Raw genomic sequence first — 898,263 nt, forward strand, 5'->3', positions numbered from 1 at the left:
TCGAACTGATCGGCGCCACCAAAAGGTTCCCGAGCGGATCAGGTTCTGTCCACACCGCTGTCCGCGAGCTGACCATGACCGTCGAACCGGGGGAGTTCGTCGCCGTGGTCGGGCCGACCGGCTGCGGCAAATCCACCACGTTGTCCCTGGTTTCCGGGTTGCAGCCGCCGTCGGCGGGCCGGGTGGTCGTGCACGGCGCCGACGTGAAGTCCATTCCGGACGGTGTCGGCTACATGTTCCAGACCGATGCGGTGATGCCGTGGCGTTCGGTGCTCGACAACGTCGCGTCCGGGCCGCGGTTCCGTGGCGAGTCCAAAGAGGACGCCCGGAAGAAGGCGGCGGACTGGATCGGCCGGGTCGGTCTGGCCGGGTTCGAGAAGTATTACCCGCACCAGCTTTCCGGCGGCATGCGCAAGCGGGTCGCGCTGGCGCAGACGCTGGTCACCGAGCCGAAAATCCTGCTGATGGACGAGCCGTTCTCCGCGCTCGACGTCCAGACGCGCGCGCTGATGCAGGACGAACTGCTGCGGCTGTGGTCGGGCAGCGGTGCCGCGGTGATCTTCGTGACGCACGACCTCGACGAGGCGATCGCGTTGGCGGACAAGGTGGTTGTGCTGACCACGAGCCCGGCGACGGTCAAGGACGTCTTCGAGATTCCGCTGGAGCGGCCGCGCAAGGTGGAAGAGCTGAGGCTTACCGAGGAATTCCGCAAGCTCTACTCCGACATCTGGGAATCGCTGCGCGGCGAGGTCGACAAGGCCCGCCAGAAGGGAGCGACCGGTGTCGCTTGAGACTCAGACCGCGCCGCCGCCGGTCTTCGAAACCGAACAAGACATTCTTTCCCGGGCGAAGCGCTCCGCTGGACGGCACAAGCGCAACGTCTGGCTGCTGCGGCTGGCGATTCTCGTGGCCTGGCTTGGTCTTTGGGAGATCGCGGGACGGTTCTGGATCGACCCGTTCTTTTACTCGATGCCGTCGAAGATCTGGCAGCGGCTCACCGAATGGTTCACCACCGGGACCGACTTCGGGACCATTTGGTACCAGATCCTGGTGACTGTCGAGGAGGCCGTGATCGGCTTCGTGCTCGGCGCGGTCGCTGGTGTGATCTGTGGGGTCATCCTCGGCCGCAGCGCGTATCTCGCCGAGGTGCTGGCTCCGTTTATCAAGGCGGCCAACGCAATGCCGCGGATCGTGCTCGCCGCGCTGTTCGTGATCTGGTTCGGTCTCGGGCTGTCCTCGAAGGTCGCGACGGTGTTCGTGCTGGTGTTTTTCGCGGTGTTCTTCAACGCGTTCACCGGTGCTCGCGAAGTGGATCGCAACCTGATCGACAACGCCCGCATTCTCGGTGCGACGCGGTGGCAGGTCTTGCAGTCGATCGTGTTGCCGAGCGCGACGTCGTGGATTCTTTCGTCGCTGCACGTGGCTTTCGGGTTCGCGTTGATTGGCGCGGTCGTCGGCGAGTACACCGGGGCCAAGGCGGGTATGGGGTTCTTGATCGCTAACGCGCAGGGCACCTTTGACACTGCTGGGGTTTACGCCGGGATGCTCGTCATCATGGTCGTGGCGTTGTTCGCGGAATGGCTGATCGGTTCGGCGGAGCGCAAACTGCTGCGCTGGCGTCCGCAGATGTCGGCCGACGACGGACGACGGGACATCTGACATGCGGCTAAAGAGGACACTCGCGGTCGCGGCGGCCGCGCTGGTGACCGTGGCCGGGGTGAGTGCCTGCCGGGATTCCCGGGAGATCGACCTCGGCAACGGCGGGCGGCCGCACATCAAGATCATGGTCGGCGGACTGTCCAAAGTGATCTATCTGCCGGGTCAGCTCGCGAAGCAGCTTGGCGAGTACCAGAAGCAGGGGCTGGACGTCGAACTGTTCGACCAGCCGTCCGGGGCCAACGCGGAAACCTCGTTGCTGGCCGGGGAAGTGCAGGGTGTGGTCGGGTTCTACGACCACACGATCGACCTGCAGGCCAAGGACCAATGCATCACCAGTGTGGTGCAGTTCGCGAATGTGCCGGGCGAGGCAGAAATGGTCGCCACGCCGAAATCCGGGCACATTAAGTCCGGTGCGGATTTCCGGGGCAAGAACCTCGGGGTCACGTCGCTGGGGTCGTCGACCGACTTCCTCACCAAGGCGCTCGCGAGCCGCGGCGGGGTCGGCAGCAAGGACTACACGCCGGTGAAGGTCGGGGCCGGGCAGACGTTTATCTCTGCCATGCAACAGGGTTCGATCGACGCGGGTATGACGACCGACCCGACCATCGCGCAGCTGACCAACACCGGGCAGGCCAAGGTGCTGTACGACATGCGCACCCCGGAAGGCACTCGCGCCGCGCTGGGCGGGTTGTATCCGGCGAGTTCGCTGTACATGAGCTGCGAAATCGTGAAACGCTATCCGGACGTCGTGCAGAAGCTCGCCAATGCGTACGTGAATTCGCTGCAGTGGCTTTCCACGCACACCGCGGAACAGGTGGCTGACCTGATGCCACCGTCGTTCGCGGGCGGGGACAAGGCGTTGTACGTCAAGTCGCTCAAGGACAGTCTGCCGATGTTCACCAAGGACGGCCGGATGGACCCGTCCGGCGCGCAGAACGTGCTGAAGGTGCTGGGTGCCTCGTCCAGCAACGTAAAGCCCAAAAAGGACAAAATCGATCTGTCCAAGACCTACACCACCCAGTTCGTGGACGCCGCGCACGCCCGTACGGCGCGGTAGTCCACTTCGGAAGGAGTCCGTGCCGGCCCGCTGCCTCCCCTAGCGGGCGGGCACGGACTTCCGTGTACACAAAGGAGAATCGGGACATTTGGTGAAGAGTTCCCGAGATGTGAATACCCTTCGAAAGTAGCTACCTATTCTGGGCGGGCGAATTCAACACTGGTACGCGCAGGCACTCCCGTGACCAGATTGGATGCCCATGAGTTCACGATCCTTCCCGCGTCCCCTCGGATTGCTGGCGGTCGGCGCGTTCGCGGCCGCGACCCTCGTCGCGGGCGCGGGCGCCGGGCCCGTCTCGTTCGGCTCGCACTTCCACGGGAACCACTACTCCGGCGGAAACTGGGGCGGCTACGTCAGTTTCGGCAGTTTCACCACCGCGACCGCGGGCTGGACCGAACCCGCGGCGACCTGCAAGTCCAGCAACGACCTCTTCGCGCCGTGGGTGGGCATCGACGGCGACGGATCGTCCTCTGTGGAGCAAACCGGCGTCGCGACCGATTGCTCCAGCGGAAGCCCGCAATATCAGGCTTGGTACGAAATGTACCCGGCCGCCCCGGTTTACTACTCCTCGAGCGAGGCACCGGTGAAGGCGGGCGACCACATCACCGCGACCGTCACGCGTAGCAACAACAGCTACAAGCTCGACCTGAAGAACGACACCCAGGGCTGGACCAAAACGACCACGCAGTCGCTGAACGCGAAGCACTCGTCGGCCGAGGCGATCATCGAATCGCCGACCGATTCGTATCCGTCGATCAGCGGCGGCGTGAAGTTCGACGGGGTCAAGTTCGACGGCAAGAACCTCGCCGACACGAGCCCGCAGGGCCTCAACGCGGACGACGGCGGCAGCGCGACGTGGGTCCCGGGTGCGATCGGCTCGGACGGGCAGAGCTTCGCCATGAACCGGCAGTAGATCGTGAGGGGAACCTGCGGTCAGGGTTCCCCTCACGGACGCTCGAAGCGGTAGGCGCGTTCGACCCGGGAGACGTGGACGTCGAACTCCGTGTACCACTCGGCGCGGCCCTGGTTGCGGGTTTCGGTGTGCTCCAGGTTGGCGCGCCAGGCGGCGATGGACTCCTCGTCCTGCCAGTAGGACACGGTGATGCCGAGCCCGGACTCGTCGCGGACGGAGTTCATGGCGAGGTAGCCGGGCTGCTGGGCGGCGAGTTCGGCCATGTAGGCGGCGCGCTCGGCGTAGCCGCGGTCGCCTTCGGTGCGCCGGGACGTGAAGATCACCGCGTAGTAGGGCGGGTCGGGAAGCTCCATGGCCGGAGATATACCTGCCGGACGCGGACGAGGCCAGCGGGTTTTCAGCCTTGCAGGCCGTTGACCGCCCAGGCGAACACCATCAGCGCGAGCAGCAGCGAGATTCCGGCCTGGATCATCATGGTCATCTTCGCCCAGATCCGCAGCGGCATGACGTCGGTCGGGCTGAACGCGGTGGCGTTGGTGAACGAGGTGTACAGGTAGTCCAGGTACCGCGGTTCCCACTCCTCCTTGGCCATCGACGGGTCGCTCATCTGCGGGAACTGCAGGTCGGGGAAGTCCGCCCGGCCCGCGGCGCGCCGCGCCGGGCCGCCGCGGTCGAACTCCCAGTACCAAAGCGAGAAGACGACGATGTTGGTCCAGTAGATGACCACGCCGCTGATCAGCACCTGGACGGCGTGCCCGCGTTGCGCGCCCTGTGCGATTCCGATCACCAGTTGCACCGCGGACGCGCCGTTGAGCACGCTGACGACGGCGAGCGCGGTCAGCGCGACCATCCGCTCGACGATGTTGAACTCGCTGAGCCGGCCGGGGTTCAGCAGGAGCAGCGCGACGATCAGCACGGCGGTCAGCGAGGGCAGCAGCCACCACGGGTGCAGCACCATCTCGTCGGGCAGCGCGAGCTGCAGGGCGAGGGTCCCGATGACGACGGCCGCCGCGGGCCACCGCGTCTCGCCTTTGGTCGCCCGCCGCCAGGCAGGCACTCGTTCGTCAGCCACCTGGATACGGTAGGACGAGGTGCTGGTTATTGCGCGGTTTCCGGGGACGGCAGCTTCCTCGCGACGTCAGTGCGGCTTCGCGCGCCTAGCTTGCGAAGCACCTTCGCGACATGTTGCTCCACTGTGCGGGGTGACAGGAACAGTCCGTCGGCGATCTGACGGTTCGTACGGCCTTCCGCGAGCATCTCGGCGACTTCGCGTTCTCGCGGCGACAGTTCGCGACCGTAGCCGCGACGGCCGCGTTGAGACGGTGCCCAAGCACCGTGTTCGCGTAGCAGGTGATGGCAGCGGCCAGCGTCGCGCGCGGCACCCAGCTGTACGTACGTGGCTGCGACCTCGCTGAGGGCGGCTGTCGCGCCGCTTTGACCTGCTTCGAGGCGACAGCGCGCTGCGCGTTCACGCATGCCTGCGGCGACGTACGGCATCGGCAGCTCTGCGTACGCGTCGGCAGCGGTGTCGAAGAGGGTCGCGGCCACTAGGTGTTTCGCACGGGCGTTGGTTAGGACTGCTCGGCCAGCGTGCAGGGCTGCGCCGGCGAGAGGTGCGTCGCGGTCTTCGATGCCGCGCGCGAACTCTTCGACAAACGCGTCCGCGTCGTGCCAACGGTCTGCGCGCGTGTACGCCTCTGCGGCGGCCGGGACGAGCGACGCTGCCCAGACCCACACGCCTTTGCGGCGAGCGGCGTCGACAGCGATATCGGCGGCTTCGCAGGCTGCGGCGACGTCGTCGGTCGACAGATGGACGCCGATCAACACCGAGGCCGCGCACAATACGACGGGGATAGGGCCTTCGCCCGGGCGTAGCGCCGAGGCGTCGGCCAAGTGTCTTCGGGCCGCGGCGAACTCGCCGCGGATCGCCGCCAGCCCGCCCAGCACCAGCGACGTCTCCATCACGATCGCGCCCAGCGCGGGGTGCCGCGTGCGGACGTCCTCGGTCGCCTCGGCCAGGCCTTCCCACCTGCCGCGGAACCACGCGAGCCGCACTTCGGTGCCTTCGATCAGGCCCTTCGGGTACAGCGCGCCGGCGTCCGAAGCCCGGCGCAGGCCCTCGGCGACCAGCTGTTCGGTCCGGTCGAGGTGGCCGGACCACGACTGCGCGTCGGCGAGGTTGCACCACAGCCGCGCCAGCTGCACGCGTTCGGCGACGCTCGCCGCGGTGTCCGGCAGCGCCTGAAACTCCGCCCACGCCGAACCGTCGCCGATGTGCGCGGCGGTCGCGATCCGGTCTCCGGTGAGCGCAAGCCGCAGCTCAGGGTCGGTCAGCCCGGCGTGGACCTCCCGCGCCCGGCGCATCCACTGCTCGTGCCAGGACAGCGGGGTCAGCCCGTCGAACGGCAGCGCGAGCAGGTTGATCCCGCGCGCGGCCAGCTCCGGGCGGTCCGACAGCTCGGCGACAGCCAGCTCCACCGCCGCGCGGCCCTGCTCCAACCGGCCGGCGACGCGGACCAGCAGCATGCCGAGCGCGAGCCGGATCGTCCCGTGCACGGCCGGCGGCAGCGGCCGGTCCTCGAGCACCTTTTCCAGCGTCAGATGGACATCCGGGCGGAAGACGCGCAACGCGACGTCGCTGAGCTTCTTCGCCAACCGCCCGACCGCGGCCTCGTCCGCCTTCGCGACAATCGCCTGCAGCAGATCGATCGCCTGCGCGGTGTCGCCGCGCGCGACCGCCTCGTCCGCCGCTTTTTCCGCGTACTGCCGCCATTGCTCGACGCAGCCGACAGCGTGTGCGTGCGCGGCCAGCAACGACAACGGTTGATTTGGCAGATGCATTGCCTTGGTGTGCAAGAGTTTTCGTTCAAGCGCGCTAAGAGTATCGTACACCGCCTTGCGGGCGAACGGATGCCGGAAGCCGAAGCGATTGTCGTCGATTTCGTCGAGCAGGCCGCCGGACAGTGTGGACTCGTCCACGGCCACTCCGGCCAGCTCGTTCAAGAGCGACAGCTCGGCGGGCACGTTGAGCACGGCCGCGGCTTTGGCAATCTGCGCCACGGCTTTCGGCAATGCGGCGAGCTGTCTGGACACCGATTCCTGAAGCGCGGCAGGCACTTCCAGCCGGTCAAGTGCCGACTCTTTCAGCTCGGTACCGCGCAATGCGCGCAGAGTTTCCTCAACCACAAAAGGAATTCCGGCGGTGTACTCATGCAGCTTCGCGGCGAACCCGGCATTGATCCGCGGCACTGCCAGAAGGTCGCAAGCCATCGCGGTGACCGCCGCGAGGTCCAACGGCCCGAGCGTGACCTGCGCGCTCTGCACCCCGGGAACGGCGCGCACGACCGAGCTTCCGGTCCGGCAGGTGGCGACCACGCCGAGGTCCGATGGCCAGTCGACGGCGAGAAATCGCAGCAGGTCACCGGTTCCCGGGTCGGCGCGATGCAGATCGTCGATGAGCAAGACAGTCGGTCCGCAGGCGATCAGCAGCTCCCGGAAAGCGCGGAACACTCGATGCCGTTGCGCGCCAGGATCCGGCAGCGGCGCTGGCGCGGGCGGCAGCACGTCGGCCAGTTCCGGCAGAAGTGGTTGCAGCGCACCGGCAACCGGGCTCATCGGCCCGAGCCGATCCCCGGCGGCGCGCAAAGCTTCCAGCACCGGACCGTACGGAAAGGGCTCCCGCAGTTGCGGGCACGCGCCACGCAATACACGGACCTGGGAAAACTCCGGCCGGACAGCGAGTTCGGCGAGCAGCCGGGTTTTGCCCATCCCCGGCGCGCCCTCGACCAGCACCGCCGCCGGCCGGTGTCCGAGAACCTCAGCGACGGCAGCGAGTTCGAGGTCGCGTCCGGCAAAAGCCGCCGGACGCGGACGCACGGAAACCACCGTCGGAACGGCCGGCCACATCACGACCTCCCCAGTGCGCGTCTTGTCCGTTTCGCCCGGAGCTTAAGCAGTGCGGGTGGCGCGGTAAACCGACTCTCGGCGGGGCAGTGCGTACCCTGCTCACACGTCTGCCTGCGTACGGTCACCAATTGGCAGCAGAAAGCCCGGTGCACGGTCACCGAAGAGTGCGAAACCACGCGGTGTTCCCCGGTTCAGCGGAACAATCCACGGGCCGCGGCTTCGGCGGAGAACGCTCGGTAGTCGCGCAAGTCCCTACTTAAGGATTGCTCCGCTACCTATTCTCGGGCCCCCTTATTGCAGTGGATTGGACCATCGCCGCACGCTTCGTGGCCGGGGGGAACCGAACGCGAGGGAGAAGTATGAAAGCCATCAGATTCCTCGGTGCCGCAACCGCTGCCGCCGCGGTGACCGCGCTGTTCGCCGGAGTCCCGGCCGCGAGCGCCGCCCCGCTCAACCCCGACATGGTCCCGGCGATGCAGCGCGACCTCGGTCTCACCCACGGCCAGGCACTAGCTCGGCTCGCGAACGAGGAGGCCGCGAGCAAGGTCGGCGCGGCTCTGGAGAAGGCTCTCGGCGAACGCTTCAGCGGCACGAGCTTCAACGCGGCGACCGGCAAGGCCGTGGTCGCGGTGACCGACGCGGCGCTCGTCGACCAGGTGCGCGCGGCAGGCGCCGAAGCACAGGTTGTCCGGTTCAGCGCCCGCCAGCTGGACTCGACCGTGCAGACGCTCAATGCCCACGAGAAGGCCGCACCGCAGTCGGTGACCGGATGGGGCATCGACACCGCGAGCAACCGGATCTCCCTGACTGTCCTCAAGGGACAGCGCGGCGCGGCGGAGAAGTTCGTCCGGCAGTCCGGTGTGGACACTGCGGCGGTGATCGTGACGGAGACGTCGGCGGTGCCCAAGGCGCACTACAACGTGCGCGGCGGGGACGCGTACTACATCGGCAGCTCGTCCCGCTGCTCTGTCGGGTTCTCGGTGAACGGCGGCTTCCTGACGGCAGGCCACTGCGCGGCGCTCACCGGCGGCGGCGCGCTGTCCGGCTACAACCGGGTCGCGATGGGCCAGTTCTCCACCTACCGCTTCCCGGGCGCGGACTACGCGGCCGCGCGGGTCAACAGCAACTGGACCCCGGTCGGCCAGATCAACAACGGCACCCGCGTCGCCGGTTCCACCGAGGCCGCGGTCGGCGCTTCGGTGTGCAAGGCGGGCTCCACCACCGGCTGGACCTGCGGCACGATCCGCGCCAAGAACCAGACCGTGCGCTACCAGGAAGGCACCGTGACCGGCATGGTGCTCACCAACGCCCGGTCCGACCACGGCGACTCCGGCGGCGCGTTCATCAGCGGAAACCAGGCGCAGGGCATGGTTTCCGGCGGCGACACCGTCAACAGCTACTACTACCCGGTGAACGTCGCGCTTTCGGCGACCGGCACCACGCTCGTCCGCGGCTGATCCGGTCCCCAGCGGTCGCATACGACAAGGGCGGCTCGAGTGCCTCCAGCGCACTCGAACCGCCCTTGTCCGCATCGCCGCGGGATCGGCAGGTCTTCTCACACGTTGCTGATCTCCTCGATCAGCCCCTCGATGTCGAAGTGCTCGCTCTCGGCTCCGAGCGGCACCAGCTCGTAGGACGATTCCAGGAACGCCTCGAGGTCGGCGCGCTCCAGCTCGAACGACGCGTAGCCGTCGGGCGATTCGATTTCCAGCGTCAGCAAGGCCTCGTCCTCGGACAGGTCCGGCCGGATCCGCACGTCGCCGATCCCGGTCGGCTCGTCCAGCCCGGCCACGAGCAGGTCGCGGGCGAACGTCCACTCGATCCACCGGCCGCGTTCGGTCCGGAACGCCACGGTGACCGCGTACGGCTCCGACACGTGGAAGGAGAGGCGGGACAGCACCGGCGTAGTGCTCTCGTTCAGCAGTACGAACTGGGTCTGGTGTACGGCGTCGGTGGTGTGCACGGCTGCTCCTGGAGTCCTCCGGTCGTTCGCGCCTCGCGAACTGGTCGGCAGGGAGATGATCGACTCGGGAGCACATGACGGCGTTCCGCCGACGTTCACGCGATCGGTTGCATCAGGACGCGAACGCGTAACGCCGGACACAGAACCCTTGTGTTTTCCGCCAGGTTCAGGAAAGCGGCAGCGTGAGGCCCACTTTGACCCGGTCCATCGCGACGCTCGTGGTGAAGTGCCGGACGTTCGGGTTGTCGAAGAACGTGCGCCGGGCGAAAGTCTCGAACGCGGCCATGTCCGGGCAGGTGACCACGAGCACGAAGTCCGCGGTGCCGGTGACGTAGTAGCACTGCTGCACGCAGTCGTCGGCCAGCACCTGGGCGCGGAAGCCGTCGAGCACCGCCATGCTCTCGCGCTCCATCTCGACCATCACGACGAACGTCATGTCCAGCCCGAGCGCGGCCGGGGACAGCACCGCGACCTCCTTCTCGATCACTCCGGCTTCGCGCAGCCGCTTGATCCGCCGTTGCACGGCCGCGGCGGACAGGCCGACTTTGGACCCGATGACCTCGGCGATCGTGCGGGCGTCGGTCTGCAGGCAGGAGAGGATGGCGAGGTCAAGCTGGTCGAGGTCGGGAGTGCGCACACTTCAGGCTAACTGGGCGGACCGACAAAAAGCCTCGCAATTACCACGTCGACGAACCGCTGATCGCAATACCTCCTATCGAGCGAATGTGGAAGAGGTCTCTTAGTGACGTAGAACACAACTGACCGGTCTACCCAGGGGTAGGCCATACAAGGGAGGCAACCGGCGATGTCCGCCAACAAGCCGGTCTGGGAGGTTCCGCCATGAGTGCTGTCCGGTCGCCGCACCGAGCCGCTGTTGTCGCCGGTCTCGGTGGCGCGCTGCCCGAACACGTGGTCACGAACCACGAGATCGCGGCCCGTCTGGACACCACCGACGAGTGGATCCGCACCCGGACCGGGATCCGCGAGCGGCGCAAGGTCGCGCCCGGCCAGTCCACAGTGGACCTCGCCGAGGAGGCGGGCCGGGCGGCGCTCGGCCCGGACGGGCACGCGGACGCCGTCGTGCTCGCCACCTCCACCGCCGACCAGCTGTGTCCGGCCACCGCGCCGCAGGTCGCTGCCCGGCTCGGCCTCGGAACCGCGCTGGCGCTCGACGTCAACGCGGTGTGCAGCGGTTTCATCTACGCGCTCGCGACCGCCGCCGGGTTCATCGCCGGCGGGATGGCCGAGCGGGTGCTGGTGATCGGCGCGGACGTCTTCACCTCGCTGGTCGACCCGGACGACCGCACCACGGTGCCGATCTTCGGCGACGGCGGCGGCGCGGTGCTGCTGCGCGCGGGCGAGCCGGCCGAACCCGGCGCGCTGGGCCCGTTCGACCTGCACAGCGAGGGCGAGCTGGCCAAGCTGCTGTGGGTCGAAGCGGGCGGCGCGGCGCAGCGGGTGCCGGAAGACCCGAAGGACCGGTTCATGGTCATGCAGGGCACGGCGGTGTTCCGGCAGGCGTGCGCGCGGATGGCGGAATCCTCGCGCGCGGTGCTGGACCAAGCCGGCTGGATGGTCGGCGACGTCGACCGGTTCGTCGGGCACCAGGCGAACATCCGGATCCTGCAGGCGACCGCGAAGCAGCTCGGCATGCCGGCGGACGCGGTGGTGTCGAACATCGACCGGGTCGGCAACACCAGTGCGGCGTCGATCCCGCTGGCGCTGGCCGACGCGGTGGCCGACGGGTCGCTGACACCGGGGCACCGGGTGTTGCTGACAGCCTTCGGGGCTGGGCTGACCTGGGGTTCGACGCTGCTGACCTGGCCCGAGCTGCCCTGAGCTACGCGTACTCGGGCAGCGTGATCGCCTCCGAACGCGGCTTCCCGAGCCGTCCCGCCGCCTTGCCCAGCCGTCGCGCCAACGGCGTGCTCGCCATGCGCAGCGCGGCGTGGACGAGAACCAGGCGGCGCTCGAGCGCGTGAACGAGACGACCTTCGCGGTGCGGGATGTCATCGAGGCCAGCCGCGACCTAATGGCGCGGATGGCGAAGAGCGTCGACATGAACGCGAACGACCTCACCGCGATCGCGCTCCTCAACCACCACGGTCCGATGGGGCCGGTGGAACTGGGCCGCCGCCTCGGGATCAGCGGCCCGTCGGCGACGACGCTGGTGGACCGGATGGAACAGGCCGGCTACCTCGCGCGCGTACGCAGCGACACCGACCGGCGTCGGGTGGCGGTCACGGTCACGGAGCAGGCCCGCACGGTCGCGGCAGCGGTGTGGCGGCCGGCGATCGAGAAGCTGGATGCGGTGTCGCGCACGCTTAGCGAGGCGGAAAACGCTGTGGTGCGAGACTTTCTGGCTCGGATCACGGCGGTGATGAATGAGGGGCGGGAACTCTAGGTCGTCCAGGTCCGGGTCTCGCGGTGGCGGCCGCGGAGGTGGAGTTCGCCGTGCAGCCGCCAGTGTTCCCGTTCGCCGCCGAGCGCGGCTTTCACGGTCGTTTCGCTGGCGAGCACCCGCGACGGAACGGCTTTCGCGTGTTCGGTGAGTCGCGCGGCTTCGTTTACCGCGTCGCCGATCACGGTGTACTCCAGGCGGCTCGACGCGCCAAGCTGCCCGGCGAACACCTGCCCGGTCGCGACGCCGATGCCCAGGTCCAGCTCGCCTTCGGACAGCACCGCGTCGCGGATCGCGCGGGCCGCGGCGAGCGCCATCGTCGGGCCGTCGGACAGCCGGGTCGGCGCGCCGAAGACGCACAGCGCGGCGTCGCCCTGGAACTTGTTGACCAGCCCGCCCCGAGCGTCCACTGCGGACACCACACTCGCGAAGAACCGGTTCAGCTTCTCGACCAATTCCTGCGGCGGAGTGCGTGAGGCGAGCGCTGTCGAGTCCACGACGTCCACGAACAGCGCGGTGACCTCGCGGACGTCGCCGGAAAGCGAAGCGCCGTACTCGAGCGCGTGCCTTGCGACGTCGGTGCCGACGTGGCGGCCGAAGAGGTCGCGCATCCGGTCTTGTTCGCGCAGGCCGGCGGCGAGGTCGTTGACCGACGTCTGGAGCATCCCGATCTCGCTGGAATCGTCCACGTCGACGTGCACGTCCTTGCGCCCGCGCGCGATCCCGTCCAGTGCGATCCGCAGCCGGTGCAGCGGCGCGGCGACCGCGCGGGACAGCAGCGCGGTGCCGATCGCGCCGGTCGTCAGGCCGGTCACGGACAGCACGATCAGGCTCGCCGTCGGGTTCCCGTGGCGGCCGAGATCGGGCGGCGTGGTCACCAGCAGCACGCCGATCAGCGGCACGCCGCTCGCCAGCACCCACGTGACGACCAGCCGCGTCAGCACGGTGACCGGCAGCGATCCGCGCGGCGGCAGGACGTCGAGCGCCATCGTCATCACCGGCCGCGCGACCCATTCCGCGGCCAGATAGGTGAGCCCGACCGTGGTCAGCCCGCCGAGACCGATGGTGAGCGCGATGCCCGCCGCGTCGCCGATCGAGCCGAGGACGCCGGCCAGGATGCCGAGCGCGAGCGCGCCGATCAGCCAGAGCGTGCCGCTCACCACCGCCATGTCAAAGGGCAGGCGCAGGGCGCGTTTCGCCTCGTCCGCGGTCGGCGGGCGGCCGATCGTGAACCACACCACGGTGCGGCGCTGGAGGTAGGCGGTCCAGAGCGTGCCGACGATCAGCGCGAGCGCGACCACCCCGGCCGCGGTGACGCCGAGCACCCAGCCTCGGTCGTCGACGTCCTCCGGCAACCCCTGCAGGAGCAGCAGCAACGCGACGACCCCGGCGCCGGCGACACTCGATCCGACCCCGAGCGCGGCGAAGCCCAGACTGGTGCGCAGAACCAGCCGGAACCTCCCCGCGATCATCGTGCGCACCCGCAGATCGTATGGGGTCGCGGGTCCGGGAGCGAAAAACCCATCGCCGTCGCGGTGCGGCGATGGTTAGCGTGGCCGTATGCAACCGCTCGACCCCGCCGAGATCCGCGCCTCGTTCGTCAACTGTTCCCGCGGGGAAGCCAAGTCCGTCACGCTCCCCTCGGACATCTCGTGGGAAAAGCGCGACTTCCTCGGCTGGCGCGACGTGAAGGCTCCCGGGCGGGCGTATCTCGTGGTGCCGCACGGCGACGAGGTGATCGGCCTGTCGCTGCGCGCCGCGCCGCCGCTGAAATCGCGGTCGCGCAGCAACATGTGCGCGTTCTGCTCCACGACGCATCCGGTCGCCGACATCACGCTCTTCACCGCGCGGCTGGCCGGGAAACCCGGCCGCGACGGCAACACGGTGGGCACGTATCTGTGCTCTGATCTGGAGTGCAGCGCGTACCTGCGCGGTGATCTGCGGCCGGCGGTGCCGCAGCCGAAGGAGTCGCTCTCGGAGGAGGAGCGCGTCGAGCGGATGGGCGAGAAGATCGGGCGGTTCGTGGCGCGGGTGCTGGAAACCCGGTAGTCGTCGTGCGGGTGCTGGTGACGGGGATGTCCGGAGTCGGCAAAAGCAGCCTGCTCGCCGAACTCGCCCGCCGCGGCTACCGCACGGTCGACACCGATTACGGCGGCTACACCCGCGACGGGCTCTGGCGCGAGGACCGGATGGCCGCGCTGCTGTCGGAGCCGGGGCCGCTGTTCGTGTCCGGCACGGTCTCGAACCAGGTCCGGTTCTACCCGCGGTTCACGCAGATCGTGCTGCTGAGCGCGCCGCGCGAGGTGCTGATCGAACGGCTGACGACGCGAACGGGCAATCCCTACGGGAAACATCCGGACGAACTGGCCGAGACGTTGCGGTATCTGGACGAGGTGGAGCCGCTGCTGCGTTCGTCGGCGACGTTCGAGGTGGTGACCACCGTGCCGGTGGCCGAGGTCGCCGACGCGGTGGTGCGCCGGATTCGTTAGCGGGTCAGAAATCCCATTCGGCGATCCGCCCCATCTTCCGGATCATCGGCAGCAGCGCCGACGCGCGCAACGCCAGCCGGGACGCTGTCGGGATCTTCGCCACGGCGTCGTCAGTCGCCCAGTCGGTCGCGTCCAAACAGGACACCAGGCGGAGTCCGTAGCGCTCCAGTTCGTGCGGATCGTCGATGCCCCAATGCAAAGTCGCGCCCGAGCGGCGGACCACCGGGTTGATCATCTGCGCCTTGACGCCGAGCGAGCTGAAGAAATCGGCCACGATCCGGCCAGATGGGAACTTGCCGACAAGCCTGCGGATCAGTTCGGTGCCGGACTCCGCGGTGAGGTACATGGTGAGCCCCTCGGCCACGATCAGCGCCTCGCGATCGCCGGGAACCTGGTCGAGCCAGCCGAAATCGGTGACCGACGAGCCGATCATCGTGTACCCCGGCCGCTCCGGGTAAATCCGGCCGCGGACGTCGACGACCTCGGGATAGTCCACATCGAACCATTCGACCGACGACGGCGGGTCAAGCCGGTAGACGCGGGTGTCCATGCCGCAGCCGAGGTGCACGACGACCGCATCGGGGTGTTCGGCGAGCCATTTGCCCGCCATCTCGTCGATGGCGCGCGCCCGGATCGCGACGGAGACCGCGGAGTTCTCGTTCACGCCGAGCTTGCGGAAGTCGTAGTCGATCTTCTTGACCGCTTCGTCCGCGGCGGTGTCGCCGAGAATCGGATCGGCCCGGCGAGCGTCGAGCGCACGGGCGTACAGCGTGCCGAGGTTGGTCGCCTTCTCCTCGGTGAAGTGCACTTTCTCCACGGTCGGACCCCCTTGATGTCAAAGTTTTCACAAACTTGTGAAGACTGTAGCGCTGATCGCTGGGGGCGGCATCATCCTTACGCATGACGAGGCGCTTGGGCCGAGTTCTCGCGCAAGATCCGGAAGGCACCGAGTTCTGCGTGTGCTGATTCAGGAAGACGCGTAGTCGTGCGCGTAGGTTTTCGCGTCCAGCAGGTGTTTGAGGGTGATCTCGCGAGCCGCCGCCGCGTCCGAACGGCTGATGGCGTCGAGGATCGCGCGGTGCTCGGCCACGGCCTTGCGGATCTGCCCGGGCAACCGCAGCGCGGCCCGGCGTTCCTCGCCGACCAGGGCGAGCACCGAACGAAGCAGGTCGGCGACGTCGTCATTGCCCGCGTTGCCCGCGATCACCCGATGAAACTCGGCGTCGGTCGCGATGACCCGCAACATGTCCCCGTCCGCCGCGGCCGCCTCCATCTCCGCGACGTTGTCCGCGAGCCGCTGTACGACGCGCGGCGTGTGCTGCCGGGCAAGCCGCTCGGCGAGGGTCGGCTCGACGGTCGCGCGCAGGTCGAACAGCTTCTCCACCAGCTGTTCGTGCTCGGAAAACCAGCTGCTCAGCGGGCTTTCGGCAGTGCCTTGCTCGCGCACGTAGGTGCCTGACCCGGCGCGAATCTGGACGTAACCGATCGAATCCAGCACCCGCAACGCCTGCCGCAACGACCCGCGGCTGATGCCGAGCTGCTCGCACAGCGCGCGCTCCGCGGGCAGCCGCGAGCCCGGCGGAAGCTCGCCCGAGTCGATCATCGCGCGCAGATGGTCGACCGTGGCGCTCCAGACCTGGTCGGTTTCGTGGGCCACGCCGACCATCCTGGCAGGTGGCCGCTCCGAGCGCGGGAAATTGTCGGTGGCGGGTGTCACCATCGGAGGCAGGGAAAGGGAGGGGATCATGCCCGCGAAGTTCAAAGACCTGGCACTCGACGCACTCGACCATCAGGCACTGGCCGATTGGTGGTGCTCGGCGATCGGCTACGTCCGCCGCAGCCCGCCTGGCTCGCCCAGCCTGCCGGTCGCGATCGTCGACCCCGCCGGCGAGGGGCCGCTGATCTGGCTGAACCAGGTGCCGGAGCCGAAGGCCGTGAAGAACCGGATGCACCTGGACGTGTGGGGAGATCCGGCCGAGCTGACGGCAGCCGGGGCACGGATGGTGGCGGAGCGGGGAGGGGATCGGGAGTGGCATGTGATGGCGGATCCGGAGGGGAATGAGTTTTGCGTTTTTGAGCGGTGAGGCGGGGTGTGGTCGGGATGGGTGAGGCGAGTGCGTGGAGACGGGAGGTGGATGCGGCTGGAGCGGAGTAAGGACGCGGACGCGGACTGACGGCTGGACTGGAGCCGGGGCGCGGGTTACGACCCGGCGGCGAAGCGACCGGGCGGCGGGCGGCAGCGGAGCGCGCGTGTGGTGAAGCTGGTCGGGCGGCGTGCGGCGGCGGAATGCGGGTGCGGTGCAGTTGGCTGGGCGGCGTGCGCGGCGGAATGACCAGGCCGAGCCTGCTGGCGAGGTGCGGACTCACGGCCGGGCGGTGTGCGGTCGCGAAGTGATCAGGCGGGCGGACTAGCGGGCTGCCGGTGAAGCGGCCTCACGACCAGGCGGCGTGCGGCTACGAAGCGGTCAGACGAGCACCGTCGCGAAATGGGGCGGCCTGGCCACTCAGGGAAGTGCGGCCTGGTCAGCCAGGGAAGCACGGGCTGGCGGTCGAGCGGCTGATCGCACGTATGCCCAAAGGGGCGGGCCGGTGAGTAGAACCGCGACCGTCGCTAGGTCTCGGCTGCTCTCTGGCGCTTCCTTCAAGTGTCTGACCGGACACATCGCGTCGCCGGGGATCGCGCTCGGTGCTTAGGGTCAGCGGGTGAGTGCTTTATGACCTGGTGGCATGCCGTCATCATTTTCGTTGCCGGGATGTGGGCCGGGACCATCAACACCGTCGTTGGCTCCGGGACGCTCGTGACCTTTCCGGTGCTCGTCGCCCTGGGCTACCCGCCGGTGACCGCTACGACGTCGAATGCGGTCGGGCTCGCGCCGGGCACGGTCAGTGGCGCGTACGGCTACCGGCATGAGCTGGTCGGGTACTGGCCGCAGGTGGTGCGGTTCGCGGTCGCCTCGTTCTTCGGGGCTATCGGGGGCACCGTTCTTCTCCTGACCTTGCCCAAGGACGCCTTCGAGAAGATCGTGCCGGTGCTCGTCGGGCTGGCGGTCGTGCTCGTGATCGTTCAGCCCAAGGTGTCGAAGTGGGTGCAGAAACGCCGCGAGGCCAACGGGCGCGAGCACCACGCCGGGCCGTTGCTGTTCGGGCTGCTGTTCGTCATCGGCATCTACGGCGGCTACTTCACCGCCGCGCAGGGTGTGATGATGATGGCCGTCATGGGCATGCTGCTGTCCGAACCGCTGCAGCGGCTCAACGGCGTCAAAAACGTGCTGTCGGCGGTCGTGAACATCGTCGCCGGCGCGATTTACGCGTTCGTCGCTCCGGTGAGCTGGCCGGTGATCGGGCTGCTCGCGGTCGGGTCCACGATCGGCGGGCAGCTCGGGGCCAGGATCGGCCGCAAGCTGCCGCCCACCGTGCTGCGCGGCGTGATCGTCGTGATCGGGCTCGCCGCGGTGGTTCAGCTGATCCTTAAATAGCCTGGAATTCCTTGGCCGCGGCCAGGAACAGGTCGTTCTCCTCCGGCGTCCCGATCGTCACCCGGGCGCCCTCGCCGGGGAACGGGCGCACGATCAGCTTCCGGTCCAGCATGTGCTCGGCGAAGGCCGCCGTGGCGTCGCCGAGCGGGAACCACACGAAGTTCGCCTGAGTGGGCGGGATTTCGTAGCCCATCTCCAGCAACGCGTCCCGCACGCGGGTGCGCTCGGAGATGATGTCCTGGCACCGGGCGAGCAGTTCGTCCTCCGCGTCCAGCGACGCGATCGCGGCCACCTGCGCGATGCTGTTCACCGAGAACGCCACGTACACCTGCTGCAGCGCCTGCGCGATCGGCTCCGGGGCCACCGCGTAGCCGACGCGCAGCCCGGCGAGCCCGTACGCCTTCGAGAACGTGCGCAGCACCGCCACATTGCTGTGCGTGCGGGTGAAGTCGACGCCGTCCGGCACCTCGGGGTCGGTGACGAATTCCTTGTACGCCTCGTCCAGCACCACGAGCACGTGCGGCGGCACCGCTTCCAGGAACCGCTCGATCTCGTCCCGGTGCAGCACGGTGCCGGTGGGGTTGTTGGGGTTGCAGACGAACACCAGCTTGGTGCGGTCGGTGATCCGCGCCAGCATCGCGTCGAGGTCGAGCCCGTGCTCCGGCGTCAGCGGAACCTTCACGCCCGTCGCGAGCGCCACCTGGACCACGATCGGGTAGGCCTCGAACGACCGCCAGCCGAACAGCACCTCGTCGCCGGGGCCGCACAGCGCCTGGATCATCTGCTGGCACAGCGAAACTGAACCGCAGCCGATCGCGAGCCGCTGCGCGGGCACGTCCAGCCGCCGCGAAAGCCGCTCGCGCAAGGCCTGGGAACCGTTGTCCGGGTAGCGGTTCACGCCGGTCACCGCAGCCGTGATCGCCGCCTGGACGCTCGGCAGCGGACCGCCGGGCACCTCATTGCTCGCGAGCTTGATGGCCCCTTCGATCGTCCGGCCAGGGACGTACTTCGGCAACGAATCGAGGTCAGGGCGGGGGGCGAGGGACGGCATCGTCGGAACTCCTCGGTTTTCACGGGACGACGGGGTCACCGTATCTCGCCCCGCGCGATCCGGAAAGGTTCCCAATGTTCACCCGAAGGTGATTGCATGAGGCGATGACGTCGACGACCACCGTGGATCACCAGCGTACCGACGGCAGCGCACTCCGCCTCACCTTCGCCGAACCCGACGGCGCGCTTCGTGGCGGCCTGGTGGTCCTGCACGAGGGCGAGGGAGTCACCGACGGCGTCCTGCTGCTGGTCAAAAGCCTCGCAGGCGAAGGATGGCTCACCGTGACGCCGCACATCGAGTCCGGCGAACAGCTCACCCAGCGCGATCTGCTCGACGCCACCGACCGCACCCTGGAATGGCTCACCGAACGCGGCGTCGAGGCCGACCTGCGCGGCGTCGTCGGCTTCGACCTCGGCGGCACGGCGGCGCTGCTCGTCGCCTCGCATCGCAAGTTCGGGGCGGCGGTGAGTGTCGGCGGCCAGGCGGTCACGGAACTGCCGAAGCTGCTGGAAATCGCCGGCCGCGTGACCAGCCCGTGGCTCGGCATGTACGGCGACGCTGGCGACGAGGCGGGCGAGGCCGAGGTGGAGCAGCTGCGGGAGGCCGCAGCGTCGGCGAAAGTCGCGACGAACGTCGTGCGCTATCCGGGCGCGAACCACCGCTTCGACGCCGATCCCGGCGCGGCGGAAGAGGCTTGGCAGCGCACTCTCGACTGGTTCGACGCGCACCTCCGCTGATCTCGGGCGGCACCCTTGACGGCGTGCCGCATGCCCGAATAACGTTCCGATCCGGAACGGAACGTTATAGCGAGAGGAACCACCCGTGAAAGCGGTGCTTGTCGAACCACAGCAGCGGCTCGTCCTTGGCGAAGCGCCGGACCCGGCTCCTGGGCCAGGACAGGCCGTGGTCGAGGTCGAGGCGGTCGGCGTGGGCTACTTCGACATCATGAATCTGCGAAACGGCGTCGATTCGGTGCCTGGCGTCGAGGTCGTCGGCCGGGTGCGGGACGGGCGCAGAGTGTTGGCGCTGGTCCTCTCCGGCGGCTATGCCGAGCAGGTGGTGACCGAGACGGATCAGCTGTTCCCCGTGCCCGAGCACCTCGATCCGGCGGACGCGGTCGCGCTCGGCGTGAACGCGATGGTCGCCGACGGCGCGGTGCATCGGGCCGCGGTGGCACCCGGCGAACGAGTGCTTGTCCGCGGCGCGAGCGGCGGGATTGGCGTGCTCGCGACCCAGATCGCCCACGCTCGCGGCGCGGAAGTCACGGCGGTGACCTCCTCGCCGGAGTACGGCGAACGGTTGCGAACCCTTGGCGCGGCGAAAATCGTCGACCGCACCCGGGAGCGTCCCGAGGAGACCTACGACGTCATCATCGACACCGCGGCTGGCCCGCAGGTCCGCGAGCACCTGGAACTGTTGCGCCCCAACGGTCGCTATGTCCTTTGTGGAGGTACAGCCGGAGTTCCGGAACCAGCGGCCTTCGAGCCGCTGATGCGCGATTTCCACCAATCGCCGACGCTGTTCGCCTTCAGTCTCACCTCGGTGTCGCCCGAAGAGCGCCGGAAGTCGTGGGATCGCGTCCTCAAGCTAGTCGCGGACGGACAGCTTTCCGCGGTGCGCGACCAAACCTTCCCGCTCAGCGAGGCCGCGGCCGCGCTCCAGCGCGTGGAGCAAGGGAAATCGTTCGGTAAGGTCGTGCTGCTCAACGAATAGCGGGAGAATCCATGGCGCGCCGACGGGACGAGCGGATCGACCACGCCGTGCTGGTCGCGGTGTGCGAACTGGTCCGGGAATCCGGCTATCCGGCGCTGACCATGGAGGCCATCGCCCAGCGCGCGGGCACCACGAAGCCCGCCATCCGCCGCCGGTGGAAGAGCCAGAAGCACCTGGTGGTCGCGGCGCTGGCGGAGGCGCGCATCGGGGTCGTGGAGATCGACACCGGGTGCACCTGCTGCGACCTCGTCGGCCACCTCGAAGCGCTCCGGACCGGGCTGGCCGACCCGTTGTTCGGGCGCGTCCTCCCGGCGCTGACCGCCGATCTGGCGGACGACCCGGAACTGCGGGAGGACTTCCTGACCACGTTCTGGGCCCCGCGCCGGGAGGCCTGCGTCGGGTCCCTGCGCAAAGCCGAGGAACGCGGCGACCTCCGCCCCGGCCACGACGTCGACCTGGTGCTGGACCTGTTCGCCGCGCCCGTCTTGTTCCGCGCGCTGTTCGGCCACCAGGAGCTGACGTCCGCCTTCATCGAGGACGTCGTCCGCGCGGTGCTGGCCGGTTTGGGCACGGCCGAAAACGGACTTTGCGCGCATCGTGGGGTTAGCATCGGCGAGTGACCGAGAACGCCGCTGTTCCCGAGGTGCTTTGGCGACCCGACCCGAACCGGGTCGCCGACACGAAGATCGAAGCCTTCCGCCAGTGGCTGCGCGAGCGGCGCGGCGTCGACCTGGCCGACTACGACGACCTGTGGCATTACTCGGTCGAGCAGGTGCCGGAGTTCTGGGCCGCGGTGGCGGAGTTTTTCGGTGTGCGCTGGCACGAGCAGCCGCGGGAAATTCTGTCCGGCACGATGCCGGACGCGAAATGGTTTGACGGCGGCACGCTCAACTACGCCGAACATTCGCTCAGTCCGGGCGTCGGCGGCGCGACGAAGGCCGACGACGAACTCGCGGTGATCTTCCACCGCGAGGACGGGCTCGCCGAGCAACTCACCTACGGCGATCTCCGCGCACACGTAGCCGCCGCGCGGGCCGCGTTGCGCGCTTTCGGCGTCGGCAAGGGAGATCGCGTCGTCGCGCTCGCGCCGAACTGCCCGCAGACGCTCATTGCCTTCCTCGCCACCGCCAGCCTCGGCGCGATCTGGGCGTCGTGTTCCCCGGACTTCGGAATCCGCGCCATCGCCGACCGGTTCACCCAGATCGAGCCGAAGGTGCTCGTCGCGGTGAACGGATACGCTTACAACGGCCGGAAATTCGACATCCGCGACACCGTTCAGCAGCTGCGGGAACAGATTCCGTCGCTGGAAGCCACCGTTTTGGTGCGCTACCTCGGCGACGCGACCCTTGACGGCACGATCGACTGGAACGCGATGCTCGCCGAACACGCGGGCGGCGAGCTGGCGTACGAGCCGGTGGACTTTGCGCATCCGTTGTGGGTGCTGTATTCCTCGGGCACGACCGGGCTGCCGAAGGGCATCGTGCAGGGCCACGGCGGCATCGTCGTCGAACATCTCAAGGCGCTGGGGCTGCAAACCGGGCTCGGACCGGGCGACCGGTTCTTCTGGTTCACCACCACCGGCTGGATGATGTGGAACTTCATCGCCTCCGGACTCGTCGTCGGAGCCACGATCGTGCTGTACGACGGCAGTCCCGGCCATCCGGACCTGGATGTGCTGTGGCAGCTGGCCGAACAGCACCGCGTCACCTACTTCGGCACGTCCCCGCCGTTCATCCAGAGCTGCCGCAAGGCGGGTCTCGCCCCTGCCAAGCGCTACGACCTCAGCGCGCTGCGGGTGGTCGGCGTGACCGGTTCGCCGTTGCCCGCCGAGGGCTTCCGCTGGATCGCCGACGCGATCGGCCGGGACGTGCAGATCTGCGCCGTTTCCGGGGGCACCGACCTGTGCGCGGGGATCGTCACCGCGGCCCCGGACGTGCCGGTGTGGCTCGGCGAAGTGTCCTGCCGCGCGCTGGGCGTGGCCGCGGCGGCGTTCGACGACCACGGCGAACCGGTGGTCGAGGAGGTCGGCGAGCTGGTGATCACCGAGCCGATGCCGTCGATGCCGGTGTCGTTCTGGAACGACCCGGACGGATCGCGGCTGCGCGAGGCGTACTTCGAGACGTATCCAGGGGTCTGGCGGCACGGCGACTGGGTCAAGATCACCCGCCGCGGCTCCGCGGTGGTCTACGGCCGCAGCGACGCGACGCTCAACCGCGGCGGCGTCCGGATGGGCACCGCCGAGTTCTACCGGGTCGCCGAAGGATTCGCCGAGGTCGCCGACTCGCTGGTCATCGACACGTCGGCGGCGGGCAACGACGACGGGCAGCTGCTGTGTTTTGTAGTACTCACGTCCGGTGCCACACTCGAGGAAATAGAGCCTGACCTGCGGAAAGAGCTTCGCAACGCACTGTCGCCACGACACGTACCCGATCGGTTCATCGTCGTTTCCGAGATTCCCCGTACGTTGAACGGTAAGAAGTGCGAAGTACCAGTGAAGCGAATTCTCTCCGGGGTCGCGCCGGAGAGGGCGGTGAGCCGGGACGCGCTGGCCAATCCGGCCGCGCTGGCCCCTTTTGTGGCGCTCGCCGCGGACTGAACGCGCCAGCGGGGGAAGTATGGCAGGGCCGTGCGTGTTGCACGCGTGGTGACGGGGACACGCGCGCAGCACACTTGGCAGGCGGCCGGCGTCACGTCGGTCGTCGCGATCACGTGGGTGACCAGGCTGGCCGGCCTGCTGACAGTCGTGTCCACGGTCGTGCCGGTGGGCCGCGACGTGCGCGGGCACGTGGCTCAATGGCTGGAACTGCCGAGCGAAGCGACCACCGCGGCCGCCGCCGTGGCGCTGGTCACCGGTGTGCTGCTGATCATGCTGGCGGCCGGTCTCCGGCGCCGCAAACGCCGCGCCTGGCAGCTGGCGGTCGGCTTCGCCGGGCTGTTGGCGTTGTCACATCTCGGACTTCGGCACGTGTTCGGCGCCGGCGTGGTGTCCGTGGTGCTGCTCGCCGGTCTGCTCAGCACGCGGCGGTACTTCATCGCCCGCCCGGACCCGACGGTCGGCCGCTGGCGCGCTCTGCGGGTGCTGCTGCAACTGGTGCTGGCCGGGTTCGTGCTCAACGTCGCGCTGCTGTCGGTCGCGCCCGCTCGGATGCTCGATCCGCTGAGCTTCGCGGACCGGCTGTCCCAGTCCGCGCTCGCGCTCACCGGCGTCAGCGGGCCCGCGGTGTTCCACGAGATGTGGTTCGAGGATCTGTCCGCGTCGATCGGGCTGCTCTTCAGCATCACCGGCGTGCTGGTGTCGGCGTATTTCCTGCTGCGCTCGGCCGAACCCGCGCCGGAGCTGACCGACGACGAACTGGCGCGCCTGCACGAGTTGCTGAAGCAGCACGGCGAGCGGGATTCGCTCGGCTACTTCGCGCTGCGCCGGGACAAGTTCGCCGTCTTCTCCAAGACCGGCAAGGCGGCCGTCACGTTCCGCGTGATCGCCGGGGTCGCGCTGACGTCGGCCGACCCGCTCGGCGACCACGAGGCCTGGCCCGGCGCGATCGAGGAGTACCTGGACATCTGCCAGCGCAACGCCTGGGTCCCGGCCGCGATGGGCGCGTCCGAGCTGGGCGCGACGGTGTGGGCGAGGTTCGGCCTGGAGGTGCTGGAAATCGGCGACGAGGCGGTCGTCGACACCAAGACGTTCACGCTGGAAGGCCGCGTGATGCGCGGCGTGCGGCAGGCGGCGTCGCGGACGAAGCGGGCTGGTTACAAGGTCCTGGTGCGCCGGGCCGAGGACTTGCGTCCTGGCGAGCTGTCCGAGCTGGTGCACCTGGCCGCCACGTGGCGCGGCACCGAGACCGAACGCGGATTCTCGATGGCGCTGGGCCGCATGGGCGACCACGGTTCGGTGATCGTCACCGCGGAACAGGGCGGCCGCGTACGAGGCGTGCTGCAGTTCGTGCCGTGGGGCGAACGAGGCCTGTCGCTGGATGTGATGCGCCGGGACCGGACCGTCGACAACGGCGTGAACGAGCTGATGATCTCGGAGCTGCTGCTGCACGCCCGCGAGAACGGCATCGACCACGTGTCGCTGAACTTCGCCGCCTTCCGCGCCCTGATGGAACAGGGCCAGCGCATCGGAGCCGGCCCGGTCGCGCGGCTTTCGGCGAAGGTCCTGCACTTCTTCTCGCGCTGGATCCAGATCGAGAGCCTCTACCGGTTCAACGCCAAGTTCCAGCCCCGGTGGGTCCCGCGCTACCTCGTGTACCCGGGCGTCGGGTCGCTGCCGAGGGTCGGCATCGCCACCTTCGAGGCCGAGGGCCTCGGCGGCCGTTCGCCCTGGTTACGCAGGGTGCTGCAGCGTTGAGGGGGTGCCTTCCGGAGGTGGTGGAGGGGTGTGTAACCTATCTGAGCAGTGGTCGTTAGGACCCAGGAGGCTTCGCCTAGTCTGGTCTATGGCGCCGCACTGCTAATGCGGTTGGGGGTAACCCCCCTCCCGGGTTCAAATCCCGGAGCCTCCGCTGGTGCCTGTTTCGGCAGGTGCTAGGTTAACAACTGAACACGCGCCCGTAGCTCAGCTGGATAGAGCATCTGACTACGGATCAGAAGGTCAGGGGTTCGAATCCCTTCGGGCGCACTGTCTGGTCGAGACAGTAAAGCAAGAAACCCCCTGGTGACAGGGGGTTTCTTGCTGTCCGGGGCCATGCCCGGATCTCCGGCGTGGTCAGCCGTTTGCCACTTTATTGCCAGTCTTGCCGAGAGGCAGCGAGCCGAGCGCATTCGCGGCGGCGCGCGATTTCTGCCCCCTGCCCATGTAGACGTCCTGCGTCATCGACGGGTGCGCGTGCCCGAGGATGTCGGCGATCTGGCGAGCGGTGAGACCCGCCTCGTCGAGCAGCGTGGCGACGGTCTTGCGGAGCGTCTTGAACGTGACCCGCTCGTACCCGGCGCGCCGGCGGAACGGCAGCTAGTGCCGGTTGGTCAGGTTCTGGAAGTTGAAGTACTCGCCGCGACTGTTGCAGTGGATCGGCTCAGTCGGCAAGCGGGATGCCGCGTTCGGCGTTGTCGGTCTTCTCGTCGTTCTTGATGGTGCCCTTGCCAGCGGCCATTGTGGACACTGTGAACGAACTGGGAGAGTTGGGCCTCGTAGAGGACGCGCGAGCAGAGATCCGTTCGTGTCCAACGGTTCCGCTGTTCAAGCTGTCTCTGATCAATGGTGCCGCGGTGTTCTTCAGGTACTACCCAGTGCACACGGTCACGTTGGACGCGTCTCCAACGGCTATCTGGGATCTCATGGGAAACACCATCCTCTTTCACCGCAGCGCTGATGCCAACGACGACACCATTGCCTCGTAGTACATCAAGCAGTCTCGGATGTGGTTTGACAGCATTCGGAACACCGTCCCAGGCGAGGTGAGCCAGTGAAGCCTGCCGAGATTATCGCGCGTTCGAGCCACGTCCTGTTGGGCTTCGACGGTCCAGTCTATGCCGTCTTCGGTGCAGTCACGGATCGCACCATTGCTGACCAGCTACGTCGTCAGGGAGCGGCATGTGGGCTCACCTTCTCGCCTGAGGTGCTGGAGACGAGTGATCCGTTCGAAGTCCTGAAGTTTGCGTTCAGCGTGGGCGGGGAGGCCGCCGTGAAGTTGGAGAGCTGTTTCAGGAGTGCGAGGTTGCTGCTGTCCAGACTGCTCCGGCTACGCCTGGGACTCCCGATCTCCTGCGGCGAACCGTGGCTAGCGGCGGAGCGGTCACCATCGTGAGCAACAACAGCACCACAGCAGCTTGCCGCTATCTTCTGCGCGTCGGGCTCGAAAGCCTTGTTCGCGGAATCTCAGCGCGCGATGATGCTCAGATTCACCATCTCAAGCCGTCGCCATACCTACTTCAGCGGGCTATCGCCGCCGACGGCGACCCTCCGGGCTCGTACGTCATGGTCGGCGACTCGATGCCAGACATCGAAGCAGCCCGTGCAGCGGGGACAGTCGTCATCGCCTTCGCGAACAAGCCCGGGAAGTACGGCCGTTTTGCGTCCCTTGCGCCGGATGTCATTATGACGTCCATGGCTGACCTCTGATCGATCATCGGCTCATGGTTCGAGCAGCACGAGTCCTTCGTACTCCACGAAGTCCGCGAAGTCCTTCACGTTCAGGGTTGCGAGCGGGATCTCGAACGCCAGGCAGCACGCTGCGATCCAGGTGTCGTTATACGGTCGGGGACGGCCGCGCCGCTGGGCATGAGCCGATATCTCACCCCACACGCGCGAGACCTTCGGGGTAGCCGGAAGGACCGGAAGCGATCGCATCCATTGTTCCAGCCGTTCCCGGCGAGGACGTGCCCACGAGCGCAGATGCATCCACTTGTTCAACTCAGCCAGCGTCACGAACGTGATCGCCGGGCGGGAGCCAGCGAGCCTGCCTGCAAGCCGCGGCGAAAGGTTTCGCTTGAACATGCCTGACGCGACATCCGTGTCGAGCACGATTTCCAAAGCCACTAAGCCAGGTTAGCCTTCCGCTCTGCGGCCACCCACTCTTGGAACTCGTGCAGCTCGTCGTCGGACTCGAAGATGCCCTCGCAAGCCCAGTCATCGACTGACCGGATCGGCTGCACATCCTTCTCAGCGAACAGCGCGTCCCGTAGAGCCGGACCATCCAGTCCCTCGTGCGCCGGCTGCTCCGCACTGCTGGCTGTCACGATTCATCTCCCTAGGGTTGGTCACGCCTTAGCGGTGCTCGTGCACCGAGCTGCACTGTTCACTAGGCAACACTGTTCACTAGTGACATCGTACCCCGACCAGGGTAAACCTGGCGGCGTTACCAAGGTGTGACCAACGGGAGCTCTCGTGTTCAGAGTTTCTTGCTTGTTCAAGGTGGCCCTCCGGGGCTGCGGGTAAAGAAGATGTCCTCGCCGGACGTGCAGGTTTCCGAGATGGCAGGCAGGGAGCATCGGTTGTGTCCGCGGGTGATCTGCCGCCGTCCCGACGATCCCCTAAGAGCTATCCACGCTGTGTCAAAGGGCGACTCGCAGAAGCACGCTCGGCCGGGGGTCCCTTGACGCAACGTAATCGGGCTACGCCGGGTCGACGAGATGGCCGAGAGGCCACTCAATTTCAGGTTGAGAAAGTAGCACTACGTGTTCAAGGAGGGGTGTTCTGTGACTTTCGGTAGCTGAAAGCACATGGATACGTCGAATCGCAAGCGGACCCTTAGGCGTGTCATGTGATTTAGGTCACATGCTCTGCCGTGTGATGTAACCAGAAAAATACAGATTTTGCCCAGGATTCTGCCTATAGTTTCTTCATGAGCCAAGGAAGGCGGTGACTCATGAAGATCGACACGAACGACCTCATCAGTGTAAGTGACGCAAACAAGCAGGGTGTCTCGAAGCTGGTGGCAGAGGCCAGCGAGGGCCGGGATCTCGTGCTGATCAAGAACAACAAGCCTGCCGCGGTGATCGTGGGCATTCACAAGATCGAGCGCCTGCAGCGCGTCGATGAGATCGAGGATGACATCAAGCTGATGACTCTCGCTCTCGTCAGAGCTGCGACCGACAGCGGTCGGCGCGTAACTCTTGAAGACGCTGCAGCCAAGTTTGGCATTGATCTTGATGAGCTTGACGACGACGAGGACGACGAGGACGACAGCAACGAGGGTCAAAGGGATTAACCGACATGGCTCGAGTGCTGCTACTGCCAGAGGCTGAAGACGACATCGCTGAGCTGGACAGGCCAACTCAAGTCCTCGTCTTCAAGGCGCTGAAGAAGCTGCAAACGAGTCCCGAGCAGCGCGGAGCCCCTCTGGGCTCATCGCTGACGACGTTCCGGAAGCTGTATGTAAACAACCGGCAGTACCGCGTTGTCTACAGAGTCGATGAGGATGGCACCGTGGCGGTTGTTTGGGTCGTGGCGTCACGGGTGGATGCTGCTTGTTACGACTTGGCCACAGCGAGGCTCGCGCTCTATGGAGGTGGGCAATCATCCGCCGCGCTACACAGCCTCGTTGAGCAGGTCTTCGGACCAGGTCAGCCCTAGTGCTCTTTGCCAGTAATCACTAAGGACAGGGGTTCGAATCCCTTCGGGCGCACTGTCTGGTCGAGACAGTAATCAACAGTCCGGAAGCTTTAGCTTCCGGACTGTTGTGCATTTACGCCTTCTTCAGCCGATCCAGCACCGCCCGGATCTGGGTTTGCCCGATCGCCGACAGTTCGTCCGTCTTCAGCGGCTCCTCGCCTCGCGCCCGGTGGACCGCCACCTGGATCTCCACCGAGACATTGCTGTCCTGCACCCCGACGATGTAGCTCGCGCCGGGCCCCGGCTCGGTGACCGCGGCCGCGCGCCAGTAGTTGCGGGTGCCGAGTCCGTTGATCGTGCCGGTGGTCCAGCCCGGTCGCGGGCCGGTGTTCCAGCGGTCGAACTCTGGTGGCTTGTCCGCGGAGGCGAATTCGGCCTCGACGCTGATTCCGGCCTCGTTCGTGGTGACGCTGTCCGTCGGGGAGATGCTGGTGTAGCGGAGGGTGCACGTCAGGCCGCCGCCGTAGCCGCCGTCTGGCTGGTTTTCCCGGTGGACTGGCGGGGTTGGGGTGGAGGACCACTTCGCCAGCGGTTTGGGGTCGAGCAGGTCGCAGGCGTTGGAGATCGCGCTCATCGAGTACTTGCCTGATGGCGCGACGGGCGAGGCGGTGGTGGACGGGGCTTGGCTCGGGGTCGGTTGGGGTTTGGCTTCGGACGAGGAGCCGCCGCTGACGGACAGGCCGATCGCGATTCCGGCGCCGAGGACCACGACCAGGCCGACCACTCCGGCCACGATCAGTCCGGTCTTGGGGCCGGGCGGTTTCGGGGAGGGTAGCCGTAGCCTGGGAACGGTTGTCCGGCAACGGGATTGTGGGGATCAGTCATTAGTTCCCTTTCAGCCCGTTCAGCGCCTTCCGCGCCTGTGCTTCGGCGATCGGCTGGACTTCCTCGCGGTGCACCTGGGCGACGTCCCGGCTGCGGCTGAAGTTGAGCCGGACGCGGACCGAGACGTCGCCGTCCAGTACACAGAGGACGTAGCGCGTGTTCGCGACCAGTTCGCCAAACACCTCGGAATGCCAGTAGCCCTGGGTGCCGATGCCGGTGATCTGGCCGGACGCCTTGCCTTCACCGGTTTTGGCGAGGTCGCCGCGTTTCCAGCTCTCGTAGGAGGACGGTGCGGTTCCCTCGGTGAAGCGGGCGTCCAGGATGACTTCGGCGGAGTCCAGGGTATTTCCGCTGGTGTAGCGGATCTCGCAGCTCAGGCTGCCGGGGCTGGTCTTGCTCGGGCGGATTTCCTCGTGCTTGGGCTCGCCCTTCGGCGTGGGTGACCACTTCCGCAGCGGGGTGGGATCGACGAGATCGCAGGCATTGCCGACGTTGTTCATCGAGTACCGGGGCGCGGCGGCTGGCTCCGGCGGACGCTCGGCGGGTTGCCCGGCCACGACACCGACGGCGATCCCGGTGCCCAGCACGACCACCAGCGCGGCGATTCCGCCCACGATCCAGCCGGTACGGCGGGGTTTGGCGGGCGGTGGGTATCCGTAACCTGGTGGCGCGTTGAAGGGGCCCGGAACACGCCCGTTGCCGGATTCGGTCATCCCCAGCCAGCCCTCCACCCAGGTGAACCGGGCACCGTGACCTGGTTCCGCCCGACTATATCTATCCGCTTCCGTCGAGGCGAGACACTGAAACAGCCCGAATGCAACGCTGTCGGAGCGTCCGGGGACATGGGGTTGTGGCGACAGTTGCGGATCAAGGGCGGGGGTGGGGGATGGCGGACGCCTCGGATCCTCCCGGTGGCGACCAGGAGCTGTGGGCGCGTGCCGCGAAGGGAGACGTCGCGGCGTTCGGGCAGTTGTTCGACCGCCACGCCGGCGCGGTGTGGAACTACGCCTACCGGCTGACGGGTTCCTGGGCCACCGCGGAGGATCTGGCCTCGCTGACCTTCCTCACCGCGTGGCGGCGGCTCGGCGAGGTGACTCTGGTGAACGACAGCGCCCGGCCGTGGCTGTACACCGTGACCGCCAACCTGGCTCGTCGGGAACAGCGTCGCCTCGGTCGTTTCGCAGCTGTGCTGACGCGGCTGCCGCGCAACAACGTCGTACGCGATCATGCCGAGGACGTTGCTGGTCAGATTGACGCCGACCGGCGGTTGAAGGCGGTGCTGGACGCGGTCGCCAAGCTCCCGCGTGCGGAGCGGCGGGCGGTTGAGCTGTGCTTGCTGGGCGAGTTGTCCACTGCGGAGGCTTCGGCGGTTCTCGGGATCGCCGAACCGAGCGTGCGGGCGCGGATCTCGCGGGCACGCAGCCGGTTGCGGGGACTGTTGCGGGACAGCGACGTGCTGACCTCGGAGGAGCAGTGATGGACGACTTCAGCCTGCCGCCCGAGCGGCCGATGCCGGACATTCTCAAGGAATCGATGTGGCACCGGCTGGTGCCGCAGCTGCACGGACGGCGCCGTCGGAGGCGAGGCCGTCCGTTCGTGGTCGCCGGGGCGGTCGGTGCGTTCGCGTTGAGCGCGGTGCTGGTGTTCGCGACGACGACGTACGACGCGAGTCCGGAGATGACGGTGATTCCGGCCGGAGCCGCGCCGAGCCCGTTGGACGGGCAACGGCTCAAGGACTGTCTCGCCAGCGTCCGTGACATGGGACTCGAACCGCCCGATCCGCGAGCGTGGCGGCCCGCGATCAGGGTGGACGAAACGCCTTCGCACTCGGGGTACCTCGTCATCCGCACCAGCGAGGCGGCGGGGCTCTGCCTTCTGCCCTCGAGTACGAGCATTTTCGTCCCTGGCAAAAGCGCGCAGCTCGCGGAATACAACCAAGCCACCTTGGCCGGAAAGCAGGACGGCTACCCCAGTCTCAGCCCGGCGCACCCCGTGCAGGACATCGGCGGCGGTGGCAACGTCCGGCTGGGGATCGCCCGTGCCGACGTGGCCGCGGTGTTCTTGATCGGGCCGGACGGCGCGCTGTTCCCCGCCGCGCTGCGGGACGGCACGTACGCCGTTGAAATCCCCGACAACGTCCGGGTGGACAACTCGCTCCGGGTGAAAGTGGTCTTGGAAGACGGAAGCAGCATGGAAGTGCCGTCTAAATAGTATTTCTTGGGGGACTTGAATTATGACGACTGGTTTGACGATGCCGAAAACAGGTCGTGCGCGGCCGGTTTCCCGGCGTTATCGGCTGGATTGGCTGCTGGTCGGCGTGGTGGCCGCTTCGATCGTGCTGTTTCTCGTGGTGCGAAGACATCTGATCGACGACACGTACATCACGTTGAGCTATGCGCGGAATCTGGCCTTCCACGGAAATTGGGGACTGCTGGCGGACGGCACGGCGAACACCGCGACCTCGCCGTTGAACGTGCTTTCCCTTGCGGCGTTGACCTTCGTGGTGCGAGACGCGGTGCTCGCGGCTGGCGTGCTGTATGTGGTCTGCCAGGTATTGCTGGTGCTCGCGCTGCGCAGGCTCGGTGCCGCTGCCGGATTGCCCCGGTGGTTTCCGGCGCTCACGATCGCCGCGGTGACGGTGAATCCGCTGCTGATTTCTTCGATCGGACTAGAGGTCGAACTCGGTGCGGCGGCGGTGGCCTGGCTGCTGGTCTTTTCGGTCGAACGGAATCCTTTCGCATTCGGCCTTGCCGCGGGTGCGGTCATTGTGGTCCGGGTTGATCTGCTGATCTTCGTGGTGATGATTTTCCTCGCCCGCCAACGGTTCTGGGTCCAAGGCTGGCGAAGCGTGCAGGGCGCGGCGCTGGTGGCGGTGCCGTGGTTCGCGTTCAGCTGGGTAGTCCTCGGCGCGGCGGTTCCGGACACCTTGGTCATCAAGACTTTGCAGGGAGCGCAACGGGCTTGGGGACAGTGGGAGTTCGGCAACGGGATCGAGTTGTACTGGCAGCACATGCCGGAACAGGTCGTGCTGGCGTTCTTGCCAGTGGCGCTGGCGCTTCCGGCCGGGCTGGTCCTCGTGCTGCGCGGTCCCGCGGCCCGGCGAAAACTGCTCCCATTCGCAGTGCTCGCCATGGCCGGTGCGGGGTACAGCCTGGCATATGTTTCGCTGAAAGTGCCGCCGTACCACTGGTATTACGGTCCCGGCATCGTCGCGGCGACGGTTTTCGTCTGCGCGGTAGCGGCCGGTTCCGTCCGCCGGATCGAGCGGGTGACGGGGATGGCGATCGTCGTGGTTTTGGTCGGGGCCAGCGTTGTCGGTTATGCCGCGGCTGGGCTGCCGCGTGATTTCGCGCCGTTCACGTCGAACTACACGTCGAGCGCGCAGTACGCCGAGATCGGCCGCGAAGTAGGACGGCTGGCGGGCGGCAGAACGGTGGCCAGCGACGGGGAAATCGGCGTGCTGGCCTACACCTGCGACTGCGCGGTCATCGACGTGTTCTCCGACCGGGGCCGGATGCCCGAGGCGATCGCCGAACTGGAAAGCCGGAAGGGCCGCCTGTCGCGCGGGTTGCTCCGGGTAAACTTCGCGTTCTTCGACTACGACCTGCGCCCGCGCGAGCTTGACCTCGCGTTGCGCCGGGTGTGGGGTCCGCCGCCGCCGGATTACCTTGCGCACTGGAGTATTTCCGCGCCGCTGTACGGGCGTGCGGAGCTGTACCTGGTGAACGCGAGGCTAAACTCCGGCCATGGCTGACGCGAATCCCGTACGTGGTGAACGGCTCGACGGGGCCGCCCAGGAAGCCGCTGCGGTGCGGGGCGAGGTTTTCGACCTCGACTGGCCGGAGCCGCACCGGAAATGGGTCGCGACAGTCGACGACACTCCGGCCGGCGGGGTCTACTGGCTGGGACATCGGACGGACGAGGGCGACCGGGCAGCGTACGGAGTGGACTTCACCGCGCCGCTGACGGTCGCGCAGTTGCATCGGCTGCCGATCTGGCAGCTGCCGCAGCCAGCGGCGATACCCCCGGACCTCCAACAGTTCCTCGCCTGAGACACCTGTCGTTCACCTGCGCTGCTTAAGGTCGGCCGCATGTTGCGGGACGTGCGGGAGTACATCGATCGGCTGGAGATCGACGGGCATTCGGTCGGCGAGGATCACGATGACGATCCCGTGCTGATCGACGCGTTCGGCAAGGCGGTCGACACCTGGCGGGAGAACTATCCGTACGCCGAGCGCATGCCGCGCGAGGAGTACGACGAGACCAAGTACCTGCTGCAGGTCGAGTTGCTGAAGCTGCAGAACTCGATCAGCGAGACCGGCAGCCGGCACGTCATTCTCTTTGAGGGCCGCGACGCCGCGGGCAAGGGCGGCACCATCAAGCGGTTCATGGAACACCTCAACCCGCGGCACGCGAGGACCGTCGCGCTGGCCAAGCCCAGTGACCGGGAAATGCATCAGTGGTATTTCCAGCGCTACGTCCAGCATTTGCCGACCGCGGGCGAGATGGTGTTGTTCGACCGGTCCTGGTACAACCGGGCCGGGGTTGAGCAGGTGATGGGGTTTTGCTCGCCGGACCAGTATGAGCAGTTTATGCGTCAAGTGCCGCTGTTCGAGGAAATGCTGGTGGAGAGCGGGATTACGGTCACGAAGTTCTGGTTTTCGGTGACTCAGGCCGAACAGCGCACCCGCTTCATCATCCGGCAGGTCGACCCGGTGCGGCAATGGAAACTGTCCCCGATGGACCTGCAGTCGCTCGACAAATGGGACGACTACACCGCGGCCAAGGAGGCGATGTTCCTCCGCACGGACAACGATCTCGCGCCGTGGATCACGATCAAGAGCAACGACAAGAAACGTGCCCGGATCAACGCGATGCGTTACTTCCTGTCCCGCTTCGACTATGAGGGCAAAGACGCGACAGTGGTCGGGGAGCCGGATCCGTTGATCGTGAAACGCGGGCGGGACGCGGTCGGCGACTGAGTCAGTCCAGTACGTCGGGTTCCTCCTCGACGATCAGGTCCTCCAGGAGCCGGAAGTTGTTGCGGGCCATGTTCGCGCTGCCGAATTGCCGGGCGGCGAGGGTGGCTTCTTCGGCGGTCATCACGCGCGGGGTGCCGGCGGCTTCGGCGAGGAGTTGCATTTGGCAGGCGCGTTCCATCGTGATGAACCACCACGCCGCCTCGGCGACGCTGCGTCCGACGGTCAGTAATCCGTGGTGGCGAAGGATTGCCGCACGTTTCGACCCGAGCCGGGCGGCGATGCGGACGCCCTCGTCGCGTTCCAGGACCAGGCCTTTGTACTCGTCGAAAAGCACGTGATTTTCGTAGAACGCACAGGATTCCTGGATGATCGGGTCCAGCAGCCGGTTCAACGCTGACCAGGCGCGGCCGTGGATCGTGTGTGCGTGCGCGACGGCGACGACGTCCTCGCGTGCCTCGTGAATGGTCGAGTGGATGGCGAAGGCGGCCTTGTTCGTGCGCCGTGTTCCTTCGACCACTTTTCCGTTCTCGTCAAGGAGAAGCAGGTCGCTGACCTTGATCCGGGAGAAGTGCACCGCGTACGGGTTGACCCAGAACCGGTTCGGGAACTCCGGGTCGCGCGCGGTGAGGTGCCCGGCGATGCCCTCGTCGAAGCCGTACCTGGCGAACAGGCGGAAGGCGACGGCGAGCTGGCGTTTGCGCTGCGCGCGTTCGGCGGCGACGGAATCCAGCTGCTCAGGAAGGGTGTCGAGGTCGAGTTCGGCTACCGGGGCGTCGGTCATCAGCATCTCCCAATGTTGCCTGTCTGGCAAACAGGGTGCCTCTGAGGCACGTCGGGAGTCAAGCGATCACGACGAGGACTTCCGCGTCCGGCGCGCCGCGCAGGGTGTGTTCGGTGGTGCCGGGGAACTGCGCGGAGTCGCCAGGCGCAAGCAAGTGGGTTTCCCCGGCCAAGGTCAGTTCGAGCTGGCCGCTGACGACGTGCAGCCACTCTTCGCCGCGGTGCCGGGTCGGACGCGGCGGGACGGATTTGTCGCGCAGCGTCACCAAGGTCGCCTCAACCGAAGACGACGGCGGCGACAGATGGGTCAAGGACGCGCCGCGAGTGCCGTACGTGACGGCGTCCTCGCGCTTCACGATCGGCGAGCTGCGTTCTCCGGAACCGGCGAGGTCGGCGACGCTGACGTCCAGCACTCGGGCAAGAACGACGAGTGTGCCGAGGCTGGGCACCCGCTGGCCGCTCTCGACCCGCGACAGGTAGCCAGGCGTGATGTCCGCGGCGGCGGCGACCTTGTCCAAGGTCAGCCCGCGTTCCAGGCGAAGCTCGCGCAGACGTCGCGCGATCCGCTGCTCGGCTTCTTCTGCCTCCCGGCTCATCCCCACACTGTAAGCGGGCTCAGCCGGCGAGGAACTCCAACCGGTTGCCGACCGGGTCGAAGGTGTGGAACCGCCGCCGTCCCGGGATTTCCGCGGGATCGGCCCAGGTCACTGACCCGCCGGCGGCCTCGATCGCGGCGGCGACGGTGTCCACGTCGACCACGAACGCCGGATGCGCCTTGAGCGCTGGCCGGAAATCCGCCTCGACGCCGACATGCAGTTCACCGTCCGGGCCGCCAAGGCCGGGGACGCGGAACCAGCATCCGCCGCGTGCCGCCAGCAGCGGCGGTTTCGGCAGTTCCGGCCAGCCGAGCACGCCGGTGTAGAACGCGCGTTCGTCGTCCTCCGCGCCCGCTGGGCAGGCGACCTGCACGTGATGGATCATGCCCCGAACCTACGCCAGCTCAGCGGGTTTCGGCTCCGGGAAAGCGTAGAACCGCACCGCCAGCTGACGTCCGTCGTCCGGGCCGGAGTCCCGCGCGGCGTAGCGGTGCACCAGTTCCAGATACTCCGCTTCGAACTCCTTCAAGTCCTTGTAGCTCAACCGCATGCCCGCGCGGCTCCCGGCGGTCCAGCCGTCGAAGGTGTCGCGTCGCTCGGCGGCCCAGGCCATCAACCGGACCTCTCGGTCGTACTTCGCGTCCAGGTAGGCGGCCAGCACGGGCCGGTCGGCCTCGGGGAAGTCCTCTGGCTTCGCTTCGTTCGTGCTCTGCGGGACGGAGTGCCAGCGGCCGTCGCGGTGGCGTCGCGTGTAGCCAGCGTGGGTGAGGGTCAGCAGCGCGGCAGGGACGTCGACCGTCGGGACCTGCGCGCGCAGTTCGGCCGAAGTGGCGGGCATGAGCCGGAGTAACCGCTGGTAGTTCGGGTTTGTGTGTACCGCGATGTCGCGCATGGTCAACGGCCGCGGCCGCGCTTTGCCCGCGAGCAGGGCACGGGCGCGCAGCAGCAGGAACACGGCGATCGGCACCTCCGCGAGCAGCGCGGTGCCGAGGCTGGCCCACTGGTCGGGGCCGCCCCAGTCGAGGACGACGTCGAACCACGCGTCGCAGCACAGCAGCGCGGCCGTCGCGGCCAGCATCGGCACCGAGGCGCGGCTGCGGCGGATCCCGAGCAGCACGGACGCGGCGAAACACAGCAGCAGGACGATGTCGAAACCGACCCAGGCGACCCGCCATTGGCTCGTGTCGAAGTGCTCGGGCAGGGTCAGCCCGAGGTAGACGGTCCACGGCACCAGGAAAACCGCGATACCGGCGAGGATGGCGAGAAGCACGCGTCGGAACACTCGATCGACGCTAGCCGCGCCGGTACCGGGGAACATCCGGGAAGATCCCGGAGATCGACCCCGAGAATCTGTCTACTGTGGACGGTCGGCGGCGAGGGCCTGCCAGTGGTCGGCCTCGGCGGTCGCGCCGCGGGCGCGCAGCATCCGGGTCAGGCTCAGCATCCCCTGCACGTCGCCGGTCTCGGCGGCGACCCGGAAGCAGCGTTCGGCCTGTGCCAGGTCGGCGCGAGCTTCGGCGAGATGCCCCAGGTTGGTGAGCGCGGGGATGCTGCCGTGCTCGGCGGCCTTGCGATACCAAGCCGCGGCCTCGCCGTCGTCGCGGCGGTTGCGGGCGAGGACGCCGAGGTTGGTCATCGCCGCCGCGTCGCCCGCCTCAGCGGCTTCGAGGTACCAGTTCTCCGCCTCTTCGAGGTCACCCCGGCGATGCAGCAACAGCCCCAGCCGCACCTTCGCCTCGACATTCCCGCCCTTCGCGCCGCGACGGAACCACCGCTCGGCGTCGCCCTCCCGGTCGGCCCGTTCCGCTTGGCGGCCCAGCAGGCAGGTCGCGGAGAGTTCGCCCGCGTCCACCGCGGCTCGCCACCAGTGCGCCATCTCGTCTTGCGCGCCGAGTTCTCGCAGGACAACGCCGAGGTCCAGCATCGCCGCCGGGTTGCCGTCCTCGGCGGCGTGGCGGCACCAGCCCTCCGCGTCGGCGTACCGGCCGTCTTCGACGAGCAGGTGGCCGAGCAGCCCGGCCGCTTCCGTCGCGCCGGCCTCGAACGCGGCGGCATACCAGTGTTCGGCCTCATTGAGATGACCCTGGTTTTCGCAGGTGCGGGCGTATCCGAGCATCCCGTGCGGCTCGCCGGCCTGCGCGGCTTCGTGGTACCAGCGGGCGGCCTCGTCGTCGGCACCGCGCTCGGCGAGCAGGTGGGCGAGCGCGGTCATCGCGACCCGGTCACCGCCGGCCGCGGCCCGGCGATACCACTCCTCGGCCTCCGCCGAATCGCCGCGTTCGCGCAGGTCAGCAGCGACGCGCGTCATCGCGACGATGTTGCCGCCCTCCGCCGCCTTCCGGCGCAGGTAGTCGTCGACGCGCGTGTTCCACTTCCGCAGCCGCCCGGGCATTCTGGACCCGCTCCCTTCCGGCTCCCCACTCAAGTAGTCGTTCGCGGCGGCGTGGACGTGACACCTTCTTCAGGGTTATCCACCCCCGCTGATCTGCGCTTTTTCGTTGCCGGGCAACAACTGGTCCGACGTGGTCCTTGCCACGCCTCCGGCGCTGCCGAGAGTGTCTGCGCGATTACCGGCCCGGCGACAGGCATACTCCGGCTCCCCGAACTCCCCGCCCGAGAGGATCCAGCGCACCATGGCCCGGCCGTTCCCCACCAAGCGCACCGTGCTGCTCGCGGTCGTGCTGCTCATCGCTGTCGTCGGGTTTTGGTACGGCCAGCGCGAAGTCGGCGACACCCAGTCCGAAGCGGCACCGGCGTCCGCCGCCGACGCGACGAAGCAGCTGTCCGAGCTGAAGATCGGCGCGCGCGGCACGATGACCGGCTATTCGCGCGACAAGTTCAAGCACTGGGACAGCCAGGGCGAAAGCTGCGACACCCGCGAGACCGTCCTCAAGCGCGCGGGCAAGGACGTCAAAGCTGGCAGCGACTGCAAGCCGACGTCGGGTACGTGGGTCAGCGTCTACGACGGCGAGACCTGGACCAAGCCGGGCCAGCTCGACATCGACCACATGGTCCCGCTCGGCCAGGCCTGGGTGAGCGGTGCGCGCGACTGGACGCAGGAGAAGCGCGAGCAGTTCGCGAACGACCTCACGCGGCCGCAGCTGTTCGCCGTGACGGCGAGCGTGAACCGGCAGAAGAGCGACAAGGCTCCGGACGAGTGGAAGCCGCCGCTGGTGTCGTTCTGGTGCACGTACGCGACCGACTGGGTCACCGTGAAGCACTACTACGGGCTGACGATCACGGACATGGAGAAGAACGCGCTGCAGGACATGCTGAAGCGCTGCCCAGCGTGACAAGCTGGGCACTATGGCGACATTCGCACTGATCCACGGGGGCGGCGGCAGCGGCTGGGACTGGCATCTGGTCGCCGCCCGGCTGAAGGCGGCCGGGCACGACGTCGTGGCCCCAGACCTGCCGATCGAGAACCCGCAGGCCACGCTGGCCGACTTCACCGACACCGTCGTCTCGGCGCTTGGCGACGCGTCGGATGTCGTCGTGGCCGGCCATTCCTACGGCGGGTTCACCGCGCCGCTCGTGGCGGAACGGGTCAACGCGCGGCTGCTCGTGTTCGTCGCCGGGATGGTGCCCGCGCCGGGCGAGGCTCCGGGGGAGTGGTGGGGCAACGTCGGCTTCGAATCGGCCGAGGGGCTGAGCACCGCCGAACAGTTCATGGCGGACGTTCCGGCCGACCTGGCGGAGGAGAACGAGCGCCGCGGCCGCGAACCGAACAGCGGCGAGTACAGCCTTCCGTGGCCGGGCGAGCGGCTGCCGGACGTGCCGACAAAGGTGCTGATCTTCCGCGACGACCGGTTCTTCGCCGCCGATCTGCTGCGCCGCGTCGCGCGCGAGCGGCTGGGAGTGGACGCGGACGAGATGCCCGGATCGCATCTCGCGCTGCTGAGCCGTCCGGACGAACTGGCTGACCGCCTGATGGCCTATTACGCGACAGTGGCTGGCTAACCAGGCGCTGTCCCAGTTGCGACATGTCACAACCGCGACACCGCGAGGTAGTGACGTGAACCCCGGCTCGCCCCGAATCTGGTGCGATGACGTGGAGATCACGAGCCATCACTCTCGGCTGCACGGGCGCACTGGTCGCGACACTCGGCCAGGCGGTGCCCGCGGCGGCCGAGCCCGCGAGCGGTTCACCGGCATCCGGTCCCGGTGAGCGGCACACGGTCACCCTGCTCACCGGTGACGTCGTGCAAGTCGAAAGCGTCCAAGGCGGACGGCAGATCGCGACCGTCCGGCCCGGCAAGGGACGGGAGAACATCCGCTTCACGCAGTCCGAAGTGGACGGCAAGCTGACGGTCACCCCGGCCGACGCCTTGTCGCTGGTGGCGGACAAACGCCTCGACAAAGCGCTGTTCAACATCACCGACCTGATCGCGCAGGGGTACACCGACGAGGCGACTCCCACGGTGCCGCTGATCGCGCACTACGCCAAGGGTGTCTCGGTCGCGTCTGTGCCGACGCTCGCTGCCACCACGCAGGGCGCGGCACTGCCGAGTGTGAACGGCCGTGCGGTGCGCGAAGACAAGAAGCGCGCCGGCGAGTTCTGGCAGTCCTTCACCGGTCCGCACGCGGCTTCCGGTGCGGTGGAACGGATTACGCTGGACCGCAAGGTGCACGCGTCGCTCGACCGCAGTGTCCCGCAGATCGGGGCGCCGGACGCGTGGGCGGCCGGGTTCGACGGGGCCGGCGTCGCCGTGGCCGTGCTCGACACCGGCTACGACCCCAACCATCCGGACCTCGCGGGCAAGGTCGCGAAGTCGGCGAACTTCTCGACCAGCCCGGACGTCGTCGACCGGTTCGGCCACGGCACACACGTCGCGGCGACCATCGCGGGCAGCGGCGCGGCGGCGGGCGGCACGCGCAAGGGCGCGGCCCCCGGTGCGAAGCTGTACGTCGGCAAGGTGCTCGGCGACGACGGCACCGCCTCGTCTTCCGAAGTCCTGCAAGGGATGGAGTGGGCCGCGAACTCCGGTGCCAAGGTCATCAACATGAGCCTTGGCGGCGGCGCGACGGACGGCACGGACGATCTCAGTGTCGGCCTCAACGAACTCACCGCCCGCACTGGCGCGCTGTTCGTGGTCGCCGCGGGCAACGACGGCCAGGACGGCGCGTCGACCATCGGCACGCCGGGCACTGCGGATTCCGCGCTGACCGTCGGCGCGGTGGACCGCAAGGACGAGCTGGCCCCGTTCTCCAGCATGGGCCCGCGGCTCGGCGACCAGGCCGTGAAGCCGGACATCACCGCGCCTGGCGTGGGAATTGTCGCCGCGCGTGCGGCCGGTACGTCGCTCGGTGAAGTGGTGGACCAGTACTACACCGCGGCATCCGGCACGTCGATGGCGACGCCGCATGTCGCTGGCGCGGCAGCGATTCTGGCGCAGCGATATCCACAATGGACCGCGCAGCAGCTCAAGGACGGCTTGGCCAGTACGTCGAAGCCTTCCGCAGGGCTCAACGCCTTCCAGCAGGGCGGCGGACGGGTGGACGTCGCGGCCGCGGCAGTGCGTCCCGGAGTTTTCGCGACCGGCACGATGAACCTCGGCCCGATCACCAACGACAGCGGTCCGGTGCGCAAGGAAATCACCTACACCAACACGACTTTCGCGCCGGTCACCATCACGCCGAAGCTCGACCTGCGGCGCGGCGACGGTGCTACGCCGGGCGATGCGGTGAAGCTGGATAAGTCCACTGTGGAGGTTCCGGCTAACGGGACCGCGACGGTGGCGATCACCGTCGATTCGGCCGCGCTGGTGCCGGGCAATTACACCGGCAGCGTTCTCGTCGGCGCGGTGCACACGACGGTCGGGCTGGTGAAGGAACCGCCGAAGCACAAGGTGACCGTCACCGGCATCGGCCGCGACGGCAAGGCGTACCCGATGGACATCCAGATCTTCGGCGACGACATGCGGTACGACATCGTCCGGGACATGGTCAGCGACCACCCGTTCGTCACCGAACTTCCGGAGGGCACCTACTACGCCCGCGCGATGTTCCACACCGGACTGGCTCCGGACGAGGAACTCGCGATCGTGCTCAAGCCCGAGTTCTCCCTGACCGGGGACCTAAACCTGGTGATGGACGCGCGGAACGCGGTGCCGGTGGAGATCAAGACGCCGCGGCCGTCGACGCTGGAAAACATCATCAGCAGCTACGCGCACCGCGAATTCGGCTCGCGCAAGATCTCGAACTACGTCATGGAATTCCCCGGCGTCCGGCACATCTACGTGACGCCGACGGAGAAGGTGAAGAACGGGACCTTCGAATTCGGCACCCGGTGGCAGCTCACCGCGCCGATGCTGACCGCGCGCACAGTGCCGTGGCTCGATCTCAAGACTGAACTGTTCTACTACGCGTCGTCCCCGACGATTTCCGGGTTCAAGTGGCTGGACGTCGTTCCGGTCGACGGCAACAAACCGGAGCAATATGCCAGGGCGCGCGGGAGAATCGCGTTGGTGACGCCGGCCAAGGACGGCACCGACCTCGATGCCGCGACTAAGCTGGCCGCCGCCGCGGGAGCCGCGATGGTGATGGTCGTCAGCCTGCCCGACGAGCACACGTACGCACACTGGCAGCCGCGCGGCAACCGGCTGCCGATTCCCGCCGTGCGGATCACGAACGACCAGGGCATGAAGCTGGCCAAGCGGGCCGCGCTCGGTTTCACCAGCATGGTTTTGGAGGGCACGCCGGTGAGCCCGTACCTGTACGACATCATGCAGGTGACGCACGACCAGATTCCGCAGAAAATCGTCTACCAGGTCAACGAGCGCAACAGCGCGACAGTCACCGCGAATTACCGCGCGACCGGCAAGGACGAATGGCTTTCCGAACAGCGCTTCGGCTGGCGTCCGTGGGAAAAGACCGCGATCAACCAGTATCAGCGGTATGCGCACACCGGAACGGTACGCGAGGAAATCGTCTCGACGGACGAAACGATCTGGCAGCACCGAGTGAACAACAAGCTCAGCTGGGACACGTTCCAGCCGCTGGCAGTCGGCATGCTCGAAAAGCCGCACACGCTCAACTCCGGACAGCGGTCGACGGAAACCTGGTACGCGCCAGTGGTCCGGCCGGCGATCCCGCGCGGGGCCGGACTGGAAACCTCGCGCACCGGCGACACTTTCGCCTTCCGTATCCCGGAGTTCGTCGACCCGGAAGCCTCGCACTACGCGTTTTCCGAGGCGGGCTTGGGCGAGGAACCGGACGAGGTGAGCGCGAAGCTTTACCAGGACGGAAAACTCGTCAAGGAAGGCCCGGCGGCGTGGGGCAAGTTCCCGGCTTCGGCGGACCCGGCGAAGTACCGGCTCGACCTGTCGCTGACCAAGTCCACTCCGGACTGGGCCTACGGCACGCACACCGAAACGTCGTGGACCTTCGGGTCGAAGCGGCCCGCCAGAAGGCAAAACGGACCTGCTTCCGTTGCTGCAGGTGGATTACGGCGTGCAAACCGACCTGACGCAGAAGACGCGGGCGGGACGTTCGCTGCCGGTCGAGTTCACCGTCCGCAACCAGGACGGTATGGCCGCGCCGAAGAATGCGCAGCTGACCGTCGAAGTGTCCTATGACGACGGTCGCACGTGGACGAACGTCAAGCGGATGGACAGCATCGGCGACGGCCGCTTCCGCGCCGTGGTCGACCATCCGCGGCTGGACCGGACCAACGGATTCGTCGCACTGCGCGTGCACGGCTCCGACGGTGACGGGAATGCGGTGCAGCAGACGGTGATCCGCGCCTACGGGCTCTCCTGAGAAAGAGGCAGCCGGATAACCCGCACGGTTATCCGGCTGCCGCGGGCTCGTCGAGCCAGCCCTGCCTGCTGACCTCCCACGCCAGCTGCATCCGGGTCTGCACCTTCATCCGGGACATCAGGTCGTGGATCCGCCGCTGCACGGTCCGCTGGCTCACCGCGAGCCGGGTCGCGATCGCCTTGTCGGTGACCCCCGCGACCAGCAACGACAGCAGATGCCGCTCGTCCCGATCCGGTCCGGTGCCGCCGGGGTCCTGCGGAGTCCCGTCCGCGCGCAGCGGCCACGCGCGTTCCCAATAGCTTTCGAACAACGCGATCAACGCGGCCAGCAGACTGCTCTCGCGGATCAGCGCGGCGGTCGGTTCGCCGGAGCCGTCGAGGTTCTGCACCAGCGGGCACAACGCGATGGTGCCGTCCGCGATCGCCAGCCGCACCGGCACGACGGTGGACGACCGCGCCTCCTCGCCGTGCCGGATCCCGTGCGCGACGTTCTCGATCATGCCGGGCTCCTCCAGCATCGCCCGCTCGTAGACGACCCGGTACCGCACCCCGCGAGCGAGCGCGTCGTACTCGTCGGCGTTCTCGCCGGACGCCATCGCGATGTGCCCGGCCCGGCAGAACCACAGCAGCTCGTGCCGGGCGCCGACCTGGATGTTCGTCAGCTGCTGCCGGATCGCCGCACTGCCGGTGATCACCTCGACCAGCTGCGTCGCGTCCCGTCTTCGCGCCCCGCCGCGGTACTCCTCGGCCATCCGGCTCACCGCGGTGCGCGCCCACTCCAGCGATTCCTGCCCGCGCATCAGCAACGGCCCGAACGCGACGTCCGGCGGCGACGGCGCGTACCGCGGCTCGTCCCCGGCGAGCAGGCTGACCAGTCCCTTGGCGTGCAGCGAACGCAGGATCGCCGACACCTGCGCCTGGCTCAGCCCCAGCTGCTCGGCCACCTGCCGCGGTCCGGCGTCGAACATCCCGACGAGGAGCCGGTAGACCCGCTCCTCGTCCCCAGTCACCCCGATTGCGTCCAGCATTCGGCGAGCGTAAGGCACTGGCAACGGGAGCGAACGAGACAAAACCGGACAGCGCCCGCCGGGGACCAGTCCCGGCGAACCGGACTACAACCGGGCCTCGCACCCCCGAACGAGAGGTTCGACGATGACCGGTGATCCCCCTCCCGCGATGTCCCCCGGCCCGGATGACCAGGCCTTCACCGGCGAACAGCACGCACGGACCAACCCGGACCGGCGGCCCGCGCTGTGGGTCGCCCTCGCGTCCACGGCGGTCTTCATCACCGGGATCGTCTTCTTCCTGCTCCCGGTAACTGCCCTTTATTACCTCGACGACGCCGGAAACCCGACCGGTGTCCGGACGATCTACGGAACGCGAAACGATCAGATGCTGGGACTGCCCGCGAATATCCTCGGTCAGGGCGATCCGCCGACGAGCACCTGGAGCATCCGGATCGGCTGCGGCACCGCACTCGATACCCCGCAGAGTCGACTGGGTGCCCAGGAACACGGCGCGGAAGGCTGTGCGGCGGCCGAACGGCCGCGGATGATCGTGGGCTGGCTAGGCGTCGGACTGGGGCTGCTCGGCGCGGTCGGTGCCGTGGTGCTCGGCCGCCGTCAGCTGAGGGCGAATGCAGCCCAGACGCATTTCCCGCCCTCGGCCGGGTCGTAACCCCAGCGCCGGGACAGCGCGCGCACGAGCTGGAGCCCGCGGCTGCGCGCCGCGGACGGAGTGATCGGTTCCTTCACCTGCGGAATGGCGGCCGAAGTGTCGAAGACCCGCACCATCAGCTCACCGTTGTCGAGGCGGAGTTCGAGCCGGTCCGGCCGGTCTCCGTGCTCGAAGGCGTTGGTGACCAGTTCGGACGTCGCCAGCAGCACGTCGTCGCGCACCTGGGCGGGGACGTCGAGCTGGGCGAGCGCGGCGCGGACCTGTGCTCGCGCGACGGCGGGCGCGGTGACGTCGTCTGGAAGCTCCAGGCGCACGGTGGCGGCGGCCGCCCCGGTGCTCCTGGTTGGCATCCTCGACGTCGTCATGGCCTTCGCACCTCCCGACCGCTTTGCTCGCAAGTGGTATCTACCCAACCGGGCCGAAGCCGAATCAGGTGCCCTCGGTGATGTCCGTCTCGGCCAGTCCGGTACGGAGCTTTTTCAGCGTCGCCGCGAGCAATCGCGACACCTGCATCTGGGAAACCCCGACGCGGCGCGCGATGTCCGACTGGCTCATCCCGGACCCGAAACGCAACGCCACGATCTTGCGTTCGCGTTCGGGCAGGCTGTCCAGCATCGGCCGCAGCGCCTCGCGCAATTCGGCCTGGCCGAGGTTCGCGTCCGGCGCGCCGAAGCGGGTGTGCGCGGAGTTTTCCAGCAGATTGTCCAGCGAGGCCCCGTAACGGCCTTGACCGGCCCGAAGACCCTCGTAGACGTCCTCGATCGGCACCCCGAGATGGCGGGCGATCTCACTGGGCTTCGGCGCGCGGGACAGCCGCACGGTCAGCTCCTCGCGCGCGGCGGAGATCGTCGCGTTGAGTTCCTTGAGCCGCCGTGGCACCCGGACCGACCAGCTGTTGTCGCGGAAGTGGTGCCGCAGTTCGCCGGAAATCGTCGGCACCGCGAAGGCCAGGAAGTCGGTGCCCTGCGCGGGGTCGTAGCGGTCCACCGCGTGGATCAGGCCGACGGTCGCGATCTGCACGAGGTCGTCCATCGCCTCGTCGCGGTTGCGGAATTTCCGGGCGAGATTGCGCGCGAGTTCGAGATGCTCGCGCACCAGCTGGTCCCGGATCTCCTCGCGGCGCGGCGACCGGTCGGGCAGCTCGGTCAGCTCGTGGAACAGTGCTGCCACGTCGGTGGGCTTGTCGCCGCCGGCGGGGTTCGTCACGAGCTGGCCGCCTCGCTCTCCCGGACCAGTTGCACCCGGGAGAGGTACCGGCCGTTCGCCGGGGTCACGGTGCGCCGCGCCGAGGTCGCGAGCGCGGTCAGCAGCTGCCAGGACAGGCCGGTCTCGTCGCCGTGGTCGGCGCGGTCGGAGACAACCGACACAGTGACCTCGATCCGGCCCTCCAGCCAGGAGAACACGCAGGTCAGCTTGCCGTCGGCGGCCGAGGGCAGCAGCATCGAACAGGCCTCGTCCACGGCCATCCGCAGGTCCTCGACCGCGTCGAGGTCGAAGTCCTGGCGCATGGCGATGTCGGCCACGATGGTGCGCAGAGTGGGCACCACGTGCGGGATAGCCGCCGTCCGCACCTCGATGAGCTGTGCGTCCTCGCGCTCGAGCGGGGCGTTCTCCTCCACGTGCTGTCCTCTCTCCGGCGTTGCCTCGCCAGTCTTTCGTGCCCGATCTGCCACATGCCCGGGGGGTGAGCAAACCAAACCCGGGTTTGACCGCCGCGACCGGCGGGCATGTAGCGGTCGAGTGCTGATCCCGGGAAAGGTGGGGACGACATGGCTGACGTGAGCCGACTGCCGAACGTGGTGGCCGAGGAGTGGGAGTGGCAGCTTCGGGGCTCGTGCCGCGGCGCGGACAGCAGCCTGTTCTTCCATACCGACAACGAGCGCGGTTCCGCGCGGGAGCGCAGGGAGTCCCGCGCCAAGGCGATTTGTCACACCTGCCCGGTGCTGGCCCAGTGCCGCAAGCACGCGATGACCGTCGAAGAGCCGTACGGAATCTGGGGCGGGCTCGGCGAGATCGAGCGCCGCGAGCTGTTCATGCGCGAACGGCGAGCGAAGCGCAAGACGGTGTCCGCCTGAGCCGTCCGGCCCCACGACCCGCGCGCCCACCTGCGGTGCGCGGGGTGTTGTGCGTCCGGCGGCGGCCCGCCCGCCGAGGTGTAGCCATGTGCCGACGCGGACTCAGTCACCCACTGGGTTAGGGTTGAGTCTCCAGATGCTTGGGACCGTGACACGGTTGCCGCTTGAGACTACAGGCGCGTACCGGCGCAGGAGCAGCGCCTGACGAGGAGAAACTGCATGCCCGCAGCCGACCAGAACGCCACTCCGCCCGGATTCGGCATCACGCTGGACACCGCGGCCGCCGAGCCGAGGGTGGTGGTCACGGGTGAGCTTGATCTGCTCACCAGCCCGCAGCTGCAGGAAGCTCTTGCCGGGTTGATCGCGGACAAGAATTCCCGTCGCGTCGTGGCCGACCTCACCGGGGTGACCTTCTTCGATTCTTCGGCGCTGAACGTCGTCCTGCACGCCCAGCGCCAAGCTGGCGAACAGAACGTCGAACTCGAGGTCGTGCCGAGCCCGGCGGTCAGCCGGGTGATCGAACTCACCGGCGTGGCCGAACACCTGAGCGTGTCGGAGGAACCCCCGGCCTGATCTCCCGATACGGTCGCGCGGTTCAGACTGTGCCGATCGTTGCTAATCCGGCCACAGTCACGGCCTCATGGCTTCGGCGCGACGGTTACGTGCCGTGCGGGGGTCGGCCTACTTTTGGCCGGATTAGCAAATGGCTCGCGACCTGGGGGACGACCATCATGATGGGGCGCACGCACGCCCTGACCGGCTGGTGCGCGGGGCTCGCCCTGGCACCCGCGGTCGGCGTCGGCACAGTGCACCAAGCGGTGGTCTTCGCGGCCACCACGGCCGGGTTCGCGCTGCTGCCGGACCTGGACCATCCCAGCGCCAGCGCGACCCGCCTGTTCGGGTGGCTCACCGGCGCGCTGTCCTGGCTGCTGCGCCGGGTGTCTGCAGCCGTATACGCGCTGACGAAAGGCCCGCGCGACGAGAAGGTGACCGGGACGCACCGGCACCTTTCCCACACCCTGCTCTTCGCAGTCGCCCTCGGCGCGGCTACCTCCGCCGGCTGTTCCGCTGGCGGAGCCTGGGCCGTCCTAGGCGTGTTGCTGTTCGGCCTGCTGCTCGCCGTCGCCGCGCTGGGCGACTGGCTGTTGCTGCCCTACGGCGGAGCGGTGGCCTGGTGGTACTTCACCGCACCGGATGACCGGGTAGCCCAGTTGGCGGACATCTCGGGCTGGCTCGGCGTAGCCGTCGCGGCCGGCTGTTTCGTGCACTGCCTCGGCGATTCGCTGACCCAGTCGGGATGCCCGTTCCTCTTCCCGCTGCCGATCGCGGGGGAGACCTGGTACGAGATCCGCCCGCCCAAACCCCTGCGGCTGCACACCGGGAAAAAGGTGGAGACCCGGCTGGTGTTCCCGGTGTTCGCGCTGGTGGGGGTGCTGCTGGTGCCCGGGGTGTGGGAGTGGACAGTGTCCACTGTGGAGCATTTGTTCACTCCGTCGGCGGCGCAGACCGCGACTCAGTAGCCCGCCGATACCGCTCCCCAAGAACCCGCAGCGCCGCAACCAGCTCAGGCGGCTCCGTAACCGTGAAATCAACCCCGAGCGACCCGAGATGAACAGCAAGCGTCTCGACGCTGTCCGCCCCCGTATCCAGCACGCACCGGTCCCCATCAACCGGCGTCACAGCGCCAATCGCGGGATTGATCCGCTCCGCAAGCCGCTCCGCGGAAACCTCCACCACGACCCGCGCCCGATACCGCCACGACGCTGACGACGCACCCCGCCGTACCCGGTCGACGGCCTCCTCCGGAAGCGAGCGAGGAACGAACCGCGGTCCACCCGGGGTGCGCAGGCTGATCCGGTCCACCCGGAAGTTCCGCCAGTCGTCGCGTTCGACGTCGAAGCCGACGAGATACCACCGCCGTCCCCAGTTGACCAGCTGATACGGCTCCACGTCCCGGCGGCTCTCGGCTCCGTCGTGGCCCCGGTAGTCGAACCGCACGCGGTCGTGATCGCGGCAGGCGGCGGTGAGCGTGCTGAGGGTGTCCGCGTCCACTCGCGGGCCGGGGTCGTCGCGGGGCACTGCGACGGCGTAGCGCTGGATGGCGTCGACCCGGCGTCGAAGCCGGGAGGGGAGCACCTTTTCCAGCTTGGCCAACGCGCGCAGCGAGGTCTCCTCGACTCCGGTGATCGTGCCTCCGGCGGCGGTGCGCAGCCCGATCGCCACCGCGACCGCTTCCTCGTCGTCGAGCAGCAGCGGCGGCAGCGCGGCACCGGCCCCGAGCCGATAACCGCCCACCGCTCCCCGGGTGCCGTGGACCGGATAGCCGAGGGTGCGCAGGCGTTCCACGTCGTTGCGGATGGTGCGGGCGCTGACCGACAGCCGTTCGGCCAGTTCGGTTCCGGTCCATTCGCGAGGCGTTTGGAGCAGCGAGAGCAGGCGCAGCAGCCGTGCCGAGGTTTCCAGCATTTTTTCAGTATCCCGTGCGAATAGGAACGTAGCTTGCCTAATCCCTTCCTACGGTGAGGCCAGTCCCAGAACAGCACGGAGGAAACACTCATGTATCTCGTCATCGGAGCCACGGCCCACTTCGGACGTCAGGCAGTGGAGGAACTGGCCGCGGCGGGCGTGCCGGTGCGCGCGCTGACCCGTGCGCCGGAGCGGGCCGGGCTCCCAGAAGGCGTCGACGTCGTCAAGGGCGATCTGACCAAGCCGGAAACCCTGCCGCCGGCACTGGCCGGAGTCGAGGCCGCTTTCCTTGTCCTGCAATACGGGATGGACGTCGCCCCGCTGCTGGCCGCCGCGGTCGAGGCCGGGGTGCGCCGGCTGGTACTGCTGTCCTCGGGAGCGGTCGTCCCCGGTGCCGACCAGCAGCCCGACGTGATCGCCCAGTACCACCGCGACGTCGAGCGGGCCGTCGAGGCGACCGGGATCGAGTGGACGTTCCTGCGGCTGCTCTTCCCCGCCATCAACTCGTTGACGTTCGCGATGCAACTCCAGGGCGGCGACCTCGTCCGCGTGCCCTACGCCGAAGCGGCTTTCAGCGCCGTGCACGAGCGGGACGTCGCCGAGACGGCCGCGCGGATCCTGATCGACGGCGGCCACGCCGGACAGGCTTACGACCTGACCGGCCCCGCCTCGCTGACCCAGGCGGAGCAGGTCCGGATCCTCGGCGAGACGCTGGGCCGCCCGCTCGCCGTCGAAGACCTCGATCCGGAACCCGTCCGGGAACAGATGAGCCAGTTCATGGACCCCGCGTTCCTCGCCGCGCTGTTCGACCTCATGGCCGCCACGGTCGGCAAACCCGCGCCAGTCAACGACCTCGTTGAGCAGATCACCGGGCACCCGGCGCGCACCTACGCGCAATGGGCCGCGGATCACCGAGCCGATTTCAGCGGCTGACCGCTTCTTGCGGCACGGGCGGTCCCGAGTAGTCCCGGGAGTGCACGATCCGCCCGTCCCGCACCGTCATCACCATCGCGTAAGTCGACGAATACCGGTTCCCGTCCATCTCCCAGTGCAGGTCGTACTCCACCACCAGCACCTCCGGGTCGGCGGTCTCGTGCACCACGACCCGGTCCGCCTTGGTGATCCGGCGGCGCTCTCCGGCCTGGTGAAAGCGTTTGCGCAGGTCTTCCCGGTCCCTCGTCACCTTCGGCACGCCAGCCGGAGCGAACGGGATCTCGAGCACGACGTCCTCGGAGTACAGGTCGGCGAGATCGTCCCAGCGGTTGTCCACGGCCGCGGCCAGGAAGCGGTCGAACACCGCCTTCGTCCCCATCAACGTGCTGGCCGCGCCGTTGTTCGGGAAGTCGCGGTACCGGGTGATCTCGCCGTCCCGCACGGTTAGCAATCCGGCCGACGACGGGAGCCGGTAGCTGTGGCCGGTGTGCGGATTGCGGCCCTCGGCGACGAGTTCGACGGCGAATCCGTCGGCGGTTTCGGTAGTGGTGACCTCGACTTTTTCCAGGCCGATCCGGGCTGCGACGGCGCTGCCCGCGCCGAGCGTGGCCAGCACGGCGTCCCGGCCGACGGAGCGGTGGCCGGTGAACGGGATTTCGTAGACGGCGTCCTCGGCAAGGACGTCAGCGAGCGGTGCGGCGTCGAAGGCGCTCAGTGCGTTCGCGACGATTTCGGCCACTTCGGACACGGTGCGGGGCATCGGAAACCTCTTCACGGGAGACAGGGGGATAATCGGAACGGGCAACCCGCTTACGACGATACGGAGTTGTCACTCCGGTTGTCAACGAGGGTCTGGAGATCTGAGACACGGTCAGAAGCGGCGGAGATCGTTCCAAGGAAGAATCGGACGACCGCACCACTTGAGCTGGAGACCGAGGAGGCCGCTGGTGGAGAAGCCTGCGCTCCGCGCGGATGCGCGCCGGAACCGCGCCCGCGTGCTGGCTGCCGCGGAAGCGGCCTTCGCCGTCGACGGGCTCGCTGTGCCGCTTGACGACATCGCGCGGCTGGCTGGCGTCGGCGCGGGCACCGTCTATCGGCATTTTCCCAGTAAGGAAGCGCTGTTCCAGGCGGTTGTCGTGGAGCGGCTGGAGCAGTACGGCGTCGAGGCACAGGAGCTGATCGACTCTGACGCGCCAGGCGAAGTGTTCTACGACTACTTCACGCGCGTCATAGAGCAGGCGTCGCGTAACCGCGCGATCTGCGAAGCGCTCGGTGAGACAAGCGGTTCTGCGTACAAGGCCGAAGCGGCGGAGCGGTTTCGCGTGAACCTCACCGCGCTTCTGGAGCGCGCGCAAGCCGCAGGCGCGGTACGCAAGGACATCGACGGCGAAGACCTGCGCGCGCTCATCGTTGGCGCGTTGGCGGTGGAGCGCTTTACGCCGGACAGCCGGCATCTCGTGCGCGTACTGCTCGACGGCCTGCGCAAGGTCTAGTCCGGCAGGTCACGCATCGTGCGAAGCGGCGAAGCGAGCAGAATCGTCGACGCCGCAAGGATTCCGATGCCGCAGACGTACAGCGTGACCCGGGTTGTGGTGAGTTCGGCGATGAAGCCGCCGATCAGGCTGCCAAGCGGAGTAATGCCGAAGACGACCGTCTGCGACACCGAGGACACGCGCCCCAGCAACTCCCGCGGCGTGATGGCCTGCTGAAAGCTCGTCTCGAAAATGCCGAGCACGATGATCCCGAAGCTGGACCCGAAACCCCCGGCGACCCACCAGGCGAGACCCCAGCCTTGCGTCGCGAAAGCGTTGAGCAGGAACGAGACGCTGTACACGGCGGTGCCGACATACAACGCCCGCGCGGCACCGAAACGAGCGCCGAGCCGTCGCGCGACGCCGCTCGCGAGCAGTGCGCCGAAGAGCCCGACCGTGCCGAGCAAACCGATCATGAACGGTTCGACGTGCAGGTCGCGGACCATGAACACCATCGACACCGCCATGAACATCGACTGGAACAGGCTCGACGCGGCGCTGTGCAGGGCGATCGCCCGCAGGATCGGATTGCGCAGCACCGTCCGCAAGCCCTCGCCGATCTCGCGGCGGAGGTTCCGCTCGGCGCGCTCGGGCCGCACGTCCGGCGTCCGAATGCGGCGCAGCCACGCGGCGGACCACAGGTAGGTCAGCGCGTCGACCGCCATCGCGCCCGCGTTCCCGATGAACTGCACGATGAACCCGCCGAGGCCAGGCCCGGCGATCGCGGCGACGGAGAGGTTCGTCTGCAGCCGGGCGTTCGCCTCGGGCAGCTGGCCGCGTTCGACGAGATTCGGCAGGTACGTCGAGTGCGCGACGTTGAAGAACACGGTGAACGCGCCGGCCAGCAGCACGACGACGTACAGATGGCCCAGTGTCAGCGACCCGAACGCCGCGGCGAGCGGCACCGAGCCGATGAGCAGCGCGCGGCCGAGGTCGGCGGTGATCAGCACCGGCCGGTTGCGCATCCGGTCGCACCACGCGCCCGCCTGCAGCCCGATCAGCAGGTACGGCAGCGTGCTCAGCGTCCGCAGCAGCGAAACCTCGACCACGGACGCGGCGAGCGTCGTGGTCGCCAGCAGCGGGATCACCAGGAAGTCGATGCGGTTGCCGACCTGGCTGAGGCCGTCGGCGAGCCAGAGCCGCCGGAAATCCGGCGAGCGAAGAATCCCCCTCATAGGGTTAGTGTTATATAAGTTGAGTCGGTATATATCAAGTTGCACAGTGCGTAACGACGCCTATGATCAACGCGACGAGACCCTCGTAGCCGAGTGACCGTGCGGCGAGGAGGTGCCGGATGACGGACACCGCTCCCACCTGGGGTTATGTCGTCGTGACCGGTCTGGCCGGGCTGGCTGGCGGACTGCTGGTCGCCGCACTGCTGGTCGCCGGCCGCACCCCGCGTCCGGCCGGGGAATCCGCACCGCCCAGCCCGCCGCCCGCACAGCAGGTGACGGTCACGGTGACCGGCCTCCCTCTGCCGCCGATCACCGTGACCCATCGCCCGCCGGCCCCACCGGCTCCGCCGCCGCGGACGACCACGGCCACGGTGTCGGTCACCCCGGCTCCGCCGGACCCGCCGGCACCCCCGCCGACCACTCTCAGTCCGACCACCGGGTTCTTCCGCGGCGACGCGCGCTGACGTCAGCCGACGTCGCGCCGCCGCCAGCCGGCCAGACCCGCCCCCAGTACGACCGCCGAGATCACCAGCAGCACGATCAGCGGCAGCTCGGTGAACACCTCGCCGGGCACCTTCGGCGGATGCTGGAACGGCGAGACGTCCAGCAGCACCTGCGGCACGTTGACGACCGGCCCGAACAGGCTGATCAGCAACGCCAGCGCCGCCACACCCCAAGCGGCGGTCGCCAGTTTCGGCAGCACCCCGAAGATCAGCGCGGCCACCGCGACGATCACCCACGTCGCGGGCACCTGCACCGCCACGGCAGCGACCGTGTTCCCGACCGAACCCCCGACGTCACCGCTGCGCAGCCCGTTCGACAGCCCGAGCAGCACCCCGCCGACGAGCACGAGCAACGCGCTGCCGAGGAACGCGAACACCAGGTGGCTCGCGGCCCAGCGCAACCGTCCGACCCGGGTGGCGAGCAGCGGTTCGAGCCGGACCGACGTTTCCTCGGTGCGCATCCGCAGCGTGGCCTGCACGCCGTAGAGCGAAGCGAGCATCGCGAACAGGCTCACCATCGTCGCGAGGAAAGCGTCTACCAGTCCGTGCGAACCGCCGAGTCGCTCGAAGATCTGCCTGCTCTGTTCGGTACCGCCGACCAGGCCGGAAATACCCTGCGCGATCGTCCCGAACAACGCGCCGCCGACCGCGAGCCCGACCAGCCAGCCGAGCAACGGACCCCGCTGAAGCCGCCAGGCCAGCGAAAACGGCGAGCGCAGCGACGGTGCGGCCTCGCTGGGCCCGAGCCGCGGCGGAAGCAGGCCGACGCCGACGTCACGACGCGGCAGCAGCGCGTAGGCCACGACATGCAGCACGAGCGCGGTCACGATGGGCAGAATCAGTACCCACCAACGTTCTTCGGCGAACGGCCGGATCTGCTGCGCCCAGCCGAGCGGCGACAGCCACGACAGCCAATGCGCGTCGGTGGTCGAATCACCCGCGCCACGCAACAAGAACGCGACGCCGAGCACCGCCGTGCCGATGCCATTCGCAGTGCGCGAGTACTCGCCGAGCTGTGCGGCCACCGCGGCGATGCCGGTGAAGACCAAGCCAGCCAACGCGGTGCTCGCGCCGAGCGCGACGGAACCCGCAGCGGGAACCTTTGAAGCCAGCGTGATCGCTTGCAGCAGACCGATCAGGACGCTCGCGCCGCCGGTCACCACGACCGCGGCGGTCAGCGGCGCGTACCGACCGACCACAGTGGACGCCAGCAGTTCGGCGCGGCCGGTGTCCTCCTCCGCGCGGGTGTGCCGGACGAGCGTGAAGACCGCCATCAGGCCAGTCAGCAGCGCCAGGAAACCGCCCATCCGCCAGGCGATGAACCCGCCGGCTGTGCCGAGGTTGAACGCCGGGCCATAGAGCAGCGCGAACGACGGGTTCGCGGCCGCCGACGCGACGAGTCCGGCCCGGCTCGCGGCGGTCGGATAGAACTGGTCGTAGCTGCTGATCGTGGCCACCGGGATGATGCTGAGCAGCACGATCCAGATCGGCAGGACAATCCGGTCGCGGCGCAGCGCGAGCCGGATCAGCGGTCCGGTGCCGACCAGCGTGCGGGTCATTTCCCGGCCTCGAGTTCGTCGGCGTAGTGGCGCAGGAAGAGTTCCTCCAGCGTCGGCGGACGGCTCTCCAGGCTGCGCACGCCGATCTGGGTCATCTGGCGCAACGCGTCCTCGAGCGAGCGCGTCTCCACGTCGAAGCGGACGCGGTTGCCTTCCACCTTGAGGTCGTGCACGTCGGAGAGCCGGGCCAGCCCGTTCGGCGGTCCGCACAGCTCCGCGGAGATCGAGGTGCGGGTGAGGTGGCGCAGTTCGGCGAGCGTGCCGGATTCGACGGTGCGGCCGTTACGGATGATGCTTACCTTGTCGCACAAGGCTTCCACCTCGGCGAGGATGTGGCTGGACAGCAGCACCGTGCGGCCCTGCGCGCGCTCTTCCTGGATGACCTCCTGGAAGGTGGCCTCCATCAACGGGTCGAGGCCGGAGGTCGGTTCGTCGAGCAGCAGAAGGTCCACAGTGGACGCGAGCGCGGCGACGATGGCGACCTTCTGCCGGTTGCCCTTCGAGTACGTGCGGCCCTTTTTGCGCGGGTCGAGGTCGAAGCGCTCGACGAGTTCCTCGCGGCGCTTCTGATCGAGCCCGCCGCGCAGCCTGCCGAGCAGGTCGATGACCTCGCCGCCGGACAGATTGGGCCAAAGATTGACGTCGCCGGGCACGTAGGCGAGCCGGTGGTGCAGGCTCGCCGCGTCGCGCCACGGGTCGCCGCCGAGCAGCCGGACGTCGCCGGAATCGGCGCGCAGCAGCCCGAGCAGCACCCGGATGGTGGTGGACTTCCCGGCGCCGTTCGGGCCGAGGAATCCGTGTACTTCCCCCGCGGGAACCTGAAGATCAAGGCCGTCGAGGGCCTTCACCCGGCCAAATGCCTTGTGCAGGCCGGAGATCGCAATGGCGTTTCCCATGATGCGGAAGCTACACTCTTTTCACGAAGTTGTGAAGTTAAGAAAACGTCTGGACCGAGTGATCTTCGGTGTGGTCGTGGGAGAGGATGGACGGATGACGACGCCTGAGACAGAACGTGACGAGGACGCCGTCCGCCGGTATGTCGAAAGCCTGGGTCTCGTGATGTCGCAGATCGGCATGCAGCGCATGTCGGCGCGGGTGTTCGCGGCGCTGATGACGACGGATTCGGGGCAGCTGACGGCCGCCGAACTGGCCGAGCAGCTGTCGGTCAGCCCGGCCGCGATCTCCGGCGCGGTGCGGTATCTGGACCAGATCGGCCTGGTGACGAAGGTCCGCGAACCCGGCGAGCGCCGCGACCACTACCGGCTCTACGACGACCTCTGGTACGCGACCTTCCTCAAGCGCGACCGCTTCCTGATCATGTGGCGCGACGCGGCCACCGACGGCATCGACGCACTCGGCGCGGACACGCCCGCTGGCAAGCGGCTGGCCGAAATGCGGGACTTCCTGGCGTTCATGCTGGTCGAGGTCAACAACCTGTACGACCGCTGGCACGAGCTGCGGAAGAACCGCGACTAGCCGATCCTGGCGAACGTCGCGACCAGTCGGTCCACGAGGTCCGGCCGCGGCGGGCGTTCCTCGAAGGACGCCAGGAACGCTTCCTGGAAACACGCGCCGAGCAGCAGCCGGGCGGCCGCGTCGACGTCGAGGCCGTCCGGAAGCCTGCCCAGCTTGACCTCCGCGGCGAGGTAGCCGGCGACGTGCTGAATCGGCAGGTCCGGGCCGTTTTCGAGGGTGTCGCGGTGGGTGCGGAGCAGCTCGCGCGAGGAGAAGATGGAGACGGAGATCGGGAAGCTCGCGCAGTAGAAGGCCAAGGCCGTGGTGGTCAGCTCGGCGAGGTTGTCGCTGAGCTGGGCTTTCTCCGGTGCTTCGGTGAGCCTCGCGGTCGTGGCGACGAGGTCCGGCAACTCCTCTTTCAATACGGCGAGGAAGAGCGCGGTCTTGTCGCGGAAATGCTTGTACAGCAACGCTTCCGAGTACCCAGCGGCCTGCGCGATCGCCTTGGTCGTGGCGTGCGCGTACCCCTGCTCCCGCATCACCGTCGCCGCCGCGGCGACGATCTCCTCCCGGCTACCCATTGCGCATGCTCCCTGAGGGTCTTCTCAGCGTGGTGAGTGTTCACTCACCCTAGCTGGTAAGTGTTCACTCACCCCTTTCCGGGAGGCCCTTGATGAAGATCACCGTCCTAGGCGCGAGCGGCCGAATCGGCGGCCTGGTGGTGCAAGAAGCACTAGCACGCGGATGGCACGTAACCGCCGTAGTCCGCGACCCAGCGCGGTTGACGATCCCCGCGCACCCCCGATTGGACGTCGCGATTCACACCCTGACCGATCCGACCCTGGCCGACGCCGTAACCGGCCGTGACGCCGTCGTCCTAGCCCTCGGCCCCTCGGACCTCAAACCAACGACCGTCAATTCCGACGGCACCCGCTCCGTGGTGACCGCCCTGCGCGGTTCCCGGACGCGGTTCGTGGTGGTGAGCGCGTCCGGCCTACCCGCGGAGGGAGACAGCCTGTTTTCCCGCCTGCTGCTGAAGCCGTTGCTGGGAGCTGTACTGCGCAACGGCTACGCCGACCTGCGGTTGATGGAGTCGATCCTGCATCAGGCCCCGGACGTGCGGTGGACGATCGTGCGCCCGACGAGGCTGACCGACAAGCCCGCGCGAGACCGGGTCCGCAGCCAGGTGGGGCGCGACGTGCGGGGAAGCTTCCAGATCTCGCGGGCGAACGTGGCCCGGTATTTGCTCGAGGCGGCTGAGGATGAGTCTCTGGTGGGGAAGACGGTGTCGATCGCTCAGGGGTGAGGGTGTCTGCGAGTGCAGACATCCGCGCGCGTCGGCGGCAGTGGTGCGGGCCGGTGAACGCAGCTTTCTGGCGGGCTGGAGCGGGTCACCATGTCGGCAATTGCTGACACTGCCCGCTGACTGTTCCCGCCGCGCTTGTTCGCATCCCCCAGATCGGCACCGGTCCGCATCGCCGTCAAGCTCGCCCCGGACGCTCCGCGTCTCTCGCCGGACGGCCGTCAATCTGCCGCCGGGAAACCGCTCGCCGGTCTTGCCGGAACTCTGCTCGCTGGTCTCGCCGGGAACCGCTCGCCGACCTCGCCGAAACCCTGCTCGCTGGTCTCGCCGGGAACCGCTCGCCGACCTCGCCGGAATCCTGCTCGCCGGTCTGGCCGGGAACCGCTCGCCGACCTCGCCGGAATCCTGCTCGCCGGTCTGGCCGGAACCCGCTTGCCGATCTCGCCGGGAATCCGCTCGCCAAATCCCTGCCGGTCATCGCTGATCCCCTGCTCAACCCCGCCTTCCGGAACCGCGCGCAGCCCCTGCCACCCCTCCGTCCCGCCACTGCTTTCCCCCAACCATCCCCAGGGTTATCCACAACTCACATCCCCTGTGGACAACTCCCTTCACGAGCCCGGATCTGTCGTGCCCCCTCGTTACTGTCGGCGGCATGGCAGTTCTCCGGTTGTTCCTCCTCTTCCTCCTGGCCCCCGTGCTCGTCGCGCAGGCTGTCCGGGTGCGCCGGGCGACTCCGCGGCTTCCCGGGGCCAGCGGGCCGATCGAGGGCACACGCGGCACCGGGCAACCGCTGCGGCTCACCGTCATCGGCGAATCGACGGTGGACGGGGTCGGCGCGCTCACGCATGCCGAAGCGCTCACCGGGCAGCTCGCGGCAGGGCTGGCCCGCGTGTACCCGGACCGGGAGGTGCGGTGGCAGGCGCTGGGCATCACTGGCGCGTCGGCGCGGGTGGTGCTCGACGAGCTGGTGCCGCGGGTCCGCCCGGCTGACTACGTGGTCGTCGTCCTCGGCGTGAACGACACCCTGGAACTGCACTCGGCGGCGCGGTACCGGCGGGATCTGCTGGCGATCGTCGTGGCGGTGCGGCGGCGGATCGGCGACGTCCCGATCCTCCTCGCGGGCGTACCGCCGCTCGCGAGCTTCCCGTCCTTGCCCCGGCCGCTCCGGGACGTACTGGGCGCGCGGTCCGTCGCGCTCGACGGGGCGGCGCGCACGCTGACCCGGCTTCCCGGGGTCGGGCATGTCCCGTTGGTGCCGGGATTGCTCCGTCCGGGCATGTTCGCTGCCGACCGTTTCCATCCTGGCCCGGAGGGCTACCGCGCCTGGGCGGCAGCGCTCTCGGAGGGGTTACCGATCGTCACTGACGGTTGGCATCCGGGGGAGGTGGGGCGGCCGTCCTGACCGGCTGATTCACAAAAATCCCAAAAACTTTGGCGCTCCGTGTATCTAGGCGCACCCTGGATGCGTCCTATAGGGCGAACCAAGGAAAGGGAGGGCCACATGCCTGCGGATCAGAAAGACGAGCGGCAGCCGGGAACCACCGTTCCGCCTGTCAAAACGAGCCCCGCGCCCGGGGCGAACCGGGGAGTGCAGCCGGACGGCAACCACGAGCCGCTCGACGACCACGGCACTGCCAAGTAGCCAGACGGACGGCAGCCGGGAGCCGAGGGGGCTGCCGGACGCCGTCGGCCGGGCGGGGTTCGGGGAGGAACTCCGTCTGGCGGGGCCCGGAGAAAAACGGGTTCCCCTGGGGCGGGGAGCACCGGTCGGCGCGGACGAGCAGTTCTCGCCGGCCGGTGCGCACCCGCACGACCGCGGGGCCGTCGACCTGGTCGGAGCACGGGGGCGACCAGGCCGCTGGCCAGCGCGAAGCGAGAGATGGACAACGTGACGAGGGACTGGCAGCGCAGCCGGTCCGGTTCGGCCCGGCCCGGGTCTGGGGGACCCGGTTCGGCCGGACGGGTTCGGAGGGAACCCGCCCGGCTCCCGAGCCGACCGGAACGGCACGACTGACCAGTACCAGCGAACCGGCTCGCGAGCTGGCTCGGCTGGGCAGGTCCGGGGAGGGACTGTCCAGCTGGAGGGCTTCGCGGGCCGGTTCAGCAGGACTGGCGGAGCTGGTTCGCGGGCCGCTCGGCTGACGGATCCGGGGAGGGGTCCGTCTGGTCGGTGGGCGGCGCGGGCCGGTTCGGCGGAGTTGGCTCGCGGGCCGCTCGGCTGACGGACCCGGGGAGGGGTCCGGTTGGTCGGCGGGCGGCGCGTGCCAGTTCGGCGGGGTTGGCTTGCGGGCCGGTCTGGCTGGGCGGATTCGGGGGAGGGATCCGTTTGGCCGGTGGGCGGCGCGTGCCAGTTCGGCGGGGTTGGCTCGCGGGCTGGTCTGGCTGGGCGGATTCGGGGGAGGGATCCGTCTGGTCGATGGGCGGCTCGTGCAGGTTCGGCGGAGTTGGCTTGTGGGCCAGGCTGCCTGGCGGGATCCGGGGAGGGGTCCGGTTGGTCGGCAGGCGTCGCGAGTCGTTCCGGCGGGATTGGCGGGTCAGGTGGTGGCCGGTTCGGTCTGGCGGGTTTCGAGAGGGAGCCGTCAGGTCGTCTGGCTTGCGAGCGGGCTGGCAGGCGGGATCCGGGGAAGGGATCCGGCCGGTCGGCGGGTTCGCGGAGCCGATCCGGCAGGTCTGAGTCGGCAAGCAGGCTCGGCTGGGGCGGGAGACCGCCAGGCCAGCGGCTGGCTCGAGGGGGGCTTGCGGGCAGTCCGGCGAGACGGATTCGGGGAGGAATCCGCCTGGCCAGACAGGCTCGCGGAGCCGGTCCGGCAGGGCTGGTCCGGGTGGACGGATTCGGGGGAGGGATCCGTCCAGCCGGACCGGTCGGCGGGACTGGCGATGGGGCAGCAGCTTCCGGATCGGGGACGTCGGGCGGGTTCAGGGGAGGAATCCGTTCGGCTGAACCGGGCCGGGCGGGGCGCGATGGGTCGTTGGGGGACTCATCGGGTCCGACGGAGCTGTCGGGGCACGGCCGTGCCGGAGGGGGAGCCCGGCCGGTCGTGTCCCGGCACCTGTCACAACGTGGTTGACCTGCGTAAATGCCGCCGCGAGCCGTTTCACATCGGCTCTAGTGAAAAAATTCATCCAGCGAAGTCAGAGATTCATGTATCCCAGCGCCAGTTGTTTGCTCCTCAACCAAGAGCCCACCCACCGGGCACACACCGTGCCCCTGGACACCATCCGCATCACCGGACCCACTGAAAGAGCGCGCACAATTCACGATCGATCCGGTACCCGACCGGAGAGCCGACCCGCGACGACCGGAGCCGCGCCGACACGACCGGAGGCTCTGCCGCCCATGTCGGCCCACCTCCGGAGTGAGGCAGCTACGGTGACCGACGTGCACACCACCGAGGTAGACCCGCCCTGGGAAGGCCTGACCGGCGCCGACCTGCATGCCGCCTGTATGGAAGCGGCTCGGGGCGGTGATCGGCGCGCCATGGCGAAACTGGTCGAGGAGCTGACGCCGCTGGTGTGGCATGTCGCGCGCGCCAACGGGCTGGACCGGCAGTTGGCCGAGGATGTGGTCCAGACGGTGTGGCTCGCCTTGTTCAGCCAGCTGGCGAAGCTGCGCGATCCGCGCGCGCTCGCTGCCTGGCTGATCACCACGACGCGTCGCGAGGCGACTCGTCCCTACGGCAGGCGTGCGCAGCCGGTGCCGTTGTCGGACGAGGTCGCCGCGACTTTGGAGAGCGATCACCCCGCGCCTGAGGAGGAAGCCGTCCGCGCCGACCGGGATCGCCGGGTCTGGCGCGCCTTCCTCCGCCTGCCCGCACGCTGCCAGGAGCTGCTGCGGTTGACCGTCCTCGCCGGCCGTGCCGAATACCGCGCGGTCGCCGAGGCTATGCAGATGCCGCGCGGCAGCGTGGGGCCCACCAGGGGCCGCTGCCTCGACTCGATGCGCGATCTGCTCGCAGGAGAAGGGGGTGCCCGGTGAGCGACAACATCGGCAGGCCGGGACACGGCCACGCGATTCCGGACGACGAGGCCATTCTGGCCGATATCGGCCGGTTCCTCGAGGAAATCGACCCGCCGCCGGAGGATCTGGTGCAGCGGGTCCAGTTCGCGCTCGAACTCGAGAACCTCGACGTCGAGGTCGCGCGCTGGGAACGGCTCGACGAACTGGCCGGCGTGCGCAGCACGGCGACCGGGACGATCACGTTCACCGTCAGCGACCTGACCGTGATGATCAACCTGACCAAAATCGGGAAGGTGCACCGGATCGACGGCTGGCTCGCGCCCGCGGGCGAGTACGACGTGGAGGTCCGGGTCGCCGATCACGGCACGTTCGCGACGGCGACCGACGAAGGCGGCCGGTTCGTGCTCGAACGCGTCCCCTGCGGAACCACGCAGATCCTCGTGCACCTCGGCGCCGGCGCGCACCGCCGCACCGTGGTGACACCGACCGTCGTGCTCTGAGAAACCCGGACGGGCGTTATGGAGAGTGGCGGAGGTGTGCTCCCATAGAGTCCGTGTCCGCGCCCGTCCATGATCGAACGATCGCGGCGGCGTCTGATCTGTACGCGCGCGGCCGGGCCGCCGCGTCCGACCAACGGCCCGGCGTCGCGGTGCGGTTGTTCCGCAGCGCGCTCACGCGGCTGGCGCGCGTCGCCGAGCCGCTTCCCGAACACCGTGAACTGCAGGTGCGGGTGCTGGTGAGCCTCGGCGCGGCCGAGGCTGAGGTCGCGTCCACCGATGCGGGTCTCGCGCACCTGGAAACCGCGCGGCAGCTTCGCGAGCAGCTTCCGGAGAGCAAAGCCGCCCGCGAACTCGGGTTGCTGGTCACCGGCCAGCGCGCGGTCGTGCTGATGCGCGGCGGGCGGTTCAGCGAATCGCTTTCGGTTTACGACGCGGTGCTGCCCGGGATCGAGGCCGAATTCGACGACGGCCGCCGCACCCTGGTGATCATGCTCAGCAACCGGGCCCTCGTACACATGGCGCTGAACCAGCCGAACGCCGCGCAAGCCGACCTCGAACGCGCGCTCAGCTTCGCCCGCGAAAACGGGCACACCCGGCTCGAAGGCAAGATCCGGCAAAACCTCGGCGACCACGCGCAGCTCATCGGCGACGTCCCGCAAGCGTTGTCCAGCTACGAACAAGCCGCGCGAATCCTCGTCACCGAATCGCCCGGTTCGATCCCGTTGATCCGGCTCGACCAGGCCCGCGCGCTGCTCACCGCGGGGCTCGCCGACGAGGCGGGCCGGCACCTCGACGAAGCGCTGCCGGAGTTGCGCACCAACGGATCCGGCCAGCACATCGCCGAAGCCGAGGTCGCGCGGGCGGCGGCCGCGTTGCTGGAAGGCGATTTCGCGTTGGCGCGAAAATCCGCGTCGGACGCGCGCCGCCGATTTCTCCGCCGCGGCAATCGAACCTGGGCGGAGATCGCCGGTTTGGCCCGGTTTCGGGCGGAGGCGCAGCAGGTGCTGTCCGACCGCGAAGGACGCTCTACCTCGCGGTTGCCCGCCGAACTCGTCTCCATCGCCGAACGGCTGGCCGCGCTCGGGCTGCGCGACGAGGCAGCGGTCGCCCGGCTCTTCGCGGTGCGATTGCTGATCCGCCGCAAGGAAATCGCCGAAGCCTCGCTCGTCCTCACGCACGTGCCCGCCCCGCGCGCGACGTCGCCGATCGACCACCGGATGCTGTTTCGGTTGTGCCGCGCGGAACTGGCCGTCGCCGAGGACCGGCCGCGGGCCGCGCTCGCACAGGCCCGCGCCGGACTGCGCGAACTCGGCACGATACGCGACCGGATGGGCGGGCTCGATCTGGTGTGCGGCACGGCCGTGCACGGCGAGGAGCTGGGCAGGCTGGCGATGCGGCTCGTGCTGCGGCGCGCGCGGCGGAACGCGGCGGGCGCACGGCGGATGTTCGCGTGGCTCGAACGGACCCGGGCACAGGTTTACCGGTACGAACCGCTGCCGGTGATCGAGGATCCGGTGCTGGCCAAGCACATCAACGAAATGCGGCACGTCCAGCGAACCATTCAGCGCGCCCGGCTGGAGGGCGAACCGGTGAAGGCGCTGGAGCAGCGGTACACCGTGCTGCAGCGCGAGGCGAGCAGGCTCGGCTGGTACACGAGTCAGTGGGGCCGCCCGCGTCCGGTCGCGACGCCGGACGAGGTGGTCGCCGCGCTCGGCGATCGCGTGCTGGTGAGTTTGGTGCCGTACAAGAATCAGCTGTACTCGGTGGTCGTCGACCGGGGCACGTTCCGGCTGCTCAAACTGGGTCCGCTGGACGACATCGTGGAGACCGCGACCCAGCTGCACGCCGACCTCGACGCCCTCGCGCCGGACCACCTGCCGCCGATGCTGGCCGAGACCGTGTCCGCGTCCGCACGCCGGCGCGCGGAGAAGCTCGACGCGTTGATTTCCGCGTCACTGGTCAAAACTCTCGACGATCGGGAGCTGGTGATCGTCCCGATCGGACAGTTGTACGCGATGCCGTGGGGCGCGTTGCCGTCGCTGCGCGGGCATCCGGTGTCGATCGCGCCGTCGGCGACCGCGTGGATCACCGCGAAACGGCCGGCCGAGGACGGGCCGGTGCTGCTGGCGGGCGGTCCCGGCGTGCCGGGCGCGGTCGGCGAGGTGAGCAAGCTGCGCTCGGTGTATCCGGACGCGCAGCTGGTCGAAGGCGACGCCGCGACGAGCGCGACGGTCCTGACCGCGCTGGACGGCACCCGCCTGGCACACGTGGTCGCGCACGGCGCGCACGAGCCGGCGAACGCGCTGTTCTCCCGCATCGAACTGGTCGACGGCCCGCTGTTCGCCCACGAGACGACCCGGCTCGCGAACCCGCCGGAACGGGTGGTGCTGGCCGCGTGCGAGCTGGCGATGAGCCACATCCGTCCGGGCGAGGAAGCACTGGGCTTCGCGGGAACGCTGCTGGCGAGCGGTTCGCGGACGGTCATCGGCGCGGTGGCCCGGGTCGGCGACCGGGCGGCGGCGGACACGATGGCGGACCTGCACCGGCGGCTGGCCGAGGGGACTTCGCCCGCGTTGGCGCTGGCCGAAGCGGTAGCGGTGGACCCGATGCGGCGGCCGTTCGTGTGCCTCGGGGCTGGATGAGCGCTGGGGCAGCGGCGGGCGGAGGCTCGTGAGTGGCGATCGCGGTTAGAACCGGGATTTCCACTCACGACGGCCGACAAGGAGAACCGGCGCGCGGCGGGCTGCTGTGTGCCAGGTGGCGGCGTGCGGCGGGGTCTCGTGAGTGGCGATGCCGGTGAGAACCGGCACCAGCACGCACGAGCCGGGTGGGCCCGGGTCAGCCCAGGAAGTCGGCTAGCGGGACCGGGGTCAGGCCGTCCTGCTTCGCTCGGGCGAGGAAGGCTTCGTAGTCTTCCTTGAACGTCTTGCGGAAGTGCATCAGCACGATGTCGCCGGGGCGGAGCTTGTCGCCGACCTGGAACTGGACCACCCCGTCGTTCACCGACGCCGTCCAGAGGACCGTCGCGCGCATGCCGCACATCGCCGCGGCCTTCAGGGTGTTCTGGTCGTAGTTGCCGAACGGCGGGCGGAACAGGGTGGGGCGCACGCCGAGCGACTTCTGGAAGTCGTCGGCGTCGTCGCAGATTTCCTTTTTCTGGAAGTCCAGCGGTTTGCCCTTGAGGTTCGGGTGGTTGACCGTGTGGTCGCCGAGCACCGCGCCGGTCGAGTCGAGGATGGACTTGAAGTACGCCTCGTGGCCCTTCACGTACCGGTTGTTCAGGAACAGCACCGGATGTCCGCCGGACTGCTGGATCAGGCTCGGTGCCGACGGATCCTTCACCGCGCCGTCGTCCATGGTGATGAAAACGTACGGTTTGTCGGTCTGGATGCGGCGGACCACGCCGACCTTGCCGTCCTGGATCGCCGGGGCCTTCTGCTGCACGGTGCCGAACGGATAGGGCCCGGGCGGCGGGCCTGGTTTCGCGGCGCCCGGTGCGGGGTTCGCCTGTTCCGGGGATTGATCCGAATCCGGGCCGGAGCATGCCGACAGCAAGAGCAAACCGGCCACAGCCGCCGCCAGCCATCGCTTCGCCATGCCGCTTCCTTTCCCTCGGGGTCACCCGAGGGGATGACGTCTGTGCTCCGGCCTGAGTTGATCGTTGTGGTGCAGCGCACCCCGGTCAGCCTGCACGGTTGCCCGCTTTGACCAGGTGCGTGGCGAGAAATCCGATCACGCTGCGCAACGCTGCGCGGGCGACGGGACCCGTTCCGGGGATGCGTTCGGCGAACGATCCCGACCATCGGAGATCCGTGCCGCCGTGGGCGTTCGGGGTGAACACCACCTCCGCACGATAGTCGTGGACCGGGCTGAAACCGTCGAATGTGTAGACGTGCCGCCGATTCGGTACGTATTCGAGAGTTCGTTCGTGCGCCAGGACGGGCCACAAACCGACCTCCCGGACAGCGCCGACCCGGCCGTCGTCGCCGAGCGCGGACCAGCGGGACTGCCACACGAGCGGCCGCGCCCAGGTCGACCACAGCGGCCCGTCGCTTTCCAGCCGGAACAGCACGGACGGCGGCGCGGTGCTCACCCGATTCACCTCGTACGAGTACCTGCGACCCGGCATGAAAGCTCCCCGAACACGTTGTTGACCGAGCGACAAATCAATCCCGGACGGCCCCGGTAGGTCAAGATGGTGCGGTGAGCCGCCCCGACTTCGCCGCGCCGCACTGGCTGACGCAACTTTTGCGGTCAAAACCGGTTCCCATTCCGTGGAACATGGTCGCTCGCGCCGTGGTAGCGCTGGCCACGCCGCTAGCGGTCGCGTACGCCGCGGGCGACATCGCGGTGGGGGCGCTGATCTCCACCGGCGCCTTGCCGACCGTGCTGTCCGAGGCGGCGGGGGCGTACCGCTACCGCGCGCGCCGGCTCGGCGGGGCGACGTTCGCCGCTGCGGTCGGGTACCTCCTCGGGCTGCTGACCGGCGGCATGCCGGCCTGGTCGATCCCGGCGATCGTGGTGGTGGCCGCGGTGTCCGCGTTGATCAGCGCGGCGGGCAGCAACGCTTCAGTGGCTGGGCTGCAGATGTTCGTCTTCTGCGTGCTCGGCACCGCCCAACACGCGACAGGTGTGCGCACCGAGCTGCTCTTCGGTTACTTCTGTGCGGGCGCTGGCTGGGGGTTGCTGGTCGCGCTCGGCACCTGGACGCTTCGTGCGACGAGCCCGGAACGCACCGCCGTCGCGCAGGTCTACATCGAACTCGCGGCGATGCTGTCGGCTGAGGACGAGCCGACGTCGCGGGTCGCGCGCCATCAGCTGACCACCGCGATGAGCACGGCGTACGACCGGTTGCTGGTCGCGCGTTCGTGGCTGTCCGGTCGCGACGCGGCGTATCGCAGGCTGCTGAACCGGCTGTCCGCGACGACGCCCGCGGTCGAGGCGTCGGTGGCGATGGTCAATGCCGGGCAGCGCCCGCCGGACGAGGTGATCGACTACCTGACGCGCGTCGCGGCCTCGGTGCTGGCGAGTCAGCCGCTGCCGCCCGCGCCGGAGTTACCGGACGAGAACGCCGACGCGGTGGTCAGCGCGCTTTACGCCGGGCTGGCGCGGATCGGGAAGCTCGACGATCGCAAGCGGCGCAAAAAGTCTCGCCGCTGCGTCGCGTGCGCGAGTGGGCGAGCGGGCTCTCCGGACCGTTGACCTGGCTGGCGACGCTGCGGCTCACGTTGTGCGTCGCGGTGGCCGAAGTGGTGGCGCTGCTGGTGCCGTTCGAGCGGTCGTACTGGATCACGCTCACCGTCGGCGTGGTGCTGAAACCGGACTTCGGCTCGGTGTTCGGCCGCGCGGTGCTGCGCGGGCTGGGCACGGTCGCGGGCGTCGGGATCGGCGCGGTGGTGCTCGCGTTCGGTGCGCGCGGCTGGGTGCTGGTCGTGCTGATCGCGGTGTTCGCCGGCGGTGCCGCGGTGGGGAAGGTGCGCAATTACGGGATGCTTGGCACGTTCGTGACGCCGCTGATCATCCTGCAGATGGACCTCGCCAACACCGGCAGCTGGACGGTCGTGCTGGCGCGGCTAGTCGACACGGTGATCGGCTGCGTGATCGTGCTCGTCTTCGGCTATCTGCTGTGGCCGGGTTCGCGGCGGCCGACGGTCGGCGGGCGGCTGGCGGACAGTTTCGACACTGTCGCCAAGTACGTCCGCACCGCGATGGTGCTGAACTCGACCGGCGAGGCCCGGCTTGCCCGGTCGCGGGCCCGGCGCGCGGCGTATCGCGCGCTCGCGGACCTGCGGACGGCGTTTCAGCAGGTGATCGTGGAACCGTCACCGGCGGGACGGCAGGCGGTGGCGTGGTGGCCGGTGATCGCGGGGCTGGAACGCGTGACTGACGCGGTGACCGAGGTCGGCGTGACGATCGGCGAGGGCGCGCCCGCCCCGTCGCCCGCGGACATCGAGCTGATCACGGACGCGTTGGCGGAGCTGGCTTCCGCGGTGCGCGAGCAGCGGGACCCGGATTCGGTGCCGATGCCGGACAACCCTCGGCTCGCCGGGGTGGTGGACCAGCTCGGCTCGACGTTCGACGCGGTGCGCGGGCCGGACCTGGTGGAACGGTCGCCGCTGCGGCTGGTGCGCCGGTTCCTGCCTTATCACCGGCGCACCTGAGCCACGCTCGCCTCAGCTGGGCGAGCAAACCAACCTGGAGGCGGAGGGTTACTGCTGTCCGCCGGGCTGGCCGCCCTCGGGCTTCTGGTCGCCCTCGTCGGGCTTCCCGCCCTCGTCGTGCTTGCCGGTGACCTTGCCGAGCAGGTCCTTGGCCTTGTCCACGCCGCCGTCGATCTGCGAGTCGTGGCCGCTGACCTTGGACTTCGCGAACTCCGCCGCCTTCTCGAGACCCTGCTCGAGCTTGCCGCTGTTCTCGCGCAGCGCCTCGGTCGCCTTGTTCTTGATCTCGTCGAAGTTGATGCCCATCGAATGCCTCCCCGGGGTTGGGATTGAGAGGCTTCAATCGTCACACACCCGGCGTTCCAGGCAAGTCAAGAGACTTCGCCGAGGGCGACCGCTCCGTCCAGTCCGGTGATGCGGCCGCCGCGTTCGCCGAGTGCCACGAGTCCTTCGCGGGCGTCGGCGGCGGTGAGGTCGATGCGGACGCCGGACAGCGCCACGTCGCGGGCCGCCTCCAACGCCAAAGCACCCTCGTGACCTGCGTTGATGGTCGCGGCGAGGCCGCCGGTGGACGCGAGCGAGCCGCGGGCGGCACCGAGGCGGCCGAGTGCGTCGTCGACGATCGGGAGCAGGGCGTCGCGGTTGCCTTCGGTCATGGCGCGCACCAGGTCCGGCGACGAACCGGCCACGCGGGTGCCGTCGCGGAACGAGCCGGCGGCCAGCGACATCGCGAGCGGGCCGCCCTGTGCGCCGACCGAGGCGAGGATCGCGGCGAACAGGTGCGGCAGGTGCGAGATCCGGGCGACCGTCTCGTCGTGCGAGTCCGCTGGCAGCGGCACGGCGTGCGCGCCGACGTCCAGGACCAGCCGGGTGACCTCGGCCCAGGCGGTGAGGTCGGTGTCCTCTTCGACGCCGACGACCCACGCGGCGTCGCGGAAGAGCATGGTGTCGCCGGCCAGCCAGCCGGAGTGCGAGGTGCCCGCCATCGGGTGCCCGCCGACGTAGCGCGTGTACGGCGCGCGCCGGCGGACTGCGTCGAGCATCGGGCCCTTCACGCTGACCACGTCGGTGAGGATGCAGTGCGATGCGTGTTGTGCGACCTGCCGTAGCAGGTTCTCCACCGCGGGCAGCGGCACCGCGATGACCACGATCGCGTCCGCGGCCGCCGCGCGTTGCAGGGCGGCTTCGGCGTTGGTGGTGACGTCGTAGCCGCCGCGGCTCGCCGCGTCAGCGTCCACTTCGGACACTGTGGTTCCCCAGACCGTCCTGCCGCTCGCCGCGGCGGCCCGCAGCAGGGAACCGCCGATGAGCCCGAGCCCGATTACGCATACGTCTCGCACGGGGCCATCCTGCCAGTGCGCGCAAGCCGCTACAGCACGGCGGCCAGCCGGGTGCCCTGGTCGATCGCGCGTTTGGCGTCGAGTTCGCGGGCCTCGTCGGCCCCTCCGACGAGATGCACCGGCACGTCGCCGAGCGCGCCGGCGAGATCCCGGACGGATTCCTGGCCAGCGCAGACCACCACGGTGTCGACTTCCAGCAGCCGCGGTTTCCCGTCGACCGTGACGTGCAGCCCGGCGTCGTCGATCCGTTCGTAGGTGACTCCGCTGATCTTTTCCACGCCCTTGGCGCGCAGGGCCGCGCGATGCACCCAGCCGGACGTCTTGCCGAGCCCGGCTCCGATCGGCGACTTCTTGCGCTGCAGCAGGTAGACCTGTCGCGGCGACGGTTCCGGCTTCGGCTTCGCCAGTCCGCCGGGCGCGAGCGCGGGGTCGGTGACGCCCCATTCGGCCATCCAGGCGTCGCGGTCTAACGCGGGCGACGTGCTGTGCGTGAGGAATTCGCTGACGTCCACGCCGATGCCGCCCGCGCCGATCACCGCGACCCGCTCGCCGACCGGTTTGCCATGCCGCACGACATCGACGTACGAAAGCACCTTCGGATGATCGATCCCGGGCAGCGAAGGGACCCGCGGCGTGACGCCGGTGGCCAGCACGACCTCGTCGAAGCCGGTCAGGTCCGCGGCGGTCACCCGGGTGCCGAGGTGCACCTTCACGCCGGTGACCTCCAGCCGGCGGGTGTAGTACCGGATGGTCTCGGCGAACTCCTCCTTGCCCGGAATCCGCTGCGCGATCCCGAACTGGCCGCCGATTTCGTCGTCGGCCTCGAACAACTCGACGTCGTGGCCGCGTTCGCCGAGCGCGGTCGCGGTGGCGAGCCCGGCCGGTCCGGCTCCGACGACGGCGACGCGTTTGACCCGCCGGGTCGGCAGCAGATTCAGCGTCGTCTCGTGTCCGGCGCGCGGATTCACCATGCAGGACACCGGTTTCCGGCTGAATGCGTGGTCGAGGCAGGCCTGGTTGCACGCGATGCAGGTGTTGATCTCGTCCGCGCGGCCGGTTTCGGCCTTGCGGATCCAGTCCGGGTCGGCGAGCAGCGGACGGGCCATCGAGACCAGGTCCGCGTCGCCGTCGGCGAGCGCTTGTTCCGCGACGTGCGGCAGGTTGATCCGGTTGGAGGTCACCACCGGGACCGACACGTGCGGCTTCAGCTTCCCGGTGACCCAGGTGAACGCGCCGCGCGGCACGGACGTGACGATCGTCGGCACGCGCGCCTCGTGCCAGCCGATGCCGGTGTTGATGATCGTGGCCCCGGCCGCCTCGACCTCGCGGGCGAGCGCGACGACGTCGTCCCAGCTCTGCCCGCCCTCGACGAGATCGAGCATGGACAGCCGGTAGATGATGATGAAGTCCGGCCCGACCTTTTCCCTGGTACGCCGGACGATCTCGACTGCGAACCGGCGGCGCTTCTCCGCCGTACCGCCCCAGGCGTCGGTCCGCCGGTTGGTGCGTTCGGCGAGGAACTGGTTGATCAGGTAGCCCTCGGAACCCATGATTTCGACGCCGTCGTACCCGGCGTCTCGGGCCAGCGCGGCGCAATCGGCGAACGCGCGAATGGTGCGATGCACGCCGTACGTGGTGAGCGCGCGCGGGCGGAACGGGTTGATCGGGGCTTTGCGGCTCGACGCGGACACGCTCAGCGGGTGGTAGGCGTAGCGGCCGGCGTGCAGGATTTGCAGCGCGATCTTGCCGCCTTCGGCGTGCACCGCGCTGGTGAGCAGTTGGTGGTTCTTCGCTTCGGCGGGCGTGGACAGCTTCGAGGCCAGCGGCAGCAGCCAGCCGGTGCGGTTCGGAGCGAATCCGCCGGTGACGATCAGGCCGACGCCGCCGCGGGCGCGTTCGGCGTAGTACTCGGCGAGCTGCGGGAAGCGGGACGCGCGGTCCTCCAGCCCGGTGTGCATCGAGCCCATCAGGACGCGGTTGCGCAGCGTCGTGAAACCGAGATCGAGCGGGGACAGCAGGTTCGGGTACTCGGTCATCAGTCGTCCTTTTCGTCGGCCCGCAACGCGGTCAGGATTTCTTCCAGCCACTCGACCTGGCCTTCTTCGACGCGGATTCCGCCGCGCAGCACGAGGTACTGGTGCAGCGGACGGCCGCGGAGCCGGTCCGGGGCGGGGAAGTCGCGCTTCTCGATCTGCCGGTACAGATCGAGCCGTTCGGCGTGCGCGTCGCGGTGCCGGGTGATCTCGGCGGCGACCGCTTCGGCGTCGCCGAACGACGCTCCGCGCAGCTTCACCGCCAGCTCCTGCGGTCCGGCTGACGGCGCGGGTTCGGCGAGCCAGCGGCGCAGTTCGGCGCGGCCCGGTTCGCTGACGGTGTAGACCTTCTTGTCCGGCCGCCCGTCCTGGGCCACCACGTCGACGGCGACCTGACCGGCCTCCTCCATCCGCTTCAGCACGCGGTAAATCTGCTGGTGGGAGGCGCTCCAGAACAGCCCGATGGACTTCTCGAACCGGCGCGCCAGCTCGTAGCCCGAGCCGGAGCGTTCCGACAGCGAGACGAGGATCGCGTGCTCCAGTGCCATGCCGGACAGTGTCATATGCAACTAGGTGCAGTGCAACTGAGTGCAAGCCAGGTCACCCGCAGAGGGGGCAAAACGGGTCGATCGGCACCGCGGAAAGGATCAAGATGGAGGGGTGGATCCGGTTTTGGAGCTGCTCGCCGCGCGGATCGCCGAGGGAAGCGTGCCGGGGCAGCGGACGGACGGCCGACGGCTCGCGCTCGCCGTCGAGGGCGGCAGCAGCCGCGGCACGTATTCGAGCGGAATGGTGCTCGCGCTCGACGAACTCGGGGCCACGCTGGCGTTCGACGACGTCTACGGCGCCTCCGCCGGTGCGCTCAACGCGGCGTGGCTGTTGTGCGGGCGATCGCGGACCGGCGTGCGGACATGGTGGAACCCGGCGGTGATGCGGCGGATCATCAACCCGCTGCACACCCTGCGCGGCCGGGCGGTGATCGATCTCGAATACCTCGTGCACCAGGTGTACTCGGTGCTCGAACCGATGGATTTCCCGGCGATCCTGGCGAATCCGGTCGGCTTTCATCCGCTCGCCACCGACGCCGACACCGGCGAATCGACCGATCTGCACCCGTTCATCGAGGACGTGGACGGGATCAAAACGGCGCTCGCGGCGTCGTCGTGCATGCCGGTGCTGGCCGGTCCGCCGATCGCGATGGGCGGACGGCGGTTCGTGGACGCGGGGATCGCCGAGCCGCTGCCGTTTCGCAGCGCGTTGGCCCAGGGCGCGACGGACGTGCTGGTGCTGCGGACCCGGCGCGAGGACGAACTCCCGGCGCGGCCGCCGCGAGTGCAGGACGTGGTCGTGCCGCGGTTTCTGCGCCGCCACGCGCCGGGCACCATCGACGCGTGGCGGACGCAGTACCACCGGGATCTGGAGGATGAGCGTCAGCTGCGGGAAGATCCGCGGCTGACGAGTGTCCGGCCGCCGGCTGGCGCCCCGGACGTCGTGGTGCTGGAACGGGATCCGATGGTGTTGCGGCGTGCGGTGGAGTTGGGGCGGGGTGCGGTTTACGCGGCGTTGGAAGGGCTGCGCCGGGCGTCGTGAGCGCGGGAGTGAACCGTCAGCCGTTGGGCGACAAGGGAAACCGCGAGATACAGCAGAATGGACGCGCCGCCGAGTCCGTGCACGGGATTGACCGCGTCGACGGCGAAGTCAAGTCCTAAGTGGATGCCGAAGGAAATGAGCCACAGCGCGGCGGTTCGCCAGTTTCCTTGCCGCCACAGGGTTCCGTCGGTGCGCCAGAGCCGCATGGTGTACGCGCGGAGCACGCCGAATCCGGCAGCGAGCACGAAACTGAAGGCCAGCAACAGGATTGCCGCGGTAGTCGGCGTGGTCTTCGCGAGGGCGAAGCCTAGGGAAGCGACTCCGAGCACGCTGATGACGAGCAAGACCACCGGCGGACGGTCGGCGCGGCGGACTTGAAGCTGCCGCCACATCAGCCAGGCCAGGACGACCAGGCCGATCAGGATGTTGTCGAAAGTGTTCGGCACACCGGCAACACTGCCCGGGCCGGGCCGTCCCGCGCCTCCACCCGGGGGTGGAGGCCGGGTGGGAAAACCCCGTCAGGCCTGCGGTTTGCGGGCGACTCCGCCGATCACCCGCGACTCCGAGGGCACCTTCGCGAACACCGTGTCGGCGTCCGGATGCCACGCCGGCGCGTACACCAGGCCCGGTTCGAGCAGAGGCCAGCCGCCGAAGAACCGTTCGAACTCCGCCTTCGTGCGCAGGAAGCCCGGGTTGGTCGTCGACTCGTAGTACTTGATGATGTCGATCAGTGCCTGGCGTTCGTTGTCGTCCACCGGGTTTTCGTTGGTCATCTGGGAAAGAATGAGCAACGAGCCCGGCGCGAGCTGCTTGCGGTAGAACTCGAGAATGCCGTCTGGGTCCTGCTCGTCCTTGATGAAGTGCAGCACCGCGTTGACGATCAGCGCCACCGGCTTCCGGACGTCGATCACGTGCGAATCGGCGACCCGGTCCCACAATTCGGCGGGCTGCATGAGGTCGGCGGCGATCGCCTGGTGCCGGTCCTCGTCCGCGGTGTCGGCGAGCAGCACCTGCGAGTGCGCGAGCGCGACGGGCTCGTTGTCCAGGTACAGCACGGAAGTGTCGTGCTCCGGACGCTCCTCGTCGGCCACCTCGTGCACGTTGCCCGCGGTGGGCAGGCCGGAACCGATGTCGACGAACTGCCGGATGCCCTCGCGTACGCTCTGGCGCACCGCGCGGCCGAGGAACTGCCTGCTGGTGCGGCAGTACTCGCCGATCAGCGGCAGCCGTTCCCGCACCTTCTCGGCGAACATGCGGTCGATCGCGTAGTTGGTGGTGCCGCCGATGAAGTAGTCGTAGACGCGGGCCGCCGACGGCCGGTCCAGACTGGCTTCCACCGCGCGCAGTGCTTCGTCCTGTGTGCTCATCGCCGTCCTCACGCTTGCCCCTGGCGCTCATGCTAACCATGGCGTCCGGGTCAGCTCGGGCGGTAGGACTCCCGGTAGGCGTTGACCGAAGCCGTCAGCTGGTCCATCGCGGTGCGCATCCGGGCGAGTTCGGCCTTGTCCAGATTCATCGCTGCGCCGACGTGCGGCGGGATCCGTTCCGCCTTGGCGCGCAACGCGGTTCCCGCGTCGGTGAGCCGGATGCGGACCGAACGCTCGTCGTCGGATTGGCGTTCGCGCTTGATCAGCCCGGCCTTCTCCAGGCGCTTCAGCAGCGGCGACAGCGTGCCGGAGTCGAGGCTCAGCGCGGAGCCGAGTTCCTTGACCTGCTGTTCGTCCTGCTGCCACAGCGCGAGCATCACCAGGTACTGCGGGTAGGTGAGGTCGAGCGGTTCGAGCAGGGTCCGGTAGAGCGCGGTGACCGCCCGGGAAGCCGAGTACAGGCCGAAGCACAGCTGGTCGTCGAGCAGCAGTGAGCCGGTTTCCCCGGTGTCTGTGCTGGTCATGGGTAGCCTCCCGCACGTTTTCCGTTCGCCAGCTCTCCATCCTCTCTCGCTCGGCCGGGAAGGGCAACTCAAGTGCTCTATATCTCATTGAGTGCCATTGAGTTGTGCACAACTAAGTTGTGGAGCTATGTTGTGGGCAGTCCGAACGACGCAGCTATCGGAGGAAGCCATGACCGCGAACCCGCAGAATCTCGTCCTCGAGCCGGCCGCCCAGGCGTTCGCCGAGGCCACCGACCAGCCGCCGTACCTGTACCAGCTCCCGCCTGCCGAAGGCCGGAAGGCGGTCGACGGCGTGCAGGACGGCGACGTCGAACTGGCGCCCGCCGACATCGAGACGCTGACTGTCCCAGGTGGACCCGAGATCCGGATCGTGAAGCCGCAGGGCGTTGCCGGGCCGCTGCCGGTGCTCGTCTACATCCACGGGGCGGGCTGGGTCTTCGGCGATTTCCACACCCACGAGCGGCTCGTCCGCGAACTCGCCGCCGGAACCGGCGCGGCAGTGGTGTTCCCGGAATACAGCCGTTCGCCGGAAGCCCGTTACCCCGTCGCGATCGAAGAGAACTACGCCGCCGCGAAGTGGGTTGTCGAAAACGGTGCGGAGAAGGGCCTCGACACGACGAGGATCGCGATCGCGGGCGACTCCGTCGGCGGGAACATGACTGCGGCGCTGACGCTGATGGCGAAGGAGCGCGGCGACGTCAAGTTCCTGCAGCAGGTGCTGTTCTACCCGGTGACCGACGCGTCCTTCGACACCGAGTCGTACACCAAGTTCGCCGAGGGCTACTTCCTCAGCCGCGAAGGCATGAAGTGGTTCTGGGACCAGTACACGACCGATGAGGCGCAGCGGGCCGAGATCACCGCTTCGCCGCTTCGCGCCACTGTGGAACAGCTTGCTGGACTGCCGCCGGCGCTCGTGATCACCGGCGAAGCGGACGTTCTTCGCGACGAAGGCGAGGCGTACGCCGCGAAGCTGCGTCAGGCGGGCGTGCCGGTGACGGCGGTTCGGTACCAGGGCGTGATCCACGACTTCGTGATGGTGAACGCGCTTCGGGAAACGCACGCCGCGGAAGCCGCGATCACGCAGGCGATCACGGTTCTGCGTGCCGCATTCGGCAACTAATCAGGGACGAACGGGCAATCCTGAGATTCCGCTGAGTTTGCTGGGGCCATTTCCGGAGTGATCGGCGTCACGTGATCACAACGAGAGTGGCCCCTCAAACGTATCTAGAGCAGCGGGTCCCGCCTTCCGGGCGCGCGATCGGTCCTGGAGGTTCCCGTGCACCTGAGCCAAATCAGGTTGGATTCGCCCGTCATGCTCGCGGTGATCGGCGTACTCGCGCTCGTCGCGGTGGTCTCGGTCCCGTGGTTCTGGGACAAATGGCGTAAGCGCAAGCAACTCGGCCGCAGCGCCACGGTTCTGGTCGCGCTGTTTCTCGTGATCGTCACGCTTGGCTTGACTGGCAACATGATCGGCGGATTCTTCCCGACGCTCGGCTCGCTGCTCGGGACCGGCGCGTTCGCCGCGGAGGGAATCGACGTCGAGGGCGGCGACAATGGGGTGGACCTCAGCCGGGCGCGCGACCTCGGCGTGGCGCACGCGCGGGTCGGCAAGGGGACCATCGCGCACGTGACGGTGACCGGAAAGCGCACCGGCCTCACCCGCGACGTGACGGTTTACCTTCCGCCGCAATACTTCCAGCATCCGTACAAGGCGATGCGGTTCCCGGCGATCACCTGGATCCCGAACTATCCGTCCGGTCCGGAGGTCACCACCGCCCCGATCGGGTATCACCTGCCCGAACAACTTGACTCGGCGATCTCGAAACACCTGCTGCCGCCGGTGATCGTGCTGATCCCGGACCCGACCGGAACGCCGAAAATCGGCCACGACACCGAATGCGTCGACGAGGTCAACGGAAGCCCCAACGACACCTACCTGTCCGCGGACGTCCGCGATTGGGCGATTCAGCGCCTCGGCGTCAATCCGGACCGGCGGGCGTGGACGATCGCGGGCTGGTCGTCCGGCGGCTACTGCGCGCTGAATCTCGTGACGCGGCATCCGCAGTGGTACGCGCAGGCGGCGAGCGTCAGCGGATACGAGAAGGCACAAGTGGACGGCGAAACCGAGAACCTTTTCCGCGGCCGCAAGGACATCGAGGACGCGAACAACGTCCGGATCAACCTCCGGCTGCACCCGGCCCCGCTCGAACTCCTCGCGATTTCCGGGGAGAAGGAGCAGAACGAAAGCCGCGCGGTCGACCAGATGCGCGCGGCCGCGCAGCCGCCGGTGCAGTTCACGACGTGGCGGATTCCGGACGCCGGGCACAACATGAACACGTTCAAGGCGCAGCTGCCGGACGTGCTGTCGTGGATCGGGCAGCGGATCCCGGGGCCGTCCGCGCCCGCGCACCAGGCCGACGTGACCGGCGGGGTGAAGCCGTGGCCGCTGCCGAAGACGGGTGCGCGAGGCGCGCTGGCGGAGGTGGAGCAGTGACGGTTCAGCGGATACCGGGAAGGTGCTTGACCACCTCGGTGACCTGGGCCGCGGCGGTTTCGTAGCTGACCGAGCGGGGATTCTCGGTGAGGACGGTGACGAGGTACCGGTCGTCCTTCACGAGGCCGGTGGTGTGAAGGATGCGCCCGGGATTGCAGCAGGACCAGCCTTGTTTGACGGCCCAGCGAACGTGGCCGAGCGCGTCTGGGATGCCGAAGTACTGGCGGAAGCCGTCGGCGCCGTTTTCGGTGGCACCGCGGAGCGCCTGGAGGATCGTTTCGCGCTGCTCGGCTGGTGCTTTGTCCATCAGGTAGCGGTAGACGCGCGTGATGTCGGCGGCGGTGATTTCCGTGTCGCCCCAACGCCCCGGGTTCCGCGGCGGTTTGGTTTCGGCGAGGCCCATCTCCGGTACGGCCGCGCGGACGATGCTGGTCTCGCCGCCCGCGACCCACAGTCTGCTGGCGGTGTCGTCGTCGCTGCGGGACAGCATTTCCCGCACGGTGGCCGGACTGGTGCCGCGGTCGAGCGCGTCGAAGGCGATCAGGATCTTCACCAGCGACGCGGAGGTGTAGTGCCGGTGCGCGTCGAGGGAGACCGGGGTCGTTTCGGTGGTGCGGTCGTAGACGACCACGCTGACGTGCCCTTGGGGGACGAGCGCGGGGAGGTCGGCGGCTTGCTGGGGTGCGGCGCTGCCCGTGCTGGGTTTCGGGCTGGGGCTGGTGCCCGGGGTGCTCGGGTCGGTGGACGGGGAGATGCCGCTGGCCGCCGGCCCGGCCGCGGTGATCACCTGCCGGTAAGGCTCGGCCGAGGTGATCAGGAACGCGATGACGGCACCGAGAATCATGCCGGTCAAGAGGAACGTGCTCGTCCTGCGCATGACCCGACTTCCCCGATCACCTGATCAGGGTTCGCCGAATCGGGCGGGTTGTGGGATGGGTCTCGGTACTGGCCGGTACGCGTGACGGCCGGGAGTGCTGCGGGCAAGCAGCTGTCGGTCAGACCACGGCGAGCCGGTCCACCAGCAGTTCGACCCGTTGGTCGGCGAACTCCCTCGGCTGCCGTCCCGCACGGGTCAGGGTCGCGATTCCGTGCAGGGACGCCCAGAACAGCTCAGTGAACAGGGCTGGGTGGACGCCGTCTCCGGCGACCTCGCCGAGGGTTTCCTGCAGGGCGGCGAAGGCGTCTTTCAGCGGTTCCGGAGTGTCCTCCTGCGCGAAGGCCAGGCCGCCGTCGAGCTGGAAGATGGCGTCGTAGACCGCTTGGTGGCGCTCGGCGAAGTCGAGGTAGGCGCGCGCGAGGGCGGTGACCCGGGCGCGCGGACCGTCCGCGGCTTCGGTGGCGGCTCGCAGCGCGGCGGCCAGCTCGGTGGACCCCTCGAGCGCGACGGCGCCGATGATCTCGCGCTTGCCGCGGAAGTGGCTGTAGAGGACGGGCTGGCTGTACTCGATGCGCTCGGCGAGCCTGCGGGTGGTGACCGCGTCCCAACCCTGCTGCTCGGCGAGTTCGCGGGCCGTCGCGACGATGAGGCGCTCGCGTTCCGCCTGTTCGCGCTGCTTGCGTTCCTGTACCGACATGAGCTGACTCTAGCATTGCTAGACAAGAGAGCGGCAGTAGATCTAGCATTGGTTCATTCACTAGCAACGCTAGATACGGGGAAGGTCATCATGCTCAGCGCACTTGAGGTCTGCACGATCGTGGTTGTCGGCGTGATGGTGGGGGTGGAGTTCTCGGTCGCCTTCGTGATGAACCCGATCTTCACCGCGCTCCCCGACGACAGCGCCCAGCGCGCCCGCTCCCACGGCGGCCGGATGCTCGGCGCCGTCATGCCGTTCTGGTACATCGGATCGCTTGTGCTGAGCGCGATCTGGGCGGTCGCCGCGTGGGGCGGCCCTGGGACGGGGCTGGTCGTGATCGCCGCCGGGCTGCTGGTCGTGAGTGTGGTCATGTCGATTCTGCTGCTCGTCCCGATCAACAACCGGGGCAAGACGTGGACCCCGGAAAACCGGCCCGCGGACTGGAAGGAGCAGATGCGGCGGTGGGACCGCTACCACTACGTCCGTGTCGCGGTCCTCATCGCCGCCTTCGCGCTGCTGGCCGCCGCGCTCGGTTGATTTGCTGCTCAGCAGCCCCATGCGCCCCGGCCGCACCGGCGAACGCCCTGGTGGGGTGACCGGATTCGGGTTTCGGGCCGGTTTGACCGGGGGTATTCCTTCAGGGTTGACCCACCGTCATCTCGGTACGGGAAGGACTGGAGTCATGGTTCGTGCGCACGGAGCCCGCGTTCGGGTGGAAGGGCTGCAGCCCGCGCAGGTGCTGGCCGTTCTGCTCGGGGTCCTGTTTCTCGCCTACGGCATCGTCGGGCTCGTGAAGTCCGGGTTCGGGGACTTCACCGGACACGGTGTCACTTTGTGGCGGTTTTCCGCCAATCCGCTGAACAACGTCGTCCACGTGGCGACCGGCGTGATCGGCCTGCTGCTGGCGCTGGGTTCCGGCCGGGCGCGGACGTTCGGCTGGCTGCTCTTCATCGGCTACGGCGCGCTGTTCGTCTGGGGCCTGATGCTCGCCGGGACGATCACGGTCAATCCGGTGTCCAGCCTCGGCAACCCGCTCAACCTCGCCGACGCCGACAACTGGCTGCATCTCGGCATCGCGGTCCTCGGTCTGCTGACCGCGGTTCTCCCAGCGCGCCACGGGGTTCTGCTGCCGGAGGACGAGGCGCCCGCCGAGGCCGACGCCGATACGACCGCGCCGCGACATCGGCCCGAGCATGGCGGGCACGGCTTGGCACACTGAGGTTCGGCCCACCGGGATCGCTCACTGGACTCGCTCCGGTGGCGGTCCCGGTTATGCGTCGGGGGTCTCTAACGCCCGGTCCACTAACTGGCCCGCTGCGCCGAGGTAGCGCGTCGGGTCCGCGAGATCAGCCAGCGTCTCGGCGTCGACGACCGCCGTGATCTCCGGTGTGTCCGTCAGAACCTCAGCCAGGGAACGGTTTTCTTCGATCGCCCGCCGGGAAGCGGTGCCTAGCAAGTCCTTTGCGCGAGCCTTGCCGACCTTCGGGGCCAGCGCGGCGGACAGTCGTTCCGAGACGATCAACCCGTTGGTCAGCGCGAGGTTATCCCGCATGCGATCCGCGTGAATCTTCAGTCCCCGCACCAAATCCACGGCGGTGTGAGTGGCTCCGCCGGTCAGCCGCAGGCATTCGCGCAGTAGCTGCCACTCGGCCTGCCAGACGCCCGCTGAACGTTCGTCTTCGGCCAACCCGGATTGCGTGACTCCGGCGGCCAGCACCGGTACCTGCAACGCGGCCGACCGGATTAACGCCGACTGGACCGGGTTTTGCTTGTGCGGCATCGCCGAAGAACCGCCACCGGTCGCTTCGGCCGCCTCGCCGATTTCGGTACGGGCCAGGACCTGGACGTCGACCGCGATTTTCCCCACTGCCGTTGTCACACCGGCCAAAGCGGCGACCAATTCGGCTACCGGGGTGCGATCCGCGTGCCACGGCAGCGTCGGCGCGGTTAGCCCGGTCTCCTCAGCGAAGGCCGCGACGAGCCGTTCGGCGTAGTCGGCGGTGCCGTCGCCGTATTGAACGTACGCGGCCAACGTCCCGGCCGCACCGCCGAGAGACACCGGCAATTTCAACGAAGCCACCCGCCGGGCGGATTCCTGGACACCCTGCCGCCAGATCGCGGCCTTCAACCCGAAGGTCGTCGGGACGGCGTGGGCGGTGAGAGTCCGTCCGGGCATGACGGTGTCGCGGTGGACGCGCGCCAGCTCGGCGAGGGCGTGGGCGATCGCCGTCAGGTCCGCGCTGATCAGCCGCAGGGCGTCGCGCGCGACGAGCATCATGGCCGTGTCGGCGATGTCCTGGCTGGTTGAGCCGCGGTGGACGAAGTCCGCGACGTCCGGGACCTTGGCCGACAGCGTGCGCACGAGGCTGACCACCGGGTTCCCGGTCGCACGCGCGTCGCGGGCCAGCTGGACGACGTCGAGGCTTTCGCCCAGTTCCCGCGCGGCGACGGTGATGCGCTCGGCTGCCTCGGAGGGCACCGTGCCGAGCCGCGCCTGCGCCCGCGCGAGTGCGGCCTCCGCCTCCAGCAAGGCGGCGGCGAAGGCCCGGTCGCCGGTCACTGCTTCAGCCGGGGTTCCGGCTCGCACTGGCGAGAGAAGGCCGGAGTCGGGATCGGCGGTCATGCCGTCCAGCATCGCACGCTTGGCGGAGTGGGGCGGGAGGGTCGCTGGTCGCTTGGGGTGTGGGAGTCCATTTCGGAGGGATCGCCGCTGGTGAGGCTGCGTCGGCTGGCTGTGGGTGGTTGTTGGTGCGGTCCGGGTTGCGGGTCGTCTCGGCGCGCTGGCTCGCGGCGGCGTGTGCTGTCAGTCGCCTTGGCGTGTTGCCTGGCTGCGGGGCGTTTAGCTGATGCGGTCCGGGTTGCTGGTTGCCTCGGTGCGCGTGCCCGCTGCCAGTTGCGTCGGCGTGGTGGTGCTGCCTGGCTGCAGGGCGATTGCCTGGCGCGGGCCGGATTGCCGGTCGCCTCGGTGTGCGTACCGCTGCAGGGCGAACTCGCAGTCACCTCGGCGTGGTGGTGCTGCCTGGCTGTGACCTGCTTTGTCCGCTGCGCCCAGGGCCACCGGTTGCGCGGCGTGGTCGCACCGGCCAACTGTTGCACGCTCGTCCGCTGCCTCCACTCCGGACTCAAGAGCCCCCGTCACTTCACCGCGTCACCTCCACCCGAACTCCCTGCCGCCGAAGCCCTTCCGCCTCAGCGCCCAGTGGCACCGTCCGTCACCTCGCGCAGTAAGTCGGCGTGGCCGTTGTGGCGGGCGTACTCCGCGGTCATCGACATGAGCATCCACCGCAGCGAGAACGGTTCTCCTGTCGTCTTCACCACGCCCTGGGCGTCCAGCGACGGCGCGGCCGCCAGGATTTCCCGGCTGCGGTCGCACTCCGCGCGCCACAGTGCCAAGGCTTCGCCGAAATCGCCGTCCAGGCGGTCGAAGTCCTGGTCAGGATCGTCGTCCGAGTAGTGCAGCAGTGGGACTTCCTCGCCGGCGAACTGGATGCGGAACCACCAGCGTTCGCAGCTGGCCAGGTGCCGGATCAAACCGTGCAGGGACATCGTGGACGGTGGGATCGCGCGTGTCGACACGGCTTCCTGGCTCAGGCCAGCGCACTTCAGCGCGAGGGTTTCGCGGTGCCACTCCAGGTAGGCGACCAGCGTCTCGCGTTCGCCGGCGAGGCGGGGGATCGGCGGGCGGTCGCTTTCGGCGACTTTGGACAGATGCTTCGGTGTCTGCGTCATGAGACGAGCGTCTCACCCGCCACCGACAATTTTCCGGCACCGGAGGCACGGGCAACGGTCCGCGTGCAGCAGTGGGCTAGCCCACATGGCGGGCCCGGGTAGCTGGCCCAGCCGGTTCTGTCGATGCGGAATTCAGGTGAATTCCGGTGTCGATCAGCACACTCAGACACGAATTCCGCACGGTGTTGTCGCTCCGTCAGAGGTATGGTGATCGGCATTCCGGGGATTAATCTTTTGGACGGCCCACGTCGGCTCATGGGCCGGACGGCGGTAGTGCGGCGGGGCCGAACGCACTAATGAAACGGTGAATAGGGCGCCATGGTCGGAGCGAGTGTGCCGATGGTCGATTCGTCGATGTACAGTCACGCCGGTGGTCAACTCGACCGGCTGTGCCGCGCGGTGGGATTCGACCCGGAAGAACGTCGTCACCTGGATCTTCTCCGGTTGTTGCTCGGGGAGTCCGGGGAATTGACCGTCGACGCTCCGGCGCAGTTCCCGTGCAATGTGGCGGACGACACCACGCCCGTTGAATTCTCGGTCGCATTCGACGCCAATGGCGAATGTGTGGTAAGGGTTCTCGGCGAGACTGTCGGGGCTCCGGATCCGCGCGAGTTCCTCGCTCAGGTGGCCGGCGAGTACGGCCTGGTCACCGACCGGCTCGACGCGGTGGCCGACCTCTTCCTCCCGCACGACGAGCGGCGCGGGCCGTTCACGCTGTGGTACTCGTTGATCTTCCGCAACGGTGCCGCGCCGAAGATCAAGGTGTATCTGAACCCGCAGATCAGCGGTCCGACGATGGCGGATTCCCTGGTCAGCGAGGGGTTCCGGCGGCTGAACCTCGGCGAGGCGTTCGACCCGGTGGTCGAGCACGCGCTGCGCCGCGGCGAGCGCGACAACTTCACCTTCTTCGCGCTCGACCTCGACGACGACCCGCTGTCGAGGGTCAAGGTGTACGTCTCGCACGACGCCGCCGAGGCCGAGGACGCCGTGCGCGCGGGGCAGCTGGTGCCCGGCGTCGACCCGATGCTGATCCGGGAATTCCTCGCCGTTCTCGGCGGCGGAAAAGGGCCGTTCGAGGGCCGTCCATTGGTGTCCAGTTATTCGTTCGTGGAAGGGATGGGCGGGACGCCGGGAAACTACAGTCTCTATCTCCCTATTCGGAGTTACGTACCGGACGACGAAGTGGCCAGGGCCCGGGTGCACGCCATTCTCGCGCAGTATGACTTTGACCCGGAACAACTGGACAAAGCGCTGGCAGCGGTTTCGGATAGGCCACTGCGCGACGGGGTCGGATTGATCGCTCATGTGTCGCTGAGAATGGGCGAGTTCGGCTCCGGAATCACCGTCTATCTGTCCTCCGAGGCTTATGCGGTCGCGCCGCCGAGAAAACGGCCGGTGCTCGGCCGGATGACCTGACGCGGTAGTTTTCGGCAGTCACCCACAACTGGAGGAATTACCCTGATGCGGACCTTCCCGCCGTACCGCGCCCAAGTCGTCGCCGAAATCCCGGTCACCACCCGGGCGGAGCGGGAGCAGGCGCTCGCCGCGGCGGGCTACAACGCCTTCAACCTGCCCGCGAACAAGGTCAGCATCGACCTGCTCACCGACTCCGGCACCGGCGCGGTCTCGACCCGGCAGGAGGCCGCCGCGGTCGCCGCGGACCGCTCGTACGCGGGCTCGGACTCGTTCTACCGCTTCCGCGAAGCGCTGCGCGACCTCACCGGATACCCGCACCTCCTGCCGGTGCACCAGGGCCGCGCGGCCGAGCGCGTGCTGTTCTCCAGCGTGCTGGAGAGCGGCCGGATCTCGGTCAGCAATACGCATTTCGACACCACCCGGGCGAACGTCGAGCTGCTCGGCGCGGAGGCGATCGACCTGCCGTGCGCGGAGTTCGGCGACCTCGACAGCCTCGAACCGTTCAAGGGCAACATCGACCTCGACGCCCTCGAACGCCTCCTGACCGGCCCGGACGGGCACCGCGTCGGCCAGGTGCTGCTCACCATCACCAACAACGGCGGCGGCGGACAGCCGGTCTCGATGGCCAACCTGGCCGCGGCGGCGAAGCTCGCGCGGACACACGGGGTGCCGGTTTTCCTTGATGCCGCACGGTTCGCGGAGAACGCGTGGCTGGTCATCCAGCGCGAACCCGGCTACGCGGACAAGACGCCGCACGAGGTCGCGCGGGAGGCGTTCGGCCTGGTCGACGGCTGTGTCGCGAGCCTGAAGAAGGACGGCATCTCGCCGATGGGCGCGTTCATCGGCCTGACCGACCCGGAACTCGCGCAACGCTGTGAAACCAACCTGATCGCCACCGAGGGCTTCCGCACCTACGGCGGGCTCGGCGCGCACGACCTCGATCGCGTCGCCAAGGGCCTGCAGGAAGTCGTCGATCCGCACTATCTGGCCGCGCGCGCCGCCGAAGCGGCACGGCTCGCGAAGCAGGCCAACGACGCCGGTGTGGACATTGTGCAACCGCCGGGCATCCACGCGCTCTATCTCAACGCCGGACGCCTGCTGCCGCATCTGTCCGCGTCCCGGTTCCCCGGCCACTCGCTGGCCTGCGAGCTGTACCTGGCGGGTGGAATCCGTTGTGTGGAACTGGGTTCGCTCTACCTCGGCACCCTCGACGAGCAGAACGAGCTGATCACCCCGGCCCCGTTCGAGCTGGTCCGGATGGCGCTGCCGCGGCGCGTGTACAGCCAGGGCCACTACGACTACGTGGCCGAAATCCTCGGCGACATCGCGGCGAATCCGGAGAAGGTGCCGGGCTACCGGATCGTCGAGGCGCCGAAGATCCTGCGCCACTTCAATCTCCGGATGGCCCCGGTCCACTAAGGACAGAACGCGAACGAGGGGGCTCCCCGCGCCGGGAACCCCCTCGCTGGTCGGGAAAGCCCGCCTCAGGCGGGCTGCGGGACCACCGTCATCGCGTGCTTCACCAGCCGGATCAGCGCGATCTTGCTCGAATCGCGCTGCCGCGCGTCGCACATCACGATCGGCACGCCGTCGGGCACCACGAGCGCCTCGCGGATCTCGTCCGGGGTGTAGCGGGGCGCGTTGTCGAAGCAGTTCACCGCCACGACGAACGGGATCTTCCGCCGCTCGAAGAAATCGACCGCCGCGAAGCTGGTCTCCAGCCTGCGCGTGTCGACGAGCACGATGGTGCCGATCGCGCCGCGCGCCAGGTCGTCCCACATGAACCAGAACCGTTCCTGGCCAGGGGTGCCGAAGAGGTACAGCACGTGCCGCGGGGAGATGGTGATCCGGCCGAAGTCGAGCGCGACCGTGGTGGTCTTCTTCTGCTCGACGCCGGACAGGTCGTCGACGCCGGTGCTCGCCTCGGTGAGCACCTCCTCGGTGGACAGCGGCGGGATTTCGCTGACCGAGGCGACCATGGTCGTCTTCCCGGCGCCGAACCCGCCGGCGACGATGATCTTGACCGGCGTCGGGACCGACGCCGCGGCGTCGTCAGAGCTTGATGAGGCCATCGAGAACCGCCTGGAGAGTTTCGTGGTCCGGCACCTGGGCCGGCTGACGGGACGGGGCGCGGGTGATGACGAGGCCGCGGTCGATCAGGTCCCCGCACAGCACGCGCACGACGCCGAGCGGCAGCTTCACGTACACCGCGATCTCGGCCACCGACAAGGGTCTGCGGCACAGCTGGGTGATCGCGAGGTGCTCCGGGCCGAGCCCGACCGGGTCCGATCCCTGCTGCAGGGTCATCACCTGGGTGGAGAGGTCGAGCTGGTGTTCGGACGGGGTCCGTCCGCTGGTGATCGTGTACGGCCGGACCAAAGGTCCGGCGGCCTCGTCGTACCAGCCATCCTCAGTCACGTCGCCTCCCGCAGCAGGTTCGCGGCCTCGCGCGGCGCCGACGCCAGGTAGTCGCCGACGCGCTTGACCAGTCGGTTCATCTCGTACGCGATCATTTCGACGTCGATGTCCGCACCGGCGAGCACGGCGAGGCACGCGCCCTGCCCCGCGGCCGAGACGAAGAGGTACCCGCGTTCCATCTCGATCATGTTCTGCAGCACCGGCCCGCGGTTGAACTGCCTGCTCACCCCTTTGGCGAGGCTCTGCAGGCTCGACGCGATGGCCGAGAGCTGGTCCGAGTCGTCCTTGCTCATCCCGGACGACTTGCCGAGCAGCAGGCCGTCGGCGGACAGCACGATGGCGTTCTGCGCGCCGACGACGCGGTTGACGACGTCGTCGAGCAGCCAGTTGAGATCGGGGGTGGAGTTCCCGTACTCGTTCATGCGGACAGACCCTGACTTTCGGTGTGGTGAGGTGTGCGGTCGTTATGACTCATTTTGCCCGCCTCGCGCCCGGCGGGTGCCCTTGTGGAACGCCATCAGCGTCCGCGCGGTGGTCTCGCCCGCGTTGGTGACGTCAGCGTCGGCGGCCTCGGCGTTCGGGTCGTCGTGCAGCTGGGCGACGAGATTCTGCTGCGGCTGCCGGCGCGGGAGCCGGGGCCGGTCGTCGCCCTGCAGCCCGCTGAGGTCCGGTTCCTCGGCGCGCGGCGCGGCCGGGACGTCCGGGATCTGGCCCGCGGACGGGGGATACGGCTCCGGCGAAGTCCGCGGGGTCGGCGTCGGCAGCGGGCGGGCCGGGTACGGCCGCGGGGCCGGCTGCGGTGCCTCCGGGGCTGGCCGCTGGGCGGCGCTTTCCTGCGCCGGCGCGCCGACCTGGGCGAGCGCCGGAGCTTCGTCGGGCTCGGGGGCATTCGCGTCGGCGAGGTGGCTCGACGGGATCAGCACGGTCGCCCGGGTGCCGCCGTAGCGCGACGGGTCGAAGGTGACCGTGATGCCGAGCCGCGAGGCCAGCCGCGCGACCACGAACAGGCCGAGGCTGGAGTCCGCGCGCAGCGCCATCGCGTCGAATTCGGGCGCGTCGGCCATCATCGCGTTGGCCCACTCGCGCACGCCCTCCTTCATGCCGAGCCCCTGGTCGGACACGTCGACCACGACGCCGCGGGCGACCATCCGGCTGGTCACCTCGACCTGGGAACCGGGCGGGGAGAACGACGTCGCGTTGTCCACCAGTTCGGCGACGAGGTGAATGGTGTCCGCGACCGCGGTGCCGACGATCGCGACGTCCGGCACCTGTTCGACCTGCACCCGCGAGTACTGCTCGGTTTCCGACACGGCCGCGCGCAGCACCTCCATCAGCGAAACCGGCTTGCGCCAGCGCCGTCCGGGCTGCTTGCCGCCGAGGATGATCAGGTTCTCCGTGGTCCGCCGGGCGCGCGCGGCGAGGTGGTCCAGCTGGAACAGCGACGCCAGCTGGGTCGAGTTCTCTTCGCGGCTTTCCATTTCGTCCAAGATCTGCAGCTGCCGGTGCACCAATACCTGGTTGCGGTGGGCGATGCCGAGGAACACGTTGTGCACACCGCTGCGCGCCTTCGCCTCGCTCGCCGCCGCGTTGACCGCGGTGAGCTGCGCGGTGTTGAACGCTTCGGCCACCTGGCCGATCTCGTCCCGGCCGTGGTCCAGTTTCGGCAGCTCGGCCTCGATGTCCACCGGATCGCCGCTCTTGAGCCTGCCGACGATGTTCGGCAGCCGGTTGCGCGCGAGGTCGAGCGAGTCGTTGCGCAGCCGTTCGAGCCGGGTCATCAGGGTCCGGTCGACGAGCGAACGCGACACCCGCACCGCGACGATGATCGCGGCCAGCGAGGCGAGCAGGGCCACGATGCTGCCGATGATCGCGTTGCGCAGCTGCGCGTTCCCGGAGTCGATCGCGGCGGCGGAGACCTGGTCGGCCTGTTCGATGGTGAGCTGGTTCAGACCTTGGGCGACCTGCGCGGTCAGCGCGTGCCAGTCGCCCGCCGAGACCGGCACGCTGCTCTGGTCGCTGCTGGTCCACGGACCGCGTTTGATCAGCGAGTCTTCGGCCGCGTTGAGCCGTTTCCACGCGTCGCTCGCGGAGAGCTGCTCGTAATGCTGGCGCACCGCCGGTTCGAGGAACGGCGAGATCTGCGCCAGCTGCGTGCGGTAGTAGCCGACGAGCTGGGAGAACTCGACGAAGTCGTCGGGGGCGAAGTTGTTGCCGGAGAACGCCGCGGACACCAGCGACGTCTCGCGCGACATCAGGTCGCCCGCCCGGAAGAGCGAGGTCGCCGAGATGGCGCCCTGCACCGCGGTCGCGTCGGGGACGATGCGCGCCTGGGTGTCGAACAGCGTCGCCGCGGAGTCGAGTACGCCGTTGTAGTAGGCGTTGACCTGCGAGCGGTTGATGCTGCGGAAGTTGACCTGCGAGCGCAGCACCGGCAACTGGTCGAGCTGCGCCTTCAGCGCGGTGACCTTGCTGGCGATCTCGTCCGGCGCGCTGGAAATGGTGGCCGCGAAGGCTTCCTGCAGGCCCTTCAGCTTCCCGTCGCTGTCCTGTTCCTGCTGCTGCAGTTGCTGCGGGCCGGAACTGGGGCTGTCGAGGTACTGCAGGGCCAGCTGGCGTTCCTGCTGCAGCGACGACAACGCGGTGAGCGCGGGGATCGACACGTCACGCACCGAGCCGGCCACGAGCCGCACGTACAAGCCGTTGATGAAGAAGGCCGTCGCCAGCACCGCCCACAGCACGAGCAGGGTGATGCTCGGGATCAGGACCGTCCGGGTCAGCCTTTTCCGGATCGACTTGTCGTACGCCTTGCCGGGATCGTCCTTGTTCTCCACGATGATTCACGAACTCCTGGGTCACCCTCGGCGAGAGTGCGGACACGGCCGGGGAAGCGGACACGCCAGTGGGTGCGAGTGGTCCTCGTCACGGAAATCTCGGATACACCCTTCGTAGGCCCACCGAACGGAACAGCCCCGGTTTCTATCACGAACGAGGGCCGCGTGGTTCCGCTGAACGAGCCGCCGAACGCCGTCTTGACGACGGTTACCGACCGTAGCGCCGAGTTCCCCCGGCATTTGCCGAGGCCCCGGCCCCGGCTGCGGTTTTCGGACCAGTGGGCTGCTCTGAATGAGTGATTCAAAAAGTGGCCGGATCCTCATTCAGTGTTCCGTGGGGTGGAACTGTCGCTGAAGTGACATGTCGACAACTGCTGTCCACAATGGACTAATGGCTGATCCTCGGGGTCGGCCCGAGGAACGGGAGCAGTTCGGTGCCGTCCTGGAGCGCGGAGAGGGTGCGCAGGACTCCGGCGCCGCCGGTGGCGACGTCGGCGGACAGTCGTAGCAGGCGAGTGCCCGGGAAGGCAAGGCCGCCGCGGAACGGGACGGCGTACCACGAAAGCCGGGTCAGGTGCCGGTCGATCGCGTCCTGCGTGCGCCGGTCCGGGGTGCTGCTGAACGCCAGCCCGGCGGCGAGCCCGCAGCGGCCGTTGAGCAGGCCGGGGTGGAGCGCGAACTCCCCGCGGCACGCGACGCGCAGCGCGGGCAGGCTGCGCGCGGCCTTCGCGTCGAGGCGATACCGCGCCAGCTGTTCGGTGACGATCAGAATCCCGGCGCTGCCGATGCCCGCGCCGCGGCGCGCACCCCGGTTGCCGTCGCGGACCGGCAGCGAGCCGTCCAGTGCCGGCACGCATTCCTCCAGATCGCGTTCGAGCGCCTGGTCGGCGAACGACAGCCAGGCCGGTTCGCCAGTGCGTTCGTAGAGCCGCAGGAACAGCAGCGCCGGGCCGGACCAGCCGTGCAGCAGCCCGGCCTGCGCTTGCGCGCCTGGCGGTTCGGCGGTGTCCAGCGCCTCGGCGAGCCGGATGCCGATGTTCAGCGCCTGCCTGCCGTACTCGTTGTCCCCGCGGGTGGCGGCGAAATGCAGGCGGGTCAGGCCGATGCCCGCCAGGCCGCTCGCCAGGTCGTGGCAGACGGTTTGTTCCACCAGTGCGCGGGAGGCGGCCAGCAGGCTGCTGGCGGCCGTCCGATAGCCGAATTCCTCCAGTACGTAAGCGATTCCGTGGCTGCCGTCGAAGAAACCCGCGCGGCTCGGCTGTTCTCCGTGTACCGCGTCGAGGAGCCATTGCTCGTGGTCGGGGAAGCGGCCGGCACCCGCGACGTGCAGTGAATGCAGGACGCCCGCCGCGCCGGTGCCGAAGGTCGCGCCGCCGACGCGGAACTGGTCGATGTCGCCGGGGAACAGCCGATCCCGGCGCTCCGGGGTCGCGGAGGCGAGCAGTGCTTCGGCGATCTGCTTGCGCACCAGCGGCCAGTCTGGACGGGGTTCGTCGAGTTCGATGTGCGCGGGCTCGGCGTGCGGCGCGATGCTGTCGGCGTAGCCCTCCGGCAGCGAGAACCGGCGTTCGGTGAGTTCGGCGGCCCAGCGGAGGCGTTCGGGCACCAGGTGATAGACCGGGGCCAGTGGCAGGAAGAGGCGCAGCCGCAGGGCGGTCTCGTCGCGGTCGAAGCCGGTCAGCGAGACGGTTCCGGCGCTGTCGACCAGGATGTTGTGCGGATTTTCGAGGACGACGCCGCGTTCGCGGGCTTCGGCGACGATGCGGTCGACCTGTGCCAGCACCGACAGCGCCTGCCTGCGGTAGGCGGCGAGGTCGGCTTCGGGGCAGTCGCGGCGGGTGAGCGGGTAGTGCCGGGTGAGCCAGGCGTCCAGCGGCAGGCCGGGCCGGTACTCCCGCACCAGGTAGTGGCGTTGCCCGGCGACGTATGCGTAGACCTTCGGAATGCCGTGGATCCCGGCGAGCCGCTTGAGGAGGTCGTGCTTGCGCTCCAGCCTCGCCACGGCGTCGACGCCGTCGCTGTCCAGCCCGGTGTAGGGCCAGGCCTCCTCGACGAGCACCTGCTCGCCGCCGCGTTTGGCCAGGTAGACGGCGGTGCCGTGGGCTTGCCGGACGACCTCGGCGACCGGATGCGGCGGTTCGGGCGCGTCGGTGTACTCCGCTACGCAGTCCGGGATCCGGACCCAGTCCGGCACCGAGAAGTCCGGGCCCTGGTGCTCCGGTTCGAGGGCGCTGCTCGGCCTGCGGATCGCGGGCACGCGGGCGCCGGCGTGTTCGGTCCACAGTTCGGCGAATCCGCCGTAATGCACGTGAACCGGGCATTCTCCGCAGCGGAGCGCGCCCTCGATATCGGGTCCGGGCTCACCGGTGAGGAGTTCGGAAAGATCATCGAGGATCCGGTCGAGAGTGTTGTTGTCGGGCGGATAAATAGTGGCGAGCGCGCCGCTTCCGGGAGTGGTCGGATATTCGGCATTGTGATCGAGGAAAATCGACCGGGAACGCAGGTGCCGGTGGTGCAGCCGGTGCTCCAGGCAGTACTCGCGCACGCGGTCCAGTACCCGCTCGGCGTTGCCGGGGGCGGCGGAAACCTCGACCGTCCAGCCTTGTTCCGGCAATGTCTCACCAGCTGGATGCAGGAAGCGCCAATGTCCGCGCTCCTCGATTGTCCACAATGGACTTTTCGGGGCGGCGGCCAGGTCGTCGGCGGAGATTTCCCGCCGGCGGTCGAAGAACCACGGATCGGCGAGGCAGAATGCCTCGTGCCGGACGTTCATAAAAGTGGATCCTTCCGCGTGCGCGCCATCCGGTTCTCCGGCGACGGAAACTATTCCCGCACAGCTTCGACCTCGCGCCAATCCGCCATTTCAGCGTTCGGCGGACCCGAGCGGGGCGAGGATAAAACCGGCTCTCGCCGACTGAGGGTGATTCCCCGTCGCCCGGTCGAGCGGGTTTTCCCTGGCATTCGGGAATTGACGTAATGCCAGCGACCCGTTCCGGTGAACGTGGTCCCGGCCACGCCGTCGGCCCCTCGCCCGTCCGGGGCGGCGGACCGGGCGGGTACGTTGAGCCCGGCGGGCAAAAGGAGGAACGGGTGATCTTCGGGTTCGCGATAGCGGTGGCCGGGTGCGCGCTGCTGGTCGCGCTGTGGAGTTTCGTCCAGGCGGCGCGCAAGCGGCTGCCGGACACCCCGCTGCTCGTCGCGCTCGCCGTGATCGAGGTCCTGCTGGTCGCCCAGCTCGTGATCGGGGTCGTGCTGCTCGTCGGCGGGCACCATCCGGGCAGCCTCGCGACCTATCTCGCCTACCTGATCGGCTGCCTCGTCGTGCTGCCGGTCGGCGCGGCGTGGGCGCTGGCCGAGCAGAGCCGGTCGAGCACGGTCGTGCTCGGCATCGCCTGCCTGGCCATTCCGGTGATGGTGCTGCGACTGAACGAGGTGTGGAGTGGAGCAAGCGCGTAAGACGGCCACCGGTCCCGGCCGGATCCTGGTCGCGGTGTACGCCATCTTCGCGCTCGCCGCGACGTCGCGGGCGGGCGTCCAGATCGGCACGAAGTTCCACGAGGCGCCGCTCGCGTACCTGCTGTCGGCCTTCGCCGCGCTGGTCTACATCCTGGCCACGATCGCGCTCGCCCGCGGCGGCCGCACGTGGTGGCGGATCGCGCTCGCCGCTTGCACGGTCGAGCTGCTGGGCGTGCTGACCGTGGGCACCCTGAGCATTTTCGACCGGAAGGCGTTCCCGGACGCCACGGTGTGGTCGGTGTACGGCCAGGGGTACCTGTTCATCCCGCTGGTGCTTCCGGTGATCGGCCTGTACTGGCTGCGCCGGAGCCGGGTCGCTGCCTGAGCCTTTCGCCGGAACAGTACGCGGAACTGTCCGTAGCGGCGTCGGCAGAAGAAGAACAGGTGGTCCCCGGCTACTTTCGCCGGTTCTGGTTCCCGCGCGCGGTGCCGATGATCGAAGGCCCCGTCCCCACCGGAACCGCGGCGACGACGCCGCAGAAACGAGCGACCATGCGTTTGCGCACCTGTTTCCTCGTGCTCGCTACCGCGCTTGGCCTAGCCGGATTCGCCGGTCAGGCCGGTGCCGCCACCGGACCGACCTCGACGCCGGCGATCATCGGCGGCGGCTACGCCTCCAACGCCCCGTGGGCGGCGCGGCTGTTCGTGAACGGCAGGCAGAACTGCACGTCCACGATCATCGCGCCGCAGTACATCCTCACCGCGAAACACTGCGTCGCCTCCAGTGGTACGTATACCTTCCGCATCGGCAGCCTCGACCAGAGCAGCGGCGGCACGATGGCCACCGGCGCCGCGATCACCCGCTACCCCGGTGCCGCTGACCTGGCCATCGTGCGCCTGTCCACCTCGGTGAACGCGACGTACTCCCCGCTCGGCACGTCGGGCGACGTCCGCACCGGGCAGACCGTGCAGGTCTACGGCTGGGGCGCGACGAGCCGCTGCGGTTCGGAGATCAACTGCCAGTCGCGGTACCTGAAGGTGGCCAATGTGCGCGTGACCTCGCCGCAGTGCAGCGACTACGAAGGTGGCGTCGCGGTCTGCGCCAACCGGATCGACGGCATCACCGCAGGCGGCGACTCGGGCGGTCCGATGTTCGCGTCCGGGCACCAGGTGGGCGTCGCGTCGACCAGCGACCGGCAGTACAGCACCGCCTACACCAACATCACGCAGTACCGGAGCTGGATCTCGCAGGTCGCCGGAGTCTGATTTTGTCGGTGGTCCGGCCTAGTGTTGGGAGTGCGCACCGCTTCCGTTGCGCGGAGGAGGAGAACGATGCCCGACAAGCTGATCCCGGGGCCGGACCACCCGATCACCGTTGAGCCGAACCCCGCGCGGGTGGTGGTCAAGGCGGGCGACCGCACCGTCGCCGACACCACCCGCGCGCAGGTGCTGCGGGAGGCGAGTTACCCGCCGGTGCAGTACATCCCGCTGGAGGATGTGGACCTGGCGATGCTGTCGCCGACTGAGCACCGGACGCATTGTCCGTACAAGGGGGATGCGTCGTACTACAGCCTCACTGTGGTGCCGGACGGCGAGAACGCGGTGTGGGTTTACGAGGAGCCGTATGACGCGGTGGCTCCGATCAAGGGGCATGTCGCGTTTTATCCGGACCGGGTGGAGATTGAGGAGGTGGCTGGCTGAGGCGTGCGGGTTTAGGCCGGTGAGGGCCGGTATCGGCGCTTACGAGACCCTGGACGCCCGCGATTCGCGGCCAGTCAACGGCACCCGTGGCTGGCCAGTCGTGCGTGTTTACGCCGGTTAGGACCGGCATCGGCACTCGCGAGACCCTGGACGCCCGCGATTCGCGGCCAGTCAACGGCATCCGTGGCTGGCCTTGGTGCGCGGACGCGTGCTGGCCCCGTCCTGGCCTCGGTCCTGGTCCTGGTCCGCAACTGGGTGTGGTCCTCGGCTGGTCTTTGGCCGGTGCCGATCCGGGTGCGCGGCGGGTACTGGCTCCGTGCCAGTTCTGGCCTGCTGCGGGTGCTGGCTCGTTCTGCCCTGACCCGCGGCTGACTCCGGGCCGGTGCTGATCCTGCCCGAGCGCGGATCAGCGGGCTCAGCGAGCGGCGGCTCCGTCGTCCTCGAGCCATGAGGCCTCCCCGGCCTGGTGCAGCGCGTTCCACAGCAGGTTGAGCGGGTGGCTGTCCGGGTACGAGGACCGTTCGCCGCGGCGGGCGAACACGCCTACTAGCAGTTCGAGTTTTGGCTCGATGTCGTCGACGAGGGTGATTGTGCGCAATCCGGATGCGGCGTGCAGGCGGTTTTCGCCTGCCGCCTCGCCGAGGCCTTGGGTGACGAGCATGCAGCCGCGGATCAGACCCGAACGGAGCAGTTCGAATCCGTATTGCGCGGAGTCGATCTCGGCTACGATGTCGAGCCGGTTGCGGTAGTCGGAGCCGAACCAGCCGCGCATAAAGTCATTGATCACGCCGCCGCTGGGCACGACGAGCGGCAGCGTCGGCAATTGGCTCGTGGACACGGGCTCGCCCGCGCGCGGAGTGTCCATATTGGTCACGATGCCGAGTCCGCTGCGCCGCCATTCCAGCACGTCGACGGTGTCGAGCGCGTTGGTCGTGACGACGCTGCCGCAGACCAGGTCCACGTCCTTGGCCAGCAGGCGGTCGATCAGGTCCTTGGTGCGCACGTGCACCACGTTCAGCTCGATGTCGCGGGCGCGGAACTGCTCGGCGACGAGATCGCCGGCGTGCGCGAGGCTGCCGAGGGTGTAGCGGGTCGCGCCGACGGTCAATGTTCCGCCGAGTTCGCGGCGGCATTCGTGAATGGTGTCCAGCCATTCGGTGAGCGTGCGGCGGGCTTGCTGCGCTACCGCGCGTCCGGTGTCGGTAAAAAGAACGTCTCGGCCGCGTCCCTGGCGGTGCAATAATGGTTCTCCGCACAATTCCGAAAAATTGCGGTTGAGGGTGTCGAGTTGTTTCTGCACACTGGACTGGTCGCGGCCGAGAGTGCGGGCCGCGGCGAGGGCGGTTCCGGTTTCCGCGACCGTGATCAGCGTGCGCAACTGGTCGAACGTCGTGTCCAGCAGGGCCGGTGACGAGCGCAGGAGCCGGCTGAGGACGTTGAACGACGGCGATCGGAACGGGCTGGGTGCGGACATCTGGCAAAGCTCGCCTTCTGCGTTCACTTCTCGGACGCCGGAGAGCCTAACCCGGCTCTCCTGATCTCGCGGCCAGTTAAAAAAATCTGCAGATAATATCGGCGAACCGGTGGACGGCGCAAGCAGTCGGCGGGAAACTCCGTCACGCTTGATTCGATTGCTCATCCAAGGAGTTCGACAGAAGTGAGTTCGTACAGTTCCACCGGCGCGCGTCGTTCCCGCACCCTGACCATCGGCGGGGGGCTGGGGCTGATCGGCGCGCTCAGCGGGCTGCTGTGGGGTGCGATGGTGCTGGTGCAGGGCGAGGGCCTGATCCGCCCCGCGGTGCAGGACTACCTGCAGGCCGAAGGCCACGACCTGGCCTCGAGCGGTCTGCTGACGGCGGACGACCTGACCGGGATCGCCATGTCGTCGTTCAACAGCCGCGCGGCGATTTGGCTGGTCATCGGCCTGGTGACCTTGGTGTCGGCCGCGATGGTGCTCGCCGCGCACAACTGGGCCCGGGTGGTGCTGACGGTGTTCGCGGTCTTCGGCATCGGCCTTGGCCTGCGCGACCTGATCGACCTGAACCCGCCGCTGCTCAACGCCTTCGACGCGATCGCGGTGCTGAGCCTGCTGGCGGTACTCGTCGTGCAGTGGCTGCCCGGGGCCAACCGGGCGGTCCGCGCCAGGAAGAACGCGGTGATCGCCCGCAAGGCGGCGGCGTTCGCGGTCTGAGGACCTGGCCGAAGCTGGGGCGGCGCTCGCGGGGAAGCGGCGCTTGCGGGCGGGACGTCTGAGGGGTCGTGCCGCTCGCGAGGGATTGTGGCTGTTGAGGGACGGGTGCCCAAGCAGTTGAGCGGTGGCTGTTGAGGGGCAGCACCCGGAATGACTGCCGGGGCGGCTGGTGAGGGGCAGTTGCTCGGAAGGGCTGTTTGGCAGCGTCCGGAGGGGACAGCGGGGGCGGGCTGCTGGAGGGGGACGTTCGACGGGCAGCGCTTGAGGGGAGCGACGCCCGAGGGGAGTTCCGCGAGAGGGGAGTTCCGCCTCGCCGTCTGACCTGCGGCGAGGCGGGACCGGGTCGCGGAACCAGCCGGTCGGCGGGAGCGGAATTCGGCTAGTCGTACCAGTGAAGCACCGCTTCGCGCCGGTCTTGGGGGTTCGGCGCGAGCGTGCTATGCACCAAGAGTCGGCGGCGTCGGACGCATCCCGGTTTCCGGGTCCACGGCGGTGCCGTCCTCGGCGAAGAGGTCGACGTCGAGGACGTACTTGCGTTGGTGCTCTTCGTCCTCCTCGCCCTTGCCGCGTTGACCGCCGGGGGCCACCGCGCCGGGCGTGCCTTTTCCGCCGGTGGCACCACGTTCTGCGCTGACTCGGGAAGCCGCGCCTTCGCCGGTCCGCGGGCCCGCTTCGCCGCCGAACCGTCCGGAACCGCCGCCTGGGCGTCCGGAGGTGCCTCCGCTGCCGGGCCGTCCCGAGTCGCCGAGTTTGCCGGGGACGCTGCCGGTCCGTCCGGGGCTGCCTAGCCGTTCCGAGATACCGCCGCTTCTGCCGGATACGTCAGGCCCGGCGATCGGGGTGATGCCGAAATCGTTCCCTGGGCCCGGTATTGGGGGAGTTTTCGTTCCGCCGCGCCATGGGTTGTCCACAGTGGACCCCGAGGCCGGTGGTGGGGTGTATCCGGACGTGCTCGTGTGGTCGTTCCCTGGCGCGGAGTACTCCGGCCCGTTCGTGACGGGGGAGGTGTGCGGAGGCGAGCCGTGGTACGCAGCGCCCGGCCCGGACGTCGGGCCGGGTGCGGCCGGGGAGCGATGAGAAGGATCGGGGCTGGGTTTTGTTGCTGTGTCGGGATGTTGCTGCTGGATGGTCAGGTCGCCGCCGTCGTAGGCGCCGATTTTGCCGTAGTCGACCTTCAGTTGCTGGGTGTTGCCCTGGCTGTCCGAGGTGAATTTCTCGTACGTCTCAAGGTTTTTCTGCTGCGCGCTGCCGTGCTCGGCGAATTGGGAGAGGACGTCCGCGTTCATCAGGCCCACCGTGGGCGCCAGGTCGCCGGTGGGCGCGGGCGGGATCGACGTGAGCTGGTTGCGCAGATTCTCGTGCAGGGCGATGCCGGTGGAGTGGGTGTTTTCGTTGGCGGAGAAGGCTTGGTGCGCGTCGACCATCGAGGCACGGACTTTGCGCAGCCGCTCGGCCACGAGGTCTGCTCCCTCGCCGGTCCAGGACGATTCCAGCTTCGTCAACGTCCCGGACAGGTCCTGGCTGAGCATTTCCTGCTCGGCGGCCAGTTCCCGCGCCGCGGCGGTTCCTTCGTGCCATCCGCTGGGGTCCGAGGCCTGTACCGCCTTGACGATGTCCTCGATCGGCATCGTCAGCTCTTGGTGCTGGTCGAGGTACTGCTTGATCGGCTCCCAGAATTTCATGTCACCGCCCGGCCTTCCGCTTCAGTGTGGTGACGACGTCATTGGCGACGTCGGCCGCGAGCGGGCACGGATCGGCCTTGTTCACCTTGCTGTCGCGCGGTGCGACGTGCGCGAGGAAAGAGAGCCGGTCGGTGACGCCGACGTTGACGTCGCAGCTGCTCGAGAACGGGCCGGGGCTCGAACTGTAGGCGACTGCGGGGAAGCCCTGGATCGGCGGGAGAGCGTCGAAGCGTTTCATGCGCGGCCGGACGTTGGCGTAGGCGTTGCTGAGCCCGTCATTGTCGTTGCCGTAGAACGACACTCCGATGAATCCTCCGGACGCGGAGTTGGTCCAGGTGCAACCGGGGACGGCGTCGTTGTCCGGTTTTCCGGGGATTTCCGAACCGAGTTGCGCTTTGATCTGTTCGGGGGTGAGCGCTTGGCACGGGGAGAGGGAGAACACGTCGTCGGGGAGCGGATTTTCGACCTTCGGTGCGCCGCCGTAGGGCAGGGTCCGGCCGGACGGCGAGGTGGTCGGCGTCGCGGTGCCGTCCGTGGGGGTGGAGCAGCCGGCTGCGAGGGCGGCAAGGCCGAGCACCGCGACGATCGTGCGCAGATTCATCAGATTTTTCCTTGAGACCCGACTTCGGGATTCGTGCTCCGCATGGCCTTGGCCTGGTCCTGATCGCCCTGGCCGATCGCGCTCAGCGCCTTCTCGATCCGGTCGATCAATTCGGTGACGTAGGAAAGTTGCAGATCGATATGCCCGCCCCCGTAGGAGGACGCGCCGAGCTTTCCGTTCCCGTCGCCGACCATGGCCACGTGCATCGCCATCGTCGACGGGTCTGTCGACGGCGGCTTCATGCCGCACAGCTTGGCGACCTTGTACTGCATTGCGTGCAACCTGTCCCGGTACCCCTTCAGGTCATGAAGAACCTGCTTCGCGAGGTCGACGTCCAGGGAGAACCCGTCGCGCCGGGGCGCGGATTCCCACGGGTGAAAGATCGAGAACTCGACGTCCTCCCACACGCGAAGCCCTCCCCATGTTCGGTGTCATCAAATGCAGACAGCTAACAAAGTAGCCGATCACTCACTGCCTGTGTGACGTTCTCCGAAATGCGGAAGACGGCTAGACATTAATGCTCTAGACGCAATTTCTATGGCAATCCAAGAGCGGTTATGAACACCCAGCTCAAGCGGCCGACAAATGCCGGACCGCGGCGCGGTGGACGGCGGGCAGCAGGGGGTTTTCGTCGTCGCCTCGGGTGGCTACCACGATTTGGCACGGGGCGATTCCCTCGATCGGCACCGTGGTCAGGTCTGGGCGGGTGCGGATGCGGCAGTCGCCCAGCGGCAGGACCGCGACGGCTTGGCCTTCCGCGACCAGTTCCAGTTTGTCCTCGTAGCTGTCCGCGAGGGGTGGCGTGAGCGGCGCTGGGACGCCGTCCGGGCGGGGTTCCAGGCGCCAGAACTCGCGCCAGGTCGTGGTGGGGCCGGTGCAGGGGACTACGGGTTCCTCGGCTAGGTCGGCTACGCCTACGGAATCCTTGGCTGACAAGGGATGTTCCGTCGAAACCACCAGGACCCGCGGTTCGTCGCGGAGGACGGTGACGTGTAGGTCGTCCGCGGGGAACGGGAAGGGGAGACGGGACACCAGGGCGTCTACGCGGTGTTCGGGCAGTGCGGTGGTGTCGTTCCAGCGCAGGTGGCGGGTGCGGATGTCGGCGTCCGGGTGTTGGCGGCGCAGGTCGCGGACTACGGGGGTCACGATGAAGTCGTCGGTGTAACCGAGGGTGACGGTCGGCGGGGCTGCGGCGGCTTTCGCGGAGCGGCGGGCTACGTGGGCGGTTGCGAGCAACTCCTGGGCGTGCGGGAGGAAGGCCTCGCCGGCCTCGGTGAGCTGGGTGCCGTGCCGGGTGCGTTTCAGCAGGTGTACGCCCAGTTGGTCCTCTAGACGCTGGAGTTGCCTGCCCAGTGACGGCTGTGCGACGTGCAGTGCGGCGGCGGCTCGGCCGAGGTTGCGGTGTTCGGCGACGGCCAGGAAGTACCGCACCAGGCGCAGGTCGAAATCCGCGCTGGGGTCGAGCGGGCTGGTCACGAGTCCAGGTTACGCGTCCTGCGGTTCGGGCATCACGACCTGCGAAACGGGTCTTGGACGTCGGCGGGGGAACGGTTCTTGACTGGAGTCATGAAGCACGAAGGCAAGCGGGTTGTGGTTATTGGCGGGACCAGTGGGTTTGGGTTCACGGCCGCGAAGCAGTTGGTGAATGAAGGTGCGCGGGTGATGGTCACCGGGCGTAAGCAGGAGCAGTTGGACAAGGCTGCGGTTGAGCTGGGCGAACGCGCCGTAGCGGTGCGTGGTGATATTGCTTCGTTGGCGGATATCGATGCGTTAAGGGAGCGCGTCAAGAATGAGTTCGGGACAGTGGATGCGGTGTTTGTGAATGCGGGGATCGCGAAGATGGCACCAGCTTCCGACGTGGGGGAAGAGGATTACGACGAGTTGTTCGCGGTCAATGCGAAGGGCCCGTACTTCGCGGTGCAGAAGCTCGCACCACTGCTGAACGAGGGCGGGGCGGTGGTGTTCACGACGTCGGTGGCGAACGTCCGCGGGTTGCCGATGATGAGCGGGTATGCCGCGACGAAGGCGGCGCTGCGTTCGATGACTCGCAGCTTCGCGACCGAGCTGCTGCCGCGGAAGATTCGGGTCAATGCCGTCAGTCCGGGGCCGATTGACACCGGGATCCTTGACCGTTCGCTGCCGCCGGAGGTCGCGGCGTCGACGAAAGCCCAGATGACGGCGGACAATCCGATGTCCCGTTTCGGGCTTCCGGAGGAGGTCGCGACGGCGATGTTGTTCCTTGCCTTCGACGCCACCTACACGACGGGAGCGGAGTTGGCGGTCGACGGCGGCGCGTCTCAGCTCTGAAGCATCCGTCGCCATCCGTCCGCGGTGCAGTGGCACAGCTGGGCCGGGTTCACCGCGGCTGGGTCGAGCAGGTTCTGCAACGCGATGCCGCGCAGCTGCCCGACGATGGCGACGGCGGTTTGCTCCGGATCGATGTCGGGGCGGATGGTGCCGTCGGCGATGCCTGCGGCGATCTCTTCCCGCAGGTCAGCGCGGAAGGCGTGGTCGCGTTCGCGGAAGATCGGGGCGAGTTCCGGCGCGGTCATCGATTCCGCCCACAGCACCAGGAAAGCCCGGCTGAGCACGTCTGGTTCGTTGAGCCGCGCGAGGTAGCCGTCGATCAGCCGCAGCAAGCGGTCCAGGCCGGGTGCCACGGTGTCCAGGCCGGGGACGAAACCGGTTTGCGTGGTGCGGGCTAGCTGTTCCAGCAGGGCTTGTTTGCCGCCGAAGTGGTGGGTGACCAGGCCTCGGCTGTACCCGGCGCGCTCGCCGACGCGCGCCAGCGTCACGGCGCGGACGCCCTCCTCGACGACCAGTTCGGCCGCGGCTTCGAGCAGCGCGGCCGCGGCTTGGTCGCGACGTTCCTGTTGAGTGCGGCGCGGCATGGAACAGGACCCTACAACATACTTGCCAGCTGACAAGCAAGTGTGCGTAGAGTGGTGGTGACCTGAGGGAGGAAGACCGATGACCGCAGTTTTCGTCCACGGCAATCCGGAGACCCCGGCGGTGTGGGAGCGTCTGCTCGCCGAGCTGGGCGACCGGCGCACCGTGTGCCTGTCGCCGCCGGGATTCGGCGCGCCGCTGCCCGCCGGGTTCGGCGCGACCGCCGTCGAGTACCGCGACTGGCTGATCGGCGAGTTGGAGAAGTTCCCCGAACCGGTCGACCTGGTCGGCCACGACTGGGGCGGCGCGCACGTGCTCAACGCCGTCATGGCCCGTCCGGAGCTGGTGCGCAGCTGGGCCAGCGACACGGCGGGCGCGTTCGATCCGGACTACGTGTGGCACGACCTCGCGCAGGGGTGGCAGAAACCGGGCGTCGGCGAGGAAGCCGTCGCGGCGATGTTCGGCGTGCCGGCGGAAAAGCGGGCCGAGCGACTGGTCGCCGGCGGGATGCATGAGTCGGTGGCGGCCAAGGTCGCCGCCGGGATGGACGACGACATGGCCCGCGCGGTGCTGCCGCTCTACCGGTCCGCGGCGCAGCCGGCGATCGCGGAGTTCGGCCGGAATCTCGAACGCGCGGCGGAGCGTCCGGGGCTCGTCATCTTGGCGACCGAGGACCACTACGTCGGGACCGACGAGCAGCGCCGTCGCGCGGCCGCGCGGGCCGGGGCGAAGGTCGCGGTGCTCGAGGGGCTCGGGCACTGGTGGATGACGCAGGATCCGGTCCAGGGCGCGCGGATCCTCACGGAGTTCTGGGGATCCTGACCGCGGAACGGGTCAGGCCCGCGCGACGAGATGGAACACCCGGCTGAGCCGCCGGTACGGATCGCGTCGCGCGGCCTCCAGTTCGACCTCCGCGATCTCGGCGATCCGGCCCTCGTCGGGGTCGAGGTCCAGCCAGTCGGCGAACAGCCAAACCCCGTACCAGGCAAGGGGTTCCGCCCCCTGGCCGACGAGCAGCTGGGACAGGCCCGCCACCGTGTCCGCGCGGGTGTCCACGCCGAGGACGCCCCGCTCCCGGTGCGCGTCGAAGGCCGCCAGCGCGTCGCTCCACCGTCCTTCCAACGCGGGGAGGACGGCCAGCGTCTCGGCGTTGAGCGCCATCACCGAGACGATCCCGCCGGGTGCCGCGCAAGCGCACAACGCGTCGATCATCGGGACGGGATCGTCCACGTACATCAGGACGCCGTGGCACAGCACCGCGTCGAACTTCTGCCCGCCGACCGCCACGACGGCGTCCTCGCCGCGGCCGCGCACCAGCCGGACCCGCTCGCGAACCTCGGCCGATTCCGTGGCGAGCCGCTCCTCGGCCTTCGCCAGCATCGCCTCGGATGAATCCAGCAAGACGACGTCGTAACCCATGCGCGCCAACGGGAACGACTGATGCCCGGCACCGCCGCCGGCGTCGAGCACCGTGGCCGGCGGCGGGGGCAGGTGCGTCATGAGCTGCTGGTGCAGGACGTACGTGCGTACGCGGCCTTTGACGGACGCGTACGCGCCTTCCACGAACGGGCTCGCCAGCGCGGCCCAGGCGTCGGTCTCCATACCGTTCATCCTCCGCCCGGACAGGCAGTGACGCGCGTCACATAAGGTCTATGTCCAGAACTCGCCCGCGCCTCCGACCACTCCCCGAAAGACCCCGAAACCACGAGGAGCAAGACGATGAAGTTCCTGGTCAGCCTGCACATCAACCAGTCCGTCCTCGACGCGCTGACCGACGAGGAGAAGGAAGCTCTCGGCAACGGCGTCACCGCGTTCATGGAGTCGGCGAAGAAGTCCGGCGAACTGATCGCCGCCCAGGCGCTGGCCGATCCGTCGCAGGCCGCGGTGGTGTCGGTCCGCAACGGGCAGCCGGTGGTCACCGACGGGCCGTTTCTCGAGTCCAAGGAGTTCCTCGGCGGCTTCTACCTGATTGACGTCGAGAGCAAGGAGCGCGCGATCGAGCTGGCCGCGCAGATCCCGGACGCCGCGATCGAGGGGCTCGGCGTCGAGGTGCGCCAGATCATGTTCTCGGAAGGACAATTGGACGCGTGACCGCTCCCGCCGTCGAGGACCTGCTGCGCGAACTCGTGCCGCAGGTTCTTGGCGTGTTGGTGCGCCGGTACGGCCAGTTCGAGGGGTGCGAGGACGCGGTGCAGGAGGCGGTCCTCGCCGCTTCCCAGCAGTGGCCGGTCGAAGGCGTGCCGAACAATCCCCGCGGCTGGCTGGCGACGGTCGCGTCCCGGCGCTACGTCGATCAGCTGCGCAGCGATCAGGCGCGCCGCGAGCGGGAGCTGGCGAACGCCGTCGAGGCCGCGCCCGAGGTGCCGGACACCGACGACACGCTGCTCCTGCTGTTCCTGTGCTGTCATCCAGCGCTGACGCCGGCGTCGCAGACCGCGTTGACCTTGCGCGCGGTCGGCGGTCTGACCACGGCCGAGATCGCCGCCGCGTTCCTGGTGCCGGAGGGCACGATGGCGGCCCGGATCAGCCGGGCGAAACAGCGGATCAAGGCGGCGGGCAGTTCGTTCCCCGGTGCGGAAGGGCCGGAGCGGCTGGCGGTCGTGCTGCAGGTGCTGTACCTGATTTTCAACGAGGGCTACACCGCGTCTTCCGGCCGCGACCTGCACCGCGCCGACCTGGCGTACGAGGCGATCCGGCTGACCAGGATGGTGCACGCGCAGCTGCCGGACGACAGCGAGGTGACCGGCCTGCTCGCGTTGATGCTGCTGACGCACGCCCGCCGCGCGGCTCGCACGACGCCGTCCGGCGACCTGGTGCCGCTGGCCGACCAGGACCGCACGACGTGGGATCGCGCCATGCTCGACGAGGGCACCGAACTGGCGAAAGTGTCGCTGGGCGGTTCGACGCTGGGGCCGTATCAGCTGCAGGCGGCGATCGCCGCGACGCACGCCGACGCGGAGACGGCGGAGGAGACGAACTGGCGGCAGGTGCACGCGCTTTACCTGATCCTGGAACGGATCGCGCCGAATCCGGTCGTGACGCTCAACCGCGCGATCGCGCTCGCCGAGACCGAGGGACCGCGGGCCGGGCTCGCCCTGTTGTCTACATTGGACAGTGAGGAGCGGATGGCGCGGCACCACCGGTTGCTGTCGGTGCGCGCGCATTTGCTGGAGAAGGCCGGGGATCTGCCTGGCGCGTACGAGAACTACCGGCTGGCGGCGAAGGCGACGGCGAGTATCGCGGAAAAACGCTATCTGGAATCCCGGGCCGCTCAAGTGCGGAAGTGAATTCTCCGCGACCGGGCTCGCGGGCCGGTCCCGGGGCCGGGTAGGTTTCGCGGGGTGTCCCGGACGTCCGCGAGCGTGCCTGACGAGGTCCTGCACGACTCGATCGTGGACCGGTTGTTCGCCCGCGCTGCCGACGAACGCCCGCTGTTCACCCACCAAGACCACACCCGCGGCGTCGAGCACACGCTGACGTGGGCCGAGTTCGCCGGAGGAGTCCGGGTCGTGGCCGGGGAATTGCGCCGGGTCGCCGAACCGGGGGAGCGCGTCGCGATCCTCGCCGGACAGGAACTCGCTTATCCGCTGGCGTTTTTCGGCGCTTTGGCCGCCGGGATGGTCGCCGTTCCGTTGATGCTGCCCGGCAATCGAGCGCAGGCCGACCGGCTCGCCGGGGTCCTCGCCGACTCCGGCGCGCGAGTGTGGGCGACGTCGTCGGCGGTCGCGGCGAAGGTGCGCGAGTTCAGCGATCCCGGCGAACTCGTGGTGGTGGACGAGCTGTCCGGACCGGGCGCCGACCCGGTTCGCGTGGACCCGGAAAGCCCGGCCTACCTGCAGTACACGTCGGGCTCGACGCGCGAGCCGGCGGGCGCGGTGATCCCGCACCGGGCGATCGTCGCGGCCTGCTGGCAGGCCAGCCGCGCGTACGCCTCGGACGAGCAGACGACCTGTGCCGGCTGGATCCCGTTCTTCCACGACATGGGCCTGATCCAGCTGCTGTGCCTGCCCGTTTACGTCGGCGGCCGCTCGGTGTTCATGTCACCGGCCGAGTTCGTGCACCGGCCACAGCGCTGGCTGCGGCAGCTGTCGGACTATCCGGCCGTCTTCACCGCCGCCCCGAATTTCGCCTATGACCTGGCCGCCGACGTCGGTGCCGAGGACGATCTCGACCTCTCGGACGTCCGGGTCGCGCTCAACGGCGCCGAGCCCGTCCGGCCGCGCACGGTCGAACGCTTCCACGAGGTCTTCGGCCCGCGTGGGTTTCGGGCGGAGGCGCATCGCCCGTCGTACGGGCTGGCCGAGGCCACGGTGTACGTCGCGAGCGCTGGCGAAGAAGGCCCGCGCGGCGCGGTGCTCGACCGGGAAGCGCTGGCGCAGGGCCGCGCCGTCGAAACCCCGGACGGGCAGCCAGTCATGTCGGTGGGGCGGCCGGTCGGGCAGCTCGTCCGGATCGTCCACGACGGACACGAGCAGCCCGAGGACCAGGTCGGCGAGATCTGGGTGCACGGGCCGAACGTCGCGTCCGGCTACTGGGGGCGCGGCGACGCGGACTCGTTCGGCGGGGTCCTCGGCGGGCTCGACGGCTGGCTGCGCACCGGCGACCTCGGCGTGTTCCATCGCGGCGACCTCTACGTGACCGGCAGGCTCAAGGACCTCATCGTCATCGACGGCCGCAACTTCCACCCGCAGGATCTCGAAGCCGCGGCGGGCGAGGCGCATCCGGCGATCCGGCGCGACCGGGTCGCCGCGTTCGGCGTCGCCGACGAGCAGGGCGAGGGCGCGATGGTGGTCGCGGAATGGGCGCGCGGCGCGGAAGCCGAGGTCAAGGACGTGACACGGGCCGTGCTGCGGGCGGTGTCGAGGGAGCACGATCTTACTCTCCGCGCGGTACACCTGGTCCCTTCTGGCGGACTTCCGCGCACTTCCAGCGGAAAGGTCGCCCGGTCCGCCGCCAAGGCGCGTTACGGTGGCGTCCGTGGGTGATCACTGCGCCGAGGTCACGAAGGTCGTCAGCGACACCTTCCGGCTCGACCCGGCCCTCGTCGTGCCCGACGCTCCGCTGGAGGAGCTGGGCATCGACTCGAAGGGCCGGATCAAGCTTCTCGCGGCGCTGGAGATCTACTACGACGTGTCGATCGATCTGGACCAGCTCGATCGGTTCACCGACGTGGAATCCGTGGCGGACGTGCTCGCGGAGGCCCTGGCAACTAGCCGAGCTGAGGAGAAGCACTGAAATGAGCGGTGGGGGCGGGTACACCGCGACAACCGAAGCGTTGTCGAAGGCGTCGACCAAAATCGGTGACCTGGCGGAGAAACTGCTGGACGACAATCCGGACCTCGAGCACTCCGAGCTGACCAAGGAGAAGTTCGGCCGGGTGCACCAGGCACATTCCGACAAGTACTTCGAGGGGTACAAGCAGCTGTGGGGAGCGGTCTCCGGCTACAGCAAGGCTCTCGAATCGTTCGGCACGAACATCAAGACCGCCGGATCGGCCTACGGCACGAACGAAAACAACCAGGTCGGCACGATCAACAACACCGGTAACAGCGGCGGGGTGCTCTGATGTCGGACAAGAAGTGGGCAGACGTCAAGAAGCTGCTCGACGACCCGGCCGTGCCCGCGGACCAGAAAGCCGACCTGATCAGGGCCTGGAGGTTCGACCACCAGGACGCGTCCGGCGACGAGGCCAAGGAGTCCCAGAAGTATCTGGACACCTACGGCGGCGCGCTCCAGGTCGGAGAGTTTCCCGGCAGCGGCCCCTCGCTCGACGACGCGTTCGACAAAGCGAAATCGAAAGGCCAGCAGGCCAGCTACAACGAGGACCAGAAAAAGAAGGACGTCGACAAGGGCAAGGCCGACCTCGACAAGAAGCAGCCGCCTGCCCCCGGCGAGGGCAAGGACGCCGGGGCCACCGGCACGAAGACGTCCGACGAAATCTTCGACACCGCGGCTCCCGCGTTGAAGGTGTTCGAGACCTTCGGGTCGCTGCTGGAGAAGCTCCCCGACGACTGCAAGGGGAACACCCGCAAGCTCGACCTGGACAAGGACATCCGGGGCCCGTTCGACGAGCAGCGCGGCATCAGCTTCGAGGGTTTCATCAACGACGCCGCGCACTTCAAGCACGGTTCGGAAACCGTGAAGTCGACGCTGACCGAGACCGGGAAGGAACTGGGCACCCTGTTCCAGACCTGGACCGGGGCCGGAGCCGACGCGGCGTCGGACAAGTACAACGACAGCATCCAGAAGAAGGCCGCGAAGCTGGGGGACGACCTCAACCACGCCAGCGAAGCGACGCTGCACACCACGAAGACGCTGTTCGACCTGTGCAAGGGGAAGGCCGACCAGGTCATCGCCCTGTACCGCGACCAGGTCGGCAAGGCCGACTACACGATGGCGCAGAAGGTCATCGCGGTCGCCAACGGCGAGCACGGCAGCGTCGACGACCTGGCCCAGATCGCCGGCTGGATGGACTACAACTTCGGCACCAACCTGGTCGACACCCTCAACGACCAGGGCTGCTGCAACGACGACGAGATCCAGAGCCACGGCAAGGACCTCGCCAAGCAGTGGATCATGAACCAGTTCAACCCCGACATGTGGGACACCATCTACAAGGGGTTCGAGAAGGCCTGCAAGGACGCCAAGGACCTGGTCGACAAGGCCTACGACGCCCTTGACAAGGAGATGGGCAAGCTCAAGAACAAGTTCGAGGGTGCCGCGGACGGCGGGGCCGGTGGCGCTGGCGGGGCTGGTGGCGGTCCTGGCGGCGGTGGTCCTGGTGGGACTGGTGGCGGTCCTGGCGGAGGTGGCCAGGGCGGTGGTCAAGGTGGCGGCCAGGGCGGTGGTCAGGGTGGTCCTGGCGGCGGCTACGGCGGTGGCAGCGGTGGCGGTACTGGCGGCGGTCACGGTGGTGGCACTGGCGGCGGGACCGGTGGCGGTGCTGGCGGCGGGTCCGGTTCGGACAAGCCGCAGGGCGACCATTCCGGTGGCTCCGGCGGCGGTATCGGTGGGGGCACCGGTGGCGGGTCTGGTTCGGGCGGCGGGTCCGGCAGCGGCTCCGGCGGGGGCGGCGGGAAGGTTCCCGACCTCGACGTTCCGTCCGATTCGCCGGGCGGCGGCAGCCTCGGCGGGGGCTCGGGCGGCGGTCCCGGTGGCGGTACGGGTGGCGGCGGTCCGGTCGATGGCCCGCCGATCAAGACCGATTCCGGTGGCGGGTCCGGTCCGGGTGGTTCGGGGTCCGGCGGTGGACAGGACAACGGCCAGTCCGAGGAAGAGGCCAAGCAGAAGGCCGAGCAGGAAGCCAAGCAGAAGGCTCAGGAAGAGGCCAAGCAAAAGGCTCAGGCCGCGATGGACTCCCTGAAGAAGGACGCGCAGGGCAGTCACGGCGGGGGCAGCCTCGGCGGTCCCGGCGAGCCCGGCGGCGGGGACAAAGGCCCAGGGGACAAGGGTCCCGACGGCAAAGGCCCCGACGACAAGGCTCCCGGCGACAAGGGCGGCGGGGGTTCCGGCGGCGGCGGTCCGGTGGACGGTCCGCCGATCAAGACCGACACCGGCGGCGGTCCCGGTGGTGGCGGTCCCGGCGGCGAGGACGGCAAGCCGGGCGACGACGATGGCAAGGGTCACGACGGTAAGCCCGGTGACGACGACGGCAAGGGCCATGACGGCAAGCCCGGCGACGGTAAGCCGGGTGACGACGACGGTAAGGGGCACGACGGTAAGCCGGGCGAGGACGACGGCCGGGATGTCCTGAAGGTCAAGCAGGGCGACAAGACCTTCGAAATGTCCGAGCCGGACCACGACGGCAAGATGGACATCAAGATCGGCGAGGGTTCCGGGCACGTCAAGGACTTCAAGATCGACTGGTCCGACGACAAGTCCGCGGCGCACGGCGGCGAGGACGGCCACGGCAACGAGGTCCACCATCCCGGCGCGGACGGCAAGATCCACCTCCGCGACGGCGACACGAAGATCACCGCCGAGCGTCCGGACGGGCCGAACGGGCCGACTGTCGTCACGGTCGACGACGGCAAGGGCAACCCGACGACCTACACGCTCGGCGAGGAGGACAAACCGCAGGGCGGAACCGGCAAGCACCACGCGGGCGACGGTCCAGGCCAGCACGACGACGGTCCGGGCAAACACGCCGGTGACCACAAGGGACCCGACGGTCCCGGGCACGGCGGGGCCTCGCCCAGCGGCAGCCACCCCTCGCCGACGCATCCGATCGAGGGCGGCCCTGGTCCGGAGATCTCGCACACCGGCGATCCGTTCGGCGGGCACCCCTCGCCGACGCATCCGATCGAAGGCGGCCCCGGTCCAGAAATCTCGCACAGCGGCGGTCCGGCAGGCGGTGGCCCAGGGGCCTCGCATCCGGGAGAACCGCTGCACCACGGTGTCCCGAGCGGTGCACCCGGTCATCCGATGCAAGGCCCGGGTCCGGAGATTTCGCACAGTGGCGGTCCGGGCGTGCCCGCGGGTGCCCCGAGTGCTCCGCTGCACGCCGCGCCGGTGGCCGGGGTCGACAGCACGCCGGTTTCCGGCACTAACACCGGCGGGTTCTCGCAGCCGGCGGGCGATCACCCCGGCGGCGGTCAGCAGGGGTCCAGCGGGATGCCCGGCATGGGCGCGATGGGCGGCGGCCACGGCGGTGGCGGCGGCGGTGGGGAGACCGAGCGGCGCGCGGCGTACCGCGTGGAGGGTGCGGTCTTCGACAACCTCGGCGAGCCGGCCAGCCGGATCACTGGTTCACTCGACGATGACGACGACGCGCCGATCATCCGGACCAGGTAGGAGCGACGCATGAGCGAAACCGCCGCGATGAAGGCCGAACTGGACGCGCTGGTCCGGGAGCAGGCCGACCGGAGGGCACTGCGCGAGCAGAAGGCCGAGGAGGTCAAGGCGCAGTCCCAGGAGTACATGACCAAGCAGGTGCAGGCGGCCGAACGGTACGTCCAGCACCGGCGGGAGCTGGGGAAGCGCAAGACCAAGTCCGGGTGGAGCACGGACCGGCCGAGCACCGAACCGCCCTCGGCGTTCGATTCCGACGAGTTCGGGAACGAGCCGGGTTCGGCGTCGCCGTTCGCGGTGACGCCGGATCAGCGTCCGCCGCGGGCCGAGGCACCGCGGCGGCCGAGCCGTCGTCCGCGTCCGGTGGAGGACGACGAGGACGACGACGCCTTCCTCAACAACCGTTGGCGCGATTGAGGTTCTGACCCGGGAGGGGGCTCGCGTGCCCCCTCCCGGCGGTCAGATCCGGACCAGCATCTTCCCGACGTTCTCCCCGTGCAGCATTCCGATGAACGCGTCCACCACCTGCGAGAACCCGTCGGCCACGGTCTCGTTCACGAGCACCTGACCGCTCCGGACGTGCGGGATCAGGAATTCCTCGAACTCCTCGCGCGCGTCGAGGTGATTGCGCACGAGAAACCCTTCGATCCGCAGGCTTTTCCCGACCACGTCGAACAGATTGTGCGGCGCGCTCGGCGGCGTGCGCAGGCTGTTGTACTGCGCGACCGAACCGCACCAGGCGACCCGGCCGTGGTCGCGCAGGACGTCGATCGCGGCAGCCAGATGGTCGCCGCCGACGTTGTCGAAGTACACGTCGATTCCGTCCGGCGCGGCTTTCGCGAGCAGGTCGGTGACTGGGCCGTCGTGGTAGTCGAAGGCGGCGTCGAAACCGAGGTCGCGGGTCAGGTGCTCGACCTTCGCCGCGGATCCGGCGCTGCCGACGATCCGTCCCGCGCCCAGCAACCGGGCGATCTGCCCGGCCGCGCTGCCCACGGCACCGGCCGCCGCGGAGATGAACACGTCGTCGCCGGGCCGGACCTGCGCGATCCGGGTCAGGCCGACGTACGCGGTGAGCCCGGTTCCACCGAGAATGCCGAGGTAGGCGCTCAGCGGAACGCCGTCCGCCGGGGTGATCACACGGGCGTCGGCGGCGGTGAGGACGGCGTGGGTGGCCCAGCCGTGCCGGTGGAACACCGTCGTGCCGGCCGGCAAGGCCGGTTCTTTCGACTCGACGACCTCGCCGATCGTGCGGCCTTCCAGGCCCGCGCCCAGCTCCCAGCCGCCCCATTCCATCAGCTCGCGCATGTACGGATCGACGGACAGGTAACGGTTTTCGACCAGCACCTGGCCATCGGCGAGGTCCGGCAGCGGCCGGGTGACGAACTCGAAATCGGCGGCGCTCGGCGCGCCCTCGGGGCGGCGGACCTGGCGGACGGCGGTCAGGGACACGGGATCTCCTTAATGAATGACGCTGACCAGCAACGTAGGCGCGCGGAAGCCGTTCGGGCAGCCGCCGGGATCGATGGACCGGGCCGATCCATGAATCTCGCTCATGGGTCCGGCTAGGCTGGCCGCATGGATGCTGTCGACCTCACGCCGGGCGAGCTGCGCCTGCTGCTCGCGGTGGAGCGCACCGGCAGCTTCACCGCCGCGGCCGCCGAGCTGAGTCTTACCCAGTCCGCGGTCTCGCACGCCGTCCGGACCTGCGAACGCAAGGTCGGCGCCGTCCTGTTCGACCGCGGCCGGACCGGTGCCCGTCCCACCGCGGCCGGTGCCCGCGCGCTCGTGCACGCGCGGCTGATTCTGCGCCAGCTCGACGTTCTCCGCGCCGAAGCCCGGGGCGCGGCAGCCGGAACCCTCACCGGGCCGCTGCGGATCGCCGCTTTCCGCAGCGCCGCCGCCCAGCTCCTGCCGCCGGCGCTGGAACGCTTGACCGCCAAGCACTCCGGCCTGCGTCCGCAGGTCCTGATCGTCCAGGAACTGGGCCGCGGCACCGCGGGCGAGGTCGCCGACGGCCGCGCGGACGTCGCCATCGCCACCCTCGGCGAGGACGAAACCCCGCCGGCCGGCTTGGTCGCCGGGGAACTGCTGCGCGAGCCGTACTTCCTCGTCAACCCGGCCAACCGCGCCGATCCGCGCGTCCTGCCGCTGCTCGACTGGCCGGAAAACTGCTCGTCCTACACCCGGTCCTGGTGGGCTCGGCAGGACTGGCTGCCGTCGGCGAAGATCGATGTCGCCGACGACGGGGTGGTCCTTTCCATGGTGGCACAAGGGGTTGGCATGGCGATCCTGCCGAAGCTCACCCTCGCCGCGGCTCCGCCGGGGGTCGAGGTGACCCCGATCGCCGACCCGCCCACCCGACGGATCGGGTACGTCGCCACGTATGCCGGGGCGCAGTCCCTCGCGGTGCGCGAACTGGTGCGGGAGCTGCGGGAAGTGGCGGCCCGGGAGAACGTGGCGTCTTGATCCCGGACAAAGACCATCGTGCCCGGGAATTTGACTCGTCCCGCGCGTCCGAACGGAGGTTGTGCCGCCGCGCGCGGCGGTCAGACTGGAGGCTCGCGGGAGCTGTCCCGCGGCGATGGCCCTGAGCTGGCCGTCGGTCGAGCCCATGCCGGTAAACCGCCTGTTCGGTACGTGGATGCTGCTCGTCGTTTCGTCCTTCCCTGGCAGGCGGGAGCGAAGGAGGACGGATGAGATTCGCCGGAAAGGCACCCGCTGTGCTGGCGGCCGTCGTGGCGGTGGTGATGTCGTTGCCCGCGTCGGCGTCGCTGGCTACCGATCTGCCCGCACCAGCCTGTTCGCCGGACACCACGGTAGTCACCGACGACGGCCCGGTGTGCGGTATCGCGGGCGCGGAGGTCAAGTCATGGCAAGGAATTCGCTATGCCGCACCGCCGGTGGGCAATCTGCGCTGGGAAGCGCCGCGGCGGCCGGAGCCCTGGACCGAACCGTTCGCGGCGACCGCGGAGGGCAACCAGTGTCCGCAGCCGGCCGGTACCGGTCCTGGTTCGGACAACGAGGATTGCCTCAACCTGACGGTGCGCGTGCCGGCGAAAGCGGGTCTAGGTCCGCTTCCGGTGATGGTGCAGATCCACGGCGGCGGATTCCTGTTCTGGAAACCGCAGGACGCGAGCCGTCTCGTGACGGGCGGGAACGTCATCAGCGTGGAAGTCAATTACCGGCTGGGGATTTTCGGTTTCCTGGCTCATGAATCGTTCGGGGAGCACGCTGGCGACTACGGTCTTCAAGACCAGCAAGCCGCTCTCCGCTGGGTGCAACGGAACATCGCGAAGTTCGGCGGAGATCCGCACAATGTCACCATTTACGGCGATTCCGCGGGTGGTTCGAGCGTCTGCGCGCACACCGCTTCGCCAGGCTCGGCCGGGTTGTTCCAGCGCGGGATCAGCCAAAGCGGGGAGTACAACTCGCTGCTCGGCATCGACACCGTGTGGCAAACGCAGGACTGCAAAGCGAAACTGCCCACTGAGAAAGAAGCTCAGCTTGCCGGTGCGCGATTCGCCACCGCCCTTCGGTGCAGCACCGCTGCCTGCCTGCGCCGGTTGCCGGCGCGGGACGTGCTCAACCAGGCGGGACGCGGGCGGGGGCCGGACAGCGGCACCATCGCGCCGATCGTCAACGGGACGACCCTGCCGATGTCGCCCGCCGAGGCGTTCGCTACTGGGCACGTCAATCGCGTGACGCTGATGCACGGCGTCGACCGCGACGAAACCCAGCTTCCTTCCGCCACGACCGCGGCCGACTACGACAATCTGGTCAACCAGCAGTACGGCAAGCACGCGCGCGAGGTCCGCGCGACGTACCCGCTGAACCGTTTCCCCGCGCCAGCCCCATTCCTCGCTTTCCGGACTATCGTCGCCGACTCCAACTCCGTCTGTCCCGCACTGCTCAACGACGAGCGGCTGTCGCGGCACATCCCGGTCTTCGCCTACCAGGTCGACGACACCGACGTACCGGCGCAGTTCTTCGTCGATCCCGCTAAGCCGAACGGCGCTTATCACATCGCCGAATGGCTGCTGCTGTTCCCGAACGGCGTCCAGCTCACGCCCAATCAGCAAGTGCTCTCCGATCAGCTCGTGACGCAGTGGACCGGTTTCGCCCGCACCGGAAATCCCACTGTGGACGGTGCGCCGAGCTGGGAGCCGTACACAAAGGACAATCCAGCGGTCATGGTGCTCAATGCCGCCGGGGACAGCCAGATCTCCACGGAAATCCCGCGGCAGCACCACTGCGGCGACCTCTGGGACCCGTTGACCCCGTTCACCCAGCACTGATCGCGAACGGGTGCGCTGGATTATCCAGCGCACCCCGTTTTTCGGTGCGGAATTCGAGAACTTCCTGCCCTGGCCCGGAATTTTCCGAACTCTGCTGACAGTGCGCACGCTGACGGCTACTGTTGATGGTCCGTCAGGGGACACGCTGTCAGGCAGGGTGGGCGGGCACGGGGGCATCGAATCGAGCATGGCTGACACCGATATCGCAGACAGAGCCACGCGTTCTTTCCGTACCGCGATATCGCTCGCGCAGTGGAATCTGTGGACCCAGCGTCCCAGTCTGATCGCCTACTGCCTCCTGATCGAGACCGTTGCCGTGGTCACGACCGCGATCACGGCGTTCACCGAACACGTCTCCGGCTGGGATCTGCTCGTCTTCGGCTTGCTGAGCGGATTTGGTCTGCTGCAAGCCGAACTGGGTCGCGAGGTCGAACGGCTCCGGCTCATGTCAGGCAGCCCGCACATCAACCTGACGTCGGTGTGGAGCTTCGCCGGCGTGCTCGTGCTGCCCTCGGCGCTGGTCACCGGACTCGTCGCGATCCTCTACTTGTATTTGGCCGTGCGCCGCCCTTATCGCCTCCGCCGCGGTGCGCCGTTCCGCGTGGTGTTCAACGCGGCACTGGTGGTTGTCACCTGCCAGGCGACGGCGGCTGTCCTCTCCCGGACTCCCGCCCCGGATCTCGCCGCCGCCCTGCATGCCGGGTGGGTTGGCTCCGGCTGCCTCGCCCTCGCGACTGTCGCCTACTTCGTCATCGCTGCCCTGATCACGATCCCCGGGCTCAGCGCGCCGGACCGGTCGCCTCGCACCTTGTTCGGCGGCTGGGGCGACAACCTGCTCGAAGTCGCGACGCTCTGCCTCGGCATCCTGACCGCGCTCGCCGTGACAACCATGATCGAGCTGGCCCTCTGCATCCTCCCGCCGTTGCTGGTCATCCACCGCGCGGTGCTGGTGAAGCAGCTGGAAATCGCCGCCACCACCGACGAGAAGACCGGCTTGTTCAACACCACCGGCTGGCACGCCCTCGCCGCGCACGAACTCGACCGGGCGCAGCGAACCGACGACGCCGGCTTCGGCGTGCTGATGGTGGACCTCGACCGCTTCAAACGGATCAACGACGAGTACGGGCACCTCAGCGGCGACGCCGTCTTGCGCGCCGTCGCCGCCGCGATCACCGGCGCGGTACGCGATTACGGCTCGGTCGGCCGTTTCGGTGGTGAAGAGTTCGTGGTCCTGGTGCCCGACGCGCACCAGGCCGAGGTCCGCGTGGTCGCCGAACGCGTCCGGGCAGCCGTCGCCCGGCTCACCGTGGAAGTGCCCGCCGCCAGCGGCCGGAAGACGATCGACGGACTCTCCGCCTCGATCGGCCTCGCGACCTATCCCGAGTCCGGTTCCGCCATCGACAGCCTGGTCCACGCGGCCGACCAGGCGCTCTACCGCGCGAAGGACACCGGCCGCAACAAGGTCGTCAGCATCGCCGACCTCGGCTGACCGGCCTTGCCCCGGCGCTCGAAATGACATACCGTTCCGTCACTGACACGCGATTCCGCAGAGGTGGTCGATGACCCAACGCGCACTGGTGCTCGGTTGTGGCGGCACGCTCGGCTTCGCCTGGACGACGGCGGCCCTCGCTGCGGTCGAGGCCGAGCTGGGGTGGGACGCCCGTGAGGCCGACGTCCTGGTCGGCACGTCGGCGGGCGCGGAGATGGCGGCGTTTCTTGGCTCGGGCATCGGGGTCGGCGAGGTCATGGCCGCGCTGCTCGGTGAGTCGGCCGACGAACGCATCACGCACCATCTCGCTCAGCATCCGGACATGCTGCCGCCGTTGCCCGCGCCCGTTTTACCTGGTCTAGGCCTGACCGCCGCTGCGTTGCGCGGGCGGGCCGACTTGCTGGCCGGACTGGCTGGGGTGCTGCCGAGAGGACGCGGCGACGCAAGGTGGCTGCGCGATCTCGGTACCGCGCTGGCCAACGCCGACGGCTGGGTGGACCATCCGAAGACCTGGCTCATCGGTGCCGATATCCGTACCGGGGAGCGGGTTTCGTTCGGGAATTCGCGCCGTACTCAGCTCGGTGCCGCGATCGCCGCGTCCTGGGCCATTCCCGGATGGTTCCCGCCGGTCGCCATCGGCGGACGCCAGTACGTCGACGGCGGCACCGTCTCGCCGACCTCGGCCGATCTCGTGCTTCTGGCCGGCGTCGAGGAGGTCGTGCTCATACCGCCGATGTCCACCTCCGGCGGCGCGCGCGGCCGTGGTCTCGCCCGGGTCGAACGGCTGGCCCGGCGCGCGATGACGAAGCGGGTCGACGCCGAGGTCAAGCAGCTTCGCGCCGCTGGCCTCCGGGTCATCCGGATCGAACCCGGGCAGGCTGAGCTGGACGTCATGGGGCCCAACTTCATGGATCTGCGCCGCCGTCCAGACGTGCTTCGAGCCGGTCGCGCCCTGACCCCGGCGCGGGTGCGCGTCGCCATCGAGCAAGGAGCGACCCCATGAGCTATCCCAGGATCGACCTCGCTGGCGCGTCCGTCGCGATCACCGGCGGGGGTGCGGGGATCGGCCGCGCCGCCGCCGAACTGTTCGCGCGCCGGGGAGCGCGCGTCGCCATCGGCGACCTCAACCTGCCGGCCGCCGAGGAGACTGCCGCGACGATCGGCGGCACCGCTCACCACCTCGACGTCGCCGACCGCGATTCGTTCGCCGCCTTCGTCGCGGCGGCCGAGAAGGCGCACGGACCGTTGCACGTGCTGGTCAACAACGCCGGTCTCATGCCGAACGGCGGCTTCCTCGAACTCTCCGACGCCACCGACCGGCTGCAGATCGACGTCAACCTCGGCGGCGTCCTCAACGGCCTGAAGGAGGTGCTGCCCGGCATGGTCGAACGCGGGTCCGGCCACGTCGTCAACGTCGCCTCGCTCGCGGGCAAGTTCCCGGTCAAAGGGCTTGCCGTCTACAACGCCACCAAGTTCGCCGTCGTCGGCCTGACCGCCGCGACGCGTCTGGAGTTCGCGGACGCGGGCGTCAGCATCAGCGCGGTGCTCCCGTCGGCGGTCGACACCGCGCTCGCCTCGGGACTGGACATGCGGCCGATTCCGAAGGTGCAGCCGGAAGATGTCGCCAAGGCAGTCGTCGATTCGGTGCACAACCGCCGTGCCGAGATCGCCGTCCCCGGCTACGTCGGCCTGCTCGCCGCAGCTGCGGGCATCACCCCGGAACCGGTCCTCAAGCGCATTCGCCGCCTGGTCCGCGACGACCGCGCCCTGCACGCGGACCAGCCGGAACGTTCGGCGTACCGGGCGAATCTCGAAGCACAGGAAACCCGGCGGGCCTAACCTCAGGGGATTCCCGGACCGCGATTTGGGTGGTCTGCCCGGATGTTCCGCGGCGCGAACGGGACCAGGCTGGTCCCATGTCTCAAGCACCGGCGACCGCGTGGACTCGGCCGCTGCAAATCGCCACCGTGGTCTGCTCGCTGGTCTTCACGGTCGGCACGATTCTGCAGAACTTTCTCATCATCGACCTGGAGATGCTTGACCGCGCGCTGCGGCTGGCGGGTGCCGACCCGGCCGGGGCACCGGGGTTCCTGACCGGACTTCGCGTGGTCGGATGCGTCTACATCGTCGGCAACGCGGTCGGCCTGCTCGCGTTGCGGGGAAAGGCGTGGACGTTCTGGGTTGTCTTGGCGGTGAACGTCACCCAGGCCGCCGGCGTCGTGGTGATCCCGTCGGCGGTGTTCGATGCCTCGGCTTCCCTTTACGGTCCGGCCGGGCTCCTGCCGTCGCTGATCACCGATGGCGGCGCGGCCCTGCTCAGCCTGGTCTTGCTCGGCACTCTCGTGGTCTTCCGGAGGCCATGGGCGATGGCGAAACTGGACTAGCTCGACCCCGGCGTGGCGAGCCCGGATTCGTAAGCGAACACCGCGGCTTGGGTGCGGTCGCGCAGCCCGAGTTTGCGGAGGATGCGGCCGACGTGGGTTTTGACGGTCTCCTCGGCCACGACGAGCACGGCGGCGATCTCGGTGTTCGACAGTCCCTGGGCGATGTGGGCGAGGACTTCGGTTTCCCGGCTGGTCAGCGCGTCGATCCGGACCTCGGACGGCGGCTGGCGCGCGGGGCTGAGCCGGGCGAATTCGGTGATGAGCCGTTTGGTGATTTCCGGCGACAGCAGCGCTTCGCCGTGCGCGACGACGCGGACGGCTTCGGCGAGCTGCGTGGCGGAGGCGTCCTTGAGCAGGAATCCGCTGGCTCCCGCGCGAAGTGCCTCGTAGACGTATTCGTCGAGGTCGAAGGTGGTCAGCACGAGGATCTTGCTGGCCGAGCCGCTTTGCGTGATGCGCCGGGTGGCTTCGATGCCGTTGAGGACCGGCATCCGGATGTCCATCACGATCACGTCCGGCGCGAGGTCTTGGGCGGTGGCGACCGCGGCTGCGCCGTCTTCGACCGTGCCGATGACCTCGATGCCGGGCTGCGCGCCGAGCAGCACCGAGAAGGCTTCCCGGATCATGGCCTGGTCGTCGGCGATGAGTACGCGGATCGTCATGCCGTGATGTCCTTTGTGGAGGGTGGAAGCGGCAGGAGCGCGGAGACTTCGTAGCCGCCTTCGGGAGTCGGCCCGGCGGCGAGGTCACCGCCCAGCATGGCGGTGCGTTCGCGCATGCCGATCAGACCGTGCCCGGTGCCCGGGGAGCTGGACGTCGGTGCGGCGGCGGGCCCGTTGCTGATCCGCAGCCGCAGAAGGGTTTCTTGATAGCTGATGTCCACAGTGGTCTCGGCGCCCGGGGCGTGGCGGAGTGCGTTGCTCAGCGCTTCCTGAACGATGCGGTACGCCGACAACTCCACTCCGGCGGGCACCGGCAGGGGTGTGCCGTCGATGCGCGTGACCACCGGAAGCCCTGCGGCGCGGACGTTTTCGGCCAGCGTTTCGAGCTGGTCCAGCGACGGTTGCGGTGCGGTCGCCGGTTCCGCGCCGGAGCGCAGCACGCCGACCAGCCGCCGGAGTTCGGCCAGTCCGTCGATGGCGCTGGCGCGGATCGCGGCGAACTCGGCGACGAGTTCCGGCGGCGGATCCTGGACGCGGTACGGCGCGGCCTCGGCCTTGACCGAGATGACCGACATGTGGTGCGCGACCACGTCGTGCAGCTCGCGAGCGATCCGGGTCCGTTCCTCCAAGACTGTCCGCTCGGCTCGTTCGTGTGCCGTGGCCGCCATTTCCGCGGCGAGCTGGTCCCGGCTTTCGCGGCGCATCCGAGCCAGCGAGCCGAGCAGCAGTGCGACCCCGAAGAACGCGACTGTGCCCAAAACGAGCCGCCAGGATCCGGCGAGGCAGCCAGTCGCCACCAGCATGCTGACGCCGGTGGCCACGACCGCTGGCACCGGCCGGATACGCAAGGTGAGCAGGAAAAGCGCTCCCGCGTGTACCAGCCAGGCCCACAGTTCGTTGTCGGCGGTGGGCGGATGGCCGAGGGTGATGCCGAGGAGGAATCCCAGCGACAGCCACCACGCCTGAACCGGCCAGCGCAGCGCCACGACCAGCATGGCCGCGTGTGCGATGGCGAGGATCTTGGCGGCGAGATCGGCACCGGTGAGCGAGAGAGCCACCGCGCTGAGCAGGACCATGACGTGCGGAAGCCACCGCAGGCCGCGCGGCCAGGACATCGGCGGCAATGGGCGCGGCCGCATGGTGAGCAGGTCTTTCGTTACAGCGCGTAGCACCACACGAAGCTAACAGGCGGAGCCCGGGCCGGCGTCCCGCTGAGGTCTTGGCTTGTCCGTAGCTCCGCAGGGGGATCTGCCGCTGGAGAGCCACTCGGAAATCTGGTTCCGCACGGTGACGACAGGAGGGGTCGGTGGCGCGAAGGGTGGGAGCTGTCCGACGAGACTCCCGATTCATCAGCAGGAGAACCCGCCCATGTCCACATTGCTCAAGAAGACGGGGCTGACCGGTGTCGCCGTGGTCGCTTCCGTACTGGCCTTCCTCACCGGCGCGATCATGCTGGGCGCCTACTTCCCGGCCATCCCGAAGGCCGGGGTGATCGGCCCGGTGCTCGGCGGTCAGTTTCCCTTTCACTTGGCGCTTCTGGGGTTTCTTGGCTTAGCACTGTCCATAGTGGCCTGGCACGGCGGCCTGCGGCGCTGGGGTGCGACGACGACCGCGATCACCGCGCTGGCCACCGTCGCGGCGTTGGTCATCGCTGGCGTCCAATTCACCGCGGCGCGCAAGGCGAACGCCGATGTCTCATTTGGACAGATCTTCAGCGAACTCGGTTATCCCGCAGTCACTCCGGACCGGACCGAGACCTACGCGACCCGAGACGGCGAGCAGCTGAAGGCGGACGTGTACCTCCCGAAGGAAAAGATCAACGCGCCTTCCGTGCTCCTCGCGCACGCCGGCGGCTTCCACGTCTTCGACAAGAGCGACCTCCGCGGCACCGGCCGTTGGCTCGCCGAGCACGGGGTGGCGGTCTTCGCCGTCGACTACCGCCTCGCCCGGCCGGACCGTCCGACCTGGGAACAGGCCCCGCAAGACCTGGTCTCCGCCCTGCGCTGGGTCGAGACGCACGCCGGTCGCTACGGCCTCGACCCGTCGCGAATCTCGTTGGGCGGCATGTCGGCGGGCGGCACGCTGGCGATGGACACGGCCTACCGGCTGCGAAACGGCACCCTCCACGCCACCGACGGCCCGACCCCGCGACCACCGGCGTCCGTGGTCGGCTTCTACCCCGGCACCGACGTGACCGACATGTGGCAACGCGACGTCGGCGGCAGCCGCGAGGCAGCGGAGCTGTTCACCGGCGGCACCCCGCAGCAGTTCCCGGAGCGTTACCGCGAGGTGTCGCCCACCGCGCAGGTCCGGGCGGGCCTGCAACGGACCCTGCTCGTCGTGGGCGACCGTGACCGCAGCGCCACGCCGCAGAGCGTCAGCGCACTTGCCGACAGTCTGCGCGCCCACGGAGTCGATACGACGCTGGAGGAACTTCCTTTCGCGGAACACGCCTTCGACGACGCCTACGGCAGCCTCACTTCCCAGACCAGCCGCCAAATCCTGCTCGAGTTTCTCGCTGGCAGCCGGTGAATCACGTCTCGCTGTTGAGGAAGCCGATGACCATGGCACCCCACCAGCCGACCTGCGAGATGAGCGCGGTGGCCGCGCCCCAAGCCAGTATCCGGGGCGGCAACTCGGCGGGAAGGTGCCGGCGCATCCGGTCGGCGAGCAGGCTTGCTTGCGCGCCGTTGACGGTGAGCAGCGCGACCAGGCCGAGCTTGAGCTGGGTGAGCGGGGACGTCAGATCGGGGTGCAGCAGGGTTCCGCTGACGATCAGCCCGGCCAGTCCGATCCAGATTGGCAGGTGCAGGCGCGCGGTGCTGGTGACGACCTCGGCGAGCGTGCAGCGGCGGACTGCCCACAGCAGGCCGTGGTAGTCGGCGACCAGCACCGCGCCGAAGCCGAGGACCAGGAAAGCCAGGTGCGCGAACAGCGCCGCGGTGTGCAGCGCGGGAGGTGCCTGCACCTGTGCGGAACTCCAGACGCAGGCGGCGAGGAACGCGCTCGCGGTGAGACTGGCCGCCGCGACTGTCCACCACGAATCGCGCGCGGTGAGCCAAAGGGCTACCAGGAACAGTGCGATGGCGGACAGTGCGATCCCGACGAGCACGGGGTGGGACGCGGAGCTTAACGCTCGGTCCGGAGCTGCGATGACTGCCAGCGCCGCGACCGTGAGGAAAGCACCGGAGGCAAGCGCGCCGCCGGTGAGGATCTGAGTAGGCGACGCTGGTGGCCGGGCCTGGTCAGCCATGGTGGTGTCCCTTGCCGCGGCCTCGTTTGCCTCGCGGGTGGACGTGCTTCTTATGCGCGGCCGGACTGGAGGGGACGCCGCCGAGCTTGTGCTGGGCGGCGTCCCCCTGGCGATGTGGGTCGAAGCGCGGCCGGGTTGCGCCAGGCTGGTCGGCTTCGCCGGGGCGCGGGTCTTGGTTTCCGCGACCGTCGGCTGGCGCGCCGCAGCGGGTCCGTCGTCGAGGAGCCCGAGGACAGCGCCCGCGGCCAGTGCCCCGGACAGTGCGGTGGCCGAGGTGGCACCGGCCCAGGCTAAAGCTCGCTTGCGATCCACTGCGGCTCCTTCGCGCGCCGGTTCAGCCTTCCGGCTTCAGTTCGACATGCTCGAAGTTCGCCTGTGCGCCCTCGGCCAGCTTGGGCGGTTCATTTTCCTCGCCGTGGCGCAGGAAAGTCGGCGGGTCCAGTTTGGCGCGCAGGGTGTAGGTGCCAGCCTGCGGGATGGAGAAGTTGTTGGCGTAGTGGAAGAACTCCGAGTAGTAGAAGTTCAGTTTCTTGCTGTCCGCCACTTTCCCCGTGCTGTCGACAACCTCGACAGAGATCGGCACGTCCGGAACGATCCGGCCGGTGGCGGCCTCGATCGGGATGATTTCGATGTGGTGCGTTTCGCCGGTCGCGGGCTTGCGGAAGTGCTGATGCCCGCCTTCGGCGGCGTACCAGGGTTCGGCGGCTTCGACGATGTAGGCAATGCGCCACGGGCCGACCTTGGTCTGGCCGCCCGCGTCCTTGATTTCCTTTTCCAGCACGGTGTATTGCGAGGCGACGCCCTGCGGGACGGCGAGTGCCGCGGCGGCTCCGGCGGCGGTGACGGTGAAATCGCCCCGGATGCCGTCGCCCTTCATCCCGGGTTTGCAGGCGGTGGTGTACTTGCCGGGCTCGGTGACCTGCGCGGTCATCGAGCGGCTGGTGCCGGGGGCGATGTTCTCGACCTCGCTGATCACCCGGCCGTCGGCGCCGTAGAGGTAGAATTCGGTGACCTGGTCGCCTTTGTTGGCGATGTCGAAGGCGATCGGCCCCGCCGCCGAGGTGGTGCTCGCCAGCGTGCAGGCGTTGTCGGTAGCCTCGACGTGCACGGTGCCAGCTTGCGACTGGGTGGACGCGCCGCCGCAGGCCGCGAGCAACAGGCTCGCGCTCCCGATTCCGAGCAGGCTGAAGACAGGCTTGCTGCGCATGGGTTCTCCGATCGACGATGGTCGGGTTAGGACAGTCCTTAATGGATTGATTAGCCGGCGGCGGGGACCGGCGCGTTCTCGGTACGGCGGACCAGGGAACCGAGCGCGATGGCGCCCGGGCCGGTGAAGGTGAGCAGCAGGAACGCCCAGCAGAACAGCGCGGAGGATTCACCGTGGTTCTGCAGCGGGAGGAGTCCGTCGGGCTGGTGGACGACGAAGTAGGCGTAGGCCATGGAACCGGAGGCGAGGAACGCCGCGACGCGGGTGAACACCCCGGCCGTGACCAGCAGTCCGCAGACGAGCTGGATCACCGCCGCGTACCAGGACGGCCAGGCTCCGGTCGCGACCGTGCCGCCGTGGGTGCCGACCGCGCCGCCGAAGATTCCGAAGAGGGAGGCCGCGCCGTGGGAGGCGAAGAGCAGGCCGATGACGAGGCGGAACACGCCGATCGCGACCGGGGCGGCCTTGTCGAAGGTCGAACTGCGCAGGGGCATGGCTGCTCCTCAGGGAGGGGAGTTAGGTAAGGCTCGCCTACCGTAAGGAGGGGATGCAGTGCCGTCTAGGGGCTGTGATGTGGGTCAATGCGGACAAGCTGGGCACTGGATCTTGGTCCGGGCGAAGTCGATGGCGTCTTCGGAGGTGCTGGCCTGCGGGAAGTTCCGGCCGCGGAAGTCCTGAGTGGAGGGTGAAAGTTTTCTGGCGCGGCCCACCGAAAAGCGCGGCCGGGGCAAGCGGACGGTTAACCCTTAACCACGCGAAGGATGTTCGTACCGGTGCCGGTTCGGGTTTCGCTGATCTCCGCGACCCGCAGCCCGCCCGCGGCGGCGAGGTCGCCGAACTCCCGCTCGGTCCGGACCGCGCCGCCGCAGGCGAGCGTGCACAGGTCGCTCATCAGCGCTACCGGGGCGGGCGCGGCGTTGTCCTCCGGCAGGACCAGGTCGATGACGAACAAGACGCTGTCCGCACGCATCGCCTCGCCGCACGCCCGGAGGATGCGGACGACATCGTTGTCGCCCCAGTCGCAGAGCACGTTCTTGAGCACGTAGGCGTCACATCCGGGCGGCAGCGGATCGGCGAGGAAGTCTCCGGCGGTCAGCGTGCATCGGTCGGCGACTCCGGCGGCTTCCAGCACCGCCGGGGTGAGGGCTGCCTGCTGATCGAAGACCACGCCGCGGAGCCCGGGGTTCGCGGCGAGCAGTCCGGCCATGAGCATGCCGGTGCCGCCGCCAAGGTCGACGAGGTCGCGGACGCCCGACAGGTCGAGGGCCTCGACCAGTTCCGGCACGTCCTGCCGCGCCACCCCCGCACAGGATTCGTAGAACTCGACCTGCGCGGCGGGGTCTTCGGCAAGCCAGTCGTAGCCCGACACTGCGGGTTGCCCGGTGCGGACGGTGTGCGCGAGGCTTCCGCAGGCGCTCCATGTGGGTTCCCCGGTCAGGTACACCGCCAGCTGCTTCACCGATCCCGGCACGTCCGCGCGAAGCAGGTGCCCGTCCGGGGTGAGTTCGTAGGTGCCGTCGTCGTTCAGGGCGAGCAGGCCCACGAAAGCGGCGCCACGGAGCAGGCGGCGCAGCGACGGCTCGTCGCAGTCGGTCAGCTTCGCCAGTTCCTCCGGCGAGGCGGGACCCTCGGCGAGCCGGTCGGCCAGGTCGAGGGTCGCCATCGTGCGCACGATCTGTGTCGGGATGAAACCGAACACCAGGTCCATCACTCGGGCCGGGTTCTGTTCCGCCATCGTCACCACTCCACCGGCAACTCGCGCAGACCGCCGACGATCGGATTGTCGTTGAGCCGCAACTGATCCACCGGCACCGCGAGACGCAGCGCCGGGAACCGCGCGAAGAGCAAGCCGAACACCGCCCGTAATTCGGCGCGTGCGAGGTTCCGGCCGACGCACAGGTGCCTGCCGTGTCCGAAAGCCAGGTGTTGGTTGGGATTCCGGGCGATGTCGAACCGATCCGGCTCCGCGAACACGCGCGGATCGTGGTTGGCCCCAACGAAGTTGATCACCACGGCGTCACCCGTTTTGATCGTCACGCCGCCGATCTCGATGTCCGCGTCCGCGTAGTGCGCCAACGTGTCCCCGCCGGTCATCCGGCGGCGGAGGATTTCCTCGACGGCGGGCGCGAGCAACGCGGAATCCTGCCGCAGCGCTTCAGCTTGCTCCGGATTGGTCAGCAGGTGCACGACACCCCACTGAATGACGTCGCCGGTGGTCGAGTTCCCGGCGAACAGCAGGCCGCTCGCTGTCGCGCTCGCTTCAGCCATCGTCAGCGCGCCAGACTCGCACGCGCCGGCGAGGTCCGACAGCACATCATCCGCCGGTTCGGCCCGCTTTCGCTCCAGTAGCTCGCCCATCCCGGCGAAGAGGTTTTCCATTGCGGCGCTGGAAGTCTGCGCATCTGTCGCGTCGGCGCTTTGCCGAGACCACTTCAGGAATCGCTCGTGGTCGGATCGCGGGACGCCGAGCAGTTCGAAGATGACCAGCGCCGGCAGCGGCCCGGCTAGCGACTCGATCAGGTCCGCCGGCGGGCCGTGCTCGGCCATCGCGGTGAGCAGGCGGTCCACCAGCCCTTCGAGCCACGGCTGCAGCGCGGCCATGCGCTTGGCCGAGAAAGACTTGGACAGCAGCACGTGCATCGCGGCTTCATTGTCCAATTCGGACTTGCTGTCCTCGTACTCCCAGCCGGAACCGTCGACCAGTGCGGAGTAAGTGAGCTTCGGGGCGTTCTCCGGATCGGGATGGGACCGGGTGAGCCGGGCGTCGGTGAAAAGCCGCTTCGCCTCGTCGAATCCGGTGACCATCCACGCCTCGTCGCCGACCATGGTCCGGAACCGGGACACCGGGCACCGGGCCTGCATCTCGCGTACGACCGGGGAGAGGGCGAGCAGGTCCGGCCGGGGGAACGGGCCGGTCGGAAGGGGCTGGTTCATCGGACGAGTCACCGGTCCCGATCGACGGCCGCCCGCGCGTAGCCGCACAACCGGCCGCGGCTGGCGGTGACCGGCAGCCCGCTCGCCATCGCGATGGCGTTCTCTGAGTACTTCCTGGCCAGCCGTCCCGCGGTGGTCAACGCCCCGGTGCGGTCCATAATGGACACGAGCAGGTCCCTGCGGACAGCCGGATCCCCGTCGCTGACCAGGATGTCCGTGATCGCCGCGCGGTCGACGGGGGTAGCGGCCTGGTAGGCGAGGATCACCGGGAGCGTCAGCCTGCTGTTGCGGATGTCGCTGGTGTCGGGCTTGCCCATCACGTCGGTCTCCCGCGTGTAGGACATCAGGTCGTCGTGGATCTGGAAGGCGCAGCCCAGGTTTTCCGCGTAACTGCCCAGTGTCCGCACCATTCGCTCGTCGCCGCCGGCCAGCAGCGCACCGCATTCGCACGCGCTTTTGAACAACGTGGCGGTCTTCAGTCGCACGACGGTCAGGTAAGCGTCGAGGTCGAAGTCCATCCGCTCGCCCAGCTCCGCCTCAAGGCTCTGGCCGCGGCACAGGTCGATGCCGCATCGGGCCACCACCTCGAGCGCCGCCACGATCCGCTCGGGCCGCGCTCCGGTGCGACGGCATTCGGCCAGCGCGGAGAACAGGTCGAAGATCAGCGCGTCCCCGGCGAGGATCGCGTTGTCCGCCCCGAATTTGTGCTGCACCGAAGGCTTTCCCCGGCGCAGGTCGTCCTTGTCGATGATGTCGTCGTGCACCAGGCTCGCCACGTGCCCGCACTCCGCGCCGATCGCCGCGGGCAGCACGACCTCGGGATCGCCGCCGACCGCCAGCGCCGATTCCAGCAGCAGGATCGGCCGGAACAGTTTGCCGGACGGCACGAGCGCCTCGGTGCACATCGTGCCGAGCAGGCTCGTCTCCTTCCGCCAGCGCGCGGCCAGCCGGTCGCGGACCTTCTCGGCCAGCCCGGCGGAATCGGACAACCGGTCGGGTGCATCGGTTTCCGCCGTCTCCATCGCTACCTGACCCGTCATCGTCGTCCTTCCCACTGGGCGAGTTCGCGCCGCGGCCGCGCCAGCTGCGTCTCGAGCCTGCCCATGTAGTAGATGATTTCCTCGTGGTTGGTCGACGGCAGGAAGCGGTCGGCGCCCACCTTGTAATAGACGGAGCTGACCGTGTCGGCGAGCAGGTGCTCCCACGGCTCCTCGCGCAGCAGCGCCAGCGTGAACGCCGGTACGTCGAAGCCTTTCCAGATGTCGTGGCGCACGTAGTAGTGCTCGCCGTCGATCTCGACCTTGGGCAGCGTTTCGCCGGCGCGCCGGGGCGCGGGGATCCGGCCGGGAAGGGTGTAGGCGGGCAGGGTGACCAAATCGTAGGCGAACACAGTGTCCACAATGGAGCGAACGTTCTCCGGCACGAGCGGCAGCACGGACTCGCGCCACCAGCGGCGGAGCATGTCCTTGGCCTCCTCGCTGCCGTAAAGCAGGGCGACCACCGGGGCCAGTACGTCCGAATCGGTGAACGAGTTGATCATGCCGGTGCGGAACGGTTCGGTGCTCGGGTCCGGATCGTTCTCGAAGAAGTCCATCAGCGACCGGATCAGCTGGGACTGGGTCATCCCGCCGAGGGCGCGCATCGGGCCCCAGACGTAGCGGAAGACCGGGTTCTCGGCGACCAGCCGGGACACGAAGATGAACCGGTGCATGTATTGGTTGTCGCGCGGCGACATGGTGTCGTGCGACAGCAGGTACTCGAAGTCGTCGGTATTGCCGCGCACGGTGACCAGGCCGAAGCGTTCCCGTTCGGCGTGGTAGGTCGTGTTCGGCAGGATCAACATCGGGTACACCGCGACCCGGGACACGTGGCCGGCCAGCCGGTCGTAGCCCTTCATGAAGGTCTCGACCGTCTCGCCGGGCGCGCCCCAGATCAACTCGGCGTAGCAGTCGAGGCCCTCCTTGCCCAGCCACGCGGCCAGGCTTTCCCAGTCGTTGACCTTCATGTTGCGCCGGTTCATCAGATCCAGCGTGTCCTCGTCGAGCGTTTGCAGCGCGAGGGTGAACGAGCTGTGCAGGCCAGCGTCCTTCATCGCCTTGACGATTTTGTAGAACACCGCGGACTTGTTCTTCGCCCAGGAGGTCTCGATGCTTTTGGGATAGCCGTATCTGGCGCGGGCTTCGATGACGTCCTCGACGAATTCCAGGTCGATCGGCAGCATCCCGAAGTTCGCGTCGCACAGCACCAGCGTGTGCACCTTGTGCCGGGCGAAGATCTCGATCTCCCGGCGCAGCCGCTCGCGGGAGAACGCGCGGACCCGCTGGCCGACCGCACCGCCCCAGTAACAGAACGAGCACTTGTACGGGCAGCCGCGGTTGGTTTCCAGCAGCGCTACGTCGTAGCGGAACCGGCCGTCCTCGTCGGTCAGCGGAATCGCGCCGGTGAGGAACGGGGAGGCGATCTCGTCGAGGTTCTCGATCCGCGGCCGGTCCTTCGTGGTCGTCACCGTGCCGTTTTCGTCTCGGAACGAGATGCCGTCGACGTGGTGCAGCGCGTGTGGTGCTGCACCGTCGAGGCGGGCCAGCAGCAGGTCGCGGAAGGTGAACTCGCCCTCGCCATTGACCACTAGGTCGACATACGGGTGCATGCCGAAGACGCGCTCGGCCTGTCCGGAGACGTGGTTGCCGCCGAAGATCGCCCAGCCGTCCGGGTTGAGGTGCTTGAACGTCTCGGCCAGCGCGGCGAATTCCCGGTAGTTCCAGCCGAGCACGGAAAACGCCAGCACGTCCGGCGCGCCGTCGGCGAACAGTTCGTTGGCCATGCCGAACAGCGTGGCTCCGCCGTCGAAATTGCGGATCTCGATGTCCATGGCGGCCGCGACGCGCTCGTCCGCCAGCGCGGTCGCCTTCAGATAGCCCGACGCCAGCGGCATCGATTCGAGCGACATCGCCCAGATGCCCTGCTGTACCAGCCAGACCCGAAGCGGCCGTTCCGACATTGCTGATTCCCCTCGTGGTCGACGGTTCTCGATGCTCAGGCTTGCCGGGGGTGCAGTTCCAGCAGGTGCAGATGCCAGGCCGCGTCCCCGCCGTCCCCGCCGCCGAGCAGGTCCGCCGGGAACGCGTCGGCCAGCGCTTCGGGTATCTCCGCCATTTCGGTCTTGGCGAGCACGCCGAGGTCGTAGCCGGTTTCCTCGGCCAGGTCGGCGACCAGCGCCGGATTGCCCAGCGCCTCGCCGAACCACAGATACGCCTTGCCCCGCGCGGTGAGCAGCTCACGGCCTTCGGCGAGGAACCGGCGCAGCTTGGCGTACTCCGGGTCGAACATCGTCTCGTCCCAGATCGAAGTGTCCACGCTGCCCTCGGGCGCGTTCAGGAACGGCGGATTCCAGTAGATTCCGTCGAAGCGCTCATCCGGCCCGACCGCGGAGTAGAGATCGCTTTCCCGCGCGGTGACCCGGTCGGCGACCGCGTGCCGCTTCGCGTTCAGCTCGGTGTTGCGCACCGCCGCCGGGTTGATATCGAGCCCGAGCACCCGCTTGACCCCGGCCCGCGCCGCGAGCACCGACATGATGCCGGTTCCGCAGCCCATCTCCAGAAACGAGGACATCCGGTAGAACGGAATCCGGTCGGCGAACAGTTCCCCGCCCGGCGAGTAGGTCGGCGGCCACACCTCGTCGAGCAGATCCCATTCCAGCCCGGCCAATGCGAACACGGCCGGGCGACCCCGGTCCGCGCGGTATTTCTCGATGATGTTCCGGCCGATGAGCAGTTCGAAATCTCGCGTTTCCATGCTGTCCCGTCTTCGCTTCGGAATGTCGGATCGGCGCGGCGAATAGACGGAAGTCAAACAGCTCCGTTTGCGCCGCGCAATATCGCGCGGCGAACGCCGGTCAGCCGAATGGCGGCGCCCATCGGACCATGGCGTCCATCGAACGCCGGGAAACCGCTTCGGGAAGGAATCCGCCGAGCCACACTCCGCTGTTGCGGACGGCGATCGCCGGGGGCGAGGAGAGTTCGGCGAACCGGCCCATCCACCGCGACATCCGGCTCAGCCGCGAGGTGCGCGGCCGCCTGCTCGCGTCGTAGCGGGCGAGGCCGTTCTGCAGTTCGTCCCACGACCGGGCCGAGCCGACGGCGTGCGCGAGTTCCACCGCGTCCTCCAACGCGAGGTTCGCGGAGCCGACGTTGGGCGTCATCGGATGGGCCGCATCGCCGGTCAACACCAGGCGACCGGCGAAAAACCGGTCCACCGGACGCGCGAGTTCCTCGATCCGATCGAAGAACAGCACCTCCCGCGCCGACCGCTCCAGCAGCCGGGGGATCGGCTCGTGCCAGCGGCCGAAGAGCGGCACCGGACCGTCCTCGACGTTCGCCCGGCGCGTCCTGGCGAGCGCGGAGAAATGCACGCGTCCGCCGGGCAGCGGCAGGATCGACAACCGCAGTCCCGCGCCCCAGGTCTCGGCCGCGGTCAGGGCGAGCCCGTCGGCGGGCACCACGCAACGCCAGCTCACTGAACCGGTGCCGCGCAGCCCGGGGTGCCCGGGGTAGAGGGCGCGCCGGGCCGCCGAACGGATGCCGTCGGCGGCGACCACCAGGTCCGCTTCGAGTTCCGCGCTGTCCACCCGGATCGTGGCGGGCGTATTCGCATCGCCCAGCCCGGCCGGTTCAACGCATGCGCCGAACTGAACGGTGCCCGGCGGCAGAGCGTCCGCCAACGCGGTAATCAGGTCCGTCCGGGGCAGCGCGCGGATCGGCTCGCCGTACCGGTCTTCCACGAAACGCAGGCTGCTGCGCGCGATCCACCGGCCGCTGGGTGCCCGCACCCCGCCCTCCCGCTGGACGATGGACCGGGCTCGCACCGCGTCGCCGACGCCGATCGCGTCGAGGGCGAGCATGCCGTTGGGGGTGATGCCGATGCCGCCGCCGGTGGTGCGCAGATCCGGACCGCGCTCGAAAACGCGCACCTCCCACCCGCGCTGGCCGAGCGCCGCCGCGGCGGCCAGCCCCGCTATTCCGGCTCCGATGACATTCGCGGAAAGCGTCATTCGCCCGTCTCCATTCGCCGAAACAGCAGCTATTCTTGCTACCTTCCGGATCATGCATTCCCTCAAGGTCCGGCTGCTCGCCCACGTCGAGGCCTGCCGGCCGGACACTGTGTTCTACGCTGGTGCCATCGGATTGAGCGGCGCGATTCTCACCCGGCCGGACGCGAGCTTCGCGGGGCTGTTTCCGGCCTGGTTCGTTCCGACGCTCGCCTGGATCGCCTCGCTGTACGGCGGCGACTATTTCGACCGTGATCTCGACGGTCTCACGAAACCGCATCGGCCGATACCGTCCGGCCGAATCCAGCCGCTCACCGCGCGCAACACGATGGTGTTCCTCATCGGCGCGGCCGCGTTATTCGCGGTGCTGGTCAACCCGCTGACGGTGCTGCTGTCGATCCCGGCGGCGGTCTTCGGCATCGCGTATGCCCGGTGCCTGAAAGGAAAAGGCCTGTGGGGCAACGCAAGTCGCGGCCTGCCCAGCGCGCTGACGGTGCTCTACGGCTCGATGACCGTGCAGCCGCTGCCCGTGCCGCAGCTGGTCGTCCTGTCGCTGATGTTCTGGGTACACGACTCCGGGTCGAATCTCCTCGGCGCGCTGTGCGACCGCGACGGCGACCGCCGCGGCGGCTACCTGACCTACCCGGTCCAGCGCGGCGACGAGGCGACCGTCCGCGGCCTGACCGGGTTTTACGTCAGCTGGGTCGCGTTGGCGCTGGCCGCCCCGGCGGTACTCGGCGGCCGGGTCGATCCGGTGGCTTACTACCTGCCCCTTTCCGTCGCGATCGTGCTGGGCTGGCTCTCGCTGCGCAGCGTGCTCCGCGCGCCGCGGCCGATTGCCCGCGCGGTGAGCGTGCGGGCACACGAGATCGTGGTGGTCGAGCGGATCATCCTCGGCACCTTCCTGATCGCGGCAGCCGGCCGGGCCGGACTGGCACTGGCGGTCGGCGTGCCGTCACTCCTGCTGACCGTCCTGGCCCGGCGGCTGATGCGGCCGCGGTACGAACCCTCAGGCCTTTAGGGCGTTCCGCGGATCTCCGCCCTTGTAAAGCCCGAGCACCAGCTCATGCGAGTAGCCCAGCAGTTCCTGCAGCTCCGGCGGCAGCTCCGCGATGGTCTCCGGCGGGACGCTCAGCAAGCTGTTCTCCACCGGCCGCAGCCACCCGACCTGGAAGCCGAACGAGAGGATGTGCCGCTCGTCCGCCTCGGTCGTGTTCGCGCCGCCCGCGTGAAACAGATCTTGGCGGAACAGCAACGCGTCTCCCTTCGCCATCTCCACCTGAGCCGCTTCGCTCCAGTCCGGGGGCGGGTCGATCGGCGAACCGCTGTGCGCGCCCGGCACGACCCAGGTCGCCCCGTTCTCGGCGGTGAAGTCGCTCATCGCGCACATCACCGAGAGCGCGATCGGATTCTCCCCGTACGGCGCGTGCCGCCAGGAGAACGTGTCGCGGTGCAGTTCCTGGCGAGGCGCGCCGGGCTTGCGGCCCATGTACTCGGCGATGATCAGCAGGATCGTGTCCGACAGCGGCTTCAGCAACCGGCGGGCGGCGTTGACGATGTCGCGGTGCAGCACCATGTCCGTCGCGCTGGGGATGGCTCCGATCAGCTGGTGCAGCGTGACCGACGTGTCGCCCTGGAACTGGGCGAGCAGCGAGTTGGCCGCGTACTCCGCCTCTTCCGGATTCTCAGCGAGATACTTCTGGACCTGCGTGACGTAGGTGTCGCACTCCTCGCCCGAATACGCCCCCGAAAGGACGACCGCGCCCTCCTCGCGGAACGCGGCGTCCATCGCCGCCACGTCGTAGGGCTGAGTCAATCGCGGGACAACGCTGCCCATGGGTGAACCACCTTCCGATTCGATCTTGCCGGGGTAAACGCGAGCGGTTCACCAGGTGACGGGAAGCCGCTCGATGCTGACGTCCATGCCCTCGGCCCGCCAGCGCACCTCGTGCGGCGGACCGGCCAGCCGAAGGCCCGGGATCCGGGCGAACAGGGTGCCCAGCGCGACGGTCAGCTCCATCCGGGCGAGTGCGGCGCCGAGACAGTGGTGGATACCGTGGCCGAACGCGAGATGCGGGCTGCGGCGGGCACCCGGGACGATCGCGTCGGCCTCAGTGAACTCCGCCGGGTCACGGTTGGCCCCGACCCGGGACGCGATGACCGTTTCCCCCGAGGCGATCCGCACGCCGCAGATGTCCACATCGGACTGGGCGATCCGCTGGATGCCGACTTCCTCGTCCTGCAACCGCAACAGTTCCTCGACCACCTCGCCGATCGGCACCGCTCCAGTCCGGACCGCGTGCAGCACCGGCGGGTTCTCGAAGAGCCGGAGGAGCCCGTGCGCGATTGCCGACGCGGTCGTGACGTAACCGGCCATCAGCAGGCCCATCGCCATCGACGAGATCTCCAGCCGGCTCAGCCCGTCCGGTTCGCCGGACTGCTGGGCCAGGTCGCTGAGGAGATCCCCGCCGTCCGGCTTCGCCGCGACCAGGTCGACCACAAACCGTTGCAGGTCACCGAAAGCCGTTCCGAAATCCCCGGTCGAGCGGAGCACAACGTCGGCCCAGCCGCGAAACCGCGACCGGTCCGCCGCCGGGATGCCCAGCAGTTCGCTGACGATGGCGATCGGCAGCGGGTAGGCGAACGCCTCCTGCACGTCGACCACCCCGCCCTCGGCCAGCATCGCGGTCACCAGGTCATCGGTGACTTCCGTCGCGCGCTCGCGCAGTTCGGCGATCCGGCGGGCGGTGAACGCCCGGCTCACGCTGCGCCGCAACCGCGTGTGCTCGGGCGGGTCCTTGAGGAACATGAACCCGGCCGCGAGGTTGTTCTCGTCCGCGGCCGGGAGCACACCCGGGTACTGCGTGCCGAACGCCGGATGGTTCAGCACCTCGCGCACGTCCCGGTAGCGCGTGACGAGCCACGCTTCTGCTCCGCCGGCCATCCGGACTTTCCGGATCGGCGCGGCCTCGCGCAGCCGGGCCAGTGCCGGGGCTGGGTCGATGATCGAGTCGCGCGCGAACGGATAGTCCGTCAGCGGTTCGGCCAGTTGTTCCTGCCGCACATCCGTCACCTCCTTCGCTTCTGTCATGCCGGGAACGCCGCCTCGACGGCGTCGGCGAACTCGTCGGCACCGCGTCCGCCGCGAAGCCGGTGCTGGAACCGGGCCAGCCGTTCGGCCATGGCGGTGTCGTCGGCCACCCGTTTGAGCACGTCCGCCAGCTGGTCCGGGGTGAACGGCTCGTGCAGCCGGACGCCGAGGCCGAGTGCTTCGACGCGGTCCGCGACGCCGCGCTGCTCGCCGATCTGCGGCGCGATCAGCACTGGAACCCCTTGTGCCAGCGCCTCCAGCGTGCTCGTCAGCCCGCCGTGGGTGATCGCGGCCGACGCGTGCCGCAGCGTGTCGATCATCGGCAGCTTCGCCCGCAGCAGCACCCGGTCGGAGACCGGTCCGACGTCGGCGGGGGAGACCTTGGCCCCCAGCGCGGCCGCGGTGTGCCAGTCGAGCCGGTCGGCTCCTTCGACGCAGGCTCGGAAGAAATCGAGATTGTCGGTGAAGACCGTGCCGAGCGAAACCACCGCGAGCGGCTTGGCTTCGCGCAGCCACGCCAGTTCCGGCGACTGCTCGGCGGGCCGGACACACGGCGTGATGAAGGTGAACCGCGAGCCGAACGTCTCCCCGCGCGGCTGAACCTCGCGCGGGAACAACACGATGTTGCGTTCGGCCTCGTTGTCGAAGAACTCCTCCGGCGACACCGCGGACTCCAGGCCGATCTCCCGCAGGAACCCTGCCACCGCACCGAAAAACGTCGACATCGACTCGTCCGTGTCCGTGCGGGACTGGTAGTCCTGGTGCAGCGAGAACTCGGAGTTCGACGCGAAAACCGGCCACGTGCGGACCACCGGGATGCCGCGCGCCCGGCCGAGCAGCCACCCGGACGTCGCCAGCACGTCCGACACGAGCACGTCTGGCCGACACTCGCCGACAGCGCGTTCGAGCGCCGCGTAGGACGCCTGCGTCTCTTCCAGCAGCAACGGCAGCACCTTGTCCATGTCGGCCAGTTCCGCCCGCGCGGAGTCCATCGGCGACTCGTACGGCACCACCTCGACGACCTTGCCGACCTCGGCCGCGAAGCTGCCGGACGCGAGGCAGCGCACGTGATGACCTCGCCAGACCAGTTCGGCGAGGCCCGCCAGCACCGGGTAGACGTGCCCCCACGCCGGGACGGACGCGAACAGCACCTGCCGCCCCATCAGACGCCCCTGCCGCGTGCCTCGACCAGCATCCGTTCCGGGAAGCGGTCGCCGAGCATGTTGACCCGCCACGGCACCGCTTTCCACGCCTCCAGCATCCGGAAGTCCAGCCCGCACTCGGCCAGCGCGTCGACGGCGACCTGCAGTTCGAGCCGGGCGAGGTTGGCGCCGAGGCAGCGGTGGATGCCGAAGCCGAACGCGAGGTGCTTGAGCAGCCCCGGTCGCTGCGGGTCGAAGACGTCCGGGTCGGCGAACAGGTCCTCGTCCCGGTTGGCCGCCACGAGCGGAGCCACCACCATGTCTCCCTTTCCGACGGTGACGTCGCCGATCCGGACCTCCTTGGCGGCGAACCGCGGCATCGACTCGCCGTTGTCGCCGGACTGGACGCGCAGCACCTCCTCGACGAACTTCGCGCGCAGGTCCGGCGCGGTCCGCACCTGGGGCAGCCACCCGAACTCCAGCAGATAGCGCACCGCCACGGAGATCGCGTTGGCCGTGCTGACGTATCCGGCGACCGGCAGGCCGAGCACCATCGTGGCGAGTTCGACGTCGTCGACCGCGTCCTGCTCCCGCTGGGCCCGGATGAGATGGGCGAGCAGGTCGGTGCCCTCCGATCCGCGCGTGCGGCGCCGGTGCGCGATCAACTCGCGCACGTAGTCGTTGAGCTGCTTCCAGCCCTTGAGCGCGACCACGCCCTGAGCCTCCGACAGCGGCACGAGCAGCTGGTCGGACAGCCGCTGGAACATCGCCCGGTCCGGCTCCGGCACGCCGACCACCTCGGCGATGACGTTCATCGTGAGCGGTTTGGCGAAGTCCGCCATCACGTCGGTCACCCCGCCCATCGCGGCGAGCAGCTGGTCGGCCTTGGCACGAATGGCTTCCCGATAACGCCCGACGCAGCCGATCGCGAACGGGCCCGCCACCAGGCCGCGCAGCCGGGTGTGTTCCGGCGGGTCCTGGAAAATCGACTCGTTGGTCTCGGCCGTGCCCACCCCGCGCTCCGGGTCGATCGGGGACACGCTGAACGCCGGGCCGCCCAGCACCTTCCGGATGTCCGGATAGCGGCTGACCAGCCAGACCCGCGTGCCGTCCGGCCCTTCCGCCGGCGACACCGGGCAGGTGGTGCGCAGCTTTCCCCAGTCGATGCCGTCGAGGTCGGCGGGCCGGAACCGTTCGACCGGCGGCGGCCGCCGGGACGTGGTGCGGTCGGGCATCGTGCTCAAGTCCTCTCGGTCAGCGCGAGCCGCGAGGGGCCGCGCACGAGCATCCCGGTCTTCCAGTCGATCCCCGCCTCCCCGCGCGCCAGCCGCAGTCCCGGCGCGATGGAGGTCAGCACCTCCAGCGCCACCCGCAGTTCCAGCCGGGCCAGCGGCGCGCCGAGGCAGAAGTGCGCGCCGACGCCGAAGCCGAGGTGCGGATTGGGCGCGCGGGCGAAGTCGAGCCGGTCGGGATCGGCGAAAACGTCCGGGTCCCGGTTGGCGGCCGCGGACGCGGGCACGACCGGCGAACCCGCCTCGATCCGGATTCCGCTCAGCACCACGTCCTCGACGGCGTAACGCGGGGTCGTGCCGTTGGCCTCCAGCGGCACGTAACGCATCAGCTCCTCGACCGCGGACGGGATCAACGACGGGTCGTCCGTCAGCGCCTGGAACCTGGTGCGGTCCGTCAGCAGCAGGTACAGGAAGTTCGGCAGCTGAGTGGACGTGGTCTCGTAGCCGGCCACTAGGACCGTCATCACCACGATCACCAGCTCGTCGTCGGTGACGTCGCAGGTCTGTGCCGCGAGCATTGCCGAGATCAGGTCGTTCCTCGGCCGTTCTCGCCGCTGCGCTACCAGCTCGACGACGAAGTCCCACATCTTCCCGGTGGCGGCCAGCCGTTCCTCCTCGGTGATCGAGGTGGTCGCCAGCCCGGCCTCGGCCCACTCCCGGAAGCTCGCGCGCTGGTCGTAGGGCACGCCGAGCAGCTCGCAGATCATCTTCAAGGTGAACGGCAGCGCGAACTCTTCGACACCGTCGAACTCCTCACCGGTTTCGGAGATCAGCTCGGTGGCGATCGCCGTGGCACGCTCGCGCAGCCGAGCCACGGTTCGCGGGGTGAAGGCGTGGCGACAAATCGACCGGAGCCGGGTGTGTTCCGGCGGGTCCATCGCGACGATGCCGCCGGAGAAGTTCTCCTTGGTGACCCGGGGGACGTCGCGCTCCAGCGAAGCGGCGCGGGAGAACCGGGGATCGGTCAGCACCGTGCGGACGTCGGCGTACCGGGTGACGAGCCAGGCCGGTTCGCCGTACGGGAACTCGACCCGGCTGACCGGGGCGAATCGTTGCCGGACCAGGTATTCCGGCTCCAGGTCCAAACCGGACGCACGCGGGAACGGGAACGCGGCCCTCATGCCCGGCCCGCCAGCAGCCGGTTCTCCGTCACGACCGCCTCCGCGCCCCGGCGCGGGACGAGCATCGGCCCCTTCGGCGCGACTGCCTCCGGCGCGGTGCGGACGAGGTCCAGCCGGACGTGCCGCAGGATCGAGCTGATGATCGTGCGCATCTCGACCATCGCCAGCGACGCGCCGAGACAGCGGTGCGTGCCGCCGCCGAACGGCAGGAAGTGCGTGCTCGGCGGCTCGGCGGGGAAGAACCGGCTGATCGAGTAGGTCTCCGGCCCGGGGTACAGGTCCGCGGACAGGTGCAGCAGGCCGAGCGACACCGCGAACATCGTCCCGGCGGGAAAGGTCCATCCGTCATACGTCCAGGGCTCGGTCGCGATCCGGCCGACGTCCAAAGTGGCCGGACGCGTGCGGATCGCCTCGTGAATGGCCGCGTCGAGCACCTTCGGGTCCGCACCGCTGACCTGGTCGAGCGCGCCGGGAGCCCGCAGCACGCGTTCGAAGAACCACGCCAGCTGGGTCGCCGTCGTCTCCTGGCCTACCGCGAGCAGGGTGACGAGGTGGTCGCGCAACTCCTCGTCGTTCTGTTGGCGAGCAAGCAGAATCGAGAGCACGTCGCGGCCGTTGTCGACTGGCCTAGCCCGTCGGTCGGCGATCTCCGCGTAGATGATCCCGTCGACCTCGCGCAGCAGACGCTGAAACGTCGCCCACGGCCCGAATCCGCCGAAGCCCCTGCGCACGGCGGGCAGCAGGATGATCAGCGGATTGATGTCGAGCAGACGCGGCACCAGCGCGCGCAGCCGGTCCAGCCGGGACGAGTCGGTGATGCCGAAGACCGCGCGGATCATCACTTCCAGGGTCACTCGCTGGAAACAGTCAAGGAGCCGAACGGTGCGTCCGGCGGGCCATTGCCGGATCTCTTGCTCCACAATGGACACCATCACCTCGACGTACGCGGCGACGTTGTTCCCGTGCAGCGGCGGCATCAGCTCCTTGCGACGGCTGGTGTGCTCGGCCCCGTCGGACATCAGTAGCGAATGGCGGCCGACTACGAACTTGATCGGCTCGTTCGCCGCCGCGGCACCGAACGAACCAGCGTCGTCGCGCAGGATCCGGCGGATGCCGTCCGGTGCGCAGACGTAGACGACGTCGCCGAACCCGAGGATGCGCGCGGTGAACAGCGGTCCGTAACGGCGGAGGCACGACTTGCCGAACCGCACCGGAGCCGCCGCCCACATCAGGGTCTGTACGAGCGCGGGAAGCCTTGGCCCTGGCGGCAGGGAACGCAGCTCGGTCACCGGTCGGCCATCGTCTTGAGCCACCGTCCGAGACCGCGCAGCGCGAACGTGTGCGCGATCAGGTCGTCGGTGTAGCAGAGGTCGTCGAAGTACAACCCGACGTTGCTCGGCCGCCACGCGCCCTGGTCGTCCTGATGGTTCACCAACCATTCCACGGCCCGCAGCACGGCGGTGCCGCTCGGGTCTTCACCGCCAGCCAGCAGCGCGAACAGCGCCCACGCCGTCTCCTCCGCGGTGCTGCCCTTGGGCGGAAGCTCGTGCCGCAGTGGCCAGCCGCCGTCGGCCGCCTGGTTTGCCAGCAACCACTTCCTGGCCGCGTCGGCGGTGGGGGAGCTGTCCGCGAACGCCTCCAGCAGCCTGCTGGTGCCGTGGGTGTTGTCGCGGAACCACACCGACGCGATCGAACCGTCGCGGCACTGATGGCCGCGCAGGTACTCGCGGGCCCGCGCGAGAGCCGAGCCGGGGGACTCCGACAGCCCGAACCGGCGCAGGGCCAGCACCACGTGCGCGGTCACGCCAGGACACGGCCGGTCGTTCATGATGTGCGTGTCGCGCACCCACTCCGACCACGAGCCGTCGCGGTTCTGCATCTTCAACAGCCACTGGATGCCGAGCTGCACCGCCGGATGCGTGCGGGGCACGCCGAGGTCGGCCAGCGCGCCGAGCACGACGGCGGTGTCCTCGGACTCCGGCCAGCCCGACGGATTGGCCCAGCCCCAGCCGCCCGGCGGGATGTCGAACTGGCGGAACGGCTTGTTCCACTGATTGCGCAGCAGCCACTCCCGGGTCCGGCGCAGCAGCGGATGGTCCGCCGGATCGCGGAACTCACTGAGCGCCATGACCGCGTAGGCGGTGACCGAGATTTCCAAGTCGCGGTCGATGGCCCACGAGCCGTCCTCGCGCTGGGTCTGCAGCAGGTAATGCAGGGACGCCAGCTGCAGATCGATGCCGACGCCCGCCTGCCGCAGGCCGAGGTAGACGAAGCCGGCGATCATCGGGCACTCTTCGATGCCGCCGTTGGTGCCGGAGATCTCTCGCAGCCAGTCCAGCGCCTTCGGCTCGGCGATCCGGCCGAACAGCTTGCGGGGAAGGCCGCGCTTCATGGTCCGGCTCTGCATGATGCCGAGGCCGAGCACGGCGGGCAGCGCGATGGACACTTTGTTGCGCCACCGGCGCGGAACCAGCACCGTCTCGACCGGCAGATCCGGCTGGTGCTCGAAGTCACGCAGGCCGGTCAACGCCCAGATGGTCGGCAACGCGGCCGGCCATGTCTTCGGCGCTTCCCCGGACAGGCCAGGGACGACGTTCACCGCGTCGTTGTCATCGAGGAACACGCGCGCCCGTTCGATGGCGTCGTGTGCGCCCTCCCGATCGATCTCGTGCAACGCCGCCAGGCCGAACGCGGTCATGCCTGGGCTGCTTGGCCATTCAGCATCGGCCATCGCCCAGCCGCCGTCGCCGCGCTGATAGGCACGCAGCCACCGGACCGCCGCGTCGACGCGGTCGCGGTAGCCGATCGGATCGGCGCGGTGGAGCGAAAGCGCGCCGAGCGCGGTGGAGATCGTGGAGGACGACAGCCGGTCTACCCAGGAACCGTCCTCCCGCTGCCGGTCGTACAGGTTCGTGATCGCGCGTTCCGCGGCCTTCTCCGCTCGTGCCTGAAGCTGTTCGACGTCCAACCCCGCTCCGCCTTCCCGTGTGATGAAGCTGTCAGCGCGCCACAGCGACGATCCGATAGGTGTTGCCGCCCTGTCCGCGGGAGATCACCGCCTGCAACAGCAGGTCCAGTAATAAAGCGAATCCCAGTACAGGCGTGGCGAAAGTCAGCGCCACCTTCCGGAAAAGCCTGCCGGGCAAACGCACCGGTCGGCTCAGCCACGGCCAGGACTTGGCTGGCGGCAGGTGATAATTGAGCGCGGTGAGCAACGCGGCCATGGTGTCGAACGGCTTGTTCGCCGCGCCGAGTTCCACCCTGGACACGGCGAATCCGCGTTCCTCCAGCAGCAGACACAGGTTTCGCCATGGCACCAGGTGCAGATTCTGCGGTGCCATCCAGCAGTACCAGTATTTCCCGTACAACCGGGCGAACCGGCTCTGCGGATTGACCAGTTCGATCAGCGCCACGCCGCCGGTGCGGAGCACCTCGCGCACCGAATCCAGTTCGCGGCGCGGATAAGTGGTGCGCTCCAAGTAATGAATGACGCTGACCACGTCGAACTCCGCCCGGTGCTCCTCGGCGAACTCGACCAGCGGAGCGCGGGAAGCGGAGTCGACCCAGCCGCGCTCGGCCGCCGCCAGGATTTCCGGGCTCGGGTCCAGCGCCCAGAACTCGGTGCCGGGCAGCATCACGCGGGCTTCACGGCAGAAATGTCCTTGCCGGGCACCGACATCCAGCCAGCGCTTCGGCGGAACCTCACGGGTAATCGTGCGTATTCGCTTCCGGTGCGTGGACCGGGACCGCCGGGCCATCGCGGCGTAGTGCTCGCGACCGAGCCCGTCGTAGACATCGCGGCAGTAGTGCGCCAGCCCGGTCTCAGTCAGTTGCGGATTCTGGAAGAGATGGCCGCACGCGGTGCATTCATTCATGTCGAAGGTGCCGGGTTTGCATTGCCGGGTGTCGACGACCGTGATCCGGTGCCGGATTTCCCGCGAACCGCACCACGGGCACGAATCGCTTCGCGGCCGGAAGAACGCGCCGGAAACCGATCGTCGGCCGAGTACCGCCATTGCTGCGATCCTCCGATACGAGGGCTCGTGGTCCGTGTTCCTGAACGTAGACACGGCCGCACGGCGCAGCAAGCGATCAGCGTGTTCGACGTTCGGCCAGCCTGCGGTGCAGGAACGAGTCGATGGTGCGGCGCAGTCCTTCGGTCATCGAGACCCGAGTGGAAAAGCCCAGCGCGCCGAGCTTCCGCGCGTCGCAGTGCTGCCTTTCCAACGCGCTGGGCAGCCCGGTTCCCGGCACCACTTCATAGCCGTTCTTGCGAATGGCGGCCGCCCAATCCCGGTCGTGCGGTTCACACGCTTTCCCGGACTGGTCGATCATTTCCGCCACCAGATCGAGCGTGGTGCGATGCGCGGCCGGAACCATGTTGAACCCCTCACCGCGGGCCCGGGGATCGAAAGCGACCGTCGTGAGCGCCCGGACCACGTCCGTCACGTACACGTAGTCGCGGCCGTGCGCCATCGATCCCTCGTAGATCACTGGCGGCAATGGCCCAGCGGCGTCGAAGATCCGGCTCAGCGTCCGCGGCACGATCCGCGACGCGGTGTTCGCATCACCGGGGCCGAAGACGTTGCACAGCCGGAGAATCGCGATCGGCAGGCCGAACTCGTCGCCGTAGAGCCGGACCAGGTTGTCGGCGGCCATCTTGCCCACGTCGTAAACGCCGCGCGCGTCGAGCCGCGAGGTCTCCACGTATGCGTCGCCGACCAGTTCCCCGTAGACCTTGTCCGTCGAGGCCAGCACGAAGCGGGCCAGCCCGCGGACCGACCGGGCCGCCTCGAGCATGTTCATCGTCCCGCCGACGTTGGTGGCCAGCGAGGCGTGCGGATCGCTGAACGCCGCGTCGACCGTCGAGAACGCGGCCAGGTGGAACACCACGTGCGGCTGCACCTCGCGGACGAGATCGAGACACTCGGCGAACGACGTGACGTCGAGCCGGGCGGCCTCGGCGGTCCGATCGGCCGCGACCACGTGAAATCCCTGCCGCACCAGGCCCGCGGCCAGATGCGTGCCGATGAAGCCGCGGCCGCCGGTGATCAGTGCGACGCGAGCGGAGCCGGTGCGCTGCATGCGGTGGTCAGGCCCGCTCGACCTGGCGGCCGCTGTGGCGCAGCTCGTCGACCTGATCGCCGAACTCGGTCCAGAACCGGGCGTTGTGCCGGGCCAGGTCCGCGACCGTGCCGAGGCAATGCCGCGGGATGCCGTCCGCCGGCGGCGCGGTGGCCTGGCTGGCGATGACGTGGGCGTCCAGCCAGCGCAACAGCGTCCGGCCCGCTTCGCTGAACCGCAGCGACGGATCCCGGCGCAGGGTCTGCATGATCCCCGCTGGGTCCAGCTCTGGCGCGGCCTCCACGGGAGCCGGCCGCCGCGCGGACCGCGACCCGCTCGTCCGCTGGACGGGCACCAGAGCCTGGCCAAGGTCGAGCCGGTTGCGCACGTCGAGCACCGTGGACGGAGCGATGCCGGCGGCACGGGCGATGTCGCGCAGCGACCGGTTCGGGTCCGCCCGCATGAGTTCCCCGGCCAGCTGCCTTCCCGCCGAACTGTCGAGCGGGCGCAGCCTGCCGTCCCGGCCGACCCGGGTGTTCGACCGTGCGTCCGCCACACTCGAACACTTGCGGATCGCGCCGACCGTGGTCGCGGCCAGCCCGGTGACCTGCGCGATCCACCGGTCCGACCGCGTCGGGTGGGTCAGGATGATGCGCCCGGCCGCGGCCTTGCGGTCGGTCAGCGAGAGCGGCAGGCCGTTGGCCTTGTTCGCCTCCACCGCGAGCACGAAAGCGTCGTGCTCGTCGCCGTCGAAGAACCGCGCCTCGATGAGCGGGCGGTCGCCGAGTTCGGCGGCGCGCACCCGGTGGGCCCCGTCGATCACCCGCATGGTCTCCCGGTGCACGATGATCGGCGGCAGGCGGATGTCCAGCTTCGCCAGCACGCCCGCGTGCTCGTCGTCCATCCCCGACACGCGCAGCGAATCGCCGAGCCGCAGCATGCTCACCGCCACCAGCTCGGAGGACGCCCCGTCCGCGTTGTACCTGCGCCAGATCGACGGCGGGTCGGTGTCGGTGTGCGCGGTTTCCTCGCGAGGTTCGCGGTCCATCCGATACCACCCCTTCTCCTGCGCAGTCGCTTGCCGCCCGACCCCAACAATTGATCATGCGACCGACAAACAACAACCCCTCGGGGGAAGTTTCCCGAGATCGGGTGTTCTCCCTGACGCATCTGGCCGAACCGGGAAAGTCGCCGTGCGTACGGCTCAATTCCACGAAAGAGCTATTCCGGATGGATGTCGTGCCTGCGCTCTGATCAGGAGGAAGTCGCACGCGCTCCGCCTGGCCTCGATCCGTGCGGGTTGCCTTCCCGTCGTAGCCGTTTCTGTGTTGTCGCAGTGGGGTTTTCGTGGCGCAAGGCCTCGGACAGGTGACACCAGGTCGCTCCCTGTCAGGGAAATTGCCAGTCAGTCAATTTCAGGCTGGAATATTCTTCACCGAGGTCTGCGACGCCTTTTCCGGAATCTTTCCTCCGTGCGGGTAATGCGGTTATCGTCGTACTGCGATATCGAGCCGATTTTCGGGAGTCAATCGTGAGCAATGACGCGTCCCCGTACCCGTTCTGCCTGCCCGACGCGCTGAGCCCGCCGGAGGAATGGGCGGCTCTGCGCGACAGCGAGCCGGTAGCAGAGGTGCGATTGCCCAGCGGGGACCAGGCCCTGCTGCTTACCCGGTACGAGGACGTCCGGCGAGTGCTGTCCGACCCGCGGTTCACCCGGCATCCCGACGCTGAGGACGCCGCGCGGGTCACCGTGAACGAGGGCGGCGGCGTGTTCGGCGAGAAGCTGACCGAGGACGAGCTGCACCAGCGCTGGCGTCAGGTCGTCAGCAGGGCGTTCACGCCGAAACGCGTGCGGGCGCTGCAGCCCGGCATCGAGAAGATGGCCGAGTCCCTCGTCACCGCGATGATCGAGCGAGGAGCCCCCGCCGACCTGCTGCGAGAGCTGGGTTTTCCGCTGCCGCGATGGGTGATCTGCGACCAGCTGGGCGTGCCGGACGCCGACCGCGACCGGTTCGCGCACTGGTCGGACACGATGCTCGCGATGACCCGGTTCACCCAGGCCGAGATCGACGCCGCGCAGACGGAGTTCGCCGCCTATTTCGCCGCGCACATCGCCGCCAAACGGGCCGCCCCCGGCGACGACCTGATCAGCGAGTTCATCCGGTTCACCGACGAGTTCGGCGGCCGGCTGCCCGAGGAAATCCTGGTCGGCACCAGCCAGGGTCTGCTGGTCGCCGGGTACGAGACGACGGCGGGCATGATCGGCAAAATGATCGCGCTGCTGCTCGCCGAGCCGCAGCGCTGGGCGCAGCTGCGCGCCGACCCCGGCCTCGTCCGCACCACCGTGGAGGAGGCGCTGCGCTTCGACGCCAACCCGGGCTTCGGGGTGCCGCGCTACCTCTCGGCCGACATCGAGGTCGCGGGCCGCACCTTGCCCGCGGGTTCGATGGTCGTGTGCAGCCTAGGCGCGGCCAACCGGGACGAACGCGCCTTCGCCGACGCCGGCCGCATGGATCTGCGCCGCGCCCCGAACTCGCATCTCACCTTCGGCATCGGACCGCACGTCTGCATCGGCCAAGCGCTGGCCCGTGTCGAACTGCACGCCGTGCTGCGGGTTCTGCTGCGTAAGCTGCCCACCCTGGAACTGGCCGAACCGCCGTCGAAGCTGTCCATCCGGGAGGGCTTGGTGGTCGGCGGACTGGAGCGGGTTCTCGTGCGGTGGTGAAACGCACTGTCGGCACGTACGCCATTTCCCGACGGAAGGCGTACGTGCCGACACGGCAATACCAGTGGAACTCATGACTGTGGGACAACGCGAGGGTTAGGCGTGCAGAATTTCCTGAATACCGCTGACGAACTCTTCCCGGGAGATCACGCCGTCCTTGTTGGTGTCGAGTGCGTCAAAATCGTACCGGGGGTCGGACTGGTCGATTTGCCAGACGCCCTGCAGGTAACGGCCGAGTTCGTCCCTGCTGATGCTGCCGTCGCCGTCGGCGTCGACCAGGTCGAAGATCACGTGCCCGCCGACCTTGGCGGCGTCCAGCCGGTTCGCGTCGCCCGTGGTCCGCCGGGTGGCCTCGACGAACTCGTTCCGCGACAAGCGGTCCCCGGAGGCCCCGGAGTGCCGCAGCAGTTCCAGCCAATGCAATTGGTAAAAAGCGCGAAGCTCCTGGATCCGCCGGTCGTCGTCGTTCACTCCCGCCGTCTTCCGATAGCGGTCGATCAGGATCTCGTAGTCCGCCCAGTCCAGACGGCCGTCGTGGTTGAGGTCGAGTTTGTCGAACTCCGCTTCGATCAACGCGTCGACGGAATCCGCGGGTGCGCTAGTCATCGGATAGTTCCCCTAGGGTAGTTGGCGGTCGATGGGTTGCCGAATAACAGAATGCGAGTGTTCGAGCACGAACACAATGGGATTCAGTCGCCAGGACCCGGTCGCTACCTGATGGGGTGGGCACGATGGAACATGGGGTGAGTTTCGCTCGCCCGCGACTCCGCTGCATGGGTTGCCTGATCGCCCACTCGCTGGGAAGTCCTTGCGGTAGTTCATGTTTCGGTGTGGGCGGGAATAGTCCACAAAGGAATATTCTTACCGGATGCGGGAGTTTCGCCGCCCTGGCCAGCCCCACGCGATGTCGTCGACCGCGAGGAAAGGTTCATCGACCACGGTGGCCGGGGTCAACCCGGTGAACGCCGCGACGTCCCGGTGCAGGTGCGACTGGTCGGTGTAGCCGCCGTCAGCCGCGACCCCGGCCGCGTCCTGCCCCGCGACCAGACGGTGCACCGCATGATCGAAGCGCACCAACCTCGCGGCCCGCTTGGGCGGCAAGCCGAGCTGTGCCTGAAACCGGGACCACAACCGTTTGCGGCTCCAGCCGAGTTCGGCCGCCAGCCGCTCGACCCGGACCGTCCCGCGCGTAGCGGCGATCTGCCGCCAGGCCCACGAGACCTCCGGATCGACCGGCGACGCCACGGCACAACGCCGGGCGATCCACGCGTCGATCCACGCGAAGCGGTCTTCCGACGAGGAAAGGTCGTTTAGCCGGTCGCTGACCCGCGCTGCCTCCCGGCCGCACAGCTCGTCAAGCGTCACCACCGCGTCGCCCAAGTCGGTGGTGCCCAGCACCGCGCGCGCGACCGCCGGCGACAGGCGCACCTGCAGAGCCTCGTAAGCGTCCGCCCGCAGCGTACGGACGACGTCACCGAACCCAAGCCCAGTGGCGAAACTGCCCTGCCGCCGCCGTCCGGCAGCATCTTCCATGGCGAGCGTCCCGCCGAACACCAGAACCAGGGTCACCGTCGGATGCGGGATCAACCGGAGGCCAGACGGGGCGATGCCGCGGTCACGGAATCCGGCCATGGAGACCCCAGACACCCGGCTGGGCCGAGTCGGGCACGTGATGTCCCACAACACCGCGTTGTCCCGTTCAGCCAAGCCCCCCATCACGCCATGCTACGCACTCCGGCCGCACGGAACATTTTTCCAAGCCACCGCCCCGCACCGGCGGTAACAGTTGCACGTATGACTGCGTCCCACGACGGGCTTGTCCGCCGATCTGTCCTCATCTCCGGCTCCAGCGTCGCCGGCCCGGTGCTGGCGTACTGGCTCACCAGACACGGATTCTCCGTCACCGTCGTCGAGCGCTCGCCAGCTCCGCGCAAGACCGGCGGCCACGCAGTCGACCTGTACCGGCCCGCGGTGGACATCTCGGAGAAGATGGGCGTACTCCCGCGCATCGAGCAACGAGCCACCGGCACGACCCGGATGACCGTCTACCGGGAGGGCGCCCGGCGTCCCGTCCGGGTGGACCTAGCCAAGATCTTCAGCGCCACCTCAGACCGGCACGTCGAGATCATGCGCGACGACCTGAGCGAGATCTACTACGACGCCGTACGCGACGACGCCGAGTACATCTTCGGCGACTCAATCACCGCGATCTCCCCCGACGGCGAGGTGCAGTTCGAAAAAGCCGCCCCACGCCGTTTCGACCTAGTCATCGGCGCCGACGGCCTGCACTCCAACGTGCGCCGCCTAGTCTTCGGCGACGAGTCCCGCTTCAGCACCTTCATCGGTGCCTACCTCGGAGTACTGACCCTCCCCAACACCACCGCGCTCGACGCCGAACTCCGCATCCACGTCGGCATCGGCCGCACAGCCGGCATCTACGGCGCACGACACCTCAACGAGGCGCGGGCCCTGTTCCTGTTCCGAAGCGACCGCGAACTCGACTACCACCACCGCGACGTACCCCGGCAAAAGGAACTGCTGAGCACCGCGTTCGCCGGCCTTCACCCCGACGTGGACCGCTGGCTGGACGAACTCGACCGCACCCCAGCGTTCTACTTCGACTCGATCACCCAGCTCCGCATGAACACCTGGTCGCACGGAAGGGTCACCCTCGTCGGCGACGCAGGCTACTGCCCCGGCCCAGCCGTCGGCGGCAGCACCACCCTGGCCATCGTCGGCGCGTACGTCCTAGCCGGAGAGTTGGCCCGCGCGGACGGTGACCACTCGCGCGCATTCCCCGCCTACGAACGCGCGATGGCCGACCACGTCCGCGGCAGCCGCGAGTCCGCACTGAGCGCGGCGAAGACCTTGATCCCCACGTCGCGCCTCGGCGTGCAGGGCCTGGCCTACGGTGCCCGCCTTGTCTCCGCCCTGCCCGCGGGACCTAGCCGGGCTCTGCTCCGCCTGACGACCAAGACCGCGCGGGTCCACAACTCCATGACTGTCGACGACATCGGCGGTTTACCCTAGAAGCAGCAAGCCGTGCTGGCACTGTCCCCGCAGCCGACGGCGGCCAGCACGCTGACCCGTCGGCACCACACCATTGCGAACTGCCGCGGAAACCCTTGCCACTGACAGATTTGCGCACCGACTGCCCGGAGCATCGCCCCGCTCTCGTTCTCACACTAGATAGGTAGGACTCCTAGCAATAGTGTGGCATGCTGTCGACGCAGGCACAAGGAATGCCTTGGCCCCCAGGAAGGCAGCGCACGAGATGAACGCTCCCGCCACACCCGGCTATACCCACGACGATCCCGCGCTCCCGGCGTCCCCGATCACCGCGCAAGACCTCGAAAAACTGAAGGCGACCGTCCTTTTCGGACCAGACGACGAGGCCGCGCTGCGCACCGCCGGCGAAGTCCTCAATGGCCAGATCGACCAGGTCCTCGACGTCTGGTACGGCTTCGTCGGCTCACATCCCCATCTGCTCGCCTACTTCTCCACGCCGTCCGGCGAACCGATCGCCGAGTACCTCGACCGGGTTCGCGCACGGTTCGGACAGTGGATCATCGACACCTGCACCCGCCCCTACGACGAGCGATGGCTGGCGTACCAACAGGAAATCGCCCTGCGGCACACCGCGGAAAAGAAGAACAAGACCGACCAGGCTGATTCGGTGCCGCACATCCCGCTGCGCTACCTGATCGCGTTCATCTACCCGATCAGCGCGACGATCCGCCCGTTTCTCGCCGCGGGCGGGCACGGCGAGGAGCAGGTCGAGGCGATGTTCCAGGCCTGGTTCAAATCCGTGACGCTGCAGGTCGCGCTGTGGTCGCAGCCCTACGCCAGGCCTGCCTGGTGATCGCGGCGCCTTGATCGATCCCCAGGACGCCACCGGCGACGCGAAATCCCTCCAGGCCGAAATCAGCTGATCCGAAGCGGGCGGCAGGTCGACCGCCTGCCGCCCGCATTTCTTGAGAGGAAGTTCCGAAACGATGAGCGCCGGCCGCGTCGAGATCGTCTCCACCGGTGTCGCGAGACCCATGCCCTGGCGTGGCCGCACAGTGCTGTCCGCCATCCGCAAAACCCCGGTACGCGGCCCGATCGACGTCGGACCGCTCGGCCTGGCGCACGATGAACAAGGCGACCGGAAACACCACGGCGGCCCGGACAAAGCAGTTCTCCTTTATCCGGGCGAGCATTACCAGTCGTGGGCTGAGGTCCTTGGCGACGCCGCCCTGCCCGCCTTCGGCGAAAACCTGACCACTGCCGGGATCCTGGAAGACAACGTCGTGGTGGGCTCGATCTACCTCGCCGGCACCGTCGAACTGCAAGTGACCCAGCCGCGCCGCCCTTGCTACCGGATCGCCGCCCACCACGGCATTCCGGACCTGGCCGTCCAAACCCAGCGCACCGGCCGGACCGGCATCTACTGCCGGGTCGTACGCCCCGGCCAGCTGACCGCGGGCGACCGCCTCGACCTGGTTTTTCGCCCAGCGCACGGAATCACCGTCGCCGAGGTGCACCGCGTGGTCAACGTCGACCGCACCGACCGAGCCGCCGCCGAACACCTCCTCAACCACCCCGACGTGCTACCCGCTTCATGGGCGGCGTTGCTGCGCAAACGCCTCGACGGACAGCTCGACGACCAATCAACCCGCCTGCACGGCTAGCCGGCCGGGGCAATCGTCGGACGACCGCGGAGGGCGCTCGGTCCGGCTGTCGCGGATGGTGCCGCCGGCTTCGGGATAAACCACAACTCAAGGCGTTGATTTTCTCGTTTTCACCCATGACGTGCGGGTGGCCGCTGCCTAGCCTGACTGGGGTAGGCACTCGGGTGCCTGAGCGAGATCGAAGGGGATTTCGAGATGACCAACGCCGCGGATGTCGTTCGTCTGGACCCGTCGGATCCGGCTTTCAGCGCCGATCGCCACACGACCTACCGCCGCCTGCGGGAGACGGCGCCGGTGGCCAGGACGGTGGTCAACGGGCAGGACTCGTGGCTGCTCACGGGCTACGCCGAGGTCGAGAAAGCCCTCAAGTCCGCCGCTAACGTGGTGCAGCCGCGTCCCGGTGAATTTCCCGCGCACATCGGTGCCGGTCCGGCGGCGGAGTTCTACCGGTTCTCCCTCCCGAACGTGGACGCGCCCGCGCACACCCGGCTGCGCAAGCTCGCGGCACCGGCGTTCCAGCCACGGTCGGTCAAGCGGATGCGGGCTTGGGTGGAGGAGATCATCCTCGGCGGGCTGGACGAGCTGGCCGAACGCGACGACGTGGTCGACTTCGTGCGGGAGTACGCGATGAAGATCCCGGCGCTGATCGCGTGCCGCCTGCTGCACGCGCCGCCGCAGGACGCGACGACGGTCCTGGAACGGATGCCCGGGCTCAACGCCGTCCTCAGCCAGGGCGACATCACTCCGGAACAGCTCGCGGAGGCCGACGCGACAGCACAGTTCTATTTCGACTACATCGGCGACATCGTGGACACGATGCGCGGGAAGCTCGACGACGACGATCCGGTCGGGGCGCTCCTGCTCGCGGAGGCGGACGGCGAGCGTCTGTCGAGGACGGAGCTGGTGGTCACGCTGGTCGGCTTTTTCGTGGCCAGCTACCACACGACGATGGTCGCGATGACGAACGCGGTCTACGCGCTGGCCCGGCACCAGGATCAGTTCCGCCGGCTGGCCGAGGATCCGTCGCTGGCCGGGGCCGCGTGGGAGGAGAACCTACGGTTCGAGGCTCCGGTGCACTTCGTGTGGCGCTACGCGGGCGCTGGCACGGAGCTGTCCGGCACGCCGATCCGCGAGGGCGAGCACCTCCTGCTCGGATTGGCCGCGGCGAACCGGGATCCGGCCCGGTTCGCCCGGCCCGACACGTTCGACGTGGGACGCACCGACAACCGGCATCTCGCGTTCACCGCAGGCGGGCACTTCTGCCTCGGCGCGCCGCTGTCCCGGTTGGAGGGGAGATCCTGCTGCGCGAGCTGCCGCGGCGGCTGCCCGCGCTCGAGCTGTGTACCGACGAGCCGCCGCGCACGACCGACCTGACCTTCGCCATGATCTCCCGGCTCGACATCGCGCCCCGGGGCCGGTGATGGCAGGCGGATGGGGCCCCGGCGGGGCGGACTGCGCGATCGCGGTCACCTTCGATCATCTCGGCGAGGCCGCCGAGATCCAGCTCGGCTCGATCCCGGCGGACGCGCCGGTGGGCCGCCACCACAGCGTGACGCGGGAACTTCCGGCTCTGCTGGCGGTGCTGGACGAACACTCGTACTCCGCGACGTTCTTCGTGGAGGCGTGGAACTTCCGGCACTATCCCGACGCGGTGCGCGCGATCGCCGAGGCGGGGCACGAGGTCGGCTGGCACGGCTGGCTGCACGAGCCGTGGCACCGGTCGTCGGCGGCGGAGATCGCCGAGTCCCTCCGGCTGAGCCTGGACGCATTCGGCGAACTGGGCATCCGGCCGCGCGGGGCGAGGCCACCGGCTGGGCTGCTCGGGCCGCATTCGGTCGACGTCCTGGCCGAGCACGGTTTCGACTACGTCTCGCTCGCCGGAACGGCCTTCGGGACCACGCTCGGCAGGACCGCGCGCCTCCCGCTGCTGCCGTATCCCTGGCACGCGGTCGACGGCGCCTACTACGTCCCTGGCTTCACCCGGCTCCGGCAGCCACCCGGCGAGGAGCCGGTCGGGCCGGACGGGCTGCTCGCGGGCTACGCGGCGATCGTGGACGACACGGCGGCCGCCGGCGGGTGTGCGGGGCTGATCTTCCACGTGCCGTGGCAGGACAGCCCCGACCGGATCGCGGCGATCGGCACCCTGATTGACCGGCTGGCCGCGGACGAGCGAGTGTGGCTCGCCAGGGCGGACGAGATCGCCGACTGGGTCCGGGACCATCCCGCGGACTTCCCCGAAACCGTCCACACCGATCGGGCACCGGCGTGGTGAGCGAGGCAGGCCGCCCTCGGCTGTCGGCGGTGCCCGGGCCCGCGGACCGGGATCGGTTCTGGGCCGCGATCGAGGACGGGCTGGACGAGCTGGCGCGAGGGCTGGTCGTCCGCATTCGCGCCGAGCTGCCCTCATACGCGCAGCTCCCGGAGGGGGAGCATTTCAGGAACGTCCGGTCGCTCTACGAGACGATGACCCGCAGCCTCGCCGCAGGAGCGCCGCCGAATCCTGAAGTGCTGCAATCGATCCGCGCGTCGGCGCGGCGCCGCGCCTACTACGACATGCCTGTGTACGACGTGCTGGCGGCCTTCCACCACGCCCAGCAGGAGCTGTGGGAGGCGCTGCGACGTTCGGACCTCGCCACGGAGTCGCTGCTGGTCGAACTCGTCGGGCCGATGGCGCAGTGGTCGCAGGCGATGAGCCAGGCGGTCGTGGACGCCTATGTGGCCCAGCAGGGCGGCCGAGAGCAACACGAACGGGAGACGAGAGCACGCTTTTTCGACGTTCTGCACGCGGACGGACCGCACCAGGACGCCACCGACCTGATGCGCGAACTCGCACTGGATCCGGACGGGGAGTTCACCGTGCTCGTCGCCCGGAGTCGCTGGTGGCCGCGCGAGTCGGTCGACGCGCTGCAACGCGCGGGCCGGCGAATCACCGGAGTCGTGCACGCCGACGCCCGCGCGGGACTGCTGACGATCGTGTCCCAGGGCGCCGTGCTCGACGACGTCGTGGCTCTCGCCGCGGAGACAGGCGGCGAGGACCGGCCCCTCGGTGTCGGACTGACCAGGCCGGGGCTGGCCGGGATCCGGCTCGGCCTCGGCGACGCCACCCGCGCTCTGCGGCTGGCCGAGGCCGACGGCCGCGCGGCGGTCCGGTTCGAGACCGACTGGTTCCCGGCCGTCATCCCCGACCTGGTGCCGCTGCTCGGCCCGCTCCTCGAGCCGATCCGCCGGGTCGCGGGCGAGCAGCCGGACCTCGCCGACGCCGTCGTCGCCTACGCCGAGTCCGGCTTCACCCTCCGCGGGACCGGGGCCGCGCTCACCCTGCACCCGAACTCCGTCTCGTACCGCCTCACGCGATGGCACCAGCTCACCGGCCTGGACGTGCGGTCGTTCGCCGAACTGGCGCTCTCGCTCGTGGCCATCACCGAAGCCAGGAGGAACACGTGAAGCTCGTCAGTTTCGGGCCGCCCGGCGCCGAGGAACCGGGGGTACTGGTCCGGCCGGACGCGATCCTTCCGCTGCGCCACAGCCACGGCCTGCCCGCCGGAGGGTGGGGCGAGATCCTGTCGCGCTGGCCGTCGGCCGAGCCGCTGGTGCGCTCCGCTGTCGACGGCTACGCCGACCACGAGCTGGTGCCGCTGGCCGAAACGAGGCTCGGACCACCGGTGCCCCGCCCCGGCACGGTCATCGCGATCGGTTTCAACTACGCCGCCCACGGCGACGAGGTGCTCGGCGCGGCCAGGCCTGCGGGAGAGCCGATCGTCTTCCTCAAGCCCGCCAGCAGCGTGTGCGGTCCCGGCGACGCCATCGTCTGCCCGCCCGAAACGCGCCAGCTCGACTACGAGGTCGAGCTGGCCGTGGTCATCGGCCGCGGCGGGCAGCGGATTCCGCGCGCCGAGGCGCTGGAGCACGTTGCCGGATACCTGATCGCCAACGACGTCACCGCCCGGGACATCGCCTTCGGCGCGGGAGCGGAGCATCCGCTGCTGTTCCAGATCGCGCGGGCGAAGGGCTCTCCGTCGTTTTGCCCGACCGGGCCGTGGCTGGTGACCCCGGACGAGTTCGACCCGGCCGACGCCGGGCTGCGGCTGTGGGTCAACGGCGAACTGCGCCAGCACGGCTCCACCGCGGGCATGGCGGTCGGGGTCGCCGAGCTGATCGCCTCGGTCAGCAGGTCGATGGCGTTGCGCCCGGGCGACCTCCTGCTGACCGGCACCCCGCCGGGCTGCGGATTTCAGCTGGACCCGCCCCGGTTCCTGGCCGACGGCGACCTGGTCGAGGCCGAGATCGACGGACTCGGCCGCATGCGCTCACCCGTGATCAGCGAGCCGGTCGCCGTCGCGCACCCGCCGCTGGAAAGGATCTGACATGCCGAAGGTGACCTTCCGGGCGCTCGACGGCGACCGCACCCTCGACGTGGTGCCAGGCACGCCGCTGATGCAGGCCGCCGTCGACGAGGACGTCGAAGGGATCGTCGGCGAGTGCGGCGGCAACGCCATGTGCGCGACCTGCCACGTCTACGTCCCCGCCGACGCTGCGGCCGACTTCCCGCCGATGAGCGAGGCGGAGGACGAGATGCTCGCCTGCACCGTGTCCGAGCGCCGCCCGACCAGCAGGCTCAGCTGTCAGTTGCCCGCTCCCCAGCACGACGTGCTCGTCGAACTGCCGGAGGAGCAGTGACCGGCGTTCCGATCGTCGTCGTGGGGGCCGGGCACGCCGGTTTCCATACCGCACTGTTCCTGCGTGACGAAGGCGTCGAGGCCCCGATCGTTCTCGTCGACGGGCTGGACGGCCCGCCCGTGCAGCGACCGCCCTTGTCGAAAGCGATGCTGCTTGGCGAGGCCGAACCGCGACTGGAATTCCGCAAACCGGAGTTCTACGCGGCACGGGACATCACATTGCTGCACGACACCGTCGCGCGGATCGACCGCGACCGGCACCTCGTGCGGCTCGGGTCGGGCAGGACGCTCGGCTACCGCGATCTCGTGCTCGCCACCGGCTGCCGGGCGCGCGAACTGACCGTGCCGGGATCCAGCCGCGCCGGGATCCGCGTGCTGCGCACCCCGCACGATGCCCGCGCCATCCGGGACGCACTGGGCCAGGCCGACGATGTCGTCGTAGCCGGCGGCGGGTTCATCGGCCTCGAAGTGGCCGCCGCCGCCCGCAAGCGAGGTTGCACGGTGACCGTCGTGGAAAGCCTGCCCCGGCTCATGCGGCGGGTCGTGTCGGCTGACATCTCCCAGCATTTCCGCGCACTGCACGAAGCACAGGGAGTACGCGTCCTCACCGACACGACGGTGCGGACGTTCGACGGCGACGCCCGAGTTCGCCAGGTAGTGCTCGCGGACGGCACCCGCCTGCGGGCCGACCTCGTGGTGCTCGGGATCGGGGTGGATCCAGAAGTCGGGCTCGCGCGCGACTGCGGCCTAGAGGTCGGCGACGGGATCGAGGTCGACACCGCACTGCGCACCTCGGACCCCTCGATCTCCGCGGTCGGCGACTGCGCCTCCTTCCCAACCCGGGACGGAACCCGCAGGCGGCTCGAATCGGTGCAGAACGCCACCGACCAGGCCCGCGTGGCCGCCGCCCGCCTAGCCGGCCGGGCCGCGGAGTTCGACGCGGTCCCGTGGTTCTGGACAGACCAGTTCGCGACCAAACTGCAGATCGCCGGACTGGTACCGGACACGGACGCCGAGACAGCCCGCATCGGCGACGCCGCGGACGCGTTCTCCATCCTGCACTTCCACAATGGACAGCTCACCGCGGTCGAATCCGTGAACCGGCCAAGCGACCACGCCGCCGCCCGCCGCCTGCTAGCCCAGGACACGCCCCTCCGCCCAGCCGACGCACGTATCCCGCAGTTCCGCCTGCCCGCCGCAGCCGCCCTGCGAACCGGATAACCAGCGCCACGACCTCCCGCCGACTTACGGACGCCTTCACCTCGACTGCGGCCCATCGCCGAATCGCACCGGACCGACCTCCGGCAACTTTTGCGGATGCCCCGCGCGGCCATCCGCAGCGCCGCCGCCAGACCTGCTTGGGCGCGACCCGGCAACAGGCGGTCGTGCGGATTCGGCTGATGCCATGCTCCGCGTCGGCACGCGAGCCCATCCTGGACACATCGGCCGCGCAAGGGTTTCCGGTCTCCGCGTGCGCTTCAGCCCGCTGCGGTGCGCGCGATCAGCAGATCCATGAGGGGCCGCGTTCGCCGAGTACCGCGAGGAAGAGGGCTGTCGCGTCGCGAAAGTGCTTGTACAGCGCCGCTTCCGAGAAGCCGATGGCCTTGGCGATCTCCTTGGCCGTCCCGCGGACCACCTCGGCCACTCACGGGTGTCGACTCGGCGGTGGTGAGCGAGCTTATCGTCGCCCTGAACACCGTCGGCGACCTCACCGTATCCGGCATCAGCACCGCAACGCTGGAGACCCGGTTGCACCGCCTCGCCGCCGCCGTGCGTGCGGCGGTTGACGAGGTCGAGCAGGTCAATGACGTCACCAGGCTGCATCACGAGGTGGCCAGCTACTGCTACCTCTCCGCGACGGTCGTCGAATTGTTCTCCGCAGACCTGGATGAACAGACCTTGAGACATCTCGGTGAGCCCGAACACCAACCGCGCCTGGAAAGCCTCGCGACCGCGCGCCGTGCGCTAGCACTGGAACCGCTGTTGTCCTGGTCTCTGATCACGACGTTCCGCAAACAGGAGAACATGCACACACCGATGCAATAGTCGGCCCACGTGTTTCCCTGCTGATCTCCATGATCGTTCCGCGCGTCGTCGCTAGTTGGATGACGCAAGAGAGCGCTGGTCCTCGCGCACACCTGATTGTGCTCATCGCCGCCGACAGGAGCCAGTACACCTTTCCCAGGTTGCGCACTTCGGCGGGCACCGCGTCCGGTTCCTGCCGGTGGCACCTCGGACGCGGTCAGCTGCTCAATCCCCGCGCAGTTGAGCGAAGCGGTCTGGCGATCATCGGGGAGATCCTCGCTGTCAACATCCTCGATAACGGCTGAGCACGAGCTGTGCGATCTCCGTCGAGCACGGGCGACCTTCCGGATGCTTCACCTGGGCCGAGGCAGAGACGCGCACCGAACCGGACGGCACTGCTACGCAGGTCAGCCCCGAGGAGTTGCCAGCGTCGACCATTGCCGCGCTCTACGGGCTGAATGCTGGGGTTGTGTTTTCCCGCCTGAGGCATGGCCTCTGTCATGAATTGAGCCCAGCAAGGGAAGGGGAGAGGGGATCGGCGGGCTCGACGACTACCCGTCGAGCCCGCCGAACAAATATCAGGCAGGCGGATTGCAGGACGTCGGCTGGTCGGATGATCCTGCGCAGACCACGATCTTGCCGGTGCTCGCGATCCAATCGATCCGGCCGCCCTGGAAGGTGCTCCGTCTGCCCTCCGGGATGGCGTACTCGTCGCTGGTCGGATAGCCCAGGAAGGAGCGTTCCCAGCCCATTTCTGCCCATTTGGCGCGAATCGCGCCCCAGACGCCGTACGCATCGGTGCTCGGGGTCCAGTAGATCGAGCCACCGTTGGCGAAGTGGTTGTAGCGGCCGATTCCGTCCGGTGTGACGTTCTGGTCGGTCACCGGCGGCCCGAAGTTCGCGAACCGGTGACCACCGAAACGCTTCAGGTACGCATCCAGGATGTGGTCCCGCACTTCGTGCACGCCGGTGTCCTGCCGCCAGTACAGCCGGGCGTGCTGGTAGTCGCGCCACCGCACCGGCCCGTCGGCCTGTTCGGCATCCACCGGTTCGCCTGCCCGCGCCCGAAGGCCGTCGTCGTTCAGCCATCGCTGGGTGATCTCCGAGGACGTGTCGGGCGGGTTCGGCACATCAACGCGCCAAGCGGTCTCTGCCGCGAAATTGTCCGGATTCCAGATGGGCAGGCAGATCTCCGGCGGGATCTGACCCGGTTTCGGCGGTTCGGTGGGTTCGCATTTCGGTCCGCTCCGGCCGAGGCCGACCGATGAATCCTGCTGCTGGCGCAGGTAGTAATTGGGGTAAGCGAATGACTTGAAGGCCAGTGTCTCCGGCGAGCGTTTCTCGACGCACCATGTCGCTTTCCTGCGGAATGCGTCGCTGTCGTCGCTTGGCGACACGGATACGGACGAGAGCAACGGGTTGCCGTTCGGGCTCAGCGAGCCGACGTCCGGGACCAGGAAGTAGTTGAGGTTCCCGGACATTTCGAAGGAGTGACAGTCGGGATTGGCTATGCCGGGCCGGATCGTCCACGTCACATTCCCGGCTGATCCCGGCTTGTTCGGACCGAGCCAGACGCCGGAGCTGCCGCCGTTCAGGTAGCGCCCGCGTTTTCCTTGCCTGCCTGACTCCAGCGACTGCGCCAAGGTCTGATACTGCCCGTACAGCAGGAAGTTTCCGACCTCGGCGGGACCGCCCGCAAGGGCGGTATCCGCCGCTGCGACCAGCGCCGGATGCACGAGGCTCTGTGCGGCTTTCGTCCTGATCTCCAGTGTTCGGCGGCGATCCGCTTCGGCGCGTTGTTGCGCGTCTCGTCGAGTGTCGGCGTCCCGTGCTCGGTAGATGCCGGCGTTGATGAACTCTTTCCACGCCGCCGGGTCCTCGCTGAGCACCGCTGCCAGCGCCGCGGCGTACACGTTGGTGTCCCGCTCGGCTCTTCTCACGACTTCCGAAATGAACTGCTGGTCCGGCAGGTTGGCCAGTTCGTCAGTCGGCATGACCCGGACGACCGTCAGCGCGTTTCGTTTCGCGGCCCGCGACTTTTCCTGCTCCTTCTGCTGCTGGTCCTTCTGTTCGTCCTGGTCGATCTTGTCCTGCACATCGTGGTTGTGCGCTTCGACGACGCCGGTGTCAAGGAAGGCCAGCTGCGCGGCATCGGTGCTCCGGTAGGCGGCCAGCGCGGCCGCCTTGACCTTCGGCTGACTCGAGGACACTGCCCAGTTGTATATCTCGAACACGAAGTTCTTCACGCCCAGCCCGAGCATCTGCGGTGTGGCATTCAGCCCCACCACCTCCGCGGCGTGCTGTTTCAGCGCGAGCGTCCCCCAGTCGTTCTCCTGGTCCGACCGCAGGGCGTGGAAGAACAACTCTTGGATCCACCGTGTACAGGCGCTGTCCCCGTCGGCCCACGCCAGCCGGGCGGTCTCGGAGACCGCTTTCTTGCCGACGGCCAGCGCCCGCTGCCCTACCTCTGCCACGAAACTGCGGTCGCTCAGGGGAAGCAGCTTGCTCGCGTCGCCCAGCATCCCCATTTCGCCGAGCACCTTCAGCTTCTCCGCCGAATCCGCTCCGCTGAGCGCGCGTGCATTCGCTGCGGTCGGAGCACCCGCAGCGACCGCCGTCGACGGCCCGGCCAGCCCTGCCGCCAGCACTGCGGCCGCGGCCGGGACCGCGGCTGCAGCCGCCCATCTTCGCGCCCGTCGCCCGCCGGTCGAGTTCCTGTTCGCTGTCATCCGCACACCTCAGTCTTTCCGCTCTCAGCTCGGAGGTTCTGGCCACAGCTCTTTCCACTTGCGGTATTCATCCAGTTCGGGTGATTCAGGGAAAAGATGGTCGACGAACTTTATTTGCGTCATAAGCCACCTCGTTTCCCATAATTCCCGATCCTCGGACTTGTTCAGAAGGTGTCGCCTCGACTTCATTTCCTTGGCTTCTTCTGGGGATATTGAAACCTCTGACAAGTAGTCCTTCAAGAGCTGGGCCGGGTTGAGCAAGGGGATGTCCGACCGTGGCGGCACCCGCCTCAGCAACGCTGAAGATAGGTGGAAACGGTCAAATACCAACTGCCTTTGGTTCAGGTCGCTGAACTCTCTTGCAGCCCAGAGGAGGTCGTCCGCGAGTTTGGCGTAGCGGGACCATTCGGCTTCGGTCAGGTCGCGGCAGGTTTCGACGAACCTTTCCTTGAACCACCTGATGGCGAGGTGCCAGTCGTAGTGGTAGGCGTCGGGGTCGGCGGGCTCGGTTTGGGGAGGCTCGGTGACCCGAGCGGCTTCCAGTCTCGCCGCCAGATCCCGAAATCCGAGACCGTGCAGCTCCTGCTGAGTAGGGATCACCGGAAAAACACCGGGAAAAACACTCCGAACTCAGCGAACGCGTCTGTTCCGATGCGTTTGCGTGCCCGGCCCAGGGATCCTCGTCTATCTGGCTGGTAGTGCCCGCTTTCTAGGTCGATTTCCACGCCGACGTAACCGGTGCGGGATGAACCTCGCACTATTGCTTCTCCGGCCGACGCGCAGTCGTGTCCGCGGGTGATCACCGTGTGCTTGATTTCCACGCCATTCTTGGTCTTCGGTACTACTGAGAGAGTTCCGTCCTGCATTACTACCCACTTAATTTTGGTCTCCGTCTGGGTCAGTGCGTCAAACTCGGCAGTACCTACGGTGACCGGCCTGACGCCCAGTCGCGCGGCCTCTGCGAGTTCCTCGGCCACGGTTTCCGGAGGGTACCGGTTGTGGAGCGGCTCACATAGCCAGCTCGCGGCCGCGTGCGGTCCTGCGGCGAGGGTGCTTCCCCCAGCGCCGACCGTCGCCGGAACGACGGGAGGAGGGCGGACTGGGCACACTTTGCGGACCCGCTGGATAATGGACTCGACCTTCGCCGCGATTTTCTGGATGCGCTCGGATTTGGCGAGGTACTTGCCGATGTTGGTAACCGCGGAGACGATCGCTTTTCCGATGGGGACCAGCTTGGCGAAGATCGTCGCCAACGACAGCACGTTGACGACCGTCCACAGGCACGATTCGATGTTCCCGTCGCCGAAGCACCGGATGGCGTCGTTGACACCGATGACTTCGAGCAACACGTCGGCACCCACCTCGGCGAGGTATGCCAGCACATCGCCGCCTCCGGAGCATTCCTGCCGGATCTTCCGGTGCTCGGCGAGCGCTACGCTGCCTTCCTCGAAGCTGACCAGGTCGTCCGCCTGTTCGGGGCTGAGTTCGGCGAGGCAGTCGCCGACCTGCTGAGCCTGCCGCCGACGGAGTTCTTCCTCGTCACGTCGCCGTTGGTCCTCGGCTCGGTCTGCCGCTTGCTGGGCCTCGGTGGCGTGGCTGACGGCGTTGCGGGCCATTTCGGCGGCGCGTTCGGCGTCCTTGCGCGCGTTTTCGGCGGCTTGCCTGGCGGCCGAGGCGTCAGCTTCGGCCCGGTCGGCGGCCCGCCCCGCCGCGATGGCGTCGGCTTCGGCCCGACTGGCCGCCTGGTCCGCCGCCGCAGCCTCTCGTGCGGCGTCGTCGGCCGCCCGGCCGGCGATGGTCGCGTCTGCCCAAGCGGCGTTGGCCGCGTCCCTGGCCAGCCTCGCGTCATCCTGTGCCTGCCGGTCCGCGTCATTGGCGCTCGCGGCGGCGGCCCGCGCCAGTGCCCCTTCAGCCGCGGCGTCGGCGGCGGCTCGTTGCGCTTCGGCGGCGGAACGGGCTGCCGCGGAGGCGGAACGGGCAGAGGCTGCCGCCGCGTCGTAGGCGGGTTTGACCTCGGCCGCGGCCCGGTCGGCAGCCTCCTGCGCCAGCCGTGCGGCCGCTTGCGCCTCGGTGGCGCGGGTCGCAGCCTGCTTCGCCTGCTCTTCGCCGACCAGCCCGGCCTGCCGGGCCACCTCGGCCGCGAAGTCGGCGCCAAGATCCTCACCGGTGAACGGAGCCACGATGGTGATCGCGGTGTTCGCCGGCTGGGCGATCCCGTTCGACGACGCCCTTGCCGCCGCAGCAGCGCGAATCGCAACATCGGCTTGTGTCGCCGCGGACACTGCCTCCTGCGCGGCCGCATCCGCCTCGGCCTTCGTTCGTCCGGCGGCGAACAACGCCTGCTGGGCCTCCACTGCCGCCTGCTGGGACAGCTGCACCGCCGCGTTGGCGTGCTCTGCGGCGTGCAGTTCGTTCGAGGTGGCCTCGGCCGCTTTCTGATCGGTGCGCATCGCTAGGGCATGGGCGTTCGCAGCGTGCGCCTCGGCCGCGCTGGCAGCGGCATCTGCTCGGGCATAGGCCGACCAGGCATCATTGGCGGCAGCCCGCGCCCTGGCAGCAGCCCGACCTGCCTCGGTAGCGTGGGTGCGTGCCTGCACGGCCGCATAGGTGGCAGTGTTGGCTTCGTTGCGGGCCTGGGTAGCCGCGTTCGTCGCGGTGACCGCTTCCTGGCGGGCTTGCTCTGCGGCGGCGTTGGCCTGTGGCTCGTACGGCTTGCCCCGTGCTGCTGCCGCGCCCGCGTCCAACGCCTGCCGCTTGGCCTCGGCGGCTTGCCGCGCCTGTTCTGCGGCAAAAGAACGATCACGGGCCGTAGCAGCTTTGCGTTCCTCTGCCTCCGCGGAGTCCGCCGCATTCTTGGCGTCAGTTTCCTGCCCTTCCGCGCGCAAGCGGGCGTCGTGGGCGACGGCGGCCTGCCGCTCGGCGTTGCCACGCGCGGTCTTCGCCACCGCGGCCTGCTTCTCGGCCTCGGCTCTTTGCTGGGCGGCGGTGCCTCGTTCCTGCTCGGCGCGTTTCCGCGCGTCTGCGGCCTTGCCTGCTTCCTGCTGCGCGATGTTCCGCTGTTCCCGTGCCTTTGCGGCCTCCTCCCATGCTTGCCTGGCTGTCTGTTCTGCCGCGATCCTGGCATCACGGGCGCGCGTCGCGGCGTCCTTCGCCGCGTTCGCCTCCGCCTGCGCGGCCTCGGCGACTCGCGCGCCGGCTGCTGCGTGCTGCTCGGCCTGCTGCCGCCACTTCACGGCCTGCTCCGCGCTCCGCTCCGCCTTCTCCTGCGCGTTCCGTGCCGCGTCCGTCGCGGCAGTAGCGTCGATCGTGTGCTGGGCCGTTTCCGCCGCGCCGGTGGCGGCCTGCGCAGCCAGGTGCATCCCCTGCGCCATCCGTGCCCACTGCGCGCCGTAGGGCAAGTCGATCCCAACGAGGACGTCCGCCTGCGCCTGCGCGGCGACCGCGGCCTGTTCCGCGTCCGTCGCGGCCTGCCGGGTGTTCTCGACCTGGCGTGCGACCTCCCGCTTTACTGCGTTGAACGCCTCGGGCGGATGCACCCCGCCTGCCTCGTTGGCGGCCAGGATCTGTGCGGCCGTGCGTGACTCGTTCGCGGCCAGGGTCATCGCATTCGCCGCCCGCCGCAGCGCGTTGACGCCGTTGCCATGTGCGGTCAGCAGGTTCCGCCGGGCATCCCAGGCTTGTTTCGCTCGCTTCGCCAGCGCGGAAAGCTTCTCGGCCGCCTCGCGTTGCTGCCGCTGCTGTTCCAGCAGTGCTTCCCGAGCCTGCACGTCCCGGTTGACGGCGGCTTCGTAACCGCCCCTGGCGAAGAACTCCGCGATGGCCGCGTCCCCGGCGTCCAACGCGGCTTGTGCGGCCTTACGCAGTTCCAGACCGCCAGTCGCCACCAGCAGTCGCACCCGGTCGCGCAACTGCTTCACCCGGGCCTCGGTGCTCAGCTGAGCCTGCTCATCTCGCTTTCGCGCGATTTCCGCACCGAACGCGAGGAAGTCAGCCCGGTCCCCGTCGGTGCCCGCGAGGACGCGCACAACCTCGGCGTTGAAGATCGCACCGCCGGTTCCAGCCATGGCCTCGATCTGCTCGCGGTGCTGCCGGGCAACACCCGCCTTGCGAGCGTTCGCTTGAGCCTTGGCCTCGTCGATGCCCGTCGCCATGAACGCCTCGAGCGCCGCGGTGGTGAACGCGTCCAGTGCGGTCCGCGCAGCCTCGCGTACCTCGTGGTCTTCGTCCAGTTCGGCGTAATCGGCGACCACATCTCTCAGGAACGGGTCGACCGGGACGCCTATCGACTGCCAGCCCTGCCAGGCCGAGGCAGGCGCCGCCCGCGCCGCGCCGGTCACCGGGGCTCTTTCCGCTGCGGATGGAACCGACCGGACCAGTCCGGTCAGCAACAGCACCGCGAGAAAAGCGACGACCGATCTTCGTAACCGAGACATGACGAGTGCTCCCGTCGAAGAATTCAAGGAAAGCCAGATAGTTCACAGAAGGAGAAACATCTGCGCGGTCGAGGCGATCGGCTATTTCGTCATTCGCTGTTCACCGGCCCGCGCCAATTCCCACAGAGAAGTCCAGTTCGCGACCTGGTCGCCGGCGGCGCTGCGCTCCGTTGCCCACCGTTGCTCATTGTCGTGTGCCGGAGCGAGGATCGCCGCCCAGTTCGGCCCTGCCGCGCCCTCCGCGGCCGCGGCGACCTTACGCCAGGTCTCTGCTTGAGTGCGGGCAGCGTCTTCAGCGCCCTGCCACTCAGTGCGTGCGGGGGTCGCCTGATCGACTGCTGCCCGCCACGCCCGCGCCGCGTCGCGCTTGGCCTGCTCACGGAATTCCTCAGCGGCGTTGTTCGCCGCCTGCTCAGCTTCCTGCGCGTCGACGAACAGCCGACGAATGCCGGCTCGCCACTTCGCCTCGTTGTCGGACGCACGGAGCAGGAAGCCCTCCAGATCGATCCGGGCCGCACTGGCCCATCCGTAGGCGAAAAACTCCACCAGCGCTCCGTTGCCCGCTCCCTCGCGGGTCGCCCACTCTGCCCGCAGCCGAACCTGCTTGCCTGGATCGTTCTTGGCGAGCGCTTCGATGAACTTGCGGTCCGCCTCCCGGAGCGCTTCTTCCTGCTTGCCGGATTCTTCCCTCGCCGCCTTGTCCCGCGCCAGTGCAGCGGCATACCCGGAATCGACGAACTGCTGACGGTCCGACTGTGAGCCCGCTACCGCGCGCACCGCCGCCACGTTGACCTCGGGGGAGAACTCGGGCGACGTGGTGTCCCGGATCCGCTTCGCGAAGTCCATGTTCTGCGCGTCGCGCTGCTTCGCGAGTTCCATCGCCTCGTAATAGCCGTGCGCACGGAACTCGGCGATCGACTGATCCTGCGGTTTGCCGAGCAGCGCAACCCAAGCGTAGGTGCGCACCATCTCATACGGGTGGGTCTGCGCGATCTTCAGGACCAACGCCGCTGGATCCAGCAATGTCAGGGCATCTGCCAGGTCAGTCGAACGGACAGTCGTCGTCGGCCGTTCGGCCCCCGCCGCCGTCCCGGTGGACAGGACACTGGCCAGTAGCATCATCGCGCACACTACGGTGCGCAGGCGTCTTCGACGCATAGAAAACTTCCCCCTCCGGCGTTCAGGCCGAAATTCCCCAATACGGGTAGATTATGGTATTCGCAGGTCTCGTGCCAGGTGAAAGTAGAGCAATCCGGTTACGGCAATCGTCCCATTGCTTCGACGGCGGGCTCGAGCTGAGTGCGTGCTGGAGCATGCGGGCTTCTGCTTTGAACGAAATACGGGGCTTGGAAGAAATGACTCGCCCGCCGGTGCAGGTGAAGTAAATATCGAGCGGGAGGCGGGTGCTAAATTGTTTTATTCGTATCCGGGCAGTCCATAATCCACGTTTCCCGTTAGGTGAGCGCCGCTTGCGCATCTCCCCGCCGATAGACCTCGAGGTTCCGCTCGGCATCCTCTGACGTTGCGCGACGGTACTGCCTCGGCTACGACACCCACGAAAAGAGGTCTGCAGACGACGCGAGCTGGCCGATGTCCCATGACGGTGACCTGAACGGAGCTGCTGGGCAGCTGGGCGACCTCGGTACCTCGGCATGGCTGCTCTCCGGATCGAGCGAACCTCAGGTTGCTGTTTGACCGTCCGGTAGCTCCTTGTGCTCGTCGGGGGCGCACGCTCAGGAGGTTCGTCGATGGCGTGGGCGGTGTGCCATGAAGGTCGCTGGCGTGTACAAGCGGTGCGGGTGCCGGGACAGTGCGGGGAAACTGCTGGGGAGTCGGTGCCGGGGGTTGTCGGCGAGGGGGGCATGGGAGTTGGTATTTCCGGGTGGAGATGTCGCCGCGGCCGGACGGGCGGAGGCGGCAGGTTCGCCGGGGCGGGTTCTCGTCGCAGCGGGCGGCTCGGCAGGCGCGGGCCTGTCTGTGCGATCCGGGCGGGCGAGAGTTGTCGGCCGCGGTGCTCACGGTCGGGCAGTGGCTGCGGTTGTGGCTGGACTCGCGGGGTCGGGCCGGGTGCGTCGACGTTGCGCAGCTACCGCCAGCACGTCCGCGGGTACCTGATCCCGTACCTGGGCGACCGACTGCTCGGCGAGTTGAGCAACGCGCAGGTGCAGGCGATGTTCACCGCGATCATCCGGACCCACGGTGCGGCGGGCCGCCCGGTCTCCGCGGGCACGCTGCAGCGGATTCAGGCGGCGCTGAACGCGGCGGTGCGGCGCGGGCTGATCGACCGCGACCCCGCCCGCTTCGTCGAGCTGCCCCGGCGGCGGCCGCACGCGGTGGTGTGGACACCGCCGCGGGTCGCGTTGTGGCGGGCGACGGGGGATCGGCCGCGGGTGGCGGTGTGGACGGCCGCGCAGACCGCGGCGTTCTTGCGGGAGGTCCGCGGTCACCGGCTCTATCCGTTGTTCCACCTGCTGGTGCTGCTGGGCCTGCGGTGGAGCGACGTCGACCTCGAGGGCAGGTATCTGACGGTGTCGCATCAGATCCGGCAGGTGGGTGCGACGGTCGAGGTCGGGAAGCCGAAGAGCGACACCAGCAACCGTGTGATCGCTCTCGACCACGGCACCGTCGCCCTGCTGCGCCGCCACCGCGCCGGACAGGACTGTGATCCCGCGGGGTATCTGTTCCTCAACGGGCACGGCTGTCCGATCCGGCCCGACGCCTTGACCAGTCTGTTCCGGCTGCTCAACACGCGTTCCGGGCTGCCGCCGGTTCGGCTGCACGACCTGCGGCACGGCGGGGCCAGCCTGTCCCTGGCTGCGGGCGCGGATCTCAAGACGGCGCAGCATCTGCTCGGGCACAGCAGCATCGTGCTGACCGCCGACACCTACGTCAGCGTGCTGCCGACCCTGGCCCGCGACTCCGCTGAAGCCACCGCGCGTCTCGTCCTCGACGCAGCCTGTACGACGGGCATGCGCCTGCGGGTGCCGCGTCGGCGACGCCGCGAGGCGACCCGCCGCCCGGTGACTGCCGGCAGACGAACCCGCCGCACGCACATCGCCGCCTGAGACTCAGAGACCCGTAAAAGCCGACCGGAAAGAACGCAAACCCGCGGCGGTGAAACACGCCCAAGAACACGCCGTTTAGCCAGTGCTGCAAGGGTTTTCCTGCTCGGTGCACAGGAAGAGCCCACCGCGAGCCCACACAAGATCACCGGAAAGGCCCGCAAGATCCACAGACAAGAACATCCCCGCTGGCCAGCGGAGATGTCGATCGTGGTGGGCCGCCTGGGGCTCGAACCCAGAACCTACGGATTAAAAGTCCGCAGCTCTACCAATTGAGCTAACGGCCCGCGCCCCCAGTCTAGCGGGCCCCATCCGGCCCCTCGCCCACCGGCCCGGCACCTGCTGCGGACCTGCGTGCGGAACCACCGCGGAAGCCCGGGCAGCGTGCACGTTCGGAGTGGCTGCGGAGTAGACCGTGGCATCGGTGTCCGTGCGGCTGAGCACCCTGTGATTATCTAACCAAATCTACTTATACCCAGACAAGCACTCACCATCTGCCGAAGGGTGCGCCCAAGACGTCAAACAGTCAGCTCCGCCAACGCTTCCCGCAGCTTCCCGGACACCTCCACCGGCCGCCGGGACCCGCGGTCCACGAACACGTGCACGAAATGCCCCTCCGCCACCAAGGTCTCCGCAGCGCTATACATCCCGATCTCGTACCGCACACTCGACCGCCCAAGATGCGCCACCCGCAGCCCAATCCGCAGCGTGTCCGGGAAAGAAACCGAAGCGTGGTAAGCACAACGCGATTCCACGCACAGCCCGATCACCGGCCCGGACTCGATGTCAAGTCCGCCCCGCTCGATCAGCCACGTGTTGATGACGGTGTCCATCAGCGAGTAGTGCACGACATTGTTCACGTGCCCGTAGACGTCGTTGTCCTTCCAGCGCAACGGAACCGTCTGCCAGTGCGGATAGCTCACCACAGCTGCACCGAATCACGCAGAATGCCCGACAGGTCCTCTTCGGACGGTGTGCGCGGCGCGGTCGCCAGCAAACGTTGCTGCTTCAGCGTTCCCTCGACCAGCGAGTCCACATCGGACTCCGTGTAGCCGACCGCGCCGATTCCGGCTGGCAGGTCGATCTCGCGCATCAGCATGGTCAGCACGGCGGGGAGGTGGTCGGCGAAGTCGCCGGACCATTCGAAGTCCGGGGCCAGCAGCCGGGCGACTCGCTGGTGGCGTTCCGGGTTCGCGGCGAAGGTGAACCGGAACGCGGCGGGCGCGGTGAGTGAGACGGCCATGCCGTGCGGCACCATCGCTTCGTCGCCGGGGTAGCCGTTGGGGTGGAAGTCCCGGACCTGCCCGGCGATCGGGTACGCGTTGGCGTGCGGGATGTGTACGCCGGCGTTGCCGAAGCCGAGCCCGGCGAATGTCGCGGCCAGTGCCATCGCCTCGCGGGCGGCCATGTCTTCACCGTCGCGGACCGCGGCGGGCAGCGCCCACGACAGCAGTTCCAGCGACTTCTCCGCGAACATGTCCGCCAGCGGGTTCGCCCCGCAGTACGGCACCCGCTCCTCCGGGCGCTTCCGGCCGAACTCGGTGTACGGCTTGGCGGTGTAGCTCTCCGCGGCGTGGCACAGGATGTCCATCCCGGCCGCCGCGGTGACGCCGGCGGGCTGGCTGACCGTGAGCCGCGGGTCCACGACGGCGAGCGCCGGGCGCAGCCGCAGGTGGCTGATGCCGCTCTTCACCCGCAGCGACAGCACGTCCAGTACGCACACCGTGGTGCTCTCCGACCCGGTTCCGGTCGTCGTCGGCACCGCGACCAGCGGCTTCAGCGGGTTCGCCGGCGCGCGGCCGCCGCCGACCGGCGCGTTGACGTAGTCCATCAACTCGCCGTCGTTGCTGGTCAGCAGGTTGGCGGCCTTCGCGGTGTCGATGCTGGAGCCGCCGCCGACCGCCACGAACGCGTCGTACGGGCCGGTGCCGCGGGCGAAGTCGACCGCCTTCTGCAGGCTGACGTCGGTGGGTTCGACGTGTACGCCGTCGAAGGTCTCGGCCGCGATTCCGTAGCCGCGGATGCCCTCGGCGATCCGCTCGGGCCAGCCGGTGGCCGCGACGACCGGGTCGGTGACCACGAGCACACGGCGCGCGCCGAACTGGGTCAGATCGTATCCGATCTCGTCGCTCGCCCCGGTTCCGTATTTGAGCGCGGGGGCCCCATAAGTGAAAACAGTCTCATGTTCGGCGGATGTCACGACGGCGTCCTCCCAACTGGTGGGCAGCCCGATCCGGCAATCGGCACAATCCGGCGGCGAGTTCTTCAAGATCACTTGACGCCGGTTCACGGTGCCGCCCTAAGCTCTCCTCATTAGATACCAAGTGGGAACCACCGTCGCGCAAACGGCCGTACGCGTCTTGAACGAGGCCCGGGTCCGCCGGGTGTACGCGGTCGTCGGCGAGTCGTTCCTGGAATTGCTCGACGCGCTTCGCCGCGAGCGCGACGTCACGCTGGTTTCGGCCCGCCACGATTCGGGCGCCGCCTTCATGGCCGAGGCCGAGGGCAAGCTCACCGAACGCCCCGCCGTGCTGCTCGCCAGCCGCGGTCCGAGCGCGGCGGCGCTGGTCATGGGCGTGCAGACGGCGTACCAGGACGAGACGCCGATGGTGGTGCTGCTCGAGACCCCCGCGCTCGACCCGGTGCTCACCGGCGAGGTCCCGGCGTCCGATTCGACCGGGATGTTCGAAACGATCGCCAAGTGGTGCGTGCGCGCGGACGATCCCGACGACGTGCCGCATCTTCTCGCCGAAGCGCTCGCCCGGTGCCGCGAAGGACGGCCGGGCCCGGTGGTCATCGGGGTGCCCAGCGACGCGTGGGGCGTGCCGTACGACTCGGCCAAACCGGTGGCGAAGGTTCGCCCGCCGGTCACGGGCACGCTGGGCCGTTCGGCGGAAGCGGTCGCCGGGCTGGTGGACGAAGCGCGCTACCCGGTGGTCATCGTCGGCGGACGCGCGCGGTCGGCGCGCGACGAGCTGATCGCGGTGGCGGACGAGCTGGCGCTTCCGGTGTACAACGCTTTCCGCCGCCAGGACGCCTTCCCGGAGAACCACGCGCGCTACGCCGGACATCTCGGGCTCGGCATCCCGGCGCGTCAGCTGGACGCGCTCGAACGAGCCGACCTAGTGCTCGCGCTCGGCACCCAGCTCGACGAAGTCACGACGCAGGGCTACCGCTACCCGACGCCGCAGCAGACGCTTGTCCTTGTCGGCACTGGCATCGACGAACAGCGCCGTCGCGGCCTGACGTTCCGTGTGGACACTGAAGTGGAGCCGTTCCTGAAGGAGCTGCGCGCGATAGCTTCGCCGCGTACGCGCAGAGCGTCGGCCGCGAACGCCGCTGTGCACACCTTCATGACGCCACCGAACACAAGCAACAACACGCGCGTACATCCGGTGGACGTGGTGCGCGCGCTGCGAAAGCTCGCGCCCGAGGACACCATCGTCACGAGTGACGCTGGCAACTTCGCGCAGTTCATGCACCGCTACTGGTGCTTCACCGCTCCGCGCAGCCAGCTTGGTCCTAGCAACGCTGCGATGGGGTACGCGGTGCCGGCGGCGGTAGCGGCCAAGCTCGCCGAGCCGCGGCGCGCTGTGGTCGCGATGGTCGGCGACGCGGGCACGCTCATGACAGGGCAAGAGATCGAGACCGCTGTGCGTTACCGCGCGCCCGTGATGGTGGTCGTATTCCAGAACGGCTTGCACGGTCCACTTGCGATGCATCAGGCGCGTACGCACGGACGGCTGTCTGGAGTGACCATCCCGCTGACGGACTTCGCGTCGTGGGCGCGCGGGCTCGGCGCGGCGGGGTACACGGTGGACGATCGCGAGCGGCTCGAACCGATCATCGCGAGCGCGCTCGTGCGGCAACGGCCGTGTGTGATCGATGTCCGGACGGACCCGGACGTGGTGACCCCGGACGTCCGGCTGAGCACGCTTCTCGGAGCCCAGCGTCCTTCCGCGACCTGAAATCTTCCTGAGAACACAAGGAAACGCCGGGAAAGTTCAGTGGCTGGCCGGGGACGGCTCAGGTAACCTGAGGGTGTTCCCGGGGTTCGGCATCCGGACCCGGTTCGCCCAGCGAGGTTCGGCTGGCGTCCAATGGGGAAATTCCCGGGCGAACACGTTCCCGGCTCGGTTCGCGGCCATGCGGCCCGTTTCAGGGGTGGGAACAACCGGCTTCGGCCGGATTTTGTCGGTGCCGGATGGCACCATCGCGGTCATCGCCCCGCTTGCCGCGGGGAAGGAACGAGGGGAGTTCGTCATGGCCGACGAAAAGGACGGGAAATCCCGTACCGCGGCGGCGGCTCGCGGCCGTGCCCGGTCCGCGCGGGCCGGTGCGCTGGTGTCCGTAGTGCGCGAGGAACCGCAGCACACCGAGGCGCCCGAGGTGCCCGCGCAGACCCGGTCCGGAGTGGTTCCGGTGCAGTTCAGCGCCAGTGCGGAGGCACACGACGTCGCCGTGGTCGCGTCCGACCAGGGCGCGGACTGGCGGTCGCCGTTCGGCGCGCCGCTGCGCCACGCCAGCGGGGAGTGACCCGGTCGCGCGAACTGGGGTGAGTCGGCTTGTCCGGGCCCGCGCCGCTGTGCTTTACTTTCGATGGTCTCGATTTTTGTGTTCGTGGTAAAGCACGCTCGCAGAACTCAGCGGGCGTGGGCCTCCTCCTCGAGGAACGCATCTCGCCCGTGTCTGGGCCCAGGACGTCGGTCGGCTTCCTGTTTTGGTGTTATGTATGGAGATTGTTTAGATGACTGAGGGCACCGTGAAGTGGTTCAACTCCGAGAAGGGGTTCGGCTTCATCACTCCCGACAACGGCGGCGGCGACGTCTTCGTGCACTACAGCGAGATCCAGGGCAACGGTTTCCGTACCCTCGAGGAGAACGCTCGCGTGCAGTTCGAGATCGGCCAGGGCCAGAAGGGCCCGCAGGCCACGTCGGTCAGCCTGATCTGACCTGCGTCTATCGCTAAGTCGCCACCACTCCCGGTTGCGGGGGTGGTGGCTTCTTTCGTTTCCGCACCCGGTGTGTTCGCCGCCGCGTCTCACGATGCGGATCCTGTTGCCCGCCAAGGCTTTCTGTGCCTGACCGGCCATTGTGGATCACCCGATCGTGGACCGCTCGGGCCTCGTAGGCTCGCGGGCATGAGCGAAAACACTTACCTCGTCACCGGGATGTCCTGCGGCCACTGCGCGCAGTCGGTCACCGAGGAACTGACCGGGGTGCCCGGAGTCGAGAACGTCGCCGTCGAGGTCGAAACCGGACGCGTGACGGTCCGCAGTGCCGAAGCCCTCGACGAGACGGCCGTGCGCGCCGCGGTCGAGGAAGCCGGGTACACCTACGAAGGGCTTGCTTCTCTCGTTTGAACGATGGGTAGCCACGCCGGAACCCAGGGTAGGCTCTGGCCGGCGTGGAGGCACGGCCGATGCAACGTCCGTGCAACCCTTTCCTCCGCGCGGCCGGACGCGTGTGCTGGTCCCCTGGCGGATGTGGACTGAGGGGGATGCTCGATGGGGGAAGTCGTTGCGGGAATAGTGGCGAACCCGGCGTCCGGACAGGACATCCGCAGACTCGTCACCCAGGCGTCGGCCGTTCCGGTCGAGGAGAAGGCCAACCTGGTGCGTCGGCTGCTGTCGGCGTTCGCGGTGACCGGCGTCGAACGCGCCCTGCTGTCCACCGATCTCGGCGGCATCTCCGCCGCGGTGCTGCGTGACCTCGGCCGCGAGCCGCTGCCCGCGGTGGAATTCTGCGACGAGGACACGCTCACCGGCACCGCGCAGGACACCGTCAACGCGGTGCGCCGGATGGTCGACGCCGGGGCAGGCGTGATCGTGTGCCTCGGCGGCGACGGCACCGCGCGGGTCGCCGCGAAGGCGTGCGGCGACGTGCCGCTGCTCGCGTTGCCGACCGGGACCAACAACGCGTTCCCGCAGGCCGGCGAGGCCACCGTGGCCGGGCTCGCGGCCGGGATGGTCGCGAGCGGCCAGGTCGACGCCGACCTCGTAACGCAGCGAGTCAGCATGCTCGAGGTGGTGACGAAGAACCGCCGCGAGATCGCGTTGGTGGACGTCGCGGTCTCGATGAACAAACACGTCGGCGCGAAGGCGCTGTGGGACCCCACCGCGCTCACCGAGCTGTACTGCACCTTCGCCGAGCCGGACGGCATTGGCCTGTCGAGCATTGCCGGACAACTGTGTCCGAGTTCTCGTTCCAGCGCGGAAGGCGTGGCGCTTCAGCTTGGCCCGGCCGACAGTTCCGCGTACGTGGTGCAGGCCGCCATCGCGCCCGGCGTGGTGCGTCCAGTCGGCGTACGCGGCTGGGGAGTGCTGCGTCCCGGCGTACGTGTGGACCTTGCCGCTGGCGGCGGCGTTATCGCAGTCGACGGAGAACGCGAACTGGAGCTGAAGAACGGCGAAGGCGCGTACGTCGAGCTGCGTTCCGATGGGCCATGGTGCGTCGATGTACGCGCCGCGATGGCCGAAGCAGCAACCCAGGGGTTGCTGCGCAGTACCGCCATAAGTGGAACCGGCGAGAAAGGCCGAAGCCACGGTCGGTGCGCTGGCTGAGATCACGTGCAGGTGACACCTTCTGGGTGTCGTTCGCTGCGCCTTGCCCGACCGGCTACCTTCTGCGAGTGGCACACGGGGAGGATCGGGGATGAGCAGCACTGCGACGCGGCCGGAAACGACTGCCGAGCCCCCACCGGTGGAACCGGAGGGCCGCAGCGGAATCGCCGGGCTGTTCGACCTGCCCGGCCAGGCGGTGCGGGCGGTCGTGAGATCGACGACCACCACGCCCGGCAAGCTGTCGCTGCTCGCGGTCGCGCTGGTGCTGCTGTCGCTGGTGGCCGGGCTCGTCGGCGTGTTGTCGGTGAAGGACAAGGACAACACGATCAACGGCCTGATCGACCACCGCGAACCGCTCGCGGCGGCCGCGCAGCAGGTGTTCCGCTCGCTGTCGGACGCGGACGCGACCGCGGCCAGTGCCTTCCTTTCCGTCGGCACCGAACCGCCCGCGCTGCGGAAGCGGTACGAGCAGGACATCGCCGAGGCGGGATCCGCGCTCGCCCGCGCGGCGTCGGACACCACCGACGTCGGTGACGCCGCCCACCAGGTGGACGTCCTGAACCAGAAGGTCCCGGTCTACACCGGGATCGTCGAGACCGCCCGCGCGAACAACCGGCAGGGTTTCCCGTCCGGCGCCTCGTACCTGCGCGAGGCTTCGCAGCTGATGCGCTCGACGATCCTGCCCGCCGCGGACTCGCTCTACAAGGCGCACACCAAGAAGCTTTCCGACGAGCAGGACAGCAGCAGCGACGTGCCGTGGGCGGCGATCGCGCTGGTCCTCGCCGCGCTCGCGGCGCTGGTGGCCGCGCAGATCTACCTGACCCGGCGGACAAACCGCGTGCTGAACATCGGGCTGCTGGTGGCCACCGGCTGCATGGTGCTGTCGCTGCTGTGGGGCGCGGTCGCGCTCGTCGTGCAGGGCAGTCTCGTCGCGACCGGGCGCACCGACGGCACGTCGCAGGTCGACATCCTGGTGCGGGCCCGGATCTACGCGCTGCAGGCGCGCGCGGACGAAACCCTCACGCTGGTCGCGCGCGGCGACGGCGGCGCGTACGAGCAGCAGTTCATCAAGCTGGCCGAGAACCTCGTCGGTGCCGACGGCAAGGGCGGTTTGCTCGGCGAGGCGCGCCACCTCGCGTCCGGCACCACGGGTGAGCAGAAGATCGAAGCGGCGGAACAGGCCGCGCGCGAATGGTCGCTGGCCCACCTTCAGGTGCGCCGCCTCGACGACGGCGGGCAGTACCAGGAGGCGGTGGACTTCGCCACGAGCGTGAGCCCGAACAGCGCCGCCGCCGCGTTCGCCCGGCTCGACACGAACCTCCAGGCCGCGATCGACGTCTGCCGCCAGGAATTCCTCGACAGCACCAGATCCGGCGACAACGCGCTCACCGCGCTCGCGGCGGGCGTCGGCGTGCTGTCGGTGCTCGCCGCGGGCGGCGTGACAGTCGGCGTGCGAGAGAGACTGAGGGAGTACCGGTGATCCGGTCGCGGCACTTCGTCCGGACTGCCGTCCTCGCGGTGGTCGCGCTTCTCGCCGCCGCCTGCGGGACGGCGGACCGGCCGATGGAAGCCGCGCCGGTCACCGACGCGGCCTGGCCGACCCCGGCGGGCGTCGGCGGCCCGGACGCCGCGGCCGGCGGCGATTCCGACACCAGCTGCAACCCGCTGGCCAGCCTCGCGCCGAGTGGTCTCGACCCCTCCGGGCCGAGCCTGCAGAAGATCAAGCAGCGCGGGAAGCTCATCGCGGGCGTGGACCAGACCACCTACCTGTTCGGCTTCCGGAATCCGAAGACCGGCAAGCTCGAGGGCTTCGACATCGACCTGGTCAACGCGATCGCCAAGGCGATTTTCGGCAGTTCCGAAGGGCACGTGCAGTACCGGGCGATCACGTCGTCGCAGCGGGAGACGGTGCTCAAGGAACACCAGGTCGACGTGGTGGTCCGGACCTACAGCATCACGTGCGCCCGCCGTCAGCAGGTGCAGTTCTCGTCGGTGTATTACGTGGCGGGGCAGAAGATCCTGGTGCCGAAGACGTCGAAGGCGCAGTCGCTGGCCGACCTCGCCGGGAAACGCGTGTGCGCGGCGGCGAAGTCGACCTCGCTCGCGAAGATCGCCACCGACCCGGCCAAACCGGTCGCGGTGTCGGTGCCGAACTGGTCGGACTGCCTGGTGATGCTGCAGCAGGCCCAGGTCGACGCGGTGTCCACGGACGACACGATCCTGGCGGGCATGGCCGCGCAGGACCCGACGGTGAAGGTCGCGGGAGACCCGATGACGCAGGAGAATTACGGCGTCGGGATCCCGAAGGACGAGGAGGACCTGGTCCGCTTCGTCAACGCGGTGCTGGACAAGATCCGCGGCGACGGGACCTGGGCCAGCAGTTACCAGAACTGGGTGGGCGCCCGGCTGGGACCGGCGAGTCCGCCGTCGCCGCAATACGGATGACCAGGCCGGTCTTGCAGCGCGGGCGCGGCGCAAGTTGTACTTTTCTTCAGCGGCAGGCTTGCCGCGGGGAGTTCGGGAGGTAGTTGTGTCGGAGGAGGCGCGCCGTCCTCGGCACGCAGCACCGGACGGGGACGGCGACCAGGCGAAAGCCGGGGACCAGCCGTCCGGGCGGGGCGAGGCCGACGCTTCGTGGACCCCGCCGCCGCCAGTGCGCTGGGACACCCCGGAACCGTCGGTCTCCGGGCGGCTGGAATCGCAGCCGGATCCCGACGCCGAGACGTTGATCAACGCTCCGGTGCAGCGTCCGCAGACGCAGCGGGGGCCGGGTGCTCAGCCGAGCCAGCCCGCTCAGCAAGGGCAACCGGGACAGTCGAGTCAGCCCGCTCAGCAGGGACAGCCTGCTCAGCAGGGGCAGCCAGTTCAGCAAGGGCAACCGGGCCAGGGTGCTCAACCGGGTCAGGCCGCGCAGAGCCCATCGAGCCAGCCCGCGCAGCCGGGTCAACCCGCACAGCCGGGTCAAGCAGCGCAGCAGCCGCGAACGCAGGGCCGCCCGGCTCCGCGCGGCGGCCAGCCGATGCCCCCGCAAGGCCGTCCGCAGGGCCAGCCGTATCCGCCGCAGTCGCGCACCGGCCAGCGCCCGGTCCCGCCGAACCGTCCGCAGCAGGGACAGCAGCCGCAGCAGGCACCGGGAAACCGGCCGCCGCGCGCCACCGGTCCGAACTCCGGCCCGATCCCGATGGGGACGCAGGGCCAGCGTCCGGCTGAAGGCTCCGAGGCCCCGACGCGTCCGCCCGGCGATCTCGCGCCGGTGATCCTGCCGCAGTCGAACCAGCCGGTCGCTCCGGTCGATCCGGCCGCGCCGATGCCGACCAGCGTGCTGGCCAGCCCGACGCCGCACACCCAGAGCATCATGCCGCCGACCCCGCGCGTGGCCCCCGCCGACGGCGGCCCGCTGCCCGATCACGGCACGGACAGCGTCCTGCCGTCCGGCGGCAGCGAGGGGCACGGCACCGGCACCCACGGTTCGCAGGGCTCGCAAGGCACCGGAACCGGTACCGGAACGGGCTCCTTCCCCGGCACCTCCCGGCGCACCGGCTCGCGCGGCACCCGTCGTTCCCGCCGCGGACGGCTCGGCGCGGGCCTCATCGACGTGCCGCCGGTGCCGTACCGCGATCCGTCGACCGCGGTGCTGGCGAATCCGGTGGTGGCCGAGGACAAACGGTTCTGCGGCAACTGCAGCGCGAAGGTCGGCCGCGGCAAGGACGGTCAGCCGGGCGAGCCCGAGGGCACCTGCGAGAAGTGCGGCACGCCGTTCTCGTTCGTCGCGAAGCTGAAGCCGCACGAAGTCGTCGGCGGCCAGTACGAGGTGCTCGGCGCGCTCGCCTACGGCGGTCTCGGCTGGATCTACCTGGCCAAGGACCACAACGTGTCCGACCGCTGGGTCGTGCTGAAGGGCCTCATCGACACCGGCGACTCCACCGCGATGGCCGCCGCGGCGAACGAGCAGCGGTTCCTCGCCGAGGTCGAGCACCCGAACATCGTCAAGATCCACAACTTCGTGCAGCATCCGGACGCGCAGACCGGCAACACCGTCGGCTACATCGTCATGGAGTACGTCGGCGGCCAGTCGCTGCGCCAGCTCGCGCTGCAGCACCACCGGGAAAGCAACCGGCCGGAGCCGCTGCCGATCGGCCAGGTCATCGCGTACGGGCTGGAGATCCTGCCCGCGCTCGGCTACCTGCACGGCCAGGGCCTGCTGTACTGCGACCTCAAGCCGGACAACGTCATCCAGACCCGCGAGCAGCTCAAGCTGATCGACCTCGGCGCGGTGCGGCGGATCGACGACTACGAGAGCCCGCTGTTCTTCACCACCGGCTACAGCGCGCCCGAACTGGCGTCGCAGGGCGCGTCGGTGTCCTCGGACCTCTACACGGTCGGCCGGACGCTGGCCGTGCTGAGCTTCGAGTTCGCCGGCTACACCCGCGAGTACAAGAACACGCTGCCCGGCCCGGACGCCGTGCCGCTGTTCGCGCTTTTCGGCTCGTACTACCGCTTCCTCAAGCGCGCCACGCACGCCGACCCGGACCGCCGGTTCATCGCCGCCGACGACATGGCCGACCAGCTGACCGGCGTCCTGCGCGAGATCATGGCGCTCGGCACCGGCCAGCCGCGCCCGGCCGCGTCGACCGTGTTCGGACCGGAGAGCCGCACTTTCGGCGTCCACCTGGTGGTGCCGGAGCAGGGCGAGCGCGTGCCGCTGCCGGACGCCGCGGAGGTCGTCGCGGGCCTGCCGATCCCGCAGGTCGACACGGACGACCCGGCCGCTGGTGTGCTCGCCACGACCACCGCGCTTGATCCGCACGAGGCGATCGAGGCTCTGGCCACCGCGCCGCGGGAGTCGATTGAGGTCCGGCTGCGGATTGTGCGGGCGCGGATCGAGCTGGGCGAGTTCGTCGAGGCGCAGCGGCAGTTGCAGGCGGCGCAGTATCTGGCGATCCGGCACGGGTTCCCGCACGACTGGCGGATCGACTGGTACCGGGGTCTCATCGAACTGGCCGGTGGGCGGCCGCGGGTGGCGCATGTGGCGTTCGACGCGGTGTACGACGACCTGCCGGGGGAGATCGCGCCGAAGCTGGCGTTGGCGGTTAGTGCCGAGGGCGTTGGTGATTACTTCGGTGCTGCTCGGTTCTATGAGCTGGTGTGGCGGACTGACCGGACTTATGTGAGTGCTGCGTTTGGGCTTGCTCGGGTGTATCTGGCGCAGGGGGCGCGGCAGAGTGCGGTCGAGGTGCTGGAGGGGGTTCCGGCTACTTCTACGCATTATGTGGATGCGCAGGTCGCGGCGATCAAGATCAAGACTCGGGCGCAGGGGGTGGGGACTGGGGAGCATCCGACTGTTACCGAGGGCGATCTGGTCGACGCGTCTGGGCGGTTGCAGCGGTTGAATCTTGATGCTGAGCGGCATACGCGGCTTAGTGCTGAGGTGCTGGAGGCGGCTTACGACTGGCTGAAGGTGCCTGGGCAGGCTAAGCCGGGTGCTGCGGTGAAGGTGTTGGGGTGTGAGCTGGAGGAGCGGGACGTTCGGTTTGGGTTGGAGCGGTGTTATCGGTCGTTGGCTCGGTTGACTGATGATGCTGGGGACCGGATTGCGTTGGTGGACCGGGCTAATGCGATTCGGCCTCGGACGTTGACGTGATGGGGTGATGGCTCGTCGCCCTGGCGGGCGACATTGCACCTCGGGGGTTGGGGGCACCCCGAAGCCTGATTGTGATGACGGTCTGAGGGTGCTTGTCAAGGCGGGAAAGATGCCTTGACAAGCACCCTCAGACCGCATTTTGGCTTCGTATCGGGGTGCGGGGGTGGTGTGGGTGCACGGCTGGGGTGCGTGCGGCGGTTAGGGGTTGATGTCCCATTCGCGTTTGTTGCGGCGGTGTTGTTCGGCGAGCTTCTCCAGTGCTTGCGGGTCGCCGTGGGTGCTGAAGTGGTCGAAGCCGACTGCGATGAACACTGCTCGTGCGTTGACTGCGACCGGGCCGTCTACGGCGTCTAGGTGGCCGTCTGCGCTCACGTAGATCTTTCGGCCGGCGACTCCGTCTAGGCGGGCCTCGATGTACAGCGTGGAGCCGACTGGTACTGGGCGGCGGAAGTCCGTCTCTAGCTTGCCGGTCACTGCGGGGCGGTGCAGCAGGTTGCCGACCGTTGAGCCGAGTGCCTCGTCGAAGGCGCATGCCAGCAAGCCGCCGTGTGCTAGTCCGGGGGCGCCCTGGTGTGCGGCGGTGACGGTGAACTTCGAGTGCACCGTGTAGCCCTCGCCGATGGCTGACCGCAGGTGCAGGCCGTCGTCGACCTCGTCGCCGCAGCCGAAGCACTCGGCGAAGTGCGTGCCTAGTTCGGTGCCGGGCGCGGGGGCTTTCGGGTGGATCTCCGGCGGCTCCACCGGCGTGGGCGGCCACGGGCCGGAAACAGGACTCATGGGACGACGTTAACCCGGCGGAAGGACCCGCCGGCACCCGCCCTGACCGGCGCGGGTGCATTTCCTGCGCACAGGGTAGTCGGAAAATTCCGCACGGTAGAAATTTGGCGACTCATCCTGCCAGCTCGGTTCAACGGGTCAAGACTGGGGAAATGTGCTCCAACGGATGGACCGGGACGTGTGCAGGAGGAGGTCACCGCCGGGATGAGTGAGCCAAAGACGGGGAAACCCGAGGTCGATCAGAGAACAGTCAAACGCGCGGTGATCGCGTCCGCGATGGGTAATGCGACCGAGTGGTACGACTACGGCGTTTTCACCTCGGGTGCGATCGCGACGAGTATCGGAACACTGTTCTTCCCCGGCGAGGGCAACGCGGTGCTGAAATCGCTCGCCCTGCTGGCCGTCGGTTTCATCGTACGGCCATTCGGCGGAGCGTTCTTCGGCCCATTGGGGGACAAGCTCGGCAGGCAGAAGGTCCTCGCGATCACCATTCTGCTGATGTCCGGCTGTACGTTCCTGGTCGGTGTGCTGCCGACGTACGCGGGCAGTTACAGCATGGGCATCGCGGCTCCGATCGCGGTGCTGTTGCTGCGGCTGATCCAGGGCTTCTCCACCGGCGGCGAGTACGGCGGCGCGGCGACGTTCATCGCCGAATACGCGCCGACCAAACGCCGCGGTTTCTTCGGCTCGTTCCTGGAGATGGGCACGCTGGCCGGTTACGTGCTCGGCAACGCGACCGTGTTGATCACGTCGCTTTCGATGTCCACCGAGCAGTTCGACTCGTGGGGCTGGCGGATCCCGTTCTTCATCGCGCTTCCGATCGGTGCGATCGGGCTCTACCTGCGGTCGAAGCTTGAGGACACGCCGGAGTTCCGCCGGCTCGAGGCGGCGGGCGAGAAGGCGGAGAAGGCTCCGCTCAAGGAGACCATCCAGCGCAACTGGCGGATGATCCTGAACCTGATCGGGATCGTGCTGCTGGTCAACATCGCCGACTACATGCTGCTGACCACGATGCCGTCGTACTTCACCGACACGCTGAAGATCGGCTCCACCGAATCGAGCCTGATCATCATCGGCGTGGAAATCGTGCAGTTCGCGCTGCTGATCCCGCTGGGCTCGCTGTCCGACCGGATCGGCCGGAAACCCTTGATGCTCACCGCGGCGATCGGGTTCATCGTGCTGAGCTGGCCCACGTTCAAGCTCATGCAGACCGGCAGCCTGGTGTGGCTGATCGTCGGCTTCCTGGTCGTGGCGATCCTGCTGGCACTGCTGCTCGCGGTGATCGGCTCGACGTTCCCGGCGATGTTCCCGACGCGCGTGCGCTACGGCTCGTTCGCGATCGGCTACAACATCTCGACGTCGCTGTTCGGCGGTACCTGTGGCGTGATCGTCACGGCGCTGATCGACAGCACCGGCAACCCGGACTGGCCCGCGTACTACCTGATCGTCGCGGCGCTCATCGCGCTGATCCCGATCATCAAGATCCCGGAGACGTCGCAGGTGCCGATCGAGCAGATCGACACCGCGGACACCGGCGGCAAGCTGGCCGGCGTCGGCAAATGAGTACTCGCTGAACCGATAAGAAGACCGCCCTCCGTCCATTAAGGACAGAGGGCGGTCTTTCGTTCTAAGCTCAGTTGTTCTGCGTCGCCTCGACCGCCTGCGGAGCGAAGCGCTTACGTGCCCAAGCTGCCAGGCCACCGGCGACCACGACGGCGACAACGGTTTCGATCATCAGTGCGACGAGCACCATGGTGCTTCCTCCTCGGGTTCTCGGGCCGGCCAATGGTGTGCCGGCTGAGCGACGGGTTCGACGGCCGCTCCGGCCGCCACTGAGAACATCGCCCCGAAAGCCCGGGATATTTCGTCGAAAACCCACTTGATCTGGTGACGTGCACCACTCTTGCCGCGAAAGCGTTTCAGCGAGAGGTCTGGCTGGGTAACGCCGTGCTTCCCGCAGGTGAACCCACTGACGCGGGGGCTCGTTCGCCGGTGGTCTGGTCCGCCCGCGGCGGTGGTGCCGGCCGGGACGTACCCGGCCGCGGGACCGTCTGCCGCTCTGTCGGAGGAACCTTGTCCGGAGCGCCCGGCTGAACCCCCGGCGCCGGATCCGGCGAAGGCACCCGCGTCTGCATGGGCGGGCTCTCCGGCGGCCCCGGCGGACTGGACGGGGCGGGCGAGACGGTGGCCAATCCCGGCCCGGCGGGCATGACCGGCGGCGGTTCGGTCCCGCGGCTGCCCACCGCGAGACCGGCCGCCACGATCACCGCGACCGTCGCCGCGGAACTGCCCGCGACCGCCCAGCGCTTGCGCCTGCGCCGGACCGCGGCACCGCGCACGATCACGTCCGCCGCGTCGAGCTGCATAGGCGGACCGTCTGGCGTCCGTGCGAACAAGGCGCGCACGGCTTCGGTGTCTTCGGGGTCGTCAGGAACCATCTCGTTCACCTCCCTCCATGGACGGGCAGCGCTTCGAAATGCGGACCCAGCCGGGCCCGCAGGGTGGCCAGACCGCGCGCGGCCTGGCTTTTCACTGTGCCGGTCCGGCAGCCGAGCGCCGCGGCGGTCTCCTCGACGGACAGGTCCTCGAAGTACCGCAGCACCAGCACCGCGCGCTGGCGCGGGGCCAGCGCGGCGAGTGCCTGCTGGATCAGCTGGTCGTGCTCAGTCTCGGCGGCAGGGGCCGGGACGTCGGGTGGTGCGTCGGTGAGCCGCTCCCGTTTCCAGCGGCTGCGGCGGTTTTCCGCGAGGAAAGTGCGCAGCACGATTTTGCGCGCGTAAGCGTCGAGCGCGTCGTGCCGGGCCAGCCGCGGCCAGGCGAGGTACAGCTTGAGCAGCGCGGCCTGTGCGAGATCCTCGGCCCGGTGCCAGTCCCCGCAAAGCAGGTAGGCGGTGGACCGCAGGCTGTGCGCGCGCTCGCCGAAGTACCGGGCGAACTCGCCGTCCCACGGCGAGTTCTGCCCGGACACCGGACGGGAGCGGGATGGCACCGGGTGATCAGCCCCAGACCGAGGGCAGGTGCAGGTCGCCGGTCGGGCCCGCGGGCACGGCGGTCGGAACGCGCTTGCCGGCGGCCTTCGGCGGCTGGCCCGGCGCGGCGACCTTCGGCGCACCCGGGGCGGGCGCGGCGGTGGTCTGGCGGTCCGTGGACGGAGCCGGTGCCGGGGCGCCGGTGGGCCGTTCGGCCGGGGCGGTCTGCGTCGGGGCCGGCTGCGCCGCCGGCGGGGCGTCCGCGGCGAAAGCGACCGCGCCGCCGGTCACCGCTCCTCCGACGAGCAGCAGGGAGCCGATGGCGAGAGCGAAGCGAACACGCACGAGTTTCCTCCTGGTTCCACGAGCGCCGAGTGGCGCTTCTCTGCTCTAGTCATGCCGTCGGCCGTCGCCGGGGTTGCATCGGATTTTGTGTTTTCTGGACAGACGAACGGCCGGGAGCCTTGGAGGTCTCCCGGCCGTCCGGTGGTGCTCAGTCCTCAGGCGGACAACGCCGACAGCTTGGTCCACGCCGCCCAGTCGTAGGTCCAGTCGCTGTAGTCGCCGTCCTTCGGGCCCAGCTGCTGGGTGCTGCCGGAGATCTCCACCGGGTCGCCGGGAAGGACGCTGTCGTAGTAGGTCTTCGCGTTCTTCGGAGCCAGGTTGAGACAGCCGTGCGAGATGTTCTTCTTGCCCTGCGCCCAGATCGACGCGGCGAGACCGTGGATGAACTCGCCGTTGTTGGAGATCCGCACCGCCCACGGCACGTTCACGTCGGTGTAGCCGTAGCGCGGGTTGCTCATCGAGTAGGTCTCGTGCTTCGACATCACCACGTGCGTGCCGCTGTGCGTGACGCGGCCAGGGTCGGAGTCGAGGCCGTAGCTCACCGGGAAGTCCATCACCTGCTGGCCGTCCCGGATGACCTGCATCGTGTGCTGCTGGGTGTTGCCCTTGACGATCTGCGAGCGGCCAATGGTGAAGCTCGCCGAGACGTCCTGCTTGCCGTAGACGCCGTCGCCCATCGAAATGCCGTAGATGTTGGCCGAGACGACGACCTTCGTGTTCGGCTTGAAGTACTCCTTCGGCCGCCAGTGCACCGAAGCGCCGTCGTTGAGCCAGGCCCACGCGCCCTCGGTCTTCGGCGTGGTCTCCACCGACAGCGCGCGCTCGACGGCGGCCTTGTCCTTGACCGCGCTCGGGAACGTGAGCGCGATCGGCATCGCGATGCCGTAGGTCTGCCCGTCGCCGACGTTCAGGCTGCCCTGCATCTGGCGGCGCGGTTTGACCGTGGTGAACGAGCCATTGATCTGGACCTGCTTGCCGTCCTCGCCGGTGGCCTGGCCGGACCAGGTGTAGGTCTTGCCGTAGCCGAGGTCTTCGGTGGTGCTCCAGCTCTTCTTGTCCGGCGACGGCTGGCCCTGCACCTGTTTGCCTTCGGCGTTGGTCAGCGTGACCGCTCCGAGGGTGCCGTTGGTGACGGTCACCTTCGCCGGTTCGCCCGGTGCCGCGTCGCTCGCCCCGGAAGCAGGCGTAACCGCCACGGCCGCCGGTTTCGTCGGCGAGGCGGGCGCCTCGGTCGGCCCCCCGCCCGCGGTCCCGCCCGCGTTCACGCTCGACCCGCCGCTGCACGCCCCGAGCGTGAGCGCGGCGACCAAGCCCAGCACCGCGACGCCGGCCCGGCGGCGTGCGAAGTGTCGGATAGTCACACCGATCCCCAATCTCCCCTTTGGTACCCCAACCACCCAGACGTCCGGGCCTGTCGTCGCGTTCACCGGAAACGGGGTGACCAGCATCACACTGCACCGAGTGACCATTACGGAAGCGGCTCGACCGACCGCGCACTGTGCATCGCCGAAGTGCGCTGGGTGTACTGGATCAGAGTAGCTTCGGGGTCCGACAGCGGTGCGTAGGCGGCGATACGACGTTCCGGTGATGCGTGCACGTCGGAACCGATCCTTGCGATCAACGGGGTTCAGATTTGGTGAGATCCCGGTAGGCTGCTGACCAGGCCGTCGTTTTGCGTGTTCGTGGCTTCACACTCGCGGAACTTCTGACGCGAGCCGTGGGGCCGAAAAGCTCTTCGCTCGTCTCGTTGGAACCGCCCGGGACGGCCTGGGTGCCGCTTCGGTGGCATTCGAAGCGGATCTGTTACGAGGAGTACAGCGGTGGCGCAAGGCACTGTGAAGTGGTTCAACGCGGAGAAGGGCTTCGGCTTCATCGCGCAGGACGGCGGCGAAGGCGACGTTTTCGTGCACTACTCGGAGATCGAGGGCCGCGGTTTCCGCACCCTCGAGGAGAACCAGCGAGTGGAGTTCGAGGTCGGCCAGGGGCAGAAGGGCCCGCAGGCCCAGAAGGTCCGTGCGATCTGAGTCAGGCCCACGCGTTTTCTCAGGCCTGAATGAAGGGCCCCGACGGGATTTCCCGTCGGGGCCTTTTTCATTGCGGGTTCCGTTGTGGGGAATGTTCGAAGCGACGGTTCCCACGGTTGATCGGGTTCGGTGCGGGGTTCGCGGTCCCGCTGTGCGCGCTCGGGTGGGATGCGCCACACCTTGATCGTCTCCGGCCGATCTCGCCGGGCCTGCCGCGTCCGGGGTTGCGGCCGCCTGGTCTGATGCGGGCGGATTTCCACCGGGCCCGGGCACCTCCGGGCGACGCCGGATCGGTTGATTGCTCGACTGTGAGTGGGTGTGCCCGAATCGACCCGATCGAGTGGCGCTAGGCCGCCTGCCGCGGCTGCGTCGACCCGGTCTGGTCGCCGAACCTCGTGAGCGGCGATCCCGGCTCTAACCGGCATCGGCACTCACGACCCCCGGCCGCCCTCGCCGCGCGACCCGCCTTGTGCCACGCACGACGTCCCTTGCGCCAGCTTCCTCGCGCCTCTTGCGTCGCACCTCGTGAGTGGCAATCCCGGTTAGAACCGGCGCCAGCACTCACGACCTCCCCGGCCGTTCGCCGCGCGAGCTTCCCCGCCTTGTGCGTCGCACCTCGTGCGTGGCCGCGCCGGTTCTAACCGGCACCAGCGCTCACGACCCCCGACCGTTCGCCGCGCCAGCTTCCCCTCGCCTCGCGAGCTGAACCTCGTGCGTGGCCGTGCCGCATCCGCCGCTGCCTGCCCACCCTGCCGCGACGCCCGGCCAGTCGTCCCGGGCATCCGCACCAAGCCCCAGCCGCTCGCTCCACACCCAGCCCTAGCGGCCCGCGAACGAAACATTCACCTGTCCCGCCCACTGGGACCCGGCCGCGTCCCGACCCCGGACAAGGGAAAACCCCCGGCCGTCGGGGGAAGCCGGGGGTTTTCGTTCAGGGGGCGGGTCAGTGTCCGACGAGCGGCTGCTCGAAGGTCTCCGCCGGGAAGTGGAATTCGTCGGTCATCGCGTCGGAGTGGCGGCGCTCCTGGGCGGAGGCGGCCTGGCCCTCCCACGAGAGGCGCTCCAGGATCCATTCCTGCGCCAGCGCCTGCGGGGTCAGGTTCCTGGCGACGGCGATGTCCTTGAGCTGCTGGCTGGCGATGAGGTTCATGCGCAGCTGGTAGACCTGCGCGTCGCCGAAACGGCTGCCGGTCCCGGTGCTCTCCGGGTCGGAGTCCGGGGCGAGCGCGGCGAGGTAGCTGGTGAGTTCCTTGTCCTCGACGACTTCGTCGCCGGCGACCTTGGCGGCATTGCGATGCCGCCCGCTCGAGACGGCTTTGAGGTTCGTGCGGCTGCTCAGGCGGCCGAGGGAGGGAAGAGGCACCCGGCCACGATAACGGTCAGGTCTCGGCAAACAAACCACTGTGAGCCACGACACACGCATTTCTGTGCTCGGCAAGCCTAATTCGATCACCTGAACAGCCCAGTCGGTAAACGCATTTCGCGACTGTCTGTTGATCGGTGGCACGGAGGGTAGATCCGCAGGTCAGCGCCGGTGTGCAGAAATGGAGAGACCCCCGCGCCAGGGGGAGGAACGCGGGGGTCGGAGGGGATCTCCACAGGCGCTGACCGGGGGTGTGTCAGCAACACCGATTGTTGCACGAGTTCCGGGGATCGGCGAGGGGAAGCCGGGAGAAATCGTTCTGCGCGATCTTGGAATGCGTTACCAGGGCAGCTGCGGAGAGTGTTCCCAGGTTCACTCTCCGGGGGCTGCCGGTGGTGCTCGCCGCTGGTTAGCCTCGCGGCCAGTTGTTGCGAACCGCATGGAGGGGCCATGAGCGGATCGGTCGAAGTTCGTCAGTTCCTCCTTCGGTACGAAGGTGCCGACGGGGAAGCACGTCGCTGTCCGGCGGCGTGCCGGCACAGCGCGGGTCGGCGGAGGGGCAGCGGGTCTCGGACGACCAAGTCCGACGCGCCCGCCTGGCTGTCGCGGCCGGCGCGCTCGACGTGGAGGACTGTGCGCAGTTGCTGGAGATGCTCGGGCTAAGTCCGGGCGACGACGGCCAGGCGCCCGTGCAGCGCTGATCCGGGCCGCAGGGTCGTGTGTCGATGGCCGGGACCGCTGGCCGGGAGGCCTGGATCCCGGCGTGCGGAACCGTCTTCGGCGTAGAGTGGCCTGGAGCACACCGATCGTCCGGTGCGGGTCCGGACGGGGCGATCGGCGTGAAGGCGCGCGGTCAGAGCGTCGGCGCGAGTGTTGTCGCAGGTCGGAGGCTTGGCGAGCGGTTAAGGAACCCCCGGTGCAAAGCCCTTGGAACGTGCCCTATGCTTGTAATCGCTCCCAGGGGAACACCTGAGAGCGCGGTCGGTCGGTCCACCGAAACCGATCGGGCTCCCATCGTTCAGTGGCCTAGGACTCCGCCCTTTCAAGGCGGCAACGCGGGTTCGAATCCCGTTGGGAGTACGCAGTACCAGTAAGGCCCTGTGGCGCAGTTGGTTAGCGCGTCGCCCTGTCACGGCGAAGGTCGCGGGTTCGAGTCCCGTCAGGGTCGCAAGATCGTTCGGCTCCTTGCCGGCGTTCCCGGCCAGGTAGCTCAGTTGGTACGAGCGTCCGCCTGAAAAGCGGAAGGTCGCCGGTTCGACCCCGGCCCTGGCCACAGAGAATTCTCGGTGAAAGCCCCATCCAGCCGGATGGGGCTTTTTCTTGTGCCCAGGTGGTTCGGCGCGGCTACGGCAGTCAGGTGTACCGCGGCGCGGCCATCCGCTGGGATTTGCCATTCGGAAGCAGTCTTGCCAAAGCGTCCGATGGCTACTTAGCCTAAATAACATCTCAGAGGTCTGGACCACTGGAGGTCGAGAATGCCGGGAGATGTGGGGCGTCGCAGTTTTCTTGCCGGATCGGCGATCGTGGGGGTTGGGGCGATGACGCCGTTCGGAGCTGAGGCCGCGGCGGCCGGAGGGCCGGCTGGGGTGACTGGGGTGGCGATTTACGCCAACAACGTCGGTTACGCGCCCGGTGCGCCCAAGCGGGCGGTGCTCGCGGCCGAGTCGCCGCGGGCGGTTCCCCGGTTCACCGTCGCGGACGTTGCCACCGGAAAGACCGTCTTCACCGGGACCCCGCGACCGGCGGCCCAGGTTCCGGGCTGGGACGACCGGCATTACTGGACCGCGGACTTCTCCGCGCTGAAAACCGAGGGCGAGTACGTCCTGCTCGCCGCGGACGGCCGGTCCCAGCCGTTCCGCATCGGTCAGTTGGTGCTTGAGCGCTACACGCTGGCCCACGTCGTGCACTACTTCAAGGGCACCCGCAGCTCCGACCGGTTCGATCGCCAGGACCGGAAAGCGCCGATCGGTGCCAAGGGCACGCAGGTCATGGACGCACACGGCGGCTGGTACGACGCGACCGGCGACTTCGGCAAGCACTTCACGCAGCTGTCTGACCGCAGCTACTTCAACACTCTCCAGATTCCGCTCACCGCCTGGGTGCTTGCCAAGGCCTACCAGCGGCTGACCTCGCGGAACGACGCCAACTTCACCCAGTTGCGCACCTGGCTGGCCGATGAAGCGTTGTTCGGCGCCGACTACCTGCGCCGGGTGAAGCTGGAGGGCGGCGCGTTCGCCACGTCGGTCATCCAGCCTGGGCCGCCGAAGGACCCGAAGCTGCGGTACGTCCTGGCCAACGGCGACGGCGAGCCCGTCCAGGTGAATTACCGCGAGGGCGGCGGGGTCGCGATCGCCGCGCTGGCGGCCGCGACGACGCTGGACACGTCGGGCGACTACTCCCACGAGGAGTACCTGGCCACGGCGGAGACGGCGTTCGCTTTCCTGGAGCAGCACAACGTCGAGATGACCAATGACGGCAAGGAAAATATCCAGGACGACTACGGTGCGTTGCTGGCGGCGGTCGAGCTGTACCAAGTAACTAAGAAACCAGTGTACCGCGAGGCAGCGGACCGCCGGGCCCGAAATTTGTTGCGGCGCTTGGTTTCCTGGAAGTCCTACCGCGACTACTGGCGCGCGGACGACGGTGACCGGCCGTACTTCCACCCGTCGGACGCCGGGCTGCCGGTGATCAGCCTGCTCGCCTACGCCGAGATCGCTGATACGGCAACGGTTTCGGAGGTGCTGAAGGTGGTGCGGCGGTCGCTGGAGTTCGAGCTTGCGGTGACCGCTGAGGTGCCTAACCCGTTTGGGTATGCGCGGAATCTGGTGCAGGATGGGGAGGGTAAGAGGTATAGCTCATTCTTTTTCCCGCACAACGTCACGCCACGCGCGAAAGATCAGTGGTGGCAGGGCGAGAACGCGCGGATCGCCTCGCTGGCGACCGCGGCTCGCCTTGCCGCGCAACGCTTTTCCGGCGAGTTCGCCACCCGGCTGCGGTCGTACGCGGCTGACCAGCTGAACTGGATCTGCGGCAGCAACCCGTACGGCGTCTGCATGCTGGACGGCAGCGGCCACGGCAACCCGCAGTACAGCTGGCTCGGCTCATGGCAGTTCCTGCCGACGGCGGGCGGCATCGTCAACGGCATCACCGGCCTGAACGAGGACGGCAGCGGCATCGCCTGGGACCGCGGCTACGTCGTCACCGGCAAGGACGACGACTGGCGCTGGGACGAACAGTGGCTGCCCCACTCCACGTGGTACCTGTACGCGGTCGTGGTGGGGGACTGACCCTGCTCGGCGACGATCGGGGCTGGGGTTGGTCCTGCGCCGTGGCGATGGGTTTGTGGTGGTGGGGGCTGGTCCAGTTCGGCGACGATCGAGGCTTGGCGCGGTCGGGCTGGGGTTGGTCCTGCGCTGCCACGACGGGCTCGTGATGGCAGAGACTGACCCCGATCGGCAACGATCAGGACTTGGTGGGTTGGTCCTGTGCCGTCGTGAAGGGTTGTGGTGGTGGGGGGCTGGTCCAGTTCGGCGACGGTCGAGGCTCGGCGAGGTCGGGGCTGCGGTTGGTCCTGCGCCGCCACGATGGCTTCGTGATGGCGGGGACTGGCCCCGCTCGGCGACGATGTGCGGTCGGGCTGGGGTTGGTCTTGTGCCGTCGCGATGGGTTCGTGGTGGTAGGGACTGATCCCGCTCGGCGACGATGTGCGGTCGGGCTGGGGTTGGTCTTGTGCCGTCGCGATGGGTTCGTGGTGACTGACTGGAGTTGGATCGCACCAGCCACAACGAGATGTTCGTGGTCGCTGGACCAGGTTCAGTGGGCTGGTCGGGCTCGGCGCGAGTTGTGTCGCGCCGAGCCCACCATGCGATGCGCGCAGTCGCTAGATCAGCGGCCCACGGAACTTAGTCGTGCCCGGAACAAGCTGCACCGAGCCCAGTCCGCCATGGGCGCTCGCGTACGCCAGTTCGTGCGACAGGTCGCCGACGCCGTTCGTGCCGGGTTGCGGCAGCAGGTTCAGCGTGCTCAGCACGCCGAGGGCGTTGCCGTCGCGGTCGAGGAAGCCGCTGCCGGAGTCGCCGGGGATGCCGGGGGTCACGGTGAGCACCGTGTGGCTCCAGCCGCCGCCGGTGTCGCCCAGGCTGGTGCCCTGTTTGGGGGACAGCTGGGTGATTCCGCCGCGCAGTTCGGAGTTGCCGTAGCTGAGCACGGTGCCGAGTTGTTTCGTGCCGGTGGTGTTCACGCCGGTCGGTCCGCCCCAGAACGGCAGGCTCGGGTTGACCTTCGACACGTCCGCCGGGTCGATCTTCACCAGGGCGAGATCGTTGTACTGGCAGGTGTTCGCGTCGGCCTCGTGGCGGGACTGCATGGTCAGCCACGAGTTGTAGACGAGCGTTCCCGGCTTGCTCGCTCCGGTGATCGAGACCGGGGTGCCGATCGGGAGCGAACCGGCGGAGCAGCCGTTCGTTTCGGTCGAACCGCCGGTGCCGGAGCAGTGCGCGGCCTGGCCGAGGAACACGTCGGTTCCGTTGCTGAACACGAAGTTCGAGGTGCATTGCGCCCCGTTGGTGTGCGTCTGCACCCCGGGGTGCACGGCGGCGGTGTCCGCCGGGGCCCACGTCGGGGCCTCCGCCCACGCGGTCGCGGGCAACAACGCGGCGGCGGTGGCGAGTGCCGTCACCGCACTGGCCCGGGCCAGTGGTCGAGGGGTCTTCATCGGGCTCCCTTCGAGGGCGTACACGTCACTCGGACGTGTGCTACTGACTGGTAGGCGTCGGGGGTACATCACACCAGAGAGTGGTGCCAGTCACAACCGTTGTGACTTTGGGTGACTGTCGCGGGAGGTTGACCTGCAGCTAGGTAGAGGTTGCAGACTGAGCGCATGACTGGGGCATGGAACATCGAGGCCGTGGACGTCGACGCCTACCTCGCGCGCGTCGGGCAGAGGCGGGAGAAGCCGTCCGTGGTGGCGCTTGGGCGGTTGGCGCAGGCGCATGTCGAGGCGATTCCGTTTGAGAACGTCGACGTCGTGATTGGCCGGCATCGCGGGATCGAACTGGACGTCGTCAGCGAGAAGCTCGTCGGGCGGCGGCGGGGCGGGTACTGCTACGAGCAGGCTGGGTTGTTCGCGGCCGTCGCCGAGCAGTTGGGTTATGCGGTGCAGCGCACGGTCGCGCGGGTGCAGCCGCACAAGAGCGGGCCGTATACGCACATGACGCTCGTGATTACCGTTGAGGGGCAACAGTTTCTCGTGGACGTCGGGTTCGGGGCCGGGATTCTGGTGCCGATGCCGTTGATCGACGGGGCCGAGGTGGATCAAGCCGGCTGGCCGCATCGGATGATCCTGCGCGACGGCTGGTGGGTGCTGCAGAAGCGGGACGGCGACGGGTGGGAAGACCTGCACGAGGTGCTTCCGCAGGTGCGCAGCCGTCCGCTCGATTACCAGGTGTTCCACCACTACACGTCCACGCATCCGAAGTCGCCGTTCACCGGGCGGATCGTCGTGATGCGGCTGGAGCCGGGACGCTTCCGGCGGCTGCTCGGGCGCGAGTACCAGGAGAGTCACCCGGACGGCACGGTCGAGACGCGCACGATCGAGCCGGTCGATCTCGGCAAGACGCTGGAGGACCTCGACGTCGTTCTCACCGAGGACGAGCTGGCGGCGTTGCTCGAGACCTACTGAAACAGCTCCGCGGCGGCGAGCGGTCGGCCGAGGTGGTAGCCCTGAGCCTGGTCGCAGCCAAGCTCTCGCAGTAGCGCCAGTTCTTCCGCCGTCTCAACGCCTTCCGCGACCACGGTCAGATCCACCGCGTGCGCCATCGCGATGATGCTCGTGACGATCGCTGCCGCGTCGCGGGATTCGGCGATTCCGGTGATGAACGAGCGGTCGATCTTGAGCGTGTCCAGCGTCAGCCGACGGAGCTGGGCCAGGGAAGAATAGCCGGTGCCGAAGTCGTCGATGGCCAGCAGGACGCCGAGGGAACGCAAGGCGGCCAACACTTCCGCGGCTGCCGACGTGTCGCGCATGAGGGCGCTTTCGGTGACTTCCAGGGTCAGCGAGCCGGGCGGCAAACCGGTGGTGGCCAGTGCGTCGCGGACCGCGGGCACCAGGTGCGGGTCGTCCAGCTGCCGGACGGAGAGGTTGACTTTCAGGCTCAGGTCGAGGCCTCGGCCGGTGCGCAGGGCGGCTAGCTCGCGCGTCGTGTCGCGCAGGACGTACTTGCCCAGTACGTTGATCAGCTCGCTTTCCTCGGCCAGCGGGATGAACTCCGCGGGCGAGATCGCGCCGTGCTTCGGATGGGTCCAGCGCAGCAGTGCCTCGACGCCGACCATTTCGCCGCTGCGCAGGTCCACCACTGGCTGGTAGGCGGGCCATAGCTGTCCACTGTGGACGGCGTCGCGGAGGTCCTGTTCCATGCGCAGTCGGCGTTGCATGCGCTCGCGCAGCGCGACGTCGAAGAACTCGAAGCGGCCGCGGCCGCGGGATTTTGCTTGGTACATCGCGACATCGGCGTCGCGCAGCAAGTCCTCGGCGCTGCGGCGGTCGTCCGGTTCGACGAGAACGATGCCCATGCTCGCGTCCAGGTGCAGTTGCCTGCCGTGCACGGACACCGGTTCGGACAGAACGGAACGCAGGTGCGCGGCGAACACGCCGACCTGCGCTTGGCCGGTCGTGGCAGAGGTGACGACGACGAACTCGTCACCGCCTAGACGGCCGACGACGTCGTCCGGGCCGGTGGCTCGGCGCAGGCGTTCGCCGGCGATGCGCAGGACCTGGTCGCCGACGGGGTGGCCGAGGGAATCGTTGATCAGCTTGAACTTGTCCAGGTCGAGGAACAGCACGGCGGCCGCCTCGGTGCCGTCGCGGCGGTCCAGCCGGTCCAGGACCAGAGTGCGGTTGGCCAGGCGGGTCAGCGGGTCGTGGGTGGCCTCGTGGGCGAGCCGGGCGCTGATCGCGCGCCGTTCGGTGATGTCGGTGAAGGACGTGACCACCGTGACGCCGTTCGGGTCGTCCGAATCGAGCAGACGCGAGGTCAGCGACACCCACACGTCGTGGCCGTCGGGGCGGCGCAGGCGCACGACCAGGCCGTTGTGCGTGATGCCGGTGCGGCGGGTGTGGATGGTCGGCAGCTCGTCGTCGGGGATGCGGTTGCCGTCCTCGTCGAAGAGCACGAGCGTGGTGCACGGGACGCCGAGCAGCTTCGCTTCCGGGACGCCGAGAATGCGGCAGGCGGACGGGTTCGCCGACTGGATCAGCCCGGTCGGGCCGACCACCAGCACGCCCTCGTCGAGCGCGGCGACGACCGTCGCGTAGTGCTGTTCGACGCGGCGACGGGCGGTTTCGTCCGTGCAGACCAGGAGGAAGCCGTCGACGGTCTCGGTCGCGGACACCCGGACCAGCCGAGGCGAGCCGTCCCGGCCGCGGTGGGTTTGCGCGGCGGTCCCGCCGCCGATCGCGGCCGGGTCCGGGTCGATGCCGAGCACCTCGTGCACCCGCCTGCCGATCGCCTCGGCGGCGGGCCAGCCGTAGACGGTTTCGGCGGCCGGGTTCCAGCCGGTGACGATGCCCTCGCCGGTGATCGTGACGATGGCGTCGCTGACGTGCGTGACCAGCGCTTCCTGCGCACGGACGGCGGCCGCGGCGGCGTGTTTCACCGTGCTGTCGCGGATCACCACCTGGTACGACGGCGGGTTCGAGTCGCTGGTGCGCACCGACACGGTTTCCGCCACGAATTTGCTCCCGTCCAGCCGTTTCAGTACCGCTTCGCTGGGTTCCGCGGTGGGATTCTCTACCAACTGCGCGGATTCGGCAGCTACAAAGCTCGCGAACTCCTGGCTGACCACCTCGTGCGCCGCACGCGCCGCGAACAGGTCGAGCGCGGCCTGGTTGGCGTAGGTGACGATGCCGCCCGAATGCACGCAGATCGCGTCCGGGCTCTGCTCCATCAGCAGCTGGTAGCGGTCGGACAGCTCCGCGAGGGCGGACTTCTCCGTCCCGGTTTCCGCGACCGCCGAGGCGACGCCGAGCAGGCCGGTCGTGTGGTCCCGTTCGCCGACGGTCCGCGCGCGCAGCCGGATGCGGCGCGGGGTGCCGTCGGCGGCGTCCTGGGGCTGTTCGAGTTCGAAATCGCGCCCGGGCGGGGTGCGGCGGAGGTTCGCGGTGAGCGGGCGGAGCAGCTCGGTGAGCCGGTCGCACAGTTCCTTGCCGCTCGCGCCGGGGAGGCCGAGGACCGCGTCGAGGCCGGGCAGCCAGGTGAGGGTCGCCGGTTCGGAGGCATGCAGGGAGAACAGGACCCCCGCGCCGTCAATCGGCCGCAGGCCCGCGAGCTGGGCGCGCCGGGTGATTCCACCCGGTTCACCGGCCAGGGCGTCAGCCTCCATGGTGCTTCCGATCCCCCTTGTCGGCGTATGGCCCGTCGATTACACCACCGAGTGAAGCCTGTGTATATCCGCACAGCGCGCTGCTTGCATCACTCGTCCGGACGCCGACAGCGGTGCTATCGGGCGATGCGGGGCACGCTGCGCAGTCGCGGACCCCATCCGAGCAGGCCGAAGTGGGCCGCACAGGCATGTCCGAGGACGGTCACGACGGAGGCGAGACTGGCCGGATCGTCGGTCACGTAGACGCCGATAACGAATAGCTCAAGGGCCGCGATCCCGGCGATCCTGGCCCGCCCGCTGAGCAGCGCGACGAGCACGCCGGCCGTGGTGAGGAAGCCGTAGCTCACGCCGATGTCGAGCCAGCGGCCCGCGGAATGCGGCAGGACGTCGGTACGGATCAGGGCCATGACCGGCAGTTCGGTGGCGATCGTGGCGAGCACGTGGCCGGTGAAGAAGACCAGCGCCGTCCGGAGCCCGCCGAAGCGCCGTTCGAGCGGGGCGACAGCGATCGCGAAGATCACCGCGTACGGCAGCCAGCCGCCGTCCGCGATCCAGAACGCGCTGGTCAGGAGGGCCGTGAGGGGGTGGCGCGCCATGTTGTGCGCGTCGGTGCTGGAGACGGCGAGGAGCTTGTCGGTGAACGTGGGGCTGCCGAAGCGGATGAGCAGCGAGGTGCCGAGGAGGAGAACGAGGTAGCCGAAGGTGAACGGGGTGGACCGCGGGCTGGGAAGAAGGCCGAGCCAGGCCCGTTTTGGTCGCCAAGCGGAGAGGAAAGCGCCGATTGGGGTGGGCGCGGGCCTGGTCAGTACGGTCGTCGACTGCGGAGCGCCGATGATTTCCGCCGAGGGGGTCCCGCCTGGTACCGGTTCGCGCAGCCACGGGAAGGAGCGCCACTTCCGGGGGTTTCCGGGAGGGCAGCGCTGCGCGCCGGACGGGGATCCGGATCCGGTTCGCGCGGCGACATGCGTCCAGAGTGGCTGGGCATGCTGGGATTTTGGCCAAGAGCAGCTGTGAATGCGCTGTGATTCACACCCGCTAGAGTGAGCACTCTGGGTAGAAGGTTTCGCTCTTTGTCACCCGTTCGGTGGGCTCATCCGGTAGGAATAGGCCACTCCTGGTGAAAGGTCTCCCTGGTGAACGACGAGGTTTCGGTCGCCGAGCTGTTGGTGCGCGAAGGACACGAACGACGGATCCCGCCGCCGTCCCGGTCCCGGTGGCGGATGGTGTCGGTGATGCTCGCGGTGATCGTCGGCTGCGGAGCGGCGGCCATGCTCGTCTCGTACGGGACCACGGCGAACGACGGGGCTGCGCGGATCACCGAGATGCGCGTGATCGAGATGCCGGATCGCACCGAGGGCGCTGGCGGGGTCAACGAGACCAACCCGCCGACGCCCACCGGCGAGGAGACCGAAGAGGGCACCGCGAGCACCGGCGACGCGCCTTCGACCCAGGCGAACGTCAATCCGTTCGGCGAGCAGAGCACCCCGGACCATCCGGCCGACTCCGCTCCGGCGCACCCGTCGTCGAGCAACCGGCCGGAGACCACCGGGCCGACTGGGCCAACGCATCCGTCGTCGACGCCGTCGCGGCCGTCGAGTTCGAGCCAGCCGCCGTCGAGCAGCCACGAGCCGCCGTGTGTCCTGAACATTATTTGCCTTTGAATCCTGAGTGCCCGCTGAGCTGAGTCCGCGCGCATCGGGACGAAAACCGGCATGATCTGCCGCGTGCCGAATACCAAGCTGCGTACCTGGCTCCTCGAGGGCGAGCACAAGCGCGCCCAGCAGTTGACCGGCGGCAATCGGGAGTCCAAAAAGGCCGAACAGCCGTGGTGGAAGGTCATGTGCCTCACCGGCGTCGACTACTTCTCCACGCTCGGCTACCAGCCGGGCATCGCCGCGCTCGCGGCCGGGGTGCTGTCGCCGCTGGCCACCGTGGTGCTGGTGGTGCTCACGCTCGCCGGTGCGCTGCCGATCTACCGCCGGGTCGCCAAGGAAAGCCCGCACGGCCAGGGTTCCATCGCGATGCTGGAGAAACTGCTGTCCCGCTGGGGCGGCAAGCTGCTGGTGCTCGCGCTGCTCGGCTTCGCCGCGACGGACTTCGTCATTACCATCACGCTGTCCGCAGCCGACGCGACCGCACACGTTATCGAGAACCCGTTCGTCCCGGAAGCGCTGCACGGCGGGCAGGTCTGGATCACGCTGGTGCTCATCGCGTTGCTCGGCGCGGTGTTCCTCAAGGGATTCGCCGAGGCGATCGGCGTCGCGGTGGTCCTGGTCGGCGTCTATCTCGCGCTGAACGTCGTGGTCGTGGTGACCGCGCTGGCGCACGTCTTCGGCGCGCCGCAGCTCATCGTCGACTGGCAGAACCTCCTGGTCAGCGAGCATCCCAACCCGTGGCTGATGGTCGGCGTCGCGCTGATCGTGTTCCCGAAGCTCGCGCTCGGGCTGTCCGGGTTCGAGACCGGGGTTTCGGTGATGCCGCTCGTCCGCGGCGCGAGCGGCGACACCGCAGCGGACCCGGTCGGTCGGATCCGCAACACGCGGCGGCTGCTGGTCACCGCGGCGCTGATCATGAGCGCTTTCCTGATCACGTCGAGCTTCGCTACCTCAGTGCTGATCCCGCAGCAGGAGTTTCAGGCCGGTGGCAAGGCGAACGGCCGCGCTCTCGCGTATCTCGCGCACAACTATCTCGGCGACGGCTTCGGCACGGTTTACGACGTCAGCACGATCGCGATCCTGTGGTTCGCCGGGGCGTCGGCAATGGCTGGGCTGCTGAACATCGTGCCGCGGTATTTGCCGCGCTACGGCATGGCACCGGACTGGGCGCGCGCGACTCGGCCGCTGGTGATCGTGGTTTCGGTGATCGCCTTTGTGATCACGTTGATCTTCGACGCGAATGTGGAGGCGCAGGGCGGCGCGTACGCGACCGGGGTGCTGGTGCTGATCTCGTCGGCGGCGGTCGCGGTGACGTTGTCCGCGCGGCGGCTCAAGCAGCGGGCGTTCGTCGCGTATCTCGTGATCACGCTGGTGTTCCTGTACACGACGATCGCGAACATCGTGGAGCGGCCGGAAGGGGTCAAGATCGCGGCGTTCTTCATCGGCGCGATCGTGGTGACGTCGCTGATTTCCCGCGCTACGCGGTCGTTGGAGCTGCGGGTGGAGAAGGTCGAACTGGACGCGGCCGCACAGCGGATCGTCGACAAGGCGGTGCGCTCAGGCGCGGTCCGGATCATCGCGAACGAACCGGATGCCCGTGACGAGGCCGAGTATCGCGAGAAGGAGCAGGAAGCCAGGGAGGACAACCACATTCCGCGGGACAGCGCGTTGTTCTTCCTTGAGGTAACCATTTCGGACGCTTCGGATTTCGAGACCACGTTGCGAGTGCACGGGGAGAAGCGGGCTGGGTACCGGATCCTGCGGATGAAGAGCCCGTCGATCGCCAACGCGATCGCGGCGGTGCTGCTGCATCTGCGGGATGAGACGGGGATTCAGCCGCACATCTACTTTGCCTGGACCGAGGGTAATCCGTTCAAGTTCCTGGTGCGGTACCTGTTCTTCGGGGACGGGGATGTGCCGCCGGTGACGCGGGAGGTGCTGCGGCGAGCGGAGCCGGATCCGCATCGGCGGCCGTTGGTGCACGTGGGTTAGAGCTTCGCCAGGGCGACCAGGCGTTCGGCGAGCAGGTCGATGTCCGCTTCGGTGGTGCGGTGGTTGGTTACGCAGGCGCGGACGCAGGGCTGTTCGCGCACGCGTGCGGGGCCGAGCAGCGCGGTGCCTTCCTCGTGCAGTCTGGCGAGGAGTTCGGCGTGTGCTTCGGCGTTACGGCCGGGCATGCGGACGCACACCGCGGTGAGCGTGACCGGGTTCATCAGTTCCAGGCCATCCGACTCGGCGATGTGTTCGCCGAGCCGGGTGGCCAGGCTGAGGCAGCGTTCGGTGACTGTCCGGAAAGCGCCCACGCCGAAGGTGCGCAGGGCGGCCCAGACCTTCAACGCCTTGAAGCTGCGGGAAAGTTGCGGCCCGTGGTCCATGTAGTCGAGCAGGTGGGCGTCGTCGATCGCGGTGAGGTACGACGACGTGGATGAGAAGGCGAACGCCGCGCGTAGTTTCGCCATGTCCTTGACCAGCAGGGCTCCCGCTTCGAGTGGGGCGAACAGCAGTTTGTGCGGGTCTAGCGTGATGGAGTCCGCTCGGGACAACGGGAGCAGTGCGTCCCGGGTTGAATCGGCGAGGACGAATAGTGCGCCGTATGCGCCGTCTACGTGCAGCCAGAGGTCTTCTTTCGCGCACAGGTCGGCGATTGCGCTGATTGGATCTATCGAACCGGTGGTAACTGTGCCTGCGGTGGCGACGACGCAGAATGGTTCTTTCCCGGCTGCCCGGTCTTCGGCGATCGCGCGCGTTAGCAGATCTACGCGTAGCTGGAAACGGTCGTCGGTCGGAATTGTGCGGACGTTTTGCAGGCCGATCCCGAGCAGGGCGGCGGCTTTGACGACGCTGCGGTGTGCCTCGTCGGAGGTGTAAAGCACTAGTGGGGCACGGTTTTCCTGGAGGCCGTGCTCGCGGAAATCCGGCCTGCGGTCGGCGATCGCGGCGGTGATCGCGTCCTTGGTGGCTCCGGAGCCGCCGCTGGTCAGGATTCCGCCGGAGCGCGGGCCGAGGTCGAAGAGGCCGGTCAGCCAGTCCATGACGGACCGCTCGATCACGTTGGCGGCGGGGGAAATCTGCCACAGATTGCAGTTCTGGTTCAGCACTGCGGCGATCGCCTCGGCGTACGGGCCGATCCCGTTGGGCGGGCCTTGGACGTAGGCGAGAAACCGCGGATGGGCGATCGTGGTGGTGTAGGGCACGATCCGGTCGACGACGTCGGCGAAGAACGCGTCTACGCCAAGACCTTCTTCGGGAAACGGTTCGGCGAGCAGTTTGGCGAGGGTTTCGCGATCCTCGTCAGGAGCGATCGGGCGGCGGGTGAGTGAATTTTCGTAACTGTCGGTGAATCGGGCCAAAAGCCGCGCCGCTCTGGTCCGTTCGGCGGAGGTGAGAACGAGGGGAGTGCCGTTCATGCGCCCTCTTCTGTCCGAAGGTCTTTTCCCGGCACAAGCTGCCATGGCCGAGATCGGCGGCGCAATGGCAAAAAGTCGGCATTCCGCGTTTCGGGATGGGTCAGCGAAAGAATTGCCCTAACGGCCGGGGAGCCGGGTGTGACCGGGCATGATCAGAATGCTGCGGCCGAATGGCGGTACCGGGAAACGTTGCGACACAAGGGGGTTGGCCGGCTCCGCGAGCGAAGCGGAGCCGACCGGGGGCGGGTCAGGACAGTTCGTCGGTCAGGTCGCTGTAGTCCGCGGTGTTCCACCGTTCCGGCCGCATCGAGATCACGATGTTGTTGTCCTGCTCCGGGGTGGCCTTGATGTAGGCGAGCGCCGCCTCCTCCGGGAGGTAGCGCCGTGCCATCGCGAGCCGGTCTTCCGCGGTGACCGCGCGGACGCCGGTGACCGGGCCTTCCGCGGTCGCGTACCGGATCGTTTTCGTGTCCTGCACGCACAGCGCGAACCGGCCGGCGGCTTCGATCAGTTTCGTCTTGCGGGCACTCGGCGAGGTGAGGACGGTGATCTCCCCGCCGGGCGTGTACTGGTGCCAGATCGGGGTGGTGAGCGGCGCGCGACCGGGCTCCGCGGCCACGCTCAACACGCTGATCAGCGGTTCGGCGAGCAGGGCCTCGCGCTCGGCGGGCGGGATCTTGCTGACCATCTCGGACTCCTTAAGGCAAATGGATTTGCCTTTAACCTACTCACACTGCGGTCGTTAAGGCCACCCCTTTTGCGTTAAGATGCCGGGATGACTCGGCCGGGCGGACGCAGCGCGCGGGTGCGCGAAGCAGTGCACCGCGCGGTGATCGAGCTGCTCGCCGAGGGCGAGACGACCGCGGGCGTCCCGCAGATCGCCGAGCGGGCCGGGGTGAATCCGACCAGCATTTACCGTCGCTGGGGCAGTTGCGCGAGCATTCTTCTCGACGCCGCGGTCGCCCAGCTGAGCCTCGCGTCGCCGATTCCGGACACCGGTTCGCTGCGCGGCGACGTCGAGCAGTGGGCGACGGCGGTCGAGCGCTCGCTCGCTGATCCGGACGGCGCGGTGCTGGTCCGGGCGTTGATCACCTTCATCGGGACCAACGCCGACCCGATCGAGCACCTGCTGTCGCGCGGGGAGGACCTGGAGCAGATGCTGACCGCCGCGGCGGCTCGCGGCGAGCCCGCGCTGGAGCTGCAGGACCTGCTGGATTACGTGCTCGCCCCGCTGTACCTGCGGGTGCTGCTGAGCAGGCCGATCGAACCCGGCATCGGCGTCCGGCTGGCGGAGCGGCTGCTCACGGCAGCAGGTCTTCCTCCCGCCGCCGGCCGAGGTGGTTGAACAGCAGGTTCAGCACGAAGACCACCACCGCGGCGACGGTGATCGGGCTGCCGCAGATCGTCCGCAGCCAGGCCGGGAAGTGCTGGAAGAACACCGAGTTGCCGAACCGGTCGAGCCCGAACGCGGGCAGCAGGCCGACGCCGATCGCCACTGAGGCCACGAAAGCGTTGTGGTTGCCGGAAAACTCGACCTTCTTGAGCGTCTGCACGCCGACCACCGCGACCATCGCGAACATCACCACCGCGACGCCGCCGACCACCGGTTCCGGGATCGCGGCGATGAACGCGCCGATCTTCGGCACCAGCCCCATCACGACGAGCATGCCACCGGTCGTCGCGACCACCCAGCGGCTGCGCACGCCGGTCATCTGCACCAGCCCGACATTCTGCGCGAACGCGGTGTCCGGGAACGAGTTCATGAACCCGCCGAAGATCGCCGACAGCCCGTCGGTCGCCAGGCCGCGAGACAGGTCGCCGGGGGTGACCGGACGGCCGGTGATCTCGCCGACCGCGATCAGGTCGGCGGTGGTTTCGGTGAACGACACCAGCATCACCACGCACATCGACACGACCGCGGCGACCGGGAACGTCGGCGCTCCGAAGTGGAATGGCGAGGCCAGCCCGAACCAGCTCGCCTCGCCGACGCCGGAGAAGTGCGTGCGGCCGAGCGGGATCGCGATCAGCACGCCGGCGATCAGCGCGACCAGCGGCCCGATCTGGCCGAGGAACCCGCGCAGCACCCGGGTGAACAGCACCACCAGCGCGATCACGCCGAACGCCAGCCCGAGGTTCGCCGGATCGCCGTAGGACGGGTCGCCGGTGTCGTGTCCGCCGATCATCGCGGTGCCGGGGCCGAGCAGCGAGATGCCGATGACCAGCAGCAGCGTCCCGGACACCAGCGGCGGGAAGAACCGGATCAGCGCGGCGAACGGCCGGGCGATCAGCAGCCCGAAGACGCCGGACGCGATCATCGCGCCGTACACCGCGGTGAGGCCGTACTGCGCGGCGATCAGGATCATCGGGTTGACCACGGTGAACGTCGCGCCCGCGACCACCGGCAGCCGGACGCCGAACAGCCGCCCGATGCCGACCGACTGGACCAAAGTGGCCAGTCCGGCGACGAACAGATCGGCGTTCACCAGCAGCGCGACCGACGCGTTGTCCAGGTGCAGCGCGCTGCCGATGACCAGCGGCACGGCGATGCAGCCGGTGTACATGATCGCCATGTGCTGCAGTCCGAGCAGAAGCAGCCGCCCGGCGGGAAGGCCCCGGTCGACCGGGTGCGCGGCGTTGGTCATGAGCGGCTCCTTCTGGTTGGTCCCGCTGGATTATGCGCTGCACATACCGCCGGTTTGTGTGTGACCATGCCAGACATGACTGCACGACCTCCGTTCCGTGCCGATCATGTCGGGAGCCTGCTGCGGCCGGCGGTGCTGCGCGAGGCGCGGCGCGATCACGAGGCGGGGGAGATCTCCGCCGAACAGTTGCGAGCCGTCGAGGACGACGCGATCCGCGACGTCGTGAAGATGCAGAAGGCCGCCGGGCTGAAGTCGGCGACCGACGGCGAGTTCCGCCGGTCCTCCTGGCACATGGACTTCATCTATCAGCTCGGCGGCGTCTCGCGCAGCGACGAGCGCATGCACGTGAAATTCCACAACCTCGCGGGCGATCTGGAGTTCAGCCCGCCTGGCCTGCAGGTCGACGGCAAGGTGCGCCTCGACGAGCCGATCTTCGCCGACCACTTCGAGTTCCTGAAGGCGCACACCGATCCGGGCATCACGCCGAAGCTGACCATCCCGTCGCCGAGCATGGTCTATTACCGCGGCGGCCGGGCGGCGGTGAGCGAGACCGTGTACCCGGAGCTGGACGAGTTCTTCACCGACCTCAGCGCGGCGTACGCGGAGCAGGTGCGCGCGATGAGTTCGCTTGGCTGCACGTATCTGCAGCTGGACGACACGAGCCTGGCCTACCTCAACGACCCGCAGCAGCGTGAGCTGGTCGCGCGCATGGGCAGCGATCCGGACACCATGCACCTGCGCAACATTTCGACCATCAACGCCGCGCTCGCCGGAAAACCGGCGGACCTGACGGTGACGACGCACTTGTGCCGGGGCAATTTCCGCTCGTCGTGGGTGGCTTCGGGGAGCTACGAGTTCGTCGCCGAGGCACTCTTCGGCGAGCTGGCGGTGGACGGGTTCTTCCTGGAATACGACGACGAACGCTCCGGCGGTTTCGAGCCATTGCGGTTCGTGCCGAAGGGAAAGCGGGTCGTGCTCGGGCTCGTCACCAGCAAGCGGCCGGAGCTGGAGGACCCGGACGCGCTCGTGCGGCGGATCGAGGAAGCGTCGCGGTTTGTGGACGTGGACCAGCTGTGCTTGTCGCCGCAGTGCGGGTTTTCGTCCACTGAGGAGGGCAACGACCTGACCGCCAGCGAGCAGCTGCGGAAGCTGGAGCTGATCGTTTCGACGGCGGAGCGGGTTTGGGGGCGCGCGTGATCACCTGCGTCGTCGACTACGTGATCGACCCGGAGAAGATCGCCGACTTCGAACGGTTCGCTGCCGAGTGGATGCGGCTGGTGCGGCGCGAGGGCGGGGTGCACCACGGGTATTTCCTGCCCGCGGAAGGGGCGAGCGACGAGGCGCGGGCGTTGTTCAGCTTCGAAAGCCTCGCCGCGTATGAGCGGTACCGGACGCTGTTCGGAGTGGACCCGGAGTTCGTGGCAGCGGACCGGATCCGGGACGAGAGCGGGTGCGTGATCCGGTACCGGCGCACGTTCATGCGGCCGCTGTTGCCGGAGTGATCATTCGAGGTAGCGCGACAGCTGGGCGGCCCCGTCCAGCATCGCGTGCGCCCGGGCGGTGAGCCGCGAACGCCAGGTGCGCAAGGCGTCCTCCAGCGGCGCGACCCCGCCCGCCTGCCGGACCTGCTCCAGTACCGCCGCGATCCGGGCCAGTGGGTAGCCGCCGCGACGCAGTTGGTGGGCGAGGCGGGCGTCGCGCACCGCGGCCGGTGGGTAGCGACGGTTTCCAGCCCGGTCGCGTTCCGGCTGCAGAATCCCGGCGGCTTCCCATTTGCGCAGCGTGGCGGGATGCACGGACAGCTGGTGCGCGAGCGCGCCGATCGACGGCACTGCCTGGCGTACGTCCGGTTCCTGCGTCAGGTTTCGCAGTGCGTGTTCGACCTCGGTGAGCGTGACGCGGTCGCGCAGCAGCTCGGCGTGGCCCTCGTCGATGAGCTGGAACGCGGTGTCTTCCGAACGCTCGTTGACCGCGCGCAGAATCGCTGCCGCGCGGGCGTGGCCGAAGCCGGGACGCAGCGTGAGGAAGGCGCGCAACGCTTGCGCGTGGCGTTCGGTGTACGTCCGGTAGCCCTGCGGCCCGCGCTCGGCCGGCGGGAGGATGCCGTCCTCCTCGTAGTTGCGCACCGCCTGGGTCGACAGGCCGTGCTCGCGGGCCAGGTCCTTCGGTCGCATCTCACCTCCGGTTGAGGGTTTTCCGCCATTCAACCAGGTGATCCGTGGAAAAGTGCAAACGGAAAGTTCAACGATACGGTCAAAGCAATGCAGACCTTTGACGACTTCCTCGCACACCGCTCCCCGACCTTGCTGGGACTGGGCGAGCCCACGCATTGGACCGAGGCTTTCCCGTTGTTCCGCAACGAAATCTTCCAGCACCTCGTCCTCGAACACGGCTACCGGTCGATCGCGCTGGAGTCCGACTGCCTGGCCGGGCGACTGGTCGGCCGCTACGTGACCACCGGCGAAGGCGACCTCGACCAGGTGCTGGCCACCGGGTTCAGCCACGGTTTCGGAGCGTTCCCGTCGAACCGAGCGCTGGTCGAGTGGCTGCGCGACCACAACGCTGGCCGCGAGCCCGAAGACCAGGTCCACTTCCACGGCTTCGACGCTCCGCTGGAGATGGCCAGCGCGCCTAGCCCGCGCGGCGTGCTCACCGAACTGCACGGCTTCCTGTCCGCGCACCTCGACGACGTTCCGCACGACGTCGCGACCATCGAACGGCTGGCCGGCGACGACGCTGTCTGGGCGAGCGAGGCGGCGATGTGGGACGGATCGAAGTCCAAAGGGGACGCTCCGGAGGCCCGTGAGCTGCGGTTAGTCGCCGACGATCTGGCCAGCCGATTCGAGCGGGCGCGGCCGGCGCTGCCCGAGGGTGGCGACCTGCTCGTCCGGAGCGCGGTCGGGCTCTGCCGCTACCACTCGCTGATGGCCGACACCTCGCCGGAACGGATGAGCCGGCTCGGGGCGCAGCGCGACGCGATGATGGCGGACAACCTGCTCGCCCTGCCGCGCACCTTCGTCTCCGCGCACAACCAGCACCTGCAGCGGCAGGGGATCTCGATGATGGGTGGGCAATGGTGGAGCGCGGGCGCGCAGGTCGCGCACCGGCTTGGTGACCGGTATGTGTTCATTGCCACCGATTTTGGCTCGTCCGATGCGGTAGGGGAGCCGGCTCCGGGGACGCTGCAGGCGTATCTCGCCGCGACGGTTCAGGACCGTGAACTGGTCGAAACCGCCGGAATCGACCCCGAACTGCCCGCGCGGACCGGCGACGGACGGGCATATCTCCCGTTCGACGCGGTCGGCGCGGCGGACGCGATCGCGTTCCTGCAGCGGGTGTGAGGGCCGCTCCTCGACGATCTTGGCCGAGTTGTGCTCAGATGGAGCCGGAGTTGTCGGGAGGAGCGAGATGAGCACCGAGACCGTTCTCGTCGTCGGCGGTGGGCAAAGCGGATTCCAGGCCGCCGCGTCCTTGCGGGACAAGGGGTTCGCCGGACGCGTGGTTCTCGTCGGCGACGAGCCGGGGGTGCCGTATCAGCGGCCTCCGCTGTCGAAGGCGTATCTGGAGGGCAGCGCGGGCGTCGAGCAGCTGGTCCTGCGTCCGGAGGACTACTTCGCGGAGAAGGACATCGAGCTGGTCCGCGGCCGGGTCGCCGCGATCGACCGGGACGCGGCGAAGGTCCGGCTCGAGGACGGTACGGAGCTGGGTTACGACCATCTGGTGCTGGCCACCGGCGCGCGCAACCGTGCGCTGCCGGTGCCCGGTGCCGACCTCGAAGGCGTCCTGACGCTGCGCACTCGCGCGGACGCCGACCGGCTGCGGGCTTCGCTGGACGCGGCGGGCGACGTGGTGGTGATCGGCGGCGGGTTCATCGGGCTGGAGTTCGCCGCGCACGCGGGCCGTCCGGTCACCGTGGTGGAGGCGCAGGACCGGCTGCTGGCGCGGGTCGCGTCGCCGGAGATCTCGGAGTTTTTCGCCGAACATCACCGGGCGGCCGGGCACACGCTGTTGCTGGGCGTCGGCGTCACCGCGCTGCACGGGTCGGGTCACGTGGAGTCCGTCGAACTCTCCGACGGGCGGCGGCTGCCCGCGGACCTCGTGGTCGTCGCGGTCGGCGTCCTGCCGGAGACGGCGCTCGCCAAGGCGGCTGGGCTGGAGGTGCGCAACGGTGTCGTCGTGGACGAACACCTGCGCACCGAGGACCCGAAGATCTTCGCGATCGGTGACTGCGCGTGCTTCCCGTGCGTGCAGGCCGGTGCCGCGACCCGGCTGGAATCCGTGCAGAACGCCGTGGACCAGGCCCGCTCGGTGGCCGCCGCGATCGCCGGGGAACCGGCGCGGTACGACAGCCTGCCATGGTTCTGGACCGACCAGACCGGTGCGAAACTGCAGATCGCGGGCATCCTCGGCGCTGCGGACCGCACCGTGGTGACTGGTGACCGATCCGCCGGGAAGTTCTCCGTGCTGTCCTTCCGCGACGACGTGCTGATCGCCGTCGAATCGGTCAACCGCGCGCCGGACCACATCGCCGCACGCCGCCTTTTCGCCGCCGACCCGCACCCGGCGTACGCGGATCTGGAAGCCAGCTCGTTCGACCTGAAAGCACACCTGAAGTCGCGTACTGCGGCTTGATTCGGAGGTTCCGTTGCGCACGCAGGTCGCCGTGATCGGCGCTGGCCCGGCCGGATTACTGCTGTCGTATTTGCTGCACCAGGCGGGTGTCGAGGCAGTGGTGCTCGAAGCCCGCGATCGCGAGTACGTGCGGCAACGCGTGCGTGCCGGAGTGTGCGAACAGCCGACGGTCGACCTGCTGACGGAGATCGGTCTCGGCGGTCGGTTGGCCGCGGAAGGCTTGCCGCACGAGGGTTTCTCGCTCCGTTTCGACGGTGCCGACCACCGCATCGCGCTCACCGAGCTGACCGGCAAGGCGATCACGGTGTACGGGCAGCAGGAGATCGTGAAGGACCTCGTGGACGCCCACGAGGCCGCGGAACTGCCGCTGTACTTCGAGGTTTCGGAAGTTTCTCTGTCCTCAGTGGACACCTCGCGTCCGGTTGTGCGCTATCGGGATTCCTCCGGTGCTTTGCAGACCTTGGAATGCGACGCTATCGCTGGCTGCGATGGTTTTCACGGCGTCGCGCGTCCGTCCATTCCGGACGGTGTGCTGACTACCTTTGAGCGTGAGTACCCGTTCGCCTGGCTCGGGGTGCTGGCGCAGACGCCGCCGTCGCACGAGGAGCTGATCTACACGCATCACCCGCGTGGATTTGCCTTGCACAGCATGCGATCTCCCGACGTCACGCGGCTGTACCTGCAGGTCGATCCGGCGGAGGACCTGGCCGCCTGGTCGGACGACCGGATCTGGACGGAACTGTCGACCCGCCTGGCCGTCGAAGGGGAGTTCACCCTGCAGGAGGGGCCGATCCTGGACAAGGGCATCACGCCGATGCGCAGCTTCGTGACCGAGCCGATGCGCCACGGCCGCCTGTTCCTGGCCGGCGACGCGGCGCACATCGTGCCGCCGACCGGGGCCAAGGGAATGAACCTGGCAGTCGCGGATGTCGTGGTGCTCTCGCGGGCGTTGGTCGCTTTGCTGCAAGGGGATTCGTCGCTGGCGGAGTCCTATTCGGACACTTGCCTGCGCCGGGTGTGGCGGGCGGAGCACTTCTCGTGGTTCATGACGACGATGCTGCACGTGGACCCGGGCGCGGACGCCTTCGCGCGGCGGTTGCAGCTGTCGCAGCTGCGGTACACCGCCTCGTCGAGGGCAGCGGCGACGAGTTTGGCGGAGAACTACGTGGGGTTGCCGTTCGCCTGAGTGCAGACGTACGCGAGGGGCTGGCAGAGATCGTCGGCAACCTTCGTCGACTCGGTGGCGGTGATGCCGACGTCGAAGCCAAACGCGCTGATGACCGCCTGCCCAAATCGGTCCGGGACGCGGTGTCCGCGCTCGCCAATACGCGTGGCAGCGTGCTGATTCTCGGGCGGGGCGAGACCTCGGGGTTCAGCGCGACCGGAAGCCGGAGGTGGGCGCGTTATGAACTTGTCGCGTCGGTTCGCGCCGATCTTCGGCCGAGTGGCCGGAGGGACCGTCGGCGCGAGGTGCTGGATGCGCTGGGACTCGCCGAACTGACCCGGGCCGAACTGGCGACGTCGCTGGACATGCCGGACAAGACGGTGTCCCGGTGGTTGCGCGTTCTGCGGGACGAGGGGCTGGTCGAGTTGATCGGCGAGTCTCCGCGCAGTCCGAACGCTCGTGATCGGCGCACCAGCAAGGTCATGCTCGGAGAATGACCGCACCAACCTGGTCAACCCAAGGTTGACGCCACCACGTCGTCAACCTACAGTTGACGGCATGACCGACTCAGTGAAGCTCGACGACCTCATCAACGCCATCAAGGCCAACAACGAAAAAGACGCCCTCGCCCAGCTCACCGACGCCGTCTACGTCGGCCAGCACCTCGGCGACGTAGCCGACCACCTGATCGGCCACTTCGTCGACCAGGCCCGCCGCAGCGGGGCTTCCTGGACCGACATCGGGGCCAGCATGGGCGTGTCCAAACAAGCCGCGCAGAAGAGATTCGTGCCGAAGGGCGACGATCCATCCGGCGGGATACAGCGGATGTTCGGCCGCTACACCGACCGGGCGCGGCGCGTTGTCGTCGCGGCTCAGCAGGCCGCCATCGACGGCAAGAGTCCCGAGATCGACACCGTTCACCTGCTGCTCGGGCTGCTCACCGAACCGGATGCGCTGGCCGCGGGCGCGATTCTCGCCCAGGGGGTGACGTTGGAGGCGGTGAAGGAAGCCGCGGAGGCGAAGCTGCCGGAACCGCTCGACGAGGCTCTGGAGAAGGTGCCGTTCGCTCCGGCGGGCAAGAAGACCCTGGAACTGACCCTGCGTGAAGGGTTGCGGCTCGGGCACAACTACATCGGCACCGAGCACATCCTGCTCGCCCTGCTCGAACAGGGCGAGGGCGCGGGGTACGAAGTCCTTGCCGCACTGGGGGTCGACAAGGAACGGGCCGAAGCGAAGATCAAGGAGTTCCTTGCGGAAATCCTGGGCACGCTAGAGAAATGACCGCGAGAAGGGCTCTCCCCGAGACCACGGGGAGAGCCCTTTCCGCAAAACAAATCAGGCTTCGACCTCAGAACCGTCCCCGGCCCACAACGTGTGGAACGAGCCCGGACGGTCCACCCGCCGGTAGGTGTGCGCGCCGAAGAAGTCGCGCTGTCCCTGCACCAACGCCGCCGGCAGCCGGTCCGCGCGCAGGCCGTCGTAGTACGCCAGCGCGGTCGAGAAACCGGGCGTCGGGATGCCCAGGCGGACCGCCGTCGAGATGACCGAACGCCACGAGTCCTGGGCGTTTTCGACAGCTGCCCGGAAGCCGCCGGACGTGAGCAGCGTCGGGAGACCCGGCTCCGCGGCGTAGGCCGACGTGATGTCGTTCAGGAACTTCGCCCGGATGATGCAGCCGCCGCGCCAGATCGCGGCGACGCGGCCGAGGTCGATGTCCCAGCCGTACTCCGCGGCACCGGCCTGGATCTGGTTGAAGCCCTGCGCGTACGCGACGACCTTCGACGCGTACAGTGCCTGCTCGACGTCGTCCGCGAAGGTCTCCAGCGCCGAGCCGGTCAGCGGCGCGCGCGTCGGCCCGCCCAGCCCGCGCGCAGCCGAACGCAGCCCCGTCGACCCGGACAGCGACCGCGCGAACACCGCTTCCGCGATGCCGCTGATCGGCACCCCGAGGTCGAGCCCGATCTGCACGGTCCAGCGGCCGGTGCCCTTCTGTTCCGCCGCGTCCTCGACCACGTCCACGAACGGCTTGCCGGACGCCGCGTCCACGTGCTTGAGCACCTGCGCGGTGATCTCGATCAAGTACGAGTCGAGCCGCCCGGTGTTCCAGGTGCCGAACACGTCGGCGATCTCGGCCGGGGAGTAGCCCGCCGCGCCGCGCAGCAGGTCGAACGACTCGGCGATCAGCTGCATGTCGGCGTACTCGATGCCGTTGTGCACCATTTTCACGAAATGCCCGGCACCGTCCGCGCCGACGTGCGTGCAGCACGGCTCGCCGTCGACCTTCGCCGAGATGTCCTCGAACAGCGGGCCGAGCGACTCGTAGGACTCCTTCGACCCGCCGGGCATGATGCTCGGCCCGTGCAGCGCGCCTTCCTCGCCGCCGGACACGCCGGTGCCGACGAAGTGCAGGCCGCGTTCGCGCAGCGCCTTCTCCCGGCGGCGGGTGTCCGCGAAGTGCGCGTTGCCCGCGTCCACGATCACGTCGCCCGGCTCCAGCAGCGGCGCGAACTCCTCGATGACGGCGTCGGTCGGACCGCCCGCCTTCACCATGATCACGATCTGCCGCGGCCGCTCCAGCGCGTCGACGAACTCCTGCGCGGAGTACGCGGGGATGAAGTCGCCTTCGTCGCCGAACTGCTCGACGAGCGAGCGGGTCCGCTCCTCGGAGCGGTTGTGCAGGGCGACCGTGTGCCCGTGCCGGGCCAGGTTCCGCGCCAGGTTGCGGCCCATGACCGCGAGGCCGGTGACCCCGATGCTCGCCTTCTTGCTCATCCGAAACCCTTCCGAAAACCTCTGCCGGATTCCGAGCCTAGTCACAAAACCGGTGCTCACGAGAAGCAGCGGATCGGGCCCCCGTTCCAGGCCAGCATGTCCTTCAGCGGAGCCACCAGATCGAGTGGCGCACCCCACTCCGCCCCGTCGAGTTCGGCGTACGCCCGGTGCAGGTTCCCGGCCAGCCGCTCCTGCTCGGTCAGCTCGGCGAACCGGCCGAGGTCGGTCGCCTTCGCCTGTTCCAGCGGGGAGAGCCCGGCCGCCTTGCCGGTTTTCGCCGCGTGCTGGACCAACTCCAGGTATCCGTCCACAGTGTCCACCGCCTCGGGCCCGCACACCGGGCCGTGCCCGGGCAGGATGACCGCCGGGTCCAGCTCGCGGATCACGTTCAGCGCGGCGCGCCAGCCGGCGACCGAGCCCATCAGCGCGAACGGGCTGCCGCCGTTGAACACCAGGTCGCCCGCGTAGAGCAGGCGCTGCTCGGGCAGCCAGACCAGCACGTCGTTGGTGGTGTGCGCGGCGTGGCCGGGGTGGATGAGGTCGATCCGGGTCTGCCCGGCGTAGATGGTGACCGTGTCGTCGAAGACGACGTCGGGCACGCGCAGTTCGAGCTTGCCCCAGTCGCTGTCGGCGAAGACGCCCTCGTACCGCTGGATCCCGTCGGCCAGCAGCGTTTCGCGGGTCTTGCGATGGCCGACGACGGTGGCTCCGGCGACGAGGTAGTTGCCGTTGGTGTGGTCGCCGTGGTGATGGGTGTTGACGAGCGTCGTGACGGGGCCGACGGTGTCGCCGACGGCCGACAGGAGCGCGCGCGTGCGCCGTTCGGTCGCGCATGTGTCGATAAGCACAGCGTGCCCGTCGGCGTCGAGGAAGCCGCAGTTGTTGATGAACCAGGAACCGTCCGGCTGGACGTAGCCGAATGCGCCGTCTGCCAGCTGTTCGACGCTCGCGGCGCCGGGGGATCGATCGATCACGCCGACACTATGCCGCCCGGATCGCCAGCGTGGGGCCCTCCCGGCGCAGCTGTGCCCGTAAGTCTCCGCTTAGTCCGAATGGAGTAGCTGAGATGTCCATGACGCTGGGAATACACTGCTCCGGCAGGGTGACATGCCGGGTGACTGGCGTTCTCGTGCATTTCCTGAAACGCTGCCGGGTGTCATCATCGAACTCCGTTGGGTCGCAGTGGCCTGGGTGGTTCGTAGTTCGCGGTCCGGCGGAAGGCCCGTCGGCAGGAGTGGTCCAGGAGAGCAAGGGGAGATGGCGAGCACCGTCACCTCGCGCCGCAAGCAGCTCGGCAACGAGCTTCGGCATGCTCGAAACGCCGCGAAGATGACGCAGCAGCAAGTCGCCGAGGTACTCGGCTGCACCCAGGGCAAGGTCAACAAGATCGAGTCCGGTGCGGTGGGGGTCAAGCTCGGAGATGTGCGAACCATGCTGAACGCGTTCGGGATCAACGGCGAAGAAGCCGACACTCTGATGAACCTGGCCCGTGCCGCGGCCGGGCAGCGCGGCCATTGGTCGGGCTACCGCTCGGTGGTGCCGCACTGGTTCCGCACCTTCACCGACCTCGAGCCCGCCGCCGCGGAGATTCTCACGTGGCACGGCGAGCGCGTGCCGGGGCCGCTGCAGTCCGAGCACTACATGCTCAAGCAGTTCACCGAGGCGGGAGCCACCGACGTCACGTCGCTGGTGCGCAACCGGCTCGACCGCAAGGCGGTGTTCGACCAGCAGCAGCCGCCGTACTACCGGTTCATCATCAGCGAGGGCGCGCTGCGCCGCGCGCCCGGCGGGTTCGCACCCGCGGTGATGCTGGACCAGGTGGAGCACCTGCTGGCGCTGGACCGGCATCCGCGGGTGTACGTGCACGTGCTGCCGTTCAGCGCGAAGCTCGCCGCGGTGCCCAACGACTTCACGATCATGCGCTTCCCGGACCGCACGCGAGACTTCGTCTACATCGAACACTCCGCGGGCGGGCTGTACCTCGACGACGTGAAGGACTTCAACATCTTCGTGGACTCGTGGGACCGGCTGCGCGGTGCGGCGCTGGAGCGGGGCGAGACGCGGCAGTTCCTCAAGGAGCTGGCGGAAAGCTACCGCTCGCAGATGATGTGACCAGTGCTTCCAGCACGGGCACGGTTTCCTCGGCGGCGGGCAGGGCATTGATCTCCGCCTGTACGCGCCGTGCGGCCTCGCGGTAGCCGGGCTCGGCGAGCACCTTCGCGGCGGCTTGCCGGATTTCGTCCGGAGTGGACGTTTCCGGGTCGAGCGCGAGGCCGACGTTCAGCGTGGTGCAGCGCCGGGCGTTGCCGGGCTGGTCGGCTCCCATCGGGAAGAGCAGCGACGGCAGACCGTGCGAGAGCGCGCCGATCACGCTGCCGGACCCGGCGTGCGACACCATCAAATCGGTGCGCGGCAACAGCTCGGTCTGCGGCACGAACCGTTCCACGCGGACGTGCGGCGGTTGCGGTCCGAACTCGGCGGGGTCGATCTGAGTGCCGACCGTGGCGGTCACTTCGGCGTCCAGCTGGGCAAGCCCGGCGAGGGTGCGCTCGATGAGGTCGCCGGACTCCAGGTTGAAGTTGGTGCCGAGGGTGAAATAGATGCGCGGTTTCTCCGCGGTCTGGCGCGGCGCGACCGGATCCCCTTGGCGGAACGAGAAAGTGCCCGGCGGCAGCGGCGAGCTGGGGTCGCGAAAGGACGGCGGGAGCGGCGAAAGCACCTGGCCGCGGGTCAGCATTTCGAGCTGAGGGTCGTCCGGCAGGCCGTGCGCGGCGCGGGTCTCGGCGAGTGGTTCGGCGATGAGTTCCTTGCGCAGCAACGTTCCCGCCGCGAGCACCAGCACGGTGGCGCACGGCAGCCCCAGCGCTTCGGCGGCGATCGCGGCGGAGAAGTCCACCTCGTCCCGCACGATCAGGTCCGGCCGCCATTCCCGGGCAAGCTCCAGCAGCACCGGCACGTGCTCCCGCGTTGCACGGCGGGCGAACAGTTCCCGGATTTCCCAGTCGTCGCGCGCCGGATCGACCGGCGGCATCGGCTGTCGCGTCGCCTCGATCTCGCGGGGTTCGTTGACCGCGAAGGTGGTGTACCCGGCTTTGGCGAGCGCGGGCACGTGCGAACCGCCGCCGGCGACCGCTACGGTGTGGCCGCGCGCGATGAGCGCTCGCGCGACGGGTGCCATCGGATCGAAGTGGCCGCGTCCGCCGACGAACGAGAAAAGAATGCGCATCCCCCGCAACCTAGTCGCCCGGATGTACCGGAGTCGTGGCATTTTCGGGCGCTACCAGGGGGCGGCGGCGCGCGACCATGGCGAGTGGGCACACTGGTACCCGCACGGAAGGGGAAGCTGATGACTCAGGCACCGGATCCGGAAGCCCCGGAGGGCGTCGACCTCGATCGGCCGAACGCGGCGCGGATCTACGACTGGTTTCTCGGCGGGACCGCGAACTGGGCGATCGACCGCGAGTTCGGCGAGCGGGCGGTCCAGACCTTTCCGATGATCAAGACCCTGGCCAGGGCCGGCCGCGAGTTCCTCGGCCGCGGCGTGCGGTACATGGCCGAACAGGGCATCGACCAGTTCCTCGACATCGGCTCCGGCGTGCCGACGGTCGGCAACGTGCACGAGATCGCCACTTCGGTGAACCCGAATGCGCGCTGTGTGTACGTCGACAACGAACCGGTGGCCGTCGCGCATTCGCAGATCCTGCTGGAACGCGAGGGCGTCGCCGACCGCCACGCGGTGCTCCAGGGCGACCTGCGCAACCCGGCCGACGTCTGGCCGCGCGCCCTCGACACCGGCGTCCTCGACCCGAAGCGCCCGATCGGCCTGATCATGGTCGGGGTCCTGTACTTCATCGGCCGCGACGAGCCCGCGCTGGAGATCGTGCGGAAGTACCTGTCGCTGCTGCCGTCCGGCTCGTACTTCCTGTCCTCGCACCTGACCGACGACGGCGTGCCGACCAACGACGGCGAACGCCGCGACGCGATCCACAAGCAGTACCAGCAGTCGAGCACCCCGTTCCACTACCGCTCGCGGGCGGAGTTCGCGGAGTTCTTCAGCGGGCTGGAGCTGGTGGAGCCGGGCATCTCGTGGGTGTCGAACTGGCACCCGGAAGCGGGCGAATCGAGCGCGGGCGACCGGATGGCGGACGACCCCTCCTTCAGCGGCGGGATTTGCGCTCTGGGCCGCAAGCCCTGACCCACCGCCGCTAGCGCGGTATCGGCCGGGGCGCCTCGATGCGCGTGAAGGACTCCTTGAGGGAATCAGATTCCTTCACGGAGTCCTTCACGGACATCTGCGGGGCCGGAGCTGCGCGGCGTCTTGCCCCGGCCGGTGCTGCGCATCGCGCGCTGGCGAACATCGCGACCGCGAACCCCGCCGAGAGCGCCCCAATGTGGCATTGGGTGCATCTGACGCACCCAATGTGGCGTTGGTTGCGCGGGACGCACCCAATGTGGCGTTGGGGCGCTCCGACCTTGCTCCCCGCCGTACTGCAGGCGCGGCCGTGCCTGCAGTCGGTGCGGGCGTTGCCCGGTGCACCCACTGCGGCCGTGCGCCCGGTACGGCAGGAGCGCCAAGTCGCGGACATGGTCTAGACCCCCGGTGGTCTGGACCTCCGCGAACCCTTCCCCGGACACGAAAACGCTCCCCGGGCGATGCGGTTCCGGGGAGCGTGGACGATGCGGGCGGCGGCGGTTCAGCCGAGCCCGTGAAGCAGTGGTACTCGTGTCTCGCGACGGTGGTGGGTGGCGTGGACGTGGTCCGCTTGCCGCGGCGCCGGTACTTCGATCTCGGTGTCCACGACCATCGGGCTGCGCAGCGGGGCCTGGATCAGGCTGAACCCGAACCGGTTGCGCAATTCGTGATTGATCCCACGTCGGCCGCGAGTGTGTTCGTCCTCACGGCGGAAAAGCGTGGTTAGCCGGACGGCCATGGGATCACACCCCCAGTTCTGATGACGGGAACCGGCGCGGGTCGGCGCCGGCCGGATCGGGGTAGTACGCGCCCGGCAGGTCAACGCCGGGCAACAGGGAAACCGCTCCGTTGCGGTGTCTCCGCAGGGTCGTCGCAGCACCTGGACCAGCGCCGATTCCGGGGAGACCGGCGGATCGGCTCCGTGCCGGGCCGAACGGGTCGGCTCGCATCCGCACTCCTCCCGATATCTCGCGGCTGTTCCGCCGCCCGGGCCGGGTGCCCGGGCCGGTGCCTTCGGTGTTGGGCTGAATGTCGCAAGCCATTCACCCACCACTGACGCCCCGATCGCTGCGATTAATCCTACTCCTGGAATAATCTTCATGTCGAGATCGGGTCGAGTTGATCACCCGCTTGGCCCTGCGGTTTGCTCCGTAGTGACGCAAAGAAGCCGGGGACGCGTGAGAAGTTCGCGCGCCCTGCACAAGGCTCGGAGGTGGACGACCCATGGCGGATTATCCGTCGCCCCAGGATTACGACCCGGACACGGCGGAGTCGCTGTTCGAGGCCGCGGCCTGGGCGAAGTCGTTCGCCAGCGAGCCAAACGGCGGCAACTGTGTCGAGGTCAACCTCTCCCGTCCCGGCCTGATCGGGGTTCGTGACACGAAGCTCGCGACGAGCCCGGTGCTCGTCTTCGACCGTGGCGAGTGGGACGCCTTCCTCGACGCGGTCAAGGCTGGTCAGTTCGACCTGCCACCGAGCGAGTAGTCCACCACGGCAATGTCTCGACGGGGTGCGATTCGCAAACAGTCACTCGATCGGGTGGAGTGCGGATCGGCTCTGGTCACCGTGGGTGCCGGGAGTTGTGGGCTGAATGTCGGTTTGGCGAGGGTCGCCGGCTGAGTAGGTTGAGCGGCCCGACCTCGCGGAGCGCGCCATGACCCCACTCCACTACCTCCCCGCCGTCGAAGCACTACGCCTCTTCCGGACCCGGCAGCTGTCGCCGGTGGAGTTGATGCGCGCGGTCGTGGAGCGGGCGGAGCAGGTCGAGCCGGATGTCAACGCGTTCGCCGAGCAGATGTTCGACCAGGCACTGCGGGCCGCGGCCGTCGCGGAGAAGCAGTACGCGCCGGGCGGCCGTCCGAGACCGCTCGAAGGACTGCCCGTCGCGGCGAAGGAAGAACAGCCGCTGGCTGGCTACCCGGTCACTGATGGCACCCTCCTGCGCCCGCCTCGGCTGGCGCAGGAGACCGCGATCGGACTCGGTCGGATCCAGGTGGCTGGCGGGATTCTGCACGCTCGCACGACGACGTCCGAGTTCTGCTGCATGCCGCTGTCCCATACGCGACGCTGGGGGATCACGCGCAATCCGTGGAACCTCCAGGCCGCGGCGGGCGGCTCGTCCGGCGGTTCAGGCGCGGCGCTGGCGGCCGGCACCGCGCCGCTCGCCACCGGATCGGACATCGGCGGTTCGCTGCGCGCGCCCGCGTCCTTCACCGGCGTCGTGGGGTTCAAACCGCCGCACGGCCGCAACCCGGTCCTCCCGCCCGCCGGGCTCGACACCTACTACCACCACGGCCCGATGGCCCGGACTGTCGCCGACTGCGCGCTCCTGCAGAACGTCCTCGCCGGGGAGGACCCGCGCGACCCGCACTCACGGCTCCCACCGGCGACCCTGACGGCAGGAGACGTGCGCGGCCTCCGCGTCGCGTGCTGTCCGGTGCCCGGCGATTTCCCGGTCGACCCGGAGGTCGCCGCCAACACCCGCGCCGTCGCGAAAGCACTGACGTCCGCCGGTGCGGTGGTGACCGAGATCGAGATCGACTGGACGCTCGACATGGTCAAACAGGCCTTGTGGGCGCATTTCGGGACCGGTTTGGCCGCCGAGGTCTTGGAGCTGGACCGGCGCAACCCTGGCGTGATCACCCCGTACTGCCAGGCCTTCGCGCGCAAGGGCGTCGAGAACATTGTGGACGCTGAGACTGGCGCCGCAGTCGAGGCTGCGATCCGCGAACGCCTCGACGCGGTGTTCGACCAGTTCGACGCGCTCATCGTGCCGACAGTCGGTGCCACTGCTTTCGCTGCTGGAGAGGACTACCTCACTGAGCAAGTCGTGGTCAACGGCGTTGCGCTGGAACACTTTTCGGACGCCTCGCTCACTCCGGCATTCAACGTCGGCAGCGAACATCCGGTCCTCGCCGTGCCGTCCGGCTGGGCTGGAAACGGCGTGCCGACCGGTGTCCAGGTCGTGGCGGGCAGGTACGACGACGGCACGGCTTTCCGGGTCGGCGCGGCGATCGAGCAGACCGTCGGTGCTGGGTTCGCGCGGATCCCGTTAACTGGCCAGGAATTCCCGCAGATGCGCCACGACTTGTGAGGGCTGTTCCTCGGGCAGGAAGTGTCCGCAGTCTTCGAGGCCGATGCCGGTCACGTGGTCCGCGTAGTCGCGCCAGATGTCCAATGTGGGCAGACTGCCGAGCAAACCGGCCTTGCCCCACATCGCGAGGACCGGCTGGGTGAGGCGTTTTCCGGCGGCGTAATCGGCGTCGTCCAGGTCCGCGTCGTCGGGGAATGAGGCGCGGTAGTCGTCGAAACCGGCTCGAAGTGCGCCGGGCGCTTCGAAGGCGCGGACGTACTCGGCGACGTCCTCTGGCGGCAGGCCGTGCCGTTGGAAAGTCCAGCGTTCGAAGAAGTAGCCGAGATACGCGGCGATGTTCTGTCCCGCCAGCAGCTCCGGCAGGTCTGGTTGCAGGTGGAAAAGCCAGTGCCAGTACGCCTTTCCAAGGTCGCGGTCAAGCCGTCGCCACATCTCGCGGGTCGGCGCGATGTCCAGCACCGCCAGCCGTTCCACCTGGTCCGGACGGTCAAGTGCCCACCGATGCGCGACCCGCCCGCCGCGATCGTGCCCGGCGACCGCCACCCGGTCGAACCCGAGCTGCTCGGCCAGCTTCGCGACGTCGCTGGCCATCGTGCGCTTGTCATAGCCGGTGCGGGGCTTGTCGGTGCGCCCGTATCCACGCAGGTCAGGAGCGATCACGGTGTGCGTCTCGGCCAGCGGCCCGGCGACGCGATGCCAGCAGTGCGACGTCTGCGGCCACCCGTGCAAGAGGAACAACGGCGGCCCGTCCCCGCCGCGGAGGTAATGCATGCGCAGATCGCCGACTTGAGCCATGGCTGCTTCTAACCGGTTCATAGGGTTAGACGGTAGCCCGGGTTCTCACCGGTTTCAATGGTTAGAATGAGCGGCATGGATTGGGTGTTCGACGCCGGGCGTCCGTGTCTGCACCTGGTGAACACGCTGCGCTCCCGACATCTCCCCGAGGGCATCGAGTTGCTCACCAGCCCGGACGCGCTCGCGGAATGGCTTGAGCGGGCAGGGTTCGGCCGCCTGCGGGTGAGCGCTGCCCAGCTGGCGTCGGCGCAGGAACTACGCGAGGCGGTGAACCGGCTGCTGACCGCGACACCGCTGGTCGCGGATGTCCGCCTGGTCAACGACACGCTCGCGGCCGCGCCGAAACCCGCCCGGCTGCTGTTGAAGGACGGCGTGCTCCAGCGAGAAGTGCCCGCCCCGGAGGACCCAGTGGCGACCGCATTCGCCGTACTGGCCGCCGACGCGGTCGACCTCGCCACCGGCACGGAAGACATCCGAATCTGCGCGGCAGACGACTGCGGTTTGCGGTTTGTCGACACATCGCCACGCCGGACGCGGCAATGGTGCTCAATGTCCCGCTGCGGCAACCGAGCGAAGGCGCGGGCGCACTACGAGCGTACGAAGAACCGGTAAGCCCACGGGTGCGCGCGCAGCCATACGTTCAGGTTGCCGATCGCTCGCATGTGGACAGTGCGCAGTGACGGGGGAATCAGGGTGCCGAGAATTCTTGTCGCCCGGCAGAAGCGGGCGAACTTGCGCGCGTCCTCGTCTGTCCATTGCAGACCGAGTCGGTCACGCAGCTCGGGCGGGAGTGTTGCGCGGATGAGGAACATCTGTGTGCTTGAGTGTCCCTTTTGGAGTCTTGACCACCGGCGGTCCGACATTCGGGAGAACGGCTTCCGTACCGTGTGGATGGTCTCGAACAAGGTGCTGATCGTTTCGTTCGGACCGAACCCGGCGATCATCTCCTGGTAGTACCGCTCGAATTCCGGCCAGGTCGGCGGCAAATCCCGCTCGCGGACGCCGAGGATCCGGCCGATGCCGCACATCTGCGCGTAGTACTCGTTTAGCTCCGAAGTGGACATCGGGTGGCCGAAGAACCGTTGCGCGTCAACGGGTGCCATCACCAGTGTCGCGTGTACCCACGCGTACGCGCCGGGGTCGAGCGCGCTGTATCGGCGGCCGTCGGTTGTGCCGGTGAAGGTGCGGTGCAGTTTCCGCAGCCGTTCGGCCTCGGCCTGTGCGCCTTTCGTCCCGCCGTACACATAAATCGACAGCGAAGCGCCGGTGCGCATCAACCGTGTCCACGGATCCTCGCGGTAGTCCGAATGGTCGCGCACTCCGGCCGCGACGACCGGATGTGCGACCTGCAGCACGAGCACCTGCCCGGCCAGCAGCAGGTCGCGGAAGTCGCCGAAGTACCGCCATGCCGCGGTGCCGCGCACGATCGGCGGGGCCAATTCAGCCTCGCGCGCCATGCAGCAGCATCATCAACGGCTCGGCAGCCGGAACGTCCGTGCCGGTCGCGAGGCGGCGTAACTGCAGTCCGGCGATCAGCGCGACCACCGGTCCGGCCACCCGCTCCGGGTCTGGCAGGCCGAGTGCGGTGAGGATCGTGATCGCCAATTCGTCATACGCCGCAAAGCATTTCGCCGAAGCCTCGTGCAGGCCGGGATCCCGCGCGGCTTGCAGGTACAGCTCGTGCGGCGCGAGTTCGTCCGTCCCGAATGGCAGCTGCTTGATCACGTGCTCGACTACGGTCGCCGCTTCTTCGAGGCTGAGCCCTTGCGCTTGGTACGCCTCGACGATCCCCGCCAGCTTCGCCGTTTCCTCCTCGGCGAACAGCAGCATCGCCTCGCGCAACAGTTCGGTCTGGCTCGGGAAGTGATACGTCAGCGTGCCGAGCGAGACCCCGGCCGCGGCGACGATGCGTCGGTTGGTGAGCCCGCCGACGCCCTGCTCGCCGACCACCTTCAGGGTGGCGCGAAGGATCGCGTCGCGCGTGCTCACCACCCCGGCTCGGGACGTCGATCCGGCCACCGCAGTACCTCTTCCAGTTGCGCGGCAACGGAAATCAGCCGCTCCTCGGAATGCGACGGGCCGAGCAGCTGGGCGCCGAGCGGCAACCCGTCCGCGGTCAGGCCGGCGGGCACGTTCACCCCGGGCCAGCCCAGCACGTTCCACGGCCAAGCGTACGGGCACGCGGCGATCATCGTCTGATCGGTCTGCCAGCCGGAAAGCCCGTCGAAGGACCCGATCGCGGGCGGTGGGGTGGCGGTGGTCGGGGTGAGCAGGACGTCGATGTCGCCGAACATCGCGCCGATCCGGCGGCGCAGCACGGGTTCGAGCGCGCGGGCGAGTTTCAGCGCGGGACCGGCGAGCAGGCCGCCTTGCTGGGCGTTGCTGCGCGTGCGCGGGTCGAGCGCGGACGGCTCCGGCACCCGGCGGGCCCAATCGCGCACGCCGGTGAGCGACCGCGGCAGGAAGGTGAGGCCGATCAGGCCGTACCCGGGTTCGACCGGCACGATCTCGTGCCCGAGCCCGGCGAGCGTCTCGGCGGTGTCGCGCACTGCGGCTTCGACGACCGGGTCGAGCTTCGTTTTGGTGGCAGTAAAGGGAATCCGGGTGGAGAGACCGATCCTCAGCCGTCCCGGCTCCCGCCGTGCGGCGGTCTGGAACGACGTGCCAGTGCCCGCGGTGACGTCCAGCAGCGTGGCCGCGTCGGCGACCGTCCGGGCCAGCGGGCCGAGCACGGTGAGGCCGTGGAACAGTTCGCCGTCGGTCGGAATCCGGCCGCGCTGGGTTTTGATCCCGACAAGCCCGGTCCACGCCGCCGGGATGCGCACCGAACCCGCCCCGTCCGACCCGAGCGCGGCGGCCACGATCCCGGCCGCCACCGCCGCGGCCGAACCGCCGGACGACCCGCCCGGCGTGTGCGCGGGCTGCCACGGATTGCGCGTCGCGCCGAACGCCGTGCCCTCGGTGAACGGCCATTGGCCCAGCTCAGGAGTGTTGGTCTTGCCGATGATCACCGCGCCGGCTTGCTTGAGATTCGCCACCGCCGGCGCGTCCGCCGTCGCCGCCGGGAACTCGCCAGGACACCCGAATGCGGTGGGCAGGCCAGCGAGGTCGACGTCGTCCTTGATCGCGACCGGCACCCCGAGCAACGGTGCGCGGTCCCCGTTGGCACGGCGCTGATCAGCCGCGGCCGCCTCGGCGAGCGCGGCTTCGTCACGCAGCACGCGAAACGCATTGAGCACCGGCTGGCTCGCGTGCGCCCGCTTGAGCGCGAGTTCGGTCAGCTGCACGGCCGTGACCTCGCCAGCCTCGAGCGCGGCGGCCTGGTCGGCGAGGGACGTGAACTCGGTCATCGCGGAAGGCATCAGCGGCTCCCCTCTCGTTCGCTCGAACGAACGTATCACGGGTGATGCCGGGAAAGCACCCCTGACCTCGGTCGCCGAAGTTCGGCATGCTGGTTGTTGTGATCGACGACTTCGCGAAGGAGTACCTCCACAACGACCTGCGCGAGGTCCGCGAGACGATGCTCCGGAAGCTCGACGGGTTGCCGGAATACGCCATTCGCCGCCCGCTGACCTCGACCGGAACCAACCTTCTCGGCCTGGTGAAACACCTGACGGTGGCGGAGGCTCGCTACTTCGGCGAGGTCTTCGGCCGCCCGTGCCCCGAACCCGTTCCAAGGTGGGACGACCTCGAACAGCGCGGTACCGACTTCTGGGCGACAGAGCACGAAACCCGCGAGGAAATCACCAGCCGCTACCGGCGCGTGTGCGAGCACTCCGACGCGACAATCGCCGCGCTCGCCGTCGACGCGCCTGGCCACGTGCCGTGGTGGCCACGTCCGGATGTGCTGCTGTTCAACGTTCTTGTCCACATGTTGACCGAGACCAGCCGCCACGCCGGGCACGCCGACATCCTGCGCGAACAGCTGGACGGCGCTGTCGAAATGGACTTGGCCGCCATGGCCCGGCGAGGGCTGGACGCCGCCTTCTGGCAGCGCCGGTGCGCTGAAATCGAGCGGGCAGCCAGGGCCGCGGACTCGGCCACAGCTTGAGAAAGCCACCTAAACTGCACGTCATCAGCCCGGCCAGCGCACGGAGGATCGATGACGTTCGACTTCGCCCGGTTCCCCGCCTTCGACGGCTTTCCACGCGCCGGTCTCCACCACGGACCCACCCCGCTCGTCCCGGCGCCGCGGCTTGGCGAAGCGCTCGGCATCCCCCGGCTGCTTCTGAAGCGCGACGACGTCCATCCGCTCGGCGTCGGCGGCAACAAGCTGCGCAAACTCGACTTCCACCTCGGCGCGGCGCTCGCCGAGGGGGCCGACACCGTGATCACCTTCGGTGCGGTGCAGACCAACCACGGCCGTCAGACCGCGGCAGCGTGCGCGCGGCTTGGGTTGCGGTGCGAGCTGGTGTTGGTCGCCGAAGTGCCGCGGTCGGGCGAGGCGTATGAGCGGTCCGGCAACGTCCTGCTTGACGTGCTCTTCGACGCGCGCGTCCACATCTGCGCGTCCGATACAGAAGCGACGGAGACGTACGAGCGACTGCTCGCTGAAGCAGAGGCCGAGGGGCGGAAAGTTAGGTCGGTCCCAGTTGGTGGGTCCGACCCACTCGGCGTTCTCGGCTATGTGGATGCCGCCCGAGAGCTGGCGGAGCAGCTGGAACAGGTGGGCCTGGAGCGCGCCCGCGTCGTCGCTCCGCACGCCAGCGGGGCCACGGCGGCTGGATTGGCGCTCGGCACGGAGTTGCTCGGCTCGCTGGACCTGGACATCGCCTGCGTCAGCCATCCGCTCAACGAGGCTGTGGACAACCTGTCCTCCCTGACCGCCGGGGCCGCGCAACTGCTTGGGTTCGACCCACCGAAGCTGGAGCACGTGTGGCTGAACGACACGACGATCGGCGAGGGCTATGGCATTCCGGCGTCGGGGACCTGGGAGGCGATCCGGCTGTTCGGGCGCACCGAGGGCGTGGTGCTCGACCCGGTCTACACCGGAAAAGCCGCCGCCGCCCTGGTGGAATGGGCGGCGGCGGGGCGGTATTCGCCGGAGGAGACCGTCGTGTTCGTGCACACCGGCGGGCTTCCCGGATTGTTCGGCTACGCGCCCGAGTTCATGGCCGGGGCGCGGACGTAACCAGCACCGCGGCGCGAGCGGTCTCGGTCCGCACGGCGATGCGGAGCAGGACCAGCAGCAGGGCGACGTTCGCGATCAGCGTGAGCCGTTGCGTCGCGCCGACCGGCAGCACCTCGGTGAGGACGTGGAACGGCTGCACGCCTGCCTCGTCGAGACGGACGAACAGGAAGCTCAGCGCGAACAGCCCGACCGCGGCGAGGCCGAACTTCAGCCAGCGCACCACGAACGCGCGCTCCGCCGTGCCGCGCAACGGTTCCAGCAGCGTAATCGCCGCGCCGGGCAGGCTCGCGAACGCGACCAGGCACGAGTAGAGGTGGATGTCGCCGCTGAGCTGATTCGGGTTTTGCGGGTAACTGGCCGGAAAAATCGCCGCGACGGCCAGTCCGAGTGCCCACAGCATGAGCAAAGCCTTGGTGCTGAACGTCATCGGCACGCCACCGGCGATCAGCGCGCCGAGCACCGCGAGAGAACCGACGGCTACCGACAGCACGCTCGCCCCGAGCATGCCTTCCCCACGGTCGGTGATCGTGTAGCTCGAAAGCGTGTCGTAGATCGGGTCGTGCGAGCTGATGATGTGCAGCACGGTGATCGTGAACAGCCCCCAGGCGATCGCAGCGAGTGCGGTCAGGCGCCAGCCCCGGACGCCTCGTGAGTTCCCCATACCGCAAGCCTGTCGGCTCCGCGGCGTTTCGTGATCAGGGAAAACCCCTGATTCAGCCCCTACTTCGCGAACTCGGCGAGGACGAGCACCTGGTCGTCATGCCGTTTGGCGCGCGGCCAGCGGACCGCGTGCGGATCGTCGTTCTCCGCCGCGCGCACCGCGTCCAGCACTGCTTCGGGGCCCTTGTTTTTGGCTAGCTGCAGTACTTCCGGCCAGTCGAAGAGCCCGTACTCGTCCACTCCGATCGCGACGCCGTCGGTGGCGATGAGGATGGCGTCGACGTCCGCGCGGGGCCAGCTGCGGCGTACTGCTTTATGGGCGGCAGCCGGGTCGGCTTCGGCGACCCAGAAGCCGTCCGCGGCATTGCGTCTCCGTCGGACGTCCGCGCCGGTTTGGAGGAGACCGCCGTCACGTAAGGACATCAGCCGATCATCGGAGACGACGTCGGTGCCGAACCGTCCAAACGCGACAACTGGGCTGTCGGCTAGGACGAGGGCTTCTACTTCCGATTCGTCCCAGCGGACTACGGACACCGTGCTGGAGGGGGAGTTGCCTGGTTCCAGGCCGTGTTCTTGGGCTACGGCGGTGATCGCGTTGGCCAGGGCGATGCCGGGGTCTGCCTGTGGGTGGGTGCGCAGTTCGCTGGCGAGCTGGTCGCGGAGCAGGCCCGCGTACCAGCCGCCGGGCGGGAGGTCGGGGCTCGGGGAGGTGGCGCCGTCCAGGACCAGGATGGCGTGGTCCAGGAGGGCGACGTGATCTTCGGTTGGGCGGGGATGGCCGTCGGAACCGACTCCGGCTCGCTCGGCGGTCGAAATCTCTGGCACTTCCCGACTGTAGCTCGCATGTCGTCGGTTGCCGCTGAAGTCCGTGAGGGGAACCCCGAGGGAATCAGAGTCCGTGAAGGTGGCCCTCACGGACCCTCATGTCAACCAGAGTTGACAGCTGTGCCGGTGTCAACCTAGATTGACATCATGACGGAAGCGACGGATCTAGCCGCCCGCGCCGGTGATCAGGATCCCCGGGTGGGGCTTCGGGCGGTGGCGGCGTTGCGGCGGTTGCTGGAGCAGTTGGAGGCGGTGCAGGTGCGCAGCGCTCGCTTGCACGGCTGGTCTTGGCAGGACATCGCGGCTGAGCTGGGGGTTAGCCGGCAGGCCGTACACAAGAAGTACGGGAGGCATTGATGTTCGAGAAGTTCACCAGAGACGCCCGGATGGCGGTGGTCGAGGCGCAGGCGGCGGCGCGGGACGCGGGGGCGCACGAGATCTCCGCGCAAGCCGTTTTCGCTGGGCTGGCGCGGATCGAGGACGGGGAGGCGGTGCGGTTGCTGCAAACCCTCGGCGTGTCCCGCGACGAGGTCTTCGCCGAGTTGGCCCGGGTTCGCCGCCGGGGTGGGATCAGTGACGCCGATGCCGAGGCGCTCACCGAGTTCGGCATCGACGTCGACCAGATCGTCGAGCGGATCGAGCAGGCGCACGGGCCGGGCGCGCTTGCTGAGGCGGGCAGGCGCACTCGGCGCAACCACTTGCCGTTCACCGAGGACGCCAAGAACGCGCTGCAGATGAGCCTGCGAGAGGCGCAGGACCTCGGCGACAAACACCTCGGCCAGGAGCATTTGCTGCTCGCGCTGGTCAAACAGCGCGGTCCGGTGGCCGATTTCCTCGCGGCGCGCGGGATCGACTATCCGGCGGTCCGCCAGGCCGTTGGCAAGCGCTAATGCTGTTCCTGCTCGTGCGCCCCGGTCCGCCAAGTGACCAGGGGCAGCAGTGCCTGGGTCAGCGGGCCGATGCTGAGTGCGTACAACACCGTTCCGACGCCGACCGAGCCGCCGAGCAGCCAGCCCGCGGCGAGCACGAGCACCTCGATGCCGGTCCGGACCAGGCGCACGGACCAGCCGGTGCGGGCGTGCAGGCCGGTCATCAGACCGTCGCGCGGGCCGGGGCCGAGGCGGGTGCCGACGTAGACCGCGGTCGCGACGGCGTTCAGCACCACGCCGCCGACCAGCATCAGGATCTGCCAGACGAGCACGTGCTGCTCCGGCAGCACGGCGCGCACCGCGTCGACGGCCACCGCGATCACCGCGATGTTCGCGACGGTGCCGATGCCCGGCCGCTGCCGTAGCGGAATCCACAGCAGCAGCACGAACACCGCCACGACGGCGCTGATCGTGCCGAACGTCAGCCCGGTGAGCTTGGTCAGGCCGTCGTTCAGCACGTCCCACGGGTCGAGGCCGAGGCGGGCGCGGGTGAGCATGGCCATGCTCGCGCCGTAGAGGGCGAGGCCGGCGATCAGCTGGGCGCCCCGGCGCGCGGGGGACTGGCGGATGCTGAGCGGACTGAGGTCGATAGTTGCCACTTCTCCACTATTGGCGACCACTGGCCTGATAAGCCATGGCCAATGCGTGATAATTGGCCTTATGGAACCTCTGGGCGGCCGCATCTCGGGACGGAGATTGGCCACATTGCTGGGGGAATGGCGGCAACGTGGGTCCCGACAGGGTGCGGCCGACCTCGCCGCGGCGGTCGAGCTGCACGTGCTCGACGGGCAGTTGCCGATCGGCACCCGGCTGCCCGCCGAGCGCGAACTCGCCGACGCGCTCGGGGTCAGCCGCACCCTCATCGGTGCGGCACTCGACCGGCTCCGCGCGGACGGCCTCGTCGCCAGCCGTCGCGGAGCCGGTTCGTGGGTAGCCGGCGTCGGGAACCGTGACGACGCCGAGGCCGCCCGCGACGATCTCCTCGACCTCGCGCGAGCCGCCCCACCAGCGGTGCCGGGGCTGATGGCCGCGTTCGACACGGCGCGGCGCGACCTGGTCGAGTACGCCAGCGGCAACGGCTACCTCACCGGCGGTCTGCCGAGGCTGCGCGAGCGGATCGCCGAGCGCTACACCGCGCGCGGCCTGCCGACCTCGCCGGACCAGGTGCTGGTGACGTCCGGCGCGTACTCCGCTTTCGTGCTGTGCCTGCGGATGCTGACCGGGCCGGGCGACCGCGTCCTGCTCGAACAGCCGACGTATCCGAACGCGATCGACGCCGTCCGCGCGACGCACGCGCTGCCGGTGCCGGTCGCGCTCGATCCGGTGCACGGCTGGGATCTGCCCGGGATCGAGGCCGCGCTGCGCCAGGCCGCGCCCCGGTTCGGCTACCTCGTCGTGGACTTCCAGAACCCGACCGGCCTGCGCCTCGACGCGGCGGGCCGGGAGCGGCTCGGCGGGCTGCTCGCCCGGTCGCGGACGCCGGTCGTGGTCGACGAATCGTTGGTGGAACTGGATTACGAGGGCGATCCGGTGGACGGTCCGCCGCCGCTGGCCGCGTTCGGCGGGGATCTGGTGCTGAGCGTCGGGTCGGCGGCGAAATCGCAGTGGGGCGGGCTGCGGCTGGGCTGGATCCGGGCGTCGACGGATTTGCTGGACCGCCTGCAGTCGCCGCGGTTCGCGGTCGATCTCGGCGCGCCGGTGTTCGATCAGCTGGTGCTGGCGGCGTTGCTGGAACCGGAGGGATACGAGGTGCTCGCCCGGCGGCGGACGGAATTCCGGGAACAGCGGGACATCACGATCGCGGCGCTGCGAAAGTACTGTCCAGAGTGGACATTCGAGGTGCCGGCGGGCGGATTGTCGTTGTGGTGCCGGTTGCCGGAGCCGATGAGCACGCGGCTGGCGGTGTCGGCGGCGACTCGCGGGGTGCAGCTGGCACCGGGTTCGAGGTTCGGCGTGCACGGCGGATTGGAACGCTGGCTGCGGCTTCCGTTCGGATTGCCGCGCGAGCAGTTGCCGGAGGCGGTGCGCCGGGTCAGCGTGGCGGCGGCTTCGGTGCGCGGCTGCGCGGATGTGCCCGCGGAGCGAATTCCGGTGACGTAGCGCGGCCCTGAAACGTGAACAGCCGGTGCACCGGACGGGTTCCAGCCACTCCAGGGAGGGTGGCGGTCGTCCGTCCGGCGCACCGGCCGATCGTCCGAGGCGCTTCCCGGCACAGCCCCTCGAAGTGCCGGGAAGCGCCCTCGGTTCAGGCGAGCTTCGGTTGGCGCAGGCTCTCGCTCGGCGCGGTGAGCGAAAACCTCCGGAGCACGCCCGTGATGGGTCCCGGCGCCGCGGGGGCAGCGCGGCGCCGGGACCAGGACCCGATCCGGCCGGGCGCGGTCGGCCGGTCGGGAAGCGCGGTCATGGTTCAGCCCCTTGATCGAAGTAACGCTGGTGCGAAGGGGTGAGCCCGGCGCGGCGAACGGGCGCGCGCGATCAAGAAGTTGATCTTGAGATGGACGTGGCTCTCCCCGGGTAACCGGTCGGGCGGTCAGTCCGGGGAGGTGGTCGGCAGGGCGGCATCCCTGCCCGCGCCGGCGACCTCGTGGTCGCGGCTGACGCCGATGAGCTTGAGCTGAGTGGCGGTGACGCCGTCGCTGGCCAGCGCGAACAGCTGGCGCAGGCCGCCGGAACCGTCGTGTCCCGGTGAGACAGTCGACGCGGGCGCGGCAGGCGCGGCCGGTGCCGAGGGAAGTCCTTCGCCACCGCCGCTGCCGCCGCCTCCGGCCTGGCTGCGTTGCTTGACCGGCGGCGCGGGCTGGGTTTCGTGTGCGGGCGCGGGCTGTCCAGTGAGGACACGCGCGGGCACCGGGTGCACGACGGGCGCTTGCTTGCTGACCTTCACGGCCACCGGTGCCGCGGGTTCCTTCACCAGCTTGGCTGGCGGAGCGGAAACGCTGACCGACCCGCTGGCGACCGGGGCTGGCTCGACCGTGGCGGACGGCGGCACGACGACCCGGACCGGTGCCGTGTCGATCACGGTGTCGACCGACGTGACGGTGGTGTGCAGGGTCGTGTCGACGGTGTCGTCGACGGTTCCGAGGATGCCGTCGAGGAGTCCGGGCTGGTCGGTTTCGGGGCCGCCGAGGAGGCCGCCGAGAAGACCCTGGCCGGAATCGCGGTCGGAGCCGCCGAGAAGGCCGTCGAGGAGCCCGTGCTGGGGTTCGGAGCTGCTGGTGGCCTCGGGGTCTCTCACCGGAGCGTGGTGCTTTGCCTTGCTCTTCGGCTTGGCGTGCTTGACGGGCTCGGGTGCCTTGGCGGTTTTGGCCGTCGGCGGGGAAACGGCGGGCTTCGGGCGGCTGTCGGTGGAGTCGCTTCCGGACAGCGTGCCCGGCCGGAAGCTCACCTCTGGCCGGAAGTCGCTGGCGGAGAACTGGAACCGGTGCGCGTGTTTCGCGCGGGTGGCCGACCCGGGCATGGCCCAGGTGAGCGTGCCGGACGTGGCTGTTCCGGCGTACCGGTGCTCTGGTTCGGGATCGTGCGCCGAAGCGGTGGGGCGGTCGACCTGGTCGTCCGTCGCGGCGTTCGCCTGCGACAACGCCGCGCCGAGCAGCCATCCGGCCAGCGTGAGCCCGCCGGCGACGGCGATTCGCGCGGCCGGCCGGGCGATCGGCGCCGCCCAGGCCCGGGGCCGCCGTCGCGCGCCCGCGCGCGTGCGGGACTTTGGCTTAGCGCGGTCGACCATCCCGAGGAGCGCTGACGTCGCGGGTGGACTGGTGCTCGCGCCGACGGACGCGGAAGGTGCGAGGCCGCGCGGGGTCGCCATGCCGGTCATGCCACCACCACCGTCCGCGCCTGAAGCTCGTGCGGCCCACCGCACGAGACTGATCTTGCTGGGGCTCTCTTCCGGCCAGGTCGCAGGTCCCCCGGGGCTGCCCTCTTTCTAGCACCGGACGCGAGTCTTTCATCTCTCCCGCGCTCGATCCACCCCGTAAGGCGGAACGTCCGCACCGGCTCTGGTGTCCGATCGGCCTTAGTCGATCACCCTGAGTGGCGCGAATCGGGTCCGGATGCGGCCATCCGGGCGGCCTGTCGCCAGGGCGAATTTGGGCGTTGCCCCGACGTTTCGGCTGCTGAGCCACTCTCGGTGGCCCTGTTCCCGCAGCACCGAACCGTGCCGAACCCGAGGCCGGGCCGCAGTCGTCAGACGAGTTTCCGCAGGCGGTCGACGGCCTCGTCGATCACCTCGTTGCGCTTGCAGAACGCGAACCTCAGCAAATGTTTCCACTCGTCCGGGTGATCCGTGAACACCTTGACGGGTACCGCCGCGACTCCGGCGCGTTCCGGCAGCGTCCAGGCGAGTTCGGCGGCGTCGGCGAAGCCGAGCGGACGCACGTCAGCCGTCACGAAGTAGGTCCCCGCACTCGGCCGGACCGCGAATCCCGCATCAGCAAGGCCAGCCGACAGCCGATCGCGCTTCTCCTGCAGGCTCGCGCGGAGGTTTTCGACCCAGTCCAATTCGTTATCGAGCGCGTACGCGACGGCCGGCTGCAACGGTCCGCCGGAGACGAAGGTGATGAACTGCTTCGCCGCCTTCACCGCGGAGACCAGCTCCGGCGTCGAGCAGATCCAGCCGATCTTCCAGCCGGTGCAGTTGAAGGTCTTGCCCGCGCTCGAAATCGCGACGGTCCGCTCGCGCATGCCGGGGAACGACGCGAGCGGAAGGTGCTCGGCGCCGTCGAAGACGAGGTGTTCGTAGACCTCGTCGGTGACCGCGATGAGGTCGTGTTCGACGCACAGCCGCGCGACTTCTTCCAGCTGCGCGCGCGAAAACACCGTGCCGGTGGGGTTGTGCGGCGAATTCAGCAGCACCGCGCGAGTGTTCGGGGTGATCGCGTCGCGGAAGGCGTCGAGGTCGAGTTCGAGCTGGCCGCCCTCGGTTTCGACGAGCCCGATCACACGCCGCTGCGCACCGGACATGGCGACCGCCGCGGCGTACGAGTCGTAGTACGGCTCGACCACGATCACCTCGTCGCCGGACTCGGTCAGCGCGATCAGCGTCGCCGCGATGGCTTCGGTCGCACCCGCGGTGACCAGGATCTCGGTGTCCGGGTCGTAGGTGGAGCCGTAGCGCTGGCGGTGCCGGCTGATCGCGGCGCGCAGCTCCGGGCGGCCCGGCCCCGGCGGGTACTGGTTGTCGCCGCCGAACAGCGAGTTCTTCGCCGTTTCGAGCATGCCGGCGGGCCCGTCGGTGTCCGGGAAACCCTGGCCGAGGTTGACCGCGTCGTGCCGGACGGCGAGCGCGGTCATCTCCGCGAAAACCGTCGAGGTGAACGGGCGGAGGCGGGGGACGAGAGCTGGTTCACGCACGAGAACGCATCCTCACGGACAATGGCGGTGTGGAGCAACTCACCCCTGCCAAGGTCACGCCCGCGGATCCGCCCGGCGGGACCGCCGGCGAAGAGGCGAAACGGCGCGGCCTGCGCAAGATGAAACTGGTCGCGCTGTCCTTCCTGCTCGGCGCGACGGTCGTGTTCCTGCTGACGAGCTGGGCGGAGTCGGCGGGCTGGGGCGGCTGGGTCGGCTACGTGCGCGCCGCGGCCGAGGCGGGCATGGTCGGCGCGCTCGCGGACTGGTTCGCGGTGACCGCGCTGTTCCGGCATCCGCTCGGCCTGCGGATCCCGCACACCGCGATCATCCCGAACAAGAAGGACCAGCTCGGCAACAGCCTCGGCGAGTTCGTCGGCTCGAACTTCCTGTCCCCGGACGTCATCCGCGACAAACTCCGCCGCGTCGAGGTCTCCCGCCGGCTCGGCGGCTGGCTTTCCCAGCGTGACAACGCCGAACGCGTGACGTCGGAACTGGCGACAGTCGTCCGCGGCGCGGTGACGGTGCTCCGCGACGAGGACGTGCAGGCGATCATGGAGCAGGCCGTGGTCAAGCGCGTAATCGACAAGCCGTGGGGCCCGCCGCTGGGCAAGATCCTGGCCGGCGTTTTCGAGGACGGCGCGCACCACAAGCTGGTGGACCTGATGTGCGACCGCGCCTACGAATGGGTCCGGGACAACCACCAGACGATGCTGCGCGTGGTGTCGGACCGCGCCCCGAGCTGGTCGCCGAAGTTCGTGGACGAAATGCTGGCGGACAAGGTGTACGGCGAGGTCCTGACGTTCGCGTGGGCGGTGAAAACAGACGTCAACCACCCGATGCGCCTCGCGCTGGACAAGTTCCTCGGCGAGTTCGCCCAGGACCTGCAGACCGACCCGAAGACCATGGAGCGGGCCGAGCAGGTCAAGGGCCAGATCGTGCACCACGCGGAAGTGCAGAAACTGATCGGCAACGCGTGGGCGACGGCCAAGGAGATGCTGCTGAAGGCCGCGGAGGACCCGTCGAGCGAACTGCGCCAGCGGGTGCGGGGCGGCCTGGAATCGCTGGGCAAACGCCTGGTGGACGACCCGTCGATGACGTCGAAGGTGGACGGCTGGGTCGAGGGCGCGGCGGTCTACCTGGTGACCCACTACTCCCGCGAGATCACGACGATCATCACGGACACGGTCGAGCGGTGGGACGCGGAGGAGACCTCGCGGAAGATCGAACTGCAGGTCGGGCGGGATCTGCAGTTCATCCGGATCAACGGGACCGTGGTGGGGGCGCTGGCCGGGCTGGTGATTTACGCGGTGGCGCAGTTGTTGTTCTGAGGGCGGTGTTTTCGCGGGTTGGTTCCCTGGTGCCGGTGGTCGGTGATGGCTGGCTGGTGGGGATGGGCCGGTGGCTGGGATGAGGGCTGCGGCCGGAGGGTTTGTGGGTTGGCAGGTGGCGGTTGTCGGCCGGTGGCTGCGGTTAGGGCTGTGCTGCGGGAGGGTTCGTAGGGCTCGCGGGCGGCGGTTGTCACTCGGTGGCTGGCTGTGTTGCCCAGCTGCCTAGGCTCCCCCGAACCGATCCGGCATCCAGCTGATTTTCGTTGTGGTTGAGCGGAATTCGCCCGCGAGACAGCTTCAGCACGAGCGCCTGAAGGGTAGGCGGCACCATCTGCGGCGTCCGTGCGCGGAAGCTGTCTGACCCGCGTCCTCTCGCAGCCTCCGCGCGAGCTTGCGGATCGCGGCCAACGCCATCTTCAGCGGCCCCGGCGGCGCGCGCTCTGCCCGGCCGCGGCTCGGCGCGGAGGGTGGCCGGTCGTATGCGCGCCGTCCTATACCACAGCCGTGGGCCGCTCAAACCAGTTGTCCACAGGAAGCTGAGTTATCCCCGGGGTTATCCACAGGAATTCACGGTGATGGCCTAATCGCTGTCCACAACTTGTGGGGATCCGGGGCATCTGCACGTGCATATGTGGTGTGTGTGGACAAGTTGTCCACAGGGGGTCAGTTGTGCACAGCCGCCGTGCGGGCGCGCCACGAGCGGGCTTTTTCGCGGTTGCCGCAGACGCGCATCGAGCACCAGGTGCGGGAGCGATTGCGGGATTCGTCGAAGAAGGCCCACAGGCAGTCGTCGGCGGGGCAGATTTTGAGCCGGACCCAGTCGCCCCGGATGGCCAGGCGGGTGGCCGCGGCGAGGGTCGCGGTGACGGCGTCCGGGGTGAGCAGGGTCGGGCCGGCGTCGGTGAGCGTGAAGCGGAGCGGGACGTCCAGCGTGGTCGTGGGCAGTCGCGGATCGCCGATCGCGGCGCGCAGGCTGTCTCGCACAGCGCGGGCTTCGGCGGGATCGTTCGGCGTCACGTCGTGGTCCGCGGCCCACTGGTGCCACAGTCCCGGATCGTCCAGCAGGTCGTCGCCCCGTTCGATATCGACGGTGTTGAGAAAGGCGACCACCAGGGAAGCGTCGGTGTGCACCAGCCCAGTGTACGGCCGATAGTGGTTGCGACCTGGCTGCCTAACCGACATACTCACTTTACTGGTTACGCGACGAGGAAAGGATGAGCGAAAAATGGGTGTGATTCCGACGTTCGGCGGCATTGCGTTGGACTGTCCGGACCCCGGGGCGCTCGCCGGTTTCTATCGCTCCCTGCTTGAGTGGGACGAACCCAAGATCGCCCCGGACAACCACTGGGCCACGCTCGTCGACCCGCGCGGCGGCGTCCGGCTGGAGTTCCAGCGGGTGGCCGATTACCGCGCGCCCGAATGGCCGTCCCAGGAGAAGCCGCAGCAGGCGCACGTCGACCTCGACGTCACCGATCTCGAGGCCGCTCACCAGCGCGTTCTCGGGCTGGGCGCGAAGCTGCTCGACGATTCCCCGGAGACCTTCCGCGTGTACGCCGATCCGGTTGGCCACCCGTTCTGCCTGTGCGCCTGCTGACACGGCGCGGCAAATCCGCGTAGGGTCGGCTGCGTGATTTGTCCGAAGTGTCAGAACATGATGCGCACGGTCGACAAGAGCGGCGTCCACATCGAGCAGTGCGACGGCTGCCGCGGGATCTTCCTCGACCGCGGCGAGCTGGAGCAGATCGCCGGTGCGGAGAGCGCTTTCTACCGGCAGCAGCCGCCGCCGTACGGAGCGCCGCACGGCCGGCCCGATTCGCCGCGTCCTTACCAAGGCGGGTACTCGGATTCGCCCCGTCCGTATCGGGGCGGGCACGGGGACTCGCCACGCCCGTACCGAGGTGGGCACGCGGATTCGCCGCGGCCGTATCGCGGTGGCTACGGGGATTCGCCGCGGCCGTACGGCGGCCGTCGCAAGCGCAGCTTCCTCGAGAACCTCTTCGACTGAGTTGTCCACCGTCCCAGTAGCGCTTGACCTGCGGATCTGTCCGGCCTGTGGCGACCGTGCGAGTTGTCCACAGGTCGACGGGGACACCTTGTGGTGCGCGGTGTGCGGACATCGGTGGCCGTTTCGGCGGCTGCCGTTGTTCGCGTTGACGGGACCGAGCGCGGGCGGGAAATCGACCGTCGGGCCGAAGCTGGCGCAGCGCTTGGCGGGCGACGCCGTCGTGCTGGAGCAGGACGTGCTGTGGACCGGAGCGTTGCAAGACGACGTACCCGGTAATCCGGCGTTCCGCGGTGCCTGGCTCAGGATGGCCGCGATGCTGCACCAGAACGGACGGCCGGTCGTGCTGTGCGGGACGGTCGCGCCGCAGGAGCTGGAACCGTTGCCAGAGCGGGTTTTCTTCGCGGATGTGCACTATCTGGCGCTGGTCGCGGACAACGACACTTTGCGTCGGCGGCTGCGTGCCCGGCCGGCGTGGCGGGAGTGGAACGAGCCGCGCATCGAGGAGATGCTCGAGTTCAACCTGTGGATACGCGGGCAGGTCGAGTCCATCGACACGACGGACGCCCGGCTCGACGACGTCGTAGCCGCGGTAGAGAACTGGGTCCGGGCCAGAATTGGGTCCAACCTAGCGACCCCTCACGATCTTTCCGCGCGGACCCGTTCGTCGTAGCTCCGCTGGGATTCGTGGATTTCACCGGTGTGCGCGACAGTCCAGTCGTACAGTCGGCCGAACGGCTCGCGGAGGGATTCGCCAAGCGGGGTAAGGGAATACTCGACTCCGATCGGAGACGTCGGCAGTACCCGACGCACGATCATGCCGTTGCGTTCCAGCCGGCGCAGGGTTTGGGTCAGCACCCGCTGCGTCACGCCTTCCAGACGGCGTTTGATGTCGTTGAACCGGCGCGGCTCCTCCAGCACGGCCATCGCCATCATCGACCATTTGTCCGCGATCTGGTCGAGAATCGGGCGGCTCGGGCAGTCCGCCCGGTAGACGATTCCCGGGTCAGGAGCGGCCATCTCGGTATCCTCCATGATCCTTGCGATGCCCAAAGTGCGTTATTGACGCTGGTCGGCGCTGGTCCGAGTCTAGGTATTCATCAGGAACTTAGCTGCCTGCCGAATACGTATCGGAGACCCGCATGCCCCACGACGCCTACGCGACCCTGCGAGTGAGCCGCGAGGCCGGCCTCGTCCGCGTCACTATCCACAACCCGCCCGTCAACGTCCTCGACGTCGCGCTCATGGCGGACCTCCGGCGGCTGCTGACCACCCTGCGGGACGACGAATCGGCGCGGGTGATCGTCTTCGACAGCGCCGACCCGGACTTCTTCATAGCCCACGTCGATATGTCCCTGGTCGACGCACCGGACGCGTTCGATCAGTTCGCCCCCGAAGTGCCTGCGGGACTGAACGTTTTCCAGGCATTGGGCGAGCTGTTGCGGCATCAGCCGCAGGTGACGATCGTCAAGCTGGCCGGTCTGGCGCGCGGCGGCGGGGCGGAGTTCGTCGTCGCCGCGGACATGGCCTTCGCCGCGATCGGTTCCGCCGGGATCGGCCAGATCGAGGCGTTGATGGGGATCGTCCCGGGCGGCGGAGGAACGCAGTACCTGGCGAACCGGGTCGGCCGGAATCGTGCGTTGGAAGTCGTGCTCGGCGCCGAGTTGTACGACGCGCAGACGGCTGAACGCTACGGCTGGGTCAACCGGGCGGTGCCTGCGGACGAGCTGGATGAAGTCGTCGATCGGTTGGCGCGCAACATCGCCGTATTGCCGGAAGGCGTGGTCGCCGCGGCGAAACAGGCTGTCGTTCCGGAGGATTTGGCGGCGGGATTTCAGCGGGAACACGACGCTTGGGCCGGGCAGTTCGTTCGGCCCGCAGCGGAATCGCTGATTCGTGGCGGGCTGGCGCGCGGGGCGCAGACGCGTGCTGGCGAGCGTGATTTGGAGGGGCTGCTTCGTGGGGTGAACGGAGGCTGATCAGCCGAATTGCCAGCGGTTGTCGGATTGTGGATCGTCCAGCCAGAAGGTTTGTTCGTCGCTGTTCACCGTGAGCCCGAAACGGGACCGGCTGGGGCGGCCTAGTGATTCCCAGCGGCGGTAGGCGTCCTCGGCGAGATCCCACAATGCGCGCGGACCTCCTTGCGCTACCTCGAAACCGGAGTCGGTGCGGCGGGTTCTGGCCCAGGAACCGTCCGGATGGGACAGTGCGAAGGCACCGTTCGGATCGATGTGTACTGGGCGGGCATCGGGTAGCTCCAATGAGGCGAAGAATTCGAAATGTCGTTGTGGTTTAAGGACATCTGACATTGAGAGTTCAGTTGGACGCCATGGGGTGTCGTTAGCGGGCGGAAGTTCCGCGGGCGGCGGCAGCCGATGGGCGCGCAGGGGCATGAAGCGGCCGTCGCGGGATAGGACCTGGCCTTCGGCGGCCGCGCCTTCGCCCGCGGTCAGGCGGACGAGCCCGCCGCCGAGGGGGCGGTTGAGGGTGGTGACGATGTGGCCGCCGGGGAGTGTTTGAGCAAGCCAGGCAAGGGGAATCCGCGATACCGACGCGGTGCACAGGACCCGGTCGAAGAGGGCTCCGGCGGGGAAGCCGAGTGCGCCGTCGCCGGTCGCGCAGGTGGGTGCGTAGCCACAGGAGGTCAGGCGTTCTTGTGCGGCGGCGGCGATTCCGGCGTCGATATCCACTGTGGACACTTGGCCGGAACCGCAGCGGTGGCACAGCAAACCGGCGTTGTAACCGGTTCCGGTGCCGATCTCCAGTATCCGATCGCCGTCGCGGACCAGGAGTTCTTCCAGCATGATCGCCATGATCGCGGGCATGCTGGACGAACTGGTCGGCACGCCGGGCACCGGTCCGTTCGCGCGGGCGCGGTCCCAGAGCGAGGGATCGTCGTCGAGCTGGGTGACCAGGACGTCGCGCGAATAGACGCGGTTCAGCCAGTCCGGATCGCCGCGGTCGACCGCCGCCCAGCGGGGTCCGGCGGGCACGAAAAAGCGCGGCAGGAACGCGTGCCGCGGGACGGTGGCGAAGGCTTCCGCCCAGGCTTCGTCGTGCAGCACATCCTCTTCGATGAGCTGCCGGACCAGGCGTCGACGCAACCGTTGTGCCCGCATAAGCCCAGGGTAACGGGGTGAGCGGAACCACACCCGATGGTTGCAAGCAGGGTGCTTGCAATAGCTAGCACGCGAGCGTACTGTCGAGTAGGTCGCGAGGAGGTGACCGGATGACAGAACCCGGCGGAGCACAGCGCCCCATGGACAAGGTCGCGGACATCGCCTCCGACATCGGCGAGTACATCCGCCAGCAGCGCAGTTCCGCGAAGATTTCGCTGCGCCAGCTGTCGAAACTCGCCGGAGTGTCCAATCCGTACCTGAGCCAGATCGAGCGCGGGGTCCGCAAACCCAGCGCGGAGATCCTGCAGCAGATCGCCAAGGGGCTGCGGATCTCGGCCGAAGCGTTGTACGTGCAGGCCGGGATTCTCGACCTGCCGACCGGCGGCCCGGTCGGCGACGCGATCCGCGCCGACGCCGAGTTGACCGAACGGCAAAAGCAGGTCCTGCTCGACGTCTACGAGTCCTTCCGGCGCGAAAACGCCGCCGCGAGCACCACCGCACCGAAGACCACCCAAGACACCACTGAGGAGTCGGCATGACCACGCCCAAGACCGAGGACGTCCGCAAGGCCGTCAACACCGCGCTCGACCAGGTCCGCACCCCGCTGCTCGCCGCGCTCGGCGCCGGCAACCTGGCCAGCCAGGCCGTGACCGACGCGGTCGCCAAGGCCCGCGCCAACGTCACCAAGAACACCGAGGCCGCCCGCAAGGGCTTCGAGGAGCTGCCGACCGACGTCGAGAGCCTCCGCGAGAAGCTCGACCCGGCCGAACTGCGCAAGGCCATCGACGAGTACACCGAGGCCGCGCTGAAGCTGTACAACAAGCTGGCCGAGTCCGGCGAGCAGGCCTGGGACAAGATCGCCGCGCAGCCGCAGGTCAAGAAGGCCCTTGAGCAGCTAGACGACGCGCTGACCGCCGCGCAGGAGCGCGTCGACGGCCTGACCGAGGAGACCCGCGAGCGCGTCGACGGCGTGCTGGCGAAGGTCACCAAGCGCACCCGTTCGGCTGGCGAGAAGGCTGCCCGCAAGGTGACCGAGGTGGCCGGCGAGACCGCCGACGCCGTCGAGGAAATCGGCGAGAACGTCGCGCACGAAACCCGGTCGGTGGCCCGCAAGGCCGCGAACCGCACCGCGCCGAAGACCGCCGCCCCGGCCCGTCGCACCACCACCGCGGCGAACGCCAAGAAGCCGGCCGCGCCGAAGACGGAGAAGTGACGGCTCAGCACTGACCGCGGTTTGGGCGCTCGCTCGAACCGTTGCGGCGACCCCGGTTCGGGCCGCCGAGGCGAGAATTGAAGATCGAGGGGTCGCACGGCGGCCGGGCCTGGGTTGGTCCGGCCGCCGTGTGCTGTGTCGGGGAGTTTTTGGCTGGGCGGGCCCGGCTGCGCTGGCCCGGCTGCGTTGGGCACAGCTGCGTTGGGCGTGGCGGGTGCTGGACCCGGCTGCGTTAGGCGCGGTGGGTGCTGGGGTGCCGCAGGGCGCGCGAGGTGCGCCCCAATGTGGCATTGGGGCGGCCGGGGCAGCGGGTGACGTTGGGTCGGACCTAGGTTGGGGAATCCTCGCTGGGTCGGACCTAAAGTGACCGTTGTCACCTCCGCCCCGATCATGGCCAATCCCAGCCTGACCAGCGCCCGTCGCGCGTCGGCGGGTTTCGGGGGTTCGGGAGGCGTGGGCGGTTTGCCGTAAGCTGGGTTCGTGCTGGTTGCCGATTGGATCCTCAGGGTCATCCACTGGGGCAGCGCCTTGGTCGGGCTCTTCGCCTTCGTTCACGCGCTGCTGCAGCGGGCCGACGCGTACTCGGCGGCCGATCGCAAGACCAAGCCGATCTGGATGTTGATCACCGGCGGGTCCACGCTCGCGCTGGTGCTGTTCCAGATCCAGGGGCCCGGGTTCATCTTCTGGGTGCCCGCGATGGCGGCGGCGCTCGTCTACATCGTCGACGTGCGGCCGAAGCTGATCGAGGTCCAGCGAGGCCACCGCAACTGGTGACGGGCGGGCCGGGCGGATTACATTCGGGCCGGTGACCACCTGGACTATCGCCGGGAGCCTGACCGTCGTTCCCGCTCCGACCCGTACTGACCTGCTGGCCGAACCCGTCGCCAAGGCGCTTGCCGCGATGCCCGAGCCGGACGCGCTCGGCGTCACCGAGATCGATCCGGAACTCGCGGATACCGCCGCGTTCTGCGAGGCGTACGGGTCGCCGCTGACCGCGTCCGCCAACTGCGTCGTCGTCGCAGGTAAGCGCGCTGGGGAAGTGCGGTTCGCCGCCGCGCTCGTGCTCGCGACCACGCGCGCCGACGTCAACGGGGTGATCAAGCGGCGGCTCGATGTGCGCAAGGCGTCTTTCGCGCCGATGGACGAGGCTGTTTCCCTCACTGACATGGAGTACGGCGGCATCACCCCGGTCGGGCTGCCCGCGGACTGGCCGATCCTCATCGACCAGGCCGTTGCCGACGCGCCGGAGCTGGTGATTGGCAGCGGCATCCGCGGCAGCAAGCTCCTGATCTCCGGTTCGGCGCTCGCGGGGCTGCCGAATGCCGAGGTCATCGACGGGCTCGCGCGCTGATCTGTCCATAGTGGACAAAGAGGTGCTCGAAGCACTCAAGCGACAGCGTGCGGCGATGCTGGCCGCGCTGGACGGCGACCGCCCGGTCTACGGGGTCAACACCGGGATGGGGCGGCTCGCCGGGACCCGGCTCACCGCTGAGCAACAGGCCGATCACCAGCGCAATCTCCTGGTCGGCCGGGCGGTCGGCGGGCCGCCGTGGTTGTCGCCGGAGTTGACTCGTGCGTTGCTGCGCATGCGATTGCGCGGGTTTCTTCGCGGGGACGCGGCGGTCAGTCCTGAGCTGGTCGTCTTCCTCGCCGACCGGATCGACGACGGGTTCCTCCCCGCCGTTCCGCGCGACAGTCTCGGCAGCGCGGGGAGATCATCCCGCTGGCGCACGCGTTCCAGACCTTCGTCGGGATCGGCACCGTCCTCGACGACGGTGTCGAGATCCCGGCGGCGGAAGCGTTGCGGCGGCGCGGGGTCGAGCCGTTCGTGCTCGGGCCGAAAGAGGGGGCGAGCCTGATCCAAGGCTCGCCGTTGGCCGAGGCGTACGCGTGGGTGTGCGCGGAGCGAGTGCGTCGGCTGGTCGAATGGCAGACGGTCTGCGCGGCCATTGCGGTGGACGTTCTCGGTGCGCCGCAAGCGATTTACCGCGGCACGAGGATCGAGAAGCTCATCGCGGGCGCGGCGACCAGACCGGGGACGGTGCAGGCGCCGATCTCGGTGCGAGTCGGGCCGAAGGTGCTCGAATACGCCAGCCAGACCACCGAGGAACTGCGAGAAACCCTGCAGGAGTCCTGGGAAACCCCGGCGGACTCACCGGCGTTCCTCGACGGTGAGTTCGTCCCGACGACCGGCTATCACGCGGTCGCGCTCGGGCTTCGGATGGACGCCGTCAAGGCCGCGCTCATCCACGCGGCGGAGGTTTCGGTGCAGCGGCTTCACCGGATGCTCGACCCGCAGTTCAGCGGTCTTCCGCCGCAGCTCGCGGTGGACCCTGGGCCGCAAGCCGGGCTTACGCCGTTGCACAAACGCGCGGCTGGCGAGCTGCACGCGATGCGTCGGCTGGCTGCTCCGGCGACGCTGGGCTCGCTGGACACCTCCGCTGGTCAGGAGGATGTGCAAGCGTTTGCCAGCACGGCCGGAGCCGAACTCGAAACCGTCATCGACCGGTTCTTCGCGATCACCGCCTGCGAGCTGATCGCCGGACGGCAGGCGCGGTACCTCGGCGGAGGAAGCGCGCCGAACCTGGCCGACACCTACGCCTGGCTCGCGGAGAAGGTCGAGCCGGTGGTGGTCGACCGGTCGCTGGGGCCGGAGATCGACCGGCTGGCCAAGGTCACGAGTCGCGGCGGGCCTGCTGAAGGGCGAGACCCCGAGGCGTAGCGAGCTTGGTCAGCAGCGCGAACACGCCCTCGCACACCAGCGCCAGGACCACCACGGCCACACCGCCGCCGAAGATCTCGCCGTGGCCCTGCTCGCCGAGTGCGAAACCGTCCACGATGTAGCGGCCGAGGCCGCCGCCGTCGTTGACGATCGCGCCGATCGCGACCGTCGCCACCAGTTGCAGGAACGCCACTCGCGCGGCGGCCACGATCACCGGCGACGCCAGCGGCAGTTCCACGCGCAGCATGATCTGCCATTCGCGATACCCGGTGCCGCGCGCCGCGTCCACGACGTCCTGCTCCACCTGCACGACACCGGCGTAGGTGTTGGTGAACAGCGGCGGCAGCGCCAGCGCGACGAGCGCGAGCAGCAGCGGCCAGAAGTCCGTGTTCGCGCCCCACCTGCTGGCCAGGAACCAGAACAGGATGATCAAGCCGAAGCTGGGGATCGCGCGGCCGATGTTCACCGCGCTGCTCGCCAGGAACTGGCCGCGCCGGTAGTGCCCGAGCCAGATCGCGAACGGGACCGTCAGGACGATCGAGATCACCAGCGCCAGCGCGGAAAACCACAGATGCTGCACGGTCCGGAACGGAATCCCGGCCGGATCGGTCCAGCTCCACCGGTTCGGATCGGCCAGCCAGTGGCTCAGCTGCTCGAAAAAGCTCATCGAACGGCCCTCCGCGCCCACGGGGCCAGCGCGCGTTCGCTCAGCCACAGCAGCAAATCGACGAGCACGGCCAGCGCGATCGACAGCACGATGCCGACGATGATCGGGCTCGGGTTGGGAATCGGCGTCTGGATGCCGGCGCGGATGAAGTAGCCGAGCCCGCCCTTTCCGAGCAGCGACGTGACGGTGACCAGTCCGATCGTCGTCACCGCGGCCACTCGCAGCCCGGCGATCACCACCGGCAGCGCGAGCGGCAGCTCCACCTGCCACAACAGCCGCCGCGGCGTGAAGCCCATCCCGACCGCCGCCTCGCGCACCTCGGTCGGCACCTGCTGCACGCCGGTCACGATGTTGCGGATCAGGATCAGCAGCGTGTACGTGGCCAGCGGGATCACCGAGGTGGCGAACGAGAACCCGAGCAACGGAACCAGCAGCGCGAACGCGCCAAGACTGGGGATCACGTAGAGCGCGCCCGCCGTGCCGACGACGAACGGATAGAACCAGCGGTAGCGCAGGCACACCGTGGCCAGCGCGAGCGAGACCACGAGGCCGACGCCGAGCGCGGTCGCGGTGAGCGCGACGTGCTCGCCGAGCCGCTGGAGGATCGCGTCCGCGTTGCGTTCGACCCACCGCCATTCGAAGAGGGGACGGCTGCTGTCGGCCAGCAGCGGGGTCACGGACGCGTGCACCGGGCGACCTTACCCCGATCGAGCGACATATTCCGGTACTCGGGATTCCGTGGCGAGGATTCCTAACCAGTGGTTTCTGTCGGTGGGCGCGGTTAGGGTCCATTCCCACTAACGAGTGAACTGAGGAGTGTGGGGACACGTGCGCTGGACCCGGAACATCCGAGCGGCCGCGCTGCTGGCGACGGCCGCGCTCGGCTTGACCGCGTGCGGTGGGGGAAGCGACCAGCCGGCCGCGCCGAGCAAGGGCGGCGCTCCGATCGTCGTCGCCTCGTTCAACTTCACCGACAGCCAGATCCTGGCCGAGATCTACGCGAGCGCGCTGGAGGCGAAGGGCTATCCGGTCACCCGGAAGCTCAACCTCGGCTCGCGGGAGCTGGTCTACCCGTCGCTCAAGTCCGGCGAACTGCAGTTCCTGCCGGAGTACCAGGGCGCGGCGATCACGACCGGCTTCGGCAAGGAGGCCACCAAGGACGCCAAGTCCGAGCACACCCAGCTGGAGAAGCTGTTCGCGCCGGAGGGCGTCGGGCTGCTGAACTACGCGGCCGCCGAGGACAAGAACACCTACATCGTGAAGGCCGACCTCGCGAAGTCGAAGGGCATCGCGTCGATCAGCGACCTGAAGAAGCTCGACAAGGTCGTCATGGCCGGTCCGCCGGAGTGCGAGAAGCGGCTGCCGTGCTTCCAGGGCTTCAAGGACGTCTACAAGCTGACGAACGCCACCTTCCAGACCGTGCAGGAGGCCGGGCCGCGCGTGCAGCAGCTCAACTCCGGTGCGGTCACGGTGATCCCGGTCGACTCGGTCAGCCCGCTGGTCGGCGACTCGCAGTACGTGGCGCTCAAGGACGACCTCACCATCGTGCCCACCGAGAACGTGGTGCCCGCGGTGAACAAGAAGGTGCTCTACGAGCGGGGCGCGGACTTCGCGAACGTCGTCAACGCGGTCAGCGCGAAGCTCACCACGGACGGCATGCGCGAGCTGAACAAGCGGGTCGACGCGGATGGGGAGCCGGCCGCCGACGTGGCGAAGGACTGGCTGAAGCAGCAGGGGCTCGGCTGAGGTGTCGTGAGTGGCGATCACGGTTCTAACCGGGATCGCCACTCACGACCCCCATGTGCGAAGGTGACCTCGGCGGAACCCCGAGGAGGAACGACATGGGCAAGGTCACGGCCACTGCGGAGCGCACGATCGACGCGCCGGTGGAACGCGTGCGTGAGCTGATCGCGGACTACGCCGAGACCCGGCCGAAGCTGCTCACCGAGCACTACCGCGACTACGAGGTCAGCGAGGGCGGCGTCGGTGCCGGCACGAAGGCCAGCTGGAAGCTGCAGGCCACGTCCAAGCGCGTGCGCGACGTCGCGGCCACGGTGACCGAACCGTCCCCGGGCACCTTCGTCGAGACCGACGCGAACTCCAGCATGGTCACCACCTGGTCGGTCACGCCGTCCGGCGAGCGTTCGCTGGTGCGCATCGAGACCAGCTGGGACGGCGCGGGCGGCGTCGGCGGCTTCTTCGAGAAGACCTTCGCGCCGGGCGGGTTGAAGAAGATCTACGACGGCGTGCTCGGCAAGCTCGCGGAGATCGTGTAGCGCTGGCCACAGCTCCGGGGACAATCGGAATGCGCGCCCCGGTTGCTCCGTTGGCCGGATAGACGGGGCGTGCGCCCCGCTTCCATCCAGCTTGAACGAAACGGAGTTCGACGGTGAACGCACCCGCTACGCCCGGCAAGGCCACCGAGATCCGGCTCGCGGCCCGTCCGCACGGCGTCCCGACCATGGACAATTTCGACATCGTCGAGACCGAGGTGCCGACGCCGGAGCCGGGCCAGATCCTGGTGCGCAACCTCGTGATGAGCGTCGACCCGGCCATGCGCGGCCGGATGAACGACGTGAAGTCCTACTCGCCGCCGTTCGTGGTCGGCGAGGCCATGCAGGGCGGCGCGGTCGGCGAGGTCATCGAGTCCACTGTGGACGACTTCGCGCCCGGCGATCACGTGCTGCACCAGGCAGGCTGGCGCACGCACGCGGTGCTCGACGCCAAGCGAGCAGTCAAAGTGGACGATTCGGTCGCCCCGCTCTCGACCTACCTCGGCGTGCTCGGCATGCCGGGTCTGACCGCGTACGCCGGGCTGCTGGTGAGCGCGGAGTTCAAGCCCGGCGACACGGTATTCGTCTCCGGCGCGGCCGGTGCGGTCGGCTCGCTCGTCGGGCAGCTGGCGCGGCTCAAGGGTGCCAAGCGCGTGATCGGCAGCGCGGGTTCGGCGGAGAAGGTCCGCCACCTCACCGAGGACCTCGGCTTCGACGCCGCCTTCAACTACAAGGACGGACCGGTCGCCGAGCAGCTCGCCGCGGCCGCGCCCGAGGGCATCGACGTCTACTTCGACAACGTCGGCGGCGAGCACCTGGAAGCCGCGATCGCGTCGATGAACCTGCACGGCCGGATCGCCATCTGCGGCATGATCTCGCAGTACAACGCCACCGAGCCGACGCCGGCGCCGCGCAATCTGGTGCAGCTCATCGCGAAGCGGATCACCATGCGCGGCTTGCTCGTGCTGGACCACTGGCACCTGATGCAGGAGTTCGTCGCCGAGGTCGCGCCGCTCGTCGCGTCCGGGGAGATCAAGTACTCGGAGACCTTTGTGGACGGTATCCGCAACGCGCCGGACGCCTTCCTCGGCCTGCTCAGCGGGGCAAACACCGGCAAAATGCTGGTGCGCCTCAGCTCCTGACGATCGCGTCGGCCAGCTCGGGCATCGTCGCCGCGGTGTACGTCGCGGCGGGCAGACCAGGCAGCGGACGGACTCCGGGACGCGTGAGCAGCGCGGTCCGGAGCCCCGCGGCGTGGGCTCCGGCGATGTCCCAGCCGTGCGCGGCGACCATCACCGCCTGGCCGGGTTCGACGGCGAAGGCACGCAGCACTTGCCAGTACGGCTCCGGCGCTGGCTTGAGCCGGCTGACCTGCTGTGCGGAGAAGATCCGGTCGAATTTCGTTGCCAGGCCAGCGTTTTGCAGCTGGGCCTCGGCGGTCGCGAGCGGCGAGTTCGTGAGCGCGACGACCTGATGCCCGGCCTGGTGCAAGCGGTCCAGGCCGGGCGCGACGTCAGCGTGTGCGGGCAGCGAACGCAGGCCGTCGCCCACTTTCGCCAGCTCGGCGTCGGTCAGTTCGTGGCCGTGCCGCGCGCAAACGGCGACCGCGGCTTCCCCGGCGATCTGCGCGAAATCGCGGTACTGGCCGGTGGCGGTCACCGTGAGCACGGTGTGGATCGCGAGCGTGAACCATTCCTGGCGCGCTTCCGGGTCTCCGGTGAGCTTGGTGAACAACGGGTCGAGCGCGGTCAGGTCGAGCAGCGTCTCGTTGACGTCGAACACGCAGAGCATCGCGCCTCCTGCCGGTGAATCGCTTGTGTACCAGGGTCCTCCGTCCGTCGCGGGCTAGGCAAGGCCGTCGATCAATTCGGTGAGCACTGCCTGCCAATGGCGGCGCTGCTGCTCCCGTTCGGCGGCGTTGGCCAGCCGTTCCTGGTGGATGCGCAGCATCGCCTTGCCCGGGCCGCTGGCGCGTACGGCCAGCTGTAGCGTCGTTTCGTGCGGCCAGTCGCTCGGTTGCCAGGTGAGCCGGATCCGGTCCAGTTCGCGGAAACTGCGGGTCTCGCCGCTGGTTCCGTCGGCGGTTTCGTAGCCGACGCCTGGTTCAGGGTGGACGGTCACGCCTTCGCCAAGCCAGATCGCCACGCCAGCGGGTGAAGTGATGAAGTCCCAGACTTCCTCGGCAGAGCGGTTGATCGTTTTCGAGACGCCGATCTGCCAGCCCGCGTCCTTGGTGCGTCCGACGGTCACTGGGCCACCGCCGCGATCGCGCTGACCTCGACGAGCGCGCCCGGCACCGCGAGCCCGGCCACGCGCTGGACAGTCACCGGCGGCGTCGCGCCCGCCAGAGCCGCGGCGGCGGCCGGATAAGCCTTGGCGAGATCGACGTCCGCGACCAGCAGGATGTTCAGCAGCACCACATCCTGGACGGTCGCGCCCGCGGCGGCGAGTGCCGTTTTCAGGTTCGCCATCACCCGCTCGACCTGCGCGGCGACGTCGGTGCCGCCGACGAGCCGGCCGTCGGCGTCGACCGCGTTCTGGCCGCCGACGTAGATCGTGGCCGCGCCCGGCGGGACAACGGCGACGTGGGTGAAAGCGGCGGACTGCACGAGTCCTTCGGGGCGCAGTAGCTGAGTCATGAAACGAGTATGACCGGATACCCGGTCGGATACTGTCCTAGTTTTGCGCGAGAATCGTCTCCATGACCACCACGAGCCGTCGCCTGGAGACGCTGGCGTTGCTGCAGGCGCGTCCGGGCATCTCCGCCACCGACCTCGCGGCCCGGCTCGGCGTCACCGAACGCACCACCCGGCGCGACATCGCCCAGCTGCGCGAACTCGGCTACCGCATCGACGGCGAACCGGGCCGGGTCGGCGGCTACCGGCTCGCGCACGGCAGCGCGATGCCGCCGTTGCTGCTCGACGCCGACGAGGTCGCCGCGGTTTCGCTCGGCCTGCAGACGGCGGTGGCGGTCGACGGGCTGGAGACCGCCACGGTGACCGCGCTGGCCAAGCTGACCCAGGTCGTACCGACGCGATGGCAGGCCCGGCTCACCGCGCTCGCGGACGTGGAATCGTTGCCGGGCAAGCCTTTCCGGAAAGCGGCACGGGACATGCTGGTGCCGCTGGCATTGGCTTGCCGGGCTGGTGAAGCGGTCCGGATCCGGCATCGGGCGCTGGACGCTCCGGCGGCGAAACCCGTTGATGTGCAACCAAATCGGCTCCTCACAGTCCGGCGGCAGTGGTATCTCGTCGCCTGCCCGCGCGGCGCGACGGAATGGAAAGTCTTTGCCGTGGACCGGATCGAGGCGGTCCAGCCGCTCGGCATCAAGCTGCCCGCGCCGGAGCCACCGTCCACTGTGGCCGATCTCGTCACGGACGCGGGCTGGCGGTATCGCGTCCGGGTACAGGTGCACACGTCCGCTGACCTGGTGCGGGAACTCGTCGACCCGAGTGTGGCCACCGTCGTCGAGGACGGCGACGAGTGCGAACTCCGCTTCGGCACCGACGATCTCGACTGGGCCGCGCGCTGGCTGGCTTACCTGGACGTGGATTTCGACGTGCTGGAACCGTCCGCGCTCACCGATCGCTTGCGCGCCTTCGGAGAATGGCTGGCCGCCCGTTACGTCACCACTCCGCCGGACTGATCTCAGGGATCCCGGCGCGGTAAGCCTCGATCACGATCCGCGCCGCCCGCCGGGACTTGGCGACGACCTGCTCCGTCGGGTAGCCAAGCCACTGGTAGACGCCGTTGAGGTAGAAATCGCCGTAGCCGTAGGCCTGGGTGTGCAGCTGCTCCATCAGCTCCAGCGCGATCGCCGGGTCCGGCGCGATCGCGAGGCAGCGCAGCAGCGACGCGTCGTTCAGTTCGCGCCGGGCCTCGTGCAGTTCGACGTACTGCGCATCGGCTAGCTCGGCGGCGAAGAACACGTGCAGGCCGATCCGGGTGTCGATCAGGAACTTCGTGTGCGCGGCGGCGACGGCGGCCAGCGCGGCACCCTCGTCCGTTTCGGCGGCGGCCGCTTCCTCGGCGAGTTCGCGAAGCTGGCGTGCGGCGACCGTGCCGACCGCGGCCAGCAACGCCGCGCGATCCGGGAAATGCCGGTACGGCGCGGCCGCGGAGACCTTCGCCCGCCGCGCGGCTTCGGCGACCGAGAAGCCGCTGATGCCGTTTTCCGCGATCAAGTCGAGCGAGACGCGCACGAGTTCGGCGCGCAGATTGCGGTGGTGGTACTGCGCCGCCATGCCGTGTGTCACACCCGCTCGTGGTCGTGGTGAGGAATAAGCCGACGCCCACACTAGTCAATGTAAGAGGGTTCTTACATCGATTTCGTTCCCGGCAATCGGGACACCAGGAGGGCTTCATGACCACGACCACCTCCGCCATCGCCGCCGCGGCGCCGGGCGGACCGCTCGCGCCGACGACGATCGAGCGCCGTGACCTGCGTCCGGACGACGTGCTCATCGACATCGCGTACGCCGGGATCTGCCACAGCGACCTGCACCAGGTCCACCAGGACTGGGGGACCGCGATCTTCCCGATGGTGCCGGGCCACGAGATCGCCGGCGTCGTCGCCGCGGTCGGCTCGGACGTCACGAAATACCAGGTCGGCGACCGGGTCGGGGTCGGCTGCATGGTCGATTCCTGCGGCGAGTGCGAGTACTGCCGCGCCGGGTCCGAGCAGTTCTGCGTCAAGGGCAACATTCAGACGTACAACGGGGTCGGCTTCGACGGCGAGAACACCTACGGCGGCTACAGCCGCCAGATCGTGGTGAAGGACGCGTTCGTCTGCCGGATTCCGGAAGGCATCTCGCTGGACGTCGCCGCGCCGCTGCTGTGCGCGGGCATCACCACCTACTCGCCGCTGCGCCGCTGGGGCGCTGGGCCGGGCAAGAAGGTCGCCGTCGTCGGGCTCGGCGGGCTCGGGCACATGGCGGTCAAGCTGGCCGTCGCGATGGGCGCGGAGGTCACCGTGCTCAGCCAGAGCCTGAAGAAGCAGGAAGACGGCCTTCGGCTCGGTGCGAAGGACTACTACGCGACCAGCGACGAGTCGACCTTCGAGACGCTGGCCGGCCGGTTCGACGTCATCCTCAACACCGTCTCGGCGAAGCTGCCGGTCGACGCTTACCTCAGCCTGCTGCGCGTCGGCGGCGCGATGGTGAACGTCGGTGCGCCTGGGGAACCGTTGGAGTACAACGTGTTCTCCCTGCTCGGCGGCAACCGCGTGCTGGCCGGGTCGATGATCGGCGGCATCGCGGAAACGCAGGAGATGCTGGACTTCTGCGCTGAGCACGGGGTCGGCGCGGAGATCGAGACGATCAGCGCGGACCAGGTGAACGAGGCGTACGCGCGGGTCGAGAACAGCGACGTGCGGTACCGCTTCGTGATCGACGCCTCGACGATCGGCGCGTGAGGCGCGGGCCGTGGTTCCGGGGCGGTCCCGGAACCACGGCTTCAGGCCGGCTTGCGCCGGTCACGCAGTTCGAACACGCCATAGGCGGCGTAGCCGAGCACGCCCAGCCCGCCGATGGCGACACCGATCCAGTCCCGGCCGCTGTTTTCGGATTCCTGGTCCTCGCGGCCGCGATTGACCCCACGGGACACGCAGGTGTCCCCGGAGTGCATGGTCTCGCCGCCGCACGTGACGTCGGTTTGGTTCAGCGAGACCAGGCTCAAGATCAGCAGCGCGGCGAAGACAAGCAGCAATCCCCAGAACTTCACTCGTGACCAGAGCACTAAAGAACCATAGTCCGGTTGCCATGCACCAGAACACGGCCTTCCAGGTGCCAGCGCAACCCGCGCGCGAGCGTCACCTTCTCGATGTCGCGGCCCTTGCGCACCATGTCCTGCACCGAATCGCCGTGGTCGACGCGGATCACGTCCTGTTCGATGATCGGCCCGGCGTCCAGGTCGGCGGTGACGTAGTGGCAGGTCGCGCCCACGAGCTTCACGCCGCGGGTGTGCGCCTGGTGGTACGGCTTCGCGCCGATGAACGACGGCAGGAAGCTGTGGTGGATGTTCAGCGCGCGCCCGGCCCACGCCGCGCACAGGTCCGCGGGCAGCACCTGCATGAACCGCGCCAGCACGATCGCGTGCGGATCGTGGGCGTCGACCAGTTCGCGGACCTTGGCGAACGCGGCCGCTTTGCCGTCCGGATCGCCCGCCGGGAACGGCACGTGGTGGAACGGGATCCCGTGCGCGCGGGTGATGTCCGCGAGCGAGTCGTGGTTGCCGATCACCGCGGCGATGTCGACGTCCAGCTCTCCGGAGGCGACCCGGCCGAGCAGGTCGTACAGGCAGTGCCCGGCCTTCGACACCAGCACCACCGCGCGCGGGCGTTCGCCGGTGTCGCGCACCTGCCAGCTTGACTCGGCGGACAGCTCGTTCGCCACCGCTCCGAACCGCTCGCGCAGTCCCTCGGCGTCGAACGGCAGCGAATCGGCGCGCACGACCTGGCGGGTGAAGAACCAGCCCGAGTCGGGGTCGGTGTGGTACGCCGCCTCGACGATCATTCCGCCGTGGTCGGCGAGGAAGCCCGAGATGCGGGCGATGATGCCGGTGCGGTCGGGGCAGCCGAAGGTGAGCACGTAACGCTGGGGATCTGACACCCGCCCATTCTCACCGGCCGCTGGTCAGGGCGCTGCGAGGGGCTCCAGAAGGGTGGCGTCGCCGACTTTCTCCGCGCGGTTCGGACGGCCCCACAGCGCGCGGTAGACGTCGTCGGCCGGGCCGGTGAGCGTGAGGTCCGGGGTGCCTTCGCCCAGCGTCGGCGGCTGGTCGGGGTGCAGCAGGACGGTCCACTTCCGCGTGCCGGTGCTGGCTTGGACCACCCCGGCGCGACTCGGTTTGCCGCGGCGCGGGGTCAGGAAGGCGAGGAACTCGTCGATGCCGTCCTCGGCGAATTCCGGGCGGTATCGGGTGTCCGACGGGGCGGGCAGGGCGCTTTCCGCGTCGAGCCGGTGGATGGCGAACTCGTGCGCGAGCCGGCGCGTCCAGTCCCCGACGGTGATCGGGCCGCCGTGCGGGAACGGCGACCGCACCGGGGTGTCCGCCGGACGGCGCAGGGCTTCGCGCACGGCCATGCGTTCGCCGTCCCAGCGGCCGAGCGCGTCCTCCCACGTGCCGGCCGGAGGGGCTTCAGCTTTCCGGTCGGTGATCGCCGCGACCGTGTACGAGAGCACCGCCGTCAGGTGTGTCACCAGGTCCTGCACTGTCCACTCCGGACAGTTCGGGACCGGTGCGGCCGGACCCGCGGCGAGGGTCGCGGTCTTGATCCGGTCCCCGTGGATGTCGATCGCCTCCAGCAGGCGTGGCGCGTCCATGTGCCGACCGTAGCCTGCGCACGCGCACCCGGCGGCCGAATTCGATGAGTGCCACCAGCAGCAGGCCGAGCAGGAACGACAGCAGCAGGCCGTACACCGGACGGTCGGCGAACGCGGTGCCGCCGACGAGCCCGATCAGCGCGCTGTAGACCGACCAGAGCGCCGCGCCCACGGCGTCGAGCGGCACGAACCGGCGCAGCGGATAGCCGAGGCTGCCGTTGGCCAGCGCGCTCGCGACGCGGCCGCCGGGCAGGTAGCGCGCGGCGACGATCAGCAGCGGAGCTTGCCGGCGGACCTGGTCGCGGGCCCATTCGTAGCGTTGCCGCCCAGACGGTCCGCGTTGCAGCCAGGCGACTGCTCGCGGTCCGGCGGCATGGCCAACGGCGTAGCCGAGGCAGTCTCCGGCCCACGCGCCGACGGCGGACACGACGATCAGCAGCGCGAGCCGGTCGAAGTCCGGTCCGATCAGGACGGCGACGGTCACCACGGTCGTTTCGCTCGGCATGAACGGGAGCAGCGCGTCCAGTCCGGCGATCGCGAACACGAGCACCCACAGCCAGGGCGAGCCGAGCGTGCCCCGGATCAGCTCGGTGGCGTGTTCCAGCAGTTCCACTCGCTCATCGTCAGCACTGAAGGTCACCACCGGGTGACCCAGCGGGGTGATCGTGGTGAACAGGTGGGTTCAGCGCGGCGCGACGCTCTCCCAGGCGACCGTCAGCTCACCGAGCCGCCGCCGCTCCGGATTGCCGATCACCGGCCAGCCGCGGTCGGCGAGCATCGCGACCGCGGTGGTCCAGCGGGCGCGCACGCCGAACGAGCGGTGCGGGGCCGCCGCCGCCCAGCATTCGTCCAAAGTGGACATCAGAGCGTGCACGCGTTCGCCGGGAACGTTGCGGTGGATGAGGATCTTCGGCAGCCGTTCGGCCACTGTGGACGGACGGTCGAGGTCGGCGAGGCGGAGCGAGAGCGTGAGCGTGCGCGGCCCGTCCGCCCCGACCGCGACCCAGGTGACCAGCCTGCCGATCTCGTCGCAGGTGCCCTCGACCAGCAACCCGTCCGGCGGCATCGCGTCGAGCATCAGCCGCCACGCGCCGGGGACCTCCTCCTCGGCGTACTGCCGGAGCACGTTGAACGCCCGCACCAGGACCGGCCGCGTCCCGGCCAGCTCGAAGCCGCCACGCCGGAAGTCGAGCCGGGGCGGATCGGCGGCGGGCAGCGCGGCGGCGACGCGTTCCGGATCGAGTTCGAGCCCGAGCACCCGGACGTCCGGCCGCACCCGCGCCAGCCAGCGGGCCAGTTCCACCGTGGTGACTGGCGACGCTCCGTAACCGAGATCGACGACAAGGGGACTTTCGCCGCGCCGCAGCAGCCGGGTGACGGCCGGATCGCTCGCGAGCCACCGGTCGACCCGGCGCAACCGGTTGGGGTTGGTGGTGCCCCTGGTCGGGGCTCCCACCGGAGTCAGGCGTGCTCGGCCAGCCACTGCGCGGTGAACTCGTCCTCGCTCCGGAGCAGGTTGACCACCTGCTCGGAGACGAACTCTTCGATCCGGCCGCCGAAGAGCGGGATCCGCACGACGACCTCGCCGGAGGTGCGGAGGAGGACTTTGCCGTCCTTCCCGGTGAGGTAGGTCGAGGCGCCGATCTCGCCCGGTACGCCGCCGACGCCGACGTCGGACCGGCCGGTGTACTCGTCGCCGGACCGCTTCCAGGTCTGGGTGCGGTTGACGATGATGTCGCCCTTGTGCAGGGCACGGACGGCCTGGGGGAGTTTGGCCGCCTTGATGCCGTGCTGGAGTTCGTAGCGGACTGAGTCGCCTTCGGCGGTGTAGGAGAGGAGTTTGGCGTCGTCGCCGCCTAGGGCGTCGAGGCGGGCTTGGAGTGCTTCCTTGCCTGCCACTGCGGTGAAGACGTTTTCGAGCGAGCCGGTGAATTCGCCGCGGTGCTCGATGCGGGATCCCATGAATACGGACAGTACCTGGCGGATGCGGCGGTGCTGCGGAAAGAGGGTTGCGTGGGGCACCCCGAAGCCCAAGTGTGCTGACGGTCTGGTGGTGCTTGTCAAGGCGGGAAAGATGCCTTGACAAGCACCACCAGACCGCAGGGCGGCTTCGTATCGGGGTGCGGGGGAGGGGCTGGGTGCACCGATGGTTGGGTGCGTCGGCTGCGGTTTTTTGGGTGGGTACCGTCAAGCTTCGTGGACATCGCTGAAGCGCCTGGTCTGGCTCGTCTTGCTGACTTCACCACCCTTCGTCTTGGGGGGCCGGTGCGTCGGTTGGTTACTGCGACGAGCGCTGCTGAGCTTGTCTCCGCTGTGCGTGACGCCGACGACGCTGGCGAGCCGGTTCTGCTGCTCGGCGGCGGATCGAACCTCGTCGTGGGGGATGAAGGCTTCGACGGCACTCTCGTGCGGATCGCGAACACCGGCTGGACCCGTGATGGTGACCTCGTCGAGGTGGCCGCCGGGCAGGAGTGGGATGCGTTCGTCGCGGCGCTGGTGGGTGAAAACCTTGGCGGGCTCGAGTGCCTCTCCGGGATCCCGGGGTCGGTCGGGGCGACGCCGATCCAGAACGTGGGGGCGTACGGCGGCGAGGTGGCCGAGTCGATTGTCTCCGTCGAGTTGTACGACCGGGTCGCCAAGGAGGTGCGGACGGTCAAGGCCGACGAACTCGGCTTCGCCTACCGCACCAGCATCCTCAAGGGCACCGATCGCGGCGTCGTGCTCAGCGTGCGGTTCCGGATCGACCCGAGCGGGCAGTCCGCGCCGATCCGGTACGCGGAGCTGGCGCGCACGCTGGGTGTCGAAATCGACGCGAAAGTCCCCGCCGCGCAGGCCCGGGAGGCGGTGCTCGGGTTGCGGCGCGGCAAGGGCATGGTGCTTGATCCAGCCGATCACGACACCTGGAGTGCGGGGTCGTTCTTCACCAACCCGATCGTCCCCGAGGGAGAAGCGCAGGCGGTGCTGAGCCGGATCGCCGAGTCGACTGAGGGGAAGATCCCGCAGTATCCGGCTGACGGCGGGGTGAAGCTGTCCGCGGCGTGGCTGATCGAGCGGGCCGGCTTCGCCAAGGGGCATCCCGGGCCTGGCGGGCGGGTTTCCTTGTCCACTAAGCACACTCTCGCGCTCACCAACCGGGGTGACGCCAGCACGGGTGACCTGCTTGCGTTGGCTCGCGAGGTTCGCGACGGTGTCGAGAGCAGGTTCGGCGTGCGGCTGCGGCCCGAGCCGCTGTTGATCAACTGTTCGCTCTGAGGGCTCCGGGGGTAACCCGAGTGAGCCAATTGACAGGAAAGCGGCAGCAACCGGGCGCCGGGTGAAACGTCTTGCGGGATGGAGTGGATTTTCCGGTTCGCAGGTAACGTCGAGTCGCTCACCGGCGCTGATGTGCGTGGGAGATGCCGGTGCGGGGGACAAGTGGAGGTAGGACCGTGATCGAGCGCCGTACGGTGTTCAAGGTCGTCGCGGCGGCGAGTGCGGCCGCGCTGGCCGCAGCGTGCTCGGGCGGCAGCAATGGCGGCACCGCGGTGCCGCAGGGCGGGAGCGGCGACAACGGCGGTCAGCCGGTCGCCCCGGTGGCGAAGCTCACCGCGACCCCGGCGGTGGGGGCCAAGGACGCGAGCGTGCGCGAGCCGGTGGTGGTGAAGGTCACCGAAGGCAAGCTCACCGAGGTCAAGCTGACCAACGAGGGCGGCGACGAGATCAAGGGCGAAATCGCCCCGGACGGCCTGTCCTGGACCAGTTCCGAACCGCTCGGCTACGGCAAGACCTACAGCTACGCGGCCAAGGCGACCGGCACCGACCAGCGGCCCGCTGAGCTGAAGGGGTCGTTCGCCACGGTCAGCCCGGCCAAGACGGTGCGCGCCACGCTGAACCCTGGCGACGACGCCGAGGTGGGCGTCGCGATGCCGATCAGCGTGAAGTTCAACGGGGCCGCGCCGAAGGACCGGGCCGCGGTCGAGAAGGCGCTGAAGGTCAAGACCAGCTCGGACGTCCAGGGCTCGTGGGCGTGGCTGTCGGCGAACCAGGTCGACTGGCGGCCCAAGGAGTACTGGCCGGCCAACACGACCGTCGAGGTCGAGGCCAACCTGTACGGCGTGGACCTCGGCGGGGGCGTCTACGTGAAGTCCGACGTGAGCACCAAGTTCAAGATCGGCCGCAACCAGGTGGTCAAGATCCACACTCCGGACCACGTGATGAAGGTCTACCGCGGCGGTGCGGAGAGCGCGAGCTACCCGTGCTCCAACGGGCTGGACTCGGACGTCCAGCGCAACACCCCGAACGGCACCTTCATCATCATGTCGAAGGAGCCGCACGCGGTGTTCGACAACGCCCGCTACGGCTACACCAACGTCAACAAGAAGTGGGCCTGCCGGTTCTCCAACCACGGCGAGTTCATCCACGAGAACCAGGACAACGCGGCCGCGATCGGCAAGACGAACAACTCGCACGGCTGCGTCAACCTGCTCGAGGCGGACGCCAAGCGCTACTTCGACTCGGCGATGATCGGCGACCCGGTCGAGGTCACCGGCTCGAAGCTGGGCAGCCCGACCAACTCCGACGTCAAGGACTGGTTCTACGACTGGGCGACCTGGAAGTCGATGTCGGCCGCGAAGTGATCCACTGGCCGTCTGCTAACAAGTAGAAGTGAACACTGAGGTAACCGGGGCCGGCGGCGTGCGGATCGCACTGCGCGTCGAGGGACCGGAGAACGCGCGTCCGATCGTCTTCGTGCACGGCTGGGCCCAGTCCGCCGCGGCCTGGTCCGCCCAGCTGGCCGACCCGGCGCTGCGCGAGCGGTTCCGGCTCGTCGCGATGGACCTGCGCGGGCACGGCGGCTCCGACGTCCCGGCGGACGGCTACGACGATCCGGCGCGGTGGGCGGGCGACCTCGCCGCGGTGCTCGACTTCGCCGGTCCGGACGCGATCGTCGTCGGCTGGTCCTACGGCGGGCTGGTGATCGCGGACTACCTGCGCGAGCACGGCACCGCACGGCTCGGCGGCCTTGTGCTGGTCGGCGCGATCACCGAGATCGGCCGCAAGCGCGAGGGCGGCGCGACCGGGCCGATCATGCGGGCCGCGCTCCCGGCCGCGCTTTCCGAAGACGCCGAGGTGGCGATCCCCGCGCTGGTCGAGTTCACCCGGGCGCAGGCCAGCCCGAAGGTGCCCGGCGCGTACGCACAGGCCATGCTCGGCAGCTCGCTTTCGGTGCCGCCCGCGGTGCGCGGTGCGTTGTTCCGGCGGGACATCGGCAGTGCTGACGTGCTCGCCGCGGTCGACAAGCCGACCCTCGTGGTGCACGGTTCGGCGGACGGTGTCGTGGATCCTTCGGCGGCAGAGTATTCGGCCGGGAAGATTCCGGGGGCGGTCCTGCGTTGGTTCGTTGAGGCCGGGCATCTGCCGTTCGTCGAGGAGCCGGAGGACTTCAACTCCGCGCTGCGGCGGTTCGCCGGGGACGCAGCAGCCGAGTAGCAGGAGTGACCAGGTGACCCTCAAGGGATTCATCGCTGAGCCGCGCCGGATCGCGGTCTTGTCCGTGCACACCTCCCCGCTCGAGCAGCCGGGCACCGGCGACGCGGGCGGGATGAACGTGTACGTCAGCCAGACCGCGCAGGAGATGGCGCGGCGCGGTGTCGAGGTCGAGGTCTTCACCCGGGCGACGTCGTCGGACCAGCCGCCGCTGGCCGAGCTGGCGCCCGGCGTCACGGTGCGGCACGTGCCCGCCGGGCCGTTCGAGCCGCTGGCGCGCGACGAACTGCCCGCGCAGCTGTGCGCGTTCACCTCGGGCGTCCTGCGTGCGGAGGCGTTCCACGAGCCGGGCTACTACGACCTGATCCACTCGCACTACTGGCTGTCCGGCCAGGTGGGCTGGCTGGCCCGGGACCGGTGGGGCGTACCGCTCGTGCACACCGCGCACACGCTGGCCAAGGTCAAGAACGCGCTGCTGGCCGAGGGCGACAAACCCGAACCGCGCACGCGGGTGATGGGCGAGGAGCAGGTGGTCGCCGAGGCGGACTGTCTCGTCGCGAACACCCAGGTCGAGGCCCGGCAGCTGGTCGACCTCTACGGGGCCGCGACCCATGCGGTGCACGCGGTGCCGCCGGGCGTGGACCTCGAACGGTTCACGCCCGGCTCGCAGTTGGACGCGCGGCGCGAGCTGAACCTGGCCCCGGACGCGGTCGTGCTCGCCTTCGCCGGCCGGATCCAGCCGCTCAAGGCGCCGGACGTCCTGTTGCACGCGGCGGCGGAAATGCTGCGGCGGCGGCCGGAACTGGCGTCGCGGCTGGTGGTTCTGGTGGTCGGCGGCCCGTCCGGGACCGGGTTGGAGCAGCCGCAGGCGTTGCGGGAGCTGGCGGTGTCGCTGGGCATCGCCGAGCAGGTGCGCTTCCTGCCGCCGCAGGACGGGCTGAAGCTGCGCACAGTGTTCCGCGCGGCCGATGTGGTCGCGGTGCCGAGCTACAACGAATCCTTCGGTCTGGTCGCGCTCGAAGCACAGGCGTGCGGCACGCCGGTGGTGGCGGCCGAGGTCGGCGGGCTGCCGGTCGCGGTGCCGCACGGGGTGTCCGGGCTGCTGGTTCCGTCGCACGGCGCGGCGGAATGGGCCGACGCGCTCGCCGCCGTCGCGCTGCGCCCGGACCGGCGGGCCGAGCTGGCGTCCAACGCGGTCCGGCACGCGCAGCGGTTTTCCTGGCGGCGCACCACGGATTCCTTGCTGGACATCTATGCTCAGGCGACCATAGCGTTCCGGCGGGCGCTGGAACTGCGGGCGGAGGTGGCAGTGTGAGCCTTGACGCGACTATCAAGTCCACTTTGGACTCAAGTGGGCTCAAATACGACCGTCGCGGCGAAGGCCGTTATTTCGTGACGTTGCCGGGAACCAAGAAGCTGCAGACCAACTGCTGGCTCGTGGACGGCGACCACGCGTTCTCGGTGGAGGCGTTCGTGTGCCGCCGGCCGGACGAGCGGCACGAGGACGTATACCGATTCCTGTTGCAGCGCAACGCCCGGCTCTACGGCGTGCACTACACAGTGGACAGTATGGGCGACATCTACCTGGTCGGCCGCTTCGGCAAGGAGACGGTGACCGAGTCCGAACTGGACAAGATCCTCGGACAGGTGCTCGAGGCCGCCGACGGCGATTTCAACCCGCTGCTGGAAATCGGATTCGCCACGTCGATCAAGCGCGAATGGGAGTGGCGGGTCTCGCGCGGCGAATCGCTGGCGAACCTGCAGGCGTTCAAACACCTCGCCGAACCCGCCGAAGGGCACGAACCGGGGTTGACCGAGTCGTAACCGAGTCCGTGCAACGGCTTCGGCCAGTCGTTTCGTCTCACCGCCAACGACTGGAGGGAGACGGGAATGCGGACTCGATGGAGATACGTGCTCGCCGGTGCCGCGGTGTTGCTGCTGGCCGGATGCAGCGGTAACAGCGCGGATTCGGCGAGGTCGGCGGTCGCGCCCGCGCAGCAGCAGGGCGCGGCTCCGAGGGAGGGCAAAGCGCAGGCGGCGGTGCCCGCGCCCGGCGCGACCGATCGCAAGCTGGCGCGCAGCGCGCGGCTGGAACTGACCACCCCGAAGACCGATGACGTCGTGTCCCGCGCCAAGACGATCGCGACCGGCGCTGGCGGCTACCCCGGGCAGGAGAGCGCGACGGACGATTCCGCGTCGCTGACCCTGTCGGTGCCCGCGGAGAAACTCGACGGCGTGCTCGACCAGCTTGGCGGGCTCGGCCAGGTGAAACGGCGGGAGATCAGCGCGCAGGACGTGACCGCGCAGGTCGTTGACGTAGACGCGCGGCTGGCGACCCAGCGGGCGAGCGTGGACCGGATTCGCGCGCTGCTGGCGAAGGCGCAGTCGGTGTCCGAGATCGCGTCTGTTGAGAGCGAGCTGACCAGCAGGCAGGCCACGCTGGAGTCGCTGGAGCGGCAGCAGGCGTCGCTGGCCGGGCAGGTCGCGATGGCGACTGTCTCGCTGTCGGTGACGAAGCAGGACGCTCCGGCGGAAGCGGGCGGCTTCCTCTCCGGGCTGGCTGGGGGATGGGACGCGTTCGTCACGTTCTGCGGCGGGCTGGTGCGGGTGCTGGGCGTGCTGCTGCCGTTCCTGGTGGCGTTCGGGATTCCGGCGGGCGCGCTGGTGTGGTGGTTCCGGCGGCGGCGCAAGGCCAGGCCCGCGGAGTGAGGGCTGGCGGAACGGCTCGAGGGAGGGGGAGTCGCGATCTCGAGCCGTCCCGCTGCAGGTCCCGCCTTGCTGGACCCGGTGACGAGGGGGATGCCAACGGGGCCGGCGGGCCGCGGCTCGGCAGGGGGAGACGAGCCGCGGTCACTGCCCGTGATCAGCCGGGAGTGCGTGGAATCCGGCTGAGCGGGACATGCCCAACCTGTCAGATGTCGACCAGTAATCACAAGACTACTGGTTACTCCGTTCGAGTGAACTTTGCTGACGGGGATAACAGCGTGCAGCGCCTTGCACTCTTTGGCCTGGTTGTCGGCAACCCACCTGCGCGTCGGGTGAAGGTGTTACTGCCGGGTAACGCACTCTCGGTAGAGGGGTGGACGCACTACTGGCAGCGTTCGCGCGCTCTGGCAGGCTGGTGGCCATGGCCGAACTTGGGACCCTGGTGCTGCTGCGGCACGGACAGAGCACGTGGAACGCGGAAAACCTGTTCACCGGCTGGGTGGACGTGCCCCTTTCGGAGACCGGCGAGCGCGAAGCCCGGCAGGGCGGGCAGCTGCTCGCGGAGTCGGGGCTGCTGCCGGACGTGGTGCACACGTCGCTGCTGCGCCGGGCGATCAGCACGGCGAACATCGCCCTCGACGCCGCCGACCGGCACTGGATCCCGGTCAAGCGCGACTGGCGGCTCAACGAGCGGCATTACGGCGCGCTGCAGGGCAAGAACAAGAAGCAGACGCTGGACGAGTTCGGCGAGGAGCAGTTCATGCTCTGGCGCCGCTCGTACGACACGCCGCCGCCCGCCATCGACCCGAAGGACGAGTTCAGCCAGTCCGGCGACGCGCGCTACGCCGACCTCGGCGACCAGGCCCCGCTGACGGAATGCCTGAAGGACGTCGTGGCCCGGCTGCTGCCGTACTGGGAATCGGCGATCGTCCCCGACCTGAAGGCAGGCCGCACGGTCCTGGTGGCCGCGCACGGCAACTCGCTGCGCGCGCTGGTGAAGCACCTCGACGGAATCTCCGACGACGCCATCGCCGCGCTGAACATCCCGACCGGGATCCCGCTGCGCTACGACCTGACGGCGGACCTCAAGCCGGTCAAGGCAGGCGGCGAGTACCTGGACCCGGAGGCGGCCAAGGAAGCGGCGGCCGCGGTGGCCAACCAGGGCCGCTGAGCCGCTGCCCGCTTGTGCGGGGTTGGGGGTCGTGAGTGCTGATGCCGGTTAGAACCGGGATCGCCACTCACGACCCGAGCGGTTGCCGCTCACGAGCGGCCGACGGAAATCGCCTTCATTCCGGACACCTTCCATTCGGTGCCCTGCCGGACGAGGTCGAGGTGGACCGGCAGCCGGTTTTCGCCGGGCTGTTGCTGGCCGCCGCTCGTGGTCAGCAGTGCGGCCAGCAGGGCCGACGCGTGCGTGCCGTCGGGGCTGATCTGGGTCAGCGCGGCCGTTGAATCCGGGCCGTACGTGGCCTTCTTGCCGGTCTGCTTGATCCGGCCGACCGTCTCCTCGCGACTCTTCCGGAACTCCGTCAGCAGCGGTTCGGCGGCCACGTTTTCCCAAGCCGCGTAATCGCGATCGATGTTCTGCGGGTCGACGGTCATCAGGATCCCGCCGTCGCGCCGGGCGGCGTCGACTGCCGAATCCCTAGTCTCGGCAAGGCCTTTCGCCGGGGTGGCCGCTGAGGTCATCGGGCCGCGCGGGTCGAAGTTCAGGTCTTGCAGCTGCCAGTGCCCGTTCGTCCGGACCGCAGTGACCAGCATCAGCGCGCCGGCCTGGTTGGTGGCTCCGTCGGGGCGCTTGCTGTGCTGCGCGGCGGCCACCAGCATCCGCGCGTGATCGGGAGTCAGCTCGGCCAAACCGGTTTCCATCACCTGCGTTTGCGTGGTGACCGGCTCGGTCCGGATCTCGGCGAACGTCTTGTCGAACTGCGCGCGGGCCGCCCCGGTCAGGTACTCCTGCTCGGTTTTCGCGACCTCGTCCGGCTTTGTGGAGTCGTAGCTGAACGCTGACTCGACAGCCTTTTTGATGCCGGACACCGCATCGCTGGTCGCCTTGGCGTCCACATAGGCCACATTCGCGGGAGCAGGAGGCGCAGGCGGTGCGGGCGGGGCGGACACGGCTCCGCCGCAACCGGCGGTGAGCAGGGCGGCGGCGAGGACAGCGCGCCTCACAGCAGGCCCGCCTCCCGCGCGAGAGCACCTGCTTGGAACCGCGACGTCGCACCCAGTACATCCATCAATTCGGCCACCCGCCGACGGTACGTGCGCAGCCCGACGCCCATCTCCCGGGCCGCCTTTTCGTCGGTGGAGCCGGAAGACAGCAGGTCGAGCAGTTGCGGGGTGTACTGCCGCAGTTCGGCGAACCGCGTCTCGTACGCCTCCATCGCGGTCGACGAGCGCCAAGCGGCCTCGAACAGCGACGAAATGCCGCGCACCAGATCCGATTTGGTCACGACGCTGTAGCCGGGACCGGCGGCGAGGATCGCGATGCGGCCGTCGAGCAGGATTGTCTCGTTGATCTCGTGGTCGCTGATCCGGACTTCCGCGCCCAACCGCCGCAAGGTCTGCAGGTGCTCAGCACCGGCCGGGTCGAGCAGCACGCGCGACAGGTAGACCTTCCGCACCCGCAGCTTCCGCTGTTTCGGCAGCTCCTCGGCGAACTTCTGCATCGCGGACCAGGTATGCAGGTCGTTTGCCGCGCAGGCGAACTCATCAGCGCCCGCGAGCAGGTGTCCGGCGCGTTTGACCAGGTCGTACTCGTCGCGCACGGTCGCGACGTCCTCGGCTGGGGGCACGTCCTCCAGTGTCCTGCGTTGGCAGCTTGCTGCCAAATACGCCGCGAAGCCAGGCCGCGAAGCACGCTGGAGTCATGACCGAAACGACACTTCCCGCCGCTGCCGCGGGCACCTGGCAGCTCGGCTCCCGCACCGTCAACCGGCTCGGCTTCGGCGCGATGCGGCTCGGCGGATCGCTCGACCCGAACGCGCCGGTCGACGCCGATCGCGCGATTTCGGTGCTCCGCCGGGCCGTGGAACTGGGCGTGAACCACATCGACACCGCGGCGTTCTACTTCGGGGCCACCTGGTCGGCCAACGAGCTGATCAAGGCCGCGCTCGCCCCGTACGGCGACGACCTCGTGCTCACCACCAAGGTCGGCCCGTCGCGGGACGCATCCGGGCAGTTCCTGCCGTTCGCCCGTCCCGACGAACTGCGCGGGCAGGTCGAGCAGAACCTGCGCGAACTCGGCCGCGACCGCATCGACGTCGTCAACCTGCGCATCGGCACCGGCCTTGACCGCGGCACCGGCTCGCTCGCCGAGCACTTCGGCGCGCTGGCCGAACTGCGTACCGAAGGGCTGATCGGCGAGCTGGGAATCTCGAACGTCGGCGCGGAACACCTCGCCGAGGCACAGGCGATCGCGCCGGTGGTGTGCGTGCAGAACCAGTACGGCCTGTCCGCCCGCCGCGAGGACGACGAGCTGCTGCGGCTCTGCGGTGAGCAGGGCGTGGCGTTCGTGCCGTTCTTCGCGGTCGCGAGTGGCGCGAGTGGACAGTCCGACGAGCGGGTCGCCGAAGTGGCCCGCCGGCACGACGCATCGGACGCTCAAGTGCGGCTGGCGTGGACGCTCGCGCAGGGGCCGCACGTGCTGGCGATCCCCGGAACGAGCGACCCCGTGCACCTGGAGCAGAACGTCGCCGCCGCGGCGCTCAAGCTGACCGATGAGGACCTCGCGACCCTCGATGCGGACTGAACGCCCAGCGCGTCGATCCGGCTGGAACATCTCGAACGGGTGAACAGGGCCTGACCCCGAGGCAAATATGTCCCCCTCAGGTGTCACTCGCCTCACGACAGGGCTTCCAGGACTAGGCCGGAAGGCTACCGGGATGCTTACGATTCCCCCGTGACCACGCCTGTTGCCCTGCTGACGGCCATCGGCGCTCTTGTCGTCGGCGCGGTCGCCGGTTTCCTCGCGGCCAGGGCCCGCGCCCGGCGCGAGGCGGCTCGCCCGACCGGCCCCACCGTCGCCGAACTCCTCGAACGGCTGATCCGTTCGAGCAACAGCGGCATCATCGTGCTCAACCGGTTCGGCGACCTGGTGCTGCACAACCCGCGGGCGTACGACCTCGGCCTGGTCCGGGTGAACCAGGCCGATCCGAGGGCGCGCAAGGCCGCCGAGCAGGTGGTCGAGACCGACGAGCCGATGGAAGTCGACCTCTCGCCGCTGGAAAGCCGCGGCCGTCGCCAGCCGGAGGCGGTGCTCGGCGAGGTCCGGCCGCTCGGCGACGGGTTCACCGTCGTCGAGGCCGTCGACCACTCCGAGGCCATCCGGCTGGAGGCGGTCCGCCGCGACTTCGTGGCCAACGTCAGCCACGAGCTGAAGACCCCGGTCGGCGCGATCGCGCTGCTCACCGAGGCCGTGCTGGACGCCGCCGAGGACGTCGAGGAGGTCCGCCGCTTCGGCGGCAAGATCCTGCGCGAATCCACCCGGCTGGGCCAGCTCGTCACCGAACTCATCGCGCTGTCGCGGCTCCAGGGCGCCGAACGGCTGCCGGACCTCAACGTGGTCGAGGTCGACGCCGTCGTGCGCGAGGCGCTCGGGCGCACCACGCTGTCCGCGGAATCCGCCGACATCACCATCACCACCGACGCCGCCAGCGGCCTGCTCATCGAGGGCGACCGGACGCTGCTGGTCACCGCGCTGTCGAACCTGCTGGAGAACGCCGTCGCGTACTCGTCGGCGGGCAGTCCGGTGTCGATCTCGCGCCGGCTCGCCGACGGCATGGTCGAGATCGCGGTGACCGACCGCGGCATCGGCATCGCCGAGGACGAGCAGCAACGCGTGTTCGAACGCTTCTATCGCGCGGACAAGGCGCGTTCGCGCGCCACCGGCGGCACCGGCCTCGGACTGGCGATCGTGAAACACGTCGCGGCCAACCACGGCGGTTCGGTCGGCCTGTGGAGCCGTCCCGGCACCGGGTCGACCTTCACCCTGCGCATTCCCGCGCACGTGCGCACCGAACCGGCCGACACCGCGCGCAAGGCCGTGCCCGCGCGGCCGGACAAGACCCCCGAGCGGACACCCCGGCTCGTGGCAACCGGGCAGGAAGTCTCCAGCCCAGACCATGGAGGAAACCTGTGACGAGGGTTCTCATAGTCGAGGACGAAGAGTCCTTCGCCGACCCGCTCGCCTTCTTGCTGCGCAAGGAGGGCTTCACCGCGGCGGTCGCCGTGACCGGCCAGCAGGCGCTGGAGGAGTTCGACCGCAACGGCGCGGACATCGTGCTGCTCGACCTGATGCTGCCCGGGATGAGCGGCACCGACGTGTGCAAGCAGCTGCGGCAGCGTTCCGCGGTGCCGGTGATCATGGTGACCGCGCGCGACAGCGAGATCGACAAGGTCGTCGGCCTTGAACTCGGCGCCGACGACTACGTGACCAAGCCGTACTCGGCGCGCGAGCTGATCGCGCGGGTGCGCGCGGTGCTGCGCCGCGGCGGCGAGCCGGGCACCGACGGCGAACTCGCCCCGCTGGTGCTCTCGGCCGGGCCGGTGCGGATGGACGTCGAACGGCACGTGGTGACAGTGGACGGCGGCGAGGTTTCGCTGCCGCTCAAGGAGTTCGACCTGCTGGAGTACCTGCTGCGCAACGTCGGCCGGGTGCTCACCCGCGGCCAGCTGATCGACCGGGTGTGGGGCGCGGACTACGTCGGCGACACCAAGACCCTGGACGTCCACGTGAAGCGGCTCCGCTCGAAGATCGAGCCGGACCCGGGTTCGCCGCGGCACCTGGTGACCGTGCGCGGGCTGGGCTACAAGTTCGAGACCTGATCAGAAGTTCGGTCCGGGAAGGACTCCTTGCGGGAAGCTAGGTCCCACAAGGAGTCCTTCACGGCTTTTGTCCGGGTTTCAGCGCACACTGTGCCGGATCGCGCACGCTGAGTTGGTGTCGTTCCGAGTGGAGTTGGTTACAGTTTCGAGACCTGGCCCTGGGACCGGTACGCTGAATCCTCGTGCGCCTAGGGGTACTCGACGTCGGTTCCAATACCGTCCACTTGCTCGTGGTCGACGCCCACCGTGGCGCCCACCCGACCCCGATGCACTCCGAGAAGACGATGCTGCGGCTGGCCGAACAGCTGACCGGCTCCGGCGAACTGAGCCGGCCGGGCGAGGACGGCCTGGTCCGGGCGGTCGAATCGGCTAAAGCCGCGGCCGCGCGGCTCGGCTGCGAGGACGTGCTGGCGTTCGCCACCTCCGCGGTGCGCGAGGCGAAGAACTCGGCGAAGGTGCTCGCCAGGGTGACCGCCGAGACCGGCGTCAACCTGCGCGTGCTGTCCGGTGAGGACGAGGCGCGGCTCACCTTCCTCGCGGTCCGCCGGTGGTACGGCTGGTCGGCGGGGAAACTGCTGGTGCTGGACATCGGCGGCGGTTCGTTCGAGGTCGCGATGGGCCGGGACGAGGAACCCGAACTCGCCGAATCGCTCCCGCTCGGTGCCGGCCGCACCACCCGTACCCGCTTCCGCAACGATCCGCCCACGCGCTCCGAGGTCGTCGCGACCTCGGCCTGGCTCGAGGACCAGCTCGCCGGGCTCGCGAAAAAGGTCGCCGGACAGGGCATTCCGGACCGGGTCGTAGCCACGTCCAAGACGTTCCGCTCGCTCGCCCGGCTGACCGGGGCGGCCCCCTCGGCGGCGGGCCCCCGCGTGCGCCGTACGCTCACCGATACCGCCCTTCGCCAGCTCATCGCCTTCATTTCGCGGATGACCGCCGCGGATCTGGCACAGCTGGAAGGCGTCAGCGGGAGCCGGTCGCACCAGCTCGTCGCGGGCGCGTTGGTGGCGCAGGCCGCGATGCGGGCGCTCTCCCTGACCGAGTTGGAGATTTGCCCCTGGGCGCTGCGAGAGGGTGTCATCCTGCGGCGGTTGGACCATGCCAATGGGTCGGACGACACTGGGGCGGCGGTCGCCGGCGTTTCGGCGAGCGGGGAGGACCGGTGACAGCAGCGGACTGGACTTGGCCGACGAAGACCAGGCACGGTGAAGAGGTGACGGACATGCACTGCACGGTGTCGATTGCGCGCGGCTCCGAAGGCAGGTGTGCCCGAGTGACCACAACAAACCCCGAGCGCGCTTTGGACAGCACGGTATGACGGACCAGACCGGCGGCGACCAGCCCCAGAAGACCGTGGCCGAACTGCTCGCCCAGCACGGGCAGCAGGTCGACGGCGGACGGCGACGCAGGCGCAGGGCGGCCGATGACGAGGACGAGGCCGCCCCGCGGCGCTCGAGCCTCACCGACACCGGACCACAGGCGATCATCGACCGGGTGGCCGCCGAGGGCGGCACCCCGCCGCCTCCTTCGCGTCCCCCGGGCGGCCGCCGCCGTCCCGACGCGGCACCGCGGCCCGCTCCGCCCGCGCCGCAGGAATCGGGCCAGTACCCGCGTCCCGGGCAGCAGCCTTCCGGGCAGTACCCGCAGGAACCCGGGCCGCCGCCGATGAACGGGCAGCCTTCCGGCCAGTACCCGGTGAACGGCCAGCAGGACTCGGCGTACGTGCGTCCCCCGGCACCGCCGCAGGCGCCTCAGGAATCGGGTCAGTACCCGCGGCCGACTCCAAAGGCGCCGCCCGCGCCCCCGCAGGAGTCGGGGCAGTTCGCCCGCCCCGCGCCGCCCGCGGCCGGTCCGCAGGGCACCGGCTACCTGCGTCCCGCCGCGCCGCAGGACTCCGGTTTCGTGCGTCCCCGGCTCCGCCGCAGGAATCCGGGCAGATGCCGGTGCCGCCGCGCGGCCGTCCGCCGCGTCCACAGGCAGCCGACGAGGAAACCCGCGGCGCGGTGCCGCCGGTCCGCCGTCGTCCGGCCCCGCAGGCTCCGCCGCCCCCACCGGATGGCGGACTCGCCGCCCGGCTCGACGGTCTCGACGGCGACGCCCCGGAACCGCCCGCGACGCCGATGGCGAGCGGCGCGTTCCCGACTCCCGCCGCGCCCAACCGGCCGCGGCGTGCCCCGGCCCGCCGTCCGGCGCCGAAGCAGGAGCCGCACACCGAGCAGTTCGACGCGGTCGCGCCCGCTGAGGTGGTCGCTGACGACGCGCCGCCCGCGGGTCTCGCCGGCTGGCGTCAGCGTCGGCAGGCGGAACAGCTGGAGGACACCGAGGTCGGCATGATGCCGGCTGTGCCGCCCGTCGGCGCGGAGCCGGAAGCGGCCGAGGAATACGTCGAGGACGACTACGTCGACGACGGTTACGAGGACGAGTACCCGCCCGCCGCCGCGGATTACGACGCGGGCCCGCCGACCGCGGGCTACCCGGCTCCGATGCCGTTCGCGCCGGGCGGCAAGGAGCCGGTCGAGGACGATCTGGCCGAGTACGAGCGCGAGTTCGCCGAGCCCGGCGGCTACCCCGAGGGCCAGCCGGACTTCGAGGGCGACGACGGCTACGGGTACGAGCAGGCCGAAGGCTACGAGCACGCCGAGGGGTACGCCGAAGGCGACGAGTACGACGACTACCCCGAGGAAGCCGTCGCCGAGGAAGCGCCGGAGGCCGAGCCGGAACCCGCGGTGTCCGCGGGCAAGCAGTGGCTGACCCTGGCCGGGCAGCTGGCGCTGGGCGTCGTCGGCGGGGCCGGCGTGTGGCTCGGCTTCAACTGGCTGTGGGTCAACCTCGCGCCCGCCGCGCTCGTGGGCGCGTTGCTGGTGATCGTCGCGCTGGTGTGGATCGTGCGGAAGATCCGCCGCGCCGAGGACCTGCAGACGACGCTGCTGGCGATTCTTGTCGGGCTGGTGGTGACGGTGTCGCCCGCGGCGCTGTTGCTGGTGGCCAAGTAGCCCGCCGCCAAGGGCACTGGGGCAGGATGGGCGCGTGAGTGAGAGCGCGCCCGTCCCCGTGGGGCTGAGCACTGCCTCGGTGTGGCCGCTGCGCGCGGGCGCGGCGTTCGAGCTGGCCGCGGACCTCGGCTACGACGGCGTCGAGGTCATGGTCTGGGCCGATCCGATCAGCCAGGACGTCTCGGCGATCCGGCGCTGGTCGCGGCGCACCGGAATGCCGGTGCTGTCCGTGCATTCGCCGTCGCTGCTCATCACGCAGCGGATCTGGTCGCCGGACCCCGAGGTGCGGCTGCGCCGGTCCGTGGACGCCGCGCTCGAACTCGGCGCGCGCACGGTCGTGGTGCATCCGCCGTTTCGCTGGCAACGCCGCTACGGCGACGCGTTCGGCGATCTCGTGGACGAACTGGAGGACGCCAGCGGCGTCGACGTCGCGGTGGAGAACATGTTCAAGGTCCGTCCGCCGGGCGGATCGCGCGACGCGCGCGTTTCGGCGTTCCGGCCGTCGATCGATCCCACCGACGTCGGATTCCGGCACTACACCTTGGACCTGTCGCATTCGGCGGCCGCGCGGATGGACGCGCTGGCGCTCGCGGACCGGATGGGCGCGGGACTGAGCCACGTCCATTTGGCGGACGGCACCGGCATTCCCAAGGACGAGCATCTGATTCCCGGACACGGCGGGCAGCCGTGTGCCGAGTTGCTGGAAAAGCTTGTCAGCGACGGGTTTTCCGGCCAGGTCGTGCTGGAAGTGAATACGCGGCACGCGACCGGGGCGGCGTCGCGGGCGCGTGCGCTGGCGGAGGCGCTGCTGTTCGCCCGGTTGCACCTCGGGCAGTAATCCGCGGGTGATCTTGCTCGGCTGTCCGGGCGGTCCCTGCCCGGCACCACTGGCAAAGGCGCCGGGGCACCGTAAAGTGCCGGGCGTGACCTCGCTGCCATCGCCGTCTCCTGCCCTCCCCGGACCCGGTTCCACGCGCCGTATCGCCGTGGCCGGTCGTCCGTGAGCGCGGCGGACGACACCGCGACCGCCTTCGCCGCGGCCACCGCAGTCCGGTCGCTCGGAGACGGCACGTTCACCGCGACGTTGCGAGCGGAATGGGCGATCGGCTCCCATCCGCACGGCGGATTTCTGGTGGCATTGCTGGCGAAAACCGCTGCTTCCGCATTGCACGAACGCGGGGACGCGACCGTCGAACCGCTCGCGGTGAGCACCGAATTCCTGCACGCGCCCGCGCTCGGGCCGGTGCTGCTGCGCGCCGACGTGCGCAAGGTCGGCCGCCGCGTGTCGGTGGTCGCGGTGTCGCTCGAACAGCGCGGCCGCGCCTGCGTCGAGGCACGGGTCACGGTCGGCCGGCTGCCGGTGCGCCGTTCCGAATGGACGGACCTGCCGCAGATGCCCGCCGAACCGCCGTCGAGCGCGTTGCAAATCGGCAAGGACACCCCGGAAGGCCCGTTCCACCTGTCCGCGGCCTGCGACGTGCGGCTGGATCCGATGACCGCGGGATTCGTGTCCGGCCGCACCGGCGACCCGCCGCGGCTGCGGATGTGGGCCCGTCCGCGCGCGGGCCAGCCCGACGTGTACTTCGCGCTGCTGGCCGGCGATCTCAACCCGCCGGTGGTGGCGAACCTCGGCAGGCACGGCTGGGCCCCGACCGTCCAGATGACCTCGCTCGTGCGCGCCCGCCCGGCTCCCGGCTGGCTGCGGATCCTCGTCGAGGCACGGTCGGTGCACGAGCCGTGGTTCGACTCGGACGCGACGGTGGCCGATTCGCAGGGCAGGCTCGTCGCGCAGGTGCGGCAGCTGGCGCTCGCCCCGGCACCGGGCGGCTGAAGCGCGTTTGGCACGCTGGCCGCATGAGTGTGATCGCGGTGCTGGGTGCGGGAAAGATCGGCGAAGCCCTGCTGTCGGGCCTGCTCAACGGCGGCCACGAGCCAGGCGACCTGCTCTTCACCGAGCGGTACGAGGAGCGGGCGCGCGAGCTGGAGACGCGCTACCCGGGCATGAAGGCGGTGACCGTCGCGGACGCGGCCCGGCGCGCGGACATTCTCGTGGTGGCGGTGAAGCCGCAGGACATCGAGCCGGTGCTGGACGAGCTGGCCCCGCTGCTCGGGACGGCGTCGCTGGTCGTCTCGCTGTGCGCGGGACTGCCGACCGCGCTGTACGAACGCCGTCTCGCCGAAGGCGTCCCGGTGGTCCGCGTGATGCCGAACACCCCGATGCTGGTCGGCGAGGCGATGAGTGCGATCTCACCCGGCAAGCACGCGACGCCCGAGCACCTCGCGACGGTCAAGGAACTGCTGTCGCACGTCGGACAGGTCGTCGAGGTCCCGGAACGGCAGCAGGACGCGGTCACCGCACTCTCCGGCTCCGGTCCGGCGTACTTCTTTTACCTGGTCGAGGCCATGATCGACGCGGGCATCCTGCTCGGCCTGCCGCGCGCGCTCGCCGGGCAGCTGATCATCCAGTCGGCGGTCGGCGCGGCGAAGATGCTTGCCGAGGGCCAGGACCACCCGGTGCTGCTGCGCGAGGCGGTGACGTCCCCGGCCGGGACCACCATCAACGCGATCCGCGAACTGGAGAAGCACGGCGTGCGCGCGGCGCTGCTCGACGCGATCGAGGCCGCCCGCGACCGCTCGGAGGAGCTGGGCCGCGCCCACGAAAACTGATCCGGCGCGCCCGCCCGGTCGGCCGATTCCGGCAAACCGGGCAGGGCTGCGCCGTCCGGGCTACGCGAAGCCCCAGGTGAGGGCCCATCCTGGTGACAGGCGTCGCACTAGTCCCACCTGTCCCGCTACCCTCGGAAGAGCACGTGCGTGTCGATACCACAGGTGGGGAAGCCTCGTGGCGCGACACGTGTCGAAGGACGCGGTAAACATGTCGCCGAACAAGAGGGAGGATTTGCCCGCGGTAGGGCAGGTCCAGTTTTTGACAGTCGCCGAAGTGGCCACGCTGATGCGGGTCTCGAAGATGACCGTGTACCGCCTGGTGCACTCGGGTGAACTTCCCGCGGTCAGAGTCGGGAAGTCCTTCCGGGTGCCGGAAAAAGCGGTGCACGAGTATCTGCAGGGTGCTTACTTCGACGTCGGGTAGGGCTCCGCGCGGCCCCGCCGCTCCGTTGAGGGCGGCGGCGGGGCGGGGTCCGGGTGGTCGCCGGGCATGCGTCAAACCATGCCCGCCGACTGGCCCGCGCCGGGACGCTAGTAGCCTGGTAAACCGCTCGTGCCTGTGCGCTCCACCCGTTGGACGCTGCGCCGGGCAGCGTGACCGACGACAAGAGGAGCGCCCATGGGTTCCGTGATCAAGAAGCGCCGCAAGCGCATGTCCAAGAAGAAGCACCGCAAGCTGCTGCGCCGCACGCGAGTGCAGCGGCGCAAGGCCGGCAAGTGAGCCGTCCGCGCGGTTGAGGTTTCGTGGCCCGTCCAGTCTCTGGACGGGCCACACTCATGTTCGGACCTTCCTACGCCCGATCGAGTGAGGCGCGTATCGCAATCCGGGCGTCGTTGTTAAAACCAGGTAAGCCCTGGTCAGAAGGGCGGCCGGGGCCGGTAACATGGCAGGCGCATCAGCGCGATGCTTCCAGCGAGTGCAGGTTCGCGCACCCCGAGTGATCACTCCGTCTTGCACACTGCTGCCGATCAGGGAGTTCCATGGCCTCGAACATCGTGCTCGTCACCGGGGTCGCCGGCGACCTGGGCGGGAAGCTGCTCGCCCGGCTCGGCGCCCATCCGGATCTCGAGCGGGTGATCGGCGTCGACACCGCCCCGCCTGCCAAGGACATCCAGCAGCGGATGGGCCGCGCCGAGTTCGTCCGCGCCGACATCCGCAATCCGCTCATCGCGAAGGTGATCAGCAGCGCCGAGGTGGACACGGTCGTGCACACCTCGTGCACCGCGCATCCGGCCGGGCCGAGCAGGCGCGCGGCGGTGAAGGAAGTCAACGTCATCGGCACGATGCGGCTGCTCGCGGCGTGCCAGCGCGCGCCGAAGGTGCGCAAGCTCGTGGTCAAGTCCAGCGCGGCGGTGTACGGCGCGGGAGCGCGTTCGCAGGCGGTGTTCACCGAGGATTCGGAGCTGATCCCGCCGTCGTCGAGCGGCTATGCGAAGGACGCGGTCGAGATGGAGGGCTACGTGCGCGGCCTCGCCCGCCGCCGCCCGGACCTGACCATCACCCTGCTGCGGTTCGCGAACATCATCGGCCCCGAGGTCGACACCGTGCTGGCCCGGTACTTCTCGCTGCCGGTCGTGCCGACGGTCTTCGGCTACGACTCCCGGCTGCAGCTGTTGCACGGTTCAGACGCGTTGTCAGTGCTGGAAATGGCGACGCTGGAAGACCGGCTGGGCGTGTTCAACGTCGCCTCCGACGGCGTGCTCACGCTGTCGCAGGCGATCCGCCGGGCGGGCCGGGTCGGGCTGCCGATGCCGCGCGGCGTGGTGCCGTCGGTCGGCAAGCTGCTGCGCGGGGCCCGGCTGGTCGATTTCTCCGCCGACCAGGTGCGGCTGCTGAACTTCGGCCGCGCGGTCGACATCACGAAGCTCAAGAAGGAATTCGGGTACACGCCCCGCTGGACCACCCGCGAGGCGTTCGACGATTACGTGGCCGGTCGCGGCCTGCGCCCGGTGCTCGACGGCGGCGCGCTGGCCGGGCTGGCCGGCAAGGTGCTCGAGGCCGCCGCCACCGGGCAGGCGCGCCGATGAACCACGCGAGGGCCGGAAGTGAGGCGAATCCCGTGAACGGTGCTGAGGCACAGGTCATCCCGCTGCACGGACCCGGCCGGGAGAAACCGGCTGAGATCCCGGAGCAGGCCGAGCCGCGTCCCGAAGCGCCGGTGGTCGAGTTCCCGGCGCAGCCGTCCAGCCCGGTGCGCGAGCCCGCGGTCGATCCGCTGTCCGAGCCGGTGCGGAGCGCGCTCACCTTCCTGCGCCACCGGCTCACCGGCGACTACGCGGTGGACGAGTTCGGTTTCGACGCCGAACTCACCGAGACGCTCGTGCTGCCGCCGCTGCGCGCGTTGTACGAGAAATGGTTCCGCGTAGACACTTTCGGCGTCGAGAACCTGCCGACGGCGGGCGGCGCGCTGCTGGTGTCCAACCACTCCGGCACCTTGCCGCTCGACGCGCTGATGACCGCGGTCGCGGTGCACGACGAGACCGGCGGACGGCATCTGCGCGGCCTCGGCGCGGACCTGGTGTTCAAGCTGCCGCTGGTGGGATCGTTCGCGCGCAAGTCCGGGCAGACGCTCGCCTGCAACGCCGACGCCGAACGGCTGCTGACCAACGGCGAACTCGTCGGCGTGTGGCCGGAAGGGTTCAAGGGCGTCGGGAAGCCGTTCTCCGCGCGGTACAAGCTGCAGCGCTTCGGCCGCGGCGGTTTCGTGTCCGCGGCGATGCGCGCGGGTGTGCCGATCATCCCGGTGTCGGTGGTCGGGGCCGAGGAGACGTATCCGAAGATCGGCGAACTCAAGGTGCTGGCGCGGCTGTTCGGGCTGCCGTACTTCCCGGTCACGCCGTTCTTCCCGCTGCTGGGCCCGCTCGGCGCGGTGCCGCTGCCGACGAAGTGGACCATCGAGTTCGGCGAGCCGATCCGCACCGACGAGTACGGCCCGGAGGCGGTCGACGACCCGATGCTGGTGTTCACCCTCACCGACCAGGTGCGCGAGTCGATCCAGCACGCGTTGTACCGCCGGCTTTCCCGGCGGCGCAGCGTTTTCCGCGGCTGATTCTTAGCCGGGGAGATGCCAGCCGCGGCGCACTGAGCGTTCGCAGCGCTGAGGTTCGTCGCCGACGCTCACGAACAGCGCGGTCAGCAAGGGCGCGCCGTGGTCGAGTGTGCTGCGCGGCAACGGGCCGTTGGCGACCAGTGAGACGAGGCCGTGCGCGACGGCCCAGCTTTGGGTGGCGAGTTCGAGCGCGTCGAGGCCTTCGCGGTACCGGCCGGTGTCGCGTCCCCGGGCAGCGGCCTGCACCAGGTATTCGAGGGTGTCGTCGGCGGCTTGGGCGTCTTCCAGCTCGAAGTTGGCGTCGAACATCACGCGGTACAGGTCGGGGTGATCCAGTGCGTTGCCGAGGTACGCGGAGATCAGCGCGGCGTGGTCGCGCACCGGATCGGCCGACGGGCGGACCGCGGCCATGCGCTGTGCCAGCCGGGTAAAACCCTCCTGGCGCAAGGCTTTCCAGAGCCCGTCCATGTTGTCGAAGTGGGTGTAGACGGCCATCGTCGACACTCCGGTCCCGTCCACGAGCGAGCGCAGGGTGATCGGTTCGCGGGTGCGGAGCATCTCGGCTGCCCGTTCGAGCAGCAAGGTGCGCACTGCCGGATCCTTCGCCCTCGCCATGGCGGCATTCTATAGCATTGCAATGCTATGTTTTAAGGACCGAGGATCCTTCAGGAGGAAACATGGCCGTCACCCTGGTCAATCCCGCCGCGCTGCCGCAGGTCGGCCTTTACCGGCAGGTTTCCGTCGCGACCGGTTCGCGGACGGTTTTCATCGCCGGGCAGGTGGCGCGGACCGCTGACGGCGGGCGGGTAGGGGAAGGCGATCTGGCCGCGCAGGTCGAGCAGGCCTATCTGAACGTGGCCGCGGCGCTGGCCGAGGCCGGGGCGACGTTCGCGGATGTGGCGCGGCTGACGGTGTATTTCGTCGAGTGGTCGCCGGAGAAGATGGGCGAGTTCGTCGAGGGCGTGCAGCGGGCGGAGCAGAAGCTGGGCGTCAGCATTCAGGCCCCGTTGACGGGGATTGGCGTGGCGTTTCTGGCGGAGCCGGACCTGTTGGTGGAGGTCGAGGCGACTGCGGTGCTGGACTAGGTCGTGAGTGCCGATCGCGGTTCTAACCGTGATCCGCACTCACGACGCTTTACCTGCGGCGATACGCCATCCCCGCCGCCACCGCCCCGGCCACGGCCCCCGCGCCGAGCACGGACGGGACGCCGATGCGAGCGGCTTTGCGGCCGGTGCGGAAGTCGCGGATCTCCCAGCCTCGCGCACGAGCGACGTCGCGCAGGCCGCTGTCGGGGTTCACCGCGACCGCCGTGCCGACGACCGACAGCATCGGCACGTCGTTCTGAGAATCCGAATATGCCGTGCAGCGCTTGAGGTTCAGGCCTTCCCGCGACGCGAGCGCGCGGACGGCGTGCGCCTTCGCGCGGCCGTGCAGCATGTCGCCGACCAAGCGTCCGGTGTAGACGCCGTCCTTGGTTTCCGCGACGGTGCCGAGCGCGCCGGTGAGGCCGAGGCGACGGGAGATGATCGCGGCGAGTTCGATGGGCGTCGCGGTGACGAGCCACACCCGCTGCCCCGCGTCGAGGTGCATCTGGGCGAGCGCGCGGGTGCCGGACCAGATCTTGTCCGCCATCAGCTCGTCGTAGATTTCCTCGCTCATCGTGGTGAGTTCCTCGACCGTGCGACCGGCCACAAAGGACAGCGCGCGCTCGCGGTGGGTCTTGATGTCGGCCTTGTTCTCGCGTCCGCCGATGCGGAACTTGACCTGGTCCCACACGAAACCGGCGAGGTCGGCCGAGGTGAAGAACTTGCGCGCGGCGAGCCCGCGGGCGAAGTAGAAGATCGACGCGCCCATCATCATCGTGTTGTCCACGTCGAAGAAGGCGCCCGCGGTGAGGTCCGGCGGCGCGGGCGGAACCGTCGTCGCCAGCTGCGCCGAGGAAGCCGCGGCCTCCGCCGACGCCTCTCCGGCGAGCGTGGCGAGCCGCTCCAGTTCCTGACTCTTATCCTTGCCACGCCAAGCTGACACGCACACCGCCTCCAGGTTCGGGCACGTCCCGGCGGACGACGCCGACCGGGTCCTGCACGACAGGGTAGCGACCGTGCGACTCACCCGTTGGAGATGTGGCCCGGACCTCGGATAGGGGTTGCCTGGTCGCCCTGATCATGGCGCGGGGGAGTGGTGAACGTCGCGTCAGCCGATGACGATCGGCGGGAGTCCGGGCAGCAGCGGCGGGATCGAGACCACCGGCGGAGGAGCGGGCCGGGTCGGGATCCGGGGCGGAGTCGGTGCGGTGATCGGCGGCGGGACGCTCGGCGGGGTCGCGGTGTGCGGGACCTCCGTCGACGTCGGGGTTGGGGTCGGCATCCCAGGGCTGCTGACGGTCGGCACCGACACCGATCGGATCGGCAGCGGGGAGTCCGTCGACGGGGCGGTCGGCGCTACCGGCGGCGGGCTGCTCGGGGTGGAGCCGCCGGGGGACAGCGGTTGCTGCGTGCAGGCGCCGTCCGCGGGGAGGAGGCCCAGTTCGTCCGTGGTGCCGGTGGTGATCTGGTAGCAGCTCAGCCGCGAGCCGAGCGCGGTCGTTCGTTGCTGGACGCGGTCGAGCAGGAGACGCACCTGCTCGAAGTCCTCGCGGGCGGAGGCCGGGACGTCGGGCTGTTCCGATTCCAGTTCCCGCGCCCGGCTCTGTGCCCACGACTCCAGGGACGTCAGGCGCGTGCGGTTGCCGCTCGTGGTCGCCAGCTCGGTGAGTTCGGCCACGCCCGCGCGGACGTCGCTGCTGAAATCGTGCAAAGCGGTTTGGTACGCCGCTGGGCTGGCGTCGTTCATCCGGCCCAGTTCGGTGACGCGGTTCGTGGCGAACTTCAGGTGCTTCTCGGCCTTGGCTTCGTCGCCGAAGGTCAGGCCGAGCGACGTGACCTCGCCCGCTCGCTTCACGCTGTACAGCGCGTCTCCGGGCAAGGCGTCGCGCGAAAGCAGCAGCGTCAGCCCGCCGAGGCCGAGGATCAGTGCGATTCCGGCGGCGGCGAGGTCGGCCATTCGCGGCCGCCAGCGCCGGCGCGGGAGCGGTTCGCCGATGCGGCCTTCGATCTCGGCGCGGATCCGGGCTCGGGTGGCTGGGTCGGGGTCGCCCGCCTGGCCCAGTTCGCGCAGGGCGCCGACGACGGCCAGCTCCTCGGCGAACTCGTCCGGGCGCTGTCCGGGGGAAGCATTGATCGCGTCGTCGAACCGCTCGCTCTCGGTCCGACCACGCGAAAACCACCCGGGCACGCCCACGGTGCTGCTCCGTCTCCACCCAACGCCCGGCCCTGACCGCCGGTCTGGGTGAGAAACGATTAAGAAGCCTAATAAGTTACGGCCGTTGGTTGAACGATCAACGCAAGCCGGTGGGCAGCAGCTGCGCGAGCCGCCGGACCGCGCGGTGCTGGAGTGCCTTCACCGCGCCCTCGTTGCGTTCCATGATCTGCGCGGTCTCGGCGACCGACAGCCCCTGCAGGAACCGCAGCACAATGCATTCGCGCTGGTCCTCGCCAAGCTCGGCGACGCAGCGCAGCAGCTCGGCACGGGTCGCGCCGGCGATCGCCTGCTGTTCGGGGCCCGCCTGCGCGGCCGGGCCGACCGGTCCGCCGGGCACGCCGCCGGGTTCGGCCACCTCGTCGGTGACGACCTCGAGCCGGAACCGGCTGGACTTCACGTGGTCGAGGATCAGGTTGCGGGCGATGGTGACGAACCACGCGCCGACGTCGCGGCCCTGGTAGCTCACCGACGTGATCCGGCGCAGCGCGCGCAGGAAGGTCTCGCTGGTGACGTCCTCGGCGAGATCGCGGTCGCCGAGGCGGAAGAGCGCGTAGCGGTAGACGACGTCGACGTACCGGTCATACAGCTGGCCGAACGCCGACGAATCGCCTGCCTGTGCGGACCGCACCAGCTCCCACGCCTCGGCCTTGGCGACCTCGGCGGGATCCGGTTCGGCGTCGGCCTTCGGGAGCGGCACGGCGGCCGCGGACGAGCCGAACACGCGCTCGGCGAACATCGCGACCGGGCCGCGGCGCGCGGCGGACAGGGTGATCGGACGGGTCATCGAGCGGCACCTCCGGCTGTCCCTGGTGCTGCCGGGCGTGGTCCCGAAGGCGTGACGGCGTGCCGCGGCTCGTGTCCCACACCCACGTGGAGCGGCAGCTTCGGCACGACGACTCCCTTGTTCGGGTCACCCGGTAGTGATCAACGCCACCCGGCGACGCAGTGCAGCATACGTGTTGTTACCGCGAAGTAGGTAGTGTCCCGGTCAGGCAGAGGTGCGACGATCGCGCCGCATCCCCATTACGGGTGACAAGATGACGAATCCGCAACGGAACGGAGAGGGGTGGGGGTGGACGGGATCAGCACCGCCCACGGCGTCGCCGGCCTGCTCGCCGCCGCGGCCAGCCGCTGGCCGGACCGTACGGCGATCACCGAGACAGGCACGGGTGCCACGCTGACCTGGCGGCAGCTCGACGAGGCGGCGCACGCGCAAGCACGCCGGCTGGTGTCCTCCGGCGTCGCGCCGGGCGACCCGGTGGTGCTGCGGCTCCCGACGTCGGCTGACTTCGCGATCGCCCTGTTCGCGGTGCTGCGCGCGGGCGGAATCGCCGTGCCGCTTTCGCCGCAGGCCCCTGCTCCGGAGCTGGAGCGGCTGCTGGAGCACTGCGGCGCGAAACGCGTGGTGCAGCGCGACGACGCCGAGCTGCCCGAGGGCATCACCGGTCTGCCACCGCGTAGCGACGAGCCGGGCGAGCCGGTTGACCTCGGTCGTTCCGGCGAGGACATCGCGGTCATCTCGTACACCTCTGGCACGACCGGCCCGCCGCGCGGAGTGCTGCTGTCGCACCGCGCGCTGCTGGCGAACCTCGATCAACTGTCCCAAGTGGACGGTGTGACCGAGCACGACGACCGGGTGCTGGTGTCGATCCCGCTCTTCCACGTCTACGGCCTCGGTCCCGGCCTGCTCATGGCGACGGCGGTCGGCGCGACGCTGGTGCTCTCCGAACGCTTCGAGGCCCGGCGGACGCTTGAGGACTGCGCCGAACATCGCGTCACGTCCATCACCGGCGTGCCCGCGATGTACAACGAATTCGCCTCGCTCGACCAGGAGGAACTGGGCCGCGGGCTGGCGACGGTGAAGCGGCTGACGTCCGGTGCCGCGCCACTGCACCCGAAGGTGCTGGCGGCGATTCGCGAGGCCACCGGGCTCGACGTGTACGAGGGCTACGGGCTCACCGAATGCGCGCCGGTGGTGACGTCCACGCTGGTCACCGGGTATCCGAAGCCGGGTTCGGTCGGGCGGCCGCTGCCGGGGATCGAGCTGCGGCTGGTGGAGTCCGACGGGTCCGCCGACGACCTGCCGCTCGATCCGGAGGAGCCGGACGACGTGTTCGAGGCAGGCCGCAGCACCGGGCTGGTTTCGGTGCGCGGGGCGAACCTGTTCTCCGGGTACTGGCCGGACGGCGCGCACGGCCCGGACGCCGAGGGCTGGTTCCGGACCGGCGACGTCGGCTATCTCGATTCCGACGGCGACCTGCACCTGGTCGACCGGGCGAACGACTTGATCATCGTCAACGGCTTCAACGTCTTTCCGCACGAGGTCGAGGAAGTGATCTCGCAGCTGCCCGGGGTGGCCGAGGCCGCCGTCGTGGGCGTGGTGGACGAGCGAAGCGGCGAAGCGGTGAAGGCGGTCGTGGTGCCCGCTGAAGGCGCGGCGTTGTCGGAGCAGCAGGTGGTGGATCAGTGCACCGCGCATCTGGCTGGGTACAAGGTGCCGCACACGGTCGAGTTCGCCGAGACGTTGCCGCATTCGGCGACCGGGAAGCTGCGACGGCTGAAGCTGCGCTGATTAGGCTGGCTCTGTGCACAAGGTGACCGTGATGAGCCGCGAAGGATGCCACCTGTGCGACGTGGCCGAGGCGGACGTCGCGCGGATCTGCGGCGAGCTGGGTGTGCCGTGGGAGACCGCGGACGTCGACAGCGATCCGGAATGGCAGGCCGAGTACGGCGACCAGGTGCCGGTGATCCTGATCGACGGCGTCGAGCACGGGTACTGGCGCGTCGAGGAAGAACGGCTGCGCGCGGCATTGCGGTAAGCAACCCGTAAGCGCTTTGAACGGGCCTGTCCGGGCCGCGCCCGCCGATGATGGTGGGGTGAGTGCGTTGAAAGAAGCCCCGCCGACCGTTCCGCCGCGCCTGTCGCTGGGCGTCGCGACGTTCATCGGGCTGGTCTCGCTGGCCGTCGCGCTGGGTGTCGGGCACCTGATCGCGGGATTCGTCGGGTACAACGCGTCGCCGTTCGTGGCGGTCGCGGACTTCGTCATCGCGCACAGCCCGCACGCCGTCGTGGTGTGGGCGGAACAGACGATCGGGACCGCCGACAAGACCGTGCTCAAGATCGGTCTGGCCGTGGTGCTGCTGGGGTTCGCGGTACTCGCTGGGCAGCTTTCGCGGCGCCGTCCGTTGCCGGGGCAGCTGCTGGTGGTCGTGGTCGGCGCGTTCGGGATCTTCGCGGTCTTCGAGCGGACGGACGTCGGGCAGCTCGCCTTGCTGGCTCCGGTGCTTGCGCTGGGTGCTGCGCTGCTGGTTTTCAGCTGGTTGCACAAACGCGCGTTGCCCTCGGAAACCGAGCTGCGGCAGGGACTCAGCCGTCGCCAGGTCTTGCAGCGTGGTGCTGGGATCGCTGCGGGCGCGGGGGTGGCGGCGATCGTCGGGGAGGTCGTGTCGACCACCGGCAGCGCGTCGGGATCGCGCGCTTCGGTCGGGCCGCTGGTCGCCGCGAAGAAGGCTCCGCCGATCCCGCCGGACGCGGATTTCCACAAGCTCGGCTCGCCGCCGTTCATCACGCCGAACGGGAGCTTCTACCGGATCGACACCGCGTTCGTCGTGCCGCAGGTGCGGGCCGAGGACTGGACTTTGAAGATCCACGGCATGGTCGACCGCGAGGTGAGCTTCTCCTACGCGGACATTCGCAACCGGCCGCTGGTCGAGCGGACTGTGACGCTCACGTGCGTCTCCAACGAGGTCGGCGGCGATCTGATCTCCACGGCCAATTTCATCGGCGTGGACCTGGTGGACTTGCTGGCCGCGGCCGGCGTGCACCGGGACGCGCAGCAGATGTACGCGACCAGTGTCGACGGGTTCACCTGCGGCACCCCGGCCAACGTCGCGCTGGACCCGGCGCGCGGCGCGATGCTCGCGATCGGCATGAACGGCGAGGCGCTGCCGGTCGAGCACGGGTTCCCGGCGCGGATCGTGATCCCCGGGCTGTACGGGTATGTCTCGGCGACGAAATGGGTCACTGACCTGGAGTTCACGACCTGGGACGCGCGCCAGGCGTACTGGCTGCAGCGCGGCTGGGCGGAGCAGGCCCCGATCAAGACCGAGTCGCGGATCGACGCCCCGGTCAGCGGGACGACGGTGCGCGGGGGCCGGGTCCGGGTGGCGGGGACGGCGTGGGCGCAGCACGTCGGGATCGCGAAGGTGGAAGTGCGGGTGGACCAGGGCCCGTGGACCCCGGCGACGCTGTCGGCCGAGGTCAACAAGGACACCTGGCGGATGTGGTGGGCCGAGCTGCCGGTCTCGCCGGGCAGCCACACGGTGACGGTGCGGGCGACCGACCAGTCCGGCTACACGCAGACGGACCGGCCCGCGGATCCCGTTCCGGACGGAGCGACGGGGTGGCACACGGTGCCGTTCACGGCGGCCTGACTGGGCGAGGTTGTGCTTCTGGTCATGCGGGTGACCAGTGACTTTGTGCATGCGTTCACAAGTGGACTACCGTAGGAACCCGTCCCTGCGAGGACCGGCATCGAACCGGACGGAAGCCGTGGGGTCAAGAGCTGGTTTTCCACTGCCGGACAGGCAGGCGGGGGACAGCGCGGGCACGAAGCCGGATTGAGGAGAAGTCAGCGTGGTGACACAGCGGGGCGGGCGCAGCGGTGCCGAACCGCCGGCCACGCCTCCCCGCGACGAATCCGACTCCGCCGAACCCGCCCCGCGCCGGTCTGGCGGACGGCACGCCGCGGGCAACCGCCGCCGCAGTTCGGTGAGCGAGAACGGCTTGGCGCGCAACGGGAACTCCGCCGATCACGAGAACGGTGACCAGGTCGCCGGCGGCGGCGAGCACGCCGCGGGCAACGGACGAGTCTCCGGAAACGGCCGGGCCGCGTCGGGCAACGGCCGCGCCAGCCGGGCGGCTACCCGGGCCGCCGCGCAGGGCGAGAGGGCTTCCGCGCCAGGTGAAGGCGGCCGCGCGGCTTCCCGCGCCGCCGCGCAAGGCGAAACCAGCCGGGCGACTTCCCAGGCCGCTGCGTCAGCCGAAACCGGCCGCGCGACCAGCCCCGAAGCACCGGCCGAAACCGACCCCAAACCCCGCACCCGCCGCCCAGCCCGCACCTCCCGTCCCGCGCCGGACGCCGACAACGCGCCTACCGCCGAGATGCCCGCCGTCTCCGACGCGGAGGACACCGCCGTCCGCGCGAAGCAGATTCCGGAGGCCGCCGTCGCCCGGCTGGCTGTCTACCTGCGGATTCTCTCCGGGCTGGCCGAGCAGGGCACCACCGCCGTCTCCAGCGAGGAACTCTCCGCTGCCGCTGGCGTCAACTCCGCCAAACTGCGCAAGGACCTCTCCTACCTCGGCTCGTACGGCACTCGCGGCGTCGGCTACGAGGTGCAGGTGCTGGTCAGCCAGATCGAGCGGATCCTCGGCCTCACCCGGCAGCACCGGGTCGCCGTGGTCGGGATCGGCAACCTTGGCCACGCGCTCGCCAACTACGGCGGCTTCCCCGGCCGCGGCTTCCCGGTCGAGGCGCTTTTCGACCTCGACCCCGATTTGATCGGCGTACCCGTAGGGGGTCTGCCGGTTTCGCACATGGACGACATTCCTCGCGTTTGCTCCGAACGGGAGATTTCCGTGGGGATCATCGCCACACCTCCTACCGCCGCGCAGTCGGTGTGCGACAGGCTGGTGGCAGGCGGCGTCCAGTGCATCCTCAACTTCGCGCCGGTAGTGCTCCAGGTGCCGGCACACGTCGAGGTCCGCAAGGTCGACCTCGCCGTCGAGCTGCAGATTCTCTCGTTCCACGTGGCTCGGCGCGCCGACAGCGCGGCAAGCGCGGGTTCCGCCGGGGAAAACCAGGGAAATACCGGGTTACCCGGCACCGGCCGGTCCGCCGACAATGGCAGCACGGGCGGCGGACGAAACGGCGCCGGAACGGACGGCGGTCTCGGAATGGTGGTGCGCTGAATGAGCGTGTTGGCGGTCGGGCTCTCCCATCGCAGTGCGGATCTCGGCACGCTCGAGCGTGCGGCGATCCCCGCGGACGAGCTGACCAAGGTCCTGCACGACCTGCAGCAGGCGGAGCACATCAGCGAGGTCATGCTCGTCTCGACGTGCAACCGCATCGAGGTCTACGCCGTGGTCGAGACGTTCCACGGCGGCGTCAACGACGTCTCGGACGTGCTCTCCCGCAAGGCCGGGATGGAGCCCGCCAAGCTGTACGACAGCCTGTACGTGCACTACGCGGGCGCGGCCGTCGAGCACCTGTTCTCCGTCACCTCGGGCCTGGACTCGATGGTGGTCGGCGAGACGCAGATCCTCGGCCAGATCCGGTCCGCGTACGCGACCGCGCGCGACGCCGGCACGGTCGGCCGCACGCTGCACGAGCTGATCCAGACCACGCTGCGCGTCGGCAAGCGCGTGCACTCCGAGACCGGGCTCGACCAGCTCGGCGCGTCCGTCGTGTCCGAGGCGCTGGCCGCGGCGGGGGACATCGCGGGCAAGCACGCGCTGATCGTCGGGGCCGGTTCGATGGGCGCGCTCACCGCGTCGCAGCTGCGCAAGGCCGGGATCGCCGAGATCACCGTCGCCAACCGCACCGAGGCCAACGCTGTCCGGCTGGCCGAGAAGATCGTCGCGGAGGGGGTTCCGGCGCGGTCGGTGCCGCTGTCCTCTCTCGCGGACGCGGTCGAGCTGGCCGACCTGGTCGTGGCGTGTACCGGGGCGCAGGACGCGGTGTTCCTCGCCGGGCACGTGCCCGCGCGCGCCGGGCGTCCGCTGGTCGTGTGCGACCTCGGGCTGCCCAAGGACGTCGACCCGGCGGTCGCCGAACTCGCCGACGTCACCGTGGTCGACCTGGAGACGATCCAGCGCCGCATGCGCGACGCGGGAGCCCCGACCACCGAACGGCAGACCGCCAAAGCCAACGGCATCGTGCTCGACGAGGTGCGCGAGTACCTCGCCGGACAGCGCAGTGCCGAGGTCACGCCCACGGTCACCGCGCTGCGCAGGCGCGCGGCCGAGGTGGTGGACGCGGAGCTGCTCCGCCTGGACAACCGGCTGCCGGAACTCGACAGCCAGGTTCGCGAAGAGGTCGGCCGCACGGTTCGCCGGGTGGTCGACAAGCTGCTGCACGCGCCGACGGTGCGGGTCAAGCAGCTGGCCGCCGAGACGGCCGACACCGACTACGCCAACGCGTTGCGGGAACTGTTCTGCCTCGACCCGCAGGCTCCTGCGGCCGTGGCGAGCCCGACAGCGCCGGAATCCGAGAAGAAGCGGTAAGTGACCAGAGTCATTCGCATCGGCACGCGGGGCAGCAAGCTCGCCCTCGCGCAGACCGGCATCGTCGCCGACACCATCCGCGCCACCGGGGCGGAGGTGGAGATCGTCACCGTCACCACGCCCGGCGACCTCTCCAGCGCCCCGATCTCGCAGATCGGGGTCGGCGTGTTCACCTCGGCGCTGCGGGAAGCGTTGCTGCGCAACGAGATCGACGTCGCCGTGCACTCGTACAAGGACCTGCCCACCGCGCCCGAAGCCGGCCTCGTGCTGGCCGCGGTGCCGCCGCGCGAGGACCCGCGCGACGCGCTCATCGCCCGTGACGGCCTCACCCTCGGCGAGCTTCCGCCGGGCGCGAAGGTCGGCACCGGGGCCGCGCGGCGCATGGCTCAGCTGCGCGCGCTGGGTCTCGGTTTGGAAATCGTGCCGATCCGAGGCAATATCGATACCCGCATGCGCAAGGTGGCCGACGGCGAGCTGGATGCCGTGGTGCTCGCGCGTGCCGGACTGGCCAGGGTCGGCCGGGTGGACGAGATCACCGAAACCCTCGACCCGATCCAGATGCTGCCCGCCCCCGCGCAGGGGGCGCTGGCGCTGGAGTGCCGGGCCGCCGACGTGGACATCGAGCACCTGCTCGCGTCCGCGGTGGACGACGAGAGCACGCGGGTCGCGGTGACGGCCGAACGGGCTCTGCTCGCCGCGCTCGAAGCCGGGTGCAGCGCGCCGGTGGGCGCGCTCGCCGAAATCGTCGAGGACCTCGACGACGAGGGCGCGGTGGTGGAACGCATCTCGCTGCGCGGCACCGCTGCCGTCGAAGGCGAGAACGGCGGCGTCGACATGGTGCGGGCCTCCGCGATCGCCGGGATCGGCGAGGCGGAGAAGCTCGGCCGGGAACTGGCCGCCGAACTGCTTGACCTGGGAGCCGGGGCGCTGCTCGGCCCCGCGCTGTGACGCCAGCCGTCACCGACCCGCACGACCTGCCCGACACCAGCGGCCGGAGCACCGGCCGCCCAAGAGGAGAAGAACACCAACGATGACCCCTGCTCGCAAGACCGCCGGGCGCGTCGCCTTCGTGGGCTCGGGCCCCGGGGACGCCGGGCTGCTCACCGTCCGCGCCCAGGAACTCCTGGCCAAGGCCGAGGTCGTGGTGACCGACCCGGACGTGCCCGCCAGCGTGCTCGCCTTCGCCGCCCCCGGCGCCGAGGTGCGTCCCGCCGTGGGCGAACCGTCCGACGTCGCGAAGGACCTGACCGCCGAGGCCAAGGCGGGCCGGCTCGCGCTGCGGCTGGTCTCCGGCGACCCGCTGACCAGCCCGGCCGTCGTGGCCGAGGTCCAGGCCGTCGCCCGCACGTCGGCCGTGTTCGACGTCATCCCTGGCGTCGCGCCGGGCACCGCGGTGCCGGCGTACGCGGGGGTCGCGCTCGGCGGCACCTACACCGAGGCGGACGTCCGCGGCGAGGTGGACTGGGGCGCGCTGGCCGCGGTCCCCGGCCCGATCGTGCTGCACGCGACCTCGGCGCACCTCGCCGAGGCGGCCAGCCAGCTCACCGAGAAGGGGCTGCCCGCGACCACCCCGGTCGCGGTCACCGCGAACGGCACCATCAACACCCAGCGCACGCTGGACACCACCCTCGCCTCGGTCGCGAACGACGCGGGCGAACTGGTCGGCCCGCTGGTCGTCACGGTCGGGCAGGCCGCCGGGCAGCGGTCGAAGCTGTCCTGGTGGGAGTCGCGCGCGCTGTACGGCTGGAAGGTCCTGGTGCCGCGCACCAAGGAGCAGGCGGGCGAGATGGCCGACCGGCTGCGCGGGCACGGCGCGACCTCGCACGAGGTGCCGACCATTTCGGTCGAGCCGCCGCGCAGCCCGGCGCAGATGGAGCGGTCGGTCAAGGGCCTCGTCGACGGCCGGTACCAGTGGATCGTCTTCACCTCCACCAACGCGGTGCGCGCGGTGTGGGAGAAGTTCGAGGAGTTCGGCCTCGACGCGCGCGCGTTCTCCGGCGTGAAGATCGCCTGCGTCGGCGAATCGACCGCGGCGAAGGTGCGGTCCTTCGGGATCATCCCGGAGCTGGTGCCGACGGGCGAGCAGTCGTCCGAGGGCCTGCTGGCCGAGTTCCCGCCGTACGACGACGTGCTGGACCCGGTGAACCGGGTTCTGCTGCCGCGCGCGGACATCGCCACCGAGATCCTGTCGGCCGGTCTGGTCGAGCGCGGTTGGGAAGTTGACGACGTCACGGCTTACCGGACTGTGCGGGCCGCGCCGCCGCCAGCCGAGACCCGCGAGATGATCAAGACCGGCGGGTTTGACGCGGTCTGTTTCACCTCGTCCTCGACCGTGCGGAACCTGGTGGGGATTGCCGGGAAGCCGCACACGCGCACGTTGGTCGCGTGCATTGGGCCGAAGACGGCCGAGACCGCGGTGGAGTTCGGGCTGCGGGTGGATGTTCAGCCGGAGAAGGCTGATGTGCCGCATCTGGTGGACGCGTTGGCCGAGCACGCGGCTCGGTTGCGGGCGGAGGGGGCGTTGCCTCCGCCTCGTAAGGCTAAGCGGACTCGGCGTAGTTGACGGCTCGTCGCCTGGCGGCGACATTGCGGTCCTTCACTGCGTGGGGCACCCCGAAGCTTGATTGTGACTACGGCGCGGGGGTGCTTGTCAAGGCGGGAAAGATGCCTTGACAAGCACCCCCGCGCCGCGTTTTTGGCTTCGTATCGGGGTGCGGGGGAGTGTGGGTGCCTTCGTGCGTCGGTGGCGTGGGTGCATCGGTGGCTCTGCGAGTGCCTCGCCGAAGAGATTGTCTGAGTGCGGGAGTACCTTGGATGTGTGTTCCCTGAGCAGCGACCCCGCAGGCTTCGTACTACTCCGGCAATGCGCAGGATGGTCAGTGAGACCACGTTGCGGCCTCGGCAGTTGATCCTGCCGATGTTCGTGGGCGAGGGCCTTGACGCACCGCGGCCCATCGCCAGCATGCCGGGCGTCGTTCAGCACACCCGGGACACGCTGCGCAAGGCCGCGGTCGAGGCGGTGCACGCCGGGGTCGGCGGGATCATGCTCTTCGGCGTTCCGGAGAAGCGGGACGCCCAAGGATCCGGTGCGGTGGACGAGAACGGCATCCTCAACGTCGCGTTGCGGGATCTGCGCGGTGAACTCGGCGATTCCACCGTGCTGATGGCCGACACCTGCCTGGACGAGTTCACCGACCACGGGCACTGCGGCGTTCTCGACGCGGACGGCGTGGTCGACAACGACGCCACGCTCCGGGTGTACGCCGACATGGCGGTCGCGCAGGCGGAAGCCGGGGCGCACGTGCTCGGGCCCAGCGGGATGATGGACGGCCAGGTCGGCGTGATCCGCCGGGCGCTCGACGAGGTCGGGCACAGCGAGACCGCGATCCTCGCCTACTCGGTCAAGTACGCCAGCGCGTTCTACGGCCCGTTCCGCGAGGCCGTCGACTCGCAGCTCAAGGGCGACCGCAAGACCTACCAGCAGGACCTCGGCAACGCGCGCGAAGCGTTGCGGGAGCTGGAACTCGATCTTGCCGAGGGCGCGGACATGGTCATGGTCAAGCCCGCGCTGTCCTATTTGGACATTATCAAGGCGGCCGCCGAGTTCTCGCCGGTTCCCGTTGCGGCGTACAACATTTCCGGCGAGTACGCGATGGTCGAGGCGGCCGCGGCGAACGGCTGGATCGAACGCGAGCGGACCGTGCTCGAGGTGCTCACCTCGATCCGCCGCGCGGGGGCCGACCTCATCCTCACCTACTGGGCGGCCGAGGCCGCGGCCTGGCTGGACTGAGTCCGGGTAGGGTCTTTCGGGTGGCCGAGAAGGACGAGAACACCCCGAAGCCAGCCAGCGTGACCTCGGACGACCTCTCCGGGCTCACCGACGACGAGCGCCGCAAGCGCGGGCGCGCGCCGGATCCGGTGCTGCCGGGGCAGAGCGCGCCGAAGGCCAAGCCGCCGACGCCGGTGCACGTCGCCTTCGTGCTCGCCATCGTGGCGGCGGTCATCGTCGTGGCCGGGCAGGTTGTCACCGTCTTGCTCAAGCAGCAGTTGGTCGACCGGGCGGTCGAGCAGGTGCGGCAGGCTGGCCAGAAGGTCGACGTCGCGCAGGTGCAGTCCAACGCCAACACCCTCGTGTGGGCCATGCTCATCGGCGCGCTGTGCTTCGGCGGGCTGCTCGTGCTGTTCGCCTGGAAGGCCCGCGAGGGCACGCGTTCGGCACGCAGCATCGCGACGCTGCTGGCGGTGCTCGGCATCGTGTTCGAACTCGGCGTGATCCGCAGTATTTTCGCGCTCGCTTCGTCGCTGGCGCTGGTCGTCATGCTGATCCTGCTGTACCTGCCGAAGGTCGCGGACTACTTCCCGAAGGTCGGCAAGAAGCTGTAATGGCGGCGAGGACGCTCTACTCCGAGCCCGGCGTCGGCTGGTCCGCGCTGGTCTGGGGCCCGCTGTTCGCGCTGCTGGGCGCGCTCGCGGAACTGGCCACCGGCGGGCCGACGCACGTCGTCGGCTGGGTGCTGATCGGGGCCGCGCTGTGCGGGCTGACGCTGCCCTGGGTGTACGCGCGGCGCCGGTTCCTTTCGCTCGAGGTCACCACCGAGGGGCTGCGGCAGGGGCGGGAGACGCTGGCCGCCGAGCGGATCGCCTCGGTGACCGACGTCGGGGCGCCGGTCGGGGCCCGCGTGCTGGGCGGCGGCTGGTCGGTGCCGCGGAAGTACGACGAGGTGCCGGTGGAGCTGGACGACGGCACGGTGGTGCTCGCCTGGGCCCGCGACGTCGAGGCACTGCGGACCGCGCTCGGGGAGCTGGCCGGGAAGAACGAGGAGCAGGCCGATGACTCCCGCAACTGAACCCGCACGAGGGAAGCGCGAGGACGGCGAACCTGAAAAGGTAGACCCCGTGATCGACCTACCCCAGCCGACCGGAGCCGGGCTTTGGCCGCCGGAGGAAACGCAGCCGCAGACGAAGCTCAACCAGCCGTGGCGCGCGTTCGTCGCGCTCGGCGAGGTGGTGGTGGCCGGATTCGTGCTGTGGGCGGCGTTCGCGCTGTGGCACGCCGGGGTCGTCACGGTCGTCACCACCGCGGGCGACGGCACGCAGCTGGCTTCGCAGCGGTACTTCGGCGGGCATATCGCCGGCGCGCTCGGGCTCGGCACACTGTCCGCGATATTGGTGGTGGACGCGGTCCGGCAATTACTGCTGGCGGTGCGGACGCGGCACAAAAAGCCGAAGGACTGATTACACAGCTGTCCCACAGGGAACCAACAGCTGACTGCTAAGCGGGCCCCGCAGTCTTGCGCCCATGACGCGGCTGCGCACACGCACTTGGGTGGTCAACGGAGTCCTCGTCGTGCTGCTCGGCGGCGCGGCTTTCGGGATTTACCAGGCATTTTCGCCAGCCAATCCGACGGCGCAGGCGCAAACCCGCACGACGCCGGTCCGGCGCGCGAACGTCTCCCAGACCGTCTCCGCGGCGGGCACGATCGCGAGCACGTACACCGGCATCGCGAACTTCACGACGTCCGGCAAGGTCACGAGCATCGACGTGAAGGTCGGCGACGTCGTGAGCGCCGGGCAGAAGCTCGCCACGATCGACTCTTCCCAGGCGAGCAAACAACTTCAGGTCGCCAAGGCCAATCTCGCGGTCGCCGAAGACAACCTCGCCACGGCGCAGCAGCAGAGCAGTACTACGGCGCTTCAGGCCAAAGTGGATCAAGCGCAGCTGGACGTCGACAACGCGGAAACGGCGCTCGCCGCGACGACGTTGACCGCGCCGGGGTCGGGGACTGTCACCGCGATTAACGGGACTGTCGGGCAGCAAACGGGCAGTGGCTCCAGCAACAGTTCCGCGGCGGCGTCGTCTGGTTCCGCTGGGCAGCAGTCGTCGGCCAGTACTAGCGGTAACAACACGGGCTTTATCGACATCACCGACCTCGGCAATCTCGTCGTCAACACTTCGGTGGCGGAAATTGACGTGAGCAAGGTGAAAACTGGTCAGAAAGCCACCGTCACGCTGAATGCGACGCCGGATCAACCGTTGCCGGCGACCGTTTCCAGTATCGATCTGACGCCGACTACGAGCAGCAATGTCGTCAGTTACGGCGCGAAGCTGACGTTGTCGAATCCGCCATCGGGGTTGCGGCCCGGACAGTCGGCGAGCGTCGTGATCACTGTCGCGGAAGCCGATGGCGTGCTGAGTGTTCCGGCCGCCGCGGTGCGGACCAATGGGAAGACGAACGTGGTCACGGTGGAGCAGAACGGGCAGCCGGTTTCGCGGCAGGTCGAGGTCGGGGTGCGCGGAGAGTCCACTGTGGAGATCAAGTCCGGGCTTGCGGAGGGCGACCGGGTGGTGCTGACGGCCGCGTCGCCGACGACATCGAGCGGGTCCGGACAGCAACGCACTGGTGGTCTTGGCGGATTCGGCGGCGGACGCCAGAGCGGCCTCGGCGGCGGGGGCCGCGGATGAAGCCGGTGATCGCGGTCTCCGGACTGCGCAAGACATACGGCAGCGGGGAAACCGCGGTGCACGCGTTGCGGGGGTCGATCTGCGGGTGTGGCCGGGCGAGTACGTGGCGATCATGGGCGCTTCCGGCTCCGGAAAGTCGACGCTGCTGAACATGCTCGGCTGCCTCGATACGCCGACCTCGGGCCGCTACCTGCTGGACGGGTTTTCCGTCGCCGATCTCAACGACCGCCAGCTTGCCTTGCTGCGCAACCGAAAGATCGGCTTCATCTTCCAGTCCTTCAACCTCGTGCCGCGCACCAGTGCGTTGTCCAATGTGGAACTACCGATGGTCTACAGCGGACTGAAGCGGAGCGATCGGCGTCGCCGCGCGCTCGCCGCGCTGGAGATGGTCGGGCTGAGCGATCGGGCCAAACATCTGCCGAACGAACTGTCCGGCGGGCAGCAGCAACGCGTCGCGGTGGCGCGGGCGCTGGTGGGCGGACCGGCGTTGCTGCTCGCCGACGAACCGACCGGAAACCTCGATCACGCAAGCACTGTCGACGTCCTCGGCGTCTTCGACCGGCTCAACGCGCTCGGCCGCACGGTCGTCGTGATCACGCACGAGGACGAGGTCGCGCGCCACGCACGCCGCGTCGTGCGGGTCAGTGACGGGCGGATCGTGTCGGACGAGGTCCGCGCCGGGGTGGTCGCGTGAACTTCGTCGAGATCATGCGGTTCGCGGTGCGCGGCCTCGCCTCGAACAAACTGCGCTCGGTGCTCACGACGCTCGGCATCACCATCGGCGTCGCGTCGGTGATCTTGTTGGTGGCAGTGGGAAACGGCGCTTCGGCGGCGATCACCGCGAGCATCCAGGGGCTCGGCACCGACGTGGTCAATGTGTCGCCGGTCCGCGGCGGCGGGCAATCCAGCCAAGTCCGGCCGCTCACCGTGCAGGACGCGCACGCGCTGGTCGACCCGGTCGGCGCGCCGGACGTGAAGGCGGCGGCACCGGTCGTCAACACCACCGCGACCGCGACCTACGGCCAGACCTCCTACGACGTGTCGAGCGTCGTCGGTACCGAACCCAGCTACTTCACCACCACGAACCGGCAGGTCGCCGACGGTCAGCTGTTCAGCGCCGAGGACGTGACGCAGGCGCGCAAGGTCGTCGTGCTCGGGCCCACGACGGCGCAGTCGATCTTCGGTGCCGCCGAGCCAGTCGGCAAGAACGTGCTGGTGAACAGCATCCAGTTCACTGTGATCGGCGTGCTGCAAACGAAGGGCAGCACCGGGTTGCAGAACGCCGACGACGTCGCGATCGCCCCGATCAGCGCGGTGCAGAACTCGCTCGCCGGCTACGGCGGGCTGAACCAGATCGCGGTGCAGGCGACCACCGCCGACACGATCGGGCTGGCGCAGGCCGAGGTCACCGCGATCCTCGACGCCCGGCACGGCATTCGGGCCTCGGCCAGCCCGGACTTCCAGATCCAGAACTCCGCGCAGCTGCTGCAGACCCGCACGTCGGCGATCGACACGTTCACCGTGCTGCTCGGCGCGGTCGCGGCGATCTCGCTGCTGGTCGGCGGCATCGGCGTCACGAACATCATGCTCGTCACGGTCACCGAGCGGATCCGCGAGATCGGCATCCGCAAGGCGATCGGCGCGCCGCGTTCGGCGATCCTCGGCCAGTTCCTCGCCGAGGCGACCATGCTGAGCCTCTTCGGCGGACTGCTCGGGGTGTTGATCGGCGTGGTCGGCAGCCGGTTCAGCATCGCGGGTATCCAACCGGTGGTGGTGCCGTCGTCGATTGCGCTCGCGTTCGCGGTTTCCGCCCTGATCGGGCTTTTCTTCGGCAGTTTCCCGGCGAACCGGGCTTCGCGGCTGCGGCCGATCGACGCCCTCCGGCACGAGTAGGAGCGTCATGTCCGCGTCGACCACCCAGCCCGTTCCGCCGGAGCCCGCGCGCTCCCCGGAAGACCTCATCGCCGAGCCCGCCGTCGACGGCGATCTGACCGCTGAGCTGAAGCAGGTCGCGCGGCCGTTCGGCAGGTCGACGCTCGTGCTCGCCGGGTTGCTCCTGCTGGCGCTGGCGTTTGCCGGCGGCGCGTGGACGCACGCGGCGTTCGGCCGGGCGCACGTGTCCACTTCGGACAGTGCGACGGTCGGCGTGGCCCGGCCGGGCCGCTAGGGAACGTCGTTGAGCGCGATGATCGCGACGTTCAGCGCGGTCGTGTACAGCAGCCACGCCAGATACGGCAGGAGCAGCAGCGCGGCAGTGCGGGATCGGCGATAGAAGAGCGCGATCGTCACGATCACGGTGAAATCGAGCAGCACGATGTCCACGCACGCGACCTGCGTGGAGCCGCCGGCGAAGAACAGCGAGATCCACATCAGGTTGAACAGCAGGCCGATGCCGTACGCGGCGAAGCCCTGGTTCTCGCCGTCGGTGCGCCAATAAGTCCAGCCGGCGAAGGCGAGCACGACGTACAGGACCGTCCACACCGGACTGAACAGGGACGAGGGCGGGGCCCACTCCGGCAGCACGTACCGGTTGTAGGCGTCCGGCGCGGTCGTCGCGGCCAGCGCGCCCACCAGTGCGATGACGCCGACCAGCCCGAAGAACACCGCGAGCATCAGCCACGGATTCCGGCGATGTGTGGGCGCCGTCACGTTCCCTCCATGGCTCGCCCCGTCCATGCGCGCTCATCTTAAGAGCGGTCGGGCCGGTATGCCGGATGGCAATCGGGTGGCAGCTTGGGCGCCGCTGCCACCCGAACGGAGGATTTGCAAGACTGGGACGGTGAGTACTGGCACCGAGCAGTCCAAAGCATGGTTCGCACGCGCCAAGGCGGCCGTTCCGGGCGGGGTGAACTCGCCGGTGCGCGCCTTCAACTCGGTCGGCGGCACGCCGCGGTTCATGGTCCGCGGCGAGGGCCCGCACCTGTGGGACGCCGACGGCAACCGCTACGTCGACCTCGTCTCCTCGTGGGGCCCGATGATCCTCGGGCACGCGCACCCCAAGGTGGTGGCCGCCGCCCGCGCGGCCGCGGAGCACGGGCTTTCCTTCGGCACGCCGACCATCGGCGAGGTCGAACTGGCCGAGGAGATCATCGGCCGGGTCGCCCCGGTCGAGCAGGTCCGGCTGGTCAACTCCGGCACCGAAGCCACGATGAGCGCCATCCGGCTGGCCCGCGGTTTCACCGGCCGGGCCAAGATCATCAAGTTCGCGGGTTGTTACCACGGCCACGTCGACGCGCTGCTCGCCGAAGCCGGCTCCGGCGTCGCGACGCTCGGCCTGCCGACCTCGCCGGGCGTCACCGGCGCGCAGGCCGCGGACACCATTGTGTTGCCGTACAACGATCTTGCCGCGCTCCGGAAGTCCTTCGCGGAGAACGACGGCCAAATCGCCGCGGTGATCACCGAAGCGGCCGCGGGCAACATGGGCGCGGTGCCGCCGGACCCCGGCTTCAACGCCGCACTGCGTGACCTCGCGCACGAAAACGGCGCGCTGCTGATCATGGACGAGGTGATGACCGGCTTCCGCGTCTCGCGCGCTGGCTGGTTCGGCCTCGAAGGCGTGGCCGGCGACCTCTACACGTTCGGCAAGGTGATGTCCGGCGGGCTGCCCGCGGCGGCCTTCGGTGGTCGCGCGGACATCATGGCGAAGCTCGCGCCCGGCGGCCCCGTCTACCAGGCAGGCACGCTGTCCGGGAACCCGGTCGCGGTCGCCGCCGGTCTCACCGCGCTGCGCGAAGCTGACGACGCTGTGTACGCGAAGCTCGACGCCAACGCCCAGCGTCTCGGCGGGCTTTTCGACAAGGCGCTCAGCGAAGCGGGTGTCACGCACACTGTGCAGTTCGCGGGCAACCTGGTGAGCGTCTTCTTCACCGACAAGCCCGTACGCAACTACGCGGACGCGCAGGCCACCGAGACGTGGCGCTTCCCGGCGTTCTTCCACGCGCTGCTCGAAGCGGGCGTGTACCCGCCGCCGAGCGCGTACGAGGCGTGGTTCGTGAACGCCGCGATGGACGACGAAGCGTTCGGCGTCATCGAAGCCGCGTTGCCGGCAGCGGCGCGCGCGGCGGCTGAGGCGGTTCGCCCGTGACCACCGTTGTGCACATGCTGCGGCACGGCGAGGTCCACAACCCGGAGAAGATCCTCTACGGGCGGCTGCCGAACTTCCGGCTGTCGGAGCGCGGGCAGCGTCAGGCGCTCACAGTCGCCGAAGCGGTGGCTGGGCACGACCTCGCGTACGTCGTCGCTTCGCCGCTTCAGCGCGCGCAGGAGACCGCCGCGCCGATCGCTGGCGCACACCGTCTCGACATCGCCACTGACGGCGGCCTCATCGAAGCGGCGAACGTCTTCGAGGGCCAGCGCGTCGCTGTGGGCGACGGAGCGCTGCGGCAGCCGAAGGCGTGGCCGCACTTGGTGAATCCGTTCAAGCCGTCGTGGGGCGAGCCGTACGTCGAGATCGCACACCGCATGCTCGGCGCGGTGCACCGTGCGCGCGTAAAGGCCGAAGGGCGCGAAGCGCTGTGCGTGTCGCACCAGCTGCCGATCTGGACGCTTCGCCGCTTCTTGGAGGCGAAGCGCCTGTGGCACGACCCGCGACAGCGGCAGTGCTCGCTCGCGTCGCTCACCAGCCTGGTTTTCGACGGCGAAGAGCTGCTGGAGATCGTCTACAGCGAGCCCGCGGGCACCACCGACCCCAAGGTGACGGGCGCATGAAACGGCGGCTGCTCGGGGTCCTGCTGGCCGCGGCGCTGGCCGTGACCGGCTGCTCGGCGGGCAAGGACGCGGTCGTCTCGGGCGGCACCTTCACGTTCGTCTCGCCCGGCGGCAAGGTTGACATCAGCTACCCGGTGAACGAACGCCAACAGGCCCCGACGCTGGCCGGCGACGACCTCATGCACGAGGGCAAGCAGCTCTCGATCGCGGACTTCCCCGGCAAGGCGCTGGTGATCAACCTGTGGGGCCAGTGGTGCGGCCCATGCCGCGCAGAAGCGCCCGAGCTGGAGACGGTGAGCAAGCAGATCGCCCCGCTCGGCGCACAGGTGATCGGCCTCGACGTGCGCGACCCGGCGCGCGACGTGGCACAGGACTTCGTGCGCGACCGCCGCCTGACGTACCCGTCGATCTGGGACCCGTCCGGACGCGTGCTGCTGCAGCTGGCCGGATACCCGCGCAACATCATCCCGTCGACGCTGGTGCTGGACAAACAGCACCGGGTGGCGGCGGTGTTCCTGCGGCAGGTGCTGGCTTCGGACCTGGTTCCGGTGGTGCAGCGGCTCAGCGCGGAGAAGTGACCTCGTGAGTGGCGATCGCGGTGAGAACCGGGATTGCCGCTCACGAGGCAGGACCAAGGTCCCGGCCCGGCTGTGGCGTAGGTCCTGTGAGCGGGACCCGCCCGCCTCACGTCCAGCTCACTGCCTACTCTCAAGTGCGTGAACTCCGTGTCCGAGCTGGCGCTCTCCGGGCCGCTGCTGCTCGCCGCGGGTGTCGCGCTGGTGGCCGGGGCCATCTCGTTCGCGTCGCCGTGCGTGGTGCCGCTCGTGCCTGGCTACCTCGCCTACCTCGCGGCTCTCGTCGGCGCAGACGCCCCGGCGGTGCGCGACGGCGAGGAGCGCAAGAAGGGCCGCTACGCCGTCCTCGGCGCGGCGGCGCTGTTCGTGCTCGGGTTCACCGTGGTGTTCGTCGCGACCATGGGCACGCTCGTCTGGCTCGCGAACACCTTGCTGGTCAACGAGGATCTGCTGCAGCGCATCGGCGGCATCCTCACCATTCTCATGAGCCTGGTCTTCCTCGGCTGGATCCCGGGGCTGCAGCGCGAGGTCCGCTCGCACCGCGTGCCCGGCGGCGGGCTGTGGGGCGCGCCGGTGCTCGGCGCGGTGTTCGGGCTCGGCTGGACGCCGTGCATCGGGCCGACGCTCTCGGCCGTCACCAGTCTCGCCAGCGCCACCGGCGGGGCCGCGGTCCGCGGGTACGTTCTGGTGCTCGTTTACTGCCTCGGCCTCGGCGTTCCGTTCCTGCTGATCGCGCTCGGCGCCCGCTGGGCCGTGCGCGCCACCGACTGGCTTCGCCGCAACGGCCGCCGCGTGCAGATTTTCGGCGGGGCCTTGCTGATGGTGGTCGGCATCCTGCTGGTCACCGGGCTGTGGGGGGACGTCATGGGCTGGCTCCGCAACTCCGTCGCCTCCGATCTCGAGCTGCCACTGTGACCACTACCGAAGCGCCCCCGAAGAACCCGAAGCCGTACCGGCCGTCCGCGGCCAAGCAGGTGCTGGCCTTCCTGCGCAACACCTGGCGCGGCCTGACGTCCATGCGCACCGCGCTGGTGCTGCTGTTCCTGCTGGCGCTCGCCGCGCTGCCCGGCGCGTTGCTGCCGCAGCGGCGGCTGAACGCGCCGAAGGTCGACGAGTACATCAGCGCACACGGCTGGTGGGGTTCGCTGCTCGACAAGCTGGAGTTCTACGACGTCTACTCCAGCGTCTGGTTCTCCGCGATCTACATCCTGCTGATGATCTCGCTGATCGGCTGTCTCACGCCGCGCAGCTTCGAGTACGTCAAGCAGATGCGGGCGAAGCCGGTGCTGACGCCGCGCAACCTCGCGCGCATGCCGCACCACCGGATCGCCCGCACCGCGCGTACGCCGGAGACGGTCCGCGAGGACGTGCGCAAGCAGCTGTCCGGCTGGCGGCGCATCGAGCGCGAGGAGGACGGCGGCGGGTTCAGCGTGTCGGCCGAACGCGGCTACCTGCGCGAGACCGGCAACCTGCTCTTCCACTTCGGCATGCTCGGCCTGATCATCTTCTTCGCCCTCGGCAAGCTCTTCAGCTACGAGGGCCAGGTCATCGTGCAGGCCAACGGCGGCCAGTTCTGCAATTCGGGGATCTACAACTACGACTCGTTCGAGGCGGGCCTGCGCGTCGACGGCACCAACCTCGACCCGTTCTGCGTGAAGGTCAACGACTTCACCGCCCGCTACACCGCCACGAACCAGGCCGACTACTACCACTCGCACATCGAGTACCAGTCCGGCGAGGACCTCCAGACCGGCACGTGGAAGCCGTACGACCTCGAGGTCAACGAGCCGCTGCGGACCGTCGGCGACCGGGTTTACCTGCTGGGCAACGGTTATTCGCCGCAGTTCACGGTGACCTTCCCGAATGGGGAGAAGCGCACCCAGAACACCCAGTGGATGTACAGCAACCCGGCGACGATGCTGTCCGAGGGCGCGACGAAGTTCGACCAGCCCGGCGTCACCGACGAGGTCCAGCGGCGCACCAAGCAGCTCGCGATCACCGGCCTGTTCGCGCCGTCGTCGTTCATCCACGGCGGCGTGCTCACCTCGACCGCGCCGCAGCTGAACAACCCGATGGTGGCGGTCGACGTGCTGCGCGGCGACCTCGGTCTCGACGCGGGCCGCGGCCAGTCGGTGTTCTCGGTCGACCAGTCCCGCGTCCAGGACGGGCGGCTCAAGCGGGTCGCGCGCAAGAACCTCGCGGTCGGCCAGGAACTGACGCTCGACGACGGCACCAAGGTGCGCTTCGACGGCGTCAACAAGTGGGTCAACCTGCAGATCTCGCACGATCCGACGCAGGGCTTCGTACTCGGCTTCGCGATCGTGATGTTCGCCGGGCTCGGGGCATCGCTGCTGGTCAAGCGGCGGCGCGTGTGGGTGCGGGTGCGGCCGGGCAAGGACGAGGGCGCGAGTACCGTGATCGAGGTCGCGGGGCTCGCGCGCACGGATCAAGCCGGATACGGCGAGGAATTCCAGCGGATCAGCGAACAGCTGGTCACGGGCCGGAAGGGCAGCTGAGGCATGGAAATCAACGAGACTCTCTCGCAGTACAGCGACCTGCTGTACACGACGACAGTGGCGATTTACGTGCTGGCGCTGCTGTTCACGCTCTTCGAGCAGGCGTTCGGGGCCAAGGGCCGCCTCGCCGCCGAGCGCAGCCGCCAGCGCGTGCTGGTCGGCGCGGGCGGGCCGGAGTCCGCCGGGATCGAGGACGGCGACGCGCCGGTCGAGCCCGAGGCCCCGCGCGCGGTCGGCCGCGCGGAGCGGATCGGCCGGATGGGCGCGGCGCTGCTCGTGCTCGGCGCGCTGCTGCAGCTGTCGGCGATCGTGCTGCGCGGACTCGCGGTGCACCGCGCGCCGTGGGGCAACATGTACGAGTACGGCATGGCGGTCACCTTCATCACCGTCGTCGCCTGGCTCGTGGTGATCAAGAAGTTCCCGGTCCGCCACCTCACCGGCTTCCTGCTGCTGCCCGTCGTGATCCTGATGTTCGTCAACGGCACGATGCTGTACACGGTGGCCGCGCCGGTCGTGCCCGCGCTGCAGTCGTACTGGCTCGTGATCCACGTGTCCGCCGCGATCATCGGGTCCGGCGTGTTCCTGGTGCCGGGCGTGGCGAGCGTGCTGTACCTCTTCCGCACCGCGCACGACCGCAACCCGGCCAAGTTCGCCGGCTTCGGCCCGAAGCTGCCCGCCGCGGACGTGCTCGACCGGATCGCCTACCGGGCCACCATCGTCGCGTTCCCGATCTTCACCTTCGGCGTGCTGTGCGGCGCGGTGTGGGCCGAGGCCGCGTGGGGCCGGTTCTGGGGCTGGGACCCGAAGGAGACCGTCGCGTTCATCGCGTGGGTCATCTACGCGGCGTATCTGCACTCCCGCGCCACCGCGGGCTGGCGCGGCACCCGCGCGGCGGTGATCAACATCGTCGGGTTCGCGGCGACGATCTTCAACCTGTTCTTCGTCAACCTGGTGACCGTCGGACTGCATTCCTACGCCGGAGTGAGCTGAGCCGGGGGTCCGCCACCCGGACTGGGCCCCGGGCGACTACCGTCGTCACCAGGGGCCCTTCGACGTACCCGGGAGGTTGGCAACGGTGACCGGACCCAGTGAAGAGACTGCCGGGGAACAGCAGTCCGAGCAGGCCCAGGAACCGGCTGCCATGTTCTCCGAAGAACGCACGGATTCGACGCCGCACCCCGGCACCGGACCGTACGACGCGCAGCCGACGCAGGTCGTCGACCCACCGCCGCAGGGCGCGTACCAGCCCCTGCCGCAGCCGGGCGGATACCAGCCGCACTACGACCAGAACCTGCCGCCGCTGCAGCCGCCCCCGGGCCATCAGCCCCAGCACGCCGCGCCAAGCGGGTACCAGCAGCCAGTCGCTCCCGCTGGCACGCCGGTGCCCGCTCCCGGAGCCGTTCCCTCGGCGCAGGGGCTTCCGCAGCCCGCGGACGAGCTGGCTACCGCGCACCTGGTGAAACAGCAGAAGCGGGCACCGCAGTCGGGCTGGCGCAAGGTGCTCTATCGCGGCACCGGCAAGCTGATCAACCCGGGCGAGAGCCCCGCGGACACGCGCCGGCGCGAGCTGATCGCGCGGGTCAACCAGCCGCTGCGCGGGTGCTACAAGATCGCGATGCTGAGCCTCAAGGGCGGCGTCGGCAAGACCACGACCACGACCACGCTCGGCGCGACCTTCGCGTCACTGCGCGGCGACCGCGTGGTGGCGGTGGACGCGAACCCGGACCGCGGGACGCTGTCGCAGAAGATCGCCATCGAGACCACCGCGACCGTGCGGCACCTGCTGCGGGACGCGGACAAGATCACGCGCTACAGCGACGTCCGGTCGTACACGTCGCAGGGCTCCAGCCGGCTGGAAATCCTTGCGAGCGAACAGGATCCGGCGGTGTCGGAGGCGTTCTCCGAGAACGACTACCGGCGCACGGTGAACCTGCTGGAGCACTTCTACAACATCGTGCTCACCGACTGCGGCACCGGTTTGATGCACTCGGCGATGAAGGGCGTCCTCGACGTCGCGGATTCGCTGGTGGTGGTGTCGTCCGGGTCGGTGGACGGGGCGCGCAGCGCGTCAGCGACGTTGGACTGGCTGGAGGCGCACGGCTACGGCGACCTGGTGAAACGCTCGGTCGTGGTGATCAACTCGGTGCGGCCCAAGGGCAGTTCGGTCGACCTGGACAAGCTGGCCGCGCACTTCGGCGCGAAGGTGCGTTCGGTGTGCCGGATCCCGTTCGACGCGCATCTTGAGGAGGGCGCGGAGATCGAGCTGGAGCGGCTTGGCGGGGACACCCGGTTGGCGCTGCTGGAACTGGCCGCGACGGTGGCTGATGGGTTCAGCGGGCGTGCTTAATTACCCGCGCAGACCCCGCAACCACAACCCGAGATCGCGCTGGTTTCTGGACTGAGCGATTTCGACGGCCCCCGGGCCGGCGAAATCGGGAGGAAGAAACCAGCTCCTCGGCGATCTCGGCGCCCCGGCGGAGCCGGGGCAATCAAACACCGTCGTCTGGGCGTTTGCGCTGCTGCTCGGAGAGCTTGCGCAGGAATTCGGGATCGTCGTCGGGAGCGACGGCCGGTCGGCGTTGCGGGACGCTGATCCGCTGCGCGCCGAGTGCCCGCCACAACAGAACGGCGATGGTGATCGCACCCACCGCTGCGAGCAAAGGAATCATGCCCGGGTCCTTCCGTCGTGCTGGCTCCCCAGGTTAGCCGCAATCCGGCCGGACCGGGTGGACCTGGCCCGGAACGCGGCGAAGGGTCGTGACCGGCAAGGAAGCACCCTTGCCAGTCACGACCCTTCGGCGTGTGCGAAACCCGCGGTTCAGATCTTGCGGGTCGGCTCGCTCGCGTCCGTGGTGAGTTCGGCCAGCAGGTCGTTCACCTCGGACTCGCGGAACCTGCGGTGTCCGCCCGGGGTCCGGATCGAGCCGATCCGGCCAGCGGTGGCCCAGCGGGTCACGGTCTTCGGATCCACCCGGAACAGAGCGGCCACCTCACCCGGGGTGAGCAACCGTCCGCCCATGGTTGCGGTCATTTTCCGCCTCCTTAACGCCCAACTTGCTATACCGGGGGCATCGGGCGATTTCGCCCGTCGCGCCCGGGTGGCCAACGCCGCAATCGTGGCACTTCACCCGTCGGGTACTCGAACGGTTGTCCTTGGGTAAAGAGCCCTTAAAGTGCAAAAGGGACATAACTCAGCAGATTCTCAGGATCGCTCAGGGCCCGTTCACGCCTCGCTGACCAGGCATTTTCCGACCGACTGCGGCGCGATCTGGGTAAAGAACAGGCAAAGGCCGAGTCGTGGCGGCTTCCGGCGCTGAGGTTGCTGTGACGCACGAGACAATCCGGGACCTACCGGGATGAGCCGGTCGCGGGCGCGCGCCGCATAATGAGCCAGTGGATCAGCTGGACCGGAAGATCATCGCCGAGCTGCGGGCCAACGGCCGGGCTACCTACGCCGACCTCGGGCGGACGGTGGGGCTCTCCGCGTCGTCGGTGCACGAGCGCGTCGGCAAGCTCGAGGCCGCCGGGGTGATCACCGGGTACCACGCGATGGTCGACCCGAACACGGTCGGCCTCGGCGTCACCGCGCTGGTCGGCATTCATCCCACCGACACCGCCACCGACGAGGACGTCGCGGCCGCGCTCGGCGAACTGCCCGAGGTGGAGAGCTGTTACGCGGTCGCGGGCGACGAGGCCTTCGTGGTCAAGGTGCGGGTTTCGACGGTGGACGAGCTGGAGATCAGCCTCGGCCGGTTGCGCCGCATCCCCGGCGTCGGCCGCACCAATACGACGGTGGTGCTCTCCACCCGCTTCGAGGGCCGCCCCAACAACGCGGGCCTGGACGAAGACCCGGCGACCGGGGCGTAGCCTGTTTCGGTGTGAGCGAGACACCGGACCATCTGCCCCGTGACCTGACGGTGTACTTGATCGCGCGGTTCGCCCTCGTGGCCGCGGTCGCGGTCGTACTGTCCCTGGTCGGCGTGCCGCTGCTGGTCTCCTTGCTGATCGGCCTCGTCGTCGGCCTCCCGCTTGGCCTGCTGCTTCTGCGCGGCCTGAACCAGCGCGTGACGGCCGGTCTGGCCAAGCGCAACGAATCCCGTGCGCGCGCTCGTGCCCAGCTGCGTTCGCAGCTGCGCGGCGAGACCTCGGCCGACGATTCCGCAGCATGAGTAAAACGCACAGCCGGGCCTGGGTCCGCGAAGCCGTCCGCATCATCGAGGCCGACGCCAACCGCAGCGCGGACACCCACCTGCACGTTTTCCCGCTGCCGCCGGAATGGGGCATCGACCTTTACCTGAAGGACGAGTCGGTGCATCCGACCGGCTCGCTCAAGCACCGGCTGGCGCGTTCGCTGATCCTGTACGGCCTGGTCAACGGGCACATCGGCCCGGACACCGTGCTGGTGGAGGCGTCCAGCGGGTCGACCGCGGTGTCCGAGGCGTACTTCGCGCGGATGCTCGGCCTGCGGTTCGTGACCGTCGTGCCGCGGCGGACCAGCAAGGAAAAGATCGCGCTCATCGAGTTTTACGGCGGCGAGTGCCACTACGTCGACGCGGCCCCGGCGATGTACCCGGAGGCCGAGCGGCTGGCCGCCGAGTGCAACGGGCATTACCTCGACCAGTTCACCTACGCCGAGCGCGCGACGGACTGGCGCGGCAACAACAACATCGCCGAATCGGTGTTCGCGCAGATGCGCGCCGAACGCCATCCGGTGCCGTCGTGGATCGTCGTCGGCGCGGGCACCGGCGGGACGAGCGCGACGTTCGGCCGGTACGTCCGGTACAAGCGGCACACCACGAAGATCTGCGTGGTGGACCCGGAAAACTCGTCGTTCTACGGCGCTTGGGAAACCGGCGCGGCGGACTACGCGACCGGGATGCCGTCGCGGATCGAAGGCATCGGACGGCCGCGCTGCGAACCGTCGTTCGTGCCCGGCGTGATCGACGAGATGTTCCAGGTCCCCGACGCCGGCTCCCTCGCCGCGATCCGGTTGCTGCGGGAGCGCACCGGGCACTGGGCGGGCGGGTCGACCGGGACCAACCTGTACGGCGCGTTCCAGCTGATCTCGCGGATGCTGGCGGACGGCCAGGCGGGTTCGGTGGTGACGCTGCTGTGCGACGGCGGCGAGCGGTACGCGAACACGTATTACTCGGACGACTGGCTCGGCGAGCAGGGGATCGACCTCGCGCCGTATCGGGCGCGGTTCGACGAATTCCTGCTCACTGGCCGGTTCGACGCCTAGCTTCCTGGTAGCCCAGCGTCAGCACGACGATCAAGCGGCGCAACCGGTCCTCGAAGTCGAGGCGGGAGCCGGCCAGGCGGGGGTCCTTGACGGCTTCTTGGACGGCTTCGTTCGGGTGCGCCAGCGGCCACATCCCCGCGGTGAACATGAAGATCGCGGACGACAGTTCTTGCGCGGTCTCCGCGGAAAGACCGGGCAGCGCGGCGTGCAGCAGGTCCGCGGTGCGGGCGTTGTGCTTCGCCGACCGCAGCTTGTAATCCCGCGCGATCTCCGTCGAGACGTTCCGCTCTAGCACGTTCGCCAGCACGCTGATCAGCTCGCACAGCACCGGTCGCGTCGCGAGTGAGCGGGCGAGGGTCGCGGCGACCTCCGACAGGTCGCCGTCCAGGGTGAGCGAATCGAGCCACGCGCCGCGAGCGCGGTCGAGCACCTCCAGGTAGACGGCCTCCCTTGTGGGGAAGTAGCGCGCGACGTTCGACGCCGACAGCCCTACCCGGCGGGCCAGTTCGCGCATGCTGATTTCGCCGACGGACGACTCCGTCATCAGCTCTTCGGCCACGTCGAGGATCGCCTCGCGGCGGGCTTCCACCTGCTCAGGACTGCGGGCGCGCTGGAATTCGGACACGTCCCGCAGTGTAACAGGACACTGCTCTCTTGATAAAAGAACGGTGTCCTGTTAACTTCGAGAACAAGAGAGCAGTGTTCCGTTAACCCCTGGCAGGAGATCCCGATGCGCACTTACGACCAGCTCTTCCTCGGCGGCCGCTGGACCGAGCCCGCGACGACCGACACCTTCGAAATCCGCTCGCCGCACGACCGTGCGCTGGTGGGCACCGCGCCGAAGGCTTCGGCCGCCGACGTCGATCGCGCGGTGGCGGCGGCTCGGCGAGCGCTCGAACCGTGGGGGAGAACTCCGCTGGCCGAGCGGCTACGCCTGGTCGAGCGGTTCAACGAACTGCACGCCGCGCGGGCGGACGAAATCGCCGAGCTGATCACCGCGGAGAACGGCTCGCCGAGCTGGTTCACCGGCTGGACGCAGCACAACCTCCCGGAGCGCACGGCCGCGTGGCTCAAGACGGCGCGCGAGTTCTCCTGGGAGGAGACGCTGACCGACGAGACGGGCAACCGGACGATCGTGCGCGCGGTGCCGGTCGGCGTGGTGGCGGCGGTGATCCCCTGGAACTCGCCGCATTCGGCCGCGCTGGTGAAGCTGATCCCGGCGCTGCTGGCCGGCAACCCGGTGCTGCTGAAGGCGGCGCCGGAAACCGCGCTCGACGCGATGGTGCTGGCGGAGATTTTCGAGCAGGCTGGTTTCCCCGAGGGCGTGGTGAGCGTGTTCGCGGCTGATCGCGACGTGAGCGAGCACCTGGTGACGCACCCCGGCGTGGACAAGATCTCGTTCACCGGCTCGACGGCGGCCGGGCGGCGGATCGCGTCGCTCGCCGGGCAGCAGCTCAAGCGGGTGGGGCTGGAGCTGGGCGGAAAGTCCGCGGCGATTGTGCTCGCGGACGCGGACCCGAAAACCGTCGCCGAGGGGATCCGCGGCGCGACGTTCGCCAACAACGGCGAGATGTGCGTGGCCCACACGCGGATTCTCGCGGCGCGCGAGCGGTACGCCGAGATCGTGGCCGCGCTCGCGGAAATGGCCGACGGGCTCGTGGTCGGCGACCCGGCGAAGCCGGACACGTTCGTCGGGCCGATCGTGCGGCCGGACCAGTACGAGCGCGTGCGGTCGTACCTGCGGCTAGGCGTCGAGGAAGGGGCGCGGATCGCGGCGGGCGGGGCAGAGCCGCTCGCGGATCCCGAGCTGGCGAACGGGTTTTACGTGCGCCCGACGGTGTTCGCCGACGTCACGAACGACATGCGGATCGCGCGGGAGGAGATCTTCGGGCCGGTGCTCGTGGTGATCCCGTTCGACACCGAGGAGGAGGCGATCCGGCTCGCGAACGACTCCGATTACGGCCTCAGCGGTGGTGTGTGGACGGCGGACGCGGAGCACGGTGCCGAGATCGCGCGGGCGGTGCGTACGGGCACGTTCCACGTCAACGGCGCGCCGCGACACGGCAGCGCGCCGTTCGGCGGGTTCAAGGCCAGCGGGGTCGGCCGCGAGTACGGCTTGCACGGGCTGGCGGAGTTCGTGGAGTGGCAGGCGATCGCGGCGGGCCGCTAGAACGACCGCGCTCAGCGCCCGCCCAAGCCAGCGTCGCCAAGCCGGTGTCGCGCAAGGGCCGGGATCAGCTCCCGGCCCTTGCCGCCAACCGCCTTGATCGGCTTCGGATGAATGGCTCGGCGAGCTGGGGATCGACCTCGCGCCGGTTCGGCGGCTAGCTGTCCAGCAGTTTCGCGACGCCTTCCGGATCCTCGTACATCGCGTTGTGGCCGGTGGGGAGGACGTGGACCTGCCATCGCGGGTCGGCTTCCAGCCGGGTGCGGAGGCCGGTGAACGGAGTGGCATCCCAGCCGGAGCAGTAGACGAACTCGCGCCGGGGAACCTTGTCGAACTCGCCGGTGAGCTGGATCGTCTGGAGCAGCGAAGCGAGCGGATGGGGGCGGCGGCGGTGATCCCGGCCATCGCGTTCGGGCGGGCGGACGGCGTAGCCGGTGTCCGTGGCACCGGCTACGAAGGCCTGCCGATACGCCTCAGAGGTCGATGACCAGCACGAATTGCCGTCGCTGGGCACGTAGCCGTCGAGATGCACTACCCGGGAAACCCGACCGCCGGCCCGGTCGGCAGCGGCGGCGATCACCAGCCCGCCGTAGCTGTGGCCCACGAGCGTCACGTCGGTGCCGCCGATGCGGTCGAGGAGTGTCGTGACGTCGTTGGCGTGGGTGTCGAGGTTCGCACTCGCGACCGTCGCGGCGTCGTCGTCCGGCCGCAGACCGGTCAGGGTCAAGGCGTGCACGGTGTGTCCGGAACGCTCCAGCAACGGCGTCACCGGGTCGAACACCCAGCCGCCATGCCAAGCGCCGGGCACGAGAACGAACGTCGACATGCGTTTCTCCCTCAAGCTGCATCAACTTTTCGAGAGAAAGCCTTTCAAGAACTCTGGATGACTCGTTAACGCTAGAATGCCAACTGATGCCCATTCCCCGCCAAGCCAGTGCGACGTCGTATCTGTGGCCTTCCGGCGGCAGGCACCTTTGGCCGTCCGGCGAAACCAGCGAGGTGCAGACGCACGAGCGGGGTCACCTGGTCTACGCGGCGCGCGGCGTTCTCGTCGTGCAGACCGAGTACGGCACGTCGCTCGCGCCTGCCAACCGAGTCGCTTGGACACCCGCGGGGTTCCCGCATTTCCACCGCGCTCACGGCGATACCGACATCCGGATTGTCTTTCTCGCGCCGTCGCTGGCCCGGCTCGTCCCGGACCGGCCAGCGGTGTTTCGGACTTCCGGCCTTGCTCGCGAGGTTCTGCTCGCGCTGACCGGGCCGCGCAATTACGAGGGCACCGGCTACCGCGGCTCCGCGCGTGCTCGCCTGCACCGGGTCCTCGTCGACGAACTCCGCGAAGCACCCGACCCGCCACTGCAGTTGCCCGCGCCGCGAGACGACCGGCTGCGGGCGATCGCCGAGAGACTGCACGAGAACCCGGCGGACAACGCCACCCTGGCCGAACTCGGGAAGGCGATCGGAGCGAGCGCGCGCACCCTCAGCAGGCTGTTCCACCACGAACTCGGCATGACCTTTTACGAGTGGCGCACCCAGCTCCGCGTCTACCACGCGCTGGTGCTGCTCGCCGACGGGCACGACATCGTCCGCACGGCCTACGCCTGCGGCTGGGCCAATCCCAGTGGGTTCATCGCGGCGTTCACCGCCATCATCGGGACCACGCCGGGCCGTTATCGAAGCGGCCGTTAGACCGCCAGCGCGACCGCGCTCAGCACCGCCCAGGCCAGCATCGCCATGCCGGTGTCGCGCAGCGCCGGGATCAGCTCCCGTCCCTTGCCGCCCCCGCCGACGGCCTTGAGCGGCTTCAGCAGCAGCGGCGCGGTCACGAACGCGATGAACAGCAGCGGGTGCCAGATCCCCATCAGCACGGTGAGCGCGTACGGCACCGTCACCAGCGTCAGGTACAGCTTTCGCGTGCCGCCGTCGCCCATGCGGGTCGCGAGGGTGTGCTTGCCGGACTCGATGTCGGTGGGGATGTCGCGGAGGTTGTTCGCGACCAGCACCGCCATCGAGAACGAGCCGACCGCCACGGCGCAGCCCAGCGCGTCCCAGCTGACGCGGCCGGCCTGCACGTAAACCGTGCCGAGAACGCCGGCCAGGCCGAAGAACACGAAGACCGCGATCTCGCCCAAACCGTAGTAGCCGTAAGGCTTTTTGCCGCCGGTGTAGAACCACGCGCCGAGGATGCACAGCGCGCCCATCGCGAGCAGCCACCAGTATCCGCTCAACGCGACGAGCGTCAGGCCCAGCACGCCGGCCAGGCCCAGCGAGGTCAGCGCGGCGCGCAGCACGGCCTTCGGGTTCGCCGCGCCGGAGCCGACGAGCCGCAGCGGGCCGACGCGGTGTTCGTCGGTGCCGCGGATGCCGTCGGAGTAGTCGTTGGCGAAGTTCACGCCGATGATCAGCGACAGCGCGACCAGCAACGCGAGCAGCGAACGCCACCAGGAGAATGCGTCGAGCGCGATCGCCGCTCCGACGCCGGCCACGACCGGGGCGATCGCGTTGGGCAGCGTCCTCGGCCGCGCGCCTTCGATCCACTCACTGACTGTCGCCATGGCTCCATTCAACGCCATGCGATCTTCACCCGTTCGGTGAACCCGCTCAGTGCGTCCGGAGGGCGGCGACCACTGCCTGCCGATCGATCTTGCCCGGTCCGCGCAAGGGGAGCGCGTCGACGAACTCGATGCGTTTCGGGGTCGCGGCGGCACCCAGTTCGGCGCGGACCGCGGCACGCAGCGCGGCTTCGTCCGCGGAGGCCACCACCATGGCGACGACCGCCTCGCCCCACTGGGGATCGGGAATGCCGACGACACAGGCATCCCGCACCCCGGGCTGGGCGCCGAGCAGGCGTTCGATCGCGGCGGCGGACACCTTGACCCCGCCGGTGTTGATCACGTCGTCCGCGCGGCCCAGCACCTCGACCCGGCCGTCGGGCAGCAGGCGGCCGCGATCGGAGGTGCGGAAAGAGCCGTCCCGGAACGACTCCGCGGTCAGTTCCGGAGCGAGCCGGTAGCCGTGCGACAGCACCGGGCCGGAGATCCGCAGCCGCTCGTCGGCGTCGGGTTCCACACGCACGCCGTCGAGCGGAATGCCGTCGTAGACGCAGCCGCTGGCGGTCTCGCTCATGCCGTACGAGGGAACGATCCGCACGCCTTCCTCGGCAGCCTGAGCACGCAGTTTCGGCGACGTGGCGGCGGCGCCAAGGATGATCCCGTCGAACGCCTTCGCGGCGGCCAGGCCAGCGCCGCCGTCGTCGAGCAGCCGGACTAGCTGGGTCGGCACGAGCGCGGTGTAGCGCGGTCCGTTCTCCGCGAGCACCGGCGCGGCCGCGGCGGCGAACTCGTCCGGGCGGAAGCCGGTGCCGGTCAGGAAGGCCGGTTTCGTCCCCGCCAGCCGCGCCCGGATCAGGACCTGCAGGCCGCCGATGTAGTGCGCGGGCGTGGCGAGCAGCCAGTGTCCGGGGCCGCCGAGCCGGGCGTGCGTGGCCGTCGCGGACGCGGTGAGCGCGCGAGGGGAGAGCAGCACGCCCTTCGGCGCGCCGGTGGACCCGGAGGTGGCGATCACCACGGCGGTGTCCGGCTCGACCGGCTGCTCCGGGGCCATCGCTTCGAGCAGCGCCGGGGCCGACGGATCCGCCGAGTTCAGCGGCAGCACCGCCGGGCCGCCGTCGAGGGCGGACGCGAGGGCCGCGTCGAGGGCGGTCAGCGCGTCGGCGCTGCCGTCGAGCCACACCACGTGCACTGGGACGCCCTTCTCAGTAGTAGTACGGGTAGTCGGTCCAGTCCGGGTCGCGCTTTTCCAGGAACGCGTCGCGGCCTTCGACGGCCTCGTCCTGCATGTACGCCAGCCGGGTGGTTTCGCCGGCGAACAGCTGCTGTCCGACGAGCCCGTCGTCGATCGCGTTGAACGCGTACTTCAGCATCCGCTGCGCGGTCGGCGACTTGCCGACGATCGTCCAGCCCCATTCGAGCGCGACCCGCTCCAGCTCGGCGTGCGGCACGACCTCGTTGACCGCGCCCATCCGGTGCATCTGCTCGGCGGTGTAGTCGCGGCCGAGGAAGAAGATCTCCCGCGCGAATTTCTGCCCGACCTGCCGGGCGAGTCCGGCCGAGCCGTAGCCGGCGTCGAACGAGCCGACGTCCGCGTCGGTCTGCTTGAACCGCGCGTGCTCGGCCGAGGCGAGGGTGAGATCGCACACGACGTGCAGCGAGTGCCCGCCGCCCGCGGCCCATCCGGGCACTACGGCGACCACGGGTTTCGGCATGAACCGGATCAACCGCTGCACCTCGAGGATGTGCAGCCGCCCCGCTCGCGCCGGGTCGACCGTGTCCGAGGTCTCCCCGCTCGCGTACTGATACCCGGACCGTCCGCGAATACGCTGGTCACCGCCGGAGCAGAACGCCCAGCCGCCGTCCTTCGGCGAAGGGCCGTTGCCGGTGAGCAGGACGCACCCGACGTCCGAACTCATCCGGGCGTGGTCGAGCGCCCGGTACAGCTCGTCGACGGTGTGCGGACGGAAGGCGTTGCGGACCTCCGGACGGTCGAAAGCGATCCGGACCACCCGTTTGCCGGAGCGGGCCTCACGCGAGCGGTGGTAGGTGATGTCGGTGAAGGAGAACCCTTCGACCTCGGACCAGGCGGCGGGGTCGAACAGCTCGGAAACTCGGGCGTCATCCACGTTTGGGAGAATAGGACCTGTGGACATGATCGCTGTGCCTGATGCCGCCTCACCCGATGAGGGCCAGCCGGACGGCGCGCACGCGGAGGTCCGCCGGTGAACCCGTCCACCGCGCAGGCCAGGGTCATCGTCGACGAACTCGTCCGCAACACCGTTTCGCACGTCGTGCTGTGTCCAGGATCTCGCAACGCGCCGCTGTCCATCGCGCTTTACGACGCGGCCGCTTCCGGACGGCTGAAGCTGCATGTCCGCATCGACGAACGGGGCGCGGCCTTCCTCGCGCTCGGCATCGCGGCGCGTACCGGCCGTCCAGCCGCGGTGGTCTGCACCTCCGGCACCGCGGCGGCGAACTTTCACCCGGCCGTGCTGGAGGCCGACCGGGCGGGCGTGCCGCTGATCGTGCTCACCGCCGACCGTCCGCCGGAGCTGCGTTCCGCGGGCGCGAGCCAGGTGATCAACCAGTACGAGCTGTACGGCGACGCGGTCCGCTACTTCGACGAGCTGGCCGTCGCCGAACGCCGTGCCGGCCAGAACTCCTACTGGCGCAGCCAGATCTGCCGCGCGTGGAACGCCGCGTACGGCGAATGGCGCTGCGGTCCGGTGCACTTGAACATCCCGTTCCGCGAGCCGCTGGTACCGGACCTCGACGATGACGGCGAGTGGTACGAATCGCTCGAAGGCCGCCCGGACGGCGAACGCTGGACCGAGCTGCCGGACTTCGGCGCGCTGCCCTCGTTCGTGGTGCCGTCGGCGCGGCACGGCCTGGTGATCGCGTGCGACACCGGCGCGCAGGCGGCCAGCGAATGGGCCGAACAGCACGGCTGGCCAGTGGTTTCCGAGACCGGCGGGCTCGGCCTGTCCGGCGCGACCGCGATGTCGTCCGGTGCCTGGCTGCTCGGCGTCGAGGAGTTCATCTCGCGGCACCGTCCCGAGCAGGTGCTGTGCCTCGGCCGTCCGACGGTGTTCCGGCAGGTGCAGAAGGTGCTGTCGGATCCCGAGGTCGAGGTGCTGCTGGTGCGCCCGGATTCGGACTGGCCCGCTCCCGCGCACAACGTCCGCCAGGTGGGGCAGTGGTTCGCCGAACCGACGAAGCCCGCCGACCCGGAGTGGCTCGCGAGCTGGCAGCGCGCGGACGCGGCCGCCAGCCAGGCGGTTTCCGCGGCGCTGGCCGCCGAGCCGTGGCCGAGCGGCGTGCGGGTGGCCACTGAGCTGGTCGACGCGCTGCCGGAAGGCGCGCTGCTGGTGGTCGGTTCGTCGAACCCGACGCGAGACGTCGCGCTGGCCGGGCGGCTGCGTCCGGACGTTCTGGTGCACCGCAACCGCGGCGTCGCGGGGATCGACGGCACGGTGTCGACGGCCATCGGCGCGGCCACCGTGCACCGCGCGCCGTCGTACGCGCTGCTCGGCGATCTGACCTTCCTGCATGACGCGTCCGGCCTGCTCACCGGGCCCGCGGAGCAGCTGCCGGACCTGACGATCGTGGTGCTGAACGACGATGGCGGCGGCATTTTCTCGCTGCTGGAACAGGGTGCGCCGGAACACTCGGCGAGCTTCGAGCGCGTCTTCGGCACGCCGCACGGCGCGGATCTGGGCGCGCTCTGCGCGGGTTACCGGGTGCCGCACGTCGTGGCTGAGACGGTCGAAGAGTTTCGTGCCGCGCTGCGGCCAGCGCCGGGCCTTCGGGTGGTCGAGGTCCGGGTCGACCGGGCGCAGCACCGGAATCTCCACTCGCGGCTGAAGTCCGCGGTCGCGGAAGCGGTGGGGACGGTTTAACCGGCGGGGGCCGGTCGAAAATGGGGGATTTCGTGAACGAGGCGGACCTGCGCCCGCGCGGCCGGTGGGCCTGGTTCAGCGCGGCGGTGGCGGCGCTGGCCCTGGTCGGGCTGGTGTGCTCGTATTTCTCGTCGTTCCTGGTGATGGCCAGCGACAGCTGTTTTGCCGGGGACAGCCGGGCCATCTGCAGCGCGGCCGGGCAGCAGACGGTCGCCTCGCTGCCGTGGGTCGGCTGGTTCGCCGCGATCGCCGGGTCGTTCGCGATGGCCGGGCTGGCCGTGCGGCGCGGCTGGGGGCCGTGGCCGGGCCTGTACGCGGGCCCGATCCTGTACGGCATTCCGATCGCCGTCGCGTGGTGGATCGCCGAATCCGGGTGATCTTCCCAGTGGGTAAGAACCCGTCCTTCGGACGTACCTGTGCGGTGCCCACGTGGCTACGTTCGGTCGCATTGGCCACCTTGGAGGAACAATGCGATCGAGAACTCGGGCCGGGATCGGGGCGGTTGCGGCTGGAGTCGCGACGGTGCTGCTGGCTGGCACCGCTTCGGCAGCACCGGCACCGGGCTCGCCGGGTGTCGGCGACCCGTACTACCCCAACGCCGGCAACGGCGGCACCGACGTGCAGCACTACGACATCCGCGTGAGCTACCAGCCGGAGACCGACGTCCTGTCGGGCACCACGACGCTGCTGCTCACCGCGACGCAGGACCTTTCGCGGTTTGATCTGGACTTCGCGCTCAAGGCGTCGAAGGTGCTGGTGAACAACCGGCCGGCGCAGTTCACCAACCAGAACGGCGACGGCGAGCTGGTGATCACCCCGGCGCAGCCGCTGCTCAAGGGCCAGTCCGCGACGGTCGTCGTGAGCTACTCCGACAGCCCGTCGACGGAGAAGGTCGGCGGACTGAACACGTGGAAGAAGGGCGCTTTCGGCGCGCTGGGCGTCGACGAGCCGCAGAGCGCGCAGTGGTGGTTCCCCTCCAACGACCACCCCACCGACAAAGCGACTTACGACGTGTCGATCGAGGCCCCGGACGGCCTCTCCGCCATCACGAACGGCACGCTCGTGCGCAAGACCAAGAAGCGCGCCGGCTGGACGCGGTGGAACTGGCGCAGCACCAAACCGCAGGCGACCTACCTGACGTCGTTCATCGTCGGCAAGTACGACGTGGTCCAGTCCACCACGCCGGACGGCAAGCCGTTCATCACCGCCTACGGTTCGGATCTCGGGGAATCCCTCGACGCGGCCAAGGCGAGCGTGGAACGGACGCCGGAGGTCAACGAGTTCCTGGCGTCGCAGTTCGGGCCGTATCCGTTCGAGGCCGAGGGCGGGGTCGTGACCAGCGGGATCACCTTCTCGCTGGAAAACCAGACCCGGCCGACCTACGGCGCGCGCAACTTCGCCGCCGGTGCCAACACGACGCTGATCGCGCACGAGAACGCGCATCAGTGGTTCGGCGACAGCGTTTCGCTCGGCAAGTGGAGCGACATCTGGCTCAACGAGGGCTTCGCGTCCTACGCCGAGTACCTGTGGACCGAGCACCAGGGCGAGGGCACGACCGCGGAACTCGCGCAGTACGCGTACGACTCCTACGCCGCCGACAACCCGTTCTGGCAGGTCCTGCCGGGCGACCCGAGCGAGCCGAAGCAGTTCGACCGCGCGGTGTACGACCGGGGCGCGATGGCCGTGCAGGCGTTGCGCACCAAGGTCGGCGACGAGGCGTTCTTCGCGATCCTTCAGCAGTGGCAGGCGGCGAAGGCCGGTAAGGCCGCGGTGATCCCGGAGTTCGTGGCGCTCGCGGAGAAGGTGTCGGGCAAGCCGCTGCAGGAGCTGTTCCAGACCTGGCTGTTCACCAAGGGCAAGCCCGCGGTTGGTCCTAATGGGACGGTCACGGCTTTCGCCGCGCACGCGAAGCCGAAGGGCTGGGACCAGATCCAGGCGACTCACCGCGCGCTGGCGGAGGCTGGCGGGCACTAATTCGCTTGCATGGCTGCGGGATCCTGAAGAGTTCCGCTCTCTGAAGGAGGATTCGGTGGCCATGAAAGTGCGGGCGCAGCTCCGCCACGCCCGGCTCGACGGCCGGGAGTGGCGGGTGCTGCGCCCTGATCCTGTTCTGGATACCGCGGTGCTGTACGAAAACGACCGGTATCCGCAAATGTGCGTCGACCGCCGCGCGGCGTACCGGATCGGGGTGCTGTGGCTGCTGGCCGCGCGGTCCCGGCACACGGTCATCCATCTGCCGTTGCGCGCTGGCCGGACTCCCGCTGAGCCGGAGTACACCGGTCGTCCGCTGGATCTCGTGCTGAGCCAGCACACCGCGCAGCTGCGGGCCTCGCACTGGCCGCGGCTGAGGGCGGCGCTCGGCCCGGCCCGTCCGCATACGGTGCGGATTCCGGCTGATCGACGTCCGGCGGAGTGGCCGCACTGGCGGACCCGGGACCGGCTGTACGACCGGATCCACGCCGACACGATGTTCCTGACCGGCAGTGCGGCGGTCTTCCGGTACACGGCGGAGTACATCTTCGACCTCGCGTTCCGAGCCCCGGGTTCGGCTCCCGGGGAGGAAACGCCGCACCATGCATGTTCGGAGCTGCATTGGTCGGCTGGAGCGCTGGTGAACACGTACTGCTTTCACGTGCTTTACCGGGCGCACTGGCTGCCGCGTGCCGGGCTGGTCGGCGCACCCGACTAAACTCTCGGTGTGGCAGCCAGGAGTGTGAAGGCGCGGCGGATCGCATGGTTCGCCGTGTTGGGCGTAGCTGTGCTGCTCACAGTGATGTGCGTGAGCCTGGTGTTCGCCGCGTTCCGCAACGACAGCGCGATCGAAGCGCACCTGGGCACGGCGAACGCGACGGTCGAGTCGGTGGCCTTCGACCGCACGATCATCCAGTACCAGACCCCGGACGGCATCGTGCACAGCCCGGCCACCGGGGTGCTGTACCCGTCGGGCCTCGGTGCCGGCCAACTGGTGGCGATCGAGTACGACGCGACCAACCCGGACCTGACGAGGGTCGCGGGCCGGACGGCGACGCTGACGCTGCTGCCGGTGGGCCTGACGGTGCTGATCACGTGGCTGGTCGCGGGACCGTCGCTGTGGTGGCTGCGGAGGCTGATCAAACGGGATCAGCCCGCTCCGGAGCCGGTGCCCGCGAAGGTCTGAGTACGCGCCCTCGTCGCATGGCCGACAGGTGCCTTGCCCAGCCAGCGGCGGACTTGGCGCGCTCAGCTGGCTGACTGCTACCGTCTCCCTCCCAAGTCTTCTGTATCCCGGGGCTTGCCCCGAAACCAGATCCACGCATATCGAACTGCTTGCGGGGTCAGAAGTTGTTTGCGCTCATTCTCGGGATCATTTGCCTGACTTTGCTGATCCTTGTCTGGCTGACCTACCGGTACGATCGGCCTCTCTCAGTCGCATGGGGCCGCTTCAAACTCACTGCCCCACGACGCAGCGACTCCTCGCTGCACGCGCCCCGCACCTCCGAAGGCGAGCTTTCGCCTCCAGAGTCGTAGCCGTGGTCCGCTGTGAGGGGGACCACGGCTACTGATTCGCTCAGGGTTCCCCTCACGGACCTCAGGTACCGACGGTCGCCGTCTCCTGCCACCAGCCGAGCACCTCGTCGGCGACCCCCGGAGCGGCCACCAGCAGCCCGTCCGTCGGCAGCGCGGTGTCCTCCCCGTGCTTGTCCAGCACCACCGCACCCGCCTCGATCGCCATCGCGACCGAGCCCGCCACGTCCCATTCGTGGTAGCTGTGCAGTACCGCAGCGGCCGCGTGGCCCAGCGCGACCTGCGCGATCGACAACGCCGCCGAGCCAAGCACCCGCACTCCGGCATGCGCGGCCGCCGCTCGTTCGATGAACTCGCCCATCCCTGGCCACGGGCCTTTCCGCGCCAGCTCCGTGCAGACGATCGCCCCGGCGGTACCGGCGCGGTCCACCAGTTTCAGCGGTTTTCCGTTCGCTCGGGCACCACGACCACGGGCGGCGGCGTAGATCTGCGCCCGGTACGGGTCCGCGACCACGCCCACCACGGGGCCGCTCGCGTCGACCAGGGCGAGGCTGTAGGCGCACCACGGCACGCCGGCGACGTAGTTCGCGGTGCCGTCCACCGAGTCGACCACCCACCGGTACTCCGCGACGTCCGCGCCGTGGTCGGCGCCGAATTCGTGGCCTACCACCGGGATTCCGGGGAACTCCGCGGTCAGCACCCGGCGGGTGTGCCGCTCCAGTATCCGGTCGGTGTCGGTGACCCAGTCGAACGGCGAATCCAGCGTCGCCGGGTGCGCGCCGCGGCCCGCGGTCGCGGTGATCACGTCGGTGGCGTCGTTCGCCAGCCGCCCGGCTACCTCGAGTGCTCGGGAGAGCAGCCCGGGTTCCACGGGCCGCGACGGCCTGGAGGACAAGAGGGTCATGCCTGCTTAGTCTGGGCGTTCCTGGTGTCCGGGACGCGACCGGAAGATGACATGTCGTCGCGAATTCTTCGACGGCCGGCGCCCGGACGCGGACGCTGCGGAGTGTTTCGCCACCGTTGGCCGGTCGGTTACGCGGGATTGGCCCGCCTCGCCTGCGGTTTTGCGACAGTGACGCGGTGCGAGTCGCCATAGTCACCGAAAGTTTCCTGCCCCAGGTGAACGGCGTGACGAACTCCGTGCTGCGGGTCGTCGAGCACCTGGTCGAGTCCGCGCACGACGTGCTGGTCGTCGCGCCGGGGCCGGGCCCGGCGAGTTACCGCGGCGCCCCGGTCGTCCGCATTCCGGCGCTGGATTTCCCCGGCGTGAACTCGCTGCCGATCGGCCTGCCGACGCGCACCGTGCTGACCGCGCTGGCCGATTTCGGCCCGGACGTCGTGCATCTGGCCTCGCCGTTCGTGGTCGGCGCGCGCGGGCTCGCCGCGGCAAGACGGCTGCGGGTGCCGTCGATCGCCGTCTACCAGACCGACATCGCCGGATTCGCCACGTCGTACGGCTTCGGCATCGGCGCGCGAGCCGCGTGGCGCTGGGTGCGCCGCCTGCACTCGCGAGCCGACCGTACGCTCGCGCCGTCGTCGGACTCGATCGAACAGCTGAAGCTGCACGGGGTTCCGCGCGTGCACCGCTGGGCGCGCGGCGTCGACATCAGCCGGTTTTCCCCGGCGCACGCGGATCCTGCGTTGCGCGCGGAACTCGCGCCGAACGGCGAGCTGCTGGTCGGTTTCGTCGGACGGCTCGCGCCGGAGAAGGAGGTCGACCGGCTGACCGTGCTGGCCGGGATGCCGGGCGTGCGCGTGGTCGTCGTCGGTGATGGGCCGGAGCTGCCGGCGTTGCGGGAACGGTTGCCTGGCGCGGCTTTCCTCGGCGCGAAGTACGGCGACGAGCTGTCGGTCGCGTACGCGAGCCTCGATGTCTTCGTACACACCGGCCCGCACGAGACGTTCTGCCAAGCGGTGCAGGAGGCGATGGCGTCCGGGCTACCGGTACTCGCGCCGGACGCGGGCGGGCCCAAGGACCTCGTGCTGCCGGGCCGGACCGGCTACCTGCTGCCCGCCGATCGCGAATCGTTCGGCCCGGCGCTGGTTTCCAAGGTCGATGACCTGCGTGACGCGGCGTTGCGCGCGAGGCTGGGCGAGAAGGCGCGGAAAGTGGTCTTGGGCCGGACGTGGCCCGCGGTGTGCCGGGAGCTGGTCGGGCACTACGAAGCGGTACAGGGCCGAGTCGCGCGTGCGGCTTGAGCCATGCACATCGTCCAGCTGGCAAACTTCTACGGACCGCGGTCCGGCGGGCTGCGGACCGCGCTGAACCACCTCGGCGCGGGGTACGTCGCGAGCGGGCACCGGGTGACGCTCGTCGTGCCGGGGCGGCGGTACGCGGTGGAAACCCTGCCGACCGGGGTGTGCCGGTATTCGTTGCCCGCCTTGCAAATTCCCTGCACCGGCGGCTATCGCGCGGTCGATCCGCAGCGGGTTCGCGCGGTGCTGCGACGGCTGGAGCCGGACCGGCTGGAGGTGTCCGATCGGCTGACGCTGCGGGGGATGGGCGTCTGGGCGCGGCGGAACGGCGTGCCCAGCATGGTGATCTCGCACGAGCGGCTGGACCGGTTGCTGGAGCAGTTTTTGCTGCCGGGGACGATGGCCCGGCACGTCGCGGATGTCGCCAACCGGCGGATGGCGGCGTCGTACGACACGGTGGTGTGCACGACGGCCTTCGCGCACGCGGAGTTCGAGCGGATCGCCGCGCCGAACGTCCGGCGGGTGCCACTCGGAGTCGACCTGGCCACCTTCGCGCCGTCGATGCGTGATTCCGGCTGGCGGCTGGCCTTAGCCGGCGACGCGGACGCGTTGATTGTCCATTGTGGTCGGTTGTCGCCGGAGAAACACGTTGAGCGGAGCGTGGATACGGTCGCCGAGCTGACTGAGTCCGGGGCGCGGGTACGACTGGTGATCGCGGGGGACGGGCCCCGGCGGCGGGCGTTGGAGCGGCGCGCCCGGGGGTTGCCGGTGACGTTCCTCGGCTTCCTTTCCGGGCGCGGCGAGGTGGCTCGGTTGCTGGCCAGCGCGGACGTTTCGCTGGCGCCTGGGCCGCATGAGACGTTCGGGCTGGCGGCGTTGGAAGCGCTTGCTTCGGGGACGCCGGTGGTGGTTTCGGCGTCGTCTGCGCTGCGGGAGATCGTGCGGCCCGGGTGCGGGGCGGCGGTCGACGACTACGCGCCAGCGTTTGCCAATGCGGTGACTGGGCTGCTGGACAGCCCGGAGGAGCTTCGGCGAGCGGCCGCGCGGGCCCGGGCGGAGGAGTTCGCTTGGCCGAACTCGGTACGCGGGATGCTGGCCGCGCTCGGCTGACCAGCGTCAGCCGCGGTAGCCGGGGTGGACGCCCGGGGCGAGCCCGCGATCCGCGGCGACCCGGCCGAGCAGCCCGCGCAAGGTGGCGCGTTCCTCTGTGGACAGTGCGGCCATCATCTCGTCCTCGTGCGCCGCAGCGGCTTTCGCCAGTGCGGCCATCGTTTCCTGGCCCTTGTCGCTGAGGAAGACCGCGTAGAGACGGCGGTCTTGCGGATTGCGGCGGCGTTCGATGAGGCCCTGCTGCTCCAAACCGTCGACAAGGGCGACCAGCCGGGTCGGCGGCGTGCCCAGTTCGGCGGCCAGCACCTGCTGGCTCTCGCCGGGGCGGCGCGCGATCGCGCGGAGCAGGCCGGTCTGCGGCGGCGTCAGGCCGAGGTCGGCGATCCGTTCGGCGAATCGCTCGGTCGCGTGCGCGCCCAGCTGGGCCAACAGGAAGGCGCTGCCGAACGCCGGAGGTCCTTGCATGCCCTGAACCGTATCGCTTGACAATCCATTACGCCAGTGTAATCGTTCTAGCATTGAAACTAACTGACCTGGAGGTTTGCCATGACAACCATGACTCGTACGCAGGGTGGCCCGCCGCTGCTGGCCCCGGCGCTGGCGTTCGGGGTGCTGACCGTCGCGTCGGCCGTGCTCGGCGCGGCGGGGACCCGGCCGGACTCAGGCGCGGCTGAGGTCGCGGCGTACATCGGCGGCAACCGAGGGGTCGTGCAGCTGCTCGCGTTCGCGGTGTTCGGGGCGTCGATTCCGCTGGTGGTTTGGGCTGCGACGGCCTATCGCAGACAGCGGCGGCTCGGGGTCGCGGCACCGGGCGCGGTGATCGGGCTGACCGGCGGCGTGCTGTCCGCGGCCGCGCTCGCGATGAGCGGCCTGATCACCTGGACGGCCGCGCAGGCCAGCGACTCCCCGGCGGTGGCGCGGGCGTTGACCAGCCTCGCGTTCGCGTCCGGCGGGCCCGGGTTCGTGGTGCCGCTGGCGTTGCTGATCGCCGGGATCGCGGTGCCCGCGTTGTTCCTGAAGCTGTTGCCGCGCTGGATGCCGATCGTGGGTCTGGTGGTCGCCGCGGCCGCCGTCCTCGCCTCGCTTTCGTTGCTGACTCCGGCGCTGTATCCGCTGATCCCGGTGGGCCGGTTCGGCGGGCTCCTCTGGCTGATCGCCGCCAGCGTCCTGCTCCCGCGCGACCGCGCGGCACGGACGGACTAATCTCGGACCCATGCCCCGAGCGAGCCTGGACAAGGATCCGCACGAAGTCGCCGCGATGTTCGACGGCGTCGCGTCCGGTTACGACCGGGCGAACTCGTTCATGACGTTCGGGTTCGACCGGCGCTGGCGCACCACCACGGCGCGCGTGCTGGACGCCAAACCGGGGGAGAAGGTGCTCGACCTGGCGGCGGGCACCGGGGTGTCCACCGTCGAGTACGCACGCGGCGGCGCCTGGTGCCTCGCCGCCGACTTCTCCGTCGGGATGCTCAAGGCGGGCCTGCACCGCAAGGTGCCGATGGTCGCGGCGGACGCGATGCACCTGCCGTTCGCCGACGACAGCTTCGACGCGGTCACGATCTCGCTGGCGCTGCGGAACTTCGTGGACACCAAGGGCGCGCTCACGGAGATCCTGCGGGTGGTCAAACCGGGCGGCAGGCTGGTGATCTGCGAGGTGTCGACGCCCACCTTCGCCCCGATCCGGTTCATCTACCGGCGGTTCATCCTGAAGCTGCTCACCTGGGTCGGCAGCCGGTCCTCGACGAACCCCGAGGCCTACTCCTACCTGGCCGAATCGATGCTCGCCTGGCCCGATCAGCGCGGGCTCGGCGAGATCATCGCGAGTGCCGGCTGGACCGAGGTGGAGTGGCTGAACCTCACATTCGGCGTCGTCGCGATCCACCGGGCGCGCAAGCCTGCCTAAACTCGGCGGCATGACGACTTCGCGCCGCCACAGCTCAGACCACGACGCTGAAGTGATCGTGGTCGGGGCGGGCCCGGCTGGTTCGACCGCGGCCACCTACCTCGCCCGGGCGGGCGTGGACGTGCTGCTGCTGGAGAAGACCGAGTTCCCGCGCGAGAAGGTGTGCGGGGACGGGCTCACGCCGCGCGGGGTCAAACAGCTGATCGACCTCGGGATCGACACCAGCGAGGACGCGGGCTGGGTGCGCAGCCGCGGCCTGCGGATCCTGACTGGCGATCTGACGCTTGAGTTCGACTGGCCGGACCTCACCGACTACCCGCCGTACGGCGTTTCTCGTACTCGGCAGGACTTCGATGACCTGCTGGCGAAGACCGCGGTGAAGGCTGGGGCGCGGTTGTACGAGCGCACGACGGTCACCGGCGCGATCACGAACGCGTCCGGCCGGGTGGTCGGGGTGGAAGCGAAGGTCGGGCCGGAGAAGACGCCGGTTAGTTACCGGGCTCCGTTGGTGCTGGCTTGCGACGGGGTGTCGGCGCGGCTTGCGTTGAGCGTGGGGATCGACAAGAACGAGAAGCGGCCGATGGGGGTCGCTGTGCGGCGGTATTACAAGAGCCCGAAGCACGATGACCCGTTCATCGAGGGGCATCTGGAGCTGTGGGACCGGTCTGCTCCGCGCGATCCGAAGCTGCTGCCTGGGTACGGGTGGGCGTTTCCGCTTGGCGACGGGACGGTCAACGTCGGGCTCGGGATGTTGTCGACGTCGGCGTCTTTCCGGAACACCGATTACCGGGCGTTGCTGCGGCAATGGCTCGACAGCACGCCCGAAGAGTGGGGCTACCGCGAGGAAAACGCGATCGGCAAGGTCGGCGGGGCCGGGTTGCCGATGGGGTTCAACCGGACTCCGCACTATCGCGACGGCCTGCTGCTGCTGGGGGATGCGGGCGGGATGGTGAGCCCGTTCAACGGGGAAGGCATCTCGGCGGCGATGGAGTCAGCGCAGCTCGCGGCTGAGGCTGTGGTGCAGGCGCTGGCTCGGCCGGAGGGGCCGTCCCGGGAGCGGGCGTTGGAGGGGTATCCGCGGGCTGTCGGCGAGCTGATGGGTGGGTATTACCGGCTTGGGAATGTGTTCGCGAAGTTGATTGGCAAGCCGAAGATCATGCACGCGGCTACTAAGTATGGGTTGCGGGTTAATAAGATTCTTCCCTTGGTGTACAAGGGGCTTTCCGGGTGTTATGACGCTCGTGGTGGGGATGGGGTTGATCGGTTGATCGCGGCGTTGGCTCGGGTTACGCCTCGTCCTCGGTAGTTGTCGGCTCGTCGCCTGGCGGCGACCTTGCCTCGGGACTTGAGTGGGGGCACCCCGAAGCCCGATTGTGACTACGGCGCGGGGGTGCTTGTCAAGGCGGGAAAGATGCCTTGACAAGCACCCCCGCGCCGCGTTTTGGCTTCGTATCGGGGTGCGGGGGAGTGTGGGTGCCTTGGCGGGTGGGTGCGGTGGTTACCCGGGTGGAGCAATGGTTGTCCGGCCGGTCAGTGTGTTACGTCACAAGATCGAGTCCGGGCGGCGGGGGCTCTTGGTTCTTGAAGAGGCCTTTACCGCTGGTCTTGGGATTGCGGGTGGGGGTGGGCCTGGGGATCGCCGGGGGCAGGTTAGGGCCGCCTTAGTCCATAACCCCTCGGGACAAGAGTGTGACTCACGTCCTACACTCCCCCCATGCTTTGTGAATCGCTTCACAACCGCGACGAGTGGCTTGTGAACTATTTCACAAGCGTGCCGTGGTCCGGACACGGGCCGTAAGGGCGCCCTGACCCTCGGCGGTGTGACCCAGCTCCCTTAGGGTCGCGTCGAGGACTCGGACCACCACCCGAGAACAACCGCAGCGGCGCGGAAAGGATGGCGAAGACCCCGTGCTGATGGTGCCCGTGCTGGCGCAGGCCGATCCCGGACCGGCGGCGCCCGGACTGAACGTGTATCTGCCGCTCGTCCTGCTCTTCGTGCTCGCGGCGGCGTTCGCCGTGTTCTCCGTGCTGCTGGGTCCGCTCGTCGGCCCCAAGCGGTACAACCGCGCGAAGACCGAGGCTTACGAGTGCGGCATCGAACCGTCGCCGCAGCCGCTGGTCGGCGGCGGCCGGATGCCGGTGGCCTACTACATCACGGCCATGCTCTTCATCCTGTTCGACATCGAGATGGTGTTCCTCTATCCGTTCGCGGTGAACGCCAACGCTCTCGGGGTATTCGGCTTGGTGGAGATCGTGCTGTTCATCGTGACGGTCGGGTTCGCGTACGCCTACGTGTGGCGGCGCGGCGGCCTGGATTGGAACTGAACCCATGGGCCTGGAAGAAAAACTCCCCAACGGCATCCTGCTGGCCAGCCTCGAGGGACTGGTCAACTGGGCACGCAAGAACTCCCTGTGGCCAGCCACCTTCGGGCTCGCCTGCTGCGCGTTCGAGATGATGTCGGTCGGCGGTTCGCGCTACGACATCGCGCGTTTCGGCATGGAGCGGTTCTCCGCTACGCCGCGGCAGGCCGATCTGATGATCGTGGCCGGCCGGGTCACCCAGAAGATGGCCCCGGTGCTGCGCCAGATCTACGATCAGATGGCCGAGCCCAAGTGGGTGCTCTCGATGGGCGTCTGCGCCTCGTCCGGCGGGATGTTCAACAACTACGCCGTCGTGCAGGGCGTCGACCACATCGTGCCGGTCGACATGTACCTGCCCGGCTGCCCGCCGCGGCCGGAGATGCTGCTCGACGCGATCCTCAAGCTGCACGCCAAGATCCAGGACGAGCCGATCAACGCCCGCCGCGCCGCCATCCGCGCGGCCAGCGGGGCCCGTACCGAGCTGATCCCGTCCTCGATCAAGTACGCGAAGAAGTGAGCACCGGTGCCTGAGAACCCCGAAGAGACTCCCGAAACCGGCGGCCCGCAGTCCAGCGCGGAGCGGCCCGAAGCCGGACTCGAAGCGCACGGTCCCGGAGCGGCCGAACCGGTCGTCGCCGGACGCGAGCGCAAGGGCATGTTCGGTGTCCGCGGCAGCGGGGACACCTCCGGTTACGGCGGCCTGCGGCTGCCCGCGTACAGCCCGCCGCCCGCGGAGCGCCCGTACGGCGGCTGGTTCGACGAGTTCGCCGACGAGTTCATGGCCGCCTTGGCGGACAACAAGATCCCGCCGTCGGCGATCCTCCAGACCACGGTGGACCGCGGCGAGATCACCTTCTACGTCAGCCGCGAGCACCTCGTCGACATCGCGAAGGTGCTGCGCAACGACGCCGGGCTGCGGTTCGAAATGCTGATGGCGGTGACCGGCGTCGACTACGGCGTGGACGTCCCGCAGCGGATGCACACGGTCTACGACTTCCTGTCGATGACCTACCGCCGCCGGATCCGGCTCGAAATCACCATGGACATGGACAACCTGCACGTCCCGTCGCTGGTCGGCGTCTACCCGACGGCGGACTGGCACGAGCGCGAGGCCTACGACATGTTCGGCATCGTCTTCGACGGCCACCCCGGGCTCACCCGCATCTTCATGCCGGACGACTGGGACGGCCACCCCCAGCGCAAGGACTACCCGCTCGGCGGGATCCCGGTCGAATACAAAGGCGCGGAAATCCCGCCGCCGGACCAGCGGAGGTCGTACTCGTGACTATCAACGACGAAACGACGGAAGCCGACTACGCCGAAGTCCGGGAAACCACCGAGGGCCCGGTCTACCACGTGTCCGGCGGGGACTGGGACGAAGTGCTCGGCGACGCCCAGCACGACGACCGCATGGTCATCAACATGGGCCCGCAGCACCCGTCGACGCACGGCGTGCTCCGGCTCGTGCTGGAGCTGGAAGGCGAGACGATCACGCAGCTGCGCGCGGTCGTCGGCTACCTGCACACCGGCATCGAGAAGAGCGCGGAGTTCCGCAACTGGACCCAGGGCGTCACCTTCGTGACGCGCGCGGACTACCTCGCCCCGCTGTCCAACGAGATGGCGTACTGCCTCGGCGTCGAGAAGCTGCTGGGCATCAAGGCCCCGCCGCGCGCGGAGCTGCTGCGCGTGCTTCTCCTCGAACTGAACCGGATCACCTCGCACCTGGTGTTCATCGCGACCGGCGGCATGGACCTCGGCGCCACCACCGCGATGACGCTCGGTTTCCGCGAGCGCGAAGAAGCCATGCACCTGCTGGAGTACCTGACCGGCCTGCGGATGAACCACGCGTTCATCCGTCCCGGCGGGCTCGCCCAGGATCTGCCGGAGGACTGGGCCGAGAAGGTCCTCGACTTCTGCAAGATCATGGACAAGCGGCTTCCGTTGTACGACAAGATGTTCACCGGACAGCCGATCTGGCGCAACCGGCTCAAGGACGTCGGCGTGCTGCCGCTCGACGCGTGCCTCGAACTCGGCATCACCGGTCCGGTCGTGCGCGCCGCCGGCCTGCCGTGGGACCTGCGCAAGACCGAGCCGTACTCGCGCTACGACGAACTCGAGTTCGACATCCCGACCTCGACCGACGCGGACAGCTGGGCGCGGTACCTGCTGCGGCTGGAGGAAATCCACCAGAGCCTGCGGATCATGAAGCAGGTCGCGAAGATGGCCGAGCCGGGCCCGGTCATGGTGGAGGACAAGAAGATCGCCTGGCCCGCGCAGCTGTCCATCGGCAGCGACGGCATGGGCAACTCGCTCGGCCACGTCAAGAAGATCATGGGCCAGTCGATGGAATCCCTGATCCACCACTTCAAGCTCGTCACCGAGGGGTTCCACGTGCCGCCGGGCCAGGTCTACGCGGCGGTCGAATCGCCGCGCGGCGAGATCGGCGCGCACCTGGTGTCCGACGGCGGCACCCGGCCGCTGCGCGTGCACCTGCGGGAGCCGAGTTTCGTGAACATGCAGGCGATGCCCGCGATGGCCGAAGGCGGCCTGGTGGCCGACCTCGTCGTCGTGATCGCCTCGATCGACCCGGTTCTGGGGGAGTTGACCGATGACGAACCCGACCGCAGTCCCGGAGCCGGGGCCGCACGACGCGACGAAGACTTACGCCGCCGCGGGAGCCGACACCGACGTCGCCGCGATCGCGCCCGATCCGGCCGTCGCCGAGGGAATCCTCGCCGACGCGCCGGCGGTGGACGTGTTCGACGCCGACACGCACCGCGAAGCCAAGGAAATCATCGCGCGGTACCCGATGTCGCGTTCGGCGCTGCTGCCGATGCTGCACCTCGTGCAGTCGGTGCAGGGCTACGTGAGCCAGGAGGGCATCGCCTTCTGCGCGCAGCATCTCGACCTCACCGACGCCGAGGTCAGCGCGGTCGCGACGTTCTACACCATGTACAAGCGCCGTCCGTGCGGCGAGCACCTGGTGAGCGTCTGCACCAACACGCTGTGCGCGGCGCTGGGCGGCGACGACATCTACAAGAAGCTTCAGACACACCTCGGTTCGGCGGAAAAGCCGCTGGGGCACGAGGAAACCGCGGGCACGCCGGGCGAGGCTGGCTCGATCACCCTGGAGCACGCGGAATGCCTCGCGGCCTGCGACCTCGGTCCGGTCATCCAGGTGAACTACGAGTACTTCGACAACCAGACGCCGGAGCAGGCGGTCGCGCTCGTGGATGCGTTGCAGGCAGGCAAAAAGCCCGCCCCGACGCGCGGTGCGGCGCTGACCGACTTCAAGGGCGCGGAGCGGCAGCTCGCCGGGTTCTGGCCCGAGGACGAGGCCGCCTACCGCAGTGCCGTGGACGGTCCGTCGCAGGCGGTCGAAACCCTGCGCGGCGCGCAGCTGGCGGCCGACCGCGGCTGGTCCGCCCCTGGTGCGCAGGATGTTCCGCTGCCGGCTCTGCCGTCTAAAGATGGGGAGAAGAAGTAATGGCCGATCCCATCACTCCGGTCCTCACGAAGCGCTGGCTGTCCCCGGAATCCTGGCGCATCGAGACGTACGAGGCGCTCGAGGGCTACACCGCCGCGCGCAAGGCGCTGGCCGCCACGCCCGAGCAGCTCGTGCAGGTGGTCAAGGACTCCGGCCTGCGCGGCCGAGGCGGCGCAGGGTTCCCGGCGGGCGTGAAGTGGTCGTTCATGCCGCCCAACGAGGACAAGCCGCACTACCTGGTGATCAACGCCGACGAGGGCGAACCGGGTACCTGCAAGGACATTCCGCTGATGATGGCGGACCCGCACTCGCTGATCGAGGGCTGCATCATCGCCTCGTACGCGATGCGGTCGCACCACTGCTTCATCTACGTCCGGGGCGAGGCGCTGCACTGCATCCGCCGGCTCAACGCGGCCGCGCGCGAGGCGTACGCGAAGGGCTACCTAGGCAAGAACATCTTCGGCACCGGCTGGGACCTTGAGCTGACTGTGCACGCCGGGGCCGGCGCGTACATCTGCGGCGAGGAAACGGCGTTGCTGGACTCGCTCGAAGGCCGCCGCGGCCAGCCCCGGCTCAAGCCGCCGTTCCCCGCGGCCGCCGGCCTGTACGCCGCGCCGACGACGGTGAACAACGTCGAGACCATCGCGAGCGCGTCGTACATCATCAACGCCGGTTCGTCCTGGTTCCGCGAGATGGGCCGGGAGAAGTCGCCTGGCCCGAAGATCTACTCGATCTCCGGCCACGTCGAGAAGCCCGGCCAGTACGAATGCCCGCTCGGCACCACGCTGCGCGAGCTGCTGGAGCTGGCCGGCGGCATGAAGGACGGCATCCCGCTCAAGTTCTGGACGCCGGGCGGCTCGTCGACGCCGATGTTCACCGCCGAGCACCTCGACGTCCCGCTCGACTTCGAGGGCGCGGCCGAGGCCGGTTCAATGCTCGGCACCACCGCGGTGCAGGTCTTCAACGAGACCGTTTCGGTGCCGTGGGCGGTCATGAAGTGGACGCAGTTCTACGAGCACGAGTCCTGCGGCAAGTGCACGCCGTGCCGCGAGGGCACGTACTGGCTGGCGCAGATCCTGGAGCGGATGGTCGAGGGCCACGGCACCGAGGAGGACATCGACACCCTCCTCGACGTGTGCGACAACATCTTCGGCCGCTCGTTCTGCGCGCTCGGCGACGGCGCGGTGTCGCCGATCCAGAGCGGCATCAAGTACTTCCGGGACGAGTTCCTGGCCTTGTGTGAGAGCAACAAGCGCGAATTGGTGGGAGCGCAGGCATGACGATCGCCCCCGACAAGCCCGAAACGGCGGAGAAGCCGGTTCCCGAGGGCTACGTCAAGCTGACCATCGACGGCGAAGAGGTCATCGCGCCCAAGGGCGAGCTGCTGATCCGCACCGCCGAGCGGCTCGGCACGAGCATCCCCCGGTTTTGCGACCACCCGCTGCTCGACCCGGCGGGCGCGTGCCGCCAGTGCCTGGTCGAGGTCGAAATGGGCGGCCGTCCGATGCCGAAGCCGCAGGCCTCGTGCACGATGACGGTCGCCGACGGCATGGTGGTGAAAACCCAGCTCACCTCGCCGGTCGCGGACAAAGCGCAGCAGGGCGTGATGGAGCTGCTGCTCATCAACCACCCGCTGGACTGCCCGATCTGCGACAAGGGCGGCGAATGCCCGCTGCAGAACCAGGCGCTCGCGCACGGCCGCGCGGAATCGCGGTTCGTGGACACCAAGCGCACGTTCCCGAAGCCGCTGCCGATCTCGTCGCAGGTGCTGCTCGACCGCGAACGCTGCGTGCTGTGCCAGCGCTGCACCCGGTTCTCCGACCAGGTGGCCGGCGACCCGTTCATCGCGCTGCTCGAACGTGGCGCGCACCAGCAGATCGGCACCGCGGAAACCGCCGACGTGCTGGATCTCGCCTCGCGCACCACCGGCGGCGAGCCGTTCCAGAGCTACTTCTCCGGCAACGTGATCCAGATCTGCCCGGTCGGCGCGCTCACCAGCGCGGCGTACCGGTTCCGGTCGCGGCCGTTCGACCTGGTGTCGTCGCCGAGCGTGTGCGAGCACTGCTCGTCCGGCTGTGCCGAGCGTACCGACTTCCGGCGCGGCAAGGTCCAGCGCAAGCTGGCAGGCGACGACCCGGAGGTGAACGAGGAATGGCTGTGCGACAAGGGCCGTTTCGCGTTCCGCTACGTCCAGGCCGGTGACCGGATCCGCCGTCCGCTCGTCCGCAACGCCAAGGGCGAACTGGAGGAAGCGTCCTGGACCGACGCGCTCCGGACCGCCGCGGAAGGGCTGCTGAAGGCCCGCGAGGGCAAGGGCGGCGCGGTGCTCACCGGCGGCAGGCTGACCGTCGAGGACGCCTACGCGTACTCGAAGTTCGCCCGGATCGCCTTGCGCACCAACGACATCGACTTCCGCACCCGCGCGCACTCGGACGAGGAACTGGCGTTCCTCGGCTCGACGGTCGTGGGCACCACGCCGGAAACCGGCGTGACGTTCGGCGAGATCGAGCGGGCCAAGACGGTGCTGTGCGTGGCGTTCGAGCCCGAGGACGAAGCGCCGATCGTGTTCCTGCGGCTGCGCAAGGCGGCCCGCAAGAACCGCACCCGCGTCGTCCACTTGGGACAGTGGACGACCTCCTCGGTGCGCAAGACCTTCGGCGAACTGCTGGCCTGCGTCCCCGGCGGCGAAGCGGCCGCGGTGGACGGCATCGCGCAGCACGCGGCCGACGTCGACGCCGCGCTCAGCGGCGAGGGCGCGGTGATCCTGGTCGGCGAGCGGGCTGCGGAGATCCCTGGCCTGTTCTCCGCACTGCTGCGGCTCACCGCCCGCACCGGAGCGCGGCTGGCGTGGATCCCGCGCCGCGCGGGCGACCGGGGCGCGCTCGAAACCGGTTGTGTCCCAACGCTTCTGCCGGGCGGCCGCTCGGTCACCGACGACGCGGCGCGCGCCGAGGTCGGCAAGCAGTGGGGCGCCGAGCTTCCGGCCGAACCGGGCCGCGACGTCACCGGCATCCTCCAGGCCGCTTCGGGCGGCGAGCTGGACGCGCTGGTGCTCGGCGGCGTCGACCCGAACGACCTCCCGGACCCGGATCTGGCCCGCCGCGCGCTCGACAACGCCGGGTTCGTGGTCAGCCTGGAACTGCGCGCGAGCGAGGTCACCGAACGGGCCGACGTGGTCCTGCCGGTCGCCCCGGCGGTCGAGAAGTCCGGCAGCTACCTGAACTGGGAAGGCCGCCGCCGCGACTTCGACATCACGCTGGAGGGCACCGGTTCCCTCCCGGACGGCCGGGTGCTGGACACCCTGGCCGTCGAGATGGACGCCGACCTGTTCACCCAGACCCCGGCCGCCGCCGCGGGCGACTTCGCGAAGCTCGCGCCGGTCGCCCCCTCGGTGAGCGCGCCGTCGGTCGCCGCCGCGGCGGCCCCGGTCCCGAACGGCAAGGCAGTGCTCGCCACCTGGCGGCAGCTGATCGACAACGGCTCGCTGCAGGACGACGAACCGCACCTCAAGGGCACCCAGCGGCCGCCGGTCGCGCGGCTTTCGGCGAAGACCGCCGAAGGTCTCGGCGGCAAGGTCCGGGTGTCGAACGAGCGCGGGTCGATCACCCTGCCGGTCGAGGTCGCCGACCTGCCGGACGGCGTCGTGTGGCTGCCCGGCAACTCCGACGGCTCGGCCGTTCGCGCCGCACTCGCCGCCGGACACGGCGCGCTCGTGCAGATCTCCGGAGGTGACCAGTGAGCCCGCAGCTCACGCAGTTCCTCGCCGAGTACCCGGACGCGGCGGAACGCGCCCGGCTGCTCGCCGACGACCCGTGGTGGCTCGTCCTGATCAAGGCGGTCGTGGTCCTGCTGATCGGACCGATCCTGACGATCTTCCTGATCGTGTGGGAGCGCAAGGCGATCGGCCGGATGCAGAACCGGCCCGGCCCGAACCGGGTCGGCCCCGGCGGGTACCTGCAGTCGCTCGCCGACGCGATCAAGCTCCCGTTCAAGGAGCAGATCATCCCGGACACCGCCGACCGCAAGGTGTACTTCCTCGCTCCGGTGCTGTCCGCGGTCCCCGCGCTGATCGCGCTGTCGGCCATCCCGTTCGGCCCGGTCGTCTCGATCTTCGGGCACCGGACGGTGCTGCAGCTGATGGACCTTCCGGTCGGCGTGCTGGTGATCCTCGCCTGCTCGTCGGTCGGCGTGTACGGCATCGTGCTGGCGGGCTGGGCGTCCGGTTCGCCGTACCCGCTCTTCGGCGGCATGCGCTCGGCGGCGCAGGTGATCTCCTACGAGATCGCGATGGGCCTCTCGATCGTCGCGGTGATCCTGTACTCCGGCTCGCTGCAGACGTCGGAAATCGTGCAGGCGCAAACGCACGGCTGGTACTTCTACATGCTCATCCCGAGCTTCGTGATCTACGTGATCTCGATGGTCGGCGAGACGAACCGCGCCCCGTTCGACCTCCCGGAGGCCGAATCCGAGCTGGTCGGCGGGTTCCACACCGAGTACAGCTCGATGAAGTTCGCGATGTTCTTCCTCGCCGAGTACGTCAACATGGTGATCGTTTCGGCGTTCTGCACCACGCTCTTCCTCGGCGGCTGGCGGTTCCCGTTCGTCGGCGACGATTCGCCGCTGAACCAGAACTGGTGGCCGATCCTCTGGTTCTTCGCCAAGACCTTCATCCTGCTGTTCGGCTTCATCTGGCTGCGCGGCACGCTGCCGCGGCTGCGGTACGACCAGTTCATGCGGCTGGGCTGGAAGGTGCTGGTCCCGGTGAACCTGGTGTGGATCGTGGTCGTGGTCGCGATCAAGACGATCCAGTGGAGCTGGCCGCAGATCCTCGTCGGCGTCGGCGTCGTGCTGGTGGTGCTCGTGCTGCTGAGCCTCGCGCTGCCGGACAAGAAGGTGCCCGAATCGGAGTACGTGGACCTGGCCGGCAGCGGCTATCCGCTGCCGCCGCTCGACCTGCGGGTCCCGGACGCCACGCCGCGGCAGAAGGCGCTGGCCAAGGCCGAGGCGAAGGCCGCGCGGCGCAAGCCGGCCGGCGTCACCGCGGCGGCCGCACAGGAAGGAACGGAAGATGGCGGCAACTGACTTCCTCAATCCCATCAAGGGATTCGGCGTCACCTTCGGGATGATGTTCAAGAAGGTCGCGACCGAGGAGTACCCGGAGGCCGGCGCCCCGGCCGCGCCGCGCTACCACGGCCGCCACCAGCTCAACCGGCATCCGGACGGGCTGGAGAAGTGCGTCGGCTGCGAGCTGTGCGCGTGGGCGTGCCCGGCGGACGCGATCTTCGTCGAGGGTGGCAACAACACCGAAGAGGCGCGGTATTCCCCGGGCGAGCGGTACGGCGCGGACTACCAGATCAACTACCTGCGCTGCATCGGCTGCGGCCTGTGCATCGAGGCGTGCCCGACCCGGTCGCTCACCATGACCAACTTCTACGAGCTGGCCGACGACGACCGGCAGCGGCTCATCTACACCAAGGAAGACCTGCTCGCCCCGCTGCTGCCGGGCATGGAGCAGCCGCCGCACCCGATGCGGCTCGGCGACAACGAGCAGGACTACTACGTGAACGGCCCCGAGCTGGCCGCAGGCGCGCAGCAGGAGGCGAAGAAGTGATCGCCGCCCTCCTCGCGCAGGCCCCGGCGTCCGGCGTCGACGCGTCCGTGACGACCGGCGAGGCCATCGCGTTCTGGATCCTCGGCCCGCTCTCGCTGCTGGGCGCGCTCGGGATGATCTTCTCCCGCAACGCCGTGCACTCGGCGCTGTGGCTGGTGCTCACGATGCTGACGCTGGGCGCGCTGTACATGACGCAGTCCGCGCCGTTCCTCGGGTTCACCCAGATCATCGTCTACACCGGCGCGATCATGATGCTGTTCCTGTTCGTGCTGATGCTGGTCGGCCGGGACAGCTCGGACTCGGTGGTGGAGGTGCTGCGCGGGCAGCGGCTCGCCGCCGGGGTGCTCGGCATCGGGCTCGCCGCGCTGATCGCCGCGGGCGTGTTCCGCGCGCTGGTCAACGTGACCCCGGCCAAGCCGCTCGACCCGTACCAGCAGACCGGCGGCGGCCCCGGCGGTCTCGGCCGGCTGATCTTCACCCAGTACCTGTTCCCGTTCGAGCTGACCTCGGCGCTGCTGATCACCGCCGCGCTCGGCGCGATGGTGCTGGCCTTCACCGGCCGGACCGCGAAGAGCAAGCTCTCCCAGCGCGAACTGGTCAAGCTGCGCTTCCGCGGCGAGCACGACCGCCCGTCGCCGCTGCCCGGCCCCGGCGTGTTCGCCACCGCCAACTCGGTCTCGACCCCGGCGCTGCTGCCGGACGGTTCGGTCGCGCCGGAGTCGCTGTCGGAGATCATCGAGGCCACCTCGGCGATCCGGCTCATGCGCGAGCGCAAGCTCATCGCGGACGAGGGCCCGAAGCCCGACGCGCACGCACTGGTCGGCGGCGTCGAAAAGGCCGCGCCCGCCGAGGAAGAAGAAGGGGAAGGAAAGTGACCCCGAGCTACTACCTGCTGCTGTCCGCGCTGCTGTTCTGCATCGGCGCGGTGGGCGTGCTGGTCCGCCGCAACGCGATCGTCGTGTTCATGTGCATCGAGCTGATGCTGAACGCGGTGAACCTGACCCTGGTCACCTTCGCCCGCATCAACGGCGGGCTGCACGGCCAGGTCATGGCGTTCTTCGTGATGGTGGTCGCGGCCGCCGAGGTCGTGGTGGGGCTGGCGATCATCATGGCGATCTTCCGCACCCGCCGTTCGGCCTCGGTCGACGACACGAACCTGCTGAAGTACTGAGGGAGACGACCGAGTGACCGCATCATCGTGGCTGCTGGTGGCCCTTCCCGCCCTCGGCGCCCTGGTTCTGCTGCTATCCGGAAAACGCGCGAAGGCGTGGGGGCATCTGCTCGGCTGTGCCACCGTCACGCTCGCCTTCGTGTACGCCGTGATCCTGTTCTTCTCCACCGACAGCCACTCGGTCACCGACACCAAGGTCTATTCCTGGATCCCGGTGACCCAGCTGCAAGTGGACTTCGGGCTGCGCATCGACGCGCTGTCGCTGACGTTCGTGCTGCTGATCACCGGCGTCGGCATGCTGATCCACTTCTATTCGATCGGCTACATGGCCGACGACGAGGGCCGGTACCGCTTCTTCGCGTACCTGAACCTGTTCGTCGCTTCGATGCTGATCCTGGTGCTGGGCAACAGCTTCGTGACGCTGTACCTCGGCTGGGAGGGCGTGGGTCTCGCCTCGTACCTGCTGATCGGCTGGTATCAGAACCGCCCGTCCGCGGCGACCGCGGCGAAGAAGGCGTTCCTGATGAACCGCGTCGGCGACGTCGGGCTGGCGCTGGCGATCTTCCTGATGTTCAAGTACGTCGGGTCGACCGGCTACGCGCAGGTCTTCGAGGGTGTCGCGCAGGGCAAGATCCCGCCGGGCGCGGTCACCGCCATCGCGATCCTGTTGCTGCTGGGCGCGTGCGGTAAGTCCGGCCAGTTCCCGCTGCAGGCGTGGCTGCCGGACGCGATGGAGGGCCCGACCCCGGTGTCGGCGCTCATCCACGCGGCGACGATGGTCACCGCGGGCGTGTACCTGGTGGCCCGCTCCAACGTCATCTTCACCGCGACGCCGGACGGCAGGCTGGTGGTCACCCTGGTCGGCGCGGTCACGCTGCTGCTCGGGTGTGTGGTCGGCTGTGCCTACGACGACATCAAGAAGGTGCTCGCGTACTCGACGGTCAGCCAGATCGGCTACATGATGCTGGCGGTCGGCCTCGGGCCGGGCATTTACGCGCTCGGCATCATGCACCTGGTGGCGCACGGCTTCTTCAAGGCCGGGCTGTTCCTCGGGGCCGGTTCGGTCATGCACGGCATGAACGACGAGGTCGACATGCGCAAGTTCGGCGGACTGGCCAAGAAGATGCCGATCACCTTCGTCACCTTCGGCCTCGGCTACCTGGCGATCATCGGCTTCCCGTTCCTCACCGGGTACTACACGAAGGACGCGATCATCGAGGCGGCGTTCGGCCAGGAAGGCTGGCGCGGCTGGGCGTTCGGCCTCGCGACGGTCATCGGCGCCGGGCTCACCGCGTTCTACATGACGCGGCTGATGATGATGACCTTCTTCGGCAAGGAACGCTGGAAGGACATCAAGTCCTCGGACGGCCGCGACTTCCACCCGCACGAGTCCAAGCCGATCATGTGGGTCCCGATGGCGATCCTGGCCGTCGGCTCGGTCGGCGCCGGTGCGTTCTTCGTGCTGGGCGACCGGTTCGTCGACTGGCTGGCCCCGGTGGTCGGCCAGTTCGAGGAGGCCGAGCACACCCCGATTCCCTCGTGGACGGTCCCGGCGGCGACGCTGGTGCTGGCCGCGCTCGGCGTGCTGCTGGCGGTGTGGCTGTTCCGGCCCTCGCGCGACATCCCGGTCGAGCGTCCGGAGCGGGTGGCCTGGCCGGTCCGCGCGGCGCGCAAGGACCTGTACGGCAACGCGCTCAACGAAACCCTGGTCGCCCGTCCGGGCACCTGGCTGGCGCGGGCGCTGGTGTACGTGGACAACCGCGGCGTCGACGGTGCGGTGAACGGCCTCGCCGCGGCACTCGGCGGCGGGTCCGGACGGCTGCGCCGGATGCAGACCGGGTTCGTGCGGTCCTACGCACTGTCCATGCTCGGCGGCACGTTCCTGCTTCTCGCGGCCCTTCTGCTGGTGAGGTTCTCCTGACATGACTTGGCTTCTGGCGCTCATCCTGCTGCCGCTGGCCGGCTCGCTGGTGCTGGCGTTCCTCAAGGGGAACGACCGGGCCGCGGTCGCCACGGCGCTCGTCGTGTCCATTGTGGAGTTCCTGCTGATCATCCCGTTCTGGGCGAGCTACTCGCCTTCGGGCGAGCGCATCCAGCAGGCCACGACGATGGACTGGATCCCGAGCTTCGGCATCCACATCTCGTTCGGCACCGACGGCATCTCGCTCATCATGATCGCGGTCATCGCGCTCCTGGTGCCGATCGTCGTCGGCGCGCTCGGGCTCACCGACAAGCTTCCCGCGGGCCGCAGCGCGGGCGGGTTCCTGTCGCTGATCCTGCTGCAGGAGGCGATCACGATCGGCGTCTTCGCGGCGACCGACGTGTTCCTCTTCTACGTGCTGTTCGAGATCATGCTGATCCCGATGTACTTCCTGATCGGCGGCTACGGCGGCGCGAACCGGCAGTACGCGGCGGTGAAGTTCTTCCTGTACTCGTTCCTCGGCGGCCTGATCATGCTGGCCTCGGCGATCGGGGCGTACTCGCTGGCCTCGGACAAGCTCGGCAAGGGCACGTTCGACTGGGCCACGCTGGTCACGGTGGTGCGCGACGCGCCGACCAGCACGCAGATCTGGCTGTTCCTCGGCTTCTTCATGGCGTTCGCGATCAAGGCGCCGCTGGTCCCGTTCCACACCTGGCTGCCGGACGCGGCCGGCCAGGCCCCGATCGGCGTCGCGGTGCTGCTGGTCGGCGTGCTGGACAAGGTCGGCACGTTCGGCTTCCTGCGCTACTGCCTGCCGATGTTCCCGGAAGGCAGCAAGGCGCTCGCGCCGCTGGTGCTGATCCTGTCGGTGATCGGCGTGCTGTACGGCTCGATCCTCGCGGCCGGGCAGCGGGACATGAAGCGGTTCATCGCCTACGTGTCGATCGCCCACTTCGGCTTCATCGCGCTGGGCATCTTCACCTTCAACGAGCAGGCGATGGTCGGCTCGGTGTCGTACATGCTGAACCACAGCCTTTCCACCGGGATGCTGATCGTGGTGATCGGCCTGATCGTGATGCGCGGCGGGTCGAGCCGGATCTCCGACTACGGCGGCATGGCGAAGGTGACCCCGCTGCTCGGCGGAATGCTGTTGCTGGCCGGGCTTTCCGCGCTGTCGCTGCCGGGAACCAACTCGTTTGTCTCCGAGTTCCTCGTCCTGCTGGGGTCCTTTGTGGACCAGCCGGTGTACACGATCCTCGCGACCGTGGGCATGGTGCTCGCCGCGGCCTACGTGCTGTGGCTGTACCAGCGGATCATGCAGGGCCCGGTTCGCGGCGATGCCCTCGTGGGTGTCGGCGGGGGACCGGGCACGGCGATCGCGCCGGAACTCGGTGCGAAGAAGGCCATCAAGGACCTGGGCGGACGCGAGATCGCGATCCTCGCGCCCATGGTCATCCTGATCATCGGACTGGGTTTCTACCCCAAGCCGATGCTCGACACGATCACCCCGTCGGTGCAGGCGACGCTGTCTGCCGTGCAGGGAGGCAAGTAAACCGTGCTCGACATGTTCCTGGCGCAGGCTCCGGCCACGCCGCTGGAAGTGCCTTCGGTCGACTACGCGGCCGTGCTGCCGATGCTGATCGTCTTCGGCGTCGCGTGCATCGGCGTGCTGGTGGAAGCGTTCGCACCGAAGGCGACGCGGTGGGGGATCCAGGTCACGATCTCCCTCGTCGCGATCATCGCCGCCGGGGTCTCGCTGATCCTGTACGCGACCGGCGCTACCGCTTCGAAGGCTGGTACGACGACGTTCTCCGGCGCGATCTCGATCGACCGGCCGTCGCTGTTCCTGTGGGGCACGCTGCTGCTGCTCGGCCTCGGCGCGGTCTTCCTGATCGCCGACCGCAAGGTTGAAGCTGGTGGCGCGTTCGTGGCCCAGGCGGCGATTCCTCCGGGCACCGTGCAGGACCGTGCGCAGGCCGGGGCGGCGACTACGTCGCAGACTGAGGTGTTTCCGCTGACGCTCTTCGCGCTCGGCGGGATGATGACGTTCTGCGCGGCTAATGATCTTCTGACGATGTTTATCGCGTTGGAAGTGCTTTCGCTGCCGCTGTATCTGATGTGCGGGCTGGCTCGGCGTCGGCGGCTGATCTCGCAGGAAGCTGCGGTTAAGTACTTCCTGCTTGGTGCGTTCTCGTCGGCGTTCTTCTTGTACGGGTTGGCGTTGCTGTACGGGTACGCGGACTCGGTGAAGCTGGCTGACATCGCACACGCGGCGGCTGGGTCGGATCGGTCGGACACGTTGTTGTTCGCTGGTCTCGGGCTGCTGGTGGTGGGCCTGCTGTTCAAGGGGTCCGTTGGGCCGTTCCACACCTGGACGCCGGACGTTTATCAGGGTGCGCCTACTCCGGTTACCGGGTTTATGGCTGCCTGTACGAAGGTTGCTGCGTTTGGTGCGATTCTGCGTGTGCTCAGTGTCGGGTTTTCCTCGACTAGCTGGGAGTGGCGCGGGGTTATGTGGGCGGTGGCCATTATTTCGATGGCGCTGGGCGCGATCCTCGGCCTTACGCAGACTGACGTTAAGCGGATGATTGCTTACTCGTCGGTGGCGCACGCTGGGTTCTTGCTGGTGGGTGCTATTGCGATGACCGAGGATGGGTTGTCGGGCACGCTCTTCTACTTGCTGGCGTATGGGTTTACTACGTTGGCGGCCTTTGGTGTGGTTTCGCTGGTTCGGGATTCCAGTGGCGAGGCTACGCATCTGTCTGCTTGGGCTGGGTTGGCTAAGCGGTCGCCGTTGTTGGCTGGGGTGTTTACGTTCCTCTTGCTGGCGTTGGCGGGGATTCCGTTGACCAGTGGGTTTGTTGGGAAGTTCGTGGTGTTTTCGGCGGCGTTGTCGGATGGGATGGCGCCGTTGGTGGTTGTCGCGTTGGTGTTTAGTGCGGTGGCTGCGTTCTTCTATCTCCGGGTGATTGTGTTGATGTACTTCTCGGAGCCTGCTGCTGATGGGCCTACGGTTACTGTGCCGGGTGGGTTTACTGCTGCTGCCATTGCGTTGGGGGTTGTGGTGACGTTGGTGTTGGGAGTGTTGCCAGCGTTCGCGCTCGACTGGGCTGGGGCTGGGGGGTTTGCTTCTTAGTCCTGGCTCTGGCTCGTCGCCTGGCGGCGACATTGCGCCCGGTGGTGTGGGCGGGCACCCCGAAGCTGATTGTGACGACGGACGGCGGGTGCTTGTCAAGGCGGGAAAGATGCCTTGACAAGCACCCGCCGTCCGCGTTTTTGGCTTCGTATCGGGGTGCGGGGGTGGTGTGGGTGCTTGGTTGGGTTGGGTGCGTAGGTGCGGTTTTTTACGGCGTTGGTGCGCAGGCGGTGTGGCCGATGGTGACTGAGCCCGAAGCGCCTGAGGCTGGGGCGAAGTCGATGCGCAGCATGGTTAGGGTCATGCTTCCGTCGCCTGGGAGCGTTTGGATGTTGAATACCGCGTTTGCCAACACCGTTCCGTCCGTTTTCGTTAGTGGCTTGGTGTAGTTCGCTGGGATTGGCGACGGCAGGCCGGTGATGCCGCTGAGGCCGCTCAGGGTCCAGTTGGCGTTGGTGCCGCTCTGGGTTGCCTTGCAGGTCACCGTGTATGAGCCGATGCGGATGCGTTTGCCGCCGGTGCTCACCAGGGCTGACAGTTCGAAGTTGTTGCCGGTGGCGGTCGACGTCGTGGTCGTGACGTCGTTTGCTGGGTCCGTTACCTCCGTGGTGCAGGAGGAGGTGCCGCCGCCGAAGCGAACGCCGGGTTGGGATACCGGGTCTGCGGAGCCGGTTGTGGGGCCCTCGACCGCGCAGGGGGCCTGCGTCGGGATCGAGATTGTGGTGCCTGTCTTCGTGAAGTTCGCGTTGCCGATGTCGGCGATTCCGGCTGGGCTGTCCGCGGCGGCGGTGCCGGTGGCGGTGAGCAGACCGGTGGCGGCCAGCGCTGCTCCGGCCAGTGCGGTGCGCTTGATGATCATGGTCTCGTCTCCTCGCTGGCTGATCCTGCTTCAACGACTATCCGCAGGTCCGAATCGCCCGTTGCGGCCTTGGGCGGTGATCACCCGTCCGAGGGCACGGATCAACCCGTTCGTGGCGTGGCGCGCACCTGGGGCGGGAGTGTCGCGTTCGTCACCGTTTCCGCAGGACAGCGGGTAAACGCAGGGCCGGGAGCAACCACTACCCTGAAGGGGGTAACCGACTGGCGAAGAGCGCCACGAGAGAGCGGAGCCGACGTGTCTGTGTCTTCACCACCTCCGGGGGCGGCCCGGGATGGCGCTGTCGAGGACCTGCGCGCGACCGTCGGACTGCAGATCCAGGACGAGCCCCTGCTGCGGGCCATCGCGGGCGGGCTGGCGGACGTCGAGGCGATGCTGCGGGAAGTCGTGAAGAGCGATGTGCCCGCCGTGCACGACGCCGCGTTGCACCTGGTCGAGGCGGGGGGCAAACGTTTTCGTCCGTTGTTCACGCTGCTGTCCGCGCAGTTCGGACCGAAGCAGGGCGAGCAGGTGCTGATCGCGGCCGCCGCGGTCGAGCTGGTGCACCTGGCGACGCTGTATCACGACGACGTGATGGACGAGGCGACCATGCGGCGCGGCGCGGAGAGCGTCAACTCGCGCTGGGACAACACTGTCGCCATTCTGACCGGCGACTACCTCTTCGCACACGCTTCGCGGCTCGTCGCCGACCTGGGCACGGATGCCGCGCGGATCATCGCCGAGACGTTCGGCGAGCTGGTCAGCGGGCAGATGCGGGAGACGGTGGGCCCTGGGCCGGACGACGATCCGGTCGAGCACTACCTCACCGTCATCGCGCAGAAGACCGGGTCGCTGATCGCGACGTCCGGGCGCTTCGGCGGCATGATGTCCGGCGCCGCCGAGGAGCACATCCAGGCGCTGCGCCGGTTCGGCGACATCATCGGCGCGGCCTTCCAGATCTCCGACGACGTCATCGACATCGCGTCGCCCTCGGTCGAGCTGGGCAAGGCGCAGGGCACTGACCTGCGGGAAGGCGTCCGCACCCTGCCGATGCTGTACGCGCTGGCCGATCCGGGCACCGATCCGCGGCTCGTCGAGCTGCTCGCAGGCCCGATCACCGACGACGATCTCGTGGCCGAGGCGCTCGAGCTGCTGCGCCGTTCGAGCGGCCTCGAACGCGCGCGGGCCACCCTTTCCGACTACGCTTCCCGAGCACGTGCCGAGCTCGCCTCGCTGCCCGCTTCCCCTGCGCGCGACGCTTGCGAGTCGGTCGCCGACTACCTGGTCGCGCGAACGTTCTAAAAGGGGCGGAAGATGTCCATTTTCGGGCAGGTGTGGCTCTGGAGCCTGCTGGCCTTCCTTGTCGGCGCGCTCATCGCCTGGCTGGTGCTGGCGCGTCCGGCACGCAAACGGGTGCGAGAGCTGGAAACGGAACTGGCGAGCGCGCACGCCGACACGGCACGCGCCGCGGCCAGCACGCCCGCGCGCACCGCGGTGCTGCCGCCGGCCGAGGACTGGACCAGAGACCGGCGCGAGCACGCTCCGACCGAAGTCATCCAGGCGACCAGCGCTTTCGAGCCCGAGGCCGAGTACGACGCGGAGTACCGCACGGCTCCGGAACCGGCTGCTGCCGCAGAGCCGGTGGCCGCTGCCGAGCCCGCGGACTCAGCGGACGACGTCGACGAGGCGTTCGCGCAGGCTGAGGCGCGCGAACACCAAGCGGCGAACGGGCTTTTCGAGAGCGCTCCGGCGGAGAGCGCTCCGGAGGATTCCGGTTCTGCTTACCGTGCGGCGGCCACCGAGTACCTGCAGCCGGTCGAGCGTGACACCGGCTCGCACCGGATCGCGGAGCCGGCCGAGGACCACGACAGCGGCTACCACCGCGTCGCGGAGCCGGTCGAGGAGCACGACAGCGGCTACCACCGCGTCGCGGAGCCGGTCGAGGAGCATGACAGCGGTTACCACCGCGTTCCGGAACCCCTTGCCGAGCCTCCCGTCGAAGCGGAGCCGGACAGCGGTCGGCACCTGCGCGAACCGGCTGCCGGACTGTCCTCTTTGGAGCGTCGACTCGACCCGAATCCGCCTGCCAGCAGCGCTTCGGAGCCTGAGCCGGTGTCCTTGTTCCGGCCGGGTCCGGGCAGGGCGACCGAACCGGAGCCGGATTGGTTCAGCCAGCCGGACGGATCTTCGCGGTCGGCGTTCGAGGAACCCGCCGCCGAGCCGGAGCCGCCGGTCGAATCCGCGGTCGGGCATCTCGAGGAAGATTCGTCGACTGACCATCTGATCCCGAACGCCGAACCGGCGGCGGAGTCGCCCGAGCCCACCGAGCCCGCGGAGTCCGCCGAGGACAGTGCGGAGGGCGGTCAGGGCCTGCCCAAACGGCAGCGCCGGGAGTCCCCGCGCGGCGGGTTCGACCCGCCGCGGCCGATTCAGCCGTCGATGCGCCCGGTGGAACGTCGCGAACCGGATCTCGCCGGCGGGCACAGCGGTTCGCTGTTCGAGCCGTCCGTGCAGCCGAACCAGGCCGCGATGGCCGCCCCGGAACCGCCGCCCGCCCGGCAGACCGCGGACGACGCGGTGCCGCCGGGGCCGTTCGGCCCGGGGTCGGCGATGCCGCGTCCGGGCGGCGGCCGTCCGGCGGAGGGCTTCACGGTGAAGGCGAGCGTCACGGCCTTGCGGTATTGCGGGGAGGATTCGCCGCAGTTCCCGAAGATGGTGGCCGAGGTGTGGTTCCGCAGCGCGGCCGACGCCGAACGGGTCGGGTTCCGTCCGCTGCATTGAGTCCAGATAGGACAGAGGCCGCCGTCCCCGAGCTGGGGGTGGCGGCCTCTGTCTTGTGTGGACTAAGCGACGGTCCAGGTGTCCTTGCCGCGCAACAATCCCTGTAGGTCCGGCTTCCGGGCTTCGCGGGCCTGTTCGACCTGCGCCCGTGCGGCGTCGTCGTAGGTGGGTCGTTCGACCTGGCGCAGGATGCCGGTCGGGACGTGGTTCAGGTTCTGGTCGCCGAGGCGGGAAAGCGCGAAGGCGTACGACGTGTCGGCGATCGACGGGTCGTGCACCACCAGGTTTTCCTCGCCGATTTCGGCCACCTTGCCGACATCGAGGCCGCCCCAGTCGCTGCGGCGGACGCCGTATTCGCCTTCGGAGCCGAAGCGGATCGGCTCGCCCGCGCGCAGCGGGATCAGGCGGGACGCGGCTTCGTCCTTGTCCTTCAACACATCGAAGGCGCCGTCGTTGAAGATCGGGCAGTTCTGGTAGATCTCCACCAGCGCCGAACCGCGGTGTTTCGCCGCCGCTTCAAGGACTTCGGTGAGACCCTTGCGGTCGGAGTCCATCGCGCGGCCGACGAACGACGCTTCCGCGCCGATCGCCAGGGACAGCGGGTTGAACGGCGTGTCCAGCGAACCCATCGGCGTGGACTTGGTGACCATGCCCTGCCCGGAGGTGGGCGAGTACTGGCCCTTGGTGAGCCCGTAGATCCGGTTGTTGAACAGCAGGATCTTGATGTTCACGTTGCGCCGCAACGCGTGGATCAGGTGGTTGCCGCCGATGGACAGCGCGTCGCCGTCGCCGGTCACGACCCACACCGACAGGTCAGGGCGCGTCGTGGCGAGCCCGGTGGCGATCGACGGCGCGCGGCCGTGGATCGAGTGCATGCCGTAGGTGTTGAGGTAGTACGGGAACCGCGACGAGCAGCCGATGCCCGAGATGAAGACGATGTTCTCGCGCTTGAGCCCGAGCGTCGGCAGGAACGACTGCACGGCGTTGAGCACCACGTAGTCGCCGCAGCCGGGGCACCAGCGCACTTCCTGGTCGGACTTGTAGTCCTTGGCCTTCTGCGGTTCGTCGGTGGTCGGCACCAGGTCGATGCCGCCCAGCTGCGGCAGCCCGAGATCGATGGCGGTCACTTGACGCCCTCCGGAACGAGGTTGGCGATGATGTCGGAGAACACGTTCTGCAGTTCCTCGGCCTTGAACGGCAGGCCGGCGACCTTGGTGTGCGAGTGCACGTCCACCAGGTACTTCGCCCGCAGCAGCAGAGCGAGCTGGCCGAGGTTCATCTCCGGGACCACGACCCGGTCGTAGCGGGCGAGCACCTCGCCGAGATTCTTCGGCAACGGGTTGAGATGCCGCAGATGCGCCTGCGCGATCGGCATTCCGAGCTTGCGCACGCGGCGGCAGGCCGCGCCGATCGGGCCGTAGGACGAACCCCAGCCCAGCGCCAGCACGCGTGCCTCGCCGGACGGGTCGTCGACCTCGAGGTCCGGCACGTCGATGCCGTCGATCTTCGCCTGGCGCAGCCGCACCATCTTGTCGTGGTTGTCCGGGTCGTAGGAGATGTGGCCGGTGCCGTCGGCCTTCTCCAGCCCGCCGATGCGGTGCTGCAGCCCCGGCGTGCCCGGGATCGCCCACGCCCGCGCGAGCGTCTCGGGGTCGCGCACGTACGGCCAGAACTCGCCGGATCCGTTGTCGGAGTTGGCTTCCGAGGCGAATTCCACCCGCAGGTCCGGCAGGTCCTCGACGTTCGGGACCAGCCACGGCTCGGAACCGTTGGCGATCGCGCCGTCGGACAGCAGCAGCACCGGCGTGCGGTACTTCAGCGCGATCCGGGTGGCCTCGATCGCCGCGGCGAAACAGTCGGCGGGCGACAGCGGCGCGACGATCGGCACCGGCGATTCGCCGTTGCGGCCGAACATCGCCTGCAGCAGGTCGGCCTGCTCGGTCTTGGTCGGCAGGCCGGTGGACGGCCCGCCGCGCTGCACGTCGATGATCACCAGCGGCAGTTCGGTCATCACGCCGAGGCCGATGGTCTCCGACTTCAGCGCGACGCCCGGTCCGGACGTGGACGTGATGCCCAGCGCCCCGCCGTAGGACGCGCCGAGCGCGGCCCCGATGCCGGCGATCTCGTCCTCGGCCTGGAAGGTGATGATGCCGTAGTTCTTGTGCTTGGACAGCTCGTGCAGCACGTCCGAGGCGGGGGTGATCGGGTACGTGCCGAGCAGGATCTGCAGCCCGGACTGCTGTCCGGCGGCCACGATCCCGTACGCCAGCGCGGTGTTGCCGGTGATCTGCCGGTAGGTGCCCTTGTCCAGCTTCGCGGGCGCGACCTCGAAGGTGGTCGCGAACGATTCGGTGGTCTCGCCGTAGTTCCAGCCTGCCCGGAAGGCAAGGATGTTCGCCTCGGCGATGTCCGGCTTCTTCGCGAACTTCTCGCGCAGGAAGCGTTCGGTGCCCTCGGTCGGCCGGTGGTACATCCAGGACAGCAGGCCGAGCGCGAACATGTTCTTGCAGCGCTCGGCGTCCTTCTTGCCGAGGCCGGTGTCGGCGAGTGCGCCCTGGGTCAGGGTCGACATGGCGACCCGGTGCACCTGGAACGGCTCCAGCGAATCGTCGTCGAGCGGGTCGGTCTCGTAGCCGACCTTCACCAGGTTCCGCTTGGAGAACTCGTCGGTGTTGAGGATGATCGTCCCGCCGTGCGGGACGTCGCGCACGTTCGCCTTGAGCGCGGCGGGGTTCATCGCGACGAGCACGTCCGGCCGGTCGCCCGGCGTGAGGATGTCGTAGTCGGCGAAGTGCACCTGGAAGGACGAGACGCCGGGGATGGTGCCCTGCGGCGCCCGGATCTCGGCCGGGAAGTTCGGCATGGTCGACAAGTCGTTCCCGAACGCCGCCGCTTCCGAGGTGAATCGGTCGCCGGTCAGCTGCATCCCGTCGCCCGAGTCGCCGGCAAACCGGATGACCACCCGGTCCAGCTTGTTCACCTCGGTGGAGCGGGACGCGGTCAGCGCGCCGTGCCCGTTCCCGGCCGCGCTGCCGTTCGCACTGGTGCTCATGGGTCAGGGAATCCCTCTCTCCCGGCGTGCTGCGGGCCAGGGTCGGCTCCCCGGGGAGCCCGCCGAGGCCTGCTTCCGAGGTTACTCGCCACACCACTGGCCGCGGTCGGAGTGCGGTCAAGTGTGGGGTGTCCAGGCCGAGTGCCCACCGGGGTGTCCTCGATCGTAGGGCGAATCGGGCCCGCGTCCGGAGTGACGCGCGTCTCTTGCCGCCTTCGCGGCGCTGACCAGCAGCTCGCTCCAGGTTGAGGGTTCCCGGAATGTGGGAATATGTGCGCGCCCCGGCTCAGCGGCCGCTGATGCGCGCCTTCATCGCCGCCAGCCGCTCCGCGAATGCCGGTGCGGCCAGCGATTCCAACTGTGGAACGAGTTCGGCGTCGACCGCTTCCGCGTGTTCGGTGAGCCCGCTCGTGTGCCGCATAGTCCGCTTGGTGGACAGCACGACCTCGCGCGGCGCGGCGACGGTCGGGGCGGCGAGGTCGCGGGCGGCCTGGACCAATGCGTCGTGGTCGCCGTCGACGAAACGCAGTGCGAACCCCACTTTCACGGCGGATTCCGCAGTAAGGGTTTCGCCGAACAACGCCATCGCGGCCGCCTGCTGCGGACCGAGGATGCGCTGCGACATCCAGGTCATGCCGCCGCCCGGATGGAGGCCCAGTTCGAGGAAGCGCGGGATGAATTTGGCGTGCGGTCCCACGAGACGGACGTCGGCGGCCAGCGCGAGGTTCAGACCAGCGCCGACGGCGGCCCCGCCGACCGCGGCGATCGTCGGCAGACTGCAGCCGGCGACGGCGAGGAATCCCGCGTACACCGAGCGCAAGCCCTCGGCGTCGGCCTTGCCGAGCGCGGTGAGGTCCGCGCCCGCACAGAACGCTGGCGGTGCGCCAGTAACGATCACGGCGTGCACTGTCTCGTCGGCTTCGGCGCGCGCGACCGCGGCGGCCAGCTCGGCGGAGAGGTCGAGGGTGAGCGCGTTGCGGCTCTTCGGGGCGTCAACGGTGAGCAGCGCGACGCCCTGGTCGTGCTCGCTGTGGATGCGGTCGGTCATGCGGGTCAGCATCGCATCCGTCGTGAGTGGGGATCACGGTTAGAACCGGGATCGCCGCTCACGACGGCGTTGGCGGGCGTTCCAGCAGCCGGGACAGCACCACTGTGGACACGGTCCGGTCGATGATCTCCAGTCCGCGCAGCCGTTCCAGTGCCGTCTCCAGGTGGTGGATGTCGGCGGCGCGCAGGTGCACGATCGCGTCCGCCGCGCCGGACACCGTGTAGGCGGCGACGACCTCAGTCAGGGGTTCCAGCCGGGCGCGGATCCGGCCAGGCGTGACGTTGCCCTGGCAGTGCACCTCGACGAACGCCTCGGTGCCCCAGCCGAGCGCCTCCGGGTCGACGACCGCGGTGAACCCGCGCAGCACGCCGGTTTCCAGCAGGCGGTCCACGCGTCGTTTCACCGCCGGGGCGGACAGCCCGACCACCTTGCCGATCTCCGCGTAGCTGGAGCGGGCGTTGGCTACCAGGCAGGAAACGATTCGCTGGTCGATGGTGTTCACACGCAATGTTTAGCACGCAGGTGCGCAGTGAACAGCGATTGATTGCGAGATTAGGTCCACCTTAGCCTGGTTGCATGCAGGGAGAGGTTGTGCCGCCGCGGGTGCCGACGCCCCGCCGTTACCTGATGTGCCCGCCGCGTTATTTCGCCGTCGACTACGCGATCAACCCCTGGATGGACCCCTCGAAGCCGGTCAGCGCGGACGTCGCCGTCGCGCAGTGGACCGAGCTGCGCGACACCTACCGCCGCCTCGGCCACACCGTCGAGGAAATCGACCCGCAACCAGGCCTTCCGGACATGGTGTTCGCGGCCAACTCGGGCACCGTCGTCGACGGGCGGGTGCTCGGCTCGCGCTTCCGCGCCCCGCAGCGCACCGCCGAGGCGGAGCACTTCCGCCGCTGGTTCCTCGAGCACGGCTACCGCGACCTGACCATGCCGGAGAAAATCAACGAGGCCGAGGGCGACTTCGCCTGGACCGGACGGGTGCTGCTGGCCGGCACCGGCTTCCGCACCGACCCGGCCGCGCACGCGGAGGCGCAGGAGGTGCTCGGCGTCCCGGTCGTGTCGCTGCAGCTGATCGACCCGCGCTACTACCACCTGGACACCGCGCTGTTCGTCCTCGCCGAGGCCACGGACACCGCGACCGCGCAGATCGTCTACTACCCGGACGCGTTCTCGCCGGGCTCCCAGCGCGTGCTGCGCCGGATGTTCCCGGACGCCGTCCTCGCCACCGCGGCCGACGCCGAATGCTTCGGGCTGAACGGGGTGTCCGACGGCCGCAACGTCGTGCTCCCGGTCGAGGCGACCGACCTCGGCGCGCGGCTCGCCGAACGCGGATACGAGCCGGTGTACGTGGACATCTCGGAACTGCGCAAGGCCGGCGGCGGGCCGAAGTGCTGCACGCTGGAGATCCGCAAGTAGCTCAGCGCGGGTACTCCACGGGCTCGATCGCGGTCTGCGGCGGGAACGGTCCGGACGGCAGCTCTCGCGGGTCGATCTTGTGCACCGTGAGGTCGAGGTTGGTGTGCGTGTAGCCGTTGTCCTTCATCGAGGCGGACTGGCTGAATTTCGAGAACGAGCAGTCGCGGGTAAAGCGGCCGGTGCCGGCGTCCCAGTCGGTGCCGCCGGTGCTGAACGCGGTGTAGATGCCGTCCGCGATACCGCTCGCCGACGCGGTGGCCCCGGCTTTCACGTACACCGTGAACACCGGGTGCAGGCCGTCGGCGAGCGTCACCGCCTGGTCGGTGCCGGAGCGGTTGTCGACGGAGATGGTGTTCTTGCCGCCGCCCGCACCGAGGACGACCGCCCCGTTCGCCGCGCCGCGGTTCGGGTCCGGGTGGGCGTCCGGGAAGAGCGGGCCGAGGTGATAGGGGCTGGTCAGTTTCGAGAGGGTGTCGCGCAGGCTGGCGACGCCCTGATCTCGGCTCAGCGCGGCGGTCGCCGAGATGCCGCCGCACAGCTTGTTCTCTGTCGCGCCGCTGACGATCTTCGGGATGGAGCTGTTGTAGAGCCCGGTGAAGTCGGAGATCAGCGAGCGGTGGGTGCCGTGCATCGCGCCCGGGGGAGTGGCCGCGGAGAGCTGTTCGACGGCCTTGCCGACGACGGTGCCGAGATTCGCGCCTGCGTCGCGCACGGCGCTGGGGGTGGTGGCCTGTTCGAGCTGCTGGACCGCCGGGGTGATCGCCGTGCCGAGGTCGGTGAGGAGCTTTTGGTAGCCCGCCGGGTCGAGCGGGGCCGGTTTGGCGGTGCTGCTCGGCGGGCTCGCGGGAATGCTGGCCGGGCTGCTCGGCGCGGGCTCCGCCACGGGTTCGTCGTCCGGGCGGGTCGTCAGGTAGACCACGACGGCGGCGATGGCCAGGACGAGCACGGCGGAGACGACGAGCAGCTTGCGGGGTTTTGCTAGGTCGGGCACCAGCCGATTTTTCGGGCTGTGCGGCGGATCCGGGTCGGTATTTCTGCCTACGGCAGGACTCGGCCGAGGAAGCCGCGCAGGTAGCCCGCGACGACGTCGAGGTGGCTTTCCAGCAGGAAGTGGCCGCCGTCGATCAGGTGGACCTCGGCGTCCGCGGCGTCGCGGGCGAAGGCTTCCGCGCCGGCCGGGCCGAAGATCTCGTCGTTGCGGCCCCAGACGGCGAGCACCGGGACGTCGTGGGTGCGCAGGAACTCGTGCAGCCGCGGGTAAAGCGGGCGGTTGTGCTGGTAGTCGCGGAACAGCGCGAGCTGGATTTCGTCGTTGCCGGGGCGGGAAACCAGGGCGTGGTCGTGCTCCCAGGTGTCCGGGCTGACCAGGCTCGGGTCGGGGACGCCGTGCAGGTACTGCCAGCGGATGGCGTCGTAGCTCAGCGCGGCGCGCACGGGCGGTTCGGTGTCCGGGCCGGGGTTGGCTCCGTAGGCCCAGAGACCGGCCCAGAACGAGTCGACGAAGCCCTCCTCGTATCCGTTGCCGTTCTGCGTGACGATCGCGGAGATCCGGTCCGGGTGGTTGAGCGCGAGCCGCCAGGCGATCGGGGCGCCGTAGTCCTGGACGTACACCGCGTAGCGGTCCAGGCCGAGCTGGTCGAGTAGGCCGGACGTGAGGTCGGCGAGTGCTTCAAAGGTGTAGTCGAACTCGTCTGCCGATGGTGCCGCGGAATGGCCGAAGCCGAGGTGGTCCGGAGCGATCACGCGGTAGCGGCCGGCCAGCAGCGGGATGAGGTTCCGGAACATGAACGAGCTGGTCGGATACCCGTGCAGCAGGACGATCGCGGGCCCGTCGGCGGGACCGGCCTCGCGGTAGAAGATCTCGTGGCCGTCGACCGTCGCCGTCCGGTGATGGATCATGACTAACCCCTTTAAGGTTTTTATCTGGTTAGGTGTTCGCCATGGAAGCACGGGCGAGCTAACCTGTCAAAGGGTTCGATCTGGTTAGGGAGCTGCGATGGATGTGCTCGACCTGCTCAACAGCAGGCCGCTGGTCAACGGCGAGGAGCAGGACGCGCTCGGCCGGCAGTGGGCGCTCGAGCACGGTGGCGACGGGAGCGGTGCGGAGCTGGAGCTGCTGCGGCAGGCGCGGGATCTCCTGCGAGACGTCGTGCGCGGCGACAGCTCGCCGGTGGTGTTGCGGCCGCTGCTCGACGGGGTGCGTCAGGTTCCGGAGCTTTCCGCGGACGGGCTTGGCTGGGAGGTCGAGGCGCCGCCGCACGCTCGGTTGGCCGTGGACGCGGTGCTGGATTGGGCGGCGATCGAAAGGGATCTTCCCGGCCGGCTGCGGGCCTGTGCCAATGACGAGTGTCAGCTGTTCCTGCTCGATCGCAGCCGGGCGAACCGCGCGCGGTGGTGTTCGATGGCCGCCTGCGGCAACCGGGAGAAGGCTCGGCGGCATTATCAACGGAATCATTGAGTCTTCACTCGAAAGTGTGAAGATGGCAGCTGTCTACAAGTGTGGACATATTCCGATTTTCCTGCGGGAGTGTTTTCGCTGCGCCAGAAGTGCGCTGTTGACCATGGGATCAGTGCCGGTAACTACTCCGTTTGCGAATCCGATTAATCGGGTACGGTACTTCAGACGGGAGGCGCGATGATCACCTTTGCGGTGCACGGCATTGGCAAACCCCAGCGAGCCCTCGATCCCGGCGAGGACGAGCGGTGGATCACCGTCGAGCAGTTCGACGCGCTGCTGGATGTCGTCTCCGGGACGGGTGCGCGGCTCACCTTCGACGACGGGAACGCCTCGGACGTCGAGATCGCGTTGCCGCGGCTGGTCGAGCGCGGGTTGTACGCCGAGTTCTTCCCGCTGGCCGGCCGGGTCGGCGAGCGCGGGTATGTCGACCGCGACGGGCTCCGGCAGCTGGTGGACGCGGGGATGCGCGTCGGATCGCACGGCTGGGACCGGCTGGACTGGCGGCGGCTGGACGGTTCGTTCGCGGTGCGCCGCGAGCTGGACGAGGCGCCGCGGCTGCTGGAAGAGCTGAGCGGGGCTCCGGTGCGGCGGTTTTCGCTGCCGGAGGGCCGGTTCGACCGCCGGGTGCTGACGCATCTGCGCGAGGCGGGCGCGACCCGGGTGTACGCGAATGTCGGCGGGGTCCGCGGGGCGTCCCTGGTGCGGTCCCGGACGGAGATCCGGTCGGACCTGGACTCCCGCTGGGTCGAGGCGGTGAGCCGCCGTCCGCGCCGGTTCCCCGGACGCTGGGCTTCTCGCCCTGGGCGGTGACGGCTCGCGCCATCCACGACCACCTTCGAAGGTCCGTGAGGGGAACCCTGAAGGAATCAACGTCTGTGAAGGTTCCCCTCACGGACGACCAATCCGCCCCCGGCGGCGTTCGGAGCGTGGAGTTCTTCACGGGCTGGTCGGTTCGGTGGGAAAAAACACCCTCTTTTGGCGGGTTGTGACCGCATCCGTTCGGCGGCATCCTGAGCGCGCGCCGCCGTAAGGAAAGTTTCCTAATAAACAGGGAGCGTCGATGCGGAAACTCGTCCTGCTCGCGATTCTGGCGATCGCCGCCGCCGTCCTGCCTACCGCGCTCGCCTCCGCGGCGACTACCGCCACCGAAGCGGTTCAGGCGGGGCCGACCGCGGATCAGATCCTCGCCAAGGTGGCCTCTTGCAAGCAGATCTCCAACGGCAAGTACAAAACCGACGAGGACTCCGGCAGTGCGTCCGTCCCGGTCTGCGACGCGGGCAAGGCGGTCTTCTGGAAAGCCGACATGGACATCGACTGCGACGGTCAGCGCACCACGGAGTGCAACGAGAACACTGACTGCTGCTTCCTTCCCGACACCGCCTTCCCGCAGTCCGACGGGAAGCCGCTCAACGCCGCCAAGCTGCCGTACATCGTGGTTCCCAGTTCGAGCAGCATCTGGAACTACGCGAACTCCGGCCTTCGCGGCGGCGGTTCTTGCGCGGTGATCTACAACGGCAAGGTCGAGTACGCGGTCATCGGGGACACCGGCCCGAACAAGATCATCGGTGAAGCCTCCTACGCGACGGCCAAGGATCTCGGCATCAACCCGGATCCGAAGAACGGCGGGGTCGACTCCGGCGTCACCTATGTGTGCTTCAAGAACTCCGAGGTGAATCCGATCGAAGATCACGCGGCGGCCACGAACACGGGGCAAAAGCTGGCGTCGGCGTTCGTCGGCGGAAACTGAATTTTCCGAAGCTTCGGAAGGCATTCACTGCCCTTTCCGGATAACGGTCGGCAAATTCCCCTGCCGGTACGGCCGGATGGGGTAACCATCGGTCCGGTGAGCGGCCCAGGGCGGGAATCCGTGCGGTGACACGGGTTCCCGCCTTGTTATGCGGAACCGGTAACGAAGCTCCGCCGCGCTCCGACCAATGAGCAGCGAGCGGTCGGGCGGAGGTTTCGTTGTGAAGATCAGCGTCTTCGGGCTGGGATACGTCGGGTGCGTGTCCGCGGCTTGCCTGGCGGGACAAGGGCACGAGGTCGTCGGAGTGGACGTCAATCCGGCGAAGGTGGATCTCGTGCGAGCCGGCAAGGCGCCGGTGGTCGAGGAACGGATCGGGGAGCTGACCGCGGAGGTCGTCGCTTCCGGGGCGCTGCGGGCGACCACCGAGGTGGCCGAGGCGATCCTCGCGACGGACGTTTCCCTGGTGTGCGTCGGTACGCCGTCCGCGCCCAACGGCAGCCTTTCCACCGAGTATCTGCAGCGCGTGGCCGAGCAGATCGGCGAGGCGCTCAAAGAGCGAAAGAGCGAAACCCGGCATACGGTCGTTTTCCGGAGCACGATGCTGCCGGGCACCTGTCTCGGGTTGCTGATCCCGATCTTGGAAAAGCACAGCGGCGGTACCGCGGGGGTCGACTTCGGGGTCGCGGTGAACCCGGAATTCCTGCGCGAGGGCACCAGCGTCCGCGACTTTTTCCAGCCGCCGAAAACGGTGATCGGCGAGTTCGATCCGGGCAGCGGCGACGTCGTGGCGCGGCTTTACGAGGGGCTGCCCGGCGACGTGTTCCGGGTGCCGATTCCGGTCGCGGAGATGACGAAGTACGCGGACAACGCGTTCCACGGCGTCAAGATCGGGTTCGCGAACGAACTCGGCGCGATCTGCCGTGCGCTCGGGCTCGATTCGCACCAGGTGATGGACGTGTTCCTGGCCGACCGGAAGCTCAATATCAGCCCGGCATACCTGCGGCCAGGGTTCGCGTTCGGCGGCTCATGCCTGCCGAAGGATCTGCGCGGGCTGGTCTACGCCGCGCGGCAGGCGGACGTCTCGGTGCCGTTGCTCGCGCACGTGCTGCCCTCGAACGCCGAACATCTGCACCGGGCGTTCGAACTGGTCGCGCGGACCGGGAAACGCAAGGTCGGGCTGTTCGGGCTTTCCTTCAAACCGGGTACCGACGACCTGCGCGAAAGTCCGCTGGTGGAACTCGCGGAACGGTTGCTCGGCAAGGGATACGACCTCAAGATCCACGACGCCAACGTCAGCCTTTCGCGGCTGATGGGGGCCAACCGCGAGTACATCGAGAGCAGGCTGCCGCATCTCGGCCAGCTGCTCGCCGGGTCGGTGCAGGAGGTGCTGGACCACGCCGAGGTGTGCTTGATCGGCACCTCGGACCCGGAAGTGCTGGCCGCCCTGCCGCACGGCAGCGGGCCAGTGCTGGTCGATCTGGTCCGCGTCCCGGACGCCGCCGCGCGCCGGGCGGAAGAGGGGTACGTCGGCCTTGCCTGGTGAAGGCTTTTCCGAAAACGAAATCCTGCGGGGCCGGATCGCGCTGATTCTCGTGGAGAATCTGTCGGTGCCGTTCGATCGGCGAGTGTGGCAGGAATGCCAGACGCTGCGCGACGCCGGGATGACGGTGCACGTGATCTGTCCGCAGGGCACGAAACGGGACACCGAGGCCGAGGTCGTGCTCGACGGCGTGCACATCCACCGGTATCCGCTGCAGGCGGCCACTGGCGGGCCCGCCGGGTACGCGCGCGAGTACGGATCCGCGCTGTGGCACACGTTCCGGCTGGCGCGCAAGATCGGCCGGGTCGACGTCGTGCACGCCTGCAACCCGCCCGATCTGCTCTTTCTCGTCGCCCGGATGCTGCGAAGACGGGGCGCGAAGTTCATTTTCGATCAGCACGACCTCGTCCCGGAACTGTATTTGTCCCGATTCGACCGCGGGCAGGATTTCCTTTACCGCGGCGTTTGTGCGTTGGAACGCGCCACCTATCGCGCGGCGGACGTCGTGCTCGCGACCAACGAGAGCTACCGCCAGGTCGCGCGGATCCGCGGCGGCAAGCGGCCCGAGGACGTGTTCGTGGTCCGCAGCGCGCCGGTCGTGGAGCGGTTCCACGAGGTGCCCGTCGAGCCGGAACTCAAGCGGGGCAAGCCGAATTTGCTCTGCTACCTCGGCGTGATGGGCCCGCAGGACGGCGTGGATTACGCCCTGCGCGCGCTCGCCGCCCTGCGCGACGAGATCGGCCGCGACGACTGGCACGCGGTCTTCGTCGGCGCGGGTGACACGTTCGACGAGATGGTCGCGTTGTCGCATCAGCTCGGCCTGTCCGGGCAGGTGGAATTCACCGGGCGGGTGTCCGACGAGGATCTGCTGCGCTATTTGTCCGCGGCCGACGTGTGCCTTTCGCCGGATCCGCTCAACCCGCTCAACGACGTGTCGACAATGAACAAGGTCATGGAGTACATGGCCATGGGCAAACCGATGGTGTCGTTTGAATTGCGCGAGGCTCGGGTGTCCGCGGGCGAGGCCGCGTTGTACGCGCCGGCCAACGACATCGCGGAGTTCGCGAAGCTCGTCGCGGTGCTCATGGACGACCCGGAGCAGCGGGAACGCATGGGGAAGCTCGGCCGGGAACGCGTGCGCGGACCACTCGCCTGGGGCAATTCGCAGGCGGCGTTGATCAAGGCGTACGAGCGTGCGCTGGGTTGAGCCGGGTCGCGTTTCGAACAAGGTTCGGCCAGTTGGTGTAACCAACTGGTGCGGTGCCGCGACGGGGTCAATGACCCGTGCGTCGGCCCGTGAGGGGAGACCTGGTTTTGAGTGACGAAACAATACGCCTCCCCGTCGTGGCGAAGGTGGTGCGTCGTCGGTGGCGAGCGTTGTTGCTGCTCGCGGTCGTCGGCGCGGGTGTCGGGGCCGGGGCTTCCACGGTGCTTTCCCCGGGGTACGAGGCGCAGGCCAGCGTGTTGCTGCAGGGGCCGCGTCAGCCGGACGAACTGCTGACCGAAGCGCAGGTGGCGACGAGTTCGGTGGTGCTCGACCGGGCGTCCGCGGCGCTGGGGCTCGGCGTGCGCGGGACGGATCTGCAGAAGTCGGTCAGCACGTCGGTCGCGCAGGGCAATGTCGTGACGCTCACCGCGAAGGGCGACACCCCGGAGCACGCGCAGCAACTGGCCGACCAGGTCGCCGGTGAGTTCGTGAAGTATTCGACGCAATTGCTCGGAAATTCCGCCGATCAGGCCGCGCAACTGGCGCAACAGCAAAAGGAAGCGCTGCGGCAGCAGGTCACGCAGACCAACCAGCGGATCCTCGACCTGTCGAAGTCGGTGGCGAACGGCGACACCGTCGAGGGCGTGCAGGCGCGCACCGCGTTGCAGGGCTTGCGGACGGCGCTGGAGCAGGCGGTCAACAACCTCAACGCGGCGGACGCGGCGACTGGTGCGGGCAACATGGTCGTGCTGGGTCCGTCCGAGCGGCCGTCTTCGCCGTCGGCACCGACGTTCCTGCAGTTGACGGTCGGCGGCGCGGTGCTGTTCTTCGTGCTCGGGGTGCTGGCCTATCTCTTCGGTGCCCGGACCGACCGGCGGCCGCGCAGCGAAGCCGAAATCGGTGCGGCGTTGGGTGCTCCAGTGCTGGCGAGCATTGACGTCGCGGCGGCTTCGGAAGCGCCGGTGAAGTGGTGGCGGAAGGCGGTCGGGAACGAACGGCCGTGGAATCTGCCCGAGGTGCCGGCGTCGGCGGACGAAGCGGCTCGGGAAGTGCGGTACCGCCGCGTGCTCGCGCGGCTGGGGGCGGATCGCGACGGAGTGTTGCGGTTGCTCATCCTCACGCCGCTCGGGGACTCCGGAGCGCGGGAGGTCGCGGAGCAGTTCGTCAGCACGGCTCGCGGAGAACGCATCCGGGTCGAGGTGGCGGTGGCCGAAATCGAGGTGGTACCCGGGGCGCGGCCGATCGTGCCGGACGGAACGGCAGGGGTGCTCGTGGTGGTGTCGCTCGGCTCGCGCAACGCGTGGGAATTGGTTTCGATTGCGGAGGCTTGCGCGGACGCGGGCCACGAAATTCTCGGTGCCGTGCTGGCCAGGGAAGTGCACGTCGGCGCTGGGCCTAAGCGCAAGCCGGTGGAGCGTGCTGGCGAGCTGGCGGGTGCGCGGTGAGCGCCGGGCAGGTCCAGCCGCTGGTCGATCTCCAGCGGCTGGTGGTGGCGCTGCGGCGCAAACGGCGGTTCTGGCTGACGACCGCGCTGGCCGGGCTGATTCTCGGCTGTGCGGTGGCGATCCTGCTGCCCGCGCCGCCCACCGCGGTCACGAAGATCATGGTGATCCACCCGGACGATTCGCCGACCGACAGCGGCACGCTCATGCGCACCGACGTCGCCGTGCTTTCCACGGCGAATATGGCCGCGGCGGCGCTGAAACGGATCAACAGCACCGAATCGCCGTCGGATTTCCTGAAGGACTACTCCGGGCTCGGCCTCACCAACAACGTCATGCAGGTGACGGTCAAGGCGAAGACCAAGGACGACGCGGTCGCGAAGGCGAAGGCGCTCGCGGAGGCGTTCATCGCCAACCACACCCAGCGCACGCAAGCCGCCGCGACCGGTCGCTCGAAAGCGTTGCTGCAGCAGCGGGATCAGGCACAGGCGCAGTTGGTCGACGTCGACAATCAGGCGGCGACGGAGGTCGCGAAGGGACGCAATTCCAACGCGGGCGTGCTGGAGCAGCTGTACACACAGCGCGCGAACCTGGTGTCGAAGATCGCTGATCTGCAGAACCAGGCGCAGCAGGCCGGGATCGGGTCGCCGGAGGTCATCGCCGGGACGCAGATCGTGGACGCGCCGGCGATCCAGCCGGTGTCGAAGCTGAAGACCTATGGCACGGACGGCGGGGTCGGGCTGGCCTTGGGCCTCGCGCTCGGGCTCGCGTTCGCCGGGGTGAGCGCGCTGGTCCGGGATCGGCCGGTATTGCGCCGCGAAATTTCGCAGCACCTCGGGGCCTCGGTGATCGCGCAGGTCGGGGTGAAGCCGATCGGTCCGGCGAAGCTGTGGCGGCGGTCGAAGGCGGTCACCGAGACCAGCCGGGTCGCGCTGACACTGGCGCGGGCGGCGCGGGAGGACCGGGCTTCGTTGTCGCTGCTGGAAATCGGCGCGGCTTCGACCGCGGCGGAGCTGGCGGTGGAACTCGGCCGGTCGCTGGCCGAGGACGGGCCGGTGGTGCTCGTGGACGACCTGCCGGGCAAGGAAGTGTCGCGGCTGCCGGTGGAGGGGAACGTCCAGGTCGTCGAGGCCGGCGACCCCGCGGTGGCGCGAGCGGTGCGCCGGGTCGGGGTCGGCACGGCCGCTCCGGGCACTGCGTGGACCGATCTGTCGGCACTCGGCGCGGAGACCGTGCTCGTGGTGAAGGCCGGGTTCGCGAACACGCAGTGGCTGCACACCGTCGCTCGGCAGCTCGCCGACTGCGGGGTGCCGATTCTCGGCGTGGTGCTGGTCGACCCGGATCCGAAGGACCGCACCGACGGCACGTTGTGGGACGGGCTGCACACCGCGTTGCGCGGGCGCGCGGCGGTGGTCGCGAAGAAACAGGACGACGCGGTGGTCGAGCTGGAGCTGAGCGACGAGACCAAGCCGATCGAATGGCCGCGGAAATCCGAACGCCGGCTCCGCCCGATCGAACGGATGGACGTGGATCCGGACGCACCGACGAGGCGGCTCAAACCCGTTCAGGAAAGCTAGGGGGACGAAGCGCATGTGCGGCATCGCGGGCGCGTACAGCTGGCCGGACGGCGGCCCGCTCACCGACCGGCTCACCCAGTGCCTCGCGCACCGGGGGCCGGACGGCGACGGCCGCTACGACCACCGGGGCGTCCACTTAGGACACCGACGGCTGTCCATCGTGGACCTGTCGGAAACGGGCGCGCAGCCGATGACGGCCGAGGGCCTTGCCCTGACCTACAACGGCGAGCTGTACAACGCGCCGGAGCTGCGAGCCGAACTCGAAGCCGCCGGGGTCCGGTTCCGCGGCACCTCCGACACCGAGGTGCTGCTGCGGGCTTGGCGGGAGTGGGGGACGGACTGCCTGCCGCGGCTGCGCGGGATGTTCGCCTTCGCGGTGTACGACGAACGCACGGGCGAGCTGGTGCTCGTGCGGGACCAGCTGGGTATCAAGCCGCTGTTCTTCGTGCGCCGCGGCGGTGGGGTCGTGTTTGCGTCGGAGCTTAAAGCGCTGGCTCGCGAACTCGGCGACACCTTGCACGTCGACCAGGCAGCGATGATCGCGTCGCTGCTGTACTACTGGGTTCCCGACAGCCGGTGTGCCTACCGCGAGGCGGAGAAGTTGCCGCCCGGCACCTGGCTGCGGTTCCGGCCGGACGGGAGCACGGACACCGGGACGTACTGGTCGCTTCGTGAAGTCGCCGAGGAAGGCGCGGCGTATCGCGGCGAGGTCGACCTGCACGCGGTCATCGAGGACTCCACGCGCAAGCACCTGCTGTCCGACGTCCCGGTGGCGACCTTCCTCTCCGGCGGCCTCGATTCCAGCTACCTCACCGCGCTGGCCGCGCGCGAGCAGCCGGGGATTTCGGCTTACACGATCGGTTTCCGTCCCGAGGACGCGAAATTCGAGGCAATGCCGGACGACCTGCGCTACGCCCGGATCGTCGCCCGGCAGTTCGGCGTGGACCTGCACGAGATCGAGATCGCGCCGGACGTGCAGGAGCTGCTGCCGAGGATGACGCACCACCTCGACGAACCGATCGGCGATCCGGCGGCGATCAACTCGTACCTGATCTGCTCGGCCGCGCGCGAGGCCGGGGTGAAGGTGCTGCTGTCCGGGATGGGCGCGGACGAGCTGTTCGCGGGGTACCGCAAGCATTTGGCGAACCTGCTGGCGTTGCGGTACCGGCGGGTTCCCGGGGTGGTGCGTCGGGCGATCGGGGCGGCGGTCGACCGGCTGCCGGTCGCGTCGTCCACGCGCGGCTATCGGTCGGTGCGGTTCGCGAAGCGGTTTCTGTCCTTTGCGGACCTTCCGGAGGAGACGGCGTTCCGGCGCAGCTACACCATGTACGACCGGACGGAGCTGCTCGACCTGGTTTCGCCGGATCTCCAGTCCGAAGTGGACGATGTGCTCACCGAGCACGCCGACGTCTACTACGACACGAAGCTGACCGACCAGGTCAACCGGATGTGCCTCGCCGACGCGCGGATGTTCTTGCCCGGCTTGAATCTCACCTACACCGATCGGTCCACAATGGCCGCTTCCACCGAGGTGCGAACGCCTTTTGTGGACGTCGAGGTGGTCCGGGCGGCGTTCCGGGTGCCCGGCCGGGAGAAGATCGCCGGACGGCAAGGCAAGGTGGCGTTGAAGAAAGCGGCCACGGCGATCCTGCCCGACGAAATCGTGTACCGGCCGAAGGGCCTGTTCAGCGCGCCGCTGCGGGCATGGATGAGCCGGGACCTCGCGCCGCTGGTGCGGGAGGTCATCGAAGACGGCGTCCTGGTCGAGTCCGGTTTCCTGCAGCGCGACGCCTTGCGGCGGCTGGTAGCCGAGGACGCCGCCGGGCGCGAGGACCGCGCGAAACACCTTTGGCACGTGCTGACCCTCGAGTACTGGTACCGCGGTGCCCTCCGCGGAGAGCGGCTAGGAGTCCAGTGAAACAGGTAGTGCAGAACTACAAGAGCGGCGAGCTGGCCCTGCTCGACGTCCCGGTGCCGGCGTGCAAACCGGGCGGCGTGCTGGTCCGCAGCCAGTATTCGCTGATCTCGACCGGCACCGAGATGATGAAGGTGTCCGAGGCGGGGATGTCGTTGCTCGGCAAGGCCCGGTCGCGGCCGGACCAGGTCGCGAAGGTCATGCAGAGCGTCGCGACGAACGGGCTCGCGGCGACGTATCGCAAGGTGTCCGGGAAGCTCGATTCCTATACGCCGCTTGGCTATTCGCTGTGCGGCGTGGTCGAGCAGGTCGGCGAGGGCATCGATGACGTCGTGGTCGGCGATGTCGTGGCGTGCGCCGGGAACGAGCACGCGCTGCACAGCGAGCTGAACTGGGTGCCGAAGAACCTGTACGCGAAGGTGCCGGCTGGGCTTTCGCCGCGCGAGGCGGCCTTCGCGACGGTCGGCGCGATCGCGATGCAGGGCGTCCGGCGCGGCGAACCGCAGCTCGGCGACCTCACGCTGGTGATCGGGCTCGGCCTGATCGGGCAGCTGGTGGTGCAGCTGCTGGTGGCGACCGGTGCGCGCGTCGTCGGCGTGGACCCGGACGCGCAGCGCTGCGAACTCGCGCGGGAGCTGGGCGCGCTGGCCTGCGGGCACCCGGCTTCCGGCGAGATCGACCAGGCGGTGGCCGAGCTGTCCGGCGGACACGGCGTCGACCAGGTGTATCTCGCCGCGGGCGGGGCGTCGAACGATCCGGTGGAGCTGGCCGCGCGGCTCGCGCGCGATCGCGGTCGGGTGGTGGACATCGGCAAGATCTCGCTGAACCTGCCGTGGAACGCCTACTACGAGAAGGAACTCGACGTCCGGTTCTCCCGGTCCTACGGGCCCGGCCGCTACGACCCGGCCTACGAGCTGGAGGGCCGCGACTACCCGATCGGCTACGTGCGCTGGACGGAACGGCGCAACCTCGAATGCTTCCTCGACCTGGCCGCGCGGGGCAAACTCGATGTGTCTCCCCTGATCAGCCACACCGCGGACTTCGCGAAGGCAGTCGAGACCTACCGGGCGCTCAACGAGGGTTCGCTCAAGGCGGTCGCTGTGCTGTTCCGCTACCCGGACGCGCCGCCCGCCGAGGACGAAGGCGTGGTGTCGGCGGTTCCGGCGGCCCCGGTTCTCGACAACCGGCCAGATCCGTTGCGGGACTTGCGGATCGGGTTCATCGGCGCGGGCAACTACGCGTCGTCGATGATCCTTCCGCACCTGGCCGGGGACGAACGCGTGCTGCTCACCGACGTCGTCACCACGTCCGCGCTTTCCGGAGCCAACGCGAAGCGCAAGTTCGGGTTCGTCTCGGCCAGCACCGACGTGGACGCGCTGCTCGCGGACGACCAGGTCAGCACGGTCTTCGTGGTGACCCGGCACAGTTCGCACGCTGAGCTGACGCGCCGGGCGCTGCTGGCGGGCAAGGCGGTCTTCGTGGAGAAGCCGCTCGCGTTGTCGGAGAAGGAATTGCGCGGCATCGTGGACGCGGTCGCGGAATCCGGCAACAACCGGCTGCAAGTCGGGTTCAACCGCCGGTTCGCGCCGCTGCTGGTCGAGGCGAAGAACCAGTTCGGCCCGCGGGTCGGCCCGGCTTCGGTGCGGTACCTGGTCAACGCGGGCCGGTTGGACGCGAACAGCTGGTACAACCAGGCCGACGCGGAGGGCAGCCGGTTCGTCGGCGAGGGCGGGCACTTTATCGACACGGTCAGCTGGTTCCTCGGCAGCGACCCGGTTTCGGTCTACGCCACCGGCACGCCCGGCAACCACGACCTGCAGGTGCTGCTGCGCTACGCCGACGGCTCGACCGCGTCGATCAGCTATATCACCAGCGGGAGCACGGCGTTTCCCAAGGAAACGCTGGAGGTGCTCGCCGACGGGAAAGTGCTGAAATTCGACGATTTCGTCCGTGCCTCGGTGTTCGGGCGCAAGCGCTGGACCAGCTCGCGGCTGCCGAAGGCGCGCGACAAGGGGCAGCAGGCGGAACTGGACGCCTTCATCACCGCGTTGAAGACCGGCGTCGCGATGCCGATCAGCCTCGACTCGCTGGTGTCGACGACGCTGGCGACGCTGGCCGTGCACCGCAGCCTCGAAACCGGCGCGCCGGTGCGGTTGGAGCCGTGATGGACCCGTCCTGGTACCTGCGCCGGCTGTCCGCGATGGGGCCCGCCGAGATCGTCGGCCGGGTCGGCGACGTCGTGCGCAAACAGCGGTGGCGCGGCGAAGCCGAGCGGCAGCCGGCCTGGTCCGCGCGGCGGATCTTCCCGGCTTGGCCCGCCGAGCCGGAGGTGCCCGCGACCGGGCGGGAGCGGCTGGTCGCGGCGGCGGACCGGCTGATGGACGGGCACGCCGAGTACTTCGGCGTGGCGCGGGACGACCTGGTCGCGCCGGACTGGGCGTTCGACCCGAAGACCGGCCGCCGCGCGCCGGGGGACCGGTACTCGTTCGAGATCCCGTACCGGGACGAGAACCTGACCGGCGACATCAAGCAGATCTGGGAACCCTCGCGGCATCAGCATCTGACCGTGCTGGCCGCGGCCTACCGGGTGACCGGCGACGACCGGTACGCGCACCGGGTGGCCGACCATCTGAAGTCGTGGTGGGCGGCCAATCCGCCGATGCGCGGCGTGCACTGGCTGAGCGGGATCGAGCTGGGCATCCGGCTGCTGTCGTGGGTGTGGGTGCGGCGGCTGCTGGACGGCTGGTCCGGCGCGTCCGCGCTGTTCGAGGACAATCCCGAGGCGCTGCGGCAGATCTGGCACCACCAGCGGTGGCTCGCGGCCTTCCCGAGTCGGGGCACCTCGGCCAACAACCACGTGCTGGCCGAGGCCGCCGGGCAGCTGGCAGCGACGTGTGCGTTCGACTGGTTCCCGGAGTCGGCTCGCTGGCGCTCCGACGCGCTTCGCTCGCTGGACTTTCACTTACGGGACAACACTTTCACGTCCGGACTGAACCGCGAGCTGGCCACCGAGTACCACGGCCTGGTGCTGGAGCTGGGCCTTGCCGCCGCGCTCGAGGCTGGACCGCGGCTGCCGCGCTCGACCTGGCTGGAACTGCGGGCGATGTGCGACGCGCTCGCGGCCATTGTGGACTGTGCGGGCCGGCCGCCACGCCAAGGCGACGCCGACGACGGCTACGGCCTGATCGTGGACGGACCGCCGACCGACCGCTGGCATTCGCTGCTGGCCACCGGCGACGCGCTGTTCGGCCGGGCGGAGTGGTGGCCGAAGATGCCCGCCGACGACGTGCGCACGGCGTTGTTCGCGGCTCTGCGCTCGGCGGTGCCGCAGCTGGACAACGTTCGCGAGCGGCCGGTTTTCTCCGACGCGGGCATGACCATCCTTCGCAGCGACAACGGCCCGGAGATCTGGTGCCGCTGCGACAGCGGCCCACACGGCTTCCTCGCCATCGCCGCGCACGCGCACGCCGACGCGTTGTCCATTGAGGTCCGGCACGACGGCGTCGACATCCTTGCCGACCCGGGAACGTACTGCTACCACGGCGAACCCGAGTGGCGCGCGTACTTCCGCTCGACTTTGGGGCACAACACGCTGCAGCTCGGCGGGGTCGACCAGTCGACTTCCGGCGGGCCGTTCCTGTGGACGCGGCACGCTCAGTCGCGAACGCTCGCCGCGACGCCCACCCAGTGGCAGGCCGAGCACGACGGTTACGCCCCCGCGTTGCATCGCCGCACCGTTGAGCTGTCCGGCCGGACGCTGACCGTGGTCGACGAGGTGACCGGCGGCGGCCCCGCCAAGCTTGCCTTCCACCTCGGGCCGCTACTGGATGTCGAGCTGACCGGGAACACCGCCCAGCTCACCTGGCCCGGCCGGACCGCGACGCTGGAGCTTCCGTCCCAGCTCGCCTGGACCGCGCACCGCGGCGAGACGAATCCGCCGCTGGGCTGGTACTCACCCGGCTTCGGCCGCCGCGAGCCCGCTACGACGCTCGTCGGCTCCGGTCCGGTCACCGGGCCGCTGACCACCGTGCTTCACCTGCCCTGATCGTCGAGAGGATCCACCGTGCGAAGGACATTGGTGCCGCTGCTGGGAGCCCTGCTCCCGCTCGCGCTGGCCTCGTGCACCTCGTCCGGAGCGGCGCCCGCCCCGGTCGCCGGGTCGACTTCGCCGCAGGGCCCGGTCGCCGCGGTCTGCGACCACGCGTCGCCGGGCCCGGCGACCGCGCCCGCCGGTGCCGTCCCGGTGGATCCGGCGGTGGTGGACGACCTGTCGGCCAAGACGAAGAACTCCCCGCCGGGCACCACGTTCTGGCTTGCACCGGGCACGCATCGGCTCAGCGACGACGAATACGCCCAGATCCAGCCCAAGGACGGCGACGTCTACCTCGGCGCTCCCGGCGCGGTGTTCGATGGGCGCAAGAAGAACCGGTACGCCTTCGCCGGGCCAGGCAAGGACGTCCGGCTCGAATCGTTCACGGTGCAGGGCTTCACCGCGCCGCGCGACGAAGGCGTGGTCAACCACGATTCGGCCGCCGGCTGGGTGATCCAGCACCTGACCGTGCAGGACAACGACGGGGCCGGGCTGATGGCCGGGCCGAAGCAGCAGGTGCTCGACAGCTGCCTGCGGCGCAACGGCCAGTACGGCATGAACGCCTACTCCGGCAACGCGGTCGTGACCGGTCTGGTGCTGCGCGGCACCGAGATCACCGGCAACAACACCGCGAACTGGGAGGCCAAGGTCCCGGAATGCGGCTGCACCGGCGGCGTGAAGTTCTGGGCGGTGGACGGCGCGGACGTCGTCGGCAACTGGGTGCACGACAACCGCGGCACCGGCCTGTGGGCGGACACGAACAACAACGATTTCCTGATCGAGGGCAATCTGATCGAAAGCAACGACAGCACCGCGATCATCTACGAGACCAGTTACAACGCGATGATCCGCAACAACACGTTCCGCCGCAACAACCTGCTCGACGGCCGCGCGCACGCCGACCGCGGCGATCCGTTCCCGTCCGCCACGATCTACCTTTCCGAATCCGGCGGCGAACCGCGGTTGAAGGCCCGGACGAGCACTCTCGAAATTTCCGGAAACCTGCTGCAGGACAACTGGAACGGCATCATCCTGTGGGAGAACGCCGACCGGTTCTGCAACAGCCCGGCCAACACGTCCAGCGGCTCGTGCACGAAACTGGTGCCGAACGTCAGCACCTGTTCCGCGCCGGCGATCTCGCAGAAGCCGCTGTACAACGACTGCCGGTGGAAGACCCAGCGGGTACTGGTGCAGCACAACCAGTTCACGCTCAACTCGAAGGCGCTCGGCTGCGAGGAGATCTGCGGCCGGACCGGCGTGCTGGCGAATTTCGGCAGTTTCCCGGATTGGTCGCCGTATCAGGGTGCGGTGATTCAGCAGGCGATCACGTTCCAGCAGGAGAATTCCTGGCGGGACAACGTTTACGCGGGGCCGTGGACGTTCGTTGCCAAGGAAATGAGCAACATCATCGGCGTCGGTGAGTGGCAGAGCGCGCCGTATCACCAGGATGCGAATTCGAGTTACCGGCCGAACGGGGGTGGCTGAGGTGGCATTGCGTTCGGAAGTTGCTGTCGAAGCGCCGCCGAAAGCGGTCGGCGCGGCGTGGGCGCTGCTCATTCTCAACACGCTCGGCTCGGCGGGCGCGCAAACCGTGATCCCGTTGCCGCGCACGGTGATCCAGCTGGTCACCATGGGCGCGCTGATGACCGCGTTCCTGCTCGCGCTGGTGCTGAACCTGCGGATCCGGATCCGGCCGAGCGCGTACCTGATGCTCCTGTCGTTCCTGCTGCTCACGAGCATCGTGGCCAGCGTGCACCTCGAATCGGGCTTCGGCGCGCTGTTCCGGTGCTTCCGGTTCGCGGTGTTCGTCGCGACGCTGTGGCTGCTCAGCGGCTGGTGGGACGGGTCGTTCACGTTCGTGCGGGCGCACATCCGGATGTTCGGCGCGGTGCTGATCTCGGTCGTCGTCGGGCTGGTGATCGCGCCGGGCAAGGCGATGCCGGACGTCTACGGCGGACGGCTTACCGGCGCGTTGTGGCCGTTGACGCCGCCGCAGATCGGCCAGTACTCGGCGGTGATCGCGGGCCTCGCGGTGCTGATGTGGCTCGGCAAACGGACGGACGCCAAAAGCGCGTTGATCGTCGTCGTGCCAGCGCTCGCGGTGCTGCTGCTGACGCATACCCGCACCGCGACACTCGGGCTCGTCGCCGGGCTGATCGTCGCGTTGCTGTCGCTGGGCCTGGTCAGCGCGCGGGCGCGCAAGGTGTTCGCCGGGATCGTGCTGGTCGCCGGTTTCGCCGCGGTGGTGCTGGGCGGCCTGCTGCAGACGTGGTTCCTGCGCGGCCAGAGCACCGACGATTTCTCCAGCCTGACCGGCCGCGCGAAGGTGTGGGACGCGCTGCTATCCGCGCCGCGGAGCGGATTCGAGTACATCTTCGGCGTCGGCCTCACCGATAAGTCCTACGACGGCCTGCCGATCGACAACAGCTGGCTGGCGATCTACCACGAGCAGGGGCTCGTCGGGATCGGGCTCGTCGCCGCGATCCTGCTGGTGCTGATCGCGGTCGCGGTGCTGCGGCCGCCGTCGCTGGCGAGGGCGTGCGCGATTTTCTTGATCGCTTATTGCGTTTCCGCGTCGTACACCGAGGCCGGGCTCGGCGACGCGTCACCGTATCTGCTGCATCTGGCGGTCGCCGCGTCGTTGCTGGCCACGGGCGGTGCTCCGGCGAGGGAGAAACTGGCGTGAAGGTTCTGGTGGTGCACAACCGCTATCGGTCGGAGCAGCCGAGCGGCGAGAACAACGTCGTCGACGCCGAGGTCTCGTTGCTGGCCTCGGCGGGCGTCGAGGTGCGGCGGTTCGAGCGGCACAGTGACGACATCGCGTCGATGCCGTTGGCGCGCAAGGCTTTGGTGCCGCTGCAGGTGCCGTGGAACCGAGCGTCGCGGACGGAGTTGCGGGCGCAGCTGCGGCGGGACCGGCCGGACGTCGTGCACGTCCACAACACCTTCCCGCTGCTGTCCCCGTCGGTGCTGGCCGCGTGCGCCGAGGCGCGGGTGCCGGTGGTCGCGACGCTGCACAACTACGGCCTGGTCTGCCCGCCCGGCACGCTCTACCGCGACGGCCGGATCTGCACCGACTGCGTGGGCGGCCTGCCGGTCCCGGCGGTCCGGCACGGCTGTTACCGCGATTCGGCCGCCGCGACCGTGCCGATGGCGGTGAACCTGCTGGTCAACCGCGAGCGCTGGCGGGCCAGCGTGACCCGGTTCTTCTGTATCTCGGACGCGCAGCGCCGCATTCTCGTGGACGCAGGCATGCCGGCGTCGCGGATGACCGTGAAGCACAACTTCGTCCCGGACCAGGGGCGACGACGCATCGGCGACGGTGAGCATCTTCTGTTCCTCGGACGGCTCACCGAGGAGAAAGGCATCCCGCTGCTACAAGCGGCGTGGGAGCAGTACTCCGGCAAGCTGCCGCTGCTGATCGCCGGGACCGGGCCGTTGTCCGACGAGGTCGACGCCTGGGCGGCGAACCGGGACAACGTGTCCTACATGGGCCTGCAGGACCGGGCGTCCTGCCAGGAACTGATAGCGCGCGCGGCGGCGGTCGTGGTGCCTTCGGCGTGGCTGGAAGCGTTCGGTCTCGTGGTGGTGGAGGCGATGGCCGCCGGGGTGCCGACGGTCGCGCCCGCGCACGGGGCCTTCGAAGAGCTGATCACCGACGGCGTCACCGGCTTGCTGCACCAGCCGAGCGACGCGGCCGCGCTCGCTGACGCGCTTCGCGAGGTCGCCGACGCCGAGCGGAACCAGGAGATGGGAGAGGCCGCGCGACGGCGGTACGAGGCTGACTTCACCCCTGAAGTGGGATTGAAGCGGCTGCTCGAAGGCTACGAGGAAGCGATTTCCACGGTATGAAGGAAGGCGTGCGCGACCGACTGAAGACCTCGCCCCTGGCGCTTCCGGTCGTTCTGCGCACGCCGTCGCTGGTCTTGGCCGCGCTCGGGTTCCTGACGCTGATCGCGCTGGCTGTCCGGTTCGCCGGACACTCGGTGCCGAGCGCGTTCGACGCCCCGCTCCTGCCCGGCCCGGACCTCATCGGCGACCCGTGGTGGTACTTCGCGACGGCGATCGACTTCTGCGGCGAGCCGTTGGGTGCGGCACTGATCCTGGTCCTGGTGATCGGCGGTTGCCTGCTCACCCACCGGCTCCGGACGGCGGTGCTGGCCGTGGCCGGCTGCGGGCTGACGGTCGTGGTGACGTCGGTGCTGAAGCCGTTGACCGGGCGGACGATCCACGGCAGTTACCTGTCGTTCCCCAGCGGCCACACCGCTTTCGCGACCGCGCTGGCGCTGACCGGAGCTTACGTACTGGCCGGACGGTCGAGCCGGGTCGCGGCCGTGGCGTGGACGCTGGGGCTCGCGCTGGTGTTCGGGTTCCTGATGGCATGGGCCGAGGTCGGACTGGGCGCGCACTACCCGACCGACACGATCGGCGGTTTCGCGGCTGCGCTGGCGATCGTGCCGGTCACCGCCTACTGGGTAGACCGGATCGCTGATCGTCCGTGAAGGACTCCTTGAGGGAATCAGATTCCCTCAAGGAGTCCTTCACGGACGGTTAATGCCGGAACAGTTCCAGGTCGAAGGCTTCGGCGATCGCCGTGTGCCCGGCGTCGTTCGGGTGGACGCCGTCGGCGGAGACCAGGCCAGCGCGTGTCTTCGTCGGTTCGGCCGGGTCGCGTAGTGCGGCGTCGAGGTCGGTGATCGCGTCGAACTTGCCGCTGTCGCGGATCCAGTGGTTCACCTGTTGGCGGGCTTCCTCGAACTCCGGCGTGAAGACCGGGGAGCCACCGATCGGCGGCAACGTGCAGCCGACAACGCGCAGGCCGTGCGCGTGCGCGCGGGTGATCAGCTGGCGGTAACCGTCGATGAGATCCGCCGCGGTGGCCCGTTCACTTTCCGGCATCCCCGGCAGGGAGCCGAAAATCAGGTCGTTCCCGCCCTCGGACAGGATGACCCAGCGGGCACCTGGGCGGGCCAGCACGTCGCGGTCGAAGCGGGCCAGCGCGCTGGTGCCCATGCCGTCGGTCTCGCGCAGGACGCGGTTGCCGGAGATGCCCATGTTGACCACCGCGCGGGGCGGAAGACCAGCGAGCCGGCGGGCGAGCACGGAGGGCCAGGGCGCGTCGGCTCCGGGCGTGGTCTCCATACCGTCCACAATGGAGTCACCGAAGGCGATGACGGTGGCGGCGGTGCCGGGCGCGAGCACGTCGATGCCGGTGAGCCACAGGTACGACTGGAACTCGATGGCGTCTTCCAGCTTCGACGAGGCGGTTTGGTCGCCCGGGGCGAGCCACGCCGTGCGGAGACCGACGTCGTGGATCGTCGGGGTGACCTTCTCGTCGGGGAGATACAGCGAGACGGTCAGGTCAGTCTGCGCAGCCACGGGGTACTCGATCGGGTCGCTGTAGATCTGTGCGCCAGTCGGCAGCGTCACTTCGGGACGGTTGTTGAAGGTCAGCTGTGTGCCGTCAAGGACGGCAGCACCAATGCGGACTGGGGCGTGGCCGAAGGAGTTTGAAAGGGCAATGCGCACGGCGGTGCCGCCGACCGTGGAACGCGCCACCATGCGTACGGTCTGCGCGCTGACGGTGCCGAGGGTCGGTTCCGGCGGTGCGTCGTCGGGCATTTCCGGCCCGCCGCCCGGCTCGGCCGCCGGTGCCAGCTGCTGCGCGGTTCCCCAAGCAGCGATCCAGTGGTTTTCCATGATGTCTACCTCCAGAACCAGTGGGAGAGGGCGTCTTCGAACGAGCCGTGGCCGCTTGCCCAGGCGACGACGCCGTCCGGCCGGATGAGCAGGGCGTCGTAACCGAGGTCATCGCGTGCCGGGATGGCCTGGTACTGCACGCGGTAGCGCGCCGCCGTGTCGCGCAGTCGGTCGTCGGCGGTGAAGTCGAGGGCGACGCCTTGACCGTCGTGCAGTAGTTCGCCGAGGCGGGTGCCGTCGGCGAGGCGGAAGTTCGGTGCGCTGTGGCCGACCAGTTCGTCGCTGAGCGACCGGCCGGACGTGCGGGCAAAGACGTACGTGGTGCCGTCGCGGGTCGACAGGAGATCGCGCGTTACGGCCTGGATCGCCCGGGAGTGCGGGTCCGGGCGCATGACCGCGACCTGGGCGCGCGACCAGTCGAGCACCTTCGCGCCGACCGGATGACGTTCGGTGAAGTAGGTGTCGAGCAGCCCGTCCGGCGCGTGCCCACCGACCGTCGCCGCGAGCTTCCAGCCCAGGTTCATCGCGTCCCCGATGCCGAGGTTGAGGCCCTGTCCGCCGAGCGGCGAGTGGATGTGCGCGGCATCGCCGGCGAGCAGGACGCGGCCGCGCCGGTACTCGGTCGTCTGCTTCGCCCGGTCGGTGAAGCTGGACGCGAGCTGCACCTCGTCGAGCGTCACGTCGGTGCCGGAAACGCGGCGCAGCACCGCTTGCAGGTGCTCGCGGGTCGGCGGCTGGGAACGGTCGTAGGCACCGCCGTCGAAGTCCATCACGCCGAAGTGGCCGGGCATGGGCGTCGTGAGGTACATGCCGTTTGGGGTCAGCGTGAAGCCAGGGTTCAGCTTCTCCGGATCGGCGATGGTCGCCAGCGCGGCGTACCCGGTGAGCTGCGGCTCGGTGCCGTCAAAGGAGAAGCCCGCGAACCGGCGCACCGCGCTGCGGCCACCGTCGCAGCCGACGAGCCAGCGGGCCGGATACTCGTCCTGACCAGCCTGGACGACCACCCCGTCGTCGTCCTGGACGAGACCGGAGACCTCGACGCCGCGCCGGATCTCGGCACCGAACTTGACTGCCCGTTCGGCCAGCACCGTCTCGACCGCGTCGAGGCTGGTCATGATGCCGTCGAAAGCCGGATAGGGCACATCGACGTTGGCCGGGTCGAGGGCAATACCGGCGAAATGGCCGGCCGACCGCGGGCGCACCTGCTCCTCGGCGGGCGGCAGCCCGGACTCGGCCAGCAGCGCGGGCAGTATTCCGCGGCGGTAGAACGCCTCGACTGACCCGGTTGACAGCCCGCGCATCCCGAGCGGCATCGTTCGCCACGCGGAATGCGGGTCGGATTCCTTCTCCAGCACGAGCACCGAACTGCCCGCGAGAGCCAGTTCGCCAGCGAGGAACAGGCCGACCGGCCCGGCCCCCGCGATCACTACGTCATGCATGACAACCCCCTTCTGGTGCGGTGAGACCGAGGTTGCCCGCAGCCGCTCACACGAGGCGCACACGGCGCGCACACCCCGGTTCGGGCGGACCTCGAGCAGACGCGCGAAGATCGAAGGGTGGCTGCTGTCCCGCTTCGCGTGACGCTGCTCGGCGCCGTGCAGGTGTCTCGCGGCGATGCCGTCCTGCCCGTTCCCGGCGCGCGGCTGCAGGCACTGACGGCGCGGCTGGCGCTCGCGGGTGGTCGTCCGGTCGAGCCCAGCGTCCTGGTCGACGCGATCTGGGCTGAGGAGCCGCCCGCCGATCCCGCGCACGCGCTGCAGGCGCTCGTCTCGCGGCTGCGCCGGACGCTCGGTTCGGCGGACGCCGTCGCGCAGGTCGCGGGCGGCTACCGGCTGGCCGTGGAACCAGCTGACGTAGACGCCCTGCGGTTCGAGCAGCTCATCGCCGCAGGTCGGGGGCACCTGCGCGCTGGAGAGTCGCTAGCCGCCGCGGACGTGCTCGGCGAGGCCGTGGAGTTGTGGGGCGGCGAGCCCGTTGCCGCGGTGTCGGTGGCCGCAGCGACCCGGCTGTCCACCCTTGCCGTCGAGGCAGTGGCCGATCTCGCCGACGCCGAACTGTCGCTGGGCCGCGTCGAAACGGCTGCCGCCCGGCTGACCGGGCTGCTCGCCGAACACCCAGTCCACGAACGGGCGGCCGCGCTGCTCATGGACGCACTGGCCGCCCAGGGCCGCCAAGCCGACGCGCTCGCTCGCTACGAGCAGGTCCGCGAGGCACTGGCCGAGACCCTCGGCACTGATCCCGGCACTGCCCTGCGGGAGCGTCATCTGCGCCTGCTGCGCGGCCCGGTTGCCGCGCCTCCCTCGGACAGCAACCTTCCCGCCGCGCTGACCAGCTTCGTCGGACGGGACGAAGACCTCGCCCGGATCGCCGAACTGCTCGCCACCAGCCGCCTGATCACCGTGCTCGGCCCCGGCGGCGCCGGCAAGACCCGGCTCGCGCTGGAGGCCGCCCGCCGCCACGAATACCCCGGCGGCGCTTGGCTGATCGACCTCGCCTCGGTCTCCGAACCGGCCGAAATCGGCGCGGCCGTGCTGGCCGGGATCGGGCTGCGCGGCGGTGCCCTGTTCGAGGCGCGGACCGGGACCGAGCTGGACGTGCTCGCGGACCAGCTAGGCGGCCGGGAACGCTTGCTGCTGATGGACAATTGCGAGCACCTCATCGACGCCGTGGCCCATCTGGTCGCGGCGCTGCTGCCCCGGTGCGGCGGGCTCCGGGTGCTGGCCACCAGCCGCGAACCGCTGGCCATCGACGGCGAAGCACTGGTGCCGCTCGGCCCGCTCGCCCTGCCCGAACCGGAGGTAGACGTCGAGCAGGCCAGCCGGACGGCGTCGGTGCGCCTGTTCACCGAGCGGGCCGCGGCCGTGCGTCCCGGTTTCGTGGTGGATGAGGCGAACCTCGCCGACGTCACCACCGTGGTCCGCGGCTTGGACGGTTTGCCGCTGGCGCTGGAACTGGCCGCGGCCCGGCTGCGCACTCTCGCCCTGCCAGACCTGGCGGCTGGCCTGTCCGACCGGTTCCGCCTGCTCGCCACCGGCAGCCGGACCGCCTTCCCCCGGCACCGGACGCTGCGCGCGGTCATCGCGTGGAGCTGGGACCTGCTCGGCCCGGACGAACGCGCGGTCGCTGAACGGATTTCGGTCCTGCCCGGCGGAGTCACCCGGGATTCGGCCGCCGCGGTCTGCGCGGACGCGGTGCCGCCGGACGAGATCCCAGACCTGCTCGCGGCCTTGGTCGACCGGTCGCTGCTGCGGCTCGCGCCGGACACCGGCCGGTACCGGATGCTGGAGACGATCCGCGAGTACGGGCTGGAAAGCCTTGCCGCACAACAGGAGGTGCGAGACCGCGCCGCCGAGTACTTCGCCAGCCTGGTCGCGCACTACGACCCGCTGCTGCGTGGCCCCCAGCAAGCGGAAGCCCTGCGGGTGTTCCACGCCGAGTACGACAACGTCCTCGCCGCCCTGCGCCACCTCTGCGACACCGGCGACGCGATCGGGCTCGCGGTGAACCTGACCTGGTACTGGGAGATGCTCGGCCGCCACACCGACGCGGTCTATTGGCTCAACGAAGCCGTTTCGACACCAGTCGCGCCGAGTATGTCGCGTGCGGTCGCCGAGCAACTGTTGCTGCTCAACCAGTTTGCCGCTCAAGTCCCGCCTGCTGACTGGCGTGAGCAGTTGCGGGGGCTTGCCGATCAGCCGGAACTGCCGTCCTTCGGTGGTGCGTTCGTCGCGCTTCGGCTGGCCACGATGGTGGAAACGGAGGCACCGGAGACCGTCCAGCGGTTCATCGACGGCCCGGACGAGTGGTTGTCCGGGCTGGCACATCTGTTCCGGGCCCAGTTCGCCGAAAACGCTGGCCAGCTTGACCAGGTTCGTGGGGATGTCGCTGCTGCACTGGAGATCTTTGGCCGGGCTGGTGATCGTTGGGGACTCGCCACTGCTCTCCCGCTGCGTGCATTGCTGCGGCAGTACGACGGTGATCTCGACGGGGGGCTGGCTGATCTGGATCGGGCTCGGTCGCTGGCTCGGGAGTTTGGTTCGCTCGGCCGTAGTGACGAGATCTTCCTCGATCTGCGTGCGATCGACCTTCATATTCGCCGCGGTGAGTCCGCGCGGGTGGCCTCGATGATTGCCGCGACGCGGGATCGGGAGGTGTCCCCGGAGTTGGCGATTCTGACGGATGGGTTGGAAGCGAGTCTCTGGGTGCGGATTGGCGACCTGGATCGGGCTCGGGAGCGGATCGAGTCGGCTGAGGCTGGGTTGGCGGCGCATCCGCCGTTTGGCGGTGGGCATGAGCGGGCGTTGATCTCTTTGGCCCGTGGTGCGCTTTGTCTTGAGGTTGGGGATGGGGCGGGGGCTGAGGCCGCGTTGGGGCGGGCGTATGTCGCGGCGGTTGAGGCCTTGGATATGCCGATTTTGGCGAGTGTGGCGGTGGTGGGGGCTGGGGTTGCTGGGTTGGATGGGCGTTATGGGGACGCCGCCGTGCTGCTGGGTGCGGCGGCTCGGTTGCGGGGGGCGCAGGATCGGACTGATTTGCTGGTTCGGGCGTTGAGTGACCGGGGGCGGGGGGAGTTGGGGGAAGAGGGGTTTGCTGCTGCGTATGAGCGGGGGTGGGTGTTGAGTGCGTCGGCTGCGTTGCGGTTGGTTGATCCGGGGGGCGTGGGGCACCCCGAAGCCTGAATTGTGCTGACGGTTCGGGGGTGCTTGTCAAGGCGGGAAAGATGCCTTGACAAGCACCCCCGAACCGCAGGGAGGCTTCGTATCGGGGTGCGGGGGAGGGACTGGGTGCCTCGCTGGTTGGGTGCGGGGGTCACGCTTTCTGGCGGAACACTGGTTTGATCGATCGGCCGCCTAGCCATGGTGTGGGGTCTCCGGCCTCTAGTGCTTTTCGGTACACCACGCAGGCCGAAGCGACTACCTCGATGGTTCGGTCGATGTCCGCTTCCGTCATTGCTGCACTGACCACAAAGGACGGACCGAGTATCCCGTTCTCCAGCAGGCATCGCATGAACAGCGTCCGGTACTCCTGTGAAGGTGTCCCATCGCCATCCAGAGTCGCGAATACCAGGTTGCTGTCTCGGCCTCGCACCAGGACCTGGCTGCCGACACCGGCTGCGGTGGCTACCTCGGTCACTCCGGCCGCCAAGCGGGCGCCGAGGGCGTGCAGGCGGGCTGTGACGTCCTCCGTCGCGTAGACGTCCATTACCGCCATCGCCGCGGCCAACGCTGGTGTCTCCGCGCCGTGCGTCGTGGACAGTAGGAAGACCCGGTCCCGTGAATCGTGCAGGCCGCCTAGTTCCATTAAGTCTCGTCGGCCGGCCAGTGCGGCTACTGCGAAGCCGTTGCCGAGTGCTTTGCCGAAGGTCGAGAGGTCCGGCGTCACGCCATACAACCCCTGTGCGCCGTGCTCGGAGTATCGGAATCCGGTGATCATCTCGTCGAAGATCACCAGCGCGCCGTGTCGATGGGCGAGGTCTAGCAGTCCGGCGAGATAGCCGTCCGGCGGGTCGACGCTCTTGGTCGCCTCCAGGATCAGGCACGCTACCTGTCCGTGGAACTGGCGCAGCATCTGCTCGGTCGCCGGGAGATCGCCGTATGGGAACGGCACGGTCATCGCCATCGTCGCGGCGGGGATTCCGGCGGACATCGGGGTTGTGCCGATGAACCAGTCGTCGGTGGAGAAGAACGCGTGGTCGGCGCATTGGGCGACCAGCGGGCGTCCGGTGGCGGCGCGGGCTAGGCGGACGGCGGCGGTCGTCGCGTCGGAGCCGTTCTTCGCGAACTTCACCATCTCCGCGGTCGGTACCGTCGCCAGGAACTGCTCCGCCGCTTCAAGCTCCACAATGGACGGTCGGACGAAGTTGTTGCCCCGTTCCAGCACATCGCGCACGGCCGAGGTCACGCGCGGATGCACGTGGCCGAGGCTGACCGCGCGCAGGCCGGAGCCGTATTCGAGGTACTGGTTGCCGTCGACGTCCCACACATACGCGCCCCGGCCGTGCGAGATGACCGGGGCGAGATGTTCGGGGTATTGATCCTCGCCTTTGGCGTAGGTGTGCGCGCCGCCGGGGATCGCGCGGTGCAGGCGTTCGTTCGCGATTCGGGAGAGTGGCAGGTCCATGACGGGTCACCTCAAGGCGTCGGCGAGCAGAAGGCGCGGACGCGTCGCGTTCGGACAGCAAAGCCGCGGGCAGCGGCCACGGGATGGCGAGTTCCGGGTCGTCGTGCGCGATCGAGACGTCCTCGGCCGGGTCGTGTACGCGGTCGATCCGGTACGACACGTCGGCGACGTCGGTCAAGGCCTGGAAACCGTGTGCGCAGCCGGCCGGGATGTAGATGCTTTCCTGGGTGTCGCCGGAGAGCCGAAACGTTTCCATCTCCCGGAAGGTCGGCGAGTCCGGTCGCAAGTCGACCACGACGTCGAACACCTCGCCGAACGAACAGCGCACCAGCTTCGCCTCGCCGGCCCCAGACCGCAGGTGCATCCCGCGCACCACCCCGCGCACCGAGCGCGACACGCTGTCCTGCACGAACGCGTCCGGATCGATGCCGACCGACCGGGCGACCTCGGCGTCGAAGGTCCGCGAGAAGAAGCCGCGATCGTCTCGGTGCGGCGTCGGCTGAAACAGCCATACGCCGGAAATCGACGGCACGGGAACGGCTTTCACGACACCTCCGCGGGGATGAGCGACCGCGACAACAGCGCGAACTGGTCCTTCAACTGCTGGCCGCAGGCTTCGTTGCGGGCGGTGAGTTCCGCCTTCAGCTCCGGTGCCCGCCGCTGCAACTCCTCGAACTGCGTGATCAACCGCGGCACGTCGACCGCACGGGCCTCCTGGCAGAACTCGCCGAGTCCCATCTCGGCCATCAAGACGTCGTTCTTCCGCGCGTAGCCGATCGCGATCGTCGGCTTCCCGACCTTCAACGCGCACAACACGTTGTGGTACCGCGTTCCCACGACTGTGCCGACTTCGGCCATCGACCGCATCAGCTCGCCGAGGGTGCCCGGGACCGCCGCGGAGATCAGCGGGGAGCGGACGGTTTCGACAATCTCGTCCACCACCTCGCGGTCGATCCGGTCGCCGATGAAGAGCCGGACCGGCCGCTCCTGACCGACCAGGTACCGCACGAACTCCGTCATCGCGTCCACGTACGCCCGGTAAATCTCCTCGCCGCGCGCCCGGTCGTCGTTGCCGCCGTAGTAAGCCATCACGCCGACGCCGACCGCGCGCGGATCCTCGTCCGCGGCAGGCGTCGGAAGGGCGAAGGCGAGATCGGGATAAACGCGGTCGTCAGTCACGCGCACACCCATGTCCGCCATCGCCGAGCGCGACAGCTCGTCGCGGAAGGATCGATACGCTGCGAGCCGCGTTGCATGCCGCACGAGAAACCGCGTAGCGGGTACCCGGATCCGGTCAGCACCCACGCTGACCAGCGCGACCTTCGTCCGGCCGATCCGCCCGCACAGCGAAAGCAGGAAGAGCGCGTACGGAAAACCCCACGGTCGCAACGGAAGCGTCGCCTCCAGCACGCCCATGCCGGGAACGATCACCACGTTCTGCCGCCGCACCCACCACGCCGTCCGGAACACGTCGATGACCTTGCCGAGCGCCTTGGTGGCGATCGAACGCAGCCCGGACGCCCGCCGGTACTCGCCGCTGTACCAGTTCAGCCGCATCGCCGGAATCCCGTACCGCGCCTGGACGGCGTCCGCGCCGCCGCAGAACGCGGACACCTTCGCCTGCGGATGTTCGGCGCGCAGGAAGCCGAGCACCGCCTCCAGCGAACCGTCATTGCCGAGGTTGCCGGAACCGAGCAGTCCGAAGACTCCGACTCGAACGGTCACGGCACCCGCCGTTCACGTCCGGCGACCACCCGGTCGACCGTGAGGTTCAGCTCGGCCGCGTGCACCGGAGCCCGATCCTCGACGCGTTCCCCACCGCCACCTGGCCGGGCCCGGCTGGCGAACCACTCGGCCAGCGCGAGGTAACAGGCGCGACGTTCGCCGGAGGACAGCGGAGCGGACCGGATTCCGTGCACGTACCCCCAGACGTACTCGGCGAGCAGCCGCGCAGTCGGGTTCGTGAGCGCATTGCCGCGCTTCGGGTCGAGGTTCGCACAGCGGGAGCGTTTGCTCGGGTTCGCGCGCTCCGCCCGGTCCGGATGGTCGCGACGGAAGTACAGCAGCTCAGGCACTTGGTAGAACGGGCCGTGCAGCGCCAGCTCCGCCACATAGGTGCGATCCGCGTGGTGATAGCTGCCCATCGGGGTGACGCGCCGCAGCACCTCCGTACGCATCACGCCGTAGAAATCGTCGCCGCCGGGCTCGAAGAGCAGGCTCTTGAACCGCACCGACGGCCGCGGCGAGTCCGTCTGATGCCGGTAGTCCAGCGGCACCGTCACCGCGCCGTGTTCGTCGATGATCGCCTGGTGCGAATGCGCGACGATCATCTCCGGCCGCGCGTCGAGCGCTTCGACACACTTCGCCAGCAGCTCCCGGCCGTAGAGATCGTCGTGCGACGCCCATTTGAACAGCTCGCCGCGAGCCTGATCGAGCAGGACGTTGTGGTTCGGGGTCGCGCCGATGTTGCGCTGCTGGCGCAGATACCGGATCCGCGAGTCCTGCTGTGCGTACTTCCGGGCGATCTCTTCCGTGCTGTCCTGCGACGCGTTGTCGGAGATGATCAGCTCGAAGTCCTCGTAGGTCTGCCCGAGCAGCGCGTCGAGCGCTTCGCCGAGGAATTCCTCGCCGTTGTAGACAGGCAGACCGATGGTCAGCCGGGGCACCCTGCTCATGCCGGTTTCATCTCCTCGGAAGCCGAATGGAGTTCTGCTTGGCTGAACGAACCTGACGCGGCGGGAAACTCGGGCACCGCCGCGAAGTGGTCGCGAAGCGCGCTGCGCAGCTGCCACCACCACACGGCCGAGCCGGTGAGCGTGGCGGCCGCGACGCCCCACTCCGAACCGGTCGCGCCGCCGAGCACGGCCCCGATCAGGCCGAACACGACGTAGCACCCGGACGAGATCAGCTGCGACCGCAAGCTCCGCCGCGCCATCCCGAGCGCGCGCAACCCAGCCGTCGCGCCGGTGGTGAAGCTCGCGCCGACGACCGCCATCGTCACCGCTGGGACCAGCAGCGACGAGCTGTCCCACAGCGAACCGAGCACGAACCGGCCGGCGTCGTCGGGGACGAAAAGCCACAACCCGAGCCCCCACACCAGCGCCGCCGCGGCTTGCGCGGCGCCGAGCACCACGCAGAAGTGCCACAACCGGTGCGGCGACTGCCGAAGCACCCGCGCTCCCTCGGCGACGGTGACGAGGGAAAGCCCCATCAGCAACGCGAGAAACGGCCCGAGCAGCTGTTCCGCACCGCGCACCGTCCCGACGGCGGCGAGCCCGGAAATCGCACCCAGCCCGTATGCCCGCAGCTGCGACGAACCGCTGTTGCTGACGTTCTCCACGAGGTACCGCACGCCCAGATCGCGATGATCCCGCAGCCACCCGCGCACCCCGCCGAGCCGCGGCAGCACGCTCGTCTGCACCCAGCCGAACGCGGCCGCGACCCCGGCCGAACAACCCCAGGCCAGCAGGAACGCGACCACGGTGTCGTAGCGCGCGGCCAACACCAACGCGGGGAACAACGCGACGGCTTGGATTCCGTCGTTCACAAACGCCTTGTGCCCGCTGCCCTGCGCGAAGAACCCGAATCGCCAGGCGTCCTGCACCAGCAGGAACGGCAGCACCGCCCCGAGCGCGACGAACGCGGTGCCGAGCGAACCGCCGACCGCGAGTCCAAAAAGGACACTGAGCAGTCCCGAAGCGACACCGACCAGCAGCGCGGTCCCGACGGCCTGACCGACCGCGGTCCGCCACTTCGCCCGGGAGACCCCGGAGAAGCGCACCATCAGCGGGTCGGTCGCGAGGCCGCGCGAGATGTTGAGCAGGACGCCGTAGGTCACCCACGCGATGCTGAACAGGCCGAACGCCGTCGCGCCGAGCGAACGCGCGACGAACAGGCCGACCACGAAGTTGGTCAGGCTCGAAACGGCCTGGTCACCAAGGCCCCAGCTGAGCCGTCCCGCCATCGCGCGGACGGCTCGCGAACGCAGGATCGACGGCACGGCCTCACTCCTTCAGCAGTCCGGCGGCCTGAAGGGCATCGGCCGCCGCGGCTACGGCACCGAACGGCAGGTCCGCCCGTTCGGCGATGTCGAGGAGGCTGTGGTCGCCGTCGGAGAGGCTGAGCACCCACAGCATGGCCAGCTGGGCTTCCTTCGCGTCGCTGCGTCCGCCGAGCGAGTCGTACAGCCCGCGCTTGCCGAGCTGCGGTTCGCCGTACGGGCTGAGGTTCACGTAGCGCCGGTTGCGATCGAGCACGGACAGCGCCGTCCGCAGCGTGTCGAGAGTGTCGGCCATCGAGTCCGGATCGACGAAGGACGGATTGTCCGCCGACGTGTGGTACTCCGGGTAGCCCGCGTACGGGGTGCGGGTGAGCGAGCCGACGCCGAGGTTGAAGCCGGGGGAACAGAACTGGCGCTCGTCGTAGCCGTACGGCGAGAAATCGCGGATCTCGTGCGGTTTGTCCTTGAGGACGTGCGCGAAGACGCGGTCGATGTCGGCGTCCCCGCGTCGGCTGCGCTTGTAGGTCAACGACCCGCGGTCTCCGGCGCAGGCCAGCACGACGCCGTGTTTGACCTGCTCAATGCGTTCGGAATTGCGCGCCAGCCAGGTGATCGCGCCGATCGTGCCGGGCATGAACAGAAACCGGTACGTGTAGTGCGGCTTTTCCTCGGCCAGCGCCTGCGCGAGCGCGACGGCGACCGCGATGCCGGCGAGGTTGTCGTTGGCCAGCGACGGATGGCAGATGTGGCACGAGATGAGCACCTCGTCGCACACCTCGCCCGGCACGACGTGCTCGGCGTAGGTGAGGTGGCCGTCGGCGAGCGTCGAGTCGATCTTGACGTGGTAGTCGCCGTCCGGCAGCGCGTCGAGGACGTCCTGGGCCAGGCAAAACCCCCAGGTAGGGGAGTAGTAGCTGGTGCGGTACGGGATCAGCGACGGCTGCTCGGGCAGCGTGTGCAGGTGCGGGCGCAGTTCGGCCAGCCGGAGGACGCGGTCGACCGGGACGCTGTAGCCGACCACGTGCAGGTTCGACTTCCGGAAGTCGATCACCCGCCGCCCGGAGGAATCCGCGACGAACGCGTCGCGGATGTTCCACTCCGGCGGCACGGTCCAGTCCAGCACCTCGGTGCCGCTGCGCACCTCGTACCGGTCGAGCGGGAGGTGCTCGCCGATGACGGCCAGGGTCTGGCGCACGCCGTCGCCGGTGATGCTCCGGCAGAACGGATACAGCCGTTCCACCAGAGCGTGCATCTCGGGCCCGGTGCGCATCAGGCGTGCCGCAGGCTGGCGTCGACCGCGCCGGCGGCCTGCCGGTCGCTCAGCCAGTTGAGCCGGGTGAAGCGGTGCTCGAACTGGTCCCGGGTGAGGCTGTTGCGGCGGTAGGCGTCGAACAGCTGCAGCGCCCCGTCTTTCACGCCCCACTTGCAGTCGAAGGACGGGACCGCGTCGCGGAACCGGGAGAAATCGACGCGATACGACCGCGGGTCGGCCCCAGCCTCGCCGGTGATGCGCAGCTTGGCGCCCGGCACCACCGCGACGACCTCTTCGGCGATCTCGGCGACCGTCACGTTGTTGCGCTCGGTGCCGATGTTGAATGCCTTGTTGTGCACGGCTTCGCGCGGAGCTTCGAGAGCGGCGGTGAAGGCGTGTGCGATGTCGTCGGCGTGCACCAGCGGCCGCCACGGCGTGCCGTCGGAGAGCACCAGCACCTCGCCGGACAGATAGGCGTGGCCGACCAGGTTGTTCAGCACGATGTCGGCGCGCAGCCGCGGCGAGAAGCCGAACGCGGTGGCGTTGCGCATGTACACCGGGGTGAAGTCGTCGTCGGCCAGCTCGGAAACCTCAGCTTCCACCCGTACCTTCGACTCCGCGTACGGCGTCACCGGCCGAAGCGGCGCGTCCTCGTCGACCAGGCCGCTGCCGCCAGAAGCGCCGTAGACAGAGCAGGTCGAGGCGTAGAGGAACCGCGAGACCCCGGCCTCCTTCGCGAGTTTCGCGAGCTTGACCGACGCGCGGTGGTTGATGTCGTAGGTCAGCTCGGGCGCGAGCGAGCCGAGCGGGTCGTTGGACAGCGCGGCGAGGTGGATCACCGCGTCGAAGCCCTGCAGGTGTTCGGCTTTCACGTCCCGCAGGTCGACGGCCAGCCCGACCGGATCCTGCGGGGCCGGGCCGAGCACACAGGCGGCGAACAAGCCCGAGTCGAGGCCGATCACCTCGTGCCCCGCCGCGGCGAGCACCGGCGCCATCACCGTGCCCAGATATCCCGTGTGCCCCGTGAGCAGCACGCGCATGCCTTCAGCCCCTTAGGTCGATGACGAGTTTGTTCGCCTCGAACGCCTCGGCATAGCGTTCTTGGCATTCGATTCCGCGGATCCGGGCGAGGCCGAGGAAGGCCTCGCGGTCGTACCAAGGCCGGTGCTGCTGCGACCCGTAGTGCTCGTGCAGCAGTTCGATCTTGCGCTGCATGACCTCGTCCGACAGCGGCGCGTAGGCGGGCAGCCGTCCGAGGTCCCCGTCCCATTTGACGATCTCGTAGCCCAGCGTCAGATGACCGCGGAACACCGTGGGCACGAGCTGGGCGAGCCCGCGATGGTCCTGGTGCGCGTCGATGGTGCGGGGCGCGAACACGACGTCCGGATCGGTGCGGCGGCGCAGGTCTTCCAGCGCGTTCTTGGCTTCCTCCCAGTGCGAGGGGAGGCGTCCGTCCGGCAGCTTGAGCACGGTGACGTTCAGCTCGGCACCCGGGCAGAACGCGGCCAGCGCGGCGCGTTCCTCGGTCTCCCGGTCGGTGCCGCCGCCGGACAGCACCAGCGCGTCGACCTTGAGCCCGGGACGCTTTTCGCAGATCTCGAGCAGCGTGCCGCCGGCCCCGATGGCGATGTCGTCGCAATGCGCGCCGAGCACGACGATGCTCTTCAGCTCGGCGCCCAGGCGGATCATGCGTGCACCTTTTCGTGTTCCCACAACGCCCACGGACGGTCGCCGTGCGTGTAGGCGGCATCGAGCGCGTAGCGTTCCTTGACCGTGTCGGTCGGCTTCCAGAACCCGCGATAGGGGTACGCGAGCAGCCGGCCGCGCTTGGCGAGTTCGCCGCAGCCGTCGGCCACCAGGTCGCCGTTCTCCGGGATGTGGTCGAAAATCTCTTGCCGCAGCACGAAATAGCCGCCGTTCTCCCACAACGGGAGTTCGCTGACCGGCGTGATCGCGCCGATCCGGCCGCCCTCGTCCATCTCGACGCAGTGGAACGACGACTGCGGCGGCACGACGAGCATCGACGCGCCCGCGTCGCTGTTCCGGAACCGCTCGACGATGTTGTCCAGCGGCGCGTCGGTGAGGACGTCGGCGTAGTTGGCGAGGAACATCTCGTCGCCGTCGAGGTGGTCGCGCACCCGGCGGAGGCGCTCGCCGATCGGCGATTCGATGCCGGTCTGCACGAAGGAGATCGTCCAGTCGGCGATGTCGGTGGACAGCAGCTCCGGCTTCCCGCCGCGCAGCACGAAATCGTTGGACGTCGTTTCCTCGTAGCGCAGGAAGAAGTCCTTGATGTGGTGCGCGCCGTAGCCGAGGCACAGCACGAACTCGGTGTGCCCGAAATGCGCGTAGTAGCGCATCACGTGCCAGATCAGCGGGCGGGGCCCGACCATCGCCATCGGCTTGGGCACGTCGGACGCCTCGCTGCTGCGCATCCGCATTCCGTACCCGCCGCAGAACAGAACGACCTTCACTTCACTGCCACCTCGACGATTTCCAGGCGCGGAATCGGGAAGACGAGCTTGCCGCCCCACGCGCCGACGTAGGAAAGCTGCTCGGTCAGCTCGTCCCGCAGGTTCCAGGGCAGGACGAGCACGTAGTCCGGCCGGTCGGCCGCGATCCGGTCCGGCTCGACGACCGGGATCCGGGTGCCCGGCGTGAACCGGCCGTGCTTGTACGGATTGCGGTCCACCGTGTAGGCCAGCAGGTCCGGCCGGATGCCGCAGTGGTTGAGCAGGGTGTTGCCCTTGCCGGGCGCGCCGTACCCGACGGTCGTCTTCCCGGCTTTCCTTGCCGCGAGCAGGAATTCGAGCAGGTCGAGCCGCACGCGGGTGACCCGGTCGGCGAATTCGGTGTACCCGGACAGCTCGTGCAGCCCGGCCGCCTTCTCCCGGGCCAGCACGTCGGTCATCCGGGCGCTCGGCTCGCCGGCGGCTTCCGCGGGCCGCGCCCACAGCCGGATCGACCCGCCGTGCGTCGGCAGGAGTTCGACGTCGACCACGGTCAGCCCGCCGCCCGCCAGCGCCCGCCGCGCGGATTCGACGGTGTAGTACTGGAAATGCTCGTGGTAGATCGTGTCGTACTGGTTCTTTTCGATCAACGTCAGCAGGTGCTGCACCTCGATCGACACCCAGCCGTCGTCCGCGACGAGCGCGCGCAGCCCGTGGGTGAACCCGCGGATGTCCGGGATGTGGGCGTAGACGTTGTTCGCCACGACCAGGTCGGCCGGACCGTGTTCGGCCCGCACCTGGCGGCCGGTGTCCTCGGACAGGAACGCGGTGTGCGTCGGCACCCCGGCCTCGCGTGCGGCTTGCCCGACGTTCACCGAGGGTTCCACGCCGAGACAACGGATTCCGCGTTCCACGACGTGCTTCAGGAGGTATCCGTCGTTGCTGGCGACCTCGACGACGAAAGAACGATCAGTGAGCCCGAGCCGCTCGACCGCGGCGTCGGTGAACCGTTTCGCGTGCTCGACCCACGAGGTGGAAAAAGACGAGAAATACGCGTAATCGGTGAAAGTGTCGGCCGGGTCGAGCAACGGCGGCAGCTGTGCGAGCCAGCATTCCGTGCACACTTCGAGATGCAGCGGGAAAGTCGGTTCGGGTTCGGCCAGCTGCGCGGCGGTCAGGAACCGCTCGCACGGCGGGGTCGCGCCGAGGTCGACCACGCTGGCGGTTCTTTCCGAACCGCAGAGTCGACATGTGGTCATGTACCGGGCTCCTCCGACTCGTGTGCGCGATCTGCGTAGGGCAGGTCGATTCGCGCCCGGCCGTCGTTACAGCGCGCCGGGAGGCTCACCAGAGTCGATTCGGAACCGAGATAATGACCGCAGCGGAATGCGGCTGGGTGCTGTGACGAACGGGTGACCGGCTGGCACCGGATGGCGCAGCCGTCACCCGTTCGTCAGCGGGTCACAGCTTTTCCGCCGCCGGGATCACGTCGGTGGCGAACCGTTCGAGCACCGCCGGGTCCGGAACACCGTGCGCCCAGCCGGTCGCGACGCTGAACCCGAGTTCCGACAGCCGGCCCAGTTCATCCAGCAGTTGCCCGGTTTTCTCGCCGTTTTCACCAGTGTCCAGCCGCACCGCGGCGGTTTTCGTGATCTCGGAGTAGTCGCGGCCGACGTCCTCGCAGTGCTGCTTCAGGACCTCCAGTTTGCGCGGAAGATCCGAGCCAGGCATCAAATTGCAGATGTCGCCGTATTGCGCGACGAACCGCAGGGTCTTCTTTTCGCCGCTGCCCCCGATCAAGATCGGCGGATGCGGCCGCTGGATCGGCTGCGGGCTGTTGAGCAACCGCTCGGCGCTGACGTACGTGCCGGTGAACGGCTCGTCGCCCTCGGCCCACATCTGATGGACGTACCGCAGCGCGTCCTCAAGCTGCTCGAACCGCTCCTTCATCGGCGGGAACCGGAACCCGAGCGCACGGGATTCTTCCTCGTTCCACCCCGCCCCGATACCGAGGATCGCCCGCCCGGACGACAGCACGTCGAGCGTCGTCGCCGCCTTCGCGAGCAGCCCCGGATGCCGGTAGATGACGCCGGAGACGAGCGTGAGCAGCTTGACCCGCTCGGTGTGCGCGGCCAGGAAGCCGAGCGTGGTCCACGCTTCCAGCATCTCGTGCTCCGGCGGACCGTAGGCGGAAATCTGGAAGAAATGGTCCATCACGGACAGGTATTCGAACCCAGCCTCGTCCGCGGTCCGAGCCACCCTGGCGAGATCCGCGCCGAGCGCCGCCGGACCGTTCGGCCAGGTCTGCTCGGCCAGGTGCAACCCGAGTTTCATGCCAACTCCTTAACCGCCGGAATGATGTCTTTCGCGAAAATCTCAATGCGCCGCTGGTCCGCGCCGCCGGGAAACGGGCCGATCACGGCTTGCACGCCGAGCCCGTGCAGCCGCCGTGCCTCGGCGAGGAAGCCGCTGGTTTTCTCGCCGGCCGGGCCGATGTCCAGGTAGTGGTAAACGGTCTTGGTGATCTCGGCGTAGTCGCGGCCTTCGGCCTCGCAGTGCCGCTTCAGCACGACTCTGCTTGATTGCCCCGGCTCCGCCGCGGCGCCGAGATCGCCGGGAAGCTGGTTTCTTCCCTCCCGGTTTCCCCGGCCTGGGGGCCGGGAAAACCGCTCAGTCCAGAAACCAGCGCGATCTCGGGTTGTGGTCCCGAGGTGGACGGAAACGGAAAGCCGAGCCCGCGGGCCCCGATGCCGAGCATGGCCCGTCCGCCGGACAACACGTCGAGCGTGGTGACCGCCTTCGCGAGCAAACCGGTAAATCGCGCCAGTGACGTAGGTGAACAGTTTCGCCCGCCGGGTATGCGCGGCGAGGAAGCCGAGCGTGGTGTACGCCTCCAGCATCGGGCGATCGCTCGGGCCGACGCTGGGAATCTGGAAGAAATGGTCCATCACCGACAGATAAGCGAACCCGGCGTCGTCCGCGTCTCGGGCCACTCCGGCCAGGTTCCGGCCCAGCGCGGCGGTCCCGCCCGGAAAGCCGAAGTCGGGGATCTGAAGACCAATCTCCATACTGGCCACCGTATACCTGGAGTAACTTCACCTGCGCAGTCAGAAATCGCGCACGACACTGATCGCGCCGTGCAGCGGATCAGTCACGTACACCGTCCGCGTGCGCTGATCCACCGCCACGTCACCCGGATTCACGCCGAGACTCAGCTCCCCGGTAAGGGTTTCCGTTCGTCCGTCTACCCGGGACAGTCCATTTTGCCCGCCGTTGGTGTACACGACATCGCTGCCCTGATGCACCGCGAGCGACGACGCTTCACTGCGCAGCAACACGGTCTTAACCTGCGCCCGAGCCGCTCCGTCCACAATGGACAGGTGGTGGATCGCCGAATTGGCCACGAAAACCGATCCGCTCAATTCGTGCACGCCGATCCCGGTCGGAGACGCGCCCACCGGAACGCTGCCCGCGAACGACCCCGCGTCGAGGTCGCAGATCTCGACCGAGTTCGTGCTGGGGCTGGTGCAATAAGCGCGCCGGCGGCCGCGGTCGAGCGCGATCCCGGCGAGTCCCGGTTTCGGCGCGGGCAGCAGGTCCTGCAGAGTGAGACTGATGCTGTCGAGCACCGCGAACGTGCCGGTTTTGCCGCTCACCGCGTACACGAGGTTGGCCTGCGAATCGATCGCCAGCGCCGACGCACCCGCCCCCGCGCTGACGACGCTCAGCAACCGGTGGGTCTGACTGTCGAAGGCAAGCACCGTGCCACCCGGCGGGTTAGCGACGTAGATCCGATCGGTGTCCACCGCCACGTCGCTCGGCTCCCCGCCCACCGCGAGTGCGGAAACGACGCGCCCCGCGTCCGGATCGAGCACGAGCACTGCGCCAGACGCCCGGTCAGCCGCGTAAACCAGCCCGGTGACCGGACTCACGGCCAGCGCCGAAAGCGTCCCGCCGACCTGCACCGTGCTGACCCGCTCCGCCGCCGACGCACTGCCGAGCATCGCCGCCGCCCCAGCGCTGACCAGGGTAAACAGCCCTCGCCGGGACCACTGGGAACCTCGCATCGCTCACCTGCCCCGGTCGGTTGGGTTGCTCGCCGACCCTAACCCGGACAAGGATCATGCGAAGGAACTTCGGGTCCCCCGATCGCGTTGTTTCCAGTGAGTAACCCACCTTGACCCACCTTGTTGGAGCGGACGGAGGCGAGCGCGCGTGCACAAGCACCACAACGGGCTGAAGACGGCGATGCTGCTCGGTCTGCTCTCGGCGATCATCATCGGGATCAGCGGATTGTTCGGCCGGGGCGCGCTGGTCATCGGCCTGATCGTGGCGCTGGGGATGAACGCCTACGCCTACTTCAACTCCGAGAAAATGGCCCTGCGCGCGATGCACGCGCGGCCGGTGTCAGAGGTCGAGCAGCCCGCGATGTACCGGATCGTGCGCGAACTGGCGACGTCCGCGAGGCAGCCGATGCCCTCGCTGTACGTGAGCCCGACCGCGGCGCCCAATGCCTTCGCGACCGGGCGTAATCCGCAGCACGCGGCGGTGTGCTGCACCACCGGGATCCTGGAGCTGCTCGACGAGCGCGAGCTGCGGGCGGTGCTCGGACATGAGCTGTCTCATGTGTACAACCGGGACATTTTGATCTCGTGTGTCGCGGGGGCGCTGGCGAGTGTGGTCAGTGTGCTGGCGAACATCGCGTTCTTCTTCGGCGGCAATGATCGGGAGGGGAATCCGTTCATGTCGCTGCTGTTCGTGTTGATCGGGCCGATCGCGGCCGGGGTGGTGAAGATGGCGGTGAGCCGGTCTCGGGAGTATCAGGCGGATGCTTCTGGGGCTGAGTTGACTGGGGATCCGTTGGGGTTGGCGTCGGCGTTGCGGAAGTTGGAGCGGGGGACTCGGGCTGCTCCTCTTGCTCCTGAACCCGCCGTGGTGTCGCAGTCGCACCTGATGATCGCGAACCCGTTCCGGCCTGGGGCTGGGTTGAGTCGGATGTTTTCTACGCATCCGCCTATTGAGGATCGGATTCGCCGCTTGGAAGAGATGGCGCGGTAGGGGGTGGCTCGTCGCCTGGCGGCGACATTGCGCCCGGGTTGTTGCGTGGGGCACCCCGAAGTTTGATTGTGACTACGGCGCGGGGGTGCTTGTCAAGGCGGGAAAGATGCCTTGACAAGCACCCCCGCGCCGTGTTTTTGGCTTCGTATCGGGGTTGGGGGAGGTGTGGGTGCTACTCCCAGACTGCTGTCTCTGGGTTGATTCCGTGTGCTTGTGCGTTGGCGAAGATCGCGTCTCGTAGCCAGGTTGCTAGGCCTGGGGCTAGGGCGTCGTAGTAGTCCGTGTAGCCGGGTTCTTCTACGAACTTGCGGCCTAGGCACACCTGCATTGAGTGGGTGCAGTCGAAGTATCGCGACAGTGTCGCTCGGTGGCGTTCTGCCAGGGTGTTCGCCTCTGCCGAGCCCGGTTCGACCCCGGCCCGCCGTGCTGCGGCTAGGTCTGCGTGGAGCGTTTCGTGCTCGGCTGCCGCCTGCTGCCAGTCCTGTGGGGTCAAGTCGGTGGTTCGCTCGCGGTACTCCGCCCACTGTTTCGTGTCGCCCCAGCGTTCTGCGGCCTCGTCGACCCACTCTGGGTTCCAGTCGGACCCGAAGATCTCGACCTGCTCCTCAGCGGTCAGCTGCATCCCGCCGCGGGTGGCCGCTGCCATTCGGTCCACTGCGGACACCATGTGCTCCAGCCGCGCGATTCGCTCCCGCAGCTCGCGGCGCTGGCGGGTCAGGTGCGCGTGCGCGTCGGCGTCTGGGTCGTCGATGAGGCGTCCGATCTCCGACAGTGGGAAGCCGAGTTCGCGGTAAACGAGCACCCGGTGCAGCCGCGCGATGTCGTCGGCGGAGTACACGCGGTAGCCGGACCTGGTGCGCGCGCTGGGGCGCACCAGGCCGACCGCGTCCCAGTGATGCAGCGTTTTGACGCTCACGCCGACGAGCGTCGCCGTGCGTCCGACAGTGAGGCCGTCTTGCTCGGTCACGACCCCAGTGTCGCAAATCACGACCGAGGCACGTCGATTCCCACCGCGCGCATCCGCTCGGCGACGGGCCCGTCCGGGTCGATGGGCACCGCCGCGGTCATCACGACGTTCGTGCCCTCCGGAGTGACGACCGTCAGCTCCCGCGAGTTCCACGGCATCAGCTCCGGCCCGCTCGTGCAGCCCGGCGTGATCTCCTCACATCGCTTGGCGATCTCGTCGAGTTCGCTGAGCACGCAGGAGAAGCTGATCCTGACCTCGCTGGGCCCAGCCGGAGTGCCCGGCCTGAGCAGCACGTCCTGAAACGCCCACCGGCGCAGGTGCACGACCTCGCCGGGAATGGTGAACAGGTTGTCGAAGCCGAGCCCGCGCAGCCAGAAGTCCGTGGAAACGTCGAGGTCGGCGCTGGGCACGATGGGAAACATCGGCATCCCGTAGAAGCCGAGATAGTTGCCGGGCGACACCGCGTCGAGGGCGGGCATCGGAACCGGACCGCGAAATTCGTTCATGCCGACGAGCGTGCAGCCTCCTGTCGCAGGAGGGTCAAGCCCGATCAGACGACGCCGTCCCGCACCGGATAGTGGAGGACGACCGCACCCCCGGTGGCGTAGTTGGCGACATCGGCCGCCACCCGCCGGCCTTCCGGAGACTCCCTCGACGCGGTCATCGCCGCAGCGTCAGCGAAGTCGGCTTCGAAGATCGCGAAGTACAGCTGTTCCGGGGCCGCCGCCACGTCGAAGCTGTAGCGGTACGCGAGCGGGCCGGGCATCTGCGCGACCAGCGGGAGATGGGTGGTCACGTAGTAGTCGCGGAAGTGCTCGGGATCGGCGGGCTCGGGATACAGGACCACCAGCTTGTGCATGAGAACCCCTCCGTTACGACGAACGCCCCGCCACCTGATCAGGTAGCGGGGCGTTTGACTGGAGTGGCAGGTGAGGGATTCGAACCCCCGAAGGCTGAGCCGTCTGATTTACAGGCTGACGGGAAGAGATGTTCTGACCAGCGCGTTCGATCGGTTCTAGGTCTACCGTGGGGCGGATGTGGGGCGTGGGGTCGGGGTCGAGCCGGTGACCTTCCGCCTCCAGGTCTCCGGTTCTTCGTTCGCAGATGTTTGTTGCACCCGCTCGCTTGGTAAGTCGCGCCTCACTCATAGCCTCGATGGACGACGCCAGCTACCCCGCAGCTGGAACCTCCTCTGCGCTCTCTAGCTCTGAACGATCTGGATGCTTCGGATGGCTCGGCACTCACAGGTGTGCCGAACGCCCATGGCGAGATAGCGACGTGTAACCCCAAGCTCGACTATCTCGACCTACCACATAACAGCAGGACGGGGCTGAAGGGAGAATCAAGTGCGCTACGGAGCAATCGCCCTCAAGGGGGACGTACGCAGTACGACAGAGACGTTGGGCCGTACCTTTCCAACGGCAATCGCCGACATCAAGTGCACGCTCCACTCGCCTGTCCTCAGCGGCGCGGGCAGTGACACAAGTAGCGAGAATGTCATGTCTCCATTTGCAAACTTGTGGCCTGATATTAACTGGTGGGGGCACTACAGTGCGGGTAGTTCAGAGGTGGCAATTAAGACCTTTGGCGTGTCTGTCGATGACAACTGCCCGTTGACGACGCTCAGGGATATATCCGAGGGCATCCAAGCTTGGGAAAATCGCCTAGTCGGCTGGTTGTCTGTTCTTGCGGACGGTCCGATGGAACTGATCGGCGACCATCATGCCGAGGTCTCCTGGGAGGATTTGGTCGCGTCCGAGGAATCTGGCCGGATGTACTTCGGTTCCAGTCGAACCGTGAGTCTTCCTAAGGTTGTTACTGCAGATCAATGGGTGTACGCGCTACTGCAAACCGGCAGCAATGTGGATGCGCCTCTCTATAGGGTTCTCCTGGTTGAGGCTGAGCGCGCGATCGCTAGCAGTCGGTGGAGGTCAGCAGTCGTTGATGCTGCCGCGGCGACCGAGGTGGCAATTTCAAAGGCGTTGTCGCAGGAGTTATCCCAGTGGAATCCTGCGCCTGCCACTGAGGCAATTCTGAAGCGAGTTAGAATGCTTGGCCCGATGGTGTCGTTCGCTCGTGAAGTCGGACTGGTTATACCGGAGAGAATTCAAGCGGACCTGATTGATATGCGAAATCGGGTAATGCATCAAGGTTTCCCTGCCGGGAAGGAAGAAGCGGTGGAAGTTTGCCGATTGGCGCGAGAAGTGATTGACGGCCTACTCCCGTTTTCTCAGGTTGGAAGCTGTCCGTAATTACCTCAGGCTGTGGCGAGGTTCGTCTTTACTGAATTCATGTCGTCTATCACTAGCGACGAACTTCTCTCGAAGCTAGCCCTCTTTTCGGCCTTATTTGCTAGCGCGATCGGAGTCACTCCGCCGTTCAGGGCAACCTGGATATCTGTTGCTGAGTCGCCGATGAATACGGCATCCCCCGGATTAACTTGCGCGCAGGTCAAGGCTTGCTGGAGCAGATACGGATGCGGCTTCATGAGGTCTGGTCTTCCATAAGCTCGGCCGACGATCGGCTCCACGTCGACCAGTAGCCCGGCGGACCGCAAAAAACAGGTAATGGCCTTAGGGGAGTTGTTGCTGAGTACGCCAACCGACTTTCCTGCGGCCAATGCGGCTCGCATAGATTCAAGCCCCCCGGGGGTAGGGGCGGCTGTGTTGACCGCCTCCACCTCGGCGCTCACCAGCTCCGACTCGACTGCCTGAACCACCTCTGGGCCAAACCGGGTCGCCTCCTGGAGGACGCGCAAAGGGTCATCCGAGTCGACGCGTACGCCAAGAATTCCTTCAAGGCGGCGGGCGACCGTCACCGCTGGCAAGCCTGCGAACACATCACAAATTGGGCCGTCGAAGTCGAACAGGATCAACTTGGCTGCCGCAAGCGTCGCACGTAGGTTGGCCATTAGAGTTCCACCTCCTTCGCAACCGAGTCCCAAACGCTGTCAAACCACCTCTGTGCCTGCTCCACGTACTGGGTGTCGACCGCGTCGGGATCGTCGGACTTGGCGTAGTGGAACAGCACGGCGTCTTTGCCCATCGGGTCGAAGATCTCGACCGGCTGCCCCGCGATGGCCACCGAGTGCTGGAGCACCGGATAGAACCCGAAGAACGCCTCTGCCTGGTTGAGCAGGAACATCTTGAACAGCGGCGCAGCGTGGTAGACGCGAACCTGCGCCGTGGCGGTCTGGACAAGCCCGAGCGCGGCCAGCTCCTGGACGGTCTCGACCACCGCCTGGGTGGACCGCTGAACGATGCGCTCCGCCCGCTTCCGCACGTCCGGCGAGTCGACCCCATCCGGTGCGAGCGCTGGTAGTCCCAGCGGCTTGGACAGATCCGGCAACAGGATGCGAACCCGCAGGCTGTCGGGCTGGAGACGACCGGACCGCACCTTGTCCAGCGGCTCGCTGATCACCCCGTGCAGGGTCTCGCCGGAGAATCCGGCGAAGTCGATAGCGACATCGCCTCCGCCGTCGAAGATGGCTTCTACGTGCGGTCGGAGGCCAACGGACCGCTCCGTGCGTTGCCGCACGTACGACCCCTTGCCCTGCCGGGAGAGCACCAGGCCCTCATCGCGCAGGATGCCGACCGCCTTCTGGGCGGTCATCGGGGCAACTCCGTACTTGGTGGCCAGGTCGGCATACGAGGGCAGCTTGTCCCCCGGCGCGTAGGTCCCGGTCAGGATCGCAGCCCTCAGAAACGCGGCTACCTGCTGAAACGGCGGGCGTGGGTCCTCCAGGTCGATCTCATCCATGCCGGAAAGCATAGCCCCAACACTGCTAGCCCAACTAGGTGAATCAAGTCTCCATGCTAGGTCTGCTAGCAATGTGGAGTTGACTTAGCTAGTAGAGCTATGTGAGTCTCTGGTGGTCGCCAACGACACCAACCGAGAGGGACCCACGATGAGGACCGCACGAGCCATCACCCGCGAAGCTCAGGCCGTCGTTGACGGGCTGGGAGAGGGTGTTTCCGCATTTCAGGGCTACTGCCCGGATGGTCTGACCGAGTCCGCGATCGACGCGCTGATCGCGTCGGTTGACGCGGAGCTGGCCGCTACCGAAGAGGCCGCGGCCGTCCGGGTGCAGCACTCGTTCACCGACGCCCGCCGTGCGCACCGGATCCGCCGCCGGGTCGAGGGCGCGACGTTGCGGGCGGTGCCGGGCCGGTTCGAGGCCGCCGCCGGTGAGCCGATGGGGGAGGCCGCGTGATGGCCGATCCGCGCTCGTTGACCAGCTCGTTTGACCCCGACGCGGCGGCTCACTCCGCCAAGAACGCGCCTGCCGCGTCGGGTCCCGCCGACCAGCCGCATGACCGTTCGGAGAGGAACACCATGGTAGGGACCGCATCCGCGTTCGCGACGGACGCGTACAAGGCCATCGCCGATCTGATGGCCGCTCGCCCGATCTCGGCGAGCAACTACCGCTCGGGCCGCGAGTTCGACGCGGCGCAGGTGACGTGGCTGTTCGCGATGGCCGACGCCTTGGACGACGCGGACTTGTGCGAGGACGCGGACGTCACCCGGGAGATCGCGCTCGGTGTGGTCCGCGACGCGGTGTCCCAGGTTGCGGGGGTGGTCGCGTGATCACCCGCAACCGGATGCGCCTGCCGATCCTCGCGCCCCAGGCCGTTGTCTGCCCGAAGGGCGCCCCGCCCCGCGACGCCGGGGCGATGTCCACGCTGCTGACCTACGACGCCCGCGACCCTTTCGCGGTCACGCTGACCCTGACCACGGCCGGGGTCGAGTGGGTGCTGGCGCGGGAGCTGCTGGCCGACGGCGTGAACGCCGCGACCGGCGAGGGCGACGTGTTCGTCTGCCCGGACGTCCACGGCGAGGCCACGGTGTGGGTGACCCTGCACGGCGAGACCAGCACGCTGATTCTCGGTTTCCGCCGCGCGGAGGTCGAGTACGCGCTGGACGGGATGGAGCGGATCGTGCCCGAGGGCACCGAGTCCGACCGGATCGACTGGTCCCGCGAACTGGCGTTGCTGGCGTGGGGCGGTGAAGCCGCATGACCGGACGCTCCCTCTCGCCGCGGGCTATCGAGCGGCTGGCGATTCAGCGCTGGACCGCGGCCAACGGCCGCACCTGGGCCAAGGCCAGCAAGCGCGAACGCGCGAACTGGCTGGCCGCGACCGAGCCCGTCATCCGCGAGGAACACGGCATCGCCGCGGACGCGGAATGGCGGGCCGGGGACTGGCACGCCCCCGACCAAACCGACCTGTTCGACCTGATCTCCCGGGAGGTGGCCTGATGTCTGCGCAAACCCTGATGGTCCTGGGCGGCCTCGCGCTGCTGGGCGTGTTCAGCGTGTGGCGGGCCGGGCGCAAGTCCGCGGCCAAGAGCATGAAGGGCGTCCGCGAGGTCACCCGCATGACCGGCAACACCATCCGCCTGATCCTGGCCACGCTGATCATCGCCGGTGTCCAGTGGCTGGTGGTCGTGAAGATCGGCAACACCACCGCCACCTGGATCGCGCTCATCGTCCCCGCGCTGCTGGCGTCCGCGACCATCGTGCGGCTGATGGCCATCACCGAGATCGTGCACACCACGCGCGGGGGTGGTCGGCGATGACCAGCACCGAACTGTCTGCGCAGGACGCGCGGCACGTGCCGCTCACGGACGCGGACAAGCTCGCGCAGGACGCCGCGACCGCGGCGCAGGTGCGGCGGCTGGCGAACCACCCCGATGTGGTCGCGCTGCGGGTGGAGAAGGTCCGCACCCAGGTGGACGCGGTGATCTGGCTGGGGATTTTCCTGGGCCTGGCGTTCACGATGGTCAACGTTCAGCAGTTCGCCGCCGCCGGTGCGCCGGTGTGGTCGCTGGGCTGGTTCGCGGGCTGGCTGCTGGACCCGATGGTGTCCCTCGTGCTCGTGGCGGTGCTGCGGGCGGAGCAGATCACCGCCCGCTACCAGGTGTCGACCGGGGTGTGGGCGCACCGGACGAAGTGGTTCGCGTTCCTGGCCACCTACGTGATGAACACCTGGGAGTCCTGGACCCGGTTCGACGTTGCCGGGGTGGCGCTGCACTCGGTGCCGCCGGTGCTGGTGTTCCTGGCCGCGGAGACCGCTCCGGTGCTGCGCGACAAGCTCACCGAAGCCGTCCTGGCCGCCGCCGGTCACGCCCATGCCGGCATTAGGACTCCGGACGTCGAGCGGCACGAACCGGCGAGCCCTGCCGAGCCCGCTGAACTCCCCGCCGACGAGGAGTTAGCCGACGCCAAGCCGGTCCGGGAGCCGCGCAAGCCCGCCCGCAAGGCGAGCAAGGCCAAGGCCAAGCCTGCGGCCCGCAAGCTCCTGGCCGACTACGTGGCCGACGCCCGCGCCGCCTGGACGCCCGGAACCGAGATCACCCCGGCCTGGGTCCGCAGCATCACTGACTGCGCCCGCGGCACCTCGTCCAACGTCGCCACCGCCCTGGCCGCCGAACTCGCCACCGACGACACCAACCCCGCCGACGTGAAGGACGCCGCCTGATGCGCATCCGCCTGATGGGTACCGAAGCCGAAATCGCCGCGGTTGCCGAACGGCTCGCGAGCGTGCTGGAAGTCCAGGAAATCAGCGAGTTCTACCCGAACCGCGGCGCGTCCGTGCTGGGCCGGGTCTACCTCACGGTGGCCGTCCCCACGACGCCGCCCGTGGTCCACGCCGACGCCGAACGCGCCGAACAGCGGCGCGAACTTCCCCGACCGGGACGAAAGGAGATCCGGTGATGTCCACGACCGCCGACCGCACCCCGTTCCCGAGCCATGACCGCGAACACCAGGGAGACCAACTCGTGAACACCCCTGCCGAACCGTCCGTGAACACCCCGGCCGACACCGCCGTGAACGCGGCCGTGAACGCCGACCCGGCGGCCACCGAGGTCGCCTACACCCGGTCCGGGAACGTCGTCCCGATCCGCCCGGACACCGCCCGCGGCCCGGAAGAGATCCCGGAGCAGGCCCGCACCGACGCGGGGGAGCGGGAGGCCCGTTCTGGTGACGTCATCGACGCCGCCGACCCGGACCAGCCTGCCGACACCGCCCCGGCCGTGCCGGTCGACCCGCCTGCGGTGACGCGGTCGTGGTGGGAGACCGCCGCCGACGCCACGGCACAGCCGCTGGTCGCGAAGTGGCTGACTTCCGCCGAAGAGTTCAAGTCCCGGGCACGGTTCCTGGTCCGCTACGCCGCCCACACCACGGCGTTCCACGCGCTGCGGGTGCCGCTGTACGTGCCGACCGCGTTCCTGCGCTCGTTCGGCGCGGTCGGCCGTCTGCTGGGCCGGTTGCACCACTGGGTGTTCGACGGCGAGTCCAAGCCGGTGCGGATGAACGCCCGCGACCGCAACGACTCGGACGTGTACATGAAGCTGCGCGAGGCCCGCAACGACGCGGTCCGCCGCCGGATGGCCCCGGTGATGGTCGGGCTCGTGGTCCTGCTGGCCGTGGTCTACCTCGCGATCACCTACGTGACACCGTTCTGGAACTGGACGGTCCTGGTGTCGGCGATGACGCTGGTGGGCTGGTGGGGCGCTCCGGCGGACAAGCCGGTCGCCGGTCGCGCGGTCGACATGGAGAAGACGCCGAAGCTCACGTCGTCCACAGTGGAGGACGCGTTGTGCTCGCTCGGGATCGGCGCGCTGAATCAGGCGTACAGCAAGGGCAAGCGGATCGCGTTCCCGAATCCGATCTCCCGTGACGGGGACGGCTGGCGCGCTGACGTCGACCTGCCGCTGGGCGTCACCGCGGGCGACATCATCGCCAAGCGTTCCGAGCTGTCTTCCGCGCTGCGCCGTCAGATCGGGTGCGTGTGGCCGGAAGGGGACGCGAAGGTCCACGAAGGACGGCTCGTGCTGTGGGTGGGCGACACCGACATGTCCAAGGCCAAGCAGAAGCCGTGGCCGCTGGGCAAGCCGGGCGCGACGGTGGACCTGTTCAAGCCGCAACCGTTCGGCACCGACCAGCGCGGCCGCTGGGCGGACGTGACGCTGATGTTCGTGTCCATGATCATCGGGGCGGTGCCGCGGATGGGCAAGACGGTGTCGCTGCGGGAGCTGCTGCTCATCGCCGCGCTCGACCCGCGCGCGGTGCTCTACGCCTACGACCTCAAGGGCACCGGCGACCTGGCCGCGGTCGCGCCGTGCTCGCACGGCTACGGCGTCGGCGACGACCCGGAGGACATCGAGCGCATGGTGGTCGAGATGCGGGAGCTGCGCGAGGAACTGCGCCGCCGCACCAAGGTCATCCGCGGCCTGCCGGAGTCGGTGTGCCCGGACAACAAGGTCACCCCGGAACTGGCTGCCCGCAAGGACTTGCGGCTCGCGCCCATCGTCGTCGGGGTGGACGAGTGCCAGGTGTGGTTCGAGCACGAGAAGCACGGCGCGGAGTTCGAGGAGATCTGCACCGACCTGGTCAAGCGCGGTCCCGCGCTGGGCATCGTCCTGATCCTGGCCACCCAGCGCCCGGACGCGAAGTCGCTGCCCACCAGCATTTCCGCCAACGCCATCCTGCGCTACTGCCTGAAAGTGCAGGGACAGACCGAAAACGACATGGTCCTCGGAACCAGCCAGTACAAGAACGGCGTCCGGGCAACGATGTTCGCCCGCACCGACCGCGGCATCGGCTACCTCGCCGGTGAAGGCGACGACGCCAAAATCGTGCGCAGCGTCTACAAGGACGCCACCGACGCCAAGAAAATCGCCGCCGGAGCCCGGCTGCGCCGCGAGGCCATCGGCAACATCACCGGCTACGCCGCCGGGGAAGAGGTCGACGTCGAGGCCGCACGCCTGGACACCCTCGCCGACGCCATCGCCGTGTTCGAGCGCGGCGAGGACAAGCTGTGGTCCGACGTCATCGTGGGCCGCCTGGCCGATCTCCGGCCGAACCAGTACGGCGGCTGGACCGCGCAGAACCTCGCCACCGCGCTCAAGCCGCACGGCGTCAAGCCCAAGCAGGTGTGGGCCACCGACCCCGAGACGGGCAAGGGAGCCAACCGCAACGGCTACACCCGCGAGACGCTGACCGACGCCAAGAACAACGGAAAGTAACCGGGAGAGGGAGCTAGGGGCGGTGCGCGTCCTAGACCGGACCGCCCCTAGGCCTAGACCCCGCCCCTAGACGCCCGCAGCCGTCATGACCAGGACTCTAGCGGCCTAGGCCGCCCCCGCGCCGACCAGCGGAAACACCCGCAAACCCCGGCTGGCCGCCGACACCGCCCGGCCCTAGCCCTGGCCGAACGCGCCCAAAAACAAGCACGCAGCGTAACGACCCAAGAGGTGCACCTTGACCACCCACGCCACCCGCAGCCCGGTCCACGGACCGGCCCGCCCGCCGGTCACCATCCCGTTCGCCGACTACCGCGCCCTCGTCGCCGACGCCGCCGCCTGGCGGCACCTGGCCACCAGCCCGCACGTCGCCGAACTGCTCGCCGAATGGGTCGAGTGGGACCGCCGCCGCATCGCCCGCGAGACGTCGAACGCCGTCTGCGCCGCCGGGAACTGGCGCGCCAACGCCGCCACCCCGACCTACGCCGAACTCGCCCGCCGCCGCGCGACCTTCGCCCGCCCCGCCCTGACGCCGCAGCAGATCCGCGCCACCGCTGCCGCGTCCTGGGCGCGGGTCGAGGCCCGCAACGCCCATGCCGGCATCCGCGCCGCCTGACCGAGAGGACCACCCATGACCACGCTCGACACCGAACAGTCCACACCGGACGGCGCGGCCTTGCTCGATTCGCTGCGCATCGCGCTGACCCGCTACGTGTCCTTGCCCAGCCCCGAAACCGCCGACGCCATCACGCTGTGGATCGCGGCCACCCACGCCCAACCGGCCTGGGCGCACGCGCCGCGGCTGGTGATCCGCGCCCCGGAGAAGCGGTGCGGCAAGTCCCGGTTGCTCGACATCGTCGAGGCCACCTGCCACAACCCGTTCATCACCGTCAACAGCTCCCCGGCCGCGGTCTACCGGTCCGTCACCAACGACCCGCCCACGCTCCTGGTGGACGAAGCCGACACGATTTTCGGGCCGAAGGCGGACGGGAACGAGGACTTGCGCGGGCTGCTCAACGCCGGGCACCAGCGCAACCGCCCGGCCAAGCGCTACGACGCCACCAACAACCGCGTGGAGTCCATCCCCACCTTCGCCATGGCCGCCCTCGCCGGGATCGGCGCGATGCCCGACACCATCGAGGACCGCGCCGTCATCGCCCGGATGCGCCGCCGCGCGCCCGGGGAAACCGTTGCCCCGTACCGGCACCGCCGGGACCGGCCCGCGCTGCGCACCCTCGCCGACCAGCTCGCCGAGTGGCTGCGCTCCGACCTGCCCGCCCTGGAAGCCGCCGAACCGGAGATGCCCGTGGAAGACCGCGCCGCCGACACCTGGGAACCCCTCGTCATCGTCGCCGACCACGCCGGAGCCGACTGGCCCGACCGCGCCCGCCGCGCCGTCCTCGCCCTCACCGCCGCCGACTCCGAGACCGACGACAGCTCCGAACGCGTCCGGCTCCTGGCCGACTGCCACGCCGCCTTCGGCGACACGCGAGTCCTCACCACCGGGCAGCTCCTGGCGCGGCTCAACGCAGACCCGGAAGCCCCGTGGTGCGGGTACGGGCCGACCGGGCTCACCCCCGCCAAGCTCGCGAAACTGTTGCGCGAGTACGGCATCCGCTCCGGCAACATCCGCCCCGACGACGGGCCGCAAGCCAAGGGCTACACCCGCGCCGACTTCACCGACTCCTGGGCGCGCTACTGCCCCGGCCTCGCCGACGACCCAGCCGCGGCGGGGGAGCGGGACGGCTGTGACACGTCACCCGGAGTCGTTCCCCTCCGCCGCGCCCGGTCCGCCTGACCAACCCCCAGCGGGGTAGGCGTCCCTGCCGTCCCAAGCGTCCCCGCGCAGCTCACGCCCGGGACGGCACCGATCGCCGGGACGGCACCACCCGTCCCGCCCGGCCGCGCTGGGACGGCTCAAGCCGTCCCACGAAAACAGCCGTCCCAGGTCTGACCTGCGACGGGACGGCTGGGACGGCTGGGACGCCTACCCCTCCCACTTCAGCGACCAACCCGACCAGACCTGAGGGAGAGCCCATGCGCATCGCCGACGCCAGCCGCACGACCCGAAGGGCTCACCACTAATGGCTACGCCACGCCGCCAGCTCACCATTGTCGAAGTCTGCGACGAGCTGAGCATTTCCCGCCGGACCTTCTACGAATGGCGCGCCAAGAAGCGCGCGCCTCGCTGCATCAAGCTCCCGAACGGAGAGATCCGTATCCGCCGCCTGGACCCGGACAACTGGCTCGACACCTGCGAGGAGGCCGCCTGATGCCGACTAGTCATGACGTCCGAATCTGGGCCATCGAGCCAATCGCGCGCAAGCGGGGGACCACCTACCGAGTGCGCTGGGTTGTTGCTGGCGAACGATTTGGCGAGACGTTCGGCACGTTCGCCCTTGCTGACAGCCATCGCTCGAAGCTAGTGACGGCGTCGCGCGAGGGCGAGGCATTCGACGTTGAGACAGGTTTGCCAGCGTCGATGCGCCGTGACGAAGTCGAGGTGAAGTCGTGGTTCGAGTTCGCGTGCGAGTACGCAGACATGAAGTGGGACGACTCGTCGCCGAAGTACCGCAAGTCGTTGGCCGAATCCCTGATGACGCTCACCGTGCCGATGCTGCGCAGCACGTACCCCGGTGAACCGGTCCTGCTGCGCACTGCGCTGAAAGTTGCCTTCAACAAAAACGCCCGAGACCGCGAACAGACTCCGGAGGTGAAGCACGCCCTCAGCTTTGCTGCCAAGGCGAGCAGGAACGTCGGGGATCTTGCGGATCCTGCGGTGCTTCGCGCCGTTCTCCGGGCGCTGGAACTCAAGCTCGACGGCCAACGGGCCGCGACCAACACTGTCCGAATTCGACGGACGACTCTCGTCAACGCGATCACGTATGCGGTGGTCGAAAGGAAGCTCTTGCAGTCGAACCCGTTGGGAACCGTCACCACAAAGAAGCGGAAGTTTGTGCTGCACGAGGTCGACCCGCGCTCAGTGGTCAACCCGATTCAGGCCCGGACTCTGCTAAATGCCGTTGAGGAGACAGGAAAACCCGGCCCTCCGCTAGTCGCGTTCTTCGCGCTGATGTACTACGCGGCCTTGCGTCCTGAGGAAGCCCTGAACTTGAAGAAACCGGATCTGGACCTGCCGGAGTCCGGATGGGGAGACTTGAATCTCGGGAGTGCACGGCCGGAGGTTGACGAATCGTGGACCGACAGCGGGCAGGCATCCGAGGAAGGACCGTTGAAGCACCGGACGGAAGAGGAAGGGCGAAAGGTGCCGTGTTCGCCAGAGCTGACGGCCATCCTTCATGACCACCTGTCTCGGTTCGGCACCGCGCCGGACGGCCGACTGTTCCGCGGTGCCCGGGACGGTGGCCGAGTCGGAAGCACGGTCTACGGCCGGGTCTGGGCCGCCGCGCGGGCCCGTGCGTTCACCGCTGAGGTGGCCGCAGGGCCGCTTGCAAAGCGTCCGTATGACCTCCGCCACGCCGCAGTGTCTACATGGCTCAACGGGGGAGTGGAGCCGACGCGCGTGGCGAAGTGGGCAGGGCACAGCCTTTCAGTGCTGCTGCGGGTCTACGCGAAGTGCCTGGACGGCGGCGAGCAGACCGCGCGGGATCGCGTCGCGAAGGCGCTGGGCGGCTCCTGAGCCTCCGACCGCGGCCACGGTGCGGCCACAACCGTGGGGCGCATGTGGGGCGGACAGCCGGAAACGGCTGCACATGCCTGCACACAACCGCACAACACAAAATCACCCCCGTGACCGGTTCGCGCTGGTCACGGGGGTGATTTGGCTGGTGTGGCAGGTGAGGGATTCGAACCCCCGAAGGCTGAGCCGTCTGATTTACAGTCAGATCCCTTTGGCCGCTTGGGTAACCTGCCATGGCCGGGCGAACCGGCCGGGAAGAAGGATACCCAACGGTCCGGACGGCCGGTCAACCGGGATCCCCCGGCGCTACGCTGGGGGTCCCTGACGAGCTGAGACAAGGTGTGAGGAACACGTGGCGGATCCCTCTTTCGACGTGGTGAGCAAGGTCGACCGCCAGGAGGTGGACAACGCGCTCAACCAGGCCAGCAAGGAACTGAGCACGCGGTTCGACTTCCGCGGCACCGGCACCGGCATCAGCTGGTCCGGCGAGGAGGCCATCGCGATCGAGTCGGAGACCGAAGAGCGCGCCCTCGCGGCGGTGGAGGTCTTCAAGGAGAAGCTGATCAAGCGGAACATCTCGCTGAAGGCCTTCGAGGCAGGCGAGCCCGCGATCTCCGGCAAGATCTACAAGATCAGCGGCAAGATCCTGCAGGGCATCGCGTCGGACAAGGCGAAGCAGATCGCGAAGTTCATCCGAGACGAGGGCCCGAAGGGCGTCCAGGCCCAGATCCAGGGCGACCAGCTGCGGGTGTCGGGCAAGAAGAAGGACCAGCTGCAGGAGGTGATCTCCCTGCTGAAGGGCAAGGACTTCGAGATCGCGCTGCAGTTCACCAACTACCGGTGAGGTCGCGAGGCTGACCGGCGGGCCCCGCCGGTCGGCCCCGGGCCGGGAGACCACCCGCTCGTGCCCCGGTCAGCGGCCGGAAAAATCGGCCGGAAATGCTAGGCTGGACAGCCAGTTGGCGATTGCAACTGGAGATGCTAATGCCACCTGTTCTGGCTTGGGCGGTTTCGGTATTCAGCGGACTCACGGTCGCCGGACTCGTCGCCACGGGAAGATCGGCTTGGCAGCGGCGGCAGGTGCCGACCGGGCTTTCCCGCTCGGTATATCGGCGAAGTTATGTCTCCACCATTCTGCGGGCCTCGAAAAACCCGGAGGTGGACAGCCTCGACATCTTCACGCCCAACCTGACGCCCGCGAAAAGCAAAGGTCTGCTGGCGGAAATGCAGTCCGCGTGGGTGGAAATACACCGGCGTGGCCAGGTCCGGGTCGTCATCAGCACGTCGCAGCAATCGCTGACCGCTGGTGCGGAACTCGTCAAGAGCGGCGTCGAGGTGCGAGTGCCGCGCGTGCTGGCCAGCGAGGACGTCTCGTACCACATATTTCGCGGCGGGGCCGGCGCCACGATTATTGTGAACTACCGCGATTCCGGCAAGAACTTCCCCACCAAACTGGGCGGCCCGTCCCTGCTCGAAGTGTTCCGCAGCAACTTCGAGAAAATCTGGGCCAGCTCCGCTCCTTACGAATCCGTCATCGCGGAGAAGATCCTGGAGAACACCGGCCCCGAGACCGGCAAGCCGCAGATACTCGAACGGATCACGGAAACCAGGGCGATCTACCAGCTGGACAAATCCGCGGAGAAGGCGATCGTGACGCACGTGGCGTTCCGGCGGGACTCGTCCGTGATCTTCATCGTCGGCCTCCCGGGCGCCGGAAAGTCCACGATCCGCAGGGAGCTTTCCTCGCTGCTGCGGAAACATCGTTTTCAGACCGAGGAATTGACGGACTACGTGTACGCGTTCCGCGACTTCGTCCACGGCGCGATCCTGCTGGACGACACGCGCGGAAGGGGGTTCCGGCCCTCGCTGGGCGGAGCGTTCCGCGTGGCCGACGAAATCCACTTGAAGCCGGCCTTGAAGTCGCTTGCCGAACAGGTCTGGTCGAGCAAGAGCGCGACGCGCATCACCCTGGTCGAGTTCGCCCGAGCCGACATGCTGGACGCGCTGCGCGAGTTCGGCGACGACATCCTGCTGCGCTCGCAGGTCATTCACGTGCACGCCGAACCCGATACCCGTGAACGCCGGCTCAAGGTCCGGGCCACGCCGCCGATGATCGCCGTGGACCAGCTGTCGGTGAATATCTCCGTATCGGATGACCATCGACTGCCGACCACGGCGGCGGGGGAGCTGTACGACCACGAAGGTCTCGACGAACTGCTCAAATACCGGGCGATGCAGGGCCGGATCTTTCAGATCGACAACAACGACGACACCGCGAACCTGATGGAGATCCAAGAACGGCTGTCCGACTTCGTCAACGGGGTGACCAAGGCCTACGAAGGCTCGTGACCACGCCCGGCCGCGGTCACGAGGCCGTGAACGTCCAATCCCCGTCGTAAGCCTCCACCGCCACGAACGCGCGGCCGCGCAGCGGAAACTCCCCGTCGTACGGGATGAGCTGGTTCACCACCAGGTCGAGCTTCCCGTCGCACAGCGTCCAGACTCCGGTGTGGCCGCGCGAGCTGGTCGTGAACTTCCCCCTGGTCATGCCCGCCGGGATCGCCAGCACCGCGTCCCCGTGCGCGCTGTGCGGTTTGCCCGCCTCGACGCTCGGCAGGCCGCGGTAGTCGGTGATCGTCGCGGTCCAGGCGGCGTCCGCAGTGATGTCGAGCTTGTGCACCCATTTGCCGCCGAGGGAGACGTTGAACCAGGACGTCCCGTGGTACGGATCGCTGGCGTTGACCAGCAGGCTTTCCGTCCCGTCCGTCTTCACCGCGATGTGCCCGTCGCACTTCGGGCAGTCGAACTTCAGGAATCCCGCGACCCCGGCAGGCCAGGTCAGCGGCACGGTGGCGTTGCCCTTGCCCTGGTGGGTTTCGGTGGGAGCCTCGACGAAGCGGGGCTCGTCCAGTTCCGGCGGCGGACGGACCGGTTCGGGGACCCGGGTGGGTTCGTCCTCGAACCGGTGCGCGATCACCCCGAACCCGGACGGCTGCAGCGAGCACGACGCGGTCAGCGCGATCGCCGCACAGACGGCGGCGAGACGCCCGATGGTGCGGCGCATGGTTCCCCCTAGCGTGCCCCGGCGGGGCCTCCGGATGATCTTTCGTCACGCTCTGCCCGGTCGTTACGCAGCGGGTGCCCCTGAACAGCCCAGTGATCGCCTCGAAGGGGTGGACTCACGCGGGTGACCAGGCGAAATCGATAGTGGTGAGCCGACCACGTGGTGTAATCATCCGGCCTTGTCGTGAGAGGAGTTTCTGGATGCGCCGCTGGGCTCCCGTGCTTGCCTTCCTCACCTCGCTGGCGGTCCTCGCCGCGGGGCTCACCCCGGTCGCGGAGGCAGCCGACAAGAAGCTGCTCGTCCCCGGCTTCGGCTCGTATCCGCGGCTGATCCGGCTGGAGCACTCGCCGTTCGGGCGCGGGAACATCATCGCGTCGCTGACCAGCGCGGACGGCAACGGACGGTTCGCGCCGATCCTCGAAAGCACCGACGAGGGCGCGAGTTTCCACCAGATCGGCGAGATCCGCGATCCCGATGCCAAAGCCGGCCAGTGCTGCGGCACCATCTACGAGCTGCCGCAGCGGGTCGGCCGGATGCGCGCGGGCACGCTGCTCTGGGCGGCGACTTACCGGCAGGACGCGGGCCCGCAGCGCCGGATGGGGATCAAGGTCTGGTCCAGCCGGGACGGCGGCCGCAACTGGCGGTACCTGTCCGAGGCCGCGCTCTCGCACAACCACGACGGCGTCTGGGAGCCGGAGTTCACTGTGGACGCCGGCGGCACGCTCTGGCTGCACTACGCCGACGAGACGCAAGCCCCGAAGTACGGCCAGGTGCTCAACCGCGTCGCCTCGACCGACGGGGTCAACTGGGGCACCAAGCAGCTCACCCTTGCCATCGGGCCGTCCCGGGTGCGGCCCGGGATGCCGATCATCCGCAGGCTGCCCGACGGCCGGTACTGGTTCGGCTACGAGATCTGCAACTACCGCGACCGCTACTGCGATCCGTATTACAAAATCTCCGCCGACGGCGCGAACTGGGGCGATCCGGCCGACCCCGGAACCAGGGTCGGCACCGCGAACGGCAACTACTTCCAGCACGCCCAGACCACCGCGCTGTTCCCCGGCGGCCCGAACGGCGTGCGGCTGGTGATGGTCGGCCAGATCTACACGAACGCCGACGGGGACCCGCTGTCCGGCAACGGCCAGACCCTGCTGGCCAACGACAACTTCGGGGCCGGAAACTGGTACGAACTCCCCGCCCCGGTCCACATCAGCGGCATCTACAACAACTACTGCCCCAATTATTCGTCCGCGATCCTGCCGGTCGACGGCGGGAAGAACGTGCTGGAGATCGCCACCCAGTACGCGAACGGCTGCCAGGCGTATTTCGGCAAGGGCCCCGCGTTCTGAATTGGAGGGAAGCCCCGGACGGCCGCCGCGCTCACTCGGTACGGTGAACCGAACCACCGCACGTGAGGAGGGGCTGTGAAGGGCATCGTGCTCGCCGGAGGCAGCGGAACCCGTCTGCATCCGATTACGCAGGCCGTGTCGAAGCAGCTGCTGCCGGTCTACGACAAACCGATGATCTACTACCCGATCTCGGTGCTGATGCTGGCCGGGATCCGGGAGATCCTGATCATCTCGACGCCGTCGGACCTGCCGAACTTCCGCCGCCTGCTCGGCGACGGCAGCCAGTTCGGGCTCTCGTTCTCCTTCGCCGAGCAGCCGAGCCCGAACGGTCTCGCCGAGGCCTTCGTGATCGGCGCGGACTTCGTCGGCGACGATTCGGTCGCGCTGGTGCTCGGCGACAACATCTTCTACGGCCAGGGCTTCTCCACGACCCTGCGCACCGCGGCGACCGACCTCGACGGCTGCGTCTTGTTCGGCTACCAGGTGAAGGACCCCGAGCGCTACGGCGTCGGCGAGATCGACGAGAACGGCACCCTGCTGTCCATTGAGGAGAAACCGGCGAAACCGCGTTCGAACAACGCGATCACCGGGCTTTACTTCTACGACAACGAGGTCGTCGACATCTCCCGCAACCTGAAGCCTTCGGCACGCGGCGAACTGGAGATCACCGACGTCAACCTCTCCTACCTGCGCCGCGACCGCGCCAAGCTGATCGAGCTGAGCCGCGGTTTCGCGTGGCTCGACACCGGCACGCACGATTCGCTGCTGGAAGCGGGCCAGTTCGTGCAGGTGCTGGAGCACCGGACCGGGGTGCGGATCGCGTGCCTGGAAGAGGTCGCGCTGAAGATGGGCTTCATCAGCGCGGACGAATGCCACGCGCTGGGCACCAAACTGGCTAAGTCCGGGTACGGCGAGTACGTGATGAACGTGGCCCTGCTCGCGGGCGCGCAAGGCTGATTCCCCGGGAGCTACGGCCAGGGGTCGTCTGAGGTGGTCGGCCACGCCAAGGCCTGGCCGACCACCGATACGGCGTCCACCGCCTTCGCGACGGAGCGCTCATCGTGGGTAGCAGTCTTTGAGCCGGAGACGGCCGAGTTCTCCTGATTTCGGCCTAGCTATCCCTCCGGACCAAGTCTTGAAGTTCTTCCACGGTGAGCCACGGCTTGGTCCGATGGATCATCCGGTGGCAGTTCGAGCAGAGCACGGCCAGGTGCTTCAGTTCGGTCTTGGTTGGCCCAGATTCGCTTAACGGCGTCCGGTGGTGGCATTCGGCGAAGTTCCTGCCTCGCGTGCCGTAAGTCTTCTCGAAGTCGAAATCGCACGCTTCGCACGCCACCCGCCCATGCTCTTTCCGGGCCTGGTCGATCTTCTTCTTGCGCAGCTTCGGATCCCGTTCCCGGATCAGATGTACCCGCGCGAGTATCCCGCCTTCCTCAGCCGACAGGTCGCCGTCGAGGTCCAGGTCCGGCTGAGCCGGGTGGTGCACCTCCGGGTAAAGCTCCACGGCCTCGGTGATCGCCTTCGCCCGTGCCAGCATGCCGGGCTCGTCGGAAAGGAAATCGCTGATGACGTCGATGTCGACCTTGCCGCCCTTGGTTTGGCCTCCCTTGTAGCCCGGACGGCGGGTGGTCAGGTCGACGGTCTTCCGTGCGACGCCGTTCGGATTCCGGAACGTCTCTGCCCGGACCTCTGGCGGGTAGAACGGGAGACGTTGCAGCAGCTTGGACAGCTCGACCACCTTCGCGTCGTCTGCTCGCAACTCTCGCCAGCCGTTTTCCACCACGAGCGCGCACGCGAGGGTCGCCTCGTCCCTCGTCCAGTTCGGATTGCGTTTCCCCGCCGCCATGAAAACACCGTAGCGCGCACCACCGACAAAACCACGGAGCGAGGCAAGGGCCCTGCCTTCCCGAGCGGGGAAGGCAGGGCCCTTGCCTCAACCACGGATCAAGCCGCCTGCCGGACCTCCGAAGAAGCCGGGGTCAGCGCCAGCTCCAGCACCTCCCGCACGTTGGCCACCGCGTGCACTTCCAGCTGCGACAGCACTTCCGCGGGCACGTCGTCCAGATCCGGCTCGTTCCGCTGCGGGATGATCACCGTCTTCATCCCCGCTCGGTGCGCGGCGAGCAGCTTCTGCTTCACCCCGCCGATCGGCAGGACCCGGCCGGTCAGCGAAACCTCCCCGGTCATCGCCACGTCCGCCCGGACCACCCGGCCCGACAGCAGCGACGCCAGCGCCGTCGTCATCGTGATGCCCGCCGACGGACCGTCCTTCGGCACCGCGCCCGCCGGGACGTGCACGTGGATTCCCCGCTCCCGCAGGTCTCCCACCGGCAGTTCCAGCTCCGCACCGTGCGAACGCAGGTACGACAGCGCGATCTGCACCGACTCCTTCATCACGTCACCCAGCTGCCCGGTCAGCTGCAGGCCCGAAGCCCCGCTCTCCGGATCGGCGAGCGACGCCTCGATGTACAGCACGTCTCCGCCCGCACCGGTGACTGCCAAACCCGTTGCCACGCCTGGCAAAGACGTCCGCTGGGTGGCCGTCGGCAGCGAGGATTCCGGCACGTGCCGCGGCCGGCCGAGGTAGGTCTCCAGGTCCTCAGCGGACACCGACAGCGGCAGCGAGACCGAACCCAGCGCCACCTTCGTAGCGATCTTCCGCAGCACCTTCGCGATCGTCCGGTTCGCGTCGCGCACCCCGGCCTCGCGGGTGTACTCGGCCGCGATCCGGCTGAACGCGTCGTCGGTCAGCACCACGTCGCCGGACGCCAGACCGGCCCGCTCAAGTTCGCGGGGCAGCAGGTGATCCCGCGCGATGGTGACCTTCTCGTGTTCGGTGTAGCCGTCCAGCGTCACCAGTTCCATCCGGTCCAGCAGCGGGCCGGGGATGGTCTCCAGCGCGTTGGCCGTGGCCAGGAAGACCACATCGGACAGATCCAGCTCGACCTCGAGGTAGTGGTCGCGGAACGTGTGGTTCTGTTCCGGGTCCAGCACTTCGAGCAGCGCGGCCGTCGGGTCGCCGCGGTAGTCGGCGCCGACCTTGTCGATCTCGTCGAGCAGCACGACCGGGTTCATCGAGCCGGCTTCCTTGATGGCTCGCACGATCCGGCCCGGCAGCGCGCCGACGTACGTCCGCCGGTGGCCGCGGATCTCCGCCTCGTCCCGGATGCCGCCCAGCGCGACGCGCACGAACTTCCGTCCCATCGCCTTCGCGACGGACTCGCCCAGCGAGGTCTTGCCGACCCCGGGAGGACCGGCGAGCGCCAGCACGGCACCGGAACGCCGTCCGCCGACCGGGCCGAGACCCGATTCCGCGCGGTGCTTGCGCACGGCCAAGTACTCGATGATCCGTTCCTTGACGTCGTCCAGGCCCGCGTGGTCCGCGTCGAGCACGGCCCGCGCGGCGGCGATGTCGTAGACGTCCTCGGTCCGCTCGTTCCACGGCAGCTCCAGCACCGTGTCGAGCCAGGTCCGGATCCAGCCGCCTTCGGGCGACTGCTCGGACGTCCGCTCCAGCTTGTCGACCTCGGCCAGCGCGGCCTTGCGCACGTCTTCTGGCAGGTCAGCGGCCTCGACCCGGGCGCGGTAGTCGTCGTCTGCCGCGGTGCCGTCGAGTTCGCCCAGCTCCTTGCGGATCGCTTCGAGCTGACGGCGCAGCAGGAATTCCTTCTGCTGCTTCTCCATCCCGTCGGCGACGTCCTTGCGGATGGTCTCGGTGACCTCCAGTTCGGCCAGGTACTCCCGGCTCCACTCGAGGGCCTTCTCCAGCCGGACGCTGACGTCGAGCGCGCTCAGCAGCTCCAGCTTCTGGTCCGTGGACAGGTACGGCGCGTTGCCGGCCAGGTCGGCGATCGCGGACGGCTCCTCGACCTGCTGGACGGCGTCGATCATCTGCCAGCCGCCGCGTTGCTGCAGCACGGAGATGACCACGGCCTTGTACTCCGCGGCGAGCTGCACGGTCCGGTCGTCGGAAGTCTCTTCGGCGGTGTCGGCGTGCACCCAGCGGGCCGCGCCGGGACCGTCGGCGATCCGGCCGACGACGGCGCGCGCGGTGCCGCGCAGCAGCACGGCGGACTTGCCGCCGGGAACGCGGCCGATCCGTTCCACGGTCGCGACGGTGCCCAGTTCGGCGTACTCGCCGTGCACGCGGGGGACGATCAGGACTTCGGCCTTGCTCGCCCCGCCGGAGCGGATCCCGGGGAACGACGCCGTCGCGGGGGTCTTGGCTTGTGCGGACTCCACTGCGGCCCGGGTCTCTGCGTCGCCGAGGTCGAGCGGGACCACCATGCCCGGCAGCACGACGTCGTCATCGAGCGGGAGGACGGGCAGGAGGCGGGGGTCGGACATGTGCACTCCTCGAATAGTTGAGTCTGCTGTGCTCAACTCTCCGAGGGGTGGGTTTGTTTCCAGCGGAGTGTTCGCTGGGAGAGAAGTCAGGGCTTGACCGCGACGGCGCCCCAGGCGAACGGCCGGACCTCCGCGGCGAACTCCGAAACCGGCTCGTCCGGCCGCCAGTCCGGCAGCGCGCTCATCCCCGGTTCCACCAGCGGCCAGCCGCCGAACCACGGCCGGATCTCGTCGTCCGAGCGCAGGTACGCCGGGTTCGACGTGTCCTTGTACGCGTCCACGAACCGGCGGACCTCGGCGGCCCGCTCCGGCGGCGCGTCGTCCCGGCAGGTCGCGTGCGTCACGGCCAGCCACGAACCGGGCGCGAGCCGGTCGCGGTAGGTCGCGACCAGCTCGTCCGGCCGGTCGCCGGGGCCGAGGAAGTGCAGCACGGTGATCATCAGCAGGCAGACCGGCTGCGACCAGTCGATCAGCCGCTCGGTCACCTCGTCGGCGAAGATCGCGTCCGGATCGCGGATGTCGCGTTCCACGATCCCGGCCCATTCGGTCGCGTCCTCGTCTTCGAGGATCACTCGCGAATGCGCCGCCGCCACCGGTTCGTAGTCGACGTACACGACCGTCGCGGGCAGCCGCTCGCGCACGATCTCGTGCACGTTGCCCGCCGTCGGCACGCCCGAGCCGAGGTCGAGGAACTGGCGGATCCCGGCGTCCAGCGCGGCCCGGACGACCCGGTTCATGAACGCCCGGTTCTCCCGCGACATCGGCCGGATCAGCGGCCACACCTTCTCGACGCGACGGCCGAATTCCCGGTCCACCGCCCAGTTCTGGGTGCCGCCGAGGTACCAGTCGTAGATCCGCGCTGCGGACGGCTTGTCGACGTCGACGCCCTTCGGCGCGTCCGGCGCGGTCATGGCTTGCGGGCCACGGCGCACCAGGCGAACGGCCGCGCCTCCGCCTCGACCGCGTTCAGCTCGCGCTCCGGCCGCCAGTCCGGCAGGTGCGTCATCCCCGGCTCCAGCAGCGGCCAGCCGCCGAAGAACGGTTCGATCTCCTCACGGTCGCGCAGCCACATCGGATTGCTCGTCTTGCGGTACTGCTCGACGAACCAGCGCAGCCCCTCCAGCGCGGGCCCGCTGCCGTCGCCCTCGCTCATCTGCGAGATCGCCAGCCAGCTGCCGGGAACGAGCTTGTCGCGGTAGGCGCGCACGATGGCGTCCGGATCGTCGTCCGGGCCGACGAAGTGCAGCACCGCCATCAGCATCACGCACACCGGCTTGCTGAAGTCGATCAGCTCGCGGGTGCGCGGGTCGTTCAGCACGGCACGGGGATCGCGCAGGTCGGCCTGCACGATGCCGGCCCAGTCGGTGGCCGCCTCGTCCTCGAGGATCAGCGTCGCGTGCGCCACGGCGACCGGTTCGTAGTCGACGTAGACCACGGTGGCCTGATCGTCCTCGCCGAGCGCGGCCTCGACCACCTCGTGCACGTTGCCCGCGGTCGGCACGCCGGAGCCGAGGTCGAGGAACTGCCGGATGCCGTCGTCCAGCGCGGCGCGCACCACGCGGTTCATGAACTCGCGGTTCTGCTTCGCGCCGGGCCGCGCGAGCGACCACATCTTCTCGATCCTGCGGCCGAACTCCCGGTCCACCGCCCAGTTCTGCTTGCCGCCCAGGTACCAGTCGTAGACCCGCGCGGCCGAGGGTTTCTCGACGTCGACGCCTTCCGGCGCTTTCGGTGCGGCGTCGGGTTTTTCGGTCACTGGGACTCCCCTCGGATGGCCTGGCAAGCGCCAGACTAGCGAGCGCGCACCGCGGGCCGTCGCTGCCAGCCGGTCCACAGCGGCCGATAGCCCTGCGCGTACCAGAACGGCGTCGACCGCGGATTCGCCACGGCGTGGTGCAGCAGCACGACATCCGCGCCTGCCTCGTCGAAAACCTGGTGCGCGTGCGCGGCCAGCGCGGTGCCGACACCGGACGACCGAGCCGTCTCGGAAACCGCCAGCGACGACAGATAACCCACGCGAGAAGCGGCCACGCGGTGCCGGATCCAGCCAGTCTCGTCGGGCATCTGCAGCACGACCATGCCGAGCGGCTGGCCGTACAGCTCCGCGATCCACACCTGCGGTTCGGGCCGTTCGAGGTGGTGCAGCAGCTCCTTGGTGATCAGCTCCTCGACGCCGGGGCGGAGCGTGATCCGGCCGAACTGCGCGTCGTACCGCTGCAGTTCGAGCTGCAGCGCGACCGCGGTGGAGAGGTCGTCCGTCGTCGCGTGCCGGATGCAGACGCCCGGCGTCGCGGCCGGGCCGGCGGCCATCCGCTGTGCCGGGCGGACCGCGAGCACGCCCACCGGAGCGAAGCCGTGCCGGAGGAGTTCGGTGGCCCCGGCGGTGTCGCGGCTGGGCCGGGAGAGCACCGCGGCGCACTCCGTATCCCCCACTCGGGCGAGGGACCCCAGGTGTTCATCCCATCGAGTGAGCAAAGCGTCGAGTCCGGCGGCCGGATCGGGCCCGGCGAGCTGAACCTCCAGCCGGTGCTCGACGAGTGCCCGCCACCTCGACTGAGGGCTGTCCGGGCCCAGTCCGGTACAGGTGCTCAGACCGGCCGCGGTGGTGTCGCCGACCTCGGCGGAAAGCAGGACGGAATCCCCTCCGACCTCGAAGGGGAGTGGCGCGGGAAGCAGCGCGTCCACCGTGGCGATGCGCGCCGCATGGCCGGTGGCTGTCACGTCGTTGTGCATGCCGCCATTGTCCGCCGACCGGCGCGGAAAAGACCCCCAGAACACTCCCCGGCTCGGGGGTTCCCGGGCGAACCGGGAGTTTCACTCCTTGGTCCACGCAGGTCAGCGAAGAACGCCCATTGTTAACCCTGGGGTGATCTCCTACTGTCTCGAAAGGGACGTCGGTACGCCCTACGGGGTAAGGTGGCGCCCTCGCCCACACCTGACGTCACGGACGAGCGCGACCGGGCAGCCGGGAAGGAAGGTCGGATGCCGGACAGCAACGCCCATCCCGGTACCGCGCCGGAGGCGATGGGCTCGGGAGGTGCTGGCTCCGCACCGGCCGAGGGCCGCACGGACGAGAGCCGCTTCCGCGTTTACACCTTCTTCGTCCTCGGTCTCGGCCTGCTCGCGGCCCTCGCCGTCAGCGCCTGGCTGCCGTTCCACGGTTCGGCCAAGCTCTGGTGGATCGGCCCGGTCCTCGCGGTCGCGTTCCTGCTCGCCGAACAGCTCGGCATCAACGTCGACGTCCGCAGCGGGATTTCCTGGACCATCTCATTCACCGAGATTCCGCTGGTAATCGGTTTCTTCGTCGCACCGTTCGAAGTGGTGCTCGCCGCGCATCTCGTGGCGGGCATCGGCACCCTGCTCGCCCGCAAGGTCGCCGGCCGGGTCCTCTACAACGCGGGCGCGTTCCTGCTCGAGATCACCGGCGCGTTCGCCGTCGCCGGCCTGGTGCACCTGGCCATGGGCGGCGGGCCGACCATGCCGTGGGTCGCCGCGCTCGCCGGCACGCTCACCGCGCCGCTGGTCAGCACGCTGCTCGCGCTGGCCGCCGTGCGCGTGCTGCGCCGCCGGATGCGCGTGAGCACCGCGATCCGGCTGACCGGCCGCATCCTCGTGGTCGGCTTCGTCAACGCCTCGGTCGGCCTCACCGGCTACCTCGTCATCGCGAGCACCCCGCAGGCCTGGCCGCTGGTGCTGGCGGTGTTCCTCGGTCTGACCGCGCTGTACTGGGCTTACTCCGATCTGCTTCGCGAGCAGCGGGACATGGAAGCGCTGTCCGACGTCAGCCTGATGGTCGCGCGATCCGGTCAGCAGGCCGCCGCTCGCCCGGCGAGCCGCGGCGAGGAACTGGTGGGCGGGGTCGACGTGCGCGAATGGGCCACGATCGCGGAGCGGATCAAGGACCAGCTGGCCGCCGGACGCGTCGTGCTGCGGCTGCGGCTGGAATCCGAAGACCCGATGCGCGTCGTGGTCGCGGGCAACGACCTGCCGCCCGCGGACCCGGCCAACGACGATCCGCTGCTGCGCCTGCCCGGCGCGCACGTCCGGCACTTCCGCATCACCGAGGCCAATCCGGACGTCCGCGCGGCGCTGCTGGAACGCAGCGCGCAGGAAGCGCTCGTGGTCCCGTTGCGCAGCGCGAACCAGCTGCTCGGCGTCGTCGAAGCGCACGACCGGCTCTCGCGCTGGCGCGGCTTCGGCAAGTACGACGTCCAGCTGCTCGGCACGATGGCCAGCCACCTCGCGACGTCGCTCGACAACCGGCGCCTCCTCGCCACCCTCCGCCACGACGCCTACCACGACCCGCTCACCGGGCACCTGAACCGGCCGGGTTTCCAGCAGGTCTCGCGGGATCCGCTGCGCGAATCGGCGGAGGTCGTGGTGCTGCGGATCGACCTCGACGTCTTCTCCACGGTCAGCGACGCGCTCGGCTACTCGTGGGCGGACCGGATGGTCGTCGCCGCGGGCACCCGCATCCGCGGCGCACTCGGCCCGGACGTCCCGCTCGCCCGGCTCGAAGGCGCGTCCTTCGCCGCGCTGCTCGTCGACTGCACGATCGAAGACGCGCATCGCGCGGCCGAACGGCTGCGGGTCCAGCTCTCCGAGCCGTATCCGGTGGACCGGCTTTCGGTCGAGGCCAACGCGATGATCGGCTACGCCAGCTCGGCGGACGACGCGGGCGAGGTCGACGTCGACGGCCTGCTGCAACGCGCCGACGTCGCCGTCCGCGCCACCCGCGGCGGCGAGGAAGTGCGCGGCTACGTGCCGAGCATGGGCCAGATCTTCCTGCGCCGGTTCCAGATGGTCACGCAGTTCCGGCAGTCGCTCGAGGACGGCCACGTCTCAGTGCATTACCAGCCGAAGGTGACCCTGCCGAACCGGCAGGTCCAAGGCGTCGAGGCACTCGTGCGCTGGGTGCACCCGGAGTTCGGCAGGCTCGGCCCGGACGAGTTCGTGCCCGCGATCGAAGCGGCCGGCCTGATCGGCGTCCTGACGTCGTTCGTGCTGGAGGAATCGCTGAAGCGCGTCCGCAAGTGGCTCGACGAGGGCCTGCGGATCTCCGCGGCGGTGAACCTGTCGGTGCGCAACCTGTCCGACGACGACTTCCCGGCGAAGGTCCAGCGCGAACTGGAACGCTTCGACGTGCCGCCGGAGCTGCTGACGTTCGAGCTGACCGAGTCCGGCGTGATGTCCGACCCGCAGAAGGCGCTGCCGATCCTGCGCGAACTGCATTCGCTGGGCATCGTGCTGGCGGTGGACGACTTCGGCACCGGCTACTCGTCGCTCGCGTACCTGCGCCAGCTGCCGGTGGACCAGGTCAAGATCGACAAGAGCTTCGTCCTCGGCATGGGAACGGATCTCGGCGACCTGGCCGTGGTGCGGTCGATCGTCGAGCTTGGCCACTCGCTGGGCCTGACGGTGGTGGCCGAAGGCGTCGAGGAGGACGTGGCGCGCGATCAGCTCGAGGCGATGGGATGTGACGTCGCACAGGGCTATCTGATCTCGCGGCCGCTGCCGGAGGACCGTCTGGAGGCTTGGCTGCAGGCCCGCACGGCCCGCTCGCCGGGGCGGCACTCGGAGACCGTGCTGACCCTGCTGACCTGAGGTTTTGCGGTTAACCGACCCCGGTTGCACGGGTAGCTCGGACGGGTTGCTAATCTTTCCAAGTCCTCGCGAGAGGCAAGGCCCCTTTAGCTCAGTCGGCAGAGCGTCTCCATGGTAAGGAGAAGGTCTACGGTTCGATTCCGTAAAGGGGCTCTCGACCTCTAGCCGCGTCACCTAGCCGTGTCGCGGCTTGGGTCATGTAAGGGCGGTGTAGCTCAGTTGGCAGAGCAAGCGGCTCATAATCGCTGTGTCGCCGGTTCAAGTCCGGCCACCGCTACGCGGTAACGACGGGGCTGGCCCCCGGATCTGAGAGAGAAGGAAACGCTGTGGCTGCCACCGACGTGCGACCCAAGATCACGCTGGCGTGCGAGGAGTGCAAGCACCGCAACTACATCACCAAGAAGAACCGGCGCAACAACCCGGATCGCCTTGAGATGAAGAAGTTCTGCCCGAACTGCGGTACGCACCGGACTCACAAAGAGACCCGCTGACGCAGGCGGTCTTTTCCAGCTTCGAAAAGCCGTCCCGGCATCGCGCCGGGGCGGCTTTTCGCCGTTCTACTGGCCAGTTCTGGCACCCACGCGGGACGACGCCGGGGTTCGGTTAGCCTCTTCGCGTGCCTTTGGACCAGTCGTTCACCGGGCGGGAGTACCCGTCGGACAGCAAGTACTTCGTGAGCCGGGAGAAGATCCGCGAGTTCGCCGACGCGATCGGCGACCCCAACCCGGTCTACCGGGACCCGGAGGCGGCCCGCGCGGCCGGCCACCCGGACGTGCTCGCGCCGCCCACCTTCCTCACCATCCTCAACCTGCCGAAGATCAACGGCATCGTGTCCGACCCCGCGCTCGGCCTCGACTACTCCCGGATGGTCCACGGCGACCAGGGCTTCCGCTACGAACGCCCGGTGCACGCGGGCGACGAGCTGGAAATCTCGGCCACGATCGAGGCGATCATGGCGCGGGCGGGCAACGACTTCATCAACCTCCGCGCGGAAATCACCGACGCGGACGGCAAACTCGTGTGCACGACGCGGGCGCAGCTCGTGGTGCGGGGGGCGGAAGCGTGAACATCGGCGACGAACTGCCTCCGCTGGAGGTCCGCATCACCCGCGAGCAGCTGGTCCGCTACGCCGGAGCCTCGCTCGACTTCAACCCGATCCACTGGAACGAGCACTTCGCCACCAAGGTCGGCCTCCCGGACGTGATCGCGCACGGCATGCTCACCATGGCGCTGTCCGGCCGCATCGTCACCGACTGGCTCGGCGACCCGGCCCGCCTCGTGGACTTCAGCACGCGCTTCACCCGCCCGGTCGTGGTGCCCGACAACGACGAGGGCGCACTGGTCGAGGTCACCGGCAAGGTCGGAGCCATGACCGACGAGGGGCTCGCCCGGATCGATCTGACGGTCAAGTTCGAAGGCAAGACCGTACTGGGCAAACCGCAGGCCCTCGTCCGCCCCTGACCTCGGGTTCGGCCGGGCTCGGTTAGCGCCCAGCCCGGCCAGGGGCGCCCTGCTCCGCGCTGACGACACGTGCCTCGCCCAGCCTGCGCGGCCGCGATTCGACGCGGCTTGCCCTAAGCCCGCTCCGGCTTGCCTGGGCCTGCTCCGGCCCGCTCCTCCTCGGCTTGATCTGCCGCGCCAGCCTGATCTGGGATCCGCCCCCAGCCTGCCCCGCCCGGGTCCGGTCGGGCTTGGCCTGATCTCGCCAGGTCTGGCTTGGCCCGCTCAACCGCACGGCTTGGTCGATCCGGGCTGGCTAGCCGATCCCGGTCACCGACCGCCCCAACGCCACGTTGGGCGCATGCCACCACCTCGGGCCGCGTCAGTGCACCCCGAGAACCGACTCCACCACCTCGGCCATCCCGGCCTCGCCCCGCGCGTTCGGGTGCAGGGTCGCGGCCGAGGACGTCGGGACCAAGCCCTCCACCCACTTGGTATCCGAATTCGCGCACACGTCGTGCCCCTTGCTCGGCACGGCCGTGTCAGCGAACCCGGAGTCGTGGGATTTGGCCTGATCGGCAAGGGCGTCGTTGAGCTTGTCGAGCGCGCCCCGCAGATACGCGACGTCGCCGGCCCCCAACGGCAGCACCGGCCAGCACCCGTCCCCGTCCGGAAGGACCGTCGGATAACCGACGACCACCACTCGCGCCTTCGGGGCCTTCTGGTGGATCTGGTCCAGCGCCGTGCCGACCTTCTTCGCGGTCGCGCTGATGCGGTCGGCCAGCTCGTCCTTGCCGCCCGCGGTGAGCCGGTCCTTGCAGGGCGAGGCGTTCTGGTGGGCGGTCACGCAGGTCTGTGCCAGCGAGATGAATCCCACATCATTGCCGCCGATGCCCAAGGTGACCAGCGTCGTGTCCGCGGTGACCGAGTCGAACTGCGGCGGGTTCGAGCCGCTGCGCGTCGACTGGGTTTCGGTCAGGTCGTCGGTGGTCGCGCCGCTGCAGCTGACGTCCACGAACTTCGCGGGCTTCAGCTTCGCCGACACCAGGTGCGGATAGTTGTTGTCCGACCGCGCGCACCCAGCCGGTGCGCCCGCCTGTTTCCCGGTGCGCGGCGCGGACGTGTACGAGTCGCCGAGGGCCACGTACCGGCCGCTGCCGCCGCCGGTGTCCGCGCCGGACGGCGGTGCGGCCGACGAGTCGTGCTTCGCCTTGTAGTAGCCGACGGCCAGCAGCGCCCCCACGACAACGAGGACGAGCAACCCGCATCCACCGCTCTTCTTAGCCCCCACTCGACCGTTCTACCGGTCCGGCCCGCCGACGACGACCCGCTTACGGGTGATCACGCGAAGACAGCGGCATGCAGCTCGCCGGCCAGTTCCAGTGCGTGCGGCACGGTTTCGGCCACGTAGTGCAGATCGACCAGCGCTTCGGTGATGCCGTCGGCCTCGGCTGCCTTCAACCGGGCCGCGACGTCCTCGACGGTCGCCGTCGACGAACCCGGCGTCGGGTTGAGCCGCAGCACCCGGCGCAGCGTCGAGGGGTCTCGCCCGGCCTTCTCGGCGGACTCGACGACCACCGCCCACTTGTCGCGCAGCATCGGAGCCGGGAGCCCGGCGGGCAGCCAGCCGTCCGCGATCCGGCCGACGCGCCGCAGCGCCGCGTCCGACGCTCCGCCCAGCAGCACTGGCGGGCCAGGCTGCTGCATCGGGCGCAGGCCGATCAGCGAGTCCGGGATGTCCCAGCGCTCGCTTCGGTGCCCGGCCGGGTCGGCGGTCCACAGCGTCCGCAGCACCTCGACCAGCTCGGCCAGCCGCGCGCCGCGGTGCTCCCACGGCACGCCGGCGGCGATGTACTCGTCGCGGAGCCAGCTGAGCCCGAGGCCGACGTCGAGCCTGCCGCCGGACAGCAGGTCCAGCGACGTGAGCGAACGAGCCAGCAGCACCGGCGAGTAGAGCGGGCCGTTGAGCGTGCTCGACCCCAGCCGCGCGGTCTCGGTCGAGTTCGCGGCGATGGTGAGCGCCAGCAGCGGATCGACGAAGCGGACGAACTCCGGCGGATACGGCCGTTCGGGTGTTCCGGAGGCCGGGTAGTAGGTCTGCGGGGAGACCGGGGTCAGCACCCGGTCGCCGACCCAGAGCGAAGCGAAGCCGATGCGCTCCGCCTCGGCGGCGAATCCGGCGATGGCGGAAGGGTCGGCCAGCTTGCCGTATTGCGGCAGCGCGAGCCCCAGTCGTAACGCAGTCACCACAACTCCTTGATCAAGAATTTCGCTTGCCAGTCAACGAAGATCATCTTCCGCTGCGCGAAGCTTGGTGGCCTGGAAGGGAAAACCACGACGGCGGCGAAGGCTTCGCTTGCCGGGCAACGCATCCGAACGGCGCGAAATCGCCGTCGCCGCGGGGCTCCGGCCAGCCCGTTGACGGTTCGGCGATTAATCGGATTACGGTGCACTGGCCCATCGTGGCACGATCGGGTGATCTTCGCCGAGGGGTTCCGGACAGTGCCCGAAGGGTCCGGATCGACCGCCGCGGCGCCGTCGAGGGGGCTGGGTTGCAAGGCGACATCCGGCTTGCCGTAGACTTCGGAACTCGGAACGCACTACGGTCATCCCCGCCGGATGGTGGGGATGATGGAATGCGTCCTCCGGAGCCAGGGTGACCGGGCTCCACAGGGGTGTAGCTCAATTGGCAGAGCAGCGGTCTCCAAAACCGCAGGTTGCAGGTTCAAGTCCTGTCACCCCTGCGTACGGGAACTGGTGGAGCGGAGGAGTGGTCGTGAGCGACAGCGACGCCAGCGGCGAGCACGAGCAGGACGATTCGGGCAAGCAGCCCGGAGTCGAATCCCGCCCGGTGTCCGCCGCGGCTCGGCGCGAACGCCGCGCTTCCGCTCGGCCGGCAGGCAAGTCCGAGGCACGGCCGGGCTCGACCCGTCCGTCCGGCAAGGCGGGCGACAAGGTCGCGAAGCCCGCCGACGCCAAGGGCGCGCCCACCCCCAAACGGGACCGGAAGGCGAAGAAGGCCTCGGTGTTCGCCCGGTTCACGCGGTTCATCCGCGAGGTCTGGGCCGAACTGCGCAAGGTCATCTGGCCCAACCGCAAGCAGATGGTCACCTACACCGCGGTCGTGCTGGTGTTCGTGGTGTTCATGGTGGCCCTCGTGAGCGGTCTCGACCTCGGCTTCAAGGAGCTGATCGGGCTGGTCTTCGGCTGACGCCCGACGGGCGCGCCACCGCGCTGGCCGGGCCCCGGTCCGGCCCGGCAAGCGATCAACTGAGAGGACGGAACGTGACCTCCGACAACGGCACCGAAGCCGGTCGCGACCTGACCGAGCTTTCCGACGAGCAGGTGCAGACGGCACCCGGCGACGAGGAGTCCGCCGAGTCCGTCGAGGTGCCCGTCGCCGAGGACGAGGTCGCCGCCGAAGAAGCCGCCGCCGACGCTGACGAAGCGGACGACGACGCCGAGGTGACCGAGCCCGCCCCCGAGGCGGACGACCCGGTCGCCGCGCTGCGCGCCGAACTCAAGGCCGCGCCCGGCGAGTGGTACGTCGTGCACTCGTACGCCGGTTACGAGAACAAGGTCAAGACCAACCTCGAAACGCGTACCCAGACCCTGGACGTCGAGGACTACATCTTCCAGATCGAGGTCCCGACCGAAGAGGTCACCGAGATCAAGAACGGCCAGCGCAAGCAGGTGCAGCGCAAGGTGCTGCCCGGCTACATCCTGGTCCGGATGGACCTCAACGACCAGTCGTGGAGCGCGGTGCGCAACACCCCCGGCGTCACCGGGTTCGTGGGAGCCACCTCGCGGCCGTCGCCGCTGACCGTGGACGAGGTGCTGAAGTTCCTCGCGCCGCAGGTCGAGAAGGAAGCCCCGGCCAAGGCGGCCAAGAGCGGCGAGTCCGCCGCGGCCGCGTCGTCCGGCGCGCCCGCCGTCGAGGTCGACTTCGAGGTCGGCGAGTCGGTCACCGTCATGGACGGCCCGTTCGCCACGCTGCCCGCCACGATCTCCGAGGTCAACGTCGACGGGCAGAAGCTGAAGGTCCTGGTGTCGATCTTCGGCCGGGAGACCCCGGTCGAGCTTTCGTTCAGCCAGGTCTCCAAGATCTGACGGCCGGGCCATCCCGGTCGGCAGTCCCCGCGTACTGGCAGGTGTGCGGGGGACTCACGTCAGTTAAGAAGGACACAAGGTAATGCCACCCAAGAAGAAGAAGCTTGCGGCGATCATCAAGCTGCAGATCAAGGCGGGTGCGGCCAACCCCGCGCCGCCGGTCGGCCCGGCGCTGGGTCAGCACGGCGTCAACATCATGGAGTTCTGCAAGGCCTACAACGCCGCGACCGAATCGCAGCGCGGGGACGTCGTCCCGGTCGAGATCTCCGTCTACGAAGACCGGTCGTTCGACTTCAAGCTGAAGACGCCGCCGGCCGCCAAGCTGCTGCTCAAGGCCGCGGGCGTGGAGAAGGGCTCCGGCGAGCCGCACAAGACCAAGGTCGCCAAGGTCACCTGGGACCAGGTCCGCGAGATCGCGAAGACCAAGGAGACCGACCTCAACGCGCACGACATCGACCAGGCCGCGAAGATCATCGCCGGTACTGCCCGCTCCATGGGCATCACGGTCGAGGGCTGAGTTTTCTAAGCAACCCGTGGGAGAGCCCGCGTGCTGGCTCGCCACCACACTGATCCACTGATTTGAGGACAGAAGCATGACCAAGCACAGCAAGGCCTACCGCCAGGCCGCGGAGCTGATCGACAAGGCGCGGCTGTACGCGCCGCTCGAGGCCGTGAAGCTGGCGAAGGAGACCTCCAAGACGAAGATGGACGCGACCGTCGAGGTCGCGATGCGTCTCGGGGTCGACCCGCGCAAGGCCGACCAGATGGTCCGCGGCACCGTGAACCTGCCGCACGGCACCGGTAAGACCGCTCGCGTCATCGTTTTCGCCGTCGGCGACAAGGCCGCCGAGGCCGAAGCCGCTGGCGCGGACGCGGTCGGCACCGACGAACTGATCGAGCGCATCCAGGGTGGCTGGCTCGACTTCGACGCCGCGATCGCGACGCCGGACCAGATGGCCAAGGTGGGCCGCATCGCCCGCATCCTCGGCCCGCGCGGCCTCATGCCGAACCCGAAGACCGGCACGGTGACCCCCGCGGTCGAGAAGGCCGTGAAGGACATCAAGGGCGGCAAGATCAACTTCCGCGTCGACAAGCAGGCGAACCTGCACCTGGTGATCGGCAAGGCGTCGTTCGACACCGAGAAGCTGGTGGAGAACTACGCGGCCGCGCTGGACGAGATCCTGCGCGCCAAGCCGTCGTCGGCGAAGGGCCGCTACGTCAAGAAGGTCACCTTCACCACGACGATGGGCCCGGGCATCCCGGTCGACCCGGCGCGGACCCGCAACCTCCTTTCCGAGGAAGCGGCGGTCTGAGTCGCACATCACGCGAAAGGGTGGTCACGCTTCGTGCGTGACCACCCTTTTTCGTGTCTCATGGACGTATGCCAACGACGTTCATCGCCCCCGACGGGCTCCAGCTGAGCTACACGGTCTGGGAGGGCGACGGACGGCACCGGCGGCCCGTCGTGCTGCACCACGGTTTCGCCGCCGATTCCCAGGTGAACTGGGTCAACCCCGGGGTCGTGGACGCGCTGGTCAAGGCCGGGTTCACGGTCATCGCGCTGGACGCGCGCGGGCACGGCGAGTCGGAGAAGCCGCACGACCCGGCGGCCTACGGCGAGGACATCATGGCGGCCGACCTGACGGCGCTGTTCGACGAGCTTGGCCTGGACGAGGTGTGCCTCGCGGGCTATTCGATGGGCGCGATCGTGTCGCTGCTGGTGGCTACGCGTGACCGCCGGGTCCGCTGCCTGGCGGTCGGCGGGGTCGGCGCGGGAATCGTGGACTTCGGCGGGGTGGACGCGCGCGTGGTCAACCGAAGCCAGATCGCGGCGGGACTGCTGGCCGAAGACCGGTCGGAGGTGCCCTCGGCGGCGCGCCCGTTCCGCCGGCTGGCCCGCCGGGCAGGCGCGGACGTCGAAGCACTGGCCGCGGTCATGCACGCGACCCCGCACGGACCGATGCAGCTGACGAACCTGTCCGCGGCGACGCTGATCCTGGCCGGGGAATCAGACGAACTGGCAACGCAACCGGAACGCCTCGCGGCGGGCATCGCGGGCGCCCGGCTGGTGCGGGTCCCGGGGAACCACATGGAAGCAGTGGCACACCCGGCTTTCGCGGCGGCGTTGGTGGACTTCTTCGCGTACTCGGACACGGGGGAGAGCCGGTTGCCGATCAGTTCGCCTGCCTGACGAGGGTCAGCCGGGGGTGCTGGTCGCCGTGGGTGCCGGGCATTTGTCCGGGCCCGTGGTGTGCCCGGTGATCAGCCACTGCCCTTTGTCCACTTTGGTCACCTGGAACACGCCGAGCGCCGGGCCGCCGCTCACCTTGAACGTGCAGGAGTCGATCGTCACCACCGGCGGGGAGTCGGGCCGGAGACGTAGGACGGGAGCGATTCGGCGTAGTCGTTCACGTTCTTCACTTGTGCGTGAAGCTTCTCCACCGCGACCTTGCAGTCCGGCTGACCGGTGGTGTCCTTGGCGAATTTGTCCTGGACGTCCTCGCGGAACCGGCCGCAGGCGTCGTCGACCCGGCCCTGGGCGATGTTGTGGTAGACGAACCGCACTGCCTCGTTCGGATTGGTCGAGAAGATGTGGTTCGTGTGATAGGTCCCGCCGCCCTCGGCCGCGATCTGGGCTGAGGTTTTGCCGTCGTCGCTGGGGAAAATCTGGTGGTACCCCCAGTTGATCAGGATCCCGAGAATCACCAGCGCGATTACCCAGCCCAGGATCTTCCCGCCCAGGCGCTTCACCCATCGCGGCACCGGGCGGCGGTTGCGCGGCGGTTCCTCGTACGGGGTCACTGCGCCCGGCTGGTTCGGCGGGGCTGGCGGCTGCCCACCGGCGAGAGGCTGACGGTTGCCTGCCGGGACCAGGCCAGCATCCGGTTGCGGGGCTGGTTCGGTGCCCTGCTGGGACTGGGTGAAGCGCAGGTACTCCTGGAACCGCTGGAATTCCTGGAACTGGCGCAGCTGCTCGGGATCCAGCTGCGGTTCGGCCGGTTGCGCGGGCGGCCGCGGGGCGACCTCGGCCCCACCCGGCTGCGGAAGGGCGGGAGGCTGCTGTGCCGAGGATCCACCTGAGCCAGGAGCGGTCGAACCGGGAGAGGGGGTTTCTTCCGGCTTTCCGTGATCACGCTGTTCCGCCACGTCACCAATGATGCCCGCTCGACCGCGATTTCCCGAGACTGCCCCGGTTCTCGCAGCTCAGCGAGGGGCGCCGGAAAACCCCGGGAACCCCTGCCGTATGCTGGTCGACGGTTCTACCAAAGACCGCTGGTTCTCTCCGGATCTCCGGGGAGCGAAGGTTCCGCAGTACGGCGGACGGCCCGCGCAGGAGGAACGAGGCTCTTACCCGGCCGAAAGGCTGGGCAACGCCCCGCGTCTTGCTGCGCGTGGGCGTTTTTGTCGTTCGGGGGCGCCTCCGTCCAGGCCAGTGGTGACACTAGCCAAGAGAGGAGGCGACCATGGCGAAGCCCGACAAGGTGGCGGCCGTCGCCGAGATCGCGGAGAGCTTCCGCAGCAGCTCGGCCACCGTCGTTACCCAGTACACCGGCCTCTCCGTGACTCAGCTGTCCCAGCTGCGCCGCGCTCTCGGCACCAGTGCCAAGTACCGGGTCGCGAAGAACACCCTCGTCAAGCGTGCCGCCGAGGACGCTGGCCTCGAGGGGATCGAGGACCTGTTCGTCGGCCCGACCGCGATCGCCTTCGTGCAGGGCGAGGCAGTCGACGCCGCGAAGGCCCTTCGCGACTTCGCGAAGGAAAACAACGCGCTTGTCATCAAGGGCGGCTACATGGACGGCAAGTCGCTGTCCGTGGACGAGATCTCCAAGATCGCTGATCTCGACAGCCGCGAGGTGCTGCTTTCCAAGGCGGCGGGCGCGTTCAAGGCGAAGCTTTCCCAGGCCGCCGCGCTGTTCCAGGCACCGGCGTCCCAGGTTGCCCGCCTGGCTGCCGCGCTGGAGGAGAAGCAGCGCAACGCCACCGGTACCGAAGCAGCCGAAGCACCCGCCGAGAGCTGAACCACCCCACCCCGAACGTCTCGTTCGTTTTTCTGAGAGGAAGCCATCATGGCGAAGCTGAGCACCGCCGAGCTGATCGACGCTTTCAAGGAGCTGACCCTTCTTGAGCTGTCCGAGTTCGTGAAGGAATTCGAAGAGGTCTTCGACGTCACCGCCGCCGCCCCGGCCGCCGTCGTGGCCGCCGCCCCGGGTGCCGCCGCCGGTGGCGCCGAGGCCGCTGCCGAGCAGGACGAGTTCGACGTCATCCTCGACTCGGCCGGCGACAAGAAGATCCAGGTCATCAAGGTCGTCCGCGAGGTCGTCTCCGGTCTGGGCCTGAAGGAGGCCAAGGAGCTGGTCGAGGCCGCTCCGAAGGCGCTCCTGGAGAAGGTCGACAAGGAGGCCGCCGACGCCGCCAAGGAGAAGCTCGAGGCCGCCGGCGCCAAGATCACCATCAAGTGATCCCGGGCGCGCAAGCGCCTGCTGCACCACCTCGAAAGGGGCGGGCATCCGATCTGGGTGCCCGCCCCTTTCGCTGTTCCAGGAAAAAACTTACCGTCGCCGATCCCGGTCAGGAGCGCCCTCGTTCAGGCGAACGGCGGGGCTGCGCGGCCGTCGCGAGTCACCCCCTGTTTGCCGCGTTTCCGCCGGTTAACCCGTCAGGGTGAGCGGCGAGCGGCCATCTGGATCTGCGTCCGAACGTGACGTGCACTACCGTGCTGCCAGCGGTCGCCGTACTGGATCTCCGTCGCGTGAGGTGTGCACGGGGGCTGGCCAGAGAACAAAACTGGTGAGTAACCTGTTCGCGCTCAGCTCGTTGCACCTGGTTGAAGCGGAGTTCGCCGCGCGAGCTCCGCCGCTGCCAGCGGCGACGGGGCGGCGGTGCGCGACGACGCGGAACAGCTCCTGGAGGTGCGATGGGTGCCGAGGTGGTCATCGAAGGTCTGACGAAGTCCTTCGGAAAGCAGACCATCTGGCGGGACGTGACGCTGACCCTGCCTCCCGGCGAGGTCTCGGCGATGCTCGGCCCGTCCGGAACCGGCAAGTCCGTGTTCCTGAAGTCGATGATCGGCCTGCTCAAGCCGGACCGCGGACGCTGTGTGATCAACGGCGTCGACATCGTCACCTGCTCCGAGCACAAGCTGTACGAGATCCGGAAGCTCTTCGGCGTCCTCTTCCAGGACGGCGCGCTGTTCGGCTCGATGAACCTCTTCGACAACGTGGCCTTCCCGCTGCGGGAGCACACGAAGAAGTCCGAGACCGAGATCCGCCGGATCGTGCTCGACAAGCTCGAGATCACCGGTCTGGCCGGCGCGGACAAGAAGCTCCCCGGCGAGATCTCCGGCGGTATGCGCAAGCGCGCCGGCCTCGCCCGCGCCCTCGTGCTCGACCCGGAGATCATCCTCGTCGACGAGCCGGACTCCGGTCTCGACCCGGTCCGCACGACCTACATCTCGCAGCTCTTCCTGGACGTCAACGCCCAGATCGACGCGACGTTCCTGATCGTGTCGCACAACATCAACCTCGCCCGCACGGTGCCGGACAACCTCGGCATGCTGTTCCGCAAGGAACTCGTCATGTTCGGCCCGCGCGAGGTGCTGCTGACCAGCGACGAGCCGGTGGTCGAGCAGTTCCTCAACGGCCGCAAGCTCGGCCCGATCGGCATGTCCGAGGAGAAGGACAGCGCCCAGATGGCCCGCGAGCAGGCCGAGGCCGACGCGGGCCACGGCGACGTGCTCAACGAGGACGTGCGCGGCGTCGTGCCGCAGATGCAGGTCAGCCCGGGCGTGCCGGAGCGGGCCGGGGCCAAGCGGCGGATGGACCGCGTCATGCGGATCCTGCACACGCTCCCGCCGAACGCGCAGGAGGGGATCATCGAATCCCTGACGCCTGAGCAGCAGCGGCACTACAACGTGCGGCCCAACCCTGGTGCGTTCCACCACCGGACCGGCCCCGAGGACACCCAGCAGCTGCCGCCGGTCGCCGCACCGGGCCCGGTGCCCACCCAGCACCAGGGACAGCTGCCCGCCGACCAGGTCGCGCGCATTCCGGGCGCGGACCGCCGGTCGCCCCGGCACGGGCAGGGTGGCGCGTGACCACCAGCACGGCCAAGATCCCCGGCTACGGAATGCTGCGGGAGACCGGGAACCTGTTCGCGCTCGGCCTCGACATCGTCCGCGGCATCTTCCAGCGCCCGTTCCAGTTCCGCGAGTTCATCCAGCAGGCCTGGTTCGTCGCGAGTGTGACGATCCTGCCGACCGCGCTGGTCGCGATCCCGTTCGGCGCGGTCATCTCGCTGCAGTTCGGCGCGCTCGCCCGCCAGCTCGGCGCGCAGTCCTATACCGGTGCCGGTTCGGTGCTGGCGACCGTGCAGCAGGCCAGCCCGCTGGTCACCGCGCTGCTGGTGGCCGGCGCGGGCGGCAGCGCGGTCTGTGCTGACATCGGCGCGCGGACCATCCGCGAGGAGATCGACGCGATGGAGGTGCTGGGCGTCTCCGCGGTCCAGCGCCTGATCGTGCCCCGCACGCTCGCCATGATGCTGGTGGCGCTCCTGCTCAACGGCATGGTCAGCGTCATCGGCGTGCTCGGCGGCTACTTCTTCAACGTCGTGCTCCAGGGCGGCACCCCCGGTGCGTACCTGTCCAGCTTCTCCGCGCTCGCGCAGCTGCCCGACCTCTGGGTCGGCGAGATCAAGGCGCTGATCTTCGGCTTCATCGCCGCGGTCGTGGCGGCCTACCGCGGGCTGCACCCGAGCGGCGGCCCGAAGGGCGTCGGCGACGCGGTGAACCAGTCGGTGGTCATCACGTTCCTGCTGCTGTTCGTGGTGAACTTCGTGATCACGCTGATCTACCTGCAGATCGTGCCCGGAAAGCTGGACTGACCATGACGTTGCTCTCGGGCGCGAAGCGGATCGCCAACCGGCCGCTGGAGACGCTGGACACGCTCGGCGACCAGATGTCGTTCTACGGCCGGGCCTTGCTGTGGACGCCGCGCACGCTGCGCCGCTACACCAAGGAAGTGCTGCGGCTGCTGGCCGAGGTGAGCTTCGGCTCCGGTTCGCTCGCGGTCATCGGCGGCACGGTCGGCGTGATGGTCGGCCTGACGCTGTTCACCGGTGTTCTCGTCGGCCTGCAGGGCTATTCGGCGCTGAACTCGATCGGCACCTCGGCGTTCACCGGCTTCCTCACCGCGTTCTTCAACACTCGTGAGATCGCGCCGCTGGTGGCCGGGCTGGCCCTGTCGGCGACGGTCGGCGCGGGCTTCACCGCGCAGCTCGGCGCGATGCGGATCTCCGAGGAGATCGACGCGCTCGAGGTGATGGGCGTGCCCAGCCTGCCGTATCTGGTGACCACGCGGATCATCGCCGGCTTCGTCGCGGTGATCCCGCTGTACGTGATCGGCCTGCTCTCGTCGTACCTGGCCTCGCGGCTGGTCGTTATCTATATCTACGGACAATCCGCGGGTACCTACGACCATTACTTCGACCTGTTCCTACCACCGCAAGACGTGCTCTATTCGTTCATCAAGGTGCTGATATTCAGTGTCTTGATCATTCTTTCGCACTGTTACTTCGGGTACCGGGCCACTGGCGGGCCCGCCGGGGTCGGCGTGGCCGTCGGCCGCGCGGTGCGGCTTTCCATCGTCACGGTTTCGGTCGTGAACTTCTTCATCGGTTTCGCGATTTGGGGAACCGACGTCACGGTGAGGATTGCGGGATGACCACACTACGGCGCAGGTTGCTCGGCCTGCTGCTGGTGGCGGTGCTCGTCGGCGGGATCGCGCTCAGCATCGCGATGTACGACAAAGCGTTCAGCAAGTTCGTCACCGTGAAGCTCGACGCGGGCCACATCGGCAACCAGCTGCTCAAGCAGTCGGACGTGAAGGTCCGCGGTTTGATCGTCGGTTCGGTGCAGGACATCAAGGCGACCGAGAACGGCGCGGAACTGACGCTGGCGATGGATCCGGAGTCGGTGAAGCTGATTCCGCAGAACGTGTCCGCGCGATTCCTGCCCAAGACGTTGTTCGGCGAACGCTATGTGTCGCTGCAGATTCCGCAGGACCCGTCGGGCAAGACGCTTTCCCAGGGCGACGTGATCACCCAGGACCGCACTTCCGGCGCGGTCGAACTGGACCAGGCGCTCGAACACCTGATGCCGGTGCTGCAGGCGGTGCAGCCGCAGAAGCTGTCCAGCACGCTCACCGCGATTTCGACCGCGCTGCAGGGCCGGGGCAAACCGCTCGGCGAGACGCTTTCGCAGCTCGGCCAGTACATCGGCGACCTGAACCCGCACGAGCCGGAACTGCAGCACAACCTCAAGGCGCTCGCGGAGTTCTCCGGCCACCTGAGCAACGCGACGCCGGATCTGGTGCAGAGCCTGGACAACCTGAGCACGACCACGCGCACCGTGGTCGACGAGCGGGCGAATCTGTCCAACCTCTACGGCAACCTGACCACCGCGTCGCAGGACCTGCAGTCGTTCCTGGAGGCGAACTCGCAGAACCTCATCAGCCTCGCCAGCACCGCGCGGCCGACCGCCGAACTGCTCGCCAAGTACTCGCCGGAATATCCGTGCGTGCTGAAGCAGATGGCGAAGGTCGTCCCGGTCGCGGACGCCGCGCTGGGCAAGTACAACGGCAAGCCCGGCCTGAACGCCACCATCGAGGTCGTCGTGAATCGCGGTCCGTACAAGCCGGGCGAGGAGCCGCGGTTCGAGGACAAGCGCGGTCCGCGCTGCTACGACCTCAACCCCGCGCCGGACCCGTTCCCGCAGCAGCCGCCGGACGGCGCGTTCAAGGACGGCACCAAACAGGGCCCGGGGTCGAAGACCGTGGGCGAGGGCCTGAACCCGGCCAACTTCAAGGGCGACGCGGCGGGCCTCAACGGCGGCGGGGCGGCCGGCGGCAACCCGGTCAACACCGCGGCTGAGAACAACTTCCTCGCCGCGCTGGTCAGCCCGGAGATGGGGATTTCGCAGGGCCAGTTCCCCGGATGGGGATCGCTGCTGGTCGGCCCGCTCTACCGGGGCACGGAGGTGACGGTCAAGTGAGGGGACTCGCCGCACCGCTGATCAAGCTGATGATCTTCGTGGTGGTCACGGTGCTGTTCACGACGGTGCTCGGCATCAGCATCGCGAACATCAACACCACCAGCACCAGTGCCTACTCCGCGCGGTTCACCGACGCCACGCTCCTGCTGCCGAACGACGACGTGCGCATCGCGGGCGTCCGCGTCGGACAGGTCAAGGACGTGAAGATCGTCGACAAGCGCCAGGCGCAGGTGGACTTCGAGGTCGACTCCGGGCGCAAGCTGCCGGCGGGCGTGACCGCGCAGATCAAGTTCCGCAACCTGGTCGGCCAGCGCTACGTCTCGCTCGGCGAGGGCGACGACACCACCGGCGCGACGCTCAAACCGGGCGAGACCATCCCGCTCGAGCGCACCACGCCCGCGCTGGACCTGACCGAGCTGTTCAACGGCTTCAAGCCGCTGTTCACCGCGCTGAACCCGGCCGACGTGAACAAGCTGTCCTACGAGGTCATCCAGGTGCTGCAGGGCGAGGGCGGCACGGTGGAAAGCCTGCTGTCGCACACCGCTTCGCTGGCCACCACGATCGCCAACAAGGACCAGGTGATCGGCGAGGTCATCGACAACCTCAACACGGTTCTCGACACGGTCAACCAGCACACCCCGCAGCTCAACGACCTCATCGTGAAGCTGCAGCAGCTGGTGTCCGGCCTCGCCGCGGACCGCAAGCCGATCGGCGACGCGATCGACGGCCTCGGCAACCTGGCCACCACGACCGCCGGTCTGCTGACCGACGCGCGCCAGCCGTTGAAGGACGACATCGCCGCGCTCGGCAAGCTCACCACGAACCTGAACCAGAACGAACCGCTCGTCGAGCACTTCATCCAGTTCATGCCCAAGAAGGTCAGCGCGCTCACCCGCACCGCCGACTACGGCTCGTGGTTCAACTTCTACTCCTGCGAGATGATCGGGACGGTCGGCGTGCCTGGGCTGCTGCCTCCGACGGACTTCACGCTCGCACCGGTGAATCGGGACAGGTGCAAGCCATGAAGTCCTTCCAGAAACGCAACCCGATCCCGATCGCGCTGGTCGGCATCGCGGTCATCGCGCTCGGCCTCGTCGCCGCGATGAACTCCGAGGACCTGCCGGTGATCGGCGGCGGCACCACCTACAGCGCGGACTTCTCCGAGGCGGCCGGGCTGCAGAAGGACAACGACGTGCGGATCGCCGGCGTGAAGGTCGGCAAGGTGTCCGACATCAAGCTGGACGGCCCGAACGTCAAGGTGTCGTTCAAGGTCAAGGACGCCTGGATGGGCGATAAGACCACGGCGGCGATCAAGATTAAGACGCTGCTCGGCCAGAAGTACCTCGCACTCGACCCGCAGGGCAACGGCAACCTCGACCCCGGCGCGCCGATCCCGCGCGACCGCACGATGTCGCCGTACGACGTGCTCGACGCGTTCCGCGGCCTGTCGCAGACGGTCGACGAGATCGACACGAACCAGCTGTCGAAGAGCTTCGAGGCGATCACCCAGACGTTCTCGAACACCCCGCAGGACGTGAAGGGCGCGCTGTCGGGCCTTTCGAAGCTGTCGGACACGATCGCGAAGCGCGATTCGCAGCTGGCGAACCTGCTGGCCAACACGCGCCAGGTGTCGCAGACCCTGGTCGACCGTGACGCCGAGGTGCAGAAGCTGCTCACCGACGGCAACAAGCTGCTGGACGAGATCGGCAAGCGCGAGCAGGCGATCAAGACGCTGCTCGAAGGGTCGAAGCAGCTGTCCACGCAGCTGCAGGGCCTGGTCGACGACAACGACGGCCAGCTGAACCCGGTGCTCACCCAGCTCGACCAGCTCACCTCGATGCTGCAGCGCAACCAGGACTCGCTGGCTCAGGGGATCCAGAAGTTCGCGCCGTTCATCCGGGTCTTCAACAACACGATCGGCACCGGGCACTGGTTCGACAACTACATCTGCGGCCTGGTGCTTCCTTCGGTCGGCCCGCTCAATCCGGAGGGGTGCAACTCCAAATGACCGACACCCGCTTCGGCCAGTCGCTCATGCGCGGCATGACGATCGCGATCGTGCTCGCGCTCGTCGTCGCGGGCGCGCTGTGGTGGACCCTCAAGGACGCCGGCCGCAACCATCTGACCGCGTACTTCTCCGGCGCGGTCGGCCTTTACGAGGGCAACAGCGTCCGGATGCTCGGCGTGGACATGGGCACGGTGACCAAGGTCCAGCCGATGGGCAACCAGGTCCGGGTCGACCTCGAATACGACCGCTCGGTGGCGGTGCCCGCCGACGCGAAGGCGCTGATCGTGTCGCCGTCGCTGGTCAGCGACCGCTACGTCCAGCTCGCCCCGGCCTACACCGGCGGCCCGCGGATCTCCGACGGCGCGACGATCGGCCTCGACCGCACCGAGGTGCCGCTCGAGGTCGACCAGCTCGCCGCCAGCCTCGCGAAGGTCAGCGAATCGCTCGGCCCGAACGGGGCCAACAAGAACGGCTCGCTCTCGGACCTGCTGAACACCGCGGCGAACAACCTCGACGGCAACGGCAAGGCGCTGCACGACACGATCACCAAGCTCGGCAAGGCGTCCGGCACGCTGGCGGGCAACAAGGACGACCTCTTCCAGACGGTGCAGAACCTCGGCAAGTTCTCCCAGTCGCTGGCCAACAGCGACGGCCAGGTGCGCCAGTTCGAGAGCCAGCTCGCCGACGTGAGCGGATTCCTGGCCGGGGAGAAGGACAATCTCGCCGCGACCGTCAAGCAGCTCGGCACCACGCTGCAGTCGGTGCAGGGCTTCATCGAACGCAACCGCGGCCGGTTGAAGTCCAATGTGGACAAACTGGCCAGCGTGACCAAGGTGCTGGTGGACCAGCGCAGCTCGCTCGCCGAGATCCTCGACGTCGCGCCGGTGGCGCTGTCCAACATCGTCGGCGTCTACAACGGCTCGTCCGGCACGCTCGACGCGCGGCCGAACCTCAACGAGCTGACCCAGCCGCCGCTGGTGATGGTCTGCAGCCTGCTCAAGCAGACCTCGGTGACCAAGCAGCTGCTCGGCAACGCCTGCGACGGCATCGCCAAGGTGGTCGACGGCGCGATTCCGCTGCCCTCCACCGCGCAGGTCATCCAGGCGATGCAGAACGGCCAGCTGCCGCCGCTGCCGCTCCCGCTGCAGGGCCAGGTCTACGGGACGCAGGGGAGCTGACGTGAAGCGACTGACGAAGTTCGCCGCGGGCGGGGCGCTCACCACGGTGACCGCGCTCGTGCTGAGCGGCTGCGCGTTCAACGGCGTCTACGACGTCCCGCTTCCCGGCGGGGCCGACCTCGGCAGCCATCCGTACACGCTGAAGGTCCAGTTCAAGGACGTTCTCGACCTCGTCCCGCAGTCCGGGGTGAAGGTCAACGAGGTGCCGGTCGGGCAGGTCAAGTCGATCGGGCTGACGCCGGACGGCTGGCACGCCGAGGTGACCGTCGAGGTCAACGGCGACGTCAAACTGCCGGCCAACGCGATGGCCAACGTGAAGCAGTCGAGCCTGCTCGGCGAGAAGTACGTCGAGCTGGCCTCTCCGGGCGGCACCGAGGCGACCGGAGAGCTGAAGGACGGGGCCACCATCCCGCTCGCGCGCACCGGCCGCGACGTCCAGGTGGAGGAGGTGCTCGGCGCGCTGTCCCTGCTGCTCAACGGCGGCGGCGTGGAGCAGCTCAACACCATCACGAAGGAACTCAACAACGCCACCGCGGGCCGCGAGCCGGACATCAAGGCGCTGCTGGCCAACGCGAACGAACTGGTCACCAACCTCGACAACCAGTCGGCCAACATCACCCGCGCGCTCGACGGCCTCAACCGGTTGTCCATGACGCTGCGGGACCAGAAGGACAAGCTGGTCGGCGCGGTCGACAACCTCGGGCCCGGGCTCGGGGTGCTGGAGCAGCAGCGCGGCCAGCTGGTGACCATGCTGAACGCGCTCAACAACCTCTCCGGCGTCGCGACCGACACGGTGAACCGGAGCAAGGCGGACCTGGTGGCGGACCTCAAGGCGCTCACGCCGACGCTGCAGAAGCTCGGCGAGGCGGGCAGCGACCTGCCGAAGGCGCTGGAGATCCTGCTGACCTATCCGTTCACCGACCAGGCCTACAACGACGTCAAGGGCGACTACTTCAACCTGTTCGCCAAGGTCGACCTGAACCTGAAGGACGTCATCGACAACCTCGGCCGCAGCAGGCAGAACGGGCTCAGCGGGCTGATCCCGGCTCCCGGGCTGACCGGCGGCGTCGAGGGCACGCCCGCGAACCAGCCGCCGCCGCTTTCGTTCCCGAGCAGCGGGGGACAACCGCAGCAGCAGGCTCCGCAGTCGACCGGCGGCCAGGGCGGCGGGCAGCCGTCGCAGGGCGGTCTGTCCGGCCTGTTCGGAGTGCTTTCCGGAGGTGCTGGCTGATGTTGCTGCGCAGGACGAAAATCCAGCTGGTGGTGTTCGCGATCATCTCGGTCGTGGCCATCGTCTACGCGCTGATCCGCTTCGCCGGCCTCGGCACGGTGTTCGGCAGCAGCGGCTACACGGTGAAACTGCAGCTCAACGAATCCGGTGGGATCTTCAGCAACGCCGAGGTCACCTACCGCGGCTTCAACGTCGGCCGCGTCGGGCAGCTGCGGCTGACCCAGACCGGGCTCGAGGCCGACCTGAACATCGACCCCTCGGCCCCGCGCGTGCCGTCCGACCTCGACGCGGTGATCGCCAACCGGTCCGCGGTCGGCGAGCAGTACGTCGATCTGCGGCCGAAGAACGACAAGGGCCCGTACCTGGAGAGCGGTTCGGTGATCCCGGCCGCGCGCACGACCACCCCGGTCAGCACCGACCGGCTGCTCGGCGACCTCGACTCGCTGTCCGCCTCGGTGCCCACCGACGCGCTGCGCAAGGTCGTCGACGAGTCCTACGACGCGTTCCGCGGCACCGGCGGCGACCTGCAGACGCTGATGGACACCGCGCGCAGCTTCACCTCCACCGCGCAGCAGTACCTGCCGCAGACCGTGCAGCTGCTGCAGGCGGGCGGCCAGGTGCTGGACACGCAGAACGACCAGGCGTCCAATTTCGCGTCCTTCTCCAAGAGCCTCAACCAGCTCAGCGGGACGCTCAAGAACTCCGACGGCGACCTGCGCAAGCTGATCGGCGTCACCCCGCAGGTGGCGACCCAGATCAGCCAGGTGGTCCAGGAGACCGGTCCCGGCCTCGGCGCGCTGACCGCGAACCTGCTGACGACGGCCAACCTGACCGTGACCCGGCTGGACGGCCTCGAACAGGGCCTGGTGACCTATCCGGCGCTGGCGGCCGCCGCGCCGTCGGTGGCCCCCGGCGACGGGACCGCGCACCTCGGCCTGGTGCTGAACCTGTTCAACCCGCCGTCGTGCACGAAGGGCTACCGGCCCTACAGCCAGTATCGGCCGGGTTCGGACACCTCGGTCCGGCCGGCGGACGACAAGGTCTACTGCGCCGAGCCGAAGGGCAGCCCGATCAACGTCCGGGGTTCCCAGAACGCGCCCTACAACGGCGTGCCGGTGCAACCGTCGCAACAGGACATCGCGGCCAACCGGAACCGGCCGGCGCAGGAGCTGCAGGAGATGCGCGACGCGCAGGTTCCCGGCGTCGTCGGCAGCCCCGGGGTTTCGCTGAACAGCCTCGGCGCGCTGCTCGGGGTCGGCTGACCGGGATTTGATGACCGTTACCTACTCTGGAGTGTTATGAGTGCCGAGCACGCGGTCGCCGAGGAAGAGGTGACCGCTGATACGCCCGAACCGGCTTCGGCCGGTGCGGCGCAGGAAAAGTGGCCGCTTCCCGGATCGCCGCGCGTCTGGCTGCTCGGGTCCGGGGCGTTCGCCCTCGCCGCGCTGGTCGTGGCGATCGTGTTCGGGATCATGTGGCTGGTCGCGGAGATGGACGGCGACCGGGACCTCGCCTCGGCGCGCGACGACGTGGTGAAGGACGGCACCGCCGCGGTGCTGGCCTACACCCAGGTCGACTACCAGAACCTGGACGCGTACTTCCAGAAGCAGAAGGACGTGTCCAGCGACGACATGGCCAAGCAGATCACGCAGGCCCAGCCGAACTACTCGAAGGCGCTGACCGACCAGAAGGTCAAGGTCACCACCACGATCCAGGACATCGCGGTCGAGGAGCTGAACGACCACGACGGCAAGGCCAGCTTCCTGGCCGCGATCAGCACGGACACCTCGGCCGGCGGCAAGAACGCCACCAAGGCGCTGCGGCTCGAGGTGCAGATGACCCGGGTTGACGGCTTGTGGAAGCTGTCCGGGATCGACCAAGTGCCGCTCGTCGCCGCCGGCCAGTAGCTTCACCCGCAGATCGGAGTTCCGCAGTGCCCCCTCCCGTCGCCAGCCACCGCGCAGCAGCACGCCCCCGGCCCGCCGGCCGAAGGTCGCCGGGCTGCGCAAGCCGTCGGACCCGGCGGCGCCGGCGGCCTCGCCCAAACCGCGCCCCCGGCCGCGGCCGCTCCCCGACGCGGATCCGGCCGAGGCGACCCAGGAACTGCGGATCCCGCGCGGCGGCCTGGTGCGTCCGGCCGAGCCGGAGGTTGCCGAGCCTGAGGTGGCCGAGACCGAGGTCGAAGAGGCCGCCGAGCCGGAAGCCGAGGTTTCCGGCGTCACCAAGGAAGCGCCTGCCGAAGAGGTCGACGCGCTCACCGGCGAGACGGTCGAGGAGGAACCGGCCCGGCCGAGCCCGCGGCGGAAGAAGCGGGACACCGGCTCGGCGAAGCCCTCGGACGTCGAGGAAGCCGAGGCGCGGGCCAAGGACTCCGAAGAGCCCGCGGTACCGGCTCAGCGGTCCGTGGTCAGCCGCAACACGGTGCGGGTCGCGCTGCTGCTCGTGGCCGGGCTGGCCCTGGTCGCGGCGGCGGTCATCTTCCAGGTCAAGGGCTCGGAGGCGGCCGATTCGACGAGCAACCGGGCGGTGCTCGACGTGGCGAAGACCGCACAGGTGAAGGACCAGGTCTCGAAGGCGATCGAGACGCTGTTCTCCTACGACTTCAACAACATCAAGAAGACCGAGGACGCGGCCAACCAGCTGCTCGCGACCGACCAGGTCAAGACGAGCTACAACGCGCTGATGGGCCAGGTCAAGAAGCTCGCGCCGCAGCAGAAGGTGGTCGTGACCTGCAAGGTCACCCGCAGCGCGGTGATCCGGCTGAACGGCGACCTGGCCAGGGTGATGCTGTTCATCGACCAGACGTCGACCCGTGCGGACACGAAGCAGACCGCGGCGGGCACGGCGCAGATGCACGTGGACGCGCAGCTGCAGGGCAACACCTGGAAGATCACCGACATGGACACGTACAAGGCCGCTGGCCCGGCGGCTGGCGCGCCCGCGCCGTCGGCTCCCGCTTCCTCCGCTCCGGCTTCGGCTCCGCCGTCGAAGTAAGCGCACCGTCCTAAGCGGACGTCACGGCCCGCTCCCGGCAGCGTCGGGGGCGGGCCGTTGTCGTGCTCACGAGGGTCGCTGGGCCAGGGAGCGGAAGGCCGTCCGAAGCGGCTCCTGTTTCAGCTCCTCCGAGGTTTCCGGCAGCGTCAGGGGTTCGGGGCCGGTCGCGCGCAGCCGGTCCAGCAGAGCGACCGTGAGACCGTCCAATTCGGCCCGCAGCATCGACAGATCGGGGCTGTCCGCGGGCCGGTCGCCGGGATGCGCGGTCCAGTGCGCGAAAAGCCGGTGCTGGACCTCTTTGCTCGCCGCGATCTGGTCGGAGAGGAAGCCGGCCGCGACGTCCGGGTCGAGGCCGATCTCGCGGGCAAGGTCGCGGACGCGGGCCAGTTCCCGCTGTTCGCGGACGGGGTCGTCGACCGGCCGCCCGGTCCCGAACTTGGCGGCCGCGACCTGCTCGCTGATCGCCAGCCTGCGCAGGACGAGCGCGGGAAGCGACTCGCCGGTTTCCGCCATCGTGCACCTCCGGGAGTTCGGTCCAGCCCAGTTGATCACCGGGACGCGACCGCCGCCACCGTCGCGACCCCTGCCCGGCGGACCCGGAACAGGGGGCCGGACTGACCGAAGTCCGGGGTCTTCCGGACTGATCCTCGGCGCGCGACCGCTCGCGGAATGTGATCCATCCCGCGCGCGCCACGCCGGGCGGAAATCCGCCGCCGGAACCGGGGCCGAGCCGCCGACCTGCGCCGCCGCCCGGCCGACCTGCGCGGCGGTCCGCGGGTACCCGGCGGTAACTCCGGAGGCGCGCCGGAGTCGTCACGCTGCGCTGCCTCGCTCCGACGCTGCGCCAACCGGCGGGACCGCCGCGCGGCATCTTGACTCCGCAGCCGCGTGGGTTCACGCTTACTGCCAACGGTCACGGCCGGGGAACGCGAACCTTGCGGGAGGGGCGCGAAAACCCGGGCGAACCGGGAGCCGGAAGGTCGCAGTGAGGCTCAGGGAGACGCACTGCCCCAAGGTGACGCGATGCAGGCTGGGCCCCGTCGGGAGCGCCCCCTGGACAGACCGCGTCATGGGGGCTAGACTGCTTCTTTGCGCTGCCCTCTTTCAGGCTGCCCGGAGCCGGTAGTTAGGATAGTGGGCACACGGCACCCCTGACAGTCCGCGACAGCTGTTGCCATCGCGGCTGCTCACCGCTCATTGTCCCCGGAAGGACGCATCTTGGCAGTCTCTCCCGCGAACCAGGCCACTGCTGCGACCACCTCGGCTGAATCCCGCGCGCAGGCCACGGGAATCCCCGGAGCGCCCAAGCGGGTCTCCTTCGCGAAGATCCGCGAGCCACTCTCCACCCCGAACCTGCTTGACGTCCAGATCCAGTCGTTCCAGTGGTTCACCGGCAACGAGGCGTGGTTCGAGCGCCGCGTCAACGAAGGCGAAGAGAACCCGGTCGGCGGCCTGGAAGAGGTCCTCAACGAGATCTCGCCGATCGAGGACTTCTCCGGCTCGATGTCCCTCTCCTTCTCCGCTCCGCGCTTCGACGAGGTCAAGGCCTCGATCGAGGAGTGCAAGGACAAGGACATGACGTACGCGGCCCCGCTGTTCGTCACCGCCGAGTTCGTCAACAACAACACTGGCGAGATCAAGAGCCAGACGGTCTTCCTGGGCGACTTCCCGGTGATGACCGACAAGGGCACCTTCATCATCAACGGGACCGAGCGGGTCGTCGTGTCCCAGCTGGTGCGTTCTCCGGGCGTGTACTTCGACAGCAGTGTCGACAAGACGACCGACAAGGACGTCTTCAGCGTGCGCGTCATCCCGAGCCGCGGCGCGTGGCTCGAGTTCGACGTGGACAAGCGCGACACCGTCGGCGTCCGCATCGACCGCAAGCGCCGCCAGCCGGTCACCGTGCTGCTGAAGGCGCTCGGCTGGACCACCGAGGCGATCCGCGAGCGCTTCTCGTTCTCCGAGACGCTGCTGGCCACCCTCGAGAAGGACCACACCGCCGGCACCGACGAGGCGCTGCTCGACATCTACCGCAAGCTGCGCCCGGGCGAGCCGCCCACGAAGGAGAGCGCGCAGACGCTGCTGGAGAACCTGTTCTTCAAGCCGAAGCGCTACGACCTGGCCAAGGTCGGCCGCTACAAGGTCAACAAGAAGCTGGGCCTCGACACCCCGTACGAGACCGGCACGCTGACCGAAGAGGACATCGTCTCGGCCATCGAGTACCTGGTCCGGCTGCACGCCGGCGAGGACAAGATGACCAGCTCCGCCGGCGTCGAGGTGCCGGTCGAGACCGACGACATCGACCACTTCGGCAACCGCCGCCTGCGCACGGTCGGCGAGCTGATCCAGAACCAGATCCGGGTCGGCCTCTCCCGCACCGAGCGCGTCGTGCGCGAGCGCATGACCACCCAGGACGTCGAGGCGATCACGCCGCAGACCCTGATCAACATCCGCCCGATCGGCGCGGCGATCAAGGAGTTCTTCGGCACCTCGCAGCTGTCGCAGTTCATGGACCAGAACAACCCGCTGTCCGGCCTCACGCACAAGCGCCGCCTGTCGGCGCTGGGCCCCGGCGGTCTGTCCCGTGAGCGCGCCGGCATGGAGGTCCGCGACGTCCACCCGTCGCACTACGGCCGGATGTGCCCGATCGAGACGCCGGAAGGCCCGAACATCGGCCTGATCGGCTCGCTGTGCTCCTACGCGCGGGTCAACCCGTTCGGCTTCATCGAGACGCCGTACCGCAAGGTCGTCGAGGGCCAGGTCACCGACCAGGTCGACTACCTGACCGCGGACGAGGAAGACCGCTACGTCAAGGCGCAGGCCAACGCGCCGCTGACCGCCGACGGGCACTTCGAAGAGGAGAAGGTCCTCGGCCGGCGCAAGGGCGGCGAGGTCGAGCTGATCGACCCGCTCGAGATCGACTACATGGACGTGTCGCCGCGGCAGATGGTCTCCGTCGCCACCGCGATGATCCCGTTCCTGGAGCACGACGACGCGAACCGCGCGCTGATGGGCGCGAACATGCAGCGTCAGGCGGTGCCGCTGCTGCGCAACCAGGCTCCGTACGTGGGCACCGGCGTGGAGCTGCGCGCCGCGGTCGACGCCGGGGACGTCCTGGTCGCCGAGCAGGCCGGCGTGGTCGAGGAGCTGTCCGCGGACATCATCACGATCATGCACGACGACGGCACGCGGAAGAGCTACGGACTGTACAAGTTCCGCCGCTCCAACCACGGCACGTGCTTCAACCACCGGCCGATCGTCAACGAGGGAGACCGGGTCGAGCAGGGCCAGGTCATCGCCGACGGCCCGTCCACCGAGAACGGTGAGATGGCGCTCGGCAAGAACCTCCTCGTCGCGGTCATGCCGTGGGAGGGCCACAACTACGAGGACGCGATCATCCTCTCCGAGCGCCTGGTGCAGGACGACGTGCTCACGTCGATCCACATCGAGGAGCACGAGATCGACGCCCGCGACACCAAGCTGGGCGCCGAGGAGATCACCCGGGACATCCCGAACGTCTCCGAGGAGGTGCTGGCCGACCTCGACGAGCGCGGCATCATCCGCATCGGTGCCGAGGTCCGCGACGGCGACATCCTGGTCGGCAAGGTCACGCCGAAGGGCGAGACCGAGCTGACCCCGGAGGAGCGCCTGCTCCGCGCGATCTTCGGCGAGAAGGCGCGCGAGGTCCGCGACACCTCGCTGAAGGTCCCGCACGGCGAGACCGGCAAGGTCATCGGCATCCGGGTGTTCTCCCGCGAGGACGACGACGAGCTGCCCCCGGGCGTCAACGAGCTGGTCCGCGTCTACGTGGCGCAGAAGCGCAAGATCCAGCCGGGCGACAAGCTCGCCGGACGGCACGGCAACAAGGGTGTCATCGGCAAGATCCTGCCGGTCGAGGACATGCCGTTCATGGAGGACGGCACCCCGGTCGACATCATCCTGAACACCCACGGTGTGCCGCGACGGATGAACATCGGCCAGATCCTCGAGCTGCACCTCGGCTGGCTGGCCTCGCAGGGCTGGACGATCGAGGGCAACCCGGACTGGGCGAAGAACCTGTCCGAGGAGCTGTACGACGTCGCGCCCGGCACGAACACCGCCACCCCGGTGTTCGACGGCGCGAAGGAAGAGGAGCTGACCGGGCTTCTCGGGGCGACCAAGCCGAACCGCGACGGCGAGCGCATGGTCAAGGAGAACGGCAAGGCCACGCTGTTCGACGGCCGCTCCGGCGAGCCGTACCCGTACCCGGTGTCGGTCGGCTACATGTACATCCTGAAGCTGCACCACCTGGTCGACGACAAGATCCACGCCCGCTCCACCGGCCCGTACTCGATGATCACCCAGCAGCCGCTGGGCGGTAAGGCGCAGTTCGGCGGCCAGCGCTTCGGCGAGATGGAGTGCTGGGCGATGCAGGCCTACGGCGCGGCTTACACGCTGCAGGAACTGCTCACGATCAAGTCGGACGACGTGGTCGGCCGCGTCAAGGTGTACGAGGCGATCGTGAAGGGGGAGAACATCCCCGAGCCGGGCATCCCGGAGTCGTTCAAGGTGCTCCTCAAGGAGCTTCAGTCGCTGTGCCTCAACGTCGAGGTGCTCTCCAGCGACGGCGCGGCGATCGAGATGCGCGACTCCGACGACGAGGACCTCGAGCGCGCAGCGGCGAACCTCGGCATCAACCTGTCCCGCAACGAGTCGCCCTCGGTGGACGACGTCGTGCACTGATCCGGTGTCGAGCCGGGACCTGCCTCCCGCGGGTCCCGGCTCCACCGCCGACCCCTCCTCTAGCCGAAACAACCCCAAGGGGATCTAGACGTGCTGGACGTCAACTTCTTCGATGAGCTTCGGATCGGCCTCGCCACCGCCGACGACATTCGTCAGTGGTCCTTCGGCGAGGTCAAGAAGCCGGAGACCATCAACTACCGGACCCTCAAGCCGGAGAAGGACGGGCTCTTCTGCGAGAAGATCTTCGGTCCGACCCGGGACTGGGAGTGCTACTGCGGCAAGTACAAGCGCGTCCGGTTCAAGGGCATCATCTGCGAGCGCTGCGGCGTCGAGGTCACTCGCGCCAAGGTGCGCCGTGAGCGGATGGGCCACATCGAGCTGGCCGCGCCGGTCACCCACATCTGGTACTTCAAGGGCGTTCCGTCGCGCTTGGGCTACCTGCTGGACCTGGCGCCCAAGGACCTCGAGAAGATCATCTACTTCGCGGCTTACGTCATCACCGGCGTGAACACCGAGCTGCGGCACAACGACCTGCCGACCCTCGAGAACGAGATCGGCGTCGAGCGCAAGAACCTCGAGACGAAGCGCGACGCGGACATCGAGGCCCGTGCGCAGAAGCTGGAAGCCGACCTGGCCGAGCTGGAGGCGGAGGGCGCGAAGTCCGACGTGCGCCGCAAGGTCAAGGAGGGCGGCGAGCGCGAGATGCGCCAGCTGCGCGACCGCGCCGGCCGCGAGCTGGACCGCCTCGAGGAGGTCTGGACCACCTTCACGAAGCTCGAGCCGCGTCAGCTGATCGCCGACGAGCTGCTGTACCGCGAGCTGATCGACCGGTACGGCGAGTACTTCACCGGCGGCATGGGCGCCGAGGCGATCCAGAAGCTGGCGACCGAGTTCGACGTCGCCGCGGAGGCCGACAGCCTGCGCGACACCATCCGCAACGGCAAGGGGCAGAAGAAGCTCCGCGCGCTGAAGCGGCTCAAGGTCGTCGCCGCGTTCCAGGCGACCGGCAACGACCCGCGCGGCATGGTGCTCGACGCCGTCCCGGTCATCCCGCCGGACCTGCGCCCGATGGTGCAGCTCGACGGTGGCCGCTTCGCCACGTCGGACCTGAACGACCTGTACCGCCGCGTGATCAACCGGAACAACCGGCTCAAGCGGCTGATCGACCTCGGCGCGCCCGAGATCATCGTCAACAACGAGAAGCGGATGCTGCAGGAGGCCGTCGACGCGCTGTTCGACAACGGCCGCCGCGGTCGTCCGGTCACCGGCCCGGGCAACCGGCCGCTGAAGTCGCTGTCCGACCTGCTGAAGGGCAAGCAGGGCCGGTTCCGCCAGAACCTGCTGGGCAAGCGTGTCGACTACTCGGGCCGTTCGGTCATCATCGTCGGTCCGCAGCTGAAGCTGCACCAGTGCGGTCTGCCGAAGGACATGGCGCTCGAGCTGTTCAAGCCGTTCGTCATGAAGCGGCTGGTCGACCTGAACCACGCGCAGAACATCAAGTCCGCCAAGCGGATGGTGGAGCGCTCGCGGCCGCAGGTGTGGGACGTGCTCGAAGAGGTCATCACCGGCCACCCGGTGATGCTGAACCGGGCGCCGACCCTGCACCGGCTGGGCATCCAGGCCTTCGAACCGCAGCTGGTCGAGGGCAAGGCCATCCAGTTGCACCCGCTGGTCTGCGAAGCGTTCAACGCGGACTTCGACGGCGACCAGATGGCGGTGCACCTGCCGCTGTCGGCCGAGGCGCAGGCCGAGGCCCGGATCCTGATGCTGTCGGCGAACAACATCCTGTCGCCGGCGTCGGGCCGTCCGCTCGCCATGCCGCGTCTGGACATGGTCACCGGTCTGTTCCACCTGACCCGGCTGAACGAGAACGCCGAGGGCGCGGGCAACGCGTACTCCTCGCCCGCCGAGGCGATCATGGCGTTCGACCGCAAGGCGCTGAGCCTGCACGCCCCGGTCAAGATCCGCGTCACCGACCGTCAGCCCGCGAAGGCCGACGAGGCGCGGCTGGCCGAGGCGGGCTGGGAGCCGGGCAAGGCGTGGCTGGCCGAGACGACGCTGGGCCGCGTGCTGTTCAACGACCTGCTGCCGGCGGACTACCCGTTCATCAACGAGCCGATGCCGAAGAAGCGGCAGGCGGCCATCGTGAACGACCTCGCCGAGCGGTACTCGATGACGCAGGTCGCGCAGACGCTGGACAAGCTCAAGGACGCCGGTTTCTACTGGGCGACCCGCTCGGGCGTCACGGTCGCGATCTCGGACGTGCTGACCCCGGTCGGCAAGAAGGCCATTCTCGACGAGTACGAGGGCAAGGCCGACCAGGTCGAGAAGCGGTACCAGCGCGGTCAGCTGTCCCACGCCGAGCGCAACAACGAACTCGTCAAGGTGTGGACGCAGGCGACCGAAGAGGTCCACAAGATCATGGAGACGGCGCTGCCGGACGACAACCCGATCGCCATGATCGTGAAGTCGAGCGCCGCCGGTAACATGACGCAGGTCCGTTCGCTGGCCGGTATGCGTGGTCTGGTGTCGAACCCGAAGGGTGAGTACATCCCGCGCCCGATCAAGGCGAACTTCCGTGAAGGCCTGTCGGTGGCGGAGTACTTCATCGCCACGCACGGCGCCCGGAAGGGTCTGGCGGACACGGCGCTCCGTACCGCGGACTCGGGTTACCTGACCCGTCGTCTGGTGGACGTCTCGCAGGACGTCATCGTCCGCGAGATCGACTGCGGCACCACGCGCGGCATCATGATGCCGATCGGCGAGGACCTCGGCGACGGCAAGGTCGTGCGCGACCAGCACGTCGAGACCAGCGTGTACGCGCGGAACCTCGCGACGGACGCGGTGGACGCCAAGGGCAACGTCGTGCTGAACGCGGGCGACGACATCGGCGACCCGGCCATCGAGAAGCTGCTCTCCAGCGGCATCTCGAAGGTCAAGGTCCGCTCGGTGCTCACCTGCGAGTCGGCGGTCGGTGTGTGCGCGACCTGCTACGGCCGTTCGATGGCGACGGGCCAGCTCGTCGACGTCGGCGAGGCGGTCGGCATCGTCGCCGCCCAGTCGATCGGTGAGCCGGGCACGCAGCTGACGATGCGTACGTTCCACCAGGGTGGTGTCGCCGGTGACGACATCACGACCGGTCTGCCCCGTGTCACCGAGCTTTTCGAGGCTCGCGTGCCGAAGGGCAAGGCTCCGATCGCGGACGTCGACGGCCGCGTGCGGATCGAGGAGAGCGAGCGGTTCTGGAAGATCACCCTGATCCCGGACGACGGGTCGGAGGAGATCGTCTTCGACAAGCTGTCCAAGCGGCAGCGGCTCGCCAACACCCCGAACGGCCCGCTGGGCGACGGCGACCACGTGGCGGTCGGCCAGCAGCTGCTCGAGGGCACGCCGGACCCGCACGAGGTCCTGCGCGTCATGGGCCCGCGCGAAGCGCAGATGCACCTCACGGACGAGGTCCAGAAGGTGTACCGGGCGCAGGGTGTGTCGATCCACGACAAGCACATCGAGGTCATCGTGCGGCAGATGCTGCGCCGCGTGACGATCATCGACTCCGGTGCCACGGACTTCCTGCCGGGCGAACTGCCCGAGCGGACCAAGTTCGAGGCGACGAACCGCGCCGCGGTCGCCGAGGGCGGCGAGCCGGCCTCGGGCCGTCCGGTGCTGATGGGCATCACGAAGGCGTCGCTGACCACGGACTCGTGGCTGTCGGCGGCCTCGTTCCAGGAGACCACGCGAGTCCTGACCGACGCGGCGATCAACGGCCGCTCGGACAAGCTCGTGGGCCTCAAGGAGAACGTCATCATCGGTAAGCTCATCCCGGCCGGTACGGGCATCAACAAGTACCGGAACATCCAGGTGCAGCCGACCGAGGAGGCGCGGGTCGCGGCGTACGCGATCCCGTCCTACGACGACGGTTACTACACCCCGGACGTCTTCGGTTCGGGCACCGGCGCCGCGGTTCCGCTGGACGACTACGACTTCGGTCGCGACTTCCGCTGATCCCGCTCCGCTTGAACGAAACGCCCCCGGCTTCGGCCGGGGGCGTTTTGCTGTGCCGGGTCAGACCGCGGCGGGCACGTCGATCCGGTCGAGGAAGCCGGCGACCAGGTCGATTCTGGCGACCAGGGTCGCCGGGTCGATCTCGTCCCGGTACACCGCGTAGCACCACCCGTGCTCGAGGCCGATGAGGTCCGGAAGCAGTTCATGGTTGCCGCGCAGCCAGTCCATGGTCTCCGGGGCGGTGACCTGAGCCGAGAACTTCTGGTCGCTGGCGTATCCGGTGAACTCGTTCTCGGACGACGTAAATTGCTCCCAGCGGGCGGCTGAGGGCGAAGTTCGCGCCTCCGCTTCGAACAGCCTTTGCTGGTAGTTGAGATACGCCATGGTCCGCCCGAACATCCGCACCGGTTCGGTCGGATACGCCTTGGCGATCTTCATGCTCGGCGTTGGCCCGACCCTGGTTTCGATGGTGTACTCGTAGATCCTTCTGCTGCTGTTGGCCCCGACCCGGAGCGTGCACCAGTACGCGCTGACCCGGAACTGCCGGTCCCGCCGCGGCAGGTCAGCCGCGAACTCGACGGTCGGAGGACTGCTGGGGAAGCTCATGCCCTCCGAGATGGTCTTCGGCCGGTACAGCTCGCCAAGAGGCTTCCGGCGCTGCGCGGACCGGGGCCGCCCGTATTTCAGATCGGCGACCATGGATCCGCCCAGTTCCTCGGGCACCGCGTGCAACGCGGCCAGCCAGGCTTGCTTCGCTCGTTTCTTCTTCAGATGCCAACGGAAGCCGAGAACACTCGGAAGCACGACTAGTACCAGGAATCCGACGATCGGTCCGAGCCACACCCAAGTGTCGTGCAGTGCGCGAGTCACGGCTCAGAACTCCAGATCTTTTTTGGCCTCGTCCTTCGAAGTTCCGTCCCCGGTCGCCGCGTACTCGACGGCCTTGCGCGCGTTCTCCAGGTGTCCCAACGGTTTCCCTGGCTTGACTGGCAGGTCGGGATCGTTCTTGTCGTGGCTTCGGAGCCCGACCTGCGACCGTGCCTCGTCCAGCAGCTTCCCGCCGACGGTTTTCCCGAAACCGTCGGCGGCCCGCTTCGCGGTGGTCTTGCCGCCTTCCACGGCCATCTTGGCTACCTCGTCCTTAGCCGCCTTGAAGAACGTCTGGAACCGGGCGATCAAGTCCTTGATCATGTCGAGCAGCTTCTGCAGCTTGCTGACCTGCTTCGTCGCCTTGCCGGCGGTAGACGCCGCGCGCACCCCGGTCGCCGTGCCCGCCGCCGCGGTGGATGCTCCGAACGAGGGGACCGCGGCGGCCAATGCCGGGATCCAGATCATGATCAGCCAGGTGATCAGCTCGGTCAGCAACGCCTTGATGAAGTCCTCGATGACGGTCATCGCCATGCTGCACACCTGCAGCATCGTCGCGATGTCGCCGGCCTGGTCGGCGGTGCCGGTGATCCCGGTCGAGAACGTGGCCAGCTTCTCCGCCGCGGTTTCGGCCGCGCCGCCCTCCCACTGCGAGAGCGCGCTCTTCGCCTGCTCGCTGAACTGGTGTGCGAACTGCTCCAGCCCGCGCCCGATCGCCGTGAAGTTCTCGGCCGCTTTGGACAGCGCCGGGCCGTCGCCGCTGACGAAGTGGATCGCGTCCTGGAGCGGGTCGCAGACGGCCAGCAAGAAGTTCAGTCCCTGGCCGACCAGCCAGCCGACCGGGTCGGCGCTGATGCTCATCGCGGTTTCCGCGCACGACTGGACGAAGTTGGTCGTCTCGGAGACCACCCCGCTCAACCCGGTAGCGGTGTCGCCTGCCTTGATCGCGTCGCTGGTGCCCGCGTCGTAGATCTTCACCGCGCCGCCCACCACCGGCAGCGCGTTGACGATCTTCTTGCCGGTGCCGTCCTCCGGCTTGATCTCGATCTTGCCCAACGGATCAGACATCCCGCCCCCTACTTCCGTCCGCCGCCGAGGTTGTCGAGCTGGCCCATGACGTCTTTCCAGCTGCGGCAGTGATCGTCTTCGGTCTGGTCGTAGAACTGGCCCGCGCGGTTGATCTTGTCGGAGGCGGACTGCAGACCGGTTTCCATCGCGGTCAGCAGGTCTTTCAGGTCGCCGACCATGCTCGTGTACTTGCTCTTGACGAAGATGCCGACGACGCCCCAGGACTCGTCGCCGACGTCGGCCTGCGCGACCTTGCCCTTGACCCCGGCGACCGAGGTCTTGTTGCCCGCCAGCTGTCGGGAGTAGTCGTAGAGCTTCGCCGTCTGCACCTGGTAGCCGGCCATCAGCGGTGGTCCTCGTCGTCGAACAGGTTCTTCAGGAAGTCGTCCCCGGCGGACCCGGCCGAGGACGGCGGTGGCGGCGGGGGAGGGGTCTTCTCGTCGGGGTCGGCAGCAGTTCCCGCTCGGAGTAGTCCTCTTGCTGTTCTTCCTCGACATTCCGCTGCGGCGCGGGCGCGCCCCGCTCCATCGCGGCACGCAATTCCTCGACGTCGGTGCCCAGCAATTCGGCCTGGGTTTCCAGCACCTGCTCGGTGAGCTGCATCGAGTTGCCCGTGTACTGGTCCACCAGCACGGCCTGCTGCCGCGCGGACTCGGCGACCGCCTGGTGCAGGGTCGCCATCAACATCCCGGACAACTCCGCCCCGCCGTGGCGCAGCGCGGCATCGGTGACCTGGATGTCCTTGATCGACCCGCCCGGACCGGCGACCACGGTGACCGACCGGTCGGGCGACGTCGCGGTCGCTTCGAGCGCGACCAGTTCCTCCTGCATCTGGGCGATGCCGGAGAACTGGTCGTCCACCCGCCGCAGCCTCGATTGGAACCGATCGAACTCCGCGACCAGCCGGTCGAACTCGTCGGACATGCCGTCTCTCCCCTGCGCTCGGTGGCCTGCCGTTATGCCCCTAACCAGCATTTTACGGACGGTATCCGACTAAACACGCAAAACTGCGAAAGTCCCGCCGCGCGGCCCCTGATCACGGTTGCCGTGCGTAGCGGGTCCGGAGACGGCACTTGTACGGTCGTGCGCCGGTTCTCGCTGGCTTAAGTTCGCGCGCGTGGCTGATGTCGTGCCGTTCACGGACAACTTCTCGGATCTCTCCAACGCACAGGGCTACCAGTTCGAGTTCCGTTGCGAGCGCTGCGGGAACGGGTACCGCTCGGCGTTCCAGCGGGACGCGATGGAGACCGGGCGCAGCATGTTGCGCGCGGTGGGCTCGTTTTTCGGCGGGACGCTGCAGCAGCTGAGCAGTTCCGCGGACCAGTGGAAGTACGACCGCGCGACGAACTCGTCAGCGAAGGACCGCGCGCTGACCGCGGCCGTCGAGGAGATCACCCCGCGTTTCCGGCAGTGCCGCGGCTGTAGCGACTGGATGTGCGCGGATCAGTGCTGGAACGAGGAAATCGGCCAGTGCCTGCGGTGTTCGCCGAGCGTGGCCGAGGAGATGTCCCGCGCACAGGCGGCGGCGCAGCGGGACCAGATCTGGGACGAGGCCCGCGAGAAGAACTGGACCAAGGACCTGGATCTGGGCACCCGCACGAAACTCACCTGCCCGGACTGCGGGCTGAAGGTGGACGGCGGGAAGTTCTGCACGGGCTGCGGGAGTTCACTGGCCCCGACTGTCCATTGTGGAGAGTGCGGCAAGGAATCCAAGGCTGGCGCGGTGTTCTGCGCGGACTGCGGACACCGGCTCTGAGGTTCAGGCCTGGGTTTCGCGCCTCTTCCGAACCCGGCGGGGAGTGCTGGGCAAGTACGTGCGCTTGATCAAGAAAAGCCCCGGAAGAACCCAGATCAGCGCGCCAAGCAGATCGACGGCCGCGTACGCCGAGCCGACCTGGTACCCCGGATGCCCCCAGAACGGGCCGACCGCGATCTCGACGACGGTGCCGCGCGCCGGGAGATCGTTCCGCGACCAGTCAGCGGTGATTTCGCGGGCGCTGCCGTCCTGCTCGTAGCTCCCGGTCACCGTGGCGCGGTCTGCGGTGCAGGACATGCCTCCGCTAGTGGTCACGCAGTGGCGGGTGCCGCCTTCGTTGACGGCGGAAACTGTCGCCTGCACCTGCGGAGCCAGCCTCGTCAGCGCGGCAATCGAGTTGCCCGCGGGTGCCGCGCCGACGGTGATGAGGGCGAGCGCGATGAGCGTCCGCGCGGTCAGCGAAATCGAGGTGACCGGCTGCCGGTCCCGGGCGTCGCGCCTGCGGTTTAGCGGGGTGCGGATGAACCCGCCGCGGTTGCCGAGCCAGGCGTCGTAGCGGGTGTCCGCGTTGGTCGCGACCGAGTGGAAGTGCCGGTCGTTCGCCCACTTATCCCAGACCGCCGCGGGGACGGCTGCGGCGAGCATCGCGAGCTTGCGGGAGTTGTCGAACATCCGGTCTTCGGTCAGCCCGCCGGTATCGGTGGCCCAGACCGCGTCCTCGCGGAAGGCGACCTGGTGCACCCGGAACCACCGGTCGGTGAGAAGGAGTTCGCGGACCTCGCCGGTCAGCATCTCCCTGGCGAATTCCGGATCCGAGGTGTAGACGGAGAACCGGCGGTCGAATTCGGGGTCGGTCTCGAATTCGTGCAGGGTGGTGTCCGGACGCAGCCAGCTGAACTGGTTGCGGGTGATCCGCATGTCTTCCAGCGGAGTGAAATGGTCCGGGGCGAAGGCTTTGGTCTTCGGCGAGACGGTCAGCGCGGGCACGTTCGGGATGCGCAGCTCCACGACCGAACAGATCGAGCCCAGCTCCTCGGCCAGCTTCGATTTCCGGCGGAAATTCTCGTCCCGGTAAGGAGATTCGGTCGAATACTCGATGCCGAGCAGCCGGTGCCCGTGCTGGGAGAACTCGACGGTGGCCCGGCGCGGCCAGGGATCGGGATGATCACGCGGAACGGCGAGCCCATGGTGGGGCAGGAAACCGAAGCTGGGCTCGGCACTCGCGTCGACCCGGTTGCCCCAGCGCTGCTGGTGCCAGCCTCGCCAAGCGAGCAACGCGGCGGCGACCAGCGGCACGCCGTACCAGACCGGCGCGGGTACGGATGTGCTGGCGGAGAACCAGTAAAGCGTGGTGAGAGAGACGGTGATTCCGCAGAGCGCGTGGAAAACCGCCGCGGTGATCGCGCTCCTTCGCTCTGCCCAGGAGGCGATCCAGAGCAGAACGAGGGCCAGTGCGTAGCCGCCGAAAAGATAGCCAGGGACGATCAGTTCGGCGGCCATGCGGCGACCTTACAGGTCGAGGTTTTCACGGGTTTCTTCCGCGGAATGAGGTCCTGCCTTGTCGGTGGCTTGTTCCGACTTGTGGACATCGCGGGAATTGCTGCTCGTCTTGTCGGCGGCGTCGTACAGGCCCTTGCCCACGTACGCCGAGCCTTTCTTCAGGTCAGCCGGGTTCAGTCCGAACGTCTGCTTGAACGCCTCGCCCGGCGCGTTCTTGAGCACGCCGAGAGCTTCCTCGCCGGTCGCTTTCAGCTTGGTGCCGAAACTTTCGGACTTGCCGAGGATGCCGGTGATCGCCTTCTGCTCGCCAGGCTTGAGCATCGTGCCGCCCGGGGTGAGCTTCGAGCCCTGCTTGATCATGTCGTCGGTCCACTTGCCGAGGAACGCGATGAACTTGTCGAGCAGTTTGCCGAGTTTGCCGAGGTGCTTGGTGACCTTGCTGACTACGCTGGCGACCTTGGCGACGGACGCGGTCATCGCGGCGGCGACCGAGGAGCCGAGGCTGACGACGGAGGCGGCGAGTGCGGGCAGCCAGAGGTAGATGAGCCAGCTGACCAGCTCGGAGATGATCGCTTTGACGACCTCTTCGATGACGGTCATGACCATCGACCACATCTGCAGGGTCTCGGCGACCTTGCCGGCGCTGGAGCCGATGCCCTTGATGCCTTCGGAGAACTGTGCCAGGGCCTTCTTCGCGGCCTCGCCGCCTTCGCCCTGCCAGTCCTTGAGGGCCTCGTCACCCTGCTTGACGAAGTTGTCGGCGAGGGTGACGAAGCCCTTGCCGATTTCGACGAAGTTGCCGGAGGCTTCCTTGAGGGCGGGACCGTCGCCGGTGACGAAGTGCAGGGCGTCCTGCAGTGGTTGGATGAGTTCGATCAGCATGTTGAGGCCGTTGCTGACCAGCCAGCCGACCGGGTCGAGCGCGAAACTCACCGCGTCCGCGGCCGCTCCGGCGACGAAACCGGCACCCTCCTGCAGCAGTTGCCCGCTGGCCGCGGCGACGTCCCCGACGTCCTTGGCCTCGCCGAAGTTCTCGACGGCACCCGAGATCGTGCTGTAGCCCTTGCCGACGAACGGCGTCTTTTTGATCGTTTCTTGGACGTTGTGCCCGAACCCGTCCTCGTGCTTGATCTTCACGCCGTCGGCGACGCTGTCCTGTCCCACGAGCCCCCTCGCTTAGAGCCGTCCGTTCTTCCTTACATGTCCAGGTTTTCCTTGGTGTCCTTAGCGGAATGCTCCCCGGCCTCGTCGCTCGCGCCCTGGGATTTGGTGATGTCGCGGGTATTGCTGATCGTCTTGTCGACGAAGTCGAAAGCGCCCTTGCCGACGTAGGACGAGCCCTTGCTCAGGTCGGACGGGTTCACGCCGATGACCTGCTTGACCGCCTCGCCCGGGGCGTTCTTCAGCGCGTCGACCGCCGCGGTGCCGAAGGCGCTGCCCTTCGTCCCGGTGGCGTTGGCGACCGCGCCGGCGAGTGCCTTTTCCGTGCCGGGGGTGATGCGGGCTCCGGACGGGGTGAGCTTCGAGCCCTGCTTGATCATCTCGTCGGCCCACTTGGCGAGGAACGTCAGGAACTTCTCGATCAGCTGGCCGAGTTTGCCGAGGTGGCTCGTGACCCGGCTGACCGTGCTGGCCACCCGGGCGACCGACGCGGTCATCGCGGCCGCGACCGACGAGCCGAGGCTGACGACGGAGGCGGCGAGTGCGGGCAGCCAGAGGTAGATGAGCCAGCTGACCAGCTCCGAGATCAGGGCCTTGACGACCTCCTCGATGACGGTCATGACCATCGACCACATCTGCAGGGTCTCGGCCACCGCGCCCGCGCTGGAGCCGATGCCCTTGATGCCCTCGGAGAACTGCGCCAGGGCCTTCTTGGCAGCGTCGCCGCCCTCGCCCTGCCAGTCCTTGAGCGCCTCGTCGCCTTCCTTGACGAAGTTGTCCGCCAGGGTGACGAAGCCCTTGCCGATCTCGACGAAGTTGCCGGAGGCTTCCTTCAGAGCAGGACCGTCGCCGGTGACGAAGTGCAGGGCGTCCTGCAGCGGCTGGATCAGTTCGATCAGCATGTTGAGGCCGTTGCTGACCAGCCAGCCGACCGGGTCGAGCGCGAAGCTCGCCAGGTCCACCGCCGCGCCCGCGACGAAGCCGGCGCCGTCCTGCACCAGCTGGCCGCTGGCCGAGGCGAAGTCGCCGAAGCTCTTGGCGTCGCCGTAGTTCTCGATGGCGCCGGAGATCGTGTTGACGCCCTTGCCCACGAACGGCGTCTTCTTGGCCGCTTCGAGCGCGTCGTGGCCGAACCCGTCTTCGTGCTTGATTTTTACGCCGTCGGCGACGCTGTCCTGTCCCATGAGTTCCCCTTGCTCAGAGCGGTCCGTCGATCTTCGCGTCGAACTTGCCGAAGGTCATGACGGTGTCCTTTTCGTGCCCGTCGTAGATCTCCGCGGCCTTGCCGAGCTTGTCCTGAAACACCTCGACGCCGCTCTTCATCGCTTCGAGCAGCTGCTTCAGCTCGTCGAGCTTGCTCGTGTAGGTCTGCTTGGCGACCAGCCCGATCAGGCCCCACGATTTGTCGCCGACGTCGGCCTGGCCCACGAGGTTGCCGAACTTGCCGGCCTCGCTCTTGTAGTGGTCGAGCCCGGTGGAGTACTTCGTGATGGCCGTGGTTACCACGCTGTGGGTCATCGGTGGTCCTCCTCGTCGTTGAACAAGTTCTTGAGGAACTGGTCGCCCGCCGAAGCGGAAGGCGGCGGCGGGGGAGCCTGGGCCGGCTGCTGCTCGGCGCGCAGCAGGTTGTTGTTCGCGAAGTCCTCCTCGTCGCGAACCGGCGCCGCCGGCCGCTGCGGCTGTGCCTCCGGCAGGTTCGACTCCAATTCCTCCACGGTGGTTCCCATGCCCGCCGCTTGGGCTTCGAGAACCTGGTCGGACACGTTCAGCCCGAAGGCCGTGCCCACGTGCTCGTCGACGATCCCGGCCTGCTTGCGCGCGGATTCGGCGACCGCCTGGTGCAGGGTCGCGAGGATCGTGGACGCCAGCTGGTCCGGCTGCTGGCGGAGCGCGTCCGGGGACAGCCGGAGGTCCTTGACCGAACCGCTCGGGCCCGCGATCACCGTGACCGACCGGTCCGGCGACATCACCTGCGCTTCGAGCGCGTTCAGTTCCTCCTGCATGTCGCCGACCTTCGCGAACTGCGCTTCGGCCTGCTTGAGCTTCGTCTGGAACTTCTCGAACTCCGCGACGAGTCGGTCCATCTCTTCGGACACGGCGGTCACACCTTCCCTGCACCTCGCTGATGCGGGGGATTATGCCGCTTCTGTCGCCTTCGTGCTTCAAGAGCACGGAATCCGGGGTGAGTGATCACCGCAGGTCAGCAATCCGGCTCGCTAAGGCCGGGACCCGACCTGGCGGGATTCCTGGAACCGGCGCAGGACGCGGACCCGCCTCGGGGCCCGCGGCCGGAAGATCATTTTGAAGAACAGCAGCCCGACCGCGACCGGAAGCAACGCGACGAGAATGGTCGACGCGACGGCGTCGTTGTTCTGGAAAACCGTGCTCCACCAGATCGGGCCGATGCGCACGGGGACGACGTCGCCTCGTTCGGGCAACTGGCCGATGTGCCAGGTGGTGACGACCTCGTGAGTCTGGCCGCCGTCCTGGTAAGTCCCGCGGACCGCTGGCGACTGGCTGTCACAGATCTGGGTGCGGTTGAGTCCGCCGCAGGAGCGGCCGTGGTCGCCCGGAGTGGAGTCGGTGACGGTGAGTTGAACCTCGGTGGCGAGACCGGTTGCCGCGGCCACGCCGTTGATGATCGGCAGGAGGCCGAGCACCACCATGGCCCCGGCGAGCAGGGACCGCGTGAGCACCGTCGTCGGCGAGAGCGGTTGGCGGTCCATCGCTTCGCGGTAGCGGTTCACATGGGCCCGCACGAATCCCTGGCGCTGGCCGAACCACAGGTCGTAGCCAGTTTCGGCGCGAGCGGTCACCCGGGCGAACTCGGTGCCGGGCCAGAGGCGCGGTGCCACGGCGGCGGCGAAGATCGCGAGGTGCCGGGCATTGCCGAGCAGCCGGTCTTCGTTCAGCCCGTCCGCTTCCGCGGTCCACAGGGCGTCGTCGTCGAACACGACCTCGTGGACCCGGAACCACAGGTCGTTCAGGATCAGTTCGCGGACTTGCGGGGTGAGGACCCGGGCGGCGAACTCCGGATCCTCGGCGGTGACCTCGAACCGCCGGTCAAACTCCGGGTCCACCGCGACCTTTTCCAGCTCCGCTGGGGTTTTCGGGGTGCCGACCTGTATCCGGGTGATCCGGGCGTCCTCGAACGGGGTGGGGTGGTCCGGCTCGAACGCCCCGGTGCGCGGGGTGATCCGAAACGCCGGGCTCTCCGGGATCCGGAGTTCGGTCAGGGTGTAAATGCCGCCGATGCGATCAGCGACCCGGTCGGCCGCGGAACCGCGCTCGGTGAGCGGGTACTCGACGCCGAGCAGCCGATGTCCCTGGTGCTCGAGTTCGACCACTCGGCGCAGCGACAAGCTGTCCTGCCGGTCGAACGCGACGGTGCGGCCGCCGTGGGGAAGGACCCCGAACGTTGCTTCGCCGGCGGCGCCCAGGCGGCGCAGCCGGGCGCGTTGCTGGGCGGACTGCCAGAGCACGAAGGCGACGAACACCACCGGCAGCGCGATCCACACCGCCAGCGGGGCGCGGATGTCCATGCTGACCTTGAACCAAGCCATCGTCGTGCCGAAGAACACCAGACCGGTCGCGATGTTGCTGAGCGCCGAGGTGGCGGTGCCGCCGCCCTCGACCCGGCCCGCTATCCACAGCAGGACGAACCCGGCGAGGTAGCCGACAGCGATGTACCAGGGGAACGGGTCTGCCATTGAGCGGATTATGCCCGGTTCACGCCCTCGGGTCGCGGCCCTGTCGGCGGCGAAGAGCGGGGAGTTCCCGGGATTTGGTCACGAAAAGATAACGAACATAACGGGCGAACAGCCCCGTCCTGGACGCCGAAGCGCCGAACATACTTTGGGCCGAACGGAGCATCGCAGGTCAGCGCCGCCGCTCGGGCCGGGTGCGGGGCGAGGGGTGCGGCAAGTCGGCCCAGTTTGTGGGATATTCACCCCTTCGGTCGATGTTCTCACGATTGATCACCGCATTGACAGTGCGTGCGGTTCGCCAGAGTATTTCGCGCATGTCCTTTCCGGTTGCCCTGGTGTGGCGCCTGCACGTTGATCTGCGGCAGCAGGCCAGCGCGCTGTGTAGGAATTCCTGACTTTTCTCCCGGCCGCTCTCGGCTGGCTGATTTCTCTTTCCCCGCAACGGGTTTCGGATGCCCGGGCGGATGAACGCTTTCCTCGTTGCGGCCGGGTTTCAGGCTGCCCTCGAAACGGGGAAAGAAGTGCCTTCGCGGGCGCTTCACGGGAACACGAACAGGGAGACACAATGCGATTCAGCTCCTCCTCGGGCGCCCCGCCCCGATGGCGGAAAGTGCTGACCGTCGCCGGTGCGGCCGCGCTCGCGGTCGGCGCGGTGACTTACACCGGGTCCAGCGCCTACGCCGACGTCCAAGTGGTCACCGACGCCAAGACCGCGTCCGACGGCAAGCAGTACTGGGTGCAGAACCACCTGGTCGGCAAAGACCTTGCCGCGCAGGCGCGTTCGGCCGACGGCACGCCGAAGAAATGGCTGCTGGTCTGGGCCGGCGACGAGAACATCGCCGACACCGCGGTGAAGGACGTCAAAAACCTGCCCGGTTCGCTCGGTGGCGGCCTCGGCAAAATCAAGAATGCCTTGCCCGGCCCCGATTTCCTCGCGGTGATCGACGCGACGCAGGGCTCGCCGACGTACGGCAAGGTGGTGAACACCGCGACCGTCGGGCCGCTCGTCGAGAACGAGCCGCACCACATGCAGTACGTGTGGCACAAGGGCGACACGATCTACGCCGGTGCGTTGTTCGCTGCGGCGACGTACGCGTTCGACGTCAGTGCGTTGCCCCAGTTGAAACTCAAGGGCATCAGCCTGCCGACGCAGACGCTCGGCGGTTCCGTGCCCGACGCGTACTGGGTGCTGAAGGACGGCACCGCGTACGGCACGTACATGGGCGGTCCGGTCGTGCCCGGCCCGTACGCGTACCAGGACGGCTCCACGCAGATCGGCAACGGCTTCGCCGGCAGCCCCGGTGAAGTCGTGCGCTTCGACAAGAACGCGCAGGTGCTGTCGCAGAGTCCGGCGGCGACCCCGCAGGGCGACAACGCGAAGCTGTGCGACAACCTGCCACAGCTGGGCAAACCGTCCTGCGCGAACCCGCACGGCATCCAGGCACGCGAGGACCTCAACACCCTCGTCACCAGTGACTATGCCGAACCGCGCAACATCATTCTCGACCCGGTGAAGCAGCCGTCGCCGTACCTGCGGCGGCCGACGATCCGCACCTGGGACATCTCCGACCGCAACCACCCGAAGCTGAAGGCGGTGTCCTACCTGCAGGACGGTCCGCGGGCGAACCCGGCGGACCCGCTGCACTCGGAAAGCCGCGCGGTCATGGAGACCACGGTGACGAACAAGCCCGGCCACAAGGGCGCGTTCGCCGAGACGATGCAGGGCGGCGCGATCTTCTACACGCCGGACATCACGGCGAAGGATCCGCACTGGATCGAGGTGTTCGACGACGGGACCGCGGGCAAGCCGATCTACTCGCAGAACGACTCGAACGGAGCCAGCTCCAACGGCGGCTGGCTGCAGACCAGCCCGGACGACCGGTTCCTCTACCACGCGGTGCAGGGCAGGCAGAAGGGCGCGCTCGGCCCGGACGACCCCGGCACCACCGGCGGCGTGTATGTGCTCGACATCCAGAAGCTGGTCGCCGCGGGCGACAAGGTCGAGAACATCAAGGGCCGCATCGACACCAAGGAGAAGGCGCAGCAGGGCGGCGGGGGAGACCTGCCGACCGTCGTCGGCTCCGCGCCGATCAACCCCGGCGTTCCCGGGGCCGGCCCGCACTGGGGCGCGTACGACAACTTCGCGCTCGGCCAGGACGGTTTCTACCACGAAACCGAGCAGCCGCAGCACATCGCGGTGTCGAACTACTTCGTCGCCCGGTCCGGTTTGGACGGTGACCACAAGGTCAACCTGCTGAACCTGTCGCCGGACGGGAAGGTCGCGGTCGATCCGAACTTCCGGGACGAGTTCACCGGGCAGGTCGGCATCAACTTCAACCGCAAGTCGTGGCCGCACGGGGACTTCGGCAACGCCAAGCCGCACTCCGAGCTGTTCGTGGTCGCCGACCAGCACGTGAAGTAACTCCCTCCCGGCGCGCGGGCGGCCGTCCGCGCGCCGGGATCCTCTCCGGGAAGGTCTCCATGGATCACCACGTCACCCCGGCCGCCACCGGATCGTCCGGTGTGGACAGTGCCGCGCTCGTGCTCCGGCTGATACTGCTGCTGGCGACGGCATTCCTTGCCGGTACCGGGATTCTGCGTCCGCTGGTCGGTCCGCTGCCGCGCAAGCTGTGGGTCACCACCGGTGTGCTGGGCGTCGGATCGGCGGTGCTGGCCGCGGTGTCGGCGGCGACGGTCGACGTCAACCTCGTCGCACTGATCGTCCACGTCGTGCTCGCGCTGGCGGTGCCGGTGCTGCTGCGGTGGCCTTCGGCAGGCCGTTGGGCTTCGCTCGCGCTGGTCGTGCTCGTGGTGCTGGAAACCTCGGTCGACGGTACGGGGATCTCCTTCGCCATCGACACCGTGTACGTCGCCGCGGCCGCGCTGTGGTTCGGCGTGACGCTGCTGTCGGCGTGGGTGCCGGTGGAGGAGTGGCGGTCGACGCCGTTGCGCGTCGGTCCGCTATCGGTCAGCCTCGCCGGTCTGTTGACGCTCGCGGGCCTCGTGCAGCTCGGCGTCTCCGGGGTCGCCTTCGACCGACGGCTGTACGAAACGCTCTTCGGCATCTCGCTGATCGTGGTGGTCCTGCTGCCAGCAGCGGTCACCGTGGTGTCGGCAATCCTGTTGTCTCGCAACGCTTCTATCCGTGGCTACCGCTACGGCGTCGCCGGGGTCGCGCTCGGCTTCGTCGCGTGGAGTGCGCTTGCCGCGGTGCCGCAGCCCGCGCCGTTGCCCGTGCCCGGGGTGCCGGTGCTGGCGGACGCGACAGTCGGCGGCGCGACCGTGCCGGTGCTGGTCAGCCCGCATCGGCCAGGGCGCAACCTCGTGCACTTCCCGGCGAGCGCTGGCACGGATCTGTCCGCGGGCGTCGAGGGCGGGATCGTGACCACCGCGGCGGCGCGGGCTGGTGCGGAAGGCAGCTGGGCCGAGGTCGAGCTGCCGCCGGGACGCAGCACTCTCGTGGTGCGCAAGGGCGACGCGACCACCACGGTCGACGTCGACGCGGGCATCGAAGCAGGCCCCGCGGTTTCGGACGCCGACGCGCCGGAATGCGCGGAAGCCGCGCTCGGCGGTCTCGTGGCGCAGAAACGCGACGTGCTCACCAGTTGCCCGTCGGACGCGTTATCGCCGGAGGACCGCGGGTCGCTGGTGAAGCTGGTCGAGTTCCTCGCGTCGCGGAAACCGTCGGCGATCACGCTGGTGGAGGACAAGTCGCCGCGTGGCGTGCAGGCCGCGCAGCTCGTCCGCGAAACCGCCGCCCGCGTCGGTCTGCCGGTGCGCCCGGACGCGGCCGCAGACACCGCGTTGGTGGTCGTCTCCGGCTGGAGCGACGGGTACCTCGCGATGAGCCGCGCCGCCGAATCGCAGCGGCTCAAACCAACCCACCAGTTCGGCCTGTACCTCGCGCCGTGGCTGCTCAACGGACCCATCGTCAACACCGTCGCGAGCGCGGCCATGCCGCTGCGCTTCGACCCGCGCGACCAGCTCGCGGTGAGCTACGCGGTGACCGTCGGCAACAGCTTCGGCGGGGAAAGCCCGTCGCTGGGCGGTTTCCGCACCTGGCTCGGTCCACAGTGGACGGCGGTGAACGGCGAGGTGCAGCTGTTCGCGGCCGCGCAGGTCAACGCGATGCCGATGTACCCGAACGAACCGCACGCGCCCGGCATGCAGGCCGCGCGCGACTACGCCGGGCAGTGGATCCCCGACGGAACCATCGTCCCGATCAGCGGCGCGCTCCGCTGACCACAGTTCCCCGAAGAAAGGAAACCCCTGATGAAACGCATTGCCGCCCGGATCCTGCTGCCGCTCGCCGCGGCCGGGGCCTTCGCCGGATTCGCCGGGGGAGCGGCCAGCGCCGCCACCCCCGGCCCGTCCGCCGCCGGTCAGCCCGCCGCTGGTTTGCCCTCGCTCCCGACCGGCGGCTTGCCGTCTCTCCCGGCTGGCGGCTTGCCGTCCTTGCCGACCGGCGGTCTGCCCTCGCTGCCTTCCGTGCCGAATCTGCCCACCCCGGGCCTGCCCGGCCTCCCGGGAGCGCCGACCGGCGGCGGCCCGTCGGTCTGGGTCGTCCCCGGCCTCGACGCGGGCAGCCTCCTCGGCCCGACCGCCCAGGCCCCGGCCCAGCTCCTCGCGCCGGTGTTCAACGCCATCACCGCCGTTTCCTGAGTACAGAAGGAGAAACCCGTGAAGAAGACTGTCGTCCGAGCCGTCGCCGCCACCGCGCTCGCCGGAGCCGCCGTGCTCGGCGCCGCCGCGCCCGCGCTGGCCGCCACGCAGGAGCAGCCCGGGGTCACCGTCGTCGACGAGCCCGACACGTCGAACCTGAACAACATCTGGACGTTCGCGCCGCTGGGCGTCCCCGTGCTGGGCCTGATCCAGTCGCTGAACGGCGTCCCCGGCCGGATCCTCCCCGGCTGATCCGACTCCGCCGGTGGTTCCCCCTCGTCCCCGGGGAACCACCGGCGGCCCCCGGAAAGAAGAAACATGGACAGACAGCTGATCGGCCGGCTCGCGATCGCGGGCATCGCCGTAGCCGCCGTCGCCGCGGTGGTAGTGATCCTCGGCACCGGCGACGATCCCGCACCCGCTCCGGCCGCCGTGGCCGCTCCGGCGACCTCCGTGCCGCAGCGTGCCCCGGACCGCACCGTGACCCGCACGCTGGCCCCGACGACCTCGACCGCGCCGGCCGCGCCCGTCCCGTCCAGCTGGCAGATCACCTACGAACTCGCCGGCTCGGGGACCGCCACCGTGGTTTACGACGACAACGGCCTCGGCCTGGTGCATCAGGAACTGTCCGTACCGCTGCCCTGGCGCAAGACCCTGACCTGGCCGAAGACCGCCGTCGCGCCGACCGTGCAGCTGATGGGCCAGTCGAGCGGCCCGGTCGAATGCCGGGTGTCGGTGAACGGCGTCCTCGCGCGGTCCGCGAAGGCTGCCGACGGAGAGGTCGCCAGCTGCGCGGGACGGCTCAGCTGAGGTCCTTGGAGAACCAGTGCTCGGCGTACCGGTCGTCGTTGAACGCCTCGACCTCCGCGTAGCCCATTGACGCGTACAGCGCGCGGGCCTCGACCAGGTCGTCCCGGGTGTCGAGCCGCATCCGGGACGCGCCCAGCCGCTTCGCCGCCTCTTCGGCCGCCGCGACGATCAGTTTGCCGCCGCCGTGCCCGCGATGCTCCGGGCGCACGTACACCTTCGTCAGCACGCTCAGGCCCGGCTCCACCAGCCGGACCCCGACACAGCCGGCTGGCTTCCCGTCGCGATGGGCCATCAGGAACGCGCCGGTCGGCGCGGCCAGGCCGGCGCTCGGCTCGTCGCCCAGCGCCTCGTCCACCTCGGCGGGCGTGGCCGGACGGCCGTAATACCGCGACGCCAGCTCGTCCATGTACTCGCGCAGGATCGCCGTCGCGTCGGGGTGTTCGGCCGGGATTTCGGTGATTTTCCAGTCCACGTCCCTCATCTTGGGGAGCCCGTCCACCGAATTCCCCGGCAGGTACCGTGCAGAACGGCAGGGGAACCGAACGAGGAGGCGACATGGACGGCAGCGAGAACGTCGACCAGCCGGGGGACAAGAAGACCGGCGGCAGCCATGCCGCGCCGGAGGGGGCTGGAGTGCACCCGCTGATCGATCTGTCGCGCGACCCCAATCCGGGCAAGCCCGACCACGCGAAGCCGGACGAGGACTGAGCCGCGGCCCGGCCCGGCGGGCGCGCACCGCCGGGCCGGGCTTCGCTGCTTCGTCCCGATGAGGTGATCGTCACCCCGGGACGTGGTCCATTGTGGAACACCCGGCGGCCCTTCCCGTTGCCGCCGAAGAAATTCTCTCGCGTTCTTAACGCCGCCCCCGCGCCTCGCCGGATCTCCCGGCGAAGGACGCCCGGTGCCGGTCCACTCAGTGGCCAGTTCGTCCCGGCATGCGAACCGAATGCGCGCTGACCGCGGGAACCTCGCCGGGAATAGCGTCCCGAAGCCCGGCGTTCTGCATCTCGGGAAGTCCCGCGCGGCGCCGTCCCAAGGCCCCGATCTGGGGTTACGATGACCGGTCGGCGACCGTAGCGACCCCCCGCCCGGACCGCTCCGCGAGTGGACGGGTATCTTTGGAGACCGTGCCCGGCAGGCGTCGGGCCGCTCCGCGTGCCGTTGGGCATGAGCGGGGTGCTTTTGCACCCGGTTCACCAGCCTCGCCACGTGGGGTTCCGACGGAAAATCCCTCCGGGAAGTTACCGGTCGCGAGACCGTGACGCGGGCCGACACGCCCGACCGCGGGGACCGGTGAAGACACGAAGAAGCAAGATCACGACAGGAAGCTGGTCCATTGCCCACGATCCAGCAGCTGGTCCGCAAGGGCCGCCAGGACAAGGCTGCCAAGCAGAAGACCGCGGCCCTCAAGGGGAGCCCGCAGCGTCGTGGCGTGTGCACCCGCGTGTACACCACGACCCCGAAGAAGCCGAACTCGGCCCTGCGCAAGGTTGCTCGTGTGAAGCTGACCAGCGGCATCGAGGTCACCGCATACATCCCCGGTGAGGGTCACAACCTCCAGGAGCACTCGATGGTGCTCGTGCGCGGCGGTCGTGTGAAGGACCTGCCGGGTGTTCGGTACAAGATCATCCGCGGTTCGCTCGACACCCAGGGTGTGAAGAACCGGAAGCAGGCGCGCAGCCGGTACGGCGCGAAGAAGGAGAAGAGCTAATGCCTCGCAAGGGTCCGGCGCCGAAGCGGCCGCTGATCTCCGACCCCGTCTACGCCTCCCCGCTGGTCACCCAGCTGGTGAACAAGGTGCTGAAGGACGGCAAGCGGTCCCTCGCCGAGCGCATCGTGTACGGCGCGCTGGAAGGCGCTCGCGAGAAGACCGGCACCGACCCGGTCGTCACGCTGAAGCGCGCGCTCGACAACGTGAAGCCCACCATCGAGGTGAAGAGCCGCCGCGTCGGTGGCGCCACCTACCAGGTGCCGATCGAGGTCAAGCCCGGCCGCTCCACCACGCTGGCGCTGCGCTGGCTGGTCTCCTTCTCGCAGCAGCGCCGCGAGAAGACGATGATCGAGCGCCTGCAGAACGAGCTGCTGGACGCGAGCAACGGCCTTGGCGCCAGCGTCAAGCGCCGCGAAGACACGCACAAGATGGCCGAGTCCAACAAGGCCTTCGCGCACTACCGCTGGTGATGACCGCCCGGCTGCCGATAGAAGCCATGCCGGGCCCCACGTTCGAGACAGGGGAACATTCTCGTGGCACGTGAAGTGCTGACCGACCTCAACAAGGTCCGCAACATCGGCATCATGGCGCACATCGACGCCGGTAAGACCACCACCACCGAGCGGATCCTGTTCTACACCGGGATCAACTACAAGCTCGGCGAAGTCCACGACGGCGCCGCCACGATGGACTGGATGGAGGAGGAGCAGAAGCGGGGTATCACCATCACCTCGGCTGCGACCACCACCTTCTGGAACGACTACCAGATCAACCTGATCGACACCCCCGGGCACGTCGACTTCACCGTCGAGGTGGAGCGCAACCTGCGGGTGCTCGACGGCGCGGTCGCCGTCTTCGACGGCAAGGAAGGCGTCGAGCCGCAGTCCGAGCAGGTCTGGCGGCAGGCGGACAAGTACGACGTCCCCCGCATCTGCTTCGTCAACAAGATGGACAAGCTGGGCGCGGACTTCTACTACACCCTGCAGACCATCTCGGACCGTCTCGGCGTCCGGCCGCTGGCCATCCAGCTGCCGATCGGCGCGGAGAACGAGTTCGAGGGCGTCATCGACCTGGTCCGGATGAAGGCCCTGGTCTGGCGCGGCGAGGTGCAGAAGGGCGACGACTACTCCGTCGAGGACATCCCGGCCGAGCTGGCCGACCGCGCCGCCGAGTACCGCGAGAAGCTGATCGAGGCCGTCGCCGAGACCGACGACGCGCTGATGGAGAAGTTCCTCGAGGGCGAGGAGCTGACCAAGGACGAGATCAAGGGCGGCATCCGCAAGCTGGTCGTCACCCGCGAGGCGTTCCCGGTGCTCGCCGGCTCCGCGTTCAAGAACAAGGGCGTGCAGCCGATGCTGGACGCGGTCATCGACTACCTGCCGTCGCCGCTGGACGTGCCGCCGGTCGAGGGTCTGCTGCCCGACGGCGAGACCCCGGTCACCCGGCACGCGACGACCGAGGAGCCGTTCTCCGCGCTCGCGTTCAAGATCGCCGCGCACCCGTTCTTCGGCAAGCTGACCTACATCCGGGTCTACTCGGGCAAGGTCGCCTCCGGCGCCCAGGTCGTCAACGCGACCAAGGAGCGCAAGGAGCGCATCGGGAAGATCTTCCAGATGCACTCCAACAAGGAGAACCCGGTCGACGAGGCGCTGGCCGGCCACATCTACGCGGTCATCGGCCTGAAGGACACCACCACCGGTGACACCCTCGCCGACGCGCAGAACCCGGTCGTGCTCGAGTCGATGACCTTCCCGGACCCGGTCATCAAGGTCGCCATCGAGCCGAAGACGAAGGCCGACCAGGAGAAGCTCTCCCTGGCGATCCAGAAGCTGGCCGAGGAAGACCCCACGTTCCAGGTCAACCTGGACGAGGACACCGGCCAGACGATCATCGCGGGCATGGGCGAGCTGCACCTCGAGGTGCTGGTCAACCGGATGAAGTCCGACTACAAGGTCGAGGCGAACATCGGCAAGCCGCAGGTCGCCTACCGCGAGACCATCAAGAAGACGGTGGACAAGCTCGACTACGTCCACAAGAAGCAGACCGGTGGTTCCGGCCAGTTCGCGAAGGTCATCGTGAAGCTGGAGCCGCTCGAGCGCACCGACGGTGCTCTCTACGAGTTCGACAACAAGGTGACCGGTGGCCGCGTGCCGCGGGAGTACATCCCGTCGGTCGACGCGGGCGCGCAGGACGCGATGCAGTACGGCGTCCTGGCCGGCTACCCGCTCGTCGGGTTGAAGTTCACCTTGTTGGATGGCGCGTACCACGAGGTCGACTCTTCCGAAATGGCGTTCAAGATCGCCGGTTCCATGGCGATGAAGGAAGCCGCGAAGAAGGCAGGCCCGGTCATCCTCGAGCCGATGATGGCCGTCGAGGTCACGACTCCCGAGGACTACATGGGTGACGTGATCGGCGACCTCAACTCCCGCCGTGGCCAGATCCAGGCCATGGAGGAGCGCGCCGGTACCCGTGTCGTGAAGGCACTGGTCCCGCTGTCGGAGATGTTCGGCTACGTCGGCGATCTGCGGTCCCGTACCCAGGGCCGGGCGAACTACTCCATGGTGTTCGACTCCTACGCCGAGGTTCCCGCGAACGTCGCGAAGGAAATCATCGCGAAGGCGACGGGGAGTAATCCCCTCCGCTCGCGGGCATTAAGGGACTCTCCTGAACGTCCGCAGCAACGACGAAGGAACATTCGCGGGGCGGCAGCCACGTCGCCCCGCGAGCACAAAGCAAATCCAGTCCAGGAGGACATTCCAGTGGCGAAGGCGAAGTTCGAGCGGAGCAAGCCGCACGTCAACATCGGCACCATCGGTCACGTCGACCACGGCAAGACCACGCTGACCGCGGCGATCACCAAGGTTCTGCACGACGCGTACCCGGAGCTGAACGAGGCCCGTGCGTTCGACCAGATCGACAACGCGCCGGAAGAGAAGCAGCGCGGTATTACGATCAACATCTCGCACGTCGAGTACCAGACCGAGAAGCGTCACTACGCGCACGTGGACGCCCCCGGTCACGCTGACTACATCAAGAACATGATCACCGGTGCCGCGCAGATGGACGGCGCGATCCTGGTGGTCGCGGCGACCGACGGCCCGATGCCGCAGACCCGCGAGCACGTGCTGCTGGCCCGCCAGGTCGGCGTGCCCTACATCGTCGTGGCGCTGAACAAGGCCGACATGGTCGACGACGAGGAAATCCTCGAGCTGGTCGAGCTGGAGGTCCGCGAGCTGCTGTCCTCGCAGGAGTTCCCGGGCGACGACGCGCCGGTCGTGCGCGTCTCCGGCCTCAAGGCCCTCGAGGGCGACCAGAAGTGGGCCGACGCCGTGCTCGAGCTGATGCACGCCGTCGACGACAACGTGCCGGACCCGGTGCGCGAGCTCGAGAAGCCCTTCCTGATGCCGATCGAGGACGTCTTCACGATCACCGGCCGCGGCACCGTCGTGACCGGTCGCGTGGAGCGCGGCCAGGTCAACGTCAACGAAGAGGTCGAGATCGTGGGTATCCGCGAGAAGTCGACCAAGACCACCGTCACCGGTGTCGAGATGTTCCGCAAGCTGCTCGACTCGGGCCAGGCGGGCGACAACGTCGGCCTCCTGCTGCGCGGCATCAAGCGCGAGGACGTCGAGCGCGGCCAGGTCGTCGTGAAGCCGGGCACCACCACCCCGCACACCGAGTTCGAGGGCCGGGTCTACATCCTGTCCAAGGACGAGGGCGGCCGGCACACCCCGTTCTTCAACAACTACCGCCCGCAGTTCTACTTCCGCACCACGGACGTGACCGGCGTCGTGACCCTCCCCGAGGGCACCGAGATGGTCATGCCGGGCGACAACACGGACATCAGCGTCGTGCTGATCCAGCCGGTCGCCATGGACGAGGGTCTGCGCTTCGCCATCCGCGAGGGTGGCCGGACCGTCGGCGCGGGCCAGGTTACCAAGATCAACAAGTGACGTCGGCGCCCTGAATTCGGGTCAATACACCCCCGAGTTCAGGGCGTCAACTCACGTGTGCGACACTATTTAGGTTGCTCGTCCTGGGGCGGCCGAATCCATTCGGGTTCCGGCCGCCCTGGCACGAGTGGCCACGGTCCGTGGAGCTCTTCCTTCGGGTGAGGCTAGCGGGCACAGGCCAGTAGGGACGACTTCGTGTCGGCCCGCGGCCTCCTCACGTAGAGGAAGACCAGGCAAGACGACGATCCTTAGGGATCCGTCTGTGCGGCGGGCGCGACACGCCCGACCGCGTGGACCGGGGACAGGGCCGTTGAACTGCTGAAACCCGGGTTCCGGCCCAGGTTGACGAGACAAAGCGGCACGAGACGACAAGGAACGCAGCCACCATGGCGGGACAGAAGATCCGCATCCGGCTCAAGGCCTACGACCACGAGGCGATCGACACCTCGGCGCGCAAGATCGTGGAAACGGTCACGCGCACCGGCGCCCGTGTTGTCGGGCCGGTGCCGCTGCCTACCGAGAAGAACGTTTACTGCGTCATCCGCTCGCCGCACAAGTACAAGGACTCGCGCGAGCACTTCGAGATGCGCACGCACAAGCGTCTGATCGACATCCTCGACCCGACGCCGAAGACGGTGGACGCGCTCATGCGCATCGACCTCCCGGCGAGCGTCGACGTCAACATCCAGTAAGCGTTGGGCGAGCGGCGGAGATAAGAACTCATGTCTGACAGGCAAATGAAGGGCATCCTGGGCACCAAGCTCGGCATGACCCAGGTCTTCGACGAGCAGAACCGGGTCGTCCCGGTCACTGTCGTCAAGGCCGGTCCGAACGTGGTGACCCAGGTCCGGACCACTGACAAAGACGGCTACGCGGCCGTGCAGCTGGCGTTCGGCGCGGTCGACCCGCGCAAGGTGAACAAGCCGCGCACCGGCCACTTCGACAAGGCGGGCGTGACCCCGCGCCGGCACCTCGCCGAGCTGCGCACCACCGACGCCGAGACCTACGAGGTCGGCCAGGAGATCACCGCCGAGGTGTTCGAGGCCGGCACTTCGGTCGACGTGACCGGTACCAGCAAGGGCAAGGGCTACGCCGGTGTCATGAAGCGCCACGGCTTCAAGGGCCAGGGCGCGAGCCACGGTGCGCAGGCCGTGCACCGCAAGCCGGGTTCCATCGGCGGCTGCGCCACGCCGGGCCGCGTGTTCAAGGGCCTGCGGATGGCGGGCCGGATGGGTAGCGACCGGGTCACCACGCAGGGCCTGACCGTGCACGCGGTGCGTGCCGAGGACGGCCTGCTGCTGATCAAGGGCGCGGTGCCCGGTCCCAAGGGCGGCCTGCTGTTCGTGCGCAGTGCCGCGAAGGGTGGAAACTGACGATGACGAACGTCGAGCTGAAGACTCCGGCCGGTAAAGCCGACGGCACCGTCGAGCTCCCCGGGGAGATCTTCGACGTGCAGGCCAACGTCGCGCTGATGCACCAGGTCGTGGTGGGCCAGCTGGCCGCCGCGCGCCAGGGCACGCACGACACGAAGACCCGCGGTGAGGTCTCCGGTGGCGGCAAGAAGCCGTACCGGCAGAAGGGCACCGGTCGCGCCCGCCAGGGTTCGACCCGGGCGCCGCAGTTCGCCGGCGGTGGCGTCGTGCACGGCCCCACGCCGCGCGACTACACCCAGCGCACCCCGAAGAAGATGAAGGCCGCCGCTCTGCGTGGCGCCCTCTCCGACCGGGCGCGCGCCGGCCAGCTGCACGTCGTGACGGAACTGGTCACCGGCGAGAAGCCGTCGACCAAGTCCGCCAAGACGGCGATCGCCGCCGCGACCCAGGCCAAGCGCGTTCTCGTGGTCCTGCACCGCGACGAGGAACTCGCCTGGGTGTCCGCGCGGAACCTGCCGTACGTGCACCTGATCTGGGCTGACCAGCTCAACACCTACGACGTCCTGGTCAACGACGACGTCGTGTTCACCAAGGCCGCCTACGACGCGTTCGTGGCAGGTCCCGTCCGCGGGAAGGTCGTCAAGGCCCTCGCGCGTTCGAGCGAGGTTTCGGAAGGGAGTGACGAGAAGTGAGCTCGGTCGCCATTCCGGACCCCCGCGACATCCTGCTCGCGCCGGTGATCTCCGAGAAGTCCTACGGGCTGCTCGAGGACCACAAGTACACGTTCATCGTCCGTCCGGACGCCAACAAGACCCAGATCAAGATCGCGGTCGAGAAGGTGTTCGGCGTGAAGGTCGTCAGCGTCAACACGGCCAACCGCCAGGGCAAGCGGAAGCGGACTCGTACCGGCTTCGGCAAGCGCAAGGACACCAAGCGCGCCATCGTGACTCTTTCGCCTGAGAGCAAGGCGATCGAGATCTTCGGCGGACCCACCGCGTAAAGGACTGAGCTGACAATGGGCATCCGCAAGTACAAGCCGACGACCCCGGGTCGTCGCGGTTCGAGCGTCTCGGACTTCGCCGAGATCACCCGGTCCACGCCGGAGAAGTCGCTGCTGCGTCCGCTGAGCAAGACCGGCGGCCGCAACGCGTCGGGCAAGATCACCACCCGGCACAAGGGCGGTGGCCACAAGCGCGCCTACCGCGTGATCGACTTCCGTCGCCACGACAAGGACGGCGTGCCGGCCAAGGTCGCGCACATCGAGTACGACCCCAACCGCACCGCGCGCATCGCGCTGCTGCACTACGCCGACGGCGAGAAGCGCTACATCATCGCGCCGGAGAAGCTGAAGCAGGGCGACACGGTTGAGAACGGCCCCCGCGCCGACATCAAGCCGGGCAACAACCTGCCGCTGCGCAACATCCCGGTCGGCACCGTGATCCACGCGATCGAACTCCGCCCCGGCGGCGGCGCGAAGATGGCCCGGTCCGCCGGCGCCCGCGTGCAGCTCGTCGCCAAGGACGGTCCTTACGCCCAGCTGCGTCTCCCCTCGGGCGAGATCCGCAACGTGGACGTGCGCAACCGCGCGACCGTCGGCGAGGTCGGCAACGCCGAGCACTCCAACATCAACTGGGGCAAGGCGGGCCGCAACCGCTGGCGCGGCAAGCGCCCGACCGTCCGCGGTGTCGTGATGAACCCGGTCGACCACCCGCACGGCGGTGGTGAGGGCAAGACGTCCGGTGGTCGCCACCCGGTGAACCCGAACGGCAAGCCCGAAGGCCGCACTCGCAAGAGCAAGCCGTCCGACAAATTGATCGTCCGCCGCCGGCGCACCGGCAAGAAGCGCTGAGCAGGGAGGTAGAAGCACATGCCACGCAGCCTTAAGAAGGGCCCGTTCGTGGACGACCACCTGCTCAAGAAGGTGGACGCTCTCAACGAATCGGGCAAGAAGACCGTGATCAAGACCTGGTCGCGGCGCTCCACGATCATCCCGGACTTCCTGGGGCACACGATCGCGGTGCACGACGGCCGCAAGCACGTCCCGGTGTTCGTCACCGAGGCGATGGTGGGTCACAAGCTGGGCGAGTTCGCCCCGACGCGGACCTTCAAGGGCCACATCAAGGACGACCGCAAGTCGCGCCGCCGCTGAGCGGGCCAGAGAAAGTTAAGGGAAGCAGATGAACGCCCAGTCAAACGCCACGGCCGCAGCCGAAGAGCTGCCCTCGGCCGTCGCGCGGGCTCGTTTCGTCCGGGACTCGCCGATGAAGGTGCGCCGGGTGATCGAGCTCGTCAAGGGTCGTAGCGTCAGCGAGGCCTTGGCCGTCCTCCGGTTCGCGCCGCAGGCGGCCAGCACGCCGCTCGCGAAGGTCATCGCCAGCGCGGCGGCCAACGCCGAGAACAACCTCCAGCTGGACCCGGAGACGCTCTGGATCAAGTCCGCGACCGCCGACGAGGGCCCGACCCTCAAGCGCATCCGTCCGCGTGCCCAGGGCCGTGCGTACCGGATCCGCAAGCGCACCAGCCACATCACCGTGGTGGTCGAGTCGCGGCCTGCGGAGAAGAAGAGCAACAAGAAGGCAGGTGGCCGGTAGTGGGCCAGAAGATCAACCCGCACGGCTTCCGCCTGGGTATCACCACTGACTGGAAGTCGCGCTGGTACGCCGACAAGCAGTACGCGGAGTACGTGGCCGAGGACGTCAAGATCCGCAAGCTGCTCTCCACCGGCATGGAGCGCGCCGGCATCTCCAAGGTCGAGATCGAGCGCACCCGTGACCGCGTCCGCGTCGACATCCACACCGCCCGGCCGGGCATCGTCATCGGCCGCCGCGGCGCGGAGGCCGACCGGATCCGCGGCGCGCTGGAGAAGCTGACCAAGAAGCAGGTCCAGCTGAACATCCTCGAGGTGAAGAACCCCGAGGCCGACGCGCAGCTGGTCGCCCAGGGTGTCGCGGAGCAGCTGAGCAACCGCGTGGCGTTCCGCCGCGCGATGCGCAAGGCGATCCAGACCTCCATGCGCTCGCCGCAGGTCAAGGGCATCCGTGTGCAGTGCGGCGGCCGTCTCGGCGGTGCCGAGATGTCCCGCTCCGAGCACTACCGCGACGGCCGGGTCCCGCTGCACACGCTGCGCGCCGACATCGACTACGGCTTCTTCGAGGCCAAGACGACGTTCGGCCGCATCGGCGTGAAGGTGTGGATCTACAAGGGCGAGCTGGTCGGCGGCCTGAAGGCCCGCGAGGCGCGCGACGCCGCCGCGGCCGCCGAGCGGGCCCCCGCCGCGACCGTGGCGACCGGCCGTCCCGCCCGCGCCGTTCCGGCGCGTCGGGCACGACCCCGACCTCGACCGAGGCCGGCCGCGCCGCAGCCGCTGCGAAGACCGACACGGCTGAGGCGGCGGCCCCGGCCGCTGAGACCGCAGAAAAGACGGAGGGCTGAGACGTGCTCATCCCGCGCAGGGTCAAGCACCGCAAGCAGCACTCCCCGAAGCGCCACGGCGCCGCCAAGGGCGGTACCAAGGTCAACTTCGGCGAGTACGGCATCCAGGCGCTTGAGCACAGCTACGTGACGAACCGGCAGATCGAGTCCGCTCGTATCGCCATGACCCGTCACATCAAGCGCGGCGGCAAGGTGTGGACCACGATCTACCCGGACCGCCCGCTGACCAAGAAGCCGGCGGAAACCCGCATGGGTTCCGGTAAGGGTTCGCCCGAGTGGTGGATCGCCAACGTGAAGCCGGGCCGCGTGATGTTCGAGATCAGCTTCCCGAACGAGGAGACCGCCCGCGAGGCGCTCCGCCGCGCGATCCACAAGCTGCCCATGAAGTGCCGCATCGTGACCCGGGAAGGTGAGTTCTGATGGCTAACGGAGCCGCACAGGCATCCGAGCTGCGTGAGCTCACCGCCGAAGAGCTCGTGCTGCGTCTGAAGGAATACAAGGAGGAGCTGTTCAACCTCCGCTTCCAGATGGCGACCGGGCAGCTGGACAACAACCGTCGGCTGCGCACCGTCCGCACGGACATCGCGCGGATCTACACGGTCATGCGCGAGCGCGAGCTCGGCCTGTCCGTGGCGCCCGACGCCGAAAGTGAAGGTGCCGCATGAGCGAGGCTGCCACCGAGAAGACCGTCCGGAACTACCGCAAGGTCCGCGAGGGTTACGTCGTCTCGGACAAGATGGACAAGACGATCGTGGTCGAGCTCGAGGACCGCAAGAAGCACCCGCGCTACTCGAAGGTTCTCCGCAGCACCACCAAGGTCAAGGTGCACGACGAGAACAACGAGGCGGGCGTGGGCGACCGGGTCACGCTGATGGAGACCCGGCCGCTGTCGGCGACCAAGCGCTGGCGTCTGGTGCAGGTCGTGGAGAAGGCCAAGTAAGCAGGGCTCCTCGGAGTCCTTGGTTCCGCAAGGCTCGCCGGAAGGCGAGAACCAGCGCGACATACAGGAGTTGACGTGATCCAGCAGGAGTCGCGGCTTCGGGTTGCCGACAACACGGGCGCGAAGGAAATCCTTTGCATCCGCGTTCTCGGCGGGTCCGGGCGGCGCTACGCCGGCATCGGCGACATCATCGTCGCCACCGTGAAGGACGCCATCCCGGCCGCCGGGGTGAAGAAGGGCGATGTCGTCAAGGCCGTCATCGTCCGCACGGTCAAGGAGCGCCGTCGTCCGGACGGTTCCTACATCCGGTTCGACGAGAACGCCGCCGTGCTCATCAAGAACGACAACGAGCCCCGGGGCACCCGCATCTTCGGCCCGGTGGGCCGCGAGCTGCGCGACCGAAAGTTCATGAAGATCATTTCGCTCGCGCCGGAGGTGCTGTGATGAAGGTGAAGAAGGGCGACACCGTCGTCGTTATCGCCGGCAAGGACAAGGGCGCCAAGGGCAAGGTCATCCAGGCCTACCCGGACCGCGAGCGCGTTCTGGTCGAGGGGGTCAACCGGATCAAGAAGCACACCCGGATCACCCAGACCCAGCGCGGCGCGCAGTCCGGCGGCATCGTGACCCAGGAAGCGCCCATCCACGTCTCGAACGTGATGGTCGTGGACTCGGACGGCAAGCCGACCCGGGTGGGCTACCGCATCGGCGAGGACGGCAAGAAGGTCCGGGTCTCGCGCCGGAACGGCAAGGACATCTGACATGACCACCGCAGAGAAGATCGTGCCGCGTCTGAAGACCCGGTACCGCGAAGAGATCAAGGGCGAACTCCAGAAGGAGTTCTCCATCCCCAACGTGCACCAGATTCCCGGCGTCACCAAGATCGTCGTGAACATGGGTGTCGGGGACGCCGCCCGGGACAGCAAGCTGATCGACGGCGCGGTCCGCGACCTCGCCCTGATCACCGGGCAGAAGCCGGAAATCCGCAAGGCCCGCAAGTCGATCGCGCAGTTCAAGCTGCGCGAGGGCCAGCCGATCGGCGCGCGCGTCACGCTGCGCGGCGACCGGATGTGGGAGTTCCTCGACCGGCTGCTGACCATCGCGCTGCCCCGTATCCGCGACTTCCGCGGCCTTTCGCCCAAGCAGTTCGACGGCAACGGCAACTACACGTTCGGTCTCAACGAGCAGTCGATGTTCCACGAGATCAACCCGGACGACATCGACCGCCCCCGTGGCATGGACGTCACCGTCGTCACGACCGCCACCACCGACGACGAGGGCCGGGCGCTGCTGCGCAAGCTCGGTTTCCCGTTCAAGGAGAACTGAGCCGATGGCCAAGAAAGCGCTAGTCAGCAAGGCTTCGAAGAAGCCGAAGTTCGCGGTGCGCGCCTACACCCGGTGCAACCGGTGCGGGCGTCCGCACTCGGTGTACCGCAAGTTCGGCCTGTGCCGGATCTGCCTCCGGGAGATGGCGCACGCGGGCGAACTGCCCGGTGTCCACAAGTCCAGCTGGTAAGGCTCGAAACTCTATTCCCAGTTCGCCACAGGCCCCGCCGACCCGGCCGGAGACCTCTCCGGCCGGGCGAGGCGGGGAACCAGGCGAGAAAGGTTGACAGGTCACCATGACGATGACCGACCCGATCGCAGACTTCTTGACCCGTCTGCGCAACGCGAACTCGGCGTACCACGACGAGGTCGTGCTTCCGCACTCGAAGATCAAGGCGAACATCGCCGAGATCCTCAAGCGCGAGGGCTACATCGCGAGCTACCGCGACGAGCCGGGCGAGAAGCACAAGAACCTGGTCGTCGAGCTGAAGTACGGCCCCAACCGCGAGCGGAGCATCGCCGGCCTTCGCCGCGTCTCCAAGCCGGGTCTGCGGGTCTACGCAAAATCGACCGAACTGCCGTCCGTGCTGGGTGGCCTCGGCGTCGCGATCATCTCGACGTCCGGCGGCCTGCAGACCGACCGGCAGGCCAAGCGCAACAACGTGGGCGGCGAAGTCCTCGCCTACGTCTGGTAAGGAAGGGGGCACAGACATGTCACGCATCGGAAAGCTGCCGGTCGCCGTCCCCTCCGGGGTCGAGGTGACCATCGACGGCCAGCACGTCAAGGTCAAGGGGCCGAAGGGCACCCTGGAGCACACCGTCGCCGAGCCGATCATCGTCGAGCGCGGCGAGGACGGCGCGCTCCTGGTGAAGCGCCCTGACGACGAGCGCACGAGCCGGGCTCTGCACGGTCTCACCCGCACGCTGGTCAACAACCTCGTCGTCGGCGTGACCGCCGGCTACGAGAAGAAGCTCGAAATCCACGGCGTCGGTTACCGCGTGCAGGCCAAGGGCTCGGACCTCGAGTTCGCCCTCGGCTACAGCCACCCGGTCAAGATCGAGGCTCCGGAAGGCATCACCTTCAAGGTGGAGTCGCCGACCCGGTTCTCGGTGTCCGGCATCGACAAGCAGAAGGTCGGCCAGACCGCCGCGGTCATCCGCAAGCTGCGCCGCCCGGACCCGTACAAGGGCAAGGGCCTGCGCTACGAGGGTGAGAAGATCCGCCGCAAGGTCGGAAAGACGGGTAAGTGATGAGCGACACGACTACCACGAAGCGCAAGCCGGTCGGCAAGGACATCTCGACCCGCCGCCGCGTCGCCAAGGCCCGTCGGCACTTCCGCCTCCGCAAGAAGATCAGCGGCACGCCGGTGCGTCCGCGCATGGTCGTCAAGCGGTCCTCGCGGCACATCACCGTGCAGGTGATCGACGACCTCGCCGGTCACACGCTGGCGTCGGCGTCCACCCTCGAGTCGGACCTGCGGTCCTTCGAGGGCGACAAGAAGGCCAAGGCGGCCAAGGTCGGCGAACTGGTCGCTTCGCGCGCCAAGGACGCCGGCATCGAAGCCGTGGTGTTCGACCGTGGCGGCAACGCCTACCACGGCCGCATCGCCGCGCTCGCCGACGCCGCCCGCGAGGCGGGGTTGAAGTTCTGATGCACATGCTCGTGAATGGAAGGAAAGCCTGATGCCGGGACGTACACGGCAATTCGGCGGCGGCCAGGGCGGACCGGGTCAGGGCGGCAACGACCGCGGTGACCGTCGGGACCGCCGCGACCGGCGCGACGGCGGCCGTGGCGGGGCGGCCCAGGACAAGACCCCGCACCTTGAGAAGGTCGTGACGATCAACCGCGTCGCCAAGGTCGTCAAGGGCGGTCGTCGCTTCAGCTTCACCGCCCTGGTGGTCGTCGGCGACGGCGACGGTCAGGTCGGCGTCGGCTACGGCAAGGCCAAGGAAGTTCCCGCGGCCATCGCCAAGGGCGTCGAGGAAGCGAAGAAGAACTTCTTCCGCGTTCCGCGCGTCGCCGGCACCATTCCGCACCCGATCCAGGGTGAGGAAGCCGCCGGGGTCGTGCTGCTCCGTCCCGCCTCCGCCGGTACCGGTGTCATCGCCGGTGGCCCGGTGCGCGCGGTGCTGGAGTGCGCGGGCGTCCACGACGTGCTGTCGAAGTCGCTCGGCTCCGACAACGCCATCAACATCGTGCACGCGACGGTGGCGGCCCTGAAGGGTCTGCAGCGTCCGGAGGAGGTGGCCGCTCGCCGCGGTCTGCCGCTCGAGGACGTCGCCCCGGCCCGGATGCTGCGCCAGCGTGCCGGCCAGGGGGTCTGACATGGCTCAGCTCAAGGTCACTCAGGTCAAGAGCAAGATCGGCACGAAGCACGCTCACCGCGAGTCGCTGCGCACCCTCGGGCTGCGCAAGATCCGCCAGAGCGTCGTGCGTGAGGACACCCCCCAGGTGCGCGGCCTGATCCACACCGTCCGCCACCTGGTGGAGGTCGAGGAGGTCCAGGCATGACCGCCATCAAGATCCACCACCTTCGTCCGGCTCCTGGCGCCAAGCGCGACAAGATCCGCGTCGGCCGTGGTGAGGGTTCGAAGGGCAAGACGGCGGGTCGCGGCACGAAGGGCACCAAGGCCCGGAAGAACGTGCCCGCCGGGTTCGAGGGTGGGCAGATGCCCATCCACATGCGGCTGCCGAAGCTGCGTGGGTTCAAGAACCGGTTCCGCACCGAGTACCAGCCGGTGAACGTGGGCGACATCGCCCGCGTGTTCGCCGACGGTGGCAAGGTCGGTCCGGAGGAGCTGGCCGCCAACGGGCTGGTGCGCAAGGGCAAGCTGGTGAAGGTTCTCGGGAACGGGGACCTGAACGGGGTCAAGCTCGAGCTGACCGCGCACGCGTTCTCTGGCTCCGCCAAGGAGAAGATCGAGGCTGCTGGTGGTTCGGCCACCGTTAGCTGATCTGGTTTCGTGATTCGGGCCCGCCTGGTTTCGACTAGGCGGGCCCGTTTCGTTTGTTGCGGCTCGTCGCCTGGCGGCGACATTGCTGTGGTGAGTGCGTGGGGCACCCCGAAGCCCGAGTGTGCTGACGGTTCGGGGGTGCTTGTCAAGGCGGGAAAGATGCCTTGACAAGCACCCCCGAACCGCAGGGAGGCTTCGTATCGGGGTGCGGGGGAGGGGCTGGGTGCCTCGATTGTTGGGTGCATCGGTTGGTGTTTGCTGCTGTTTTTCCGTGCTGTTGCGCCAAAGCCCGCCTAAAGGTGCGGGCCGAACAGGTGATCATCTGTGCTCCGAGCGGCCCTACCTGCGGCTCTGTGGCGCCGTGCGGGCTCGTGCTGAGACGTAAAACGCACACGCGCTGCGGGCGGCTCATGCGAAGCTGTTAGAGTCGGCGGCACGCTTCCGGGCCTGTTTGCCCTGAAGCGTTCCTGGCTTGCCAGTGAGTCAGACATCCCGCCGGTCTCGTACCGGCCAAGCCGATCGTCGGTTGGGACGACCGACGACGCCGAGGAGGTCCCCCGCGTGCTCAGCGCATTCCGCTCGGCTCTCGCGACGCCGGATCTACGCAAGAAGATCCTGTTCACGCTAGCCATCGTCGCGGTCTACCGGATCGGTGCAACCATCCCGGCTCCGGGGGTCTCGTTCGCCGCCGTGCAGGCCTGTACCGCACAGGCCGACCAGCAGGGCGTGTACCAGCTGCTCAACCTCTTCAGCGGCGGCGCGCTGCTGCAGCTGTCGCTGTTCGCGACGGGCATCATGCCCTACATCACCGCGAGCATCATCATCCAGCTGCTCACCGTGGTCATCCCGCGGTTCGAGGAGCTGAAGAAGGAAGGCCAGTCCGGCCAGAACAAGCTGACCCAGTACACCCGGTACCTCACGATCGCGCTGGCGATCCTGCAGGCCACCGGCGTGGTCGCGCTGGCCGACCGCGGCACCCTGTTCCAGGGCTGCTCGCAGCCGATCATCCCGGACAACAGCATCTACTCGCTGACGCTGATCGTGGTCACCATGACCGCCGGCACCGCGGTGATGATGTGGCTGGGCGAGCTGATCACCGAGCGCGGCGTCGGCAACGGCATGTCGGTGCTGATCTTCCTGAACATCGCGGCCCGCATCCCGGCCGAGGGCGCCAACATCATCAGCAACGGCGGCGGCGTCGCGCTGGTCGTCGTTCTCGCGTTCGGCCTGGTGATCATCGCCAGCGTCATCTTCGTCGAGCAGGGCCAGCGCCGGATCCCGGTGCAGTACGCCAAGCGCATGGTCGGCCGCCGGATGTACGGCGGCACCTCGACTTACCTGCCGATCAAGGTGAACCAGGCCGGTGTCATCCCGGTCATCTTCGCCTCGTCGCTGCTGTACCTGCCACAGCTGCTCAGCCAGCTGATCGGCGACCCGAACAGCAACGCCGGCTGGCAGGCGTTCATTCAGAACTACCTGGTCAACCAGAGCAGCTGGGTGCACATCCTGCTCTACTTCCTGTTGATCATCTTCTTCACCTACTTCTACATCACGATCACGTTCAACGTGGACGAGCGTGCGGAAGAGATGAAGAAGTTCGGCGGCTTCATCCCTGGCATCCGGCCCGGGCGCCCGACCGCCGAGTACCTCAGCTTCGTGCTGGGCCGGATCACTCTCCCCGGCTCGCTGTACCTGGGCATCATCGCGATCCTCCCGAACTTCTTCCTGTCCCTCACCGGCAGCGGGAACAACCAGAACTTCCCGTTCGGTGGCACGGCTGTGCTGATCATGGTGGGTGTCGGGCTCGACACCGTTAAGCAGATCGAAAGCCAGCTGATGCAGCGCAACTACGAAGGGTTCTTGAAGTGACGCGACTGGTTCTCGTCGGACCGCCCGGCGCGGGCAAAGGCACGCAGGCGGTTGCCCTGTCCGAGCAGCTGCGGATCCCGCACATCTCGACGGGCGACCTGTTCCGGGCGCACGTGGGCCAGGAGACGCCGCTCGGCCAGGAGGCCAAGCGCTACCTGGACTCGGGCGAGCTGGTCCCCGACTCGGTGACCAACGAGATGGTCCGCGAGCGGCTGGCCGAACCGGACGCCAAGGCTGGCTTCCTGCTCGACGGGTTCCCGCGCAACACCAAGCAGGCCGAGGTTCTCGGCGAGATGCTGAGCGAGGCCGACACCAAGCTCGACGCGGTCATCCAGCTCGACGTGGCCGAGGACGTCGTCGTCGGCAGGCTCATGTCGCGTGGCCGCGCGGACGACACCGAAGACGTCATCCGCCGTCGCCAGCAGGTGTACGTGTCGGAGACCGCGCCGCTGCTCGAGTACTACGCCGACATCCTGGTGAAGGTCGACGGCGTCGGCGACGTGCAGGAGATCTCGGACCGCGTGCTGAGAGCGCTGCGCGACCGCACGTGAATCTCGGAGGATTGCGTGTTCTGCAAGTGCTCCGCCGCGGGCGCATGATCGAGGTCAAGACGCGCGGCGAGCTGGAGGCCATGCGGGCGGCCGGTCTCGTCGTCGCCCGCACCCTGGCCGCCGTGCGCGAACGCGCGCGGGCCGGGGTCAGCACGGCCGAACTCGACGAACTGGCCGAGCAGACGATCCGCGACGCCGGCGCGGTGCCCTCGTTCAAGGGCTACCACGGGTTCCCGGCCTCGATCTGCGCGTCGGTGAACGAGCAGATCGTGCACGGCATCCCGTCGAGCAAGCAGGTGCTCGCCGAGGGCGACCTGATCTCGGTCGACTGCGGTGCGATCCTCGACGGCTGGCACGGCGATTCCGCGGTGACGCTGGAGATCGGCGAGGTCAGCAAGAAGGACCGCGAGCTGTCCGCCGCCACCGAACGCGCGATGTGGGCCGGCATCGAGGCCGTTCGCGCGGGCTCCCGGCTCACCGACATCTCGTTCGCGGTGCAGACCGCCGCCGAGAAGGCGGGCCGGGAAGACGGCCGCGAGTACGGGATGATCCTCGAGTACGGCGGCCACGGCATCGGCCGCCAGATGCACATGGAGCCGTTCCTGCCCAACGTCGGCAAGCCCGGCAAGGGCCCCCGGCTCAAGCCCGGCATGGCGCTCGCGGTCGAGCCCATGCTGACCGGCGGCAGCGGCGAAACCCTCGAACTGGACGACGGCTGGACGGTCGTCACCATCGACGGTTCGCGCGCCGCGCACTGGGAGCACACCGTCGCCATCACCGAGGACGGTCCCTGGGTGCTCACCCTGCCCGAAGAGTCCTGAGCGGCCACTCACACGGGTCTACTTCCACCCCGGTCGACGGGGTACTGCACGGGTTGCGTACACTGTCAAGTCGGCGCGCTCATGCGCCGGTTCCAGCATGCTCGTGAATTCTCGCGAACCTCATGGACCCGGGGCCGAGTGTGGCCGAGCACCACCCAGTAAGCAAGGACTCGAGCTCAAAACCGATCACGCTGTGCACATCAAGCGTGCATCAGGGATTGCGGAGGACATGGCTAAGAAAGACGGGGCCATCGAGGTCAGAAGGCCGCGTGGTCGAGCCGCTCCCCAACGCGATGTTCCGCGTCGAGTTGGAGAACGGCCACAAGGTCCTGGCACACATCAGCGGCAAGATGCGGCAGCACTACATCCGCATCCTGCCGGAGGACAGGGTTGTCGTGGAGCTGTCGCCCTACGACCTCTCCCGTGGTCGCATCGTCTACCGCTACAAGTGATCACGCCAGAGCCGAGCAGAGCAGGAAGCAGGAAGACGTGAAGGTCCAGCCGAGCGTCAAGAAGATCTGCGACAAGTGCAAGGTGATCCGCCGTCACGGCCGGATCATGGTGATCTGCGAGAACCTGCGTCACAAGCAGCGTCAGGGCTGAGAACCGCACTGCAGCAGGCCGCTTGACGGCTAACCCACCCTCCCCGTACCTGCCGGGCCGTGAAAACGGCCCGGCGCACCCCGGACTTCAGGCCGGGGCCGGGACACCCGGGGCGCAAGCCACGGGCACGACAGGCGAGTCGGTTCCGGAACCGGACGGGGAGCAGACCTGAAGACGAACTCGAAAAAGGAGCACCAGTGGCACGACTCGCTGGCGTCGACCTCCCCCGCGAGAAGCGGTTGGAGATCGCGCTGACTTACATCTACGGGATCGGCCGTACCCGCTCGAAGCAGATGATCGCGGCTGCGGAGCTGAACGCCGACACCCGCGTCAAGGACCTCAGCGACGAGGATCTCGTCAAGCTGAAGGACTACATCGACGAAAACTTCAAGGTCGAGGGTGACCTTCGCCGTGAGGTGAACGCCGACATCCGGCGCAAGATCGAGATCGGGACCTACCAGGGTCTGCGCTGGCGTCGTGGTCTGCCGGTCCGCGGTCAGCGGACCAAGACCAACGCCCGCACCCGCAAGGGCCCGAAGAAGACGGTCGCCGGCAAGAAGAAGGCTGGCAAGAAGTGAGCACCCAGGGCAAGAAGGTCGTTCGCATGGGCGGTTCCGTCCGGCGCTCCACGGCTTGTGTCTCGCCCAAGGCGCTCTACGCCCGCCCGATGGCGCTGCGGAACCTCTACACCGACGCCGGATCCATCATCCGGCGCGGCCAGCAGGAAGCCGTCGCCGCTCACCAAGAGAACGCGCGTTAACAGGAGAACCCTCAGAACATGCCACCCAAGAGCCGCACTGCGGGGGCCAAGAAGGTCCGCCGCAAGGAAAAGAAGAACGTCGCGCACGGTCACGCGCACATCAAGAGCACCTTCAACAACACCATCGTCTCCATCACGGACCCGACCGGCGCCGTGATCGCGTGGGCCTCGAGCGGCCACGTGGGCTTCAAGGGCTCGCGCAAGTCGACTCCGTTCGCCGCGCAGATGGCCGCCGAGAACGCCGCCCGCAAGGCGGCCGAGCACGGCATGAAGAAGGTCGACGTTTTCGTGAAGGGCCCGGGTTCGGGCCGCGAGACGGCGATCCGCTCGCTGCAGGCGGCCGGCCTCGAGGTCGGCACCATCCAGGACGTGACCCCGCAGCCTCACAACGGCTGCCGCCCGCCCAAGCGGCGCCGGGTCTGAGGAACGGGGAGGAGTACTAAGAAATGGCTCGTTACACCGGCCCCGCGACGCGTATTTCGCGTCGCCTCAAGGTTGACCTCATCGGCGGCGACCAGGCGTTTGAGCGTCGCCCCTACCCGCCGGGCCAGCACGGCCGCGGGCGCATCAAGGAGTCCGAGTACCTCCTGCAGTCGCAGGAGAAGCAGAAGGCTCGCTACACCTACGGCGTTCTCGAGCGCCAGTTCGTCCGGTACTACAAGGAAGCCGTCCGGCGTCCTGGCAAGACCGGTGAGAACCTGCTGCAGATCCTCGAGTCCCGGCTGGACAACGTGATCTACCGCGCCGGCATCGCCCGCACCCGCCGTCAGGCGCGGCAGCTGGTGAGCCACGGCCACTTCCTGGTCAACGGCGTCAAGGTCAACGTGCCGTCCTACCAGGTCACCAAGTGGGACATCATCGACGTCAAGCCGAAGTCGGCGGGCACCCTCCCGTTCGTCGCGGCGAAGGAAGCCTTCGGCGAGCGTCCGGTTCCGGCGTGGCTGCAGGTCGTCCCGTCGACTCTCCGCGTGCTGGTCCACCAGCTCCCGGAGCGTGCGCAGATCGACGTTCCGGTTCAGGAACAGCTGATCGTCGAGCTTTACTCGAAGTAACCGGTCTCTGCGACTGGTTACGGGGCGGCGGCGTCCACAGTGCGCCGCCGCCACGCCATCCCTTCGACGTCATATGGCGGGCGTCGTCTGGAAAGGAAACTAAGAAATGCTGATTTCCCAGCGGCCGGCTCTCGGCGAAGAGACGGTCAACGAGACCCGCTCCCGGTTCACCATCGAACCGCTGGAGCCCGGCTTCGGCTACACGCTCGGCAACTCGCTGCGGCGCACGCTGCTGTCGTCCATCCCGGGCGCGGCCGTGACGAGCATCCGCATCGACGGCGTGCTGCACGAATTCACCACCGTTCCCGGGGTGAAGGAAGACGTCACCGACATCATCCTGAACCTGAAGGAACTGGTCGTGTCCTCGGAAGAGGACGAGCCGGTCACCATGTACCTGCGCAAGCAGGGCCCCGGTGAGGTCACGGCTGCCGACATCGTGCCGCCCGCGGGCGTCACCGTGCACAACCCGGATCTGCACATCGCGTCGCTGAACGGCAAGGGCAAGCTCGAGATCGAGCTGGTCGTCGAGCGCGGCCGCGGTTACGTTCCGGCCCTGCAGAACAAGCAGGCGGGCGCGGAGATCGGCCGGATCCCGGTCGACTCGATCTACTCGCCGGTGCTGAAGGTGACCTACAAGGTCGAGGCCACCCGTGTCGAGCAGCGCACCGACTTCGACAAGCTGATCCTGGACGTCGAGACCAAGCCGTCGATCACCGCGCGCGACGCGGTCGCTTCGGCGGGCAAGACGCTGGTGGAGCTGTTCGGTCTCGCTCGCGAGCTGAACGTCGACGCCGAGGGCATCGAGATCGGCCCGTCGCCGCAGGAGGCGGACACCATCGCCGCCTACGCGATGCCGATCGAGGACCTGGACCTCACCGTCCGGTCGTACAACTGCCTGAAGCGCGAAGGCATCCACACCGTTGGCGAGCTGGTCTCGCGCAGCGAGGCGGACCTTCTCGACATCCGCAACTTCGGCGCCAAGTCGATCGACGAGGTCAAGCTGAAGCTCGTCGGCCTCGGCCTCGCGCTGAAGGACAGCCCGCCCGGGTTCGACCCGTCCGCGGCTGCCACCAGCTACGACGGCGAGGGCTGGTCGGAAGGGGTCGCCGGCATCGGCGGCGGGATTTCGGACGACGGCCACGACGATGGCCAGGACTACGCAGAGACCGAGCAGCTCTGAGGCCTCGTGCCCGGACGCTGTGAGCTGAACTAGGAGAAAGTCATGCCCACCCCTACCAAGGGAGCCCGGCTCGGCGGGTCTGCCGCGCACGAGCGGCTGATCCTGGCCAACCTGGCCACTCAGCTGTTCGAGCACGGCAAGATCACGACGACCGAGGCTAAGGCCAAGCGGGTCCGCCCGCTGGCCGAGAAGCTGATCACCAAGGCGAAGCGGGGCGACCTGCACAACCGTCGCCTGGTGCAGAAGGTCGTCCGGGACAAGGACGTCGTGCACAAGCTGTTCGCCGAGATCGGCCCGCACTTCGCGGAGCGCGCCGGCGGTTACACCCGCATCACCAAGACGATGCCGCGCAAGGGCGACAACGCCGCCATGGCCGTCATCGAACTGGTCGCGGAGAAGACCGTGACGTCCGAGGCCGAGCGGGCCCGCAAGACCAAGTTCGCCAAGGACGAGGTCGCCGCCGCTCCGGTCGCCGAGGAAGCCGCTGAGGCCCCCGCCGCGACCGAAGAGGCTCCCGCCGCCGAGGAGACCGCTCCGGCCGCCGACGAGGCCGCTGCTTCGGACGACGCCGACGCCAAGAAGGACTGAAGTCCTGCCGGCACTGTCTACACCGGACGAGCCCGCCGCTCCCCACGGGGAGGGCGGGCTCGTTCGTCTGCGCTTGGACGTGAGCTACGACGGCACGGACTTCTCCGGCTGGGCCCGCCAGCCCGGCCGGCGCACCGTGCAAGCCGAACTGGAGCAGGCGCTGCAGCGTCAGCCGCCGGGGGAGTCGGTGCCGAAGTCCGTGGTCGTCGCGGGCCGCACGGACGCCGGAGTGCATGCCACCGGACAGGTCGTGCACGTCGACGTGGTCCCGTTCGCGCCGGGTGCACCGGGCCGGATTCCGGTGGACGAACGAGGAATCCCAGACCTGACACGAATGCGCGGCCGCTGGAACAAGCTTCTGCCCGCCGACGCGCGGGTTCTTCAGGCCCGGGTAGCCCCGGACGGGTTCGACGCCCGGTTCTCGGCCATCCGGCGGCACTACCGTTACCGGGTCTCAGATGCCCCGTGGGGCGTAGACCCGTTGCGCCGCAACGACACTCTGGCTTGGGGCCGTCCACTGTCGACAGAGCGGATGAACGCTGCCGCCGAGGAATTGTTGGGGCTGCAGGACTTCGCGGCGTATTGCAAACAGCGCGAGGGCGGCACGACGATCCGCGAACTGCAGCGTCTGGAGTGGACTCGGATCGACGAGCATCTGCTGGAAGTCCAGGTGAGCGCGGACGCGTTTTGCCATTCGATGGTCCGCAGCCTGGTCGGGGTATTGCTGCTCGTAGGGGACGGGCGGCGCGGAACCGGCTGGCCCGGCGAGGTCCTGGCGAGCGGCTCGCGGGAGAGCGCGGTCGCTCCGGCACACGGCCTGACGCTGACGGCGGTGGATTACCCGCCGGACGAGCTGCTGGCCGCGCGAGCGGAGCAGACTCGGAATGTGCGGTCGTCGACCGAGCTGTAGCCGGGATCAGCCGAAAGAGCAGGCCACTTCTGATACCAGAGTGGTATCATCATCGTCATGGCGATGACTTTGCGGTTGAACGACGAGCAAGAGCGTGCGCTCGCGTTGCTTGCCGAGGCGGACGGGGTGAGCAAGCACGAAGCGGTGGTGCGGGCGATCGCGGACGCCGCGGCCCGCCGGGTCCGGGACGAGCGGGTTCGCGACCTTTCCAGCGAGGGCCGTTCCCGCTACGCCGCCCTGCTTGATCGCCTGGCGCAGTGAAGATCGAATACCTGACGCTCGACGATCTGCTCGCGCTGTCCGCCGACCTCCGGGTGCCCGGGGTGCGTGACCTCGGCTTGCTCGACGCGGCGGCGCATCGGCCGCAATCGTCGTTGATGGGGCAGGACGCTTATCCCAGCCCGCACGAGAAAGCCGCGGTGCTGCTGGAATCCATCGTCCGGAATCACCCGCTGATCGACGGGAACAAACGCCTTGGCTGGATGGCGGTGTTCGTGTTCTACGGGCTGAACGGCTTCGACCTGGACGCGCCGGAGGACGAGGCGTACGACCTGGTGATCGCGACCTCGACCGGGACTGTGCCGTATCAGTCCGTGGCCGAGCGGTTGGCGAAGTGGTCTCACGTCGTGATCGCGCCGCCGAATCCGCAGGTGCTCAGCGACGCCGAGCACCGAAAACGGTGAAGGCCTCCTCGCGGGAAATCCGCAAGGAGGCCTTCACCATTTGACCGTTTTCAGTCGCCCCGGCGAACCGGCCCGAGCAGCTGCTGCTCCTTCTGCGTCGTAACCAGCCGCAGCGGACGCCACAGGTTCGTGCCCAGCGCCACGACCTGGTCGTCTTTCAGCGTGGTCAGCTGGCGCATCATCTGCGGCGGCAGCCGCCAGATCCGGGCCGCCAGTTCGGCCTGTCCGGCGGGCAACCGCTGCATCAGCACGAGGTCCGCGGCGTTCGCCGTGGTGCCGGCCTGCGGGTGCAGGTACGGCAGGACGTACACCGTCGTCTGCCACGGCGACCGCGGCGGGAACAGGTCCTGCGGGGTCGGGCCGCCGTCGGTCACCACCAGCAGCGGGGCGTCCTCGGACGGGCGCGGCAGCTCGACCGGCGACAACCGGCGGATCTGCACCAGCGGCGACGGCCGTCCGTCGCGGCTTCCGGCCGCCTGCTGCAGCACCTGCCACGCCGCGGGACGTCCGGTGGCCACGACGACCCAGGCACCGGTCGCCATGGCGCGCATCGCGACCTGACGGGCCAGGTAGAGGCCGCCGACGAGCACAATGCGGGTCGGTTGCGAACGCAGCGCGGAGACGGTCAGCGGCTCGCCCTTGAGGCCGGAACCGAGGACAACGCCGCCGCGGTCGCCGGACGGGCTGATCGCGTCGAGCATGGCCGGGTCGACCGTGAACTCCGGGGCGACGCCCGCGTTCTGCCCCGCGTCACGTACGCGAGCACTCATGCCGCTACTCATGCGGTCCCTCCAATCGGCAGCGTCGCGGAGAACGCCGAGACCTGCATGCCCTTCAACGGGGTGAGGTCGACGTCCAGCCGCTCCGCGATGCTCTGCAGCCGCTGGTCGGCCGCGTCCAGCTCACGCGGGTTGCGGGCGCTGAGCCGCACCACGCCGCGCAGGCCGATGCGGCCCTCGTCGGCGGACGGCGAGATCGCCATGGCGACCGTCGCGGACAGCGCGCGCACGCTGGTGAGCCCGTTGAGGCTGCCGCTGATCTTGCCCTTGGGCCAGCCGGTGATCGCGTAGCTGGAGTGCCCGATGCCGGCCGCGGTGACGCCGGTCCAGCTCTCCTGCAGGCTGACCTTCTCGTTCGAACCGGCGACCGCGGTGAGTTCGGCCGCGGAGATGCTGGCGCGCAGCAGTTCGTCCGGGTCGAGCGGCCGGGTCGGCACGCCTTGGGACTCCAGCGCGTTGCGCACCCGCGACAGCGCGCCGATCATCGCGCGGTGCGCGCCGACGACGCCGCCGCCGCGTTCCCGGATCGCGTCCGGGCAGCGCCGCGGGTCCAGCCGGACCGCGATCCACGTGGTCCGCCGGGCGGCCGCGGGCAGCGGGCCGAGCACCTCGAGATAGGAACTGAGCGCCGGGGCGTCCGCGGGCATCGCGGCCGAACCCGGGTAGCTGTGCCAGATCATCTGGATGGAGTCCAGCAGCACACCGCGGTCTTCCAGGCACGGCGCGAGCGCGGACAGCGGAAGGCTGGGCGCGCCGCCTGCCTGGGAGATCATCGCCGGCGTCGGCTCGACGAGCAGGACCGCGGTCCACGTACCGTCGTTCCAGGCGATGCCGACTTCCTGCCGTTCGTGGTCGACGGCGTGCGCCACCACGAGGTCCGGCACGGCCAGCCGCAGCAGGCTGACGCGCGCGTCCTCGGGACCGGTGACGGCGCTTTCCTCGGCGAGTTCCTCGATGCTGGTCGGCGGCGGGGGAGTCGCCACGCGGCCGTGCGAGCGGAACCGGTACCGCAGCGTCAGCGAGAGCCACTGGGTGAACCAGCGGCCGCCGACGCGCAGGAACGCGAGGATCAGGCCGAGCGCCGCGACGCCGATCGCGACGTACTTGAGCTGCATGTTGATCGCCAGCAGCACGAGACCGATCGCGACGCCGACTTCCAGCACGACGAGGTTGACCACCGGCAGCGGGCCGAGCGAGATGCCGCCGGAACGCCGCCGCGAGGGCGGGGCCATCCGGAGCGCGGTCGCGGTGCCGCCGCCGGCCGGGGAGGGTTCGCTGCTTTCGGGGCCGCCGCCGCTGTTCGGGCCGCCGGGACCGCCAGGGCCACCCGGGCCTCCGGGTCCGCCGCCGCCAGGTCCGCCGGGCCCACCGGGGCCGCCGCCTCCGGGGCCGCCAGGTCCGCCAGGGCCTCCGGGACCGCCAGGCCCGCCGGGGCCGTTGCCGCCGGGACCGCCCGGACGGGGTGCGCCGGGGCCGTTGCCGCCAGGACGTCCGGTCCGCGGCCCGCCAGGACCACCCGGTCCTCCAGGTCCGCCAGGCCCACCGGGCTTGGGTCCGCCGGGACCAGGCTTAGGCCCGCCCGGGCCGCCGGGTCCACCGGGGCCGCCAGGCTTGGGCCCGGGAGCACCGGGCTTCGGAACGCCGGGTCCGGGAGTGACCGGTCCGCCGGGCCGTCCGGGGCCACCCGGACCTCCGGGACCCCCCGGTCCGCCAGGCCCACCGGGACCCCCCGGTCCGCCGGGAGCACGAGGAGGCATGCCGGGACCGCCGGGAGCCGCGCCGGGGCCGCCTGTTCTGCCAGGCCGCTGCGGCGGACCCGGGGGACGTCCCCCGGGAGGCGGTGGCGGTCCCTGCGGACCAGGCGGACGTGGAGGCGTGCTGACGGACATCCGCGCGTTCTCTTCCCCTCGTGAGTGCTGCGTACCCGGAAAGCCGGTCCCGGGATGCCTGACCCTAACCGGAGTTGGTAGAAACCCCACACCAGACGGTCCCCGTACGGCTATCCTGCGGAACCGTACCGCGACGGGGAGGACTGTAGGTCGAGAATGCCATCAACACCCACGACTAAGTCTCAGGTTCAGGCATACAAGTTCGTCCTGCGCAGGATGCAGTCCGCGCTGGTCCGCCGTGATGCGGTGATGCTGCACGACCCGATGCGCTCGCACGGGCGCGCCACGACGGTCGGCGTGATCCTCGGTGTCCTCGGCGCCGTCGTCTTCGTGCTGTGGGGCCTGCTGAGCCCCGCGCCGTCGGTGCCGTCGTCGGACAACATCGTGATCGGCGAGCAGTCCGGCACTGTGTATGTCGTCACGGGCAACCCGGCGCGGCTGATCCCCACCTTCAACCTCGCCTCGGCGCGGCTGATCCTCATGGCGCAGAAGCAGCAGGGGGGCCAGGGCCAGCAGCAGGGCGGCCAGCAGCAGGCGGCGGAGGCGAAGAACCCGACCGTCGTCTCGGATGAACAGTTGAAGAACATGCCGCGCGAGAAGCTGACCGGCATCCCGGACGGCCCGCAGCTCCTGCCGTCGGCGGACCAGCGGATTACACCCAATTGGGCGGTCTGCGACGAGGTGGTTCTCGATCCTTCGCTGCCGCAGCAGGACTCGGTGAACAAGACCAACACGGACGTGATCGCCGGCATCGACAAGCTCGGCGGCGAGCTGCAGGAGAAGCAGGCGCTGCTCGGCGACGCGGGCAACGGCAAGACGTACCTCATCTACCGGCTGCCGGCGACGCAGAGCAGGCCGTACGCGAACACCGTGCGCGCCGAGGTGCCGTCGGGCACCAGCGACCCGGTGCGGTCCGCGCTGCAGCTGCCGACGAAGTCGCGCAAGGTGTCGCAGGCCTTCCTGAACGCGATTCCCGAGGTCTCCAAGCTGACCCCGCCGCTGGTCGACGGCGACGGCACGACGCCGCCGAGCAACTTCGACGGCCTGACGGTCGGCAACGTCTTCTCGACCCAGCCCTCCGGCGGTGCGCTGGAGTTCTGGCTCATCGCCAGGACCGGCATCCAGAAGGTGTCGCCCGCGGTCGCGGACATCGTGCGGACGGCCAAGAGCGGCGGCTCGGCCACCACGCCGACCCTGACTCTCGACAAGATCAACAACGTCAAGGTGCTGCAGCAGGGCGACCCCGGCTACGTGAAGGTCGACGACTACCCGAAGGTCGTGCCGACCGTCCTCGACGCCACGCAGGGCTCGCCGGTCGCGTGCCTCGGCTGGTCGCTCAACGCCGACCACACCCAGGCGCACACCTCGGTCTACATCAACAAGCAGATCCCGGTGGAGAAGAACGCGGACGGCACCTCGAAGATCATCAACGTCAGCAACACCGGCCCGAACGGCGTGCCGATCACCGGCTTCTACATGCCGACCGGGTACGGCGCGGTGGTGCAGTCGGCCACCGAATCGGAGAAGACCTTCAACAAGGGCCCGATCCAGCTGATCTCCGACCGGGGCATCCGGTACGGCGTGCCGGACGCGGCGACCGCGGACGAACTGGGGCTGAACAACCGGCTCCCCGCGCCGGAATCGATCATCGGGCTGCTGCCGACCGGTGCGTCGCTGAACGTGCAGAACGTGATGAAGCAGTTCGACTCGGTGCCGATCGACCCGAACGCGGGCTCGTACAAGCAGGCGGCCGGACAGCAGCAACCCGCCGGGAACTGACGGCGGGTTCCGTCCGTCACACTCGGACATAGCCGGGTGAGCGGAGGAACGAACGTGGCAGCGCCGGGAAGCAGTCCGGGAACGAGTGCCGTGCGGATCGACGGCGCGGTCGTCGGCGGCTACGCGGCGAAAGTCGCGCGGGCGGCCGACGAACTGGAGACCGCCGCGGGCGAGGTGGGCGCGGGAGCGACCACCGCCGAGGCGTATGGCGAGGCGGCCGCGCGGCTGGGCGTGCCGGAGTCGTACGCGCAGGCGGCGCGAGCATTGCGCGGCCAGCTCACCACCGGGGTGGCCGCGCTGCGGTCGGTCACCGCGGCGCTGGAGCAGCTCACCACCGGCCACACCGAGCGGGACGCGGACGCGGCCGAGCGGATCGAGCGCGCCGGGAGGATCTCGTGACCGAGCCGTCTCTGGCGTACGTGACCGATCTCGCTCGCGAGCTGGGAGTCACCGATCCGGTCGCCACGTACTACCGGCCGCTCACCGGCCGCTGGGAGGAGCTGGACGCGGAGGCGGAGAGCCTGCGCGCCGCGGCCCGCACGGCGGCCAGGGTGTCTCAGGACCTCGCGGACGACCTCGGCCGGATCGACGCGTCGTGGTCCGGTCCCGACGCGGACGCGTTTGTCGCCTACCTGGGTGAAATTCGCGCCGCGAGCGAAGGCGCGGAGGACGCGCTCGACGCGCTGGCCGGATCGCTTGACCAGCTCACCGAATCGCTGCGCAAGATCGCGGGCGCGGCGGAGGAGGTGCTGGTCGACGCGGCCGATCTGCTGTCCGAATCGGCGATGCTGCCCAGCGGCGGGGCTTCCCGGGCGCGGTCGCAGATGCGCGAGACCGAGCAGTCGCTGAAGTCCTTGCACGAGGCGGCGGAGGACGTGCTGCGCGAGTTCGGCCGGTTGTGCGCCGGGGTGGACGCCCCGGCCGGGACTCCGTCGAGCATCGAGCTGCGACACCACTATCCGGCGCAGCAGTTCCGGCTGCACGACGCTGATTCGCCTGCGGGCGCCCCTGCCGGGGCTAGTCCGCCGGCCGCTGCCGAAGAGTCCACAGTGGCCTCTTCAGCGTCCTCTTCGGACGATTCGGTGAGCCCGTCCGCCGTGGAGAATGCCCATCACCCCAAGGAAACCGCCGCCGATCCGCGGCTGGAGCAGGGCCAGGCGGGCATTCCGCCTGCCGAGCCGATCGCGCCGGCCCCGCAGCCCGCGGCGGCGAACCAGGGCTCGGGCACGTCGATGATGCCGATGATGGGCTTCGCCGGAATGGGCGGCGGAGGCGGTGGCGGCGGCAGTGCGTCGCACAAACCGAGGCAGCGCACGGCCGCGAAGACGTCTGAGATCTTCGGTGAGCCCGCGCAGGTGACTCCGCCGGTGATCGGCCAGGACCCGCCCGCGAAGCGGCCTGAGAAGGACGGTAAGCCGCCGAAACCCGGAAAGTGACCGCACGGACAGCAAAAGGGCCGCCCTCCGCAGTGAACGCGGGGAGCGGCCCTTTTCGTGCCGAGGTTATCGAGGCGGTGCTGTCCCGGACCGGTTCCGCCGGATCGTGTGCACCACGAACAGCGTGATCAGCAGCGCCGCCACGCCGCCGCCGGTGCCGGCGAGCGCGACGATCATCGGCGTCGAGCTGATGCCGTCGGCCGGGGGCAGTTTGGCCTCCTCCACCACCGGCTTCGGCAGCGCGAGGTTGCCGGTGTCGCCCGGCAGGTTCGCGGTGAGAGCGGCCACCGGGTCGATCACGCCGTAGCCGACGAAGTTGTCGCGTCCGCCGGGCGCGGCCGGGTGCTGCGCGGTCGCCTTGAGCCGCTTGACCACGTCGCGCGCGGGCATGTTCGGGAACATCGAGCGGACCAGGGCGGCGACGCCCGCGACGTACGGCGCGGCGAAGCTGGTGCCCTGGATCGGCGACGGGTTGCCGTTCGCGATGGTCAGGTTCGCCAGTCCGGTCGAGTGCTCCGCCGGGTCGAGCGAGATGATCTTGGTGCCCGGCGCGGCGACGCCGACCCACGGGCCGTGCACGCTGAACGGCGCGACGCCGCCGTCCTCCTGGATGGCGCCGACGGACAGCACGTCGTCGGAGAACCACGGCGGCGTGACGACCGACTTGGGCTTGTTCGGGTCGGCCTGGTCGTTCTGCGGGCAGCTTTCCGAGACGTTGCCCGCGGCCGCGATGACCACGATGTTGCGCTCGGCCGCGTAGTGCACCGCGGCCTGGACCTTGCGCTCGCCCTCCTGGATGTCGCCGGGAGCGGTGCCCGCGCGGCAGTGGTCGACCGACATGTTGATCACGCCGGCCCGCTGGGTGTCGGCGATGCCGCGGATGATCTGCGCGAGCGTGTTCAGCGTGCCCGCGGTGCCCTCCTTGGCCAGCTGCCGGTTGTCGCCCTTGTTGTCCTGCTGCGGCGACGTGCCGCCGGGCTTCTCGCCGCCGGTGCCGGTGCCGCCGCCGGACGACGGCGGGAGCTGGTTGTTGCTGCTGCCCGGCGGCTGCTCGGTTCCGCCCGCGGGCGGCTGGCCGGTCCCGCCTGAGGGGGAGCGGCGGGCTGCTGCGGGCTGTCGTCCTTGGCGTAGTTCTCGCTCAGCTGCCGGTAGGAGACGATGCGCGCGTCCGGGGCCACGCCGATGAAGCCGACCCGCGTCGGGTCCTGCGGGTTGCCCGCGATGATCCCGGCGACCTCGGTGCCGTGGCCGTCGCAGTCCTGCAGGCCGTCTTCCGCGCCGTTGTCCGGATGCGCGACGTAGTCCCCGCCGCTTTCCACCCGGTCCTGGAACCACGGATGCGGCGTGACGCCGGTGTCGATCACGGCGACCTTCTGGCCCTTGCCGACCGATCCGGTCGCCGCGCGGACGATCTCCTGCGCCCGCTGCAGCTGCAGGTATTCCTGGCCCCACGGGCGGGTGTTGATCTCGACGTTCTGCCCGAGGCTGCGCTGCACGCAGTCGTTCTTCTTCTTGTACGTGGTGTCCGGGCCGTGGGTGTCGGCGGGCGGCTGGTCGCCGGGGCCGAGCGGCGGCGGAGTGGCCCAGGTGCCCGCGGGCGCGGTCACCGTCTGCGCGGACGCGGGCGCGGCGGCGAACGGGGACATGATCCCGAGCCCGGCCGCGAACAGCGCCACCCCGGTCCGGCCGGGAAGGCCGAGCTTGCGGGGGAAGGAACGTCGGGAGCCCATGGCGCGGCTCACTTGAGGTTGAGGTGGCGCAGCGTCGAGTAGAGGTCCATCACGCCGAGGGCGAGCGGCAGCACCACGGCGATGCAGATCGCCTCGATGATCTCGACGGTGCGGCGCAGCGGCGGCGAGAAGCGCTGGTCCGGGAAGACCACGCCGACCACGAGGGCGGCCGCGGCGATCAGGATCAGCGCGCCGAAGACGTACAGCAGCCGCTGCTCGGCGGTGGCGGAGAAGAACAGCCAGCCGAGCAGGATGCCCGCCGCGGCGACCATGCCGGTGGTAAGCAGCGCGATGGCCTGCGCGCCGTTGGCATAGGCACGGGCGCGCAGCAGCAGGACCAGCGTGGCGACGACGCCGAGGATGATGCCGAAGACGTTCGGCGCGGTGGCCGCGAGCACCGCCGCGATGGCCGTGGTGGCTCCGCAGCCGATCATCAGGCCGGTCATGTAGTCGTGCGCGACCGCGGTGCGCTGCTCGATCGCCTTGTAGTCCGGGAAGCCGGTGTCTTCCTTCAGCTCTTCAGCGGTGCTCGGCACGTACGGCAGCGGCAGCTTGGCGAGCCAGATGGTGGCGCGCGGCAGGAACGAGATGCAGCCCAGCGCGACGGCGACCGTGCCCGCCGCGACCGACGCGGTGTCGGCGCTGGTCACGAGCGTCGCGATGAGGAAGGCGAGCGAGCCGAACACGCCCGCGGTGGCGGTGGCGATGAACACCCGGATGCCGGTGCCGACGACGAGGATGCAGACCGCCGAGACGATCAGCACCAGCACCGCGCCGAGCAGCAGGTTCGCCCGGACCGACAGCCCCGGCACGATGTAGAACCCGCTGACGAACGCCAGCGGCAGGCCGCCCGCGGCGGCGATCAGCACGCCGGTGGCCTCCGCCTGGTAGGCCTTGGCGAGCGTGGCGCCGACCGCGACGCAGGCGATCGCGCCGAGGCCGCCGGCGATCGCCGGGCCGAGCGAGGAACCGCCGTAGAGCGAACCGCTGAAGAACAGTGCGAGCGCGGAGAAGAACAGCGCGAGCCCGCCCGCGACGTGCCCGAACCGGCGCGCGGTTTCCTTCGTCCACGGCCGGAAGGTGTCCGGGTCGGCCTCCGCGATGGCGTCGACCACGTCGTCGTACAGCGGCGGCGGCGGGTTTTCGTTCCGCTTGCGCAGCTGCAGCAGCTCGCCGTCGACGACGCCGAGGGACGCGAGCGTCCGGCTCGGGTCGAGCGGGGCGTCGCCGAGCTTGGCCAGTGCCCATCCGCCGTGCCGGGCCCCGCCGTCCGGAGTGACCTCTTTGGCCATCTCCAGAAGCATGGGCAGCAGATCGGCCACCGCCACGTCGGCCGGAAGCGCGACGTCGATGCGTGTCGTCGGTGCGACCACCGTGACCCTGCTGAATACCGTCGTGCCCGTTGCCACTAGATCCCCCGCTCTGAAGAGTCAGCTCCCGGGGGAACTTATACCGAACCTGGTGACAGGTTTCAGCGCGTGTCGGCAAATCGTCGGCGAAAATACCCGTCCAGGCCGGTTTAGGCCAGATCGACCAGCGGATTCGTCCTCCTGGTCCGATAACTGTCGGTGGCGGTCCTTACACTCGGGCGCGACGGAGGACGGGTCCCGCCCGGGGCCCGTAGAGGGGGTGTGCGATGCCGATCCTGGAGTTGGCCGGATTTCCGGGGCGACGTTCGATAGGTTGTCCCGCGCACCCGGGTGCAGGCGTCGAGCAGGAATAGAGGGGTCCCTTCGATGAGCACGCTGCAGTTCAAGAAGTCGCCGCGGCTGGCCGCGCCGCGCCCGCCCGGCGGCGAGGTGCACCTCGAGCCGCCGCCGGAGGTGCCCCGCACGATCCCGGGCAACATCGTCGCGAAGGCGATTCCGGGCGTGATGATCTTCGCGTCGCTCGGGATGATGATCTTCATGTTCACCGCAGGCGGGCGTAACCCGACCACGATCATGATGAGCGGCATGATGCTGATGGGCACCGTCGGCATGCTCGCCGGTGGCGGCGGCAAGGGCGGTGGCCAGAAGAAAGCCGAGATGGACGAGGACCGCAAGGACTACCTGCGGTATCTCGGCCAGATGCGCGACCGCGCCCGCGAGGCGATGGTCGACCAGCGCGCCGCTCTCGAATGGGTGCACCCGGATCCGCAGTCGCTGTGGTCGCTCGCGGCCAGCCGCCGGATGTGGGAGCGCAGGCAGAACGACCAGGACTTCCTGCACCTGCGCGTCGGCCGCAGCTCGCACCGCCTCGCCACCCGGCTGGTTCCGCCCCAGACCGGCCCGGTGGACGAACTGGAGCCGATCGCCACCCTCGCGCTGCGCCGGTTCGTGCGCGCGCATTCGATCGTTCCGGACCTGCCCACCCAGATCACCCTCCGCGGGTTCGCGGCGGTCAGCATGCAGGGCGAGCGCCACCGCACCCGGGCGCTGACCCGCGCGATGCTGGCCCAGCTGGTGGCCTTCCACAGCCCGGACGACGTGATGATCGCGGTCGCCACCGCGGGCCGGGCGAAGGAGGAGTGGGAGTGGGCCAAGTGGCTCCCGCACACCCAGCACCCGACGCTGTCGGACGGCATCGGCCAGCTGCGCATGATGGCGGGCTCGCTCAAGCAGATCGAAGACTGGCTGGACGAGGAGCTGCGCGACCGGCAGCGGTTCTCCCGCAACGCGACGCCCGCCCCGGACCAGCCGCACGTCGTGATCATCATCGACGACGCGGAGGTCACCCGCGAGGAGCAGATCATCCTCGAGGAGGGCCTGGTCGGCGTCACCCTGGTCGACCTGTCGGATTCGATCGGCAACCTCGCCGCGCGGCGTGGTCTGCGGCTCGTGGTCGAGGAGGACCGGCTCGGTGCGCGCAGCGCGGGCGGGGTCGAGTGGTTCGGCCGTCCGGACAAGCTGAGCGTGGTCGAGGTCGAGGCTTTGGCGCGGCTCATCGCGCCGTACCGCGTCGGCGGGGGCGGCGGTCAGGACGTCAGCGAGGAAGAGCCGCTGCTGTCCAACCCCTCGCTGCTGGAGCTGCTCGGGATTCCGGGCGACCCGATGACGTTCGACGTGCAGCAGGCGTGGCGGCCCCGGCCGATCCGCGACCGCTACCGCGTTCCGTTCGGCGTCGGCGAGTACGGCCAGCCGGTCGAGCTGGACATCAAGGAGGCCGCGGCCGAGGGCATGGGGCCGCACGGCCTGTGCATCGGGGCGACCGGTTCCGGTAAGTCGGAGTTCCTGCGGACGCTGGTGCTGGGCATGCTGGCTACGCACTCGTCGAGCACGCTGAACTTCGTCCTGGTCGACTTCAAGGGTGGTGCGACGTTCCTGGGGCTGGACAAGGCCCCGCACGTGTCCGCGGTCATCACCAACCTCGCGGACGAGGTCACGCTGGTCGACCGCATGAAGGACGCGCTGGCCGGCGAGATGAACCGCCGCCAGGAAGCGCTGAAGAACGGCGGCAACTTCAAGAACGTCTGGGAGTACGAGAAGGCCCGCGAGAACGGCGCCGACCTCGACCCGCTGCCCGCGCTGTTCATCGTCTGTGACGAGTTCTCCGAGCTGCTGGCGGCGAAGCCGGACTTCATCGACCTGTTCGTCGCCATCGGCCGGCTGGGCCGGTCGCTGCAGATGCACATGCTGCTCGCGTCGCAGCGGCTGGAAGAGGGCAAGCTGCGCGGTCTCGACTCGCACCTGTCCTACCGGATCGGCCTGAAGACGTTCTCCGCGGCGGAATCCCGCGCGGCGATCGGCGTGCCGGACGCGTTCGAGCTGCCGTCGGTGCCCGGTGGCGGGTACCTGAAGTACGACACCTCGACGCTGGTGCGGTTCAAGGCTTCCTACGTCTCGGGCCCGTACCGGCCCGCGGGCATCAAGGCGGCCGGGCCGGCCGCCACGGTGGTGCGCGCGGACAAGCGGCCGCAGCTGTTCGTGCCGGACTTCGTGGAGCTGCCGAAGGAGCCCGAGCCCGAGCCGGTGCTCGAGGAAGAGGCCCCGAAGCAGCAGGAGTCCGAAGAGGCGGTCGAGCCCAGCGAGCTGGACGTCATCGTCAGCCGTCTGGTCGGGCAGGGCCCGCCGGCGCACGAGGTGTGGCTGCCGCCGCTGAACGAGCCGAACTCGCTCGACACGATGCTGCCGAACCTCAACCCCACCGACGACCGCGGTCTGTCCCCGGTCGGGTTCTTCGGCAACGGCAGGCTGCAGGTGCCGATGGGCATCGTCGACCGGCCGTACGAGCAGCGGCGCGACCTGCTGTGGGCGGACTTCTCCGGTGCACAGGGCCACGGCGTCATCGCCGGCGGCCCGCAGTCGGGCAAGTCGACCATGCTGCGGACGCTGATCATGTCGATGGCGCTCACCCACACCCCCGAGGAAGCGCAGTTCTACTGCCTCGACCTCGGTGGCGGTACCCTCGCCGGTCTCGCCGACCTGCCGCACGTCGGCGGGGTCGCGGTGGCCCGGCGCGAGCCGGACAAGGCGCGGCGGATCGTGGCCGAGCTGACCACCCTGCTGACCGAGCGGGAAGGCCGGTTCGGCGCGCTGGGCGTCGACTCGATGACGGAGTTCCGCAACCGGAAGCGCCGCGGCGAGATCACGCCGGAGCAGGACGCGTTCGGCGACGCGTTCCTCATCGTGGACAACTGGCGGGCGCTGCGCGACGACTTCGAGGAGCTGGAGACGTCGATCACGCGGCTGGCCACCCAGGGTCTTGCCTACGGCGTGCACGTGGTCATCTCGGCCAACCGGTGGGCCGACCTGCGGCCGGCGATCAAGGACATGCTCGGCACGCGGTTCGAGCTGCGCCTCGGTGACCCGACGGAGTCCGAAATGGACCGCCGGATCGCGGTCAACGTCCCGGCCGGGAGGCCGGGCCGCGGCCTCACCCGGGACAAGCTGCACCTGCTCACCGGGCTGCCGCGGATCGACGGGTCGAGCGATCCGGACACGGTCGCGGCGGGCGTCGCGGACGCGGTCGCGAAGATCCGCGGTGCGTGGCGCGGCCGGGTGGCCCCGCAGGTGCGCCTGCTGCCGGAGATGATCACCTACGACGAGGTTCTGGCGATCGACCAGAAGCGGGACACGAAGCTCATCCCGATCGGCGTCAACGAGGAAGACCTGCAGCCGATCTACCTGGACTTCGACGCGGACCCGCACTTCTTCGCGTTCGCCGACGGCGAGTCCGGCAAGACGAACCTGCTGCGGCAGATCGCGCGCGGCATCACCGAGCGCTACACGCCGCAGGAGGCCGTGATCCTGCTGGTCGACTACCGGCGCACGATGCTCGGGTTCCTCGAGGGCGATTCGCTGCTCGGCTACGCGGTTTCGTCGGCGCAGCTGGACAGCATGGTCCAGGACGTGCACGGGTCGATGACGCGGCGGCTGCCGGGTCCGGACGTCACCCAGGAGCAGCTCAAGACGCGGTCCTGGTGGACCGGTCCGGAGCTGTTCGTCCTGGTCGACGACTACGACCTGGTCGCCACCCAGTCCACCAACCCGCTCAAGCCGCTGTCGGAGTTCCTCGCCCAGGCGAAGGACGTCGGTCTGCACCTGATCGTGGTCCGGCGCACCGGTGGTGCGTCGCGGGCGGCGTACGACCCGGTCATCGGCAAGCTCAAGGAACTGGCCGCCACCGGCATGGTGATGAACGGTTCCCGCGACGAGGGCAACCTGATCGGCAACATCCGGCCGAGCGCGATGCCGCCGGGCCGGGGCAACATGCTCAGCCGCAAGAACGGCAAGCAGCTCGTGCAGGTGTCGTGGATCCAGCCCGACTGACCGGAAGAGGAGGAGCCGCCGCACCTGACGGAGGGGGTGCCCGGTGACGGTGCGGGTCGCGGTCGATTTCGGGACCTCGAGCACCTGCGTCGTCGTGTCGGTCAACGGCCGCGAACCGCAGGTCGTGGTGATCGACGGGCAGCCGCTGATGTCGTCGGCGGTGTACGCGGCGTCCGACGGCACCCTGTTCGTCGGCCAGGAGGCCGAGCGGCAGGCCGCCGTCGATCCGTCGCGGTACGAGCCGAATCCGAAGCGGCGGATCGACGAGGGCGATCTGCTGCTCGGCGATTCGGTGCTGCGGGTCATCGACGTCGTGCACGCGGTGCTGGACCGGGCGGTCGTGGAGGCGCGGCGCGTCGCGGGCGACGCCGAGGTCGATCTGCTGGTGCTCACCCACCCGGCGGACTGGGGCGCGATCCGCACCCGGCTGCTGCGCCAGGCCGCTGGCCGGCTGGCGCGCGAGGTGGCGCTGGTGCCGGAGCCGGTGGCCGCGGCGGTGTACCACGCGGCCACCTTCGCCCCGGCGGCCTCGCCGGACGGCCGGACAGTCGAGTTCTCCGGCCGTCCTGGCGACGCGCTGGCGGTGCTGGACCTCGGTGGCGGCACGGTCGACGTCAGCGTCGTCCAGCGGTCGCCGGAGGCCGCGCGCGCCGCGCGAGTGCCGGGTGCGCCGCCGCAGCGAGGCGGGTTCCAGGTGCTGGCCACCCGCGGCGACCCGAGCTTCGGCGGGGCCGACATCGACCAGGCGCTGCTGGAGCACATCGGGTCGCTGGTGTCCGGCACGGATCCGCAGGCCTGGCAGCAACTGGTCGAGGGCCGCGAGCTGGCGGAGCGCCGCCGGCGTCGCGTGCTGCGCCAAGACGTCCGCGGCGCGAAAGAAACGCTGTCCCGGCACACGTACACCGATGTGCCGCTGCCGCCGCCGTTCGCGGACGCGCACGTCACCCGGGCGGACCTGGAACGGCTGATCGGGGCTCCGCTCGGCCGGGTGGTCGAGCTGACCAGCGCCGCGATCGCCGATTCCGGCCTGCGCCCGAAGCAGCTCGCGGCGATCTTCCTCGTCGGCGGTTCGAGCCGGATCCCGATGATCTCCCGGCTGGTGCACGAGCGCACCGGCGTGGTGCCGACGAGCCTCGACCAGCCGGAGACGGTCGTCGCGCGCGGCGCGCTCCGGGCGGTTCTGCTGGAACCGGACCGCACCGGCAAGCTGCCCGGTTCGTCGATCCCGGGGCAATCCGACCATCGCACCGAGATCGTCCGGGGGACGCACCGGCCCGGCGCGGTCTTCCGCCGATGCCGAATTCACCGAACGCGCGGAACGCGCCGGCGCAGCCGTTGCCGCCGCGCGGGTTTTCGCCCGCCGATCCGGGCCGGGGGCCGCACAGCGCTCCGTTCGGGGCGGCGGCTCCGGGCGGCCCGAGTCCATTGCGGACTGGCCCGGGCCAGAATTCGGTGGGACAGAACGCTTCCGGGAACGGAGTGTTCGCCGTTCCCAGCACGGACCCGCCGGGCGATTCCGGCGGCAAAGCGAAGAACCGCCGTCGGCTGTGGCTGGTCGTCGCGGCGGTGGCGGTCGTGGCGCTGATCGCGGGCGGAGCGGTGTACTTCGTCAACCGCGGCGGCGACGATCAAGGGCGTTCGTTCTCCCAATACGATTTCAGCCTCGTCGCGCCGAACGACTGGGTCCAAACCACCGACGAGGTCGCGGACCGGCAGGTGATCCTGCACCCGCAGGACGCCGAGCGAGGCAACGATCTCGTGCTCGCGCAGGAGTTCGTCATGGACTACGACGCGACCGCCGACCGGCAGAAACTCGTCGACGCTTTGCAGTCCGGGGTCTCCGGAAACGCGAACTACACTGCGTTCCGCCCCGATCTGACTTACGGTGGCCGGAGCGTGATCGGCTACGTCGAGAGCAAACCGGAACGGATTACCGTCCGCTGGTATGTGCTCGTACAGGGGCGGATCCGGGTGCACGTCGGCTGCCAGTACCAATCGCCGGCGGTGCAGCAGCGCGTCGACGCCGCGTGCGAGCAAGTGGTGCGCACGTTGAAGATCACCAGCTAAAGGAGCATCCGTGGCCTCCGAACCGGAATCCGCGCCGGCGGCATTCACTCGAGCAGGCCAGGACGCGGTCACCTTCTCGCGCCGGGTCGCGGGCACCGCTCTCGCGCGCAGTGAACGGCGACGCGGCGAAAACCGGGAACTGCTGAAGGAGTTCGGCAGGCGTCGTCTTTCCGGCGCTCCCGAACCCGCGCCGTCCGCGTTGCGCGGGGCCGCCCGCCGGTTCCGCGCGGCCCGCGGATTGCCGATGCCGACGGAACCCGTCGCTGCGGAGCCGGTTCCCGTTAGTCCCAAGATTTCGCCCGAACAGACACGGACGAGTGAAGAGGACGAGGACTTTTCGCAGTCGCGAATCATGAGCCGGGACTCCTGAAACTTTCCGGGAACCGGCTGTGCGTGTGCTAACCACGCTGGTGGACAAGGTTTTTTCCGGGGCGCCGGGAGATCGTTTACCCGGCCGTTGCCGTCCGGTTCCCTGATCCGGCGTTCACGCAAGCAACTACTTGCGAAGAAGTCGCGACAAGTGTGAACCGAACTGGCAATCTCTTCGTCGTAGGTGCAGTACCGGATACACCAGCCGGTGCGCACAACCACTGACGAAGGGGGTAGCTCCCATGGCTGCTGGCGGTTTCACTGGGGATCCGAAGGAATTCACCGCGGCGGAAGGGCGCGTCGTCGACGCGACCAGCCGGATGAACAAGAACCTGAGCGACCTGCGCTCGAACATCGAAGCGACCCGCGCGGGCTGGGAAGGCGACGCGCAGCGTGCCTTCGACAACGTCATGCGCCGCTTTGACGACTGCGGTCGTGGCCTGAACGACGCGCTGCACCGCATCGGTGAGCTGCTCCAGGAAGCGGGTTCCACCTACGCCAAGAGCGAGGCGGCGCAGCACGAGCACATCAACTCGCTGAACAAGGGCTTCGGCGTTCTCGGCTGATCCAGTTCTTTTCCGTTCAGATTCGCCTTTTCTTCCATTCTTTCTTCTGACAGGAGTTCGACATGCCTGACGGCCGCATTGTTGTTGATCCGGGTACCATCCACCGCGCTGCGGAGGACTGCACCTCCACCGGTGGCGAGCTGAAGACGCTCTTCGACAACCTGAAGAGCGACCTCAACCCGCTGACCCACAGCTGGACCGGTGAAGCGAAGGACCAGTACATCCAGGCGCAGAACGAGTGGGACCAGAAGTTCGACGAGTTCACCCAGCTTCTGGCGCAGATCGCCGCCGTGCTGCCGCAGATCGCGGACGGCTACCAGGCGACGGACCGCTCGGTGCAGAACCTGTTCTGAGCCAAGCTCCGAAACCACGGCGGGCCAGGCACCTTCGGGTGCCGGCCCGCCGTTTTCGTGTGCTGGGAAGGATTTCCGCGGCGCAGGTCAGTGCGGAGCGCCGACGGAATATTCCGGCTTGTCGTTGAGCACCCGCACGGTGACCTTCTTCGGCTGCCCGCCGACCTGGACCGTGCAGTCGAACGTGGTGCCGTTCTCGATCGCCTGCCCCGACGGGCACGCGACGTTCTTCACGTCCGGTTCGCCGTAGTTCTCGTTCAGCACCCGGGAAACGCCGTCCTGCAACGACTTCTGGTCCAGCGTGTCCCCGCTGAACACTCCGGTCGCCCATGCGATCCCACCCGCGGCGGCCAGCACCACGACGACCGCCCCGGCGATCAGGAACGGCTTCTTCGACCGCGGCTTTCCTGGCTTGGCCGAGGAAAACGCGCCGAGCCCGCCGTACTCGGACGGCTGGAACCCGCCGCCGTAAGCACTCCCGGCCGGTTGCTGCCCCGGCTGCTGTGCCGGAGTCGGCTGGCTCTGCTGACCGGGCCCGCCGTAAGGCTGCTGACCGTAGGGCTGGGCCGGATAACCCTGCTGCGGATACTGCGCCTGCGGATACTGCGGAAACTGTTGCTGCGCTTGAGGTTGCGCCCACTGGCCGCCCTGCCAGCCGGAACTGTCCCCTTCGGACGGATGACCCGGCTGCTGCGGCGGGTTCGTCCCCGGCTGCCACCACTGCGGCTGCTGTTCGGGCGGCTGGGTCATCGGAGGTCACCTCGGGGGTCGATGGGCGCGGAAGCCGGCGGAAGGATGCGCATCAACGCCCCTGCAGTTCGCCGAGCCGCCGGTAGAAGTCCTGCTTGGCCGCGTTGTCCGCGAGCACGGTGACCTGCGAGGCGTCCGGCACCGTCGGCAGGTCCGACGCGGTGGCCTCGCCGGTGAACTTGAACTCGTAGCGCAGTTCGACCTTGTGGCCGTCGCCCTCGAACTTGGCCGCCATCGTGAAGGCCGCGAGCGAACCGTCCTGCCGCAGCGTGATCGTGCTCGGCACGACAGCCTTGCGCAGCTCCGGCCCGACCTTGCCGAGCAGTTTGTCCGGCAGCAGTTCGACCCTCCGTTCGAGGAAGATCGAAAACGGCACGTTGACGGTCAGCTGCTCGGTGCCGTCCGCGGAACTCTTGGCACCGCGCAGCGCCTTCTTGTCCGCCTTGTACGAGCTGTCGACCGCGTCGCCCATCTTGCACGCGATCTGCACCCCGCCCCACGCGCACGGCTGCACGAGCCCGGCCTCCGGCTTCGGCATCGACACCCACGGCGTCGGCGCGAGCGATTTGTAGGCCGGGCCGAGGTAGAGGTACTCGACGGTGCCGTCGGCCGGGGTGAACGAGTCGAGGAACTCGTTGGGGTTCTTCTGCGACCGGTTGTGCACGATCCGGCTCTCCGGGCTGCCGGTGCGCGCGGAGGTGACGATGTTGTGCAGGTACTTGTCGTCGAACTTGAAGTACCGGTCCGCCGAGTTGGTCACGTTGCGCGGCTCGACGATCGTGTCCGCGAGCTTCGACATCGCCTTCTCGAACTTCGCGCCGACGTACGCGGCGGCCTGGTCGCCGTCGGGCACCGCGGTCCCGGCGCGGGCCTGCCCGCAGGCCGTCGCGAGTGCCAGCACGGCGACGGCGGCGCACACCGTCCGTGCGGGTCGGGTCGTCCTCGCTCGTGTCTTCAACTGCTGTCCCCAGGTGCTCGTCGTGCTCGCGCGGCCGCGCGAGACGAATCGTCTCATCCTGGTACGACCCGCGCGGCGGCGTGGTGGTTCCGGGAACCGGTCGGGTACGCTTTGACCGGCCGACGAGGCGCCTTCGCACCCCCGCTGCACAAGAGGCGGGACCACAGGGGTATCTTCATATGTCGTTGTGCGTTGCGGCGCGTCAGCGCTCGGCCCGCACATTACCCACACGCAATGACGACGAGGTAGACCCTTGCCCACGTACAGCCCCAAGCCCGGCGACGTCACTCGTGCCTGGCACGTGATCGACGCCGAGGATGTCGTGCTCGGACGGCTCGCGACCGAGGTCGCCACGCTGCTGCGCGGCAAGCACAAGCCGACCTACGCCCCGCACGTGGACACCGGTGACTTCGTCATCATCGTCAACGCCGAGAAGGTCGCTCTCACCGGTAACAAGCGCGAGCAGAAGTTCGCGTACCGGCACAGCGGCTACCCCGGCGGTCTGCGGAAGCGCTCCTTCGGCGAGCTGCTCGACACCAAGCCCGAGCACCTCGTGGAGAAGGTGGTCAAGGGCATGCTGCCGAAGAACAAGCTCGGCCGCGCCATGGCCAAGAAGCTGAAGGTGTACGCCGGCCCGCAGCACCCGCACGCCGCGCAGCAGCCGCAGGCGCGCGAGATCACCAAGATCGCGCAGGTCGCGCAGTGAGTGAGGAACAGTTGACCAGCACCGAGACCGAGGTCGTCGCTTCGACCGAGACCCCCGCCGAGGCCGTGGCGACCAGCGAGTCCGCCGCCGCCCCGCGCCCGTCGCGTGCCGCCGGTGGCAACGCGCAGACGGTCGGCCGCCGCAAGGAGGCCGTGGTCCGCGTCCGCGTCGTGCCGGGTACCGGTGAGTTCAAGCTCAACGGCAAGTCGCTCGAGCAGTACTTCCCGAACAAGGTGCACCAGCAGCTCATCCGCGAGCCGCTCGTCACCGTCGAGAAGCCGGACTCCTTCGACATCTTCGCCAACCTCAAGGGCGGCGGGATCTCGGGCCAGGCGGGCGCGCTGCGTCTCGCCATCGCCCGTGCGCTGGTCGAGGTTGACGCCGACGACCGCCCGGCCCTGAAGAAGGCCGGCTTCCTGACCCGTGACGCGCGCGCCACGGAGCGGAAGAAGTACGGCCTCAAGAAGGCCCGCAAGGCCCCGCAGTACTCCAAGCGCTGATTTCCGCGCTCTGGCGCAACCCGGAAGCGCCCATCCGTCCATCGGATGGGCGCTTCCGGCGTTTTCCGGGGCTGGTTGATGCGTTCTTCGCCGATGACACGACTGTCTTGGGGTAGGGCAGGGGCTCACCCTTGCCGGGTCCGGCGCTAGGTTTGTCGAGGCCGGGCACGCCCCGAGGCTGGTGAATCAAGACAAGGAGGTCGAGATGGCTCGACTGTTCGGCACCGACGGGGTACGCGGTCTGGCCAATGCCGACCTGACCCCGGAGCTGGCCCTGTCGGTCGCGGCGAGCGCCGCCCGAGTGCTGGCGGCACACGACCGTTCGCACCGCCCGGTGGCCGTGGTCGGCCGCGACCCGCGCGCCAGCGGCGAGATGCTGGAGGCCGCCGTGGTGGCGGGCCTCGCCTCGGCCGGTGCGGACGTCCTGCGGCTCGGCGTGCTGCCGACCCCCGCCGTCGCGTACCTCGTGGGTGCGCTCGACGCGGACCTCGGCGTGATGATCTCCGCCTCGCACAACCCCATGCCGGACAACGGCATCAAGCTCTTCGCCGCCGGCGGGCACAAACTGCCGGACAGCATCGAGGACGAGATCGAGTCCGGCCTCGACGCGACCGGCGTCACCCGCCCGACCGGTGACGGTGTCGGCCGCGTCACGGACGTCCCGGACGCGCTCGACAAGTACATCGAGCACCTGGTCGCCGCCACGCCGCATCCGCTGACCGGCCTGAAGGTCGTCGTGGACTGCGCGAACGGCGCGTCGTACGCGGCCGCGCCGGAGGCGTACCGCCGGGCTGGCGCCGAGGTCGTGGCCCTGCACGCGGAGCCGGACGGCATCAACATCAACGACAGCTGTGGCTCAAACCACCCTGACCTGCTGCGCGCGGCCGTCGTCGAACACGGTGCCGACCTCGGCATCGGCCACGACGGAGACGCCGACCGCTGCGTCGCCGTCGACGCCGCTGGCGAGCTGGTGGACGGCGACCAGATCATGGCCGTCCTGGCGCTGGCGCTCGCCGAAGAAGGCGCGCTGGTGAAGGACACCCTGGTCGCGACTGTGATGAGCAACCTCGGCCTGCACCTGGCGATGAAGGCGCACGGCATCACCGTCGTCACGACTGCGGTGGGTGACCGGTACGTGCTGGAGGAACTGCGCGCCTCGGGCCTGGCCCTCGGCGGCGAACAGTCCGGCCACGTGGTGCTCCCCGCCCACGCCACGACCGGCGACGGCCTGCTGACCGCGATGCGGCTGATGGCCCGCATGGCCGCCACCGGCAAACCGCTGGCGGAGCTGGCCGCGGTGATGAACCGGCTGCCGCAGGTGCTGGTCAACGTCCCGGTGGCGGACAAGGCGGCGGTCGCCGGGTCCGCCGAGGTCCGCGACGCGGTCGGCGAGGTCGAGGCGGAACTGGGCGAGGAGGGGCGGGTTCTGCTGCGCCCCTCGGGAACCGAACAGCTCGTGCGGGTGATGGTGGAAGCCCCGGCCCACGCGACGGCCCAGGCCGCGGCGGATCGGCTGGCCGGCGTGGTGTCCGCCGTCTCCTGACCGAAATATGGTGAATACTCTGCGCCACCAGTGATCCGGCAGGTAGATTCCGCAATGCGGGATCAACCGGGGGAGGGGCGATGTACGACCAGAGTGAGGTGCCTCCGCATTTCGCCAGAAGCCTGGCGGCGATGGAAGAGGTGCGCGCCCAGTACAGCGCCGATCACGAGCGGGCGATCGCGGACGACGAAGCCAGGCAGGCGGCCTTCGCGAAGCTCGTCGAGGAACACCGCGCCCAGGACGAACAGTCGCGAGCCGACCGCGAGGCCGCGCTAGCCGCTGCCGCCGAGGGAACCGAAGAAGGCCGGGCCGCGTCGGAAGAGGCGGAACGGACAGCCCAGCGGGTTGCCAAACAGGTCGCCGAGGACGACGCGGCCGCCGCGATGTTCCGGGTCGAGGACGACACCGAACCGGCCGCGCCGCCAGCGCCGGCCCCTCCACCCGCTTCGGCGGCCCGGCACCGGGCGTGGGAGGACGACGACTTCTCGGCCACCAACTGGATCGACGCAGAGTAGCCGCGGGCGCGAGGGGAGAGGGCGACGATGGCGAAATTCCACATTGAGCCGGAACAGGTCAAAAAGGTCGCGAACGACGTCTCGACGATGAGCACCTCGTTCAAGGAAATCAAGACCTACACCGCGCAGTCCCAGCTGGCGGCGGCGCATTTCGGCAAGATCCCCGGACTATCCGAGGCCGCGGGCGCGTATGTCGCGAAGATGCAGGCGCTCGGCGACTCCGCCGCGAAGGGCAGCACGTTCCTCGGCGGGTTCGCCGAACGGCTCAACACCTCGGTGACCCTGCACAGCGAGAACGAGCAAGAGAACGCCTGGGGCGTCACGAACGCCGGCAAGGGAGCCTGACCGTGACTCCTCCGGCGGACCAGGGCGCGGGTCGTCTCGGCGACACGATCATCGCCCCGCTGCAGCCTCCCGCGGACGTCCACCTCGACGACACGTCCGACAACATTCTCAAGCCGCTGGCCGGTTTCCGGGAAAAGATGACCGGCAAACTCGTGCAGCCGTACACGCGGTGGATGGGGCATCCGTCGCGGAACCTCGGCCTGCGGTTCGCGCCGCCGTACGGCCAGGGCGACGAAGAGAACCGGATGCTGAACGAACTCGGCGGGTTCGGATTCGGCTACCTCTGGGGCGCACAGGGACGTGCGGCGAACCTCGGCAAGGCCGCGAAGGCCGCACAGGACGACACCGCACAGGTCAAACAGAGCCTGGCCGCGGCGTGGCAGGGTAAAGCCGCGGATTCGGCGGCCGAAAAGCTGGACGATTTCAGCAAGGCGTCCGGCGAATACCTCGGCACGGTGAACGGGTTCAGCCAGCTGCTGCAGCAGTTGTGGCAGACGGTCCGCAAGCCGATCGTCGATTTGGGACAGCTGCCCGAAAACGGCGGACAGGCGCCCAAGAAATTCCTGGACGCGCACAAGCCCGAGGACACCGACGGGCTGCTGATGTTCATTGGTCGGCTCGACGACGCGATCAAGTGGGGACGCGTCGCGCCAGCCCGTTCGGAGGTCGCCCAAAAGGGACCAGGCACCGGCCCGATCAACGCGCAGGACCTCCGGAACATGTCAGTGGACCTGGACATCCATAACAACACCAAGTGGTCTGACATGTTCTGCCGTCAGATGGACGAGTACTGCCAGCAGTACTCGGACGCGATGGAGTGTTTCCGGCAGTACATCCGCAACGCGCACACCGCGGCGACAAACGGGTTGCGTGCGTTCTCCGACGGACTGAACGTGCCGACCGATCCGTTCGGCCGCCTGCAACTCGGTGCGGACAAGGGCACCAGCGGGCGCGAGACCGGCAAGGGAGGCGGAGACAGCAAGCCGCGTTCCTCCGGCGGCGGTGGCGACACGAAGCCGCAGGAGGCCACCGTGCCTCCGCAGGTCGGTCCGCAGCCGCAGACTCCGCCCGCGCAGCCGGATCCGAACCAGAATCCGGTCACGCACAAGCCGCTCGAGGTGGATCCGGAGACCGGGCAGCCGTATCCGATCGATCCGCGGACCGGGGAAGCGGTCAAGACCGGGCACGAGGCTCCGGACACCGTGACGGTCCAGCACGGCGATCACAAGATCACCATGTCGGAGCCGGACGACCACGGGAAGATGGCGGTTTCGGTCGGCGACGGGGCCGGGCACGACAAGGCGTACCAGCTCGATTTCGGCGATCAGGCCGACAAGACCCCCGGTGCGCACAGCGACCCGGCCGCGCGCCCGCACGACGGCGCTCAGGACCCCGCCGGCAAGCCGCACGACGCCCCAGTCCAGCAGCGGCCGGACGGCACCTCGCCGACGACGGACCCGAACCAGGTGCACCGTCCTGGCCCGGACGGGAAGATCCACATCGAGGACGGCAACCTCAAGATCACCGCCGAGCGGCCGAGCGGCCCGGACGGTCCGACCGTGGTCACGGTGGACGACGGATCCGGAGAGCCGACCAAGTACACCCTCGACGACCACGCCAAGATCGACCCGGCCACCGGCAAGCCGATCGAGGGAGTGACCGCGCAGCAGCACGGCGGCGGTGCCGCGAGTCCGGCGGCGCATCCGAACGAACTGCCCGTCGACCAGGTCCGCGACGGTCGGCATCTCGCGGCGGACGCTGCCCAGACTGGACAGCAGGCCGCTGGCGACGCTGCCCAGACCGGGCAGCAGGCCGCTGGCGACCATGGCCAGGCCGCTGCCGCACACGGTCAACCGGTGCAGGCCCACGTGGACCAGGCAACCGGGCAAGCGGTGGCCGACGCGCATGGCCAGCAACAGGCAACCGCGCACTCGGCAACCGACGGGCATGGCCAAGCCGCTGCGGCACAGGCAACCGGCGGCCACGACCAAACCACCGGCGAGCAGACCGGACGCCACGCCCAGCCAGTCACCGCGCAGGCAGACGCGGCGACCCCGCCCCACGGCACGCCCGTCGCGAGCGGCCCGGACGAATCCACCACCGCACAGTCGGTGCTGGACCCGTTCAGCAGCGATCCCGGCCTTGGCCACGTCGCGACCGACCCTGGCCTCGGGGATTCGGCGGTCCCGGCCGGTTGGCAGCAGGACGAATCAGCGCATCCGTCCGAACTCGGCACCGCGCCCACCACCACTGATCAGCAGCAGGGCCAGTCGATGGGCATGATGGGCAGCCCGATGATGGGCGGCGGACAGGGCAACTCCGGCGACCAGGAACGCGGGACCAGCGGTTACCGGGTCGACGGCGGGCTGTTCGGCACCGCGCCGGGCGGCAGCCGGATCAGCGGGTCGCTCGCCGAGGAGGACGAAGGGCGGCGCTGATCAGGCCGCCGGTTCCTCGTCCTCCGGGACGTCGATCGGCGCGCGCTTCACGTCCGCGTCCAGCAGCGGCAGGTACTTCTCGGTACCGGTCAAATGCGTCAGGAAGAACGCCGTGAACAGCGCTTTCGTCAGCTGCTGAGTCGCGCGCTGCGGTTTGCCCTGCAGCAGCAGCTGGCTCCAGTGCCTGCCCTCAGTCACCGCGAGATGCGACGACTTCGCCAGCGTCCGCAGCTGCACCGGACCGGCCCACGCCTGCGCGATCGCGTCCGCGTGGCCGACCGCCGGGGCGACCAGGTCGCCGTCCACCGCCAGGTGCAGGCCGGGGGCGCTGATCACCTTCGCGGCTTCCGTCGCGGGCGGGAACGTCTGCGCCGCGGCGACTGTCGCCACCGCACGGACCTTCGGGCGCGCGTCGTCGCCCGCTCCGGCGGACTGGGCGGCTGCCAGCACGGCCGAACCGCCGCCGGTGGAGTGGCCCGCCAGGCCCAGTTTCTCCGGGTCGACGCTGATGCCGTCCGGGCCGAGGCGGACCGTGGTGATGACGTCGAGCGTCGTCAGCAGGTCGCCGGCCAGCAGGCGGTGCGAGGGCAGCGGGCCGAGCTGGGTCGCGGGGGCCGCGGCGACCACGCCCCAGCTCGCGAGGTGGTGCAGCAGCTGCCGGTAGCGCGTGGCGGGCTGCATCCAGCCGTGCCCGAACGCGATGGCCGGGAGGCCGAGGCCTTGGCGCGGGGTGAACACGACGCCGGGCAGTCCGACCAGGGCGAGGTTGCCGCGCAAAACCTCGTGCGGACCCGGGTGGGACAGCTCCGTGAGCAGCTGCTTGGGCTTGCTGGCCATGCGCGTGACCTTACTGCCCGTGCCCCGCCTCGGCCCGGCGCGCCACCCCGATCTGTTTAGGGGTCCGCCGCCACACTGCGCGACGACCCCGTCAACGGTTGTCCGGGAGACAGCTCGCCCAGCTCAGCGGCATGGAAAACCCCGCTCTAGGGACCGGAGTAGGGGACTGGACTTGTCTCGTTACGCTAGTTCGCGTGTGTGGAATCGTGGGATACGTCGGACACCGCCCGGCTCTGGACGTCGTGCTCGGTGGGCTCCGCCGCATGGAATACCGGGGCTACGACTCGGCGGGCGTGGCGGTGCTGGACGGTGCCGGCGCGCTGACCGTCGAGCGCAAGGCCGGCCGTCTGGCCAACCTGGAGGCCCGGCTCGACGAGGTGGGCCGGGGCGCGTTCGCGGGCACCGCGGGCATGGGCCACACCCGCTGGGCCACGCACGGGGCCCCGATCGACCGCAACTCGCATCCGCACCGGGACACCACCGGTCGCGTCGCGGTGGTGCACAACGGGATCATCGAGAACTTCGCCGCGTTGCGCGCCGAACTCGAGGCCGACGGCATCGAGATGGCCAGCGACACCGACACCGAAACCGCCGCCCACCTGGTTTCCCGCGCCTACACCGAGGGCGACACCAAGGGTGACCTGGCGGCCAGCGTCGCCGCGGTCTGCCGACGGCTGGAGGGCGCGTTCACCCTCGTCGTGACGCACGCCGACGAGCCGGACACGATCGTCGCCGCGCGCCGGTCGTCGCCGCTGGTGGTCGGGGTCGGCGAGGGCGAGCACTTCGTCGCTTCCGACGTCGCCGCGTTCATCGAGCACACCCGCGAGGCCGTCGAACTGGGCCAGGACCAGCTGGTCGTCATCACCCGCGACGGCTACCAGGTCACCGACTTCCACGGCGATGCCGCACAGGCCAAGCCGTTCACCGTCGACTGGGACCTGTCCGCCGCCGAAAAGGGCGGCCACGAGTACTTCATGCTCAAGGAGATCGAGGAGCAGCCGGAGGCGCTGGCGAACACGCTGCGCGGGCACTTCGAGGCCGGCCGGATCATCCTCGACGAGCAGCGCATTTCCGACCAGGACCTGCGCGACGTCGACAAGGTCTTCGTCGTCGCCTGCGGTTCGGCGTATCACTCCGGCCTCGTCGCCAAGTACGCCATCGAGCACTGGTGCCGGCTGCCGGTCGAGGTGGAGCTGGCGTCGGAGTTCCGCTACCGCGACCCGGTGCTCGACCGCGACACGCTCGTCGTCGCCGTCTCCCAGTCCGGCGAGACCGCGGACACCCTCGAAGCCGTGCGGCACGCGCGCGAGCAGAAGGCCCGCGTGCTGGCGGTCTGCAACACGAACGGCGCGCAGATCCCGCGCGAGTCCGACGCGGTGCTGTACACGCACGCCGGGCCGGAGATCGGGGTCGCCTCGACCAAGGCGTTCCTCGCGCAGATCGCCGCGAACTACCTCGTCGGCTTGGCGCTGGCGCAGGCGCGCGGCACGAAGTACCCGGACGAGGTCGCCCGCGAGTTCGCCGAGCTGGAAGCCATGCCGGCGGCCGTGCAGAAGGTTCTGTCCACTGTGGACCAGACGCGCGAGATCGCGCGGCGGATCTCCGACTCGCGCGCGGTGCTGTTCCTCGGCCGGCACGTCGGCTTCCCGGTGGCGCTGGAAGGCGCGCTGAAGCTGAAGGAACTCGCGTACATGCACGCGGAGGGCTTCGCGGCGGGCGAGCTGAAGCACGGTCCGATCGCGCTGATCGAAGAGGGCCTGCCGGTCGTCGTCGTGATGCCGTCGCCGAAGGGCCGCGCGGTGCTGCACTCGAAGCTGGTGTCGAACATCAGCGAGATCCAGGCGCGTGGCGCGCGCACGATCGTGATCGCCGAGGAGGGCGACGAGACCGTGCGCCCGTTCGCGGACGAGCTGATCGAGGTGCCCGCGGTGCCGACGCTGCTGCAGCCGCTGGTCTCCACGGTGCCGCTGCAGGTGCTGGCCGCCGAGATCGCGAGTTCGCGCGGGTACGACATCGACAAGCCGCGTAACCTGGCGAAGTCCGTCACTGTCGAGTAGCGGGGGCCGCCGTGCAAGGAATCTGGACGACAGAACGGATTCGCGCGGCGGAGGACCTGCTGCTCGCGCGCACTCCCGACGGCGAGCTGATGCGCCGGGCCGCCTTTGGCCTGGCCACCCAGATCGTGGGGCTGCTGACTGAAACCACTGGCGGTGTCTCCGGCCGTCGGGCGGTGCTGCTGGTCGGTTCGGGCAACAACGGCGGCGATGCCTTGTGGGCTGGTGCTTTCCTGCGTCGCCGCGGGGCAGCAGTGGCTGCGGTATTGCTCAATCCGGAGAAGGCGCATCCGGCCGGTTTGGCCGCACTGCGCCGGTCCGGCGGTCGAGTGGTGTCCACAGCGGACAGTCCACAGTGGATCTCGCAGGCGGACGTCGTGGTCGACGGCATCGTCGGCATTTCCGCCCGCGGCCCGCTGCGTCCGGAAGCGGCTGCGCTGGTCGAGCAGGTCGAAGCGCCGGTCGTGGCGGTGGATCTGCCGAGCGGGGTCGACCCGGACACCGGCGCGGTCGACGGTCCGCACGTCACCGCGGCGCGCACCGTGACGTTCGGCGCGCTCAAACCCGTGCACGCCTTGGCCCCGCAGGAATGCGGCGAGGTCGTGCTGGTGGACATCGGTTTGCGGCCGTGGCTGGAAGAGCCGGATCTGCAGCGCGTGGAGCTGGCCGACGTCGCCGAGGTGTGGCCGATTCCCGGCCCGGAGGACGACAAATACACCCAAGGCGTCGTCGGGATCGCGGCCGGATCGGCGACGTACCCGGGTGCGGCGGTGCTCGCGTCCGGTTCGGCGGTGCGCGCGACGGCGGGCATGGTCCGCTACGCCGGGCACGCCGCGGACGTCGTGCGCTCGCACTGGCCGGAGATCGTCGCGACCGGTTCGGTCACCGACGCGGGCCGGGTGCAGGCGTGGGTAGTCGGGCCAGGCATCGGCACCGGCGGGGAGGGCCGGGAAATCCTGCGGCACATCCTCGGCCAGGGCGTCCCGGTGTGCGCGGACGCCGACGCCACCACGATCATCGCCCACACCCCCGAAGTCCTCGACGCCCGCGACCCGGACACGCCGCTCGTGCTCACCCCGCACGCCGGTGAGTACGAACGCCTGATGGGCCGCCGTCCGGGCGCGGACCGAGTCGCGGCGGCGCGGGAAGCGGCGAAGAAGTACGACGCCGTCGTGCTGTTGAAAGGCCACTGCACGGTCATCGCCGCTCCGGACGGCCGCGTCGCGGTGAACACTCCGCGCGGTTCATGGCTGGCCACCGCTGGCTCCGGCGACGTCCTGACCGGCTTGATCGGCTCGCTGCTGGCCGCGCGGCTCGACCCGTGGCTGGCCGCCGCGGCTGCCGCGCAGGTCCATTCGCTGGCGGGCGCGCTCGCCGCCGAGGACGTGCCGACGTCCGCGTCCGGTCTGGTCGACGCGATCCCTGCCGCGCTTCGACTGGTCCGCGCGACCTCCCGCTGACCCGCGCTTCGCCCGATGTCGTCGGTGTGCGGGGCAGAGATCCGTCGTCCGTGAGGGGAACCCTCACGGACTCTGATTCCTTCAGGGTTCCCCTCACGGACGTCCGGACCTGGTTATACCGGCATCAATCGGGCAATTCGGGCCCATTCTGGGAGCGGAGCCGTGCGGCCTGCCTCAGTCGTGGTCGATGTCCCGCATCGCCCTGCCGGATTTCGCCTAGGTGAACCCGCTGCCACGCCGTGCACCTGCGGCCGCATAGTTATCGAGTTACGTGTTAACTCGGCTCGTGATATCTGGTAAGAACGAGGTGTGAGTCGAGACACGCCAGGACGGCCGAAGACGCGCCCGTCCGATGCCGCGGTGGAGCAGCGGCGGCAGGAGATCCTCGACTACGTCATTGACCAGGGCGAAGTCCGGATCGACGACCTCACTGCGCGGTTCGGCGTCAGCCTCATGACGATGCACCGCGACCTGGACGACCTCGCCGACAAGCGGCTGCTGCGGAAGCTGCGCGGCAAGGTCGAGGCGTATCCGGCGCTCACCATGGAGACCGCGAGCCGGTTCACGCTGCACTCGGCCGAGAAGGAAGCCCTCGCCGACCTCGCGATCCAGCAGGTCGAGCCCGGCCAGACGGTGTTCGTGGACGACTCCACCACGCTGTTCCCGCTGGTCGAGCGGCTGGCCCAGCTCGAACGCCTCACCGTCATCACCAACTCGCTGCAGGCCGCGCGGCTGCTGGGCACCGGGGTCGAGGTGGTGCTCGCGGGAGGCCGTTACGACCCCGAGTACGACTCTTGTTCCGGCCCTGACGTGCTCGCGCTGCTCGAGCGCATCCGCGTGGACATCGCGTTCGTCTCGGTGAGCGCGGTCGCGGTGGGCAGGCTGTTCCACCCGGTCCGCGACTACGCCGAGTTGAAGAAGGCCGTGCTGCGCGCCGCGAACCGCAATGTGCTCGTGCTCGACCACTCGAAGTTCGGCCGCACCGCGACGTACGCGCATGGCACCGTCGGCGATTACGACCTCCTGATCACCAGCGAAGCCACTCCGACCGAGGAGATCGAGGCGGCGCTGAACGCGGGAACGGCGGTCGAGGCCGCGGAGTACGTCGAGGAAGGTCAGCCCTATGACAGCTGAGCTGGTGGCCGGGGTCGATTCGTCGACCCAGTCGACCAAGGTCGTGGTCTGCGACGCGCGCACGGGCGAAGTCGTGCGCACCGGGCGGGCACCGCACCCGGACGGCACCGAGGTCGACCCCGCAGCGTGGGCGCAAGCGTTTGCGGATGCCACTCGCGACGTCCTCGACGGCGTCAAGGCCATTGGCGTCGGCGGTCAGCAGCACGGCATGGTCACCGTCGACGAGGCCGGCGAAGTGGTCCGGCCCGCGTTGCTGTGGAACGACACCCGATCGGCGCAGGCGGCCAAAGACCTGACCGAAGAGCTGGGCGGACCCGGCGTGTGGGCGAAGTCGGTCGGGCTGGTGCCGGTCGCCAGCTTCACCGTCACGAAGCTCCGCTGGCTCGCCGAGCACGAGCCGCAGAACGCCGACCGCGTCGCTCGTGTCCTGCTGCCGCACGACTGGCTCACCTGGCGGCTGCTCGGCCGTCCGGAAACCGCGGTGACCGACCGCGGCGACGCCTCGGGCACCGGCTACTTCTCGCCGACAGACAACGCTTATCGCCTCGACGTCCTCGCGCACGCGTTCGGCGGCCGCACCCCCGACCTGCCGACGGTGCTCGGCCCGTCCGACGTGGCCGGGCACACCAGCGACGGCATGCTCGTGTCCGCCGGCACGGGCGACAACATGGCCGCCGCGCTCGCGCTCGAACTGGCCCCGGGCGACGCGGTGATCTCGATCGGCACCAGCGGCACGGTTTTCGGCGTCACCGAGACCGGCGCGGCCGACGCGAGCGGCCTGGTCGCCGGGTTCGCCGACGCCACCGGCCGGTTCCTCCCGCTGACCGCCGCCCTCAACGCGGCCCGCGTGCTCACCGCGGGCGCGTCAATGCTCGGCGTCGACCTGGCCGAATTCGACCGGCTCGCGCTGGCCGCCGAACCGGGTGCTGGCGGGCTCACGCTGCTGCCGTACCTCGACGGCGAGCGCACGCCGAACCTGCCCGGTGCGACCGGTTCGCTGCACGGGCTGACCAGGGCGAACATGACGCCGGAGAACGTCGCGCGGGCCACCGTCGAGGGCATGGTGTGCGGGTTGGCCGCCGGGCTCGACGCGGTGCGCGCACAGGGCATGGCTGTGAAGCGCGTGCTGTTGATCGGCGGTGGCGCGCAGTCCGCGGCGGTGCGGGCGATCGCGCCGATCGTGCTCGGCCTGCCCGTAGTGATTCCCGAGGTCGGCGAGTACGTCGCGCTGGGCGCGGCTCGCCAGGCCGCCTGGGCGCTGGCCGGCACCGCCGAGCCGCCCGCCTGGCACGGGACCGAAGACCAGCTCGTTTTGGACGAGCCGACCGGGGCGCTGCGCGCCGCGGGCCTGGAGATCCAGCAACGCCACCTCGAGGCGCGCGAGGCCGCGCACGGGGTTTCCGCGAAATTGGGAGAGGACTGACCGATGGCCAGCATCACCTACGACAAGGCGACCCGGCGCTACTCCGGGACCGAGCGTCCCGCGGTCGACGCGCTGGACCTGGAGATCGCCGACGGCGAGTTCCTCGTGCTGGTCGGGCCGTCGGGTTCCGGCAAGTCCACCGCGCTGCGGATGCTCGCGGGCCTGGAGGACATCGACGAGGGCGCGGTCTGGATCGGCGACCGCGACGTCACACAGCTGCCGCCGCGTTCGCGCGACATCGCCATGGTGTTCCAGAACTACGCGCTGTACCCGCACATGACGGTCGCGCAGAACATGGGCTTCGCGCTGAAGATCGCTGGCCGGCCGGCGTCGGAGATCAAGCAGAAGGTGCTCGACGCGGCGAAGCTGCTGGACATCGAGCAGTACCTGGACCGCAAGCCGAAGGCGCTGTCCGGCGGTCAGCGGCAGCGCGTCGCGATGGGCCGCGCGATCGTGCGTGAGCCGCAGGTGTTCCTCATGGACGAGCCGCTGTCGAACCTCGACGCGAAGCTGCGGGTCTCGACCCGTACGCAGATCGCAGCGCTGCAGCGCCGGCTCGGCGTCACCACCGTGTACGTGACCCACGACCAGGTCGAGGCCATGACGATGGGTGACCGCGTCGCGGTGCTGTCGGACGGTCTGCTGCAGCAGTGCGACACCCCGCGCGCGCTGTACGACCGGCCCGCAAACGTTTTCGTCGCGGGCTTCATCGGCTCGCCGGCGATGAACCTGGTCGCCGCGAAGCTCACCGCGGACGGTGCTGAGGTCGGCGGCGTGCAGGTGCCGCTCAAGCCCGAGGTCCGCTCCGCGGCCGACGGCGACACGGTCACCATCGGTTTCCGCCCGGAGTCGCTGGAGGTCACCACCGACACCGACGGCGCGCTGCCGATCAAGGTGGAGCTGGTCGAGGAGCTGGGCTCGGACGCGTACGTCTACGGCAAGCTCGGCGCGGGTGTCGAGGAGTCCGCCGAGGGCTCGTCACGCAACGTGGTCGCCCGCGTCGACCCGCGTACGCCGCCGGGCATGGGCGACACCCTGCACCTGCGGATCCGTCCGGATGAGCTGCACGTGTTCTCTGGCACGTCCGGCCAGCGTCTCTCCTGACTCAATAACGTGGGAAACTGGCAGTCGTTATGACTGCCAGTTCTCCGCACGCCGAGACCGTGGTCGATCTCGGCGCAGTGCGCCACAACGTTTCCTTGCTGGCCGCCCGGGCCCCCGGCGCGGCTGTGATGTGCGTGGTCAAAGGCGACGCGTACGGCCACGGCGCGGTGCCAGTCGGCCGCGCCGCGGTCGAGGCCGGGGCGACCTGGCTCGGCACCTGCTCGCTGCAGGAGGCTCTCGACCTGCGGGCCGCGGGCCTGTCCGGGCGGCTTTTCAGCTGGCTGGACGTGCCGGAGCTGGATTTCGTCCCCGGCATCGAGGCGGACATCGACCTCGGCGTCAGCTCCCTCAGCGAGCTGACCCGGGTCGCTGCCGCGGCGGAACGCACCGGAAAGCGCGCCCGGGTGCATCTCAAGATCGACACCGGGCTGGCTCGCAATGGCTGCCCGCCGTCGGCCTGGCCTGAGCTGGTCGAGGCGGCGGCCAAGGCGCGCGGCGTCGAGGTAGTGGCGGTCTGGTCGCATCTGGCCTGCGCCGACGAGCTGGGGCACGCGTCGATCGACGCGCAGGCGAAGCTGTTCGACGAGGCTTACGACGCGGCCCGCGCCGCCGGTCTCGATCCGATCCGGCACCTGGCGAACTCCGCGGCCACGCTCACCCGGCCCGACCTGCACTTCGACCTGGTCCGCCCGGGCATCGCGATGTACGGCCTCAACCCGGTGCCCACCGACGACGACCTGCGTCCGGTGATGACCTTCCGCTCGACCGTCGTGCTGACGAAGCCGCTGGCCGCCGGCGAGTCCGTCTCCTACGGGCACACCTGGACCGCGCAGGAGGACACAACGCTCGCGCTCGTGCCCGCCGGGTACGCCGACGGGGTGCCGCGCACGCTGTCCGGGCGGATGGACGTCTGGCTCGGCGGACGGCGGCGTCCGGTGGTCGGGCGGATCTGCATGGACCAGCTCGTGGTCAACGTCGGCAACGAGGACGTGCCGCGCGTCGGCGACGAGGTCGTGCTGTTCGGCTCGGGCCGGTCCGGAGAGCCGACCGCGCGCGAATGGGCGGACAAGCTCGGCACGATCGACTACGAGATCGTCACCTCGATGTACCGGCCGCGCGTACGCCGCCGGTACGTGGGGGAGCGGGCGTGACTCCTTCGACGCGACTGTGGGCGATCGTCGGCGGAGTCGGAGCAGTGGTGACGGGTGCGGCAGCGGCAGTTGTCGCGACGCAGCAACGCAAACCGAGCGAAGACCCGTTCGCCGATGAGCCGTTGGGCGAGCTGAAGCCAGACCGTACGTCCACTGTCGCGGCTGAAGACGGTACGCCGCTGTCGGTCGAGGAGATCGATCCTGAGGACGGTGAGAAGCCGGAGCTGACTCTCGTCGGCGTACACGGCTTCGCGCTTTCGCGGCGCTCCTGGCACTTCCAGCGTCGCGACGTCGCTTCGCTGCGGCTGCCGCGCGTACGGCAGGTCTACTACGACCATCGCGGCCACGGTCTGTCCGGAGTTGCGTCTACCGAGTCGTCGACGATCGAACAGCTCGCGCACGACCTCGACAGCGTGTTGCGCGCGATGGTGCCTGAAGGACCGATTGTCCTCATGGGACATTCCATGGGCGGCATGGTGATCATGGAGCTGGCCGCGCAACGGCCAGACCTCTTCGAGGACCGCGTATGCGGCGTCGCCTTCATCGCGACCGCGGCGGGCGAAGTCGGCGCGCGCGGGTTGCCGAGGCCGTTGCTGTCCAAGTACAACCCGCTCACGCGCGGCGTCGGCGAGCTGGCTGGATGGCAACCCGGGTTGGTGGAGTTCGTGCGCGCGGCCGGCGGTCAGCTGACCCGGCAGGCAGTGCGACGGCTCGCGTTCGGCAGCCGGGACGTCTCGCCGCGGCTGGTCGACTTCATGCTGGAAATGCTGGCTGTCACGCCGGTACGCGGGCTGATCAACTTCGTGGACACTCTTGGCAGCCACAATCGCTACGCTGTGCTGGCCGGGCTGAAACACGCGCACGTGCTGGTGATCGGCGGCGACTCGGACCGCTTCACGCCGTTCGCGCACGCCGAGCGGATCGCCGCCGAGCTGCCGGACGCCGAGCTGGTGCGCGTGCGCGGAGCCGGGCACATGGTGCAGCTCGAACAGCCCGAGCTGGTGAACAGCCATCTCATCGACCTGCTGCAGCGCTGCGCGGGCAGCGCCGCGCCGAACCGGCGAAACTGGTGGTGGACAAGGTGATTCTGGAAACCCCCGAGGACACGATGGCCTTCGGGCGGACGCTGGGCGCGGCGCTGCGCGCGGGCGACCTGGTGCTGTTGGACGGTCCGCTCGGGGCCGGGAAGACGACGCTGACCCGCGGCATCGCGGACGGCCTCGGCGTCGGCGGCCGGGTCAGCTCGCCGACGTTCGTGCTGGCGCGAGTGCACGCCGCGGGCCGGGCCGGGGTGCCGCTGATCCACGTGGACGCGTACCGCCTCGGCGGCGACCTGACCCAGCTGGACGACCTCGACCTGGACACCGACCTGGAATCGTCCGCGGTGGTCGTCGAATGGGGCGAGGGCAGCGCGGAACGGCTGTCGGAGGATCACCTGGTGGTCCGGCTGACCCGGCACGACGACGACACCCGGACCGTCGTGCTGGAACCGCACGGCTCCTGGACCGACCGGGTGGACGAGCTGCAAGCGGCCTGAACGCGGTGAAGGGCCCCTCGGGAGACCGAGGGGCCCTTCACGAACAGCGGTTGACTACTGGCTGGCCTTGGCCGCCGCGTCCTCGGAAGTGGACAGTGACGGAGCCGAGCCGGGCAGCGGTTTCTTCGCGGTCTCCTTCAGCTTCACCAGCGTGAGCACGCCGACCACGCCGGCGATCATCAGGTAGTACCCGGGCCACTTGAGATCCCCGGTGGCCAGCACCAGCGCGCTCATCACCAGCGACACCGTCCCCGCGAACGCGGACACGAAGATGTTGAACGAGATCGACAGCCCGCCGTACCGGACCTCGGTCGGGAACAGCGCGGGCAACGTGGACGGGCAGGTCGAGGAGAAGCAGATCAGCAGCAGTCCCATCAGGACGAGGCCGAGCAGCACCGAGATCAGCGACCCGCTCTTGAGCAGCAGCACCATCGGCAGACCGAGCACGATCAGCCCGCCCGCGCCGACCCACAGGATCGGCTTGCGGCCGTACCGGTCGCTGAGCTTGCCGAGGAACGGGATCAGCAGCACGCCGAGCCACAGCACGCCGATCTGCAGCCATTCCGCCGCGGTGGACGAGATCGCCTGCCCGCCGTTGGCGGACATCGTGCGGTCGTCCTTCAGATAGGTCGGCATGTAGCTGGTGAGCATGTAGTTGGTGACGTTCCAGGTCACCACGAGCCCGCCGGCCAGCAGCATCGTCGGCCAGTACTTCGTGAAGATCGTCCGCACCACGTGCTGGGCCTCGGCGTCCTCGCGCTTGCCGGACTCGTCGAGCAGCTGCTGGAACGCCGGGGTCTCCTCGAGCTTCGTCCGCAGGTAGACCCCGACGATGCCGAGCGGAAGCGCCACCATGAACGGGATCCGCCAGCCCCAGGTGTCCATGAAGGCCGGGGTCGAAACCAGCGGCAGCACCGACGACACGGTCGCGCCGAGCGCGTAGCCGATGAAGGTGCCGAACTCCAGGAAGCTGCCGAAGTAGCCGCGGCGGCGGTCCGGGCTGTACTCGGCGATGAACGTCATCGCGCCCGCGTATTCGCCGCCGGTCGAGAAGCCCTGCAGGACCCGCGCGCACACCAGCAGGATCGGCGCGGCCAGCCCGATCGACGAGTACGACGGGATCAGTCCGATGAGGAAGGTGCCGGTCGCCATCAGGATCACCGTCACCGCGAGCACCTTGGTCCGGCCGATCTTGTCGCCGAGCGGACCGAAGAACAGGCCGCCGAGCGGGCGCACCAGGAACGCCACCGCGAAGGTCGCGAAAGTCGCGAGCTGGGCGAGCGCCGGGTTGCCGGGCGGGAAGAACTGGGCCTCGATGGTGGTGGAGAGGTAGCCGTAGACCCCGAAATCGAACCACTCGGTGATGTTGCCGACCGCGGCCGCGCCGACCGCCCGGCGCATCGTCGCGTCGTCCGTGACCGTGGCGCCGCCCGACGGCCCCCTCCCGTCTGCTGCCTCTGTCACATCGCTCCTTTCGCGTTTTCCAGGACTCACTGCGCAGAGCCCCCGACATCACCTACCGCGATCGAGGCAAAGCCTAACGTGATGCGTCTCACTCCCGCGCGGGGGTAGCGGAGGTAACGCGGAGCGGGGACGATGCGTTGTAGCAGGTAGATACCTGTTAAACCCCATCAACTCGCACGCGTCGGCCAGCGGATCATCCGGATTCGCCGACGGCATTGGCGCGCGCAACCCGTGAGGAGGAGCCGCAATGACGGCAGTATTCGTGGCCATCGCAAGCTGTGCAACCGCGGGAGTCGCTGTCGCGGCTACCCTCGCGTCCTACGCGCAGCGCAAGTGGCGGGTCCGGGCCGAGGCCTGACCGCTACTCCGGTTTGACAATCCCGGCTGCCAGGCCGAGGCCGACCAGATCCTGCGGGCGCAACCGCAGCTGGTCGGCCACGGCCGGCACGTCGGTCATCGGGCGTTTCAGGATCGCCGCCGCCGCTTCCGGTGATGTCACCGAGAAATAGGCGTCCGGGGCGATCCAGGTCGCGCCCGCAGCGGCGAATGCCAGCGCGCCACCGGAACCGCCCTCGCCGATCACCAGCGTCGTGACCGGCACGGCGGCGGTGGCGATCGCCTCGAACAGCTCCGCGATCGCTGGTCCGATGCCGCCTTCTTCCGCTTCCGCGTCGTTTGCCGCGCCGGGAGTGTCCACAAGCGTCAACACTGGAATCCCTAGCCGGGACGCCAGCCTGATAAGCCGTGCTGCGGTGCGGAAGCCCGCGGGGCGCGTCGCAGTGCCGCACTGTGCTGCGTACGCGATCGCGCGGCCTTCTCGCCAGCCGAAGCCACACTGCACGCCTTCATCGACGTGACCGGCGCGGTCGCCTTGTACGTTCTCTCGCCAGTCGAGGTACGCGTCGAGGTACTCGGGGGCGCGCGCTCGCTTTGAGGCCCGCGCCGTTCGTACAGCTTCCCAACCGGTTTCGGGCAGCGCGGTATCGCGACGGGCTGCTGGCGGGGGCGCGGGTTCTGTCGACGGCGAAGCCAGCAGCTGTAGCCAGCGCGCGAGTACGTCGCCCAGCTCTTCTGTCTCGACGAGACGGTCGACCTGACCCCACTCCAGCTTCGCCTCGACGCTGTACGCCTCCGCTGGCGAAGTCGCTGGCCGTACGCGGGAGCCTGCGAAGCCGACCTGTGCGTCTGGCAGTCCTAACACGACGTCAGAACCGGCACCGAGCGTCGCCCAGCCGCCGCCGGTGGACGGGTCACGCAGGACGGAGATTTGCGGGACGCCCGCCGCGCGCGCGTCTGCCGAGGCGCGCGCGATTCGTTGCAGCTGAGAAAGCGCGCGCATGCCGTGCTGCATCCGGCTGCCGCCAGTCGCGACCAGCGACACCACGGGCAGGCCACGCTCCTTCGCGTGGGCGAAGGCGGCCTCGACGCGGTCGCCGGTCTGCTGTCCGATCGAACCGCCGAGGAACCCGAACTCCCAGGCGATCAGCACCGTAGGCACGTCGCCGATCCGCGCTTCTCCGACGACCACCGACTCGGTCTCGCCAGTGCGCGCCGCGGCCGCCGCCCGGGCTTCCGGGTAACCCGGCCAGCCGAGCGGATCGTCCGCCGGAGTGTCCGGGAGGGACAGCTCGGTGAACCCGGCGGAGACGCCGGCCAGCAGCTCGCGCGCGGAGGTCCTCATCCGAGCGCTCGCTTCATGACCTTGCCCATGTCGTTGCGCGGCAACGCATCCAGGTACCGCACGACGCGCGGCCGCTTGTGCGGAGCGAGCAGTTTGGACACGTGGTCGGCGAGTTCCTCGACCGTCGGGCGCGCGCCGTCGGGCACGACCCAGGCGACGATCCGCTCGCCGAGGTCGTCGTCCGGTTCGCCGGTCACCGCCACCTCGGCGACGTTCGCGTGCTCCAGCAGCGCGTTCTCGATCTCGCCGGCGCCGATCTTGTAGCCGCCGCTCTTGATCAGGTCGGTGGCCTTGCGGCCGACGATGCGGACGTAACCGTCGGGGTCGCGGGTGGCCATGTCGCCGGTGCGGAACCAGCCGCCGTCGAGCGCGGCGGCCGTCGCGTCCGGCCGGTTGAGGTATTCGGTGAACAGATTCGGCCCGCGGACCTGGATCTCGCCGACCGCGTCCGGCTCGCTGACTTCGGTACCGGCCTCGTCGACCAGCCGCAGGTCGACGCCGGCGAGCGGGACCCCGACCGAGCCGGGCTTGCGCTCGCCGTCGGCGCGGACGCTGGTGTTCATCAGCGTCTCGGTCATGCCGTAGCGCTCGACGACCTGCTGTCCGGTCGCGGCGGTGATCCGCTGGTGGTCGTGCACCGGCAGCGCGGCCGAACCGGACACCAGCAGCCGCGCGGTTTTGAGCGCGTCGGTGAGGGCCGCATCGGTCGCGACCGCTTCGGCGATCCGGTGGTACATCGTCGGGACGCCGAAGAGCATCGTCGCGCCGTTCGCGAGTTCCTCGGTGACGCCTTCGAGGGAGAACCGGCCGAGGTGGCGTACCGAACCGCCGCGCCGCAGCGGACCGAGGATGCCGAGGATCAGGCCGTGCACGTGGAACAGCGGCAGCCCGTGGACGAGCACGTCGTCCGCAGTCCACTGCCAGGCGTCCTCAAGCGCGTCGAGCGTGCTCGAGATCGCGCGGCGGGGAAGCACGACGCCCTTGGGCGGCCCGGTCGTGCCGGAGGTGTAGACGATGAACGCGGGAGCTTCGGCGTCCGGCTCGCTGACTGGCGGTTTCCCGTCGCCCTCCAGCGGAATGCCGCGCCGCGGCAGGTCAAGCGCTTCCGGTAGTTCGACGCCGGGTTCGGCGAGCACCAGCGCGGGTTCGCTGTCGGCGAGGATGTGCCCGAGTTCGCGTTCGCCGATCTTGGGGTTCAGCGGCACCACCGGAACCCCGGCGAGCAGCGCGGCGACCACCGCGACGCTGGTGTGCAGCGTCGGCGTCGCCCACACCGCGACCCGGCCCGCGGGCAGCTCGGCGGCCAGCGCCCCGGCGACCGCGCCGAGCTGTGCGTAGCTGAGTTTTCGGTCGCCGAAGCGCAGCGCTTCCTTGCCGGATCCGGCGGAGACTGCGGGAAACAGCGGATCGGGCACTTTCGCGGACCTCCTGCGTCACCGGCACCTGGAACCGCACCGTACCGCTTCGTGGCGGCTGCCACCTGCGACGCGATTCACAGCTCCCGATTGTCAGGGGTACCCAGGTTCAGGCGAGATTATCGAGCAGCGCGCGCACCCGTTCGACCATCGTTTCGTAACGGGCGGGCGCGACGTTCACCCACCGCTCGCCGCCCTCGGTTTCGGAGAACGAGAACAGGTAGCGCCCGTGCTCGGTGTCGTAATACGTGCAGATGTCCCGCCCGCTGATCCGCCGCCCGCCAAGCCCGTCGCGGACCCCCGCGGTGATCTGGCCGCCTCCGGCGCGAGGCAACGCCGCGACATCCAGCAGATGCCGGACGTCCTGCCTGGCCGGCCCGCCGTCGATCGCCAGGTTCAACGCCGACTCAGGCACCGACACCGCCTGCCCCTCCGCGGGCCGGACCCGCGGCAGCTCGCGGATCAGATCCTCAGCCAGCGCTTCGGACCGGGCGGGCCGCAACACGACAGTGCTGGTGGACGGCATGTGGCAGGCGAGCACCGCGTCCTTGCCCTGTGCCGCGACCACCAGCCAGTACCGCCGATCCCGCCCGCTTTCGACGGTCGCCGACAGCTCACTGGTCCCGCGACAGAGCACGGTCATGGTCCGGACGAACGTCTCGTCCAGCCCGCCACGCCCCCAGACGCCTTGGTCCGCCATCGCACTGACCGCCGCTTCGCGGTAAGCGCGAGCCTCCTCGGGATCGCGCCACAACGGGTCGGGCGCGAGCGCCGCCGGGAGCGAAACCCCGGCCAACTCCGCCGCGAGGGGCAAACAGTCGGCAGGGAGCACCACCTCACGGGCGAGCACGAGCATCGTCAGAGGCCGATCACCGGCGGAACCGCCTTGGGCAAGTCACCGATGAGCGCCGCGTCCGGGTCCTGCTCGACGAGGTAGTCGGCGGTCTCGTGGACGAGGTCTTCCTCGCCTTCGCCCTTCTGCCCGCGTCCCATCGCGCCCGCACCCATGCCCGATGCACCCGCACGCCCGTTGGCTCCGGCGGTGGCGCCTCGGGCGGCTTCGCTGTTGCCGAAGGTGCCGGTGCCGGTTCCCCGGCCGCCGCTGTTGGCCTGGTTGCCCGCGTTGCCGCCGTTGCCGAGGTTGCCCGTGCTGCCTGGGTTGCCTGCGCTGCCCGGGTTGCCTGCGGTGCCGCCGCCGATTAGCCCTGGCGCGTACAGATTGCTGCTGCCACCGCCGTTGGGGTTGCTCGTGTTGGGAGACCAGACGTTGGGGTTGTAGGTGTTGTTGGTGCTAGTCAGGTCCGGCGGAACGTAGCTAGACGTCCGGGTGTCATCCGGCACCGTCGTGTGCGGCGTGACATGCCGATCAGGCGTGCTGCCGGTCGGCGGGGTGTAACGCTCCGGCCCCCACGGGTGGGTATCCGAAGGAGGCGTAACCCCCGGCGGCCCAGTGCGATCGTTGGTGTGGTCGCGGTGGCTGGTGGTGCTGCCGGTGCTGTTGTCGCCGGTGTAGCCGCCTTCGGAGTACGTGTTGCCGGTGCCGCCAGGCCCGCCCGGGGTGTAGTGGGAGGGCAGGTGCGCGGTACCGGTACCACCAGGCTGGGTGACGGTGAAATCCCCACCGGCGGAGGGCATGGCTAGCTGTCCGTATTGCGAGGGGTCCGCCCAGCGCGCGGAGTTTTCGGTCGATTCCCCGTGGTACGACTGGTAGCTGTTGACGACTTCTTGCGCTTTCTTGTTCCAGGCATCGATTTCGTTGGCCCGGTTGGACAGGAAAGACAGGGGAGTGTCGCTGACCCAGTCGTCCGCGGGCTTGTCCCCGAGATCGCCGACCGAGGCGATTTTGTTGCGCAGCCCGTCGAAGGAACCGCCCTGACCGGAGTAGAGCGCCTGAGCCTGCGCGAGGTGCTGGCCGCTGGTCTGCGAGGCCTGGACCAGCGGCCCCGCCCCGACGTAAGCCCGCCCGGCCGCGTCGCCCTTCCAGTACTCGTCCATCGCGCCCTGAAGCTGCCGCATTTCGTTGGCGATGTCCTCGTGCTGTTTGGAGAGCGCCGCCGACTGGTCGGAACCGTGGAACATGCCGCGGGAGCCCTTGCCCGAGTTGACCAGGTGAACGATTTCCTGCGGGGAGAGGTTAGCCATCAAGCACCTGCCTTGATAGTGGTGACGGCAGCTGCGGCCGTTTTCACCGCGAGCGAGCACGGGTCGTTGTAGAGGGGCGAGGTCGTCCGGAGCGCGACGGAGGCGGTGAAGGTTTCGTCGTCTTTGATGCCGACGGCGACTTGGCAGCCGCCGCGTTTCCGGTCGTCGGTCGTACCCGCGAAGACTGCGGGGTAGCCGTTGACGTCGGGGGCGACCTCGAAGTAGCCGGATTCGCTGTCGCTGTTGGTGTAGGCGCCCGCAAGACCGCCCTGCCCAGGAAGCAGCCCGAGCCCCACCCGGTTGTTGTCGGCGTCATACCAGCTGCAGATGGGTGCGACGAGACCTTGGCCCTGGCGGTTGCGGACAGCCTTGATGACCTCGGTTGCCTGGGCTTGGCTGAGCAGGGAGCAGGGGTTCTGCTCGTATTTCGTGGCGTCGAGCGGGTTGCTCACCTTGGGCACGCTGCGTGAAGTGCTCGTTGGCGCCGAAGACGGCCCGGGTGTCGCTGGAACCGGGGTGCCTGGAGTCGAGGAGCAGGCAGTGACGGCGAGCAGAACGAGGCCGCCGGTCGCGGCAAGAGCGATGGGCTTCACCGGTTCATCCTTGCTTGCGCAGGCTGGTCGTGTTGGCGTGGTCCTGCTTCTCGTACTTGGCGATGGCGTCCTTCAGCTTGTCCGCGTAACCCTGTGCGTAGGCACGTTGCTGCTGAAGACTGGCGACATATGCGTCGGCATGGCCGTCAGCGGCCTTCTTCTGCATCGTGCTGGCCGGGTCATCGGCCGGCGGGGGCACGATTTTCAACTGCCCGCCTGCCTGCGCCATGTCGTCGAGCTTGTCCGCGATCTCCTGCCACTTCGGCTGCAGCTTCCGCATCGCGTCGATGTCCATGTTGAACCCGCCACCCGCCGCCGCGGCGTTGACCTTGGCGTCTTCGGCCGCGCGCTGCTGGTAGACCCGCGTGCCGGTGGAGTTCATCGCTTCGCCGTACTGCTTGTCCTGGCGGTCGCGTTTGGCCTGTTCCTCCGGGTCGACGTAGCCCGCGCGCCCGTTCACCGGCTGGCTGCTGCTGGACGACTCCCCATTGCCCACGATGACGCTCCCCCTCGGCTCCCGGCGGCTCTGTCTGCGACTGCCGATGCTCTGACTGAGCTTAATCGGTCGAGGTTCCGCGCGTGGACAAAATCCCCCAAGCCGGGCAGGTGTCAGAAACCTGCCTTGACGGTGGTCAGAGCCGCTGCGGCGGCCTTGATCGCCAACGCGCACGACGGGGGCTGTTCGGAAAGGATGACCGAACTGGTGAACGCCTCGTCGGGTGGACATCGACAACATCAAGAGGCGCAGGGGCAGCCGGAACAACCGGCTACGAGCACGACCAAGGTCACCACGGCCAGGTCAGACGACTTCGTCACGGAGAGTATCCCCGCCCGCTCCCCAGCCTTCCTCTGGCCAGAGCTATCCTGGGAAATCGTGCTGGTATTGGCGATCGACACGGCTACTCCGGCGGTGACTGCGGGCATCGTCGCCGTTGATGAGGCTGAAGTCGTCACTCGGGCGGATCGCGTCACGGTGGATCCTCGGGCGCACGGGGAACTCATCGCTCCGCATGCGCTTGCGGCTGCCGAGGACGCTGGGGTCACGTTGCGTGAACTCGACGCCATCGTGTGCGGCGTTGGGCCTGGGCCGTTTACCGGGCTGCGGGCGGGTATGGCGACGGCGGCTGCGTACGGGCACGCGCTTGGCATTCCGGTGTACCCGGTCTGCAGTCTTGACGCGATCGCTGCTGACGTGGTGCGTACGGAGAAGCCCTTTCTCGTCTTCACGGACGCGCGGCGTCGCGAGGTCTACTGGGCTGCGTACGACGCTTCGGGCGCGCGCGTGGACGGTCCGCACGTACAGCGGCCCGCGGACGTTGATACGGAGATTCGGGTCGCGGCGGGCGATGGGGCGTTGCAGTACGCCGCAGCGGTGGGCGTGGTGCCGATTGAGCCGCGGTTTCCGTCGCCGGCTGGGTTGGTGCGCGTCGCGCGTACGGCGCTTCTTGAGCGCGCGGAGCCGGAGCCGTTGACGCCGCTTTATCTACGTCGTCCGGATGCTGTCGAGCCTTCTGGCGCGCAAGAGGGTGACGGCGCTGTGAAGCTCGACCAGTTGCGTCGCGCTGACGTCGCGAGGTGTGCGGAGATCGAGAAGATCCTCTTTCCCGGCGATGATCCGTGGAGTGCGCGCGCGTTTCATTCCGAGCTTGACCAGGGGCATTACTACCTGGCCGCCCGGTCGGACGACGGCGAGACCCTGCTCGGCTACGCGGGGCTCGCGGTGGTTGGGCGACGCGGGGACTACGAGGCGAACGTGCACACGATCGGTGTGGTGCCGGAGGCGCAGGGGCAGGGGATCGGCAAGGCGCTGCTGCGCGCGTTGCTGACGCGCGCGGACGAGTTGCGCGCGGCGGTTTTCCTCGAGGTGCGCACGGACAACGACCCCGCCGTGACGCTGTATGAGGCGCACGGGTTTCAGAAACTTGGCATCCGGAAGCGTTATTACCAACCCTCCGGTGCCGACGCGTTCACCATGGCCCGCCCCGCGCAGGCCCCGGCACGAGACGAGGTGGCCGGCTGATGGCGCGCGTCATCATGGGCATCGAAAGCTCCTGCGACGAGACCGGAGTCGGCCTCGTCCGGCTGCACGACGACGGCACGGTGGAACTCCTTGCCGACGAGGTCGCGTCCAGTGTGGACCAGCACGCTCGCTTCGGCGGGGTCGTGCCGGAGGTCGCGAGCCGCGCGCATCTCGAAGCGATGGTGCCGACGGCGGAGCGGGCGTTCGCCACGGCTGGGCTGAAACTGTCCGATGTGGACGCGATCGCGGTGACGGCTGGGCCGGGGCTCGCTGGTGCGTTGCTGGTGGGGGTTTCGGCGGCGAAGGCGTATGCGACGGCGCTGGATGTGCCGCTGTACGGCGTGAATCACCTTGCCGGGCACATCGCGGTAGACACGTTGCAGCACGGGCCGTTGCCGTCGCCGGTGCTGGCGTTGCTGGTTTCCGGTGGCCACACGCAACTGTTGCGAGTGGACGACATCGCGTCGAGCATCACCGAGCTTGGGTCCACTGTGGACGACGCGGCGGGCGAGGCGTACGACAAGGTCGCGCGCGTGCTCGATCTGCCGTATCCGGGCGGGCCGCCGATTGACAAGGCGGCCAAGCAGGGTGACCCGAAGGCGATCGCGTTCCCGCGCGGGATGACCGGTCCGCGCGACGCGAAGTTCGACTTTTCCTTCTCTGGCTTGAAAACAGCGGTGGCGCGCTGGGTGGAGAACGCTGAGCGCGCCGGCGAAAAGGTGCCGGTGAACGATGTCGCGGCGTCCTTTCAGGAGGCAGTCGCGGACGTTCTCACCGCGAAGGCGATTCGTGCCGCGCGTGAGCAGGGCATCGGGACGTTGGTGATTTCCGGTGGCGTGGCAGCGAATTCGCGGCTTTCGGAGTTGGCGGCGGAGCGGTGCGCGGAAGCGGGGATCGAGCTACGCGTGCCGCGGCCGCGGTTGTGCACGGACAACGGCGCGATGATCGCGGCGTTGGGTGCACACGTCGTGGCGGCAGGCCGGGCGGTGGCACCGCTGGACTTCTCGGCGAACCCGGGCCTGCCGGTTAACGTTGTGTCCCTTTAGGACTCACGAGGTGCGCGGCGGACACGCCAAGCAGTGTCTCGATCGCCAACGCCGAACGCGTTGCGGCCGAACCGTTTCCGTACGGATTCGCTGACGCCGCAGCGCTGATCTCCCCGCGGAGAATGCGTGCGGCGGTGTCGGTGATCAGCTGAGTGTCGGTGCCGACCAGCCAAGCGCAACCGGCTTCGACGGCCTCCGGGCGTTCCGTAGTGTCGCGCAGCACCAGCACTGGCGTACCGAAAGTGGGCGCTTCCTCTTGTATCCCACCGGAATCCGTCAGTATGAGCGTCGCCAGCCGCAGTGCGCGCACGAGATCCGGATACTCCAACGGCTCGGTCACCGTCACTCGCGCGACCCCGCCCAGCACCTCCTCGACCTGCTCCCGCACGGCCGGATTCGGATGCACCGGGAACAGCACCTGCACGCGCGGATGCGCATCGACGATCTGGCGAACCGCGGTCAGCGTGCGCGTCAGCGGCTCGCCCCACGACTCGCGGCGATGAGACGTGACCAGCACCAGCTGTTCATCCGCCTCGGCGATTCCCATCTCCAGCAACGCGAGCGCGGGATCGCGGGCAGGCAAATCGCGCGCGGCAACCGCCAGTACGGCGTCGACGACAGTGTTGCCAGTACGCGTGATCCGCTCCGGCGGCACGCCTTCGGCCTGCAATGCCGCACCCGCGGCCGCTGTCGGGACCAGGTGCAGCGCCGCGATCCGCGAGATCATTTGCCGCGTCCCCTCCTCGGGGAACGGCGACGCCAGATCGTGCGTGCGCAGCCCGGCTTCCAGGTGAACCACCGGAATTCCGAGCCAGAACGCGGCGAGCGCACCGGCTAATCCAGTGGTGGTGTCGCCTTGCACGACGACCGCGGACGGCTGATACCGGCGCAGCGCGGCGTCGAGCGCGGGCAGCAGGCCGGACACCAGCTCCGCCTGGGTACCGGACACCCGCGGCGGCACGTCGAGCCACGCGTCGATCCCGACTCCGAACGGGGCCAGCGCCTGTTCGACCATGCCCTGGTGCTGACCGCTGTGCACGACGAGCGGCCGCAGCCCGGGGCGGGCGTCCAGGGCCAGCGCGAGCGGCGCGAGCTTCACCGCCTCCGGCCGGGTTCCGGCCAGCAGCATCACGTCCACCATTTTCACCCTTTCGAGTGTCCCGGAAATCCGGGCTGCCGGCGCGAGCATGCCGGCAGCCCGGATTCTTCAGCCGTCCAGGCGGGAAAACCGCCGATTCCGGCGGCGGACGGCGATCAGCGCGGCGATCCCGAGGAGCACCAGCGCGACGCCGACCGCGAGCCACCAGCCGACGTCGGCACCGGTGGCGGCGAGGGTTCCCACGCCGCCGCCCGCGACGCCGACCCCGGCACCAGGCATCTTGTACATCGATCCATCACCTCGCCGGGCTCAGGCAGCCGAACGACGCCGGGTGAAGCGAATCCCGACCGGCACCGCGACCGCGGCGAGCACGCCGAAGCCGACCCACATGCCCGCCCCGGAGGCGAGCGGCATCGGCGGCGCGGCCGGGCCGCAGGTCGCCGACGACAGGATCACGTCGCCCGAGCCGAGCGCGCCCAGCGCGTCGCCGCCCAGCAGCTTCAGGTGCAGGGCGTTGACGGTGAGGCTGCCGTCCTTGTTCTTGATCTGCTCGTTCAGGATCAGCGTCGCCACGTGCAGCGGGCCGACCTGGACCTTCAGCTCGGTGTTCGCCGCCGGGGTCGCGTCGACCTTGCCGAGATTGCCGAGGTTCGCGCCGACCAGCGTGCTGCTGCCCTTGACGCCTTCCTGGGTCGCGGTGCAGACGGCTTCGACCGCCTTCACGCCGACGTCGCCGGCCGCGGCCTTGAGCAGCGGCAGGCCGACATCGGCGACTGACGCCTTCGCCGTGACCGCGCCGGAGTTGTCGTCGCGCACGGCGGATGTCTTGATCACGCCGGTGGTCAGCACGCCGGGCACGTTCGCGGAAACCGCGGTGCTTTCCGTCGGGCCGTTGGTGTTCGCGGCCGCGAGCGGGCCGACGTGCACCGCGGGCTGGCCGAGCAGGGTCACGTTGACGTTGACGCCGTAGGCCGACCCGTCGCCGGGAGCGGCGCTGGCCGGAGCGGCTCCGGCCAGGGCGATGCTCGCCACGACAGCGGCGAGCAGGCCGCCTCGTCGCACGAGGTGTCTCTTCACTGGTCCTCCGATTTTTCTCAGGGCGAGCCGCTGCACGGACGAATCCCGCTGAGCAAGAGTCGGCACGCGGATCGGTTATCGCCGGACGTTTCCGAAATGGCACAGCTTTTTCCGGCGATCACCGGATCGAGTGATACGAATTCCGCTTTTTCCCAGGTTGCGCGAAGTATCACCCGAACGGCGTAGCAAGCTTGGGTAAGAATATGCCGAAAGCTGCTCGGGTATCCCCGGAAAGGGGTTGCCCGGCAAAGGGCGGAAACCGGCACGGCCACGATCGGTGCCGGGGTACGCCTCGGTACCGCTGGGGTTCGGTGGAGAGGGTTGTCGTGACAGCAGTCAACGCGCCGGTGTCGGGCGCATCCCGGTTTCCGCAGCGTGTGGCGGTGTTCGGGGTGCTCGCCGCGGGAGTGGTGCTGGTGCTCGTGGAGCGCGGGTACCGGGAACTGGAAGTACAACTGGCCGGTGCCATCCTTCGGGTCATCACCTCTTCGGGGGTCTATGTCGCCGGAAATCGGGAATCGGTCTACTTCGGGTTGTCCGGCGATACTCCATTCGGGTTGCGGATGACGCCGGAATGCTCTTCGGTCTTTCTTCTGCTGCCGTTGCTATTAGTGACCGCCGCACTTCTGTGGTTCCGGCCACAGAATGCCCGCAGGCTCTTTTTCTCGCTGGGAATTGCCGCGATCGCGGTCATTCTGGTTAATCAGTTACGGATTCTCACCATCGTCGGCCTGGTGAACGGGCTCGGCACCGACGAGGGCTACTACTGGGGACACACCCTGCTCGGCTCACTGGTCAGCGTCCTCGGCGGCGCGGTCTCGCTGGTGCTCTTCGTCTGGTTGTCGACGCGGAAGACGAAGGCCGAGAAGCGGGCCGCGGCGTGAGCGGCTCCAGCCTGAAGATCCTGCTGTCGGTCACGCAGGCGTTCGCGCTCACCATGAGCGTCGCGTTCCTCGTGTACGTCGTGGTGATCGTGGTGCCGTACCTGCGCCGCAAGCCCGCTCCGGTCGGCGATCCGGCCGACTTCTCCTGGCACTTCTTCGTCCCCTGCCGCGACGAGGAGGTGGTGATCCGCGAGACCGTGAAGTACCTGCGCGGCACGTTCCGTCGCGCGCATGTGTGGGTGGTGGACGACGACTCGGACGACCGCACCGCCCGCGTCGTGCGCTCGGTGTGGCGGCGCAACGGCGGTTACGACGCGAATCTGCACCTCGTCGCCCGCCAGCGTCCGGAAGCGCGCACCGGCAAGGGGGACGCGCTCAACGCCGCCTACCGCGAGCTGGACGCCTGGCTCGGCCCGGATGCGGACCGCGACCGGGTGGTGGTCGTGGTGGTGGACGCGGACGGCCGTCCCGCGCCCAACTGTCTCGAAGTGTGCGCGGCGGACCATCTGTTCGGCGACGAGACCGTCGGTGCGGTCCAGCTTGACGTGCGGATGAGCAACGCCCGCAGCCGTCCGCCGGGACGCACCTGGTTGTCCCGCGCGTTCGGGCTCAAGCTCGCTCAGCTGCAGGATCTGGAGTTCCGTACCGCGATCGCGGCGATCCAGACGTCGCGCGGCTTCACCGGCACGATCTCCATGGGCGGCAACGGGCAGTTTACCCGGCTGTCCGCATTGGACTCGATCGCCGGCGAGGAACTGGCTCCGTGGCGCGGTTCGCTGCTGGAGGATTTCGAACTCGGCGTGCACCTGCTCACCGCGGGCTGGCGCACCGGGTTCACGCCGGATTCCCATGTGGCGCAAGAGGGTCTGTACAGCCTCCGCCGGTTCCTGGTGCAACGCACGCGCTGGGGCCAGGGGACCATGCAGTGCCTGCGGTACCTGCGCCGGATCTGGGACTCGCCGCATGTGTCCACTTTGGGCGCCGCGGAGATGATGTACTACCTGGCGCAGCCGTGGATGCAGTTGCTCGGCTCGCTGTTGTACCCGGTGCCGTTCGTCCTGCTTCTCGTGACGACGGCGGGCGATCCTGGCCAGGTGTGGACGTGGTTCACCGGCGGGGCTTGGATTCTCTTCGCGATCTACGGTTCGTTCGGGCTGCTGCCGTTCGTCGTGTGGGGCCCGATCTACCAGATGAAATGCTTGCGCAGCAAGAACATCTTCCGCGGCCTCGGTATGGGCCTGCTGTACGCGGCCTACATCTACACCTTCTACATCACGTCCTGGCGCGCGCTGTTCCGGCTGGTGCGCGGGCGCAACGGCTGGGCCAAGACCCGGCGCAACACCGAGGCGAGCACCGGCGTGAAGGTGGCCCTGGACGCGTGAATGCCCGGGCCGAAACGTACGGCCCGGGCATTCAACGAGCTGCGGTCAGGACGCCGGTTCGAGGTCGACGTCGTCGCGGCTGACGTACGCGACGCGGTGGCCGAGCTGGATTTCCACGTACTTCGCCTTGCCCTTCACGACCTTGTTCGTCGCGACGTCGAAGGACGCCGAGTAGTACTCCGAGCCGGTCAGCCCGCCGACCGAGTACTTCTGGCCCGCGCCGAACTGGTACGGCAACGGCTTCAGCTCCTGCACCGGAACGTCCTTCGGATAGGCCGCGGCCTCCGGGTACGCGCTCCCGTAGACCGGCACGGTCGCCTTGCCCTCCTTGGGCGTCGCGACGAATCCGTCGACCGGATACGCGGCCGGCGAGTCAGCTGAGTTGCGGAACCAGCCCTTCTGCCCGAGATACCAGATCGCGGTCCAGTCGTCCCTGGTGTCCGCGACAGCGTACTTCTGTCCGGTGGCCGCGCGGCTGCCGATGTCCGAGACGTCCATTGTGGACGGATTGGGTCCGTGCATGCCCACATCGGACAGCAGCGGCGCGGAATCGCTCGGCTCGGTGTGCAGCACGACGGACCCCGAACCCCGTTCCGGGCAAGGGTTTCCGGAGCCGATCTTGTCGCAGCCGGTGAACACCGGACGGTTGGCGGAGACCTCCGGCGCGATCATCACCAGTCCGGAATCCGGCGAGCCGTCGTGCTCGAGCGGGGCGCCGAGCAGGTCGAAGTAGTGCGCCCAGTCCCAGTACGGACCCGGGTCCCAGTGCATGCTCTTGATCTTGTCCGCGTTCGGGCCGGGCACGTTGTCGTGGCCGAGGATGTGCGCGCGGTCCAGCGGAACGCCGAAGCGGTGGGCGAGATAGCGCACGAGCTTCGCGGACTGGCGGTACATCGCCTCGGTGAACCAGGTGCCCTGCGCGGCGAAGCCCTCGTGCTCGACGCCGAGGGATTTCTCGTTCACGTACCAGTTCCCGGCGTGCCAGCCGACGTCTTTGGTCGGCACGTGCTGGGCGATCTTGCCGTCCGAGGAGCGGACCGTGTAGTGCCACGCGGTCTGGCCCGGGGTCTGTGCCTGCTTCATCACCGAGTCCCAGGTGCCCTCGGTGTCGTGGATGACGATGTAGTCGATCTTCTGGTCGCGCGGACGGTCGGCCTTGTCGTAGTTGCCGTAGCTGTCGCCGATCTTCTGGAAGGGCGCGGGCACCGATTCGCAGGCCAACGACTTCGGGCACTCGGTGGCCGGCGGCTTTCCGTCGCGCAGGCCTAGGCGGTCTGCCTGTGCGCGGTCCGGAGTGATGCCGGACTTCGCGGCGAGCTTGACGGCTTGGCCGTCGTCGGTCGTACGCGCGATGCCGCTGTTGATGGTGCTGAAGACTTCGTCGGCGAAGGTGCGTGCGCCAGTGACGTCTTCGGAGCCGCTGTAGCGCGCGACGGCTCCGTACCAGTCCTTCGCGTTGTCGCTCTTCACGCCTAGCTGTCGCTGGTACTCGGCGAGCAGTGCCGCGCCGCCTCGGATGTTCGCTTCGGCGTCTGTACGCAGCTTCGCGGCGTCGGTGTGCAGCAGCTCGGCGGCCTTGTCGATGGTCTGACTGCCGGCCGGGGGAGTCGGTGGTTCGAGCGCCTGCAGCCGCAGGGTCTGGCGCGAATCGTCGCCGCGGGGGTCTTCGTCGGGGTTGTCGAACTCGCTGGTCCGCAGACCGGTGGTGCGGACGTCGGTGAGGTGCATCGGGCCGTAGCCGGCGGCGGTGCTGGGCGCGCCGGAATGCGTGTCCCAACGGGATTCCAGGTACGAGACGCCGAGCAGGACGTCCAGCGGGACGCCGAATTCGCTGGCCGCGTCGGCGAACGCACGTTGGCGGGCTTCGTTGGCGGGCTGCGCGGAGGCGGGAACGGCGACCGCGATCGCGGCCAGTGCCAGCAGCCCGGTGGTGGCAGCGGTCAGGCGCCACGGGAGTGAGCGGGGCATAGGACGACTCCAGGAGTGAGATGCCTGTCTGTGCGGATCCAACCAGGAGCCGGGGGATGTGGTGAGGTTTATCCGCCAGATGCGGACCGATCGGGCACGCGGTGGTGCCCCAGGTTCCGGCCGCCCGCGCGGGAGGCGGAACAAACTGGCCGGTCAGCGGCTTCCGCCTGCCGTTTCGCCCGGTGTGACGGACCCTCCTTGCGAAGCTGGCACTCACGTGGCTAGAGTGCTAAATGAACGGCCCGGACACGCCCCGGCACCCGCGACGGCGGGGGTGGTATGAGCCGTAACCAGTCATCATGCCGACGCTTTCGACGACCGTGGAGGTCAACCCGGTGAGCGTGAACATCAAGCCGCTCGAGGACAAGATCGTTGTCCAGACGAGCGAGGCCGAGGAGACGACCGCTTCCGGCCTCGTCATCCCCGACACCGCCAAGGAGAAGCCCCAGGAGGGCAAGGTTCTGGCCGTTGGCCCGGGCCGCATCGACGACAAGGGCAACCGCGTTCCGCTGGACGTGGCTGTCGGCGACGTCGTCATCTACTCCAAGTACGGCGGCACCGAGGTCAAGTACAACGGCGAGGACTACCTGATCCTCTCCGCCCGCGACGTGCTGGCCGTCATCAACTGACGCGTCACTCGCAGCGCAAGGACGCCCCGGGCCCCGCTCATGCCGGGGTGCGGGGCGTTTTGCGTCGCACGACAACCGAAAGGTAAGCGGAAAGCGCTATGCCCAAGCAGATCAGTTTCGACGAGGACGCTCGTCGCGCGCTCGAGCGCGGGGTGAACAAGCTCGCCGACGCGGTCAAGGTCACCCTCGGCCCGCGCGGTCGCCACGTCGTCCTCGACAAGAAGTTCGGCGGTCCGACGATCACCCTCGACGGCGTCACCGTCGCGCGCGAGGTCGAACTCGACGACCCGTTCGAGAACCTCGGCGCGCAGCTCGCCAAGAGCGTCGCCACCAAGACCAACGACGTCGCCGGCGACGGCACCACCACCGCCACGGTGCTGGCCCAGTCGCTGGTCAAGCACGGCCTGCGCAACGTCGCCGCCGGAGCCAACCCGACCGCGGTCGGCAAGGGCATCGAGGCGGCCGCGGAGAAGGTCGTCGAGGTCCTCAAGGAGAAGGCCACCCCGGTCAAGGGGCGGGACAACATCGCCCAGGTCGGCACCGTCACCTCGCGTGACGCGGCGATCGGCGCGCTGCTCGGCGAGGCCGTCGAGCGCGTGGGCGAGGACGGCGTGATCACCATCGAGGAGTCGTCCACGCTGGCGACCGACCTCGTGATCACCGAGGGCGTCCAGTTCGACAAGGGCTTCCTGTCGGCGCACTTCGCGACCAACCCGGAGGACCAGAAGGCGACCCTCGAGGACGCCTACATCCTGCTGCACCGCGAGAAGATCTCGGCGCTGGCCGACCTGCTCCCGGTGCTGGAGAAGGTCGTCGAGGCGAAGAAGCCGCTGCTCATCATCGCCGAGGACGTCGACGGCGAGGCGCTGTCCACCCTCGTGGTGAACTCGCTGCGCAAGACGATCACCGCGGTCGCGGTCAAGGCCCCGTTCTTCGGCGACCGCCGCAAGGCGTTCCTGGACGACCTGGCCGTCGTGACCGGCGGCGAGGTCATCTCCGCCGAGATCGGCCGCAAGCTGTCCGAGGTCGACCTCAGCTCGCTGGGCAAGGCCCGCCGGGTCGTCGTCACCAAGGACGACACGACGATCGTCGACGGCGCGGGCACCAAGGACGCCATCGCCGGGCGGATCGCGCAGATCCGCAAGGAGATCGAGACCACCGACTCCGACTGGGACCGCGAAAAGCTGCAGGAGCGGCTCGCGAAGCTCGGCGGCGGCGTGGCCGTGATCAAGGTCGGCGCGGCCACCGAGACCGAGCTGAACGAGCGCAAGCACCGCATCGAGGACGCCGTGGCTTCGACCAAGGCGGCCGTCGAAGAGGGCATCCTGCCCGGCGGCGGCTCGGCGCTGGTGCACGCGGTCAAGGAACTCGAGGGCAACCTCGGCCTGACCGGCGACGAGGCGACCGGCGTCGCCATCGTCCGCGACGCGCTCACCGCCCCGCTGTACTGGATCGCGACGAACGCGGGCCACGAGGGCGCGGTCATCGTGAACAAGGTCCAGGAGCAGGGCTGGGGCCAGGGCTTCAACGCGGCCACCGGCGAACTGACCGACCTGATCGCGGGCGGCATCGTCGACCCGGTCAAGGTCACCCGCTCGGCCGTCGCGAACGCGGCGTCCATCGCCCGGCTGGTGCTCACCACGGAAAGCTCCGTGGTCGAGAAGCCGGTCGAGGAGGAGCCCGAGGCCGCTGGCCACGGGCACTCGCACTGACGCGGTTTGTCTGGCGGGGCGGCACTCCCTTGGGGGTGCCGCCCCGCTTTTTGTTGTGCCATCGAGCTTTCGCGACTTGCTAGCGACTGCGCAGACCCGTCCCGCCGCAGCGCCGCACGTTGCCCTCCACAACTCCATGGCGCTGTGGACAAGTGCGGTCGAGGACCGGGTTCCGGGGCTCGGGGCCGATAGAATTGGGCTGGGGCGTCCCCCCCGTGGAGGGTGGGGGTGGGCCGGTCAGGCCGTGAAGCCGCCGTCCACCGTGATCGATGTTCCCGTCAGGTACCGGCCGTCCGGGCCGGCCACGTACGACACCGCCGCCGCGATGTCTGACGTGTTTCCGTAGTGCCCCAACGCGATGTGCGCCAGCTGGTCCCCGGAGTGCGGGCCGTCCGCTGGGTTCATCTCGGTGTCCGTCGAGCCCGGGTGAACCACCGTCGCCGTGATGCCGCGAGCCCCCAGGTCCCGCGCCAGCCCCTTGGCCATCCCGGTCAGCGCCGATTTGCTCGCTGAGTACAGGCTCAGCCCGACGAACGGCGTGCGTTCGGCCAGATCGCTGCCGATCGACACGATCCGCCCGCCTCGTTTCATGTGCCGCACCGCCGCCCGGGCCGCTACGAGCGGTGCCTTCACGTGGATCGCCAGCGTGCGGTCGATCGTCTCCGGCGTCAGGTCGTCGATCGGAGCCGACGGGAACACTCCGGCGTTGTTCACCAGCACGTCCAGCCCGCCGAGTTCGGCCGCGGTCTGGTCGACAGCGCTGGTCACGGCGTCCGCGTCCGCCGCGTCGGCCTGCAGGGCGAGGCCGCGGCGGCCGAGCTTTTCGATCGACGCGACCACTTCCGCCGCCCGGTCCGCGGCGCGTTCGTAGGTGATCGCGACGTCCGCGCCGTCCTCGGCCAGCCGGAGTGCGATCCCCGCGCCGATCCCGCGGCTTCCGCCGGTGACCAGCGCGACCTTGCCATCCAGGGTACCCATGCCCCACCTCTTTCTGTAGTGATGACTAAATAAATAGCCGCGTACGATGGGCTGGGTCAAGACTTCTGTATCGCTCACTAAAGAAGGTGGTCCATGTCACCCCGCGGCCGCCCGCGCGCGTTCGATCGCGAGCACGCGCTCACTCAGGCCATGTTCGTGTTCTGGGAGCGCGGCTACGAGGGTGCGTCGCTGGCGGAGCTGACCGAGGCGATGGGGATCAAGCCGCCGAGCCTGTACGCGGCCTTCGGGGACAAGGAAGCACTGTTTCGCGAAGCGGTCGAGCACTACCAATCCGCGTACGGACGGCACACGATGCGCGCGTTGACCGAAGAGCCGACAGCGCGCGCGGCGATCGAGGCGATGCTTCGCAACAACGCTTGCGCGTACGTGGAACCTGGCCATCCCAAGGGCTGCATGGTGGTTCTCGCGGCTACCAACTGCACGCCGGCCAACGCGTCCGTGTGGAAGTTTCTAGCTGCTGCCCGCGATGAAGTGCGGCACCAGCTTCGCGCCCGCCTTCGTCGCGGAGTGGACGAGGGCGACCTCGCGGCCACTGTGGACATTGACGCGCTTGCCGGGCTTTACGCGACTGTCTTTTATGGACTGACCATGCAGGCGCGGGACGGCGTCAGCCTCGACTCGCTGATGACCGTGATCGACCTCGCGCTCTCGCTGTGGCCCGAAAACGGCGGAGGGGCGACGTCCACTGTGGACATCGCCCCTTCCGCGCCGTGATGGAAGTCAGAGGTGCGCCATGGTCAGCGCGCGTTTGTCCTGTTTGATGATGTGGTCTCGTTCCGATTCGGACAGTCCGCCCCAGATGCCGTAGGGCTCGTGCACGGCGAGCGCGTGCTTGCGGCACATCTCCAGCACCGGGCACGACAGGCAGATCGCCTTGGCCCTGGCCTCGCGCCGCGCCCTCGCCGGTCCCCGCTCTCCGTCCGGGTGGAAGAAGGATCCGCTGTCCATCCCCCGGCACGACCCCTCCAGCTGCCAGTCCCACATGTCTGCGTTGGGGCCGGGGAGCCTGCGCGTGTCTGCCATCCTGACCGCCTCCGTCATCCGGTCGATGCCATTAGCTGCTCTGCTGTGGTGCCGATACTCCATTCGGTGCAACGGCGGTAACGTTAGAAGCGCGCCAATAGTTGTTCAATAGATCGGCGGCGATTCAGCCGTTAGGCATCCCCCAGATGTGTGAGCAGGGCTTTTGGCTCGGGTTGCCGGGACCGCGAGCGGGCTGGATATTGACCGGGTGGGATCCGGATCGAGCGATGGAGAACCCACCCTGCCGGTGGCCTCGGTCGCCCGCCGGCTCGGTGTCGCGCCGTCCACCCTGCGTACTTGGGACCGGCGCTACGGTCTCGGTCCCAGCCGCCACACCGACGGCAGGCATCGCCGCTACGGCAGCTCCGACATCGGCCGTCTCGAACTGATGCAGCGCGCGCTTCTTCGCGGCGCTTCAACGGCGGAGGCCGCGCAGTACGCGCTGGAGCAGATGCCGCGCGCGGACGTCGTGCCAGCGCCCGCGGAGCCAGTGGACGCAATGGAAACGAAGGCTGCGGCTGACGACCTCGAAGTCCCTTCGCGACTCGCGCGTCGCCTAAGTACGGCGGCGTTGGCCATGGACGTCGGTGCGGTGCAACGCATGCTCGTTGACGCCATTGGCGAGCTAGGCGTCCTTCAGGCGTGGTCCGGGGTGATTGACCCAGTCCTCACCGCACTCGGCGCGCGGTGGCGAGGCGTGCACGCGGGCGCGGAGGTGGAGTACCTGCTCGCTGAGTGCGTGTACGCAGCGTTGGTGCGCGCGACGCCGGTTCTCGACGAGCCTCGCAACCAACGGCCGGTTCTTCTCGCGTGCGTGCCGGAGGAACGGGACAACATGCCCGTGTACGCGCTCGCGGCGGCGCTCGCGGGACGGCGAATCGGCGCGCAGCTCTTCGGCATCGCGCTGCCGCAGGAAGTGCTGGCGGTAGCAGTACGACGAAGCGCGCCGGCGGCCGTGGTGTTGTGGGCGAATCGTGCGCCTGCTGATCCTCGGCTCTTCGCACGCGTGTCTCGCGGACGGCAGCGAACCCGGTTGTTCGCCTGCGGTCCCGGCTGGGATTCCGCCCTGTTGCCGCCGAAAGTCGAACTGCTGGCGGATCTTTCCGCGGCGGCCGACCGCGTGGAGCACGTTCTTGTCGGTGCTCCACGCTAGAAAGGTCTGGTGGACGAAGAAGCGCTGACGGCCCTCGCGTTCGGCTCGTACGCCGGGCCGGCGGACCCAATACCTCGCGACGGCTCGCCCAGGCAACGCCTCCTGGCGGCCATCGTGCTGGGCGCCCGCGGCCGATACGCGGCGGCCGCTGAACTGCTCAACCCGCTCCGGCGCGGCCGTGATCCGCTGACGGCCTCGCTGGCGGCGAGCACGCTCGCGTCGCACCGACGACAGCTGGGCGGACACGTGGCGGCGCGGAAGCTGGACGGGGAGGCGCTGCTGGCGGTCGGACTGCGCGGGATGGGGGAGCGCGGGGCCGGGTCGGTTGGTGGCGGGTTGGCTGCGGCTGGGTTGGGCCGAGCTGGTGCTGGAGCGGGTTCGGTCGCTGCGGACTCGGGCCGGGTCGGCTCCGGGGCGGGTTCTGTTGCCGACGGCTCGCGTGCGGCTGCTGGCTCCAGCCGAGCGGCCTCGACTGCCGCGAGGGCCGACTCGCGTGCGGCTGACGTCGGAGTGGGCTCAGCTGCGAGTGGTGGCGCGCGAGCGGCTGACTCAAGCCGAGCTGGCTCGGCCGCGCCCGGCTCAACCCCAGCCGCTCCGCAGACACCAGCCCCGTCCAACCCAAGCCCCGGCGAAGACCCGCACGGCCTGGACCTCCAAGGAGCAAGAGCCGACGCCCTCCTCGGCCTAGCCGCCGACAACCTCGCCCTCGGCCGCATCTCCGCGGCTCGCCGTCTGGCCGTCCGGGCCGCCCAGGCCGACCGTCGCTGGCGGGCGACCGTTCGGGGCGGCTGGGTCGGGGCCGAGATCGAACTCGCCGCCGGGCAGCCCGAAGCAGCCGTCGCCCCGGCCCGGCTCGCCTACGAGACCGCCGTCGCTCGTCACGCTCAGCGACACGTCGTGAAGTCCGGCATCGTCCTCGGCGTCGCGCTGCTCGCCGCTGACGAAACCGGCGCGCGCGAACTCGTCCTCGCAGCCCTCGCCGACGCCGAGAAACATGAACTCGATTCACTTACCTGGGTGGCCGCGCGCGTCGCCGCTGACCTGGACCACGACCGGGCCGAGGAGTATCGATTCAGGAGCCGCCAGGTGTTGCACGCAGTGTTACGGCACGCGGATCCTTGCGTGATGCGCGTCGCACACGAATCGCCATGGGTGCCCGTCGGGCCCGGGTAGGCCTGCGGGAACGGGCGTTCCGGCATCCGGGCTAAGAAACTTCAAAAAAAGCCACCGGATCGTGTCAAGGTTCGGACTAAAGCGTCCGATAGGGGAAGTGGAATGTCACCCGGCTGCAGGAAGGAAACCCCGTGACGACGGTCTTGATCTGCGACGACCGACGCAGTGTCCGCGAAGGGCTCACCCGTGTGATGTCCGCGGTGCCTGGGGTCAGTCGCATCGACTGCGTAGCGCACGGTGACGAGCTGCTGGCCCGGTACACCCGTCAGCCGGTCGACGTCGTGCTGGTCGGGACGCAACGCGCGGTCCCGACGGGCGTCGAGGCCACGCGCCGGCTCGTCTCCGCGAACCCCCAGGCGAACGTCATCGTCTTCGGAGCCCCGGACGACGCGGGCAGCATCGCGGCCGCCATCGCCGGCGGAGCGCGCGGCTACCTGCGCTGGGACGCCTCGCGGCCCGAACTGGTCGCCGCGCTGGCGCACACGCTGGCCAGCACCTCGGTGCCCGCGCCGCGCCAGCCCTCCGACCCGGGCGTGCAGCTCACCGAGCGCGAGCTGCAGGTGCTGCGCGGCATGAGCCAGGGCAAGAGCAACGGCCAGATCGGCCGTGAGCTGTACCTGTCCGAGGACACGGTCAAGACGCACGCGCGGCGGTTGTTCCGCAAGCTCGGCGTCCGCGACCGCGCGCAGGCCGTCGCGCACGGCTTCCGCCGCGGCCTGGTGTCCTGACCGACCACGAGCAGGCCAATACGGGACTTCCGATCCGGCTCCCGCGGTGACGAACGGGCCAGGGCGCGCTAGCCCTGGCCCGTACCTGTTGTCTTGGCCCGCTCCTGTCGTCGCCCGCGTCCCCACCGCGTGACGGCACTGCCCCGCACCCCGTCTGCCTGCGACAATCGCCGCCCGGCCGCGCTCGGCGCGCCGGTCACCACCTCTGGCGGTTGTCTGGTAGGACTCCGACGGTACGGTAGCTGTGACCGGCGCAGGACGGGGACGACCACGCGCCGGATTCTTTGCACGCCTACACGTAACGCTGGGACTGTTGTCTGCGATGGCCACTGTGGGGGATGGACTGGACGAGCCGGTCGCCGCCGCTGTCGAGGGAGACCCTCAGGCAGTGGAGCGGTTGCTGGCCGCCATTCGTCCCCTTGTGGTGCGGTATTGCCGTGCCAGGGTTGGCAGGCAGGAGCGTTCGTTCGCTTCGGCAGACGACGTTGCGCAGGAGGTGTGTCTCGCGGTGCTTACGGCCTTGCCTTCGTACCGTGACCAGGGCCGCCCCTTTTTGGCGTTCGTGTACGGCATCGCCCAGCACAAGGTCGCCGACGCGCACCGCGCCGCGGCTCGCAACCGGGCGGAGCCGGTCGCCGAGATCCCCGACGAGATCGAGGGCGGCGTCGGCCCGGAACAACGCGCTCTGCAGGGCGAGCTGAACGAGCGGATGGCCCAGTTGCTGCAGGTGCTGCCGGACAAACAGCGCGAAATCGTCGTACTGCGCGTCGTGGTGGGGCTGTCGGCGGAGGAGACGGCGGAAGCCGTCGGATCCACGCCGGGCGCGGTCCGCGTCGCCCAGCACCGGGCACTCGCCCGGCTGCGCAAGGTGCTCGCCGCCGAGGAGGTGATCTGAGTGACTGATCGCGAAGACCGGGACAGAGACAGAGACCTGTCGCCTTCCGCGCAAACGAGCGGACTGACCGGGTACGAGGCGGAAGCCGACGGGGATCTCACCGCGATCCAGGCCGACGACGCGCTGCTTGACGCGCTCGGCGGGACCGATCCGGCCGTTGCCGACGGGCTCGGAGACCAGGAACTGAACGCGCTGCTGCTCGCGTGGCGCCGCGACATCGACAGCGAGCCGCTCGCCGAGCTGGTCGACGTCGACACCGCGGTCACCACGGTGAAGACCGCGACGCTGGCGCGCAAATACCAAAGCCGCGGCCGTCGCCGCCGCTATCTCGTTCCGGTGGCCGCCGCGTGCGCCGCCGCCGCCATCGCTTTCACCGGCACTGGCCTCGCCGCGCGCGACGCCCAGCCCGGAGACACGCTTTGGGGCCTCACGAAGGTCCTGTACGCCGATCACGCCCGCTCGGTCGAGGCCGCCGCCGCGGCGAAGCTCGACCTGGAGAAGGCGAATCTGGCACTCGCCGACAATCGGCTCGCGGACGCCCGGCGCGCGCTCGCCGACGCGCAGGCCGCGCTCAACCAGGTCACCGACACCGACAACCGCAACCAGCTCCTGCAGCAGCACCGCGAGCTGGCCGCGCAGCTCGGCCAGCCGACGGCCCCGCCCACGGGCCAGAAGCCGTCGTCGCCGCCCGCCGTTCCGCCCGCGCACGACCCGGTCAGCAGCGCGGCGCAGCCGCCCGGCCAGTCGACGTCGCTGCCGGGCACCGGTGGCGGCCACACCAACCCGCCGCCGGTCACGTCGGTCACGCCGCTTCCGCCGGTGACGTCCACGCCGAGTTCGCCGCCGCCCTCGCCGAGCGCGACGCCGAACGATCCAGGCACCGGCAGCAGCCCGCGCAACGAGTCGTCGCAGGGCGCGCAGGCGCCGAACACCAGCGGCTCATAGGTTTTCCGGAAGGTCCCGGCACGGACAGTGCCGGGACCTTCTTCGTTTTCAACGGGGGAGGTGCGGTGCTGGTTTTCGGAGAGCCCTACGAGACCACTCACGGGACGGTGCTGATCACGGTCACCCGGCAAGGCCGTCGAGGCGGGCCGGGACGGGTGGTCGGGCTGTACTCGATCACCGAGGACGGCGTCACGTGGACGCCCGCGGTCGACGAGGGCCGGATCGCGTTGATCGGCGTGTGTACCGGGTTCGTGGCGGCAGCGTTCGCGACGCTGGCCGTGCTGCACCGTCCGCCGTGGCCGAACCTGACCGAGCGCGCGATGATCGCTCAGGCGGAGAGCGCGAAGTACCGCCGCTGACGACGGTTGTCCACAAGTCGACACAGCTGTGGACAACCCCTGTGGACAACTTGTTCGCCGCACACGAAGAAGGTCCTGGTGGCCAAGCTCACCAGGACCTTCTTCGCAGGTTGTGCAGGACCGAACGGGTCAGTACGCGCTCTCGTTCGCGGTGACGCCGTCCGCGAAACCGCGGCAGTAGTCCCAGCTCACGTAGTCGGTCGGGTTCGGGTCGAAAGCCGGTTCGTGCGGGCGCATCCGGCCGTCGGACAGCAGCTGCTCCAGGCTCGCGCGCAGCAGCGTCCAGTCGTGATAGTGGGGTTCGTCGCACTCACCGCAGTCGACCACGATGCCGCGAACCCCGCGAGGCTCCAGCAGAGCCTGGTACACGGCGAGGTCGGACAGGTCGGCCAGCAGCTCGGTGCGCTCGTCCGCGCTGATCGGCTCTTCCAGGTGGTCGTCGGGGTCGGGGATGGCCCGGGCCGGATCGTCCGGGTCGTCCGCGAACGGATCGGGGGGCAACACATCGTGCGGCACGGCCTGCACGCTACCCGGCGGGCCACCCACCCGGGCCAGGGCCCCGGCCCGGATATCATGAGGGGAAGGCCCGACCACCCTCGGCCCACGCCAGGCACCGCTGCCCGCGACTCCAGCCCACTCCCGCCAGGAAGGCCCTTCGCCCCTCATGACCAGCGAAAGCATCACCCCCGCAGTGCCCAGCAAGTTCGCGATGCTCGGCTTGACCTTCGACGACGTGCTGCTGCTGCCCGCGGAATCGGACGTGGTGCCCAGCGCGGTGGACACGAGCACGCAGCTCACCCGCAACATCAAGCTCAACGTTCCGCTGGTCTCCGCCGCCATGGACACGGTCACCGAGGCGCGGATGGCGATCGCCATGGCCCGCCAGGGCGGCATCGGCGTGCTGCAGCGCAACCTGCCGATCGAGGAGCAGGCGGCGGCGGTCGAGGTCGTGAAGCGGTCCGAGGCGGGCATGGTCACCGACCCGGTCACCTGCGCCCCGGACGACACCCTCGCCGAGGTCGACGCCCTGTGCGCACGGTTCCGGATCTCCGGCGTCCCGGTCACCGACGCCTCCGGCGCGCTGGTGGGCATCATCACCAACCGCGACATGCGGTTCGAGGTCGACCACACGCGCCTGGTGAGCGAGGTCATGACGAAGCCGCCGCTGGTGACCGCTCAGGTCGGCGTCACCGCGGAGGCCGCGCTCGGGCTGCTGCGCAGGCACAAGATCGAGAAGCTGCCGATCGTCGACGGCGCGGGCAAGCTGCGCGGCCTGATCACGGTCAAGGACTTCGTGAAGACCGAGCAGTACCCGCGCGCCTCGAAGGACCCGGACGGCCGGCTCATCGTCGGCGCCGCGGTCGGCGTCGGCCCGGACGGGCACAAGCGCGCGATGGCGCTGGCCGAGGCCGGCGTGGACGTGCTGATGGTCGACACGGCGCACGGCCACTCGCGTGCGGTCGTGGACACGGTGCGGCTGCTGAAGAAGGAACTGGGCGACACCGTCGACATCGTCGGCGGCAACGTGGCCACGCGGGCCGGGGCTCAGGCGCTGGTGGACGCGGGCGTGGACGGCGTGAAGGTCGGCGTCGGCCCGGGTTCGATCTGTACGACCCGGATCGTCGCGGGCGTGGGCGTGCCGCAGATCTCCGCGATCTACGAGGCCGACCAGGCCTGCCGTCCGGCGGGCGTCCCGGTGATCGGCGACGGCGGCATCCAGTACTCCGGCGACATCGCGAAGGCCATCGCGGCGGGCGCGTCCTCGGTCATGCTCGGCAGCCTGCTGGCAGGCACCGCCGAATCGCCGGGCGACCTGATCCTGGTGAACGGCAAGCAGTTCAAGGTCTACCGCGGCATGGGCTCGCTGGGCGCCATGCAGTCGCGCGGCGAGGCGAAGTCGTACTCCAAGGACCGCTACGCGCAGGACGACGTGCTCAACGAGGACAAGCTGGTGCCCGAAGGCATCGAGGGCCGGATCCCGTTCCGCGGCCCGCTGTCGAACGTGGTCCACCAGCTCGTCGGCGGCCTGCGCGCGGGCATGGGCTACGCGGGCGCGGAGACGATCGCGGCGATGCAGGAGGCGCAGCTGGTCCGCATCACCGCGGCCGGGCTGAAGGAAAGCCACCCGCACGACATCACGATGACGGTCGAGGCCCCGAACTACACGACCCGCTGATCTGCCCTGTTCGCCCGCTCCTCTTGCCCGCCACACTGGATCTCCAGGTGACGGCGAGGGGAGCGGGCGAATGCGGTTTTCCCGGCGGTTCGTACTGACGGCGGCCACGACGGCCTCGCCGGACAGCTCACTGTGGAAACGCACCGAGCTGTACTTCGGCACCGCCAAGCTGAACGGCGGCGAGGTGACCGAGAAGGAGTTCGCGGACTTCTCAGCGAAGGACATCACGCCGCGTTTCCCCGACGGTTTCGCGGCCACCGGTCAGTGGCGCTCCAGCAGTGGCGCGGTCGTCCTCGAGCAGATCCACACCGACTACAAGCACCTGTTCGATCAGGAATCCGTGCTGCGGACCGATTCCACCGCGCGCGTCTCGTTCTGAGCGCGGTTCCAGCCGAGCAGCAGCAACGGCGTCGCCAACATCAACGCGCCCGCCAGCCCGAGCGCGCCGCGTGTTCCCAGCCAGGTCGTGACCGGACCCCACAGGAGGGTCAGCCCGGCGGTGCTGGCGCTGCCGGTGATCCGCCAGGCCGCCAGCATCCGGCTCACGTACCCGTCTTCGGTTTCCTCGAGCCGGTATGTCGCGAGGACCGTGCTGTACGCCGCCGCGCAGACGATCAGGCCGAACTCCACCGCCATCACCCAGAACAGCCCGCCGATTCCCGGCGGCACGAAGGCCAGCAGCACGACCCAGCAGGTCCGGATCGCGCCGACGATCGGCAGCAGCCGCACCCGGCCGTAGCGCGGCACCAGCCGGCGGGCGAGCCGGGAGCCGACGAGGCCGCCGAGGCACGGGACACCGAACGCGAACCCGTACTGCCAGGTCGGCAGGCCGAGTTCGCCGAGCAGCAGCACCGCCAGCACCGGCGAAGTGGCCATGATCAGGCCGTTGACCAGGCAGGAGTTGAGGAACAGCATCCGCAGCCGGGCGTGCCGGAAGACGTAGCGCCAGCCCTCGACGAGGTCGGCGGCGCGGAAGGCCGCCGGGCGGGCCGGTTTGGGCTCGCGGGTGCGGATTGTCGAGAGCGAGAGGGCGGACAGCAGGTAGCTGAACGCGTCCAGGAGCACCGTGGCGAGCGGGCCGAAGAACCCGATCGCCGCGCCGCCCGCCGGCGGGCCGAGTGCGGTCGCGGTCCACAGCGTGGTCTCGAACCGGCCGTTGGCGGTGAGCAGGTCTGGACCAGCTGCCAGTGATTTCAGATACGCTCCGCTCGCCGAGGTGAACGCGATGTTCGCCGTCGCCACGAGCACCGACACGGTCACGAGTTGGGCGAAGGTCAGCACGTCCAGCAGGTACGCGGGCAGCAGGGTGAGCAGGGCGGCGAACCGGACCAGGTCCATCGCGATCAGCACCGGCCGTTTCCGCCGGAATTCCACCCACGGCCCGAGCGGAAGCGCGGCCAGCGAGCCCACCGCGAGCCCGGCTCCGGCCAGCAACGACACCTGTCCGGCACTGCTGTGCAGCACCCGTACCGCGATGATCGAGAAAGCGTCGAGGGCGAAGTAGGTGCCCGCGATACTGACCGCGTACGCGAGCCACAGCCGGTGAAAGTCCTTGCCCAGCGCCAAATCCGTCCCCCTCGTCCAGCGGGGGAGCCAACCATCCGGTGTCGCCGGTGGCAAACAACCACGCGCACAACCGGTGGTTGTCGCCACCGCAACGGTCCCCCGCGCGCAGGTCACCCGCGCCGACTCGCGACAATGGACCGCGAAGGCGTCAGGCGCGAGAAGGGACATCACGTGCGGGATCTGGTCGAGATCGGCATGGGCCGCACGGCGCGGCGGGCGTATGACCTCGATGACGTGGAGATCGTGCCGTCGCGGCGGACGCGGTCCTCGTCGGTGGTGTCCACCGCCTGGCAGATCGACGCGTACCGGTTCGACTTGCCGCTGGTCACCCACCCGACCGACGCGATCGTGTCGCCGGGGACCGCGGTGGCGGTCGGCGAGCTGGGCGGCCTCGGCGTGCTCAACGCCGAAGGGCTGTGGGCCAGGCACGCGAACGTCGAAGAAGCGATCTTCCGCCTCGTCCGCGCGGCCGAGGACAGCGAGGACCCGGCCGCGGTCGTGCGTGAGCTGCAGGAGCTGCACTCCGCGCCGATCCGCCTCGACCTGCTGACCGAGGCGATCAAGACGGTCCGCGAATCCGGTGTGACGGTGGCCGCGCGGGTCAGCCCGCAGCACGCCGCCGAGCTGACGCCGGACCTGATCGCCGCCGGCGTCGAGATCCTGGTCGTGCAGGGCACGATCATCTCCGCCGAGCACGTGCAGCGCGACGCGGAACCGCTCAACCTCAAGGAGTTCATCGGCCGTCTCGACGTGCCGGTGATCGCGGGCGGCGTGAGCGACTACCGCACGGCCATGCACCTGATGCGCACCGGCGCGGCGGGCGTCATCGTCGGCCACGGCTACACCGAGGGCGTCACCAGCACCGACCGCGTGCTCGGCATCGGCACCCCGATGGCGACGGCGATCGTGGACGCGGCCGCCGCCCGCCGCGACTACCTGGACGAGACCGGCGGCCGCTACGTGCACGTCCTCGCCGACGGCGGCATCACGACGTCCGGCGACATTGCGAAGGCGATCGCCTGCGGCGCGGACGCGGTGATGCTCGGCGCCCCGCTGGCGACCGCGTCGGACGCCCCGGGCCAGGGCCTGTACTGGACGGCCGCGGCGGCACACCCGTCGCTGCCGCGCTCGCGCGTGGTCGCCGGCCCGGACTCGGACTACGCGGTGGACCTGAAGACGCTGCTGTTCGGCCCGTCCTCGGACGCGGAGGGCGTGGTGAACCTGTTCGGCGCGCTGCGCCGCGCGATGGCGAAGACGGGGTACTCGGACCTGAAGGAGTTCCAGCGCGTCGGGCTGACCGTGCGCGGCTGAGGTACTCGCGAAAAAGGCCCCCTTCACGGGGGCCTTTTTTGTGCCCGCCGGTCCGAAACGCGCCCTTCTCCGTTATACTTTCGTTATCTTTGGAGTTCGGTGTCGCGCCTGAAGGGTGAGCGGATGGCACTGCTGGGGGAGTCCGCGTCGACCTGGTGGCTCGGCGGAATAGTGGTGGGCAGCCTGCTGATCCGGCTGCTCGCGCTGGTCGTGGCGTTGCGCGGGACGGAACCGGCGGAACGGCCCGCCATCATCCGGGCGCTCGGCGAGCTGTTCCGCTTCGCGCCGCGCCGCAAGACCCGATGAGGTAACTCGTCAGTAACTTACCTCTGGCCTGGCGGCTCCCCGGGGGTTACGCTCTTTCCTGTGACTGCCAGTAACACCACCACCGCGCGGCAAGAACCCGACTACGACGTCCTCGTGGTCGGGTCCGGGTTCGGCGGCAGCGTCGCGGCGTTGCGGCTGACCGAGAAGGGCTACCGCGTCGCGGTGGTCGAGGCGGGCAGGCGGTTCGCCGACGACGAGTTCGCCAAGACGTCCTGGGACCTCAAGCGCTACCTCTGGGCCCCGCAGCTCGGCTGTTACGGCATCCAGCGCATCCACATGCTCAACGACGTGATGGTGCTGGCAGGCGCGGGCGTCGGCGGCGGTTCGCTGGTGTACGCGAACACGCTGTACCGGCCGCTCAAGCCGTTCTACCAAGACCGGCAGTGGGCGCACATCACCGACTGGGAAAGCGAACTCGCGCCGCACTACGACCAGGCCAGCCGCATGCTCGGCGTCGTCACGAACCCGACGATCACGCCGTCCGACGTGGTGATGCGGGACGTCGCAAAAGACATGGGCGTCGAGGATTCGTTCCACGCCACGCCGGTCGGGGTGTATTTCGGCAAGCCCGGCGAGACCGTGAAGGACCCGTTCTTCGGCGGTGCCGGACCGGATCGGGTCGGCTGTACCGAATGCGGTTCGTGCATGACCGGATGTCGGGTCGGCGCGAAAAACACGCTGGTGAAGAACTATCTGTACCTCGCGGAGAAGGACGGCGCGAAGGTCATTCCGCTCACCACGGTGACGTCGGTGAGCCCGCGCAGCAACGGTTACGCGATCACGTTGCAGAAGACCGGCACGCGTTCGCGGCGTTTCCGTACCACGGTCACGGCGACGCAGGTGGTGTTCGCCGCCGGCACCTGGGGTACGCAGAATCTGTTGCACCGCATGAAGGACACGGCCGCGCTGCCGAAATTGTCGCAGCGGCTCGGGGAATTGACGCGGACGAATTCCGAGGCGATTATCGGCGCGGCCCGGACCACTGTGGACGAAAACCGGGACTTCAGCCGCGGCGTCGCGATCACCTCGTCCATCCATCCGGACGAGAACACGCACATCGAACCGGTGCGCTACGGCAAGGGCAGCAACGCGATGAGCCTGCTGCAAACCGTGGCCACCGACGGGTCTTCGAACGTTCCGCGCTGGCGGCAGGCGGTCACCTTCCTGGTCAAACACCCGGTGCAGTCGGCGAAACTGCTGAACGCGTACCGGTGGAGCGAGCGCACGGTGATCCTGCTGGTGATGCAGAGCCTCGACAACTCCATCACCACCTACACCCGGCGCGGCCTGTTCGGACGGCGGAAGTACACGTCGAAACAGGGCCACGGCGAGCCGAACCCGAGCTTCATCCCGGCCGGGCACGAGGCGAACATCCGGACCGCGGAACGGATCGGCGGCATGCCGGGCGGCACCTGGGGCGAGGTGTTCGACATCCCGCTCACCGCGCACTTCATCGGCGGCGTGCCGATCGGCGACAGCGCCGACACCGGGGTGATCGACCCGTACCACCGCGTGTACGGCTATCCCGGATTGTCCGTTGTGGACGGTTCGGCGATCACCGCGAACCTCGGGGTGAACCCGTCGCTCACGATCGCCGCGCAGGCGGAGCGGGCGTTCTCGTTCTGGCCCAACAAGGGCGAGGACGACCAGCGGCCGGAGCAGAGCAACGGGTACGCCCGGATCGAGCCGGTCGCACCGAAGAATCCGGCGGTTCCGGCGAACGCTCCCGCGGCGTTGCGCCGCTGACTAAGCTCGCCCGGTGACCACTACGGCGCTGGAGCGACTCCGGGAACTGCACGACGAATGGGCACGCGTCGCCGAGGCGATGCCGGAGACGGCGTTCGGCGAGCCGAGCGCGCTGCCCGGCTGGACGCGCGCGCATCTGTTCACTCACCTCGCGCGCAACGCCGACGCTCTCGGCAACCTGTTGACCTGGGCCGAAACCAGGGTCGAACAGTCGATGTACGGCCCCGGCAACGCCCGCGACGACGAGATCGAGGCCGGCGCGGGCCGCGCCCCGGCGCAGATCGTGGCCGACCTGGTGGCCTCCGGGAAACGGCTGACCGACCACGCCGCGCGCCTGCCGGACGAGGCGTGGTCAGCGCGCGTGCGGCACCGCCACGGCGGCGAGCTGACCGGCGCGGACGTGCTCACGCTGCGGCTGTCCGAGACCACGATTCACCTCGCCGATCTCGACGGTGGCCACGATTTCGACAGCGCCACCGCCCTGCTCGGCGAGCATCTCGACGCGGTAGTGGCCACGCTGATCCGGATGTGCCCGCGTCCGCTGCCGTCGTTCCGTATCACCGATGGCGTCCGGACTTGGACTCTCGGGGATGGCGGCGAGCTGGTGACTGGCACGCCGGGGACGGTGTTGGCCTGGCTGACCGGTCGTGGTGACAGTTCCGCGCTGTCCGGCCCGGTCCCGGAGATGGCACCGTTGATCTGACCTCAGCCAGCCTGCCGAGCGGCGGCGAGTTCGTCGTCGTCGCCGACGATGCCCAGTTGCTGCAGGATGGCGAGCCGGTCGGTCTGGATGTCCAGGTCGGAGATCCGGCCGTCGGTGACCCGCGCGAGAAGGAAACCGCGCCACGTTCCGCTTTTGCCGGTCGCGAAGCCTCTGCGGTAGTAGCCGGTGTTGGTGGCGGTGAGCGTCACCGTGGCGGCGGCCCGATCGCCTTCGGCGAGCAGGGAATCGAGGTCCACGCGCAGGTCTGGGAACGCGGTCAGCATCTGCGTCCAGCCGGTGCGGAAGGCGGCCAGCCCGCCGGTCGGCGCGTCGACTACGACCGGGCCGGCTTCGGTCACGTCCTCGGCCACCACGGTGTCCAGGTCGCTGAGGTCGTGGCTGTTGACGATCGACACGAAACGCTGCAGGACGGTCTTGGGGTCAGTCATGATTCCTCGATTCTTACGCTGTAAGAGACGTCGATAGTGGTACCTTACGGCGTAAGAAACGTCAAGGGGGGCCAGTGGCCGATCGGAGGGCCCGGCCGCGCGCCGGGCTGACCAGGGAGCGGGTCGTGGACGCCGCGCTCGCGTTCGTGGACGAGCACGGCGTCGCCGCGCTGTCGATGCGCAAGCTCGGCGCGGAACTTGGCGTGGAGGCGATGACGCTCTACCACTACGTCCCGAACAAGGAAGCGCTGTTCGACGCGCTCATCGACCGGCTCGTTTCAGCGCTGGCCGGGATCGAGCCGGAACCGGGCGAGCGCGGTCCGCAGTGGCTGGGCCGGGTGGCCCGGGCGTACCGGGAGCAGTTGCTCGCGCATCCGGGCGTGCTGCCGCTCGCCGCGACCCGTCCGGCGGTCAGCCCGGACTCGCTGCAGGTGATCGAAACCGCATTGCGGCTGCTTGAGTTGCCGCCGGCGCGCGGACTCGACATGGTGAACGCCGTGATGACTTTCGTCCTCGGCCACACGCTCGCCGAGGCTGGCCGGACGCCCGGCACGCAGTCCGATGTGGACAGTTTGACGCACCTCGACGACGACCGCTTTCCGCTGCTCGCGCAAGCGCTGCGGGACGGGGCCCGGCACGGCGAGCGGTTCGAATTCGCTCTTCGCGCATTACTGGCCGGACTCTTCGCAACCGACCCGCGGTCTGAGGCGTCTGAATGAACATGACACTGGGGAGAAGGACGTTCTTGCGCGCCGCCGGGCTGACGGCGGTCGGCGCGGTGGCCGCGGCGTGCACGTCGAAACCAGGGCCGCCGGTGCCGCAGACCAGCCCGACGACGAGAGCGTCCGTACCGCCGAGCACCAGCGCGAAGCCGTCCGGGCCACCGGACTGGAACGCGTTGCGCGGCAAGCTATCCGGAGACCTCGTGGTGTCTGGCGACAGCGGATTCGCCAGCGCGAAGCGCGCGTTCAATCCGCTTTTCGACGGACGTAACCCGGCTGCGGTCGCGAAATGCGCGAAACCGGAGGACGTGCAGGCGTGCGTTGAAGCGGCTGGCGGACGGATTCCGCTGGCCGCGCGCAGCGGTGGGCACAGCTATGCCGGGTACTCGGCGCCGGACGGCGGGCTGGTCATCGACGTCGGCGAAATGGCCGGCGTGGACGTCCAGGGCGACCAGGTCGTGATCGGCGCGGGCGCGAAGCTCGGCGACGTTTATGCGGAGCTGGCGAAAGCGGGCCGTTGCCTGCCTGCGGGTTCGTGTCCGACAGTCGGCATCGCCGGGCTCGCGCTCGGCGGCGGTATCGGCGTATTGACCCGCAAATACGGCTTGACCTGCGACCGGATGCAGTCCGCGCAGATCGTCACGCCGGACGGCAAGCTGCGCACGGTAAACGCGCAATCCGACGCCGAGCTGTTCTGGGCGCTTCGCGGCGGCGGGGGCGGAAACTTCGGCGTGGTCACGTCGTTCACCTTCGCCACCGTGGAAGCACCGACCATCACGGTGTTTTCGCTGAAGTTCCCGTCCGGTTCGGCGAGCGACGTGGTCGACGCGTGGCAGCGCTGGCTGCCGAGCGCTCCGCCCGAATTGTGGTCCAATTGCGTGGTTTCCGGCGGTTCGAGCGGGGCTTGTCGGATCGGTGGGGCGTTTGTCGGCACTCAGTCGGGGCTGACGTCGGCGCTCAGCGGATTGTCTGTGACGCCGTCCAGTCGCACGATGAAAACCCTCAGCTACGGCGCGGCGATGAACTATTTCTCCGGCAGTTCGGAACGGCAGACTTTCGTGGCGTCGTCGCGGATCATCACGGATCCGGTGGATGGCGGGAAGATCGCGGATCTTGCGTCCGGGCACAAGGGAATGGACCTGCTCATCGACGGTCTCGGCGGCGCAGTGAGCGACATCGCACCGACCGCGACGGCCTTCCCCCACCGGAAAGCGCTGGCGAGCATCCAGGTCTACGCCCCGGCGACCGTGAGCAGCAAGGAAACCGCGCGCAAGTCAGTGTCCACTGTGGTCGCTGGGCTGGCGGACGCGGGCGCGCGCGGCGGCTACGTGAATTACATCGACCCGGATCTGCCGGACTGGAAGTCGGCCTATTACGGCGACAACGCGGCCCGGCTGGACCAGGTGGCGAAAAAGTACGACCCCAACGGGGTTTTCAAGTTCGCTCAGTCCGCGTGAGGAGGGGGCCAGACGTAACGCACGTCTGGCTCGCCTTCTTCATTTCGCTGTCCATCGGTGTATTCGACGGCGACGAAGCCGTGGCGGCGGTAAAACCGTTGCGCTGACTCGTTGATCTGGAAGGTCCACAGCGTCAGCCCGTCTGGGCGGAGCTGTTTGGCCAAGCCCACCAACTGATCGCCGATTCCCCGTCCGCGCCACGGTGGGTCGAGATAGAGCTGGGCCAGCTCCGCGTCGTCGAGCACCAAGAGACCGGCCACAGTGGACTCGGCCACCGCGACCCAGGTTTCTTGCTGTGGCACCACGACATTCGCGAACCACCAGCGCACCGAGTCGTCATCGTGTGCGCGACGCACCGACGGCAGCGCGGCGGAGAACGACCGCAGCCACACGTCGGCGACGTCGCGTGCGTCAGCGGCCGTTGCCCGCCGAAGGTCCACTGTGGTCAGAGGTCCACTCCGGTGAAGACCGTCACCCGCTCCTCGGTCAGGTCGTGCATTGCCGACAGCACGCCCTCCCGGCCGACGCCCGAACCCTTTACCCCGCCGTACGGCATCTGATCCGCGCGATACGACGGCACGTCGCCGATGATCACGCCGCCCACTTCCAGCTCCGCCGACGCGTGGAACGCCAGCTGCACGTCGCTGGTGAAGACTCCGGCCTGCAACCCATATGCGGACGCGTTCACCGAAGCGAAAGCCTCGTCGACACCGTCCACAATGGATACTGCCAACACCGGCCCGAAGATTTCTTCCGACCAGGCCTTGGCGTCCGCCGGTACGTCGGTCAGCAGCGTCGGCGCAACCGTTGCGCCAGAACGGGTTCCGCCGGTCAGCAGCCGCGCACCACCGGCCACGGCCTCCTCGACCCACGCGATGATCCGTTCCGCGGCCGCCTCGTCGACGACCGGGCCGACGTCGGTGTTGCGGTCATACGGGTCGCCGGTCTGCTGTGCCTCGACGGCCTCGGTCAGCGCGGGCACGAACTCGTCCGCGATCGCCGCGTCCACGATCACCCGCTGCACCGCGATGCACGACTGGCCAGCCTGGTAGTTGCCGAATGTCGCGATCCGCTGCGCAGCGCCCTCGACGTCCGGCCAGTCCCGCAGCACGACCGCTGCCGCGTTGCCGCCCAGCTCGAGCACCACGTGCTTGCGTGCCGCCGCGTCCGCGATCGACCAGCCGACCGGGCCCGATCCGGTGAACGACACCACCGGCAGCCGCGGGTCGGCGACCAGCGCCTGAGTCTCCTCGTTTCCCAGCGGCAGTACGGAAAACGCGCCCTCCGGCAGGTCGGTTTCGGCGAGCAGTTCGCCGAGCACCAGCGAAGACAGCGGCGTGCGCGGCGCGGGCTTGACGATGATCGGTGCGCCGACCGCGAGCGCGGGCGCGACCTTGTGCGCCACCAGGTTCAGCGGGAAGTTGAACGGCGCGATCCCGAGCACCGGCCCGCGCGGCACCCGGCGGGTCAGCGCGAGCCGGGCGTCGCCGGACGGGTCGGCGTCGAGCCGCTGCATCTCGCCGCTGAACCGGCGCGCCTCCTCGGCCGCGATGCGGAACACCGACACCGCGCGCTTCACCTCGGCCTCGGCCCACTTCAACGGCTTGCCGTTCTCGGCCGTGATCACCTCGGCGAGTTCCTCGGCCCGCATCGCGAGCCCGCGCGAAACGTGCTCCAGCGCGGCCGCCCGCTGGTGTGCGGGAGTCCGCCGGAACTCCTTCGCGACCGCGGCCGCCGCGGCCACCGCCCGTTCGACCTGGTCAGCGCCGGGCACCGCGACCGTCGCCACTTCGCTGCCGTCGAACGGGTGGTGCACCACGAGGGTGCTCGCGCCCTGCTCAGCCTGGCCGGCGATCCACGCGGCCCGCGGCTGTGGGGTGATCGTGTCCATGCGCTTCAAGGTATTAGGCAGCGCCAGGCCCAGCACGCCGGACTCGGTCCTTCTTTTGTGGCACCTGTCCTGGTGCCGAGATGACATTTGTCGGGGGTCTCGGGCGCGGGCTCGGCATATCGTCAGCGCATGACCAACTCGGTGGCCGCTCGCTGGTCCGAAAGCCCGCTGCGGACCTTCTTCGCTCGCGTCGGAACACCGCGCCGTCCGGTGCTGACCGGCGCGGTGTTCCTCGTGACCGCGGCTGTGCTCGTCGCCCAGCTGGCGGACCCGTCGCTCTTCGACCGTTTCAAGCGCGACGCGACGGCGATCGACGCTGGCGAGTGGTGGCGGCTGCTCACCGGGATGTTCTTCCAGGACGGCAAGCTTTTCGGCGGGATTTTCAACCTGATCGCCCTCGCCGTGGTGGGCACGCTCGCGGAATGGTGCCTCGGCCGCGTGTCGTGGTTCGCCCTGTATTTCGGCTGCGGGCTGTTCGGGCAGTACCTCAGCTATGTCTGGCTGAACCCGGTGGGGGCGGGGAACTCGATGTGCGTTGCCGGGCTGCTCGGCGTGCTCGCCGTGGTCGTGCTGCGCGCCGCTGAACCACCTCAGGGGCTGTACCGCGCGGCGTTGCTGCTCGCCCCGCTGGCTGTGCTCGACACAGTGCTGCACGACAACCACGGCCTGCCCGCACTGCTCGGAATGGTGCTGGGGCTGCTGGTCACCGGTTTCGGTAAAGGTCGCGCAGCAGCAGGATCTCCGCGCAGTGATGGATCATCTCTCGGTTGATGTGCAAGACCAGCGCAGCCATCGACAGCTCCGCGTACGGCCCTTCAGCAGGACCGCACGGGCGAGCCAACGCTTCGGCGTCGAGGCTGCGTACGCCGGCGATCCAGGTCGCGTACGCGTCGTCGAGCTGCTTCAGCGCTTCGTCGGCAGTGCCCGCGTACGGGAAGTCCTGATAGGACACCGGCGGGCCGCCGAAGTGCGACGCGGAGCGCATGCCCAGCACGCCCGGGATGATGTGGCCCAGCCGCCACGCGATGGTGGTCACCGGCGGCGGGGTCGGCTCCGGGAACGAGAAGTCGATGGTGAAGTCGCCGGTGCCCGGCTGGCTCTCGTCCGTTCGAGGGTGCACCGTCCAGCAGTTCGCGACCGGTTGCCAGAAGTACTCGTCGTCGGTGAGCCCGTCCAGCTTCGGGCGCACGTGGTGCTGCCAGTGCCAGTCGAGCTGTTCGGTCAGTTCGTTGGTCCAGTCGTTGGTCATGCGGGCACGGTAAGCCGGTTCGCGGACGGTGGCTGTCCTCATTACGGGGGCATTGCCGACGTGACGGGGCCCACCTGGGACGATGGTGGCAAAAGCGCTGATACCTGGAGGTCTTGGGTGGCCACTCCCACCGGTCCGGTACTCGTCATGGACTTCGGGGCGCAGTACGCGCAGCTGATCGCCCGTCGCGTGCGCGAGGCGCAGGTCTTCTCCGAGGTCGTGCCGTCGAGCGCGACCGTCGAGGAGCTGCTGGCCAAGAACCCGTCCGCGATCATCCTGTCCGGCGGCCCGTCGAGCGTGTACGCCGAGGGTGCCCCGGCGATGGACCCGAAACTGGTCGAGGCCGGCGTGCCGATCCTCGGCATCTGCTACGGCCACCAGCTGCTCGCCCGTGCGCTCGGCGGGGTTGTCGAGCCGACCGGCGTGCGCGAGTTCGGCCGCACCGACGTGCGGATCGTCGGCGAGGGCGGCGTCCTGCACACCGGGCTGCCCGGCCACCAGACGGCGTGGATGAGCCACAACGACAGCGTCACCAAGGCCCCCGAGGGCTCGGTCGTCACGGCCAGCTCAGACGGTGCCGAGGTCGCCGGTTTCGAGGACGTCGAGCGGCGTTTCGCGGGCGTGCAGTACCACCCGGAGGTGGCACACTCGCCGCACGGCCAGGAGGTGCTGCGCCGGTTCCTGTACGAGATCGCCGGGGTGCAGCCTGGCTGGACCACCTCGTCCATTGTGGATGAGCAGGTCGCCAGGATCGCTTCGCAGATCGGCGAAGGACGAGCGATCTGCGCGCTGTCCGGCGGCGTTGACTCCGCGGTCGCGGCCGCGCTCGTGCAGCGCGCCATCGGCGACCGGCTGACCTGCGTGTTCGTCGACCACGGCCTGCTGCGCTCGGGCGAGCGCACCCAGGTGGAGCGCGATTTCGTGGCCGCGACGGGCGTCAACCTGGTCACCGTGGACGCGCGCGAGCGGTTCCTGAACGCGCTGGCCGGCGTCACCGACCCGGAGCAGAAGCGCAAGATCATCGGCCGCGAGTTCATCCGCGTGTTCGAGCAGGCCGAGCGCGACCTCAAGGCGCAGGGCGACTACCGGTTCCTCGTGCAGGGCACGCTGTACCCGGACGTGGTCGAGTCCGGCGGCGGCGAGGGCACCGCGAACATCAAGAGCCACCACAACGTCGGCGGTCTGCCGGACGACCTGCAGTTCGAGCTGGTCGAACCGCTGCGGCTGCTGTTCAAGGACGAGGTCCGCCGCGTCGGGCTCGAACTGGGGCTGCCGGAGACGATCGTGCAGCGCCAGCCGTTCCCCGGCCCCGGTCTCGGCATCCGGATCATCGGCGAGGTGACCGCGGACCGGCTGGAGACCCTGCGCGAGGCCGACGCGATCGCCCGCGAGGAACTCACCGCGGCCGGGCTGGACCAGGAGATCTGGCAGTGCCCGGTGGTGCTGCTCGCGGACGTCCGCAGCGTCGGCGTCCAGGGCGACGGCCGCACGTACGGTCACCCGATCGTCCTGCGCCCGGTGTCCTCGGAGGACGCGATGACCGCCGACTGGACGCGGCTGCCGTACGAGGTGCTGGAGCGGATCTCGACCCGGATCACGAACGAGGTGTCCGAGGTCAACCGCGTGGTGCTGGACGTGACGAGCAAGCCGCCGGGCACCATCGAGTGGGAATGACGTGAAAAACGGGGCCCCGGATAGCCGGGGCCCCGTTTTTGTGTTCTCAGGGGCGTCGCTTGCGGAACGACGCGCCGAGCATCAGGATCCCGCAGAACACCGCGCCGCCCGCGATGATCCAGCGGAAGTCGAAGGTGGGCAGCCAGCTGGAGCCGTCGGTGAGGACGTAACCGGACACCAGCAGGGTCGCGACCCCGACGATCAGCGTGATCCAGTCGACCCCGCGGCGGCGAGCCGGGGCCTCGGGCTCCTGGTAGGAGTAAGGGTTCTCAGCCACGGCGCACCTCCACCTGGCCCACGCCGTTGGTGACGTGGAGCGTGATCTTCTGTCCGCCGACGTTGTCGTCGCCGTTGTCGGTCCCGGTGATGGCCGGCTGGCCGACCCCGTTGGACGTGCGGCTGAGGCAGTCGACCTCACCGGCGGTGTTCTCGCAGGTGAAGGTGACGTCCGCGGTGCGCGGCACGATGACCTCGGTGTTCCCGGCGCCGTTGGAGACCGTCGTGGTGATCGGGTCGCTCGCGGCCAGCTGGGTCAGGTCGATCCGCATGTTCCCGGCGGCGTGCCGGTACACCGGCTGCAGCTCGGCCACCGTCCGCGGGGTAGCGGACAGATCGCCGACGCCGCCGCGCACGTCGAGGTTGTCGAACGTGCTGGTCGTGAGCACCATCCCGGCGACCGAGAGCGGGATCGCGAGCCCGATCAGGCCGCGAGCCCCGCGGACGAACGCCCCGGCCACGAGCCCGACGCCGAGCACCGCGAGCGTCAAACCGATGATGTGCCGCAGCGAGAACCAGTCGAACCCGTTCAGCGCGAGCGCCACGCCGACGCCGGCCACGATCACCGCGAGGCCGAACGTAGCGGCCCCGATCTTGGACCGCCGCCGCGGCGGCCGCGGCTCGTAGTCGTTGTAATCGCCGGTCGGCGGAGGCGGTGGCGCCGCCGGATCAGGCAGATCCCAGCCCGCCGGGTCGGCGGCCAGCGGATCCCAGCCCGGTGCCGCCGCCGCGGGAGTCGGGGTGTCGCTGTTCATCGTGAAAGCTCCGGTTCCGGAAGCGGTTCCGTCCGCCGCGAACGCGACGACCGGCGCCGGTCGGTTGTCCTGCCCGCGGGTGCGATGCAGGAGATAAAGGCACGTGGCGAGCAACGCGAACCCGATCAGACCGCCGCCGTCGAACCAGCCGCCGCCGAACGTCCACCCGACAACCGGAATCAACGCGACCGTCAGGACGGCCGCGAACGCCTTCGTCATGGTCGACCGCCCCCGGCCGATCAACGCCTCGAAGCCGGAAACCTCGTCGCCCTCCCCCGGGAAGAACAGCCACCCGAGCAGGTAAAGCACCAGCCCGAACCCCCCGAAGACGGTCGCCGCCGCCAGCGCGACCCGAATCACCACCGGATCGATCCCGTAGCGATCCCCCAGCCCAGCCGCGACCCCCGCGACCTTCCGCCCCGAGTGCGGCCGCCGAGGCCGGCTGGCCCAGAAGTCCTTGACGGTCTCCTCGAACCCGTTCAACGGATTCGTACGCGGAGGCCGCACGTCGTTCGCACCACTCATGCCTCACAGCATGGTCGATGGAGGGGGCGGCACATCGGGGAAGGTCCCTGAGGTTATCCCCGAGATGGGGGCTTGGGGCCTCCGTGGAAGGGGTCAGCCCTTGGGGAGGAGGGGGTCCAGCTTTTTGGCCAGGTCTTCAGCTGTGCTGCAGGACGCAGCAGTGTCGTTGCCGCCGGTCACGATGATGATCGCGCGCGAGCCGGACTCAACCGACATGAAAATCGAGCATTGGCCGCTGGACCCCAACGGTGCGGGTTCTTCGATGAACGGGCGTCCGTTAATTTTCCCGCTGCGCACCTTGTCAGGACTGCCGATGCCGTCTGTGTAACGTTGCCCTTCTTGCAAGCCGAGCGCCACCGCAGTGGCATTTATGCCGCCGCTGGCCTTGTCGGCAGCGCAGGCTTTCCTGCCCTGTGCGATCGAGGGGGTTGCTTTAGGGAAACCCTGGCCGCTGAGGATCTGGTCGAGGAGTGCGCACTGATTTCTGTTGGAAAAAGGGTTCCCGGACGAGGCTGGGGGCATCGTTGGAGAGGCTGCTGCTGGTCTTCTTCCGCGATGCCATCGACGGTCCTATCGCAGGCGGTCAGCGTCAGTGCTGCCGCGCTGAGCAGGATCGCTGCTTTCGGCGTGCGCGATACGATCATCAGTTGACCTGTCCTGTGCCGCTATCGGAATCGCTGAAGGTGATCGGTAGTACTGCAGCTGAGTTGACCCTGCGTTCGTTCAACTCTTCGGAAACTCCGATTCCAGCGCTACGACGACTTCTTCTTGCGTTTCGCGGGCAGTTGCTGCGTGGGTCTCGATGCGCCGACGACACCCAACGCGCTCGGCTGCTGGATAAACAGACGCTCTGCTTTCAGTTTCGGGGCAACATTTTATCCAGTGCGGTCGCGACCTCTTCAGCCTTCTTGCAGGCGGCTGCGGTGTCGTCGCCGATCAGTACGATCACCAAGGCGCGCGCGTTGGGGCCAACCTCCATGCCAATCTGGCAGCCACCTGGAGAACCCAGCAGGTCGCGCTGCTCGATGAGCTTTCTGCCGTCAATGTTTCCATTGTGTGCCGAATTGGGATTCTGGATGTTTTCTGTGTACTTTTGGCCATTTTGAAGCGCGATGCCGACTTCGGCCGCAGGATCCTTCGCGGCATTTTCGGACATCTTCTTTGTTCGGCAGCTTCGGTTGGAGTCTGCGACGGATGGTTGTGCTGGCGGGAATCCTTGACCGGCTAGGATTTTATCGACCAGTTGGCATTGGTTCAATGAGGAGAACGGATTGTCGGAACTGGAAGCGGGACTGCTGGCTGGCGCGGGTGCCGATGCGCTCGGCGTTGCCGAGCCGTCAACGGGATTGCTGCAGGCTGCTGTGCCGACTAAGGCGAACGCGGCACTGAGTAGCCTGACTGCTCGGCGAGTCTTCGTCACGAATTGTCCAGCTTCTTGTTAAGTTCGGCGAACGATGTAGTGTTATCTGATTCGTTCTTCTTGTAGTTTTCGCGCGCGATGGTCAGGGCTTCGAGGGCGGCCTTGACGCCTTTGTACATCAGGTCAAGGTTGGGGAGCATTGCGTCGGTGTCGCCCTCGGCGACTTTGGTGTTGAATTTTGCTACTTTGTCGGCGTAGCCGGAGCTTCCCATCTGCGCGGACTGGGTCAAGATATTCAAGTCATAGCGCATGTCCCGGTAGCCGTCCAGGAAGAAGTTGCACGCTTTCAGATAAGCGTTGAACCCAGCCTCATTGACTGCGAACGCGCCGTTCTGCGCCAACGTCTTCAGCGTGTTCCCGGCGTCGCGCATCTTTAGTGCGGCGTCGTGGCTTCCGGGGCCTTCGGTCAGCCCCGCCAGGAACGCATTGCCCGCTGTGTCGGCTGCGGACGAGCTTCCGGAGATCGGCTCGGAGTTTACTTCGATTCCTGGCATCGGCTGCTCCTGTGTTTGCGCTCAGGTCGCTAAGGCTGTGGGCGCGTGGCGGAAAATCCTTCGCGGATCAACCGCCGAGAACCGGGGGAGTGATTTTCTCCCCGTCCGGCCCGCGTTCCGGCCTGACCTCGAAGACCTCGTCCGGATCGACCTGTGTCGGGATCTTGTTCTTGTGTTCCTTGTCCTCTTCCTTCTTCTTCCCGGCACCCGCCGCGCCAGCAGCCCCCGCGGCGCCAGGCTTTCCGCCCTTCCCTGCGTTCGCCGCGGCGGTGGCACCGCGCTCGAGTCGCTCTGCGGCGCCCTTGCTCTCACTCGGCTTACCGGCACCGCCCGAGCCGGCACCGCCAGTCACCCGGCCGCCAGCGCCGCCTCGGCCAACGCCACCGCCCGACCGGCTGCGTGGCGTGTCCTCGCCGGGGTTTCCGGCTCCGCCCCCGCCCAGCGCGAGCCCGTCAGGGGACAGCCGGCCCAGCGGACCAGGCGTGGGCCGGACGTTCCCGCCGCCGGGCAGGCTGGGGTTGCTGAGCGGTCCGGTGCCGGTGTTGATGCCTGGCCCGGGGCTGTAGGGCACTCCGGGCGGGGAGACCGCGGGATTGCCGCCAGCAGGCGGGCCGAAAGCGTTGGCAGCGGGACCGCCCAGCGGAGGAGCCCCGGTGTACCCAGGCCCGCCAGTCACCGGGCCACCCGGCGGCCCGACATAAGGCCCACTCGAAGCCCCGCCAGGCACCGTGACCGGCGCGGCGCTGCTCGCGTGCGTGCTGTCGTTGTTCATCTGCGGCGGCGGTGAATAAACCGGCTGCGTCGTTGACGTCTCGTGATACGTCGAGTCCAGCCCGTGCATCACCTGGACCGCCTGCTGGTGCGCCGCGTCTGCCTGTTGCTGCTTGGCCGCGACGTCGCCCATCGCGATCACGCCCTGCAAAGGGTTGCCGTTCTGGAACTGTTCGGTCGCCTTGGCCATCTCGGCCTTCTGGTCGAACCCGGTCGGCTCCGGCATGTTCTTGTGCGCGTAGTCAGCCGCCGCGGACTGCTGGGAGTAGCGGTTCGACACCAGCTGCATCGCGCTGCCGGTCTTCTCCGTGTGGTCCGCCGTGCTCTGGAAGAACGAATGCGCCTGGTTCGCGGCCGTGCCCTGCCACTCGGCCCCTGCGGTATTGGCCGCGTCGCGGAACTGGTTGGACACGTCGGCGAGCCAGTTGCCGTAGAAGTTCGTCACGCGGCTGCGTTCGTTGATGCCCTTGAAGTCCAAGCCCTCGTTGACCATTTTGTGCAGGTCTTCGTGGCTGTACGACGCGTAGTTCGCGTCCGGCGTCGGCGCGTCGCCCCTGGTCTGCTGACCCTGGAGCAACTGCTGGCCCTGCTGGACCGAGTACTGCGAGGCGTCCCGCTCAGTCGCGCTGCGCGTCTCCGGCGAGTCCTCGCCGACCGCGAAGATCTGGTGCACGTTCTGCGTCCGGGCGTAGTAATCGCCTGCGGACTCGACGTGCTCCGCGCGATGCTGCTCGGTCATCCGGCCTCCCCGCCCCGTTTACGCACTGTGATCGCTCGCCCCCTGCATCGTACCGAGTCCCGGCGGGCGGCAGGAGGGTTCGCGGAATTTCCCCGACGGCGGCCGTCTGGGGGAATGGATCAGGGCCTTCCCCGATGTCCGGCCCGCTCTCGCGTGTGACGATGGAACTCGTGCAGGACTTTCTCGACATCAGCGTCCCAGGGCGGGTTTCCTCGGCCACCGAGGAGCCCTCGACGCTCATGTCCGCCCAGGCGATGGAGGTCGCCGAACCGGAAGCGCGGCCCAAGATGTACCGGCGGCGCTCCGGGCGGGCCGTCGCGGGTGTGGCGAGCGGGCTCGCCGACCACCTAGGGGTTCCGGTCGTCTGGGTCCGCGTCGTGTTCGCGCTGCTGGCCGCGCTCAACGGGGCCGGCCTGCTCGCCTACGGCCTGCTCTGGGTGTTCGTTCCGCAGAGCGCCGAGGAAACCGAGACCGCGCCGAGGGCCCGCGACCGGCAGCAGGCGTACGGGCTGATCGCGCTCGGCATCGGTCTCGCGATCGCCAGCAGCACTTTGACCGGGGCCATCCGCGGCTGGGTCGCGGTGCCGCTCGCGCTCGCCGCGCTCGGTGCGGCGGTCGTCTGGCGGGAGGCGGACGAGTCGCAGCGGCGGCGCTGGCGCGTCGGGGCTCGCGACGGCCTGGTCGGGGAGGGCGGCCGGCTCGCCGCGTTCGTCCGGATTCTCGCCGGAGTCGCGCTGGTGGCCACCGGCATCGGTTTCGTGGTGTTCGCCAGCGGCGACTTCGACCAGGTCAAGTTCGCCCTGATCGCGGTGATCGCGACGCTGATCGGCGTCGCCGTGCTCACCGTTCCGTTCTGGCTGCGGCTGGTCCGCGACCTCGGCGAGGAGCGCCAGGCCCGCATCCGCACCGACGAACGTGCCGAAATCGCCGCGCACCTGCACGACTCGGTCCTGCAGACCCTCGCGCTGATCCAGCGCCAGGCCGACCAGCCCGCCGAGGTCGCCCGCCTCGCCCGCGGCCAGGAACGCGAGCTGCGCGGCTGGCTTTACGGACCCGGCGGCTACGGCAAGCCCAGCGACAAGCGGACCAAGGAAGAGGAGGAAGGCACCCGCCAGCAGCTGTCCGAGGCCCTCGCCGCGGCGTGCGGCGAGGTCGAGGACCAGTTCGCGATCTCGGTCGGCCAGGTCGTGGTCGGCGACGCCGAGCTGAACCCGCCGCTCACCGCGCTGGTGCAGGCGGCCCGCGAGGCGATCGTCAACGCGGCCAAGCACGCGGGCGTCGACGAGGTCAGCGTGTTCGCCGAGGTCGAGCCCACCGAGGTCACCGTGTTCGTGCGCGACCGCGGCAAGGGCTTCGACCCGGACGTCGTGCCCGCCGACCGGCACGGCCTCGCCGACTCGATCCGCGGCCGGATGGAACGCCACGGCGGCACCTGCAAACTGCGGACCGCGCCCGGCGAGGGCACCGAAGTCCAGCTCGCCATGCCGGTGAAGGCGGGCAAAGGGGTGGCATGACCTCGCTATGCTCGGGGGCAGGCGAAGCGAGGGAGTGGGCAGTCGTGACGGATAGCCAGCGGGAACCGGTCAAGGTCTTCCTCGTGGACGACCACGCGTTGTTCCGCGCGGGAGTGCGCACGGAACTCGATTCGATCACCGACGAGGTGCAGGTGGTCGGCGAGGCCGGGTCGGTCGCCGACGCGGTCGCCGGCATCGCGCGCACCCGTCCGCAGGTCGTGCTGCTCGATGTCCACATGCCCGACGGCGGGGGAGCCGAGGTGCTCCGCCGCGTCCGCCCGGAGCTGCCGGACGTCGTGTTCCTCGCGCTGTCGGTGTCCGACGCCGCCGAGGACGTGATCGCGGTGATCCGGGCCGGCGCGCGCGGGTACGTCACGAAGACGATCTCGTCGAAGGAACTCGTCCGCGCGGTGGTCCGGGTGGCCGACGGCGACGCGGTGTTTTCCCCGCGGCTGGCCGGTTTCGTCCTCGACGCCTTCGCCGACCGTCCCGGCTCCGCGCCGATCAACGACCCCGAACTGGACCTGCTCACCCCGCGCGAGCGCGACGTCCTGCGCCTGCTCGCCCGCGGTTACGCGTACAAGGAAATCGCGTCCGAGCTGTTCATCTCGGTGAAGACGGTCGAAACGCACGTGTCGAGCGTCCTGCGCAAGACCCAGCTGTCCAACCGCTACGAGTTGTCCCGCTGGGCCTCGGACCGCCGTCTGGTCTAAGCCGGAGTCAGTTCTTCCTCCGGGGCCTCCGCCGGTTTGCGCTGCAACCGGGTCAGCGCGACCCCGAGCAGCACCACGACCATGCCCGCGATCACGCGCAGGTTCAGCTGCTCGTGCAGGAACACCGCGCCCAGCAGCACCGAAACCACCGGCAGCAGATAGCCCACCACCGACGCGGCCACCGCGCCTTCGCTCGCCAGCAGCTGGTAGTTGAGCGCGAACGCGATCCCGGTCGAACCGAGGCCGAGAATCACCACCGCGATCAGCGCGACCGGGCTCAGGTGCACCGGCGTGAACCCGCCGAACGGCATGGCCAGCACCAGAAACCCAGTGGCCAGCAGCATTTGCCCGGCCGCGATCGCGTACGGCGAGGAACCGGTGTTCGACAGGTACCGGCCCTCGTAGACGAACGCGAACCCGTAGCTCGCCGCGGCGGCGAGGCAGGCCAGCGCACCCCAGCTGAGCAGCCCGGACGCCTGCCACGGCGCGAAGATCAGCAGGATTCCGCCGAGCCCGATCACCAGACCGGCGATCCGCGTCGCGTTCATCCGGTTCGACACCCCGAGGAATGGGGCCACCACCAGCACCCAGAGCGGGGTAGTGGAGTTCAGCACCCCGGTGATGCCGGAGTCCACAGTGGTCTCGCCGACCGCGAAAAGCAGGAACGGCAAGGCATTGTGGAAGAACGCCGCGACGAGCAGATGCCCCCAGGTGCGCTTGTCCGCCGGCAGGCTCCGGCGGCCGATCAGGCACAGCGCCAGCAGCACTACGGCGCCGAGCACGAGCCGCGCGAGCACCAGCTGCACCGGTGAAAGCGCCTCCAGCCCGAGCTTGATCCAGAAAAAACTCGAACCCCACATCAACGCGAGCGCCGCGATCCTCAGCAGCGTCTTCGTCTCGCCCACCCCAGGTTCCTCCTTCGCCTCACCAGCCAGCTTCGCGGTGGTGAGGTGTAAGGACAAGCGCAAATAACTGCATGGACAATTAAGTAAAGCTGTAGGATCAAACCCATGCTCGATGTACGGCGCATGCAGGTGCTGCGCGCGGTGATCACGAGCGGTTCGATCACTGCCGCGGCGAGGAATCTCGGGTACACGCCGTCGGCGATCAGCCAGCAGCTGGCGGTCCTCGAACGCGAAGCGGGCACGCCGTTGCTGGAACGCGTCGGCCGCGGCGTCCAGCCGACCCCGGCGGGGACCCTGCTGTCCGAACACGCCGAGACGCTCAGCGCGGAGCTGGCCAGAGCCGAGGCCGCGCTCACCGAGCTGAAGGAAGGCCGCACCGGCAAGCTCGCCATCCGCTACTTCGCCACCGCGGGCGCGACGATGGTGCCGTACGCGGTGGCCGCGCTGCGCCGCGAACACCCCGGCGTATGGCTCGATCTCAAGCTCATCGACCCGGGCGACCCGCTCACCGAGGTCGAGGAAGGCCGCGCCGACCTGGCGATCATCGTGTACCCGCGGCCGTCGGAGCCGGGCCGGGGCATCGAGCTGGTGCCGCTGCTGGACGACCCGTACCGCGCGGTGCTGCCGCGCGCGCATCGGCTGGCCCGCAAACGCGTCCTCGACCTGACCGACCTCGCCGACGAACCGTGGGTCGGCGTCGATCCGATCCCGGGCGCCTGCCGCGCGATCCTGGAAGGGGCCTGCGCGTCGGCCGGCTTCCACCCGAACGTCGTCGTCGAGTCCGAGGACTATCCGTCGGCGCAAGGGTTCATCGCCGCCGGGCTGGGCGTCGGGCTGGTCCCGGAGCTGGGCCTGGGCACGCCGCATCCGGGCGTGGTCGTGCGCCGGGTCCGCAATCCGCAGCCGAGCAGGCACATCCACGCCGCGGTGGCCGCGCGAGTCGCAGGCAGCCCGGCCGTGCAAACGTTCCTTGAGGCCATGCAAGAGGCGACCGAGAACGTCGCCTGAGCAGGCTCAGACGAACAGCAGCTGCGAAACGCCGATCCCGATCAGGATCGCGCACAGAATCGCGGCGACGGTGAGGATGATCCGCCGCCGCGCGGCCGCCTTCTCGCGAACCGCCTGCGCGGACGCGGCCTGCTGCGCCGGCGTCGGCACGTACCGGGCGGTCGGCTGCTGCATCGGCTGCATGGGCTGGGCCGGCGCGGGAGCCTGCGGCACCTGCTGGACCGGAAGCTGCATGAGCGGAGCCGGTTGCTGCGCGGGCACCGGCTGCTGCGGCGGCAGGATCTGCTGGGTGGCGTCCGGCAGATTGGGCTGCTGCGTCGGCACCGGATGCGACGCGGGAACGGTCGGCAACGCGGGCGCGGTCGGCGGGATGAACGCGGTTTGCTCGCGTCCCGCGGTGATCGCCTTCAGCGCGTGCACGGTGTCGTCCATGGTCGGCCGGGCCGCCGGGTCGGCGCGCAGCATCTTCTGCAGCGCTCCGGCGAGCGGGCCCGCGTTCTCCGCCGGCCGCTCCGGGGATCGACCGTCATCGCCGAACGGCGGCACGCCCTCGACCGCCGTGTACAGCGTCGCGCCAAGGGAAAACACGTCCGCCGCCGCCGACGGAGGGGCACCGCGGGCGACTTCCGGCGCGCGGTAAGCGGCATGCGGACCGCCGCCGGTGATGCCGATGTCAGTGAGCTTGACGCTGCCGTCGTCCGCGAGCAGCACCGTGTTCGGTTCGAGCGTGCGGTGGACGATGCCCGCCGAGTGGATCGACGCCATCGCGTCGCCGAGCTGAATGCCCAGGAAGGCGGCCTGTTCCGGGGTGAGCCTGCCGTGCTCGGCGAGGAACACCGACATCCCGCGCGACGGGATGTACTCCATCACCAGCCACACGTCCTGGCCGTCGGGCAGCACGTCGTACACCGTGATCGCGCACGGATGCTCGATCCTGGCCGCCGCCTTGCCCTCTTCCATCGCCATCGCGCGGGCCTGCGCGGCGCGCTCCGGCGGCAGGCCGACGGGCAGGTACATGCGTTTGACGGCGACGGTCCGGAACAGCCGCGTGTCGAACGCGAGCCACACGATGCCCGCGCGGCCCCGCCCGATCGGCTGGTCGAGCCGGTACCGCTCGCCGACGATGCTGCCTTCTGAACTCAATGCTGTCCCTGAATCGCTTAGCTGGTCGGACCCGTCGGCGGCGCGGCCGACGAGGTGTCCGACTGCGGCGGTTTGGTCGACGTCTGCTTCGTCGGCGACTCCCGCGTCTTCGACGGCTCCTCCGTCGGAGTGTCCTCTGCTGTAGTGGACTTCCGCGAGTGCCGCGTCGACTGGGTCTCGCGGGTCGCGCTTTCCCGGGTAGACGTAGGCGGGGACGTAGTGGTTGCTTCGGAAGACGGCTGTGTGACGGACGTCGGAGCGACCGCGGACGACGAAGCAGGCGGGGCGGGCTGCGAAGCGTCCGGGGGATTGCCCGGCGTCAGCAGCCACACGCCGAGCGCGACCAGGCCGGCCACCACGACACCGCCGATCAGCGCGGGCTTCTTCCACGAGCCGGGCTTCTCGGGTTCGTCGTCCTCGGGCGCGGTCTGCACCACTCGGGTCCGCGGAGCCGGTTCCTCGTCGTACGGGTCGTCGTCGTAGGCGTCCGGCACCGGGACCGCGCGGGTCGCGGCGAGACCGTTGCGGCTCGGATCGCCGTAGAGCGGCGGTTCCTGATAGCCGTCCTGGTGGTGATAGTCGTCGTAGTCGTCCTCCGGGTAACCGGAGCCCGGCGGGTACGGGTCCTCGCCGTAGTACTGCTGCGCGCTCGGGTCGTACTGCTGGGTGACGCCCGGGTCGTCGAGCAGCGTGCCGGAGTGGCTGGCCTGCTCCTCGTCCGGATGCAGCAGACCGGCCGCGCCCGCGCCGCCCGCCGCGCCCAGCGCGGCCGCGCCGAGGGTGCCCGAGGACGAGGCCATCATCGTCTCGTCGGCCGGGCCGCCGAGCGGGGTCTCGCCGCGCGCGACCGCGGCCAGCAGTTCCTCGCATTCGTCGGCGGTGGGCCGGTGCTGGGTCTCCGGGTGCAGCAGCACCGCGAGCACGCTCGCCAGCGGACCGGACTGCCGGGGCGGGTTGATCTGGCCCGCGGCGACCGCGTGCAGCAGGCTCAGCGTGTTCTCGGACAGGCCGAACGGCGGCTGTCCCTCGCAGGCCGCGTACAGGGTCGAGCCGAGCGAGAAGACGTCCGACTCCGGACCGGGGTCGCCGCCGATCGCGACCTCAGGCGCCAGGTAAGCGGGGGTGCCGGCGATCATCCCGGTCTTGGTGACCGTGACGTCGTCCTTGGCCCGCGAGATGCCGAAGTCGGTGATCTTCACGGTGCCGTTGCCGGCGAGCAGGATGTTGCCCGGCTTGATGTCGCGGTGCACGATGCCGACCGCGTGCGCCTCGCTCAGCGCGGCGGCGATCTGCGCGCCGATCCGCGCGACCTCCAGCGGCGGCAGCGTGCCCTTCTCCTGCAGCACCTGCGCCAGGCTGGTGGAAGCCAGGTACTCCATGATCAGGCAGGGCTGGCCGTTGTCGTCGGTGACGACGTCGAACACGGTGATCGCGTTCGGATGGTGCAGCCGGGCGGCGATCCGGCCCTCGCGCATGGTGCGCTGCCGGGCGTCCTCCGCCTCGTGGTTCTCCAGCCCTGGCTGGAGAAGAAGCTGCTTGATGGCGACCGTACGGCCCAGTACCTCGTCGTGGGCGCGCCAGACGGCCCCCATCGCGCCGGAACCGATCTTCCCGACGATGCGGTATCGGCCGGCGACCAGACGACCCTCGTCGCTCACGCGACCTCCCTTTGGGGCTCTGACTTCCCGGAGCGGGACTTGTCTACCCCAAAGGGGTGAGTTCGAACCCGCCGCAGCACCAGAGCGTAGGCACCTGCTGTGGACCGTGTGCCGGTTTTGCCGAGACCGACCCGTGACAAGGCTAGGCGCTCACTCTGCGCACACGCACGCGGCACACTCCGGGCGTCCAGGCATAACCACGTTCGCGCAGGTCAGGAATAGACTGCGGACAGCACGCGGGCCTGGGAGATCACATCCTGCTCGACGACCTCGAACAATTGGGTCACGCGCAAGAGGGTGCCGTCGGCTTGGCGGACCAGTGCCACGGCGAAGACCGAACCGTCGTCCTGGACGTGCAGTTCCTGTACGTCGATCGAGTCGGCCCCGCTCCACGCGCGGACCAGGTCGCCCGTTTCGCCGCGCGCGACGTTCGGCGTGAGCAGCGAAAGCGCGTTGTCCGGATGGTGGTCGATCGAGGCGTAGAACTTGCGCACCGCTTCGAGTTTCACCGGATCCGGTGCGGCTGCCGATGAGGTGGCGGACTTCTGCGACTTGGCCGAGGGCGAGGTGCTCGACGAGGCCGAAGACGACGTGCCAGAGGTGGTTTCCGGCGTCGTGGTGCCCGAATCCGTCGTCGTCGCGGGCGCGGTGCCGGTGTGCTTGGTCTGCGCGGTGCTTTCGCCGTGTCCCGACGTGGTGCCGCCGGAGGAGTGCGTCTTGCGCTGCTGAGGCACGGCCTGGCCGCCGAGCGCTGCCGCGCCGCTGAACCCGGCCGGCATCGCCGTTTCCCCGGCGACCGGCACGGTGGGCCGCGGGCCGCCGCTGAGCAGCGAGGCGGTGACGACAGCTCCGGCAACCAGCGCGCCTGCCCCGACGAGCCCGGCCAGCTTCGCGCGGCGGGCGAGCTTGCTTTCGGGTTCCTCGACGGGTTCCTCGGCCCGGACGACCGGGCGGCGGCTGCGCGGCGGCAGGTACTTCTGCGGTTCGCGGAACACCTGCTCGAGATACTCGCGGTCGGCTTCGGCCACGTCCTCGAGCAGCTCCGGCGGAATCACGTCCTCGACGCGCACGGCGTCGGGTTCTCGCCGGGTTCGCTGCCGTTCAAGCACGAAAGTCCTCGCTATGGGGGTTCGGGGCAGGACACAGCGCGGTGGCGGTGTCCTCGGGGCGGTCCGGCCGATTCGTGGTCGGCGCCAGACCTCGTAGTCGCCAGGTAACCCTGTGCCGACAGACGGCCGCCAGACCTCGTCGCCGGAATGCCGCCGTCGTACGACGAACGGCAGCTTATGTCACCCAACCGGACGAGGGAATAACCGCTCACCGCTCCGCACGTGCATCGGCATTTGCAGACAGTGTGCTGGTCAGCGCCCGTCGTCGGTGATCTTCCCGTTGTCGTCGAAGGTGAGCGTGCGCTGCTCGGTGCTCTTGCTGCCGTCCTGGTGCGTGACCTCGACGGTGTTCACCGTGGTGCCGTGCTCCGGGTCGATGGTGACCTTCTTGACCTCGAAGTACGCGACGTCGGCGTAGCGCTTGCGCAGCCCTTGCGAGCCCTCCTGCTTGAGGTCGCCGGACGTGACCGCCGAGGCCTTCGACGGATCGGTGGTGACGTTGTTGAAGAACGTCTCCGAGTTGTTGCCCATCTTGTTCGGGTCGTTGGCGGTGAAGTACGGCGGTTCTTTCGTCTCCCGCTGAGCGGGAGTGACCGGCGGCTTCTCCGGCGGTTCGCTGGACGAGGGCGAGTCCGTGGTCGTCGGCCCGGACGAGGTGCTGCCGGTGTCCGGGCTGGACGCGGTGGTCTTTCCGGCGGAGCTGCTGCTCGCGGAACTGCTCGCGCTGGCGCCCTGCTGCGGATGCGTGCCGTTGTCCGAGGTGACGCCGTCCGGGCTGGTGCTGGTTCCGCTGCGCGGGACGTTGCCGCCGACCCCGCCGTGCTGCCCGTTCGGGATGAGCGCGCTGAGGTTCGGGTTGCCGCCGTTCTGCCTGCCGGGCCAGCCGCCGCCACCGACCGCGTCGGTCGTCGTGGCGGTGGGCCCGCCGACCAGGAATGTCCCGGCGAACAGCAGCCCGACGACCACCGCGCCAGACGCCCCGGTGGCGAACCACGCGGCCTTGCGCCAGGTTTTCGGCGGGGTGACCGACGCGGGCACCGAACCGAGGTCGAAGGTGCCGAGGCCGTCCAGCAGCGGCGCGGCGTACACGCGCACCTCGTCGTCCTGCTGCTCGTCCTTGTCCAGCGGCGAGACCGCCGGTTCGCGCAGGGTGACGCGCTGGCGCCGGGGCGGTTCGTCCGCGACCGGGTTCAGCTCGACGCGTTCGCGCGGGCCCTCCGGAGCGGGCGGCCGGTTGGCCAGCGCGGCGGACGTGGTGGCGACGCGTTCCTGCCGGGTGCGCCGGGTCGGCTGGGGGAGCGCGCTCGACGGCGGCGCGAAGGCGCGGTGTTCCTCGGGAATGTGGTTCTGCGGGGGAGCGAAGGCGGCGCCGGGCGTCCGGGCGAGGGAGTCAGCTCGGCGGCTCTGGGATTCTTGCTGGCCGGGAGGGTTCTGGCAGCCGCGGGGTTCGGCCAGCCGGTCCGGAGCGGAGGCGGCCGGGCGGCGCGGGGGTTCGACGGGGTTTCGGCGGTCTTGCGGATCGGTCGCGGCCCGGCGGCGCTGCGGCTGCGGCAGCGGAGGTTCGCCGACCGGCAACGTGCCGCTCGCGGTGGGGAAGACCGGCTGGTTCGGAGCCGGGCGGTTCCCGTCGTCGGGCACCCGGTTCGCGCGCGGGGCGGGCGCGCCCCGCTGCTGCGGATTGTCGCTGCCCCGTTGCGCGGGAGCGCTGCCGGCGGCCGGGCCGCCGGTGCGGTGCCGGTGATGTCCGGCGGTGCGGGGCGGCACCACGGGAGTCCAGGTCCCGTCGGCGCGGACGCGGTGCCGTCCAGGGACGGTGACCTCGGCGTCCGACACCGCGCCGGGACGGTCAGCATGCCGCGGACCGCCCATCGTGTTTCCCGTCATGCCGGTCCGACCCCTCCAGGAGAGGGGCGTGACGGCGCCGGGGCGACCGTCAACCCGAACGGAGCAGGGAAGCGGAGAATGGCGCTTGCGTCCACACTTGCGAACTCCCGCGCAAATGCACGCGCACGCGGAGAACGGCGCGCGGAGCCGCAGCTCCCGCGCATCCTCCGGGCCTTGCCCGGCGCAGACGCCAGGGTCCTCACGGACTTCACAGTAGGAAACCGGCAGGCGAATGTCTTCACCCATCCTGCAACTTGCACCGGTTTCACTCGACCGGGCGCGCCCGAACGGGCGGCACGTCACGCAGCGCAGCGTGCCGCCCGGTGTTTGCCCAGTTCGGGGGCTCGTCAGCCGCCGCTGCGGTACTTCGCCTGCGTCGACTGGAGGGCCTTCATCGACGTCGCGCCGCTACCGACCGCGATGACGATGGCGAGAATGTCCAGCACGACGTTGCCGGAAGTGAGCAGCCAGGCGAACAGCGAGGCCGCGGTGGCACCGCCGGCCAGCGCCCAGCGGCTGCGCACGTACTGCGCCACCGGCGCCCCGCCCGCCCGCTTGCCCGCCGCGTTGTTCAGCAGCGCCAGGTAGCCGACGTGGCCGAGGGACGCCAGCACGCTCGCGATCGCGATGATGACGGCGATGAGGTTAATCATGTGTCCAGTCTGCCCGGTTTCCGTGCGGCGCGAATCGGGGATGCCCCGGATGCGGCCTCAGCGGCCCAGCCTGCCGCGGCCGAGGTTCAGCAGCAGCATCGCGAGCTGACGGCCCTCGGGACCCAGTTCGCGGTAGCGCGCCAGCACGTCCATCTCGCGGTTGTAGACGATTTTCGTGCCGCCCGCGGCCATTCTGGCCGCGCCGATGGTCTTCGACACCTCGACCCGGCGCTTCACGAGCCGGAGGATTTCGGAGTCCAGCCAGTCGATCTCCTCGCGAAGCGAGGAAATGTCCTCGCCCGCCGGGGTGTGCTCGGCGGGCTGTCCGTCGGCGTTCTGCGTCTGCGCGTTCATCGGGACCTCTCTGAAGTCCGGACTCCCCGTGGCCCAGGGACGGCGAAAGCCCCGGGTCCAGTGGACTCCGGGGCTGCGGGTGATGGCGGGTGGGGCACTACGCGATCACGGGAGCCGGAGTCCGGGTCCCGTAAAAAATCGCTCGCTGCTGTGCCGCACGGGTTCAGTATGGCACAGGCGCGCCCGGTCGCCGCCGGAACGCCCGCACCCGCGCGTGCAGCACGAGGCTGATGAACAGCCAGAACAACGGCATCGCCGGCCAGAAGAACAGTGCGCCGCCGACCGCCCATCGGACGATCAGCAAGGTCGCCAGCACCGCGACGATGCCGAGGTGCACCCGCAGCGCCGGATGGTCGCGCAGCGCGGCCCGGGTCAGCGGCCATCCGCCGCCGCGCGGCCGGGCGGGCTCCGGGCGGGGGAGGTCGGAGGTGAGTTCGCCGAGTTCGTCGGTGAAGCGGACGGCGTAGACCGCGCGCAGCCGTTCTTCCACCTCTTCGAGCGTGAGCCGTCCTTCGGAACCGGCGGCCTGGATGGTCTCGGCGACGCGCTCGCGGTCGCCGTCGGAAGCCCTGAGCCGGGCGGGAATCTTGTCGTCCATACCGTTCGATGCTCCGCGCGGGAGCGGCGTCGCGCGTCGGACGCGAGGCGACACTCCGGCGTACGTCCCGGAGCGCAGGCCGACCCCCGTGGCTGTGCCGGGACTGTCGTACCCCCGGGGTAGCGTTGACAGACGATGGACACCCTCTTCGATCTCCCCGCAGACCCGCCCGCCCGCGCTGCCCGGCCGGGAACCGCAGACCTGCTCGAGGACCTCAACCCCGCCCAGCGCGAGGCGGTGACGCACGCCGGAGGTCCGCTGCTGGTCGTCGCGGGAGCCGGATCGGGCAAGACGCGCGTGCTCACGCGCCGGATCGCGTACCTGCTCGGGCAGCGCGGCGTGCATCCGGGCGAGATCATGGCGATCACGTTCACCAACAAGGCCGCCGCCGAGATGCGCGAACGTGTCGCGGCGCTCGTCGGCAAACGCGCGAACGCGATGTGGGTGTCCACGTTCCACTCGATGTGCGTGCGAATCCTCCGCCGCGAGGCGAAGACGCTCGACATGTCGTCGAGTTTCTCGATCTACGACTCGGACGACTCGAAGCGGCTCATCACGCTCGTGGCGCGCGATCTCGACATCGACCCGAAGAAGTACGCCGCGCGCATGCTCGCGGTGCACATCTCGAACCTCAAGAACGAACTGGTCGACCCGGACGAGGCGGCGTCGAAGGCGGCCAACGACCTCGAGCGCCGGGTCGCCGAGGTCTACGCCGAGTACCAGCGCAGGCTGTCGAGCGCGAACGCGTTCGACTTCGACGACCTGATCATGCAGACAGTGTCGTTGCTGCAAGCGTTCCCGGACGTCGCGGAGTACTACCGGCGGCGTTTCCGGCACGTGCTGGTCGACGAGTACCAGGACACCAACCACGCGCAGTACACCCTGGTGCGCGCGCTCGCCGGCACCGAAGCCACGGACACCGGGATCGAGCCCGCCGAACTGTGCGTGGTCGGCGACGCGGACCAGTCCATCTACGCCTTCCGCGGCGCGACCATCCGCAACATCGAGGAATTCGAACGCGACTTCCCCAACGCGCACACGATTCTGCTGGAGCAGAACTACCGCTCCACGCAAACGATCCTGTCCGCGGCCAACGCGGTGATCGCGCGCAACCCCAACCGGCGCGCGAAACGACTGTGGACCGATTCGGGCGACGGCGAGAAGATCGTCGGCTACGTGTCGGACAACGACCACGACGAGGCCGCGTTCGTCGCCGGGGAGATCGACTCGCTGGCGGAGAAGGGCGAGGCGGACTACTCGGACGTCGCGGTGTTCTACCGCACCAACAACCAGTCGCGGGTGTTCGAGGAAATCTTCATCCGGCTGGGCCTGCCGTACAAGGTCGTCGGCGGCGTGCGGTTCTACGAGCGGCGCGAAGTGCGGGACATGATCGCGTACCTGCGCGTGCTCGCGAACCCGGACGACACGGTCAGCCTGCGGCGGATCCTCAACGTCCCCAAGCGCGGCATCGGCGACCGGGCCGAGGCAGTCGTGGCGACGCACGCGGAACGGGAGCGGATCTCGTTCTGGGCCGCCCTGCGCGACGCGGTCGAGGACAAGGTGGCGCTGCTGAACCCGCGCTCGGCCAAGGCGATCACCGGATTCGTGACGCTGCTGGACGAACTGCAGGAGATGGCGTCGTCCGGTACCGAGGTGCACGACCTGCTCGAAGCAATCCTGGAGCGCACCGGCTACCGCGCGGAGCTGGAGGAATCCGACGACCCACAGGACGCGTCGCGCGTCGAGAACCTCACCGAATTGGTGACTGTGGCCCGCGAATTCGCCGAGTTCACCGCCGAGGTCACCAACGACGAGAACGCGGAACTGGTCCTGGACGACGGTGTCCCGGCCCCAGGCTCCCTGCCGGCTTTCCTGGAACGCGTCTCGCTGGTGGCCGATGCCGACTCGATCCCGTCACCAGACGGCGGCGAGGAAGGCGACGGCGGCGCGGGCGTGGTCACGCTGATGACCGTGCATACTGCCAAGGGCTTGGAATACCCGGTCGTCTTCTGCACCGGCTGGGAAGACGGCGTCTTCCCGCACATGCGCGCCCTGGGCGATCCGGCTGAACTCGCCGAAGAACGCCGCCTGGCCTACGTGGCGATTACCCGTGCGCGGCAACGGCTCTACGTGTCGCGGGCCCTCACCCGGTCGGCGTGGGGACAGCCGCAGATGAACCCGGCGTCCCGCTTCCTGGACGAACTGCCGCCGGACCTGGTCGACTGGCGCCGCCTGGAACCGTCCTCACCCGGCTTCGGCAACTTCGGCTCGTCCTCGGGCTCGTCGTCCGGCCCGCGCGCGGCGACCACGTGGGGCCGCCGGTCCTCGACGTCGTCGAGTTCGAGTTCGCCGTTCGGGAAGGGCTGGAAGGACACGGTGGCCCTGAAACTGGACGTCGGGGACCGCGTCAGCCACGACAAGTACGGCCTGGGCACAGTCATTTCGTGCGACGGCATCGGCCCCCGTGCGACGGCGACGATCGACTTCGGCGCTTCAGGGAAGGTCCGGTTGATGCTGATCGGCAGCGTGCCCATGGTGAAACTCTGACGGCTGCGGGTTTTTGCTCGTCTGTGCCGCTGTGCCGCTGTGCCGCTGTGCCGCTGTGCCGCTGTGCCGCTGTGCCGCTGTGCCGCTGTGCCGCTGTGCCGCTGTGCCGCTGTGCCGCTGTGCCGCTGTGCCGCTGTGCCGCTGTGCCGCTGTGCCGTGGCTGGGCGGGAGACTGGCTTAGCGGGAACCAGATTCGGCCAGAGCAGCGCGGACTGGCCCGATTCGCGCTGCTCCGGCTAGCTGAGCCGGGTTTGATGAGCAGAACCGGCTAGCCCGCTTCCCACAGGCTGGTTTCACCGAGCCAGCCGTTTACCCGGAACCACATCCGCGGCACCAGGCCGAAACCATTACCCGGCCCGAACTTTCCCCGATCCCGCTCCACCAAGACTGCCCACCGCATGTCCTCCCAGGCCCCTAGGGACACATTTCCCCGGACCGAGTGAACTCCCCGACGAACCATCCGATCCTGTCGGTCCCCTACGGCATACTGAACTCCATCGAACACAAGTTCGATGAAATGCGGTACGCTGTGGAGGGGAGCGAGGGATGGACGCGGTGCTGTTTGGGGTGTTTGCCGCTGGGGTACAGGAATACCTGAGGAGAGTCGCGGGGACGGTTGCGGCGGGGGCGGCAACCAGGCCAGTGCCAGGGGATGTGGCACGACTGGCCGCGGCATGGCGAGCGTTGCTGAGACAGCACGCGCTAGGCCCAGACGGCAGATGCGTCGTCTGCGGAAGAACGTCGCGCGCCGACGAGGGGATCGCGCGATGGATGCCGTGGCGAAGACGTGCGGACATGTGCACGGTGTGGCAGGTAGCAGTCGCCTACTTCATCCGACGCCTCCCCGGCAACGACCCATGAGAGTCGGCCGACCCGGCCCGGGATCCGGCTGCGGGCAACGATTGCCTCGGTGCGCGAGCCTCACGCGCTGCACTGCCAATCGGATCCGGCGCAACGAAGCGTGATGGGCTACCGAGGAGGTGGACACTCAGGCATCCGTGCGTTTCACGCGTGCGCCGTGGATCGGCCAAGGCAGAGATGTCGCCTGTCGGGGCGAGGTGTGCGAACCAGCTGAGTCAGCGACCTCGTACGACAGTCAGCACCGCGCCGGTCGCCCGGCGGGTCGGCTCAGATGTTCACACCGCGGGCGGCGAGCCACGGGCGCGGGTCGATCTTCTTGGTGCCGTCCTGCCACACCTCGAAGTGCAGGTGCGGGCCGGTGCTTTCGCCCCGGTTGCCGATCTCGGCGATCTGCTGGCCGCACTTCACCTTCTGGCCCTCGCGGACGGAGAAGCTGTTCATGTGGCCGTAGACCTGGATGGTGCCGTCGTCGAGCTGGACGCGCACCCAGAGGCCGAAACCGCTGGCGGGGCCTGCCTGGATGACGGTGCCGTCGGAGGCGGCGTAGATCGGGGTGCCGATCGAGTTCGCGATGTCGATGCCGAGGTGGCTCGTGCCCCAGCGGGCGCCGAAGCCGGAGGTGAAGGTGCCGTGGGCCGGCATGCAGGTCTTCGGGCGGGCGGCCTCTTCGGCGGCCTTGCGCGCGGCTTCGGTTTCCGCCTGCACGCGGGCCTTGGTGACCTTGGCGCTGTCGGCCATCTTCGCGGCTTCGGCGGAGGCATCGACGGCGTGCCCGGTCGGCAGCAGTTCGGGCGCTCCCCGGAGCCCGCGCTGCCGAGGGTGAACGAGGCGCTCGCGTTCTGTGCGTTGGCGAGCGGGGTGACCGCGGCGTCGGAGTCGCCGCCACTGGTGGCCTTGAGGGTCTGCCCGGCGGCGGCAGCGGCGAACGCGCCAGCCGCGACGGCGGCGACCACAACACGCCCGCGAAGGGCGGAGGAGGGCGGGGAGATGCGGTGCTGTCCCCGGACGCGGATGACCGCACCGTCCAGTGCGTCCTTCAGCGCCGGGGAAGGGGCTTGGCCGCCGGGGGAGCGGTGTGAAGCCAAGACAGGGCCTTCCATCGTCGGGGAGTCGGGCGGAAACGGACTCGGGCGGGGGATCCCGTGAACGAACCTCGGGGGTGATTCGCTCAGCGTCCTGCTTCGTGACCTGACTGTAATGGGGACCGGAGGACAGTAACGAAGCGGCGCCGCAATGAGCAAGACGCGACCGGGCTTTCGGCCGAACGAGTGGCCTTCATCGAGCTTCTAGCTGTGGAAACTACCCAAAGTTAATCGGAAACTACTTCGCCAGTTGTGTCTTGAGTCACATACGTTCGGATGGCCCAGCGCCCTCGGGGCCCGTTCTGGGGCCATCGCGGACGAAATAACCGGTCGCCCGAGTGCGTTGAAGCAGTTTCGCGCGGACTCCTGTGATGACGCTCACTCGCAGCTGCCTCGCAGCGTGCCGCTGGACGGCTTCGCCTCGCGGCACCTCCGGCGAAGAACCCGTGCGGCTCGCATCGGCAGCAGTTCGGGCATTCTCCGGACACCCGCGCTACTGAGGGTGAACAAGGCGCTCACGTTCTGCGCGTTGGCGAGCGGGGTGGACCCTGCCTGAACTGCAAAGCGGGGCAGCTTCCCCGCCTGACCAGCAAGTTGTCAGATCCGGCCTGCGCCCTGACCGCCCTGGTCCGCCTCGCGGCCCCCGAAGCCGCTCACGGATCCCTTCCGAGGCCACGGCCCCCTTCGTGGCCGCGGTCCCCACCTTGGTGACGGTTCTCTTCCGAGGTCCGGCCGGTCCCTGCCCTCCAGGCCGCCTTGCGGCCCCCGAAGCCGCTCACGGTTCCCCTCTGAGACCACGTTCCTCCCTCAGAGGTCCCGGTCCCCGCCTTGGCCACGGCCCCTTCCGCAGCCCGGCCGGTTCCTGCCCTCCCCGGCAGGCCCCGGCCGTCCCGGCGGGTCATCCCCATGACCTGCCGGAGCCCACCGCGGTCCTCCTCCGCGATGTGCGGCCGTTCACCTGCCCTCCCCGGCAGGTCTCGGCCCTCTTCACCTCGGCCCCGGCAGATCGTCCCCACGATCCGCCAGCGCCGGCCGCGGCTCCCCTCCGCGACCTGGCCGGTCACCTGCCACGAACAGGCATCCGACCTCGTTCCATCGCCCCCGCGATGGGTCCCCGGTCCCTCGTCCCGTGCCGGAGTGACGCCCCGAACGCCACTCCCTTACGCGACTTCTCCGAAGTTTTCCTCGACGCCCCCGGCATCTCGGCCCTTCGCCTTCGAGACCACCGACCCGCGCCCCTCTTACGCGGATCGGAGGATTTTTCTTCGTACCCGTCAGACGCGCGGGGACGGCCGCAGGTTCATCCGGCGCAGAATTCACCTGGAAGTGCGTTCCGGCCTGGTCGAGGCGGCCCTGCTGTGCCCCTGCCGGACCCGGTCCTTGCTAGCGTCGCGAGCGATGACTCCGCCGACCCCAGAGCCTTCCGACGGCGACTCCGCTCCGGACACCCCGGGCCGCCCCGCCGGACCCCGGCGTCCCAGCCTCGCCGAGCGCAAAGCCGCTGCCCGCGCCCGAGCCCGCCGCGACGCCGGTCGCGCCAAGCCGGGCCCGGCGGAAAGCCCAGCTGACGTGCCACGCCGACGGGAGAGGGAGACCTCGTCCGGCCGCGACGAGCCGACGCCGACGCCGACGGCAAACCCTGCCGACCGCCGAGCGGGGGCTGGCTCGGCGTCAGCGGAGAGCCCCGACGACTCACTTCAACGCGGCGGCGCGGCTTCTACAGCGAGTGCGGCTGGTTCATCCAGCCACGGCGGGCCGGAGCCGACGGCAAACCCGGCCGACGATCCCGGCGGGGCGGCTCCTGCGGCAAGTGCGGCTGGTTCATCCAGTCACCGCGAACCAGGGGCGACGGGCAATCCGGCTGACGGTCCCGGCGAGGCGGCTTCCGCGGCAAGCGCGACCGACCCGTCCAGCCACGGAGACACACCACCCGAACCCCCCGCCAAACAACCGGCCAGCACCCCAACACCAGCAGGCCTGACCAGCCAAAAACAACCTCCCGAACGCCCAACCCCCCGAACCATCCCCAGCCGCAAACCCGAGAACCCGGACCTGACCGACGAACCCCCGTCCCCCAGGCTCCGAACCGCCACCGTCCTCCTAGGGCTCGGGGCCCTGGCCCTGGCCGCCGGTGCCATCGCCCCAGTCTCACCAGACGCGGGCCCTGGTTACCTCGCCTGGCCGCTTCTCGTCATCCTCGCCGTCGTCCCGGCTGGAATCGCCGTCGCGGCGGCGGCCAGCGGGCGGCAAGGGCTGGCCGCTGGTCTCGTCACCGGGCTCGCCGTTCTCGCGCCCGGGCGGCTGGTTCTCGATCTGCAGTTCCTCGTCAACGGCTCCAAAACCATCCGGCCCGAGCTTTATCTCCCGGACCGGCTGCTCGATCGCAGCAGCGTCGGCATCGGGTTCTGGTTGCTGGTCGCCGGGCACGTGCTGACGCTCGTCGCGGGGGTCGTGGCCGCGCGGGTCGTGCGGGAGCGCAATGAGATCGCCGGCGGGGACGACAAACGGCGCTGGCGGTTGATCATTCCGCTGCTCGCCGTGGTCGCCGCGGTCGGTTTGCTGATGTCGCCGGTGGTCTCGGACGATCCGTTTCTCCTTGCCCGGTCAGCGTTTGAAGGGCCGGGCCTCGCGCTCGCCGGGTACCTGCTGCTCGCCGGTGCGCTGCCCGTCGCGGCCGTGCTCGGGGTTTCCGCCGGATCCGACGGGGTCGCTCGCGGGACGCTCGGCGGGATTGTCGCGGCGGTACTGGCCGTCGCGGTGCCGGCGTTGGTCGCTGGGCTTGCCGTGCCGGGGCTGGCGGTGTCGACGGGCGCGTGTCTCGCCGTTGTGCCGATGGTGCTCGTCCTTATCCTCACTCCACTTGCGACACCGCAGCAGACCCAGGCCGAACGCACCGACCTGGCCGGCGAGGCTCGGGTCCCCGGGCTCACGATCTGGCGCACCCTCACCGCATTGCTCGCGTTGCTGACCGGAATCGCGGCGGCGATCGGCGCGTACGCTCCGCAGCTCGGCAACAGCACGGACAGCCCGGCTCGCTGGCAACTGCTGATCGCGGCGATTCTTGTCGTGCTGCCAACGCCTTTCCTCTTCTCCCGCCGCACCGCGCCGTTCGCGCGTGGGGTGCTCGCGGTGTTGTGGGCTGGCGTCGTTCTCGCAGGGACGGCCGTGTTGAGTACCGCCATCACCGCGTCCGAGGCGACGGGGCTCGGCGGGCTCGGCGGCGAGATCAGTTATCACCTCGGCGCGGGTGCCGTTTTCACCGCGATCGCGCTCGGGCTCGCCGGCCTTGCCGGGCTGGCCGCGGTGATCACTGGCGTCGTGGAGCGCGACGACACCGGTACCGAAGGGCCGCGTTCCCGGGTTCTGCTTCCCGCCGGAATCGCCGCTGTGCTGGCGATCGCGACGTTCAGCATGCCGGTATTCACCGCGAAGGATTACGCGCCGCCCGGTCTGTGGTCCGATTTCGACACTCCGTCGTGGGGATTGCTCGCCGCGCTGCTCGTCGTTCTCGGGACGCTCGGGTTGAGCGTTCGGTCGCGGCCCGGAGCCGCGGCGGCGGGGCTGACCGGAGCGGCGGTGCTTCTCGCCTTGCACGTCGCCGAGATTCCCTGGGTCAGTTACCTCTTCTACGGCGCGCGACCGGGCGCGGGATTCTGGCTCGGGCTCGCCGCGGTGGTGGCGGCAGTCGTCGCCGCGGTCACCGCTGCAGCTGGCGCGAAGAAGTGAGCCCGCGCCGCGTCGTTCTGGTGGAGTTGGCCGAAGAAACCGCGGCGATTGCCCTGGGTCGAATGCTGCGTGACGCCGGTCTCGAAGTCGTCCACGTTGGACACCTCGACACGAAAGAAAAGATCGCGCGCACCGCCGAACAGGAGGATCCCGACATTCTGGGCCTCCTCGGCGGGCCGATCCCGGAGGGGCTCGCTGACGCGCTTCCCGGCACCACCGTCGTCGAACTGGGCTCGGAAAGCCCCGAAAAGGCCGTCGAAATGCTGCTCGGTGGGCGGTCTCACACTCTCGGCACACCCTCTGACCGCGCACGGTGACGGACTTCACCAGGTGCGGCGTCCCCTGCGTCTGCGCTGGTCGCTAACCTCGACTGGTCCGACAGCGCGGTCCGGAAAACGGACCACCACAGTGGCGTGTCGTCAGGAGACTGGAGTAGTGGACCTCTACGAGTACCAGGCGAGGGATCTCTTCGCCGCCCACGGAGTACCGGTTCTGCCGGGCGCCGTGGCAAGCACCCCGGAAGAAGCCAAGGCCGCCGCGGAGCAGATCGGCACCCAGGTCGTCGTCAAGGCGCAGGTGAAGGTCGGCGGCCGGGGCAAGGCGGGCGGCGTCAAGCTGGCCCAGACGCCCGACGAGGCAAAGGAGAAGGCGGAAGCCATTCTCGGCCTCGACATCAAGGGCCACATCACGCACCGCGTGCTGGTGGCGGAAGCCTCGGACATCGCGTCCGAGTACTACTTCTCCTTCCTGCTCGACCGCGCCAACCGCACCTTCCTCGCGATGGCGTCGTCCGAGGGCGGCATGGAGATCGAGCAGCTCGCGGTCGAGCGCCCGGACGCGCTGGCCAAGATCCCGGTCGACGCGATCAAGGGCGTCGACAAGGCGACGGCGCTCGAGATCCTCAAGGCGGGCAACTTCCCGGCCGAGATCATCGACGAGGCCGCCGACGTCGTGGTGAAGCTGTGGGAGACCTTCGTCTCCGAGGACGCCACGCTGGTCGAGGTCAACCCGCTGGTCCGTGACCCGCAAGACAAGATCATCGCCCTCGACGGCAAGGTCACCCTCGACGAGAACGCCTCCTTCCGCCACCCGGCGCACGAGGACCTCGTCGACAAGCAGGCCGAGAACCCGCTCGAGGCGAAGGCCAAGGCCAAGAACCTCAACTACGTCAAGCTCGACGGCGAGGTCGGCATCATCGGCAACGGCGCGGGCCTCGTGATGTCCACTTTGGACGTTGTGGCCTACGCGGGCGAGAAGCACGGCGGCGTGAAGCCCGCCAACTTCCTCGACATCGGCGGCGGCGCGTCGGCCGAGGTCATGGCGGCCGGGCTGGACGTCATCCTCAACGACACCGACGTCAAGAGCGTGTTCGTGAACGTCTTCGGCGGCATCACCGCGTGCGACGCGGTCGCGAACGGCATCGTCGAGGCCCTGAAGATCCTGGGCGACGAGGCCACCAAGCCGCTGGTCGTCCGCCTGGACGGCAACAACGTCGTCGAGGGTCGCCAGATCCTGGCCGACGCGAACCACCCGCTGGTCACCGTGGTGGACACAATGGACAACGCGGCCGACAAGGCTGCCGAGCTCGCCGCGGCAGGTGCGTGAGATGTCGATCCTGATCAACGAGAACAGCAAGGTCATCGTCCAGGGGCTCACCGGCTCCGAGGGCATGAAGCACGCGACCAAGATGCTGAAGTCCGGCACCAACATCGTGGGCGGCGTCAACGCCCGCAAGGCGGGCCAGACGGTCACCATCGAGGGCAAGGACCTCACCGTGTTCGGCACGGTCGAGGAGGCCATCAAGGAGACCGGCGCCGACGTGTCGGTCATCTTCGTGCCGCCGAAGTTCGCCAAGGACGCGGTCATCGAGGCGATTGACGCCGAGATCCCGCTGGCGGTCGTCATCACCGAGGGCATCCCGGTGCACGACTCGGCCTACTTCTGGGCGCACGCGGTCGCGACCGGCAACAAGACCCGGATCATCGGGCCGAACTGCCCCGGCGTGATCAGCCCCGGCAAGTCGAACGCGGGCATCATCCCGGCCGACATCACCGGCCCGGGCGCGATCGGCCTCGTGTCGAAGTCGGGCACGCTGACCTACCAGATGATGTACGAGCTGCGCGACATCGGCTTCTCCACCGCTGTCGGCATCGGCGGCGACCCGGTCATCGGCACCACCCACATCGACGCTCTCGAAGCGTTCGAGAAGGACGCCGACACCAAGGTCATCGTGATGATCGGCGAGATCGGCGGCGACGCCGAGGAGCGCGCCGCGGCCTACATCAAGGAGAACGTGACCAAGCCGGTCGTCGGCTACGTCGCGGGCTTCACCGCCCCCGAGGGCAAGACGATGGGCCACGCGGGCGCGATCGTCTCCGGCTCGTCCGGCACCGCCGCGGCGAAGAAGGAGGCCCTCGAGGCCGCCGGCGTCAAGGTCGGCAAGACCCCGAGCGAGACCGCGGTTCTCGCCCGTGAGCTGTACAACAGCCTCGGCTGACCAGCTGCGACTCCACTGGCGGAGGCCGGGCACCGACACGGTGCCCGGCCTCCGTCGTTTCCGCCCGCAACCGATCCGGCGCTCGGTGCGTCCAACGACTCGGACGCCCTTGGCGGATGCGCTAGCGTGCAGTCACTCGTGAGCGGGGGACGCCGCCGGTGCGCCCGGGCGCCGCAGGATCTCGAACCGCCGGTTGATGAGACAGGAGAGCTTCCGATGACCTTCCCCAGTGGCGGGCCCGGCTACCCCCAGCAGGGCCAGCCGTCCCAGGGACCGCCCCCGTCGGGCGGGTTCCCGCAGCAGCCCCAGCCGCAGCAGGGCCCGCCTGCCGCGGGTGCCGGCGCGCCGCCGAACCTTCCGCTGCTGCTGTCCCTCGGCGTCGCCGGGCTCGGCCTGGTGCAGTACTTCCTCGGCTTCGCCTCCGAGGCGGGCACGGCCGGGCAGCCCATTCTGTTCCTGCTCGTCGGCGGCCTGCTGTCGGCGCTGAACCTGCTGCCCAAGGGGCCGAAGACGCTGCCGTTCGCCGCGCTGTTCAGCGTGCTCGGCGGGCTGGGCGCGCTCGACTCCGTGATCTCCGGGCGAACGTCCGCCATCGTGATCGTGGTGCTGATCCTCGGTCTCCTGCAGATGGCCGCGTCGGTCGCGGTGCTGCTGTTCGAGTACAACGTGCTCAAGCCGCCGACGCCGCAGCCGTCCGCTCCGGCGTACCAGCAGCCCTACAGCCAGCAGGGGCAGTACCAGCCGACGCAGTACCAGCCGGCTCCCGGGCAGCAGTCGCCTGGGCAGCAGCCGCCGTCCTCCCCGCAGCAGCCGCAGCAGCCGCCCGCCACGCCTCCGCCGGGCGGGCAGGCCACGACGTACGCGCCGCAGCAGGGGCAGTTCTTCCAGCCGCCGTCCGACCAGAACAAACCGGGCACGCCGCCCGGAGGTTTCGGACAGCAAGGCTGAAATCCCTCCGCATCACCCACCCGCTGTGACTCTCCGTGTCACAGCGGGTGTTTTTATTGGCCTGGTGCCACGACCGGGTGGGCGTTGGGTTCCCCACGTCCGCCGGGCGGCGTGCCTCACCCGGACGGCCGAGCGCGGATGTCATGGTCGGGGACATGCAGGTGCTCACCAGTCCCGGACGCCCCGCGGGCGACGAGCCGGTGGGCGACTCCCTTGACCAGGATGTACCCCGGTTCCGGGTGTTGCTCGCCGCGGCGCTCGGCCCGCTCGTCACCGGCTACGCGGTGGTCGCCACGCTGCTCGCGCTCGTCACCCTGACCGCCCAGCACGCGATCTTCTCCGCGGGCGGCGTGCTGCTGTCGGCGGGGCCTGGCTGGCTGGCCGCCTACCAGGTCCAGCTCGGGATCGGCGGCCATCCGCTCGGGATGCTGCCGCTGTTGCCGACGATCGGGGCCGTGCTGCTGGTCGCACGGACGGCGGCCAAGGCTGTGCGACGGCTTCGCTGCGCGAGGCTGCGGCACGCGGTCCCGTTGATCGCCACGATTTCCGGCGCGCACCTGCTGTTCGGCCTGCTGATCTCGCTGTTTTCGATCGGTGAACCGGTGGGGGCGAACATTGCGCTCGCTGCCGTGGTGCCTGCTGTTATCTCCGGGCTCGCGGCCACCGCCGGGGTGCTTCGCCGGTTCGGCCTGCCACGAGTGCTCGCTGAACGGCTCGACCCGCTGGCCCTTCGCGGGCTGCGCGCGGGGCTGCTCGGTCTGTTCGCGCTGCTGGCCGCGGGTGCGTTGACGTTGACGGCTGCCACGGCGCTGTCCGCGCGCACGGTGTCCAGCCTGTTCGAGCCGTCCTTCGGCGGCAGCTTCGGTCTCTTCCTGCTTTCCGTGCTGTACCTGCCGAACGCCGTGGTGGCGGCGATGTCGTTCGTGAGCGGGCCGGGGTTCAGCATCGGCAGCCTCGACGTGCACCTCATCGGCTACCGCGGCGGCTCGGTCCCGGGCGTGCCGCTGCTCGGCGGCATCCCCGAGCACGCCGCGGCCTGGTGGCCGGTGCTGATGGTGCTGCCGCTGGCGGTCGGGCTGCTGGTCGGCTGGTCGGTCCGCGCGGTGGACGACGATCCGGCGGCGCGGCTGCGAGTCGTGGTCGTCGCGGGCGCGGTGGTCGGTTTCGGCTGCGTGTTGCTGGGCACGCTCGCCGGCGGACGGCTCGGCGACGGCCCGTTCGACCCGGTCAGCGTGCCGGTCGGGGTGGCGTCGATCGTGGCGTTCTGCTGGATCGTGATCCCGGCCGGGTTTGTGGCGTTCTTCGCCGGGGCGCACGCTCCGATGCAGCCGGTTGGTTCGCTTGAGGTGGAGGAAGAAGAGACCGAGTCTGAGTCCGACGAGGTTGAGGAGCCTGCGTCCGAGTCCGATGAGGACGGTGCGGACGAGGATTCCGAGACTCCCGAGGAAGACTCGGACCTGGCCGAAGACCCCGAGGACGACGAGGACTTCGACGCCGAGGCCGACGCCGAACTCGGTCTCGACCTGCCCGAGGACGAGCCGGCAACCGCGGAAGACGACTCCGAGGACGAGGCCGAGGAGAAGCCCGAAACCCCTGCTGAGGAGCCGGAGGCTGTGACCGAGTCCACCGAGGACTCCGGCGACGCGAAGCCCGCCGAGGACGACCGTTAGGGTTGGGGCGACCTGGTGAAGCGCCGTGCGCCCGAGGCGTACCGCCGTGCAAGGAGCCCGTTCTGGCCAGCCGCTTGGAACTGCCCACTCCGGTGAAGATCGTCGTGCTCGCGTCCGGTTCCGGCACGCTGCTGCAGGCTGTGCTCGACGCGGCCGGGCAGTCGGGGTTCCCGGCCAACGTCGTCGCGGTCGGCGCGGATCGCACCGGCATCGAGGCGCTCGCGCGAGCGGAACGGGCGGACGTGCCGTCGTTCACCGTGCGGGTCGCCGACCATCCGGACCGGGCCGCGTGGGATCGCGCGCTCGCCGAGGCGGTCGCGGCCTATGAGCCCGACCTCGTGGTGTCCGCGGGCTTCATGAAGATCCTCGGGCCGGAGTTCCTGTCGCGCTTCGCGGGCCGCGTGATCAACACCCACCCCGCGCTGCTGCCGTCGTTCCCCGGGATGCACGCGGTCGCCGACGCGCTCGCCGCGGGCGTGCGCGTCACCGGATCGACGGTGCATTTCGTCGACGCCGGGGTGGACACTGGCCCGGTCATCGCCCAGGAGGCGGTGCCGGTGGAGACCGACGACACCGAAGACGTCCTGCACGAGCGGATCAAAGCCGTGGAACGCAGGCTGCTGGTTGAAACGATCGAGCGACTCGGCCGTGGTGGGTGCACCGTGGACGGACGAAAGGTGAGGTTTTCGTGAGCACAGCACAGGGACGGCGCCCGGTCCGGCGCGCGCTGATCGGCGTCTCGGACAAGGCCGGCCTGCTCGAGCTCGCGACCGGCCTGCACGCGGCCGGCGTGGAGATCGTGTCGACCGGCGGCACGGCGAAGGTCATCGCGAACGCCGGGGTCCCGGTCACGCCGGTGGAGCAGGTCACCGGGTTCCCGGAGTCGTTCGACGGCCGGGTCAAGACGCTGCACCCGCGCGTGCACGCCGGGCTGCTCGCCGACCAGGGCAACGACGACCACGTCGCGCAGCTCAAGCAGCTCGACATCGCGGCGTTCGACCTGCTCGTGGTGAACCTGTACCCGTTCCAGGCGACCGTCGCGTCCGGCGCGAGCTTCGAGGACTGCGTCGAGAACATCGACATCGGCGGTCCCGCGATGGTACGCGCGGCCGCGAAGAACCACGGCAGCGTCGCTGTCGTCGTGGACCCGGCGCGGTACGAGTGGGTGCTTGAACAGGTCTCCGCGGGCGGCTTCGAACTCTCGGACCGCAAGCGGCTCGCTGCGCAGGCGTACGCGCACACGGCTGCGTACGACACGGCTGTCGCGTCCTGGTTCGCCAACGTGTACGCGCCTTCGGACGACAGTGGCTTCCCGGACTTCCTCGGTGCGACGTGGGACCGTGCAGACGTACTGCGCTACGGCGAGAACCCGCACCAGAAGGCGGCGCTGTACCGCAGCGCGCAGCCGGGCCTCGCGCACGCGGAGCAGCTTCACGGCAAGGCGATGTCGTACAACAACTACGTCGACACTGACGCCGCGCGTCGGGCCGCCTTCGACTTCTCGGAGCCGGCTGTCGCGATCATCAAGCACGCCAACCCGTGTGGGATCGCTGTCGGCGCGGACATTGCCGAAGCGCACCGTAAGGCGCACGCCTGCGACCCGGTGTCCGCGTACGGCGGCGTGATCGCCACGAACCGGCCGGTGAGCGTCGCGGCGGCGGAGCAGATCGCCGAGGTCTTCACCGAGGTCGTGCTCGCCCCTGACTTCGAGCCGGAAGCGCTGGAGATCTTGCAGCGCAAGAAGAACGTGCGGCTGCTGAAGCTGCCCGCGATCGAGAACGCGGCTCCGGTGGAGTTCCGGCCGATCTCCGGCGGGGTGCTCGTGCAGACCGCCGACGCGATCGACGCCCCCGGCGACAACCCGGCGAACTGGGAGCTGGCCACCGGTTCGCCCGCCGACGAGCAGACGCTGGCGGACCTGGAGTTCGCGTGGCGGGCGCTGCGCGCGGTGAAGTCCAACGCGATCCTGCTGGCCCACGAGCAGGCGACCGTCGGCGTCGGCATGGGGCAGGTCAACCGCGTCGACTCGTCGCGGCTGGCAGTCTCGCGGGCAGGCGACCGGGCGAAGGGCTCGGTCGGCGCGTCGGACGCGTTCTTCCCGTTCCCGGACGGGCTCGAGGTGCTGATCGAGGCCGGCGTGCGAGCGGTCGTGCAGCCCGGCGGGTCCATCCGCGACGCCGAGGTGATCGCCGCTGCAGAGGCGGCCGGGATCACGCTGTACCTCACCGGCACGCGGCACTTCGCGCACTGACGGTCTTGTGCGGACCGGCCGGGACTTTCGGGTCCCGGCCGGTTTTTTCATCCTTCGCGCAAGATCGCGTAGACGACCTCGTCGCGGTAGCCGCCGTCGCGCCAGGTGACCTGGCACATCAGACCTTCGCGGTGGAAGCCGGCCTTCTCCAGCGCCTCCTGCCCGGCGAGGTCTTCGCTGTCGACGAAGGCTTCGAGCCGGTGCGCGCGAGTGTGCTGGAAGAGCTGGTCGACGAGCAGCTGGTACGCCTTCGCGGCGGCACCATGGCCGTGATGATCGGGCAGCAACGTGACGCCGATCCGGAAGCATCCGCCGGCTGGCCCGCCGCGATCGGCGGCCTCCCAGGTCGCCAACCCGGCGACAGCCGAGTCGACAGTCACCGCGACCGCGCTTGAATCCGGGCTGAGGAACCCGTCCTCGGCGAACCGCCGCCGCGCTCGCGGGCCGGTGAAACTCGTCCACTGAAAGGTCCCGGCGACGTCCGGGTCCGTGACGAACCGGTCGAGCACCGTCAGGTCGGCTTCGGCGAAACCCCGGAGGGCGATGTGTCCTGTCTTCATCAGGGTTCCCAGTGTAAAGAGCGGTTTCCCTCGGTGTCCGGTGATCTTCCGGGTTCTTTCCCATGGCCGCGCTTGACAGCGGGGCGGGAGGAAGGAAACATGGATGGTGTCGAACAGGTGTTCGATGCTGTTCGGTGTAGTGGTGTGTTTTCGGGTGTGATTATTGGGTGACCGTGCGGATTCCGCACGGGTGATGCGGAACCGCCTTCCCCGCGGTGTGCCGGCATCCGTCCCGGGCTTGGTCTGACGACCTTGCTCCGGGGCGGATTGTCGGCCGATCTCAGCGGAGGGAGGAAACGGTGACGACCGGAGTGGCTTCGGGGGTTGCTTCGGGGATCGCGGAAGAGACTGGAGCTTCAGCGGCCACGGGGGTGGCTTGTGAAGCCAGGGGGACTTCCGCGGCGGCTGACGCTGGGGCTAGTGACGCTCTGGCTCTGGCCGAGGCGGCTCTGGCGGCAGTCGGCCTGACCTCGGGCGGCGAGGTTGGGTCTGCCAAGGCTGATGCTTCGGGGGCAGCGGGGGCTTCGCTCCCGGATGAGTCGGTGGTGCCCGCTGGCTCTGCTGTGACCAATCTCCTTGGCGCGACGGGGATTCCAGCGAAAACCGTAGCGCCCACGAGCGTGCCGGAGGCGCGGCCGGCACGCTCGTGGGAAGTCCTGGTGCCGTGGTCGGCGATCGAGGCCATGGCGAAGGAACGGACGCCGGTCGCCGCGGGTGCGCCGAGGCGGATGTTCTCGTTGGGGGAGAACGGATCCCGTGCTCAGCTGAGTTCGCTGGACGCGACGTTCGGGCCATGGATGCCCGCCAGTTCCGGTGGATCGATGGAGACCGACTGGCCGACGGCGCTTCGCCCGCTGACTCGGTCGGGCCCATCAGCCGGATTTCGTCCAGGCGCGGTGTCGGCTGCTCACGTGCCCGGCGCGGATTCCCCGGCTCCGCTAACCCAGCCTGGCTCGACTGCCAACCCCCGGCCGTCGGCTCGATGTGACCCGCCCGCTGAACGCAATTCGCCGACGCGGCCGGGGCCGGTGGATTCAGGTAAGCCACCGATTCGTCTCCGCCCGCAAGCGGCGGCTGGCCCGTCGGCTGCCCCTGGCCCGGCAACCACGCCCAATCCTCCGCTCACTCCACCGACTCAACTCCACCCGGCAACTCGGTCCGGCCCAGCGACTCCACTCGGTTCGCCCGGTTCGGCGACTCCGCCCGGCTCGGCGACCTCGCCCGGCTCGGCGACCTCGCCCGGTTCGGCGACCTCGCTCAGCCGCGCGGCAACTTCGCTCAGCCGCGCGGCAACGCGGTCTGGCCTGGCGACCCTGCCTGGCCTGGCGACCCTGCCCGGCCTGGCGACCCCGTCCGGCCCGGCGGCTCCGCTTGATTCGGCGACCTCGCCCGGCTCGGCGACTCCGCTCAGTCGCCCGGCAACGCGGTCTGGCCCGGTGATTCCGCTCGGTTCGCCCAACTCGGCGACTCCGTCCGGCCTGGCGACCCCGCCCGGTCCGGCGACCTCGTTCGACCCGATGACTCCGCTCAACCGCCGGGCGACTCCGTCTGACCCGGCCGCTTCACCAGGCTCGGCAACTCACGAACCATCAGAACTCCGCCCCCCGACCCGGCTCCACCCCGCCAACCCGTCGCCACCGACCACGTCGACGGAACCGGAAACGGGGACAGAGGCGGAAACGGAGACAGAGGCGGAAGATCCGGCCCACCCGCTGGCCAAACTGACCGCCCTCCCCGGCGTCAGCACGGCCAGCACCGTCGCGGCCGAGCGGGCTTCCCGGACTGACTGGGGCCGCGCCGCTGGGCGGATGCTCCCCGTGGCCCCTGCCCTGGCCGATCTCCTTCCCGGCGCTGGGCTGCGCCGCGGAAGCATCGTCGCGGTTCACCAATCCACCTCATTGCTGTTCGCGTTGCTCGCGGAGGCGACCGCCGCCGGGGCTTGGGCCGCGGTGGTCGGGGCGCCGTCGCTGGGGATTGTCGCGGCGGCCGAGCATGGGGTCGTCATTTCGCGGCTCGCGCTGGTCCCGCAGCCGGGAGCCGAATACCAGGCAGTGATGGCCGCGTTGCTCGACGGCGTCGACCTTGTCGTCACCGAGCCTCGTTCGGTGCGGCCGGATGTCGCCCGCCGGCTTGCGGCGAGAGCCCGGAATCGTGGGGCGGTGCTGCTTTCGCTGGGGCACTGGCCTTCCGCCGACGTCGAACTGCATTGCACCCCGGGTGCCTGGACCGGGGTGCTCGAGCACGGTGCCGGGCACCTCCGTTCCCGCCCGGTCGAGGTGCATGCCCGGGGGCGCGGCGCGGCAGCTCGGCCACGGTCGGCCTCCATGCTTCTGCCCGGTCCGGACGGGCGGGTGTCCCGGGCCGAAAAGCTGGCCGCGGCGCGAGAAGAGGCAGTCGGATGACCGGCACGAGTGTCCACAAAGGACAAGAAGATCCACGCCGCCACCCGACGCGGATGCTGGTGCTGTGGTGTCCGGACTGGCCAGCGGTAGCCGCCGTCGCCGCGGCGGGAAGTGTGCTTACCCGGCCGGCCGCGGTGTTCCATGCCAACCGGGTCGTCGCGTGCACCGCGGTCGCGCGGACGCGGAACGTGCGGCGCGGCATGCGTCGGCGGGAAGCGGAATCCCAATGCCCGGACCTGGCGGTGTTCGGCGTCGACGAGGCACGGGACGCGCGGTTGTTCGAGAACGTCGCGGCGGCGGTGGAGGAACTGGTCGTCGGGCTGGAAGTGGTGCGGCCTGGGCTGCTCGCGGTTCCGGTCGCGGGTGCGGCCGGATACTTCGGCGGCGAACCGCAGCTCGCGGAGAAACTGGTGGACCAGGTGGCCGCGGCGGCTGGGGTGGAATGCCAGGTCGGTGTGTCGGAAGGGTTGTTCGCGGCGACCTTGGCCGCGCGACAGGGGGTGCTGGTCGAGCCTGGGCGTGCTGCCGAATTTCTCGCGCCCTTGCCGGTGACCGAGCTGGACCAGCCGGGTGCTGAGCGAGCGGATCTGGTCGGGTTGCTCGTCCGGCTCGGGTTGCGCACGCTCGGTGCCTTTGCCGAACTCGGCGAGCGGGACGTCGTCGCCCGGTTTGGGCGTACCGGCGTGCTCGCGCATCGGCTGGCGCGCGGATTGTCCGACCGGCCGCCGTTGCGTCGCAGTCCGCCGCCGGAGCTGTCGCTTGCCGAATCGTTCGATCCGGTGCTTGCCCGGGTGGACGTCGCCGCGTTCATGGCTAAGAAACTCGGCGCGCGGTTCCACGCCGCGCTCGCTGATCGCGGGCTCGCTTGCACTCGATTGGGTATATACGCGACCACCGAGAACGGCGAGCAGCTCGGTCGCGTCTGGCGATGTGCGGAACCACTGACGCCGCAAGGAGTCGCGGACCGGGTCCGGTGGCAGTTCGAGGGCTGGCTCAAGGCCGCGCCCGGCGAACGGCCCACGGCCGGGGTCGCGCGCTTGCGGCTCGAACCGGAAGAGACTGTCGAAGGGAGGTCATTGCAGCTGGGGCTGTGGCGGGGGAGCGATCCCGGCGCCGGTCCGGGCGAGGACGAGGAATTGGCCGCCGAACGGGCCGGCCGGGCATTCGTGCGGGTGCAAGGCCTGCTGGGGCCGGAGGGCGTGGTCACGCCGCTGCTCGACGGCGGACGCGATCCGGCGAGCCGGGTCCGGCTCATTCCGTGGGGCGATCCGCGGGAACTCGCCGGTCCGCCGGATGCCACGTGGCCTGCCCGGTTGCCGTCGCCATCCCCTGCGACGGTGCTGGAACAGCCGTTGCCGGTCCAGGTCGTCGACGATCAAGGCCGGCCGGTCGGGCTTACCGCGCGCAAACGATTGACCGCGCCACCGCACGGGCTTCGCGTCGCGGGCGGGCCGCCGCGGCCGATCACCGGATGGGCCGGTCCCTGGCCGGTCACGTCGGGCCGCCGTTCGACCGGACCGCAGCAAGCCCGGCTGCAACTGCTGCTCGCCGCGGGGGAGAACGAGGCGCCGGAGGCGGTGCTCGTCCTCTGCTCCGGAACCGAAAATCCACTGTGGACTGTAGAGGGAAGCTACGACTGAGGGAACTGCCCATGCCACGCCCTGGAACCACAAAGCCAGCGAAAGGAAGCTGTCACTGATGGACCACGACCTGCCGGTGCCCCGCATCCCGGTCGAACCGCCGTGCCCGATCGACTCGGTGCCGGTCGCGCTGCTGATCCCGAAACCCCGTCGATCGCCTGAGAACCGGATGGACTGACGATGGGCTGGAACAACCCGCCGGTCCCGTGGAAGGACCTCGCGCGGGCACTGTCGGGCGGAGTGCCGCCCGGCGATCACGGCGACAGTCCCGCGTGGGGCCGCAAACGCGAGGCGTACCGCCGCCCCGCCGACATCCCGCCGCCGCGCAGCGACCTGGAGTCCGAGCCGCGAGTGGCGTACGCGGAACTGCACTGCCACTCCAACTTCAGCTTCCTCGACGGTGCCAGCCACCCCGAGGAACTGGTGGAGGAGGCCGCGCGGTTGCGGCTCGACGCGATCGCGCTCACCGACCACGACGGCATGTACGGTGTGGTCCGATTCGCCGAGGCCGCCAAAGAACTAGGCGTCGCAACGGTTTTCGGCACCGAGCTGAGCTTTGGCCTGTCCGGGCCGCAGAACGGCGTCGCCGACCCCGAAGGCGAACACCTCCTGCTGCTGGCCCGCGGCAGCGAGGGCTACCGCAGCCTGTGCCGCGCGATCACCGCCGGACAGTTGCGCGGCCACGACGACGAAGAAGCACCAGCCCACGACCGCGCGGAAAAAGGCCGCCCAATCTACGATTTGCCTGCCGTTGCGGAGGAAGTCGCGGGGAAGTGCGCCGTGCTTACCGGATGTCGCAAGGGATCCGTGCGTTCGGCACTGGTGCGCGAGGGCCCGGACGCCGCGTTCGCCGAACTGCGCCGGCTGGTCGACCTCTTCGGCCGCACCCAGGTCTACGTCGAACTGATCGACCACGGTCAGCCGCTTGACAGCGTGCACAACGACCTGCTCAACGACATGGCGCGCGAACTCAACCTGCCCACCGTCGCGACCACCGCCGCGCACTACGCCCGTCCGGAACGCGGCCGTCTCGCCGACGCCCTCGCCGCCATCCGCGCCCGGCGCGGCATCGACGATCTCGAAGGCTGGCTGCCCGGCGACGCTACCGCGTTCTTGCGCTCTGGCAACGAAATGGCGGAGATCTTCCAGCGATACCCGGGCGCGGTGCAGCGGTCGGCGTTGCTGGGCATGGAATGTGCCTTCCCGCTTAAACTTCTCGCCCCGGAGCTGCCGCCGTTCGACGTGCCGTCCGGCGAGACAGAGACCACGCATCTGCGAAAACTCGTCAAAAAGGGCTTCGAGAAGCGCTACTTAGGCAAAGACCACGCGGACAAGGCCTGGAAGCAGATCCAGCACGAGATGGAGGTGATCGAGAACCTCGAGTTCCCCGGATACTTCCTGATCGTCTGGGACATCGTGCGGTTTTGCCGGGAGAACGACATCCTGTGCCAGGGAAGGGGTTCCGCGGCCAACTCGGCGGTCTGCTACGCGCTTGAGATCACCAAGGTCGACCCCATCGAGTACCACCTGCTCTTCGAACGGTTCCTCGCTCCCGACCGCGACGGCTACCCGGACATCGACATCGACATCGAGTCCGACCGGCGCGAGGAAGCGATCCAGTACGTCTACGGCAAACACGGCAGGCTCAATGCCGCACAGGTCGCGAACGTGATCACCTACCGCGCCCGCTCCGCGATCCGCGACGCCGCCAGGGCGCTCGGCTACTCACCCGGTCAGCAAGACGCGTGGAGCAAGCAGATCGACCGCTGGGGTGCCTTGCGGAGCACCGAAAAAGACCACGACCACGACATCCCGCGCGACGTCGTGCAGCTTGCCTTCGCGCTCGAAGACTTCCCGCGCCACCTCGGCATCCATTCCGGCGGCATGGTGATGTGCCGCGAACCGGTGAGCCAGGTGTGCCCGGTCGAATGGGCGCGGATGGAAAACCGCAGCGTGCTGCAGTGGGAAAAAGAGGACTGCGCCGCGGCGGGGCTGGTGAAGTTCGACCTGCTCGGGCTCGGCATGCTCTCGGCGCTGCACTACATGCTCGATCTGGTCGAGGAGTACAAGGGCGAGAAGATAGATCTCGCCGAATTGGATCTCTACGACGAGAACATCTACGACATGCTCTGCCGTGCCGACGCGATCGGTGTGTTCCAAGTGGAGAGCCGGGCCCAGCTGGCGACGTTGCCGCGGTTGCGGCCGAGGGAGTTCTACGACCTGGCCGTGGAAGTCGCGCTGATCCGCCCCGGCCCGATCCAAGGCGGTTCGGTGCACCCCTACATCCGCCGCAAACAAGGGCGCGAGAAGTGGGAGTACGACCATCCGCTGCTCGAAAAGGCGCTGGAGAAGACGTTGGGGGTGCCGCTGTTCCAGGAGCAGATGATGCAGATCGCCCTGGACGTCGCGAGTTTCACCCCGGCCGAGGCGGACCAGTTGCGGCACGCGATGGGGTCGAAGCGGTCGCAGCGCAAGATGGAACGGCTGCACAAACGGTTCCTCGACGGGGCCATCGCCAACGGGCTGGACGCTGAGCTGGCGGAGAAGATCTTCCAGAAACTCAAGGCGTTCGCCAACTTCGGCTTCCCGGAAAGCCACGCGCTGAGTTTCGCGCATCTAGTGTTCGCGAGCGCGTATTTCAAGTACTACCATCCGGACGCGTTCTGCGCGGGTCTGCTGCGGGCACAGCCGATGGGGTTCTACTCGCCGCAGTCGCTGGTGGCGGACGCGCGCCGGCACGGGGTCACCACGCTCGGCCCGGACATCAACCTGAGCCTCCCGCACGCGACCCTGGAAGCATTGCCGGGCAACGGAAAACTCCACGCGGTGCGCGGCGGGCTCGGAACCGTCCGGTTGATCGGCGAAACACTGGCCGAGGAGATCGTGGCGGAACGACGGGCGAACGGCCGGTACGAGAGCATGTCCGACCTCGGCAGGCGCGTCCGGCTCACCACGCCGCAGTTGGAAGCGCTGGCCACCGCGGGTGCGTTCAGCGCGTTCGGCTCGGACCGGCGGCAGGCGCTGTGGTCCGCGGGCGCGGTCGCGCAGGACCGGCCGGAGAAACTGCCCGGCACCGGCGTCGGAGTGGACGCGCCGATGCTGCCCGGGATGGACGGGCTCGACGTCGCCGCCGCCGACGTGTGGGCCACCGGGATCTCGCCGGACAGTTACCCGACGGAGTTCATCCGCGACCGGCTCGACGCGCTCGGCGTGCTCACCGCCGACAAGCTGCTGGACCGGTCCGACGGGGAGCGGGTGCTCGTCGGGGGCGCGGTCACGCACCGCCAGCGCCCGGCGACCGCCGGTGGGGTCACGTTCCTGAACCTCGAGGACGAGACCGGCATGGTGAACGTGGTTTGCACGCTGGGGCTGTGGCAACGGTTCCACCGGATCGCGCGGGGCAGCGCGGCGTTGCTGGTGCACGGAGTGCTCGAAAAAGCGGACGGAGTGGCGAGCGTGCGTGCGCAGAAGCTGGAGCCGCTGACGCTGCGGATCCCCACGAGATCACGGGACTTCCGATGACCGGCCGACAGTTCGTGGACACACGCCTTTTCGCGGCTCGCAGCCACCCCGTCGAGGATGCGGTGCCGAGGCTGATGTCATCCTGTCGGGGTGACGGAGACGGGCGAGGACTACACCGAAGCACGACTTTCCGGCCAGTGGTGGGAAAAACGCCAGTTCGTGGGGTGCGACTTCACCGAAGCGGACCTGCGCGACCTGCGTACCCGCGGCTGCACCTTCGACAACTGCGATTTCACCAAGGTCGACCTCGCCGGTTCGCGGCACGACGCGTCCGCGTTCCGTTCGTGCACCTTCGACCGGTCGGTGCTGGCCGACAGCCGATGGTCGTCGTGCTCGCTGCTTGGCTCGTCCTTTGTGGACTGTCGGTACTCCGGGATCGCGCTCACCGAATGCGATCTGTCGCTGGCGTCGTTCGCGCGCGGCCGGTTGCGGAAACTGGACCTGTCGGGTCTGCGGATGCGGGAAGTGAACCTCAACGAGGCGGATCTGACGGATTCCGATCTGCGTGGCACGGATCTGTCCGGGGCCAGGATGATCGGCACGAAGCTTCCCGGGGCCGACCTGCGCGGCGCGGTCGTGGACGCGAACGGGCTGGTGCAGGCGGACTTGCGCGGCGCGTACGTGGACATCGAACTGGCGGTGGCGTTCGCCGCGGCTCATGGCTTGGTCGTCAAGTAGCTCGTCTCTGGGCAGGAAAAGGGGCGAAGCCAGCTGGCCCCGCCCCTTTCCCGCGTCCTCAGTCGATCGGCGGTTCGCCCGGGTCGAGTTCGATCAGGTCGCCCTCGGCGAGCAGCTCCTCGATGCTCGCCGGAAGCAGGTACGCCGACCCGCCGCCGGGCTGGTTGAACCACGGGATCGCCACCCCGGCAAGGGTTTCGAGCGGCCGCTGCACCCGGTAGACGTGGTACGGCCGGTTCACCCACTCCGGCACCAGCGAACGCTCCTCGAACGGGGTGCCCGCCGCGTAGGTCAGGTTGCCGTTCGGGCCGCCGAACCGGTCCAGCTCGCTGCCCGCGGGCAGCTCGCGCAGTTCCTTGCCGCGGAACAGGGTCAGCGGCGGTTCCCCGGACAGCGGCGCGATCGGCCACTGCCCGCTGCCGCCGGTTCCGTTGGCGCGCACCGGTTCCTCGCGCCGCACCGGCGGTTCCCGTCGCGGCGGCGGGCTGACCGGAGGCGCGACCTGGGTGGGCGGCGCGCTGACCGGCGAGGCGATTTGCGTCGGCGGAGCGCTGACCGGCGGTGCCACCTGGGTCGGCGGGCTCACCGGTGCCGCGATCTGCGTCGGCGGGGCTGGCGGCGGCGTTTGCTGTCGAGCCGGCGGTTCGTCGTCGGCCAGCAGCTGATCGGCAGGCGTGAACGCGGTCTGCTCCTGCGGGGGCACGTTCTCGCGTGGGCGCACCGGGAACGAGCCCGTCGCGACCTCCGGCGACAACGTCGCCACCACCGGTGGCTTCGGCGTGTCCGCGACCGGCTCAGCCGGTGCTGGGGCTTCCGTCGCGACGTACCCGTCGGGGTACAGGAGCACCTTGCCGAGCATGAACGCGGCGGCATCCTCCGCGTCGCCGAACACTGCCGGGTTGATCAGCTCGCCGTCGTACCAGCCGACGCGCCAGCCTTCGCCCACCTGCTCGACGCTCCACCCGCGTTCGGTGGGGCCGCCGAGCCGGTACGCGGCGTCGGGCACGTTCAGCTCGTCGAGCTTCGCCTGCAGCTCGGCCAGTTCCGGCTCGGCAGGCTGTTCCCGTCGCGCGACCGGGGCCGCTTCGGCTTGTTCCCGCGCCGCGCGCCGCCCACAGGACGGCGGGGGCACCGGCATCTCCGGCACCGGAAGACCGCCGGGGATCTCGGCCCCCGGCATGATCATCGCGGTGGGCGGACCCGAGTCGTACTCGGGCTCTCGGCGGTTGTCGTCCTCGTAACCGCCGGCGTGCGTGAACAGTTCGGCGCGCTGCTGCTCGTCGTCGTCGCGAGACGGTTCGTTGCCGTGCGTGAAGAGCACCGGCTCGTCTTGGCCGGCGTCGATCGGTTCGTGGACGTCGGTGTGGTCCTCGTCGTCGTCCGGGTGACCCGGACCGGTGCCGTTGCGCCCCGGGACGAGGTCGTGGTGGACGTCCGTGTGGTCCTCGTCGTCGTAATGGCCGTCTTCGTAACGGTCGTACTGCGCGCCGTCGAAGTCCTGCTCGAACGGCGGCTCCGCGGGACGCTCCGGCGCGGTGCCGTGGCGGCCTTCGGCCTCCTTCTCGCGACCCCGGCCACGCACAGCGGCAACGCCGGCCGCGGCCAACCCGCCTGCCGCGGCGATCCCGGCGGCAGCCGCGCCGACGTGACTGCCGTGCTCTTCGGCCTGGCTGTCCGCGGTGGGTTCGCCACCGTCCTCTGTGTTCAGCCGCGCGTCGTCCGCCTGCGCATCCGGCTGGGCCCGCCGACGGCCGCCCTCCTGCTCACTGGGCCGACCGTCCTCCGCACCACGACGGCCCGCGTCCGGCTCGACGTTGTGGCGGTTCGAGGCGACGGGTTCTTCGGCGTCCGCGCCGATGAGCCCGTCCGCACCGATGAGGCCATCCGCGCCGACAAGCCCGTCCTCCGGGACGGCAGGCTGCTCGAACGCGCCGGGAACATTGCTCCCGCGCGGATCGACGCGGTCGTCGTACCCGTGGTCGTCGTAGTCGCTCGCCGCGTCACGGTTGCGGGCGTCGGGGTGCTGCGCTTCGTCGTATCCGTGCCCTTCGTCGTATCCGTGCGGCTCGGCGCGGCCGCTCGGCTCGGCATACCCGTCGCCCTCACGCGATGCGGCGTCGTACCCGCGGGCCTCGTGCGGTGCGGATTCGTCGTACTCGCCGTGCGGCTCGGGTTCGCGGTAGCCGTCGTAATCGTGCTCGGCGTACCCCTCGGCGTGGTCGCGGTCGTCGTAACCGTCGCCGGGCTGGCCGTAGGCGTCGGGTTCGGCGTAACGGGTGGCGTCGTCGGACACTCGCGTGCCGTGCCCGCGCGGGTCCGAACCGCCGTGGGCGGCTGGTCCGGACTCGAAGGAATCATCGGGGGCATCGAGGCCGGATTCGTCTGCTGCGCCGGGGCCTCGGACTGCTCCGGGCTGGCCGGAGCCCTGGGTGCCGAACTCGTTGGCCGAGCCGAAACTGTCGGGCCTGACAGAACCACGGTCGCCGAATTCACCGCCCGGTCCGCCGGTCACGCCAGAGCGGGGATCCTCGAACTCACTGGCACTGGTTGTGCCGGGGCGTGGATCGCCGAACTCGCTGGCGCCGGTTGCGCCGGAGCGTGGATCGCCGAACTCGCTGGCACCGTTTGCACCGGAGCGGGGATCGGCGAATTCGGTGCCCTCCGGCGCGCCGGGCGTGCGGGAGCCGGGGGCGCCGAATCCGCCGGGGCCGTCCGGTCCGTCCGGCCTGCGGGAATCAGGGGTGCCGAATTCACCGGCACCGGCCGCTCCGGGCCTGCGGGGATCGGGGCCGCCGAATTCGTCGGCTGGGCTGAATCCTTCGGGGCTGTCCGGTCGGGGCGCCCGGCCGGGGTCGCGATTGTCGAATTCGTCGGGACCAAGCCGGTCGGAGCCGGGGTCGCCCGGCCTGCCGGAGCGGGGGTCGAAGTCGCTGGTTGGGGCATGGCGGTCGGGGCCGTCAGCCGCGCCGAATTCGTCGAAGCCGTGATCGCCTGCGGCGGCCAGTCCGGCTGCGCCGAGACCGGCCGCACCGAGTCCCGCCGCGCCGAGTGCGGCTGCGCTAGGACCACCGGAGCCGCGGCCGCCAGCGTCGGATCCGCCAGTGCTAGGTCCGCCGGAACCTGGTCCGCCGGAACCTGGTCCGCCGGAGCCGATTCCGTTGGAGCCTGGTCCGTGGGAATCGAAGCCGCCAGCGTTTGCGGTGCCATTGGGAGCGTTAAGGCCGCCGGGCGCACCAGCGCCGACGGGGCCGCCAGCACCGCCCGGGCCAGAGCCGCCCGGACCGCCAGGCCCGCTGGCTCCACCATGAGCCCCAGCCCCGTCGTGGGCCCCGGGCCCGCCGGGTCCGTTGGCACCGTCGTAAGCCCCAGGTCCGCTGGGCCCGCTGGTGCCGTCGTAAGCCCCAGCTCCGCTGGGTCCACTGGCTCCGCCGGGAGCCCCGGGGCCGCCGGGTCCGCTGGTGCCGTCGTAGGTCCCGGCTCCGCCGGGCCCGCTGGTGCCGTCATAAGTCCCAGCTCCGTTGGCCCCGTCGTGAGGTCCGGCTCCGCCGGGGCCGCCAGGTCCACCGGGAGCCCCAGGTCCGCCAGCCAAACCAGGTCCGCCAGCTCCGCCGGGAGCCCCAGCCCCACCCGGCCCGCCAGCCAAGCCAGCTCCGCCAGGAGCACCAGCGCCACCCGGCCCACCCGGTCCGCCAGGAGCCCCGGCACCACCAGCACCCCCGGTCCCGCCGGGAGCGGGTCGCTGCTGCGGAGGCTGGTTCCCCCGCGTCAGATAGGCCGCCGCTCCCTGCAGGGTCAGCTCGTCCACCTGCGGAAGCTGGAACGCGTTGGCCCGGATGTGCTCGATCAGGTCCGCTTCCGGCGAGACGCCGTACGTGCGGAGGTAGAAGTTCACCGCGGCCGGCCAGATCCAGTGGCCGTCGCTGTGGAAGGCGACCGGCACTGTCGCTTCGGGAGTCTGGGCGAGCCGGTCGATGTCGTAGCCGCGGTCCTGGACCACGAGGGGGCGTGGTCGAGGTAGTCCAGCAGCCGGTCCTGCTCGTCGACGTCAAGGTCGGGGCGGTTGATCACCGGCCGGCCGGCCGGGCCGATGGTGTCGAAGATCCGGGCGATGCGGAAGTGCGGTCCGGGCTGTTCGGGGCCGAGGCCGGACATCCGGCGGATCAGCCACTCGGGCACGTTCTCCTCGGTGCGGGGGAACATGCGCAGCTCGTCGGAGTACGCCTGCGGCGGCGGGGCGAGGTGCCACTGCGGCTCGTCCCGGTTGTACTCGAGGTTGTAGCTGGAGGGGTGGTCCAGCTGGTAGCGCGCGTTGAACCAGGTGCCGCGGCCGTCGCGGTACATGCCCGCGCGGAGCCTGCCGAAGAGGGTCGCGATGTCGTGGGTCGCGATCCATTCCTGAGTGGAGCCGTCCTCGAGCACGATCTCGCCGGTCAGCTCGTGGTACCTGCCGACGGCTCGGTACTCCGCGGAGACTTTGCGCCAGTCGCGCGGGGCGGCGCGCAGCAGGGCCAGTCCGATCTGCTTGACCAGAGTGTCCTGCTCCGTCGCGTTCAGCTGCGTCGTCGGTTGTGCCACAGAGAACATTTTGACTGTTCGCGCGCACGAACGCACCCCGCATAGGGCTTTTGCCACCCTCGGGCCGGTCGACGTGCCCGCTGACCTCGGCGGACGCGATATGGCACGGGTCACACGCCAGGGTGGGTGATGCGGTGGAGCCTTCAGCTTAAGACGCCGCACGGCTGATTCGACGTAAGACGCGCGGGCCGATTGGGTGGTGTCGTGGACACACAGAGTGCAGAGCCCACTCCTGCCCGGCAGTCCTCGGCGGCTCTGCGACAATGGCCGCCGTGACGGCGAAGATTCTCGACGGCAAGGCCACGAAGAACGCCATTTTCGCAGAGCTGCGCCCGAGGGTGGCCGCGCTCGCGGAGAAGGGGATCACCCCTGGGCTGGGCACGGTGCTGGTCGGCGACGACCCCGGTTCCCACTCCTACGTGAAGATGAAGCACGCGGACAGCGCGAAGATCGGCATCAACTCGATCCGCCGCGACCTGCCCGCGGACATCTCGCAGGAGAAGCTCGAAGCCGTCATCGACGAGCTGAACGCCGATCCGGCGTGCCACGGTTACCTCGTCCAGTTGCCGCTGCCGAAGCACCTTGACGCGAACCGCGTTCTGGAGCGCATTGACCCGGAGAAGGACGCCGACGGCCTCGCGCCGATCAGCCTCGGCCGGCTTGTGCTCGGCGAACCGGGCGCGCTGCCGTGCACTCCGTACGGGATCATCGAGCTGCTCAAGCGGCACGGCGTCGAGTTGAACGGCGCGCAGGTCACCGTGGTCGGCCGCGGCATCACCGTCGGCCGCACGCTCGGCTTGCTGCTCACCCGCCGCAGCGAGAACTCCACTGTCACGCTTTGCCACACCGGCACTCGCGATCTCGCCGCCGAGGTGCGGCGCGCGGACATCGTGATCGCCGCGGCGGGCGTGCCCGGGATCATCAAGCCGGACATGGTCAAGCCGGGCGCGGCAGTGCTGGACGTCGGCGTTTCGCATGTGGACGGCAAGCTCACCGGCGACGTCGACCCGGCGGTCGCCGAGGTGGCCGGCTGGCTGTCGCCGAACCCCGGCGGCGTCGGCCCGATGACGCGGGCGATGCTGGTGACCAACGTGGTCGAGGCCGCGGAACGCGCGGCCGCCCGCTGATGGCGATGACCGGGCACCGGCAGCGCGGCGACCGTCCCTGGCTCGTCCACGTGCCGTTCGCGGTGATCATGCTGCTGCTGGTCGCGGCCGTGGTGCGAGCGCTGCAGTACCACTGGCGCGAGGGCGCGGCGCTGGTCGGCGTGGCCCTCTTCGTGGCCGGTGTACTGCGTGCGGTGCTGCCGGAGGAACGCGTCGGGCTGCTGGCGATTCGCGGCAAGGCCGTCGACATCCTCACCTACGGCGCGTTGTGCGCCGCAGTGCTCTACATCTCGCTGTCGATCGTCGGCGGCCCGTTCGACGCCTCGTCCTAACGGGACCTCGTCAGGACGCGAGCGCGAGTTCCTTCTCGACTCGCGCCTCGCGCCGGTCCAGCAAGCCGGACACCGCAGCGATCGACACCCCGAGCACGGCCAGCAGCGCGCCGACCCAGTTCGGGGCCAGCAGGCCGAGTCCGCCCGCGATGACCAGGCCGCCGAGGTACGCGCCGATCGAGTTGGCGATGTTGAACGCCGACTGCACCGCGGCCGAGACCAGCGACGGCGTGCCGCCCGCCTTCTCCATGATCCGCGCCTGCATCATCGGGCCGATCATGAAGCCCGCGACCCCCACGAAGAAGATCGTGACCGCCGCGCCGACCTTGCCCTGCGCGGTCACCGTGAAGATCGAGAGCACGGTCGCCAGCGCGAGCAGCGCGACGTACAGGCTTGGCATCAGCGCCTTGTCCGCGAGCCGTCCGCCGAGGTAGTTGCCGATCGTCATGCCGACGCCGGCCAGCGAGAGCAGCACCGTGACGTTGGCGGGCGAATATCCGGCGACATCGGTCAGCATCGGCGCGATGTAGGACATGCAGGCGAACACGCCGCCGAGGCCGAACATCACGATCGCCAGCGCCAGCCAGACTTGCGGACGGCGGAACGCGCCCAGTTCGCCGCGGATCGACGGGTCGGCCGGGCGGCCCTGGTGCGGCACCAGCTTCGCGATCGCCGCGATGGCGAGCAGGCCGATCACCGCGACGACGCCGAACGTCGCGCGCCAGCCGACCTGCTGGCCGAGCAGCGTGCCGAGCGGGACGCCGATGACGTTCGCCAGCGTCAGGCCCATGAACATCATCGAGACGGCCTTCGCGCGCTGGCCCGGCTGCGCGAGGCTGGACGCGACGACCGCGCCCGCCCCGAAGAACGCGCCGTGCGGCAGGCCGGCGAGGAACCGGAACGCGATGCCGAAGTCCTGGTTCGGCGACAGCGCGAACAGCGCGTTGCCGACCGTGAACAGGCCCATCATCGCCAGCAGCATGGTTTTGCGCGGCAGCCGGACGGCCAGCGCGGTGAGCAGCGGCGCGCCGATCACGACGCCGAGGGCGTAGGCGGAGATGAAGTAGCCCGCGGACGGGATGTCGATGTGGAAGTCCGCGGCGGTCAGGGGCAGCACACCCATCATCACGAACTCGGTGGTACCGATGCCGAAGGCACCGACGGCGAGCGCGAGCAACGCGACGGGCACGGCTCTCCCTTCCTGGAGAAATCGTTTTCTCAGCGCCTGGGTCACAGGCTTCTGAAGCGCTTTAGAACGAGGGCAAAAAACTAGACAGCCCCGACGTCGTCGTGCTGTCTCGCTCTAGTTGAACTGATGGAGGGCGGCCTTGTCATCCCGGTATTCGGGTGAGGCCCGCCACGTAGCGCGACGACTCAGCGCGGCGCGGCCAATACGCCGTCGAGCAGGCCGGGGAACAGTGCGTCGAGATCGTTGCGGCGCAACGAGTTGTACCGGGTGGTGCCGACCTGGCGGCCGACGATCACCCCGGCCTGGCGCAGTGTCGCGAGGTGATGGGTGAGTGTGGACTTGGTCACCGGCACCTCGAACCCGCTGCACGAAATTTCCGTTTCGGCGTTCGCCAGCTGCCGGACCATCGCCAGGCGCACCGGGTCCGCCAGCGCGCGGAGCACCGCTTCGACGGTGATCTCGTCCCGATCCGGATAGACGAGCGGCGGCAGGGGCGCGGAAGCGGTCATGGGTTCATAGTACGACGCCTGTCGAAATTGTCGGTGGGTCCGTGTACGGTCTTCATCGAACTACGACGTTCGTCGAACTATCCGTTCAGGTCTCATTGGGGGACATCCATGTCCAGCGTCTCGTCCTCGGCGGCGGCCCGGAACTCGGTGCTCGCGTTCGGGGCATTCGGCGTCGGCACCAGCGGTTACATCGTGGCCGGGCTGTTGCCGGCGCTGACCTCCGAGCTGCACATCTCCGCGACGGCCGCGGCGCAGCTCGTCACCTCGTTCGCCATCGCGTACGCGGTGGGCTCGCCGTTGTTCGCCGCGGCCACTGGCCGATGGGAACGGCGCACGCTGCTGGTCGCCGCGCTCGCGGTGGCCGCGGTCGGGAACATCTTCGCGGCCGTCGCTCCTGGGTATGCCACGCTGCTGATCGCGCGGGTCGTCACGGCGATCGGGGCCGCTGTGTACACCCCGGCCGCCACTGCCGTCGCCGCAGAACTGACCACGCCGGAACGTCGCGGGCGCGCGGTTTCGCTGGTGTTCGGCGGGCTCACCATCGCGCTGATCTTCGGCGTTCCGCTGGGCAGCGTGATCTCGCAGCAGTTCGGCTACGAGGGCGCGTTCCTGTTCGTCGGCATCCTTTCGCTGCTCGGTGCCATCGGGGTGCGGGTCGCGTTGCCGAAGGTCGCGCCGCCGCCGGTGGTGCGGCTCGCCGAGCGGTTCGCGGTCGCGCGGGACAAGCGGGTCGTCGCGCTGCTGGTCACCACCACGCTCGCCTGCCTCGCCGCGTTCATGGTCTACACGCTGGTGTCGCCGGTGCTCACCGCGACGGCCGGGGTTTCCGGCGGGACGATCACCGTGCTGCTGTTCTGCTACGGCATTGGCGGCGCGATCGGCAACTTCGCCGGCGGTCGCGCGGCCGACCGGTGGGGCGCGCGCAAGCCGCTGCTGATCGTGCTCGCCGGGTTCACCGCCGTGATGGTGCTGCTCCCGTTCACCGCGACGACCGTGGTCGGGGCCGGGATCACGTTGTTCGTGTGGGGCTTGGCGAACTGGTCGTTCAGCCCGCCGCTGCAGCACCGGCTGATCGAGCTGTCGCCGGGGCACGCCGGTCTCGCGCTGTCGCTCAACGCGTCGGCGATCTACCTGGGCGTCGGGCTGTCCGGCGTCGTCGGCGGCGCGGTGCTCACCTCGGCCGGGCCGACCGTCCTGCCGGAGGTCGCCGCGATCCTCGCCGCCGCGGCCGCGCTGGTGGTCGTGTTCTTCTGGGGCGCGCGCAAGCGGGCTGAGGTCCGCGAGGAGGTCGCGGTCTGAGAAGCTGCCGCACGTGGCGGAGGTACTGGAGACCGTGTCCGGGCACGGCGGCGAACTGGTGCTGCGGCGGGATGGCACCGAGTTCGAGGTGATCGAAAACGGGATGTTCCTGATGGACACCCGCAATGGCGAGTCGGAGCGGCTGCTCGTAACCGGAGCGGCCGACCGGCTCGCCCCCGGCGCGCGGATGCTGATCGGCGGCCTCGGCGTCGGGTTCTCGCTGCGCGCCGCGCTGGATCACGGCGCGGTCGGTTCCGTGGTGGTCGTGGAACGCGAGCCGGCGGTGATCTCCTGGAACCGCACCGGCCCGCTGCGTGCGGTCCACGGCGGGGCGCTGGAGGATCCGCGGGTGACGGTGGTCGAGGCGGATCTGCTGGACTGGCTTCGGACAACCGGCGAGACGTTCGACGCGCTGTGCCTTGACATCGACAACGGTCCAGAGTGGACGGTCACCGAGGGGAATGCCTCGCTGTACGAGGCTTCCGGGCTGGACGGACTGTCCCGGCTGCTGCGTCCGGGCGGGGTGCTGGCGGTGTGGAGCGCGGGTGCGGCACCGGGGTTCACGGCTCGGTTGCGGGAGCGGTTCGCCGAGGTGGACGTGGTGGAGGTTCCGGTGCCGCGCGGGGAACCGGACGTGGTGTGGTTCGCGCGAGTCAGTTCGCCTTAGCCGCAGCCTTCGCGGCCTTCTTGAACGCGCGCACCTCACCGAGCGTCTTCGCGTCCGTCACATCCGCAATGGACCGACGAGACCCGCGATCTCCGTACGCGCCGGCAGCCTCGCGCCAGCCCTTCGGAGCCACGCCTCGCTGTTTACCCAGCAGTGCCAGGAAGATCTTCGCCTTCTGCTCGCCGAAACCGGGCAGCTCCTTGAGCCGCTTCAGCACCTCCGCGCCGTCCGGCTTGGGGCGGCCGTCGAGCCAGATGCCCTCGGTGCGGCCGTCGTAGTTCTCGATGATGTGCAGCGCGAGCGCGTGCACCCGGCGCGCCATCGAGCCGCCGTAGCGGTGGATCGCGGGCGGCACTACGCACATCTCGACGAACTTGTCGACGTCCGTCGCGGCGATCTTGCGCAGGTCGAAGCCGTCCATCCGGTCGGCGATCTTCCTCGGGCCCGCGAAGGCGTGCTCCATCGGGTACTGCTGGTCCAGGAGCATGCCGGTGAGCAGGGCGAACGGGTCGTCGTTGAGCAGCTTGTCGGCCGCCGGGTCGCCGGTCAGGTGCAGTTCGCGCAGCATGCCGCCATCTTCGCACAAACCGCCCGGTCAGCCGCGTGCGAAGCGGGCCGGGGTGGTGCCGAGGTAGCGGCGGAAGTGCCGGGTCAGGTGTGCCTGGTCGGTGAACCCCGCGGTGGCGGCGACGGCGGCGGGCGGGGTGCCGTCGAGCAGGAGCCGGCGGGCGTGGTCGACGCGGCGGCCGGTGACGTACCGATGCGGCGGAAGTCCGAAGCGGCGGCCGAAAGCGCGGACGAGGTGCACGGGGTGTGCGCCGAGCACCTCGGACGCGTCGGCCAGCGTCAGTGCGCCGGGCAGCCGTTCGTCCAGGAGGTCGCGGAGGTCGTCGGCCAGGCTGCGATCGGGCGGGGTGACGGCCGGGCGGCCGAGGTGGGTGCGCAGCCGCTGCGCGACTAGGGCGAGGCGGCTTTCAGCTTCCAGCGGTTCGGCGAGCGCCTGATGCAGCTGGTGGATTCTGGTGCGCAGCAACGGATCCGGCAGGCTCGGCTGGTCGACGGCGGCTCCGATCAGGTCTTCGCCGAGCACGTCGGCGTCGAGGTAGAGCACGCGCTTGCGGAAACCGTGGCTCGTCGCGGCGCGACCGTCGTGCGCGACGTTCGGCGGCAGCAGCGTGACGGCCGTGCCGAGCGCGCCGTGGTGGTGCCGGTCTAGGTCGTAGCTGATGGCCCCGTCGTCGACGATCAGCAGCGTCCAGGTGTCGTGCGTGTGCGCGGGGTAGGCATGGTCGGTGAACCGGGCGTGGAACGCCTCGGCGATTCCAGGCACCGAAGGTCGCCAGGCCGACACCGTCATGTTCAAAACGTACAAGACCCGCGCACGGCAGCCGGCCGATCCTGTCCCGCATGAACCGATTCGACACGAAGATCGCCGTGCTGCTGCGGGACGATCTGGCCTCGTGGCAACGGCTGAACGTCACGGCGTTCCTGGTGAGCGGCGTGGCCCACACGACACCCGAGCTGCTCGGCGAGCCCTACCGCGACGCCGACGACACCGAGTACCTGCCGATGTTCCGCCAGCCGGTACTCGTCTTCGCGGGCACCGCCGAGACGCTCGCGCTCGCGCACAGCCGGGCCCTGACGCGCGGCCTGCGGTTCTCGATCTTCACCGACGAGCTGTTCCAGACCGGCAATGACGTCGACAATCGCGCTGCGGTGCGTGCGGTGCCGGGGGAGAAACTGGCGTTGGCGGGGATGGCGGTGCACGGGCCGAAGAACGCGGTGGACAAGATCCTCAAGGGCGCTCAGCTGCACGGCTGAATGGGGGATTTTCCGCCGCAGCGCTGGGAATCCTGCCAAGATCGGACGCAACCCAGGGGAGGGAAATCATGCGAAGAATCTTGGCGGTCGTCGCTGCGGCGGGCATCGCGTGCGGGACGGCATCGGCCGCGCACGCCGACCCGGCAGTCGGGTTCGGCTACACCTCGGAAGCTGGCGCGTATCCGTTCGTAGGCAGTGCTTCATGGAGTGCCGACGAGGTCACGGCTTGGGAGTACGGCGACGCGGTGAAGGTAGACGCCGAGACGCCCGACGGCTGGGAGTGGGCCCGGCTGGAACTCAGCGCGCCCGCCGGACAGCAACTGCACGAGGGAACCTACTCGAACGCCGCTGTCCGGCCGCAGAACTCACCGCAGCTCGCGACGCCGGGCTTCATCGCGTTTCGCGGGACGAGGGCGGGCGGCACGGGTGCTTGCACCGCCCCAGACGCGACCGCCGACTTCACTGTGTCCCGCCTGGCCCGCGCGGCCGACGGCACCGTGACCGACCTCGACGTCACCTTCGTCCTGCACTGCTCCGCCGCCGCTACCAGCGGCGAAGCGCACTTCCACCGTTAGGCCTCCGCGAACACCGCGAAAACCTGCCGCACCCGGTCACCCTGATCGAGCGTCACGTGCTGTGCCGTCGCTGAGCTGAACCCGGCGTCGGTGGCCAGCGCGGCGGCTTCGTCCAGGGTGCCCGGGACGCGCAGGTCACGCGGGATCACCTCGGCGAACTTGCCCGTCGGCTTGAAGCGCTCCGACGACACCATGCTGAACGCCAGCTTGCCGCCCGGCCGCAGCACCCGCCGCCAGTCGGCCAGCGCGCGCGGGCCCAGGAAGTGCAGCGCCGACGCGCACACCACCGCGTCCGCCTCGCCATCGCCCAGCGGCAGCGGTACCGCGGATCCGACGTGCCACGAGATCCGTCCGTCCGGGTCGCGTTCGGCGGCCTTGGCCCGGGCGATCTCGATCATCGCGGGGGAGAGGTCGATGGCGAACACCGCGGCCGGGTCAAGGCGCAGTGCGGCGAACGCTGCCGCGCCGGTGCCGGCGGCGACGTCGACCAGCAGCTTCGGATTCGGGGCAAGGCCGCCGATCAGCTGCTCGGCCACGTACGGGTGGAAGGTGTCCTCGTCGTATCCCGCCGCGTCGGCGTCGAAAAGTGTGCTCACCTGGTCACCGTAGTGCGCTTGACCAGTGATTATCCCGGCAAGCGGCGACGGCCGGCGAAACCGAGATCGGCCCGGTGGTACCAGGACAGCTCACGGTCGCCCTCGAGCCAGCACAACAGGACGTCGTCGCCGTCGAGCGAGGCCGGGAAGTCCACCAGCAGCGGGGCGAACCCCTTTAGCTCGGCCCCGGTCGCCTGGATCGCGGTCATCAGGTCGTCGAGCCGGGCCTGCGCCGCCTTCCACTCGGGCAGGCCGCCGAGACTGGTGTCCCGTCCGCCGGGACGCAGGGACGCGGCGAGTTCGGCGGCATCGGCGCGGACCCGGATCAGCTCGGCGAGCACGGGAAGCAACCGGGCGAGTTCGGTGCGGGCCTCGGCTACGGTGAACAATCCCATCTGCAAATAGTCTCACCGGGCCCGCGCCGTCCCGAAGCTACCTGCGCCGTCGCGCCAGCCGCACCGCCAGACCCGTGCCGAGCAGCAGAAACCCGGTGCCGAGGAGCGCGCCGGAGGACATCCATCCGGCTACGCCCACGGTCATCTGGCCGCGCGGCAGCAAGTCGAGCAGATCGAACGCCGAGCGCGGCGAAACCAGCGTGATCACGCCAGGAACCAGGCCCCACACCAGCCCGCCGACCGCCGGTCCCATTCCCGACCACGCGCCGAGCACGGCGACCCCGAACAGGAGCACCGCGCCGGTCACGGTCAAGGTGACGCCGAGGGCGTCCCCGTGTTCGGCGAACGAAGCCGCGACCTGCCGCTGGTGGAGGTAGCTGCCGTAGGCCAGCAGCCCGAGCGCGACCGGGGTGACGACCAGTCCGCACAGCCCGCTGAGCACGCGTGCCACGGCCCGGCTGCCCGCCGGTGCGGCGATCGGGCCGCCCGCCGGGGGATAAACGGAGTACGGCTCGGGGTATGACATGGCGGGACCTCCCAGTGCGGTGCTTGCCGTGTTGGGACGGTCGTCCCGGGTGGATGGTTCCGCATCCGTGCCCGGTCGGCATGCCCGGTCAAGGGTGGTAGAGACTTGATTCCGACCACTTCTGGAACCATCCAGCTCTGTTTAGCAGTACGCTTGTACCGCTATCGGAGAGCGAAGAAGAGAACGCGAAGATCCGCGGAAGGAGCACCGCTGCTCATGGCCAAGATCAAGGTCCAGGGCACCGTTGTCGAACTCGACGGCGACGAGATGACCCGCATCATCTGGCAGTTCATCAAGGACAAGCTGATCCACCCGTACCTGGACGTCAACCTGGACTATTACGACCTGGGCATCGAGGAGCGGGACCGCACCGACGACCAGATCACGGTCGACGCGGCCAACGCCATCAAGCAGCACGGCGTCGGCGTCAAGTGCGCCACCATTACTCCCGACGAGGCGCGCGTCGAGGAGTTCGGCCTCAAGAAGATGTGGGTGTCGCCCAACGGCACCATCCGCAACATCCTCGGCGGCGTGATCTTCCGCGAGCCGATCGTGATGCGGAACGTCCCCCGTCTGGTACCGGGCTGGACCAAGCCGATCATCATCGGCCGCCACGCGCACGGCGACCAGTACAAGGCCACCAACTTCAAGGTCCCCGGCCCGGGCACCCTGACGATGACCTACACCCCCGAAGACGGCTCCGAGCCGATGGAGTTCCAGGTCGCGAACTTCCCCGAGGGCGGCGGCGTCGCGATGGGGATGTACAACTACCGCAAGTCGATCGAGGACTTCGCGCGCGCGTCGCTGCAGTACGGCCTCGACCGCGAGTACCCGGTCTACCTGTCGACCAAGAACACCATCCTCAAGGCCTACGACGGCATGTTCAAGGACGTGTTCCAGGAGATCTTCGAGGCCGAGTTCAAGGCCGACTTCGACGCCAAGGGCATCACCTACGAGCACCGGCTGATCGACGACATGGTCGCCGCGTCGCTCAAGTGGGAGGGCGGCTACGTCTGGGCGTGCAAGAACTACGACGGCGACGTCCAGTCCGACACTGTCGCGCAGGGCTTCGGTTCGCTCGGCCTGATGACCTCGGTGCTGCGCACGCCGGACGGCAAGACGGTCGAGGCCGAGGCCGCGCACGGCACGGTCACCCGGCACTACCGCCAGCACCAGCAGGGCAAGCCGACCTCCACGAACCCGATCGCGTCGATCTACGCGTGGACCCGGGGCCTGGAGCACCGCGGCAAGCTGGACGGCAACTCGGAGCTGATCGGCTTCGCGAACAAGCTGGAGCAGGTCGTCGTCGACACCGTCGAGGGCGGCAAGATGACCAAGGACCTCGCGCTGCTGGTCGGCAAGGACCAGGAATGGCAGACGACCGAGGACTTCCTCGCGACGCTGGACGAGAACCTGGCCAAGAAGATCGCGCAGGGCTGATCTTTCTTTAGCCGTTTTTGGGAGAAGGGCACCTCAGAGGAGTCTTCTGAGGTGCCCTTCTCTTTTTTGTCACTCTTCGTGTTCTGCCGGTGACAGGATTGGCACCTCCGGGTGGAATGGGCGCGAGAACCTGTCCGGGCGTCGCGGGGATGCCTACTCTGGACGAGGGGTTTTTTGCGACTGAGGAGCGGCCGTGATTCTGGGTTTGCCCAAGAAGACACTGATTATTATCGGGGTCATCGCGGCGGTCGTGGTCATCTACGCGTTCGGCCAGAAAGGCCAGGCCGACGCGCAGGGATCCCCGACCGGCTGCAAGGTCTCGGTGACCGCCGACGTGCTCAACGCGCGGGAAACCGCCGCGGGGAACGGGAAAGTCATCGGGAAGTACTTGCGCGGCGCGGAATTCGACGCACAACCCGTGGTGCAGAACGGGTTCCGGAAGATCGCCGACGGCAAGTGGGTCGCGGACAGCTTCGTGACGCCGGTTTCCGGGGCCAAGTGCTGAGTCCGGTTGGCGCCTGGCTGGGGCGTTGAGCGCCGGGTGTTGACGCTGGTCTCAGTGGAGTGGGTTGCTGCGCTTGGTTCGTTGCGTTGCACCGGTGCTGGTGCCCGGTCGGGTTGCTGAGCGTCTGATGTTGGCGCTGATTTGCGCGAAGTGCGTTGCTGCGCTTGAGTTTGCGTCGTTGCTGGGGCTTGTGCGTTGCGTTGGTGCCTCGCGGGGGTCCTGAGTGTCTGGTGCGGTGACGCTGGTCTGTGTGCAGTGGCTTGTCGTGCTGGGGTGTTGAGCGGCTGGTCCGCGCGGAGTGGGTAGCCGTGCTTGGGTTCGCGTGGGGCCGTTGCGTCGCGTGGTTCGCCTGGGGCTGGACGGTTGCTGAGCCTGGTTCTGCGGCGCGTTTGGTCGGTGCGCACCGGCCGTTCTTGTTCGCGGTTCGTCTCATGCAGTGGGACGGCTTCGGTTGTCCAACCGGGATTGCCGCCGGTCGGTTGAGTTGATGCGTCCGTACGGCGCGGGACGTTTGCGATTGTCGGATGCCTTTACCGAGCCTGCGGGGTGCTTTTGTATCGCGCGTGGTCGTTGAACGCGTTTGTTTTACGGCGCGCGCGATTATGCGTGATTCAGCATGAGACCTTCTTCCGCGGCAACCACTTCTCCGGCGAACTCGGCGCGGGCTTCGGCTACGGAAACCGTTCGGTCGGAGCCCGGCCAGAAATGGGTGAGCAGCAGCGTTCGCACGTTCGCCGCGGTGGCGAGTTGGCCTGCTTCGGCCGCGGTCATCAGGTAGCGGGGGCCTTCCGGCGGTGCGCCTTGGAGGGTGGCTTCGCAGATCAGGACGTCGGCGTCGCGGGCCAAGTCGGTCAGCTGCGGGGCGGGGCCGGTGTCACCGGTATAGGCGAGGGTGTAGCCGGGTGTGGTGAGCCGGATTCCGTAATTCGGTACGTGGTGCGGCAGGAGTGCCGTGGTGAGGTGGAAGGGGCCGAGGTGGGTTTCGGGGCCTAGGTCGTGGAGGTCGAAGTTTTCGGCGGGGGACGGGTTCGGCTCCATCGCGGCTAGCCGGCGGACGGTGCCGGGGGTGCAGTGCATCGGGAGCTTGCGGTCGGTCGTGTAGTAGCGGGCCCGGCCGAGTGCGCTGACGTCGGCGATGTGGTCGGGATGCTCGTGCGTCACGACGATCGCGTCGAGCCGGTCGGCGGGGACGTGCCGGAAGAGCTGCGGGGCGGCTCCGTAGCCGAGGTCGAGGGCCAGGTGGAAATCCTCGTGGGACAGCAGGAATCCAGCACAGGCGCGGCCGGGTTCCGGCCAGGCGCCACAGCTGCCGAGGACAGTCAGACGGGGCATGTCGAGCATTCTGGACCGGGCCTGACCTGCCTTGCCCGGAAAATTGTCAGACCCGGCGGGTAGCGTGCGCGGGGTGCTGATCGTCTCCACTGTCAACGTCAATGGCCTTCGGGCTGCCGTCAAGAAGGGCTTCGTCGAGTGGCTGGCCGCCACTGAGGCGGATGTCGTCGCGTGCCAGGAAGTGCGGGCTGAGGCCGCGCAGCTGCCTGCGTCCGTCGTCGCACCGGAGGGGTGGTTCGCCGCGCACGCGCCTTCGGTCGCGAAGGGGCGAAACGGGGTCTCGCTGTACAGCCGCGTCGAGCCGGACGAGGTGCGGACCGGGTTCGGCGAGCCCGAGTTCGAGGACAGCGGGCGGTACTTGGAAATGCACCTGCCCGGAGTGGTGGTGGCGAGCCTGTACCTGCCGAGCGGCGACGTCGGCACCGAGCGGCAGGACGAGAAGGAACGGTTCATGGCCGCGTTCCTGCCGTATCTGGTCGAGCTGCGGGCGAAGGCGGCCGCCGAGGGGCGGGAGGTCGTCGTGGTCGGCGACTGGAACATCGCCTACGACACGATCGACCTCAAGAACTGGCGCGGCAACCAGAAGAACTCCGGCTTCCTGCCGGAGGAACGCGAGTGGCTGGGCCGCGTCTACGAGGCGGGTTACGTCGACGTCCAGCGCAGGCTCGACGCCGAGGGTCCTGGCCCGTACACGTGGTGGTCCTATCGGGGCAAGGCGTTCGACAACGACTCGGGCTGGCGCATCGACTGCCAGCTGGCGACGCCCGGGCTCGCGGAGAAGGTGACGTCGGTGGTGGTCGAACGGGCAGAGTCGTACGACCAGCGCTGGTCGGACCACGCGCCGGTCACCGCGAAGTACGACGTGCCGTTCCCGGGCTGAGGTCGGTTGTCCTGCTGGTGACTAGTTGGTGAATAACCTGCGGAGGGTAGTCCGGATCTGTCCTGAGGGGTGAGTCTGTCCGGTTTTGCCGGGGTTGAGGACACTGTGCGTGGTCCCAGCGGCCGCGCACGGCGCTGACCACCGACGACACCGAGACGACAGGGGTGCCCACGGTCACTCCCCGAGTGGGCGCTAGCCTCGGCACCCGAGTTGATCAGATCCGACAGGTCTTGACACGCTCGGTAGTTTTCTCACCAGTAGCACGTCGAGAACTCATCCTTACGGGTGAGACGCTCACTCAGAACAGTCACCTCGCGGGAGGCACTCCGGTGCGCAACCCAGGCCGGTTCGTGACACGGTCCACGCTGGCTTCTGGCCGTCCAGCGTCCCACTCGTCCGTCACCCCATCGGGGGCGGCGCGGACTCCGGTGGACGACGCGGCGCGGGCTTTCGGACGCTGTTCCCTGGCGATCGCGGGCGGGCGGGTCCTGGCGGTGCTGGCGACGATCCTGGTCGGGGCCGCGGGGACGAGCGCGACGGCGTTCGCGGACGACAACGTCGTCCGGGCGGAGACGACCTCGACCGGGTTCGGGATGCTCGGTCCGGTCGGGCTGGTCGCGGTGGGTTTCGGCATCATCGGAATGGCTCTGGGCGTGGTCCGGCAGCGCCGCAAGGCCCGGGCGAAGGCGATCGAGGCGGCGGCTGCCGCCGGTGCGCTGGACGAGGAGCCCACCCGGCCGCTGGAACCGGCTCCGGCCGCGTTGAACTTCCGCCAGTCTTAGAGCCACGCCCGCTCTGGTTGCGCTGGTCCTGGAGCCGCTCGGTTACGAATCGGCCCGGGCCGAGGTGGACTTGCGCTGCTCCTGGAGGCGCTGGGACCTGGCTCGGGTCGCGCCAACCTGCGCCGGTCTCGGAGCAGCCAATCGCCCGGACCCCGCCGCCGAGCAGCCTCGAACCGCCAGCGGCTCCTCCGCGGTGGCAAACCTCCAGCAGAGGCCATCCAGACCCCCGTCCGTCCAGGGTGCGTCGCAACCTCCGGGCCCGCGGTGAGGGCTTCTTCGCTGCCTGGAAGAATCTCGGCGTGTCCGACGAACAGAACGGGCGCCTGCGGGTGCTTTCCGGGATCCAGCCGACTGCCGACTCCTTCCACCTCGGCAACTACCTCGGTGCCCTGCGCCAGTGGGTCCGGCTGCAGGACACCCACGACACCTTCTACTGCGTCGTCGACCTGCACGCGATCACCGTCGAGCAGGACCCCAAGGTGCTGCTGGAGCGGACGCGGCGGTCGGCCGCGCAGTTGCTCGCCATCGGGGTCGACCCGGCGCGCAGTGCGCTCTTCGTGCAGAGCCACGTGCCCGAGCACGCTCAGCTCAGCTGGGTGCTCGAATGCCAGACCGGCTTCGGCGAGGCCGGGCGGATGACGCAGTTCAAGGACAAGGCCGCCAAACAGGGCAGCGACCACGCGAGCGTCGGCCTGTTCACCTACCCGGTGCTGATGGCCGCGGACATCCTGCTCTACCAGACGAACGCGGTGCCGGTCGGCGAGGACCAGCGGCAGCATCTCGAACTGACCCGCAACCTCGCGCAGCGGTTCAACAGCCGCTTCGGCAAGACGTTCGTGATGCCGGAGCCGTTCATCGTCAAGGACACCGCGAAGATCTACGACCTGCAGGAACCGACGGCGAAGATGAGCAAGTCGGCGGCGACCGGCAACGGGCTCATCGAACTGCTCGAGGACCCGAAGCGCTCGGCGAAGAAGATCCGGTCCGCGGTCACCGACACCGGGCGCGAGGTCCGGTTCGACCGCGAGGAGAAGGCCGGCGTCTCGAACCTGCTCACGATCTACTCCGCGCTGACCGAGCGCAGCGTCGCCGACCTCGAAACCGCTTACGAGGGCAAGGGGTACGGCGACCTCAAGAAGGACCTCGCCGAGGTCCTCGTCGACTGGGTCACGCCGCTGCAGGAGAGCGTTCAGTCCTATTTGGACGATGTCGCCGAGCTGGACCGGATCCTCGCCGCGGGTGCGCACCAGGCGCGCGAGGTCGCGTCGGCCACGCTCGCGTCCGTCTACGAGCGGATCGGGTTCCTGCCGGCCGGCTGATCGCGACCGGTAACCGCGCGGGCACGCTCGCGTTGCGGGGGCCGGATGCCGTGGTTAGCGTTTTCCGGTGGCGAAAGAGACCGGTGACAAGGAAAAGCTGCTGCCCCGGCTGCGGCGGAAGTACCCGTGGCTGGATCACCTGATCCGCGCCAACGACTCCTTCAACGAAAACTACGGCAACCATTACGCGGCGGCGATCACGTACTTCAGCGTGCTGTCGGTGTTCCCGATCTTCATGGTGGCGTTCGCGATCGTCGGCATGGTGCTCGGGCACAACGAGGCGGTGATCGCGCAGATCACGCACGGGATCGACAACTCGGTGCCGGAAGGGCTGCGCGGGCTGGTCCAGCAGATCACCGGCGCGGCGCTGAAGTCCGGCAGCGGCATCGGGATTTTCGGGCTGTTGCTGGCGCTGTACTCCGGGATCGGCTGGATGGCCAACCTCCGCGACGCGCTCACCGCGCAGTGGGGCCAGGAGAAGAAGACCGAACCGTTCGTCGGCAAGACGATCAAGGATCTGCTGTCGCTGGTCGGGCTCGGACTGGCGCTGATCGTGTCATTCGCGCTCACCGCGGCGGGCAGCGGGCTCGGCGAACTGCTGCTGAAGCTGGTCGGGCTGGAAGGCCAGGGGTGGGCGAAGTTCCTGCTGCAAGTCGCGACGATCGTGCTCGGCCTGGTCGCCAACACGCTGGTGTTTCTGTGGGTGATCGCCCGGCTGCCGCGGGAGCACGTCGCGCTGCGCAGCGCGGTCAAGGGCGCGATCTTCGCGTCGGTCGGGTTCGTGATCCTGCAGAAGGTCGCGACGATCTATCTGGCGAGCGTCACGAAATCGCCGTCGTTCGCGTTGTTCGGGCCGGTCATCGGGTTGCTGGTGTTCGCGAACCTGGTGTCGCGGTTCCTGCTGATGGTGACGGCGTGGACGGCGACCGCGCAGGAGAACCAGCGACGCGTGGTGCAGCCGCCCGCTCCGGTGCTGCTGCAGCCGCGGGTGACGGTGCAGCACGGGCTGGGGCTCGGCTCCGTGGCGGGTGCGTTCAGCGCTGGTGCGTTGCTGGCCTGGCTAGGCAGGCGGAAGAGCTAAGAACAGTGAGGGCCTCCTTGAGCGGATCAAGGAGGCCCTCACTGTTTACGAAGCGGGGGCTTACGAGCGGGCGTTGCGCTTTCGCTGATAGCCGATGACGAACCCGGCCACGATGATCACCAGCACCACCACGGTCAGGACCCAGCCGGTCGTCCCGAACGGGTCCGGCTGCTGCGCCGACGCGGTCGTCGAACCCGCGGGGGTGACCTCCTTGTCCGACAGCGGCGCGGCATTGGCGGACAGCGGCTGATAGGCGATCTGCCCGACTGGCTGGGCACCGGATTTCTCCAGCGCGAAGCCGTAATCGAGCAGTTTCGCCGCCTGGTCCACCACCTTCGTCGGACGCTGTTCGGCACGCATCATCACGATCGCGAGGCGGTGGCCGTCTCGTTCCGCGCCGCCGACGTAGGTGTGCCGCGCGTCGTCGGTGAAGCCCGTTTTCCCGCCGAGGAAACCGGGGTACACGCCGAGCAGCTTGTTGTCGTTGTACACCGGGATCGGCGGCTTCCCGTCGATCGCCGGGATCGTGTACGCCTTGGTCGCCACCGCCTTGGCGAACTCCGGCTGCTTCATCGCGTAGTGGAAGACCAGGCTCAGGTCGTACGCCGAGGTCGACATCCCCGGCCCGTCGAGGCCGGACGGGGTCGCCGCGCGGGTGTCGGTCGCGCCGATGCGGGCGGCGAGCGCGTTCATCTTGCTGACTGCCGCGTCGACCCCGCCGAGCGCCGTGGCGAAGGCGTGCGCGACGTCGTTGCCCGAGTGCATCAGCAGGCCGTGCAGCAGCTGGTCCACCGTGTAGTGCCCGCCCGCGGTGATGCCGACGCAGGTGCACTCCTGCTCGGCGTCCTCCTTGGTCGGGACGATGATCTGTTCCGGCTTCATCTCGGTGACCACCACGAGCGCCAGCAGCGTCTTGATCAGCGATGCCGGCCGCTCCCGCGCGTGCGGGTCCTTCGCCGCGACGACCGCGCCGGTGTCGAGATCCTGCAGGACCCACGACGCCGACGTGTCGCCAGGAGGCAGCGCGGGCGCGCCCGCCGGGAGGATCGGGCCGCAGCCGCCGAGGCGGTCGCCGCCGACCGGCTGCGCGGGCACCGGAAGCGGCGGCGGGACGGTCTGGCCCGGCTTCGGCTTCTCCGAGGTGTCCACCGGGGCCGGCGGCACGGCGTGCTCGGTGCATTGCTCCGCCTGCGCCGGTAAGGCGAACGCGACGGGAGCGGCGACGGCTACGAGGGCTGCGGCGAGTGGCGCGGCGAATGCTCGCAGCGACCGGGCGAAAGCGGGGTGCACCCACGCAATCTAGCGCCGATGGTCCGGCGGCATACTCGAGACATGCGCATTTCACGAGGTACAGCGATGGCCTTGTTCGCTTTCGGCATCTGGTCCTGGATCATTTGGATCACGTTCGCCAAGAATCTGTGGGCCAGCAACCAGTCCTGGGCGGCCGACGGTTCACCCACTGGGTACTTCATCGTGCACGCGGTGCTCACCGTGGTTTCGTTCGTGCTCGGCACCGCGATCGGGGTGCTCGGCTGGCGCGGCATCCGGGCGACCTCGAAGGACCGCGCGAACACCTGATAAGGGGATGCGTCCTTTGGTCGGTGGCGGAGCGTGTCCGCGCTGCCTTAGTTTCGGGCGACCGACCATGGAGGCTAAATGTCCCGTTTACGTCGATTGCTCATTCCGGTGGCGGTGGCCGGGGTCGCCGCCGGTGCGGTGGCCGTGCCAGCGTCGGCCGCGCCCGCGCCGTCGTGTGACACCACCAGCACTCAATACAGCTACGTCGTGCTTTATCAGCCGGGCGAAAAGCAGCGCGCGGTCGACGCGGAGCTGAACGCCAAATGCGGCAAGCGGATCGCGTACTACCCGGAGATCGGGGTCGCGATCGCCAGCTCGCGCAACGCGGACTTCGCCGACCGGATCGGAGTGAAGCGGGCGTACTCGGGAGGCAAGGACGTGGCCGCGAAGGCCGCCGCCCGGGCCGGGTTGCGCTCGGCGGTCGGAATGCTGGAGCGGACGGAGAGCGTCGCCGCTGGTGACGATTTGTCGACTCAGCAGTGGGACATGCGCGCGATCCACGCGCCGGAAGCGAACAAGGTCAACCCCGGTTCCCGGTCGGTCACCGTCGGCGTGCTGGATTCCGGCATTGACGCCAAACACCCCGCGCTCGCACACGCGGTAGACACGCGATCGTCTACCGGCTGTGTCACCGGCGCGCCGGACGCCTCCGCATGGACACCGACCAACTCCGACCACGGCACGCACGTCGCCGGCACCATCGCGGGCAAGGACGCAGCGCGCGGCTTCACCGGCATCGCGCCGGGCGTGCGGCTGGCGTCGGTGAAGGTGGTGAACGACGACGGCTACATCTTCCCGGAGGCGGCCGTCTGCGGCTTTGTCTGGGCCGCGCAGCACGGTTTCCAGGTGACGAACAACAGCTACTACATCGACCCCGGGATGTTCTACTGCCGCAACGAAGCAGGCGACGCTGCCGCGTACGAGGCCGTACGGCGCGCAGTGACTTACTCGACGCAGCGCGGGACCCTGAACGTCGCTGCGGCGGGTAACTCGGGCTTCGACGTGCGTACGCAGACTGTCGATCCGAACCGTCCGCACAAGATTGACTCCTCGTGCGGCATCCTGCCGAAGGCGATCGACGGCGTGGTGACAGTGTCCTCGGTCGGTTACGCGGGCACGAAGTCGTCGTTCTCGAACTACGGCGCTGTCACGGTCACCGCGCCGGGCGGGGACTTCGCGCAACTGCCGCCGTCTGGACAGGGCGAGGGCTGCACTTTGTCGACGGTCTTCAACGGCGCGTACGGCACTAAGTGCGGCACTTCGATGGCTTCGCCGCACGCGGCTGGGGTTGCGGCTTTGTTGGCTTCTACGCATCGAAACGCGCCGCCGCGGGCTTTGACGGCTTTGCTGACCGCGGAGGCGGATCCGGTGGCTTGCGATGTGTCGGCGTGCGAAGGGCCGAAGCAGAACAACTCGTACTACGGGCACGGCTTGGTGAACGCTCTGGACGCGGTTCACTGACATACGTGCTAGGTCCGTGAAGGACTCCTTGAGGGAATCTAGTTCCCCTATGGAGTCCTTCACGGACCTCCGGGCTGCGTGGGCGTCACGGCGGTTCGCCTAGGCGGACTGGTGGACGGGGACGAGTGCGCGCGGCAGCGTAGGCGGCGCGTAGCTCGTCCAGGACAGCATTCGGCTCGGTGCAGAAGTCTTGACGGCAGCGTTTGGACGACTGCCACCCCTAGCGAGGCGTACCGAGTGTTCCGGCGCAACGTTTGCGCGTAGTCGGCCGAACGGAAGTGGAAGTCCAGAGAGTCGATTTCCCAGGCCAGGCCGACGTCATCCCACCAGAAGTCCGGGCGGCCTGCGTAGCTGCCAGCATGGTCGTACAAGACTTGGTTCTGGTGAGTCGGCGGATTCGGCAGAGTCTTTGACAGTTTCTGGGCTTCTGCTTCGGCAACAGACCTGACATTTGCCCACTCGACGAGGAGCCGCCGAGGAAGTGCTGTGCCGCGTTTGGTTCCGTGGTCGAGTTCTTCCGCGAGTGCTTGCAGGGTGCATCCGCCTCGTTGGACCGCTTCAATCAGGGCATGGCCGATGAGGTTGGCAGTCCGAGTTCTCCGGACGAAGTCGGTCGTGGCCCTGGCCAGCGGCGCAAGCGGGACACCCGCACGCAGCCAAGGCGAAGGCAGCCGTTTTGTGCGTTCGACAGTGACGAAGTCGGAGCTGACCCTTTTCAGATGATGAGGGATCAGTACGTGGATCCTATGCTCGCCCGTGGCGGGAGCGGCTAGACGTAGCCCGTATCGGCGGCATGCTTCTTCGCCGGTGACGACTGCGGCGGGGCCGGCGTAGAGGAGAGCTGCGTGCACGAGCTGGTCCGGCGTTGGATCGTTGTTGTGCAGAAGGATGATTCCTGGCAACAGCCGTTGCCATGGTCCGCCGGGCAGGCATCTTCGATAGATGACCTTGCTGTTCATGTCGAGTGATTCGAGCGTCATCGCTCGGATCACCTGGTGCGTGCTGTGCTGAGAGAGTACGTCCGGTTCCGTTGCCCAGCGGCCTTGTCGCTGCATCTCTGGAATGTTGCCGCATCTCGCGACAGCGGAAGGACGCCCAGCGCTGATCTGTGGACAGCTCGCGAGGTTGTGGATACTCCAGCCAAAAGCCGTGAAGGACTCCTTGCGGGAATTAGATTCCCTCAAGGAGTCCTTCACGGACCGTCAAACGGTCAGAAGGTCAGACGCGCTTGAACAGCAGGGCGCGCTTCACTTCCTGGATCGCCTTGGTCACCTGGATGCCGCGCGGGCAGGCGTCGGTGCAGTTGAACGTCGTGCGGCAGCGCCACACGCCTTCGCCGTCGTTCAGGATGTCCAGCCGTTCCTCGGCGCCCTCGTCGCGGGAGTCGAAGATGAAGCGGTGGGCGTTCACGATCGCCGCCGGGCCGAAGTACGAGCCGTCGTTCCAGTAGACCGGGCAGGACGACGTGCAGCAGGCGCACAGGATGCACTTGGTGGTGTCGTCGAAGCGGTTGCGGTCGGCCTGGGACTGGATCCGCTCGCGGGTCGGCTCGTTGCCGTAGGTGATCAGGTACGGCTTGATCGCCCGGTACGCCTCGAAGAACGGGTCCATGTCGACGTAGAGGTCCTTCAACGTCGTCAGGCCCTTGATCGGGGCGATGGTGATCTCGGTCTTCTTGCCGTTCTTCTCCAGCAGGTCCTTCAGCAGCACCTTGCAGGCCAGCCGGTTGATCCCGTTGATCTGCATCGCGTCCGAACCGCACACGCCGTGCGCGCACGAGCGGCGGAAGGAGAACGTGCCGTCGATGTAGTCCTTGACGTAGAACAGCAGGTTCAGCACGCGGTCGGTCGGCTGCGCCGGGACGTCGTAGGTCTCCCAGTGCGGTTCCTGGTCGGTCTCCGGGTTGAACCGCAGGATCTTCAGCGTGACCTGGATCGGCGTGTGCTCGTCGGACGCCTTGGAGGAAGGCGCTTCAGGGGTGGCCGTCGTCATCAGTACTTCCGCTCCATCGGTTCGTAGCGGGTGAAGGTGACCGGCTTGTAGTCGAGCCGGATGTCGGACGACAGCCCCTCGCCCTGCTTGTAGGCCATGGTGTGCCGCATGAAGTTCGTGTCGTCGCGGTTCGGGTAGTCCTCGCGGGCGTGGCCGCCGCGGGACTCCTTGCGCGCGATCGCGCCGACGACCAGCACCTCGGCCAGCTCCAGCAGGAAGCCGAGTTCGACGGCCTCGAGCAGGTCGGTGTTGTACCGCTTGCCCTTGTCCGCCACGGTGATCCGCTGGTAGCGCTCCTTGAGCGCCTGGATGTCGGTCAGCGCCTGCTTCAGCGTGTCCTCGGTGCGGTACACCGAAGCGTGCGAGTCCATCGTCTGCTGCATTTCCTTGCGGATGTCGGCGACGCGCTCGTCGCCGTGCTCCGACAGCAGCAGCTCCAGCTGGCCCTCGACCAGGGAGGTCGGGTTCTCCGGCAGCTCGACGTGCTCGTGCGCCAGCGCGTACTCCGCGGCGGCGATGCCCGCGCGGCGGCCGAACACGTTGATGTCCAGCAGCGAGTTCGTGCCCAGCCGGTTGGAACCGTGCACGGACACGCACGCGACCTCGCCCGCGGCGTACAGGCCAGGGATGACGTGCTCGTTGTCGCGCAGCGCCTCGCCGTGGATGTTCGTCGGGATGCCGCCCATGACGTAGTGGCACGTCGGGAACACCGGCACCGGCTCCTTGACCGGGTCGACGCCCAGGTAGGTGCGGGAGAACTCGGTGATGTCCGGCAGCTTGGTCTCGAGGACCTCGACCGGAAGGTGGGTCACGTCCAGGACGACGTAGTCCTTGTTCGGCCCGCAGCCGCGGCCCTGCAGCACCTCCTGGACCATCGACCGGGCGACGATGTCGCGCGGCGCGAGGTCCTTGATGGTGGGGGCGTAGCGCTCCATGAACCGCTCGCCGTCGGCGTTGCGGAGGATGCCGCCCTCGCCGCGCACCGCCTCGGAGATCAGGATGCCGAGGCCGGCCAGGCCGGTCGGGTGGAACTGGAAGAACTCCATGTCCTCCAGCGGAAGGCCCTTGCGGAAGATGATGCCGAGGCCGTCGCCGGTGAGGGTGTGCGCGTTCGAGGTGGTCTTGAAGATCTTGCCCGCGCCGCCGGTGGCGAACACGATCGACTTCGCCTGGAACACGTGCAGTTCGCCGGTGGCCAGCTCGTAGGCGACCACGCCGGACGCGACCGGGTTGCCGTCCTCGTCCTCCGACAGCACCAGGTCGAGCACGTAGAACTCGTTGAAGAACTCGGTGCCGTGCTTGACGCAGTTTTGGTACAGCGTCTGGAGAATCATGTGGCCGGTGCGGTCCGCGGCGTAGCAGGCGCGGCGCACCGCGGCCTTGCCGTGGTCGCGGGTGTGCCCGCCGAACCGGCGCTGGTCGATCTTGCCCTCGGGCGTCCGGTTGAACGGGAGGCCCATCTTCTCCAGGTCGAGGACGGCGTCGATGGCCTCTTTGGCCATGATCTCCGCGGCGTCCTGGTCGACCAGGTAGTCACCGCCCTTGACGGTGTCGAAGGTGTGCCATTCCCAGTTGTCTTCTTCGACGTTCGCCAGCGCGGCGCACATGCCGCCCTGTGCCGCGCCGGTGTGGGACCGGGTCGGGTACAGCTTGGTGAGAACCGCGGTGCGGGCGCGCTGACCGGACTCGATGGCCGCGCGCATGCCGGCGCCGCCCGCGCCGACGATCACCACGTCGTACTTGTGGAACTGCATAGGGAAAGACTCCGCTAGCTAGTGGTGGGTGCGCCTTAGGAGGCAGGCATCTCGGGGTCGAACGTGAAGATCACCATCGTGCCGACGGCCAGGATGAGCACCATCGAGACGTAGAGCAGGATCTTCAGCCAGAACCGGGTGGAGTCCTTGCGCGCGTAGTCGTCGATGATGGTGCGCAGGCCGTTGCCGCCGTGGATCTCGGCGAGCCACAGCATCGCCAGGTCCCAGAACTGCCAGAACGGCGAGGCCCAGCGGCCGGCGACGAAGCCCCAGTTGATGCGGTGCACGCCGCCGTCGAGGATGTTCATGATGAACAGGTGGCCCAGCACCAGGATGATCAGCGCGAGCCCGGAGATGCGCATGAACAGCCAGCTGTAAAGCTCGAAGTTGCTGCGCCGGGCGGACGGGCGCCGCGGCGAGCGCGGCTTGTCGAGAATCAGAGCGTCGGCCATGGGATCAGGCACCCCCGAAAAGCGTCTCGACGGTGCGCTTCAGCATGAAGAACGCACCCGGAACCATCACGACCACCCACACGACGCCGATGACCCAGAGCATCGTCTTCTGGTACTTCGGGCCCTTGGCCCAGAAGTCGACCAGCAGGACGCGCAGCCCGTTGAGTGCGTGGAACAGCACCGCGCCGACAAGGCCGACCTCGAGCAGGTTCACGATCGGCGTCTTGTACGTCTCGATGACCTGGTCGTAGGTGTTCGGCGACACGCGCACGAGCGCGGTGTCGAGCACGTGCACGAACAGGAAGAAAAAGGTCAGCACGCCGGTGATGCGGTGCAGCACCCAGGACCACATGCCGGGGTCGCCCCGGTAGAAGGTTCCCTGCCGGCGTGAGGCACCCGCCCGATCGCTAGCTCCTGCCCCGCTTTCGGTGGCAGTGCTCGCCGTGGTGGACATCGGTGAACGGCCTCCAACGTCATGACTGTCGTGCCCGGGTGACCGGTGAGGTCCGCACCCGCGGCCGGGGTCGGTCCACTGGGGACAACTCCGGCGACGGTGCCGAGATCAGGGGCCATCGAGCGTGGATGCATGGATGCTAGACCCGACCCATACGCACGGCTCACCTCCGGGTTCCTCTCTGTGATGGACCAGACACCGGTGACCACGGCAGACCACTCGGACGTGTGGTCTGGAGCACGTCTGAGCTGCGCGTGAAGGACTCCTTCCGGGACTCGGATTCCCGCAAGGGGTCCTTCACGGACGGTTCCCGGGCGAAACGGGGGACACGGTGCGTGATCGCGAGGGGCCGGGCGGGGCTGTTGATCACGGTCGGCGCCGGATTGGTCGCGGATCGAGCCGCCGAGTAAACGTTTGTGTTACGTAGCGTGCCGTTCCTATGGCGGTTACCCGGCGGTTGGGTACGGTCTGGCGGTTGAGCCCGGCGACCGTGACCGGGCCGTTCCTGGATCGTCCGCTGGATCAGCGGGGAGGGAGACACACGTTGCGTCGCATGCGTGGAACCGCGCTGGCCGCCGCGACCATGGCTGGGGTGCTTGCACTGGCCGGGTGCGCGAAGGACACCGGGGGAAGCAAGAACAACGCGTCCGGTTCGGACGGTAATTCGGGCTCGAACTGCATCACCGCCCCGAAGCCGCCCGCCGCTCCGGCGGCCGCCACGAGCAGCAGCGCCGCGTCGGGCAAGGTCGACGGCAGCAAGCTCAAGGTCGGGCTGGCCTTCGACGTCGGCGGCCGTGGCGACGCTTCGTTCAACGACGCCGCCGCCGCGGGTACTGACCAGGCGAAGTCCGAACTCGGCGTGCCGACGGTCAACGAGAGCACCGCGAGCGCGAGCGAGAGCGAAGCCGCCAAGCAGCAGCGGCTCGAGCAGATGGCGCAGCAGGGCTTGAACCCGATCGTCGCGGTCGGTTTCGCCTACGCGCAGTCGGTCAAGGCGGTCGCCGCCAAGTACCCGAACACCAAGTTCGCGATCGTCGACGACGACTCGATCAGCCTGCCGAACGTCACCCCGCTGGTCTTCGCCGAGGAGCAGGGCTCGTTCCTGGCCGGCGTCGCCGCCGCGTACAAGAGCAAGAAGTGCCACGTCGGCTTCGTCGGCGGCGTGAACACCCCGCTGATCCAGAAGTTCGAGGCGGGCTTCCTGCAGGGCGCGAAGGCCGTTTCGAACAAGATCAAGGTCGAGGACGAGTACCTGACGCCTGCCGGCGACTTTTCCGGTTTCCAGGACCCGCCGAAGGGCAACGCGAAGGCCGCGGCGGAGATCTCCCGCGGCGCGGACGTCGTTTACCACGCGGCCGGCGCCTCCGGTAAGGGCGTGTTCGACGCGGCGAAGCAGGGCAACGCGCTGGCCATCGGCGTCGACTCCGACCAGTACAACCAGAAGACTGTCGCCGCCGACAAGGACATCATCATCACCTCGATGATCAAGCGCGTCGACGTCGCGGTCTTCGAGTACCTGAAGGCCGTCGCGAAGGGCGACCTGAGCACGGTGCCGAAGCGCTTCGACCTCAAGTCCGACGGCGTCGGCTACTCCACCTCCGGTGGCAAGGTCGACGACATCAAGGACGTGCTCGACGGGTACAAGGCCCAGATCGTGTCCGGCGCCATCTCGGTTTCGGACAAGCCGGCCAAGTAACGCTCACGACGTGGCAGGGCTCGGAAGGATCTTCCTTCCGGGCCCTCACGCGTTTCGACAGAACGGGATGTCCCCTCCGATGACCGAGATCGAGGCCGAAGCCGTCCCCGACCGGGGCGTGCCGGCCGTCCAGCTGACCGGGATCACCAAGCGGTTCCCCGGCGTGGTCGCGAACTCCGACGTCAACCTCACCGTCGCGGCGGGCGAGGTGCACGCGCTGTGCGGCGAGAACGGCGCGGGCAAGTCGACCCTGATGAAAATCCTGTACGGGATGCAGCAGCCCGACGAGGGTGCCATCGCCATCAACGGCACCGAGGTGAAGCTGCGCAACCCGCAGGACGCCATCCGCGCCGGGATCGGCATGGTGCACCAGCACTTCATGCTCGCCGACAACCTGACCGTCGCGGAAAACGTGTTCCTCGGCGGCGAGGCGCTGCACGGCATCGGCCGCGCGGCGCGGGCGCGGCTGCAGGAGCTGTCGAAGCGGACCGGGCTGCACGCGAAACCGGACACGCTGCTGGAGGAACTCGGCGTCGCCGACCGCCAGCGCGTCGAGATCGTGAAGGTCCTTTACCGCGGCGCGAAAATCATCATCCTCGACGAGCCGACCGCCGTGCTCGTGCCGCAGGAGGTGGACGCGCTGTTCGCCACCGTCCGCGAGATGCAGGCCGACGGCTACACCTTCCTCTTTATCTCGCACAAGCTCGACGAGGTGCGCGCGATCGCCGACACGGTCACCGTGATCCGGCGCGGCACCACGGTCGGCACCGCGGATCCGAAGAAGATCACCAGCCGCGAGCTGGCCGAGATGATGGTCGGGTCGGAGCTGCCGAGCCCGGAGACGCGCGAGTCGACGGTGACCGACCGCGAGGTCCTGCAGGTGCGCGAGCTGCGGCTGTCCGCCGAAGGTTCCGAGCGCAACGTGCTCGACCACATCTCCTTCACCGTGCACGCGGGCGAGGTGCTCGGCATCGCGGGCGTCGAGGGCAACGGCCAGACCGAGCTGGTCGAGACGATCATGGGGATGCGCAAGGCGAGCGGCGGCCACATCGAGCTGACTCCGCCGGACGGCGAGACGCACGACCTGGTCAAGCTGGGCACGCTCGCCCGGCGCGAGGCGGGCATCGGGTACATCGCCGAGGACCGCACGCGGCACAGCCTGCTGCTCACGCAACCGTTGTGGGTCAACCGGATTCTCGGGTACCAGACGCGCGAGCCGGTGTCCGGCGGGCAGCTGCTCAACATCGCGGGCGCGCGCGAGGACACCGAGCGGATCGTGCGCGAGTACGACGTCCGCACGCCCGGGATCGACGTTCCGGCCGCCGCGCTTTCCGGCGGTAATCAGCAGAAGCTGATCGTCGGCCGCGAGCTGTCCGGGAACCCGGTGCTGCTGATCGCTTCGCACCCGACGCGCGGTGTCGACGTCGGCGCGCAGGCGCTGATCTGGGAACAGATCAGGCAGGCGCGTGCCGACGGTCTCGCCGTGCTGCTGATTTCCGCGGACCTCGACGAGCTGATCGGGCTGTCCGACACCATTCGCGTGATGCTGCGCGGGCGGCTCGTGAGCGAGGCGAACCCCGCGACCGTCACCCCGCAGGAACTCGGTTCCGCCATGACCGGCGCCGAAGAAGGTGAAAACTCATGAGTTCGTGGCGCACGCGGCTGTTGCCGCCGCTGCTCGCGATCGCGTTCGCAGTGATCCTGTCCGCGATCGCGCTCGTCATCTCCGGCGCCGATCCGCTGCAGGCGTACGGGACGATGATCGGCCAGCTGTTCAAGGGTTCCACCGCGGTCGACACGGTGAACCTCGCGACGGTCTACTACCTGTCCGGCCTCGCCGTGGCCATCGGGTTCCAGATGAACCTGTTCAACATCGGCGTCGAGGGGCAGTACCGGTTCGCCGCGGTGGTCGCCGCGATCATCGGCGGCGCGCTGCAGCTGCCGCCGGTCCTGCACACCATCGTGATCCTGCTGGTGGCCATCGTTTCCGGTGCGCTGTACGCGACGATCCCGGCGGTGCTGAAGGTGACCCGCGGCGTCAGCGAGGTCATCTCGACGATCATGCTGAACTCTATCGTCGCCGGCATCATCGCGTTCCTCATCAACGCCGACCAGTTCGGCGTGCAGACCGGCAACAACATCGGGACCAGGGTGATCGCGCCGTCCGGCCGGATCCCGGGCATCCCGATCGGGTCGGGCACGCTGTTCGGGTTCGTGTTCATCGCGATCGTGATCGGCGGCGCGTACTGGTTCATGCTGAACCGCACCAGGTTCGGCTTCGAGCTGAAGGCCAGCGGCGAGTCCGCGACGGCCGCCGCGGCCGGTGGCGTGAGCGCGAAGAAGATGACGCTCATCGCGATGCTGCTGTCCGGTGCGGTAGCCGGGCTGGTCGCCATGCCGGAACTGCTCGGCCGCGACTACTCCTACGGCATCACCGCGACCCAGATGTACGGCTTCACCGGCATCGCGGTCGCGCTGCTCGGCCGTAACCACCCCGGCGGCATCGCGTTCGGCGCGCTGCTGTGGGCGTTCCTGGACACCTCGGCGGTGTCGCTGGAGCAGATCAACGTGTCCAAGGAAATCGCGACGATCATGCAGGGCATCATCGTGCTCTCGGTCGTCGTGGCGTACGAGATCGTGCGCCGGGCCGACCTCGCCGCTGAACAGCGAAGGGTCGGCAGGGCGCTCGCCGGCAACGGCCGCAAGGGCGCCTCGGTCGCGGAAGGCGGTGCGGTGTGACCACCACGACGGAGTTCTCCCGGCCGGGACCGGAGTCCGGGACGCCGATGCCGGTCAAGCGCAAGCGGCAGCGGATCCCCGGCTGGCTGCGCGGCGTGATCTGGGCCGTGGTCGCGATCGCGGTCATGTCCACCGCGTCGTACGCCACCGGCGTTTCGGCGCTGACGTCGAGCAACACCGCGTCGACCGCGCTGCGGCTGGCGCTGCCGATCCTGTTGTGTGCGCTGGGCGGGCTGTGGGCCGAGCGCGTGGGCGTGATCAACATCGGCCTCGAAGGCATGATGATCCTCGGCACCTGGGGCGCGGCCTGGGGTGCGTATTACGGCGGCGCGTGGGTCGGCCTGCTGGCCGCGATCGCGTTCGGCGCGCTGGGCGGGCTGCTGCACGCGGTGGCGACGGTGACGTTCAACGTCAACCACATCGTCTCCGGTGTCGCGATCAACCTGTTGGGCCTCGGTGTCGCGAAGTATCTGGCGAACCTGATTTTCGAGCCGCTGTCGGGGAACCCGCGTCAGTCGCCGCCGGTGCCGAAGTTCGACACGTACTCGGCGGCCGGACTGTCGGACTGGCTGGGTTCGCTGGAGGACCAGCAGCGCGTCGGGCTCTCGGACGTCGCGGGCATTCTGCGCGGGCTGGTGACCGGGGTTGCGCCGCTGACCATGATCGCGATCGTGCTGATCCCGGTGAGCTACTGGGTTCTGTGGCGCACTCGGTTCGGCCTGCGGCTGCGTTCGTGCGGCGAGAACCCGGTCGCGGCCGAGTCGCTCGGGGTGAATGTTTATCGCTACAAGTACGTCGGCGTGCTGATCTCCGGTGGTTTCGCCGGCATGGGTGGTGCCTCGCTGGTGCTGCTCAAGGGCGGTGCGGATTACCTGGAGAACCAGACCAACGGCCGCGGGTACATCGGTCTGGCCGCGATGATTTTCGGCAACTGGCGGCCGGGCGGGCTGCTCGGCGGTGCCGCGCTGTTCGGGTACTCCGACGGTCTGCAGCTCGCCGGTGGCGGCGACGCGGTGCTGGCGTTGCTGTACGGCGCGGTGATTCTGCTGGCGATCATCGTGATCGTGCAGCTGATCCGGAAGCGCTGGATCGCGGCCGCGCTCGGCGTGGTCGGCGCTGGCATTCTGTACGCGATCTACTGGACCAACGACACGCTGCCGAGCGACTTGATCCCGTACACCGCGCACTTCGTGACGCTGATCGTGCTAGCCGTTGCGTCGCAACGACTTCGGCCGCCCAAGGCGGATGGTGCGCAGTATCGGCGAGGTGAGGGCGACTGATGTCCGAAGTGGACTGGGAAGCTTTGCGCGCGGCGGCGGTTTCGGCCGCCTCGCACGCTTATGCGCCTTATTCGGGATTGCACGTCGGCGTCGCGGCCATTGTGGACGATGGTCGCCAGGTGACCGGGTGCAATGTCGAAAACGCTTCGTACGGCTTGGGTTTGTGCGCTGAGTGCACAATGGCCGGTCAATTGCGACTGTCCGGCGGCGGCCGTTTGGTCGCGGTGGCTTGCCGCAGCGGTGCGGGCGAGCTGTTGATGCCTTGTGGACGGTGCCGGCAGATTCTGTTCGAGCTTGGCGGTTCTTCTTGCCTGGTCGACACTCCGCGCGGGGTGCTGCCGATGTCGGAGGTGCTGCCGGACGCGTTCGGTCCGGAGGATTTGCCGTGACTTTCGCTGCGGTAGACGTCATTCGGGCCAAGCGCGACGGTGGACGGCTGAGCGACGAGCAGATCGACTGGGTCGTTGACGCGTACACCCGCGGGGCGGTCGCGGAAGAGCAGATGGCCGCGCTGGCCATGGCGATTTTCTTGCGTGGCATGGACGACGGCGAGATCGCGCGCTGGACCGGCGCGATGATCGACTCGGGTTCGCGGCTGTCGCTGGACGTCGCGCGCCCGACCGTGGACAAGCATTCGACCGGCGGGGTCGGCGACAAGATCACCTTGCCGCTGGCTCCGCTCGTCGCCGCGTGCGGGGCCGCGGTGCCGCAGCTGTCCGGTCGCGGGCTCGGCCACACCGGCGGGACGCTGGACAAACTGGAGTCGATCCCCGGCTGGCGCGCGGCTTTGTCGTTGGACGAGATCGCGGCGCAACTGAATTCGGTGGGCGCGGTGGTCTGCGCGGCGACCGAGGGATTGGCTCCGGCGGACAAGAAGCTTTACGCACTGCGGGATGTCACGTCGACGGTCGAGTCGGTGCCGTTGATCGCCAGCTCGATCATGAGCAAGAAGATCGCCGAAGGCGCTTCGGGGCTGGTGCTGGACGTTAAGGCTGGTTCCGGGGCGTTCATGAAGACCGTGCCGGACGCGCAGCGCCTGGCGCGCACTCTCGTGGACATCGGCACGGCGCACGGGGTCGCTTGCACGGCGTTGATCACCGACATGAGCACGCCGCTCGGGCGGGCGGTCGGGAACGCGGTGGAGGTCGCCGAGGCGGTCGAGGTCCTTCGCGGCGGCGGCCCGGCTGACGTGGTTTCACTGACGGTGGCGCTGGCTCGGGAAATGCTTGCTCTGGCGGGTATTTCCGCTGACCCGGCCGCGGTGCTGGCGTCTGGTGAGGCTTACGAGGTGTGGGCTCGGATGATCTCGGCGCAGGGTGGGGATCCTTCGGCGCCGTTGCCGCGTCCGGCTTCGGTGCACGTCGTCCCGGCACCTGCTTCGGGGGTGCTGACTTCGCTGGACGCCTACGCGGTGGGCGTCGCGGCTTGGCGGCTCGGGGCTGGTCGGGCGCGGAAGGAAGATCCGGTGCAGGCCGCGGCTGGGGTGTTGTGCCTCGCGAAGCCTGGGGACGCGGTGGTGGCGGGGGAGCCGTTGCTGGAGCTGCACACGGATACCCCGGAGGCGATCCCGGCGGCTCTCGCTGCGTTGGAGGGCGGGTTCTCGGTGGGTTCTTCGGGGGCGGATCTTTCGCGGGAGATTGTGCTGGACACCGTTCGGCCCTGACGTCGGCCTTCGCTGACCGGACTTGCTTTCCGGGCCAGGTTGTCCACACCTCGTCTTAGTTGTGGAGCAGTCGTCCTCGGCACGCTCGACGCGCCGGTTTCGCCGGGTGGCGCCGGTAGACTGGGCATGGGCCGCCCCCCGTGGAGGGTGGGGGTGGGCTCGGCCCGGTTGGTGACTTTGAAACGACGAAGCCCCCGTCCAGATCCTGGACGGGGGCTTCGGTCTATTCAGCTTCAGTCAGACGACTCGTCCGCGTCGCTGCCGGCCTTCGCCTTCGCGTCGGCGGCCTTCGGGGACCGGCCGTTGCGGGAGCTGCGGCGGGGCTGGCGCGGGGCGGGCGGCGGCGGGGCGATCTGCTGTACCGCCGGGCCTCCGCCGAGCATCAGTTCCGCGAAGGTCGCCATCGCTTCGTCCAGCTGGCCGCCGATGCGGCGGACGGATTCGTCGTTGCTGCGGCGCACCAGCGAGTCGACCGAGTCGGTGTCCGGCTGCTTCGACAGCGTGCCCTCGACCTTCGACAGGCCGCTGCGCAGCGAGCCGTCCAGGTCGCCGATGCGGCCGGTGACGTCGTCCTCGACCTTGTCGATGCGGCCGGACAGGTCGTCGAGACGCTGGGTGATCGTTTCGAGCTTCGTGCCCACCGCGTCGAGCCGGGCGGCCGGGTCGATCATCTCGCCGGTGTCGGACACGGCGCTCTTCAGCGCGTCGGTCGCGGTGGTGATCCGCTCCTTCGTCGCGCGGTCCAGTTCGTCGACGCGGGAGCGCAGTTCCTGGTCCGTGGTCTCGATCCGCTCGCGCAGCGAGGTCTCGGCCATCTCGATCCGGTCACGGATCGGGCCCTGGGTGGCCTGCGGCAGCGATTCGAGCTTCGCGTCCTGCTTGTCCAGGTGCCCGCCCAGCTCGTCGAGGCGGCGGTGGATGTTCTGCAGCTTGTCCTCGAGCCCGTCCATCCGGCCGGCGACGCCCTCGAACCGGGCCGCCACGCCGTCGAGGCGTCCGTCCAGCTGGGCGAAGGGCTTCGCCAGCTTGTCGACGATGCTCTCCACCGCGTGCGTGAGCGCGGCGATCGCGTTGTCCTGCGACTCCAGCCGCGTCATCGCCTCGTCGAGGCGTTCCGCCAGCACCCCGACCTCGGTCCGGTCCGGCAGTTCCGACAGCCGCTTGCGCACCGCGCCCAGGGAGTCCACCGGCGCGAGGCGGGCGTAGATGTCGTCGAGCGCGTCGAAGATCTGCTGCTGCTCGCTCTCACGAACCTCGGCCGCGCGCACCAGCATGTTGCGCATCCGGTCGAACGACGGAGCGGCAATGTGGTTGTCAGTGGTCACTGCGGTGTCCTTCGTCGGCGGGGAAAAATGGAAGGGACTGACCCGAGCTTATCGATGAAGAAAATTGCTGTGCGTATGGCCCCCGGGGAACGCGGATAACGGCCGTGCCACCCGGATGGCCGATTCCTTGCGCACAGTGCTGAGCAGAGGGTTGCTCCGGTGCGCTCGGTTACGGCCAGGTAGGGGAATGACAGCGAGGCTACCGTTGGAGGATGTCGGACGTAACCCCGCTCGGCGCGGAGATCCTGCGCCGCGCCCCCAAGGTCCTGCTCCACGATCACCTCGACGGCGGCTTGCGCCCGGCCACGGTCGCCGAACTCGCCGAGGATCTCGGCTACCGGGAACTTCCCGCGACGGATCCGGAGGAACTCGGCCGCTGGTTCCGCGCCGCCGCCGACTCCGGTTCGCTGGTGTCGTACCTCGAAACATTCGCCCATACGTGTGGTGTCATGCAAACGGAGGAAGCCCTGGTCAGGGTTGCCGCCGAAGCGGTCGAAGACCTGGCCGCGGACGGGGTCGTCTACGCCGAGCTGCGGTACGCGCCAGAGCTGTTCGTGGAACGCGGGCTGTCACTCGATGCAGTGGTTGAGGCGGTCCAGGAGGGCTTCGCCGAGGGGATGCGGAGGGTAGCCGCGGGCGGCGGCCGGATCCGGGTGCGGACCCTGCTGTGCGGCATGCGCCAGCACGCCCGCGCGCTCGAGATCGCCGAGCTGGCGGTGCGCTACCGCGACGCCGGGGTGGCCGGATTCGACATCGCCGGACCGGAGGACGGATTCCCGCCCACCCGCAATCTGGACGCATTCGACTATTTGCGCCGGAACAATGCACACTTCACTATTCATGCCGGCGAAGCGTTCGGGCTTCCGTCGATCGGCGAGGCAATCCAGTACTGCGGTGCGGAACGGCTCGGGCACGGCGTTCGGATCATCGACGACATCACCACCGGACCCGACGGAAATGTCCATCTTGGACGGTTGGCCGCCTACGTCCGGGACCGGCGGATCCCGCTGGAAATCTGCCCGTCGTCGAATGTCCAGACCGGCACCGTGCCGTCGCTGGCCGAGCATCCCATCGGGCTGCTCGCCCGGCTGCGCTTCCGGGTCACCGTCAACACCGACAACCGGCTGATGAGCGGCTGCACGATGACCAGTGAATTCGCCGCGCTGGCCGAGACGTTCGGCTTCGGTCTCGACGACTTCCGCTGGTTCACCATCAACGCCATGAAATCCGCGTTCCTCGATTTCGACGAGCGGCTCGAGTTGATCGAGAAGGTCGTCAAGCCCGGGTACGCGGCGCTCGGCTGAATCCCGGCTCCCGGACGCGGCCGCCCGAAAGGCGGTTGCGTTCGTTAGCCATGCCAACTATCGTTCACTATGTAGGAAGTACTTCTCAAATATTGAGACGGTGGACGGAATGGCGCAGGTCGAGACCGGGGAGCAGGTGCGGCAAAAAGGCAGTTCGCGACGGTGGCTGATCCTCGCGCTCGGCCTCGCGGCGCAGACCGCCAGCTGCGCGTTCCTTTACGGGCTGCCGTTTCTCGTGCCCGCCATGCGCGAGGCCGACCATCTGACGCTGGCGCAGGCGGGCACGGTCGTCGCGGCGCCGAGCATCGGGCTGCTGCTCACGCTCATCGCCTGGGGCGCGGCTGCGGACCGTTACGGCGAGCGGCTCATCATGGCGCTCGGCCTGGGCGTCTCGGGGTTACTCCTCGTGTACGCCGCGCTGTGGCACCACCCGGTCGGCCTTCTCTTTGGGGTGTTTCTGGTCGCCGGCGCGTGCACGGCTTCGGTGAACGCGGCGAGCGGCCGGGTCGTGATGGGCTGGTTCGCGAAGTCCGAGCGCGGCGTCGCGATGGGGATCCGGCAGACCGCGCAGCCGCTGGGCGTCGGCGTGGCGGCGCTCGGGCTGCCGCCGCTGGCCGCGCAGTGGGGGTTCCAGGCGGCGATGCTGCTGCCGGCCGTGCTGGCGATCGGCGTGGCGCTGTTGGTCGCGGCGTTCGTCGTGGATCCGCCGCGGCCGCCGCGTGCGGCGAAGGGGAGCGGCCGCCGTCGCCGTATCGCAAGCCGTGGCTGTGGCGCGTGCACGGCGCGAGCGCGCTGTTGGTCGTGCCGCAGTTCGCGGTGTCCGCGTTCGCGCCGGTGTATCTGGTGTCGCAGCATCAGTGGACCGCGGCGCAGGCTGGCGTGTTCGTCGCGGTGGCTCAGGTGCTCGGTGCGCTCGGGCGGCTGGCGTCGGGGTATTGGTCGGACCGGGTCGGCAGCCGGCTGCGGCCGATGCGGCAGCTCGCCGTCGCGAGTGTGGTGGTGATGCTGCTGGTCGCGGTCGGGGACGCGACTTGGCTGTGGCTGGTGTTGGCCGCGCTGGTGCTGGCCGCGGTGATCACGGTGGCGGACAACGGTCTTGGCTTCACCGCGTCGGCCGAGCTGGCGGGCGTCGCGTGGTCGGGACGGGCGATGGGGACGCAGAACACCGCGCAGAACATCGCCGCATCAGCGACACCGCCGTTGCTGGGCTTGGTGATCGGGGACAGCCGATACGCGCTGGCGTATTGCGTGGCGGCGATTTTCCCGCTGCTGGCAATAGGTTTAGTGCCGGTGCGTGCGGAGTCCGAAAAGGACTAAGCGCGCAGGCCGTCGAGGAAGAACGCCAAATGCCGCCGCCAGGTTTCGGGCGGTTCGTGGATCAGCTGCGACATCGCGGAAACCAGCGGGGCGAGATCCTCGGGCTCGAAATCCGCGCGCAGCTGACCGGATTCCTTTGCCCGGTCCAAAACCCGCGCCGCGTGTGCGAACCCGGCGTGGCACGCCTCCAGCACGGCCGGGCTCAAGGGCATCCGTCGGGCGAGTGCGTCATTGAGGCCGTGATCCTTGGCCTGCAAGGCGAACAGCCCGTCGAGGAACCCGGCGAACCCCTGCCACGGGTCCGGTTCCGCTAAGGCCTTGGTCGCCAGCTCGTCCAGCGCGGCGATTTGCGCGGGCAGGATCGCGTCGACGAAGGCTTCTCGGGTCGGGAAGTGCGCGTACAGCGTGCCGATGCTAACCCCGGCGCTGCGGGCGATCTGCTCCAGCGGCGCGTCGAGTCCGTGCTCGCCGAACGCGCGCGTCGCGGCGGCCAGCAGTTTGTCGCGGTTGCGGGCGGCGTCCGCGCGCAACGGCTTCGATCCGGTGGCCATGGGTCCCATCGTACAAGTCGAGGGCACCCTCGGGTTTTGTGGTAGCTTGGCGAACAAAGTCGAGGGCACCCTCGATTTACCTCTGGGGAAGGACGCAAGCCATGACCAGTCGCCCGACCGCTGTCGTATTCGGAGCCGGACCCGGCCTTGGGATGTCGATGGCGCACCGATTCGCCGACGAGGGATACAACGTCGTGCTCGTTTCGCGTACCGCTGAGCGGCACCCGGGCTATCTGGCCGAACTCAAGAACGCCGAAGCATTCGTCGGCGACGTCCGCGACGGAATCGGCGCGACGCTCGACGAAATCGCCGAACGATTCGGGGCCATCGACGTTGCCTACTACGGTCCGGCCGCGATTGAACCGGACAGCTTTCCCACGGACATCACCGAAGCGACCCCCGTCGCCGTCGAGAAGGCGATGAGCTGGGTGTATCCGGCGATCGAGGTGGTCGGCAAGCTGCTGCCGGGAATGCTGGACCGCGGCCGCGGCGGATTCCTGTTCGCCGGCGGGCTCAGCGCGGTGCGGCCGATGCCCGCGCTCGGCGCGCTCGCGGTGTCGTCGGCGGCGCTGCGGAATTACGCGCGGACACTGCACGAGGGGCTGGCCGGGACCGGCGTGTACGCGGGCAGCCTCATCATCGGCGGACTGGTCGAACGCGGCGACATCTACCGGATGGTCGTTGCCCAGCGGGAAAAATACGGCGACGCCGGCGGCCGCACCCTGGATCCGGATGCGATCGCCGACGCCGCCTGGAAGATGTTCTCCGCCGGGGACCCGGCCGAGAGCGTGTTCGACGCCCTCTAAGAGGTTCAGACCACGGTGAGGCGGTTCTCGAAGTCCTCCACCAGCTTGCGCCACGCGCTCTGCTCGGCGTCGAACGGAGCGCTCGGCTCGAGCCGGCTCGGGTCCGGCCGCAGCACGAACGACACCAGCCAGCCGAGGCTTTCGTTGGCCGCCAGCGCGGTTTCGACGGTGTCGTCGCCCGCCCATTCGGCGGCGTCGGTGATCAGCTCGACGGCCAGTTCCAGCTGGGTCGGGTCGATCGACTCCGGGCCCTCGGCGATGTCCTCGTCGAGGCCGGGGAAGACGTAGGTGTTGTCCGGGTCGACCTCGATCTCCAGCTCGCCCTCGGCCGCCTTCTCCCGCACCTCGTCCCAAGTGGACACGCCGGCGAGGTCGGTGTCGGCCAGCTCGTCGCCCGCCTTGATCGCCTTGAGCAGCGCCTTCGGCGAGCTGAACACGTCGATCTCGCCGTCGGTGCCGAGGAACACCGGCTTGTCGTCGAGGTAGCAGCGCAGCGTGTAGTACTCCGCGCCGGAGGTGACGATCTTGACCGGGTCGATGCCGACCTCGCCCCAGAAGCCGACCGGCTGGTCCTCGGCGTCCTCGTCGTCGGCGTCGACCGCTTCGAGGTCCTCCGGCCCGCCGTCCTCTTCGCCGGCTTCCGCCTCGGCGGACTCCTCGTGGAAGGCGGCCAGCTCCTCGGCGGTCTGCTCCAGCACCGCGGCGTCGACGTCCGGCACGGTCACCAGGTTGTCGATCGCGTCGAGCACCGTGTCCCACTTCTCGGAGACGGCCTTCGACAGGTCGTTCCACAGCGCTTCGCCCTCGCGCCCGGTGAACGGTAGCCGTCCCTGCTCCAGCAGCGAGAAGCCCTCGTAGGCGTCGAGCACCTCGTGCACCTCGTCCAGCTCGCACACGTCGGCGAGCGAACGGACGATGCCGACGATCTCGGCCAGCTCGCCGATCGTCCACGAGTCCGGCTCCTCGGCGACCAGCTCGGGCACGCCGACGAGGTCGTAGGAGTGGTCGTCGTCGGGGATCAGCTCGGGCACGTTCAGCGCGGGCACCGCGTCCCACGCCGGGTGGTCGAGCAGGTCGTGCTGCTCGGCCGTGCGCACGAAAGCGGCGAGGTGCGCGGCGTCCGGGAAGGCGTACAGGTCGTCCTCGTCGCCGAGGAACGCTTCCCACTCCTCGCCGTCCTCCCGCCATCGGGGGGCCCAGAGGGTGACCACGTCGCCCTGCGGCAGCCCGAGTTCGATCGGGATGATGTCCTGTGCCATTGCCGAATCCTCCGCGAGTACCGCCCGTGTGCGCGCCCGCCTGTCCGTTCCCCTCCGGCAGCGCGCGGTACCGGAAGCCTACGGGTTAGGGCAAGCACCCGCGATCTCCCCCGCACCCGGAACCGGGGGCGGGATGGCACGATGGGGGCCGCGATGACTCTCACCGACCTCCTGCCAGCGGATCCCGACGCAGATGCCCTGTTCGAAGCCTTCACCGAGTGGACGGCGCAGCGGGGGATCGAGTTGTACCCGGCGCAGGAGGAGGCCGTGATCGAGGTCGTCTCCGGGGCCAACGTGATCCTGTCGACGCCGACCGGCTCCGGCAAGAGCCTCGTGGCGGTCGGCGCGCACTTCACCGCGCTCGCCCACGGCAAACGCAGTTTTTACACCGCGCCGATCAAAGCATTGGTCTCGGAGAAGTTCTTCCAGCTCATCGAGATCTTCGGGGCCGACCAGGTCGGCATGATGACCGGCGATTCGAGCGTCAACGCGGATGCTCCGATCATCTGCTGCACCGCCGAAATTTTGGCGAACATCGCATTGCGCGACGGCGCCGACGCCCCGGTCGGCCAGGTCGTCGCCGACGAGTTCCACTTTTATTCGGAACCGGACCGCGGCTGGGCGTGGCAGGTCCCGCTCATCGAACTGCCGAACGCGCAGTTCGTGCTCATGTCGGCCACGCTCGGCGACGTTTCGTTCTTCGAAAAGGACCTGACCCGGCGGACCGGGCGGCCGACCGCGGTGGTCACCTCGGCGCAGCGGCCGGTGCCGCTCACCTTCCGGTACGCGCTCACGCCGCTGCACGAGACGATGTCGGAGCTGCTCAACGGCGGCCAGGCGCCGGTGTATGTCGTGCATTTCTCGCAGGCCGCGGCCATCGAGCGGGCGCAGACGCTGATGAGCATCAACGTCACGACTCGTGCCGAGAAAGACGCGATCGCCGATCTGCTCGGCGACTTCCGGTTCTCCGCCGGGTTCGGCAAGACGCTCTCGCGGCTCGTGCGGCACGGCATCGGCGTGCACCACGCGGGCATGCTGCCGAAGTACCGCCGCCTGGTCGAAACGCTCGCGCAGTCCGGGCTGCTGAAGGTGATCTGCGGGACGGACACGCTCGGCGTCGGCATCAACGTGCCGATCCGGACGGTGGTGTTCTCGGCGCTCACGAAGTACGACGGCGTGCGGCAGCGGCATTTGAAGGCGCGCGAGTTCCACCAGATCGCCGGACGCGCGGGCCGGGCCGGGTACGACACCGACGGTTACGTGGTGGTGCAGGCTCCGGATCACGTGGTGGAGAACGCCAAGGCGCTGGAGAAGGCGGGCGACGACCCGAAGAAGAAAAAGAAGATCGTCCGGAAGAAAGCGCCGGAGGGTTTCGTCAACTGGACCGAGAGCACGTTCGACCGGCTGATCGCGGCCGATCCGGAACCGCTCACGTCCAGCTTCCAGGTCAGCCACTCGATGCTGCTGAACGTGATCTCGCGGCCGGGCAACGCCTTCGACGCGATGCGGCATCTGCTGGAGGACAACCATTCGGACCGTCCGACGCAGCGGAAGCTGATTCTCCGGGCGATCGAGATCTACCGTTCGCTGCTCGCCGCCGGTGTGGTGGAACGACTGTCCGAACCGGACGACGAGGGGCGTATCGTCCGCCTGACCGTGGACCTGCAGTTCGATTTCGCGTTGAACCAGCCGCTTTCGCCGTTCGCGTTGGCCGCGATCGAACTGCTGGACATGGAGTCGCCCTCGTACGCGCTGGACGTCGTGTCCATTGTGGAATCCACTGTGGACAACCCGAGGCCGGTGCTTTCGCAGCAGCAGTTCAAGGCGCGCGGGGAAGCCGTGCAGGCGATGAAGGCCGACGGCATCGAATACGACGAGCGGATGGAACTGCTCGAATCCGTCACGTATCCGAAGCCGTTGGAGGAACTGCTCAACGCGGCTTACCAGTCGTATCGCGCCGGGCATCCGTGGGTGGCGGATTACGAGCTGTCGCCGAAGTCCGTGGTGCGCGATATGTACGAGCGCGCGATGAACTTCGTGGAATACGTGGGGTTTTATCAGCTCGCCCGGTCCGAGGGCCTGGTGCTGCGCTACCTCGCCGACACCTACGACGCGTTGCGGCACACGGTGCCGGACGAGGCGAAGACCGAATCGCTGCAGGACCTCATCGAATGGCTCGGCGAATTGGTGCGCCAGGTCGACTCGAGCCTGCTGGACGAATGGGAAGCGCTGCGGCATCCGGACGAGGAAGGCCCGGTGTCGCATCGGCCGCCGCCCGAGCCGCCCGCGGTCACGCGCAACGAGCGGGCGTTCAGGGTGCTGGTGCGCAACGAGTTGTTCCGCCGGGTGGAGCTGGCCTCGCGCCGGGCGTACGACGAACTCGGCTCGCTGGACTCCGCCTCCGGCTGGGACGCGGACGCGTGGGAAGACGCGATCGAGGACTACTTCGACGAGCACGATTCGCTCGGGATCGGTCCGGACGCGCGCGGTCCGGCTTTGCTGATGATCGAGCAGGAACCGGACCTGTGGCGGGTCCGGCAGATCTTCGACGACCCCGCGGGCGACCACGACTGGGGGATCAGCGCGGAGGTGGACCTGCGCGCGTCGGACGAGGTGGGCAGCGCCGTGGTCCGGGTCGTGGACGTCAACCAGCTCTGACGACGCGCTTTGGCCGCTGTACGAGCACTACGACGAGCATGAGCAGCGACAACGCGGGCATCGGATAGCCGAGCGCGATCCCGGCCGAGGTGTCGATGATCGGCGCGACGAGCCCAGCGGCGAAGATCCAGACCGGCCCTCCCGGCGGTTTGGCGGCGGCGGACCACGGCGTGCGCGACCACGGTTTGGCGACCGAAATCCAGACCTGGAACGCCAGCCCGCTCGCCATCAGCGCGGTACCCGCGGCCTGCTGCCAGGTCGGGGTGGCGGTCGTCGCGGCCTTGGTGAGCGCGGGGGAGAGCAGGAAGATCCCGGCGTACAGCTGGATGAGCGTCAGGCCGAACTTGACCAGCACCCACCAATACCGGAAGAAACCCCAGGCGGTCGCTCCGGCGAGCAGCAGGCCGGTGAAGGCGGCGGTGTTCGCCATCGGCGCGAGCAGCACGGTGTCGAGGCGTTTGGCCATGGTCATCGCCGGGCCCGCGTTGTCGCCGGGGACCAGGGTTAGCACGAAGAGGGCGAGTGCCTGGCTCATCCACGCGACCGACGAGATTACGTGGAGCCACACCAGTGTCTGCCGCCATCGCGGGGAAACCCGAGTCACTGGGCCAGTTTCCTGGCTTCCGGGGTGGGGGACATCCGGTGAAACCACCCAATTCGACCCTGAGGTCAGCTCAGGTGGGGCGGTTGCCAACGGGTGTAGCGCAGCATCGAGCGGGCCATCACTGACGTGGGCATGGCTCGGAGCGCCAGGTTTCGTACCAGCAGCGAACGCAACAGCCGATGCAGTTCGTACCGTGCGATGCCGACGATCGGTGTTCCGGCGACGTGTTCGAGTTCGGCTCCATCCGTCCAGGCCAGCCAGGTGCCGCGCGGGCTGCGGGTGCTCACCGTGCGCTGGAAGCGGCTGGCGGCGCGGAGTGCGTCGCCAGCGCCCAGCGCGTCCAGGGCCCGAACGCCGTTGGCGGCTAGGGAAATGCCGGAACTCAGCCAGGATAGGGCGATTCAGGCGCTCATGAGCATGGAACGCGCGTCCAAACCGTCGAACCACAGGCCGATTGCCAGTCCGGCGGCGGCTTCGAGCAGGGCGGCTCGTTCCAGTCCGCCCGCGGGCAGTGGAGTGCAGCCCAGGTCGCGGACCAGTTCGGTGGCCACGGCGACCGCCTCTGGGTTGCCGCACAGCGGGACGCCGAGCGGGCGGCCTTCGAACAGCGGCGGGGTCATCCGCCAGACGTCCACGTGGGCGAGGTTGAACGCCTTCACCACCGAAGCGCCCGGGGCGTATCCAGCGATCCGGGCGGCCACCGGTTCGCCGGTCGCGCCGGGGGTGTTGGTGCAGTCGACGAGGACCTTGCCGGCCAGGTCGAGCGGGGTGAGCAGGGCTTCGAGCGCGGTGGTGGGGACAGCCAGCAGGATGGCGTCCGCGCGGGCGGCGGCGTCGGCCCACGGCAGGGCCTCAGCGCCGAGTTCGGCCGCCAGGGCGGCGGCGTGCGCGGGGGAGCGGCCGGACACGGTCAGGTCGTGCCGGGTCCACTGGCTGCCGAGAGCGGACGCCATTCCGCCGGTGCCGAAGAGAGCGATGCGCATGGGAAGGTCTCCTGTCGTCGCGTGGTTGTACGGAAGCGACGTTATGGACCTTGGCAGGAACCGAAAGGTAACCATGGAGTTCATCGCCGACTGCCGCACCCGGCTCGCGTTCGACCTGGTGGCGAACACCTGGCACCCGGTCGTGCTGTGGGCACTGAAGAACGGCCCGCTCCGGCACGGCGAACTGCGCACGCGCATCGGCGGGATCAGCGCGAAGGTGCTCACCGAGGCGGTGCGCAAGCTGGAACGCGACGGGCTCCTCGAGCGCGCGGAGGGGGCGTATCAGCTCACCGAGCTAGGGGTGAGTTTCCTCGGGCCGATCGAGGGGTTCGGGCGCTGGGCGGCGGAGTACGGGGATCGGGTGGTGGCGGCGCAGCTGGCTCACGAAGGCTCCGGCAACGGCCTCGCCCGCGCCAGCTCCAGCAGCGGTACGGCGGCCGCGGCGTCGGTGACCAGCGTCGACACCAGCCCGGACCGCAGCACGGCGTCCACGGCCTCGGCTTTCGGGCGGCTGTAGCCGATCGCGATCACCTCGGGGACCGCCATCAGCTCCTCGTGGCTGATCGCCAGCACGTGGTGCGCCAGCCCGGTGCCGAGCGAATTCCCGTCCGCGTCGAACAGCCGCGCGGCGACTTCGGCGGTCGCGCCCCGCGCGGCGATGGCGGCGCGTTCGGCCTCGTCCAGTGCGTCGTACACAGTGGACTCGCCGGCCTCCCACGAGCCGATGCTGACCACGGCTTTGGTGAGTTTTCCGAACTGTGCGAACGTTTCCGCGATGCCCGGCTGGTGCCGCAGGATCTCGGTGGTCCGCCGGTCGGGCAGGACGAGCGGGCCGAAGATCGGGTACGAATCGCCGCCGGACACCGACGTCACGCGGCTGACCGTCTCCACCGAACGGCCGCGCATGTCCATTCCGGCCTGCACCCCGCACAACTGCACGATCGGGCAGCGCGGCAGGGTCCGGATCGCCTCGGTCATCGCGTTGACCGACCGCGCCCAGGACAGCCCGATGACGTCGTCGATGGTCGCGATCTCCTCCAGCAGCCGGGCGGCCAGCGCGCCGACCTGCTTCCGGACGATCTCGCGCGGTTCCTTCTCCGATGCTCGTTCGAGCACGAGCACGCGGTCCAGCCGGTAGGCGCGGCGGATGTCGTCGGACAGGTCGACGTCGATCGGCGCGGGCAGGTCGAACTCGATCCGCACCAGCCCGCTGTCGCGCGCGGCGTCCAGCATCCGCGCGACCTTGAACCGGCTCATGCCGAACTCGTCGGCGATCTCCAGTTTCGAGGCGCCCTGCAGGTAGAACCGCCTGGCCATGGTCGCCAGCAGCAGCGTCTCGGTCAGCGGCGGTGGCCCCTTTTTCCTGCTCACATGAGCAGGATAGCGCAAAAATGAGCTTTGCCGGTTGACGGATCCGCAGGCAGCGGCCTCTAATGCCTACGCATGTTACCTGCAGCATAAGTGAAAATCGCTCAAATGAGCATCTTGGAAGGTGATGACGCATGCGCGCCGCGATCGTGGACCGGCCCGGGGAGATCCGGGTCGGCGAGGTTCCCGATCCGAAGCCCGGGGAGCGCCAGGTCGTCGTGAAGGTGGGTGCCTGCGGGATCTGCGGCACGGACCTGCACATCGCCGACGGGCATTTCCCGCCGACCCCGTATCCCATCGTTCCCGGGCACGAGTTCTCCGGGGAGATCGTCGAACTCGGCGCGGACGTGCCCGCCGCGTGGAAGGTCGGCGACCGGGTCGCGGTCGACCCGTCGATCTACTGCGGATACTGCACCCCGTGCCGGTCCGGGCACGGCAACCTCTGTGCGAACTGGAACGCCACCGGCGACACGGTCAACGGTGCCTTCGCCGAGTACGTCGCGGTGCCCGCCGACACCTGCCACCAGATGCCGGACTCGATGACCTGGGAACAGGGCGCGCTGGTCGAACCCGTTTCCTGCGCGGTGCACGGGGTGCGCCGGATCGGCGTCGAGGCGGGCGAACGCTTCCTCGTGGTCGGCGCGGGCACGATGGGCCTGATCATGCAGCAGCTCCTGCTGCGTGCGGGCGCGCACGTGACGATGGTCGACCGCAACGCGGCGCGGCTGCCCCGCGCGACCGACCTCGGCGCGGCTGCGGTGGCCTCCGATGTGTCCGAATTGGACGATGAACGCTTTGATGCCGCGGTGGACTGCACCGGCGCGGCACCCGCGATCGAGGCGGCGTTCAACGCGCTTCGCCGCGGCGGCCGGCTGCTGGTGTTCGGCGTCGCTCCGGCCGAAGCACGCGTGGCGCTTTCGCCGTTCCGCATTTACAACGACGAAATCACTATCGTCGGCTCGATGGCCGTGCTGAACAGCTACGGCAATGCGCTCGATCTCGTCGCGAACGGTTACATCGACACCGACGCGCTGATCACCGACACCCTTCCGCTGGAGCAATATCCCGAGGCGCTGGCGAAGATGCGCAGCGGGTCCGGCCTCAAGATCCAGGTGCTCCCCGGAGGTGGTGGCCGTGCGTAAACTCCTGTGCCTCCTTGCCGCGACAGCGTTGTTAGTGACGGGATGCGCTGGAGCCGGGGCGCTCGGCACCGGCGGGCGGACACTGGTCGTCGCGATCGTGTCCAATCCGCAGATGAAGGACGCCATCTCGCTCAAGGGCGAGTTCGAACAGGCCAACCCCGGGATCAAACTGAAGTTCGTGTCCCTGCCGGAAAACGAGGCTCGGGCCAAGATCACCGCGTCCACCGCCACCCAGGGCGGCGAGTTCGACGTGGTGATGATCAGCAATTACGAGGCTCCGCAATGGGCCGCCAACGGCTGGCTGGAAAACCTCGAACCGCACATGAAGGCGACACCTGGGTACGACGAGGGCGACTTCATCCCGAGCATCCGGCAGTCGCTGTCGTATGAGAACCAGATGTACGCGGTGCCGTTCTACGGTGAATCGTCCTTTGTGGTCTATCGCAAGGACCTGTTCCAGAAGGCCGGGCTGAGCATGCCGCCGCACCCGACGTGGCAGCAGATCGCCGATTTCGCCGCGAAACTCGACGACAAGCAGGCTGGTATCTCCGGGATCTGCCTGCGCGGCAAGCCCGGCTGGGGCGAAAGCCTCGCACCGTTCACCACGGTGGCGAACACCTTTGGCGCGCAATGGTTCGACAAGGACTGGAACGCGAAGCTCACCAGCCCGGAGTTCACCAATGCGGCCAACTTCTACGTGAACCTGCTGCGCGATCACGGTGAGGTCGGCGCATCGAGTGCCGGGTTCACCGAATGCGGCACGAAGTACGCGCAGGGCAACGCCGCGATGTGGTACGACGCCACGTCGATGACCGGCACCACGGAAGACCCGAAGACCAGCCACGTCGGCGGCAAGAACGGTTACGTCGCCGCGCCGGTGGAGAAGACGCAGGCGAGCGGCTGGCTCTACACCTGGTCGCTGGGCATTCCGAAGGTCGGCAAGAACAAGGACGACGCCTGGAAGTTCATGGCGTGGATGACGAACAAGGACTACGCGAAGAAGGTCGGCGAGACCTACGGCTGGAACCGGGTGCCGCCGGGCACGCGCAAGTCCACCTATGAAATCCCGCAGTACAAGGAAGCCGCGAAAGCCTACGCACAGCCCACTTTGGACGGTATCGCGGCGGCCAACCAGCAGAAGACCATGGTGAATCCGGTGCCTTACCCCGGCATTCAGTTCGTCGGGATACCGGAGTTCCAGGACCTCGGCACCCGGGTGAGCCAGCAGCTGTCCGCCGCGATCGCCGGTCAGACCTCCGTCGCCGACGCGCTCGCGCAATCGCAGAAATACGCGGAATCCGTCGGAAAGTCCTATCAGGAGGTGCAGAAATGAGCACCCTCTCCGTCCCCGCCGGAACCGCGCCGGCGACCGCACCGCCCGTCGCGAAGAAAGTGACCGGTTCGGCCGGGAAACGGCGGCTGCCGCTGCTGCCCGCGCTGATCTTCGTGATCGCGGTGACGCAGATTCCCTTCCTGCTCACCGTGTTCTACTCGTTCCAGTCGTGGAACCTGGTCCGGCCGGGGTCGCGGCATTTCGTCGGCTTCCGCAACTACGTCGACGTCTTCACCGACACGACGTTCCTCGGCGCGCTGGTGAACACCGTGCTGCTCACCGTGGTTTGCGTGTTCCTCGCACTGCTGCTCGGGCTCGGGCTCGCCGTGTTGCTGGACCGGAAGTTCTTCGGCCGCGGTTTCGTCCGCACGCTGCTGATCACGCCGTTCCTGATCCTCCCGGCGGCCGGCGCGCTGCTGTGGAAGACCACGATGTTCGACCCGACGTTCGGATTGCTGCATTTCGTGTTCGGGACCGACATCGATTGGCTTTCGCAGTTCCCGCTCGCCGCGGTGATGGCGCAGATCGTCTGGCAGTGGACGCCGTTCATGACGCTGCTGATCCTCGCCGGGCTGCAGAGCCAGTCGAAGGAGGTGCTGGAAGCGGCCTCTGTGGACGGTGCGAGCCGCTGGCGCACCTTCGTGTCGATCACGCTGCCGCACCTGTCGCGGTTCCTTCAGCTGGCCACGCTGCTCGGCGCGATCTACATCGTGAACAGCTTCGACGCGATTTTCCTGATGACGCAAGGCGGTCCGGGCACGGCCAGCACGAACCTGCCGTTCTACATTTACCAGCGCGCGTTCGAGGGCTTCGACATCGGCCAATCGTCCGCGATGGGGGTCGTCGTGGTCATCCTGACGATGATCGTCGCGACTTTCGCACTGCGGCTGATGTTCCGCGCGTTCTCCGTGGACGGAGGAGTCAAGTGAGCACCGCAACCGCCACCGCCTCGCCCGCCGCCACCGACACCGCGCCGCCCCCGCAGCGCCGGACTAAACGCCGTTACGGTCCGGGCGCGCTGACCGTCGCCACCTGGATCGTCGCGATCCTGTTCGTTTTCCCGTTGCTGTGGATGATTCTCACCGCGTTCAAACAGGAAAACGACGCTTACACCGATCCGCCGAAGCTGTTCTTCACCCCGACGTTCGACCAGATCTCGAACGTCCTCAACAGCGGCTTCCTGCCGTACCTGGGAAACTCGGCGTTCGTCACCGTGGTTTCGACGCTGCTCGTGCTGCTGCTGGGAATTCCGGCCGCGTACGCGCTGTCGCTGGCTCCGGTGAAGGGCACGAAGAACGCGTTGAGCTTCTTCCTGTCGACCAAAATGCTGCCGATCGTCGCGGCGATCATCCCGCTCTATGTGATCTCGCAGAACACCAATCTGCTGGACACCGTGTGGGCGCTGATCATTCTGTACACCGCGATGAACCTGCCGCTCGCGATCTGGATGATGCGGTCGTTCTTCCTTGAGGTGCCGGGAGAAATGATCGAGGCGGCGCGGATCGACGGAGCGAATCTGCCGACGTTGTTGCGCAAGATCATCATGCCGGTGGTCGCGCCCGGTATCGCCGCGACCGCGCTGATCTGCGTGATCTTCTCGTGGACAGAGTTCTTCTACGCGGTCAACCTCACCGCCGCCCGGGCCGGCACGGTGCCGGTGTTCCTGGTCGGCTTCATCACCAGCGAGGGCCTGTACTGGGCTCAGCTGTCCGCCGCCGCGCTGCTGGCCTCGCTGCCGGTGATGATCGTGGGCTGGATCGCGCAGAACCACCTGGTGCGCGGGCTTTCCATGGGCGCTGTGAAGTAAGGGAGAACGCAGATGTCCGCTGAAGTGATCTACGACAAGGCATCGCGGGTTTATCCCGGCAACCCGGGCGTCCGCGCGGTCGACCAGTTGAGCCTCGAAGTGCCGGACGGCGAATTTCTCGTGCTGGTCGGCCCGTCCGGCTCGGGAAAGTCCACCGCGCTGCGGATGCTCGCCGGACTGGAGGACGTCAACGAGGGTGCCATCCGGATCGGCGACCGCGAGGTGACGGACCTGCCGCCGAAGGACCGTGACATCGCGATGGTGTTCCAGTCCTACGCGCTGTACCCGCACATGACGGTCGCCGACAACATGGGTTTCGCGTTGAAGCTGCGCGGTTTCTCGGCGGCTGACATCAAGAAGCGGGTCGACGAGGCGGCCAAGATGCTCGACCTGACCCGCTTCCTCGACCGCAAGCCGAAGGCGTTGTCCGGCGGGCAGCGGCAGCGCGTGGCGATGGGCCGGGCGATCGTGCGCGAGCCGAGCGTGTTCCTGATGGACGAACCACTGTCCAATCTGGACGCGAAATTGCGGGTCGAAACCCGCGCCAACATCGCGAAACTGCAGCAACGCCTTGGCACGACGACCATCTACGTGACGCACGACCAGGTCGAGGCCATGACGATGGGCGACCGGGTGGCCGTGCTGAAGGACGGCGTGCTGCAGCAATGCGCTTCGCCGCGGTCGCTGTACGAGAAGCCGGAGAACTCGTTCGTGGCCGGGTTCATCGGGTCGCCGGCGATGAACCTGGCGACGCTGCCGCTGTCCGACGGCGGGGTTCAGCTGGGCGATCTGGTGGTGCCGTTGCCCACCGAGGCGCGGACGGCCGCGGCCGGGCTGTCGGAGATCGTGTTCGGCATCCGTCCGGAGTCGCTGCGCCTGGTCGGCGAGGCGGAGGACGGCTTCGAACTGGTGGTGGAGCTGGTCGAGGAACTCGGCGCGGACGCCTACCTGCACGGGAAGGTCGGCGACGACCGGTTCGTGGTCCGGGTGGACGGGCGGACGCCGCCGAGGATCGGCGACAACGTGCGCGTGGCGTTGCGCGGCGAGGGCGAGACGCACGCGTTCGACCCGAAAACGACGTTGCGGCTGGGCTGAACCTAGCTCTCGCGGGGAGGTGCCTCCCCCGCGCGTCCGATCCTTTTCGCCGCGGTTCGGACGACGCTTGACGCATGACCTTGAAGCAAGCAGATCCCCAGGCGCAGCTGCGCACATGGCCCGGTTACGTCGCAGCTGCCTGGGGATTCTTGTTCGCGATCCCCAGCTTCGTCTGGGCGACCGGCACCACGTTCGGCGCGCGGTCGACGGTGTCGCCGTCGCTGGTGAAGCTCGCTGAGGACCGGGTGCCGTGGTTTGTGGCCGTTCTGGTGGTCACCGGTCTGCTGAAACTGTTCGGTGCCGTGATCGGTGTCAGCCTGACTCGGCCGCGCGGCCGGTGGCTCAGCCGGGTGACGGTGTTGTGTGGCGGTGGCGCGGCGATCCTGCTGACCTGGCACGGCGGGCTGTTCGTCGTGCAGGGCGTGCTGGTCAAGACCGGTGCCGTCGCGGTCGACCCGGCGTTGTCCGACCTGGTCGGTTGGTATCTCTACTTGTGGGGACCGTGGTTTATCGCTGGTGGTCTCGCGTTCGCTGGGGCGGTCGGGTTGTACGTCCGGCAGCAACGCACGTTGACGCGCTACGGGGTGGTGGGCGCGCTGGGTGCGTTGGCCCTGTCGGTGGCTGCGCTGGCTACTGGCGTTGGGTGAGCACTCCTGCGAGCACAGTCGCCACCATCTGCCGCACCGCCTCCTCGCTGGGCGCTTCCCCCGTGCGATCGGCGAAGAGCAGGTGCCCAGCCCCGATCAGCGTCGGCGCCAGCGTCTGCACGTCGGCATCCGGCGTGAGCCGCCCGAGTTCTTTCTCCGCCGCAAGGTAATCCGCGAGCACGTGCGCCGCGTCCGTCGCCAGCGGGATCCCCGGGCCCGGCCGTGCCGAGCGGAGGCGGTGCCGGAGTTCGTCGCGGAAGGTGATCAGGGCGACGATCGACACCGCGACCGACGAGAACACCTCGGTGAGCACTTCGGCCACCGTTTCGACCAGGTCGCCGGCTCCGGCGCGCAGGTCGTCCGCGCGGGCTTCGAGCCGGTGGATCCGGTCGAGCACCAGCGCGGCGAGGAACGCGTCGAAATCCTCGAAATGCCGGTGCAGCACGCCCTTCGCGCAATCCGCCTCGGTGGTGACGGCGCGGCTGGTGAGGCCGCTCGGGCCGTCGCGCAGCAAAACCCGTTCCGCGGCGTCGAAAAGCTGAGCGCGAACGTCACGGAGATGGATCCCGGTGGGCAACTCGGCAGTCCCTTCTGGCCATAGTGGGCGCTTGCCCACTATGGTGGGCACATGCCCACTTTACCTCGTCCCGAACCGCATCAGCACCGGACCATGGCCGAGTCGTTCGGCGTCGATCCCGCGCGCTACGACCGGGCTCGCCCGCGTTACCCGGACGAACTGGTCGCCGCGCTCGTCAAGGCGAGCCCGGGGAAGGACTTTCTCGACGTCGGCTGCGGCACTGGCATCGAGGGGCGACAGCTCCAGGACCACGGCGCCGTCGTGCTCGGCGTGGAGCCGGACGCGCGGATGGCGGAGTTCGCCCGGCGCGGTTTCGCCGTCGAGGTCGCGAAATTCGAGGATTGGGACCCAGCCGGACGGACGTTCGACGCGCTCGTGTCCGGGCAGGCGTGGCACTGGGTCGACCCGGTCGCGGGAGCCGCGAAAGCCGCGCGGGTGCTCCGGCCGGGCGGGCGGTTCGCCGCGTTCTGGCACGTCTTCATGCCGCCGGAAGAAATTTCCCAGGCACTGGCGGACGCGCTGCGCCGGGCGATGCCGGACTCGCCGTTCAGCGGCAACTACTTGAAAAGCCCCAGCGCGGACGCCTATCAGCCGATGCTCGACAAGGCCGCGGCTGGCCTGTCCGAAACCGGCGCGTTCGCCGAAGCGGAGAACTGGCGTTATGAATGGACGCAGGACTACACCCGCGACGAGTGGCTGGATCTGCTCGCCACGCAGGGCGGCGTCACGGTGGCGACGCCGGAGCAACGCGACCAGATCCTGGCCGAGGTCGGCGCCGCCATCGACGCTCGCGGCGGCCGCCTGACGACGAACTACTCGACCGCCGCGGTGACCGCCGTCCGTCTGACCTCCTGAAAGCCGGTCCCCGGCACGGCGCCGGGGACCGGTCAGGTCACTCCTCCAGCGAAAGCGCTTGGCTCGGGCAGATGTTCACGGCCTCGCGCGCCTTCTCGACCAGCTCGCCGTCCGGAGTGTCGTTGAGGACGATGACCGTGCCGTCGTCCTCGCTCTGGTCGAACAGCGCGGGCTCGGTGAGCACGCACTGGCCGGCGCCGACGCACTTGCCGGTGTCCGCGATGATCTTCATGATGGCCTCTTCCTGGCTTGTGGTGGGAGCACTCTGATCTCTACCAGGTCACCGGCAACTGGTACAGGCCAAAGATCGTGGCGTCCTCCTTGACCGGGATCTGGTCGACCGGTGCGGCGAGTTTCAGCGTCGGGATGCGGCGGAACAGCGTGTCGAACACGATCTGCAGTTCCATCCGCGCGAGGTTCTGGCCGAGGCACTGGTGCGGCCCGAAACCGAACGCGACGTGGTGGCGCGCGCCGCGTTCGAGGTCGAGCTTTTCCGGGCTCTCGAACACCTCCGGGTCCCAGTTCGCGGCGTAGCCCAGCACGAGCACGCCCTCGCCGGCCTTGATCGTGACGCCGCCGATCTCCACGTCCTCGGTCGCGACGCGGGCGGTTGCGCCTTCGACAATCGTGAAGTAGCGAAGGAGTTCCTCGACCGCGAGGAGCGTCTTGCCGGGGTCGGCCTCGATCGTCGCGCGCTGCCCGGGGTTCTCCAGCAGCCCGATGGTGCCGAGCGAGATCATGTTCGCGGTGGTCTCGTGCCCGGCGACCAGCAGCAGGAACGCCAGGCCGATCATCGCGTCGTGGTCGTAGGTGCCCTCCTCGCGGCGCTTGACGATCTGCCTGCCGAGCAGGTCGTCGGACGGGGCCTTCTCCTTCGACGCGACGAGCCCGCTCAGGTATTCGCGCAGCTCCGCGGAGGCCTGCTTGCGGTCTTCGACGCTGGTGCTGCGCCGGATGAGCGCCATCGTGCGCTCTTGAAAGTAGTCGTGATCGGTGTACGGGACGCCGAGCAGTTCGCAGATCACCAGCGACGGCACCGGCAACGACAGCTTTTCCACCAGGTCAGCCGGTTTCGGCCCGGCGAGCAACTCGTCGATCAGGCCGTCGACGATCTCCTGGATCCGCGGCCGCATCGCCTCGACCCGCTTCACGGTGAACTCGCCGAGCACCTCCCGGCGGGCCTCGCTGTGCTCGGGCGCGTCCATCCCGATCATGGCCTTCTGCTTGGGATTGGTGAGGATCGCGGCCCCGCCCTCGGCCAGGAACGGGAAGTTCGGCAGGAACCGGTCGGAGGAGAACCGCCGGTCGCCGAGGATCTGCCGGGCCTCCTCGTGCCGCGTGGCGACCCACGCCTCGTTGCCGCCGGGAAGCCGCACCCGGGCGAGCGCGCTTTCCTCGCGCATCCGGACGTACTGCTCCGGCTGGGAGAACGGGCAGGTGCGGGCGACCGGCATGTGGAGTTCTTCAGTGGTAGTCATCGTTCCCCCTTCACCAGGTCACCGGGAGGCAGTACAGCCCGAAGACGCCGGAGTCGTGTTTGAACGGCAACTGGTCGACCGGCGCGGCGAGTTTCAGCGTCGGGATGCGGCGGAACAGGGTGTCGAACACGATCTGCAGTTCCATCCGCGCGAGGTTCTGGCCGAGGCACTGGTGCGCGCCGAAGCCGAACGCGACGTGGTGGCGGCCGCCGCGGGTGATGTCGAACCGCTCGGGCTCCGGGAAGACGTCGGCGTCGAAGTTGGCCGCGTAGCTCAGGCCGAGCACGCCTTCGCCGGCCTTGATGGTGACGCCTGCGATGTCGACGTCCTCGAGCGCGACGCGGGTGGTGGCGAACTCCGCGATGGTGAAGTAGCGCAGCAATTCCTCGACGGCGTCGAGGGTTTTGCCCGGGTCCTCCTTGATCGCGGCGAGCGCGTCCGGGTTTTCCAGCAACGCGACGGTGCCGAGCGAAATCATGTTCGCGGTGGTCTCGTGTCCGGCGATGAGCAGCAGGAAGGCCAGCGACACGAGGTCGTTGTGGTCGTAGGTGCCTTCCTCGCGCTTCTTCTCGATCTGGCGGCTGAGCAGATCGTCTGCTGGTGCGGTTTCCTTCGCAGAAACCAAGTCGGACAGGTAGTTCTGCATCGCTTCGACTGACTTGCTGCGTTCTTCGAAGCCGGTTTCGCGGTTGAGGAGCCGCGAGCTGTGCGTCTGGAAGAAGTCGTGGTCGGAGTACGGGACGCCGAGCTGCTCGCAGATCACCAGCGACGGCACCGGCAGCGAAAGCGCGGACACCAGGTCGGCGGGCTTGTCGCCGGCCAGCATCGCGTCGATGTGCTGGTCGACGATCTCCTGGATGCGCGGCTGCAACGCCTTCATCCGCTTGACGGTGAACTCGCCGACGACGCTGCGCCGCGCCGGGCCGTGTTCCGGTGCGTCCATCGCGATCAGCGACGGGCGCAGCCGCGGGCGGCGCTGCTGGCCGTCCTTGAACAGGACCGGGAAGCCGGGGTTGAAGCGATCCGAGCTGAACCGCGGGTCGTTCAGCATCGCCCGGAGGTCCTCGTGCCGGTTCAGCACCCAGGCGCGCTGACCGGTGTGTTCAAGCTCGACGTAGTGCGCGCGAGCGTCGCGGAACCGGTCGTACTCCGGCGGCGGCGCGAACGGGCAGGTCCGCTTCATCGGGAATGCGGCCTGCTCCGGCTGGGTGCGGCTGGGCTGGGCGACTTCGGTCATCTGAACCCCCTGTGGTGGGTTTGCCCCGTTACGGAATGAATGTGGAGGATTACATTCCGGTTCACTGCCCAAGGTACCGAAGTGGAGGATCCTCGTCCACTAGCAACGGGGTGATAATCGCTGTCCCGTCCGCGTCCCGGGCACGTTTGCGCAGCTGGTCCGGCATGCGAGAATTCGCGCGAACCGGAGGAGGGAAGGCCGGGCTATGAGTGCAGACCCCGAGGCGCCGTTGCGGGCGGACGCGCAGCGCAACCGCGACCAGATCATCGCCGCGGCCCGTGTCATCTTCGCCAGCCACGGGCCTGAGGTCCCGATGGAGGAGATCGCGCGCGCGGCAGGCGTCGGCGTCGGCACCCTCTACCGGCGCTTCCCGGACCGCGACGCGCTCATCCGCGCGGTGGCGGTGGACAACTTCGCGGGCGTGCTGCACGACGCCAGGCGGCTGTCGACGGAAGCGTCGTCGGCGTGGGAAGCCTTGGTGCAACTGCTGTACCAAGGGGCGGAACTGCAGCTGTCGATGCAGCTGGCGATGCTTTCGCAGCGGGCGCACGAAATTCTCAAGGACGATCCCGAAGTGGCGCGCCTGCGCGAAGAGGTGCTGCTCGAGGTCGAAGGGCTGGTCGGGCGGGCGCAGGCGGAGGGGACGCTGCGCAAGGACGTCGGCGCGGGTGACGTCGCGGTGTTGTTCGCCCGGCTTATCCGGCAGCTGCCCGCGCATCGGCTGAAGTCGCCGGAGATGGCGACTGCCCGCAACATCGCGATCATGATCGACGGCCTGCGCGCCGGTCCGGCGACCCCGTTGCCGGGGCGGCCGATCGGCAAGGAAGATCTGCTCTGACCCTTTCCTCGGACGCGGCGGGCGATCTTGGGTTGCTCGGGTGGGGGTGATCCCACAACGGGCCATCGCGGTCCGGTCGGGGACGTCTTATCTCGTGAAAGCCGGTGCGGAGCCGCCGGAACCACGAGAGGGGACGAAACATGAAGAACATCCGCCGAATCGCCATCACCGCTGCTGTCGCCGGGGGTGCCGCCGCGATCTTCGCCGGGACGGCCGGTGCCGCGACCGCTGACTCGTCGGCCTCGTCGGCGCTGCCCTGCACGGCGAACCAGTTCAGCACGAAGCTCGTCTACGGCGGGGCCGGAGCGGGCCAGCGCCAGGCCGCGCTGCAGTTCACCGCGAACCCCGGCGAGCGCTGCGTTCTGCCTGGCCGGGCTGACGTCGGCCTCGTCGGCGCGCACAACGTCCTGGTGAACAACGAGGCGCCCGCCGACGCCCCGCCGGTGCTGATCGCGAACGGTTCGTCGGCGTACGTGCCGCTGCACTGGACCGCGATCGGGGCCGACGACGAGCAGCAGACGCCGAACGCGGTGACCGTGACCGCCCCGGCCGCCTCCAACCCGCACGGGGACCCGATCGACCCGAACGTGACGGTGGACTGGGCCTTCGGCGCGGTGGACGCCAGCGCCGACAGCCACACCATCGACGTCGGCGCGCTGACCGGCGGTGCCGCGCCCACGGAGTAAGGGCTCAGCCGGGCGGGGCGGTGCGCGTGAGCGAGTCGAGGACCCGCAGCAGCACCGCCCGCGCGGCCTCGCCCTCGGCCGCGACTGTCCACAGTAGATCCGCGACCTCGTTGTACGGGTCGGCGTCGCTCGCGATGTGCTCGCCCTCCGGGGTTTCGACCATCGCGACGTCGTCGACCACCCAGAAGTCGGCGGTGACCGGGTAGGGCAGGACGACGTCCGCGGGGATGATGCCGAAGCGGATGTTCGGGGTGCCGAGCAGCGCGAGCAGCTTGTGCACCTGGGCGACCATCACCTCGTGCGGCGCGTTCGGATAGCGCAGCGCGGCTTCGGACGTGAGCAGTTCGATGGTCCGGCCGGGTTCGTAGAGGATCTGCTGGCGCTGCATCCGCGCCCGGACCGCCTCGGTGATGTCCTGCCCGCCGCCGTGGATCCGGGCGTGCGCGAGCAGGGTGTGCCGCGCGTACTCCGGGGTTTGCAGTAATCCGGAGACAATCCGGAGATCGACCGCCCGAATCCGCATCGCGCGGGCCTCCCGGGCAATGGATTCCTCTTGCCGGGCCCGGTGTCCGTCGCGGACCTTGTCCTTCCAGCTGGCGTGCGCGTCGCGGACCTCGACCAGTTGCTCCCGCAGCTGCGCGGCGAGTTCCGGCGGCCCGCCGACGGCGGCGATCCAGGTGTCGAGATCGTCGTCGCCGACCGTCTGCCTGCCGTTCTCGATCTTGCTGACCTTGGGCGCGTTCCAGCCGATGGCCTTGGCGAAATCCTTGCCAGTCTCATAGCCTGCGTCGACCCGGAGCCGGCGCAGGCGGTCGCCGAGTTCTGCCCGGCGTTTCTCGAAACTGGTAGGCACTCGACCTCGCTATCGCATGCGGAATTCCTCGAACCCGATGGCATCTTCCCACACCTGGGGTCGAGTTTCGAGAAATCCGGGGCGCCTAGTGGGTCTGGATCGCCGGGATCCCTTGCCTTGCCCGCGCCGGACGCCGGGATCAGGCTTCCGGAGGGAAGAACTTGAGCAGGCCGGCGGGGATTTCGACGGCCGTCTCGGTGTCCGGCAAGCCGCGTTCCCGCAGTTGCCGCAGCGCATGGGCGTCGGTGACCCGGTAGCCCTGGACGACGTAGGTGCCGCGATTGGTGCGGTAAGCGTTGGGGCAGTTGCCGCCGGCACTGGTGGTGCCGAGGAACTCGAGGGCGAGAGCTTCTTCGGGCTGGGCGGGCTGCAGGGTCATGCGGAGTCCTCCTGACGTGCTGACGGCGTCTGTACGGGACACGAGGTGGCGAAATTTCGCCAATAACTCATGTTGGCAGAGAATTTCGCGAAAGCATAGAGCTGTCACGCGAAATGCTTAGTCCCCGTGATGGTCGCTCAGGCAAGTTCGGCGAGCGTCAGCGCCAGCGCCTCGACGAGGTGCGGGCGGGTGCCGGAGTAGACGTTGATCTGCGGTTCGCCGTCGCTGCCCGGACTGACGAAGCTCAGCACCCGGCCGCGCCCGGTGAGGTCGATCGCGGACAGCGGCGTGCTGTGCGTCCGGCTCCCGTCCGGCGCCCGGACGGCGACGTGCATCAGGTGCACCGCGTCGCGCTGGGCCCGCATGAGGTGGCGCAGCTCGTCCGCGCTGGCCGACGAGTCGGCGAGCGGATCGGCGGCGGCGCTGTCGTAGTAGTCCTTGGGCACCTTGATCGGCCGGAGCTTCGCCGGATCGCACCGGGGCAGCAGATCGACCAGCCTGCCGCCGATGTCGCGCGGCGAAACGGGTTCGAGCTGAACCGAACGGTTGTCCGTCACGAGCCGCACGGCCTCCCGCCCGGCGGCCGCGACGAGAATCGCCCCATTGTCCCCGCGGCGATTGCCGAAATCGCTCCAGGAGTACACCTCGCGCCGGGCCTCGGCGAGCAATTCGAGAGTGTCGCGCAGCCGAGGACTGGGCGCGCCGCTCGCCGCGAGCCCGAACCGCGCCAGCAGCCCGTACGACTGGACCCGCAGCTTCTCGGCGAACTCGTCGGTCATGAACATCGGCGCGTGCTCGACCACGACGGGCGGATCGCCGAGTTTCTCGTGATTCCACACGGCGAGGAAAACCAACCGCGGCATCCGGACCGGTCTCTCGAGGATGGGCATGGCCGCGGCCCCTTAGCCGCCGATGGTCGGTGGTGTCGGCGGCAGGCCGGTGCGCGGATCCACGACGCGCTCGCCGTCCTCGTCGGTGAGAGCGAAGGCGGAGTCGTTGTCCAGGCCGTACTTGCGGTGGTGGTCTTTGGCCTCGTCGTCTTTGCCGCGGGTCGGGGTGACCCCGCCTACGCCGGGTGCGCCTCGGGAGCCGGGGGTGCCGCGTGCTGGATTGGTTGCTGTGGGCGCTCTTTCGCCGGTTCCGGGGCGGGGTGGGCCGCCCGTTCGGCCGCGGGTTTCGCCTTGGGGATTCTTGCCCGCGCGGCTGTCTTCACCGCCTCGGGGCTCGCCTGTTCTGCCGCTGATGGAGCCGGTTTTTCTTCCCTGCTCGGGAATTCCGCCGACGAACCCCGGTGGCCATGAGGTGCTGCCGGTGTGGGGTGCTGCGGTGGCTGGGCCCCAGCCTCCGGTCTTCGCCGGATCCGGCAACGGCGTCGCTCCGGAGGTTGTCGTCTGCTCACCGGGTGGCGGTGTCCGTCCGGAAGTCGTTGTCTGCTCGCCGGTTCTCGGTGCCGTGGTCGGCCCGGATGCGTCTGGCCCCCGGGTTGCGGGCGATTCGGGGGCGCCGGCGGGATTGTGCGCCGCGGATGGCCCGCTCCCCGAGGGCGGGCGGCCCGGAGGCTCCGGAGAATGCGCCCCCGGTCTTCGCGGCGGCGGGCCGGGAGCGATCGTGCTGCCCGGCCCGCCGAAATTGTCGAGCCGGCCGTAGTCGGTTTGGAGCTGCTGGCTGCCGGTGCGAGCGTGCTGGACGTAGGCCTGATACCGGTCGACGTTGTGCTGGGCCACCGCGTTGTAGTGGTTGATCTCCCGCTCCGCGTCGGTGTCCCACGGGGTAATCCGGTCGACGAAGGTCCGCTGCGGTGGCTTGTCCGGCATCGGCTGCAGGGAGGTTTTCATGGCATCGAAGCCGTGCGCGACGTCGGATAGATTCGCCCCGTTGGTGGTGTAGATCGCCGCGGATACCGAGGTGATTTCCGCCAAGGCCCGAATCCGCGTCTGCGCGGCGTCCGCGGCCCGGCCGGTCCAGGCGGATTCCAGTCCGGTGCTCATCCGGGAGACCAGATCGCTCGCCTCGTGGTGCTGACTGCTGAGCTGGGCGGCCTGGCTGGCCCCCTCGTGCCAGACGGACGTGCCCGGCCCGGAGAGCACCTTCTGGGCCAGTTCGGGCGCGGGCATCGCCTCGGCGCCGGTGTCGGCTTGCAGCGCGACGGAATAGAACTTGCCGAGATCGTCGATGTGCTCGCCGACCCAGTGGCCGACGTCCTCGACAATCTCGAAGAATCCCATCACGAACCCGCCCGTTGTCGAAGGTTGGTGACGACCATGTCGGCGACCTTCGCGGTCAGTTCGCACGGGTCGGCTTTTCCGGCTTTACCGCGGCCGAGGTTCAGTGCGGCGTCGACGGTGTAGTCGTCCGCGATCCCGACGCTCACGTCGCAGGAATCATCAACCCTGGAACCAGTGTTGATGGAAAAAGCGACTGCGGGGAAACCCTGGATCAGCGGAAGCGGCCGCCACGTCGTCGTCTTGGGTTTGGTGTTCTGATAGACCGAACTGAGGCCTTGGCGGGTACGGATGTCGTAGAAAATGTCCAGTCCGGCCCCGGAATCCAGATTTCCCCAGTGGCAGGTTGGTCCGGTTGCCGGAATGTCCTCGGATTTGGGCGGAGTCGTGGTCCCCAGGATCTCTTTGAGCTGCCCTGCGGTCAGCGGGTCTCGGCAGGGGTCGCCGGACAAGACTGAAGACGGCAGGGGATGCTCGACTTTCGGTGCGCCTGCATAAGGCAAAGCTGCTGGTGGTGACGGTACGGAAGAGGCAGGCGTCGCATTGCCGCCCGAACAACTGGCTGCGGCCGTGCCGATGGCCGCGAGCAGCGGCGTTAGGGAGCGTCGGTTCATCCGGCGAACCCTGTCGGGGAACCGGCTGCCTCCACGTCGGCGGCCGCGGCTTCGTCGGAGCTTTCCGTGATCCCGAGTGCCTGCTCCAGTTTTCGGACAAGCTCATCCGCGTAGGCGTACATGCGGGAGACGTTCGCCAGGCCGGCACCGAACGCTCCGTCTCCAGGGTTCTGGCCAGTGAGCCGCTCGTTGTAGTCGTTGCTTGCCGGCTCGTCCGCGGGTGGAGTTAGCCTGGTTAAATATTTTGCTCTGTTCCGCATCTTGTTGAACTCGTCGCGGGCCTGTTTGGCCAGGCGGAGCATGCTGTGGGCGTCGTCGCGGCTCATGGTGAAGCCTGGGCCGGGCGGGGAACCGGTGCCGTCGGTGATGGTGATGTCTGGCAGCCAGTTCTTACCTGCGTCGGCGGCAGGCTGGTCCATGTCCTCGCCCTCCCCAAGACACGGCGGACATTTCGCGCAACGGTCGGTTCGGCGCCTCTCGGCGATATTTACCGTAGCCGACGGAGTGCGGTAAGTCGTGGGGGTGAACTGTATTCGCAGGAAATCGCTGGAGGGCTGGAGAAATTGCGCGAATCTGACTGTTTGCCCTGGTGGTGGCTGCGAGAAACTTTGATTGGCAAATGGGTGTAATGGCTTGCTGAGCGCGGCGTAATTCACGGTAGTCCTTTCGGGTTAACCGCCTCAACTTAAGGAGGTAAACCTGCCCGCCGCGCATTTTGTCTGCAGAGTAAAACGAAACCCGCCGATCGGGGAGTAGTCCGATCGGCGGGTGTAGGTAAACCTGTGAGTTACACGCCCATCGGGTGCCAGACGGTTTTCGCTTCCAGATACCGCCGCAGGCGGGACAGGTCTGGTTCGGCGGTCCAGTCCGGTTCCGCGTCCGGGACGGACAGGACTCGCTTCACCGTGCCGGAGGCTTCCTGGGCCAGGGTGACGCGGTCGGCGGGGGTGGCTCCGGTCGGGTCGAGTGCGTTGACGTCTCCGTGCGAGGCCAGCCACGGGCCCAGTTCCGCGGCGCGGCCGGTCAGGATGTTGGCGGTGCCGCCGGGGATGTCGGAGGTGGCCAGTACCTCGGAGAGAGTGATGGCGGGCAGCGGGCGGTCCGCGCTGGAGACCAGGACCGCGGTGGAGCCGGTGGCCAGGACGGGGGCCAGGACGGTGACCAGGCCAAGCAGCGACGACTCTTGCGGTGCGAGGACTCCGACGACCCCGGTCGGCTCGGGTGTGGTGAAGGAGAAGTACGGGCCGGCTACCGGGTTGGCGGCGCCGAGGACCGAGGCGATTTTGTCGGTCCAGCCCGCGTACCACACCCAGCGGTCGATGGCCGCGTCCACAAGGGACTCGGCCTTCTTCGCGGGGACGCCTTCGCAGGCGGCTACCTCGGCGGCGAACTGGGCGCGGCGGCCTTCCATCACCTCGGCGACGCGGTAGAGCACTTGGCCCCGGTTGTAAGCAGTTGCCGACGACCAGCCGGGGAAGGCCTTGCGGGCGGCGGACACCGCGTCGCGCAGGTCTTTGCGGGAGGCGTGGGCCGCATTGGCCAGGAAAGCGCCCTTGGTATCGGTGACGGGGTAGACCCGGCCTGATTCCGAGCGGGGGAATTTGCCGCCGATGTAGAGCTTGTAGGTTTTGGCGACGGAAATCCGGTCAGACATTGAGGTAGGCCTCCAAACCGGTGCGCCCGCCCTCGCGGCCGAAACCGGACTCCTGGTAGCCGCCGAACGGGGCGGCGGGGTCGAAGCGGTTGAACGTATTGGCCCAGACAACGCCTGCCCGGAGCTGGTTCGCCATCCACAGAATGCGCGAACCCTTCTCGGTCCAGATGCCCGCGGACAACCCGTACGGCGTGTTGTTCGCCTTCGCCACGGCTTCTTCCGGCGTGCGGAAGGTGAGGACCGACAGCACTGGGCCGAAGATCTCCTCGCGGGCGATCCGCATCGACTGGTGCACTTCGGAGAACACCGTTGGCGCGAAGAAGAAACCGCGGTCAGGCACCGGGCACGGGCTGGTCCAGCGTTGCGCGCCTTCGGCGTCGCCGGATTCGACCAGGCCGCGGATCTTCGCCAGCTGCTCGGCCGAGTTGATGGCGCCGAGGTCGGTGTTCTTGTCCAGCGGATCGCCCAGCCGCAGTGTCGAGACGCGGTACCGGAGCTTCTCCAGTACCTCCTCGGCCACCGATTCCTGCACCAGCAGCCGCGAGCCCGCGCAGCAGACGTGGCCCTGGTTGAAGAAGATCCCGTTGACGATCCCCTCCACCGCCTGGTCCAGCGGGGCGTCGTCGAACACCACGTTCGCCGCCTTGCCGCCCAGCTCCAGGGTCAGCTTCTTGCGGGTGCCCGCGACGGTGCGCTGGATCAGCTTGCCGACCTCGGTGGAGCCGGTGAACGCGATCTTGTCGACGTCCGGATGCTCCACAATGGACGCTCCGATGTCGCCCGCTCCCGGAAGAATGTTCACCACGCCCGGCGGCAACTCCGCCTGCTGGCAGATTTCCGCGAACACCAGCGCGGTGAGCGGCGTGGTCTCGGCGGGCTTCAGCACCACGGTGTTGCCGGTGGCCAGCGCCGGGGCGATCTTCCACGCCAGCATCAGCAGCGGGAAGTTCCACGGGATCACCTGGCCCGCGACGCCGAGCGGCTTCGGGTCCGGGCCGTAGCCCGCGTAGCCGAGCTTGTCCGCCCAGCCCGCGTGGTAGAAGAAGTGCGCGGCCGCGGTGGGCACGTCGGAATCGCGCGATTCCTTGATCGGCTTCCCGTTGTCCAGCGTCTCCAGCACCGCCAGCTCGCGCGAGCGTTCCTGGATCAGCCGCGCGATGCGGAACAGGTACTTCGCCCGCTCCGTGCCCGGCATTTTCGACCAGACCGACGTGTACGCCTTGCGCGCGGCCTTCACCGCGGTGTCCACATCGGACGCCGACGCGGTGCCGACCTCGGCGAGGATCTCCTCGGTGGCCGGGTTGATCGTCTTGAGCGGCTCACCGGAACCGTCGACGAACTCGCCGTTGATGAACGGCTTGTAGTGCTCTTTCAGATTGGCCAGTGCGCGCGATTCCGGCGCGGGCGCGTATTCGAAGATGCCCATGTCAGTCCACCGTCACGTAGTCGGGGCCGCTGTAGTGGCCGTCCACCTGGGTGCGCCGCTGCAGCAGCAGGTCGTTGAGCAGGCTCGACGCGCCGAACCGGAACAGCTCCGGCGTGAGCCACTGCTCGCCCGCGACCTCGTGCACGGCGACCAGGTACTTGATCGCGTCCTTCGTCGTCCGGATCCCGCCCGCGGGCTTGACCCCGCGCAGTTCGCCGGTGCGCTCGTGCCAGTCGTGCACGGCCTGCAGCATCACGTGCGTGACCGGCAGCGTCGCGGCGGGCGACACCTTGCCGGTGGACGTCTTGATGAAGTCCCCGCCGGCCAGCAGCGCGAGCCAGGACGCGCGGCGCACGTTGTCATACGTCGCCAGCTCGCCCGTTTCGAGGATCACCTTCAGGTGCGCCGAACCGCAGGCGGCCTTCACCGCGCGGATCTCGTCGAACACCTCGAGGTAGCGGCCTTCGAGGAAGGCGCCGCGGTCGATCACCATGTCGACCTCGTCCGCGCCTGCTTCGACCGCGAGCCGCGTGTCGGCCAGTTTCACCTCGCGGCTCGTGCGGCCCGCCGGGAAGCCGGTGGCGACGCTCGCCACCCGCACCCCGCTGCCCGCGAGCGCTTCGACGGCCGTCTCCACCAGGTCCGGGTACACGCACACGGCCGCGACGCGCGGGCAGTCCTGCCGCTCGGGATCCGGCCGCATCGCCTTGGCGGCGAGCCCGCGGACCTTGCCGCGCGTGTCGGCTCCCTCGAGCGTGGTCAGGTCGACCATCGACACCGCGGTGTCGATCGCCCACCGCTTGGCTTCCTTTTGATGCTCCGGGTCGCGAGCCCCGCCGCGCGCTGCTCGACGCCGACCTGGTCGACACCGGGCAGCCCGTGCAGGAACCGCCGCAAGCTCGCTTCGTCGCGAGTGACGTCCGTCAGCGGCGACGGGGTTTCCGCTGCCGCTGCCGGGCTGGTGGTAGCTGTCATACCGCTGAGTGTAAGTGCGCGACAGCAGGCGCCGGGCCGCTCACCGGAATCTGTGGACAGCTGGTCACCGGCGCGCAGTTGTCCACAGCGACGCCGGACGGGCGGCGGTTTTTGTCGGTGCCGTGTGCGTTCGGGTTCAGGACTCGATCTGCGGTGCGTTCAGATCCTTCGCCGGCTTGCGGTACACGACGACGCCGCCCCAGAAACCGAGGCCGTTGATCGTCACCGTCGGGGCGGTCGGCGGCGCTGGCGGCGCACCGGACTTGTCCTCCAGCTGGAACGCGCCCATGAAGCCGATGCCGGTGACGTTCACGTTGATGTCGTCGGGCACGGTGATCTCGATCCCGCCCATGATCGCGATGGCGGTGATCGTGCACGATTTCTCCGCGAACCGGGCCCTGCGCAGGTCGATCTCGGCCCCGCCCCAGAACGCGAAAGTCGTGTGCTGCTGCGGCAGGACCCAGCTTCCCTTGCGCACGGCCCCGGACATCACGCCGATCGACACGGCCGAGCCGGGATGCCCGCCGACGCGGTTGTCCGGCAGCCCGAGCGCGCGCGAGGGAGCGGGCTGCAGCGCGGCCGACGCGGTGGTGGCGACCGCGGCGCTGCCGGGCAGATCGGCGGTCACCGGTTTGAGGTCGCCGAACGTTTTCGCGGCGTAGACGCTGGACAGCCGCTCTTCGAGTTCGTTGATCGTGATGCGGCCCTCGGACAACGCTTGGTGCAGGACCTGCGCGACCTGCTCCCGATCGGCGTCCGACACGCGCATCTGGTCAGGGCCCGGGGTGGCTGGGTCTTCACTCACCTGGGGCAGCCTAGCCCTGTCGGGTCCGGCTCGGGTCCATCTAACGGTGGATTGGGGAATCATGGCGTGATGGATGCTGCGTTGGTGGGGACGCTCGTGCTTCCCCATGGGGTTGAAGTGCGGGGGCGGGGGCTGGGGCGGCCTGAGCCGGAGGGGCCGGAGCCGGAGTTTGGGTTGTATTTGGGGTCTCGGCGGATGCGGGATAAGTACGACGCGTCGTTGAGGTGGGAGCGGCGGTGGGTGTTGTGGCCGGATTTCTGGCTGCCTCGGGATCGGGAGGGGGCTCGGGGGGAGATTCTCGGGCTGCATGAGCGGGCGGTTGCTGGGGAAGGGGTGGAGGTGGCTTGTCTTGGTGGGGTGGGGCGGACTGGGACTGTGCTGGCTTGCCTCGTGACTATGGGTGGGGTGGGGGCGGAGGAAGCCGTGGCTTGGGTTCGGGAGAACCATCACGCTCGGGCGGTGGAGACGCCTTGGCAGCGGCGGTGGGTTCGGTGGTTTGCTGAGGCTCGGTAGGGGTGGCTCGTCGCCTGGCGGCGACATTGCTGCGGGGGCTGGCGTGGGGCACCCCGAAGCCCGATTGTGCTGACGGTCTGGGGGTGCTTGTCAAGGCGGGAAAGATGCCTTGACAAGCACCCCCAGACCGCATTTTGGCTTCGTATCGGGGTGCGGGGGTGGTGTGGGTGCACGGCTGGGGTGGGTGCGTCGGCTGCGGGGTGGTGGGTGGGTCGGGCTGGCTGTGAGGGGAACCCTGGGGGAATCAGGGGCTGTGAAGGTGGCCCTCACGGAAGTAATCGGGCCCACGAACGCGTGGGGAACCGGCGGCGGGGCGGGTACTGGGCCGCTAAGTTGTGCGGCATGGATGTGCACGTCGTCGATCACCCGCTGGCTAAGGCTCGTCTTTCGACTATGCGGGACGCTCGGACGGACAGTGCTGCCTTTCGGGCCGCGCTGCATGAGTTGACCGTCATGCTTGTTTACGAAGCCACGCGTGACGCGCCTGTGCGGACTGAGCGCATCCATACTCCGGTTGCGCGTACTGATGCTTATCGACTGGCCAGTCCGCCGTTGCTGGTGCCGGTTTTGCGGGCTGGGCTGGGTATGGCCGACCAGGCGCACAAGCTGATTCCGGACGCGCAGATGGGGTTTGTCGGGCTTGCTCGCGACGAGGAGACGCTCAAGCCGACTCCTTATCTCGAGTCGCTGCCCGAGTCGCTCGCGGATCGGCCGGTGATGGTGCTTGATCCGATGCTCGCGACTGGTGGCTCGATGGAGTACACGATTCGGCTGCTGACCGATCGCGGGGCTACCGATGTCACCGCCATTTGTGCGCTTGCCGCTCCGGAGGGGCTTGCCCATCTGGAGCAGACTGGGTTGCCGGTTCGGGTGGTCACGTCGAGTGTTGACGAGCGGCTCAATGATTCCGGGTTCATCGTGCCGGGGCTCGGGGACGCGGGGGACCGGCAGTACGGGGCTAGGTGAGCCAGCCGGAAGCGTTGGCGTGCAAGGCTTTTTCGTACGCGTCGGAAACGCTGAAGCCGTCGGGCAGGCGGCCGGACAGTTCCAGGGATACCAAACCGTGCACGAAACCCCACAGGCTCACGGTGATCAGTTCGGGGGCCACGTCCTGGAATTGCCCGGACGCCACCGCGGCGCGGACCACTCCGGTCAGCGGGGCCAGGGTGGCTTGGGCGACCTGGTCGGCCTCGGCGTTGGGTTCGAAGCCTGGCACCGAGCGGCTGAACATGATCGCGTACAGGTGCGGGTCGGCTAGGGCGCTTTCGCGGTAGGCGATGCCCAGCCGCACCAGGTCGGTTACTGGGTCGCCGGACAGGGGGACCCGCGCTAGGCGGGCTCCGAAGCGGCGGAAGCCTTCCACGTACAGTGCGTTCACCAGGTCCGGTTTGCTGCCGAACAGCGAGTACACCGCCGTGGTCGACGTGCCGGAGTCGGCGGCCAGTTTGCGCAGCGACAGCGCCTTCGGGCCGTCGGCGGAGATCAGCTCGCCCGCCCGGTCCAGGAGCTTCAGCCGGAGGGTTTCGTCGTGGGTTCGGGGGCGAGGCATGTACCCAGCGTAACGCAACAACGTTATAAAACGCGAGCGTGACCACTGGTTTAAGATTTGACCTGGAGTGCACTCCAGGTCGTACTGTCGAGCGCATGAGCTACTCGATAGCGGAAGCCGCACGACGTAGCGGCCTGTCGATCGACACCCTCCGGTACTACGAGCGGATCAAGCTGCTCGAACCGCCCGCCCGGGATTCGGCGGGGCGGCGCGCCTACTCCGACGAGGACCTGGGCTGGCTCGGCTTCCTCACGAAGCTGCGGCTCACCGGGATGCCGATCAAGAGCATGCGCGAGTACGCCTCGCTGCGCCGCCATGGAGTGGCCAGCGCGGGACGGCGCAAGGCGATCCTCGTGGAGCAGCGGCAGTCGGTCGCCGACCGGATCGCCGAACTGCAGGGGTGCCTCGACATTTTGGACTACAAGATCGCCAACTACGAGCAAATCGAGCGCAAGGCCTTCGGCGTCGCGCCCGAAATGGAGGGAATTTCCGCGTGATCGGTACCAGGAAGCTCGGCGCGCTGGAGGTCGGGGCACAGGGCCTCGGCTGCATGGGGATGAGCGCGGCCTACGGCGTGCGCGACGACGACGGCGAGGCGGTCGCCACCGTGCATCGGGCGCTGGAGCTGGGGGTGACCCTGCTCGACACGGCCAACGTGTATGGCGCGGGGGAGAACGAGAAGCTCGTCGGCAAGGCGATCGCGGACCGTCGTGACCAGGTGGTTCTCGCGACGAAGTTCGGCATCGTGCACACCGACGAGGGCATGATCGCGCGCGGTGACGCCGCGTATGTGAAGCAGTGCTGCGACGAATCGCTGCAGCGGCTCGGGGTCGACCACATCGACCTCTACTACCAGCACCGCGTCGACCCGAGCGTGCCGATCGAGGAGACCTGGGGCGCGCTCGCCGAGCTGGTCCAGGCCGGGAAGATCCGCTATGCCGGGATTTCCGAGGCGGGCGCGGAGACCATCCGCCGGGCGCACGCGGTGCATCCGGTCACCGCGCTGCAGAGCGAATGGTCGCTGTGGACGCGTGGGATCGAGGACGAGATCCTCGGCACCTGCCGGGAGCTTGGCGTCGGGATCGTGCCGTTCTCGCCGCTGGGCCGCGGGTTCCTGACCGGCGCGGTCGCCTCGGTGCGGGAGCTGCCGGAGGACGACATGCGCCGTGGCCTGCCGCGGTTCGCCGAGGACAACTTCGCGCGCAACATGGCGATCGTCGAGGCGCTGCGCTCACTGGCCGCGGACAAGGGCGTCACCGCCGGGCAGCTCGCGCTCGCCTGGGTGCAGTCCAAGGGGGCCGACGTCGTGCCGATCCCGGGCACGAAGCGGCGGAAGTACCTGGAAGAGAACGTCGTCGCGGCCGAGCTGGAACTGTCCGAAGAGGACATCACGGCGATCGAGAAGGCCGCTCCGGCCGACGCGGTCGCCGGCGAGCGGTACCCGGAGGCGCTCGCGCGCGTCACGGGCAAGTAGCCGCCGGGCCGGTGCCCCGCCTCCGCCGCGGGGCACCGGCGTCCCAGGGACTGGGTAGGTTCTGAGGGATTTCTGAGATCTTCCGACCACTCTGATCGCCGTCACATCAAGGCGACGCGGGAGGTCGGTGTCATGGCGGACGTGCTGGACTACCTGGTGGTCGGAGCCGGGCCGGCGGGATTGCAGCTCGGACGGCAGCTGGGCGGGGCCGGGCGCAGCTGCCTGGTGCTGGAGCGGGGGTCCGTGCCGGCGGCGTTCTTCACGCGCTTTCCCCGGCACCGCACGCTCATCTCGGTCAACAAGAAGTACACCGGCTGGACCGACCCCGAGCTGAACCTCCGGGTCGACTGGAACACGCTGCTCGACGACGGCCCCGACCCGCTCCTCTTCACCGACTACAGCGCCGAGATGTTCCCGCCGGCGGAAGCGTTCCTGAGCTACACCGCCGATTACGCGGCGAAACACCAGATCAAAATCCGGTACGACACCGACGTTACGCGAATTTCGCGGGCGGACGACGTCTTCACGGTCGCCGCGGCGGGCGGAGAAACCTTTCACGCGCGCCGGCTGATCATGGCGACCGGGGTGACCAAGCCGTATATCCCGGACGTGCCGGGCATGGAGCTGGTCGACCAGTACTCCGATTACGACACCGACCCGGAGCAATTCATCAACCAGCGCGTTCTCGTGCTGGGCAAGGAAATTCCGCGTTCGAGACCGCCGACAGCATCAACGCCTTCGCCGCGGTGCTGCACGTCGCCGGTCCGCGGCCGGTGAAACTCGCGTGGCGCACGCACTTCGTCGGGCACCTTCGCGCGTTCAACGCCGGTGTGCTCGACATGTACCAGCTGAAACTGCAGCACGCGATCCTCGACGGCGACGTCCGCGAGATCACCAAGGACGCCGACGGTTACCACGTCAAATTCGCCTTCGCCCGTGCCGACGAACTGATCAAGGAAATCCGTTACGACCGGGTGATCGCGGCGACTGGCTTCCGTTTCGATGCCTCGATGTTCGACGAGACCTGCCGTCCGGAGCTGACGATCAACGACCGGTTCCCGGCGCAGACCTCGTCGTGGGAATCGGTGAACGTGCCGGGACTTTACTTTGCCGGGACGATCACGCAGGCCCGCGATTTCAAGAAGGCCACCAGCGCGTTCATCCACGGCTACCGCTACGGCGTGCGCGCGCTTTCCAAAATCCTCGACGAGCGCTACCACGACACCGAATGGCCGAGCACGGTCGTAGCCAGCAAAACCGCTGACCTGGTCGACGCGGTCATCCAGCGGATCAACCGTACTTCCGCGCTGTACCAGCAGTTCGGCTTCATGTCCGACGTCCTCGTGGTCGACGGTGACCAGGCTCGGTACTACGAGGAAGTCCCGGTCGATAGGTTCAAGGACACGCCGCTGGGACAGAGTGAAGACGCGTTCGTGATCACCCTCGACTACGGGCCAGACCACGACAAGGTCGATCCGTTCGACTTCACCGTCACCCGCGCGAGCCAGGACGTCGCGAACGATTCCGGCGAAGGCCATTACCTGCACCCGATCGTCCGGCATTACCGGCGCGGCGAACTGGTCGCGACGCATCACGTCACCGAGAACCTCGAAAACGAGTGGAACCGCCCGGTGCACGTGGACGCGTTGACCGCCTTCTTCACCAAGCAGCTCTGACATGCGCACGATAGCGGAGCTGGAAGCCATCGCGCGGGAACGGCTCGATCCAGCACATTACGACTATTACGCCGGCGGCGCGGGCGAGGAAGCCACCTTGCGCGCCAACGAAGGGGAATTCCGCAACCGGGTGCTCGTGCCGCGAGTACTGCGCGGAGTCGGCAAACGCGAGCTGGCGGTGGAAATCGCCGGATCGCCGTTGTCGATGCCGATTCTGGTGTGCCCGACGGCCTTCCATCGGCTCGCGCATCCGGACGGAGAACTCGCGACCGCGCGAGCGACCGCGGAGGCGGGCACCGTTTTCGTGTGCAGTATGGCATCGACGACGGCGGTCGAGGACGTCGCCAAAGTCGCCGATGTGTTGTGGTTCCAGCTGTATTTCCAGTCAGACCGGAAATTCACCGAAGCGGTGATCGGCCGGGCGGAGAACGCGGGAGCACGGGCCTTGGTGGTGACGGTCGATTCCGCGGTGCGCGGACGGCGGGAACGCGAGTACCGCAACGCTTTCCACGATCTCCCGCCAGGCCTGGCCGCGGAGAACATGCGCGATGATACCGGCCGCGTACGCGATATCGAAATGCCCGCCGACTTGACCTGGGAAGACCTGGACTGGCTGCGCGAGGTCACGCAGATGCCGATGTTCCTCAAGGGCGTGGTGCACCCGGAGGACGCCCGACGTGCGGTGGAAGCCGGAATCGACGGGATTTTCGTGTCCAATCACGGCGGCCGACAGCTCGACGGCGAAATTTCGAGCCTCGCCGCGCTGCCGGAAATAGCGTCCGTTGTGGACGGTCAAGTGCCGCTGATCCTCGACGGCGGTGTGCGAAGCGGCGCGGACGTCGTCAAGGCGCTCGCTCTCGGCGCGGACGCGGTCGGCGTCGGCAGGCCGGTGCTGTGGGGGCTCGCCGCGGCGGGCCAGGAAGGGGTCGCCGAAGTGCTGGAACGGCTGCGTGAGGAGACAGACACGGCGCTCGCGCTCTGCGGCGCGCGGACGCCCGGCGAGCTGACCGCGGACCTGGTCCGATGAAGCGGCTCGTGCTCGCCGGCGCGGCCGGGCTGGTGGCCACCCTGCCGAGGTGGCTGCCCGGCCGGGTGGTCGCGATGCGGAACCGGATCTTCGCGCTGGTCAACGGGGACGAGGGCTACCAGGTGCCGGTCGAGGACTTTCGCCGGGTGTACGCCGATCCGGCGGCCGACGGACGCAGCGAGGGCGCCGCGCTGTCCGACCTGTTCTGGTACTGGCTCGCGCCCGGACCGCAGGTGCACCAGGAACATCTGGAACCGGGCCCGCGCTACGACGAGGTCGCCAAAACCACCCGGAACATCCTGGTCAAGTCCAAGGCCGAATCGCAGGCGCTGACCGAACGGGTCGCCGCGCGCGTGCTCGGCCGGATCGAAACCGGCCCGGGACGGCTGCTCCGGCTGCGCGACGAGATGATGCCGGTCTGGGCCGAGCTGTACTACGAGCTGGTGTTCGGGGAACCGTGCCCGGCCGAGGCGCGCGACCTGATCGTCGGGCACGCCGACGACGTCGTGTCCGCGCTGAAGTGCGTGCGCCCGCGCAATATGCGCCGTCGCGCCCGGCTCACCGCGTACCTGCGCCGCCGCCTCGACGACGTGCCGCATCCGCTGCCGTCCCGGCTCACCCGCGAGGAGCAGGTGTTCTACCTGCAGGGGACGTTCTTCAACACCGCGGTCGTGCAGATGTCCGAGGCGATGGCGCACCTGCTGATGGTGCTCGCCGAACATCCGCAGGTGCAGCGCAGGCTCGCGGAGAACCCGGACGACGACGAGTACTTCGACCGCGTGCTCGACGAATGCCTGCGCACGTACCCGCTCTTCGGCATCGCGCACCGCATCACCACCGGAGACATCGAACTGGCCGACCGGACCATCGACGCCGGCACCGTGCTGCTGTTCAGCTATCCGGACTTCCACCACGCCGGAGTGGACCGTCCGGAGGAATTCGACCCGGAGCGCTGGACCGGTTGCCCCGCGCACCAGCAGCGAAATTTCCTGCCGTTCGGCGTCGCGCAGAACCGGCCGTGCCCGGCGCGTGGCCTGGCCCCGGTGACGATGCGCGTGGTCACCAGGGAATTCCTGCGCCGGTTCACGCTCGCCACGAGCGCCGCGCACACCCGGTCGATCCCCAATCGCGGGCCGGTTTTCGTCACCCCGCGCGGATCGCGGCGAAATCCGCGGACCGCGCTGGCCTATCTCGCGGTGCGCGATCGCTGGGAAGACGTGTGGCGCAGCCTCGCGCAACTGGTGTTCGGCACCTACATGGTCCTCGACGCGCGGCGGCTTCGGTTGTGTACCAAACACTTCCAAGGAGGAACTCGATGAGTGCCGTAGCAGCCGCGCCCGCGTTTTTCCTGGCGGCAGTGGTGATCCTGGCGGCCTGCCGGGTGGTGAATGTGCTCGCCGTGCGGCTCGGGCAGCCGCCGGTGGTCGGCGAGATGGTGACCGGCGTGCTGCTGGGTCCGTCGCTGCTCGGGCTCGTGCTGCCGGGCGTGCAGGAGTGGCTGTTCCCGGACTCGGTGCGGACGCTGCTGTACCTCGGCGGCCAGATCGGACTCATCATCTACATGTTCGGTGCCGGCTACGAATTCCGGCTGAGCGCGTTGAAGGAAGGACGGAAGACTGTCGCGGCGGTGTCGGCCGCGGGCACGCTCGTCCCGCTCGCGCTCGGCGTCGGGGTGAGCGTGCTCGGCGCGAGCTGGGCCGGAATCCTGAAACCCGGCGTGTCGCCGGCGGTGTCCGCGGCGTTCGTCGCGGTCGCGCTCGCCATCACCGCGTTCCCGATGATGGCCCGGATCATCACCGAACGCGGCCTGGGCAACACGAGGTTCGGTTCGCTCGCGCTCGCCTGCGGCGCTCTCGACGACGTCCTCGCCTGGATCCTGCTGGCCCTCGTCCTCGGCATGCACGCAGGTTCGGCGGGCCCGATCGCGACGGCCATCGGCGGCGGGGTGCTGTTCGTGCTGCTGGTGTGGCTGGTGGTCCGCCGGGTCGTCGCACGGGTGATGGACAACCCGCGGGTGTCGCTGGACCAGCGGATGCTCGTCACCGCGATGTTCCTGTTCGGAGCCGCGTGGTTCACCGACATCATCGGCCTGTACGCGGTGTTCGGCGCGTTCATGCTCGGCCTGGTGTTCCCGCGCGGCGAAGCGGCCGACGCGGTGCTCGCGCGGATCATGCCGATCGGCCGGGTCGTGTTCCTGCCGCTGTTCTTCACCTATTCCGGCCTCAACACGCGATTCGCGCTGCTCGCCGACCCGAAGCTGCTGCTGTTCGCGCTGATCTGCATCGCGGTCGCGGTGCTCGGCAAACTCGGCGCTTCGTGGGGCGCGGCGCGGCTGACCGGCGAACCGCAGCCGATCGCGGCGCGGATCGGCGTACTGGTGAACGCGCGCGGGTTGATGCAGTTGATCGCATTGAACGTTGGGCTGTCCGCAGGAATCGTTTCGTCCGCTCTGTTCACCGTCCTGGTGCTGGTCGCGCTCGTCACCACGATCATGACCTCGCCGGTGCTCGGCTGGCTCGACCGGCGCGACGCCCGCCGGTACGCCGACGGGGAAATGCCCGAATTTCTCCTGACTGGACGAAGCTGAGCGATTGCCTACGAAAGTCGAGGGTCGGATGGCCGGATCACTGCGAGTATGGACCTGTGCACGATGAGGCAGAGACCCCGGCAGCCTCCCGGGTGCTCCTGGTCGAGGACGATCGCGACCTCGCCGGGATGCTCGTCGAGTTGCTCACCGGAGAAGGTTACGAGACCGAAGTGGCCCACGACGGCCAGCGCGGCCTGCACCTCGGGCTCACCGGCAGGCACGCGGTGGTGATCCTCGACCGGCGGCTTCCGGTGGTCGACGGGCTTTCGGTGCTGGCCCAGCTGCGCCGCCGGGCGGTGCCCGCGCGGGTGCTGGTGCTGTCCGCGCTCGGCGAGCTGGCCGACCGGGTGCACGGCCTCGACACCGGGGCCGACGACTACCTGGTGAAACCGTTCGAGACCGACGAGCTGCTGGCCAGGGTGCGTGCGCTGTGCCGCCGCGACGAGGAGCACGCCGAATCCCTCCCGCTCGGCGCGGCGGCGCTGGACCTGCAGCGGCGCGAGGTCGTGCTGCCGCGCGGCGAACGGGTGACGCTGTCCGGGCGCGAGTTCGAGCTGCTGCGCACCCTCGCCCAGCGGCCCAAGGCCATCCATCCGAGGGCGTCGCTGCGCGCGGGGGTGTTCACCGAGTCCGCCGCTGAGTCCATTGTGGACACCTACGTGTACTACCTGCGGCGGAAGCTGGGACGGGGCGTGGTGAAGACGGTGCACGGCCTTGGCTACCAGATCGGCGCGGTGTGACCACCGTCGTCGCCCCCGAAGCGCGTGCGCTGCGGCGTGCGCGGCGGACCATCGCGGGCCAGATCGCCGTGGTGATCACGATGGTCGTGCTCATCGCGGGCGGGATCGCGTATTGGGTGCTGCTGCGCGGACAGGCCGCGGAGACCGAGCGGCAGCTGCAATTCGCGCTAAGCCACGGGCTTTCCGCGACCCCGCCCGGGTGTACGTACCTGGTGACGCCCGAGGGGCACGCGCCGGCCGGGCGGCTGCCGTTCACCCTCCCGCCCGCGCCGCGCGTCCCGAACAACGGCGACGTGGTCACCGAGGAACGCGTGCTCGACGGCGCGACGTACACCGTCCGCACGGAGAACCGCGGCGGCCAGATCTGGCAGGCGTACTTCAATCAGCACTACCTGATCTCCGACCGGCAACACCTGCTGCTGGGTCTCGGGGTGGCCGAGCTGGTGGTGCTGATCGCGTCGGTGATCAGCGGATATCTGTTGGCCGGACGGGCGATCCGGCCGCTGGGCGAGGCATTGCGCCGCCAGCGGACGTTCGTCGCCGACGCGTCCCACGAGCTACGGGCACCGTTGACCCGGTTGCACACCCGCACGCAGCTGCTGGCTCGACGCGGTGGCGCGGGGCCAGCTGACCTGGAAACCCTCGTCTCGGGCACCCGGGAACTCGGCGCGGTGGTCGACGATCTGCTGTTGTCCGCGCAGGCTTGCGCCGAACGGCCGCAGCTGGAGCCGGTGCAGCTGGCGGTGCTGGCGGAACAGGTGGTGGCGGCGGAATCGGTCCGCGCGAGCGACCGGCGGGTGGACCTGAAGCTGAGCCGCTCGCCGGGGCTGGAGGACGTCGTACCGGGCGTGCCGACGGCGTTGCGGCGCGTGTTGTCGGCCTTGCTGGACAACGCGATCGGGCACACGCCGCCAGGCGGGTCGATCGAGGTGATCCTCGCCAATCCGGACGCGCGGCACGTCGAACTGCGGGTGTGCGACACCGGAATGGGCTTTCCGCAGCACGAGGCGGAACGCCTTTTCGAGCGGTTCGCACACGGGGCACACGGCGAGGGACGGCGGTTCGGGCTGGGGCTGGCGTTGGTGCAGGAGGTCGTGACCGGCCACGGCGGGACGATCGCTGCGGCCGGAAAGCCCGGGGTCGGGGCGACGTTCACGTTGCGCTTCCAACGGGCTTGAGCTTTCGCGCTTGGAACTTCTTGTATAGGAAGAAATAGAGCTTGATGTACCGGACCTTGGGGTCGAGTGAGCCGGGCTAGTCGGTGAGGGTGTCGGTCGGCAGCAACGCCCGCAACCGCCGGGTCGTTGCCTCGTATTCGACGTACGCGCGCGAGTTGTCCGGCCCGCCCGCGGCCATGAATTCGTCGTGTGCCAGCGCCTGCTCCGCGATCACCGACGCTAGCTGCACGAGGAACCGGGCCGAGCGTTCGGAGCGTTCTGCCATCTCCGCGGAACCGGGCAGCCCGCGCTCGGCGAAGCCCTCGAAAACCGCGGTGTTCTCGCGCTGCTTCTCGGCCAGCAACCGGCAGGTCGCCGATTGCTGGCGGAGCTGGTCGGCATACGGCAACGCGACATCCCCGGGCTGGCTCACGCCCGTCATCATGCCCGCTTTCCGCCGCCGGCACCGACCAGCTCGGGCCGGCTAGAACACCGCGACGGTGAACACGGCCGAGGCGGCCGCGGTGAACAAGGCGGATTCGGGGTGGTAGACGCGCAGCGTCAAGCTCCCGGACACGTTCAGCTGGACGCCGAGGTCGAAGTTCGTGCCCGGCGAGCATGAGGTGGAGGCGAGGTTCACCCAGACCCCGACTCGGATCTGCTGCTGCAGGTACAGGAACCCGCCGTCGCCTCGGGCAGCCGAGCCGGCCGGGCCGGTCGCCACGTGTCCGTGGACCCGCAGCTGCTCTCCCTTGTGCAGCTTGGCCTTGACCGGTTCGGCCTTGATGTGCACCGGGGTCTTCTTCCCGGCCAGCTGGTGTGCGGCGGACTGCGGGACAGCCGCCTGGGCGGGCAGCGGCGCCAGCAGCAGGCCGCCGAGGGCGAGGGACAGGGCGAGACCGGCCGCTCGGGCGGGCCGCCGCATCGAGGTCGTAGTCATGGGTCCAGCGCAGTGCACCGCCGGTCGCTCCGCTTCTCCGTTCCCTCGACCGTCGGGGGACAGGCACCGGCGTGGGGGACAGCGTGAAGTTTCGTGACAGTGTTTTAAAACAGTGTTACTGTTGCTTCCGCACCCCGAGGAGGCGACCATGCACGGCCCAGTCCAGTTGTTCACCGTCATCGCGCTCGTATCGCTGCCGACCGTCATGTACGGCGGCTACGCGCTGAGCGGCGTCCTGCGCCGCGGCGATCTCACCGAGAAGCAGCGCGGCCTGTTCCGCGCCGGGCACGCGCACGCCGGTGTGCTGCTCGTCCTCGCGCTCGCCGCGTTGCAGCTCGTCCAGCACGGCGGTCTCGGCGACACCGCGCGCTGGATCGTCTGCTTCCTGCTGCTGTTCGGCGTGCTCGCGCAGTCCGGCGGGTTCTTCCTCGCGATGCTGCGCACCCGGCTCGGCATGGGCGTCACCACCGGCGGCGCGGTGCTGCTCGGCGCGGCCATGCTGCTCACCGCGTACGGCATCGCGTTCCCCTGACGAAATCGCTGGCACCGGGTCGTTAAGCTGGATGACGTGCCTGAATACCTGTCGACCGCGCCTGTCAAGGGGACCCGAGACTTCCTCCCCGCCGAAATGTCCGTCCGCACGCAGGTGTTCGGCCATCTCTACGACGTGCTGGAGCGCTACGGCTACCTCCGCTACGACGGCCCGATCCTGGAGCAGGCGGAGGTCTACGAGCGGAAGTCCGGCCAGGAGATCGCCGACCAGCAGCTGTACACGCTCACCACGCGCGGCGGGGAACGGCTCGCGCTGCGCCCGGAGATGACTCCGTCGGTGGCCAGGATGATCGCCGGCCACGCGAAATCGCTGTCGTTCCCGGTGCGCTGGTACAGCCACCCGAACTGCCACCGCTACGAGCGCCCGCAGCGCGGCCGCGTGCGCGAGCACTGGCAGATCAACGCGGACATCTTCGGTTCGGAAAGCGCGAACTGCGAGATCGAGATGTTCGAGCTGATCCACGACCTGATGGGCGCGGTGGGCGCGACCCCGGACATGTTCGCGGTGCGGGTCAACGACCGGAACCTGCTGTCGTCGGCGCTGACCGACGTCGTCGGGATCTCGCCGGACCACCTGCCGCAGGTGTTCGCGCTCGTCGACCGGTGGGAGAAGACCTCGGACGAGGACCACGCGGCGAGCGCCGCCGAGATCGGCTTGTCGGACAAGCAGTTCGCGAAGCTCACCGAGACGCTCGGCGCCGGTCCGGCGCTGCTCGACGAGCTGCCCGCCGAGGTCAAGGCCGAGTCGAACCTGGTCAAGGTGCTCGCCAGCAGCGCGGCGAGCCTGGTCCGGTATGAGCCGCTGATCGTGCGCGGGCTGGCGTACTACACGTCGACCGTGTTCGAGGTCTTCGACACCTCGCCGCAGAACCGCCGTGCGCTGTTCGGCGGCGGCCGGTACAGCAACCTCGCCTCGATGTTCACCAAGGAGCAGATCTCCGGCATCGGGTTCGGCATGGGCGACGTGACGCTGATGGACTTCCTCGACACGCACGGGCTCACGCCGCAGCCGCGCAGCGAGGTCGACGTCACCGTCATCCCGGTCACCGAGGACCTGGCCGACCCGGCCCGCGAGGTCGCGACGACGTTGCGGAAGGCGGGGCTGCGCACCTCGACCCCGCTGGAACTGCGCAAACTGGGCAAGGAACTCACCCGCGCGGACAAGGCGGGCGCGATCGCGGTCGTCATCGTCGGCGAGGAGGACTGGGCCGACGGGATGGTGACCGTGCGGAGCCTGGCCACCCGGGAGCAGCAGCGGGTCGCGCTGGCCGACGTCCCGGCGACGGTGCGGGCGATGGTCTCGCCCGCCTGATTTTCCCCGGGCGGGCATCGGTCTACCGACCGGTGCCCGCCTCTCGTTTGCCCGGCGAGTGGCGGATCCGGTGCGGTTTCGTCACTCACAGCAGCCGGCCACCGGTGAATCAGCCGACGTCCATGTTGCTCCACAGTGGACACTCAAGGCCGGTTCGCGTTCCCGGATCCGGGGCGCCAGGGGTCCGTTCCCCGTGGCGCTGTGCAACTGCGGATCCGCATTCTTCCGGTGCGCCGGGCCTGGTCGGCGCCCTGGGAGTCGAACCGAGCACGCTTGGTTGTCATTGCAGGGTCGTCATGATCGGTTCTTTGTAGTACCCTTGCGTAGTCGAGGTTGATCGCCCTAGCTGCGAACCCTTGACCTGGCCTGTTGCCGGAGGTCGACCCCCAGGGCTTCCGGTGACAGGCCTCTTACTTTTCCCGGGAAGGGTTTCCGTCCCCGCTCACCGGAGTATTGCCTGCTCACATGAGCGTCGCGGCAAGGGTTCCGCCGAGTTCCGTCACCGCTTCCAGCGCGGCCTTGTCCGGCTCGCCCGTCACGAGCACCGGTTCCGCCACCCGGGTCCAGCCGAGCCCGGTGGTGATCGCGTCGAGTTGCCGCACGGTTCCGGACGTGTCGTTGTTGCCGTGCACGTAAGCCCCGAACGGGCGGCCTTTCGTCGCGTCCAGGCACGGGTAGTACACGGTGTCGAAGAAGTGTTTCAGCGCACCGCTCATGCTGCCGAGGTTCGCCGGTGTGCCCAGCAGGTAACCGTCCGCGGCCAGTACGTCGGCCACCGTCGCGCCGAGCGCGGGCCGGCGGACGACCTCGACGCCTTCGATATCCGGATGTTTCGCGCCGGCGAGCGCGGCCTCGAACATCGCCTGCATCGACGGCGACGGCGTGTGGTGCACGATGAGCAACGTTGGCATGGTCCTCCCGTCAGCGCAGCAGCGCGGTGATCTCCTCGCGGACCGCGTCGAGCACTTCCGTCGCGCGGTGCCGCGCGCCGGCCAGCTCGCCGGTCACCGGAGTCACCACTTGCAGATACGCCTTCAGTTTCGGTTCGGTGCCGGACGGCCGCACGACGACCCGGACGCCGTCGCCGCTCAGCCGCAGCACGTCAGCGTCCGGGAGGAGGTCTTCAAGCGTCACCGACACCCCGCCGAGCGCGGCGGGCGGGTTCGCGCGCAATGCGGCCATGAGCCGTCCGCGTACGGAAAGATCGGTGACCCGCAACGACACTTGATCGGTCAGGTGCACGCCGTGCCGGGTCGCGATGTCGTCGAGGACGTCCAGCGGCGTGCGGCCTTCGGCCTTCAGAGTGGCGGCCAGGTCGGCACCGGCGACCGCGGCGGCGATGCCGTCCTTGTCGCGAACAAAGCTCGGGTTCACGCACAGCCCGAGCGCCTCCTCGTACGCGAACACCAAGCCCTCGCCGGCGCGGACCAGCCACTTGAACCCGGTGAGCGTTTCCGCGTAGCGCGCGCCCTTTTCCTTCGCCACTTCGCCGAGCAGCGACGAGGACACGATGGTGGTGGCCACCAACGGGTCTGGATTGTCCGTTGTGGACAGAACGTGCGCGCCGAGCAGTACGCCGGTCTCGTCGCCGCGCAGCATCCGCCAGCCGTCCGGGCCGCGGACGCCGAGCGCGCACCGGTCGGCGTCCGGGTCGAGCGCCACCGCCAGGTCTGCGTCCACTTCGGACGCCAGCGCCAGCAGGAGGTCGGTCGCGCCGGGTTCCTCGGGGTTCGGGAACGAGACGGTGGGGAAGTCGGCGTCCGGTTCGGACTGCTCGGAAACCAGGTGCACGTCAGTAAAACCGGCGCGAGACAGCGCGGCTCGCAAGGTTTCCGCGCCGACGCCGTGCAGCGCGGTCGCGGCGATCCGCAGCTCGCGCGTGGTGCCGTACGGCAGCGCGCCGACCGCAGCCAGGTATGCCTCGCGCGGGTCGACCACCTCGGCACCGGGCGTGCGCGGAATGCTGCGCGCGGCTGGAGCGGTCTGGATCGCGCGCTCGATTTCGCCGTCGGACGGCGGCACGATCTGGCCGCCGGTGGCGTCGTAAAGCTTGTATCCGTTGTCCGCGGGCGGGTTGTGCGACGCGGTGATCTGGATTCCGGCGACCGCGCCGTAGTGCAGCACCGAGAACGCCAGCACCGGCGTCGGCAACGGCTGCGGCAGCACCTTCACCGCGAATCCGGCGGCGGTCAGCACCTCCGCCGCCGCGGTGGCGAACTCCTCCGAACCGTGCCGCGCGTCGCGGCCGACCACGACCACGCCGCCCGCGTGCCCTTGCGCGGTGAGCCAAGCGGCGACGCCCGCGGTGGTCCGCGTGACGACCGCGACGTTCATCCCGTTCGGACCGGCGCGCACCGGACCGCGCAGCCCCGCGGTGCCGAACTCGAGCGGCCCGGCCATCCGGTCGGCGATCTCCTCGACCGCGCCGGGCGCCTTGCCGATCGCACGGGCGAGCGCGGCGGTCAGCTCCTCGCGCGCGGCCGGATCCGGATCGTCGGTGATCCAGCGGTAGACGGAATCGCGAAGGCGGGAATCGAGGCTGTCGGACACCCGCGCCAGCTTACGCGGATCCGGAAAGAAGTTGATCGCCGACGATACGCTGGCCTCGTGCGCATTCTTTTCACCTCCCTCGCGTCTTACGGCCACCTTTATCCGTTGCTGCCGCTCGCCACCGCCGCGCGCGACGCGGGCCACGACGTGGTCTACGCGACCGGCTCGGAGTTCCATCCGACCTTGGAGAAGGCGGGTCTCGAGAGCGTCGCCGCCGGAATCACGCTGCACGAGGCGTTCGGCCGGCTGTTCGCCGGAGACACCCGCAGCCGCTACGAGGTCCCGCAGGACGAGCTGAACCGGGCGATCGGCGAGGGGTTCGGGCGGCTGCTGCCCACCCAGTTCATGACCGATCTCGAACCGGTGCTCGCCGAGCGGAAACCGGACCTGGTGGTGTACGAAATGGGCAATCCGGGCGGTATGTTCGCCGCCCATCGCGCGGGCATCCCCGCGATCGGACACGGATTCGGCCGCATTTCCTCCGGCGGGCCGATGGAGAACATCAGCGAGCAGATCGACGCGTTCGCCGCCGAACTCGGGCTCGACGGCGACAGCCGGGTCTTCTGGGGTCGCCCGTTCGTGGACATCTGCCCGCCGTCGGTGCAGGCACCGGAGTTCCTCGCCGCCGCCCAGCGCTTGCCGCTGCGCCCGGTTGGCTGGAGCGAACCGGGCGACCTGCCGTCCGGCGTCGAAGGCCGCGACCGCAGCCGTCCGCTCGCGTACTTGACGCTCGGCACCACCGGAGCCAGCCAGGCGCACCTGCTGACCGCGGCGTTGCAGGGCTTGGCCTCGCTCGACGTGGACGTGCTGGTGGCCACCGGCCCGGCCGTCGACGTCGCCGCGCTCGGCGAGGTGCCGTCCAACGTGCGGCTGGAGGCGTGGGTGCCGCAGTCGGAACTGCTGCCGCACGTCGACCTGGTGGCGCACCACGGCGGAAGCGGGACCACCCTGGGCGCGTTCGCGGCGGGAGTGCCGCAGCTGGTGCTGCCGCAGGGCGCGGACCAGTTCACCAACGCCGACGCGGTGGTCGAGGCCGGCGCGGGCGCGAAACTGATCGGCGACGAGCTGACGGCGGACGCGGTCCGCGAGGCCTCCGGCCGGTTGCTGACGGACAGCGCGGTAGCGGACGCCGTGCGCGGGCTGGCGGAGGAGGTGGCGGGGATGCCTTCGCCGCAGGAAGTGGTCGCTCAGCTGCCGCAGCACGCCTAGCTGTTTGCGCCCCAATGTGGCATTGGGTGCGTGGGATGCACCGAATGCCACGTTGGGTGCGTGGGATGCACCCAACGTGGCATTGGGGCGCAAGGCCGAGGCTCAGGCGCGGGTGACGAGTTCCTTCAGCAGCGAGCCCATCCGCGTAGCCGACTGCCGCCCCGCTTCGAGGACTTCCTCGTGGTTCAGCGGTTCGCCGGTCATGCCCGCCGCCAGGTTGGTGACCAGTGACAGCCCGAACACCTCGAGCCCGGCCGCGCGGGCGGCGATCGCTTCCAGCACGGTCGACATGCCGACCAGGTCCGCGCCGAGGGTGCGCAGCATGCGGATCTCGGCGGGCGTCTCGAAGTGCGGCCCGGGCAGACCCGCGTACACGCCCTCCTCCAGCGAGCCGTCGATCTCCCGCGCCAGGTCGCGCAGCCGCGCGGCGTACAGGTCGGTGAGGTCGACGAAGTTCGCGCCGACGATCGGGGAGCGCGCGGTCAGGTTGAGGTGGTCGGAGATCAGCACCGGCTGCCCGACGCTCATCCCCGCGCGAAGTCCGCCCGCCGCGTTGGTGAGCAGCACCGTCCGCGCGCCCGCCGCCGCGGCCGTGCGCACGTTCTGCACCACCGGGTCGATGCCCTTGCCCTCGTAAAAGTGCGTGCGGCCGAGCAGGACCAGCGCCCGCTTGTCGCCGATCCGCAGCGACCGCACCGTGCCGCCGTGGCCGACGGCTCCGGGCGGGGTGAAGCCCGGCAGTTCGCCGAACGGGATCTCCGTGTCCGCGGTGCCGATCACGTCCGCGGCCGGGCGCCAGCCCGAACCGAGCACGACGGCGATGTCGTGCTTCTCGACGCCGGTGCGCTCGGCGATGACGGCCGCGGCCGCCTCCTCCAGGTTGCTCATGCCGCCGAGCGTATCCGGGCGCTGCGCACCGCGAGGAACGCGACCAGGCCGAACGGCGACAGGAAGATGGTCAGCACGAGCAGCGGGCTGAGCACCCACCACGGGACCCGGTGCGTGCGCGCCTCGAAGAACATCCAGCGCGCGATGAACAGGTCGAACGCGATGAGGTGCGCCCAGATCAGCGCGGCCCCGTACGGTGTGCTCAGAAACCCTTGCAGGACACCGAGATCCGGCCGCTGCATGGCGTGCCACAGCTCGCCGAAATGCGGGATCGCCAGTACGAAGTACCAGACCAGCGGCAGCAGCGGCACCCACGGCGAGGCCAGGATCCGGCGGGTGCCGCGCCAGCCGGGCAGGAAGATCATCAGCGCCCAGAACGGCACCGCGACCGGGAACGTCCAGGCGAAGACGGTCAGCTCGCTCATCGGATCGTCTTCCGGACCGGCACCAGCAGTGACGCCGCCGTGGCCGCCGCGACGAAGCCGGCCAGCAGACCGGCCGCGGCCAGCGTCGGGCCGCTCGGGTAGACCAGCGGTTCGCCGCGTTCGGCCTGCCAGACGATCAGGCCGACGAGGCCCGCGTAGCCGAGCGAACCCGTCCACACCAGCCGCACGCGTACCGCGCTCTCGCGCAGCCGGGGCAGCCGCGTCGCGAGCAGCGCGAGGCCGAAAGCCAAGAGCGGCAACGCTTGCAGCGCGTGCATGCCGACGAAATGCGGGATGCGCAGGTCGCCGCCGGTGGTGCTCCAGCCGAGCAGCGGGAGGCCGGGACCGCCGTCCTCGACGCCGACGCTGTGCGCGCCGATGAGGTCGGAGTGCCCGGTGGTTTGGATCTTGGCCAGCTCCTGCGGCGTGGGCTGAGTCATCAGCGAGCCGAGCCCGGCCCCGATCAGCGCCAGCACCGCGCCGGTGCGCACCGCCCAATGGACCGCGCGGTCTTCGAGCCGGGTGAACATCAGCAGGACGGTGGCCACGAGCGTGGCGAGCCAGAGCCCCGCCACCATCACGCCCATGGCCTGGAACAGCGCCGAGTCGAACGGGGACGTGTTCGCGAAGTGGCTCGGCCTGCCGCGGACCGCCTGGAAGGTCATCGCCACGTACTCGGCGGCGAACAGCACGACGGCGACGGTGGTGGCCACGCTCGCGACCTTGCGCAACCGGCCGGGCAGCAGCGAGACGAGCCAGCTCCAGGTGAAGAAGTAGAGCCCGCCGGAGACGGCGAACTTGAACAGCTTCGCCCACACCGGCGCGCCGAGCAGGGTGCGGCGGTCGATCAGCATGGCCGCGATGGTCAGCACGGTCGCGACCGCCATCGACGCGGCGAACCACAGCGAAGGACGGTGCCAGGTGCGCATCTGTGCGGTGCTCAACGTCGCGGGTGGGTCGACGGTGGTGGTCACGGGTTCCTCCCAGTATGGATAGTCATGCTCTCCGTTATGGGAAGTTAAACTATCCATACTGAGAAGTCCTCAGGGTTTTTCCCGGAAGTAGGGTCGAGCGGGTGCGGATGGCAGAGCTGAGCGCCGAGTCCGGGATCCCGGTGGCGACGATCAAGTACTACCTGCGGGAGGGTCTGCTGCCGGCGGGCGAGCGGACCAGCCCGAACCAGGCCCGCTACGACGAGGGGCACGTGCGGCGGCTGAAGCTGATCCGGGCGCTGGTCGAGGTCGGTGGGCTGTCGGTGGCGACGGTGCGGGAAGTGGTCGCCGCGGTCGACTCCGACGAACCGGCGTACCACGTGCTGGGGGTCGCGCAGTGGGCACTGACCGGGTTCGCCGCGGAGGTCCCCGAGGAGGAGCGCGAGTGGGCGGTGGAGACGCTGTCCGCGCTGGCCCGGAAGCACGGGTGGAAATTCGGGCTGGACAACCCGGTGGCGTCTTCGCTGGTCAGGACCATGTGCACGATTCGCGCGCTGGGGCACGAAGGGTTGCTTGACCAGCTCAGCCGGTACGCGGAGATCGCCGACCGGATCGCGGAGGCTGACCTGGACACCATCGACGCCACGGTGTCGATGGACCGGATCGTCGAGGCTGCGGTGGTCGGGACGGTTTTGGGCGACCGGTTGTTCGAGGGGCTGCGACGGCTGGCGCAGGCCGCCGAGACCGCCCGGCGCTACCCGGACAGCCGGTAAACGTCAGGAGGAAGCCGGGAACGACAACGTCGGCGCGATCTGGGCGAAGAGGCCGGACGAGCTGTCTTCCTGTTCGGTCGGCACGGTGAGCGAGAGCAGCCACAGTGCGTTGCCGGACTGCTTGATCAACGCGAAGGTCGTGCGGGTGATGACCGGGCCCGCCTTCCCCTCGGGGCCCGGGGCTCGTTCCGCCGTGCGGTAGGCGAGTTCGGTGCCGTTGGCCGTCTCGTGCGCTTCCCGCGCGGAAGTGAACGAGTCTTGCGACGACGAAAGCTTCAGCGCTTCTATCGCGTCGCCTTCGGAGTACCGCTCGAAGAAGTTCGGGATTCGTTCCAGGCGCAGCGATTGACGGCCGTCCGTGGAGACGTATTGGACCACTGTGGACGTGCCGTAGGTCGATTTCCGGGACGCGATAAAGCGTTGCCAGCCTTCCGGCACGGACACGGTGTACTCGCTGTCGCGCGAGACGTTCGCCGTCGCGCTCGCGTTGCCGTGCTGGGGAAGCAGCTTCGGTGGCGTCGACGAGCCCTCGACAGTGCCCAGCGTGCCCAGCACTCCGGTGCTCATTTTCTGCGGCGGCAGCAGATCCTGCCCGCTCACCACGCGGGCCAGCGCGAAACCGCCGCCGCACGCGACCGCGAACAGCAGCATCGAGGCGACCGCCAGCAGCGCCGTCGCCTTGCCGCTGCGCCGCGGAGGTGGCGGCGGCAGCGGAGCAGGCAGTGGCAAGGGCGGCGGGCCGGGGACCGGCGCCGGGGTGAAAGCGGGCGCGGACCCGGTGTTTCCCGAGCGCATGAAGGGCAGCGGGCCCGGGTCGGCGGCCAGCGCGGCGGGCTGCTCCGGGGAATCCGGCTTCGGGGCGACGGTCTTGATCACCTGGGTGTCGGTGGCGTCCAGCTGCGCGGCCGTCTTCTTGCCGTCCGGCGTGCGGAACAGTTCCGGGCCGAACAGGTCCAGCGCGGCCTTGTTCTGCATCGGGTACAGCCGGTGGCGCACCTCGCGCAGCGAGATCCGCTTCTCCGGCTCCTTCTTCATCAACGCGGTGATGACGTCGGCCAGCGGACCCGGCTTCGGACGCGGGACCTTGCCGTTGACGACCTTGCCGACGGTTTCCAGCGGGTCGCCGTCCGCGTCGTACGGGGGCGAGCCCTCGACGGCGGCGAACAGCGTCGCGCCGAGACCCCACAGGTCGGCGTTGGGGGTGACCGCGCCGCCGGAAGCGACCTCTGGCGAGATGTACGCGGGCGAACCGAGCATGATCCCGGTCCGCGTCATGGTGGCTTCGGAGACGTTGCGGGCGATGCCGAAGTCGGTGAGCTTGATCCGGCCGTCGCTCGCCACGAGGACGTTGCCCGGCTTCACGTCGCGGTGCGTGATGCCCGCGTCGTGCGCCGCTTCGAGCGCGGCGGCCACCGCGATGCCGACCGCCGCCGCTTGTTCGACGGTGAGCGGGCCGTGGTCGCGCAGCAGATGCGCGAGGCTGCGCGACGGCAGCAGCTCCATCACGACGAACGGCGCGTCGTTCTCGCGCGCGACGTCGTGCAGCGTGATGACGTTCGGATGCGACAGCACCGCGATCGCCCGCGCCTCGCGCAGCGTGCGCTCGCGCAGTTCGTCCGCCTGTTCGGCCGGGATGCCCGGCGGCACCTTCATCTCCTTGACCGCGACCGGGCGGTGCAGGAACTCGTCGTACGCCGACCAGACGGTGCCCATCGACCCCGACCCCAGAACCGACCGCAGGCGATAGCGCCCGGCGACTACCCGCGGCTGGTCGCCGCCGGTCGGCTCGGCGTTGTCCGTGCGGTCGGTGTTGCCGGGCTGGTCCAGGTCGCTGTTCTCCGAGGGCACCCCATGATTGTGGCCCAAGGGGCCGACACTCTTCGACTCGCCACCGCTACCCCTGAGTTCACCCGTACGGGGGGCGAGCAGAGTCACAGGTGCGGGTGGTGGCCTGCCTCTACCATCACTGGGTATGACGAACGTGGCTGGTCCGGAGTCGGCGCCGCACTCCGAGCCCGGGCTCGCGCTCGCGGCGGAGTTTCCGACCGCGGACCGCGCCCAGTGGCAGGAGCTGGTGGCGGGAGTGCTGCGCAAGAGCGGCAGGCTCCCGGAGGATTTCGCGGGTGCGCCGGAGGCCAAGCTGGCCTCGCGCACGTACGACGGCATCGAGATCCAGCCCCTATACACCGCTGAGGATGCCGGTGGAGACCTCGGCTTCCCCGGGCTCCCGCCGTTCGTGCGCGGTGCACGGCCGGAGGGCGTCGTCGACACGGGCTGGGACATCCGGGTCCGCCACCAGCGCGAAGACGTCCGCGCGGCGAACGCGGCGATCCTCGCGGACCTCGAAGGCGGCGCGTCTTCGGTGTGGCTGCGTCTCGGCGAAGGATCGCTGCCGATCTCCGCGCTCGCGGACGTGCTGAACGAGGTGTACGTCGGCCTCGCGCCGGTGGTCCTCGATGCCGGTGCGGAGTACGAAACCGCAGCTCAGGCACTGCTTGACCTCTTCGCTGAGCGCGAGGTCCCGGCCAGCGAAGCCGTCGGCACGCTCGGCGCGGACCCCATCGGCACCACGGCGCGGACCGGGCAGGCTCTCCCGCTCGCCCCGGCCGCCGAACTGGCCGCGAAGGTTGCCCCTAAGTACCCCAAGGTCCGCACGATTGTCGCCGACGGACTGCCGTTTCATGAGGCTGGCGGCTCCGACTCGCAGGAACTCGGCGCGACCATCGCGTCCGGCGTCGCTTATCTGCGTGCGCTCACCGCGGCGGGCCTGGACGTCGCGGCCGCGGCCGCGCAGATCGAGTTCCGGCTCGCCGCGACTGCCGACCAGTTCCGCACCATCGCCAAATTCCGCGCCGCGCGTCGGCTGTGGGACCGAGTCCTCGAAGTCTCCGGCGCGGCCGCGGAAGCACGCGGGATGCACCAGCACGCGGTCACGTCGCCGTCGATGTTCACCCAGCGCGACCCGTGGGTGAACATGCTGCGCACCACGGTCGCCTGCTTCGCGGCCGGAGTCGGTGGCGCGGATGCGGTCACCGTGCTGCCGTTCGACGCGGCGATCGGCCTTCCCGATGCGTTTTCCGCGCGGATCGCCCGCAATACCAACGCGATCCTCATCGAGGAGTCGAAGCTGGGCAGCGTCATCGATCCGGCGGGCGGCTCCTGGTACGTCGAGAAGCTCACCGACGAACTCGCCGAAGCCGCGTGGCGCGAGTTCACCGCGATCGAGGCGGCCGGCGGCATCGAGGCCGAACTGGCCTCGGGCGCGCTGGCCGGACGGCTCGCGCGGACCTGGGAGAAGCGCGCGAGCCGCCTCGCCACCCGGCGCGATCCGCTCACCGGCGTCAGCGAGTTCCCGAATCTGGCCGAAAAGCCGGTCACCCGCGAGCCGGTCCCGTCCACTGTGGACGGCGGACTGCCGCGGCACCGGTATGCCGAGGAGTACGAGAAGCTCCGCGACGCGTCCGACGACTACCTGGCCAAGCATGGCGAACGGCCGAAGGTTTTCCTGGCCACGCTGGGTCCGGTCGCCGCGCACACCGCCCGCGCTTCCTTCGCGACGAACCTGCTGCAGGCGGGCGGGATCGAGGCGGTGAACCCCGGCGCGACCGACGATCTGCCCGGCGCGTTCCGCGAGAGCGGCGCGAAGGTCGCCTGCGTCTGCGGCACGGACGCGGCGTACGAGGAACAGGCCGCCTCCGTCGCGGCGTCGCTCGGCGCGGACAGCGTTCTGTTGGCGGGCAAGGGAACCTACGACGGAATCAACGGCAACCTGTACGCCGGTTGCGACGCGCTCGAAATCCTGACCAGCCTCCACGAGCAGCTGGGAGTCTCCGCATGAGCATCCCGAATTTCGCCGACGTCCCGCTCGGCACTCCCGAGCCCGGCGACCGCGCCGCGTGGGCGCAGGCCGTCCAGGACGCCACCGGCAAGGGCCCGGACGCGCTGGCCTGGGAAACCCCCGAGGGCATCGGCGTCAAACCGGTCTACACCGCCGCCGATCTGTCCGATGTGGACTTCCTCGGCACCTACCCCGGCATCGCCCCGTACCTGCGCGGGCCGTATCCGACGATGTACGTCAACCAGCCGTGGACGATCCGCCAGTACGCCGGGTTCTCCACCGCCGAGGAGTCGAACGCCTTCTACCGCCGCAACCTCGCGGCCGGGCAGAAGGGCCTGTCGGTCGCGTTCGACCTCGCGACCCACCGCGGCTACGACTCCGACCACCCGCGCGTGTCCGGCGACGTCGGCATGGCGGGCGTGGCGATCGACTCGATCTACGACATGCGCCAGCTGTTCGACGGCATCCCGCTGGACAAGATGTCCGTCTCGATGACGATGAACGGCGCGGTGCTGCCGGTGCTCGCGCTGTACGTGGTCGCGGCCGAGGAGCAGGGGGTGAAGCCGGAGCAGCTCGCGGGGACCATCCAGAACGACATCCTCAAGGAGTTCATGGTCCGCAACACCTACATCTACCCGCCGCAGCCCTCGATGCGGATCATCTCCGACATCTTCGCGTACACGTCGCAGCACATGCCGAAGTACAACTCCATCTCGATCTCCGGCTACCACATGCAGGAGGCCGGAGCGACCGCCGACCTGGAGCTGGCGTACACGCTCGCGGACGGCGTCGAGTACATCCGCGCGGGCGTCGAGGCCGGGCTGGACGTCGACAAGTTCGCGCCGCGGCTGTCGTTCTTCTGGGCCATCGGCATGAACTTCTTCATGGAGGTCGCGAAGCTGCGCGCGGCACGTCTGCTGTGGGCGAAGCTGGTGAAGCAGTTCGAGCCGAAGTCGCAGAAGTCGCTGTCGCTGCGTACGCACTCTCAGACCTCTGGCTGGTCGCTCACCGCGCAGGACGTCTTCAACAACGTCACGCGTACGTGCGTCGAGGCGATGGCTGCGACCCAGGGGCACACACAGTCGTTGCACACCAACGCTCTCGACGAAGCGCTCGCGCTGCCCACCGACTTCTCCGCACGGATCGCGCGCAACACACAGCTGTTGCTGCAGCAGGAATCCGGCACCACGCGCGTCATCGACCCGTGGGGCGGCAGCGCGTTCGTCGAGAAGCTCACGTACGACCTCGCGCGCAAGGCGTGGGGTCACATCACCGAAGTCGAGGGCGCGGGCGGCATGGCGCGCGCGATCGACGAAGGCATTCCGAAGCTGCGCATCGAAGAAGCAGCCGCGCGTACGCAGGCGCGCATCGACTCGGGACGGCAGCCAGTCATCGGCGTGAACAAGTACCAGGTCACCGACGACGAGCAGATCGACGTGCTGAAGGTCGACAACGCGGGCGTACGCGCGCAGCAGCTCGAGAAGCTGCGTCGGCTGCGCGAAGAACGTGACCCGCAGGCCACCGAGGACGCGCTGCGCCGCCTCACCGAAGGTGCGCAGAACAACGGCAACCTGCTTGAGCTGGCCATCAACGCCGCCCGCGCGAAGGCCACCGTCGGCGAGATCTCCGACGCCCTGGAAAAGAACTGGGGCCGCCACTCCGGCCAGATCCGCACGATCTCCGGCGTGTACCGGGAAGAGGTGGGGAAGTCGGACAACGTCGAGAAGGCCCGCGAGCTGGTCGACAAGTTCGCCGAGGACGAGGGCCGCCGCCCGCGCATCCTGGTCGCGAAAATGGGCCAGGACGGCCACGACCGCGGCCAGAAGGTGATCGCCACCGGCTTCGCCGACCTCGGCTTCGACGTCGACGTCGGCCCGCTGTTCTCCACCCCGTCCGAGGTCGCCCGCCAGGCGTCGGAAGCCGACGTGCACGTGATCGGCGTGTCCTCGCTGGCCGCCGGGCACCTGTCGCTGGTGCCCGCGCTGCGGCACGAGCTGGCGGAGCTGGGCCGCGAGGACATCATGGTCGTGGTCGGCGGCGTGATCCCGCCGCAGGACTACCCCGAGCTGCGCGAAGCGGGAGCGGCGGCGATCTTCGGCCCGGGCACGGTGCTCGCGGACGCGGCGATCGACCTGCTGCAGCAGCTGGCCGCGCAGGAGTCCTGAACCTTGCCGCGGCGGATCGACGTCGGCGAATACGCCAAGGGCGTGCTCGCGGGCGACCGGGGGACCCTGTCCAAGGCCATCACGCTGGTCGAATCGCACCGGGAGGACCACCGGCGGCAAGCGCAGGAGCTGCTCGTCGAGCTGCTCCCGCACGCAGGCGGGGCGAAACGCGTCGGCATCACCGGTGTGCCCGGAGTCGGCAAGTCGACATTTATCGACCAGCTCGGCACTGACCTCACCACAGCCGGGCACCGGGTCGCGGTGCTGGCCGTCGACCCGTCCTCGACCCGCACCGGCGGCTCGATCCTCGGCGACAAGACCCGGATGGCGCGGCTGGCGGTCGATCCGAAGGCGTTCATCCGGCCGTCGCCGACCTCCGGCACGCTCGGCGGCGTCGCGCGCGCCACCCGCGAGACGATCGTGCTGATGGAGGCGGCCGGCTTCGACGTCGTGCTGGTGGAGACGGTCGGGGTCGGGCAGTCCGAGGTGACCGTGGCGAACATGGTCGACTGCTTCCTCTTCCTGACCCTGGCGCGCACCGGCGATCAGTTGCAGGGCATCAAGAAGGGCGTGCTGGAACTCGCCGACGTCATCGCCGTGAACAAGGCCGACGGCCCGCACGAACGCGACGCCAAACGCGCCGCGCGCGAACTGCAGGGCGCGCTGCGGATGATCTACGGCAAGGACGCGCTCTGGACGCCGCCGGTGCTCACGTGCAGCGGGCTCGAAGGCAGCGGTCTCGACGAGGTGTGGGCGGCGATCGGGAAACACCGCGAGGTGCTCACCGAATCGGGTGATCTTGGCGAGCGGCGCAAACGCCAGCAGGTCGACTGGACGTGGTCGATGGTCCGCGAACAGCTGCTCGACCGGCTCACCGCGCATCCGGCGGTCCGCGCGCAGGTGGCCGACGTGGAGCGCGCGGTGCGCGACGGGGAACTCACCGCCACGCTGGCCGCGCAGCGGATCTTGGCGGCGTTCACCGAGCCCTCTTCTTGAACGTTGTCCAAGAAGAGAAAGCGCTCTGTGCACAAGTGTCTTTTGACCGTCTCAGGGGCTCATTGCGCTCGACGGTCGTCGGCGCGAGGCGAGCGGGCCCGCCTCCACCGCGTGGCGGCTGACGCGCCCTCGGTTCGACAGGCACAATGCACGGTGACGGCGTAGAAGGGAAGTCATGGCGAAGGTGCGGGGACTGCTGCTGGCCGGTCTGCTCGGCGTGCTGCTCACCGGGGCGCTGCCCGCGGCGGCGTCCGCGGCGACCCCGGCTCCGGCCGCGGTGACCGTGGCCGCTGAGACGGCGATCACGCAGGTGAACGCGGTCCGCCAGGCACCGCCGGGACCGGTGCTCGACCCCACGCAGACCGACAAGGCCAACGCCGACAAGACGAAGAAGAACCTCATCGCCGGCGGGGCCGCGGTGGTGCTGCTGGCCATCGTGTTCTTCGGCCGCCGCCACCGCATCAAGCGCCGCAAGGCGCAAGGCGGCTGAGCTTTCCGTCGTTCACCCTGGCCGAACTGTCATCAGCCGTTCGCCGCAGATCCGGTACCGGCCGTCTTGGTCGAACGGCAGCCCGCCGCCGCTTGCCACCTGCATGGTGCACGATCGACTCCGATGCGTAAGACAGATCGATCGGCACGTTGCGTGTTCCCCTGCGCTCGTGTTGCGGGAGGAGGTGCGGCGTGACGGTGCTGGACTCACGGCCGGACGTTCCAGGTGACCACGAGGGCAACCCGATCGCGGCGCCCGGCGCGCTGCTGACCGAAGCCGGCGTCAGCATGGCTCCGGTGGAAGACCTTGGCGCGGGCCGCGGCCCGTTCTGGCTGGACGACTGGCTGCGCGCGAACGCGACCGACGTGCTCGCGTGGCGGCGGCACATCCACGCCAACCCCGAGCTGTCGCGGAACGAGTTCGGCACGACCGAGCTGATCGTCTCGCTGCTGCGCCGGGTCGGGCTGAAGCCGTGGGTGCTGCCCGGCGGCACCGGCGTGGTGTGCGACATCGGCAAGGGCGAGCGCTGCGTCGCGCTGCGCGCGGACATCGACGCGCTGCCGCTGACCGAGGACACCGGCCTGCCGTACAGCTCCACCACCGAGGGCGCGGCGCACATGTGCGGCCACGACGCGCACACCGCGATCCTGCTCGGCGCGGGCCGCGCGCTCGCCGGCGCGCCCGAGCTGCCCGGCCGCGTGCGGCTGATCTTCCAGCCCGCGGAGGAGGTCATGCCCGGCGGCGCGCTGGACATGATCGCCGCGGGAGCGCTGGAAGGCGTCGAGCGGATCTACGGCCTGCACTGCGACCCGCGGCTCGAAGCGGGCAAGGTCGGCACCCGGGTCGGCGCGCTGACGTCCGCCGCCGACCTCATCGAACTGCGCCTCACCTCGCCCGGCGGCCACACGTCGCGGCCGCACCTCACCGCCGACCTGGTGTACGCGCTCGGCACGGTCATCACGTCGCTGCCGTCGGTGCTGTCCCGGCGCGTCGACCCGCGGTCCGGCACGGTACTGGTGTGGGGCGCGGTGCACGCCGGACAGGCCGCGAACGCGGTCCCGCAGGACGGCGTCCTGCGCGGCACGCTGCGGACTGCCGACCACGAGGTCTGGAAGTCGCTGGAGCCGCTCGTCGCCTCGTCGGTGGAATCGCTGCTGGCCCCGACCGGCGTCGGCTTCTCGCTCGACTACCGGCGCGGGGTTCCGCCGGTGGTCTCCGACGCCGAATCGACCGCGCTGATGCGCGCCGGCGTCGAGGCGGCGGTCGGCGAAACGGGCCTCGCCGGGACGGAACAGTCGTCCGGCGGCGAGGACTTCGGCTGGTACCTGGAGCACGTCGGCGGCGCCTTCGCCCGGCTCGGCGTGTGGTCCGGCCCGCCCGCTCCGCAGGCCGACATCCACCGTCCGACGTTCATCCTCGACGAGCGCGCGCTGCTCGTCGGAGTGCGCACTTTGGTGCACACCGCGCTGGCCTCGCTGGCCTGAGTTATCCACAGGCTTCGCGCCGATGTGGATAACTCAGGCGGGTGAGAGGTACCCCTCGTGCGGGGGTGTCAGCGAGAGGTTACCGGGCGTGGTCTAGACCGCCGGTGGCGTTGCTTCGGTCCGTTTACCGAGAGTCATTTCGGACTTTCGTGTTGCCCGGTACCGACGGTGGGTCGTTGACTGCCTGGTGCGGATTTCGCGTTGCGCGGCAACGGCTTTGGCGGAATCTGCGACGGTTTGCGGTGCCGTGGTGTCCTGATTTTTGCCGTCAAGTTCGGTAACGCGCTGCGATTTTTCCTGCACGCGGCGGTGCCCGATGCCCGTGTGGGTGAGCCTCTGCCGTGTGGTATTGGGCAGCTGTCCGGCGGGGCGGTGGAGCGTCCGGCGGCCCGGAGTTATCCACAGGGCGGTGCCGTTGGGGACAACTTTCGGCCCTCGCCCAGACGGGTGTGGATGACTCCGGAAACGAGCCTTCCCGGCGGTCGCGACGAGGTCGAGGCGGCCCAGGTGCTTCGCCTCTCGAACGGCTGAAAGCCCGTGCGGGACTCCATCAGGAACTCAGATTCCCGCAAGGCGTCCTTCACGGACAGTTAAGAGAGCGTCAGCCGGTGATCCCGGTGCACGGCCGGGTGCGCAGATCGTCCACGTAGTCCACTGGGGCGCCGGCCGCCTCCGCGGCGTCCGCCAGCACCCCGAGGTAGCGCGCCGAGGGCAGGCCGCCCTCGTAGGCGTCCAGGACGTAGAGCCAGGCCAGCACCGACCCGTCCATCGTCTGGACCCGCAGCCGGATCTTCGTGTGCATCCCCAGCTCGCCGCCTTCCCAGCGGTCGAGCCGTTCCTCGTCGAGGGCGGTCACGTCGTACAGCACCACGAACACCCGCGACGACGGGTCCTCGACGATGGTGGCCAGCGCGCCTTCCCACCCGATGTCCTCGCCGCCGAAGGTCAGCCGCCAGCCTTCCAGCCAGCCGGTGCCCGCCATGGGCGAGTGCGGGGCGCGCTCCAGCATCTGGGCGGGCTCCATGTTGGATCCGTAAGCGGCATACAACGGCACGCGGCACAGCCTAGCGACCCATGTCCCGCCCGATCGGATGCACATGCCGTGTCCCGGCCACTTCGCTTGCCGGTCAGGTTCGCCGCGTAGGGTCGGGACCACCGCCAAGCACGCGTACATAGGAGGACCCAGGTGACCAGGATCGTGATCATGGGTGGCGGCCCGGCGGGCTACGAAGCCGCCTTGGTCGCGGCGCAGCACGGCGCCGACGTGACGATCGTCGAGCGGGACGGCCTGGGTGGCGCCTGTGTTCTCTACGACTGCGTGCCCTCGAAGACGTTCATCGCCTCGTCCGGCGCGCTGGCAAAGATGCATGACCTCGGCGAACTCGGCATCAACACCGACCTCGCCGACACCACCGTCGACCTGCCGACTGTGCACGGACGGGTGAAAGGTCTCGCGCTCGCGCAGTCGGCCGACATCCGGGCCCGCGTGCAGCGTGAGGGCGTCCGCGTCGTCACCGCCGAAGCCCGGTTCGCCGACGACGAGCCCGGGCTGGCCACCCACACGGTGGAAGTCACGCACTCGGACGGGACGGTGGAATCGCTGTCCGCCGACGTCGTGCTGATCGCCACCGGGGCCACCCCGCGCGTGCTGCCCGGCGCGGTGCCCGACGGCGAGCGGATCCTGGACTGGCGTCAGCTGTACGACCTCACCGAGCTGCCCGAGCACCTCGCGGTGATCGGGTCCGGCGTCACCGGGGCCGAGTTCGCGTCCGCGTACACCGAGATGGGCGTGAAGGTCACCGTCGTGTCGAGCCGCGACCGCGTGCTGCCGCACGAGGACGCCGACGCCGCCGCGGTGCTCGAAGAGGTCTTCTCCCAGCGCGGCACCACGGTGGCCAAGCAGGCCCGTGCCGAACGCGTCGAGCGCACGGACAAGGGCGTCGAAGTTCACCTGGCCGACGGTCGCGTGATCGAGGCAAGCCACGCGCTGATGACCGTCGGCTCGATCCCGAACACCGCCGACATCGGCCTCGACCGCGTCGGCATCGAGCCCGGCCCCGGCGGGTTCATCGCGGTGGACCGGGTTTCGCGCACCAGCGTCCCCGGCGTCTACGCGGCGGGCGACTGCACCGGCGTGCTGATGCTCGCGTCCGTGGCGAGCATGCAGGGCCGCATCGCGATGTGGCACGCGCTGGGCGAGGGCGTCGCGCCGATCAAGCTCAAGACCGTCGCGGCGAACGTGTTCACGCATCCGGAGATCGCGACCGTCGGCATCAGCCAGCAGGCGATCGACTCCGGCGAGGTCCCCGCGCGCACGATCATGCTGCCGCTGGCCACCAACGCGCGCGCGAAGATGGAAGGCCTGCGCCGCGGTTTCGTGAAGCTGTTCTGCCGTCCCGCCACCGGCGTGGTGGTCGGCGGCGTGGTGGTCGCGCCGTCGGCGAGCGAGCTGATCCTGCCGATCGCGCTGGCCGTGCAGAACCAGTTGACGGTGGACCACCTGGCGCTGACCTTCTCGGTGTACCCGTCGCTGTCCGGCTCGATCACCGAGGCGGGCCGTCAGCTCATGCGGCACGACGATCTGGACTGATTTTCCTTCGCAGGGCAACCCCGTGCCGCACACCGCGTCTAGCGGGGTGAAGACGTGTGGCACGGGGAAGGAACGAGGGTGCGCAAGAGCGCGATTTTCGCGGTGGCGGCGGCGATCGGACTGGCCGGGACAGCGGTTCCGGCGGCGGCTTCGGCCCCCGATCCGGTGACGGTGCAGCTGAACCAGGACACCGCGGTGCTGCACGGCCAGGTGAACGCCTACCAGCGCGGCTCGGACCCGAACATGGCGTTCGCCTACTGCCCGGGTGCCAAGGCGGGCACCGCGACGTTCAGCTCGCCCGTGCTTGCGTTCTCTCAGTACTTCTACGGCGAGATGGTCGGTGTGAAGGCCACGATGAGCGCACACGCGAATCTGGTGCCAGGAACCAAACCTGGCAGCTATCCGCTCACCGTCACGTGCGACGGGAAGCAGCAGACCACGACGTTCACCGTGCCCGCCGCGCAGGTTTCGCGGGTGCCCAAGGGCGCGGCGAAAGCGGGCGACGGCAGCCTCGCCGCGTAATCATCCATGCTTCGAAAACCGCCGGAAATTGTTTCCGGCGGTTTTTTCGTTCCCAGGGCAACCCGGTGCCGGGTGGAGACGTCTTGGTTGTTGTCGGAACGAAAACGCCCGGGCCGCAGGGGGAACTGCCAGCCGGGCGCGGATTCGCCGCCGTTGTCTACGGCGGGGATCGCATTTTCATCAAGGGGAGTGTCATGAAGCGTACCGTTATTTTCTCCACCCTCGTCGCCGCCGGAATGCTTTCGGCCGCACCGGCTTTCGCGGCGGAAGCGCCCGCCACGCCTACCGCGCCGCCGTCTTCGAGCACCGCCACGCCCGCGCCGCCGGCCACGGATCAGCCGGACGACCACGCCGGGGTGCCCAAGGCGTTCGTGCGGGTGCTGCCGTCGTCCGGCCACGCCGGGGACCGGGTCACGGTGCGCGTCGGCTGCGAGGCCTCGGAAATCCACAACCTGAACTCGGCGGCGCTGCAGTTCGGCAAGCTGCACCCGGTCGGCCCGCAGAACGACCCGGCGAAGGCTCCGGTCTCGCAGGGCACCGCGACCGTCCGCGACGGCGTGAAGCCCGGGGTGTACAAGGTGACGTTCTCCTGCGGCAGCGGCGACATCGCCACGAAGTTCACCGTGCTCGGCGCGAAGCCCGCGCCCAAGCCCGCTCCCAAGCAGGTCAGCAAGGTCCCGTCCGGCGCGCCGCAGACCGGCGGCACGGACGGTCCGATCGCGGACAACCAGTCGGACGTCGGCCTGCCGATCGCGGCCGGCGCCATGGGCGTGCTCGCCCTCGGCGGCACCGGGCTCGTGGTGGTGCGCCGTCGCCAGCGTGGCTGACTAATCTCCTGGGCCTGGCTGCTTTTCGCGGCCAGGCCCAGGCGGATCGGGGGAAAGATGATCAGGAAGACAATCGCCGCGGCGGCCGTCGCGCTCGCCGCACTGCTGGCCGGTTGCTCGACCGGCTCTCCGTCGGCCCCGGTGGCCGCTTCCAGCGTCCCGTCCGCTTCCTCGGCCGCCCTGCCGAAATCGGAACCGGTCTCGCTGGACATCCCGAGTATCGACGCACATTCCAGCCTGGTGCCGCTCGGCCTCAACGCCGACAATTCCGTACAGGTCCCGCCGGTCAACACGCCAATGCAGGCCGGTTGGTACGAAAACGGCCCGACCCCTGGCGAAACCGGCCCCGCGGTCGTACTCGGACACGTGGACGGAAACAAGCACAAGGGAATCTTCTACCGGCTCAAGGAAATGAAGCCGGGAGACACAGTGAACATCGCTCGCCGCGACGGCACCACCGCGCACTTCGAGGTGACCAAAGTGGACCAGGTGCCCAAGGACGTCTTCCCGACCGACGCGGTCTACGGGGACACTTCGGACCCGCAACTGCGCTTGATCACCTGCGGCGGCGCATTCGACCGGGCCGAGCACAGCTACGTGGACAACATCATCGTGTACGCCCATCTGGTGAACGGCGGTCATTGAAAAGACGCCCCCGGTTTTTGTCGGTGCCCGGTGCGACACTGTGGCGGTTGGCAGAATTCTGGAGGCACGCATGATCACCAGGACCGAACCGTGGCCCGCGGGCACACCGTGCTGGGGCGACTTGATGGTGCCTGACCGCGACCAGGCGGTCACGTTCTACGAGGCCTTGCTGGGCTGGACAGTCCAGTCCGGCGGCCCGGAGACCGGTTTTTACGGAATGGCGGAGGTAGCCGGAAAACCGGTGGCGGGCATCGGCCAGATCCCGCCGGAGCAGGCGGGCATGCCACCCGTGTGGACGACTTACTTGTCGGTGTCCGATGTGGACAAAACAGTCGCCGCGATCACGGAGGCAGGCGGACAGGTCATCGCCCCGCCGATGGACGTCCTGTCCGAGGGCCGGATGGCCATCGCGACCGACCCGACCGGCGCGACGTTCGGCCTGTGGCAGCCGGGCAGGCACTCCGGCACGCAGGCCACGCTCACCCCGGGAGCACCGGCGTGGAACGAATGCATGACCCGGGATTTCGCGGCGGCTAAGCAGTTTTACGGGGATGTGTTCGGGTTCGGGTTCGGGGATATGTCCGGTCCCGGGTTCACGTACGCGACCCTGGACGTGGACGGCCGCCCGGTCGGCGGCCTGGGCGAGCTGGCGGAGGACAGCCCCGCGCAACCCGGGTGGGTGACGTACTTCTGGACCGCCGACGCGGACGCAGCAGCAGCGCGCATCACGGAACTGGGCGGGACGGTGCTGAGCCCGCCGACGGATACGCCCCACGGCCGGTTGGTGGTGGCAACGGATGACCAGGGGGCGGGGTTTTCGTTGATGGCACCGAACGCCCAGTCCGGGACACAGGACGGGTGGGGGTGAGGTTGGGGGAGCGAGGTTGAGCTGGGACGCACGGGGCCGGGCTGGGTTGAGCTGACCGGTCGGGCGTTGCCGGGCTGGGCTGGCGGTGTGGTGCTGAGCTGGGCTGGGTTGAGCCGAGCCGGGCGGCGCTGGGCAGAGCTGAGCCGAGCCGGGCGGTGCCGGGTTGGGTTCGGCCGGCCAGGCGCTGTCGGGCTGGGTTGGCGATGAGGTGCTGAGCTGGACCGGGCTGAACCGAGCCGGGCGGTGCAGGGGTGAGCTGACCGGGTGGGCGCTGTCGGGCTGGGCTGGCGTGAGGTGCTGGGCTGGGTTGAGCCGAGCCAGGCGGTGCTGGGCTGGGCTGGGTTGAGCTGGCCGGGCGGCGCCGGACCGAGCCTGGCAGTGGTAGCCGGGCGGTGAGCTGGCTGGACCGAGCTGGCGGTGAGGTGCCGGGCCGGGTTGATGTGGCCGGGCCGGGCGGGCAGCGCCGGGCCGAGCGATGCTGGCCGGGGCGATGCTAGGTCGGATGGTGATTGCGCCGGGCGCGGGCAGCGCTGGGCCAGGCGGTGACGTGCGGGACGAGCAGTGAGGTGCCGTGCGCTGCCGGGCTGGGCTTGATTCGTGCTGTGCGGTACCGGTTTGCGCCGCGCCGCGTTCCGATGCCGATCGGACGGGTTGCGCTGAGCCAACCTCGGTAGCGCTGATCCGACCCGCGCCAGCGGCCTCAACCCGCGCCAGGACTGACGGCGATGCGAGCCGCACCGGAACGCGAGGCTGCCGTGCTCCGGTAATCGACCCAGCTCACCTCCCGCCCGGGCCCAGAAGTCCGTGAGGGGAACCCTGAAGGATCCAGGGTTCCCCTCACAGCCCATCAGCCCACCGAACCGCGAGCGGCAGTCAAACCAACCCGCGCGGCCAGGAAGACGATCAGTCCTCCACCCAGTCGAACGTCTTCGTCACGGCCTTCTTCCAATTCCGATATTCCTTCTCCCGCCGCGACTCGTCCATGGCCGGGTCCCACTGCTTGTCCTTGGCCCAGTTCGTCCGGATGTCGTCCTCCGACTCCCAGAACCCCACTGCCAGCCCAGCCGCATACGCCGCACCAAGGGCAGTCGTTTCGTTCACCACCGGGCGGATCACCGGCACGCCAAGGATGTCCGCCTGGAACTGCATCAGCAGCTCGTTCACGACCATCCCGCCGTCGACCTTCAGCGACTTCAGCGGGACACCCGAGTCCGCGTTCATCGCGTCGATCACCTCGCGCGACTGGAATGCCGTCGCCTCCAGCACCGCTCGCGAGATGTGGCCCTTGTTCACGAAGCGGGTCAGGCCGACGATCGCGCCGCGGGCGTCGGAGCGCCAGTACGGGGCGAACAGGCCCGAGAAGGCCGGCACGAAGTACGCGCCGCCGTTGTCGTCGACCGTCCGGGCGAATTCCTCGATCTGGGCCGCCGACGAGATCAATCCCAGGTTGTCGCGCAGCCACTGCACCAGCGAACCGGTGACCGCGACCGAGCCCTCCAGCGCGTACACCGTGTCGTTCGAGCCGATCTTGTAGCAGACCGTCGTCAGCAGGCCGTTCTCCGACAGGACCTTCTCCGTGCCGGTGTTGAGCAGCACGAAGTTGCCGGTGCCGTAAGTGTTCTTGGCCTCGCCCGGCGAGAGGCACGCCTGGCCGAACGTCGCCGCCTGCTGGTCGCCGAGGATGCCCGCGATCGGCACCTCGGCGAGGGCTCCGCGCGGGCGGACCTTGCCGTACACCTCCGACGACGACCGGATCTCTGGCAGCATCGACAGCGGAATCCCCATCTCCGCCGCGATGTCCTCGTCCCACTTCAGCGTGTCGAGGTCCATCAGCAGCGTGCGCGACGCGTTCGTCGGGTCGGTCACGTGCACGCCGCCGTCGGTGCCGCCGGTCATGTTCCACAGCACCCAGGTGTCCATGTTGCCGAACACCAGATCGCCCGCCTCGGCCCGCGCCCGCGCGCCCTCGACGTTGTCGAGGATCCACTTGATCTTCGGGCCGGAGAAATACGTCGCGAGCGGGAGGCCGGTCTTCGAGCGGTAGCGCTCCTGACCGCCGCCCAGCGCGCCCAGTTCGCCGGCGATCTTGTCGGTGCGGGTGTCCTGCCAGACGATCGCGTTGTACACCGGCTTCCCGGTGTTGCGGTCCCACACCACCGCGGTCTCGCGCTGGTTGGTGATGCCCACCGCGGCGATGTCGGTCGGCCGCAGGTCGGCCTTGGCGAGCGCGCCCGCGGCGACCGCGCGGGTGTTTTCCCAGATCTCCTCGGCGTTGTGCTCGACCCAGCCCGCCTTCGGGAAGATCTGCTCGTGCTCGCGCTGGTCGACCGCGACCACGCGGCCGGAATGGTCGAAGATCATGCAGCGCGTCGACGTGGTGCCCTGGTCGATCGCGGCGACGTACGAAGTCATGGATTCCCTCCGGAAAGCTGGATCAGGTCAGGTTGTGCACGGCCAGGTAGACCAGCGCCGCCAGCGCGCCGCCGATGAGCGGCCCGGCGACCGGCACCCACGAGTAGTTCCAGTCTGGATCGCGCTTGCCCTTGATCGGCAGCAGGAACGCGTACGCGATGCGCGGGCCGAGGTCGCGGGCCGGGTTGATGGCGTAGCCGGTGGGCCCGCCGAGCGAAATGCCGATCACCAGCACGACGAACGACACCCCGGCGTAGCCGAGCGCGGTGTTGCCGAAGGTCGGCGAGCCGTCCGCGGCGGTCTTGAACGCCGGGGTCAGCAGGATCCAGCCGACGAGCACGAAGGTGCCGATGATCTCGGTCACCAGGTTCCACGCCTTGTTCCGGATCTGCGGGGCGGTGGAGAAAATGCCCAGCGTCTCCTCCGGATTCGGATGGTCGTCGAACTGCAGTTTGTAGGTCAGCCAGCACAGCACGGCGCCGAGAATCGCGCCCGCCATTTCCCCGATCAGGTAGAACGGCACGTCCGCCCACGAGACCTTGCCCGAAATGGCCAGCCCGAGGGTGACCGCCGGGTTGAGGTGCGCGCCGGTCGGCGCGGCGATGCTGGCCCCGGCGAACACGCCGAAAGCCCACCCGAAAGTGATGAACAGGGTTCCCGCTTGATGGCCGTTGTTCTTTCGCAGCACGACGTTGGCCACGACGCCGTTGCCCAGCAAGATGAGCACTGCTGTGCCCAGCAGCTCCCAGACGATGATCGCACCCGGACTCATGCTCTCCGCACCTCCACACTGGACAGTCTGTGCAGGGCCGATCACGTCCGGCCACAGCCCCGTAGCCGACCCCAGTCCGCGGCACGTTACCGGTGCGTACGCGCGCAATCCAGAAGCCGGGCGAAGCAATGTGACCATGATCGTCATGGGTTCCGCCACACGTGTCACCTCGGGGTCAGCAGACGATCACGCAAGCGTGCGATGCTGGAGAAGGTGGAGTACGAGGAGGAACGAGTGGTGACGAACCCGCAGAACGGCAGCGGTCCGGCCCAGCTGGGTCCGGCGGGCCGGGAGGAATCCTGGCGGCGCTTCGGCGACGAGACCTTCGACCTGGTCGTGATCGGCGGCGGTGTCGTCGGCGCGGGCACGGCGCTCGACGCGGCGACCCGCGGCCTGCGGGTGGCGCTGGTCGAGGCCCGCGACCTGGCGTCCGGCACGTCGAGCCGGTCGAGCAAGCTCTTCCACGGCGGCCTGCGGTACCTGGAACAGCTCGAGTTCGGCCTGGTGCGCGAAGCGCTGCACGAGCGCGAGCTGATGCTGACGAAGATCGCGCCGCACCTGGTGAAGCCGGTGAGCTTCCTGTACCCGCTGACGCACCGCGTCTGGGAGCGTCCGTACACCGCCGCCGGCTTGCTGATGTACGACACGATGGGCGGGGCCCGGTCGGTGCCGGGCCAGAAACATCTCACCCGCGCGGGTGCCCTCCGGATGGTCCCCGCGCTCAAGCGGTCCGCGCTCATCGGCGGCATCCGGTACTACGACGCGCAGGCGGACGACGCCCGGCACACGATGACCGTCGCGCGCACCGCCGCGCACTACGGCGCGGTGGTCCGGACCTCCACCCAGGTCGTCGGCTTCCTGCGCGAGGCGGACCGGATTTCCGGCGTGCGCGTGCGCGACGTCGAGGACGGCCGGGAGACCGAGATCCACGCCGGCGCGGTGGTCAACTGCACCGGCGTGTGGACCGACGAGCTGCAGCGGCTGTCCGGCGGCCGCGGCCGGTTCCGCGTGCGCGCCAGCAAGGGCGTGCACATCGTGGTTCCGCGCGACCGGATCGTGTCCGAGTCGGGGATGATCCTGCGCACCGAGAAGTCGGTGCTGTTCGTGATCCCGTGGCGCAACCACTGGATCGTCGGCACCACCGACACCGACTGGAACCTCGACCTCGCGCACCCGGCGGCCACCAAACACGACATCGACTACCTGCTCGAACACGTGAACTCGGTCCTCGCGACGCCGCTCACCCACGACGACATCGAAGGCGTGTACGCGGGTCTGCGGCCGTTGCTGGCCGGTGAGAGCGAAGAGACGTCGAAGCTGTCGCGCGAGCACGCGGTCGCGCGGGTCGCGCCGGGTCTGGTCGCGATCGCGGGCGGCAAGTACACGACGTACCGGGTGATGGCGGCCGACGCCGTCGACGCCGCGGTGGTCGACCTGCCGGGCCGTCCGCCGTCGTCCATCACCGACAAGGTCCCGCTGGTCGGCGCGGACGGGTACCACGCGCTGGTGAACCAGGCCGACCACCTGGCCGCCGAGCACGGCCTGCACCCGTACCGCGTGCGGCACCTGCTCGACCGCTACGGCTCGCTGGTGCACGAGGTGCTCGCGCTCGCGGCGGACCGGCCGGAGCTGCTCAAGCCGATCGAGTCCGCGCCGGACTACCTCGGCGTGGAGGTCGTGTACGCGGCCAGCCACGAGGGTGCGCTGCACCTGGAGGACGTCCTCGCGCGGCGCACGCGGATCTCGATCGAGTACGCCCACCGCGGCATCGACTGCGCCGAGCAGGTCGCCCAGCTGGTGGGCGGCGTGCTGGGCTGGTCGGAGGACACGGTCAAGCGCGAGGTCGAGGTCTACCGGGCGCGGGTCGAGGCGGAGCGGGATTCGCAGCTGCAGCCGACCGACGAGTCGGCGGACGCGTTGCGGGCCGCGGCTCCGGAGGCCCGGGCGGGATTGATCGAGCCGGTCAGCTGACCATTTCCTCGTGAGTGCCGGTGCGAACCGGCACTCACGAGGGCTTGAGCACCCAGCGGATGAGCGTTTCCCCGCTGGGCGAGGGCCGCTCCTCCGGCCCCACCCGGGTGAACCCGGCCCGCCGGGCGACCACCTCGGACGCGGTGTTGCTTTCGTCGTGCCGGTAGGCGATCTCGTGCAGGCCCAGGCGGGCGAACCCGAACTTGATGGCGGCCGAAAGCGCTACCGCCGCAATGCCTTTGCCCCGTTCGGCCGGATGCGTCCACACCGACGCCTCGGCGGTGCCGAAGTCGAGGTCCAGATCGCGCAGCCCGACCTCGCCGAGCAGCCGTCCGGTCTCCGGATCGGCCACCGCCCACGAGCAGCGTTCGTCGCACGCCCACTGCGCGGCGCGGAGCGTCACGTATTCGGTGGCCTCGTCGGGGGTGCGCAGCCGGTAGTTCAGGACGTACCGCCGATGTCGCGGGTCCGCGAACGCCTCCATCAGCGCGGGCCGGTCGTCGACTTGCCGGTCCGCGCGCAGCTGACGCAGGTAGAACGCGCCCGCGTTGATGTCCACGGGTTCCACGACTCGAGCCTAACCGCCCGGAGGCGGGCAGCGGCTGCGTGCCGTGTCACGGCACACCGGCGCAAGGTGAAAAACTCTTGCCGTTTCGGGCAGTGCTCGGGAAAAACCCGTCGCCGCCCGAAGATCATCCTGGCAGCGTTTCCCGGTATGCCGGACAATCTGACCCAGCTTGCCGCCGACCACGCCCGTCTGCACGGATGGGACGACCTGACCGCCTTCATCGCCGACGACCGGACCTGGACGTTCGCCGAGGTCTACGCCGGGGCCGCGCGCGTCGCGGGCGGCTATCGAGCCGCCGGGCTGCGCCGCGGCGATCGCGTTCTGCTCGCGCTTCCGGACAGCGTCGAAATGGTCTGGTGCCTGCTCGGCGCGTGGCAGGCCGGAATCGTCGCGATTCCGGTGAATGTCCAGATGAGCCACGACGATCTGACCCGCGACATCCGCACCGCCGAACCCGCGCTGATCGTCGCTGACCCGGAAACCGCGGGCTGGCTCGGCGACGCGGGCCTCGCCCCGGTGACCGACGCGGAACGGCTGGCCGCGGCGGAACCGGAGACGGAGTTCGCGGAGGGCGGGGACCATCCGTCGCACGCGATGTTTACCTCCGGGACGACCGGCGCGCCCAAACTGTGCTTTTACCTGCACAGCAACTTCGAACCGAAGATGCTCAGCACGGAAGGGGTTGGCACGGTCGCACTGTCGGTGTCGCGGATGTACTTCTCCGGCGGGCTGTTCTCGTCGGCGATGGCCACGATGTGCACCGGGCAGACGTCGGTGCTCTCGCGGCCGCGCGCGACTCCGGCCGCCGCTCTGGAGCTGATCCGCCGCTACGACGTCGCGACGCTGTTCGCCCAGCCGAGTTTCTACGCGCGTCTGCTGCTTGAGCCCGGGCACGCCGAGACGCTCGGAAAGCTGCGCGGCGCGATGTGCGCTGGCGAGGTGCTTTCCGCGCAGTTGCGCGAGAAGCTGGTGCCGATCTTCGGCGATCGGCTGCTGAACCTCTACGGCGCCACCGAAGTCGGCGGATACGCCGCAGGGCGACCGGCGGACTACTCCGACGTGTCCGCGGTCGGGCCGGTTTTCGAGGGGCGTTCTGCGCGCGTTCTCGTCGACGGACAGGAGGCGGCGGCCGGGACGCAAGGCGAACTGCAGTTCCTGGTCCCGTTCGCTACGCGCGGTGTCGCTCGCGGCAGCCTCGGCCCGGATCAGGTGACCAATACCTGGTGGTCCACCGGCGATCTCGGGTCCATTGACGCACAGGGCGTGATCCACGTGTACGGACGGCTGGACGACGTCGAGGTGATCGGCGGGCAGAACGTGGTCCCCGGCGAGGTCGAACGGCTTCTCGAAAGTCACCCGAAGGTGCGGGAAGCGGCGGTCAGCGCGGTGCGGCGCGAGGCGGGGGACACGACGTTGCGCGCTTACGTGGTCGCCACTTCGGGCACCGGAGACGACGAGTTGGGCGCCGAGTTGGTCGCGCTGACTCGCGAGCACCTGTCGTGGTACAAGGTGCCGCAGGACGTGATGTGGCTGGATGCGTTGCCGCGCAACGCAAACGGCAAGGTGTTGCGGCGGCAGCTCCGTACCGTGGGCGGCCAGTGACCTAGGCGGAGGAGGGGATCGCCGGGAATTCCGCGTGTACGGCGGTCCCTTCCCCTCGCGCGGACTCGATGGTCAGCGAGCCCGCGACCTGTTGTACGCGCTGGCGCATCGCTTCCAGGCCGAAGCCGGTGCCGTCACCGCGCTCGCCGGCGGCGAAACCCCTTCCGTCGTCACGGATATCGAGCATGACCAGGTCGCCGGCATAGGTGAGAGTGACGCCGATCCGGCTGGCACGCGCGTGTTTTTCCGCGTTGGCCAAGGCTTCCTGCGTCACCCGGTACAACGCCACCTCCAGTTCGGGCAGCAACGGCCGCGCGTCGCCTTCGACGTCCGCGGTCACCTGCGCTCCGGACGTGTCGGACACTCGATTCGCCAAGCCCGCCAACGCTTCCGGCAGGTGCGAGTCGGCCAACGGCTCCGGCCGTAACGCCTGAACCGCCCGGCGCGCCTCGGTGAGACTGTCTTTCGCCAGCGTGTGCACATGGTCGAGATGCCGTTGCCGATCCGCGGCTTCGGTGGCCCGGTCGGCGGCTTGCAACTGAGTGACGATCCCGGTCAGCCCTTGCGCGACCGTGTCGTGGATTTCGCGGGCCATCCGTTGCCGCTCGTCGAGCACTCCCGCCTCCCGGGCCCGGGTGAGCAGTTGTGCGTGCAGCTCCGCGTTTTCCGTCAACGCCGTTTCCAGCCGCGCGTTGGCTTGCGCGAGTTTTTCGTTGGTACGACGGCGTTGCTCGTTCTCCGCGCCGACGAACCACGCGACGTACAGAATCGGCCCGACGATCGACACCGCGGTGATCCACGGTGGCGAAGGCTGCCAGATTCCCTTGGCCAGCAACGGAACCACTGCGGTCGCGGCCGCCGCGAAGATGCTCCAGCGCGTCGGGAACAACACGAACGCGATGGGGTAGCCGATCGACGCGAAGGCGGTGAACGGATCCAGCCGTGCGGTGAGCACGGTCGCCCCGGCCAGCAGTACGACGAAAAATCCGACGGCCAGCCACGGTTTTCGCGTACGCTGGGGGAAGATCGGGATCAACATCAATAACCACAGCCCGCTCGCCGCCGCGAGCAGTAGCGTGGTGCGCCACTGCGCGGGGTCGCCGTGCCGCTGAGTCGCGGCGATGATCGTGCACACCGCGAGCGCCACGATGCCGACCCCGGCGAACACCGGGCCTGCCCAGCGTTCGGCCTTCGGATCGACCGAACCCGGCCGCAGCCCCATCATCGGGCTGGGCCGCGGCTCGTGGTCCGGCGGGCTCAGCGTCGCCGCCAGCCGCTGAACAGGATCAGCAGCAACGGCAGCGCGAACACGATCAGCAGCCGTCCGCGCGTCACGATGAGCACGATTACCGCCAAGGCGATCGAGAGCGGCACCGAGTACCGCCACACGAACGCGCTCAGCTTGCCGTTGCCCGCCGACGGCACGACCGGCTGCGGCCGGGCGGTGGCGAGCAGCGCGCTCGGGCGCGGCGAGGGCAGGTCGTCGAACAGCGGCACCAGCTCGCTCACCAGCTTGGCTGAGGTGACCTTCGCCGAGCGGCTGCCGTACTCGTCGATGTCGAGCCGCCCGGTGCGGACGTGCTCGGAGAGGACGTCGAGCGCGTCCTGCCGTTCGTCGTCGCTCAACCGCAGGTCAGCCATGGTCCGCCTCAGGGGTCCAGACGGCGCTGGCGCCGGTGTTCGTCACGCATCGCCCGGAACTCCTCGCGGCGTTCGCGGTGCCGGTCGTGCCGGTGGTGATGGTCGTGGTGCTCGAAACCCTTGCCCCAGAGCGCGCGGCCGACCGCGGTCAACGCGATCGGCGCGAAAATCACCGGCCACCCGGCGGTGCCCGTGGCGATCAGCGCGATCGCCGCGATCCACACCAGCGGGACCAGCGCCGCGACGACGCGCTGCCCCGGCGACCACTCCGGCTGGCGCGCGGCGACCTCGCCGGACGCCGCAGGAACCGGCATGGGCGTCGGCGGCGGTGCGGCGGCCGGTTCCGGCGCGGCGGTGATGCCCGCGCCGAACACCGGATGCGGCACCGGCAGGTCGGTGAACAGCTCGCCCAGTTCGCCGCGGGTCTTGGCCGCGGTGATCCGGGCGGATCGCTCGCCGAATTCGTCGATGTCGATCCGTCCCGCGCTCATGTGCTCACCGAGCGCATTCAGCGCGGACTCTCGCTCCTGGTCGCTGATCCGCAGCTGCGGAGACGGAACCTCAGTCACGTAGTCGATGGTAGGCCGCTCCGGCGCGGGCCACCCACGACATTCAGCACAACTTCAGTCCTTGAGTTCCAAGAGTTGCGTTCCCTGCGTGACCGCGGAGCCGATCTCGACCGAAAGCCCGGTGACGGTGCCCGCTTTGTGCGCGGTTACCGGGTTTTCCATCTTCATCGCCTCGAGCACCACGATCAGCTCGCCCGCCTCGACGTGCTGGCCTTCCTCGACCGCGATCTTCACGATGGTGCCCTGCATCGGCGCGGTGACCGCGTCGCCGCTCACCGCGGCCTTCGCGCCGCCGGCTCGCTTGCGGGGCTTGGCTTTCGTCGCCGCGGGCGCGCCGCCGCCCTCGAGGGCGAACCCGCCCGGCAGCGACACTTCGAGCCGGCGTCCGCCGACCTCGACCACCACGTTCTGCCGCGGTGCCTCTTCCTCGGCCTCGATGTCCGGCGCGACGAACGGCTCGATCTGGTTGTCGAACTCGGTCTCGATCCAGCGGGTGTGCACGCTGAACCCGTTGTCGTCGCCGATGAACGCGGGGTCGTTCACGATCACGCGGTCGAACGGCAGCACCGTCGCCATGCCCTCGACCTCGAACTCGGCCAGCGCACGGCGGCTGCGCTCCAGCGCGTTCTGCCGGTCCGAACCGGTGACGATGAGCTTGGCGAGCATCGAGTCGAACTGGCCGCCGATCACGCTGCCGGACTCGACGCCGGAATCGACGCGCACGCCAGGACCGGACGGGGCGACGAACTTGGTGACCGTGCCCGGCGCGGGCAGGAAGCCGCGGCCGGCGTCCTCGCCGTTGATGCGGAACTCGATCGAGTGGCCGCGCGGTTCCGGGTCCTCGGTGATCCGCAGCTTCTCGCCGCGCGCGATGCGGAACATCTCGCGGACCAGGTCGATGCCGGTGGTTTCCTCCGACACCGGGTGCTCGACCTGCAGCCGGGTGTTCACCTCGAGGAACGAAATGGTGCCGTCGACCGCGACCAGGTACTCGACGGTGCCCGCGCCGTAGTAGCCGGCCTCCTTGCAGATGGCCTTGGCGGATTCGTGGATCCGGGCGCGCTGGTCGTCGGACAGGTACGGCGCCGGGGCCTCTTCCACCAGTTTCTGGTGGCGGCGCTGCAGCGAGCAGTCGCGGGTGCCGACGACGATCGCGTTGCCGTGCTGGTCGGCCAGCACCTGCGCCTCGACGTGCCGCGGCTTGTCCAGGTAGCGCTCCACGAAGCACTCGCCGCGGCCGAAGGCGGCCACCGCCTCGCGCGTCGCGGACTCGAACAGTTCGGGGATTTCCTCGCGGGTGCGGGCGACCTTCAGGCCGCGGCCGCCGCCGCCGAACGCCGCCTTGATCGCGACCGGAAGGCCGTGCTCGTCGGCGAACGCGATGATCTCGTCGGCGTCCTTCACCGGCTCCTTGGTGCCGGGCACGAGCGGCGCGCCGGCGCGCATCGCGATGTGCCGCGCGGTCACCTTGTCGCCGAGGTCGCGGATCGACTGCGGGCTCGGCCCGATCCAGGTCAGGCCCGCGTCGAGGACGGCTTGGGCGAACTCGGCGTTCTCGGAGAGGAAGCCGTAGCCGGGGTGGACCGAGTCAGCGCCGGACCGCTTGGCGGCGTCGAGGATCTTGTCGATCGCGAGGTAGCTTTCGGCCGCCGTGTTCCCGCCGAGGGCGAACGCCTCGTCGGCGAGGCGCACGTGCGGAGCGTCGCGGTCCGGGTCGGCGTACACGGCCACGCTCTGCAAGCCCGCGTCCTTCGCGGCCCGGATCACGCGAACCGCGATCTCGCCCCGGTTCGCGACCAGGATCTTGGTCACCGGACCGCCTGTGCTCGCGGTGTCCTGCTCGCTCACCACATACCTCCCGTGCCCGTCGCCGCGCTGCTGGTCAATCGGGAGTCTACGGACCAGGACAGAGCCTGGATTGAGAGGTGGACCACCCGGTTGGGTCCCGTTTATACCCGCCCGGCGGGGGCTTGATGCCGCAGTTCGGCCGGTAGTTCGGAGTCGAGCACGATGACGTCGTAGGGGTTGACCTGGTGCACGAGCGCGAGGTTCTCGGTGTTGACGAGGATCCACGGCTGGTGCTCGCCGCAGCAGTCGACGAGCCGGTCCAGCGCGGTGTAGGCGACCAGCGCGGTGCGACCGTCGGGCGTGCGGCGCAGTTCGACGTTGGCTCCGGTCTGGCCGTCGGTGGTCGGGCCGGTGGGGCCGGTCGGCAGGTAAAGGGCCGGGGGCAGATTGGGGTTCGTCACCCGGACAACATAGACGGACACGGTGCGCGAGGTCGCTTACAGTCTCGGATATGCGGACTTGGCGAAAGCGCATCCCGCGATCCGCGCTGTTCACCGCCGTCCTCGCGACGGTGGTGACGGCGGCGGCGCTCGTCGCGGTCGTCGCGCTGCGCCCGAAGCCGGACGGCGCGGTCACCATGGCGCCCCGCGAGCCCCCGGCGGCTCCGGTCAACGGATCGTCGGCCACCTGTGGAAACGGCCCCTGCCGGCAACTGGCCGCGATGACCGTCGGCGGCACCCCGGTCGTCCTGCTCGCGGACGCCTCGGGCGGATGGGGCCGGGTCCAGATCGGGCCGGAGCCGGGCACCGAGTTCGAGCTGGCGATCACCGGGATGGGTGCGAAGCTGACGACGACCTCGTTGCGCTGCATCGACGGGTCGACCGCCGCGTGCCTGATCCGGGGCGACGCCGCGGGCGGTTCGTACGGCGAACTGCTCACTGGGTCCGGCGGGGTGTGGCGCGATTTCGGCCGCCCCTATTTCGCCGACGCCGGTTCGCTTTCGCTCTACGACGTGAGCCAGGACGGCCGTCCGGACGTGATCGTCGTCCGGCACGAATGCCCGCAGGCGATGTCCGGAACGCCGCGCTGCCAGGCGGCGCCGGTGCTGGCGGAGGTCTACGAACTCAACGGCGCGGTGATGGGCTGCACGAGCACCGTCACCGCGCCGTCGAACTTCCGGGGATGGCCGGATATCGAGTTGAGGAAATCCCAGCTGCGCCGTTGCAGTTCGTGAGCGGCGGCCCCCGGCTCGCCACTCACGAGGTCGTCAGGCCGTGGCGGGCTGGGCGGCGGCGCCCTCGTCGCCGTGGTTCGGACGGGCGGTCTGCGTCCGGAGGATCTCGTCGTCGAGCAAGCCCTCGCTGCGGGCGACGATCGTCGGGACCACGATCTGGCCGGCGACGTTCGTGGCCGTGCGCATCATGTCCATGATCGGGTTCACCGAGTAGATCAGCGCGATGCCGATCGCGACCTGCTTGGCGTCGAGGCCGATGAACGCGGTGGTCAGGGTGAGCGCGGTCAGCCAGCCGGTGGTGCCCGCGGTGGCCAGCGCGCCGACCACGGCGACCACCACGATGCCGACGTACTGGCCGAAGCTCAGCGGCACCCCGGCGAGGTTGGCGATGAAGATCGCGCCGATCGCCGGGAACACCGCGGCGCACCCGTCCATTTTGGTCGCGCTGGCGAGCGGGGTGGCGAAGGCGGCGTACCCCGGGTCGACGCCGAGGTTCACCGCGGACTGCCGGGTGAGCGGCAGCGTCGCGGAACTCGACTGCGACGCGAACGCGAACTGGATCGCGGTGCCCGCCTTGGCGAAGAACGTCAGCGGGTTCACCTTCGCGACGAACTGCAGCAGGATCGGGTAGACGACGAGCAGGATCAGCAGGCAGCCGACGTACACCGCGAGCGTGGCCGAGAGCAGCGGACGGAACAGGGAGTCGCCGTAGTTCGAGACCGCCGCGCCGATCAGGCCGATGATGCCGATGGGCGCGAGCCGCACGATCCAGCCGAGGTAGCGCTGGACGATTTCGAACACGCTCGTGGTGAAGTCGATGAACGGCTTCGCCTTGTCACCGAGGCTGTAGGCGGCGGCACCGATCACGACGGCGAGGAAGAGCACCTGCAGCGTGCTGCCCTCGGCGAAGGCAGAGAAGAAGTTCTCCGGCAGCAGGCCCTTGATGAAAGCGTCCCAAGAACCCCAGTGGTCCATGCTCTTCGCGGCCTTGTCGGCGTTCTTCGCGGTGGCCGCGACGCCTTCGCCGAGCCCGCCGGACCCGGGGTTGAAGAGCTTGCCGATCGCGATCCCGATCAGCGAGGCGATGAACGACGTGATCGCGAACCACAACACGGTCTTGCCGCCGAGCCGCGCGGCGGTGCGCCCGCCGCCGAGGCCGCGCAGGCTGTTGATGCCGACCACGATCGCGGTGAAGACCAGCGGGATCACCGCGATCTGCAGCAGCGTCGTGAAGATCGTGCCGATGTGGTCGAGGGTGTCGGTCAGCCAGCTGGCTTCAGTCGTCCGCGCGAGCACGCCGAGGCCGGCGCCCACGACAAGCGAACCGAGCACGGCCGCGGCGAACACCCGCGGTTTGGTGTACGTCCTGACGAAGGACATGTGCCACCCCAGAGAGGTCGAAAGTTTCCGCCGGCCCGGATGCGGGCCGGCCTCGACTGTCCCTGATCACTCGTCCGAGTGACACATCGTCCCAGTATGTGAACTAATTCCACATTTCGGTCACGCTGACGCCGACCTCGGCGAGCAGTTGCCGAAGCAGCGGAAGACTGATCCCGATCACGCTGGACGGGTCCCCTTCGACGCCCTCGACGAACCACCCGCCGAGCGCATCGAGCGTGAACGCCCCCGCGACGTGCAACGGTTCGCCGGTACCGATGTAGGCGTCGATCTCGGCCTGGCTGGGGTTCGAGAAGTGCACGGTGGTGGACCGGGTGCCAGCGGCTTCCTTGGTGCGCTGACCACCGTCGAGCCGGACCACGGCGTGCCCGGTGAGCAGGACACCGGAGCCGCCCGCCATCTTCGCCCAGCGCTGCTTCGCGATCTCCGGCGTGGCGGGCTTGCCGACCATCTCGCCACCGATGGAAAGCATGGAATCACAGGCGACGATCACCGCGTCGGCCTCGGAGACCATCTCGACGACGGCGTTGGCCTTGGCCTTGGCGAGCGCCGTGACGAGTTCCGCGGGCGCGGGATCGGTGAGCGCGGCGGCGACGGCGTCCTCGTCGACCCCGGAGACGACGACCGCCGGGTCTAGACCGGCACTGCGCAGGACGGAGAGGCGGGCGGGGGACTGGGAGGCGAGGACGAGACGCACGGTCGAACGCTACCTCGGGTGGGGATGGGTGTTGAAGCTTGGCCTGGCGCGGGTCTTGGGCCGGAGCTGGGGCGGTGTGCTTGAAGCGTGGCCTGGGCGGTCTTGGGTTGGGGGCTGGGCGGTGCGCTTGGCGTGTGGCCTGGGCTGGGGCGGTGTGTTGGGGCACGGTTGCGTTGGGGCCGGATGCGGGAGAGGGCGCGGGGCGGCGTGCCGATGTGGGTAGCGAGCGGGTGCGGGTTTGCGTGCTGGGTGCGGGGGTTGCGTGCTCGGTTCTGGTGCGGGTTTGCCCGCTGGTGTCGGGGCCCGGGTGTGGGGTGGCCCGCTGGTGTCGGAGTCCGGGCGTGGGTTTGCGTGTTGGTGCTGGGCCCCCGGGCGCGGGGTTGCGTGCCAGCTGCCAGCCCGTCGGTTCCTGGGCGAAGTGATGACCTGGGGCGGGTCGCGCGATGGCGCCGGGATCTGGGGTGCGGGGTTGCCGAGCTGGTTGATTCTCGGGCGCGCCTGGGCGGGCTCGGAGGTGGCCGGGGCATGCTTCGGTACGCGGAGTGCGCCGGGAGGCCTCGCGGCCGCAGGCGTGGAGATCGCTGCGGGCGCGGTGTCTCCGCCGCAATCGCACTACCGCTCCTGCGCGGTGCAGGGCGCGTTCGAGCCGCATTGCTTCGCCGCTCCGGGGGCGCCTGTGGCCGCTCGCGCCCCTGCTCTCATGCCTCCTTTCTCGGCCCGGCCCCGGCTGGATTCGGCCAGCCGGGGCCGTCGAGGTCAGTCGTTCACCGTGCTGGTTCCGGGGCTGGGGCGGTCGGTGCCGGGGCGTGCGGGCGTGGTGACACCCGGCGCAAGGCCGCTGCGGACAGGACTCCCAGTACCAGCACCGCGATCGGCAGGATCAGGGTTGCCCTCGCGGCGTCGGTGAGTCCATTGTGGACGACCTCGCTGGCGAGACGGCCCGCCTGGGCGGCGATGTCCGCGGGGAGGCCGGGGATCGCGGCGGGGCCGCCGGAGGAGCCGAACTCGCCGGTGGAGGCGGCGGCGTGGGCGATGCCTTCGGTGAACTTGGCTCGGTATTGCTCCGGCAGTTGCGCGGCCGCGGTGGTGGCTTCGCTCGTGATCGAGGCGCTGATCCTCGCCTGCAGGAGCACGCCGATCGCGGCGCTGCCCAGGACGCCGCCTACCTGGCGGGCGGTGTTGAAGATGCCGGAGGCGGTGCCGGTGAGCCGCGGTTCCACCGATCCCATCGTCAGGTTGCTCATCGGCGAGAAGATGCAGCCGACGCCAAGGCCGCACACCAGCAGGGCGGGGATCAGTGCCCACGGGCTCGTGTCCGGGCGCGCCTGCAGCGCGATGATGCCGACGCCCGCTGCCAGCAGGGCCAGGCCGCCCATCACCAGGTACTTGCCGTTGATCCGGTCCGAAGCGCGGCCGACGAACGGGGCGATCACGCCGGACAGCAGGGACATCGGGGCGGTGAGCAGACCGGCCATGGTGGGGGACAGGCCGAGTACCGTCTGGATGTAGATGATCAAGGGCAGGAACATGCCGGTCATGGTGAAGCCGACCGTGGTCGCGGTGAGGGTGCCTGCGGAGAAGTTGCGGTTCGCGAACACTGCCAGCGGGACCAGGGGCTCGCGGCGGTTGTAGTGCTGCCACAGCACGAAAGCGATCAGCAGCACCACGCCGGCTCCGATGATTTCGAAGACGGTGATTCCGCCGAACACGGTTCCCCAGTCGTACTGCTGTCCATTTTGGACGCCGAACACGACGCAGAAGAGGCCTGCCGCGGACAGCAGGATGCCGAGCAGGTCGAAGGAGTGCGAGTGCTTCGGCTGCCAGTCCGGGACCAGCCACAGGGTGAGCGCGATGGCGACGACGCCGATCGGCACGTTCACGTAGAAAATCCACTCCCAGCCGAGGTGCTGCACCAGCACGCCGCCCAGCAGCGGGCCGGTGATCGTGGCCAGGCCGGCCACGCCGCCCCACGCGCCCATCGCCGCGCCGCGCTTCGCGGGCGGGAACAGGTGGCTGATGAACGCCAGCGTCTGCGGCGTCATCAGCGCGGCGCCGATGCCTTGCACGGCACGGGCGGCGATCAGCATTTCGACGTTGCCGGAAAGCCCGCACCACAGCGACGAAGCGGTGAACACGACGAGCCCGGCGACGAACACGCGCTTCGGGCCGAAGCGGTCGCCGAGGCGGCTGGTGAACAGCATCGGCACGGCGTAGGTGAGCAGATAGACGCTGATCACCCACACCACCGAGTTGAGCCCGGCGTTGAGTTCCCGCAGCATGGCGGGCACCGCGATGGACACGATCGTGGTGTCCAGCAGGATCATGAAGAACCCGATGCACAGCGCGCTGAGCGCGGCCCACGGGTTAACTGGTCTTGCGTTCATGGTCTTCCTTGAGCTTGAGTTTCTTGTCCTGGAAAGGGATCCGCCCGCTGTCGAGGTCGGCGAACAGCTGCTCGATCCATGCCAGCTCGAACTTCCGCTGTGCCGCGATGTAGCGGAAGTCGAGCCAGTAGATGTCGGGGGTGCCGTCCGATTCCAGCCGGTCGATGAGCACCTGGTCGGAGGCGACGGCCGCGCGCAGCTTGGTGATGCGGTGCTCCAGTTCGAGCAGCGCCACGTCGCGCCCGAGGTCGTCGATCACCGCCAGCCCGCTGAGTACGTCGCTGTAGTCGGGCACCACGTCGCCCAGCATTTGCCGGGCTCGTTCCTGGAAGGCGTCCTTGCCCGCGGCCGTCATCGCGTACACCGTGCGCTCCGGCCGTTTGCCGTCTCGCTGGGTTTCGACTACGTCGACATAACCGTTGCGCTGCAAGCGATCCACCGTGTGATAGAGCGAGCCGGCCTTGAGCTTCACGCGGGCTTCGACGTGCCGTTCCCGCATGAGCTGGGCCATTTCGTACGGGTGCATCGGCCGCTCGTGCAGCAGCTCGAGCACGGCGACGCCCAGTGCCGTGAGCTTGGCCGCGACCATGACGGTGTTCCTCCAGGAGGTCTGATCGAGTGATCCATCGTGGGTTATTCCATGTGGACTATACGGTGTGGAGCAAGCGGCGGTCCAGTGTGATCTGCGCTGGTGAGCAGCTTGTCGCTGACGGTGATGGGTGCTGCGAGAGATGGGGAGAGCGTAACCACGACCACCGACAAAAACCGGCGATCGCCTGTTCGACGGCCCTTTCCGGCCGCCGGACCGAGCGGGTTGCCCGCGGCGGGCGGACCGGGCCAGGATCGGCTGATGGAGAACCGGGCGGTGGACTGGGAAGGCTTCTTCAACACCAGGGACCTCGGCGGGCTGCCGACCCGCTCCGGCGGCCGCACCGGAGCCGCGCGGTTCTACCGGGCCGCCAGCCTCCGGTTCGTCACCGAAACCGGCTGGGCTCAAGCCAGGGAATCCGGCGTGCGCACCGTGGTCGATCTGCGCAACCCCGTCGAGATCAGCACCTACGCCGCCACCGTGCCGCCGGGAATGACCCGCCTCGAAGTCCCGCTGGACGATGTCGAGGACACCGAGTTCTGGCAATACCTCGCCCGCGAACAGCTCGACGGAACCCCGCTCTACTACCGCCTTTTCCTTGACCGCAAAGCGGAACGCTGCGCGGCCGTCCTGACCGCGCTGGCTCAGGCCGAACCTGGCGGCGTGCTGTTCCACTGCACTGCTGGCCGGGACCGCACCGGGCTTGTCTCCCTCCTGCTGCTCGCGTTGGCCGACGTCGAACCCGAGGTCATCGCCGCCGACTACGCCTTGTCGACGGAAGCGGTTCGCCCGCTGTTCAAGGCGCTAGGCGTCGAAGACCAAACCGCCGCTCTCGACGCAGCGTTGGCCCGGCGCCAAACGACCATCCACGAAGCCGTCATTAAGACCCTCGACGGCTTCGACGTCCGGGAGTACCTCGTCCGCGCCGGAATGGCCGCGGACGAGGTAGACCGTCTCCGGGACCGGCTCAGTCGGTGACCTGGTGCAGCTGCCGAGCCCGGCGGCTGCCCAGTGAATACCAACCGGCGATCCCTGTCCCGACAGTGAGCGCGGCCGCGCTGATACCCAGCGACCAGTGCACCCCGACGGCGGAACCGAGCAGTCCCACGGTGAACCCGCTGCCGGCGCGAAGGCCGTTCGCGGACACGCTGTACACGCCGATCACCCGGCCGCGTTCCTCCGGTTTCGCCAGCAACTGCACGACAGTCTGGCCGATCGACATCGACGCCAGGTTCGCCACGCCACCGATCACCAGCAGCGCTACCGCGATCGGATAGCTGGCGGTCATCGCGAAGAACAGGCTCGACACCCCGTAGATCGCCGTGCTGATCACCGCCGCGGGCACGCTCGGCTTGATCTTTCCGGTCGCCTCCAACAGGATTCCGCCGATCACACCGCCCGCGCCGTTGGCGAACAGCAGCACGCCGTACGCGGTTCCGGCGCTCCCGGCACCGAGATCCTGCGCGAAGATCGGCATCGAACTCTGCATCGAAGCGCCGACGAAGAACGCGCCGAGTCCGGCGAGGATGATCATCCCGACCATCGTGGGGTTCCCGCTGATGTCCTTCAGGACTCGCACCGAATCCATCAGTCCAACCCGTGGCCGGCGGATGATTCCGCCGTCTCGCGTGTGTCCGGTGAACTTGGTGCGGAACAGGAACACGGTCAGCGGCAGGTAGAACGCGACGTTCACGAAGATGCCCGCCACCGGTCCGAGACCGAGCAGCAGCGCGCTTCCGACGACCGGGCCGAACAGAATCCCCAGGCTGCGGAACGTGGCGTTGAGCCGGACCGCGCTCGGCAATTCGGCGGGGCCGACGAAATCGTGCAGCATCAGCTGTTCGCCCGGCCCCCAGATCGCGCCCGCGCAGCCGTGCAAAATCAGCAGTACGCACGCACTCCACACCTCAAGGGTGTCGGTGACGATCAGCACGCCCCACGCCACGGACACGGCCATGAACAGCACCTGCGCGGCCTGGATGATCCGGCGGCAGTCGTGCCGGTCGGCCAGTCCGCCGAAATACACCGAGAACAGCAGGAACGGCACCCAGTGGCTGATTACTTCGAACCCGGTCAGCGCGGGCGACTGGAATTTCTCCCACAGCACCCAATAGGTGATGACGTGTTCAATATTGTCGGCCATCATGGCCAGGCCGGTGCCGATGAGATACGGACGGCAATCCTTGTTGTACAGCGCCGCGAACTTGCGCGGGGCTGCTGTGCCGGTAACCCCGGATTCGGGTTGGTGCGTCGGCACCCCGCACGCGGAACACATGACTTGTGACCCCCTAGTGAGCTGGTACTCGTAACGCTAGACGAGACGTTGCGTCTTGGCTAGACTTCGGCACGTGGGCGACGTCACTGAGTCCGGCCAGGGCCGGAACCACGGGAACCGCTACGGCCGCAGCGAGAACGCGCGCCGCGCGGTGTTGCACGCGGTGGACGATCTGCTGGTGGAGGTCGGTTTCGCCCGGCTCACGATGGAGGGCATCGCGGCCAAGGCCGGGGTCGGCAAGCAGACCGTCTACCGCTGGTGGCCGTCCAAAGTGGACATTCTGCTCGAAGCGCTCGGCGACGACCTCGCCGAGGAACTCGCCCCGCCGGACACCGGTGATCTCCGCGAGGACCTCCGCAAGCACCTCGCCGCGGTGGCGTCCTTCCTGACCACCGCCGACGCCGGGGCGATGTTCCGCACCCTGCTCGGCCAGGCTCAGCACGACCCCAACCTGGCGCGGCACCTGCGCGAGGAGCACCTCCGCGGTCAGCTCGCGCGCGACCGGCTGCCGCTCGAACGCGCCGTCGCCCGCGGCGAACTGCCGCCGGACACCGACCTGGACAGCGCGGTCGAGCGGCTGGTCGGGCCGATCCACTACCGGGTGCTGGTCACTGGCGCGCCAGTGCTGCCGGAGTTCACAGATGAGCTGGTTGAGCGATACCTGGGGGAGCGTTCACGCGGGTAGGGTCCCGGAGACATGGGAATGGTCTGGTGGCTGGTCGTGGCCGTGGTCGCCGCTGCCGTCGCCGGGACGCTCTGGGTGCTGCGGGACCGCGCGGGCGGGCTCGACCAGCGGTTGCGGGCCGCCGAACAGGCCTCGCGCTGGCGATTCCTGCAGCAGCGGTGGGACGCGGAGCCGATGGCGCGGCTCGCGACCGTCCAGGAGGTGCACGCGCTCACCCAGAACGGCGGTTGCCGGGTCCGGATCGTCTGGACGGACAGTTATCACGCCGAGGACGTCGAAATCGAGCACGACCAGGCCGACGCAGGCGACTACCTGCTGCTGCGCGGCGTCGGCCCGCTCGGTTCGATCACCCGCGAGGAGCTGCTGGCGCACGCGGGCGCGGATGCTCCTGATTGGGCCTGGCGCGGGCGCTGATCCAGGTGCTCGTGAGCGTTGGTGCCGCTTAGAACCGGCACCTGCACTCACGAGGAGTTCAGCGCGGCAAAGTCGAGGCGCGCCAAGCCCCGTCACCAGCCACCACTGGCGCGTGCACCGCGGCGGCCCGGTCGCCCCACCACGACGTTCGACGCCGCACTGGAGCCGGTGCCGAGGCCGATGCGGCCGTGGCCACCACCGCGGTGAGTGCGGCGAGTTCGGCGTCGTCCGGGTTGCCGCGGACGACGCGGAGCAGGGGGTGTCCGTCATCGCGGCCTCACAGGGGGATGTTGCCGTGCTTCTTGGGCGGCAGCGATTCACGCTTGGTGCGCAACAGGTTCAGCGCCTTGGCGATGTGGCCGCGGGTGTGCGCGGGCACGATCACCGAGTCGACGTACCCGCGTTCGGCCGCCGCGTACGGGTTCAGCAGGGTGTCCTCGTACTCCTGGATGAGGTCCGCGCGCAACGCATCGACGTCGCGACCCTCGGCGGCCGCGTTGGCCAGCGTCTTGCGGTGCACGATGTTCGCCGCGCCCTGTGCGCCCATCACCGCGACCTGCGCGGTGGGCCAGGCCAGGTTGACGTCCGCGCCGAGGTGCTTGGAGCCCATCACGTCGTACGCGCCGCCGTAGGCCTTGCGGGTGATCACCGTGATCAGCGGGACGGTCGCCTCGGCGTAGGCGTAGATCAGCTTCGCGCCGCGGCGGATGATGCCGTTCCATTCCTGGTCGGTGCCGGGCAGGAAGCCGGGAACGTCCACAAAGGTCAGTACCGGGATGTTGAACGCGTCGCAGGTCCGCACGAACCGGGCGGCCTTCTCCGACGCGTCGATGTCGAGGCAGCCGGCGAACTGCGTCGGCTGGTTCGCGACCACGCCGACGCTCTGCCCGTCGACCCGGCCGAACCCGACCAGGATGTTGGGCGCGAACAGCTCGTGCACCTCGAGGAACTCGCCGTCGTCGAGCACGCGGGTGACGACCTCGTGCATGTCGTACGGCGTGTTCGGCGAGTCCGGGATCAGCGTGTCCAGCTCGCGGTCGGTGTCGGTGACGTTCTCGAAGAACCCGGCCGGCGGCTGGTTCGCGTCGAACTCCGGCGGCTCGGACAGGTTGTTCTGCGGCAGGTAGGAGAGCAGTTCCTTGACGTAGGCGATCGCGTCCTCGTCATCGGAACCGAGGTAGTGCGCGACCCCCGACTTGGTGTTGTGCGTGCGCCCGCCGCCGAGTTCCTCGAAGGTGACGTCCTCGCCGGTCACCGTCTTCACGACGTCCGGTCCGGTGATGAACATCTGCGACGTCTCGTCCACCATCACGACGAAGTCGGTGAGCGCCGGGGAGTAGACGTGCCCGCCCGCGTTCGCGCCCATGATCAGCGAGATCTGCGGGATCACGCCGGAGGCCATGGTGTTGCGGCGGAAGATCTCGCCGTACAGGCCGAGCGAAACGACGCCTTCCTGGATCCGCGCGCCGCCGCCCTCGTTGATGCCGATGATCGGCCGCCCGGTCTTGATCGCCAGGTCCATCACCTTGACGATCTTCTCGCCGTAGACCTCGCCGAGCGCGCCGCCGAACACCGTGACGTCCTGGCTGAACACGCACACCGGACGGCCGTCGACGGTGCCGTACCCGGTCACCACGCCGTCGCCGTACGGGCGGTTCTTCTCCAGCCCGAAGTTCGTGGAGCGGTGCCGCGCCAGCTCGTCCAGTTCGACGAACGAGCCCTCGTCGAGCAGCAGATCGATCCGCTCGCGGGCGGTTTTCTTGCCCTTGGCGTGCTGTTTTTCGATCGCGCGCGCCGAACCGGCGTGCACGGCCTCGTCGTAGCGGCGGTAGAGATCCGCGAGCTTGCCGGCCGTGGTGTGGATGTCCGGTTCTCCCTCGGGCGGCGTCCCGAGCGGCTGCGTCGCACTGCTCATGTGGCGGAGCTTAGCTACTGCGCGGTTGCCGCGCGTGTGGCGTAGGACTCCCTCGCGGTCGCAGTGCAGACGAGCACGCGGCCGTCGAGTGTGCCGATGACGAGCCGGTCCGGCGCTTGGGCGCTCAGCGACAGCGGGACGACGGGGTGGTCGTTGACCTGCAGCTGCTGCCGGCCGAGTTCGCGGCCGTCGGTGGCGTCGAGGGCGATGATCTCGCCGGAGTTGTACGTGACGTAGAGGGTGTACCCGATGGTGTCTATCGCGGTGACCTGGTGGTCGGCGTGGTGCACCCAGCGGGCTTTTCCGTTGGGGTAGGAGCGGCGGACGACGCAGGAGTTGCCCGGCAGGAGCCCGGCTCCGTCGTGGATCGCGGTGGCGTGGACGATCGCGCCGTCGACGAACACGCCGGGGCCGCCGAAGAGGTGCCTGCCCTTGGCCGCGTCCCATTCGAGGGGAAACAAGCGCTCGGTTTGCTGCCGTGCGGGATCGAAGGCGACGACCCATTTGTCCTCGTGCGCTCGCGGGCCCATGCCTTGCAGGAACAGCAGAGCTGGGGCGCGGCGGATGTCGAAGAAATGATTGAACAGGTCGTAGCCGCCGAGGTCGAAGCGGCTTTCTGCGGACACCACTTCGGTCGGGCCGGAAGGGGGACGGAGGGCGAGCTGTCCGGTTGCGTCCGTGGTGAGCACGACCGGGTGGTCGAAGGTCCGGAGAGGTTCGACCTGCCCATCGGTCAGCCGGACGCGGTTGACGGTCGAGGCGGATTCGTTCCAGCCAGTCCAGGTGTTGACGACGGCGGTGTTCTCCTCGGCGTCGACGTAGAGCTGGCAACCGACGCCCGGGGTCGGCACGGACCATTCGCGTTCCCCGGCGGCCGACCAGCACTCCACGGCGATGCGTTCAAGACCGGCGAGGATTCGGCCGTCGCTCAATGCGGCGACCGCCCAGACCTGCCGCCGACGTTTTCCCTGTGCGACCAGGGCGGCGGCCGGGGTCGTGGCGGGGCCGTCGACCTGCAGCGAACGGGCTTTCACCGCGCGCCAGTCCGGCACGGCGATGGTGACGGCCATCGTGGGGGAGCCGAGGGCTTCCTCTTCTTCCTCGTCGAGTACCGAGATTTTCGCGTCGAGCGTCTGACGGTCGCGCCAGCGAAGTTCGGTGACCTCACGGCGGTCGCGCAGCAGAGAAGTCGCGCGGCCGGACTCCAGGTCGAGGACGGTCAGCTCGCCCTCGTAGAAATAGCCGCCGTCGTAGGAACCGGAGCCGATCGCGAGGATCGGCAGTTCCGGATGGAACGCCAAGGCGTTGACCGGCCAATGCAGGCAAACCAGGTGAACGCATTCGAGCGTGTCGGTGCGGTAGAGGCCGACGCGGTGCCAGGCGGTCGGGCTGGACGAACTCGTCACGCTGTGCCCGGCCCACTGCGGATATCCCAGCGAACCCCCGACGGCCACGTAAGTCCCGGTGGGATCGGTCTCGGTCAGCCGCACCTCGCCGACCTCGGCGAACCGGCCGTCGCCGAGAACCTGCTGGACGGACAGCACTTCAGTCACCAACGAAGCCTATGGCAGGTGTCAGTTGAATTTTCGGCGTCGAGCGGACCACCGCGGCCGTTTCCCGGCCTAGGGTGGGCGGCGTGCTGCTCGCTGACGCCTCGGTCCGTTCGCTCGGGCCCGCCGACCTGTCCGCTTGCCTCGACCTCGGATCCGATCGCGGATGGCCGCGCGAGGAACGGAAATGGGCGATGCTGCTGGAGGTCGGCCGAGGATTCGGCATCGACGCTCCGGACGGCGGCCTCGCCGCGGCGGCGGTGCTCACCCGGACCGGGCCGACCGCGAGCGTGTCGATGGTCGTCGTCGCGGAGCGGTTCGCGCGGCAGGGGCTTGGCCGCCGGGTGATGGAGCGGGCGCTCGACGAGGCTGGTGACGCGGTGGTGTCCTTGCACACTACGGAAAACGCGCGTCCGCTGTACGAATCGATGGGCTTCGAGGTCGACGGCGGCTGCAACGATCATCGCGGCCGGTTCGCCGACGACGGAGGCCCGGGGTCGCGGCCGATCGGTCCGCCGGATGTGGCGCGAGTGTACGAATTGGACAGTGCGTCGCAAGGCTTCGCACGGCGGGAGTTGTTGAACCGCATGCTGTTCGAGGCCGAGCACGTCCATGTGACCGACGACGGTTACGCGCTCGGCACCGAGCAGGCCGGGGTGACGGTGATCGGACCGGTGGTGGCTGCGGACGAGGGCCAGGCCCGCGCCCTGATCCGCGGCATCGCCCGCACTACGACCGGCGATCTCCGGCTGGCGGTCGACCACCGGTTCCCGGAGCTGTCGGCGTGGTGCGAGGCGCGCGGGCTGGCGGTGCACGGTCCGGCACCGCGGCTGGTGCTCCACGGAAAAGCGTTGCCAGGCCCGGCCGAGGTGCGGTTTTCGCCGTACAACACCGCGCTCGGCTAGCTGTACCGCTCCCGAACCTCAGCCTTCCGCTCCGCCGACCACGGCTCCAGCTCCACCCCGAACGACGCCGCGAACAGCGCGTTCAGCTGCTCATGCCGTGCGGTCAGCAGGTCCGGCACCTGCTCGGACAGCTCCTCCGGAACTGTCTGGGTCAGCTCCACCCGCACCCCGTCCAGCGGATCCGCCGTCACCTCCCACCGCACGCGCCCGGCCGGTTTCCCGTCGTGCAGCCAGGTGTAGGCCAGCACCTCCGGCGACCGCGATTCCAGCACCTCCGCCCCGTTTTCCGGCTGGGGCAGCCGCTTCCAGACGTCCTCGGCCGGCGGCCACACCAGGTCCCGGCGGAACCGCAGCCCCCCGCCGTCCAGGACTTCGCCGTCCTCCAGGCCGAATTCCTCGACGTAGCGCGCCATCCGCGCGTGCCAGTCGGTCGGCAGTTCCGGCTTCCGGCCGTCCAGCGCCGCTTCGAGGGAATCGAGGCAGGCGACCCAACCGGTGACGTGCCGTCCCGCGCCGAGCAGGGCGATGTCCGGTTCGCCGCGGTTGAAGACGTGCGTGAACGCGAGTTTGCTGCCCGCGCCGTCGGACGACACCTCGATCCGGATCAGGTCCGAGTTCCAGGTGAACTCGAAGACCTCCGGCGGCTGGTAGCCGACGATCTCGCCCTCGCTGACGTCCCCGGTTTCGGTGAAGGTGAACGTGATCTTCCCGCCCGGGCGCAGGTCGTCCGGCAGCGTGACGGCGGCTGGGAACCAGTGCGCCAGTTCCTCCGGCGAGGTGACCGCGCGCCACACCTTCTCCGGCGGGTGGGCCAGGGTCCGTTCGAGTTTCACGCTCGGTCGTCCGCCAGGAGTCGTTCGCAGGATCGCCATGCCCGCATATAACCACGGAGGTATATACGGGTCAAGCCGTCAGATGCGCGGGGTACCCCGTCTGACCTGGGGCGACCTCGGGCAGCAGGACAAGCCGCCGGTCGTAGTCGCCGCCATCCTGCGTGCGGTACGGCAGCGGATCGGCCGTTTCCAGGGAGTGCAAACGTTTGCGCAGCTCCTCGACGACGCCGTCGAACTTCTCCGGCGTCATCCGGTTCGTGCCGGTCACCTTGAGCGGCGGCAGGACCGTCATGCCGGTGTAGAAGAGCGTGCCGTGCTGGACGTTGAACAGCAGATCGTCCAGCGAACCGTGCGCGCCGCGCGGGCCGAGGCTGTCCTCGTGCGCTCCGGCGGTCACGATCACCATCGCGCGTTTCCCGGCCAGCACGCCGTTGCCGTAGCGCAGGGTGTGGCCGGTTTCGTCGCGGTAGTCGTAGCCGTATCCCTGCACGAAAACGCGGTCGAACCAGCCCTTCAGGATGGCTGGCGTGTCGGCCCACCACAGCGGGAATTGGACGACGACGGTGTCCGCCCAGTCGAGCTTTTCGTGCTCGATCCGGACGTCCTCCGGCACGGTCGCGATCTCGTCGACGATCGGGTTCCAGCGCATCGCGTAGAGATCGGATTCGCGCACATCGTGGCCGAGATCGCGCAGCGTGCTGACGCCCTCGTCGCGGAGCGCGCCGTTGAGCGAGGCGGGGTCGGGGTGGGCGTAGATCCACAAGACGTTCATGAGGCCAGGGTGCAACCGGCGAAACCGGCAAAACAGTGGCCCGATGGCCACCTTGTGCAAGAATCGGGCCATGGCGGTTTTTCGGCATCTCGAACGGCACAAGGTCGCGGTGCTGGTGCGGCACGGCATGCTCGTGATGGAACTCGGCATCGTCCACCGGCTGTTCGGCCAGGCCAAATCCGCGGACGGCGAGCGGCTGTACGAGGTCGTCACCTGCACGCCGGAGCCCGGCGACATCCGCACCGATTCGGATTTCGCCATCCCGGTCGAACAGGGTCCGGAGGTGCTGGCCGAGGCGGACACGGTGATCGTGCCGGCGTCTTCGCTCGAGTACGAACCTGGCGGGCACCAGCTGACCGCGCAGCTCAAGCACGCCATGAACCTCGTCCGCCCGGACACCCGGATCGCCTCGATCTGCACCGGCGCGTACGTGCTTGCCGCGATGGGGTTGCTCGACGGCCGCCGCGCGACCACGCACTGGCGTTCGGCGTGCGAGTTCCAGCTGGAGTATCCGCGCGTGCTCCTCGACCCGGACGTGCTCTACACCGAGGACGGCAACGTCCTCACCTCGGCGGGCGTCGCGTCCGGCATCGATCTCTGCCTGCACATGATCCGCCGCGATTTCGGCGCGGCGGTCGCCAATGAGGTCGCCCGCGGCACGGTCGTCTCACCGCATCGCGAGGGCGGACAGGCCCAGTTCATCCGCCGTCCGGTGCCGGAGCCGCGGTCGTCGTCCACTTCGGCCGCGCGGGCGTGGGCGCTGGAGAATCTCGACCAGCCGATCACCCTGCGCGACCTGGCGATGCGCGAGTCGATGAGCACGCGGACGTTCACCCGGCGGTTCCGGGACGAGGTCGGGATGTCGGCGTTGCAGTGGCTGACCCAGCAGCGGGTGGAGCGCGCGCGGCAGCTGCTGGAGGAATCGGAACTGCCGGTGGACCGGGTCGCCGCGGCGTGCGGATTCGGGACGGCGGCGTCGCTGCGGCAGCATCTGCAGGCCGCGCTCGGGGTTTCGCCGAGCGCCTACCGGACCACGTTCCGCCGCCCGGCCTGAACGCGGCGGTCCGTGGCAGCAGTGTTCGCGGCTGCCACGGACCGACCCCCAGCGGCACCCATCCTGGCGAGCCCGCTGGGGTGTTCGGTACCCCGGCGACCAGGTCTTACAGAATCTGACACGCGTCAGGAGACGACCGTCACCAGCACGTACACCGGGCGGCGGGTGGAGAAGAACTCCGCGCCGTTCGCGTCGACCATCTTCCAGCCGATCCAGCACTTGCCCGGCGCGGCCGAGGCGGTCAGCGGGACGCTCACCATCACGTGGTCGCCGGGCGGGGTGTCGCCGATCAGCACCCGGTCCGGCGTGCGGCAGGAACCGGGGCTCGGCGGCAGGTCCATCCGCTGCAGATACCGCTGATGCCAGATCGCGGAGCCGGTGTTCTGCAGCTCCCATACCTTCTGGACGGTCTCGCCGACGTGAATGACGGTGCCGTCGGGCACGGTCACGTCGGCGACGAACTTGGAGTTGTCGCCGGGCACCCGTGCCCCGACGTCGACCAGGCTGGCCCGGTTCAGTTTCGGCACGACGATCGCGGCGACGGCGGCGAGAAGCACGACGACGAACGCGACCGCGGCCAGCGCGTACTTGCGGCGGGGGCGGCGGCGCTTTTCCGGGGCTGGCACCGCGGGCTCCGAGGTGATCACCACCGGTTCAACGGCGGCGGGCTCGGGTTCCGGCGGCACGCCCTTCAGCTCTTCCCAGCGCCGCCGCCACTCCTGTTCGTCCGCGTCGCACGCCCGGACGAACTCGCGCGTGGTGTCCCACGACGGGAACCGGGTGCCGCGGACCGCCTCGTGCAGCGTGGTGTGCGAGATCTGCCCGGAGTGGCTGGCCATCTTGCGGAACGAGGGATTGCCGGCTCGTGCGCGCAGGGTGGCCAGCTCCGCGGAGAGCACCTCGGTGGGGGACTGCCCGTCGCCCATCGCTCTCCCTGGTTGTCAGATCCGCTGGTCGGACCAGTCTGACATTCCAGTTCGGCACCGGCGGGCCCCACCCCGATGCTCAGCGCGGCAGCAACTCGCGCAGTGTTTTCGTCACCACAGCCGGTGCCTGTTCGGCCATGAAATGCCCGCTGGTGACGGTCTCGTGCACGCAGTCCGGCGCCCACGCACGCCAGAGCGCGACCGCGTCGTAGCCCAGCGCGACGCCCCAATCCTGCTGCAGCACGGAGACCGGCATCTTCAGCTGGTTGCCCGCGTCCCGGTCGGCGCGGTCGTGCTCGACGTCGATGCCCGCGGACGCGCGGTAGTCGGCGACGATCGACGGGACCGCGTTCCGGCTCGCTTCGAGGTACCGGGCGCGGATGTCGGCCGGGATGGCTTCCGGGTCGGCGCCCCACTGGTCGAGGAAGTAGCTGAAGAACGCGTCCGGCGCGGCACCGATCAGCTGCTCGGGCAGGCCGGGCGGCTGCGCCATGAGGTAAAGGTGGAAGGCGACGGCCGCGCTGACGCCGTGCAGCACGTCCCACATGTCCAGCGTCGGCAGCACGTCGAGGATGGCCAGGTGGGACACGTGGTCCGGGTGGTCGAGGCCGGCGCGGATCGCGACGAGCGCGCCGCGGTCGTGCCCGGCCAGCGCGAACCGCTCGTGCCCGAAAGCGCGTGCGAGGGCGACGACGTCGGCGGCCATGGTGCGCTTCGAGTAGGTCTCGCCGGTGTCGGCGGGCTTGTCGCTGTCGCCGTAACCGCGCAGGTCAGGGCACAGCACGGTGTGGTCGGCGGCGAGGTCGGCGGCGACGTGCCGCCACATCAGGTGGGTCTGCGGGAAGCCGTGCAGCAGGACGACGGGCGAGCCGGAGCCCGCGACGGCCACATTGAGGGAAACCCCGTCGGCGACGGGCACTCGCTGGTAATCGAAGTTCATGCGGCCCAGCGTGCGCCGGGCCGATCAGCAACCGATCAGCAACGGCCGAGCTGATTACAGTACGGAACTGATGACCATCTCGTTCTCGGTGCTGGGCCCGCTGACGGCTCACGACGCGCGCGGGCCGGTGGCGTTGCCCGGGCCGCGGCATCGTGCGGTGCTCGCGCGTCTGCTCGTCGCCCGCGGACAGGTGGTTTCGACGGACGCGCTGGTCGACGCGTTGTGGACGGAGCCGAAGGCGGGCGCGGTCGGCGCGGTGCAGACCTTCGTCGGCGCGTTGCGGCGGTCGCTCGAACCGGACCGTCCACCGAGGACGCCCGCGAAGCTGCTGGTCACGGCCGGGCCGGGGTATGCGCTGCGCGCAGAACCGGAGCAGGTCGACGCGTGGCGGTTCGAGGCGTTGCTGCGGGGGACGCCGTCGGTCGCGCAGCTGGACGAGGCGCTCGGCTGGTGGCGGGGAGAACCGTACGCGGAGTTCGCCGACGAGCCGTGGGCGCGCGCCGAACGCGCTCGGCTCGACGAGCTTCGGTTGCTCGCGCTGGAACGGCGGGCCGCCGGTCTCCTGGATCTCGGCCGGGCCGCCGAGGCGGTGCCGGATCTGGAGTCCCTTGTGGACGCTCATCCGTTGCGCGAGGAAGCGTGGCGGCTGCTGGCGCTCGCGTTGTACCGCGCTGGACGGCAGGGTGACGCGCTGGCCGCGTTGCGCCGGGCGCGGACCGGGCTGTCGGAGGAGTTAGGCGTCGATCCCGGACCGGCGTTGCGGCAGGTGGAGCAGGACATCCTTGCGCAGGCACCGCGGCTGGCCCCGGCCGTTCACCAGCGGTTGGCCGGGCGCGAACCGGAGTTGGCGCGGCTGGCCGAGGTCGCGGCGGAGGTCGCGGAGCGCAAGCGATTCCGGCTCGCGCTGGTGTCCGGCGAGGCGGGCGCGGGCAAGACGGCGCTGGTCGAGGAATTCGCCGCCCGGCTGGGCTGGACCACGGCGTGGGGCGTGAATCCGGACGGGGCCGGGGTTCCGCCCGCCTGGCCGTGGACGCGGATCCTGGCCGCGCTGGGCGAAGCGGTCCCGCCGCGGCCGACGGCTGGCGATCCGGCGGTGGCCCGGTTCGAGTGGCATCAGGCGGTGGCCGCGCGCATCGCGCAGGTGCCGGGCCCGTTGCTGCTCGTGCTGGACGACCTGCATTGGGCGGGCGAGGAAACGCTGGCGCTGCTGACGTCGATGACGGTGGACTCGGTGCTCCTGGTCGCGACGTATCGGACGACCGAAGTCTCTCCGGAGCTGACCGCCGCGTTGGGCCGGCTCGCGCGCGCCGACCCGGTGCGGCTGTATCTGGGCGGACTTTCGGTCGAAGCAGTGGCCGAGCTGGTCGGTGCCGAATCCGCTGCGGTGATTCATCGCCGGTCTGGCGGAAATCCCTTCTTCGTCAAGGAACTCGCCCGGGCGCTCGACGCCGAAGGCGACCTGCCGGACGGAGTGCGCGACGTCGTCCGAAACCGGATCGCCGCGTTGCCCGACCACGTCCGCACCGTGCTCGGGAAGGCCGCGGTGATCGGCGCGGACGTCGACCTCGGGCTGCTCGGCGACGTTCTCGACGAGCTGGAAACCGCTGTGCAGGCAGGGTTTCTGACCGAAAGCGGGCCGCGGGCGTTCCGGTTCGCGCATTCGCTCGTCCGCGACGCGGTGTACGACGACCTTTCGCTGACTCGGCGCGCGCAGCTGCACCGAGAGGTCGGCGAGGCGTTGGCAAGCCGTCGTCCAACCGAGCTTTCCTTGTTGGCTCACCATTTTCTGCTCGCCGGAGACGACCGCGGCACTGCCTACGCACAGGCGGCCGCGGAACGCGCCGAGCGGGATTTCGCGCCCCACGAGGCACTTCGGCTCTGGCAGGCGGCTCTGGCCCAAGGCCCGCGTACCGTCGAACTGCTGATGGGACTCGCGCGGACGTCAGCGTTCACCGGTTCCCTGGCCGCCGCGCGCCGCTACCGCGCCGAGGCCCTGGACCTCGCCGGTGACGATTCCGCGTTGACCATCCGGGTCTTGACCGCCTTCGACGTGCCAGGAATCTGGACCGAGAACGACGACCCCGCGTTGGCCCGCCGCATCGCCGACGCAGCCGAGCACGCGCACACCACCGATCCGCTCGTGCGGGCGCGGCTGCTGGCAACCATCGCGTTGGAGCTGCGCAACGAAGGCGGCCAACGCGCACACGACGCAGCCGTCGAAGCGGAGGAGCTGGCGCGGTCCTCCGGTGACCCGGCGCTGCTGGCGCTGGCATTGAACGCACGCTGGACGCAGACGTTCACCCGCGCCGGCCTCGCTCCGGAACGCGCGCGGATCGGCGAAGAACTGGTCGAACTGGCCGCCCGGCACCGATTGGTGACGTTCGAGGTGCTCGGTCACCTGGTGCTGATGCAGGCCCGCTCAGCGCTCGCCGACTTCGCCGCCGCCGACGCGCACGCGGCCGCGGCGGATCGGCTGGGGGAGCAGTACGCCCTCCCGCTGGTCAGCGTGTTCACCGACGGATACCGCGCGCTCCGCTTGGCCGTCACCGGTCCGGTCGCCGCCGCGGAAGCTGCCTATCGCAGTGCTACGACGCGGTTGTCCGGCAGCGGAATGTCCGGAGTGGACCGTGGGCTGCTTCCGTTGGCGCTGCATTGCCTCTACCGCCAGCACGGCCTGGACTCCACAGTGGACTTCGCGCTGCCGCCCGACCGGCCAGACCTGTTGCAGGAACTGCGCGCCTGCCTCACCGCATCGACCGGCGACGCGCGCGAGCTGTACGCGCGGCTGGCCCCAGCGGAGAACGAACTGGCCGGTGCCGGTTCGGGACTCGTGACGCTGGGGCCGGTCGCCTACTACCTCGGCGAGCTGGCCGTCCGATTAGGACTGCCCGCCGACGAGCACTACCGCAAGGCCGTCGAAGTGGCCCGTCGCGCCGGAGCCGAGCACTGGGTCGAGGCCGCGCTCAGTCGACTACGTACCACTTGCCGCCGCGATTCTCCATAACCGCGTCGCCGAGGTCGCCGTCGGTGAACTTGACCGACGCCTTCACCGCGCGCGCCGGGATCTCGACCTTCTTGGCCCCCTCCTTGATCTTGGAGCGGTCGACCGTGGCGGTCTGCAGGGCCTTCTTCTGCGCGGGGGAGATCATCTGGAACGCCAGCGGCATCGTCTTCTCGCACGGCCCCATGCCCTGGTCCTCCGCCTGCTTGGCGGCCGGACCGGCGATTTCGCAGACCGTCGCGAGGTCTTCCCTACCCGCCGCGTGCATGAACGCTTCGTACCGCTCGACCGCGTCACCGCCGGTCGACGCCGCGGCGGACGTCGACGGTGCCGAAGACGTCGACGCGGGGGCGGAGGTTGAGGGCTGCGCGGCGGAAGACGTCGCGGGCGCGGGCGAGGAGGCCGGAGAGGCGGTGCCGCCGCTTTCGCTGCCGCAACTAGTGATCAGGAGGGCAGCGCCCACGGCAAGAAAGGGGAGGATACGAGCGGACATGGCGTGCCTTTCCCGTCAGGAAGAATGCTCCGGAGCATAAGCGACACTCGGCCGCCGCGTGCGGAAACGGGAATCTTGGGCACAAGCCTCTACTGAATCCGGACGTCAGTTCGCCGGATGCCCCGCCCCGGCGTAGTCGTCCCCGGGCCGATGGAACGTGTGGATCTGGATCGCCTGTCCCTCGGTCGGCGCGTTGATCATCAGTCCGTTCCCCAGATACAGGCCCACGTGGTGAATCCGCGTCGCCGGGCTGCCGTAGAAGACGAGGTCGCCCAGCTTCGGTTCCTGTCCGCCCGGAACCGGCGGGATCGAACGGAACTGGCTGTCCGCCGTGCGCGGCAGCGAAACCCCCGCGCTGTCGTACGAAGCCTTGGTGAGACCCGAGCAGTCGAACCCCGCCGCGCCCGCGTCCGGACCGTTGCCGCCCCACACGTACGGCAGGCCGAGCTGGCCGAGCGCGAACCGCGTGGCTTGCACCGACGGTGCGTTCGCCTTCGCCGGATCGAGGGAAAGCGTGGCGTACAGCTGGGCGTAGCCGAGCACTCGCTGCCGGAACAGCTCCATGCCGCTGCCGTTCTGGTACCCGGCCACGGCCTTCCACCAGCCGTTGCCCGCGGACAGGTCGACCCCGCTCGCGCACAGCGCGCGGGCCGCGGCGACAGACGCCGACGACGGGTCGGACAGCGCGGGGTGCGCGATGCCCGGGATCTGCGCGCCGTACTTCTTCCACTGCTGCGTCGAAAGCCCCATCGCGGCACCGTCGCCGCGGCCGTGGTTGTTGCCGGCGACGCCGAGGCCCGCCAGCGTGACCCACGACAGGTGACAGTCCGGGCGCTCCTTGCGCATGGTCAGCTCGCCGTTGGCGTACCCGAGCAACGCGGGGGCCGGGATGTCCAGCGGCCCGGCGAGCGAATCCGCCCACTTCTGCAGCGGGGCCGGACCGCCGCCTCCGCCCGCCGCGCCCTGCGCCGGTTCCTGCGCTTGCACCGGAGCGCTCGCTTGCAGCACCGACGGGCCGCTGACGGTCTTGGCCGGAGCCGGCGCGGTGAGCGCGGCCTGCGCCGGAACGGGAGCGGGCTGGTCGCGTCCGGCCACCAGCCAGCCCGCGGTGGCGAGCCCGGCGACGAGCGGCAACGCCACGAGGCCACGATGCAGGGCGCCACGAGCCCAGGTGGGCTTCGGCGGCGCGTCGGCGGTGGGGGATTCCGGCGTCACGGCGTCCAATCTAGAAGAGCGCACCTCTGGGTAACGAGCGAACGGCTTGCACGTTAGGGGGACTCTCATATTGTGGGCACATGGCTGAACTCGACGCGGCGCGGCTGCGGGACGGACTCGGCGGCCGCTACGCCCGCCTCGACGTCGTGGAGACGACCGGTTCCACCAACGCTGACCTGCGGGAAGCTCTCACCGAGGGGGCAGCGGACCGGACCGTTCTGCTGGCCGAGCACCAGACTGCCGGAGTAGGGCGGCGGGCCCGTTCGTGGAGTTCGCCGAAGGGGGCCGGGCTGTACCTGAGCGTGGCGCTGCGCCCAGCGGGCGTGCCGTTCTCCGCGCTCGGTTCACTTTCCGTGGTCGCTGGTCTCGCGGTGCACGCGCTCGCCACCGATTTGGGTGTCGATGTCGCCCTCAAATGGCCTAACGACGTGCTCGCCGGTCCGGAGCGGGGCAAGTGCGCGGGCATCCTCGCCGAAGCTGTCGGCACCGACGAAGCGGCCGTCGTGCTCGGCATCGGGCTGAACGTCCTGCCGCTCGGCGACGACGTTCCGGCCGGGCCGGGCGGCCTGCCCCCGACCTCGCTCGCGGAGCAGGGCGCGTCGACCACCGACCGGACCGAGGTCGCGCTCGGCCTGCTGACCAGGCTCGACGATCTCGAACGCCGCTGGCGGACGGCGGGCGGCGACCTCACCGAGGCCGGGTTGCTCGGCGACTACCGCGCGCGGTGCGCGACGCTCGGCCAGGACGTGCGGGTGCAGCTGCCGGACGGGTCGACGCTCACCGGCCGCGCCGCCGATCTGGACGCGTCCGGCCAGTTGCAGGTCGATGTCCCGGACGGACGGCGGCTGACCGTTTTCGCCGGTGATGTGGTGCACGTCCGCCCCGCTTGACCGGAACGGGCGCGCCCGCGCGGGGCCAGCGCCGGTACGGTGGATCCACCACATCGGCACACATTCGCAGGGGAGCGCCCGCCGTGGCCTATCCGGACGATTTGCTCAGCCAGAACGAGCGCGTGGTGGTGCACAGCCACCCGCACTTCAAGATGCTGATCTTCCCGTTCCTGGCGTTCGTGATCACCGTCGGCGCGGCGGTGTGGCTGCTCATTGTCGCCAAGGACTTCGCCGGGCCGTGGAACAACGTCACGATGATCGCGGTCGCCGTGGTGGCGCTGATCTTCGTGGTGTGGCTGTTCCTCGCGCCGCTGGTCCGCTGGCGCACGACGCACTTCATCGTGACCACCGACCGGCTGATCGCGCGCGAGGGCGTGCTCAAGCGCACCGGCATCGACATCCCGCTGTCGCGGATCAACAGCGTGCAGTTCGAGCACGGCCTGCTCGACCGGATCTTCGGCTGCGGCACGCTCATCATCGAGTCGGCCTCGGACGAGCCGCTGCGCTTCGATGACATTCCCCACGTCGAGCACGTGCATACGGTCATTTACCGCGAAGTCAACGACAATCCTTACGACGACTACCACGGCGCGCCCGGTCCGCAGGACACCGAACCTCTGCCCCCGCGCGGCCGGGAACCGCGCGGAAGGAGACGCTGACGTGGGTGCTCGAGAGGTCGGCCTGCCGGAACGGGTCCCCGCGGGCGGGTTGCCGCCGCGGGTCGAGATCTGGGAGGTCGGGGCGCGCGACGGGCTGCAGAACGAGGGCTCGGTCGTGCCGGTCGAGGTCAAGCTCGAGTTCCTGGACCGGCTCGCCGGCGCCGGGCTGACCACTCTTGAGGCGACCAGCTTCGTGCACCCGAAGTGGGTGCCGCAGCTCGCCGACGCGGAGCAGTTGCTCGCCGGGCTCGACCGCCACGACGGCGTCCGCTACCCGGTGCTGGTGCCGAACGACCGCGGCCTCAACCGCGCGCTCGACGCGGGCGTCGACCACATCGCGATCTTCGCCAGCGCCACCGAGACCTTCGCCCAGCGCAACCTGAACTCGACCTTCGACGACCAGTTCGCCATGTTCGAACCGGTGGTCACACGGGCCCGCAAGGAAGGCCTGGAGGTGCGCGGCTACCTGTCGATGTGCTTCGGCGACCCGTGGGAAGGCGTGGTCGCCACGGAGCAGGTCGTGCGGGCGGGCAAGCGGCTGCTCGACTTCGGCTGCTCGCAGCTCTCACTCGGCGACACCATCGGCGTCGCCACCACGAACCAGGTCACCCGGCTGATCGAGGCGTTCGGCGACACCTCGGCGCTGGCCGTGCACTTCCACGACACCTACGGCCAGGCGCTGGCCAACACCGAGGCCGCTCTCCGCGCCGGAGTGTCCACTGTGGACTCCTCGGCCGGCGGTCTCGGCGGCTGCCCGTACGCCGAGTCGGCGACCGGCAACCTGGCCACCGAGGATCTGGTCTGGCTGCTGGAGGGGCTGGGCGTGGAGCACGGCGTCGACCTCGGCAAGCTGGTGGAGACCAGCGTCTGGATGGCCGGGCAGCTGGGCCGCCCGTCGCCCTCGCGAGTGGTGAACGCGCTTGCCGGGTAACGTCGAATTCGTCCCGCTCAGCGCGGAGACGTGGCCGTTGTTCGAGCGGCTCTTCGGCCCCGGCGGGGTGCAGGGCGGCTGCTGGTGCACGTTCTTCCGGCTCGCCAACCAGGACTACAAGGCCGCCGGCCGGGACGGTCGCAAGGAGCACATCCAGACCGAGGCTCAGGACGGGAAACCGTTGGGGCTCTTGGGCATCGTCGACGGCGAACCGCTGGGCTGGGTGGCCGTGTCGCCGCGGAAGGACAATCCGCGGCTGGTGCGGTCGCGCGTGATGGCGTCGGACGAACCGGGCGCGGTCTGGTCGGTGACCTGCTTCTACATCCACCGGAACGGCCGTCGGCGCGGGCTGGCGACGGCGTTGCTGCGGGCCGCGGTGGACTACGCCGCCGAACAGGGCGCGGAAAGCGTCGAGGGGTATCCGGTGGAGGTCGGCACGCGGTCCTCTTCGGACCTGTACCACGGCACGATCGGCATGTTCGCCGACGCGGGGTTCGAGGTGGTCGAGAAGCGCGGCCTGGCCCGCGCGTTGGTGCGGCGGCGCCTGCCGGTCGCCCGATAAGGTGGGTTTCCCGCTCGGCCGGAACCTTCCGGCGCGAGCGGGCGTCCGACCCGGTGCCGGCACGACCGAGAAGAGGGTGCCAGTGTCCGACCAGCCCGAACCGGCAGACACCGACATGGCCACCGGCCCGGTGCGCGTGCCCGCCCAGTACGGCGGGCTGCTTGAACGCGGCTTCGACGAGGTGCCCACCCCGCCCGCGGGCACCGGCGTGCTGCCCGCGCAAAGCCGTCCGCCGGTCGGTTCCCCGCGCACGGACCGGGAAAGCGTGCTGGCGTTGTTCTCGGTGCACATGTTCCCGCTCGGGCATTTGCCGGTGGCGTCCGACCGTCCGGACCGGCAGCTGCCGCTGCCCTCGGACGGGCCCGCCCGGCGTCCGCTGTTCGACCATCCGGAATCGGCGTTGCTCGACGACACCGAGGTGCTCGGGTACGTGAAGCAGGGCTTCCGCCGTTCGCCCGCGCCGCCGGTGGATCCGGAGCCGCCCGAGGCGGTCGTCGAAGGCTATGTGCCGCCGGAAGGGGCCGAGTGGGAACGCCGGTTCGTGGTCGGCGCCGAGTACGTGTGGCCGCCCGCGGAGGGCTGCGTCGAAGAGCCGAATCCGGTGGTACTGCCGGAAAACACGCTGCTGGATCGCTTCGGCAGCGACCACGGCCGCGTGTTCGCTCCGGACGGCACGCCGTTCGCGGAGCGCGCTTTGCCGCCTGCCGCGCTGCGGTCTGGCTACCGCCGGTACCGCGTGCAGAAGCCCATGCCGGTGTGGCAAGCCACGTCGGCGGGATGGTTCGACGGACCGGGCGGCGGAATCCGCTACCGTGCGCTGCTGTCCGCGGACGAACTGGTCACGCTAGGTTTTCTGGTCGACGTCACGCGGGAGGCACGATGAACACCCAGTCGATTCGCAAGTGGCTGGACGTCATCGGGGTGCCCGAGGAAGTCGTGTCGATCGGCCGCGAAACGGACAACACGTGGTGCCTCCTGCCGACCTCCGACGGCGGCTGGGAAGTGTTCTGGCGCGAGCAGGGCAACCGCTACGACTGGGCCGCGTTCACCTCCGAACAGGTCGCCTGCCACTACCTCTTCGGCAGGCTGACCTGGTCACAGGTGGCGCGCGGCGCGGTCGGCGTGCTGCCCGGCGCTCACTGACGGCGCAGGACAGCCAGCGCTTCGTCGTGCAGGAGACCGTTGGTGGAGAGCGCTGAGCCGCCTTCGTAGGTCTCGGCGCCGGAAAGATCGGTGAACCGGCCGCCCGCCTCGGTCACGATCACCTGCGCGGCCGCGACGTCCCACGGGTTCACGATGCATTCGGCCGCGACGTCCATCGCTCCCTCGGCGACGAGGCAGTGGCTCCAGAAATCGCCGAACGCGCGGGATTCCCAGCACGCTTCGGTGAGCGCGAGGTACTTCTCGCGAGAGTGGTACTCGGTCCAGCTGTTCAAGTCCGTCGTGGACAGATAGGCGTCGCCGAGCGTCGCCACCTTCGACACCGACATACGCCGCTCGCCCGCCGCGTCGCGCAGGTGCGCGCCCTCGCCGCGAGCCGCCCACCAGCGACGGCCCAGCAGCGGCGCGCTGATCATGCCGACCACCGGCGTGCCGTCCTCGACGAGCGCGATCAGCGTCGCCCACACCGGGACCCCGCGCAGGAAGTTCTTGGTTCCGTCGATCGGGTCGATCACCCACGCCCGGCCTTCGCTGCCCGCGGTGCCGCCGCGTTCCTCGCCCGCGACGGTGTCGCCAGGCCGCTGCGCGGAGAGGATTTCGCGGATCGCGTCCTCGACGGCGGTGTCGGCGTCGGTCACCGGCGTGCGGTCCGGTTTCGCGGACACCGCGAGGTCGAGCGCGCGGAAGCGGGCGGTGGTGAGCGCGTCGGCGGCGTCCGCCAGCTGGGTGGCGAGAGCTAGGTCATCCGAGTAGGCAGGCACGGTCACGATGGTTTCACGCCGGTTCGCCGTAAGGTTGGCCAGGTGAGCATGGTCCTACTTGCCGAAGACGATCCGGCCATCGCCGAGCCGCTGTCCCGCGCGCTGCATCGGGAGGGGTACGAGATCGAGGTCGTCACGGACGGCCCGGCGGTGCTCGCCGCGACCGCCGAGCACCGGGTCGACCTGCTCGTGCTCGACCTCGGGCTGCCGGGAATGGACGGGCTGGAGGTGTGCCGCAGACTGCGCGCGAGCGGCACCGAACTGCCGGTGCTGATGCTCACCGCGCGCACCGACGAGGTCGATTTCGTCGTCGGCCTCGACGCGGGCGCGGACGACTACGTGGCCAAGCCGTTCCGGCTCGCCGAACTGCTCGCGCGGATCCGCGCGCTGCTGCGCCGCCGGGTGCCGGAGGTGCTGGAGGCGGGCGGCGTCCGGATGGACCTCGGCGCGCGACTGGTCACTGTGGACTCGCACGAGGTGCAGCTGGCGAACAAGGAGTTCGAGCTCGCTGCGCGTGCTGATGAACCGGGCCGGGCAGGTCGTGAGCCGCGACGAGATCCTCGCCGAGGTGTGGAACGACCTGGAGTCCAAGACGTCGAAGACGCTCGACATGCACATGTCCTGGCTGCGCCGCAAACTCGCGGTCGCCGCCGACGAGGCCGCGGGCAGGCAGGCGAAGCCGGCGCACTCCGACGCCGAGCGGCGCATCGCGACCGTGCGCGGCGTCGGGTTCCGGTTCAATGTCGAGTAGCCGCCGATGAGCATGCGCCGCCGGATCCTGCTGGCGATCCTCCTCGCCGTGCTGGTCACCGCGGCGGTACTGGGCATTCCGCTCGGCGTCACCGCGTGGCGGCTGGTGGAGAACCTCAACCGGGAAAGCCTGGCCGAACGAGCCCGCAACATCGCCGCGACCGTCGACACGCAGGTTGCGAACGGCCAGGAAATCGATCTGGAGCAATTCCGGGTCGGCGTTCCCGAAGGCGGCATGCTGATCGTGCGCGCGGAGGGTTTCAGCGAAAAACACCTCGGCGCGAACCCTGGCCCCAACCCGGTGGTCGAATCGGTGCCGACCGCCCGCAGCGGCACGGTCATGCTGGCGATCCCGAGCGGTCCGGTACGCACGAAGCAGACACAGGTGACGCTGCTGGTCGTGCTGCTGGTGGTGCTGTCGGTCGGCACCGGCACCGTGGTGGCGACCGTGACCGCACGCCGCCTGGCGAAACCGCTCCGGCACGTCGCAGACCGCGCGTCCCGCCTTGGCGGCGGCGATTTCCGCCCCGATCCCAGCCGCTACCGCGTGGCCGAGCTGGACATGGTCGCGGAGGCCCTGGACACGTCCGGGTCCGCGCTGGCACAGCTCGTGCAGCGGGAACGGCAGCTGGTCGGGGATGTCTCGCACCAGCTGCGCAGCCGGTTGACCGCCCTGCAGCTCCGGCTGGAACCACTGACCGGCCACGAGGACCCGGACGTCGTCGAGGAGTCCCGAGCCGCACAGGAACAAGCCGACCGCCTGGCCCAGGCCTTGGACGAACTGCTGGCCGCCGCCCGAGCCGCCCGCGAGGTAGACGCCGAGCCGGTCGACCTGCCGGTGACGCTGCCCGCTGTCGCGGAGGAATGGCGTCAACTGCTGCGCGTCGAGGGCCGAAATCTACGCCTGAAGGTCGCGGACGGCTTGATGGTGCGCGTAACCCCGGCACGGCTGCGCGAGGTGATCGGGGTGCTGCTGGACAACGCCCTCCGCCACGGCGCGGGAACAGTCACTTTGTCCGCCCGCCGCGGCGACGCGGAGGGGACTGTGGTGATCGAGGTCGCGGATACCGGTTCCGGAGTGCCGGATGAAATCGCGCCGCACATTTTCGAACGCGGCTTTTCCGGCGGCGGTTCGACCGGCGTGGGATTGGCGTTGGCCCGCGCCCTTGTCGAAGCGGACGGCGGACGACTGGAACTGTCGAATAAACGTCCGGCGATTTTCAGTCTGTTCTTGAAGGTGCCGCGTCCGGATGAGGTAGGGGAATTGCGATGGCCCGCGGAGCCGGTTCCTCGCTGAGCAGGATCCGGACGGCTTGCCGCACGTCAGCCGCGATGCGGTGGGGTGGTTGTTGCTCTTGAGGCCACGTGCGGTGGTGGCTGATCCAGAGGGTGCGTATTCCGGCTTGATGGCCGCACGCGATGTCGAGGCGAGGGCTGTCGCCGATGATCCAATCGTCGGACGTCAGCGTGGTTCCGCAGTGCTGGGCGGCGAGATGGAGGATGCGCGGGTCGGGCTTGCGCAGGCCGACAGCGTCGGAAATGCAGTAGCCGTCGACCGCATTGGCGAGGCCGGTCCGTTCGAGCTTCGCCAGCTGGTTGTCCCGCATCCCGTTGGTGACAATGCCGATTCGCCAACCGGCGGCGCGAAGGTCGCCCAGAACGTCAAGCACGTGCGGGTAGAGCTGCACCAACTGCGGAATCCTCGCGCGATAGCTCGCCCACAGCTGTTCAGCTGATTCAGTGAGATCGAACCTTTGCCGGACTTCGGCGAAGAACTGGTCCATCGGACCTTCGTGCCGTGCGGAGACCAGCCAGCCCGCCGTCCCGTCGGGAAGCCGGTGCTGCGCGGCGAATTCCGTCGCCCAACGGGAAAACGCGCCGCTGAGATCGGTCAGCGTGTCGTCAAGGTCAACCAGCGCCAGCCGAGTCACCGGGGAATCCGGGGCACCCCGTCCTTCCGCCGTTCCCCCAGCTCATCCGGGAACACCCACTTCTTGAACCCCCAGAACCGGAACACCATCGCCAGCAGCATGCCGATGATCGATCCGCTCGCGAAGTCCGCGACCTCCTGCACGAACCGCGACACGTGCGGCACTTCCAGGTGCAGCCAGTAGCGCGAGATCAGCAGCGGAATGAGGTTCACCACCACCGCGACCCCGCTGATCAGGAAGAACAGCGTCGCCTCGTGGGCGCGTTCGCGGCCGCCGCGGGTGCGGAACGACCATTCGCGGTTGAGCACGTACGACACGATCGTCGCGACGATGATCGCGATCGCCTTCGCCGTGGTCGGTTTCGACTCCAGCACGCTGAGCTTCAGCAGGTACCAGACGCCGTTGTCGACCAGGAAGGTCGTGCCGCCCACGATCGCGAACTTCAGCAGCTCCCGGTGCTTCACGAGCACGGAGCGCAACGGCTCGGGAGTGCGGGCGAGCACGGTTTCGACGACGGTCACGTATCGCAGTCTAGAGAATTCGAGGTCACGGCAGGTCTCAGGCGGCCTTACGGTCCGGAATATCCCGATTGTCATTCTCCGCTGTTTCCAGCCGGGCGCCCTCCGTGGGGAAAACCCACTTCTTGAACGCCCACCACCGGAACATCGTCCCGAGCAGGGTGCCGAGGATCATCCCGCTCACGAAGTCGGCGACCTCCTGGCCGACCAGGCTCACGTGCGGCACCTGCAGGTGCAGGGCATACCGCGAAACCCACTGCGGCAACGCGTTCAGCCCGAGCGCGATCCCGCTGATCAGGAAGAACAGCGCGGCCTCGTGCGCGCGCTCCCGGCCGCCGCGGGTGCGGAACGCCCATTCGCGGTTGGCGACGTAGGAGAAGATCGTGGCGATCAGCACACCGACGATCAGCGCGGTGACCGGATGGGTCCGCAGCACGGTGAACTTCAGGACGTACGTGATCGTCAGCGTGATGACGAAGCTCGTGCCGCCGACCAGGGCGAAACGGACCAGTTCACGGTGTTTCGCCAGGAGTTCGCGCACTCGGCGGACGCTACTCCGTGAACCAGCCGAAGAAGCCCCGGGGTTCGACCGACGGCGGACGTTTGTCCTGGTTACCGGGTTTGCCCGGCTTGCTGCTCGTACCGGGGTTCGGCGGCGCGCTCGTGGTGGTGGCCGAGCTGCTCGGCGTCGGGTCCGTCGTCTCGTCCTCGGCGGACGTCGAGGACGGCGGGGTGAAGCTCGGCTTCGGATGCTTCGACGAACTCGGCGCGTGGCTCTTCGACGGCGTCGTCGGGAGCGGCACCGATGTGGGTGACAGCGGTTCAGTCGTCGGGTCGTGGCACATGTTCCACCAGCAGCCGAGCGGAACCGGCACCGGTTTCGCCGAGGCATTGCCGAGCGACGCGCCGACGGTGACGGTGAGCGGGCCCTCGAACGGCTTGCGGTCCACAAGCACCCACAGCGACGCCTGTTCGCCCGGAGCCAGCGGCTTGACACTCGTGCAGCTCGTGCTCGAACCGCCGGACGTGCACTCGAACTGCTTGAAGCTGACTTGCCCCTCGACGCGGTGGTCGAAGGTGATCGTCACCGGTTTCGTGCTCTCTCCGGTGTTCCGCACGTCAGCGTCGATGATCGGCTTCAGCTTCCACGGCACTCCGTGTGCGTGGGCGGCCAGCGACAGATCGTCCTTCGGGGCCTTGACCTTCACCAGGACGCTGACGGTGACGTTCACGGAAGCACCGGCCGTGACCGAACCGGTCACCGTGCCGCCCTTCGCGTCCTCGTTCGCCTGCAGCCGGAACATCAGCACGGCCGACTGCCCAGGCTGCAGACCGCTCCCGGTCTTGCAGGTGACCGTGCCCGTGCCGCCAGGGCACGCGACCTGCATCGGTCCGGACTGCGCGGCCGCTTCGCTGGAGTACGCGCCAGCCGCGCCGCCGCCGTTCGCCGGAACGGCCTCCACGCCAGGCGGCAGGTCCAGCTTCGCCTGGACCGGATCGGACACGGCGTTGCCGTCGTTGCGCACGGTGATCGGCAGTGCGACCGGTCCACCGCCCGGCTGGAGTTCGACCCCACCCGGCGGAAGCGTCGCGGACAGGGACGGCTTCGTCTGCGGGTTCTGAGCTGGCGGCTGCGCCGGCGGGGCGGCCGGAGGTGCCGCGGGCGGTGCCACAGCCGGAGGCGCGGGCTGAGCAGGCGGCGGGGCCGGCGGAGCTGGCGGGGCGGCGGGAGGTGCTGGGGGAGCTGGCGGTTGCCCAGGTGCGGGCGCGGCGGCTGGCGGCGGCGCGGGTACCTGCTGAGCTGCCGGGATGGTCTGAGTTCCGCCACCCGCGGCCAGGGCGACCGCGACCGCGGCCACCACTGCGGCCCCAGATGCGGCGACACCGGCGAACTGCCGAGGCGCGGACGCAGCCGCACCCGCGGCACCAGCCTTGGCCCCGCCTGCCGCGGCGGCGCCGGCACCGATAGCCGTGGCACCGGCAGTGGCCGCGCTGGCCTTGGCCGCACCGATCGTGGCCAGGTACCCGAGAGCGGCGCCACCGAGGACGATCGGGGCGATGATCGCGCGCAGACCGCCGTTGACGTCGGCCAGTTCGGCCGCCAGCATCCGGCACTGCTCGCATTCGTCGAGGTGGTTTTCCACCTGCGAGCGCTCGCGTTTGGACAGCCCGTCGCGCGTCCAGGCACCGAGCCGTTCGGCCGTCGCCCGGCAGCGGTCCGCACCGTTTTCCTGCAGGTGGACCTGCAGATACGCCTGACGAAGCCCTTCACGGGCGCGGTAGGCGAGCGCGGACACGCCGTTCGCGGTCAAGCCGAGCAGCGGCGCGACTTCAGCCGGGCTCTGCTGCTCGATTTCGGTGTGCCACAGCACTGCCTGCCAGCGTTCCGGCAACCGTGCGAACGCCTTCGCGGCCATCGTCCGCTCGAGGCCCGCGACGGCGGTGTCGGAGAACGGCACGGTGAGCGCCTCGCCGGCGGCCCCGCCGACGTCGCTCATGTCTTCGTTCAGGTCGATCCGACGGTCGCGGCGAGTCTTGTCGTACGCGGTGTGACGGAGCGCAGTAAGCAGGTACGCACGGAAGGCGCTGTCCGGGCCCTTCCCGCCACGCAGCGTGTCCAGCACCTTCGAGAAGGCCTCGGACACGAGGTCGTCGGCTTCCGAACTGGACCGCGCGAGCTGGCGGGCGAGGTTGTGCGCGGCACCGCTGTGCCGCTCGTAGAGCGGACCGTAGGACGCGATCTTTCCCGCGCGCACCTCAGCGATCAGCTCGGCGTCACTCTTACCGGAGAGATCGGCGGGAACGGTGGACACGGGGCTCCTTTAAGGCTGCGCGCGCGGCGGACTCCACGCGCCTTTCTCCCTACAACGCACACCAAGTGTGACGGATGCGGCGACACTCGTCACGCCGTGGTCCGCCACATGCCTCGGTAGGCGCAGCAAGTTCACCCGTGATCTGGCGATTACGTGAAAAAGATCGGGGAAAACGCGTCACGCGAGGAGTTCCGCTGCGTCCCCTCCGTGATTGGGGAGAAGATCGACAGGAACCGGAAGGAGCTGGGGGTTCGGTGGACGTACCGGCGACCGGGGCGCGGTTCGGCTCCGCAGGCGACTCGTCGGGGGACGAGACGCGTGCGCGGTTCGAGCGGGACCGCCATTTGCGGGCATTGCGGGCTCGCTGGCGAACAGCCAGCCTCGCGGCTGGCTGGCGTTTCCCGAGCGACTGGGCTTTGCCCGAAGTGGACGCGGTGTGCGCGGCAGTAGTGCGGCACGGTTCGACGGGCGCGGAAACCGCGCTGGCCGGACTGGGCCGGGCACGAGCCGCGGCCGGGGCGGGACTGTCGGAAACGCTGTCCGACCTGGCCGCCCTGCACGCGGTGCTCGCCGACCCGGACGCGGTCGACGGGTTCGTCGCGCCGGACGTCGACGCCACTCCGGCCCGGCTGCTGCGGGTGACCGCGCTGGCCTGGGCGGACGTCGCGACCGATCAGCTCGTGCACACCGAGGTCACCGACCCACTCACCGGCCTGCCGTCCGCGGCGTACCTGCGGACCCGGCTCGGCGAGATCTACCGCGGCGGCGTGAACGAAGCGAATGTGCTGCTGACCGTGTCATTGGACCTGACGTCGGTGTCCGGCTGGCCACGGCTGACCGCGATGATCCTCGCCGCGGACGCCGTCCGTGCGGTATTCGACACCGGCGAGTGTTACGCGACAATCGGCCCGTCCGCGGTCGCGGTGCTGGCCGAACGCAACGAACGCCTGGCCACCCGCGGGGTCGCGTTGCGGCGGGCGCTCAACGAACGCCTGGCGGTGGATCCGCAGCTTCGCGACGTCGCCCGTCCGCTCGTTTCAGCCGTGCGGCTGCCCGGGACACACGACCGGGCGTGCGAACTGCTGACGGAATTGGCGCACAGCTAAGCCCGGGTCCCCCTTCCTGACCAGCGCTGCCGCACTCATGCTTTCCTGGTGTGGTGACCAGGACCGTACCCTCCGCTGCCGACAGCGAAGCTCCGGTGAATCGATCCGGGCAGCCCCGGCTGGCCCTGCGCCGATCTCTGGCGAGGCTGTCCGTGCGCCCTCGGTCGATGCTGATCTTCGCCGTGTTCCCGCTGCTGGCGATCGCGATGGGGTTCTGGGGCTGGGCGCACGACTGGAACCTCGGCGTGGACAGCGCGGTCTACCGGGCGGGTGCCCTGCAGCTGCTGCGCGGCGACAACCTTTACGACGCGAACACGCTGCCCACCGAACCCGGCTGGGCGCTGCTGCCGTTCACCTACCCGCCGACCGCGGCGCTGCTGTTCGCGCCGCTCGCGCTCGTGCCGGTGCAGGTCGCCTGGGGCTTCCTCACCGTGGCTTCGCTCGGCGCGCTCGCGCTGTCGATCCGCATCGCGATCGGTGCCCTGCCCCGCCCCGCCGCCGACGGCCCCCGCTGGTGGGCCTCGCCTGCCCGATCGACCATCGTGTTCTTCCTGGTCTTCCTCGGTTTCGAACCGGTGTGGCGGACGATCTTCCTCGGTCAGATCAACCTCATCCTGATGGCGATGGTCCTGCTGGACCTGCTCGTCATCGGCGCGCGCGGCAGCCGCTGGGGCGGCGTACTGGTGGGCCTCGCCGCGGCGGTCAAACTGACCCCCATCGTGTTCCTCGGCCACCTGCTGGTCACCGGCCGCTGGAAAGACGCGCTGCGCGGACTCGCGACGTTCGTGGGCATGCAGCTGCTGCTGTTCGTGATCAACCCGCACGATTCGTGGAAATACTGGACCAAGACCCTGCCCGACACCGGCCGGATCGGCCCGATCCACTGGGCGGGCAACCAGTCCCTGAACGCCCTGATGAACCGCGCCACGGACCTGGCCCCCTGGGCCTCCACCGCGGCGACCGTCATCGGCCTGGTGCTCGCGATTCCGGCGCTGTGGCTGATGCTGCGCTTCCACCGGCGCGGACAAGCGCTGGCCGCACTGCTCGTCACGGCGTTCTGGATCCTGCTGATCTCGCCGGTTTCCTGGTCGCACCACTGGGTCTGGGTCGCGCCGCTGGTCGTGCTCCTGGTGTCCAGGCTGCCGAAAACCACCCCGGCGACCGCGTGGAAACGGTGGCTGGGCACGTTCCTGGTGGCGTTCGTGTTCGTCAGTTGTGTGCTGCTGATCTTGCCGAACGGCCGGAATGTCGAGCTGCACTGGAAGGTGTGGCAGAACGTCCTTGGCGACGCGTACATCCTGATGCCAGTCGTGCTGGCCGCCGCTTTGATCCTGCGCTGGGGCCTGCAACGGCGCGCCCGCGAGCGCGTGCAGCGGGAACCTTCGGACCAGCTGGGGTCTTAGCTTTTTCGCTGGTCAGCGGCTTGGCCGCGGTTTTTGTCGGTGGTCGCGGTTACTGTCTGGATCGCGGTGGTTACGCGGCTGTTCGGAGTTTCGGCTCGCGGACGGGCACGGGCATCGTTCTGATCCGGTGATTCCGGGCAGATCAACCGGATAGTGCGTTGGTTATTTCTCCGGACCGCCGTAGAAGTCGCCCAGCGAGGTGCGGGTGTACTGGATCAGCAGGTCGGCGTGAGCGAAATCGGCGGGAAGACAGGCTCGGGCCGCGGCGAGCAACTCGTCGAACCGGAAGGGCGGCGTGACGGTCTTCGCGAGCGGATGGCGTTCACGAAGCTGCTTCATCAGCTCGGCGAGGTAGACCACGGCCGCGTTCGAGTCGGTGGTCCAGAGCCAGGCGAGCACGTCGCCGAATCCCTGGGGAAAGGTCAGCGGCCGGGTCTCCCCGGTGAGCATCCCGGTGGCCACTCCGGGGAGGCTCGCTTCACGGAGGGCGTGGAGAACTGGGCGGGGGAGAGTGACGGTGTCCATCCGGCCATCCTGGTGCAGCGGGGTGGTTTGGGGGTGGGGCTTGGCGGGTTTCGGTTCGTCCAGCTGATCCGGTTTGCCAAGCCGCCGCGATCGGTCGGCCTGGGCTGGCTCGTCAAGCCGGTCCGGTCCGCCGATCCGATTGCGCTCGTCAAGCCGACTGCCCGTCAAGCCGACTGCCCGTCAAGTTGGCTTGACTCGCCGAGCTGCCCCGGCCGGTCGGGCGGTCCCGCTCGCTAGGCGCCCCCGCTTGCCAGGCTGTTCTGCTCACCAGGGTCTGCCGGTTCGCCCGGCCGCCTTGCTCGCCTGGGTGCCCGCTCGCTGGGCCGCCTTGCCTGCCATGACCGCCCCGCTCGCCCGGGTGCCCTGCTCGCCCGGGTGCCCTGCTCGCCCGGGTGCCCCGCTTGCCCGGGTGCCCCGCTCGCTAGGCCGCCCTGCCCGCCAGGGCCGCTCGGTTCGCCGGGCCGCCTTGCTCGCTCCGTTTGCCCCTCTCGCCGGGCGAGTCCTGTCCGGCAAACCGCCCTGCTCACCCCGCTCGCCGGGCCGCTCCGCTCGCCAGGCCGCCCTGCTCGCCGGGCCAGTCCTGTCCGGCAAGCCGCCCCACTCGCCAGGCCAGCCGACTCCCCAGGCCAACCCCGCCCAGCAAACCCACCCATCCGCACCTCACTGGCACCCCCGCCAACCGCCCCCTCCGCCGCAGGTCGCCGGTGGTCCGCCAGCCCCCGCCAAGTAACCTGGGCGGCGCTATGGACAAACGAACCGGTCTTCCCATCGTCGGCATGGTGGGCGGCGGCCAGCTCGCCCGCATGACCCAGCAGGCGGCGATTTCGCTCGGCCAGTCCCTGAAGGTGCTCGCGGCCGACGAGGGCGACGCGGCGGCCCTCGTGGCCAGCGACGTCGTCATCGGCCACCACACCGACCTCGACGCGCTGATCGACTTCGCGCGTCAGGTCGACGTCGTCACCTTCGATCACGAGCACGTGCCCGGCGAGCACCTGCTCACCCTCGCCACCGAGGGGTTCGTCGTCCGCCCCGCGCCCACCGCGCTCGGGTTCGCGCAGAACAAGCTCGTGATGCGCGAGATGATGGCCGGCCTCGGCGTGCCCGGCCCTGCCTTCGCCGAGGTGTCCTCTGTGGACGATGTGGTGAAGTTCGGCGGGGAGCACGGCTGGCCGGTAGTGCTGAAGGCGTCGCGCGGCGGGTACGACGGCCGGGGTGTCTGGATGCTCGACACCGCGCAGCAGACCCGCGAGACCGTCCCCGAACTCCTCGAAGCCGGCACCGAGCTGCTGGTCGAGGAGAAGGTCGCGATGAAGCGCGAGCTGTCCGCGCTCGTCGCGCGGTCCCCGTTCGGGCAGGGCGCGGCGTACCCGGTGGTCGAGACCGTGCAGACGAACGGCATCAACACCGAGGTCCTCGCCCCGGCCCCGGGGCTGTCCGAGTCTCGTGTGCACGAGGCGCAAGAGCTGGCGCTGCGCATCGCCTCGACGCTCGACGTCACCGGCCTGCTCGCGGTCGAACTGTTCGAGACCGAGAACGGCCTGCTGGTCAACGAACTGGCGATGCGCCCGCACAACTCCGGGCACTGGACCCAGGACGGCTCGCGCACGTCGCAGTTCGAACAGCACCTGCGCGGCGTCCTCGACTACCCGCTCGGCCGCACCGACCTGATCGCGCCGGCGTGCGTGATGGCGAACGTGCTCGGCGCGGACGTCTCGCCGCAGATGAGCCCGGACGAGCGCGTGCACCACCTGTTCGCGCGGTTCCCCGAGGTGAAGATCCACCTCTACGGCAAGCAGGACCGGCCCGGGCGCAAGCTCGGGCACGTCAACTTCATCGGCGACCGCATGGACGACCTGCGCAACCGCGCGCTGCTGTCCGCGCACTGGCTGTCCCACGCCGTCTGGCTCGACGGCTACGAGATCCACTGAAGGGGAACACAATGGCGCCGCAGGTGGGCGTGATCATGGGCAGCGACTCCGACTGGCCGGTGATGGAGGCCGCGGGCCAAGCGCTGGACGAGTTCGGCGTCGAATACGAGGTCGGCGTCTACTCGGCGCACCGCACCCCGCAGCGGATGCTGGACTACGCGAAGTCCGCGGCCGACCGCGGCATCCGCGCGATCATCGCGGGCGCGGGCGGTGCCGCGCACCTGCCGGGCATGGTCGCGTCGGCGACGGTGCTGCCGGTGATCGGCGTGCCGGTTCCGCTGAAGTACCTGGACGGCATGGACTCGCTGCTGTCGATCGTGCAGATGCCGGCCGGCATCCCGGTCGCGACCGTGTCCGTCGGCGGGGCACGCAACGCCGGGCTCCTCGCGGTCCGCATCCTCGCCGCCGCCGACCTGCAGCTGCAGGCGAAACTGGCGCAGTTCCAGGAGGACCTGGAGCAGTTGGTGCTCGATAAGGACGCCAAGCTCCGCGAAAAAGCAGGCAAGTAGGCCGTGGGTGCGGAGGTCGGTCCTCCGCACCCACGCACAGCTCAAGCCGGGTTGGGCAGCTGCTTCCGCAGTTCGCGCTTCAGCACCTTGCCCGCCGCCGACACCGGGATCTCCGGCACGAAATGCAGCTCCCGCAAGCGTTTGTACGGCAGCACCTTCTCGTTCACCGCCGCCATCAGCTGCTCGGCGTCCACTGAGGAATCCGGCTGCCGCACCACGAACGCCACCGGCAGCTCGCCGACCTCCGGGCTCGGCCGCCCGACCACCGCTGCGGACAGCACGCCGGGCGACGCGCTCAGCAGTTCTTCCAGCTCGCGCGGAAAGACGTTGTATCCCTTGTACAGCAACATGTCCTTCTTGCGATCCACAATGGACAGATAACCGTCCTCGTCGAGAACGCCGATGTCGCCGGTGTGCAGCCACCCGTCGACCAGCGCGGCGGCGGTCTCCTCCGGACGGTTCCGGTACCCGCGCATCACCTGCGGCCCGCGCAAGCACACCTCGCCCTCCTGCCCGGGCGGCAACGGCTCCTCGCTGCCGTCGGCGACGAGCTTGACCTCGGTGTCGAAGATCGGCCCGCCGACCGATCCGACCTTGCGCACGCCGGACCGGTAACTCGGCGAGATCACCGCGCCCATCGTCACCTCGGTGAGCCCGTATCCCTCGGCGATCACGACGTCAGGGAACCGCTGGTGCAGCGCGCGGATCATCTCGTGGCTCATCGGTGCCGCGCCGGAGCCGATGTTGCGCACCGACGATAGGTCGGCAGTGTGGAACGCAGGCGTCGCCAGCAGTGCCGCGAACAGCGCTGGCGCACCGCCGATGGTCGTGACCTTCAGTCGTTCCGCATCCGCGACGTATGCCGCCGGATCGAAACGGGCATGCAGCACGGTGGTCCCGCCGCCCAGCAGGGGACCGTTGAGCCCAGCGATCACGCCCATCGCGTGGAACCACGGCGTCAGGTTGATCGCGGTGCCGGTGCCGAGCCGGGTCGGCCATTCGTCCGGGCTGCCGATCTGGTCGATCGTCAGGTCGCCGTTCGCGTCGAGCGCGGGCACCGAGCCGGTCGACCAGCAGGTGTGCTGCAGCGTGTTCGTGACGACGTTGCGGTGCGTGAGTTCGACGCCCTTGGACCGCCCGGTCGTGCCACCCGTGTAGGCGAGATGCGCGAGGTCGGTGTTGACGTCGATCGCCACGTCCGGCCTGGTCGCGGGCTGGTCGGCGAAGAACTCGCGGAACTCCACGCTCCCTTCGCCGAGGTCGCCGGTGGGCGCGACGACGATCGTGAGCCGCGCCGGAATCTGGTCCGCGACGCCAGCGAGAGTGCCCGCGACCGGCCCGAACGTCACCACGGCGGCGGCCGCGCAGTCGGTCAGCTGGAAGGCGAGGTCGTCCGGCGGGAGCAGCGGGTTCGTCGGACTGAACGTCGCCCCCGCCAGCAGGATGCCGTGGTAGGCGATCGGATACGCGAGACAGTTCGGCAGATGCACGGCGACCACGTCGCCACGGCCGATGCCGCGAGCCCGCAGCGCCTGCGCGAACTGGCAGGCAGCGTGCCAGGTCTGCGCGAAGGTGAGCCGGTCGTCGCCCATAGCGAACGCGACGCGGTCGCCGTAGCGCGTCGCGGCGCCGGCGAGCACCGAACCGATCGGCACCTCGGGGTAGTCAAGGGAAGCGGGCAATCCGGGCGGCGGGGTCGACGCAGTGGCAGCCATCACTTGACCATACGAACGGTGAGGCCGAGGACACAAGCAGCGAGCTGCCGCGTTCGCAGTGAACGCGGGCTAACATCGGGGGACTTTCTCCCGTTTCGCTGCAGAAGAGGTGACTGAAGGTGGCCGAGGGCCTGTATCAGCTGGCCGAAGAGCACGAGGAACTGCGGGCCGCGGTCCGGGCGCTGGCCGAAAAGGAGATCGCCCCGTACGCGGCCGAGGTCGACGAGCAGGAGCGCTACCCGATCGAGGCCAACCAAGCGCTCGTCAAGGCCGGATTCAACGCCGTCCACATCGGCGAGGAGTACGACGGCCAAGGCGCCGACGCCATCGGCGCGTGCATCGTGATCGAGGAGGTCGCCCGCGTCGACGCGTCGGCGTCCCTGATCCCGGCGGTCAACAAGCTGGGCACCCAGCCGATCATCCTGTCCGGTTCGGAGGACCTGAAGAAACTGGTCCTGCCGTCGATCGCCTCGGGCGAGGCATCGGCGTCCTACGCCCTGTCCGAGCGAGAAGCAGGTTCGGACACCGCGTCAATGCGCACCCGCGCCCGCCTGGACGGCGACCACTGGGTCCTCAACGGCACCAAGTGCTGGATCACCAACGCCGGCGAATCGTCGTGGTACACGGTAATGGCCGTGACTGACCCGAACGCCGAAAAGAAGGCCAACGGCATTTCCGCCTTCGTCGTGCACAAGGACGACCCAGGCTTCTCGGTAGGCCCGAAGGAAAAGAAGCTGGGCATCAAGGGTTCCCCGACCCGCGAGATCTACTTCGAAAACTGCATCATCCCCGCCGACCGCATCATCGGCGAACCGGGCACCGGCCTGAAAACCGCCCTGCGCACCCTGGACCACACCCGCCCGACAATCGGCGCGCAGGCTCTAGGCATCGCCCAAGGCGCCCTGGACGCGGCAGTCGCGTACGTCAAGGAACGCAAACAGTTCGGCAAGGCAATCGCGGATTTCCAAGGAATCCAGTTCATGCTGGCCGACATGGGAACGAAAATCGAAGCCGCCCGCCACCTGGTCTACGCCTCCGCCGCCTCCTCCGAACGCGGAGACAAGCGCGCCGGCTTCACCGCATCAGCCGCAAAGGCCTACGCATCCGACGTGGCAATGTCAGTAACCACAGACGCAGTCCAACTATTCGGCGGCGCGGGCTACACCCGCGACTTCCCCGTGGAACGCATGATGCGGGACGCGAAGATCACCCAGATTTACGAAGGCACGAACCAGATCCAGAAGGTCGTGATGGCCCGGGCCCTGCTGAAGGGCTGAGCTTTGGCGGTTCGCTAAAGGACCCCGCCACCCGAACCGGGCGGCGGGGTTCTTTGCGACTGAACCTACCGCTTACGCAAGGGTGACTGGTTACTGAGGCGTGGGCCGCCAATTCGAGGCCGAGTATGGATCGTCGAGTCTCTTCCCGTGTTATTGAACGGGTGAACAGTTTTTGGCGATTGTTCAACGAGGCGACTGGCGGGTTGTCAGAGTTGCGGCAGTTCGCCGCTTGTCCTGCTTATCCCGGCGCACGGTGGGGTGAGATGGACAGTTTCGGGTACCCCACCGTGCTCGGTTGGCTACAGTACGGTCGGAGGGCCGGGCTGGTGCCTGGACTGGGAGTGGACGTGCGTGCACGGCGAGGGGTGGGCATGGCTGAGGGTGACCCGGGGAACGCGATCGAAACGACAGGGTGGCTGACTGGGCTGCCGATCACCGTCGTGGGCACGGCGATGAACGTGGCCAAAGGAGTGGCAGACGCTGCTGCCGTCGCGTCTGCCACGAAGGCCGGGGCGGGGTTCACCCTGAGCCCCGACGAAGCGCACTCACTCCTTGAGCGTGCGAAACGACTTCGCGACAACGCGATGAAGATGCGATCGAGCGCGGAAACATTGACACTGCTGACCCCGCCGGCGCAAGACCCAGGGAGTGTCGGGTTTAATCAGCAGGCGGTCAAGACATTCGCGGCGGGCAAAGACTCGAACGAGCGCATGTACGAATACATGGTGGAGCTGATCGGCCGACTGGAAAAGGCGCTCGGCATCGTCCACGAGTCGGACGGTCAGGCGGCTGTCGATGTGAAGAATGTTGGTCGTGGCGCGCAAAGCGAGGGGATTGTCGGATGAAGGCGCGGTTCGTTCTTCTGGCTGCGGTCGCGGCAGCCGTGGTCGTGTCGGGATGTTCTGGCGGTTCGGCGTCCGGTGGTTCTCCTGGCTCGGCTAGTGCTCCGGCCTCGTCGTCTTCGGCGGGCAAGGCTCTGCCCTATGCGGGCGCACCGAAGGTTGAGAACCCATTGCCTGATTCGGTGCTGTCGGTGCATCCGTGTGACAGCGCGCTGACCCCGGAACAGGTGGGCAAGGCTCTGACGCAAAGGCCGCTTGGCGAGCACGACGACAAGCCCGAACTCGGTGCGCAGTGCCATTGGACCAACAGCGAGGTTGGCGCGGGTGTCAGCGTAATTTATGTGACCAAGGTATTGGACGGGTTGAGCGCGGTCTACGCGAACACGAAGCCGCAGTCCACGGTGTGGCGTCCGCTTCCTTCCGTTCAGGGTTTGCCCGCGGTCGCGCACTCGACCTACAGTTCCGAAGGATCTAAGTCGTTTTGCCAAGTAAGTGTCGGAATTAGCGACAAGTACACCGTCGGCGTCTCGGTTAACCTGAGCCCGGCGAAGGTCGGAGAGCAGAAGGATCCGTGCAAGGCCGCGGAAACGGTCGCGGACATGGTGGTCACCAATCTGAAGCAGAAGGCGGGTGCGTGACCGATGGGGTTCTTTGACTTCATCGGTGAGGGGGCCAAGTGGATTGGCGACCGCATCAGTGATGCGGATGACTGGGTCAACGACCGTATCAAGGATGCGGGTGGGTGGTTCTCCGATTTCTACCACGGAAACCTCGGCGATCAAGCCGTGCCGGCGCCGGTGATTGTGCAGCAGGTTCAGCAGGGGCCGGGGACCTCGTCCTGGGACAGTGGTAGTTCCACGGTTCAGAAAATGATCCAGGAGCACAACCAAAACAGCGACGACGCTCAGCAGATCACCACGATGCTGGAATCCGTCTGGACTGGCCAAGGGGCTGATGCGGCTAGGGCTCGGCTTCGGCCGTTGTCTGAGGCTTCTTCTACTTCCGCGCAGGCCTATGTGGTCAATGGGCAGAAGCTTGTCGACACCACGCACGGCTACAACGACATGAAGATCTCGCTGCAGGCGATGCCGCCGGTGCCTCCGCATAAGAATCTTTGGGATCAGGGCACTCCGTGGGACACGGACACCGAGAAGCAGATCAACCAGTACAACGCGGCGGCGAACCACAACGTCGAGCGGTATCAGAAGTACGCGGATCAGGCCAAGGTCAACGGGCAAGGGCTGAATAGCAATTACGGCCAGGTCTCCGGATTTGACGGGCAGAATCTCAAGATCGACTCCGGTGGTGATCCTGGCACAGGACAGAGCGGGGTGCACGAGAGGTCTTATCGTGGGCCGTCGCGGGATTCTGGTGAGCCAGGGATCGGGAGTGGGCCGGGGACTGCTGGTGGGTCGGGGAGTTGGGCGGGTGCCGGTGGGCCTGGGGCGGCTGGCGGGCCTGGTGGGGTGTCGGGAAGCACGGTGCCGCCCGGAAGCACGATCCCGCCCGGAAGTGCGGTGCCGCCCGGAGGTGTGGTGCCGCCGGGGAGTGGTGTGTCTCCGGGGTATCGCCCGGGGGAGCACGACGGGACTTCGACGTCTGGGTGGACGCCGCCGTCGGTTGAGCGGGGTGGGGGATCGAATTGGACGTCCCCGGCGCCGGTCTCGTTCGGGGGTGGTGGCGGCAACAGCGGGGTGCCGGCTCTGGGTGGGTTTGGGCCACTCGGCGGCAGCGGAACCGGCAGCGGAGGCGAAGCGGGCGGTCGGAGTGGCGGGATCGCGGCGCGGCTCGGCGGCGGGTCCGGAGTCGGAGCAGGTGTGGGCCCAGGAGAAGAAGTAGCGGCTCGCGCGGCGGGGAAGGGTGCGGCCGGGGCCAAGGGGACGCCGGGGATGGGCGGTATGGCTCCGGGTGGAAAGGGCAAGAGCGAAGAGGACAAAGAACACCAGCGCAAGTACGGAATCGACGACGACTCTGCCTTCTCTCTCGTCGACGAGAACGGTGAGCGGGCCCTCGATCCACGCACGGGGCTGCCTCCGACGCCGCCGACGATTGGTGGTTGAGGGGCGTTATGACGATCATCGACAGGCCGCTGCGGATGCCGCGGCCGGTGTTCTTGGCGCTTTGGCACGCGGAAAACCTCGGCAAGGTACCGGTGGTGGTCGAGGACACGCCGATGTACTTGACCGAGGAAGGCGCTGCTGAGCGGGAGAAACGGACGCGGGAACTTCTTGCGCAGCTTGGCGAAACCGCGAAGGCCTTGCTTGACACGCTGAAACTGCTCGCGACCGCCCGGCATGAGGTCTACGGGTGGACCGACTTCGGTACCCATCAGGAGGACAACGGGGCGATTCTCGTCGCGGCGTCGGGGCGGGAGGCCGTTCGGCTGATTACCGACGCGGAGTTCGTTCAGCTCGATCCGGTGGCGCCGAACGAGCTGGCGGCCTGTTTGGTCATGGCGATGCCGGAGTGCCCGCCGGCCTCAATCAGGGTGATGCGGGTCAGCCGGGAGTATTACGACGGGGGCAGCGCCGATCCGCTGGCTGAGGAAGGCGGCGAGGCGGACGAGCTGCGGTACCTGATGCGGGCGCCGCGCGATGCGGTGCATCAGTTGCATGCCGCGGTCCGGGACGAGCGCGGTCGTCGGTACAGCTCGCCGCTGTCCGTGATCGATCTCAGTGGGCGGGGGCGGGTGCTGAGCTTCCAGAGCACCCGGGACGGCGAGGCGCAGATCAGTGTCTACCCGGGAAACCGGGCCTCCTTGATCGATGCGGTTGACCGAACGCTCGCTGAACTGCGATAAAAACTAGTAACCGCGTTTCCCTTTCTCGTGTTCCGCGTTAACCACTGCATCGGGTTCACAGAGAGGTGAAGCGGAATGGGCGTACGCGCGTTCGGACGAGGGATCGTTCTCCTGGCGGCGACAGTGGTCGCGCTCGGCGGAGCCACTTCGGTGGCCTCGGCGGAAACCGAGCCGACTGGTCCGGTGCAGCCGAACATCATCGCCGCGGCGATCTACTCGGTCGGGCAGCCGACGATCGCGCCGCCGGGGGCCAACGACTGGGACTGCAAACCGTCCGCGGAGCATCCGAACCCGGTGTTGCTGTCCAATGGCACCACGGCCAACGCGTACGAGAACTGGGCGGATCTGTCCCAGCAGCTCGCCGACGAGGGGTACTGCGTGTTCGCCGGGAACTTCGGCGGGTCGCCGGGGGCGTTCCTGCAGACGGTCGGCCCGGTGGCGGGGACGGCGGGCCAGCTCGCGACCTTCGGGGACAAGATTCTCCAGGCCACCGGGGCCTCGAAGCTCGACATCGTCGGGCATTCGCAGGGCGGGATGAATCCTCGCTACTGGATCAAGTACCTCGGCGGCGCGAGCAAGATCGGCAAGCTGATCGGGCTGTCTCCATCCAACTACGGCACCAACCTGTTCGGCCTGCTCACCGCGATCCAGGCGATTCCGCCCGCTCGCGACCTCGTCGGGGTGGCCTGTGCGGCCTGCAACGAACAGTCCACCGGTTCCGCGTTCCTCACCGACTTGAACGCGGGCGGCGACACCGTTCCCGGCGTCGACTACACCGTCATCCAGACCCGGTATGACGACGTTGTCACCCCGTACACCAACGCCTTCCTCAAGCCCGCGCCCAACGTGAAAAACCTCGTCCTCCAGGACGTCTGCGGGCTCGACTACACCGACCACCTCGGCATCACCTACGACCCGATCGCGCAGCGCGAGGTGCTCAACGCGCTCGACCCGGAGCACGCGAAGAAGCCGGACTGCGTGTTCGTGCCCCCGGTGATCAGCTGAGATACCCCCAGCCCGGGGTATAAACGCGAACACTTTCGCCGACTTGGTTGTGCAAGCGCGCCCCGCGATGTCACAGTCGGCGGCATGTTCTGGCTGCTCCCCGACACCTGGACGCCGCACGACGAGGCCGAGTTGGTCGCCGGATGGCGGCTTTGGCTCGAGCTGAGCGATCGCGCGTGGCCCACCGCGTCGTGGGACGGCACCCCGGCGGGCGCGGTGGGCCAGTTGCGCGAACTGCTCGACGCGTGCGACGAAATCGAGCGCACCTGCCGGGAAACAGCCGAACCGTCGGCGGAGTTCACGGACCTCGTGCAGCCGCTGGTGCTGTGCGCGAGTGCGGTGATCTGCCTGTGGTGGGACGACCACGCCCCGCTCGATTCCGCGCGCGCCAAGGCGCTCCACGAGGACCTGCGCCGGTTCTCGGCCCTCGCGGAGCGCGTCCTCACGCTGTTGTCCGCCCACGGCGGCTGGACGGAACTCGACCTGGCCCGCCGCCACCCGGCTTGAGCCGGTATTCGGCGAAATTGGTGACGAGCGTGCCCTCGCCTTGAGTCAGCGCGGGCAACGCTTGTTCCAATTCATGTGCTGAGGCGGCTGGGAGATGGCCGTCCACAGTGCACCGGTCGCCGGTGATCACTGGCTCGCCGGGGATCGCGCGTAGCTCGACTAGTTTGCGCAGCACGGCACTTACCGCGGACGCTGGCGCTTCCAGTTCGAACGCGTGGACTGGCTCGTACACCCGGGTTCCGGCCTGGCGCAGCGCTTCCTGCAGCACTAGCCGGGTCATGCCGCGGAAATCCCCAGCGGTGCTGACGGGCGGGTAAAACGCGGTGTCGGTGAGGGTGACTACGCAGTCGATCACTTCCCGGTCGTGCAAGCCTTCGCGCAGGACCTCGTGCACGGTCTCCTCAATGGCCGTGTGGAACGACAGCGGCAGTGAACCGAGTTCGACTCCCAGCCGGTAGTCGGTGCCGGAGCCCGGCGGGCCTGGTTCGACGCGAAGTCCGACGGTAGCCCAGAAGAACACGCGTTCGTCTGGAGCGGGGTGACGGACCCGGTGTCCAGTCCCATGTAGACGTTCGACCAGAAGTGGCTGCGACTCATCGAATTCGGCTGCGATGCCGTACTCCTCGGCGAGCGTTGTCCGGATGACCTCTTTCTGCACCTCGCCGTACAGCCGGACGGTGATTTCGTGATCCTGTCGGCGAATGCTGATCAATGGGTCCTGTTCGGACAGTCGGGTCAACGCGGTGTACAGCGCGCTGGTCTGGTCTGGGTCGACCGGAGACACCAGCGTTTCCAGGCTCGGCGGCGCGAAAAACTGGCTCTGGGAAAGGCCAGCGATTTCGCCGAGCCGGTCGCCGATTTGGATCTCCGGCAATCCCCAGACGCGTGCGACATCACCGGCCAGCGCTTCGCCGGACACTGGGGTTGCGCCGTGCTCGAACACTCGCACTGCGGAGGGGCGGCCGACGCCTTCCTCGCCTGGGCGTCGGAAAGGTACTGGACGGCGGGCCGCGAGTGAACCGGAAAACATTCGTACGTAAGCGATTTTCTCGCCAGCTCGGCCACGTTCGATCTTGAAGACGGTAGCGTCGAGTGGTCCGTCCGCTCGGCGTTCGCGGGACGGCAGCAGTTCGTAAACCCCGGCGATGAGGTCGGCGACGCCCGCTCCAGTGACTGCCGAACCGAAGAAGACCGGATACACTGCGGCGGCAGCGACTTGACGCGCCAACGCTTTTCGGTAGTCCACGACGGACGCCGTACCGGCCACATAGGACTCAAGAAATTCGTCGTCCCCGGCTAACGCGTCGGCCAGCCGTTCATCGAAGGGCAGTGGCGTCGGATGCGCGTCCGCGGTGCCGATTCCCGTCACCGTGCTCATCGCGACGCATTGCGGGGAAAGCTTGGTACGCAAGGATTCCAGCAGGGAAGCTTCGCGGGCCCCGGTGCGGTCGATCTTGTTCACGAACACGAGCACCGGAATGCCGAGCCGGACGAGCGTGCGCATCAGCACGCGGGTCTGGGCCTGCACCCCTTCCACCGCGGACACGACGAGCACCGCGCCGTCGAGCACGCCGACGGCGCGTTCGACCTCCGCGATGAAATCGGGGTGACCGGGGGTGTCCACGAGGCTGAGCCGGTGGCCGGGCGTGCTGACCGCCACGACGGCGGACTTGATGGTGATGCCGCGCCGGCGTTCGAGGTCGAGCGAATCGGTTTGGGTGTCGCCGTCGTCGACGCGACCGGCGTGGTCGATCACGCCGGTCTCGAACAGCAGACGTTCGGTGAGGCTGGTTTTACCTGCGTCGATGTGCGCCAGGATGCCGATGGTCAGTGCTTTCATGCGTGCGGAAGTCCTCAGATACGGGAGACAGGCCGAACTGGGGTCGATCGGACTGTCGGCGCATCGGGGCTCCTCGCAGGTAGAGAGACTACGGCCGCGAGCAGCACACACCCGCGGTTATCGGCACGGTAGCGCCGTACCCGGCGCGGTGTACAGCGAGTTTTCGGTGCCTGTCGGTTTCCTGTCGATCACTGGCTGACACCCCCGCGCCGGTGTTCAGTGCCTTACCGTGGGCCGGGTCAGTTGAATTTTCACCTATCGGGAGCTGTCTCCATGTTGACTCGAGTCAAGGACGTCGCGCTGCTGCTCGGCCGGATCGGCATCGCGGTGGTGTTCTTCGCCCACGGCCTGCAGAAATGGAACAGCGGCGTGGGTGCGACCGCCGACATGTTCAGCCAGATCGGCATCCCGCTGCCGAGTGTCTCCGCGTTCCTCGTGATCGTGCTCGAACTGCTCGGGTCGATCGCGTTCGTCGTGGGCTTCCTGCTGCCGGTGGTCGCCATCGGCTACGCGATCAACATGGCCGGCGCGCTGATCTCGGTCCACGCGGCGAACGGCCTCACCGGCGAAGGCGGCTACGAGCTGGTGCTGGTGCTCGGCCTCACCGCGCTGGCGCTGGGCTTCAACGGCGGCCGGCTGTCGCTGGACCACGTGCTGTTCTGGCGTCGTCGCCAGGGCGCGAACGAACTGCAGAACGCCTGAGCGCCGCGGTGAGTGCTGACACCGCGGTCAGCACTCACGCGGTCAGGTCTGCGGTGGTCTTTTCGGCCTCGCGGCGGGCGGGCAGTTTCGCCGGATCCGCGTTGGTGACCTGGACCAGGTGCGCGCTGGCGGCGAGCGGAACGAGCAAGCCGTCCAGTACGCCGTCCGGCACCGTCCAGTCCATCGTGGACAACACGCGGTCGGCGGCGGTCAGGCCGAGTTTCGCCGCGCGGGCAGTGGCTTCCGCCCACACTTCATCCACAGTGGAGGATCCGAGCGCCGGGGTGTCGCCGGGGATCGGCTGCATCGGGACGAACTGGTCGCCGGACATCCGCGCCTCGACGAGGTAGTCGAGCGCTCCGCCGGACGGCGGCGTCGACAGGCCGCGGCCCATCGGGTCGAGCGATACCACCGCGACGGCCGGGGCGGCGATCTCTTCGTCCGGGCTGGTGAATACCACCCGCGCGCCGTCCGGCTCCGCGACCACGTGCGCCCCGCACCACCACGCGCCGAGCAGCACGCCCGCGGTCTGCCAGTGCGCGGGCAGCCGCACCGCGACGGCGTCGCCCGGCTCCACGTCGAACTCGTCGACCAGCCAGTTCGCCGTCTTCGCGGCCCAGTTCTGCATCGTCGCCACGGACAGCTCGACCCGGCTGCCGAGCCGGTCGTCGTAGTGCGTGACCAGCGGTTTCGCCGGCGAGGCCAGGAGCGGGCGCAGCAGCTGCTCGGTGAGACTCATGCGTTCAGGCTAGCCGCGGCGTCAGTCGACGCAGGGCACGCCCGGGAGTCCGGAGTCCAGGCCCTGCGGGACCGCCCCGGCCGCCGCGCCACCGCCCCCGGAGCCGTCCCGTCCGGCCAGCCCCGCGACGAACTTCTGCACCGCCGCCGGATCGACCTCCACGATGCTTTGCCCGTCCTCGCTGCGGCCGTTCGTGGTGATCACCGGGATCGTCGCGAAGGTCAGGTCGCCGGACGCGATGCCCTTGACCTGCTGGGCGAACTCGAGCACGTCGAGGCTGTCGTCGAGCACGAACGACCGGTGCACCGCGTCCATCAGGCTGTTGAGCGTCGACTGATTGGTGAGCGTGCCCGCCGACAGCACCTTGCGCAGCGCCGAGGACAGGAACGCCTGCTGCCGCTTGATCCGGTCGAGGTCGCCGTTCGGCAGGTTCTTGCGCTGGCGCACGAAGGACAGCGCCTCGCCGCCGCTCACCGTCTGCACGCCGCGGCGGAAGTTCGCGCCGGAGTCCTTGTCCGACGTCGCGTGGTTGAGGCACACCGGCACGCCGCCGACGGCCTCGGTGATCAGGTAGAACCCGAGCAGGTTGACCTCGGCGTAGTGGTCGATGCGGGCCTGGGTGAGGTCCTGCACGGTCTGAACCAATGCCCGCCGTCCGGCGGCGTCCGAATCGCGGGCGAGCTTCGCCTGGTCGTGCTCGCCTTGGGCGCGTTCCTCCTGCTCGGCGCGTGCCTTGGCGACGCCGTACGCGGAGTTGATCTTCGCTTTGCCGCGGCCCGGCACGTCGACCCAGCTGTCCCGCGGGATCGACACCGCGGACGCCTTGCCGCCGTTCTTCGGGATCCGCAGCAGGATGACGGTGTCGGTGTTGATGCCGGCTTTTTCCTCGGTGCGCAACGACTTCAGCATGCTCAGCGGCAGCGGGTTGCCCTGCATGTCGGTGCGCGCGTCGCTGCCGACGAGCAGGATGTCGGTGCCGCCGTCGTCGGCGGGCGGGGCAGGCGGTTCGCCCGCGCGCGGCGTGAGGACGTCGGTGGTGGGGACGTTGTCCTGGAGCTTGTCCGTGGTGACGTACGCGTAGCCGGTCCCGCCCAGCGCGATCAGCGAAACCAGGCCGAGCGCGATGCGGCGGGTGATCCGGGTGACCCGGCCCGTGCGACGCGCTGGTTCCGGCTCCGGCGGCGGCGCGGGGTTCGAGGGCTGGGGGAGTTCGACGCGCGGGTGCGGGGAGGGCTTCCACTCGGAAGTGGCTTCCTTCGCGACACCTTCGTCGCCCTCGGTAACCGGCTCGGTCTCCTCGGCGGAGGTGTCCTCGGCCACTTCCTCGGCAGCCGATTCGGCAGCCGGCTCAGCGGCGGCGTGCTTCGGCCCCGCCGTTCCGTCGGATTCACGGCCCGAGGCGTCGGAAACCGCCGGACTGTCGGCGGAATCCGCCGTCCGGTCCGGTTTGTCCTGGTTCTCGCTCACCCCGGCTACCTCCCCGCTCACCAGCGTACGGCCAGCAGTGCGCCGCCACGCTGGGTGCCCGACTCTAGTTGACGCAGGGGACATCGCCCGCCGTGATCGGCGGCGCGGGTGAGTTCGACGGCCCGGACTGCGGCGATCCGGACTGCGTGGACGAGGGCGGTGCCGCAGGCGGGGCGGAGGAGGTCGTGGGCGACGCTCCGGGCGTGTCCTTGGCGTCCTTGCCGAGAATCACCCGGACGTGCCCGGCGGCGACGTCGGAGTCCGGCTCGGCCTGCGCGGTGCCGCCGAGGGCTTGCCGGACCAGGTCGGCGGCGGCCTCGTCGGACGGGTGGTAGCGCAGCACGGTGGTCGAGCGGGTGGACAGCTTCGTGCTCGTGCCGAGCTGGAAACCCTTGCCCTGCAACAGGCTCCGCAGCTGATCGGCGGCACCCGAACCGGAGCCGTCGAACAGTTCGACGGTGACCTTTTCGGCCCCGGGCACCGGGGCGTCGCTGGCGGGCGGCGCGCTGCCGTCGGAGGTCAGCCGGTCGATCTCGGCACGGACCTTCGCCTGGTCGACGCGCAGCACGTCCGCGCCGCCCATGACCGCGTTGCCCTCGGTGGGGATGGTGTGGAACTCGACGTTGCCGCCGGTCAGCCCGCGCATCTGGTCGACGAACTCGGCGAGGTCCCAGCCCACGGACAGCACCACGGACTTCTTCACCGCCTCGATGAGCTGCGCGATCCGGACCGGGTTGGCCAGCACCTCGGACGAGAGCACCTTGCTCGCGAGCCCGGACAGGAACGCCTGCTGGCGCCCGATCCGGTCGAGGTCGCCGTTGGGCAGGCCGTAGCGCTGCCGGACGAACGCGAGCGCCTGCACGCCCTCGACGGACTGCTTCCCGGCGGGCAGGTTGACGCCCGACTTCTTTTCCTGCACCGCGTGGTTGAGGCACACCTGCACGCCGCCGATGGCCTTCGTGACCTCGTAGAAGCTGGACAGGTTCACCTCGGCGTAGCGGTCGATCATGCCCGGTTTGCCGATGAACTTCTCCAGCGTCGCGACCAGGTTCTTGCGGCCGGCGAGCTTGGCTTTCTCGTCGACGTCCTTGAGGTCGGCGTTGCCCTTGGCCTGCAGCGACTTGGCGGTGTCGTTGTAGGCGTAGACGTACGCGCTGTTGAGCTTGTGCTTGCCGAAGCCGCCGGTGATCTCGACGTAGGAGTCGCGGGGGAAGGAGATCGCGATCGCGTGCTCCCCGTTCTGCGGGATGTGCACGAGGATCATCGTGTCGGTCTGCTTCTCGCCGTCGGACTCGCCGGCGTGCAGCATGTCGAGCACCTCGCGGGGCAGCGGGTTGCCCTGCGCGTCGGTGCGGCTGTCCTGCCCGACCAGGAGGATGTCGATGGCCCCGTCGAGCGGTTTCGCGTGCGGCTGCTGCTCGCCGAAGATCGCCGTGGTGGAGAACCCGGACTGCGGATCGCCGATGAACTGCCAGCCGTACCAGGTCAGCGCCAGCACGATCACCGACACGACGGACAGCGCGATCTTCCCGCTCCGCCGCAACACGACGAGCACGCCGCGACCGCGGTGCACCGGCAGCGGTGTCCCCGGCCATTCGGCCACTGTTCCTCCCCAGGATGCCCCGCGCATTTCGCGCTTTTCCGAACTCTACCGACTCATCTGTGAGCCACCCGTAGGCTGGGGGCGAGAATGCCCGGTCGGGCGGAAGGGTGGATGAGGATGCGGGTCCTGGTCACGGGCGGTGCCGGGTTCATCGGTTCGCACTATGTGCGGCAGGTGCTGTCGGGGGCGTACCCGACGCTGGCCGACGCCGAGGTCGTGGTGCTCGACAAGCTCACCTACGCGGGCAACGAGGCCAACCTGGCCCCGGTCGCCGACAGCCCGCGGCTGCGCTTCGTGCGCGGCGACATCTGCGACACCGCACAGGTCACCGAGCTGATGCACGGCGTCGACCTGGTCGTCCACTTCGCCGCGGAGTCCCATGTGGACCGATCGATCCTCGGCTCGGCGGACTTCGTGCTCACCAACGTGCTCGGCACCCAGACCCTGTTGCAGGCCGCGCTGGAAGCGCAGGTCGGGAAGTTCGTGCACGTCTCGACGGACGAGGTCTACGGGTCCATCCAGGACGGTTCGTGGTCGGAAGACCACGTACTGGAGCCGAATTCGCCGTACTCGGCGTCGAAGGCCTCGTCGGATCTGATCGCCCGCTCGTACTTCCGCACGCACGGCCTTCCGGTGTGCGTCACGCGGTGCTCGAACAACTACGGCCCGTACCAGTTCCCGGAGAAGGTCATCCCGCTCTTCGCGACGAACCTGCTGGACGGCAAGAAAGTTCCGCTCTACGGCGATGGTCTGAACGTCCGCGACTGGCTGCACGTGGACGACCACTGCCACGGAATCCAGCTGGTCGCCGACGGCGGCCGCCCCGGCGAGATCTACAACATCGGCGGCGGCACCGAACTGACCAACCGGGAACTGACCGAACGCCTGCTCGCCGCGGCCGGAGTCGGCTGGGAAATGGTCGAACCAGTGACCGACCGGAAGGGCCACGACCGGCGGTACTCGGTCGACATCGCGAAGATCAGCGGTGAACTCGGTTACGCTCCGCGGGTGTCGTTCGAGGACGGGTTGGCGGAGACCGTGCGCTGGTACGCCGACAACCGGGCGTGGTGGGAGCCGCTGAAGGCCCGCGCCGCGCTCGGCACGTCCTGAAACCCTTGTCGTAGTAGGAGGTACGCCGGTGCGGCTGGCAGTGCTCGTGCCCGGCGGTTCCGGTCAGCTGGGCCGGGACCTGGTGAATACCGCGGGCTCCGGGACGGAGGTGCTCGCCCCTTCGTCGGCTGACCTGGACATCACGGCCACCGGCCAGGTGATCAGCGCGGTCGGAGAGTTGGCTGAGCGGGCTGCCGCTGCCGGTGCGACGCCGGTGGTGATCAACGCGGCCGCTTATACGGCGGTCGATGCGGCGGAGTCTGATGAGGCTCGGGCGTTCGCGGTGAATGTGGACGGGCCACGGGTGCTGGCGGCGGCTTGCACTTCGCGTCGGGTGCCGTTGATTCATGTCTCCACGGATTATGTCTTTCCTGGGGATGGGGATCGGCCGTACGAGGTGGATGACGCTCTCGGGCCTCGTAACGCTTATGGACGGACTAAGGCCGCCGGGGAAGATGCGGTCCTTGGATCCGGGGCTTCGGCTTGGGTGGTGCGGACCAGTTGGGTTTACGGGAAGGGCGGATCCAACTTCGTCGAGACCATTCGACGGTTGGAGTCTGAACGGGATGAGCTGTCCGTTGTGGACGATCAGGTTGGCGCGCCGACCTGGTCGGCGGATCTGGCCTGCGGCCTTTGGGAGCTAGCCGAGGCAGTCGCTTCTGACCGAGGCCCGGCGGGGAAGGTCCTGCACTGCACCGGTGCCGGTGAGACGTCCTGGTACGGCTTCGCCCGCGCAATCTTTGAGGAGATCGGCGCAGACCCCACCAGGGTCAAACCCTGCACCACCGAAGAGTTCCCCCGCCCAGCCCCCCGCCCCGCCTACTCTTTACTCTCCAACGCTTCCTGGCGAGACGCCGGACTAACTCCACTGAGGGATTGGCGCGCGGCTTTAAACTCGTACCTAACCGCATAACTAGAGAAACGCCCAGCCCCTCCCCACCCCCGATACGAAGCCAAAACACGGTCTGGGTCGGCTTGTCAAGGTACTCTTTCCAGCCTTGACAAGCCGACCCAGACCGTAGTCACACTTATGGCTCGGGGGTGCCTTTCTCGGGGCTTTTCCGGCTCCGCCGGGTCTTTCCCGGCTTCGCCGGGTTTCCTTGAGAGGGGACCCCCACCCCGATCCTTTAATTGTCACTACGGTCTGGGGTGCTTTGTCAAGGCGGGAAAGAGTACCTTGACAAAGCACCCCAGACCGCGTGCTTGGCGGGGATCGGGGTTGCGGGGGGTCTGGGTGGTTGCTTGCTTGCTTGTGCTTGTGCGTTCCTGTTTTAGGACTCTGTCGCCTGCCGGTACGCATCTAGCGTGCGTAGGGCGGTGTTGTGCCAGGTGAAGCTTGCTGCGTGGGTTCGCCTTGCGGTGGAGGTTGCGATGCCGTGGGGGTCGATGACCGCTTGGCGGAGTGCGTTCGCTAGGCCGTCTACGTCGTCGTAGGGGACTAGGGTGGCGCAGTCTCCGGCTACCTCGCGTAGTGCCGGGATGTCGGTGCAGACGACGGGGACGTCTGAGGCCATTGCTTCCAGGACTGGCAAGCCGAAGCCTTCGTCTCGGGACGGGAGGACCAGGGCGGCGGCACCTGCGACGACCGTGCGTAGGTCCACATCGGACAGATATCCAGTCTGGCCAGAGCGTGGCAACCGAGGGAATGGGCCGGGGCCAGCGAAGACCAACGGTGGTAGGTCGGGGGCGGCGGCGTGGGCGGTGGCCAGCCAGTCCAAGCCCTTGCGCGGGCCAGCGGCACCGGCGAACAGCAGGTATTTATCCGGCAGTCGGAGCTTCGCTCGCACCCCGTCGTCCGGTGGTCGTGCGGTGAACCAGGCCGGGTTCACGCCCAGGGGAGTCGCGATGATCTTGGAGCGGTCGACGTCCAGTTTCTCCGCGACAGAATCCGCGACGGCCTCAGTCGGGGTGCAGATGACATTTGCTCGGTGAGCGCCGCGCCGGACTAGTTCGGGCAGGGTCCGGTCTGAGTGGGCGAGTTCCTGTGGGGCGTCGATGAAAGCCAGGTCGTGAATGGTCAAGACGCCAGCGGCGCGGAGTCGGCCGGGGAGGACGAAGTTGGTGCCGTGAACGACATCCGTCGGTCCGGCGAATAGCTCCACCGGAGGCAGTTGGGTCCGCAGCCAAGTCGCTCGGAGGAGCCGTGCCGATACTGGCATTCCTCGTGCTTGCACGCCATGCGGTAATACATGCCGCAGTTTCCGCCAGCCCCGCAAGGTAAACGCTACTGCGCGAAGGTCTACTTCGGACATCGAAGCCAGTTCTTCGCTCAGCGCCGCCGTGTACCGGCCGATCCCGGTCCGGGAGCCGAGCAGAGGGGTGCCGTCTAGCAGGACGCGCAGCGGACGATCAGCCACGGCGCAACCGCTCCCGGGCCACCTTCGTGACCCGCCCGGCTGCCCGCCGTGCCAACTCGCCTGGTCCGCCGGCGGCGAGATATTCGCGTACCAGGGCCAAATCGCGCCGCACCATCGCGGTTCCGCGTACTGGGTCGCTGACCGTGAGATCCGCGCCGCCGGGCAAACGGTCGGCGGCCGGGCGCGGGTTGCGGCAGAACTCCACCAGCGGTTTCAGTGCCTCCGGCCAGGCGTACCGCTGCGCGACCACTCGGATCCTCTCGACGCAAGCGTCGGCGAATTCCCGGTCGTACAACGACTTCTCCAGTGCGTCCGCCAAAGCTTCGGCATCCTCGGCGGGTACGACGACGCCGAGGTTCTCCGCGCGGACCAGGTCGGCGAACGCGTCCCCGTCCGTTGTCACGATGGGTAAACCGGCCCACAGGTAATCGAGCACTCGGGTGCGGAAGGCGAAAGTCGTTTCGACGTGTTCGTAATGCGTGGTGACCCCGCAGTCGGCATCCAACAGCCAATTCTGGCGGTCCGAATACGGGACCCACTGCTCGTTGAAGAATACGTTTTTGTCCGTCAGGCCCAGTGAATCCGCGAGCCGGATCGTCCGGGCGCCGATGTCCATCTCGGCGACCTCGGGGTTCGGGTGTTTCATGCCGAGGAACACGAGACGGGCGTCGTCGTGGCGGTGGCGCAGCAGGTCGAAGGCGTGGATCAGGGTCAGCGGGTCGAACCAGCTGTAAACCCCGCCTGCCCACAGCACGACGCGGTCCGATTCGCCGATGCCCAGCGCGGAGCGCAGACCCGGGCCGGTGCGCGTCGGGGCTTGGGGGGAGAGGCCGAACGGCACGACGGCGAGCAGCGACTGGGTGGTCGGGTCGGCGTCGTAAAGGCGGGGCGACAACCGGCCGAGCGCGGCTAGGTGGCCGAGCCAGAAATGCCGCTGGCGTTCCGAGGCGCAGAGGAAGAAATCGGCGCGTTCCAGCTGGGCGTCGAGGACGCGGGTGACGCCCGCCAGGTCGAGCGCGCGCTGGTCGTCGGGGGCGTCCTTGCCCTGTTCGAGCAGCTCCAGGTGCATCGGGTCGTAAACGTCGGCGACCACGATCTTGTTCTCGTGCTGCTTCTTCAGCGACGGAGCCAGCTCCAGCACGTGGCCCTGCAGGATCACGACGTCCGCCCATTCGATGGGGCCGTCGAGATCGCGGTGCTTGCCCGAGCTGACCTGGAAGGCCGCGGGCGGCGGCGAGACCAGCGGATTGGTGGTCATGAGGTGCACGTCGTGCTCGGCGGACAGCGTCGAGGCGATGTTCCACGCCCGGATCGCCGGGCCGGCCATCCGCTCGGTGATCGAGTCGCCGGTCAGCACGAGGATCTTGCGCCGCTGCCCGAACACGTCCTCGATGCCGAACGCCTCGACGAGGATTTCGTGCGCGCGCAGGTAGTCCGGCAGCGGGTAAGCGGGCTCAAGTGCCTTGCGCAGCAAGGGAAGCAGGTCGGCGTCGGTGCGCACGCGCGCGGCTTGCTCCACCGCCCGCGACTCGGCCAGCGACGGCATCATCTCCACGAACCGGTCCACCGCGAGCACCCCGGCGAGCGTGGTGCGCGGGACCCCGACCTCGGAGGTGTCGACCGGGCCGACGCCCTTCTCCAGGTTGAGCTGCTCCGGATCGATGCCACCGCGCGCGGTCGCCCGGCGGACGGCCAGCGCGAGCGCCGCGGGGAGCGCGCGGGCCAGCGATTCGTCGGAGAGGTTCTTGTACAGCGCGGCCAGCGCGTTGCGCTCCAGCAGGAACGTCTCGCGGCCGGTGTCCGGTGCGTCGACAGCGGCCATGGTGCCGTGATGACGGTGGTAGGTGAGCGATTCCGGCACGTAGCGGACGCGCCAGCCGCGCAGGTTGAGCCGCCAGCCGAGGTCGACGTCCTCGTAGAACATGAAGAAGCGCTCGTCGAAGCCGTCCAGTTCGGCGAACACCGAGGCGCGCACGAACATCGCCGAGCCGGTGCCGAAGAGGACGTCCTTGGCGACGTCGTGTTCGGCCTCGGGCACGTCGGCGAGCGGGCTGCCGGCGTGCCGTTTGTAGCCCATGCCGAACCAGGTCAGACCCGCGTCCACGAAATCGGTGCCGGTGCCGTCCCAGTCGAGGACCTTGCTCGCGACCGCGGCGACGGTCGGCTGCGCGCGCAGCTCGGCGACCGCCGCCGAGACCCAGGCCGGGTCGGGGCGCGCGTCGTTGTTGAGGAAGCCGAGGACCGTGCCGTTCGCGTGCTTCGCGCCGAGGTTGCAGCCGCCGGCGAACCCGGTGTTGACCGGCGATTCGATGAGCTGCACGTCGGGCACGGCGGCCCGGATGCGCGCCACGTCGTCGCCGCCGGACGCGTTGTCGACACAGATCAGCTCGACATTCGCGTAATCCAGGTCGGCGTGCAGCGCCCGCAGGCAGGTGATGGTGTCGTCGGCGCCGCGGTAATTCACCACGATCACCGAGACGAGCGGTTGCGGGTCCCCCACTGCGAAGCTCCTCCGTCGAATTTCCGCCCAGCTTAAAGGCCAGCCCAGGCTTCCCAGATCGCGCCTCGGCCCAGCGCCGAGATCCGGCCGACCCGGCCGCGTTCCCGCAGCGTGCGGGGGAGCCGGAGGACGACCTCGGCCAGCACCCTGAGGCGCAGTGCCGGATCGAAGTTCGCCGCGTCCGGACGGTGCCCGCGCAGCGGCAGCAAAGCGGTAATCGCGGCGAAGCGGGCCAGCTCGCGGACCGCGACTCCGGCGGGTGCGCAGCGCAGCAGCATGAGCAGCCGGTTGCGTTCGTTCCAGCGGTGAAACAGGGGTGAACCGGGGTTCGTGCTGGCTCCGTGCAGGTGCTGGACCCGCGCTTTCGGCTCGGCGACGACGTGCCATCCGGCCAGCCGCAGCCGCCACGCGGTGTCGGTGTCCTCGTAGTAACAGAAGAAGCTCGCCGGAACCCCGCCGACCGCGCGGACGGACTCGGTACGCAGCAGCGCGGCACCGCCGCAGAAGCCGAAGACCTCGTCGCTGGGTTCGGTGAGGTCAGCGCCGTGGCCGTCGGCGGTGAGTCGGACTCCGATCGACTGCGTGCTGCCGTCGGGCAGTTCGAGCCGCGACGTGACGGCGGCGGCGAGCGGCTGGCTGTCGAGGGTGTCTTCGAGGGTGGCGAGCCAGTCTGGCTCGGGGGCGGCGTCGTCGTTGAGCCAGGCGACGCGCGGGGTGTCGATGCGGTCGAGAACGTGGGCCATCGCACCGGCGTACCCGGTGTTGCGGCGCAGCCGGAGCACCTCCGGACGGCTGGGATGTTCGGCCAGAATCGTTGCGGTGCCGTCGGTTGAGGCGTTGTCCACGACAACTGTCCTATGTGGACGGCTCTGGGCGGCGAGCGCGTCGAGGCAGCCGGTGAGGTGGTCCGCTCCCCGCCAGGTCACCACGACGACGGTGGTGCCGGATTCCGCGCTGGTCACCTGCGAGAGAATAGCGGCGTGCCCGAACTGGTCGTGATCGCCGAGCAACTGCTCGCCCCCGTTCCGGGTGGCACCGGCCGGTACACCGCCGAACTGCTGCCCGCGCTCGCCCGCACCGCGCCGCCCGGCTGGACCGTGTCCAGCGTGGTCGCGCGGCACGCGGACGTCTCCGCGGCCCGGATCGAGGGCGTCGAGGGTCCGCGGGTGCTGCCGCTGCCGCCTCGGGCGCTGGTCGCGCTGTGGCAGCTGGGTCTGCGGTGGTGGCCAGGCGGTGACGCGGTGCATGCGCCGACCCCGTTCGCGCCGCCCCGTGCCCCGGCCGGGCGAACACTCACCGTCACCGTGCATGACACCGTGCCGTGGACGCATCCGGAGACCCTGACCGCGCGCGGCGTCAGCTGGCACCGGTCGATGATCGCGCGAGCGGCGCGTCGCTCGTCCGGCCTGATCGTGCCGACGCGCGCGGTCGCCGACGAGCTGGCGGTGCTGCTGGACGTCGCCGTCCCGGTGCGGGTCGTGCCGCACGGGGTGACCGTGCCGGAGGGGGCCGCTCAGCTCGATCTGCCGTCGCGGTACGTGCTGGCGGTCGGGACGATCGAACCGCGCAAGGGCATGGACGTGCTGATCGACGCGGTAGCCCAGCTGGACGGCACGGACGAGGTCGGCGACGTCGGTCTGGTGCTGGCCGGCCAGCCCGGCTGGGGCGGAATCGACCCGGTGCGGCTGGCCGCTGATCGAGGCCTGAAATCGGTGCGGGTGCTGGGAAAGGTGACCGACGCACAGCTGGCGACCGCGATGCGCGGCGCGAGCGTGCTGGCGGTGCCGAGCCTGGCCGAGGGTTTTGGCCTGCCACTGCTGGAGGCGATGGCGATCGGGGTGCCGGTGGTGCACACGGACGTCCCGGCGCTGGTGGAGGTGTCCGGCGGAGCTGGGCTGGTGGTGCCACGCGGCGACGCGGACGCGCTGGCGAGGGCGCTGCGGGAGGTGCTGCTGTCGCCGGATAAGGCCGCGGAGCTGTCGAAACTGGGGCGGGAGCGGGCCCGGACGTTCACCTGGCGGGCGGCGGCGGAGGCGGTTTGGGCTGCGCATCGGCGGTCTGGTTGACGGTGGGTTGCTGCTGGGGCGGGGCGGTGGTTTCGCTGGTGGCTGGTTCGCGGTTGAGGTTGCGGTGGCCTGCGGATGAGGCGGTGCGAGCCGCGCATTGGCGGTCGAGCGGGTGGCCGGGGCGTGGCCGAACTGGCGGCGGGCTCGCGGCGGTTCACCTGGCGATAACCTGCGGCCGAGGCGGTGTGAGCCGTGCGTCAGTGGCCGCACTGGCGGTGGGCCATGGCCGAGTTCGGCGGTTGGGCGGGGTCGAGTGTCGGCGGTCGAGCTGGCGGCGGGGTCGAGGTCGGCGGTCGGGCGGGATCGAGCGTCGGTGGCAGCGCTGGCAGGTGAAGTGGCGGCCGGAGAGTAGTCGGGTCGGCGGGTTCAGGCAGCGATCGACATGACACGGTCGGGTGAACCCAGACGGGTGAGCGCAGGTGGGCGAGGGTGGCCGGGCCCGGAGTTGGCGGCAGTTTGCCGGTTCCTGACCTGTGCGGTGGGTGATCGCCGTACGCTGCACTCGTGACCGGTGATCCCCGTGTGCTGATCGACGCGACCGCGGTGCCCGCGGATCGGGGCGGGGTCGGCCGATACGTGGACTCGCTCGTCGGCGCGCTCGACCAGGACGGGGCCCGGCTGACGGTCGTCTGCCAGCCGCGTGACCTGCCGCTGTACGGCCAGCTCGCGCCTGGGTCCCGGATCGTCGCCGCATCGCCCGCGACCTCGACGCGCACCGCTCGGCTGACCTGGGAGCAAGCCACCCTGCCGCGGCTCGTGCGCCGGCTCGCCGCCGACGTCGTGCACTCGCCGCACTACACGATGCCGCTCGCCAGCCCGGCCGCTTCGGTGGTCACGCTGCACGACGCGACCTTCTTCACCGACGCGGTTCTGCACTCGTCGGTGAAGGCCCGGTTCTTCCGCGCTTGGACCACCACCGCGCTGCGCCGGGCGACACTCTGCGTAGTTCCCAGTCACGCGACAGCGGTAGAGCTGGCGCGGGTGAGCCCGGTGCGGCGCGCGGAGTTGGAGATCATCCATCACGGCGTCGACAGCGAACGATTTCATCCGCCGGCGCCGGAGGAGGTCGCGGCGGCGCGGGCGGCGGTGGGGCTCGGCTCGACGCCGTACATCGCGTTCCTCGGCGCGCTCGAACCTCGCAAGAACGTGCCCGCGCTGATCCGCGGTTACGCCCGCGCGGTCGCCGGGCAGCGGGACGCCCCGGCGCTCGTGCTCGCCGGCCAGCCCGGCTGGGACACCCAGGTGGAACGCGCGCTGGACGCGGTGCCGCACCGGCTGCGCGTGATCCGCGCTGGCTACCTGCCGTTCGGCACGCTTGCCGGATTCCTTGGCGGCGCGGAACTTGTGGCGTACCCGAGCCTCGGCGAAGGTTTCGGACTGCCCGTCCTCGAAGCGATGGCCTGCGGTGCCGCGGTGCTGACCACGCGCCGGCTTTCCCTGCCGGAAGTCGGCGGCGACGCGGTGGCGTACTGCGGCGTCGGGGCTGGCGATGTCGCCGCCGCGTTGACGGAATTGCTGGCCGATCCGTCGCGTCGTTCAGTGCTCGCTTCCGCGGCGCAGCGGCGCGCCAAGGAATTCTCGTGGACGACAACGGCGGATCGGCACCGCGAGGCTTACGGGAAAGCCTGGCATCAGCATTTGCGCAATCGTTAGCTGAGGCCGTAAAGGGCTTCGGCGTTGGCGTGCGCGATCTTTTCCCGGTCTTCCTCGTTGGGCAATTCTTTCAGGAATTCCGTGATGGCTGCCGATCCGGGGCGATGGAACGGGTAATCGCCGGACAGCAGGATGCGATCGGCCGAGGTGTATTCGAGTGCGGTGCGCAGCATTCGCGGGAAGAGCATTCCGCTGGTCGCCAGGTGGATGTTAGTGCGGAAATACTCGGAAACGCGGCGTTCGAGATGCGTGGCCGTGTGCGACAGGCTGTCGATGCGGTCGAGTGCGAATAGGACCACCTCGCCCCAGTGGCCGAGGACGACCTGCAGTTCCGGGTGGCGGTCGAACGTTCCGCGCAGGATCAGCCGGATGACGGCGAGCCCGGCCTCGTAGTGCCAGCCGAGGCCGTAGGTGGCCAGTCCGAGGGCGAGATCCGGCTCGAAACCGCTGTACGAAGCCTTCCGGACCGGCTCCGGCGGAATCTGCGGATGGACGAACACCGGCCGCCCGAGCGCGGCGGCGGCGCCGAGCACCTCGTCGTACGCCGGATCGTCGAGCGGACGCTCGCCGCTGCGGCCGTACGACATGATCCCGACGTGCGCCGGATCGTTGGCGGTCCGCTGCAGTTCGGCGACCGCCGCGTCCGGATCGGACATCGGCAGCGCGGTCATGGCCCGGAAGCGGCCGGGGTGCTTCGCGACCGCCTCGCTGACGAGATCGTTCGCCTCGCGGCTCAACGCGATGCCTTGCGGCGCAGGACATCCGTGTGTTCCCGGCGGCGCGAGCGAGAGGATCTGGACGTCGATGCCCGCCTCGTCCATCCAGGCGACGCGCTGGTCGCCGATGTCGAACAGCCGCTCGGGGAGGTCGTCCCGGTCGTTGTGGGCGATGCTCGGGTCGCCGGATTCGGTGCGCAGCATCCGGTCGATGCCGGGAGTGGTCCAGTGCTCCTCGATGGCGATGGTTTTCATCGGCCTCCTCTTTAGGGCTGGTGGGTTTCAGATTACCAGTTTCCCTTAACGGACTTTCGGCGTTTTACGGACGTGATGTGCGATAGCGACCACGACTCCGCTCGCGACGAAAAACCCGGTGACTGCCGGATTCATGGATTTAGACAAACTGGGCGCGCTTTCCGGGTTTGCCAGCCAGAGTGCGAGGACTCCGAAGTAGACCGCGGCCAGCCCGGCGGACCACCAGCGCAAGGCGGGCGGCTGGGAATTGCGGAAGCTGGAGATAAGCAGTGCGGCGAGTGGGATGCCGGAGAGCAATGCGAACTGCCCGAGGACGAGAGCGGGGACGGACCAGGCGGTGATCAGAACGGGCAGCGAAACTCGGGGTGAGGTCATGGGATTTCTCCTTTGCTGGGTGGGGTGGGGACTTGCGGTAAAGCGGTGCCGGGGGTGCGGTTCGAGGTGCGCCCGTCGATGTGGCGGGTCGGCGCGGCTCTTGCCGGGCCCAGTGCGGGCGTCAGGAGCGCGATCTGTGCGCACGGCCAGCTACGCGTCAATCGGGCATTCCGGAGGCAAATGAGTCCTTTGTGGACGGTTAATGGCAGTCCGGGACGCGCGGCTTGAGATCCTGGCATTCGTGCCGGGTGGGTTTGGGGTGATCTGTTCGCAGGGTCAGCGGTTCGGCGGCAGGAATCTGCTCGGGGGGCCGGTAGTGAGGCGGGCGAGCCCAGTGCGGGTCCCGCGACGGCGGAATCGGCCCGCCTCTCCGTGACGCTGCTGGTTCTCAGTGGTGACAGGAGCGGGATTCGGCGGCCGCCTTCAAATCGGCGAGCCAGAGGTCCAGTCCTGGGGCCAGGTAGGTGATCGAGGTCGCCGGGTCGGCTTCGAGTTGCTGGCCGGTCCAGCTTTCTTCGGTGCGGACGACGACTCCGCCCCGCGCCGGGACGAAATTCCAGACGTGCGTTCCGTTGTCGATCCGCAGACCCTGGCCGATCGCCGGGCCGGACCAGCGGATGCACTGGCCGGGCTTGAGCTGGTGGACGGTCGACGTGATGACGAGCGTCGTGGCGGGTGTCGAGGGCGTGGCCGGCGCGGGGGTGGTCCAGCGGAACCGCGAACCGGGGTGCAGCCGGCCCGGATCGAGGCGCTTCATGCTGGTGACGGGCTTTTGCCAGCGTGGCCAGCTTTCGACGTCGGTGTGCAGCCGCCACACGGTGCTCAGCGGGGCCTTGATGAAGGTTTCCGTGCGGTGATGGAGCTTGGCGGCCGGATCGATGCCTTTTCCTTGGCAGGTCAGGGAACCGGCCGGAAGCGCGGACGCGGCTTGGGCTGGGGCGGCGGTGCCCAGCAGTCCGGCGGCGATCGGGAGGGCGAGCAGGGTGGTGCGCAGGCTGCGGCGGGTCAAGGTGCTGAACATTCGTGAACTCCCTTAGCGGTAGTTAAGCCCATTAACTTCAGTGAAGGTGACGCTACCGGTTCACGGAAGTGAAGGTCAATAGCGGAAGTGAAGGGGATTAACTACCCTGAAGGGAGTGAACGAAGGGGAAGGGCCGATGACCGAACAGGCACCGCGGGAGCGTTACCGCGAGCAGGTGCGCGAGGAGATCAAGCGGCACGCGTGGGCGCAGATCGCCGAGGCGGGGCTGCCCGCGTTGTCGCTGACCGCGATCGCCAAGCGGATGAGCATGACCGTGCCCGCGCTGTACCGGTACTTCCGCGGCCGGGACGAGCTGATCACCGCGTTGATCCGGGACGCGTACCGCAGCCTCGCCGACACCGTCCGGGCGGCCGCCGATTCCGGGGCCGACCTGCTCGGGCTGGCGCACGTCATCCGGGACTGGGCGAAGGCCGATCCGCAGCGCTACTTCCTCCTCTACGGCACGCCAGTGCCCGGCTATCACGCTCCGCCGGACACCACGGCGATCTCCAACGAGGTGATGGAAGTCCTGGTCAAGGCGGGCTCGGGGAGTGCCGAACCGGAGCGGCCGACGTCGTTCCACGTGCACCTGGAAAGCCACCGCGAATGGGTGGAGGGCGATGCCATCGCGACCAGCGCGTTGCGGCGCGCGCTGTCCTTCTGGACCCGGCTGCACGGAGTGCTGTCCCTCGAACTGGCCGGCCACTTCGAGGGGATGAAGTTCGATCCGGGCCTGATGATCGACGACGAGCTGGCCGAGTTGCGGGCGTGAATGAGAGTCACTGCGGGTGACTGGGTTGGTGGGCTGACGTAGCCGTCCGTGAGCAGTGGACAATGGCGCCGTGACTGAGCAGCGCACGTATGGTGACCGCGTCGGTGTCGTGACCGTGACGTACTTCCCCGGCGAAACGCTCGAGAAGTTCCTCGACACGCTCGACAAGGCGACCGACCGCGAGGTGCGGGTCGTCGTCGCCGACAACGCGTCCACCGACGGCGCTCCGGAGAAAGCTGCCGAGCGCGAGAACGTGACGCTCGTCAGCATCGGCGAGAACGTCGGCTACGGAACGGCCGCCAACCGCGGCGTCGCGGCGCTCGACGACAGCTACGGCTGGGTCGTCGTGGTCAACCCGGACCTCGAATGGGAGCCCGGTTCGCTCGACGCGCTCCTCGAGGTCGCCGAGCGCTGGCCGCGCGGGGCCGCGTTCGGGCCGCTGATCCACGACCTCGACGGGACCGTCTACCCGTCCGCGCGGCTGCTGCCGTCGTTCGGGCGCGGGATCGGGCACGCCGTGTTCGGCAAGATCTGGCCGGGCAACCCGTGGACCCGCGAATACCGCCAGGAGAACGCCGCGCCCGCCGAGCGCACGTCCGGCTGGCTGTCGGGCTCCTGCCAGCTCTTCCGGCGCGAGGCGTTCGACTCCGTCGGCGGTTTCGACACGCGCTACTTCATGTACTTCGAGGACGTCGACCTCGGCGACCGGCTCGCGAAGGCGGGCTGGCAGAACGTCTACGCCCCGTCGTCGAGCGTGATGCACATCGGCGGCCACTCGACGGCGCGCGCGTCGGCGAAGATGCTGCGCGCCCACCACGCGAGCGCCTACCGCTACCTCGCCGACCGGCACCAGGGGCTGCTGTGGAAACCGGTGCTGGCGGCGGTGAAGCTCGGACTGGCGCTGCGGGTGAAGCTGGAGACTCGCAAAGGCTGAGCCCGCGGGTGGCAACGAACCTGCGGCCGGGACCGGAAGTCCGGAAAGGACTGTCGGGGTGAGCAGCCCCCGGCCAGCTGTCTCGCGGGTGGCCGTTTCGAGAACACCCGGGCAACTCGCTTGCCCCGGAGGCCGCCCGGATGCTCGGCGTCCCAACACTTTGCGCTCGTAAAGAATCGCTCGCGGGAGAGTCAAACTCCCGCACGGGAAATCTCCCCAGGCCCGGGCCGGGAGAGACCCCCGGTCAGATCACAGGCCGTCGAGCCGCCGGGACAGGTTGGAGCGGCCGTTGGTCTGCTTGACCGTCGGGACCAGGCCGGTCATCTCTTCCTCGGCCGGTTCCTTCAGCGGGCTCGAGACCGGTTTCGCCTGCGGGCGCGGGACCAGCGGCGTCGTCGTCTGCGGGCCCGCCGGTTTCGGGACCGTCGGCTGCGGCACGGTGTTCTGCGGGCCCGGGACCTCGAGCGGACGGGTCGGCGTGGGCTGGGCCAGCGGATGCGGGGACGGCTGGGTTTGCGCGCCGCCCGCCAGCGGATGGTCGTTTTCTTCGATCAGCGACGCGGGCAGCTGCGTCGTGGTGTCGGGGTCCAGCCCGGAGACCACCGCTCTGGAGATCTGCTGGGTGCTGGAGGAATCCATCGGAGACGTCATGTTGTCCGGCGTCACCACGAAGGCGCCGCGGGATCGTGCGCGTGCGAGCAAAGCGTCCGCGCGATCGCGGGGGTCCATTCCCCTCGGCCTCCCGACTGACCCGGGGCCTCTAGGGAAAGGCCCGCCTGTTTCCTGTCTAGGGTAGGCCCTCGGGGCCCGCGCCGCCCACGTTTCCCGCGGCTTGTCGCTCAGCGGTGCGTGATACAAAGGAGATTTCTGTGACGTCCGAGGTCGAGGTCGACGCCGTCGTACTGGTCGGCGGCCAGGGCACGCGGCTGCGCCCGCTCACGCTGTCCGCGCCGAAGCCGATGCTGCCGACAGCAGGCACCCCCTACCTGAGCCACCTGTTCTCCCGCATTCGCGCGGCCGGGATCCGGCACGTGGTGCTCGGCACGTCGTACCGGGCCGAGGTGTTCGAGGAGTACTTCGGCGACGGGTCCGCGCACGGGCTGGACCTCGAGTACGTGGTGGAGGACGAGCCGCTCGACACCGGCGGCGCCATCCGCAACGTCTACGACCGGCTGCGCGCCGACCACGCGATCGTCTTCAACGGCGACATCCTCTCCGGGGCCGACCTGCACGCCCAGCTGCGCACGCACCTCGACTCCGGCGCGGACGTGACGCTGCACCTCCAGCGCGTCCCCGACCCGAGCCGGTTCGGCTCGGTGCCGACCGACCCCGACGGGCGCGTCACCGCCTTCCTGGAGAAGACGCCGAACCCGCCGACCGACCAGATCAACGCCGGCTGCTACGTCTTCCGCCGTCCGGTGATCGAGACGATCCCGGCCGGGCGGCGGGTGTCGGTCGAGCGCGAGACGTTCCCCGGGCTCCTCGAAAACGGTGCGCACCTGCATGGCTTTGTCGATTCTTCGTACTGGCTCGACGTCGGCACCCCGGAAGCGTTCGTGCGCGGCAGTGCCGATTTGGTCCGCGGCGTCGCGCCTACCTCGGCGCTGACCGGGCCGACCGGCGACTTTCTGGTGCTGGACGCGGCTTCCGTCGCTGCCGAGGCCAAGCTCACCGGCGGTACGACGATCGGCGCGCGAGCTGTCGTGGAGCGGGGGGCGACGGTGTCCGGCTCGGTGGTGTTCGACGACGCGGTGATCGGTCCGGACGCTGTTGTGGAGAATTCGGTGCTGGGCCGCGGAGCGCGGGTGGGCGAGGGTGCGGTGCTGCGCGGCGTGGTGCTCGGCGACGGCGCGTCGGTGGGGGCCGGCTGCGAACTGCTGGACGGCGTCCGGATCTGGCCGGGCGTTGCGGTGCCGGACGGCGGCATCCGGTTTTCGAGCGACGCGTGATGGAGTGGCGTCCGGGGTTTCCAGTGGATCTGGCACAGGTGCTGGGTCCGCTGAGCCGTGGGCGCGGATCGCTCAACTTCCGGCGCGACCGCGGGGTCTGGTGGCTGGCCGCGAACACCCCCGGCGGCAAGGGAACGCTGGCGCTCCTGCACCGGGCGGACGGGGTCGTCGAGGCCGAGGCTTGGGGCGACGGCGCGGATTTCCTGCTCGGCGGCGTGCCCGCGCTGCTCGGCGCGGACGATGACGACACCGGATTCGTCGCCCACCACGACGTGATCGCCGAAGCCCGCCGCACCACGCCGGGGTTGCGGCTCGGGTCGACCGGGCGGGTGTGGGACGCGCTGGTGCTGGCGGTGCTGGAGCAGAAGGTGAGCGGCAAGGAGGCGATCCGGTCGTGGGCGGAGCTGTGCCGGTGGTTCGGCACGCGCGCTCCGGGGCCGGGTCCGCATTTCCTTCGGGTGCCGCCGGATCCGGACGCTATTCGGTCCATTGTGGACTGGAACTGGCACAAGATCGGCGTGGATCTCAAGCGCCGCACGGCTTTGCTCGAAGCGGCCCGGGTGGCACCGCGGCTGGAGGAAGCGGTGCGGCTGCGCGGGGCCGAGGGACGGGCGCGGCTGCGGAAGGTGCGGGGCATCGGCGTGTGGACGGCGGCGGAGATCGCCCAGCGCGCGTGGGGCGACCCGGACGCGGTCAGTTTCGGCGACTACAACATCCCGGCGATGGTCGGCCACACGCTGCTCGGCCGGAAGATCGACGACGAGGAGATGGCGCGGGTGCTGGCACCGTACGCACCGCAGCGGCAGCGCGCGATCCGGTATCTGGGCGCGGCCGGGGCGCGGCGGCCGAGGTTCGGGCCGCGGATCGAGTTGCGGGATTACCGGGCGATGTGAGGTCGGTGCGGGGCTTGCGTGGGCCCCGGGGGTTGGGCGGTGGGTTGCCCGGTCGGGGTGAGCCGACGCGGGTGGGGCGTGATTCGGGGCGGCAGGGGCTGGTCGGTGCGGGGCTTGGGCTGCTGGGCGGTGTGAGTCGACGCGGCCGTCGGGCGTGAGTTCAAAGCGGCCGATGCGGGGCCTGCCGGGCGAAGTGAGTCAGCGCGGCGGGTACGGGTTCTGCGGGTCCTGCGGCGGGTGCTGGGCACCGGGTGGTTGCGGGGCGTTCGGGTACTGCTGGCCAGGCTGCGGCGGGTACTGCTGCGGAGCGCCAGGCTGCGGAGCGCCGGGCGGGTACTGGCCCTGTGGCGGGTACTGCTGCGGCGGGTACGGACCCTGCGGCTGCGAACCAGGCGCACCCGGATACGGCCCGGCCTGTGGCGGCTGCTTCGGCCGTCCCACCGTGAATTTCAGGACCAGAATGACCGCCAGCAGCAGGATCAGCGCCCCGGGCAGGACGTAGCTCAGCATGGGTTTCCCAATCGGCTCGGGCACAGAGTCAGGAGGCCGATGCTAATTCCTCGCCGCGCTCAGCGCAGGGCAGCCGTCGCGATCGCGATGCCTTGTTCCGCGGACAAGCCCAGCCCCCGGATCACCTCGGCGTACGTCGCCGCGGCGGCTTGGGCTCGGGACAGTGTCTCGTCGCCGGTCGCGCCGACGAAAGTGCCTGCTCTGCCTCGGGTTTCCAGCAGTCCGGCTTCCTCGAGTTCGCGGTACGCGCGCGCCACCGTGTTCGGGGCGATGCCCAGTTCTGCGGCCAGTCCGCGCACTGTCGGGAGTTTGGTGCCGACCGCGAGGGTGCCGTCGTTGATCTGGTTGGCCAGCGAGGTCCGGACCTGTTCGAACGGCGGAACGGGGGACGCCGGGTCGTAGGTGATGCTCATCGTTGCCGCCGTTTCCGTCGGATGCTGACCACGATACCCAGCGCCAGCAGCGCGAACGCTACCGCGAAGCCGATCAGCACCACCCAACCGCTGATGGCGACGCCGGTGTCGCCTGGGTGCAGGTGCGGCCGCGCCAGGTCCATGGGGTCAGGTTAACGGGCCGCCGCGATCAGGTCGGCCAGGTCTTCCGAACCGGCGGGCAGTGCGTCGACCGGCCACCAGCGCAGGTCGTCGGACTCTTCGCTGCGCACGGGTTCCGCGCCGGGCGGTGCGTGGACCGCGTAACGGACGTCGAAGTGCCGCGTGGGGAGGCCGAGCGAGCAGGTGATCGGGTGGACGTCCAGGTGTACTGGCGTTTCGCCGATCGTCAGGCCGTGGATGCCGGATTCCTCGGTCGCCTCGCGCAGGGCGGCTTCGGACAGCGACGCGTCGGACGGTTCGCAGTGCCCGCCGAGCTGCAGCCAGCGGCCGACGCGGGGGTGCAGGGTCAGCAGGACCTGCGTGCCGGTCGAGTCGAGGACCACGGCGGACGCGGTCAGGTGCCCGGCTTCGCAGGAGCGCTGGCACGTGTCCGAACGCGACGCCAGGAAACCGAGAAACGCTTGCCGCAGCGACTCTTGTGCCGACGACGGGGGCTTCCATTCGGTCAGTTCGGTGACGGCGGATTCGTGCAGGGTCATCGTTCGATCAGCCAATCGCCGGTGGTGAGCGGTCCGCGCGGGGGAGCGGGCTCGGCCGGGTGGCCGATGGCGACCGCGCCGAGCGGGTGCCACTGGTCGTCCAGGTCCAAAGTGGACCGGACCAGGTCGGCGGCGAAGATGGTCGAGCCGATCCAGCACGAGCCGAGGTCTTCGGCGGCCAGCGCGACCAGCAGACCCTGCACGGCGGCGCCGCCGGCGACGGTGAACATGGTGCGTTCGTGGCGGTTTCGCCGGTCGTCGCGGTAGGTGTGCGCGCCTTCGGGCACCAGGAACGGGATCACCAGTTCCGGGGCGCGGTAGAGAATGTCGCCGCGGGACAGGCGTTTCGCGATCTGCTCCTGGGTGAAGCCGTCGCTGGTCAGGTCGGCTTCCCAGGAGGCGCGCATCGCGTCGAGGAGTTTGCGGCGCAAGCCTTCGTCGCGCAGCCAGAGAAAACGCACGGGGTGCGTGTGGTGCGGCGCGGGCGCGGTGAGCGCGGCGGCGACGGCGCGGCGCATGACCTCGGGGTCGACCGGCTCGTCGCTGAACTGCCGGACGGAACGCCGGTGCGGTACGGCTTCCCGGCGGCCCTGCGCGATGGATTCGTTGGTGCCCAACCGAAAGAGGTCTTCGTCGACGGGACGCACCAGGTCGCGCGCGGTGGTCCCGTCGTCGTGGATCTGCAGTCCGCGCACGACCGCCACCGGCAGTCCGCCGAGCTTGCCCTTCACCAGGTCCGCGGCGGCGGCGATCTCGTCCGCGACCGCGATTTCCGTAACAGCCAGCTCGTTTCCCTGCGAATCGACCTGTCCGGCGTACCCGTGCAGCACGCGCAGGCCGGACGCGCCGATCGCGGCGTCCGTCTGGCCGACGCGCCAGGCCCGGCCCATGGTGTCGGTGACGACCACGGCCACCTCGACGCCCAGCCGTTCCCGCAAACCGTTGCGCAGCGCCAAAGCGGACGCGTCCGGGTCCGCGGGCAGCAGCGCCACCTCGTCGCCGCGCACGTTCGACGCGTCGATCCCGGCCGCCGCCTGCACGATGCCCAGGTTGTTCTCGGTGATCAACGTGCGCGCGATCCGGGCGACCACGCGCACCGATTCTTCCTGGATCAGCTTGCGCCGGGCCGCGTCGCGCGCTTTGGGATCGCTCGGCACGCGCACGAGCCGTCCCTCGATCTTCGAGAAAGCCTTGCTCGTCACCACCACCACGTCACCGGAGCGCAGCCACGGCGCGGCGGACACGATCGCGCCGGTCAGGTCGTCGCCGGGACGGAATTCCGGCAGCCCGGGGACCGGCAGGATCTCGATCTTCTCGGAAGCGTGATCAGTCAAGAGAGACTCCAGCCACGTCGAGCGCCGCGCGGACCATGTCCGCCGTCGCGTCCACATCGGACATCAGCAGCGGCACCGCGCGCACGTCCACGCCGGGCACCGTGACCTCGTGATCCTCCGGCGCGACGAGCCAGCCGTCGAGCACGCCGCCGTCGGAACGCGCGCCGTAGTGCCGGCCGACCGCCTCCGCCGAGGTCTCCACGCCGATCGCGGTGAGGCACGCGTCGGCCATGCCGCGCAACGCTTTCCCGCCGATGATCGGCGACACCCCGACGACCTTCGCGGGCGACTTCCGCAGCGCGTCGCGCACCCCGGGCACCCCGAGCGTCGTGCCGACCGAGACGACCGGGTTCGACGGCGCGAACAGCACGACGTCCGCCTCGGCCAGCGCCGCCAGCACACCGGGGCCGGGCTTGGCCTCGTCGTTGCCGACCGCGACGATCGAATGCGCGGGCACGCCCGCCCGGTAGCGCACCCACCACTCCTGGAAGTGCACGGCCTTCTGCTGGTCGGGCTGGTCCGGGTCGTCGATCACGACGTGCGTCTCGACCCGGTCGTCCGACATCGGCAGCAGCCGCACACCGGGCTGCCAGCGGTCGCACAGCGCCTCGGTGACCTGGGACAGCGGGTAGCCCGCGCGCAGCATCCGCGACCGGATCAGGTGCGTCGCGATGTCCTTGTCGCCGAGCCCGAACCAGGTCGGCTCCGCGCCGTAAGCGGCGAGTTCCTCCTTGACCGTCCAGGTCTCGCCCGCGTGGCCCCAGCCGCGTTCGGTGTCGATACCGCCGCCGAGGGTGTACATGCAGGTGTCGAGATCCGGGCAGATGCGCAGGCCGTGCATCCACACGTCGTCGCCGGTGTTGACCAGCGCGGTGATCTCGTGCGGGGACTCGCCCGCGCCGATCGCGGGCAGTCCGAGTGCGGTCTTGACCCCGAGCAGGAAGCGGGCGCCGCCCACTCCGCCAACCAGTACGACGATCTTCACGACTGGCGATCCTCGCACGTTCGCGTCGCCGGGCCCCAGTACCGGTACCTGTGGTGCTCCGAACAGCCGAGCGCGGAATACAGCGCCAGCGCGCCGGTGTTGCTCACCGCCACCTGCAGGACCCACTTGCCGGCGCCGTGTGCGCGGCCCCAGCCGGCGAGCGCGTGCAGGACCGTGGTGGCCAGTCCGCGGCGGCGGAACTCCGGCGCGACCGCGAGACGGGCGACGTGCAGCCAGTCGTCCACGATCGCGCCGCGCACCGCGCCCGCGGTGACGCCGTCGGCCTGCACGACGCCGTAGCCGACCTTCCCGGTGGTCACGACGTGCCGCTGGGCGGAACTCGGCGCGGTGGTGTTCTCGGTCAGGTCCCACCATTCCGGCGTCGCCTGGTCGAGGACCTCGGCGCCGCGCGAGGGGCCGGACGGCAGCGGACCGGTCAGTACCGACACCCGGTACCCGGCGGCGTGCTCGACTTGCTCGCGCCAGCCCGCCGCGGCCACCTCGCGCTCCAGTTCGCTGTCTTCCAGCACCTGGACCGCGGGCGGAATGCCGTGAGCGTGGGCGAAGTCACACACGGCTTCGAGCGCGTCCGGGACCGGACGGCCGGGGTCGCCGACGGCGAGTGCGCTGTTCGCGCGCCCGGTGAAGCCGTCCGCCCAGCGCAGAGTCCATTCTCCGAGCGGCTCCTCGACCACCGCCTGCCACGCTTTCGCACACACGATTTCGAGCTTTTCCCGGGAGTTCACGGTTAGATTGTGACGGAGAGAGCAGTCCCGTTCCGCAGGAGAACCCATGAGCTACGCGCGCAAGGACGACCGGCACAACGATGAGCTTGTCGACGAGATCGCCGACGGGTTCAAGCGGACTCTCGAGGAGAAACGCGAGGACGGCAAACCCGCCGGCCCCGCCTTCACCATTACCGGCGATGCCCGGGACGCGCCGAAACCGCGTCGCCGCGATCGCTGAGCGGCCCGGATCCGCCCCGTTTCCAGGGGTGGGATAAGGGTCGCCTAACCACCACCGGGGGCCAGGGAAGCGCGTAATGTCCGCACCGACCGGCCCAGCAGGAGAAGCCAGGAGTACGCAGTGACCTACGTGATCGCCGAGCCCTGCGTCGACGTGCTCGACAAGGCGTGTATCGACGAGTGCCCCGTGGACTGCATCTACGAGGGCGAGCGGATGTTGTACATCCACCCGGACGAGTGCGTCGACTGCGGCGCCTGCGAGCCGGTCTGCCCGGTCGAGGCCATCTACTACGAGGACGACGTCCCGGACAACTGGTCCGACTACACCAAGGCGAACGTCGACTTCTTCAACGAGCTGGGTTCGCCCGGCGGCGCCTCCAAGGTCGGCAAGACCGCGCACGACCCGGGGTTCATCAAGGCTCTGCCCCCGCAGGGCGAATGACCCGGCTGCCCGACTTCCCCTGGGATTCGCTCGCCGAGGTCAAGGCCCGCGCGCAGGCGCATCCCGGGGGCATTGTCGACCTTTCCGTCGGCACGCCCGTCGACCCGGTGCCGGATTCGATCCGCGCCGCGCTCGCGTCGGTGTCGGAGATCCCCGGCTACCCGACCACGCACGGCACGCCTGAGCTGCGCGAAGCGGCTGTCACGGCGTTGCGGCGGCGCTACGGGATCACCGGCGTCGAACCGGACGCCGTGCTGCCGACGATCGGCTCGAAAGAGGCGGTGGCCTGGCTGCCGCGGCTGCTCGGCTTCGGGCCGGGCGACGTGGTGGTCATCCCGGAGCTGGCGTACCCGACGTACGAGGTCGGCGCGCTGCTCGCGGGAGCCGAGGTGGTGCGCGCGGACGGGCTGACCCAGCTCGGCCCGCGCCGCCCGGCGATGATCTGGCTCAACTCGCCGTCGAACCCGACCGGCCGCGTGCTCGGCGTCGACCACCTGCGCAAGGTGGTCGAATGGGCGCGCGAACGCGGCACCGTCGTGGTGTCCGACGAGTGCTACCTCTCGCTCGGCTGGGAGGCGGAACCGGTTTCGGTGCTGCACCCCTCCGTCCACGGTGGACAGACCGACGGCCTGCTCGCGGTGCATTCGCTGTCCAAATCGGCGAACCTCGCGAGCTACCGCGCCGGATTCGTGGCCGGCGACCCGAAGCTGGTGAAGACCCTGCTGGAGGTGCGCAAGCACGCCGGCATGATCGTGCCGCGGCCGGTGCAGCAGGCGATGGTCGCCGCGCTGACCGACGACGAAGCCCTTGCCGAGCAACGCGAACGCTACCGTGCGCGCCGCGTGGTGCTGCGGAAGGCGTTGCAGGACAACGGGTTCGAGATCACGCACTCCGAGGCCGGGCTGTATCTCTGGGCCACGCGCGGGGAATCCGCGCAGGCCACGGTGGAATGGCTGGCCGAGCGCGGGATCCTGGTCGCGCCGGGCACGTTCTACGGCCCTGCGGGTCGTGACCACGTGCGGGTCGCGTTGACCTCGACGGACGAGCGCATCGACGCGGCGGCGGAGCGGCTGGCCGGGTCAGGCGACTGACCCGGTGAAGTACCCGGCCGCCGCCACCGCCAGCGCGAGGAAGACGGCCGGGAACGCGATGTTGTGGAACACCTTCGCGCGGATGTGCGCGCCGACCGCGCCCACGAAGAACAGCACCAGCCCGATCGCGGCGGCCAGCCCCAGGCGGGGCCAGCCGAGCAGGCCGGCCACCAGGCCGACGACGCCCGCGCCCTCCAGGATCGCCAGGTAGGGCAGCCAGCGCTGGCCGACGCCGACCTCGGCGGAGTTCTGCAGCACGAACCTCGCCCGTACGGTTTTCGCCGCGACCTCAAGGGCATTGATCGCGATACAGACGAAGGTGGCGACGAGAAGCCCGGTTTCCATGGCTGCTCCTTTCCTGCCTCTCTTCCCTGACGGGGCGGGGACCGGAAAGGTGACCGGCGGTCAGTAGTCGCGGCCGGTGAAACCTCGGTAGACGAACCGGGTCAACGCTTCCACCGCTTCCTCGTCGGTCGGCGGCTCCCAGTCCGCCGGCGGCGGGCTCAGCAGCCACATCTGCGCGAAGTTGTGGATCAGCTGGTACATCATCGCGATGCTGAGCTGGGGGCTCGCCGGGAGCCGGTAACCGGCCGCGGTGACGTATTCGAGGTGGCCTTCGACGTCCACGGCCTCTGTGACGCCGAAGCTCGCGTAGGTGGCGGCGAAGTCCTCGTTCACCATCGCCGCCTGGTGCAGCGCGACCATGGTGGGCGCGTTGGCGCGGTAGAAGTTCCAGTACTGCCGCACGTGCCAGCGGACCGCGGCCGGGTCGCTGAAGTCGGACAGGTGTTCCTCGCTGGTAGCCGCCTCGTCACTGGCCGCGGAGAGGTCGGCCAGCAGCGCGACCAGCAGTTCTTCCTTGCTCGCGAAGTGGTTGTAGAACGACCCCGCGGCGCGGCCGGCTTCCTTCGTGATGTCGGTGATCTTCGTGTTCAGGTAGCCCTTGGCCGCGAACACGCGCTTGGCCGCTTCCTTCAACGCCGTTTCCGTTTCGGCGGCTTTGTCCCGGCGGCTCGTCGCTGTCATCCGGCACCTCCCTTGACGCGAACGCTATCAGCGGGCATTCTGAATCCAGATTCACTGAATCATAGTTCACCGAAAGGGGCGAGGAAGATGACGGTGCTGGTGGTGGGGGCGGGCCCGACCGGGCTGACGTTGGCGATCGAGCTGGCGCGGCGCGGAATCGGCGTGCGGGTGGTGGACAAGGCGGAGGAGTACTTCGCCGGTTCGCGCGGCGACGGGCTGCAGCCGCGCACGATGGAGGTTTTCGAGGATCTGGGGGTGCTGGACGCGGTGCACGCCGCGGGTGCGCCGCCGTATCCGATGCGGGTGTACCTCGACGGGGAGTTCACGATGGTGCGGTGGATGGCCGAGCCGGTCGAGCCGACGCCCGCGGTGCCGTATCCGAACGCCTGGTTCCTCGGCCAGTCGCAGACCGAGGGGATCCTGCGCGACCGGCTGGCCGAGTTCGGCGTGCGGGTGGAGCTGAATACCGCGCTGACCGGCTTCACCCAGGACGAGGAGGGGGTCACCGCGGAGCTGTCGACCGGGGAGACGGTGCGCGTGGACTACCTGGTCGGTGCGGACGGCGGGAAGAGCTTCGTGCGCAAGGCGCTGGGGATCGCGTTCGAGGGGACCACTGACGAGTCGATCCGGATGCTGCTGGGCGACGTCTCGGCGGAGGGGCTCGACCACGCCTCGGGGTACTGGTTCGCGAAGGCGGACGAGCCGATGTCTGGCGTCGCGTTCACGCCGCTGCCGGGTACGCCGTACTTCCAGTTCGCGTCCCCGCTCGGCGACGGCGACGCGGGCACCTCGCTGAGCGCGTTGCAGGAGCACCTGGACCGGGTGTCCGGCGGCGGCATCCGGCTGCTCGATCTGGCCTGGTCCACCGTGTGGCGGCCGAATATCCGGCTGGCGGCGACCTTCCGGAAGGGCCGGGTGTTCCTCGCCGGGGACGCCGCGCACGTGCACCCGCCGACCGGCGGACAGGGGCTGAACACCGGCATCCAGGACGCGTACAACCTCGCCTGGAAGCTCGCCGACGGATCGCCGGAGCTGCTGGACAGCTACGAGGCGGAGCGGCGGGCGGTCGCGGCGCGGGTGCTCGGGGTGAGTAGCGCGTTGCTGGAGAAGTACAAGGAAGGCTCGGACGACGCGCACGAACGCGGGCCGGAGACGCAGCAGCTTGATCTGACTTATCGGGGCGGACCGCTGTCACCGGCTGGTACCGGGGCGCTGCGGCCGGGGGACCGGGCTCCGGACGCGCCGCTGGTCGACGGGAATGGCAAGAGCGTGCGGTTGTTCGAGCTGTTCCGGGGTCCACATGCGACAGAGCTGGTGTTCGGCGACGGACCGCTCGGGACGGAGCATCCGGCGTATCGGATCCTGCCGCAGGGGGCGACGGGGGAGCTGGTGGACGTTGGCGGACACGCGTACGCGGCGTATGAGGGTGCGCCGGGGAAGCGGGTGCTGGTGCGGCCGGACGGGTATGTGTGGTCGGTTAACTGACCGCGTGTTCGGCCTTTTCGATGCGGTGCCACACATCGAGCCACGTGGCTCGCGCTTCGGCACGCTTCGCCAGCTCGTGCTCGACGATCCGCCCGGCGACGAAGCCGATCTCGGCGTCCGCGTTGGCCAGCGCGCCGCGCACCTTCTCCGCGGCGAAGACCGCGTCCTGGTGATCGCCTAGGACGGTCTGGAATTTGCGGGTCGCTTTGATCAGCTCGGACAGCTTCGCGGCCTGCTTCTTCTTCGCCGCGGATCGGGCCAATTCGGCGGTATAGCGCAGTTTCTTGCCGTGGATGCGCAGCGCGTGCAGGTCGTCGTCCGGCGGGTTCGGCGGGAGGGCGGCGACCGCGCGGGCGAGCTTGCGGTACGGCTTCCGGACGTCGGCGGTCAACCCGGCCTTCTCGGACGGAGTCTCGTCGATCTCGTGCTCGGCGGTGCGGGACAGCTGCGCGATGCTCTGCAGCAGGGTCGCGTACCGCGGGCTCGACAACGCGCGGTTCAGCCGGCGGCGGGCCGTGGTGCGTTCGGAGACGAAACGGGACACCAGCCGTCGCCCGGCGGCCTGGTCGCGGACGTCGAAACCGGCGATCACCTCGCGCAGGTGACCGATCAGCACGTCGTAGTCGCGGACCTCGCCGAGGACCTGGCCCAGCCAGCCGAGGTCGGCGCGCACCGGTTCCGCGGTGGGCCCGATCAGCGCGCTGGAGGACTTCAGCACGCTCCGCATCCGCCGTTGCGCGACGCGCATCTGGTGCAGTTCTTCCGGATCGGCCCCGGCTCGGGTGCCCGGTTCGCGGGACAGCAGTTCGCGCAGTTCGTGGTCGAGTTTGGCCCGCACGTGCGCGGCCGCCGGGGCCTCGGGACCCGCTTTCGCCGGTTCGGCGGGAAGCCCGAGTGCGGCCGGCGTCGTCGGTTCCGGAGTACGGCGGCGGCTGGTCGCTTCGGAAGTCACCTGGTTAATGGTAGGTGAACAGCGATCAGATCGGGCCAGTGGAAAACAGAGAGGGTGCGCTTCCGTTGCCGGACAGCGCACCCTCTCGAAGGCTGGATCAGTTGGCGTGCAGTGCTTCGTTCAGCTTGATGCCGACGCCGCCGCGCGGCACGACCTCGACCGCGCCGGTCGCGGAGTTGCGCCGGAAGACCGCGCCGGAGATGCCGGACAGCTCGCGTGCCTTGACCGTCTTGCCGTCGACCTCGACCTTGGTGCCGGCGGTGATGTACAGCCCGGCCTCGATCACCGAGTCGTCGCCGAGCGAGATGCCCGCGCCGCCGTTCGCGCCGATCAGGCAGCGTTCGCCGACCGAGATCACCTCGGTGCCGCCGCCGGAGAGCGTGCCCATGATCGACGCGCCGCCGCCGACGTCGCTGCCGTCGCCGACCAGCACCCCGGCCGAGATGCGGCCCTCGACCATCGACGCGCCGAGCGTGCCCGCGTTGAAGTTGATGAAGCCCTCGTGCATCACGGTGGTGCCGGACGCGAGGTGCGCGCCGAGGCGCACGCGGTCGGCGTCGGCGATGCGGACGCCGGTCGGCAGCACGTAGTCGACCATCCGCGGGAACTTGTCCACGCCGTACACGGCGACCGCGCCGCGCGAACGCAGCCGCAGCCGGGTCTGCTCGAAGCCCTCGACCGGGCACGGGCCGTGGCTCGTCCACACGACGTTCGCCAGCAGGCCGAAGATGCCGTCGAGGCTCTGCCCGTGCGGCCGGACCAGCCGGTGCGACAGCAGGTGCAAGCGCAGGTAGACGTCGTGGGCGTCGGCGGGCGCGGTGGCAAGGGTGCCGATCGTGACGCGCACCGCGACGACCTCGACACCGCGGTCGGTGTCCGGGCCGAGCAGCGCGGCCGCGGACTCGCCGAGCAGCTCGGTGGTCTGCTCCGCGGTCAGCCGCTCGGTGCCGCTGGTGCCTGCGTCGACCAGCTTGGGGTGCGGGTACCAGGTGTCCAGCACGGTTCCGTCGGACGTGACGGTGGCCAGCCCGACGCCGACGGCGCCGGTCGTTTCGGGGTCAGGGGTCTGCTCGCTCACGCCGGTCACGGTAGCCGAAGCGGACCGGATCAACCCGTGGTGGCCAGCTGGTTCACCTTTTTCTTCACCTCGGTGAGGGCGGTGGAGATGGAGATCAGCGCCTGCGTGCACTCCCCGCCGGGCGCGGGCACGGTGGTGCAGCCTGCCTGCCGGAACGCGCCGACCGCCTGGTCGATCGCGGTCGCGTCGTGCTCGAGCGGCTGGTTGACCGTCTTGCCCGCTTTCGCCAGCTTGTGCACCGAGCCCGCGGTGTTGCCGACCTCGGTGACGTATTTCTCACAGCCCTTCGGCAGCTGCGACTGCGGGCCGGTGAAACAGGCGTCGGCCGACAGCGCTTCGAGCTTGATCGGCAGGGCGTCCGGGCCCGGATCGCCGGCTCCCGGGCGGGCCTTGGGCCCGGCCTCGTTGCTGCAACCAGTGAGGACGAGGGCGAGGACGCCAAGAGCGACCAGGGAGCTTCGCGTGCGCACGTCCTCACGGTAGCCCCCGCGCCTGCTGGGTACGGTGCCGGTATGACCTCCCTTGACCTGCGGTCCGATCCGGCCGACCTCACTGCCGCCCTCGTGGATGTGTTCAGCGTCTCCGGGGAGGAGGGCAAGCTCGCGGACGCCGTACAGGCCGCGCTGGCTGAGCAGGCACCGCATCTGGAAGTCGTCCGCAACGGGGACGCGGTGCTGGCGCGGACGAATCTCGGGCGCGGGTCGCGGGTGATTCTGGCCGGGCATTTGGACACGGTTCCGGAGAACTCGAATTTGCCGTCTCGGCTTACTGGGGCTGGGGACGATGCGGTGTTGCACGGGCTCGGGTCGGTGGACATGAAGGGCGGGGATGCCGTCTTTCTGCATCTGGCCGCTACGTTGCCGGAGCCTCGGCATGACGTCACGTTTGTCTTTTATGACAATGAAGAGGTTGAGGCTGTTCGGAATGGGCTGGGGCGGATTGAGCGGGAGTTGCCGGAGTGGCTGGCCGGGGATCTCGCGATTGTGGGGGAGCCGTCTAATGGGGTGATCGAGGCTGGGTGTCAGGGGACTTTGCGGGTCGAGGTTCGGACTTCCGGGGCTCGGGCGCATACGGCTCGGGCTTGGATGGGGGCTAACGCGATTCATGCGTTGGCGGAGCCGTTGCGGCGGTTGGATTCTTATTCGCCTCGGGTGGTGGATATTGACGGGCTGACTTATCGGGAGGGGCTGCAGGCTACTGCGATTTCTGGTGGGGTGGCTGGGAATGTGGTGCCGGATGCTGCTGTTTTGACGGTTAATCATCGGTTTGCGCCGGATCGTAGTGCTGAGCAGGCTGAGGCGCATGTGCGTGAGGTTTTTGCTGGGTTTGATGTGACGTTGGTGGATATGTCGCCTGGGGCGTTGCCTGGGTTGTCGGCGCCTGCTGCGGCGGAGCTGGTGGCTGCGGCTGGGGGGAAGGCTGCGGCTAAGTTGGGGTGGACTGATGTGGCTCGGTTTGCTGCGTTGGGGATGCCTGCGGTGAATTTTGGGCCTGGGGATCCTACGTTGGCGCATACTCAGCAGGAGAATGTTCGGGTGGGGGAGATTCGGGGGGTGGCTGGGGTTTTGCGGCGGTTTTTAGAGTGAGTTGTGGTTGCGTGGGGCACCCCGAAGCCCGATTGTGCTGACGGGCGGCGGGTGTTTGTCAAGGCGGGAAAGATGCCTTGACAAACACCCGCCGCCCGCAGGGAGGCTTCGTATCGGGGTGCGGGGGAGGGGCTGGGTGCCTCGATTGTTGAGTGCATTGGTGCGGGTTTAGGTCCGTGAAGGACTCCTTGAGGGAATTAGATTCCCTCAAGGAGTCCTTCACGGACGGAAGATGAGCTGAGGCCGGGGCGGCGCTGTGCGCAGGCACCCCGGCCCGCAGCGGTCTTTAGCGGCCTTGCAGCGACTTGACGTTGTTGCCGAAGGACCAACCCCTTGAGCCGTCCCAGTTCAGGGACCAGGTCATCAAGCCCTTGACGCCGGGGACGCTTTGGTAGGCCTGCGAAACCAGGCCGGGGTCCATGTAGCCGCCGCCTGCGCCCGGCTGTGCGGGGAGGCCGGGGACTTGCTTGTCCAGCGGGACGCGGATGGTGGTGCCTTGCACGGTGAGGCCCTTGTCCAGGCACTGCGTCTGCACGGTGAAGCCTTCCACCGTTCCGGCCTGGTAGCTGTCGCCGGAGCAGCCGTACATGGAACCGTTGTAGTACTGCATGTTCAGCCACCACAGGCGGCCGTTGTCGGCGTACTTCTTGATGATCGGCAGGTATGCGCCCCAGATCGAGCCGTAGGTGATCGAGCCGCCGGTGACGTATGCGGTTTCCGGGGCCATGGTCAGGCCGAAGCCGGCTGGCATTTGGGACAGTACGCCGTCGATGATGCGTTCCAGGTTTTCCTGCGAGGCCGACAACGTCTTGATATCACCGCTGCTGGAAAGGCCGGTTTCGATGTCGATGTCGATTCCGTCGAAGTTGTACTTCTTCAGGATCGGCACGATGGTGCTCACGAACTTGTCGGCGACCGAGCTGGACGACAGGTCGATGCCTGCTGCCGCGCCGCCGATGGACATCAGGATCGTGGCTCCGGCTTCCTTGGCCGCGCACATTTCCGCGGGCGTCGAGACCTTGACCGTGGCGTCCATGCCGTCTTCCCACTGCACGGTGCCGTCGGAAAGGATCACCGGGAACGCGGCGTTGATGACGTTGTACCCGTGTGCGGCGATGCGGGAATCGTTGATCGGGACCCAGCCCATGCCGGGGTGGACGCCGTTCGCGGCACCGTCCCAGTTTTCCCAGTAGCCCTGCAGCACGGGGCCGGATGGTCTCGGCTTCACCGCGCAGGTGTCCGATTGCGGTGCGGCGGCCGCTGAGGCGGGAGCGATTCCCGCGAGCGGTAGTGCGAGCAGGGCCGCTACTGCGGTCCCGAGCCAGCGCGATTTCCGTCCGTTCATCACGGCTCCCGTCCCCGATAACGGTGTTGCCGCAACGGTAAGCGGCGGGGCTGGGGCTGCCTACCCCCGATCGTATGGTCTAGACAAATTCGTGGTGGTCTGGACAAGTACGAACGCGAACCAGCCGGGCACGAGGCGCCGTGCCCGGCTGGTTCAGGGTGAAAACTCGGGAGCGGTTACTGCGTTAGCAGGCCCCGTTGTCGGTCCAGACGGCCCAGGAACCGGGTGCGCCCGGCTCAGCGCCGACGGAGTACCACGTCGAGGTCCACTTGTGGTTGTTGTGCGAAACCACGTCGCCCGGACCGTAGAACGTGTTCGAGTCCCAGGCTGCGATGCCGCCGCAGCCCGGCGGGGTGCCGCTGCCCACGACGAGCGTGAAGTCCGACGTGTGCGTGGCGTTCGCGCCGGTCGCGGTGATCGTCACCTTGCTGGTGCCCTTGGGCGTGCTGGCCGTCGTGGCGATGGTGACGGTCGCGGTGGCTCCGGACTGGATGGTGTCCGGGCTGAACGTCGCGGTCGCGCCCGAGGGCAGGCCGCTCGCGGTCAGCTTGACCTGCTGCGCGTTGCCGTTGGTGATCTTGGTGGTCACCGTGGACTTGGCCGAGGCGCCCGGCTCGACCGTCGCGGTCGTCGGGGACAGTTCGACGGAGAAGTCGTTGTCCTTCGGCGGTTCGCTGTTGCAGGTGGCCTCACCGGAGACCGCACCGACCGAAACGCCGTCCCACGCCGCCTTGGTCGCCTTGTACTCGACGCAGCTGCCCGGGAACAGGTCGACCGCCGCCTGCAGGGTGGCCTTGCGGGCCGCCTTGTGGTTCCAGGACGAGGTCTTGTGCAGCAGGCCGTTGTAGAAGATCTTGCCCGCCTTCTGGATCCCGATGCCGGTGACGCTGCTGTTGTTGCAGGTCGGGCTCGTCGGCTGGCCGTCCGAGGGCGAGGTGCCCTCGGCGAGCAGGTAGAACCAGTGGTTCTGCGGGCCCGCGGCGGCGTGCACCTCGGTGTTCGGGATGGACGACGAGTAGCAGTTCGGGTCGCCGATCCGGTTCGGGTCGTACATGTAGCGGATCGGGCCACGCCCGACCAGGTTGACGCCCTCGCCGACCTCGAAGTCCGGCTTGTCCTTCGCGTTGTTCGCGTAGAACTCGGTCAGCGCGCCGAAAATGTCGCCGGTGGACTCGTTGAGCCCGCCGTTCTCGTTGCCCGAACCCGCGCCGCCCGGCGTGTTCTGGAAGATGCCGTGGCCGAACTCGTGGCCGACCACGTCCATCGACGTCGCCTGGCGCTGGTTGTCCTGCGAGTGGCCGAAGTGCGTGGACGAGCCGTCCCAGTAAGCGTTGACGTCGTTCAGGCCGACCGACGCCGGGAACCCGCGGCCGTTGCCGTCGATGCCGTTGCGGCCCAGCCAGTCCTTCAGCATGTTCCACTCGGTCTGCACGCTGTACAGCGTGTCGACGCAACCGGTTTCGAGGTCGGTGCCGCTGCCGTTGCCCCAGGTGTTGCTGGACTTCGTGAACACCGAGCCGTTCTCGCGGCCGCAGCTGATGCCCGAACGGTTCGGGTCGCGCATCGAGTACGAGCTGCCGGAACCGGTGGTGTCGATGCTGACCTGGCCGACGTAGTAGCTGTTGCCGGTGCCCGCGACGGCCGGGGCCGCGGCGGTCGTCCCGGTCTTGGCCGGGCTCTCGGCCTTCACGTCGTCGCGCTGGTCGAGCACCTTGCCAGTGGCGGCGTCGACGAAGACGTGCAGGTTGCTGGGTGCCTTCGCGGTACGGCCCGCGACGACGACCTCGTAGGCCAGTTTCGGCTGTGCGCCACCGAGAACGACCAGATCAGGCTTGCTCACCTTGCTCACGGTCGGCAGCTGGCCGCGGGCGACCGAAGCCGCGCGTGCCGCGTCGACAGTGGGCGTAGTGCCCACGGTGATCGCCGCGCCTTCCGCGGAATCGGTGCCGCGCACGCGGCCCGTTCCGTCGGCGACGATCACCGCATCCCCGCCGACGACCCGGAGGCCGTCGTAGGTGCGCTCGTAGGAGTTGTAATACAGCCCGGCGTCGCCCAGGGTGGTGCTGACGCGGTGCAGGCTCTCGGACGAACTCTTGCGGAGCCCGACCGCGCCGGCGGCGGCGACCCGGTCGGCGGCCGCGATCGCGGTGGCCTGCGGGTCTGCGGAGGGTTGGGCGGGGGCCGCGGATGCCGGGGTCACCGGCAGCGCGAGCAGGGAAAGGGCGAGACCGGCGACACTTGCGATGCCGGTGGCGAGCCCTCTTCTGGACGTCATCGACAGTCCTTTCGGGGTACACGATGGGGAAAAGCGCAACGCGTTGAGCTGGGCTGATCAGGCCGCGGACACCGTGAGTAAAAGAGCGCTCACGGGGGTGGTCAATGCGCTGAACGGACCAGCGGGACCCCGCACGCGATCAGGGCTATTCCTCGCAAGTGGCCCCGTAGCAGGGAAAACGCCGATTCGGGACGGGCCGGGCGACTTTCGTAGGTAGTTGCTGACAACCGGCCATTGGTAGGAGGACCGGAACCCGCTGGTGGTCCGCTCGCGCGCGTTCAGGAAGGGGTCACCGATCCGTCACGCTCTGGTGCCGACGCGGGCGCCCGCCGCGGCCGCCCGGCCCGTAGGCTTGGCTGGTGAGCGAACAGTCTGAGTTTCCCGACGGCCAGTACCCCGAACGCCCGGTGGAGCGGCACAAGGGCCCGGTGGTGCTCCGGCGCGATCGGCGCGATCAGGGCAGCACGACCGATCAGCGGCTGCTCGATTCGCGCGGGCCGAGCGACTGGGTGCACACCGACCCGTGGCGCGTGCTGCGCATCCAGGCCGAGTTCGTCGAGGGGTTCGGCGCGCTGGCCGAGGTTCCGCGCGCGGTGACCGTGTTCGGTTCGGCGCGCACCAAACGCGACAACCCGGAGTACGAGCTAGGCCGCAAGATCGGGGCCGCGCTCGCCGAGGCCGGGTTCGCGGTGATGACCGGCGGCGGCCCCGGCGCGATGGAGGCGGTGAACCGCGGCGCGAACGAGGCGGGCGGATTCTCCGTCGGGCTCGGCATCGAGCTGCCGTTCGAACAGGGCCTGAACCCGTGGGTCGACCTCGGCGTGAACTTCCGGTATTTCTTCGCGCGCAAGACCATGTTCGTCAAGTACTCGCAGGCGTTCATCTGCCTTCCCGGCGGATTCGGCACGCTAGACGAACTGTTCGAGGCGCTCACCCTCGTCCAGACCAAGAAGGTCACGAAGTTCCCGGTGGTGCTGTTCGGCACCGAATACTGGGGCGGGCTGTACGACTGGATCGCGAAATCGGTGCTCGAGGGCGGGAAAATCGGCGAGAAGGATCTCCAGCTGCTGCACCTGACCGACGACATCGACGACGCGGTGCGGGTCGTGCAGGAGTCTTATCAGGCTTGGGAGGACACGCACTGATGCGGATTTGTGTGTTCTGCGGTTCGGCGCGGGGCTTTTCGCCGGAGTACGCGGAGGCGGCGGCCGGAGTCGGAAAGCTGTTGGCGCAGCGGGGAATCGGGCTGGTCTACGGCGGCGCGAGCGTCGGCACCATGGGTGTGGTGGCCGATGCCGCGCTCGCCGCGGGCGGCGAAGTGATCGGCGTGATCCCGGAAGTGCTGTCGGACGTGGAAATCGCGCACGGCGGGCTCACCGAATTGCACGTGGTGCCCGACATGCACCAGCGCAAAGCGAAAATGGCCGCGCTGTCGGACGCGTTCATCACGTTGCCCGGCGGGATCGGCACCCTCGAGGAAATGTTCGAGGTGTGGACGTGGGCGCACCTCGGCATTCACCGCAAGCCGATCGGGCTGCTCGACGTGGCCGGGTATTACTCGCCGCTGGTGGAGTTCGCCGATCAGATGGTGGAGAAAGGGTTCCTGCGTCCGGACACCCGGGAGCTGATCAGCGTCGCCGCCGACGCGGACAAGCTGGTGGACATCCTGAGCCGTTCGATCGGATAACGCGTCACGACGCTTTTTCGTCCGGCCGTTTGTGATAGGTGTCGACGTATTCCTGTCCGGACAGTTCGAGGATCGCGTACATGATCTCGTCGGTCACCGACCGGCGGATCGCCGAGGACGAGTCCTGGCCCTCGTAGCGCGAGAAGTCCAGCGGTTCGCCGAACCGGACCTTGATCTTGGCGAGCCGCGGGATTTTCGCGCCGTTCGGCTGGATGCCCTCGGTGCCGAACAACGCGACCGGGACCACCTTGGCCCCGGTGGACAGCGCGAGCGCGGCGACGCCGGTGTGCCCGCGGTGCAGCCGTCCGTCGAGCGAGCGGGTGCCCTCCGGGTAGATCGCGAACACGCCGCCCTCGGTGAGCACCTTGCGGCCCGCTTCGAGCGCGGCGAGCCCGGCCTGGGCGTTGCCGCGTTCGACCGGGACGTAGCCGAGCGCGTCGAGCGATTTCGCGATGAACCGGCCCTTGAGCCCCTTCCCGGTGAAGTACTCGGCCTTGCCGAGGAACCGGACCTGCCGCGGGGTGGTGAACGTGATCACACCGGTGTCCAGCGCCGCCCGGTGGTTGGAGGCGAGCAGGACCGGGCCGTCCTCGGGGATGTTCTCCACGCCCTCGACCCGGGGCCGGTAAAGCGCGCGGACCAGCGGTCCGAGCACGAAACGGACGAGCAGCGGCAGCAAGGGTTCTCCCTCCGGAGGGTCGGTCACCGGTTCCAGCATGGCACGATCGCCCCCATGAGCTGGTTTGACCGTCGCACCTGGCAGGAGCCGGCGTGGAGCGTCGCGGACATCCTCGCCGCCAAACGCGGCCGGACGGTGTCGGTCGTGCTGCCCGCGCTGGACGAGGAGGAGACGGTCGGCACCGTGGTCGCTTCGGTGCGCCCGCTGCTCGGCGGAGTGGTCGACGAGCTGGTGGTCGTCGACTCCGGCTCCACGGACGCGACGGTCGAGGTCGCCGCGGCCGCCGGGGCGCGGGTGGTGCGCCGCGAGGACGTCGTGCCGGAGCTGGCGCCGCGGCCGGGCAAGGGCGAGGTGCTGTGGCGTTCGCTCGCCGCGACGACCGGCGACGTGGTGGTGTTCCTCGACTCCGACCTGGTCGACCCGGACCCGGCGTTCGTGCCGTCGCTGCTCGGGCCGCTGCTCACCGAGGACGGCGTGCACCTGGTGAAGGGCTTCTACCGCCGTCCGCTGCGGCTGGAGAGCACCGGCGGCGGGCGGGTGACCGAGCTGCTGGCGCGGCCGGTGCTGTCCGCGCTGCGCCCGGCGCTGGGGGAGCTGGTGCAGCCGCTGGGCGGCGAGTACGCGGGCACGCGCGAGTTCCTGGAGTCGGTGCCGTTCGCCGGCGGGTACGGCGTGGAGATCGGCCTGCTGCTGGACGCCGAGGAGCGCTACGGCCTCGACGGGCTCGCGCAGGTCAACCTCGGCGTGCGCAAACACCGCAACCGGTCGCTGCTGCAGCTCGGCGTGATGGCCCGGCAGATCCTCGGCACGGCGCTGGCCCGCTGCGGCCTGCCGAGCGCGGAGGCGGCGCGGTTCACGCAGTTCGTGCAGGTGTCCGGGGAATGGGTGCCGGACGTGACGGAGGTGCCGGTGGCGGACCGGCCGCCGATGCGGGAGGTGCTGGCCGCCCGGCAGCACTGACGCTCTGTCCACATCGGACAGAGCGGTTTCATTGAGATGTCATCGGCGCGCGCTACGTTCCGGGGCCGATCCGATTCGACGCGCGGGGGCGATGAACGTGGCCAGAGACCAGCTGGATGCCGGGACCGCGAACCGGGTGAAACTGCGTGGCCTGGTTCTGCGGCAGCCGGACCGCAAGACCGTGCGGCTCTACGCCGACGACGGCAGCCGGGAGGGGTTCCCGATCGGCTGGGCCGAGCTGTCTCCGCATCCTTACCACCGGCGTCCCGCGTGGCAGACGTTCTACCGCAGCGTTCCCGGCGACGACTCCAGCTACTGGCGCGGCGGAATCGCCCGCCAGGCCGGGTACACGCCGCTGGATTACGGGGGAAGCGACGAGATCCGGCTCGCGATCGACGAGATCCTCTCGCTCGCCCGCTGGGGCGATGTCCTGGCCGACCGCGAAATCCGCTCCGGCCGGACCGGGACCTACACCGCCACGATGGACCCGGTGCAGGCCGAGTGGCTGGCCGGTCTCGACGCGCCGAAGGGGATCACCAACCTCGGCGGCGGACGGGTCCGGCTCACTAACGTCGTCGTCGCGCTTTTCCGCGGTTCGCCGGACTCGCAGCCGCACGTCGACGCCCGCGACCTGTTCCACCTCGATCCGATGGACCCGCCGATCCAGCTCACCCGGGAACGGTGAGCGCGGCGTGGTGCGCTGCTGACCGCCCGTCTTCCAGGGCGAGTACCTGGTCGAACCCGGCGACGTGCTCCGGCCGGTGGGTCACCAGCACCACGGTTCCCTTCGCCTTCGCCAGGACTCTGGCCAGCACTTCGTCGCCGTGCGCCGGGTCGAGGCCCTCCACCGGTTCGTCGAGGACCAGGACCGGTGGGGCGGCGAGGACGGCGCGGGCGAGGATCAACCGTTGCCGCTGACCGCCGGACAGGGCGTCGCCGTCTTGGCCGGTGTCCCGGTCCAGCGGGAGGTCGAAGCCGGCGGTTTCGCAGGCGGCGCGCAGGTCGTCGTCGGTGGCTTCCGGGTTGGCCAGCAGCAGGTTCTCGCGGACAGTCGTGGCGAAGACGTGTGCGTCGGCGAGCGCGCCGGAGATCACGGCGGGGTGCGGCCCTTCGATTGGACGGCCGTCGACGGTGATCGAGCCGGACGTGGGGGAGACGAAGCCGAGCAGGACGTGCAGCAGGGTCGTCTTTCCGGCGCCGGACGGGCCGAGGATGCCCAGCCGGGTGCCGGGCGGCAGGTCGAGGTCGATGCCTTCGAGCGCGGCCCGGCGGCCGCGATGGCGCACGCCGACGTTGGCCAGCCGGAAATGTCCCGGGCCTGGGGTTGGTTCCGGGACGGATGCTGGTGCGGCGAGGACAGCGCGTACGCGGCTCAGCGACGCCCGGATTTCGGGGATCCGCTCGGCGGCGGGGATGAGCGGAAGGGCCAGCTCGAACAGCGCCATCGTGGTCAGGGTGAGGGCGGCGGTGACCGGGATGCTCGCCGGGCTGAGCAGCGCGACCGCGGCGGTGGTCGCGAACTGCACGGTCATTCCGGCGGCCGTGCGGAGGGCGAGCCGGACGCCGGTGCGCCGGGAGTCTGCGGCTAGTTCGTCTACTACTGCGGTGGCGCGGTCTTTTTCTCGTTGTTCCCAGCCGTAGGCGATCAATTCGTCGCGGCCGCGGACGAGTTCCACTGTGCGTTCGGCTAGTTCCTGTTGTGGCTTGGCTTTTCGTCGGCTGATCAATAGCGCGGCGGTGGCGAGTAGTCCAATGAGGACGATTCCGGCGAGCGGAAGGCTGACCAGTCCGGCGAACACCACCACGCCGAGACCGACGGTTCCGGCGACGACGGCCGGTAGCGCGAGCCGGAGGATGGCGTCCTGCACGGCGTCCACATCGGACACTAGGCGGGTGACCAGGTCCGCGCCCGAGTGTTCGGCGACCCGGCGGGGGAGGAGGGATTGGTACACCCGCGTCCGCAGCGAGCCGAGGTAGCGGAGGACAACGTCATGCCCGGCAAGGCGTTCCGCGTAACGGAGACCGCCGCGCGCCAGCGCGAAGACTCGCACGGCGACGATCGCGAGGGTGAGCGCGGCGAGTGGCGGTTGCTCGGCGGCGCGCATGAGCAGCCACGCGGCGGTGCCGGTCAGCCCGAGCCCGGCTAGTTCGGCACCGACGGCGAGCAGAGTTGCGCGGACGAGTTTCATACCGTCACCCCGTGGTTGAGTTCGACCGTCCGCGACGCGAGTGCGACCAGTGCCGGTCGGTGGGCGACCAGGACGGCGGTGCGTCCGGGGAGCAGTTCCTTTGTTCCTGCCAGTACGGTCGCTTCCGTTCGCGCGTCGAGGCGGGCGGTGGGTTCGTCCAGCAGGACGAGTCCGGCGTCACTGCGGGACAAGGCGCGGGCAAGGCCGACGCGTTGCCGTTGCCCGGCGGACAGTCCGGCACCCAGTTCGCCGATCTGCGTCGCGTAACCGTCGGGGAGGTCGGTGACGATGTCGTCGACGCGGCGACCGGCGGTGTTTTCCTTGAGCGTTCCCCGGAACAGCGTCGGACGTTGTGGCAGCCAGGCGGTGTCGCGCAGCCAGGAGGAGTGGTCGAGTTGTTGGAGATCGACGCCGTCCACCAGCACTCGGCCGCGCGTCGGTGCGACGAAACCCAGCAGTACTGCGAGAAAGGTGGACTTGCCGGACCCGCTCGGCCCGACCAGTGCGAGGTGTTCGCCGGGGCGGATCGTCAGGTCTACTTCGGACAGTGCGCGGGTTTCGCCGTAGTGCACGGAAACGCGGTCGAACACCACTTCCGGCGGACCGAGCCGACGCGTCTTCGTGCCGGACCGGCGAACTGCTGTCGGTGTGGAAAGGATTTCCTTCAACGCGGTGAGCCCTTCGGTAGCGGCGTGGAACTTCGCTCCGGCGGCGCGTAACGGCAGGTATGCCTCCGGGGCGAGGACCAGGATCAGCATCGCGGTGTGCGCGGTCATCGAGCCGGACAGCAGCCGGAACCCGATCGGTACGGCGACGAGTGCGATCGACAGAGTCGCGACGAGTTCGAGCACCAGCGCGGAGAGGAAGGCGACTTTCAGTGTCCGGATGGTGGCGTCGGCATGCGCGTCGGCCATTTCCCGTACGACGCGGACTTGCGCTTGTGCGCGGCCGAACAGTTTGAGCGTCGGTAAACCTCGGACTACGTCGAGGAAGTGTCCGCCCAGTCGCGTTAGCAGCGTCCACTGTGTACGAGCTTTGGTGTGTGCGCCGATCAGTGCGCCGAAGAGCGGGATCAACGGGACGGTCGCGGTCACGATCAACGCGGAAGTCAGATCTGCGGTGAAAAGCCTTGCCAATACAGCGATCGGCACGAGCACTGACAGGACCATCGCGGGTAGGTAGCCCGTGAAGTAGGTCGCGGTGGCGTCTACGCCCTTGGTGATGCGAGTGGCGGTCACGCCGGGGTCGTCGGTGGCGTCGAGCAACCGGCGGCGCAGGCCCGCTTGCGCCGAAGTCGCGAAGCGACTGGTAAGCACGCCGTGCGCGAAGGTGAGCAGAATCCGCGCACCGACGGCGACGAGCAGCGCGACCGACACGCCGCCGCCGGTGAGGAGCGTCGCCAGCCCGTCCGCCTGGACGAGCACGGTGACAGCGGTGACGACGCCTAGCACGGCGAGCGCTGCGAGGTAACCGCGGAGACCAGGCAGAGCGGGCATGACGAGACTCCTTCAGAAGTGCAGCAACGATTTCTCGTCGACCGGACGCCGATGTGCTCGCCAGGTCAACCACTGCACGGCGATCAGCACGAGCAGCGCGGGTGCCGCGAACCAGCCGAGCACCGCTGCCATATCCGGAGTGGTCGCGGCCTGTTCGACGGTCAACTGATAGCCGGAGGTGGACGACAGAACGACCGGGTACCGCAGCACGCCGACCAACAGCGCCGGACTGGCGGTCAGGAGCATCGCGGCGGGCAGCGCCAACCGTGGCCGCCGGAGTCCGAAAAGGACGGTCAGGTAAGCCGCGAACGCGATGGCGACGACCACAAGCGCTGCCCAGGAAGTAGCGGAGAAGGCACCCCACGCTGTAGCTATCACCAGGAAGAATCCGACCGGGGCGAGGAACGAGCGAGTGAGCCGTCGTACCCGCCCAGCGATCTCCGCCGGACCGCGCACGGAGAGGAAAACCAGCCCCTGCAAGCAGAACAGCGCGACAAACCCGAGCCCCCACAGCACCGCGTACGGATTGAACAGCGCCAGAACGTCGTCTACTGGATGACCTTGCGCATCCAGCGGAAGCCCACGCACGAGGTTGCCGAGGAACAATCCCCACGAGACCGCCGTGACCAACGCGCCCGCGGTAATGGCGAACGTCCACCCTCGCCGGCCGCCCTCCGGATGCCGGCTCCGCAGCTGAACCGCCGCGGTGAACGTGACTAGTCCCAGCAGCAACAGCACAACCAGCACGTAAGCCCCGGCGAACACCCGCCCTTCCAGATGCGGGAACGCACCGAACAGCACGCCGACCGCCGCGATCAGCCACACCTCGTTGGCCAGGAAGAACGGCCCGACCGCGCCGAGCACCCGCCGTTGCCCAGCCTCGTCGCGGGACAGCGCGGGAAGCAGCATCCCGATGCCGTAGTCGTAGCCGGCCAGCGCGAAGTAGCCGCCCAGCAGCAAACCGAGCACACCCCACCAGATCGTCACCACGGGTCACACTCCACTCAGGACGGGAAGTTCGGTTTCCGCCGCGGCCGCCGGGCCGCGTTTGGCGATCCGGGCGAGCAGCACCCAGTCGGCGATCGCCAGCACCACGAACAACAGCGTGAAAGCGATGAAGGAGAACAGGATCTGCCCGCCGCTGACCCCGGCGACCGCGTCCGCGGTGCGCAGCTTCCCCTGCACCAGCCACGGCTGGCGGCCGATCTCGCGGACCAGCCAGCCCAGGATCGCGGCGACGAACGGCAACGCGATTCCCGGCACCATCAGCAGAAGCAGCGGCCGCGCTCGCAGCAGCAGGTCGCGGAACAACAGCAGGGTGCCGATCAGCGCTGCGAAGAACGTGAAGAAGCCGACCATGATCATCATCCCGAGCGGCAGCCCGACCGCGGCGCCGAACTTGTCCGGCTGGTACCCGGCGACCTTCCCGAACTGCGCGAACCCGGCCTGGATCACCAGCACGCTGCCGATCAGTGACGTCACGACTCCGATCCGCAGCGACCGGCGGAAGAAGTCGATCTCGCTGGTGCGCTTGAGGAAGTGGTACGCGCTGACCCCGGACACGAAGAACCCGCCGGTCAGCAGCGCAGCCCCGAGCACATGCGGCAGCGACGCGACCAGCGCCGGATTGGCGAACAACGCACCGAAGTCGTCCAGGCGCAGCACGCCGTTCTCCAGCCGCGAACCCACCGGGTTCTGCAGGTACGAGTTGGCGACCATGATGAACAACGCCGAGGCGTACGCGGTGAGCGTGACCAGCCACAACACCGCCAGATGGAGCCATTTGTTCATCCGGCCCCGGCCGAAGATCCACACTCCGAGGAACGTCGATTCCAGGAAGAACGCCACCAGCGTCTCGATCGCGAGCGGCGCGCCGAAAACGTCCCCGGCGAACGCGGAAAGCCCGGTCCAGGTCATCCCGAACTGGAATTCCATCACGATTCCGGTGACTATTCCGAGTGCGTAGTTGACCACGTACAACCGGCCCCAGAACGCGGTCATCCTGGAGAACTGCTCCCCGCCGCGGATCGTCGCGCGGGTCTGCATGATCGCCACCATGGTCACCAGGCCCAGGGTGAGCAACACGAACAGGAAGTGGATCGAGGTGGTGGTCGCGAACTGGAGTCTCGCGATCGGCAGTGGGTCCATGCCGACGGAGCCTATACGTAGTGCGGCTACATGTAGCGAGCAAACCCATGAGATCGGGGTGATCTCAGGGTTTTTCCCGGACGGTTCTCCGGCGGCCAGGGATTAGCCTGCCAAGGTCAAGATGAGTAGACTGCCCACCTATGAAAGCGGATACGTTGCGCGGTCACCTCGACGCGTTGCTGCTGGCCGTCCTCGACGGCCGCAAGCTGCACGGCTACGCGATCATCGAGGCGCTGGCGCTGCGCAGCGACGGGGCGCTCGACCTGCCCACCGGCACGGTGTACCCGGCGTTGCGCCGGCTCGAGCGCGCCGGCTGGCTGGCCAGCGAATGGGACGTGGTGTCCGGCCGCAAGCGCCGCACCTACCGCCTCACTCGCGCCGGACAGCAGGCACTGGCCGCGGAACGGGCGCAGTGGCGGGAGTTCACCACGGTGATCGGCGGAGTCCTGGAAGCATGACTAGAGCCATGACGAGAAGTCCCATCGACGGCTACCTGGCCGAACTGGACCGCACGCTGGTCGGCCGCCGCCGCCCGAAGGCGGACCTGCTCGCCGAAGCCCGCGACGGTCTGCACGACGCGGCAGAGGCGTACCGCGCGGGCGGCTGGAGCGAGACGGAAGCGCAACGCCGCGCGGTAGCGGATTTCGGTCAGGTCCGCGAGATCGCCGCCGACTACCAAGCGGAACTGAGCACACACAACGGAGTGCGGACGCTGTGGCTGCTCGTGCTCGGCGTACCGGCGATGCAGGCATCGTGGCAGGCGGCGCGCCTGTTGACCTACGGCTCCTGGGACCGGCTGACCACGCCGAATCCCAGCTGGTACCTGTTCATCACGCAGTTCACCCACGCCGGGATCTACGCCGTGCCCGTGGTCGGCCTCCTCGCGCTGCTGTGCACACGATGGCTGAGCCGCCGCTTCGACGGCGTGCGCACGGCCAGTGTCTGCCGCGTGCTCGGCGCGATCGCGGTGGGCCTCAACCTGTTTTCGGTGCTGCTGCTGATCGGAGCGACCGGAGTGGTCGACGCCGCGCGGCTGTTCCTCAGCGGACCGTGCGGGCTGCTGATGGTCTCGTGGGTGGTTTTGTCCTTCCGACTTGTCGTGCTAGCGCGACGTTCCTGGGGACGGTGTGCCACGATCGTCGCGTGACGACCGCGCTGATCTACCTCGTAGTCATGCTGCTGGTGGCCGCCGTGGTGTTCCTGCTGGCCGCTGTGGTGTTCGGCCGGGGCGAGGAACTGGCGCCGCTGCCGCCGGGCAGCTCGCCCACCCGCCTGCCCGCCGAGGACATCACCGGCGAGGACGTCCGCCAGGTACGCTTCCAGCTGGTGTTTCGCGGCTACAAGATGTCCGAAGTGGACTGGGTGCTGCGCAGGACCGGCGTGGAACTGGACGAACTGCGCGAACGGATCGCCCGGCTCGAGGCCGCGCAGCAGCCGCGCGAGGCGGCGCACCGGAGGCCGACGGGTGAGTGACCTGGTGCTGTCGGTCGACGTCGCGGCACCGGCGGGCACGACCTGGCTCGCCCTCACCGACTGGGCCCGCCAGGGCGAGTGGATGCTGGGCACGTCGGTGCGGGTCGTCGAGGGCAACGGCCGCAGCGTCGGCTCGAAGCTCGCCGCCTTCACCGGGTTCGCGGGCATCGGCTTCACCGACACCATGGAGATCACCGCCTGGGAACCGCCGCTGCGCTGCACGGTGCGCCACCTCGGCAGCCTGGTGCAAGGAACCGGGATGTTCCAGGTGCTGGCGAAGGGCGCGGGCCACTGCACCTTCGTCTGGGCCGAACACCTCAAACTGCCGTTCGGCCTGCTAGGCCGCGCGGGCTGGCCACTGGCGCGCCCGGCGTTCGCACTGGGCGTACGGCATTCGCTGCGCCAGTTCGCGAGGTTCGCGGAGAACTATTCAATGGGGGAACAATGACGGAACTGCTGGGCGAGGACGGAATCGCCCGCTGCAGCTGGGGCAACTCAGCCCCGGACTACGCGGCGTACCACGACGAGGAGTGGGGCGTCCCGCTGCACGGCGAGGCCGAACTGTACGAACGGCTGTGCCTGGAGTCGTTCCAGTCCGGACTGTCCTGGATCACCATCCTGCGCAAACGCGAGAACTTCCGCAAAGCCTTCCGCGGCTTCATCCCGGAGAAGGTCGCGCGCTTCGGCGAGAAGGACGTCGAACGCCTGATGCAGGACGCCGGGATCGTCCGCAACCGCGCGAAAATCGAAGCCGCGGTGAAGAACGCCCGTGCGGTAAGCGACCTGGACATCCCGCTGGACAAACTGCTGTGGTCCTTCGCCCCAGCCAAACACCGCCGCCCCCGCACGATGGCCGACGTCCCCGCGATCACCGACGAGTCAAAGGCCATGGCGAAAGACCTGAAGAAACGCGGCTTCGCCTTCCTAGGCCCCACCACCTGCTACGCCCTGATGCAGGCCACCGGCATGGTCGACGACCACGTGAAGGGATGCTTCCGCGCCACCCGCTAACCGCCCGTGATGGGCCCCTTCACGGACTTAGATTCCCTCAAGGAGTCCTTCACGGCCCGCCTCAAACCCGCCACCGCTGCACCCACCCAGCGAGGCACCCACACCACCCCCGCACCCCGATACGAAGCCAAAACACGGTCTGGGGCTGCTTGTCAAGGCATCTTTCCCGCCTTGACAAGCAGCCCCAGACCGTAGTCACACTCAAGCTTCGGGGTGCCCCACGCGCGGCTTACTTCCCTTGAAAACGAGGCTTCCGCTTCCCCACAAACGCCTCCACCGCCTCCGTATGATCCGCAGTAGCCCCCAACGCAGTCTGCGCCGCGTCCTCCGCCGCCAACGCCTCCTCCAGCGAAGACTCCGCGGCAACCCCCAACACGCTCTTGATCTTCGCGTAAGCCACCGTAGGCCCAGCCGCGAGCTTCGCCGCCACCTTCTGCGCCCGAGCCGCCAGCTCCTCGTCCGGCACAACTTCCCCGACGAGCCCGATCCGCAACGCCTCCGCCGAATCGACCGTCCGAGCCATCAACATCAGCTCAGCAGCCCGCCCGTACCCGATCAACCTCTGCAGCGTCCACGACGCCCCCGAGTCGGGCCCGAGGCCGACGTTCGCGAACGCCATCAAGAACGACGACGACTCAGCCGCGATCCGCAGGTCACTGGCATACGCGAAGGCCGCCCCAGCGCCCGCCGCGGTGCCGTTCACCGCCGCGATGACCGGCTTCGCCATGCCGGTGATCGCCTTGACGATCGGGTTGTAGTGGTCGCTCACCGTGTGCAGCGGGGCGGGGTCGTTGGCCTGCAGCAGGCCGACGTGCTCCTTCAGGTCCTGTCCGGCGCAGAACGCCTTGCCGGTGCCGGTCAGCACGACCGCGCGGACGTCCGGGTCCTCGGCGGCCGCGCTCAGCTCGGCGATCAGGCGCTCCTTCAGCTCGACCGTCAGCGAGTTGTACGCCTCCGGCCGGTTGAGCGTCAGCGTGCGAACGCCGTCGGCATCGGCGGTCAACAGGACGTCGGATGTGGTCACGAAATGCTCCTCTGAAGCGGCGGCTCGGGTTCTCGGGACTGAGTCTCGCACCCCCGGCGGGCGGCATACCAGCACCGATGCGGCGGCAAATGATCGGTCCGCGTTCGCGCCCGGGCGCTGATGAGGGACAATGGGGGCGAGACCCGGCTGGCATGGGAGTGCGCGACCCGGGCGCGCCGGTTGAGACGGAGGGAGCACGCTATGGCGGCCATGAAGCCCCGGACCGGAGATGGTCCCCTCGAAGTGACCAAGGAGGGGCGGGGCCTCGTCATGCGGGTGCCACTGGAGGGTGGCGGCCGGCTGGTCGTCGAACTCTCCGCGGAGGAAGCGAAGGACCTCGGCGCTGCGCTGCAGGAGGTCACTGGCTGACCTGCGCTCTCCCCGCTCTGTCCACTGTGCACCCCGGTCTCCGTTCGGAGGCCGGGGTCGGTTCGTCTGCGCCCTAAGGTTGCTCGCTGTGCGTAACTCGCTACCACCCGTTCCCACGAAGCTGCCCGAAATCGAGGTCGTCGCCGCGACCCGCCGCGGACTCCCGCTGGCAGTGCTGATCGCGCCGGCCGAAGCGGAGGAAGGCGCAGCGTACGGGTCGAGCGGACGCACCGCCGAAGTGCGCGAAGTGCCCGAGAACGGCGACGGTCCGCGCTGGGTCGCCGGCATCGGCGAAGGCGAGCCGAAGGACTTTCGACGGACCGGTGCCGCGTTGGCGCGTGCGTTGCGCGAAGCGGCGGAGAACCGTCCGATCCGGACAGTCCAGGTCGTACTGCCCGAAGAGGCAACAGCGGAACATACGGCGGAATTGGCGGTCGGACTGTCGCTGGGCGGCTACCGGTTCGTGGTCACCACGACAGAGCCGAAGCCGCCAGTGCCCGCCGTACGCCTGGTTGCCGCGCACGAGCGCGCTGTGCCCGCGTACGCAGACGCAGTGGCGCGCGTACGCGTTCTCGCGGCGGCTGCGGCCTTTACGCGGGATCTCGCGAACGCGCCGTCGAACGTGAAGAACCCGGCGTGGCTGGCCAACACTGCGTCGAAGGTGCTGGGCGGCACTGTCGACGTGACAGTGCGAGACGAGAAGTGGCTCGCCGACAAGGGGTTCGGCGGAGTGCTCGCGGTCGGCAGCGGTTCGGCTTCGCCGCCGCGCTTGATCGAGATGACGCACCGCCCGCGCGGCGCGAAGAAGCACCTGCTGTTCGTGGGCAAGGGAATCACCTTCGACACCGGCGGCCTTTCGCTGAAGCCCGCCGACGGCATGCACCTGATGCGCACCGACATGGCGGGCGGCGCGGCCGTGATCGCCGCGATGCGCGCGATCGGGGAGCTGAAGCTGCCGGTGCGCGTCACCGCGCTCGTGCCCGCGGCGGAGAACCACGTGTCCGGCGGCTCGTACCGGCCCGGCGACATCGTGCGCCACTACGGCGGCCAGACCACCGAGATCGGCAACACCGACGCCGAGGGCCGGATGGTGATGGCCGACGCGCTCGCGTACGGAATCTCCCAGTTCAAACCAGACCTGATCGTCGACGCGGCCACCCTGACCGGCGCGATGAAGGTGTCGCTCGGCCTGCGCACCGGCGGCGTCTTCGCGACCGACGACGACCTCGCCGCGCGGATCGTCGAGGCGGGTGCCCGCGCCGGCGAGGCGTGGTGGCGGATGCCGCTGGTCGAGGACTACGCCGTGGGCATCGAAGGCGAACTCGGCGACATCCAGCAGGCTCCCGGCGGACCGGGCGGCATCATGGCCGCGCTGTTCCTGCGGGAGTTCACGGCGGGCCTGCCGTGGGCGCACCTGGACATCGCGGGCCCGGCGCGCGCGGACAAAACGTACGACGACGTCGTGCCCGGCGCGTCCGGATTCGCGGCGCGGACCCTGGTGGAATTCGCGGCCTCGTACGAGGGCTAGTTCTTCCCGGCCAGCTCTTCCTCGCGCCGGGTCAGCACGATCGGGTCGCCGTCGGTGATCGCCACCGTGTGCTCGGAGTGCGCGGTGCGCGAGCCGTCGGCGGAGCGGATGGTCCAGCCGTCGGGGTCGTAGACGATCTTGTCGGTCGTCCGCGCGAGCCACGGTTCCAGCGCGAGCGTCAGTCCCGGCTTGAGCTTCATGCCGCGGCCCGCCTTGCCGCGGTTGGACACGTGCGGGTCGCCGTGCATGGTGCGGCCGATGCCGTGCCCGCCGAACTCGGTGTTGACCGGATAGCCGTACCCGGTCGCGACCGCCTCGATCGCGGCCGAGATGTCGCCGAGCCGGTTGCCCGCGCGCGAGGCCTCGATCGCGGCTTCGAGCGCTTCCTCGGTGGCCCGGATGATCCGCCGGTCCTCCTCGGCGGGCGTGCCGACGATGACCGTGCGCGCCGAATCGGCCGCCCAGCCGTCGATGGTGACCGCGATGTCCGCGGTGAGCACGTCGCCGTCGCGCAGGGTGTAGTCGTGCGGCAGGCCGTGCAGGACGGCGTCGTTGACCGACAGGCAGATGACGTTGCGGAACGGGCCTTCGCCGAACGACGGCGCGTAGTCCCAGTAGCACGAGACGGCCCCGCGCCGCTTGATCATGCCGCGCACGTGGTGCTCCAGGTCCAGCAGGTTGACGCCGACGTCGGCGAGCTTGCCGACCTCGGTCAGCACCTCGGCGATGAACCGCCCGGTCACGTGCATGCGGTCGATCTCCGCAGGCGTCTTCAGCTCGATCACGACTACCTCGCGTCCTCAGGTTCCGGTATTTCTATACCGGAAACGCTAGCACGGTACCGGGATAGAAATACCACCCCGGTCGCTAGTCCGTCATGCCGAGCACGTGGTCCCGGAATGCCTGGACCGCGGGCGAAAGCGGTTCGCCGGCGCGCCAGGCGAGCCCGATCGTCCGATGGACCGGCGGGTGCAGCGGCACTTCCGCGACACCGGCCGGGGAGCCGGGCTCGAACCGCGGCAGCAGCGCCACGCCAAGGCCGGCTCCGACGAGCCCGCGGACGGTGTCGGATTCCTGGCCCTCGAAGGCGACTTTCGGGGTGAAACCGGCGGCGGCGCAGAGGTCGTCGGTGATCCGGCGCAGGCCGTAGCCGTGTTCGAGGAGCACGAACGGCTCGTCGGCCAGCTCCGCCACCCGCACGCTGCGCCGCCCGGCCAGCCGATGTCCGGCGGGCACGGAAAGGTGGATCGGCTGTTTGTCGAGCACGACCGTCTCCAGCCGGTCGTGCTCGACGACCGGGGCGAGGACGGCGAGATCAAGTTCCCCGGACACGAGCCGGTCGACCATGTCCTGCAGTGAGCCCTGCACGAGGGTGAACCGCGCGGACGGGGCCTGCTCGCGATACGCGCGCAGCAAACCCGGCACCAGCGACCGGCCGAGCAGGTGCAGAAACCCGAGCACGACGCGGCCGCTCGCCGGTTCGATCTCCTCGCGAGCGAGCCGGACCCCGGCGTCGACGACGGGCAGCGCGCGTTCCGCCGCGTCGGCCAGCAGTTCGGCGGCGCGGGTGAGCCGGACGCCCCGGCCGTCGGGCACGGTCAGCGGCGCGCCGAGGGCGTGTCCCAGCGCGGCCAGCCGCCTGCTGACTGTGGGTTGCGGCACGCCGAGGATTTCGGCGGTGCGGGTGACGCTTCCGGTGTTCCGCAGCGTGGCCAGCAGAGACAGGTGCGGGACGAGCTGCGCCGTGAGGCTCTCATTCGGCACGGTATGAATGATGGCAGATCAACGTATTAGACGTATTGATTAGCGAAGCTTACTTTCGGGGCATGCTCTCCTCCGCCCGTCGGGTCAAGGTCGCGGTCGCCGCCGCGGGATTCACGTCGTTCGCCCTGCTCTACGCCCCGCAAGCGGTGCTTCCGCAGCTCGCCGGGCAGTACCACCTCGACCCCGGCGGCGCGGCGCTCACGGTGAGCGTGGCGACCGGCGCGCTGGCGATTTCCGTGCTGCCCATCGCCGCGCTGTCCGAGGTGGTCGGGCGGCGGCCGGTGATCATCGCGTCCGTCGTGATTTCGTCCGTGCTCGGGCTGCTGCTGCCGCTGGTGCCGGACTACTCGCTGATGCTCGTGCTGCGCGCGGTGCAGGGCGTCGCGATCGCGGGCTTCCCCGGCGTGGCCACGGCTTACCTCGTGGAACGGCTCGGGAAGACCGGCGTCGCGGCCGCGGTCGGGGCGATGATCGCGGGCAACACGATCGGCGGCATGACCGGACGGCTGGCTACCGGGTTCACCGCCGGTCCGCTCGGCTGGCACGGCGCGTTGTACGTGGTGGCTGGGCTTTCGCTGGTCTGCGCGGTCGTGACGGTGGTGATGCTGCCGCCTTCACCGGTCAGGACGGGGGAGCGGCAAGGCCTTCGCGACATCGGCACCGGCCTGCTGACCGCGGTGCGGCGGCCGGTGCTGCTCGTGCAGTATGCCGTCGCGCTGCTGGCCATGGGGTCGTTCGTCGCGCTGTACAACGCGGCCGGGTTCCGGCTGACCGGCTCGCCGCTGAACCTGTCGCCGGCGATCGCGTCGCTGGTGTTCGTGTCGTACGCGCTGGGCTCGGTTTCGTCGGCCACCGCCAACCGGCTGTCCGCGCGGCTGGGCCGTCGGCGGGCGCTGGTCGGGGTGCTGGTGCTCACCGCGGTCGGCGCGCTGCTGACGATCCCGGACTCGCTGCCGCTGATCGTCGTCGGCTTCCTCGTCCTGACGACGGCGTTCTTCGCCGCGCACTCGATCGCGAACAGCTGGGCCGCGGCCGAGGCCCCGGAGAACGCGCGCGGCCAGGTCGGCGGGCTGTACATGCTCATGTACTACCTGGGCAGCAGCATCGGCGGCGGCGTAGGCAGCGTGGTCTACGGCCGGGACGGGTGGAGCTGGCTGATCGTGGCCGTCGTGGTGTGGCTGGGGCTGGCCGTGGCGGCGGTGGCGATGGGGACGCGGGTCCGGAGCGAGAAGCGGGTGCTGGTGAGCAGCTGATCGCTCACGAGCAGGCCGTGGCCACCAGCAGCCCGCCGCCGACCGGCAGCAGTGCCGGGATCAGTCGTTCGTCCTCGCGGACGGCACGGGCGACCTCGCGCAGCGCCATCGTCTCCGGGTCGCGCCGGGCCGGGTCGGTGAGCCGTCCGCCCGCGAGGACCTGGTGGAACACGATCACCCCGCCGCGGCGCAGCAGGGCCACGCCCTGTTCGTAGTAGCCGGGGTACTCGATCCGCGCGGCGTCGACGAACACCAGGTCGTAGCCGCCCGGCGTGAGGCGCGGCAGCACGTCCAGCGCGCGGCCGACGATGAGCCGCATCCGGCCCGGCGGGTAGCCCGCTTCGAGGAACGTCTTGCGCGCCGCCCGCTGGTACTCCGGTTCGACGTCGATCGAGGTCAGCACGCCGTCGGCGGCCATCCCGCGCAGCAGGTACAGCCCGCTCACGCCGGATCCGGTGCCGACCTCCACGACTGCCCTGGCGGCGACGGTCGCGGCGAGGAACCGCAGCGTCGTCCCTGCTCCGGGGGCCAGCGGGGCGCACCCGAGGTCGGCCCCGCGCAGCCGCGCGGCGGCCAGCACGTCGTCGTCGGGCAGGTACCCGTCGACCTGCTCGGCGCCGACCGCCCCGGTCTCGGCCGCCGCCTCTGTCCCCGAACTCACGCGCGAAGGTTAGCGCTGGTTGTCGATAAATCAGCAGAAGGCTCCCTGGTAAGCGCCTTCCGGCCCCGGTTAAGCCCCCGAAAACCGGGTAAAGGCCAACTTCTCAGGCTGCTCTCAGATCGGTCTCATGAGTTCCATAAGGAAGGCCGACAGACTGAGTCTCAACCGCACGGGAACACCGTGTGCCCGGCCCGCGTTGGCAGAGGTGAAGAGGAGTTGACCCAGATGGAGGTGCCTGCTCCCCTGATGCAGAACGCCGAACTGCCGGAGGCCGCTCCGGTGACCGTGGACGCAGCCGAGGCGGCCTGGACGCCGCCCTCGTGGGACGAGGTCGTGCGCGAACACGCCGACCGCGTCTACCGGCTCGCCTACCGCCTCACCGGCAACACGCACGACGCCGAGGACCTGACCCAGGAGACGTTCATCCGCGTCTTCCGGTCGCTGGCGTCCTACAAGCCCGGCACCTTCGAGGGCTGGCTGCACCGGATCACCACGAACCTGTTCCTCGACATGGCGCGCCGCCGCTCGCGCGTGCGCATGGAGGGACTGCCCGAGGACACCGACCGGATCGTCGGCGACGACCCGAGCCCGGAGCAGCACTACAGCGACACCCACCTGGACCCGGACCTGCAGGAGGCGCTCGACGAGCTGCCCCCGGAGTTCCGGGCCGCGGTCGTGCTGTGCGACGTGGAAGGACTGTCGTACGAGGAGATCGGCGCGACGCTGGGCGTCAAGCTCGGCACCGTGCGCAGCCGCATCCACCGCGGCCGCTCGGCGCTGCGCGCGTCGCTCGAGCGCCGTCGCGCGACCCGGGAGGAATCTGCGAAGGTGTCCGTATGAGCGGCTGGCGTTTCGCCGAATCCCACCTCATGCCCGACGCGGTAGTCGCACTGGTCGACGGCGAGCTGACGCCCGTCGCGCACGACCGGGCCCTCGCGCACCTCGCGCGCTGCCCGGACTGCGCGGCCGAGGTGACCTCGCAGCGGCAGGCAGTCGCGGCGGTCAAGGACGCTGGCGCGCCGTCGATGTCGGCGGGGTTCCTGGCCAGCTTGCGGTCCATTCCGGAACACACTGACCTGCCCGGTTCGCCGGACAACCTCGCGGTGACCGCGGACGGTCAGCTGGTGGCGATCCAGCGGCCGGACCGGGTGGCTGGGCTGCGCGATGCGGGGGTGCTCGGGGGTGCCGCGCCGTTGGGAACAACGGCGCCGCTCGGGCAGTCAGCGAACGTGCTCGGCGGCGGACGGTTCGCGTTCAGCCGGAAAAGGGCGGCGCAAGGGGCAGGGGTCGTGGTGTCCGGGCTCGTGCTGAGCGCGCTCGCACTCGTCGGGACGTCGGCGGATAGCGGGGAGGGGTCGACCGGCGGGAATGGGCCTGGGTTGACGCCTAATGCGAACTTGTTGCCTGCGAAGATGAATGTGCCGCAGACGTCGTCCTCGCCGGTTTCTTCTCGGGCTGAGGTGCCTGATGAGGTGCCGGGTGGGGTTGGGGAGGCTGTGGCTGCTCGGTAGGGCGGCTGGGCTCGTCGCCTGGCGGCGACATTGCGGGCCGGTTGTTGCGTGGGGCACCCCGAAGTTTCAGTGTGACTACGGCGCGGGGGTGCTTGTCAAGGCGGGAAAGATGCCTTGACAAGCACCCCCGCGCCGTGTTTTGGCTTCGTATCGGGGTTGGGGGTGGGGTGGGTGCCTCGCTGGTTGGGTGCATCGGCGGCGGTTCTTGGTGGGGTGGGGCTAGCGCCCCAATGTGGCGTTGGGTGCGTGGGATGCACCCAATGCCACATTGGGGCGCATTCCGGCGAGCGGGGCGGGTCGTGAAGGTGCCCTTGAGGGAATCTCAGTGCAGTGCCAGGGAGTTGGGGCGGCGCTATGGGTGCGGTTGAGGCTCATCTGCCCAAGTCGAAGGGGCTGGCCAGGGCCGGTGCGGTTCTTGGCGGGGCCGGTGGGCGGCGGGAGCGGGGCTGGGGGCGTCTGTGAGGGGAACCTTCACGGACTCTGATTCCCTCAGGGTGCCCCTCACGGACCTTCGGATACGGTCATATAGGCATAAATCGGGCAATTCGGCGGTTCTGGCGTCCTTTGTGGATGGTCCAGCAGGCGTGGGGCCACGCAGCTGAAGTCCCTGGCATGGGGCTCGGAGTGCGTGAAGGGGCCTCTCGCGGACGTGGGCGCGGGCTAGGCAACAGGCATTTCACTGTGGTCTGGGCACAATTCCGTTGAGGCTTGGGTATCGTCGACTCTCAGCCGCAACTGAACCGTCTCCGGGGAATGATGACCGACCAGCCGAACTCGAATCCTGACCAGTCCGGTGCCGTCGGTACGGACCGGTTGGGGCCTCGGCCGCTTGAGCGGCCTGCGGTGGATCAGCAGCAGGCGGCTGTCTTTGGGCGTCCGCACGGGGTCGAGGGGGCGTTCGACAAGCTTTACACCCCGGTGCCCAACGGGAATGGGCAGAAGCTCAGTCTCGCGCCGCCTACGCCGGAGTCGCTGGCGGAGGCGTTCAGCAGGCCCGCGGGGGCCGAGGGCGTCCGGTTGCAGCGGCCGCTGGAGGCTTCCGGGGAGAACGGCGCCGCGGAAGATCCGCTGTGGACTGATACCAGCGATCCGTGGCGGGATCCGGCGGCTGGGGCGGTGCTGGCTGGGCCCGCGGTGGTGCCGGAGGACGACGAGGCGGAGAAGCCGAAGCTGCCTAGCGGCGCGCGGTTGAGCCTGCCTGAGGTGTTGTTCGGGCGGCGGGTGCAGCCGAAGGCGTTGGCCATGCTCGGCGTCGTGGCTCTGCTGATCGGGGCGGTTGGCGGGCTCGTCGGCTGGTGGGTCGCGGACACCGGGTCCTCGTTGACGGGGAGCGCCACGATTTCCGAGGCGGAGGCGGCCAAGGAGCGGCCGCCGGGGTCGCTCGCGGACATCGCGCACCGGGTGGCTCCCGCGGTGGTTTCGCTCGAGGTCGTGAAGCCGGGGGCGGACAGCGGCGAACAGGGCTCCGGCGTGGTCATCGACCCGCAGGGGTACATCCTCACGAACGAGCACGTGGTCTCGACCGCGGTCGGCGACAAGGCCACGAAGATCACCGCGGTGTTCAACGACGGGACCCGCACCGAGGCCAAGGTCGTCGGCGCGGATCAGAAGACCGACCTCGCCGTGGTGAAGGTCAACGTGACGAACCCGGTGGTCATGCAGATCGGGAAGTCGTCCGATCTGCAGGTCGGGGACGCGGTGATCGCCGTCGGCTCGCCGCTGGCGCTGCAGAACTCGATCACCTCGGGCATCGTCAGCGCGCTCGACCGGCCGGTCACCGCGGGCGGCGACAACGGCGCGGCCCCGGTCACCTACTCGGCCATCCAGACCGACGCCGCGATCAACCACGGCAACTCCGGCGGCGCGCTCGTCGACTCGACCGGGGCGCTGGTCGGGATCAACTCGGCCATCCGCTCGTCCAGCTCCGACGGCGGCAGCATCGGCATCGGCTTCGCCATCCCCAGCGACTACGCCATCAAGATCGCCAAGGCGCTGATCAAGGACGGCAAGGTCAAGCACGCCGACATCGGGATCAACGCGGCCTCGACGGTCGCCGGCTCGTCCACGATGGGCGCGCAGGTGCGCAACGTCGCGCCGAACGGGCCCGCCGCGTCCGCCGGGATCAAGGAGGGCGACGTGATCACCAAGATCGGCGACCACGTCGTGCGCGACTCCGCCGAGCTGACCGTCGCGGTGCGCAGCCACGATCCTGGCCAGGTGATCCCGGTACAGCTCGCCCGCGACGGCGCGCTGCTGGTGGTGGACGTCACGCTCGGGTCGGACTGACATTCGCCCCTGACATCCGTTCTTAAGCCGCTGTGCGACATTCGGGCCTGCCGGGACGCGAAACGGCCCGGGTAGTCTTGGGCGGGGCAGCACCGAGCGGAGGTTTCACGGGTGTTCGACAGTGTCGGCTGGGGCGAGATCCTCGTGATCATCATCGCGGGGCTTTTCATCCTCGGACCCGAGCGGCTGCCCGAAGCGGCGGCCTGGATGGCGAAGAGCGTCCGCAAAGCACGCGACTTCGCGACCGGTGCGCGCGAGCAGTTGCGCGAGGAGATGGGGCCGGAGTTCGACCAGCTCCGCAAACCCCTCGAAGACCTCCGCGGCCTGCGCAATCTCGATCCGAAACGGGTCGTCACGCAGCATCTGTTCGACGGCGATTCCGACCCGCTCGGGCTGAACGGGTACAAGAACGACCTCAACGGGTCCAACGGCTCCAGCGGCACGCCGACGATCAAACCGCAGACCGCGATCCCGCAGCCGGAGCCGCTGAAGCCGGGCGAGCGCCCGCCGGTGGACCCGGACGCCACCTGACCCTCGCCCGACCAGCGCGCGACGGTACTGATCAGGCTGGGTAGCCTCGGGGCATCAGCTCAATCGACCCTGGAGGTTCCCGATATGTCACGCCGTGCGGCTGCGCTGGCCGGAACGATCGCGGCGGCCGCCTTCGCCGTCGCCGGGTGCAGTGCCGACGACGAGCCGAGCACCAAGGCGCCCGCCACCTACACCTCGGTGCCCGCACCGGCGATGTCGTCGTCGGCCGCTCCGTCGAGCGCTCCCGGAAACGGCGGGGCCACCGGCGAGCAGCCGAACGTGAAGCGTGGCGCGGAGACCGGCGAGGCGGGCGTTGACGTGCTGGTCAACGTCTCCTACCAGGGCGGGAAGGTCACTCCGCCGGCCGGCGTCGTCGACGTCAAGGTCGGCAACAAGGTGAAGATCAAGGTGACCTCGGACAAGTCGCAGAACATCGACGTCGAGGGCCTGCCGGACAAGTCGGCCGACGTCTCCGCGAAGGAGCCCGAGGGCATCGACTGGACGGTCACGAAGCCGGGCGACACCAAGGTGACGCTGCGCGAGGCCGGTGCCCTTCTGGTGACGGTGCACGCTTCCTGAGACCAGTAAAAGAGGCGTGCACCCGGCGAAGGGTGCACGCCTCTTGTGCTGAGGATCAGCGACCGGCGGGGCTGACGTTGAGCATCATCCCGGCCAGCCCGCGCGCCCGGACCGACAGCTGCTTCGCCGCGTCCTTCAGCACCAGCGACGCCGGCGCGTCCGGTTCGGCCAGCACGATCGGCGTGCCCTCGTCGCCCTGTTCGCGCAGGCGCGGGTCCAGCGGGACCTGGCCCAGCAGCGGCACCGTGGAGCCGACCGACTTCGACAGCGAATCCGCCACCGTCTGGCCGCCGCCCGCGCCGAAGACCTCGATGCGCTCGCCGGTCGGCGTCTCCAGCCACGACATGTTCTCGATGACGCCCGCCACGCGCTGCCGCGTCTGCATCGCGATCGCGCCCGCGCGCTCGGCCACCTCGGCGGCGGCCTGCTGCGGCGTGGTCACCACGAGGATTTCCGCGTTCGGGATCAGCTGTGCCACCGAAATCGCGATGTCGCCGGTGCCCGGCGGCAGGTCCAGCAGCAGGATGTCCAGGTCGCCCCAGAACACGTCGGCGAGGAATTGCTGGAGCGCGCGGTGCAGCATCGGGCCGCGCCACACCACCGGGGTGTTGCCCGGGGTGAACATGCCGATCGAGATGACCTTCACGCCGTGCGCCTGCGGCGGCATGATCATCGTGTCGACCTTGGTCGGCTTCTCGCGCGCGCCCAGCATGCGCGGCACCGAGTGGCCGTAGATGTCCGCGTCCACCACGCCGACCGACAGCCCGCGCTCGGCCATCGCCACGGCCAGGTTCACCGTCACCGACGATTTGCCCACGCCGCCCTTGCCGGACGCGACGCAGTAGACCCGCGTCATCGAACCCGGCTGCGCGAACGGGATCACCGGCTCCGCCGCGTCGCCGCGCAGCGATTTGCGCAGCTCAGTGCGCTGCTCGTCGCTCATCACGTCCAGCTCGACCCGCACGTCGGCGACGCCGGGGAGCTTCGAGACGGCCTTCTTCGTGTCCGCGGTGAGCGTCGCCTTCAGCGGACAGCCCGCGACCGTGAGGTAAATCCCGACGTCGACCACCCCGTCGTCGCCGACCGCCACGTCCTTGACCATGCCGAGGTCGGTGATCGGTTTTTTGATTTCCGGGTCGTACACGTCCTTCAGCGCGGTGCGGACGTCGTCGACGCTGGGGAGCTGCTGTGTACCAGTCACGCTTCCATCGTACGTACTGCCCGGTTCAGCCTTGCTTCGCCTTGCGTGGCTTGGAGTCCAGGTCAAGATCATCGCGCAGCCGGTCGAGTTCGCTGCGCAGGTAGTCGCGGGTCGCGACCTCGCCGATCGCCAGCCGCAGCGCCGCCAGTTCGCGGGCGAGGTACTCGGTGTCCGCCTTGGTCTGGGCGGCGCGCGTGCGGTCCTCCTCCAGCGACACCCGGTCCCGGTCGTCCTGCCGGTTCTGCGCGAGCAGGATCAGCGGCGCGGCGTACGCGGCCTGCGTCGAGAAGGCCAGGTTGAGCAGGATGAACGGGTACGGGTCCCAGCGCAGCGACACCGCGGCCAGGTTCAGCACGATCCAGACGACCACGATGAGCGTCTGCCAGAACAGGTACTTCCCGGTGCCGAGGAACCGCGCGATCCGTTCGGTGAACCGGCCGAAGGTGTCCGGGTCGATGTTCAGCCGCAGGCGGGCCTGGCCGCGCGGCTGGTCGAGCCTGCGGCCGGTCCTGAGTTCAGCCACGTTCGGCCTCCTGGAGATCGGCGCCGTCGGTCACGTCGTGCAGTCCGGTTTCGCGCCAGTCGTCGGGCAGCAGATGGTCGAGCACGTCGTCGACGGTGACGGCGCCGAGCAGGTGGTCCTCGGCGTCGACGACCGGGCCGCAGGCCAGGTTGTACGCCGCGAAATACCGGGTGACCTCGGCGAGCGTCGCCTCCGGGCGCAGTGCGGTGAGGTCGGTGTCCACGGCGCTGGCCACCAGTTCGGCGGGCGGTTCGCGCAGCAGCCGCTGGAAGTGCACGACGCCGACGAACCGGCCGGTCGGCGTTTCGGTCGGCGGGCGGCACACGAACACCATGCTGGCGAGCGCGGCCGGGAGTTCGGCGTTGCGGATGTGCGCCAGTGCCTCGGCGATCGTCGCGTCCGGCGTCAGCACCACCGGTTCCGGCGTCATCAGGCCGCCCGCGGTGTCCGACGAGTACGCCAGCAGCCGTTTGACCGGCGCGGATTCCTCCGGCTCCATCAGTTCCAGCAGCCTGCTCTGCTCGGCGGGCGCGAGTTCGGCGAGCAGGTCGGCCGCGTCGTCCGGGTTCATCGCCTCGAGGATGTCCGCGGCGCGTTCCTCGGCGAGGTAGGCCAGCAGTTCCTTCTGGTCGTCCTCGGGCAGTTCCTCGATGACGTCCGCGAGCCGCTCGTCGTCCATCGCGTCGGCGACCTCGTGCCTGCGCTTGATCGGCAGGTCGCGCAGGGTCGCGGCGACGTCGACCGCGCGCATCGTGTCGAACAGCATCAGCAGCTGGCCCGCGCCTTGCGGCTGCCCCGCGAGGTCGGTGAGCCCGAGCCCGGCGACCTCGTTCCACGGCAGCACCTGCATCGCGGTGCGCCGCCTGCCCAGCGCCAGCCGGGTCGACCGCTCGCGGACGGCGAGCTTCGCCAGCACCCAGTCCCGGGTGCGGGTCGGCTCCATCGCCGCGTCGACCACGGTCACCCGGGTTTCCGCGCCGGTGAGCGTGGCGTGCGCGTCGAGGAGCTGACCGCACACCAGCACCTCGTTGGGCCGCTGGTGGAAATGCCGCATGTTGACCGAGCCCGTGGCCAGCGTCACGGCGTTCGGTTCGATCGAGGTGACCCGCAGCATGGGCACGAACACCCGGCGCCGGGTCGCCAGCTCCACGACCATGCCGAGGATCCGCGGCGGCTGCTGGTCGAGCCGCAGCCCGGCGACGACGTCGCGGACCTTGCCGATCGATTCCCCGTCGGGCCCGAACACCGGCAGACCCGCGAGCTGAGCCGCGTAAACCCGGTTTGTGCCTGCCATGCCGCCGACACTATCGGCTGGCGCCCGAGCCCGCTCGGACCGCGACTCGGCGAATTCTCAGCTGCCGAGCGCCCATCGGGTGAGCGCGGGCAGTTCGTCGGCGGACGGGCCGTCGTCCTCCTCGCCCAATCCGCCGAAATCGATCAGGTCCTGTGCGTGCCACAGCCGGTTCTGCACCGCGCGGACGAGCGTCCACGCCTTGGCGCGGTCGCGGTCCAGCCCGCTCGCGGCGAGCTTCGAGTCCAGTGTGGATTCACTGAACCGGTTCCACAGCAACGAAAGCGCGCCGTATTCGAGGTCGCCTGCGAGCGGCTTCGGGTCGATCACCAGCCACGGTTCGCGCGTGCCGGAGAGCACGTTCTCGTAGTGCAGGTCCTCGTTCACCAGCGCGTTTCCGGCTTCCGGGCCGAGGTCGCGGCACACCTCCAGCGCCGCGTCCAGTTCGCGGCGGGGGAGCGGTTCGTTCAGCTCCCGCCACGATTTGGGCAACTCCTCGAGCAGTTCCTCCGCGACGCCGGACAGCGTGCGGGTGAGCCCTTCCGGCGCGGGGACCGCGAGCCGCCGGGCGAGTTCGCTCATGATCTCGACAGCGGGCAGCAGCGGTTCGCCGTCCAGCGTCCGGCTGTCGTCGAGGCGTTCCAGCAGCATCGCGCCGTCCTCGGGCGCGGACTCGTGCAGCAGCACCGATCCCCGACCGGCCCATGTGGACAGTGCGAGCGGCTCGTCGCGCGATTCGTCTTCCACCCAGCCGAGTTTCAGCACCACGCGGGAGCCGTCCGCGCGCCGGGCGGGCTGGACCACCCCGACGTAGCCGTGCCGGGGGCTGTCCTCGAACTCCAGCCCCCACTTCCGGGCGTACCGCTCGGCGAGCGCGGGCAGCGACGCGAGCCACGGGACGGCTTCCGGACCCAGCACCTTCGGGGCGCGTTCGGCGAAGAAAGGCGGGATTACCAAAACGGTCACAACACCCATCCTGGTCGGCCGCGCAAGCCGTTTCCGAGGCTGTTCCGCGCGCGTACAGTGGATGAGATCAGGGTTTGGCGAACCCGGGAGCTGCCATGATCGTCGAGATTGTCAGCGCGGTGGTCGTCGTGGGCGGGGTGTGGCTCGGCTCAGCGGTGCGCGTGGTCAAACAGTACGAACGCGGGCTGGTGTTCCGCTTCGGCCGGGTGCGGCCCGAGGTCCGCGATCCGGGGCTCGCGCTGCTGCTGCCCATCGCCGACCGCATGCAGAAGGTGAACATGCAGGTCGTGACGCTGCCGATTCCCGCGCAGGACGGCATCACCCGGGACAACGTCACGGTCCGGGTGGACGCGGTCGTGTACTTCAAGGTGGTCGACCCGGTGCTGGCCGCGGTCCACGTCCAGGACTACCGCTCGGCGATCGGCCAGGTCGCGCAGACGTCGCTGCGGTCCATCATCGGCAAGAGCGACCTGGACGACCTGCTGTCGAACCGCGAACGGCTCAACGAGGGCCTCGAGCTGATGATCGACAGCCCGGCGCTGGGCTGGGGCATCCACATCGACCGGGTGGAGATCAAGGACGTCGCGCTGCCGGAGTCGATGAAACGGTCGATGTCGCGCCAGGCCGAGGCCGAACGCGAACGCCGCGCCAGGGTCATCTCCGCGGACGGCGAACTGCAGGCCTCGCACAAACTGGCCCAGGCCGCCGCGACGATGGCGGACACCCCGGCCGCGCTGCAGCTTCGGCTGCTGGAGACGGTGGTCCAGGTGTCGGCGGAGAAGAACTCGACGCTGGTGCTGCCGTTCCCGGTGGAGCTGCTGCGTTTCCTGGACGCGCGGACCGACCCGGCGGCGAAACCGGCCGCGGAGAAGCCGCCGGAGCCGCGGGCGCCCGCCGAGTCGTCCCCGGAGGGGCCTGGAAACGGCCAGGTCGCTTCGGCGGAGGCGGGCGACGTGCCGGATCAGCGCTCCAGGTAGCCGTTCAGGCCGAGGACCAGCATCGTCACGAGGAAACCGACCCACAAGGCGAGCGCGACGTAGCCGAGCACCACGGCCGACAGCGCCATGGTGCGTCCGCCCGCTTCGTTGCGGTTGGCCTTGGCCAGCGCGACGTGCCCCATCGCGATGCCAGCGACCGAAAGAACGCAGGTCACCAGCCCGAGCACGGAGCACACCAGCGCGCCGGTCGCGAGCCCGGTGTCGGAGGTGTTCGAGTACGGCCGGTAGCCCGCGCCGTACGGCGGCGGAGCCGGAAAGCCCTGGTAGGCGGGCGGCGGCGCGAACGGATCCGGTTGCGCCGCAACGGGATACGGTGCCGGGGCGGGAGCCGGTTGCTCGCCGGGCAGCTGCGCGACCGGGCCGGGGTCGGGCGCGATCCAGCCCGGCGGCGGGACCGGCGAGGCATCCTCCGAAGTGGACGTGACGGCGTCCGCCGGGGCCTCGTACGGCGCGGGCTCGGCGGTGGCCGGCGGCTCGTACGGAGCGGGGTCCGCGGTCGGCGGCGGTTCGTAGGACGCCGGTTCGCGGTCGGACGGAGTGGTCATCGGGGCTCCCTCGGGATGCCGGGTACGAAGGCCGACGCTACCGGGTCCGGCGGCGGCATCAGCCGAAAACTCCGGACTGGACCAGCGCGTGCACGATCAGCGGGATGGCGATGCCCCAGACGACGAGCGCGGCGTAGCCGATCACGAACCCGGCGAGCGCCAGCGCGCCGCCGGTGCCGCGGCCGTGGCGGGCCCGGTAGAACGCGATGTGCCCCATCACGATCCCCGCGATGGCCATCGGCGCGCACAGCACGAATCCGGCGATCGAGCACACCAGCGAGCCGACCGCGAGCCCCGCGCCGGGCGGCGGGCCCTGCGGCGGATAAGGCTGATGCTCGTACGACGGGTGTTCGTAGCCGTCCCGGCCCGCGGGCTCGTCCCGGTCGTCGCTGGCCTCGCTCATCGGGATCCTTCTCGCGGTTTCGGGTGGATCAGCACCTTATCCGCACCTTAACGGGGAAACCGCGGCCCGGCGTGAGCACCCTCATAGCCGCTCGGGCGGGAACCAGTCATACTCCCCGGTAACCCCAGCGCCGGGAGCCGGCGTCGCTCGCCGAAGGGAGCCCAGTGATGGCCCGTCTCGCCCGGACCGCCGGCCTGACCGATGTGCAGCAGGAGATTCTGTCCACGGTGCGGTCGTTCGTGGACAAGGAGATCATCCCGCACGCGCAGGCTCTGGAGCACGCGGACGAGTATCCGGCGGAGATCGTCGAGGGCATGAAGGAGATGGGCCTGTTCGGGCTCACCATCCCGGAGGAGTACGGCGGCCTCGGCGAATCGCTGCTGACGTATGCGCTGGTGGTGGAGGAGATCGCGCGCGGCTGGATGAGCGTGTCCGGCGTGATCAACACGCACTTCATCGTGGCGCACATGATCAAGCAGCACGGGACGCCGGAGCAGAAGCAGCATTTCCTGCCGCGGATGGCGACCGGCGAGGTGCGGGGCAGCTTCTCTATGTCCGAGCCTGACCTTGGCTCCGACGTAGCCGCGATCAAGACCCGCGCCAAGCGCGAGGGCGACGATTATGTGATCGACGGCGCGAAGATGTGGCTGACCAACGGCGGCTCCTCCAACCTGATCGCCCTGTTGGTCAAGACGGACGAGGGCGCGGAGAAGGCGCACCAGAACCTGACGACGTTCCTGGTGGAGAAGCCGTCCGGGTTCGGCGAGGTCCTTCCGGGGCTCACCATCCCGGGCAAGATCGACAAAATGGGCTACAAGGGAGTGGACACCACCGAGGCGGTGTTCGACGGCTTCCGGATCGGTGCGGACAAGGTGCTGGGCGCCGCGCCGGGCAAGGGTTTCTCGTTCATGATGGACGGGGTCGAGGTCGGCCGGGTGAACGTGGCCGCGCGGGCGTGCGGGATCGCGATCCGGGCGTTCGAGCTGGCGGTGGCGTACGCGCAGCAGCGGTCGACGTTCGGGAAGCAGATCGCGCAGCACCAGGCGATCGCGTTCAAGCTCGCGGAGATGGCGACCAAGGTCGAGGCCGCGCATCTGATGATGGTGAACGCGGCGCGGTTGAAGGATTCCGGTGCGCGCAACGACGTCGAGGCCGGGATGGCGAAGCTGATCGCGAGCGAGTACTGCGCCGAGGTGACGCAGGAGGCGTTCCGGATCCACGGCGGCTACGGCTACTCGAAGGAATACGAGATCGAGCGCTTGATGCGCGAGGCCCCGTTCCTGCTGATCGGCGAGGGCACCAGCGAAATCCAGAAAACCATCATCAGCCGGGGCCTCCTGCGGGACTACAAAGCCTGACCCTTCGCTCGCCGGAGTTCGCGCGCTCCGCCGGTTCTTGACAAGATGGAACCCTCGGATCGGACGAGTGCGCAGGTGATGATGGTGAGCAGTCCCTTTGGTGGCGGCCAGGGCGCGGCCGGGCTGCCTCGGCTCCCGACGCCGCCCACCGGCTGGCCGATCGGGTCGTATTCGACCTACGGCGAGGCGCAGCAGGCGGTCGATTTCCTGGCCGAAAGCGAGTTCGCGGTCACCGACGTCACGATCGTGGGCGTCGACCTGATGCTGGTCGAACGGGTCATCGGACGGCTGTCCTGGGGCCGGGTGCTCGCCGCGGGCGCGATGTCCGGCGCGTGGTTCGGCCTGTTCGCCGGTCTGTTGCTGGGCATGTTCGTCAACCAGGGCGGCTTCACGCTGCAGCTGCTGACCGGGCTGGTGCTGGGCGTGCTGTCCGGGCTGGCGTTCTCGGCGATCGGCTACCGGACCTCGCGCGGACGCCGCGATTTCTCCTCGGCGAGCCAGCTCGTCGCCGGCCGCTACGACGTGCTGTGCCAGCCCCGCAGCGCGGAGCAGGGGCGGGAGCTGCTCGCGAAGCTGGCGTTGCGCCCGCCGCCCGCTACTGCCTGAGCCCACCTCCGCGGCCTGCTCTGCCAGGTGCCTGTCCACTTCCGGCCGCCGCCCCGCCCTGCTCCTCCCGCCACCGCATAAGTACCCACGGGACTAATTCACCCGTCTTTCCGATGGTTCGCGCGCACCTGGCTGAATCGTTACCGACCCTGCTTGCGGCGGGTGATCGCCGGGCATAGGTTGACCGACACCGGTTGGCCGGTCGTGTCCTCCAGCGCGGCCTGCCGGCAACTGGCACGTCGGGGTGCTGGCTCGGGTCCGCCTCGTCGCGGCGTGCTGTCTGGGGGCGGCGCCGGACGGTGCCGTGTGCACATGGCGAGGAGGCTTGAATGGGGAAGAAACGGCCCAGCGGCAAGAAACGAGGGCCTACCCGCGCGGCGGCGCTGCTCGCCGCGGGCTTGGTGACGAGCGGTCTCGCGGCGGGCTGCGGAACGGCTTCCGGGATGACGATCAACGTCTACTACTCCCCGGAGGACCATTTCCAGACGGTCGTCGACAACTGCAACAAGGCCGCCGCCGGGCGGTACCGGATCGTCTACAACAAGCTGCAGCGCGGTTCGGACGACCAGCGGATCCAGATGGCTCGCCGGCTCGCCGCGGGCGACACGTCGATGGACGTGCTCGGGCTCGACGTCACCTGGGTTTCGGAGTTCGCCGAGGCGGGCTGGGTGGACGAGTGGACCGGGCAGCACAAGGCGGCCGCGTCCGAGGGCGTGCTGAAGGGCCCGCTGGAAACCGCGACGTACCAAGGGAAACTCTTCGCCGCGCCGAAGAACACCAATGTGCAGCTGCTCTGGTACGACGACCGCATCACCCCGACCCCGCCGAAGACGTGGGACGAGATGATGCGGATGTCGCAGCAGCTCAAGAGCGAGCGCAAACCGCATTCCGTGGTATTCACCGGCGCGCAGTACGAAGGCCTGGTGGTCATCTACAACACGCTGGTCGAATCGCTCGGCGGGCACATTCTGTCCGACGACGGGAAATCCGTGGTGATGGACCAGGGCGCGGTGCAGGCGCTCGAACTGCTGAAGAAGATCACGTCGTCGGGGATCACCGATCCGTCGCTGACGAACCAGAAGGAGGACGACGTCCGGCAGACGTTCCAGCGCGGGGACGCCGCGTTCGAGCTGAACTGGCCGTTCGTTTACGCCTCCTATGGTGAGGAGAAGCCGAAGGACCTGCCGCATTTCAAGTGGGCGGTGTACCCGCAGGCGAAGGAGGGCATTCCGTCGAAGAGCACGATCGGCGGGTTCGACCTGGCGGTGAGCAGTTTCTCGCAGCATAAGCCCGAGGCCTACGAAGCGGCGTTGTGCTTGCGCAGCAAGGAAAACCAGAAGGTCTCCGCGATCAACGACGGGGTGCCGCCGACGATCGAATCGGTGTACCACGACGACACTCCGCTGGACCCAGCGAAGCCGGTCTCGGCGGACAACCCGAACATGGCCGAAAAGTACCCGATGCGGGACGCTATTCTGGCGGCGCTGAAAACCGCCGCCGTCCGGCCGCTCACCCCGGTGTACCAGAATCTGTCCACGGTGATGTCGAAAATCCTTTCCCCGCCGTCGGCGATCGATCCGCAGACGACCGCGCAGAAAATGCGGGAACAGCTCGATGACGCGCTCCAGTCGAAGGGAGTGATCCCGTGACCGTCCAGGATCCCGCCGCGAAAACGCACGAAGCGGCGCATCGGAAGGAAAAGCCCGCGCTTTCCGAGGGCAAGAAGGCGGAACGGCGGCTCGGGCTGTGGCTGTGCGCGCCCGCGTTCCTCGTGATGATCGCGGTGACCGGATACCCGATCGTCTATTCGGTCTGGCTTTCGCTGCAGCGTTACGACCTGCGGTTCCCGGCGAAGCACGAGTTCATCGGATTCGACAACTACGCCGCGGTGCTCACGAATTCCTACTGGTGGACCGCGTTCGGCACCACCATGTTCCTCACCGTCGTTTCGGTGGCGATCGAATTCGTGCTGGGCATGGGCCTCGCGCTGATCATGCACCGCACGCTCGTCGGCCGCGGGCTGGTGCGCACCGTCGCGCTGATCCCGTACGGCATCGTCACCGTGGTGGCCGCGTTCTCGTGGTATTTCGCGTGGACGCCCAAAACCGGGTACCTCGCGAACGCGCTGGGCGAGGGCGTCGCGCCGCTGACGGACCAGTGGCCGTCGCTGTTCATCATCATCCTCGCCGAGGTGTGGAAGACGACGCCGTTCATGGCGCTGCTGCTGATGGCCGGGCTGGCGCTGGTGCCGGACGATCTGCTGAAGGCCGCGGCGATGGACGGCGCGACCGCGTGGCAGCGGTTCACCAAGGTGATGCTGCCGGTGATGAAACCGGCGATTCTCGTCGCGCTGCTGTTCCGCACGCTCGACGCGTTCCGCATTTTCGACAATATCTACGTGCTCACCGGCGGCGCGCAGGACACCGGATCGGTGTCCATGCAGACCTACGACAACCTGGTCAAGGGGCTCAACCTCGGGATCGGCTCCACCATGGCGGTGCTGATCTTCATCACGGTGGCGATCATCGCGTTCCTCTTCATCAAGGTGTTCGGCACCGCCGCGCCCGGCACGGACGACGGGGGAAGCGCTGATGGCTATCGGAGGTGCGGCCACCACCGGCCGCAAGGTCGGCTGGGGCCTGCTGGACATCCTGGTGCTGGTGTTCGCGATCGTCCCGGTGCTGTGGGTGCTTTCGCTGTCGTTCAAGACGAAAGCGACGCTCACCGACGGCAATTTCATCCCGGTGGAATGGACGCTCAAGAACTACGCGGACATCTTCCAGACCACGGAGTTCCTGCACGCGCTGGTGAACTCGATCGGCATCGCGGTGATCTCCACGGTCATCGCGGTGGTGCTGGGCACGATGGCGGCGTACGCGATCGCGCGGCTGGATTTCCCCGGAAAGCAATTGCTGGTGGGGCTTTCCCTGCTGATCGCGATGTTCCCGCAGGTATCGCTGGTCACCCCGCTGTTCAACATCGAACGCGGGCTCGGCCTTTTCGACACCTGGCCGGGGCTGATCCTGCCCTACATCACGTTCGCGCTGCCGCTGTCGATCTACACGCTGTCCGCGTTCTTCCGGGAAATCCCGTGGGAACTGGAAAAGGCGGCGAAAATGGACGGCGCGACGCCGGCGCAGGCATTCCGGAAGGTGATCGCGCCGCTGGCCGCGCCGGGCGTGTTCACCACCGCGATCCTGGTGTTCATCCTCTGCTGGAACGACTTCCTGTTCGCCATCTCGCTGACGTCCACCGAGTCGTCGCGCACGGTGCCGGCCGCGTTGTCGTTCTTCACCGGGTCCTCGCAGTTCGAGGACCCGACCGGCCAGGTGTGCGCGGCTGCGGTCGTGATCACCGTGCCGATCATCCTGTTCGTGTTGTTTTTCCAGCGTCGCATCGTGGCGGGGCTGACGTCCGGTGCGGTGAAGGGCTGACCGATGGCTGAAATCGTTCTCGACAAGGTTTCCAAGCGCTATCCCGACGGCGCGCTCGCGGTGTCCGAAGTGGACATCACGATCGCCGACGGCGAGTTCATCATCCTGGTCGGCCCGTCCGGCTGCGGGAAGTCGACCACGCTCAACATGGTCGCCGGGCTGGAGGACATCTCCTCCGGCGAACTGCGCATCGACGGCAAGCGGGTCAACGAGAAAGCGCCGAAGGACCGGGACATCGCGATGGTGTTCCAGTCGTACGCGCTGTACCCGCACATGAGCGTGCGGGAGAACATGGCGTTCCCGCTTCGGCTGGCCAAAGTGGACGACAAGATCGTCCGGTCCAAAGTGGAGGAAGCGGCGAAGATCCTCGACCTGACCCAGCATCTCGACCGCAAACCGGCCAACCTGTCCGGCGGGCAGCGGCAGCGGGTGGCGATGGGCCGGGCGATCGTGCGCAACCCCAAGGCGTTCCTGATGGACGAGCCGCTGTCCAACCTGGACGCCAAACTGCGCGGTCAGATGCGTACGTCGGTGTCGAAAATCCAGAAGCAGCTCGGCACGACCACGCTGTACGTCACGCACGACCAGACCGAGGCGATGACCCTCGGCGACCGGGTCGTCGTGCTGCGGGCCGGGTACGTCCAGCAGATCGGTTCGCCGCAGTTCCTTTACGACAACCCGGCGAACCTGTTCGTGGCGGGATTCATCGGCTCGCCGTCGATGAACTTCGTCCCCGCGACGCTGGAAAACGGCGAGCTGCGCAGTTCGCTCGGCACCACGCCGCTCACCGACCGGATCCGCCGGATGGCCGAAGCGGCGAACGCCCCGCGCGAGGTGATCATGGGCATCCGCCCGGAACACTTCGAGGACGCCGCCCTCGTCGAATCGGGCCGGGAGGGCGCGACCTTCACCGCGCACGTGGACGTGCTGGAATCGATGGGCTCGGAGAAGTTCGCGCACTTCACCGTGGACGGCGAAACCGCGACCTCGGCCGAACTGGCGGAACTGGCCGCCGACAGCGGTTCGGCCGACGTCCCCGGCGCGGAATCGCTGATCGTGGCCCGGCTGTCGGCCGAATCGGCGGCCGCGGAGAACCAGGACCTGCGGATCTGGTTCGACGCGGACAAGGTGAAACTCTTCGACCCGTCCGACGGCCGAAACCTCACCTACGCCGACTGACGGTCCGTGAAGGACTCCTTGAAGGAATCTGATTCCCTCAAGGAGTCCTTCACGGACGCTCAGGGGATCTTCGAGAAAATCGTCGCAGCAGCGGTGCGGGCAGCGGGACAAGCCGCGTCCCCGCCCGCGCCGCTGGTGTCGACCACGCTCACGGTCGCTTGCTCAGCGCGTCCCGGCGTCGCCGGTGAGGGCTGTACCGTCCGGGCCCGGCAGAACGCGCCGTCGGCAGCCACCCGGGCAGTCCGGTTGCCGAGCGTTTCCGACGGCCCGGCCGGAGCCTGCCGCACCACCGCGAACTCCAGGCTCACCTTGTCCTGAATGCAGGAATGCCCGGCGAACCCGGCCGTCGCGTCGCCGCCCGCCGTTCCGGACGCGCTGAGGATCGCGCAGGAATCCACCCGCCCCCACGACCGGTCCGGCAACTGCGGATGCCGCACCCGGTTCCCGGTCACCGCGGCGAGCACCCCGCCGACCACGTCGTCCGCCGCCGCGCACCGATCCGCCGCACTGCCGCGGTCGTCCCCGTCGGTGATCGAGACGGCCAGCCGGACCCCGTCGGCGAACGTGATCGCCCGCCCGCACGTCCGGTCCGACACAAACCCGCCCTGCTGCACGGAAACCCCGTCCGGCACCTTGCCCGGATAGTCGTAGGCCCGGACGTTGGGATCCCGATCCGCCGCGAGTGGCCCGATGGTGACCGTCCGCGGCCGCCCGGCCTGGACGAAGTCCGCCTGGCACGCGGTGAACGAGGAATCCGGCGCGTCGGCGGTGGTGTTCTTGAGCCGCGCCGGGTCGAGCAGACTGCAGTAATCGAGCGTGGCGAAGTCCCCGAGCGCGGCGATGGCAGTCAGGGGCACCGGCGCGGACTGCGCCGCCGGGGCAGGATCCGGCTCCGCGGCACATCCGGCACTCCCGGCGAGCAACACCGAACAGCCGACCGCGAAGACTCCGAGTGGGTTACGCACGGGGTGCAGTATCACCGTGAGTGGCGAAAAATCCAGCCCCCGTCGGGAAATCCCACACTTCGCTGAGTCATCACCGCTGGTGGGGGAGGTCCGGACGGTTTCGGCAGGGGAGCCGCACGGTCGGGTCGGGTGGTGGCGCATCGGCCGATGCGCTTCGGCATCGCCCGCGGTCGAGTCGCGTTACTGTTCGTGCGAGGGGGATGACGAGCTTCGGCGGCGGCCACCTTCGGCCAGCCGGAGGCGTCGCGGTCGAGCCGTGTGGAGGCAGCCTTTAGCCAAGGCACCATCGTCGCGCCCGACCGGCACCGATCACCCGTGGCCGAGCCGCGTTCCCGCCCCACGAACGCGATGGCAAGCTTCCTCAGTGCCAGAACGACCCTCCACCAGCACCCAGCCGACTCACGTCAAGGTCGTCTTCGACCTGCCTTCCGACGGCGAGGACTGGCCGCCAGCCAGCCGCGAAGGGCTGTGGGCGGTGCCCCTCGACCGTCCGGGCCACGTGCGGCTCGACAACATCCCGTGGTTCGTCCGCGACGCGGCCGAGGGTGACGTCTTCCGGGTCGAGCCGGACGAGGACGGCGTGCTGCGGCCGGTCGAACGAGTCGAGTGGTCCGGGAACTGCACCATCCGGTTGATCGTCTGGCCGGACGGTCCGTTCGCCGGCGACCTGGGCCGGGTGCTCGACCGCTTCGCCCCGTTCGGCTTCGAGGGCGAGCGGTTCGACCAATTCGGCCTGGTCGGGTTCACCGTCCCGCCGGAAGCGAACCTGGCCGAGGCGAAGCGCGTGCTCGACGCGGGGCACGCGGACGGTTCGTGGGCCTACGAGGAGGGCTGCGTCAGCCAGGAGTGGCAGTCCGCCGGGTAAGGCGCGCTGACCTGCGAGTTCCCGCCGATACCCCGACCCGCGCGTAGGGGTGGGCCCCATCCCCTTAGGGGTCCGGATCGTCCCGCGGAGCGATGTATCCCCGCCCCGGACGTGGTGCTATGGAGACACGAACCCGAATGGGAGGGGATCACGATGACCGCACCTGTCACCCACCGGCTGAGCCGGCCGCGTGAGGGGCGCATGATCGGCGGCGTCTGCGCCGGGCTCGCCCGTCGCTTCGGGACCACACCGGGCAAGATCCGGGTGCTCGCGCTGCTGTCGTGCCTGCTGCCGGGGCCGCAGTTCGTCGCGTACCTGATCCTGTGGGCCATCATCCCCAGCGACTGAGCAGGCGAAACGAGGGCCCTCTCCCGTCACCGGACGGGAGGGGGCTCACGTCCGCTCGGCGGAAAACCGTTCCCAGGCCGACTGCCGGGTCACCCCGAGCGCCTCGCCGATCCGCGCCCACGCCACCCCGCGCGTGCGCAGCAGATCCACCTGCTCCTGAATCCGCGCGTCCGTCTGCGCGCTGACCTTCGCCATCCGCGGGATGCTCTCCAGGATCTCCTCGTCCGATTTCCGCTCCCACAGCGTCACTTCGGGCGTCCCCGGCTCGTGTTTCCCGGCCAGGATCTGTTCGCACAATCCGACGCAGCCGTCGCAGATGTAGACCCCCGCGCCGGCGATCAGCTTGGCCACCTCGTCGGCCGGTTTGAGACAGAACGAGCAGTACGAAGTCATCGCTACCTCCCAGTGTCAGGGCAAGCCTGACACGTCAGGTGGCTCCTGACAAGTCACTGCTGGGCGCGCAGCGCTTCGATGACCTCCTCGTCCCAGCGGTGCGTCCGGATCAGCCGGTACCGCTCGCACGCGACCCACAGGTACGCCTCGGCCTCGGTGCGGTCGCCGATCAGGTCCGCCTGTCGCAGCATCGCCACCACCGGGGTGAATTCCTCGTCGAACCAGCGCTGCGCGACGGTCGCGCGGTCGGTGAACCGGCCTTCGTCCTGCATGAGCCGGAATCCCCATGCTTCGACGTGCTCGCCGAGTTGCGCGTAATTCCACGGATCCGTTACCAGCACCGAAGCGCGAGCGTGCCCGGACAGCGGGACTCGTTCCAGGAACAGCCTCCGGTAGTCCTTCACGATCAGGTCGCCGCGATACCGGATGCCGCTCGGGTTCAGCTTCGTGCGCACGACCGTCACCGAAGCTTCTATTGTGGACAGTCCCTGTGCGAGCGCGACCGAAACCCGGTGGTGGCCATCGATGATGAAGTGCAGTTCGCCGACCCGGTACACCTCGATCGGCGGGATCGCTTCGCCGCGGCGGGCGGCCAGCGCGAGCCGTTCCCAGCGTTGCCGGACCCGGGCGGAGGTGGGGCGGAACCGGCGGTCGAAATCGCGGCTGCGGTCGACGGTGCCGACGATCGAGTCCAAAGTGATCACTCGCGTCCCGATCCGCGCCTCGCTGACGTAACCGAGTGCCTGCACCACCTCGTGGAACGGCAGCATGATGTTGACGTCGTCGGGTTCCCGGCGCAGCCACGTGGAAAGCCGGGACAGCACCTGCCGCCGCCGGGCTCGCAGGAAGTCGTTTTCGGCGTCGGCGCGCGGGAAACCGGTCGGTCGGGTCATCGCGGGAACTCCATCACCTGATAGCCCACCACATTGCGGATCCGGGTGCGGCCGGCCACGCGGTCGGGCACCGATTCGCCGTGCGGATGGATGTGTCCGTGCAACAGCCAGTGCGGTCGCAGCGTTTCGATGGTGCGGTGCAGACAGGTGAAACCTTGGTGCGGCGGGTCTTCGCGGTCGCCGAGATGCCGCGGCGGCGAATGCGTCAGCAGGATGTCGATTCCGTTGCCGTCACGCCATTTCCGCCATCGGGAACGACGCTCCAGCCGCCGGGCCCGGCGCGCCTGCTGCCGCTGGGTCCACTGATTCGGGCCGTCGCGGTAGCGGATCGAGCCGCCGAGCCCGGCGATGCGGAGCCCGGCGACGTCGACGACGCGGCCGTCGGCGTTGATGCCGCCGGCGGGTCCGGGCCATTCGGTCGGGAAACCGTCCTTCATGGACAGTCCGCCGTAGCGGGTGTACCCGCTCAGATCCGGATCGTGGTTGCCCGGAACGAACACGCACGGCACGTCGAGCATGCCGGCGAGGTATTCGAGATACGCGAACGGCAGATCGCCGGCGGCGACGACGAGGTCGACCCGCAGCGAGCGGACCGCCGGGGTCCACAGCCGCTCGTCGGCCTCGTCGGCCACCACCAGCGCTTTCGGCATGCGCCAAGGTTACGGCGCACGCGGCGTCACTTCATGCCGTGCGCGAACCCGGGGTTGAGCGCGATCGTCGCGACGATGCCGACGATCCACATGAGGCAAAGGGCAAGGGCCCAGAACTTGAGGTTGGACAGCAACCGGGACATGACGAGACAAACCTCCTGCAACCGGGGGAAGAAAAGGGGACCGCGAGGGGCGGCTACAACCAGCCGTTCTTCCGGAATATTCGGTACAGCAGCAGACAGATCGCGAGAATGATCGAGACCACGATCGGATAGCCGAACTGCCAATGCAGTTCGGGCATGTAGTCGAAGTTCATGCCGTAGATGCCCGCGACCATCGTGGGCACCGTGATGATCGCCGCCCACGCGGTGATCTTGCGCATGTCGGTGTTCTGCTGCAGCGAGATCTTCGCGACCGTCGCGTCGACCAGGGTGCTGAGCAGTTCGTCGAACGCCGCCACGCGTTCGGACACGGTGGCGAGGTGGTCGGCGACGTCGCGGAAATACGACCGGACCTCGTCCGGCACCAGCCGCGTGTAGCCCTCGGCGAGCCGCGACACCGGCGTGGCGAGCGGGACCACCGCGCGGCGCAGTTCGAGCACTTCCCGCTTCATCAGGTAGATCTGCTCGGCGCTCACCGACGAGCGCGGCGCGAAGACCTGCGCCTCGATCTCGTCGATGTCCGCCTCGATCCGGCTGGTGACCTCCAGGTAGTGGTCGACCACGTGGTCGGAGATCGCGTGCACGACCGCCGCCGCGCCGAGGGAGAGCCGTTCCGGGTCGTCGTCGAGGTCACGGCGCAGCCGGGCGAGGCCGGAGTGGTTGCCGTGCCGCACGGTGATGACGAAATCGCGGCCGAGGAACACCATCAGTTCGCCGGTTTCCACGATCTCGTTGGCCGTAGTGGGCGACTGGTGCTCGACGTACCGGACGGTCTTCAGCACCAGGAACAGCGTGTCGTCGTAGCGCTCCAGCTTCGGCCGCTGATGCGCCTCCAGCGCGTCCTCGACCGCTAGTTCGTGCAGGCCGAACGTGTCCGCGATGCCCTGGATCTGGTCGGAATCGGGCTCGTGCAAGCCGATCCAGACGAACCCGGCGTGCCGCTTGCGCACCTCGCGGATCGCTTCCGCGTGCGTCCAGCGCCCCGGCAGCCGTTTGCCGTCGACATACACCGCGCAATCGACGACATAGGCCGACAGCGGCACCGGGATCGGCCGTTCGAGATTGGCCTTGGCCCGGCTGTTGCCGCGGCCGCGAAGGCCGCCAAGCGAGGGAATGGCAGGCATGGTTTCTCCTGGGCAGACGTCGTGGAACACGAAGACGACGGCCAGGCGGACTGCGGGGTCCGTCCGGCGGCACCGTGAGTTCCCGGACGCGGGCCTACCAGGAGCGGAAAAGGCCGGCCGGCGGAGCGGGAACGCACGTACTACTAGGGAGCGGACTATCACCACTGCTCATGAGCGGTCCCTCACCTCCTTTCGGCCGGGGCACGCCAGGGCGTGCGAAGTGGCAGGGGTCGCGTTGACGCGCGATCACCGATGGTCGAGGGTACTCCTCACCACGGATACGTGTCGCACCTGGTTCGGCAGGTGTTACCCGGACAGGAGGCGCAAGCGTGCAATTCGGCCGGTATTACGAGGAGTTCGAGGTCGGCGCGGTCTACAAGCACTGGCCCGGCAAAACCGTCACCGAATACGACGACCATCTGTTCTGCCTGATCACGATGAACCACCACCCGCTCCACCTGGACGCGCACTACGCGGGCGAGACGACCGATTTCGGCAAGAACGTCGTGGTCGGCAACTACATCTACTCGCTGCTGCTCGGCATGTCGGTGCCGGACGTGTCCGGCAAGGCCATCGCGAACCTCGAGGTCGAATCCCTCAAGCACGTGAAGCCGACCTTCCACGGCGACACGATCTACGGCGAGACCGAGGTGCTCGACAAGACCCCGTCGAAGTCCAAGGACGACCGGGGAGTGGTGTACGTCGAGACGCGCGGGTACAAACAGGATGGCACGATCGTGTGCATCTTCCGGCGCAAAGTGATGGTGCCGAAGCGGTCCTACGGCGACACGCGCGGCGGGGAGCAGCCCGGCCGTCCGACGCCGCACGAGTGATCGATCCGCCGCGAAGAGGAGCACGGGTGGCCATCGCCCTGGAGAAGATCAAGCAGACGCTGCGCAGGTTCGCCGAGGTGGAGGCGCGTGGGGTTTCGCCGCTGTACGACCACCTCGCCACGCACGCGGCCGAGGATGACGACGTCGCCGCCCTCCTGGCCGACGCGCGCGGCGGCGAAGCGCGCGGCACCTTGCTGTTCGCTGCCGCGCACCGGCTGGTGCAGGCGGATCCGATTCATCCGCTGTCGCGGTACTACCCGTCGGTCGGCGGTTTCGACGGCGTCGACAGCGAGACCTGGCCGTTGTTCCGCTCGTTCCTGCTGGAGCGCGCGGACCAGGCCCGCGAGATCATCTCGACCCGCTACACGCAGACGAACGAGGTGCGGCGCGCCGCGCTGCTGTACCCGGCTGTCACGGCGGCGGCGAAGGAAGCGGGCGGCAAGATCGCGCTGCTTGAGGTCGGCTGTAGCGCGGGGCTGCTGCTGGGGCTCGACCGTTTCGGCTACCGCTACCAGTGCGACGGCGGCGAGCAGCTCGCCGCCGGCCCCGCCAAGGCCGCTGTCGGGCTGCACTGCGCGATCGACCTCGAGCCTGGTGCTCGCCTGCCCAAGGTGCCGAAGAAGCTCGCGATCGCCGCTCGAGCCGGGCTGGACCGGGCTCCGGTGGACCTCTCGGATGAGGACGAGCTGGCGTGGCTGGAGGCGTGCGTCTGGGCGGATCAGGTCGACCGGATCCGGCTGTTGCGGACCGCCGCCGCGGAACAGCGGAAGCACGCGCCCGAGCTGATCGCCGGGGATGCGGTGGACGATCTGGCTTCGGCGGCCGCGCGGTTGCCGGAGGAACTGCCGCTGGTGGTGCTGACCAGCCACGCGCTGGCGTATCTCGGCGACCGGCGGGCGGACTTCGTGGCCGAGCTGGCCCGGTTGTCCTCGGAACGGCCGGTGTGGTGGGTGAGCCAGGAGTTCTACCGAGGCGCGCTGGAGACGGTTCTTCCTGGCCGGGACGACCTGTCCGAGGGCGAGGAACCCGCGATGGCGGTGCTGGGGCTGACGACCTGGGCGGACGGGAAACCGCAGGCCCGCGCGCTGGCTCGGACGGTGCCGCACGGCCAGCGGATGACCTGGCTGCCCTGATCTGCCTCGTGCGTGGCTAGGCCGGTTCTCCCCGGCTTGGCCACGCACGACGCTGTTCGGCGCCGTGCGTAACCTGTGTCACATTCACCCCATCAGTCACAGCGCCCCGCGGCGGCCGGGCTTGGGCTACTGATGCGCGTCCGGCGATATCGAATACGCGTTCCGCGCATTTTCCGTGCTCATCGCGGATGCTTGAACGCTTGCGAAACTTTCCGCCAACTCCGCAATCCGTTCCGAATCGCGGACGCCGCCCCGGGCAATACGGAATTGACCGCTCCGGGTTACGCGGCGGGCAACGCATTCCAGTCACGCAACGTCACCAGGAGCTGGTCCGTCAGGTGGCCCGCTTCGTCCAGATTGACCAGTTCGGTCGAGTTGACCCACCGTGCGTCGGAGGCGTCGTCGCCCGCGGTGAGGATTCCGCCGGTCCACGTGCATTCGTAGTCGTGGATGTCGTAGGAGCCGCGGACGACCGAGCCGGTCAGTGTGTGCGGTCTCACGTCGAGCCCGGTCTCCTCGCGAAGCTCCCGGACGACCGCCTCGTGGTCCGTTTCGCCCGGTTCGACCCGGCCGCCGGGCAGCGACCACAGCCCCTTTCCCGGGTCGTTCGCGCGCCGGATGAGCAGGAGTCTGCCCTGGTCGTCGAACACGATGCCGCCGACGCAGCGTTCGAGTGCGTCCATGCCGCGAACGTAGCCGACCCCCGGCGCGACCCCTAGCGCTCGGGAACCTGTACACGGAGAGTAGCCGTACGGTACACTTCGAGCGCCTGGCTGACCCATGCGCGGGACTTTCCTCCCGCGTGAGTGGTCAGTGCGGTACAACGTAGAAAGTCAGTTTTCCGGGTGTCATGGAAGAGACGGGATTGATCGCTGTGAACGCGAAGAAGCTTGCGGGACTCGTGGGTATCGCGTTGGTGCTGTTCTTCGTGATCGCTCAGCCGGGCCATGCTGCTGGTCTTGTCAGCAACATTGTGGACTTCCTCCGCAGCTCGGCCGAATCGGTGATCACGTTCGTCAGCAACATCTTCCACTGACGGCAGGGGATACCCTCGAACCATGTTCGCGCCACGCGACCCTGACGAGTACCTGCTCGACACCGAGCGGCGGGTCATCCGGATCCGCCGCCACTGGGCGGTGCTCCTCTGGGACACGTTCGAGGCAGCCGCGCTGCTGATCGTGTGCGTGCTGGTGTCGTATCTGCTGCCGCCCTCGATGTGGGTGGTGCAGAACATCCTCTGGTACGTCGCGCTGGCGGTGGTGCTGCGGTTCGCCTACGTGATCATCGAATGGTGGGTCGAACGGCTGGTCGTCACCGACAAACGGTTCGTGATGACCACCGGCGTCTTCACCACCAAGGTGCTGATGATGCCGATCAGCAAGGTCACCGACCTCACCTACCAGCGTTCGGCCTGGGGCCGGATGCTGGGCTACGGCACGATGGTCGTCGAGTCGGCGGGCCAGATCCAGGCGTTGAACCGGATCGACTACCTGCCGCGGCCCGAGGAGTTCTACGACACGATCTCCGAGCTGGTGTTCGGCGACAAGCAGAAGCAGGCCGAACGGTTCTCGATGATCAAGGCGCAGCGCGCGGCACGGGGCAAGAAGCCGGTCGGCTGACCTTCGCGGCGTCGGCACTGGTCCCGGCGCCGGGGTGACCCAGCGCATCGTCGAGAATAGGTCTGATGCGCATCGACCTGCACGCCCATTCCACGGCCTCCGACGGTACCGACAGCCCTGCCGAGCTTGTCGGCGCTGCCGCGCGTGCCGGTCTCGACGTCGTCGCGATCACCGACCACGACACCACCGCGGGCTGGGAACCGGCCGCCGCGGCCCTGCCCGCCGGGCTGACGCTCGTGCCCGGCGCGGAGCTGTCCACGGTGTCGGTCGATCCGGACACCGGCTACGAGATCAGCGTGCACCTCCTCGCGTACCTCTTCGACCCGGCCGCGCCGGCGATCGTGGCGGAACAGACGCGGCTGCGCGTCGAACGGCGCACCCGGTTGCGGCGGATGGCCGAGCGGATGGCCGCCGACGGCCTCCCGGTCGACGCCGACGAAATCCTGAGCCTCCTGCCTGAGGACTCGCCGGCCGGACGGCCGCACCTCGCGCAGGCACTCGTCCGCGCCGGCTTGGTCAGCTCCGTGGACGAGGCGTTCGGCGACTATCTGCACAGCCGCCGCGGCTACTACGTCGCGCGCCGCGACACTCCGGTCGAGGAAGCGATCGACATGGTCACCGCGGCCGGCGGGGTTACCGTGATGGCGCACCCCTTCGCGTTCAGCCGCGGAGCGACGATCAGCGAGGACACCCTGCGTGACCTGGCGGCCCGCGGACTGACCGGCGTCGAGGTCAACCATCCCAACCACGACGCGGCCACCCGGGCGCGCACGCGCGAACTGGCGGACGAGCTGGGCCTCATCCGCACCGGGTCCAGCGACTACCACGGCACGAACAAGACGATCGGGCTCGGCCAGGAAACGACCGAACCGGACCAGCTGGAGGAATTGGTGGGGCGGGCGACCGGCTTCCAAGTGGTGAAGGGCTGAGATGGCCGTCTCGGATTTCTTCGACGCGAAGCTCTTCATGAGCGCGACGATCACCCTCGTCGTGATCATGGACCCGCCCGGCACGGTGCCGGTCTTCCTGAGCCTGGTCGGCCGCAAACCCATGGCCACCCGGGTGAAAGCGGCCCGGCAGGCGGTGCTGGTGTCGCTGCTGGTCATCTCGCTGTTCGCGGTGGCGGGGCAGGCGATCCTGGCGTATCTGGGCATCGGCATCCCGGCCCTGCAGGGCGCGGGCGGCCTGCTGCTGTTGCTGATCGCGTTGCAGCTGCTCACCGGCAACGCGGGCAGCAACGAGCCGGAGGCGGCCGAGGACGTCAACGTCGCCCTCGTTCCGCTCGGCACGCCCCTGCTGGCCGGTCCTGGCGCGATCGCGGCGACCATCGTGTTCGTCCGGCAGGCCGACGGGCACCTCGGCGCATACATCGCGCTCGCGCTGGCGATCGTGACCGTGCATTTCGTGCTGTACACCTGCATGCGGTTCTCCGGCGTGGTCATCCGGCTGATCAAGGAAAGCGGCATCACGCTGCTGGCGAAGATCGCCGGTCTGCTGCTCGCCGCGATCGCCGTCGAGCTGGTCGCGAATTCGGTGCAGGGCTTCATCGCCGGCGGCTAGCTTGGCGGCCCACGCCGGAAAGTGTCGGTGGGGGTGCGTAGCGTGGGCGTCGATGGAAGGGGGCGGCGTGAAAGAACAGCTGGGGTTCGACTTCGGCGTCGAACAACCGCAGCGGCTCACCAAGGTGTCGCCGGCGAGGCTGAGCACGTTTGACGACTGTCCGCGCCGGTACCGGTTGAGCTACCTCGACCGGCCGACGCCGCAGCGCACCGGGCCGTGGGCGCACAGCACGCTGGGTGCCGTGGTGCACAACGCGTTGCGCGCGCTTTTCGACCTGCCGGTAGCGAAACGGACGCCGCAACGCGCGATCGCGCTGGTGTCCGAGCATTGGAAGGACGCCGGGTTCGCCGACGACGACCAGGCCGCCCGCTACCGAGCGCGCGCGAAGGGCTGGGTCGCGGAGTACGTGGAGGACAACGACGTCAGCGACGACCCGGTCGGTCTCGAACGCTGGGTGTCCGCACCGGTCAGCACGACCGGCGGCCGCCCGACGATGATCATCGAAGGCCGCGCCGACCGGATTGACCAGCGCGGCGGCGAACTGGTGGTGGTGGACTACAAAACCGGCCGCCGAGCCCCGGACGAACACGAGGCCCGAGCGTCACAGGCACTGGCGATGTACGCCGTGGCGTCCACGCGCACGCTGCGCATGCCGTGCACGAAGGTCGAGCTGCACCACCTGCCGTCCGGCACGATCGCGGCGGCCGAACACACGCCGGAAACCTTGAAACGGCACCTGGAACGCGCCGAGGAGACCGCCGGAGATCTGCGGCTGGCAGCAGATACCCTTGACGCGGGCGGCGATGGAGACGCGTTGTTCCCCGCCCGCCCCGACCGCCGCTGCGCCTGGTGCGACTTCCGCCCAAGCTGCGCAGCGGGCCAGGAAGCGGCTCCTGCCGCGCAGCCGTGGGATTTGCTTGCGCCGTAGGGGCTTTTCGAGATGCGGATGGGACCCGGGGATCGTTTGTGGCACCGGACATCAGGAATGCGGCTCGTGCGGAGGCTCGGCGTCGTGGGGGCGGGGATGGCGGCGCTCGCGAATTCTCGGCTGACGATCGGGGCGTTCGCGGGGCTTCGGCCGGGGATCAGGACGTTCGGGATGCTGTGGCCGGGGATCGAGGTGTTCTTCGCGAAGCTGCGGTCAGGAATCGTGGCGCTCGCGAAGCTGCGGTTCGGGAGCGGAGCGTTTGGGAAGTCTCGGCCGGTGAGCGGGGTGCGCGTGGGTCGGTGGCTGAGAAGCGGAGTGTTCGCGAAGCCTCGGCCGAGGATCGGGGCGTTCGCGGGTCTGTGGCTCAGAAGTGGAGTGTTCGCGGTGCAGCAGGGAAGGATCTTGCCGCGGTGAGGAATGGCAGGGTCGAGGAGGAACGCCGTGCGGTGGGGGAACGCGGTCGTCGTGCTGGTGGTGTGGCAGGTCGCGCCGACAGCACCAGCACCCACGGCACAGCCGTCAATGGCGGTGGTGTGAGGGAGGATCGTGCGGTTGCCGGTCGTGCGGTGTCGCCGCGGGAGGATCGCGAGGCCGTCGGTGGTGCGGTGGGGGATCGTGTGGCTGGCGCGACGTTCCAGGCCTCGGCGGATGATCGCGCGGCCGAAATGCGCACAGCTCCGGTTATCCATGACTCGCCGGGCGCTCACCTGGCGGGCGCCGGTGCTCAGGCCGACCGTGATTCGACGACGGCGGATGCCTCAGCTGATCATGACCGGGCGGAAAATCGCGGTGCTTGGCGCGGCGACACGGCGGATGCCGCGGCTTGCCATGACCGTGCGGAAGAGCGCAGTGCTTGGGGCGGCGATGCCACGGTTATCCATGACTCGGCGGCCGGGAACGGTGCACCAGGCAGCGTTTCCCCGGTTATGCATGACTCAGCGGCAGCCGATTCGGCAGTGGGGCACGGCGCGGCTGACGTTATCCATGAAACGCCGTCCATACGAGACAGCTCGACCGTCGGCGATGAGGAGGCAGCTGAGCGGGACGGGGCAGCGAAGCGGAAGCCCCGAGGGCGCTGGTGGCGCGGGTTCACCGGCTCGGTCGCTGCGGGGATGGCGGTCTTGGCCGTCGGGGTGCTGGTCGTCGGCGTGTTGTGTTTCGTGAACGGGGCGTCCGGGCCGGGGGTCCTCAAACTGGTCGGGCATCCGGTCGCCGCGGTGATTGTGCTTGTGCTGCAACGGGTTGCGGACCGTCGCGTGGGGAAAGTGGCGGGGGTTGCCGGGGTTGGGGTGCTGGTCGTCGCGGCGGTGGCGTTGGGGGTGTTGTGGTGGTTCTGAGGCCGTCAGCGCAGAGCGGCGAGGGTCGGGCCGCGCTGTTCCAGTAGGACTGGGCCTAGCGCGGTGAGCCGGACTGGGCCCGTGTAGGCGCCGCGGTCGACGCCGACTGTGCGCAGGGTCGCGCCGTTCGTTTCGTTCAGTACGGCCAGGCCGCCGCGGATGGGCACTACCAGCTGCGTCGCGAAGGTGATTCCTGGGCCGAGTGTGCCGTCCAGGGTCCAGCGCGGGGACAAGTCGTCTCGGGACAGGGCGACGGTTTTCGAGCCGGTGAACCAGTAAATCCCGGCTGCGGTGCGGGTCGTCGCCTCGGTGCCGCCGACGGGGTCGTTCGCTACGTCGGACGCGGGGAGATCCATGGGGTAGGCGGCTTTTTGCGAACCGTCCGCGCCGTAGACGACGTAGAGTTTCTGGTCGGGCAGCAGGACGCCGGTGAGGTCGCCCGACATCGCGATCACCCGGGCTCGTTTTCCTGCCAGTAGGGCGGTGTAGGTGACCTTGGGTTCGTCCTCGTGCTCGGCGGTCGCCCGGTAGACAGTGAGCCGGTCGCTTCGGTCGCCGGGGCAGCGTTCGATCACGCCGATTTTGTCGGCGGCCGCTGCTACGGTTCCGTAAGTGCAGTTGGGGCGGGGTTGCTTGTTCGCGTTTTGCAGGAACGGGACTTTGCCGTACTCCATGCTCTTCACGAGATCGTCGCGCCACGTGTCGAGGAGGTGTTTGCCGGTGGTCGTCACGTGGCTGCCGTCGTTGACCAGGCGGGTGCCCAGTTCGGCGTCGCCGTTGCGCTGGGCGGTGATCCGGCCGGTCGCCGGGTCGAGCTGAGTGACCTCGCTGCAGCCCATTGTCTTGCGGTACACGGCGTTCACCCGGCCCCAGGCGGTGTCCACAGTGCACAGTTGCAGGTTTTCGCGGGTGTAGTGCCAGCGGATCTGCCCGGTGAGCGGATCGCGGCCGGCCACCTCGCTGCCGTCCGCGGTGGTGACGGTGTCGGACTGTCCGATCGGGATTGGCGTCGCGGAACTCGGGGCCTGCCACAGCTGCGTCATCGCGCCGGGGACCGAGGTCGGCGGCGTGGGGAGAGCGTGCGGCGGGTCGGCCAGTGCGCGGCTGGTGTGCAGGTTGTCGCTCGTGGCGGCGACGATCGCGGCGACCACCGCGACCACCACGACGATCGCGCCCACGACCAGCCGATCCCGTCCGCGGTTCCACGGCGAGCGGCGGGCTTTCCCCGGCGGCGCGGCGGGATCCGCGGTGGCGGGTGGGTGGGGGAGGAGGTTTTCGGAGCCGTAGGGCTCTGTGGAGGTGATCCCGGGGTCCGCGGAGTCGTCGGTGACGCGCGCGATCGGGCCGGTTTGCTCCTCGGGAGTGTCCGGCGGGATCGGGGCCTCGGCGGCTGCGTGGCGGGGGGCCGAGCTGGTCGATTCGGTTGGGGTTGGCGCGGCAGGGGGTGCGGACTGAGCGCTGGGAGTAGCCGGTTCGACGGAGCCGGTTTCGCGGTGGCTGCCTGCGGCGGGGTTCGCGGACGGCGTGCCGGGGTTGGCTGAGGCTTGTCCGGCGGGGTTTGCGGATGACGGTGCCGGAGCAGCCGATTCAGCGGACGGGCCGTCGGGAGTCGACGCGACGGAGCCCGCGGAGCGCGGGTCTGAAGGGGCAGGTTCAGCGGAAGTGTTTCCGGTGTGGCGGCCCGAGGGTGATGGGGCGGGGTTCGCTGGCACCGGATCGGAGGCGGCTGGTTCGGCGGAGGCGGTTTCGTAGTGGCTGCCTGAAGCTGACGCCGTGGCCTCTGCAGGTGGCGTGCCGGAGTCGGCCGGTTCGGCGGAAGCGGTCCCGGCATGGCTGTCTGAAGCCGACGTCGCGGGGTTTGCTGGTGTCGGGCCGGAGTCGGCCGGTTCAGCGGAAGTGCTTCCGGCATAGCGGCCCAAACCCGACGCCGCAGCCTCTCCGAGTGACGGGTCGGAGTCAGCTGGTTCGGCGGAAGCGCCCCCAGCATGGCCGCCCAAACCCGACGCAGCCTCCGACGGGCCAGAATCAGCCGTCTCCCCAGGCCGACCAGGCTCCCCCGAGCCGTCCCCAGGACCCACCTCACCGCCGGGGACCGAGACGGGCGCCCCGGCCGGGGTGGGCGGCTCGGGGCGTTCGTCTGGGGTCGCGGGAGTGCCCGCTACGTTCGATCCGGGTTCGGGGGGCGTGTCGTCGGTGCCGTTCCCGTGGTCGTTCACGTAACTGACTCCCGGTGTGTCGCTCAGTCTGCCGACGCAGGTGTATCAGATGCGGACGGACGACGGCGACGGCGGCGGCGTGCCGGACGGTCTCCGGTCTCGCCGGAGTCGGACGTCGTCGCGGGGGTTGCGTTGCCGGTGGACGTCGCCGGGCCCGTCGCGTCGGCGCCCGAGCGGGTGCGGCGGCGGGTCCGGGGGCGCTCTTCCTGCTGGTCAGGCGAGGAAGCGGCGGCGTCGGCGGCCTCGATGGCGGCGGCCGAGCGGGCACCGCCGCGGGTCCGCTTGCGCGGGGCGCGGTTGCGTTTGCGCGGGGCTTCCTCGTCAGAAGACGCGGACGGACCAGCCGAGCCGCGGCGGCCCCGGCGTTTGCCGCCCAGGTCTTCTTCCTTCTCCGCGGACAGGCCGGCTCGCGTGCGCTTCGACAGCGGCAGGCGGCCCTTCGTGCCCTCGGGAATGCCCAGGTCGCTGAACAGGTGCGGCGACGACGAGTACGTCTCCACCGGCTCCGCCAGGTCGAGGCCCAGCGTGTCCGAGATCAGCTTCCAGCGCGGTTCCTCGTCCCAGTCGACCAGGGTGACCGCGACGCCGGTGCGGCCCGCGCGGCCGGTGCGGCCGATGCGGTGCACGTAGGTCTTCTCGTCCTCGGGGCACTGGTAGTTGATGACGTGCGTGACGTCGTCGATGTCGATGCCCCGGGCCGCGACGTCCGTGGCCACCAGCACGTCGACCTTGCCCGAGCGGAACGCGCGCAGGGCCTGCTCGCGGGCGCCCTGGCCGAGATCGCCGTGCACCGCGGCGGCGGCGAAACCGCGTTCGACCAGGTCGTCGGCCACCTTCTGGGCGGTGCGCTTGGTGCGGCTGAAGATCATCGTGAGGCCGCGGCCCTCGGCCTGCAGCGCCCGCGCGATCAGCTCCGTCTTGTCCATCGAGTGCGCCCGGTAGACGAACTGCGCCGTGCGCTCGTGGATCGCGCCCGCGTCGTTCTCCTCGGCCCGGATGTGCGTGGGCTGGTTCAGGAACGTCCGCGCGAGCGTGATGATCGGGCCCGGCATCGTGGCGGAGAACAGCATGGTCTGCCGCTCGTCCGGCACCATCCGGAGGATCCGCTCGATGTCCGGGAGGAAGCCGAGGTCCAGCATCTCGTCGGCCTCGTCGAGGACGAGCCCGCGGACCTTGCCGAGCACCAGGTGCTGCTGTTCGGCCAGGTCGAGCAGCCGGCCCGGCGTGCCGATGACGACGTCGACGCCCTTGCGCAGCGCCTCGATCTGCGGTTCGTACGGGCGTCCGCCGTAGATCGCCAGCGTGCGGATGCCCAGGTGCTTGCCGGCGCCCTTCAGGTCGTTCGCGACCTGGATGCACAGCTCGCGCGTGGGCACCACGACCAGCACCTGCGGGGTGCCGTCGCCGGGCACCTCGACGCGGTGCAGCAGCGGGACGCCGAACCCGAGCGTCTTGCCCATGCCGGTGCGGGCCTGGCCGATGAGGTCGTCGCCGGCCATGGCGAGCGGCAGGGTGAGCGCCTGGATGGCGAAGGTGCGCTCGATTCCGGCTTCGCCGAGCGCCTTGACAATTTCCGGCTTCACACCGAACGACGCGAACGTCGGCGACTCCTCGGTCACCGGGGCACCGGCCTGAAGCGGGTGCGACGTGTCGAGCGCGGCCGGTCCGTTTTCGCTGTGCTCGAGAGCGACAGCGGCGGTGGCCTGCGCGGTTTCGGTCTGTTCGGTTGTGGACTGTTCTGCGGTCAGGGTGATCGCCTCTCTCGTGACCAGCGCGCACAGGCCGGTTGTCACTCGACACTCGACCGGGGGCCTGACTCGCACCCGCGCCTCGTCTGCGGAGGCCGATGGTGCCGGAGCCGCCCTCCCGGGAATGCCGCTAGGAGGCGTGCACGCACACTTGCGGCGAACTCCGGTCGCTCTGGTGGCGCCAGCCGTTCGCCTGGTTCCCGCCGCTCCCGAGACCCATCGAAAAACGCGGTCCGGCGCGGCGAAGCTCTTTTTATCCGTCCGCAGTGTACCTGGTCAGGTGTTTTCCGGGGAATACCGGGCGCGGCGGCGCGGCGTGGGATCGGTCTCTTCGCGGCGCGGGCCTGCGGTTCGGCGATACCCTCGTCGCCGTGACCGACCGCGCCGAAGCCAGGCCAGCAGAGAACTCAGTGCCCGCCTCCTCTTCTTCTCCCACGATCAGCGAGGGCGTCGTCGACCTGCTCGGCGTGATCGCCTACCTGGAGCTGTCCGCGTTCGACCGGATGGCCGAGGACGCCCGCAGCGCCCCGACGCTCGCCGGCCGCGCCGCGCTCGCCTCGATGGCCGCCGCCGAGATCGGGCACCTCGATCTGCTGACGAAGCATCTGGCCGCCAACGGCGTCGCGGTCGAGGACGCGATGGCGCCGTTCGTGTCGCAAGTGGACGCGTGGCACGGCTCCACCCGGCCGAAGTCGTGGCTGGAGTCGCTGGTCAAGGCGTATGTCGGGGACGGGCTCGCGGCCGATCTCTACCGCGAGATCGCGAACTGGCTCGACCCCGAGACCAAGGACCTGGTGCTGACGGTGCTCGCCGACACCGGGCATTCGGCGTTCGCCGAGCGCGAAGTCGCGGCCGGGATCAAGGCCGATCCGAAGGCCCGCGACAAGCTCGCGCTGTGGGGGCGGCGGCTGCTCGGCGAGGCGCTCACCCAGGCGCAATACGTGGTGGCCGAACGCGATGGCCTGGCCGAACTGATCGTCGCCGGCTCCGGCGACCTCGCGGGAATCGGCGCGCTGTTCCGCCGGTTGCAGCAGGGGCACACCAAACGCATGCAGGCACTGGGGCTGGGCTGAGGCGAGTGGTCGCGAATCACTCGCTGGTCGCGCGCCACCGCGGCGGCCCGCTTCGGTTAGCCTTGCCGGGCGTAGTCACAACGAGTTTCCAGCGGAGGTCCCACGTGGAGGTCAAGATCGGCATCAAGGACACGCCGCGCGAGCTGGTGGTGTCCAGTGGCCAGACTCCCGAAGAGGTGGAGAAGCTGGTCGCCGAGGCGCTGACGGCCGGTGACGGGCTCTTCCGCCTCAACGACGAGAAGGGCCGCAAGTACCTGGTCCCGTCCGACCGCATCGCGTACGTCGAGATCGCCCCGTCCGACGTCCGCAAGGTCGGGTTCGGCGTCGGCGACTGAGCCAGGCCGTACGCGAAAGGCCGCCCCGGAGATCACTTCCGGAGCGGCCTTTTCGCGTGGTCAGGCGGTTGCTTCCTCGACCTCGGCCAGCGTCTTCGGGACCGCGAACGGCGGCGTGGACGTGCCGGTGAGCCGGTAGCGGCCCCATGGGTCCGGATCGGACAGTTCGCCCTCGGCGGCGTGCTCGCCGATCCGCACCTCGCACGGCTTCTTGCGCCCGCCGACCGCCTCGGTCAGCTTCTCCTCCGCCGCGACCCGGCCGTACCAGTGGTAATAACCGTCGATCGGCTGGAAATAGCCGCGCAGATCGACGTCCGCGGCGATCTCCGTGCCGTCGACGACCAGGGTCGCCGCGCCCGTGTAACCGTCTTCGTCGCTCATCCCGGGTCCTCTCGTCAGCCTGCGTCGCTGTCTTCTTCGGCGCGTCCGAGCTGGACGACCTTGTTCTCCTCCAGCGGCAGGTTCGGGTCGATCACCACGCCCTGCTGGCGGGTGAGCCCGTCGATCGCCGCCCAGATGATCTGGGTGAGGTACTCGACCACCGAATCGCGGCCCATCGACCGCCGGTCCAGCCACCATTCGCCGGTGCTCTGGACCATGCCGACGATGCCGTGCGCCCACGGTTCGGCCGCGCCGGAGTCCATGTTGAACATCCGCATGTAATCGCCGAGCAACGCGGTCAGCGCGGTGGCGATGACCTCCTTGTCCTCCGCGACGACGTCCGAATCGGTCGTTTTGCCCGGCAGCCCGCCGTGTGCCAGCAAGCGGTACAGGTTCGGATGCTCCTCGATGACGCTGAAGAACGAGTCGAGCGCCATCCGGATCCTCGGCACCGGCGCGAGTTCCGCGTTGATCGCCGGGATCAGGCGCTCGAAAAGGATCTCCGTGCCGCGCTGGCCGAGTGCGACGTACAGGTCGGCCTTGTCCTCGAAATGCCGGTACAGCACGGGTTTCGTGACGCCCGCTTCGGCGGCGACGTCCTCCATGCCGAGTTCTGGACCGTGTGCGTCGAGCGCGCGCAGCGCCGCCTCGACGAACTCCGCGCGGCGGGCGATGCGGTGCTTGCGCCAGCGATCGCGACGGGCGTCTCCAGTGCTCGTTTCGGTGTCGGCTGCCTGCTTGCCGGACTGCTTGCTGGAGCGCTTGACACGTTCGATCACGGCGGTCATGCTACCAGAGGTAACTGTTACCACGGGTTACATGTTCCGTGGCGGCAGGCGGGACGCGGCTTCTCGATTCAACGGCGAGTCAGGCGCTGGAAGGGGCTGATGATGACGCGGACGCTCAAGGTGACCGACCGGGAGGCGACGGCACAGCGGTTGCTGAAGTCGGCGGCGAACAAGTTCTACGACCCGGATGTCGACATCGACTGGGACGCGCCGCTCGTCGAAGGCAAGCGGTACATCCTGCCGGAGCGCTCGTCGCTCTACGGCACTCCGCTGTGGGACCGGCTCAGCCCGGAGCAGCGGATCGAGCTGGGCAAGCACGAGATGGCCAGCATCGCGACCACCGGGCTGTGGTTCGAGATCCTCCTGATGCAGATGCTGCTCAAGGAGGTCTACGAACAGGACCCGACGACCGCGCACGCGCAGTTCGCGCTCACCGAGATCGCCGACGAATGCCGGCACTCCACGATGTTCGCGAGGATGTCCGCGCGGATCGGCTGCCCGACCTACGGTCCGGTGCCGGTGCTGCGGCAGTTCGCGAAGCTGATGCCGACCATTTCCTACGGCCCGGCGCGCTACGGCGCGATCCTGGTGGCCGAGGAGGTGCTCGACCGGCTGCAGCGCGAGCAGATGAACGACGAGGAGATCCAGCCGCTGGTCCGGATGGTGAACCGGATCCACGTGCTGGAGGAGGCGCGGCACGTCACCTTCGCCCGCGAGGAAGTGACCCGCGGGATGGCGAAACTCGGCCGCGCGGAGGTCGCTTACCAGCAGTTCAGCATCGCGCTGATCTCGTACTTCGTGACGCGGGCGTTCATCAACCCGAACGTCTACAAGGCGGTCGGGATCCGGCCGCGCGAGGGTGTCGAGACGGCGCTGAACAACCCGCATTGGCGCGCGACGATCGCGTGGGCCGGGGAGAAGATCATGCCGTTCCTGCAGGAGTCCGGTCTGGTCGGGTTGCCGGGGAAACCGTTCTGGCGCAAGTCTTTCCTGCTTCCGGAGGGCAAGTGACTACCGTAGAACGGCTGCGCAACCCGGCGCGGGAGCACCGGTTTGTCACCAGCGACGGCTGTGCGCTGCACGTCGAAGCGAGCGGCCCGGCCGATGCCGCGGTGACGCTGGTGCTGGTCCACGGGTGGACGCAGGACCACCGCACCTGGGACGGCGTCCTTGACCATCTCGGCCCTGGCGTCCGGACACTGCGCTACGACCTGCGCGGGCACGGCGGTTCCGCGCCGGCCACCAAGGAAACCGGGACGATTCCGCGGCTGGCCGACGATTTGGCCGAGCTGATCACCGCTCGCGTGCCGTCGGGTCCGCTGGTGCTCGCCGGGCATTCGATGGGCGGCATGACCTTGATGGCGCTCGCTGAACGGCATCCGGAACTCGTGCGGGACCGGGTCGTCGGGACGGCGTTCGTGGCGACGTCGTCCGGGCAGATGGACCAGATCACGCTGGGGCTGCCCGGAATGGCGGGCCAGTTCTCCGCGCGGTTCGAGCGGCGGCTGGCGAAAGCGTTGTCGCACCGCAAGGGCGAGCGGCTGCCGTTGAGCCCGGCGATGGTGCGTTCGGGGGCGCGGTTCCTCGTTTTCGGCGACCATCCGCGGCGCGCGGACCTCCGGCTGGTCGCGGACCAGCTGTTGTGCGCGCATCCGGCGAGCCTCGGCGCGTTCCAGGACGCGATTTCGACGCACGACCGGCGCGTCGCGCTGGCGACCTTGCGCGGTACTCCGTCCGTGGTGCTGGCGGGGGAGAAGGACCGGCTTTGCCCGCTGCCGCACGCGAAAGTGATCGCGGACGAGCTGCCGGACGCGGAGTTTGTCCGGTTTCCCGGCGCCGGGCACATGCTGCCGCAGGAGCGGGCGGGCGAGGTCGCGAAGCGAATCGGGGCGCTGCTGCGGGTTTCGTGACCGTGCGCGTTCACGCTCGTACCTGACTGTCGGCTGTTCCCAGCCCCCTGGCGCTGTCACGCTGGGTGGCTGGGATGTCGCCGACAGACAGGACTGGCATGGGGCAGCCGCTGAGCGCGCACGTCAACCGGAGCCTGATGGCGATTTCCCGGCGGGCGGAGAGCGTGGACCGGCATACGCTGGCCAAAACCTTCGTGGTGGCCGGGTCGTTTTCGGCGGTGCTGCATTCCGCGGACCATCAGATCCTCTACGGCCGCCGCGGCACCGGGAAGACGCACGCCCTGCTGTACCTGGCCGATCTGGTCGAAGAGACCCACGAAGTCCCGGTGTACCTGGATTTGCGCACGATCGGGTCCACCAGCGGCCTGTACGCGAATCAGCAGCTGCCGGTGCCGCTGCGGGGGACTCAGCTGCTGGTCGACACGCTGGAAGCGGTGCATGAACAGCTCCTGACCACGGCGATCGAGGCCAGGGTTGCCGACCAGGAAGGCTTGCTCCAGGGCCTGGACGAGCTGACCGAGGCGGCCACGACGGTCGAGGTCGTCGGCAATGTCGAGCGGGAGACGACCGTCGGGGGCTCCGCGGAACAGGCGAGTAGTGCCGGTGCTTCCGCGTCGTGGGGACCGGGCGGTCCGCGTGGTCAGGTGACGCTTTCGGGTAGCAGCCGACAGTCGGTCACGGCCTCGGATCGGTTGCGGCGAACCGGAATCGAGCATCATCAGGTCATTTTCGGGCCGCTCAGCCGGGCATTGGCGCGGATCACCGCCGCGCTGGCCCCGGCCCGGCTGTGGCTGCTGCTGGACGAGTGGAGTTCGATTCCCCTTGAGCTGCAACCGTTGCTGGCGGATTTGCTGCGCCGCAGCGTGCTCCCGACGCGCGGGACGACGGTGAAGATCGCGGCGATCGAACGGCGGTCCCGCTTCCGCGAACCGGGATCCGAAGGCGACTACGTGGGCATCGAGGTCGGCGCGGACGCGGCTTCCGCGGTCAGCCTCGACGACGTCCTGCAGTTCGACCACGGCCGAAGCCAGTCCAGGCAGTTTTTCGCCGACCTGTTCCTCAATCACGTACGACCGCGGATGCCGATGACCGACGACGCCGCGGAATTCGTGGCGACCGCGTTCAGCCGCACCGCGTTTCCCGAACTCGTGCGCGCGGCCGAAGGCGTGCCCCGCGACGCGATCAACATCGCCGCGCTGGCCGCACAGCACGCGAATACGGCGACGATCGGGATCCGGCACGTCCGGCAGGCCGCGCAGGATTGGTATCTGCGAGACAAATACGCCGCCATCGCGGGGAACGAACCGGCCTTGACGACGCTTCGCTGGCTGGTGGACGAGGTGGTGGGCCGCCGGCGCTCGCGTACTTTCCTGCTCGACCACGCCGGTGGCGCGCACGACCCGGCCATGCGCGATCTCCACGACGCCCGGCTCGTTCACCTGGTGCGACGCGGCATCGTGAGCCGACGACGGCCGGGAACGCTCTACGACGGGTTCGCCATCGACTACGGCTGTTACGCCGCCTTATTGTCCGAAGGGGAACAACCGTCCCGGCGAAGCAAGTCCGAGGCCTGGCTGACCGATTCGGGTGCCGCCCTGCCGGACCATCTCGAGAACCTGCTGGTCGAACTGCCCGGAGCGGCCAGATCGGTGCCACGGCAGCGAAAACCGCGCGAGTGAGCTAGCGGAACCGGGCGAGCGCGGCGACGGTGGCCGGGACGTCCTCCCAGATCGGCGAGTGCCCGGTCTCGACGGTGACGAGTTCGCTGTCCGGCAGGTGGTCGGCGAGGTACTGCGCGTCGGCGAGCGTGCGGGCCCGGTCGTGGACTCCGTGCAGCACCGTGACCGGACAGCGGATCGACGCCAGTCGCGGCGTGAGGTCCAGATCCCGTTGGCTGGTCAGGACTTCCAGCGCGGCTTCGGCTGGGACGCGGGCGGCGTAAGCGAGAAGTTCGGCGCGCAGATCGGGTCGCAACGGGGTGGCGAAGGACCGGTCGAGGACGGCCGCGTGGAGGTCCGGGCCCCAGCCGGTGGCGATCGTGGCGAGGATCCGGTCGACGTCGCCGTGGCCGCGCATGTGCGCGCCGGTGTTCGCGAGCAGCAGCGCGGACACCAGGTCCGGCCGGGTCGCCGCGACGACCGCCGCGACGCAGCCGCCCGTGGAATGCCCGATGAGCGTGACCGGGCCGCCGTGCTGCTCGATCCGGTCGGCGACTCTCGCCGCGACGTCCTCGATCCGCCACGGACCCGGCGCGGTCATCCAGTCGACCGCGTCCAGGTCGCCGGACAGCGCGGCGGCCAGCGGGGCGTAGATCCGCGGGCTGCAGAGCGTGCCCGGCACCGCGACCACGCGCACTGGGGTCAGTTGTCCTTGAGCGGGAACCCGCCGCCGATGCCGCGCCACGCGAGGTTCGCGGTGAGCGCCACCGCGTCCTCGCGGCTCATCGACTGGTTGTGCTGCAGCCAGTAGCGCGCGCTGACCTGGCTCATCCCGACCAGGCCGACCGCCAGCAGACGGGCCTTCTCCTCGTCCAGCCCCGCGTCGGAGGTGATCGTCTCGGTGATGGCCTCGACGCTGGCCGAGGTCGCGCGGTCCACCGCCTCCTGCACGGCGGGCTCGCCGCGGAGGTCGGATTCGAAGACCATGCGGAACGCGCCCGCGTCGTTGTTCACGAAGTCGAAGAACGCCCCGACCGTGGCCGGGACGCGCTGGCGGTTGTCGGAGGTGGAGTTCAGCGCGCCCTGCACCCGGCCGACCAGGTCGTCGACGTGGCTTTCCAGCAGCGCGATGTACAGGTCGAGCTTGCCGGGGAAGTGCTGGTAGAGCACCGGCTTGCTGACGCCGGCCTCCTCGGCGATCTCGTCCATCGCCGCCGCGTGGTAGCCGTGCTCGGCGAAGACGCGCTGCGCGGCCGTCAGCAACTGGGCCCGGCGCTCGGTCCGGGGCAACCGGACGCCTCGTTGCAGTCGCGCCATGTCCGTCATTCTTCCTCCGTCCGCAGCCTTCGCCGGGCGGGTTCACCACCGCGTGAAGTGAACCTGACATTACTCGTGGGTACGCCCGAAATGCCAAGGGTCAGGCATCCTGGACTGGTGACGACCACGACCTCCCGTCCCGCCACCGCGGCGGCGGTCCGCCCGCCGGTGACCCAGGTGCCATTGTCGACTACGCCCCTTCCGCCGCTCGACGGGGCGCTGCCTGCCTGGCCCGGAACGGTCGAGGACGGCCTGCACATCCGGCACACGCCCGGACCGGACGGCACGCCCGCGGTGTACGTGCACGGGCTCGGCGGATCGTCGACGAACTGGACCGACCTCGCCGCGCTGCTCGCCCCCTCCGCCGCCGGACAGGCCGTTGACCTGCCCGGATTCGGCTATTCGGAGCCCGTTGCCGGATTCGCGTTCGGGCTCGACGACCACGCCGCCGTCGTCGCGAGCCAGCTGGAACGGCTCGGCAGGCCGGTGCACCTGCTCGGCAACTCGATGGGCGGTGCGATCTCGCTGCTGCTCGCCGCGCGGCGGCCGGAGCTGGTGAGAACTCTCACCCTGATCTCCCCGGCGATGCCCGACCGCCGCCCGGACCCGCGCCGGCTGTCCGACCCGCTGATGGCGCTGGCCTATCTCCCGGTGGTCGGGGCGCGGGTGCGCCGCCGGATGGCCGGGATGACCGCCCGCGAACGCGCCGCGCAGGTCATCAAGCTGTGCTTCCACGATCCGTCGCGGTTCCCGGACGCCCGGCTGGACGAACTGGTCGAGGAGCACGCCGCGCGCGCCGGGTTCCCGTGGGCGCTGGCCGCGATGGAGCGCAGCACGTTCGGCATCTTCCGGCGCTGGACCGCGCTCGGCGCGGCGTCGCTGTGGTCGGTCGCCAAACAGGTCCAGGCGCCGACGCTGGTGGTCTGGGGACTCCACGACCGGGTGATCTCGGTCAAGCGCGCGCCGCGGACCGCGCAGTCGATTCCGCGGGCCAGGATGCTGGTGCTCCCGCGCACCGGCCACGTCGCGCAAATGGAACGCCCGCAGGTGGTCGCGCGTGCCGTGCTCGGGTTGTGGGAGGGCGCGGACAAGGGCTCCTGGTAGCCCGGACGGGGGACCGCGGATCGCCGGGGAGCCCGCCAGTCGCTGCCGGGAAGGTCGCCGCCGTGTGGCACCCTGGGTCGGTGGACCGGCTGAAGCAGGACGCGCGAGCGAAAGACCGGCGGGGCCCGACCACCGGGTCGGCCCGGCGTTCGCCGTCTTCCGGTTCCGGCGATCCGGATGCCGATTCGCCGCGCGTCGGCCAGTACCGGCCCGCGCGCAAGCCCGCCCAGCGCGTCGGCGAGGACCGCTACCGGCCGGGCAGCAGGCGCACCAGCGCGGAACCGCTCGCCGCCGCTTGGAAACCCAAGGACGAGCGGCCGGAGAAGCGCCCGGCTCCGAAGAAGAAGCAGTCTCCGTTCGCCCGGTTCGTGAAGACCTACGGCTGGCGGGTGTACGCGCTGCCGATCCTGGCCGTGATCACCGTGCTGGTCGCGGTCAACACCGCCACCGGCCCGTCGTCCGACGCCGGTCCGGCCGCGAGCGGCGAGGTCGCGTCCGGCGACAGCGCCGCGGGCGCGATCGACGACGGCGGCATCCCGGAGAACCCCGCGCAGCCGGTGAACCTCAACGTGCCCACCGCGGACCTGCCCTCGGGCGGCAACTTCACCCAGACCGGCAAGGGCACCTGGCACATCGTGCCCGGGTCCGGCGACGTCGTCGGCAAGGGCGGGAAGCTGTACACCTACACCGTCGAGGTCGAGGACGGCATCGACCAGGCCAGCTACGCCGGCGACGACAGCTTCGGCGCCGCGGTGCAGGGCATTTTGTCCGATCCGCGCAGCTGGACCTGGAACGGCGAGATCCGGCTGCAGCGGGTCGACGCGAGCTATCCGAACCCGAGTTTCCGGGTGAGCCTCACCACGCCGGACACCACGCACCGTCCGGACGCGTGCGGGTTCCAGATCAAATTCGAGGCCTCCTGTTACCGCCGCAGCATGGGCCGCGTGCTGATCAACTTGGCCCGCTGGTCGCGCGGCGCGAAGGTCTACGGCTCGGACATGACGGGGTACCGGCAGTACGCGATCAACCATGAGGTCGGGCACGCGCTGGGCAACAATCACGTTGGCTGCCCCGGAAACGACCAGCCGGCTCCGGTGATGATGCAGCAGTCGTTCGGCGTCGCGGACGACTACGTCGCGATGCTCAACAACATCCCCGGCGGCGACAAGGGCAAGGTCGCCGCGGACCACCACGTGTGCAAGCCGAACGCGTGGCCGAACCCGACTCCGCCCGCCCAGTAACAGAGTCCCACCATCTGGGAGCGGGGAAGTCCCTCTTGCCAGCGCGCGTTGGGGATACTGGGATCGACTACGCGACCCGCGCGAGTATGGAGGGACCCGATGTCAGACACGGCACTGCCGCCGCTCGTCGAGCCGGCAGCCGAGCTCACCAAGGAAGAGGTGGCCCGGTACAGCCGTCACCTGATCATCCCGGACGTCGGGGTGGTCGGGCAGAAGCGGTTGAAGAACGCGAAGGTCCTGGTCATCGGTGCGGGCGGCCTCGGAAGCCCGGCGCTGCTGTACCTGGCGGCCGCGGGCGTAGGCACGCTCGGCATCATCGACTTCGACGTCGTCGACGAATCCAACCTGCAGCGCCAGGTGATCCACGGCCAGTCCGACGTCGGCAAGCTCAAGGCCGCGTCGGCGCAGGAGTCCATCGCGGAGATCAACCCGCTGGTCAAGGTGCACCTGCACACCGAGCGGCTCGAGTCGGCGAACGCGCTGGAGATCTTCCGGCAGTACGACCTGATCCTCGACGGCACGGACAACTTCGCCACCCGCTACCTGGTCAACGACGCGGCGGTGCTGCTCGGCAAGCCGTACGTGTGGGGTTCGATCTTCCGGTTCGAGGGCCAGGTAAGCGTGTTCTGGGAGGACGCGCCGAACGGCAAGGGTCTCAACTACCGGGATCTGTACCCCGAGCCGCCGCCCCCCGGCATGGTCCCGTCCTGCGCCGAGGGCGGCGTACTGGGCGTGCTGTGCGCGTCGATCGGCTCGATCATGGTGACCGAGGCGATCAAGCTCATCACCGGCATCGGAGAACCGCTCCTCGGGCGGCTGATTTCCTATGACGCGCTGGAGATGAAATACCGTGAGGTCAAGATCCGCAAGGATCCGGAAACCCCGAAGATCACGGAACTGATCGACTACGAAGCCTTCTGCGGCGTGGTCTCGGACGAAGCCGCTTCGGCCGCCGCGGGCAGCACGCTGACCCCGGCGGAACTGAAGGCGAAGTTCGACGCCGGCGAGGACTTCGCGCTGATCGACGTCCGCGAACCGCACGAGTACGAGATCGTCAACATCAAGGGCGCCACGCTGATCCCGAAGGACCGGATCCTGTCCGGAGAGGCCTTGGCGGAACTGCCGCAGGACAAGCCGATCGTCCTGCACTGCAAGTCCGGCGCCCGCTCCGCGGAAGCTCTGGCGGCCCTGCACGCAGCCGGCTTCAAGGACGCCACCCACCTAGGCGGCGGCGTCCTGGCCTGGGCAAGGCAAATCGACCCAAGCCTGCCGACCTACTGAGCACAAAGACGTGAAGGGCCCCTTGAGGAACTCCCTCAAGGGGCCCTTCACGTCTTTCTGGGCTCGGCCGCCGTCCGTGAGGGCCACCTTCACAGCCCCTGATTCCCGCAGGGTTCCCCTCACGACCCTCGGCGACCGACCCGACGGCCCGTGAAGGACTCCTTCACGTACTTAGATTCCCTCAAGGAGTCCTTCACGGCCCGCCTGAAACCGCCACCGATGCACCCACCCGACCAGGCACCCACACCACCCCCGCACCCCGATACGAAGCCAAAATGCGGTCTGAGGGTGCTTGTCAAGGCATCTTTCCCGCCTTGACAAGCACCCTCAGACCGTCATCACAATCAGGCTTCGGGGTGCCCCACACCAGACAGGGCGCAATGTCGCCGCCAGGCGACGAGCCAACCCCCGCAGCCGCCCCCGAGAAACACCCCACGACCAGCGAGTCCGCACAGAAATCCCCCGGCCCCGAGGTAACCTCACCCCTCGTGCGGTCAACCCTGGAACGCCCCTCCGAACGCGTCTGCGCCGCGTTCGGCACCGACGCGGACGCGATAACCCCACTCCCGGACTCCGATTCCTGGCAGTGCGGCGACCTCGTCTTCAAACCCGTCACCGACCGCTCCCAAGCCCTCTGGACCGCAAGGGCCCTGGACTTCGCCGAAGACCCAGGCCTCCGCATCTCCAAACCAGTCCGCTCCAGAGACGGCCGCTGGATAGTCGGCAGCTGGTCCGCCTGGCGCCACCTCCCCGGCACCACCGAGCACCGCTGCGAAGAATCCGTCCTGGCCGCAGTCCGCCTCCACCGCGCCACCGCCGACCTCCCCCGCCCGGACTTCCTCTCCGCACGAGACGACCGAGACGCGATAGCCGACCGCATCGCCTGGGAAGAACAAGACCGCCCCCTCCCGGAGGAAAAAGGCGGCCGCTGGTTCGAGATCCTCGCCCCCTCCCGTCGCCCGATCAAACTCCCGCACCAGGTAGCCCACGGAGAACTCCTGGCCGGCCTGCTCTTCGACGGCGACGAAGCTCCCGGCGTAGTCGATTTCGTCCCGTACTACCGCCCCGGCGAATGGGGCGCGGCGATCGCCGCAGTCGACTCCCTGATCTGGGGCGGAGCGACCGGTGCCCTCCTGGAACGCTGGGCTCACCTCCCCGAATGGCCGCAGCTCCTGCTGCGCGCCATCCTCTTCCGCCTGGCCGCACACGCCCTCGATCCAAGGTCGACCAACGCTGCCTTGGACGGCCTGCGCGCGGCCGCACGCGAGGTCAGCGCGATCCTCTGACTCACTGCGCGCCCCCGGTGTGACGGCGGGCAACGTCAACTGCCTGAAACATTCCGGCACATTGAGGTAACACGGCGTCCTTACCGTCGGGTCATCGCCGATCCGAGGAGCGCCTGTGCCGCACGTCGACACACATTGCCCGTACTGCGCCTTGCAGTGCGGGATGCGCCTGGATGAGACCCGGGTCACCCCAAGGGATTTCCCGGTCAACGCGGGCGGCCTGTGCCAGAAAGGCTGGACCGCCGGTGCGCTGCTGGAGTCCGGCGCGCGACTGACGACGCCGCTGCTGCGCCGAGACGGCGAACTGCGGCCGGTGTCTTGGGACGAAGCACTGGATTTCGTCGCCGCCCGCTTGCTCGCCTCGCGTGAGACGCACGGCGCGGACTCGGTCGCGGTGTTCGGCGGAGGCGGTCTCACCAACGAAAAGGCTTACCTGCTCGGGAAATTCGCCCGGGTAGCGCTCGGTACCTCGCAAATCGATTACAACGGCCGATTCTGCATGTCGTCCGCCGCTGCGGCTGGACTGCGCGCCTTCGGCGTGGATCGCGGGATGCCGTTCCCTGTCACCGATCTCGCGGGTGCGGACGTGGTTCTGCTCGCCGGGTCGAATCCGGCCGAGACGATGCCGCCGTTCATGCAGCACTTGGACGGTGCGGAACTGATCGTCATTGACCCGCGCCGCACGCCGACGGCCGAGCGGGCCGCACTGCACCTCGCGCCGGCGCCGGGTACGGATCTTGCGCTGGCATTGGGAATTCTGCACGCGGTGGTCGCCGAGGGACACCTGGACAAGTCCTATGTGGATCTTCGGACGGCCGGGTTCGACGAGATGTGGCGGATCGCCGCGACCTGGTGGCCGGAGCGCGTCGAGCGGGTGACCGGAGTCGCGGCCGCGGATCAGCGGCGGGCAGCGGAGATGCTGGCGCGGGCGGGTAACGCGTATGTGCTCACCGGGCGCGGGACGGAACAGCACGCGTCCGGTACGGCGACCGTCGGCGGGTGGATCAATCTTGCGCTCGCACTGGGCTTGCCCGGTCGCGAAGGGTCCGGCTTCGGGTGTTTGACCGGTCAGGGCAACGGGCAAGGCGGGCGCGAGCACGGGCAGAAGGCGGATCAGCTGCCGGGGTATCGCAAGATCGACGACCCGGCGGCGCGGGCGCACGTGGCTGAAGTGTGGGGCGTGCCAGCGGAGAGCTTGCCGGGCCCTGGACGGTCCGCGGTCGAACTGCTGGACGCGCTGGGGGATTCGATCAAGGCGCTGCTGGTGTTCGGGAGCAATCCCGTGGTGTCGGCGCCGCGGTCGGCTCGCGTACAGGACCGGTTGGCCGAACTGGATCTTCTGATGGTCGCGGACTTTGTGTTGTCGGAGACGGCCGAGTTGGCCGACGTGGTTTTCCCGGTGCCGCAATGGGCCGAGGAGGACGGAACGTTGACCAATCTCGAGGGCCGGGTCCTGCTGCGGCAACGGTCGATCGATCCGCCTGACGGAGTCCGCAGTGATCTGTCTCTGTTGCGGGATCTCGCAGTCCGGATGGGACAGCCGGTTGACCGGTTTCCGGATGATGCGGCGGAGGTCTTCGAGGAGCTTCGTGCCGCGTCGAAGGGTGGTGCTGCGGACTACTCCGGGGTGACGTATCAGCGGTTGCGTGCTGGGGAAGCGTTGCACTGGCCGGTTTTTGACGAGCAGCACCCGGGTACGCCGCGAATGTTTCTCGACGGGTTCGCGCATCCAGACGGACGGGCGCGGTTCGCGGAGGTTGACCACAGTGGACCCGCCGAGCTGCCGGACGAGACGTTTCCCTTGCAGGCCACCACTGGCCGGGTATTGCAGCACTACCAATCCGGTGCGCAGACTCGCCGGATCGCGGAGCTGACGGCCGTCGTGCCGGAGGTGTTCGTGGAGGTGCATCCGGATACCGCGGCACGATCCGGGCTCGCCGACGGGGATCGCGCGGTGGTGCGGTCGCGGCGCGGGGAGACGGTGGCGCAGGTGCGGTGTGTGCCGTCGATGCGGGCGGACCTGGTCTTCCTGCCTTTCCACTTTCCCGGTGCGGCGCGGGCGAATCTGGTGACCAACCCGGTGCTCGACCCGGTGAGCTGGATGCCGGAGTTCAAGGTGTGCGCGGTGTCGTTGGCGAGGGCAGAGGGATGAGCGCGCGGAACGTTGTCATCATCGGGTACGGGATGGCCGGGGCCCGCCTCGCGGACGAGATCCGGCGACGCGATCCGGACGCCGAGCGGGTGCGGTTGACGGTGCTCGGCGAGGAGCCGCATCCGGCGTACAACCGGGTGCTGCTGTCCACTGTGGTCGCTGGCGGAATGAGCCCGGAAACGGTGCGGCTGCACGATTCCGAATGGGCCGCGCAGACGCGTGTTGACCTGAGGCTCGGCACGCGGGTGACGCGGATCGATCCGGCGCGACGGCTGGTCTGTACCGAAACCGAGGATTTCCCTTACGACGCAATCGCCCTCGCGACCGGAGCCGCTCCGTGGCTGCCGCCGGTCGAAGGACTTGAACTCGGGCCGGAGGTCGTGGCCTTCCGGACGCTGGACGACTGTGCGCGCATTGTGGACGCGGCACGTCCGGGCGCGCCGGTCGCGGTGCTAGGCGGCGGGCTTCTCGGCTTGGAGGCCGCGCGCGGGCTGGCTGGCCGCGGCGCGAATGTGACGGTCGTGCACCCGCAACCGCATGTGCTGGAACGGCAACTGGATTCCGGCGCTGGACGGGTGCTGGCGCGCAGGTTGGCGGAGCTGGGCGTGACGTTCCGGTTCGAGGTCACGGCCGCGCGGCACCTCCCTGGCGACGGCTTGAAACTCGACGACGGCAGCTTCGTTCCCGCTGATCTCGTTGTGGTCGCGGCCGGTGTGCGGCCGGAGACCGCGCTCGCCGAAGCCGCTGGGCTCGAAGTGGACCGCGGGATTCTCGTGGACGATCTACTCAGGACTAGCGACGGACGGATCCACGCGCTCGGTGACTGCGCGCGGCATCCGGGTGCGCCGCCGGGATTGGTGCAGCCCGCGTGGGAGCAGGCTGCGGTGCTCGGGGACTTGCTCACTGGGGCCGACGCCACGGCGCGGTACCGCGGCACGCGCACGGTGACTCGGCTCAAAGCCCGCGACATCGATCTCGCCGCACTTGGCGAGACGCAGGTGACCAGCGAGGACGACGCCGCCGAGGTAGTGACCTTCGACGATCCGTCCGGCGGGCGGTACGGCAAGCTCGTCGTGCGCGGCGATCGTGTGACCGGCGCGATCCTGCTCGGCCTGCCGGACGCGGCGGCGACCGTCACGCAGCTGCACGACCGAGGTACGCCGGTACCCGAAGATCGGCTCGCGGTTCTGCTGGGCCGCGCGTTGCCCGCGGGCGCGCCGGCGGCCGCGAGCCCGGTGGATCTTCCTTCGTCCGCAGTGATCTGCCGCTGCAACGCGGTGACCAAAGGCCGGCTGATCGAAGCCTGGCGGGGTGGCGCCACCGACGCTGCCGCACTCGCCCGCACCACCCGCGCGACCACCGGATGCGGCAGCTGCCGCGACACGGTCGGCGCGGTCGCGGACTGGCTGGCCGCGCAATGAACGCCCCCGGTAACAAGGAGGACGCCATGACCCGCCGCTGGATCGAGCACTGGGATCCCGAGGACGACCAGTTCTGGGAGCAAACCGGAAAGCGTGTCGCTCGGCGCAATCTGTGGTTTTCCGTGTTCTCCGAGCACATCGGCTTCTCGGTCTGGACATTGTGGTCGGTCGTGGTGCTGTTCATGGGCCCGGCCTATGGCTTCAGCGCGGCGGACAAGTTCCTGCTCGTCTCCACGCCGACGGTGGTCGGTGCGGTCATGCGGATCCCGTACACCTTCGCGGTCGCGCGGTTCGGCGGTCGCAATTGGACGATCATCAGCGCTCTGTTGCTGCTCATTCCCACGGTGTTGACGGCCATTGTGCTGCACCCGGGAACTTCGCTCGGCACGTTCGTTCTGATGGCTGCGCTCGGCGGCGTTGGCGGCGGTAACTTCGCGTCCTCGATGGCGAACATCAACACTTTCTATCCGGAACGGTACAAGGGCTGGGCGCTCGGCTTGAACGCCGGTGGCGGAAACCTTGGTGTCGCGGTGATTCAGCTCGTCGGGCTTCTCGTGATCGGCACTGCTGGTGCGACGGCTCCTCGGCTGGTGCTTTACATCTACATCCCGCTTATCGTTGTCGCTGCGGTTTGCGCGGCGTTGTTCATGGACAACCTGGCCAGTGTTCGCGGCGACACCAAGGCGATGCGCGAGGTAGTCCGTTATGGACAAACCTGGGTCATGTCGCTGCTGTACGTCGGCACGTTCGGTTCGTTTATTGGTTACAGCTTCGCTTTCGGTTTGGTGCTGCAGAACCAGTTCGGCCGGACGCCGTTGCAGGCGGCTGCGGTGACGTTCTTGGGGCCGCTGCTGGGTTCGCTGTCCCGGCCGATCGGCGGATGGCTGTCCGACCGGATCGGCGGCGGCCGCGTCACCTTCGCGACCTTCGGGGCAATGGCGCTGGCGACCGTGGTGCTGGTGCTGGCGTCCTCGGCTGATTCCCTCGCGTTGTTCACGATCGCGTTCATCGTTTTGTTCGTGCTCACCGGGGTCGGGAACGGATCGACGTACAAGATGATCCCGGCGATCTTCCAGGTGAAGGCGCGAGCGGCGATTCAGGCTGGCGCGGACGAGGCGACGGAATTGCGGAACGCGCGCCGGCTCTCCGGGGCGTTGATCGGACTGGCGGGTGCGATCGGGGCGCTGGGCGGGTTGTTCATCAACCTCGCGTTCCGGCAGTCGTTCGCCGAGACGCACAGCGGGGTTCCGGCGTTCATCGGATTCCTGGTCTTCTACGCGGTGTGCGTGGGCGTGACGTGGTTCGGCTACCTGCGCAAGCCGGCGGTGCGCGCGCAGGTGGCGTTGGCGGGAGCGGAGGTCTGAAATGCCTACAGTGGTGGTCGCCGGGCACGGTATGGTCGCGCACCGGTTCGTGGAGGCACTTCGTGCGGCGGACTCGGCGGGCGAGTGGCAGGTTGTCGTCTTCGGCGAGGAAAACCGTCCGGCTTACGACCGCGTCGCGCTGACCTCCTATGTAGACAGTTGGGACCCGGACGCGCTGGCGTTGCCCGGTTCGGACTACGCCGGGGACGACGCGGTCGAACTTCGCCTCGGCGAGGTCGTCGTTTCGGTGGACCGGGACGCCAAGACGGTGACGACGGCGGCCGGACACGTGCAGCCGTACGACTCGCTGGTGCTGGCGACTGGTTCTCGTCCGTTCGTGCCGCCGGTGCCGGGCCGGGACCTGCCGGGCGTCTTCGTGTACCGGACGATCGAAGACCTCGACGCCATCCGGGCCGCGGCTGAACGCCAAGGGCGTGGCCGTCGGGCGGCAGTGGTCATCGGCGGCGGCCTCCTCGGCCTGGAGGCCGCGAAGGCGTTGCGGGACATGGGATTGTCGCCGCACGTGGTGGAGATGGCACCGCGCTTGATGCCGCTGCAGGTTGATGATGGCGGTGGCGGGCTGTTGCGGCGGCTCATCACGAACCTGGACGTGACTGTCCACACGGGAACTTCCACGGAAGCGATCGAGTCGGACGGTGCACGGTTGCTGGCTCGGCTGGGCAACGGCACCGAATTGGACGTCGACCTCGTGGTCTTTTCCGCTGGTGTCCGTCCGCGCGATGACCTAGCGCGCGAGTCCGGTTTGGACGTTGGCGAACGGGGCGGCGTGCTGGTCGACGCGACCTGCCGGACCAGTGACTCGGCGGTTTACGCGATCGGCGAGTGCGCGGCGGTCGAGGGCCGGGTGTACGGCATCGTCGCGCCCGGGTACGCGATGGCGGAGGTGGTCGCGGCGCAGCTCACCGGCACCACGGCGAGCTTCCCCGAACCGGACACCGCGACGAAGCTCAAGCTGATGGGCGTGGACGTCGCCAGCTTCGGTGACGCACACGCGGCGACTGAAGGCGCGCTGGAAGTCGCGGTGAACGACGCCGTGGCCGGGACGTACAAGAAGCTCGTGGTCACTGACGACGGCCGGACGCTGCTTGGCGGGGTGCTGGTCGGCGATGCTGCGGAGTACAACACACTGCGGGCGTTGGTCGGCCGTCCGCTGCCTGCCGACCCGGGTGCGCTGCTCGCGCCGGCCGGCGGCGGTGCGGCGGTCGGCGTGGACGCGCTGCCGGACGAGGCGCAGGTTTGTTCCTGCAACGGGGTTTCCAAGGGCACGCTGACCCGGGCGATCACTGAGGACGGTTGCGATTCGGTCGGCAAGCTGAAGGCGTGCACGCGGGCGGGAACGTCGTGCGGCTCGTGTGTGCCGATGCTCGCGAAGCTGCTGAATGCGTGCGGGGTTGAGCAGTCGAAGGCGTTGTGCGAACACTTCACGCAGTCCCGCGCTGAGCTGTTCGAGATCATCCGGGCGACGCGGATGACGACGTTCAGCGAGGTCGTGAGCCGGTACGGCACGGGGACCGGGTGCGCGGTGTGCAAACCCGCGGTGGCCTCGATTCTGGCGACGCTGGGAAACGGGCACATCCTCGGCGGCGAGCAGGCGACGCTGCAGGACACGAACGACCGGTTCCTCGCGAACATGCAGCGCAACGGCAGCTATTCGGTGGTGCCGCGCATTCCCGGCGGCGAGATCACGCCGGAGAAGCTGATGGTGATCGCGCAGGTCGCGCAGGATTTCGGGCTGTACACGAAGATCACCGGCGGACAGCGGATCGACCTGTTCGGGGCCACTGTGGACCAGCTGCCGGAGATCTGGCGACGGCTGGTCGACGCGGGCTTCGAGTCCGGACACGCCTACGGGAAGTCGTTGCGGACAGTGAAATCCTGCGTCGGGTCGACCTGGTGCCGCTACGGCGTGCAGGACAGCGTCGGGTTGGCGATCGATCTGGAGCTGCGGTACCGCGGGCTGCGGTCACCGCACAAGATCAAAGCTGGCGTTTCCGGCTGTGCGCGTGAATGCGCGGAGGCGCGTGGCAAGGACTTCGGCGTGATCGCCACCGAGCACGGGTGGAACCTTTACGTCGGCGGCAACGGCGGAGCGACGCCTCGGCACGCCGAACTGCTGGTGTCTGATGTGGACACTGAGACATTGGTGCGCACCATCGACCGGTTCCTGATGTTCTACGTGCGCACGGCGGATCGATTGCAGCGCACGGCACCCTGGATCGAGGAACTGGACGGCGGACTCGACCACCTGCGTGCGGTGATCGTGGACGACAGCCTCGGCATCTGCGAAGACCTGGACGCGGCGATGGCGAAGCACGTCGAGGGCTACACCGACGAATGGCGCGGGGTGCTGGAGGACCCGGACAAGCTGGCGCGGTTCAGTTCGTTCGTGAACGCGCCGGGGACGCCGGATCCGTCGATCTCGTTCCGGGCGGAGCGGGAGCAGAAGGTCCCGGTGCTGCTGGGAGTTCCGGAGGTGCGGCGATGACCATGACCTCACCCTGGACCGCGGTGTGCGCGGCGGTGGACATTCCGAAGTTCTCCGGTGCGGCGGCGCTGGTCGACGGTCAGCAGGTCGCGGTGTTCCACGTCGGCGACAGCTGGTACGCACTGTCCAACTGGGACCCGATCAGTGGTGCCGCGGTGTTGTCGCGCGGGATCGTCGGCGACGCCGGGGGAGAACCGGTGGTCGCCTCCCCGGTCTACAAAGAACGGTTTTCGCTCCGAAGTGGAGAGTGCCTCGACGCGGAAGGGGTTTCGGTGCCGGTGTATCCGGTTCGAGTGCGGGACGGGGTGATCGAGGTGGGCTCGCCGTGACCGAAGTCCGGCCGCTGGCCGGGTTCACGGTGGGAATCACGGCAGCGCGCCGAGCTGAAGAGCTGGGCGCGCTGCTTGTGCGCCAGGGCGCTTCGGTGCGCTACGGGCCGGCGATCCGGATCGTGCCGCTGGCCGACGACACGGAGCTGCACGCGGCCACGATGCGGTTGCTGGAGTCGCCTGTGGACATTGTGGTGGCGACGACTGGGATCGGTTTCCGGGGCTGGATCGAGGCTGCCGAAGGGTGGGGCCTCGGCGAGAAGGTGCTCGATCACCTGTCGAACGCTTCGTTGCTGACCCGCGGCCCGAAGGCGGCCGGGGCGGTGCGGACGGCGGGGCTGGCGGAGGACTACTCGCCCGCTTCGGAGAGCAGCGCGGAACTGCTGCAGTACCTGACCGAGTCCGGAGTGGACGGACGGCGGATCGCGGTACAGCTGCACGGTGAACCGCTGCCGCACTTCGCGGAGGCCTTGCGGCAGTCGGGTGCTGAAGTGATCGAGATCCCGGTGTACCGCTGGGTGGCCCCGGCCGACCCCGGGCCGCTTGACCGGCTGTTGGACGCGGTTCTGGAAGGAACTGTCGACGCCCTGCCGTTCACGAGCGCGCCCGCCGCCGCGTCCACAGTCGCGATGGCACGGCGGACCGGTCGGCTTGGTGCGCTGGTCGAGGTACTGAGCAGCCGGGTGATCGTGGCGTGCGTGGGTCCAATCACCGCCGGTCCGCTCGCCGCGCTGGGTGTCCCGACTGTCCAACCGCGACGGTCGCGGATCGGCGCGCTCGCGAGAACCGTCGCCGACGCTTTGGTCACCGCATCGCCGACGCTGTACGCCGCCGGTCATGTGCTGCAGGTCCGCGGCACCGGCGCGTTGGTGGACGGCGATTGGCGAGAGATCGCCCCGGCGCCGATGGCGCTCCTGCGGGCGCTTGCCCGGCAGCCGGGCCGGGTGGTCGCGCGTCGCGAGTTGTCCGCCGAGCTTCCGTCCGGGGGCGAGGCGCACGCGGTGGAGACGGCGATCGGCCGGTTGCGGACGTCCCTTGGCGGCGGTGGGCTGGTGCAGACGGTGGTCAAACGCGGCTACCGGCTCGCGGTGGACCCCAGCGACACCCCGGCGTCGATCGGCTAGCCTCGGACTGGTGCGGATGGTCCCGATCCCGCCAGGCTCGGTGACGCTCACCGACCGGCGGACAGAACGCAGCTGGACAGTCGACGTGCCCGCGTTCGAGCTGGGCGCGATACCGGTCACCGAGGAGCAATACCGCGGTGGCGGCGAGCTGCCCGCCGTCGAGGTGTCCTGGTTGGACGCGGTGCGCTTCTGCAACACACTGTCCGAACGCGACGGACTCCCGCCCGTCTATCGGCTTCACGGCAGCGAAGTGGAGTGGGACCAGACCGCGTCCGGTTACCGGTTGCCGACTGAAGCGGAGTGGGAACACGCTTGCCGAGCGGGGAGTGAAGGCCCGAGGTACGGCGATCTGGACGAGATCGCCTGGTATGAAGGCAACTCCGGCGGCCGGCTGCATGCGCCTGGCGAGAAGCTCCCGAACGCCTGGGGTGCTTACGATCTGCTGGGCAACGCCTGGGATTGGTGCTGGGATCTCTACGATCCGGCGGTCTACGGCGAGTACCGGGTCCTCAAAGGCGGCGGCTGGGCGGATGAACACTGGAGCGTCCGGGTTTCGGTGCGCCGCCGGAGCCACCCGACGTTCCGGGTGGACGACGTCGGCTTTCGCGTCGCACGGTCCTAGGACCGCGCCGAGTCCCACCAGGACAGAATCCGCGTTCCGTACAGCGTCAGCCACTTCGACGGCTCGCCGGCCGGGACGTCGACCTCGAACCACATGTCGCCGCGCAAACGCCCGTCCTGCAGCCAGGTTCCGTCCGGCTGCCGGGCGGCGCGAATCCGCTCCACCGCGTCGGCGAGGCGCGGGTCGGGCGGGGTGTCGTCCACGATGGCGGCTTCGCGGAAGTACTCGACCGCGTTGATCGTGCTGTAATGCCACCGAATCGGATACGCGAAATGGTCTACCCAGGACGCGACCTGCTCGCCGGTCGAGAGGCGGTACATCAGACGGCGTTCCAGCAGGTATTCCTCGCCGGCGCGGCGGGCGGCGTGGGTCTCGTCGGTGCCGCCGGTCGCGACGTCGTAGGCGAGCAAACCTTTCACGGCGTTCAGCGTCGAATGGAAGGACGAGCGTTTCGATCCGTCAACCCATTCGCAGTTCCAGCCGCCGTCGTCCATTTGGTGTTCGGGGAACCACTGGGCCAGCCGGGAGACGTCGACCCCGAGCCAGCCGCCGTTCGCGAGTGTCCAGGCGTTGATGCAGACGTCGACCTCGCCGTCCCAGTACGGCAGGTTTTCGTATTCCCAGCGGGAATTCTCGGCGATCAATTCGGCGGTGCGGCGATCGCGTAGTACCGCCGGATCCAGTCCCCATTCGCGCAGCATATTGAGCGACCAGGTGGTGGCCGTCCACGGCTGTCCGGAGTCTGGGCCGGGTTGGAATCGGGCGGGGAAGAAGGCACCGCCGGCCCACTGTCCGTCCGGGTCCTGGTGCGCGAGCAGTTGCGCGCCGAAGCCTTCGGTCGCGATCCGGTGCCGGGTGGCCGTCCAGACCTCGGGCGGCGCGCCCGCCAAGTCCCGTTCGACCTGCCAGCGCAGCGCTGGGTCGGAGTCGAGCAGCCATTTCAGCACGTCAAGACTTTAGCCCGCCGGTCAAGCCCAGGTCACGGAAAAGTCCTGGTAGCCCCGGGCGGTCGCGGCCCGGGCGGCCTCGTCCTCGGCGGCTTCGCGGTCCGCGCGGCGCAGCGGGTCGAATTCACTGAGCGTGAAGGTCAGCCGCTTGCCCGACGCTTTCGTCCGCCAGACGCCGAGAATCTCGCCGTCGACCAGTAACGCACCGGGGCTGCCGAGGATTTTCCACACCTCTTTCGCCCGCGCTTTGTCCGGGACGAGCACCGCTTTGTCGCGGCCCTGGGTATACGGGTCAAGCGGGGGCAAAAGCCGTACTCCAGCTGGCGACGGCGGATTCTCCAATGCGGCCAACCGATCGGTCGGCAGGAATGCTCGCCGGCCATCCACTTTTATCTCGGTGACCGCCGAGGGCCAGGTGTCTCGTACGCAAGTCTTCGCGGTGCCGACGAAACCGGCCGCGTCACCCGGCGTCGCGGGTCCGTTGAAGCGCAAATACTGCTCAAGCACCCGCGAAACCGCCGCGGGAACCGGGCGGGTGGAAAGCCGTCCGCGATTCTCCAGCGGTGCGAGCGTCGCCGGAGTCTGCCCGGGTTCGAGCCGCGCGCCGCCGTGCAGGGAAGCGAGCCGCATGAGCTGTTCGTGCACATGGGTCGCATTGCAGCCGCGGCACCAACGACTGAACGCCGGCGGCAGCAGCTTCGTGATTTCGGTGCTCACCGCGCCTTTGGTCATCGGCTTGGTGACCACCTTGCGGATCGCTCGCGCGGTCGTGAACAGAACGTCCACAGGAGACACGCCAGCGGCCTGAATGTCCTTTTTCTGCCACAACATCCGGGCCAGCGCGTCCGGGTCGTCCACCGGCACCAGTGCGGTCACCAGCTCCGGCAGGTCCGTGCGCCGGTGGAAATGCGGCGCGCCCCGGTGCGACCACACCAGGGCGAGCCGTTGATCGTCCACAAGCGACTCCGGAGTCACCGGATCCGGCATCCGCGCGGCGAGCGAGAGCGCAGCGGTGTCGCGCATGCTGTCCTGGAGACCGAGGTCCAGCAGCGGCAACGCGTACGGATCGGCGACGGAGCGATGCAGCCCCTGCTCGGCGATCCGGTACGCCAGCGCCTGTTCGCGCGACACCTCCAGCATCTCGACCTCCGTCAGATCGTGTAGTCGAAGGTGTACGACACGGTCGGTTCGCCCAGCACGCCGTGCACCGTGCCGGTGCCGCTGATGCCGGCCAGCTCGCCGGTACCGGAGCCCGGCACGACCTCGAACGTCGAGCGGATGCTCTTCGGGTCGAAGCCCCACTCCTGCCGGACCACGAACGTGCCGCGGCGGCCGTCGACGGTGCCCTCGAACCGGTCGTAGCCCGGCGACGTGGTCGCGCCGCCGTCGTAACCCTCGCCCGGGTAGTACAGCAGGTAGTCGCCGGTGGCCGCACCCTGGATCAGGCCGGAGTACTCCATCGCCGCGTGCACGTAGGCGACGCGCGGGCCGCCCTCCTCGCCGCTCGCCACGTGCTCTTCCCACTTCGTCATGCCAAACGTGTTCATGCCGCACACTCAATCAGTCATACCTGCCATCTTGTGTCAGGTTTTTCAGTCATACTTTGCGCATGCGTGCCGGCCGTTTGCTCACCGTGCTTCTCCTGCTGCAGAACCGCGGCCGGATGACCGCCGACGAACTGGCCGCTGAGCTGGAGGTTTCGGTCCGGACCGTGTACCGGGACATCGAGGCGCTGTCCGCTTCGGGCGTTCCGGTGTACGCCGACCGCGGGCGCAGCGGCGGATACCAGCTCGTCGACGGCTACCGGACCCGGCTGACCGGCCTCAACGAGGACGAGGCCCAGTCGCTGGCGCTGGCCGGGCTCCCGGTGGCGGCCGCGGAGCTGGGGCTCGGCACGGTGCTGGCGGCGGCGCAACTGAAGCTGTACGCGGCGTTGCCGCAGGAGCTGCGCAGCCGCGCCGGTCGCGTCGCCGAACGGTTCTACCTCGACGTTCCCGGCTGGCATCGCGGCATCGAAAGCCTGCCGACACTGTCCGCGGTCGCCGACGCGGTGTGGGCTGCGAGGCGGATTCGCGTCCGGTATGAACGGTGGGGGCAGCGCGAGGTCGAGCGGGTGCTGGAACCGCTCGGGCTGATCCTCAAAGCGGGCAACTGGTACCTCGCCGCCCGGTGCGAGGGGACCGATCGCACCTACCGGATTTCGCGTATCCACGAGCTGACCGACCTCGGCGAGGAGTTCGAGCGACCGGCGGATTTCGACCTCGCCGGTTACTGGCAGGAGTGGTCCGAGCAGTTCGAGCGCCGGATGTACCCCCGAAAGGCGACAGTGCGCCTCTCGCCGCGGGCGCAGGCTCTCGTACCGTTCTACGCGGGTAGCGTCGGCGCGCGGGCGCTCCGCGAGGCAGTCGCCGCCGGAGCGGAACCGGACGGCGACGGATGGTTGACGATCGAGCTGCCGGTCGAACCGGGAGAAGCGGCGATCGGTGAACTGCTGCGGTTCGGGCCGCACGCGGAGGTGCTCGCGCCGGAGGACCTGCGGACGGAACTGGCGACGGCGATCCGGGAGATGGGACAGGCGTATGGGTGACCTGGACGGGGTGCGGATCGGGGTGACGGCCGAGCGTCGTGCGGACGACCTGATCGGGGCGCTGCTCCGGCACGGCGCCGAGGTTCGGCACGCGCCGACGATCACGATCGTCCCGCTGGCCGACGATCCTGAGCTGCGCCGCGGCACCGAAGCCGTGCTCGCCGCGCCGATCGACCTCGCGGCGGTCACCACCGGGGCCGGTTTCCGCGGCTGGCTCGACGCCGCCGAAGGCTGGGGCCTCCGCTCGGCGCTGCTGGACGCGCTGTCCGGGTCGCGCATCTTCGCGCGCGGGCCGAAAGCGGTCGGTGCGGTGCGTGGCGTCGGCCTGCGCGAGGAGTACTCGGCACCCGGCGAGAGCAACGACGAGCTGTTCGGCGCGCTGACCGACGCCGGGGTCGACGGCGCGCGGGTGGCTGTTCAGCTGCACGGCGCGCCGCTGCCGGAGTTCACCGATCCGCTTGCCGCGGCGGGGGCGTCGGTGCTCGCCGTGCAGCCGTATCGCTGGCACACGCCGCCGGATCCGCAGCCGGTGTTCTCGTTGATCCACGAAGTGCTGTCCGGAGAACTGGCCGCGTTGGTGTTCACCAGCGCCCCGGCCGCGACGAATTTCCTGACGCTCGCCGACGAGTCCGGACGCGGCGCGGAGCTGCGCGAGACCCTGCGCGATGGCACGGTCGTCTGCGCGTGCGTTGGTCCGGTGACCGCTGCGCCATTAGAGACAGCTGGAATCCGCACGCTACAGCCTGAGCGACAGCGTCTCGGCGCGTTGGTGAAGCTAGTGGTCGCGAAGCTCGCTTAAGACGCTTCGGCCCGCTCGCGTCCGACGGCTTCTTCGCTGAGCCCCTGACGCCAGTAGCCGGTGAAGCAGATGGCGGTCTTGTCGAAGCCACGCTCGCGGACAAGGTGTCGCCGAACGAGCTTCACAACGCCTGCTTCGCCGGACACCCACGCGTACGGCGTGCCGTTGGGCAGCTCTGCCGCGCGTACGGCCTCTACGAGCGCTTCACCGTGCGTACGGTCGCCTCGGACGATCCAGTGCACCTCGACCGCACCGTTGGTCTCGAAGGTCTGTCGCTCCGCGCGGTCCGGGATCTCGACGTACACCGACGCGCGCGCCGACTGCGGCAGCCTCTCGAGGATTCCGCCGATCGCCGGCAACGCTGTTTCGTCGCCGACCAGCAGCTGCCACGTCGTGCCGTCGGGCACCTCGTACAGCCCGTGCGGGCTCAGAAACGCGACCCGATCGCCGACCTCCGCCTGCCCGGCCCACGACGACGCGGGCCCGCTGCTCTCCTCGTGCAGCACGAAGTCGACGTCCACCTCGCCGCTCGCCGGACGCGCCGCGCGCACCGTGTACGTCCGCATCGGCGGCCGGATGTCGTCGGGCATCGCGAGATACCGGCGATACCAGGACAGGACGTCGCCGTCGCCCACCTCCCCGGGCGGCAGATGCGGCTCCTCCTGGCCGGGGAGGGGGAAGAACACCTTCACGTACGCGTCCGGAGCCACCGGGTCCGTCGCCGCGAGACCCGGGCAGTCGAAGGTGATCCGGGCCATGTGCGGGGTGATCCGGCGGACCGCGGTGACCTTGCCGGAGTGGTAAGTCAGGACGCTCATTAGGTCAGGCTAACCTAAAGTGCGGGTGGCGGGCTATGGCTGTCGGGGATGGCGGAGGCCACGCTTTCCGGCTCGGGGCGGGCGCGAGTTCGGCTGGCCAGGATCCGGAAGGTGCCGGGTTGACGGGCGCTGCTGGGCGCAGTGGCGGCTGGTCGCCTGGTGGAGACGTCCGCGAGGCGCTGAGCTGCTGCGAAGTCGAGTCGTCAGCCGGGGCAGCTAGAACAAGCTGGGCGGCTCGTCCTCGCCCCGAGAAACGTCGTGGGGCTCGCTGCCGTCGGGCCGCCAGCGGTACTTCCGCAGGTCCACTTTCTCGCCGTCCGCCAGCACGCCCTCGGCGCGCAGCCGCTCCAGCTGTTCGTGCAGCAGGTGCGGCGCGGGGGTCCCGTTCGCGCGGAGGATGCGGTGCCAGGGCAGGTCGTGGCCGTCCTCGGCGAGGGTGCGGCCGACCAGGCGGGGCGAGGGGGCTCCGGAGAGCGCTGCGACGTCGCCGTACGTCGCGACTGTCCCCGCGGGGACGTCGGCGATGACTGCGCGTATCCGCTCGTGCAGTTCGTCGTTCATGGCTCGCCAGATGATAGTCCCGCCGAGGGGTGTGCCGGTGCGCCACCCGGGTGAGCGGGCATGGTTCCATCGCTGATGTGCACGTGCGGAGAGCGGGAAACGGGCAGGCGCGGCTGGTGCGCCCGCCGGTCCCCGCCGCACCCTCGTTCACCTGGGACGAGGACGCTCGCCGGCTGCTGTCGGCCCCCGCTGGGTTCCGCCGGGTGCTGGGCGGGCCGGGCACCGGCAAGACGGCGTTGCTCGCCACCGCCGCCGCGCGCCGGATCTCGGAGGGGGCGGATCCGGAGAGCGTGCTGCTGCTCACGACGTCCCGTCGGGCGGCCGACGCGTTGCGGGCCGACCTCACCCGGCGGCTCACCTCGGATCCGGACCAGGAGTCCCCGCTGCCGCGCACAGTGAGTGAACCGCTGGTGCGCACAGTGCATTCGTACGCGTTTTCCTTGTTGCGCCTGGAAGCTCGCGCCGAGGAGCTGCCTCCGCCGCGGTTGCTGGCCGGTGCCGAGCAGGACGTGGTCGTGCGCGAGCTGCTGGAGGGCGACCTGGAGGAGGGCGCGACCGGGTGGCCGGAGCAGCTGCGGCCCGCGCTGACCGTGCCCGGGTTCGCCGAGGAACTGCGCGATCTGCTGATGCGGGCGGCCGAGCGCGGGCTCGGGCCGGAGGATCTGACCGAACTCGGGCATCGCCAGGATCGCGAAGAGTGGGTCGCCGCTGGGCAGTTCTGGGCGCAGTACGAGGAGGTCACGCAGCTGCAGGGCGCCGGCGGCAACGCGCTGGGGCTGCCCGCCGCGCCCGCGCTCGACGCCGCTGAGCTGGTCACCTCGGCGTTGCTCGCGCTGGAGGACGACGACGAGCTGCGCGAACGGGAGCGAAGCCGGGTCCGGCACCTGTTCGTGGACGACGCGCATCACCTGGATCCATTGCAGGTCCAGCTGATCCGTTCGATCGGGCACACCGCGGAGGAGTTCGTGGTGGCCGGCGATCCGGACCAGTCGGTGTTTTCCTTCCGTGGCGCGGATCCGAAGCTGTTCGCCGATTCCGACAACGACGGCGACCGGACAGTCATGCTGACCACGTCGCACCGGCTCGCTCCGACGATCCGGACGGCGGTCGCGAAGCTCGGCGCGACGCTTTCTGGTGCTTCCGCACATCGCAAACTTGTTTCGCCGAAAGGGAAACGCGGCGGCAAGGTGCGGGTGCGGCTGATGCCGACTCCGGCGGGCGAGGCGAGCTGGATTGCCGACCAGCTGCGGCGGGCGCATCTCATGGACGGGGTGCCGTGGTCGGAGATGGCGGTGCTGGTGCGGTCGCCAGCGCGGACTTTCCTTGTGCTGCAACGGGCCTTGCGGGCGGCGGGGGTGCCGATCGGTTCGGCTACCGAGGAATTGCCGTTGGCGAAACACTCCGCAGTACGGCCGTTGCTGGCGGTGTTGCGGATCGCGGCGGAGCCGGAGTTGCTGGACGTCGACATCGCCGAGATGCTGCTGTCCTCGTCGCTCGGCGGGGCTGATCCGTTGGCGTTGCGGCGGTTGCGGCGTGGTCTCCGACGGCTGGAGCTGGCTGGCGGCGGACAGCGGTCGAGTGACGAACTGCTCGTGGAAGCGTTGCGGGGCGGGGACATTCTCGTCGGTCTCGCTGACAACGAGGCGCTGCCGGTCCGTCGTGTCGGCAATCTGTTGAGCGTCACGCACCAGGCGGTGAGCCGTGGTGAAGGCGTCGAGCAGGTGCTGTGGGAACTGTGGCAGGCGAGCGGGCTGCAGGAACGGTTGCTGCGCATGGTGGATCGCGGCGGTTCGCTTGGTGCGCAGGCGGATCGCGATCTTGACGCGGTGGTGGCGCTGTTCGATTCGGCTGGCCGGTATGCCGATCGGTTGCCCAGGGCGAGTGTCGCGTCGTTCGCGGATTACCTGTCGTCGCAAAACATCGCGGGGGACACGCTCGCCCCGGCCGCTATTCCGGGTGAAGGGGTTTCACTGCTTACCGCGCACGCGTCGGCGGGTCGCGAGTGGACGGTGGTCGCGGTCGCCGGGGTGCAGGAAGGCGCGTGGCCTGACTTGCGGTTGCGTGGGTCGTTGCTGGGCGTGGAGCGGCTGGTCGATCTGCTGTCCGGAGTGGACGAACACGACAAGGTGTCCGCTATCGCGCCGATTCTCGCTGAGGAACGGCGGCTGTTTTATCTCGCGGCGAGCCGGGCGCGCCGGACTCTGCTGGTGACCGCGGTGGCTGGGGAGGACGAGCAGCCGTCCCGATTCCTCGACGACCTTGAGGAGAACGGCGCGGACGACGGCATGCTCGATTCGCGGATGAAGCCGCCGGGTCGCTCGCTCGTGCTGGCGGAATTGGTCGGCGAGCTGCGCGAGGTCGTGTGCGACGACAAGGCGGATCCGGAGCGGCGGAAGCGCGCGGCGAAACAGCTTGCCCGGTTGGCCGCGGCTGGGGTTCCGGGTGCGCATCCGGACACCTGGTACGGGCTGCTGGAAGCGTCCACTGAGGACCCGGTGCACGGGCCTGGCGATCTCATGCGGATCTCGCCGTCCACTGTGGAGATTCTGGTGAAGTGCCCGTTGCGCTGGCTTATCGAGCGGCACGGCGGGAGCGACCCGGCGCAGCTGGCGGCGGTTACCGGGACCCTGGTGCACGGTCTGGCGCAGGCGATCGCAGGTGGCAGCACCGAGGAGCAGATCCAGGCCGCGCTGGAAGAAGCGTGGGTGCGTGTCGATGCTGGGGCACCGTGGTTTTCGCGGCGCGAACGGTCCCGGGTGGAGCAAATGCTGCGCAACTTCGTGTCGTGGCTGGAAATGTCGCGTCGCGAGCTGATCGAGGCCGGGGTCGAGCAGGACATCGAGGTCGAGTTGCCGATGGGCGACGAAGAGGTGCGCGTGCTGCTGCGCGGCCGGGTCGACCGGGTGGAGATGGACAAGGACGGCCGCCCGGTGATCGTGGACATCAAGACCGGCAAGGTTCCGGTGTCCAGTGCGGACGCGGAGAAGCATCCGCAGCTCGCGGCGTATCAGCTGGCGGTGCTGCTGGGGGCGGTCGAGGGCAAGAAGACGCCTGGCGGCGCGAAGCTCGTGTATGTCGCGAAGGGGAACAATAAAACCGGGGCCACGCAACGGGATCAGCCGCCGATGGACGAGGACAGCGGGCGCGAGTGGCTGGAACTCGTCCGATCGGCCGCGGCTGCCGCGGTCGGCCCGGATTACCAGGCGCACGAGAACGCCGACTGCGACCGCTGTCCGGCGCGCGGTTGCTGCCCGTTGCGTCCGGAAGGCCGCCAGGTGACCGGACCGTGAGCCCGGTGGTTGTCGCCAACCCCGTCGGACCCGCGGAAATCGCTGACGCACTGGGGTTGCACCGTCCGACGCCCGAGCAGGCGACCGTGATCGCGTCGCCGGTCGAGCCGTCGCTGGTCGTCGCGGGCGCGGGCGCGGGGAAGACCGAAACCATGGCCGCGCGCGTGGTCTGGTTGGTGGCCAACGGAATCGTGAGCCCGGAGCGGGTGCTCGGCCTGACCTTCACCCGGAAAGCCGCGCGTCAGCTCGGTGAGCGGGTGCGCGCACGGTTGCGGCGGCTCGCTGGTTCCGGGCTGCTGGAGCGGATCGACCCGTCGGGTGCGCTGCGGGCCACTGTGGTCGCGGGTGAGCCGACGGTGCTGACTTATCACGCGTATGCCGGGCGGTTGTTGTCGGAACACGGTTTGCGGTTGCCGGTGCAGCCTGGCGTCCGGTTGCTTTCGGAGACTTCGTCGTGGCAGCTCGCGCATCGCGTGGTGTCCACTTGGGACAACGACCTGGACACCGACCGAGTGCCGCCGACGGTCACCGCGCAGCTGCTCGCGTTGGCAGGCGAACTTGGCGAGCATCTGATTTCGACGGAGAAGCTCGCGCAGTACACCGAGTGGCTGTGCGAGATCATCGAAAACGCTCCGCGCGCTAAAGGGCAGCGTGCGTCGCTGCCGGTGAAGCTGCAGGAAGTGCTGGCGGCGCAACGGTTCCGGCTGGCGTTGTTGCCGCTGGTCGAGGATTACCACCGGCGCAAACGGGCGGAAGGCGCGCTGGACTTCGCGGACCAGATGTCGCTCGCGGCGCAGCTCGCCGATGGATATCCGGCGGTCGTCGCCGGGGAACGCGAGCGGTACGGGGCTGTGCTGCTGGACGAATACCAGGACACCGGGCACGCACAGCGAGTGCTGCTGCGGTCGTTGTTCGGCGGGGTCGATCACCCGCCGATGCCGGTGACCGCGGTCGGCGACCCGGCGCAGGCCATTTACGGCTGGCGCGGCGCGAGTGCGGCGAACCTGCCGAGGTTCACCACGGACTTCCCGCGCCGAGGTGCGGAACGGCTCGAAACCGCACACGAATTCGGGCTGCTCACCAGTTTCCGCAATCCGCCGGAAATTCTGGAGCTGGCGAACGCGATCTCGGAACCGTTGCGGCAGCGCGGTCTCGGCGTCGAGCGGCTGCGCGCGCGGGACGGTGCTGGTCCGGCGGACATTGCGGTCGCTTTGCTGCCGGACGTGCGCGCGGAACGCGAATGGGTCGCCGATCAGATGGCGCAGCGTTGGCATGCGGAGAAAGAAGAATCCGGCAAGCCGCCGACCGCTGCCGTGTTGGTGCGCCGCCGCGCGGACATGGCGCCGATCGCGGCGGAAATGCGGATGCGCGGTCTTCCGGTGGAGGTCGTGGGCCTCGGCGGATTGCTGGACGAACCGGAGGTCGCCGACCTGGTGGCCACGCTGCGGGTGCTCGCCGATCCGCTGGCCGGAAGCGCGGCGGCCCGGTTGCTCACTGGCGCGCGCTGGCGGATCGCGGCGGCGGACGTCGCGGCGTTGTGGCGGCGGGCCAACGAACTCACTTCGCCCGAGCCGCGCGCGCAGGAGGGCGAGGAACCGGAACTGGTCGCCGAACGCGCGGAGCAGGCCGGGCTGATCGACGCAGTCGACGAACCCGGCGCGCCCGAGCGCTATTCCGCCGATGGGTACCGCCGAATTCGTCGCCTGGGCGCGGAATTGACCGCATTGCGTCGTCGGCTGGACCAGTCGCTGCCGGAATTGGTGGCGGACGTCGAACGCACCATGCTGCTTGACGTCGAATCGCTCGCTCGTCCGGGTTCAGCCGGGCGAGCGCACCTGGACGCGTTCGCCGAAGTCGTCACCGACTACGCGGAAACCGCGCCGACCGCCACTCTGTTGTCCTTTGTGGACTACCTGAATACCGCGGCACACGCGGAAGACGGCTTGACGCCCGGTGAAGTGCAGGTGGTGCCGGACCGGGTACAGGTGCTCACGGTGCACTCCGCCAAGGGGCTCGAGTGGGAAGTGGTGGCTGTCCCGCATCTGGTCGCCGAGGTGTTTCCGGGCAAGCGTCGTTCGTCTTCCTGGCTGCGCACTTCCACCGCACTGCCCGCGCATTTGCGTGGTGACGCGGCGGATCTGCCGAAGCTGCACGTCGCGGAAGGCTATGACCGCAAGGAAGTGCAGGAAGCGCTAGAACTGCACGAGGAAGGTTTCGTCGCGCGCGAAGCCGACGAGGAGCGACGGTTGTGTTACGTCGCATTGACGCGTTCTGAGCGTGCGCTGCTCGTTTCCGGGCATTGGTGGAACGAAAGCAGTACGCGGGCGAAAGGGCCGTCCATCTTTCTGTCCGAGATCGCCGAGGTGATGGGCGAGGCCGAGCCACCGCTGGGCGTGGTCGATGTTTGGGCGGACGAACCGGCCGAGGACGATGAAAACCCGTTGGTCGCGGATTCCCGGACAGCGAAGTGGCCGGTGGATCCGCTGGGCGACCGGCGATCCGGCGTCGCCAGCGGGGTGGACCTCGTGCTGGCGGAAATGGCTGCCCTGGAAGAAGAACCGGAGCCGGAACCAGAAGCCGAACCGCTCCCCGCCGCGGACGACGACGAAATCCCGCTGCCGCCGGAACCCGAAGACGAAGACGATTACCTGCCCGACGACTACCCCGAAGAGGACGAGGACGTCGTCGACCCGGAGGACCCGGACGGCTGGGCCGCCGACACCGACGTTCTGCTCGCCGAACGCGCCCGCTCGCAATCCACTGTGGACCGCGTCGCGCTGCCAGCGCAGCTGAGCGTGAGCCAGCTGGTGGACCTGGCGTCCGATGCGGACGCTCTCGCGCAACGCCTGCGTCGCCCGCTTCCGTTGCCGCCCAATACGTTCGCCCGTCGCGGTACCGCGTTCCACACCTGGCTGGAGCAACGGTTCTCCGGAGACCGTCTCCTGGAGATCGACGACCTCCCCGGGGCGGCCGACGTCGGCGAAGCTCCGGACAGTGATTTCGAAGCCCTGCAAGAAGCTTTCGAGCGCAGCGAATGGGCTGACCGGGTCCCGGTGGCGGTGGAGGTGCCGTTTTCCGCGGACGTCGAGGGCATTACCTTGCGCGGTCGGATGGACGCGGTGTACGCGGATCCCGACGGCGGCTGGACAGTCGTGGACTGGAAAACCGGCTCCGTCCCGTCCGAGGAACGGTTGCCGGCACTGTCCATTCAGCTCGGTGCGTACCGGCTCGCGTGGGCGGCGCTGAAGAAAGTCCCGGTGGAACGGGTCCGCGCGGCATTCCACTATGTCCGACGTGGACACACGCTGCGCCCGGCGGATCTGCTGGACGCGGAAGGCCTGCGCGCCTTGCTGCGCAACATTCCGCAGGAGTAGCGGCTAGCCCCGGTCGCGCACGGTCAACGCCCAGCTCACCAGCGGCCACTGCAGCGGCAGCCGCAGCCACGCCACCGCGCGGTCCCGGGCCGGACGGCCGCGCCGCTGGTAATCCAACGCCATTTTCACATTCCCCGGGAACACGCCGACGAACAGCAGTGCCGCCGCCAGCCCGCCCAGCCGGCGCGTGCGCGGCAGCGCGATCCCGGCCGCGACGGTCAGCTCGGCGGCGCCCGAAACGTAAGTCCAGGTGCGCCGGTCACCGGGCAATTCCTTCGGGACCAGCGCGTCGAACGGCTTCGGCCGGGCGAAGTGCAGGACGCCCGCCCCGGCGAGGAGAGCGGCGAGCAGATGGGCCGGACGTTGCGACGCGCGGGGCTCGGACATGCGGCAAGACTGCCACACCATGATCGCCGCGACGGGTGTGCGGGTGCTCCGATTGGGTTATCCTCCCCGCTGTGAGTGACGCCGAACGCGCGCGGGGAGCCGGTGCATGAAGGCCTTGAAACGGCTGCCCCTCAACGTCCGGTTGAACGACCGGCCCGACCACGAACTCGTCGGCGTGATCCGGATGCCGGAGCTGACGGTCAGCCCGATGCGGTCGATCGTCCGGCGGATCATCGGAGCCCTGCTGGCGCTGCTGGCCACCGTGCTGATCGTGTATCTCGACCGGGACGGCTACCGCGACGCCAACGGCGAC

Annotated in this window: 879 protein-coding genes, 10 tRNA genes and 22 pseudogenes (2 of these 911 only partly in view); 538 read left to right on the forward strand and 373 right to left on the reverse strand. The window is 69.0% G+C overall.

Annotation, left to right across the window (positions count from 1 at the left end):
- The 4 genes from RPX00_RS14750 to RPX00_RS14765 all read left to right on the forward strand — a co-directional run.
- Positions 1-791, forward strand: partial view of an ABC transporter ATP-binding protein gene (locus RPX00_RS14750; RefSeq protein ID WP_406640096.1) — the 3' portion only. 13 nt of this gene lie to the left of the window's left edge; the window shows 791 of its 804 coding nt (coding positions 14-804); the start codon falls outside the window, past its left edge; the stop codon is at positions 789-791.
- Positions 781-1,659, forward strand: coding sequence for an ABC transporter permease (locus RPX00_RS14755; RefSeq protein ID WP_406640097.1), 879 nt, complete (start codon positions 781-783; stop codon positions 1,657-1,659). The genes RPX00_RS14750 and RPX00_RS14755 overlap by 11 nt, the downstream gene beginning before the upstream one ends.
- Position 1,660: 1 nt before the next feature.
- On the forward strand, positions 1,661-2,716 hold the full coding sequence (locus tag RPX00_RS14760; RefSeq protein ID WP_406640098.1) for an ABC transporter substrate-binding protein: 1,056 nt from the start codon (positions 1,661-1,663) through the stop codon (positions 2,714-2,716).
- Positions 2,717-2,915: 199 nt separating this feature from the next.
- Complete coding sequence (locus RPX00_RS14765) at positions 2,916-3,629, forward strand: G1 family glutamic endopeptidase (protein WP_406640099.1); 714 nt, start codon at positions 2,916-2,918, stop codon at positions 3,627-3,629.
- A 32-nt stretch (positions 3,630-3,661) separates the two neighbouring features.
- Here the strand turns inward: RPX00_RS14765 and RPX00_RS14770 are convergent, their stop codons facing one another.
- Genes RPX00_RS14770 through RPX00_RS14780 form a run of 3 tightly spaced genes read right to left on the reverse strand, consistent with a single transcriptional unit; the run spans position 3,662 to position 7,535 of the window.
- Positions 3,662-3,982 (reverse strand): antibiotic biosynthesis monooxygenase family protein, encoded by a 321-nt coding sequence (locus RPX00_RS14770; protein WP_406640100.1) that lies wholly within the window; start codon positions 3,980-3,982, stop codon positions 3,662-3,664.
- A gap of 44 nt (positions 3,983-4,026) precedes the next feature.
- The gene (locus RPX00_RS14775) at positions 4,027-4,701 is read right to left on the reverse strand and encodes a hypothetical protein (RefSeq protein WP_406640101.1); all 675 of its coding nucleotides are present in this window, start codon (positions 4,699-4,701) and stop codon (positions 4,027-4,029) included.
- Positions 4,702-4,727: 26 nt separating this feature from the next.
- Positions 4,728-7,535: an ATP-binding protein gene (locus RPX00_RS14780; protein WP_406640102.1), complete on the reverse strand. Its 2,808-nt coding sequence runs from the start codon at positions 7,533-7,535 to the stop codon at positions 4,728-4,730.
- A gap of 359 nt (positions 7,536-7,894) precedes the next feature.
- Between RPX00_RS14780 and RPX00_RS14785 the strand changes: the two genes are divergently transcribed.
- Entirely contained in the window at positions 7,895-8,992 is a 1,098-nt protein-coding gene (locus tag RPX00_RS14785; RefSeq protein WP_406640103.1) for a S1 family peptidase, read from the forward strand.
- Positions 8,993-9,090: 98 nt separating this feature from the next.
- Here RPX00_RS14785 and RPX00_RS14790 read toward each other — a convergent pair whose 3' ends face one another.
- Positions 9,091-9,498 carry an SsgA family sporulation/cell division regulator gene (locus RPX00_RS14790; protein ID WP_406640104.1) on the reverse strand — a complete coding sequence of 136 codons (408 nt, stop codon included), beginning with the start codon at positions 9,496-9,498 and terminating at the stop codon, positions 9,091-9,093.
- Between the two features lie 166 nt (positions 9,499-9,664).
- A complete protein-coding gene (locus tag RPX00_RS14795) occupies positions 9,665-10,135 on the reverse strand; it encodes an Lrp/AsnC family transcriptional regulator (RefSeq protein WP_378301733.1) in 471 nt (156 codons plus the stop codon).
- 203 nt (positions 10,136-10,338) lie between these two features.
- Here RPX00_RS14795 and RPX00_RS14800 point away from each other — a divergent pair, with 203 nt between their 5' ends.
- On the forward strand, positions 10,339-11,337 hold the full coding sequence (locus RPX00_RS14800; protein WP_406640105.1) for a beta-ketoacyl-ACP synthase III: 999 nt from the start codon (positions 10,339-10,341) through the stop codon (positions 11,335-11,337).
- A 109-nt stretch (positions 11,338-11,446) separates the two neighbouring features.
- On the forward strand, positions 11,447-11,902 hold the full coding sequence (locus tag RPX00_RS14805; RefSeq protein WP_406640106.1) for a MarR family winged helix-turn-helix transcriptional regulator: 456 nt from the start codon (positions 11,447-11,449) through the stop codon (positions 11,900-11,902).
- Here RPX00_RS14805 and RPX00_RS14810 read toward each other — a convergent pair.
- Entirely contained in the window at positions 11,899-13,371 is a 1,473-nt protein-coding gene (locus RPX00_RS14810) for an adenylate/guanylate cyclase domain-containing protein (RefSeq protein ID WP_406642915.1), read from the reverse strand. The genes RPX00_RS14805 and RPX00_RS14810 overlap by 4 nt on opposite strands.
- Before the next feature lie 88 nt (positions 13,372-13,459).
- Here RPX00_RS14810 and RPX00_RS14815 point away from each other — a divergent pair, with 88 nt between their 5' ends.
- Together RPX00_RS14815 and RPX00_RS14820 are read left to right on the forward strand one after the other, a co-directional pair.
- Positions 13,460-13,948, forward strand: a complete 489-nt coding sequence (locus RPX00_RS14815) for an FBP domain-containing protein (RefSeq protein ID WP_406640107.1) — start codon at positions 13,460-13,462, stop codon at positions 13,946-13,948.
- Between the two features lie 5 nt (positions 13,949-13,953).
- Entirely contained in the window at positions 13,954-14,388 is a 435-nt protein-coding gene (locus RPX00_RS14820) for an AAA family ATPase (protein WP_406640108.1), read from the forward strand.
- A 4-nt stretch (positions 14,389-14,392) separates the two neighbouring features.
- On the opposite strand, the gene RPX00_RS14825 is transcribed toward RPX00_RS14820, so the two are convergent.
- Positions 14,393-15,205, reverse strand: coding sequence for a class I SAM-dependent methyltransferase (locus RPX00_RS14825; RefSeq protein ID WP_406640109.1), 813 nt, complete (start codon positions 15,203-15,205; stop codon positions 14,393-14,395).
- 150 nt (positions 15,206-15,355) lie between these two features.
- Positions 15,356-16,054 carry a FadR/GntR family transcriptional regulator gene (locus RPX00_RS14830; protein WP_406642916.1) on the reverse strand — a complete coding sequence of 233 codons (699 nt, stop codon included), beginning with the start codon at positions 16,052-16,054 and terminating at the stop codon, positions 15,356-15,358.
- 79 nt (positions 16,055-16,133) lie between these two features.
- On the opposite strand from RPX00_RS14830, the gene RPX00_RS14835 reads away from it, so the two are divergent.
- Both RPX00_RS14835 and RPX00_RS14840 read left to right on the forward strand, forming a co-directional pair.
- Positions 16,134-16,472 carry a VOC family protein gene (locus tag RPX00_RS14835; protein ID WP_406640110.1) on the forward strand — a complete coding sequence of 113 codons (339 nt, stop codon included), beginning with the start codon at positions 16,134-16,136 and terminating at the stop codon, positions 16,470-16,472.
- 630 nt (positions 16,473-17,102) lie between these two features.
- The gene (locus RPX00_RS14840) at positions 17,103-17,864 is read left to right on the forward strand and encodes a sulfite exporter TauE/SafE family protein (RefSeq protein ID WP_406640111.1); all 762 of its coding nucleotides are present in this window, start codon (positions 17,103-17,105) and stop codon (positions 17,862-17,864) included.
- Here the strand turns inward: RPX00_RS14840 and hisC are convergent.
- Complete coding sequence (gene hisC / locus RPX00_RS14845) at positions 17,857-18,915, reverse strand: histidinol-phosphate transaminase (RefSeq protein ID WP_406640112.1); 1,059 nt, start codon at positions 18,913-18,915, stop codon at positions 17,857-17,859. The two genes, RPX00_RS14840 and hisC, sit on opposite strands and share 8 nt — an antisense overlap.
- 104 nt (positions 18,916-19,019) lie before the next feature.
- Between hisC and RPX00_RS14850 the strand changes: the two genes are divergently transcribed.
- The 7 genes from RPX00_RS14850 to RPX00_RS14880 all read left to right on the forward strand — a co-directional run bounded on the left by RPX00_RS14850 (position 19,020) and on the right by RPX00_RS14880 (position 25,249).
- Positions 19,020-19,652 carry a dienelactone hydrolase family protein gene (locus tag RPX00_RS14850; RefSeq protein ID WP_406640114.1) on the forward strand — a complete coding sequence of 211 codons (633 nt, stop codon included), beginning with the start codon at positions 19,020-19,022 and terminating at the stop codon, positions 19,650-19,652.
- Between the two features lie 85 nt (positions 19,653-19,737).
- Positions 19,738-20,628, forward strand: coding sequence for a zinc-binding alcohol dehydrogenase family protein (locus tag RPX00_RS14855; protein WP_406640115.1), 891 nt, complete (start codon positions 19,738-19,740; stop codon positions 20,626-20,628).
- 11 nt (positions 20,629-20,639) lie between these two features.
- Positions 20,640-21,248, forward strand: a complete 609-nt coding sequence (locus RPX00_RS14860; RefSeq protein WP_406640116.1) for a TetR/AcrR family transcriptional regulator — start codon at positions 20,640-20,642, stop codon at positions 21,246-21,248.
- On the forward strand, positions 21,245-23,224 hold the full coding sequence (locus tag RPX00_RS14865; protein ID WP_406640117.1) for an acetoacetate--CoA ligase: 1,980 nt from the start codon (positions 21,245-21,247) through the stop codon (positions 23,222-23,224). The genes RPX00_RS14860 and RPX00_RS14865 overlap by 4 nt, the downstream gene beginning before the upstream one ends.
- Before the next feature lie 45 nt (positions 23,225-23,269).
- Positions 23,270-24,979 carry a phosphatidylglycerol lysyltransferase domain-containing protein gene (locus RPX00_RS14870; RefSeq protein WP_406642917.1) on the forward strand — a complete coding sequence of 570 codons (1,710 nt, stop codon included), beginning with the start codon at positions 23,270-23,272 and terminating at the stop codon, positions 24,977-24,979.
- Between the two features lie 65 nt (positions 24,980-25,044).
- Positions 25,045-25,133: transfer RNA gene (locus RPX00_RS14875), tRNA-Ser, on the forward strand.
- Between the two features lie 42 nt (positions 25,134-25,175).
- Positions 25,176-25,249, forward strand: a tRNA-Arg gene (locus RPX00_RS14880).
- Positions 25,250-25,336: 87 nt separating this feature from the next.
- Here RPX00_RS14880 and RPX00_RS14885 read toward each other — a convergent pair.
- The gene (locus RPX00_RS14885; RefSeq protein ID WP_406642920.1) at positions 25,337-25,579 is read right to left on the reverse strand and encodes a tyrosine-type recombinase/integrase; all 243 of its coding nucleotides are present in this window, start codon (positions 25,577-25,579) and stop codon (positions 25,337-25,339) included.
- Between the two features lie 152 nt (positions 25,580-25,731).
- Here RPX00_RS14885 and RPX00_RS14890 point away from each other — a divergent pair, with 152 nt between their 5' ends.
- On the forward strand, positions 25,732-25,968 hold the full coding sequence (locus tag RPX00_RS14890) for a hypothetical protein (RefSeq protein ID WP_406640118.1): 237 nt from the start codon (positions 25,732-25,734) through the stop codon (positions 25,966-25,968).
- Positions 25,969-26,266: 298 nt separating this feature from the next.
- Complete coding sequence (locus RPX00_RS14895) at positions 26,267-26,689, forward strand: HAD family hydrolase (protein WP_406642922.1); 423 nt, start codon at positions 26,267-26,269, stop codon at positions 26,687-26,689.
- A gap of 12 nt (positions 26,690-26,701) precedes the next feature.
- On the opposite strand, the gene RPX00_RS14900 is transcribed toward RPX00_RS14895, so the two are convergent.
- Both RPX00_RS14900 and RPX00_RS14905 read right to left on the reverse strand, forming a co-directional pair.
- On the reverse strand, positions 26,702-27,091 hold the full coding sequence (locus tag RPX00_RS14900) for a type II toxin-antitoxin system VapC family toxin (protein WP_406642924.1): 390 nt from the start codon (positions 27,089-27,091) through the stop codon (positions 26,702-26,704).
- Positions 27,092-27,105: 14 nt separating this feature from the next.
- Positions 27,106-27,306 carry a hypothetical protein gene (locus RPX00_RS14905; RefSeq protein WP_406640120.1) on the reverse strand — a complete coding sequence of 67 codons (201 nt, stop codon included), beginning with the start codon at positions 27,304-27,306 and terminating at the stop codon, positions 27,106-27,108.
- Between the two features lie 629 nt (positions 27,307-27,935).
- On the opposite strand from RPX00_RS14905, the gene RPX00_RS14910 reads away from it, so the two are divergent.
- Both RPX00_RS14910 and RPX00_RS14915 read left to right on the forward strand, forming a co-directional pair.
- The gene (locus tag RPX00_RS14910) at positions 27,936-28,277 is read left to right on the forward strand and encodes a type II toxin-antitoxin system prevent-host-death family antitoxin (RefSeq protein WP_406640121.1); all 342 of its coding nucleotides are present in this window, start codon (positions 27,936-27,938) and stop codon (positions 28,275-28,277) included.
- Between the two features lie 5 nt (positions 28,278-28,282).
- Positions 28,283-28,642 (forward strand): type II toxin-antitoxin system RelE family toxin, encoded by a 360-nt coding sequence (locus RPX00_RS14915; protein WP_406640122.1) that lies wholly within the window; start codon positions 28,283-28,285, stop codon positions 28,640-28,642.
- A 112-nt stretch (positions 28,643-28,754) separates the two neighbouring features.
- Here the strand turns inward: RPX00_RS14915 and RPX00_RS14920 are convergent, their stop codons facing one another.
- Together RPX00_RS14920 and RPX00_RS14925 are read right to left on the reverse strand one after the other, a co-directional pair.
- Complete coding sequence (locus tag RPX00_RS14920; protein WP_406640123.1) at positions 28,755-29,414, reverse strand: hypothetical protein; 660 nt, start codon at positions 29,412-29,414, stop codon at positions 28,755-28,757.
- A 91-nt stretch (positions 29,415-29,505) separates the two neighbouring features.
- Entirely contained in the window at positions 29,506-30,120 is a 615-nt protein-coding gene (locus RPX00_RS14925; protein WP_406640124.1) for a hypothetical protein, read from the reverse strand.
- Between the two features lie 272 nt (positions 30,121-30,392).
- Here RPX00_RS14925 and RPX00_RS14930 point away from each other — a divergent pair, with 272 nt between their 5' ends.
- Genes RPX00_RS14930 through ppk2 form a run of 5 tightly spaced genes read left to right on the forward strand, consistent with a single transcriptional unit; the run spans position 30,393 to position 34,488 of the window.
- Complete coding sequence (locus RPX00_RS14930) at positions 30,393-30,983, forward strand: RNA polymerase sigma factor (RefSeq protein WP_406640125.1); 591 nt, start codon at positions 30,393-30,395, stop codon at positions 30,981-30,983.
- Positions 30,983-31,717, forward strand: a complete 735-nt coding sequence (locus tag RPX00_RS14935; RefSeq protein WP_406640126.1) for a hypothetical protein — start codon at positions 30,983-30,985, stop codon at positions 31,715-31,717. Before RPX00_RS14930 ends, RPX00_RS14935 begins: the two co-directional genes overlap by 1 nt.
- A gap of 22 nt (positions 31,718-31,739) precedes the next feature.
- A complete protein-coding gene (locus RPX00_RS14940; protein ID WP_406640127.1) occupies positions 31,740-33,260 on the forward strand; it encodes a hypothetical protein in 1,521 nt (506 codons plus the stop codon).
- Complete coding sequence (locus RPX00_RS14945) at positions 33,253-33,558, forward strand: hypothetical protein (protein ID WP_406640128.1); 306 nt, start codon at positions 33,253-33,255, stop codon at positions 33,556-33,558. Before RPX00_RS14940 ends, RPX00_RS14945 begins: the two co-directional genes overlap by 8 nt.
- 39 nt (positions 33,559-33,597) lie before the next feature.
- Entirely contained in the window at positions 33,598-34,488 is an 891-nt protein-coding gene (gene ppk2 / locus RPX00_RS14950) for a polyphosphate kinase 2 (protein ID WP_406640129.1), read from the forward strand.
- A 1-nt stretch (position 34,489) separates the two neighbouring features.
- Here the strand turns inward: ppk2 and RPX00_RS14955 are convergent, their stop codons facing one another.
- From RPX00_RS14955 to RPX00_RS14975, 5 genes are all read right to left on the reverse strand, one after another.
- The gene (locus RPX00_RS14955) at positions 34,490-35,269 is read right to left on the reverse strand and encodes a class II aldolase/adducin family protein (RefSeq protein WP_406640130.1); all 780 of its coding nucleotides are present in this window, start codon (positions 35,267-35,269) and stop codon (positions 34,490-34,492) included.
- Positions 35,270-35,327: 58 nt separating this feature from the next.
- Positions 35,328-35,864, reverse strand: coding sequence for a helix-turn-helix domain-containing protein (locus tag RPX00_RS14960; protein ID WP_406640131.1), 537 nt, complete (start codon positions 35,862-35,864; stop codon positions 35,328-35,330).
- A 19-nt stretch (positions 35,865-35,883) separates the two neighbouring features.
- On the reverse strand, positions 35,884-36,249 hold the full coding sequence (locus RPX00_RS14965; protein ID WP_406640132.1) for a glyoxalase: 366 nt from the start codon (positions 36,247-36,249) through the stop codon (positions 35,884-35,886).
- A 9-nt stretch (positions 36,250-36,258) separates the two neighbouring features.
- Positions 36,259-37,146 (reverse strand): hypothetical protein, encoded by an 888-nt coding sequence (locus tag RPX00_RS14970; RefSeq protein ID WP_406640133.1) that lies wholly within the window; start codon positions 37,144-37,146, stop codon positions 36,259-36,261.
- A gap of 72 nt (positions 37,147-37,218) precedes the next feature.
- Entirely contained in the window at positions 37,219-38,256 is a 1,038-nt protein-coding gene (locus tag RPX00_RS14975) for a tetratricopeptide repeat protein (protein WP_406640134.1), read from the reverse strand.
- A gap of 241 nt (positions 38,257-38,497) precedes the next feature.
- On the opposite strand from RPX00_RS14975, the gene RPX00_RS14980 reads away from it, so the two are divergent.
- The 4 genes from RPX00_RS14980 (at position 38,498) to RPX00_RS14995 (ending at position 43,625) form a co-directional block, all read left to right on the forward strand.
- The gene (locus tag RPX00_RS14980; RefSeq protein ID WP_406640135.1) at positions 38,498-39,157 is read left to right on the forward strand and encodes an HNH endonuclease family protein; all 660 of its coding nucleotides are present in this window, start codon (positions 38,498-38,500) and stop codon (positions 39,155-39,157) included.
- A gap of 13 nt (positions 39,158-39,170) precedes the next feature.
- Positions 39,171-39,824 carry an alpha/beta fold hydrolase gene (locus RPX00_RS14985; protein ID WP_406640136.1) on the forward strand — a complete coding sequence of 218 codons (654 nt, stop codon included), beginning with the start codon at positions 39,171-39,173 and terminating at the stop codon, positions 39,822-39,824.
- Between the two features lie 86 nt (positions 39,825-39,910).
- Positions 39,911-43,441 (forward strand): S8 family peptidase, encoded by a 3,531-nt coding sequence (locus tag RPX00_RS14990; RefSeq protein ID WP_406640137.1) that lies wholly within the window; start codon positions 39,911-39,913, stop codon positions 43,439-43,441.
- On the forward strand, positions 43,395-43,625 hold the full coding sequence (locus RPX00_RS14995; protein WP_406640138.1) for a hypothetical protein: 231 nt from the start codon (positions 43,395-43,397) through the stop codon (positions 43,623-43,625). The genes RPX00_RS14990 and RPX00_RS14995 overlap by 47 nt, the downstream gene beginning before the upstream one ends.
- Positions 43,626-43,653: 28 nt before the next feature.
- Here the strand turns inward: RPX00_RS14995 and RPX00_RS15000 are convergent, their stop codons facing one another.
- Entirely contained in the window at positions 43,654-44,652 is a 999-nt protein-coding gene (locus RPX00_RS15000; protein ID WP_406640139.1) for a helix-turn-helix domain-containing protein, read from the reverse strand.
- Between the two features lie 124 nt (positions 44,653-44,776).
- Between RPX00_RS15000 and RPX00_RS15005 the strand changes: the two genes are divergently transcribed.
- Positions 44,777-45,301: a hypothetical protein gene (locus tag RPX00_RS15005; protein ID WP_406640140.1), complete on the forward strand. Its 525-nt coding sequence runs from the start codon at positions 44,777-44,779 to the stop codon at positions 45,299-45,301.
- Here the strand turns inward: RPX00_RS15005 and RPX00_RS15010 are convergent.
- The 3 genes from RPX00_RS15010 to RPX00_RS15020 form a co-directional block, all read right to left on the reverse strand.
- On the reverse strand, positions 45,247-45,666 hold the full coding sequence (locus RPX00_RS15010; RefSeq protein WP_406640141.1) for an ATP-binding protein: 420 nt from the start codon (positions 45,664-45,666) through the stop codon (positions 45,247-45,249). The genes RPX00_RS15005 and RPX00_RS15010 overlap by 55 nt on opposite strands.
- Positions 45,667-45,730: 64 nt before the next feature.
- The gene (locus RPX00_RS15015) at positions 45,731-46,507 is read right to left on the reverse strand and encodes a SigB/SigF/SigG family RNA polymerase sigma factor (RefSeq protein ID WP_378301673.1); all 777 of its coding nucleotides are present in this window, start codon (positions 46,505-46,507) and stop codon (positions 45,731-45,733) included.
- Entirely contained in the window at positions 46,504-46,920 is a 417-nt protein-coding gene (locus RPX00_RS15020) for an anti-sigma factor (protein ID WP_182893754.1), read from the reverse strand. Before RPX00_RS15020 ends, RPX00_RS15015 begins: the two co-directional genes overlap by 4 nt.
- A gap of 150 nt (positions 46,921-47,070) precedes the next feature.
- Between RPX00_RS15020 and RPX00_RS15025 the strand changes: the two genes are divergently transcribed.
- From RPX00_RS15025 to RPX00_RS15035, 3 genes are all read left to right on the forward strand, one after another.
- Positions 47,071-47,376, forward strand: coding sequence for a WhiB family transcriptional regulator (locus RPX00_RS15025; RefSeq protein WP_378301671.1), 306 nt, complete (start codon positions 47,071-47,073; stop codon positions 47,374-47,376).
- A gap of 219 nt (positions 47,377-47,595) precedes the next feature.
- Entirely contained in the window at positions 47,596-47,949 is a 354-nt protein-coding gene (locus RPX00_RS15030; RefSeq protein WP_344287754.1) for an STAS domain-containing protein, read from the forward strand.
- Positions 47,950-48,110: 161 nt separating this feature from the next.
- Complete coding sequence (locus RPX00_RS15035) at positions 48,111-48,896, forward strand: metal-dependent hydrolase (protein WP_406642926.1); 786 nt, start codon at positions 48,111-48,113, stop codon at positions 48,894-48,896.
- Here the strand turns inward: RPX00_RS15035 and RPX00_RS15040 are convergent.
- The gene (locus RPX00_RS15040) at positions 48,862-49,842 is read right to left on the reverse strand and encodes a helix-turn-helix transcriptional regulator (protein ID WP_406640142.1); all 981 of its coding nucleotides are present in this window, start codon (positions 49,840-49,842) and stop codon (positions 48,862-48,864) included. The genes RPX00_RS15035 and RPX00_RS15040 overlap by 35 nt on opposite strands.
- 90 nt (positions 49,843-49,932) lie before the next feature.
- Here RPX00_RS15040 and RPX00_RS15045 point away from each other — a divergent pair, with 90 nt between their 5' ends.
- Entirely contained in the window at positions 49,933-50,775 is an 843-nt protein-coding gene (locus RPX00_RS15045; protein WP_406640143.1) for an NAD(P)H-binding protein, read from the forward strand.
- Here the strand turns inward: RPX00_RS15045 and RPX00_RS15050 are convergent.
- Positions 50,765-51,535, reverse strand: a complete 771-nt coding sequence (locus RPX00_RS15050) for a nuclear transport factor 2 family protein (protein ID WP_406640144.1) — start codon at positions 51,533-51,535, stop codon at positions 50,765-50,767. The two genes, RPX00_RS15045 and RPX00_RS15050, sit on opposite strands and share 11 nt — an antisense overlap.
- Positions 51,536-51,722: 187 nt before the next feature.
- Here RPX00_RS15050 and RPX00_RS15055 point away from each other — a divergent pair, with 187 nt between their 5' ends.
- Positions 51,723-52,268, forward strand: a complete 546-nt coding sequence (locus RPX00_RS15055) for a TetR/AcrR family transcriptional regulator (RefSeq protein ID WP_406640145.1) — start codon at positions 51,723-51,725, stop codon at positions 52,266-52,268.
- On the opposite strand, the gene RPX00_RS15060 is transcribed toward RPX00_RS15055, so the two are convergent.
- On the reverse strand, positions 52,265-53,482 hold the full coding sequence (locus tag RPX00_RS15060; RefSeq protein ID WP_406640146.1) for an MFS transporter: 1,218 nt from the start codon (positions 53,480-53,482) through the stop codon (positions 52,265-52,267). The two genes, RPX00_RS15055 and RPX00_RS15060, sit on opposite strands and share 4 nt — an antisense overlap.
- Before the next feature lie 119 nt (positions 53,483-53,601).
- On the opposite strand from RPX00_RS15060, the gene RPX00_RS15065 reads away from it, so the two are divergent.
- Positions 53,602-53,946 carry a hypothetical protein gene (locus RPX00_RS15065; RefSeq protein ID WP_406640147.1) on the forward strand — a complete coding sequence of 115 codons (345 nt, stop codon included), beginning with the start codon at positions 53,602-53,604 and terminating at the stop codon, positions 53,944-53,946.
- Between the two features lie 2 nt (positions 53,947-53,948).
- Here the strand turns inward: RPX00_RS15065 and RPX00_RS15070 are convergent, their stop codons facing one another.
- A complete protein-coding gene (locus tag RPX00_RS15070) occupies positions 53,949-55,544 on the reverse strand; it encodes an ABC transporter permease (protein ID WP_406640148.1) in 1,596 nt (531 codons plus the stop codon).
- The gene (locus tag RPX00_RS15075) at positions 55,541-56,440 is read right to left on the reverse strand and encodes an ATP-binding cassette domain-containing protein (RefSeq protein WP_406640149.1); all 900 of its coding nucleotides are present in this window, start codon (positions 56,438-56,440) and stop codon (positions 55,541-55,543) included. The genes RPX00_RS15070 and RPX00_RS15075 overlap by 4 nt, the downstream gene beginning before the upstream one ends.
- A gap of 94 nt (positions 56,441-56,534) precedes the next feature.
- On the opposite strand from RPX00_RS15075, the gene RPX00_RS15080 reads away from it, so the two are divergent.
- The gene (locus RPX00_RS15080) at positions 56,535-57,020 is read left to right on the forward strand and encodes a GbsR/MarR family transcriptional regulator (protein ID WP_378301652.1); all 486 of its coding nucleotides are present in this window, start codon (positions 56,535-56,537) and stop codon (positions 57,018-57,020) included.
- Here RPX00_RS15080 and RPX00_RS15085 read toward each other — a convergent pair.
- Positions 57,017-57,580 carry a TetR/AcrR family transcriptional regulator gene (locus tag RPX00_RS15085; RefSeq protein ID WP_406640150.1) on the reverse strand — a complete coding sequence of 188 codons (564 nt, stop codon included), beginning with the start codon at positions 57,578-57,580 and terminating at the stop codon, positions 57,017-57,019. The two genes, RPX00_RS15080 and RPX00_RS15085, sit on opposite strands and share 4 nt — an antisense overlap.
- 92 nt (positions 57,581-57,672) lie before the next feature.
- On the opposite strand from RPX00_RS15085, the gene RPX00_RS15090 reads away from it, so the two are divergent.
- The 6 genes from RPX00_RS15090 (at position 57,673) to RPX00_RS15115 (ending at position 65,402) form a co-directional block, all read left to right on the forward strand.
- Complete coding sequence (locus RPX00_RS15090) at positions 57,673-58,305, forward strand: NAD(P)-dependent oxidoreductase (RefSeq protein ID WP_406640151.1); 633 nt, start codon at positions 57,673-57,675, stop codon at positions 58,303-58,305.
- Between the two features lie 649 nt (positions 58,306-58,954).
- Complete coding sequence (locus RPX00_RS15095) at positions 58,955-59,704, forward strand: SGNH/GDSL hydrolase family protein (RefSeq protein ID WP_406640152.1); 750 nt, start codon at positions 58,955-58,957, stop codon at positions 59,702-59,704.
- A 99-nt stretch (positions 59,705-59,803) separates the two neighbouring features.
- A complete protein-coding gene (locus RPX00_RS15100) occupies positions 59,804-59,944 on the forward strand; it encodes a hypothetical protein (protein WP_406640153.1) in 141 nt (46 codons plus the stop codon).
- Positions 59,945-61,672: 1,728 nt separating this feature from the next.
- A complete protein-coding gene (locus tag RPX00_RS15105) occupies positions 61,673-62,278 on the forward strand; it encodes an RNA polymerase sigma factor (protein ID WP_406640154.1) in 606 nt (201 codons plus the stop codon).
- Positions 62,275-62,760, forward strand: coding sequence for a carboxypeptidase regulatory-like domain-containing protein (locus tag RPX00_RS15110; RefSeq protein WP_378301642.1), 486 nt, complete (start codon positions 62,275-62,277; stop codon positions 62,758-62,760). Before RPX00_RS15105 ends, RPX00_RS15110 begins: the two co-directional genes overlap by 4 nt.
- Positions 62,761-62,813: 53 nt before the next feature.
- Complete coding sequence (locus RPX00_RS15115; protein ID WP_406640155.1) at positions 62,814-65,402, forward strand: CHAT domain-containing protein; 2,589 nt, start codon at positions 62,814-62,816, stop codon at positions 65,400-65,402.
- A gap of 196 nt (positions 65,403-65,598) precedes the next feature.
- Here the strand turns inward: RPX00_RS15115 and RPX00_RS15120 are convergent, their stop codons facing one another.
- The gene (locus RPX00_RS15120) at positions 65,599-66,357 is read right to left on the reverse strand and encodes a polysaccharide deacetylase family protein (protein WP_406640156.1); all 759 of its coding nucleotides are present in this window, start codon (positions 66,355-66,357) and stop codon (positions 65,599-65,601) included.
- 85 nt (positions 66,358-66,442) lie between these two features.
- Positions 66,443-66,889 carry an SRPBCC family protein gene (locus RPX00_RS15125; RefSeq protein ID WP_406640157.1) on the reverse strand — a complete coding sequence of 149 codons (447 nt, stop codon included), beginning with the start codon at positions 66,887-66,889 and terminating at the stop codon, positions 66,443-66,445.
- 74 nt (positions 66,890-66,963) lie between these two features.
- Between RPX00_RS15125 and RPX00_RS15130 the strand changes: the two are divergent.
- Positions 66,964-68,921, forward strand: a pseudogene (locus RPX00_RS15130) (FUSC family protein).
- 48 nt (positions 68,922-68,969) lie between these two features.
- Here RPX00_RS15130 and RPX00_RS15135 read toward each other — a convergent pair.
- From RPX00_RS15135 to RPX00_RS15150, 4 genes are all read right to left on the reverse strand, one after another.
- Complete coding sequence (locus RPX00_RS15135; protein ID WP_406640158.1) at positions 68,970-69,227, reverse strand: antitoxin; 258 nt, start codon at positions 69,225-69,227, stop codon at positions 68,970-68,972.
- Between the two features lie 65 nt (positions 69,228-69,292).
- Positions 69,293-70,261, reverse strand: a complete 969-nt coding sequence (locus RPX00_RS15140; RefSeq protein ID WP_406640159.1) for a prephenate dehydrogenase — start codon at positions 70,259-70,261, stop codon at positions 69,293-69,295.
- 29 nt (positions 70,262-70,290) lie between these two features.
- On the reverse strand, positions 70,291-72,297 hold the full coding sequence (locus tag RPX00_RS15145; RefSeq protein WP_406640161.1) for an FAD-dependent oxidoreductase: 2,007 nt from the start codon (positions 72,295-72,297) through the stop codon (positions 70,291-70,293).
- A complete protein-coding gene (locus RPX00_RS15150) occupies positions 72,297-72,842 on the reverse strand; it encodes a PadR family transcriptional regulator (RefSeq protein ID WP_406640162.1) in 546 nt (181 codons plus the stop codon). The genes RPX00_RS15145 and RPX00_RS15150 overlap by 1 nt, the downstream gene beginning before the upstream one ends.
- A 112-nt stretch (positions 72,843-72,954) precedes the next feature.
- Here RPX00_RS15150 and RPX00_RS15155 point away from each other — a divergent pair, with 112 nt between their 5' ends.
- On the forward strand, positions 72,955-73,884 hold the full coding sequence (locus RPX00_RS15155; protein WP_406640163.1) for a patatin family protein: 930 nt from the start codon (positions 72,955-72,957) through the stop codon (positions 73,882-73,884).
- On the opposite strand, the gene RPX00_RS15160 is transcribed toward RPX00_RS15155, so the two are convergent.
- The 3 genes from RPX00_RS15160 to RPX00_RS15170 form a co-directional block, all read right to left on the reverse strand.
- Positions 73,848-74,330: a hypothetical protein gene (locus RPX00_RS15160; RefSeq protein WP_406640164.1), complete on the reverse strand. Its 483-nt coding sequence runs from the start codon at positions 74,328-74,330 to the stop codon at positions 73,848-73,850. The genes RPX00_RS15155 and RPX00_RS15160 overlap by 37 nt on opposite strands.
- A gap of 72 nt (positions 74,331-74,402) precedes the next feature.
- The gene (locus tag RPX00_RS15165; RefSeq protein WP_406640166.1) at positions 74,403-75,251 is read right to left on the reverse strand and encodes an SAM-dependent methyltransferase; all 849 of its coding nucleotides are present in this window, start codon (positions 75,249-75,251) and stop codon (positions 74,403-74,405) included.
- Between the two features lie 50 nt (positions 75,252-75,301).
- A complete protein-coding gene (locus tag RPX00_RS15170) occupies positions 75,302-75,775 on the reverse strand; it encodes a MarR family winged helix-turn-helix transcriptional regulator (protein WP_406640167.1) in 474 nt (157 codons plus the stop codon).
- Positions 75,776-75,944: 169 nt separating this feature from the next.
- Here RPX00_RS15170 and RPX00_RS15175 point away from each other — a divergent pair, with 169 nt between their 5' ends.
- Positions 75,945-76,895 carry an alpha/beta hydrolase gene (locus tag RPX00_RS15175; RefSeq protein ID WP_406640168.1) on the forward strand — a complete coding sequence of 317 codons (951 nt, stop codon included), beginning with the start codon at positions 75,945-75,947 and terminating at the stop codon, positions 76,893-76,895.
- A gap of 156 nt (positions 76,896-77,051) precedes the next feature.
- Entirely contained in the window at positions 77,052-78,269 is a 1,218-nt protein-coding gene (locus RPX00_RS15180) for an alpha/beta hydrolase (protein WP_406640169.1), read from the forward strand.
- A gap of 4 nt (positions 78,270-78,273) precedes the next feature.
- Here the strand turns inward: RPX00_RS15180 and RPX00_RS15185 are convergent, their stop codons facing one another.
- Together RPX00_RS15185 and RPX00_RS15190 are read right to left on the reverse strand one after the other, a co-directional pair.
- Positions 78,274-79,146, reverse strand: coding sequence for a hypothetical protein (locus tag RPX00_RS15185; protein WP_406640170.1), 873 nt, complete (start codon positions 79,144-79,146; stop codon positions 78,274-78,276).
- 118 nt (positions 79,147-79,264) lie between these two features.
- The gene (locus RPX00_RS15190; RefSeq protein WP_406640171.1) at positions 79,265-79,843 is read right to left on the reverse strand and encodes a TetR/AcrR family transcriptional regulator; all 579 of its coding nucleotides are present in this window, start codon (positions 79,841-79,843) and stop codon (positions 79,265-79,267) included.
- Positions 79,844-79,933: 90 nt separating this feature from the next.
- Between RPX00_RS15190 and RPX00_RS15195 the strand changes: the two genes are divergently transcribed.
- Positions 79,934-80,380, forward strand: coding sequence for an anthrone oxygenase family protein (locus RPX00_RS15195; RefSeq protein WP_406640173.1), 447 nt, complete (start codon positions 79,934-79,936; stop codon positions 80,378-80,380).
- Between the two features lie 145 nt (positions 80,381-80,525).
- On the forward strand, positions 80,526-81,062 hold the full coding sequence (locus tag RPX00_RS15200; RefSeq protein ID WP_406640174.1) for a DUF4383 domain-containing protein: 537 nt from the start codon (positions 80,526-80,528) through the stop codon (positions 81,060-81,062).
- A gap of 51 nt (positions 81,063-81,113) precedes the next feature.
- Here the strand turns inward: RPX00_RS15200 and pcaB are convergent, their stop codons facing one another.
- Together pcaB and RPX00_RS15210 are read right to left on the reverse strand one after the other, a co-directional pair.
- The gene (pcaB, locus tag RPX00_RS15205; protein ID WP_406640175.1) at positions 81,114-82,466 is read right to left on the reverse strand and encodes a 3-carboxy-cis,cis-muconate cycloisomerase; all 1,353 of its coding nucleotides are present in this window, start codon (positions 82,464-82,466) and stop codon (positions 81,114-81,116) included.
- Positions 82,467-83,032: 566 nt separating this feature from the next.
- On the reverse strand, positions 83,033-83,572 hold the full coding sequence (locus tag RPX00_RS15210) for a DinB family protein (RefSeq protein ID WP_406640176.1): 540 nt from the start codon (positions 83,570-83,572) through the stop codon (positions 83,033-83,035).
- A 318-nt stretch (positions 83,573-83,890) separates the two neighbouring features.
- On the opposite strand from RPX00_RS15210, the gene RPX00_RS15215 reads away from it, so the two are divergent.
- Complete coding sequence (locus RPX00_RS15215) at positions 83,891-84,988, forward strand: tryptophan dimethylallyltransferase family protein (protein WP_406640178.1); 1,098 nt, start codon at positions 83,891-83,893, stop codon at positions 84,986-84,988.
- Between the two features lie 45 nt (positions 84,989-85,033).
- Positions 85,034-86,407 carry a tryptophanase gene (locus RPX00_RS15220; protein ID WP_406640179.1) on the forward strand — a complete coding sequence of 458 codons (1,374 nt, stop codon included), beginning with the start codon at positions 85,034-85,036 and terminating at the stop codon, positions 86,405-86,407.
- Between the two features lie 65 nt (positions 86,408-86,472).
- Here RPX00_RS15220 and RPX00_RS15225 read toward each other — a convergent pair whose 3' ends face one another.
- From RPX00_RS15225 to RPX00_RS15245, 5 genes are all read right to left on the reverse strand, one after another.
- Positions 86,473-87,060 carry a GTP-binding protein gene (locus RPX00_RS15225; RefSeq protein WP_406640180.1) on the reverse strand — a complete coding sequence of 196 codons (588 nt, stop codon included), beginning with the start codon at positions 87,058-87,060 and terminating at the stop codon, positions 86,473-86,475.
- On the reverse strand, positions 87,041-87,406 hold the full coding sequence (locus RPX00_RS15230) for a DUF742 domain-containing protein (RefSeq protein ID WP_406640181.1): 366 nt from the start codon (positions 87,404-87,406) through the stop codon (positions 87,041-87,043). The genes RPX00_RS15225 and RPX00_RS15230 overlap by 20 nt, the downstream gene beginning before the upstream one ends.
- On the reverse strand, positions 87,403-87,828 hold the full coding sequence (locus RPX00_RS15235; protein WP_009071597.1) for a roadblock/LC7 domain-containing protein: 426 nt from the start codon (positions 87,826-87,828) through the stop codon (positions 87,403-87,405). The genes RPX00_RS15230 and RPX00_RS15235 overlap by 4 nt, the downstream gene beginning before the upstream one ends.
- A gap of 42 nt (positions 87,829-87,870) precedes the next feature.
- Entirely contained in the window at positions 87,871-90,237 is a 2,367-nt protein-coding gene (locus RPX00_RS15240; protein ID WP_406640182.1) for a nitrate- and nitrite sensing domain-containing protein, read from the reverse strand.
- A gap of 388 nt (positions 90,238-90,625) precedes the next feature.
- Positions 90,626-93,010: a lanthionine synthetase LanC family protein gene (locus RPX00_RS15245; RefSeq protein ID WP_406640183.1), complete on the reverse strand. Its 2,385-nt coding sequence runs from the start codon at positions 93,008-93,010 to the stop codon at positions 90,626-90,628.
- 317 nt (positions 93,011-93,327) lie between these two features.
- Here RPX00_RS15245 and RPX00_RS15250 point away from each other — a divergent pair, with 317 nt between their 5' ends.
- The 4 genes from RPX00_RS15250 (at position 93,328) to RPX00_RS15265 (ending at position 95,394) form a co-directional block, all read left to right on the forward strand.
- Positions 93,328-93,693 carry a hypothetical protein gene (locus tag RPX00_RS15250; RefSeq protein ID WP_406640184.1) on the forward strand — a complete coding sequence of 122 codons (366 nt, stop codon included), beginning with the start codon at positions 93,328-93,330 and terminating at the stop codon, positions 93,691-93,693.
- Between the two features lie 22 nt (positions 93,694-93,715).
- Positions 93,716-94,078 (forward strand): hypothetical protein, encoded by a 363-nt coding sequence (locus tag RPX00_RS15255; protein WP_406642927.1) that lies wholly within the window; start codon positions 93,716-93,718, stop codon positions 94,076-94,078.
- A gap of 167 nt (positions 94,079-94,245) precedes the next feature.
- Complete coding sequence (locus tag RPX00_RS15260) at positions 94,246-94,959, forward strand: S1 family peptidase (protein WP_406642929.1); 714 nt, start codon at positions 94,246-94,248, stop codon at positions 94,957-94,959.
- 66 nt (positions 94,960-95,025) lie between these two features.
- Positions 95,026-95,394 carry a DUF427 domain-containing protein gene (locus tag RPX00_RS15265; protein ID WP_406640185.1) on the forward strand — a complete coding sequence of 123 codons (369 nt, stop codon included), beginning with the start codon at positions 95,026-95,028 and terminating at the stop codon, positions 95,392-95,394.
- Positions 95,395-95,809: 415 nt separating this feature from the next.
- Here the strand turns inward: RPX00_RS15265 and RPX00_RS15270 are convergent, their stop codons facing one another.
- Entirely contained in the window at positions 95,810-97,033 is a 1,224-nt protein-coding gene (locus RPX00_RS15270) for a LysR family transcriptional regulator (protein WP_406640186.1), read from the reverse strand.
- A gap of 18 nt (positions 97,034-97,051) precedes the next feature.
- On the opposite strand from RPX00_RS15270, the gene RPX00_RS15275 reads away from it, so the two are divergent.
- Positions 97,052-97,585, forward strand: a complete 534-nt coding sequence (locus RPX00_RS15275) for a hypothetical protein (protein WP_406640187.1) — start codon at positions 97,052-97,054, stop codon at positions 97,583-97,585.
- Between the two features lie 437 nt (positions 97,586-98,022).
- Here the strand turns inward: RPX00_RS15275 and RPX00_RS15280 are convergent, their stop codons facing one another.
- From RPX00_RS15280 to RPX00_RS15295, 4 genes are all read right to left on the reverse strand, one after another.
- Complete coding sequence (locus RPX00_RS15280; protein WP_406640188.1) at positions 98,023-99,267, reverse strand: hypothetical protein; 1,245 nt, start codon at positions 99,265-99,267, stop codon at positions 98,023-98,025.
- A gap of 1 nt (position 99,268) precedes the next feature.
- Positions 99,269-99,868 carry a DUF3558 domain-containing protein gene (locus RPX00_RS15285; RefSeq protein ID WP_406640189.1) on the reverse strand — a complete coding sequence of 200 codons (600 nt, stop codon included), beginning with the start codon at positions 99,866-99,868 and terminating at the stop codon, positions 99,269-99,271.
- Entirely contained in the window at positions 99,868-100,275 is a 408-nt protein-coding gene (locus RPX00_RS15290) for a hypothetical protein (protein WP_406640191.1), read from the reverse strand. The genes RPX00_RS15285 and RPX00_RS15290 overlap by 1 nt, the downstream gene beginning before the upstream one ends.
- 163 nt (positions 100,276-100,438) lie before the next feature.
- Entirely contained in the window at positions 100,439-101,344 is a 906-nt protein-coding gene (locus tag RPX00_RS15295) for a LysR family transcriptional regulator (protein WP_406640192.1), read from the reverse strand.
- Positions 101,345-101,434: 90 nt separating this feature from the next.
- On the opposite strand from RPX00_RS15295, the gene RPX00_RS15300 reads away from it, so the two are divergent.
- Complete coding sequence (locus RPX00_RS15300; RefSeq protein ID WP_406640194.1) at positions 101,435-102,175, forward strand: SDR family oxidoreductase; 741 nt, start codon at positions 101,435-101,437, stop codon at positions 102,173-102,175.
- Here the strand turns inward: RPX00_RS15300 and RPX00_RS15305 are convergent.
- Positions 102,166-102,759 carry a TetR/AcrR family transcriptional regulator gene (locus RPX00_RS15305; protein WP_406640195.1) on the reverse strand — a complete coding sequence of 198 codons (594 nt, stop codon included), beginning with the start codon at positions 102,757-102,759 and terminating at the stop codon, positions 102,166-102,168. The two genes, RPX00_RS15300 and RPX00_RS15305, sit on opposite strands and share 10 nt — an antisense overlap.
- Positions 102,760-102,838: 79 nt before the next feature.
- Between RPX00_RS15305 and RPX00_RS15310 the strand changes: the two genes are divergently transcribed.
- Positions 102,839-103,579 carry an alpha/beta fold hydrolase gene (locus RPX00_RS15310; RefSeq protein WP_406640197.1) on the forward strand — a complete coding sequence of 247 codons (741 nt, stop codon included), beginning with the start codon at positions 102,839-102,841 and terminating at the stop codon, positions 103,577-103,579.
- A gap of 12 nt (positions 103,580-103,591) precedes the next feature.
- Here RPX00_RS15310 and RPX00_RS15315 read toward each other — a convergent pair whose 3' ends face one another.
- Entirely contained in the window at positions 103,592-104,359 is a 768-nt protein-coding gene (locus tag RPX00_RS15315) for a methyltransferase (RefSeq protein ID WP_406640198.1), read from the reverse strand.
- Between the two features lie 117 nt (positions 104,360-104,476).
- On the opposite strand from RPX00_RS15315, the gene RPX00_RS15320 reads away from it, so the two are divergent.
- Genes RPX00_RS15320 through RPX00_RS15350 form a run of 7 tightly spaced genes read left to right on the forward strand, consistent with a single transcriptional unit; the run spans position 104,477 to position 111,964 of the window.
- Entirely contained in the window at positions 104,477-104,848 is a 372-nt protein-coding gene (locus tag RPX00_RS15320) for a YciI family protein (protein ID WP_406640199.1), read from the forward strand.
- Positions 104,845-106,044 carry an RNA polymerase sigma factor gene (locus RPX00_RS15325; RefSeq protein WP_406640201.1) on the forward strand — a complete coding sequence of 400 codons (1,200 nt, stop codon included), beginning with the start codon at positions 104,845-104,847 and terminating at the stop codon, positions 106,042-106,044. The genes RPX00_RS15320 and RPX00_RS15325 overlap by 4 nt, the downstream gene beginning before the upstream one ends.
- Positions 106,045-106,098: 54 nt before the next feature.
- On the forward strand, positions 106,099-107,742 hold the full coding sequence (locus RPX00_RS15330) for a fatty acyl-AMP ligase (protein ID WP_406640202.1): 1,644 nt from the start codon (positions 106,099-106,101) through the stop codon (positions 107,740-107,742).
- Positions 107,735-107,992, forward strand: coding sequence for an acyl carrier protein (locus RPX00_RS15335; protein WP_378301563.1), 258 nt, complete (start codon positions 107,735-107,737; stop codon positions 107,990-107,992). The genes RPX00_RS15330 and RPX00_RS15335 overlap by 8 nt, the downstream gene beginning before the upstream one ends.
- A 1-nt stretch (position 107,993) precedes the next feature.
- Positions 107,994-108,323, forward strand: a complete 330-nt coding sequence (locus tag RPX00_RS15340; protein ID WP_406640204.1) for a hypothetical protein — start codon at positions 107,994-107,996, stop codon at positions 108,321-108,323.
- On the forward strand, positions 108,323-111,550 hold the full coding sequence (locus RPX00_RS15345; RefSeq protein WP_406640205.1) for a hypothetical protein: 3,228 nt from the start codon (positions 108,323-108,325) through the stop codon (positions 111,548-111,550). The genes RPX00_RS15340 and RPX00_RS15345 overlap by 1 nt, the downstream gene beginning before the upstream one ends.
- A gap of 9 nt (positions 111,551-111,559) precedes the next feature.
- Positions 111,560-111,964: a hypothetical protein gene (locus RPX00_RS15350; RefSeq protein ID WP_406640206.1), complete on the forward strand. Its 405-nt coding sequence runs from the start codon at positions 111,560-111,562 to the stop codon at positions 111,962-111,964.
- 42 nt (positions 111,965-112,006) lie between these two features.
- Here the strand turns inward: RPX00_RS15350 and RPX00_RS15355 are convergent, their stop codons facing one another.
- Positions 112,007-112,996: an NADP-dependent oxidoreductase gene (locus RPX00_RS15355; RefSeq protein WP_406640207.1), complete on the reverse strand. Its 990-nt coding sequence runs from the start codon at positions 112,994-112,996 to the stop codon at positions 112,007-112,009.
- A 126-nt stretch (positions 112,997-113,122) separates the two neighbouring features.
- Between RPX00_RS15355 and RPX00_RS15360 the strand changes: the two genes are divergently transcribed.
- The 6 genes from RPX00_RS15360 to RPX00_RS15385 all read left to right on the forward strand — a co-directional run bounded on the left by RPX00_RS15360 (position 113,123) and on the right by RPX00_RS15385 (position 119,715).
- Entirely contained in the window at positions 113,123-114,013 is an 891-nt protein-coding gene (locus tag RPX00_RS15360; protein ID WP_406640208.1) for a LysR family transcriptional regulator, read from the forward strand.
- A 227-nt stretch (positions 114,014-114,240) separates the two neighbouring features.
- Positions 114,241-115,842: a carboxylesterase/lipase family protein gene (locus RPX00_RS15365; RefSeq protein ID WP_406640209.1), complete on the forward strand. Its 1,602-nt coding sequence runs from the start codon at positions 114,241-114,243 to the stop codon at positions 115,840-115,842.
- A gap of 187 nt (positions 115,843-116,029) precedes the next feature.
- Positions 116,030-117,331, forward strand: a complete 1,302-nt coding sequence (locus tag RPX00_RS15370) for a GGDEF domain-containing protein (protein WP_406640210.1) — start codon at positions 116,030-116,032, stop codon at positions 117,329-117,331.
- A 70-nt stretch (positions 117,332-117,401) separates the two neighbouring features.
- On the forward strand, positions 117,402-118,334 hold the full coding sequence (locus RPX00_RS15375; RefSeq protein WP_406640212.1) for a patatin-like phospholipase family protein: 933 nt from the start codon (positions 117,402-117,404) through the stop codon (positions 118,332-118,334).
- Positions 118,331-119,170: an SDR family NAD(P)-dependent oxidoreductase gene (locus tag RPX00_RS15380; RefSeq protein ID WP_406640213.1), complete on the forward strand. Its 840-nt coding sequence runs from the start codon at positions 118,331-118,333 to the stop codon at positions 119,168-119,170. The genes RPX00_RS15375 and RPX00_RS15380 overlap by 4 nt, the downstream gene beginning before the upstream one ends.
- Positions 119,171-119,247: 77 nt before the next feature.
- Positions 119,248-119,715, forward strand: a complete 468-nt coding sequence (locus RPX00_RS15385; protein ID WP_406640214.1) for a hypothetical protein — start codon at positions 119,248-119,250, stop codon at positions 119,713-119,715.
- Here the strand turns inward: RPX00_RS15385 and RPX00_RS15390 are convergent.
- The gene (locus RPX00_RS15390) at positions 119,712-120,377 is read right to left on the reverse strand and encodes a response regulator (RefSeq protein WP_406640215.1); all 666 of its coding nucleotides are present in this window, start codon (positions 120,375-120,377) and stop codon (positions 119,712-119,714) included. The two genes, RPX00_RS15385 and RPX00_RS15390, sit on opposite strands and share 4 nt — an antisense overlap.
- Positions 120,374-121,549, reverse strand: coding sequence for a sensor histidine kinase (locus tag RPX00_RS15395; protein WP_406640216.1), 1,176 nt, complete (start codon positions 121,547-121,549; stop codon positions 120,374-120,376). Before RPX00_RS15395 ends, RPX00_RS15390 begins: the two co-directional genes overlap by 4 nt.
- Positions 121,550-121,745: 196 nt before the next feature.
- Between RPX00_RS15395 and RPX00_RS15400 the strand changes: the two genes are divergently transcribed.
- A complete protein-coding gene (locus tag RPX00_RS15400) occupies positions 121,746-122,909 on the forward strand; it encodes an alpha/beta hydrolase (protein ID WP_406640217.1) in 1,164 nt (387 codons plus the stop codon).
- Position 122,910: 1 nt separating this feature from the next.
- Here the strand turns inward: RPX00_RS15400 and RPX00_RS15405 are convergent, their stop codons facing one another.
- From RPX00_RS15405 to RPX00_RS15445, 9 genes are all read right to left on the reverse strand, one after another.
- A complete protein-coding gene (locus tag RPX00_RS15405) occupies positions 122,911-123,630 on the reverse strand; it encodes a hypothetical protein (RefSeq protein ID WP_406640218.1) in 720 nt (239 codons plus the stop codon).
- A 334-nt stretch (positions 123,631-123,964) separates the two neighbouring features.
- Entirely contained in the window at positions 123,965-124,837 is an 873-nt protein-coding gene (locus RPX00_RS15410) for an iron transporter (protein ID WP_406640219.1), read from the reverse strand.
- 50 nt (positions 124,838-124,887) lie between these two features.
- Positions 124,888-125,331, reverse strand: a complete 444-nt coding sequence (locus RPX00_RS15415) for a DoxX family protein (protein ID WP_406640220.1) — start codon at positions 125,329-125,331, stop codon at positions 124,888-124,890.
- A gap of 245 nt (positions 125,332-125,576) precedes the next feature.
- Positions 125,577-126,572, reverse strand: a complete 996-nt coding sequence (locus tag RPX00_RS15420; RefSeq protein ID WP_406640221.1) for a methyltransferase — start codon at positions 126,570-126,572, stop codon at positions 125,577-125,579.
- A gap of 2 nt (positions 126,573-126,574) precedes the next feature.
- Positions 126,575-127,771 (reverse strand): cytochrome P450, encoded by a 1,197-nt coding sequence (locus RPX00_RS15425; RefSeq protein ID WP_406640222.1) that lies wholly within the window; start codon positions 127,769-127,771, stop codon positions 126,575-126,577.
- Positions 127,772-127,779: 8 nt separating this feature from the next.
- Complete coding sequence (locus RPX00_RS15430) at positions 127,780-128,811, reverse strand: polyprenyl synthetase family protein (protein WP_406640223.1); 1,032 nt, start codon at positions 128,809-128,811, stop codon at positions 127,780-127,782.
- On the reverse strand, positions 128,808-130,769 hold the full coding sequence (locus RPX00_RS15435) for a KedN5 family methylcobalamin-dependent radical SAM C-methyltransferase (protein WP_406640224.1): 1,962 nt from the start codon (positions 130,767-130,769) through the stop codon (positions 128,808-128,810). The genes RPX00_RS15430 and RPX00_RS15435 overlap by 4 nt, the downstream gene beginning before the upstream one ends.
- A gap of 35 nt (positions 130,770-130,804) precedes the next feature.
- Entirely contained in the window at positions 130,805-131,563 is a 759-nt protein-coding gene (locus RPX00_RS15440; protein ID WP_406640225.1) for a methyltransferase, read from the reverse strand.
- 100 nt (positions 131,564-131,663) lie between these two features.
- Positions 131,664-132,818 carry an FAD-dependent monooxygenase gene (locus RPX00_RS15445; protein ID WP_406640226.1) on the reverse strand — a complete coding sequence of 385 codons (1,155 nt, stop codon included), beginning with the start codon at positions 132,816-132,818 and terminating at the stop codon, positions 131,664-131,666.
- A gap of 52 nt (positions 132,819-132,870) precedes the next feature.
- Between RPX00_RS15445 and RPX00_RS15450 the strand changes: the two genes are divergently transcribed.
- On the forward strand, positions 132,871-133,836 hold the full coding sequence (locus tag RPX00_RS15450) for a UbiA family prenyltransferase (protein ID WP_406640227.1): 966 nt from the start codon (positions 132,871-132,873) through the stop codon (positions 133,834-133,836).
- Here RPX00_RS15450 and RPX00_RS15455 read toward each other — a convergent pair.
- The 10 genes from RPX00_RS15455 to RPX00_RS15500 form a co-directional block, all read right to left on the reverse strand.
- Positions 133,825-134,652 (reverse strand): phytanoyl-CoA dioxygenase family protein, encoded by an 828-nt coding sequence (locus RPX00_RS15455; RefSeq protein WP_406640228.1) that lies wholly within the window; start codon positions 134,650-134,652, stop codon positions 133,825-133,827. The genes RPX00_RS15450 and RPX00_RS15455 overlap by 12 nt on opposite strands.
- 48 nt (positions 134,653-134,700) lie before the next feature.
- Positions 134,701-135,906, reverse strand: coding sequence for a cytochrome P450 (locus tag RPX00_RS15460; RefSeq protein ID WP_406640229.1), 1,206 nt, complete (start codon positions 135,904-135,906; stop codon positions 134,701-134,703).
- Positions 135,903-137,069 carry a macrolide family glycosyltransferase gene (locus RPX00_RS15465; protein WP_406640230.1) on the reverse strand — a complete coding sequence of 389 codons (1,167 nt, stop codon included), beginning with the start codon at positions 137,067-137,069 and terminating at the stop codon, positions 135,903-135,905. Before RPX00_RS15465 ends, RPX00_RS15460 begins: the two co-directional genes overlap by 4 nt.
- Positions 137,069-138,283 carry a cytochrome P450 gene (locus RPX00_RS15470; RefSeq protein ID WP_406640231.1) on the reverse strand — a complete coding sequence of 405 codons (1,215 nt, stop codon included), beginning with the start codon at positions 138,281-138,283 and terminating at the stop codon, positions 137,069-137,071. Before RPX00_RS15470 ends, RPX00_RS15465 begins: the two co-directional genes overlap by 1 nt.
- Positions 138,284-138,288: 5 nt before the next feature.
- On the reverse strand, positions 138,289-139,461 hold the full coding sequence (locus tag RPX00_RS15475) for a cytochrome P450 (protein WP_406640232.1): 1,173 nt from the start codon (positions 139,459-139,461) through the stop codon (positions 138,289-138,291).
- Positions 139,458-140,750, reverse strand: coding sequence for a cytochrome P450 (locus RPX00_RS15480; RefSeq protein ID WP_406640233.1), 1,293 nt, complete (start codon positions 140,748-140,750; stop codon positions 139,458-139,460). Before RPX00_RS15480 ends, RPX00_RS15475 begins: the two co-directional genes overlap by 4 nt.
- Positions 140,747-142,429 (reverse strand): prenyltransferase/squalene oxidase repeat-containing protein, encoded by a 1,683-nt coding sequence (locus tag RPX00_RS15485; RefSeq protein WP_406640234.1) that lies wholly within the window; start codon positions 142,427-142,429, stop codon positions 140,747-140,749. Before RPX00_RS15485 ends, RPX00_RS15480 begins: the two co-directional genes overlap by 4 nt.
- Positions 142,430-142,460: 31 nt before the next feature.
- Complete coding sequence (locus RPX00_RS15490) at positions 142,461-143,477, reverse strand: class I SAM-dependent methyltransferase (protein WP_406640235.1); 1,017 nt, start codon at positions 143,475-143,477, stop codon at positions 142,461-142,463.
- Positions 143,478-143,553: 76 nt separating this feature from the next.
- Positions 143,554-144,546: an NAD-dependent epimerase/dehydratase family protein gene (locus RPX00_RS15495; protein ID WP_406640236.1), complete on the reverse strand. Its 993-nt coding sequence runs from the start codon at positions 144,544-144,546 to the stop codon at positions 143,554-143,556.
- Between the two features lie 7 nt (positions 144,547-144,553).
- Positions 144,554-145,573, reverse strand: a complete 1,020-nt coding sequence (locus tag RPX00_RS15500) for a streptomycin biosynthesis protein (protein WP_406640237.1) — start codon at positions 145,571-145,573, stop codon at positions 144,554-144,556.
- A 480-nt stretch (positions 145,574-146,053) separates the two neighbouring features.
- On the opposite strand from RPX00_RS15500, the gene RPX00_RS15505 reads away from it, so the two are divergent.
- Positions 146,054-147,250: a cytochrome P450 gene (locus RPX00_RS15505; protein WP_406642930.1), complete on the forward strand. Its 1,197-nt coding sequence runs from the start codon at positions 146,054-146,056 to the stop codon at positions 147,248-147,250.
- Between the two features lie 96 nt (positions 147,251-147,346).
- Here RPX00_RS15505 and RPX00_RS15510 read toward each other — a convergent pair whose 3' ends face one another.
- On the reverse strand, positions 147,347-147,856 hold the full coding sequence (locus tag RPX00_RS15510; protein ID WP_406640238.1) for an EF-hand domain-containing protein: 510 nt from the start codon (positions 147,854-147,856) through the stop codon (positions 147,347-147,349).
- 255 nt (positions 147,857-148,111) lie between these two features.
- Positions 148,112-148,966 carry a helix-turn-helix domain-containing protein gene (locus RPX00_RS15515; protein ID WP_406640239.1) on the reverse strand — a complete coding sequence of 285 codons (855 nt, stop codon included), beginning with the start codon at positions 148,964-148,966 and terminating at the stop codon, positions 148,112-148,114.
- Positions 148,967-149,044: 78 nt separating this feature from the next.
- Between RPX00_RS15515 and RPX00_RS15520 the strand changes: the two genes are divergently transcribed.
- The 9 genes from RPX00_RS15520 (at position 149,045) to RPX00_RS15560 (ending at position 157,820) form a co-directional block, all read left to right on the forward strand.
- Positions 149,045-150,280: an FAD-dependent monooxygenase gene (locus tag RPX00_RS15520; protein WP_406640240.1), complete on the forward strand. Its 1,236-nt coding sequence runs from the start codon at positions 149,045-149,047 to the stop codon at positions 150,278-150,280.
- Positions 150,281-150,524: 244 nt separating this feature from the next.
- Positions 150,525-151,112, forward strand: a complete 588-nt coding sequence (locus tag RPX00_RS15525; protein ID WP_406640241.1) for a protoglobin domain-containing protein — start codon at positions 150,525-150,527, stop codon at positions 151,110-151,112.
- 133 nt (positions 151,113-151,245) lie between these two features.
- On the forward strand, positions 151,246-151,923 hold the full coding sequence (locus tag RPX00_RS15530) for an MOSC domain-containing protein (protein WP_406640242.1): 678 nt from the start codon (positions 151,246-151,248) through the stop codon (positions 151,921-151,923).
- A gap of 195 nt (positions 151,924-152,118) precedes the next feature.
- Positions 152,119-153,297, forward strand: a complete 1,179-nt coding sequence (locus tag RPX00_RS15535) for a cytochrome P450 (RefSeq protein WP_406640243.1) — start codon at positions 152,119-152,121, stop codon at positions 153,295-153,297.
- A gap of 46 nt (positions 153,298-153,343) precedes the next feature.
- Positions 153,344-154,195, forward strand: a complete 852-nt coding sequence (locus RPX00_RS15540) for a polysaccharide deacetylase family protein (RefSeq protein ID WP_406640244.1) — start codon at positions 153,344-153,346, stop codon at positions 154,193-154,195.
- A 29-nt stretch (positions 154,196-154,224) separates the two neighbouring features.
- Complete coding sequence (locus tag RPX00_RS15545) at positions 154,225-155,367, forward strand: PucR family transcriptional regulator (RefSeq protein ID WP_406640245.1); 1,143 nt, start codon at positions 154,225-154,227, stop codon at positions 155,365-155,367.
- Positions 155,364-156,287, forward strand: coding sequence for a fumarylacetoacetate hydrolase family protein (locus RPX00_RS15550; protein WP_406640246.1), 924 nt, complete (start codon positions 155,364-155,366; stop codon positions 156,285-156,287). The genes RPX00_RS15545 and RPX00_RS15550 overlap by 4 nt, the downstream gene beginning before the upstream one ends.
- Before the next feature lies 1 nt (position 156,288).
- Positions 156,289-156,600 carry a 2Fe-2S iron-sulfur cluster-binding protein gene (locus RPX00_RS15555; protein WP_406640247.1) on the forward strand — a complete coding sequence of 104 codons (312 nt, stop codon included), beginning with the start codon at positions 156,289-156,291 and terminating at the stop codon, positions 156,598-156,600.
- Complete coding sequence (locus tag RPX00_RS15560) at positions 156,597-157,820, forward strand: NAD(P)/FAD-dependent oxidoreductase (protein ID WP_406640248.1); 1,224 nt, start codon at positions 156,597-156,599, stop codon at positions 157,818-157,820. Before RPX00_RS15555 ends, RPX00_RS15560 begins: the two co-directional genes overlap by 4 nt.
- Positions 157,821-158,100: 280 nt before the next feature.
- On the opposite strand, the gene RPX00_RS15565 is transcribed toward RPX00_RS15560, so the two are convergent.
- Entirely contained in the window at positions 158,101-158,244 is a 144-nt protein-coding gene (locus RPX00_RS15565; protein ID WP_406640249.1) for a TetR family transcriptional regulator, read from the reverse strand.
- Between the two features lie 23 nt (positions 158,245-158,267).
- Here RPX00_RS15565 and RPX00_RS15570 point away from each other — a divergent pair, with 23 nt between their 5' ends.
- Positions 158,268-158,645, forward strand: a complete 378-nt coding sequence (locus RPX00_RS15570; RefSeq protein WP_406640250.1) for a hypothetical protein — start codon at positions 158,268-158,270, stop codon at positions 158,643-158,645.
- Positions 158,646-159,202: 557 nt separating this feature from the next.
- Here the strand turns inward: RPX00_RS15570 and RPX00_RS15575 are convergent.
- The 4 genes from RPX00_RS15575 to RPX00_RS15590 form a co-directional block, all read right to left on the reverse strand.
- The gene (locus tag RPX00_RS15575) at positions 159,203-161,353 is read right to left on the reverse strand and encodes an AbfB domain-containing protein (RefSeq protein WP_406640251.1); all 2,151 of its coding nucleotides are present in this window, start codon (positions 161,351-161,353) and stop codon (positions 159,203-159,205) included.
- A gap of 24 nt (positions 161,354-161,377) precedes the next feature.
- The gene (locus RPX00_RS15580) at positions 161,378-161,953 is read right to left on the reverse strand and encodes a hypothetical protein (protein WP_406640252.1); all 576 of its coding nucleotides are present in this window, start codon (positions 161,951-161,953) and stop codon (positions 161,378-161,380) included.
- Entirely contained in the window at positions 161,950-165,690 is a 3,741-nt protein-coding gene (locus RPX00_RS15585) for a hypothetical protein (protein ID WP_406640253.1), read from the reverse strand. Before RPX00_RS15585 ends, RPX00_RS15580 begins: the two co-directional genes overlap by 4 nt.
- 177 nt (positions 165,691-165,867) lie before the next feature.
- Positions 165,868-166,908, reverse strand: a complete 1,041-nt coding sequence (locus tag RPX00_RS15590) for a hypothetical protein (RefSeq protein WP_406640254.1) — start codon at positions 166,906-166,908, stop codon at positions 165,868-165,870.
- A gap of 688 nt (positions 166,909-167,596) precedes the next feature.
- Here RPX00_RS15590 and RPX00_RS15595 point away from each other — a divergent pair.
- Both RPX00_RS15595 and RPX00_RS15600 read left to right on the forward strand, forming a co-directional pair.
- A pseudogene (locus RPX00_RS15595) lies at positions 167,597-167,740 on the forward strand (hypothetical protein); the annotation flags it as partial.
- 124 nt (positions 167,741-167,864) lie between these two features.
- Complete coding sequence (locus RPX00_RS15600) at positions 167,865-168,851, forward strand: tyrosine-type recombinase/integrase (protein WP_406640255.1); 987 nt, start codon at positions 167,865-167,867, stop codon at positions 168,849-168,851.
- Positions 168,852-169,059: 208 nt separating this feature from the next.
- Here RPX00_RS15600 and RPX00_RS15605 read toward each other — a convergent pair.
- The 3 genes from RPX00_RS15605 to RPX00_RS15615 form a co-directional block, all read right to left on the reverse strand.
- Positions 169,060-169,135, reverse strand: a tRNA-Lys gene (locus RPX00_RS15605).
- Between the two features lie 231 nt (positions 169,136-169,366).
- Positions 169,367-169,774, reverse strand: a complete 408-nt coding sequence (locus RPX00_RS15610) for an acyl-CoA thioesterase (RefSeq protein WP_406640256.1) — start codon at positions 169,772-169,774, stop codon at positions 169,367-169,369.
- Positions 169,768-171,048 (reverse strand): hydroxyacid-oxoacid transhydrogenase, encoded by a 1,281-nt coding sequence (locus RPX00_RS15615; RefSeq protein WP_406640257.1) that lies wholly within the window; start codon positions 171,046-171,048, stop codon positions 169,768-169,770. The genes RPX00_RS15610 and RPX00_RS15615 overlap by 7 nt, the downstream gene beginning before the upstream one ends.
- Positions 171,049-171,172: 124 nt before the next feature.
- Between RPX00_RS15615 and RPX00_RS15620 the strand changes: the two genes are divergently transcribed.
- The 8 genes from RPX00_RS15620 (at position 171,173) to RPX00_RS15655 (ending at position 181,051) form a co-directional block, all read left to right on the forward strand.
- Positions 171,173-172,816 (forward strand): thiamine pyrophosphate-binding protein, encoded by a 1,644-nt coding sequence (locus RPX00_RS15620; RefSeq protein WP_406640258.1) that lies wholly within the window; start codon positions 171,173-171,175, stop codon positions 172,814-172,816.
- A gap of 229 nt (positions 172,817-173,045) precedes the next feature.
- Positions 173,046-173,384, forward strand: coding sequence for a hypothetical protein (locus RPX00_RS15625; protein ID WP_406640259.1), 339 nt, complete (start codon positions 173,046-173,048; stop codon positions 173,382-173,384).
- Between the two features lie 211 nt (positions 173,385-173,595).
- On the forward strand, positions 173,596-173,799 hold the full coding sequence (locus RPX00_RS15630; RefSeq protein WP_009071749.1) for a cold-shock protein: 204 nt from the start codon (positions 173,596-173,598) through the stop codon (positions 173,797-173,799).
- 189 nt (positions 173,800-173,988) lie between these two features.
- Entirely contained in the window at positions 173,989-174,210 is a 222-nt protein-coding gene (locus tag RPX00_RS15635) for a heavy-metal-associated domain-containing protein (RefSeq protein ID WP_406640260.1), read from the forward strand.
- Positions 174,211-174,354: 144 nt separating this feature from the next.
- Positions 174,355-175,410, forward strand: a complete 1,056-nt coding sequence (locus RPX00_RS15640) for an ATP-NAD kinase family protein (protein ID WP_406640261.1) — start codon at positions 174,355-174,357, stop codon at positions 175,408-175,410.
- Between the two features lie 91 nt (positions 175,411-175,501).
- Complete coding sequence (locus RPX00_RS15645; RefSeq protein ID WP_406640262.1) at positions 175,502-176,890, forward strand: hypothetical protein; 1,389 nt, start codon at positions 175,502-175,504, stop codon at positions 176,888-176,890.
- Positions 176,887-177,855, forward strand: a complete 969-nt coding sequence (locus RPX00_RS15650) for a glutamate ABC transporter substrate-binding protein (protein ID WP_406640263.1) — start codon at positions 176,887-176,889, stop codon at positions 177,853-177,855. Before RPX00_RS15645 ends, RPX00_RS15650 begins: the two co-directional genes overlap by 4 nt.
- A 736-nt stretch (positions 177,856-178,591) precedes the next feature.
- Positions 178,592-181,051, forward strand: a complete 2,460-nt coding sequence (locus RPX00_RS15655) for a tetratricopeptide repeat protein (RefSeq protein ID WP_406642933.1) — start codon at positions 178,592-178,594, stop codon at positions 181,049-181,051.
- Between the two features lie 198 nt (positions 181,052-181,249).
- Here RPX00_RS15655 and RPX00_RS15660 read toward each other — a convergent pair whose 3' ends face one another.
- Positions 181,250-181,828, reverse strand: coding sequence for a PaaI family thioesterase (locus RPX00_RS15660; RefSeq protein ID WP_406640264.1), 579 nt, complete (start codon positions 181,826-181,828; stop codon positions 181,250-181,252).
- Between the two features lie 204 nt (positions 181,829-182,032).
- On the opposite strand from RPX00_RS15660, the gene RPX00_RS15665 reads away from it, so the two are divergent.
- Complete coding sequence (locus tag RPX00_RS15665; RefSeq protein WP_406640265.1) at positions 182,033-183,391, forward strand: MFS transporter; 1,359 nt, start codon at positions 182,033-182,035, stop codon at positions 183,389-183,391.
- Positions 183,392-183,747: 356 nt separating this feature from the next.
- Here the strand turns inward: RPX00_RS15665 and RPX00_RS15670 are convergent, their stop codons facing one another.
- The 4 genes from RPX00_RS15670 to RPX00_RS15685 all read right to left on the reverse strand — a co-directional run bounded on the left by RPX00_RS15670 (position 183,748) and on the right by RPX00_RS15685 (position 186,503).
- Positions 183,748-184,266 (reverse strand): hypothetical protein, encoded by a 519-nt coding sequence (locus RPX00_RS15670; protein ID WP_406640266.1) that lies wholly within the window; start codon positions 184,264-184,266, stop codon positions 183,748-183,750.
- Between the two features lie 5 nt (positions 184,267-184,271).
- Positions 184,272-184,817, reverse strand: coding sequence for a SigE family RNA polymerase sigma factor (locus tag RPX00_RS15675; RefSeq protein ID WP_406640267.1), 546 nt, complete (start codon positions 184,815-184,817; stop codon positions 184,272-184,274).
- Between the two features lie 7 nt (positions 184,818-184,824).
- Positions 184,825-185,142, reverse strand: coding sequence for a hypothetical protein (locus RPX00_RS15680; protein WP_406640268.1), 318 nt, complete (start codon positions 185,140-185,142; stop codon positions 184,825-184,827).
- A 155-nt stretch (positions 185,143-185,297) separates the two neighbouring features.
- Entirely contained in the window at positions 185,298-186,503 is a 1,206-nt protein-coding gene (locus tag RPX00_RS15685; protein WP_406640269.1) for an Ig-like domain-containing protein, read from the reverse strand.
- A 459-nt stretch (positions 186,504-186,962) separates the two neighbouring features.
- Here RPX00_RS15685 and RPX00_RS15690 point away from each other — a divergent pair, with 459 nt between their 5' ends.
- On the forward strand, positions 186,963-187,166 hold the full coding sequence (locus RPX00_RS15690) for a cold-shock protein (protein WP_003097368.1): 204 nt from the start codon (positions 186,963-186,965) through the stop codon (positions 187,164-187,166).
- Between the two features lie 943 nt (positions 187,167-188,109).
- Here the strand turns inward: RPX00_RS15690 and RPX00_RS15695 are convergent.
- Positions 188,110-188,529, reverse strand: coding sequence for a hypothetical protein (locus RPX00_RS15695; RefSeq protein ID WP_378301456.1), 420 nt, complete (start codon positions 188,527-188,529; stop codon positions 188,110-188,112).
- A 450-nt stretch (positions 188,530-188,979) separates the two neighbouring features.
- Here RPX00_RS15695 and RPX00_RS15700 point away from each other — a divergent pair.
- From RPX00_RS15700 to RPX00_RS15720, 5 genes and pseudogenes are all read left to right on the forward strand, one after another.
- A pseudogene (locus RPX00_RS15700) lies at positions 188,980-189,230 on the forward strand (hypothetical protein).
- 306 nt (positions 189,231-189,536) lie between these two features.
- A tRNA-Glu gene (locus RPX00_RS15705) sits at positions 189,537-189,609 on the forward strand.
- Positions 189,610-189,623: 14 nt separating this feature from the next.
- Positions 189,624-189,697 (forward strand) — tRNA-Asp (locus RPX00_RS15710).
- 31 nt (positions 189,698-189,728) lie between these two features.
- Positions 189,729-189,802: transfer RNA gene (locus tag RPX00_RS15715), tRNA-Phe, on the forward strand.
- Positions 189,803-190,067: 265 nt separating this feature from the next.
- On the forward strand, positions 190,068-191,816 hold the full coding sequence (locus tag RPX00_RS15720) for a glycoside hydrolase family 9 protein (RefSeq protein WP_406640270.1): 1,749 nt from the start codon (positions 190,068-190,070) through the stop codon (positions 191,814-191,816).
- A gap of 593 nt (positions 191,817-192,409) precedes the next feature.
- On the opposite strand, the gene RPX00_RS15725 is transcribed toward RPX00_RS15720, so the two are convergent.
- The gene (locus tag RPX00_RS15725) at positions 192,410-193,243 is read right to left on the reverse strand and encodes a serine protease (protein ID WP_406640271.1); all 834 of its coding nucleotides are present in this window, start codon (positions 193,241-193,243) and stop codon (positions 192,410-192,412) included.
- Positions 193,244-193,408: 165 nt separating this feature from the next.
- Here RPX00_RS15725 and RPX00_RS15730 point away from each other — a divergent pair, with 165 nt between their 5' ends.
- The gene (locus tag RPX00_RS15730; protein ID WP_406640272.1) at positions 193,409-194,209 is read left to right on the forward strand and encodes an arylamine N-acetyltransferase; all 801 of its coding nucleotides are present in this window, start codon (positions 193,409-193,411) and stop codon (positions 194,207-194,209) included.
- On the opposite strand, the gene RPX00_RS15735 is transcribed toward RPX00_RS15730, so the two are convergent.
- Positions 194,203-196,908: an EAL domain-containing protein gene (locus RPX00_RS15735; protein ID WP_406640274.1), complete on the reverse strand. Its 2,706-nt coding sequence runs from the start codon at positions 196,906-196,908 to the stop codon at positions 194,203-194,205. The genes RPX00_RS15730 and RPX00_RS15735 overlap by 7 nt on opposite strands.
- A gap of 116 nt (positions 196,909-197,024) precedes the next feature.
- On the reverse strand, positions 197,025-197,924 hold the full coding sequence (locus tag RPX00_RS15740; protein ID WP_406642935.1) for a rhomboid-like protein: 900 nt from the start codon (positions 197,922-197,924) through the stop codon (positions 197,025-197,027).
- Between the two features lie 117 nt (positions 197,925-198,041).
- Here RPX00_RS15740 and RPX00_RS15745 point away from each other — a divergent pair, with 117 nt between their 5' ends.
- Positions 198,042-198,569 (forward strand): hypothetical protein, encoded by a 528-nt coding sequence (locus tag RPX00_RS15745; protein ID WP_406640275.1) that lies wholly within the window; start codon positions 198,042-198,044, stop codon positions 198,567-198,569.
- 63 nt (positions 198,570-198,632) lie between these two features.
- Positions 198,633-200,555, forward strand: a complete 1,923-nt coding sequence (locus RPX00_RS15750; protein ID WP_406640276.1) for an APC family permease — start codon at positions 198,633-198,635, stop codon at positions 200,553-200,555.
- Here the strand turns inward: RPX00_RS15750 and RPX00_RS15755 are convergent.
- Together RPX00_RS15755 and RPX00_RS15760 are read right to left on the reverse strand one after the other, a co-directional pair.
- On the reverse strand, positions 200,552-201,970 hold the full coding sequence (locus RPX00_RS15755) for a pyridoxal phosphate-dependent decarboxylase family protein (protein ID WP_406640277.1): 1,419 nt from the start codon (positions 201,968-201,970) through the stop codon (positions 200,552-200,554). The two genes, RPX00_RS15750 and RPX00_RS15755, sit on opposite strands and share 4 nt — an antisense overlap.
- A 247-nt stretch (positions 201,971-202,217) precedes the next feature.
- Complete coding sequence (locus RPX00_RS15760; RefSeq protein WP_406640278.1) at positions 202,218-202,658, reverse strand: pyridoxamine 5'-phosphate oxidase family protein; 441 nt, start codon at positions 202,656-202,658, stop codon at positions 202,218-202,220.
- Positions 202,659-202,745: 87 nt separating this feature from the next.
- On the opposite strand from RPX00_RS15760, the gene RPX00_RS15765 reads away from it, so the two are divergent.
- Positions 202,746-203,315, forward strand: coding sequence for a TetR-like C-terminal domain-containing protein (locus tag RPX00_RS15765; protein WP_406640279.1), 570 nt, complete (start codon positions 202,746-202,748; stop codon positions 203,313-203,315).
- Here the strand turns inward: RPX00_RS15765 and RPX00_RS15770 are convergent.
- The gene (locus RPX00_RS15770; protein WP_406640280.1) at positions 203,272-204,612 is read right to left on the reverse strand and encodes a nucleobase:cation symporter-2 family protein; all 1,341 of its coding nucleotides are present in this window, start codon (positions 204,610-204,612) and stop codon (positions 203,272-203,274) included. The two genes, RPX00_RS15765 and RPX00_RS15770, sit on opposite strands and share 44 nt — an antisense overlap.
- Before the next feature lie 75 nt (positions 204,613-204,687).
- On the opposite strand from RPX00_RS15770, the gene RPX00_RS15775 reads away from it, so the two are divergent.
- On the forward strand, positions 204,688-205,809 hold the full coding sequence (locus tag RPX00_RS15775; protein ID WP_406640281.1) for a 5-methyltetrahydropteroyltriglutamate--homocysteine S-methyltransferase: 1,122 nt from the start codon (positions 204,688-204,690) through the stop codon (positions 205,807-205,809).
- Positions 205,806-206,114, forward strand: a complete 309-nt coding sequence (locus RPX00_RS15780; protein ID WP_101436231.1) for an NIPSNAP family protein — start codon at positions 205,806-205,808, stop codon at positions 206,112-206,114. Before RPX00_RS15775 ends, RPX00_RS15780 begins: the two co-directional genes overlap by 4 nt.
- Here RPX00_RS15780 and RPX00_RS15785 read toward each other — a convergent pair whose 3' ends face one another.
- Positions 206,115-206,786, reverse strand: coding sequence for a MerR family transcriptional regulator (locus RPX00_RS15785; RefSeq protein ID WP_406640282.1), 672 nt, complete (start codon positions 206,784-206,786; stop codon positions 206,115-206,117).
- 87 nt (positions 206,787-206,873) lie between these two features.
- On the opposite strand from RPX00_RS15785, the gene RPX00_RS15790 reads away from it, so the two are divergent.
- The 5 genes from RPX00_RS15790 to RPX00_RS15810 all read left to right on the forward strand — a co-directional run bounded on the left by RPX00_RS15790 (position 206,874) and on the right by RPX00_RS15810 (position 211,690).
- Positions 206,874-207,953, forward strand: coding sequence for an erythromycin esterase family protein (locus tag RPX00_RS15790; RefSeq protein ID WP_406640283.1), 1,080 nt, complete (start codon positions 206,874-206,876; stop codon positions 207,951-207,953).
- Between the two features lie 67 nt (positions 207,954-208,020).
- Complete coding sequence (locus RPX00_RS15795) at positions 208,021-209,244, forward strand: NAD(P)/FAD-dependent oxidoreductase (RefSeq protein WP_406640284.1); 1,224 nt, start codon at positions 208,021-208,023, stop codon at positions 209,242-209,244.
- 13 nt (positions 209,245-209,257) lie between these two features.
- The gene (locus RPX00_RS15800; RefSeq protein WP_406640285.1) at positions 209,258-210,430 is read left to right on the forward strand and encodes a 4-hydroxybenzoate 3-monooxygenase; all 1,173 of its coding nucleotides are present in this window, start codon (positions 209,258-209,260) and stop codon (positions 210,428-210,430) included.
- A 284-nt stretch (positions 210,431-210,714) separates the two neighbouring features.
- Positions 210,715-210,906: an ArsR family transcriptional regulator gene (locus tag RPX00_RS15805; RefSeq protein ID WP_406640286.1), complete on the forward strand. Its 192-nt coding sequence runs from the start codon at positions 210,715-210,717 to the stop codon at positions 210,904-210,906.
- Between the two features lie 61 nt (positions 210,907-210,967).
- Positions 210,968-211,690, forward strand: coding sequence for a Clp protease N-terminal domain-containing protein (locus RPX00_RS15810; RefSeq protein WP_406640287.1), 723 nt, complete (start codon positions 210,968-210,970; stop codon positions 211,688-211,690).
- Between the two features lie 54 nt (positions 211,691-211,744).
- Here RPX00_RS15810 and gndA read toward each other — a convergent pair whose 3' ends face one another.
- Positions 211,745-213,181, reverse strand: a complete 1,437-nt coding sequence (gene gndA / locus RPX00_RS15815) for an NADP-dependent phosphogluconate dehydrogenase (RefSeq protein ID WP_406640288.1) — start codon at positions 213,179-213,181, stop codon at positions 211,745-211,747.
- A 56-nt stretch (positions 213,182-213,237) separates the two neighbouring features.
- The gene (locus tag RPX00_RS15820; RefSeq protein ID WP_406640289.1) at positions 213,238-214,155 is read right to left on the reverse strand and encodes an MBL fold metallo-hydrolase; all 918 of its coding nucleotides are present in this window, start codon (positions 214,153-214,155) and stop codon (positions 213,238-213,240) included.
- Between the two features lie 283 nt (positions 214,156-214,438).
- Between RPX00_RS15820 and RPX00_RS15825 the strand changes: the two genes are divergently transcribed.
- Positions 214,439-215,293 (forward strand): helix-turn-helix transcriptional regulator, encoded by an 855-nt coding sequence (locus RPX00_RS15825; protein WP_037712135.1) that lies wholly within the window; start codon positions 214,439-214,441, stop codon positions 215,291-215,293.
- On the opposite strand, the gene RPX00_RS15830 is transcribed toward RPX00_RS15825, so the two are convergent.
- The gene (locus tag RPX00_RS15830) at positions 215,253-216,407 is read right to left on the reverse strand and encodes a glycosyltransferase (protein ID WP_406640290.1); all 1,155 of its coding nucleotides are present in this window, start codon (positions 216,405-216,407) and stop codon (positions 215,253-215,255) included. The genes RPX00_RS15825 and RPX00_RS15830 overlap by 41 nt on opposite strands.
- 120 nt (positions 216,408-216,527) lie before the next feature.
- Between RPX00_RS15830 and RPX00_RS15835 the strand changes: the two genes are divergently transcribed.
- Positions 216,528-217,376 carry an SAM-dependent methyltransferase gene (locus RPX00_RS15835; protein WP_406640291.1) on the forward strand — a complete coding sequence of 283 codons (849 nt, stop codon included), beginning with the start codon at positions 216,528-216,530 and terminating at the stop codon, positions 217,374-217,376.
- Between the two features lie 499 nt (positions 217,377-217,875).
- Here RPX00_RS15835 and RPX00_RS15840 read toward each other — a convergent pair whose 3' ends face one another.
- Positions 217,876-218,112 (reverse strand): hypothetical protein, encoded by a 237-nt coding sequence (locus RPX00_RS15840; protein WP_406640292.1) that lies wholly within the window; start codon positions 218,110-218,112, stop codon positions 217,876-217,878.
- Positions 218,113-218,597: 485 nt separating this feature from the next.
- On the opposite strand from RPX00_RS15840, the gene RPX00_RS15845 reads away from it, so the two are divergent.
- Both RPX00_RS15845 and RPX00_RS15850 read left to right on the forward strand, forming a co-directional pair.
- The gene (locus tag RPX00_RS15845) at positions 218,598-218,858 is read left to right on the forward strand and encodes a DUF397 domain-containing protein (protein WP_406640293.1); all 261 of its coding nucleotides are present in this window, start codon (positions 218,598-218,600) and stop codon (positions 218,856-218,858) included.
- A gap of 169 nt (positions 218,859-219,027) precedes the next feature.
- Positions 219,028-220,467 (forward strand): amidase, encoded by a 1,440-nt coding sequence (locus tag RPX00_RS15850; protein ID WP_406640294.1) that lies wholly within the window; start codon positions 219,028-219,030, stop codon positions 220,465-220,467.
- Here RPX00_RS15850 and RPX00_RS15855 read toward each other — a convergent pair.
- The gene (locus tag RPX00_RS15855; protein WP_406640295.1) at positions 220,426-221,262 is read right to left on the reverse strand and encodes an alpha/beta fold hydrolase; all 837 of its coding nucleotides are present in this window, start codon (positions 221,260-221,262) and stop codon (positions 220,426-220,428) included. The two genes, RPX00_RS15850 and RPX00_RS15855, sit on opposite strands and share 42 nt — an antisense overlap.
- A gap of 75 nt (positions 221,263-221,337) precedes the next feature.
- Here RPX00_RS15855 and RPX00_RS15860 point away from each other — a divergent pair, with 75 nt between their 5' ends.
- Positions 221,338-221,874, forward strand: a complete 537-nt coding sequence (locus RPX00_RS15860) for a CGNR zinc finger domain-containing protein (RefSeq protein ID WP_406642937.1) — start codon at positions 221,338-221,340, stop codon at positions 221,872-221,874.
- On the opposite strand, the gene RPX00_RS15865 is transcribed toward RPX00_RS15860, so the two are convergent.
- The 3 genes from RPX00_RS15865 to RPX00_RS15875 are packed head-to-tail and all read right to left on the reverse strand — an operon-like array spanning position 221,850 to position 224,624.
- Positions 221,850-222,719: an oxygenase MpaB family protein gene (locus tag RPX00_RS15865; RefSeq protein WP_406640296.1), complete on the reverse strand. Its 870-nt coding sequence runs from the start codon at positions 222,717-222,719 to the stop codon at positions 221,850-221,852. The two genes, RPX00_RS15860 and RPX00_RS15865, sit on opposite strands and share 25 nt — an antisense overlap.
- Entirely contained in the window at positions 222,703-223,281 is a 579-nt protein-coding gene (locus tag RPX00_RS15870) for a TetR/AcrR family transcriptional regulator (protein WP_406640297.1), read from the reverse strand. The genes RPX00_RS15865 and RPX00_RS15870 overlap by 17 nt, the downstream gene beginning before the upstream one ends.
- A complete protein-coding gene (locus tag RPX00_RS15875; protein ID WP_406640298.1) occupies positions 223,248-224,624 on the reverse strand; it encodes an amidase in 1,377 nt (458 codons plus the stop codon). Before RPX00_RS15875 ends, RPX00_RS15870 begins: the two co-directional genes overlap by 34 nt.
- A gap of 86 nt (positions 224,625-224,710) precedes the next feature.
- On the opposite strand from RPX00_RS15875, the gene RPX00_RS15880 reads away from it, so the two are divergent.
- Both RPX00_RS15880 and RPX00_RS15885 read left to right on the forward strand, forming a co-directional pair.
- Positions 224,711-225,313, forward strand: coding sequence for a DinB family protein (locus RPX00_RS15880; RefSeq protein ID WP_406640299.1), 603 nt, complete (start codon positions 224,711-224,713; stop codon positions 225,311-225,313).
- Positions 225,314-225,364: 51 nt separating this feature from the next.
- A complete protein-coding gene (locus tag RPX00_RS15885; protein WP_406640300.1) occupies positions 225,365-226,393 on the forward strand; it encodes a D-cysteine desulfhydrase family protein in 1,029 nt (342 codons plus the stop codon).
- Here the strand turns inward: RPX00_RS15885 and RPX00_RS15890 are convergent.
- Together RPX00_RS15890 and RPX00_RS15895 are read right to left on the reverse strand one after the other, a co-directional pair.
- Positions 226,371-227,054, reverse strand: coding sequence for a DUF998 domain-containing protein (locus RPX00_RS15890; RefSeq protein WP_406640301.1), 684 nt, complete (start codon positions 227,052-227,054; stop codon positions 226,371-226,373). The two genes, RPX00_RS15885 and RPX00_RS15890, sit on opposite strands and share 23 nt — an antisense overlap.
- Positions 227,055-227,113: 59 nt before the next feature.
- On the reverse strand, positions 227,114-227,878 hold the full coding sequence (locus tag RPX00_RS15895; RefSeq protein WP_406640302.1) for a hypothetical protein: 765 nt from the start codon (positions 227,876-227,878) through the stop codon (positions 227,114-227,116).
- A gap of 147 nt (positions 227,879-228,025) precedes the next feature.
- Here RPX00_RS15895 and RPX00_RS15900 point away from each other — a divergent pair, with 147 nt between their 5' ends.
- Positions 228,026-228,235 (forward strand): helix-turn-helix domain-containing protein, encoded by a 210-nt coding sequence (locus tag RPX00_RS15900; protein ID WP_378301396.1) that lies wholly within the window; start codon positions 228,026-228,028, stop codon positions 228,233-228,235.
- Positions 228,235-228,768 carry a Clp protease N-terminal domain-containing protein gene (locus RPX00_RS15905; protein WP_406640303.1) on the forward strand — a complete coding sequence of 178 codons (534 nt, stop codon included), beginning with the start codon at positions 228,235-228,237 and terminating at the stop codon, positions 228,766-228,768. The genes RPX00_RS15900 and RPX00_RS15905 overlap by 1 nt, the downstream gene beginning before the upstream one ends.
- On the opposite strand, the gene RPX00_RS15910 is transcribed toward RPX00_RS15905, so the two are convergent.
- Complete coding sequence (locus tag RPX00_RS15910; RefSeq protein ID WP_406640304.1) at positions 228,765-229,406, reverse strand: YczE/YyaS/YitT family protein; 642 nt, start codon at positions 229,404-229,406, stop codon at positions 228,765-228,767. The genes RPX00_RS15905 and RPX00_RS15910 overlap by 4 nt on opposite strands.
- A gap of 61 nt (positions 229,407-229,467) precedes the next feature.
- Here RPX00_RS15910 and RPX00_RS15915 point away from each other — a divergent pair, with 61 nt between their 5' ends.
- On the forward strand, positions 229,468-230,907 hold the full coding sequence (locus tag RPX00_RS15915; protein WP_406640305.1) for a PLP-dependent aminotransferase family protein: 1,440 nt from the start codon (positions 229,468-229,470) through the stop codon (positions 230,905-230,907).
- A 430-nt stretch (positions 230,908-231,337) separates the two neighbouring features.
- Here the strand turns inward: RPX00_RS15915 and RPX00_RS15920 are convergent, their stop codons facing one another.
- Together RPX00_RS15920 and RPX00_RS15925 are read right to left on the reverse strand one after the other, a co-directional pair.
- A complete protein-coding gene (locus RPX00_RS15920; protein WP_406640306.1) occupies positions 231,338-232,621 on the reverse strand; it encodes a hypothetical protein in 1,284 nt (427 codons plus the stop codon).
- 368 nt (positions 232,622-232,989) lie between these two features.
- Positions 232,990-234,156 carry a pyridoxal phosphate-dependent aminotransferase gene (locus tag RPX00_RS15925; RefSeq protein WP_406640307.1) on the reverse strand — a complete coding sequence of 389 codons (1,167 nt, stop codon included), beginning with the start codon at positions 234,154-234,156 and terminating at the stop codon, positions 232,990-232,992.
- 29 nt (positions 234,157-234,185) lie between these two features.
- On the opposite strand from RPX00_RS15925, the gene RPX00_RS15930 reads away from it, so the two are divergent.
- On the forward strand, positions 234,186-235,484 hold the full coding sequence (locus RPX00_RS15930) for a DUF445 domain-containing protein (RefSeq protein ID WP_406640308.1): 1,299 nt from the start codon (positions 234,186-234,188) through the stop codon (positions 235,482-235,484).
- 663 nt (positions 235,485-236,147) lie between these two features.
- Here the strand turns inward: RPX00_RS15930 and RPX00_RS15935 are convergent.
- A complete protein-coding gene (locus tag RPX00_RS15935; RefSeq protein ID WP_406640309.1) occupies positions 236,148-236,615 on the reverse strand; it encodes a CGNR zinc finger domain-containing protein in 468 nt (155 codons plus the stop codon).
- A 94-nt stretch (positions 236,616-236,709) separates the two neighbouring features.
- Here RPX00_RS15935 and RPX00_RS15940 point away from each other — a divergent pair, with 94 nt between their 5' ends.
- Genes RPX00_RS15940 through RPX00_RS15950 form a run of 3 tightly spaced genes read left to right on the forward strand, consistent with a single transcriptional unit; the run spans position 236,710 to position 238,159 of the window.
- Positions 236,710-237,078, forward strand: a complete 369-nt coding sequence (locus RPX00_RS15940; RefSeq protein WP_406640310.1) for a VOC family protein — start codon at positions 236,710-236,712, stop codon at positions 237,076-237,078.
- 33 nt (positions 237,079-237,111) lie between these two features.
- Positions 237,112-237,489, forward strand: a complete 378-nt coding sequence (locus RPX00_RS15945; protein ID WP_406640311.1) for a zf-TFIIB domain-containing protein — start codon at positions 237,112-237,114, stop codon at positions 237,487-237,489.
- A 1-nt stretch (position 237,490) separates the two neighbouring features.
- A complete protein-coding gene (locus RPX00_RS15950) occupies positions 237,491-238,159 on the forward strand; it encodes an AAA family ATPase (RefSeq protein WP_406640312.1) in 669 nt (222 codons plus the stop codon).
- On the opposite strand, the gene RPX00_RS15955 is transcribed toward RPX00_RS15950, so the two are convergent.
- Positions 238,126-238,506, reverse strand: coding sequence for a winged helix-turn-helix transcriptional regulator (locus RPX00_RS15955; protein WP_406640313.1), 381 nt, complete (start codon positions 238,504-238,506; stop codon positions 238,126-238,128). The two genes, RPX00_RS15950 and RPX00_RS15955, sit on opposite strands and share 34 nt — an antisense overlap.
- A gap of 122 nt (positions 238,507-238,628) precedes the next feature.
- Here RPX00_RS15955 and RPX00_RS15960 point away from each other — a divergent pair, with 122 nt between their 5' ends.
- Positions 238,629-239,465, forward strand: a complete 837-nt coding sequence (locus RPX00_RS15960; RefSeq protein WP_406640314.1) for an enoyl-CoA hydratase/isomerase family protein — start codon at positions 238,629-238,631, stop codon at positions 239,463-239,465.
- Here RPX00_RS15960 and RPX00_RS15965 read toward each other — a convergent pair whose 3' ends face one another.
- On the reverse strand, positions 239,466-240,605 hold the full coding sequence (locus RPX00_RS15965; RefSeq protein ID WP_406640315.1) for a methyltransferase domain-containing protein: 1,140 nt from the start codon (positions 240,603-240,605) through the stop codon (positions 239,466-239,468).
- A gap of 140 nt (positions 240,606-240,745) precedes the next feature.
- Between RPX00_RS15965 and RPX00_RS15970 the strand changes: the two genes are divergently transcribed.
- The 5 genes and pseudogenes from RPX00_RS15970 to RPX00_RS15990 all read left to right on the forward strand — a co-directional run bounded on the left by RPX00_RS15970 (position 240,746) and on the right by RPX00_RS15990 (position 244,540).
- Positions 240,746-241,144: a helix-turn-helix domain-containing protein gene (locus RPX00_RS15970; RefSeq protein WP_406642939.1), complete on the forward strand. Its 399-nt coding sequence runs from the start codon at positions 240,746-240,748 to the stop codon at positions 241,142-241,144.
- Positions 241,141-241,818 carry a hypothetical protein gene (locus tag RPX00_RS15975; RefSeq protein WP_406640316.1) on the forward strand — a complete coding sequence of 226 codons (678 nt, stop codon included), beginning with the start codon at positions 241,141-241,143 and terminating at the stop codon, positions 241,816-241,818. The genes RPX00_RS15970 and RPX00_RS15975 overlap by 4 nt, the downstream gene beginning before the upstream one ends.
- A 480-nt stretch (positions 241,819-242,298) precedes the next feature.
- Positions 242,299-242,592 (forward strand): DUF2516 family protein, encoded by a 294-nt coding sequence (locus RPX00_RS15980; RefSeq protein WP_378301366.1) that lies wholly within the window; start codon positions 242,299-242,301, stop codon positions 242,590-242,592.
- A gap of 31 nt (positions 242,593-242,623) precedes the next feature.
- The gene (locus RPX00_RS15985; protein WP_406640317.1) at positions 242,624-243,169 is read left to right on the forward strand and encodes a YbaK/EbsC family protein; all 546 of its coding nucleotides are present in this window, start codon (positions 242,624-242,626) and stop codon (positions 243,167-243,169) included.
- Positions 243,170-243,224: 55 nt separating this feature from the next.
- Positions 243,225-244,540 (forward strand): annotated as a pseudogene (locus RPX00_RS15990) (aromatic amino acid lyase).
- Here RPX00_RS15990 and RPX00_RS15995 read toward each other — a convergent pair.
- Positions 244,494-245,207, reverse strand: a complete 714-nt coding sequence (locus tag RPX00_RS15995; protein ID WP_406640318.1) for an ABC transporter permease — start codon at positions 245,205-245,207, stop codon at positions 244,494-244,496. The pseudogene RPX00_RS15990 and the gene RPX00_RS15995 overlap by 47 nt on opposite strands.
- Positions 245,204-245,896 (reverse strand): ABC transporter permease, encoded by a 693-nt coding sequence (locus RPX00_RS16000; protein ID WP_406640319.1) that lies wholly within the window; start codon positions 245,894-245,896, stop codon positions 245,204-245,206. Before RPX00_RS16000 ends, RPX00_RS15995 begins: the two co-directional genes overlap by 4 nt.
- A gap of 139 nt (positions 245,897-246,035) precedes the next feature.
- On the opposite strand from RPX00_RS16000, the gene RPX00_RS16005 reads away from it, so the two are divergent.
- The 3 genes from RPX00_RS16005 (at position 246,036) to RPX00_RS16015 (ending at position 248,622) form a co-directional block, all read left to right on the forward strand.
- Positions 246,036-246,953, forward strand: a complete 918-nt coding sequence (locus RPX00_RS16005; RefSeq protein WP_406640320.1) for an ABC transporter substrate-binding protein — start codon at positions 246,036-246,038, stop codon at positions 246,951-246,953.
- 95 nt (positions 246,954-247,048) lie between these two features.
- Complete coding sequence (locus RPX00_RS16010) at positions 247,049-247,483, forward strand: SRPBCC family protein (RefSeq protein WP_406640321.1); 435 nt, start codon at positions 247,049-247,051, stop codon at positions 247,481-247,483.
- A 113-nt stretch (positions 247,484-247,596) separates the two neighbouring features.
- Positions 247,597-248,622 (forward strand): NADP-dependent oxidoreductase, encoded by a 1,026-nt coding sequence (locus RPX00_RS16015; protein WP_406640322.1) that lies wholly within the window; start codon positions 247,597-247,599, stop codon positions 248,620-248,622.
- On the opposite strand, the gene RPX00_RS16020 is transcribed toward RPX00_RS16015, so the two are convergent.
- The 3 genes from RPX00_RS16020 to RPX00_RS16030 are packed head-to-tail and all read right to left on the reverse strand — an operon-like array spanning position 248,612 to position 250,119.
- Positions 248,612-249,271 (reverse strand): haloacid dehalogenase type II, encoded by a 660-nt coding sequence (locus RPX00_RS16020; RefSeq protein WP_406640323.1) that lies wholly within the window; start codon positions 249,269-249,271, stop codon positions 248,612-248,614. The genes RPX00_RS16015 and RPX00_RS16020 overlap by 11 nt on opposite strands.
- 54 nt (positions 249,272-249,325) lie before the next feature.
- Positions 249,326-249,730 (reverse strand): SRPBCC domain-containing protein, encoded by a 405-nt coding sequence (locus RPX00_RS16025; protein ID WP_406640324.1) that lies wholly within the window; start codon positions 249,728-249,730, stop codon positions 249,326-249,328.
- The gene (locus tag RPX00_RS16030; RefSeq protein ID WP_406640325.1) at positions 249,727-250,119 is read right to left on the reverse strand and encodes a RidA family protein; all 393 of its coding nucleotides are present in this window, start codon (positions 250,117-250,119) and stop codon (positions 249,727-249,729) included. The genes RPX00_RS16025 and RPX00_RS16030 overlap by 4 nt, the downstream gene beginning before the upstream one ends.
- Positions 250,120-250,181: 62 nt before the next feature.
- On the opposite strand from RPX00_RS16030, the gene RPX00_RS16035 reads away from it, so the two are divergent.
- Entirely contained in the window at positions 250,182-251,126 is a 945-nt protein-coding gene (locus tag RPX00_RS16035; RefSeq protein WP_406640326.1) for a helix-turn-helix transcriptional regulator, read from the forward strand.
- On the opposite strand, the gene RPX00_RS16040 is transcribed toward RPX00_RS16035, so the two are convergent.
- Positions 251,107-251,724, reverse strand: a complete 618-nt coding sequence (locus RPX00_RS16040; protein ID WP_406642941.1) for a TetR/AcrR family transcriptional regulator — start codon at positions 251,722-251,724, stop codon at positions 251,107-251,109. The two genes, RPX00_RS16035 and RPX00_RS16040, sit on opposite strands and share 20 nt — an antisense overlap.
- Before the next feature lie 119 nt (positions 251,725-251,843).
- On the opposite strand from RPX00_RS16040, the gene RPX00_RS16045 reads away from it, so the two are divergent.
- Positions 251,844-252,893: an NAD(P)-dependent alcohol dehydrogenase gene (locus tag RPX00_RS16045; protein WP_406640327.1), complete on the forward strand. Its 1,050-nt coding sequence runs from the start codon at positions 251,844-251,846 to the stop codon at positions 252,891-252,893.
- 41 nt (positions 252,894-252,934) lie between these two features.
- Here the strand turns inward: RPX00_RS16045 and RPX00_RS16050 are convergent, their stop codons facing one another.
- From RPX00_RS16050 to RPX00_RS16075, 6 genes are all read right to left on the reverse strand, one after another.
- Positions 252,935-253,216, reverse strand: a complete 282-nt coding sequence (locus tag RPX00_RS16050) for a hypothetical protein (RefSeq protein WP_406640328.1) — start codon at positions 253,214-253,216, stop codon at positions 252,935-252,937.
- A complete protein-coding gene (gene purU / locus RPX00_RS16055; protein WP_406642943.1) occupies positions 253,216-254,067 on the reverse strand; it encodes a formyltetrahydrofolate deformylase in 852 nt (283 codons plus the stop codon). The genes RPX00_RS16050 and purU overlap by 1 nt, the downstream gene beginning before the upstream one ends.
- Before the next feature lie 45 nt (positions 254,068-254,112).
- Entirely contained in the window at positions 254,113-254,691 is a 579-nt protein-coding gene (locus RPX00_RS16060; RefSeq protein ID WP_406640329.1) for a maleylpyruvate isomerase N-terminal domain-containing protein, read from the reverse strand.
- Positions 254,618-255,415, reverse strand: a complete 798-nt coding sequence (locus tag RPX00_RS16065) for a DedA family protein (protein ID WP_406640330.1) — start codon at positions 255,413-255,415, stop codon at positions 254,618-254,620. Before RPX00_RS16065 ends, RPX00_RS16060 begins: the two co-directional genes overlap by 74 nt.
- 69 nt (positions 255,416-255,484) lie before the next feature.
- A complete protein-coding gene (locus RPX00_RS16070) occupies positions 255,485-256,285 on the reverse strand; it encodes a class I SAM-dependent methyltransferase (protein ID WP_406640331.1) in 801 nt (266 codons plus the stop codon).
- Positions 256,264-256,764, reverse strand: coding sequence for a DUF2505 domain-containing protein (locus RPX00_RS16075; protein WP_406640332.1), 501 nt, complete (start codon positions 256,762-256,764; stop codon positions 256,264-256,266). Before RPX00_RS16075 ends, RPX00_RS16070 begins: the two co-directional genes overlap by 22 nt.
- Positions 256,765-256,998: 234 nt before the next feature.
- Here RPX00_RS16075 and RPX00_RS16080 point away from each other — a divergent pair, with 234 nt between their 5' ends.
- The 7 genes from RPX00_RS16080 to RPX00_RS16110 all read left to right on the forward strand — a co-directional run bounded on the left by RPX00_RS16080 (position 256,999) and on the right by RPX00_RS16110 (position 264,145).
- Positions 256,999-258,054, forward strand: a complete 1,056-nt coding sequence (locus tag RPX00_RS16080; protein ID WP_406640333.1) for a UDP-N-acetylmuramate dehydrogenase — start codon at positions 256,999-257,001, stop codon at positions 258,052-258,054.
- A gap of 176 nt (positions 258,055-258,230) precedes the next feature.
- On the forward strand, positions 258,231-259,418 hold the full coding sequence (locus RPX00_RS16085; RefSeq protein WP_406640334.1) for an Ig-like domain-containing protein: 1,188 nt from the start codon (positions 258,231-258,233) through the stop codon (positions 259,416-259,418).
- A gap of 28 nt (positions 259,419-259,446) precedes the next feature.
- Positions 259,447-260,271 (forward strand): alpha/beta fold hydrolase, encoded by an 825-nt coding sequence (locus tag RPX00_RS16090; RefSeq protein WP_406640335.1) that lies wholly within the window; start codon positions 259,447-259,449, stop codon positions 260,269-260,271.
- 13 nt (positions 260,272-260,284) lie between these two features.
- Positions 260,285-261,583: a D-inositol-3-phosphate glycosyltransferase gene (mshA, locus tag RPX00_RS16095; protein ID WP_406640336.1), complete on the forward strand. Its 1,299-nt coding sequence runs from the start codon at positions 260,285-260,287 to the stop codon at positions 261,581-261,583.
- A complete protein-coding gene (locus tag RPX00_RS16100) occupies positions 261,580-262,092 on the forward strand; it encodes a YbjN domain-containing protein (RefSeq protein ID WP_406640337.1) in 513 nt (170 codons plus the stop codon). The genes mshA and RPX00_RS16100 overlap by 4 nt, the downstream gene beginning before the upstream one ends.
- Positions 262,093-262,158: 66 nt before the next feature.
- The gene (locus RPX00_RS16105; protein WP_406640338.1) at positions 262,159-262,977 is read left to right on the forward strand and encodes a DUF4349 domain-containing protein; all 819 of its coding nucleotides are present in this window, start codon (positions 262,159-262,161) and stop codon (positions 262,975-262,977) included.
- A 418-nt stretch (positions 262,978-263,395) separates the two neighbouring features.
- Complete coding sequence (locus RPX00_RS16110) at positions 263,396-264,145, forward strand: phosphoglyceromutase (RefSeq protein WP_406640339.1); 750 nt, start codon at positions 263,396-263,398, stop codon at positions 264,143-264,145.
- An 89-nt stretch (positions 264,146-264,234) separates the two neighbouring features.
- Here the strand turns inward: RPX00_RS16110 and RPX00_RS16115 are convergent, their stop codons facing one another.
- A complete protein-coding gene (locus tag RPX00_RS16115; protein ID WP_406640340.1) occupies positions 264,235-265,146 on the reverse strand; it encodes a hypothetical protein in 912 nt (303 codons plus the stop codon).
- Positions 265,143-265,769 (reverse strand): DNA-binding response regulator, encoded by a 627-nt coding sequence (locus tag RPX00_RS16120; protein ID WP_406640341.1) that lies wholly within the window; start codon positions 265,767-265,769, stop codon positions 265,143-265,145. Before RPX00_RS16120 ends, RPX00_RS16115 begins: the two co-directional genes overlap by 4 nt.
- 74 nt (positions 265,770-265,843) lie before the next feature.
- Between RPX00_RS16120 and RPX00_RS16125 the strand changes: the two genes are divergently transcribed.
- The 12 genes from RPX00_RS16125 to RPX00_RS16180 all read left to right on the forward strand — a co-directional run bounded on the left by RPX00_RS16125 (position 265,844) and on the right by RPX00_RS16180 (position 277,510).
- Positions 265,844-266,725 carry an oxidoreductase gene (locus tag RPX00_RS16125; protein WP_406640342.1) on the forward strand — a complete coding sequence of 294 codons (882 nt, stop codon included), beginning with the start codon at positions 265,844-265,846 and terminating at the stop codon, positions 266,723-266,725.
- A gap of 150 nt (positions 266,726-266,875) precedes the next feature.
- Positions 266,876-268,114 (forward strand): sensor histidine kinase, encoded by a 1,239-nt coding sequence (locus RPX00_RS16130; protein ID WP_378301315.1) that lies wholly within the window; start codon positions 266,876-266,878, stop codon positions 268,112-268,114.
- Positions 268,111-268,800: a response regulator transcription factor gene (locus RPX00_RS16135; protein WP_344288160.1), complete on the forward strand. Its 690-nt coding sequence runs from the start codon at positions 268,111-268,113 to the stop codon at positions 268,798-268,800. The genes RPX00_RS16130 and RPX00_RS16135 overlap by 4 nt, the downstream gene beginning before the upstream one ends.
- A gap of 182 nt (positions 268,801-268,982) precedes the next feature.
- Positions 268,983-269,966 (forward strand): hypothetical protein, encoded by a 984-nt coding sequence (locus RPX00_RS16140; protein WP_406640343.1) that lies wholly within the window; start codon positions 268,983-268,985, stop codon positions 269,964-269,966.
- 771 nt (positions 269,967-270,737) lie between these two features.
- A complete protein-coding gene (locus RPX00_RS16145; RefSeq protein WP_406640344.1) occupies positions 270,738-271,793 on the forward strand; it encodes a hypothetical protein in 1,056 nt (351 codons plus the stop codon).
- A 34-nt stretch (positions 271,794-271,827) separates the two neighbouring features.
- Positions 271,828-272,631: a sugar phosphate isomerase/epimerase gene (locus tag RPX00_RS16150; protein WP_116206086.1), complete on the forward strand. Its 804-nt coding sequence runs from the start codon at positions 271,828-271,830 to the stop codon at positions 272,629-272,631.
- 162 nt (positions 272,632-272,793) lie between these two features.
- Positions 272,794-273,624 (forward strand): thioesterase family protein, encoded by an 831-nt coding sequence (locus RPX00_RS16155; RefSeq protein ID WP_406640345.1) that lies wholly within the window; start codon positions 272,794-272,796, stop codon positions 273,622-273,624.
- A 23-nt stretch (positions 273,625-273,647) separates the two neighbouring features.
- On the forward strand, positions 273,648-274,460 hold the full coding sequence (gene proC / locus RPX00_RS16160) for a pyrroline-5-carboxylate reductase (RefSeq protein WP_406640346.1): 813 nt from the start codon (positions 273,648-273,650) through the stop codon (positions 274,458-274,460).
- Between the two features lie 208 nt (positions 274,461-274,668).
- Positions 274,669-274,884 carry a helix-turn-helix domain-containing protein gene (locus tag RPX00_RS16165; protein WP_033291067.1) on the forward strand — a complete coding sequence of 72 codons (216 nt, stop codon included), beginning with the start codon at positions 274,669-274,671 and terminating at the stop codon, positions 274,882-274,884.
- Between the two features lie 195 nt (positions 274,885-275,079).
- Complete coding sequence (locus RPX00_RS16170) at positions 275,080-275,181, forward strand: 30S ribosomal protein bS22 (RefSeq protein ID WP_007030867.1); 102 nt, start codon at positions 275,080-275,082, stop codon at positions 275,179-275,181.
- A gap of 260 nt (positions 275,182-275,441) precedes the next feature.
- Positions 275,442-276,488, forward strand: a complete 1,047-nt coding sequence (locus RPX00_RS16175; RefSeq protein WP_406640347.1) for an NAD-dependent epimerase/dehydratase family protein — start codon at positions 275,442-275,444, stop codon at positions 276,486-276,488.
- A complete protein-coding gene (locus tag RPX00_RS16180) occupies positions 276,485-277,510 on the forward strand; it encodes a lysophospholipid acyltransferase family protein (RefSeq protein ID WP_406640348.1) in 1,026 nt (341 codons plus the stop codon). Before RPX00_RS16175 ends, RPX00_RS16180 begins: the two co-directional genes overlap by 4 nt.
- A gap of 3 nt (positions 277,511-277,513) precedes the next feature.
- Here RPX00_RS16180 and RPX00_RS16185 read toward each other — a convergent pair whose 3' ends face one another.
- Entirely contained in the window at positions 277,514-278,125 is a 612-nt protein-coding gene (locus RPX00_RS16185; protein WP_406640349.1) for a TetR/AcrR family transcriptional regulator, read from the reverse strand.
- 62 nt (positions 278,126-278,187) lie between these two features.
- Between RPX00_RS16185 and RPX00_RS16190 the strand changes: the two genes are divergently transcribed.
- Positions 278,188-278,595, forward strand: coding sequence for a RidA family protein (locus RPX00_RS16190; protein WP_406640350.1), 408 nt, complete (start codon positions 278,188-278,190; stop codon positions 278,593-278,595).
- 49 nt (positions 278,596-278,644) lie between these two features.
- Here RPX00_RS16190 and RPX00_RS16195 read toward each other — a convergent pair whose 3' ends face one another.
- From RPX00_RS16195 to RPX00_RS16205, 3 genes are all read right to left on the reverse strand, one after another.
- On the reverse strand, positions 278,645-279,553 hold the full coding sequence (locus RPX00_RS16195; RefSeq protein ID WP_009071962.1) for an HAD family phosphatase: 909 nt from the start codon (positions 279,551-279,553) through the stop codon (positions 278,645-278,647).
- Between the two features lie 150 nt (positions 279,554-279,703).
- Entirely contained in the window at positions 279,704-280,789 is a 1,086-nt protein-coding gene (locus tag RPX00_RS16200) for a DUF5667 domain-containing protein (RefSeq protein ID WP_406640351.1), read from the reverse strand.
- A 97-nt stretch (positions 280,790-280,886) separates the two neighbouring features.
- Positions 280,887-281,594, reverse strand: coding sequence for a sigma-70 family RNA polymerase sigma factor (locus RPX00_RS16205; protein ID WP_406640352.1), 708 nt, complete (start codon positions 281,592-281,594; stop codon positions 280,887-280,889).
- A gap of 282 nt (positions 281,595-281,876) precedes the next feature.
- Between RPX00_RS16205 and RPX00_RS16210 the strand changes: the two genes are divergently transcribed.
- The 11 genes from RPX00_RS16210 (at position 281,877) to RPX00_RS16260 (ending at position 293,330) form a co-directional block, all read left to right on the forward strand.
- Complete coding sequence (locus tag RPX00_RS16210; RefSeq protein WP_406640353.1) at positions 281,877-283,382, forward strand: AMP-binding protein; 1,506 nt, start codon at positions 281,877-281,879, stop codon at positions 283,380-283,382.
- A gap of 31 nt (positions 283,383-283,413) precedes the next feature.
- Positions 283,414-283,629, forward strand: a complete 216-nt coding sequence (locus tag RPX00_RS16215; RefSeq protein ID WP_101440844.1) for a glutaredoxin family protein — start codon at positions 283,414-283,416, stop codon at positions 283,627-283,629.
- A gap of 58 nt (positions 283,630-283,687) precedes the next feature.
- Positions 283,688-285,244, forward strand: coding sequence for a molybdopterin-dependent oxidoreductase (locus tag RPX00_RS16220; protein ID WP_406640354.1), 1,557 nt, complete (start codon positions 283,688-283,690; stop codon positions 285,242-285,244).
- A gap of 730 nt (positions 285,245-285,974) precedes the next feature.
- A complete protein-coding gene (locus RPX00_RS16225) occupies positions 285,975-286,781 on the forward strand; it encodes a redox-sensing transcriptional repressor Rex (protein WP_406642946.1) in 807 nt (268 codons plus the stop codon).
- Positions 286,782-288,095, forward strand: coding sequence for a glutamyl-tRNA reductase (locus tag RPX00_RS16230; protein WP_406640355.1), 1,314 nt, complete (start codon positions 286,782-286,784; stop codon positions 288,093-288,095).
- A complete protein-coding gene (gene hemC / locus RPX00_RS16235) occupies positions 288,096-289,043 on the forward strand; it encodes a hydroxymethylbilane synthase (protein WP_406640356.1) in 948 nt (315 codons plus the stop codon).
- Positions 289,044-289,125: 82 nt separating this feature from the next.
- Positions 289,126-290,658: a uroporphyrinogen-III synthase gene (locus tag RPX00_RS16240; RefSeq protein WP_406640357.1), complete on the forward strand. Its 1,533-nt coding sequence runs from the start codon at positions 289,126-289,128 to the stop codon at positions 290,656-290,658.
- 255 nt (positions 290,659-290,913) lie between these two features.
- A complete protein-coding gene (gene hemB / locus RPX00_RS16245) occupies positions 290,914-291,885 on the forward strand; it encodes a porphobilinogen synthase (protein WP_406640358.1) in 972 nt (323 codons plus the stop codon).
- Between the two features lie 20 nt (positions 291,886-291,905).
- Complete coding sequence (locus RPX00_RS16250) at positions 291,906-292,478, forward strand: hypothetical protein (protein ID WP_406640359.1); 573 nt, start codon at positions 291,906-291,908, stop codon at positions 292,476-292,478.
- A complete protein-coding gene (locus RPX00_RS16255) occupies positions 292,478-292,942 on the forward strand; it encodes a hypothetical protein (RefSeq protein WP_406640360.1) in 465 nt (154 codons plus the stop codon). Before RPX00_RS16250 ends, RPX00_RS16255 begins: the two co-directional genes overlap by 1 nt.
- Before the next feature lie 49 nt (positions 292,943-292,991).
- A complete protein-coding gene (locus RPX00_RS16260) occupies positions 292,992-293,330 on the forward strand; it encodes a hypothetical protein (protein ID WP_406640361.1) in 339 nt (112 codons plus the stop codon).
- Between the two features lie 141 nt (positions 293,331-293,471).
- Here the strand turns inward: RPX00_RS16260 and RPX00_RS16265 are convergent, their stop codons facing one another.
- On the reverse strand, positions 293,472-293,633 hold the full coding sequence (locus RPX00_RS16265) for a hypothetical protein (RefSeq protein WP_406643351.1): 162 nt from the start codon (positions 293,631-293,633) through the stop codon (positions 293,472-293,474).
- Between RPX00_RS16265 and RPX00_RS16270 the strand changes: the two genes are divergently transcribed.
- The 4 genes and pseudogenes from RPX00_RS16270 to RPX00_RS16285 all read left to right on the forward strand — a co-directional run bounded on the left by RPX00_RS16270 (position 293,596) and on the right by RPX00_RS16285 (position 296,725).
- Positions 293,596-294,558 (forward strand): efflux RND transporter periplasmic adaptor subunit, encoded by a 963-nt coding sequence (locus RPX00_RS16270; RefSeq protein WP_406642948.1) that lies wholly within the window; start codon positions 293,596-293,598, stop codon positions 294,556-294,558. The two genes, RPX00_RS16265 and RPX00_RS16270, sit on opposite strands and share 38 nt — an antisense overlap.
- A pseudogene (locus tag RPX00_RS16275) lies at positions 294,555-295,252 on the forward strand (ABC transporter ATP-binding protein). The gene RPX00_RS16270 and the pseudogene RPX00_RS16275 overlap by 4 nt, the downstream one beginning before the upstream one ends.
- Positions 295,249-296,451: an ABC transporter permease gene (locus RPX00_RS16280; RefSeq protein WP_406640362.1), complete on the forward strand. Its 1,203-nt coding sequence runs from the start codon at positions 295,249-295,251 to the stop codon at positions 296,449-296,451. The pseudogene RPX00_RS16275 and the gene RPX00_RS16280 overlap by 4 nt, the downstream one beginning before the upstream one ends.
- 7 nt (positions 296,452-296,458) lie before the next feature.
- Positions 296,459-296,725: a hypothetical protein gene (locus RPX00_RS16285; RefSeq protein WP_406640363.1), complete on the forward strand. Its 267-nt coding sequence runs from the start codon at positions 296,459-296,461 to the stop codon at positions 296,723-296,725.
- On the opposite strand, the gene RPX00_RS16290 is transcribed toward RPX00_RS16285, so the two are convergent.
- Positions 296,722-297,207, reverse strand: coding sequence for a TspO/MBR family protein (locus tag RPX00_RS16290; RefSeq protein ID WP_406640364.1), 486 nt, complete (start codon positions 297,205-297,207; stop codon positions 296,722-296,724). The genes RPX00_RS16285 and RPX00_RS16290 overlap by 4 nt on opposite strands.
- Positions 297,208-297,337: 130 nt before the next feature.
- On the opposite strand from RPX00_RS16290, the gene hemL reads away from it, so the two are divergent.
- From hemL to RPX00_RS16325, 7 genes are all read left to right on the forward strand, one after another.
- Positions 297,338-298,642, forward strand: a complete 1,305-nt coding sequence (gene hemL, locus RPX00_RS16295; protein ID WP_406640365.1) for a glutamate-1-semialdehyde 2,1-aminomutase — start codon at positions 297,338-297,340, stop codon at positions 298,640-298,642.
- Positions 298,639-299,265: a histidine phosphatase family protein gene (locus RPX00_RS16300; RefSeq protein ID WP_378301263.1), complete on the forward strand. Its 627-nt coding sequence runs from the start codon at positions 298,639-298,641 to the stop codon at positions 299,263-299,265. Before hemL ends, RPX00_RS16300 begins: the two co-directional genes overlap by 4 nt.
- Positions 299,262-299,843, forward strand: a complete 582-nt coding sequence (locus RPX00_RS16305; protein ID WP_406640366.1) for a TlpA family protein disulfide reductase — start codon at positions 299,262-299,264, stop codon at positions 299,841-299,843. Before RPX00_RS16300 ends, RPX00_RS16305 begins: the two co-directional genes overlap by 4 nt.
- A 138-nt stretch (positions 299,844-299,981) precedes the next feature.
- Positions 299,982-300,755, forward strand: a complete 774-nt coding sequence (locus tag RPX00_RS16310) for a cytochrome c biogenesis CcdA family protein (RefSeq protein ID WP_406640367.1) — start codon at positions 299,982-299,984, stop codon at positions 300,753-300,755.
- Positions 300,752-302,356, forward strand: a complete 1,605-nt coding sequence (locus RPX00_RS16315; RefSeq protein WP_406640368.1) for a cytochrome c biogenesis protein ResB — start codon at positions 300,752-300,754, stop codon at positions 302,354-302,356. The genes RPX00_RS16310 and RPX00_RS16315 overlap by 4 nt, the downstream gene beginning before the upstream one ends.
- A gap of 3 nt (positions 302,357-302,359) precedes the next feature.
- The gene (gene ccsB / locus RPX00_RS16320) at positions 302,360-303,346 is read left to right on the forward strand and encodes a c-type cytochrome biogenesis protein CcsB (protein WP_406640369.1); all 987 of its coding nucleotides are present in this window, start codon (positions 302,360-302,362) and stop codon (positions 303,344-303,346) included.
- 85 nt (positions 303,347-303,431) lie between these two features.
- Positions 303,432-304,703 (forward strand): AAA family ATPase, encoded by a 1,272-nt coding sequence (locus RPX00_RS16325; RefSeq protein ID WP_406640370.1) that lies wholly within the window; start codon positions 303,432-303,434, stop codon positions 304,701-304,703.
- A gap of 142 nt (positions 304,704-304,845) precedes the next feature.
- On the opposite strand, the gene RPX00_RS16330 is transcribed toward RPX00_RS16325, so the two are convergent.
- The gene (locus RPX00_RS16330) at positions 304,846-305,025 is read right to left on the reverse strand and encodes a hypothetical protein (RefSeq protein ID WP_406640371.1); all 180 of its coding nucleotides are present in this window, start codon (positions 305,023-305,025) and stop codon (positions 304,846-304,848) included.
- Positions 305,026-305,174: 149 nt separating this feature from the next.
- Positions 305,175-305,387: a BldC family transcriptional regulator gene (locus RPX00_RS16335; protein ID WP_009072010.1), complete on the reverse strand. Its 213-nt coding sequence runs from the start codon at positions 305,385-305,387 to the stop codon at positions 305,175-305,177.
- A gap of 362 nt (positions 305,388-305,749) precedes the next feature.
- Here RPX00_RS16335 and RPX00_RS16340 point away from each other — a divergent pair, with 362 nt between their 5' ends.
- The 3 genes from RPX00_RS16340 to RPX00_RS16350 are packed head-to-tail and all read left to right on the forward strand — an operon-like array spanning position 305,750 to position 307,598.
- Positions 305,750-306,223: an Lrp/AsnC family transcriptional regulator gene (locus RPX00_RS16340; protein WP_406640372.1), complete on the forward strand. Its 474-nt coding sequence runs from the start codon at positions 305,750-305,752 to the stop codon at positions 306,221-306,223.
- Positions 306,224-306,234: 11 nt separating this feature from the next.
- Complete coding sequence (locus tag RPX00_RS16345; protein WP_378301247.1) at positions 306,235-306,525, forward strand: DUF4229 domain-containing protein; 291 nt, start codon at positions 306,235-306,237, stop codon at positions 306,523-306,525.
- Positions 306,522-307,598: a PLP-dependent cysteine synthase family protein gene (locus RPX00_RS16350; protein WP_406640373.1), complete on the forward strand. Its 1,077-nt coding sequence runs from the start codon at positions 306,522-306,524 to the stop codon at positions 307,596-307,598. The genes RPX00_RS16345 and RPX00_RS16350 overlap by 4 nt, the downstream gene beginning before the upstream one ends.
- On the opposite strand, the gene RPX00_RS16355 is transcribed toward RPX00_RS16350, so the two are convergent.
- Entirely contained in the window at positions 307,576-308,223 is a 648-nt protein-coding gene (locus RPX00_RS16355; protein ID WP_406640374.1) for a TetR family transcriptional regulator, read from the reverse strand. The two genes, RPX00_RS16350 and RPX00_RS16355, sit on opposite strands and share 23 nt — an antisense overlap.
- Positions 308,224-308,328: 105 nt before the next feature.
- Between RPX00_RS16355 and RPX00_RS16360 the strand changes: the two genes are divergently transcribed.
- Positions 308,329-309,768: an aldehyde dehydrogenase gene (locus tag RPX00_RS16360; protein WP_406640375.1), complete on the forward strand. Its 1,440-nt coding sequence runs from the start codon at positions 308,329-308,331 to the stop codon at positions 309,766-309,768.
- A 154-nt stretch (positions 309,769-309,922) separates the two neighbouring features.
- On the opposite strand, the gene RPX00_RS16365 is transcribed toward RPX00_RS16360, so the two are convergent.
- Positions 309,923-310,591 carry an alpha/beta fold hydrolase gene (locus RPX00_RS16365; RefSeq protein ID WP_406640376.1) on the reverse strand — a complete coding sequence of 223 codons (669 nt, stop codon included), beginning with the start codon at positions 310,589-310,591 and terminating at the stop codon, positions 309,923-309,925.
- Positions 310,592-310,677: 86 nt separating this feature from the next.
- On the opposite strand from RPX00_RS16365, the gene RPX00_RS16370 reads away from it, so the two are divergent.
- Positions 310,678-311,454: an AraC family transcriptional regulator gene (locus RPX00_RS16370; protein ID WP_406640377.1), complete on the forward strand. Its 777-nt coding sequence runs from the start codon at positions 310,678-310,680 to the stop codon at positions 311,452-311,454.
- Here the strand turns inward: RPX00_RS16370 and RPX00_RS16375 are convergent.
- Genes RPX00_RS16375 through RPX00_RS16385 form a run of 3 tightly spaced genes read right to left on the reverse strand, consistent with a single transcriptional unit; the run spans position 311,451 to position 314,443 of the window.
- Positions 311,451-312,320 carry a 1,4-dihydroxy-2-naphthoate polyprenyltransferase gene (locus RPX00_RS16375; protein ID WP_406640378.1) on the reverse strand — a complete coding sequence of 290 codons (870 nt, stop codon included), beginning with the start codon at positions 312,318-312,320 and terminating at the stop codon, positions 311,451-311,453. The genes RPX00_RS16370 and RPX00_RS16375 overlap by 4 nt on opposite strands.
- Before the next feature lie 46 nt (positions 312,321-312,366).
- Positions 312,367-313,506: an o-succinylbenzoate--CoA ligase gene (menE, locus tag RPX00_RS16380; RefSeq protein WP_406640379.1), complete on the reverse strand. Its 1,140-nt coding sequence runs from the start codon at positions 313,504-313,506 to the stop codon at positions 312,367-312,369.
- A 13-nt stretch (positions 313,507-313,519) separates the two neighbouring features.
- Positions 313,520-314,443, reverse strand: coding sequence for a 1,4-dihydroxy-2-naphthoyl-CoA synthase (locus RPX00_RS16385; RefSeq protein WP_378301236.1), 924 nt, complete (start codon positions 314,441-314,443; stop codon positions 313,520-313,522).
- Between the two features lie 96 nt (positions 314,444-314,539).
- Between RPX00_RS16385 and menD the strand changes: the two genes are divergently transcribed.
- From menD to RPX00_RS16410, 5 genes are all read left to right on the forward strand, one after another.
- Positions 314,540-316,216 (forward strand): 2-succinyl-5-enolpyruvyl-6-hydroxy-3-cyclohexene-1-carboxylic-acid synthase, encoded by a 1,677-nt coding sequence (gene menD / locus RPX00_RS16390; protein WP_406640380.1) that lies wholly within the window; start codon positions 314,540-314,542, stop codon positions 316,214-316,216.
- A gap of 32 nt (positions 316,217-316,248) precedes the next feature.
- Positions 316,249-316,593, forward strand: a complete 345-nt coding sequence (locus RPX00_RS16395; protein WP_406640381.1) for a hypothetical protein — start codon at positions 316,249-316,251, stop codon at positions 316,591-316,593.
- 91 nt (positions 316,594-316,684) lie between these two features.
- The gene (locus tag RPX00_RS16400) at positions 316,685-318,190 is read left to right on the forward strand and encodes a M1 family metallopeptidase (protein ID WP_406640382.1); all 1,506 of its coding nucleotides are present in this window, start codon (positions 316,685-316,687) and stop codon (positions 318,188-318,190) included.
- 55 nt (positions 318,191-318,245) lie between these two features.
- Entirely contained in the window at positions 318,246-318,905 is a 660-nt protein-coding gene (locus RPX00_RS16405) for a hypothetical protein (protein WP_406640383.1), read from the forward strand.
- 9 nt (positions 318,906-318,914) lie between these two features.
- Positions 318,915-319,373, forward strand: coding sequence for a DUF3592 domain-containing protein (locus tag RPX00_RS16410; RefSeq protein WP_406640384.1), 459 nt, complete (start codon positions 318,915-318,917; stop codon positions 319,371-319,373).
- Between the two features lie 411 nt (positions 319,374-319,784).
- Here RPX00_RS16410 and RPX00_RS16415 read toward each other — a convergent pair whose 3' ends face one another.
- On the reverse strand, positions 319,785-320,624 hold the full coding sequence (locus tag RPX00_RS16415; protein WP_406640385.1) for an inositol monophosphatase family protein: 840 nt from the start codon (positions 320,622-320,624) through the stop codon (positions 319,785-319,787).
- A gap of 224 nt (positions 320,625-320,848) precedes the next feature.
- On the opposite strand from RPX00_RS16415, the gene RPX00_RS16420 reads away from it, so the two are divergent.
- Positions 320,849-321,919, forward strand: a complete 1,071-nt coding sequence (locus RPX00_RS16420; protein ID WP_312878653.1) for a glycosyltransferase family 1 protein — start codon at positions 320,849-320,851, stop codon at positions 321,917-321,919.
- A 3-nt stretch (positions 321,920-321,922) separates the two neighbouring features.
- A complete protein-coding gene (locus RPX00_RS16425; protein ID WP_406640386.1) occupies positions 321,923-323,026 on the forward strand; it encodes a glycosyltransferase in 1,104 nt (367 codons plus the stop codon).
- Between the two features lie 6 nt (positions 323,027-323,032).
- On the opposite strand, the gene RPX00_RS16430 is transcribed toward RPX00_RS16425, so the two are convergent.
- Positions 323,033-323,491: a MarR family winged helix-turn-helix transcriptional regulator gene (locus RPX00_RS16430; RefSeq protein ID WP_406640387.1), complete on the reverse strand. Its 459-nt coding sequence runs from the start codon at positions 323,489-323,491 to the stop codon at positions 323,033-323,035.
- A 90-nt stretch (positions 323,492-323,581) separates the two neighbouring features.
- Here RPX00_RS16430 and RPX00_RS16435 point away from each other — a divergent pair, with 90 nt between their 5' ends.
- The 17 genes and pseudogenes from RPX00_RS16435 to nuoN all read left to right on the forward strand — a co-directional run bounded on the left by RPX00_RS16435 (position 323,582) and on the right by nuoN (position 342,616).
- Positions 323,582-324,229, forward strand: a complete 648-nt coding sequence (locus RPX00_RS16435) for a DUF4386 domain-containing protein (RefSeq protein ID WP_406640388.1) — start codon at positions 323,582-323,584, stop codon at positions 324,227-324,229.
- A gap of 10 nt (positions 324,230-324,239) precedes the next feature.
- Positions 324,240-324,929: a demethylmenaquinone methyltransferase gene (locus RPX00_RS16440; RefSeq protein ID WP_406640389.1), complete on the forward strand. Its 690-nt coding sequence runs from the start codon at positions 324,240-324,242 to the stop codon at positions 324,927-324,929.
- A 10-nt stretch (positions 324,930-324,939) separates the two neighbouring features.
- Positions 324,940-326,235 carry a geranylgeranyl reductase family protein gene (locus RPX00_RS16445; protein ID WP_406640390.1) on the forward strand — a complete coding sequence of 432 codons (1,296 nt, stop codon included), beginning with the start codon at positions 324,940-324,942 and terminating at the stop codon, positions 326,233-326,235.
- Positions 326,236-326,843: 608 nt separating this feature from the next.
- Complete coding sequence (locus RPX00_RS16450; protein ID WP_378301994.1) at positions 326,844-327,254, forward strand: NADH-quinone oxidoreductase subunit A; 411 nt, start codon at positions 326,844-326,846, stop codon at positions 327,252-327,254.
- A 4-nt stretch (positions 327,255-327,258) separates the two neighbouring features.
- Positions 327,259-327,807 (forward strand): NADH-quinone oxidoreductase subunit B family protein, encoded by a 549-nt coding sequence (locus RPX00_RS16455; RefSeq protein ID WP_009072052.1) that lies wholly within the window; start codon positions 327,259-327,261, stop codon positions 327,805-327,807.
- Positions 327,808-327,813: 6 nt separating this feature from the next.
- The gene (locus RPX00_RS16460) at positions 327,814-328,575 is read left to right on the forward strand and encodes an NADH-quinone oxidoreductase subunit C (RefSeq protein ID WP_406640391.1); all 762 of its coding nucleotides are present in this window, start codon (positions 327,814-327,816) and stop codon (positions 328,573-328,575) included.
- Positions 328,572-329,902 (forward strand): annotated as a pseudogene (locus RPX00_RS16465) (NADH-quinone oxidoreductase subunit D). Before RPX00_RS16460 ends, RPX00_RS16465 begins: the two are co-directional and overlap by 4 nt.
- A complete protein-coding gene (gene nuoE, locus RPX00_RS16470) occupies positions 329,899-330,777 on the forward strand; it encodes an NADH-quinone oxidoreductase subunit NuoE (RefSeq protein ID WP_406640392.1) in 879 nt (292 codons plus the stop codon). The pseudogene RPX00_RS16465 and the gene nuoE overlap by 4 nt, the downstream one beginning before the upstream one ends.
- Positions 330,777-332,057 (forward strand): NADH-quinone oxidoreductase subunit NuoF, encoded by a 1,281-nt coding sequence (gene nuoF / locus RPX00_RS16475; RefSeq protein ID WP_037818886.1) that lies wholly within the window; start codon positions 330,777-330,779, stop codon positions 332,055-332,057. The genes nuoE and nuoF overlap by 1 nt, the downstream gene beginning before the upstream one ends.
- Entirely contained in the window at positions 332,054-334,516 is a 2,463-nt protein-coding gene (locus tag RPX00_RS16480) for an NADH-quinone oxidoreductase subunit G (RefSeq protein ID WP_406640393.1), read from the forward strand. Before nuoF ends, RPX00_RS16480 begins: the two co-directional genes overlap by 4 nt.
- Positions 334,513-335,859, forward strand: a complete 1,347-nt coding sequence (nuoH, locus tag RPX00_RS16485; protein WP_406640394.1) for an NADH-quinone oxidoreductase subunit NuoH — start codon at positions 334,513-334,515, stop codon at positions 335,857-335,859. The genes RPX00_RS16480 and nuoH overlap by 4 nt, the downstream gene beginning before the upstream one ends.
- Entirely contained in the window at positions 335,846-336,388 is a 543-nt protein-coding gene (gene nuoI / locus RPX00_RS16490) for an NADH-quinone oxidoreductase subunit NuoI (protein WP_406640395.1), read from the forward strand. The genes nuoH and nuoI overlap by 14 nt, the downstream gene beginning before the upstream one ends.
- Entirely contained in the window at positions 336,385-337,263 is an 879-nt protein-coding gene (locus RPX00_RS16495) for an NADH-quinone oxidoreductase subunit J (protein ID WP_406640396.1), read from the forward strand. The genes nuoI and RPX00_RS16495 overlap by 4 nt, the downstream gene beginning before the upstream one ends.
- Positions 337,260-337,559 carry an NADH-quinone oxidoreductase subunit NuoK gene (nuoK, locus tag RPX00_RS16500; RefSeq protein ID WP_033291119.1) on the forward strand — a complete coding sequence of 100 codons (300 nt, stop codon included), beginning with the start codon at positions 337,260-337,262 and terminating at the stop codon, positions 337,557-337,559. The genes RPX00_RS16495 and nuoK overlap by 4 nt, the downstream gene beginning before the upstream one ends.
- A gap of 13 nt (positions 337,560-337,572) precedes the next feature.
- Positions 337,573-339,480, forward strand: coding sequence for an NADH-quinone oxidoreductase subunit L (nuoL, locus tag RPX00_RS16505; protein ID WP_406640397.1), 1,908 nt, complete (start codon positions 337,573-337,575; stop codon positions 339,478-339,480).
- Positions 339,481-339,493: 13 nt separating this feature from the next.
- A complete protein-coding gene (locus RPX00_RS16510; protein ID WP_406642950.1) occupies positions 339,494-341,032 on the forward strand; it encodes an NADH-quinone oxidoreductase subunit M in 1,539 nt (512 codons plus the stop codon).
- 12 nt (positions 341,033-341,044) lie between these two features.
- The gene (gene nuoN, locus RPX00_RS16515) at positions 341,045-342,616 is read left to right on the forward strand and encodes an NADH-quinone oxidoreductase subunit NuoN (RefSeq protein WP_406642952.1); all 1,572 of its coding nucleotides are present in this window, start codon (positions 341,045-341,047) and stop codon (positions 342,614-342,616) included.
- Between the two features lie 208 nt (positions 342,617-342,824).
- On the opposite strand, the gene RPX00_RS16520 is transcribed toward nuoN, so the two are convergent.
- Entirely contained in the window at positions 342,825-343,475 is a 651-nt protein-coding gene (locus tag RPX00_RS16520) for a hypothetical protein (protein ID WP_406640398.1), read from the reverse strand.
- Between the two features lie 261 nt (positions 343,476-343,736).
- On the opposite strand from RPX00_RS16520, the gene RPX00_RS16525 reads away from it, so the two are divergent.
- Positions 343,737-344,774, forward strand: coding sequence for a polyprenyl synthetase family protein (locus RPX00_RS16525; protein ID WP_406640399.1), 1,038 nt, complete (start codon positions 343,737-343,739; stop codon positions 344,772-344,774).
- Between the two features lie 12 nt (positions 344,775-344,786).
- Positions 344,787-346,253 (forward strand): LapA family protein, encoded by a 1,467-nt coding sequence (locus RPX00_RS16530; RefSeq protein ID WP_406640400.1) that lies wholly within the window; start codon positions 344,787-344,789, stop codon positions 346,251-346,253.
- A 62-nt stretch (positions 346,254-346,315) separates the two neighbouring features.
- On the opposite strand, the gene RPX00_RS16535 is transcribed toward RPX00_RS16530, so the two are convergent.
- From RPX00_RS16535 to RPX00_RS16550, 4 genes are all read right to left on the reverse strand, one after another.
- Positions 346,316-347,380: a 2-oxoacid:ferredoxin oxidoreductase subunit beta gene (locus RPX00_RS16535; protein ID WP_406640401.1), complete on the reverse strand. Its 1,065-nt coding sequence runs from the start codon at positions 347,378-347,380 to the stop codon at positions 346,316-346,318.
- Positions 347,377-349,305, reverse strand: a complete 1,929-nt coding sequence (locus tag RPX00_RS16540; RefSeq protein WP_406640402.1) for a 2-oxoacid:acceptor oxidoreductase subunit alpha — start codon at positions 349,303-349,305, stop codon at positions 347,377-347,379. Before RPX00_RS16540 ends, RPX00_RS16535 begins: the two co-directional genes overlap by 4 nt.
- Before the next feature lie 286 nt (positions 349,306-349,591).
- Positions 349,592-350,353: an enoyl-CoA hydratase gene (locus RPX00_RS16545; protein ID WP_406640403.1), complete on the reverse strand. Its 762-nt coding sequence runs from the start codon at positions 350,351-350,353 to the stop codon at positions 349,592-349,594.
- Between the two features lie 58 nt (positions 350,354-350,411).
- The gene (locus RPX00_RS16550; protein WP_037712217.1) at positions 350,412-350,855 is read right to left on the reverse strand and encodes an Lrp/AsnC family transcriptional regulator; all 444 of its coding nucleotides are present in this window, start codon (positions 350,853-350,855) and stop codon (positions 350,412-350,414) included.
- Positions 350,856-350,929: 74 nt separating this feature from the next.
- On the opposite strand from RPX00_RS16550, the gene ddaH reads away from it, so the two are divergent.
- Positions 350,930-351,775, forward strand: a complete 846-nt coding sequence (gene ddaH / locus RPX00_RS16555; protein ID WP_378301187.1) for a dimethylargininase — start codon at positions 350,930-350,932, stop codon at positions 351,773-351,775.
- Between the two features lies 1 nt (position 351,776).
- On the opposite strand, the gene RPX00_RS16560 is transcribed toward ddaH, so the two are convergent.
- Positions 351,777-352,766, reverse strand: a complete 990-nt coding sequence (locus RPX00_RS16560) for a hypothetical protein (RefSeq protein ID WP_406640404.1) — start codon at positions 352,764-352,766, stop codon at positions 351,777-351,779.
- A 47-nt stretch (positions 352,767-352,813) separates the two neighbouring features.
- A complete protein-coding gene (locus RPX00_RS16565) occupies positions 352,814-353,674 on the reverse strand; it encodes an alpha/beta fold hydrolase (RefSeq protein WP_406640405.1) in 861 nt (286 codons plus the stop codon).
- Between the two features lie 97 nt (positions 353,675-353,771).
- On the opposite strand from RPX00_RS16565, the gene RPX00_RS16570 reads away from it, so the two are divergent.
- From RPX00_RS16570 to RPX00_RS16635, 14 genes are all read left to right on the forward strand, one after another.
- Positions 353,772-354,233, forward strand: a complete 462-nt coding sequence (locus tag RPX00_RS16570; protein ID WP_406640406.1) for a CGNR zinc finger domain-containing protein — start codon at positions 353,772-353,774, stop codon at positions 354,231-354,233.
- A 177-nt stretch (positions 354,234-354,410) separates the two neighbouring features.
- On the forward strand, positions 354,411-355,043 hold the full coding sequence (locus RPX00_RS16575; protein ID WP_406640407.1) for a polysaccharide deacetylase family protein: 633 nt from the start codon (positions 354,411-354,413) through the stop codon (positions 355,041-355,043).
- Positions 355,044-355,293: 250 nt separating this feature from the next.
- Positions 355,294-355,980, forward strand: coding sequence for a glycoside hydrolase family 75 protein (locus tag RPX00_RS16580; RefSeq protein WP_406640408.1), 687 nt, complete (start codon positions 355,294-355,296; stop codon positions 355,978-355,980).
- A 220-nt stretch (positions 355,981-356,200) separates the two neighbouring features.
- Complete coding sequence (locus RPX00_RS16585) at positions 356,201-357,523, forward strand: nucleotide sugar dehydrogenase (protein ID WP_406640409.1); 1,323 nt, start codon at positions 356,201-356,203, stop codon at positions 357,521-357,523.
- Positions 357,513-358,727: a glycosyltransferase family 4 protein gene (locus RPX00_RS16590; RefSeq protein WP_406640410.1), complete on the forward strand. Its 1,215-nt coding sequence runs from the start codon at positions 357,513-357,515 to the stop codon at positions 358,725-358,727. The genes RPX00_RS16585 and RPX00_RS16590 overlap by 11 nt, the downstream gene beginning before the upstream one ends.
- 137 nt (positions 358,728-358,864) lie before the next feature.
- Complete coding sequence (locus tag RPX00_RS16595; RefSeq protein WP_406640411.1) at positions 358,865-360,172, forward strand: exopolysaccharide biosynthesis protein; 1,308 nt, start codon at positions 358,865-358,867, stop codon at positions 360,170-360,172.
- On the forward strand, positions 360,169-361,746 hold the full coding sequence (locus tag RPX00_RS16600) for a Wzz/FepE/Etk N-terminal domain-containing protein (RefSeq protein ID WP_406640412.1): 1,578 nt from the start codon (positions 360,169-360,171) through the stop codon (positions 361,744-361,746). Before RPX00_RS16595 ends, RPX00_RS16600 begins: the two co-directional genes overlap by 4 nt.
- 13 nt (positions 361,747-361,759) lie before the next feature.
- Positions 361,760-363,664: an asparagine synthase (glutamine-hydrolyzing) gene (gene asnB, locus RPX00_RS16605; protein ID WP_406640413.1), complete on the forward strand. Its 1,905-nt coding sequence runs from the start codon at positions 361,760-361,762 to the stop codon at positions 363,662-363,664.
- Positions 363,661-365,826 carry a bi-domain-containing oxidoreductase gene (locus RPX00_RS16610; RefSeq protein ID WP_406640414.1) on the forward strand — a complete coding sequence of 722 codons (2,166 nt, stop codon included), beginning with the start codon at positions 363,661-363,663 and terminating at the stop codon, positions 365,824-365,826. The genes asnB and RPX00_RS16610 overlap by 4 nt, the downstream gene beginning before the upstream one ends.
- Positions 365,826-367,706 carry an alginate lyase family protein gene (locus RPX00_RS16615; protein WP_406640415.1) on the forward strand — a complete coding sequence of 627 codons (1,881 nt, stop codon included), beginning with the start codon at positions 365,826-365,828 and terminating at the stop codon, positions 367,704-367,706. The genes RPX00_RS16610 and RPX00_RS16615 overlap by 1 nt, the downstream gene beginning before the upstream one ends.
- 18 nt (positions 367,707-367,724) lie before the next feature.
- Positions 367,725-369,236, forward strand: a complete 1,512-nt coding sequence (locus RPX00_RS16620) for a right-handed parallel beta-helix repeat-containing protein (RefSeq protein WP_406640416.1) — start codon at positions 367,725-367,727, stop codon at positions 369,234-369,236.
- The gene (locus tag RPX00_RS16625; RefSeq protein WP_406640417.1) at positions 369,229-370,437 is read left to right on the forward strand and encodes an O-antigen ligase family protein; all 1,209 of its coding nucleotides are present in this window, start codon (positions 369,229-369,231) and stop codon (positions 370,435-370,437) included. The genes RPX00_RS16620 and RPX00_RS16625 overlap by 8 nt, the downstream gene beginning before the upstream one ends.
- Positions 370,434-371,603 carry a glycosyltransferase family 4 protein gene (locus RPX00_RS16630; RefSeq protein ID WP_406640418.1) on the forward strand — a complete coding sequence of 390 codons (1,170 nt, stop codon included), beginning with the start codon at positions 370,434-370,436 and terminating at the stop codon, positions 371,601-371,603. The genes RPX00_RS16625 and RPX00_RS16630 overlap by 4 nt, the downstream gene beginning before the upstream one ends.
- An 8-nt stretch (positions 371,604-371,611) precedes the next feature.
- A complete protein-coding gene (locus tag RPX00_RS16635) occupies positions 371,612-372,253 on the forward strand; it encodes a phosphatase PAP2 family protein (RefSeq protein WP_406640419.1) in 642 nt (213 codons plus the stop codon).
- Positions 372,254-372,302: 49 nt separating this feature from the next.
- Here the strand turns inward: RPX00_RS16635 and RPX00_RS16640 are convergent, their stop codons facing one another.
- On the reverse strand, positions 372,303-373,451 hold the full coding sequence (locus RPX00_RS16640; RefSeq protein ID WP_406640420.1) for an SGNH/GDSL hydrolase family protein: 1,149 nt from the start codon (positions 373,449-373,451) through the stop codon (positions 372,303-372,305).
- A 5-nt stretch (positions 373,452-373,456) separates the two neighbouring features.
- Positions 373,457-374,890, reverse strand: a complete 1,434-nt coding sequence (locus RPX00_RS16645; protein WP_406640421.1) for an FAD-dependent monooxygenase — start codon at positions 374,888-374,890, stop codon at positions 373,457-373,459.
- A 117-nt stretch (positions 374,891-375,007) separates the two neighbouring features.
- Here RPX00_RS16645 and RPX00_RS16650 point away from each other — a divergent pair, with 117 nt between their 5' ends.
- Positions 375,008-378,130 carry a BTAD domain-containing putative transcriptional regulator gene (locus RPX00_RS16650; RefSeq protein WP_406640422.1) on the forward strand — a complete coding sequence of 1,041 codons (3,123 nt, stop codon included), beginning with the start codon at positions 375,008-375,010 and terminating at the stop codon, positions 378,128-378,130.
- A gap of 130 nt (positions 378,131-378,260) precedes the next feature.
- Here RPX00_RS16650 and RPX00_RS16655 read toward each other — a convergent pair whose 3' ends face one another.
- From RPX00_RS16655 to RPX00_RS16715, 13 genes and pseudogenes are all read right to left on the reverse strand, one after another.
- Positions 378,261-379,571, reverse strand: coding sequence for a glutamate-1-semialdehyde 2,1-aminomutase (locus RPX00_RS16655; RefSeq protein WP_406640423.1), 1,311 nt, complete (start codon positions 379,569-379,571; stop codon positions 378,261-378,263).
- Position 379,572: 1 nt separating this feature from the next.
- Positions 379,573-380,118, reverse strand: a pseudogene (gene rfbC / locus RPX00_RS16660) (dTDP-4-dehydrorhamnose 3,5-epimerase); the annotation flags it as partial.
- Complete coding sequence (locus RPX00_RS16665; RefSeq protein ID WP_406640424.1) at positions 380,115-381,296, reverse strand: polysaccharide pyruvyl transferase family protein; 1,182 nt, start codon at positions 381,294-381,296, stop codon at positions 380,115-380,117. The pseudogene rfbC and the gene RPX00_RS16665, both read right to left, overlap by 4 nt.
- Complete coding sequence (locus RPX00_RS16670; protein ID WP_406640425.1) at positions 381,293-382,246, reverse strand: glycosyltransferase family 2 protein; 954 nt, start codon at positions 382,244-382,246, stop codon at positions 381,293-381,295. The genes RPX00_RS16665 and RPX00_RS16670 overlap by 4 nt, the downstream gene beginning before the upstream one ends.
- On the reverse strand, positions 382,243-383,535 hold the full coding sequence (locus RPX00_RS16675) for a hypothetical protein (protein ID WP_406642953.1): 1,293 nt from the start codon (positions 383,533-383,535) through the stop codon (positions 382,243-382,245). The genes RPX00_RS16670 and RPX00_RS16675 overlap by 4 nt, the downstream gene beginning before the upstream one ends.
- Positions 383,536-383,575: 40 nt before the next feature.
- Positions 383,576-384,841: a DUF4910 domain-containing protein gene (locus RPX00_RS16680; RefSeq protein WP_406640426.1), complete on the reverse strand. Its 1,266-nt coding sequence runs from the start codon at positions 384,839-384,841 to the stop codon at positions 383,576-383,578.
- Positions 384,841-385,863, reverse strand: a complete 1,023-nt coding sequence (locus RPX00_RS16685; RefSeq protein WP_406640427.1) for an NAD-dependent epimerase/dehydratase family protein — start codon at positions 385,861-385,863, stop codon at positions 384,841-384,843. The genes RPX00_RS16680 and RPX00_RS16685 overlap by 1 nt, the downstream gene beginning before the upstream one ends.
- 4 nt (positions 385,864-385,867) lie before the next feature.
- Entirely contained in the window at positions 385,868-386,512 is a 645-nt protein-coding gene (locus tag RPX00_RS16690; protein ID WP_406640428.1) for a PIG-L deacetylase family protein, read from the reverse strand.
- Positions 386,509-387,297, reverse strand: a complete 789-nt coding sequence (locus RPX00_RS16695) for a glucose-1-phosphate cytidylyltransferase (protein WP_406640429.1) — start codon at positions 387,295-387,297, stop codon at positions 386,509-386,511. The genes RPX00_RS16690 and RPX00_RS16695 overlap by 4 nt, the downstream gene beginning before the upstream one ends.
- On the reverse strand, positions 387,294-388,532 hold the full coding sequence (locus RPX00_RS16700; protein WP_406640430.1) for a methyltransferase domain-containing protein: 1,239 nt from the start codon (positions 388,530-388,532) through the stop codon (positions 387,294-387,296). Before RPX00_RS16700 ends, RPX00_RS16695 begins: the two co-directional genes overlap by 4 nt.
- Positions 388,533-388,734: 202 nt before the next feature.
- Positions 388,735-389,607 carry an LLM class F420-dependent oxidoreductase gene (locus RPX00_RS16705; protein ID WP_406640431.1) on the reverse strand — a complete coding sequence of 291 codons (873 nt, stop codon included), beginning with the start codon at positions 389,605-389,607 and terminating at the stop codon, positions 388,735-388,737.
- Entirely contained in the window at positions 389,604-390,341 is a 738-nt protein-coding gene (locus RPX00_RS16710; protein WP_406640432.1) for an LLM class flavin-dependent oxidoreductase, read from the reverse strand. The genes RPX00_RS16705 and RPX00_RS16710 overlap by 4 nt, the downstream gene beginning before the upstream one ends.
- A 39-nt stretch (positions 390,342-390,380) precedes the next feature.
- On the reverse strand, positions 390,381-391,340 hold the full coding sequence (locus tag RPX00_RS16715) for a YncE family protein (RefSeq protein ID WP_406640433.1): 960 nt from the start codon (positions 391,338-391,340) through the stop codon (positions 390,381-390,383).
- Between the two features lie 148 nt (positions 391,341-391,488).
- Here RPX00_RS16715 and htpX point away from each other — a divergent pair, with 148 nt between their 5' ends.
- Positions 391,489-392,331 carry a zinc metalloprotease HtpX gene (htpX, locus tag RPX00_RS16720; RefSeq protein ID WP_406640435.1) on the forward strand — a complete coding sequence of 281 codons (843 nt, stop codon included), beginning with the start codon at positions 391,489-391,491 and terminating at the stop codon, positions 392,329-392,331.
- A gap of 172 nt (positions 392,332-392,503) precedes the next feature.
- On the opposite strand, the gene RPX00_RS16725 is transcribed toward htpX, so the two are convergent.
- The 3 genes from RPX00_RS16725 to RPX00_RS16735 are packed head-to-tail and all read right to left on the reverse strand — an operon-like array spanning position 392,504 to position 394,157.
- Positions 392,504-393,298: a MerR family transcriptional regulator gene (locus RPX00_RS16725; RefSeq protein ID WP_406640436.1), complete on the reverse strand. Its 795-nt coding sequence runs from the start codon at positions 393,296-393,298 to the stop codon at positions 392,504-392,506.
- Between the two features lie 17 nt (positions 393,299-393,315).
- Positions 393,316-393,804 (reverse strand): VOC family protein, encoded by a 489-nt coding sequence (locus tag RPX00_RS16730; protein ID WP_406640438.1) that lies wholly within the window; start codon positions 393,802-393,804, stop codon positions 393,316-393,318.
- A gap of 44 nt (positions 393,805-393,848) precedes the next feature.
- Positions 393,849-394,157 carry an EthD family reductase gene (locus RPX00_RS16735; protein WP_406640440.1) on the reverse strand — a complete coding sequence of 103 codons (309 nt, stop codon included), beginning with the start codon at positions 394,155-394,157 and terminating at the stop codon, positions 393,849-393,851.
- 487 nt (positions 394,158-394,644) lie between these two features.
- Between RPX00_RS16735 and RPX00_RS16740 the strand changes: the two genes are divergently transcribed.
- Complete coding sequence (locus tag RPX00_RS16740; RefSeq protein WP_406640441.1) at positions 394,645-395,550, forward strand: hypothetical protein; 906 nt, start codon at positions 394,645-394,647, stop codon at positions 395,548-395,550.
- 5 nt (positions 395,551-395,555) lie between these two features.
- Here the strand turns inward: RPX00_RS16740 and RPX00_RS16745 are convergent, their stop codons facing one another.
- Together RPX00_RS16745 and RPX00_RS16750 are read right to left on the reverse strand one after the other, a co-directional pair.
- The gene (locus tag RPX00_RS16745) at positions 395,556-396,209 is read right to left on the reverse strand and encodes an HAD family hydrolase (RefSeq protein WP_406640443.1); all 654 of its coding nucleotides are present in this window, start codon (positions 396,207-396,209) and stop codon (positions 395,556-395,558) included.
- Positions 396,209-397,057, reverse strand: a complete 849-nt coding sequence (locus RPX00_RS16750) for a GntR family transcriptional regulator (protein WP_406640445.1) — start codon at positions 397,055-397,057, stop codon at positions 396,209-396,211. The genes RPX00_RS16745 and RPX00_RS16750 overlap by 1 nt, the downstream gene beginning before the upstream one ends.
- 148 nt (positions 397,058-397,205) lie before the next feature.
- Here RPX00_RS16750 and RPX00_RS16755 point away from each other — a divergent pair, with 148 nt between their 5' ends.
- From RPX00_RS16755 to RPX00_RS16810, 12 genes are all read left to right on the forward strand, one after another.
- The gene (locus RPX00_RS16755; protein WP_406640447.1) at positions 397,206-397,511 is read left to right on the forward strand and encodes a hypothetical protein; all 306 of its coding nucleotides are present in this window, start codon (positions 397,206-397,208) and stop codon (positions 397,509-397,511) included.
- Between the two features lie 122 nt (positions 397,512-397,633).
- The gene (locus tag RPX00_RS16760) at positions 397,634-397,885 is read left to right on the forward strand and encodes a hypothetical protein (protein WP_406640448.1); all 252 of its coding nucleotides are present in this window, start codon (positions 397,634-397,636) and stop codon (positions 397,883-397,885) included.
- On the forward strand, positions 397,882-398,316 hold the full coding sequence (locus tag RPX00_RS16765) for an SsgA family sporulation/cell division regulator (RefSeq protein ID WP_406640450.1): 435 nt from the start codon (positions 397,882-397,884) through the stop codon (positions 398,314-398,316). Before RPX00_RS16760 ends, RPX00_RS16765 begins: the two co-directional genes overlap by 4 nt.
- Positions 398,313-398,555, forward strand: a complete 243-nt coding sequence (locus RPX00_RS16770) for a hypothetical protein (protein WP_406640452.1) — start codon at positions 398,313-398,315, stop codon at positions 398,553-398,555. Before RPX00_RS16765 ends, RPX00_RS16770 begins: the two co-directional genes overlap by 4 nt.
- A complete protein-coding gene (locus RPX00_RS16775) occupies positions 398,555-398,875 on the forward strand; it encodes a hypothetical protein (protein ID WP_406640453.1) in 321 nt (106 codons plus the stop codon). Before RPX00_RS16770 ends, RPX00_RS16775 begins: the two co-directional genes overlap by 1 nt.
- On the forward strand, positions 398,872-399,777 hold the full coding sequence (locus tag RPX00_RS16780; RefSeq protein WP_406640455.1) for a hypothetical protein: 906 nt from the start codon (positions 398,872-398,874) through the stop codon (positions 399,775-399,777). Before RPX00_RS16775 ends, RPX00_RS16780 begins: the two co-directional genes overlap by 4 nt.
- Entirely contained in the window at positions 399,777-400,013 is a 237-nt protein-coding gene (locus RPX00_RS16785) for a hypothetical protein (protein WP_406640457.1), read from the forward strand. Before RPX00_RS16780 ends, RPX00_RS16785 begins: the two co-directional genes overlap by 1 nt.
- Positions 400,013-402,328 (forward strand): cell division protein FtsK, encoded by a 2,316-nt coding sequence (locus tag RPX00_RS16790; RefSeq protein ID WP_406640458.1) that lies wholly within the window; start codon positions 400,013-400,015, stop codon positions 402,326-402,328. The genes RPX00_RS16785 and RPX00_RS16790 overlap by 1 nt, the downstream gene beginning before the upstream one ends.
- A 235-nt stretch (positions 402,329-402,563) precedes the next feature.
- Complete coding sequence (locus tag RPX00_RS16795) at positions 402,564-402,941, forward strand: hypothetical protein (protein WP_406640460.1); 378 nt, start codon at positions 402,564-402,566, stop codon at positions 402,939-402,941.
- Between the two features lie 15 nt (positions 402,942-402,956).
- Positions 402,957-404,123, forward strand: a complete 1,167-nt coding sequence (locus RPX00_RS16800; protein ID WP_406640462.1) for a DUF3631 domain-containing protein — start codon at positions 402,957-402,959, stop codon at positions 404,121-404,123.
- A gap of 286 nt (positions 404,124-404,409) precedes the next feature.
- On the forward strand, positions 404,410-404,598 hold the full coding sequence (locus tag RPX00_RS16805) for a helix-turn-helix transcriptional regulator (protein WP_406640464.1): 189 nt from the start codon (positions 404,410-404,412) through the stop codon (positions 404,596-404,598).
- Between the two features lie 71 nt (positions 404,599-404,669).
- On the forward strand, positions 404,670-405,965 hold the full coding sequence (locus RPX00_RS16810) for a tyrosine-type recombinase/integrase (protein WP_406640466.1): 1,296 nt from the start codon (positions 404,670-404,672) through the stop codon (positions 405,963-405,965).
- Between the two features lie 151 nt (positions 405,966-406,116).
- Here RPX00_RS16810 and RPX00_RS16815 read toward each other — a convergent pair.
- Positions 406,117-406,198 (reverse strand) — tRNA-Tyr (locus tag RPX00_RS16815).
- Positions 406,199-406,317: 119 nt separating this feature from the next.
- On the opposite strand from RPX00_RS16815, the gene RPX00_RS16820 reads away from it, so the two are divergent.
- Together RPX00_RS16820 and RPX00_RS16825 are read left to right on the forward strand one after the other, a co-directional pair.
- A complete protein-coding gene (locus RPX00_RS16820; protein WP_406640468.1) occupies positions 406,318-406,809 on the forward strand; it encodes a YajQ family cyclic di-GMP-binding protein in 492 nt (163 codons plus the stop codon).
- Between the two features lie 140 nt (positions 406,810-406,949).
- Positions 406,950-408,314 (forward strand): AAA family ATPase, encoded by a 1,365-nt coding sequence (locus RPX00_RS16825; RefSeq protein ID WP_406640470.1) that lies wholly within the window; start codon positions 406,950-406,952, stop codon positions 408,312-408,314.
- 16 nt (positions 408,315-408,330) lie between these two features.
- On the opposite strand, the gene RPX00_RS16830 is transcribed toward RPX00_RS16825, so the two are convergent.
- Entirely contained in the window at positions 408,331-409,029 is a 699-nt protein-coding gene (locus tag RPX00_RS16830; protein ID WP_406640472.1) for a hypothetical protein, read from the reverse strand.
- 200 nt (positions 409,030-409,229) lie between these two features.
- On the opposite strand from RPX00_RS16830, the gene RPX00_RS16835 reads away from it, so the two are divergent.
- Together RPX00_RS16835 and rfbA are read left to right on the forward strand one after the other, a co-directional pair.
- A complete protein-coding gene (locus RPX00_RS16835; RefSeq protein WP_406640474.1) occupies positions 409,230-410,378 on the forward strand; it encodes an exo-alpha-sialidase in 1,149 nt (382 codons plus the stop codon).
- 75 nt (positions 410,379-410,453) lie between these two features.
- Positions 410,454-411,335, forward strand: coding sequence for a glucose-1-phosphate thymidylyltransferase RfbA (gene rfbA, locus RPX00_RS16840; protein ID WP_406640476.1), 882 nt, complete (start codon positions 410,454-410,456; stop codon positions 411,333-411,335).
- A gap of 154 nt (positions 411,336-411,489) precedes the next feature.
- Here the strand turns inward: rfbA and RPX00_RS16845 are convergent, their stop codons facing one another.
- From RPX00_RS16845 to RPX00_RS16865, 5 genes are all read right to left on the reverse strand, one after another.
- On the reverse strand, positions 411,490-412,224 hold the full coding sequence (locus RPX00_RS16845; RefSeq protein WP_406640478.1) for an HNH endonuclease: 735 nt from the start codon (positions 412,222-412,224) through the stop codon (positions 411,490-411,492).
- Positions 412,225-412,322: 98 nt separating this feature from the next.
- Positions 412,323-414,725 carry an endopeptidase La gene (lon, locus tag RPX00_RS16850; RefSeq protein ID WP_406640480.1) on the reverse strand — a complete coding sequence of 801 codons (2,403 nt, stop codon included), beginning with the start codon at positions 414,723-414,725 and terminating at the stop codon, positions 412,323-412,325.
- An 86-nt stretch (positions 414,726-414,811) separates the two neighbouring features.
- Positions 414,812-415,636, reverse strand: a complete 825-nt coding sequence (locus tag RPX00_RS16855) for an SAM-dependent methyltransferase (RefSeq protein WP_406640481.1) — start codon at positions 415,634-415,636, stop codon at positions 414,812-414,814.
- Positions 415,633-416,481, reverse strand: a complete 849-nt coding sequence (locus RPX00_RS16860) for an SAM-dependent methyltransferase (protein WP_406640483.1) — start codon at positions 416,479-416,481, stop codon at positions 415,633-415,635. The genes RPX00_RS16855 and RPX00_RS16860 overlap by 4 nt, the downstream gene beginning before the upstream one ends.
- A gap of 35 nt (positions 416,482-416,516) precedes the next feature.
- The gene (locus tag RPX00_RS16865; RefSeq protein WP_406640485.1) at positions 416,517-417,458 is read right to left on the reverse strand and encodes a GNAT family N-acetyltransferase; all 942 of its coding nucleotides are present in this window, start codon (positions 417,456-417,458) and stop codon (positions 416,517-416,519) included.
- Between the two features lie 249 nt (positions 417,459-417,707).
- Here RPX00_RS16865 and RPX00_RS16870 point away from each other — a divergent pair, with 249 nt between their 5' ends.
- From RPX00_RS16870 to RPX00_RS16895, 6 genes are all read left to right on the forward strand, one after another.
- Complete coding sequence (locus tag RPX00_RS16870) at positions 417,708-420,329, forward strand: putative bifunctional diguanylate cyclase/phosphodiesterase (protein ID WP_406640487.1); 2,622 nt, start codon at positions 417,708-417,710, stop codon at positions 420,327-420,329.
- An 80-nt stretch (positions 420,330-420,409) separates the two neighbouring features.
- A tRNA-Thr gene (locus tag RPX00_RS16875) sits at positions 420,410-420,482 on the forward strand.
- Positions 420,483-420,533: 51 nt separating this feature from the next.
- Positions 420,534-420,606 (forward strand) — tRNA-Met (locus tag RPX00_RS16880).
- Between the two features lie 49 nt (positions 420,607-420,655).
- Entirely contained in the window at positions 420,656-420,820 is a 165-nt protein-coding gene (gene rpmG, locus RPX00_RS16885; RefSeq protein ID WP_005152047.1) for a 50S ribosomal protein L33, read from the forward strand.
- Positions 420,821-420,945: 125 nt separating this feature from the next.
- Positions 420,946-421,395, forward strand: a complete 450-nt coding sequence (locus tag RPX00_RS16890) for a MaoC family dehydratase N-terminal domain-containing protein (RefSeq protein WP_406640490.1) — start codon at positions 420,946-420,948, stop codon at positions 421,393-421,395.
- On the forward strand, positions 421,392-421,790 hold the full coding sequence (locus RPX00_RS16895; protein WP_406640492.1) for a MaoC family dehydratase: 399 nt from the start codon (positions 421,392-421,394) through the stop codon (positions 421,788-421,790). Before RPX00_RS16890 ends, RPX00_RS16895 begins: the two co-directional genes overlap by 4 nt.
- Before the next feature lie 361 nt (positions 421,791-422,151).
- Here the strand turns inward: RPX00_RS16895 and RPX00_RS16900 are convergent, their stop codons facing one another.
- The gene (locus tag RPX00_RS16900; protein WP_406640494.1) at positions 422,152-423,030 is read right to left on the reverse strand and encodes an SGNH/GDSL hydrolase family protein; all 879 of its coding nucleotides are present in this window, start codon (positions 423,028-423,030) and stop codon (positions 422,152-422,154) included.
- Between the two features lie 80 nt (positions 423,031-423,110).
- Positions 423,111-424,016, reverse strand: a complete 906-nt coding sequence (locus tag RPX00_RS16905; protein ID WP_406640495.1) for a TIGR03619 family F420-dependent LLM class oxidoreductase — start codon at positions 424,014-424,016, stop codon at positions 423,111-423,113.
- A 424-nt stretch (positions 424,017-424,440) separates the two neighbouring features.
- Here RPX00_RS16905 and RPX00_RS16910 point away from each other — a divergent pair.
- The 6 genes from RPX00_RS16910 to RPX00_RS16935 all read left to right on the forward strand — a co-directional run bounded on the left by RPX00_RS16910 (position 424,441) and on the right by RPX00_RS16935 (position 428,070).
- Positions 424,441-424,513, forward strand: a tRNA-Trp gene (locus RPX00_RS16910).
- A gap of 32 nt (positions 424,514-424,545) precedes the next feature.
- The gene (gene secE, locus RPX00_RS16915) at positions 424,546-424,980 is read left to right on the forward strand and encodes a preprotein translocase subunit SecE (RefSeq protein ID WP_378301092.1); all 435 of its coding nucleotides are present in this window, start codon (positions 424,546-424,548) and stop codon (positions 424,978-424,980) included.
- Positions 424,981-425,054: 74 nt separating this feature from the next.
- The gene (nusG, locus tag RPX00_RS16920) at positions 425,055-425,879 is read left to right on the forward strand and encodes a transcription termination/antitermination protein NusG (RefSeq protein ID WP_406640497.1); all 825 of its coding nucleotides are present in this window, start codon (positions 425,055-425,057) and stop codon (positions 425,877-425,879) included.
- An 82-nt stretch (positions 425,880-425,961) separates the two neighbouring features.
- On the forward strand, positions 425,962-426,396 hold the full coding sequence (gene rplK / locus RPX00_RS16925) for a 50S ribosomal protein L11 (protein ID WP_009072206.1): 435 nt from the start codon (positions 425,962-425,964) through the stop codon (positions 426,394-426,396).
- Between the two features lie 76 nt (positions 426,397-426,472).
- On the forward strand, positions 426,473-427,192 hold the full coding sequence (gene rplA, locus RPX00_RS16930; RefSeq protein WP_009072208.1) for a 50S ribosomal protein L1: 720 nt from the start codon (positions 426,473-426,475) through the stop codon (positions 427,190-427,192).
- A 68-nt stretch (positions 427,193-427,260) separates the two neighbouring features.
- Entirely contained in the window at positions 427,261-428,070 is an 810-nt protein-coding gene (locus RPX00_RS16935; protein WP_406640499.1) for an alpha/beta fold hydrolase, read from the forward strand.
- A gap of 6 nt (positions 428,071-428,076) precedes the next feature.
- Here RPX00_RS16935 and RPX00_RS16940 read toward each other — a convergent pair whose 3' ends face one another.
- Together RPX00_RS16940 and RPX00_RS16945 are read right to left on the reverse strand one after the other, a co-directional pair.
- On the reverse strand, positions 428,077-428,232 hold the full coding sequence (locus RPX00_RS16940; RefSeq protein WP_406640501.1) for a hypothetical protein: 156 nt from the start codon (positions 428,230-428,232) through the stop codon (positions 428,077-428,079).
- Positions 428,229-429,026, reverse strand: a complete 798-nt coding sequence (locus RPX00_RS16945) for a hypothetical protein (protein ID WP_406640503.1) — start codon at positions 429,024-429,026, stop codon at positions 428,229-428,231. Before RPX00_RS16945 ends, RPX00_RS16940 begins: the two co-directional genes overlap by 4 nt.
- 317 nt (positions 429,027-429,343) lie before the next feature.
- On the opposite strand from RPX00_RS16945, the gene rplJ reads away from it, so the two are divergent.
- The 13 genes from rplJ to RPX00_RS17010 all read left to right on the forward strand — a co-directional run bounded on the left by rplJ (position 429,344) and on the right by RPX00_RS17010 (position 442,336).
- Positions 429,344-429,898: a 50S ribosomal protein L10 gene (gene rplJ / locus RPX00_RS16950; RefSeq protein ID WP_406640505.1), complete on the forward strand. Its 555-nt coding sequence runs from the start codon at positions 429,344-429,346 to the stop codon at positions 429,896-429,898.
- A gap of 48 nt (positions 429,899-429,946) precedes the next feature.
- Positions 429,947-430,339 carry a 50S ribosomal protein L7/L12 gene (gene rplL, locus RPX00_RS16955; protein WP_009072216.1) on the forward strand — a complete coding sequence of 131 codons (393 nt, stop codon included), beginning with the start codon at positions 429,947-429,949 and terminating at the stop codon, positions 430,337-430,339.
- Positions 430,340-430,794: 455 nt separating this feature from the next.
- Positions 430,795-431,973 (forward strand): ABC transporter ATP-binding protein, encoded by a 1,179-nt coding sequence (locus RPX00_RS16960; RefSeq protein WP_406640507.1) that lies wholly within the window; start codon positions 430,795-430,797, stop codon positions 431,971-431,973.
- A gap of 32 nt (positions 431,974-432,005) precedes the next feature.
- Complete coding sequence (locus tag RPX00_RS16965) at positions 432,006-432,758, forward strand: MlaE family ABC transporter permease (RefSeq protein ID WP_406642955.1); 753 nt, start codon at positions 432,006-432,008, stop codon at positions 432,756-432,758.
- A 2-nt stretch (positions 432,759-432,760) separates the two neighbouring features.
- Positions 432,761-433,597: an MlaE family ABC transporter permease gene (locus RPX00_RS16970; RefSeq protein ID WP_378301078.1), complete on the forward strand. Its 837-nt coding sequence runs from the start codon at positions 432,761-432,763 to the stop codon at positions 433,595-433,597.
- The gene (locus tag RPX00_RS16975) at positions 433,594-434,925 is read left to right on the forward strand and encodes an MCE family protein (RefSeq protein ID WP_406640509.1); all 1,332 of its coding nucleotides are present in this window, start codon (positions 433,594-433,596) and stop codon (positions 434,923-434,925) included. Before RPX00_RS16970 ends, RPX00_RS16975 begins: the two co-directional genes overlap by 4 nt.
- The gene (locus tag RPX00_RS16980) at positions 434,922-435,950 is read left to right on the forward strand and encodes an MCE family protein (RefSeq protein WP_406640511.1); all 1,029 of its coding nucleotides are present in this window, start codon (positions 434,922-434,924) and stop codon (positions 435,948-435,950) included. The genes RPX00_RS16975 and RPX00_RS16980 overlap by 4 nt, the downstream gene beginning before the upstream one ends.
- Positions 435,947-436,933, forward strand: a complete 987-nt coding sequence (locus RPX00_RS16985; protein ID WP_378301073.1) for an MCE family protein — start codon at positions 435,947-435,949, stop codon at positions 436,931-436,933. Before RPX00_RS16980 ends, RPX00_RS16985 begins: the two co-directional genes overlap by 4 nt.
- The gene (locus RPX00_RS16990; protein ID WP_406640513.1) at positions 436,930-438,111 is read left to right on the forward strand and encodes an MCE family protein; all 1,182 of its coding nucleotides are present in this window, start codon (positions 436,930-436,932) and stop codon (positions 438,109-438,111) included. Before RPX00_RS16985 ends, RPX00_RS16990 begins: the two co-directional genes overlap by 4 nt.
- Positions 438,112-438,121: 10 nt before the next feature.
- The gene (locus tag RPX00_RS16995) at positions 438,122-439,342 is read left to right on the forward strand and encodes an MCE family protein (protein WP_406642957.1); all 1,221 of its coding nucleotides are present in this window, start codon (positions 438,122-438,124) and stop codon (positions 439,340-439,342) included.
- Positions 439,342-440,604 (forward strand): MCE family protein, encoded by a 1,263-nt coding sequence (locus RPX00_RS17000; protein WP_406640514.1) that lies wholly within the window; start codon positions 439,342-439,344, stop codon positions 440,602-440,604. Before RPX00_RS16995 ends, RPX00_RS17000 begins: the two co-directional genes overlap by 1 nt.
- Positions 440,605-440,640: 36 nt before the next feature.
- Positions 440,641-441,249 carry a hypothetical protein gene (locus RPX00_RS17005; RefSeq protein ID WP_406640516.1) on the forward strand — a complete coding sequence of 203 codons (609 nt, stop codon included), beginning with the start codon at positions 440,641-440,643 and terminating at the stop codon, positions 441,247-441,249.
- A 256-nt stretch (positions 441,250-441,505) separates the two neighbouring features.
- Complete coding sequence (locus tag RPX00_RS17010) at positions 441,506-442,336, forward strand: hypothetical protein (protein WP_406640517.1); 831 nt, start codon at positions 441,506-441,508, stop codon at positions 442,334-442,336.
- Positions 442,337-442,402: 66 nt separating this feature from the next.
- Here the strand turns inward: RPX00_RS17010 and aroQ are convergent, their stop codons facing one another.
- Positions 442,403-442,849 carry a gamma subclass chorismate mutase AroQ gene (gene aroQ / locus RPX00_RS17015; protein WP_406640519.1) on the reverse strand — a complete coding sequence of 149 codons (447 nt, stop codon included), beginning with the start codon at positions 442,847-442,849 and terminating at the stop codon, positions 442,403-442,405.
- A 705-nt stretch (positions 442,850-443,554) separates the two neighbouring features.
- Between aroQ and RPX00_RS17020 the strand changes: the two genes are divergently transcribed.
- Positions 443,555-447,058 (forward strand): DNA-directed RNA polymerase subunit beta, encoded by a 3,504-nt coding sequence (locus tag RPX00_RS17020; protein ID WP_406640521.1) that lies wholly within the window; start codon positions 443,555-443,557, stop codon positions 447,056-447,058.
- Positions 447,059-447,148: 90 nt separating this feature from the next.
- The gene (locus RPX00_RS17025; RefSeq protein WP_406640522.1) at positions 447,149-451,060 is read left to right on the forward strand and encodes a DNA-directed RNA polymerase subunit beta'; all 3,912 of its coding nucleotides are present in this window, start codon (positions 447,149-447,151) and stop codon (positions 451,058-451,060) included.
- A gap of 60 nt (positions 451,061-451,120) precedes the next feature.
- On the opposite strand, the gene RPX00_RS17030 is transcribed toward RPX00_RS17025, so the two are convergent.
- From RPX00_RS17030 to RPX00_RS17045, 4 genes and pseudogenes are all read right to left on the reverse strand, one after another.
- Positions 451,121-451,930 (reverse strand): hypothetical protein, encoded by an 810-nt coding sequence (locus RPX00_RS17030; RefSeq protein WP_406640524.1) that lies wholly within the window; start codon positions 451,928-451,930, stop codon positions 451,121-451,123.
- Between the two features lie 3 nt (positions 451,931-451,933).
- Positions 451,934-452,995 carry a hypothetical protein gene (locus RPX00_RS17035; RefSeq protein WP_406640525.1) on the reverse strand — a complete coding sequence of 354 codons (1,062 nt, stop codon included), beginning with the start codon at positions 452,993-452,995 and terminating at the stop codon, positions 451,934-451,936.
- Between the two features lie 8 nt (positions 452,996-453,003).
- The gene (locus tag RPX00_RS17040; RefSeq protein ID WP_406640527.1) at positions 453,004-453,339 is read right to left on the reverse strand and encodes a hypothetical protein; all 336 of its coding nucleotides are present in this window, start codon (positions 453,337-453,339) and stop codon (positions 453,004-453,006) included.
- Positions 453,339-453,919, reverse strand: a pseudogene (locus RPX00_RS17045) (YbaB/EbfC family nucleoid-associated protein). Before RPX00_RS17045 ends, RPX00_RS17040 begins: the two are co-directional and overlap by 1 nt.
- Positions 453,920-454,112: 193 nt before the next feature.
- Here RPX00_RS17045 and RPX00_RS17050 point away from each other — a divergent pair.
- Positions 454,113-454,751, forward strand: coding sequence for a double zinc ribbon domain-containing protein (locus RPX00_RS17050; RefSeq protein WP_406640528.1), 639 nt, complete (start codon positions 454,113-454,115; stop codon positions 454,749-454,751).
- A 3-nt stretch (positions 454,752-454,754) separates the two neighbouring features.
- Here RPX00_RS17050 and RPX00_RS17055 read toward each other — a convergent pair whose 3' ends face one another.
- From RPX00_RS17055 to RPX00_RS17080, 6 genes are all read right to left on the reverse strand, one after another.
- Positions 454,755-456,251: a hypothetical protein gene (locus RPX00_RS17055; RefSeq protein WP_406640530.1), complete on the reverse strand. Its 1,497-nt coding sequence runs from the start codon at positions 456,249-456,251 to the stop codon at positions 454,755-454,757.
- Positions 456,252-456,260: 9 nt separating this feature from the next.
- Positions 456,261-457,415 carry a hypothetical protein gene (locus RPX00_RS17060; protein ID WP_406640532.1) on the reverse strand — a complete coding sequence of 385 codons (1,155 nt, stop codon included), beginning with the start codon at positions 457,413-457,415 and terminating at the stop codon, positions 456,261-456,263.
- Between the two features lie 32 nt (positions 457,416-457,447).
- On the reverse strand, positions 457,448-458,596 hold the full coding sequence (locus RPX00_RS17065; protein ID WP_406640534.1) for a hypothetical protein: 1,149 nt from the start codon (positions 458,594-458,596) through the stop codon (positions 457,448-457,450).
- A 13-nt stretch (positions 458,597-458,609) separates the two neighbouring features.
- Positions 458,610-458,930 (reverse strand): hypothetical protein, encoded by a 321-nt coding sequence (locus RPX00_RS17070; RefSeq protein ID WP_406640536.1) that lies wholly within the window; start codon positions 458,928-458,930, stop codon positions 458,610-458,612.
- Positions 458,927-459,508 (reverse strand): YbaB/EbfC family nucleoid-associated protein, encoded by a 582-nt coding sequence (locus tag RPX00_RS17075; protein ID WP_406640538.1) that lies wholly within the window; start codon positions 459,506-459,508, stop codon positions 458,927-458,929. Before RPX00_RS17075 ends, RPX00_RS17070 begins: the two co-directional genes overlap by 4 nt.
- 120 nt (positions 459,509-459,628) lie before the next feature.
- On the reverse strand, positions 459,629-461,122 hold the full coding sequence (locus RPX00_RS17080; RefSeq protein WP_406640540.1) for a hypothetical protein: 1,494 nt from the start codon (positions 461,120-461,122) through the stop codon (positions 459,629-459,631).
- A 562-nt stretch (positions 461,123-461,684) separates the two neighbouring features.
- On the opposite strand from RPX00_RS17080, the gene RPX00_RS17085 reads away from it, so the two are divergent.
- The 5 genes from RPX00_RS17085 to RPX00_RS17105 all read left to right on the forward strand — a co-directional run bounded on the left by RPX00_RS17085 (position 461,685) and on the right by RPX00_RS17105 (position 466,591).
- A complete protein-coding gene (locus RPX00_RS17085) occupies positions 461,685-463,541 on the forward strand; it encodes a hypothetical protein (protein WP_406640542.1) in 1,857 nt (618 codons plus the stop codon).
- 59 nt (positions 463,542-463,600) lie between these two features.
- On the forward strand, positions 463,601-465,361 hold the full coding sequence (locus tag RPX00_RS17090) for a hypothetical protein (protein WP_406640544.1): 1,761 nt from the start codon (positions 463,601-463,603) through the stop codon (positions 465,359-465,361).
- Between the two features lie 30 nt (positions 465,362-465,391).
- Positions 465,392-465,781: a hypothetical protein gene (locus tag RPX00_RS17095; RefSeq protein WP_406640546.1), complete on the forward strand. Its 390-nt coding sequence runs from the start codon at positions 465,392-465,394 to the stop codon at positions 465,779-465,781.
- Positions 465,782-465,799: 18 nt separating this feature from the next.
- On the forward strand, positions 465,800-466,033 hold the full coding sequence (locus RPX00_RS17100) for a hypothetical protein (RefSeq protein ID WP_406640548.1): 234 nt from the start codon (positions 465,800-465,802) through the stop codon (positions 466,031-466,033).
- A gap of 66 nt (positions 466,034-466,099) precedes the next feature.
- A complete protein-coding gene (locus RPX00_RS17105) occupies positions 466,100-466,591 on the forward strand; it encodes an MmpS family transport accessory protein (protein ID WP_406640550.1) in 492 nt (163 codons plus the stop codon).
- Here the strand turns inward: RPX00_RS17105 and RPX00_RS17110 are convergent.
- Positions 466,584-467,072 (reverse strand): GNAT family N-acetyltransferase, encoded by a 489-nt coding sequence (locus RPX00_RS17110; protein WP_406640552.1) that lies wholly within the window; start codon positions 467,070-467,072, stop codon positions 466,584-466,586. The genes RPX00_RS17105 and RPX00_RS17110 overlap by 8 nt on opposite strands.
- Before the next feature lie 74 nt (positions 467,073-467,146).
- Between RPX00_RS17110 and RPX00_RS17115 the strand changes: the two genes are divergently transcribed.
- The 40 genes and pseudogenes from RPX00_RS17115 to RPX00_RS17310 all read left to right on the forward strand — a co-directional run bounded on the left by RPX00_RS17115 (position 467,147) and on the right by RPX00_RS17310 (position 491,295).
- Positions 467,147-467,299: a hypothetical protein gene (locus RPX00_RS17115; RefSeq protein WP_101436018.1), complete on the forward strand. Its 153-nt coding sequence runs from the start codon at positions 467,147-467,149 to the stop codon at positions 467,297-467,299.
- Between the two features lie 628 nt (positions 467,300-467,927).
- A complete protein-coding gene (gene rpsL, locus RPX00_RS17120) occupies positions 467,928-468,302 on the forward strand; it encodes a 30S ribosomal protein S12 (protein ID WP_003102113.1) in 375 nt (124 codons plus the stop codon).
- On the forward strand, positions 468,302-468,772 hold the full coding sequence (gene rpsG, locus RPX00_RS17125) for a 30S ribosomal protein S7 (protein WP_009072291.1): 471 nt from the start codon (positions 468,302-468,304) through the stop codon (positions 468,770-468,772). Before rpsL ends, rpsG begins: the two co-directional genes overlap by 1 nt.
- Positions 468,773-468,835: 63 nt before the next feature.
- Positions 468,836-470,929: pseudogene (gene fusA / locus RPX00_RS17130) on the forward strand (elongation factor G); the annotation flags it as partial.
- A gap of 132 nt (positions 470,930-471,061) precedes the next feature.
- Entirely contained in the window at positions 471,062-472,255 is a 1,194-nt protein-coding gene (tuf, locus tag RPX00_RS17135) for an elongation factor Tu (RefSeq protein ID WP_037816270.1), read from the forward strand.
- 386 nt (positions 472,256-472,641) lie between these two features.
- Entirely contained in the window at positions 472,642-472,947 is a 306-nt protein-coding gene (rpsJ, locus tag RPX00_RS17140; RefSeq protein WP_003102098.1) for a 30S ribosomal protein S10, read from the forward strand.
- A gap of 30 nt (positions 472,948-472,977) precedes the next feature.
- The gene (gene rplC / locus RPX00_RS17145; protein WP_037816269.1) at positions 472,978-473,628 is read left to right on the forward strand and encodes a 50S ribosomal protein L3; all 651 of its coding nucleotides are present in this window, start codon (positions 472,978-472,980) and stop codon (positions 473,626-473,628) included.
- A gap of 2 nt (positions 473,629-473,630) precedes the next feature.
- Entirely contained in the window at positions 473,631-474,320 is a 690-nt protein-coding gene (gene rplD / locus RPX00_RS17150) for a 50S ribosomal protein L4 (RefSeq protein WP_406640555.1), read from the forward strand.
- The gene (gene rplW / locus RPX00_RS17155; RefSeq protein ID WP_009072304.1) at positions 474,317-474,628 is read left to right on the forward strand and encodes a 50S ribosomal protein L23; all 312 of its coding nucleotides are present in this window, start codon (positions 474,317-474,319) and stop codon (positions 474,626-474,628) included. Before rplD ends, rplW begins: the two co-directional genes overlap by 4 nt.
- 15 nt (positions 474,629-474,643) lie before the next feature.
- Positions 474,644-475,477 (forward strand): 50S ribosomal protein L2, encoded by an 834-nt coding sequence (gene rplB / locus RPX00_RS17160; RefSeq protein ID WP_406640557.1) that lies wholly within the window; start codon positions 474,644-474,646, stop codon positions 475,475-475,477.
- 18 nt (positions 475,478-475,495) lie between these two features.
- A complete protein-coding gene (gene rpsS / locus RPX00_RS17165; RefSeq protein ID WP_003102083.1) occupies positions 475,496-475,777 on the forward strand; it encodes a 30S ribosomal protein S19 in 282 nt (93 codons plus the stop codon).
- Between the two features lie 28 nt (positions 475,778-475,805).
- A complete protein-coding gene (gene rplV, locus RPX00_RS17170) occupies positions 475,806-476,219 on the forward strand; it encodes a 50S ribosomal protein L22 (protein ID WP_037360236.1) in 414 nt (137 codons plus the stop codon).
- Positions 476,219-477,060: pseudogene (gene rpsC / locus RPX00_RS17175) on the forward strand (30S ribosomal protein S3). Before rplV ends, rpsC begins: the two are co-directional and overlap by 1 nt.
- Before the next feature lie 3 nt (positions 477,061-477,063).
- The gene (gene rplP / locus RPX00_RS17180) at positions 477,064-477,480 is read left to right on the forward strand and encodes a 50S ribosomal protein L16 (protein ID WP_009072313.1); all 417 of its coding nucleotides are present in this window, start codon (positions 477,064-477,066) and stop codon (positions 477,478-477,480) included.
- Positions 477,480-477,725 (forward strand): 50S ribosomal protein L29, encoded by a 246-nt coding sequence (gene rpmC / locus RPX00_RS17185; protein WP_009072314.1) that lies wholly within the window; start codon positions 477,480-477,482, stop codon positions 477,723-477,725. Before rplP ends, rpmC begins: the two co-directional genes overlap by 1 nt.
- Entirely contained in the window at positions 477,722-478,000 is a 279-nt protein-coding gene (rpsQ, locus tag RPX00_RS17190) for a 30S ribosomal protein S17 (RefSeq protein ID WP_067583685.1), read from the forward strand. Before rpmC ends, rpsQ begins: the two co-directional genes overlap by 4 nt.
- 75 nt (positions 478,001-478,075) lie before the next feature.
- Complete coding sequence (gene rplN, locus RPX00_RS17195; RefSeq protein ID WP_004558867.1) at positions 478,076-478,444, forward strand: 50S ribosomal protein L14; 369 nt, start codon at positions 478,076-478,078, stop codon at positions 478,442-478,444.
- On the forward strand, positions 478,444-478,758 hold the full coding sequence (gene rplX / locus RPX00_RS17200; RefSeq protein ID WP_009072317.1) for a 50S ribosomal protein L24: 315 nt from the start codon (positions 478,444-478,446) through the stop codon (positions 478,756-478,758). Before rplN ends, rplX begins: the two co-directional genes overlap by 1 nt.
- Before the next feature lies 1 nt (position 478,759).
- Positions 478,760-479,323, forward strand: coding sequence for a 50S ribosomal protein L5 (gene rplE / locus RPX00_RS17205; RefSeq protein ID WP_406640560.1), 564 nt, complete (start codon positions 478,760-478,762; stop codon positions 479,321-479,323).
- Between the two features lie 4 nt (positions 479,324-479,327).
- Entirely contained in the window at positions 479,328-479,513 is a 186-nt protein-coding gene (locus tag RPX00_RS17210) for a type Z 30S ribosomal protein S14 (RefSeq protein WP_020662790.1), read from the forward strand.
- Positions 479,514-479,619: 106 nt separating this feature from the next.
- Complete coding sequence (rpsH, locus tag RPX00_RS17215; RefSeq protein ID WP_020662789.1) at positions 479,620-480,018, forward strand: 30S ribosomal protein S8; 399 nt, start codon at positions 479,620-479,622, stop codon at positions 480,016-480,018.
- A 16-nt stretch (positions 480,019-480,034) separates the two neighbouring features.
- Positions 480,035-480,574: a 50S ribosomal protein L6 gene (gene rplF / locus RPX00_RS17220; protein ID WP_406640562.1), complete on the forward strand. Its 540-nt coding sequence runs from the start codon at positions 480,035-480,037 to the stop codon at positions 480,572-480,574.
- Positions 480,574-480,975, forward strand: coding sequence for a 50S ribosomal protein L18 (gene rplR, locus RPX00_RS17225; RefSeq protein ID WP_037712274.1), 402 nt, complete (start codon positions 480,574-480,576; stop codon positions 480,973-480,975). Before rplF ends, rplR begins: the two co-directional genes overlap by 1 nt.
- A 31-nt stretch (positions 480,976-481,006) precedes the next feature.
- A complete protein-coding gene (rpsE, locus tag RPX00_RS17230; RefSeq protein ID WP_009072328.1) occupies positions 481,007-481,648 on the forward strand; it encodes a 30S ribosomal protein S5 in 642 nt (213 codons plus the stop codon).
- A gap of 1 nt (position 481,649) precedes the next feature.
- Positions 481,650-481,835, forward strand: a complete 186-nt coding sequence (gene rpmD / locus RPX00_RS17235; protein WP_004558875.1) for a 50S ribosomal protein L30 — start codon at positions 481,650-481,652, stop codon at positions 481,833-481,835.
- Positions 481,832-482,278 carry a 50S ribosomal protein L15 gene (gene rplO / locus RPX00_RS17240; protein WP_009072329.1) on the forward strand — a complete coding sequence of 149 codons (447 nt, stop codon included), beginning with the start codon at positions 481,832-481,834 and terminating at the stop codon, positions 482,276-482,278. The genes rpmD and rplO overlap by 4 nt, the downstream gene beginning before the upstream one ends.
- Before the next feature lie 561 nt (positions 482,279-482,839).
- Positions 482,840-484,147: a preprotein translocase subunit SecY gene (gene secY / locus RPX00_RS17245; RefSeq protein ID WP_406640565.1), complete on the forward strand. Its 1,308-nt coding sequence runs from the start codon at positions 482,840-482,842 to the stop codon at positions 484,145-484,147.
- Complete coding sequence (locus RPX00_RS17250) at positions 484,144-484,698, forward strand: adenylate kinase (protein ID WP_406640567.1); 555 nt, start codon at positions 484,144-484,146, stop codon at positions 484,696-484,698. Before secY ends, RPX00_RS17250 begins: the two co-directional genes overlap by 4 nt.
- 44 nt (positions 484,699-484,742) lie before the next feature.
- Positions 484,743-485,519 (forward strand): type I methionyl aminopeptidase, encoded by a 777-nt coding sequence (gene map / locus RPX00_RS17255; RefSeq protein ID WP_406642959.1) that lies wholly within the window; start codon positions 484,743-484,745, stop codon positions 485,517-485,519.
- A gap of 229 nt (positions 485,520-485,748) precedes the next feature.
- Positions 485,749-485,971, forward strand: a pseudogene (gene infA / locus RPX00_RS17260) (translation initiation factor IF-1).
- Positions 485,972-486,008: 37 nt separating this feature from the next.
- Complete coding sequence (gene rpmJ / locus RPX00_RS17265) at positions 486,009-486,122, forward strand: 50S ribosomal protein L36 (protein WP_004558882.1); 114 nt, start codon at positions 486,009-486,011, stop codon at positions 486,120-486,122.
- A gap of 197 nt (positions 486,123-486,319) precedes the next feature.
- Positions 486,320-486,700 carry a 30S ribosomal protein S13 gene (rpsM, locus tag RPX00_RS17270; RefSeq protein ID WP_009072337.1) on the forward strand — a complete coding sequence of 127 codons (381 nt, stop codon included), beginning with the start codon at positions 486,320-486,322 and terminating at the stop codon, positions 486,698-486,700.
- Complete coding sequence (locus RPX00_RS17275; protein ID WP_009072338.1) at positions 486,697-486,882, forward strand: hypothetical protein; 186 nt, start codon at positions 486,697-486,699, stop codon at positions 486,880-486,882. The genes rpsM and RPX00_RS17275 overlap by 4 nt, the downstream gene beginning before the upstream one ends.
- A gap of 18 nt (positions 486,883-486,900) precedes the next feature.
- The gene (gene rpsK, locus RPX00_RS17280; protein WP_009072340.1) at positions 486,901-487,305 is read left to right on the forward strand and encodes a 30S ribosomal protein S11; all 405 of its coding nucleotides are present in this window, start codon (positions 486,901-486,903) and stop codon (positions 487,303-487,305) included.
- A gap of 23 nt (positions 487,306-487,328) precedes the next feature.
- A complete protein-coding gene (rpsD, locus tag RPX00_RS17285; protein ID WP_406640570.1) occupies positions 487,329-487,934 on the forward strand; it encodes a 30S ribosomal protein S4 in 606 nt (201 codons plus the stop codon).
- Between the two features lie 106 nt (positions 487,935-488,040).
- Positions 488,041-489,114, forward strand: a complete 1,074-nt coding sequence (locus RPX00_RS17290) for a DNA-directed RNA polymerase subunit alpha (RefSeq protein WP_009072342.1) — start codon at positions 488,041-488,043, stop codon at positions 489,112-489,114.
- Between the two features lie 42 nt (positions 489,115-489,156).
- Positions 489,157-489,702 (forward strand): 50S ribosomal protein L17, encoded by a 546-nt coding sequence (gene rplQ, locus RPX00_RS17295; protein ID WP_406640572.1) that lies wholly within the window; start codon positions 489,157-489,159, stop codon positions 489,700-489,702.
- A 73-nt stretch (positions 489,703-489,775) separates the two neighbouring features.
- On the forward strand, positions 489,776-490,612 hold the full coding sequence (gene truA, locus RPX00_RS17300; RefSeq protein WP_406640574.1) for a tRNA pseudouridine(38-40) synthase TruA: 837 nt from the start codon (positions 489,776-489,778) through the stop codon (positions 490,610-490,612).
- Positions 490,613-490,669: 57 nt separating this feature from the next.
- On the forward strand, positions 490,670-490,873 hold the full coding sequence (locus RPX00_RS17305) for a CopG family transcriptional regulator (protein ID WP_406640576.1): 204 nt from the start codon (positions 490,670-490,672) through the stop codon (positions 490,871-490,873).
- On the forward strand, positions 490,870-491,295 hold the full coding sequence (locus RPX00_RS17310) for a type II toxin-antitoxin system death-on-curing family toxin (RefSeq protein WP_406640578.1): 426 nt from the start codon (positions 490,870-490,872) through the stop codon (positions 491,293-491,295). The genes RPX00_RS17305 and RPX00_RS17310 overlap by 4 nt, the downstream gene beginning before the upstream one ends.
- A gap of 50 nt (positions 491,296-491,345) precedes the next feature.
- Here the strand turns inward: RPX00_RS17310 and RPX00_RS17315 are convergent, their stop codons facing one another.
- Together RPX00_RS17315 and eccE are read right to left on the reverse strand one after the other, a co-directional pair.
- Positions 491,346-492,065, reverse strand: coding sequence for a hypothetical protein (locus RPX00_RS17315; RefSeq protein ID WP_406640580.1), 720 nt, complete (start codon positions 492,063-492,065; stop codon positions 491,346-491,348).
- 8 nt (positions 492,066-492,073) lie between these two features.
- Complete coding sequence (gene eccE, locus RPX00_RS17320) at positions 492,074-493,306, reverse strand: type VII secretion protein EccE (RefSeq protein ID WP_406640581.1); 1,233 nt, start codon at positions 493,304-493,306, stop codon at positions 492,074-492,076.
- Positions 493,307-494,119: 813 nt separating this feature from the next.
- Here eccE and eccB point away from each other — a divergent pair.
- The 3 genes from eccB to RPX00_RS17335 are packed head-to-tail and all read left to right on the forward strand — an operon-like array spanning position 494,120 to position 497,178.
- On the forward strand, positions 494,120-495,742 hold the full coding sequence (gene eccB / locus RPX00_RS17325; RefSeq protein ID WP_406640583.1) for a type VII secretion protein EccB: 1,623 nt from the start codon (positions 494,120-494,122) through the stop codon (positions 495,740-495,742).
- Positions 495,743-495,796: 54 nt separating this feature from the next.
- On the forward strand, positions 495,797-496,141 hold the full coding sequence (locus RPX00_RS17330) for a hypothetical protein (RefSeq protein WP_406640585.1): 345 nt from the start codon (positions 495,797-495,799) through the stop codon (positions 496,139-496,141).
- Complete coding sequence (locus tag RPX00_RS17335; RefSeq protein ID WP_406640587.1) at positions 496,138-497,178, forward strand: WXG100 family type VII secretion target; 1,041 nt, start codon at positions 496,138-496,140, stop codon at positions 497,176-497,178. Before RPX00_RS17330 ends, RPX00_RS17335 begins: the two co-directional genes overlap by 4 nt.
- Before the next feature lie 66 nt (positions 497,179-497,244).
- On the opposite strand, the gene RPX00_RS17340 is transcribed toward RPX00_RS17335, so the two are convergent.
- The 3 genes from RPX00_RS17340 to eccD are packed head-to-tail and all read right to left on the reverse strand — an operon-like array spanning position 497,245 to position 500,317.
- Positions 497,245-498,018, reverse strand: coding sequence for a S8 family serine peptidase (locus RPX00_RS17340; protein ID WP_406642961.1), 774 nt, complete (start codon positions 498,016-498,018; stop codon positions 497,245-497,247).
- 59 nt (positions 498,019-498,077) lie between these two features.
- Positions 498,078-498,908: a S8 family serine peptidase gene (locus RPX00_RS17345; protein ID WP_406640589.1), complete on the reverse strand. Its 831-nt coding sequence runs from the start codon at positions 498,906-498,908 to the stop codon at positions 498,078-498,080.
- A gap of 8 nt (positions 498,909-498,916) precedes the next feature.
- On the reverse strand, positions 498,917-500,317 hold the full coding sequence (gene eccD, locus RPX00_RS17350; protein ID WP_406640591.1) for a type VII secretion integral membrane protein EccD: 1,401 nt from the start codon (positions 500,315-500,317) through the stop codon (positions 498,917-498,919).
- 327 nt (positions 500,318-500,644) lie between these two features.
- Between eccD and eccCa the strand changes: the two genes are divergently transcribed.
- The 5 genes and pseudogenes from eccCa (at position 500,645) to RPX00_RS17375 (ending at position 508,013) form a co-directional block, all read left to right on the forward strand.
- Positions 500,645-504,658 (forward strand): type VII secretion protein EccCa, encoded by a 4,014-nt coding sequence (gene eccCa / locus RPX00_RS17355; protein ID WP_406640592.1) that lies wholly within the window; start codon positions 500,645-500,647, stop codon positions 504,656-504,658.
- Between the two features lie 43 nt (positions 504,659-504,701).
- A pseudogene (locus RPX00_RS17360) lies at positions 504,702-506,725 on the forward strand (type VII secretion-associated protein).
- 10 nt (positions 506,726-506,735) lie between these two features.
- The gene (locus RPX00_RS17365) at positions 506,736-507,095 is read left to right on the forward strand and encodes a hypothetical protein (RefSeq protein WP_406640594.1); all 360 of its coding nucleotides are present in this window, start codon (positions 506,736-506,738) and stop codon (positions 507,093-507,095) included.
- Between the two features lie 241 nt (positions 507,096-507,336).
- Positions 507,337-507,660, forward strand: coding sequence for a WXG100 family type VII secretion target (locus tag RPX00_RS17370; protein ID WP_009072357.1), 324 nt, complete (start codon positions 507,337-507,339; stop codon positions 507,658-507,660).
- 62 nt (positions 507,661-507,722) lie between these two features.
- A complete protein-coding gene (locus RPX00_RS17375; protein ID WP_406640596.1) occupies positions 507,723-508,013 on the forward strand; it encodes a WXG100 family type VII secretion target in 291 nt (96 codons plus the stop codon).
- Positions 508,014-508,100: 87 nt separating this feature from the next.
- Here the strand turns inward: RPX00_RS17375 and RPX00_RS17380 are convergent, their stop codons facing one another.
- Together RPX00_RS17380 and RPX00_RS17385 are read right to left on the reverse strand one after the other, a co-directional pair.
- Positions 508,101-508,763, reverse strand: a complete 663-nt coding sequence (locus tag RPX00_RS17380) for a DUF4333 domain-containing protein (protein WP_406640598.1) — start codon at positions 508,761-508,763, stop codon at positions 508,101-508,103.
- A gap of 52 nt (positions 508,764-508,815) precedes the next feature.
- Entirely contained in the window at positions 508,816-509,778 is a 963-nt protein-coding gene (locus RPX00_RS17385) for a hypothetical protein (protein WP_406640599.1), read from the reverse strand.
- 196 nt (positions 509,779-509,974) lie between these two features.
- On the opposite strand from RPX00_RS17385, the gene rplM reads away from it, so the two are divergent.
- From rplM to RPX00_RS17415, 6 genes are all read left to right on the forward strand, one after another.
- A complete protein-coding gene (gene rplM, locus RPX00_RS17390) occupies positions 509,975-510,427 on the forward strand; it encodes a 50S ribosomal protein L13 (RefSeq protein WP_009072361.1) in 453 nt (150 codons plus the stop codon).
- 11 nt (positions 510,428-510,438) lie between these two features.
- Positions 510,439-510,927 carry a 30S ribosomal protein S9 gene (gene rpsI / locus RPX00_RS17395; protein ID WP_009072362.1) on the forward strand — a complete coding sequence of 163 codons (489 nt, stop codon included), beginning with the start codon at positions 510,439-510,441 and terminating at the stop codon, positions 510,925-510,927.
- Between the two features lie 205 nt (positions 510,928-511,132).
- Positions 511,133-512,470 carry a phosphoglucosamine mutase gene (gene glmM, locus RPX00_RS17400; RefSeq protein ID WP_406640601.1) on the forward strand — a complete coding sequence of 446 codons (1,338 nt, stop codon included), beginning with the start codon at positions 511,133-511,135 and terminating at the stop codon, positions 512,468-512,470.
- Positions 512,471-512,550: 80 nt separating this feature from the next.
- Positions 512,551-512,985 carry a hypothetical protein gene (locus tag RPX00_RS17405; protein WP_406640603.1) on the forward strand — a complete coding sequence of 145 codons (435 nt, stop codon included), beginning with the start codon at positions 512,551-512,553 and terminating at the stop codon, positions 512,983-512,985.
- A 27-nt stretch (positions 512,986-513,012) separates the two neighbouring features.
- On the forward strand, positions 513,013-513,330 hold the full coding sequence (locus RPX00_RS17410; protein ID WP_378300972.1) for a hypothetical protein: 318 nt from the start codon (positions 513,013-513,015) through the stop codon (positions 513,328-513,330).
- A 2-nt stretch (positions 513,331-513,332) separates the two neighbouring features.
- Positions 513,333-515,768, forward strand: coding sequence for a hypothetical protein (locus RPX00_RS17415; RefSeq protein ID WP_406640605.1), 2,436 nt, complete (start codon positions 513,333-513,335; stop codon positions 515,766-515,768).
- Here the strand turns inward: RPX00_RS17415 and RPX00_RS17420 are convergent, their stop codons facing one another.
- On the reverse strand, positions 515,769-516,605 hold the full coding sequence (locus RPX00_RS17420) for a dienelactone hydrolase family protein (RefSeq protein ID WP_406640607.1): 837 nt from the start codon (positions 516,603-516,605) through the stop codon (positions 515,769-515,771).
- A 194-nt stretch (positions 516,606-516,799) separates the two neighbouring features.
- On the opposite strand from RPX00_RS17420, the gene glmS reads away from it, so the two are divergent.
- The 8 genes from glmS (at position 516,800) to tsaE (ending at position 526,468) form a co-directional block, all read left to right on the forward strand.
- A complete protein-coding gene (gene glmS, locus RPX00_RS17425) occupies positions 516,800-518,662 on the forward strand; it encodes a glutamine--fructose-6-phosphate transaminase (isomerizing) (RefSeq protein ID WP_406640609.1) in 1,863 nt (620 codons plus the stop codon).
- A gap of 11 nt (positions 518,663-518,673) precedes the next feature.
- On the forward strand, positions 518,674-520,119 hold the full coding sequence (locus RPX00_RS17430; protein WP_406640611.1) for an NAD(P)H-hydrate dehydratase: 1,446 nt from the start codon (positions 518,674-518,676) through the stop codon (positions 520,117-520,119).
- Between the two features lie 309 nt (positions 520,120-520,428).
- On the forward strand, positions 520,429-521,253 hold the full coding sequence (locus tag RPX00_RS17435) for a DeoR/GlpR family DNA-binding transcription regulator (RefSeq protein WP_406640613.1): 825 nt from the start codon (positions 520,429-520,431) through the stop codon (positions 521,251-521,253).
- Complete coding sequence (xylB, locus tag RPX00_RS17440) at positions 521,243-522,676, forward strand: xylulokinase (protein WP_406640614.1); 1,434 nt, start codon at positions 521,243-521,245, stop codon at positions 522,674-522,676. Before RPX00_RS17435 ends, xylB begins: the two co-directional genes overlap by 11 nt.
- A gap of 3 nt (positions 522,677-522,679) precedes the next feature.
- Positions 522,680-523,780 carry an ABC transporter ATP-binding protein gene (locus RPX00_RS17445; RefSeq protein WP_406640615.1) on the forward strand — a complete coding sequence of 367 codons (1,101 nt, stop codon included), beginning with the start codon at positions 522,680-522,682 and terminating at the stop codon, positions 523,778-523,780.
- A gap of 29 nt (positions 523,781-523,809) precedes the next feature.
- Entirely contained in the window at positions 523,810-524,931 is a 1,122-nt protein-coding gene (gene alr, locus RPX00_RS17450; protein ID WP_406640616.1) for an alanine racemase, read from the forward strand.
- Positions 524,928-526,016 (forward strand): alpha/beta fold hydrolase, encoded by a 1,089-nt coding sequence (locus RPX00_RS17455; protein WP_406640617.1) that lies wholly within the window; start codon positions 524,928-524,930, stop codon positions 526,014-526,016. The genes alr and RPX00_RS17455 overlap by 4 nt, the downstream gene beginning before the upstream one ends.
- On the forward strand, positions 526,013-526,468 hold the full coding sequence (gene tsaE / locus RPX00_RS17460) for a tRNA (adenosine(37)-N6)-threonylcarbamoyltransferase complex ATPase subunit type 1 TsaE (RefSeq protein ID WP_406640619.1): 456 nt from the start codon (positions 526,013-526,015) through the stop codon (positions 526,466-526,468). Before RPX00_RS17455 ends, tsaE begins: the two co-directional genes overlap by 4 nt.
- A 54-nt stretch (positions 526,469-526,522) precedes the next feature.
- Here tsaE and RPX00_RS17465 read toward each other — a convergent pair whose 3' ends face one another.
- From RPX00_RS17465 to RPX00_RS17495, 7 genes are all read right to left on the reverse strand, one after another.
- Positions 526,523-527,932: an MFS transporter gene (locus RPX00_RS17465; protein ID WP_406640621.1), complete on the reverse strand. Its 1,410-nt coding sequence runs from the start codon at positions 527,930-527,932 to the stop codon at positions 526,523-526,525.
- A gap of 361 nt (positions 527,933-528,293) precedes the next feature.
- A complete protein-coding gene (locus RPX00_RS17470) occupies positions 528,294-529,613 on the reverse strand; it encodes a carboxyl transferase domain-containing protein (protein WP_406640623.1) in 1,320 nt (439 codons plus the stop codon).
- Complete coding sequence (locus RPX00_RS17475) at positions 529,610-531,028, reverse strand: acyl-CoA synthetase (protein ID WP_406640625.1); 1,419 nt, start codon at positions 531,026-531,028, stop codon at positions 529,610-529,612. The genes RPX00_RS17470 and RPX00_RS17475 overlap by 4 nt, the downstream gene beginning before the upstream one ends.
- 109 nt (positions 531,029-531,137) lie before the next feature.
- A complete protein-coding gene (locus RPX00_RS17480) occupies positions 531,138-531,884 on the reverse strand; it encodes an ESX secretion-associated protein EspG (RefSeq protein WP_406640626.1) in 747 nt (248 codons plus the stop codon).
- A 2-nt stretch (positions 531,885-531,886) separates the two neighbouring features.
- Positions 531,887-533,170, reverse strand: coding sequence for a hypothetical protein (locus RPX00_RS17485; RefSeq protein WP_406640628.1), 1,284 nt, complete (start codon positions 533,168-533,170; stop codon positions 531,887-531,889).
- A complete protein-coding gene (locus tag RPX00_RS17490) occupies positions 533,170-533,763 on the reverse strand; it encodes a DUF3558 domain-containing protein (protein ID WP_406640629.1) in 594 nt (197 codons plus the stop codon). Before RPX00_RS17490 ends, RPX00_RS17485 begins: the two co-directional genes overlap by 1 nt.
- A 4-nt stretch (positions 533,764-533,767) precedes the next feature.
- Positions 533,768-534,259: a PE domain-containing protein gene (locus tag RPX00_RS17495; protein WP_406640630.1), complete on the reverse strand. Its 492-nt coding sequence runs from the start codon at positions 534,257-534,259 to the stop codon at positions 533,768-533,770.
- A gap of 378 nt (positions 534,260-534,637) precedes the next feature.
- Between RPX00_RS17495 and tsaB the strand changes: the two are divergent.
- From tsaB to tsaD, 3 genes and pseudogenes are all read left to right on the forward strand, one after another.
- Positions 534,638-535,304 (forward strand): annotated as a pseudogene (gene tsaB / locus RPX00_RS17500) (tRNA (adenosine(37)-N6)-threonylcarbamoyltransferase complex dimerization subunit type 1 TsaB).
- Positions 535,301-535,783, forward strand: coding sequence for a ribosomal protein S18-alanine N-acetyltransferase (gene rimI / locus RPX00_RS17505; RefSeq protein ID WP_378300939.1), 483 nt, complete (start codon positions 535,301-535,303; stop codon positions 535,781-535,783). The pseudogene tsaB and the gene rimI overlap by 4 nt, the downstream one beginning before the upstream one ends.
- Entirely contained in the window at positions 535,783-536,829 is a 1,047-nt protein-coding gene (gene tsaD, locus RPX00_RS17510) for a tRNA (adenosine(37)-N6)-threonylcarbamoyltransferase complex transferase subunit TsaD (RefSeq protein WP_406640632.1), read from the forward strand. The genes rimI and tsaD overlap by 1 nt, the downstream gene beginning before the upstream one ends.
- Here the strand turns inward: tsaD and wecB are convergent.
- From wecB to RPX00_RS17525, 3 genes are all read right to left on the reverse strand, one after another.
- On the reverse strand, positions 536,810-537,967 hold the full coding sequence (gene wecB, locus RPX00_RS17515; protein WP_406642963.1) for a non-hydrolyzing UDP-N-acetylglucosamine 2-epimerase: 1,158 nt from the start codon (positions 537,965-537,967) through the stop codon (positions 536,810-536,812). The two genes, tsaD and wecB, sit on opposite strands and share 20 nt — an antisense overlap.
- A 69-nt stretch (positions 537,968-538,036) precedes the next feature.
- The gene (locus tag RPX00_RS17520; RefSeq protein WP_406640634.1) at positions 538,037-538,216 is read right to left on the reverse strand and encodes an LPXTG cell wall anchor domain-containing protein; all 180 of its coding nucleotides are present in this window, start codon (positions 538,214-538,216) and stop codon (positions 538,037-538,039) included.
- Between the two features lie 21 nt (positions 538,217-538,237).
- Positions 538,238-539,005: a choice-of-anchor P family protein gene (locus tag RPX00_RS17525; RefSeq protein WP_406640636.1), complete on the reverse strand. Its 768-nt coding sequence runs from the start codon at positions 539,003-539,005 to the stop codon at positions 538,238-538,240.
- 377 nt (positions 539,006-539,382) lie between these two features.
- On the opposite strand from RPX00_RS17525, the gene xrtP reads away from it, so the two are divergent.
- Both xrtP and RPX00_RS17535 read left to right on the forward strand, forming a co-directional pair.
- On the forward strand, positions 539,383-539,889 hold the full coding sequence (gene xrtP, locus RPX00_RS17530; RefSeq protein ID WP_406642965.1) for an exosortase P: 507 nt from the start codon (positions 539,383-539,385) through the stop codon (positions 539,887-539,889).
- Positions 539,890-539,942: 53 nt separating this feature from the next.
- Positions 539,943-541,271 (forward strand): glycosyltransferase, encoded by a 1,329-nt coding sequence (locus RPX00_RS17535; protein WP_406642967.1) that lies wholly within the window; start codon positions 539,943-539,945, stop codon positions 541,269-541,271.
- Positions 541,272-541,316: 45 nt separating this feature from the next.
- On the opposite strand, the gene RPX00_RS17540 is transcribed toward RPX00_RS17535, so the two are convergent.
- Complete coding sequence (locus RPX00_RS17540; protein ID WP_406640637.1) at positions 541,317-543,239, reverse strand: N-acetylmuramoyl-L-alanine amidase; 1,923 nt, start codon at positions 543,237-543,239, stop codon at positions 541,317-541,319.
- Between the two features lie 299 nt (positions 543,240-543,538).
- On the opposite strand from RPX00_RS17540, the gene groES reads away from it, so the two are divergent.
- A complete protein-coding gene (gene groES / locus RPX00_RS17545; RefSeq protein ID WP_020662728.1) occupies positions 543,539-543,868 on the forward strand; it encodes a co-chaperone GroES in 330 nt (109 codons plus the stop codon).
- Between the two features lie 98 nt (positions 543,869-543,966).
- Entirely contained in the window at positions 543,967-545,580 is a 1,614-nt protein-coding gene (gene groL, locus RPX00_RS17550) for a chaperonin GroEL (RefSeq protein ID WP_406640640.1), read from the forward strand.
- 237 nt (positions 545,581-545,817) lie between these two features.
- On the opposite strand, the gene RPX00_RS17555 is transcribed toward groL, so the two are convergent.
- Positions 545,818-546,558, reverse strand: a complete 741-nt coding sequence (locus RPX00_RS17555; RefSeq protein ID WP_406640642.1) for an SDR family NAD(P)-dependent oxidoreductase — start codon at positions 546,556-546,558, stop codon at positions 545,818-545,820.
- A gap of 93 nt (positions 546,559-546,651) precedes the next feature.
- Here RPX00_RS17555 and RPX00_RS17560 point away from each other — a divergent pair, with 93 nt between their 5' ends.
- Positions 546,652-547,293 carry a TetR/AcrR family transcriptional regulator gene (locus RPX00_RS17560; protein WP_406640644.1) on the forward strand — a complete coding sequence of 214 codons (642 nt, stop codon included), beginning with the start codon at positions 546,652-546,654 and terminating at the stop codon, positions 547,291-547,293.
- 6 nt (positions 547,294-547,299) lie between these two features.
- Here RPX00_RS17560 and RPX00_RS17565 read toward each other — a convergent pair whose 3' ends face one another.
- Positions 547,300-547,602 carry a WhiB family transcriptional regulator gene (locus RPX00_RS17565; RefSeq protein ID WP_037368697.1) on the reverse strand — a complete coding sequence of 101 codons (303 nt, stop codon included), beginning with the start codon at positions 547,600-547,602 and terminating at the stop codon, positions 547,300-547,302.
- A gap of 247 nt (positions 547,603-547,849) precedes the next feature.
- Between RPX00_RS17565 and RPX00_RS17570 the strand changes: the two genes are divergently transcribed.
- Positions 547,850-548,755, forward strand: a complete 906-nt coding sequence (locus RPX00_RS17570; protein WP_406640646.1) for a MerR family transcriptional regulator — start codon at positions 547,850-547,852, stop codon at positions 548,753-548,755.
- A 114-nt stretch (positions 548,756-548,869) separates the two neighbouring features.
- Positions 548,870-549,049: pseudogene (locus RPX00_RS17575) on the forward strand (hypothetical protein); the annotation flags it as partial.
- Between the two features lie 390 nt (positions 549,050-549,439).
- Here the strand turns inward: RPX00_RS17575 and RPX00_RS17580 are convergent.
- The gene (locus RPX00_RS17580) at positions 549,440-549,751 is read right to left on the reverse strand and encodes a hypothetical protein (protein ID WP_406643352.1); all 312 of its coding nucleotides are present in this window, start codon (positions 549,749-549,751) and stop codon (positions 549,440-549,442) included.
- A 308-nt stretch (positions 549,752-550,059) separates the two neighbouring features.
- On the opposite strand from RPX00_RS17580, the gene RPX00_RS17585 reads away from it, so the two are divergent.
- The 4 genes from RPX00_RS17585 to RPX00_RS17600 all read left to right on the forward strand — a co-directional run bounded on the left by RPX00_RS17585 (position 550,060) and on the right by RPX00_RS17600 (position 552,855).
- Positions 550,060-550,656 (forward strand): response regulator transcription factor, encoded by a 597-nt coding sequence (locus tag RPX00_RS17585; protein ID WP_020662719.1) that lies wholly within the window; start codon positions 550,060-550,062, stop codon positions 550,654-550,656.
- A gap of 322 nt (positions 550,657-550,978) precedes the next feature.
- Positions 550,979-551,551 (forward strand): sigma-70 family RNA polymerase sigma factor, encoded by a 573-nt coding sequence (locus RPX00_RS17590; protein ID WP_009072423.1) that lies wholly within the window; start codon positions 550,979-550,981, stop codon positions 551,549-551,551.
- Positions 551,552-552,496 (forward strand): anti-sigma-D factor RsdA, encoded by a 945-nt coding sequence (locus RPX00_RS17595; RefSeq protein WP_406640648.1) that lies wholly within the window; start codon positions 551,552-551,554, stop codon positions 552,494-552,496. It abuts the gene before it with no gap.
- A 65-nt stretch (positions 552,497-552,561) separates the two neighbouring features.
- Complete coding sequence (locus RPX00_RS17600; RefSeq protein WP_406640650.1) at positions 552,562-552,855, forward strand: hypothetical protein; 294 nt, start codon at positions 552,562-552,564, stop codon at positions 552,853-552,855.
- Between the two features lie 129 nt (positions 552,856-552,984).
- Here RPX00_RS17600 and RPX00_RS17605 read toward each other — a convergent pair whose 3' ends face one another.
- Entirely contained in the window at positions 552,985-553,380 is a 396-nt protein-coding gene (locus RPX00_RS17605; protein WP_009072430.1) for a DUF5319 domain-containing protein, read from the reverse strand.
- Positions 553,381-553,519: 139 nt separating this feature from the next.
- Between RPX00_RS17605 and guaB the strand changes: the two genes are divergently transcribed.
- Positions 553,520-555,031 carry an IMP dehydrogenase gene (gene guaB / locus RPX00_RS17610; protein WP_406640653.1) on the forward strand — a complete coding sequence of 504 codons (1,512 nt, stop codon included), beginning with the start codon at positions 553,520-553,522 and terminating at the stop codon, positions 555,029-555,031.
- A 70-nt stretch (positions 555,032-555,101) separates the two neighbouring features.
- Positions 555,102-555,410: a DUF3574 domain-containing protein gene (locus RPX00_RS17615; protein ID WP_406640655.1), complete on the forward strand. Its 309-nt coding sequence runs from the start codon at positions 555,102-555,104 to the stop codon at positions 555,408-555,410.
- On the opposite strand, the gene RPX00_RS17620 is transcribed toward RPX00_RS17615, so the two are convergent.
- Complete coding sequence (locus RPX00_RS17620; RefSeq protein WP_406640656.1) at positions 555,362-556,597, reverse strand: MFS transporter; 1,236 nt, start codon at positions 556,595-556,597, stop codon at positions 555,362-555,364. The genes RPX00_RS17615 and RPX00_RS17620 overlap by 49 nt on opposite strands.
- Positions 556,598-556,768: 171 nt before the next feature.
- Here RPX00_RS17620 and RPX00_RS17625 point away from each other — a divergent pair, with 171 nt between their 5' ends.
- The 4 genes from RPX00_RS17625 (at position 556,769) to RPX00_RS17640 (ending at position 560,684) form a co-directional block, all read left to right on the forward strand.
- Positions 556,769-557,908 (forward strand): GuaB3 family IMP dehydrogenase-related protein, encoded by a 1,140-nt coding sequence (locus RPX00_RS17625; RefSeq protein ID WP_378300913.1) that lies wholly within the window; start codon positions 556,769-556,771, stop codon positions 557,906-557,908.
- Positions 557,909-558,031: 123 nt separating this feature from the next.
- Positions 558,032-558,214 carry a hypothetical protein gene (locus tag RPX00_RS17630; RefSeq protein ID WP_406640658.1) on the forward strand — a complete coding sequence of 61 codons (183 nt, stop codon included), beginning with the start codon at positions 558,032-558,034 and terminating at the stop codon, positions 558,212-558,214.
- A 60-nt stretch (positions 558,215-558,274) separates the two neighbouring features.
- Positions 558,275-559,981 carry a GMC family oxidoreductase N-terminal domain-containing protein gene (locus RPX00_RS17635; RefSeq protein ID WP_406640660.1) on the forward strand — a complete coding sequence of 569 codons (1,707 nt, stop codon included), beginning with the start codon at positions 558,275-558,277 and terminating at the stop codon, positions 559,979-559,981.
- A 13-nt stretch (positions 559,982-559,994) separates the two neighbouring features.
- A complete protein-coding gene (locus RPX00_RS17640; RefSeq protein WP_406640662.1) occupies positions 559,995-560,684 on the forward strand; it encodes a maleylpyruvate isomerase N-terminal domain-containing protein in 690 nt (229 codons plus the stop codon).
- Between the two features lie 2 nt (positions 560,685-560,686).
- Here the strand turns inward: RPX00_RS17640 and RPX00_RS17645 are convergent, their stop codons facing one another.
- Positions 560,687-561,133 (reverse strand): ester cyclase, encoded by a 447-nt coding sequence (locus RPX00_RS17645; RefSeq protein WP_406640664.1) that lies wholly within the window; start codon positions 561,131-561,133, stop codon positions 560,687-560,689.
- Positions 561,134-561,207: 74 nt separating this feature from the next.
- On the opposite strand from RPX00_RS17645, the gene RPX00_RS17650 reads away from it, so the two are divergent.
- Positions 561,208-561,852: a TetR/AcrR family transcriptional regulator C-terminal domain-containing protein gene (locus RPX00_RS17650; RefSeq protein ID WP_406640666.1), complete on the forward strand. Its 645-nt coding sequence runs from the start codon at positions 561,208-561,210 to the stop codon at positions 561,850-561,852.
- The gene (locus tag RPX00_RS17655) at positions 561,849-563,312 is read left to right on the forward strand and encodes an FAD-dependent oxidoreductase (protein ID WP_406640668.1); all 1,464 of its coding nucleotides are present in this window, start codon (positions 561,849-561,851) and stop codon (positions 563,310-563,312) included. Before RPX00_RS17650 ends, RPX00_RS17655 begins: the two co-directional genes overlap by 4 nt.
- On the opposite strand, the gene RPX00_RS17660 is transcribed toward RPX00_RS17655, so the two are convergent.
- Both RPX00_RS17660 and RPX00_RS17665 read right to left on the reverse strand, forming a co-directional pair.
- Positions 563,300-563,752 (reverse strand): N-acetyltransferase family protein, encoded by a 453-nt coding sequence (locus RPX00_RS17660; RefSeq protein WP_406640670.1) that lies wholly within the window; start codon positions 563,750-563,752, stop codon positions 563,300-563,302. The genes RPX00_RS17655 and RPX00_RS17660 overlap by 13 nt on opposite strands.
- Positions 563,753-563,757: 5 nt before the next feature.
- Entirely contained in the window at positions 563,758-565,203 is a 1,446-nt protein-coding gene (locus tag RPX00_RS17665; RefSeq protein ID WP_406640672.1) for an aldehyde dehydrogenase family protein, read from the reverse strand.
- Between the two features lie 129 nt (positions 565,204-565,332).
- Between RPX00_RS17665 and RPX00_RS17670 the strand changes: the two genes are divergently transcribed.
- Entirely contained in the window at positions 565,333-565,974 is a 642-nt protein-coding gene (locus tag RPX00_RS17670; RefSeq protein WP_406640674.1) for a rhomboid family intramembrane serine protease, read from the forward strand.
- Here the strand turns inward: RPX00_RS17670 and RPX00_RS17675 are convergent.
- Positions 565,907-566,452 (reverse strand): DinB family protein, encoded by a 546-nt coding sequence (locus RPX00_RS17675; protein ID WP_406640676.1) that lies wholly within the window; start codon positions 566,450-566,452, stop codon positions 565,907-565,909. The genes RPX00_RS17670 and RPX00_RS17675 overlap by 68 nt on opposite strands.
- 117 nt (positions 566,453-566,569) lie before the next feature.
- Here RPX00_RS17675 and guaA point away from each other — a divergent pair, with 117 nt between their 5' ends.
- Positions 566,570-568,126 carry a glutamine-hydrolyzing GMP synthase gene (gene guaA, locus RPX00_RS17680; RefSeq protein ID WP_406640678.1) on the forward strand — a complete coding sequence of 519 codons (1,557 nt, stop codon included), beginning with the start codon at positions 566,570-566,572 and terminating at the stop codon, positions 568,124-568,126.
- Between the two features lie 46 nt (positions 568,127-568,172).
- Here the strand turns inward: guaA and RPX00_RS17685 are convergent, their stop codons facing one another.
- The 6 genes from RPX00_RS17685 to RPX00_RS17710 all read right to left on the reverse strand — a co-directional run bounded on the left by RPX00_RS17685 (position 568,173) and on the right by RPX00_RS17710 (position 573,106).
- The gene (locus RPX00_RS17685) at positions 568,173-568,403 is read right to left on the reverse strand and encodes a hypothetical protein (protein WP_406640679.1); all 231 of its coding nucleotides are present in this window, start codon (positions 568,401-568,403) and stop codon (positions 568,173-568,175) included.
- Positions 568,396-569,682, reverse strand: a complete 1,287-nt coding sequence (locus tag RPX00_RS17690) for a PspC domain-containing protein (protein WP_406640681.1) — start codon at positions 569,680-569,682, stop codon at positions 568,396-568,398. Before RPX00_RS17690 ends, RPX00_RS17685 begins: the two co-directional genes overlap by 8 nt.
- A 93-nt stretch (positions 569,683-569,775) precedes the next feature.
- Positions 569,776-570,204 (reverse strand): hypothetical protein, encoded by a 429-nt coding sequence (locus tag RPX00_RS17695; RefSeq protein ID WP_406640683.1) that lies wholly within the window; start codon positions 570,202-570,204, stop codon positions 569,776-569,778.
- Between the two features lie 334 nt (positions 570,205-570,538).
- A complete protein-coding gene (locus RPX00_RS17700) occupies positions 570,539-571,102 on the reverse strand; it encodes a DUF3558 family protein (RefSeq protein ID WP_406640685.1) in 564 nt (187 codons plus the stop codon).
- Positions 571,099-571,596: a hypothetical protein gene (locus RPX00_RS17705; RefSeq protein ID WP_406640687.1), complete on the reverse strand. Its 498-nt coding sequence runs from the start codon at positions 571,594-571,596 to the stop codon at positions 571,099-571,101. Before RPX00_RS17705 ends, RPX00_RS17700 begins: the two co-directional genes overlap by 4 nt.
- 67 nt (positions 571,597-571,663) lie before the next feature.
- Positions 571,664-573,106: a hypothetical protein gene (locus tag RPX00_RS17710; protein ID WP_406640689.1), complete on the reverse strand. Its 1,443-nt coding sequence runs from the start codon at positions 573,104-573,106 to the stop codon at positions 571,664-571,666.
- Positions 573,107-573,345: 239 nt separating this feature from the next.
- Between RPX00_RS17710 and RPX00_RS17715 the strand changes: the two genes are divergently transcribed.
- Together RPX00_RS17715 and RPX00_RS17720 are read left to right on the forward strand one after the other, a co-directional pair.
- On the forward strand, positions 573,346-574,620 hold the full coding sequence (locus tag RPX00_RS17715; RefSeq protein ID WP_406642968.1) for a PspC domain-containing protein: 1,275 nt from the start codon (positions 573,346-573,348) through the stop codon (positions 574,618-574,620).
- Complete coding sequence (locus RPX00_RS17720) at positions 574,617-575,333, forward strand: response regulator (RefSeq protein ID WP_406640690.1); 717 nt, start codon at positions 574,617-574,619, stop codon at positions 575,331-575,333. The genes RPX00_RS17715 and RPX00_RS17720 overlap by 4 nt, the downstream gene beginning before the upstream one ends.
- Here RPX00_RS17720 and RPX00_RS17725 read toward each other — a convergent pair.
- A complete protein-coding gene (locus RPX00_RS17725) occupies positions 575,330-576,238 on the reverse strand; it encodes a DMT family transporter (protein ID WP_406640692.1) in 909 nt (302 codons plus the stop codon). The genes RPX00_RS17720 and RPX00_RS17725 overlap by 4 nt on opposite strands.
- A gap of 105 nt (positions 576,239-576,343) precedes the next feature.
- On the opposite strand from RPX00_RS17725, the gene RPX00_RS17730 reads away from it, so the two are divergent.
- Positions 576,344-577,246: a LysR family transcriptional regulator gene (locus tag RPX00_RS17730; RefSeq protein WP_116206532.1), complete on the forward strand. Its 903-nt coding sequence runs from the start codon at positions 576,344-576,346 to the stop codon at positions 577,244-577,246.
- A 6-nt stretch (positions 577,247-577,252) separates the two neighbouring features.
- On the opposite strand, the gene RPX00_RS17735 is transcribed toward RPX00_RS17730, so the two are convergent.
- From RPX00_RS17735 to RPX00_RS17765, 7 genes are all read right to left on the reverse strand, one after another.
- Positions 577,253-578,389 (reverse strand): protein kinase domain-containing protein, encoded by a 1,137-nt coding sequence (locus RPX00_RS17735; protein WP_406640694.1) that lies wholly within the window; start codon positions 578,387-578,389, stop codon positions 577,253-577,255.
- Between the two features lie 17 nt (positions 578,390-578,406).
- Positions 578,407-580,047, reverse strand: coding sequence for a protein kinase domain-containing protein (locus RPX00_RS17740; protein ID WP_406640696.1), 1,641 nt, complete (start codon positions 580,045-580,047; stop codon positions 578,407-578,409).
- Positions 580,048-580,259: 212 nt separating this feature from the next.
- A complete protein-coding gene (locus RPX00_RS17745) occupies positions 580,260-581,156 on the reverse strand; it encodes a hypothetical protein (RefSeq protein WP_406640698.1) in 897 nt (298 codons plus the stop codon).
- A 252-nt stretch (positions 581,157-581,408) separates the two neighbouring features.
- Positions 581,409-583,040: a hypothetical protein gene (locus tag RPX00_RS17750; protein ID WP_406640700.1), complete on the reverse strand. Its 1,632-nt coding sequence runs from the start codon at positions 583,038-583,040 to the stop codon at positions 581,409-581,411.
- Between the two features lie 347 nt (positions 583,041-583,387).
- Positions 583,388-583,693, reverse strand: a complete 306-nt coding sequence (locus tag RPX00_RS17755) for a hypothetical protein (protein WP_067588097.1) — start codon at positions 583,691-583,693, stop codon at positions 583,388-583,390.
- Between the two features lie 57 nt (positions 583,694-583,750).
- Positions 583,751-584,047: a chorismate mutase gene (locus tag RPX00_RS17760; protein ID WP_009072470.1), complete on the reverse strand. Its 297-nt coding sequence runs from the start codon at positions 584,045-584,047 to the stop codon at positions 583,751-583,753.
- Between the two features lie 163 nt (positions 584,048-584,210).
- A complete protein-coding gene (locus tag RPX00_RS17765; RefSeq protein WP_406640703.1) occupies positions 584,211-584,645 on the reverse strand; it encodes a DUF1707 domain-containing protein in 435 nt (144 codons plus the stop codon).
- A gap of 135 nt (positions 584,646-584,780) precedes the next feature.
- On the opposite strand from RPX00_RS17765, the gene pcrA reads away from it, so the two are divergent.
- Positions 584,781-587,192 (forward strand): DNA helicase PcrA, encoded by a 2,412-nt coding sequence (pcrA, locus tag RPX00_RS17770; RefSeq protein WP_406640705.1) that lies wholly within the window; start codon positions 584,781-584,783, stop codon positions 587,190-587,192.
- A gap of 1,128 nt (positions 587,193-588,320) precedes the next feature.
- Here the strand turns inward: pcrA and RPX00_RS17775 are convergent.
- Positions 588,321-589,006: pseudogene (locus RPX00_RS17775) on the reverse strand (M23 family metallopeptidase).
- Positions 589,007-591,283: 2,277 nt separating this feature from the next.
- Positions 591,284-591,562: a hypothetical protein gene (locus RPX00_RS17780; RefSeq protein WP_406640707.1), complete on the reverse strand. Its 279-nt coding sequence runs from the start codon at positions 591,560-591,562 to the stop codon at positions 591,284-591,286.
- Between RPX00_RS17780 and RPX00_RS17785 the strand changes: the two genes are divergently transcribed.
- The 8 genes from RPX00_RS17785 to purH all read left to right on the forward strand — a co-directional run bounded on the left by RPX00_RS17785 (position 591,545) and on the right by purH (position 600,227).
- Positions 591,545-592,861: a hypothetical protein gene (locus RPX00_RS17785; RefSeq protein ID WP_406640709.1), complete on the forward strand. Its 1,317-nt coding sequence runs from the start codon at positions 591,545-591,547 to the stop codon at positions 592,859-592,861. The genes RPX00_RS17780 and RPX00_RS17785 overlap by 18 nt on opposite strands.
- Positions 592,858-593,178 (forward strand): hypothetical protein, encoded by a 321-nt coding sequence (locus RPX00_RS17790; protein ID WP_406640711.1) that lies wholly within the window; start codon positions 592,858-592,860, stop codon positions 593,176-593,178. Before RPX00_RS17785 ends, RPX00_RS17790 begins: the two co-directional genes overlap by 4 nt.
- Positions 593,179-593,296: 118 nt before the next feature.
- Positions 593,297-594,466: an ADP-forming succinate--CoA ligase subunit beta gene (gene sucC / locus RPX00_RS17795; RefSeq protein ID WP_406640713.1), complete on the forward strand. Its 1,170-nt coding sequence runs from the start codon at positions 593,297-593,299 to the stop codon at positions 594,464-594,466.
- A gap of 1 nt (position 594,467) precedes the next feature.
- Positions 594,468-595,358: a succinate--CoA ligase subunit alpha gene (gene sucD / locus RPX00_RS17800; RefSeq protein WP_406640715.1), complete on the forward strand. Its 891-nt coding sequence runs from the start codon at positions 594,468-594,470 to the stop codon at positions 595,356-595,358.
- A gap of 216 nt (positions 595,359-595,574) precedes the next feature.
- Positions 595,575-596,306: a DUF5336 domain-containing protein gene (locus RPX00_RS17805; protein ID WP_406640716.1), complete on the forward strand. Its 732-nt coding sequence runs from the start codon at positions 595,575-595,577 to the stop codon at positions 596,304-596,306.
- 155 nt (positions 596,307-596,461) lie between these two features.
- Positions 596,462-597,976 carry a DUF6350 family protein gene (locus tag RPX00_RS17810; protein ID WP_406640718.1) on the forward strand — a complete coding sequence of 505 codons (1,515 nt, stop codon included), beginning with the start codon at positions 596,462-596,464 and terminating at the stop codon, positions 597,974-597,976.
- Between the two features lie 74 nt (positions 597,977-598,050).
- Positions 598,051-598,668, forward strand: coding sequence for a phosphoribosylglycinamide formyltransferase (gene purN / locus RPX00_RS17815; RefSeq protein ID WP_406640720.1), 618 nt, complete (start codon positions 598,051-598,053; stop codon positions 598,666-598,668).
- A complete protein-coding gene (purH, locus tag RPX00_RS17820; protein ID WP_406640722.1) occupies positions 598,665-600,227 on the forward strand; it encodes a bifunctional phosphoribosylaminoimidazolecarboxamide formyltransferase/IMP cyclohydrolase in 1,563 nt (520 codons plus the stop codon). The genes purN and purH overlap by 4 nt, the downstream gene beginning before the upstream one ends.
- Positions 600,228-600,274: 47 nt before the next feature.
- Here the strand turns inward: purH and RPX00_RS17825 are convergent, their stop codons facing one another.
- Together RPX00_RS17825 and RPX00_RS17830 are read right to left on the reverse strand one after the other, a co-directional pair.
- The gene (locus tag RPX00_RS17825) at positions 600,275-600,787 is read right to left on the reverse strand and encodes a GNAT family N-acetyltransferase (protein WP_406640724.1); all 513 of its coding nucleotides are present in this window, start codon (positions 600,785-600,787) and stop codon (positions 600,275-600,277) included.
- Positions 600,788-601,922: 1,135 nt separating this feature from the next.
- Positions 601,923-602,318 (reverse strand): hypothetical protein, encoded by a 396-nt coding sequence (locus RPX00_RS17830; protein ID WP_406640725.1) that lies wholly within the window; start codon positions 602,316-602,318, stop codon positions 601,923-601,925.
- A 277-nt stretch (positions 602,319-602,595) separates the two neighbouring features.
- Here RPX00_RS17830 and RPX00_RS17835 point away from each other — a divergent pair, with 277 nt between their 5' ends.
- The 4 genes from RPX00_RS17835 (at position 602,596) to RPX00_RS17850 (ending at position 609,029) form a co-directional block, all read left to right on the forward strand.
- Entirely contained in the window at positions 602,596-603,189 is a 594-nt protein-coding gene (locus tag RPX00_RS17835) for a hypothetical protein (protein WP_406640727.1), read from the forward strand.
- Positions 603,190-603,242: 53 nt separating this feature from the next.
- Positions 603,243-604,829 (forward strand): DNA polymerase Y family protein, encoded by a 1,587-nt coding sequence (locus tag RPX00_RS17840; RefSeq protein ID WP_406642970.1) that lies wholly within the window; start codon positions 603,243-603,245, stop codon positions 604,827-604,829.
- Between the two features lie 180 nt (positions 604,830-605,009).
- Entirely contained in the window at positions 605,010-608,351 is a 3,342-nt protein-coding gene (locus RPX00_RS17845; RefSeq protein ID WP_406640729.1) for an error-prone DNA polymerase, read from the forward strand.
- A gap of 90 nt (positions 608,352-608,441) precedes the next feature.
- Entirely contained in the window at positions 608,442-609,029 is a 588-nt protein-coding gene (locus RPX00_RS17850; protein WP_406640731.1) for a pentapeptide repeat-containing protein, read from the forward strand.
- Positions 609,030-609,087: 58 nt separating this feature from the next.
- Here RPX00_RS17850 and RPX00_RS17855 read toward each other — a convergent pair whose 3' ends face one another.
- The gene (locus RPX00_RS17855) at positions 609,088-611,322 is read right to left on the reverse strand and encodes a TNT domain-containing protein (RefSeq protein WP_406642972.1); all 2,235 of its coding nucleotides are present in this window, start codon (positions 611,320-611,322) and stop codon (positions 609,088-609,090) included.
- A gap of 1,434 nt (positions 611,323-612,756) precedes the next feature.
- A pseudogene (locus RPX00_RS17860) lies at positions 612,757-613,613 on the reverse strand (hypothetical protein); the annotation flags it as partial.
- A gap of 263 nt (positions 613,614-613,876) precedes the next feature.
- On the opposite strand from RPX00_RS17860, the gene RPX00_RS17865 reads away from it, so the two are divergent.
- Both RPX00_RS17865 and RPX00_RS17870 read left to right on the forward strand, forming a co-directional pair.
- Positions 613,877-614,731 (forward strand): bifunctional methylenetetrahydrofolate dehydrogenase/methenyltetrahydrofolate cyclohydrolase, encoded by an 855-nt coding sequence (locus RPX00_RS17865; protein ID WP_406640733.1) that lies wholly within the window; start codon positions 613,877-613,879, stop codon positions 614,729-614,731.
- Positions 614,731-615,042, forward strand: a complete 312-nt coding sequence (locus tag RPX00_RS17870) for a DUF3017 domain-containing protein (protein ID WP_406640734.1) — start codon at positions 614,731-614,733, stop codon at positions 615,040-615,042. Before RPX00_RS17865 ends, RPX00_RS17870 begins: the two co-directional genes overlap by 1 nt.
- 10 nt (positions 615,043-615,052) lie before the next feature.
- Here RPX00_RS17870 and RPX00_RS17875 read toward each other — a convergent pair whose 3' ends face one another.
- Positions 615,053-616,231 (reverse strand): MFS transporter, encoded by a 1,179-nt coding sequence (locus tag RPX00_RS17875; RefSeq protein WP_237597994.1) that lies wholly within the window; start codon positions 616,229-616,231, stop codon positions 615,053-615,055.
- Positions 616,232-616,416: 185 nt separating this feature from the next.
- The gene (locus RPX00_RS17880; RefSeq protein ID WP_406640737.1) at positions 616,417-616,740 is read right to left on the reverse strand and encodes an ArsR/SmtB family transcription factor; all 324 of its coding nucleotides are present in this window, start codon (positions 616,738-616,740) and stop codon (positions 616,417-616,419) included.
- Positions 616,741-616,848: 108 nt separating this feature from the next.
- On the opposite strand from RPX00_RS17880, the gene RPX00_RS17885 reads away from it, so the two are divergent.
- On the forward strand, positions 616,849-618,039 hold the full coding sequence (locus tag RPX00_RS17885) for an MFS transporter (RefSeq protein WP_406640739.1): 1,191 nt from the start codon (positions 616,849-616,851) through the stop codon (positions 618,037-618,039).
- Positions 618,040-618,052: 13 nt separating this feature from the next.
- Positions 618,053-618,706, forward strand: coding sequence for a spermidine synthase (locus tag RPX00_RS17890; protein ID WP_406640741.1), 654 nt, complete (start codon positions 618,053-618,055; stop codon positions 618,704-618,706).
- On the opposite strand, the gene RPX00_RS17895 is transcribed toward RPX00_RS17890, so the two are convergent.
- Both RPX00_RS17895 and RPX00_RS17900 read right to left on the reverse strand, forming a co-directional pair.
- Complete coding sequence (locus tag RPX00_RS17895; protein ID WP_406640742.1) at positions 618,693-619,274, reverse strand: HhH-GPD-type base excision DNA repair protein; 582 nt, start codon at positions 619,272-619,274, stop codon at positions 618,693-618,695. The genes RPX00_RS17890 and RPX00_RS17895 overlap by 14 nt on opposite strands.
- Positions 619,275-619,301: 27 nt before the next feature.
- On the reverse strand, positions 619,302-620,063 hold the full coding sequence (locus RPX00_RS17900) for an AraC family transcriptional regulator (RefSeq protein ID WP_406640744.1): 762 nt from the start codon (positions 620,061-620,063) through the stop codon (positions 619,302-619,304).
- Between the two features lie 50 nt (positions 620,064-620,113).
- Here RPX00_RS17900 and RPX00_RS17905 point away from each other — a divergent pair, with 50 nt between their 5' ends.
- Together RPX00_RS17905 and RPX00_RS17910 are read left to right on the forward strand one after the other, a co-directional pair.
- The gene (locus tag RPX00_RS17905; RefSeq protein WP_406640746.1) at positions 620,114-620,527 is read left to right on the forward strand and encodes a DUF2000 family protein; all 414 of its coding nucleotides are present in this window, start codon (positions 620,114-620,116) and stop codon (positions 620,525-620,527) included.
- Between the two features lie 68 nt (positions 620,528-620,595).
- On the forward strand, positions 620,596-621,102 hold the full coding sequence (locus tag RPX00_RS17910; protein ID WP_406640748.1) for a hypothetical protein: 507 nt from the start codon (positions 620,596-620,598) through the stop codon (positions 621,100-621,102).
- On the opposite strand, the gene RPX00_RS17915 is transcribed toward RPX00_RS17910, so the two are convergent.
- From RPX00_RS17915 to RPX00_RS17925, 3 genes are read right to left on the reverse strand one after another with little or no spacing between them, the layout of a single operon-like run.
- Positions 621,099-621,698 carry a class I SAM-dependent methyltransferase gene (locus tag RPX00_RS17915; RefSeq protein ID WP_406640750.1) on the reverse strand — a complete coding sequence of 200 codons (600 nt, stop codon included), beginning with the start codon at positions 621,696-621,698 and terminating at the stop codon, positions 621,099-621,101. The genes RPX00_RS17910 and RPX00_RS17915 overlap by 4 nt on opposite strands.
- Positions 621,699-621,727: 29 nt before the next feature.
- Complete coding sequence (locus tag RPX00_RS17920; RefSeq protein WP_037816161.1) at positions 621,728-622,093, reverse strand: DUF2203 domain-containing protein; 366 nt, start codon at positions 622,091-622,093, stop codon at positions 621,728-621,730.
- A 37-nt stretch (positions 622,094-622,130) separates the two neighbouring features.
- Positions 622,131-622,619 (reverse strand): hypothetical protein, encoded by a 489-nt coding sequence (locus tag RPX00_RS17925; protein WP_406640752.1) that lies wholly within the window; start codon positions 622,617-622,619, stop codon positions 622,131-622,133.
- A gap of 216 nt (positions 622,620-622,835) precedes the next feature.
- Between RPX00_RS17925 and RPX00_RS17930 the strand changes: the two genes are divergently transcribed.
- Entirely contained in the window at positions 622,836-624,059 is a 1,224-nt protein-coding gene (locus RPX00_RS17930; protein WP_406640754.1) for an NADP-dependent isocitrate dehydrogenase, read from the forward strand.
- Positions 624,060-624,252: 193 nt separating this feature from the next.
- Complete coding sequence (locus RPX00_RS17935; protein ID WP_370932097.1) at positions 624,253-624,564, forward strand: SH3 domain-containing protein; 312 nt, start codon at positions 624,253-624,255, stop codon at positions 624,562-624,564.
- 600 nt (positions 624,565-625,164) lie between these two features.
- Here RPX00_RS17935 and RPX00_RS17940 read toward each other — a convergent pair.
- A complete protein-coding gene (locus RPX00_RS17940; RefSeq protein WP_406640756.1) occupies positions 625,165-625,896 on the reverse strand; it encodes an MBL fold metallo-hydrolase in 732 nt (243 codons plus the stop codon).
- Positions 625,897-625,960: 64 nt separating this feature from the next.
- On the opposite strand from RPX00_RS17940, the gene RPX00_RS17945 reads away from it, so the two are divergent.
- The 4 genes from RPX00_RS17945 to RPX00_RS17960 all read left to right on the forward strand — a co-directional run bounded on the left by RPX00_RS17945 (position 625,961) and on the right by RPX00_RS17960 (position 629,958).
- Positions 625,961-626,776 carry an exodeoxyribonuclease III gene (locus RPX00_RS17945; RefSeq protein WP_406640757.1) on the forward strand — a complete coding sequence of 272 codons (816 nt, stop codon included), beginning with the start codon at positions 625,961-625,963 and terminating at the stop codon, positions 626,774-626,776.
- A gap of 428 nt (positions 626,777-627,204) precedes the next feature.
- A complete protein-coding gene (locus tag RPX00_RS17950; RefSeq protein ID WP_406640759.1) occupies positions 627,205-627,558 on the forward strand; it encodes a hypothetical protein in 354 nt (117 codons plus the stop codon).
- A 299-nt stretch (positions 627,559-627,857) separates the two neighbouring features.
- Complete coding sequence (trpS, locus tag RPX00_RS17955) at positions 627,858-628,877, forward strand: tryptophan--tRNA ligase (RefSeq protein ID WP_406640760.1); 1,020 nt, start codon at positions 627,858-627,860, stop codon at positions 628,875-628,877.
- A gap of 67 nt (positions 628,878-628,944) precedes the next feature.
- Positions 628,945-629,958, forward strand: a complete 1,014-nt coding sequence (locus RPX00_RS17960; protein ID WP_406640761.1) for a YhjD/YihY/BrkB family envelope integrity protein — start codon at positions 628,945-628,947, stop codon at positions 629,956-629,958.
- Between the two features lie 60 nt (positions 629,959-630,018).
- Here the strand turns inward: RPX00_RS17960 and RPX00_RS17965 are convergent, their stop codons facing one another.
- The gene (locus RPX00_RS17965) at positions 630,019-631,248 is read right to left on the reverse strand and encodes a D-alanyl-D-alanine carboxypeptidase family protein (protein WP_406640763.1); all 1,230 of its coding nucleotides are present in this window, start codon (positions 631,246-631,248) and stop codon (positions 630,019-630,021) included.
- A gap of 42 nt (positions 631,249-631,290) precedes the next feature.
- On the opposite strand from RPX00_RS17965, the gene RPX00_RS17970 reads away from it, so the two are divergent.
- Both RPX00_RS17970 and RPX00_RS17975 read left to right on the forward strand, forming a co-directional pair.
- The gene (locus RPX00_RS17970; protein WP_406640765.1) at positions 631,291-631,536 is read left to right on the forward strand and encodes an SCO4848 family membrane protein; all 246 of its coding nucleotides are present in this window, start codon (positions 631,291-631,293) and stop codon (positions 631,534-631,536) included.
- Between the two features lie 78 nt (positions 631,537-631,614).
- Positions 631,615-632,997, forward strand: a complete 1,383-nt coding sequence (locus tag RPX00_RS17975) for a S8 family peptidase (protein WP_406640766.1) — start codon at positions 631,615-631,617, stop codon at positions 632,995-632,997.
- A 1,218-nt stretch (positions 632,998-634,215) separates the two neighbouring features.
- Here RPX00_RS17975 and RPX00_RS17980 read toward each other — a convergent pair.
- Genes RPX00_RS17980 through sdhC form a run of 4 tightly spaced genes read right to left on the reverse strand, consistent with a single transcriptional unit; the run spans position 634,216 to position 637,649 of the window.
- The gene (locus tag RPX00_RS17980; RefSeq protein ID WP_406640768.1) at positions 634,216-634,989 is read right to left on the reverse strand and encodes a succinate dehydrogenase iron-sulfur subunit; all 774 of its coding nucleotides are present in this window, start codon (positions 634,987-634,989) and stop codon (positions 634,216-634,218) included.
- On the reverse strand, positions 634,989-636,743 hold the full coding sequence (sdhA, locus tag RPX00_RS17985) for a succinate dehydrogenase flavoprotein subunit (protein WP_406640770.1): 1,755 nt from the start codon (positions 636,741-636,743) through the stop codon (positions 634,989-634,991). The genes RPX00_RS17980 and sdhA overlap by 1 nt, the downstream gene beginning before the upstream one ends.
- 35 nt (positions 636,744-636,778) lie before the next feature.
- Positions 636,779-637,195, reverse strand: coding sequence for a succinate dehydrogenase hydrophobic membrane anchor subunit (locus tag RPX00_RS17990; protein ID WP_037816149.1), 417 nt, complete (start codon positions 637,193-637,195; stop codon positions 636,779-636,781).
- 4 nt (positions 637,196-637,199) lie between these two features.
- A complete protein-coding gene (sdhC, locus tag RPX00_RS17995) occupies positions 637,200-637,649 on the reverse strand; it encodes a succinate dehydrogenase, cytochrome b556 subunit (protein WP_078870582.1) in 450 nt (149 codons plus the stop codon).
- Positions 637,650-638,202: 553 nt separating this feature from the next.
- Between sdhC and RPX00_RS18000 the strand changes: the two genes are divergently transcribed.
- The 6 genes from RPX00_RS18000 to RPX00_RS18025 all read left to right on the forward strand — a co-directional run bounded on the left by RPX00_RS18000 (position 638,203) and on the right by RPX00_RS18025 (position 645,027).
- Positions 638,203-639,345 carry a BMP family protein gene (locus tag RPX00_RS18000; protein ID WP_406640772.1) on the forward strand — a complete coding sequence of 381 codons (1,143 nt, stop codon included), beginning with the start codon at positions 638,203-638,205 and terminating at the stop codon, positions 639,343-639,345.
- A 79-nt stretch (positions 639,346-639,424) separates the two neighbouring features.
- A complete protein-coding gene (locus tag RPX00_RS18005) occupies positions 639,425-640,990 on the forward strand; it encodes an ABC transporter ATP-binding protein (RefSeq protein ID WP_406640773.1) in 1,566 nt (521 codons plus the stop codon).
- Positions 640,987-642,084, forward strand: coding sequence for an ABC transporter permease (locus tag RPX00_RS18010; protein WP_406640775.1), 1,098 nt, complete (start codon positions 640,987-640,989; stop codon positions 642,082-642,084). The genes RPX00_RS18005 and RPX00_RS18010 overlap by 4 nt, the downstream gene beginning before the upstream one ends.
- A 47-nt stretch (positions 642,085-642,131) precedes the next feature.
- Positions 642,132-643,364 carry an ABC transporter permease gene (locus tag RPX00_RS18015; protein ID WP_406642974.1) on the forward strand — a complete coding sequence of 411 codons (1,233 nt, stop codon included), beginning with the start codon at positions 642,132-642,134 and terminating at the stop codon, positions 643,362-643,364.
- Positions 643,364-643,753, forward strand: a complete 390-nt coding sequence (locus RPX00_RS18020) for a cytidine deaminase (RefSeq protein ID WP_009072565.1) — start codon at positions 643,364-643,366, stop codon at positions 643,751-643,753. Before RPX00_RS18015 ends, RPX00_RS18020 begins: the two co-directional genes overlap by 1 nt.
- A complete protein-coding gene (locus tag RPX00_RS18025) occupies positions 643,750-645,027 on the forward strand; it encodes a thymidine phosphorylase (protein WP_406640777.1) in 1,278 nt (425 codons plus the stop codon). The genes RPX00_RS18020 and RPX00_RS18025 overlap by 4 nt, the downstream gene beginning before the upstream one ends.
- A gap of 233 nt (positions 645,028-645,260) precedes the next feature.
- Here RPX00_RS18025 and RPX00_RS18030 read toward each other — a convergent pair whose 3' ends face one another.
- Positions 645,261-646,352 (reverse strand): PA containing protein, encoded by a 1,092-nt coding sequence (locus tag RPX00_RS18030; protein ID WP_406640778.1) that lies wholly within the window; start codon positions 646,350-646,352, stop codon positions 645,261-645,263.
- 212 nt (positions 646,353-646,564) lie between these two features.
- Between RPX00_RS18030 and RPX00_RS18035 the strand changes: the two genes are divergently transcribed.
- A complete protein-coding gene (locus RPX00_RS18035) occupies positions 646,565-647,656 on the forward strand; it encodes an adenosine deaminase (protein ID WP_406640779.1) in 1,092 nt (363 codons plus the stop codon).
- Between the two features lie 109 nt (positions 647,657-647,765).
- Positions 647,766-648,973 (forward strand): annotated as a pseudogene (locus RPX00_RS18040) (MFS transporter).
- Here the strand turns inward: RPX00_RS18040 and RPX00_RS18045 are convergent.
- The gene (locus tag RPX00_RS18045) at positions 648,970-649,524 is read right to left on the reverse strand and encodes a TetR/AcrR family transcriptional regulator (RefSeq protein ID WP_406640781.1); all 555 of its coding nucleotides are present in this window, start codon (positions 649,522-649,524) and stop codon (positions 648,970-648,972) included. The pseudogene RPX00_RS18040 and the gene RPX00_RS18045 sit on opposite strands and share 4 nt — an antisense overlap.
- A 101-nt stretch (positions 649,525-649,625) precedes the next feature.
- Here RPX00_RS18045 and RPX00_RS18050 point away from each other — a divergent pair, with 101 nt between their 5' ends.
- Positions 649,626-650,330 carry an SDR family NAD(P)-dependent oxidoreductase gene (locus tag RPX00_RS18050; RefSeq protein ID WP_406640782.1) on the forward strand — a complete coding sequence of 235 codons (705 nt, stop codon included), beginning with the start codon at positions 649,626-649,628 and terminating at the stop codon, positions 650,328-650,330.
- A gap of 5 nt (positions 650,331-650,335) precedes the next feature.
- Here RPX00_RS18050 and RPX00_RS18055 read toward each other — a convergent pair whose 3' ends face one another.
- On the reverse strand, positions 650,336-651,589 hold the full coding sequence (locus RPX00_RS18055; protein WP_406640784.1) for a primosomal protein: 1,254 nt from the start codon (positions 651,587-651,589) through the stop codon (positions 650,336-650,338).
- Between the two features lie 153 nt (positions 651,590-651,742).
- Here RPX00_RS18055 and RPX00_RS18060 point away from each other — a divergent pair, with 153 nt between their 5' ends.
- Entirely contained in the window at positions 651,743-654,247 is a 2,505-nt protein-coding gene (locus tag RPX00_RS18060) for a DEAD/DEAH box helicase (protein WP_406640785.1), read from the forward strand.
- Here the strand turns inward: RPX00_RS18060 and RPX00_RS18065 are convergent.
- From RPX00_RS18065 to RPX00_RS18075, 3 genes are all read right to left on the reverse strand, one after another.
- Positions 654,234-654,851, reverse strand: coding sequence for a hypothetical protein (locus tag RPX00_RS18065; RefSeq protein WP_406640787.1), 618 nt, complete (start codon positions 654,849-654,851; stop codon positions 654,234-654,236). The two genes, RPX00_RS18060 and RPX00_RS18065, sit on opposite strands and share 14 nt — an antisense overlap.
- Positions 654,852-654,916: 65 nt before the next feature.
- Entirely contained in the window at positions 654,917-655,138 is a 222-nt protein-coding gene (locus tag RPX00_RS18070) for a hypothetical protein (protein ID WP_406640788.1), read from the reverse strand.
- 114 nt (positions 655,139-655,252) lie between these two features.
- Positions 655,253-655,834 (reverse strand): NAD(P)-binding domain-containing protein, encoded by a 582-nt coding sequence (locus RPX00_RS18075; RefSeq protein ID WP_406640789.1) that lies wholly within the window; start codon positions 655,832-655,834, stop codon positions 655,253-655,255.
- Positions 655,835-655,907: 73 nt separating this feature from the next.
- Here RPX00_RS18075 and RPX00_RS18080 point away from each other — a divergent pair.
- A pseudogene (locus RPX00_RS18080) lies at positions 655,908-656,210 on the forward strand (winged helix-turn-helix transcriptional regulator); the annotation flags it as partial.
- 5 nt (positions 656,211-656,215) lie between these two features.
- Here the strand turns inward: RPX00_RS18080 and RPX00_RS18085 are convergent.
- Positions 656,216-657,205: a sugar-binding transcriptional regulator gene (locus RPX00_RS18085; RefSeq protein ID WP_406640791.1), complete on the reverse strand. Its 990-nt coding sequence runs from the start codon at positions 657,203-657,205 to the stop codon at positions 656,216-656,218.
- A gap of 131 nt (positions 657,206-657,336) precedes the next feature.
- On the opposite strand from RPX00_RS18085, the gene RPX00_RS18090 reads away from it, so the two are divergent.
- The 6 genes from RPX00_RS18090 to RPX00_RS18115 all read left to right on the forward strand — a co-directional run bounded on the left by RPX00_RS18090 (position 657,337) and on the right by RPX00_RS18115 (position 663,226).
- The gene (locus RPX00_RS18090; RefSeq protein WP_406640792.1) at positions 657,337-658,344 is read left to right on the forward strand and encodes a zinc-dependent alcohol dehydrogenase family protein; all 1,008 of its coding nucleotides are present in this window, start codon (positions 657,337-657,339) and stop codon (positions 658,342-658,344) included.
- A complete protein-coding gene (locus RPX00_RS18095; protein WP_406640794.1) occupies positions 658,337-659,677 on the forward strand; it encodes an ABC transporter substrate-binding protein in 1,341 nt (446 codons plus the stop codon). Before RPX00_RS18090 ends, RPX00_RS18095 begins: the two co-directional genes overlap by 8 nt.
- Complete coding sequence (locus tag RPX00_RS18100; RefSeq protein WP_406640796.1) at positions 659,674-660,606, forward strand: carbohydrate ABC transporter permease; 933 nt, start codon at positions 659,674-659,676, stop codon at positions 660,604-660,606. Before RPX00_RS18095 ends, RPX00_RS18100 begins: the two co-directional genes overlap by 4 nt.
- An 89-nt stretch (positions 660,607-660,695) precedes the next feature.
- A complete protein-coding gene (locus RPX00_RS18105; protein WP_406642976.1) occupies positions 660,696-661,484 on the forward strand; it encodes a carbohydrate ABC transporter permease in 789 nt (262 codons plus the stop codon).
- Between the two features lie 12 nt (positions 661,485-661,496).
- Positions 661,497-662,579, forward strand: coding sequence for an ABC transporter ATP-binding protein (locus tag RPX00_RS18110; RefSeq protein WP_406640798.1), 1,083 nt, complete (start codon positions 661,497-661,499; stop codon positions 662,577-662,579).
- 74 nt (positions 662,580-662,653) lie between these two features.
- Complete coding sequence (locus tag RPX00_RS18115; protein ID WP_406640799.1) at positions 662,654-663,226, forward strand: DUF3995 domain-containing protein; 573 nt, start codon at positions 662,654-662,656, stop codon at positions 663,224-663,226.
- Here the strand turns inward: RPX00_RS18115 and RPX00_RS18120 are convergent.
- Entirely contained in the window at positions 663,210-663,803 is a 594-nt protein-coding gene (locus RPX00_RS18120) for a TetR family transcriptional regulator (RefSeq protein WP_406640801.1), read from the reverse strand. The genes RPX00_RS18115 and RPX00_RS18120 overlap by 17 nt on opposite strands.
- A gap of 51 nt (positions 663,804-663,854) precedes the next feature.
- On the opposite strand from RPX00_RS18120, the gene RPX00_RS18125 reads away from it, so the two are divergent.
- Positions 663,855-664,658 (forward strand): class I SAM-dependent methyltransferase, encoded by an 804-nt coding sequence (locus RPX00_RS18125; protein ID WP_406640803.1) that lies wholly within the window; start codon positions 663,855-663,857, stop codon positions 664,656-664,658.
- Between the two features lie 37 nt (positions 664,659-664,695).
- Here RPX00_RS18125 and RPX00_RS18130 read toward each other — a convergent pair whose 3' ends face one another.
- Genes RPX00_RS18130 through RPX00_RS18140 form a run of 3 tightly spaced genes read right to left on the reverse strand, consistent with a single transcriptional unit; the run spans position 664,696 to position 667,373 of the window.
- Positions 664,696-664,890 (reverse strand): ferredoxin, encoded by a 195-nt coding sequence (locus tag RPX00_RS18130; protein ID WP_037356317.1) that lies wholly within the window; start codon positions 664,888-664,890, stop codon positions 664,696-664,698.
- Positions 664,891-664,930: 40 nt separating this feature from the next.
- A complete protein-coding gene (locus tag RPX00_RS18135; protein ID WP_406640804.1) occupies positions 664,931-666,136 on the reverse strand; it encodes a cytochrome P450 in 1,206 nt (401 codons plus the stop codon).
- A gap of 10 nt (positions 666,137-666,146) precedes the next feature.
- The gene (locus RPX00_RS18140; RefSeq protein ID WP_406640806.1) at positions 666,147-667,373 is read right to left on the reverse strand and encodes a cytochrome P450; all 1,227 of its coding nucleotides are present in this window, start codon (positions 667,371-667,373) and stop codon (positions 666,147-666,149) included.
- Between the two features lie 205 nt (positions 667,374-667,578).
- Here RPX00_RS18140 and RPX00_RS18145 point away from each other — a divergent pair, with 205 nt between their 5' ends.
- Both RPX00_RS18145 and RPX00_RS18150 read left to right on the forward strand, forming a co-directional pair.
- Positions 667,579-668,211, forward strand: a complete 633-nt coding sequence (locus RPX00_RS18145) for a TetR/AcrR family transcriptional regulator (RefSeq protein WP_406640808.1) — start codon at positions 667,579-667,581, stop codon at positions 668,209-668,211.
- A gap of 140 nt (positions 668,212-668,351) precedes the next feature.
- Entirely contained in the window at positions 668,352-668,897 is a 546-nt protein-coding gene (locus RPX00_RS18150; RefSeq protein WP_406640810.1) for a DUF4232 domain-containing protein, read from the forward strand.
- A 4-nt stretch (positions 668,898-668,901) separates the two neighbouring features.
- Here RPX00_RS18150 and RPX00_RS18155 read toward each other — a convergent pair whose 3' ends face one another.
- The 10 genes and pseudogenes from RPX00_RS18155 to RPX00_RS18200 form a co-directional block, all read right to left on the reverse strand.
- The gene (locus RPX00_RS18155) at positions 668,902-669,750 is read right to left on the reverse strand and encodes a helix-turn-helix domain-containing protein (RefSeq protein ID WP_406640812.1); all 849 of its coding nucleotides are present in this window, start codon (positions 669,748-669,750) and stop codon (positions 668,902-668,904) included.
- A gap of 139 nt (positions 669,751-669,889) precedes the next feature.
- A complete protein-coding gene (locus RPX00_RS18160; protein ID WP_406640814.1) occupies positions 669,890-670,129 on the reverse strand; it encodes a hypothetical protein in 240 nt (79 codons plus the stop codon).
- Positions 670,130-670,266: 137 nt separating this feature from the next.
- Positions 670,267-671,019, reverse strand: coding sequence for an ESX secretion-associated protein EspG (locus tag RPX00_RS18165; RefSeq protein ID WP_406640817.1), 753 nt, complete (start codon positions 671,017-671,019; stop codon positions 670,267-670,269).
- 12 nt (positions 671,020-671,031) lie between these two features.
- Positions 671,032-672,354: a hypothetical protein gene (locus RPX00_RS18170; protein WP_406640818.1), complete on the reverse strand. Its 1,323-nt coding sequence runs from the start codon at positions 672,352-672,354 to the stop codon at positions 671,032-671,034.
- Positions 672,354-672,965, reverse strand: a complete 612-nt coding sequence (locus tag RPX00_RS18175; protein WP_406640819.1) for a DUF3558 domain-containing protein — start codon at positions 672,963-672,965, stop codon at positions 672,354-672,356. The genes RPX00_RS18170 and RPX00_RS18175 overlap by 1 nt, the downstream gene beginning before the upstream one ends.
- Entirely contained in the window at positions 672,962-673,384 is a 423-nt protein-coding gene (locus RPX00_RS18180) for a hypothetical protein (RefSeq protein WP_406640821.1), read from the reverse strand. Before RPX00_RS18180 ends, RPX00_RS18175 begins: the two co-directional genes overlap by 4 nt.
- Before the next feature lie 368 nt (positions 673,385-673,752).
- Positions 673,753-674,619, reverse strand: coding sequence for an aldehyde dehydrogenase family protein (locus RPX00_RS18185; protein WP_406640823.1), 867 nt, complete (start codon positions 674,617-674,619; stop codon positions 673,753-673,755).
- A complete protein-coding gene (locus RPX00_RS18190; protein WP_406640825.1) occupies positions 674,612-676,045 on the reverse strand; it encodes an aldehyde dehydrogenase family protein in 1,434 nt (477 codons plus the stop codon). Before RPX00_RS18190 ends, RPX00_RS18185 begins: the two co-directional genes overlap by 8 nt.
- Position 676,046: 1 nt before the next feature.
- A pseudogene (deoC, locus tag RPX00_RS18195) lies at positions 676,047-677,020 on the reverse strand (deoxyribose-phosphate aldolase).
- A 136-nt stretch (positions 677,021-677,156) separates the two neighbouring features.
- Positions 677,157-677,789 (reverse strand): DUF1707 domain-containing protein, encoded by a 633-nt coding sequence (locus tag RPX00_RS18200; RefSeq protein ID WP_406642978.1) that lies wholly within the window; start codon positions 677,787-677,789, stop codon positions 677,157-677,159.
- A 105-nt stretch (positions 677,790-677,894) separates the two neighbouring features.
- Between RPX00_RS18200 and RPX00_RS18205 the strand changes: the two genes are divergently transcribed.
- The gene (locus RPX00_RS18205; protein ID WP_406640826.1) at positions 677,895-678,338 is read left to right on the forward strand and encodes a protein tyrosine phosphatase; all 444 of its coding nucleotides are present in this window, start codon (positions 677,895-677,897) and stop codon (positions 678,336-678,338) included.
- Positions 678,339-678,680: 342 nt separating this feature from the next.
- Positions 678,681-679,304 carry a uracil phosphoribosyltransferase gene (gene upp, locus RPX00_RS18210; protein ID WP_406640828.1) on the forward strand — a complete coding sequence of 208 codons (624 nt, stop codon included), beginning with the start codon at positions 678,681-678,683 and terminating at the stop codon, positions 679,302-679,304.
- Here the strand turns inward: upp and RPX00_RS18215 are convergent.
- The gene (locus RPX00_RS18215; protein ID WP_406640830.1) at positions 679,297-679,887 is read right to left on the reverse strand and encodes a TetR/AcrR family transcriptional regulator; all 591 of its coding nucleotides are present in this window, start codon (positions 679,885-679,887) and stop codon (positions 679,297-679,299) included. The two genes, upp and RPX00_RS18215, sit on opposite strands and share 8 nt — an antisense overlap.
- 95 nt (positions 679,888-679,982) lie before the next feature.
- Here RPX00_RS18215 and RPX00_RS18220 point away from each other — a divergent pair, with 95 nt between their 5' ends.
- From RPX00_RS18220 to RPX00_RS18255, 8 genes and pseudogenes are all read left to right on the forward strand, one after another.
- Positions 679,983-680,384, forward strand: a complete 402-nt coding sequence (locus RPX00_RS18220) for a MerR family transcriptional regulator (protein WP_378300707.1) — start codon at positions 679,983-679,985, stop codon at positions 680,382-680,384.
- Positions 680,381-681,361: an aldo/keto reductase gene (locus RPX00_RS18225; protein WP_406640831.1), complete on the forward strand. Its 981-nt coding sequence runs from the start codon at positions 680,381-680,383 to the stop codon at positions 681,359-681,361. Before RPX00_RS18220 ends, RPX00_RS18225 begins: the two co-directional genes overlap by 4 nt.
- 132 nt (positions 681,362-681,493) lie before the next feature.
- Positions 681,494-683,037: pseudogene (locus RPX00_RS18230) on the forward strand (NAD(P)-binding domain-containing protein).
- A 1-nt stretch (position 683,038) separates the two neighbouring features.
- Positions 683,039-684,064 (forward strand): alpha-hydroxy acid oxidase, encoded by a 1,026-nt coding sequence (locus RPX00_RS18235; RefSeq protein WP_406640833.1) that lies wholly within the window; start codon positions 683,039-683,041, stop codon positions 684,062-684,064.
- Positions 684,061-685,383 carry a cytochrome P450 gene (locus tag RPX00_RS18240; RefSeq protein WP_406640835.1) on the forward strand — a complete coding sequence of 441 codons (1,323 nt, stop codon included), beginning with the start codon at positions 684,061-684,063 and terminating at the stop codon, positions 685,381-685,383. Before RPX00_RS18235 ends, RPX00_RS18240 begins: the two co-directional genes overlap by 4 nt.
- Positions 685,380-686,651, forward strand: coding sequence for a cation:proton antiporter (locus tag RPX00_RS18245; RefSeq protein ID WP_406640837.1), 1,272 nt, complete (start codon positions 685,380-685,382; stop codon positions 686,649-686,651). Before RPX00_RS18240 ends, RPX00_RS18245 begins: the two co-directional genes overlap by 4 nt.
- 92 nt (positions 686,652-686,743) lie before the next feature.
- The gene (locus RPX00_RS18250) at positions 686,744-687,391 is read left to right on the forward strand and encodes a response regulator transcription factor (protein ID WP_406642980.1); all 648 of its coding nucleotides are present in this window, start codon (positions 686,744-686,746) and stop codon (positions 687,389-687,391) included.
- Entirely contained in the window at positions 687,388-688,569 is a 1,182-nt protein-coding gene (locus RPX00_RS18255; protein ID WP_406640838.1) for a sensor histidine kinase, read from the forward strand. The genes RPX00_RS18250 and RPX00_RS18255 overlap by 4 nt, the downstream gene beginning before the upstream one ends.
- Before the next feature lie 76 nt (positions 688,570-688,645).
- Here RPX00_RS18255 and RPX00_RS18260 read toward each other — a convergent pair whose 3' ends face one another.
- Together RPX00_RS18260 and RPX00_RS18265 are read right to left on the reverse strand one after the other, a co-directional pair.
- Positions 688,646-688,990: a hypothetical protein gene (locus RPX00_RS18260; protein ID WP_406642982.1), complete on the reverse strand. Its 345-nt coding sequence runs from the start codon at positions 688,988-688,990 to the stop codon at positions 688,646-688,648.
- 42 nt (positions 688,991-689,032) lie between these two features.
- Positions 689,033-689,488: a hypothetical protein gene (locus RPX00_RS18265; RefSeq protein WP_406640839.1), complete on the reverse strand. Its 456-nt coding sequence runs from the start codon at positions 689,486-689,488 to the stop codon at positions 689,033-689,035.
- Positions 689,489-689,636: 148 nt separating this feature from the next.
- On the opposite strand from RPX00_RS18265, the gene RPX00_RS18270 reads away from it, so the two are divergent.
- Together RPX00_RS18270 and hisS are read left to right on the forward strand one after the other, a co-directional pair.
- Positions 689,637-690,020 (forward strand): hypothetical protein, encoded by a 384-nt coding sequence (locus RPX00_RS18270; protein ID WP_406640840.1) that lies wholly within the window; start codon positions 689,637-689,639, stop codon positions 690,018-690,020.
- A gap of 36 nt (positions 690,021-690,056) precedes the next feature.
- Positions 690,057-691,352, forward strand: coding sequence for a histidine--tRNA ligase (gene hisS, locus RPX00_RS18275; protein ID WP_406640841.1), 1,296 nt, complete (start codon positions 690,057-690,059; stop codon positions 691,350-691,352).
- 461 nt (positions 691,353-691,813) lie between these two features.
- Here the strand turns inward: hisS and RPX00_RS18280 are convergent, their stop codons facing one another.
- Both RPX00_RS18280 and RPX00_RS18285 read right to left on the reverse strand, forming a co-directional pair.
- Positions 691,814-692,263, reverse strand: coding sequence for an NAD(P)H-dependent oxidoreductase (locus tag RPX00_RS18280; protein WP_043831828.1), 450 nt, complete (start codon positions 692,261-692,263; stop codon positions 691,814-691,816).
- A gap of 10 nt (positions 692,264-692,273) precedes the next feature.
- On the reverse strand, positions 692,274-693,902 hold the full coding sequence (locus RPX00_RS18285; RefSeq protein WP_406640843.1) for a phospho-sugar mutase: 1,629 nt from the start codon (positions 693,900-693,902) through the stop codon (positions 692,274-692,276).
- A gap of 57 nt (positions 693,903-693,959) precedes the next feature.
- Here RPX00_RS18285 and RPX00_RS18290 point away from each other — a divergent pair, with 57 nt between their 5' ends.
- Positions 693,960-695,111, forward strand: a complete 1,152-nt coding sequence (locus RPX00_RS18290) for a glycosyltransferase (protein WP_406640844.1) — start codon at positions 693,960-693,962, stop codon at positions 695,109-695,111.
- 102 nt (positions 695,112-695,213) lie between these two features.
- On the opposite strand, the gene RPX00_RS18295 is transcribed toward RPX00_RS18290, so the two are convergent.
- From RPX00_RS18295 to RPX00_RS18305, 3 genes are read right to left on the reverse strand one after another with little or no spacing between them, the layout of a single operon-like run.
- Positions 695,214-695,999 carry a purine-nucleoside phosphorylase gene (locus tag RPX00_RS18295; RefSeq protein WP_378300681.1) on the reverse strand — a complete coding sequence of 262 codons (786 nt, stop codon included), beginning with the start codon at positions 695,997-695,999 and terminating at the stop codon, positions 695,214-695,216.
- Positions 695,996-696,424: an ABA4-like family protein gene (locus RPX00_RS18300; RefSeq protein WP_406640846.1), complete on the reverse strand. Its 429-nt coding sequence runs from the start codon at positions 696,422-696,424 to the stop codon at positions 695,996-695,998. Before RPX00_RS18300 ends, RPX00_RS18295 begins: the two co-directional genes overlap by 4 nt.
- Complete coding sequence (locus RPX00_RS18305) at positions 696,421-697,398, reverse strand: hypothetical protein (protein WP_406640848.1); 978 nt, start codon at positions 697,396-697,398, stop codon at positions 696,421-696,423. The genes RPX00_RS18300 and RPX00_RS18305 overlap by 4 nt, the downstream gene beginning before the upstream one ends.
- Before the next feature lie 107 nt (positions 697,399-697,505).
- On the opposite strand from RPX00_RS18305, the gene RPX00_RS18310 reads away from it, so the two are divergent.
- On the forward strand, positions 697,506-698,129 hold the full coding sequence (locus RPX00_RS18310) for a MerR family transcriptional regulator (protein ID WP_406642984.1): 624 nt from the start codon (positions 697,506-697,508) through the stop codon (positions 698,127-698,129).
- A 3-nt stretch (positions 698,130-698,132) separates the two neighbouring features.
- Here RPX00_RS18310 and RPX00_RS18315 read toward each other — a convergent pair whose 3' ends face one another.
- On the reverse strand, positions 698,133-699,842 hold the full coding sequence (locus RPX00_RS18315) for a serine/threonine-protein kinase (protein WP_406642985.1): 1,710 nt from the start codon (positions 699,840-699,842) through the stop codon (positions 698,133-698,135).
- Between the two features lie 259 nt (positions 699,843-700,101).
- Between RPX00_RS18315 and RPX00_RS18320 the strand changes: the two genes are divergently transcribed.
- The 5 genes from RPX00_RS18320 to RPX00_RS18340 all read left to right on the forward strand — a co-directional run bounded on the left by RPX00_RS18320 (position 700,102) and on the right by RPX00_RS18340 (position 707,102).
- Positions 700,102-701,967 (forward strand): methylmalonyl-CoA mutase family protein, encoded by a 1,866-nt coding sequence (locus tag RPX00_RS18320; protein ID WP_406640850.1) that lies wholly within the window; start codon positions 700,102-700,104, stop codon positions 701,965-701,967.
- Positions 701,964-704,132 (forward strand): methylmalonyl-CoA mutase, encoded by a 2,169-nt coding sequence (gene scpA, locus RPX00_RS18325; RefSeq protein WP_406640852.1) that lies wholly within the window; start codon positions 701,964-701,966, stop codon positions 704,130-704,132. Before RPX00_RS18320 ends, scpA begins: the two co-directional genes overlap by 4 nt.
- Before the next feature lie 3 nt (positions 704,133-704,135).
- Positions 704,136-705,128: a methylmalonyl Co-A mutase-associated GTPase MeaB gene (meaB, locus tag RPX00_RS18330; RefSeq protein WP_406640854.1), complete on the forward strand. Its 993-nt coding sequence runs from the start codon at positions 704,136-704,138 to the stop codon at positions 705,126-705,128.
- Between the two features lie 175 nt (positions 705,129-705,303).
- Entirely contained in the window at positions 705,304-705,618 is a 315-nt protein-coding gene (locus RPX00_RS18335; RefSeq protein ID WP_406640856.1) for a hypothetical protein, read from the forward strand.
- 191 nt (positions 705,619-705,809) lie between these two features.
- Positions 705,810-707,102 (forward strand): amidohydrolase, encoded by a 1,293-nt coding sequence (locus tag RPX00_RS18340; protein ID WP_406640858.1) that lies wholly within the window; start codon positions 705,810-705,812, stop codon positions 707,100-707,102.
- 601 nt (positions 707,103-707,703) lie between these two features.
- Here RPX00_RS18340 and RPX00_RS18345 read toward each other — a convergent pair.
- Positions 707,704-708,156, reverse strand: coding sequence for a gamma-glutamylcyclotransferase (locus RPX00_RS18345; protein WP_406640860.1), 453 nt, complete (start codon positions 708,154-708,156; stop codon positions 707,704-707,706).
- A 132-nt stretch (positions 708,157-708,288) separates the two neighbouring features.
- Between RPX00_RS18345 and RPX00_RS18350 the strand changes: the two genes are divergently transcribed.
- The 6 genes from RPX00_RS18350 to RPX00_RS18375 all read left to right on the forward strand — a co-directional run bounded on the left by RPX00_RS18350 (position 708,289) and on the right by RPX00_RS18375 (position 712,950).
- Positions 708,289-709,692: an NAD(P)H-quinone dehydrogenase gene (locus RPX00_RS18350; protein WP_406640862.1), complete on the forward strand. Its 1,404-nt coding sequence runs from the start codon at positions 708,289-708,291 to the stop codon at positions 709,690-709,692.
- A gap of 78 nt (positions 709,693-709,770) precedes the next feature.
- Positions 709,771-710,214 (forward strand): hypothetical protein, encoded by a 444-nt coding sequence (locus RPX00_RS18355; protein WP_406640864.1) that lies wholly within the window; start codon positions 709,771-709,773, stop codon positions 710,212-710,214.
- A 194-nt stretch (positions 710,215-710,408) separates the two neighbouring features.
- Entirely contained in the window at positions 710,409-711,041 is a 633-nt protein-coding gene (locus RPX00_RS18360) for a hypothetical protein (RefSeq protein WP_406640866.1), read from the forward strand.
- 57 nt (positions 711,042-711,098) lie between these two features.
- A complete protein-coding gene (locus tag RPX00_RS18365) occupies positions 711,099-711,686 on the forward strand; it encodes a class F sortase (protein ID WP_406640868.1) in 588 nt (195 codons plus the stop codon).
- Positions 711,687-711,756: 70 nt separating this feature from the next.
- A complete protein-coding gene (locus tag RPX00_RS18370) occupies positions 711,757-712,554 on the forward strand; it encodes a VOC family protein (protein ID WP_406640870.1) in 798 nt (265 codons plus the stop codon).
- A gap of 264 nt (positions 712,555-712,818) precedes the next feature.
- On the forward strand, positions 712,819-712,950 hold the full coding sequence (locus RPX00_RS18375) for a hypothetical protein (RefSeq protein WP_406640872.1): 132 nt from the start codon (positions 712,819-712,821) through the stop codon (positions 712,948-712,950).
- 507 nt (positions 712,951-713,457) lie between these two features.
- On the opposite strand, the gene glpK is transcribed toward RPX00_RS18375, so the two are convergent.
- Together glpK and RPX00_RS18385 are read right to left on the reverse strand one after the other, a co-directional pair.
- On the reverse strand, positions 713,458-714,966 hold the full coding sequence (gene glpK, locus RPX00_RS18380; protein ID WP_406640874.1) for a glycerol kinase GlpK: 1,509 nt from the start codon (positions 714,964-714,966) through the stop codon (positions 713,458-713,460).
- Between the two features lie 22 nt (positions 714,967-714,988).
- On the reverse strand, positions 714,989-715,738 hold the full coding sequence (locus RPX00_RS18385; RefSeq protein WP_406640876.1) for an MIP/aquaporin family protein: 750 nt from the start codon (positions 715,736-715,738) through the stop codon (positions 714,989-714,991).
- A 201-nt stretch (positions 715,739-715,939) separates the two neighbouring features.
- Between RPX00_RS18385 and RPX00_RS18390 the strand changes: the two genes are divergently transcribed.
- Positions 715,940-717,709, forward strand: coding sequence for a glycerol-3-phosphate dehydrogenase/oxidase (locus RPX00_RS18390; RefSeq protein WP_406640878.1), 1,770 nt, complete (start codon positions 715,940-715,942; stop codon positions 717,707-717,709).
- Positions 717,710-717,743: 34 nt separating this feature from the next.
- On the opposite strand, the gene RPX00_RS18395 is transcribed toward RPX00_RS18390, so the two are convergent.
- Positions 717,744-718,277, reverse strand: coding sequence for a GNAT family N-acetyltransferase (locus tag RPX00_RS18395; protein WP_406640880.1), 534 nt, complete (start codon positions 718,275-718,277; stop codon positions 717,744-717,746).
- A gap of 147 nt (positions 718,278-718,424) precedes the next feature.
- Between RPX00_RS18395 and RPX00_RS18400 the strand changes: the two genes are divergently transcribed.
- Positions 718,425-719,879 carry a class I adenylate-forming enzyme family protein gene (locus RPX00_RS18400; protein WP_406640881.1) on the forward strand — a complete coding sequence of 485 codons (1,455 nt, stop codon included), beginning with the start codon at positions 718,425-718,427 and terminating at the stop codon, positions 719,877-719,879.
- Between the two features lies 1 nt (position 719,880).
- Here the strand turns inward: RPX00_RS18400 and RPX00_RS18405 are convergent, their stop codons facing one another.
- The 5 genes from RPX00_RS18405 to RPX00_RS18425 form a co-directional block, all read right to left on the reverse strand.
- The gene (locus RPX00_RS18405) at positions 719,881-721,104 is read right to left on the reverse strand and encodes a sensor histidine kinase (protein ID WP_406640883.1); all 1,224 of its coding nucleotides are present in this window, start codon (positions 721,102-721,104) and stop codon (positions 719,881-719,883) included.
- Positions 721,105-721,136: 32 nt separating this feature from the next.
- Positions 721,137-721,520: a DUF1707 domain-containing protein gene (locus RPX00_RS18410; RefSeq protein ID WP_406640885.1), complete on the reverse strand. Its 384-nt coding sequence runs from the start codon at positions 721,518-721,520 to the stop codon at positions 721,137-721,139.
- An 8-nt stretch (positions 721,521-721,528) separates the two neighbouring features.
- Positions 721,529-722,089 (reverse strand): DUF1707 domain-containing protein, encoded by a 561-nt coding sequence (locus RPX00_RS18415; protein WP_406640886.1) that lies wholly within the window; start codon positions 722,087-722,089, stop codon positions 721,529-721,531.
- A 54-nt stretch (positions 722,090-722,143) separates the two neighbouring features.
- The gene (locus RPX00_RS18420) at positions 722,144-723,937 is read right to left on the reverse strand and encodes an acetyl/propionyl/methylcrotonyl-CoA carboxylase subunit alpha (RefSeq protein ID WP_406640888.1); all 1,794 of its coding nucleotides are present in this window, start codon (positions 723,935-723,937) and stop codon (positions 722,144-722,146) included.
- A 101-nt stretch (positions 723,938-724,038) separates the two neighbouring features.
- On the reverse strand, positions 724,039-724,338 hold the full coding sequence (locus tag RPX00_RS18425) for an SAV_915 family protein (RefSeq protein WP_406640890.1): 300 nt from the start codon (positions 724,336-724,338) through the stop codon (positions 724,039-724,041).
- Positions 724,339-724,388: 50 nt separating this feature from the next.
- On the opposite strand from RPX00_RS18425, the gene RPX00_RS18430 reads away from it, so the two are divergent.
- The gene (locus tag RPX00_RS18430) at positions 724,389-725,111 is read left to right on the forward strand and encodes a hypothetical protein (protein ID WP_406640892.1); all 723 of its coding nucleotides are present in this window, start codon (positions 724,389-724,391) and stop codon (positions 725,109-725,111) included.
- Positions 725,112-725,144: 33 nt separating this feature from the next.
- On the opposite strand, the gene RPX00_RS18435 is transcribed toward RPX00_RS18430, so the two are convergent.
- The 4 genes from RPX00_RS18435 to RPX00_RS18450 form a co-directional block, all read right to left on the reverse strand.
- Entirely contained in the window at positions 725,145-726,491 is a 1,347-nt protein-coding gene (locus RPX00_RS18435) for a dicarboxylate/amino acid:cation symporter (protein ID WP_406640894.1), read from the reverse strand.
- 103 nt (positions 726,492-726,594) lie between these two features.
- Positions 726,595-727,206: a Maf family protein gene (locus RPX00_RS18440; protein WP_406640895.1), complete on the reverse strand. Its 612-nt coding sequence runs from the start codon at positions 727,204-727,206 to the stop codon at positions 726,595-726,597.
- Between the two features lie 764 nt (positions 727,207-727,970).
- The gene (locus RPX00_RS18445) at positions 727,971-729,590 is read right to left on the reverse strand and encodes a DHA2 family efflux MFS transporter permease subunit (RefSeq protein WP_406640897.1); all 1,620 of its coding nucleotides are present in this window, start codon (positions 729,588-729,590) and stop codon (positions 727,971-727,973) included.
- Positions 729,571-730,179 (reverse strand): PadR family transcriptional regulator, encoded by a 609-nt coding sequence (locus RPX00_RS18450; RefSeq protein ID WP_406640899.1) that lies wholly within the window; start codon positions 730,177-730,179, stop codon positions 729,571-729,573. The genes RPX00_RS18445 and RPX00_RS18450 overlap by 20 nt, the downstream gene beginning before the upstream one ends.
- Positions 730,180-730,440: 261 nt before the next feature.
- Here RPX00_RS18450 and RPX00_RS18455 point away from each other — a divergent pair, with 261 nt between their 5' ends.
- On the forward strand, positions 730,441-731,157 hold the full coding sequence (locus tag RPX00_RS18455; RefSeq protein WP_406640901.1) for a tyrosine-protein phosphatase: 717 nt from the start codon (positions 730,441-730,443) through the stop codon (positions 731,155-731,157).
- On the opposite strand, the gene RPX00_RS18460 is transcribed toward RPX00_RS18455, so the two are convergent.
- The gene (locus tag RPX00_RS18460) at positions 731,147-732,436 is read right to left on the reverse strand and encodes an MFS transporter (protein WP_406640903.1); all 1,290 of its coding nucleotides are present in this window, start codon (positions 732,434-732,436) and stop codon (positions 731,147-731,149) included. The two genes, RPX00_RS18455 and RPX00_RS18460, sit on opposite strands and share 11 nt — an antisense overlap.
- A 91-nt stretch (positions 732,437-732,527) precedes the next feature.
- On the opposite strand from RPX00_RS18460, the gene RPX00_RS18465 reads away from it, so the two are divergent.
- Positions 732,528-733,139 (forward strand): TetR/AcrR family transcriptional regulator, encoded by a 612-nt coding sequence (locus RPX00_RS18465; RefSeq protein ID WP_406640904.1) that lies wholly within the window; start codon positions 732,528-732,530, stop codon positions 733,137-733,139.
- Between the two features lie 12 nt (positions 733,140-733,151).
- Complete coding sequence (locus RPX00_RS18470; protein WP_406640907.1) at positions 733,152-733,553, forward strand: hypothetical protein; 402 nt, start codon at positions 733,152-733,154, stop codon at positions 733,551-733,553.
- Between the two features lie 58 nt (positions 733,554-733,611).
- Here RPX00_RS18470 and RPX00_RS18475 read toward each other — a convergent pair whose 3' ends face one another.
- Genes RPX00_RS18475 through RPX00_RS18485 form a run of 3 tightly spaced genes read right to left on the reverse strand, consistent with a single transcriptional unit; the run spans position 733,612 to position 737,021 of the window.
- On the reverse strand, positions 733,612-733,809 hold the full coding sequence (locus RPX00_RS18475) for an acyl-CoA carboxylase epsilon subunit (protein WP_406642987.1): 198 nt from the start codon (positions 733,807-733,809) through the stop codon (positions 733,612-733,614).
- Positions 733,810-733,830: 21 nt separating this feature from the next.
- Complete coding sequence (locus RPX00_RS18480; protein ID WP_406640909.1) at positions 733,831-735,468, reverse strand: acyl-CoA carboxylase subunit beta; 1,638 nt, start codon at positions 735,466-735,468, stop codon at positions 733,831-733,833.
- Between the two features lie 14 nt (positions 735,469-735,482).
- Positions 735,483-737,021, reverse strand: a complete 1,539-nt coding sequence (locus RPX00_RS18485) for a hypothetical protein (RefSeq protein ID WP_406640911.1) — start codon at positions 737,019-737,021, stop codon at positions 735,483-735,485.
- Positions 737,022-737,104: 83 nt separating this feature from the next.
- On the opposite strand from RPX00_RS18485, the gene RPX00_RS18490 reads away from it, so the two are divergent.
- Positions 737,105-737,923: a GNAT family N-acetyltransferase gene (locus RPX00_RS18490; protein WP_406640913.1), complete on the forward strand. Its 819-nt coding sequence runs from the start codon at positions 737,105-737,107 to the stop codon at positions 737,921-737,923.
- Here RPX00_RS18490 and RPX00_RS18495 read toward each other — a convergent pair.
- On the reverse strand, positions 737,920-738,756 hold the full coding sequence (locus tag RPX00_RS18495; RefSeq protein WP_406640915.1) for an SRPBCC family protein: 837 nt from the start codon (positions 738,754-738,756) through the stop codon (positions 737,920-737,922). The two genes, RPX00_RS18490 and RPX00_RS18495, sit on opposite strands and share 4 nt — an antisense overlap.
- 70 nt (positions 738,757-738,826) lie before the next feature.
- On the reverse strand, positions 738,827-739,528 hold the full coding sequence (locus RPX00_RS18500; protein ID WP_406640916.1) for an NAD(P)H-dependent oxidoreductase: 702 nt from the start codon (positions 739,526-739,528) through the stop codon (positions 738,827-738,829).
- Between the two features lie 70 nt (positions 739,529-739,598).
- Here RPX00_RS18500 and RPX00_RS18505 point away from each other — a divergent pair, with 70 nt between their 5' ends.
- The gene (locus RPX00_RS18505; RefSeq protein ID WP_406640918.1) at positions 739,599-740,582 is read left to right on the forward strand and encodes a GlxA family transcriptional regulator; all 984 of its coding nucleotides are present in this window, start codon (positions 739,599-739,601) and stop codon (positions 740,580-740,582) included.
- A gap of 125 nt (positions 740,583-740,707) precedes the next feature.
- On the opposite strand, the gene RPX00_RS18510 is transcribed toward RPX00_RS18505, so the two are convergent.
- Positions 740,708-741,508 carry an NBR1-Ig-like domain-containing protein gene (locus tag RPX00_RS18510; protein WP_406640920.1) on the reverse strand — a complete coding sequence of 267 codons (801 nt, stop codon included), beginning with the start codon at positions 741,506-741,508 and terminating at the stop codon, positions 740,708-740,710.
- Between the two features lie 79 nt (positions 741,509-741,587).
- Entirely contained in the window at positions 741,588-742,448 is an 861-nt protein-coding gene (locus tag RPX00_RS18515; RefSeq protein WP_406640922.1) for an alpha/beta fold hydrolase, read from the reverse strand.
- Positions 742,449-742,518: 70 nt separating this feature from the next.
- On the opposite strand from RPX00_RS18515, the gene RPX00_RS18520 reads away from it, so the two are divergent.
- On the forward strand, positions 742,519-745,452 hold the full coding sequence (locus tag RPX00_RS18520) for a BTAD domain-containing putative transcriptional regulator (RefSeq protein WP_406640924.1): 2,934 nt from the start codon (positions 742,519-742,521) through the stop codon (positions 745,450-745,452).
- Here the strand turns inward: RPX00_RS18520 and RPX00_RS18525 are convergent.
- Positions 745,412-745,912 carry a hypothetical protein gene (locus RPX00_RS18525; RefSeq protein WP_406640926.1) on the reverse strand — a complete coding sequence of 167 codons (501 nt, stop codon included), beginning with the start codon at positions 745,910-745,912 and terminating at the stop codon, positions 745,412-745,414. The two genes, RPX00_RS18520 and RPX00_RS18525, sit on opposite strands and share 41 nt — an antisense overlap.
- A 135-nt stretch (positions 745,913-746,047) precedes the next feature.
- On the reverse strand, positions 746,048-747,157 hold the full coding sequence (locus tag RPX00_RS18530) for a C40 family peptidase (RefSeq protein WP_406640928.1): 1,110 nt from the start codon (positions 747,155-747,157) through the stop codon (positions 746,048-746,050).
- Positions 747,158-747,237: 80 nt separating this feature from the next.
- On the opposite strand from RPX00_RS18530, the gene RPX00_RS18535 reads away from it, so the two are divergent.
- The 6 genes from RPX00_RS18535 to RPX00_RS18560 all read left to right on the forward strand — a co-directional run bounded on the left by RPX00_RS18535 (position 747,238) and on the right by RPX00_RS18560 (position 751,342).
- Positions 747,238-748,047, forward strand: a complete 810-nt coding sequence (locus RPX00_RS18535) for a biotin--[acetyl-CoA-carboxylase] ligase (RefSeq protein WP_406640930.1) — start codon at positions 747,238-747,240, stop codon at positions 748,045-748,047.
- Positions 748,048-748,130: 83 nt separating this feature from the next.
- Entirely contained in the window at positions 748,131-748,706 is a 576-nt protein-coding gene (locus RPX00_RS18540; RefSeq protein ID WP_406640931.1) for a PH domain-containing protein, read from the forward strand.
- A 1-nt stretch (position 748,707) separates the two neighbouring features.
- A complete protein-coding gene (locus tag RPX00_RS18545; protein WP_406640933.1) occupies positions 748,708-749,637 on the forward strand; it encodes a hydroxymethylglutaryl-CoA lyase in 930 nt (309 codons plus the stop codon).
- Complete coding sequence (locus RPX00_RS18550; protein ID WP_406640936.1) at positions 749,627-750,199, forward strand: GNAT family N-acetyltransferase; 573 nt, start codon at positions 749,627-749,629, stop codon at positions 750,197-750,199. Before RPX00_RS18545 ends, RPX00_RS18550 begins: the two co-directional genes overlap by 11 nt.
- A gap of 82 nt (positions 750,200-750,281) precedes the next feature.
- Positions 750,282-751,082, forward strand: coding sequence for a TNT domain-containing protein (locus RPX00_RS18555; protein WP_406640938.1), 801 nt, complete (start codon positions 750,282-750,284; stop codon positions 751,080-751,082).
- The gene (locus tag RPX00_RS18560; RefSeq protein ID WP_378300578.1) at positions 751,079-751,342 is read left to right on the forward strand and encodes a hypothetical protein; all 264 of its coding nucleotides are present in this window, start codon (positions 751,079-751,081) and stop codon (positions 751,340-751,342) included. Before RPX00_RS18555 ends, RPX00_RS18560 begins: the two co-directional genes overlap by 4 nt.
- Here the strand turns inward: RPX00_RS18560 and hisN are convergent.
- Positions 751,336-752,127, reverse strand: coding sequence for a histidinol-phosphatase (hisN, locus tag RPX00_RS18565; RefSeq protein WP_406640940.1), 792 nt, complete (start codon positions 752,125-752,127; stop codon positions 751,336-751,338). The two genes, RPX00_RS18560 and hisN, sit on opposite strands and share 7 nt — an antisense overlap.
- A gap of 42 nt (positions 752,128-752,169) precedes the next feature.
- Here hisN and RPX00_RS18570 point away from each other — a divergent pair.
- Together RPX00_RS18570 and RPX00_RS18575 are read left to right on the forward strand one after the other, a co-directional pair.
- Positions 752,170-752,872, forward strand: a pseudogene (locus RPX00_RS18570) (response regulator transcription factor).
- Positions 752,873-752,884: 12 nt separating this feature from the next.
- The gene (locus tag RPX00_RS18575; RefSeq protein ID WP_406642989.1) at positions 752,885-754,168 is read left to right on the forward strand and encodes an ATP-binding protein; all 1,284 of its coding nucleotides are present in this window, start codon (positions 752,885-752,887) and stop codon (positions 754,166-754,168) included.
- Here RPX00_RS18575 and RPX00_RS18580 read toward each other — a convergent pair.
- The 4 genes from RPX00_RS18580 to RPX00_RS18595 are packed head-to-tail and all read right to left on the reverse strand — an operon-like array spanning position 754,092 to position 758,133.
- Entirely contained in the window at positions 754,092-754,802 is a 711-nt protein-coding gene (locus tag RPX00_RS18580; RefSeq protein ID WP_406640942.1) for an HAD family hydrolase, read from the reverse strand. The genes RPX00_RS18575 and RPX00_RS18580 overlap by 77 nt on opposite strands.
- Complete coding sequence (locus RPX00_RS18585; protein WP_378300572.1) at positions 754,799-755,323, reverse strand: GtrA family protein; 525 nt, start codon at positions 755,321-755,323, stop codon at positions 754,799-754,801. The genes RPX00_RS18580 and RPX00_RS18585 overlap by 4 nt, the downstream gene beginning before the upstream one ends.
- 37 nt (positions 755,324-755,360) lie before the next feature.
- Positions 755,361-755,861 carry a GtrA family protein gene (locus RPX00_RS18590; RefSeq protein ID WP_406640944.1) on the reverse strand — a complete coding sequence of 167 codons (501 nt, stop codon included), beginning with the start codon at positions 755,859-755,861 and terminating at the stop codon, positions 755,361-755,363.
- Between the two features lie 10 nt (positions 755,862-755,871).
- Positions 755,872-758,133, reverse strand: coding sequence for a sigma-70 family RNA polymerase sigma factor (locus RPX00_RS18595; RefSeq protein ID WP_406640946.1), 2,262 nt, complete (start codon positions 758,131-758,133; stop codon positions 755,872-755,874).
- A 254-nt stretch (positions 758,134-758,387) separates the two neighbouring features.
- Here RPX00_RS18595 and RPX00_RS18600 point away from each other — a divergent pair, with 254 nt between their 5' ends.
- Together RPX00_RS18600 and RPX00_RS18605 are read left to right on the forward strand one after the other, a co-directional pair.
- Positions 758,388-759,239: a GGDEF domain-containing protein gene (locus RPX00_RS18600; RefSeq protein WP_378300566.1), complete on the forward strand. Its 852-nt coding sequence runs from the start codon at positions 758,388-758,390 to the stop codon at positions 759,237-759,239.
- Between the two features lie 53 nt (positions 759,240-759,292).
- A complete protein-coding gene (locus tag RPX00_RS18605; RefSeq protein WP_406640948.1) occupies positions 759,293-760,642 on the forward strand; it encodes a glycosyltransferase 87 family protein in 1,350 nt (449 codons plus the stop codon).
- A 162-nt stretch (positions 760,643-760,804) separates the two neighbouring features.
- On the opposite strand, the gene RPX00_RS18610 is transcribed toward RPX00_RS18605, so the two are convergent.
- Positions 760,805-761,167: a hypothetical protein gene (locus RPX00_RS18610; protein ID WP_406640950.1), complete on the reverse strand. Its 363-nt coding sequence runs from the start codon at positions 761,165-761,167 to the stop codon at positions 760,805-760,807.
- A gap of 743 nt (positions 761,168-761,910) precedes the next feature.
- On the opposite strand from RPX00_RS18610, the gene RPX00_RS18615 reads away from it, so the two are divergent.
- A complete protein-coding gene (locus RPX00_RS18615) occupies positions 761,911-763,095 on the forward strand; it encodes a 5-(carboxyamino)imidazole ribonucleotide synthase (protein WP_406640952.1) in 1,185 nt (394 codons plus the stop codon).
- A gap of 11 nt (positions 763,096-763,106) precedes the next feature.
- Positions 763,107-763,604, forward strand: coding sequence for a 5-(carboxyamino)imidazole ribonucleotide mutase (gene purE / locus RPX00_RS18620; RefSeq protein WP_406640953.1), 498 nt, complete (start codon positions 763,107-763,109; stop codon positions 763,602-763,604).
- Positions 763,605-763,645: 41 nt separating this feature from the next.
- Here the strand turns inward: purE and RPX00_RS18625 are convergent, their stop codons facing one another.
- Positions 763,646-765,319 (reverse strand): class I adenylate-forming enzyme family protein, encoded by a 1,674-nt coding sequence (locus RPX00_RS18625; RefSeq protein WP_406640955.1) that lies wholly within the window; start codon positions 765,317-765,319, stop codon positions 763,646-763,648.
- 119 nt (positions 765,320-765,438) lie between these two features.
- On the opposite strand from RPX00_RS18625, the gene RPX00_RS18630 reads away from it, so the two are divergent.
- From RPX00_RS18630 to RPX00_RS18660, 7 genes are all read left to right on the forward strand, one after another.
- Entirely contained in the window at positions 765,439-766,596 is a 1,158-nt protein-coding gene (locus RPX00_RS18630; protein ID WP_406640957.1) for an acyl-CoA dehydrogenase family protein, read from the forward strand.
- Positions 766,597-766,967: 371 nt separating this feature from the next.
- Positions 766,968-767,441, forward strand: coding sequence for a hypothetical protein (locus RPX00_RS18635; RefSeq protein ID WP_406640959.1), 474 nt, complete (start codon positions 766,968-766,970; stop codon positions 767,439-767,441).
- Positions 767,438-768,076, forward strand: a complete 639-nt coding sequence (locus RPX00_RS18640; RefSeq protein ID WP_406640961.1) for a DUF3558 domain-containing protein — start codon at positions 767,438-767,440, stop codon at positions 768,074-768,076. The genes RPX00_RS18635 and RPX00_RS18640 overlap by 4 nt, the downstream gene beginning before the upstream one ends.
- A 3-nt stretch (positions 768,077-768,079) precedes the next feature.
- The gene (locus RPX00_RS18645) at positions 768,080-769,498 is read left to right on the forward strand and encodes a hypothetical protein (RefSeq protein WP_406640963.1); all 1,419 of its coding nucleotides are present in this window, start codon (positions 768,080-768,082) and stop codon (positions 769,496-769,498) included.
- An 8-nt stretch (positions 769,499-769,506) separates the two neighbouring features.
- A complete protein-coding gene (locus RPX00_RS18650; RefSeq protein WP_406640965.1) occupies positions 769,507-770,238 on the forward strand; it encodes an ESX secretion-associated protein EspG in 732 nt (243 codons plus the stop codon).
- 75 nt (positions 770,239-770,313) lie between these two features.
- Positions 770,314-771,243, forward strand: a complete 930-nt coding sequence (locus tag RPX00_RS18655; protein WP_406640966.1) for an esterase/lipase family protein — start codon at positions 770,314-770,316, stop codon at positions 771,241-771,243.
- Between the two features lie 84 nt (positions 771,244-771,327).
- Positions 771,328-771,750 (forward strand): hypothetical protein, encoded by a 423-nt coding sequence (locus tag RPX00_RS18660; RefSeq protein WP_406640968.1) that lies wholly within the window; start codon positions 771,328-771,330, stop codon positions 771,748-771,750.
- Here RPX00_RS18660 and RPX00_RS18665 read toward each other — a convergent pair.
- Entirely contained in the window at positions 771,686-773,590 is a 1,905-nt protein-coding gene (locus tag RPX00_RS18665; protein ID WP_406640970.1) for a GTP-binding protein, read from the reverse strand. The two genes, RPX00_RS18660 and RPX00_RS18665, sit on opposite strands and share 65 nt — an antisense overlap.
- A 273-nt stretch (positions 773,591-773,863) precedes the next feature.
- Between RPX00_RS18665 and RPX00_RS18670 the strand changes: the two genes are divergently transcribed.
- Positions 773,864-774,292 (forward strand): DoxX family protein, encoded by a 429-nt coding sequence (locus tag RPX00_RS18670; protein WP_406640972.1) that lies wholly within the window; start codon positions 773,864-773,866, stop codon positions 774,290-774,292.
- Positions 774,293-774,326: 34 nt separating this feature from the next.
- Here the strand turns inward: RPX00_RS18670 and RPX00_RS18675 are convergent, their stop codons facing one another.
- The 3 genes from RPX00_RS18675 to RPX00_RS18685 all read right to left on the reverse strand — a co-directional run bounded on the left by RPX00_RS18675 (position 774,327) and on the right by RPX00_RS18685 (position 778,101).
- On the reverse strand, positions 774,327-775,031 hold the full coding sequence (locus RPX00_RS18675; protein WP_406640974.1) for a TIGR03089 family protein: 705 nt from the start codon (positions 775,029-775,031) through the stop codon (positions 774,327-774,329).
- Positions 775,032-775,052: 21 nt separating this feature from the next.
- The gene (locus tag RPX00_RS18680) at positions 775,053-776,498 is read right to left on the reverse strand and encodes an LCP family protein (RefSeq protein ID WP_406640976.1); all 1,446 of its coding nucleotides are present in this window, start codon (positions 776,496-776,498) and stop codon (positions 775,053-775,055) included.
- A 64-nt stretch (positions 776,499-776,562) separates the two neighbouring features.
- Positions 776,563-778,101, reverse strand: a complete 1,539-nt coding sequence (locus tag RPX00_RS18685) for an LCP family protein (protein ID WP_406640978.1) — start codon at positions 778,099-778,101, stop codon at positions 776,563-776,565.
- 117 nt (positions 778,102-778,218) lie between these two features.
- Here RPX00_RS18685 and rfbB point away from each other — a divergent pair, with 117 nt between their 5' ends.
- Positions 778,219-779,211: a dTDP-glucose 4,6-dehydratase gene (gene rfbB / locus RPX00_RS18690; RefSeq protein ID WP_406642991.1), complete on the forward strand. Its 993-nt coding sequence runs from the start codon at positions 778,219-778,221 to the stop codon at positions 779,209-779,211.
- A gap of 28 nt (positions 779,212-779,239) precedes the next feature.
- Complete coding sequence (rfbD, locus tag RPX00_RS18695) at positions 779,240-780,124, forward strand: dTDP-4-dehydrorhamnose reductase (protein WP_406640980.1); 885 nt, start codon at positions 779,240-779,242, stop codon at positions 780,122-780,124.
- A 358-nt stretch (positions 780,125-780,482) separates the two neighbouring features.
- Here rfbD and RPX00_RS18700 read toward each other — a convergent pair whose 3' ends face one another.
- The 3 genes from RPX00_RS18700 to RPX00_RS18710 are packed head-to-tail and all read right to left on the reverse strand — an operon-like array spanning position 780,483 to position 785,030.
- Entirely contained in the window at positions 780,483-781,568 is a 1,086-nt protein-coding gene (locus RPX00_RS18700; protein WP_406640982.1) for a glycosyltransferase family 4 protein, read from the reverse strand.
- The gene (locus tag RPX00_RS18705) at positions 781,561-784,068 is read right to left on the reverse strand and encodes a glycosyltransferase (RefSeq protein WP_406640983.1); all 2,508 of its coding nucleotides are present in this window, start codon (positions 784,066-784,068) and stop codon (positions 781,561-781,563) included. Before RPX00_RS18705 ends, RPX00_RS18700 begins: the two co-directional genes overlap by 8 nt.
- Before the next feature lie 32 nt (positions 784,069-784,100).
- Positions 784,101-785,030 carry a glycosyltransferase family 2 protein gene (locus RPX00_RS18710; protein ID WP_406640985.1) on the reverse strand — a complete coding sequence of 310 codons (930 nt, stop codon included), beginning with the start codon at positions 785,028-785,030 and terminating at the stop codon, positions 784,101-784,103.
- Positions 785,031-785,048: 18 nt separating this feature from the next.
- On the opposite strand from RPX00_RS18710, the gene RPX00_RS18715 reads away from it, so the two are divergent.
- Positions 785,049-786,134, forward strand: coding sequence for a glycosyltransferase family 4 protein (locus RPX00_RS18715; RefSeq protein ID WP_406640986.1), 1,086 nt, complete (start codon positions 785,049-785,051; stop codon positions 786,132-786,134).
- Between the two features lie 522 nt (positions 786,135-786,656).
- Complete coding sequence (locus RPX00_RS18720) at positions 786,657-787,787, forward strand: glycosyltransferase family 4 protein (protein ID WP_406642992.1); 1,131 nt, start codon at positions 786,657-786,659, stop codon at positions 787,785-787,787.
- On the opposite strand, the gene RPX00_RS18725 is transcribed toward RPX00_RS18720, so the two are convergent.
- The 3 genes from RPX00_RS18725 to RPX00_RS18735 form a co-directional block, all read right to left on the reverse strand.
- On the reverse strand, positions 787,784-788,758 hold the full coding sequence (locus RPX00_RS18725; RefSeq protein ID WP_406640988.1) for an amidohydrolase family protein: 975 nt from the start codon (positions 788,756-788,758) through the stop codon (positions 787,784-787,786). The two genes, RPX00_RS18720 and RPX00_RS18725, sit on opposite strands and share 4 nt — an antisense overlap.
- Positions 788,759-788,803: 45 nt before the next feature.
- Positions 788,804-789,133 carry a hypothetical protein gene (locus RPX00_RS18730; RefSeq protein WP_406640989.1) on the reverse strand — a complete coding sequence of 110 codons (330 nt, stop codon included), beginning with the start codon at positions 789,131-789,133 and terminating at the stop codon, positions 788,804-788,806.
- 388 nt (positions 789,134-789,521) lie between these two features.
- On the reverse strand, positions 789,522-790,154 hold the full coding sequence (locus tag RPX00_RS18735) for an SRPBCC family protein (RefSeq protein ID WP_406640990.1): 633 nt from the start codon (positions 790,152-790,154) through the stop codon (positions 789,522-789,524).
- Between the two features lie 136 nt (positions 790,155-790,290).
- Here RPX00_RS18735 and RPX00_RS18740 point away from each other — a divergent pair, with 136 nt between their 5' ends.
- The gene (locus tag RPX00_RS18740; protein WP_406642994.1) at positions 790,291-790,926 is read left to right on the forward strand and encodes a TetR/AcrR family transcriptional regulator; all 636 of its coding nucleotides are present in this window, start codon (positions 790,291-790,293) and stop codon (positions 790,924-790,926) included.
- 70 nt (positions 790,927-790,996) lie between these two features.
- On the forward strand, positions 790,997-791,860 hold the full coding sequence (locus tag RPX00_RS18745; protein ID WP_406640992.1) for a glycosyltransferase family 2 protein: 864 nt from the start codon (positions 790,997-790,999) through the stop codon (positions 791,858-791,860).
- Between the two features lie 249 nt (positions 791,861-792,109).
- Here RPX00_RS18745 and RPX00_RS18750 read toward each other — a convergent pair whose 3' ends face one another.
- Entirely contained in the window at positions 792,110-792,589 is a 480-nt protein-coding gene (locus tag RPX00_RS18750; protein WP_406640994.1) for a hypothetical protein, read from the reverse strand.
- Positions 792,590-792,729: 140 nt separating this feature from the next.
- Between RPX00_RS18750 and RPX00_RS18755 the strand changes: the two genes are divergently transcribed.
- Together RPX00_RS18755 and RPX00_RS18760 are read left to right on the forward strand one after the other, a co-directional pair.
- Positions 792,730-793,809, forward strand: a complete 1,080-nt coding sequence (locus tag RPX00_RS18755) for a sugar phosphate nucleotidyltransferase (protein WP_406640996.1) — start codon at positions 792,730-792,732, stop codon at positions 793,807-793,809.
- Positions 793,809-794,702: a DNA-3-methyladenine glycosylase family protein gene (locus tag RPX00_RS18760; protein WP_406640997.1), complete on the forward strand. Its 894-nt coding sequence runs from the start codon at positions 793,809-793,811 to the stop codon at positions 794,700-794,702. Before RPX00_RS18755 ends, RPX00_RS18760 begins: the two co-directional genes overlap by 1 nt.
- A gap of 198 nt (positions 794,703-794,900) precedes the next feature.
- Here the strand turns inward: RPX00_RS18760 and RPX00_RS18765 are convergent, their stop codons facing one another.
- From RPX00_RS18765 to RPX00_RS18795, 7 genes are read right to left on the reverse strand one after another with little or no spacing between them, the layout of a single operon-like run.
- Positions 794,901-795,212, reverse strand: a complete 312-nt coding sequence (locus tag RPX00_RS18765; RefSeq protein ID WP_406640999.1) for a hypothetical protein — start codon at positions 795,210-795,212, stop codon at positions 794,901-794,903.
- A gap of 59 nt (positions 795,213-795,271) precedes the next feature.
- Positions 795,272-795,625 (reverse strand): GntR family transcriptional regulator, encoded by a 354-nt coding sequence (locus tag RPX00_RS18770; protein WP_406641000.1) that lies wholly within the window; start codon positions 795,623-795,625, stop codon positions 795,272-795,274.
- Positions 795,622-795,768 (reverse strand): LPXTG cell wall anchor domain-containing protein, encoded by a 147-nt coding sequence (locus RPX00_RS18775; RefSeq protein WP_093575833.1) that lies wholly within the window; start codon positions 795,766-795,768, stop codon positions 795,622-795,624. The genes RPX00_RS18770 and RPX00_RS18775 overlap by 4 nt, the downstream gene beginning before the upstream one ends.
- Positions 795,769-795,777: 9 nt before the next feature.
- On the reverse strand, positions 795,778-796,305 hold the full coding sequence (locus RPX00_RS18780; RefSeq protein ID WP_406641002.1) for an NUDIX hydrolase: 528 nt from the start codon (positions 796,303-796,305) through the stop codon (positions 795,778-795,780).
- A complete protein-coding gene (locus RPX00_RS18785) occupies positions 796,302-797,696 on the reverse strand; it encodes a coenzyme F420-0:L-glutamate ligase (RefSeq protein WP_406641004.1) in 1,395 nt (464 codons plus the stop codon). Before RPX00_RS18785 ends, RPX00_RS18780 begins: the two co-directional genes overlap by 4 nt.
- The gene (gene cofD, locus RPX00_RS18790; RefSeq protein WP_406641006.1) at positions 797,632-798,624 is read right to left on the reverse strand and encodes a 2-phospho-L-lactate transferase; all 993 of its coding nucleotides are present in this window, start codon (positions 798,622-798,624) and stop codon (positions 797,632-797,634) included. Before cofD ends, RPX00_RS18785 begins: the two co-directional genes overlap by 65 nt.
- Positions 798,621-799,370 carry a GNAT family N-acetyltransferase gene (locus RPX00_RS18795; protein WP_406641008.1) on the reverse strand — a complete coding sequence of 250 codons (750 nt, stop codon included), beginning with the start codon at positions 799,368-799,370 and terminating at the stop codon, positions 798,621-798,623. The genes cofD and RPX00_RS18795 overlap by 4 nt, the downstream gene beginning before the upstream one ends.
- A 46-nt stretch (positions 799,371-799,416) precedes the next feature.
- Between RPX00_RS18795 and RPX00_RS18800 the strand changes: the two genes are divergently transcribed.
- From RPX00_RS18800 to dapC, 3 genes are all read left to right on the forward strand, one after another.
- The gene (locus RPX00_RS18800) at positions 799,417-799,590 is read left to right on the forward strand and encodes a hypothetical protein (protein ID WP_378300495.1); all 174 of its coding nucleotides are present in this window, start codon (positions 799,417-799,419) and stop codon (positions 799,588-799,590) included.
- Positions 799,591-799,710: 120 nt separating this feature from the next.
- Entirely contained in the window at positions 799,711-800,031 is a 321-nt protein-coding gene (gene fdxA, locus RPX00_RS18805; protein ID WP_009072848.1) for a ferredoxin, read from the forward strand.
- Positions 800,028-801,122, forward strand: coding sequence for a succinyldiaminopimelate transaminase (dapC, locus tag RPX00_RS18810; RefSeq protein ID WP_406641010.1), 1,095 nt, complete (start codon positions 800,028-800,030; stop codon positions 801,120-801,122). Before fdxA ends, dapC begins: the two co-directional genes overlap by 4 nt.
- On the opposite strand, the gene RPX00_RS18815 is transcribed toward dapC, so the two are convergent.
- Together RPX00_RS18815 and RPX00_RS18820 are read right to left on the reverse strand one after the other, a co-directional pair.
- The gene (locus RPX00_RS18815; RefSeq protein WP_406641012.1) at positions 801,111-801,467 is read right to left on the reverse strand and encodes a DoxX family protein; all 357 of its coding nucleotides are present in this window, start codon (positions 801,465-801,467) and stop codon (positions 801,111-801,113) included. The two genes, dapC and RPX00_RS18815, sit on opposite strands and share 12 nt — an antisense overlap.
- Positions 801,468-801,527: 60 nt before the next feature.
- Positions 801,528-802,148, reverse strand: a complete 621-nt coding sequence (locus RPX00_RS18820; RefSeq protein WP_406641013.1) for a TetR/AcrR family transcriptional regulator — start codon at positions 802,146-802,148, stop codon at positions 801,528-801,530.
- An 87-nt stretch (positions 802,149-802,235) separates the two neighbouring features.
- Between RPX00_RS18820 and RPX00_RS18825 the strand changes: the two genes are divergently transcribed.
- Entirely contained in the window at positions 802,236-803,633 is a 1,398-nt protein-coding gene (locus RPX00_RS18825) for an FAD-dependent monooxygenase (protein ID WP_406641015.1), read from the forward strand.
- Here the strand turns inward: RPX00_RS18825 and RPX00_RS18830 are convergent.
- The 3 genes from RPX00_RS18830 to RPX00_RS18840 all read right to left on the reverse strand — a co-directional run bounded on the left by RPX00_RS18830 (position 803,626) and on the right by RPX00_RS18840 (position 806,133).
- Complete coding sequence (locus RPX00_RS18830; protein WP_406641017.1) at positions 803,626-804,585, reverse strand: CHAD domain-containing protein; 960 nt, start codon at positions 804,583-804,585, stop codon at positions 803,626-803,628. The two genes, RPX00_RS18825 and RPX00_RS18830, sit on opposite strands and share 8 nt — an antisense overlap.
- A gap of 97 nt (positions 804,586-804,682) precedes the next feature.
- Positions 804,683-805,663 (reverse strand): 2,3,4,5-tetrahydropyridine-2,6-dicarboxylate N-succinyltransferase, encoded by a 981-nt coding sequence (gene dapD / locus RPX00_RS18835; protein WP_406641018.1) that lies wholly within the window; start codon positions 805,661-805,663, stop codon positions 804,683-804,685.
- A gap of 29 nt (positions 805,664-805,692) precedes the next feature.
- Positions 805,693-806,133 (reverse strand): hypothetical protein, encoded by a 441-nt coding sequence (locus RPX00_RS18840; protein WP_406641020.1) that lies wholly within the window; start codon positions 806,131-806,133, stop codon positions 805,693-805,695.
- 42 nt (positions 806,134-806,175) lie between these two features.
- Here RPX00_RS18840 and dapE point away from each other — a divergent pair, with 42 nt between their 5' ends.
- On the forward strand, positions 806,176-807,249 hold the full coding sequence (gene dapE, locus RPX00_RS18845; RefSeq protein ID WP_406641022.1) for a succinyl-diaminopimelate desuccinylase: 1,074 nt from the start codon (positions 806,176-806,178) through the stop codon (positions 807,247-807,249).
- A gap of 286 nt (positions 807,250-807,535) precedes the next feature.
- Here the strand turns inward: dapE and RPX00_RS18850 are convergent, their stop codons facing one another.
- Both RPX00_RS18850 and RPX00_RS18855 read right to left on the reverse strand, forming a co-directional pair.
- Positions 807,536-808,594 carry a chitinase gene (locus RPX00_RS18850; RefSeq protein ID WP_406641024.1) on the reverse strand — a complete coding sequence of 353 codons (1,059 nt, stop codon included), beginning with the start codon at positions 808,592-808,594 and terminating at the stop codon, positions 807,536-807,538.
- A 184-nt stretch (positions 808,595-808,778) separates the two neighbouring features.
- Positions 808,779-810,869, reverse strand: coding sequence for a M4 family metallopeptidase (locus RPX00_RS18855; protein ID WP_406641026.1), 2,091 nt, complete (start codon positions 810,867-810,869; stop codon positions 808,779-808,781).
- Between the two features lie 359 nt (positions 810,870-811,228).
- On the opposite strand from RPX00_RS18855, the gene RPX00_RS18860 reads away from it, so the two are divergent.
- Entirely contained in the window at positions 811,229-812,014 is a 786-nt protein-coding gene (locus RPX00_RS18860) for a TIGR00730 family Rossman fold protein (protein WP_378300475.1), read from the forward strand.
- Entirely contained in the window at positions 812,014-812,556 is a 543-nt protein-coding gene (locus tag RPX00_RS18865) for a TIGR00730 family Rossman fold protein (RefSeq protein WP_406641028.1), read from the forward strand. The genes RPX00_RS18860 and RPX00_RS18865 overlap by 1 nt, the downstream gene beginning before the upstream one ends.
- A gap of 4 nt (positions 812,557-812,560) precedes the next feature.
- Here the strand turns inward: RPX00_RS18865 and RPX00_RS18870 are convergent, their stop codons facing one another.
- Entirely contained in the window at positions 812,561-813,235 is a 675-nt protein-coding gene (locus tag RPX00_RS18870; RefSeq protein WP_406642996.1) for a lysophospholipid acyltransferase family protein, read from the reverse strand.
- A 54-nt stretch (positions 813,236-813,289) separates the two neighbouring features.
- Between RPX00_RS18870 and RPX00_RS18875 the strand changes: the two genes are divergently transcribed.
- Together RPX00_RS18875 and RPX00_RS18880 are read left to right on the forward strand one after the other, a co-directional pair.
- Entirely contained in the window at positions 813,290-814,195 is a 906-nt protein-coding gene (locus RPX00_RS18875) for a glucosyl-3-phosphoglycerate synthase (RefSeq protein WP_406641030.1), read from the forward strand.
- A gap of 91 nt (positions 814,196-814,286) precedes the next feature.
- The gene (locus RPX00_RS18880; RefSeq protein ID WP_406641031.1) at positions 814,287-814,880 is read left to right on the forward strand and encodes a hypothetical protein; all 594 of its coding nucleotides are present in this window, start codon (positions 814,287-814,289) and stop codon (positions 814,878-814,880) included.
- Here RPX00_RS18880 and cydC read toward each other — a convergent pair.
- Genes cydC through RPX00_RS18900 form a run of 4 tightly spaced genes read right to left on the reverse strand, consistent with a single transcriptional unit; the run spans position 814,864 to position 820,028 of the window.
- Complete coding sequence (cydC, locus tag RPX00_RS18885) at positions 814,864-816,384, reverse strand: thiol reductant ABC exporter subunit CydC (RefSeq protein ID WP_406641033.1); 1,521 nt, start codon at positions 816,382-816,384, stop codon at positions 814,864-814,866. The two genes, RPX00_RS18880 and cydC, sit on opposite strands and share 17 nt — an antisense overlap.
- A complete protein-coding gene (gene cydD / locus RPX00_RS18890) occupies positions 816,381-817,880 on the reverse strand; it encodes a thiol reductant ABC exporter subunit CydD (RefSeq protein WP_406641036.1) in 1,500 nt (499 codons plus the stop codon). Before cydD ends, cydC begins: the two co-directional genes overlap by 4 nt.
- A 12-nt stretch (positions 817,881-817,892) precedes the next feature.
- Positions 817,893-818,870 carry a cytochrome d ubiquinol oxidase subunit II gene (locus tag RPX00_RS18895; RefSeq protein WP_406641038.1) on the reverse strand — a complete coding sequence of 326 codons (978 nt, stop codon included), beginning with the start codon at positions 818,868-818,870 and terminating at the stop codon, positions 817,893-817,895.
- A gap of 3 nt (positions 818,871-818,873) precedes the next feature.
- Positions 818,874-820,028 (reverse strand): cytochrome ubiquinol oxidase subunit I, encoded by a 1,155-nt coding sequence (locus RPX00_RS18900; RefSeq protein ID WP_406641040.1) that lies wholly within the window; start codon positions 820,026-820,028, stop codon positions 818,874-818,876.
- A 140-nt stretch (positions 820,029-820,168) separates the two neighbouring features.
- Between RPX00_RS18900 and RPX00_RS18905 the strand changes: the two genes are divergently transcribed.
- From RPX00_RS18905 to RPX00_RS18925, 5 genes are read left to right on the forward strand one after another with little or no spacing between them, the layout of a single operon-like run.
- Positions 820,169-820,486 carry a helix-turn-helix transcriptional regulator gene (locus RPX00_RS18905; protein ID WP_378300460.1) on the forward strand — a complete coding sequence of 106 codons (318 nt, stop codon included), beginning with the start codon at positions 820,169-820,171 and terminating at the stop codon, positions 820,484-820,486.
- Between the two features lie 8 nt (positions 820,487-820,494).
- Positions 820,495-821,175 carry a permease prefix domain 1-containing protein gene (locus RPX00_RS18910; protein WP_406641042.1) on the forward strand — a complete coding sequence of 227 codons (681 nt, stop codon included), beginning with the start codon at positions 820,495-820,497 and terminating at the stop codon, positions 821,173-821,175.
- Positions 821,172-821,501, forward strand: a complete 330-nt coding sequence (locus RPX00_RS18915; RefSeq protein WP_406641044.1) for a DivIVA domain-containing protein — start codon at positions 821,172-821,174, stop codon at positions 821,499-821,501. The genes RPX00_RS18910 and RPX00_RS18915 overlap by 4 nt, the downstream gene beginning before the upstream one ends.
- Positions 821,494-821,949 carry an SRPBCC family protein gene (locus tag RPX00_RS18920; RefSeq protein ID WP_406641046.1) on the forward strand — a complete coding sequence of 152 codons (456 nt, stop codon included), beginning with the start codon at positions 821,494-821,496 and terminating at the stop codon, positions 821,947-821,949. Before RPX00_RS18915 ends, RPX00_RS18920 begins: the two co-directional genes overlap by 8 nt.
- Positions 821,946-822,512, forward strand: a complete 567-nt coding sequence (locus RPX00_RS18925; RefSeq protein WP_406641048.1) for a DNA-3-methyladenine glycosylase I — start codon at positions 821,946-821,948, stop codon at positions 822,510-822,512. The genes RPX00_RS18920 and RPX00_RS18925 overlap by 4 nt, the downstream gene beginning before the upstream one ends.
- Before the next feature lie 229 nt (positions 822,513-822,741).
- On the opposite strand, the gene RPX00_RS18930 is transcribed toward RPX00_RS18925, so the two are convergent.
- The gene (locus tag RPX00_RS18930) at positions 822,742-823,536 is read right to left on the reverse strand and encodes an enoyl-CoA hydratase-related protein (protein WP_406641050.1); all 795 of its coding nucleotides are present in this window, start codon (positions 823,534-823,536) and stop codon (positions 822,742-822,744) included.
- A gap of 201 nt (positions 823,537-823,737) precedes the next feature.
- Between RPX00_RS18930 and RPX00_RS18935 the strand changes: the two genes are divergently transcribed.
- Positions 823,738-823,905, forward strand: coding sequence for a DUF3117 domain-containing protein (locus RPX00_RS18935; RefSeq protein ID WP_005155393.1), 168 nt, complete (start codon positions 823,738-823,740; stop codon positions 823,903-823,905).
- Positions 823,906-823,993: 88 nt separating this feature from the next.
- Entirely contained in the window at positions 823,994-825,433 is a 1,440-nt protein-coding gene (locus RPX00_RS18940) for a leucyl aminopeptidase family protein (protein ID WP_406641052.1), read from the forward strand.
- Here RPX00_RS18940 and map (RPX00_RS18945) read toward each other — a convergent pair.
- Both map (RPX00_RS18945) and RPX00_RS18950 read right to left on the reverse strand, forming a co-directional pair.
- Complete coding sequence (gene map, locus RPX00_RS18945; protein WP_406641054.1) at positions 825,430-826,218, reverse strand: type I methionyl aminopeptidase; 789 nt, start codon at positions 826,216-826,218, stop codon at positions 825,430-825,432. The two genes, RPX00_RS18940 and map (RPX00_RS18945), sit on opposite strands and share 4 nt — an antisense overlap.
- 82 nt (positions 826,219-826,300) lie before the next feature.
- Positions 826,301-827,197, reverse strand: coding sequence for a LysR family transcriptional regulator (locus tag RPX00_RS18950; protein WP_406641056.1), 897 nt, complete (start codon positions 827,195-827,197; stop codon positions 826,301-826,303).
- Positions 827,198-827,259: 62 nt separating this feature from the next.
- Between RPX00_RS18950 and RPX00_RS18955 the strand changes: the two genes are divergently transcribed.
- Positions 827,260-828,450 (forward strand): MFS transporter, encoded by a 1,191-nt coding sequence (locus RPX00_RS18955; protein WP_406641058.1) that lies wholly within the window; start codon positions 827,260-827,262, stop codon positions 828,448-828,450.
- A gap of 4 nt (positions 828,451-828,454) precedes the next feature.
- Here the strand turns inward: RPX00_RS18955 and RPX00_RS18960 are convergent, their stop codons facing one another.
- Positions 828,455-829,111 carry an O-methyltransferase gene (locus tag RPX00_RS18960; protein ID WP_406641060.1) on the reverse strand — a complete coding sequence of 219 codons (657 nt, stop codon included), beginning with the start codon at positions 829,109-829,111 and terminating at the stop codon, positions 828,455-828,457.
- A 225-nt stretch (positions 829,112-829,336) separates the two neighbouring features.
- Between RPX00_RS18960 and sigE the strand changes: the two genes are divergently transcribed.
- The 5 genes from sigE to RPX00_RS18985 all read left to right on the forward strand — a co-directional run bounded on the left by sigE (position 829,337) and on the right by RPX00_RS18985 (position 834,018).
- Positions 829,337-829,951: an RNA polymerase sigma factor SigE gene (sigE, locus tag RPX00_RS18965; protein WP_037353366.1), complete on the forward strand. Its 615-nt coding sequence runs from the start codon at positions 829,337-829,339 to the stop codon at positions 829,949-829,951.
- Complete coding sequence (locus tag RPX00_RS18970; RefSeq protein ID WP_406641062.1) at positions 829,948-830,622, forward strand: anti-sigma factor family protein; 675 nt, start codon at positions 829,948-829,950, stop codon at positions 830,620-830,622. The genes sigE and RPX00_RS18970 overlap by 4 nt, the downstream gene beginning before the upstream one ends.
- A 756-nt stretch (positions 830,623-831,378) precedes the next feature.
- The gene (locus tag RPX00_RS18975; RefSeq protein WP_406641064.1) at positions 831,379-832,908 is read left to right on the forward strand and encodes a S1C family serine protease; all 1,530 of its coding nucleotides are present in this window, start codon (positions 831,379-831,381) and stop codon (positions 832,906-832,908) included.
- A gap of 111 nt (positions 832,909-833,019) precedes the next feature.
- Entirely contained in the window at positions 833,020-833,439 is a 420-nt protein-coding gene (tatB, locus tag RPX00_RS18980) for a Sec-independent protein translocase protein TatB (protein ID WP_406641066.1), read from the forward strand.
- Positions 833,440-833,523: 84 nt separating this feature from the next.
- Positions 833,524-834,018, forward strand: a complete 495-nt coding sequence (locus tag RPX00_RS18985; protein WP_406641068.1) for a hypothetical protein — start codon at positions 833,524-833,526, stop codon at positions 834,016-834,018.
- A 55-nt stretch (positions 834,019-834,073) separates the two neighbouring features.
- On the opposite strand, the gene RPX00_RS18990 is transcribed toward RPX00_RS18985, so the two are convergent.
- From RPX00_RS18990 to RPX00_RS19005, 4 genes are read right to left on the reverse strand one after another with little or no spacing between them, the layout of a single operon-like run.
- A complete protein-coding gene (locus RPX00_RS18990) occupies positions 834,074-835,219 on the reverse strand; it encodes an Mrp/NBP35 family ATP-binding protein (protein WP_406641070.1) in 1,146 nt (381 codons plus the stop codon).
- Positions 835,220-835,244: 25 nt separating this feature from the next.
- Positions 835,245-835,742, reverse strand: a complete 498-nt coding sequence (locus tag RPX00_RS18995) for a DUF1003 domain-containing protein (RefSeq protein WP_406641072.1) — start codon at positions 835,740-835,742, stop codon at positions 835,245-835,247.
- Complete coding sequence (locus RPX00_RS19000; protein ID WP_406641074.1) at positions 835,735-837,036, reverse strand: magnesium transporter MgtE N-terminal domain-containing protein; 1,302 nt, start codon at positions 837,034-837,036, stop codon at positions 835,735-835,737. Before RPX00_RS19000 ends, RPX00_RS18995 begins: the two co-directional genes overlap by 8 nt.
- Positions 837,037-837,093: 57 nt before the next feature.
- Positions 837,094-837,999: an aminoglycoside phosphotransferase family protein gene (locus RPX00_RS19005; protein ID WP_406641075.1), complete on the reverse strand. Its 906-nt coding sequence runs from the start codon at positions 837,997-837,999 to the stop codon at positions 837,094-837,096.
- A 95-nt stretch (positions 838,000-838,094) separates the two neighbouring features.
- Here RPX00_RS19005 and RPX00_RS19010 point away from each other — a divergent pair, with 95 nt between their 5' ends.
- Positions 838,095-838,976 (forward strand): slipin family protein, encoded by an 882-nt coding sequence (locus tag RPX00_RS19010; RefSeq protein WP_406641077.1) that lies wholly within the window; start codon positions 838,095-838,097, stop codon positions 838,974-838,976.
- On the opposite strand, the gene RPX00_RS19015 is transcribed toward RPX00_RS19010, so the two are convergent.
- Positions 838,961-839,542: a DUF4190 domain-containing protein gene (locus RPX00_RS19015; protein WP_406641079.1), complete on the reverse strand. Its 582-nt coding sequence runs from the start codon at positions 839,540-839,542 to the stop codon at positions 838,961-838,963. The genes RPX00_RS19010 and RPX00_RS19015 overlap by 16 nt on opposite strands.
- A gap of 58 nt (positions 839,543-839,600) precedes the next feature.
- Positions 839,601-839,945, reverse strand: coding sequence for a DUF4190 domain-containing protein (locus RPX00_RS19020; RefSeq protein WP_406641081.1), 345 nt, complete (start codon positions 839,943-839,945; stop codon positions 839,601-839,603).
- Between the two features lie 167 nt (positions 839,946-840,112).
- Here RPX00_RS19020 and RPX00_RS19025 point away from each other — a divergent pair, with 167 nt between their 5' ends.
- The 6 genes and pseudogenes from RPX00_RS19025 to RPX00_RS19050 all read left to right on the forward strand — a co-directional run bounded on the left by RPX00_RS19025 (position 840,113) and on the right by RPX00_RS19050 (position 846,522).
- Positions 840,113-841,303, forward strand: coding sequence for an acyl-CoA dehydrogenase family protein (locus RPX00_RS19025; protein ID WP_406641083.1), 1,191 nt, complete (start codon positions 840,113-840,115; stop codon positions 841,301-841,303).
- Positions 841,304-841,381: 78 nt separating this feature from the next.
- Positions 841,382-841,909, forward strand: a complete 528-nt coding sequence (locus tag RPX00_RS19030) for a general stress protein (RefSeq protein WP_406642998.1) — start codon at positions 841,382-841,384, stop codon at positions 841,907-841,909.
- Positions 841,910-842,238: 329 nt separating this feature from the next.
- Positions 842,239-843,558 carry an ABC transporter substrate-binding protein gene (locus RPX00_RS19035; RefSeq protein ID WP_406641085.1) on the forward strand — a complete coding sequence of 440 codons (1,320 nt, stop codon included), beginning with the start codon at positions 842,239-842,241 and terminating at the stop codon, positions 843,556-843,558.
- Positions 843,555-844,493, forward strand: a pseudogene (locus tag RPX00_RS19040) (carbohydrate ABC transporter permease); the annotation flags it as partial. The gene RPX00_RS19035 and the pseudogene RPX00_RS19040, both read left to right, overlap by 4 nt.
- Before the next feature lie 7 nt (positions 844,494-844,500).
- Complete coding sequence (locus RPX00_RS19045; RefSeq protein WP_182894369.1) at positions 844,501-845,343, forward strand: carbohydrate ABC transporter permease; 843 nt, start codon at positions 844,501-844,503, stop codon at positions 845,341-845,343.
- A 3-nt stretch (positions 845,344-845,346) separates the two neighbouring features.
- The gene (locus RPX00_RS19050) at positions 845,347-846,522 is read left to right on the forward strand and encodes an ABC transporter ATP-binding protein (protein WP_406641087.1); all 1,176 of its coding nucleotides are present in this window, start codon (positions 845,347-845,349) and stop codon (positions 846,520-846,522) included.
- 59 nt (positions 846,523-846,581) lie between these two features.
- On the opposite strand, the gene RPX00_RS19055 is transcribed toward RPX00_RS19050, so the two are convergent.
- Positions 846,582-847,487, reverse strand: a complete 906-nt coding sequence (locus RPX00_RS19055) for a hypothetical protein (protein ID WP_406641090.1) — start codon at positions 847,485-847,487, stop codon at positions 846,582-846,584.
- 364 nt (positions 847,488-847,851) lie between these two features.
- Between RPX00_RS19055 and RPX00_RS19060 the strand changes: the two genes are divergently transcribed.
- Together RPX00_RS19060 and RPX00_RS19065 are read left to right on the forward strand one after the other, a co-directional pair.
- Positions 847,852-848,352 (forward strand): DUF4265 domain-containing protein, encoded by a 501-nt coding sequence (locus RPX00_RS19060; protein ID WP_406641092.1) that lies wholly within the window; start codon positions 847,852-847,854, stop codon positions 848,350-848,352.
- A gap of 153 nt (positions 848,353-848,505) precedes the next feature.
- The gene (locus RPX00_RS19065; protein ID WP_378308481.1) at positions 848,506-848,700 is read left to right on the forward strand and encodes a PspC domain-containing protein; all 195 of its coding nucleotides are present in this window, start codon (positions 848,506-848,508) and stop codon (positions 848,698-848,700) included.
- 45 nt (positions 848,701-848,745) lie between these two features.
- Here the strand turns inward: RPX00_RS19065 and RPX00_RS19070 are convergent, their stop codons facing one another.
- The 4 genes from RPX00_RS19070 to corA form a co-directional block, all read right to left on the reverse strand.
- Positions 848,746-849,093, reverse strand: a complete 348-nt coding sequence (locus RPX00_RS19070) for a ClpX C4-type zinc finger protein (protein ID WP_378308482.1) — start codon at positions 849,091-849,093, stop codon at positions 848,746-848,748.
- A 53-nt stretch (positions 849,094-849,146) separates the two neighbouring features.
- Positions 849,147-849,986, reverse strand: coding sequence for a chromosome partitioning protein ParB (locus tag RPX00_RS19075; RefSeq protein WP_406641095.1), 840 nt, complete (start codon positions 849,984-849,986; stop codon positions 849,147-849,149).
- Positions 849,983-850,636 carry a metallophosphoesterase gene (locus tag RPX00_RS19080; protein ID WP_406641096.1) on the reverse strand — a complete coding sequence of 218 codons (654 nt, stop codon included), beginning with the start codon at positions 850,634-850,636 and terminating at the stop codon, positions 849,983-849,985. The genes RPX00_RS19075 and RPX00_RS19080 overlap by 4 nt, the downstream gene beginning before the upstream one ends.
- 196 nt (positions 850,637-850,832) lie before the next feature.
- Positions 850,833-851,921: a magnesium/cobalt transporter CorA gene (gene corA / locus RPX00_RS19085; RefSeq protein WP_406641097.1), complete on the reverse strand. Its 1,089-nt coding sequence runs from the start codon at positions 851,919-851,921 to the stop codon at positions 850,833-850,835.
- 329 nt (positions 851,922-852,250) lie between these two features.
- Between corA and RPX00_RS19090 the strand changes: the two genes are divergently transcribed.
- Positions 852,251-852,754, forward strand: coding sequence for a MaoC family dehydratase (locus RPX00_RS19090; RefSeq protein ID WP_037815874.1), 504 nt, complete (start codon positions 852,251-852,253; stop codon positions 852,752-852,754).
- A 32-nt stretch (positions 852,755-852,786) separates the two neighbouring features.
- Positions 852,787-853,887, forward strand: coding sequence for a DUF2332 domain-containing protein (locus RPX00_RS19095; protein ID WP_406643000.1), 1,101 nt, complete (start codon positions 852,787-852,789; stop codon positions 853,885-853,887).
- A gap of 281 nt (positions 853,888-854,168) precedes the next feature.
- Here RPX00_RS19095 and RPX00_RS19100 read toward each other — a convergent pair whose 3' ends face one another.
- Positions 854,169-854,570 (reverse strand): NUDIX hydrolase, encoded by a 402-nt coding sequence (locus RPX00_RS19100; protein WP_406641100.1) that lies wholly within the window; start codon positions 854,568-854,570, stop codon positions 854,169-854,171.
- A 167-nt stretch (positions 854,571-854,737) separates the two neighbouring features.
- Here RPX00_RS19100 and RPX00_RS19105 point away from each other — a divergent pair, with 167 nt between their 5' ends.
- The 7 genes from RPX00_RS19105 (at position 854,738) to RPX00_RS19135 (ending at position 859,331) form a co-directional block, all read left to right on the forward strand.
- Positions 854,738-854,923, forward strand: a complete 186-nt coding sequence (locus RPX00_RS19105) for a hypothetical protein (protein ID WP_037815868.1) — start codon at positions 854,738-854,740, stop codon at positions 854,921-854,923.
- Between the two features lie 22 nt (positions 854,924-854,945).
- The gene (locus tag RPX00_RS19110) at positions 854,946-855,506 is read left to right on the forward strand and encodes a PH domain-containing protein (RefSeq protein ID WP_009072960.1); all 561 of its coding nucleotides are present in this window, start codon (positions 854,946-854,948) and stop codon (positions 855,504-855,506) included.
- A gap of 65 nt (positions 855,507-855,571) precedes the next feature.
- Positions 855,572-856,435 (forward strand): PHP domain-containing protein, encoded by an 864-nt coding sequence (locus RPX00_RS19115; protein ID WP_406641102.1) that lies wholly within the window; start codon positions 855,572-855,574, stop codon positions 856,433-856,435.
- Position 856,436: 1 nt separating this feature from the next.
- Positions 856,437-857,066, forward strand: coding sequence for a MarC family protein (locus tag RPX00_RS19120; protein ID WP_182894360.1), 630 nt, complete (start codon positions 856,437-856,439; stop codon positions 857,064-857,066).
- A 52-nt stretch (positions 857,067-857,118) separates the two neighbouring features.
- Positions 857,119-857,994: a RecB family exonuclease gene (locus RPX00_RS19125; RefSeq protein ID WP_406641104.1), complete on the forward strand. Its 876-nt coding sequence runs from the start codon at positions 857,119-857,121 to the stop codon at positions 857,992-857,994.
- Positions 857,995-858,051: 57 nt separating this feature from the next.
- Complete coding sequence (locus tag RPX00_RS19130; protein WP_406641106.1) at positions 858,052-858,408, forward strand: hypothetical protein; 357 nt, start codon at positions 858,052-858,054, stop codon at positions 858,406-858,408.
- Positions 858,405-859,331 (forward strand): hypothetical protein, encoded by a 927-nt coding sequence (locus RPX00_RS19135; protein ID WP_406641108.1) that lies wholly within the window; start codon positions 858,405-858,407, stop codon positions 859,329-859,331. The genes RPX00_RS19130 and RPX00_RS19135 overlap by 4 nt, the downstream gene beginning before the upstream one ends.
- Positions 859,332-859,336: 5 nt before the next feature.
- Here RPX00_RS19135 and RPX00_RS19140 read toward each other — a convergent pair whose 3' ends face one another.
- Entirely contained in the window at positions 859,337-860,707 is a 1,371-nt protein-coding gene (locus tag RPX00_RS19140; protein WP_406643002.1) for a hypothetical protein, read from the reverse strand.
- An 863-nt stretch (positions 860,708-861,570) separates the two neighbouring features.
- Positions 861,571-863,166, reverse strand: coding sequence for a DEAD/DEAH box helicase (locus RPX00_RS19145; protein ID WP_406643004.1), 1,596 nt, complete (start codon positions 863,164-863,166; stop codon positions 861,571-861,573).
- Positions 863,167-863,705: 539 nt separating this feature from the next.
- On the opposite strand from RPX00_RS19145, the gene RPX00_RS19150 reads away from it, so the two are divergent.
- Together RPX00_RS19150 and RPX00_RS19155 are read left to right on the forward strand one after the other, a co-directional pair.
- Positions 863,706-864,368 (forward strand): ferritin-like fold-containing protein, encoded by a 663-nt coding sequence (locus RPX00_RS19150; RefSeq protein ID WP_406643005.1) that lies wholly within the window; start codon positions 863,706-863,708, stop codon positions 864,366-864,368.
- Positions 864,369-864,472: 104 nt separating this feature from the next.
- A complete protein-coding gene (locus RPX00_RS19155; RefSeq protein ID WP_009072973.1) occupies positions 864,473-864,703 on the forward strand; it encodes a DUF3107 domain-containing protein in 231 nt (76 codons plus the stop codon).
- 60 nt (positions 864,704-864,763) lie between these two features.
- On the opposite strand, the gene RPX00_RS19160 is transcribed toward RPX00_RS19155, so the two are convergent.
- Both RPX00_RS19160 and RPX00_RS19165 read right to left on the reverse strand, forming a co-directional pair.
- Complete coding sequence (locus RPX00_RS19160; RefSeq protein WP_406641110.1) at positions 864,764-865,084, reverse strand: DUF4873 domain-containing protein; 321 nt, start codon at positions 865,082-865,084, stop codon at positions 864,764-864,766.
- A gap of 14 nt (positions 865,085-865,098) precedes the next feature.
- Positions 865,099-865,872 carry a TetR/AcrR family transcriptional regulator gene (locus RPX00_RS19165; RefSeq protein WP_406641112.1) on the reverse strand — a complete coding sequence of 258 codons (774 nt, stop codon included), beginning with the start codon at positions 865,870-865,872 and terminating at the stop codon, positions 865,099-865,101.
- A gap of 102 nt (positions 865,873-865,974) precedes the next feature.
- Between RPX00_RS19165 and RPX00_RS19170 the strand changes: the two genes are divergently transcribed.
- From RPX00_RS19170 to RPX00_RS19180, 3 genes are all read left to right on the forward strand, one after another.
- A complete protein-coding gene (locus RPX00_RS19170; RefSeq protein ID WP_067586114.1) occupies positions 865,975-866,883 on the forward strand; it encodes a diiron oxygenase in 909 nt (302 codons plus the stop codon).
- The gene (locus RPX00_RS19175; protein WP_406641114.1) at positions 866,880-867,782 is read left to right on the forward strand and encodes an alpha/beta fold hydrolase; all 903 of its coding nucleotides are present in this window, start codon (positions 866,880-866,882) and stop codon (positions 867,780-867,782) included. The genes RPX00_RS19170 and RPX00_RS19175 overlap by 4 nt, the downstream gene beginning before the upstream one ends.
- Positions 867,783-867,880: 98 nt before the next feature.
- Positions 867,881-869,461, forward strand: coding sequence for a hypothetical protein (locus RPX00_RS19180; protein WP_406641116.1), 1,581 nt, complete (start codon positions 867,881-867,883; stop codon positions 869,459-869,461).
- Between the two features lies 1 nt (position 869,462).
- Here the strand turns inward: RPX00_RS19180 and RPX00_RS19185 are convergent, their stop codons facing one another.
- Complete coding sequence (locus RPX00_RS19185) at positions 869,463-870,137, reverse strand: alpha/beta fold hydrolase (protein ID WP_406641118.1); 675 nt, start codon at positions 870,135-870,137, stop codon at positions 869,463-869,465.
- A gap of 5 nt (positions 870,138-870,142) precedes the next feature.
- The gene (locus RPX00_RS19190) at positions 870,143-870,766 is read right to left on the reverse strand and encodes a TetR/AcrR family transcriptional regulator (protein WP_378308497.1); all 624 of its coding nucleotides are present in this window, start codon (positions 870,764-870,766) and stop codon (positions 870,143-870,145) included.
- A gap of 81 nt (positions 870,767-870,847) precedes the next feature.
- Here RPX00_RS19190 and RPX00_RS19195 point away from each other — a divergent pair, with 81 nt between their 5' ends.
- From RPX00_RS19195 to RPX00_RS19245, 11 genes are all read left to right on the forward strand, one after another.
- Positions 870,848-871,861: an alpha/beta hydrolase gene (locus RPX00_RS19195; RefSeq protein WP_406641120.1), complete on the forward strand. Its 1,014-nt coding sequence runs from the start codon at positions 870,848-870,850 to the stop codon at positions 871,859-871,861.
- Between the two features lie 80 nt (positions 871,862-871,941).
- The gene (locus RPX00_RS19200; protein WP_406641122.1) at positions 871,942-873,102 is read left to right on the forward strand and encodes a DUF3152 domain-containing protein; all 1,161 of its coding nucleotides are present in this window, start codon (positions 871,942-871,944) and stop codon (positions 873,100-873,102) included.
- A 99-nt stretch (positions 873,103-873,201) separates the two neighbouring features.
- Complete coding sequence (gene moeZ / locus RPX00_RS19205) at positions 873,202-874,383, forward strand: adenylyltransferase/sulfurtransferase MoeZ (RefSeq protein WP_406641124.1); 1,182 nt, start codon at positions 873,202-873,204, stop codon at positions 874,381-874,383.
- A 488-nt stretch (positions 874,384-874,871) separates the two neighbouring features.
- Entirely contained in the window at positions 874,872-875,669 is a 798-nt protein-coding gene (locus RPX00_RS19210) for a TIGR02569 family protein (protein WP_406641125.1), read from the forward strand.
- A gap of 115 nt (positions 875,670-875,784) precedes the next feature.
- Entirely contained in the window at positions 875,785-877,821 is a 2,037-nt protein-coding gene (locus RPX00_RS19215) for a molybdopterin oxidoreductase family protein (protein ID WP_406641126.1), read from the forward strand.
- Positions 877,818-879,242, forward strand: a complete 1,425-nt coding sequence (locus tag RPX00_RS19220; RefSeq protein WP_406641128.1) for an FAD-dependent oxidoreductase — start codon at positions 877,818-877,820, stop codon at positions 879,240-879,242. The genes RPX00_RS19215 and RPX00_RS19220 overlap by 4 nt, the downstream gene beginning before the upstream one ends.
- Positions 879,243-879,268: 26 nt before the next feature.
- Positions 879,269-880,606: a nitrate/nitrite transporter gene (locus RPX00_RS19225; RefSeq protein WP_406641130.1), complete on the forward strand. Its 1,338-nt coding sequence runs from the start codon at positions 879,269-879,271 to the stop codon at positions 880,604-880,606.
- Between the two features lies 1 nt (position 880,607).
- Positions 880,608-883,112, forward strand: a complete 2,505-nt coding sequence (nirB, locus tag RPX00_RS19230; protein WP_406641132.1) for a nitrite reductase large subunit NirB — start codon at positions 880,608-880,610, stop codon at positions 883,110-883,112.
- The gene (gene nirD, locus RPX00_RS19235) at positions 883,109-883,441 is read left to right on the forward strand and encodes a nitrite reductase small subunit NirD (protein WP_406641134.1); all 333 of its coding nucleotides are present in this window, start codon (positions 883,109-883,111) and stop codon (positions 883,439-883,441) included. The genes nirB and nirD overlap by 4 nt, the downstream gene beginning before the upstream one ends.
- Positions 883,438-884,565, forward strand: a complete 1,128-nt coding sequence (locus RPX00_RS19240) for a uroporphyrinogen-III synthase (protein WP_406641136.1) — start codon at positions 883,438-883,440, stop codon at positions 884,563-884,565. The genes nirD and RPX00_RS19240 overlap by 4 nt, the downstream gene beginning before the upstream one ends.
- Positions 884,566-884,575: 10 nt before the next feature.
- On the forward strand, positions 884,576-885,187 hold the full coding sequence (locus tag RPX00_RS19245) for a formylglycine-generating enzyme family protein (RefSeq protein WP_406641138.1): 612 nt from the start codon (positions 884,576-884,578) through the stop codon (positions 885,185-885,187).
- On the opposite strand, the gene RPX00_RS19250 is transcribed toward RPX00_RS19245, so the two are convergent.
- From RPX00_RS19250 to RPX00_RS19260, 3 genes are read right to left on the reverse strand one after another with little or no spacing between them, the layout of a single operon-like run.
- Positions 885,184-886,134, reverse strand: a complete 951-nt coding sequence (locus tag RPX00_RS19250; protein WP_406641140.1) for a squalene cyclase — start codon at positions 886,132-886,134, stop codon at positions 885,184-885,186. The two genes, RPX00_RS19245 and RPX00_RS19250, sit on opposite strands and share 4 nt — an antisense overlap.
- Before the next feature lie 21 nt (positions 886,135-886,155).
- Positions 886,156-887,274, reverse strand: a complete 1,119-nt coding sequence (locus tag RPX00_RS19255; RefSeq protein WP_406641142.1) for a DNA glycosylase AlkZ-like family protein — start codon at positions 887,272-887,274, stop codon at positions 886,156-886,158.
- 11 nt (positions 887,275-887,285) lie between these two features.
- The gene (locus RPX00_RS19260) at positions 887,286-887,681 is read right to left on the reverse strand and encodes a DUF3224 domain-containing protein (RefSeq protein WP_406641143.1); all 396 of its coding nucleotides are present in this window, start codon (positions 887,679-887,681) and stop codon (positions 887,286-887,288) included.
- A 62-nt stretch (positions 887,682-887,743) separates the two neighbouring features.
- On the opposite strand from RPX00_RS19260, the gene RPX00_RS19265 reads away from it, so the two are divergent.
- On the forward strand, positions 887,744-888,721 hold the full coding sequence (locus RPX00_RS19265; protein WP_378308511.1) for a helix-turn-helix transcriptional regulator: 978 nt from the start codon (positions 887,744-887,746) through the stop codon (positions 888,719-888,721).
- Entirely contained in the window at positions 888,714-889,520 is an 807-nt protein-coding gene (locus tag RPX00_RS19270; protein ID WP_406641145.1) for a uroporphyrinogen-III synthase, read from the forward strand. Before RPX00_RS19265 ends, RPX00_RS19270 begins: the two co-directional genes overlap by 8 nt.
- Here RPX00_RS19270 and RPX00_RS19275 read toward each other — a convergent pair.
- On the reverse strand, positions 889,517-890,338 hold the full coding sequence (locus RPX00_RS19275) for a siderophore-interacting protein (RefSeq protein WP_406641147.1): 822 nt from the start codon (positions 890,336-890,338) through the stop codon (positions 889,517-889,519). The genes RPX00_RS19270 and RPX00_RS19275 overlap by 4 nt on opposite strands.
- A 216-nt stretch (positions 890,339-890,554) precedes the next feature.
- Positions 890,555-890,899, reverse strand: coding sequence for an MGMT family protein (locus RPX00_RS19280; protein ID WP_406641149.1), 345 nt, complete (start codon positions 890,897-890,899; stop codon positions 890,555-890,557).
- Between the two features lie 116 nt (positions 890,900-891,015).
- Here RPX00_RS19280 and RPX00_RS19285 point away from each other — a divergent pair, with 116 nt between their 5' ends.
- The gene (locus tag RPX00_RS19285) at positions 891,016-894,189 is read left to right on the forward strand and encodes an ATP-dependent helicase (RefSeq protein ID WP_406643007.1); all 3,174 of its coding nucleotides are present in this window, start codon (positions 891,016-891,018) and stop codon (positions 894,187-894,189) included.
- The gene (locus tag RPX00_RS19290; RefSeq protein ID WP_406641151.1) at positions 894,186-897,563 is read left to right on the forward strand and encodes an ATP-dependent helicase; all 3,378 of its coding nucleotides are present in this window, start codon (positions 894,186-894,188) and stop codon (positions 897,561-897,563) included. Before RPX00_RS19285 ends, RPX00_RS19290 begins: the two co-directional genes overlap by 4 nt.
- 3 nt (positions 897,564-897,566) lie before the next feature.
- Here RPX00_RS19290 and RPX00_RS19295 read toward each other — a convergent pair whose 3' ends face one another.
- Positions 897,567-897,950, reverse strand: coding sequence for a DoxX family protein (locus RPX00_RS19295; RefSeq protein ID WP_378308518.1), 384 nt, complete (start codon positions 897,948-897,950; stop codon positions 897,567-897,569).
- Positions 897,951-898,056: 106 nt separating this feature from the next.
- Between RPX00_RS19295 and RPX00_RS19300 the strand changes: the two genes are divergently transcribed.
- A protein-coding gene (locus RPX00_RS19300; protein ID WP_406641152.1) for a potassium channel family protein crosses the window boundary here: on the forward strand, positions 898,057-898,263 show its start. Its footprint extends 876 nt past the window's final position; only the first 207 of its 1,083 coding nucleotides appear in the window; it begins with the start codon at positions 898,057-898,059; the stop codon falls past the right edge of the window.

The sequence above is a fragment of the Amycolatopsis sp. WGS_07 genome (assembly GCF_045278895.1).
Classification (GTDB): domain Bacteria; phylum Actinomycetota; class Actinomycetes; order Mycobacteriales; family Pseudonocardiaceae; genus Amycolatopsis.

What these genes read in the sequence shown, in the direction of transcription:
- RPX00_RS17555 (WP_406640642.1), bottom strand. Translation starts at nt 546,558, where the DNA reads ATGGGTACCCTGGATGGCAAGGTCGCGCTGGTCACCGGCGGAAGCCGC.
- RPX00_RS18015 (WP_406642974.1), top strand. Translation starts at nt 642,132, where the DNA reads ATGCCGGTCAAGCGCAAGCGGCAGCGGATCCCCGGCTGGCTGCGCGGC.
- RPX00_RS15530 (WP_406640242.1), top strand. Translation starts at nt 151,246, where the DNA reads ATGAGCGCCGGCCGCGTCGAGATCGTCTCCACCGGTGTCGCGAGACCC.
- RPX00_RS18320 (WP_406640850.1), top strand. Translation starts at nt 700,102, where the DNA reads ATGACGAACGTGGCTGGTCCGGAGTCGGCGCCGCACTCCGAGCCCGGG.
- rplE (WP_406640560.1), top strand. Translation starts at nt 478,760, where the DNA reads ATGACCACCGCAGAGAAGATCGTGCCGCGTCTGAAGACCCGGTACCGC.
- RPX00_RS17925 (WP_406640752.1), bottom strand. Translation starts at nt 622,619, where the DNA reads ATGTCATACCCCGAGCCGTACTCCGTTTATCCCCCGGCGGGCGGCCCG.
- RPX00_RS15310 (WP_406640197.1), top strand. Translation starts at nt 102,839, where the DNA reads ATGACCGCAGTTTTCGTCCACGGCAATCCGGAGACCCCGGCGGTGTGG.
- RPX00_RS16615 (WP_406640415.1), top strand. Translation starts at nt 365,826, where the DNA reads ATGGACCCGTCCTGGTACCTGCGCCGGCTGTCCGCGATGGGGCCCGCC.
- RPX00_RS18625 (WP_406640955.1), bottom strand. Translation starts at nt 765,319, where the DNA reads ATGGCTGCCACTGCGTCGACCCCGCCGCCCGGATTGCCCGCTTCCCTT.
- RPX00_RS17005 (WP_406640516.1), top strand. Translation starts at nt 440,641, where the DNA reads ATGAGTGCCGAGCACGCGGTCGCCGAGGAAGAGGTGACCGCTGATACG.
- RPX00_RS15995 (WP_406640318.1), bottom strand. Translation starts at nt 245,207, where the DNA reads ATGAGCTTTTTCGAGCAGCTGAGCCACTGGCTGGCCGATCCGAACCGG.
- rpmC (WP_009072314.1), top strand. Translation starts at nt 477,480, where the DNA reads ATGGCTAACGGAGCCGCACAGGCATCCGAGCTGCGTGAGCTCACCGCC.
- rpsG (WP_009072291.1), top strand. Translation starts at nt 468,302, where the DNA reads ATGCCTCGCAAGGGTCCGGCGCCGAAGCGGCCGCTGATCTCCGACCCC.
- RPX00_RS18850 (WP_406641024.1), bottom strand. Translation starts at nt 808,594, where the DNA reads ATGAACGGACGGAAATCGCGCTGGCTCGGGACCGCAGTAGCGGCCCTG.
- RPX00_RS15535 (WP_406640243.1), top strand. Translation starts at nt 152,119, where the DNA reads ATGACCAACGCCGCGGATGTCGTTCGTCTGGACCCGTCGGATCCGGCT.
- RPX00_RS19050 (WP_406641087.1), top strand. Translation starts at nt 845,347, where the DNA reads ATGGCTGAAATCGTTCTCGACAAGGTTTCCAAGCGCTATCCCGACGGC.
- RPX00_RS17385 (WP_406640599.1), bottom strand. Translation starts at nt 509,778, where the DNA reads ATGAGACGATTCGTCTCGCGCGGCCGCGCGAGCACGACGAGCACCTGG.
- RPX00_RS17980 (WP_406640768.1), bottom strand. Translation starts at nt 634,989, where the DNA reads ATGACGACGGCCACCCCTGAAGCGCCTTCCTCCAAGGCGTCCGACGAG.
- RPX00_RS14840 (WP_406640111.1), top strand. Translation starts at nt 17,103, where the DNA reads ATGACCTGGTGGCATGCCGTCATCATTTTCGTTGCCGGGATGTGGGCC.
- RPX00_RS18410 (WP_406640885.1), bottom strand. Translation starts at nt 721,520, where the DNA reads ATGGCTGACCTGCGGTTGAGCGACGACGAACGGCAGGACGCGCTCGAC.
- RPX00_RS16675 (WP_406642953.1), bottom strand. Translation starts at nt 383,535, where the DNA reads ATGGCGGGACGGCTCAGCTGGGGCCTTGGTGACCAGGCCGTTTCGAGC.
- RPX00_RS15885 (WP_406640300.1), top strand. Translation starts at nt 225,365, where the DNA reads ATGACGTTCGACTTCGCCCGGTTCCCCGCCTTCGACGGCTTTCCACGC.
- RPX00_RS18865 (WP_406641028.1), top strand. Translation starts at nt 812,014, where the DNA reads ATGCGGATTTGTGTGTTCTGCGGTTCGGCGCGGGGCTTTTCGCCGGAG.
- RPX00_RS14940 (WP_406640127.1), top strand. Translation starts at nt 31,740, where the DNA reads ATGACGACTGGTTTGACGATGCCGAAAACAGGTCGTGCGCGGCCGGTT.
- groES (WP_020662728.1), top strand. Translation starts at nt 543,539, where the DNA reads ATGCCGACGCTTTCGACGACCGTGGAGGTCAACCCGGTGAGCGTGAAC.
- RPX00_RS18880 (WP_406641031.1), top strand. Translation starts at nt 814,287, where the DNA reads ATGAACGTGGCCAGAGACCAGCTGGATGCCGGGACCGCGAACCGGGTG.
- RPX00_RS16480 (WP_406640393.1), top strand. Translation starts at nt 332,054, where the DNA reads ATGACGATCGCCCCCGACAAGCCCGAAACGGCGGAGAAGCCGGTTCCC.
- RPX00_RS18265 (WP_406640839.1), bottom strand. Translation starts at nt 689,488, where the DNA reads ATGACTACGACCTCGATGCGGCGGCCCGCCCGAGCGGCCGGTCTCGCC.
- RPX00_RS17715 (WP_406642968.1), top strand. Translation starts at nt 573,346, where the DNA reads ATGTCCGCCCAGGCGATGGAGGTCGCCGAACCGGAAGCGCGGCCCAAG.
- RPX00_RS14850 (WP_406640114.1), top strand. Translation starts at nt 19,020, where the DNA reads ATGACGTCGACGACCACCGTGGATCACCAGCGTACCGACGGCAGCGCA.
- RPX00_RS16800 (WP_406640462.1), top strand. Translation starts at nt 402,957, where the DNA reads ATGACCACGCTCGACACCGAACAGTCCACACCGGACGGCGCGGCCTTG.
- RPX00_RS15865 (WP_406640296.1), bottom strand. Translation starts at nt 222,719, where the DNA reads ATGGCGCGCGAGGCTGAATTGGCCCCGCCGATCGTGCGCGGCACCGCG.
- RPX00_RS15470 (WP_406640231.1), bottom strand. Translation starts at nt 138,283, where the DNA reads ATGCCCGACCGCACCACGTCCCGGCGGCCGCCGCCGGTCGAACGGTTC.
- RPX00_RS16565 (WP_406640405.1), bottom strand. Translation starts at nt 353,674, where the DNA reads ATGATCCATCACCGGACGGCGACGGTCGACGGCCACGAGATCTTCTAC.
- RPX00_RS19260 (WP_406641143.1), bottom strand. Translation starts at nt 887,681, where the DNA reads ATGAACACGTTTGGCATGACGAAGTGGGAAGAGCACGTGGCGAGCGGC.
- RPX00_RS14765 (WP_406640099.1), top strand. Translation starts at nt 2,916, where the DNA reads ATGAGTTCACGATCCTTCCCGCGTCCCCTCGGATTGCTGGCGGTCGGC.
- RPX00_RS18905 (WP_378300460.1), top strand. Translation starts at nt 820,169, where the DNA reads ATGAAAGCGGATACGTTGCGCGGTCACCTCGACGCGTTGCTGCTGGCC.
- RPX00_RS16690 (WP_406640428.1), bottom strand. Translation starts at nt 386,512, where the DNA reads ATGATCCGCCTGGGCGCCGAGCTGAAGAGCATCGTCGTGCTCGGCGCG.
- RPX00_RS15385 (WP_406640214.1), top strand. Translation starts at nt 119,248, where the DNA reads ATGTCTCAAGCACCGGCGACCGCGTGGACTCGGCCGCTGCAAATCGCC.
- pcaB (WP_406640175.1), bottom strand. Translation starts at nt 82,466, where the DNA reads ATGACCGCCGATCCCGACTCCGGCCTTCTCTCGCCAGTGCGAGCCGGA.
- RPX00_RS17410 (WP_378300972.1), top strand. Translation starts at nt 513,013, where the DNA reads ATGGCGAAATTCCACATTGAGCCGGAACAGGTCAAAAAGGTCGCGAAC.
- RPX00_RS19295 (WP_378308518.1), bottom strand. Translation starts at nt 897,950, where the DNA reads ATGTCCGAGCCCCGCGCGTCGCAACGTCCGGCCCATCTGCTCGCCGCT.
- RPX00_RS18520 (WP_406640924.1), top strand. Translation starts at nt 742,519, where the DNA reads ATGACCATCTCGTTCTCGGTGCTGGGCCCGCTGACGGCTCACGACGCG.
- RPX00_RS15905 (WP_406640303.1), top strand. Translation starts at nt 228,235, where the DNA reads ATGTTCGAGAAGTTCACCAGAGACGCCCGGATGGCGGTGGTCGAGGCG.
- RPX00_RS16075 (WP_406640332.1), bottom strand. Translation starts at nt 256,764, where the DNA reads ATGGGATCCCGCATCGAGCACCGCGGCGAATTCACCGGCTCGCTCGAA.
- RPX00_RS15360 (WP_406640208.1), top strand. Translation starts at nt 113,123, where the DNA reads ATGGATGCTGTCGACCTCACGCCGGGCGAGCTGCGCCTGCTGCTCGCG.
- RPX00_RS19015 (WP_406641079.1), bottom strand. Translation starts at nt 839,542, where the DNA reads ATGACCACTCCGTCCGACCGCGAACCGGCGTCCTACGAACCGCCGCCG.
- RPX00_RS16965 (WP_406642955.1), top strand. Translation starts at nt 432,006, where the DNA reads ATGCTGCGGGAGACCGGGAACCTGTTCGCGCTCGGCCTCGACATCGTC.
- RPX00_RS14985 (WP_406640136.1), top strand. Translation starts at nt 39,171, where the DNA reads ATGGCGACATTCGCACTGATCCACGGGGGCGGCGGCAGCGGCTGGGAC.
- RPX00_RS18140 (WP_406640806.1), bottom strand. Translation starts at nt 667,373, where the DNA reads ATGACCGAAGTCGCCCAGCCCAGCCGCACCCAGCCGGAGCAGGCCGCA.
- RPX00_RS19110 (WP_009072960.1), top strand. Translation starts at nt 854,946, where the DNA reads ATGTTCGCGCCACGCGACCCTGACGAGTACCTGCTCGACACCGAGCGG.
- RPX00_RS18135 (WP_406640804.1), bottom strand. Translation starts at nt 666,136, where the DNA reads ATGACTACCACTGAAGAACTCCACATGCCGGTCGCCCGCACCTGCCCG.
- RPX00_RS16040 (WP_406642941.1), bottom strand. Translation starts at nt 251,724, where the DNA reads ATGGCGGCGCAGTACCACCACCGCAATCTGCGCGCCGAACTCGTGCGC.
- RPX00_RS18370 (WP_406640870.1), top strand. Translation starts at nt 711,757, where the DNA reads ATGATCACCAGGACCGAACCGTGGCCCGCGGGCACACCGTGCTGGGGC.
- RPX00_RS15005 (WP_406640140.1), top strand. Translation starts at nt 44,777, where the DNA reads ATGACCGGTGATCCCCCTCCCGCGATGTCCCCCGGCCCGGATGACCAG.
- RPX00_RS15315 (WP_406640198.1), bottom strand. Translation starts at nt 104,359, where the DNA reads ATGGAGACCGACGCCTGGGCCGCGCTGGCGAGCCCGTTCGTGGAAGGC.
- RPX00_RS18295 (WP_378300681.1), bottom strand. Translation starts at nt 695,999, where the DNA reads ATGAGCAACCTGGAGGAGGCGGCCGCGGCCGTCATCGCCGAGCGCACC.
- RPX00_RS17470 (WP_406640623.1), bottom strand. Translation starts at nt 529,613, where the DNA reads ATGAGGACCTCCGCGCGCGAGCTGCTGGCCGGCGTCTCCGCCGGGTTC.
- rplA (WP_009072208.1), top strand. Translation starts at nt 426,473, where the DNA reads ATGACCAAGCACAGCAAGGCCTACCGCCAGGCCGCGGAGCTGATCGAC.
- RPX00_RS15265 (WP_406640185.1), top strand. Translation starts at nt 95,026, where the DNA reads ATGCCCGACAAGCTGATCCCGGGGCCGGACCACCCGATCACCGTTGAG.
- rplL (WP_009072216.1), top strand. Translation starts at nt 429,947, where the DNA reads ATGGCGAAGCTGAGCACCGCCGAGCTGATCGACGCTTTCAAGGAGCTG.
- RPX00_RS19075 (WP_406641095.1), bottom strand. Translation starts at nt 849,986, where the DNA reads ATGACCCGACCGACCGGTTTCCCGCGCGCCGACGCCGAAAACGACTTC.
- RPX00_RS16370 (WP_406640377.1), top strand. Translation starts at nt 310,678, where the DNA reads ATGCCCATTCCCCGCCAAGCCAGTGCGACGTCGTATCTGTGGCCTTCC.
- RPX00_RS18470 (WP_406640907.1), top strand. Translation starts at nt 733,152, where the DNA reads ATGGGAATGGTCTGGTGGCTGGTCGTGGCCGTGGTCGCCGCTGCCGTC.
- RPX00_RS15655 (WP_406642933.1), top strand. Translation starts at nt 178,592, where the DNA reads ATGGGGACGCAGGGCCAGCGTCCGGCTGAAGGCTCCGAGGCCCCGACG.
- RPX00_RS16400 (WP_406640382.1), top strand. Translation starts at nt 316,685, where the DNA reads ATGCGATCGAGAACTCGGGCCGGGATCGGGGCGGTTGCGGCTGGAGTC.
- RPX00_RS18020 (WP_009072565.1), top strand. Translation starts at nt 643,364, where the DNA reads ATGTCCGAAGTGGACTGGGAAGCTTTGCGCGCGGCGGCGGTTTCGGCC.
- RPX00_RS15940 (WP_406640310.1), top strand. Translation starts at nt 236,710, where the DNA reads ATGGGTGTGATTCCGACGTTCGGCGGCATTGCGTTGGACTGTCCGGAC.
- RPX00_RS17705 (WP_406640687.1), bottom strand. Translation starts at nt 571,596, where the DNA reads ATGCCAGGAATCGAAGTAAACTCCGAGCCGATCTCCGGAAGCTCGTCC.
- RPX00_RS18215 (WP_406640830.1), bottom strand. Translation starts at nt 679,887, where the DNA reads ATGCCTCGCCCCCGAACCCACGACGAAACCCTCCGGCTGAAGCTCCTG.
- rplX (WP_009072317.1), top strand. Translation starts at nt 478,444, where the DNA reads ATGAAGGTGAAGAAGGGCGACACCGTCGTCGTTATCGCCGGCAAGGAC.
- RPX00_RS15510 (WP_406640238.1), bottom strand. Translation starts at nt 147,856, where the DNA reads ATGACTAGCGCACCCGCGGATTCCGTCGACGCGTTGATCGAAGCGGAG.
- RPX00_RS18985 (WP_406641068.1), top strand. Translation starts at nt 833,524, where the DNA reads ATGTCACGCCGTGCGGCTGCGCTGGCCGGAACGATCGCGGCGGCCGCC.
- RPX00_RS15835 (WP_406640291.1), top strand. Translation starts at nt 216,528, where the DNA reads ATGACTCAGGCACCGGATCCGGAAGCCCCGGAGGGCGTCGACCTCGAT.
- RPX00_RS18560 (WP_378300578.1), top strand. Translation starts at nt 751,079, where the DNA reads ATGAACACCCAGTCGATTCGCAAGTGGCTGGACGTCATCGGGGTGCCC.
- RPX00_RS15785 (WP_406640282.1), bottom strand. Translation starts at nt 206,786, where the DNA reads ATGCGACCGAAGGACCTGGCCCGCGAGCACGGCCTGTCGACCCAGGCG.
- RPX00_RS17000 (WP_406640514.1), top strand. Translation starts at nt 439,342, where the DNA reads ATGTTGCTGCGCAGGACGAAAATCCAGCTGGTGGTGTTCGCGATCATC.
- RPX00_RS16205 (WP_406640352.1), bottom strand. Translation starts at nt 281,594, where the DNA reads ATGACCCGTCCGATCACCCTGTCCGCCGCGCGCCGCGGCCCGGTCGCG.
- RPX00_RS15220 (WP_406640179.1), top strand. Translation starts at nt 85,034, where the DNA reads ATGCGGACCTTCCCGCCGTACCGCGCCCAAGTCGTCGCCGAAATCCCG.
- RPX00_RS14915 (WP_406640122.1), top strand. Translation starts at nt 28,283, where the DNA reads ATGGCTCGAGTGCTGCTACTGCCAGAGGCTGAAGACGACATCGCTGAG.
- rplV (WP_037360236.1), top strand. Translation starts at nt 475,806, where the DNA reads ATGAACGCCCAGTCAAACGCCACGGCCGCAGCCGAAGAGCTGCCCTCG.
- RPX00_RS15145 (WP_406640161.1), bottom strand. Translation starts at nt 72,297, where the DNA reads ATGACCGAGTACCCGAACCTGCTGTCCCCGCTCGATCTCGGTTTCACG.
- RPX00_RS16805 (WP_406640464.1), top strand. Translation starts at nt 404,410, where the DNA reads ATGGCTACGCCACGCCGCCAGCTCACCATTGTCGAAGTCTGCGACGAG.
- RPX00_RS15875 (WP_406640298.1), bottom strand. Translation starts at nt 224,624, where the DNA reads ATGCCTTCCGCGATGACCGAGTTCACGTCCCTCGCCGACCAGGCCGCC.
- lon (WP_406640480.1), bottom strand. Translation starts at nt 414,725, where the DNA reads ATGTCCGACCCCCGCCTCCTGCCCGTCCTCCCGCTCGATGACGACGTC.
- RPX00_RS16435 (WP_406640388.1), top strand. Translation starts at nt 323,582, where the DNA reads ATGACTCGTACGCAGGGTGGCCCGCCGCTGCTGGCCCCGGCGCTGGCG.
- RPX00_RS14955 (WP_406640130.1), bottom strand. Translation starts at nt 35,269, where the DNA reads ATGACCGACGCCCCGGTAGCCGAACTCGACCTCGACACCCTTCCTGAG.
- sdhC (WP_078870582.1), bottom strand. Translation starts at nt 637,649, where the DNA reads ATGTCCACCACGGCGAGCACTGCCACCGAAAGCGGGGCAGGAGCTAGC.
- RPX00_RS15900 (WP_378301396.1), top strand. Translation starts at nt 228,026, where the DNA reads ATGACGGAAGCGACGGATCTAGCCGCCCGCGCCGGTGATCAGGATCCC.
- RPX00_RS18245 (WP_406640837.1), top strand. Translation starts at nt 685,380, where the DNA reads ATGAGTGCCGTAGCAGCCGCGCCCGCGTTTTTCCTGGCGGCAGTGGTG.
- RPX00_RS15150 (WP_406640162.1), bottom strand. Translation starts at nt 72,842, where the DNA reads ATGGCACTGGAGCACGCGATCCTCGTCTCGCTGTCGGAACGCTCCGGC.
- RPX00_RS17825 (WP_406640724.1), bottom strand. Translation starts at nt 600,787, where the DNA reads ATGAAGACAGGACACATCGCCCTCCGGGGTTTCGCCGAAGCCGACCTG.
- RPX00_RS15775 (WP_406640281.1), top strand. Translation starts at nt 204,688, where the DNA reads ATGACTGCACGACCTCCGTTCCGTGCCGATCATGTCGGGAGCCTGCTG.
- rpsD (WP_406640570.1), top strand. Translation starts at nt 487,329, where the DNA reads ATGGCTCGTTACACCGGCCCCGCGACGCGTATTTCGCGTCGCCTCAAG.
- RPX00_RS18125 (WP_406640803.1), top strand. Translation starts at nt 663,855, where the DNA reads ATGCCCACTTTACCTCGTCCCGAACCGCATCAGCACCGGACCATGGCC.
- RPX00_RS18045 (WP_406640781.1), bottom strand. Translation starts at nt 649,524, where the DNA reads ATGGCCACCGGATCGAAGCCGTTGCGCGCGGACGCCGCCCGCAACCGC.
- RPX00_RS18770 (WP_406641000.1), bottom strand. Translation starts at nt 795,625, where the DNA reads ATGAGCATCACCTACGACCCGGCGTCCCCCGTTCCGCCGTTCGAACAG.
- RPX00_RS15175 (WP_406640168.1), top strand. Translation starts at nt 75,945, where the DNA reads ATGACCGCGAACCCGCAGAATCTCGTCCTCGAGCCGGCCGCCCAGGCG.
- ppk2 (WP_406640129.1), top strand. Translation starts at nt 33,598, where the DNA reads ATGTTGCGGGACGTGCGGGAGTACATCGATCGGCTGGAGATCGACGGG.
- RPX00_RS16730 (WP_406640438.1), bottom strand. Translation starts at nt 393,804, where the DNA reads ATGAACGAATTTCGCGGTCCGGTTCCGATGCCCGCCCTCGACGCGGTG.
- RPX00_RS15445 (WP_406640226.1), bottom strand. Translation starts at nt 132,818, where the DNA reads ATGACGCTTTCCGCGAATGTCATCGGAGCCGGAATAGCGGGGCTGGCC.
- RPX00_RS18060 (WP_406640785.1), top strand. Translation starts at nt 651,743, where the DNA reads ATGACTCTCACCGACCTCCTGCCAGCGGATCCCGACGCAGATGCCCTG.
- RPX00_RS15375 (WP_406640212.1), top strand. Translation starts at nt 117,402, where the DNA reads ATGACCCAACGCGCACTGGTGCTCGGTTGTGGCGGCACGCTCGGCTTC.
- RPX00_RS19130 (WP_406641106.1), top strand. Translation starts at nt 858,052, where the DNA reads ATGCGGCTCGTGCGGAGGCTCGGCGTCGTGGGGGCGGGGATGGCGGCG.
- RPX00_RS18390 (WP_406640878.1), top strand. Translation starts at nt 715,940, where the DNA reads ATGCTGGAGAAGGTGGAGTACGAGGAGGAACGAGTGGTGACGAACCCG.
- RPX00_RS18910 (WP_406641042.1), top strand. Translation starts at nt 820,495, where the DNA reads ATGACGAGAAGTCCCATCGACGGCTACCTGGCCGAACTGGACCGCACG.
- RPX00_RS17730 (WP_116206532.1), top strand. Translation starts at nt 576,344, where the DNA reads ATGCTCGATGTACGGCGCATGCAGGTGCTGCGCGCGGTGATCACGAGC.
- RPX00_RS18235 (WP_406640833.1), top strand. Translation starts at nt 683,039, where the DNA reads ATGCGCACGATAGCGGAGCTGGAAGCCATCGCGCGGGAACGGCTCGAT.
- RPX00_RS15450 (WP_406640227.1), top strand. Translation starts at nt 132,871, where the DNA reads ATGCATTCCCTCAAGGTCCGGCTGCTCGCCCACGTCGAGGCCTGCCGG.
- RPX00_RS18180 (WP_406640821.1), bottom strand. Translation starts at nt 673,384, where the DNA reads ATGGACCAGCCTGCCGCCGACGCAGGTAAGAACTGGCTGCCAGACATC.
- RPX00_RS14990 (WP_406640137.1), top strand. Translation starts at nt 39,911, where the DNA reads ATGACGTGGAGATCACGAGCCATCACTCTCGGCTGCACGGGCGCACTG.
- RPX00_RS18670 (WP_406640972.1), top strand. Translation starts at nt 773,864, where the DNA reads ATGTTGACTCGAGTCAAGGACGTCGCGCTGCTGCTCGGCCGGATCGGC.
- rpsK (WP_009072340.1), top strand. Translation starts at nt 486,901, where the DNA reads ATGCCACCCAAGAGCCGCACTGCGGGGGCCAAGAAGGTCCGCCGCAAG.
- RPX00_RS15520 (WP_406640240.1), top strand. Translation starts at nt 149,045, where the DNA reads ATGACTGCGTCCCACGACGGGCTTGTCCGCCGATCTGTCCTCATCTCC.
- RPX00_RS18430 (WP_406640892.1), top strand. Translation starts at nt 724,389, where the DNA reads ATGCGGACTTGGCGAAAGCGCATCCCGCGATCCGCGCTGTTCACCGCC.
- RPX00_RS18640 (WP_406640961.1), top strand. Translation starts at nt 767,438, where the DNA reads ATGAAGGCGCGGTTCGTTCTTCTGGCTGCGGTCGCGGCAGCCGTGGTC.
- RPX00_RS15095 (WP_406640152.1), top strand. Translation starts at nt 58,955, where the DNA reads ATGGCAGTTCTCCGGTTGTTCCTCCTCTTCCTCCTGGCCCCCGTGCTC.
- RPX00_RS19070 (WP_378308482.1), bottom strand. Translation starts at nt 849,093, where the DNA reads ATGACTTCGTACTGCTCGTTCTGTCTCAAACCGGCCGACGAGGTGGCC.
- RPX00_RS18160 (WP_406640814.1), bottom strand. Translation starts at nt 670,129, where the DNA reads ATGACCCTGCAGCCCGCCCAGCCCGAAGAAGCTCTCGCCCTCGAGTTC.
- RPX00_RS15270 (WP_406640186.1), bottom strand. Translation starts at nt 97,033, where the DNA reads ATGAGCAATCGAATCAAGCGTGACGGAGTTTCCCGCCGACTGCTTGCG.
- RPX00_RS16710 (WP_406640432.1), bottom strand. Translation starts at nt 390,341, where the DNA reads ATGGAGATTGGTCTTCAGATCCCCGACTTCGGCTTTCCGGGCGGGACC.
- eccB (WP_406640583.1), top strand. Translation starts at nt 494,120, where the DNA reads ATGCCATCAACACCCACGACTAAGTCTCAGGTTCAGGCATACAAGTTC.
- RPX00_RS18010 (WP_406640775.1), top strand. Translation starts at nt 640,987, where the DNA reads ATGAGTTCGTGGCGCACGCGGCTGTTGCCGCCGCTGCTCGCGATCGCG.
- RPX00_RS18145 (WP_406640808.1), top strand. Translation starts at nt 667,579, where the DNA reads ATGAGTGCAGACCCCGAGGCGCCGTTGCGGGCGGACGCGCAGCGCAAC.
- RPX00_RS18455 (WP_406640901.1), top strand. Translation starts at nt 730,441, where the DNA reads ATGGAGAACCGGGCGGTGGACTGGGAAGGCTTCTTCAACACCAGGGAC.
- RPX00_RS16415 (WP_406640385.1), bottom strand. Translation starts at nt 320,624, where the DNA reads ATGACCCTCTTGTCCTCCAGGCCGTCGCGGCCCGTGGAACCCGGGCTG.
- RPX00_RS16845 (WP_406640478.1), bottom strand. Translation starts at nt 412,224, where the DNA reads ATGGCGGCGGGGAAACGCAATCCGAACTGGACGAGGGACGAGGCGACC.
- RPX00_RS16360 (WP_406640375.1), top strand. Translation starts at nt 308,329, where the DNA reads ATGCGCACTTACGACCAGCTCTTCCTCGGCGGCCGCTGGACCGAGCCC.
- pcrA (WP_406640705.1), top strand. Translation starts at nt 584,781, where the DNA reads ATGGACACCCTCTTCGATCTCCCCGCAGACCCGCCCGCCCGCGCTGCC.
- RPX00_RS17340 (WP_406642961.1), bottom strand. Translation starts at nt 498,018, where the DNA reads ATGTCGGTCGACCACTGCCGCGCGGGCACCGCTCCCGGCGACATCCAG.
- RPX00_RS18000 (WP_406640772.1), top strand. Translation starts at nt 638,203, where the DNA reads ATGCGTGGAACCGCGCTGGCCGCCGCGACCATGGCTGGGGTGCTTGCA.
- RPX00_RS18205 (WP_406640826.1), top strand. Translation starts at nt 677,895, where the DNA reads ATGGATGCTGCGTTGGTGGGGACGCTCGTGCTTCCCCATGGGGTTGAA.
- RPX00_RS18875 (WP_406641030.1), top strand. Translation starts at nt 813,290, where the DNA reads ATGAGCTGGTTTGACCGTCGCACCTGGCAGGAGCCGGCGTGGAGCGTC.
- RPX00_RS15975 (WP_406640316.1), top strand. Translation starts at nt 241,141, where the DNA reads ATGACCACGCCCAAGACCGAGGACGTCCGCAAGGCCGTCAACACCGCG.
- RPX00_RS19280 (WP_406641149.1), bottom strand. Translation starts at nt 890,899, where the DNA reads ATGAACGACGAACTGCACGAGCGGATACGCGCAGTCATCGCCGACGTC.
- RPX00_RS15465 (WP_406640230.1), bottom strand. Translation starts at nt 137,069, where the DNA reads ATGGGGCGGCAGGTGCTGTTCGCGTCCGTCCCGGCGTGGGGGCACGTC.
- rplD (WP_406640555.1), top strand. Translation starts at nt 473,631, where the DNA reads ATGACGAACGTCGAGCTGAAGACTCCGGCCGGTAAAGCCGACGGCACC.
- RPX00_RS15030 (WP_344287754.1), top strand. Translation starts at nt 47,596, where the DNA reads ATGCCCGCAGCCGACCAGAACGCCACTCCGCCCGGATTCGGCATCACG.
- RPX00_RS16640 (WP_406640420.1), bottom strand. Translation starts at nt 373,451, where the DNA reads ATGGAAAACCACTGGATCGCTGCTTGGGGAACCGCGCAGCAGCTGGCA.
- RPX00_RS16785 (WP_406640457.1), top strand. Translation starts at nt 399,777, where the DNA reads ATGCGCATCCGCCTGATGGGTACCGAAGCCGAAATCGCCGCGGTTGCC.
- RPX00_RS17110 (WP_406640552.1), bottom strand. Translation starts at nt 467,072, where the DNA reads ATGAGGGACGTGGACTGGAAAATCACCGAAATCCCGGCCGAACACCCC.
- rplC (WP_037816269.1), top strand. Translation starts at nt 472,978, where the DNA reads ATGTCTGACAGGCAAATGAAGGGCATCCTGGGCACCAAGCTCGGCATG.
- RPX00_RS16375 (WP_406640378.1), bottom strand. Translation starts at nt 312,320, where the DNA reads ATGGCGACAGTCAGTGAGTGGATCGAAGGCGCGCGGCCGAGGACGCTG.
- RPX00_RS17645 (WP_406640664.1), bottom strand. Translation starts at nt 561,133, where the DNA reads ATGACTGACCCCAAGACCGTCCTGCAGCGTTTCGTGTCGATCGTCAAC.
- RPX00_RS17290 (WP_009072342.1), top strand. Translation starts at nt 488,041, where the DNA reads ATGCTGATTTCCCAGCGGCCGGCTCTCGGCGAAGAGACGGTCAACGAG.
- RPX00_RS15305 (WP_406640195.1), bottom strand. Translation starts at nt 102,759, where the DNA reads ATGCCGCGCCGCACTCAACAGGAACGTCGCGACCAAGCCGCGGCCGCG.
- RPX00_RS15280 (WP_406640188.1), bottom strand. Translation starts at nt 99,267, where the DNA reads ATGAAATTCTGGGAGCCGATCAAGCAGTACCTCGACCAGCACCAAGAG.
- RPX00_RS16855 (WP_406640481.1), bottom strand. Translation starts at nt 415,636, where the DNA reads ATGACCGCGCCGGACGCGCCGAAGGGCGTCGACGTCGACAAGCCGTCC.
- scpA (WP_406640852.1), top strand. Translation starts at nt 701,964, where the DNA reads ATGAGCATCCCGAATTTCGCCGACGTCCCGCTCGGCACTCCCGAGCCC.
- RPX00_RS16105 (WP_406640338.1), top strand. Translation starts at nt 262,159, where the DNA reads ATGCGGACTCGATGGAGATACGTGCTCGCCGGTGCCGCGGTGTTGCTG.
- RPX00_RS17750 (WP_406640700.1), bottom strand. Translation starts at nt 583,040, where the DNA reads ATGACGGGAAACACGATGGGCGGTCCGCGGCATGCTGACCGTCCCGGC.
- RPX00_RS16430 (WP_406640387.1), bottom strand. Translation starts at nt 323,491, where the DNA reads ATGCAAGGACCTCCGGCGTTCGGCAGCGCCTTCCTGTTGGCCCAGCTG.
- RPX00_RS16185 (WP_406640349.1), bottom strand. Translation starts at nt 278,125, where the DNA reads ATGGCGAGGGCGAAGGATCCGGCAGTGCGCACCTTGCTGCTCGAACGG.
- RPX00_RS18190 (WP_406640825.1), bottom strand. Translation starts at nt 676,045, where the DNA reads ATGGGCATCTTCGAATACGCGCCCGCGCCGGAATCGCGCGCACTGGCC.
- RPX00_RS15085 (WP_406640150.1), bottom strand. Translation starts at nt 57,580, where the DNA reads ATGGGTAGCCGGGAGGAGATCGTCGCCGCGGCGGCGACGGTGATGCGG.
- RPX00_RS17975 (WP_406640766.1), top strand. Translation starts at nt 631,615, where the DNA reads ATGTCCCGTTTACGTCGATTGCTCATTCCGGTGGCGGTGGCCGGGGTC.
- RPX00_RS17630 (WP_406640658.1), top strand. Translation starts at nt 558,032, where the DNA reads ATGGCACTGCTGGGGGAGTCCGCGTCGACCTGGTGGCTCGGCGGAATA.
- RPX00_RS15575 (WP_406640251.1), bottom strand. Translation starts at nt 161,353, where the DNA reads ATGACAGCGAACAGGAACTCGACCGGCGGGCGACGGGCGCGAAGATGG.
- RPX00_RS17895 (WP_406640742.1), bottom strand. Translation starts at nt 619,274, where the DNA reads ATGCTGCGCGAACTGCACCTGACCGGCGACCCGGCGGCCGACAAGCTG.
- RPX00_RS17905 (WP_406640746.1), top strand. Translation starts at nt 620,114, where the DNA reads ATGAACCGATTCGACACGAAGATCGCCGTGCTGCTGCGGGACGATCTG.
- rplJ (WP_406640505.1), top strand. Translation starts at nt 429,344, where the DNA reads ATGGCGAAGCCCGACAAGGTGGCGGCCGTCGCCGAGATCGCGGAGAGC.
- RPX00_RS15210 (WP_406640176.1), bottom strand. Translation starts at nt 83,572, where the DNA reads ATGACGCAGACACCGAAGCATCTGTCCAAAGTCGCCGAAAGCGACCGC.
- RPX00_RS18730 (WP_406640989.1), bottom strand. Translation starts at nt 789,133, where the DNA reads ATGACCTCACCCCGAGTTTCGCTGCCCGTTCTGATCACCGCCTGGTCC.
- RPX00_RS15010 (WP_406640141.1), bottom strand. Translation starts at nt 45,666, where the DNA reads ATGACGACGTCGAGGATGCCAACCAGGAGCACCGGGGCGGCCGCCGCC.
- RPX00_RS17565 (WP_037368697.1), bottom strand. Translation starts at nt 547,602, where the DNA reads ATGGCAGACACGCGCAGGCTCCCCGGCCCCAACGCAGACATGTGGGAC.
- corA (WP_406641097.1), bottom strand. Translation starts at nt 851,921, where the DNA reads ATGCCTGCCATTCCCTCGCTTGGCGGCCTTCGCGGCCGCGGCAACAGC.
- RPX00_RS18665 (WP_406640970.1), bottom strand. Translation starts at nt 773,590, where the DNA reads ATGAAAGCACTGACCATCGGCATCCTGGCGCACATCGACGCAGGTAAA.
- nuoN (WP_406642952.1), top strand. Translation starts at nt 341,045, where the DNA reads ATGTTCCTGGCGCAGGCTCCGGCCACGCCGCTGGAAGTGCCTTCGGTC.
- RPX00_RS17845 (WP_406640729.1), top strand. Translation starts at nt 605,010, where the DNA reads ATGGGCTGGAACAACCCGCCGGTCCCGTGGAAGGACCTCGCGCGGGCA.
- RPX00_RS17765 (WP_406640703.1), bottom strand. Translation starts at nt 584,645, where the DNA reads ATGGACGACAAGATTCCCGCCCGGCTCAGGGCTTCCGACGGCGACCGC.
- RPX00_RS16790 (WP_406640458.1), top strand. Translation starts at nt 400,013, where the DNA reads ATGTCCACGACCGCCGACCGCACCCCGTTCCCGAGCCATGACCGCGAA.
- RPX00_RS19125 (WP_406641104.1), top strand. Translation starts at nt 857,119, where the DNA reads ATGGAAGGGGGCGGCGTGAAAGAACAGCTGGGGTTCGACTTCGGCGTC.
- RPX00_RS15120 (WP_406640156.1), bottom strand. Translation starts at nt 66,357, where the DNA reads ATGGCGAAGCGATGGCTGGCGGCGGCTGTGGCCGGTTTGCTCTTGCTG.
- RPX00_RS15125 (WP_406640157.1), bottom strand. Translation starts at nt 66,889, where the DNA reads ATGCCGGGTCGCAGGTACTCGTACGAGGTGAATCGGGTGAGCACCGCG.
- RPX00_RS15830 (WP_406640290.1), bottom strand. Translation starts at nt 216,407, where the DNA reads ATGCGCATTCTTTTCTCGTTCGTCGGCGGACGCGGCCACTTCGATCCG.
- RPX00_RS19165 (WP_406641112.1), bottom strand. Translation starts at nt 865,872, where the DNA reads ATGACCGCCGTGATCGAACGTGTCAAGCGCTCCAGCAAGCAGTCCGGC.
- RPX00_RS17880 (WP_406640737.1), bottom strand. Translation starts at nt 616,740, where the DNA reads ATGACCGCTTCCGCGCCCCTGCCGCCGCTCGTCTATCCGGATCGGGAC.
- RPX00_RS17675 (WP_406640676.1), bottom strand. Translation starts at nt 566,452, where the DNA reads ATGACCAACGACTGGACCAACGAACTGACCGAACAGCTCGACTGGCAC.
- RPX00_RS17485 (WP_406640628.1), bottom strand. Translation starts at nt 533,170, where the DNA reads ATGGCTAACCTCTCCCCGCAGGAAATCGTTCACCTGGTCAACTCGGGC.
- RPX00_RS17990 (WP_037816149.1), bottom strand. Translation starts at nt 637,195, where the DNA reads ATGGCCGACGCTCTGATTCTCGACAAGCCGCGCTCGCCGCGGCGCCCG.
- rpmD (WP_004558875.1), top strand. Translation starts at nt 481,650, where the DNA reads ATGGCTCAGCTCAAGGTCACTCAGGTCAAGAGCAAGATCGGCACGAAG.
- RPX00_RS15215 (WP_406640178.1), top strand. Translation starts at nt 83,891, where the DNA reads ATGGTCGGAGCGAGTGTGCCGATGGTCGATTCGTCGATGTACAGTCAC.
- RPX00_RS14930 (WP_406640125.1), top strand. Translation starts at nt 30,393, where the DNA reads ATGGCGGACGCCTCGGATCCTCCCGGTGGCGACCAGGAGCTGTGGGCG.
- RPX00_RS15300 (WP_406640194.1), top strand. Translation starts at nt 101,435, where the DNA reads ATGAAGCACGAAGGCAAGCGGGTTGTGGTTATTGGCGGGACCAGTGGG.
- RPX00_RS15245 (WP_406640183.1), bottom strand. Translation starts at nt 93,010, where the DNA reads ATGAACGTCCGGCACGAGGCATTCTGCCTCGCCGATCCGTGGTTCTTC.
- RPX00_RS17040 (WP_406640527.1), bottom strand. Translation starts at nt 453,339, where the DNA reads ATGGCCGGCTACCAGGTGCAGACGGCGAAGCTCTACGACTACTCCCGA.
- dapC (WP_406641010.1), top strand. Translation starts at nt 800,028, where the DNA reads ATGACCCGGCTGCCCGACTTCCCCTGGGATTCGCTCGCCGAGGTCAAG.
- RPX00_RS16110 (WP_406640339.1), top strand. Translation starts at nt 263,396, where the DNA reads ATGGCCGAACTTGGGACCCTGGTGCTGCTGCGGCACGGACAGAGCACG.
- RPX00_RS19160 (WP_406641110.1), bottom strand. Translation starts at nt 865,084, where the DNA reads ATGAGCGACGAAGACGGTTACACGGGCGCGGCGACCCTGGTCGTCGAC.
- cydD (WP_406641036.1), bottom strand. Translation starts at nt 817,880, where the DNA reads ATGCCCGCTCTGCCTGGTCTCCGCGGTTACCTCGCAGCGCTCGCCGTG.
- RPX00_RS17115 (WP_101436018.1), top strand. Translation starts at nt 467,147, where the DNA reads ATGGACGGCAGCGAGAACGTCGACCAGCCGGGGGACAAGAAGACCGGC.
- RPX00_RS19270 (WP_406641145.1), top strand. Translation starts at nt 888,714, where the DNA reads ATGGGTGACCTGGACGGGGTGCGGATCGGGGTGACGGCCGAGCGTCGT.
- RPX00_RS16750 (WP_406640445.1), bottom strand. Translation starts at nt 397,057, where the DNA reads ATGGATGAGATCGACCTGGAGGACCCACGCCCGCCGTTTCAGCAGGTA.
- RPX00_RS16225 (WP_406642946.1), top strand. Translation starts at nt 285,975, where the DNA reads ATGCCCGCCGTCTCCGACGCGGAGGACACCGCCGTCCGCGCGAAGCAG.
- RPX00_RS17695 (WP_406640683.1), bottom strand. Translation starts at nt 570,204, where the DNA reads ATGCCCCCAGCCTCGTCCGGGAACCCTTTTTCCAACAGAAATCAGTGC.
- RPX00_RS16125 (WP_406640342.1), top strand. Translation starts at nt 265,844, where the DNA reads ATGACCGAAACGACACTTCCCGCCGCTGCCGCGGGCACCTGGCAGCTC.
- RPX00_RS18200 (WP_406642978.1), bottom strand. Translation starts at nt 677,789, where the DNA reads ATGCGCGTGTCGGACGCCGATCGGGAGCAGGTCGCGCAGGTCCTGCAC.
- nirB (WP_406641132.1), top strand. Translation starts at nt 880,608, where the DNA reads ATGCCTACAGTGGTGGTCGCCGGGCACGGTATGGTCGCGCACCGGTTC.
- RPX00_RS15090 (WP_406640151.1), top strand. Translation starts at nt 57,673, where the DNA reads ATGAAGATCACCGTCCTAGGCGCGAGCGGCCGAATCGGCGGCCTGGTG.
- RPX00_RS18100 (WP_406640796.1), top strand. Translation starts at nt 659,674, where the DNA reads ATGAGCACCCTCTCCGTCCCCGCCGGAACCGCGCCGGCGACCGCACCG.
- RPX00_RS16010 (WP_406640321.1), top strand. Translation starts at nt 247,049, where the DNA reads ATGGGCAAGGTCACGGCCACTGCGGAGCGCACGATCGACGCGCCGGTG.
- RPX00_RS15405 (WP_406640218.1), bottom strand. Translation starts at nt 123,630, where the DNA reads ATGGCTGACCAGGCCCGGCCACCAGCGTCGCCTACTCAGATCCTCACC.
- RPX00_RS15410 (WP_406640219.1), bottom strand. Translation starts at nt 124,837, where the DNA reads ATGCGCAGCAAGCCTGTCTTCAGCCTGCTCGGAATCGGGAGCGCGAGC.
- rplB (WP_406640557.1), top strand. Translation starts at nt 474,644, where the DNA reads ATGGGCATCCGCAAGTACAAGCCGACGACCCCGGGTCGTCGCGGTTCG.
- RPX00_RS17870 (WP_406640734.1), top strand. Translation starts at nt 614,731, where the DNA reads ATGGCGATGACCGGGCACCGGCAGCGCGGCGACCGTCCCTGGCTCGTC.
- RPX00_RS17580 (WP_406643352.1), bottom strand. Translation starts at nt 549,751, where the DNA reads ATGTTTCTCGGCGTCGGCGAGGGCTGCGAGGACGAGTTCGCGCGCGCC.
- RPX00_RS16685 (WP_406640427.1), bottom strand. Translation starts at nt 385,863, where the DNA reads ATGCGCGTGCTGCTCACGGGGCACACGGGATATCTGGGCACGGTGATG.
- RPX00_RS16970 (WP_378301078.1), top strand. Translation starts at nt 432,761, where the DNA reads ATGACGTTGCTCTCGGGCGCGAAGCGGATCGCCAACCGGCCGCTGGAG.
- RPX00_RS17055 (WP_406640530.1), bottom strand. Translation starts at nt 456,251, where the DNA reads ATGGCCGCCGAACTGATCGTCCCTGGCTATCTTTTCGGCGGCTACGCA.
- RPX00_RS16215 (WP_101440844.1), top strand. Translation starts at nt 283,414, where the DNA reads ATGAGCCGCGAAGGATGCCACCTGTGCGACGTGGCCGAGGCGGACGTC.
- rpsJ (WP_003102098.1), top strand. Translation starts at nt 472,642, where the DNA reads ATGGCGGGACAGAAGATCCGCATCCGGCTCAAGGCCTACGACCACGAG.
- RPX00_RS15670 (WP_406640266.1), bottom strand. Translation starts at nt 184,266, where the DNA reads ATGGTTCCTGACGACCCCGAAGACACCGAAGCCGTGCGCGCCTTGTTC.
- RPX00_RS18480 (WP_406640909.1), bottom strand. Translation starts at nt 735,468, where the DNA reads ATGAGCAGTGCGACGCAGCCGCTCGGGACGCCGCCCGAGGGAGAACCG.
- RPX00_RS15755 (WP_406640277.1), bottom strand. Translation starts at nt 201,970, where the DNA reads ATGAACGGCACTCCCCTCGTTCTCACCTCCGCCGAACGGACCAGAGCG.
- guaB (WP_406640653.1), top strand. Translation starts at nt 553,520, where the DNA reads ATGACCAGCGAAAGCATCACCCCCGCAGTGCCCAGCAAGTTCGCGATG.
- RPX00_RS17910 (WP_406640748.1), top strand. Translation starts at nt 620,596, where the DNA reads ATGCGAAGAATCTTGGCGGTCGTCGCTGCGGCGGGCATCGCGTGCGGG.
- RPX00_RS16835 (WP_406640474.1), top strand. Translation starts at nt 409,230, where the DNA reads ATGCGCCGCTGGGCTCCCGTGCTTGCCTTCCTCACCTCGCTGGCGGTC.
- RPX00_RS18925 (WP_406641048.1), top strand. Translation starts at nt 821,946, where the DNA reads ATGACGGAACTGCTGGGCGAGGACGGAATCGCCCGCTGCAGCTGGGGC.
- RPX00_RS19045 (WP_182894369.1), top strand. Translation starts at nt 844,501, where the DNA reads ATGGCTATCGGAGGTGCGGCCACCACCGGCCGCAAGGTCGGCTGGGGC.
- nuoF (WP_037818886.1), top strand. Translation starts at nt 330,777, where the DNA reads ATGGCCGATCCCATCACTCCGGTCCTCACGAAGCGCTGGCTGTCCCCG.
- RPX00_RS16045 (WP_406640327.1), top strand. Translation starts at nt 251,844, where the DNA reads ATGACCACGACCACCTCCGCCATCGCCGCCGCGGCGCCGGGCGGACCG.
- RPX00_RS15495 (WP_406640236.1), bottom strand. Translation starts at nt 144,546, where the DNA reads ATGCAGCGCACCGGCTCCGCTCGCGTCGCACTGATCACCGGCGGCCGC.
- RPX00_RS17710 (WP_406640689.1), bottom strand. Translation starts at nt 573,106, where the DNA reads ATGACCGAGCAGCATCGCGCGGAGCACGTCGAGTCCGCAGGCGATTAC.
- RPX00_RS19120 (WP_182894360.1), top strand. Translation starts at nt 856,437, where the DNA reads ATGGCCGTCTCGGATTTCTTCGACGCGAAGCTCTTCATGAGCGCGACG.
- RPX00_RS17970 (WP_406640765.1), top strand. Translation starts at nt 631,291, where the DNA reads ATGCGCATTTCACGAGGTACAGCGATGGCCTTGTTCGCTTTCGGCATC.
- RPX00_RS17095 (WP_406640546.1), top strand. Translation starts at nt 465,392, where the DNA reads ATGAAACGCATTGCCGCCCGGATCCTGCTGCCGCTCGCCGCGGCCGGG.
- RPX00_RS16450 (WP_378301994.1), top strand. Translation starts at nt 326,844, where the DNA reads ATGGTGCCCGTGCTGGCGCAGGCCGATCCCGGACCGGCGGCGCCCGGA.
- eccE (WP_406640581.1), bottom strand. Translation starts at nt 493,306, where the DNA reads ATGGCCCCGCCCTCGCGGCGGCGTTCCGGCGGCATCTCGCTCGGCCCG.
- RPX00_RS16700 (WP_406640430.1), bottom strand. Translation starts at nt 388,532, where the DNA reads ATGACCACATGTCGACTCTGCGGTTCGGAAAGAACCGCCAGCGTGGTC.
- RPX00_RS14815 (WP_406640107.1), top strand. Translation starts at nt 13,460, where the DNA reads ATGCAACCGCTCGACCCCGCCGAGATCCGCGCCTCGTTCGTCAACTGT.
- RPX00_RS14810 (WP_406642915.1), bottom strand. Translation starts at nt 13,371, where the DNA reads ATGATCGCGGGGAGGTTCCGGCTGGTTCTGCGCACCAGTCTGGGCTTC.
- RPX00_RS15515 (WP_406640239.1), bottom strand. Translation starts at nt 148,966, where the DNA reads ATGGGGGGCTTGGCTGAACGGGACAACGCGGTGTTGTGGGACATCACG.
- RPX00_RS15855 (WP_406640295.1), bottom strand. Translation starts at nt 221,262, where the DNA reads ATGGCTCAAGTCGGCGATCTGCGCATGCATTACCTCCGCGGCGGGGAC.
- RPX00_RS15200 (WP_406640174.1), top strand. Translation starts at nt 80,526, where the DNA reads ATGGTTCGTGCGCACGGAGCCCGCGTTCGGGTGGAAGGGCTGCAGCCC.
- RPX00_RS15795 (WP_406640284.1), top strand. Translation starts at nt 208,021, where the DNA reads ATGAGCACCGAGACCGTTCTCGTCGTCGGCGGTGGGCAAAGCGGATTC.
- RPX00_RS18050 (WP_406640782.1), top strand. Translation starts at nt 649,626, where the DNA reads ATGACCAGTCGCCCGACCGCTGTCGTATTCGGAGCCGGACCCGGCCTT.
- RPX00_RS19115 (WP_406641102.1), top strand. Translation starts at nt 855,572, where the DNA reads ATGCGCATCGACCTGCACGCCCATTCCACGGCCTCCGACGGTACCGAC.
- RPX00_RS14995 (WP_406640138.1), top strand. Translation starts at nt 43,395, where the DNA reads ATGGCCGCGCCGAAGAATGCGCAGCTGACCGTCGAAGTGTCCTATGAC.
- RPX00_RS18130 (WP_037356317.1), bottom strand. Translation starts at nt 664,890, where the DNA reads ATGAAGATCATCGCGGACACCGGCAAGTGCGTCGGCGCCGGCCAGTGC.
- rfbB (WP_406642991.1), top strand. Translation starts at nt 778,219, where the DNA reads ATGCGGGTCCTGGTCACGGGCGGTGCCGGGTTCATCGGTTCGCACTAT.
- RPX00_RS18170 (WP_406640818.1), bottom strand. Translation starts at nt 672,354, where the DNA reads ATGGGATTCTTCGAGATTGTCGAGGACGTCGGCCACTGGGTCGGCGAG.
- RPX00_RS15070 (WP_406640148.1), bottom strand. Translation starts at nt 55,544, where the DNA reads ATGACCCGCACGCTGGTCGGCACCGGACCGCTGATCCGGCTCGCGCTG.
- rplQ (WP_406640572.1), top strand. Translation starts at nt 489,157, where the DNA reads ATGCCCACCCCTACCAAGGGAGCCCGGCTCGGCGGGTCTGCCGCGCAC.
- RPX00_RS19035 (WP_406641085.1), top strand. Translation starts at nt 842,239, where the DNA reads ATGGGGAAGAAACGGCCCAGCGGCAAGAAACGAGGGCCTACCCGCGCG.
- RPX00_RS16230 (WP_406640355.1), top strand. Translation starts at nt 286,782, where the DNA reads ATGAGCGTGTTGGCGGTCGGGCTCTCCCATCGCAGTGCGGATCTCGGC.
- RPX00_RS15415 (WP_406640220.1), bottom strand. Translation starts at nt 125,331, where the DNA reads ATGCCCCTGCGCAGTTCGACCTTCGACAAGGCCGCCCCGGTCGCGATC.
- RPX00_RS17835 (WP_406640727.1), top strand. Translation starts at nt 602,596, where the DNA reads ATGCTCCCCGTGGCCCCTGCCCTGGCCGATCTCCTTCCCGGCGCTGGG.
- RPX00_RS17590 (WP_009072423.1), top strand. Translation starts at nt 550,979, where the DNA reads ATGGCCACTGTGGGGGATGGACTGGACGAGCCGGTCGCCGCCGCTGTC.
- RPX00_RS15765 (WP_406640279.1), top strand. Translation starts at nt 202,746, where the DNA reads ATGACTCGGCCGGGCGGACGCAGCGCGCGGGTGCGCGAAGCAGTGCAC.
- RPX00_RS17315 (WP_406640580.1), bottom strand. Translation starts at nt 492,065, where the DNA reads ATGAGTGCTCGCGTACGTGACGCGGGGCAGAACGCGGGCGTCGCCCCG.
- RPX00_RS18300 (WP_406640846.1), bottom strand. Translation starts at nt 696,424, where the DNA reads ATGAGCGAGCTGACCGTCTTCGCCTGGACGTTCCCGGTCGCGGTGCCG.
- RPX00_RS18360 (WP_406640866.1), top strand. Translation starts at nt 710,409, where the DNA reads ATGAAGCGTACCGTTATTTTCTCCACCCTCGTCGCCGCCGGAATGCTT.
- xylB (WP_406640614.1), top strand. Translation starts at nt 521,243, where the DNA reads ATGACAGCTGAGCTGGTGGCCGGGGTCGATTCGTCGACCCAGTCGACC.
- RPX00_RS18365 (WP_406640868.1), top strand. Translation starts at nt 711,099, where the DNA reads ATGATCAGGAAGACAATCGCCGCGGCGGCCGTCGCGCTCGCCGCACTG.
- proC (WP_406640346.1), top strand. Translation starts at nt 273,648, where the DNA reads ATGAGTGTGATCGCGGTGCTGGGTGCGGGAAAGATCGGCGAAGCCCTG.
- RPX00_RS18765 (WP_406640999.1), bottom strand. Translation starts at nt 795,212, where the DNA reads ATGCTGAGCTACGTCCTGCCCGGGGCGCTGATCCTGCTGCTGGCGGTC.
- glmM (WP_406640601.1), top strand. Translation starts at nt 511,133, where the DNA reads ATGGCTCGACTGTTCGGCACCGACGGGGTACGCGGTCTGGCCAATGCC.
- RPX00_RS19105 (WP_037815868.1), top strand. Translation starts at nt 854,738, where the DNA reads ATGGAAGAGACGGGATTGATCGCTGTGAACGCGAAGAAGCTTGCGGGA.
- RPX00_RS17885 (WP_406640739.1), top strand. Translation starts at nt 616,849, where the DNA reads ATGTCCAGCGTCTCGTCCTCGGCGGCGGCCCGGAACTCGGTGCTCGCG.
- asnB (WP_406640413.1), top strand. Translation starts at nt 361,760, where the DNA reads ATGTGCGGCATCGCGGGCGCGTACAGCTGGCCGGACGGCGGCCCGCTC.
- RPX00_RS17535 (WP_406642967.1), top strand. Translation starts at nt 539,943, where the DNA reads ATGAGCGTCGCGTTCCTCGTGTACGTCGTGGTGATCGTGGTGCCGTAC.
- RPX00_RS16255 (WP_406640360.1), top strand. Translation starts at nt 292,478, where the DNA reads ATGGCGGCGAGGACGCTCTACTCCGAGCCCGGCGTCGGCTGGTCCGCG.
- RPX00_RS18505 (WP_406640918.1), top strand. Translation starts at nt 739,599, where the DNA reads ATGGCGGTTTTTCGGCATCTCGAACGGCACAAGGTCGCGGTGCTGGTG.
- RPX00_RS18280 (WP_043831828.1), bottom strand. Translation starts at nt 692,263, where the DNA reads ATGCCAACGTTGCTCATCGTGCACCACACGCCGTCGCCGTCGATGCAG.
- RPX00_RS15960 (WP_406640314.1), top strand. Translation starts at nt 238,629, where the DNA reads ATGCCCCACGACGCCTACGCGACCCTGCGAGTGAGCCGCGAGGCCGGC.
- RPX00_RS19190 (WP_378308497.1), bottom strand. Translation starts at nt 870,766, where the DNA reads ATGACGGACATGGCGCGACTGCAACGAGGCGTCCGGTTGCCCCGGACC.
- RPX00_RS15135 (WP_406640158.1), bottom strand. Translation starts at nt 69,227, where the DNA reads ATGGGCATCAACTTCGACGAGATCAAGAACAAGGCGACCGAGGCGCTG.
- RPX00_RS15050 (WP_406640144.1), bottom strand. Translation starts at nt 51,535, where the DNA reads ATGCCCCGCACCGTGTCCGAAGTGGCCGAAATCGTCGCGAACGCACTG.
- nirD (WP_406641134.1), top strand. Translation starts at nt 883,109, where the DNA reads ATGACCATGACCTCACCCTGGACCGCGGTGTGCGCGGCGGTGGACATT.
- RPX00_RS18935 (WP_005155393.1), top strand. Translation starts at nt 823,738, where the DNA reads ATGGCGGCCATGAAGCCCCGGACCGGAGATGGTCCCCTCGAAGTGACC.
- RPX00_RS18725 (WP_406640988.1), bottom strand. Translation starts at nt 788,758, where the DNA reads ATGAAAACCATCGCCATCGAGGAGCACTGGACCACTCCCGGCATCGAC.
- dapE (WP_406641022.1), top strand. Translation starts at nt 806,176, where the DNA reads ATGACCTCCCTTGACCTGCGGTCCGATCCGGCCGACCTCACTGCCGCC.
- nuoE (WP_406640392.1), top strand. Translation starts at nt 329,899, where the DNA reads ATGACGAACCCGACCGCAGTCCCGGAGCCGGGGCCGCACGACGCGACG.
- RPX00_RS16960 (WP_406640507.1), top strand. Translation starts at nt 430,795, where the DNA reads ATGGGTGCCGAGGTGGTCATCGAAGGTCTGACGAAGTCCTTCGGAAAG.
- RPX00_RS15920 (WP_406640306.1), bottom strand. Translation starts at nt 232,621, where the DNA reads ATGACCGGCATGGCGACCCCGCGCGGCCTCGCACCTTCCGCGTCCGTC.
- RPX00_RS16540 (WP_406640402.1), bottom strand. Translation starts at nt 349,305, where the DNA reads ATGAGCACCAGTGCGAACGGCAGCGCGGCCGGGAACGGGCACGGCGCG.
- RPX00_RS14760 (WP_406640098.1), top strand. Translation starts at nt 1,661, where the DNA reads ATGCGGCTAAAGAGGACACTCGCGGTCGCGGCGGCCGCGCTGGTGACC.
- RPX00_RS19225 (WP_406641130.1), top strand. Translation starts at nt 879,269, where the DNA reads ATGACCCGCCGCTGGATCGAGCACTGGGATCCCGAGGACGACCAGTTC.
- RPX00_RS16145 (WP_406640344.1), top strand. Translation starts at nt 270,738, where the DNA reads ATGCCGGTGCCGCCGCGCGGCCGTCCGCCGCGTCCACAGGCAGCCGAC.
- RPX00_RS15880 (WP_406640299.1), top strand. Translation starts at nt 224,711, where the DNA reads ATGCTGGTTGTTGTGATCGACGACTTCGCGAAGGAGTACCTCCACAAC.
- RPX00_RS15525 (WP_406640241.1), top strand. Translation starts at nt 150,525, where the DNA reads ATGAACGCTCCCGCCACACCCGGCTATACCCACGACGATCCCGCGCTC.
- RPX00_RS15720 (WP_406640270.1), top strand. Translation starts at nt 190,068, where the DNA reads ATGACGCCGTTCGGAGCTGAGGCCGCGGCGGCCGGAGGGCCGGCTGGG.
- RPX00_RS17035 (WP_406640525.1), bottom strand. Translation starts at nt 452,995, where the DNA reads ATGTCTGATCCGTTGGGCAAGATCGAGATCAAGCCGGAGGACGGCACC.
- RPX00_RS17930 (WP_406640754.1), top strand. Translation starts at nt 622,836, where the DNA reads ATGGCCAAGATCAAGGTCCAGGGCACCGTTGTCGAACTCGACGGCGAC.
- RPX00_RS18760 (WP_406640997.1), top strand. Translation starts at nt 793,809, where the DNA reads ATGGAGTGGCGTCCGGGGTTTCCAGTGGATCTGGCACAGGTGCTGGGT.
- RPX00_RS14830 (WP_406642916.1), bottom strand. Translation starts at nt 16,054, where the DNA reads ATGGTCGGCGTGGCCCACGAAACCGACCAGGTCTGGAGCGCCACGGTC.
- RPX00_RS14835 (WP_406640110.1), top strand. Translation starts at nt 16,134, where the DNA reads ATGCCCGCGAAGTTCAAAGACCTGGCACTCGACGCACTCGACCATCAG.
- RPX00_RS18970 (WP_406641062.1), top strand. Translation starts at nt 829,948, where the DNA reads ATGAGCGGCTGGCGTTTCGCCGAATCCCACCTCATGCCCGACGCGGTA.
- RPX00_RS15100 (WP_406640153.1), top strand. Translation starts at nt 59,804, where the DNA reads ATGCCTGCGGATCAGAAAGACGAGCGGCAGCCGGGAACCACCGTTCCG.
- RPX00_RS18740 (WP_406642994.1), top strand. Translation starts at nt 790,291, where the DNA reads ATGACCGAACAGGCACCGCGGGAGCGTTACCGCGAGCAGGTGCGCGAG.
- RPX00_RS16745 (WP_406640443.1), bottom strand. Translation starts at nt 396,209, where the DNA reads ATGGCCAACCTACGTGCGACGCTTGCGGCAGCCAAGTTGATCCTGTTC.
- RPX00_RS17900 (WP_406640744.1), bottom strand. Translation starts at nt 620,063, where the DNA reads ATGACGGTGTCGGCCTGGCGACCTTCGGTGCCTGGAATCGCCGAGGCG.
- RPX00_RS19010 (WP_406641077.1), top strand. Translation starts at nt 838,095, where the DNA reads ATGATCGTCGAGATTGTCAGCGCGGTGGTCGTCGTGGGCGGGGTGTGG.
- RPX00_RS16830 (WP_406640472.1), bottom strand. Translation starts at nt 409,029, where the DNA reads ATGCGCCGCACCATCGGGCGTCTCGCCGCCGTCTGTGCGGCGATCGCG.
- RPX00_RS18435 (WP_406640894.1), bottom strand. Translation starts at nt 726,491, where the DNA reads ATGTCCTTCGTCAGGACGTACACCAAACCGCGGGTGTTCGCCGCGGCC.
- RPX00_RS15195 (WP_406640173.1), top strand. Translation starts at nt 79,934, where the DNA reads ATGCTCAGCGCACTTGAGGTCTGCACGATCGTGGTTGTCGGCGTGATG.
- RPX00_RS16545 (WP_406640403.1), bottom strand. Translation starts at nt 350,353, where the DNA reads ATGACCGACCGCATCCACAGCGAGCACGACCAGGGCGTCGCGCTGCTC.
- RPX00_RS16645 (WP_406640421.1), bottom strand. Translation starts at nt 374,890, where the DNA reads ATGCATGACGTAGTGATCGCGGGGGCCGGGCCGGTCGGCCTGTTCCTC.
- RPX00_RS18645 (WP_406640963.1), top strand. Translation starts at nt 768,080, where the DNA reads ATGGGGTTCTTTGACTTCATCGGTGAGGGGGCCAAGTGGATTGGCGAC.
- RPX00_RS16165 (WP_033291067.1), top strand. Translation starts at nt 274,669, where the DNA reads ATGTCGCCGAACAAGAGGGAGGATTTGCCCGCGGTAGGGCAGGTCCAG.
- RPX00_RS18270 (WP_406640840.1), top strand. Translation starts at nt 689,637, where the DNA reads ATGCACGGCCCAGTCCAGTTGTTCACCGTCATCGCGCTCGTATCGCTG.
- tsaD (WP_406640632.1), top strand. Translation starts at nt 535,783, where the DNA reads ATGGCGCGCGTCATCATGGGCATCGAAAGCTCCTGCGACGAGACCGGA.
- RPX00_RS15065 (WP_406640147.1), top strand. Translation starts at nt 53,602, where the DNA reads ATGACGGACACCGCTCCCACCTGGGGTTATGTCGTCGTGACCGGTCTG.
- RPX00_RS15345 (WP_406640205.1), top strand. Translation starts at nt 108,323, where the DNA reads ATGTCGGACAAGAAGTGGGCAGACGTCAAGAAGCTGCTCGACGACCCG.
- RPX00_RS15035 (WP_406642926.1), top strand. Translation starts at nt 48,111, where the DNA reads ATGGGGCGCACGCACGCCCTGACCGGCTGGTGCGCGGGGCTCGCCCTG.
- RPX00_RS15500 (WP_406640237.1), bottom strand. Translation starts at nt 145,573, where the DNA reads ATGGACCGCGAACCTCGCGAGGAAACCGCGCACACCGACACCGACCCG.
- RPX00_RS15370 (WP_406640210.1), top strand. Translation starts at nt 116,030, where the DNA reads ATGGCTGACACCGATATCGCAGACAGAGCCACGCGTTCTTTCCGTACC.
- RPX00_RS15660 (WP_406640264.1), bottom strand. Translation starts at nt 181,828, where the DNA reads ATGAGTCCTGTTTCCGGCCCGTGGCCGCCCACGCCGGTGGAGCCGCCG.
- RPX00_RS15260 (WP_406642929.1), top strand. Translation starts at nt 94,246, where the DNA reads ATGCGTTTGCGCACCTGTTTCCTCGTGCTCGCTACCGCGCTTGGCCTA.
- RPX00_RS17345 (WP_406640589.1), bottom strand. Translation starts at nt 498,908, where the DNA reads ATGGGCTCCCGACGTTCCTTCCCCCGCAAGCTCGGCCTTCCCGGCCGG.
- RPX00_RS14860 (WP_406640116.1), top strand. Translation starts at nt 20,640, where the DNA reads ATGGCGCGCCGACGGGACGAGCGGATCGACCACGCCGTGCTGGTCGCG.
- RPX00_RS17420 (WP_406640607.1), bottom strand. Translation starts at nt 516,605, where the DNA reads ATGGCCAGCAAGCCCAAGCAGCTGCTCACGGAGCTGTCCCACCCGGGT.
- RPX00_RS17840 (WP_406642970.1), top strand. Translation starts at nt 603,243, where the DNA reads ATGCTGGTGCTGTGGTGTCCGGACTGGCCAGCGGTAGCCGCCGTCGCC.
- RPX00_RS19065 (WP_378308481.1), top strand. Translation starts at nt 848,506, where the DNA reads ATGACCGCACCTGTCACCCACCGGCTGAGCCGGCCGCGTGAGGGGCGC.
- map (WP_406642959.1), top strand. Translation starts at nt 484,743, where the DNA reads ATGATCGAGGTCAAGACGCGCGGCGAGCTGGAGGCCATGCGGGCGGCC.
- RPX00_RS14770 (WP_406640100.1), bottom strand. Translation starts at nt 3,982, where the DNA reads ATGGAGCTTCCCGACCCGCCCTACTACGCGGTGATCTTCACGTCCCGG.
- RPX00_RS18150 (WP_406640810.1), top strand. Translation starts at nt 668,352, where the DNA reads ATGAAGAACATCCGCCGAATCGCCATCACCGCTGCTGTCGCCGGGGGT.
- RPX00_RS16580 (WP_406640408.1), top strand. Translation starts at nt 355,294, where the DNA reads ATGCGGAAACTCGTCCTGCTCGCGATTCTGGCGATCGCCGCCGCCGTC.
- RPX00_RS18405 (WP_406640883.1), bottom strand. Translation starts at nt 721,104, where the DNA reads ATGATGGGGCTGCGGCCGGGTTCGGTCGATCCGAAGGCCGAACGCTGG.
- RPX00_RS18825 (WP_406641015.1), top strand. Translation starts at nt 802,236, where the DNA reads ATGACGGTGCTGGTGGTGGGGGCGGGCCCGACCGGGCTGACGTTGGCG.
- RPX00_RS15225 (WP_406640180.1), bottom strand. Translation starts at nt 87,060, where the DNA reads ATGGCCTCATCAAGCTCTGACGACGCCGCGGCGTCGGTCCCGACGCCG.
- RPX00_RS15825 (WP_037712135.1), top strand. Translation starts at nt 214,439, where the DNA reads ATGGCGAGCACCGTCACCTCGCGCCGCAAGCAGCTCGGCAACGAGCTT.
- RPX00_RS18815 (WP_406641012.1), bottom strand. Translation starts at nt 801,467, where the DNA reads ATGGAAACCGGGCTTCTCGTCGCCACCTTCGTCTGTATCGCGATCAAT.
- RPX00_RS18110 (WP_406640798.1), top strand. Translation starts at nt 661,497, where the DNA reads ATGTCCGCTGAAGTGATCTACGACAAGGCATCGCGGGTTTATCCCGGC.
- RPX00_RS15760 (WP_406640278.1), bottom strand. Translation starts at nt 202,658, where the DNA reads ATGGTCAGCAAGATCCCGCCCGCCGAGCGCGAGGCCCTGCTCGCCGAA.
- RPX00_RS15915 (WP_406640305.1), top strand. Translation starts at nt 229,468, where the DNA reads ATGGAACCTCTGGGCGGCCGCATCTCGGGACGGAGATTGGCCACATTG.
- RPX00_RS15845 (WP_406640293.1), top strand. Translation starts at nt 218,598, where the DNA reads ATGGCGGATTATCCGTCGCCCCAGGATTACGACCCGGACACGGCGGAG.
- RPX00_RS15045 (WP_406640143.1), top strand. Translation starts at nt 49,933, where the DNA reads ATGTATCTCGTCATCGGAGCCACGGCCCACTTCGGACGTCAGGCAGTG.
- RPX00_RS18445 (WP_406640897.1), bottom strand. Translation starts at nt 729,590, where the DNA reads ATGAACGCAAGACCAGTTAACCCGTGGGCCGCGCTCAGCGCGCTGTGC.
- RPX00_RS15955 (WP_406640313.1), bottom strand. Translation starts at nt 238,506, where the DNA reads ATGGCCGCTCCTGACCCGGGAATCGTCTACCGGGCGGACTGCCCGAGC.
- RPX00_RS18955 (WP_406641058.1), top strand. Translation starts at nt 827,260, where the DNA reads ATGCTCTCCTCCGCCCGTCGGGTCAAGGTCGCGGTCGCCGCCGCGGGA.
- RPX00_RS17810 (WP_406640718.1), top strand. Translation starts at nt 596,462, where the DNA reads ATGCAGGTGCTCACCAGTCCCGGACGCCCCGCGGGCGACGAGCCGGTG.
- purE (WP_406640953.1), top strand. Translation starts at nt 763,107, where the DNA reads ATGGCGCCGCAGGTGGGCGTGATCATGGGCAGCGACTCCGACTGGCCG.
- RPX00_RS18650 (WP_406640965.1), top strand. Translation starts at nt 769,507, where the DNA reads ATGACGATCATCGACAGGCCGCTGCGGATGCCGCGGCCGGTGTTCTTG.
- RPX00_RS16770 (WP_406640452.1), top strand. Translation starts at nt 398,313, where the DNA reads ATGACCGGACGCTCCCTCTCGCCGCGGGCTATCGAGCGGCTGGCGATT.
- RPX00_RS14975 (WP_406640134.1), bottom strand. Translation starts at nt 38,256, where the DNA reads ATGCCCGGGCGGCTGCGGAAGTGGAACACGCGCGTCGACGACTACCTG.
- RPX00_RS18115 (WP_406640799.1), top strand. Translation starts at nt 662,654, where the DNA reads ATGACCTTGAAGCAAGCAGATCCCCAGGCGCAGCTGCGCACATGGCCC.
- RPX00_RS16335 (WP_009072010.1), bottom strand. Translation starts at nt 305,387, where the DNA reads ATGACCGCAACCATGGGCGGACGGTTGCTCACCCCGGGTGAGGTGGCC.
- RPX00_RS19265 (WP_378308511.1), top strand. Translation starts at nt 887,744, where the DNA reads ATGCGTGCCGGCCGTTTGCTCACCGTGCTTCTCCTGCTGCAGAACCGC.
- RPX00_RS19025 (WP_406641083.1), top strand. Translation starts at nt 840,113, where the DNA reads ATGGCCCGTCTCGCCCGGACCGCCGGCCTGACCGATGTGCAGCAGGAG.
- RPX00_RS19100 (WP_406641100.1), bottom strand. Translation starts at nt 854,570, where the DNA reads ATGGACGCACTCGAACGCTGCGTCGGCGGCATCGTGTTCGACGACCAG.
- RPX00_RS15645 (WP_406640262.1), top strand. Translation starts at nt 175,502, where the DNA reads ATGAGCAGCACTGCGACGCGGCCGGAAACGACTGCCGAGCCCCCACCG.
- RPX00_RS16655 (WP_406640423.1), bottom strand. Translation starts at nt 379,571, where the DNA reads ATGGACCTGCCACTCTCCCGAATCGCGAACGAACGCCTGCACCGCGCG.
- RPX00_RS16670 (WP_406640425.1), bottom strand. Translation starts at nt 382,246, where the DNA reads ATGAGCAGGGTGCCCCGGCTGACCATCGGTCTGCCTGTCTACAACGGC.
- RPX00_RS15185 (WP_406640170.1), bottom strand. Translation starts at nt 79,146, where the DNA reads ATGCGCAGGACGAGCACGTTCCTCTTGACCGGCATGATTCTCGGTGCC.
- RPX00_RS14800 (WP_406640105.1), top strand. Translation starts at nt 10,339, where the DNA reads ATGAGTGCTGTCCGGTCGCCGCACCGAGCCGCTGTTGTCGCCGGTCTC.
- RPX00_RS17370 (WP_009072357.1), top strand. Translation starts at nt 507,337, where the DNA reads ATGGCTGCTGGCGGTTTCACTGGGGATCCGAAGGAATTCACCGCGGCG.
- RPX00_RS17670 (WP_406640674.1), top strand. Translation starts at nt 565,333, where the DNA reads ATGACCAACTCGGTGGCCGCTCGCTGGTCCGAAAGCCCGCTGCGGACC.
- RPX00_RS16865 (WP_406640485.1), bottom strand. Translation starts at nt 417,458, where the DNA reads ATGCACAACGACGTGACAGCCACCGGCCATGCGGCGCGCATCGCCACG.
- RPX00_RS17920 (WP_037816161.1), bottom strand. Translation starts at nt 622,093, where the DNA reads ATGGGATTGTTCACCGTAGCCGAGGCCCGCACCGAACTCGCCCGGTTG.
- RPX00_RS14945 (WP_406640128.1), top strand. Translation starts at nt 33,253, where the DNA reads ATGGCTGACGCGAATCCCGTACGTGGTGAACGGCTCGACGGGGCCGCC.
- RPX00_RS16180 (WP_406640348.1), top strand. Translation starts at nt 276,485, where the DNA reads ATGAACCACGCGAGGGCCGGAAGTGAGGCGAATCCCGTGAACGGTGCT.
- RPX00_RS18500 (WP_406640916.1), bottom strand. Translation starts at nt 739,528, where the DNA reads ATGAACGTCTTGTGGATCTACGCCCACCCCGACCCCGCCTCGCTCAAC.
- RPX00_RS16680 (WP_406640426.1), bottom strand. Translation starts at nt 384,841, where the DNA reads ATGCGCACCGGGCCCGAGATGCACGCTCTGGTGGAACGGCTGTATCCG.
- aroQ (WP_406640519.1), bottom strand. Translation starts at nt 442,849, where the DNA reads ATGGCGGAAACCGGCGAGTCGCTTCCCGCGCTCGTCCTGCGCAGGCTG.
- RPX00_RS16020 (WP_406640323.1), bottom strand. Translation starts at nt 249,271, where the DNA reads ATGCTCTGCGTGTTCGACGTCAACGAGACGCTGCTCGACCTGACCGCG.
- RPX00_RS18975 (WP_406641064.1), top strand. Translation starts at nt 831,379, where the DNA reads ATGACCGACCAGCCGAACTCGAATCCTGACCAGTCCGGTGCCGTCGGT.
- RPX00_RS17760 (WP_009072470.1), bottom strand. Translation starts at nt 584,047, where the DNA reads ATGAACGCGCAGACGCAGAACGCCGACGGACAGCCCGCCGAGCACACC.
- moeZ (WP_406641124.1), top strand. Translation starts at nt 873,202, where the DNA reads ATGTCAGACACGGCACTGCCGCCGCTCGTCGAGCCGGCAGCCGAGCTC.
- hisC (WP_406640112.1), bottom strand. Translation starts at nt 18,915, where the DNA reads ATGCCGTCCCTCGCCCCCCGCCCTGACCTCGATTCGTTGCCGAAGTAC.
- glpK (WP_406640874.1), bottom strand. Translation starts at nt 714,966, where the DNA reads ATGACTTCGTACGTCGCCGCGATCGACCAGGGCACCACGTCGACGCGC.
- RPX00_RS16305 (WP_406640366.1), top strand. Translation starts at nt 299,262, where the DNA reads ATGAAACGGCGGCTGCTCGGGGTCCTGCTGGCCGCGGCGCTGGCCGTG.
- RPX00_RS15540 (WP_406640244.1), top strand. Translation starts at nt 153,344, where the DNA reads ATGGCAGGCGGATGGGGCCCCGGCGGGGCGGACTGCGCGATCGCGGTC.
- RPX00_RS15590 (WP_406640254.1), bottom strand. Translation starts at nt 166,908, where the DNA reads ATGATGCTACTGGCCAGTGTCCTGTCCACCGGGACGGCGGCGGGGGCC.
- RPX00_RS17520 (WP_406640634.1), bottom strand. Translation starts at nt 538,216, where the DNA reads ATGTACAAGATGCCTGGTGCCGGGGTCGGCGTCGCGGGCGGCGGCGTG.
- RPX00_RS18515 (WP_406640922.1), bottom strand. Translation starts at nt 742,448, where the DNA reads ATGAACTTCGATTACCAGCGAGTGCCCGTCGCCGACGGGGTTTCCCTC.
- RPX00_RS18675 (WP_406640974.1), bottom strand. Translation starts at nt 775,031, where the DNA reads ATGAGTCTCACCGAGCAGCTGCTGCGCCCGCTCCTGGCCTCGCCGGCG.
- RPX00_RS17540 (WP_406640637.1), bottom strand. Translation starts at nt 543,239, where the DNA reads ATGCCCCGCTCACTCCCGTGGCGCCTGACCGCTGCCACCACCGGGCTG.
- RPX00_RS15440 (WP_406640225.1), bottom strand. Translation starts at nt 131,563, where the DNA reads ATGGAAACGCGAGATTTCGAACTGCTCATCGGCCGGAACATCATCGAG.
- RPX00_RS15060 (WP_406640146.1), bottom strand. Translation starts at nt 53,482, where the DNA reads ATGAGGGGGATTCTTCGCTCGCCGGATTTCCGGCGGCTCTGGCTCGCC.
- RPX00_RS18055 (WP_406640784.1), bottom strand. Translation starts at nt 651,589, where the DNA reads ATGGCACAGGACATCATCCCGATCGAACTCGGGCTGCCGCAGGGCGAC.
- RPX00_RS18635 (WP_406640959.1), top strand. Translation starts at nt 766,968, where the DNA reads ATGGCTGAGGGTGACCCGGGGAACGCGATCGAAACGACAGGGTGGCTG.
- RPX00_RS17665 (WP_406640672.1), bottom strand. Translation starts at nt 565,203, where the DNA reads ATGGACACGATCACCCCACAGCCGCGGGCCGCGTGGATCGCCGGCCAG.
- RPX00_RS18820 (WP_406641013.1), bottom strand. Translation starts at nt 802,148, where the DNA reads ATGACAGCGACGAGCCGCCGGGACAAAGCCGCCGAAACGGAAACGGCG.
- RPX00_RS15340 (WP_406640204.1), top strand. Translation starts at nt 107,994, where the DNA reads ATGAGCGGTGGGGGCGGGTACACCGCGACAACCGAAGCGTTGTCGAAG.
- rpsS (WP_003102083.1), top strand. Translation starts at nt 475,496, where the DNA reads ATGCCACGCAGCCTTAAGAAGGGCCCGTTCGTGGACGACCACCTGCTC.
- RPX00_RS15320 (WP_406640199.1), top strand. Translation starts at nt 104,477, where the DNA reads ATGAAGTTCCTGGTCAGCCTGCACATCAACCAGTCCGTCCTCGACGCG.
- sdhA (WP_406640770.1), bottom strand. Translation starts at nt 636,743, where the DNA reads ATGCAGTTCCACAAGTACGACGTGGTGATCGTCGGCGCGGGCGGCGCC.
- RPX00_RS15040 (WP_406640142.1), bottom strand. Translation starts at nt 49,842, where the DNA reads ATGCTGGAAACCTCGGCACGGCTGCTGCGCCTGCTCTCGCTGCTCCAA.
- RPX00_RS16975 (WP_406640509.1), top strand. Translation starts at nt 433,594, where the DNA reads ATGACCACACTACGGCGCAGGTTGCTCGGCCTGCTGCTGGTGGCGGTG.
- ddaH (WP_378301187.1), top strand. Translation starts at nt 350,930, where the DNA reads ATGCAGGGAGAGGTTGTGCCGCCGCGGGTGCCGACGCCCCGCCGTTAC.
- RPX00_RS18175 (WP_406640819.1), bottom strand. Translation starts at nt 672,965, where the DNA reads ATGAACCGACGCTCCCTAACGCCGCTGCTCGCGGCCATCGGCACGGCC.
- RPX00_RS18165 (WP_406640817.1), bottom strand. Translation starts at nt 671,019, where the DNA reads ATGCCCATCCTCGAGAGACCGGTCCGGATGCCGCGGTTGGTTTTCCTC.
- RPX00_RS17615 (WP_406640655.1), top strand. Translation starts at nt 555,102, where the DNA reads ATGCGGTTTTCCCGGCGGTTCGTACTGACGGCGGCCACGACGGCCTCG.
- RPX00_RS19020 (WP_406641081.1), bottom strand. Translation starts at nt 839,945, where the DNA reads ATGAGCGAGGCCAGCGACGACCGGGACGAGCCCGCGGGCCGGGACGGC.
- RPX00_RS15190 (WP_406640171.1), bottom strand. Translation starts at nt 79,843, where the DNA reads ATGTCGGTACAGGAACGCAAGCAGCGCGAACAGGCGGAACGCGAGCGC.
- RPX00_RS15075 (WP_406640149.1), bottom strand. Translation starts at nt 56,440, where the DNA reads ATGGGAAACGCCATTGCGATCTCCGGCCTGCACAAGGCATTTGGCCGG.
- RPX00_RS15890 (WP_406640301.1), bottom strand. Translation starts at nt 227,054, where the DNA reads ATGGGGAACTCACGAGGCGTCCGGGGCTGGCGCCTGACCGCACTCGCT.
- RPX00_RS18610 (WP_406640950.1), bottom strand. Translation starts at nt 761,167, where the DNA reads ATGGACACCGTCACTCTCCCCCGCCCAGTTCTCCACGCCCTCCGTGAA.
- RPX00_RS18800 (WP_378300495.1), top strand. Translation starts at nt 799,417, where the DNA reads ATGAGCTACGCGCGCAAGGACGACCGGCACAACGATGAGCTTGTCGAC.
- RPX00_RS15080 (WP_378301652.1), top strand. Translation starts at nt 56,535, where the DNA reads ATGACGACGCCTGAGACAGAACGTGACGAGGACGCCGTCCGCCGGTAT.
- RPX00_RS17690 (WP_406640681.1), bottom strand. Translation starts at nt 569,682, where the DNA reads ATGAGTGGTGCGAACGACGTGCGGCCTCCGCGTACGAATCCGTTGAAC.
- RPX00_RS16330 (WP_406640371.1), bottom strand. Translation starts at nt 305,025, where the DNA reads ATGATTCCTTTGCTCGCAGCGGTGGGTGCGATCACCATCGCCGTTCTG.
- RPX00_RS16035 (WP_406640326.1), top strand. Translation starts at nt 250,182, where the DNA reads ATGACCACCACGAGCCGTCGCCTGGAGACGCTGGCGTTGCTGCAGGCG.
- RPX00_RS18400 (WP_406640881.1), top strand. Translation starts at nt 718,425, where the DNA reads ATGCCGGACAATCTGACCCAGCTTGCCGCCGACCACGCCCGTCTGCAC.
- RPX00_RS15425 (WP_406640222.1), bottom strand. Translation starts at nt 127,771, where the DNA reads ATGAACCAGCCCCTTCCGACCGGCCCGTTCCCCCGGCCGGACCTGCTC.
- rplF (WP_406640562.1), top strand. Translation starts at nt 480,035, where the DNA reads ATGTCACGCATCGGAAAGCTGCCGGTCGCCGTCCCCTCCGGGGTCGAG.
- RPX00_RS18785 (WP_406641004.1), bottom strand. Translation starts at nt 797,696, where the DNA reads ATGTGGACGCGACGGCGGACATGGTCCGCGCGGCGCTCGACGTGGCTG.
- groL (WP_406640640.1), top strand. Translation starts at nt 543,967, where the DNA reads ATGCCCAAGCAGATCAGTTTCGACGAGGACGCTCGTCGCGCGCTCGAG.
- RPX00_RS18220 (WP_378300707.1), top strand. Translation starts at nt 679,983, where the DNA reads ATGAGCTACTCGATAGCGGAAGCCGCACGACGTAGCGGCCTGTCGATC.
- RPX00_RS14785 (WP_406640103.1), top strand. Translation starts at nt 7,895, where the DNA reads ATGAAAGCCATCAGATTCCTCGGTGCCGCAACCGCTGCCGCCGCGGTG.
- RPX00_RS16530 (WP_406640400.1), top strand. Translation starts at nt 344,787, where the DNA reads ATGTCCATTTTCGGGCAGGTGTGGCTCTGGAGCCTGCTGGCCTTCCTT.
- RPX00_RS16735 (WP_406640440.1), bottom strand. Translation starts at nt 394,157, where the DNA reads ATGCACAAGCTGGTGGTCCTGTATCCCGAGCCCGCCGATCCCGAGCAC.
- RPX00_RS14780 (WP_406640102.1), bottom strand. Translation starts at nt 7,535, where the DNA reads ATGTGGCCGGCCGTTCCGACGGTGGTTTCCGTGCGTCCGCGTCCGGCG.
- RPX00_RS17305 (WP_406640576.1), top strand. Translation starts at nt 490,670, where the DNA reads ATGGCGATGACTTTGCGGTTGAACGACGAGCAAGAGCGTGCGCTCGCG.
- rplR (WP_037712274.1), top strand. Translation starts at nt 480,574, where the DNA reads ATGAGCGACACGACTACCACGAAGCGCAAGCCGGTCGGCAAGGACATC.
- RPX00_RS15810 (WP_406640287.1), top strand. Translation starts at nt 210,968, where the DNA reads ATGACCGACTCAGTGAAGCTCGACGACCTCATCAACGCCATCAAGGCC.
- RPX00_RS17105 (WP_406640550.1), top strand. Translation starts at nt 466,100, where the DNA reads ATGGACAGACAGCTGATCGGCCGGCTCGCGATCGCGGGCATCGCCGTA.
- RPX00_RS17755 (WP_067588097.1), bottom strand. Translation starts at nt 583,693, where the DNA reads ATGATTAACCTCATCGCCGTCATCATCGCGATCGCGAGCGTGCTGGCG.
- RPX00_RS16175 (WP_406640347.1), top strand. Translation starts at nt 275,442, where the DNA reads ATGGCCTCGAACATCGTGCTCGTCACCGGGGTCGCCGGCGACCTGGGC.
- RPX00_RS18385 (WP_406640876.1), bottom strand. Translation starts at nt 715,738, where the DNA reads ATGAGTCCGGGTGCGATCATCGTCTGGGAGCTGCTGGGCACAGCAGTG.
- RPX00_RS15235 (WP_009071597.1), bottom strand. Translation starts at nt 87,828, where the DNA reads ATGAACGAGTACGGGAACTCCACCCCCGATCTCAACTGGCTGCTCGAC.
- RPX00_RS15640 (WP_406640261.1), top strand. Translation starts at nt 174,355, where the DNA reads ATGGGGGAAGTCGTTGCGGGAATAGTGGCGAACCCGGCGTCCGGACAG.
- RPX00_RS15490 (WP_406640235.1), bottom strand. Translation starts at nt 143,477, where the DNA reads ATGGCGGTACTCGGCCGACGATCGGTTTCCGGCGCGTTCTTCCGGCCG.
- RPX00_RS17480 (WP_406640626.1), bottom strand. Translation starts at nt 531,884, where the DNA reads ATGCTCGTGCTCGCCCGTGAGGTGGTGCTCCCTGCCGACTGTTTGCCC.
- RPX00_RS16190 (WP_406640350.1), top strand. Translation starts at nt 278,188, where the DNA reads ATGGCCGTCACCCTGGTCAATCCCGCCGCGCTGCCGCAGGTCGGCCTT.
- RPX00_RS19030 (WP_406642998.1), top strand. Translation starts at nt 841,382, where the DNA reads ATGATGGTGAGCAGTCCCTTTGGTGGCGGCCAGGGCGCGGCCGGGCTG.
- RPX00_RS14965 (WP_406640132.1), bottom strand. Translation starts at nt 36,249, where the DNA reads ATGATCCATCACGTGCAGGTCGCCTGCCCAGCGGGCGCGGAGGACGAC.
- RPX00_RS15435 (WP_406640224.1), bottom strand. Translation starts at nt 130,769, where the DNA reads ATGTCGGAACGGCCGCTTCGGGTCTGGCTGGTACAGCAGGGCATCTGG.
- RPX00_RS16990 (WP_406640513.1), top strand. Translation starts at nt 436,930, where the DNA reads ATGACCGACACCCGCTTCGGCCAGTCGCTCATGCGCGGCATGACGATC.
- RPX00_RS16870 (WP_406640487.1), top strand. Translation starts at nt 417,708, where the DNA reads ATGCCGGACAGCAACGCCCATCCCGGTACCGCGCCGGAGGCGATGGGC.
- rpsH (WP_020662789.1), top strand. Translation starts at nt 479,620, where the DNA reads ATGACGATGACCGACCCGATCGCAGACTTCTTGACCCGTCTGCGCAAC.
- RPX00_RS18315 (WP_406642985.1), bottom strand. Translation starts at nt 699,842, where the DNA reads ATGGGCACCGTCTGGTCGGCGTACGACGAGTTCCTGCACCGCCCGGTC.
- RPX00_RS16825 (WP_406640470.1), top strand. Translation starts at nt 406,950, where the DNA reads ATGCCACCTGTTCTGGCTTGGGCGGTTTCGGTATTCAGCGGACTCACG.
- RPX00_RS16520 (WP_406640398.1), bottom strand. Translation starts at nt 343,475, where the DNA reads ATGATCATCAAGCGCACCGCACTGGCCGGAGCAGCGCTGGCCGCCACC.
- sigE (WP_037353366.1), top strand. Translation starts at nt 829,337, where the DNA reads ATGGAGGTGCCTGCTCCCCTGATGCAGAACGCCGAACTGCCGGAGGCC.
- RPX00_RS16935 (WP_406640499.1), top strand. Translation starts at nt 427,261, where the DNA reads ATGCCAACGACGTTCATCGCCCCCGACGGGCTCCAGCTGAGCTACACG.
- RPX00_RS14935 (WP_406640126.1), top strand. Translation starts at nt 30,983, where the DNA reads ATGGACGACTTCAGCCTGCCGCCCGAGCGGCCGATGCCGGACATTCTC.
- RPX00_RS16715 (WP_406640433.1), bottom strand. Translation starts at nt 391,340, where the DNA reads ATGCGAGGTTCCCAGTGGTCCCGGCGAGGGCTGTTTACCCTGGTCAGC.
- RPX00_RS14910 (WP_406640121.1), top strand. Translation starts at nt 27,936, where the DNA reads ATGAAGATCGACACGAACGACCTCATCAGTGTAAGTGACGCAAACAAG.
- RPX00_RS16705 (WP_406640431.1), bottom strand. Translation starts at nt 389,607, where the DNA reads ATGAAACTCGGGTTGCACCTGGCCGAGCAGACCTGGCCGAACGGTCCG.
- alr (WP_406640616.1), top strand. Translation starts at nt 523,810, where the DNA reads ATGACTGCCAGTTCTCCGCACGCCGAGACCGTGGTCGATCTCGGCGCA.
- RPX00_RS15840 (WP_406640292.1), bottom strand. Translation starts at nt 218,112, where the DNA reads ATGGCCGTCCGGCTAACCACGCTTTTCCGCCGTGAGGACGAACACACT.
- RPX00_RS16030 (WP_406640325.1), bottom strand. Translation starts at nt 250,119, where the DNA reads ATGACTCAGCTACTGCGCCCCGAAGGACTCGTGCAGTCCGCCGCTTTC.
- RPX00_RS17940 (WP_406640756.1), bottom strand. Translation starts at nt 625,896, where the DNA reads ATGCCCCGTCTGACTGTCCTCGGCAGCTGTGGCGCCTGGCCGGAACCC.
- RPX00_RS15770 (WP_406640280.1), bottom strand. Translation starts at nt 204,612, where the DNA reads ATGACCAACGCCGCGCACCCGGTCGACCGGGGCCTTCCCGCCGGGCGG.
- rplK (WP_009072206.1), top strand. Translation starts at nt 425,962, where the DNA reads ATGCCACCCAAGAAGAAGAAGCTTGCGGCGATCATCAAGCTGCAGATC.
- RPX00_RS18535 (WP_406640930.1), top strand. Translation starts at nt 747,238, where the DNA reads ATGGCTGAACTCGACGCGGCGCGGCTGCGGGACGGACTCGGCGGCCGC.
- RPX00_RS19255 (WP_406641142.1), bottom strand. Translation starts at nt 887,274, where the DNA reads ATGCTGGAGGTGTCGCGCGAACAGGCGCTGGCGTACCGGATCGCCGAG.
- RPX00_RS17065 (WP_406640534.1), bottom strand. Translation starts at nt 458,596, where the DNA reads ATGGGACAGGACAGCGTCGCCGACGGCGTAAAAATCAAGCACGAAGAC.
- RPX00_RS15000 (WP_406640139.1), bottom strand. Translation starts at nt 44,652, where the DNA reads ATGCTGGACGCAATCGGGGTGACTGGGGACGAGGAGCGGGTCTACCGG.
- RPX00_RS18240 (WP_406640835.1), top strand. Translation starts at nt 684,061, where the DNA reads ATGAAGCGGCTCGTGCTCGCCGGCGCGGCCGGGCTGGTGGCCACCCTG.
- RPX00_RS19180 (WP_406641116.1), top strand. Translation starts at nt 867,881, where the DNA reads ATGGGGCAGCCGCTGAGCGCGCACGTCAACCGGAGCCTGATGGCGATT.
- RPX00_RS16755 (WP_406640447.1), top strand. Translation starts at nt 397,206, where the DNA reads ATGAGGACCGCACGAGCCATCACCCGCGAAGCTCAGGCCGTCGTTGAC.
- RPX00_RS16570 (WP_406640406.1), top strand. Translation starts at nt 353,772, where the DNA reads ATGGATGTGCTCGACCTGCTCAACAGCAGGCCGCTGGTCAACGGCGAG.
- RPX00_RS18075 (WP_406640789.1), bottom strand. Translation starts at nt 655,834, where the DNA reads ATGCGCATCGCTCTCTTCGGCACCGGCGGAATGGCGTCCGCTCTCGGC.
- RPX00_RS19170 (WP_067586114.1), top strand. Translation starts at nt 865,975, where the DNA reads ATGACGCGGACGCTCAAGGTGACCGACCGGGAGGCGACGGCACAGCGG.
- RPX00_RS17375 (WP_406640596.1), top strand. Translation starts at nt 507,723, where the DNA reads ATGCCTGACGGCCGCATTGTTGTTGATCCGGGTACCATCCACCGCGCT.
- RPX00_RS15630 (WP_009071749.1), top strand. Translation starts at nt 173,596, where the DNA reads ATGACTGAGGGCACCGTGAAGTGGTTCAACTCCGAGAAGGGGTTCGGC.
- RPX00_RS15350 (WP_406640206.1), top strand. Translation starts at nt 111,560, where the DNA reads ATGAGCGAAACCGCCGCGATGAAGGCCGAACTGGACGCGCTGGTCCGG.
- RPX00_RS15860 (WP_406642937.1), top strand. Translation starts at nt 221,338, where the DNA reads ATGGATTGGGTGTTCGACGCCGGGCGTCCGTGTCTGCACCTGGTGAAC.
- RPX00_RS16780 (WP_406640455.1), top strand. Translation starts at nt 398,872, where the DNA reads ATGACCAGCACCGAACTGTCTGCGCAGGACGCGCGGCACGTGCCGCTC.
- RPX00_RS15665 (WP_406640265.1), top strand. Translation starts at nt 182,033, where the DNA reads ATGAGTGAGCCAAAGACGGGGAAACCCGAGGTCGATCAGAGAACAGTC.
- RPX00_RS18660 (WP_406640968.1), top strand. Translation starts at nt 771,328, where the DNA reads ATGTTCTGGCTGCTCCCCGACACCTGGACGCCGCACGACGAGGCCGAG.
- RPX00_RS18005 (WP_406640773.1), top strand. Translation starts at nt 639,425, where the DNA reads ATGACCGAGATCGAGGCCGAAGCCGTCCCCGACCGGGGCGTGCCGGCC.
- RPX00_RS15420 (WP_406640221.1), bottom strand. Translation starts at nt 126,572, where the DNA reads ATGGCGGAACAGAACCCGGCCCGAGTGATGGACCTGGTGTTCGGTTTC.
- RPX00_RS16760 (WP_406640448.1), top strand. Translation starts at nt 397,634, where the DNA reads ATGGTAGGGACCGCATCCGCGTTCGCGACGGACGCGTACAAGGCCATC.
- RPX00_RS18310 (WP_406642984.1), top strand. Translation starts at nt 697,506, where the DNA reads ATGGCAGAGCTGAGCGCCGAGTCCGGGATCCCGGTGGCGACGATCAAG.
- RPX00_RS16170 (WP_007030867.1), top strand. Translation starts at nt 275,080, where the DNA reads ATGGGTTCCGTGATCAAGAAGCGCCGCAAGCGCATGTCCAAGAAGAAG.
- RPX00_RS17445 (WP_406640615.1), top strand. Translation starts at nt 522,680, where the DNA reads ATGGCCAGCATCACCTACGACAAGGCGACCCGGCGCTACTCCGGGACC.
- upp (WP_406640828.1), top strand. Translation starts at nt 678,681, where the DNA reads ATGGATGTGCACGTCGTCGATCACCCGCTGGCTAAGGCTCGTCTTTCG.
- RPX00_RS17070 (WP_406640536.1), bottom strand. Translation starts at nt 458,930, where the DNA reads ATGACCCACAGCGTGGTAACCACGGCCATCACGAAGTACTCCACCGGG.
- RPX00_RS18260 (WP_406642982.1), bottom strand. Translation starts at nt 688,990, where the DNA reads ATGACGGGCGTGAGCCAGCCCGGGGATGTCGCGTTGCCGTATGCCGAC.
- RPX00_RS15790 (WP_406640283.1), top strand. Translation starts at nt 206,874, where the DNA reads ATGCAGACCTTTGACGACTTCCTCGCACACCGCTCCCCGACCTTGCTG.
- rpsQ (WP_067583685.1), top strand. Translation starts at nt 477,722, where the DNA reads ATGAGCGAGGCTGCCACCGAGAAGACCGTCCGGAACTACCGCAAGGTC.
- RPX00_RS14960 (WP_406640131.1), bottom strand. Translation starts at nt 35,864, where the DNA reads ATGAGCCGGGAGGCAGAAGAAGCCGAGCAGCGGATCGCGCGACGTCTG.
- RPX00_RS17085 (WP_406640542.1), top strand. Translation starts at nt 461,685, where the DNA reads ATGCGATTCAGCTCCTCCTCGGGCGCCCCGCCCCGATGGCGGAAAGTG.
- RPX00_RS15400 (WP_406640217.1), top strand. Translation starts at nt 121,746, where the DNA reads ATGTCCACATTGCTCAAGAAGACGGGGCTGACCGGTGTCGCCGTGGTC.
- RPX00_RS16365 (WP_406640376.1), bottom strand. Translation starts at nt 310,591, where the DNA reads ATGTCGACGTTCGTTCTCGTGCCCGGCGCTTGGCATGGCGGCTGGGTG.
- RPX00_RS16240 (WP_406640357.1), top strand. Translation starts at nt 289,126, where the DNA reads ATGACCCCTGCTCGCAAGACCGCCGGGCGCGTCGCCTTCGTGGGCTCG.
- sucD (WP_406640715.1), top strand. Translation starts at nt 594,468, where the DNA reads ATGTCGATCCTGATCAACGAGAACAGCAAGGTCATCGTCCAGGGGCTC.
- RPX00_RS18450 (WP_406640899.1), bottom strand. Translation starts at nt 730,179, where the DNA reads ATGGTCGCGGCCAAGCTCACGGCACTGGGCGTCGCCGTGCTCGAGCTG.
- rpsE (WP_009072328.1), top strand. Translation starts at nt 481,007, where the DNA reads ATGCCGGGACGTACACGGCAATTCGGCGGCGGCCAGGGCGGACCGGGT.
- RPX00_RS16455 (WP_009072052.1), top strand. Translation starts at nt 327,259, where the DNA reads ATGGGCCTGGAAGAAAAACTCCCCAACGGCATCCTGCTGGCCAGCCTC.
- RPX00_RS15165 (WP_406640166.1), bottom strand. Translation starts at nt 75,251, where the DNA reads ATGAGCACACAGGACGAAGCACTGCGCGCGGTGGAAGCCAGTCTGGAC.
- RPX00_RS17720 (WP_406640690.1), top strand. Translation starts at nt 574,617, where the DNA reads ATGACCTCGCTATGCTCGGGGGCAGGCGAAGCGAGGGAGTGGGCAGTC.
- RPX00_RS15850 (WP_406640294.1), top strand. Translation starts at nt 219,028, where the DNA reads ATGACCCCACTCCACTACCTCCCCGCCGTCGAAGCACTACGCCTCTTC.
- RPX00_RS17805 (WP_406640716.1), top strand. Translation starts at nt 595,575, where the DNA reads ATGACCTTCCCCAGTGGCGGGCCCGGCTACCCCCAGCAGGGCCAGCCG.
- RPX00_RS16285 (WP_406640363.1), top strand. Translation starts at nt 296,459, where the DNA reads ATGTCCGCGTCGACCACCCAGCCCGTTCCGCCGGAGCCCGCGCGCTCC.
- nuoI (WP_406640395.1), top strand. Translation starts at nt 335,846, where the DNA reads ATGGCGGCAACTGACTTCCTCAATCCCATCAAGGGATTCGGCGTCACC.
- RPX00_RS16445 (WP_406640390.1), top strand. Translation starts at nt 324,940, where the DNA reads ATGACGACTTCGCGCCGCCACAGCTCAGACCACGACGCTGAAGTGATC.
- RPX00_RS18735 (WP_406640990.1), bottom strand. Translation starts at nt 790,154, where the DNA reads ATGTTCAGCACCTTGACCCGCCGCAGCCTGCGCACCACCCTGCTCGCC.
- RPX00_RS15970 (WP_406642939.1), top strand. Translation starts at nt 240,746, where the DNA reads ATGGACAAGGTCGCGGACATCGCCTCCGACATCGGCGAGTACATCCGC.
- RPX00_RS17560 (WP_406640644.1), top strand. Translation starts at nt 546,652, where the DNA reads ATGTCACCCCGCGGCCGCCCGCGCGCGTTCGATCGCGAGCACGCGCTC.
- RPX00_RS14980 (WP_406640135.1), top strand. Translation starts at nt 38,498, where the DNA reads ATGGCCCGGCCGTTCCCCACCAAGCGCACCGTGCTGCTCGCGGTCGTG.
- RPX00_RS16265 (WP_406643351.1), bottom strand. Translation starts at nt 293,633, where the DNA reads ATGCTCGTGACCTTGCCGGACGTCGTGAAGTTCGCGATGCCGGTGTAC.
- RPX00_RS17210 (WP_020662790.1), top strand. Translation starts at nt 479,328, where the DNA reads ATGGCCAAGAAAGCGCTAGTCAGCAAGGCTTCGAAGAAGCCGAAGTTC.
- RPX00_RS19275 (WP_406641147.1), bottom strand. Translation starts at nt 890,338, where the DNA reads ATGAGCGTCCTGACTTACCACTCCGGCAAGGTCACCGCGGTCCGCCGG.
- ccsB (WP_406640369.1), top strand. Translation starts at nt 302,360, where the DNA reads ATGGAAATCAACGAGACTCTCTCGCAGTACAGCGACCTGCTGTACACG.
- RPX00_RS19000 (WP_406641074.1), bottom strand. Translation starts at nt 837,036, where the DNA reads ATGGCAGGCACAAACCGGGTTTACGCGGCTCAGCTCGCGGGTCTGCCG.
- RPX00_RS19220 (WP_406641128.1), top strand. Translation starts at nt 877,818, where the DNA reads ATGAGCGCGCGGAACGTTGTCATCATCGGGTACGGGATGGCCGGGGCC.
- RPX00_RS15365 (WP_406640209.1), top strand. Translation starts at nt 114,241, where the DNA reads ATGAGATTCGCCGGAAAGGCACCCGCTGTGCTGGCGGCCGTCGTGGCG.
- RPX00_RS15460 (WP_406640229.1), bottom strand. Translation starts at nt 135,906, where the DNA reads ATGACAGAAGCGAAGGAGGTGACGGATGTGCGGCAGGAACAACTGGCC.
- rplO (WP_009072329.1), top strand. Translation starts at nt 481,832, where the DNA reads ATGACCGCCATCAAGATCCACCACCTTCGTCCGGCTCCTGGCGCCAAG.
- RPX00_RS18090 (WP_406640792.1), top strand. Translation starts at nt 657,337, where the DNA reads ATGCGCGCCGCGATCGTGGACCGGCCCGGGGAGATCCGGGTCGGCGAG.
- RPX00_RS15730 (WP_406640272.1), top strand. Translation starts at nt 193,409, where the DNA reads ATGACTGGGGCATGGAACATCGAGGCCGTGGACGTCGACGCCTACCTC.
- RPX00_RS15025 (WP_378301671.1), top strand. Translation starts at nt 47,071, where the DNA reads ATGGCTGACGTGAGCCGACTGCCGAACGTGGTGGCCGAGGAGTGGGAG.
- gndA (WP_406640288.1), bottom strand. Translation starts at nt 213,181, where the DNA reads ATGAGCAAGAAGGCGAGCATCGGGGTCACCGGCCTCGCGGTCATGGGC.
- eccCa (WP_406640592.1), top strand. Translation starts at nt 500,645, where the DNA reads ATGAGCACGCTGCAGTTCAAGAAGTCGCCGCGGCTGGCCGCGCCGCGC.
- RPX00_RS18775 (WP_093575833.1), bottom strand. Translation starts at nt 795,768, where the DNA reads ATGGACCTGGCGCGGCCGCACCTGCACCCAGGCGACACCGGCGTCGCC.
- RPX00_RS17090 (WP_406640544.1), top strand. Translation starts at nt 463,601, where the DNA reads ATGGATCACCACGTCACCCCGGCCGCCACCGGATCGTCCGGTGTGGAC.
- RPX00_RS15965 (WP_406640315.1), bottom strand. Translation starts at nt 240,605, where the DNA reads ATGCGGGCACAACGGTTGCGTCGACGCCTGGTCCGGCAGCTCATCGAA.
- RPX00_RS18900 (WP_406641040.1), bottom strand. Translation starts at nt 820,028, where the DNA reads ATGGACCCACTGCCGATCGCGAGACTCCAGTTCGCGACCACCACCTCG.
- RPX00_RS17655 (WP_406640668.1), top strand. Translation starts at nt 561,849, where the DNA reads ATGAACATGACACTGGGGAGAAGGACGTTCTTGCGCGCCGCCGGGCTG.
- RPX00_RS18780 (WP_406641002.1), bottom strand. Translation starts at nt 796,305, where the DNA reads ATGACCCTGCACGAATCCGCCGTCACCGAACTGACCGAATGGAAGCCC.
- cydC (WP_406641033.1), bottom strand. Translation starts at nt 816,384, where the DNA reads ATGAAACTCGTCCGCGCAACTCTGCTCGCCGTCGGTGCCGAACTAGCC.
- RPX00_RS18655 (WP_406640966.1), top strand. Translation starts at nt 770,314, where the DNA reads ATGGGCGTACGCGCGTTCGGACGAGGGATCGTTCTCCTGGCGGCGACA.
- RPX00_RS15475 (WP_406640232.1), bottom strand. Translation starts at nt 139,461, where the DNA reads ATGAGGGCCGCGTTCCCGTTCCCGCGTGCGTCCGGTTTGGACCTGGAG.
- RPX00_RS17380 (WP_406640598.1), bottom strand. Translation starts at nt 508,763, where the DNA reads ATGACCCAGCCGCCCGAACAGCAGCCGCAGTGGTGGCAGCCGGGGACG.
- RPX00_RS15430 (WP_406640223.1), bottom strand. Translation starts at nt 128,811, where the DNA reads ATGACGGGTCAGGTAGCGATGGAGACGGCGGAAACCGATGCACCCGAC.
- RPX00_RS16985 (WP_378301073.1), top strand. Translation starts at nt 435,947, where the DNA reads ATGAAGTCCTTCCAGAAACGCAACCCGATCCCGATCGCGCTGGTCGGC.
- RPX00_RS17080 (WP_406640540.1), bottom strand. Translation starts at nt 461,122, where the DNA reads ATGGCAGACCCGTTCCCCTGGTACATCGCTGTCGGCTACCTCGCCGGG.
- RPX00_RS15455 (WP_406640228.1), bottom strand. Translation starts at nt 134,652, where the DNA reads ATGGGCAGCGTTGTCCCGCGATTGACTCAGCCCTACGACGTGGCGGCG.
- RPX00_RS18185 (WP_406640823.1), bottom strand. Translation starts at nt 674,619, where the DNA reads ATGTCTGACCGGATTTCCGTCGCCAAAACCTACAAGCTCTACATCGGC.
- RPX00_RS15555 (WP_406640247.1), top strand. Translation starts at nt 156,289, where the DNA reads ATGCCGAAGGTGACCTTCCGGGCGCTCGACGGCGACCGCACCCTCGAC.
- RPX00_RS16425 (WP_406640386.1), top strand. Translation starts at nt 321,923, where the DNA reads ATGCACATCGTCCAGCTGGCAAACTTCTACGGACCGCGGTCCGGCGGG.
- RPX00_RS16350 (WP_406640373.1), top strand. Translation starts at nt 306,522, where the DNA reads ATGAGTAAAACGCACAGCCGGGCCTGGGTCCGCGAAGCCGTCCGCATC.
- RPX00_RS18575 (WP_406642989.1), top strand. Translation starts at nt 752,885, where the DNA reads ATGCGCCGCCGGATCCTGCTGGCGATCCTCCTCGCCGTGCTGGTCACC.
- RPX00_RS18615 (WP_406640952.1), top strand. Translation starts at nt 761,911, where the DNA reads ATGGACAAACGAACCGGTCTTCCCATCGTCGGCATGGTGGGCGGCGGC.
- RPX00_RS15285 (WP_406640189.1), bottom strand. Translation starts at nt 99,868, where the DNA reads ATGAATCTGCGCACGATCGTCGCGGTGCTCGGCCTTGCCGCCCTCGCA.
- RPX00_RS16775 (WP_406640453.1), top strand. Translation starts at nt 398,555, where the DNA reads ATGTCTGCGCAAACCCTGATGGTCCTGGGCGGCCTCGCGCTGCTGGGC.
- RPX00_RS16440 (WP_406640389.1), top strand. Translation starts at nt 324,240, where the DNA reads ATGCCCCGAGCGAGCCTGGACAAGGATCCGCACGAAGTCGCCGCGATG.
- RPX00_RS18750 (WP_406640994.1), bottom strand. Translation starts at nt 792,589, where the DNA reads ATGGACCCCCGCGATCGCGCGGACGCTTTGCTCGCACGCGCACGATCC.
- RPX00_RS15735 (WP_406640274.1), bottom strand. Translation starts at nt 196,908, where the DNA reads ATGGAGGCTGACGCCCTGGCCGGTGAACCGGGTGGAATCACCCGGCGC.
- RPX00_RS19080 (WP_406641096.1), bottom strand. Translation starts at nt 850,636, where the DNA reads ATGCCGAAAGCGCTGGTGGTGGCCGACGAGGCCGACGAGCGGCTGTGG.
- RPX00_RS18335 (WP_406640856.1), top strand. Translation starts at nt 705,304, where the DNA reads ATGGCGAAGGTGCGGGGACTGCTGCTGGCCGGTCTGCTCGGCGTGCTG.
- RPX00_RS15380 (WP_406640213.1), top strand. Translation starts at nt 118,331, where the DNA reads ATGAGCTATCCCAGGATCGACCTCGCTGGCGCGTCCGTCGCGATCACC.
- RPX00_RS17405 (WP_406640603.1), top strand. Translation starts at nt 512,551, where the DNA reads ATGTACGACCAGAGTGAGGTGCCTCCGCATTTCGCCAGAAGCCTGGCG.
- RPX00_RS15390 (WP_406640215.1), bottom strand. Translation starts at nt 120,377, where the DNA reads ATGACGATCCGCGTACTCATCGCCGACGACCAGGCCATGATCCGGGAA.
- RPX00_RS18035 (WP_406640779.1), top strand. Translation starts at nt 646,565, where the DNA reads ATGTCGGACGTAACCCCGCTCGGCGCGGAGATCCTGCGCCGCGCCCCC.
- RPX00_RS15635 (WP_406640260.1), top strand. Translation starts at nt 173,989, where the DNA reads ATGAGCGAAAACACTTACCTCGTCACCGGGATGTCCTGCGGCCACTGC.
- RPX00_RS16575 (WP_406640407.1), top strand. Translation starts at nt 354,411, where the DNA reads ATGATCACCTTTGCGGTGCACGGCATTGGCAAACCCCAGCGAGCCCTC.
- RPX00_RS15725 (WP_406640271.1), bottom strand. Translation starts at nt 193,243, where the DNA reads ATGAAGACCCCTCGACCACTGGCCCGGGCCAGTGCGGTGACGGCACTC.
- RPX00_RS18510 (WP_406640920.1), bottom strand. Translation starts at nt 741,508, where the DNA reads ATGGGCGACGGGCAGTCCCCCACCGAGGTGCTCTCCGCGGAGCTGGCC.
- RPX00_RS19195 (WP_406641120.1), top strand. Translation starts at nt 870,848, where the DNA reads ATGCCAAGGGTCAGGCATCCTGGACTGGTGACGACCACGACCTCCCGT.
- RPX00_RS15170 (WP_406640167.1), bottom strand. Translation starts at nt 75,775, where the DNA reads ATGACCAGCACAGACACCGGGGAAACCGGCTCACTGCTGCTCGACGAC.
- RPX00_RS18855 (WP_406641026.1), bottom strand. Translation starts at nt 810,869, where the DNA reads ATGACGTCCAGAAGAGGGCTCGCCACCGGCATCGCAAGTGTCGCCGGT.